The organism is Paraburkholderia sp. MM5477-R1 (assembly GCF_050436385.1).
GTDB classification, from domain to species: domain Bacteria; phylum Pseudomonadota; class Gammaproteobacteria; order Burkholderiales; family Burkholderiaceae; genus Paraburkholderia; species Paraburkholderia tuberum.
In genome coordinates this window covers 229,108-1,151,853 of the sequence record NZ_JBNDMC010000006.1, presented here as the reverse complement: position 1 = coordinate 1,151,853, position 922,746 = coordinate 229,108, and the positions used below count along the sequence as shown (strand labels likewise).

Annotated in this window: 810 protein-coding genes, 1 tRNA gene and 52 pseudogenes (1 of these 863 only partly in view); 374 read left to right on the top strand and 489 right to left on the bottom strand. The window is 62.5% G+C overall.

What is annotated here, in order from left to right; genetic code table 11:
• Positions 1-39: 39 nt before the first annotated feature.
• Positions 40-1,002, bottom strand: coding sequence for a response regulator (locus tag OKW35_RS23660; protein WP_429553272.1), 963 nt, complete (start codon positions 1,000-1,002; stop codon positions 40-42).
• A 587-nt stretch (positions 1,003-1,589) separates the two neighbouring features.
• Here OKW35_RS23660 and OKW35_RS23655 point away from each other — a divergent pair.
• Positions 1,590-2,384, top strand: a complete 795-nt coding sequence (locus tag OKW35_RS23655) for a hypothetical protein (RefSeq protein ID WP_429553271.1) — start codon at positions 1,590-1,592, stop codon at positions 2,382-2,384.
• Positions 2,385-2,396: 12 nt separating this feature from the next.
• Here the strand turns inward: OKW35_RS23655 and OKW35_RS23650 are convergent, their stop codons facing one another.
• Positions 2,397-3,071 (bottom strand): HAD family hydrolase, encoded by a 675-nt coding sequence (locus OKW35_RS23650; protein ID WP_018423463.1) that lies wholly within the window; start codon positions 3,069-3,071, stop codon positions 2,397-2,399.
• A 172-nt stretch (positions 3,072-3,243) separates the two neighbouring features.
• Between OKW35_RS23650 and OKW35_RS23645 the strand changes: the two genes are divergently transcribed.
• Entirely contained in the window at positions 3,244-3,426 is a 183-nt protein-coding gene (locus OKW35_RS23645; RefSeq protein ID WP_429553878.1) for a hypothetical protein, read from the top strand.
• 44 nt (positions 3,427-3,470) lie between these two features.
• Here the strand turns inward: OKW35_RS23645 and OKW35_RS23640 are convergent, their stop codons facing one another.
• Positions 3,471-4,352: a LysR family transcriptional regulator gene (locus OKW35_RS23640; RefSeq protein ID WP_184064218.1), complete on the bottom strand. Its 882-nt coding sequence runs from the start codon at positions 4,350-4,352 to the stop codon at positions 3,471-3,473.
• Between the two features lie 120 nt (positions 4,353-4,472).
• Between OKW35_RS23640 and OKW35_RS23635 the strand changes: the two genes are divergently transcribed.
• On the top strand, positions 4,473-5,225 hold the full coding sequence (locus OKW35_RS23635) for a TerC family protein (protein WP_429553270.1): 753 nt from the start codon (positions 4,473-4,475) through the stop codon (positions 5,223-5,225).
• Positions 5,226-5,232: 7 nt separating this feature from the next.
• The gene (locus tag OKW35_RS23630) at positions 5,233-5,493 is read left to right on the top strand and encodes a zf-TFIIB domain-containing protein (protein ID WP_429553269.1); all 261 of its coding nucleotides are present in this window, start codon (positions 5,233-5,235) and stop codon (positions 5,491-5,493) included.
• Positions 5,494-5,540: 47 nt separating this feature from the next.
• On the opposite strand, the gene OKW35_RS23625 is transcribed toward OKW35_RS23630, so the two are convergent.
• Genes OKW35_RS23625 through OKW35_RS23610 form a run of 4 tightly spaced genes read right to left on the bottom strand, consistent with a single transcriptional unit; the run spans position 5,541 to position 10,086 of the window.
• A complete protein-coding gene (locus OKW35_RS23625) occupies positions 5,541-6,173 on the bottom strand; it encodes a DUF2894 domain-containing protein (RefSeq protein ID WP_429553268.1) in 633 nt (210 codons plus the stop codon).
• Positions 6,166-6,819, bottom strand: coding sequence for an OmpA family protein (locus tag OKW35_RS23620; protein ID WP_090807091.1), 654 nt, complete (start codon positions 6,817-6,819; stop codon positions 6,166-6,168). The genes OKW35_RS23625 and OKW35_RS23620 overlap by 8 nt, the downstream gene beginning before the upstream one ends.
• Positions 6,816-9,173, bottom strand: coding sequence for a DUF802 domain-containing protein (locus OKW35_RS23615; RefSeq protein WP_429553267.1), 2,358 nt, complete (start codon positions 9,171-9,173; stop codon positions 6,816-6,818). Before OKW35_RS23615 ends, OKW35_RS23620 begins: the two co-directional genes overlap by 4 nt.
• A gap of 10 nt (positions 9,174-9,183) precedes the next feature.
• The gene (locus OKW35_RS23610; protein WP_429553266.1) at positions 9,184-10,086 is read right to left on the bottom strand and encodes a DUF3348 domain-containing protein; all 903 of its coding nucleotides are present in this window, start codon (positions 10,084-10,086) and stop codon (positions 9,184-9,186) included.
• 252 nt (positions 10,087-10,338) lie between these two features.
• Here OKW35_RS23610 and OKW35_RS23605 point away from each other — a divergent pair, with 252 nt between their 5' ends.
• Positions 10,339-11,571, top strand: a complete 1,233-nt coding sequence (locus OKW35_RS23605) for an NAD(P)/FAD-dependent oxidoreductase (protein WP_187611200.1) — start codon at positions 10,339-10,341, stop codon at positions 11,569-11,571.
• A 175-nt stretch (positions 11,572-11,746) separates the two neighbouring features.
• Here OKW35_RS23605 and mctP read toward each other — a convergent pair whose 3' ends face one another.
• Both mctP and OKW35_RS23595 read right to left on the bottom strand, forming a co-directional pair.
• On the bottom strand, positions 11,747-13,228 hold the full coding sequence (gene mctP / locus OKW35_RS23600; RefSeq protein ID WP_184064201.1) for a monocarboxylate uptake permease MctP: 1,482 nt from the start codon (positions 13,226-13,228) through the stop codon (positions 11,747-11,749).
• Positions 13,225-13,422 (bottom strand): DUF3311 domain-containing protein, encoded by a 198-nt coding sequence (locus OKW35_RS23595; protein ID WP_090807102.1) that lies wholly within the window; start codon positions 13,420-13,422, stop codon positions 13,225-13,227. Before OKW35_RS23595 ends, mctP begins: the two co-directional genes overlap by 4 nt.
• A gap of 240 nt (positions 13,423-13,662) precedes the next feature.
• Between OKW35_RS23595 and OKW35_RS23590 the strand changes: the two genes are divergently transcribed.
• From OKW35_RS23590 to OKW35_RS23580, 3 genes are read left to right on the top strand one after another with little or no spacing between them, the layout of a single operon-like run.
• Positions 13,663-15,078, top strand: a complete 1,416-nt coding sequence (locus tag OKW35_RS23590; RefSeq protein WP_429291581.1) for a cache domain-containing protein — start codon at positions 13,663-13,665, stop codon at positions 15,076-15,078.
• Complete coding sequence (locus OKW35_RS23585) at positions 15,075-15,728, top strand: response regulator (protein ID WP_184046652.1); 654 nt, start codon at positions 15,075-15,077, stop codon at positions 15,726-15,728. The genes OKW35_RS23590 and OKW35_RS23585 overlap by 4 nt, the downstream gene beginning before the upstream one ends.
• Before the next feature lie 50 nt (positions 15,729-15,778).
• On the top strand, positions 15,779-16,321 hold the full coding sequence (locus OKW35_RS23580; protein ID WP_429553265.1) for a hypothetical protein: 543 nt from the start codon (positions 15,779-15,781) through the stop codon (positions 16,319-16,321).
• A gap of 210 nt (positions 16,322-16,531) precedes the next feature.
• Here the strand turns inward: OKW35_RS23580 and OKW35_RS23575 are convergent.
• Positions 16,532-18,097 (bottom strand): annotated as a pseudogene (locus OKW35_RS23575) (IS3 family transposase).
• A 54-nt stretch (positions 18,098-18,151) separates the two neighbouring features.
• Here OKW35_RS23575 and OKW35_RS23570 point away from each other — a divergent pair.
• Positions 18,152-18,319 (top strand): hypothetical protein, encoded by a 168-nt coding sequence (locus OKW35_RS23570; protein ID WP_429553264.1) that lies wholly within the window; start codon positions 18,152-18,154, stop codon positions 18,317-18,319.
• Positions 18,320-18,352: 33 nt separating this feature from the next.
• Here the strand turns inward: OKW35_RS23570 and cls are convergent, their stop codons facing one another.
• The 4 genes from cls to OKW35_RS23550 all read right to left on the bottom strand — a co-directional run bounded on the left by cls (position 18,353) and on the right by OKW35_RS23550 (position 21,691).
• Entirely contained in the window at positions 18,353-19,627 is a 1,275-nt protein-coding gene (gene cls, locus OKW35_RS23565; protein ID WP_429353128.1) for a cardiolipin synthase, read from the bottom strand.
• 151 nt (positions 19,628-19,778) lie between these two features.
• Positions 19,779-20,285 carry a hypothetical protein gene (locus OKW35_RS23560; protein WP_429492586.1) on the bottom strand — a complete coding sequence of 169 codons (507 nt, stop codon included), beginning with the start codon at positions 20,283-20,285 and terminating at the stop codon, positions 19,779-19,781.
• A gap of 22 nt (positions 20,286-20,307) precedes the next feature.
• Positions 20,308-21,141: an H-NS family nucleoid-associated regulatory protein gene (locus OKW35_RS23555; RefSeq protein ID WP_429553263.1), complete on the bottom strand. Its 834-nt coding sequence runs from the start codon at positions 21,139-21,141 to the stop codon at positions 20,308-20,310.
• Positions 21,142-21,352: 211 nt separating this feature from the next.
• Entirely contained in the window at positions 21,353-21,691 is a 339-nt protein-coding gene (locus OKW35_RS23550; RefSeq protein ID WP_090807114.1) for a hypothetical protein, read from the bottom strand.
• Between the two features lie 412 nt (positions 21,692-22,103).
• Here OKW35_RS23550 and OKW35_RS23545 point away from each other — a divergent pair, with 412 nt between their 5' ends.
• Positions 22,104-22,355, top strand: a complete 252-nt coding sequence (locus tag OKW35_RS23545; RefSeq protein WP_429553262.1) for a hypothetical protein — start codon at positions 22,104-22,106, stop codon at positions 22,353-22,355.
• 53 nt (positions 22,356-22,408) lie between these two features.
• Here OKW35_RS23545 and OKW35_RS23540 read toward each other — a convergent pair whose 3' ends face one another.
• The 3 genes and pseudogenes from OKW35_RS23540 to OKW35_RS23530 form a co-directional block, all read right to left on the bottom strand.
• Positions 22,409-23,482, bottom strand: a complete 1,074-nt coding sequence (locus OKW35_RS23540; RefSeq protein ID WP_187611192.1) for a DUF6765 family protein — start codon at positions 23,480-23,482, stop codon at positions 22,409-22,411.
• Between the two features lie 276 nt (positions 23,483-23,758).
• Positions 23,759-24,119, bottom strand: a pseudogene (locus OKW35_RS23535) (DUF488 family protein).
• 205 nt (positions 24,120-24,324) lie between these two features.
• The gene (locus tag OKW35_RS23530) at positions 24,325-24,675 is read right to left on the bottom strand and encodes an FKBP-type peptidyl-prolyl cis-trans isomerase (protein ID WP_373685682.1); all 351 of its coding nucleotides are present in this window, start codon (positions 24,673-24,675) and stop codon (positions 24,325-24,327) included.
• A 459-nt stretch (positions 24,676-25,134) separates the two neighbouring features.
• On the opposite strand from OKW35_RS23530, the pseudogene OKW35_RS23525 reads away from it, so the two are divergent.
• The 6 genes and pseudogenes from OKW35_RS23525 to OKW35_RS23500 all read left to right on the top strand — a co-directional run.
• A pseudogene (locus OKW35_RS23525) lies at positions 25,135-26,967 on the top strand (helicase-related protein); the annotation flags it as partial.
• A pseudogene (pdeM, locus tag OKW35_RS23520) lies at positions 26,964-27,625 on the top strand (ligase-associated DNA damage response endonuclease PdeM). The pseudogenes OKW35_RS23525 and pdeM, both read left to right, overlap by 4 nt.
• Positions 27,626-27,844: 219 nt before the next feature.
• Positions 27,845-30,178, top strand: coding sequence for a hypothetical protein (locus OKW35_RS23515; RefSeq protein WP_429553261.1), 2,334 nt, complete (start codon positions 27,845-27,847; stop codon positions 30,176-30,178).
• A gap of 893 nt (positions 30,179-31,071) precedes the next feature.
• Positions 31,072-32,460, top strand: coding sequence for an FAD-binding oxidoreductase (locus OKW35_RS23510; protein WP_429553260.1), 1,389 nt, complete (start codon positions 31,072-31,074; stop codon positions 32,458-32,460).
• A gap of 266 nt (positions 32,461-32,726) precedes the next feature.
• Positions 32,727-33,317, top strand: coding sequence for a BPSL1445 family SYLF domain-containing lipoprotein (locus OKW35_RS23505; RefSeq protein WP_429553259.1), 591 nt, complete (start codon positions 32,727-32,729; stop codon positions 33,315-33,317).
• Positions 33,318-33,581: 264 nt separating this feature from the next.
• Positions 33,582-35,069 carry a SulP family inorganic anion transporter gene (locus OKW35_RS23500; RefSeq protein WP_429402756.1) on the top strand — a complete coding sequence of 496 codons (1,488 nt, stop codon included), beginning with the start codon at positions 33,582-33,584 and terminating at the stop codon, positions 35,067-35,069.
• Between the two features lie 68 nt (positions 35,070-35,137).
• On the opposite strand, the gene OKW35_RS23495 is transcribed toward OKW35_RS23500, so the two are convergent.
• Positions 35,138-36,697 carry a methyl-accepting chemotaxis protein gene (locus OKW35_RS23495; protein WP_429553258.1) on the bottom strand — a complete coding sequence of 520 codons (1,560 nt, stop codon included), beginning with the start codon at positions 36,695-36,697 and terminating at the stop codon, positions 35,138-35,140.
• A 110-nt stretch (positions 36,698-36,807) separates the two neighbouring features.
• A complete protein-coding gene (locus OKW35_RS23490) occupies positions 36,808-37,362 on the bottom strand; it encodes a YbaK/EbsC family protein (RefSeq protein ID WP_167368715.1) in 555 nt (184 codons plus the stop codon).
• A 192-nt stretch (positions 37,363-37,554) separates the two neighbouring features.
• On the opposite strand from OKW35_RS23490, the gene OKW35_RS23485 reads away from it, so the two are divergent.
• Together OKW35_RS23485 and OKW35_RS23480 are read left to right on the top strand one after the other, a co-directional pair.
• On the top strand, positions 37,555-38,823 hold the full coding sequence (locus OKW35_RS23485) for a YhjD/YihY/BrkB family envelope integrity protein (protein ID WP_429553257.1): 1,269 nt from the start codon (positions 37,555-37,557) through the stop codon (positions 38,821-38,823).
• A gap of 432 nt (positions 38,824-39,255) precedes the next feature.
• The gene (locus tag OKW35_RS23480; protein ID WP_429553256.1) at positions 39,256-40,440 is read left to right on the top strand and encodes a porin; all 1,185 of its coding nucleotides are present in this window, start codon (positions 39,256-39,258) and stop codon (positions 40,438-40,440) included.
• Between the two features lie 154 nt (positions 40,441-40,594).
• Here the strand turns inward: OKW35_RS23480 and OKW35_RS23475 are convergent, their stop codons facing one another.
• From OKW35_RS23475 to OKW35_RS23450, 6 genes are all read right to left on the bottom strand, one after another.
• The gene (locus OKW35_RS23475) at positions 40,595-41,467 is read right to left on the bottom strand and encodes a peptidase (protein WP_429333518.1); all 873 of its coding nucleotides are present in this window, start codon (positions 41,465-41,467) and stop codon (positions 40,595-40,597) included.
• A gap of 160 nt (positions 41,468-41,627) precedes the next feature.
• Complete coding sequence (locus OKW35_RS23470; RefSeq protein ID WP_090807138.1) at positions 41,628-42,428, bottom strand: transglutaminase family protein; 801 nt, start codon at positions 42,426-42,428, stop codon at positions 41,628-41,630.
• 12 nt (positions 42,429-42,440) lie between these two features.
• Positions 42,441-43,391 (bottom strand): alpha-E domain-containing protein, encoded by a 951-nt coding sequence (locus OKW35_RS23465; protein WP_187619543.1) that lies wholly within the window; start codon positions 43,389-43,391, stop codon positions 42,441-42,443.
• 170 nt (positions 43,392-43,561) lie between these two features.
• On the bottom strand, positions 43,562-44,971 hold the full coding sequence (locus OKW35_RS23460) for a circularly permuted type 2 ATP-grasp protein (protein WP_429553255.1): 1,410 nt from the start codon (positions 44,969-44,971) through the stop codon (positions 43,562-43,564).
• Positions 44,972-45,384: 413 nt separating this feature from the next.
• Positions 45,385-45,837, bottom strand: a complete 453-nt coding sequence (locus OKW35_RS23455; RefSeq protein ID WP_090807144.1) for an HU family DNA-binding protein — start codon at positions 45,835-45,837, stop codon at positions 45,385-45,387.
• A gap of 376 nt (positions 45,838-46,213) precedes the next feature.
• Entirely contained in the window at positions 46,214-47,701 is a 1,488-nt protein-coding gene (locus OKW35_RS23450; protein WP_429553254.1) for a PLP-dependent aminotransferase family protein, read from the bottom strand.
• Between the two features lie 85 nt (positions 47,702-47,786).
• On the opposite strand from OKW35_RS23450, the pseudogene OKW35_RS23445 reads away from it, so the two are divergent.
• Positions 47,787-47,975: pseudogene (locus tag OKW35_RS23445) on the top strand (carboxymuconolactone decarboxylase family protein); the annotation flags it as partial.
• Between the two features lie 24 nt (positions 47,976-47,999).
• Here OKW35_RS23445 and OKW35_RS23440 read toward each other — a convergent pair.
• The 7 genes from OKW35_RS23440 to OKW35_RS23410 form a co-directional block, all read right to left on the bottom strand.
• Entirely contained in the window at positions 48,000-48,299 is a 300-nt protein-coding gene (locus OKW35_RS23440; RefSeq protein WP_184046613.1) for a hypothetical protein, read from the bottom strand.
• 88 nt (positions 48,300-48,387) lie between these two features.
• A complete protein-coding gene (panE, locus tag OKW35_RS23435; protein ID WP_184063518.1) occupies positions 48,388-49,323 on the bottom strand; it encodes a 2-dehydropantoate 2-reductase in 936 nt (311 codons plus the stop codon).
• A gap of 300 nt (positions 49,324-49,623) precedes the next feature.
• A complete protein-coding gene (locus OKW35_RS23430) occupies positions 49,624-51,045 on the bottom strand; it encodes an efflux transporter outer membrane subunit (RefSeq protein WP_429553253.1) in 1,422 nt (473 codons plus the stop codon).
• 9 nt (positions 51,046-51,054) lie between these two features.
• Positions 51,055-52,626: a DHA2 family efflux MFS transporter permease subunit gene (locus tag OKW35_RS23425; protein WP_429553252.1), complete on the bottom strand. Its 1,572-nt coding sequence runs from the start codon at positions 52,624-52,626 to the stop codon at positions 51,055-51,057.
• A gap of 7 nt (positions 52,627-52,633) precedes the next feature.
• A complete protein-coding gene (locus tag OKW35_RS23420) occupies positions 52,634-53,734 on the bottom strand; it encodes an HlyD family secretion protein (protein ID WP_429492605.1) in 1,101 nt (366 codons plus the stop codon).
• An 81-nt stretch (positions 53,735-53,815) separates the two neighbouring features.
• A complete protein-coding gene (locus OKW35_RS23415; RefSeq protein WP_090807154.1) occupies positions 53,816-54,238 on the bottom strand; it encodes a MarR family winged helix-turn-helix transcriptional regulator in 423 nt (140 codons plus the stop codon).
• Positions 54,239-54,321: 83 nt separating this feature from the next.
• A complete protein-coding gene (locus OKW35_RS23410; protein ID WP_090807156.1) occupies positions 54,322-54,744 on the bottom strand; it encodes a MarR family winged helix-turn-helix transcriptional regulator in 423 nt (140 codons plus the stop codon).
• Positions 54,745-55,162: 418 nt separating this feature from the next.
• On the opposite strand from OKW35_RS23410, the gene OKW35_RS23405 reads away from it, so the two are divergent.
• From OKW35_RS23405 to OKW35_RS23390, 4 genes are read left to right on the top strand one after another with little or no spacing between them, the layout of a single operon-like run.
• Positions 55,163-57,508 carry a TonB-dependent receptor gene (locus tag OKW35_RS23405; protein ID WP_429553251.1) on the top strand — a complete coding sequence of 782 codons (2,346 nt, stop codon included), beginning with the start codon at positions 55,163-55,165 and terminating at the stop codon, positions 57,506-57,508.
• A gap of 21 nt (positions 57,509-57,529) precedes the next feature.
• Positions 57,530-58,153, top strand: coding sequence for a MotA/TolQ/ExbB proton channel family protein (locus OKW35_RS23400; RefSeq protein ID WP_090807159.1), 624 nt, complete (start codon positions 57,530-57,532; stop codon positions 58,151-58,153).
• Positions 58,153-58,551 carry an ExbD/TolR family protein gene (locus OKW35_RS23395; RefSeq protein ID WP_184007118.1) on the top strand — a complete coding sequence of 133 codons (399 nt, stop codon included), beginning with the start codon at positions 58,153-58,155 and terminating at the stop codon, positions 58,549-58,551. The genes OKW35_RS23400 and OKW35_RS23395 overlap by 1 nt, the downstream gene beginning before the upstream one ends.
• Positions 58,544-59,287 carry an energy transducer TonB gene (locus OKW35_RS23390; protein ID WP_429553250.1) on the top strand — a complete coding sequence of 248 codons (744 nt, stop codon included), beginning with the start codon at positions 58,544-58,546 and terminating at the stop codon, positions 59,285-59,287. Before OKW35_RS23395 ends, OKW35_RS23390 begins: the two co-directional genes overlap by 8 nt.
• 7 nt (positions 59,288-59,294) lie before the next feature.
• On the opposite strand, the gene OKW35_RS23385 is transcribed toward OKW35_RS23390, so the two are convergent.
• Both OKW35_RS23385 and OKW35_RS23380 read right to left on the bottom strand, forming a co-directional pair.
• Positions 59,295-61,019 carry a tannase/feruloyl esterase family alpha/beta hydrolase gene (locus OKW35_RS23385; RefSeq protein WP_429553833.1) on the bottom strand — a complete coding sequence of 575 codons (1,725 nt, stop codon included), beginning with the start codon at positions 61,017-61,019 and terminating at the stop codon, positions 59,295-59,297.
• A gap of 243 nt (positions 61,020-61,262) precedes the next feature.
• Positions 61,263-62,228, bottom strand: a complete 966-nt coding sequence (locus OKW35_RS23380) for a GlxA family transcriptional regulator (protein WP_429553249.1) — start codon at positions 62,226-62,228, stop codon at positions 61,263-61,265.
• A 110-nt stretch (positions 62,229-62,338) separates the two neighbouring features.
• On the opposite strand from OKW35_RS23380, the gene OKW35_RS23375 reads away from it, so the two are divergent.
• Complete coding sequence (locus OKW35_RS23375; protein WP_184025141.1) at positions 62,339-62,629, top strand: hypothetical protein; 291 nt, start codon at positions 62,339-62,341, stop codon at positions 62,627-62,629.
• A 58-nt stretch (positions 62,630-62,687) separates the two neighbouring features.
• Here the strand turns inward: OKW35_RS23375 and OKW35_RS23370 are convergent, their stop codons facing one another.
• Entirely contained in the window at positions 62,688-63,500 is an 813-nt protein-coding gene (locus tag OKW35_RS23370) for a DUF4377 domain-containing protein (protein WP_429553248.1), read from the bottom strand.
• Positions 63,501-63,773: 273 nt separating this feature from the next.
• Positions 63,774-64,307 carry a hypothetical protein gene (locus tag OKW35_RS23365; protein WP_090807165.1) on the bottom strand — a complete coding sequence of 178 codons (534 nt, stop codon included), beginning with the start codon at positions 64,305-64,307 and terminating at the stop codon, positions 63,774-63,776.
• 88 nt (positions 64,308-64,395) lie between these two features.
• Here OKW35_RS23365 and OKW35_RS23360 point away from each other — a divergent pair, with 88 nt between their 5' ends.
• Entirely contained in the window at positions 64,396-65,328 is a 933-nt protein-coding gene (locus OKW35_RS23360; RefSeq protein ID WP_187618716.1) for a LysR family transcriptional regulator, read from the top strand.
• A gap of 30 nt (positions 65,329-65,358) precedes the next feature.
• On the opposite strand, the pseudogene OKW35_RS23355 reads toward OKW35_RS23360, so the two are convergent.
• The 6 genes and pseudogenes from OKW35_RS23355 to OKW35_RS23330 form a co-directional block, all read right to left on the bottom strand.
• Positions 65,359-65,436: pseudogene (locus tag OKW35_RS23355) on the bottom strand (transposase); the annotation flags it as partial.
• Positions 65,437-65,584: 148 nt separating this feature from the next.
• Positions 65,585-66,052, bottom strand: a complete 468-nt coding sequence (locus tag OKW35_RS23350; protein ID WP_184063493.1) for a universal stress protein — start codon at positions 66,050-66,052, stop codon at positions 65,585-65,587.
• 181 nt (positions 66,053-66,233) lie between these two features.
• Complete coding sequence (locus tag OKW35_RS23345; protein WP_090807171.1) at positions 66,234-66,419, bottom strand: hypothetical protein; 186 nt, start codon at positions 66,417-66,419, stop codon at positions 66,234-66,236.
• 296 nt (positions 66,420-66,715) lie between these two features.
• Positions 66,716-66,940, bottom strand: coding sequence for a hypothetical protein (locus tag OKW35_RS23340; RefSeq protein ID WP_184063490.1), 225 nt, complete (start codon positions 66,938-66,940; stop codon positions 66,716-66,718).
• Positions 66,941-66,981: 41 nt separating this feature from the next.
• On the bottom strand, positions 66,982-67,332 hold the full coding sequence (locus tag OKW35_RS23335; RefSeq protein ID WP_429553247.1) for a helix-turn-helix domain-containing protein: 351 nt from the start codon (positions 67,330-67,332) through the stop codon (positions 66,982-66,984).
• Positions 67,333-67,354: 22 nt separating this feature from the next.
• The gene (locus tag OKW35_RS23330; RefSeq protein WP_429553246.1) at positions 67,355-67,582 is read right to left on the bottom strand and encodes a hypothetical protein; all 228 of its coding nucleotides are present in this window, start codon (positions 67,580-67,582) and stop codon (positions 67,355-67,357) included.
• A 62-nt stretch (positions 67,583-67,644) separates the two neighbouring features.
• Between OKW35_RS23330 and OKW35_RS23325 the strand changes: the two genes are divergently transcribed.
• Entirely contained in the window at positions 67,645-67,947 is a 303-nt protein-coding gene (locus OKW35_RS23325) for a hypothetical protein (RefSeq protein WP_429553245.1), read from the top strand.
• A gap of 187 nt (positions 67,948-68,134) precedes the next feature.
• Here the strand turns inward: OKW35_RS23325 and OKW35_RS23320 are convergent, their stop codons facing one another.
• The 5 genes from OKW35_RS23320 to OKW35_RS23300 all read right to left on the bottom strand — a co-directional run bounded on the left by OKW35_RS23320 (position 68,135) and on the right by OKW35_RS23300 (position 72,517).
• Positions 68,135-68,491 carry a response regulator gene (locus OKW35_RS23320; protein WP_429354189.1) on the bottom strand — a complete coding sequence of 119 codons (357 nt, stop codon included), beginning with the start codon at positions 68,489-68,491 and terminating at the stop codon, positions 68,135-68,137.
• A gap of 121 nt (positions 68,492-68,612) precedes the next feature.
• Entirely contained in the window at positions 68,613-69,236 is a 624-nt protein-coding gene (locus OKW35_RS23315) for a response regulator transcription factor (RefSeq protein WP_429553244.1), read from the bottom strand.
• Complete coding sequence (locus OKW35_RS23310; protein ID WP_429553243.1) at positions 69,233-71,209, bottom strand: sensor histidine kinase; 1,977 nt, start codon at positions 71,207-71,209, stop codon at positions 69,233-69,235. The genes OKW35_RS23315 and OKW35_RS23310 overlap by 4 nt, the downstream gene beginning before the upstream one ends.
• Before the next feature lie 215 nt (positions 71,210-71,424).
• Positions 71,425-72,192 carry a hypothetical protein gene (locus tag OKW35_RS23305; RefSeq protein WP_184046580.1) on the bottom strand — a complete coding sequence of 256 codons (768 nt, stop codon included), beginning with the start codon at positions 72,190-72,192 and terminating at the stop codon, positions 71,425-71,427.
• A 34-nt stretch (positions 72,193-72,226) separates the two neighbouring features.
• Positions 72,227-72,517, bottom strand: a complete 291-nt coding sequence (locus OKW35_RS23300; RefSeq protein WP_429553242.1) for a hypothetical protein — start codon at positions 72,515-72,517, stop codon at positions 72,227-72,229.
• A 315-nt stretch (positions 72,518-72,832) separates the two neighbouring features.
• Between OKW35_RS23300 and OKW35_RS23295 the strand changes: the two genes are divergently transcribed.
• The 4 genes and pseudogenes from OKW35_RS23295 to OKW35_RS23280 all read left to right on the top strand — a co-directional run.
• Positions 72,833-74,521 carry an arylsulfatase gene (locus OKW35_RS23295; protein ID WP_429402745.1) on the top strand — a complete coding sequence of 563 codons (1,689 nt, stop codon included), beginning with the start codon at positions 72,833-72,835 and terminating at the stop codon, positions 74,519-74,521.
• A 91-nt stretch (positions 74,522-74,612) separates the two neighbouring features.
• Complete coding sequence (locus tag OKW35_RS23290) at positions 74,613-75,716, top strand: HAD family hydrolase (RefSeq protein ID WP_429553832.1); 1,104 nt, start codon at positions 74,613-74,615, stop codon at positions 75,714-75,716.
• A gap of 91 nt (positions 75,717-75,807) precedes the next feature.
• Entirely contained in the window at positions 75,808-77,094 is a 1,287-nt protein-coding gene (locus OKW35_RS23285) for an anaerobic sulfatase maturase (protein ID WP_429353102.1), read from the top strand.
• A 229-nt stretch (positions 77,095-77,323) separates the two neighbouring features.
• Positions 77,324-77,941: pseudogene (locus OKW35_RS23280) on the top strand (DUF72 domain-containing protein); the annotation flags it as partial.
• Positions 77,942-78,256: 315 nt separating this feature from the next.
• Here the strand turns inward: OKW35_RS23280 and OKW35_RS23275 are convergent.
• Positions 78,257-78,751, bottom strand: a complete 495-nt coding sequence (locus OKW35_RS23275) for a hypothetical protein (protein ID WP_429492626.1) — start codon at positions 78,749-78,751, stop codon at positions 78,257-78,259.
• Complete coding sequence (locus tag OKW35_RS23270; RefSeq protein WP_429553241.1) at positions 78,748-79,317, bottom strand: M35 family metallo-endopeptidase; 570 nt, start codon at positions 79,315-79,317, stop codon at positions 78,748-78,750. The genes OKW35_RS23275 and OKW35_RS23270 overlap by 4 nt, the downstream gene beginning before the upstream one ends.
• Positions 79,318-79,393: 76 nt before the next feature.
• Between OKW35_RS23270 and OKW35_RS23265 the strand changes: the two genes are divergently transcribed.
• Positions 79,394-80,961, top strand: a protein-coding gene (locus tag OKW35_RS23265; protein WP_429551679.1) for an IS3 family transposase whose coding sequence is annotated in 2 segments (ribosomal slippage) — positions 79,394-79,832 and positions 79,832-80,961 — 1,569 coding nt in all. Because the reading frame shifts where the segments join, the coding sequence is not laid out codon by codon here.
• Here the strand turns inward: OKW35_RS23265 and OKW35_RS23260 are convergent.
• The 5 genes from OKW35_RS23260 to OKW35_RS23240 all read right to left on the bottom strand — a co-directional run bounded on the left by OKW35_RS23260 (position 80,930) and on the right by OKW35_RS23240 (position 89,143).
• Positions 80,930-81,223 carry a hypothetical protein gene (locus OKW35_RS23260; RefSeq protein ID WP_429553240.1) on the bottom strand — a complete coding sequence of 98 codons (294 nt, stop codon included), beginning with the start codon at positions 81,221-81,223 and terminating at the stop codon, positions 80,930-80,932. The two genes, OKW35_RS23265 and OKW35_RS23260, sit on opposite strands and share 32 nt — an antisense overlap.
• A 464-nt stretch (positions 81,224-81,687) precedes the next feature.
• Positions 81,688-81,927, bottom strand: coding sequence for a hypothetical protein (locus OKW35_RS23255; RefSeq protein WP_184063464.1), 240 nt, complete (start codon positions 81,925-81,927; stop codon positions 81,688-81,690).
• 183 nt (positions 81,928-82,110) lie between these two features.
• Positions 82,111-83,001 carry a transglutaminase family protein gene (locus tag OKW35_RS23250; RefSeq protein ID WP_184063461.1) on the bottom strand — a complete coding sequence of 297 codons (891 nt, stop codon included), beginning with the start codon at positions 82,999-83,001 and terminating at the stop codon, positions 82,111-82,113.
• Positions 82,998-85,628, bottom strand: a complete 2,631-nt coding sequence (locus tag OKW35_RS23245; protein WP_429553239.1) for a circularly permuted type 2 ATP-grasp protein — start codon at positions 85,626-85,628, stop codon at positions 82,998-83,000. The genes OKW35_RS23250 and OKW35_RS23245 overlap by 4 nt, the downstream gene beginning before the upstream one ends.
• A 29-nt stretch (positions 85,629-85,657) precedes the next feature.
• Positions 85,658-89,143 carry a DUF2126 domain-containing protein gene (locus tag OKW35_RS23240; RefSeq protein WP_429553238.1) on the bottom strand — a complete coding sequence of 1,162 codons (3,486 nt, stop codon included), beginning with the start codon at positions 89,141-89,143 and terminating at the stop codon, positions 85,658-85,660.
• A 325-nt stretch (positions 89,144-89,468) separates the two neighbouring features.
• On the opposite strand from OKW35_RS23240, the gene OKW35_RS23235 reads away from it, so the two are divergent.
• The gene (locus OKW35_RS23235; protein WP_429553237.1) at positions 89,469-90,569 is read left to right on the top strand and encodes a zinc-binding metallopeptidase family protein; all 1,101 of its coding nucleotides are present in this window, start codon (positions 89,469-89,471) and stop codon (positions 90,567-90,569) included.
• A gap of 118 nt (positions 90,570-90,687) precedes the next feature.
• Here OKW35_RS23235 and OKW35_RS23230 read toward each other — a convergent pair whose 3' ends face one another.
• The 3 genes from OKW35_RS23230 to OKW35_RS23220 form a co-directional block, all read right to left on the bottom strand.
• The gene (locus OKW35_RS23230) at positions 90,688-91,992 is read right to left on the bottom strand and encodes a DUF3443 domain-containing protein (RefSeq protein ID WP_429553236.1); all 1,305 of its coding nucleotides are present in this window, start codon (positions 91,990-91,992) and stop codon (positions 90,688-90,690) included.
• An 11-nt stretch (positions 91,993-92,003) separates the two neighbouring features.
• Positions 92,004-92,453 (bottom strand): DUF2844 domain-containing protein, encoded by a 450-nt coding sequence (locus OKW35_RS23225; RefSeq protein WP_429553831.1) that lies wholly within the window; start codon positions 92,451-92,453, stop codon positions 92,004-92,006.
• Between the two features lie 519 nt (positions 92,454-92,972).
• Positions 92,973-93,398 (bottom strand): phasin family protein, encoded by a 426-nt coding sequence (locus tag OKW35_RS23220; RefSeq protein WP_184063446.1) that lies wholly within the window; start codon positions 93,396-93,398, stop codon positions 92,973-92,975.
• Between the two features lie 390 nt (positions 93,399-93,788).
• On the opposite strand from OKW35_RS23220, the gene OKW35_RS23215 reads away from it, so the two are divergent.
• Complete coding sequence (locus OKW35_RS23215) at positions 93,789-94,241, top strand: hypothetical protein (RefSeq protein WP_184046564.1); 453 nt, start codon at positions 93,789-93,791, stop codon at positions 94,239-94,241.
• Between the two features lie 577 nt (positions 94,242-94,818).
• Positions 94,819-95,610 carry a DUF4410 domain-containing protein gene (locus OKW35_RS23210; RefSeq protein ID WP_429553235.1) on the top strand — a complete coding sequence of 264 codons (792 nt, stop codon included), beginning with the start codon at positions 94,819-94,821 and terminating at the stop codon, positions 95,608-95,610.
• 111 nt (positions 95,611-95,721) lie between these two features.
• Here the strand turns inward: OKW35_RS23210 and OKW35_RS23205 are convergent, their stop codons facing one another.
• Complete coding sequence (locus tag OKW35_RS23205; protein WP_429553234.1) at positions 95,722-96,153, bottom strand: response regulator; 432 nt, start codon at positions 96,151-96,153, stop codon at positions 95,722-95,724.
• Positions 96,154-96,467: 314 nt separating this feature from the next.
• Between OKW35_RS23205 and OKW35_RS23200 the strand changes: the two genes are divergently transcribed.
• Positions 96,468-98,678, top strand: coding sequence for a TonB-dependent receptor (locus tag OKW35_RS23200; protein WP_429553233.1), 2,211 nt, complete (start codon positions 96,468-96,470; stop codon positions 98,676-98,678).
• Between the two features lie 126 nt (positions 98,679-98,804).
• Here the strand turns inward: OKW35_RS23200 and OKW35_RS23195 are convergent, their stop codons facing one another.
• The 3 genes from OKW35_RS23195 to OKW35_RS23185 form a co-directional block, all read right to left on the bottom strand.
• Positions 98,805-98,942: a hypothetical protein gene (locus OKW35_RS23195; RefSeq protein ID WP_167368721.1), complete on the bottom strand. Its 138-nt coding sequence runs from the start codon at positions 98,940-98,942 to the stop codon at positions 98,805-98,807.
• Between the two features lie 48 nt (positions 98,943-98,990).
• Positions 98,991-99,488: a universal stress protein gene (locus OKW35_RS23190; RefSeq protein ID WP_429353090.1), complete on the bottom strand. Its 498-nt coding sequence runs from the start codon at positions 99,486-99,488 to the stop codon at positions 98,991-98,993.
• Positions 99,489-100,040: 552 nt separating this feature from the next.
• Positions 100,041-100,358, bottom strand: coding sequence for a DUF1840 domain-containing protein (locus OKW35_RS23185; protein WP_018423542.1), 318 nt, complete (start codon positions 100,356-100,358; stop codon positions 100,041-100,043).
• Positions 100,359-100,659: 301 nt separating this feature from the next.
• Between OKW35_RS23185 and OKW35_RS23180 the strand changes: the two genes are divergently transcribed.
• The 3 genes from OKW35_RS23180 (at position 100,660) to OKW35_RS23170 (ending at position 104,162) form a co-directional block, all read left to right on the top strand.
• On the top strand, positions 100,660-101,826 hold the full coding sequence (locus OKW35_RS23180) for an HPP family protein (protein ID WP_429553232.1): 1,167 nt from the start codon (positions 100,660-100,662) through the stop codon (positions 101,824-101,826).
• Positions 101,827-101,943: 117 nt separating this feature from the next.
• Entirely contained in the window at positions 101,944-102,360 is a 417-nt protein-coding gene (locus tag OKW35_RS23175; RefSeq protein ID WP_184007094.1) for a MarR family winged helix-turn-helix transcriptional regulator, read from the top strand.
• 2 nt (positions 102,361-102,362) lie between these two features.
• Positions 102,363-104,162: a chloride channel protein gene (locus OKW35_RS23170; RefSeq protein WP_429553231.1), complete on the top strand. Its 1,800-nt coding sequence runs from the start codon at positions 102,363-102,365 to the stop codon at positions 104,160-104,162.
• A gap of 69 nt (positions 104,163-104,231) precedes the next feature.
• On the opposite strand, the gene OKW35_RS23165 is transcribed toward OKW35_RS23170, so the two are convergent.
• Entirely contained in the window at positions 104,232-104,633 is a 402-nt protein-coding gene (locus tag OKW35_RS23165; protein ID WP_184063420.1) for a hypothetical protein, read from the bottom strand.
• Positions 104,634-104,758: 125 nt separating this feature from the next.
• Complete coding sequence (locus OKW35_RS23160) at positions 104,759-105,661, bottom strand: glutamate/aspartate ABC transporter substrate-binding protein (protein ID WP_429553230.1); 903 nt, start codon at positions 105,659-105,661, stop codon at positions 104,759-104,761.
• A 258-nt stretch (positions 105,662-105,919) separates the two neighbouring features.
• Between OKW35_RS23160 and OKW35_RS23155 the strand changes: the two genes are divergently transcribed.
• Positions 105,920-106,543 carry a LysE family translocator gene (locus OKW35_RS23155; RefSeq protein WP_429553229.1) on the top strand — a complete coding sequence of 208 codons (624 nt, stop codon included), beginning with the start codon at positions 105,920-105,922 and terminating at the stop codon, positions 106,541-106,543.
• A 23-nt stretch (positions 106,544-106,566) separates the two neighbouring features.
• Here the strand turns inward: OKW35_RS23155 and OKW35_RS23150 are convergent, their stop codons facing one another.
• Positions 106,567-107,982: a PLP-dependent aminotransferase family protein gene (locus OKW35_RS23150; RefSeq protein ID WP_429553228.1), complete on the bottom strand. Its 1,416-nt coding sequence runs from the start codon at positions 107,980-107,982 to the stop codon at positions 106,567-106,569.
• A 186-nt stretch (positions 107,983-108,168) separates the two neighbouring features.
• Between OKW35_RS23150 and OKW35_RS23145 the strand changes: the two genes are divergently transcribed.
• Positions 108,169-109,497, top strand: a complete 1,329-nt coding sequence (locus tag OKW35_RS23145) for an aspartate aminotransferase family protein (RefSeq protein ID WP_090807225.1) — start codon at positions 108,169-108,171, stop codon at positions 109,495-109,497.
• A gap of 97 nt (positions 109,498-109,594) precedes the next feature.
• On the opposite strand, the gene OKW35_RS23140 is transcribed toward OKW35_RS23145, so the two are convergent.
• Positions 109,595-110,119, bottom strand: a complete 525-nt coding sequence (locus OKW35_RS23140) for a DUF6496 domain-containing protein (protein WP_090807227.1) — start codon at positions 110,117-110,119, stop codon at positions 109,595-109,597.
• A 195-nt stretch (positions 110,120-110,314) separates the two neighbouring features.
• Between OKW35_RS23140 and OKW35_RS23135 the strand changes: the two genes are divergently transcribed.
• Positions 110,315-110,566 (top strand): hypothetical protein, encoded by a 252-nt coding sequence (locus tag OKW35_RS23135; RefSeq protein WP_018423554.1) that lies wholly within the window; start codon positions 110,315-110,317, stop codon positions 110,564-110,566.
• A gap of 128 nt (positions 110,567-110,694) precedes the next feature.
• On the opposite strand, the gene OKW35_RS23130 is transcribed toward OKW35_RS23135, so the two are convergent.
• The 11 genes from OKW35_RS23130 to OKW35_RS23080 form a co-directional block, all read right to left on the bottom strand.
• Positions 110,695-111,903 carry an ABC transporter substrate-binding protein gene (locus tag OKW35_RS23130; RefSeq protein ID WP_090807229.1) on the bottom strand — a complete coding sequence of 403 codons (1,209 nt, stop codon included), beginning with the start codon at positions 111,901-111,903 and terminating at the stop codon, positions 110,695-110,697.
• 103 nt (positions 111,904-112,006) lie between these two features.
• Positions 112,007-115,654: a molybdopterin cofactor-binding domain-containing protein gene (locus OKW35_RS23125; RefSeq protein ID WP_429553227.1), complete on the bottom strand. Its 3,648-nt coding sequence runs from the start codon at positions 115,652-115,654 to the stop codon at positions 112,007-112,009.
• Positions 115,651-116,157, bottom strand: a complete 507-nt coding sequence (locus OKW35_RS23120; protein ID WP_090807233.1) for a (2Fe-2S)-binding protein — start codon at positions 116,155-116,157, stop codon at positions 115,651-115,653. The genes OKW35_RS23125 and OKW35_RS23120 overlap by 4 nt, the downstream gene beginning before the upstream one ends.
• Before the next feature lie 31 nt (positions 116,158-116,188).
• Positions 116,189-117,388: an amidohydrolase family protein gene (locus OKW35_RS23115; RefSeq protein ID WP_429553226.1), complete on the bottom strand. Its 1,200-nt coding sequence runs from the start codon at positions 117,386-117,388 to the stop codon at positions 116,189-116,191.
• Positions 117,389-117,422: 34 nt separating this feature from the next.
• Positions 117,423-118,136, bottom strand: a complete 714-nt coding sequence (locus OKW35_RS23110) for an ABC transporter ATP-binding protein (protein WP_429553225.1) — start codon at positions 118,134-118,136, stop codon at positions 117,423-117,425.
• Positions 118,133-118,942 (bottom strand): ABC transporter ATP-binding protein, encoded by an 810-nt coding sequence (locus OKW35_RS23105; RefSeq protein ID WP_184063401.1) that lies wholly within the window; start codon positions 118,940-118,942, stop codon positions 118,133-118,135. Before OKW35_RS23105 ends, OKW35_RS23110 begins: the two co-directional genes overlap by 4 nt.
• Positions 118,939-120,891 carry an ABC transporter permease gene (locus OKW35_RS23100; RefSeq protein ID WP_429553224.1) on the bottom strand — a complete coding sequence of 651 codons (1,953 nt, stop codon included), beginning with the start codon at positions 120,889-120,891 and terminating at the stop codon, positions 118,939-118,941. The genes OKW35_RS23105 and OKW35_RS23100 overlap by 4 nt, the downstream gene beginning before the upstream one ends.
• Positions 120,892-121,064: 173 nt before the next feature.
• The gene (locus tag OKW35_RS23095) at positions 121,065-121,649 is read right to left on the bottom strand and encodes an amino acid synthesis family protein (RefSeq protein WP_184024981.1); all 585 of its coding nucleotides are present in this window, start codon (positions 121,647-121,649) and stop codon (positions 121,065-121,067) included.
• A gap of 50 nt (positions 121,650-121,699) precedes the next feature.
• A complete protein-coding gene (locus tag OKW35_RS23090; protein WP_187614028.1) occupies positions 121,700-122,290 on the bottom strand; it encodes an amino acid synthesis family protein in 591 nt (196 codons plus the stop codon).
• Entirely contained in the window at positions 122,266-123,204 is a 939-nt protein-coding gene (locus OKW35_RS23085; RefSeq protein ID WP_429553223.1) for a UPF0280 family protein, read from the bottom strand. The genes OKW35_RS23090 and OKW35_RS23085 overlap by 25 nt, the downstream gene beginning before the upstream one ends.
• 23 nt (positions 123,205-123,227) lie before the next feature.
• On the bottom strand, positions 123,228-124,817 hold the full coding sequence (locus tag OKW35_RS23080) for a 6-hydroxynicotinate reductase (protein ID WP_429553222.1): 1,590 nt from the start codon (positions 124,815-124,817) through the stop codon (positions 123,228-123,230).
• Between the two features lie 290 nt (positions 124,818-125,107).
• Between OKW35_RS23080 and OKW35_RS23075 the strand changes: the two genes are divergently transcribed.
• The gene (locus OKW35_RS23075) at positions 125,108-125,800 is read left to right on the top strand and encodes a TetR family transcriptional regulator (RefSeq protein ID WP_429553221.1); all 693 of its coding nucleotides are present in this window, start codon (positions 125,108-125,110) and stop codon (positions 125,798-125,800) included.
• On the opposite strand, the gene OKW35_RS23070 is transcribed toward OKW35_RS23075, so the two are convergent.
• Positions 125,790-126,116 carry a hypothetical protein gene (locus OKW35_RS23070; RefSeq protein ID WP_429553220.1) on the bottom strand — a complete coding sequence of 109 codons (327 nt, stop codon included), beginning with the start codon at positions 126,114-126,116 and terminating at the stop codon, positions 125,790-125,792. The genes OKW35_RS23075 and OKW35_RS23070 overlap by 11 nt on opposite strands.
• Positions 126,117-126,270: 154 nt before the next feature.
• Here OKW35_RS23070 and OKW35_RS23065 point away from each other — a divergent pair, with 154 nt between their 5' ends.
• The 4 genes from OKW35_RS23065 to OKW35_RS23050 all read left to right on the top strand — a co-directional run bounded on the left by OKW35_RS23065 (position 126,271) and on the right by OKW35_RS23050 (position 128,196).
• Positions 126,271-126,642, top strand: coding sequence for a tlde1 domain-containing protein (locus OKW35_RS23065; RefSeq protein ID WP_184063214.1), 372 nt, complete (start codon positions 126,271-126,273; stop codon positions 126,640-126,642).
• Complete coding sequence (locus tag OKW35_RS23060; protein ID WP_429553219.1) at positions 126,639-127,028, top strand: hypothetical protein; 390 nt, start codon at positions 126,639-126,641, stop codon at positions 127,026-127,028. The genes OKW35_RS23065 and OKW35_RS23060 overlap by 4 nt, the downstream gene beginning before the upstream one ends.
• Before the next feature lie 14 nt (positions 127,029-127,042).
• Positions 127,043-127,435: a hypothetical protein gene (locus OKW35_RS23055; RefSeq protein ID WP_184063218.1), complete on the top strand. Its 393-nt coding sequence runs from the start codon at positions 127,043-127,045 to the stop codon at positions 127,433-127,435.
• 557 nt (positions 127,436-127,992) lie between these two features.
• Positions 127,993-128,196: a hypothetical protein gene (locus OKW35_RS23050; protein ID WP_008922557.1), complete on the top strand. Its 204-nt coding sequence runs from the start codon at positions 127,993-127,995 to the stop codon at positions 128,194-128,196.
• A gap of 255 nt (positions 128,197-128,451) precedes the next feature.
• On the opposite strand, the gene pcaC is transcribed toward OKW35_RS23050, so the two are convergent.
• From pcaC to OKW35_RS23025, 5 genes are all read right to left on the bottom strand, one after another.
• The gene (pcaC, locus tag OKW35_RS23045) at positions 128,452-128,853 is read right to left on the bottom strand and encodes a 4-carboxymuconolactone decarboxylase (RefSeq protein ID WP_187619599.1); all 402 of its coding nucleotides are present in this window, start codon (positions 128,851-128,853) and stop codon (positions 128,452-128,454) included.
• Entirely contained in the window at positions 128,850-129,641 is a 792-nt protein-coding gene (gene pcaD / locus OKW35_RS23040; protein WP_090807263.1) for a 3-oxoadipate enol-lactonase, read from the bottom strand. Before pcaD ends, pcaC begins: the two co-directional genes overlap by 4 nt.
• A 5-nt stretch (positions 129,642-129,646) precedes the next feature.
• Complete coding sequence (locus OKW35_RS23035) at positions 129,647-131,026, bottom strand: 3-carboxy-cis,cis-muconate cycloisomerase (RefSeq protein WP_429553218.1); 1,380 nt, start codon at positions 131,024-131,026, stop codon at positions 129,647-129,649.
• 306 nt (positions 131,027-131,332) lie between these two features.
• A complete protein-coding gene (locus tag OKW35_RS23030) occupies positions 131,333-131,992 on the bottom strand; it encodes a 3-oxoacid CoA-transferase subunit B (protein WP_184063370.1) in 660 nt (219 codons plus the stop codon).
• A gap of 13 nt (positions 131,993-132,005) precedes the next feature.
• Positions 132,006-132,713: a 3-oxoacid CoA-transferase subunit A gene (locus tag OKW35_RS23025; RefSeq protein WP_062131411.1), complete on the bottom strand. Its 708-nt coding sequence runs from the start codon at positions 132,711-132,713 to the stop codon at positions 132,006-132,008.
• 419 nt (positions 132,714-133,132) lie between these two features.
• On the opposite strand from OKW35_RS23025, the gene OKW35_RS23020 reads away from it, so the two are divergent.
• The 3 genes from OKW35_RS23020 to OKW35_RS23010 all read left to right on the top strand — a co-directional run bounded on the left by OKW35_RS23020 (position 133,133) and on the right by OKW35_RS23010 (position 136,168).
• Positions 133,133-134,062: a LysR family transcriptional regulator gene (locus OKW35_RS23020; protein ID WP_090807267.1), complete on the top strand. Its 930-nt coding sequence runs from the start codon at positions 133,133-133,135 to the stop codon at positions 134,060-134,062.
• A 136-nt stretch (positions 134,063-134,198) separates the two neighbouring features.
• Positions 134,199-134,837: a GTP cyclohydrolase I FolE gene (folE, locus tag OKW35_RS23015; RefSeq protein ID WP_184063367.1), complete on the top strand. Its 639-nt coding sequence runs from the start codon at positions 134,199-134,201 to the stop codon at positions 134,835-134,837.
• Positions 134,838-135,055: 218 nt separating this feature from the next.
• Complete coding sequence (locus OKW35_RS23010) at positions 135,056-136,168, top strand: VTT domain-containing protein (protein ID WP_184063363.1); 1,113 nt, start codon at positions 135,056-135,058, stop codon at positions 136,166-136,168.
• Between the two features lie 66 nt (positions 136,169-136,234).
• On the opposite strand, the gene OKW35_RS23005 is transcribed toward OKW35_RS23010, so the two are convergent.
• Together OKW35_RS23005 and OKW35_RS23000 are read right to left on the bottom strand one after the other, a co-directional pair.
• Entirely contained in the window at positions 136,235-137,830 is a 1,596-nt protein-coding gene (locus OKW35_RS23005; RefSeq protein WP_429553217.1) for a diguanylate cyclase, read from the bottom strand.
• Positions 137,831-137,933: 103 nt separating this feature from the next.
• Positions 137,934-138,779, bottom strand: a complete 846-nt coding sequence (locus OKW35_RS23000; RefSeq protein ID WP_184063345.1) for a CHAD domain-containing protein — start codon at positions 138,777-138,779, stop codon at positions 137,934-137,936.
• A 222-nt stretch (positions 138,780-139,001) separates the two neighbouring features.
• On the opposite strand from OKW35_RS23000, the gene OKW35_RS22995 reads away from it, so the two are divergent.
• Positions 139,002-139,595 carry a short chain dehydrogenase gene (locus tag OKW35_RS22995; RefSeq protein WP_090807273.1) on the top strand — a complete coding sequence of 198 codons (594 nt, stop codon included), beginning with the start codon at positions 139,002-139,004 and terminating at the stop codon, positions 139,593-139,595.
• Between the two features lie 228 nt (positions 139,596-139,823).
• Positions 139,824-141,411 (top strand): annotated as a pseudogene (locus OKW35_RS22990) (inorganic phosphate transporter).
• Positions 141,412-141,509: 98 nt separating this feature from the next.
• Here OKW35_RS22990 and ppk2 read toward each other — a convergent pair.
• Both ppk2 and OKW35_RS22980 read right to left on the bottom strand, forming a co-directional pair.
• On the bottom strand, positions 141,510-142,436 hold the full coding sequence (gene ppk2 / locus OKW35_RS22985) for a polyphosphate kinase 2 (RefSeq protein ID WP_429553216.1): 927 nt from the start codon (positions 142,434-142,436) through the stop codon (positions 141,510-141,512).
• Positions 142,437-142,598: 162 nt separating this feature from the next.
• Complete coding sequence (locus OKW35_RS22980; protein ID WP_090807279.1) at positions 142,599-142,997, bottom strand: VOC family protein; 399 nt, start codon at positions 142,995-142,997, stop codon at positions 142,599-142,601.
• A gap of 177 nt (positions 142,998-143,174) precedes the next feature.
• Between OKW35_RS22980 and OKW35_RS22975 the strand changes: the two genes are divergently transcribed.
• The gene (locus OKW35_RS22975) at positions 143,175-144,224 is read left to right on the top strand and encodes a S1C family serine protease (RefSeq protein ID WP_187619609.1); all 1,050 of its coding nucleotides are present in this window, start codon (positions 143,175-143,177) and stop codon (positions 144,222-144,224) included.
• A gap of 207 nt (positions 144,225-144,431) precedes the next feature.
• Positions 144,432-145,586, top strand: coding sequence for a Fic family protein (locus OKW35_RS22970; RefSeq protein WP_429553215.1), 1,155 nt, complete (start codon positions 144,432-144,434; stop codon positions 145,584-145,586).
• 40 nt (positions 145,587-145,626) lie between these two features.
• On the opposite strand, the gene ggt is transcribed toward OKW35_RS22970, so the two are convergent.
• From ggt to OKW35_RS22940, 6 genes are all read right to left on the bottom strand, one after another.
• A complete protein-coding gene (gene ggt / locus OKW35_RS22965) occupies positions 145,627-147,372 on the bottom strand; it encodes a gamma-glutamyltransferase (RefSeq protein ID WP_429553214.1) in 1,746 nt (581 codons plus the stop codon).
• A gap of 35 nt (positions 147,373-147,407) precedes the next feature.
• Positions 147,408-148,811, bottom strand: coding sequence for an MFS transporter (locus OKW35_RS22960; protein WP_429553830.1), 1,404 nt, complete (start codon positions 148,809-148,811; stop codon positions 147,408-147,410).
• Between the two features lie 139 nt (positions 148,812-148,950).
• On the bottom strand, positions 148,951-149,715 hold the full coding sequence (locus OKW35_RS22955; protein WP_429402708.1) for an NTP transferase domain-containing protein: 765 nt from the start codon (positions 149,713-149,715) through the stop codon (positions 148,951-148,953).
• A 28-nt stretch (positions 149,716-149,743) separates the two neighbouring features.
• Positions 149,744-150,820, bottom strand: coding sequence for a lysylphosphatidylglycerol synthase domain-containing protein (locus OKW35_RS22950; RefSeq protein WP_429553213.1), 1,077 nt, complete (start codon positions 150,818-150,820; stop codon positions 149,744-149,746).
• Positions 150,817-151,614: a HalD/BesD family halogenase gene (locus tag OKW35_RS22945; protein ID WP_429553212.1), complete on the bottom strand. Its 798-nt coding sequence runs from the start codon at positions 151,612-151,614 to the stop codon at positions 150,817-150,819. The genes OKW35_RS22950 and OKW35_RS22945 overlap by 4 nt, the downstream gene beginning before the upstream one ends.
• The gene (locus OKW35_RS22940) at positions 151,611-152,312 is read right to left on the bottom strand and encodes a CDP-alcohol phosphatidyltransferase family protein (RefSeq protein ID WP_184063299.1); all 702 of its coding nucleotides are present in this window, start codon (positions 152,310-152,312) and stop codon (positions 151,611-151,613) included. The genes OKW35_RS22945 and OKW35_RS22940 overlap by 4 nt, the downstream gene beginning before the upstream one ends.
• Before the next feature lie 240 nt (positions 152,313-152,552).
• Here OKW35_RS22940 and OKW35_RS22935 point away from each other — a divergent pair, with 240 nt between their 5' ends.
• Entirely contained in the window at positions 152,553-152,984 is a 432-nt protein-coding gene (locus OKW35_RS22935) for a hypothetical protein (protein ID WP_184063297.1), read from the top strand.
• 146 nt (positions 152,985-153,130) lie between these two features.
• Here the strand turns inward: OKW35_RS22935 and OKW35_RS22930 are convergent, their stop codons facing one another.
• Positions 153,131-153,652, bottom strand: a complete 522-nt coding sequence (locus OKW35_RS22930) for a hypothetical protein (RefSeq protein WP_184063294.1) — start codon at positions 153,650-153,652, stop codon at positions 153,131-153,133.
• A gap of 606 nt (positions 153,653-154,258) precedes the next feature.
• Here OKW35_RS22930 and OKW35_RS22925 point away from each other — a divergent pair.
• Together OKW35_RS22925 and OKW35_RS22920 are read left to right on the top strand one after the other, a co-directional pair.
• The gene (locus OKW35_RS22925) at positions 154,259-154,768 is read left to right on the top strand and encodes a hypothetical protein (RefSeq protein ID WP_429553211.1); all 510 of its coding nucleotides are present in this window, start codon (positions 154,259-154,261) and stop codon (positions 154,766-154,768) included.
• A gap of 149 nt (positions 154,769-154,917) precedes the next feature.
• Positions 154,918-155,430 (top strand): metal-dependent hydrolase, encoded by a 513-nt coding sequence (locus OKW35_RS22920; RefSeq protein WP_090807301.1) that lies wholly within the window; start codon positions 154,918-154,920, stop codon positions 155,428-155,430.
• A 52-nt stretch (positions 155,431-155,482) separates the two neighbouring features.
• On the opposite strand, the gene epsC is transcribed toward OKW35_RS22920, so the two are convergent.
• Together epsC and OKW35_RS22910 are read right to left on the bottom strand one after the other, a co-directional pair.
• Positions 155,483-156,409, bottom strand: coding sequence for a serine O-acetyltransferase EpsC (gene epsC, locus OKW35_RS22915; RefSeq protein ID WP_090807303.1), 927 nt, complete (start codon positions 156,407-156,409; stop codon positions 155,483-155,485).
• Between the two features lie 146 nt (positions 156,410-156,555).
• Complete coding sequence (locus OKW35_RS22910; protein ID WP_013092363.1) at positions 156,556-156,789, bottom strand: hypothetical protein; 234 nt, start codon at positions 156,787-156,789, stop codon at positions 156,556-156,558.
• Positions 156,790-157,117: 328 nt separating this feature from the next.
• Between OKW35_RS22910 and OKW35_RS22905 the strand changes: the two genes are divergently transcribed.
• Together OKW35_RS22905 and OKW35_RS22900 are read left to right on the top strand one after the other, a co-directional pair.
• Complete coding sequence (locus tag OKW35_RS22905; RefSeq protein WP_184024819.1) at positions 157,118-157,570, top strand: DUF3005 domain-containing protein; 453 nt, start codon at positions 157,118-157,120, stop codon at positions 157,568-157,570.
• A gap of 143 nt (positions 157,571-157,713) precedes the next feature.
• A complete protein-coding gene (locus OKW35_RS22900; RefSeq protein WP_090807306.1) occupies positions 157,714-158,319 on the top strand; it encodes a short chain dehydrogenase in 606 nt (201 codons plus the stop codon).
• Between the two features lie 3 nt (positions 158,320-158,322).
• Here OKW35_RS22900 and araD read toward each other — a convergent pair whose 3' ends face one another.
• The 7 genes from araD to OKW35_RS22865 form a co-directional block, all read right to left on the bottom strand.
• Positions 158,323-160,059 carry an L-arabinonate dehydratase gene (araD, locus tag OKW35_RS22895; protein WP_429553210.1) on the bottom strand — a complete coding sequence of 579 codons (1,737 nt, stop codon included), beginning with the start codon at positions 160,057-160,059 and terminating at the stop codon, positions 158,323-158,325.
• A 31-nt stretch (positions 160,060-160,090) separates the two neighbouring features.
• Positions 160,091-161,032 (bottom strand): ABC transporter permease, encoded by a 942-nt coding sequence (locus tag OKW35_RS22890; RefSeq protein ID WP_184063285.1) that lies wholly within the window; start codon positions 161,030-161,032, stop codon positions 160,091-160,093.
• The gene (locus OKW35_RS22885; protein ID WP_090807312.1) at positions 161,032-161,919 is read right to left on the bottom strand and encodes an ABC transporter permease; all 888 of its coding nucleotides are present in this window, start codon (positions 161,917-161,919) and stop codon (positions 161,032-161,034) included. The genes OKW35_RS22890 and OKW35_RS22885 overlap by 1 nt, the downstream gene beginning before the upstream one ends.
• A complete protein-coding gene (locus OKW35_RS22880; protein ID WP_184063283.1) occupies positions 161,916-162,995 on the bottom strand; it encodes an ABC transporter ATP-binding protein in 1,080 nt (359 codons plus the stop codon). Before OKW35_RS22880 ends, OKW35_RS22885 begins: the two co-directional genes overlap by 4 nt.
• A gap of 172 nt (positions 162,996-163,167) precedes the next feature.
• Complete coding sequence (locus OKW35_RS22875) at positions 163,168-164,337, bottom strand: extracellular solute-binding protein (protein ID WP_090807316.1); 1,170 nt, start codon at positions 164,335-164,337, stop codon at positions 163,168-163,170.
• Positions 164,338-164,586: 249 nt separating this feature from the next.
• Entirely contained in the window at positions 164,587-165,531 is a 945-nt protein-coding gene (locus OKW35_RS22870) for an SMP-30/gluconolactonase/LRE family protein (RefSeq protein WP_429553209.1), read from the bottom strand.
• The gene (locus OKW35_RS22865) at positions 165,528-166,517 is read right to left on the bottom strand and encodes a dihydrodipicolinate synthase family protein (protein ID WP_429553208.1); all 990 of its coding nucleotides are present in this window, start codon (positions 166,515-166,517) and stop codon (positions 165,528-165,530) included. The genes OKW35_RS22870 and OKW35_RS22865 overlap by 4 nt, the downstream gene beginning before the upstream one ends.
• Positions 166,518-167,093: 576 nt before the next feature.
• Here OKW35_RS22865 and OKW35_RS22860 point away from each other — a divergent pair.
• Positions 167,094-167,798 (top strand): helix-turn-helix transcriptional regulator, encoded by a 705-nt coding sequence (locus tag OKW35_RS22860; protein ID WP_090807322.1) that lies wholly within the window; start codon positions 167,094-167,096, stop codon positions 167,796-167,798.
• Here OKW35_RS22860 and OKW35_RS22855 read toward each other — a convergent pair.
• Positions 167,782-168,099 (bottom strand): hypothetical protein, encoded by a 318-nt coding sequence (locus OKW35_RS22855; protein WP_013092374.1) that lies wholly within the window; start codon positions 168,097-168,099, stop codon positions 167,782-167,784. The genes OKW35_RS22860 and OKW35_RS22855 overlap by 17 nt on opposite strands.
• A 156-nt stretch (positions 168,100-168,255) precedes the next feature.
• Here OKW35_RS22855 and OKW35_RS22850 point away from each other — a divergent pair, with 156 nt between their 5' ends.
• Positions 168,256-168,849 (top strand): acyl-homoserine-lactone synthase, encoded by a 594-nt coding sequence (locus OKW35_RS22850; RefSeq protein ID WP_184063270.1) that lies wholly within the window; start codon positions 168,256-168,258, stop codon positions 168,847-168,849.
• 55 nt (positions 168,850-168,904) lie between these two features.
• Here the strand turns inward: OKW35_RS22850 and OKW35_RS22845 are convergent, their stop codons facing one another.
• Positions 168,905-169,594, bottom strand: a complete 690-nt coding sequence (locus OKW35_RS22845; protein WP_090807327.1) for a FadR/GntR family transcriptional regulator — start codon at positions 169,592-169,594, stop codon at positions 168,905-168,907.
• A gap of 281 nt (positions 169,595-169,875) precedes the next feature.
• On the opposite strand from OKW35_RS22845, the gene OKW35_RS22840 reads away from it, so the two are divergent.
• The 3 genes from OKW35_RS22840 to OKW35_RS22830 all read left to right on the top strand — a co-directional run bounded on the left by OKW35_RS22840 (position 169,876) and on the right by OKW35_RS22830 (position 172,748).
• Entirely contained in the window at positions 169,876-170,343 is a 468-nt protein-coding gene (locus OKW35_RS22840) for a universal stress protein (protein ID WP_429353056.1), read from the top strand.
• A gap of 221 nt (positions 170,344-170,564) precedes the next feature.
• A complete protein-coding gene (locus OKW35_RS22835) occupies positions 170,565-171,332 on the top strand; it encodes a helix-turn-helix domain-containing protein (RefSeq protein ID WP_429553207.1) in 768 nt (255 codons plus the stop codon).
• 114 nt (positions 171,333-171,446) lie between these two features.
• A complete protein-coding gene (locus OKW35_RS22830) occupies positions 171,447-172,748 on the top strand; it encodes an SUMF1/EgtB/PvdO family nonheme iron enzyme (RefSeq protein WP_429553206.1) in 1,302 nt (433 codons plus the stop codon).
• Between the two features lie 77 nt (positions 172,749-172,825).
• On the opposite strand, the gene OKW35_RS22825 is transcribed toward OKW35_RS22830, so the two are convergent.
• From OKW35_RS22825 to OKW35_RS22785, 9 genes are all read right to left on the bottom strand, one after another.
• On the bottom strand, positions 172,826-174,064 hold the full coding sequence (locus OKW35_RS22825) for a TniQ family protein (protein WP_429553829.1): 1,239 nt from the start codon (positions 174,062-174,064) through the stop codon (positions 172,826-172,828).
• Between the two features lie 31 nt (positions 174,065-174,095).
• Entirely contained in the window at positions 174,096-175,406 is a 1,311-nt protein-coding gene (locus tag OKW35_RS22820) for a TniQ family protein (protein ID WP_429553205.1), read from the bottom strand.
• A 30-nt stretch (positions 175,407-175,436) separates the two neighbouring features.
• On the bottom strand, positions 175,437-175,931 hold the full coding sequence (locus OKW35_RS22815) for a hypothetical protein (RefSeq protein ID WP_429553204.1): 495 nt from the start codon (positions 175,929-175,931) through the stop codon (positions 175,437-175,439).
• A 9-nt stretch (positions 175,932-175,940) separates the two neighbouring features.
• Positions 175,941-176,561 (bottom strand): AAA family ATPase, encoded by a 621-nt coding sequence (locus OKW35_RS22810; RefSeq protein ID WP_429553203.1) that lies wholly within the window; start codon positions 176,559-176,561, stop codon positions 175,941-175,943.
• Entirely contained in the window at positions 176,539-179,274 is a 2,736-nt protein-coding gene (locus tag OKW35_RS22805; protein WP_429553202.1) for an integrase catalytic domain-containing protein, read from the bottom strand. The genes OKW35_RS22810 and OKW35_RS22805 overlap by 23 nt, the downstream gene beginning before the upstream one ends.
• 586 nt (positions 179,275-179,860) lie before the next feature.
• Positions 179,861-180,813 (bottom strand): IS5 family transposase gene (locus tag OKW35_RS22800; RefSeq protein ID WP_429553201.1). Its coding sequence is split into 2 segments (ribosomal slippage): positions 179,861-180,093 and positions 180,093-180,813, totalling 954 coding nucleotides; the frame shifts between segments, so codons are not numbered across the junction.
• Between the two features lie 2,420 nt (positions 180,814-183,233).
• On the bottom strand, positions 183,234-184,631 hold the full coding sequence (locus tag OKW35_RS22795) for an FAD-binding oxidoreductase (RefSeq protein ID WP_429553200.1): 1,398 nt from the start codon (positions 184,629-184,631) through the stop codon (positions 183,234-183,236).
• A 7-nt stretch (positions 184,632-184,638) separates the two neighbouring features.
• Positions 184,639-185,946 carry an MFS transporter gene (locus OKW35_RS22790; RefSeq protein ID WP_429402674.1) on the bottom strand — a complete coding sequence of 436 codons (1,308 nt, stop codon included), beginning with the start codon at positions 185,944-185,946 and terminating at the stop codon, positions 184,639-184,641.
• A gap of 49 nt (positions 185,947-185,995) precedes the next feature.
• Entirely contained in the window at positions 185,996-187,426 is a 1,431-nt protein-coding gene (locus tag OKW35_RS22785) for a sulfatase-like hydrolase/transferase (protein WP_429553199.1), read from the bottom strand.
• 127 nt (positions 187,427-187,553) lie between these two features.
• Between OKW35_RS22785 and OKW35_RS22780 the strand changes: the two genes are divergently transcribed.
• Positions 187,554-188,504, top strand: coding sequence for a LysR family transcriptional regulator (locus OKW35_RS22780; RefSeq protein ID WP_429402676.1), 951 nt, complete (start codon positions 187,554-187,556; stop codon positions 188,502-188,504).
• 212 nt (positions 188,505-188,716) lie between these two features.
• Here OKW35_RS22780 and OKW35_RS22775 read toward each other — a convergent pair whose 3' ends face one another.
• Both OKW35_RS22775 and OKW35_RS22770 read right to left on the bottom strand, forming a co-directional pair.
• Positions 188,717-189,520: a transglutaminase-like domain-containing protein gene (locus OKW35_RS22775; protein WP_429553198.1), complete on the bottom strand. Its 804-nt coding sequence runs from the start codon at positions 189,518-189,520 to the stop codon at positions 188,717-188,719.
• Between the two features lie 42 nt (positions 189,521-189,562).
• The gene (locus OKW35_RS22770) at positions 189,563-190,435 is read right to left on the bottom strand and encodes a transglutaminase family protein (RefSeq protein ID WP_429553197.1); all 873 of its coding nucleotides are present in this window, start codon (positions 190,433-190,435) and stop codon (positions 189,563-189,565) included.
• A 689-nt stretch (positions 190,436-191,124) separates the two neighbouring features.
• Between OKW35_RS22770 and OKW35_RS22765 the strand changes: the two genes are divergently transcribed.
• Entirely contained in the window at positions 191,125-191,412 is a 288-nt protein-coding gene (locus OKW35_RS22765) for a hypothetical protein (protein WP_429402678.1), read from the top strand.
• A pseudogene (locus OKW35_RS22760) lies at positions 191,413-191,641 on the top strand (DUF1488 domain-containing protein).
• A gap of 142 nt (positions 191,642-191,783) precedes the next feature.
• Here the strand turns inward: OKW35_RS22760 and OKW35_RS22755 are convergent.
• Positions 191,784-191,918, bottom strand: coding sequence for a hypothetical protein (locus tag OKW35_RS22755; RefSeq protein ID WP_260335711.1), 135 nt, complete (start codon positions 191,916-191,918; stop codon positions 191,784-191,786).
• 110 nt (positions 191,919-192,028) lie between these two features.
• Here OKW35_RS22755 and OKW35_RS22750 point away from each other — a divergent pair.
• Positions 192,029-192,212 (top strand): annotated as a pseudogene (locus tag OKW35_RS22750) (EamA family transporter); the annotation flags it as partial.
• A 237-nt stretch (positions 192,213-192,449) separates the two neighbouring features.
• Here the strand turns inward: OKW35_RS22750 and OKW35_RS22745 are convergent.
• From OKW35_RS22745 to OKW35_RS22735, 3 genes are all read right to left on the bottom strand, one after another.
• The gene (locus tag OKW35_RS22745) at positions 192,450-194,300 is read right to left on the bottom strand and encodes an FAD-binding protein (protein WP_429553196.1); all 1,851 of its coding nucleotides are present in this window, start codon (positions 194,298-194,300) and stop codon (positions 192,450-192,452) included.
• Positions 194,301-194,616: 316 nt separating this feature from the next.
• A complete protein-coding gene (locus tag OKW35_RS22740) occupies positions 194,617-195,048 on the bottom strand; it encodes a hypothetical protein (RefSeq protein WP_429553195.1) in 432 nt (143 codons plus the stop codon).
• Positions 195,049-195,375: 327 nt separating this feature from the next.
• Entirely contained in the window at positions 195,376-195,738 is a 363-nt protein-coding gene (locus OKW35_RS22735; RefSeq protein WP_429553194.1) for an STAS/SEC14 domain-containing protein, read from the bottom strand.
• A gap of 610 nt (positions 195,739-196,348) precedes the next feature.
• Between OKW35_RS22735 and OKW35_RS22730 the strand changes: the two genes are divergently transcribed.
• The 4 genes from OKW35_RS22730 to OKW35_RS22715 all read left to right on the top strand — a co-directional run bounded on the left by OKW35_RS22730 (position 196,349) and on the right by OKW35_RS22715 (position 200,025).
• On the top strand, positions 196,349-196,525 hold the full coding sequence (locus tag OKW35_RS22730) for a hypothetical protein (RefSeq protein WP_167368717.1): 177 nt from the start codon (positions 196,349-196,351) through the stop codon (positions 196,523-196,525).
• Between the two features lie 550 nt (positions 196,526-197,075).
• Entirely contained in the window at positions 197,076-197,969 is an 894-nt protein-coding gene (locus OKW35_RS22725) for an MBL fold metallo-hydrolase (RefSeq protein ID WP_429553193.1), read from the top strand.
• A gap of 26 nt (positions 197,970-197,995) precedes the next feature.
• Complete coding sequence (locus OKW35_RS22720; protein ID WP_429553192.1) at positions 197,996-198,964, top strand: alpha/beta hydrolase; 969 nt, start codon at positions 197,996-197,998, stop codon at positions 198,962-198,964.
• A 155-nt stretch (positions 198,965-199,119) separates the two neighbouring features.
• Positions 199,120-200,025, top strand: a complete 906-nt coding sequence (locus OKW35_RS22715; protein ID WP_429553191.1) for a LysR family transcriptional regulator — start codon at positions 199,120-199,122, stop codon at positions 200,023-200,025.
• Here OKW35_RS22715 and OKW35_RS22710 read toward each other — a convergent pair.
• Positions 200,022-201,170 (bottom strand): LysR substrate-binding domain-containing protein, encoded by a 1,149-nt coding sequence (locus OKW35_RS22710; protein WP_429553190.1) that lies wholly within the window; start codon positions 201,168-201,170, stop codon positions 200,022-200,024. The genes OKW35_RS22715 and OKW35_RS22710 overlap by 4 nt on opposite strands.
• Between OKW35_RS22710 and OKW35_RS22705 the strand changes: the two genes are divergently transcribed.
• Both OKW35_RS22705 and OKW35_RS22700 read left to right on the top strand, forming a co-directional pair.
• Entirely contained in the window at positions 201,121-202,089 is a 969-nt protein-coding gene (locus OKW35_RS22705) for an SMP-30/gluconolactonase/LRE family protein (RefSeq protein WP_429553189.1), read from the top strand. The genes OKW35_RS22710 and OKW35_RS22705 overlap by 50 nt on opposite strands.
• Positions 202,090-202,113: 24 nt before the next feature.
• Positions 202,114-202,785, top strand: a complete 672-nt coding sequence (locus tag OKW35_RS22700; protein ID WP_429402685.1) for a glutathione S-transferase family protein — start codon at positions 202,114-202,116, stop codon at positions 202,783-202,785.
• Positions 202,786-203,330: 545 nt separating this feature from the next.
• On the opposite strand, the gene OKW35_RS22695 is transcribed toward OKW35_RS22700, so the two are convergent.
• A complete protein-coding gene (locus tag OKW35_RS22695) occupies positions 203,331-204,875 on the bottom strand; it encodes a hypothetical protein (protein ID WP_429553188.1) in 1,545 nt (514 codons plus the stop codon).
• A gap of 277 nt (positions 204,876-205,152) precedes the next feature.
• Here OKW35_RS22695 and OKW35_RS22690 point away from each other — a divergent pair, with 277 nt between their 5' ends.
• The 6 genes from OKW35_RS22690 (at position 205,153) to OKW35_RS22665 (ending at position 211,445) form a co-directional block, all read left to right on the top strand.
• On the top strand, positions 205,153-206,328 hold the full coding sequence (locus OKW35_RS22690; RefSeq protein ID WP_429553187.1) for an RES family NAD+ phosphorylase: 1,176 nt from the start codon (positions 205,153-205,155) through the stop codon (positions 206,326-206,328).
• 505 nt (positions 206,329-206,833) lie between these two features.
• Positions 206,834-207,805: an AraC family transcriptional regulator gene (locus OKW35_RS22685; protein ID WP_184061716.1), complete on the top strand. Its 972-nt coding sequence runs from the start codon at positions 206,834-206,836 to the stop codon at positions 207,803-207,805.
• A gap of 582 nt (positions 207,806-208,387) precedes the next feature.
• On the top strand, positions 208,388-209,176 hold the full coding sequence (locus OKW35_RS22680) for an alpha/beta fold hydrolase (protein WP_429552154.1): 789 nt from the start codon (positions 208,388-208,390) through the stop codon (positions 209,174-209,176).
• Between the two features lie 222 nt (positions 209,177-209,398).
• Complete coding sequence (locus OKW35_RS22675) at positions 209,399-209,980, top strand: carboxymuconolactone decarboxylase family protein (RefSeq protein ID WP_184061717.1); 582 nt, start codon at positions 209,399-209,401, stop codon at positions 209,978-209,980.
• Between the two features lie 177 nt (positions 209,981-210,157).
• A complete protein-coding gene (locus OKW35_RS22670; protein WP_026225479.1) occupies positions 210,158-210,613 on the top strand; it encodes a RidA family protein in 456 nt (151 codons plus the stop codon).
• A 295-nt stretch (positions 210,614-210,908) separates the two neighbouring features.
• A complete protein-coding gene (locus tag OKW35_RS22665) occupies positions 210,909-211,445 on the top strand; it encodes a hypothetical protein (protein WP_260321228.1) in 537 nt (178 codons plus the stop codon).
• 1,156 nt (positions 211,446-212,601) lie between these two features.
• Here the strand turns inward: OKW35_RS22665 and OKW35_RS22660 are convergent.
• The 4 genes and pseudogenes from OKW35_RS22660 to OKW35_RS22645 all read right to left on the bottom strand — a co-directional run bounded on the left by OKW35_RS22660 (position 212,602) and on the right by OKW35_RS22645 (position 222,617).
• Entirely contained in the window at positions 212,602-213,324 is a 723-nt protein-coding gene (locus OKW35_RS22660) for an OmpA family protein (RefSeq protein WP_429402672.1), read from the bottom strand.
• 81 nt (positions 213,325-213,405) lie between these two features.
• Positions 213,406-219,831, bottom strand: coding sequence for an ESPR-type extended signal peptide-containing protein (locus OKW35_RS22655; RefSeq protein WP_429553186.1), 6,426 nt, complete (start codon positions 219,829-219,831; stop codon positions 213,406-213,408).
• Positions 219,832-220,743: 912 nt separating this feature from the next.
• Positions 220,744-221,364 (bottom strand): annotated as a pseudogene (locus tag OKW35_RS22650) (YadA family autotransporter adhesin); the annotation flags it as partial.
• A 260-nt stretch (positions 221,365-221,624) separates the two neighbouring features.
• Positions 221,625-222,617, bottom strand: coding sequence for an IS5 family transposase (locus OKW35_RS22645; RefSeq protein ID WP_429553185.1), 993 nt, complete (start codon positions 222,615-222,617; stop codon positions 221,625-221,627).
• Between the two features lie 499 nt (positions 222,618-223,116).
• Here OKW35_RS22645 and OKW35_RS22640 point away from each other — a divergent pair.
• Positions 223,117-223,730 (top strand): annotated as a pseudogene (locus OKW35_RS22640) (tyrosine-type recombinase/integrase).
• A gap of 264 nt (positions 223,731-223,994) precedes the next feature.
• Positions 223,995-225,674 carry an ABC-F family ATP-binding cassette domain-containing protein gene (locus OKW35_RS22635; RefSeq protein ID WP_429402670.1) on the top strand — a complete coding sequence of 560 codons (1,680 nt, stop codon included), beginning with the start codon at positions 223,995-223,997 and terminating at the stop codon, positions 225,672-225,674.
• A gap of 320 nt (positions 225,675-225,994) precedes the next feature.
• Here the strand turns inward: OKW35_RS22635 and OKW35_RS22630 are convergent, their stop codons facing one another.
• On the bottom strand, positions 225,995-227,020 hold the full coding sequence (locus OKW35_RS22630; RefSeq protein ID WP_429553184.1) for a GlxA family transcriptional regulator: 1,026 nt from the start codon (positions 227,018-227,020) through the stop codon (positions 225,995-225,997).
• A 276-nt stretch (positions 227,021-227,296) separates the two neighbouring features.
• On the opposite strand from OKW35_RS22630, the gene OKW35_RS22625 reads away from it, so the two are divergent.
• From OKW35_RS22625 to purU, 7 genes are all read left to right on the top strand, one after another.
• A complete protein-coding gene (locus OKW35_RS22625; RefSeq protein ID WP_429553183.1) occupies positions 227,297-228,460 on the top strand; it encodes a mandelate racemase/muconate lactonizing enzyme family protein in 1,164 nt (387 codons plus the stop codon).
• Between the two features lie 495 nt (positions 228,461-228,955).
• Complete coding sequence (locus OKW35_RS22620; protein ID WP_429510061.1) at positions 228,956-230,212, top strand: sarcosine oxidase subunit beta family protein; 1,257 nt, start codon at positions 228,956-228,958, stop codon at positions 230,210-230,212.
• Between the two features lie 12 nt (positions 230,213-230,224).
• Complete coding sequence (locus OKW35_RS22615) at positions 230,225-230,518, top strand: sarcosine oxidase subunit delta (protein WP_429402667.1); 294 nt, start codon at positions 230,225-230,227, stop codon at positions 230,516-230,518.
• Positions 230,515-233,463: a 2Fe-2S iron-sulfur cluster-binding protein gene (locus tag OKW35_RS22610; protein WP_429553182.1), complete on the top strand. Its 2,949-nt coding sequence runs from the start codon at positions 230,515-230,517 to the stop codon at positions 233,461-233,463. Before OKW35_RS22615 ends, OKW35_RS22610 begins: the two co-directional genes overlap by 4 nt.
• Positions 233,460-234,065 carry a sarcosine oxidase subunit gamma family protein gene (locus tag OKW35_RS22605; protein ID WP_429553181.1) on the top strand — a complete coding sequence of 202 codons (606 nt, stop codon included), beginning with the start codon at positions 233,460-233,462 and terminating at the stop codon, positions 234,063-234,065. Before OKW35_RS22610 ends, OKW35_RS22605 begins: the two co-directional genes overlap by 4 nt.
• Before the next feature lie 89 nt (positions 234,066-234,154).
• Positions 234,155-235,447, top strand: a complete 1,293-nt coding sequence (gene glyA, locus OKW35_RS22600) for a serine hydroxymethyltransferase (protein ID WP_429553828.1) — start codon at positions 234,155-234,157, stop codon at positions 235,445-235,447.
• Between the two features lie 83 nt (positions 235,448-235,530).
• Positions 235,531-236,457: a formyltetrahydrofolate deformylase gene (gene purU / locus OKW35_RS22595; protein WP_429402664.1), complete on the top strand. Its 927-nt coding sequence runs from the start codon at positions 235,531-235,533 to the stop codon at positions 236,455-236,457.
• Between the two features lie 144 nt (positions 236,458-236,601).
• Here purU and OKW35_RS22590 read toward each other — a convergent pair whose 3' ends face one another.
• On the bottom strand, positions 236,602-236,907 hold the full coding sequence (locus OKW35_RS22590; RefSeq protein ID WP_429553877.1) for a hypothetical protein: 306 nt from the start codon (positions 236,905-236,907) through the stop codon (positions 236,602-236,604).
• Here OKW35_RS22590 and OKW35_RS22585 point away from each other — a divergent pair.
• Positions 236,822-237,883, top strand: coding sequence for a branched-chain amino acid ABC transporter substrate-binding protein (locus OKW35_RS22585; RefSeq protein WP_429510059.1), 1,062 nt, complete (start codon positions 236,822-236,824; stop codon positions 237,881-237,883). The genes OKW35_RS22590 and OKW35_RS22585 overlap by 86 nt on opposite strands.
• Before the next feature lie 538 nt (positions 237,884-238,421).
• On the opposite strand, the gene OKW35_RS22580 is transcribed toward OKW35_RS22585, so the two are convergent.
• From OKW35_RS22580 to OKW35_RS22540, 9 genes and pseudogenes are all read right to left on the bottom strand, one after another.
• Positions 238,422-238,760, bottom strand: coding sequence for a hypothetical protein (locus tag OKW35_RS22580; RefSeq protein ID WP_429353577.1), 339 nt, complete (start codon positions 238,758-238,760; stop codon positions 238,422-238,424).
• 3 nt (positions 238,761-238,763) lie between these two features.
• A complete protein-coding gene (locus OKW35_RS22575) occupies positions 238,764-239,015 on the bottom strand; it encodes a hypothetical protein (RefSeq protein ID WP_429553180.1) in 252 nt (83 codons plus the stop codon).
• A gap of 675 nt (positions 239,016-239,690) precedes the next feature.
• Positions 239,691-240,128: a hypothetical protein gene (locus OKW35_RS22570; RefSeq protein ID WP_429553179.1), complete on the bottom strand. Its 438-nt coding sequence runs from the start codon at positions 240,126-240,128 to the stop codon at positions 239,691-239,693.
• A gap of 144 nt (positions 240,129-240,272) precedes the next feature.
• The gene (locus tag OKW35_RS22565; protein WP_429354211.1) at positions 240,273-240,449 is read right to left on the bottom strand and encodes a type II toxin-antitoxin system CcdA family antitoxin; all 177 of its coding nucleotides are present in this window, start codon (positions 240,447-240,449) and stop codon (positions 240,273-240,275) included.
• A complete protein-coding gene (locus tag OKW35_RS22560; RefSeq protein ID WP_429553827.1) occupies positions 240,395-241,474 on the bottom strand; it encodes a helix-turn-helix domain-containing protein in 1,080 nt (359 codons plus the stop codon). The genes OKW35_RS22565 and OKW35_RS22560 overlap by 55 nt, the downstream gene beginning before the upstream one ends.
• A 139-nt stretch (positions 241,475-241,613) precedes the next feature.
• Positions 241,614-242,138: a hypothetical protein gene (locus OKW35_RS22555; protein WP_429553178.1), complete on the bottom strand. Its 525-nt coding sequence runs from the start codon at positions 242,136-242,138 to the stop codon at positions 241,614-241,616.
• 5 nt (positions 242,139-242,143) lie between these two features.
• Positions 242,144-242,458 (bottom strand): hypothetical protein, encoded by a 315-nt coding sequence (locus tag OKW35_RS22550; RefSeq protein ID WP_429553177.1) that lies wholly within the window; start codon positions 242,456-242,458, stop codon positions 242,144-242,146.
• Positions 242,459-242,651: 193 nt separating this feature from the next.
• Positions 242,652-243,590, bottom strand: a pseudogene (locus OKW35_RS22545) (IS1595 family transposase); the annotation flags it as partial.
• Between the two features lie 106 nt (positions 243,591-243,696).
• Positions 243,697-244,005 (bottom strand): hypothetical protein, encoded by a 309-nt coding sequence (locus OKW35_RS22540; protein WP_429553176.1) that lies wholly within the window; start codon positions 244,003-244,005, stop codon positions 243,697-243,699.
• A gap of 466 nt (positions 244,006-244,471) precedes the next feature.
• Here OKW35_RS22540 and OKW35_RS22535 point away from each other — a divergent pair, with 466 nt between their 5' ends.
• Positions 244,472-244,717, top strand: coding sequence for a helix-turn-helix domain-containing protein (locus OKW35_RS22535; protein ID WP_187620005.1), 246 nt, complete (start codon positions 244,472-244,474; stop codon positions 244,715-244,717).
• A gap of 607 nt (positions 244,718-245,324) precedes the next feature.
• On the opposite strand, the gene OKW35_RS22530 is transcribed toward OKW35_RS22535, so the two are convergent.
• The 24 genes and pseudogenes from OKW35_RS22530 to OKW35_RS22415 all read right to left on the bottom strand — a co-directional run bounded on the left by OKW35_RS22530 (position 245,325) and on the right by OKW35_RS22415 (position 271,684).
• Positions 245,325-246,029, bottom strand: a complete 705-nt coding sequence (locus OKW35_RS22530) for a transcriptional regulator NanR (protein ID WP_429402657.1) — start codon at positions 246,027-246,029, stop codon at positions 245,325-245,327.
• Positions 246,030-246,120: 91 nt separating this feature from the next.
• A complete protein-coding gene (gene oiaK / locus OKW35_RS22525) occupies positions 246,121-247,494 on the bottom strand; it encodes a 3-oxo-isoapionate kinase OiaK (RefSeq protein ID WP_429402656.1) in 1,374 nt (457 codons plus the stop codon).
• Positions 247,495-247,501: 7 nt separating this feature from the next.
• Positions 247,502-248,746 (bottom strand): ribulose-bisphosphate carboxylase large subunit family protein, encoded by a 1,245-nt coding sequence (locus OKW35_RS22520; RefSeq protein WP_429402655.1) that lies wholly within the window; start codon positions 248,744-248,746, stop codon positions 247,502-247,504.
• A 45-nt stretch (positions 248,747-248,791) separates the two neighbouring features.
• A complete protein-coding gene (locus OKW35_RS22515; protein WP_429402654.1) occupies positions 248,792-249,622 on the bottom strand; it encodes a phosphogluconate dehydrogenase C-terminal domain-containing protein in 831 nt (276 codons plus the stop codon).
• A 39-nt stretch (positions 249,623-249,661) separates the two neighbouring features.
• Positions 249,662-250,975, bottom strand: a complete 1,314-nt coding sequence (locus OKW35_RS22510) for an MFS transporter (protein WP_429553175.1) — start codon at positions 250,973-250,975, stop codon at positions 249,662-249,664.
• A 212-nt stretch (positions 250,976-251,187) separates the two neighbouring features.
• On the bottom strand, positions 251,188-253,149 hold the full coding sequence (gene apnL, locus OKW35_RS22505; RefSeq protein ID WP_429553174.1) for a D-apionate lactonase: 1,962 nt from the start codon (positions 253,147-253,149) through the stop codon (positions 251,188-251,190).
• Positions 253,146-254,255 (bottom strand): Gfo/Idh/MocA family protein, encoded by a 1,110-nt coding sequence (locus OKW35_RS22500; RefSeq protein WP_429402651.1) that lies wholly within the window; start codon positions 254,253-254,255, stop codon positions 253,146-253,148. The genes apnL and OKW35_RS22500 overlap by 4 nt, the downstream gene beginning before the upstream one ends.
• A gap of 3 nt (positions 254,256-254,258) precedes the next feature.
• Positions 254,259-255,326 (bottom strand): ABC transporter permease, encoded by a 1,068-nt coding sequence (locus tag OKW35_RS22495; RefSeq protein WP_429402650.1) that lies wholly within the window; start codon positions 255,324-255,326, stop codon positions 254,259-254,261.
• An 87-nt stretch (positions 255,327-255,413) separates the two neighbouring features.
• Complete coding sequence (locus OKW35_RS22490) at positions 255,414-256,979, bottom strand: sugar ABC transporter ATP-binding protein (protein WP_429553173.1); 1,566 nt, start codon at positions 256,977-256,979, stop codon at positions 255,414-255,416.
• Entirely contained in the window at positions 256,976-257,623 is a 648-nt protein-coding gene (locus OKW35_RS22485; RefSeq protein WP_429402648.1) for a DUF2291 family protein, read from the bottom strand. Before OKW35_RS22485 ends, OKW35_RS22490 begins: the two co-directional genes overlap by 4 nt.
• A 94-nt stretch (positions 257,624-257,717) precedes the next feature.
• Positions 257,718-258,656: a D-ribose ABC transporter substrate-binding protein gene (locus OKW35_RS22480; protein ID WP_429402647.1), complete on the bottom strand. Its 939-nt coding sequence runs from the start codon at positions 258,654-258,656 to the stop codon at positions 257,718-257,720.
• 322 nt (positions 258,657-258,978) lie between these two features.
• Positions 258,979-259,680 carry an IS6 family transposase gene (locus OKW35_RS22475; protein WP_429402646.1) on the bottom strand — a complete coding sequence of 234 codons (702 nt, stop codon included), beginning with the start codon at positions 259,678-259,680 and terminating at the stop codon, positions 258,979-258,981.
• 353 nt (positions 259,681-260,033) lie between these two features.
• Positions 260,034-260,186: pseudogene (locus OKW35_RS22470) on the bottom strand (phospholipase effector Tle1 domain-containing protein); the annotation flags it as partial.
• Positions 260,187-260,348: 162 nt separating this feature from the next.
• Positions 260,349-261,573 (bottom strand): annotated as a pseudogene (gene andAa / locus OKW35_RS22465) (anthranilate 1,2-dioxygenase system ferredoxin--NAD(+) reductase).
• Entirely contained in the window at positions 261,563-261,886 is a 324-nt protein-coding gene (andAb, locus tag OKW35_RS22460; RefSeq protein ID WP_429553172.1) for an anthranilate 1,2-dioxygenase ferredoxin subunit AndAb, read from the bottom strand. The pseudogene andAa and the gene andAb overlap by 11 nt, the downstream one beginning before the upstream one ends.
• Positions 261,887-261,896: 10 nt before the next feature.
• A complete protein-coding gene (gene andAd, locus OKW35_RS22455; RefSeq protein WP_429402619.1) occupies positions 261,897-262,370 on the bottom strand; it encodes an anthranilate 1,2-dioxygenase small subunit AndAd in 474 nt (157 codons plus the stop codon).
• 20 nt (positions 262,371-262,390) lie between these two features.
• Positions 262,391-263,662: an anthranilate 1,2-dioxygenase large subunit AndAc gene (andAc, locus tag OKW35_RS22450; RefSeq protein ID WP_429553171.1), complete on the bottom strand. Its 1,272-nt coding sequence runs from the start codon at positions 263,660-263,662 to the stop codon at positions 262,391-262,393.
• 78 nt (positions 263,663-263,740) lie between these two features.
• Positions 263,741-264,862, bottom strand: a complete 1,122-nt coding sequence (locus OKW35_RS22445) for a porin (RefSeq protein WP_429553170.1) — start codon at positions 264,860-264,862, stop codon at positions 263,741-263,743.
• Positions 264,863-265,070: 208 nt separating this feature from the next.
• Positions 265,071-266,309, bottom strand: a complete 1,239-nt coding sequence (locus OKW35_RS22440) for a dienelactone hydrolase family protein (RefSeq protein WP_429553169.1) — start codon at positions 266,307-266,309, stop codon at positions 265,071-265,073.
• Positions 266,310-266,359: 50 nt separating this feature from the next.
• Entirely contained in the window at positions 266,360-267,073 is a 714-nt protein-coding gene (locus tag OKW35_RS22435; RefSeq protein WP_429553168.1) for an SDR family oxidoreductase, read from the bottom strand.
• Positions 267,074-267,130: 57 nt separating this feature from the next.
• Complete coding sequence (locus tag OKW35_RS22430) at positions 267,131-267,433, bottom strand: zinc ribbon domain-containing protein (protein WP_429354649.1); 303 nt, start codon at positions 267,431-267,433, stop codon at positions 267,131-267,133.
• The gene (locus OKW35_RS22425; protein ID WP_429553167.1) at positions 267,430-268,596 is read right to left on the bottom strand and encodes a thiolase family protein; all 1,167 of its coding nucleotides are present in this window, start codon (positions 268,594-268,596) and stop codon (positions 267,430-267,432) included. The genes OKW35_RS22430 and OKW35_RS22425 overlap by 4 nt, the downstream gene beginning before the upstream one ends.
• Positions 268,597-268,612: 16 nt before the next feature.
• Positions 268,613-269,962, bottom strand: a complete 1,350-nt coding sequence (locus tag OKW35_RS22420) for an MFS transporter (RefSeq protein WP_429553166.1) — start codon at positions 269,960-269,962, stop codon at positions 268,613-268,615.
• 99 nt (positions 269,963-270,061) lie between these two features.
• Positions 270,062-271,684 (bottom strand): ATP-dependent acyl-CoA ligase, encoded by a 1,623-nt coding sequence (locus OKW35_RS22415; RefSeq protein WP_429553826.1) that lies wholly within the window; start codon positions 271,682-271,684, stop codon positions 270,062-270,064.
• 93 nt (positions 271,685-271,777) lie between these two features.
• Here OKW35_RS22415 and OKW35_RS22410 point away from each other — a divergent pair, with 93 nt between their 5' ends.
• On the top strand, positions 271,778-272,725 hold the full coding sequence (locus OKW35_RS22410) for a LysR family transcriptional regulator (protein ID WP_429553825.1): 948 nt from the start codon (positions 271,778-271,780) through the stop codon (positions 272,723-272,725).
• Between the two features lie 172 nt (positions 272,726-272,897).
• Here OKW35_RS22410 and OKW35_RS22405 read toward each other — a convergent pair.
• A pseudogene (locus OKW35_RS22405) lies at positions 272,898-273,205 on the bottom strand (FAD-dependent monooxygenase); the annotation flags it as partial.
• On the opposite strand from OKW35_RS22405, the gene OKW35_RS22400 reads away from it, so the two are divergent.
• Positions 273,173-273,637: a LysR substrate-binding domain-containing protein gene (locus OKW35_RS22400; protein WP_429402612.1), complete on the top strand. Its 465-nt coding sequence runs from the start codon at positions 273,173-273,175 to the stop codon at positions 273,635-273,637. The pseudogene OKW35_RS22405 and the gene OKW35_RS22400 overlap by 33 nt on opposite strands.
• A 41-nt stretch (positions 273,638-273,678) precedes the next feature.
• Here the strand turns inward: OKW35_RS22400 and OKW35_RS22395 are convergent, their stop codons facing one another.
• The 9 genes from OKW35_RS22395 to OKW35_RS22355 form a co-directional block, all read right to left on the bottom strand.
• The gene (locus OKW35_RS22395) at positions 273,679-274,848 is read right to left on the bottom strand and encodes a porin (RefSeq protein WP_429402611.1); all 1,170 of its coding nucleotides are present in this window, start codon (positions 274,846-274,848) and stop codon (positions 273,679-273,681) included.
• Between the two features lie 541 nt (positions 274,849-275,389).
• Entirely contained in the window at positions 275,390-276,658 is a 1,269-nt protein-coding gene (locus OKW35_RS22390) for an MFS transporter (protein WP_429402610.1), read from the bottom strand.
• Between the two features lie 226 nt (positions 276,659-276,884).
• A complete protein-coding gene (locus OKW35_RS22385) occupies positions 276,885-278,540 on the bottom strand; it encodes an electron transfer flavoprotein-ubiquinone oxidoreductase (RefSeq protein ID WP_429553165.1) in 1,656 nt (551 codons plus the stop codon).
• A 110-nt stretch (positions 278,541-278,650) separates the two neighbouring features.
• On the bottom strand, positions 278,651-279,073 hold the full coding sequence (locus OKW35_RS22380) for an acyl-CoA thioesterase (protein WP_429402608.1): 423 nt from the start codon (positions 279,071-279,073) through the stop codon (positions 278,651-278,653).
• 91 nt (positions 279,074-279,164) lie between these two features.
• Entirely contained in the window at positions 279,165-280,106 is a 942-nt protein-coding gene (locus OKW35_RS22375) for an electron transfer flavoprotein subunit alpha/FixB family protein (protein WP_429553164.1), read from the bottom strand.
• A gap of 14 nt (positions 280,107-280,120) precedes the next feature.
• The gene (locus OKW35_RS22370) at positions 280,121-280,870 is read right to left on the bottom strand and encodes an electron transfer flavoprotein subunit beta/FixA family protein (RefSeq protein ID WP_429553163.1); all 750 of its coding nucleotides are present in this window, start codon (positions 280,868-280,870) and stop codon (positions 280,121-280,123) included.
• A gap of 62 nt (positions 280,871-280,932) precedes the next feature.
• Positions 280,933-282,543, bottom strand: a complete 1,611-nt coding sequence (locus tag OKW35_RS22365; protein WP_429402605.1) for a long-chain fatty acid--CoA ligase — start codon at positions 282,541-282,543, stop codon at positions 280,933-280,935.
• 72 nt (positions 282,544-282,615) lie between these two features.
• Entirely contained in the window at positions 282,616-283,761 is a 1,146-nt protein-coding gene (locus OKW35_RS22360; protein ID WP_429402604.1) for an acyl-CoA dehydrogenase family protein, read from the bottom strand.
• 32 nt (positions 283,762-283,793) lie between these two features.
• Entirely contained in the window at positions 283,794-284,876 is a 1,083-nt protein-coding gene (locus OKW35_RS22355) for an acyl-CoA dehydrogenase family protein (protein ID WP_429402603.1), read from the bottom strand.
• A 232-nt stretch (positions 284,877-285,108) separates the two neighbouring features.
• Between OKW35_RS22355 and OKW35_RS22350 the strand changes: the two genes are divergently transcribed.
• Complete coding sequence (locus OKW35_RS22350) at positions 285,109-285,900, top strand: TetR/AcrR family transcriptional regulator (RefSeq protein WP_429402602.1); 792 nt, start codon at positions 285,109-285,111, stop codon at positions 285,898-285,900.
• Between the two features lie 451 nt (positions 285,901-286,351).
• On the opposite strand, the pseudogene OKW35_RS22345 reads toward OKW35_RS22350, so the two are convergent.
• From OKW35_RS22345 to OKW35_RS22335, 3 genes and pseudogenes are all read right to left on the bottom strand, one after another.
• Positions 286,352-286,767: pseudogene (locus OKW35_RS22345) on the bottom strand (integrase core domain-containing protein); the annotation flags it as partial.
• A 231-nt stretch (positions 286,768-286,998) separates the two neighbouring features.
• Positions 286,999-287,592 carry a hypothetical protein gene (locus tag OKW35_RS22340; RefSeq protein WP_429553162.1) on the bottom strand — a complete coding sequence of 198 codons (594 nt, stop codon included), beginning with the start codon at positions 287,590-287,592 and terminating at the stop codon, positions 286,999-287,001.
• A 915-nt stretch (positions 287,593-288,507) separates the two neighbouring features.
• A pseudogene (locus OKW35_RS22335) lies at positions 288,508-289,230 on the bottom strand (IS30 family transposase); the annotation flags it as partial.
• Positions 289,231-289,687: 457 nt separating this feature from the next.
• Here OKW35_RS22335 and OKW35_RS22330 point away from each other — a divergent pair.
• The 4 genes from OKW35_RS22330 (at position 289,688) to OKW35_RS22315 (ending at position 294,002) form a co-directional block, all read left to right on the top strand.
• Complete coding sequence (locus OKW35_RS22330) at positions 289,688-290,467, top strand: SDR family oxidoreductase (RefSeq protein ID WP_429402600.1); 780 nt, start codon at positions 289,688-289,690, stop codon at positions 290,465-290,467.
• 57 nt (positions 290,468-290,524) lie between these two features.
• Positions 290,525-291,295, top strand: coding sequence for an SDR family NAD(P)-dependent oxidoreductase (locus OKW35_RS22325; protein ID WP_429402599.1), 771 nt, complete (start codon positions 290,525-290,527; stop codon positions 291,293-291,295).
• A gap of 96 nt (positions 291,296-291,391) precedes the next feature.
• Positions 291,392-292,636: an MFS transporter gene (locus tag OKW35_RS22320; RefSeq protein WP_429553161.1), complete on the top strand. Its 1,245-nt coding sequence runs from the start codon at positions 291,392-291,394 to the stop codon at positions 292,634-292,636.
• Positions 292,637-292,856: 220 nt separating this feature from the next.
• Entirely contained in the window at positions 292,857-294,002 is a 1,146-nt protein-coding gene (locus tag OKW35_RS22315; protein ID WP_429404280.1) for a porin, read from the top strand.
• A 206-nt stretch (positions 294,003-294,208) separates the two neighbouring features.
• On the opposite strand, the gene OKW35_RS22310 is transcribed toward OKW35_RS22315, so the two are convergent.
• From OKW35_RS22310 to OKW35_RS22280, 7 genes are all read right to left on the bottom strand, one after another.
• On the bottom strand, positions 294,209-295,063 hold the full coding sequence (locus OKW35_RS22310) for an FUSC family protein (RefSeq protein WP_429553160.1): 855 nt from the start codon (positions 295,061-295,063) through the stop codon (positions 294,209-294,211).
• Positions 295,060-296,124, bottom strand: coding sequence for an FUSC family protein (locus OKW35_RS22305; protein WP_429553159.1), 1,065 nt, complete (start codon positions 296,122-296,124; stop codon positions 295,060-295,062). The genes OKW35_RS22310 and OKW35_RS22305 overlap by 4 nt, the downstream gene beginning before the upstream one ends.
• A 110-nt stretch (positions 296,125-296,234) precedes the next feature.
• Entirely contained in the window at positions 296,235-297,038 is an 804-nt protein-coding gene (locus OKW35_RS22300; protein ID WP_429553158.1) for an SDR family NAD(P)-dependent oxidoreductase, read from the bottom strand.
• Positions 297,039-297,052: 14 nt separating this feature from the next.
• Positions 297,053-297,487 (bottom strand): DUF3237 domain-containing protein, encoded by a 435-nt coding sequence (locus OKW35_RS22295; protein WP_429553157.1) that lies wholly within the window; start codon positions 297,485-297,487, stop codon positions 297,053-297,055.
• A gap of 117 nt (positions 297,488-297,604) precedes the next feature.
• Entirely contained in the window at positions 297,605-298,861 is a 1,257-nt protein-coding gene (locus OKW35_RS22290; protein WP_429553156.1) for an MFS transporter, read from the bottom strand.
• A gap of 31 nt (positions 298,862-298,892) precedes the next feature.
• Positions 298,893-299,825, bottom strand: a complete 933-nt coding sequence (locus OKW35_RS22285) for a VOC family protein (RefSeq protein ID WP_429402593.1) — start codon at positions 299,823-299,825, stop codon at positions 298,893-298,895.
• Positions 299,826-299,875: 50 nt separating this feature from the next.
• Positions 299,876-301,744, bottom strand: a complete 1,869-nt coding sequence (locus tag OKW35_RS22280; RefSeq protein ID WP_429553155.1) for an FAD-binding protein — start codon at positions 301,742-301,744, stop codon at positions 299,876-299,878.
• Positions 301,745-301,831: 87 nt separating this feature from the next.
• Here OKW35_RS22280 and OKW35_RS22275 point away from each other — a divergent pair, with 87 nt between their 5' ends.
• From OKW35_RS22275 to ltrA, 6 genes and pseudogenes are all read left to right on the top strand, one after another.
• On the top strand, positions 301,832-302,494 hold the full coding sequence (locus tag OKW35_RS22275) for a TetR/AcrR family transcriptional regulator (RefSeq protein WP_429402591.1): 663 nt from the start codon (positions 301,832-301,834) through the stop codon (positions 302,492-302,494).
• Positions 302,495-303,252: 758 nt separating this feature from the next.
• Positions 303,253-303,483: a site-specific integrase gene (locus OKW35_RS22270; protein ID WP_429402590.1), complete on the top strand. Its 231-nt coding sequence runs from the start codon at positions 303,253-303,255 to the stop codon at positions 303,481-303,483.
• A gap of 174 nt (positions 303,484-303,657) precedes the next feature.
• Positions 303,658-304,279 (top strand): annotated as a pseudogene (locus tag OKW35_RS22265) (MFS transporter); the annotation flags it as partial.
• A gap of 433 nt (positions 304,280-304,712) precedes the next feature.
• Positions 304,713-305,211, top strand: a pseudogene (locus OKW35_RS22260) (LysR substrate-binding domain-containing protein); the annotation flags it as partial.
• A 178-nt stretch (positions 305,212-305,389) separates the two neighbouring features.
• Positions 305,390-306,308: pseudogene (locus tag OKW35_RS22255) on the top strand (MBL fold metallo-hydrolase).
• 994 nt (positions 306,309-307,302) lie between these two features.
• The gene (ltrA, locus tag OKW35_RS22250; RefSeq protein WP_429551044.1) at positions 307,303-309,006 is read left to right on the top strand and encodes a group II intron reverse transcriptase/maturase; all 1,704 of its coding nucleotides are present in this window, start codon (positions 307,303-307,305) and stop codon (positions 309,004-309,006) included.
• A 799-nt stretch (positions 309,007-309,805) separates the two neighbouring features.
• Here the strand turns inward: ltrA and OKW35_RS22245 are convergent.
• Positions 309,806-310,084: pseudogene (locus tag OKW35_RS22245) on the bottom strand (HU family DNA-binding protein).
• A gap of 672 nt (positions 310,085-310,756) precedes the next feature.
• On the opposite strand from OKW35_RS22245, the gene OKW35_RS22240 reads away from it, so the two are divergent.
• Positions 310,757-311,710 carry a DNA-binding protein gene (locus OKW35_RS22240; protein WP_429553154.1) on the top strand — a complete coding sequence of 318 codons (954 nt, stop codon included), beginning with the start codon at positions 310,757-310,759 and terminating at the stop codon, positions 311,708-311,710.
• Positions 311,707-313,185, top strand: a complete 1,479-nt coding sequence (locus OKW35_RS22235) for a tyrosine-type recombinase/integrase (RefSeq protein ID WP_429553153.1) — start codon at positions 311,707-311,709, stop codon at positions 313,183-313,185. The genes OKW35_RS22240 and OKW35_RS22235 overlap by 4 nt, the downstream gene beginning before the upstream one ends.
• Before the next feature lie 423 nt (positions 313,186-313,608).
• Here OKW35_RS22235 and OKW35_RS22230 read toward each other — a convergent pair whose 3' ends face one another.
• Positions 313,609-314,367, bottom strand: coding sequence for an SDR family oxidoreductase (locus OKW35_RS22230; RefSeq protein WP_187613834.1), 759 nt, complete (start codon positions 314,365-314,367; stop codon positions 313,609-313,611).
• A gap of 84 nt (positions 314,368-314,451) precedes the next feature.
• Positions 314,452-315,201 carry an SDR family oxidoreductase gene (locus OKW35_RS22225; RefSeq protein ID WP_429553152.1) on the bottom strand — a complete coding sequence of 250 codons (750 nt, stop codon included), beginning with the start codon at positions 315,199-315,201 and terminating at the stop codon, positions 314,452-314,454.
• 94 nt (positions 315,202-315,295) lie between these two features.
• On the opposite strand from OKW35_RS22225, the gene OKW35_RS22220 reads away from it, so the two are divergent.
• The 3 genes from OKW35_RS22220 (at position 315,296) to OKW35_RS22210 (ending at position 317,154) form a co-directional block, all read left to right on the top strand.
• A complete protein-coding gene (locus tag OKW35_RS22220; RefSeq protein ID WP_429553151.1) occupies positions 315,296-316,213 on the top strand; it encodes an AraC family transcriptional regulator in 918 nt (305 codons plus the stop codon).
• 301 nt (positions 316,214-316,514) lie between these two features.
• Positions 316,515-316,775, top strand: coding sequence for a hypothetical protein (locus OKW35_RS22215; protein WP_187613837.1), 261 nt, complete (start codon positions 316,515-316,517; stop codon positions 316,773-316,775).
• Between the two features lie 46 nt (positions 316,776-316,821).
• Positions 316,822-317,154, top strand: a complete 333-nt coding sequence (locus OKW35_RS22210; protein WP_187613838.1) for a hypothetical protein — start codon at positions 316,822-316,824, stop codon at positions 317,152-317,154.
• Between the two features lie 106 nt (positions 317,155-317,260).
• On the opposite strand, the gene OKW35_RS22205 is transcribed toward OKW35_RS22210, so the two are convergent.
• Positions 317,261-317,461, bottom strand: coding sequence for a hypothetical protein (locus OKW35_RS22205; protein ID WP_187613839.1), 201 nt, complete (start codon positions 317,459-317,461; stop codon positions 317,261-317,263).
• 54 nt (positions 317,462-317,515) lie between these two features.
• On the opposite strand from OKW35_RS22205, the gene OKW35_RS22200 reads away from it, so the two are divergent.
• Positions 317,516-318,028 (top strand): hypothetical protein, encoded by a 513-nt coding sequence (locus tag OKW35_RS22200; RefSeq protein ID WP_187613840.1) that lies wholly within the window; start codon positions 317,516-317,518, stop codon positions 318,026-318,028.
• A 178-nt stretch (positions 318,029-318,206) separates the two neighbouring features.
• Positions 318,207-318,824, top strand: a complete 618-nt coding sequence (locus tag OKW35_RS22195; RefSeq protein ID WP_187613841.1) for a hypothetical protein — start codon at positions 318,207-318,209, stop codon at positions 318,822-318,824.
• A gap of 67 nt (positions 318,825-318,891) precedes the next feature.
• On the opposite strand, the gene OKW35_RS22190 is transcribed toward OKW35_RS22195, so the two are convergent.
• Entirely contained in the window at positions 318,892-319,056 is a 165-nt protein-coding gene (locus tag OKW35_RS22190; RefSeq protein WP_429553150.1) for a hypothetical protein, read from the bottom strand.
• 765 nt (positions 319,057-319,821) lie between these two features.
• Here OKW35_RS22190 and OKW35_RS22185 point away from each other — a divergent pair.
• Both OKW35_RS22185 and OKW35_RS22180 read left to right on the top strand, forming a co-directional pair.
• Positions 319,822-320,067: pseudogene (locus OKW35_RS22185) on the top strand (reverse transcriptase domain-containing protein); the annotation flags it as partial.
• A gap of 394 nt (positions 320,068-320,461) precedes the next feature.
• Positions 320,462-321,601, top strand: a complete 1,140-nt coding sequence (locus OKW35_RS22180) for a patatin-like phospholipase family protein (RefSeq protein ID WP_187614604.1) — start codon at positions 320,462-320,464, stop codon at positions 321,599-321,601.
• A gap of 473 nt (positions 321,602-322,074) precedes the next feature.
• On the opposite strand, the gene OKW35_RS22175 is transcribed toward OKW35_RS22180, so the two are convergent.
• Positions 322,075-322,782, bottom strand: coding sequence for an IS6 family transposase (locus tag OKW35_RS22175; RefSeq protein ID WP_429553824.1), 708 nt, complete (start codon positions 322,780-322,782; stop codon positions 322,075-322,077).
• Between the two features lie 275 nt (positions 322,783-323,057).
• Here OKW35_RS22175 and OKW35_RS22170 point away from each other — a divergent pair.
• A pseudogene (locus OKW35_RS22170) lies at positions 323,058-323,172 on the top strand (integrase); the annotation flags it as partial.
• A gap of 149 nt (positions 323,173-323,321) precedes the next feature.
• Here the strand turns inward: OKW35_RS22170 and OKW35_RS22165 are convergent.
• From OKW35_RS22165 to OKW35_RS22140, 6 genes are all read right to left on the bottom strand, one after another.
• Positions 323,322-324,059: a dienelactone hydrolase family protein gene (locus OKW35_RS22165; protein WP_429553149.1), complete on the bottom strand. Its 738-nt coding sequence runs from the start codon at positions 324,057-324,059 to the stop codon at positions 323,322-323,324.
• A 397-nt stretch (positions 324,060-324,456) separates the two neighbouring features.
• Complete coding sequence (locus tag OKW35_RS22160) at positions 324,457-324,912, bottom strand: thioesterase family protein (protein ID WP_184062656.1); 456 nt, start codon at positions 324,910-324,912, stop codon at positions 324,457-324,459.
• 56 nt (positions 324,913-324,968) lie between these two features.
• Complete coding sequence (locus OKW35_RS22155) at positions 324,969-326,327, bottom strand: FAD-binding oxidoreductase (RefSeq protein WP_429553148.1); 1,359 nt, start codon at positions 326,325-326,327, stop codon at positions 324,969-324,971.
• 450 nt (positions 326,328-326,777) lie between these two features.
• Positions 326,778-327,047: a hypothetical protein gene (locus tag OKW35_RS22150; protein WP_429553147.1), complete on the bottom strand. Its 270-nt coding sequence runs from the start codon at positions 327,045-327,047 to the stop codon at positions 326,778-326,780.
• 375 nt (positions 327,048-327,422) lie between these two features.
• Positions 327,423-328,223: a class I SAM-dependent methyltransferase gene (locus OKW35_RS22145; RefSeq protein WP_184062650.1), complete on the bottom strand. Its 801-nt coding sequence runs from the start codon at positions 328,221-328,223 to the stop codon at positions 327,423-327,425.
• Between the two features lie 84 nt (positions 328,224-328,307).
• Positions 328,308-329,633, bottom strand: a complete 1,326-nt coding sequence (locus tag OKW35_RS22140) for a hypothetical protein (protein WP_429553146.1) — start codon at positions 329,631-329,633, stop codon at positions 328,308-328,310.
• 561 nt (positions 329,634-330,194) lie between these two features.
• On the opposite strand from OKW35_RS22140, the gene asnB reads away from it, so the two are divergent.
• The 6 genes from asnB to OKW35_RS22110 all read left to right on the top strand — a co-directional run bounded on the left by asnB (position 330,195) and on the right by OKW35_RS22110 (position 335,496).
• Positions 330,195-332,027 carry an asparagine synthase (glutamine-hydrolyzing) gene (gene asnB, locus OKW35_RS22135; protein WP_429553145.1) on the top strand — a complete coding sequence of 611 codons (1,833 nt, stop codon included), beginning with the start codon at positions 330,195-330,197 and terminating at the stop codon, positions 332,025-332,027.
• A gap of 298 nt (positions 332,028-332,325) precedes the next feature.
• Positions 332,326-332,805: a nuclear transport factor 2 family protein gene (locus tag OKW35_RS22130; RefSeq protein WP_187614459.1), complete on the top strand. Its 480-nt coding sequence runs from the start codon at positions 332,326-332,328 to the stop codon at positions 332,803-332,805.
• A gap of 59 nt (positions 332,806-332,864) precedes the next feature.
• Positions 332,865-333,008 carry a hypothetical protein gene (locus tag OKW35_RS22125; RefSeq protein WP_221307583.1) on the top strand — a complete coding sequence of 48 codons (144 nt, stop codon included), beginning with the start codon at positions 332,865-332,867 and terminating at the stop codon, positions 333,006-333,008.
• 336 nt (positions 333,009-333,344) lie between these two features.
• On the top strand, positions 333,345-334,724 hold the full coding sequence (locus OKW35_RS22120; RefSeq protein ID WP_429553144.1) for an FAD-binding oxidoreductase: 1,380 nt from the start codon (positions 333,345-333,347) through the stop codon (positions 334,722-334,724).
• Positions 334,725-334,771: 47 nt separating this feature from the next.
• Positions 334,772-335,134 (top strand): hypothetical protein, encoded by a 363-nt coding sequence (locus tag OKW35_RS22115; protein ID WP_429553143.1) that lies wholly within the window; start codon positions 334,772-334,774, stop codon positions 335,132-335,134.
• Complete coding sequence (locus OKW35_RS22110) at positions 335,131-335,496, top strand: nuclear transport factor 2 family protein (RefSeq protein WP_429553142.1); 366 nt, start codon at positions 335,131-335,133, stop codon at positions 335,494-335,496. The genes OKW35_RS22115 and OKW35_RS22110 overlap by 4 nt, the downstream gene beginning before the upstream one ends.
• Before the next feature lie 321 nt (positions 335,497-335,817).
• Here OKW35_RS22110 and OKW35_RS22105 read toward each other — a convergent pair.
• Positions 335,818-337,295: pseudogene (locus OKW35_RS22105) on the bottom strand (methyl-accepting chemotaxis protein).
• An 852-nt stretch (positions 337,296-338,147) separates the two neighbouring features.
• Between OKW35_RS22105 and OKW35_RS22100 the strand changes: the two are divergent.
• Both OKW35_RS22100 and OKW35_RS22095 read left to right on the top strand, forming a co-directional pair.
• Entirely contained in the window at positions 338,148-339,806 is a 1,659-nt protein-coding gene (locus tag OKW35_RS22100) for a DarT ssDNA thymidine ADP-ribosyltransferase family protein (RefSeq protein ID WP_429553141.1), read from the top strand.
• Positions 339,807-339,809: 3 nt separating this feature from the next.
• Positions 339,810-340,511, top strand: coding sequence for a DarT1-associated NADAR antitoxin family protein (locus OKW35_RS22095; RefSeq protein WP_429553140.1), 702 nt, complete (start codon positions 339,810-339,812; stop codon positions 340,509-340,511).
• 469 nt (positions 340,512-340,980) lie between these two features.
• Here OKW35_RS22095 and OKW35_RS22090 read toward each other — a convergent pair whose 3' ends face one another.
• Both OKW35_RS22090 and OKW35_RS22085 read right to left on the bottom strand, forming a co-directional pair.
• A complete protein-coding gene (locus OKW35_RS22090; RefSeq protein ID WP_429553139.1) occupies positions 340,981-341,868 on the bottom strand; it encodes an HNH endonuclease in 888 nt (295 codons plus the stop codon).
• A 697-nt stretch (positions 341,869-342,565) separates the two neighbouring features.
• Complete coding sequence (locus OKW35_RS22085; protein ID WP_429553138.1) at positions 342,566-343,099, bottom strand: hypothetical protein; 534 nt, start codon at positions 343,097-343,099, stop codon at positions 342,566-342,568.
• Between the two features lie 509 nt (positions 343,100-343,608).
• On the opposite strand from OKW35_RS22085, the gene OKW35_RS22080 reads away from it, so the two are divergent.
• The 3 genes from OKW35_RS22080 to OKW35_RS22070 all read left to right on the top strand — a co-directional run bounded on the left by OKW35_RS22080 (position 343,609) and on the right by OKW35_RS22070 (position 346,853).
• Positions 343,609-343,998 (top strand): VOC family protein, encoded by a 390-nt coding sequence (locus tag OKW35_RS22080; protein WP_121322760.1) that lies wholly within the window; start codon positions 343,609-343,611, stop codon positions 343,996-343,998.
• A gap of 340 nt (positions 343,999-344,338) precedes the next feature.
• Entirely contained in the window at positions 344,339-345,748 is a 1,410-nt protein-coding gene (cysS, locus tag OKW35_RS22075; protein WP_429553137.1) for a cysteine--tRNA ligase, read from the top strand.
• 301 nt (positions 345,749-346,049) lie between these two features.
• Positions 346,050-346,853 (top strand): lipid II flippase Amj family protein, encoded by an 804-nt coding sequence (locus OKW35_RS22070; RefSeq protein WP_429553136.1) that lies wholly within the window; start codon positions 346,050-346,052, stop codon positions 346,851-346,853.
• A gap of 822 nt (positions 346,854-347,675) precedes the next feature.
• Here OKW35_RS22070 and OKW35_RS22065 read toward each other — a convergent pair.
• Both OKW35_RS22065 and OKW35_RS22060 read right to left on the bottom strand, forming a co-directional pair.
• On the bottom strand, positions 347,676-348,656 hold the full coding sequence (locus OKW35_RS22065; protein WP_429553135.1) for a hypothetical protein: 981 nt from the start codon (positions 348,654-348,656) through the stop codon (positions 347,676-347,678).
• Positions 348,657-349,517: 861 nt separating this feature from the next.
• On the bottom strand, positions 349,518-350,807 hold the full coding sequence (locus OKW35_RS22060) for an IS110 family transposase (RefSeq protein WP_429553134.1): 1,290 nt from the start codon (positions 350,805-350,807) through the stop codon (positions 349,518-349,520).
• A gap of 494 nt (positions 350,808-351,301) precedes the next feature.
• On the opposite strand from OKW35_RS22060, the gene OKW35_RS22055 reads away from it, so the two are divergent.
• On the top strand, positions 351,302-351,562 hold the full coding sequence (locus tag OKW35_RS22055; RefSeq protein ID WP_429553133.1) for a hypothetical protein: 261 nt from the start codon (positions 351,302-351,304) through the stop codon (positions 351,560-351,562).
• 365 nt (positions 351,563-351,927) lie between these two features.
• Positions 351,928-353,360, top strand: a pseudogene (locus tag OKW35_RS22050) (IS3 family transposase); the annotation flags it as partial.
• Positions 353,361-354,130: 770 nt separating this feature from the next.
• Here OKW35_RS22050 and OKW35_RS22045 read toward each other — a convergent pair.
• On the bottom strand, positions 354,131-355,255 hold the full coding sequence (locus OKW35_RS22045; protein WP_184063259.1) for an NAD(P)/FAD-dependent oxidoreductase: 1,125 nt from the start codon (positions 355,253-355,255) through the stop codon (positions 354,131-354,133).
• Between the two features lie 528 nt (positions 355,256-355,783).
• Between OKW35_RS22045 and OKW35_RS22040 the strand changes: the two genes are divergently transcribed.
• Positions 355,784-356,437, top strand: coding sequence for a TetR/AcrR family transcriptional regulator (locus OKW35_RS22040; protein WP_429553132.1), 654 nt, complete (start codon positions 355,784-355,786; stop codon positions 356,435-356,437).
• 16 nt (positions 356,438-356,453) lie between these two features.
• Here OKW35_RS22040 and OKW35_RS22035 read toward each other — a convergent pair whose 3' ends face one another.
• From OKW35_RS22035 to OKW35_RS21995, 9 genes are all read right to left on the bottom strand, one after another.
• Entirely contained in the window at positions 356,454-357,176 is a 723-nt protein-coding gene (locus OKW35_RS22035) for a carboxymuconolactone decarboxylase family protein (RefSeq protein WP_184063252.1), read from the bottom strand.
• Positions 357,177-357,212: 36 nt separating this feature from the next.
• A complete protein-coding gene (locus OKW35_RS22030; protein WP_184063249.1) occupies positions 357,213-359,222 on the bottom strand; it encodes an acyl-CoA synthetase in 2,010 nt (669 codons plus the stop codon).
• Positions 359,219-360,175: a fumarylacetoacetate hydrolase family protein gene (locus tag OKW35_RS22025; RefSeq protein WP_429353051.1), complete on the bottom strand. Its 957-nt coding sequence runs from the start codon at positions 360,173-360,175 to the stop codon at positions 359,219-359,221. The genes OKW35_RS22030 and OKW35_RS22025 overlap by 4 nt, the downstream gene beginning before the upstream one ends.
• 36 nt (positions 360,176-360,211) lie before the next feature.
• Positions 360,212-361,282, bottom strand: coding sequence for a VOC family protein (locus OKW35_RS22020; RefSeq protein WP_429553131.1), 1,071 nt, complete (start codon positions 361,280-361,282; stop codon positions 360,212-360,214).
• Between the two features lie 10 nt (positions 361,283-361,292).
• Positions 361,293-362,978 carry a bifunctional 3-(3-hydroxy-phenyl)propionate/3-hydroxycinnamic acid hydroxylase gene (locus OKW35_RS22015; protein WP_429553823.1) on the bottom strand — a complete coding sequence of 562 codons (1,686 nt, stop codon included), beginning with the start codon at positions 362,976-362,978 and terminating at the stop codon, positions 361,293-361,295.
• Positions 362,979-363,080: 102 nt separating this feature from the next.
• Positions 363,081-364,796, bottom strand: a complete 1,716-nt coding sequence (locus tag OKW35_RS22010) for a sulfatase-like hydrolase/transferase (RefSeq protein WP_429553130.1) — start codon at positions 364,794-364,796, stop codon at positions 363,081-363,083.
• 274 nt (positions 364,797-365,070) lie between these two features.
• A complete protein-coding gene (locus OKW35_RS22005; RefSeq protein ID WP_184063238.1) occupies positions 365,071-366,168 on the bottom strand; it encodes a transporter in 1,098 nt (365 codons plus the stop codon).
• Positions 366,169-366,368: 200 nt separating this feature from the next.
• Positions 366,369-366,677 (bottom strand): hypothetical protein, encoded by a 309-nt coding sequence (locus OKW35_RS22000; protein WP_184063235.1) that lies wholly within the window; start codon positions 366,675-366,677, stop codon positions 366,369-366,371.
• Positions 366,678-367,247: 570 nt separating this feature from the next.
• Positions 367,248-368,243 carry a hypothetical protein gene (locus OKW35_RS21995; protein WP_429553129.1) on the bottom strand — a complete coding sequence of 332 codons (996 nt, stop codon included), beginning with the start codon at positions 368,241-368,243 and terminating at the stop codon, positions 367,248-367,250.
• Between the two features lie 145 nt (positions 368,244-368,388).
• On the opposite strand from OKW35_RS21995, the gene OKW35_RS21990 reads away from it, so the two are divergent.
• The 5 genes from OKW35_RS21990 to OKW35_RS21970 all read left to right on the top strand — a co-directional run bounded on the left by OKW35_RS21990 (position 368,389) and on the right by OKW35_RS21970 (position 374,007).
• Positions 368,389-369,369, top strand: a complete 981-nt coding sequence (locus OKW35_RS21990) for a fumarylacetoacetate hydrolase family protein (protein WP_184063229.1) — start codon at positions 368,389-368,391, stop codon at positions 369,367-369,369.
• Positions 369,370-369,628: 259 nt separating this feature from the next.
• Positions 369,629-370,231, top strand: coding sequence for a cytochrome b (locus OKW35_RS21985; protein WP_184063226.1), 603 nt, complete (start codon positions 369,629-369,631; stop codon positions 370,229-370,231).
• 67 nt (positions 370,232-370,298) lie between these two features.
• Positions 370,299-371,750 (top strand): glycosyltransferase family 2 protein, encoded by a 1,452-nt coding sequence (locus tag OKW35_RS21980; protein WP_429553128.1) that lies wholly within the window; start codon positions 370,299-370,301, stop codon positions 371,748-371,750.
• A 367-nt stretch (positions 371,751-372,117) separates the two neighbouring features.
• On the top strand, positions 372,118-372,750 hold the full coding sequence (locus OKW35_RS21975; protein WP_184063221.1) for a TetR/AcrR family transcriptional regulator: 633 nt from the start codon (positions 372,118-372,120) through the stop codon (positions 372,748-372,750).
• Positions 372,751-373,257: 507 nt separating this feature from the next.
• Positions 373,258-374,007: a response regulator transcription factor gene (locus tag OKW35_RS21970; protein WP_184063219.1), complete on the top strand. Its 750-nt coding sequence runs from the start codon at positions 373,258-373,260 to the stop codon at positions 374,005-374,007.
• Here the strand turns inward: OKW35_RS21970 and OKW35_RS21965 are convergent.
• A complete protein-coding gene (locus OKW35_RS21965) occupies positions 373,949-375,952 on the bottom strand; it encodes a hybrid sensor histidine kinase/response regulator (RefSeq protein ID WP_429553127.1) in 2,004 nt (667 codons plus the stop codon). The two genes, OKW35_RS21970 and OKW35_RS21965, sit on opposite strands and share 59 nt — an antisense overlap.
• Before the next feature lie 424 nt (positions 375,953-376,376).
• Between OKW35_RS21965 and OKW35_RS21960 the strand changes: the two genes are divergently transcribed.
• Both OKW35_RS21960 and OKW35_RS21955 read left to right on the top strand, forming a co-directional pair.
• On the top strand, positions 376,377-376,643 hold the full coding sequence (locus OKW35_RS21960) for a hypothetical protein (RefSeq protein ID WP_184063215.1): 267 nt from the start codon (positions 376,377-376,379) through the stop codon (positions 376,641-376,643).
• Positions 376,644-376,813: 170 nt separating this feature from the next.
• Entirely contained in the window at positions 376,814-377,362 is a 549-nt protein-coding gene (locus OKW35_RS21955) for a hypothetical protein (protein ID WP_429553126.1), read from the top strand.
• Between the two features lie 140 nt (positions 377,363-377,502).
• On the opposite strand, the pseudogene OKW35_RS21950 reads toward OKW35_RS21955, so the two are convergent.
• Positions 377,503-377,746 (bottom strand): annotated as a pseudogene (locus tag OKW35_RS21950) (M20/M25/M40 family metallo-hydrolase); the annotation flags it as partial.
• Between the two features lie 465 nt (positions 377,747-378,211).
• On the opposite strand from OKW35_RS21950, the gene OKW35_RS21945 reads away from it, so the two are divergent.
• From OKW35_RS21945 to OKW35_RS21920, 6 genes are read left to right on the top strand one after another with little or no spacing between them, the layout of a single operon-like run.
• Complete coding sequence (locus tag OKW35_RS21945; RefSeq protein ID WP_429553125.1) at positions 378,212-379,072, top strand: ABC transporter ATP-binding protein; 861 nt, start codon at positions 378,212-378,214, stop codon at positions 379,070-379,072.
• On the top strand, positions 379,065-379,877 hold the full coding sequence (locus OKW35_RS21940; RefSeq protein WP_090807370.1) for an ABC transporter permease: 813 nt from the start codon (positions 379,065-379,067) through the stop codon (positions 379,875-379,877). The genes OKW35_RS21945 and OKW35_RS21940 overlap by 8 nt, the downstream gene beginning before the upstream one ends.
• Positions 379,874-380,851, top strand: a complete 978-nt coding sequence (locus OKW35_RS21935) for an ABC transporter substrate-binding protein (protein WP_429553124.1) — start codon at positions 379,874-379,876, stop codon at positions 380,849-380,851. Before OKW35_RS21940 ends, OKW35_RS21935 begins: the two co-directional genes overlap by 4 nt.
• A gap of 2 nt (positions 380,852-380,853) precedes the next feature.
• On the top strand, positions 380,854-382,164 hold the full coding sequence (locus tag OKW35_RS21930; RefSeq protein ID WP_184063205.1) for an amidase: 1,311 nt from the start codon (positions 380,854-380,856) through the stop codon (positions 382,162-382,164).
• 47 nt (positions 382,165-382,211) lie between these two features.
• Positions 382,212-382,877 carry a GntR family transcriptional regulator gene (locus OKW35_RS21925; RefSeq protein WP_184063203.1) on the top strand — a complete coding sequence of 222 codons (666 nt, stop codon included), beginning with the start codon at positions 382,212-382,214 and terminating at the stop codon, positions 382,875-382,877.
• Positions 382,878-382,905: 28 nt separating this feature from the next.
• Complete coding sequence (locus OKW35_RS21920) at positions 382,906-384,411, top strand: amidase (RefSeq protein ID WP_429402582.1); 1,506 nt, start codon at positions 382,906-382,908, stop codon at positions 384,409-384,411.
• A gap of 466 nt (positions 384,412-384,877) precedes the next feature.
• Here the strand turns inward: OKW35_RS21920 and OKW35_RS21915 are convergent, their stop codons facing one another.
• Positions 384,878-385,282: a nuclear transport factor 2 family protein gene (locus tag OKW35_RS21915; RefSeq protein WP_184063198.1), complete on the bottom strand. Its 405-nt coding sequence runs from the start codon at positions 385,280-385,282 to the stop codon at positions 384,878-384,880.
• A 469-nt stretch (positions 385,283-385,751) separates the two neighbouring features.
• On the opposite strand from OKW35_RS21915, the gene OKW35_RS21910 reads away from it, so the two are divergent.
• Positions 385,752-386,042 (top strand): hypothetical protein, encoded by a 291-nt coding sequence (locus OKW35_RS21910; RefSeq protein WP_018423619.1) that lies wholly within the window; start codon positions 385,752-385,754, stop codon positions 386,040-386,042.
• A gap of 517 nt (positions 386,043-386,559) precedes the next feature.
• On the opposite strand, the gene OKW35_RS21905 is transcribed toward OKW35_RS21910, so the two are convergent.
• From OKW35_RS21905 to OKW35_RS21880, 6 genes are all read right to left on the bottom strand, one after another.
• Complete coding sequence (locus OKW35_RS21905) at positions 386,560-386,949, bottom strand: VOC family protein (protein ID WP_429553123.1); 390 nt, start codon at positions 386,947-386,949, stop codon at positions 386,560-386,562.
• A gap of 220 nt (positions 386,950-387,169) precedes the next feature.
• Positions 387,170-389,560 carry a beta strand repeat-containing protein gene (locus OKW35_RS21900; RefSeq protein ID WP_429553122.1) on the bottom strand — a complete coding sequence of 797 codons (2,391 nt, stop codon included), beginning with the start codon at positions 389,558-389,560 and terminating at the stop codon, positions 387,170-387,172.
• A gap of 592 nt (positions 389,561-390,152) precedes the next feature.
• Positions 390,153-390,617, bottom strand: a complete 465-nt coding sequence (locus tag OKW35_RS21895; RefSeq protein ID WP_429353035.1) for a hypothetical protein — start codon at positions 390,615-390,617, stop codon at positions 390,153-390,155.
• 340 nt (positions 390,618-390,957) lie between these two features.
• Positions 390,958-391,512 carry a TetR/AcrR family transcriptional regulator gene (locus OKW35_RS21890; protein WP_429353034.1) on the bottom strand — a complete coding sequence of 185 codons (555 nt, stop codon included), beginning with the start codon at positions 391,510-391,512 and terminating at the stop codon, positions 390,958-390,960.
• A gap of 77 nt (positions 391,513-391,589) precedes the next feature.
• Positions 391,590-392,318 (bottom strand): GNAT family N-acetyltransferase, encoded by a 729-nt coding sequence (locus OKW35_RS21885; protein WP_429553121.1) that lies wholly within the window; start codon positions 392,316-392,318, stop codon positions 391,590-391,592.
• A 44-nt stretch (positions 392,319-392,362) separates the two neighbouring features.
• The gene (locus tag OKW35_RS21880; protein ID WP_429553120.1) at positions 392,363-393,262 is read right to left on the bottom strand and encodes an NmrA family NAD(P)-binding protein; all 900 of its coding nucleotides are present in this window, start codon (positions 393,260-393,262) and stop codon (positions 392,363-392,365) included.
• Positions 393,263-393,429: 167 nt separating this feature from the next.
• On the opposite strand from OKW35_RS21880, the gene OKW35_RS21875 reads away from it, so the two are divergent.
• The 5 genes and pseudogenes from OKW35_RS21875 (at position 393,430) to OKW35_RS21855 (ending at position 398,870) form a co-directional block, all read left to right on the top strand.
• On the top strand, positions 393,430-394,491 hold the full coding sequence (locus OKW35_RS21875; protein WP_429402579.1) for an alpha/beta fold hydrolase: 1,062 nt from the start codon (positions 393,430-393,432) through the stop codon (positions 394,489-394,491).
• Positions 394,492-394,553: 62 nt separating this feature from the next.
• On the top strand, positions 394,554-395,546 hold the full coding sequence (locus tag OKW35_RS21870) for an alpha/beta hydrolase (RefSeq protein ID WP_184063183.1): 993 nt from the start codon (positions 394,554-394,556) through the stop codon (positions 395,544-395,546).
• 76 nt (positions 395,547-395,622) lie between these two features.
• Positions 395,623-396,267: pseudogene (locus OKW35_RS21865) on the top strand (tyrosine-type recombinase/integrase); the annotation flags it as partial.
• Positions 396,268-396,288: 21 nt separating this feature from the next.
• Positions 396,289-397,458: an IS91 family transposase gene (locus tag OKW35_RS21860; protein ID WP_429553119.1), complete on the top strand. Its 1,170-nt coding sequence runs from the start codon at positions 396,289-396,291 to the stop codon at positions 397,456-397,458.
• A 470-nt stretch (positions 397,459-397,928) separates the two neighbouring features.
• Complete coding sequence (locus tag OKW35_RS21855; RefSeq protein ID WP_429553118.1) at positions 397,929-398,870, top strand: GNAT family N-acetyltransferase; 942 nt, start codon at positions 397,929-397,931, stop codon at positions 398,868-398,870.
• Positions 398,871-399,265: 395 nt separating this feature from the next.
• Here OKW35_RS21855 and OKW35_RS21850 read toward each other — a convergent pair whose 3' ends face one another.
• From OKW35_RS21850 to OKW35_RS21830, 5 genes and pseudogenes are all read right to left on the bottom strand, one after another.
• Entirely contained in the window at positions 399,266-399,811 is a 546-nt protein-coding gene (locus OKW35_RS21850; protein WP_184063177.1) for an SRPBCC family protein, read from the bottom strand.
• A 688-nt stretch (positions 399,812-400,499) separates the two neighbouring features.
• Positions 400,500-401,033, bottom strand: coding sequence for a DUF5943 domain-containing protein (locus OKW35_RS21845; protein ID WP_429402577.1), 534 nt, complete (start codon positions 401,031-401,033; stop codon positions 400,500-400,502).
• A 93-nt stretch (positions 401,034-401,126) separates the two neighbouring features.
• Positions 401,127-402,098: a dipeptidase gene (locus OKW35_RS21840; protein WP_429553117.1), complete on the bottom strand. Its 972-nt coding sequence runs from the start codon at positions 402,096-402,098 to the stop codon at positions 401,127-401,129.
• A gap of 70 nt (positions 402,099-402,168) precedes the next feature.
• A pseudogene (glyA, locus tag OKW35_RS21835) lies at positions 402,169-402,336 on the bottom strand (serine hydroxymethyltransferase); the annotation flags it as partial.
• Between the two features lie 30 nt (positions 402,337-402,366).
• Positions 402,367-403,722 (bottom strand): MFS transporter, encoded by a 1,356-nt coding sequence (locus tag OKW35_RS21830; protein ID WP_429553116.1) that lies wholly within the window; start codon positions 403,720-403,722, stop codon positions 402,367-402,369.
• A 455-nt stretch (positions 403,723-404,177) separates the two neighbouring features.
• Between OKW35_RS21830 and OKW35_RS21825 the strand changes: the two are divergent.
• Positions 404,178-404,345, top strand: a pseudogene (locus tag OKW35_RS21825) (DAK2 domain-containing protein); the annotation flags it as partial.
• Between the two features lie 17 nt (positions 404,346-404,362).
• Here OKW35_RS21825 and OKW35_RS21820 read toward each other — a convergent pair.
• A pseudogene (locus OKW35_RS21820) lies at positions 404,363-404,963 on the bottom strand (aldehyde dehydrogenase family protein).
• Positions 404,960-405,901: a LysR family transcriptional regulator gene (locus tag OKW35_RS21815; RefSeq protein ID WP_429402573.1), complete on the bottom strand. Its 942-nt coding sequence runs from the start codon at positions 405,899-405,901 to the stop codon at positions 404,960-404,962. Before OKW35_RS21815 ends, OKW35_RS21820 begins: the two are co-directional and overlap by 4 nt.
• A 290-nt stretch (positions 405,902-406,191) precedes the next feature.
• Here OKW35_RS21815 and OKW35_RS21810 point away from each other — a divergent pair, with 290 nt between their 5' ends.
• The 10 genes and pseudogenes from OKW35_RS21810 to OKW35_RS21765 all read left to right on the top strand — a co-directional run bounded on the left by OKW35_RS21810 (position 406,192) and on the right by OKW35_RS21765 (position 419,129).
• A complete protein-coding gene (locus OKW35_RS21810; RefSeq protein WP_429553115.1) occupies positions 406,192-407,685 on the top strand; it encodes a UbiD family decarboxylase in 1,494 nt (497 codons plus the stop codon).
• Positions 407,678-408,350: pseudogene (locus tag OKW35_RS21805) on the top strand (UbiX family flavin prenyltransferase). The gene OKW35_RS21810 and the pseudogene OKW35_RS21805 overlap by 8 nt, the downstream one beginning before the upstream one ends.
• The gene (locus tag OKW35_RS21800) at positions 408,347-411,376 is read left to right on the top strand and encodes a xanthine dehydrogenase family protein molybdopterin-binding subunit (RefSeq protein ID WP_429553114.1); all 3,030 of its coding nucleotides are present in this window, start codon (positions 408,347-408,349) and stop codon (positions 411,374-411,376) included. The pseudogene OKW35_RS21805 and the gene OKW35_RS21800 overlap by 4 nt, the downstream one beginning before the upstream one ends.
• Positions 411,373-412,194: an FAD binding domain-containing protein gene (locus tag OKW35_RS21795; protein ID WP_429553113.1), complete on the top strand. Its 822-nt coding sequence runs from the start codon at positions 411,373-411,375 to the stop codon at positions 412,192-412,194. The genes OKW35_RS21800 and OKW35_RS21795 overlap by 4 nt, the downstream gene beginning before the upstream one ends.
• A 23-nt stretch (positions 412,195-412,217) precedes the next feature.
• On the top strand, positions 412,218-412,733 hold the full coding sequence (locus OKW35_RS21790) for a (2Fe-2S)-binding protein (protein ID WP_244145040.1): 516 nt from the start codon (positions 412,218-412,220) through the stop codon (positions 412,731-412,733).
• A complete protein-coding gene (locus tag OKW35_RS21785; protein WP_429553112.1) occupies positions 412,726-414,282 on the top strand; it encodes an AMP-binding protein in 1,557 nt (518 codons plus the stop codon). Before OKW35_RS21790 ends, OKW35_RS21785 begins: the two co-directional genes overlap by 8 nt.
• Before the next feature lie 6 nt (positions 414,283-414,288).
• On the top strand, positions 414,289-415,095 hold the full coding sequence (locus OKW35_RS21780) for an enoyl-CoA hydratase/isomerase family protein (RefSeq protein WP_184063157.1): 807 nt from the start codon (positions 414,289-414,291) through the stop codon (positions 415,093-415,095).
• Positions 415,096-415,128: 33 nt separating this feature from the next.
• Positions 415,129-416,877: a GMC family oxidoreductase gene (locus OKW35_RS21775; protein ID WP_429553111.1), complete on the top strand. Its 1,749-nt coding sequence runs from the start codon at positions 415,129-415,131 to the stop codon at positions 416,875-416,877.
• Between the two features lie 97 nt (positions 416,878-416,974).
• Positions 416,975-418,351: an MFS transporter gene (locus OKW35_RS21770; protein WP_184063153.1), complete on the top strand. Its 1,377-nt coding sequence runs from the start codon at positions 416,975-416,977 to the stop codon at positions 418,349-418,351.
• 73 nt (positions 418,352-418,424) lie between these two features.
• Positions 418,425-419,129, top strand: a complete 705-nt coding sequence (locus OKW35_RS21765; RefSeq protein ID WP_429553110.1) for a sterol desaturase family protein — start codon at positions 418,425-418,427, stop codon at positions 419,127-419,129.
• Positions 419,130-419,136: 7 nt separating this feature from the next.
• Here OKW35_RS21765 and OKW35_RS21760 read toward each other — a convergent pair whose 3' ends face one another.
• From OKW35_RS21760 to OKW35_RS21735, 6 genes are all read right to left on the bottom strand, one after another.
• Entirely contained in the window at positions 419,137-420,045 is a 909-nt protein-coding gene (locus tag OKW35_RS21760; protein ID WP_429553109.1) for a LysR family transcriptional regulator, read from the bottom strand.
• Positions 420,046-420,843: 798 nt separating this feature from the next.
• Positions 420,844-421,845, bottom strand: coding sequence for a transketolase family protein (locus OKW35_RS21755; protein WP_090807419.1), 1,002 nt, complete (start codon positions 421,843-421,845; stop codon positions 420,844-420,846).
• Complete coding sequence (locus OKW35_RS21750) at positions 421,842-422,687, bottom strand: transketolase (protein ID WP_184063147.1); 846 nt, start codon at positions 422,685-422,687, stop codon at positions 421,842-421,844. Before OKW35_RS21750 ends, OKW35_RS21755 begins: the two co-directional genes overlap by 4 nt.
• A gap of 38 nt (positions 422,688-422,725) precedes the next feature.
• A complete protein-coding gene (locus OKW35_RS21745) occupies positions 422,726-424,054 on the bottom strand; it encodes an MFS transporter (RefSeq protein ID WP_429353019.1) in 1,329 nt (442 codons plus the stop codon).
• A gap of 78 nt (positions 424,055-424,132) precedes the next feature.
• Positions 424,133-424,882: an SDR family NAD(P)-dependent oxidoreductase gene (locus OKW35_RS21740; RefSeq protein ID WP_184063143.1), complete on the bottom strand. Its 750-nt coding sequence runs from the start codon at positions 424,880-424,882 to the stop codon at positions 424,133-424,135.
• A 207-nt stretch (positions 424,883-425,089) separates the two neighbouring features.
• Positions 425,090-425,986 (bottom strand): LysR substrate-binding domain-containing protein, encoded by an 897-nt coding sequence (locus OKW35_RS21735; protein WP_184063141.1) that lies wholly within the window; start codon positions 425,984-425,986, stop codon positions 425,090-425,092.
• A gap of 192 nt (positions 425,987-426,178) precedes the next feature.
• Here OKW35_RS21735 and OKW35_RS21730 point away from each other — a divergent pair, with 192 nt between their 5' ends.
• The 4 genes from OKW35_RS21730 to OKW35_RS21715 all read left to right on the top strand — a co-directional run bounded on the left by OKW35_RS21730 (position 426,179) and on the right by OKW35_RS21715 (position 430,783).
• Entirely contained in the window at positions 426,179-427,723 is a 1,545-nt protein-coding gene (locus OKW35_RS21730) for a sugar ABC transporter ATP-binding protein (RefSeq protein WP_184063139.1), read from the top strand.
• A gap of 39 nt (positions 427,724-427,762) precedes the next feature.
• A complete protein-coding gene (locus OKW35_RS21725; RefSeq protein WP_184063137.1) occupies positions 427,763-428,758 on the top strand; it encodes an ABC transporter permease in 996 nt (331 codons plus the stop codon).
• Between the two features lie 25 nt (positions 428,759-428,783).
• Positions 428,784-429,806, top strand: coding sequence for a substrate-binding domain-containing protein (locus OKW35_RS21720; protein WP_184063135.1), 1,023 nt, complete (start codon positions 428,784-428,786; stop codon positions 429,804-429,806).
• Positions 429,807-429,895: 89 nt separating this feature from the next.
• Positions 429,896-430,783: an amidohydrolase family protein gene (locus OKW35_RS21715; RefSeq protein WP_429553822.1), complete on the top strand. Its 888-nt coding sequence runs from the start codon at positions 429,896-429,898 to the stop codon at positions 430,781-430,783.
• Between the two features lie 266 nt (positions 430,784-431,049).
• On the opposite strand, the gene OKW35_RS21710 is transcribed toward OKW35_RS21715, so the two are convergent.
• The 4 genes from OKW35_RS21710 to OKW35_RS21695 all read right to left on the bottom strand — a co-directional run bounded on the left by OKW35_RS21710 (position 431,050) and on the right by OKW35_RS21695 (position 435,554).
• Complete coding sequence (locus tag OKW35_RS21710; RefSeq protein WP_429553108.1) at positions 431,050-433,191, bottom strand: xanthine dehydrogenase family protein molybdopterin-binding subunit; 2,142 nt, start codon at positions 433,189-433,191, stop codon at positions 431,050-431,052.
• Positions 433,188-434,198 (bottom strand): FAD binding domain-containing protein, encoded by a 1,011-nt coding sequence (locus tag OKW35_RS21705; RefSeq protein WP_429553107.1) that lies wholly within the window; start codon positions 434,196-434,198, stop codon positions 433,188-433,190. Before OKW35_RS21705 ends, OKW35_RS21710 begins: the two co-directional genes overlap by 4 nt.
• A complete protein-coding gene (locus OKW35_RS21700) occupies positions 434,195-434,737 on the bottom strand; it encodes a (2Fe-2S)-binding protein (protein ID WP_429553821.1) in 543 nt (180 codons plus the stop codon). Before OKW35_RS21700 ends, OKW35_RS21705 begins: the two co-directional genes overlap by 4 nt.
• A 358-nt stretch (positions 434,738-435,095) precedes the next feature.
• Positions 435,096-435,554 carry a filamentous hemagglutinin N-terminal domain-containing protein gene (locus tag OKW35_RS21695; protein ID WP_429553106.1) on the bottom strand — a complete coding sequence of 153 codons (459 nt, stop codon included), beginning with the start codon at positions 435,552-435,554 and terminating at the stop codon, positions 435,096-435,098.
• Positions 435,555-435,805: 251 nt separating this feature from the next.
• On the opposite strand from OKW35_RS21695, the gene OKW35_RS21690 reads away from it, so the two are divergent.
• Entirely contained in the window at positions 435,806-436,873 is a 1,068-nt protein-coding gene (locus OKW35_RS21690; protein ID WP_429553105.1) for a diguanylate cyclase domain-containing protein, read from the top strand.
• A 325-nt stretch (positions 436,874-437,198) separates the two neighbouring features.
• Here OKW35_RS21690 and OKW35_RS21685 read toward each other — a convergent pair whose 3' ends face one another.
• The 5 genes from OKW35_RS21685 to OKW35_RS21665 all read right to left on the bottom strand — a co-directional run bounded on the left by OKW35_RS21685 (position 437,199) and on the right by OKW35_RS21665 (position 442,569).
• The gene (locus OKW35_RS21685; RefSeq protein ID WP_184061669.1) at positions 437,199-438,104 is read right to left on the bottom strand and encodes a lipid A biosynthesis lauroyl acyltransferase; all 906 of its coding nucleotides are present in this window, start codon (positions 438,102-438,104) and stop codon (positions 437,199-437,201) included.
• 568 nt (positions 438,105-438,672) lie between these two features.
• Positions 438,673-439,917 carry a citrate/2-methylcitrate synthase gene (locus tag OKW35_RS21680; RefSeq protein ID WP_429553104.1) on the bottom strand — a complete coding sequence of 415 codons (1,245 nt, stop codon included), beginning with the start codon at positions 439,915-439,917 and terminating at the stop codon, positions 438,673-438,675.
• A 108-nt stretch (positions 439,918-440,025) separates the two neighbouring features.
• Positions 440,026-440,415, bottom strand: coding sequence for a VOC family protein (locus OKW35_RS21675; RefSeq protein WP_184061667.1), 390 nt, complete (start codon positions 440,413-440,415; stop codon positions 440,026-440,028).
• Positions 440,416-440,441: 26 nt separating this feature from the next.
• The gene (locus OKW35_RS21670; RefSeq protein ID WP_429353013.1) at positions 440,442-441,758 is read right to left on the bottom strand and encodes an MFS transporter; all 1,317 of its coding nucleotides are present in this window, start codon (positions 441,756-441,758) and stop codon (positions 440,442-440,444) included.
• A 52-nt stretch (positions 441,759-441,810) separates the two neighbouring features.
• The gene (locus tag OKW35_RS21665) at positions 441,811-442,569 is read right to left on the bottom strand and encodes an SDR family oxidoreductase (RefSeq protein WP_429353012.1); all 759 of its coding nucleotides are present in this window, start codon (positions 442,567-442,569) and stop codon (positions 441,811-441,813) included.
• A gap of 309 nt (positions 442,570-442,878) precedes the next feature.
• Here OKW35_RS21665 and OKW35_RS21660 point away from each other — a divergent pair, with 309 nt between their 5' ends.
• Positions 442,879-443,841: a 2-hydroxyacid dehydrogenase gene (locus tag OKW35_RS21660; protein WP_429553103.1), complete on the top strand. Its 963-nt coding sequence runs from the start codon at positions 442,879-442,881 to the stop codon at positions 443,839-443,841.
• A gap of 373 nt (positions 443,842-444,214) precedes the next feature.
• Here OKW35_RS21660 and OKW35_RS21655 read toward each other — a convergent pair whose 3' ends face one another.
• The 4 genes from OKW35_RS21655 to OKW35_RS21640 form a co-directional block, all read right to left on the bottom strand.
• The gene (locus OKW35_RS21655) at positions 444,215-444,886 is read right to left on the bottom strand and encodes a hypothetical protein (RefSeq protein ID WP_429553102.1); all 672 of its coding nucleotides are present in this window, start codon (positions 444,884-444,886) and stop codon (positions 444,215-444,217) included.
• Positions 444,887-444,916: 30 nt separating this feature from the next.
• On the bottom strand, positions 444,917-445,333 hold the full coding sequence (locus tag OKW35_RS21650; protein WP_429553101.1) for a hypothetical protein: 417 nt from the start codon (positions 445,331-445,333) through the stop codon (positions 444,917-444,919).
• Positions 445,334-445,851: 518 nt separating this feature from the next.
• The gene (locus tag OKW35_RS21645; protein WP_429553100.1) at positions 445,852-447,024 is read right to left on the bottom strand and encodes an RES family NAD+ phosphorylase; all 1,173 of its coding nucleotides are present in this window, start codon (positions 447,022-447,024) and stop codon (positions 445,852-445,854) included.
• A 217-nt stretch (positions 447,025-447,241) separates the two neighbouring features.
• On the bottom strand, positions 447,242-447,592 hold the full coding sequence (locus tag OKW35_RS21640; protein WP_429553099.1) for a VOC family protein: 351 nt from the start codon (positions 447,590-447,592) through the stop codon (positions 447,242-447,244).
• Between the two features lie 357 nt (positions 447,593-447,949).
• Between OKW35_RS21640 and OKW35_RS21635 the strand changes: the two genes are divergently transcribed.
• From OKW35_RS21635 to OKW35_RS21625, 3 genes are all read left to right on the top strand, one after another.
• Entirely contained in the window at positions 447,950-448,372 is a 423-nt protein-coding gene (locus tag OKW35_RS21635) for a TonB family protein (RefSeq protein WP_187615799.1), read from the top strand.
• Positions 448,373-448,550: 178 nt separating this feature from the next.
• Positions 448,551-448,676, top strand: coding sequence for a hypothetical protein (locus OKW35_RS21630; protein WP_260321215.1), 126 nt, complete (start codon positions 448,551-448,553; stop codon positions 448,674-448,676).
• Positions 448,677-448,730: 54 nt separating this feature from the next.
• On the top strand, positions 448,731-450,695 hold the full coding sequence (locus tag OKW35_RS21625) for an enterotoxin (protein ID WP_429553098.1): 1,965 nt from the start codon (positions 448,731-448,733) through the stop codon (positions 450,693-450,695).
• 20 nt (positions 450,696-450,715) lie between these two features.
• On the opposite strand, the gene OKW35_RS21620 is transcribed toward OKW35_RS21625, so the two are convergent.
• Positions 450,716-452,587 (bottom strand): beta-galactosidase, encoded by a 1,872-nt coding sequence (locus OKW35_RS21620; protein WP_429553097.1) that lies wholly within the window; start codon positions 452,585-452,587, stop codon positions 450,716-450,718.
• A 298-nt stretch (positions 452,588-452,885) separates the two neighbouring features.
• On the opposite strand from OKW35_RS21620, the gene OKW35_RS21615 reads away from it, so the two are divergent.
• Positions 452,886-453,377, top strand: a complete 492-nt coding sequence (locus OKW35_RS21615; protein ID WP_090807449.1) for an aminoacyl-tRNA deacylase — start codon at positions 452,886-452,888, stop codon at positions 453,375-453,377.
• 122 nt (positions 453,378-453,499) lie between these two features.
• Here the strand turns inward: OKW35_RS21615 and OKW35_RS21610 are convergent, their stop codons facing one another.
• On the bottom strand, positions 453,500-453,787 hold the full coding sequence (locus tag OKW35_RS21610; RefSeq protein WP_429553096.1) for a hypothetical protein: 288 nt from the start codon (positions 453,785-453,787) through the stop codon (positions 453,500-453,502).
• A 108-nt stretch (positions 453,788-453,895) separates the two neighbouring features.
• On the opposite strand from OKW35_RS21610, the gene OKW35_RS21605 reads away from it, so the two are divergent.
• Positions 453,896-455,095: a diguanylate cyclase domain-containing protein gene (locus OKW35_RS21605; protein ID WP_429553095.1), complete on the top strand. Its 1,200-nt coding sequence runs from the start codon at positions 453,896-453,898 to the stop codon at positions 455,093-455,095.
• Positions 455,096-455,241: 146 nt separating this feature from the next.
• A complete protein-coding gene (locus OKW35_RS21600; RefSeq protein WP_184061661.1) occupies positions 455,242-455,934 on the top strand; it encodes a cytochrome b/b6 domain-containing protein in 693 nt (230 codons plus the stop codon).
• Positions 455,935-455,978: 44 nt separating this feature from the next.
• On the opposite strand, the gene OKW35_RS21595 is transcribed toward OKW35_RS21600, so the two are convergent.
• Together OKW35_RS21595 and ilvD are read right to left on the bottom strand one after the other, a co-directional pair.
• Positions 455,979-456,440, bottom strand: coding sequence for a CHRD domain-containing protein (locus OKW35_RS21595; protein ID WP_429553094.1), 462 nt, complete (start codon positions 456,438-456,440; stop codon positions 455,979-455,981).
• A 655-nt stretch (positions 456,441-457,095) separates the two neighbouring features.
• Positions 457,096-458,958, bottom strand: coding sequence for a dihydroxy-acid dehydratase (ilvD, locus tag OKW35_RS21590; RefSeq protein WP_429553093.1), 1,863 nt, complete (start codon positions 458,956-458,958; stop codon positions 457,096-457,098).
• A 479-nt stretch (positions 458,959-459,437) separates the two neighbouring features.
• Here ilvD and OKW35_RS21585 point away from each other — a divergent pair, with 479 nt between their 5' ends.
• On the top strand, positions 459,438-460,829 hold the full coding sequence (locus tag OKW35_RS21585; RefSeq protein WP_090807457.1) for a short-chain fatty acid transporter: 1,392 nt from the start codon (positions 459,438-459,440) through the stop codon (positions 460,827-460,829).
• A gap of 102 nt (positions 460,830-460,931) precedes the next feature.
• Here OKW35_RS21585 and OKW35_RS21580 read toward each other — a convergent pair.
• From OKW35_RS21580 to OKW35_RS21560, 5 genes and pseudogenes are all read right to left on the bottom strand, one after another.
• Positions 460,932-461,048 (bottom strand): annotated as a pseudogene (locus OKW35_RS21580) (ABC transporter substrate-binding protein); the annotation flags it as partial.
• 37 nt (positions 461,049-461,085) lie between these two features.
• Entirely contained in the window at positions 461,086-461,529 is a 444-nt protein-coding gene (locus tag OKW35_RS21575; RefSeq protein ID WP_429402556.1) for an NUDIX hydrolase, read from the bottom strand.
• A gap of 23 nt (positions 461,530-461,552) precedes the next feature.
• Entirely contained in the window at positions 461,553-462,197 is a 645-nt protein-coding gene (locus OKW35_RS21570; RefSeq protein ID WP_090807461.1) for a LysE family translocator, read from the bottom strand.
• 89 nt (positions 462,198-462,286) lie between these two features.
• The gene (locus OKW35_RS21565) at positions 462,287-463,267 is read right to left on the bottom strand and encodes a substrate-binding domain-containing protein (RefSeq protein WP_429553092.1); all 981 of its coding nucleotides are present in this window, start codon (positions 463,265-463,267) and stop codon (positions 462,287-462,289) included.
• Entirely contained in the window at positions 463,264-464,643 is a 1,380-nt protein-coding gene (locus OKW35_RS21560) for a leucine-rich repeat-containing protein kinase family protein (protein ID WP_429553091.1), read from the bottom strand. Before OKW35_RS21560 ends, OKW35_RS21565 begins: the two co-directional genes overlap by 4 nt.
• A 297-nt stretch (positions 464,644-464,940) precedes the next feature.
• Between OKW35_RS21560 and OKW35_RS21555 the strand changes: the two genes are divergently transcribed.
• Positions 464,941-465,564: a methylated-DNA--[protein]-cysteine S-methyltransferase gene (locus tag OKW35_RS21555; protein ID WP_429553090.1), complete on the top strand. Its 624-nt coding sequence runs from the start codon at positions 464,941-464,943 to the stop codon at positions 465,562-465,564.
• A gap of 134 nt (positions 465,565-465,698) precedes the next feature.
• On the top strand, positions 465,699-466,004 hold the full coding sequence (locus OKW35_RS21550) for a panthothenate synthetase (RefSeq protein WP_090807469.1): 306 nt from the start codon (positions 465,699-465,701) through the stop codon (positions 466,002-466,004).
• Between the two features lie 8 nt (positions 466,005-466,012).
• Here OKW35_RS21550 and OKW35_RS21545 read toward each other — a convergent pair whose 3' ends face one another.
• The 4 genes from OKW35_RS21545 to OKW35_RS21530 all read right to left on the bottom strand — a co-directional run bounded on the left by OKW35_RS21545 (position 466,013) and on the right by OKW35_RS21530 (position 469,751).
• Entirely contained in the window at positions 466,013-467,254 is a 1,242-nt protein-coding gene (locus OKW35_RS21545; RefSeq protein WP_429404273.1) for a Zn-dependent hydrolase, read from the bottom strand.
• Positions 467,248-467,577 carry a hypothetical protein gene (locus OKW35_RS21540; protein ID WP_429553089.1) on the bottom strand — a complete coding sequence of 110 codons (330 nt, stop codon included), beginning with the start codon at positions 467,575-467,577 and terminating at the stop codon, positions 467,248-467,250. The genes OKW35_RS21545 and OKW35_RS21540 overlap by 7 nt, the downstream gene beginning before the upstream one ends.
• 66 nt (positions 467,578-467,643) lie before the next feature.
• Positions 467,644-468,351 carry a dienelactone hydrolase family protein gene (locus tag OKW35_RS21535; protein ID WP_429352997.1) on the bottom strand — a complete coding sequence of 236 codons (708 nt, stop codon included), beginning with the start codon at positions 468,349-468,351 and terminating at the stop codon, positions 467,644-467,646.
• Between the two features lie 227 nt (positions 468,352-468,578).
• The gene (locus tag OKW35_RS21530) at positions 468,579-469,751 is read right to left on the bottom strand and encodes a porin (RefSeq protein WP_429404269.1); all 1,173 of its coding nucleotides are present in this window, start codon (positions 469,749-469,751) and stop codon (positions 468,579-468,581) included.
• A 368-nt stretch (positions 469,752-470,119) separates the two neighbouring features.
• Here OKW35_RS21530 and OKW35_RS21525 point away from each other — a divergent pair, with 368 nt between their 5' ends.
• Positions 470,120-471,628: an MFS transporter gene (locus OKW35_RS21525; RefSeq protein ID WP_184061681.1), complete on the top strand. Its 1,509-nt coding sequence runs from the start codon at positions 470,120-470,122 to the stop codon at positions 471,626-471,628.
• A gap of 136 nt (positions 471,629-471,764) precedes the next feature.
• Here the strand turns inward: OKW35_RS21525 and gudD are convergent, their stop codons facing one another.
• Together gudD and OKW35_RS21515 are read right to left on the bottom strand one after the other, a co-directional pair.
• Positions 471,765-473,114 carry a glucarate dehydratase gene (gene gudD / locus OKW35_RS21520; protein ID WP_429553088.1) on the bottom strand — a complete coding sequence of 450 codons (1,350 nt, stop codon included), beginning with the start codon at positions 473,112-473,114 and terminating at the stop codon, positions 471,765-471,767.
• Between the two features lie 130 nt (positions 473,115-473,244).
• Positions 473,245-474,576 carry an MFS transporter gene (locus OKW35_RS21515; RefSeq protein WP_184061649.1) on the bottom strand — a complete coding sequence of 444 codons (1,332 nt, stop codon included), beginning with the start codon at positions 474,574-474,576 and terminating at the stop codon, positions 473,245-473,247.
• A gap of 418 nt (positions 474,577-474,994) precedes the next feature.
• On the opposite strand from OKW35_RS21515, the gene OKW35_RS21510 reads away from it, so the two are divergent.
• On the top strand, positions 474,995-475,705 hold the full coding sequence (locus OKW35_RS21510) for a FadR/GntR family transcriptional regulator (RefSeq protein ID WP_429553087.1): 711 nt from the start codon (positions 474,995-474,997) through the stop codon (positions 475,703-475,705).
• A 55-nt stretch (positions 475,706-475,760) separates the two neighbouring features.
• Here OKW35_RS21510 and OKW35_RS21505 read toward each other — a convergent pair whose 3' ends face one another.
• The 3 genes from OKW35_RS21505 to OKW35_RS21495 are packed head-to-tail and all read right to left on the bottom strand — an operon-like array spanning position 475,761 to position 478,756.
• Positions 475,761-476,066 carry an AtuA-related protein gene (locus tag OKW35_RS21505; protein ID WP_184061648.1) on the bottom strand — a complete coding sequence of 102 codons (306 nt, stop codon included), beginning with the start codon at positions 476,064-476,066 and terminating at the stop codon, positions 475,761-475,763.
• Position 476,067: 1 nt separating this feature from the next.
• Positions 476,068-477,426 (bottom strand): acyclic terpene utilization AtuA family protein, encoded by a 1,359-nt coding sequence (locus OKW35_RS21500; protein WP_429352994.1) that lies wholly within the window; start codon positions 477,424-477,426, stop codon positions 476,068-476,070.
• A 25-nt stretch (positions 477,427-477,451) separates the two neighbouring features.
• The gene (locus OKW35_RS21495; protein WP_187610564.1) at positions 477,452-478,756 is read right to left on the bottom strand and encodes a CitMHS family transporter; all 1,305 of its coding nucleotides are present in this window, start codon (positions 478,754-478,756) and stop codon (positions 477,452-477,454) included.
• 98 nt (positions 478,757-478,854) lie between these two features.
• On the opposite strand from OKW35_RS21495, the gene OKW35_RS21490 reads away from it, so the two are divergent.
• Together OKW35_RS21490 and OKW35_RS21485 are read left to right on the top strand one after the other, a co-directional pair.
• On the top strand, positions 478,855-479,751 hold the full coding sequence (locus tag OKW35_RS21490) for a LysR family transcriptional regulator (RefSeq protein WP_429553086.1): 897 nt from the start codon (positions 478,855-478,857) through the stop codon (positions 479,749-479,751).
• Between the two features lie 361 nt (positions 479,752-480,112).
• On the top strand, positions 480,113-480,340 hold the full coding sequence (locus tag OKW35_RS21485) for a hypothetical protein (RefSeq protein WP_187610566.1): 228 nt from the start codon (positions 480,113-480,115) through the stop codon (positions 480,338-480,340).
• A 188-nt stretch (positions 480,341-480,528) separates the two neighbouring features.
• On the opposite strand, the gene OKW35_RS21480 is transcribed toward OKW35_RS21485, so the two are convergent.
• Both OKW35_RS21480 and OKW35_RS21475 read right to left on the bottom strand, forming a co-directional pair.
• Positions 480,529-482,757, bottom strand: coding sequence for an NADP-dependent isocitrate dehydrogenase (locus OKW35_RS21480; protein WP_429553085.1), 2,229 nt, complete (start codon positions 482,755-482,757; stop codon positions 480,529-480,531).
• A gap of 403 nt (positions 482,758-483,160) precedes the next feature.
• Positions 483,161-483,397 carry a hypothetical protein gene (locus OKW35_RS21475; protein ID WP_429553084.1) on the bottom strand — a complete coding sequence of 79 codons (237 nt, stop codon included), beginning with the start codon at positions 483,395-483,397 and terminating at the stop codon, positions 483,161-483,163.
• On the opposite strand from OKW35_RS21475, the pseudogene OKW35_RS21470 reads away from it, so the two are divergent.
• A pseudogene (locus OKW35_RS21470) lies at positions 483,384-483,673 on the top strand (substrate-binding domain-containing protein); the annotation flags it as partial. The gene OKW35_RS21475 and the pseudogene OKW35_RS21470 overlap by 14 nt on opposite strands.
• A 46-nt stretch (positions 483,674-483,719) precedes the next feature.
• Here the strand turns inward: OKW35_RS21470 and OKW35_RS21465 are convergent.
• From OKW35_RS21465 to OKW35_RS21425, 9 genes are all read right to left on the bottom strand, one after another.
• Complete coding sequence (locus OKW35_RS21465) at positions 483,720-484,070, bottom strand: type II toxin-antitoxin system ChpB family toxin (protein WP_184046355.1); 351 nt, start codon at positions 484,068-484,070, stop codon at positions 483,720-483,722.
• On the bottom strand, positions 484,064-484,315 hold the full coding sequence (locus tag OKW35_RS21460; protein ID WP_429553083.1) for an AbrB/MazE/SpoVT family DNA-binding domain-containing protein: 252 nt from the start codon (positions 484,313-484,315) through the stop codon (positions 484,064-484,066). Before OKW35_RS21460 ends, OKW35_RS21465 begins: the two co-directional genes overlap by 7 nt.
• A gap of 190 nt (positions 484,316-484,505) precedes the next feature.
• Entirely contained in the window at positions 484,506-485,390 is an 885-nt protein-coding gene (locus OKW35_RS21455; RefSeq protein ID WP_429553082.1) for an alpha/beta fold hydrolase, read from the bottom strand.
• Between the two features lie 81 nt (positions 485,391-485,471).
• Complete coding sequence (mhpT, locus tag OKW35_RS21450) at positions 485,472-486,734, bottom strand: 3-(3-hydroxy-phenyl)propionate transporter MhpT (protein WP_429553081.1); 1,263 nt, start codon at positions 486,732-486,734, stop codon at positions 485,472-485,474.
• Positions 486,735-486,835: 101 nt separating this feature from the next.
• Positions 486,836-487,867, bottom strand: coding sequence for a 4-hydroxy-2-oxovalerate aldolase (gene dmpG, locus OKW35_RS21445; RefSeq protein ID WP_184061639.1), 1,032 nt, complete (start codon positions 487,865-487,867; stop codon positions 486,836-486,838).
• A 13-nt stretch (positions 487,868-487,880) separates the two neighbouring features.
• Positions 487,881-488,831 (bottom strand): acetaldehyde dehydrogenase (acetylating), encoded by a 951-nt coding sequence (locus OKW35_RS21440; RefSeq protein ID WP_184046345.1) that lies wholly within the window; start codon positions 488,829-488,831, stop codon positions 487,881-487,883.
• A 35-nt stretch (positions 488,832-488,866) separates the two neighbouring features.
• On the bottom strand, positions 488,867-489,676 hold the full coding sequence (locus OKW35_RS21435) for a 2-keto-4-pentenoate hydratase (protein ID WP_429553080.1): 810 nt from the start codon (positions 489,674-489,676) through the stop codon (positions 488,867-488,869).
• 18 nt (positions 489,677-489,694) lie between these two features.
• Entirely contained in the window at positions 489,695-490,645 is a 951-nt protein-coding gene (locus OKW35_RS21430; protein WP_429553079.1) for a 3-carboxyethylcatechol 2,3-dioxygenase, read from the bottom strand.
• A gap of 1 nt (position 490,646) precedes the next feature.
• Complete coding sequence (locus OKW35_RS21425) at positions 490,647-492,509, bottom strand: bifunctional 3-(3-hydroxy-phenyl)propionate/3-hydroxycinnamic acid hydroxylase (RefSeq protein ID WP_429553078.1); 1,863 nt, start codon at positions 492,507-492,509, stop codon at positions 490,647-490,649.
• Positions 492,510-492,729: 220 nt separating this feature from the next.
• Between OKW35_RS21425 and OKW35_RS21420 the strand changes: the two genes are divergently transcribed.
• Positions 492,730-493,569 carry a DNA-binding transcriptional regulator gene (locus OKW35_RS21420; RefSeq protein WP_429291702.1) on the top strand — a complete coding sequence of 280 codons (840 nt, stop codon included), beginning with the start codon at positions 492,730-492,732 and terminating at the stop codon, positions 493,567-493,569.
• A gap of 153 nt (positions 493,570-493,722) precedes the next feature.
• On the opposite strand, the gene OKW35_RS21415 is transcribed toward OKW35_RS21420, so the two are convergent.
• From OKW35_RS21415 to OKW35_RS21405, 3 genes are all read right to left on the bottom strand, one after another.
• Complete coding sequence (locus OKW35_RS21415) at positions 493,723-494,763, bottom strand: ABC transporter substrate-binding protein (RefSeq protein ID WP_429553077.1); 1,041 nt, start codon at positions 494,761-494,763, stop codon at positions 493,723-493,725.
• 126 nt (positions 494,764-494,889) lie between these two features.
• Complete coding sequence (locus tag OKW35_RS21410) at positions 494,890-496,278, bottom strand: sensor histidine kinase (RefSeq protein WP_429553076.1); 1,389 nt, start codon at positions 496,276-496,278, stop codon at positions 494,890-494,892.
• Between the two features lie 2 nt (positions 496,279-496,280).
• Positions 496,281-496,958, bottom strand: a complete 678-nt coding sequence (locus OKW35_RS21405) for a response regulator (RefSeq protein ID WP_018423692.1) — start codon at positions 496,956-496,958, stop codon at positions 496,281-496,283.
• Between the two features lie 281 nt (positions 496,959-497,239).
• On the opposite strand from OKW35_RS21405, the gene OKW35_RS21400 reads away from it, so the two are divergent.
• The 8 genes and pseudogenes from OKW35_RS21400 to OKW35_RS21365 form a co-directional block, all read left to right on the top strand.
• Entirely contained in the window at positions 497,240-498,259 is a 1,020-nt protein-coding gene (locus OKW35_RS21400) for an ABC transporter substrate-binding protein (protein WP_018423693.1), read from the top strand.
• Positions 498,260-498,298: 39 nt separating this feature from the next.
• The gene (locus OKW35_RS21395; RefSeq protein WP_184024643.1) at positions 498,299-499,093 is read left to right on the top strand and encodes an ABC transporter ATP-binding protein; all 795 of its coding nucleotides are present in this window, start codon (positions 498,299-498,301) and stop codon (positions 499,091-499,093) included.
• A gap of 16 nt (positions 499,094-499,109) precedes the next feature.
• A complete protein-coding gene (locus OKW35_RS21390; protein ID WP_184061632.1) occupies positions 499,110-499,973 on the top strand; it encodes an ABC transporter permease in 864 nt (287 codons plus the stop codon).
• Positions 499,974-500,260: 287 nt separating this feature from the next.
• On the top strand, positions 500,261-501,739 hold the full coding sequence (locus OKW35_RS21385; protein ID WP_429553075.1) for a tetratricopeptide repeat protein: 1,479 nt from the start codon (positions 500,261-500,263) through the stop codon (positions 501,737-501,739).
• A 54-nt stretch (positions 501,740-501,793) separates the two neighbouring features.
• Complete coding sequence (locus OKW35_RS21380) at positions 501,794-502,276, top strand: glycoside hydrolase family 108 protein (protein WP_090807511.1); 483 nt, start codon at positions 501,794-501,796, stop codon at positions 502,274-502,276.
• Positions 502,276-502,968 (top strand): hypothetical protein, encoded by a 693-nt coding sequence (locus OKW35_RS21375; protein ID WP_429404237.1) that lies wholly within the window; start codon positions 502,276-502,278, stop codon positions 502,966-502,968. The genes OKW35_RS21380 and OKW35_RS21375 overlap by 1 nt, the downstream gene beginning before the upstream one ends.
• A 151-nt stretch (positions 502,969-503,119) precedes the next feature.
• Entirely contained in the window at positions 503,120-504,664 is a 1,545-nt protein-coding gene (locus OKW35_RS21370; RefSeq protein WP_429352977.1) for an alkaline phosphatase family protein, read from the top strand.
• A gap of 198 nt (positions 504,665-504,862) precedes the next feature.
• Positions 504,863-505,024, top strand: a pseudogene (locus OKW35_RS21365) (MFS transporter); the annotation flags it as partial.
• Between the two features lie 24 nt (positions 505,025-505,048).
• On the opposite strand, the gene OKW35_RS21360 reads toward OKW35_RS21365, so the two are convergent.
• The gene (locus OKW35_RS21360; protein ID WP_429553876.1) at positions 505,049-505,570 is read right to left on the bottom strand and encodes a hypothetical protein; all 522 of its coding nucleotides are present in this window, start codon (positions 505,568-505,570) and stop codon (positions 505,049-505,051) included.
• A gap of 177 nt (positions 505,571-505,747) precedes the next feature.
• Complete coding sequence (locus tag OKW35_RS21355) at positions 505,748-506,746, bottom strand: methyltransferase (RefSeq protein ID WP_429553074.1); 999 nt, start codon at positions 506,744-506,746, stop codon at positions 505,748-505,750.
• A gap of 566 nt (positions 506,747-507,312) precedes the next feature.
• Between OKW35_RS21355 and OKW35_RS21350 the strand changes: the two genes are divergently transcribed.
• The 6 genes from OKW35_RS21350 to OKW35_RS21325 all read left to right on the top strand — a co-directional run bounded on the left by OKW35_RS21350 (position 507,313) and on the right by OKW35_RS21325 (position 514,042).
• Positions 507,313-508,218 carry a LysR family transcriptional regulator gene (locus OKW35_RS21350; RefSeq protein ID WP_429553073.1) on the top strand — a complete coding sequence of 302 codons (906 nt, stop codon included), beginning with the start codon at positions 507,313-507,315 and terminating at the stop codon, positions 508,216-508,218.
• A 121-nt stretch (positions 508,219-508,339) separates the two neighbouring features.
• Entirely contained in the window at positions 508,340-509,419 is a 1,080-nt protein-coding gene (locus OKW35_RS21345) for an isocitrate/isopropylmalate dehydrogenase family protein (RefSeq protein ID WP_429404235.1), read from the top strand.
• An 11-nt stretch (positions 509,420-509,430) separates the two neighbouring features.
• Positions 509,431-510,357 carry a ketopantoate reductase family protein gene (locus tag OKW35_RS21340; RefSeq protein WP_184061626.1) on the top strand — a complete coding sequence of 309 codons (927 nt, stop codon included), beginning with the start codon at positions 509,431-509,433 and terminating at the stop codon, positions 510,355-510,357.
• A 298-nt stretch (positions 510,358-510,655) separates the two neighbouring features.
• On the top strand, positions 510,656-511,972 hold the full coding sequence (locus OKW35_RS21335) for an MFS transporter (protein WP_429492984.1): 1,317 nt from the start codon (positions 510,656-510,658) through the stop codon (positions 511,970-511,972).
• A gap of 95 nt (positions 511,973-512,067) precedes the next feature.
• On the top strand, positions 512,068-512,964 hold the full coding sequence (locus OKW35_RS21330) for a hypothetical protein (protein ID WP_429553072.1): 897 nt from the start codon (positions 512,068-512,070) through the stop codon (positions 512,962-512,964).
• A 433-nt stretch (positions 512,965-513,397) separates the two neighbouring features.
• Positions 513,398-514,042, top strand: coding sequence for a hypothetical protein (locus tag OKW35_RS21325; protein ID WP_429553071.1), 645 nt, complete (start codon positions 513,398-513,400; stop codon positions 514,040-514,042).
• A gap of 243 nt (positions 514,043-514,285) precedes the next feature.
• On the opposite strand, the gene OKW35_RS21320 is transcribed toward OKW35_RS21325, so the two are convergent.
• The 3 genes from OKW35_RS21320 to OKW35_RS21310 form a co-directional block, all read right to left on the bottom strand.
• Positions 514,286-514,942 (bottom strand): 2OG-Fe(II) oxygenase, encoded by a 657-nt coding sequence (locus OKW35_RS21320; protein WP_429553070.1) that lies wholly within the window; start codon positions 514,940-514,942, stop codon positions 514,286-514,288.
• Positions 514,943-515,276: 334 nt separating this feature from the next.
• On the bottom strand, positions 515,277-516,593 hold the full coding sequence (locus tag OKW35_RS21315; protein WP_429553069.1) for a hypothetical protein: 1,317 nt from the start codon (positions 516,591-516,593) through the stop codon (positions 515,277-515,279).
• 167 nt (positions 516,594-516,760) lie between these two features.
• A complete protein-coding gene (locus OKW35_RS21310) occupies positions 516,761-517,699 on the bottom strand; it encodes a nitrilase-related carbon-nitrogen hydrolase (RefSeq protein ID WP_184061622.1) in 939 nt (312 codons plus the stop codon).
• 1,118 nt (positions 517,700-518,817) lie between these two features.
• Between OKW35_RS21310 and OKW35_RS21305 the strand changes: the two genes are divergently transcribed.
• Both OKW35_RS21305 and OKW35_RS21300 read left to right on the top strand, forming a co-directional pair.
• Entirely contained in the window at positions 518,818-519,003 is a 186-nt protein-coding gene (locus OKW35_RS21305; RefSeq protein WP_184061621.1) for a hypothetical protein, read from the top strand.
• 572 nt (positions 519,004-519,575) lie between these two features.
• Positions 519,576-519,878, top strand: a complete 303-nt coding sequence (locus OKW35_RS21300; RefSeq protein ID WP_429553068.1) for a VF_A0006 family four-cysteine protein — start codon at positions 519,576-519,578, stop codon at positions 519,876-519,878.
• Positions 519,879-520,105: 227 nt separating this feature from the next.
• Here the strand turns inward: OKW35_RS21300 and cysQ are convergent, their stop codons facing one another.
• The 5 genes and pseudogenes from cysQ to OKW35_RS21275 all read right to left on the bottom strand — a co-directional run bounded on the left by cysQ (position 520,106) and on the right by OKW35_RS21275 (position 524,592).
• Positions 520,106-520,933, bottom strand: a complete 828-nt coding sequence (gene cysQ, locus OKW35_RS21295) for a 3'(2'),5'-bisphosphate nucleotidase CysQ (protein WP_187610588.1) — start codon at positions 520,931-520,933, stop codon at positions 520,106-520,108.
• The gene (gene cysC, locus OKW35_RS21290; protein ID WP_429553820.1) at positions 520,926-521,324 is read right to left on the bottom strand and encodes an adenylyl-sulfate kinase; all 399 of its coding nucleotides are present in this window, start codon (positions 521,322-521,324) and stop codon (positions 520,926-520,928) included. The genes cysQ and cysC overlap by 8 nt, the downstream gene beginning before the upstream one ends.
• An 85-nt stretch (positions 521,325-521,409) precedes the next feature.
• Positions 521,410-521,499, bottom strand: a pseudogene (locus tag OKW35_RS21285) (adenylyl-sulfate kinase); the annotation flags it as partial.
• A 91-nt stretch (positions 521,500-521,590) separates the two neighbouring features.
• Positions 521,591-523,399, bottom strand: a complete 1,809-nt coding sequence (locus OKW35_RS21280) for a carbamoyltransferase family protein (protein WP_429553067.1) — start codon at positions 523,397-523,399, stop codon at positions 521,591-521,593.
• 11 nt (positions 523,400-523,410) lie between these two features.
• Positions 523,411-524,592: a sulfotransferase gene (locus OKW35_RS21275; protein WP_429553066.1), complete on the bottom strand. Its 1,182-nt coding sequence runs from the start codon at positions 524,590-524,592 to the stop codon at positions 523,411-523,413.
• A 314-nt stretch (positions 524,593-524,906) separates the two neighbouring features.
• On the opposite strand from OKW35_RS21275, the gene OKW35_RS21270 reads away from it, so the two are divergent.
• Complete coding sequence (locus tag OKW35_RS21270; protein ID WP_184069476.1) at positions 524,907-525,788, top strand: LysR family transcriptional regulator; 882 nt, start codon at positions 524,907-524,909, stop codon at positions 525,786-525,788.
• Positions 525,789-525,797: 9 nt separating this feature from the next.
• Here the strand turns inward: OKW35_RS21270 and OKW35_RS21265 are convergent, their stop codons facing one another.
• From OKW35_RS21265 to OKW35_RS21245, 5 genes are all read right to left on the bottom strand, one after another.
• On the bottom strand, positions 525,798-527,090 hold the full coding sequence (locus tag OKW35_RS21265; protein ID WP_429553065.1) for an ATP-grasp domain-containing protein: 1,293 nt from the start codon (positions 527,088-527,090) through the stop codon (positions 525,798-525,800).
• Between the two features lie 2 nt (positions 527,091-527,092).
• Positions 527,093-528,316, bottom strand: a complete 1,224-nt coding sequence (locus tag OKW35_RS21260; protein ID WP_429404210.1) for an MFS transporter — start codon at positions 528,314-528,316, stop codon at positions 527,093-527,095.
• Positions 528,317-528,440: 124 nt separating this feature from the next.
• Complete coding sequence (locus OKW35_RS21255) at positions 528,441-528,725, bottom strand: YciI family protein (RefSeq protein ID WP_244144900.1); 285 nt, start codon at positions 528,723-528,725, stop codon at positions 528,441-528,443.
• A 442-nt stretch (positions 528,726-529,167) separates the two neighbouring features.
• The gene (locus OKW35_RS21250; RefSeq protein WP_429553064.1) at positions 529,168-532,092 is read right to left on the bottom strand and encodes a bifunctional diguanylate cyclase/phosphodiesterase; all 2,925 of its coding nucleotides are present in this window, start codon (positions 532,090-532,092) and stop codon (positions 529,168-529,170) included.
• Positions 532,089-533,384, bottom strand: coding sequence for an ABC transporter substrate-binding protein (locus OKW35_RS21245; protein ID WP_429553063.1), 1,296 nt, complete (start codon positions 533,382-533,384; stop codon positions 532,089-532,091). The genes OKW35_RS21250 and OKW35_RS21245 overlap by 4 nt, the downstream gene beginning before the upstream one ends.
• Before the next feature lie 749 nt (positions 533,385-534,133).
• On the opposite strand from OKW35_RS21245, the gene OKW35_RS21240 reads away from it, so the two are divergent.
• Positions 534,134-534,448: a DUF4148 domain-containing protein gene (locus OKW35_RS21240; RefSeq protein ID WP_184061617.1), complete on the top strand. Its 315-nt coding sequence runs from the start codon at positions 534,134-534,136 to the stop codon at positions 534,446-534,448.
• 274 nt (positions 534,449-534,722) lie between these two features.
• Here OKW35_RS21240 and OKW35_RS21235 read toward each other — a convergent pair whose 3' ends face one another.
• Positions 534,723-534,971 (bottom strand): hypothetical protein, encoded by a 249-nt coding sequence (locus OKW35_RS21235; RefSeq protein WP_187610593.1) that lies wholly within the window; start codon positions 534,969-534,971, stop codon positions 534,723-534,725.
• 184 nt (positions 534,972-535,155) lie between these two features.
• A complete protein-coding gene (locus tag OKW35_RS21230) occupies positions 535,156-536,202 on the bottom strand; it encodes a phytoene/squalene synthase family protein (RefSeq protein WP_429352968.1) in 1,047 nt (348 codons plus the stop codon).
• Between the two features lie 92 nt (positions 536,203-536,294).
• Here OKW35_RS21230 and OKW35_RS21225 point away from each other — a divergent pair, with 92 nt between their 5' ends.
• The 4 genes from OKW35_RS21225 to tehA all read left to right on the top strand — a co-directional run bounded on the left by OKW35_RS21225 (position 536,295) and on the right by tehA (position 539,790).
• Positions 536,295-536,762, top strand: a complete 468-nt coding sequence (locus tag OKW35_RS21225) for a hypothetical protein (protein WP_429553062.1) — start codon at positions 536,295-536,297, stop codon at positions 536,760-536,762.
• On the top strand, positions 536,710-538,230 hold the full coding sequence (locus tag OKW35_RS21220) for an RAD55 family ATPase (protein WP_429553061.1): 1,521 nt from the start codon (positions 536,710-536,712) through the stop codon (positions 538,228-538,230). The genes OKW35_RS21225 and OKW35_RS21220 overlap by 53 nt, the downstream gene beginning before the upstream one ends.
• 6 nt (positions 538,231-538,236) lie before the next feature.
• Positions 538,237-538,587 (top strand): response regulator, encoded by a 351-nt coding sequence (locus OKW35_RS21215; RefSeq protein ID WP_184061613.1) that lies wholly within the window; start codon positions 538,237-538,239, stop codon positions 538,585-538,587.
• Between the two features lie 180 nt (positions 538,588-538,767).
• Entirely contained in the window at positions 538,768-539,790 is a 1,023-nt protein-coding gene (tehA, locus tag OKW35_RS21210) for a dicarboxylate transporter/tellurite-resistance protein TehA (protein ID WP_429553060.1), read from the top strand.
• A gap of 65 nt (positions 539,791-539,855) precedes the next feature.
• Here tehA and OKW35_RS21205 read toward each other — a convergent pair whose 3' ends face one another.
• The gene (locus tag OKW35_RS21205) at positions 539,856-540,347 is read right to left on the bottom strand and encodes a DUF4126 domain-containing protein (protein WP_429404199.1); all 492 of its coding nucleotides are present in this window, start codon (positions 540,345-540,347) and stop codon (positions 539,856-539,858) included.
• A gap of 340 nt (positions 540,348-540,687) precedes the next feature.
• On the opposite strand from OKW35_RS21205, the gene OKW35_RS21200 reads away from it, so the two are divergent.
• Positions 540,688-541,566, top strand: a complete 879-nt coding sequence (locus OKW35_RS21200) for a LysR family transcriptional regulator (RefSeq protein ID WP_184061611.1) — start codon at positions 540,688-540,690, stop codon at positions 541,564-541,566.
• Positions 541,567-541,570: 4 nt separating this feature from the next.
• Here the strand turns inward: OKW35_RS21200 and OKW35_RS21195 are convergent, their stop codons facing one another.
• Together OKW35_RS21195 and OKW35_RS21190 are read right to left on the bottom strand one after the other, a co-directional pair.
• Positions 541,571-541,822, bottom strand: a complete 252-nt coding sequence (locus tag OKW35_RS21195) for a hypothetical protein (protein ID WP_184061610.1) — start codon at positions 541,820-541,822, stop codon at positions 541,571-541,573.
• Positions 541,823-541,862: 40 nt separating this feature from the next.
• Positions 541,863-542,384, bottom strand: a complete 522-nt coding sequence (locus OKW35_RS21190; RefSeq protein ID WP_429553059.1) for a lecithin retinol acyltransferase family protein — start codon at positions 542,382-542,384, stop codon at positions 541,863-541,865.
• Positions 542,385-542,834: 450 nt separating this feature from the next.
• Between OKW35_RS21190 and OKW35_RS21185 the strand changes: the two genes are divergently transcribed.
• The gene (locus OKW35_RS21185; RefSeq protein ID WP_090807566.1) at positions 542,835-543,122 is read left to right on the top strand and encodes a hypothetical protein; all 288 of its coding nucleotides are present in this window, start codon (positions 542,835-542,837) and stop codon (positions 543,120-543,122) included.
• A gap of 5 nt (positions 543,123-543,127) precedes the next feature.
• Complete coding sequence (locus OKW35_RS21180; RefSeq protein WP_429352965.1) at positions 543,128-543,898, top strand: PP2C family protein-serine/threonine phosphatase; 771 nt, start codon at positions 543,128-543,130, stop codon at positions 543,896-543,898.
• 45 nt (positions 543,899-543,943) lie between these two features.
• Here OKW35_RS21180 and OKW35_RS21175 read toward each other — a convergent pair whose 3' ends face one another.
• The 9 genes from OKW35_RS21175 to OKW35_RS21135 form a co-directional block, all read right to left on the bottom strand.
• Positions 543,944-545,299, bottom strand: a complete 1,356-nt coding sequence (locus OKW35_RS21175) for a sigma-54 interaction domain-containing protein (protein ID WP_429553058.1) — start codon at positions 545,297-545,299, stop codon at positions 543,944-543,946.
• On the bottom strand, positions 545,296-548,364 hold the full coding sequence (locus tag OKW35_RS21170) for a peptidase domain-containing ABC transporter (protein WP_429553057.1): 3,069 nt from the start codon (positions 548,362-548,364) through the stop codon (positions 545,296-545,298). The genes OKW35_RS21175 and OKW35_RS21170 overlap by 4 nt, the downstream gene beginning before the upstream one ends.
• A 39-nt stretch (positions 548,365-548,403) precedes the next feature.
• On the bottom strand, positions 548,404-549,156 hold the full coding sequence (locus OKW35_RS21165) for a peptidylprolyl isomerase (RefSeq protein WP_429553056.1): 753 nt from the start codon (positions 549,154-549,156) through the stop codon (positions 548,404-548,406).
• Between the two features lie 38 nt (positions 549,157-549,194).
• Positions 549,195-550,568, bottom strand: coding sequence for an HlyD family efflux transporter periplasmic adaptor subunit (locus tag OKW35_RS21160; RefSeq protein ID WP_429352962.1), 1,374 nt, complete (start codon positions 550,566-550,568; stop codon positions 549,195-549,197).
• Complete coding sequence (locus tag OKW35_RS21155) at positions 550,546-553,158, bottom strand: FHA domain-containing protein (protein WP_429553055.1); 2,613 nt, start codon at positions 553,156-553,158, stop codon at positions 550,546-550,548. Before OKW35_RS21155 ends, OKW35_RS21160 begins: the two co-directional genes overlap by 23 nt.
• A gap of 239 nt (positions 553,159-553,397) precedes the next feature.
• The gene (locus tag OKW35_RS21150; RefSeq protein WP_429553819.1) at positions 553,398-554,810 is read right to left on the bottom strand and encodes an efflux transporter outer membrane subunit; all 1,413 of its coding nucleotides are present in this window, start codon (positions 554,808-554,810) and stop codon (positions 553,398-553,400) included.
• A 313-nt stretch (positions 554,811-555,123) separates the two neighbouring features.
• Positions 555,124-555,402, bottom strand: coding sequence for a hypothetical protein (locus OKW35_RS21145; RefSeq protein WP_184061603.1), 279 nt, complete (start codon positions 555,400-555,402; stop codon positions 555,124-555,126).
• 252 nt (positions 555,403-555,654) lie between these two features.
• Positions 555,655-556,092, bottom strand: a complete 438-nt coding sequence (locus OKW35_RS21140) for a DUF4399 domain-containing protein (RefSeq protein ID WP_090807583.1) — start codon at positions 556,090-556,092, stop codon at positions 555,655-555,657.
• 46 nt (positions 556,093-556,138) lie between these two features.
• Positions 556,139-556,642, bottom strand: a complete 504-nt coding sequence (locus OKW35_RS21135; RefSeq protein ID WP_187610602.1) for a DUF4399 domain-containing protein — start codon at positions 556,640-556,642, stop codon at positions 556,139-556,141.
• A 313-nt stretch (positions 556,643-556,955) separates the two neighbouring features.
• Between OKW35_RS21135 and OKW35_RS21130 the strand changes: the two are divergent.
• Positions 556,956-557,786: pseudogene (locus OKW35_RS21130) on the top strand (caspase family protein); the annotation flags it as partial.
• 105 nt (positions 557,787-557,891) lie between these two features.
• On the top strand, positions 557,892-558,956 hold the full coding sequence (locus OKW35_RS21125) for a formylglycine-generating enzyme family protein (RefSeq protein WP_429553818.1): 1,065 nt from the start codon (positions 557,892-557,894) through the stop codon (positions 558,954-558,956).
• Positions 558,957-558,984: 28 nt separating this feature from the next.
• Here the strand turns inward: OKW35_RS21125 and OKW35_RS21120 are convergent, their stop codons facing one another.
• A complete protein-coding gene (locus OKW35_RS21120) occupies positions 558,985-561,075 on the bottom strand; it encodes a protein kinase domain-containing protein (RefSeq protein ID WP_429553054.1) in 2,091 nt (696 codons plus the stop codon).
• Positions 561,076-561,508: 433 nt separating this feature from the next.
• Here OKW35_RS21120 and OKW35_RS21115 point away from each other — a divergent pair, with 433 nt between their 5' ends.
• From OKW35_RS21115 to OKW35_RS21095, 5 genes are all read left to right on the top strand, one after another.
• Positions 561,509-561,775, top strand: coding sequence for a hypothetical protein (locus OKW35_RS21115; RefSeq protein ID WP_184061599.1), 267 nt, complete (start codon positions 561,509-561,511; stop codon positions 561,773-561,775).
• A 91-nt stretch (positions 561,776-561,866) separates the two neighbouring features.
• On the top strand, positions 561,867-562,169 hold the full coding sequence (locus OKW35_RS21110) for a hypothetical protein (RefSeq protein WP_184061598.1): 303 nt from the start codon (positions 561,867-561,869) through the stop codon (positions 562,167-562,169).
• A gap of 195 nt (positions 562,170-562,364) precedes the next feature.
• Positions 562,365-562,583: a hypothetical protein gene (locus tag OKW35_RS21105; protein ID WP_184005151.1), complete on the top strand. Its 219-nt coding sequence runs from the start codon at positions 562,365-562,367 to the stop codon at positions 562,581-562,583.
• A 346-nt stretch (positions 562,584-562,929) separates the two neighbouring features.
• A complete protein-coding gene (locus tag OKW35_RS21100) occupies positions 562,930-563,136 on the top strand; it encodes a hypothetical protein (RefSeq protein WP_090807594.1) in 207 nt (68 codons plus the stop codon).
• Positions 563,137-563,361: 225 nt separating this feature from the next.
• Positions 563,362-563,517 carry a DUF3309 family protein gene (locus tag OKW35_RS21095; RefSeq protein WP_018423731.1) on the top strand — a complete coding sequence of 52 codons (156 nt, stop codon included), beginning with the start codon at positions 563,362-563,364 and terminating at the stop codon, positions 563,515-563,517.
• A gap of 453 nt (positions 563,518-563,970) precedes the next feature.
• Here OKW35_RS21095 and OKW35_RS21090 read toward each other — a convergent pair whose 3' ends face one another.
• Positions 563,971-564,141, bottom strand: coding sequence for a hypothetical protein (locus OKW35_RS21090; protein ID WP_429553053.1), 171 nt, complete (start codon positions 564,139-564,141; stop codon positions 563,971-563,973).
• A gap of 157 nt (positions 564,142-564,298) precedes the next feature.
• On the opposite strand from OKW35_RS21090, the pseudogene OKW35_RS21085 reads away from it, so the two are divergent.
• Positions 564,299-564,376: pseudogene (locus OKW35_RS21085) on the top strand (AsnC family transcriptional regulator); the annotation flags it as partial.
• Between the two features lie 20 nt (positions 564,377-564,396).
• Here OKW35_RS21085 and OKW35_RS21080 read toward each other — a convergent pair.
• From OKW35_RS21080 to OKW35_RS21070, 3 genes are all read right to left on the bottom strand, one after another.
• Entirely contained in the window at positions 564,397-565,185 is a 789-nt protein-coding gene (locus OKW35_RS21080) for an alpha/beta fold hydrolase (protein ID WP_429553052.1), read from the bottom strand.
• Between the two features lie 87 nt (positions 565,186-565,272).
• Positions 565,273-565,620, bottom strand: a complete 348-nt coding sequence (locus OKW35_RS21075) for a DUF4148 domain-containing protein (protein WP_184061594.1) — start codon at positions 565,618-565,620, stop codon at positions 565,273-565,275.
• A 377-nt stretch (positions 565,621-565,997) separates the two neighbouring features.
• Positions 565,998-567,041 carry an alpha/beta fold hydrolase gene (locus tag OKW35_RS21070; protein WP_429404180.1) on the bottom strand — a complete coding sequence of 348 codons (1,044 nt, stop codon included), beginning with the start codon at positions 567,039-567,041 and terminating at the stop codon, positions 565,998-566,000.
• A 304-nt stretch (positions 567,042-567,345) separates the two neighbouring features.
• On the opposite strand from OKW35_RS21070, the gene OKW35_RS21065 reads away from it, so the two are divergent.
• The 3 genes from OKW35_RS21065 to OKW35_RS21055 all read left to right on the top strand — a co-directional run bounded on the left by OKW35_RS21065 (position 567,346) and on the right by OKW35_RS21055 (position 569,755).
• Entirely contained in the window at positions 567,346-568,317 is a 972-nt protein-coding gene (locus OKW35_RS21065; protein ID WP_429553051.1) for a LysR family transcriptional regulator, read from the top strand.
• A gap of 180 nt (positions 568,318-568,497) precedes the next feature.
• Positions 568,498-569,214, top strand: a complete 717-nt coding sequence (locus OKW35_RS21060; protein WP_090807599.1) for a cytochrome c biogenesis CcdA family protein — start codon at positions 568,498-568,500, stop codon at positions 569,212-569,214.
• Position 569,215: 1 nt separating this feature from the next.
• Positions 569,216-569,755, top strand: a complete 540-nt coding sequence (locus OKW35_RS21055) for a thioredoxin family protein (RefSeq protein ID WP_184024470.1) — start codon at positions 569,216-569,218, stop codon at positions 569,753-569,755.
• Positions 569,756-569,839: 84 nt separating this feature from the next.
• Here OKW35_RS21055 and OKW35_RS21050 read toward each other — a convergent pair whose 3' ends face one another.
• Entirely contained in the window at positions 569,840-570,706 is an 867-nt protein-coding gene (locus OKW35_RS21050; protein WP_429352950.1) for a MipA/OmpV family protein, read from the bottom strand.
• 650 nt (positions 570,707-571,356) lie between these two features.
• Between OKW35_RS21050 and OKW35_RS21045 the strand changes: the two genes are divergently transcribed.
• On the top strand, positions 571,357-572,679 hold the full coding sequence (locus OKW35_RS21045) for a metal-dependent hydrolase family protein (RefSeq protein ID WP_184061678.1): 1,323 nt from the start codon (positions 571,357-571,359) through the stop codon (positions 572,677-572,679).
• A gap of 60 nt (positions 572,680-572,739) precedes the next feature.
• On the opposite strand, the gene OKW35_RS21040 is transcribed toward OKW35_RS21045, so the two are convergent.
• The gene (locus OKW35_RS21040; RefSeq protein ID WP_429553050.1) at positions 572,740-574,956 is read right to left on the bottom strand and encodes a beta-glucosidase; all 2,217 of its coding nucleotides are present in this window, start codon (positions 574,954-574,956) and stop codon (positions 572,740-572,742) included.
• Positions 574,957-575,355: 399 nt separating this feature from the next.
• On the opposite strand from OKW35_RS21040, the gene OKW35_RS21035 reads away from it, so the two are divergent.
• The gene (locus tag OKW35_RS21035) at positions 575,356-575,943 is read left to right on the top strand and encodes a helix-turn-helix domain-containing protein (RefSeq protein ID WP_184061589.1); all 588 of its coding nucleotides are present in this window, start codon (positions 575,356-575,358) and stop codon (positions 575,941-575,943) included.
• Complete coding sequence (locus OKW35_RS21030) at positions 575,940-576,467, top strand: N-acetyltransferase family protein (RefSeq protein WP_429553049.1); 528 nt, start codon at positions 575,940-575,942, stop codon at positions 576,465-576,467. The genes OKW35_RS21035 and OKW35_RS21030 overlap by 4 nt, the downstream gene beginning before the upstream one ends.
• A gap of 13 nt (positions 576,468-576,480) precedes the next feature.
• On the opposite strand, the gene OKW35_RS21025 is transcribed toward OKW35_RS21030, so the two are convergent.
• The 6 genes from OKW35_RS21025 to OKW35_RS21000 all read right to left on the bottom strand — a co-directional run bounded on the left by OKW35_RS21025 (position 576,481) and on the right by OKW35_RS21000 (position 583,030).
• Positions 576,481-578,109: an MFS transporter gene (locus OKW35_RS21025; protein WP_429553048.1), complete on the bottom strand. Its 1,629-nt coding sequence runs from the start codon at positions 578,107-578,109 to the stop codon at positions 576,481-576,483.
• 6 nt (positions 578,110-578,115) lie between these two features.
• Positions 578,116-579,060 (bottom strand): ornithine cyclodeaminase family protein, encoded by a 945-nt coding sequence (locus tag OKW35_RS21020; RefSeq protein ID WP_187627147.1) that lies wholly within the window; start codon positions 579,058-579,060, stop codon positions 578,116-578,118.
• A gap of 53 nt (positions 579,061-579,113) precedes the next feature.
• Entirely contained in the window at positions 579,114-580,130 is a 1,017-nt protein-coding gene (locus tag OKW35_RS21015; protein WP_429553047.1) for a 2Fe-2S iron-sulfur cluster-binding protein, read from the bottom strand.
• A 66-nt stretch (positions 580,131-580,196) separates the two neighbouring features.
• Positions 580,197-580,676 carry a GlcG/HbpS family heme-binding protein gene (locus OKW35_RS21010; RefSeq protein ID WP_429553046.1) on the bottom strand — a complete coding sequence of 160 codons (480 nt, stop codon included), beginning with the start codon at positions 580,674-580,676 and terminating at the stop codon, positions 580,197-580,199.
• 56 nt (positions 580,677-580,732) lie between these two features.
• Positions 580,733-582,193, bottom strand: coding sequence for an aldehyde dehydrogenase family protein (locus tag OKW35_RS21005; RefSeq protein ID WP_429553045.1), 1,461 nt, complete (start codon positions 582,191-582,193; stop codon positions 580,733-580,735).
• A gap of 105 nt (positions 582,194-582,298) precedes the next feature.
• The gene (locus OKW35_RS21000) at positions 582,299-583,030 is read right to left on the bottom strand and encodes a TenA family transcriptional regulator (protein WP_090807609.1); all 732 of its coding nucleotides are present in this window, start codon (positions 583,028-583,030) and stop codon (positions 582,299-582,301) included.
• A gap of 327 nt (positions 583,031-583,357) precedes the next feature.
• On the opposite strand from OKW35_RS21000, the gene OKW35_RS20995 reads away from it, so the two are divergent.
• Genes OKW35_RS20995 through OKW35_RS20985 form a run of 3 tightly spaced genes read left to right on the top strand, consistent with a single transcriptional unit; the run spans position 583,358 to position 584,314 of the window.
• Entirely contained in the window at positions 583,358-583,666 is a 309-nt protein-coding gene (locus OKW35_RS20995; RefSeq protein ID WP_429553044.1) for a 2Fe-2S iron-sulfur cluster-binding protein, read from the top strand.
• On the top strand, positions 583,663-583,983 hold the full coding sequence (locus tag OKW35_RS20990; protein ID WP_187610618.1) for a hypothetical protein: 321 nt from the start codon (positions 583,663-583,665) through the stop codon (positions 583,981-583,983). The genes OKW35_RS20995 and OKW35_RS20990 overlap by 4 nt, the downstream gene beginning before the upstream one ends.
• Positions 583,984-584,035: 52 nt before the next feature.
• Positions 584,036-584,314, top strand: a complete 279-nt coding sequence (locus tag OKW35_RS20985) for a 2Fe-2S iron-sulfur cluster-binding protein (protein ID WP_090807615.1) — start codon at positions 584,036-584,038, stop codon at positions 584,312-584,314.
• A gap of 212 nt (positions 584,315-584,526) precedes the next feature.
• Here OKW35_RS20985 and OKW35_RS20980 read toward each other — a convergent pair whose 3' ends face one another.
• Positions 584,527-586,080, bottom strand: a complete 1,554-nt coding sequence (locus OKW35_RS20980) for a hypothetical protein (RefSeq protein WP_184061581.1) — start codon at positions 586,078-586,080, stop codon at positions 584,527-584,529.
• Between the two features lie 312 nt (positions 586,081-586,392).
• Here OKW35_RS20980 and OKW35_RS20975 point away from each other — a divergent pair, with 312 nt between their 5' ends.
• The 6 genes from OKW35_RS20975 to OKW35_RS20950 all read left to right on the top strand — a co-directional run bounded on the left by OKW35_RS20975 (position 586,393) and on the right by OKW35_RS20950 (position 592,669).
• A complete protein-coding gene (locus OKW35_RS20975; RefSeq protein ID WP_184061580.1) occupies positions 586,393-587,088 on the top strand; it encodes a GntR family transcriptional regulator in 696 nt (231 codons plus the stop codon).
• Positions 587,089-587,258: 170 nt separating this feature from the next.
• Positions 587,259-588,743 (top strand): amidase, encoded by a 1,485-nt coding sequence (locus OKW35_RS20970; protein WP_429553043.1) that lies wholly within the window; start codon positions 587,259-587,261, stop codon positions 588,741-588,743.
• A 57-nt stretch (positions 588,744-588,800) separates the two neighbouring features.
• The gene (locus OKW35_RS20965) at positions 588,801-590,135 is read left to right on the top strand and encodes an MFS transporter (RefSeq protein ID WP_429553817.1); all 1,335 of its coding nucleotides are present in this window, start codon (positions 588,801-588,803) and stop codon (positions 590,133-590,135) included.
• Positions 590,136-590,243: 108 nt separating this feature from the next.
• Entirely contained in the window at positions 590,244-590,699 is a 456-nt protein-coding gene (locus OKW35_RS20960; RefSeq protein WP_187610620.1) for a MarR family winged helix-turn-helix transcriptional regulator, read from the top strand.
• Positions 590,700-590,759: 60 nt separating this feature from the next.
• A complete protein-coding gene (locus tag OKW35_RS20955; protein WP_429493023.1) occupies positions 590,760-592,028 on the top strand; it encodes a M20 family metallopeptidase in 1,269 nt (422 codons plus the stop codon).
• Positions 592,025-592,669 carry a trimeric intracellular cation channel family protein gene (locus tag OKW35_RS20950; protein ID WP_184061577.1) on the top strand — a complete coding sequence of 215 codons (645 nt, stop codon included), beginning with the start codon at positions 592,025-592,027 and terminating at the stop codon, positions 592,667-592,669. The genes OKW35_RS20955 and OKW35_RS20950 overlap by 4 nt, the downstream gene beginning before the upstream one ends.
• A gap of 15 nt (positions 592,670-592,684) precedes the next feature.
• On the opposite strand, the gene OKW35_RS20945 is transcribed toward OKW35_RS20950, so the two are convergent.
• From OKW35_RS20945 to OKW35_RS20880, 14 genes are all read right to left on the bottom strand, one after another.
• A complete protein-coding gene (locus OKW35_RS20945) occupies positions 592,685-594,004 on the bottom strand; it encodes a pilus assembly protein TadG-related protein (RefSeq protein WP_429553042.1) in 1,320 nt (439 codons plus the stop codon).
• A gap of 51 nt (positions 594,005-594,055) precedes the next feature.
• Positions 594,056-594,550: a TadE/TadG family type IV pilus assembly protein gene (locus tag OKW35_RS20940; RefSeq protein ID WP_429553041.1), complete on the bottom strand. Its 495-nt coding sequence runs from the start codon at positions 594,548-594,550 to the stop codon at positions 594,056-594,058.
• The gene (locus OKW35_RS20935; protein ID WP_429553040.1) at positions 594,547-594,999 is read right to left on the bottom strand and encodes a TadE/TadG family type IV pilus assembly protein; all 453 of its coding nucleotides are present in this window, start codon (positions 594,997-594,999) and stop codon (positions 594,547-594,549) included. The genes OKW35_RS20940 and OKW35_RS20935 overlap by 4 nt, the downstream gene beginning before the upstream one ends.
• Positions 595,000-595,051: 52 nt before the next feature.
• Positions 595,052-596,020: a type II secretion system F family protein gene (locus OKW35_RS20930; protein ID WP_184061573.1), complete on the bottom strand. Its 969-nt coding sequence runs from the start codon at positions 596,018-596,020 to the stop codon at positions 595,052-595,054.
• Between the two features lie 28 nt (positions 596,021-596,048).
• Positions 596,049-597,026, bottom strand: a complete 978-nt coding sequence (locus OKW35_RS20925) for a type II secretion system F family protein (protein WP_184061572.1) — start codon at positions 597,024-597,026, stop codon at positions 596,049-596,051.
• Positions 597,027-597,078: 52 nt separating this feature from the next.
• Positions 597,079-598,440 carry a CpaF family protein gene (locus tag OKW35_RS20920; RefSeq protein WP_184024443.1) on the bottom strand — a complete coding sequence of 454 codons (1,362 nt, stop codon included), beginning with the start codon at positions 598,438-598,440 and terminating at the stop codon, positions 597,079-597,081.
• Between the two features lie 39 nt (positions 598,441-598,479).
• Positions 598,480-599,691: an AAA family ATPase gene (locus OKW35_RS20915; protein WP_429553039.1), complete on the bottom strand. Its 1,212-nt coding sequence runs from the start codon at positions 599,689-599,691 to the stop codon at positions 598,480-598,482.
• Between the two features lie 68 nt (positions 599,692-599,759).
• Entirely contained in the window at positions 599,760-600,074 is a 315-nt protein-coding gene (locus tag OKW35_RS20910) for a hypothetical protein (protein ID WP_429352937.1), read from the bottom strand.
• 21 nt (positions 600,075-600,095) lie between these two features.
• Positions 600,096-602,009 carry a type II and III secretion system protein family protein gene (locus OKW35_RS20905; protein WP_429553038.1) on the bottom strand — a complete coding sequence of 638 codons (1,914 nt, stop codon included), beginning with the start codon at positions 602,007-602,009 and terminating at the stop codon, positions 600,096-600,098.
• Between the two features lie 112 nt (positions 602,010-602,121).
• Positions 602,122-602,946 carry a Flp pilus assembly protein CpaB gene (gene cpaB / locus OKW35_RS20900; protein WP_429553037.1) on the bottom strand — a complete coding sequence of 275 codons (825 nt, stop codon included), beginning with the start codon at positions 602,944-602,946 and terminating at the stop codon, positions 602,122-602,124.
• Positions 602,947-602,982: 36 nt separating this feature from the next.
• Positions 602,983-603,525: an A24 family peptidase gene (locus tag OKW35_RS20895; RefSeq protein WP_429553036.1), complete on the bottom strand. Its 543-nt coding sequence runs from the start codon at positions 603,523-603,525 to the stop codon at positions 602,983-602,985.
• A gap of 30 nt (positions 603,526-603,555) precedes the next feature.
• Complete coding sequence (locus OKW35_RS20890) at positions 603,556-603,726, bottom strand: Flp family type IVb pilin (RefSeq protein ID WP_184061566.1); 171 nt, start codon at positions 603,724-603,726, stop codon at positions 603,556-603,558.
• Between the two features lie 68 nt (positions 603,727-603,794).
• Positions 603,795-603,965 (bottom strand): Flp family type IVb pilin, encoded by a 171-nt coding sequence (locus OKW35_RS20885; protein WP_184046198.1) that lies wholly within the window; start codon positions 603,963-603,965, stop codon positions 603,795-603,797.
• 100 nt (positions 603,966-604,065) lie between these two features.
• Positions 604,066-604,278: a hypothetical protein gene (locus tag OKW35_RS20880; RefSeq protein WP_429553035.1), complete on the bottom strand. Its 213-nt coding sequence runs from the start codon at positions 604,276-604,278 to the stop codon at positions 604,066-604,068.
• A gap of 673 nt (positions 604,279-604,951) precedes the next feature.
• Between OKW35_RS20880 and OKW35_RS20875 the strand changes: the two genes are divergently transcribed.
• The 4 genes from OKW35_RS20875 to OKW35_RS20860 are packed head-to-tail and all read left to right on the top strand — an operon-like array spanning position 604,952 to position 608,451.
• Positions 604,952-606,238, top strand: coding sequence for a glycosyltransferase family 87 protein (locus tag OKW35_RS20875; RefSeq protein ID WP_429553034.1), 1,287 nt, complete (start codon positions 604,952-604,954; stop codon positions 606,236-606,238).
• Positions 606,239-606,251: 13 nt separating this feature from the next.
• Entirely contained in the window at positions 606,252-607,313 is a 1,062-nt protein-coding gene (locus tag OKW35_RS20870) for a glycosyltransferase family 2 protein (RefSeq protein WP_429349016.1), read from the top strand.
• Between the two features lie 17 nt (positions 607,314-607,330).
• Positions 607,331-608,080, top strand: a complete 750-nt coding sequence (locus OKW35_RS20865; protein WP_429553033.1) for a class I SAM-dependent methyltransferase — start codon at positions 607,331-607,333, stop codon at positions 608,078-608,080.
• A complete protein-coding gene (locus OKW35_RS20860; protein ID WP_184061561.1) occupies positions 608,077-608,451 on the top strand; it encodes a GtrA family protein in 375 nt (124 codons plus the stop codon). The genes OKW35_RS20865 and OKW35_RS20860 overlap by 4 nt, the downstream gene beginning before the upstream one ends.
• 23 nt (positions 608,452-608,474) lie before the next feature.
• Here OKW35_RS20860 and OKW35_RS20855 read toward each other — a convergent pair whose 3' ends face one another.
• From OKW35_RS20855 to OKW35_RS20840, 4 genes are all read right to left on the bottom strand, one after another.
• Entirely contained in the window at positions 608,475-609,710 is a 1,236-nt protein-coding gene (locus tag OKW35_RS20855) for a YbfB/YjiJ family MFS transporter (RefSeq protein ID WP_429553032.1), read from the bottom strand.
• Positions 609,711-609,788: 78 nt separating this feature from the next.
• Positions 609,789-610,652: a MurR/RpiR family transcriptional regulator gene (locus OKW35_RS20850; RefSeq protein WP_187610637.1), complete on the bottom strand. Its 864-nt coding sequence runs from the start codon at positions 610,650-610,652 to the stop codon at positions 609,789-609,791.
• A gap of 94 nt (positions 610,653-610,746) precedes the next feature.
• Positions 610,747-611,829, bottom strand: coding sequence for an ABC transporter ATP-binding protein (locus OKW35_RS20845; RefSeq protein WP_184072779.1), 1,083 nt, complete (start codon positions 611,827-611,829; stop codon positions 610,747-610,749).
• A 78-nt stretch (positions 611,830-611,907) separates the two neighbouring features.
• Positions 611,908-612,705, bottom strand: a complete 798-nt coding sequence (locus tag OKW35_RS20840; protein ID WP_429553031.1) for an SDR family oxidoreductase — start codon at positions 612,703-612,705, stop codon at positions 611,908-611,910.
• Positions 612,706-613,024: 319 nt separating this feature from the next.
• Between OKW35_RS20840 and OKW35_RS20835 the strand changes: the two genes are divergently transcribed.
• From OKW35_RS20835 to OKW35_RS20825, 3 genes are all read left to right on the top strand, one after another.
• Positions 613,025-614,257, top strand: a complete 1,233-nt coding sequence (locus OKW35_RS20835; protein ID WP_429352927.1) for an ABC transporter substrate-binding protein — start codon at positions 613,025-613,027, stop codon at positions 614,255-614,257.
• Positions 614,258-614,431: 174 nt separating this feature from the next.
• A complete protein-coding gene (locus tag OKW35_RS20830; RefSeq protein WP_429553030.1) occupies positions 614,432-615,322 on the top strand; it encodes a carbohydrate ABC transporter permease in 891 nt (296 codons plus the stop codon).
• The gene (locus OKW35_RS20825; protein ID WP_090807642.1) at positions 615,319-616,170 is read left to right on the top strand and encodes a carbohydrate ABC transporter permease; all 852 of its coding nucleotides are present in this window, start codon (positions 615,319-615,321) and stop codon (positions 616,168-616,170) included. The genes OKW35_RS20830 and OKW35_RS20825 overlap by 4 nt, the downstream gene beginning before the upstream one ends.
• Positions 616,171-616,217: 47 nt before the next feature.
• On the opposite strand, the gene OKW35_RS20820 is transcribed toward OKW35_RS20825, so the two are convergent.
• Positions 616,218-616,511 carry a DUF1330 domain-containing protein gene (locus OKW35_RS20820; protein WP_429553029.1) on the bottom strand — a complete coding sequence of 98 codons (294 nt, stop codon included), beginning with the start codon at positions 616,509-616,511 and terminating at the stop codon, positions 616,218-616,220.
• A 272-nt stretch (positions 616,512-616,783) separates the two neighbouring features.
• Between OKW35_RS20820 and OKW35_RS20815 the strand changes: the two genes are divergently transcribed.
• Positions 616,784-617,935 (top strand): peptidyl-alpha-hydroxyglycine alpha-amidating lyase family protein, encoded by a 1,152-nt coding sequence (locus OKW35_RS20815; RefSeq protein ID WP_429553028.1) that lies wholly within the window; start codon positions 616,784-616,786, stop codon positions 617,933-617,935.
• A gap of 66 nt (positions 617,936-618,001) precedes the next feature.
• Here OKW35_RS20815 and OKW35_RS20810 read toward each other — a convergent pair whose 3' ends face one another.
• The 9 genes from OKW35_RS20810 to OKW35_RS20770 all read right to left on the bottom strand — a co-directional run bounded on the left by OKW35_RS20810 (position 618,002) and on the right by OKW35_RS20770 (position 628,129).
• Positions 618,002-618,442: a hypothetical protein gene (locus OKW35_RS20810; protein WP_429553027.1), complete on the bottom strand. Its 441-nt coding sequence runs from the start codon at positions 618,440-618,442 to the stop codon at positions 618,002-618,004.
• Between the two features lie 203 nt (positions 618,443-618,645).
• Positions 618,646-620,352 (bottom strand): fibronectin type III domain-containing protein, encoded by a 1,707-nt coding sequence (locus OKW35_RS20805; RefSeq protein ID WP_429553026.1) that lies wholly within the window; start codon positions 620,350-620,352, stop codon positions 618,646-618,648.
• A 232-nt stretch (positions 620,353-620,584) separates the two neighbouring features.
• Positions 620,585-620,809, bottom strand: a complete 225-nt coding sequence (locus OKW35_RS20800) for a hypothetical protein (RefSeq protein ID WP_090807650.1) — start codon at positions 620,807-620,809, stop codon at positions 620,585-620,587.
• A gap of 115 nt (positions 620,810-620,924) precedes the next feature.
• On the bottom strand, positions 620,925-621,347 hold the full coding sequence (locus tag OKW35_RS20795; RefSeq protein WP_184061546.1) for a hypothetical protein: 423 nt from the start codon (positions 621,345-621,347) through the stop codon (positions 620,925-620,927).
• 29 nt (positions 621,348-621,376) lie between these two features.
• On the bottom strand, positions 621,377-623,326 hold the full coding sequence (locus OKW35_RS20790; protein ID WP_429553025.1) for a putative bifunctional diguanylate cyclase/phosphodiesterase: 1,950 nt from the start codon (positions 623,324-623,326) through the stop codon (positions 621,377-621,379).
• 331 nt (positions 623,327-623,657) lie between these two features.
• Positions 623,658-624,599, bottom strand: a complete 942-nt coding sequence (locus tag OKW35_RS20785) for an ABC transporter substrate-binding protein (RefSeq protein ID WP_429553024.1) — start codon at positions 624,597-624,599, stop codon at positions 623,658-623,660.
• 117 nt (positions 624,600-624,716) lie between these two features.
• Positions 624,717-625,745, bottom strand: a complete 1,029-nt coding sequence (locus OKW35_RS20780) for an ABC transporter permease (RefSeq protein WP_429444353.1) — start codon at positions 625,743-625,745, stop codon at positions 624,717-624,719.
• 13 nt (positions 625,746-625,758) lie between these two features.
• Positions 625,759-627,276, bottom strand: a complete 1,518-nt coding sequence (locus OKW35_RS20775; RefSeq protein WP_429553023.1) for a sugar ABC transporter ATP-binding protein — start codon at positions 627,274-627,276, stop codon at positions 625,759-625,761.
• A gap of 91 nt (positions 627,277-627,367) precedes the next feature.
• A complete protein-coding gene (locus OKW35_RS20770; RefSeq protein WP_184061543.1) occupies positions 627,368-628,129 on the bottom strand; it encodes a GntR family transcriptional regulator in 762 nt (253 codons plus the stop codon).
• 190 nt (positions 628,130-628,319) lie between these two features.
• On the opposite strand from OKW35_RS20770, the gene OKW35_RS20765 reads away from it, so the two are divergent.
• The 4 genes and pseudogenes from OKW35_RS20765 (at position 628,320) to OKW35_RS20750 (ending at position 632,209) form a co-directional block, all read left to right on the top strand.
• Complete coding sequence (locus OKW35_RS20765) at positions 628,320-629,615, top strand: L-fuconate dehydratase (protein WP_429553022.1); 1,296 nt, start codon at positions 628,320-628,322, stop codon at positions 629,613-629,615.
• A 15-nt stretch (positions 629,616-629,630) separates the two neighbouring features.
• Positions 629,631-629,887 (top strand): annotated as a pseudogene (locus OKW35_RS20760) (RidA family protein); the annotation flags it as partial.
• A 27-nt stretch (positions 629,888-629,914) separates the two neighbouring features.
• Positions 629,915-631,111: an aminotransferase class V-fold PLP-dependent enzyme gene (locus OKW35_RS20755; protein WP_429553021.1), complete on the top strand. Its 1,197-nt coding sequence runs from the start codon at positions 629,915-629,917 to the stop codon at positions 631,109-631,111.
• 78 nt (positions 631,112-631,189) lie between these two features.
• Positions 631,190-632,209, top strand: a complete 1,020-nt coding sequence (locus OKW35_RS20750; RefSeq protein ID WP_429553020.1) for a D-cysteine desulfhydrase family protein — start codon at positions 631,190-631,192, stop codon at positions 632,207-632,209.
• A 93-nt stretch (positions 632,210-632,302) separates the two neighbouring features.
• Here OKW35_RS20750 and OKW35_RS20745 read toward each other — a convergent pair.
• Positions 632,303-632,387, bottom strand: a tRNA-Leu gene (locus tag OKW35_RS20745).
• A gap of 265 nt (positions 632,388-632,652) precedes the next feature.
• On the opposite strand from OKW35_RS20745, the gene OKW35_RS20740 reads away from it, so the two are divergent.
• The 4 genes from OKW35_RS20740 (at position 632,653) to OKW35_RS20725 (ending at position 635,378) form a co-directional block, all read left to right on the top strand.
• Positions 632,653-632,850 carry a hypothetical protein gene (locus OKW35_RS20740; RefSeq protein WP_162634082.1) on the top strand — a complete coding sequence of 66 codons (198 nt, stop codon included), beginning with the start codon at positions 632,653-632,655 and terminating at the stop codon, positions 632,848-632,850.
• A 49-nt stretch (positions 632,851-632,899) separates the two neighbouring features.
• Positions 632,900-633,556: a glutathione transferase gene (gene yfcF / locus OKW35_RS20735; RefSeq protein ID WP_429553019.1), complete on the top strand. Its 657-nt coding sequence runs from the start codon at positions 632,900-632,902 to the stop codon at positions 633,554-633,556.
• A gap of 587 nt (positions 633,557-634,143) precedes the next feature.
• Positions 634,144-634,869: a cytochrome c oxidase assembly protein gene (locus OKW35_RS20730; protein WP_260321208.1), complete on the top strand. Its 726-nt coding sequence runs from the start codon at positions 634,144-634,146 to the stop codon at positions 634,867-634,869.
• Complete coding sequence (locus tag OKW35_RS20725; RefSeq protein ID WP_429553018.1) at positions 634,866-635,378, top strand: CopD family protein; 513 nt, start codon at positions 634,866-634,868, stop codon at positions 635,376-635,378. The genes OKW35_RS20730 and OKW35_RS20725 overlap by 4 nt, the downstream gene beginning before the upstream one ends.
• On the opposite strand, the gene OKW35_RS20720 is transcribed toward OKW35_RS20725, so the two are convergent.
• On the bottom strand, positions 635,342-635,854 hold the full coding sequence (locus OKW35_RS20720; RefSeq protein ID WP_184040085.1) for a DUF2231 domain-containing protein: 513 nt from the start codon (positions 635,852-635,854) through the stop codon (positions 635,342-635,344). The two genes, OKW35_RS20725 and OKW35_RS20720, sit on opposite strands and share 37 nt — an antisense overlap.
• A 51-nt stretch (positions 635,855-635,905) precedes the next feature.
• Between OKW35_RS20720 and coxB the strand changes: the two genes are divergently transcribed.
• The 8 genes from coxB (at position 635,906) to OKW35_RS20680 (ending at position 643,398) form a co-directional block, all read left to right on the top strand.
• Entirely contained in the window at positions 635,906-636,592 is a 687-nt protein-coding gene (gene coxB, locus OKW35_RS20715; protein ID WP_187616057.1) for a cytochrome c oxidase subunit II, read from the top strand.
• A complete protein-coding gene (gene ctaD / locus OKW35_RS20710) occupies positions 636,589-639,126 on the top strand; it encodes a cytochrome c oxidase subunit I (protein ID WP_429553017.1) in 2,538 nt (845 codons plus the stop codon). Before coxB ends, ctaD begins: the two co-directional genes overlap by 4 nt.
• Positions 639,123-639,458: a hypothetical protein gene (locus tag OKW35_RS20705; protein WP_018423781.1), complete on the top strand. Its 336-nt coding sequence runs from the start codon at positions 639,123-639,125 to the stop codon at positions 639,456-639,458. The genes ctaD and OKW35_RS20705 overlap by 4 nt, the downstream gene beginning before the upstream one ends.
• A gap of 51 nt (positions 639,459-639,509) precedes the next feature.
• Positions 639,510-640,835, top strand: a complete 1,326-nt coding sequence (locus OKW35_RS20700) for a ferredoxin reductase family protein (protein ID WP_429553016.1) — start codon at positions 639,510-639,512, stop codon at positions 640,833-640,835.
• A gap of 176 nt (positions 640,836-641,011) precedes the next feature.
• Positions 641,012-641,782: a tetratricopeptide repeat protein gene (locus OKW35_RS20695; protein ID WP_429404101.1), complete on the top strand. Its 771-nt coding sequence runs from the start codon at positions 641,012-641,014 to the stop codon at positions 641,780-641,782.
• Between the two features lie 20 nt (positions 641,783-641,802).
• Positions 641,803-642,501, top strand: coding sequence for a hypothetical protein (locus OKW35_RS20690; RefSeq protein WP_429553015.1), 699 nt, complete (start codon positions 641,803-641,805; stop codon positions 642,499-642,501).
• 86 nt (positions 642,502-642,587) lie between these two features.
• Complete coding sequence (locus tag OKW35_RS20685) at positions 642,588-642,743, top strand: hypothetical protein (RefSeq protein WP_167368682.1); 156 nt, start codon at positions 642,588-642,590, stop codon at positions 642,741-642,743.
• 265 nt (positions 642,744-643,008) lie between these two features.
• Positions 643,009-643,398, top strand: coding sequence for a YunG family protein (locus OKW35_RS20680; protein WP_184061533.1), 390 nt, complete (start codon positions 643,009-643,011; stop codon positions 643,396-643,398).
• Between the two features lie 62 nt (positions 643,399-643,460).
• Here OKW35_RS20680 and OKW35_RS20675 read toward each other — a convergent pair whose 3' ends face one another.
• From OKW35_RS20675 to ehuA, 6 genes and pseudogenes are all read right to left on the bottom strand, one after another.
• Positions 643,461-644,810 (bottom strand): MFS transporter, encoded by a 1,350-nt coding sequence (locus OKW35_RS20675; RefSeq protein WP_184061532.1) that lies wholly within the window; start codon positions 644,808-644,810, stop codon positions 643,461-643,463.
• Between the two features lie 209 nt (positions 644,811-645,019).
• Positions 645,020-645,793 carry an ectoine utilization protein EutA gene (gene eutA / locus OKW35_RS20670; RefSeq protein ID WP_429553014.1) on the bottom strand — a complete coding sequence of 258 codons (774 nt, stop codon included), beginning with the start codon at positions 645,791-645,793 and terminating at the stop codon, positions 645,020-645,022.
• A gap of 3 nt (positions 645,794-645,796) precedes the next feature.
• Positions 645,797-646,456: an ectoine/hydroxyectoine ABC transporter permease subunit EhuD gene (gene ehuD / locus OKW35_RS20665; RefSeq protein WP_184061530.1), complete on the bottom strand. Its 660-nt coding sequence runs from the start codon at positions 646,454-646,456 to the stop codon at positions 645,797-645,799.
• A 4-nt stretch (positions 646,457-646,460) separates the two neighbouring features.
• Complete coding sequence (gene ehuC, locus OKW35_RS20660) at positions 646,461-647,120, bottom strand: ectoine/hydroxyectoine ABC transporter permease subunit EhuC (RefSeq protein ID WP_018423791.1); 660 nt, start codon at positions 647,118-647,120, stop codon at positions 646,461-646,463.
• A 74-nt stretch (positions 647,121-647,194) separates the two neighbouring features.
• Positions 647,195-648,037, bottom strand: coding sequence for an ectoine/hydroxyectoine ABC transporter substrate-binding protein EhuB (ehuB, locus tag OKW35_RS20655; RefSeq protein ID WP_184061529.1), 843 nt, complete (start codon positions 648,035-648,037; stop codon positions 647,195-647,197).
• 83 nt (positions 648,038-648,120) lie between these two features.
• Positions 648,121-649,028 (bottom strand): annotated as a pseudogene (gene ehuA, locus OKW35_RS20650) (ectoine/hydroxyectoine ABC transporter ATP-binding protein EhuA).
• 288 nt (positions 649,029-649,316) lie between these two features.
• Here ehuA and doeA point away from each other — a divergent pair.
• Both doeA and OKW35_RS20640 read left to right on the top strand, forming a co-directional pair.
• Entirely contained in the window at positions 649,317-650,537 is a 1,221-nt protein-coding gene (gene doeA / locus OKW35_RS20645; protein WP_184061528.1) for an ectoine hydrolase DoeA, read from the top strand.
• Positions 650,538-650,602: 65 nt separating this feature from the next.
• Entirely contained in the window at positions 650,603-651,694 is a 1,092-nt protein-coding gene (locus tag OKW35_RS20640) for an alcohol dehydrogenase family protein (protein ID WP_429553013.1), read from the top strand.
• 89 nt (positions 651,695-651,783) lie between these two features.
• Here OKW35_RS20640 and OKW35_RS20635 read toward each other — a convergent pair whose 3' ends face one another.
• Positions 651,784-652,080 (bottom strand): hypothetical protein, encoded by a 297-nt coding sequence (locus OKW35_RS20635; RefSeq protein WP_429553012.1) that lies wholly within the window; start codon positions 652,078-652,080, stop codon positions 651,784-651,786.
• Positions 652,081-652,102: 22 nt separating this feature from the next.
• Here OKW35_RS20635 and OKW35_RS20630 point away from each other — a divergent pair, with 22 nt between their 5' ends.
• Together OKW35_RS20630 and OKW35_RS20625 are read left to right on the top strand one after the other, a co-directional pair.
• Positions 652,103-652,348 carry a hypothetical protein gene (locus OKW35_RS20630; protein ID WP_184040027.1) on the top strand — a complete coding sequence of 82 codons (246 nt, stop codon included), beginning with the start codon at positions 652,103-652,105 and terminating at the stop codon, positions 652,346-652,348.
• Between the two features lie 7 nt (positions 652,349-652,355).
• A pseudogene (locus OKW35_RS20625) lies at positions 652,356-652,569 on the top strand (hypothetical protein).
• A gap of 60 nt (positions 652,570-652,629) precedes the next feature.
• Here OKW35_RS20625 and OKW35_RS20620 read toward each other — a convergent pair.
• The 8 genes from OKW35_RS20620 to OKW35_RS20585 form a co-directional block, all read right to left on the bottom strand.
• The gene (locus tag OKW35_RS20620) at positions 652,630-654,027 is read right to left on the bottom strand and encodes an aspartate aminotransferase family protein (RefSeq protein WP_429553011.1); all 1,398 of its coding nucleotides are present in this window, start codon (positions 654,025-654,027) and stop codon (positions 652,630-652,632) included.
• 44 nt (positions 654,028-654,071) lie between these two features.
• The gene (locus OKW35_RS20615) at positions 654,072-655,595 is read right to left on the bottom strand and encodes an NAD-dependent succinate-semialdehyde dehydrogenase (RefSeq protein WP_429553010.1); all 1,524 of its coding nucleotides are present in this window, start codon (positions 655,593-655,595) and stop codon (positions 654,072-654,074) included.
• Positions 655,596-655,761: 166 nt separating this feature from the next.
• Positions 655,762-656,253, bottom strand: coding sequence for an Lrp/AsnC family transcriptional regulator (locus OKW35_RS20610; RefSeq protein ID WP_429553009.1), 492 nt, complete (start codon positions 656,251-656,253; stop codon positions 655,762-655,764).
• Positions 656,254-656,260: 7 nt separating this feature from the next.
• Entirely contained in the window at positions 656,261-657,298 is a 1,038-nt protein-coding gene (gene doeB, locus OKW35_RS20605; RefSeq protein WP_429553008.1) for a N(2)-acetyl-L-2,4-diaminobutanoate deacetylase DoeB, read from the bottom strand.
• A 53-nt stretch (positions 657,299-657,351) separates the two neighbouring features.
• Positions 657,352-658,356 (bottom strand): cyclodeaminase, encoded by a 1,005-nt coding sequence (locus OKW35_RS20600; RefSeq protein ID WP_429553007.1) that lies wholly within the window; start codon positions 658,354-658,356, stop codon positions 657,352-657,354.
• Positions 658,353-659,399 carry a hydroxyectoine utilization dehydratase EutB gene (gene eutB / locus OKW35_RS20595; RefSeq protein WP_429553006.1) on the bottom strand — a complete coding sequence of 349 codons (1,047 nt, stop codon included), beginning with the start codon at positions 659,397-659,399 and terminating at the stop codon, positions 658,353-658,355. The genes OKW35_RS20600 and eutB overlap by 4 nt, the downstream gene beginning before the upstream one ends.
• 183 nt (positions 659,400-659,582) lie before the next feature.
• On the bottom strand, positions 659,583-660,980 hold the full coding sequence (locus OKW35_RS20590) for a PLP-dependent aminotransferase family protein (RefSeq protein ID WP_429553005.1): 1,398 nt from the start codon (positions 660,978-660,980) through the stop codon (positions 659,583-659,585).
• 110 nt (positions 660,981-661,090) lie between these two features.
• On the bottom strand, positions 661,091-661,258 hold the full coding sequence (locus tag OKW35_RS20585; protein WP_429553004.1) for a hypothetical protein: 168 nt from the start codon (positions 661,256-661,258) through the stop codon (positions 661,091-661,093).
• Between the two features lie 138 nt (positions 661,259-661,396).
• Here OKW35_RS20585 and OKW35_RS20580 point away from each other — a divergent pair, with 138 nt between their 5' ends.
• A complete protein-coding gene (locus OKW35_RS20580; RefSeq protein ID WP_429553816.1) occupies positions 661,397-662,800 on the top strand; it encodes a PQQ-dependent sugar dehydrogenase in 1,404 nt (467 codons plus the stop codon).
• A gap of 25 nt (positions 662,801-662,825) precedes the next feature.
• Here the strand turns inward: OKW35_RS20580 and OKW35_RS20575 are convergent, their stop codons facing one another.
• The 8 genes from OKW35_RS20575 to OKW35_RS20540 all read right to left on the bottom strand — a co-directional run bounded on the left by OKW35_RS20575 (position 662,826) and on the right by OKW35_RS20540 (position 674,842).
• Positions 662,826-663,068 carry a DUF6429 family protein gene (locus OKW35_RS20575; protein ID WP_090812276.1) on the bottom strand — a complete coding sequence of 81 codons (243 nt, stop codon included), beginning with the start codon at positions 663,066-663,068 and terminating at the stop codon, positions 662,826-662,828.
• Complete coding sequence (locus OKW35_RS20570; RefSeq protein ID WP_184069115.1) at positions 663,065-664,159, bottom strand: IS630 family transposase; 1,095 nt, start codon at positions 664,157-664,159, stop codon at positions 663,065-663,067. The genes OKW35_RS20575 and OKW35_RS20570 overlap by 4 nt, the downstream gene beginning before the upstream one ends.
• A gap of 105 nt (positions 664,160-664,264) precedes the next feature.
• Positions 664,265-664,801, bottom strand: a complete 537-nt coding sequence (locus tag OKW35_RS20565) for a chromate transporter (protein WP_429553003.1) — start codon at positions 664,799-664,801, stop codon at positions 664,265-664,267.
• Positions 664,802-664,845: 44 nt separating this feature from the next.
• The gene (locus OKW35_RS20560) at positions 664,846-665,472 is read right to left on the bottom strand and encodes a chromate transporter (RefSeq protein ID WP_090807716.1); all 627 of its coding nucleotides are present in this window, start codon (positions 665,470-665,472) and stop codon (positions 664,846-664,848) included.
• A gap of 9 nt (positions 665,473-665,481) precedes the next feature.
• Entirely contained in the window at positions 665,482-667,116 is a 1,635-nt protein-coding gene (locus OKW35_RS20555; RefSeq protein ID WP_429553002.1) for an efflux transporter outer membrane subunit, read from the bottom strand.
• The gene (locus OKW35_RS20550) at positions 667,113-670,427 is read right to left on the bottom strand and encodes an efflux RND transporter permease subunit (protein ID WP_429553001.1); all 3,315 of its coding nucleotides are present in this window, start codon (positions 670,425-670,427) and stop codon (positions 667,113-667,115) included. The genes OKW35_RS20555 and OKW35_RS20550 overlap by 4 nt, the downstream gene beginning before the upstream one ends.
• The gene (locus tag OKW35_RS20545) at positions 670,424-673,579 is read right to left on the bottom strand and encodes an efflux RND transporter permease subunit (protein ID WP_429553000.1); all 3,156 of its coding nucleotides are present in this window, start codon (positions 673,577-673,579) and stop codon (positions 670,424-670,426) included. The genes OKW35_RS20550 and OKW35_RS20545 overlap by 4 nt, the downstream gene beginning before the upstream one ends.
• A 15-nt stretch (positions 673,580-673,594) precedes the next feature.
• Positions 673,595-674,842, bottom strand: coding sequence for an efflux RND transporter periplasmic adaptor subunit (locus OKW35_RS20540; RefSeq protein WP_429552999.1), 1,248 nt, complete (start codon positions 674,840-674,842; stop codon positions 673,595-673,597).
• Positions 674,843-675,282: 440 nt separating this feature from the next.
• On the opposite strand from OKW35_RS20540, the gene OKW35_RS20535 reads away from it, so the two are divergent.
• A complete protein-coding gene (locus OKW35_RS20535; protein WP_429552998.1) occupies positions 675,283-676,173 on the top strand; it encodes a 2OG-Fe(II) oxygenase in 891 nt (296 codons plus the stop codon).
• Positions 676,174-676,361: 188 nt separating this feature from the next.
• On the opposite strand, the gene OKW35_RS20530 is transcribed toward OKW35_RS20535, so the two are convergent.
• The 8 genes from OKW35_RS20530 to OKW35_RS20495 all read right to left on the bottom strand — a co-directional run bounded on the left by OKW35_RS20530 (position 676,362) and on the right by OKW35_RS20495 (position 684,585).
• Positions 676,362-677,369 (bottom strand): response regulator, encoded by a 1,008-nt coding sequence (locus OKW35_RS20530; RefSeq protein ID WP_429552997.1) that lies wholly within the window; start codon positions 677,367-677,369, stop codon positions 676,362-676,364.
• The gene (locus tag OKW35_RS20525) at positions 677,369-678,493 is read right to left on the bottom strand and encodes an ATP-binding protein (RefSeq protein WP_429352884.1); all 1,125 of its coding nucleotides are present in this window, start codon (positions 678,491-678,493) and stop codon (positions 677,369-677,371) included. The genes OKW35_RS20530 and OKW35_RS20525 overlap by 1 nt, the downstream gene beginning before the upstream one ends.
• A gap of 8 nt (positions 678,494-678,501) precedes the next feature.
• Positions 678,502-679,857, bottom strand: coding sequence for a sensor histidine kinase (locus OKW35_RS20520; protein ID WP_184061511.1), 1,356 nt, complete (start codon positions 679,855-679,857; stop codon positions 678,502-678,504).
• Between the two features lie 22 nt (positions 679,858-679,879).
• A complete protein-coding gene (locus OKW35_RS20515) occupies positions 679,880-681,271 on the bottom strand; it encodes a class I SAM-dependent methyltransferase (protein WP_090807735.1) in 1,392 nt (463 codons plus the stop codon).
• Between the two features lie 551 nt (positions 681,272-681,822).
• A complete protein-coding gene (locus OKW35_RS20510) occupies positions 681,823-682,230 on the bottom strand; it encodes a DUF2000 family protein (RefSeq protein ID WP_429404063.1) in 408 nt (135 codons plus the stop codon).
• Between the two features lie 44 nt (positions 682,231-682,274).
• Positions 682,275-683,120 carry a helix-turn-helix domain-containing protein gene (locus tag OKW35_RS20505; protein ID WP_429553815.1) on the bottom strand — a complete coding sequence of 282 codons (846 nt, stop codon included), beginning with the start codon at positions 683,118-683,120 and terminating at the stop codon, positions 682,275-682,277.
• Between the two features lie 106 nt (positions 683,121-683,226).
• Entirely contained in the window at positions 683,227-683,739 is a 513-nt protein-coding gene (locus tag OKW35_RS20500) for a hypothetical protein (protein ID WP_429552996.1), read from the bottom strand.
• A 213-nt stretch (positions 683,740-683,952) separates the two neighbouring features.
• Positions 683,953-684,585, bottom strand: a complete 633-nt coding sequence (locus OKW35_RS20495; RefSeq protein WP_429552995.1) for an isochorismatase family cysteine hydrolase — start codon at positions 684,583-684,585, stop codon at positions 683,953-683,955.
• A gap of 233 nt (positions 684,586-684,818) precedes the next feature.
• Here OKW35_RS20495 and OKW35_RS20490 point away from each other — a divergent pair, with 233 nt between their 5' ends.
• Together OKW35_RS20490 and OKW35_RS20485 are read left to right on the top strand one after the other, a co-directional pair.
• Positions 684,819-685,814, top strand: a complete 996-nt coding sequence (locus OKW35_RS20490; protein WP_429349230.1) for an aldo/keto reductase — start codon at positions 684,819-684,821, stop codon at positions 685,812-685,814.
• Between the two features lie 93 nt (positions 685,815-685,907).
• A complete protein-coding gene (locus tag OKW35_RS20485) occupies positions 685,908-686,300 on the top strand; it encodes a hypothetical protein (RefSeq protein WP_184005010.1) in 393 nt (130 codons plus the stop codon).
• A gap of 10 nt (positions 686,301-686,310) precedes the next feature.
• Here OKW35_RS20485 and OKW35_RS20480 read toward each other — a convergent pair whose 3' ends face one another.
• Entirely contained in the window at positions 686,311-687,951 is a 1,641-nt protein-coding gene (locus OKW35_RS20480; protein WP_429552994.1) for an MFS transporter, read from the bottom strand.
• A gap of 202 nt (positions 687,952-688,153) precedes the next feature.
• On the opposite strand from OKW35_RS20480, the gene OKW35_RS20475 reads away from it, so the two are divergent.
• A complete protein-coding gene (locus tag OKW35_RS20475; protein ID WP_429552993.1) occupies positions 688,154-689,395 on the top strand; it encodes a cystathionine gamma-synthase family protein in 1,242 nt (413 codons plus the stop codon).
• Positions 689,396-689,498: 103 nt separating this feature from the next.
• Here the strand turns inward: OKW35_RS20475 and OKW35_RS20470 are convergent, their stop codons facing one another.
• Positions 689,499-689,867, bottom strand: a complete 369-nt coding sequence (locus tag OKW35_RS20470) for an NUDIX hydrolase (RefSeq protein WP_429552992.1) — start codon at positions 689,865-689,867, stop codon at positions 689,499-689,501.
• A gap of 242 nt (positions 689,868-690,109) precedes the next feature.
• Between OKW35_RS20470 and OKW35_RS20465 the strand changes: the two genes are divergently transcribed.
• Both OKW35_RS20465 and OKW35_RS20460 read left to right on the top strand, forming a co-directional pair.
• A complete protein-coding gene (locus OKW35_RS20465) occupies positions 690,110-691,021 on the top strand; it encodes a CHAD domain-containing protein (RefSeq protein ID WP_429552991.1) in 912 nt (303 codons plus the stop codon).
• A gap of 432 nt (positions 691,022-691,453) precedes the next feature.
• A complete protein-coding gene (locus tag OKW35_RS20460) occupies positions 691,454-695,410 on the top strand; it encodes an autotransporter outer membrane beta-barrel domain-containing protein (protein WP_429552990.1) in 3,957 nt (1,318 codons plus the stop codon).
• Between the two features lie 284 nt (positions 695,411-695,694).
• Here the strand turns inward: OKW35_RS20460 and OKW35_RS20455 are convergent, their stop codons facing one another.
• Together OKW35_RS20455 and OKW35_RS20450 are read right to left on the bottom strand one after the other, a co-directional pair.
• Entirely contained in the window at positions 695,695-695,946 is a 252-nt protein-coding gene (locus OKW35_RS20455) for a DUF1488 domain-containing protein (protein ID WP_018425166.1), read from the bottom strand.
• 69 nt (positions 695,947-696,015) lie between these two features.
• Positions 696,016-696,333 (bottom strand): hypothetical protein, encoded by a 318-nt coding sequence (locus OKW35_RS20450; protein ID WP_184055060.1) that lies wholly within the window; start codon positions 696,331-696,333, stop codon positions 696,016-696,018.
• On the opposite strand from OKW35_RS20450, the gene OKW35_RS20445 reads away from it, so the two are divergent.
• On the top strand, positions 696,325-696,570 hold the full coding sequence (locus OKW35_RS20445) for a hypothetical protein (protein WP_429334639.1): 246 nt from the start codon (positions 696,325-696,327) through the stop codon (positions 696,568-696,570). The two genes, OKW35_RS20450 and OKW35_RS20445, sit on opposite strands and share 9 nt — an antisense overlap.
• Positions 696,571-696,707: 137 nt before the next feature.
• On the opposite strand, the gene OKW35_RS20440 is transcribed toward OKW35_RS20445, so the two are convergent.
• The gene (locus OKW35_RS20440) at positions 696,708-697,313 is read right to left on the bottom strand and encodes a TetR/AcrR family transcriptional regulator (RefSeq protein WP_429352877.1); all 606 of its coding nucleotides are present in this window, start codon (positions 697,311-697,313) and stop codon (positions 696,708-696,710) included.
• A 130-nt stretch (positions 697,314-697,443) separates the two neighbouring features.
• On the opposite strand from OKW35_RS20440, the gene OKW35_RS20435 reads away from it, so the two are divergent.
• The gene (locus OKW35_RS20435) at positions 697,444-698,367 is read left to right on the top strand and encodes an NAD-dependent epimerase/dehydratase family protein (protein WP_187627221.1); all 924 of its coding nucleotides are present in this window, start codon (positions 697,444-697,446) and stop codon (positions 698,365-698,367) included.
• Between the two features lie 2 nt (positions 698,368-698,369).
• Complete coding sequence (locus tag OKW35_RS20430; protein ID WP_429493072.1) at positions 698,370-698,714, top strand: DoxX family protein; 345 nt, start codon at positions 698,370-698,372, stop codon at positions 698,712-698,714.
• Positions 698,715-698,971: 257 nt separating this feature from the next.
• Here OKW35_RS20430 and OKW35_RS20425 read toward each other — a convergent pair.
• Together OKW35_RS20425 and OKW35_RS20420 are read right to left on the bottom strand one after the other, a co-directional pair.
• A pseudogene (locus tag OKW35_RS20425) lies at positions 698,972-699,106 on the bottom strand (alkene reductase); the annotation flags it as partial.
• A 30-nt stretch (positions 699,107-699,136) separates the two neighbouring features.
• The gene (locus OKW35_RS20420; protein WP_429552989.1) at positions 699,137-699,841 is read right to left on the bottom strand and encodes an SDR family oxidoreductase; all 705 of its coding nucleotides are present in this window, start codon (positions 699,839-699,841) and stop codon (positions 699,137-699,139) included.
• A gap of 336 nt (positions 699,842-700,177) precedes the next feature.
• On the opposite strand from OKW35_RS20420, the gene OKW35_RS20415 reads away from it, so the two are divergent.
• Positions 700,178-700,789, top strand: coding sequence for a TetR/AcrR family transcriptional regulator (locus tag OKW35_RS20415; protein ID WP_429552988.1), 612 nt, complete (start codon positions 700,178-700,180; stop codon positions 700,787-700,789).
• Positions 700,790-700,845: 56 nt separating this feature from the next.
• Here the strand turns inward: OKW35_RS20415 and OKW35_RS20410 are convergent.
• The 6 genes and pseudogenes from OKW35_RS20410 to OKW35_RS20385 form a co-directional block, all read right to left on the bottom strand.
• Positions 700,846-701,154: pseudogene (locus OKW35_RS20410) on the bottom strand (alpha/beta fold hydrolase); the annotation flags it as partial.
• Positions 701,155-701,178: 24 nt separating this feature from the next.
• Positions 701,179-701,295: pseudogene (locus OKW35_RS20405) on the bottom strand (DinB family protein); the annotation flags it as partial.
• 61 nt (positions 701,296-701,356) lie between these two features.
• Entirely contained in the window at positions 701,357-702,073 is a 717-nt protein-coding gene (locus OKW35_RS20400) for an O-methyltransferase (RefSeq protein ID WP_429552987.1), read from the bottom strand.
• A gap of 74 nt (positions 702,074-702,147) precedes the next feature.
• The gene (locus tag OKW35_RS20395) at positions 702,148-702,444 is read right to left on the bottom strand and encodes a 4Fe-4S dicluster domain-containing protein (protein ID WP_429552986.1); all 297 of its coding nucleotides are present in this window, start codon (positions 702,442-702,444) and stop codon (positions 702,148-702,150) included.
• 2 nt (positions 702,445-702,446) lie between these two features.
• Entirely contained in the window at positions 702,447-702,755 is a 309-nt protein-coding gene (locus OKW35_RS20390) for a hypothetical protein (protein WP_429552985.1), read from the bottom strand.
• 12 nt (positions 702,756-702,767) lie between these two features.
• Positions 702,768-703,349 carry an RNA polymerase sigma factor gene (locus OKW35_RS20385; RefSeq protein ID WP_429552984.1) on the bottom strand — a complete coding sequence of 194 codons (582 nt, stop codon included), beginning with the start codon at positions 703,347-703,349 and terminating at the stop codon, positions 702,768-702,770.
• Between the two features lie 305 nt (positions 703,350-703,654).
• Between OKW35_RS20385 and OKW35_RS20380 the strand changes: the two genes are divergently transcribed.
• Entirely contained in the window at positions 703,655-704,431 is a 777-nt protein-coding gene (locus tag OKW35_RS20380; RefSeq protein ID WP_429552983.1) for a transporter substrate-binding domain-containing protein, read from the top strand.
• A 147-nt stretch (positions 704,432-704,578) separates the two neighbouring features.
• Here the strand turns inward: OKW35_RS20380 and OKW35_RS20375 are convergent, their stop codons facing one another.
• On the bottom strand, positions 704,579-705,763 hold the full coding sequence (locus tag OKW35_RS20375) for a TIGR03118 family protein (RefSeq protein WP_429404036.1): 1,185 nt from the start codon (positions 705,761-705,763) through the stop codon (positions 704,579-704,581).
• A gap of 263 nt (positions 705,764-706,026) precedes the next feature.
• Between OKW35_RS20375 and OKW35_RS20370 the strand changes: the two genes are divergently transcribed.
• Positions 706,027-706,362 (top strand): hypothetical protein, encoded by a 336-nt coding sequence (locus OKW35_RS20370; RefSeq protein WP_429552982.1) that lies wholly within the window; start codon positions 706,027-706,029, stop codon positions 706,360-706,362.
• A 314-nt stretch (positions 706,363-706,676) separates the two neighbouring features.
• Here OKW35_RS20370 and OKW35_RS20365 read toward each other — a convergent pair whose 3' ends face one another.
• Together OKW35_RS20365 and OKW35_RS20360 are read right to left on the bottom strand one after the other, a co-directional pair.
• Positions 706,677-707,129, bottom strand: coding sequence for a hypothetical protein (locus tag OKW35_RS20365; protein ID WP_429552981.1), 453 nt, complete (start codon positions 707,127-707,129; stop codon positions 706,677-706,679).
• A gap of 30 nt (positions 707,130-707,159) precedes the next feature.
• Positions 707,160-708,377: an FAD-dependent monooxygenase gene (locus OKW35_RS20360; RefSeq protein ID WP_090807791.1), complete on the bottom strand. Its 1,218-nt coding sequence runs from the start codon at positions 708,375-708,377 to the stop codon at positions 707,160-707,162.
• 173 nt (positions 708,378-708,550) lie between these two features.
• Between OKW35_RS20360 and OKW35_RS20355 the strand changes: the two genes are divergently transcribed.
• Entirely contained in the window at positions 708,551-709,495 is a 945-nt protein-coding gene (locus OKW35_RS20355; protein WP_429404028.1) for a LysR family transcriptional regulator, read from the top strand.
• Between the two features lie 36 nt (positions 709,496-709,531).
• Here OKW35_RS20355 and OKW35_RS20350 read toward each other — a convergent pair whose 3' ends face one another.
• Complete coding sequence (locus OKW35_RS20350; protein ID WP_429552980.1) at positions 709,532-710,116, bottom strand: dihydrofolate reductase family protein; 585 nt, start codon at positions 710,114-710,116, stop codon at positions 709,532-709,534.
• 535 nt (positions 710,117-710,651) lie between these two features.
• Between OKW35_RS20350 and OKW35_RS20345 the strand changes: the two genes are divergently transcribed.
• Positions 710,652-710,834 carry a hypothetical protein gene (locus OKW35_RS20345; protein WP_311735640.1) on the top strand — a complete coding sequence of 61 codons (183 nt, stop codon included), beginning with the start codon at positions 710,652-710,654 and terminating at the stop codon, positions 710,832-710,834.
• 187 nt (positions 710,835-711,021) lie between these two features.
• Here the strand turns inward: OKW35_RS20345 and OKW35_RS20340 are convergent, their stop codons facing one another.
• A complete protein-coding gene (locus tag OKW35_RS20340) occupies positions 711,022-712,089 on the bottom strand; it encodes a rhodanese-like domain-containing protein (RefSeq protein WP_184058002.1) in 1,068 nt (355 codons plus the stop codon).
• Positions 712,090-712,146: 57 nt separating this feature from the next.
• Positions 712,147-712,803, bottom strand: a complete 657-nt coding sequence (locus OKW35_RS20335; RefSeq protein WP_184058000.1) for a peroxiredoxin — start codon at positions 712,801-712,803, stop codon at positions 712,147-712,149.
• 866 nt (positions 712,804-713,669) lie between these two features.
• Between OKW35_RS20335 and OKW35_RS20330 the strand changes: the two genes are divergently transcribed.
• Both OKW35_RS20330 and OKW35_RS20325 read left to right on the top strand, forming a co-directional pair.
• Positions 713,670-713,951, top strand: coding sequence for a DUF4148 domain-containing protein (locus OKW35_RS20330; protein WP_187611630.1), 282 nt, complete (start codon positions 713,670-713,672; stop codon positions 713,949-713,951).
• A 516-nt stretch (positions 713,952-714,467) separates the two neighbouring features.
• On the top strand, positions 714,468-716,450 hold the full coding sequence (locus OKW35_RS20325; RefSeq protein ID WP_429552979.1) for a phosphatase PAP2 family protein: 1,983 nt from the start codon (positions 714,468-714,470) through the stop codon (positions 716,448-716,450).
• Between the two features lie 90 nt (positions 716,451-716,540).
• Here the strand turns inward: OKW35_RS20325 and OKW35_RS20320 are convergent, their stop codons facing one another.
• From OKW35_RS20320 to OKW35_RS20310, 3 genes are all read right to left on the bottom strand, one after another.
• The gene (locus OKW35_RS20320; RefSeq protein WP_184057993.1) at positions 716,541-717,416 is read right to left on the bottom strand and encodes an alpha/beta fold hydrolase; all 876 of its coding nucleotides are present in this window, start codon (positions 717,414-717,416) and stop codon (positions 716,541-716,543) included.
• A gap of 767 nt (positions 717,417-718,183) precedes the next feature.
• Positions 718,184-719,149, bottom strand: a complete 966-nt coding sequence (locus tag OKW35_RS20315) for a sterol desaturase family protein (protein WP_184030237.1) — start codon at positions 719,147-719,149, stop codon at positions 718,184-718,186.
• Between the two features lie 8 nt (positions 719,150-719,157).
• Positions 719,158-720,174, bottom strand: a complete 1,017-nt coding sequence (locus OKW35_RS20310; protein WP_260321023.1) for a YncE family protein — start codon at positions 720,172-720,174, stop codon at positions 719,158-719,160.
• Between the two features lie 317 nt (positions 720,175-720,491).
• Between OKW35_RS20310 and OKW35_RS20305 the strand changes: the two genes are divergently transcribed.
• Positions 720,492-721,802 carry an Nramp family divalent metal transporter gene (locus OKW35_RS20305; protein ID WP_429404016.1) on the top strand — a complete coding sequence of 437 codons (1,311 nt, stop codon included), beginning with the start codon at positions 720,492-720,494 and terminating at the stop codon, positions 721,800-721,802.
• A gap of 376 nt (positions 721,803-722,178) precedes the next feature.
• On the opposite strand, the pseudogene OKW35_RS20300 reads toward OKW35_RS20305, so the two are convergent.
• Together OKW35_RS20300 and OKW35_RS20295 are read right to left on the bottom strand one after the other, a co-directional pair.
• Positions 722,179-722,817 (bottom strand): annotated as a pseudogene (locus OKW35_RS20300) (alkene reductase); the annotation flags it as partial.
• A gap of 578 nt (positions 722,818-723,395) precedes the next feature.
• Entirely contained in the window at positions 723,396-724,388 is a 993-nt protein-coding gene (locus OKW35_RS20295) for an IS5 family transposase (RefSeq protein WP_429552978.1), read from the bottom strand.
• Between the two features lie 294 nt (positions 724,389-724,682).
• Here OKW35_RS20295 and OKW35_RS20290 point away from each other — a divergent pair, with 294 nt between their 5' ends.
• The 5 genes from OKW35_RS20290 to OKW35_RS20270 are packed head-to-tail and all read left to right on the top strand — an operon-like array spanning position 724,683 to position 727,240.
• Complete coding sequence (locus OKW35_RS20290; protein WP_260321022.1) at positions 724,683-725,042, top strand: hypothetical protein; 360 nt, start codon at positions 724,683-724,685, stop codon at positions 725,040-725,042.
• The gene (locus OKW35_RS20285; RefSeq protein WP_184057988.1) at positions 725,042-725,545 is read left to right on the top strand and encodes a DUF4123 domain-containing protein; all 504 of its coding nucleotides are present in this window, start codon (positions 725,042-725,044) and stop codon (positions 725,543-725,545) included. The genes OKW35_RS20290 and OKW35_RS20285 overlap by 1 nt, the downstream gene beginning before the upstream one ends.
• Complete coding sequence (locus OKW35_RS20280) at positions 725,532-725,876, top strand: hypothetical protein (protein WP_429552977.1); 345 nt, start codon at positions 725,532-725,534, stop codon at positions 725,874-725,876. The genes OKW35_RS20285 and OKW35_RS20280 overlap by 14 nt, the downstream gene beginning before the upstream one ends.
• Positions 725,876-726,496 (top strand): restriction endonuclease fold toxin 5 domain-containing protein, encoded by a 621-nt coding sequence (locus OKW35_RS20275; RefSeq protein WP_184057984.1) that lies wholly within the window; start codon positions 725,876-725,878, stop codon positions 726,494-726,496. The genes OKW35_RS20280 and OKW35_RS20275 overlap by 1 nt, the downstream gene beginning before the upstream one ends.
• Before the next feature lie 9 nt (positions 726,497-726,505).
• Entirely contained in the window at positions 726,506-727,240 is a 735-nt protein-coding gene (locus OKW35_RS20270) for an immunity 52 family protein (protein ID WP_429552976.1), read from the top strand.
• A gap of 74 nt (positions 727,241-727,314) precedes the next feature.
• On the opposite strand, the gene OKW35_RS20265 is transcribed toward OKW35_RS20270, so the two are convergent.
• Positions 727,315-727,800, bottom strand: a complete 486-nt coding sequence (locus OKW35_RS20265) for a hypothetical protein (protein WP_429552975.1) — start codon at positions 727,798-727,800, stop codon at positions 727,315-727,317.
• Between the two features lie 391 nt (positions 727,801-728,191).
• The gene (locus OKW35_RS20260) at positions 728,192-729,523 is read right to left on the bottom strand and encodes a PLP-dependent aminotransferase family protein (protein ID WP_429552974.1); all 1,332 of its coding nucleotides are present in this window, start codon (positions 729,521-729,523) and stop codon (positions 728,192-728,194) included.
• A gap of 90 nt (positions 729,524-729,613) precedes the next feature.
• Between OKW35_RS20260 and OKW35_RS20255 the strand changes: the two genes are divergently transcribed.
• Both OKW35_RS20255 and OKW35_RS20250 read left to right on the top strand, forming a co-directional pair.
• A complete protein-coding gene (locus tag OKW35_RS20255; RefSeq protein WP_429552973.1) occupies positions 729,614-730,210 on the top strand; it encodes a DJ-1/PfpI family protein in 597 nt (198 codons plus the stop codon).
• A gap of 57 nt (positions 730,211-730,267) precedes the next feature.
• A complete protein-coding gene (locus OKW35_RS20250; RefSeq protein ID WP_429552972.1) occupies positions 730,268-730,612 on the top strand; it encodes a hypothetical protein in 345 nt (114 codons plus the stop codon).
• 69 nt (positions 730,613-730,681) lie between these two features.
• Here the strand turns inward: OKW35_RS20250 and OKW35_RS20245 are convergent, their stop codons facing one another.
• Positions 730,682-732,763 carry an FUSC family protein gene (locus OKW35_RS20245; RefSeq protein ID WP_429552971.1) on the bottom strand — a complete coding sequence of 694 codons (2,082 nt, stop codon included), beginning with the start codon at positions 732,761-732,763 and terminating at the stop codon, positions 730,682-730,684.
• A gap of 350 nt (positions 732,764-733,113) precedes the next feature.
• A complete protein-coding gene (locus OKW35_RS20240) occupies positions 733,114-734,019 on the bottom strand; it encodes a LysR substrate-binding domain-containing protein (RefSeq protein ID WP_260321020.1) in 906 nt (301 codons plus the stop codon).
• A gap of 142 nt (positions 734,020-734,161) precedes the next feature.
• On the opposite strand from OKW35_RS20240, the gene OKW35_RS20235 reads away from it, so the two are divergent.
• Together OKW35_RS20235 and OKW35_RS20230 are read left to right on the top strand one after the other, a co-directional pair.
• Positions 734,162-735,004: a class II aldolase/adducin family protein gene (locus OKW35_RS20235; protein WP_090807829.1), complete on the top strand. Its 843-nt coding sequence runs from the start codon at positions 734,162-734,164 to the stop codon at positions 735,002-735,004.
• Positions 735,005-735,097: 93 nt separating this feature from the next.
• Positions 735,098-736,411 (top strand): MFS transporter, encoded by a 1,314-nt coding sequence (locus OKW35_RS20230; protein WP_429403999.1) that lies wholly within the window; start codon positions 735,098-735,100, stop codon positions 736,409-736,411.
• A gap of 48 nt (positions 736,412-736,459) precedes the next feature.
• Here the strand turns inward: OKW35_RS20230 and OKW35_RS20225 are convergent, their stop codons facing one another.
• A complete protein-coding gene (locus OKW35_RS20225; RefSeq protein WP_090807832.1) occupies positions 736,460-737,146 on the bottom strand; it encodes a GntR family transcriptional regulator in 687 nt (228 codons plus the stop codon).
• A 227-nt stretch (positions 737,147-737,373) separates the two neighbouring features.
• Between OKW35_RS20225 and OKW35_RS20220 the strand changes: the two genes are divergently transcribed.
• Both OKW35_RS20220 and OKW35_RS20215 read left to right on the top strand, forming a co-directional pair.
• Positions 737,374-738,915 carry a Rieske 2Fe-2S domain-containing protein gene (locus OKW35_RS20220; protein WP_090807834.1) on the top strand — a complete coding sequence of 514 codons (1,542 nt, stop codon included), beginning with the start codon at positions 737,374-737,376 and terminating at the stop codon, positions 738,913-738,915.
• A gap of 81 nt (positions 738,916-738,996) precedes the next feature.
• Positions 738,997-739,992, top strand: coding sequence for a PDR/VanB family oxidoreductase (locus OKW35_RS20215; RefSeq protein ID WP_429552970.1), 996 nt, complete (start codon positions 738,997-738,999; stop codon positions 739,990-739,992).
• Positions 739,993-740,142: 150 nt separating this feature from the next.
• Here OKW35_RS20215 and OKW35_RS20210 read toward each other — a convergent pair whose 3' ends face one another.
• Together OKW35_RS20210 and OKW35_RS20205 are read right to left on the bottom strand one after the other, a co-directional pair.
• On the bottom strand, positions 740,143-740,769 hold the full coding sequence (locus OKW35_RS20210) for a class I SAM-dependent methyltransferase (protein ID WP_184057971.1): 627 nt from the start codon (positions 740,767-740,769) through the stop codon (positions 740,143-740,145).
• 149 nt (positions 740,770-740,918) lie between these two features.
• Complete coding sequence (locus OKW35_RS20205) at positions 740,919-741,506, bottom strand: DUF4865 family protein (protein WP_429552969.1); 588 nt, start codon at positions 741,504-741,506, stop codon at positions 740,919-740,921.
• A gap of 200 nt (positions 741,507-741,706) precedes the next feature.
• On the opposite strand from OKW35_RS20205, the gene OKW35_RS20200 reads away from it, so the two are divergent.
• Complete coding sequence (locus OKW35_RS20200) at positions 741,707-742,255, top strand: SDR family NAD(P)-dependent oxidoreductase (RefSeq protein WP_429552968.1); 549 nt, start codon at positions 741,707-741,709, stop codon at positions 742,253-742,255.
• A gap of 187 nt (positions 742,256-742,442) precedes the next feature.
• Here OKW35_RS20200 and OKW35_RS20195 read toward each other — a convergent pair whose 3' ends face one another.
• The 14 genes and pseudogenes from OKW35_RS20195 to tssB all read right to left on the bottom strand — a co-directional run bounded on the left by OKW35_RS20195 (position 742,443) and on the right by tssB (position 761,974).
• A complete protein-coding gene (locus OKW35_RS20195) occupies positions 742,443-742,583 on the bottom strand; it encodes a hypothetical protein (RefSeq protein WP_429552967.1) in 141 nt (46 codons plus the stop codon).
• Positions 742,584-742,691: 108 nt separating this feature from the next.
• Positions 742,692-743,711 carry a zinc-ribbon domain-containing protein gene (locus OKW35_RS20190; RefSeq protein WP_429552966.1) on the bottom strand — a complete coding sequence of 340 codons (1,020 nt, stop codon included), beginning with the start codon at positions 743,709-743,711 and terminating at the stop codon, positions 742,692-742,694.
• A gap of 62 nt (positions 743,712-743,773) precedes the next feature.
• Positions 743,774-744,295 carry a type VI secretion system lipoprotein TssJ gene (gene tssJ, locus OKW35_RS20185; protein WP_184030273.1) on the bottom strand — a complete coding sequence of 174 codons (522 nt, stop codon included), beginning with the start codon at positions 744,293-744,295 and terminating at the stop codon, positions 743,774-743,776.
• A 13-nt stretch (positions 744,296-744,308) separates the two neighbouring features.
• Positions 744,309-745,407, bottom strand: a pseudogene (gene tssG / locus OKW35_RS20180) (type VI secretion system baseplate subunit TssG).
• On the bottom strand, positions 745,404-747,218 hold the full coding sequence (gene tssF, locus OKW35_RS20175; RefSeq protein ID WP_429552965.1) for a type VI secretion system baseplate subunit TssF: 1,815 nt from the start codon (positions 747,216-747,218) through the stop codon (positions 745,404-745,406). The pseudogene tssG and the gene tssF overlap by 4 nt, the downstream one beginning before the upstream one ends.
• 23 nt (positions 747,219-747,241) lie before the next feature.
• A complete protein-coding gene (gene tssA, locus OKW35_RS20170; RefSeq protein WP_429552964.1) occupies positions 747,242-748,822 on the bottom strand; it encodes a type VI secretion system protein TssA in 1,581 nt (526 codons plus the stop codon).
• Positions 748,823-752,383: an ImcF-related family protein gene (locus OKW35_RS20165; protein WP_429552963.1), complete on the bottom strand. Its 3,561-nt coding sequence runs from the start codon at positions 752,381-752,383 to the stop codon at positions 748,823-748,825.
• Positions 752,380-753,576, bottom strand: a complete 1,197-nt coding sequence (locus OKW35_RS20160) for a hypothetical protein (protein WP_429493100.1) — start codon at positions 753,574-753,576, stop codon at positions 752,380-752,382. Before OKW35_RS20160 ends, OKW35_RS20165 begins: the two co-directional genes overlap by 4 nt.
• A complete protein-coding gene (locus OKW35_RS20155; protein WP_429333255.1) occupies positions 753,576-753,833 on the bottom strand; it encodes a PAAR domain-containing protein in 258 nt (85 codons plus the stop codon). Before OKW35_RS20155 ends, OKW35_RS20160 begins: the two co-directional genes overlap by 1 nt.
• Positions 753,834-753,841: 8 nt before the next feature.
• On the bottom strand, positions 753,842-754,864 hold the full coding sequence (locus tag OKW35_RS20150) for a hypothetical protein (protein WP_184057949.1): 1,023 nt from the start codon (positions 754,862-754,864) through the stop codon (positions 753,842-753,844).
• Between the two features lie 24 nt (positions 754,865-754,888).
• Positions 754,889-757,366, bottom strand: a complete 2,478-nt coding sequence (locus OKW35_RS20145) for a glycoside hydrolase family 19 protein (protein WP_184057947.1) — start codon at positions 757,364-757,366, stop codon at positions 754,889-754,891.
• Between the two features lie 12 nt (positions 757,367-757,378).
• Positions 757,379-759,718: a type VI secretion system Vgr family protein gene (locus OKW35_RS20140; protein ID WP_429552962.1), complete on the bottom strand. Its 2,340-nt coding sequence runs from the start codon at positions 759,716-759,718 to the stop codon at positions 757,379-757,381.
• A 95-nt stretch (positions 759,719-759,813) separates the two neighbouring features.
• Positions 759,814-761,376: a type VI secretion system contractile sheath large subunit gene (gene tssC / locus OKW35_RS20135; RefSeq protein WP_429552961.1), complete on the bottom strand. Its 1,563-nt coding sequence runs from the start codon at positions 761,374-761,376 to the stop codon at positions 759,814-759,816.
• A gap of 85 nt (positions 761,377-761,461) precedes the next feature.
• The gene (gene tssB / locus OKW35_RS20130; protein ID WP_090807869.1) at positions 761,462-761,974 is read right to left on the bottom strand and encodes a type VI secretion system contractile sheath small subunit; all 513 of its coding nucleotides are present in this window, start codon (positions 761,972-761,974) and stop codon (positions 761,462-761,464) included.
• Between the two features lie 598 nt (positions 761,975-762,572).
• Here tssB and tssK point away from each other — a divergent pair.
• The 15 genes and pseudogenes from tssK to OKW35_RS20055 all read left to right on the top strand — a co-directional run bounded on the left by tssK (position 762,573) and on the right by OKW35_RS20055 (position 780,435).
• Positions 762,573-763,925 carry a type VI secretion system baseplate subunit TssK gene (gene tssK / locus OKW35_RS20125; RefSeq protein ID WP_090807871.1) on the top strand — a complete coding sequence of 451 codons (1,353 nt, stop codon included), beginning with the start codon at positions 762,573-762,575 and terminating at the stop codon, positions 763,923-763,925.
• On the top strand, positions 763,922-764,698 hold the full coding sequence (locus OKW35_RS20120) for a DotU family type IV/VI secretion system protein (RefSeq protein WP_429493106.1): 777 nt from the start codon (positions 763,922-763,924) through the stop codon (positions 764,696-764,698). Before tssK ends, OKW35_RS20120 begins: the two co-directional genes overlap by 4 nt.
• Before the next feature lie 74 nt (positions 764,699-764,772).
• Positions 764,773-766,546: pseudogene (locus OKW35_RS20115) on the top strand (OmpA family protein).
• A 98-nt stretch (positions 766,547-766,644) separates the two neighbouring features.
• Positions 766,645-767,130, top strand: a complete 486-nt coding sequence (locus tag OKW35_RS20110) for an Hcp family type VI secretion system effector (RefSeq protein WP_090807873.1) — start codon at positions 766,645-766,647, stop codon at positions 767,128-767,130.
• Between the two features lie 142 nt (positions 767,131-767,272).
• On the top strand, positions 767,273-770,020 hold the full coding sequence (gene tssH / locus OKW35_RS20105) for a type VI secretion system ATPase TssH (RefSeq protein WP_429552960.1): 2,748 nt from the start codon (positions 767,273-767,275) through the stop codon (positions 770,018-770,020).
• Positions 770,021-770,031: 11 nt separating this feature from the next.
• Positions 770,032-770,454 (top strand): type VI secretion system baseplate subunit TssE, encoded by a 423-nt coding sequence (gene tssE / locus OKW35_RS20100; RefSeq protein WP_184057939.1) that lies wholly within the window; start codon positions 770,032-770,034, stop codon positions 770,452-770,454.
• A gap of 371 nt (positions 770,455-770,825) precedes the next feature.
• The gene (locus OKW35_RS20095; RefSeq protein ID WP_429552959.1) at positions 770,826-773,210 is read left to right on the top strand and encodes a bifunctional salicylyl-CoA 5-hydroxylase/oxidoreductase; all 2,385 of its coding nucleotides are present in this window, start codon (positions 770,826-770,828) and stop codon (positions 773,208-773,210) included.
• Positions 773,207-773,980 carry an SDR family NAD(P)-dependent oxidoreductase gene (locus tag OKW35_RS20090; protein WP_429552958.1) on the top strand — a complete coding sequence of 258 codons (774 nt, stop codon included), beginning with the start codon at positions 773,207-773,209 and terminating at the stop codon, positions 773,978-773,980. Before OKW35_RS20095 ends, OKW35_RS20090 begins: the two co-directional genes overlap by 4 nt.
• Entirely contained in the window at positions 773,977-774,537 is a 561-nt protein-coding gene (locus OKW35_RS20085) for a MarR family winged helix-turn-helix transcriptional regulator (protein ID WP_184030378.1), read from the top strand. Before OKW35_RS20090 ends, OKW35_RS20085 begins: the two co-directional genes overlap by 4 nt.
• Positions 774,538-774,556: 19 nt before the next feature.
• Entirely contained in the window at positions 774,557-775,408 is an 852-nt protein-coding gene (locus tag OKW35_RS20080; protein ID WP_429552957.1) for an enoyl-CoA hydratase family protein, read from the top strand.
• 1 nt (position 775,409) lies between these two features.
• Positions 775,410-776,621 carry an acyl-CoA dehydrogenase family protein gene (locus OKW35_RS20075; RefSeq protein WP_429552956.1) on the top strand — a complete coding sequence of 404 codons (1,212 nt, stop codon included), beginning with the start codon at positions 775,410-775,412 and terminating at the stop codon, positions 776,619-776,621.
• Positions 776,618-777,061 carry an acyl-CoA thioesterase gene (locus OKW35_RS20070; protein ID WP_187616137.1) on the top strand — a complete coding sequence of 148 codons (444 nt, stop codon included), beginning with the start codon at positions 776,618-776,620 and terminating at the stop codon, positions 777,059-777,061. Before OKW35_RS20075 ends, OKW35_RS20070 begins: the two co-directional genes overlap by 4 nt.
• Positions 777,058-777,453 (top strand): RidA family protein, encoded by a 396-nt coding sequence (locus tag OKW35_RS20065; RefSeq protein WP_018423881.1) that lies wholly within the window; start codon positions 777,058-777,060, stop codon positions 777,451-777,453. The genes OKW35_RS20070 and OKW35_RS20065 overlap by 4 nt, the downstream gene beginning before the upstream one ends.
• Before the next feature lie 84 nt (positions 777,454-777,537).
• Positions 777,538-779,178 (top strand): AMP-binding protein, encoded by a 1,641-nt coding sequence (locus OKW35_RS20060; RefSeq protein ID WP_429553814.1) that lies wholly within the window; start codon positions 777,538-777,540, stop codon positions 779,176-779,178.
• A 33-nt stretch (positions 779,179-779,211) separates the two neighbouring features.
• The gene (locus tag OKW35_RS20055) at positions 779,212-780,435 is read left to right on the top strand and encodes a dienelactone hydrolase family protein (RefSeq protein ID WP_187611598.1); all 1,224 of its coding nucleotides are present in this window, start codon (positions 779,212-779,214) and stop codon (positions 780,433-780,435) included.
• An 88-nt stretch (positions 780,436-780,523) separates the two neighbouring features.
• Here the strand turns inward: OKW35_RS20055 and OKW35_RS20050 are convergent, their stop codons facing one another.
• Complete coding sequence (locus OKW35_RS20050) at positions 780,524-780,901, bottom strand: hypothetical protein (RefSeq protein WP_429552955.1); 378 nt, start codon at positions 780,899-780,901, stop codon at positions 780,524-780,526.
• Positions 780,898-781,269: pseudogene (locus tag OKW35_RS20045) on the bottom strand (DUF6402 family protein). The gene OKW35_RS20050 and the pseudogene OKW35_RS20045 overlap by 4 nt, the downstream one beginning before the upstream one ends.
• A gap of 121 nt (positions 781,270-781,390) precedes the next feature.
• Here OKW35_RS20045 and OKW35_RS20040 point away from each other — a divergent pair.
• Together OKW35_RS20040 and OKW35_RS20035 are read left to right on the top strand one after the other, a co-directional pair.
• Positions 781,391-782,884 (top strand): DHA2 family efflux MFS transporter permease subunit, encoded by a 1,494-nt coding sequence (locus tag OKW35_RS20040; RefSeq protein WP_429552954.1) that lies wholly within the window; start codon positions 781,391-781,393, stop codon positions 782,882-782,884.
• A gap of 45 nt (positions 782,885-782,929) precedes the next feature.
• Positions 782,930-783,763 carry an AraC family transcriptional regulator gene (locus OKW35_RS20035; protein WP_187629996.1) on the top strand — a complete coding sequence of 278 codons (834 nt, stop codon included), beginning with the start codon at positions 782,930-782,932 and terminating at the stop codon, positions 783,761-783,763.
• A gap of 61 nt (positions 783,764-783,824) precedes the next feature.
• Here OKW35_RS20035 and OKW35_RS20030 read toward each other — a convergent pair whose 3' ends face one another.
• Both OKW35_RS20030 and OKW35_RS20025 read right to left on the bottom strand, forming a co-directional pair.
• Complete coding sequence (locus tag OKW35_RS20030; RefSeq protein ID WP_429552953.1) at positions 783,825-785,189, bottom strand: MFS transporter; 1,365 nt, start codon at positions 785,187-785,189, stop codon at positions 783,825-783,827.
• 373 nt (positions 785,190-785,562) lie between these two features.
• A complete protein-coding gene (locus tag OKW35_RS20025) occupies positions 785,563-786,435 on the bottom strand; it encodes an AraC family transcriptional regulator (protein WP_429552952.1) in 873 nt (290 codons plus the stop codon).
• A gap of 151 nt (positions 786,436-786,586) precedes the next feature.
• Between OKW35_RS20025 and OKW35_RS20020 the strand changes: the two genes are divergently transcribed.
• The 3 genes from OKW35_RS20020 to OKW35_RS20010 all read left to right on the top strand — a co-directional run bounded on the left by OKW35_RS20020 (position 786,587) and on the right by OKW35_RS20010 (position 788,028).
• Complete coding sequence (locus tag OKW35_RS20020; RefSeq protein ID WP_429552951.1) at positions 786,587-786,970, top strand: hypothetical protein; 384 nt, start codon at positions 786,587-786,589, stop codon at positions 786,968-786,970.
• Positions 786,967-787,392: a PQQ-binding-like beta-propeller repeat protein gene (locus tag OKW35_RS20015; RefSeq protein WP_429552950.1), complete on the top strand. Its 426-nt coding sequence runs from the start codon at positions 786,967-786,969 to the stop codon at positions 787,390-787,392. Before OKW35_RS20020 ends, OKW35_RS20015 begins: the two co-directional genes overlap by 4 nt.
• A gap of 138 nt (positions 787,393-787,530) precedes the next feature.
• Positions 787,531-788,028: an N-acetyltransferase family protein gene (locus OKW35_RS20010; RefSeq protein ID WP_429552949.1), complete on the top strand. Its 498-nt coding sequence runs from the start codon at positions 787,531-787,533 to the stop codon at positions 788,026-788,028.
• Between the two features lie 6 nt (positions 788,029-788,034).
• On the opposite strand, the gene OKW35_RS20005 is transcribed toward OKW35_RS20010, so the two are convergent.
• The 3 genes from OKW35_RS20005 to OKW35_RS19995 all read right to left on the bottom strand — a co-directional run bounded on the left by OKW35_RS20005 (position 788,035) and on the right by OKW35_RS19995 (position 790,921).
• Positions 788,035-788,616, bottom strand: a complete 582-nt coding sequence (locus OKW35_RS20005; protein WP_429552948.1) for a flavin reductase family protein — start codon at positions 788,614-788,616, stop codon at positions 788,035-788,037.
• 184 nt (positions 788,617-788,800) lie between these two features.
• A complete protein-coding gene (locus tag OKW35_RS20000) occupies positions 788,801-789,133 on the bottom strand; it encodes a hypothetical protein (RefSeq protein WP_184030473.1) in 333 nt (110 codons plus the stop codon).
• A gap of 195 nt (positions 789,134-789,328) precedes the next feature.
• Positions 789,329-790,921, bottom strand: a complete 1,593-nt coding sequence (locus tag OKW35_RS19995) for a PLP-dependent aminotransferase family protein (RefSeq protein ID WP_429552947.1) — start codon at positions 790,919-790,921, stop codon at positions 789,329-789,331.
• Between the two features lie 126 nt (positions 790,922-791,047).
• Here OKW35_RS19995 and OKW35_RS19990 point away from each other — a divergent pair, with 126 nt between their 5' ends.
• From OKW35_RS19990 to OKW35_RS19960, 7 genes and pseudogenes are all read left to right on the top strand, one after another.
• Positions 791,048-791,782 (top strand): GNAT family N-acetyltransferase, encoded by a 735-nt coding sequence (locus OKW35_RS19990; protein ID WP_429552946.1) that lies wholly within the window; start codon positions 791,048-791,050, stop codon positions 791,780-791,782.
• Positions 791,783-792,094: 312 nt separating this feature from the next.
• Positions 792,095-793,666 (top strand): efflux transporter outer membrane subunit, encoded by a 1,572-nt coding sequence (locus tag OKW35_RS19985; RefSeq protein WP_429552945.1) that lies wholly within the window; start codon positions 792,095-792,097, stop codon positions 793,664-793,666.
• Between the two features lie 53 nt (positions 793,667-793,719).
• Positions 793,720-794,871 (top strand): efflux RND transporter periplasmic adaptor subunit, encoded by a 1,152-nt coding sequence (locus OKW35_RS19980; protein ID WP_429552944.1) that lies wholly within the window; start codon positions 793,720-793,722, stop codon positions 794,869-794,871.
• 16 nt (positions 794,872-794,887) lie between these two features.
• Complete coding sequence (locus tag OKW35_RS19975) at positions 794,888-797,956, top strand: efflux RND transporter permease subunit (RefSeq protein ID WP_429552943.1); 3,069 nt, start codon at positions 794,888-794,890, stop codon at positions 797,954-797,956.
• Positions 797,957-798,093: 137 nt separating this feature from the next.
• Positions 798,094-799,062 (top strand): quinone oxidoreductase family protein, encoded by a 969-nt coding sequence (locus OKW35_RS19970; protein ID WP_429493125.1) that lies wholly within the window; start codon positions 798,094-798,096, stop codon positions 799,060-799,062.
• Positions 799,063-799,186: 124 nt separating this feature from the next.
• A complete protein-coding gene (locus OKW35_RS19965) occupies positions 799,187-799,774 on the top strand; it encodes a DUF4337 domain-containing protein (protein ID WP_429552942.1) in 588 nt (195 codons plus the stop codon).
• 30 nt (positions 799,775-799,804) lie between these two features.
• Positions 799,805-800,014 (top strand): annotated as a pseudogene (locus OKW35_RS19960) (LysE family translocator); the annotation flags it as partial.
• Between the two features lie 53 nt (positions 800,015-800,067).
• Here the strand turns inward: OKW35_RS19960 and OKW35_RS19955 are convergent.
• The 5 genes from OKW35_RS19955 to OKW35_RS19935 form a co-directional block, all read right to left on the bottom strand.
• A complete protein-coding gene (locus OKW35_RS19955; protein WP_429552941.1) occupies positions 800,068-801,342 on the bottom strand; it encodes an RNA polymerase sigma factor in 1,275 nt (424 codons plus the stop codon).
• Between the two features lie 77 nt (positions 801,343-801,419).
• Complete coding sequence (locus tag OKW35_RS19950) at positions 801,420-801,833, bottom strand: YciI family protein (protein WP_187616155.1); 414 nt, start codon at positions 801,831-801,833, stop codon at positions 801,420-801,422.
• A 179-nt stretch (positions 801,834-802,012) separates the two neighbouring features.
• On the bottom strand, positions 802,013-802,366 hold the full coding sequence (locus tag OKW35_RS19945) for a YciI family protein (RefSeq protein ID WP_090807928.1): 354 nt from the start codon (positions 802,364-802,366) through the stop codon (positions 802,013-802,015).
• A gap of 407 nt (positions 802,367-802,773) precedes the next feature.
• Entirely contained in the window at positions 802,774-803,247 is a 474-nt protein-coding gene (locus OKW35_RS19940) for a hypothetical protein (protein WP_429552940.1), read from the bottom strand.
• An 868-nt stretch (positions 803,248-804,115) separates the two neighbouring features.
• Positions 804,116-804,388: a DUF1488 domain-containing protein gene (locus tag OKW35_RS19935; protein ID WP_090807933.1), complete on the bottom strand. Its 273-nt coding sequence runs from the start codon at positions 804,386-804,388 to the stop codon at positions 804,116-804,118.
• A 391-nt stretch (positions 804,389-804,779) separates the two neighbouring features.
• Here OKW35_RS19935 and OKW35_RS19930 point away from each other — a divergent pair, with 391 nt between their 5' ends.
• Together OKW35_RS19930 and OKW35_RS19925 are read left to right on the top strand one after the other, a co-directional pair.
• The gene (locus OKW35_RS19930) at positions 804,780-805,283 is read left to right on the top strand and encodes a GNAT family N-acetyltransferase (protein WP_184052875.1); all 504 of its coding nucleotides are present in this window, start codon (positions 804,780-804,782) and stop codon (positions 805,281-805,283) included.
• A gap of 30 nt (positions 805,284-805,313) precedes the next feature.
• Positions 805,314-805,664 (top strand): DOPA 4,5-dioxygenase family protein, encoded by a 351-nt coding sequence (locus OKW35_RS19925; RefSeq protein WP_090810310.1) that lies wholly within the window; start codon positions 805,314-805,316, stop codon positions 805,662-805,664.
• A gap of 28 nt (positions 805,665-805,692) precedes the next feature.
• On the opposite strand, the gene OKW35_RS19920 is transcribed toward OKW35_RS19925, so the two are convergent.
• The 5 genes from OKW35_RS19920 to OKW35_RS19900 all read right to left on the bottom strand — a co-directional run bounded on the left by OKW35_RS19920 (position 805,693) and on the right by OKW35_RS19900 (position 810,505).
• A complete protein-coding gene (locus OKW35_RS19920; protein WP_429552939.1) occupies positions 805,693-806,007 on the bottom strand; it encodes a high-potential iron-sulfur protein in 315 nt (104 codons plus the stop codon).
• A gap of 36 nt (positions 806,008-806,043) precedes the next feature.
• Positions 806,044-806,733, bottom strand: a complete 690-nt coding sequence (locus OKW35_RS19915; protein WP_184030536.1) for a nitroreductase — start codon at positions 806,731-806,733, stop codon at positions 806,044-806,046.
• A 110-nt stretch (positions 806,734-806,843) separates the two neighbouring features.
• Positions 806,844-807,566 carry a PepSY-associated TM helix domain-containing protein gene (locus OKW35_RS19910; RefSeq protein ID WP_429552938.1) on the bottom strand — a complete coding sequence of 241 codons (723 nt, stop codon included), beginning with the start codon at positions 807,564-807,566 and terminating at the stop codon, positions 806,844-806,846.
• Positions 807,563-808,246: a Fe2+-dependent dioxygenase gene (locus OKW35_RS19905; RefSeq protein ID WP_429552937.1), complete on the bottom strand. Its 684-nt coding sequence runs from the start codon at positions 808,244-808,246 to the stop codon at positions 807,563-807,565. Before OKW35_RS19905 ends, OKW35_RS19910 begins: the two co-directional genes overlap by 4 nt.
• Positions 808,247-808,324: 78 nt before the next feature.
• Positions 808,325-810,505, bottom strand: a complete 2,181-nt coding sequence (locus OKW35_RS19900; RefSeq protein ID WP_429552936.1) for a TonB-dependent receptor — start codon at positions 810,503-810,505, stop codon at positions 808,325-808,327.
• 277 nt (positions 810,506-810,782) lie between these two features.
• Between OKW35_RS19900 and OKW35_RS19895 the strand changes: the two genes are divergently transcribed.
• Positions 810,783-811,778, top strand: coding sequence for an aldo/keto reductase (locus OKW35_RS19895; protein ID WP_184057878.1), 996 nt, complete (start codon positions 810,783-810,785; stop codon positions 811,776-811,778).
• A gap of 47 nt (positions 811,779-811,825) precedes the next feature.
• Here the strand turns inward: OKW35_RS19895 and OKW35_RS19890 are convergent, their stop codons facing one another.
• Positions 811,826-812,392: a YbhB/YbcL family Raf kinase inhibitor-like protein gene (locus OKW35_RS19890; RefSeq protein WP_429352819.1), complete on the bottom strand. Its 567-nt coding sequence runs from the start codon at positions 812,390-812,392 to the stop codon at positions 811,826-811,828.
• Positions 812,393-812,470: 78 nt separating this feature from the next.
• Between OKW35_RS19890 and OKW35_RS19885 the strand changes: the two genes are divergently transcribed.
• Both OKW35_RS19885 and OKW35_RS19880 read left to right on the top strand, forming a co-directional pair.
• A complete protein-coding gene (locus tag OKW35_RS19885) occupies positions 812,471-813,040 on the top strand; it encodes a hypothetical protein (RefSeq protein WP_429552935.1) in 570 nt (189 codons plus the stop codon).
• A 192-nt stretch (positions 813,041-813,232) separates the two neighbouring features.
• The gene (locus OKW35_RS19880) at positions 813,233-813,643 is read left to right on the top strand and encodes a type VI secretion system amidase immunity protein Tai4 (RefSeq protein ID WP_429553813.1); all 411 of its coding nucleotides are present in this window, start codon (positions 813,233-813,235) and stop codon (positions 813,641-813,643) included.
• 137 nt (positions 813,644-813,780) lie between these two features.
• On the opposite strand, the gene OKW35_RS19875 is transcribed toward OKW35_RS19880, so the two are convergent.
• The 4 genes from OKW35_RS19875 to OKW35_RS19860 form a co-directional block, all read right to left on the bottom strand.
• The gene (locus OKW35_RS19875; RefSeq protein ID WP_429352817.1) at positions 813,781-814,605 is read right to left on the bottom strand and encodes an ROK family protein; all 825 of its coding nucleotides are present in this window, start codon (positions 814,603-814,605) and stop codon (positions 813,781-813,783) included.
• 63 nt (positions 814,606-814,668) lie between these two features.
• Positions 814,669-816,288, bottom strand: a complete 1,620-nt coding sequence (gene zwf / locus OKW35_RS19870; RefSeq protein ID WP_429553812.1) for a glucose-6-phosphate dehydrogenase — start codon at positions 816,286-816,288, stop codon at positions 814,669-814,671.
• Between the two features lie 110 nt (positions 816,289-816,398).
• On the bottom strand, positions 816,399-819,209 hold the full coding sequence (locus tag OKW35_RS19865) for an MGH1-like glycoside hydrolase domain-containing protein (RefSeq protein ID WP_429552934.1): 2,811 nt from the start codon (positions 819,207-819,209) through the stop codon (positions 816,399-816,401).
• Between the two features lie 51 nt (positions 819,210-819,260).
• On the bottom strand, positions 819,261-821,231 hold the full coding sequence (locus tag OKW35_RS19860) for an amylo-alpha-1,6-glucosidase (RefSeq protein WP_429552933.1): 1,971 nt from the start codon (positions 821,229-821,231) through the stop codon (positions 819,261-819,263).
• A 200-nt stretch (positions 821,232-821,431) separates the two neighbouring features.
• Here OKW35_RS19860 and OKW35_RS19855 point away from each other — a divergent pair, with 200 nt between their 5' ends.
• Both OKW35_RS19855 and OKW35_RS19850 read left to right on the top strand, forming a co-directional pair.
• On the top strand, positions 821,432-821,779 hold the full coding sequence (locus OKW35_RS19855) for a hypothetical protein (RefSeq protein WP_429552932.1): 348 nt from the start codon (positions 821,432-821,434) through the stop codon (positions 821,777-821,779).
• A 99-nt stretch (positions 821,780-821,878) separates the two neighbouring features.
• The gene (locus OKW35_RS19850; protein WP_429552931.1) at positions 821,879-824,035 is read left to right on the top strand and encodes a phosphocholine-specific phospholipase C; all 2,157 of its coding nucleotides are present in this window, start codon (positions 821,879-821,881) and stop codon (positions 824,033-824,035) included.
• 109 nt (positions 824,036-824,144) lie between these two features.
• Here OKW35_RS19850 and OKW35_RS19845 read toward each other — a convergent pair whose 3' ends face one another.
• The 3 genes from OKW35_RS19845 to OKW35_RS19835 all read right to left on the bottom strand — a co-directional run bounded on the left by OKW35_RS19845 (position 824,145) and on the right by OKW35_RS19835 (position 827,240).
• A complete protein-coding gene (locus tag OKW35_RS19845; protein WP_184057862.1) occupies positions 824,145-825,062 on the bottom strand; it encodes a dihydrodipicolinate synthase family protein in 918 nt (305 codons plus the stop codon).
• 257 nt (positions 825,063-825,319) lie between these two features.
• The gene (locus OKW35_RS19840; RefSeq protein ID WP_429552930.1) at positions 825,320-826,435 is read right to left on the bottom strand and encodes a succinylglutamate desuccinylase/aspartoacylase family protein; all 1,116 of its coding nucleotides are present in this window, start codon (positions 826,433-826,435) and stop codon (positions 825,320-825,322) included.
• Between the two features lie 37 nt (positions 826,436-826,472).
• Complete coding sequence (locus OKW35_RS19835) at positions 826,473-827,240, bottom strand: transporter substrate-binding domain-containing protein (RefSeq protein ID WP_187616175.1); 768 nt, start codon at positions 827,238-827,240, stop codon at positions 826,473-826,475.
• A gap of 114 nt (positions 827,241-827,354) precedes the next feature.
• Between OKW35_RS19835 and OKW35_RS19830 the strand changes: the two genes are divergently transcribed.
• Positions 827,355-828,275: a LysR substrate-binding domain-containing protein gene (locus OKW35_RS19830; RefSeq protein ID WP_429552929.1), complete on the top strand. Its 921-nt coding sequence runs from the start codon at positions 827,355-827,357 to the stop codon at positions 828,273-828,275.
• Between the two features lie 57 nt (positions 828,276-828,332).
• On the opposite strand, the gene lysA is transcribed toward OKW35_RS19830, so the two are convergent.
• The gene (gene lysA / locus OKW35_RS19825; protein WP_262419881.1) at positions 828,333-829,589 is read right to left on the bottom strand and encodes a diaminopimelate decarboxylase; all 1,257 of its coding nucleotides are present in this window, start codon (positions 829,587-829,589) and stop codon (positions 828,333-828,335) included.
• Positions 829,590-829,709: 120 nt separating this feature from the next.
• Between lysA and OKW35_RS19820 the strand changes: the two genes are divergently transcribed.
• Entirely contained in the window at positions 829,710-830,648 is a 939-nt protein-coding gene (locus tag OKW35_RS19820; protein WP_429552928.1) for a LysR family transcriptional regulator, read from the top strand.
• Positions 830,649-830,878: 230 nt separating this feature from the next.
• Positions 830,879-831,733 (top strand): oxidoreductase, encoded by an 855-nt coding sequence (locus OKW35_RS19815; protein ID WP_429403929.1) that lies wholly within the window; start codon positions 830,879-830,881, stop codon positions 831,731-831,733.
• Between the two features lie 33 nt (positions 831,734-831,766).
• Here OKW35_RS19815 and OKW35_RS19810 read toward each other — a convergent pair whose 3' ends face one another.
• The 8 genes from OKW35_RS19810 to OKW35_RS19775 all read right to left on the bottom strand — a co-directional run bounded on the left by OKW35_RS19810 (position 831,767) and on the right by OKW35_RS19775 (position 838,890).
• Positions 831,767-832,201 carry a rubredoxin gene (locus OKW35_RS19810; protein WP_184030601.1) on the bottom strand — a complete coding sequence of 145 codons (435 nt, stop codon included), beginning with the start codon at positions 832,199-832,201 and terminating at the stop codon, positions 831,767-831,769.
• Between the two features lie 72 nt (positions 832,202-832,273).
• Entirely contained in the window at positions 832,274-832,399 is a 126-nt protein-coding gene (locus OKW35_RS19805) for a hypothetical protein (RefSeq protein ID WP_260327592.1), read from the bottom strand.
• 225 nt (positions 832,400-832,624) lie between these two features.
• Entirely contained in the window at positions 832,625-833,815 is a 1,191-nt protein-coding gene (locus OKW35_RS19800) for a Rieske 2Fe-2S domain-containing protein (protein ID WP_429364705.1), read from the bottom strand.
• Between the two features lie 214 nt (positions 833,816-834,029).
• Positions 834,030-835,436, bottom strand: coding sequence for a glycosyltransferase family 2 protein (locus OKW35_RS19795; RefSeq protein WP_429553811.1), 1,407 nt, complete (start codon positions 835,434-835,436; stop codon positions 834,030-834,032).
• 58 nt (positions 835,437-835,494) lie between these two features.
• Complete coding sequence (locus OKW35_RS19790; protein WP_090812276.1) at positions 835,495-835,737, bottom strand: DUF6429 family protein; 243 nt, start codon at positions 835,735-835,737, stop codon at positions 835,495-835,497.
• Positions 835,734-836,828, bottom strand: coding sequence for an IS630 family transposase (locus tag OKW35_RS19785; protein WP_184069115.1), 1,095 nt, complete (start codon positions 836,826-836,828; stop codon positions 835,734-835,736). The genes OKW35_RS19790 and OKW35_RS19785 overlap by 4 nt, the downstream gene beginning before the upstream one ends.
• A 190-nt stretch (positions 836,829-837,018) precedes the next feature.
• On the bottom strand, positions 837,019-837,618 hold the full coding sequence (locus tag OKW35_RS19780) for a cytochrome b (RefSeq protein ID WP_429552927.1): 600 nt from the start codon (positions 837,616-837,618) through the stop codon (positions 837,019-837,021).
• A gap of 357 nt (positions 837,619-837,975) precedes the next feature.
• The gene (locus OKW35_RS19775) at positions 837,976-838,890 is read right to left on the bottom strand and encodes a LysR substrate-binding domain-containing protein (protein WP_429552926.1); all 915 of its coding nucleotides are present in this window, start codon (positions 838,888-838,890) and stop codon (positions 837,976-837,978) included.
• 100 nt (positions 838,891-838,990) lie between these two features.
• Between OKW35_RS19775 and metC the strand changes: the two genes are divergently transcribed.
• From metC to OKW35_RS19755, 4 genes are read left to right on the top strand one after another with little or no spacing between them, the layout of a single operon-like run.
• Positions 838,991-840,154: a cystathionine beta-lyase gene (gene metC / locus OKW35_RS19770; protein WP_187630028.1), complete on the top strand. Its 1,164-nt coding sequence runs from the start codon at positions 838,991-838,993 to the stop codon at positions 840,152-840,154.
• A 38-nt stretch (positions 840,155-840,192) separates the two neighbouring features.
• Positions 840,193-841,032 (top strand): ABC transporter substrate-binding protein, encoded by an 840-nt coding sequence (locus OKW35_RS19765; protein ID WP_429552925.1) that lies wholly within the window; start codon positions 840,193-840,195, stop codon positions 841,030-841,032.
• Between the two features lie 2 nt (positions 841,033-841,034).
• Positions 841,035-841,685 (top strand): amino acid ABC transporter permease, encoded by a 651-nt coding sequence (locus OKW35_RS19760; RefSeq protein ID WP_184057818.1) that lies wholly within the window; start codon positions 841,035-841,037, stop codon positions 841,683-841,685.
• The gene (locus OKW35_RS19755) at positions 841,682-842,452 is read left to right on the top strand and encodes an amino acid ABC transporter ATP-binding protein (protein WP_429403923.1); all 771 of its coding nucleotides are present in this window, start codon (positions 841,682-841,684) and stop codon (positions 842,450-842,452) included. Before OKW35_RS19760 ends, OKW35_RS19755 begins: the two co-directional genes overlap by 4 nt.
• A gap of 131 nt (positions 842,453-842,583) precedes the next feature.
• On the opposite strand, the gene OKW35_RS19750 is transcribed toward OKW35_RS19755, so the two are convergent.
• Positions 842,584-843,468: a LysR family transcriptional regulator gene (locus OKW35_RS19750; RefSeq protein WP_429352802.1), complete on the bottom strand. Its 885-nt coding sequence runs from the start codon at positions 843,466-843,468 to the stop codon at positions 842,584-842,586.
• A gap of 44 nt (positions 843,469-843,512) precedes the next feature.
• Here OKW35_RS19750 and OKW35_RS19745 point away from each other — a divergent pair, with 44 nt between their 5' ends.
• From OKW35_RS19745 to OKW35_RS19735, 3 genes are all read left to right on the top strand, one after another.
• Positions 843,513-843,887: a hypothetical protein gene (locus OKW35_RS19745; protein ID WP_429552924.1), complete on the top strand. Its 375-nt coding sequence runs from the start codon at positions 843,513-843,515 to the stop codon at positions 843,885-843,887.
• Between the two features lie 187 nt (positions 843,888-844,074).
• Positions 844,075-845,337 carry a multidrug effflux MFS transporter gene (locus OKW35_RS19740; protein WP_184030682.1) on the top strand — a complete coding sequence of 421 codons (1,263 nt, stop codon included), beginning with the start codon at positions 844,075-844,077 and terminating at the stop codon, positions 845,335-845,337.
• Positions 845,338-845,392: 55 nt separating this feature from the next.
• Positions 845,393-846,802, top strand: a complete 1,410-nt coding sequence (locus tag OKW35_RS19735) for a DHA2 family efflux MFS transporter permease subunit (RefSeq protein WP_429552923.1) — start codon at positions 845,393-845,395, stop codon at positions 846,800-846,802.
• Between the two features lie 23 nt (positions 846,803-846,825).
• On the opposite strand, the gene OKW35_RS19730 is transcribed toward OKW35_RS19735, so the two are convergent.
• Positions 846,826-847,545 (bottom strand): SDR family oxidoreductase, encoded by a 720-nt coding sequence (locus tag OKW35_RS19730; RefSeq protein ID WP_429352798.1) that lies wholly within the window; start codon positions 847,543-847,545, stop codon positions 846,826-846,828.
• Between the two features lie 82 nt (positions 847,546-847,627).
• Here OKW35_RS19730 and OKW35_RS19725 point away from each other — a divergent pair, with 82 nt between their 5' ends.
• Positions 847,628-848,578 carry a LysR family transcriptional regulator gene (locus OKW35_RS19725; protein WP_429352797.1) on the top strand — a complete coding sequence of 317 codons (951 nt, stop codon included), beginning with the start codon at positions 847,628-847,630 and terminating at the stop codon, positions 848,576-848,578.
• A gap of 83 nt (positions 848,579-848,661) precedes the next feature.
• Positions 848,662-849,066, top strand: coding sequence for a DUF3224 domain-containing protein (locus tag OKW35_RS19720; protein ID WP_429352796.1), 405 nt, complete (start codon positions 848,662-848,664; stop codon positions 849,064-849,066).
• Positions 849,067-849,146: 80 nt separating this feature from the next.
• Here OKW35_RS19720 and OKW35_RS19715 read toward each other — a convergent pair whose 3' ends face one another.
• The gene (locus OKW35_RS19715) at positions 849,147-851,414 is read right to left on the bottom strand and encodes a beta-glucosidase (protein ID WP_429553810.1); all 2,268 of its coding nucleotides are present in this window, start codon (positions 851,412-851,414) and stop codon (positions 849,147-849,149) included.
• A gap of 224 nt (positions 851,415-851,638) precedes the next feature.
• On the opposite strand from OKW35_RS19715, the gene OKW35_RS19710 reads away from it, so the two are divergent.
• The 3 genes from OKW35_RS19710 to OKW35_RS19700 all read left to right on the top strand — a co-directional run bounded on the left by OKW35_RS19710 (position 851,639) and on the right by OKW35_RS19700 (position 854,291).
• A complete protein-coding gene (locus OKW35_RS19710) occupies positions 851,639-852,658 on the top strand; it encodes a helix-turn-helix domain-containing protein (RefSeq protein ID WP_429552922.1) in 1,020 nt (339 codons plus the stop codon).
• Between the two features lie 7 nt (positions 852,659-852,665).
• Positions 852,666-853,280: a hypothetical protein gene (locus tag OKW35_RS19705; protein WP_429493154.1), complete on the top strand. Its 615-nt coding sequence runs from the start codon at positions 852,666-852,668 to the stop codon at positions 853,278-853,280.
• Between the two features lie 405 nt (positions 853,281-853,685).
• The gene (locus OKW35_RS19700) at positions 853,686-854,291 is read left to right on the top strand and encodes a hypothetical protein (RefSeq protein WP_429552921.1); all 606 of its coding nucleotides are present in this window, start codon (positions 853,686-853,688) and stop codon (positions 854,289-854,291) included.
• Between the two features lie 81 nt (positions 854,292-854,372).
• On the opposite strand, the gene OKW35_RS19695 is transcribed toward OKW35_RS19700, so the two are convergent.
• Positions 854,373-855,683, bottom strand: a complete 1,311-nt coding sequence (locus tag OKW35_RS19695; protein WP_429552920.1) for an MFS transporter — start codon at positions 855,681-855,683, stop codon at positions 854,373-854,375.
• Between the two features lie 177 nt (positions 855,684-855,860).
• On the bottom strand, positions 855,861-856,955 hold the full coding sequence (locus OKW35_RS19690; protein ID WP_429552919.1) for a tartrate dehydrogenase: 1,095 nt from the start codon (positions 856,953-856,955) through the stop codon (positions 855,861-855,863).
• 124 nt (positions 856,956-857,079) lie between these two features.
• On the opposite strand from OKW35_RS19690, the gene OKW35_RS19685 reads away from it, so the two are divergent.
• The 7 genes from OKW35_RS19685 to OKW35_RS19655 all read left to right on the top strand — a co-directional run bounded on the left by OKW35_RS19685 (position 857,080) and on the right by OKW35_RS19655 (position 861,950).
• Positions 857,080-858,006, top strand: coding sequence for a LysR substrate-binding domain-containing protein (locus OKW35_RS19685; protein ID WP_429552918.1), 927 nt, complete (start codon positions 857,080-857,082; stop codon positions 858,004-858,006).
• 205 nt (positions 858,007-858,211) lie between these two features.
• The gene (locus tag OKW35_RS19680) at positions 858,212-858,694 is read left to right on the top strand and encodes a DUF2778 domain-containing protein (protein ID WP_429352790.1); all 483 of its coding nucleotides are present in this window, start codon (positions 858,212-858,214) and stop codon (positions 858,692-858,694) included.
• Positions 858,691-858,969 carry a hypothetical protein gene (locus OKW35_RS19675; protein WP_184057796.1) on the top strand — a complete coding sequence of 93 codons (279 nt, stop codon included), beginning with the start codon at positions 858,691-858,693 and terminating at the stop codon, positions 858,967-858,969. Before OKW35_RS19680 ends, OKW35_RS19675 begins: the two co-directional genes overlap by 4 nt.
• Positions 858,959-859,429, top strand: a complete 471-nt coding sequence (locus OKW35_RS19670) for an Hcp family type VI secretion system effector (RefSeq protein WP_429552917.1) — start codon at positions 858,959-858,961, stop codon at positions 859,427-859,429. The genes OKW35_RS19675 and OKW35_RS19670 overlap by 11 nt, the downstream gene beginning before the upstream one ends.
• A 179-nt stretch (positions 859,430-859,608) precedes the next feature.
• Positions 859,609-860,907, top strand: a complete 1,299-nt coding sequence (locus tag OKW35_RS19665; protein WP_429552916.1) for a TAXI family TRAP transporter solute-binding subunit — start codon at positions 859,609-859,611, stop codon at positions 860,905-860,907.
• Between the two features lie 235 nt (positions 860,908-861,142).
• On the top strand, positions 861,143-861,346 hold the full coding sequence (locus tag OKW35_RS19660) for a DUF3562 domain-containing protein (RefSeq protein WP_184030727.1): 204 nt from the start codon (positions 861,143-861,145) through the stop codon (positions 861,344-861,346).
• 142 nt (positions 861,347-861,488) lie between these two features.
• Complete coding sequence (locus OKW35_RS19655; protein WP_429552915.1) at positions 861,489-861,950, top strand: N-acetyltransferase family protein; 462 nt, start codon at positions 861,489-861,491, stop codon at positions 861,948-861,950.
• Between the two features lie 98 nt (positions 861,951-862,048).
• Here OKW35_RS19655 and OKW35_RS19650 read toward each other — a convergent pair.
• Both OKW35_RS19650 and OKW35_RS19645 read right to left on the bottom strand, forming a co-directional pair.
• Positions 862,049-862,204: pseudogene (locus tag OKW35_RS19650) on the bottom strand (MFS transporter); the annotation flags it as partial.
• Between the two features lie 119 nt (positions 862,205-862,323).
• On the bottom strand, positions 862,324-862,701 hold the full coding sequence (locus tag OKW35_RS19645; RefSeq protein WP_429553809.1) for an IclR family transcriptional regulator domain-containing protein: 378 nt from the start codon (positions 862,699-862,701) through the stop codon (positions 862,324-862,326).
• 133 nt (positions 862,702-862,834) lie between these two features.
• Between OKW35_RS19645 and OKW35_RS19640 the strand changes: the two genes are divergently transcribed.
• The 9 genes from OKW35_RS19640 (at position 862,835) to OKW35_RS19600 (ending at position 869,989) form a co-directional block, all read left to right on the top strand.
• Positions 862,835-863,131, top strand: a complete 297-nt coding sequence (locus tag OKW35_RS19640; RefSeq protein WP_429552914.1) for a hypothetical protein — start codon at positions 862,835-862,837, stop codon at positions 863,129-863,131.
• A gap of 101 nt (positions 863,132-863,232) precedes the next feature.
• Positions 863,233-864,945 (top strand): acid phosphatase, encoded by a 1,713-nt coding sequence (locus OKW35_RS19635; protein ID WP_429403906.1) that lies wholly within the window; start codon positions 863,233-863,235, stop codon positions 864,943-864,945.
• Between the two features lie 217 nt (positions 864,946-865,162).
• Positions 865,163-865,522, top strand: coding sequence for a DUF3564 domain-containing protein (locus tag OKW35_RS19630; protein ID WP_129956126.1), 360 nt, complete (start codon positions 865,163-865,165; stop codon positions 865,520-865,522).
• A 321-nt stretch (positions 865,523-865,843) separates the two neighbouring features.
• Positions 865,844-866,593, top strand: a complete 750-nt coding sequence (locus OKW35_RS19625) for a DNA/RNA non-specific endonuclease (protein ID WP_429552913.1) — start codon at positions 865,844-865,846, stop codon at positions 866,591-866,593.
• Entirely contained in the window at positions 866,586-866,846 is a 261-nt protein-coding gene (locus OKW35_RS19620) for a hypothetical protein (RefSeq protein WP_184057752.1), read from the top strand. The genes OKW35_RS19625 and OKW35_RS19620 overlap by 8 nt, the downstream gene beginning before the upstream one ends.
• Before the next feature lie 309 nt (positions 866,847-867,155).
• Complete coding sequence (locus OKW35_RS19615; protein WP_429552912.1) at positions 867,156-868,271, top strand: SpoIIE family protein phosphatase; 1,116 nt, start codon at positions 867,156-867,158, stop codon at positions 868,269-868,271.
• 12 nt (positions 868,272-868,283) lie between these two features.
• Positions 868,284-868,847 carry a SiaB family protein kinase gene (locus OKW35_RS19610; RefSeq protein ID WP_090808073.1) on the top strand — a complete coding sequence of 188 codons (564 nt, stop codon included), beginning with the start codon at positions 868,284-868,286 and terminating at the stop codon, positions 868,845-868,847.
• Positions 868,848-868,866: 19 nt separating this feature from the next.
• Positions 868,867-869,262 carry a DUF1987 domain-containing protein gene (locus OKW35_RS19605; RefSeq protein ID WP_184057748.1) on the top strand — a complete coding sequence of 132 codons (396 nt, stop codon included), beginning with the start codon at positions 868,867-868,869 and terminating at the stop codon, positions 869,260-869,262.
• 1 nt (position 869,263) lies between these two features.
• Complete coding sequence (locus tag OKW35_RS19600) at positions 869,264-869,989, top strand: GGDEF domain-containing protein (protein WP_184057746.1); 726 nt, start codon at positions 869,264-869,266, stop codon at positions 869,987-869,989.
• Between the two features lie 86 nt (positions 869,990-870,075).
• Here OKW35_RS19600 and OKW35_RS19595 read toward each other — a convergent pair whose 3' ends face one another.
• A complete protein-coding gene (locus OKW35_RS19595) occupies positions 870,076-870,321 on the bottom strand; it encodes a hypothetical protein (protein ID WP_429352782.1) in 246 nt (81 codons plus the stop codon).
• Between OKW35_RS19595 and OKW35_RS19590 the strand changes: the two genes are divergently transcribed.
• From OKW35_RS19590 to OKW35_RS19580, 3 genes are all read left to right on the top strand, one after another.
• Complete coding sequence (locus OKW35_RS19590; protein ID WP_429552911.1) at positions 870,307-872,124, top strand: putative bifunctional diguanylate cyclase/phosphodiesterase; 1,818 nt, start codon at positions 870,307-870,309, stop codon at positions 872,122-872,124. The two genes, OKW35_RS19595 and OKW35_RS19590, sit on opposite strands and share 15 nt — an antisense overlap.
• A 148-nt stretch (positions 872,125-872,272) precedes the next feature.
• Positions 872,273-872,635: a hypothetical protein gene (locus OKW35_RS19585; RefSeq protein WP_429403902.1), complete on the top strand. Its 363-nt coding sequence runs from the start codon at positions 872,273-872,275 to the stop codon at positions 872,633-872,635.
• A 240-nt stretch (positions 872,636-872,875) separates the two neighbouring features.
• Positions 872,876-873,193 (top strand): hypothetical protein, encoded by a 318-nt coding sequence (locus OKW35_RS19580; RefSeq protein ID WP_184052781.1) that lies wholly within the window; start codon positions 872,876-872,878, stop codon positions 873,191-873,193.
• On the opposite strand, the gene OKW35_RS19575 is transcribed toward OKW35_RS19580, so the two are convergent.
• Entirely contained in the window at positions 873,190-873,897 is a 708-nt protein-coding gene (locus OKW35_RS19575; protein ID WP_429552910.1) for a Crp/Fnr family transcriptional regulator, read from the bottom strand. The two genes, OKW35_RS19580 and OKW35_RS19575, sit on opposite strands and share 4 nt — an antisense overlap.
• A gap of 100 nt (positions 873,898-873,997) precedes the next feature.
• On the opposite strand from OKW35_RS19575, the gene OKW35_RS19570 reads away from it, so the two are divergent.
• On the top strand, positions 873,998-874,537 hold the full coding sequence (locus OKW35_RS19570; protein ID WP_429552909.1) for a DUF962 domain-containing protein: 540 nt from the start codon (positions 873,998-874,000) through the stop codon (positions 874,535-874,537).
• Between the two features lie 14 nt (positions 874,538-874,551).
• Here OKW35_RS19570 and rarD read toward each other — a convergent pair whose 3' ends face one another.
• Positions 874,552-875,448, bottom strand: a complete 897-nt coding sequence (gene rarD / locus OKW35_RS19565; RefSeq protein WP_184057740.1) for an EamA family transporter RarD — start codon at positions 875,446-875,448, stop codon at positions 874,552-874,554.
• A gap of 560 nt (positions 875,449-876,008) precedes the next feature.
• Between rarD and egtD the strand changes: the two genes are divergently transcribed.
• On the top strand, positions 876,009-876,992 hold the full coding sequence (gene egtD, locus OKW35_RS19560; protein ID WP_429552908.1) for an L-histidine N(alpha)-methyltransferase: 984 nt from the start codon (positions 876,009-876,011) through the stop codon (positions 876,990-876,992).
• A 103-nt stretch (positions 876,993-877,095) separates the two neighbouring features.
• On the opposite strand, the gene OKW35_RS19555 is transcribed toward egtD, so the two are convergent.
• Positions 877,096-877,389: an acylphosphatase gene (locus OKW35_RS19555; protein WP_429552907.1), complete on the bottom strand. Its 294-nt coding sequence runs from the start codon at positions 877,387-877,389 to the stop codon at positions 877,096-877,098.
• Between the two features lie 138 nt (positions 877,390-877,527).
• Between OKW35_RS19555 and hpnA the strand changes: the two genes are divergently transcribed.
• On the top strand, positions 877,528-878,538 hold the full coding sequence (gene hpnA, locus OKW35_RS19550) for a hopanoid-associated sugar epimerase (protein WP_429552906.1): 1,011 nt from the start codon (positions 877,528-877,530) through the stop codon (positions 878,536-878,538).
• A gap of 134 nt (positions 878,539-878,672) precedes the next feature.
• Positions 878,673-879,239, top strand: coding sequence for a hypothetical protein (locus OKW35_RS19545; RefSeq protein ID WP_184057731.1), 567 nt, complete (start codon positions 878,673-878,675; stop codon positions 879,237-879,239).
• A gap of 91 nt (positions 879,240-879,330) precedes the next feature.
• Here the strand turns inward: OKW35_RS19545 and OKW35_RS19540 are convergent, their stop codons facing one another.
• Positions 879,331-880,503, bottom strand: coding sequence for a glycosyltransferase (locus OKW35_RS19540; protein WP_429552905.1), 1,173 nt, complete (start codon positions 880,501-880,503; stop codon positions 879,331-879,333).
• Positions 880,503-881,373, bottom strand: a pseudogene (gene hpnC / locus OKW35_RS19535) (squalene synthase HpnC). The gene OKW35_RS19540 and the pseudogene hpnC overlap by 1 nt, the downstream one beginning before the upstream one ends.
• Before the next feature lie 376 nt (positions 881,374-881,749).
• Between hpnC and ispH the strand changes: the two are divergent.
• Together ispH and hpnH are read left to right on the top strand one after the other, a co-directional pair.
• Positions 881,750-882,694 carry a 4-hydroxy-3-methylbut-2-enyl diphosphate reductase gene (gene ispH, locus OKW35_RS19530; RefSeq protein ID WP_090808097.1) on the top strand — a complete coding sequence of 315 codons (945 nt, stop codon included), beginning with the start codon at positions 881,750-881,752 and terminating at the stop codon, positions 882,692-882,694.
• Positions 882,695-882,704: 10 nt separating this feature from the next.
• Positions 882,705-883,859 carry an adenosyl-hopene transferase HpnH gene (gene hpnH, locus OKW35_RS19525; RefSeq protein ID WP_018423996.1) on the top strand — a complete coding sequence of 385 codons (1,155 nt, stop codon included), beginning with the start codon at positions 882,705-882,707 and terminating at the stop codon, positions 883,857-883,859.
• 146 nt (positions 883,860-884,005) lie between these two features.
• Here the strand turns inward: hpnH and OKW35_RS19520 are convergent, their stop codons facing one another.
• Positions 884,006-884,608: an MlaC/ttg2D family ABC transporter substrate-binding protein gene (locus OKW35_RS19520; RefSeq protein ID WP_429552904.1), complete on the bottom strand. Its 603-nt coding sequence runs from the start codon at positions 884,606-884,608 to the stop codon at positions 884,006-884,008.
• 211 nt (positions 884,609-884,819) lie between these two features.
• On the opposite strand from OKW35_RS19520, the gene OKW35_RS19515 reads away from it, so the two are divergent.
• From OKW35_RS19515 to OKW35_RS19505, 3 genes are all read left to right on the top strand, one after another.
• Entirely contained in the window at positions 884,820-887,435 is a 2,616-nt protein-coding gene (locus OKW35_RS19515; protein ID WP_429493172.1) for an MMPL family transporter, read from the top strand.
• Positions 887,436-887,437: 2 nt separating this feature from the next.
• Positions 887,438-888,457 (top strand): MlaA family lipoprotein, encoded by a 1,020-nt coding sequence (locus tag OKW35_RS19510; protein WP_429552903.1) that lies wholly within the window; start codon positions 887,438-887,440, stop codon positions 888,455-888,457.
• A gap of 181 nt (positions 888,458-888,638) precedes the next feature.
• Positions 888,639-889,739, top strand: a complete 1,101-nt coding sequence (locus tag OKW35_RS19505) for an IS5 family transposase (RefSeq protein ID WP_429552790.1) — start codon at positions 888,639-888,641, stop codon at positions 889,737-889,739.
• Positions 889,740-890,088: 349 nt separating this feature from the next.
• Here OKW35_RS19505 and OKW35_RS19500 read toward each other — a convergent pair whose 3' ends face one another.
• The 8 genes from OKW35_RS19500 to OKW35_RS19465 all read right to left on the bottom strand — a co-directional run bounded on the left by OKW35_RS19500 (position 890,089) and on the right by OKW35_RS19465 (position 898,839).
• A complete protein-coding gene (locus OKW35_RS19500; protein ID WP_429352772.1) occupies positions 890,089-890,565 on the bottom strand; it encodes a DUF3828 domain-containing protein in 477 nt (158 codons plus the stop codon).
• A gap of 1,149 nt (positions 890,566-891,714) precedes the next feature.
• Positions 891,715-892,473 (bottom strand): phosphorylase, encoded by a 759-nt coding sequence (locus OKW35_RS19495; protein ID WP_429552902.1) that lies wholly within the window; start codon positions 892,471-892,473, stop codon positions 891,715-891,717.
• A gap of 3 nt (positions 892,474-892,476) precedes the next feature.
• Positions 892,477-894,555: a squalene--hopene cyclase gene (gene shc / locus OKW35_RS19490; protein ID WP_429552901.1), complete on the bottom strand. Its 2,079-nt coding sequence runs from the start codon at positions 894,553-894,555 to the stop codon at positions 892,477-892,479.
• The gene (gene hpnE, locus OKW35_RS19485; protein WP_429552900.1) at positions 894,552-895,820 is read right to left on the bottom strand and encodes a hydroxysqualene dehydroxylase HpnE; all 1,269 of its coding nucleotides are present in this window, start codon (positions 895,818-895,820) and stop codon (positions 894,552-894,554) included. The genes shc and hpnE overlap by 4 nt, the downstream gene beginning before the upstream one ends.
• 4 nt (positions 895,821-895,824) lie before the next feature.
• Complete coding sequence (hpnD, locus tag OKW35_RS19480; RefSeq protein WP_429552899.1) at positions 895,825-896,673, bottom strand: presqualene diphosphate synthase HpnD; 849 nt, start codon at positions 896,671-896,673, stop codon at positions 895,825-895,827.
• 237 nt (positions 896,674-896,910) lie between these two features.
• On the bottom strand, positions 896,911-897,861 hold the full coding sequence (locus tag OKW35_RS19475; RefSeq protein ID WP_184057708.1) for a sensor domain-containing diguanylate cyclase: 951 nt from the start codon (positions 897,859-897,861) through the stop codon (positions 896,911-896,913).
• Positions 897,858-898,481 carry a chemotaxis protein CheC gene (locus OKW35_RS19470; protein WP_184031036.1) on the bottom strand — a complete coding sequence of 208 codons (624 nt, stop codon included), beginning with the start codon at positions 898,479-898,481 and terminating at the stop codon, positions 897,858-897,860. The genes OKW35_RS19475 and OKW35_RS19470 overlap by 4 nt, the downstream gene beginning before the upstream one ends.
• Positions 898,474-898,839 (bottom strand): response regulator, encoded by a 366-nt coding sequence (locus OKW35_RS19465; protein WP_090808122.1) that lies wholly within the window; start codon positions 898,837-898,839, stop codon positions 898,474-898,476. Before OKW35_RS19465 ends, OKW35_RS19470 begins: the two co-directional genes overlap by 8 nt.
• Before the next feature lie 605 nt (positions 898,840-899,444).
• On the opposite strand from OKW35_RS19465, the gene OKW35_RS19460 reads away from it, so the two are divergent.
• Together OKW35_RS19460 and OKW35_RS19455 are read left to right on the top strand one after the other, a co-directional pair.
• Positions 899,445-901,739, top strand: a complete 2,295-nt coding sequence (locus OKW35_RS19460) for a response regulator (RefSeq protein WP_429552898.1) — start codon at positions 899,445-899,447, stop codon at positions 901,737-901,739.
• 235 nt (positions 901,740-901,974) lie between these two features.
• Complete coding sequence (locus OKW35_RS19455; protein WP_429552897.1) at positions 901,975-903,144, top strand: hypothetical protein; 1,170 nt, start codon at positions 901,975-901,977, stop codon at positions 903,142-903,144.
• Positions 903,145-903,227: 83 nt separating this feature from the next.
• Here the strand turns inward: OKW35_RS19455 and OKW35_RS19450 are convergent, their stop codons facing one another.
• Complete coding sequence (locus OKW35_RS19450) at positions 903,228-903,803, bottom strand: NADPH-dependent FMN reductase (protein ID WP_429552896.1); 576 nt, start codon at positions 903,801-903,803, stop codon at positions 903,228-903,230.
• Positions 903,804-904,094: 291 nt separating this feature from the next.
• Here OKW35_RS19450 and OKW35_RS19445 point away from each other — a divergent pair, with 291 nt between their 5' ends.
• Complete coding sequence (locus OKW35_RS19445) at positions 904,095-904,310, top strand: hypothetical protein (RefSeq protein WP_013092833.1); 216 nt, start codon at positions 904,095-904,097, stop codon at positions 904,308-904,310.
• Positions 904,311-904,463: 153 nt separating this feature from the next.
• On the opposite strand, the gene OKW35_RS19440 is transcribed toward OKW35_RS19445, so the two are convergent.
• Positions 904,464-904,598 (bottom strand): hypothetical protein, encoded by a 135-nt coding sequence (locus tag OKW35_RS19440; RefSeq protein ID WP_429552895.1) that lies wholly within the window; start codon positions 904,596-904,598, stop codon positions 904,464-904,466.
• 465 nt (positions 904,599-905,063) lie between these two features.
• On the opposite strand from OKW35_RS19440, the gene OKW35_RS19435 reads away from it, so the two are divergent.
• Positions 905,064-905,672 (top strand): RNA polymerase factor sigma-70, encoded by a 609-nt coding sequence (locus OKW35_RS19435; RefSeq protein WP_184057700.1) that lies wholly within the window; start codon positions 905,064-905,066, stop codon positions 905,670-905,672.
• On the top strand, positions 905,653-905,865 hold the full coding sequence (locus tag OKW35_RS19430) for a zf-HC2 domain-containing protein (protein WP_429333146.1): 213 nt from the start codon (positions 905,653-905,655) through the stop codon (positions 905,863-905,865). The genes OKW35_RS19435 and OKW35_RS19430 overlap by 20 nt, the downstream gene beginning before the upstream one ends.
• 24 nt (positions 905,866-905,889) lie before the next feature.
• Here OKW35_RS19430 and OKW35_RS19425 read toward each other — a convergent pair.
• Both OKW35_RS19425 and OKW35_RS19420 read right to left on the bottom strand, forming a co-directional pair.
• Positions 905,890-906,120 (bottom strand): annotated as a pseudogene (locus tag OKW35_RS19425) (DUF1272 domain-containing protein); the annotation flags it as partial.
• A 124-nt stretch (positions 906,121-906,244) separates the two neighbouring features.
• A complete protein-coding gene (locus OKW35_RS19420) occupies positions 906,245-907,633 on the bottom strand; it encodes a gluconate:H+ symporter (RefSeq protein WP_429552894.1) in 1,389 nt (462 codons plus the stop codon).
• 247 nt (positions 907,634-907,880) lie between these two features.
• Here OKW35_RS19420 and OKW35_RS19415 point away from each other — a divergent pair, with 247 nt between their 5' ends.
• Entirely contained in the window at positions 907,881-908,864 is a 984-nt protein-coding gene (locus OKW35_RS19415) for a sulfonate ABC transporter substrate-binding protein (protein ID WP_429552893.1), read from the top strand.
• A 54-nt stretch (positions 908,865-908,918) separates the two neighbouring features.
• Here OKW35_RS19415 and arsC read toward each other — a convergent pair whose 3' ends face one another.
• On the bottom strand, positions 908,919-909,278 hold the full coding sequence (gene arsC / locus OKW35_RS19410; RefSeq protein WP_429291925.1) for an arsenate reductase (glutaredoxin): 360 nt from the start codon (positions 909,276-909,278) through the stop codon (positions 908,919-908,921).
• A gap of 720 nt (positions 909,279-909,998) precedes the next feature.
• Here arsC and parA point away from each other — a divergent pair.
• Positions 909,999-910,661, top strand: coding sequence for a ParA family partition ATPase (gene parA, locus OKW35_RS19405; RefSeq protein ID WP_013092840.1), 663 nt, complete (start codon positions 909,999-910,001; stop codon positions 910,659-910,661).
• A 24-nt stretch (positions 910,662-910,685) separates the two neighbouring features.
• Complete coding sequence (locus OKW35_RS19400) at positions 910,686-911,741, top strand: ParB/RepB/Spo0J family partition protein (protein ID WP_429552892.1); 1,056 nt, start codon at positions 910,686-910,688, stop codon at positions 911,739-911,741.
• Between the two features lie 58 nt (positions 911,742-911,799).
• On the opposite strand, the gene OKW35_RS19395 is transcribed toward OKW35_RS19400, so the two are convergent.
• Entirely contained in the window at positions 911,800-913,149 is a 1,350-nt protein-coding gene (locus tag OKW35_RS19395) for a replication initiation protein (protein ID WP_184057688.1), read from the bottom strand.
• A 2,024-nt stretch (positions 913,150-915,173) separates the two neighbouring features.
• On the opposite strand from OKW35_RS19395, the gene OKW35_RS19390 reads away from it, so the two are divergent.
• Positions 915,174-916,403, top strand: coding sequence for a DNA-binding protein (locus OKW35_RS19390; RefSeq protein ID WP_429552891.1), 1,230 nt, complete (start codon positions 915,174-915,176; stop codon positions 916,401-916,403).
• Positions 916,404-916,481: 78 nt separating this feature from the next.
• Here the strand turns inward: OKW35_RS19390 and OKW35_RS19385 are convergent, their stop codons facing one another.
• The 3 genes from OKW35_RS19385 to OKW35_RS19375 form a co-directional block, all read right to left on the bottom strand.
• Positions 916,482-917,564, bottom strand: a complete 1,083-nt coding sequence (locus tag OKW35_RS19385) for a tyrosine-type recombinase/integrase (protein WP_184031072.1) — start codon at positions 917,562-917,564, stop codon at positions 916,482-916,484.
• A gap of 114 nt (positions 917,565-917,678) precedes the next feature.
• Positions 917,679-918,089: a DUF2471 family protein gene (locus OKW35_RS19380; protein ID WP_184057684.1), complete on the bottom strand. Its 411-nt coding sequence runs from the start codon at positions 918,087-918,089 to the stop codon at positions 917,679-917,681.
• Positions 918,090-918,156: 67 nt separating this feature from the next.
• Entirely contained in the window at positions 918,157-918,804 is a 648-nt protein-coding gene (locus tag OKW35_RS19375; RefSeq protein WP_429552890.1) for a helix-turn-helix domain-containing protein, read from the bottom strand.
• Between the two features lie 137 nt (positions 918,805-918,941).
• Between OKW35_RS19375 and OKW35_RS19370 the strand changes: the two genes are divergently transcribed.
• Together OKW35_RS19370 and tdh are read left to right on the top strand one after the other, a co-directional pair.
• On the top strand, positions 918,942-920,147 hold the full coding sequence (locus OKW35_RS19370) for a glycine C-acetyltransferase (protein WP_187612482.1): 1,206 nt from the start codon (positions 918,942-918,944) through the stop codon (positions 920,145-920,147).
• Positions 920,148-920,175: 28 nt separating this feature from the next.
• Positions 920,176-921,207: an L-threonine 3-dehydrogenase gene (gene tdh / locus OKW35_RS19365; protein ID WP_090810329.1), complete on the top strand. Its 1,032-nt coding sequence runs from the start codon at positions 920,176-920,178 to the stop codon at positions 921,205-921,207.
• Between the two features lie 41 nt (positions 921,208-921,248).
• Here the strand turns inward: tdh and OKW35_RS19360 are convergent, their stop codons facing one another.
• Positions 921,249-921,899, bottom strand: coding sequence for a YceI family protein (locus OKW35_RS19360; protein WP_429352753.1), 651 nt, complete (start codon positions 921,897-921,899; stop codon positions 921,249-921,251).
• A gap of 123 nt (positions 921,900-922,022) precedes the next feature.
• On the opposite strand from OKW35_RS19360, the gene OKW35_RS19355 reads away from it, so the two are divergent.
• Both OKW35_RS19355 and OKW35_RS19350 read left to right on the top strand, forming a co-directional pair.
• Positions 922,023-922,688, top strand: coding sequence for a TetR/AcrR family transcriptional regulator (locus OKW35_RS19355; protein ID WP_429352752.1), 666 nt, complete (start codon positions 922,023-922,025; stop codon positions 922,686-922,688).
• Between the two features lie 13 nt (positions 922,689-922,701).
• On the top strand, positions 922,702-922,746 hold the beginning of the coding sequence (locus OKW35_RS19350) for a DUF1348 family protein (RefSeq protein ID WP_184057675.1). 435 nt of this gene lie beyond the right edge of the window; the window shows 45 of its 480 coding nt (coding positions 1-45); the start codon lies at positions 922,702-922,704; the stop codon falls past the right edge of the window.

The window sequence follows — 922,746 nt, the reverse complement described above, 5'->3', positions numbered from 1 at the left end:
CGGCGATATGCACCGCCGCGCCCGGCGCGTTATCGCGGCTCAGCGATGGCGGTCGCTGCGCCACTGCGCGAACGTGACGAGATCGAGGCCGACCTCGGCCAGCTCTATGCGGGTCCAGCCGAAGAACGCGTCGTCCCAGCCAGGAATGCTTTGGGGCGTCAGCGACCGGAACTTCATGCCGCCACGATACGCGAGGTCCGGCCAGAACAGCGGCATCACCTCGCGCGTGGCGAGCTGGCGCAGCAGGTCGGACGGGCCACCCTCGTCGGCGACGATCTCGCCCTGCGAGATCCAGTCGTTCTCGGCCCACGCGACGAACACGCTCGGGTTGCCCGCGGCGTCGAACATCAGGATCACGTTCTGCTCGGGCCGCCAGTAATACTCGACGATGCCCTGAGCGGCCACCACTTCGTCGATCATCTTGCGCGTGCGCGGATCGCAGTAGGTCATGCCGTTTTCGCCGAGCGCGAGCCAGCCCGACTCCGCGCAATGGCGGCTTTTGGCGTCCTTCAGGAAATGCGTGAGGCGATTGGCCGAATCCGCGTCGGTCTTGCGCAGGTACAGGTCGACGATGCCGGCGTTGAAGGCCTTCACCGCGACGGTTTCATCGGCGACGCCGGTGAGCAATACCTTCGCGCAACGCAGGTGCGAGATCGACGACAAAAACTCGACGCCGCCGATGCCCGGCATGTCGTAGTCGACGACGACCGCCGCCACTTCCTCGAAGCGCGACGGCTGCGCGACGATGTCGCGCTCCGCCGAGGTCTCGACGAAGCGCTCGACGCCCGGTTCGCTCAGACACGCCGACGCTGCCGCGAATTCGAGCGAATTCTCGCGTGCGTGCTGGCGAATATAGTTGAGGGCCGCTTGCGGACGCGTGAAAAACAGGTTCGTGTAGGTGCCCGGGAAGAAACGGCGGAGCGCGTCGAGGTAGCTGTCGTTGTCGTCGACGAAAACCACTGTGGACGGATAAAAAACGGGAGGTCGAATAAAGTTGTTCATATCTTCACGTGTTTCTCACGCCGCCGCGAATGCCCTCGACCGACCGGTCGGTCGATCTGACGTTTCGCCAAGCGACTGCCCAAGGAATGCCGGGCGATGCCTCGCCCGCGGGTCCGCATGATCAATGGGTTCTTGTCGCTACTACCGGTGACCGCCTGCCGTCGCTGTTCGCGCGTCTCGGGTGTCGCAGCCTGGCGCGGGCCTGCCGGCATGTGCGCTGCGAGCCAGTCGCTGCAAGTCGCTTTCACACGTCGGATAATCGAACCGTGGCTGCCGGTCGTCTGCATTGGTTCGTATAGTACAGGCTCCACGCATTGGCGGCACAACTTAAATCGCATTCCTGCAGGCGCCGGCCGCGCAATTGCGGGGGACTAATTGGTCGAAAAAGAAAATCGCGGCATGCGGAAAAAATGTCCGCTTCCGTCGTGCCGGCGAATGGCTTTAGCGGCAAGCGCGCGCCGTTCGTGCCAGGTCCGTTCGGACATCAATCATCGTGACGCGCCGCAATATGCCGACAAGAAGCGTCGATGTCGAAATGGTCGTTTATCATCAGTCAATCGCAGTTGCTTAATGGTTGTTGCTTAGATATGACGAATACCGGCAAGATGATGATAGTCGGGCTGCTCGTGGTCGATGCGGGCGTCGCCGGTTATCTGCTGTACCCTAGGGACGATCAGGCGCCGGCCGTGACCGGCGCGGTGACCCGCAGCGTCACCGGCGCGGTGGAATCGGAACCGCAGACCGATGCGACGCGTGCCGCTGGCGCCAGCGTGAGGCCTGCGCAACCCGTGAGCCCGCCCGCGCCGCAATCGGCGCTGCCGCAGATGGAGTCGGCCACTCCGGCTCCGGGCGCCGCTCAGCCGCCTGCTGCGGCGCCTGCTGCGGCGCCCGCCCCCGCCCCGTCCCTGCCCGCCACAGCGGCCGCGCCCGTGCCGAGCGTCACGCCCCAGTCGAGCCAGACCGCGAGCGGCCGCATCGATAACGCGGCGCCGCCCGCGGCCAATCCGGCCGCAGGCGCGCACGCCCCCTCGAAGTCGCAGTCGTACGCACAGCAAAAGGCTCAACCGAGGCCGCTGTACGGGCCGCGCATCGACCAGACCCATGCCCGCCGGCGCGACGACACGCACCCGAATGGCGCCAACCCGGTCGCCGCGATGCTGACGGACCAACTGGTCAAGGAATCGGCGAAACCCGACCCGTCGCTGCCGATGCCGTCCGGCGTCACCGTGCCGTTGCAGTCTGCCAATCCCCCGGGGGCTGGCGCGGGTAGCGGCCGCGGCACGAATCCGGTCGCGTCGGCGATGACCGATCGGCTGGTCCGCGAATCGTCGAAGGTGGGACCGACGCAGCCCGCCGCGGAGCCGCCCATCATCAAACCCTGAGCGACGCGGCGCTCACGGCCGCGACGCCACCTCGTCGAGGTGCGCGAGCAGATCGGCCGGATCGTCGTAGACGCGCAACGCCCCCGCACGCTCCAGCTCCTCGGTGCCATAGCCACCCGACAGCAGGCCGACACCGAGCGAGCGGCAGCGGCGGGCCGCAAGCATGTCCCAGATGCTGTCGCCGACCACGACCGTGTGCTCGATCGACACGCCGAGCCGCTCGGCCGCGGCGAGGAACAGGTCGGGATCGGGCTTCGCGTATTTGACGTCGTCGCGCGTGACGACTACCGCCTTTGCCGGATCGACGCCGAGCGCCGCCAGATTCAGCGCGGCGGTTTCCATCCGCCCGCTCGTCGCGACGGCCCACGGCGTGCCGGCCTGGGTCAGCGCGTCGAGCAGTTCGCGCGCGCCCGGCAGCGGACAGACCTGGGCGCGCATCCGCTGATAGGCGGCCGCATGCGCGTGCCGCAGCCGTTCGGCGCGTTCGACGCTGATCTCGCCGTGTGTCTCACGCAGCAACTGGTCCGTGAACAGCCCACCGCTCATGCCGATCTTGCGATGGATACGCCAGACGGACAGCGGGATACCTTCGCTGTCGAGCGCCTCTTTCCACGCCAGCACGTGCTGATAGACGCTGTCGACGAGCGTGCCGTCGAGGTCGAAAAGAAAGGATGTCTGGATGCGCATGCCGGCCTCCGGTGATGATGGGTTCAATCACTATGCCATGTGTCGATGAAACGGCCAGGGCGGCTCGTCGCCCTTGACGACGCTTACGGTCTCTACACGATGTGCGCAAATTCCCGCAGATGGGCGCGTATTTGCTCCGATTTCGCTTTACCACGGTCTGACGTTCGAGACGATGAACTCGTTCGGCAACAAGGCCGGCAACTTCGCGAACAACCGCTCGTACGGCTTCGGCCTTTCGTACTCGCAGGGCCCGCCGGCCGATTCGGTGTTGTCGCACGCGATGATCGACACGCTGCCGCCGACGTCGACGAATACGCGAGTCGCGGTGACGGTGGGCATGCGTCACGCGTTCTGATCTCGCGCGGCGCAGGCGTGGCGCGCCGCGACAGTGCGATGCCCTCACGACTGCGCCGCCGCGATCACCTGCGACGCGAGCGCATGATGCTGGCCGCGTCGCGAGCGGATTGCGTGAATCTCCTCGATCACGCCGTCCGCGCGGCCGAGCCAGCGCAAGCCCCTCAATAACGTGAGATCTTCGGCGCCGAGCTCGGCGAGCGGAAACACGCCGAGCCCGCGCGCCGCGAACACCGCCATCAACGCGCTGTCCTCGAATTCGCCGACGACGCGCGGCCTGATTCCCTGAGACTCGAACCATCGGTCGAGCCGCGCGCGCAGCGCGCCGTGACGGGTCGGCAGCAGCACGGGCAGGTCAGCGAGACAGAGCGGAAAGCCGTCGCGCGCCGACTTGCGTACGACCTGCGCGGGCCCGTACCAGTCGACCGGCGAGCCCGCGACGCGCTGGCTCAGCACGCGCAGATCCGCGCCGTGCGGCGCCGGCTGACAGGCGAGCACCAGATCGAGCCGATGCAGCGCAAGCTCCGACAACAGCTGCGCGGGCTCCCCCTCGTGACACAGCAGCCTGAGCGACGGCGTGGCCAGCACCGGCGCGAGCAACGCATGCGCGGCGAGCTTGGAAATCCCATCCGACAGCCCAACCGCGAGCCGCACCGAGTCCGCGCCGCTCGCTTCGCGCATCTCGTCGAGCAACGCCTCGCCCAGCTGGAAGATTTGCTCCGCGCGATCGAACGCCTGCTCGCCGGCCTCGGTCATCGCGACGCCGCGCCCGGCCGGCTTCAACAGCTGGCGCCCAAGCGCTTTCTCGAGCTCGCGCACCTGCGCGCTGATCGTTTGCACGGCCATGTCGAGCCGCCCGGCCGCGCGCGCAAAGCCGCCCTCCTTCACGACGATCCAGAAGTAGTACAGGTGACGATAGTTGAGCATGCTGATCCGATACTTCGAAAAATCCGAAACGTCGTTCAGGTTATCACTGGTTCATTCGAACCGCGAATAAGCCCATGATGGCGGTTCCGCCGCTCGCGGCGCACTCGATTCCGCCACCTCATGGACTCCCTGTTCGCACTCGTTGCCGATCCCGCCGCGTGGGCCGCGCTCGTCACGCTGATCGTGATGGAGATCGTGCTCGGCATCGATAACCTGATCTTCATTTCGATCCTCAGCAACCGCTTGCCGGAAGCGCAACGCCCGCGCGCGCAGCGCATCGGGCTCCTGCTCGCGCTGGTGATGCGGCTGCTTCTGCTCAGCACCATCGCGTGGATCACGAAGCTGACCGCGGTCGCGTTCACGCTGTTCAATCATGGCTTTTCGTGGCGCGATCTGATCCTCGTCGGCGGCGGCCTGTTCCTCGTGTGGAAGGCGACCACCGAAATCCGTCAGCACATGATCCCCACTGACGAACTCGCCGCGAAAACCAGCTCGACCGTGCAGTTGACCGTGGCGGCCGCGATCGGCCAGATCATCCTGCTCGACCTCGTGTTTTCCGTCGACAGCATCATCACCGCGGTCGGCATGACCGAGCACCTGCCGATCATGTTCGTCGCGGTGATCGTGTCGATCATGGTGATGCTGTTCGCGGCGCAGCCGCTCGCGCGCTTCATCGATCGCAATCCGACCATCGTGATGCTGGCGCTGAGCTTCCTGCTCGTGATCGGCATGACACTGATCGCCGATGGTTTCGGCTCGCACGTTCCGAAGGCGTATATCTATGCGGCGATGGCGTTTTCCGCGTTCGTCGAGGCGATGAACATGCTCGCGCGGCGCGCGAAAACGAAACGTCTGGCAAGCAGCGAGGAGTGATGCCGTGATGAAATGCCCAGTTTGCAAAACGACCGGTCTGCTGATGACCGAGCGCCGCTCGATCGAAATCGATTACTGTCCGGACTGCCGAGGCGTATGGCTCGATCGCGGCGAACTGGACAAGTTGATTGCGCAGGATGACGGCGACGGCTCGCGGCGCGGCGAGCGTGCCCTGGAAAGCGAGCGGCAGCGTTACAAGGAGCGTCGCGACGAACATCGCGGGTATCAAAAGAAGCGCTCGATTTTCGATGTGTTCGACTTCGACTGAACGCTTCGGCGGCTTGGCGCACGCAAATTCCAACCGCCGTCAGCGCATCAGCGCGCCTTCTTGCGAACGCCCTTGCCGGTCGTCGCGGCGCGCGGCGCTTCCTTCTCGAGCGGTGCGCCGCCGTTCATCTGCTCGAGCCACGACAGCGTATCGACATACGACAGAAATTGCTTCAGATATTCCGGCGACAGCTCGCGCATCAACGACAGCGCGCGATGTACGAGGCTGCTCGAATTGAGCGGCCCCGCGTTGCCTGGCACCTGCGCGAGCGACTGGCGCAACTGTTTTTCGGTGCGCAGTTTGGACCAGACTTCGCGGAAGTAGTCGACTGCGGGCAGATCGGGATAGGCGGCAGCGTGCGGAGCATCGGCGCGCGCGTGGTGGCGGGCGAGGCGTTCGATCAGCGCCGCGAGCGTGGCGTCGTTGGCCGCGTTGGCTTCACCGGACGTGGCTTGCGACGCGCTCTCGTCCGCAGCGGCACGCTCGACCTCGGCCGTATAGTCGGCCAGCAGTCCTGCCAATCGTTGCTCGAGCACTCGTCGCGGCTCGCCGCTGTGCTGTGCCGCGCGCCGCGTAAGCGCGTCGAGCAGATGAAAGCGCACCGGATCGAGCCGAGCCGCGCCGCTCGCGCGCCATGCATCGAGCCTCGCGCGAGCCGCGTGGATCGCGTCGTCAAGCACCGGACTTCTCCGCTGCCGCCGCACTCGACGGCCGCGGCACCGGCGCGATTTCGACGCGGCGGTTTTTGGCGCGGCCGGGTTCGTCGGCATTCGAACTGACCGGCTGCTCCGAGCCGAACGCCGCCGCAAACACCGACGACGCCGACACGCCCTCGTCGATCAGCGTGCGCGTGACCGTCAACGCGCGTTGCGCCGACAGCTCCCAGTTATCGGCGAAGCGTCGATTGCCTTCGCGCAGGCGTTGATCGTCGGTGAAGCCGCTGACCATCAGAATCTGATCGCTCGCGCGCAGATACGCGGACAGCGGCCCGGCGAGACTCTTCAGCAGCGCGCGACCCTCGGGCTGCAGCTGGGCGGAGTTCAGCGCGAACAGCACGTTGCCGCTAATGCCGATGCGCCCATTGACGAGCGTCACGCGCCCCGCCGCGAGCGGTCCCGCGAGTGCCTGTTCGAGCGTCTTGCGGCGCTGCGTTTCAGCCTGGCGCTGCTTGACCTCCTGCTCGAGCTTGCTCGACAGTTCGAGCTGCACGCCGATCACGCTGACCAGAATCAGCACGAACGCGCCGACCAGCACCGACATCAGATCGCCGAACGCGGCCCAGATCGGCGCGGAGGTTTCCACGCCGCCGTCGATGTCCTCGCTCATACCGCGTCGGCTCCGGCGCTCGCGCGCTGCGCGGCCAGCAACTGCAGGTCTTCGACGATCTGCTTCTGCGACATCACGCTGAGGTCGACCACGTCACGCGCCTGCGCGACGTAGTAGGCGAGCTGTTCGTCGCTGCGCGCGAGCGATTTGTCGAGCGCTGCTTCGATGCGTTCGAGATGTGCGACGAGCTTGTCGTTCGCTTCGCCGAAGGTGTGAACGGCCACGCCGAATGCTTCGCCGAGGCTCGCGACTTCGACCGCGCTGCCGGTGACCTGCGCGGCGACCGTGCCGAGCTTGCCGGTCTCGTGCTCGAGGTGTTCGGTGAAGCGATTGCCGACGCGTTCGAGCAGACCCGCCGACGTCGAGACCAAGGCATCGACGGCCGTGCGTTGCTCGGTCGACGCGTGGGTGACTGCGTCGAGCAGCGTCTCCAGCGTGGCGAGCAGACGACTGCGCTCTTCGAGCATCGCGGTGTCGCGGACCATGCTGTCGGAGAGCTTCTGGCGCAGCTCCGCGACGACTTCGGCAGCGGCCTTCGGCGCTTCGGACGCCGCTTGCACGAGGCGCCCGATTTCGGCGATCGTCGCGCTGGCATGCGTTTGCGTCTGCGCGGAGATATCGCGTGCGGTTTGCGCGAGTGCGTCGCAGATTTGCTGCTGACGGGTCGCGGTTTGCGAACCCGTTTGCTGCCATTGTTCGTCGAGCTTTGCGGTCATCGCGGCGAGCGCTTCGGTCCATGCCGCGAAGCGCTGTTCGTCGCGCGCGGCGAGTTCGGCTTGCAGGTTTGTCGCCGCCTTCGGTGCTTCAGCCGCGGCTTGAACCAGTCGATCGATTTCGGCGATCGTCGCGCTGGCATGCGTTTGCGTCTGCATGGAGATATCGCGTGCCGTTTGCGCAAGCGCGTCGCAGATCTGCTGCTGATGGCTGGCGGCTTGCGCACCCCTCTGCTGCCATTGTTCGCTGAGCTTCGCACCCATCGCGTCGAGCGCCTCGGCCCACGCGCCCAAACGCTGCTCGTCGCCCGCGCTCAGTTCGGTCTGCAAGTTCGCATGCGAGCTACCGACCGCGCTCAGCAACGCCGCGGCATGCTGCTCGAACGTCGCGGCGGCGCGCGCCAACGCCTGTTCGTTGTTGGCGGCGAGTTTGTCGCCCGCGCTTTGCTGCTGAGCCAACGCGTCGCCCCAAGCCTGCGAGATCCCGCTCGCCGTCGCTTCGAGACGCGCGGACACGCCGTCGAGCAGCGCGAGCGAGCGCTGTTCGAACGCTTCGGCAACGCGTTCGACCGAAGCGCGCTGTTGCGCGGCCAACTCGTCGCTCGCCTGCCGATGTCCGGCGAGCGCGCTGTGGCAAATCTCGGCGACGTTCGCGCTGGTCGCCGCGAAGCCGCTCGACAGGCCGTCGAGCTGGCGCTGCACGGCCTGGGTGACCGCGTCGTGCAACGCGGCGGTTTCGCGCGAGAGGCCGGCCATCGTCGCTTCGACGACCGGCTGCAGGGCCTTGCCGGCGGCCTGCGCGCTGCCGGCCACGCTGTCCTTCAGCGACTGCTCGATCACACCGGCGAGCCGCAGATAGGCGGCTTCGGTGCGGCCGTAAAACGCGTCGAGGCTCGCGATCTGCCGCTCATTCGACGCGGCGCTCTGCTGTTCGAGCGCGCTCATCATCGTCTGCAGACGTTCGACCAGCAGCGGCGTCGCTTCGGCCTGGCGTTGCAGCAGCCGGAAGCTTTCTTCGCGCTGATGGCTCTGCGAGTAGACGCGCAAAGTCGTCGCGATCTTCGCGTCGAGCTGTTGCGCCGCTTCGAGCCGCTCGCGGCGGGACAGCGCGGACAGCAGCCCGAGCATCGCGGACGTCGCGACACCCGCGATCGACGTGCCGAACGCGAAGCCCAGCCCCTTGACCGGCGCGGCCAGCGATGCGCGGATCGCCTGCAGGTCGCTCGCGCTCTCCAGCGCAAGGCCGGTGCCGCGCAGCGTCATCACCATGCCGAGCAGCGTGCCGAGCATGCCGAGCAGCACTAGCAGACCGACCAGATACGGCGTCAGCGCCGGTCCCGGCAACGCGACGCGCTCGCCTTCGACGCGCAGCCGCACGCTATTGCGCAGACTCGGATGGACAGGTTCGAGAAACGCGGCGAGGCTCGGCGGTGGTCCGGACAACGCGGCGAGCGCGCCTGTCAGCGTGGCGGTCGCCTGACCATAGCGGCGCAATTCGAGCGCGCCTAGCACGTAGAAGACGCCGATCAGCAGCGTGACGACGAACGCGAGCGGATTGGAAACGGCATAACCGACGGCGATCCAGCATGCCGCGGAGAGCCCCGCGAGAAATACAACGAGATCGATACGATATCTGGACATGGGGTCCCAGTTAGCAGGCGCGAAGAGCCGCTAGCAGCCCTTCGACCGGTTGAAAACGAACCTCCAGCTCGGCCAGCAAAACGCTCTGCATGTCCTTGCGGAAGACGTCGAGCCACGCCTCGGACGCGAGCGGCACGGCAGCGTTGCCGCCATCGGTCGACCTGGCGAGCCGCGTGGCTGCGGTGGTTGCTTTGACTTGAGCCAAGGCTGCTTCCGGCTGCATGGCTGCAGCGCCGGCTTCGACTTCGGCCGACTGCTGCCGCGTGGGATCGGCATCGGCGGCAACTTCGGCCGCTGCTTCCGCCTCCGCCAACCTCCGCTTCTCACCCTCGCGCAAGCGCTCGAAGTGCCCGCCGAGCAACCCGGGCACCGCGCCGAGCAAACTCCGCTCGCGCTCGCCGAGCGCACGCTCCATCACCGCATCGACGACCGCGAGCCGCGCGAGCGACGGCGCCTGCGTCGCCAGCAGCGCGCGCAGCCGGCCACGCAACGTGCCGATCGCCGTTTCCATCGACTGCTGAAGCGCGAGATAGCGCTGTCGGAACACCGCGTAGTCGGCCTGCGTGTCGACCGCCACGCGCGGCGCCGACATCCGGGCGGACGACGGCGACGGGCCACGCCGCCGTGAGCCGGCGAGCACGCTATCGCTCGCGATTGCGCTCACCAGCGAGCGGCGCACGCGCGCGCACTCTTCCTCTTCCGCACGGCCGAACGCGCGCGCGCCACCAGCGACGGACGGCGGCTTGCCATCCAGCGCCGACGACAACGCGATCGCGTCGGTCCAGCCGAGCCACTGGCTCAGCCGATCCGCCAGCGATTGTCGCGATTCGGCGACGTCGGCCTCGGCGAGACGGGCCAGTAAGCGAACGAGCGCAGGCCCAGTGAGGGCGCTGCGCTGAGGGGCTTGCAACATACCACCGGACGCAAAAAAGTCAGCAGTCTACACGCTGACGCCAGCGAGTCCGAAGTCGCCCGCTCGATCGTGCGTCGAAAGACACGGTTTTGCCCGATCGAACCTGGCATTCGGGCGTTTTCCCGAGCGCGGCTTTTTTGCCAATAGCGAAGCGGACCTATCCCTGTATAAGATGAAAGCTGGCGCCTCGCTGCGCACGAACACGGCGGAGCGTCGACAACACACAGAACACACGCAAGGCGGGCAGGGAGCATGAAATTCGATACCGTGGTGCTCGGCGCCGGCATTGTCGGGGTGTGCGTCGCCGTGCATCTGCAGAAACGCGGCCGCGCGGTTGCGCTGATCGACCGTAAGCAGGCGGGCAACGAGACCTCGTTCGGCAACGCCGGGCTGATCCAGCGCGAAGGCGTCTATCCGTACGCGTTTCCGCGCGGGCTCGGCACCCTGCTGCGCTACGCGCGCAACCAGTCGCCCGACGTGCGCTATCACGCCGACGCGATGCTGCAGGTTGCGCCGTTCCTGTGGCGCTACTGGCGCAACTCGCATCCGGCGAAGCACGCGGAAATCGCGAAATCGTACGCGACGCTGATCGAGCATTGCGTCAGCGAACATCGCGCGCTTGCCGCGGACGCCGGTGCCAGCGCGCTGCTGCGGCCGATCGGCTGGATCAAGGTGTTTCGCCATGCCGCCGCGCGCGACGCCGAAACCACCCTCGCCGAACAGTGGCATCGCGAGTACGGCGTCGAGTTCGAAACGCTCGACGCGCCGCGCCTGCAACAGCTCGAACCCGATCTCGACAAGCGTCTGCAAGGCGGACTGCGCTATCCGCAATCCGATTCGGTCAGCGATCCGAACGCGCTCGTCACCGCATACGCGCGGTACTTCGAAGCGCTCGGCGGACGGTTCTTCATCGGCGATGCCGATACGCTGCGTGAAGGCTGGCAGGTCGAGACGCGGGACGGGGCGATCACGGCCGAGTCGGCGGTGATCGCGCTCGGACCGTGGTCGGATCGCGCGAGCACGCGGCTCGGGTATCGGCTGCCGCTCGCGGTCAAGCGCGGCTATCACATGCACTACGCGCCGCGTCGGAGCGCGCGGTTGAACCATCCGATTCTCGACGTCGAACACGGCTATGTGCTCGCCCCGATGGCGCGCGGCATCCGTTTGACCACGGGCGCCGAAATCGCGCGCCCCGAGGCGGCCAAGACGCCGGTGCAACTCGACGCGGTCGAGCCGATCGCGCGCACGCTGTTTCCGCTCGGCGAACGTCTGGATGCCGAACCGTGGATGGGACGCCGCCCCTGCACGCCGGACATGATGCCGATCATCGGGCCCGCGACGAAACATCAGGGACTGTGGTTCGCGTTCGGCCATGCGCATCATGGTCTGACGCTCGGACCGGTGACGGGGCGGCTGATCGCCGAGATGATGACCGGCGAGCAGACGCTGGTCGATCCGCGGCCGTTTCGAGTCGAGCGGTTTTAGCCGGATGCTCTGAGGCCTGCTCGAAATCCCCGCCTTCATCGCTCAATTATCGTCATCTCACGCTAAAGCCGCCCTCATGGCACGCCTCCAACCAAGCCGCCAGCCGTCGAAGCAATAAAAAACGCCGCGGGCCAACAGCCCCGCGGCGTTCTTCATCGAGCCGGACAACCGTCGATCAGGCCGTCACGGCAGCCCGTCGCGGCGACACTGCCGACACCGCGAAGCTCACGACGATATTCGCGACGAGCGCGATCAGGCCGATATACAGCGGATAGTTCTCGTGGCCGAAATGCAGGCCATACACCGGCTTGAGCCCTTGCGAAATCGCGAGGCCCGTGCCGAGCACGATACCGACGAGCCAGCCGACGAACAGACCCGGCGTGTTCAGACGGCGCGTGTACAGCGTGAACACGATGGCCGGGAAAATTTGCAGAATCCACACGCCGCCGAGCAGTTGCAGATCGATCGCATACTGCGTCGGCAGGAACACGATGAACAGCAGCGCCCCGAACTTGACGACCAGCGAAACGATCTTCGCATTGGCTGCCTCCGCCTCGGGCGAGATGTTCGGCGACACCAGCGGACGCCACAGATTACGCGTGAACAGATTCGCCGCGCCGATCGACATGATCGCGGCCGGCACCAGCGCGCTGATCGCAATCGCGGCAGCCGCGAAACCGACGAACCACGACGGGAACAGCGTGCCGAACAGGGTCGGCACCACGTCGCTTGCCGACTTCACGTTCACGCCGGCGGCGATCGCCATATAGCCGAGCAGCGCGATCAGGCCGAGCAGCACCGTGTAGGCCGGCAGGAAGATCGCGTTCTTGCGCACCGTCTTTGCCGACGCCGACGACAGCACCGCCGTCATCGTATGCGGATACATGAACGCCGCGAGCGCCGAGCCGAGCGCGAGCGATGCGAACGCCGTGTACTGATTCGGCTTCAGCAGGATACCGGTCGCGCCGCCCTTCGCCTGGAAGTGCGCATCGGCCAGTGCGAACACGTGCCCATAGCCGCCGAGCTTCACCGGAATCAGCCATACCGCCGCGATCACGACGATATAGATCATGATGTCCTTGACGAACGCGATCATCGCCGGCGCGCGCAGGCCGCTTGCATACGTATAGAGCGCGAGGATCACGAACGCGACGATCAACGGCAATTCGCCGCTGACGCCGAGCCCCTTGATCACGACCTGCATGCCCACCAGCTGCAGCGCGATATACGGCATCGTCGCGACGATGCCGGTCAGCGCGATGGCCGCCGGGAACCACTTGCCGCCGTACTCGCCGTGCACGTAGTCGGCCGCGGTGATGTGGTTCTTCGCGTGCGCAACCTTCCACAGCTTCGGCATCACTGCGAACACGAACGGATAAACGATGATCGTGTACGGCAGCGCGAAGAAGCCATACGCGCCCACCGAATAAACGAGCGCGGGCACCGCGATCACCGTATAGGCGGTATAGAAATCGCCGCCGACGAGGAACCACGAAATGACCGTGCCGAACTGCCGTCCGCCGAGACCCCACTCGTGCAGCTGAGTCAGATCGCCGCGTTTCCAGCGCGCCGCAAAAAAGCCGATCACCGTGACGAGCACGAAGAACGCGATGAAGACCGTCATCGCAACCGGGTTCACAGGATTCAGATCGCTCATTTGAGACCTCGATACACGATGTAAATCAGCAGCGAGGTCAACGGCACCCACAGAAACTGATACCAGTAGAAGAACGGAAAGCCCGCGAGCGGCGGATGCGTGTCGTTATAGAACGGCAGCCACAGCAGCGCGATATAAGGGATCAGCAAAATGAGCCAGAGCCATGAACGGCCGGCCGAGGGGGAGGTCTCCACGAACGTCTCCTGAGTATTATCGACAGCGCGCGCGATGGCTCGTGGCCCGACGCGCAAATGCCCGGTTGCCTGAGGTCAGGCGGAAAATCGGGGAACATCGCACACTCGAGCGCCAGGCCTCGCGCGGCGCGGTATGCGACGGGCATGTAGTATTCGCCTTCGCGCGCCTGCTTTCAAGCGCGCAACTACGTAAGCCGTCTACGTAATATTACGTAGCCCGTTGACTGGCTTTTTTCAACGATGAAACTCAAAGCAAAGATAGTGCTGCTCGCGATCGTGCCCTTTCTGGCGGCGATCGCCAGCATCGAGACGGGCGTGCGCCGCGAAGCGACCGCACTCGCCGAGCGGCAGCACGCGACCACCCAGGCCGCGTACATGGCGAGTAAGGAGATCGAGCTAAAGCACTACGTCGAACTCGCGACGACTGCGATCGCGCCGCTCTACGAGGCCGGCGGCGACAACGCACGCGACGACGCGCTGCTGCGCACGCGTGCGCTCGCGGTGCTCGAAAAGATGAATTTCGGCGAGGACGGCTACTTCTTCGTGTACGACCTGCACGGCCGCACGCTGATGCATCCGCGCGAGCCGGATCTGGTGGGTCGGGATCTGTGGTCGTTGCGCGATAGCCATGGCACGCCGACGATCCAGCAGCTACTCGCCGCAGCCGCGCGCGGCGGCGGCTATGTGCGCTATCTGTGGCATCGGCCGTCGACCGGCAAGGAGGAGTCGAAACTCGGCTACGTGGTGCCGCTCGAACGCTGGGGCTGGATGCTCGGCACCGGCATCTATCTCGACGACGTCGACACGACGCTCGCGCACATCGACGGGGAGGCCGCGGCCAATATCGATCGCACGATGAAGTGGATCGACGCGATCGCGGTGGCTGGCCTCGCGGTCATTGCGCTGTGCGCACTCGTGCTGAACGTGACCGAATATCGCAGTGCCGACGCGAAGCTGAAGCGGCTCGCGCAGCAGGTCGTCGAGTCGCAGGAAAACGAGCGAGCGCGCCTGTCGCGCGAATTGCACGACGGCATCAGCCAGATGATGGTGTCCGTGAAGCTGCTGCTCGAATCGGCGCTCGCGCGGCTCGAACGCGGCGACGCACGCGTGCCCGCCGCCGAGGCCGCCCTGTCCACCGGACTCACGCGGCTCGGCGATACGCTGCGCGAAGTCCGGCGCATTTCTCATGCGCTGCGTCCGTCGATGCTCGACGATCTCGGCGTCGCGGCCGCCCTCGAACAACTGACGCGCGAACTCGGCGACGAGTCCGGCATCGCGATCGGCTTCACGCAGATCGCGCATACGCATGCCGCCACGTTGCCCGACACGGTCAACACCGTGCTGTTTCGCATCGCCCAGGAAGCGCTGACGAACATCGTGCGACATGCGCAGGCGTCGAGCGCGGCGCTTGCGCTCGAGGTTTCGCGCGATGCGGTCACGCTGACGATCTCCGACAACGGCCGCGGCTTCGACGTGACCGAAGCATTCGTCGGCGGACGTGAAGGTGTCGGCCTGCGCAACATGCGCGAACGGCTCGAAGCGCTCGGCGGCACGCTGTCGCTGAACTCGCAGCCGGGGCACACCGTCGTCGCCGCGCGCGTGCCGCTGCCCACGACGCATGCAACGGTGCCGTCCCTGCAGGAACTCTCATCATGAACGACACGACCTCTCCTTCCATCGCGCGTCTGCTGCTCGTCGACGATCATCCGCTCGTGCGCGACGGTCTGCGCGCACGGCTCGAAGCAGTGCGCCACTTCGAAGTGGTCGGCGAAGCGGGCGACGCGCAGCAAGCGCTCGCGCTGGCCGAACGACAGGCGCCGCATCTGGCGCTGATGGATGTCGGCATGAAAAGCGGCATGAACGGCATTGCGTTGGCGGGCCTCTTTCACGAGCGCTTTCCGGCGATTCGTGTGCTGATGCTGTCGATGCACGACAACCTCGAATACGTGACGCAGGCGGTGCGCGCGGGCGCGAGCGGCTACGTTCTGAAGGATTCGCCGGCGCTCGAAATCATTCAGGCGATCGGCGCGGTACTCGACGGCAAGACGTTCTTCAGCGCGGAGATCGGTGCTCGACTGATCCAGGCGTCGGCGACGCAATCGCCTGTCGAACGCTTGACGCCGCGCGAGCGCGACATTCTCGATGCGCTTGCCGAGGGACTGTCGAGCAAGCAGATCGCGCAGCGCAACGATCTGTCGGTGCGAACCGTGGAGACGCATCGGCTGAATCTGAAGCGCAAGCTCGATATCGAAGGACAGGCCGAGTTGATCAAGTTCGCGGTCGAGAACCGGCGCAACAAGCGTTGAGGTTCGCGGGCGCGCGATAATGAGCTGTCCACACCTGGAGCGACCACGGCATGAAGCGCGTGTTCGAACTGAGTCTTGCCGGTCTGATGATTTGCGTGGCCACGGCTCGCGTTGATGGCGAACCGGCGCGCTTCAATCGCGGCCACGATCCATTCCTGCAGATATCCAAAGCGATCGCCGATTGCCCAACTCCGCTTGGCCCATTCGAAACCGAAAAGGAATGGCTCGACGATAGCCATTACAGAATCGAACGCGGCAATAGCTGCTGGATCGAAGGCCGTTGCCGTTTGCCGAACGCGTATCTGTACGACGCGGAAATCGCCGAAAGCGTGCAACGGCGTCTCGCGAATCTGAACGTCGCGACGCACTGGCGCGAGCAATCGACGCTATGGCTCACGCTGCAACGCCGCTTTATCTACGTCGAAGGCTGCGTCGCGCCGGGCTTCGACAAGAAGACTTTCCTCACCGAACTCGCCAAAACGGCGGACGTCGAGCGCGTGATCGACAACACGATCACCGATCCTCACGCCGCGCAGTTGCCTTACCGCACCCAGGCGGACCCGGACAAGCCCGTGCTCAATCCGGGCAATTAGCGCGGTAGTCTCGGCTACTCCGACATCCACGCGTTCGGCGGCGAAATCAACACGCCCAATCTCGATGCGCTGGTGCAATATCCTCGCGCTGCCGTGAGCGGTGCATCGACTATATCGACACCAGTTGGCGCTGATCGAACGCAGCATCGCGCAAGCGCTCACACGACGCCGGCTCGACGACGGCGCGCGTCAAGCAAGTTGTCGCCTCACTCATGCAGCCAGAGGCTGTTTATTTGCGCTGATCGACGCCATCTCGACGACTGAGTCGCGTTCGGGGTTAAGCGTCACGGCACCAACCGGTGTCCAGTTGCGCGTGTGGCGCGACCAGCGGGCCGGATTGCGCTCGCGGGCCCTCTCGTACAGTGCATGCCGAGCGGCGAGAAGCGCACGATCGTCACCGGCGTGACGCTGCGCAGGCGTCACGTAGCGGATGCCACTATGACGATGCTCGAAGTTGTACCACTGCACGAAGCCGGCAGCCCAGGTGCGAGCAGCGTTCAGGTCCTCGAAGCCTGTGACCGGAAACTCCGGCCGGTACTTCGCGGTTCGGAACAGCGCCTCGGCATAGGCGTTGTCGTCGCTGACCCGGGGGCGCGAGTACGACGGCTTGATGCCCAGCCAGTGCAGCATCGCCAGCACGGTAGTGGCCTTCAGCGTCGCCCCGTTATCGCCGTGCAGCACCGGCCGGGCCTCAAGGGCGGCAATGCCTTCGGAGAGCGCCGTACGACGTACGAGATGAGCAGCGTGTTCGGCCGCGTCGCTGTCGTGCACCTCCCAGCCGACAATCTTGCGGCTACAGGTCCAGAATTAGGTATAGGTGGAACCATCGACCTGTTACCGTTGCCGGCAGAAACGTCATGTCCCAGCACCACACCTGGCGCGGCGCCGTTGCGACGTGCGTGGTCGGCGGCCGGCCGCTCGAAGGAGTTCTGGCACGGCCACGGCGCCTCATCTGCCCATGCTCGCGCAGCACGCGTGCAAAGGTCGATTCGCTGGCGATATACACGCCTTCGTCAGCCAGCATCGGCACGATGCGCGCCGGTGGCATGTCGGCAAAGCGCGGCTCGCTGGCTACGCGCAGCACGTTTTCCCGCTCCTGCGGGCTCAAGGTGTGCGCGGGCAGCAGGCGCATCGCGCCGGGCCTGGCGTCGCCAGTGACGAGCCCTTGATTGGCCCTCCAGCGCTGCAGGGTACGCACGTCGATTCCGGCCACCTCGCAGGCCAGGCGCAACCGTGCGCCAGCCAGTCTTGCCGAATCGATTTCCCGGGCCAGGAACTGGCGATCTTCGAGGCCGATCATTCGTCCTCGCCCTTGTCCGTGTTGAAGATCGCCCCGAGTTTTTTTGAAAGAACCAGCAATGCGGCTGCCTCGGCCAGTGCTTTCTCCTTGCGCCGCAGTTCGCGTTCCAGTTCCTTGATGCGACGCTGGTCCTGCTTCGTCTGCTGTGGACTCGCACGGGCCTCTTCGGGCTCGGCCAGCGCCTGCGTGGCCGCTTGCCGCCACTGCGCCAGTTCCTGCGGATACACGCCATGCTCGCGGCACCACGCATTGCGGGCCGTCTCGTCCATCGCTGCCGTGCTCAACACCGCTTCGAAACGCGCGGCCGCTGTCCATGCCCGCTCGCGAGCGGGCATGGACAGCGCATCACTGCGCCAGCGCTCCAGCGTCTGCGCGCCCACACCGATCTCTCGCGCAACCTCTTCCACTGATGCGCTCTCCGGCGGCAGCAACCGCGCCACTGCCCTGTCCTTGAATGTCTTTCCGTAACGCGCCAACTTGTTCTCTCTTTATCGCCCCCAGATTCCAATTTTATCCAGGCGACAACCATTGTGACGCGGGGGGACGACCGTCCGGTCACGCAGCAACTGCGCGGCTTTGCCAATGCGTATCAACACGCAAAGGCGCGCCTCGTCGATGTGGCTGCCGTTGAACGCCGCAACGGCAAGCGAGCAGTGCGCCCCGACGTCGAGGCGTATCTGAGCAGCGCCGTTCACTGATCCGTCGGCGCTTCGTCTCGTTCGCACCGGCATTCAAAGCTGCGTGTCCAGTAGCCGCACGAATTTTTCGACGAGCTTCTCGGTGAACGAACGCCGCGTCCATGCTTCGAGCGTGACGCGCTTCGACTTCGCGATGTCGTCGTCGAACGCGGCGGTCTGCTGCGTGGCGAAATCACGGTCGTAGATGTTCAGGTTCGCTTCGTCGTTCAGCTTGAACGAGCGGCTATCGAAGTTCGTCGAGCCGACCGACACCATGTACTCGTCGACTACCAGCAACTTGCAATGGAACATGGTCGGCTGGTACTCGTAGATCTCGACGCCCGCTTTCAGTAGATCGCCCCAACACGCGCGCGACGCTTCGCGCACCGTGTGCGTGTCGATGCGTTTGCCCGGCGTGACGATCTGTACTTTCACGCCGCGTTTCGCGGCTTCGACGATCGCGTTGATGGTGAGCTTGTCGGGCACGAAGTACGCGCTCGCAAGCTGCAAACTGCGCGTGGCGGCGGTGATGGCCATCAGATACATCAACTGCATGTCGTCACTGCCGCCCGACGGCGAACTGCTGAACATATGCGCGAGACCCTGGCCCGCTCCTTTCGGCTCGGCATCGATGTGCGGAAAATACTCAGGACCGTGCAATACGCTGCTGGTCGCCTTGATCCAGTTGTCCATGAACACGGCCTGCATATGGCCGACCACTGGACCCGTCACGCGAAAATGCGTATCGCGCCAATGCTTTTCGTCCTGCGCGTTGCCAGTCCACTCCGGCGCTATGCCGACCCCGCCGGTAAAACCGATCCGGCCGTCGATCACCAATAGTTTGCGGTGCGTACGGTCGTTCATGCGACCGAGTCCGGTCCAATGCGGCTTGTGATACCTGACCACTTCGGCGCCGGCCTCCCGCAGCAGTTGCAGATAGTGCCGATCCATTTTCGACGAACCGACCCAGTCGAGCAGTACATGCACGGCGACACCTTCGCGCGCCTTATCGGCCAGCGCACGCGCAATCTGTCCGCCGATCTCGCCAGACCAGTAAATGAACGTTTCAAATGTGATGGTTTCGCGCGCCGACCGAATGCCCTCGAGCATCGACGGAAAGATCTGGTCGCCGTTGAGCAGCATCTCGAAGCGATTACCCGGCACCACGGGTGGACCGAGCAATAAACCCATCGAACGAAGGAATTGCGGATCTTCGCTCTTATAAAGCCGCTCGATTCTGTGTTCTATTTTCTTCTCGCCGCTCGACAGATTGGCGATCAGGAGAACGATCACGAGCGTGACGAACGCGGTAATAGAAATGGTCAGCATGCGTGGCCTCGATGGCAGGCGGCGGGTCACGGCATACGACTCCCGCATCCGGCGGGGGAATGCCGCACTCGTGCCTGGCTTTCACTATCAGCACGTCATGCACGGCGCGTGCCCGGATCAGGACCGCGCCTTGCTTTCTGGTTCCAATGCTTTATCTGACCAAAGCAAACGCCTCGCGGCTTGCGATTTCGCCCGCGCCGAATACGCCGATGACCGTATAGTCCGACGCCACGCATTCGAACGTCGATGCCTGAAACGTAATGACGAAATGCCGCCGCGCCGGTGCCTCGGGAGCAATGGCGACGGAGTCTGTCGCCACGGCGGCAATCTCGGCGCACAACGACGAATTGACGACTTCATGCACCGCGCAGCCGACGAGACCTTGGGCCGCGAGCGGATGAATGGCGAGATCGTCACCGCCCGGCGGCCCGAGACGGTGAAAGATGGCGTCGGCGAACAGCACCGCGCAAAAAGGATCGTCGTCGGGATCGAATGGCCCGAACCGTTCAAAGTCCGACTCCGCAATCGGATAAGTGAGGATCACGCGGCGATCGCTGGCGACGATGAATGGTTCGGCGGCATCGGCTGCCGGATGAGGAGCGGAGTCCAGCAGGAAGACCTGATCTTCCTGCCGGGGTGCATCGAACGTGCTAACCATCTACTTCACGACTCCACGGCTATTACGCGCTTGCTTGCGTCTCTGGCGTTTGGGGAGCCGCCGCGACGGGTGCGGCCGTACTCTTTGCAGCAGCCTTGCGCGCCGGTGCTTTTCTTGCCGCCTTCACAACGCTTTTGCGGCCGGCGGTCTTCTTCACTGCGGCTTTCCGGCTTGCCGGAGTTACCTTTTTGGCTGCGGTCTTTTTCACGGCCGTCTTGCGCGTTGCTTTTTTCGCCGCGGTCTTCTTGCCTACCGCACTCGCGGTCGCTTTCGCCTGGCTGCTCTTTGCCGCCGTTTTCGCCGCTTTCGGAGCGGCAGCCATGCTCGCGCCATCGATCAGGAATTTGCTGCGGTCCTTGACGGCCGCGAGCCATGCCGGCGCCGGACCGCGGCCGCTCCAGGTCGCGCCGGTTTTCGGATTCAGGTACTTCGGCGGCTGGGCGCCTTTCGGCTGTCCTTTGCCGCCCTTCGCGGAGGGAGCAGCCGCGGGCTTGCTTGCGCTCGCAGCGTCGATCAGGAACGCCGTGCGGTCCTTCACGCCGGCGATCCAGCCAGGCGCGCGGCCGTGCCCCGTCCAGGTCGCGCCGGTTTTGTGGTCGCGATACTTCGCCGGGGTTGCCGACCTGGCGGCTTTGCTCGTGCCCGCAGGTCTTCCGCGACCCGCCGGATTGCCATTCAGACCTTGCGCGGCACGTCGTGCCTTCGCCTGTGCTTCGATATCGGCAGTCGTGAGACCGTGCTTGAGCATCAATTCGCGAATCTGGTCGACCGCGGCTTGTGCTTTTCTGGCAATGAGAACGTCAGCTTGCTCCTGGAGCTTCTTAAGCTTGGCTTGGATTTGCTCTAACGAAGGCATTTGATTGCTCCTTATGTGGTAATCGTCGAACTATGCCATGAATGACGGAAGAAAGGCAGTGTATTGACCTATCCCGAGCTTCAATACATCGATACGAGCACCGATGCGGCGTTCAAATGACGAAGCTTTCAGGTTTTTTACCGGGTCATCGAAGCTTTCTTCCTTTTCCTTCCCACCTGATTCTTCTTTTTCATTTCGGTTCCACCACCACTCAGATAGGTGTAAAAACGACGACCTGGCGATCGGCAATGTACCTCACACTCCGTATGAAGCGGTAGTGTTGACCGTCCGCCGTTATCCGGTTCAGGCCCAGGCGGGTCAGTACCAGCATTTCATCTGCCTGGAAAGCGTCGACGACGCCGGAATCCGTTAAATCCTCCAATGCCCCGGATGGATTTCCGACATAAACGCTGCGCGCCTGCTTGCCGATCCGCATCACGACCACGCTTTTTCCCTCGTCGAGCGCCAATTCGAGAAAGCTCGCGAGCGTGCGCAACGACTCCGGCGTACAAGTCCTGGTCTGATAGATCGCTGCATTCGATGGCGTCATTTGTGTTTCCCCGTCATCCGCATCGGCGACAGAAAGGGGCGCCGCCGTGCTTTCTGGCATTAGTCGCTTCTACTATAGCCAGGCCTTTGGATATTCAAAGGAGAGTAGTCCACTTTTTATTTGAAAACGGACTTTTTTCGTGGCCCGCTATAGCGAACGGATTCAAGCATGCGCGAAACGCCACTGACGACGCGTGCAAAGACACGGCCCCGGCTCCGGTAACGTGCCGTTACGATCTTGCAGCACCTGTTGCTCCTGTACCGGCCAAGTCCATTTACACTTCGTCTCCGTGCCCAGCGGCGGACGTATGGCCAATAGAGAGTCCTTTGTCAGCCGCCATGCTCGCGGCGGCTATTGAAATGGACGCCGGGCCACCCTAATTCCGATCCACTCAAACACGATGGTACTTGCAATGAAAGCTGGTTTTATTCAGATCGCCCTCGGGGCAATGGCAGTCTCGTTGGCAATGGCCGGTACCGCGAACGCGGCCGGTTGCCTGAAAGGAGCGGTAGTGGGCGGCGTCGCCGGGCACTACGCGGGACATCATGCGGTGGTCGGCGCGGTCGGCGGCTGTATCGTCGGACGGCATATGGCCAAAAAGCACGCCGAAGAACAGCAGGCGGCGACTCAGGCTGCGCCGCATCAGCAAGCCCGAATGCAGTGACTGGAGAATTCGGGCGCCGCCGCAAACGTTCGCACGCGCCCTGCTCCGATCACTTAGGCAATGCGTAATCCGCGCGCGGGCAAGATCTCCTGAGTGGTCACGAAACGGTGCTGTTTGACCGCGTCGTGAAAGAGCCGGTAGTCGCTCTTCTCGAAGGCGGTCGTCCACTCCGGTCTGTCCCCGGTGTCGTCATCGCACAACAAACCGGTGGCCTGGTACTTCCACGATCCTTGTCCTTTGGCGATATAGCCGGGCACGGGTTCTTTCAAACCTGGAATACGGCCTGCATTCACCCATTCGCAAACGGTTCTCAGACGCAGGTTGTCGTCGGGTTCGCGGTTCGTATCGAGCAGCCGGGTCAGTGCGTCTTTAACGTCGTCCGGCATGCCTGGATGGTTTTCGAAATCTTCGCGTCCGGCCAGATAAGCTCGCACGACACGACAACTCATGTCCGCCGCCTGCACGAAATCCGGCAAATTATGTCGCGAGATGAAGTGATTGCGGCCGTCGATGTAATGCCAGCGCGCCCATGGCTGGTCGGGATAATGCAACGCGGCGCCATGGCCGACCGGCAACGCGATCGTCAGAACGTCCTCCTCGACATGCTCGATCAGATGCGCGACCGCTAGTTCGAGGCTCGCGAGCCAGCCTTTGCGCGTGCAATCCTGTGCCTCGAGAAGATGCACGCGATTCCACGGGCTTTCGATGCCCGCGAATCCCTGGTGCGCCCACGTATCGACATAGGTATGAAGCGTCACGCCGAGCCGGTGCAACGCGGTCTCCGAATCGCGCTGCCGGATCGCGCGCCGCACGACTTCGCGCGCAACTTCACTGTCGGGCCGGCAAACCGCCTTTTCCTCGAGACTTTCACCCTCGCCAGCCGGCAGAAAATGGAACGGCGTCCACACGAGCCGGTTCTGGTCGTTCTCGGTATTGGCGTAATCGAATAACTTGTGCGCGGTCGCGAATCGCTCGAATGTCTCGCCGCCTTTGAACCGCAGTATGCCGCTCGTCGTTGCGTCGTCGACATATTGGCAGGCATGCGCGATGGTTTGCGCATCGCCGGCCGTCATGCCGCCGACGCGCGCGGCAATGTAGACCACGCCGTAATGAAAGTCGATGTTCATGGCAAGCGCTCCTGGCGCGCGTAATCACGGCCGGTTCGTGGCCGGCGATAGGGCGAGACGAATAGAGGGAGCTGCGCGTGAGTAGATAGTAGACGAGCGAGCGGCACACGCATTGAAAAAACATGCGTACTGGACGCGCTTTTCCACGTTTCGCGCCACGCAACCATTCGGGCTACTGAAGGAAACGCGGGCGCAGCCGGCGAGATGTAACCTGCCGGCACGGAAAGCCGCCGGCCAATGAGGCGGAAAAACGTAATCCGGCCCGATCGGCGCCGGTCAGGTCAAATGTGTAACGGAAAGACGACTATTCCAGTGCTGGTTCAGATATTCGAGCGCAAACATCCGGTGGCAATGATGTGGTAAATGTTCACTGCAAAGCAGGCAAGCCGATTCGAATAGCGCGATATCCAGATTACTTTCCACGCGGGCGGCGCGCGATGAGGTCGAAATATTCCTCCCGAAAGTTCTCCCAGCTCAATTGCTTGCCCTGGTAGCGTTTGAGCAGGTCCGGCTCGGGAGCCAGTTCCGGTATTTCCACGTACGCCGCATTGCACAACTGGTCGAGAAAGTAAGGCAGATCCTGCTTTTTCGCAAAGCCCGCGAGTTGCGACGTGTTGTTCAGGCGAACGTCGAGCACCGTGCGCACATGGGCGTCCTTCAGCAAACCGAAGAATTTCTGGGCGCTCTTGCCGGTAAAACCAATGCTGGCCACCTGCACGCTACTTTTGTCACGGTTCATGGTGAATCCCCTGGCAGGCCATTCGGCGCCGATAAAAAAGCCTCGCTGCGATTGGCGCAGCGAGGCTCGGGTGTCAGTGCATCTTTAGCGCCGCTCGCGTGCTTTATTTGACGATGTCGACCAGTTCGACTTCGAAGGTCAGATCGGTATTCGGCGGAATCGGGCCGACGCCGCGATCGCCGTATGCGGTCGCCGCCGGGCACGTGAGTCGCGCCTTGCCGCCGACTTTCATCTTCTGCACGCCTTGCGTCCAGCACGGAATCACGCGATTGAGCGGGAACGTGGCCGGCCCGCCATGCTTGGCCGAGCTATCGAATTCGGTGCCGTTGGGCAGCGTGCCGCGATAGTTGACCTTTACCACGTCGGTCGCGGACGGTTGCGGGCCCGTGCCTTGCGTCAGATGTTCGACGATGACGCCGGACGGCAGCTTCTCCGTGGTCGGCGCGGCAGCCATCGCGGTCGAGGACAGAACGGCTGCGGCCAGCAAAGCAACGAGTGATTTCAAAGCGAATCTCCAGTGGGGTAGTCCGTTTGATTGTAACGGATCGGGTGTCGGCCGAGGCTCCCACATATTGCCCGATGCCGCGGGTCGTTGCGCGCCCATCAGGAACCTCGCTGAGCCGTCGCGCGACCCCGCGGTCCACATGAACGTCCGGCGCGAGTCGCCGGCAAGCGAATCCGCCACACTTGTTGAGAGCGCTTTCGATGACCGAGCCGGCCCATTCCGACGACCCCGCTTGCGATCCCTGCGCAGCGCCAGCCCCCTCCGACGAGCGCGTTCGCGCACCAAGGCCGCGCCGGATTCCGCGCAGCCGCGCGCAACACGCGCGGCTCGATGCGCGCGAAACCCGCGTTCGAACCGCTACCGTTCCCCTCGTATTCACCTGACGACGCGCGCCGCCTGTTCGCCGACAAACTCGCGCTCGCGCGTCTCACCCATTGGCGGCCCGGCTTGCAGGTGTGGGGGCTGTCGGCGACGCTCGGCAATCTGTCGTTCGCGACCGAGGTACTGCTCGCGCCGGTCGCGACGCCGCGCGTCAGCGTGCACGGCGCGCTGCCGAAAGCACTGATCGTCGACACGATCATTCCCGACACGATCGAGCGCTTTCCGTGGGGCGGTCATATGGGCATGCGGCAGGTCGATGCGGTCGCACGCGCGATCGACGAAGCACGCACGTCGCTCGTCTTCACGAACACGCGCTCGCAATGCGAGGTGTGGTACCAGGCGCTGCTCGAGGCGCGCCCCGAGTGGGCCGGAGTGATCGCGCTGCATCACGGCTCGCTCGATCAGCAGGTACGCGAGTGGGTCGAACGTGGGTTGAAGAACGGCTTGCTAAAGGTTGTCGTGTGTACGTCTAGTCTCGACCTCGGCGTCGATTTTCTGCCGGTGGAACGCGTGTTCCAGATCGGCTCGCCAAAAGGCGTCGCGCGCTTGATGCAGCGCGCGGGCCGCTCGGGACATGCGCCCGGTTTGCCGTCTCGCGTGACGATCGTGCCGACGCATGCGCTCGAATTGATCGAAGCGGCGGCCGCGCGTGAAGCCGTCGACAAGCGGCAGATCGAAAGCCGCGATACGCCGCAAAAGCCGTTCGACGTGCTGGTGCAGCACCTCGTCACCGTTGCGATCGGCGGTGGCTTCGACGCGCTTGAGCTGTACGATGAACTTCTGCATACCTATGCATATCGTGATCTGACGCAGCAGGAGTTCGACTGGACGCTGGGTTTCGTCGAAGGCGGCGGCGCGACGCTGCGCGCATATCCCGACTACCATCGCGTCGCGCGCGATAGCGACGGTCTGTACCGCGTCCCGCGCAACGATCTCGCGCGCCGGCATCGCAACAACATCGGCACGATCGTCGCGAATGGCACGTTGAACGTTGCGTATCTATCGGGCGGGCGCATTGGTGCAATCGAGGAATCGTTCATTTCGCGGCTCAAGCCCGGCGATGTGTTCACGTTCGGCGGCCGCGCGCTCGAACTGATCCGCGTTCAGGACATGACGGCGTGGGTGCGGCGCGCGAGCTCATCGCGTGGCGCAATGCCGCAATGGGCCGGCAGCGGCATGCCGCTATCGTCCGAGCTCGCCGACACCACATAACTCGTCGTCGAGCTGCTCAAATCGCGCGAGGGTCACCACTTCTTCTGCTATCCGTTCGCGGGACGCATTGCGCATATCGGAGTTTGCGCTCTGCTCGCGTGGCGAGTCGCGCGCGACAAGCCCGGCACGTTTTCGATTTCGATCAACGACTACGGTTTCGAATCGCTGTGCGCGCAGGCTTTCGATTGGGCCGCGCAATTAGAGAATGGCCTGCTTTCACCTGACGAACTCGATCACGACATTCTTGCGAGCCTCAATTCGTCCGAACTCCCCTTGCGACGTTTTCGCGAGATTGCACGAGTGTCGGGACTCGTGTTTCAGGCGCATCCGGGACAGCAGAAGAGCGCGCGGCAATTGCAGGCATCGAGCGGGCTTTTCTACCAGATCTTTCGTCAGCACGATCGCGGCAATCTACTGCTGGGCCAGGCCGATACCGAAGTACTGCTGCAGGAACTCGACGTGCGGCGCATTCGTTTTGCGCTCGAACGAATGAACGCGAACCGCGTCGTGCTCACGCGGCCCAAGAAGCCGACCCCGTTCGCGTTTCCGTTGATCGTCGGACGCCTGCGCGAAAAAGTCAGCACCGAGAAGCTCGCCGATCGCGTCGAGCGAATGCTGGCCGAGCTCGAACGGGCGGCGCAACGATGAAGCCGACCTCGCTCGCGATCGACGTCGGCGGACGACCTCTCGTGCTGTCGAGCTTGCGCGCGTGTTTCGATCCGGCGCTGCGCGCGCTTTTTATCCCGATGCGCATTTCGGCAAGGATGCGGTGTTTCGCGCGCGCGGCATTCCAGTGCCGACGGGTTCGACCGCGGAGAATTTGCTGCGGATCGAACGTCTGATCACCGAGTTCGAGCCGGCGACGCTGGTGATTCTCGGCGATCTGCTGCATGCGCGCGAGTCGCTGTCGACGCTCACGCTCGATGCGTTGCACGCGTGGCGCGCGCGGCATGCGTCGAGGCGCGTGGTGCTCGTCGAGGGCAATCACGATCGGCATGCCGGTGCGTTACCGCTTACGTTGGATGTCGAGTCCGTGCGCGAGCCGTGGCATATCGGGGCCTGGGCGCTGTGCCAGCGCCCGCATGCGGTCGATCACGCGTATATGCTCGCGGGGCATGTGCATCCGGTCTTTCGGATCGCGACGCGGACCGATTCAGTGCGCGTGCCGTGCTTTCGCTTTGGGATCGATCGGGGGGTGCTGCCGGCGTTCGGTAGTTTTACCGGAGGCGCGCGTGAGACGGGGCGCGTTCTGGGGGAGAGGGTTTTTCTGGTGGTACAGCAAAGAGTGATCGAGTTGAGGAGTTGAGTGGACGGCGGGGGCCGTCCATTTTGTTGCCTGGTTGGTTTTTTGTTTGCGGATTGGTTGGCCGGTTCGCTGGCTGGGTTTTTTGCTGGCTCTTTCGCTGCAAACTCCCCGCGGCGCGCGAGCGCGGTCGGTGTGGAGGCCGGGCGGCGCCGGCCTCCACCCTCGGGAGCCCCGCAAGCTTCGCGGGACTCCTGCCACTGGTTAGTGGTTGCCGCCGCCGTGGCCACCATTGCCGGAGCCACCGCCGCCGTAGCCGCCACCGTGGCCGCCGCTGCCTTGACCGCCGCCGTTGCCGCCGTTGCCGCCACGGCCACCGTGGCCTCCGTTGCCGGAGCCGCCGTTGCCCTGGCCACCGCCGCCTTCACCGCCATGGCCGCCGTTGCCGTAGCCGCCGTTGCCCTGGCCGCCACCGCCTTCACCGCCATGGCCACCGTTGCCGGAACCGCCGTTGCCCTGGCCGCCGCCTTCACCACCATGGCCGCCGTGTCCGGAGCCGCCGTTGCCCTGGCCGCCACCGCCCTCACCGCCATGGCCACCGTTGCCGGAACCGCCGTTGCCCTGGCCGCCGCCTTCACCACCATGGCCGCCGTGGCCGTAGCCGCCGTTGCCCTGGCCGCCACCGCCTTCACCGCCATGGCCACCGTTGCCGGAACCGCCGTTGCCCTGGCCGCCGCCTTCACCACCATGGCCGCCGTGGCCGTAGCCGCCGTTGCCCTGGCCGCCACCGCCTTCACCGCCATGGCCGCCGTTGCCGGAACCGCCGTTGCCCTGGCCGCCACCGCCTTCACCGCCATGGCCACCGTTGCCGGAACCGCCTTTGCCTTCGCCACCGCTGCTGCCGTGGCCGCCGTCACCATGACCGCCGTCACCGTGGCCGCCGTCACCGTGGCCGCCGTCACCGTGACCGCTGTCACCATGACCGCCGTTACCGTGACCGCCGTCACCGTGACCGCCGTCACCGTGGCCGCCGTCGCCATGACCGCCGTCGCCATGACCGCCATCGCCATGACCGCCATCGCCATGACCGCTGGCGCCGTGGCCGCCATCGCCGCGGCCGCCGTCACCGTGGCCACGACCGCCATCACCATCACCACCTTGGCCATGGCCATGACCGCCATCGCCGGCACCATCACCGCCGTGCCCATGGCCATGGCCGCCATCGCCGTCACCATCGCCAGCGTGACCATGACCGTGACCGCCATCGCCGTCACCATCGCCAGCGTGACCATGACCGTGACCGCCATCGCCGTCACCATCGCCAGCGTGACCATGACCGTGACCGCCATCGCCATCACCATCGCCAGCGTGACCATGACCGTGACCGCCATCGCCGTCACCATCGCCACCGTGGCCATGTCCATGGCCGCCGTCGCCGTCACCATCACCGCCGTGGCCATGACCATGGCCGCCATCGCCGTCACCATCACCACCGTGGCCATGTCCATGGCCGCCGTCGCCGTCACCATCACCGCCGTGGCCATGTCCATGGCCGCCGTCGCCGTCACCATCACCGCCGTGGCCATGACCATGGCCGCCATCGCCGTCACCATCACCGCCGTGGCCATGTCCATGGCCGCCGTCGCCGTCACCATCACCGCCGTGGCCATGACCATGGCCGCCATCGCCGTCACCATCACCGCCGTGGCCATGTCCATGGCCGCCGTCGCCGTCACCATCACCGCCGTGGCCATGACCATGGCCGCCGTCGCCGTCACCATCACCGCCGTGGCCATGTCCATGGCCGCCGTCGCCGTCACCATCACCGCCGTGGCCATGTCCATGGCCGCCGTCGCCGTCACCATCACCGCCGTGGCCATGACCATGGCCGCCATCGCCGTCACCATCGCCGCCGTGCCCATGCCCATGCCCATGCCCATGACCATGACCATGACCATGACCACCATCCCCACCACCGTCCCCGCCGTTATCACCGCCTCCGGTACCGCCGCCATCGCCGCCCGTGCCGCCATTCCCCGAGCCATTCCCGCCACCACCGCTACCCGCGCCGCCGTTACCGTTGTCGCCGGCACCGCCATTGCCGTTGTTGCCGCCGGTATTTCCCGAGCCCACCCCGCCCGGGCCGGAATTAGCCGAGCTATTCCCGCCACCGCTTCCCGCGCCCGTGCCCGTCGAGGACGTCCCGTTGCCCGCCGGCGAGCCGGTGGGCGATGTCGGGCCGAGCCCCGCCGCCGCGACGCCGAAGGCGCCCGCCCCGAGCTGCCCGAATCCCTGCGACGTGCAGCCCGGCCCGCCGCCCGACGGACATCCGCCGTGCACGCTAGCCTCGGCGAGCACCATCACTGCGGGATTCGTTGCCGGCGCGGCGGTGCTTCCCGAATTCGTCTGCGCACCCGCCATCGCCGCATAAAGACTGACCGCGACCGCCAAAGCCGCCCGTCGCGTTCCCAATATCCACGCGTCCCCGTTTTGCTTCTTCATTTCACTCTCCGAATTATTTCACCAAAAAGACCGGTCCAATTAACGAGTGAATCTCCGCTCGTCAACAAAACGAAAAGTCAAAGCCTTTGCGCAGCTTCGCTTTATGCGAATTAAAAAATCGTTCGCACTAAACACTTCTCTCACGGAAAATCCCCGGTCCGATTTGGCGTGCTTCGAGAGAATCGGCTGGCCGTGCGCGCACGTGATCGTGAGAGCCGCACAGCGAGGCTTGATGGACGTTGAAGTTATTCGCAGCGCAATCGCTCGACCGTGCGCTAGACCACGCAATGCGATATTGCCGATACGGCCCGTCAGGCGGCGTTAAACGACGATCCGCCCGCCAAATCCGCTACTCCACATTCTTCAGACAGGTAGTTAAAAAATCTCGCGCCCAGTGCAATCTGATCAGAAAAAAGAGAATTAGCCTTCGGTTTTATCGGACAAATATGGACCATTTACACATTTGGTTTTATTCATGTGGCCATTCGCACATAAAAATAGAAATAGGAAAAACCCAATGAGAGCAACCCAATAGACAACGCAATGAAAATCACCGAAATGCGCGTGCGAAACATTACGCGTCGTCGGGCAATGCGCGTGCGTCGCGAAAATCGCTGTCGCGATGTGCGCTACCTCGCACAGTCGTCGAACATGTGCCTCGGTCGCACGCGATCACGAGCCACGCCCATATGCAAAGTGTCGTGGCACAACCACCAGCGCGTCGGATAACCAACACATCGGCGCGCACGCTTTTCCCGGAGCATTCCCACCATCTTCGGCGGTACCGCCGCGTATCGTCGTTGCCCTGCCCGCAAAAGCCTGTCCCCGCGAGCCACCGCGCGGGATCGCCCACGAACGCGGGTAAACCTTTGTTTGACTTCGACGCGTCGCCCCGTTTACTGCACGCAGCCGAACCTCTCAATCCGCTTTCATTCACCGCCCGCATTTTTGGTTGGTCTGCGGAGCAGCGTTCTGCGAGCGCCTTCCCCTCTTCGACGAGGTACAACATGGTTACTATCTCCAGCAGCGCGGTCGACGAATTCAAATCCGGACTTCGCGGTCCGCTTCTGCTGCCCGACACGCCGGGCTTCGACACGGCGCGCAGCATCTGGAACGCAATGATCGACCGTTCTCCCGCGATGATCCTGCGCTGCGCGGGTGTTGCCGACGTGCGCCGCGGCGTCGCCTTCGCGCGTGACAACGGACTGCCGCTCGCGATTCGCGGCGGCGGCCACAACATCGGCGGTAGCGCTGTGTGCGACGACGGCCTCGTACTCGATCTGTCCACGATGAAATCGGTGCGCATCGACCCGCAAGCGCGGCGCGCCTATGTCGAACCGGGCGCGACGCTGCACGATCTCGATCACGAAGCGCAGGCATTCGAACTCGCGACGCCGCTCGGCATCAACTCGACGACCGGCGTCGCGGGTCTGACGCTCGGCGGCGGCTTCGGCTGGTTGAGCCGCCGCTACGGCATGACGGTCGACAACCTCGTCGCGGCCGACATCGTCACCGCGGACGGTGAATTGCGCCGCCTGAGCGCCACTTCGCACGACGATCTGTTCTGGGCGATTCGCGGCGGCGGCGGCAATTTCGGCGTCGTTACGCTATTCGAGTTCGCGCTGCATGAGGTCGGCCCGCTCGTGTACGGCGGCCTCGTCGTGTTGCCGCTCGCCGACGCGAAGGAAGCGCTGATCAAATACCGCGATGCCGTGCCCGCGATGCCCGACGAGCTGGCCGTCTGGGCCGTCGCGCGGCTCGCGCCACCGCTGCCGTTCCTGCCGCCCGACGTGCACGGCCAACCCGTGCTGGTGTTCGCGATGTGCTACAACGGGCCGGTCGAAAAAGGCCCAGCCGCGGTGGAAGCCGTGCGCGGCTTCGGCAAGCCGCTCGGCGAACATCTCGGTCCGATGCCTTATGAAGTTTGGCAACAGGCCTTCGATCCGCTGCTCACGCCGGGCGCGCGCAACTACTGGAAGTCGCACAACCTCGCCACCATCGACGATGGACTGATCGACGCGCTGATCCGTGCGATCGACACACTGCCGTCCGCGCAATGCGAAATTTTCTTCGGCTTGATCGGCGCGCAAACGCAGCGCGTGGCGGTCGACGCGACCGCTTACCCAAGTCGCGAGACGCAATACGCGATGAACGTGCACGGCCGCTGGGACGATGCGCGCGACGACGAGCGCTGTGTCAAATGGGCGCGCGACTTTTTCGACGCGGCGCGCCCCTTTGCGCTAGGCAGCGTGTACGTCAACTTCATGACTCAGGAGGAAGGCGGCCGTATCGCGGATGCCTATGGGCCCAACTATGAGCGGCTCGTCGCCGTGAAGGACCGCTACGATCCGCGCAACCTGTTCCGTCATAACCAGAACATTCGCCCAACGGCGTAGCGACGACGCGTGACGGAAAGCGGCGCAAAAACCCGAACTGCAATGGCCGCGCCGCTCTCGCGCAAGGCGGCGCGGCCATTGGGCACGCCACCTGCTATTTGAGCGGTGGGCGTCCGCGATGCGAACGTCGCGGCACGCCGCCGCCTGGCTGCGATGACCGCGCGCACGGAACCTCCAGCGTGCATATGAGAACAAAGCAAAGCAGGCGACTCGCCGCACTCTTCCAAAACGTACAACACGCGTGAGAAACGCAAAGGAAAACCGTCATGCGCAGACGACAATTCATCATGACCGGCAGCGCTGCATTGGCCGTCGCAGGCCTGAGCCTCACCGGTTGCACGACGACTTCGCCGTCCTCGAACGCATCGCCGTCTGCCAACGCCGGCAAGCGCGACACGATCAACGCCGGCGTCGACTCGACGCTCGCGCGTCTCTACGAAAACGTCGACGGTGCGCGTGAGCTCGTCGCGAAAGCGCGCGGCGTGCTGGTGCTTCCATCGGTGATCTCGGCCGGCTTCTGGGTCGGCGGACAGTATGGTGAAGGGGCGATGCGCATCGGCGGCCGCACGGTCGGCTACTACAGCACGGTCGCGGGCTCGTTCGGGTTGCAGATCGGCGCACAGTCGAAGGCGCTCGTGTTTCTGTTCATGACGCAGGAAGCGCTCGACGAATTCATGCACAGCCAGGGCTGGGCAGTCGGCGCGAATGCGACCGTCGCCGTGCTGAAAGTCGGCGCGAACGGCGCGGTCGATTCGTCGACCGCGACGAGCCCGGTGCAGGCTTTCGTGCTGACCAACGGCGGCCTGATGGCCGGCGTGTCGCTCGAGGGCACGAAGGTGTCGCGGCTGATTATCTGAGTATCTGAGCGGAGCTTTCCCTCTTGCGGATTTGTGGCGCGAGCGCGCCGCGCGATCGCATGACAGATCCGCGCGGCGCGTTCGGGCCATGGCGTTCCCGCCCGCTTCGCCAGCGCCGTTCATCGCGCCACGGTAGAATTCACGCCTTTCGTCAACCGTCCGCGCCCAGCGGACGCAATCCTTCGCGCAGCCGCGCGTTGCCACGCCAGTCCAGCGCAGCCCATACAAGCCTCAGCATTGCGCTCGCGCGCCACCTCGTAGAACATGAACACCGCTAGTCCAGCTTCCGGTCGGCCCGCCTGGCTGTCCGGCATTCGCAGCAACGTGCTCGCAGGCTTGACCTCGTCGTTCGCGCTGGTGCCCGAATGCATCGCCTTTGCGCTCGTCGCCCATCTGAATCCGTTGATGGGTCTGTACGGCGCATTCTTTATCTGCACCGTCACCGCGCTATTTGGCGGACGTCCCGGCATGATTTCGGGCGCGGCGGGCTCGATGGCCGTCGTGATCGTCGCGCTCGTCGTCGAGCACGGCGCGCAGTATCTGCTTGCGACCGTGATCCTGAGCGGCCTCCTGATGATCCTGTTCGGCATATTGCGGCTCGGCAAACTAATCCGCATGGTCCCGCATCCGGTCATGCTCGGCTTCGTCAACGGACTCGCGATCGTCATCGCGACCGCGCAGCTCGCTCACTTCAAAACGCTCACGCCGCACGGCGAAGCCTGGCTGCACGGCAGCGCGCTCGCGACGATGTGCGCGCTCGTCGCGCTGACGATGGCGATCGTCTATCTGCTGCCGCGACTTACGCGAGCCGTGCCACCGGCGCTCGTGGCCATTCTCGGCATCGGCCTTTTCACGCAGCTGCTGCATCTGCCGACGCGCACGCTCGGCGACATGGCGCATGTCGCCGGCAATCTGCCGACGCTGCATCTGCCCGACGTGCCGCTCGATCTCGAGACGCTTCGCATCATCCTGCCGTACGCCGTGCTGATCGCGATCGTCGGTCTGCTCGAAACGCTGCTGACGTTCAACCTGACCGACGAAATCACCGAAACGCGCGGTCAGCCGAATCGCGAATGCGTCGCGCTCGGCGCGGCGAACCTCGCATCGGGGCTGTTCGGCGGCATGGGCGGTTGCGCGATGATCGGCCAGACCATGATCAACCTGAATTCGGGGGGACGCTCGCGGCTGTCGGGAATCGTCAGCGGCGTGATGATCCTGCTGTACATCCTGTTCCTGTCGCCGCTGATCGAGCGAATTCCGCTCGCGGCGCTGGTGGGCGTGATGTTCGTGGTCGCGCAGCAAACCTTCGCGTGGGGATCGCTGCGCGTGCTCGGCAAGGTGCCGCGCAACGACGCGCTCGTGATCGTCGCGGTCACGGTCATCACCGTGTTTGCCGATCTCGCGATCGCGGTGATGTGCGGCATCGTGATCGCCGCGCTCAACTTCGCGTGGCAGCACGCGCGCGAAATTCACACGCATGCCGAGGATCGAGCGGGCCATAAGACCTATGTGCCGCGCGGCACGCTGTTTTTCGCGTCGACGACGCGCTTTCACGAGCTGTTCGATCCGGCGCGCGACCCGGCGAGCGTGACCGTCGATTGCAGTCACCTGTTGCTCGCCGATCATTCGGCGCTCGCCGCGTTGCAGGGTCTGGCCGAGCGCTATCGCAAGGCGGGCAAGCAATTGCGCATGAAGAATCTGTCGGAGCGCAACCGCCAATTGTTGAGCCGCGCGGGGATCGGCCTGGCGTGAGACACGCACCGCGTTGCGAGCCCGCGTGCGGTGAATTCTCGCGCGCGTCGACAACGCGGCCTGGTGCCTTAGCGCTGCTCGGGCAACCGGAACACCGCGATCGCCGCCGACAACTGCCCGGTCTGCGTCTTCAGCACATCGGCCGCCGCGCTCGCCTCCTCGACGAGCGCCGCATTCTGCTGCGTCGTCTGATCCATGCTCGCGACCGCGATGTTGACCTGCTCGATGCCCGAGGTCTGCTCGGCCGACGCCGCGCTGATCTCGCCCATGATGTCGTTGACACGACGTACCGCCTGCACGACTTCCTGCATCGTGTCACCCGCGCGTCCGACGTGCTCCGAACCGCCCGCGATCTGCGCGGCCGATTCCTCGATCAGCGCCTTGATCTCCTTCGCGGCCGCCGCGCTGCGTTGCGCGAGCGTGCGCACTTCGCCCGCGACCACCGCGAAACCGCGGCCCTCCTCGCCCGCGCGCGCCGCCTCGACGGCCGCGTTCAACGCGAGAATATTGGTTTGGAACGCAATCCCTTCGATCACGCCGATGATGTCGCCGATCCGGTGCGACGATTGTGAAATCCCGCGCATCGTGTCGATCACCTGACCGACCACCGCGCCGCCGCGCGCCGCGGTCTCCGACGCGTTGTGCGAGAGCTGGCTCGCCTGCTTCGCGTTGTCGGCGTTCTGACGCACGGTCGCGGTGATCTGCTCCATGCTCGACGCGGTCTCGCCGAGCGCGGCCGCCTGCTGCTCGGTGCGGCGCGACAGGTCCGAATTGCCCGCGGCGATCTCGTTCGATACCGACGAAATCAGCGTCGCGCCGGCGCGAATCTGCTCGATCGCCTGCGCGAGACGCTGCTGCATCCGTTTCATCGCGGCGAGCAGGCTCGTGCTGTCGCCGGCCTTCGCGTCGACGACCACGTCGAGGTCGCCGTCCGCGATACGCGACGCCATCTGCAGCGCGTACGCCGGTTCGCCGCCAAGCTGACGCAGAATGCTGCGCAGAATCACGCCGATCACCAGTGACACGAGCGCGCAAAGCACCACCGCCGCGATCACGTATTGCACGAGGGTGCGGTAGAACACGCCGTCGATGTCGTCCGTGAAGACGCCGGTGACGATGGTCCAGTCCCACGGCTTGTAAAGCCGCATGTAGTTGATCTTCGGCGCAAGCCTGTCGGTGCCGGGCTTCGGGAACTGCAGATGAACGAAGGCCTCGCCTTCGCGCTGCGTTTGCTCGGAGCCTTCCTTGAACACGTGGCGGCCGTCCGGATCGGTGACGTTGGTCATGTCCTTGCCGACGAGGTCGGCGCGCGTGGCATGCATCAGCACGTGCGCCTGGCTGTCTTCGAGCACGAGATAGCCGCCGGCACCGTCGTAGCGCATTGCGCGCAGGTCGTCCATCGCGGCGCGCTGCGCGTCGGCGAGCGGCATCGTGCCGGCCGCGACGAGCGCGTTGTAGCGATCGAGCACGCTGTACGCGATGCTGACCACGTTTTTCAGCTCGCCCTCGCGATCGGCGATCATCGTGTCTCGTGTCTTGAACGCCCCCCACAGGCCGATCGCCAGAATGCCCATGCACATCACCGCGAGCGCGAGCCACAGCCGCACTTTCAGGCGAAACCGTTCCATCTTCCGTATCCCTTGTCGTGGTCGGCGGCTGTCCGCGCGAACGGACGCCGCAAACGTTTCATGTCGTTGTCGGGATTAACGGCGCGACGGAAGAAAACTTCAGTGCGGCTTCAAGGTTGCGGGTTTCCGTCCGCAGGCAGGGTCAGCGCCGCCACCTCGCAGCGCGGCCATTGCCGCAGCACGTCGGGCGACATCAGCAGCTTGGCCGCGCGCACGCCGGCGCCCATCACGATCTGCGCACGCTCCATCACGGCGGCGTCGACGAGGATGCGCCAGTCGGCCGGCAGACCGAACGCGGTAATTGCGCCGAACTCCATCTGGCTATGCTCGACCGCCGCCTCGCGCTTCGCGAATGACAGCCGCTGTGCGCCGAGCGCGGCCTTCACCGCGCCGTTGATGTCGAGCCGCCGCGAGCCGAGCGACACGAGCGCCGCATAGTGCTCGCCACCCTCTTTCCTGTAGCGGATCACGATCGTGTTCGCGCAGTCTTCGAGACCGAAGCCGTAGCGAGCGCTGAATGCGGCGGTGTCGGAGGCGTCGTCGGTGACGGCGAACACCGTGATCCCGCGCGCCGGCAATTGTTCGATGACGTGCGCGGGCAGATGCGCGCTCCACTGGTCGCGCTCGATGACGTCCAGTTGCTGTACGAGTTCGTGCGAATGCATGATGAGCGGAAAGGTGACATTAACCCGCTGCATTCTAGCGGTACGCGCGGGCGGCCGCGAAACGGGCCGCAAAACAGGCCATGAACGCAGGCCATGCAGCGCGCCGCTTAACTTGTATAGTGACGGGCACGAGGTTTGCGAAAGGCAATGAAGCAAACACCCTGAAGGCGCCCTCACGATTCAGACACGATCATGGACATCGACACGCTCTCTCGCGAGAACCTCCAGCAGGCCGCGCGTCATCAGGCCAATTGGGCGATGGGTGCACTGCGGCAGTTCGCGGAGAACCGCTGTCCTGCGTTGGCGGCGAGCATCGCGTTCTATGCGGCGTTTTCGCTCGCGCCGACGCTCGTGATGGTGCTCGCGGTGGCCGGCTGGTTCTTCGGCCCGGCGGCCGCGCGCGGCGAGCTGTTCGGCCACATCAACGGCCTGATCGGCGACCAGGCCGCGGCCGGCGTGCAGACGATCGTCGAGAACGCGCATCACGCGGGCGCCAAAGGCGGCATCGCGACGATCATCTCGTTCTCGCTGCTGGCGATCGGCGCGTCGGCGACGTTCTCGTCGCTGAACAGCGCGCTCAATATAGTGTGGCCGTACAGCGGGCCGCGCACTTCCAGCTGGATCGCGCTGGTGCGGGTGCGACTGATTTCGTTCGGGCTCGTGCTCGGCGTCGCGTTCCTGCTGATCGTGTCGCTGGTGCTCGATACGGTGATCGTCTTTATCGGCAACTGGCTGTGGGGCGACTCGCCGTATGTCGTGATCGGCAATCTGCTGCAGCTCGGCGTCGGGCTGTTCGTGCTGATCTTCGCGTTCGCCGGACTGCTCAAGTTTCTGCCCGACGCTCGGGTGCTGTGGCGCGATGCGGTGGTGGGCGGCATCGTCGCGGCCGTGTTGTTCACGGCTGGCAAGAAGCTGTTCGCGCTGTATCTCGCGCATGCGGGAATGGCCAGCGCGTTCGGCGCGGCCGGCTCGCTCGCGGTGCTGCTGATGTGGCTGTACTTCTCGGCGTTGGTGCTGCTGCTCGGCGCGGAGTTCTCGGCGGCGCGCGGCCGGCTGCACGATCCGCGTGGTGGCTGGGGCATGCAGGGCGAGTCGCCGCCGGGCAGCCGCGCGAAGCTCGCGTCGGTACTGGCGGCATCGACCGTCGCGGCAAATGCCGCGCCGTCTGCTCCCGCTGCTGTGGGTGTTGCCAGCCAAACGGCTACGCCGCTGCCCGCGGGAATCAACGCGGCGGCGCAAAGGCGCTCCGCGCATGAGACCGCGGTGGACGTTACGCGCAAGGTGCTCGACGCCGAAGCGCAAGCCACCCGTTTCGCGGCGTCCGCCCTCGTCGAAGCGCGTCGCCAGGCGACGGCCGCCGACCGCTACGTGCGACGCAACCCGTGGACCTCCGTGCTGCTCGCGGCCGCCGCGGGGCTCACGGCCGCGGCCATGGCGCGCCGTGGCGCCGACCGGCGCTGAAGCGGGCGCTTCACACCACGCTACCGTCCATACCCTTATAGATGCACGTGTTGCGCCGTCAATCCAGTCGATTGCGCCTGGACACACAACGCGCCCCTTCTGTCCAGCCTGTCTAGTCCTCTCGTCAGCCGTCTCTTTTATGATTTCACTACAAAGGCGAGTGGACGTGTAGACGACTAGATTACATTTAGCATGCAAATCGATGCTGATAGTGTGTTCGTTCACCCAGTCACTATCAACAAATCAACAATAATGCACATCAGACCAATAAATGTTGCGCAAATGGAAACAATCGCTGAGAGCTTTAAATACAAGGGTTTGCATCGATTGTCAGTTTTTGGCGACACTCTTTTTTTTCCGTTTCTACCCCGCCGAGCCGCTGAGCTATTCTGCTTTCCGCAACAACGAACAATCATCTGCGTGGAGAAATGGATGAAACGAATCGCACTGTCTACCCTCTCACTGGCGCTCCTCGGCGTCGCCGGTATCGCTCACGCGCAAAGCAGCGTGACCCTGTATGGCGTGCTGGATGAATCGGTCCAGTACGTGAACAACGCTACGCCCAACGGCGGTAGCCTCGTACAAATGTTTGGCGGCAACCTGCAAGGTAACCGTTTCGGCCTGAAGGGCACGGAAGACCTCGGCGGCGGCCTGAAGGCAATTTTCCAGTTGGAAAACGGCTTTGACATCAACTCCGGCAAGCTCGGTCAAGGCGGCCTGATGTTCGGTCGTCAGGCTTACGTCGGTCTGACGGGCGACTCTTGGGGCACCTTCACAGCTGGTCGTCAATACGACCCGCTGGTCGACATGATCCAGCCGCTGACGGGCGACAACTACTTCGGCAGCACGTTCGCTACGCCGGGTGACGTCGACAACAACGACAACAGCTTCCGCGTGAACAACTCGCTGAAATATGTGTCGCCGGTGTGGTCGGGCTTCCAGGTCGAAGGCATGTACGCTCTGGGCGGCGTCGCAGGCGCGACGGGTTCGGGTCAAACGTGGGCCGGCGCAGCAACGTACGCAACGGGTCCGTTCAGCGTCGCGGGTGGCTACCTGAGGACTGACAACGCAAGCACCAACCTTCCTGTCCGCACGGGCTGGAACAGCACGACGGTCCCCGGCGCTACGTTCGACACGCTCTCCCCGAACAACGCAGGCATCAACCAGGCTTACACCACGGCGAAGTCGATCAGTATCGCTTCGGCAGCTGCTCAGTACGTGACGGGCCCGTTGACGGCTAACCTGTCGTACAGCAACGCGCGCTACAAGCCGGACGCACAATCGGCGTTCACGTCGACGCAGATCTTCAACGTCGGCCGCGTGTACGTCGGCTACCAGATCACGCCGGCAGCCCTGCTGGGTATCGGCTACGCGTACACCCGCGGTACGGGCGACGCGAAGGCAACGTACAATCAGGTTTCGCTGGGCGGCGACTACTCGCTGTCGAAGCGCACCGACGTGTACACGGTCGCCGCATGGCAGCATGCAAGCGGCGACCAGCGTGATCCGGCTACGGGCGCACTCGTTTCGTCCACGGCTTCGATCGGTTCGTATGGCAACCAGTCGAGCACCAGCAACCAGGTCATGGTCAGCCTCGGTATCCGTCACAAGTTCTAATCGGACTTCGAATCGGACCTGCTACGCAGCTGACGGGCTGCGTAGCCAGAGACCAGAAACCAGCCAGAGGCGATGCCGATGGCTGGTTTTTTTTCGTCCTGAGGTTGTGGTGCGGGCCCGAGCGAGCCTGACCCGCGCTCCGAACCCAACGCAGCTAGCGCCGCTGCGCCTTGCCCTTGTCGGCCTGCGCGAGAATCTGCGCGGGCGACACATCGTGCTCATGCTCGACGCCATCGGCGCCGACCGGCGCGCGATATAGCACCAGCGCCCGCTCCGACTGCGGCGACGGCGCATCCAGCGACCGCTGCCAGTCCGGATCGGGAATCTCGGCGAACACCTGGCGCAGACGCTCGCCCCACGTGCGGTGAAGCATGTCGAAGTACGCGTTGTCGCGATCGATCGACACGAACCGCGTGACCCGCAGCGCATCCTTCTCGTACACGAGCAGATCGAGCGGCAAGCCCACTGACAGGTTCGAGCGCAGCGTCGAGTCCATCGAGATCAGCGCGGACTTCGCGGCCTCGTCGAGCGGTGTGGACGGCGTCAGCACCCGGTCGATGATCGGCTTGCCATACTTCGCCTCGCCGATCTGGAAATACGGATTCACGGCCGACGCCTCGATGAAATTGCCCGCCGCGTAGATCATGAAAAGGCGCATCCGGTTGCCCGCGATCTGGCCGCCGAGAATGAAGCTGCAATTGAAGTCGACACCGAACTTCTGCATCGCCTCGGCCTCGCGCTCATGCACGCGACGCACCGCGCTGCCGACCACGCGCGCGGCGTCCGCCATGGTCGGCACGCTCCACAGCGTGGGCTCGCTGGCATCGGCGGGCTCGGACAGCTCGTGCAGCACCGCTTGCGTGATCGACAGATTGCCGGCGCCGAGCAGCACCAGCATGCGTTCGCCGGGTTGCTCGAACACCGACATCTTGCGCGCGGTACTGATGTGATCGACGCCCGCATTGGTACGCGTGTCGGACAAAAATACGAGGCCGTCGTTGACGGCCATCGCTACGCAGTAAGTCATAAGGAATCCGCGGAAGGCAAAGGAACGGGGCTATTGTAATGCGGCGCACAGGCGCCTTTTATCCGTGTTTACGGCCCTTTTTTGCAGCTTTTTGGCAGCTGATTCCGAACACGTGGCAGGAATGTTAAATGCGGTCGCGCGCGTTGGCGTTGCAACGCGGCTACTGCGACATCTGCGCGCTGACCGCCACCGCCACGTGAAGCTCCTCTTCGAGTCCGCCGATGCGTCGGCCGCGCACCGGTGCCGCGGCCTCATAGTCACGGGCGACCGCGAGCCGGCAGTAGATCTCGCTGGCAAACCCGGCATGCGTGACGTCGATCGAAATCCACCCTTTGCCTTCGAGCCAAACGTCGACCCACGCGTGACTCGCGCCATGCGGCACGTCGCCGGGTTCGATATATCCGCTTACGTAGCGCGCCGGCACGCCGCGCGCGCGGCAGCACGCGAGCATCAGATGCGCATGGTCCTGGCACACGCCGTTGCCGAGCGCGAGCGCCTCGGCGGCCGTGCTCGTGACCTCGGTCACGCCGGGCCGGTACTGCACGCGCTGCACGATCTGCTCGGACAGCGTGAGCAGGCTTGCCGGGCTCGCCAGATTCGCCACCGACTCCGCCAGTTCGCGGATCGCGCCGTCGGCTTCGGTCAGACGCGTCGCGCAGGTGAAATGCTCGAGCGGAATCGGGCCGGGCGGATCACCCAGCACGCCGTCGACGAGCGGCATCGTGTCCACCTCGCCCGACACGCGCAGATGAATCTCGTCGTGCGGCTTGTTCATGACGAGCGTGTGCAGCACGTTGCCGTAGGCGTCGAGCGTCGCGTCGAGCTTGCCCGGCGCGTCGATGTTCCAGCGCCGCACGGTCTGTCCGGCGCCGCTCGCGGGCGTCAGGCGCAACTGCTGGATCGAATAGTGAACCGTCGCTTCGTAGCGGTAAGAGGTGTCGTGGCGGATCGTCAGGTACATGAGAAAACTCCGTCAGGCCACTGGCAGCATCAGATAAGTACGCGCGACCAGATTGCCCAGATCGAACACGCGAGCGAGGAACTGCGTCAGATAGGCGTGCAGACCGCTTTCGAAAATCTGCCGGATGTCGGCATACAACAGCTCGGCGCGCAGCTTGCCGGCGAAGCGCTCGCACTGGTTCGAGCCCGATGTGCGCAGCATCGCGAGATTGCTGCACACGCCGTCGAGCGAGGCGAGCAGCGAGCGCGGCATCTGCTGATTGAGGATCATCAGCTCGACGACGCGCGCGGGCGTCACGACGTCGCGATATACCCTGCGGTAGATCTCGAGCGCCGACACCGAACTCAGGATCGAGGTCCAGTAATAGAAGTCCTCGAGCTGGCGCGCCGCGTCGCGCGAATTCGGCTCGACGTTCGCGAAACGCACATCGAGAATCCGCGCGGTGTTGTCGGCGCGCTCCAGATACGTGCCTAGCTGCGTGAAGAAGAACGCGTCGTCCTGCAGCGCGGTGCCGATCGTCACGCCGCGCGACAGATGCGAGCGGAACTTGACCCACTCGAACAACGAGCCCGGATTGCTCGCGGCCTGCCCGCTCGCGAGCCGCTCGTTGAATTCGAGCCACGTGTCGTTGATGGTTTCCCACCACTCGGTCGTCAGCGTGCCGCGCACCGCGCGGGCGTTTTCACGCGCGGCCTGCAGGCACGAATGAATGCTCGACGGATTACTTGCGTCGGCGATCATGAAGTCGAGCATGTGCTCGCGCGTCGGTTCGTCGTAGCGCTGCGCGAAGGCGCTTTCGAGCTCGGAGATGCGCAGCACCGAGCGCTGCGCGCGAGCCTCCTGTTCGGCCGTCTGCGGCAGCAGTTGCGCCTTCAGGTTGATGTCGAGCATGCGGGCGGTGTTCTCCGCACGCTCCATATAGCGGGCCATCCAGAAGAGGTGATCGGCGGTTCGGCTAAGCATGACGACGTTCCATGTCTGTGATCTGAACGCGCGAGGCCTTCGTCAGCGACGAAGGTCCGCGCTGGTTATCCGTTGAGCGCCAGCGCGCATCAGGTTGCGAGTGTCACGCCCTGCTCTGCTCTGTTGCGAGCGAGGCGAGAAGCGAGGCGAAAAGCGCGGCGGCAACCGCGTCAGTCGACCATCCAGGTGTCCTTGGTCCCGCCTCCCTGCGATGAATTGACGACGAGCGAGCCCTCCTGCAACGCGACCCGCGTGAGGCCGCCCGCCACCATCGTGGTGGTCTTGCCCGACAGCACGAACGGCCGCAGGTCGATATGGCGCGGCGCGATGCCCGATTCGACGAAAGTCGGACACGCGGACAGCGCCAGCGTGGGCTGTGCGATATAACCGGCCGGACGCGCGATCAGCCGCTCGCGGAAGGCCTCGATTTCGGCCTTCGTCGAGGCGGGGCCGACCAGCATCCCGTAGCCGCCCGCGCCGTGCACTTCCTTGACCACCAGCTCCGGCAGATGCGCGAGCGTATAGGCGAGATCCTCGGGCTTACGGCACTGATAGGTCGGTACGTTGTTCAGAATCGGCTTTTCGCCAAGATAAAACGCGATCATGTCGGGCACGTACGGGTAGATCGATTTGTCGTCGGCGATGCCGGTGCCCATCGCGTTCGCGAGCGCGACGCGGCCGGCGCGATAGGCGGTGAGCAGACCCGGTACGCCGAGCGCGGAGTCGGGGCGAAACGCGAGCGGATCGAGAAAATCGTCGTCGACGCGCCGGTAGATCACGTCGACGCGCTTCGGTCCTTGCGTGGTGCGCATGAACACGTAGTTGTCGTCGACGAACAGATCCTTGCCTTCGACGAGCTCGACGCCCATCTGCTGCGCGAGGAACGTATGCTCGAAATACGCGGAGTTGTACATGCCCGGCGTCAGCACGACGACGACCGGATCGTCGACGCCCGCGGGCGCGACCGAGCGCAGCGTATCGAGCAGCAGGTCGGGATAATGCGCGACCGGCGCGATGCGGTTCTGCACGAACAGCTCGGGGAAGAGCCGCATCATCATCTTGCGGTTTTCGAGCATGTACGACACGCCCGACGGCACACGCAGATTGTCTTCGAGTACGTAGAATTCGCCTTCATCGCCGGCGCGCACCACGTCGACGCCCGCGATATGCGCGTAAACACCGAGCGGCACGTCGACGCCCTGCATCTCGGGACGATACTGCGCGTTGGTATAGACCTGGTCGGCCGGCACGATGCCCGCGTGCACGATGTTGCGATCGTGATAGACGTCGTGGATAAACAGATTGAGAGCCTGCACGCGCTGTCGCAAACCCGCTTCGAGCGTCTGCCATTCGCCGCGCGGGATGATGCGCGGAATCAGATCGAAGGGAATCAGCCGCTCGGTGCCCGACAGGTCGCCGTTTACTGCGAACGTGATGCCGACGCGCCGGAACAGCAGGTCCGCTTCCGCGCGCTTGCGTGCGATCGCTTCATCGCCCTGACTGTCCAACCATCGCTCAAAGCGCGCGTAATGCGGCCGTACGCCATCGGCGTGATGGCGCATCTCGTCAAAGCATCGCATGTCAGCCCCAGTCTTGTTGTCAAATAGAAGGCGAATGCGCTGCGCATTCGGTATTCGACCTTCGATCAAGCAAGCGTTATGCCATTGAATGTGTCGGGATAAAGCGCGTTGACGTGCCCGCTAATGGCGCATCCGCAGGGCGTCGGATTGCCTTGATCGTACTGTCGTGGCTCATGATGCGCCAGTCAGGTGCGTGTGCGCCATCAGGGAGCACACTATGAGAGGCGCGCTTGCCGTTTCGCCAATGGACTCGACGCGCACTACGAAGCGAGCGCATAAAAAAAGTCCCCGTGAATCTTCATCCACGGGGACTTCGATCACCTGCATGCAGGCGCTTTTTCACGCACTCAAACGTCAGGCATGGTTAAACACAACAGCGCCATGCCGACGCCTGAGTCGTGCGAGCAACGCGTTCAGGCTGCCGCTGCGTCCTTCAGCTTCTTCAGCGCGCGTGTCTTGATGCGCACGCTGGCCGGCTTGGCCGGGAACCAGCGCTCTTCACCCGTGAACGGGTCCTTGCCGAAGCGCTTCTTCTTCGCCGGCACAGCCTGCACGACGATCTTCAGCAGACCCGACAGCGTGAATTCGCCAGCGCCCTTCTTGTGCACCGTGCCGAGGATCGTGTCTTCGAGCGCGGCCAACACGGCCTTGGCGGTCTTCGGTTCCACTGCAGCGCGTTCAGCGATGTGAGCTGCCAACGAGGCCTTCGTGAAGGTGTCCTTGATCGGCGACGGTGCGCCAGACGCCTTCACGGCGACCTTCTTGGCTGCGACGGCTTTCTTCGCAGGAACTTTCTTTGCAGCAACCTTCTTGGTCGGTACCGGGGCAGCAGCCTTCTTGGCCACCTTTTTTGCGGAAGTCGGCATGTTTCTCCTACCTGTTGTGGTCAGTGAATTGCTCGAAGCGCACACCGTATGTGCACGCTTCAACGCCGGATTCTACAAGCGCTAAAGCGATTTGCGCGACTCTTTTATGTATTGCGATGAAGTTTTTTGCGCGGCGCCGACGGTGCAACACGTTTTAGTCCCTGTTTTAGCGCCTAAAACGTGCGTGGCGAGCTCTTTGACATGCAGGAGTAACGCTCGTTACAGTTCGTTTCGGCCGTGGATTCGAGGTGGTTGCGTCGGGGCGAGCCGGTGTTTTCGCCCCTTGAAACAGGGCATTTTCTTCGTTTGACGCGTCAAGCAACGCACCCCCCAACGTTTCGACGATGCCTGCGCCTCGCTTGCGGCGAGCTCCGTTTCAGCGTGCGATGCGCTGCAGGATATCGGCGAGCGTCGTCAGCGCCGTGTCGATATGTTCGGCCGCGATGCTGCCATAGCCGAAGATCAACCCAGGCTGCGGTGTCACGCGATGGTGAAATGGCGCGAGTCCATAGAGGCCGATCGACGCTTCACGCGCGGCGGCAACGAGCACCTCTTCGCCGAGCGACGCCAACGGCCCCTTGAGCCGCGCCGCCAGATGGATGCCGGCGGTCGGCACGATCGGCTCGAACCAGCGCGCGAGAGCGCCTTGCAGATGCTCGAGCAGCATCGCGCGGCGGGCCGCGTAAGCCTTGTGCATGCGCCGCAGATGGCGCGCGAAGTCGCCATTGAGCATGAACGACGCGAGCGCCGTTTGCGTCAGCGTGCAGCCGTGACAATCGGCGATCTGCCGCGCCTTCAGCAGCGGGCCGTGCAACGACGCGGGCGGCACCAGGTAGCCGATCCGCAGCTCGGGGAAGATCGTCTTCGAAAACGTGCCGACGTAGGCGACGAGGCCGGCGCGATCGAGGCTCTTCAGCGGCTCCATCGGCCGGCCTTCGAAACGGTACTCGCAGTCGTAGTCGTCCTCGATGATGACCGCGCCGCGCTTTTGCGCCCATTCGAGCAGTTCGACGCGACGCTCGAGGCTCATCGGCATACCAAGCGGAAACTGATGCGAAGGCGTCACGTAGACGAGCCGTGCCTTGTCCGGCAGTTTGCCGACGATCAGGCCTTCGCGATCGACCGGTACCGGCACCACGCGCGCGCCGGTCACCTTGAAGCATGCATGAGCGGGCGGGTAGCCGGGGTCTTCGATGGCCGCGATTTCACCGGGCCGCAGCGTGATGCGCGCCATCAGATCGAGCGCGTGCTGCGCGCCCTGCGTGACGATCACGTCTTCCCAGTTGCTCGACACCGCACGGTTGAAAGCGAGGTAGCGCGAGATCGCTAGCCGCAGCTGCTGCTCCCCCGCGGCGTCGCGATAGGTGCCGGGGCTGCGCGCCTGGCCGCGTAGCGCATGATTCACGCAGCGGCGCCAGACGTCGAAGGGAAACAGCGTCTTGTCGGTCGCGCCGCCGATGAAGTCGAGCGGCGACGGCACCGACGGCCGCGGCAACGGCAGACTGTCGGGCATCTGCTCCCACAGCGGCTGCGCGCGCGCGGCGGCCTTCGCTTGCGCGGCGGCCCGCTCGCGCGAACGAGCCGCCGCGCGCGCGTGGGCGGAACGCTCGGCCGGCAACCGTTCGAGTCCGTCGGCGACGAAGGTGCCCGAACCGGCGCGGGCGCTCAGATAACCTTCTGACAGCAGCCGCTCGAATACGTCGAGCGTGGTCTTGCGCGACACACCGAGCTGCGTCGCGAGATCGCGCGTGGACGGCAGACGCGTGCCGCCGGCAAGGCGCCCTTCGAGAATGCCCGCGCGCAACTGCCGATAAATCTGTCCGGACAGATCGTGATGGCCTTCGACCGCGATGTGAATGTCCATTCGGGTGGTTACCTCAAATAACGGCGAAATGGTTATTTCGACCGACCAGTGGCGAATGCAAGCTTACCGCCACGGACGCCCGACGCGCGAACGCGCGGCACTCGAATCGACGGAGGCGCTGACGCTGGTCGCGCAAACGCGCGTGCCGGATACGGTATGGGACGCGGTGAAGCCGCATTTCAGCGAGCAGGAAATCAGCGACCTGACGCCGCTGATCGTTGCGATCAACGGCTGCAACCGCATTGCGGTCCCGTTCAGGAAGATGCCGGAGTAAGCAGCGGCGCGTCTTCGCGGAGCTTCAGAAGATCACGGAGACCGCCACCGCGAGCCAGATCGCGGTCACGCCCGCGAGAAACAGATGCCGCGCGATACGCACGCGTGAGTCGCTGTTCTCCGGCTCGACGGGACTCGTCGCCATCCATGGCACGAGGCCCAGGCACGCGAAGCCGGTCAGCGCGAGCACAAAGACCACGACGTCGGCCTTGTGCCAGGCAGTCGGCTCATACATACCCCAGTAGCCGAGAAACACGATGCCGATCGAGAACACGGTCGCGGAAGCGGCGCTGAGCGCGGGCACCGATCCAGTTGGAGCCGGCATGCTTGACCTCCGATCGTCAGGTTGCGGCGGCGCTCGCGTGCGTCGCGCCATCCGCCCGATCCGCGTTCGCGTCGGCCGCGGCGAGCCGTCAGGAAGTGCGGGTCTGGCGAGCTTCGTACGTCTTCAGATGACTATAGGCGATGCGCAGCAGCGACACGCCGTGTTCGCCCTTTTGCGCGTCGCCGCCGCGCGAGATCAGGTCGCCGAGGATATGATCCGCCTCGGTGTGCGAGCGGTTTTCGACGTCGCGCAGCATCGACGCGGTCAGCGGCGACGGCGTCAGCAGCACCTGGGTGGCGCGTACCTCGAAGTCCGCGGCCATCGTGAAGCCGTTGTGCTCGGCCGCCGCGCGGCATTCGCCGAGCAGATTCTCAATCACGCGCTTGCCGTCCGGCGCAGCCAGGATATCGCCGACCGAACCGCGCATCAAGCACGTACTCGCGGCCAATGTGGCGAGGAACACCCATTTTTCCCACATGCGCAGCAGGATGTTGTCGCTGATTGCGACGTCGAAGTTCGCGCCGGACATTGCATCGGCAAGCGCCTCGGTGCGCTCCGAGGTGCCGCCCACGAGTTCGCCGAACGTGATCGCGTGCATGTCGTTCAGATGCACGATGTGCTGCTCGGCATCGAGCGTCGCGGCGATCACGCACTGACCGCCGAGCACTCGCTCCTTGCCGAAGCTCGCGGTCAGCACGTCGATATGGCGCATGCCGTTGAGCATCGGTAGGATCAGCGTGTCTTCGCCGACGAACGGCGTGAACGAATCGATCGCGTCGTCGAGACTGTAGGCCTTGCAGCTCAGCAACACGAGGTCGAACGGCTCGGCGGCGACACCGGCCAGTATCGTCTTCACGTCGGGCAACTGGAGATTGCCGCGCGGGCTGTTGATGACGAGGCCGTCGCTCCGTAGCTTTTCCGCGCGACCGGCGCGTACGAGGAAGGTCACGTCCTGCCCGGCCGCGGCCAGACGTCCGCCGAAATAACCGCCTACCGCGCCCGCTCCTACTACCAGAATTCGCATCTTGAGCCTCTTGAAAGATTTCGATTTGCCGATCATGCGCGTCGCTGGCGGACGCATCTTCATGGTGCCGCGTATTCGGTGCTTGTGCAGGAATGTAGCAAAGATTGGAGGATCGGTTCAGGGGAGCGTTGCCGGCAGGCGGGTGGTGTCGGCCAGATGGTGCGTGCGAGGCAACCCGACCCAGCCGAGCCGCCGCGCGAATTCCGGAAGACTCAATGCGGAAAGGGCGCACCAACTCGTGACGATTGCGAAACGCTTGATCGGACTTCAACCCTCCCATACGCTTTCATGTCGCTGCCTTCACTGCGCCGCCACCGTTTCCCCCTGCTCCCACCCGCCCCCCAGCGACCGGTACAGCGCGATCGCCGAAAGCGCGTGCTCGCGACGGGCCTGGTTGAGCGACTCCGAGTCGCGCAGATACGCTTCCTGCGCGTCGAGCACATCGAGGAAGCTCGACGCACCGCCCTTATACAGCTCGGTCGACAAACGCAGCGCGTGATTCGACGCATCGAGCGCACCGGCCAGGCGCTGCACCTGCACCGCGCCGCTGACGAGATCGCTGCGATTGTCCTCGACTTCCTTCAGCGCCTGCAACATCGTCTGTTGCAAGCCGAGCTGCGATTCGCGCATGCGGCTCTCGCTCGCGTCGATGTTCGCGGTGATGCGCCCGGCGTTGAAGATCGGGCTCGTCGCATTCAACGCAGCGCTGAACAGATTGTCGGTCAGCGTCGGCAAGCCAAGGTACGACGATGCGAGCAGCCCATTCGTCAGGTTGATCTTGAACTGCGGATAGCGCTGCGCCTTCGATACCCCCACTTCCGCCGCACGCTGTTCGACGAGCGCATAGGCGGTGCGCACGTCAGGTCGATGCAGCAACGCGTCGGACGGCAACACCTGCGGCGCGCTTTGCGCAGGCACCGGAATCTCGCGCGCGTTGGAAAGCAGCAGCGTATCGAGGCTTTCCGGCGTACGCCCCGAATACACGGCGATCAGACTCAGTTGATGCTGCACTGCCGATTGCATACGCGGAATCTGCGCCTGCAAGTCCTGCAACTGATTCTGCGCGCGGGCGACGTCGAGCTGCGTCGACAGGCCGTAATGCAGACGCTCCTGCGTGAGCTTCAGCGCGCGGCTGCGAATCTGCTCGTTGTCGTCGAGGATCTGCAATTGCGCCTGCGCCCAGCGTAGATCGATATACGCAGCCGCCGTGTTCGCGGCGAGCGCGAGCCGCAACTGGTTCAGCGCCGCAACGCTACCCGACACCTGCGCCTGCGAGGCGAGCACCGCGAGACGTTCGCCGCCGAACACGTCCGGCGTCCAGCTCGCGGCGAGGCCGAAGCCGGCCTGGCGCACATAGCCGAGCGGCGGCGGCGTGTTCTGCCGCTCGGTCGATGCGCCCGCGTTCGCATTCAGCTCCGGCAGCAGCGCCGCGCGATTCTGCGTCACCAGGTCCTGCGACTGCTTCACGCGTTCGGCCGCGGCCTGCACGTCGAGGTTGCCGGTCAACACCGATTCGATCAGCTGATGCATCACCGGGTCGCCGAATTGCGCCCACCAGGCATCGGTGCTCACGCTGTCTTGCGGCGCGTCGACGCTCCACGCGGCCGGCGCGAGCGTCTGCACCGTATGCGGCAAATCCGCGTGCGTCGCGGGTTGCACCGCGCAGGCCGCTAGCGTCAGGAACGCCGCGCTCGCCAGTAACTTCATCACGATTCGTTTCATGTTGGTCTCCTAATGGGCATCGGGCGGTGGCGCGGTGTTGCCGAACGGGCGCGAAAACAGCACGCTCAGCAAGCCGACCACGAAGCACAGCGCAACCGCCAGAAAGGCGTCCGAGAATGCGAGCACCAGCGCTTCGCGCATCAATGCCGCGTGCAATTCGGCGAGCCCCGCACTCGCGGCGTTCAAGACGTCACCACCAACGGCCGACAGATACTCGGCCTGCTTCTGCAAGATCGATTCGACGACCGGACGGCCCGCATTCAGATGTTCGTCGAGCCGTTCGTAGTGCAGGTTCAGACGGTCGTTCAACATCGTGCTGCTGACCGCGATGCCGATCGCACCGCCGAGATTGCGCATCAGATTGAACAGCCCGCTGGCGGAGCGCAGCCGCGACGGCGGCAACGCACCCAGCGCCATCGTCACGATCGGCGGAATACAGAATTGCTGGCCAATTCCGCGCAACGCTTGCGGAATCAGCAACTGCTGCCAGCCCCATTGGTTCGTCAACGGCACGTACAGATAGCAGCCGATGCCAAACAGCGCGAGTCCGAACACCATCAGCATGCGCATATCGACGAAGCGCGCGAGCGTCGAGTAGGCGGCCAGCGCGAGCAGCTGAAAACAGCCAACGGACAGCAACGCGAGACCAATCTGCAACGAATCGAAGCCGCGCACGCGCGCAAGAAACACCGGCGTCAGAAACACGGTGCAGAAGATGCCGATCCCGGTAATGAACGACAGCAGACTGCCGATACCGAAATTGCGCAACGCCAGTGCGCGCAGATCGACGATCGGTTCCTTCGCGGTGAACGCATGCACGAGGAACAGAAACCCGCAGATGGCCGCGACCCACGCGCACAGCACGATCACGTCGTCGCCGAACCAGTTTTTGCGCGGTCCCTCTTCGAGCACGTATTCGAGGCAACCGAGAAAACCCGACATCAGCAAGATGCCGAAGTAGTCGCCCTTTTTCAGCAAGGACAGATCGACCTTGTCGATATGCACGTACTTCGGCACCAACAGCGTGACGGCGACGCCCGGTACCAGGTTCAGATAGAACAGCCAGTGCCACGACCATTGCGACGTGATCCAGCCGCCGATCACCGGGCCGATCGTCGGCGCAAGCGACGCAAGCGCGCCGATCGTCGTCGACGCGATCAAACGCTGCTTGCCGGGAAACAGCACGAACGCGGTCGTGAACACGGTCGGGATCATTGCGGCACCGAGCGCGCCTTGCAGACCGCGAAACAGGATCATCGAGTTGATGTCCCACGCGAGACCGCACAGCATGCTGGTGACCGTGAAGCCGAACGCGGAGAAGGTGAAGACCCAGCGCGTCGAGAACACGCGCGTGAGCCACCCCGACATCGGAATCACGATGATCTCCGCGATCAGATACGAGGTCTGCACCCAGGAGAGTTCATCCTGACTGGCGGACAGTCCGCCGCCGATATCGCGCAGCGACGATGCGACGATCTGGATATCGAGCGTCGCCATGAAAAAACCGAGGCACATCAGCGCGAATGCGAAGACCTTGGTGCGGGTCGGCTGGTCGGCGGGGTTGTCAAAAGCGTGAGCCATGATCGGTTCATCCCTGCGCGGCCGGATGGCCCGCATCGAGGTGCACTTTCACGGTCGCGGACAGGCCCGGACGCAGCACGCCCTGCATGTCCTTCGGCACGTCGAGGCGCACGCGCACCGGCACGCGCTGCACGATCTTCGTGAAGTTGCCGGTCGCGTTTTCCGCCGGCAAGACGCTGAAGGTCGCACCGGTCGCCGGTGCAAGACTGTCGACCACGCCGTGCAGCGTCGTGCTCGACGCATCGAGTTCGACGTCGACGCTGTCGCCCGAATGCATTTTGCGCAGCTGATCTTCCTTGAAGTTCGCGTCGATCCATAAACCGCTCGCCGGCACGACGGTCAGCAGCGACACGCCCGTGTTGGCGAGCAGCCCAACGCGAGCCGTGCGATTGCCGACATAGCCATCGATCGGCGAGCGGATCGTCGTGTACTCGACGTTCAACGCGGCAACGCGCTGCGCGGCCTGCGCGGTCGCGATGCGCGCTTTCGCGTCGCCGATCTGAGCGTCGAGCACCGCGATCTGGCGTTGCGCCGCGAGCAGCGCCGCGCTGCTGCGATCGACCGCGGCGCGCGCTTTGGCCAGATCGGCGTCGGCCTTCTCGACGACCTGGTTCGACACCGCGTCGTCTTTCACGAGCTCGCGGTAGCGCGTCTGGTCGGCGGCGCTGCGTGTGAGCTCGGCGCCCGACGCGCGGACCTCGGCGGCCTGCTCGTTGATCGCCGCGAGTTGCAGTGATTTCTTCGCTTCGAGTTCGGTGACGGCGGCCTGCGCGCTCTCGACTTCAGCGCTGGCCTGGGCGAGGCGCGCGTCGTAGTCGCGGGCATCGAGACGCACGAGCACCTGGTTGGCGTGCACGAACTCGTTGTCGTGCACGAGCACGTCGGTGACGAAGCCGTTGACCTTCGGCGCCATCACCGTGACGTCGCCGCCGACGTACGCATCGTCGGTGCTCTCGACGAAGCGGCCGACGAAAAACCAGTACGAAGTGGCCAGCGCCAACACGACGAGAACGGAGAGGATCGCGAGCAGCATCCACGGGATACGCCGCACCTGTCTGGCGGGTTGTACCGCGCTTGGCGGCGCGACGGTCGAAGGAGTTGTGGACATGGTGTCGATATGTGCGTATGCACTCTTCAGATTGAAAAAAACGGCGCAGTGCGCCGGCCTCCGCTATCTTCAGCGTTTATGTCAAAGCGTATCCCGGGTGATCGCAAACAGCTCGGTGCGCAGTGCAGCCGCGCGCTCCTCGCCGAAGCGGTGCTCGAACTCGGCCTGTGCGGCATACCAATGAGCGCGGCCTGCGTCTTGCCGCTCTTCGCCCGCGGCGGTCAGCGAGATCAGCAGCGCGCGCGCATCCGCGCCCATCGCCTCGCTCGACACCAGCCCGTCGCGTCGCAGCGGTTGAATCGTACGGACCAGCGTGGTGCGCTGCATGCGCATGGCCTCTGCAATCTGCTTCATCGTCATCGGACCGGTGCGCTTCAGGCGCCCCAGCAGCGAAAACTGCGTGATGGTCAGCCCGACATTCGACAGGTGCCGGTCGTAGATCTGCGATATGTGACGCGCGGCCTGGCGGATCGCAAAGCAGTCGTCGTCGAAAAGCGCTTCCATTCGCTGCACTTCCTTTGCTCGTTAGTGCATATGCACATTAAGAGGCGTCAGAAAACCCGCCGAAGCGGGTTCCTACGCGCGATCTAACCGGTGATGCTGAACAGCTCGGTACGCAGCGTCTTTGCGCGGGCGCGGCCGAACTTCTTTTCGAATTCGTCCTGCGCGGCGCGCCATGCGACGGAGGCCTGATCGAACGTCGTCTCGCCTTTTTCCGTCAGGCTGAACAGCAACGTGCGGTTGTCGTGGTCCGCCGCCTCGGCCAGCACGAGGCCGTCGCGCTGCAGGGGCTTCATCGCGCGGACCAGCGTGGTGCGCTCCATCACCATCGCGTCCGCGAGCTCCGCCATAGGCAGGTTCGGTGTGCGCGCGAGCTTGGCGAGGATCGTGAACTGCGCAGCGGTCAGCCCGACGCTGCCGAGATGGCGCTCGTACATCTGCGTGACGTGCCGCGCCGCCTGGCGCAGCGCGAAGCAGTTGCATTCGTCGTAGGAGAGAGGACGGTTCATGGAGCGAAGTTTATGTGTGCATATGCACTGCGTCAAGTTTTTCGAATGGCAACGGGCAAATGCCTCACCCGTTGCGCTACGGCGCGCCTTCATCTTGCGACTTGCCAGCTGTAATTGTTATGTTATAACATGACCAAAAATTGGCGCTCCAGCCCTGCCGTTTTTCACACCGGCCCACCGCGACGCCCAACAAAATCCGTCCGACCTATGAGCGGACAGTCCATGCTCAACGACCACTTATGACCGTCATCGCCATTACCGTTCTCATCAAAAAGTAGGCCTGATCGACGGGCCTGCTATCGCGCGTCGTCAACCTCCAGTTCGCCTGTCCTTCCCCTGCCGGCCAGGGGCGAGGTGGGTGAGCTTTTGCCGAACGCTTCTATTTATCAACGCATCGTCCTTAGCGCGAGCAACAACAATGAAAAACCGCACACTGACCGCACAGGCGGCGATCGTGTTCTGTACCGCCATCTCGAACGCATGGGGCGCGCCAGGCAACGCCATATTGACGGGCACGGTCTCCGATCCCGCGGGCCATCCCGTCGCTCACGCGAAAGTGGAGGTACAGGACGCGAGCGGCGCCTCCATCGGCGCGTCGAACACGGACACGTCGGGCCACTTCTCGATCGACGGCGTGGCGCCCGGCACGTATGCGGTCGTCGTCACCGCGGCCGGTTTTGCAAGCGGCAGCAGCATCGCGACCGCCCAGTCCGGCGCCCCGGCGAGCGTCAGCGTACAACTGCAAAAGAGCGACACACTCGATGTACAGGTCAACGCACAACGTCTGAACGCTGCCCGCAACGGCTTGCTGCCCGAAACGGGCAGCAGCGTCTATCGCTTCACTCAGGCGGATATCGCCACGATGCCGGCGGGCGCGAACACGCCGCTCAATCAGGTGCTGCTGCAAGCGCCCGGCGTCGCCAACGACTCGTACGGCCAGCTGCACGTGCGCGGCGAGCACGCCAATTTGCAATACCGGATCAACGGCATCATCATTCCGGAGCCGATCAGCGGCTTCGGCCAGTCGCTCGACACGCGCATCATCGATCAAATGAACCTGCTCACTGGCGCCCTGCCCGCGCAGTACGGCTACCGCACGGCCGGTATCGTCGACATCCGCACCAAATCGGGCGACATGGGCAGCGGCGGCTCGATCGACGTATTCGGCGGCAGCCATCAGACCGTCAAAACGAGCGCCGACGTGTTCGGCAGCGAGGGACCGTTCAGCTACTACCTGAGCGGCTCGCTCGGCATGAACAATCTCGGCATCGAGAATCCGACGGCGAGCGCCAGTGCGATTCACGATCACACGCGCCAGGGCAATGCATTCGGCTATCTGTCGTATCTGATCAATCCGCTCACTCGTGTGAGTCTGTTGTTCGGCGCGACCAGCAACCAGTTCGAGATTCCGAACACGCCGGGGCTCACGCCGAACTTCGCGCTCAACGGCCACAGCACGTTCGATTCGTCGCAACTGAACGAAACGCAATCGGAGCTGAACAATTTCGCGGCGCTCGCGCTTCAAGGCACCAACGGCGGCGCGCTCGATTACCAGGTCGCCTTCTTTACGCGCTATACGCGCACGAAGTTCAACCCCGATCCGATCGGCGACCTCATGTTCAACGGGGTAGCATCGGAGGACTTCCATAGCAACACAGCCAACGGCGTGCAGGTCGATACGACCTGGCGCATCAACGACAGTCACACGGTTCGCGCGGGCGTCTTCTTCCAGCAGGAACACGCGATATTCGACAATAACGTGTCTGTGTTCCCCGCCGACGCGGACGGCAACCAGCTCTCCGACGTGCCCTTCAACATCCAGGACAGCAGCAGCAAGACCGGCTATCTGTACAGCCTGTACGCGCAGGACGAATGGAAGCTGACCGACCGGCTCACGCTGAACTATGGCTTGCGCTACGACCGCATGGACGAGTACACGAGCGCGAGCCAGTTGAGCCCACGCGTCGGCCTCGTCTACACGCTCACGTCGTCGACGACGCTGCACGCCGGCTACGCGCGCTACTTCACGCCGCCGCCGTTCGAACTCGTGTCCGGCTCGACGATATCGAAGTTCGACGGCACGACGAATCAGAGTTCGGTAACACAGAACGATCCCGTACAGCCGGAACGCAGCCACTATTTCGATCTCGGCATCACGCAGAAACTCGGCCCTGCGGTCACGCTCGGACTCGACGCGTACTACAAGAAATCGACCGACCTGCTCGACGAAGGACAGTTCGGCTCCGCGCTGATCTACACGCCGTTCAACTACCAGTACGGCAGAACGTATGGCGTCGAATTCACCGCCAACTACAAACAGGACAATCTCTCCGCGTATCTGAACCTCGCGTATAGCCGCGCGCAAGGCAAGAACATCAACTCCGCGCAGTTCAATTTCGGTGCGGACGAACTGGCGTACATCTCGAACAACTGGGTGTACCTCGATCACGACCAGCGCGTGACCGCATCGTTCGGCGCGGCATACGACTTCCACCAAACCACCTTCACGTTCGACGGAATCGTCGGCTCCGGCCTGCGCAGCGGCTTTGCGAACACCGACCGCCTGCCCGTCTATGCGCAGTTCAACCTCGGCGTAATCCAGCACTTCAACGAGCCGATGATCGGCAAGTTCGACGCGCGTCTGGTGGTGATCAACGCATTCAACCGCGTGTACGAGTTGCGTGACGGCTCGGGCATCGGCGTCGGCGCGCCGCAGTACGGTCCGCATTTCGCGGTTTATGCGGGCGTGACCAAGTACTTCTGATCGACGGCAGGGAGAATCATCATGCAGGAATGGACAGGCTTTATCGCGGCGATGCGCACCGGCGGATGGATCATGTATCCGCTCAGCGTGCTCGGCGTGCTCGCATTGACCATCATCATCGAGCGGGCGTATGTGTTTGCCCGCTTCGCAAGCGCACCGGCGCGTGTTTTGCAACCCACGTCGTCAGCCGATGACAACCGTCTCGACCGCCTCGCGCCGCACCACGCGTTTCGGCGCATGGCCGCACCGTGGCTGTCGGAATCAGACTCGCCGCTGTGGCTGCGCGAGGCGTCGGCGCAATCGATCGCGTCACAGATCGAGCGCGACATGGGCCGCGGTCTGTGGCTACTGGAGACGATCGTCACGGCGGCGCCGCTGCTCGGCTTGCTCGGCACGATCGTCGGGATGATGAAGTCATTCCAGCTGTTCGGCGGCAATGGGCTCGTCGATCCGGGCGGCGTCACGGGCGGGGTGGCGCAGTCGCTGGTGGCGACCGCGATCGGACTCATCGTCGCGGTCTTCGCACTGTTCGCGTTCAACTATTTTTCACGGCGGCTCGAGCGTCTGATGGATGAACTCGAACTATTCGCCAACGCGCGACTCAGCGCGCTGCGCCTGCAACAAGAGGCGCGAGGCGAGCGCTGATGAAACTCAAACGCTCGCGCGCCTCGCGGCGCGGCCGCATCGAAATCATTCCGATGATCGACGTGATGTTTTTTCTGCTCGCGACCTTCATGCTCGCCTCGCTGGCGATGCAACGTCTCGACGCGGTGCGGATCAATCTGCCTTCGGGACGCGCGCAGCCGATCAGCACGAGCGAGCCGCTGACGATATCGGTGAATGGCAACGACGAGGTCTCGGTCAATCGCCACGTCGTTCGCGCGGATCAGATCGAGCCTGAAGTGAAGCGCCTGCTGCGCGCGGACGGCAACGTCGTCATCGCGGCCGACGATCACGCGGGTCACGGCGCGGTCGTGCAGGCCATGCTCGCGGCGCGACGCGCGGGCGCCGAACACTTTCTGATCGCCGTGCATCGTGATTAAAGCTTGCCGCGAGCTGTTCGGGGGGCACGTTGTGGGACCGCTGGGTACCGCCGTCGCTTGTCTGATCTCGCTGGGTATCTGGCTTCTGGTGCTGGTGGCGCTGTCGTCCGGGTTGCTGAAGTCGAGTCAGCCAGCCCCACCGCCTGCTCCACTGGATATGCGCGTGGTCGTGCTCGACGAGCCTGCGCCGCCTGAATCCCGTCCGTCGCAAACTCCGGTTGCGGTTCCAGCGGAACAGGCGCCACGGCACGCGCAGACGCAATCGCGTACCTCAGCGCATCGCGCGGTGCCGCCTGTGCCAACCAGGCCGCAGACGCTGACGACGCCCGCTGCCGCAGCGCCGTCGGTACCGGTTGCTAGTCAGGCACAACGCCCGTCGCAAGATGATCAGCCGGAACAAACGGCCGCCGCGGGATCGCAGAAATCGTCCGCACAGCACGACGCCGCTCCAGCCGCCTCGGCAAGCTCCAACACCGCCGCCCGCTCCATATCGCAACCGCTACCGACGCTGCCCGACGACTTGCGCGAGCAGGCCTATCAGACGATCGCGACAGCCCGCTTCACGATCCACGCCGACGGCTCGGTCGATGTCGAGCTCATTCACGCGACGCCGAACCCCCGTCTCAATCAGTTGCTGCTCGACACGTTGCGGCGCTGGCGCTTTTTTCCCGCGCTGCGCGATGGCCGGCCCGTCGAAAGCACGCAAAACATCCGCGTGCATTTCAACGTCAGTTGAACAGCGCCTACTGGCTTGCGCAGGTGAAATTCGCCGCGACGTTCACGTCGCCCGAGCCGTTATAGCGCGGAAAGGTCGGATATTGGCACAGCGGCCGTGTGCGTCCGGGCACGCCCGCCGTATCGGCGACGATCTGCGCGGGCGGCACCACGCCGTTTTCGACCCAGTTTTCGAGCGTCGTCAGCGAATCCCACGAGGCGTTGAACACGGTGCTGAGCGCATGGCCATAGCCGGGAATCTCGTAGAAGCGCACGAAGTTCGCCACGGTGGACACGCCCATCGTCGCTTGCAGACGCTGATAGTACTGCTCGGTCGAACGCGTGCTGACGAGCGCGTCGGCCATGCCGTGCGCCATCAGGATCTTGCCGCCCTTCGCATTGAAGGCCGACAGATCCGTCTTGTTGACGTCCTGCAGGCCCGTCAGCTGACTGATGCGCGCCTGCAGACTGCCCGGATTCTGCGGATCGACGGCGAGCGAGTTGTAGTTCGGGTCGCGCGTGACGAAGTAGCGGATCCACTGGTCCCAGAACACGCTCAGATACGGCGCGGTCGTGGGCATCGGCGATGCGGGCTGTGACATGCCGAGCGCGAGCGTGGTCACTGTCGGCTGCAACGCCGAAGGATTCGCGATGCCGAGATCGGCGCCGTACACGTTGAAGCCCGGATACTGCGTCTCGCCGCTCGCGAGGGTGTAGCCGAACGTGATCGGCGTGTTGTACACGTTCAGCGCCGCGATCTGCGCGTCGGACAGACAGGTGTTGCCGGTATCCGCGCCGCCCGCGCAACGCAGCGGCGTGCCGTTCAGCGTCGCCGTCGCGGGATTGAAGGTCGCGTTGCACGCGGCGACGTTGCTGATCAGACCGTCGGCAACGCCGTCGAGCGCGTCGCAACTCGCGAGCACCGTGTCGAGCAGCACCTTGCGCTTCGCCTGGTCGAGATAGGCACCCGGCGCCGCCAGTGCGCGCGTGATGCGGCCGAACTGCAGATCGAGGCTCGCGGCCGCCCATGCCGGATACAGCACGATCGAGCCGTCCCAATCCTGCGGCCAGCGTTGCACCACCGCCAGCGCCTCGCGTCCGCCCGACGAGCCGCCCGCGAAATACGCCCGCTTCGGCGCCTTCACCGCGTAGCGCGCGTCGATCAGATAGACGGCCGCGTCGCGGGTTTTCTTCAGTGCGTCGCCGTTGAAGTTCTGCATCGCTTCGTCGTTCACGCCGAACGACGCGTCCTCGCTGCCGAGCGCATTGGCCTCGTGTCCCGAGTCACTCGCGAACACCGCGTAGCCGCGGCCAAGCGGAGTCAGTTGCGCGGTCGGGCCGGCCGGCACGTTGCCTGTCGGCGCGGGAATCGTGCCGTCGTAGCCGCCGCCGCCGAACATCATGATCTTGCTGTTCCAGTTGGTCGGCATCGCGATCTGGAATTTGATTTGCGGCGCCGCGGGATCGACGGGACTGATCGCGCCGCTGACGAGGCAATACTCGCCGGTCGCTTGCGCGCCCGAGCCGGACGCGGGCATCACGGTCGCCGCAGTCACAGTCGCGCCAGTGGTCGGCAAACCGATTGCTGACGCCGGCACGTTCTTGCCGGTCAACTGCGCGCAGCCAAGCGGCGCGGCGGCGGTCGACTGAATGTTGTCACTGCCCCCACAGCCGCTCAACGATAGAACCGCGAGCAATGACGCGACGGAAATGACCGGAACAAAAGAGAAGGATGACGGAACGGCGCGCTGCATGAGCATGACTGTCTCCATCTTGGTTTAGAGACGCGGTCGCACGAGTCGGCTTCATCTCGCACGCCGTGTCTGCGCTGGGGGATGTGAGGCGCGAAGGTATACGGCAATGCGGTGCGTAGCAAGCGGCGTGCCGCGAGCCGCCGGCGGGCCACGCATGCATTGCAGCCAGGCGTCGGTTGCGATCCGGAAAGCGCGTAAGAGTCGACTTTGCAATCGGCCTCGCTGCCGCGCTCGCGATAGCCTTCAACGCAGATCCGCACGAAGATCGCGCACGCCTTTGCCGAGCCGTTGGCGCAACAGCGTGCGCAACGTGGCACCGTCGACATAGCCGACCTCGGCCGCAATCGCGTCGATGCCGAGGCCGCTGCCATGCAGCAGCGACTGCGCATACTCGACACGCAGATCCTGAAAGTAAGCCAATGGCGATTTGCCGAGCACGTCCTGGCAACGACGCTGCAGCGTACGCGCGCTCGTCGCCAGTGCGGCCGCAGCATGCTGCAGCGAGAACCCTTCCTTCAGATGATCGCGCGCCCATCGCTCGAAACGCTGAATCAGCGGATCGGCCTGAGCCAGATGGTTCGGGATGATGTACGGCGCCTGCGATGAGCGCAGGTCGGCGAGCAGGTAGCGCGACACGAGCGTAGCCAGCTCGGGGCTCGCGCGGCGGATCAACCACAGCGCGAGATCGAGATGCCCCATCGCCGCGCCCGCAGTCACACCGACGTCCGATGGCACCAGCATGCGCGACTCGTCGAGCAACACGGCCGGATAGCGTTGCCGGAACAATGGACCCAGCCACCAGGTCGTGGTCGCTTCGCGATGATCGAGGAGTCCGGTTTCCGCGACGAGGAACGTGCCGATGCACGACGCGGCGATCAACGCGCCCTGTGCATGCCATGCCAGCATCTGCGCCCTGGCGTCGCGCACGTCCGGCCGCTCGAACGCGGGTACCAGTTGCTCCGGCGTACCGGTACTGAGCGCGGGAATGATCACCCAGTCCGGCTTCAGGTCCGCGGTGATCGCTTGCACGGGGATGGTCAGCCCCTGCCCTGAGCGAACCTTCTTGCGCACGCCGACGACCGACAGTTCGAAGTGCGGCCGCCCGCCCATCTTCGCGGCCGCGAACCGGTTGGCGAGCGAGAACGCGTCGAGCATGACGGTGAGACCGGTGTCGAACAGCCCCTGCAAGGCGAGCACGGCGATGCGCATGGCGTAAATGCCCCTAAAGTTGTCATTTGCGACGATACAGCTTTTCCCGGCCGAGGGCTACAGTGAGTCCCGTTGTACATCGCAACCAACGTCGACCCAGGAGGTCACTGATGAAAGTTTTCGCCATCGCAACCGCACAACCGACCCTCACCCCGGACAAGCTCCAGCAGCACATGCCCCACGAGGTGCCGGCCACGCTCCAGCTTTATCTCGACGGCAAGGTCGAGCAGTTCTGGTTCCGCGACAAGGCCGGGCCGATTTTCCTGATGAACGTCGGGTCGGTCGACGAGGCCAAGGCAATACTCAACGCGTTGCCGCTCGTGGCTGACGGGCTGATGAAGTATGAATACCTGCCGGTGGGACCGCTCGCGCCGCTGGGGCGGCTGATTCAGAAGGGGTGAAGTCACGCTGGTGGGGAGCCGTGCCGCCAATGTGCCTGGCGGCACGTTTGAAGAAGCATTACTGCCCGACCTTCTCCGATTCGACGACCAGGTCCAGCACATAAGCGACCGACGGCCCATCGGCAGGCGGGTTCCTGACTGTGAAACGCTTCACGCGCACGACGTTACGGATGCCCGGCGTGTGCGTATAGCCTTCGATATCCTGATTCAACGGGTGCCACGGACCAGGCGTGCCGGTCGCCAGGCCCTGCTCGTCGAAGAAGCGATCGCGCACGAGCAGACATTGCGCGTTCGGCATCAACGGATGGTTGCACGGCACGGACTGCGCCGCCACTTCAAGGAACGCTATTTGACCGGGGCCGCCGTAGCGCATCTCGGCCGTGGGCACACCGGTAAAGCTCAGCGTGTCGCCGCTATCGGTGACCAGTTGCAGGCTCGGCGCGTTGTCCCGCGCGAGCAGGGTCACGTTGACGCTGCCGCGCACACGCTGCGAGATCGCATCGTCGAGTGCGGCAAGCGCGGCATCGTGGCAGGTCATCATCGTGCTGACCATCGGGCCGATCTGCAAATACCCTTTCCTGACGGTGTAACCCGCTCCCATGCTGTTGCAGCTATTGACGACGGTGATCCGGTACGGACTGAAGTCGAGCTGCACTGGCCTGTCTGGGCGGACGAACAGGGCATCGATGTGCGTGCCATTGCGATCGATCGCGTTGTTCAGTTGCCAGTGGTATCGGGTCAACAGATCGGTGCCGGTCGGCGACGCCGGGTTGGCGGCCGCCGTGGTTGCCGATGGCGCCGGTGCTGTCACTTCCGGTGCCTGTGCGCAGGCGGCGAGAACGAGCGGCAGAAATAGCATGCAGTATTTCACGTCGGCACCTCGCTGAGTTCAGTGGTCGTTCCGGGCGTTTGCTCGCGTCGTCGGGCCAAGGGGCGCGAGAATCAGGTCGCATGCACGAAAGCCGGAAGTGCCAGTGAAGGGTACCACCCGGCCGCATCAGGCCGGGATTGCGCACCTGCTTCGTTCAGGCCGCGAGCATCGACTCGACGACCGACAGCATAACGCAGGTGGAAGGCGTAAAAACGTCGCTCGATGCTGATCGGATTCCTCGTTACGTGGCCGAACTGCGCCCAGTGCAGCAGGCTACGCCTGGGAGATGTCACGGCCGACGGAAGGACGGGCGTGACGCCGCTTCAGCCGAGGGCGCAACATCAGATAGAAGGCGGCAACATGCGTGATCGCCAGCGTCGGCACATAGATGATCGGAATCGCGTACAAGGCGCCCAGCTCGCCTGCATGCGCGGGGAGATCGGCCGCGGTTGCGTGGTAGTAGTCGATGATCAGGTCGGCCATACCAACAAGATTGAAAGCGACGACGAACGACCAGAAAAGCGGACGTATCCGGGCCGTCAGCAACGCCAGCATCGCCAGCACCCCCGTGGCGAAATCCCCATAGGCGGCGAACACGGCGAAGCTCGCGGACAGTTGCGGACTGACGACACCAGGCAACAGAAAGGCGAGCCCGAAGAAGCGGAAGCTGTGCAACGTGGCGATCGCGCGTTGCGCGTCGAATGGAGCCATCGACTTGAGCTTCGGCCACACGTAGGTGCCGAAGCACAGCAGCCAGGCGAGATAGCCCAAAACGAGGTGCAACTGGAACAGAAGCCGCGATGACATGGTGCCTCCTTGTCAAGTGTTGGATGCGCAGGTGTTAGGTGTACCATCGTCTCGCGCGGGTGACTATTCCTCACAATGTTGACAGGCTATGAAGCAGAACTTCACAGTCAGGCAGGGCGCGCTCGACGGCGTCGAAGTCTTCCTCAGCGTTGCCGAGCATCGCAGTTTTCGCGGGGCCGCCGCGCAACTGGGCGTGACGCCGTCGGCCGTCAGTCAGGCGGTGCGTGTGCTCGAAGCCCGCCTCGGTGCGACGCTCTTCATCCGCACCACGCGCAGCGTCGGCTTGACCGAAGCCGGCGAGCGCTTTCTCGCTCGGGCCAAGCCCGCCTTCGAGGAACTCGTCGCCGCCAGCGAGGTGGCGCGCGGACTCGGCGAGCGACCGTCCGGCCTGTTGCGTCTTTCCGTGCCGCGTGCAGTCGTGCCGATCCTGCTGGAGCCGCTGATCGCGTCATTCTGCAAGGCCAATCCCGAGGTCGAGGTGGAAATAGCGGCCAGCAAGGAGCTGATCGATCTCGCGACGGAAGGCTTCGACGCCGGCATCCGGCTCGGTCAGTTCGTCGCCGCCGACATGGTCGCGGTGCCGCTCACGGCACCGTTCCGTTTTGTCGTCGTGGGAAGTCCTGCCTATTTCGCGGCGCGCGGCCGCCCCGAGCAAATGGACGATCTGCGCGAGCATGCATGCATTCGCTGGCGGCGCTCCAGCGGCGCGCTCGCGTTGTGGTCGTTCAACGACAACGGCCAGCCGATCGAGATCGCCGTCTCCGGTCCTTTCATCGCCAGCGATTTTGCGAGCGTGCTGGGCGCGGCGATCGAAGGCGTTGGCCTTGCCCAGCTACCCGAGCCGATGGCCGCCGAGGGGTTGCGAACGGGAAAGCTGGTGCACGTTCTGAAGGCGTACGCGCCGATGGTCCCGGGCGTGTTTCTCTACTATCCGAGCCGCCGCCAGATCATGCCGAAGCTGCGTGCGTTCATCGATCATGTGAAGAGCCGCGCGCCGCGCTCGATGCCTGGCGACAGTTGACGAAGTTGATGATGTCGTCGAGGAAGCTCAAAGGTCTTCGCATAGCCGTCGCTCGGACCGGACACCGAAGCAGTAACCCACGATCAGCATGCGGTTCATGAGCTCCGGCGTTTTGGCAGCGAGCTGATAGGCGCGGCCATGCGAGCTTTTGTTCGTCAGCGCAAGCGTTCTCAGCGTCTCTACGCTCAAGCCGCTTCCAGCTTGCGAGATCGGTCGCGTTTGTCCTGAGCCCATCATCTGCAGCAGTTTGCGGATTTTATGCCGATGGTGCTTCGCTCTCGTGCCGCGATTTTTTCATCGTCGCCGGATCGCGCACGATGGTGACCGCGCACGGCGCGTAGGCGAGCACCTGGCGGGCGACCGAACCGATCAGCCAGCGATCGAACGGCGTATGTCCGCGATGCCCCACCACGAGATGGTCGATAGCATGCCGCTCCGCGTACAGCACGATCTCCTTTGCCGGCGGGCCGACCACGAGATCGAACTCCACGGCCCCGATCGAAGCGGCGAGCTTCGCCTTGATGTCGTCGAGGATCGCGGTGGCATGGCGCACTTCCAGATCGATCAGATTTTTTCGCTCAACTTCTATCGCACCCCAGTCCGGCGTGCGCGCGACGACGAGCACATGCAAGCGCGCGTCGAAACGCTTCGCGAGATCGACCGCGAAAGCAACCGCATATTGCGCGGACGCCGACCCGTCATAACCTACCAGCACGTTCTGCATGATTTGCTCCTGTGCGGTTCAAACTGGGCCGTGACTTTGTTGGACGAAATGCATCGAGCCATTTGCGTGAACCGCGAGCGCTCCCCGACTTCACGGCGTCGGCGCGAAAGCATGCGCGAACCACTCGCGAACCCGCCGCGTGGATTGTCATGCGGACGACGTCGGCACCTGCGGTGTTGAATCAGTTGTCGTCGCTTCTGGACGGGAGGTGCTCGTGAGGCTCGGGCTCTGCCGCGTCGGCGTTAGGAAGGTCGTCTGGGGCCGGATTTTTCAGGCCCTTCGGATCGGGCTGGCGAGTCTTGCCGGCGGAAGTTTTCGCGGGGTCGAGAGAGGTGCCGGTCGGCTCAGCGGATGGATTGGAGGTCATGATGTGCTCCTGCGCTGATGAATACAGCTTCTACCATGATAGTTCACCTGGCCGATTTGAGTCATACGCGCTGTCACGCCAGCACTACTGTCACGCCCGCCCGCTGTTTCTAGCCACGCTAACCACAGGATCGCCCCGCGCGCCTTTTGTTGCCGCTGGCGGTGCACGCAAGCGGGCCTACCGAGGAAAATTCCGCGTTCCGAACCACACCGAAAAAAGCACAGGAAGAAACGCCCGCTGGCCCACGTGAGGACGCGGGCGGGAGTCGTAGGTTGATGGAATCATTGCACATAGCCTTACTGCGGGCCGGCGCCTTGCTTGAAAGCATCACACGGCAACTGCCAGTCAATGGGCAACGTCGGGATCGACTCGGGGTAGTCCGATGACAGTGCCAAATGGGCCACCGTCTCGTCGTACTCGTAAGCCTTACCCTCGTTGGCCAACTGATGCACCGTCGTCCGGCACACGCGCCCGATGATTGGCGTAGTTCGGCCCCAGTTCCAGCCGTTCGACACGGGCATTCAAAATCGTTTAAAACATAGTCAGACATGACTCTTTCTCATCACTCACCCTGACGGGTGCTCTTGCGATAGTCAAAAGGACTACTGCCGGTCCAATGTTTAAATGCGCGGCAGAAACCGGTGGCGTCGGAAAAGCCAAGATCGAACGCCGGCACTGCCACGTTCGTGTTCGAGTTTGTCAGCCGATGGACAGCGATATCCCTTCGCGGTCCGTCTTTCACGAGCTGGAAGACTGGACATTCAGCGCATTTCATCACGGTTCCATCGTGGCTAAAACGCGCGACTATCTTGAACAGAATATTGCGCAGCCGGTAACCATACAGGATCTTGCGCAGGCATTGCACACATCTGTACGCACGCTCAACCGTAGATTCGCCGAGGAAGGAACGCACCCGAGTGCCTCCGCGCACCAGACTAGCGATAGTTCACGAAGTCGATCAGGTCATTGAGGAACCAGGGCAGAATAAGTTGCGTGTCGGAATAGCTGGTGCCGACAGTGAGTCTCGGTGGTCTTGACGTGGAGTCAGCGGACGGTGCGCCGTCTGGAACATGCAGGATGTAGACGTTCGTATCGACCGCCGGCTGATTGTTCGCCGGAGTCGATGTGCAGCCGGTAGCGAGAACGACGAGAACTGCTGCCAAGCAACGAGACTTCATGAGCGGGTGAACTCCGGCGACGTTTTCTACATTATGGCTGAACTGACTTGAATACCGGCAACGAACTGAACCCCATCGCAAAGTCAACACCGTTACGCCCAATGCCGTCCGATGTGCGCCCGCCGCCGACGATCGTCCCAGGGCTGGTGGCCGAACAGATGTACCCGGACGAGCTACACAATGGACCGAACCGCCTGAGTGCGCGACTAGGGCTCGCGCAGGTGGTCGGAAGAAAACAGAAGCACGCACTCGAACAGCGTTATGGTTTTCGCCGCCTTGATGTAATCACCCGGTGGGAGCAGCAATCGCAGGGCTTATCTGGACCGCACAGCCACGGCGAAGGAACGTGATGGCCGGATTGCCGGCGCGAATTCGCTAGACTGACGCGGATGTCGCCGGCCGGCCAATTTGAGACGATCGCCCGGCAGCCCTGAATGTCCGCTTGCAAGTTTGCTACGGCCCGACGCGATACCACATCGAACGTCACGTCGCGCAAATTTCTCAAAGCTGGTCAGCCGGCATATCCGGAGTGCGATGTCACGGAGCCGGACCGCCGCCTGGTGCCACCCGCGAAATCGCGTCGAGAAGATCTTTGGCTACAAACGGCTTGATCAGCAATTCCTGGCCGCCAGCGCACGCGACGGCGCTGCGCGTTTCCGGATTGTCGTGCGAGGTGATGAACACGGCTGGAGGACGACGATAACCGAGCTGCTCGTAGAATCGGGGCCCTGAAATACCGGGCAGTTGAACGTCCAGCACAAGGCAGTATGGTACGCGCATGCAATTCGCGTGGGAGTATGCCTCGGCGCTGCCGAACAACAGGATGTCGAAGCCCGAAACGCGCAACAGGCGCTGCAATGCCCGACCCATGCCGGCGTCGTCTTCGACGATCACGATCAACTGTCTGGTATGGTTCATTGCCCGCCAAGGTCTCGTGCCTCAAGTTTCGTGTGAGCCAAGGTCCGGCGCTATCAGGGCATGGGGCAATCCGGTTGCCCTTTGGGGCAAGCCGGGTTCAGGTCGAGGCGTGTGCGCGAACAATTGGCTCAGCCAGTATCACCAGATCGGCGAACGAATTGGCGTGCAGCTTGCGCATGAGGTCGGCCCGGCACGATTTGATGGTTCGTTCGCTCACAGCCAGTTCCGCGGCGATCTGCTTGTTAAGGCGACCAGCGACAATGCCGCGCAGTACCACAAGCTCGCGCGCGTTCAGATGGTGTGCGTCGGCCAGTTTGCCCGGCTCGGCCGGAGAAGGAACAACGACTGCGGCCGCGAGCGCATTGTCTATCGCGGCGAAGAGAGTCTGCGCCTCGATTGGCTTGACGAGGAAGTCGCATGCACCTGCCTTGATCGCCATCACCGTTCTGGGAATATCACGGTGCGCGCTGATGAAGACGATGGGCATCTGCCTGCCCAGCCGTTGCAGCGCGTGCTGCAAGTCGAGGCCGCCCGGGCCGGGCAGCTCCAGGTCCAGCAGCAGGCAGCCTCGCGACGGGTCAAAGTCTGCGACGAGAAATTCCCCGGCGCTCGGATAGCCCTTTACTGTATATCCTGCCTGAGTCAGCAGTCGCGTCAAAGCGGTGCGCATGGCGGGATCATCGTCAACGACATGGATGACCGTTGCGGCGTGAACAATCACGGTTGTCCTCCTTGCGGCATCGGCCGAGCCTTCAAGGCGGCCTTTTCAGTGGATGTATCGAACTCTGCCCGAACCGGCGAGAGCGTGTGTCCCGCGACGGACGGCAGCCACACGGTGAATACACTACCGCCGCCGTCTCGAGGCGCGCCCCAGACCCGTCCACCGTGCGTTGAGACGATAGTGCGCACAATCGAAAGTCCAAGTCCCATGCCCTGCGGTTTGGTCGTGAACAGCGAGTCAAAGAGCCGTTCTGTGGCATCTGCCGGAATGCCGTGCCCACGGTCGGCGACGATCAGCTCGTAGCCTGTTCCCGCCACCCGGGTCGAGATGGAGACAATGCGCTCCGCGACGGGCGTCTCCTCCATCGCGTCCATTGCATTAATGACGAGATTGACCAGTACCTGCTGAAGTTGCACGCGGTCGCCTAGCACGCAGGCGTCTTGCGCCGCTAGATTCGACTCGACGGCGATGCGTCTGCGTCGCGCTTCGAGACCGAGCAAGGCCAGCCCTTCGTCGAACGCCGAATTGAGGTCGAGTGGGACCAGGTCGAGTGTATGCTTTTGCAGGAGCGCCCGAAGTCGCTGCACCACCTGGTTTGCGCGAAGCGCGTCCCGACGTATGTCCGCAAGGATAGAGTGAAGTTCGTCCTCCTCGGGCTCGTCTTCGAGCATCATGCCGGCCGCGTCCGCATTGCTGAGAATCGCGCCAAGCGGCTGGCCGATTTCATGTGCGACAGATGCGCTCAGTTCACCCGCTGAAGCGAGCCGTGCCGCGCGAGCCAGTTCGTCGGATCGCAGCGTTGCTTCATCCTCGGCGATGCGGCGGCGCTTGCGCTGCCAGAGCAAAGCCGCAATGGTCAGCGCCTGCAGCAAAACAACTGCAGCCGCGCCGAGCACGATTACCCGGTACTCCCGCCAGAGCGAAGGGCGCACGTTGATCAACTCACAACCATCGGGCAGTCCGGTCGCGTGTAGCCCGAAACTCTCGATCATCCCGAGGTCCGCAATGCAGTGAGACATGCTGGCCGATGAGACGGCACCTTGGCGGGGCGCCTTGCCGAGCAGAATCGATGCGGCGAGCGCACCGGTATTACGGCCGTTGGCATCGAAGCTGACTACCGAACCCGCCATCATCCCGTGACCGATATAGGTGGGATACCAGCCATATATCGGGGCGCCAGAGACCTTTGCCATCGGCTCGACGACCTCGTAGGGAAAAAAGGTCCGACCGGTGCGATCGCGATACATCGTCGTATAGAGGACGGCCGCGTTACGGTCGAGCGCGGCAAGGCGCTGCTGCAGTTCGGGGACGGCCAGGCCGCTCCACACATCGACGGTCCACTGGCGTGACATGCGCGCACGCGCCGTATCGGCAGCGCGCTGCGCGAACCGGAGGTCCAGTTTCGCCGAGCCGGACACTATGACGAGACGCCGTGCGCCCGGTTGAAGAGTCTCCGCTAGCGCGAGAGTCCCATCGACATCGAAATCCGTCGGCACGTAGGCGAAGGCCGCAGGAATGTCTTTTTTCCGGCTTTCCGCGACACTGGAGATCACGACCGGTACGCCCGGCCAGATCTCGTCGTGGTAGCGCTTCGTAAAGTCGAGTGCAAAGTCTGCTAACCCGATCACTACGTCGACCTGTTTATGTTCGTATTTCCTCTTCAGAAGCGCCAGAAAGCTCGGCATCAATTCGGCGTTGTCGAATCGTAAATCGTCAAGTGAGTCTGTGTAAAACTCCACACCGCCCGGAGCGGCAGCGGCAATCGAATGGCGTATCGCGCGAATCTGCTCCTGGGCCGCCGGCTGGGTGGGGTCCGCGCCTGGCAGAATGACCACCCGCCAGGTGTGTTCCGCATTAGCGCACGTGCAGAAACCGAGCATGACCAGAAACACCCAATGCATAATGCGAGCCTGCGCGAAGGCTCGCCGCGCGCGGGCTGCCGCAACGATCGTCGGGGCGCTTTCCTCTTTCATGGCTCTGACAGGACTTGTGCGTCATGCTAACTATGCCAGAGCCTTTTACCATCCGAACAGCTTTAATCAGTTGATTGTCCGCTAAGGACTACTGTTTCTTTGATATGCAAAGCAGATCATCTATTCGCAGACCGCATAAATCCACATACGCTGTTGACATCGCAGTGCAGCATTCACGCGATAGGCTATATAGTCCGACGAAGTGGCCGACGTCATCACGGCTTGTGCAAAGATTGCGCGCTGCTAATCAGGTTTTGCGGGATCACACGGATGATGCCGTTGCGAGGGCTATCGATGTCCGCAATCAGCATGAACGAGAGCGACACGGTCAGCGGCATGATCAGCAAGAAGCGGTTTTTGCCGGTCGAATTCTTCACTCCGTAACCCACCAGCACATTGGCGAACACGCCAATCAGCAGCATCATGATCCAGGCGGCCAAGGGAATCCGGTTGAGCCATGCCGCCTGTGTGTAACCTTGCGTGTTGATCACGTCGTTCATGCCCGCCACCGCGAGGGCAACCACCGGGCTGGGCTGCGTCACAGCGCCGCTTCTGGCCGAAGACCACAACCGGCGTTGCAGATCCGCAGTGGCAGCGTCGATCTGCGCGACGCGCTGCGCGTCGCGAGTCTGGTAGTACTCGATTCGCAAGTCGAGATACTGGGCGAGGTCCGCGCGGATTGCTGCGGCTGCACTCTGCGGCAAAAGATCCGCGCGGATAAATTCCGTCCCGATGGCGTTGGCTTCTTCCTCTTCGTAATTCTTTCGCTGGTCGTAGCGGCCTACCGCCATGGACAGACTGAAACCGACGACCAGCGCTAGCAGCGTCAGCGTGGCGGACTGCACAATCCTGAAGTCGTCGAGCGAGTCTTCGTCGAGCGTAATTCTCCTACGTAGGACCGAGTTTCCGAACTGGGCGGCCAGCGCCATCAGTGCGAAGGAAGCGACCAGCAGAATGAGGGGATGTCTGATGAGTTGCTGCATGCATTGCTCCCGGTGAATCCACTCGCCCGGCGCGTCACAGCCACGATGCGAGATTGCGGTACTTTATTATGCATCGCTCACTATTCCAGATTAGCGGCTTATCGGGGAAACGGTTGATAAACGGTAGCATATCGGCGAAGAGAACCGATTTCCCTAGTATTCGCGAGGCGATCAGCACGGACGTCGTCGTGGGAATCGACAAGCCGGTGCCTTTTACCATCAGGCTGCGAATCAGCGACACAACATGGAGAATAAAAAAGAAGAACAGAGTCGGCGGCATCGCCTTCATGATTTCGCGCTTGATTTTGCCGGGCAGCGTGCTCACGATCCGATCCTCTCTTCCACAGGCGGCTATCGATGGGAAGCCCGCCAGCGGCGGACGAGCGTCGTCATAACAGGTGAATTTCAGTTACCGTCCCGGCCGGGGACGCCGATGACGTATCGCCCGGCAACTGCACAGATCAATGTAGTGGCCATCTATGTGAAAGAAAAGGCACGAATCTCGTATTGCCCGAAGGGGCAATCGGCTTGCCCCAAGTACCTATAGCACCGCACTGCCTTCCGGGCAAAAAATGCGCAGTGTCGAACATGCTATCGCGCAGAGGGAATGTCGATACCTGTCAATTGATACCCGGGATACATGATGAAACCTGAAACATGCTTCGTGGCGCCAGCTAGGCCGGTCAAACGCGCGCCTTTCGCTTTGGTGGCCGCCGCGTTGTTGAGCGTTGCGATAAGCGGCCAGGCACAAACGGATTCGCAGCAGCCCACGCGGCCTAACATCGTGCTGATTGTAGGCGACGACGTGGGGTGGGGTGATCTTGGTGCCTACGGCGGCGGTGAGGGGCGCGGTATCCCGACTCCCAACCTCGATAGACTGGCTGATGAGGGCATGACATTTTTCGACTTCTATGGCCAGCCGAGCTGCACGCCAGGCCGGGCGGCCCTTCAGACTGGCCGCAACCCGAATCGTAGTGGCATGACGACCGTAGCGTTCCAGGGGCAAGGCGGCGGCCTGCCTCATGCGGAATGGACGCTGGCTTCCGTGCTGAAACTCGCGCACTACAGCACGTATTTCACGGGTAAGTGGCACCTCGGCGAAGCGGACTACGCCCTTCCGAATGCACAGGGCTACGACGACATGAAGTACGTAGGCCTGTATCACCTGAATGCGTACACATATTCCGACCCCAAATGGTTTCCTGAGATGGATCAGCAGACCCGCGACCTGTTCATCAAGGTGACTACGGGCATGCTCTCCGGCAAGGCGGGTGAAAAGCCTCACGAAGACTTCAAGCTGAACGGCCAGTATCAAAATGAGCCAGACAAACGAATTGTCGGAATTCCGTTTGTCGATCGATACATCGAGAAAGCCGCACTCGACGATATCGACGATGCCGTCCAACGTGGACAGCCTTTCTTCATCAACGTGAACTTCATGAAGGTCCACCAGCCGAACATGCCCGATCCCGACTACATCGGCAAGTCTTTGTCGAAGTCCAAATACGCCGACTCGCTGGTTGAACTGGACGCGCGTGTCGGTCACATCATGGACAAGCTTCGCGAGAAAGGACTAGACAAAAATACGCTCGTATTCTTCACGACGGACAACGGCGCCTGGCAGGACGTTTATCCAGATGCGGGCTACACCCCCTTCCGCGGCACCAAGGGGACCGACCGCGAAGGTGGGGCACGTGTTCCTGCCATCGCGTGGTGGCCCGGAAAGATCAAACCGCACACGAGAAACTTCGACATCCTGGGTGGTCTCGACTGCATGGCGACCTTTGCAGCATTGGCGGGCGTAGATTTGCCCAAAAATGATCGTGAAGGCAAACCGATCGTGTTTGACAGCTACGACATGTCGCCCGTGCTGTTTGGCACAGGCAAGAGCAAGCGTAATGCGTGGTTCTACTTCACCGAAAACGAACTGACGCCGGGTGCCGTGCGGGTCGGACAGTTCAAGGCGGTGTTCAACCTGCGCGGAGATGGAGGCAAGGATACGGGCGGTCTGGCGGTGGACACCAATCTCGGCTGGAAGGGACCGGAGAGCTACGTCGCCACCGTTCCGCAAGTATTCGATCTGTATCAGGACCCTCAGGAGCGTTACGACATCTTCATGAACAACTATACGGAGCACACCTGGACACTTCCTACCTTCAATGCCGCGGTCAAAGGTCTGATGCAGACCTACGTCAAGTATCCGCCGCGCAAGCTGCAAAGCGAAGGGTATTCCGGGCCGATCACTCTCACACAGTACGAACGGTTCAAATACATTCGGGACGAACTGAAAGAGAATGGCTTCAACATCCCGCTGCCAACTGGAAACTGATCAGCTGAATGTGCCGGACGATCGGAGCGCCCTCCGCTTGTCCAGGGGTGGCAATGCGCGAGGTGATACTTTCAGCTGGCTGAGGATAACAATGCGTATCATCGAACATCGCACGTGGTCACGGCATGCGTCCCGTCATCTGGCGGGATTGATCTTATGCGCATGCGCGGCGATGAGCGCGTGTGTCAGCCACGAAGCGCCGTCAGCGGATTCTGCGATGGCGCACGCACAGCAGCAGGCGCTTTCAAGAGAGCTATCGACGAAAGCATTGCCTTCGTGGCAGGACGGCGCTGCTCGGGATGCCATTTTGAAGTTCATCGCCGACGTGACGCGCAAAGGTTCGGCAACCTACGTGGCGCCAGAAGCACGAATCGCGGTCTTTGATAACGACGGCACGCTCTGGAGCGAGCAGCCTATGCCTTTCCAGTTGTCGTTCATGATCGAGCAGGTGAAGGCCGCCGCGCCACGACACCCCGAGTGGCAAAACAATCCAGCATTCAAGGCACTTGTCGTGCACGACACGGCTGCGCTCGCGCAGAACCGGAAGGCACTCCTGAAGATTATCGGTGTGGCCAATAGCGGCATGACGACTGACGAATACGACCAGTCCATCCGTACATGGCTGGCCAGTGCGAAACACCCGACGCTGAACCGTTCCTATACCGAACTCGTCTATGGGCCGCAACTCGAACTGCTCGATTTACTGCGGACGAACGGCTTTAAGATCTGGATCGTTTCGGGCGGTACGGCGGAGTTCATGCGCGTGTGGGTGACCGAAGCGTACGGCGTGCCGCCTGAACAGGTGGTAGGCACCGAAGAGAAGCTGAAGTATGAAGTCCATGACGGCAAACCCGTGCTGATACGTCAACCAGGCTTTGATTTTGTCGACGACGGACCGGGCAAACCTGTCGGCATTTTTCGCGCGATTGGCAAGCGTCCGATCCTCGCAGTCGGCAATTCCGATGGCGATCGGGAAATGCTCGAATACACAGCGAGCGGGCCCGGCGAAACGCTTGCACTGCTGGTGCATCATGACGACCCCGAGCGCGAGTTCGCCTACGACCGCCAATCTTCAATGGCACGGCTCGACAAGGCGTGGGACCAGGCCGTTGCGCGCGGCTGGGTTGTTGTCAGTATGAAGCGGGATTGGAAGACGGTGTACGCCCCGCTTCGAGGACAGCGATCGTCGCAATGACCGACCTTACCGATTCGCGTTGTATTTACCGCTGACTGCCTGCGGCCACGATGCGCACACACTGCCCGAAGTTGATCTCTGGAGCCAACCCATGCAGAACAGCCATGACGCGAACGCTGAACAGCCAGTGATCTTCTACCCGGCGCGATCGTCTGAAGCGGAGCCGGCCGTACCCGAGCAGAAAGGACGCTTTCATGCGATGGCCAAGCCCATTGGCTCGACCTGCAATATCGATTGCACGTATTGCTACTACCTGCACAAGGAGCACCTGCTTAACCAGCATCGTGGTCGTCGAATGGAACCGTCCATGCTGGAGCGCTATATCCGGCAGTACATCGAAGCGCAGAACGGCGACGAGATCATATTTTCATGGCAGGGCGGTGAGCCGACCATGCTCGGCATTGCGTTCTTTCACGACATCGTGGAGATTCAGAAGCGGCATACCCCCGCGAACCGCCGGATCTCGAATGACCTTCAGACCAACGCGACCTTGCTCAACGACGAATGGTGCGAGTTCCTCAAGGAGAATAACTTCCTGGTCGGCGTGAGTATCGACGGGCCGCGTGAATTGCACGATGCTTTCCGGTTGGACCGGAAAGGACAGCCCACTTTCGATAATGTGATGCATGGGATCGGTCTGCTAAAAAAGCATGGGCTAAGATTCAATACGCTCACCGTCGTCAACCGTCTTAATGCGAAGCGGCCCGTGGATGTCTACCGATTTTTGCGTAACGAAATCGATTCGACCTACATCCAGTTTATTCCCTGTGTCGAACCGAACAATTTCCATAGCGTCGCACCACAGCATTGGCCAGCAGAGTCGATGCCGATGCTGGGAAGCGCAGCGGCAAAGCCGGGGCAACCAGACTCTGTCGTGACCGAGTGGTCAGTCGATCCCGACGATTGGGGCTACTTCCTTTCGCGAACCTTCGACGAGTGGTATAGAAAGGATGCGGGCCGTGTTCTGGTGAACCTGTTCGAGACGGCCGTCGTACAGACCTTGGGCAGGCCCGCGCAAACCTGCGTGACCGCCCAGTTTTGCGGTAAGGCACTGGCGATCGAGCACGACGGTGAAGTCTACTCATGCGACCACTACGTCTACCCTGCCTACTCGCTGGGGAACATCCGCGAGAGACACCTGGGTGAGATGGCTTTTTCAGCGGACCAGCAGAACTTCGGCTATGCAAAACGAAATGCTCTCCCTGCGTTTTGTCGACAGTGCAAGTATCTGAATCTGTGCTGGGGCGAGTGTCCGAAGAATCGCTTTGTGCGGAGCCCGGACGGTGAACCTGGCTTGAACTATCTCTGTTCAGGGATTCGCCGGTTTTTCGACCATGCGGGCCCGGCCCTCAGGCAGTTGGCGAAACAATCCGCGTGATCGTCGCACGTCTGCACTTGAGCAGCAAGGGCGAGCCTTTGATCACGTAGAGCCCCTATCCCATAGGGTGTCGACGAGAGATTTCGATGCGGCGTCGCGCGACCCTGAATCATCGTGATGGGACGTGCGATTTCTGTGTGCGAACCCTGCGGGACTGTTACACGTACTGCGACCGATACGCCGACGGATGCATAGTCGTGCGTGTTCGGGAAGGGGAATCGATTGCGAATTCCGGCTCTCCACCGGCCACCAGACCGAGCCCATGTTTTTCCCGAAGGATCTGCAGGCCGAATTGCCGAACACCGGCAAGAAGAATCTCTATTACAAGGATGTACCGCCGCCAGTTATCGAGGAACTGTGGGCGCGCTTCTTTGCGGCCCTGCAGCCACTGCACGTGGGGGGCAAACTCGGCGCGGTGCTATTCCAGTTTCCGCACTGGATAACCGCAGTACCGAAAGCGATGAGGCACGTCGAGCACTGCGCCGAGCGCATGCACCCGTTTGTGACCGCGTTCGAATTTCGGCACGAGAGCTGGTTCAGCGAGAAGCACCGCGAGTCAACGCTTGCGATGGAGCGTGAACGCGGGATCGTTCACGTGATTCTGGATGCGCCAGAAGGCATGACGAAGCGCGCGCACTCAGTTTGGGAAGCGACGTCGCCCGAACTCGCGATCGTACGGCTGCATGGCCGCGACGCGTCGACATGGAGCGGCGCCGAGTCGGCGGCGGAACGGTTCAACCATGACGATAGCGACGACGAGCTTCGCGAACTCGCGCCACCGATTGAGGACATTGCGGGGCGCACGGCGCGCACACACGTCCTGTTCAACAACTGCTATCGCGATATCGAAGCTGCCGAGCCGGTGATCGGCGACGTAACCATCAATCACGAACAGCCCGCGCAATACAAGCGCACCAGCAAGGTGGCGAGCTTCCAGCAATCCGGCTCGGCAGATGCGCAACCGCTGCCGCCGCTGCACGATGTTGAACTGAGCTGGATGGGTCCTAACGGCTTCGTGCTGACCGGCATCGAGTTCATCGGTGATATCGCCTATGCTCGGTCGTGGTGGTGCCCGGCCGCTGCATGCCTCGGCGCGCGATCTGTGATTCTGTTTCACGCTGGAATGAAAAGGCCCCGCCGAGGCCGGGCCCTATTCGTGTGCTTACGGGTTGATAACCTTGGTGCGTGGGGTCACTCTTGGATCGTTGCACATCCATGCGCAGCTACCTTTACAGATCGGATGCAACTCAACTTCGATCTGGCGGACAGCTAGTTCACCGTCAGCCCGCTTCACCACGAACCCATCCGTAAGAGTTTTCGGCACGATATAGATATTCTCACTTCTGATACCGAGCTTCCTCAAATACGCTTGCACGTTTGCCCCGCGGCGCTCCTGCAAAACGTCAAGATCGTGCTCGCCAATATATGCTCCGGCCATCACAATCGCCTGAATCTGCACGTCAGGCCACTTCTTTGCCTCTTCCACCGCCTCTGCGATTGCGCGCCGATTTTCCTTTGAAAGTTCAACCGTGTTGAATGGCAACTCAATAGCCGCTACCTCTCCGATAGTACAAGCAATAACCGGGCGTCCCAAGCAAAACCACACGGCAAGCAATGCCGCGAGAAGGCCACCGCGCAAAATCGGTTGTCTACTCATGGTGCGATATTTACTCCATCGAATGTCGCTATGTAGCCAGCGATGCTGTCCGCGTTGCCAATCGCCTGATGAGGCTTATTTCTCGCGAAGATCATCGCCCCCGCTTCGCTGTCGAGATACATGTGGTCTTGCGAATTAAAAGTGTCTGTGAAGTGCGTACATTCGTGGATTATCGTCTTGACCTTGCATATTCCCCACAACTGGGCAAATGGACTTTCACAAAACTTCGAGTAAATAGCGATAACCCGTTTTTCCGAATCTGGTTTGCAGACTGCGGCGTGATTGACGCCCGAATCCGGCGTGACCGCACACGACAGGTGCCTGTTTGTTTCACTGTCCCATCGCACAATCCTTTCTGGCTCAAGTTGCTGCATCGCTGCAAGCAATCTCGGAAGCCCTTCGCTAAGTACCCTCTTTGCATGTACGTCCGCACTTGCAAAGAAGTTCGTCAGCCGGTCCTGCTCTTTCGTGTCCCAACGTGCAAGGCCCTCAATGCGTTTTTTGATTAACTCGACGCCGATATCGCGTGCCCGCATAGCCTGTCTGCGAAACTCCTTGTTGGTCATGTTCGGGCACCCCCCGCGTCACAATGGTTGTCGCCTGGATAAAATTGGAATCTGGGGGCGATAAAGAGAGAACAAGTTGGCGCGTTACGGAAAGACATTCAAGGACAGAGCAGTGGCGCGGTTGCTGCCGCCGGAGAGCGCATCAGTGGAAGAGGTTGCGCGAGAGATCGGTGTGGGCGCGCAGACGCTGGAGCGCTGGCGCAGTGATGCGCTGTCCAGGCCCGCTCGCGAGCGGGCCTGGACAGCGGCCGCGCGTTTCGAAGCGGTGTTGAGCACGGCAGCGATGGACGAGACGGCCCGCAATGCGTGGTGCCGCGAGCATGGCGTGTATCCGCAGGAACTGGCGCAGTGGCGGCAAGCGGCCACGCAGGCGCTGGCCGAGCCCGAAGAGGCCCGTGCGAGTCCACAGCAAACGAAGCAGGACCAGCGTCGCATCAAGGAACTGGAACGCGAACTGCGGCGCAAGGAGAAAGCACTGGCCGAGGCAGCCGCATTGCTGGTTCTTTCAAAAAAACTCGGGGCGATCTTCAACACGGACAAGGGCGAGGACGAATGATCGGCCTCGAAGATCGCCAGCTCCTGGCCCGGGAAATCGATTCGGCAAGACTGGCTGGCGCACGGTTGCGCCTGGCCTGCGAGGTGGCCGGGATCGACGTGCGTACCCTGCAGCGCTGGAAGGCCAATCAAGGGCTCGTCACTGGCGACGCCAGGCCCGGCGCGATGCGCCTGCTGCCCGCGCACACCTTGAGCCCGGAGGAGCGGGAAAACGTGCTGCGCGTAGCCAGCGAGCCGCGCTTTGCCGACATGCCACCGGCGCGCATCGTGCCGATGCTGGCTGACGAAGGCGTGTACATCGCCAGCGAATCGACCTTTGCGCGCGTGCTGCGCGAGCATGGGCAGATGAGGCGCCGTGGCCGTGCCAGAACTCCTTCGAGCGGCCGGCCGCCGACCACGCACGTTGCAACCGCGCCGCGCCAGGTGTGGTGCTGGGACATGACCTATTTGCCGGCAACGGTCACAGGGCGATGGTTCCACCTGTACCTGATTCTGGACCTGTACAGCCGCAAGATTGTCGGCTGGGAGGTGCACGACAGCGACGCGGCCGAACACGCTGCTCATCTCGTACGTCGTACGGCGCTCTCCGAAGGCATTGCCGCCCTTGAGGCCCGGCCGGTGCTGCACGGCGATAACGGGGCGACGCTGAAGGCCACTACCGTGCTGGCGATGCTGCACTGGCTGGGCATCAAGCCGTCGTACTCGCGCCCCCGGGTCAGCGACGACAACGCCTATGCCGAGGCGCTGTTCCGAACCGCGAAGTACCGGCCGGAGTTTCCGGTCACAGGCTTCGAGGACCTGAACGCTGCTCGCACCTGGGCTGCCGGCTTCGTGCAGTGGTACAACTTCGAGCATCGTCATAGTGGCATCCGCTACGTGACGCCTGCGCAGCGTCACGCCGGTGACGATCGTGCGCTTCTCGCCGCTCGGCATGCACTGTACGAGAGGGCCCGCGAGCGCAATCCGGCCCGCTGGTCGCGCCACACGCGCAACTGGACACCGGTTGGTGCCGTGACGCTTAACCCCGAACGCGACTCAGTCGTCGAGATGGCGTCGATCAGCGCAAATAAACAGCCTCTGGCTGCATGAGTGAGGCGACAACTTGCTTGACGCGCGCCGCCTGCCTCATGTCGTAACCGGATGGGAGAGCCCTGATCGCATTAATCGGAATCCGCTCCCCGGATTTAGGATTCGTCGTCATTGCACGAGGCATATCAGGCCACTCTTTGTATATCTTGAATGTAATACGGCAATCAAGACATTCCCGGTTATCTGATCCCTCGAACATATCCGCAAAGCGAGCCTTCATTTCTGCAATGATCGCCTCTGCGGAGCGCATCCTTTCATACATTGGACCCTCCCATAGGTTAATTCGCGCTCTCAGACCATCAGACCATTGAGCACGCGTAAGAGCACCATCAGTTACCCTCCGCGTTATGGTTCAGATCGAATACAACTGAAGCCTATCCCGCGGGAAAAATTCGCCGGATTCGACATTCAGACCCATTGCAGACGGTATTGGCGTGAAGTTTAAGTAGACTAAATAGGTGATACGGCAAAGCAGGCATTCTTCCTTGCCCACGGCACCATCCTGTTTCAGTTTTCCCACTAGACCTCTTCTGTTTTCCATAAAAACATCTATCGAATAAACCATTTAAACGGGTCACCGTCAATGACTTTAATTCGAGATAATCCGGTTTTGACAGATATTCACAATTGCTCTGGCCATCTCATTTTCAGGTGCAGTTTTCCAATATCACCGTCCAACAAAAAAAGCGGCATTGAGCCGCTTTTACCGTAAGTGACCGACGCCGGTCAGTGCTTTGCCCATGAAGCGTCCATAGCCGCCAGTTTCCCGTTCGCGCCCTGCGCAGGGTCAGCGAGAAGCGCTGCCGCGTCCGCCGGTGTCAGTTGGCGGTTAGGAAGCCGCTTGGCGTCGAGCGCAAGCACGGTGAACAGTTCCTGATCGGTGCGATTGGTCGCGTGGTAGTTCTCGCCGATCTGGATCATGAACTCCAGCAGGTTGCGGCGTTCGTGTCTTTCCTCGACAGTCACAGCAGGACTTCTAGCGTAGCCTGAATTGCGCGAGAGGGCCAATAGTCGTAGCTGGTCGATCAGCGTTCCGGGCCACAGACAGTCAACGCGATTCGGCTTTATTCGCGTTCTGCTCGGCAATGAGTTGCGGGGCGAATAGTTGGCCGACCTCGGTCCAATACCGGCCCCGAACCGCGCCCGCAATCACAACTCCAGCACCGTCACCCCGACTTCCATCCGATGCGCGCCACCGCCAAGAATCGTCCCGCGAAGCAGTGACACGTCGCTGTAATCGCGCCCGATCGCGAGCGTCACATGATCCAGATCGGCGAGCACGTCATTGGTCGGATCGAGATCGATCCAGCCGCTGGCCGGACAATGCACCGATACCCAAGCGTGCGAAGCATCCGCGCCAATCAGGCGCGGGTGTCCCGGCGGCGGATCGTTGCGCAGATAGCCGCTGACGTAGCGGGCGGGCAAGCCAAGCGAGCGCAGACAGCCGATCATCACCTGCGCGAAATCCTGACACACGCCGCTCTTCAGCTCAAACGCGCGTTCGGCCGGCGTGTCGAACAGCGTCGCCGACGGCTTGTACGCGAAGTCCTCGTGAATCCGATGCATCAGATCGATCGCGCCCGCGACGAGCGACCGGCCGGGCGTGAAGCTCGGCAACGCATACGCGCGCAGCGACGGCCGTAGCGCAATATTCGGCGAAGCGAAGCAGTACTCCGCCTCGGCACGGAACGCGCCGCCCAAGCGAAACCGCAGCGCCTCGGCCACCGTTTCCCAGGGCGGGGTGGCCTCGGCGTCGAGGTTGGTCCAGCGCGGCGTCAGCGCGACCGTGGTTTCGCTGACGAGTTGCAGGCGCTCGTGCGGTGTATCGAGCGCGAAGTACAGCACGTCGTTGCCGAATGCGTCGATGCGGCTATGCTGATACGACGGCTGCGGCTCGATCCGCTCGCTGCGTGAGATCACACGCTGCCACGGACACGCGAGCGGCCGGATCGTCGCCAGATGCTGCGCGGTTTCGACATACGTCGAGTAATGGTAAACAGTGCGATGCGAAACAGACAGCACCGTCGACGCGTTCTTCATGCCCACACCTGCGAGGCAACCGTGGTCGCGTGACTGAAATAGCGCGCGCTGATCTCATGCGCGGCCGCATTGGCGAAGCTGCCGATCTGATCGCACAGCGCAATCAGCTTGCCATACGACCCCTGTTCGTCGACCTCGCACAGCGATTCGAGCGTCGGCAGCGATTCGACGGGCGGCAGCAGCTCCGCGAACGGCCGATGCCGCACGCTGCCCGCCGCGATGGCGATCTCGTCGAGTTTGTTGCGCAGGCGCTCGTACACGCCATAAATGCCGCGCGGATTATGCGGTTCGATCACGAGCAGATCGAGCAGCGCCGGTACTTCGAAACGTCCCGGATACAGCGAGCGATACGTGAGCGTGCTGTCGAACATTTGCAGCAGCAGATCGAAGCCGGCCGGCGTCGCGAGCTGTCCGTTCACGGCAACGCCGCGCATGAACGCGGCCATCGTCGCGACGCGCTCGATATGACGTCCGACGAACAGTAGCCGCCACGCCTCATCGCGCGTCATGCGGTCGCCCTGCGCGCCGCTGATCGCCGAGAGCTGCACCGACAGATGCTCGAGCGCATTTGCGAGCGTCACGCGGTCGTAGCGATCGAACGCATTGCCGCTGCTCGTGGCACCCGCGCCGCCGTTGCCCGCGCCCACGGCTGGCGACAACACCTGCAACGCGTCCTGAAAGTCGTTGCGCGCCGCGAGGATCATGCGCCAATGATCATTCGACAAACGCCCGCGCACCTCGCCGTTCGCGCGCGCCTGGCAATTGAGGTTCTGGCTGATGCTGACGCTGCCCGCGCTCTCGCTGAGATTCGCGACGAGCGCGCGCTCGAACGTCTGCGGCGACGGCAGCCCGTGCGGCGACGCCAGGTCGCCAGGCTGCACGAGGCCGCACCATGTGGCGAGTTCGACCAGCGTCGCGAACATCGAATCGGCGTCGTTGCCTTCGAGCGAGCCGAGAATCAGCCGCAGCAGACGCACGTTGTTTTCCGCCCGCTCGCCGTAACGGCCCGCCCAGAACAGGTTCTCCGCGGCACGGCTCGATACCGTACGATGCTTGCGCGTGAGATCGGCGGGCTGCATCGGCGAAGGCAGCAGTGTGAAGGTCGAGCTTGGCTGGCTCGACAGCACCCAGGTATCGACGCTGCTGCCGCCGTGCTGCATCGATACCGTGGTCTGACGCTCCGCGGCCATGCGCGTGAAACCGCCCGGCATCACGTGCCAGCCGCCGTTGACGTCGGCGATCGCATAGACGCGCAGCACCGACGGCCTTCCGCCGATCGTGCCCTCCTCGAAGCGCGGCGTGCAGGAAAAGCGCTGCTCCTGCTGGATCGTGAACGCATCGGGCAACGCGTCGATGCGCTCGCGCCATGCCGCGAGCGGCTGCCTGCCCCCTTCGATGCCGGGCGGCGTGTCGCGTCCCGCGAGCGGCCAGGTCGGCACGATGAACGCGTCGTCGAGATGCGCGAACGCATGCTCGCGCGCGGCCCGTTCGCCGCACCACCAGGTCGGCACGCCGGGCAGCAGCAGCTCTTCGCCGAGCAACGCTTCGGCGATACCCGGCATGAAACCGTGCAACGCCGGCGACTCGGCGAACCCCGAGCCCGGCACGTTCGACACGATCACATTGCCTGCGCGCATCACCTGCAACAGCCCCGGCACGCCGATCGTCGAATCGGCGCGCAGTTCGATCGGGTCGCAGAATGCGTCGTCGAGGCGGCGCAGCACGACGTGCACGCGTTCGAGGCCGGCCAGGGTCTTCAGATAGAGCCGGTCGCCGCGCACGGTCAGATCCTTGCCTTCGACCAGCGTGACGCCGAGATAGCGCGCCAGAAACACATGCTCGAAATAGGTTTCGCTGTACGGCCCGGGCGTGAGCAGCGCGATATGCGGTGACGCGTCGGCGCTTTCCTCGTTGCGCATCGTCGCTTGCGCGGCCTGCACGAGCGTCGCGATCAGTTGCGAATAGAGCGGCGCGAGCCGGCTCACGCGCAGCGAGCGGAACGGCTCCGCGAGGAGCGTCGACACGATCAGGCGGTTTTCGAGCGCGTAGCCGAGACCGGACGGCGCCTCGGTGCGATGCGCGATCACGCTCCACTCGCCGCCCGGCGTACGCGCGAGATCGAGCGCGACGACCTGCAGATACTGACCGCCGGGCGGCGTAAAGCCCTTCACCGAACGCAGATAGCCCGGATGGCCGAACACCAGCGCGGGCGGCAGTCGGCCATCTTCGAGCAGCGTCCGCGGTCCGTAGATGTCGGCAACGATCGCGTTGAGCAGATGCGCGCGTTGCGCGACGCCGCGCTCGAGGTGCGCCCACTCGGCCTCGCTGATCAGGAACGGCAGGAGGTCGAGCGCCCATGGCCGTGACTTGCCGTTGTCCGCGTAGACGTTGTAGCTGATGTCGTTGTCGCGGATCTGCTGCGCGATCGACGCGTGATGGTCCGCGAGCCGCGCCACGCCGTCTTCGTCGAGCAGTGCGAAGAACTGCCGCCACGGCTCGCGCAGCGCGCCCGACTCGTCACGCAGCTCGTCCCAATGTCCGTCATGACCCGGCAGCAATCGCAACAGGGACGAAGCGTCCGCCGGCAGCGCGGACGCCTCGAAGGGCAAAGTCGATTGAAAGGCCAAGGTCGTGTGATGTCAGTGATGCGTGTTTTTCAACTGTGGCGCAGATCGAGTGTGAACGGAAACTCGAGGCTGCGCTGCGGCGTGCCCACGGCGAGCGGCCCCGGCGTATGACCCGACGCGAAGAAACGCGAGCGTCGCCGGCTTTCCGCCTCATAGGCGTTGACCGGGAAGGTCTGATAGGTGCGCCCGCCCGGATGAGCGACATGATACTGGCATCCGCCGAGCGAGCGGCCGCTCCATGTGTCGACGAGGTCGAACGTGAGCGGCGCGTGTACGCCGATCGTCGGATGCAGCGCCGAGGGCTGCGACCACGCGCGAAAACGCACGCCGGCCACGTACTCGCTGACGCGGCCGGTCGGCTGCAAAGGCACCGGCACGCCGTTGACGCTCAGCACGTGACGATCGCCGTTCAACCCGAGCGCGCGCACCTCGAGCCGCTCGACCGACGAATCGACATAGCGCACCGTGCCGCCGCTGGCGCCCTCCTCGCCCATCACGTGCCATGGTTCGAGCGCATTGCGGATCGTCAGGTCGATGCCGCTCAGCGTCATCTCGCCGACGAGCGGGAAGCGGAATTCGAAGTGCGGCGCGAACCACGCGCTATCGAAGGCGAAGCCGGCTTCGCCGAGCTCGGCGAGCACGTCGTCGAAATCCATCTTCACGAAGGTGCCGAGCAGGAAGCGATCGTGCAACTCGGTGCCCCAGCGGGTGAGCCGCTGCGTGTACGGCATGCGCCAGAATCGCGCGACCAGTGCGCGCAGCAGCAGTTGCTGCACGAGACTCATGCGCGCGTGCGGCGGCATCTCGAAGCCGCGCAGCTCCAGCAGGCCGAGGCGGCCGGTCGGGCCGTCGGGCGAATACAGCTTGTCGATGCAGAACTCGGCGCGGTGCGTGTTGCCGGTCACGTCGATCAGGATGTTGCGCAGCGCGCGGTCGATCATCCACGGCGGCAGGTTGCCGCTGTCGCGGCCGCCGAGCAGATCGACCTGGCGTTGCAGTTCGGAGAACGCGATCTCGAGTTCGTAGACCTGATCGTTGCGCGCTTCGTCGACGCGCGGTGCCTGGCTCGTCGGTCCGATGAACAGCCCCGAGAACAGATACGACAGCGACGGATGGTTGTGCCAGTACGCGATCAGGCTCGCGAGCAGATCGGGCCGGCGCAGGAACGGGCTGTCGGCCGGCGTCGCGCCGCCGAGCACGAAGTGATTGCCGCCGCCGGTGCCAGTATGGCGCCCGTCGAGCATGAACTTCTCGCTGCTCAGATAGCTGTGCGCGGCCGACTGATAAAGGTACTCGGTGTGATCGACGAGCTCGTCCCAGTTCGCGGCCGGATGAATGTTGACTTCGATCACGCCGGGGTCCGGTGTCACCTGCAGCACTTTCAGACGCGGATCGCGCGGCGGCGGATAGCCTTCGAGCACGATCTGCATCTTCAGCTCCGCGGCGGTCGCTTCGACTGCGGCGAGCAGGTCGAGATAGTCGTCGAGATCGGTCAGCGGCGGCATGAATACGTGCAGCAGCGTACGGCCGCTGCCGAACGAATCGGCTTCGGCTTCCGGGCCGGCCGCGCGTTTCGGGTCGCGCGCCTCGACGCACACCGCGGTACGCAGCGTGTCCTTCGACGATTCGCCAAGCGCGGGCAGCGATTCGTCATGGCGCTGCGACGCATACGCGAGCACGCCGCCGTACGGCATGCCGCTCAGCAGATCGGCCGCCGGCAGCGACAGCGCGGCCGCCTGCCGCGCGCTGGTCTGTTCCTCGGCGATCTGCCGGCCCTCGCGCCCGCCTTCGTACTGCACGCGCAACTGCGCGGCCGTGCGCAGCGGCTGCGGCGGTGCGAACGGATCGTGCGCGTGCTGATACGGATAGTCGGTCTTCGACACCCACGGCAGCGATTCGAGCGGCAGCCGGTAGCCCATCGGCGAATCGCCGGGAATCAGATACATGCGGTCGTCGCGGAAGAACCAGCGGCCCGTGATCCACGTCGGCGTGATGCCCGGCGCGCCGCGCTCGCGGCCGAGCGGCAGCACGTAGCCTGACGGACTCGCGAGCCCCGCGTCGAACACGCGCCGCAGTCGCACGCGTTCGAGCTCGTCGTCCAGACGCGCGTCGAACGGATCGACGTTCACCGGCAGGCGGCGCTCGCGCCACAGGTAGTACCAGGTGTCTTCGTAGCCGGGCTGGATGCAGTCGGGGTCGAGCGACAGCTTCGCGGCCAGATGCGCGATGAAGCGTTGCGCGTCGGCGGCCGTGTAGCGGCCCGGCTCGCGTTCGTCGGCGAACAGGGCCGGGTTGTGCCAGCACGGCTCGCCGTCGGCGCGCCAGTACAGCGACATCGCCCAGCGCGGCAGTTGCTCGCCCGGATACCACTTGCCCTGGCCGATATGCAGGAAGCCGTTCGCGCCGTAGCGCTCGCGCAGCCGGTCCACCAGCGCGACCGCGTAGCCGCGCTTGGTGGGTCCAAGCGCGTCGGTGTTCCATTCGGCGGCGTCGCGATCGCGCACCGATACGAAGGTCGGCTCGCCGCCCATCGTCAGTCGCACGTCCATGTCGGCGAGTTCGTAGTCGACCCGCGCGCCCATCTTCAGCACGTCGTGCCACGCGGCTTCGCTATACGGCTTCGTGACGCGCGGCGACTCGAGCACGCGTTCGATCGACATCGTGTGTCCGAACTCGACCTCGCTTTCGTCGACCGCACCCGAGATCGGCGCCGCGCTGCCCGGCTCCGGCGTGCACGCGACCGGTATGTGCCCTTCCCCCGCGAGCAGCCCCGAGGTCGGATCGAGCCCGATCCAGCCCGCCCCTGGCAGATAGACCTCGCACCACGCGTGCAGGTCGGTGAAGTCGACCTCGGTGCCGCTCGGGCCGTCGATCGATCTGACGTCGGGCGCGAGCTGCAGCAGATAGCCCGACACGAAGCGCGCCGCGAAGCCGAGCTGCCGCAGCGTCTCGACGAGCAGCCAGCCCGAATCGCGGCACGAGCCCGCCGCATTGGTCAAGGTTTCCTCCGGCGTCTGCACGCCCGGCTCCATCCGGATCAGGTAGCGGATCTCGCGTTGCAGCCGCTGGTTCAGCGCCACCAGGAAGTTCGCGGTGCCGGCCGGCGTGCGGTCGATGCTCGCGACGAACTCGGCGAAGCGCGGCGTCATCGGCCGCTTCACGCGGTAGGGCGCGAGTTCGGCCGCCAGCTCCGGCGCGTAGTCGAATGGAAATTGCTCGGCCGACGGTTCGAGAAAGAAGTCGAACGGGTTGTAGACGGCCATTTCGGCGACCAGATCGACGCTCACCTTGAACTCACGGGTCTGCTCGGGAAACACGAGCCGCGCCTGATAGTTGGCGAACGCGTCCTGCTGCCAGTTGATGAAGTGCCTCGCGGGTTCGACGCGCATCGAGTACGACAGGATCGGCGTACGACAATGCGGCGCGGGCCGCAGCCGCACGACCTGGGGCGACAGCGTGACCAGCCTGTCGTAGCGGTAATGAGTAACGTGATGCAACGCGACGCGTATGGACACTCCGGACTCCTCGACGAAGGGGGGCAGCCCGCCAAAAAAGCAAGCTCTATGCCGTTGCTGGACAAACCCGTATGAATCGTTTGGTGTTGTCTGAATTGCGTTTGCGTTGCGTACCTCGCGCCCTGCCGCGGGCTCGCCTCGCACCGTGCACCAAAGCGGCGCAGCGCCGATGCACGATCATGACCGTACTGTGCGTTAAAGCGGTGACGTCTGGCAATCGCGGCATGAAGATTGCGACCGGCTTTCGTCCGCTATCGCGTGGATGATGGCGCTTACCATGGCTCATCATCGCAAACGACATAGCACCGATCACGAGGCCCGCCCGATGAAAACCTTCCACTGCAATCGCTGCGCGCACCTCGTGTTCTACGAGAACGTCCGCTGCGAGCGCTGCGAGTCGCTGCTCGGCTATCTGCCTGAACTGCGGGAAATCAGCGCGTTCGGGGACGCCGGCGACGGCCGCTGGCGCAGCCTGCATCCCGAGGCGAATGGCGCGCTGTTCCGACAATGCCACAACTACGCGGTCGAAAACGTCTGCAACTGGATGATCCCAGCCGATTCGCCCGACACGCTGTGCCACGCCTGCCAGTTGACCAGCACGATTCCGAACCTGAGCGAACCGGAAAACCGGCTCTACTGGTACCGGCTCGAAGTCGCGAAGCGGCGTCTGCTGTACACGCTGGGCGAGCTTGGCCTCGACGTGCGATCGCGCGACGCGGACCCCGAGCGCGGTCTCGCCTTCGAATTTCTCGCCGACGGCGGCGCCGGCAAGCCCGTGATGACCGGTCACGACAACGGGCTGATCACGCTGAACATCGCCGAGGCCGACGACGCGCATCGCGAGAAAGTGCGCGCCGCGATGGGCGAGCCGTACCGCACGCTGCTCGGCCACTTCCGCCACGAGACGGGCCACTACTTTTTCCGCCACCTGATCGAAACCGAGCCGCGCTGGCTCGAACCGTTTCGCAAGCTGTTCGGCGACGAGCAGGCCGACTACGGCGAAGCGCTGGACGCCTACTATCGCGACGGCGCGCCGGCCGACTGGCAGGCGTCGTACATCAGCGCTTACGCGACGATGCATCCGTGGGAAGACTGGGCGGAGACATGGGCGCACTATCTGCTGATCGTCGACGTGCTCGACACGTCGACGTCTTACGGCCTCGCGCTGCTGCCCGACGATCCGAGCGAGCCGACGCTGACCGACCGCACGCCGGTCGAGGACGCGAGCTTCGGCAATCTGATGAAGCGCTGGTTTCCGCTCACCTATGCGCTGAACAGTCTGAATCGCAGTCTCGGCATGCCCGACGGCTATCCGTTCACGCTCGCCGCGCCGGTGGTCGACAAGCTGCGCTTTGTGCATCGCGTGATCGCGGCAGCGGGTGACAAGCGCGACAAGCGGGGCGACCGCGAGCCAACAAGCGCATAAAAAAGCCCGCCGCCGGACCAGCCGGCAGCGGGCGCTTATGACGCTCATCATCGAGCCGCGAGCAACCGGCTACACGCGCTCGGCTCGCCACTGCAATACGCGACTTCGGTACGCCACTTCAGTACGCCACATAAGGCCCCGTCCCACCCGGCGTCGACTGCTGCTCGATCGCCGCATAGACATTGCGACCGTAGAAGAACGGCAGCCCCCAGTCGAACACCGTCGACGTGACGAATGCCGGGCCCGCGAGCAGCGGCAATGCCGAGTCGCCGCTATCAGTCTGCGTGATCGACATCGCATTGCCGACGTTGAACGTCACCGCGCTCGTCGTGCCATTCACGCCTTCGATCATCGCGCTCAACTGCTGCGTCGAGCTCGGGCAGTAATAAGCGCTGTTTGGGCTCGCGCAGGCCGGCATCAAGGTGGTCTGGAAGAAGAGTCCCGTCGAGCCGCTGTCCATAATGCTGCGCGTATACGTGGTGCCGTTCTGCACCGTCGTGAACGTGCCGTTCGACGGGCTCACACCGACCACCTGCGCCCCGCCGAGCCCATTGTTGCTCTGCGTGCCGATGCCGAACACGAGTTGCCCCGACACCGATGGCGCGCCGCCCGACACGGTCGGCAGACTGAGCATCGAGCCGTTGTTGTCGGTCGCGAAGTACGGCACCGGATTGGCGACCTGGTACGTCTGCGCGAGCGGTATCGACGTGCAGCTGGTGCCGCCGCAACCATAGTAGGTCGCGGGGATCGCCTGCTGCACGCAGTTCGCGCCGCAGTCGTGCTTGAACACGCCGATGCCGAGAATGCCGTTCGCCTGCAAGGCGGCCGGCGTGTTGCGCGCCGCGCCGACGGCCGCGCAATCGCCCGGCAGCGACGCGTAGCCCGGATCGATCACCTGGATCGGCAGCGCAGCGGCTTTCTCGCCGGCGATCTGCACATCGGCGAGCTTCACCGCGCCCCACGTGTAGCCGTCGAAGAACTGCATGCATTCGGCAACCAGGTTGCCCGAGCCGTCCTGCTGCTGCGGCAGGCTCATCGACGCGGGCAATTGCGACGCGAACACGCGCACGCCCCACGAGCCGGTATCGACGAGCACGTGATCGATCGTCTGGCAGTTGCTGGTGCCGGGCGCGCAGATCGTGATGCTGACGAACGGCATGTTCGGCACGTTGCTGAGGCCCGAGTCGACCGTCACGCGCACCGCGTTGGCGGCCAGCACCTGCGGCGACGGCGACGTGTTGGTCACGGTCGAACCCGACGAGCTGGTCGAGCTGCCCGAACCGTTCGAGTTGCTGGAGGTGCTCGAATTGGCCGTGGTGCTCGCGCTGCCGCCCCCGCCGCCGCCGCACGCGCTCAACAGCAGCGCCAGAACCACGATGGGCGCCGCCCCCAGCAGAGTCATCCACGAAGACCTGGATCGCATGATTCGCTCCGTTATTGAATAACGCTGACGTCGACGCCCGCGGGCACCGCCTGCGGCAGATAGGCGTAGCCGGTGAACGCGCGCAGATGGCCGCTCGAGAACACCACGAGGTCACCGTTCGAGACCGCGAGCGGCGCGCCGCGCCGCCCCGCGCTGGCGGCCACGTAGGCATCGAAGGACGCGCCGAGCGTCGCCTTCAGATCGGGCAGCGTCGGGCCATCCCACGCGACGCCGAACACGATGCCGTTGGCCGCCACGTATTCGCGCACCTGGGTGCCGGACGGCAGCGTCAGCGCATGCACCGAATACGCGCCCTGTGCGCTGGCCGCGCGAGCAACCGCATGCAGGCGCGTCCGATCGCCGTCGACGGTGCTGGCGTTCTGGCCGAGCGTCGCGTGCGCGCCGAACGGCAACGCGCAGCTTGCCCCGAGCATTGCGCAGGCAATGCGGGTGAGAAGCATCGGTTTCAAGAGATTTCCTTCGAGGTGAAACGCCGCGACCTGCATGTAGCCGATCACAAACGCGAGACTAGGGGCGCACACCTGACCGGCAAAGCCGGTTGCCTTCACGCCGGTTGGGCTGCGTGAATGCGTCTACGGAAAGGCGAGGCGAAACTTTAGTCAGGGGGAATGGCGCGCGGCAAGCGTTTGCGGCGCGATTGAAACTGTTCGGAGTTGTTGAATCGATCGACCGGGTTTGATCAGCGTGGGCAAAAGCCTTTTGGCGACAATGCTTTGACGCTTATTCGGTTTCCGTCTGACATTTAGAACTGACCGACTGCGGAAATCGGCCGCCACGCGTAAAAGTTGCGAACGTGAACAGCGCTTGCTCATCGATGTAAGCGTCTGCCGAATAACGAGCGGGCGGAGTCCGCATTCCTCTGGCTACATGAGGCTTGCAACGCAAATCCCGACGGGCAAAAAAAGCGGAGGGCCTGGCGGCCCTCCGCGTCATAGATCGTCCGGAACTCGCGGCGTGCGCTACTTCTTCTGTTGCTGAAGAAGCGACTTCAACTCCTGCACGTTCTCCTCGACGCGTTTCGCGATCACCCCATACGACTCCGCCTGGGTCTGATACGCGGCTTGTGCGAGCTGTTGCATGTCGGCGAGCGATTTGTGCAGGCTCTGCTGGATCAGCTCCGCGGTTTTGCTCGACGGCGCGGTGCCGGCCGCCGTGAGCTGCGCAGTCAGCGCCTGTAGCTCGCCCAGCGTGGTGCGCAGCATGTCGGCCTGTTTCTGCGCGAGCGACTGCATCCCCTGGAATGCTGTCTGATTCGCCTGAACCAGCGCTTCCATGTCCTTTCGGCGCGCTTCCATGATGGCGGGCACGTCGAAGCCGGGGAGCTTGAACTGCTCCAGCATTTTGGTTAGATCGCCAAACGGATTGGCTGCATCGGGTCGGTCCATGCGAAATCCTCCTTGCGGTTGAAGACTCATCGCCTCTGCGTCGCCCGCACCAGGCGCGACGCCGATGCCGGCGGCTGCGTGTGCCGCGCGTGCCGCCACAGCAAGGTGCTTTTGGGGTCGCACGGCACATCGGAGCAATCATGCGCTATCCGGCTGGGTTGCGCCAGCGGACTCACCCTGGCGAAAACCGGTTCACGGCAACGTGCGTCGCTTCGGGGTCTGCGCCGCAGAGCCGCGCGCCGCTACGCCGCGCTCCGCTAGGCCGCGCGCCGCGAAAGGCTCGGAAAGTTACTGAATGGCTTTCGTAACCCGACGAATCAGCGGGTCGACTATCGTTGCGAGGAGCCGGTCCATCGTGGCGCCGGCGCTGTTTTAGATGGGAGCGACATCATGAGAAACGCATTCTTCGGCGCGGCCGTGGCCGCGGTTCTTGGCATCATCGCGACGGCCGCGCTCGCCGACGACGGCATGCCGCCGCCCCCGCCCGCCGCTATGCACGACGGCGGCCCGCGCGGCGACGGGCCGCCGGGGCATGGTCCGATGATGGGTCATCCGAGCCCAGCTTTCGCGGTGATCAATGATCTCGAACAACTGCGCCGTCTGTATGCGCTAAACGGTCATGAAGGCGAGATCGTCGCCGTCTACCACGACGTGCTGAACAAGACCCAGGATCCGATGCTGCGTCACTACGTGTACGACTCGCTCGCGCGCGAGCAGCTGAAGCCCGCCAATCCCGAGCAGGCGATCGCGACGCTACGCACGAGTCTCGCCGAAGATCTCGTGGCGGCGAACAAGGCGCCGCATGGCACGCCGCCGGGTCAGCCAGCGGCACAACCGCAATAAATTTTCATCGCGAATTGCGAATAAAGCGCCGCGCCACGCGGCGCTTTTTCTTTGCGCCGGAGCATGCGAGCGCGATCGAGCGACCGCTGCATCGCCGCATCTCGTCCGTGCGCTCCCGCAGCCCCGCGCCGCGCGGCTTTCCGGGACTACGTTGCCTGTCCCACATTGGCGCTTCACTGATGCTTTTCATCTTCCGTCAGGTGATTACGATAGGAGCTCCGCAACGTCAGGGCAGGGTGAAGGAATGCGCTATCCAATGGACATGGCCATTGCCGCCGCCCTGCTAGTTTTCGTCCTGTGCTGCATCGTCAAGCTCGCTTTGAGCTGATCGGCGGCTCGACGTCCGCGCGCTCTTCTTCGTCTCGCCGTGACATCGCTCGAAATAATTGTTGAATGGAGTTCGGCGAGCCGCTCACCCATACTTCGTTCGCTGCCGGTGCGTGACGAATCACAGACGCATGAGATCGAAAGGCTTCACGTGCGAATCCCTTCGCCGATGATCGACGATCCCACGGTTGCCCGATCATCGGCGATGGACTCGAACAGACTGGCACCGCGTGCCGACCACAGGATCATCATGTTGACTTCAGTGAACTTCATCAAAAAGAACGCCGCCCGTTTCACCTGCATGGCACTCGTGTGCGGCGGCGCGCTGCTGAGCGGCTGCGCCGGCGCCAGCGTCACGAATCTGAGCGCGACGGGCACGTCCGCGACGGCCGACGCAGGCACGCAATCGACGATGCATCCGGACACGATCTACGTCTACACGTTCGATGCCGATCCGCAGCAGGTCAAGCTCGACAACGGCGGCATGCTGCAAAAACTGAAGACGCAGATGTCGGGCTCGTCGGACGCGCAGAAGCAGGTTGCCGATGCCGCCCAGGTGCGCGAGCAGGTCGCCGACGAGATCGTCCATCAGCTGCAGGCGATGGGACTGCACGCGGTGCGCACCGACGCGCCGGTGCCCGCCGGCCAGAACGTGCTGCTCGTGCAAGGCAGCTTCGAGACGATCGACGCCGGCAATCGCCGCCGCCGCACGCTGATCGGCTTGGGCGCGGGCAAGAGCGAGGTGAGCAGCGCGGTGCGGATCGTCTACCAGCCCGCAGGCGGCACGCCGCGTGTCGTGCAGAGCTTCACGGCCAACGCGGACAGCGGCAAGATGCCCGGCATGGTCGAAACCGCCGGGGTCGGCGCGGCGGCCGGCACCGTCGCGACCGCGGCAGCGGCCGGCGCGGGCCTGCACGGCGTGACCGAAACGAAGCGCGCGGGCGTGTCGGACGATGCAAAGCGCCTCGCCGATGCAGTCGCGAAACAGATCGCGCAGTTCGGCGTGCAAGCCGGCTGGATGCAGACCGCGCGAAAGAGCTGAGCGGTTGAGCGCGGCGGGTTGCGGGTCCGACTAAAGAGCGCGGCTGAAAAGTGCGGCGGTGTGGAGCGATGTCCACGCCGCCGCGTTTTTTTATCGACGCGCGCCCCGTCGCTAGCCGCGCCACAACCCTCGCAGCAGTGCGAGCAGCGCGGCCGGCGCCGTGCCCTTCTGGCAATAACCGTCGAAGTTGTGGCGCTCGCGGCCGGTTTGCCTCACGTGGTCCTCGTCCAGCGACGTAAACGCGACGATGCCGAGGCTGTGCGTCGGCAGATAGCGGCGCAGCGCGCTCGCCGTTTCGTAGCCGTCGCGCTCCGGCATCATGATGTCGAGCACGACGACGTCGGGCACCCAGTTGCGCACGCAGTGCAGCGCCGCGGTGCAGCCGGTCGCGGCGCGCGCCTCGACGCCCTCGCAGGAAAGCCAGGTGGCAAGCGCTTCGGCGGCGTTCTCGTTGTCGTCGATGACGAGCACGCGCGGCACGCCGTGCAATAGCTGGACCTCTCGGGCGCTCCACCTCTGGCAGGTAGTCGGATTTCGTGGCATGTATGGCGGCCTGCGAGTAAACCTTTCGGTGGGTAGCAAGCGCTGTACCGCGGCTGCGGCGGCGTCAAACCCGCGCGTCGCGGCCGCTCGACGTCATCGAAAACATCCACTTTTGCCATCAGTTCTGTAAATCGTTGCGTCTCTATAATAGGAATGATTCCTATTTGCACTATAATTCCGCCGAACCTTTCGTTCTGCGCTCGGACTGCTTACATAAACGGCATCATCCGCGCGTGCAACCAGGAAAAATGCCGCCCGGATTCCAACTAGCGCCCCGGGACGGAAGATCGACGACCACGCCTACTTTCCAATTCATGTCCGTTTCACGCTGGAATCGCCCGCAGGCCACGCCTGCTCAAGCCACTCTGCATCGCGCCACCATCCTTGCCGCCATCGCCGTCGCTTTCAGTGTCCCGGCCAGCGCGTTCGCTCAATCCACCGACTCCGCCCCCGCCGCCGACGGCACGCTGCCCGCCATCAAGGTTCAGGCGGCCGCCGTCGAAGAGTTGCCCGGCGACCTGTCGCCGACATACGCGGGCGGCCAGGTCGCGCGCGGCGCCGACTACGGCGTGCTCGGCAAGCAGCGCAACATCGACATGCCGTTCAGCATGACGACCTACACGGCCAAGCTGATCAAGGATCAGCAGGCGCGCACGCTCGCCGACGTGGTCGAAAACGACCCGTCGGTGCGAACCGCGTACGGCTACGGCAACTTCTCGGAAGTGTTCGTGATTCGCGGCTTCCAGCTCAATGCCGACGACATCTCGATCAACGGTCTGTACGGCGTTACGCCGCGCCAACTGGTCTCGACCGCGGCGGTCGAGCGGGTCGACGTGTTCAAGGGCGCCAACGCGTTCCTGAACGGTGCTTCGCCGACGGGCTCGGCGATCGGCGGCGGCGTGAACGTGCAGCTGAAGAGAGCGGAGGACACGCCGACCACCAATGTGACACTCGCAACCAGCGGCTCCGGCGAGTTCGGCGCGCAGGTGGACGTCGGCCGACGCTTCGGCAGCGAAGGCCAGTTCGGGATCCGCGTGAACCAGGCGAATCGTGACGGCGAGACGAGCATCGACGGCGAACACCGCCGCGACAACACTACGGCCGTCGCGCTCGACTGGCGCGGCGACAAGCTGCGTCTGTCCGGCGACTTCCTGTATCAGCGCGAGCACGTCAGCGACGGCCGCCCGGTCGTCTACTTCACCGACGCGATTCCCGCCGTGCCGCCGGCAACTTACAACTACGCGCAGAACTGGTCGTACACGAACCTCGAAGACACCGTCGGCATCCTGAAGGCCGAATACGACTTCCTGCCTGGCTGGACCGCCTATGCGACCGGTGGTGTGCGCCGCACGGTCGAGCAAGGTGAGTACTACTCGCCGACCTATTCGTCGACCGGCGTCACCGGTGCCCGTCTCGGCGTGCCGTACAACCAGAATTCGAGCTCCGCCGAAGTCGGCGTGCGCGGCCGCTTCGACACTGGCCCGGTGTCGCATAGGGTTGCGGCGGGCGGCGCCATCACGAGCGAGAACACCAACTCCGCGTGGACCTACGCCTTCATGGGCCCGGTCTCGCTCTACAACACGGTGCAGACGCCTTACCCGGCCACGACGATGTCAGGCGGCAACCTGGCCGATCCGGGCATGACGGCCACCACGGTGATCCGCAGCGTGTCCGCGTCCGACACGCTCGGCTTCCTGCATGACCGGGTGCTGTTCACGGTCGGTGCGCGTCGCCAGCAGATCGCGACGGCCAACTACGACAACACGGGCATCGGCAGCGGCAACTACAGCGACGGCATCACGACGCCGCTGTTCGGCCTCGTTCTGCGCCCGACGCAGAACGTGTCGATCTTCGCGAACCGCAGCGAAGCGCTCGCAGCGGGCAGCATCGCGCCGGCGGGCACGCTGAACTACGGTCAACAACTGGCGCCGGTCCGCACGAAGCAGTGGGAAGTGGGTGTCAAGTACGACACCGAAAGGCTCGGTGCGTCGTTTGCCGCTTTCCAGATCGAACAGCCGTCGGCGTTCACCGACCCGGCCACGCATATCTATGGCCTGAACGGCAACGAGCGCCATCGCGGTCTCGAAGCCGAAGTGCACGGCGAGCCGCTCAAGGGCCTGCGTCTGCTGGCCGGCGCTTCGCTGATGGACGCGACGCTCGAGAATACACAAGGCGGAACCTACGACGGCAACCGTCCGGTGGGCGTGCCGACTTTCCTGTTCAACCTGGGCGCCGATTACGACATTCCGATGGTGCCGGGGCTCGCGGTCAACGCGCGCTGGATCCATACCGGCGCGCAGGAAGCGAACGCGGCCAACACGCTGTCGATCCCGTCGTGGAACCGCTTCGACCTGGGGGCGCGTTACGAGACGTCCATCTACGGCAAGAGGACGACGTTGCGCGCCACCGTGCAGAACGTGACGAACAAGGCGTACTGGTCAGCCGTGTCGGCCTACGGCGCGACGACGTACCTGACCCAGGGCGCACCGCGTACGTTCCTGTTGTCGGTCAGCACCGACTTCTGATTGTCTGACGTGACGTCGGTCGCCTGTGCTAGCGGTTTGCATACATGACTAAAACGCTGCCAGGCTTTCGGGCTGGCAGCGTTTTAATGTTTCCGCGCGAACTGAACGGCGTGGCGCCGCCCCTCGTCACTCGACCGGCGGCTCGCCTTCGGGTTTTTTCTTCGGCCGCTGCGCATCGGCGGCGCGCTGCGGCAGCTTGCTCTTTTCGTTATCGCTGTGCCTGACGGGCTGAGGATGATTGAACTGTTCGTCGACGTCTTTCATGGTGTGCCTCCGTGCCAACGCAACGCAACTCAACACACAACACAACGCTCATGAATGTTCGGCGGACCGCGCGGTCTCGCCCGTGCCTGCGGCTGCGGCCGGCGCATCGGTTGCCGCGCCCATCGTCACCAGCACGCTGCACGTCACGCGATCGAGCAGCAGCCCGTCGTGCCGGCCACCCCACCATCGCGCGAGTCCGTGACTGCGACGATGACCGACGACGACCAGATCGGCCTTCAGATCGTTAGCGAAAAACGGAATCTCATCGAGTGGTTCGCCGATCGCGAGATGACCGGTCGCGCGAATTCCGCGTGCGGCGAGCTTCCGTAAGCCCTCGTCGAGCAGCGTTTTGGCGGATTCGTTGATGAAATCGACCGGCACCGCGGACGTGATGTCCGCGCCCTGCATCCACGCCGTATTGTTGAGCACGGAAAGCAGGTGCACTTCTGCGTTCAGGTCTTGCGCGAGAGCGGCACCGTCCTTCAACGCGTGTTGTCCTTCGCGAGTTCCGTCGTAGCAGAGAAGAATGCGCTTGAAGCTCGACATGAGAATCTCCTTGCGCCGTGCGGCACGTGATCAATTAATTATATGTCAGTTCGTGACATATACCGCGCGACACCGATGCACGCAAATACCGACAGAAACGCCGTCAAACAGGCACTATTCGCGAGTTTCGGCGGCCACCGAATCCCTGCCCTGAAATAGCGGTTGCTCGGCGCGGCGATCAGGAACACCGCGCTACGACTCAGGCCACAGAAAGAAAACATGAGCAGCGTTTGCCGCGGGATCGACGGGCAAACCATAGCCATGCGACCGAGCGGTCCATGCCTCGTGCGGCGAACCGTTCGGCCATCTCACGAGCACCACTGCTCCGCTGGACAACTGGTCGACAACGGTCCCGCCATACACGCCGATCACACTGCTTCGCACCCCCGTACCGCACGATGCGGTGCAAGAGCCGCACACCGGCTGCGGGTATCGGCCGGTCTGCTGCGCGGGTGAGAACGCATAGGCAAGCGGAACGGCGCAAACCAAAATAAGGACGATTGCGAAACGTCGACGCGACGCATGTTGTTTCATCGCGACTCCCTCGACGAACTACAGCCCCCAGATGATGTCCGCGTCCGAGTCGCGCGCCGCACGCATCATGTCCAGAAACGGCCACGCGCGCTGCGACAGCCGGTTGCGCGACTCGCGTTGATTACTGGTTGAGCAGTGCAATGCTTCGAGGGTCGTTTCCGCGGCCGCGTCTTCGGTGATGGCGGTTTCGAGCCGATCGATCGCGCGGGGCAGCTCGTCGTGGCTGATAACACCCCGCGCGCCGAGCCGCTTGCCGATCAGACCAAGCAGATATTGTGCGAGATCCCTGAGCATGACGACATCCGGCGACGCCGTCGATTGAAATGTGATCATCATGATGGCTCCTTTATCGGTCTATCAGGCAACGGGCCAACGAGTCCTCCCAATCCGCCTGCTCTCATTTTATATCACGATGTGACAAAAAAGAACGCGCCGAGGGTTGATTTAAGGGCCATGCTGAAGCACGTCGGCTGTGGTCTCGACTGTCTGCGAGATGCGACAGATTCCGCGCGCCGCGCGGGGGGCGGAGAACTTTTATATCATATTGACATATAATCATGACCAGACTGTATTCGCGTTGCCAGGGTTTCCCCGGTAATGTCGGGCCCGGCATCATCGACTACTTTCTGCTCCTATCTTGTCCCGCTCTCCTGCTCTCGGCTGGCTTGCCAGCTTTCTCCCTGCACCGGTCACCGTGAAATGGCACGAGCGTGCGCGTTCGTGCCTCGGCGCGCTTCTCGGCATCGCGTTCACCGGCGGTCTGATGTATCTGCTGCTCGGCCCTGTCGCAAATATTCCGCTGCTTGTCGCGCCGATGGGCGCTTCCGCCGTGTTGCTGTTCGCGGTGCCCGCGAGCCCGCTGGCGCAGCCGTGGTCGATCATCGGCGGCAACCTCGTGTCCGCGACGGTCGGCGTAACCTGCGCGATGCTGATCGGCGATCCGACGCTGGCGGCCGCCCTCGCGGTGGCGCTGTCGATCTCCGGCATGTTCGCGCTGCGCTGCGTGCACCCGCCGTCGGGCGCGGTCGCGTTGACCGCGGTGCTGGGCGGCCCGGTCATTCATGCGCTCGGCTACCGCTTCGTGCTCGAACCGATCGCGATCCAGTCGGCCGCGCTGCTGTTCGCGGCGCTCGTCTATCACGCGGCAACCGGCCACCGTTATCCGCATGCGGGACGCCAGGACCGCGCGACGCCGAGCCAGGCCGCCGACGAAGCCGCGCGCGTCGGCTTCACGCGCGAAGACGTCAAAGCCGTGCTCGGACGCCGTGACGAACTGCTCGACATCGACACCGACGATCTCTATTCGCTGCTGCGCGAAACGCAGCTTCAGGCGTTCTCGCGCAGCTTCAACGAACTGCGCTGCGAAGACGTGATGTCGCGCCACGTCGTGTCGGTATCGCCGGGCACGCGCGCCGCCGCCGCATGGCAGTTGTTCAAGCGCCACAACGTAAAGGCGCTGCCGGTCGTCGACGCGGCGCAGAAACTGCTAGGCATCGTTACGCGCGCCGATTTCGTCGACAGAAGGAGCTTCGGCGCGCTCGGTCCGATCCTGAACTACTTCGACGGCTGGCTGCGCGGCGATGCGCTTCGCACGTCGAACGTCGGCAGCGTGATGACCACCGACGTCTGCACCGTCGCCGTCACCGATCCGATCACGGAACTGGTGCCGATGTTCGCGAACTTCGGCCATCACCATATCCCGGTGCTCGACCGCGCGGGCCGCGTGGTCGGCATGATCACGCAGGTGGACCTGATCTCCGGCCTGTATCGGCAAACCGCCACCCGAGCCCGCGAGGCGGCCTGATTTTCAACTAAAAGACCGAAGAGACCTGCCGCGCGATGCCGTTGCGACCGCCGCAATTCGCTTACATACCTCATAACGTGATATATTTTCGGTTTTCTTCGCATCGGCGGATTTGCCATGAAAGTACGGACTCGCAAGCTCGTTAAGAGCGATTTCGAGCAGTTGTCGCAGTTTCGCTATCAGATGCGGCGCTTCGAGCGCTTCTCGGAGCAGGCCGCGCAAAGCGAGGGCATCACGCCGTTGCAATACCTGTTGTTGCTGCACATCAAGGGCTATCCGGAGCGCGACTGGGCGACCGTCGGCGAACTCGCGGAGCGTCTGCAGGCGCAACATCACGGCGTCGTCGCGCTGGTATCGCGCTGCGAGGCACTGAATCTCGTGCGCCGCCAGGTCAGCGAGACCGATCGCCGCCAGGTTGAAGTACACATCGAAAGAGCGGGAGAACGGGTACTCGAACGGCTTGCGGAACTGCATCGCGCCGAATTGAGATCGCTCGAAGGCTCCTTCCAGGTTCCACGGATCGACCTCGACTAACTATGCGCATGGACTCCCACAAACGCGACTTCGCGGCGAATGCACGGCTGCCCGGTATCTTCGCGCTCGCCGCGGGCATCGGCTTCGTCAGCACGATTGCCGCCTTTGTTCTGCTGAACCTGATTCGCCTGTTCACCAATCTGTTTTTCTTCGGCACGCTGTCGTTCGTCGACCGCTCGCCCGCCGCCAATACGCTTGGCATTTGGGTGATCGGCGTGCCGGTGATCGGTGGTTTGATCGTCGGGCTGATGGCGCGCTTCGGCTCCGAAAAGATTCGCGGCCACGGCATTCCCGAGGCGATCGAGGCGATCCTGTTCGGCAAGAGCAAGATGTCGCCGAAAGTGGCGGTGCTCAAGCCGTTGTCGTCAGGCATCGTGATCGGCAGCGGCGGGCCGTTCGGCGCGGAAGGCCCGATCATCATGACCGGCGGCGCGCTCGGCTCGCTGATCGCGCAGTGCGTGAAGGTCACGGCGGCGGAACGCAAGACGCTGCTCGTGGCGGGCGCGGCGGCCGGCATGACCGCGGTGTTCGGCACGCCGCTCGCGGCCGTGCTGCTCGCGGTCGAACTGCTGCTGTTCGAATGGCGGCCGCGCAGCTTCCTGCCAGTCGCGGTGGCGTGCGCGGTCGCTGGCTTCGCCCGCGTGATTTTCTTCGGTACAGGTCCGCTGTTTCCGCTACAGACTGCCGCGCCCGATGGCTGGTCGCTGCTGTCGTGCGCGGTCGCGGGCGGGTTGTCGGGCGCGCTGGCGTCCGGCCTGTCCGCCTCGCTCTACAAGGTGGAAGACCTGTTCGGCAAGCTGCCGATCCACTGGATGTGGTGGCCAGCGCTCGGCGGCATCGTCGTCGGCATCGGCGGCTGGCTCGAACCGCGCGCGCTCGGCGTCGGTTACGACGTGATCGGCGATCTGCTGCATCAGCACATTGCAGTGCAGGTCGCCCTTTTGCTGCTCGCCGTGAAGGCGGTGATGTGGGTCATCGCGCTCGGCTCGGGCACGTCGGGCGGTGTGCTCGCACCGCTCCTGATGCTCGGTGCCGGACTCGGCACGGTGCTCGCGCATTGGCTCCCGGGCAGCGAACCGGCGCTGTGGCCGCTCGTCTGCATGGCCGCGACGCTTGGTGCCACGCTCGGCGCGCCGCTGACGGCCATCGTGTTCGCGTTCGGCCTCACGCACGACGCCAACGCGCTGTTGCCGCTGCTGACGGCAACGCTGATCGCGCACGGCTTCTCCACGGTCGTGATGCGGCGCTCGATCATGACCGAGAAAATCGCGCGACGCGGCTATCACATCTATCGCGAGTACGGCGTCGATCCGCTCGAGCGCCACTATGTCGACGAAGTGATGACCGCCTCGGTCGAATCGGTCGATGCCGCCACGACGGTCGGCGCAACGCTGCAGACGCTGTTCGGCGCGAACCAGCTGCGCCGCGCGTATCCGGTGTTGCGCGACGGCGCGGTGATCGGCGTGGCCGACCGCATGTTGCTCGAACGCTTCTGCGCCGAGGACACGGAACGCAAGCGCGCGATGACGCTCGCCGACGTGTTCGCGCAACACAACACCGAGTTTGCCTTGTCATCCGAAACCTGCCGGCTGGTGGCGACGCGGCTCGCCGTGCTCGGGCTCGAACGCCTGCCGGTGGTCGCCGATCGCAACAGCATGCGTCTGGTAGGCATCGTGTCGCGCAGCGATCTGGTCAAGCCGTCGCTCGCGCACTTCGAAGAAGAGCACAAACGGGAACGTTTCCGTCGTATCGGGCCGTCGTTCAGCAAGCGGCGCTTCGCGCCGGTTCGTAAAGCCCGCTAAAAAGACCGCAGCAAAAAATCAAAGGCCGAGCCCCCGTTAGGGCCTCGGCCTTTTTGTTCGCGCATGGAGCTATTTGCCCGCGCCACGCGACTCGACGCAACCCAGCACGAGCGTGTCGCCCGATTTCGCGCCGGGACCCAGCGCCGCAGTGTGGAAGTCCGCGTGGTCGCAATGCCATTCGGCGTGGAAGTCGCGTGGGCATGCCATCGTCGTGCCGCCTTTGTGCAGGCCGGGCAGCGCGTAATCGCAAGTTTCCCGTCCGTTGCAATGACGCTCGAGCTCACGAGTCAGGTTGCCGCGCGGCGCGCCGCAATTCTCGCCATAGGTGCCCGATACGATCGTAATCGCGCGCGTTTGTGCGTCGGCGTTTGCGGACACCATGAATACGCCGCTTGCCAACGCCAGCGCGGCACGAAGAATTCCACTGGGGAAAATCCGTCCGCGCCGCGAAGATTCCATCGGCCTCTTCACTTTGCCCCTCCGTTCCCGCTATAGGCGACGTTCAACCGAAACGCGCCGCCTATAGCCAGGTATAGAGGAAAGAGCAAAAGACTGCCACTAGAAACCATTCCTACGCGCAATAGCGGCCAAAGCCGTTATTCGAGCGCCTTGTCGTTCGGCGTCGCGTAAAGCTGTTTCAGCGAATCGCTCATCGGAAAGTCGAAGCTGATGTTCTTCGGCGGCACCGGCTTGATGAACCATCGGTCGTACATCGTGTGGATTTCCGGTCCTTTCATCACCTGTTCGAGCGTGTCGTCGACGAGCTTTCTGAACTCCGGATCGTCGCGTCGCAACATGAAGCCATACGCTTCGGACGATTGCGGCGTACCGGTGATGATCCAGTCCGACGGCTTCGCGGTCAGCGTGCGCGTGCCGGCAAGCAACACGTCATCCATCATGTACGCGACGGCGCGGCCGCTTTCGAGCGTGAGACGCCCTTCGCCGTAATCTTTCGCGCTGATGATCTGCATGTTCATCTTCTTGTCCTCGTTCATCTTGCGCAGGATGCGCTCGGACGTCGTGCCCTGATTCGTCACGACCGTCTTGCCCGCGAGATCCGGAAAGTCCTTGATGCCCGAGTCCTTGCGCGTCAGAAGACGCGTCGTCGCGACGAAGAACGTGTCGGCGAACGCCACCTGGCTTTGGCGCGCGACGAGATTGGTCGTCACGCCGCATTCGAGATCGACCGTGCCGTTCTGCACGAGCGGAATGCGATTCTGCGAGGTGACCGGGATGAAGCGCACCTTGAGGTCCGGACGCTTCGTTTTCGCCTTGACCGCATCGATGACCTTGTTGCACAGGTCCTGCGAAAAGCCGACCACCTCGTTGTTCGCGTCGACGTACGAGAACGGCACCGACGTCTCGCGATGGCCAATCGCGATCACGCCGCTTCGCTGGATCTTCGCGAGCGTGGACGTCGCGTCCTGCGCGAACGCGCCCGGACTCGCCAACGTTGCCGACACGAGCATGGCAACAGTGGACCAATTCATCATTTTCATGGGTATCTCCAATCGTGCGGCAGGTTCCTAATGGATGGCGGGCTGCTGCGCCAGCCGTCTACATATGTTGCCATTAAAAAAATAAATGCAACATATGTTAACTACCGAGTGTTGAAACGCCGCGTGGCGACGCTTTCCGGCCAATCAAGTCATCATCGATCCGTACCGGACATCATTTTCAAAACCGTACAGGTACTGTACCGGCCCCTGTCGCTAGAATGAGCCTCACCGTTTTCTGTTGGCGACACCGGAGCCCCCATGTCTTTCGTCACTCTCAGCGCGCTGCCCGCCGGCATCCTGTTCGCGCTCGTCACCTCGATCACGCCCGGTCCGAACAACACGATGCTGCTCGCGTCGGGCGTCAATTTCGGCTTTCGCCGCACGCTGCCCCATCTGTCCGGCATCAGCGTCGGCGTGGTGCTGTTGATGTTGTCGGTCGGCATCGGCCTCGGCGAGGCGTTCGTGCATTTCCCCGTGCTGTACACGGTGCTCGAAGTCGTCAGCGTCGCTTATCTGCTGTATCTGGCGTGGAAAATCGGCACGTCGGGCGAACTGAAGCTCAGGAACGGCGAGCGTCGCCCGATGCGCTTTCACGAGGCGATCGCGTTTCAGTGGGTCAATCCGAAGGCGTGGATGATGGTGCTGACCGCCGCGACGACGATTCACCTGAGCAACAGCTTCGGCATGAACGCCATCGCGATGGCTGCGGTGTTCTATGTGATCGGCTTTCCGTGCATCTGCGTGTGGGCCGGTTTCGGCACCGCGATGCGCGAGGTGCTGTCGAACCCGAAGCGGCTGCGCGTCTTCAACATCGCGATGGCGCTGCTGCTGGTCGCGTCGCTGTATCCGATCGCGCTGAAGCTGATCGGGCACGGCGGCTGAGCTTTCGACGCGCGCCGCCGCGTCTACCACGCCCCCTGCCCGACCCGCTCGATGAAGCGCCACAACGCGTCGTCGCTCGAATACGGCGCGTTGAAGCGGAACCACGCGCTCGGCGCGTCGTCGGGACGGAAGTAGGAGCCCGGTGCGAGCCAGATGCCGTGCGCGAGCGCGGCGGTCGCGACCTCGGCGGCGCGCTCCGCTTCGATCGGCAGACGCGCCAGCATGAAGAGTCCCGCTCGCGGCCGGTGAAACACCTCGAGCCCGAGCGCGTCCAGCCGTTCTTCGAGTGCCACGTGCGCGAGCTTGAGCCGTTCGTTGACCATCTCGACGTGGCGCGCGTAACGCCCTTCCACCAGCACCTTGTCGACGATCCGCTCGATCGTTTCCGACGACGTCAGCCCCACCGCCATCTTCGTGCGCGCGAGTTCGCGCAGCACCGCCTGCTCGGCCACCACATAGCCGCAGCGCAGCGACGGCGTCACCGTCTTCGAAAAGCCGCCGACGTGCAACACGCGCTGCAAGCCTTCCATCGCCGCCAGTAGCGGCGCGCCGGCCGGCGCGAGTTCGCGGCTCACGTCGTCCTCGATCACCCAGATGCGCTCGCGCTCGGCGATCTGCAGCAAGCGGAACGCGGCCGACATGCCGAAGGTCGCGCCGGTCGGATTCTGGAGCGTGGTGTTGACGAAGATCGCCTTCGGCTTGTGCCGCGCGACCAGCGTTGCGAGAGCGTCAGTATCGACGCCGGGCGGCGTGCGCGGCACGCCATGCACGACCAGCCCGGCGAGCTTCAGGATCTGCAGCAGATTGCAGTAGCCGGGATCTTCGACGATCACCGCATCGCCCGCGCGCAGCAGCGTGCGCACGATCAGATCGAGCCCCTGCGTCGCGCCCTGGGTGAGCAGCACGTTCGCGACGTCGACAGGCAGCCCGCGCCGGTCGAGTTGTTCGGCGATGCGCTCGCGCAGCGGCGCGAAGCCGTACGGATGGCCATAGTCGCCGAGCCGCGCGGCCGGCACCCGGCTCAGCGCGCGCAGCGAGTGCTGCAGGCCGCTCTCGTTGGTCCATTCGCTCGGCAGCCAGCCGCAGCCCGCCTTGATCGGCACCGAGTGATCGGCAAACACGTCGGACAGCAGCCACGTCGCGGTCAGGCTCGGCGGCGTCCAGTCGGCGACGGCCGCCCGCGTGGACGGCGAGCGCGCCGCCACCCGATAGCCGGAGCCGCGCCGCGCGACCACGAGCCCCATCGACACCAGCCGGTTGTACGCCTCGGTCACGGTGAAGGTGCTCAGCGCGTGGCTTTGGGCAAGCTGCCGCACCGACGGCAGCAGCGCGCCCGCGCGCAGCGATTGCGAGTCGATCGCGCGCGCGAAGCTCTGCACGACCTGTTCGACGAGCGTCGGCGCCGCGCGCCGGTCGCGTTGAAGGTCCAGTTCGATCATGTTTCGGGCGAAAAACGAGGGGCAAAAAGACGAACCGCGGACCGCCCGCCTACCGGAACAGTTCGCGCGAATCCACCAGCACGGTTGACACCACACTTGGTCAACTGTTTATGCCGCCATTAAACCGCGAGGGCTACAGTTTGGCTACGCTTAAAGCCCCAACCGACACCACTTCGAGGAGATGCCATGACTTCGCGCCCCGTCATCGACGATCTGTCGTCCTTCTGGATGCCCTTCACCGCCAACCGCCAGTTCAAGGCCGCGCCGCGCCTGCTGGAATCGGCGAAGGGCATGTACTACCGAAGCACCGACGGGCGCGAGATTCTCGACGGTTGCGCCGGGCTGTGGTGCGTGAACGCCGGCCATGGCCGCGATGAAATCGTCGCCGCGATCACCCAGCAGCTGTCGACGCTCGACTTCGCGCCGACCTTCCAGATGGGCCACCCGCTTGCGTTCGAAGCGGCGAAGAAGGTTGCCGAGCTGATGCCGGAAGGGCTCGATCGCATCTTCTTCACGAACTCGGGCTCCGAATCGGTCGACACCGCGCTGAAAATCGCGCTCGCCTACCATCGCGCGCGCGGCGAAGGCCAGCGCACGCGTCTGATCGGCCGCGAGCGCGGCTATCACGGCGTCGGTTTCGGCGGGATTTCGGTCGGCGGTATCGCGCCGAATCGCAAGACGTTTTCGGGGGCGCTGTTGCCGGCGGTCGATCATCTGCCGCACACGCACAACCTCGAACACAACGCGTTCTCGAAAGGCCAGCCCGCATGGGGCGCGCATCTGGCCGAGGAGCTGGAGCGCATCGTCGCGCTGCACGACGCTTCGACGATCGCCGCGGTGATCGTCGAACCGGTGGCCGGCTCGACCGGCGTGCTGGTTCCGCCGCAAGGCTATCTGCAGAAGCTGCGCGAGATCTGCACGAAGCACGGCATCCTGCTGATCTTCGACGAAGTAATCACGGGCTTTGGCCGCCTCGGCAAGGCGACCGCGAGCGAACACTTCGGCGTCACGCCGGACCTGATCACGCTGGCGAAGGCGATCAACAACGCGTCAATTCCGATGGGCGCGGTCGCGGCGAGCCGCACGATCCACGACACGGTCGTGGGTAGCGGCGCGCCGGGCGCGATCGAGCTGTTCCACGGCTACACGTACTCGGCGCATCCGGCGGCTGCCGCGGCCGCGATCGCGACGCTCGATCTGTACCGCCGCGACCAGTTGTTCGAGCGCGCGGCCAGCCTCGCGCCGACGTTCGAAGCCGCCGCGCATGGGCTGCGCGACGCGAAGCACGTGAAGGACGTGCGCAATCTCGGCCTCGTCGCGGGCATCGAGCTCGAATCGCGCGACGGAGCGCCGGGCGCGCGCGCCTACGAGGCGTTCGTCAAATGCTTCGAGGCAGGCGTGCTGATCCGTTTCACCGGCGACATCCTCGCGTTCTCCCCGCCGCTGATCATCGACGAAGAGCAGATCGCGCGGCTCTTCCGCACCGTTGGCGAGGTGCTGGCGACGGTGCAGTAAGAAGGCCCGCAAGCGCGCCACCAGGCGACGACGAAAGAGCGGCACGCGCATGCGTGCGCCGCTCTTTTTTATTGCTGCCGCTTTGCGAGCCGCAAGCTCAGTGATGCGCGCGCGACGCCCGCGTTTGCGCGGCCTTTTTCGCGGCAGCGGAGCGTCCAGCCGCGCCCTTCGTCGCAGCGGCCTTTTTGGCTGCGGCCGAGCGGCTCGCGGCTGGCCGCTTGGCCGCCGCCGACTTCGCCTGCTTCGACATCGCCGCCGACGACGCCCCGGCCTTGCTCTCGCGCTTGAGCACGCTCTCCGACACACGCGAGCGTTTCGCGCTCGACTCCTTGCTCGCACTCTTCTTCGCGGCGCCTTCGTGCTTGCCCGCCGCGCTGTCCTTCTGCGCTTTCTTGCGGGTCGCCTCGCTCGTGGCGCCCTTCTTCGGCGGCTTCAGGTCGACGCCCGCGCGCCGCGCCTCGGACAGCCCGATCGCGATCGCCTGCTTCGGCGAGCGCACGCCGTGCTTGCCGGCGCGGACCTTGTCCACCTGTTCCTTGACGAACTCTCCCGCTTGAGTACTCGCTGATTTGCCGGCGCGTTTATCGGCCGCGGCACGCTTCAAGGTTTTCTGCTCTGGCATGACGGTTCTCCGGTTGTGGGTGAGTCTCTATCATTCAGCAACGAGCGTGCCGGAGCGCCCATCCGCGCCATGCTCCGGCGGCGGTTGCGTGGCGGGACTCGCGTGCGTCGGCGGGACGGCGTATGGTGGTGGACATGGGACGGGAGTAAGCGCCGAAGCGCTAACTCAAATCGGCCGCCTTGCATGGAGACAGCCATGAAGATAGTTACGGTTCGCGCTGGCACACATATCGAGGGCGTGCACTGGATCGCCGAGTACGTCGAAGACGTCCACGAAATTCGCGTGTTCCGCGAGGGGCAGGAAGTGGACGTGCACAACGCGCCGTCCACACTGTTCGGCGATGAAGAAAACGCGGGCTCGAAAAACACCGCCGATCATCGCGCGATGGAAGCGGCCGTGCTCGCTTATCTAAAGCGCTTCGTCACGGAGCACGACGCGGAAGAGTAGGTTTCGCCGACGGCAACCGCCGTTTTCAAAGCCGCCCGCTCGTGGCAAAAGCCGCTGCGGACGTGCATTCACCAACACTCGCGCGGCCATTGCGCGGCAGTCACGACGGACCGCCGCGCGCCACGTCCTCAATCCGCCGGGCGCAGTTTCTTCACCTCGGCGTCCGATGGCTGCACGCTCGCGCCATCCACATAGCGGTACGACGTCATCACACCCTTGCCGTCCTTCACGCCGGTCACGCCGACATACGCGCCCATCGTCGACTGATTGTCCTGCGCGCGGTACATGATCGGGCCGAAGGGCGTCTGCACGTTGAGCCCCTTGAACGCGGCGGCGAGTTTGTCCGGATCGGTCGAACCCGCCTTCTTGATGCCGTCCGCGATCGACATCAGCGCCGAATAGCCGACCACCGAGCCCAGCCGCGGATAGTCGTGATATTTCGCCTGATACGTGTCGACGAACTGCTTGTTCGCGGCCGTATCGATCGAATACCACGGGTAGCCGGTCACGATCCAGCCGGTCGGCGCTTCGGCGCCGAGCGGATCGAGGTAGTCGGGCTCGCCGGTCAGCAGCGACACCACCGCGCGGTCCTTGAAGAGCCCGCGCGTATTGCCCTCGCGCACGAACTTGCCGAGGTCGGCGCCGAACAGCACGTTGAAGATCGCGTCGGGCTTCGCGTCGGCGATCGCCTGGGTCACGGCGCCCGCGTCGACGTTGCCGAGCGGCGTCGCCTGTTCGACGACGAACTGCACGTCCGGCTGCGCGGCCGTCAGCAGCTTCTTGAAGGTCGCCACCGCCGATTGCCCGTACTCGTAGTTCGGATACACGATCGCCCAGCGCTTCTTCTTCAGCTTCGCGGCCTCGGGCACCAGCATCGCGACCTGCATGTAGGTCGAAGGGCGCAGACGGTACGTGTATTTATTGCCATCGGCCCAGACGATCTTGTCGGTCAGCGGTTCGGCCGCGAGGAAGAAGATCTTCTTCTGCTTCGCGAAGTCGGCGAGCGCGAGGCCAGTGTTCGACAGGAAGCCGCCGAACAGCACCTGCACCTGCTCGCGCGCGATCAGCTCCTGGGCGACGCGGATCGTGTCGCCGGGGTTGCCGTTGTCGTCGCGCGAAATAACCTCGAGCTGCTTGCCGAGCACGCCACCCGCCGCGTTCACCTGCTCGAGTGCGAGATTCCAGCCTTGCTTGTAAGGCCCGAGAAAGGCGGGCTGCGCCTTGTAGCTATTGATCTCACCGATCTTGATGGTCTGCTGTGCGCTCGCGCCGAGCGCGGCAAAAGAGCACACGGTCGACACCATGAGGCGAGAGATCCATCCTGCGCGCGTGGTCATGCGTTTCTCCGTTATCAGAAGGAATGGTGGTTTTAGTCAGACATGCGAACCTGAGGACGTGCAAGCGCGTGGACCTGCGCACCTTCGGACGACGGCTGGCGGCTCATTGCTCGCGCGGTTCCGCGCGGATTCTGGCCACGTTCGCGGCGACGTCCTGCCATGCCGGCTTGCCGCCCGCGAACTGGGCGCGCAGGAACGACACGAGCTCGGCGACCTGGGCGTCGTTGAAACTGTCGCGGTAAGCCGGCATCGTACCGAGTTCGGGCCGCGCAGGCGAGCCGATGCCGTCGAGAATCACGCGAATCAGGTTGTCCGGCGCCGCGCCGTGCAGGTTCGTGTTCAGCGCCAGCGACGGATGTGCGCCGAACAACTGAGGTCCGCTGCCGGTGTGATGGCACGCGGCGCACGCGCCGTCGAAAAGCCGCGCACCCGCCGTGACCGGCGCGCCCGTCATCGCGCTGGCCTGTTCGTATTCGCGCGCGGTCGCGGCCGGATCGGCGTTCGGCTCCAGCGGATTGAGCGACGCGAGATAGACGGCCATCGCGCGGATATCGCTGTCGGGCAGCGCCGCCAGATCGCCGACCACCTGCGCCATCGGCCCGGCTGCGACGCCGTGCAACGGCGCGTGACCGTCGCGCAGATAGCGGAACAGTTCGTCCTCGCTCCACGGCACCGGCGCATTCGACAACGCCGACAGCGCGGGCGCTTCCCAGCCCTCGGCGCTGCCTCCGCCCATGAACGCCGCGCCGGTTTTCTCGGCGCCGAACACGTTGCGCGGCGTGTGGCACGCGCTGCAATGGCCAAGGCCATTCACCAGATACGCGCCGCGATTCCATTGCGCGCTCTGCGCGGGGTTGGCGGTAAACGCAGTGCGGCCGAGAAACAGGCCGTTCCATGCAGCCATCAGCGGACGCACGCTGAAAGGAAACGCGAGCTTCGTTTCGGGCGGCCGGCTGCGCACCGGCGTTTGCGACATCAGATACGCGTAAAGCGCGTGCAGATCGTCATCGGAGATGTTCTGGAACGACGTGTACGGAAACGCCGGATACAGCCGATGACCGTCACGGCTGATGCCGTGCCGCATCGCGCGCACGAACGCTTCGAGCGACCAGTGGCCGATCCCGGTCTGGCCGTCGGGCGTGAGGTTGGTGCTGTAGACGATGCCGAACGGGGTCGCGAGCGGCTTGCCGCCGGCGTTCGGCACGCCGTTGTGGGCGGTATGGCAAACCGCGCAATTGCCGAGCGACGCGAGCAGCTTGCCGCGCGCGACCAGTTCCGGCGCAAACGCGCTTGCAAGCGGCGGCGTGATCGGCGCAAGCGGCGCGCTGGAAACCGAGGCGAACGACAGCGCGCCAAGCCAGCCGACCGCGCCCGCGGCCAACAAGCCGAAAAAGCCGCGCCGCCAGCGCTTTTTCCTGCGCGCCGCCGCCGCGTCTTGCGCCTGCGCGTCGGCGAGCGCGGCGCGGATCTTTTCCGGCGTGAACGGCGGGCGACGGAAACGCACCCCCGTCGCGTCGTACAGCGCATTGGCGATGGCGGCCGCGCCGGGCAGCGACGCCGACTCGCCCGCGCCCATCGGCGGCTCGCCGTGGCGCGGCATCATCACGACGTCGATTACCGGCACTTCGCGGAACGTCAGGATCGGATACGCGCCCCACTCCTGGCTCGTCACCGCGTTGTCGCCGAAACTGACCTGCTCCTTCAGCGCGCGGCTCGTCGTCTGGATCACGTTGCCGTGAATCTGGTGACGCACGCCATCCGGATTGACCATCGTGCCGGTGTCCTGGCCGACCACGACGCGCGTGACCGCCAGTTCGCCGCTGTTGCGATCGACTTCGACCTCGGCGACCCACGCGGACCATGCGGCGCCGAATCCCGGGAATTTGCTGTGCACGTAGCGCGCGTACGCGATGCCGCGGCCGCGCGCGATGTTGCCGTCTTCGTCGTCCTCGCCGCGCGTTCTGAACGCGGGTTCGCGCGGTTCCCACCCGGCTTTCGCCGCGACCGCCTTGACGAGGTCGATCGCGCGCGGATCGGTCAGATGCCTGAGGCGGAATTCGACCGGATCGACGCCGGCCTGCTCGGCCAGTTCGTCGATGAACGACTCGTGCGCGAACGTGTTCGGCAACGCGGACACACCGCGCAGCCACGCGGCGCGCACGATCGGCGGCGTGTCGTCGCAGACGATGCGCATGCTGCGATAGTCGTACGGCGGCACGGCCGTACGGTCGCCCATCTCGAAGACCTGCGGCTGCGCGGGAATCGTGCCGGTCAGCAGCAGCGCGAGCGTGGGGGCGTCGTTCGACGGATAGCGCGTCGCAAAGTCGTAGGCGGCCAGTTCGCCTTCGGCGGTGAGCGCGCCGCGTACGTCCATCAGTTGCGCGGCGCCCTTCGGTTCCCACGCGTGTTCGTCCTCGCGCGAGAGCTGCACGCGCACCGGCGCGCCGACCGCGCGCGACAGCAGCGCGGCGTCGGCGGCGACGTCGTCCGCGCAATTGCGTCCGTAGCAGCCCGCCGCATCCATCCGCACGATGTCGATGCGCGCTTCGTCGAGCGTCAGCAATAACGCGAGGTCGGCGCGCAGCGAATGCGGGTTCTGCGTGCCGGACCAGATTTTCAGCTGCGTGTCGTCGCCGCCTCCGTTGCGATAGTCCGCGACCGCGCACGACGGCCCGATCGATGCGTGCATCTGGAACGGCCACACGTAAGTGCGTTCCAACGTGCGCGACGGTTCTTGCGCGAGCGCCGCATCCACGTCGCCTTCGATCACCAGATCGCGCCGCGTCGCCGGATTCGCGCGCAACGCCGCTTCGACCTGCTCGCTCGTGTCGAGCGGCGGCAGGCCATCGACCGTTTTCCAGCGCACGTCGAGCCGCTGCGCCGCCTGTTGCGCAATCTCCTCACGCTCGGCGACGATGCCGACGAAATCGCGAATCACGACCACCTTGACGATGCCAGGCAAATCGCGAATCGCCGCTTCGTTCACTTCCAGCAGGCTATGCCCGATGAACTCACCCTGCGCGACGCCCGCATAAGGCGGCCGCACCACGCGTCCATGCAGCATGCCGGGCACGCGCACGTCGTGCACGAAGCTCAGCTCACCGGTCGCCTTCGCGGGAATGTCGACACGCGGCGCGCTTTTACCGACGACGCGGTACGCGTGCGGCGGTTTCAAAGGTGCATCGTTCGACAGCAGCAGTTCGACACGCTGGCCTTTGATCAGCTCGCCATAGTGAATGCCCTGCGCCGGGTCGCCATCGCGTGGAAACACGCGACTGTCCTGCACGTCGAGATCGTTCGCGTCTACGTTCAGGCGCGCAGCCGCTTGCGCGACCAGATACTGACGCGCTTGCGCCGCCGCCTGCCGCAGCGGCACCGCCGAAATCTGGATCGTCGCGCTGGCGATCGTCGGTCCCTGGTTCGGCGCTTCGCCGGTATGGCCGAGCACGATCGACACACGCGTCAACGGCACATCGAGTTCTTCCGCGACGATCTGCGCGAGCGCGGTGCCAATGCCGGTGCCAAGATCCACGTGACCGTTGAACGCGACCACGCTGCCATCGTCTCGCACGACCAGAAACAGATCCGCCTCGGTCGGCACGAACGAAGAACGCGACCCCGGCTGGCCGCGCGCGGCCTTGACCGGTGCATGCGGCGGCCGCGCGACGATCAGCACGCTGTGCGCGTCGTACAACTGCTTGCGTGACGGCGTCGCGCCACGACGATCGACGCTGAAGTCCGGCCCGGTCATACGCGCGCTCCGTCGTCCACGTCCGTTTGCGCGTCGAGCAGTTGCGCCGCGCGCTGCACCGCGCGCACGATCTCGACATGCGTGCCGCAGCGACACAGATTGCGCGACAGCTCGCGCTGGATCGTCGCGACGCTCGGATGCGGATCGCGATCGAGCAGCGCCTTCGCGGTCATGATCATGCCGTTCAGGCAGTAGCCGCATTGCGCGGCCTGTTCGTCGATGAACGCCTGCTGCACCGGATGCAACGCGGTGCGCGTGCCGAGCCCTTCGAGCGTCGTGATCTCGCGGCCCAGCGCGACTTCGGCGGTCGTCACGCAGGCGCGCGTCGGCATGCCGTCGAGCAGCACGGTGCAGGCGCCGCATTCGCCGAGACCGCAACCGAACTTCGGCCCGTTCAGCGCGAGATCGTTGCGCAGCAAGTAGAGCAGCGGTGTCTGCGCCGCCGCGCTGACCACATGCGTCGCGCCGTTCACCTTCAGCACGAGCTGAGCGGCGCGGTTCATCATGATGCGAGCACCCTGTCGCGCCGCGCGTTCACAGCACCACCGGCACTTCGGTCGCGGGCGGCGTATTGCGGCTGCGCCGGCAGCGGATCAGACCATCGATCATCACCATCCCCACACCCGGAATATCCCCGAGTCGCACGCTTTCGAGCAGCGTGTCGGCGGCCGTATGCTGCGCGCGGTCCATGAACACGAGATCGGCGGGACGGCCCACCTCGATCAGCCCCTGGCGCAGGTGGCGCTGCCGCGCGGTATTGCCGGTCGCAAAGCAGAACGCGATTTCGGCGGGGACGTCGGCGAGGCTCGAGATCAGCGCGATCATGCGCAGAATGCCGAGCGGTTGCACGCCGGAGCCGGCCGGGCTATCGGTGCCGAGAATGATCCGGTGCGGGCATTTCAGTTCGATCGCATGGCGCGCGGTCAGCAACGCGATCCGCTCGTTGCCGTTGTGGACGATTTCGAGCGCGCGGCTCGACTGCTCGCACAGATCGCACACGTGCCGGTACGACAGCGACGTATGGCCGCCATTGACGTGGCCGATCACATCGGCATCGGCGGCGAGCACCACGTCCCGATCGATCAGACCGGAGCCCGGAATCGACGGACCACCCGTGTGAATCGTGCTCTGGATACCGTACTTGCGCGCCCACGCGACCATCTGTTGCGCTTCCTCGCCGCCCTTCACGCTGCCGAGGCCGACTTCGCCGAGCAGCTTCACACCGGCTTCGGACAGCTCCTTGAAGTCCTGCTCGACCATGCCCTTCTCGATCACCGGCGCGCCCGCCAGCACCTTGACGCCGCCACCGACGCCGGCCGCGCGCATGCCGTCGAACGAGCGCTGCGCGGTGATCGCGAGCGCCTTCACGCCGAGCACGTCTTTCGGACGGCCAGGCAAATGCACTTCGCCGGCCGAGATCATCGTCGTCACGCCGCCGTTCAGATTCGACTCGATCCAGCCGAGCTGATTCTGGCGCGGCGTCCAGTCGCCGAACACCGGATGCACGTGCGAGTCGATCAGGCCCGGCGCGACCGTCGTGCCCTTGCAGTCGACCGTCGTGCGCGCGCCTTCGAGATCGCAGTCTTTCTCGCGGCCGAGCGCGACGATCACGCCGTCGTCGATCACCAGCGTGTCCGCGTCGAGAATCGGCTGATCGATATCGCCCGACAGCAGTAGCCCGATGTTCGTTACCGCGACCTTGCCCGACAAGCCTGTCAACGTCTCTGCCGCCATCTGCCTCTCCTTTCGCCGACACTACCCGATGAATTCACACGCTCAGATAAGCGCGCCTCACTGTTTCGTTCCGTGCGAGTTCGCCGATCGTTCCGCTGAAACGGATCTGCCCTTTCTCGAGCACATACGCGCGGTCGCTGACCAGCTCGGCGAAGTGCAGATTCTGTTCGGATAACAGAATGGATAGCCCTTCGCGTTTCAGTTCGAGAATCATGTTCGCCATCTGCTCGACGATCACCGGCGCGACGCCTTCGGACGGTTCGTCGAGCAGCACCAGATACGGATTGCCCATTAGCGTGCGCGACACGGTCAGCATCTGCTGCTCGCCGCCGCTCATCTGGCCGCCGGGGCGCTTCGGCATTTCGCCGAGATTCGGAAACAGGCGGAACAGCTTGTCGGGCGTCCATTGCGGCGCGCCTTCGCGCGGCGGCTGGCGGCCCGTGTCGAGGTTTTCCATCACCGTCAGGTCCGCGAACACGCGGCGGTCCTCGGGCACGAAACCGACGCCCATGCGCGCGATCTTGAACGGTGCGAGCGCGCTGATGTTCTGGCCGCGAAACGTCACTTCGCCGTGGCGGCGCGGCAGCAGTCCCATCACCGCTTTCATCGTCGTCGATTTGCCGGCGCCGTTGCGGCCCATCAGCGCGACCACCTCGCCGCGGCCGACTTCGAGGCCGACGTCGAACAGGATGTGGGCGCGACCGTAGAACGCATTGAGGCCGGAGACTTTCAGCATCGGTTCGCTCATTGCAATGCTCCACGATCCCGCACGCTGCCTGACGCGTCTTGCAGTGGCGCGTGCGGCCGGAACGTCTTGCCGGTGCCGAAATAGACCTCCTGCACGCGTGCGTCGTTGCGGATCGTGTCGGCGTCGCCTTCGGCGATCAGCTTGCCGCGCGCGAGCACGATCATCCGGTCGGCGTACGCGAATACGACGTCCATGCTGTGTTCGGTGAACAGCACGCCGATCTCGTGTTCGGTCACCAGCCGCTTGGTCAACGCCATCAATTCGTTGCGCTCCTTCGGCGCCATGCCGGCGGTCGGTTCGTCCATCAACAGCAGCTTTGGCCGGTTCGCGAGCGCGATCGCAAGCTCGACGCGCTTCACGTCGCCGTACGCGAGCACGCCGCACGCGCGCTTCGCGTGCGCGCCCATGCCGACCTGTTCGAGCAGCGCGAACGCTTCGTCGGCATGGTGCGAGCCCGCTGGCTTCCAGAGGCCGAAGGTCTTTTTCTCGCGCGACACCAGCGCCATTTGCACGTTTTCGAGCACCGTCATCGAGTTGAACGTCGCGGCGATCTGGAACGTGCGGCCGACGCCGCGCCGCCAGATATCGCGCGGCCGCATGCCGACGAGTTCATGACCGTCGAGCAGAATCGAACCCGACGACGGCTGCAACTGGCCGTTGACCATGTTGAAACAAGTCGATTTGCCCGCGCCGTTGGGGCCGAGCAGCGCCAGCAGTTGACCCGCTTCGAGATCGAATGAAACGTTATCGACCGCCTTCAGTCCTCCGAACGATCTCGACAGACCGCTTACGCGCAGCAGGCTCATAGCCCCTCCTTGACCGCGGCGGCCCGTTGCGACGGCGACGCGGCGCCGCCGTTGGTCTTGTCGGCCTGATCGCCGTTCGCGTCGCCGAAACGCTCGCGAATGAAGCCGACGATACCCTGTGGAAACGCGATCACCAGCAGCAGGATCGCGAAGCCTAGCAGCGCCTGCCAGTAGTCGGTCTGGCGCGCGACCGTGTCCTGCAGCCACGTAAACACGGCCGCGCCGACGATCGGCCCGCTCAACGTCTGCAAGCCGCCGAGCAGCACCATCACGAGGCCATCGACCGAGCGGCTCACGCTGATCACTTCGGGCGAGATGTTGCCCTTCGAAAACGCGTACAGCGATCCGGCGAGTCCGCAGAACAACGCCGCGATCACGAACGACGCCCACTGAACCCGCTTCACGTCGATGCCGATCGCCTCGGCGCGTAGCGCGGAATCGCGCGACGCGCGCATCGCATAGCCGAGCGGCGAGAACAGCATGCGGCGCAGCAGCCACACGCCGAGCACCGCGCACGCTAACGTCAAGTAGTAGAACGCGACCGGCGACGACAGCCAGTTCGACGGCCACAGGCCTAGCACGCCGTTGCTGCCGCCGGTCACGTCGTCCCACTGGAACACGACCGACCAGACGATCTGCGCGAATGCGAGCGTCAGCATCGCCAGATAGACACCAGACAGGCGCACGCAGAACCAGCCGAACACGAGCGCGCCCACCACCGCGAGCAGCGGCCCGAGCAGCAACGCGGCTTCCATCGGCAGATTCAGCACCTTCAGAAACAGCGCCGCGCCGTAAGCGCCAAGTCCAAAGTACGCGGCATGGCCAAACGAATGCAGGCCGCCCGGACCCATGATGAAATGCAGGCTCGCCGCGAACAGCACCGCGATCAGGATTTCAACCAGCAGCACCGGCATGTACGGAAACGCGTTGGCCGCGAGCGGCGCCAGAACCAGCACCAGCAACACGAAGGCGGCCAGCCCCTTCAGACGCCTGCCCGCCGGACGCAATGGCGTTTCCGGCGTACCCATCGCGCGCACCGCGGCGCTCGCGCGGCCGAGCAGACCCCAAGGCCGCACCACCAGCACGACCGCCATCACGACGAATTCGGCCACCAGCGTGAAGCGGCTCAGCGAAAAACCGCTGCCGAAGATCGTCACGTGCCCGATACCGATGCACAGCGCCTTGATCTCGGCGATCAGCAATGCCGCGACGAACGCGCCCGGAATCGAACCCATGCCACCGACCACGACGACCACGAACGCATTGCCGATCGTCTCGAGGTCGAGCGACAGGTTCGCCGACATGCGCGGCCCTTGCAGCGCGCCGCCGAGTCCCGCGAGAAACGCGCCGACGAAGAACACGCCGGTAAACAGCCACGCCTGATTGATGCCGAGCGCGCCGAGCATCTCGCGATCCTGCGTCGCGGCGCGCACGAGCGTGCCCCAACGCGTGCGCGTCAACGCGTACCACAGCAGCAGCAAGACGACCGGACCGATCACGATCAGCGCGATGTCGTACGTGGGCAGCGGATGGCCGAGAAAGTCGACCGCGCCCGCGAGATGCGGCGCGCGCGGGCCGAATAGATCGTCGGGGCCCCAAAGCCATAGTGCGGCGTCGCGAAAGATCAGCACGAGCGCAAACGTGGCGAGCAGATGGAATAACTCCGGCGCCTGATAGATCCGCCGCAACACGACGATTTCGACGAGCGCGCCCAACACCGCGACCGCGAGCGCGGCGGCGAGCACCGACAGCCAGAAGCCGCCCGCCGTGTGGCCAAAGCGGCTCGCGATGCTATACGCGACGTAAATGCCGAACATATAGAACGAGCCGTGCGCAAAGTTGACGATGCGCGTCACGCCGAAGATCAACGACAAACCGGCGGCGACCAGAAACAGCGTCGACGCGTCGGCGAGTCCATTGACCAGTTGTACCAGCAGATTCGAAAGCATCGCGACCCTCGGCAGCTCGCCGAACGGCGCGCGCGCAACATGCGCAGCGGCCCGATCGGCGGACGTTGCAGCGCGGGCGGCACCATGCGCGCCCGCGTCAACGGCAGGACACTACCAGCGAAACAACCCGCAAAACAAGCGACGGCAAACAGGCGGCTGAAAAAAACGATCGCTCAGCGCAGGCCGTCCTCGCCTTTGATCTCGTTCGCCTGCAAGCCCCCGATGCGCGGCAGCGGCCGGCCCGACGCGGTCACCGCGACCGCCACGACGATTTCGTTCGCGCGCGGCGCGTCGGCCACGCGCGCCTCGATCGCGTCGAAATGGCTGCGCACGTAGGCGGCATCCTTGTGACCGAGCGGCACGTCGATCGCGGTGCCGAGCGTGCCGATCTTCTTCGCCGACGGCACCAGCGCCGCGCCCTTCTCGACCGCCGCGCGCAGCGGCGCGCCGAGCTTCGGATGCAGGATCGCGGCCGCATGTTCGAGTTCGCCCGCCTCGCCGACGATCGCCGCCTTGCCGTAGCTTTGCGCCTCCCCGGGCGCGATGCCCAACGCCTCGACGCAGCGCTTGCCGAGCAGCGCGCCGAGTTCCTCGCCAGCTTCGATCAGCGCGTCGAGCTTCGCCTCATAGCGGCCTGCATACGGATTATCGATCACCGCGATCGCGACCGCGCGGCGCGCGGGCGGCTCGACGGTCTGGCCCATTTCGATGCGTGTTTCGTCGACCTGCACGACCAGCTTGCGAAGCCTGATTGCCATTTGCGCTCTCCGAGTTTCGTTGCCTTGCAGTATGGTTGCCGCGCGCCGCTTCAGCGCAAGCCGTCCTTGCCGACGATCGCCTCTTTCGCGAGGCCGCCCACCCGCGCATGCACGCGCTGCCCCGTGCTCATCGCGAGGATGTAGACGATCTCGTCGGCGGCGGGCGCGCCGGGCACGCGTACTTCGATCGCATCGAAGTGGCTGCGCACGTAGCTCGCGTTGACATGCGTGAGCGGCACGTCGAGCGCGGTGGACGGCGCGCCGACCTTCTTCGTCGACGGCACGATCGCGTGGGTCGGCACGCCGTGCTTTTCGAGCAGCTCGCGCATCGCGTAGCCGCCGGGCACATGCCATAGCGCGCCGTGCTCGAGTTCCCCGCGCGCGCCGACGATCGCGCCCTTCCCATAGCTTTCGATCGACGCATGCGGCACCGCCATCGCCGTCAGCAGCCGCTGCGCCATCTCGAAGCCGAGCGGTTTCAGCGCTTCCATCGCGGGTTCTATTTTCGGCTCGTAGCGGCCCGCGAACGGATTCGTCATCACCGCGGCGATCGCGCCTCGTCTGAGCGGCTGCGCGGGCGCGGGGCCGAACTCGTGGAAGATGTCTTCGACGTGCGTCAGCACGCGGCGTATTTCGAACACGGAGCCTCCGTTGTCAGTGAAGCGCGCGTGGCGGACAACGCGCGTGAATCGTCGATGCCGGTGACCCGCGCCCGTCCTTGCAGGAACAGCGCGGCGCCTTCGATCAAACCCTGGTCGCGCAACCGCTTCGCGACATCGACGCCGCGCGCGAGCGCGAAATCGATCAGCGGCTGCGGCAGACGCGGCACGTCGACGGTCACCAGCAGATCGCCGAGATCGCTATCGTCCTTCAGCGACGACGCCGGACGCCGCACGATTCCCGCATGGTCGAGATCGACCGCGTTCGCGATCATCGTCGCGGCGGCGTCGGCGCTCGCGGCATCGCGCGCGAGCACGGTCACGCTGTCGACGATGCCGAGACTGAAGCTGCGGCCGCGCCAGCCGCTCGTCGCGACGCCGCGAATCGGCTGCCGAGCGTCGAGCGTCAGATGCGCGTCGAGCGCAGGGTCGTGCGCGAAACGCGTGCCCGAAATTTGCGCGAGGTCCGCCAACACGCCCACGCGATACTGCTGCCCCGCCGCGAGGTGCAGCGCGATGTCGCCGCCGTTGTTGATGAACGCGCGCGCGATGCCGTCGCGCGCGAACGCGGCGATCAGTTCGTCGGCGACGCTGCCCGCGACCGCCGCCATCGGCGTGATGAAGCTCGAACGATGCGGATGACACGCACGCCACATACGCGTCGCGACCGGCCCTCGAAGCGGGCAATCATGTCGTGCCGCCACAGCCTGCACTGGTTGCCGAAGCACGTTCAATTCGCGGACCAGCTCCTCCAGCACAGGACTGAAGCGCTCCCAGCATGCGTCATATGCGGCACGCACCGCGTCGGGCTCGCCGTCGGCGCCGAGGATCAGGTCGATCGGCCCGTGCTGCCAATGCCAGCGGTGTTCGTCGAGGCGGGTTCGGGTGGGGGTCATCGCGTGATTTTTAGTCAGGGTGCTTAACCGGGCATTGCAGGCGGCCACGGATTGTCCGGATCGCGAGCCAGCGTCCGCCGCGCGAGCGGCGCGCCTTCCGTATGCGTCGGCCCGCTCGCGAGCACGCTCTGCAACGAGCGCACCGCCTCGACGTGGCCGCCGAGATCGCGGTACGTGTCGTACGTCATCGTGAATTCGATCGGCGCGACGAGCGCCGGTGTCGGCACCGTGCCGAACGAGCGGTCCGGCATGCGCGTCACGTCGACCATCACGGTGATGCCGCCGCCCGGCCACACATAAGCCGGCGCGCCGCCGCACGTGACGTTGACGAGCTTGCGCTTGATCGCGCGCGTGAGCAGCACCGGATTCTCGGTCGCGCCGGCGCGCAGACTGCCGCCCGCGCCGCCGAGAAACAGCACCGTCGCGAGCGACGGCTCGCAGTTCTCGCCGATCCGCTCGACCGTGCGGCGCACCGCGTCGGGCATCGGCGCGATGCGCGGCACGAGCTGTGCGTCGAGTTCGTACCATTGCGCGTGTTCGCCGGTCGTCGAGACCATCAGCACGCGCATGCCCGGCTTCGCGACCGACGGATCGAATCCTTCGACGATCGCGAGCGGGTCCTGAATGTCGGTGCCCCCCCAACCGGTGCCAGGATTGGCAACCTGGAAATAGCGGCCCGGCGTCGATTTGCGGCCGCGTATCTTGAGTCCCGAGCGCGTCATGCCGAGGCAGCGGCCCGCCTGGTGCTCGGTCAGCACGCCCGTAATGTGATCGTCGACGACCACCACCTCATCGACGTGGCCGAACCATTGCTTCGCGAAGATACCGATCGTCGCGGAGCCGCAGCCGACGCGCATGCGCTGCTCCTCGACACCGTCGACGATCGGCGCGACGCCGGCGCGAATCACGAGACTCGCGCCGCCGTCGATACCAAGCTCGACCGCCTCCTTGTTGCCGAGCGCGAGCATCATGTCGCAGGTCACGCGGCCTTCTTTCTTGCTGCCGCCGGTCAGATGATGGACGCCGCCGAGGCTCAGCATCTGCGAGCCGTATTCGGCCGTGCTCACGTGACCGACGATCTCGCCGTCACAACGCACGTTCGCCTGTTCCGGGCCGAGAAAGCGGTCGGTGTCGATCTTCACCTTGAAGCTGCAATAGCTGAAGATGCCTTCGGTGACGACGGTGACCATGTCGATGTCGTCGAGCTTCGACGCGACGATGAACGGCGCGGGCTTGTAGTCGGGATAGGTCGAGGAGGCACCGACGCCGGTGACGAACAGCGCGGGTTCGGTGGTGCCTGGGTCCGCGGCGGGGGCTGTGCCGAATTCGATCGTCGCATTTGCCGGATCGGCGTCGGCATCATCCGTACGCGACAGAAACACCACCGGATCGACGCGTATCAACCGCCCATCCGCATTCGCATAACGGTCGCACGCGCCGGTGCGCCCTTCCGAGATCTGGCACAGCACCGGACACGCATTGCATTCGATCTTGTTCGCGGCCATGCGCTCGCTGCGCGGCGCCGACTTTGCGAGCACGGTTGGGCCCGGCGTCGACGCGGTATCGCGATCGACACTCTCTGCACCGAAATCGACCTTCGTATGTTCTGTCATCGTGGGGTTCCGTACGACATCACAGGCGCGACATGACTGGCGGTGCTGCGCGGTGCGCGAATCGTCCCGGTTTCAGGGCATTTCCGCGTGGGGCCGCCCATTTTCATGTTGCGGTCACTCACCGTTCATGTAGTATCTTCTACACCAAACTCGATTGAAATCTACTCGATCAAAATCGACTGTGCAACGTGTTTTCCGTCACGCGGGATCATGGTGCAATGCGGCATCGGCCTGCTGAGTCTGCGCGCCCGCCGTTCAAACCTACGCTGACAAAGAGATCCGAGACCGTCATGAGTCCCACCGCCGCCCGCAAGCCGGGCGCCATCGGTATCCGCGCGAAACAGGCGCAGGACACGCGCGCCAAGATCCTGAAGGCCGCCATCAGGGTGTTCGCGAAGCAGGGTTATGCAAGCGGCCGCATCGAAAGTATTTCGAAGGCCGCGCGTTCGCACGACCGGATGATCTATTACTACTTTGGCAGCAAGGAGCAGTTGTTCATCGAAGTGCTGGAGACGATCTACACGCAGTTCAACGAAGCGGAAAGCAAACTCGATCTCGATCTGCGCAATCCGGTGCATGGCCTCGAACAGATGGTCGAGTTCGTCTGGCAGTACTACCTCGATCACCCGGAGTTCGTGACGCTGCTGTCGAGCGAAAATCTGCACCAGGGCAAGCATGCGAAAAAATCGCAGAAGCTCAAGGAGATTTCGGGCTACGCGATTTCGATCGTGCAGAGGCTATTGGAGGCGGGCCGCGCGCAGGACGTGTTTCGCGCCGATATCGCGGCACGCGACGTGTATCTGATGATCGCGTCGCTCGGCTATTTCTATAACGCCAATCAGTACACGCTCGGCGCGTTTCTCGGCGAGCCGCTGATGGACGAGGCGGCGCTCGCGCATTGGCGCGAGGTGATCAAGGAGACGGTGTTGCGGGCGGTGTGCGTGCAGGTGCCGGTGAGCGTCGTAGCGACGACTACCGCATAAAAAATATCGGCGCCCGCCGAATTCGCGAATGAATGCCGTGCGGATTCCTTCGATACCAATCCTGAACGGCGCGCATTCCTTCACAACGGTAACAAGCGTTTTCGTTTTTGCGGCTTTCGTTTGCTGCGGCTTTCGTGGCTTGAGGCTTCACTTCGCCGACCTTCGTAACGTCCGGCTTTTGCACATCTGCGTTTTGAACGTTCGTTGCGGCTGCATCTTCGCGTTCTTTTTTGTTGCTTTGATTCGCATTCTTTACATTGTGTTGCGCTGGCAATCGTTGCGGCGTGGTTCTGTTTTCCCCACGAATCGGCCCCATACTCATATTCGCTGTGATCTTTCGCGATCAATTGCACTTGCCTCTGTCGGCTCGATACGCGGATGCAGATCAAACTGACGTATATCTTAAAAATTGTGTGCAGCCAGATGATCTGGTGTAATCATTGGTTCGTACAACCAATGAGGAAAAGACGATGGTGTGGATTTACAAGCATGAGAGCCACTTGTTGTATCACAACGACAAATTAATCACAGATAAGGGATATTCCGGCAAGGGAGAGCACAAGAATAAACACAGTAGCCAGTATGTCCGCGACTGGGGACCAATCCCCGTTGGCCTGTATGAAATTACGGCACCGTTTCCGCACCCTAAAACTGGACCGTTCTCGATGCGGCTTAACCCGGTATGCGGAACGTGCTTAGGCGAACGTTCCGCCTTCATGATCCACGGCGACAGCCAGACCGATCCCGGCAACGCGTCAAATGGATGTATCGTTCTGCACTTGCCATACCGCAAGCAAATCTGGAACAGTGGCGACAGAATGCTTAGGGTGAAACATCCATGAAACGCACCTTTGCAGTCCTGCTGCTATCCTTTCCCGCGCTATGCCTGGCGCAAGGCAGACCGAACCCGCCATGCGACGGGTGGCCGACCAACATCGCCGAAAACAGCCTAAAAAAGGCTGGCATGCTTGGCAATATCGACTATACGAAGACCCAAGCCGTGCAACTGGCGTCCGAGAAAATAGGAAAAGATGAGGATGGCGAACAGTTGTGGCGTGAGGTCTATCACATCACCTTTCACGAAAAAAACGGAAACAAGGTCAAGGTGATTGCTGTGAACGACGCTGGCGAATTTGAATGCTCAATGAGTGCCGTAGAGGTTTTTGTCGTTTCGAAGCATTTGCTATCAAGAGTCGAGGCTGACAGAATGTTCAAGCAGATAGAGTGAGGTCGTTTGAATCCATGAAACACGCTTTTGCAGTCCTGCTGCTATCCCTTCCCGCGCTATGCCTGGCGGAACCCGGACCATACCCGCCATGCGGCGACCGGTTTCCGGCCTATGTGGCCCAGATGGCGCTAAGAAAAACTGACATCCTCTCCCTGGATTTCGATGCTACGAAAACAAGGGCCGTGCGACTGGCGTCCGAGAAGATCGGTAAATATGAGGATGGCGAACCAATGTGGCGCGGGGTCTATCAGATTACCTTTGAGGAGCGAAACGGAAATAAGATCAAGCTGATTGCTGTGTACGAGATAGGCGAACTGGAGTGTACGATTAGTGACGAGCAGTTTCTTATCGTTTCGAAACAGTTGCAGCGTGGCGGCGGGGACACTCGGTACAGGCATATCGAGTGAACCGCGCCAGTTCAGACCCGGACCCGCATCGCGCGGGGTCTTTTTTTGCCTGCGAGCGGCGCGTCATAAGGCCCCTGCCTCGCTCTGTTTCAGTCATTACACCCCTTGCCCGCGCGGCCTGTACGTCTGGTTCGGGTCTGTCTGTAGGCTTCCACGAAATAGTCGCCAAGGCGGGAAATCGATCCGAAACGCTTCCGGCGCGAAAGCCCGTTGCGGGCCGCATGTAACCATCGCCCTCCCAGTCTTCGCACGCGTCGAGTACGGCCAGCTGCGTGGCGCGGAAGTGTCTGGCCGCCTCCCGCACGGTCAGATGCGAACGGATGGTTGGAGCTGATGGAGCCAGTACAGCCGGACTTGACGCAGCGGCTGCTGACGATCTTCTCGGTATCACCAGCGACGGGGATGCGACCATACGGAAACTGACCGCGTTGCAGGACTACGCGCGTAAAGCGCAGCGGGTGTGCGGCATCGATGGCAGCCGGAAATACTGAAAAAGGAGTCAGCCGTGCGTCGTTATACTCAGCTCTGCCCGTCAACTTTAAAAAATGGAGGTATGCGTGGGCGCTCTTTCCATATGGCACTGGCTGGTGTTTGTTCTTGTTGTCGTCATCGCGGAGATTATCCCGCTATGGCTGATCCTGAAGAAGGCGGGATATGCGGGCGCCTGGTCGCTGCTCGCCTTCATTCCGGTGGTGAACGTCATTCTGCTGTGGTTCATTGCCCTGGCCCGCTGGCCTGCATTGAACGCAAGACAGTCCTGACCTGTCGCGGCCGGCCGGAATGGACGAACTGAAATGGCCGGCCGCTACCGCAACCGTTCCTACCGCCAGTACCTGCCGCAGGAACTGCTCGATGAACTGCGCGCGGTGTCGAAGGCGACCCACCGTCGGGTGCAGCAGATCGTGCGGGTGGCCGTGCAGCGTTTCCTGCGTAAGCTAGTCCGTCGTGAGCACGCCTGCCCTCACCTTCGACCTGATCCTGCGCGATGCGCAGGGCCAGTTACGTGTGCTCAGTCTTTACGACTTCGCCGCCGCGGCCGCCGCATCATCCTCGCGAAACAGCTTGTCGGCCAGATGGAATGCGGAGTTGGCCGCCGGCACGCCGCAGTAGATCGCGGTCTGCAGCAGCACTTCCTTGATCTGCTCGCGCGTCACGCCGTTGTTTTTGGCGGCACGCAGGTGCAGCGCGAGTTCTTCGCTGCGATTCAACGCCACCATCATCGCGATCGTCAGCAGGCTACGCGTATGACGCGGCAGACCTTCACGCGTCCAGATCTCGCCCCATGCGTAACGCGTGATCAGGTTCTGGAACTCCTCGGTCAGTTCGGTGCGGTTCGCGAGTGAACGGTCGACGTGCGCGTTGCCCAGCACCGCGCGACGCACCTCCATACCGGCTTCGTAACGGTCTTCGTCGTTCATTTTGCCTCCGTCAGGAAGTCGAGCACGGTCTTCGTGAACTCACCGGCCTTTTCGATGTTGGAGATATGCGAGGCATTGAGTTCGACGTAGCGCGCGCCCGGAATCGACTGCGCAAGTTCGCGGCCTTGCGCGGCCGTGGCGGCCAGATCGTGCGTGCCGCTGATCACGAGCGTCGGCAGCTTGATGCCCGGCGTTTCGGGCCGCAGGTCGGCCGCGTCGATTGCGTCGCAGTTCGATGCGTAGCCTTCCTTGTCGGTATGCACGAACACGTCGCGGATCATCGCCAGCACGACCGGCTCGCGCTCGATGAAGTCTGCCGTGAACCAGCGCGGCAGCACCGCGTCGGCGAGCGCGAACATGCCTTCGCTGCGCGCCTTCGCGGCACGCGGCACCCACACTTCCGGCGAGCCGATGCGCGCGGCCGTGTTGCACAGCACGACGCGCTCAAAGCGGTCGCCGTGACGCGCGGCGAGTGCGACGCCGGTCAGGCCGCCCATCGATATGCCGCAGAAATTCGCGCGCGCGATCTTCAGCGTATCCATCAGCCCGAGCACGTCGCCGCTCAGCTGCTCGATCGTGTACGGACCCTTCGGCGCTTCCGAATGGCCGTGGCCGCGCGTGTCGTAGCGCAGCACGCGGAAATGCTTCGACAACGCCGCGACCTGCGGCGTCCACATGGACATATCGCAGCCGAGCGAATTCGACAGCACGAGCCACGGCGCGTGGCCGTGTCGATCGCCGTCGATACGATAGTGAAGCTCGGTGCCGTTGACTGCGGCGTAGGGCATGCCGGTTACTCCTTGGAATGGGCGCGCTGCGCGCGCGTGGTGTGAAGCGCCAGCGCGGCGTCGACATATGCGTGCGCCTGGCCGACGTATTGAGCGGGATCGAGCAGCTGCTTCAGGCGCTCGAGCGAAAGATGTTCGGTGACGGCCGCGTCGGCGGCGAGCACGTCATACAGCGTCTTGCCGTCGCGGATCGCCGCCTTCGACGCGCGCTCGACCAGATGATGCGCGTCGAGCCGGCCGATGGAATCGCCAAGCGCGAGCATCACCGCTTCGCCGAGGGTCAGGCCATGCGTGACGTCGAGATTCGCGGCGAGGCGCGGTATGTTCACGCTCAGGCCGGACGCGATCTGTTCGATGTTCGCGAGCGCGCCGCCCGCGAGGCGCGCGAGATCCGGCAGCGCGTCCCATTCGGCCTGCCAGCCGCCGAGCGCGCGTTCGTGCTCCTGCACCATGCCGGCGAACACAGTCGCCACAAGGCCGGGCGCGCGCGTCGCGGCCGTCAGTACCGCCGCGCAACCGACCGGGTTGCGTTTGTGCGGCATCGTCGACGATCCGCCCTTGCCGGCCGCGGCCGGTTCGGCGAGTTCGTCGATTTCGGTTTGCATTTGCAGCGACACGTCGCGCGCGATCTTGCCGAGCGTGCCGATCAGCATGCCGAACAGCGACGCCGTCTCGGCGATGCGATCGCGTTGCGTGTGCCACGGCAAGGTCGGTACCGCGAGGCCGAGTTCCTTGGCGAGCGACTGCGTGACCTGCGGCGCCGCCTCGCGCAGACTCGCGAGGGTGCCGGCCGCGCCGCCGAATTGCAGCACCAGCACACGTTCGCGCAGCGCGTCGAGCCGCTCGCGATGACGCAACAGCGCGTCGAGCCATTGCGCGAACTTCAGACCCAGCGTGATCGGCAGCGCCTGTTGCAGCCACGTGCGGCCGATCATCGGTGTCGCGCGATGGGTGGCCGCGAGTTTCGCGACCGCGTCGCAGGTGGCTTGCAGGCCGCTGTCGAGCAGGTCGAAAGTGTCGCGCAGTTGCAGTACCGTCGCGGTGTCGATGATGTCCTGGCTCGTCGCGCCCCAATGCACGTATTTGCCAGCTTCGGCATCGGCGGCTTTGACGCGTGCAGTCAGTTGCTTGACGAGCGGAATCGCGAGGTTGCCGCCGAGCGGGGCGTCGCGTGCGAGCGCGTCGGCGTCGAGCTGGTCGGCCTGGCAGGCCGCTTCGATCGCGGGGACGGCGGATTCGGGAATGACTTTGTGCGCGGCAGAGGCACGCGCGAGCGCGGCTTCGACGTCGAGCATCCGCTGCAGCGTGGCACGCGGCGCCCAGATGTCGTTCATCGGCTGTGTGCCGCAAAGAAGGCCAGTCAGACGGGCGCTGGAGTCGAGCATGATGACGACGATGTTTGAGGGAATCGGAAGCGAAGAAGCGGCACGGCGCGCGGCGGTTCGAAGCAGACGCCGTGGCGGAGCAAGCGCTCGTAGCGCGCTTGCTCCGCGCTCGTGCCGTGCGTATGCCGCAGTATGTGCTGCGTATTGTGCGCCAAACGTGGACAACCCGTCGCTGAAGTTGCCAGGCCAGCGCTGACGAGGAGTTCGCCCCGTCAGCGCTGGCCCGTTCGCGCAATGCCGCTTTCAGACGAGACGCCATCGACGCGGCCGCAAAGCAGACCGCCGCCGCGACGCCTCAGCCAACTATCAGGCCGCGCGCGCGGCCTGCGTGCCGTCGGTCATCGGCACACCGGTCAGCTTCAGCAGTTCGTCGAAGCCGATGTCCGTGAAAATCTCGCGCACGACGAGGCCTTCCTTCGTGACGTCGATCATTGCGAGGTCCGTATAGATACGGGTCACGCAACCGATACCGGTGACCGGGTACGAGCACTCGGCGGTGATCTTGCTCTCGCCCTGCTTGGTCAGATGGTCCATCATCACGTAGACCTGCTTCGCGCCGATCGCGAGGTCCATCGCGCCGCCGACCGCCGGAATCGCGTCGGGTGCGCCGGTGTGCCAGTTCGCGAGGTCGCCCTTCGCCGACACCTGGAACGCGCCGAGCACGCAGAAGTCAAGATGGCCGCCCCGCATCATCGCGAACGAATCCGCGTGATGGAAGTAGGCGCCGCCCGTCAGCAGCGTGACGTGCTGCTTGCCGGCGTTGATCAGTTCGTCGTCTTCCTGGCCCTTCGCCGGTGCCGGGCCCATGCCGAGCAGGCCGTTTTCGCTGTGCAGGAAGATTTCCTTGTCTGCGGCGAGGTGGTTCGCCACCAGCGTCGGTACGCCGATGCCGAGGTTCACGTAAGCGCCTTCAGGGATGTCCTGGGCAACGCGCTTGGCCATTTCATCGCGAGTCAGTTTCTTCATGTCGGTCTCCGGGTCAGGCAGCAGCGTCGTGAGGATTGGGCGTGGGGGCATGCGCCGCTTGCGGCACCGCGATCACGCGTTGCACGAAAATGCCGGGCGTGACGATTTCTTCCGGATCGAGGCCGCCGAGCGGCACCACTTCCGACACCTGCACGATCGCGGTCTTCGCGGCGCTCGCCATGATCGGCCCGAAGTTACGCGCGGTCTTGCGATAGATCAGGTTGCCCCAGCGATCGCCCTTGTACGCCTTGATCAGCGCGAAGTCCGCGTGCAGCGGCGCTTCGAGAACGTAGTGACGGCCGTCGATCAGACGGGTTTCCTTGCCTTCGGCGAGCTTGGTGCCGTACGCGGTCGGCGTGAAGAAGCCGCCGATGCCCGCTCCCGCGGCGCGGATGCGCTCGGCGAGGTTGCCTTGCGGCACGAGTTCGAGTTCGATTTCGCCGGCGCGATAGAGCGCGTCGAACACATACGAGTCGGTCTGGCGCGGGAACGAGCAGATGATCTTGCGCACGCGCTTGGCCTTCAGCAGCGCCGCGAGGCCGATATCGCCGTTACCTGCGTTGTTGTTGACGATGGTGAGATTGCGCGCGCCCTGCTCGATCAGCGCGTCGATCAACTCGGACGGCATGCCGGCCGTGCCGAAGCCGCCGATCATGACGGTCGCGCCGTCGTGGACATCGGCGACCGCCGATTGAAGTGTCTCGAAAATCTTGTTGATCATGTCGAATTTCCTTTGGGGGCGCTACGTGCCGCTGGGCTCACAGCCGTAACCGGCAAGGCTCGCGCGGAAACAGTCTCCGGGCATGCTGGCGACGGCTCGCGAGGGGGAGAGCGGGCTGGCGCCTTCGATTGCTTCGCCGCTGAATTGTTCGTTGCGTGAACAGTGATTCGTTTAGCGAACGCTTCGGCGATTATGGTTGTCCTGTGGGCGGGTTGTCAAGGCAGGGAAACCCCCTTCATCATAGGTCGCCGCGCGCGGCGGCGAAGATCCGGGATGCCCTCGTCCAGCGCTCGCCCTGCGCGCGAAAATGCCGGCCGCGCAAAATCCCACTATGCTTACGGGCGATTTTTCAACTAGGCTCTATAGCGATACGGCATAAGCATCCCCTTGCCCCGCCCGCCCCGCGAGCCATAACAAGCATGTCCGAGACACATCTGGATCTGAACCTGATCCCCTATCTGGTCGCGATGGAAGACACGCGCAACGTGAGCCGCGCCGCCGAGCAGCTCGGCGTGAGCCAGCCGCGCGTGAGCACCGCGCTTGGGCGCCTGCGCGAATACTTCGACGATCCGCTGTTCGTGCGCACATCGAAAGGCATGGAGCCGACACCGCGCGCGCTCGCGATCCTGCCCGCCGCGCGCGACGCGTTGCTGCGCATCGAGAAAGGCATGCTCGACGTGCAGGATTTCGATCCGGCGACGAGCACGCACACGTTTTCGATCGCGCTGTCCGACGTCGGCGAAATCGTGTTTCTGCCGCGTCTTTTGCAGCTGTTCGCCGAGCGCGCGCCGTCCGCGAAACTGCGCTCGGTCACGCTGTCGCCGTCGCAAGTGGAACGCGGGCTCGAATCGGGCGATGTCGACCTCGCCGTCGGCTATTTTCCGGACCTGGCGGGCAACAACTTCTTTCAGCAGCGGCTCTTCACGCATCGCTTCATCTGCCTGATGCGCAGCGGACATCCGCTGTCGAAGGGGCCGCTCACGCTCGAGCAATACGTGGCGTCAGGGCATGCGGTCGTGCGCGCCGAGGGACGCAGCCAGGAAGTGCTCGAGCAGTACCTCGAAAAGAAGCGCATCAAGCGACGCGCGGTGCTCGAAACGCCGCACTTCATGAGCCTGCCTTTCATCCTCGCGCGCACCGACCTGCTCGCGACCGTGCCGCACGCGATCGGCTTCGCGTACGTGTCGGAGCATGCGTCGATCATGCTCGTCGAGCCGCCGCTGCCGCTGCCGCGCTTCGACCTGCGGCAGCACTGGCATCGCAAGTTTCATAACGATCCGCGCGGCAGTTGGCTGCGCGGCGTGGTCGCCGAGCTGTTCAACGATGCGATGGACGAATGGCCGAAGTAGCCGTGCGCAGCACGCCCGCGACTGCCCCGGCCGCGAAAGGGGCATCGGCACCTTCGGCGCAAAACATGGAACAATGACCTCAGTTACTGACCCCGCGCGTCGCGCAGCGTCGACGCGCGATCCAGGAGGACGACGCATGACCAGCAGCAAGGCAAAGAAGACCAAACCCGTAGCGGCCGCCGAACGCCCGAGCCGCGAAGAAGCTGAGGCAGCCGTGCGCGTGCTGCTGCGCTGGGCCGGCGACGATCCGCAGCGCGAAGGCCTGATCGACACGCCGGCACGCGTGACGCGCGCTTACGACGAGTTTTTCGTCGGCTACCAGGTCGATCCGCGCGACATCCTCGCGCGTACCTTCTCCGAAGTGGACGGCTACGACGAAATGATCGTGCTGAAGGACATCCGCTTCGAAAGCTATTGCGAGCACCATATGGTGCCGATCATCGGACGCGCGCACGTCGCGTATCTGCCGAACCATCGCGTGGTCGGCATTTCGAAGCTCGCGCGCCTCGTCGATGCGTTCGCGAAACGGCTGCAGATCCAGGAAAAGATGACGGTGCAGATCGCCGATACGCTGAACGACGTGCTGCAGCCAGCCGGCGTGGGCGTGATTCTCGAAGCCGCGCATCAGTGCATGTCGACGCGTGGCGTGCACAAGGCGGGCGTCACGATGGTCACGTCGCGCATGCTCGGCACGTTCCGCACCGATCCGTCGACACGGCGGGAGTTTCTGGCGATCGTCGGGAATCCGGGTGTGGTGGCAGTGCCGAATGCCTGATGAGGTGGACCCGGGGGCTGCTCGTGATTCGTTGACGATGCAGCCCCCGCCCCTGCGAATCCAGCGTGCGCGCCCGCGCGCACTCTCTTCAAGCGCGCCGGCCACCTTGCGGTGGGCACGCGGGGTTGACAGTTAGTTGCGTATTGACGATTGAGGCCGATGGTCGATACCGGCCGTCCACGCATGCCAGCCCAACAGCAGCAACAGGAGCGCCTCAATTGGTCGAGTTTCCGTTGTCGGCGGTTTCAACCTGGGGCAGCGCTATCGTGTTCGTCAACGTCCTGCTGACGCGCCTCGGCGTACCGATTCCGGCCGTGCCGATGCTGCTGTTCGCGGGCTCGGCGATCGCTGCGGGCACCCTGGCGTTCTGGCCGACCCTCGGCGCGGCGGTGCTGGGCGCATTGATCGGCGACGGCACCTGGTTCGCGGCGGGCCGTCTGTATGGACGCAAACTGCTCGCGTGGCTCGGCCGCTTGTCGCCCGCCGTCGATACGAGGCTGGAAACCGCGCGCGCGCTATTCGAACGCTATGGCGTGCCGCTCGTGTCGATCTCTAAGTTCGTGCCCGGCCTCGGCCTGATCACGCCGCCGCTGATGGGTACGACCGCCGTCGACATCCGCATCTACGCACTATGGGATCTGGCCAGCGTGATCGCGTGGGCGACGTTCTGGCTGCTCGGCGGCGCGGCCGTGGAACGCGAGGTGCATATGCTGCGCGCGTTCGTCGAGCAGCGCGGCGGCACGATCGCCGACATTCTTCTTGCGGTGGCGCTCGTCTATCTGCTCTACCGGCTGTATCTGCGATATTACGAACGGCGCCGGTTCACGCGAGCCACGTCGGCCCAAGCCGAGCCGATGCTGGCCGCGCCGACGCAGGCCTCATCGGCGAGTGCCGCCGCGTCGAGCATGCCGTGGCGCTGGCGGTGCTCCGGCCGCCTGCGCCGCATGGCGCCGTCCCGCGTGCTCGATGCGCGGCCCGGCGCTCCGCTGCTCGATCTGCGACGCCAGATTCCCGACGCGCGCGCGCTCGATCCGCATTCGCCTGAACAGATCGACGGCGCGCTGCGCACGCACGACATGGTCATCTATTGCATCTGCCCGGACAGCGCGACCGCGCTCGAAGTCTCGCAACATATGCGCAGCAATGGCTACACGCGGATTCGCGCACTGCGCGGCGGGCTCGATGCATGGCAGCGGCGTGGCTTCCCGGTGGGCTTGCTGGCTTACGCGGATGGTTCGGCCGCCGATCGGCCGCGCTCGGCGTTGCGGGACGAAACACCAGCGGCGGTGACGTTGCGCGGCTTCGCGCCGCGCAGTGCGGAGCGCGCCTGAATTGCGCTGCGTCGCGACAATCTGGGCCGGGAAGGCGCTCACGCTCACGCGAACGAACACCTGGCGTTAAGGCGCCGCCCCCGTGCGCGAGACCCCCTGCGTCGCCGAATACTCGTCCCACTGCGCCGACCGGGTGCGATTGCGCCCTTCGTTCTTCGCCACATACAACTGTCCATCAGCGGCGGCCATCAGTTCGAGTCCGTTCGCGACATCCGTGGCGCTCGGCAGCGCCGTTGCGCAGCCGACGCTCACCGTCACCGCCTCCGGTGCATCGTGTCCGCGCACGATGACCTGGTTTTCCACCTTGCGACGAATCTGCTCCGCGACCGCGAACGCGCCCTGCGCGGTCGTATCCGGCAGCACCACCGCGAACTCTTCGCCGCCGTAGCGCGCGACCAGATCGGCCGAGCGCCGCGCCACGGACGCGATGCAATCAGCCACCGCGACCAATACCTCGTCGCCGCTCTCATGGCCGTAGGTATCGTTGAAACGCTTGAAGTGATCGATATCGATGAACAGCACCGACAACGGCTTGTTCTCGCGTCGCGCCCGCTTCCATTCGTCGTCGAGCCGCTTGTCGAGCACGCGGCGATTGCTGAGCCCGGTCAGCGGATCGGTCGCGGCAAGACGCAGCAGCGCGGCCTGCGCGCGCTGTTTGTCGCGAAGCGCGAACGCGAGCAGCCACGACACGAGCACGAACACCGAGCCGAACGAGATGGTCAGCGCGGCGGCCACGTGGCTGCGACGCTGCCACGGCGCGAGCACGTCATCGACAGCGGGCGCGACGGCCACGATCAGCGGCGTGCCCGGTACGTGCGTGTAGGTGAAGATGCGACGCACACCGTCGACCCGCGAGACCGATACGTAGCTGCCGGAGTCGTGCACCGTCATCGGTGCGAAGGTCGGCGACTTTGCGACGCTGGTGCCGATAGCGCGCGCGTCGAACGGCTTGCGCGCGAGCAGCGTGCCGTCCGCCATCACGATGAACACCGAGCCCTGCTCGCCGGTGTCGATCCGGTCCAGCAGGTGCTGGAAATACTCGATGCGGATCGCGAGCAGCGCGATACCGGCGAAGCGGCCTTGCGCATCGTCGATGCGCCGCGTCAGCGCGATCGACAGCTTGCCGCCACGCAGCCGCGACATGAACGGATGCGAGAAATACAGGCCCGCCGCCGGATTGCGCTGATGCACCTGAAAGTATTCGCGATCGTCGAGATGGACGGTGGTGTTGGCGTCGGCGTACTGCGCGGCGGCCACTTCACCGTCGGCGCCGACTATATACGCGCCGCCGAGAAACGCGGCGGTGGTCGCGCGATCGAACAGCATCGCCTGGCGCACCGGGACCGGCAGCGTCCAGGTGAGCGGATCGCCCGCGGCATCCACCATCGATTGCAGCGACAGACTATAAATTTCGACGTTGCGCGCGAGATCGGCGGAAATGATCGACACGAGGTTTTGCGACGTCTGGCGCGCATGATCGAGCATTTCGCGGCGACCTTCGCCGACCTCCACCGCTGTCAGGATCGACATCGCCAACGCGACGAGCGTGCCGGCAATGCCGGCCACCCACGGGCGGTTGCCCACATAGCGGGTCATCCCGGCTCGAACGGCGCGCAACGTCAGGCGCAGCCGATGACGCAGCGAAAGCCCATGCGGTGCCACGCTCCTCGCCTCCTTCGCGGACTATTCTTTCGGGCCGCAGCGCGGTGCGCCGTGCATTTTGGGCTGCGGATCCTCCGCGCTAGCGAGGACCGAACGCGCTCTCTCAGCCCAGTAGCTCCGACGCCGCGCGCAAGCGGCGTTTGCGTTTCCTGTCGAGCCAACCCAACGCGGCTTCGATGTGGTCCGCGTCGGCAAACGATGCGGCATTGTCGCGCAACAGCGTTTCGCTCGCGACGGTATCGTTGAGCATGCCGAAGCGCTTCTGGATTTTTTTCAGGCGCTTGAGCGTGCGCTTATGGCTGGTTTTAAGCACCGGCCCGAAAAACTCGAACAGATAGCGCAGTTTCTTGCCCGCTTTTCTGACATCGTGAAAGGCTGCGTAATTCGAGCGTTTCGCATGGCGCGCGCGTTTGATGCGCTTTTTCAATGAGCGCTCCGACGCCCCTATGCGTCGAGCGGCAAATTTGCGCAGCGCAATAGCCGAATCGTGCGTGGCCTGCAGTTGCGCGGAAGTGGTGGCCAACGCATCGCGCAGCAGGTGTTTGACGTCGGCGTTCAACAACGTCTCGCGGCTGGTCGCCAGTGTGTCGCGGCGCGCCTGCTCGAGCTTCGGCATCAATGCTTGCGCGCCGCTGTCTTGCTGCCTGAGCAACGCGATCAGGATGTCCCAATCGCGCGTTTTACCCGCCGCGGTGGCGAGAAACTTGTAGACCGCGCGTTGCCGGGAATTTTCGCCCTTGTCGAGCAGCGGTGCGAAAGCCCACCATAACGAACGCAAACGCCGCAGTGAAACGCGCAGTTTGTGCAGCGCTTCGGGTGACGCGTCGCCGTGCACCCCTTTGGCGAGCCGGATCGCCTCATCGACGAGCGGCGCGGCATAGGAAGTGAAGGCACGCTGTGCCGGTTCGTCTTCTACCGGCTCGTTGACTGTCTCGCTGTCTTGCTTCATCGACGCTCCCGGCAAACATGACCTTACTTCCAGCGTAGCAAAAATGATGCTCAGGAGGATCGCGGCGCGTGTCAGCCGACTCTTCCCTCACGCGTTGGCGCGTCGCGCCGGCAGCGTCTATCCTCGACCGATAGGATCGCGCGTTGCACGGTTCGGCGAGTGCTCCGGCGACGATGCAGTGTGCAGTGCGGCAAATGCCGCAAACAGACCTTAGGAGGATGTATGCGAATTCTCGTTGTCGGTGCGACCGGCCTGCTCGGTTCGCACATCGTGAGGCTGCTCGCCACGGAACATGACGTGGTCGGCGCGAGCCGCAAAGGCTCCGAACTGCACGTCGACCTGTCGGACAAACGCAGCATCGAAGCGATGTATGCGCAAGCCGGCAGCTTCGACGCGATCATCTGCGCGGCCGGCTCGGCGAAATTCGCGCCGCTCGCGGCGCTTGGCGACGAAGACTTTTCTTTTAGTCTTGCCAATAAACTGATGGGGCAGGTCAATCTGGTGCGCTGCGGCGTGGACCATGTGTCGCAAGGCGGCTCGTTCACACTGACGAGCGGCGTGCTCGCGCAACAGCCGATGGAAGGCAGCGCCGCGGTCAGCATCGTCAATGCGGGTGTCGAAGCGTTCGCGCGCTCGGCCGCGCTCGAGTTGCGAGGCAAGGCCCGCGTCAATGTGGTGAGCCCGGGGTGGGTCGCCGAAACGCTCGAATCGATGGGCCGCGATCCGTCGCAAGGGGTACCGGCGGAAATCGTCGCGCAAGCTTATAAACGCACCCTCGGTGGCAGCGCAAGCGGCGAAGTAGTCAGCGCATCGTAAGCGCAACCGAAGCCCGCTCGCCGCTCGTGCTCTTGCTTAGTTCGGTTCGGACATCTTGCTATTCCCGTCCGCCAGCCCGCGTAGTATTTACCGGCGTGAGCGGCGTAGCATAGGGCGCGCCGCGCCTGCTTTTCCCGCACCCCCAATGCCGTCACGTAGTTGTCATCGTTGCGACACACAGCGAAAGCAGCATCAAGAACTCTGCGACCACTTTTTGGGGCTCACGTCATGCCGGAACTTTCGTATCCGCAACCAGGCGCCGCCAGCGGCAAAGGCCGTAACGCGGGCCTGGTTATTTTCGTTGCCCTGCTCATCGCGGGCGTCGTGTACTGCGGCGTTCATCTGATAGACGATCTGCAGCCCGTACGCGAAAGCTCGGTACTGCCGTATCTGCTGCTCGGTGTCGCGCTGCTGATCGCGCTCGGCTTCGAGTTCGTCAATGGCTTTCACGATACGGCCAACGCGGTCGCCACCGTCATCTACACCCACTCGCTGACGCCGAATATCGCGGTGGTCTGGTCCGGCACGTGGAATTTTCTGGGCGTGCTGACGTCGAGCGGAGCGGTCGCCTTCGGCGTGCTGCAACTGCTGCCCGTCGAGTTGATTCTGCAGGTTGGCAGCAGCGCCGGCTTCGCGATGGTATTCGCGCTGCTGATCGCCGCGATCATCTGGAATCTGGGCACGTGGTCTTTGGGCCTGCCGTCTTCGAGTTCGCACACGCTGATCGGCTCGATCATCGGCGTAGGTCTGATGAATCAGATGCTGCATGGTGCGAACGGCACCAGTGGCGTGGACTGGAATCAGGCGCTCGGCGTCGGCAAGTCGCTGCTGTTTTCGCCGATCGTGGGCTTTCTGCTTGCGGGCCTGCTGCTGCTGATCCTGAAGGCCGTCGTGCGCGTGCCCGCGCTGTATGCCGAGCCGAAGGGCAAGGAGCCGCCGCCGTTCTGGATTCGCTGCCTGCTGATTCTGACCTGCACGGGCGTGTCGTTCGCGCATGGCTCGAACGACGGCCAGAAAGGCATGGGGCTGATCATGCTGATCCTGATCGGTACCGTGCCCACCGCCTACGCGCTGAACAAGGCGGTCACGCCGGCGCAAACGGAGAACTTCGTCGCGGTCGCGCATCAAACCGCGGCGACGCTGTCGCGCTACACGCAGGGCGCGGCGCCTTCCGCGGATCCGCGCGCCGACGTCGAGGCCTTCGTGCGCACCCCGTCAGCTGACGCCCGCCACGCTGCCGGCGCTGCAGCAGCTGACCGAGCAGATCGGTCGCCAGGTCGCCGAGTCGGGCTCGATGGCCGCGGTGCCGCAAGGCATCGTCGATAACGTGCGCAACAACATGTATGTCACCTCCGAGGCGATCCGTCTGATGCAGAAGGCCAATCAGCCGCAGTTCTCGCCCGAAGACGCGAAGGTCATCGCCAACTTCAGAACGCAGATCGACCACGCGACCAAGTTCATTCCGCCGTGGGTCAAGGTGGCGGTCGCGATCGCGCTGGGTCTCGGCACGATGGTCGGCTGGAAGCGCATCGTCGTTACGGTGGGCGAGAAGATCGGCAAACAGCATCTGACGTACGGCCAGGGCGCGTCGGCTGAACTCGTCGCGATGATCACGATCGGTGCCGCCGACGTCTACGGTCTGCCGGTGTCGACGACCCATGTGCTCTCTTCCGGCGTGGCCGGCACGATGGCGGCCAACGGCTCGGGTCTGCAATGGGCCACGGTGCGCAGTCTGATCCTCGCATGGGTGCTGACGTTGCCCGCGTCGATCGCGCTCGCGGGCGGGCTGTTCTGGGCGTTCCGTTCGGTGTTCTGAGTTCGCCGATCTGGCGGGGCGAAGCACGAAGAAAAGCGCGGTACGCTGATATACGTACCGCGCTTTTTCGTTGGCCGGCTATTTCATACGATCCGCTGTTAATACAGCTCAGGCACGATCATCGACTGAGGCACCGGCTGACGGCTATAGTCTTCGTGATAGACACGCGACGGCAAGTCGATCTGCGGATGCTCGATCTCGTGATACGGCACCTGGCTCAGCAGATGCTGAATGCAGTTCAGGCGCGCGCGTTTCTTGTCGACGGCCTGCACGACCCACCACGGCGCCTCGGGGATATGCGAGCGCTGCAGCATCACCTCCTTCGCCAGCGTATAGGCTTCCCAGCGGCGCCGGCTTTCCAGATCCATCGGACTCAGCTTCCACTGCTTGAGCGGATCGTGAATGCGGTTCTGGAAGCGGATTTCCTGCTCTTCGTCGGTGATCGAAAACCAGTACTTGAGGATCTGCACGCCGCTGCGCGCCAGCATCTTTTCGAACTCCGGCACCGAGCGGAAAAACTCTTCGTATTCCTCGTCGGTGCAGAAGTTCATCACGCGCTCGACGCCCGCGCGGTTGTACCAGCTGCGATCGAATAGCACCATCTCGCCGCCCGCCGGCAGGTGCGATACATAGCGCTGGAAATACCATTGCGTGCGCTCGCGATTGTTCGGCGCGGGCAATGCGGCCACGCGGCACACGCGCGGATTGAGGCGCTGTGTGATGCGCTTGATCGCGCCGCCCTTGCCGGCCGCGTCGCGCCCCTCGAAGATCACGACGAGCCGGTGCCCGGTCGCGACGATCCAGTCCTGCAGCTTGACCAGTTCTCCCTGCAGCCGGAACAGTTCGCGGAAGTACTGCTTGCGCGCCTCGCGATGCTCGGGCGTCAAGCCGTTCGGGCCGTCGATGATGCGGTCGTCGACCTCCATTTCGAGTTCTTCGTCGTAGGCATCGATGAGGTCTTCCTCGAAACGGCGTTGCCGCTCCGCCATCAGTTCGATATCGGGTCTCGGGTCCGGCTCTTTCATTGCGGCTCTCCTCGCAACAGGAATGGGATGGCGCGCGGCGGCTAGCGCGACGCGGTCGCGTTCGATTATCGAAGCGCGAGGTGTCAGCCGTGTTACCGCGTGGGCGGCCGCTGCACATGCGTGGTAACCCCATGATAGCGAGTTTTGCCCCGACTTCGGCCGCTAGGGCAGTGGCCGCGCGAAGCTCAGTTCGTGGCCGTCCGGATCGGTGATATGAAAATAGCGCTCGCCCCACGGCGCATCCGACGGCGCGAACGTCGGCTGCAAGCCTGCCGCCACCGCCCTGGCATGGAACGCGTCGACGTCCGACACGTAGATGATCACGCGCCCCCACCAGTTGACCGGCGCGCGCGCATCAGCGATCAGGTTCAAATACGAACTGCCGAACGCGAACGACGTGAAGGCCTCGCGCGGACCGCCGAACTTGATCGGGAAGCCGAGCGCTTCGTAGAACGCGACGGCGCGCTGCATGTCGCTGGTGGCGAGCGTGATCGCACAGAGCGACTCGATGCGTGGACCCGGCTGCGGGGATTGCGGCGCTGAAGCGTTAGATGCGGACATGAACAGGGTCTCCGTGGCGCGAGCGAGCGGCGAGCGACGGCCCGCCCGGGAAAGTGTCTCACGGGCAGTGGCCACCGGTCTGGCGGCGCGGCCGGGACGCCGCCGACGCCCCCGCGATGCACTTGAAAACTCGCGCACCGTCCCGCATCTCGGAGCCCGTCTATCCGGAGCATCGTTATGGGAAGCCGCCCACGCTTCATCGATGACCTGTCGAGCGCCGCATCCGACGCCCCCGGGCCCCAGTCCACCGACCTTTTGACCCACGACGACGACGCGCTGCTCGACGCCTACTCCCGCACCGTGATCGGTGCACTGGAGCGCGTGCAGCAGGCGGTCGCGTTTATCGCCGTCGAACGCCGGCTGCCCGGCGACGCGTCCGCGCATGGGCGCGGCGCGCGCGGCGGCACCGGCTCGGGCTTCCTGTTCACGCCCGACGGCTACCTGCTGACCAATAGCCACGTCGTGCATGGCGCGACGCATATCCAGGTGACGCTGGCCGACGGCGCGAAGTTCGACGCCGATCTGGTCGGCGACGATCCCGGCAGCGATCTCGCGGTGCTGCGCATCGGTTCGCCGGAACCGCTGCCGCATGTCGAACTCGGCGAATCATCGAAGCTGCGCGTCGGGCAGATCGCCATTGCGGTCGGCAACCCGCTCGGGCTGCAACAGACCGTGACGACCGGCGTCGTTTCGGCGCTCGGCCGGTCGCTGCGCTCGAACTCCGGCCGCATGATCTACGACGTGATCCAGACCGACGCGGCATTGAATCCGGGCAACTCGGGCGGACCGCTGATCAATTCGGCGGGTCAGGTGATCGGCGTGAATACCGCGATCATTCCTGGCGCACAGGCCATCTGTTTTGCGACCGCGATCGATACCGCGAAGTGGGTCATCATGCAGATCTTCGCGCACGGTCGCGTGCGACGCGCGTATATCGGCGTGGCCGGCACGACGACGCCGCTGTCGCGGCGCGTGCAGCGCTACTTCGGGCTCGGCACGCAAAGCGGCGTGCGCGTGATGGAGATCGTCAAAGGCAGTCCGGCGGCGCTCGGCGGCTTGCGCACCGACGACACGATCGTCGCGATCGACGCGCAGCCGGTGCAGGATGTGGATGCTCTGCAACGCACGCTCGATGCGTCGCGTATCGACAAGCCGGTCAACGTGACGGTGTTGCGCGGCGCGCAGCGGGTGGAGTTGACGGTGACGCCGGTGGAGCAGGCAGGGTGATGGGGGGATTGCCGGGGGACTGCGGGTGGACAGTCAGGCGCCACCCTACCGCAAACCCTACATTAGACTCTACAAGAAATAATTAAAATCCTTATAAATCAATTTATTGAACGATATAATCAACAACATCTAACTCTACATTAAACCCTACAATCCGCGATGACGACCGTCGTATCGTTCGAACCCTTGTTTCCTGAGGACCGTGTATTGGATCCGCTGATCGAGCGCACGACCGAACTCGTCGACTCATCGCAAAAGCTCCTTGCCGTAAGCGGGACGCCATTTGCCGCGGCGCTCGTCCCGCAATTGCGTGCGATGAATTCGTACTACACAAATAAGATCGAAGGCCAGCACACCACGCCCGCCAGGATCGAGGCCGCTCTCAAGCGCGACTATTCAGCTGACGTCGCCGAGCGCAAAAAGCAGCGCCTTGCGATGGCGCATATTGCAACGGAATCCTCGCTCGAAGAAGAGTGGGATTCGCTTGCGACGCCCGCCCTGTTCGAGCCCGCACGACTTACGGCCATTCATGAGCGATTTTTTTCCTATTTGCCGGTCGCTGAGAGATTTACCAGCGAGGGCGAACCAATCGTGCCGGGCGAACTTCGCAGATCGGACGTCACCGTGGGCCGGCATCTCGCGCCAGAACCTGAAATGATCGCGCCATTGCTCGATGCATGGGCCAAGCGATATGCGCGCCTACGGATCAAGGACCATCAGTTGATCGGCATCGCCTGCTCGCATCATCGGTTGGCATGGACTCACCCGTTCGCAGACGGCAATGGCCGGGTGGCACGTCTGCATTCACATCTCGCTTTACGATCGGCCGACTTGACGCATGGCCTATGGTCTCCGCTTCGCGGTCTCGCACGCGAACATGAGCTGTACTACGCAAGATTGAGCGAAGCCGACCAGACGCGCCGCAATGACCTCGATGGCCGAGGCAATCTATCCCAGGAAGGCCTGGTGCGTTTCGCGCGGTTCTTTCTCGATTGCTGCCTGGACCAGGTAAGCTTTATGGTTCGCATGACCGAGTTCGATGGCATTGCAGATCGCCTGCTCGATCTATTGCGCTACCTCGATTCGAATCCGTGGATGATCGGCTCCGAAAAATCGGTGATCAAACCGGAGGCCTCGGCACTGGCGATGGAGTTTGTGGCGACGCGGCGTGCAGTCAGCCGCGCCGAATTCAATCAGATACTTGGCGTTACTGATGTTCTGGCTCGCCGGATTACGCGCTCTCTACTTGATATTGGACTGCTCGACTCGCCTTCCCATCGCGGCAATCTCTCGTTCGGTCTCCCATTGAAGAGTCTTCGATTTCTATTCCCGAGACTATGGCCCGAAGTCGATCAGGACTAGGCTGATCGTCGAAGAGAATGGCTGCAACCGGCTCTCCTCCCTACCGAACCACCCGCGTCACCCCTCGCCCGCGCGGATCGGCCGCCGCCTCCGGCTCGTCCCCATCGATCCTGATCACCTGAACATCGCCGGTGAATTCCTGCCCTTCCAGCTTGTAGCCCTTCGCCTCGAGCTGCTGGGCGAGTTCGCCCTCGATCGGCTTGTACGGCTCCGAATAGATCGTATTCGGCGGCAATAGCTGGTGATGGAAACGCATCGCGGCGAGCGCATCCGGCAACGGCATGTCGAAGTCGTAGATGTCGGTGATCACCTGGAAGATCGTCGTGAAGATCCGCGATCCGCCCGGCGTGCCGATCACGAGCGCGACCTTGCCGTCCTTCGTCAGAATCGTCGGCGCCATCGACGACAACGGGCGCTTCTTCGGCTCGATCGCATTCACGTCGCTGCCGACCACATCGAACATGTTGGCGGCGCCCGGCTTCGCGGAGAAGTCGTCCATCTCGTCGTTCAGCGCGATGCCTGCCCGATCCACCACGACGCCCGAGCCGAACGCGCCGTTCAGCGTGTACGTGTTCGACACCGCGTTGCCCCATTTGTCGACCACCGAAAAATGCGTGGTCTCCGCCTTCTCCGGCATCGAGGTCCCGAGCCCCGGCTGAATGCTCTTCGTGTCCGACGGCGCATTCGGATCGACCTCGGCCGCGCGCTTGGCCAGATACGGGTCGTCGATCAGTTGCGCGACCGGCACCTTGTAGAAATCCGGGTCGCCGAGATACTGCGCGCGGTCCGCGAACACGCGCTTCTCGAGCTCCGCGATCAGATGCACGTATTGCACGGAATTGAGCGGCACGTTCTTGAACTCGGGCGCGATATCGGCCTTCATCTTCAGCAGTTGCACGAGCCCGACGCCGCCCGAACTCGGCGGCGGCGCGGTGATCACGCGGTAGCCGTTCCAGTTCGCCTGCACCGGCTCGCGCCAAACCGCCTTGTACTGCGCGAGATCGGCCTTCGTAATCAGGCCGTGGCCGCGCATCGAAGCGGCGATCAGATCCGCAGTCTTGCCCGTGTAGAAATCTTTCGCGCCCTGATCGGAAATACGCTGCAGGACCGCGGCAAGGTCAGGCTGCCTGAAGGTGACGCCCTGCTTCAGATTGCCGAAGTAGGTGTCGAAATTGGTCCTGCCCGCGAAGTTCTTCGCCGCATCGTCGCGCCGCTTCTGCAGTTGCGGGGCGACCACGAAGCCGTCGCGCGCATAGTGAATAGCCGGCGCGAGCACCTGCTGCCATTTCAGCTTGCCGAAACGGCGCTGCGCTTGCCACATGCCGTCGACGGTGCCTGGCACGCCCACCGCGCGATAGCCGACCAGGCTCATGCCTTTGATGATCTCGCCCTTGTCGTCGAGATACATGTTCTTCGTCGCGGCGAGCGGCGCGCGCTCGCGATAGTCGAGGAAATACGGCTTGTTGTCGACGTACAGCGTCATGAACCCGCCCCCGCCGATGTTGCCCGCATCCGGGAACGTGACCGCGAGGGTGAAGGCGATCGCGGCGGCCGCATCGACCGCATTGCCACCTTCGTTGAAGATCTGCTCGGCGGCATCGGCGCTGTATGAGTCCGGCACCGCAATCGCCGAACCGGCAAGCACGGCCGGTTGCGTCTTCGCGGGCGCTTTCGCGACAGCAGGCGCCGCCTCGAGAAACCCGGTTGAAACGCAGAGGATTGCGATCAGGGCAAGACCGCTGATCGAAGCACTGGTTGAAGCTTTGACGTTGCGAAACAACTTCATGACCTCCTCATCGACGACGACATCCGCATGATGGCTTACGCGCGCCCGCGACGGCCGCGCGAGATCTCATCGCCCGCGTCTCGCGGCAGCCGCCGCGTAATCGGAATCGACAGGCACGAGAACAGACCGACGACGAGAAACGCCGGCCAGAAATCGGAGAACACGATGTTCGGATGCCCTTGCACACGATGCGAAATCTGCAGCACGATGCCCGAGATCGTCACGCCGAGGCCGAGCGACATCTGCTGGATGACGCTCGCGACACTCGTCGCGCGGCCGACGTCGCTGCCCGGAATATCGGCATAGGCCAGCGTATTGAGCGACGTGAATTGCAGAGAAGGAAAGAAGCCGCCCACCAGCACGATGCCCCAGATCACCCAATGCGGCGTGCCGGGAAAGAACAACCCGTACACGGCGATCGCGAGACCCGCGCACGCGGCGTTGACCATCAGCACGGTACGAAAGCCGAAGCGTTCGAGAATGCGCGACGCCACCGTCTTCATGAAGATCGAACCGAACGCGGACGCGCACGTGATCGCGCCGGCTCTGAACGCGGTCATGCCGAGCCCTTCCTGCAACGCGAGCGGCAACAGGAACGGCACGGCGCCAAGACCGATCCGAAACAGCGAACCGCCGATCACGCTCGCATGAAAACTTGGAATGCGCAGCAAACGCAGATCGAGCACCGGCAGCGCGACGCGGCTCGCATACAGCACATAAAGCAGCAGCAACACGATGCCGGTCACGCACATGCCGACCGATAGTCCCGTCGACACCAGTTCGCCGCCGACCAGCGAGAGCCCGAGCATGAACAGCGAAGCCCCGCTAGCCGACAGCACGAAGCCGAGCCAGTCGAGCCGGCCCGGATGCGGCTCGCGCGTATTGGCGATGTATTTGTTGGTGAGCCAGATGCCGAGCAGGCCGATCGGCACGTTGATCACGAAGATCAGACGCCAGTGCAGATAGGTCGTGATAAAGCCGCCGAGCGGCGGCCCGACCACCGGACCGAGCAACGCCGGCACCGTCAGATAGTTCATCGCGCGAATGAACTCCGACTTCGGCAGCGACCGGAAGATGATGATGCGGCCCACCGGCACCATCAGCGCGCCGCCGATGCCCTGCACGAAGCGCGCGAGCACGAAGGTATCGAGCGAAGTCGAGGCCGCGCACAACAGCGAGCCCGCCAGGAAGATGCCGATCGCGGTCCGGAACACGGTGCGCGAACCGAAGCGGTCGGCGACCCAGCCGCAGATCGGGATAAAGACGCCAAGGCCGATCACATACGCGGTGACCGCAAGCTTCAGCGTGATCGGATCATGACCGAGGTCGCGTGCCAGAACCGGCAGCGACGTCACGATGACCGTGCCGTCCACGTTTTCCATGAACATCGCGCACGCGACGATCAGCGGAACGATGAAAGCGCCTAAAGCGAGCAGCATTGTCATGGCGACGGGCGGCCAGCCATCAATGGAAAGCGTCGATTATGGCATCGCGGCGACAACAAATGTTGTCGCGCGACGGGATTTTGCCGGGTGCCATCGCGCGCTGCCGTGCATCTTCGCGCGCGGCACGGACGCCTCAGCGCGATGCGCTGACGAGCGGCTGCAACTGCGGCAGGATCTCGTTGGCGGCGCGCGCGACGTCGTTCGGGAAGTCGATCTCGATCCACGGCGCGCCGGTCACGTCGGCCGTGTCGAACAGCTGGCTGCGCTCGAGCAGCAGGTCACGCACCGCCTCTTCGTGCGGCATGTTCGCGCGGCCGCTGTCGATATAGCCCGCGACGATCTGCGTGAAGCGTCGCGCGGTTTCCTCGCGGAAGCGGAAGAAACCGACCGACTCGCCGATCGTGTCGTACTCCAGATTGACCGCGAGCTGCTTGCGCAACTCGACCGGCACGCCGTCCTTCAGGCACAGCTTGACGGGCTCGTCGCCCGCTTCGAAATCGCGGTCGATCAGCAGACGGTTCACCGACTCGCCCGCCACCAGCGCGCTCAGGATGCGCTCGTCGTACAGCACGTCGGCGTCCATCAGCAGCACGTCGCCGCCGCGCGTCAACGCGTCGGCAACGGTATGCACGGTCAGCACGCTGCCAAGATCGAAGCGCGGATTGAGCACGGTCTCGACCTTGTGCGGCCAGTCGATGCGCGCGAGTTCCGCCTGCACGGATTCCGGCTGGAAACCGAGCGCCAGCACGACGTCGGTCACGCCAGCGGTTTTGAGCATCTGCAGATGCCGTTCGAGCAGGCTCATGCCGTCGAACTGCAACAGGCATTTCGGAAACTGGGCTTGCGGCGGCTGCTGGAGACGCAGGCCGAGGCCCGCTGCGAGAATGATTGCGCGCATGCGCGGTCCTTTGAAAAAAGTACGGAGGTCAATCGGCAACCGGCACGCGCCGTGGAGCGCGCCGCCGTTGCCAGCTTCGTTCGCTGAAGTGCAATACAAGCAGGCCCGGCAGGCCCAGCAGGAGTTCACGCGCACGCTTGGCGAGCGACAACGCCAGCGCCGCGTCGGGCGGCAAACCCACCAGCGGCGCGAGCAGCAGATAGCCGCCCTCCTGCACGCCGAGCGAGCCCGGGATCATGAAGGCCGCGCCGCGAATCGCCTGGCCGATGCTTTCCAGCAGCAGCGCGTCGATCCAGCCGACCGGATGACCGAGAAAACGCAGCGCGAGCCATACCTCGGCCGTGCCGACGACCCATCCCACGAGGCTCAGCGCAAAGCTCGCCGCCACGCGGCCGCGCTCGCGGTACAGCGACTGCACGGCGGCATCGACGGCTTCCGCGCGCGTCATCAGCGACGACCAGTCGCGCTTGCCGAACACCTTCGACACCACGCCCAGCAGCCGGCCGAACAGACCGCGCCGCTGCGCGAAGTAGAACGCGGCGATCAGCGCGCCGAGCACGCCGGTCGCAATCAGCGTTGCGGTGCGCAGGTCGTGCAGCGTGCCGTGCGCGGCGTACGCGCCGAACATCGCGAGGCCACCGAGCGCGAACACGATTTGCGCGAGCGCCTGCCAGGTCGTGCTGACGGTGATCGCGGCGGCCGCGTCGCGCAGCAGCATGCCGCGCTGCGACAGTTGACGCACCATCACCACCGGGCCGCCGATCTGCCCAGCGGGCAGCAGGCTATTCACCGACTCGCCGATCCAGCGCGCGGACAACGCATCGCGCAGCGAGGGTTCGGCTCGCGCAGCGCTCGTCGCGCCGCTGGTTGCACCGCTTGCCGGACCTTCATGCGCACCGTCACGCGAAGGGTGGTCGCGCCTGAACAGCACGGCGATCGCAGCCGCATCGAGCACGAGCGGCACCACGTGGAACGCGGCGACGACCGCGAGGCCCCAGCCGGCTGCGAGCAAGGTCGACGCCACCGAGCCGAAGCCCTGCCAGGCGAGCAGGCCGACGAACAGCGCCGAGCCGATCGACAGCAGAAGCAGGGCCGCCCGACTCACGCGGCGTCCTTGCCGCGCGAGGCCATCTGACGGAACACCTGGCGGAAACCGAAGTACGCGATCGCGTCCTTCATGTTGGAAACGAAGCGGCGCCACGGCCGCATGTTGGGATCGGTGACGTATTCGAACGTCAGCGACACACGCATCTCGTTCGGCCCGGCCGGCGTGATGCGATGACGCAGCTTGTCGCCATCGAAAAACACGAGGCCGCCCGGCGGAATCTGCACCGAGCCCGGCTGGTCGGGCACCTCCGGATTGCGCGTATGCAGTTCGTAGTCGAGCCGGCACGACGATTCGTCGATCACGCCGAGCAGCAGCGTGTAGCGGCGTCCCTCGTAATACGAAGTATCGTAGTGCCAGCCGATATGGTCGCCGGGGCGCGTGTAGTAGTAGAGCGCGTATGCGTGCGGATCGTCGGCGGGCGACACCTGCAACTGGTCGCCGCTAAGCTGCTCGAGCCAGCCGATCAACTCCTTCGAGCGATACAGCTCGGCGACGAACGGCGCGAGACGGTCGATCGTATGGCGGCTGACACTGCCGCCCTGCTTGTGACCCGGCAGATAGTTGCGGTTCACTTCGTCGAGCAGCGCGCGCGCGCTGTGTACCAGCTGCGCGGTCACTTCCGGCGCGAGGAAATCGTCCAGATACAGAAACGCGTCCTGCGCGGCGAAGTCTTTACGCAGACGCGCGTTGTCGAACGTGCGGGTACGGCTCGCGACCGCGCGGTCGGCATCGGGCGCGGGCGTGCCTGACGACACGGGCGCGATCACGTCGTCTTCGGCGTGCAGATTCATTTGCTGGCCCACTGTTGACGGGATTCAGACGCGCTGGCAGCCTTGGCCGTCGGGCGAGCGCTACGGCGCGCGACGCGCCAGTAGTCGATCACCACCCATACGGCGAACAGCGGCGCGCCGATCGACGCGATCACCACGAACGGCGCGACGACATTCGTCAGCGTGACGATGGGCAGCAGGTACAGCACGTCCTCGGTTTCGAAGCCCCCCATCGACGCCTGCTTCGTGCCGGCCTTGCCGACCATTTCCTCGATCCGCATGCGCAAAAAGAAGATCAGGGCGACCGCGACACCAGCCACCGCGCCGAGCACGCCGGGCGCGAGCTTCAAAGCGTCGATCTGCGCGCCGCCGACACCGATACCCATGCCGACGAACAGCATCACGGTCACGAGCGCATCACAGGCGAGATCGTAAAAATGACCGATGCGGCTCGACTTGCCGCCCACTCGCGCGAGTTCGCCGTCCGTGTGATCGACGAAATTCGACAGGACGATCAGCAGTGCGCCCGCATTGGCCCACGCGAATCCCCCGTGCGCAAGGCACAGCGCGCCTGCGACGCCGATCAGCAGGCGCAGCGTGGTCAAATGGTTCGGGGTGACCCAGGTGTCGACTAGCGGTGTCACGAGCCGGCGGGCGAGCCGGGCGTCCCACGTACGTGGCGGCGGAACGTTGATTGGAGGTCGGGGTTGCGAAGTCATAGGGCGGAAATATATACGGGATTCTGAAAGCTTGCTGTTATGCCGTACGTTGCTCTGCAATTTGCAGATGCCGTTCGTGTGTCCGTCACAAAGCGGAATTCACCGAATCGCTGTAAAGTGCGAATCCAGTTGTGCCAGTCACGCGGAATCTGTTCGATGTGCAGCACCGCTCGTGCCCTCCGGGGGATGGCGCAGTGGTTGCTAATCCACGACATCGACTGTTGACGCCCGCCTACGCTCATGAACCGTCTCCTTGTCCCTCTGCTGTTTGCCGCCGCCGCCGCGCTGCCCCTTTCTTCGTTCGCCGTGGAGCTCGACGCGCCGCTGACATGCAATGAGAGCGGCCACCAGTTCATTGCCGATCTGATGCAGCAGCAGCTGATCAAACCGAAGCCAAGTCACGTCGAAAGCAACTCGATCAACGCGTTCTCGCCGATGCCCGATGTGCATCTGACCGCGTTCGGTTTCCGCGTATTCGCGGTGGTGGGCTTCGAAAAGGACGACCCGATGTTCCGGGTCGGCGACGGCGAACCGGTCGCCCAGTCCGCGTATGGCGCGGTCGTGTTCGGCAGCGACGACAATGTTAAAAGCGCGCTTGAAAACGCCGGCAGCACGGCGATCGTGCATCACGTCGCGCCGCTCATCACCGCGATTTTCTGCAAGCGCAGCTAGGGTTTGGCGAGACGTCGTATCCGACCGTTTCGCCACGATCGTCGATATCTTCGACCACGAGCCAGTTCGAGTGGCCAGCCATGATCGCCGGCAGTGTCAGCGACCAGCGGAGCCGATCACGACGCAACCGCGCCTATAACCGCCACTTACCCCGGCCGACGAAACTCGTTTGCCACCCACGCCGCGGCGCTCGCCTTGCTGAGCTTGAACGTCGGCGCAACCTGCACTTGCGCGATCTGCTCGCCGAAAATATCGAGCGCGCTCAACAGTGCGTACGGCTCGTCTTCGTCGGGGACGATGTCGAGCGTGATGTCGAGTTCGTCGTTGCCGTCCGCGCTCGGCACGCGCACTGTCTTGTGGAGTTGCGCGCGCAGCTGCTGCTCGTGACGACGCAGCACTTCCGTCGCGGTTTTCACGAGCGTGTTGAACGCCGATACGTCGAGCGGCTTCGGATCCTTCTTGTTGCGGCCCATCGTCCACGGTCCGACGAGCGCAGGCTCCGCCTCGCCGTCCTTGATCATTTCGACGGCCCAGCCTTCGTCGTCTTCGTTCTTGATGATGCGCGCGGTCCAGCCGTTGTCGCGCCACAGACGTTCTTCATGCACGCTGTCGTCCGGTCCGAGGAACTCGGCATTCGTGTCGGTCGAGGGAAAGGGCGTGTCGGTCATCACAGGTTCACTCACTTCGCGGGGCGCACAAACAGATTTCGAACCCGCGATTCTACCCGCCCAGCCGCTTGGCCCTGCTCGCTCTGACGAACGGACAAGGCGCGTTCGGAACGGCGCCGCCGCTCAACGCGCAAAAAGTTATATTTACCTACGCGACGATTTATCAATCCGCTTTAAATTTCAGATAAAAAAACGCGGCCCGAAAGCCGCGTGTAAAAATGAAAAAGACACCCTTTGGTCGAAGGGGTCTATCAAAATTATAAGTGGCATCCCCCCTCGATTTAAGGCTTTCTTCGAAAGACTGCATTGCGCAAAATCGTGGGAATCAGGGCAAACGGCCTCATCCGCTTTCCCCTTGTGCTCGCCGCGAGGCCTTGAGCCGTTACCGCCCGACAACAGCCCCTGACCTGACAGCGCGTCCCGCCATTCATCGTTAAAAATAATTTCCTTTTGCGGACCTGCACTTACGCGATTAATTCACATAATCCCGGATTCGAAAATTAAAGCGTTTAAGGCGCGCAATTAAATATCCGCATAGCGGCAATTACACTTCGCTGCGCATCGACACCAATAAACGCATGGCCGCGCTAGTGACGACGTCGACACATGCTCGGTATACTGCCCCGGCCGCCGTGCGACGCCGCGAAACCGCGCCGCCTGCACGGCAGCTTCGTCGCGAAGCATCGCGCTGTACGTCAGCGCATCGCGCTTCGCCCGCGCCTCACCTTCCCATGCATGACCGGGAATGCCGACGATCGGATCATGAAAAGACTTCTCCTGCTTGCCCCAGCTGTCGCCCTCACCGCCGCCCTCGCCGCTTGCGGTTCATCGGGCGGCCCCGCGCGCGATGCGTCCGCACCGCTCGTGTACGTGTCGTCGTCACGCACGCCTGCGTCCATCGCCGCCTGCCTCGAAGAACGTCTGCCGCGCGTGCGCACCTCGCACGCCGGCGCGGCGACCGAACTTGCGGTCGGTGCCGATTCGCACAACTCGTACTTCGTCACGCTGACCCCGCTCAACGGCAACACGGTCATCAAGGTCGTGCATCCGGCCAATGCGCCCGACGATCCGCCCGAGGAGGAAATGCGCTTCGATATCGCGCGCTGCGCGACCTGAGCGGCGCGGCGCGCTTGAACGCCGTGCGCGTCATGCACGGAAGGCCGGTGCGCGAATTTTTATCTGGCGCATCGGCTATTTTTTTACGCGCCCATCTGCGAACATAGCCGCCCTTTGTCTTTCGCGCGGCACGTGTGCCGCGAGTTTCGATGGCATCCAGCAAAGCGCATCATGCGACCGGTTTCGCAGCCGGCATCATCGCGGCGGCGATCGTCGCGCGCAACGGCGGCGGTCCGTTTCATGCTGGCGTGCTGCTGAGCTTCATCGCCGGCGTGGCCGGCAGCACCGCGCCGGACTGGCTCGAAGTCGCATGGTGGTCGCGCGCGCGGCGGCTGTGGATCACGCATCGCACGTTGACGCATTGGGGCATCGGCTGGCTCGCGCTGCTCGCGGTGTCGTATCACACGCTCGGACATTCGATCTTCGCGGCGCCCGCGTTCGGCTTCGCGTGCGGCGGCCTGATGCATCTGCTCGCCGACTGGCCGAATCCGCTCGGCGTGCCGTGGATCGCCGGGCGACATTCGTTGAATCTATGGAATAGCGGGCACTGCGATCTGATCGTCGTCGCGGCGTCCTGGGCGGCCGCGTGGTTTATCGGCGAGCATGTGTGGCTGCATGGCATGCATGCGTTGCCGTGGTTGCGCCATTGGCCGATCGGCTAGGCGCAGCGCGATGCTATCGGCCCGGCGTGCGGGCGCGGCGGCTAGCCGTGCATCATTGCCGTCCGTTGTCGGTGCGCTCTCCTTCGCGGACCTTGCCTTGCGATACGCTGCTGCCCGGCGGCACGCTATGCGTGAGCCACACGTTGCCGCCGATCACCGACCCGCGCCCGATCGTCACGCGTCCGAGAATCGTCGCGCCCGCGTAGATCACGACGTCGTCCTCTACGATCGGATGCCGGGCATTGCCCTTGATCAGCGTGCCGTCCTCATCGGCCGCGAAGCTCTTCGCGCCGAGCGTGACCGCCTGGTACACGCGCACGCGCTCGCCGATGATCGCTGTCTCGCCGATCACCACGCCGGTGCCGTGATCGATGAAGAAGCTCGGCCCGATCGTCGCGCCCGGGTGAATGTCGATGCCGGTCGCCGAGTGCGCGATCTCGTTGATGAAGCGCGCCAGCAGCGGCACGCCGAGCCGATGCAGCGCATGCGCGAGCCGATGATGCGTCATCGCCCACACGCCCGGATAGCACAGCAGGATTTCGGTGATGTGCTGCGCGGCGGGGTCGCCGGTGTACGCAGCCTGGATGTCGCTGACGAGCAGCGCGCGTATGCCCGCCAGCTGCGTCGCGAACTCGCGCGCCACCGCGAACGCGCGCTCCCGCAACTCGGCGTCCGGCGTCTCGCCGAACTCGGGCAGGAAGCGCAGCGCGCGGCGAATCTGTTCGGCGAGCAGCCGCAACGTGCTTTCGAGCGTGTGGCCGACGTAGTAGTCGACCGTTTCGTCGGTTAGATCGGGCGCGCCGTAATGCGTCGGAAACATCGCGGCGCGTAGACCGGCCACGATATTGACCACTGCTTCGCGCGATGGCAATTCGCGAATGCCGAGCGGATGCCGCGTGCGATGCAATTGCTCGCGCGAGGCGCGCAGGTCGGCGACGATCTGTTCAAGGCCCCAGTTATGGGAAGGCTCGTTGGGCATAAGGGACGGCGCCGTGCGGCGTGCACGGTTCGAAGTGGTTATCGAGCAGAGATTACCGCGTTTTAGCGGTGCCCGCCGGCAGCGCGCCGGTCGGCTCGGATTCATTGCATCGACGTGCGCTGGCACGCACTCATCGTTCCCTGACTTCAGATAGTCAGACTGCTCGCGTCGATCCAGCGCACTGCCCAATCGCGCGCGTGCGCGATGGCAGCGGCTTCGTCGGAGAAGCGCAGTTCCGTGGGAAAGAAACGGTTAGCGACCAGTTCGCCGTCGCTCGAGCGCGAGATCACCACATACGGTTGCCAGGAGCCGTCGCCCGAGCGCGCCGGTTCGCAATTCAGAAGATAGCCGCGATGTGTGAATGCAGCATCGAAGTGCATGAGTCACCCGCCCCTGAAGCCCCGTAACATTTTCTCAGTCGCGCGGCCATTTGTTTGTTAGTTTTTCCGACCATGCTGGAACAGCCGGAGCATGCCGCCAATTTATCCGCGCGTCGGTGCAGGAGTAAGATCATACTCTGTAGAAAATACGCGTCCATTGAAAAAAACGAAATGAATCGCGGACGTCATCGCCGTTTAATCGCGAGGTAACGCCACTCGCATCGAAGGATGGCGGAGAACGCATCGCGACTCTCGCGCACCGCGGCGCCGTGTCAGTCGGAACGGCTTTTGCTCTTTTCTTCGAATGTCCGCTTCAGGAGAATGCACGATGAACAGCGCGATCAGCAAACCCGAAAACGCCGGTACGAAGCCGGACCCGAAGGACCCACGAAGCACGGACCTGCACAACGACCGCACGCACGACAGCACGGTCGACACCGACGGCAAGAACCGCGAAGCGGCCCGTCTGGCGGGCCACGGCGCGATCTCGCCCGACGCGGTCACGACCAGCAATGCGACGCTCGACAACAGCGTGCCCGAGTCGCTCGATGGCATGGCCGGCTTCGACAGCAGGGTCGGCGGCAACCATCTGCTGCTCGCGCTCGAGCCGGGCTACTCGGTGATCGACAAGGGCATGGCCGAGCCGCTCGACGTCTACTCGGCCGACCATCAGTACGACGACCCGCGTCCGGTCGGACAGCGCCACGATCGTGGCCGCATTCACTATGCGCTCAATCATTTGCGGCCCGCGCGCGTAATCGAATTACATCGGGTGAAATAGGCGCGCGCGCATCATCCCTTTAGACGCGCGCGTTTGAATTACCGGGTTTATTCCGATTTATCAGGCAATCACGCAGCACGCACCGTTTTATTCTGGTGCGTGCTTTGCCTGGTTTAACGTGGGTTCGTTTAACGGAGTTGCGGATGAAAAGAATCGTCGTCATCGGTGCCACGGGCACGCTGGGCCAGGCGATCCGCGCGGAGCTGAAGGCGCGTCACGAAGTGATCGAGGTGGGCGCGACGCGCGGGCAATATCACGTCGATAGCACGGACCCGGCGAGCGTCGAGCGGCTGTTTCGCGACATCGGCAAGGTGGACGGCGTCGTCACCGCGACCGGCAAGGTGCATTTCGGTCCGCTGGAGCAGATGAGCATCGAGCAGTTCTGGGTCGGGCTGCGCGACAAGCTGATGGGCCAGATCAACGTCGTATTCGCGGCGCTGCCGTATGTGAACGACGGCGGATCGTTCACGCTGACGAGCGGCATTCTGGGCGACGAGCCGATCCCGCAGGGAGCGAGCGCGACGACCGTCAATCTCGCGCTCGAGGGCTTCGTGCGCGGCGCCGCGATCGAACTGCCGCGCGGGCTGCGCATCAACGTGGTGAGTCCGACCGTGCTGACCGAGTCGATGGAGGCTTACGCGCCGTTCTTTCGCGGCTTCGAGCCCGTCAGCGCGCAACGCGCGGCGCTTGCTTATCTGCGCAGTGTGGAAGGGGCGCAGACGGGGCGCGTGTATCGCGTGGGGTATTGAACCTCAGTGAATCTCCGGCTCGCCCGAGCTATTGGGACTCACGCCGCCGCGCTGCAGGAAGTCGAAATCGCAGCCTTGATCCGCCTGCATCACGTGCGCCTGATGCAGGGCGCCATAGCCGCGCTCGAAGCGCGCAGCGGGTTTGACCCACGCGGCCTTGCGGCGCGCGAGCTCTTCGTCCGATACCAGCAGATTCAGCCTGCGGCGCGGCACATCGAGCTCGATCAGATCGCCGCTTCGCACCAACGCCAGCGGCCCACCGACGAATGCCTCGGGCGCCGCGTGCAGCACGCACGCGCCATAGCTCGTGCCGCTCATCCGCGCGTCAGAGATGCGCACCATGTCGCGCACGCCTTTTTGCAGCAGCTTGCGCGGAATCGGCAGTTGACCCCATTCGGGCATGCCCGCGCCGACCGGCCCCGCGTGCTGCAGCACGAGCACGCAGCTTTCGTCGATGTCGAGCGCGTCGTCGTCGATGCGCGCGGCCATGTCGTCGTAGTCGCTGAACACGACCGCACGGCCCGTATGCACGAGCAGATGCGGCTCGGCCGCACCCGGCTTGATCACGGCGCCGTCGGGCGCGAGATTGCCGCGCAGCACCGCGAGGCTGCTGTCGCGCAGTAGCGGATTCGTGCGGCGGCGGATCACGTCGTCGTTGAAAATGCGCGCGCCGGCAAGGTTCTCGCCGAGCGTGCGGCCGTTCACGGTTTTCTGCGAGCCGTCGATCAGTTCGCCCAATTCCGCGAGCAGCCCGCGCAAACCGCCCGCGTAGAAAAAGTCCTCCATCAGATAGGCGCCGGTCGGTCTGATGTTCGCGAGCACGGGCGTGCGGCGCGCGATCTCGTCGAAGCGGTCGAGCGTCAACTCGATGCCCGCGCGCCGTGCAAGCGCGATCATATGCACGACCGAATTGGTCGACCCGGACAGCGCGACACAAGTCGTCACCGCGTTATCGACCGATGCCGCCGTGATCATGTCCGACGGCTTCAGATCCTCCCACACCATCTCGACGATACGCATGCCGGTTTGCGCGGCCATCTGCGCATGCCGCGAATCGGGCGCGGGAATCGACGCGAAGCCGGGCAGCGTGAAGCCCAGCGCTTCGGCCGCGCTCGTCATCGTCGATGCGGTGCCCATCGTCATGCAGTGACCGGGCGAGCGCGCGATGCCACCCTCGACGCCCTGCCAGTCGTCCGGCGTCAGCGTGCCCGCGCGCAGTTCGGCCCAGTAGCGCCATGAATCGGAACCCGAGCCGAGCGTCACGCCGTTCCAGTTGCCGCGCAGCATCGGGCCGGCGGGCAGAAAGATGGCGGGCAGATCCATCGAGATCGCGCCCATCAACAAAGCGGGCGTGGTCTTGTCGCAGCCGCCCATCAACACGACGCCGTCGGCGGGATACGAGCGCAGCATCTCCTCGGCTTCCATCGCGAGGAAATTGCGGTACAGCATCGTGGTGGGCTTCTGGAACGGCTCGGACAGCGTCTGCACAGGCAGCTCGATCGGAAAGCCGCCGGCCTGCCAGATGCCGCGTTTCACTTCCTCGACGCGCTGCTTGAAATGCGTGTGGCACGGATTGATCTCGCTCCACGTGTTCAGAATCGCGATGACCGGCTTGCCCGCGTATTCGTCGCGGTTGTAGCCCATCTGCGCGGTGCGCGAGCGGTGGCCGAACGAACGCAGATCGTTCGCGCCGTACCAGCGATGACTACGCAATTCCTCGGGGGTCTTTCTATTCGTCAACGTCTACTCCACGATTGGCGCCGACCATGCGTCAGCGCCTCTGTTCTTTCACGCGGGACACGATCTGCGTCGGGCTCACGAATTGTAGAGCGATCAGCACCCAGATCAACGTGATCGCCATATAGATCATCGCCATCGCATCGATCGATTGCGGCGCGCGCACGCCGGTCGAAAACACAGCGTAGTACAACGCGACCACCAGCGTTTGCGTGGCCGGACCGGCCGTAAAAAACGTCAGCTCGAACATGCCGATCGTGCGCACCAGCACGAGCAGCCCCGCCGCCAGCATGCCCGGCACGAGCAGTGGCAGCAGCACGTAACGGAAATAGCGGAACGTGTTCGCGCCGAAAATGCGCGCGGCCGCTTCGAGATTCGGATCGATCTGCTCGATGAACGGCGTCATCACCAGAATCACGAACGGCAGCGCCGGTACGAGATTCGCAAGAATCACGCCCCATAGCGTGCCGGCGAGTCCGACCTTGTACATCGCGGTCGCCATCGGAATGCCGTAGGTGACGGGCGGCACCATCAACGGCAGCAGAAAGATCAGCATCGCAAGGCGCTTGCCGCGGAATTGCACGCGCGCGAGCGCATACGCAGCCGGCACGCCGAGCAGCACCGACAGCAACACGACCGCGCCGACCACCTGCACGGTCACCCACAGCACGCTCGCGAGCTGGAAGTCGCTCCACGCCTGCGCATACCAGTGCAACGTGAAGCCTTGCGGCAACGCGGTGCCGAACCAGCGCGTCGCGATCGAATTCACCGCGACGGTCGCAATCAGCAGCACGACGTTGATCAGGAAGAACGCCATCACGGCCCACACCAGCACCTGCCAGATGCGGCCCGGCAGATTCGCGCGCTGACGCGCATGTTGCGCTGGCTCGCGGGCGCCGTCGCCCGGCTGAGGCGCCGCGCAAGCGGAGGTGGACGCGGACCAGTCGGGCTGCGTCGCGCGACGATCGGTCGTCATCAGCCTTTGCCTCCCGTTACGGGACCACGATAGAACCAGCGGCGCGCGCCGAGCAGCGCGGCGACCACCAGCAGTTGCACGAAGCCCATCACCATCGCGATCGCCGATGCGAGCGAATAGTCGTAGCTCTCGAACGCGGCTTCGGCCGCGGCAATCGACATCACGCGCGTCGGACCCGCGGGCGCGCCGAGCAGCACCGCCGACGGAAACACCGAGAACGCCTGCACGAACGACAGACACGCGGCCATCGTGAGCCCCGGCACGAGCAGCGGCAGATAGATGCGGCGAAACTGCTGCCACGGACTCGCGCCGAGCGTCGCGGCCGCGCTTGCGAGCGTCGGGTCGATGCCGGTCACGTACGACAGCGTCAGCAGAAACGCGAACGGAAAGCCCGACACGATCAGCGACAGCAACACGCCCGTGAAGTTGTGCGTGAGCCGCACCTCTTGCGTGTACAGATGCAGCGCCTGCAACGCCTGCGGCAGCCAGCCGTGCGGACCGAAGTACGTGAGCATGCCGTCGGCGATCAGCACGGTGCCGAGCGTCACTGGGATCACCAACAGCGTCGTGACGATCTTCTGATACCGCGAGTAGCGGCGCAGCGCGAACGCGACTGGCACCGACACGCCGACGTTGATCAGCGTGGCCGGCACCGACAGCTTCAGCGTAACGAAAATCGTCGGCCACATCGACGTGTCGGTGAAGAACGTCAGATAGTTGGCCCACACGCCGCCGCCGTTCATCGGCCGGAACGACAGCGCGAGACCATACGCGAACGGATAGATGAACAGCGCGACGATAAAGAGCAGCGCGGGCGCGACGAGCCAGGCCTTGGCATCGCGCGGCGCGCGGGACGTAAGCGGGGGGACGAGCGTCGGCGTGTTCATGCGGCCTCGGCGTCGTAGACGAGCACGCACGACGGCCGCACGCGCAGCGTGATGCGCTCGCCCTCCGCGCATTCACCGGTCACGCGCGCCCACACGTCGCCGAACGCGGTCTTCACGCGCAGCAGCGAATCGTGGCCGCCGTATTCGACCGCGTCGATCAGCGCCTCGAACGCGTTGTCGGCGCCGGGCTCGGCGCGCTCCATGTCTTCGGGGCGCAGCGCGACACTCACGCGTTTGCCGTCGAAGCCGGCCATCGGCGTGCCGATGAGCCGCACGCCGTTCGCAATGACCACGACGCCATCGCCTTGCATGCCCTCCAGCGTGAACTCGGCGACATTGCGATAACCCATGAAGCGCGCGACATGCAGATTGCGCGGCCGCGTATAGACCTCCTTCGGCGTCGCGACCTGCTGCACGACGCCCTCCCTCATCACGACGATGCGATCGGCCATCGACAGCGCTTCGTCCTGATCATGCGTCACGTACAGCGTCGCGCGTTCGAGCTGCGTATGGATGCGGCGAATTTCCGCGCGCATTTCGATGCGCAGCTTCGTATCGAGATTGGACAGCGGCTCGTCCATCAGGATCAGCGGCGGCTCGATCACGATCGCACGCGCGATCGCGACACGCTGCTGCTGGCCACCGGACAATTGGCCGGGCAGCTTGTGCTCATGACCGGTCAGTTGCACCAGTTTCAAGGCCTCGCGTGCACGGCGCGCGATCTCGCTTCTGCCGACGCCGCGCATTTTCAGCCCGAAGCCGACGTTCTCCAGCACGCTCATATGCGGGAACAGCGCGTAGTTCTGGAACACCATGCCGAAGCCGCGCTTTTCCGGCGGCAGCACGTCGATGCGCCGCTCGTCGAGCCAGATGCCGCCGCCGGTGAGCGGCTGCAATCCGGCGATGCAGTTCAGCGCCGTCGATTTGCCACAACCCGACGGCCCCAGCAGCGCGATGAACTCGCCGCGCCGGATCGTCAGATCGAGACCCTGCAGCGCGGCGATCGCGTGGCCTTGCGGGTTCGTGAAACTGCGGCTCACTGAATCGAGCCGCAACTGCTCAAAGTGATGCTTCATGGCGGTTCCCTGCTCCGCGTGAGGCGACGGATGTCGCGAGTGCCGCGCTTGCGGTGGGCGCGGCGCATCAGGCACTCAAGCCGAGACGCGCGTGATCGCTGAAAACACGCAGCGCGGCGGAACCTCACGCCGCGCTGCGTTTTGCCCCGTTTCCCGTCGCATTGGTGAAGGCCTATTGGGTCTTCTGCGCGCCGATCTCGCTATCCCACTTCTTGAAGGCGGCGACCATCGCCGCTGCGTTCAGCGGCAACGCATGCGGATGATCGGCCAACATCTTCGCGTATTCGGGGCGGCCATACTTTTTCAGCACCTCCTGGCTGTGCGCGGGCGCCTGCTCGACGGTGACGCCCTTGATCGCCGGACCCGGATAGAAGTAGCCGTCGTCATAGGTCAGCGCCTGCTGCGCGGGCTCCAGCATAAAGTTCATCATCTTGTACAGCACGTCGAGCTTTTCCTTCGGCACGCCCTTCGGAATCACCATGTAGTGCGCATCGTTGACCCACGTCATGTTGTCGAACGGCTGTACGCGGAAGTCGGCCGGCACGATGCCGAGCGCGCGCGGATTGATGTCCCAGCCGGTCACGGTCACGGTCATGTCGCGGGTGCCTTCGCCCAGTTCCTTCATCACCGCCGAGGTACCGCCCGGATAGTACGGTATGCAGTCGTTCAACTGCTTCAGGAACGCCCACGTCTTGTCCCAGCCGTGCACCGGGTCCTGCGGGTCCTTGTCGCCGAGCACGTAGGGCAAGCCCATCAGGAACGTGCGGCCAGGACCGGAATTGGCCGGCCGCGCGTAGATCAGCTTGTCGGGGTGGGCCTTGCACCATTGCAGCAGTTGCTCGGGTGTCTTCGGCGGATCGCTGACCTTGGCCGGGTTGTATTCGAGCAGCGGACCAGCCGGCATATACGCGACCTCGAGCCCGTAGCCTTGCGCGAGATCCTGCATCTTGCGCGGGCCCGGCGCGTACTTGTCGAGCACGCCGGGGAACTGCGCCGCGTTGTCGGGCAGCAGCTTGATCCACAGGTTCTGTTCGATGCCGGCCGCGAGCGCGTCGGTGCCGGTCAAAACGAGGTCGATGTCGGAGCGGCCCGCGGCCTGCATCGCCTTGATCTTGCCGGGCAATTGCGGCGCGGGCGCGTTCGTGAACGTGATGTTCGCGACGAGATTCGGATTCTTCGCCTTGAACGCCTCGAAGCCCTTCTGAGTGAGTTGAAGATCGCCGGCCACGTCGACGATATTGATCGTGACCGGATCGGCCGCGTGCGCGGCAAGGGTGAACGCCGCGCTCGCGGCGATACAGACGGATACCAGCTTGAACGACAACCTGTGCGAAACAGTCATTGCGTCTCCTCGCTTCTTGGTATGGAAGCCCGCTGGTCGATGCGTTGCGGGCGGTGTCTTTCTACCAAGGGAACATAGCGAAGCGCAACAGCCGATGTCAAGCAAATAGTCGAGAGTGTGAGTCGGGCGAGAAAATGGCTCGTTTAACCTGAAATCCTTGTCGTTCAATGCCCGGCACCGCGGGTTAAGGGCAAACCCGAGCCCTCGCCGCGAGTAGCAATACATGTTGTCTGGTTAGCGGACAACCGCTCAACCTCCGCGCACGCCCTGCGTATTGACGAACAGCGAATACAACCCGTGGCTCGCCGCCATGAACAGACGGTTGCGATGCCGTCCGCCGAAGCAAACGTTCGCGCAACGCTCTGGCAACGCGATGTGGCCGAGCGGCTCGCCTTGCGGGCTGAACACGCGCACGCCGTCGAGCTCGTCGGTGCCCATGCCCCACCCGCACCACAAGTTGCCATGCGTGTCGACACGAAAACCGTCCGGGGTGCCCGGACCCGCGTCGATCAGCACGCGGTTGTTCGACAGCGTCGTGCCTTTGCCATTGGCCTCGACATCGAATACGCGGATCTTGCGCGGCTCGCCGCGCGATTGGACCACGTACAGCAGCGATTCGTCCGGCGAGAACGCGAGACCGTTCGGGGCGAGCACGTCGTCGATGACCATCGACACCTCGCCCGACTGGCCGTCGATCCGATACACGCACGCCTTCAGCTCGGACTGCTGCTGCTCGCCCTCGTAGAAACCTTCGATGCCGAAGGTCGGGTCGGTAAACCAGATCGAGCCGTCCGATTTGACGACCACGTCGTTCGGCGAATTGAAGCGCTTGCCTTGGTAGCGATCGGCGAGCACGGTGATCGAGCCGTCGTACTCGGTGCGCGTCACACGCCGCGTCAGGTGCTCGCAACTGACGAGACGCCCTTCGCGATCGCGCGTATGGCCGTTCGCATTGTTCGGCGATTGACGGAACGTGCTGACCGCGCCCGTCGTTTCGTCCCAGCGCAGGATGCGGTCGTTCGGAATGTCGCTCCACAGCAGATAGCGGCCGTCGCCGAACCACACCGGCCCCTCCGACCAGCGCGTGCCCTGATACAAGCATTCGACCGACGCCGACGCGATGATCAACGACTTGAAGCGCGGATCGAACACACGGATGGAGGGATCGGGATAGCGTCGGCTGTGATCGGTCATGGGGTTGTCTGCGTGTCGGAGCGGTTCGATTGGGTGGGCGCGAACTCGCGCTCGAGAGCGAGCAGCGTGCGCGCGGTCTGCGCGATCTTCGCATGATGCTCGCGCGGTGTCGAACTGAGCAGCGGCTGCAGCGGCCCCATGTCGGCGAGGCCCGCGAACGTGATTGCATCGTGCAGCACGCGGATCAGCGAGATGTCGTTGCGCAGCATTTCGAGCGGCATGAATGCATCGTAGAGACGTTGGGCGGTGTCGTGATCGGCGCTAACGGCGCTACCGGCGCTCCGGCCGCTTTGCACCGCGCGCAGCAGCGCCATCACCATGCTCGGCGCGATACAGCCGCTTCCGGTCGTCCACGCTGCGAGTCCGAACTCGCGCAGATGCACGAGCGCCGGCCGCTCGCCCATGCCCGATACGATCTTCGCGGCCGGCACGCGTTGCAGCAGCCGGCGCAGATACGGATCGTGAGCGGGGTTGTCGCGCGGGATCGCATATTTGACCGCGCTCAGCGTCCCACGCTCGACGAGCCGCGCGAGCGTATCGACAGCGACGTAGTTTTCGCTCTTGATATACAGCGTGAGCGGCACGCCGGCCGTGTCGGCGATCCGCGTGAGGCCCGTCTCGACGCCCTCGGACGTCGTGAAGCCGCCGAGCGGCAGCACCATCGCCGTGCGGTAACGCGTCTGCGCGAGGATGCGCGCCTGATCGAGCATCTTGCCGTAGTCGGGACCCAGCGCCGGAATCACCCGTGTCCCGGGACCCGCAGCCTCGGCGAGCAGGTCCAGCAGCTCGCGGTATTCGCTGACCGCGACGTGATAAAGGTTCGCATTGCCGCCATACAGTAGCGTGCGTACGCCGCCCGCTTCGATATGGCGGATCAGCGCGAGATTCTGGGCAGGGTCGAGCGTGTAGTCGGCCCGGCGCGCGAGCGGCGGCACGGCCATGACCGACGCGGCGAACTCGCCGTCGCTAAGCGGTGATTCGTTCATGATGGTTGACGCGGAAACGCGCTAGGCGGAGGTTTCACGGTAGCATCGGCATCACAATGTTGTCAAACAACCTGCGCGCGACGATCGCCTAGCATGCCGTCGGCGGCGAATTGCGCGGGAGCCGATCACGAAATTTGCTTTTGTATAACAATGAAGCGGGCCCGCAGCCAGCGGAATCGGCGCAGGCTTTTTTTGGCAACAAGGACACGGCGAGCAATAACCCGCTTTCCGAGATAATCGAGTAAATACGATTTAGTTTAAAGCGCGACGAAATAATGCCGTCAACGAAACATATTAAAATCTGTCGCCGGATGCCGATTAGCCGCGCCGCGCACCCGAGAAGCCCGGCCGGGTTAAAGATTTATTTCAATCAGCATAATAATAGGCGACGCCGGCGTTGCTATCACGTGGCGGCTATCGTTTACCCCGCGGAGCACCGGCGCATTGCGTTCGAGTTTTTAGTGATAGATTATGCGGACCAAAAGAGCGGACCGAAGTTTGTCTGCCAATAACCGCGAACGGGATGTTTGCGAGCCTGAGAGAGCCAAAAAATTGCCGCTACACTTTATCGAGCAGATGGCACCGCTACTGGACGCCGCCGACGAGGCGGAATGGTTCGGCGTAATTACGGGCTTTGCCGAAACGTGGGGCTTCGACAAGATTCTGGTCGCGATGCTGCCGCGGCCAACCATGCGTCTCGAGGACGCTTACCTGCGCAGCACTTACGCACCGGCATGGCGCCAGACGTACGACGAGCAAGGCATGGTGCATATCGATCCGACGGTCGCACACTGCCTGTCACGCTCATCGCCGCTGGTCTGGACGCCCGAGATTTTCGCCAGCCCGGCGCAGCAATCCCTGTATGAGGAAGCTCGCTCGTACGGCCTGAGCGCGGGCGTGACGCTGCCAATTCATGGGCCGAATCAGGAAGCCGGCATGATGTGCTTCGTCAATGACGACAAGCCGTCAGACGGGTTCAGGCGCCATGTGAACGCCGCGTTGCCGAACCTCGTGCTGTTGCGCGACCTGGTGATCGACACCAGCAAACAGCATCTGAATTCACATGCGCAGACCTTGATGCCAAAGCTCACGCCGCGCGAGCGAGAATGTCTGAAATGGACCGCACGCGGCAAATCCACGTGGGAGATATCTCACATCCTGAGTTGCTCGGAAGCGGTGGTGAACTTCCATATGAAAAACATCAGGGCGAAATTCGGCGTGAATTCGCGGCGTGCGGCAGCCGTGATCGCGGCGCAGCTTGGGCTTATTGACCCGGGTTGAGCAGCGCGGCCGCGTCGCGGCTGTACATCACACGCTCGGCGCGACCCAGATCGGCGTCCGACACGGTCTTCATGAAGTACAGACCCAGCAGGATCGACACCGGCGCCGGGATCTCCGCGCCCGACTCGAAGCGGCTGCCGCGCGATTGCGTGACGCCAAAGCGAGCCCAGAAACGGCGCTGGCTCTCTTTTTTCTTCTTCCGGTAGGCAATGATCAGAACGCGATCCACTGCCGAAGAGACCTCCGAAGGACGCGCCTGGAGGTGGGTTTGCGGTTGCCAGTGATTGTCGAGGAGTTCCATTTTGGACCCTTGTAGGTTGGGGGCGGAGACGTGTCTGAATTCTGATATACCCGATAAGCATCCACACCTATCCAGGTAGGTAGGTGGCGCAAAGATTCAGAATGCATAAGTTTTCCTGCGTATCTGGCAGCCCCCCAACGCGTACAGGAGAACGTCATGCAAACCACGATCCGAATTGGACTCCGGCAGGAATTCGACAACGAACTGATCAACGAGATGTACCGCTTGCGCGCCCGTGTCTTTCACGGCCGGCTCGGCTGGGAAATTCCGACCATCGCGGGAATGGAGATAGACGGCTACGACGCGCTCGGGCCGTACTACATGCTGATTCAGGGCGAAGACGAACGGTTGCGCGGCTGTTGGCGCCTGATGCCGACCGAAGGTCCGAACATGCTGAAAGACACCTTCCCGCAGCTACTGCATGGCGCGGCCGCGCCGGTCGGGCGACATATCTGGGAACTGAGCCGCTGGGCGATCGAGACCGGCGGTGAGGAACAGTCGTTTGGTTTCACGGATATGACAATCCGCGCAATTCAGGAAGTGATGTGCTTCGCGCAGCACATGGGCATCACGCATTACGTCACGGTGACCACCACGCCGATCGAGAGGATGCTGCGCCGAGCCGGCCTCGACATCAGCCGGCTCGGGCCGCCGCTGCAGATTGGCATCGAGCGGGCCGTCGCGCTCGACGTCGCGGTGAGCGCGAAAACGCTGACCTCGCTGTTCGGGCCGGTCGCCGTCGCTGCTTGAGCCGCGCCGAAGCGCGGCCTGACAAAAGTCGCGACGCCTTCACCCGCGCGCGGACTCAGGAACCGAACATCCGTTCCAGCGCGTTCTCGAGATGCGCGCGCATTGCGGCGCCAGCGCCCGCCGCGTCCTTGCGGCGGATTGCGTCGAGCACCGCCATGTGTTCGGCCTGCACCAGCCGCTGCCGCTCCACCGTCTTGACGAGCGACAGATTGCGCGACAGGTTCATGCTGAACAGGATCTGCTCCTCGATGAACGACATCACCGTGATGAAAAACGGATTCTTCGACGCGCGCGCGACCGCCTGATGAAACAGGAAGTCATCCTTCGCGCCGATCCCCTGCGCCTCGATGATGCGCTCGAGCTCGTCCCACGCGTGCTGGATCGCGGCGATGTCGTCGGCGTCGGCCTTCAGCGCTGCCTGCGCGGCCGCGCCCGCCTCGGTCACGATGCGAAACTCATAGCAGCGGCGGATATCGGACAGCGTTTCGAGCGGCGCGAAGCGGCGTACGTCCGGATCGGGGCGCCGCGCGACGGTCGTGCCAGAGCCGTGCCGCGTCGAGATGATGCCGTCGGCCCGCAATCGCGCGAGCGCTTCGCGCACGGTCGGTCGGGACGTGGCGAAACGCTCCGCCAGCGCGTGCTCGGTCGGCAATCGCTCGCCTTCCTTGTACTCGCCTTCGAGGATGCGGTTGAGAATGTCGCCGTAGATCTGGTCGGGTAAGCCCTTGGTTTTTCGATCGTTCATCAGCGGACTGGCCAGCTTGTCTGAATATGGCTTGATTGTAAGGCCAACCCTGTTTCGGCTTCAGCAAAGTTCTACGGGTTGTAAGCATGCCAGGCTGCTTCGCGCACGCCGCCGCGTCCGCCATTTTGTCCGCGCCGCGCCGGAATATTTGGCCAGTGTTTGATTTACATCCTGGTCCGGTGCATCTTTTCGGGCAATCATCTAAGCTTCATTGGTATAAAAGATCAATAAACCTGCCGCGGTTAGCAATGTGGCAGACGCATTTTTGACTCGGAGCCGATATGTACACTCGCATCCTTGTAGCGGTCGACGGCAGCAATACCTCGCGCCGTGCGTTCGAAGCGGCGCTCGATCTCGCCAAATCGAATGGCGCGGTGTTGCGGCCATTTTATGTCGTCGAAAACACGCCGATGTACTTTGAGGCGCCCGGCTACGACCCGTCGATCCTGCGCAACCGCCTGATCGAGGAAGGCCAGGAGCTGCGTGCCGAGTTTTCGAAAGCGATGGCCGAGCAAGGTGTGAAGGGCGACCCGGCGGTCTCCGAGGCTTCGTCGCTCGGCGATGTCGCCGAGATCGTGCTGCAGGCCGCCGCCGAATTCAACGCCGACCTGCTCGTGATGGGCACGCACGGCCGGCGTGGCTTTCAGCGGCTGATTCTCGGCAGCGTCGCTGAACGCTGCGTGCGCCAGGCCACTCTTCCGGTTCTGCTGGTACCGTCCGCCGCGGGCACCGACAAGGAACCCGCCTGACTCTGTCATCAGGCGCGGGGCGGCACGCCACGCCCTGCCTTGCCGGAATCGAGCCACGCTACCCGTCGACGGGCGACGTCGATATAGGCCGCGGCGGCTCACCTTCTCACCTTCGTCAGAGCACCGCCGTTGCTCGGACTGCCGAGCAGCGAACGCGTCACTTTGCCGCCAGTTGCGGGTCATAGCGGGTGGGACAATTTCACCACTACCAATAATCGAACATGCTGAATCCTACTGCTGTGATCCGTTCCTCGACCCGCTCCGCCGGCAACCGCGAGGCCGTGGCGGCACGCGCAGCCGCACGTACCGCCGCGCGCTGCTCCAGCTGTTCGATGCGTGAGATCTGCATGCCGCAGGGGCTGTCGGCGGAGGAACTGCCGAAGCTCGAAACGCTGATCTGTTCGGCGCGCTCGGTGCCGCGCGGCGAAGCGCTGTATCGCAGCGGCGACCGCTTCGACAATATCTACGCGGTGCGCTCCGGCTCGATGAAGACCGTGATGGTCCACCGCGACGGCCGCGAGCAGGTCACCGGGCTGCGTCTGGCCGGCGAGCCGCTCGGGCTCGACGGCATCAGCGCGGACCTCCATGCGTGCAGCGCCGTCGCGCTGGAAGACAGCACGGTGTGCATCGTTCCCTATAGCGCGCTGAAGCTGCTGTGTCGCGAAATCAGTTCGATCCAGGAACGCATGCACAAGCTACTGGGCGCGCAGATCGTCAGCGAAGCCGCGCAGATGATGGTGCTCGGCTCGCTGTCCGCCGACGAACGCGTTGCCGCCTTCCTGCTGGACGTGTCACAGCGCAATGCGCAGCGCGGCTACTCGTGGTCGGAATTCAATCTGCGAATGACGCGCGAGGACATGGGCAGCTACCTCGGCATGACGCTCGAAACGGTCAGCCGTACCCTGTCAAGATTTCAAAAACGCGGCCTGATCGACACGCGGGGCAAGCACATTCACATCGTCGATCTCCAAGGCTTGCGGCAGGTCTAGCGGCCGGGCTGGCCTGGACGGTCGCGCTGTTAGTCTTGGCACGCCGCCTGCGAGCGGGTAGAGTTTTCAGACCGTCCCCCTACGGCAACCGTGTTGCATGGAGACCCGGCCCCAATGAATCGCGACCCTGTCCCGCATCATCCGCTCGTGCAGCGCCTGCTCGACGCGCGTCAAGTCACCGACGACCTGTTTGCGATCGTCAAACCCGACTACCTCTATGAACGGCCGATCCGCGAGCGTCACCGCGTCGTGTTCTACATCGGCCATCTCGAAGCGTTCGATCGCAATCTGCTCGACCAGCGTCTGTTCGATCTGCCGGCTTTCGCGCCGGAACTCGACCAGTTGTTCGCCTTCGGCATCGATCCGGTAGACGGCGGCTTTCCCACCGATCAACCCAGCGATTGGCCGTCGCTCGCCGCCGTGCGCGAGTATGCGACGCGCGCGCGCCGGCAGATCGACACCGCGCTCGACGAACTCGGCAGCGCGGCGCACGACAAGGCGGCCGTGCAACTGCTGAACGTCGCGATCGAGCATCGGTTGATGCATGCGGAAACGCTCGCGTACATGCTCCATCAGTTGCCACTCGCGCAGAAGAACACCGCGTTGCGCGAGCCGGTGGTGACGAGCGAGGAGCAGCGCGACGCGTTGTCGTCGATGGTTAGCGTGCCGGCCGGCACGGCCGTGCTCGGCATGCCGCGCGAGGCCGGCCGCTTCGGCTGGGATAATGAGTTCGGCGAAATGAGCGTGGACGTGCCCGCGTTCGAGATCGATCGATACATGGTCACGAACGGTGCGTTCCTCGAGTTCATCGAAGACGGCGGTTATCGCGAGCCGAAGTGGTGGTCGCCGAAGGACTGGGCATGGAAGGAAGCGGAGCGCATCGAGCATCCCGCTGGCTGGTCGCAACCCACGGCGCAAGACGGTCGCCCGGCATGGACGCTGCGCACGATGTTCGACGACGTGCCCTTGCCGCTCGACTGGCCCGTCTACGTGAGCCACGCCGAAGCGAGCGCCTACGCGCGCTGGGCCGGCAAAACCCTGCCGACCGAGGCGCAATGGCAACGCGCGGCGCACGGTGCGCCGCAAGCGGCGTCGGGGAACTTCGATTTCCGCAGTTGGGATCCACGGCCCGTCGACGCGCATCCGGACAACGTCAGCACGTTCGGCGCGGAAGGTCAGTTCGGCAACGGCTGGGAATGGACCTCGACGCTTTTCGAAGCGCTGCCGGGCTTCGAAGCGTTTCCGTTCTATCCCGGCTATTCGGCCAACTTCTTCGATGGGCAGCACTACGTGCTGAAGGGCGGCTCGGCGCGTACCGCGCTGTGCATGCTGCGGCCGGAATTTCGCAACTGGTTTCAGCCGCATTATCAGTATGTGTATGCGGGGTTTCGGTGTGTGCGGGTGATGACAAGTTAAGCAATAAATGACCGGATAGTCATCTTTCGCTTAAGTGCAAGCGACAACCAGCTATTGCTTTAATTTTCGCCGGTACGTCAGCGCTCCTGATACTTGCCAGCTCGAGCTTTGACCTGCATTCGCCTGAAAAGCTCGCGCTCACTGGCATCGTGACCCAAATATATACCGCATTGCTCGTAAACGTTGAGTTTTGTAAAGGATAGACCTGCTTTTGCAAGATGTCGCCTGGCTTCGCGCAATTTGCGGCCGCTACGAAGCAGCCGGCGCCACTTCGCCTGGTGCTGGCGCTCGAGCCATCTGGCGTGAAGAATGTGCGTGATATCGGGAAACGACCGTAGCAAGAACGACGGCGAAACTCCGATACGCTCGCCAAGCTGCCTGACAGTGGCAGCGGGATTCTCTGATATCGCGTCCTCTATCTTATCGCGCGCTACGGAGCTCCCGGGACTTTTCCGCAACCACTGCCCGCTCAAAGTTACTCTGCGCGGAGACTCGGTCCGCTCCCTGACATCGCCGCGCAGTACAGACAATAAATCGGCCTGCAACGTACCGCAAAGAATAAGTATTTGCTGCAATCCCAATCGCCCCGCGTTCAGTCTGTCATACAGATATCGGTCATTAAAACCGCATTTGCGCTGCGCCTCTCCAATCGATCCCCAGCGCTCCCCAATGCGCTGTTTCAAGGCGTCTACCACAACGCGTATGTCAAACTCTTCTCCACTTGATGCTGCTGAAATCAAAGTGCCAATCTGTTCGGCAACCCAAATCTGACTTTTAGTTGCCTGTCGCGCGGTCAGCCCGGAACATTGAAATCCAACGGAACCACAGTAGCGACACACACCCGGCACGAGGCACCGCCGAGCCCGGCCGAGCCAGTGATCACAAGGATAGCCGCATTCGGAGCTGACCAGGCGGACGTGATGCTTCGGACACGCTTCGACGGGACCAATGCTCCATATGAGCGGCTCCCAGGCGTTTGGAAACGGATCTTCTTTTATGCAAAGCGGACAATGTCGCATTACCAGCGCATCAATACACTTCGTGAAATCGATGACCCTGGCTAATGAACTCAGGTTACAGACCTTCACATCCGAGATTCCCGTCGCATCCGCAACTGCCTGTATCAATGGACTAGCGAATAGGAGTGCCCCCCAACTAGTCGGCAAAACCGTCGGCCACGGCTTGATCGACGGACACCGCTTCGCAATGATGTATCGCACCAGAGTCGGGTATGACACAGTGTGGGCCACGGCGAGGCGACAGATCAGACTTCTGACGCTCTCGCACTGGCTACTCCCAAGACCGCGTGGCACCATCGGATATAAATCTGTCAAAGCTTGATAAGAATTATTCGGCGTCGTCATTGACCGCACCCCTGCAAAATGTGGTTGTGCTTTCTGTCCTGCCAGCCTCAAGAATCCGCTGCAGTGCCACCATGTACCGTGAATTGGGCGTAACCATGATTCCACCTTCGAGCCAGACGTTGCGCAACGTAGGTGATCTGCCACCGTCGACCAACCTGCCCACAATCTCTTCTAGCTTCTTCTTTGTCTCATCGGTACGCAAAAGCCGGCCCGAAAGGACATGCTCACGATGCCTCGCGATGATCAGCGCGGTCTCTTCGGGGAATGCTTTCGTGAGTGTACGTGTCGAAACTTTCAGCATTCGGGCCACCAAGGACAGCGATGGCCGGCCGTCATCGGCCGAGAATCTCTGCAGCAATTGCAATCGCTCCGAGTAGGGCACGCGTCCTCCATTCGATGACCGCGGGACATAGCGATAGGGGCAGCCCGTACCCTGACTGACCGATCCCTGCATCGCATCGACCACGTCCACGCCTGCTGCGGCGCATAGAGCCAGCAGCGGCTTGTACTTGACAAGCCGCCTGCCATGAATCCAGTCGAATAGTCTGGCCTTGCTGAATCCACATTTTCGGGCTGCCCGAAAGGGGCGTCCGCCCCCAACTATCGCTGCCATCTCGTACACGGCACGTCGCACGGCGTCCGCATCGAACCGCTGTCCTGCCGACACGGCAGCGATCATTGCCCCGGTCTGCTCAGCGACCCATACCTCATCGAAAGACGCAGCGCGTGGAGGCGGGTCGGCACGACATTCATAATTCAAAGCGCCGCATGTCGGACAAACGCCTGGCACCTGTCGACGTGACCATCGCGCCCGTTGTCGCGAAGAAGGTGCGCCACATCGAGACGGAACCAGTGCGCAGAGATGTTGCGGACAGACCGTCACAACCCCGACATCCCAGAGTAGCGGTCTGAATGCCATCGGATAAGGGACGGCAAGATAGCAGGCCGCACAATGTCGCGGCTCTGTGGCTGCCATCCCGGCAACGTCGATCACATCAGCGAGCGATGCGAGTGACAGGCGCTGCACCTCGTTGACTTCAGTCGCCCGATAAAGTGCATCCTGCAACGGCAGCGTGCGGGCCTTCGTGTAAAGTGAAACAGCATTGCTTCGATTCCAGAATGAGAAATGTCGCCAGATCCGAAAGTCAGTGGCGGAAATATCACCCAACGCCCCGTTCACCAGGTCGTCGACACTAACAGTGTGTGCATTTGCCAGTCGACACAGATAGCTGACGAGCCCTTCACACCTCCGGGATCCGACTCCCTCCGGCTTGAGCGCGTAAAGCAGAGACATTGACATACCCCTAATAGCAAATTTCACCTATTACTCGACTGGCGTAGACGAACTCATCTGCTCAGCCAGTTTGCTAACGTTTTCTTCCGACAAGGCAACATGGCCGTACCCCATTTCAACCAATTTTTCCTCGCCTTCCTCCACTTCCTTTCTGATAGTCTTGATTGCATGCGCGTCTTTCAAGCAATTCCTAATAAACGTCTTGTTCCATTTACCGCCATTTTCCAAATGCATCTCGAGAACATTCACCATGAATTCCTTTAGTAAACCGAATATTCCAATTGTCGCCTCCAGTAACAGCTCTCTTGCCGCATAGAAATCCGGATGCGACGCGAGCGGCCAGCGAGCTTGAAGCTTCCGTATTCCCTCCCCAAAATCCTCGATATCCTTTTCATTCCGAATCAATGCTCCGCTGCTATCAACAACCTTTGCCCGGTACCGGTCAAAATAGACAAGTCCTCCCCGGCGTCCGACCTGTCCGTAAGAGGTAACCAATTGCAGAAGGTCATAGCCACCTATCAGCAAAAGTTGGCACTATGATGCCGCATCAGCCATACTCTTGATTGCATCCATCACTACAACAGGATCTCCAGACCGTAAAAGATGAAATGCCTCATCCAATGCAAGGAGTACTGTTCCACGATTGCGCAACATGCTCACCACAGCACCGTACAATGACTCCAGCGAGGCCTTTTGTGACGCCAGGACGGTCTGCAATCTCCCGTCCTGAATAAGCGACGCCCGCTTGCTGTCGATGAGCGGTTCGTGGCCTCCATGCAAAATGGCGCGATAGAATCCGCTCCAGGGGATCGTGCGTCGACCAAGTGCTGGCACCTTGATCAGGATGAACGGTACTTTCCCGGTATCTTCTGATGCTAATTCAGCGCCCAGGAAATACTCGGCGAACGCGGACTTCCCCGCGCCAGTGGGACCGATCAGAGTGATGATCCGCTCTTCACTGAATTTGCGCAGACACCGGTCTATTTTCTTTTTGACGGTCATCAGTTTGGCGTGCTTGACATGAATTGAAAAGAAAAACCTTAGCTTCTCTTCCGGACTCAATGCATAAGCCTGTTCGCGGCTGAGACGCGCATATCGAAGTCGGTCTTCGGGCGAGATCTCGCGCGCAAGCCTAGAGAAATCCTGTGCGTCCATCGGGTTCACTCCAAGTATCGTCCGACTGCTTGTCGGCCAGTTCAGGCGGTTTGGCCTCTTCAAAGGTGTCAGTTGGCGGCGCGGGAAGAATAGAGGATCGCAGGACGTTTGCTGCTGACGGGGCCACGGCGAGTTCGGGGGGAACTGGCCGGGCCATCGTCATGTTCAACGCACCGTAACACGCGCCGATAATTTGGCGTTGCTGCGCTATCTTTTCATCGAAGAGCAGTCGATCTGAGGACGCAACCATACGACGTGCGTGCTCGATCGTGCGCTTTCCACGCTGCGCAGCCAACTGGTTGAAGCGGTTCTTTGCACGCAGCGCTTGTTCAACCTCGTAACGCTGCCGCCCGAGGTATGGTTCGACCACTCGCTTGATCGCCGTGAGCCATTCCTTTCCCGTGTTGACGTAGATGACATTAGCGCACCAGTCCTCGACGCGAACCTCAAGAATGCGCCCTCCGAGGCTGGACATGTCCGAATGCCAGTAATAGTCCCCGGTCAACCAGACTCCCTTATGCGGTTGAACTTTGTGCCAACGGCGTGGCGGAAACCGGCTGGTCATCAACAACAGGTTCTCGTCGAAACTGATCGTCAAGTGTTCCTGTTTCCCAGTCTCCTGAAAACGGATGTTTTCGTACTCGAGAGGAGTCACGCCCAGACGCGCATGCACAACATTGGGACGGGCTTCAAACAGGTAGTTTTCAAAAGCCTGGTAGAGGCTTTCAAACCTCCACCTCCGGCGCTCATTGGGGAGTTCCTTTGGTGAAATCTGCCGCGGCAGCTTGAGCTGAATCGAATTCCCCTCGAGGCCGCTGATAAGCTCATCTTCGGTGACACCAATGAGGCTCTCGATGGGAGCACCGCCCCGCGGCTTGTTGGTTGCACGGTAGCGGACCTTAATGCCAAACGTACTGCAAAAGAGAGCGAACGCATCAACCCGAAACTCGCGCCCACCATCCACAATGATCAGCCGGGGCAGCCGCTTCCAGCGGCGCACGTAATCGCGCAAGATCATCAGCGCCGCCGACTGTGATGGAGCCCTCATGTCAAGGTACATGGCTAGCACGCGGGGGACGTGTCCATCGCGGCCGAGGGTTAGCCACGGCTTGCCCCAGTCTTCATGGTTCGGACCGTCAACAAAGATATTGACCAGCGTATGGTCGATATAAAGCACCTCGTACGGGAAAAGACCATGTATCGGCTCACGGATATCGAGGTAGAACGGAATGTCCGCGGCGTCGTACCCCGCGCGCGCGCCTCCCCGAATCCGCGGCTTGCCGTACCGCTGAACGCGCGCTAGAAAAGTCGGGAACGACATCGGAACGACGCCCTGCTCGTCACACTTGACGGTGTAGCGCCTGTAAGTCTTGCTAGCACTTGGCGCGTCCGGCCCGTTGTAAAATGTTTCTATCTCATGCTTCGCAGGTTGTTCAGTTTCAGGTGAGAGCCTTGGGACACGACTGCCCTTGTCCGAATCACGCCCGCCGAGAGCAACGAACGCATCGAGTAGCGTTGCAGCGTTCCTGACAACACGGATTGCACGACCGGTGGTCGACGCCGAATCCACTCGCGCTCCGGACAGTACCGCATTGAGCTTTTTCGTCGCTTTGGCAACCTGCGTTCGGCTCATGTCACTGATCCGCCTAGCGTGCGTCTTTTCGACTAGTGCAGACCGTTCCTCCGGGGAGGCCTGATCCGCATAAAGGGACTCCGCCTCATCTGCCGGTAGTGACATTTGATGCCCGTCGGCGCTGAAGAACAGGTACTCGGCATGCTTCCCCGTTGTCGACAAGAGCACTTCCCAATCCCTTTCCCCGTATCGTAGCCGGCACCCGGGCTTGAGAATCCCCATCCCGGGCAAGGGCAGCGGTGCAGTATTGGCATGATCTGCGGCGTCCCACAGCAGCCGGAACGCCTTTTCCGTTTCCTCGTCACGGAAGAGATAGAGTTGATCAATGTCCCCGAGTCGCGTCGCGAACAGATCGACGTAGACGACCTCTTGTGCTATCGCCGACATAATCACGTCTGCCGATAGTTTGTGCTCGTCCAGTAGGGAGCGGTAAGCAACGGGCCCTTCAAAAAGGATGTTGTGAAATCTCTGCTGCGTATCGGACGCAAGCAGCGGCGTGCGCTCATCAAGGTACGGGTCGAGGTAACGCATGTTCTCAAGGAACTGTCGTGGAATGTCACGGCCCGTTCTCAATACGTGACGCATTCCGAGTCCGGTGCAAAGCAGTTCCAGTTCGCGATCGTGCCAGCATCCATTTTCATCGCGGAAATAACGGCCTACCTTCACATACCGCTCGCGGTCCTTTCGCTCCAGCGTCAGGAGTTGGCTTTCCTCCCGCCAGTCTTCCAGAAGCGGATCGGCTTGGATAACCATATAGTCAACGGTGTGCTGGATCCGATTCAGCACCCGCCCCGCTTCGTCGTGTGTATCGACCGTAAACGTGTGTGGACTCGGGTAGAATTCCAAAACCGCCTTGTCGAATTCATGCCACATTACTGCGCTGCCATGCAGGGTTCGGCTTCTAGCCGAAATGGCGCATCGCATCTTGCGCGAAGGGATGCGCACAATGGAACTGCCCGGGCCACGCGGAGCCACCTCCATCGCGGCCCCTCGTTCACGCATCCTTCGCATCAGCAGGCTCGCCTCGCTGCTCAACGATCTGCTCGCCAGGTAGGATTCAAACTCAAAGTCCCGTAGCATTACAGTGGGCTCCTGATATTCTGTCTCGCAACTGATCGTCAGACCAGCGTGACGCCGTGGCGATACGGAAGACCAAAGCGAAATCCATCGCTGAAACAACAGACAACAACTGCCAATGGACCTGTGCGTTCTCACCCCATTCGCCTCGTGCGAACGCGAGGTTCTGGCTCCAGGGGCTTACCATCTCGGATCTCGTTCACGAGCTCCGTCCTTTGCTTCGTTACGCCAGGTGTTGGCGTAGCGCGCCCCCCATCTGGTGAGAGCTGTGTCGCCTCAAGGCTCCCCACATCGCCGGCTTGCGGCGGACTTGAACAGATCACAGGCACGCTCGTCCCTGAACACGGCGATGCCGGATTCGATCTTGCTGTCACAAACGGACGACGATTCGGAGAAAGGTTACGATACAGTCAGGACCACGAATTAATATCCCGTTAAGGAAGGTCTGCACAACCCTCTTTGCGTGCGTTATCTTTCACATCCAGCGCGGCCTCTGCGTTCAGATCTTTGCTGGCGAGTCAATCGCCGGGGCTTTTTTCGCGCGCCGGAGCGCTTCAACCAGACATACGGACTTTATCGGCTCGGTGTTTCAAGCTTTGCGCAAAGCTCTACGCGCCATCCATAAATTGCCCAAAGCAAACAGCGTAGTGATCTGGGCGGTGTTCTTCATCAAACCACGATAGCGGGTCTTCATGTAACCGAACTGCCGCTTGAGGATGCGAAACGGGTGTTCGACCTTGGCTCGAATACCCGCCTTCAGGCGTTCGATCTGATCGTATATCGCGTCCACCGAATCACTCAGATCCAGTTTCCTGCGCTTGCCGGTCGCATTGCAACATGCCAACGAACCGCGTCAGCCTCACAACGCTTTTCGATACCCTGATATCCGGCGTCCGCGTACACATCCGTTTCTTTACCATGCAGCAATGCCGGGGCTACGTTGATGTCGTGAACATTGGCCGCCGTTCCGAGGACCGTATGGACCAGGCCCGAGTCGGCGTCCACGCCGATATGCATCTTCATCCCGAAGTACCAGTTGCCACCTTTCTGCGTTGATTGCATTTCCGGATCACGCGTGCCGGAGCCATTCTTTGTCGAACTGGGCGCGGCAATCAGAGTGGCGTCGACTGCCGATCCAGCCTTGAGCATCAGGCCTTTCTCCGTCAGGATTTCATTGACCAGCGCCAGCATTTGCACCGCCAGTCCGTGCGTTTCCAGCAGATGGCGGAACCGGAGAATCGTGCTTTCATCCGGCAAGCGAACCATCCCGCCGTCGAGACCCGCGAACTCGCGATACAGCGGAACGTCATAGAGTGCCTCTTCCATGGCAGGGTCTGACAGACCGAACCATTGCTGCATGAAATGAATCTGCAACATCGTTGCAATCGGGAACGGCGGCCGACCGGTTTTGCCCGTGGGATAGTGCGGCTCAATCAGCGCAATCAGCTTCAACCAGGGCACAACACGTCGCATCTCATCGAGAAATTCCCGTTTGCGCGTGCGCTTCGTTGACAGATCCAGACCAAGACCAAGTTGCGTCATCACACTGCTCCTCAACTAATTCGCTCTGTTTCCAGGATAGCTCAGCAGCAACGCAATGCCAGGACTTTTGCAGACCTTCCTTAACAGTTCATTGACGAATGCGCATTCCCATTTCTTCTTCCTCGTCTCCCGCAGAAACCTGGCAAAACAGGCAGGTGCAACGGCTTCGGCAGATTCCTCGGTCTAACCCGACTCACCACGCGGCGCCAAGCGCGCGCGAGGTTGATGCGTGCGTCCGGTTACCCCCGTTGTACGCCTGGCAGCGTCAGATGCATTGAGCTCCCACTGCGCCCAGTACGCCACCCCGTAAGGTAGTGGCTGGCCGGTTCCGGTCGATTCGATGCCGCAATGAGTCGAGCGACAGCTGTTTCAACGCACTGCGGACATACCTGGTTGCAGTCGGTGCGCCACCCCGCTTCATTGGCGTACATCATCGAGGCCGACAGACATATCCCGGATGCGCGCGCACACGGGATCCGAGACGACGACCATCGTCAACATCCGTATACGCCGGCCAATGATGAGCGCGCCAGACGCGAAGCGCATTGTCCAGGCCTGGCCAGCGCAGCCAGCAACCGGCACACCACACGCAACTGATCCGCACGCTTCCTGCGTCGCTCCGCCCGGAGCGACACACCACCATCTGTGTCCAGACACCGGCTCGGTGTGGTCTATCGCCAGCCCCCTTTTCCGAGGCAGGACCCGCAGCCACGGCGAACCAGATGGCGGCGTTTGCCGCGTCAATTCCCGCGGACGCGCCCGCGCCGCCTTCGCAACGCCATCCCCGTTATTTTGCCTGTCCATCTGCAACCCCCTCCCGGTGAGCCTGCGATCCGTGAGACGGAGTGTATTCACGTATGCGGTCAATTCAAGCCCGGTTCAGGCGGCGGCCCACCCGAACGTAGCAGTTCGATGACAGGCATCAGTACCAACGAAACACAACGCCTCGGTTTTCGGAAACTGCATCGATCGTTCGCGGCGAACTAAGCCGTTGAATTTTCAACACTAAATAAAATTTCAGAGCCTGTTTTAAGGCGCGTTAACAAGCGCGTTATCAACGCGGCCCTTTGCACCGCCGCGCGCTTCGCATCCAGGTCGGAACACATATATACGGAATGGATAACGAAAAGCGGCCCCAGCAGGGCGCCGAAAAGATTTCGCGTTTTTTTGCAATGGTCGGGTGTTCGTTAAGTATTGCTTTAGATCGCGGAACGAATACTCGCCGCTGCGAGGCGAACGGCCTGGCCGGGCGCTACCGGTTGAGCCATGCGCGTCAGCGCCTGGCGGCCGCACGCGTACCTCGTCTGACCGACAGGACAGCGACTGCTCGCGGATCGCCCTCGCAATTACTGCTACAAGGGCGATATACGGTTACGCGGTCTGAGCGCGGGATCCGGAACAGGGCGCACGAACGGATGACCCCGAAGCCATTGGGGGTGCCGTATGCCTGCGCGGACAGGAAAACATCACCTCGCCCCTGACGGGCGATGGTCGCCGGTCATGCCGGGCGAGCGTCCCGGCCAGACTGGCGTACGGGGCAAAGGAGCGGGAAACCCCGCTCCGCACGCCCGTCCCGACACATGAAATGACTCACCCCGGGCAACAGCCAGCAGGCTGTTCCGTTTCGTCCGATGGTGTCCACGCAGGCCGGGCCAGGCCGGTTGCGAGGAGCCGGCCGCGCGCATCGTGGGTGACATTTTCCGCGATGGGCGATCAATTACCGCGGTGGCCGGTCCGCGGCGATAACGCCGGTTATCGCGGCCAGCCCGCCACCCTCGCCGGACCCGCCGCGGTCGAGGCTCCCGGTCCCCGCTTTCGTTGCGCCGCCCCGCAAGGCCCCAACCGGCCGCGACGCCGCCGGCCGGGTGCGTGGCGCGGTCGGGGCGCCCCGGGCGTGCATAGAATTGAGTCAGGGTTTATACTTAAGCCGTCTCCTCCGTGTCTCCACATGGATTCCGGCCCGCCGCGCGCGGGCCTTTTTGTTTGCCGGGCGTCGGAACGCGGGGGCGACGCAGGTATTGGCGTCATCTCCGGACTGATCAGGCGGGCGCCGGACCCACTGCCGCCCCTCGCGACGCGAGAGGTCAGACGCCGGGCATCAGAGTCCGGCAGTCACCCGGTACTCCCGGTCAATGACAAAAATTCGGCCAAAGCCGACGATCGCCAATGGGATGGCGTGCGGCTGCTGCCCGTCGCATTGCTGACACTCGCAAAAGGGTGCCGGCGAATGTCAGCTCCCGCTACTAACGAATGAGTCGTCTCGACCCGCAAGAGACGCTGGAGATCGAACGCCGGCTGAACGGTTCCATCGAACTATTGCATCGACCGGTTGAATCCGCCATCTGCAAGCGGACGTTGTAGCTTACAACGACTTGTCCGTTCTCCAGGCCAGCTTCGAGGCAATCTCCGGTACGACCGCGCTACGCAACAACGCGGTTAGCATTGAGGATGCCAGCAGGATCGAGAAGCGCCTTGAGCTGTTTCATCAGTTTCAGCTCGGCGTCTGAGCGACTCAAACGCAGGAATGGCTGCTTGATGACCCCGATGCCATGCTCCGCCGAGATGCAGCCCCCTGCCGTGTCGACCGCCGTGTAAGCCACTTCTTCGACGCGATGAAGCGCTTCAGCACTCGCGTACGGCCCCGAAAGCACATGAAGATTTCCATCGCCCAGATGGCCGAAGAACAGATGCGTCTGATCAGGAAACTGCTCGTCAAGCGATATGCGTACGCTCTTGACGAATCGGTCCATCTGGTCCATCGGTACACCGACGTCGAATGCGGCGTGCGGTTTGAGCTTCGACAGCAGCTCACCCACTGTCTCACGGTAAGCCCACAACTGGCGCGAATGATCGATCGACTGCGCAACGATTGCGTCCTGCACGACCTCCTGCTCAAGTGCGCTTTCGAGCAACCGTTCCAGCGCGCGCCGATCATCCTCCTCCGATACGCCCAGCGTCTCGACGAGCACATAGACCGGATAGGGCTGCGCGAACGGAGCCTTCAGACTGGCTATGTCCATCGCCGCACGCATGAAGTCATCCCACATGACCTCGAACGACGAAAGACCCGGTAGCGTTGCCCGCATGTCCTTGAGCAGCCGCGTTGCGGCGTCGAAGGAACCCAGCGCACACAACGCGGTATTGGCGGCCGTGGGCTTCGGTTCGAGCTTGAGAACGAGACGGGTGATCACACCCAGCACGCCTTCCGAACCGATGAACAGCTGCTTCAGGTCGATACCCGTTGTGTTCTTCGTGACCTTGTTCATCATCGACAACACCGTACCGTCGGGCAACGCGACTTCCATGCCGAGAATCAGGTCCCGCATGGTTCCGAAGCGGACCACCCTATTGCCGCCTGCATTCGTCGCGGCGTTGCCGCCGAGTTGGCATGTGCCCCGTGCTCCGAGATCGAGCGGAAAAAACCAGCCCTCCGATTCAACGTAAGCCTGTAGCTGCTCCAGCGCCAGTCCCGCCTGGACCGTAATCGTCCCACCGATACGGTCGAACGCTTCGATCGCGTTCATCTTCGACAGCGACAACGCCACTTCTCCCGCCTGCGGCGTCGCGCCGCCCGCCAGTCCAGTGAGCCCGCCCTGAACGACAACTCTTTGCTGGAATCCGGCGAGGGCGCCCAGTGCGCGTGCGACTTCGTCCGGCGTGCGCGGCAGCACGATCATCGTTGGCCGGACCCGGGTTGCGTCGCTCCAGTCACCGGCGTGCGCATCGAACGCGGTCGGGTCGACGGACACGCGGTCGTCGCCGAGTTGACCAACGAGTGCGCGATGCAGAGCCGCGAAGTTGTCTGATTGATCTTTCATGTTCTCTTTATTCCTGCGCGCCTGTCCGGTTGACCTGTCCGCTGAATCGCCGAAGCCCAGTGCGGGCAATCAGCGCAATGAGCGCGACGCCAGTCAGGAAGATCCCGGGTGCGGCAGACGAACCCGTACGATGCAATAGTTGCGTGACGAGAAGCGGCGTGATGCCTGTGAAGACCACCGTCGCGAGATTGAGCGAGAGTGCGATGCCGCTAAAGCGGACATTCGTTGGAAACAGATCCGCGAGAAGGAATGCGTAAGCGCCGTTCACGAATCCGCCGACAAGGCCAATGATGGCGAACGCGACAAGCGGATCCAGCCCGTGTGCGGCGACAAGTCGATAGAACGGATAGCTGCCCAACAGCATGATGAGTGAACCGATGCGGTGCCAGTGACGGGCTGGCATGTGGTCCCCAAGCCACGCGAACAGCAGCAGCGATGCCGACATTGTCGCAATACCGACGTTCTGGCCCGCGCTCGCCAGACTCGACGAATAGTGCAGCACAGTCGTCATGTACGACGGCAGCACCACGAAAAGGAGACTGTTCGATGCGTTCACGATGCCAGCCACGCCCACGCCGATTACGATCTGCTTCGGGTAATCGGTCAGCACTTTTCTGAACGGCCGTTTGACCTTGTGGCTCTTGAGGCGCTGAAATTCACTGGATTCTTCGAGCGACGTGCGTAACCAGTAAGACACAAGTCCGATCACGCCACCGAAGATAAATGCCATGCGCCATCCGTAAGTCACGACGTCCGACGCGCTTAACGTCGAACGCAGTACGAGACTGATCAGCGTTGCCGTCAGCACTCCGGAATTCAGACAAAAGATGACGAGGCCACTCACCAGACTCGCGCGAGCCGGTATCTCTTCGACAACATAGGTAATCGAGCACGGCAATTCGCCCGCAAGGAAGAACCCCTGCGCAAGACGGAGCAGGATCAGCAGCGCGGGTGCCAGCACACCAATACTCGCGTACCCCGGTATCAATCCGATCCCGATCGTCGACGCGGACATCGCGAGGACCGAAACAAGAAAGATGACCCGTCGGCCAAAGCGGTCGCCAAGGCTGCTCAGCACGATTCCGCCCAGCGGCCTCGACACGTAGCCAATCGCAAACACGCTGAATGTGCTGATCAACGAGGCGATCGGGTCCGCGCCCGGGAAGAACTGCCGTGCAATCTCACGCGCGAACACGCCGTAGATGATGAAATCGTAGATCTCCAGCGAGCCGCCAAGACTCGCCAGAATCACCGTCTTCCACTTCTGTCTGAGCGCGGGTCCTTGCGTCACCGCAGTCATGTCGGCTGAGGCCATCAGTTGTCTCCATCAATGATTTTTATGCTGTCTTTTTACCGCTCGGGCGTCATTCGACCGGCACCGGCGTGGCTGCTGGTGTCCCCGTCTTCAGCGCTGCATCGCGTCCACCGAATGCCTCGATGAGCCTGTCCTGATCGAGCTTCGCTGCCGCATCGACGGCTTCGGGGTCGACCAGGTTACGTAGCCGCTCTTCGAATAACGACAGCACGGCTGCATATTCCGGCAGTCCTGCGACGTCGTTCAGTTCGTCGGGATCGCGTCGCAAGTCGAACAGTTCGGGCGGCAGGCCAACGTAGTGGTGGTATTTGTAGTCGGCGCTCGCAAGCATATAGGCCGCACTCTCCGAACCGACTGCGTGGTACTCGCTAAAGGCGAGATGCTCATGCAGATCGGGCGCGTTCGCCAGTTCCGCGAGCGATTGACCGGGACCGGACAACATCTCCGGACTGCAGCCCGTTTGCCCGAGAATCGTATTCTGGATGTCGACCAGCGACACCGGGGTTTCGCTGACCTTCCCCGCGGGAATGTCGGGCCCTGAGATGATCATCGGCACACCGGTCGATTCGCGGTACATCAGACATTTGTTCCACATGCCCCGCTTGCCCAGGTTGTCGCCGTGATCGCTGCTATAGATGACCGTCGTGCTGTCGTCGAGACCGTTTTCGCCTAGCGCGGAAAGTACTTTGCCGACCTGCGCATCCAGGAACGACACGAGCCCGAAATAGCACGCGATAGCGAGCCGGCGGCGCTCGTCGGTGCCGATCGCGGCGTCGTGATCCATGTGCAAGGCCTGCCGCTCGACCCATGGATGGCGTACATAGCCCGTCGATGGCTGGAGGGGCGGAAGTTCGATCGTAGCCGGATCGTACAGATCGAGGTATTGCTGAGGCACGATCAATGGGAAATGCGGCGCGACCAGCCCGACAAAGAGAACCCACGGCTTAGCGTCGCCGGCATGGTCGGTCAGCCAGTCGACGGCCGTGTCGGCGACGCGCGCATCGAAACGGTTGTAGTCGGACGTGCCTGGGCCGATCTTGTCATACAGCGGCGAGCGTCCCATCGTTCTGGGCAGGGGATTGCGCACCGATCCCCAAACCTGACCGATGCCATCAAGAATGTGAACGGGGTGATGCTGGCGCCGGAAGCCGACGGGTGAAGACTCCGATTTGTAATGCAGCTTGCCGATCGACTCGGTGAGCAGGCCGCTTTCGGACAGATATTGAGCCCACCCAGGATACGCGCCGTCATACGCGATCGCGTTGTCCCAGCAATGGATGTCGTGCACATAACGGCCGGTGGCGAGACTCGCGCGCGCCGGCACGCAGATGGGTGACGGCGTGTAGGCGTTGCAAAAGCGCGTGCCGCGCTGCGCGAGCGCATCGAGATTGGGCGTCTGGATGAACGGATGGCCCGCACAACCCATCAGGTTGTGCTGATGTTCGTCGGACAGGATGAAGAGGACGTTGCTGGGTTTCATAAGTCTGTCTTTCGCTGCAGTTGCGATGCGCCGCGTCTCCTGAAGCCATATTGGTATCGGGACGCATGAGAAGCAATTGACATTTTTTGCCAGGCGAATAACTATTGGTTATTCGCTGAGGTAGAGCATGGATCCGATCGAACGTTTCTTTCAGGCCGGGCTGAAACTCAGTCATCTGCGTCTTCTGACGCTGTTCGACAGCCTCGGGCAGATCCGACTCGTGGCGGAAAAGCTCAACGTCACACAGCCTGCCGTGTCCAAGCAGCTCGCTGAACTGGAGGCCGGGCTGGGCGTACCTGTACTGAGGCGCACCGGAAACCGGCTCTATTTCACTGCCGTCGGCGAGACGTTAATGAAGCGCGCAAGAGAGGTGTTTCATCAGCTCGAACAGGCTCGCTACGAAGTCGACGCGCTGACGAGCGGCCTTTCCGGAAAGATCTCGGTCGGCGCGGTGGCGACGGTCATGCCCGTTTTTGCGCCCGAACTCGTCCTGGAACTGAAGAAGCGCGCGCCGCACGTCAACGTATCCTTCTATGAAGCCACCAGCGACAGACTTTTCCCAATGCTTGCCACCGGGGCGCTTGACTTTGTCCTGAGCCGGACCGCGCCACCGCAGACCCATGCGTCCGAATTCGAGTCGCGAGCTATCGTTGAGGATCCGATTGTCGTCGTCTGTGGACGTGATCATCCGCTTGCCGCCCGGCGCACCGTCAGCGCGTCGGACCTGGCCGGCCTGCCCTGGATACTGCCGCCGCGGGAGGCGCCGACCTTTCTTGCACTGGAAAGCTGGTTGCGAGGGTCAGGACTGACATTCCCCGACGGTTGCGTGCAGTCGATTTCCCTACAGGCCAACGAAGCGATGCTGGCGAGTTATCCGTTCCTCGCCCTGATGCCGCTCACCGTCGCGCGGCGTGGCGCGAATCGCGCCGCACTGTCCATCCTTCCGCTGCCGGGCGCGCGTTTCCTCGAGACTGTTCAGCTGTTTTACAACGACGCGTCAGCAAATCCGGTGATACCGGCGGCGCTGAGCTGCGTTGCAAGTGTGGAAGAGCGACTATCGAACTCACTACACGCATGAAAAGAATAGCGGCCGGCCGCGGCGTGAATGCAGCGGACCGTCGATGGTTGATTGGGCTTTCACCTGGCGCGAGCGGCCGGTGTAGGCCCGCTAGCTGACCCACCGGTGTCCTCATGCAAAGACCGCAGTTGGCCGACCGCTGCCTGATGCATCTGATGCATCCCGACCCAAACCCGTCCCCTACGACACCACCAACGAATGACCACTCGTCATCATTCAGGCGCGCAGTGGACGTCGAATTTGATGAGCTTCGTCGGACCGAATGTGTTGCTGATCGCAACGTCGGCGGCATCGCGGCCGCACGCCATCAGCACACGACCGATACGCGGCACGTTGTTGCGCGGATCGAAGGTCCGCCAGGAGCCGCCCACATAGGCTTCGAACCATGCCGCGAAATCCATCGTGCTCCACGGCGGCGGCACACCGACGTCACTGATGTAGCCCGTGCAGTAGCGAGCCGGAATATTCATCGCGCGGCATAGCGCCACGGCCAGATGAGCGAAGTCGCGACACACGCCCTTGCGTTCCTGCCACGCCTGAAACGCGGTCTTGGTCGGCCGTGCAAATTCGTATCCGAACGTGACATGGCGATGCACGTAGTCGCAAATCGCCTGCACCCGGTGGCGGCCCGGAGGCGTATTGGAAAACAGTTTCCAGGCAATGTCGGACAGCAGATCGGTTTCGCAATAGCGGCTGCCGAGCAGGAACACCAGACATTCATCCGGAAGCGTTTCGACGGCATGCTGATAGTCGAACGGCTCGCGCGTCTCGGGTTGATCGGAGACGTTGAGCAGCGCGGTGGTGGAGACCGAAATCAGCCCCTGCGGCGCGACGATGCGGCTGCACAGATTGCCGAAGCTATCGCGATACTGGGTGATCGCCACCGGCGGATCGACCACCAGCAGATCGGCAGACAGGACATCCTGCACGCGGGAAAAATGCGTGTTCAACATCAACATCATTGGTGTCGGCTGCGCGCACTCGTAGATCAGTTCATAGCCCACGCGAAGTTTCATCTGACCATCCTTCCATTGATAAAGTCGTAACGCGCTGAGCGCTCAGGCGTCTTCGGTCACGCTCACGTCGACCTCAAGACTGCGGAACGAATGCATCGCGCCGTGCCATGTGCCCCAGAGCGGCAGCGCCTGATCGTAATTCCACGCTACCGCCACACGAATCAGATGCCGGTTGCCGACGATGCTGTTGGTCGGATCGAAATCGACCCAGCCTGCACCGGGAAGATAGATCTGCAGCCATGCGTGGGTCGCGCCGCCGCCCAGGGTGGTGTCGTGGTCCGGCACGAAGATATAGCCGCTGACAAACCGGGCCGCGAGGCCAAGCGAGCGGACGGCATCCATCATCAGCACCGCGAAATCGCGGCAACTGCCGCTGCGCAGGCGTAGCGTGTCGGCAGGACGATTGACGCCCTTCTCGACGCGCCGCACGTACATGAAGTTGTTCTTGATCTCGAGCGTCATGCTGCGCAACAACGTCATCGTGCCCGTCGTGCCGCCGGGGTCGATAAAGCGTCGCGCCCACAGGTCGACATCGTCGTTCGGAAACTGTCGGCTTCGCGCGTTCACCAGATCAGAGGCTTCCTCGCTCGTATACGCGAAGGGCCAGGTCGACGCATAGGCTTCCAGCGAATAGTCAGGCAGCGGCGCCTCGTAATGTTCGAGCGTCACCTCGCTTCTGAAGAGCAGCTCGGATGCTTCGACCGAAAACGTGGCGACTGCGACCGAGTTGTCGAAGACATCGTGCAACCAATACAGCCGTTCAGGTGTGGGCGTGATCAGCAACTGCGCGGTGAGAAGCCGCAGATCATGACTCGCACGCGGGCGGAACATCATGCGATGCTCGCCGAAGCGCACTGGCTCCCAGTAGTGGTAGACGCTCTGGTGCCGCACGGTTAGACGTTGCGGCGCGCTCATTGCGTTTCGCCGCGAACAAACTTGCTCACCATTTCGCCCCCAAAAGGAAAGCCCACCGCGACAGCACGAACCGGGGCGGCAATCGGTCACGACTCAGACACGCGCTGAAAACGATCAGCAATGAGAGGCAACAAGGTGCAGCCCGAATTGCAATGACGCTCTTTCTACCGGGCCGCTGCTACACCTTCGTCGAAAGTGCGCACAAGCAAAGTGAAACGACGGCGCGTCACATGCGCGTGTCGGTTACTTCTTCGTCACGCCGCTCGACACAGGAGTCTTCGGGGTAGACGTCTTGAACAGACCTGCTCCGGGAGATGGTAACTTTTTAGGTTGTTTAGGCTTCTTTGCCTCGCGATTACTACGCAGTTGACCTTTTGCCATTGCGCTCCCCATTTAGGTGCCCACGGAAGGGTCCGCTCTGCGACTCATTCTGGGCGCATTTTTAATTACTGTCGCGATCTATTTAAAAGACCCGATCACACACCTTAAGGGGTAAGTGCACAAGTTTACTGATAGTGCGTGCTCTCTTCATGCACCCAGCCGCCGGTTTGCCGATTGTTCTTGCTTTGTCGCGCCATGCGGCGCACTCTCGGATAGCCAACTTGAGTGCGCAAGCGGCTTTCATCGACTCGCCACTCGTGTCCGGCTCGCCAGTACCGGCGGGAATACGCGTTGAATCTCGCACGCGAATGAGCATTGCGACCTTGATGTGGCGCGTCGCCGTGCTCAAGCGTGCTTTCTGGCCTCAGGCCACTGCCTTGAAGTTGCACGCTCTTTTTGCAGGCGTTCAGATGCTGAAGCGAACCCCAATGAGCCCGATCATGTCGGGCAGACCGGAAGACTATGTGGCGACCCAGAAAGCTCGCGTCGAAGCCTTGCGGCAGGCGGAGTCCGACCGCGCCCAGAAGCGGCTCGACGATGATGCTCGCATCGATATCAACGCCGCGAAGTGGCGCTACGTCTCTTCGAGAGATTAGATGGCAAAAAGCAAGATCGTGCTCAGCTTCCCAAATCCCAGTCGCTCTTACGACACCTCCCAGGCATCGTGTATGTTTCTGGGGCTACGACAATTCTCGCGAGATCGCGTTTCTCGTCGATGGTCAAATGCTGACGAAGCTCAACCCCGGAATCCGTAGCGAGGAAACCGACCTGCTCGCGGCGTTCGATCGTAATCGCGACCGGATACTGGAACTGGCCAAAACGTGATATAAGGGTGGCCCGCAGATCAGGTAGACGATCTCCTGAATCGAAGATTCGGGCGCGATCACTTTTTAGTTGCGGGGATGCGAGGCGCGAGCAGGGTTCGAACACGCAGCCAATATTACTCGGCCCGAACGCCCCTATACGTTCAATATGAAGCAGGCAGCAGATCGCCCAGCGCCTGATACACTGCTTCACGAAAAAGCGCAACCGCTGAAGACTGGCCAAACTCCACGGTGCGATCGACAATCTTGCCTGTCGCCTGATCCGGGCCGAGCGACACTCGCGATGTCGTGAACAATACATAGGCGGTCGGCGCCCTGGGGTAAAAAGCTCACCTGAGTAGCAGTCCCGCAACGCGGCCGCGACGTGGAAGCGGTGTTCGGAGCGACCTGGCTACATTTGCGGGAGCGCCACGAGCACGCTCACACGCACGAGACACCGGAACCAAACCACCGAGGTCGCCATGACGAGCACCATCAGCACGTTCATGACTTCCCGTGGGACGGGCAGGAACCACATACCCCCACATAAGCGTGAACCCGTAACACACAAGCATCGCCACCATCGTCATTGACTTCGCGTGATTTCAATGTCCGCAGCAGCGCGATTATCGGTCGCTCACTCTATCGCTTTGATCGACTCCTAATGGCCGGGTCCTGCCCGATGCGGTCGGCGGGAGTCGACCGGATATAGCCTTTCAACATTCACGTTAGCGGCCTGTCATGACCGAATGGTGCTGGGAAGCCTCAATACGAGATTTCGAAATGTGATTTCCGCTGAACCATATGTGCGAGTTCGAAGGTCGAGTCGTTCAGACGATTTTCGTGAAACCGTCGGCGCTCCAGCGTTCGCTCCCTACGCCGTGATGAACGAAGAACAAACCATCGGGATCATACTGATCCTTAATGGCGAGCAGCCTGCTGTAATTTGAGCCCCAGAAGGACCGCTGCCAGTCCGCGTCGAAAAAATTGCTTTCCGCCACGTAGGAACCGGCGTCTGGAACCAGCTTGCGCACCTCGGCCATTGCACGTCCGATGGCCTGCCGGTCCCGGCGCGCCAGCGCGGTGTCGGGCTCGTGGCCCTGAATGCCCGGATACGCGGGCGGCCCCTCCGCCCCGGCGATAAGCAACGCGAAGGCGTCCAGCGCGGCCGGGTTCGTGGCGGTGTTTCTCGCGGCAGCGACAGCCTCCGCCGGTGCACCCGCCAAGCCCTTGTTGACGTGCAGCGACACGCTCCATTGACGGGTCGCCGCAAACAGCGTGTCGGCCAGGGTTTGACGCCGGTCATCTTGCAGCAAGGCCGCGGGGAGCCACGCGGACTCGTAGCCGTGTAGCACTTGTCCCGCCTCTCCGCGATTACCCGACCAAAAGATATTCTCGTCGGGTGCGCCCGGCCGGTCGTCGGTGCTGATGAAGCCGAGGAGCTTCTTGAACAGGGTTGGAGCCCAGAAACTGCGGGCCGAGATGGCGACAATCTTCAGTGGCGAGAACTCGACCTTGAAATCGTCCGGGAACGCGGCAAGCGTATCCATGAACGGCTGCCAGATCGCTTGCGCTTCACTGCGACTGAGCCCCTGGAACACCATCGAGATAGTGAGGACGTTGTCGCGGCGAAATCTGATCTGTTCGCCCCAGTGCGGGTTCATCAGGTTCTGATTATAGAAGTCGATGATCACGCCAATCAGCCGGCGAAACGCAGATGTCGATGTCGCCTTGATCGTCATGTTCACCGCGCCGAAAGTCTCGGGCAATTCGTGAACCCGCAGCGTCAGCCGGGTGACCACGCCCAGGCTCCCGCCGCCGCCTTTCAGCGCCCAGAATAGATCGGGATTCGTGCAGGCATTGGCGATCCGGACCGCGCCATCTGCCGTCACAACTTCCGCTTCGAGCAGGCTTCCCGCGGCCAGTCCGTAGGCCTTGGAAAAGCTGCCGAACCCGCCGCTTTGGATCAGGCCAGCCACGCCGACCGTCATGCAGCCGCCACCTTGCACGTAACCGCCCGCCTTGGTAGTGACCGCATCGTAGACGTGCGCCCAGAGCGCGCCGGCACCGGCCGTGACCGCCCTCACCGGTGCCGCATGTCCCTCGCATCCTGTGCCGACAAACGCGTCCTGCACGGTGATGTTGTTCATTTTTCGCGTCCAGACCAGCAGAGAGTCCGGCGCATTCGATGTGCCTTGATAGCTGTGGCCGCCGCCCTTCACCACGAGGCGGAGATTGTTCCGACGTGCGAAGTTAACGGCGACGACGACGTCATCCGTGTTGCGGGCAGCCACCGCGTAGACGCTGGGTGTCGATGTCCACGCGTCAACCCAGCCGAGGGTTTGCGTTAGACCCACCTCGTCGCCGAGAAAATAGGGGTTCTTGAGCTCCCTGAATAGTTGCCTGCAGTCGTCACTATCGGGCGCGTTCAGGCAAGCCACCAGGGGCGATTGCACTTTCACCAGTGCATTGCCGACCTGCTGGCTGAGTTCGTTCCAATGCGCCTCGGACGGCCAGCCTGGATCGCCCGGACGCACGCGAGTGAACGCTCCGGATACCGCCGCTTGCGCCGAAGCGAGCATCTGTTTCCGGGCACTATGCAAAAATGTGATTCCGACCGCAGATTGCAAAATACGTCGTCTTTTCGAGGACGTGGTTTTGTTTGAAGGTTTCATCGGCATGCGTGAAATCTCAATATGGTTGCAACCCGGATGACTGAGAAACCGGCGGAACTCTTCGAATAATGGGGTGACCGGAAGACGTGCATCAAGCGTTCGAAGTCCGCCAACCGTGCACCGCAAATCGTTAGCCCCCAGCCCACCGCCGGACAGATTTTCAACGACTTAGCCTTCGGGGTCGATTGGCCGAAACCTGTCCCACGACGACGCGCTGAGCTCGACCCGCAAGAGGTTAAGGCAACTTGGAAAATGGCAACGACGTGCGCGGCGAGGCGACGTATGTCATCGCTGGCTCGCGTGTTGGGGGGTGTGCGCGTAATCAATGGTACGTCGTCGTAGACGACTGCAGCTTCGTCAGCACGCCGCGTTTGAACTGGAACCAGCCTTGCGAGCTTTGCATCACGACTTCATCGCCTTGCCAGAACACGCGCTTGACCGTCATGCGCTTACCCGAGCGTTGCACAAGCGGCGGATGGTGGCGAAAGTCGTACAGCACCGGGCCGGAATCAGTCTGCACGAGCGTGCGCGTGACGCTGTCATTTGCATTGCCTACGTCGTCGAAATGCGTGAGCATGCTCGCGCTAAAGCGATGGAAAATTTCCTTGTCGAGCATCCCCACGAAATCGCCGTCGACGCGCACGAATTGCAAGTTACCCGAGGGCGTGACGAGCGGGCCAGACGCGTTGCTTTGCGCATGAACGCAAGTCACGAAAGAGGTGGCTGCGAGCCCAGCGAGGAACAGTCGTCTCATGTTTTCCTTTTAGATTCAGCGGCGTCTCCGACGACGGAGCACGACCCGCAATCTTTCCTTGGGAACATTGTCGTCAATTTTGGCCGAGACGTCGAAGGTCTTTAACTGGCCGACCTCTGCCAGATGACGCCACGGGCCTGAATTCGCGAGCTGCGTCTCGCGCGAAAGGCCGAGGCCGACCGCTTGAGACACTCGTGACTGACAGCAATAGGGAATCGAAAATGGTGCAATGAGGTTGTTCCGGCAAATTCATCTTCCGTAGAAACGCCTTGTAGCGCAGATGGATTTCAGATTTTTAGCAGCGGATGTTATTCATCGACTAACTCGCTAGGAGTCCGTGATCCAGCGTCTCGCGGTAGGTAATTCAGCAAGCGAGAACAAGCGGACATCGCCATGAAAAAAGGGTTTTAGCATACCAACCATAACCCGTAGCCATGCGAGATCCGTAACCACTGCGATGTGGCTGAAATCGTGCCAGTGCCTCAGCCCGAACGCGCCGTCATCCCAAAGCGCTCCAACCTCAAATCCCGTGAACTCTTTCCCGACGACATAGAGCATCTTGATCGGCCCCTTGCCCATCATCGCCTCAGCCTTGGGTATGAGTGTACTTTTGTAGTCGTCGTGCGTAACCTTGCCCGTGGCTTCGATCGCGAGCACATCTTGCGGTAACCCATCGATGAATTTGAACATCGCCGTCCCCCATTGGTTCTCCGCAGTGCAATTCGGTGCCTGCGGCCGCGATGATGCGTTCCTATTGTAGGCTCATGAGCGACCGCTTCGGGTAACAGTTCTCGCAGGGTCAGTGACCGCTCATGGCCGGCCGACAAGAGGCGGACACGAATGCGCAGCCGGCAACCTGCGTCCACCGCTTAGCGTGCTTTATTGTCGGAAGGAATTATGAAGCCGCCCCTTCATGCGCGGCCGGGGTGCCGGAGCCGGTTCGGCATCAGCCAACTGTTCCAGCAGGCTCGCGATGTCGTGATCGATGGCCGAAAGGATGCGTTGCTTGGGGTGCCCGTCGAGATTCGGTTTTTGTCGCCCCGACGGCATGCCGTGTCCCGCCCCACCCGGGAAGGGACGCACGAGTCCCGATTGGATTGAAGGTTAGAATCCCGCGCGTGTGCGCCGCGCGCTCGAATAATTACCTGTGGGCACACACCGGAACGAGCGCATGGCAATCGTCAAGGGCACGCCCGGGTTCGCCGAGCGCCGGGTCGCGGACTTCGACTACAGCATGTTCAGGAAGGCGACATAACCGCCGTGCCGTTTCGGACTAGAATCCTCTGAGGAGGAGTCAGTGATGTCAGCTCTCAAGCGCATCGATCCGGGCCATTCCGCTTATCAGGCCGCGCTGAACAGGACGACCCGCTACCCTGCGGAGCACGTCACATTGACGGCTAGCTCAAGGAAGAGGCTGCGCCCCTGTGTGCCTCATCGAAAGGTCGGGCGCGGCAAGGTCGGCATCGGCGGCAAGTAGGCATCCGCAACCCTTGTATGGCGTCGGGCTTTAGAAGGTGGCTTGACGTGAATTGGCTGTCCGGCGCGAGCACGGATGAGACGTGGTTCGTGACCGACAATCTTGCGATATAGGTAGCCTGCCCCGCATTCGGTGATACTGGTCACAGCTGGGCAGGTACCTGCCAGCAGAGGCGGGACAGGTCGTCCAGAAGCGGCGTTTCGAATGTCGCTGATCGACCCGAAGCCGTCTTTCGGTCGCTCTAATTTGAATGACCGCTACACGTCGACAACGCGCCACCTAACACCTACAAAAAAACAGCGGCGGCGGGTCCGCGTCATTCATGACAATCCGGGCCGCCATACCCGGAAAGCCGGAAAAGCTGTCACTGCAGTCCATCAGCCTGCGCCGTTGCACCCTAAGCGGCCATCCAGTCTAGGCGTCACAACGTTCGTTTTTCCGCAACCATGCTTTCGCCCAGCCCGGCTTCTTCTAGACGGCGGGAAGCACGACTATACGTCCACGCCTCGACACATCGTCGCGGCCTCTTCCAAAAGGACGAGCAATCAAAGTGGACACCATTCATCGATATCGGATCGGCAGTGCGACCGTGACACGGGTCGCCGAGCTCGCTCTTCCTGAGATTCCTTCGGCCTACCTGTTTCCCGACCGGGATCGCACGATCCTTGCCAACGATCCGCCGCCATGGATCGGCCGCGAGAACGTCTCGCAAGACGGTGAAACGCTCGCGTTGAGCGTGCATAGCTGGATCGTGCAGACGGAGGGCAAAACCGTCCTGATCGACACGGGTGCCGGCAACGGCAAGCATCGACCACTGAACCCCGTGTTCAATCAACTCGATACGCCGTACCTCCAGCGCCTTGCCGCAGCCGGCGTTCAGCCGGCCGACGTCGACTTCGTGCTGATCACGCATCTGCACGTCGATCACGTCGGCTGGAACACGGTGCGCAAAGGTGACGCGTGGCGCCCGACATTTGCCAATGCGACCTACGTGTTCTCGGGTGCCGAGTACCGTTTCTATGCCGACGAAGTGCACGTGCAGACACCGAGCGTCGGCGTATTCGAGGACAGCGTGCAGCCGATTATCGATGCGGGCCAGGCCCTGTTGATCGACGCACAAAGCCAGCCCACGCTCGAAGGCCTGGAGGGGTTCACGTTCTATCAAACCAAAGGCCACAGCTTCGACCATCTGTCGTTCGGCTTCACTTCTGAAGGGCAGCATGCGCTGTTTTCAGGCGACGTCATGCATCACCCGATTCAGATAGCCAAGCCCGAGTGGAACTCGACTTTCTGCGAGTTTCCCGACGATGCCGAGCGCTCGCGGCTCTGGGCGCTGAACCACGCCGCAGACCGGCACTCGCTGTTCTTCAGCAGTCATTTCCCTGGAACGTCCGTGGGCGTCGTCGAAAGGCAGGCCGGCGGTTTCGCCTGGCTGCCCCGCTAAACCTCTCCACCAAGAGAGCAAACATCATGGCAACGCAAGCACCGATTGAATCCCGCGACTTCATGATCCCGAGCGATACGCCCGAGATCGAGCTTCACATCCGCAACAAGCGGCCGGCAGGCCGCACCGACTTTGGCGAAGCACGCACCGTGATGTTGATGCACGGCGCCACCTACGGATCCGGCAGCCTTTACGACACGCCGATCGGCGGTTATTCGTTTATGGACTACCTCGCTCGCGCTGGCTTCGATGTTTACGCCGTGGATGTGCGCGGCTATGGTGAGTCGACACGACCACCGCAAATGAGTGTCGCCGCTGCGCAGAGCGAGCCGCTGGGGCGGACCGAATCCGGCGTGCGCGACTTCACGAGCGCCGTGAACTTCGTGCTGCGCACTTCAGGAATCGCGCGTATCAATGTGATCGGAATGTCCTGGGGCGGCAGCGTGACTGGTGCCTTCACGGCCCGCAACGGTCACAAGGTTCGCAGGCTCGGGCTCGTTGCACCACAGTGGGTCAGCGACAAGCCAATCCCACTTGACGCAGGTGGCCCGCTGGGTGGTTACCGGGTGGTGCGCGCGGTTGATGCGCGCGAGCGCTGGGTCAATGCCGCCCCCGAGTGGAAGCGCAACACACTGATACCGGACGGCGGCTTCGAAGCATGGCTCGACAATACGGTTCGCACCGAGCCCGACGAGGCGTTGCGCAAGAACCAGTCGATCCGTGTCGCGAACGGGCCGATTCAGGACATTCGCGAGTACTGGGGAGCAGGTAAGGCGTTTTATGACCCGGGCCAGATCGAAGTGCCGGTCCTGCTGATTCATGGAGAATGGGATGTCGACGTGCCGCTCGCGCTTGCGCAGGATTACTTCACGCAACTGAGCGGGTCGCCGGACAAGCGTTGGCTCGAACTGGGCGAAGCAACCCACATGCTCATGCTCGAAAAGAACAGGGGGCACGCATATCAGGCATTGGTCAGCTTCCTGAGCGAGGCTTGATGGCGGCGCAAGCCTACCGGCGACCGACTCTACGACACGCTTTCAGCGCCGGCGCCGTGCGAGAATGCCGCAGCACATCGCATGCATCCTCGCACGACGCAAATATCTGTATCGACCCGCGACCCGCATGCATCCCAATCTGACAGGACTGATGCATGGATAAGCTGGCCGCGATGCAGACCTTCGTTCGTGTCGTCGACTCGGGCACTTTTACGCGTGCTGCAGACCTCATGAATGTGCCCAAATCGTCCGTCACCCGCCTCATACAGGAACTCGAAAAAGAACTGGGGGTGAGGCTACTGCACCGTACAAGTCGTCAACTCACGCTGACGCAGGAAGGCCAGATCTATTATGAGGGCTCGATTCGCGTGCTTGACGAGGTTGGCTCGCTGGATGGCAGCGTCCTGAGCGCAATCCGTTCGCCGAAGGGGAAAATCAGGGTGGAACTGCCCGGCTCGTTGGCGTACCAATTGGTCGTCCCGGCCATGCCGGACTTCTTTGCGCGCTATCCCGATGTCCAGGTCGAGCTGAGCGTCGGTAACCGGTCGGTTGATCTCATCGCCGAAAACCTTGACTGTGTTCTGCGTCTCGGGCCATTACTCAGCGACTCGCTGATCGCGCGCTCGGCCGGTACGCTGCCGCTCGTGACGTGCGCGTCGCCTGCCTACATTCAGCGCCACGGGCTACCCCGCGAGCCCGCGGACCTCATGCAAGGCCATACGATCGTCCGCATGAATTCGCCGCGCTCGGGGCGAGACTTCGTCTTCCAGCTCCATCGGGACGAACAGCTCTTCGAAATCCACGGCAATCATCGGTTAAGCGTCAACGACTCGTGCGCCGCGCTAGCGGCTGGACTTGCAGGGCTCGGCGTACTCACCACCTATGCGTTCCTCGTCACCCCGCACCTTCGCTCTGGTGAACTCGTGCGCCTCTTTCCCGATTGGCGCGGCGATGACATCGCTGTGCATGTTGCCTATCCGGCCAATCGGCATCTCGCCTCCAAGGTGCGCGTATTCGTCGAATGGGCGATCGAACTTCTCAGGGCAAGCGAACCCGCCTAACTCTTCGCGTCGTTCCGCTTCGCGCGGCGTCGGCCTGACGAACCCGTGGTCGGCTGCATCCGATCCCAATACGGCGGATCGCCGATGTGCTCACGCACGTGCTCAACGAACAGACGCGCGCGGGTCACGTTGGAGCGTCCGGGCAGGCGCACCGCATGAATCGCCGATGCCCCCTTTCCCGGGCTGCCGTCATTCTCGGGAAAGAGCGACACGAGTCTGCCATCACGCAGACAATCGCCTACCAGCCAGCTCGCCAAATGAACGATGCCCAAGCCCGCAACCGCCGCGTCGACCAAGGTCTCGGTATCATCGCATTGAAATCGCCCGTTGACCTGCAACGGTGCGCCCCGGTTGAGCCCCGGGAAGGTCCACCAGCCCGGCGGAGTCGGCTTCGACGAGACCGTCAGGCATTCATGTTCCAACAACTGCTCTCGCGTTTCCGGCTGGCCCGCCCGCGCCAGATACGAAGGTGCGGCGCATACCAGTCGTCGCACCGGCGCAAGACGCGTCGCAATCAGATCGCCACTCAGATCGCGTCCGATCCGAATCGCCAGATCGATGCGTTCGACCGAAAGATCCGTCAACCGATCGCTCAGATGCAGGTCGACCTGCATCCGCGGAAATTTCTCGAGAAAGGTATGCACCGCCGGTGCGATATGGCGCCTGCCAAACGATGCCGGCGCGGTGATCGTCAACAGGCCGCGCGGCTCCTGATCCCGACTCGATAGCTCATCGCGTGCCTCCGTCAGTTCCCCTAGTACGTTGCGCGCAGTACCGAGAAAGTGCTGCCCGTCATCGGTCAAGACCAGCTTGCGGTTGCCACGCAGGAACAGCGCGCAGCCTAGTTCCTCTTCCAGCCCGTCGATCCGGCGCGTGATCGACGACACCGCCACATCGAGCGCGCGCGCGGCCAGCGAGAAATTGCCGGCTTCGACGACCGCAACAAATACCTCCAGATCCTTGAGCATTGCCGCCTCGCATTTTGCGTTTATTGCAAACGTAGGTTGCATTGGCGCTAATTGTTTAGGGAATACAGCAAAGGCACAATCCCTCCCGTCACATCGTCGGCCTGGTGCCGAAAACAGGAGAACCTCTATGACAACGCCAAAACATCGCAAGCGTCCAGCACAACTTATCAGTGGCATGACGCTCGCGGCTGCCTTGCTCGCACCGAATCTCTCCAGCGCGGCAGACATCACGTTCACGGCCCCGCAGGCCTTTCCGGAGAGCATCACCTGGTCGGCCCGTCAACATGTTTTCATGGTGGGCTCGGTGCGGCACGGTACCGTGGGCAAGATCACGCCCGATGGTCACTACTCGGAATTCATCCATGACGACCGTCTGATCTCGACGCTGGGTCTGTTCGTCGATGATCGCCGCAACACGCTTTGGGTCACCAACTCGGACCCGGGTGTCGGCGAGCACACCAATGCGGCCACGAAGGGCAAACTTGCGGCCATCGCGACTTACGACGCGACTACCGGTGAGCCACGCGCCTACTACGATCTGTCGTCGATCAATCCGGGTGCGCATCTGGCCAACGATCTGGCGGTCGACGCCGATGGCAACGTCTATGTGACCGACAGCTTTGCACCGATCGTCTACCGCATCGACACGCGTGGGCAGATGTCGGCATGGGCCCGGGATCCGCGTTTTCACACCGGCGAGGGCTTCAACCTGAACGGGATCGCAATGCACCCGGACCGCTATCTGATCATCGGCAACTACAACTCTGGCGCGCTATTCAAGATCGATATTCATGAACCGTCGAGGATCGAGCAGATCACGTTGCCCGAAGCACTGAAAGGCGCGGACGGATTCGATCTGGTGGATTCGCAGCACCTGGTCGTGGTGCAGAACGAGGGCATCGATCGCACGGTCGAACTCGTCTCCACCGACGGCTGGCGAACCGCCACCATTGAGCGTGTACAGAAGAGCGAGCGCTCGATGCCGACTGCGGCCGTGACGGAAAACGGCAAGACGTACGTGCTCAATTCGCGAATCGACACGCTGTTCAAGCCGGGCTCGCCGCAGATCGATCAATTCGTTTTGCAGCAATTCTGAATAATTCGATCCAAAGGAAACACTATGCCGACACTTTATTTTCATCCCACGCCGAACGGCAGCAAGGTCGCCCTGATGCTCGAGGAGCTGCAGCTGCCGTTCGATATCGAGGTCGTCGATATTTTCCGCGGCGAGCAGCATCAGCCGGAATTTCTTGAGATCAATCCGAACGGCAAGGTGCCGGCCCTGGTCGATGACGGCATCACGGTGTTCGATTCGCACGCGATTCTGCTGCATCTGGCAGAAAAGCACGGTGCATTCATGCCGACGGATCCGGCCGGGCGTGCGGCCGCACTGTCCTGGCTGCAGCTCGTCGCGACGGGGCTGTCGCCGTTCAGCGGCCAGGCCGTGCACTTTCTGCACTACGCGCCGGAACCGCTGCCTTATGCCCGCAATCGCTACTTCAAGGAGGTCGAGCGGCACTACCGCGTGTTCGATCAGCGTCTGGCGAAAGTGCCTTACCTGGCCGGCAGCACATACTCGATTGCCGATATCGCGCTGTGGGGCTGGGCCTGTTCGGCAGGCTACATCTTTGGCGAGCGTGGATTGACCGACTATCCGCACGTGCAGCGCCTGGTCGATGAGATCTCTGCACGTCCGGCGGCGGCGCGGGTCATCGCACTGAAGCAACGCATGACCCTCAGCACCGAGATGAACGAGGGTGCCCGTCGCGCCTTGTTCCCGCAAAACCAGTAACGACCGACTGGACCGTCGCGCAGCGTCGGGTCTGGATTGCTGCGCGACGCGGTTGGCGTGAGCGCCGAGAACGGTGGGCTTTGATGCTTCGAAGGTAGATTGGATGCAGAAGAAATCGAGACGTCGAAGGTCGGTTGGCCGACACTGAGCGGCCGTTCGAGCGTCCGTGTGCGTTCGCAAGCGAGTGTCGGAAACTGGCCGCCTGCTGCCTTCTCGCGCTCAAGGCAGGACCGCGTCGCCACCGAGGATCTGCATCAAGGTCTTGGCGTTGCGCTGCCCTTGGTCCTCCCAATTGTTGTTCTCTACACCGACAAGCGTTACCGGCGACAACGCAGGACCGTGGACGACCCTGAGGCGACATCCAGGGCGCTGAATTGCTCGCCGCATAGCCGACATTTGCGAGGTGGAAGCTCAGCGTCGGTCGATGAGTCGATGAAGCGAAGAATGCGCTTGTTGTTTTAGCTGAACTGACATCGCGCGCACTACTTGCCCGCCAACTTGGCGCTCGCCGCGGCTAACCAGCCACACCCCTCTCGAAGCCCTGCCTAGCGTGGCTTTTTCCGTTCTCGCCGCGCTTCTTTATCCGCTTGGCGCCGCGCGGCCCTGTTCATTGGCATGCCTCCCTCGCCAAGGTAGCTTGGTGGGGATTCGACGAACCGGAACGGGCCAGCAAATTCGGGCTCGGTGTGCCGAAACAGCTTCATTTCGGTCTTCGGTCGCAGAATGTCGAGTTCGTCCGCTTGCTTACGCCATCCCTTGAGTTCCTCGTCCGACATCTCAGACAGGTCGACGTGCATGAAATCTTGGGACGCCGTTCCCTCTGAGAACGGCTCACTGGCCACCCCGATGGCCTCCTCCAGCGTTGGCATTCCGTGTTTGACGGCGTGGCAGTAGACCATGAGGGTGTGCATCCGCCGGTGCCGGTAAGTCGTGTCGTAGTCCTCGCCTTCTGTCCTCGGGATGGTGAGGAAAACAAAGGCTTGGTCGGGTGGACGGCCGGTCATCTTGATGCGGGCGAACATGCGGCCCGGGTCGCTGCGGTGCATCGCAACCTGAAGGTCCGTAGACAGGCTGCGCCGGGCGAGACGCGGTTGGGCGGCGAGGGCTCGAACGATGCGCTCGTGATTAACGCCGTCCATGGTCGGCTGCCAGGGCACGGTGATGGCTTTGCCCGAGCGGATGAACCCGCTCTGGTGTTCGATGAGCGCATCCCACATGTAGCTGATTTCGTTCGCCTTTTGCTTGGCCTTCCATTGGGGACTTGCTCGATACACTCCCCAGTCGCCCTCGGGAAGAGCGACGAAGTTGACGCCATTCGGTGTCTTGGGGAACACATGCTCCTCGTCGCGCATCGTGGACATATATCGAGCGAGTAGCTCCTCCTCGCCCGGTACGGAGACGATGACACCCGGCTGCTGCATGAACTCTTCTTTCTTCTCCAGGTATCCAACCAAGTCGGGCACCGTGTCGAGCTCCTCGAGCAGCAGGTCAACCGTCATCTCGTCAAGGACGTGGACAAAGCGGCGGCTCTCCAAGGGGAAGCCGATGTGGAAGGGCGTTTGTGCGTGAGCGGCCTTGCCCACCAGCTCGTTGAGCAGCATGACGCTCCCTGAACTTCCGCCACCGAAGAACTGTCGCGCGGGGAAGTGCGACCCTCGTGTCACAGCGATGAGGTAGTAGCGCGCTACGCTGGCGTCGGGGAGCTCGATGGGCAGCGGTGACTGACAGGCCTTGTCCAAGAAGATTCGCTTCGGGAATGCCTTGATGAATTTCTCGGCTCCCGCGAGTTGCTTGGCCGACTTGTCGATTGCGCTTCGGTACCACCGGGGCCAGGCGACCGCCACATCCACGTTGCTCCGGTAGGCGCAATCTTTGTCTGAGAACAGCAGCACGTCGTTTCCGAAAACAACCAACAGGTCGCAGAGCTCCTTGCCATCCCCTTTGCCATTGACCCGTCCCTCGTCCGTGAAGACGTCCGGATAGCTCCATAGGGTCAGGAACGCTTTGCGCGCGAGGCTGGCGAGCGCCCGCTCTGACGGCGTCGTTCCGTCTGCCGAAGCTGCCTTTTCCCAAGCTGTCTCTTCTGTCATCGCGTCCTCGCTGGTCCCACCCTTCGCCGCACGCTTACGTTGCCCGCGCGTCGCTTGCCCCTCAAGCGGTCATTGGCGAGTGACTGGTTGTGGCCGGTCCCTGTCTGATGCGCCGAACGCGTGTCGCGTAAGACGCCGCGTCAAAAACTCGCTGAGACCACGCCAAGACTGCATCGCGCGACTGTCGGTGCCCAAATCTTTGGGAGCACCGCGGTGCCTCCACGGCCTTTTCTGTACGTCCGGTAATGTAAGCTTCCCTGACCTTCGCGAGGCCAATATGCACCTGACCAGTTTCCTCTGGAATTATGCGATTAACGATGACGAGTGGGTCGGGTTGCTGTTTTTCGGGCCCCTAGCCGATCATGGGCCGTTTCAAGCCGCCAGAATCCGTCGAAGTACTCTCAAGCAGGTCATCAATCACGTCGCAAATAAGCGAGAACTCGGCTGGGTGCTTGCAGACGAAGCAAACCGAATTATTGGAGGTAACGACGTCGATGACATCGTCATCGAGGATGTCGATCATATTATGTCGCGCGCGCCCAGCCCCAAATTTAGTCTATCCCGCGCAAGCCTCGATTCTGCAATTGCTCGGCTCGACGCGATGGATTTAGCGACAGTGGACTTCCAGCATGTGCTCAAAGAAGTTAACGGGATGCTGAGAGGCGCGGGAACAATCACAATGGCCCCGCCTGGAAGCATAGGGTACTTTAGGGCGCGCCGTAATCCGCCGCGCCGGCCGAGATACGTTGCGGACCTATTCGCACCACCAGCGAAATTCATCACCAAATTTCAGCGCTGCAACGCCCCCGGCGTGTCGATGCTTTACTGTTGTGACAATGTGCAGGCTGCGCTTGGAGAGGTGCGCGCAGAAGTGGGCGAGACTGTGTATCTTTCGGTATGGGAAGTTCGCCGGCCATTTCACACTTTCTCCATGCCACCGGGACGGGCGCCGACGCAAGACGTGGAGACATTCGAGATACTCGCGTCGTACATCGACCGCAAATTCACAGAGCCTATCGGTGAAGCGCAATCGTCCCGTTACAAAATTACTGCAGCATTCGCAACTCTTTACGCGCATGGGCGGATCGACCCCGACAATCCTCACCTCACACACCCTCTGGCAGGTGTCTATTATCGATCAGTAGCTGATCCGCGCGCTGAAAACCTAGCCATAGAGGCAAAACAGGCGGCTCGTTGCATGAGGTTTCACGCTGGGTTCGAACTAAAAATCACGGGCGAGTCAGCAGCCGGCGCCTTCACCTTCGAGCTTTCTGCCGCCGCTAAACGACCCATCGACTACGGTGCTGACCCTCTTCAACACGTGATTTGGTGGAGCCAGGACGATGAACTGGAACGTGGGAAGCAGATTCTTTCGTGGTACCTAGCGCGACCGGTAGTTACCTACTATGGTGAGGAACGATTTATGTTTCCGGATCTGTTTGACGAGGATTGACGTCATAGGTAGGACGCAGGTAGTCGTCGACCTAGGTAACTGATGCGCCCGCCATCTATGTCGCGAAGTCGTGGCCCGCGCCGGCCTTGTCGCACCGGAGCGCGCAAGAACCTGTGGGAAGAGCAAATGCCTGTCTGATGAGACGTGAGAATGAGATTGTCGTCGATTCTGACGTCTGAGTCGAACGTCGCAAAATGGCCGAGAGCACCAGTTCAATGAAGGTCCTGTAGAGCGACCGTTGAAAATCGTCGACGGCCGCTTTCGGGCGGCTTCTGTGGATGAGTACTGTCGGCCAGCAGCGGCCATTTGTGAGAAAAGCTCGAATGGCTGAAGACAAGCTGAGATCGGACAACCCGCCCCGCGTGGCGTTCGTTCCGCCGAAGATATGTCCGCATACCAGAAGCGGCACGGTACGATGGTGGCCCTGAGGCAACCGTCAGTCTCTTGACCTCGCATACATCGTTGATGGGCGCAGCCCTGTGAATATGCCCCAGAGGAGTAGCCCATGCCGTCCGAGCACGCCGATGTCTTGTCACAGGTACTCAGGCTGATTCGCCTTCGCGGAGATCATGTTTTCCACGGCGAGCTGGGCAGTTCCACCGAAGTGATTTTTCCGCCAGGGCCGGCAACGTTTTTGCATCTGCGTGCCGGCGAACTGTCGGTGTCTCAACGCAATGGCCCCTCCGTGACGCTGCGGTCAGGCGACTTCGTTCTTTTGCCACATGCGGACGGACATACGATTCGAAGCAAGCCGGGCCGGAAAGCACATCAACGCTTCGAGGCGGCGGTGGACTTTACCCCCAGCAGAGATGCTCAGACGTTCAAATGGGCGGCTGATGACGGCATGGCAGGATCCTTTCTCGCAGGATCATTCTATTTTGACGGGGCGCCGTTACGCTCTTTGCTCACCGGGCTTCCCGGTCTGATTCATCTGACATGCGACAAAGTCAGCGAGCCCCCTTGGCTGGCCTCTATCTCGCATTTCCTTGACGTGGAATCGCGTAGCGCCGGCCCAGGGTCATCGCTGATGATCTCGCGGCTTATTGATCTACTCGTTATCCGCACCTTGCGGATGTGGGTCAGCCAGCAAGGCGATCGGCTCGGCTGGCTGTCCGGACTTAGCGACGAACGCGTAGGCCGTGCGTTGAACGCAATGCATCTGGAACCTGACCGTGCATGGACGGTCTCGGCCCTCGCCGAGACGGCGATGATGTCGCGATCGACGTTCTCGGATCGCTTCACGGCGGTGGTGGGACTTCCACCGTTGCGTTACCTGACACGCTGGAGATTGACAATCGCAGCAGACTTGCTAAGCGGAGGGACCCTGAAGGTGACCGAAGTGGCCCACGGTGCCGGCTATGGTTCGGAGGCTGCCTTCAGTCGCGCCTTCAAGGAGGAGTTTGGCTATCCACCGCGTGACGCGCATCGAATCGCACAGACCGGGGCCTTTGTCGCGCGAAGTGCGGAACTCCTTTGAGAGTCCTCTTTACACCGTTGGCTTGATTCGTCAGTTGAAACTGTCATTGCGGCGGTTTCCTTTCAATGGCATCGCGTCGGTCCCCAGGCGGCGCCGATCTGCTCGCTTGTCCGAGTGCGTCGATCGTACGATGGATCATGCAAATCAGACGCCGAGATATGGTCAGTCTCGAATACATTCTTTAGAGTGGATAGCCAAGGTCCTCCGGTATCTGAATAGGAGGAAAGGCTCTCACGCACTATGGTTCGGATCTCTCATGCTCAGGCAGCTCAGACGGTTTGCGATAACACTTCTCGTTGCAGCACCCACGCTTCCGTCATGCGTCTGGATCGGAAGCTGGAGCGGAGCCGCTAGCTTCACCGTCGTATAGGCGGCATGAAGACCGGGCATGCCGCGATGCATAAGTAACGTCGGCTGATCTCGGGCAATTCGTCGATCTGGTGCCGTTCAGTTCCGCCCCAACATAATAGAGTTCTGGATTCCTAAACGGAATCGAGAGATCGAGGCATGCCCACGGATCTTTCAAATGCAGGTTTCAATTCACGACATCGGCACCGATGTCTCTTCAAGGAAGCAATGTAGATGAAACTCATCCTCGCTGTTCTCGCCATGTCAGCATTCGCCTTTGGTACCGGTGCGATGGCTGCGGAAAAGCCCCCCATCGTTCTGGTCCACGGCGCTTTCGAAGACGCCCAGGTCTGGGGTTATGTCACATCCAGGCTTCAAACCGACGGCTTTAAGGTGGTGGCTGTTGATCTGCCAGGGCGTCCGGGCGCGCCAGCCACACCGGACAAAGTCAGCCTTGACCTCTATCGCGACACCGTGGTCGCAGCGCTGAACAAGTCCCATCGCCCGGCCGTCGTGGTCGGTCACAGCTTCGGCGGCATCGTCATCGCCGACGCCGCGGAAACGGCACCGAAGAAGATCAAGACTTTGGTCTTTGTTGCTGCCTACCTGCCGCAAGACGGCGACTCGCTCGTTTCAATGGCCAGTAAGGATGCCGACGCCAAGATCGGCCCGCACCTGCAGATCGATAAGGAAAAGGGCATTGCCTCCATCGAATATCCGGCACGTGCCGATCTGTTTGCCAATGGAGGTCCTGACAAACTACGCGAGGCAATCGCGGATCTGATCCTGGATGAACCCGTCGGCCCGCTGGCTACGCCTGTACACGTGACTTCCCCCAACTTTGGTCAGGTCGACAAGGTCTATATCCACACAGCCATGGACCAGGTCATCAGCCCCTCGTTCCAGGCCGAGATGGTTGCCGCCACCCCCGTGAGAGCCGAGTACTCCCTGCCGACCGGTCATACGCCGTTCCTCATCGATCCCGACGGTCTGGCAAAGGCGATCGAGGCCGCTGCGAAATAGGCGGCTTACGGTCGGTCCGGGGAAGCGAAGGCGGGAGGCTTCGTCATCCCGCGCTTTGCCTTCGAGTGTGTTGCTCTGTGCAGAGGGCTGCGGTATCCGGGCTTCCGCGCATCGTCCTGCAGGCCGCTCTTCGATGGTCTGTGCCGGGATGCTCTTTCCAATAGAAGCATACGCGTCCGTTGTCTTCGACAATTTCTCGTGTTTTCAAAAGGCAGAACCGATATGTCCCGTCTTCAGATACCCGCCACGATCGCAGATGCACCAGCTGCTTCTCAGCCCTTCCTGGAGGCCGTCAACAAGAAACTGGGTGTTGTACCGAATCTGTTTCGTCTGATAGCCAACAGCCCCGCGGCGCTAGAGGGGTACCTCGGTCTGGCCGGAGCCTTGGCAAAAGGCGCACTTCCAGCACAAACCGGCGAACGTATAGCTCTCGCCGTCGCCGAAATCAACGGCTGCGACTATTGCATGTCGGCGCACAGCTATTTAGGAAAGAACGTGGCGAAGCTTGACGATGCGGAAATGTCCGCCAATCGAAATGGCGGCTCGAATGAACCAAAGGCTGCCCCTGCCGTGCAGTTCGCCGCGAAGGTCGCGCACGAACGTGGCCGCGTATCCGACGAAGATCTGCGCGTCCTCAAGGAGGCCGGCTACACTGATGCGCAGATCGTCGAGATTGTCGTGCACATCGCACTGAGCGTCTTGACGAACTACGCCAACGTCGTTGCAAACACGGAGATTGACTTTCCCGTAGTGCGTACATATCAGGGCCTGAACAACGGGACTCGCACGCTTCTTGATACGTGATGCGTTGACCGAACTGATCGATTGCGTCAATGCATCGTAACCAGGACAAGCATCCGCGAGCGTATCGAGCCTCAACCGACGAACGTCGTTCGGTGTATCGGACGGTTGAGCTCACTGCATCGCGCTAATTTCATCAGGCCAAGTCCATTTCCTTTTCACGTTACGTTGAGCCCGAACATGAACGTATCCGAACGCCTCGCGCAAGCGGGCCTAAAATTGCCATCGCCCATCAACCCACTTGGGTCCTATCGAACGGTTTCCGTTTCGGGGAATCAACTGTATGTATCGGGGCTCGGCCCTTTCGAGGATGGCAAGCCAATCGTCGGAATGGTCGCCCGCGATATTTCTCTGGAAAAGGCTCAAGACGCGGCGCGCCTAACGATGCTCATGATCTTGGCCTGTGTCGAACAGGCCTGCGGACTCGACAACGTCCGGCGATGCAGCCGGCTAACAGTTTACGTGCGTACAGCACAGTCGTTCACCCAGCATCCGCAAGTGGCCAATGGCGCCAGTGATCTGTTGCTGACCCTGTTTGGGCAAGACAATCTGCCGGCTCGAAGCGCGCTGGGAGTGCATTCGTTGCCGATGGGCATCCCGGTTGAGATTGACAGTATCTTTGAGTTGAAGGGGTGACGGGCATGGCTCGACGCCGCGCACATACGAGCGCAATGACGCGAAATCCGCATCCCCAGCGGGAGGAGTTAAGCGCACGCCAGAAAACGGACGTAGCGAATTTAAAGATTTCCGATCAGCCGATCGAATATGCTGGGCCTTGTGTCCCGAGGTGGTCGTCCAACTCTACGACGCGATGCTCGCACTCTACCCCGACCACGCTAATCCGGGCTCGCTCTGGGGCGCGGCGAACTCCGCCAGGAAGGCCGCGTAGGATTGCTCCGCACCACAACGAAGCTATGGAATCCCCAAAGGAATGCTGACCATGCACAGGACGTTATTGGCCGCTGCCACCACCTTGACCGTCTCCGCCGGATCTCTCGCGGCTGCTCCTGCCGCTTACAAGGAGCCGCTGGACGCTCAGGCCTTGAACACGATCAAATCAGAGTTCGGCGAGCTCATGGAATTAGCCAACCGGCACGATTTCAAGGCTCTGCACGAGATGTTCTGGCAATCCCCCTCGGCCCTTCTCGTTGCCAAAAGCGCAATTCCCTCCGAGGGGAACTGGGCAGGCTTCTGGGGCAACGAGGCAATCGATCGGAAGCTGCACGACATCGGCACCTCCGGCCCGGTCGTCCTCCGACCGGATTACTCAAAGCTCAAGGTCGTCGGCTTGACGCCGGACGTAGCGCAATCCTACGCGCCGGTGAACATCACGGTCTCGTATGCAGGGCAGGACGGAACTCCCAAGCCGTTTCTGATGATCATCAACTGGATAAAGGTCGGGAAGGACTGGAAGGTTGCTTCTGAGATCATCCTGCCCGTACCTCCTGCACCCGTCGCAAAGGGTTAGGCCTTCGCGTGCCGGTGTGCGGAATCCAGACTGAGACCTGGCTGCTGGCAGCAGGTCTCGCTCTATTTGACGTCCGTGAGCTGCAGTATCGAGCGACGGCTCAACTCCGATACCCGCCGTTGCACCTCTGACCGCTCGACTGTCAGCAATGGGGTCGCAAGTACTCGTTCACTCCAACGATATCTGACATTCGCATTAACGACGGAGCGAACGGCGGCAATGCGCCTATGAACTGCCTCACAGCGGCCGACACTCCAACGGCCGCAATGGCCGAATTGTGCGGGTAGCTCGTCCGTCAGGTTCCGGAGTAATGCGGCCGCTCCAACGGCAGATTTCCCGGCTCGCTGAACGGCAAGTTGTGGCCGAGAGCACCAGTTCAATGAAGGTCCTGTAGAGCGACCGTTGAAAATCGTCGACGGCCGCTTTCGGGCGGCTTCTGTGGATGAGTACTGTCGGCCCTGAAGCGTCATTCGCTCGCGCCGTCGCTCAGACATTCAGGCGTCGGGTCCACTCAGGAACCGGCCATTCAAATCGCAATGTTGAAGTGTTGCTTGTCGGGCATTGCGGACGTTCGTCGTTCGGGCGCCGTGCGGCGGCTGAAGGTTACTTTGCTGCCGCTGGCAATCAAGGGCCAACGAAGGTCGGCTGCGACAGTATCCGAGTGAGTCGTACCGTCCGATGCTGTTGAAAAAGTCGCTGCGCGGCGTTTCCCATCTGCCACCGAAAAAATCGACCTCGCAGATCGGCCTACAAACCGCTCGAGAACATCAGTCAAGGGTAAGAAGACCCTTGCACCCTCGCGAGAAAGACGGTCAGCGACTTTTCCAACAACACCGACCTGAAGCTGACCGTCGAAATACTTGGAGCCTAACCTGCGGACCGACAGTTCGCTTCCGGTTGCAGACTCAGCCAGTGCTCGATTTCCTCCGACGCTGCGATCAGATCGTCGCAGGCTAGATGCTGCGGCATGCACAGGAACGAAGGGTCACGGACGACCATGGTGACGGGCATGTGCAGGATGGCTTGCGACGTCGCGCACACTGCTGCGAGACGTGCGCGCAAGCTTGACGCATGCGCACCCTGGCGGGGCCACGCGTGCACGCCGCAGCGCCGACGTTCGCTCGGTCATTGCGAGTCCGTTCGGCGCTGGGCCATCTCACTGCGCCCGAACTTCGATGGAGACCCGCCGGTCCGGTTGCAGGCAAGCGATGAGCGACTTGCTGCCGCCGTCCGGACATTGCGTTGTCGAATCGCGGGAGCCCACGCCGGTTGCATGAATCAACTCACCGTTCAGTCCATGATCGATCATGTACTCCCTCACTGTCTGGGCGCGCGCGAGGGACAACGGGTAGTTGACCGCTTCGGGCCCAAGACGGTCGGTGTGACCTACGACCGAAATGGACTGAACGCCGCGACTCTGCCTGATACGCGTAGTGACCTGGTCAAGAGCGGCCGCTCCGCCCGGTAAGATCGAAGCGCGGCTTGACTGCCCGAAAGCAAACAGGGCATCGCTTCGCAGCACGAACTCATCGACCGTTTGCGCCGCAGGTGCGACCGGCTGCGAGCCCGTTGAAGCCGGGGTATCCGGCGCGTCACCACACGCGAATGTCAGTCGTCGCGTGACATCGGTCTGGTCATTGTCCGGCAGCAGGCGCCCGACTTTCTGCACCGGGCGAACCGGTTCGCCGTGGCAGATCCGCTCGGCTACCTTCATGCAGGTAGCCGGTCCTTCGAACAGCCCGTGACATTCCACCTGATGAAGCGTGGAACCGTCGGCGGCTGTAACCGTATAAGCATTAAACGTAGGCCCCGAGGCACTCGAACATCCGGCGAGCAACGCGAGGCTCAGAGATAAACTCCATCCAGAAAGCTGATTCATTATGTTCTCCGTACTGATTTTTTGTACGCCCGGTTCGGCGCACGGTCAGGTTGTCCGCACTTGAGCGAAGGCATCCGCGCCCTACCATTGCATGGCCGCGCCCATCCCGAAGGTGGTGCCGCCGGGGCTCATGCCGACGCCTGCTTTCATCTTGATGTTCTCAGTGAGACGAGCGGTTCCGCCCAACGCCACGGCCTGATAGCCACGGAAGCCCGCCGTGCCGATGCCAAATGACAAGGTCTTGTCCTTGTCGACCTCTGGAATCATCGTCAATGCGGTCGCTGCGGCGATGCCGGAATAGGCATTGCGCGCGACGGAGTTGATGCCCGATTGCAGCTGATCCACCCGTTGATCGGTATAGGCATTGGCCTGCGCGAGCCCGGCATTGAGCTGGTCCACGTTGACTGCGTCCGTCCCCTGGGTTCCCGCAGCCACATTCGCCACCTGCCGCGTGTCGGCAAGCGAGCCGACGGATACCACGTTGCTGCGGCCTCCGTCCGTGCTACCGGCCCCCAGCGCCACCGAGTTATTCCCGCTCGCGGCCGCGCCGACCCCCACGGCGGTCGCGCCCGTCGCGCTGGCTTGCGAACTGTTGCCGACCGCCGTGCTATTCGACCCGGATGCCGATGCGCCTTGCCCGCCCGCCGACGAATTCGATCCCGTGGACGCCGGTGGCGTCGGCGTGCCGGGCGAGGACGAGAAGCTGCCGCCGCTGTTCGTGGTCCGTTGGTTGATCAGCGTGGTCAACTGGGTTGACACCGCGTCCAGTTGCGAGACGTTCACCGCGTCGGTTCCGGCCTTGCCGGCTGCCACGCCGGTGATCTGCCGATTACCGATATTGACCTCACCCGCGGACGACTGCGGACTGCTCAACCCGTATGCGATGTAGTTGCTCAACGCGCCAACCGTGGTCACCGAACCCGCGCCTAGCGCAACGCTGTTTGCCATCGACGCGCTCGCGCCTGAGCCCATCGCGACCGCATCGATGGCGCTGCTTTGCGCCCCCGAACCGATAGCAATGCCGCCTGCATTCGCAGCCTTTGCGTTCGCCCCTTGTGCGATCGACTGGGCACCACTGGCGATGGCGCCGCTGCCGAGCGCAATCGCGTCGGCCTGTGCCGCATTCGAACTTTCACCGATCGCGACGCCGCCCGGTGCCGTCGAATCGACGATGGCGCCGTTGCCGATGCCCACGCCGTTATCACCGTTGACCACTGTCGTCGGTCCGACCGCAATCGACTGCGCGCCGACCGCGAGCGAATCCGCCGCCGTCGAATTCGCGTGAAAGTACATCTGTCCGGTAACGGCGAACGACGATAGCGCGCCCGCAAGCTGCCTGATGGTGACCGCATCCTGTGCCTGCGTGCCGTCCGCGACGTTGGTCAACTGGCGATAGGTGTTGCCGGCCGCGCTGCCGAAAGACACTGCGCCAAGCAAGGTCTGATCCGACGTGTTGAAAGGAATCGCATGGGTGCCATTCGCAATTGAACCGCTCCCGGACAGGACCGCGCGATTGGACACGGATCCCGAGCCGATCGCGACTCCGCCGGCCACCGTTGCGCTCGACAGGGCACCCAGCGCAAGCGCGTTGTCCGCCTGCGCGGCAGCGCCGTTGCCGCCGGCAAAGCTGCTCACGCCGGCGGCCGTTGCCCCCCCGCCCGCCGCCAGCGCATTGACGCCGGTGGCGCCGTCGTTGTTGTAGTTGCCGCCTTGCGTGCCGCCGTCGTTGACGCTGTAGTAGTGCGTCTTGCTGGCCGTCACTACCCCGGCGAGGTTGTCGACCGCCTGATCCGTCGCATAAAGCTGCGAACCGTTCACGGCATCGGTACTCGTCGCGTTCACCTGCCCGGCCGCCACGTTGGTCACCGTGCGCTCGTGACCCGCGCTACCCACGCTGACCGTGCTGGTCGGAGCAGTACCGGCGTACGTGTAGGCCGTGCCATTGATCGTGGCGCCGGTCGTTGCCACCGCCGCGGCCGTGATCGAGCCGCTGCCGAGCGCGACCGCATTGGCGTTATTCGCGACCGCGCCCTGCCCCAGCGCCGTGCTGTTGGCGCCGCCCGCCGTGGCAGCTACGCCGGCCGCCACCGCATTGATACCGGTGGCGCCGTCGTCGGCGTAGTTGGCACCCTGTGTACCGTTGTCGTTGACGCTGTAGTAATGCGTCTTGTTGGCCGTTACCGTCGCGGACAGACTGCTGACTGCCTGATCGGTTGCGTACAGTTGCGAACCGTTCACCGCGTCGGTGCTCGCTGCGTTCACCTGCCCGGCCGCCACGTTGGTCACCGTGCGCTCGTGACCCGCGCTGCCCACGCTGACCGTGCTGGTCGGAGCCGTACCCGCGTAGGTGTAGGCCGTCCCGTTGATGGTGACACCCGGCGTGGCCACCGCCGCGGCTGTTGTTGAACCGCTGCCCAGCGCCACGCTATTGGCGAACGTCGAGCTGGCTCCGGCACCAAGCGCTACGGCGTCGGTTGCGCTGCTTTGCGCGCCGGAGCCGACTGCCACGCCGCCCTGGTTCGCGGCACTCGCGTTGGCGCCCTGCGCAATCGATTGCGCGCCGCTCGCGACCGCGCCGCTGCCAAGCGCCATTGCGTCGGCCGCGGCCGAATGCGATTGCTGGCCGATCGCGACACCGCCCGGCGCCGTTGCATCGACCACCGCCCCGTTGCCGACACCGACGCCGCTGTCGCCGTTGACGACGGTCGTCGGTCCGACCGCGATTGACTCCGCGCCCACGGCCAGCGAATCGGCCGCCGTCGAATTCGCGTGGAAATAGTTCGTGCCCGTCACCGAAAACGACGACAATGCGCCCGCCAGTTGCCTGACGGTGACTGCGTCTTGTGCCTGCGTGCCGTCGGCCACATTGGTCAACTGACGGTAGGCCGTGCTACTGCCGACGGATACCGCACCCAGCAAGGTCTCATCGGACGTATTGAACGGAATCGCGTGGGAGCCGTTGGCGATCGATCCCGCCGCGGGCAGAACCGTGCGATCTGAAACCGATCCCGACCCGATCGCCACGCCGCCGACGATCGAGGCACTCGCCTGCAGTCCGAATGCCAGTGCGTTGTTCGCCAGCGCCTGGGCACCGTTGCCCAGCGCCGTACTACTTACCCCCGAAGCCAGGGCGCCGACACCCGCAGCCAGCGCGTTCACACCGGTGGCGCCGTCGTCGGCGTAGTTGGCACCCTGTGAGCCGCCGTCGTTGACGCTGTAGTAGTGCGTCTTGTTGGCGGTTACCGTCGTGGACAGCGCGTCGACGGCCTGATCGGTCGCGTACAACTGCGAGCCGTTCACGGCGTCGGTACTGGTCGAGCTCAACCGGCCCGCGGCAACATTCGTCACGGTGCGTTCGGCGCCCACTTTGCCGACGCTGACCGCGCTCGCCGGCGTGGTGCCGGCAAACGTGTACGCGGTCCCATTGATCGTCGCGCCTGGCGTCCCCACCGCGGCGGCAGTCGTGCTTCCCGCACCCAGGGCCACCGCGCCGGCGTTGGTGACCGTGGCGCCGGAGCCGATCGCAACGCCTTGCGTCGCTGCGGCCGACACCGTTGCGGCGTCGCCGAACGCGACAGAACCGGCATTGTTCGCTTGCGATGCGTTGCCCAGCGCGACGGCGCCCTGGCCGGTCGCTGCATTCGCATTGCCGAGCGCCACCGCGCCCTGCCCGTTGGACGTATTGTTCGCGCCCATGGTTATCGCGCCGGTCCCGATCGCCGAGTTCGGATCGCCGATAGCGACCGCGCCGTTACCGCTCGCGGTATTGCCCACGCCGATCGACACCGCCTTGCCGCCGGTGGCAGTTGCCGTCTGGCCGATCGCAATGGCGCCGGCCGTGTTCGCGATGGCACCGGTGCCCTGAGCGATCGAATCGCCACCCGTGGCTTGAGCACCGTTGCCCAACGCTATGTCGTTAGCGGTGGTCGGTGCGCCGTTTACGCCGGCCACCGCATTCAGGCCTTGGGCGATTGAATCGTTACCGTACGCATTGGCGACCGGTCCCACCGCGATCGCATCGGTGCCGGTAGGAACACTGTCAGCCAATACCGAATTGGTATGGAAATATTTGATCCCGCCGCCATTGTTGATGTTGGCAATCGCTGTGGTATTGGTCGCCACCTGCTGGTTGGTGGCGAACAGCTGGGATCCATTCACCGCGTCCGTGCTTGTCGCGTTCAGTGCAGCCGGCGCCATGTTGGTGATGGTCACCGGAGATCCGGCTCCCGCCCCGCCGGTCGCACCGAGCGTGATCTTCGTTCCGCCCGCCGCGTCGTACTTGACCGCAATGTTGGCCGTGTTGTCGATATTCGTATTCAGCGCGGTCAAGGCACCGGCAACCGTCGTCTGCGCGGTGGGTCCGCTTACCGCCCCGGTAGTGCTAACGGTGTTGACCGGCTGGCTAAAGCCGGTGAGATTGCCGGTCGCCGCGCTATAGCTGGCGCCGCCGCCCAGGGTGCCCGCTGTCGACGCGCCGAGATTATTGATACCGGCGACAACCGTATTCAGCTGCGAGCCGTTGATGGCGTCGGTGCTGGCGGCCGAAATCACGCCGGCTGCCACGTTCTGCAGTTGCCGCTCCTTCCCAGCGGAGCCCACCGACACCACGCCATTGGCCGCGCTCGCGATGCCGGCCGCCGTGCCGCCGTATAGCGCCGTAGTGCCCGTATGGGGCGCTGCGGTTGTGCTGCCCGCACCCAGCGCGACGTCATTCGCGTTGCTGGCGGACGCGCCGGCACCCAGCGCGATCGCATGGGTCTGGTTGGCCACCGCCGAATCGCCGAATGCCAGCGCGCTCGCGCCGTTCGCATTGCTCGCGTTGCCTAGTGCGACCGCGCCCTGGCCATTGGCGGTATTGCCGTTGCCCTGCGCTACCGCGCCATCGCCCGTGGCGGTGTTGTTCGCGCCCACGGCGACCGCACCATTGCCAGTCGCGGTATTGGGATCGCCAATCGCGACCGCGCCGTTGCCGCTGGCGGTCTGCGCCTGACCGAGCGCTACTGCGCCCGTCCCGCCGAGTACCTGGGAGTTATGGCCGCCGGCGAACGAACCCGCGCCGGCTGCCGCGGCGACGGTGCTGCCGTCGCCGATCGCAACCGTGGAGGCGGCGAGCGCTCTTGCCGCATTGCCGATGGCGGAAGCATTAGCCGCGTTTGCCGTTGCGGAGGTACCCATGGCGAGGGCATCTGTGCTGGCGCCCGTCAGCGCCGAATCGCCTATTGCGATGGACGAGGAACCCGCCGAGCTCGCGCCGGAGCCGATCGCAATGGCGCGAATGCCCGACGCCGCGGCGCCTGCCACCGTCGCCGGGGCAGACGCGCCGCCTTCCGCGACGGTATCGGATGCCCCCAACGCTATCGAATTAGCACCAGTGGCTTGCGAGCCGTTCATCATTCCGAGAGCGTTGAGCCCCGAGGCGGCGGCGCCCGCTCCCAAAGCCACGGCATTCTGTGCCGTCGCTTTGGACACTGTGCCGGCGGCGAGTGAAGAGGGACCGGACGCAGTCACGTCCGTGCCGACGCCAATCGCACCCGCAGCCGTCGCGCCCGTGCCAGCGACAGAACGCGGTCCGAGATAAACGGCGTTGAGTCCGCTGGCGATGGACTGGAAGCCGACAGCGACAGCATGCGTCCCGGAGGCCGCGGCGATATAACCCACTCCGACGGCTGCGGGTCCGCTTGCCACGGCCTGGAAGCCAATCGCCGCAGCATAATCGGCCGTCGAGGTGACATCAGTGCCGATGGCGATGGAGGCCGTTCCGGTCGAACCGGTGCCCGCCGCGGTGCGCGCGCCCAGATAAAGGGCGTTTGCACCGGTGGCGCTGGCTCCCGAGCCAACGGCTATACCGTTGGTCTGGGAGCCGACGGCTCCGCCGCCGATCGCCACCGCGCCCGACGCGTAAGCGCTCGAACTGGCGCCCATTGCGACGCCGTTGGTCCCCGTCGCCTCAGCCAATGGGCCGACAGCAGTCGACCGATTGCCGCTCGAGACAGCGTCAAGGCCAATCCCGATAGCCGACGCTCCGCTGGCGGTGACATCCGTACCGATGCCAATCGCCGCCTGTGCGGTCGCTCCAGTACCGGCAGCGGTGCGCGCGCCCACGTAAATGGTGTTGACACCGTTGGCAATGGCCTGAAAGCCGAAGGACAAGGCATTAATGCCCGTGCTGCTGGCGCCATAACCCACCGCGGTGGTTCCGCCGCCAGAGGCTGTGGACTGAAAGCCCACGCACGTGGTGCTGCCACTATAGAAGTTGTAGGGCGCCGCCGAACAGCTCACCTGCGCTTGCGCCTGCGCGGCCCATCCCCCGAAACCCATTAGCAACAGCACGGTGACGACACGCGATCCCGAACCATGCGACGCCGCAGCACCCTGCTCGTCGCAGCGTGCGTCGCATATGGAAGCAGCCGCTCCCGACTTTCCCTTGCCGCGCGACGCGTCCAGCTCCGACGCGGCCACGAAGGCGCCCAGCGCCTTGTTCCAGATGGTCCGATATGCTTTGTTCATGTCGTTGCCTCACGAGGTAATTGAAATTCGAAATTCACAAAACGCGAGCGTGTGCATGCATCCCAATTTATTCAGGATGCCTATTTATGTCTTTTAAACCGTCCCGTTGCGGCACGAGGTGCTTCAGCGTTGGACCGGGTGCGAACCGCTCTCAGTCTCAGCGAATCACGAATCCTGAGCGCGAGCGAATACCTACACCTGCGATTCGATTCGCATGTCTAAGTAAAGAATGAGGATCGGTCAGATAGCCAGTTTTCGGCGAGGTGGCCGCTGAGACGTTTGACGAATGTCTGGGTTATGAAGGTCCGAAGGGCAGACGCAGAGGAAAGGCGATCGCGTGGCGGAGCGCCAATCGCCGGTCAGATTGATATGATTTCCTCGCCGAGGCAGCGCCCGACTCTGTTCCGACTGAGATACTCATCGTTACTGCCCCCAGTAGCCTGTTGCAACGTTTCCTTGGTTCGTGGCATGGCAACTAGTCTCGCGCCCGCTACACGCACCGTTTCTCTTTCTCGCAACATCTTGAGCACTATGTGAGACGAAGGCCGCCACGCTATCCGCATGGAATGCGGGGGCGCCCTTTTATTTGAGTCATGTAACAAAAAGAAAGATCAGTGCCCGCGGGAACTTTCTCATAGGTCTTTTCATTTGTCTACAAAAAGCCTTTGGCGAAATCCGGCTATTGCGGGATTCAACAATCAGGTTCTATTCACCTTATTGCCACTCAGAAGGGGAGTCAGGATTTCCTGATCCCTAAGGAAATCTGTAATTTTTTCTCTATTTTTTAAACTCCATTTCGTGTAGCAACCCACACTAAAAATGCAGGACAGTTAATGTAGAGAGAATAGGAATCCGTTCGCCTGCCCGCTGCCGCCGCACAACGGCGGCAGTAGCGGGACACAGCCAGGTTACTTACCAGCGGTAGCCGACGCCCGCGCCCGCGCCGACGCAACCGTGACCGGAAACGCCCGTCGTGACCGAGCCTTTGACCATCCACTTTTGCGTCGCTACCGACAGACCCACAGCCATCGCGGACTGTCCGGCGTAGTTGCCCGCTGCGAGTGCTACAACCGTCTTGCCAGGCAACACAGCTTGCGGCAAGTTCGCCATGCCGATTGCGCACGCCGAACCGGCGTTCGCGTCACGGCGGTATTTCTACATGTCGTCGCGAACGCTGTGGATCGCACCATTCAGCTGTCGCACGTTGACTGCATCAGTCGGAGCCGTACCGTCTGCGACGTTGGTAATCTGACGCTCAGCACCCGGCGCACCGACCGAAACCGTGTTGTCCCGGTCCGCGACTGAATTTGCACCCAGGGCAACCGCATTATTCGCGGTGGCCTGGCTATTGGTGCCGATGGCGGTCGAATCCGTGCCTGTGACTTTGGAATTCGTGCCGATGGCGGTTGCGCGTGCAGCCGTGACCGTCGAGTTCGTGCCGATTGCCGTACCATCCTGACCCGAAACGTTCGAACCGTTGCCCACAGCGGTTCCGTTCGGTACCGACACCACCAAATTTTTACCTACTGCGGTATCGGCACGGATGAACTCGACTTGCGCCGACGTATTGGTGTGGTCTTTCGCACCGGTGCTTACCTATCTATCTCCGCTCGCGCAGCGCATAGTGGCACTGTTTCAGGAGCGGAGTAGCTGAACCAGCTAGGGAAGCGCTGATCAATGGACCAACTGCCCAAGTTGCAGACGAGATGCCGTCGAATTTTCCGGATGACGAAGCGAATCGATGCTCAACTCGGTGAATTGGACGCGCAAACGAGGCTCCCTGCTCGCATTTTTTATACGCATGACGGATTGCTCCCATGGACCGATCGCGACAGATTTCGCGCAATCACCAGATTCGCAAGAGCGAACAGGCTGAACAGTTGCGCGGTGTTCTTGGCCAAGCCCTTGTATCGCGTCTTGCGATGGTGAAACAGGTTCTTGACGATATGGAATGGATGCTCAACCCGCGACCGGATCTGCGCCTTGGTTCGCTCGACCGCGATCACCAGGTTCTTCAGCGCCCCGTCCTGCATCGCCTTGATCTTTCCCCGCTTGGCAGCGACGTGCCACTTCACGGTCTTGCCCGCCATTTCCTCGCGCTTGTCTACGCCAATGTAGCCCGCGTCGGCGAACGCCTGCTCTTCATGTCCGTGCAGCAGGGCATGCGCTTGCGATACATCCGACACGTTGGCCGATGTGCCAACCACACTGTGGATCAGGCCCGAATCGGCATCGACGCCAATGTGGGCTTTCATTCCAAAGTGCCATTCGTTTCCCTTCTTCGTCTGATGCATTTCCGGGTCACGACTCTTCCCGGCGTTCTTGGTCGACGGCGGCGCTTCAATGATCGTTGCGTCAACCAGCGTGCCTTCCTTCATCATCAGCCCACGCTCGCACAGCGAGATGCCAATCTCGTCGAACAACTTCCGTGCCAGTTCGTGTTCGATCAGCAGGCGCCGGAATTTCAACAGCGTGGTCGCATCAGGCACGTTCTCAACTGCCAGATCGATGCCGGCGAAGGCTCGCAGCGCGATGCTGTCATACAGCGCGTCTTCCAGTCCTTCGTCCGACAGCCCGTACCACTGTTGCAGGAAGTAGATTCGCAGCATTCGCTCCAGGCCAATCGGCGGGCGGCCTCGCGTGCCCTTCGGATAGTGCGGCTCGATTGCCGACAGCAAGCGCTGCCACGGAACGACCTTCTCCATCTCGGCGAGGAAGCGTTGGCGCCTCGTCACTCGCTTCTTGCCTGCAATTTCCGCTTCGGCGAAGCCGATCTGCCTCTTCATCAGTGTGAGTCTGTTCCGTGAGTTGCCTTCTATAACGTCCTCAGCTACGCCAACGATGACCACCGAGCTGAATAAATCAGCGCTTCCCTAGCGGCGTACATGTCATATTAAAACGGCCAAGTTGCAGTGTTTTTGTGACATCGTCCGCTCCCTAGACAAGAACGGACCGCCAAACGCACTTTCCCAACGGCAGAAACGGCCGATGACTCGTCGTACCGGGTGCCTAGCCTAACGGCCGTTGCGTCCCGGAAGCTGCCGTTGATTTACTCCATGCCTGAAGGGCGGTTCAGGGTCGCAAGTACTCGTTCACTTTCCGCGGGACGAGTCATTCGCGACCACCGACCAGTGAATGACAGGAAAGCGCCCCATACCCGTCTGACCGGCACCGATGCTCGAATGACGGCTCAGGCCGATTCGGGTAAGAAGACCGGATGGAACCGGTGTGGCGGAAAAATAACGGCAGACAATATATTTCCCATCAACTCAAGGGGAGTTTGTCATGGGAAGCATTCAAAACCGGGAGCCTTGGAACAAGGCCAAGCTGATCGGTCAGAAGCCGCCGTTGAAGCCAAAAGACGTCTGGGCAATCCGGATTCACCTGCAGAACGCGCATGCGGTTCGCGATCTTGCGTTATTCAATCTTGCGATCGACAGTAAGCTGCGCGGTTGCGATCTCGTCAACCTGCATGTCCGCGACGTGACTCACGGCAATCAGATACTGCCGCGTGCGATGATCATGCAGAGCAAGACTAAACGGCCCGTGCAGTTTGAGGTCACGGAGCCAGCTCGCACTGCCGTTGCTGCATGGATTGAGAAAGCCAAGCTGAGGTCCGATCAGTACCTATTCCCGAGTCGGCTTTCTCGCTCGCCGCACATTTCAACGCGACAATACGCCAGGATGGTTCATCAGTGGGTCGCTGCAATCGGTCTTGATCCGACCGCTTACGGCACGCACACGATGCGCCGGACGAAGGCCACCTTGATCTACAAGCGGACGAAGAATCTTAGAGCCGTTCAACTCCTGCTTGGTCACAGCAAATTGGAAGCACTGTTCGATATCTCGGGATTGAGGTCGACGATGCCCTCGAAATATCTGAGCAAACTGAAATCTAACATCGGGACGTGGCTGCGCGACAGGTTGCTGGCCGCCAGCCGCGCTTGCGCCACGGCTAAACTGCGCTTTTCGACCAAGATCCGTCATCCACCGCCAAGTTCGCTGGCTCCGTAGCTGGAACGCCCGGTGCACCATGGTCTACCTCGCTTTGTTGCCGGTGGGCGCCGCAAAGCGCAAGCGGCTCTTCACTCGTTCGGCCAGGAAAGAGACCGCCTTGTACGTCCGGTCGGCTATCATGCCTATCCTCTCCGAAGTAGCTCCTTATGATTTCCGTCCGTAATGTCACGCTGCGCCGCGGCGTCAATGTCGTACTCGATAGCGCGTTCGTCACCTTCACCCCCGGCGAAAAGATTGGCCTTGTCGGCCGCAATGGCGCCGGTAAGTCGTCTTTCTTTGGCCTTCTCAACGGCACGCTGCACGAAGACGGCGGCGAGTTCTCGATTCCCGCTTCGTGGAAGATGGGCCAGGTCGCGCAGGAGATGCCGGAGACCGAGCAGAGCGCGACGGACTTCGTCATCGAGGGTGACGCCATACTGCTGGCCGCGCAGGCCGAAGTAGCTGCCGCTGAGGTCAGCGACGACGGCATGCGCATGGCCCACGCCTATATGGCCCTGCACGACGCCGGTGCACACGATGCCCCCGCACGTGCCCAGGCGCTGATCCTGGGACTTGGCTTCAGTGCTGCGCAGCTTGGCCAGCCGGTCAACAGCTTCTCCGGCGGCTGGCGCATGCGACTGCAACTGGCGCGCGCCCTCATGTGCCCATCCGACCTGCTGCTGCTCGACGAGCCGACCAACCATCTCGACCTCGACGCGCTGGTCTGGCTGGAAGCCTGGCTCAAGCGCTATCAAGGAACCCTGGTCGTGATCAGCCACGACCGCGAATTCCTCGACGCGGTGACGCAGGTGACGGTGCACGTCGACAACGCCAAGCTCGTGCGTTATGGCGGCAACTACAGCAAGTTTGAAGAGATGCGCGCAGAGCAGCTCCTGTTGCAGCAAGCCGCGGTGGCCCGGCAGGCGGACAAGATCGCCCATCTGCAGAAATTCATCGACCGCTTCAAGGCCAAGGCGTCGAAGGCGAAACAGGCGCAGAGCCGGGTCAAGGCGCTTGAGCGCATGGAGAAGATCGCACCGGTGCTTGCCGATGCGGAGTTCACTTTCGAGTTCAAGGAGCCGCTCAATGTCCCGAACCCGCTGTTGTCGATGCTGGACGCGACCTTCGGCTACCCCGCGCCGACCGGCGCACTGCCGGGCACGCCGCCCACGGTCATCGTGCGGGGCATCAACCGTTCCGTGCTGGCCGGGCAGCGCATCGGCATTCTCGGTGCCAACGGCCAAGGGAAGTCCACGCTGGTGAAGACGGTGGCGCACGCGCTTACGCCGATTACCGGCGAAATCAGCGAAGGCAAAGGCCTGAACATCGGCTACTTCGCCCAGCAGGAACTCGACGTGCTGCGCCCGCTCGACACGCCGATGGAACACATGATCCGCCTTGCCAGGGACACGCCGGTTCAAATGCGCGCCCCCGGCCAGAGTGGAACCGAACAATCGCTTCGCACCTTCCTCGGCACCTTCAACTTCAGTGGCGACATGGTCCATCAGGCGGTTGGCACGATGAGCGGCGGCGAAAAGGCGCGGCTCGTGTTGTGCATGATCGTGTGGCAGCGTCCCAACCTTCTGCTACTCGATGAGCCCACCAACCACCTCGACCTGGCCACACGCGAAGCGCTAGCCATGGCGCTCAACGAATTCGAAGGCACGGTGATGCTGGTCAGTCACGACCGGGCCCTGCTGCGCGCGGTATGTGATGAGTTCTGGCTGGTCACCAAGGGCGGCGTCGAGCCCTTCGACGGGGATCTGGACGATTACCAGCAGTTCCTGCGCGACGAAGCCCGTCGCATGCGCGAGCAGGCTGCCGCAGAGCAGAAGGTCATCGCCTGAGTTATCTCTTGGCGGGTGGCGCGCGTTGCATGGCGGGCGCCGCGCGGACGTTCGCCAACGTCTTCAGCATTCGTGCGGACAAGCGCGCTCCAATGCAAGATATCGGCCATGAAGCGCCATTCGCCCACGTCATGGCTCGGACGTTCGGACGTCGGGTTCACTCAGCAAACGGCCATTCGATTCGTCGAGACGAACATTGCTTCATCGGCCGATCCAGACGGCCAGGTTGTCCATCGATTCGCGGAAACGACTGTTTGCTCAAGCCACGAGTGCTAGCTCCGCATAGAGGAGTTATCGCTGCATCTTCGCCTTCGCGCGGGCTACTTGATAATCCGACGACGGCGCCTGAAAGCGTCGGGCGTTTCCTTGAACGTCGACTTGAACCACCGGGTGAAGTGAGCTGCGTCTGAAAATCCGCATTCGTTGGCAATTTGCGCGATACCGCGATCCGAATTGAGCAGGAGCCAATGGCCGTGCGCGAGCCTGATATTGCGCCACGTGTCTCCAGGGCTATCGCTCCCATATTTCATAAAGAGACGGCAGAGTTCACGCTCGCTGCAGCCCACCTTATTGGCCAATACGCTAATGGGATACGGAGTCGCGATGTGGCGCTCCATGATCTCAACCGCAGCCTGGACCTTTCGATTTCCGCATGCTGCCAGCTGCCCGTACGGCCGATGGGGAAAGCGCGACGTAGACCGATGCTGCTCGATGAGAAGTGACGTAAGGCCTTTCACGGCCCGTGCCTTTCCGCAATGCGTGTCGATGAGATGAAACGCCAAATCGAGGGCCGAAGTGCCGCCTGGGCATGTCAAGATTCCACGATCACTGACGTACATTTCGTCCGAAACCGACTCCACGTCGGGAAAGAGCGCTCGGAATGCGGTTTGATGTTCGTGGTGAACGGTACAGCGTCGCCCCGCCAGCAGTCCCATGTCTGCCAGGATGAAGCTCCCCGTACACAGCCCCACGATCGCGACGCCTGACTCGTAGGCGCTCCGAATGAAGCTCCTCGCCGCTTCGCTCAACTCGAGACACGCCGGCAACAATCCGCCGACGATGACAACGAAATTCAGATCGCTCGCGTCTCCGAACTCTTCGTCGGGCATGACCAACGAGCCGCAACTTGCCGCGATAGGCGTTTTGCGGTCTTCAGCGACGATCTTCCACTTACAGTAAATCTGTCTGCTGTAGTCCGCTTCGTCTGCTGCGTGACGCAGGCTGTCCACAAACGCTGCATAAGGCAGAAGCGTGAACTTCGGGCAGAGAACGAAAGCTGCGCGGATACTCGGTTCGATACCGTGCAATTCCGGGGGCTTGGTTGCTAATGCCTCGTATCGGCTCATGGTGGTCTGTTCTCAAATTGCGGAGGAAAGCGGATCGAGAACCCACTAGGGGAAAACACGGAAAGTCTGAAATATTCAACGAGACGTCCGATTCGTTCAATACTAACCCATTATCGGCTAGATAGCATTCGCTCTAACATGTCAACACTCTTCCGCATGCCGTTTCCAATTTCGCGGCGGGGTGCGCGTCTGGTTCGGGCCTGAGCTAGCGAATTGACACCAGCACTGCAGGGATCGACCCGCGCAGTGCTCACGAAATGCGATGTGGAGATAACCTTGAAGATCATCGACGTCAAAACCACACCACTGCTCGTTCCATACACGCGCCCTTACTACTGGGCGCAAGGTGTAATCAATGGCGCGACTGTCGTCCTCGTCGAAGTACACACCGACGAAGGCGTGGTGGGTTACGGCGAGTCCATCGGATCGCCGTCGCCGACGTCCATCGCCGCATACATCCAGGAGGCCGCAAAAACGTGCATCGGACACAATCCGTTCGCCAATGCGCGCCTCATGGCAGACGCTTATCAGCGTCTGTTCCAGGGACTCGGCACTTGCAGTTCGCCCCGTTTCGCAGCGCAGGTCCTGGCGGGACTGGAAATGGCGTTGTGGGACGTCATGGGAAAGGCTACGGGACAGCCCGTGCACGCGCTTCTTGGCGGCGCCGTGCGGGACGAGATCCACTACTTCGGATTCGCCCAAGGCGAGTCCGCTCGGGACGTCGCGGCTGACGCGACACACCTGGTTGAAGACGGCTTCGACGTGATCTACTTCAAGGTCGGGCGCGGCGATTCGCTGGACCTGGACACCGCGAAAGCCGTCCGGGATGCGATCGGCCCCGACATCCGCATGAGGGTCGATCCGAACGAACACTGGACGCCTGTTCAACTGGCCCGCATGGCTCGCAAACTGCTGCCGCTCGATGTGGAGGTCATTGAACAGCCGACTCACTGCGAGAGTATTTCCGCTCTCGCTCAGGTGCAGCGAACCAGTCCGATCCCGATCTCGGCGGACCAGTCGGTGTTCACGCCTTTCGACGCCTTCGACGTATGCCGGCAACAGGCCGCAGACATGATTGTCGTCGGACTTCATGAAACGGGTGGACTGACCCGGATGTCGAAGGTCGCCCACATTGCCGAAGCTGCGGGGATCAACGTCTGCCTCCACGGTCTCTACGAGACGGGAATCACCACGGCTGCGTCGAACCAGATTGCCGCGACGATTCCGAATCTGGACGACGCGAATCAGCATATGACACGTTTCCTCGAATGGGATCTGGTCTCCTCATCCACCGGATCTCACGCCGAAGAACGGAAGTCTTCCCGTTCTGAAAGCACCGGGCCTAGGTTTCGAGATCGACTGGGCCGCCGTGGAGCGCAGCAAGCAAGCTTTCTCGCAAGCCACCCAGCGGCTCTAAACAACCTTTTTATCTCTGTGTAAGCGCGCGGCAAGTTTTCATGGAAACCTGCAATAAGGATACCGAAACGGTATGCGATTCGATCGAAGGATTCTTTCCGGGATCTCGAATCGTGCACACCCTGCACGTAGTATGTCGCGCCCAGTTTTCGCTGCTCTCGCGCATGTTCTCGTGTCTGGCTGGTTACGACCATGCACTGAAGACTTTGCAGGCCACGCGAGACGAAGACCTTGTGCATCAACGCATCGTGTTGACGGGAATCGGTGAGCGGGAAGCCAGGAGCATCCGGACGCGCTTGTCCCAGTGCGAAGGTGTCGTGCGCGTTCGTCTCGAACACATGATCCAGCGGGTTCACGCAGATGGGCGGTGAAGTGAGGATCGTCGTGAAGCCGAGCGAGCCCCATCTCGGCAACAGACGGGTGACTGTGCAGCGCACCGCGCTCATGCCGTCCAACGATTTCGAATTTGGGTCTGTTCAAGCACGCCTGAGTGGCGTGGTTCATTGCAGGGAAAGCCAGATGGACTGGAAAAACTACTCTCTTTCGACCTTGGTGACCGGGGCGCTGACGGGCCACAAAAACTGGCAGGCCGCATGGCGCTCGCCTGCTCCGAAGCGTCACTACGACGTGGTGATCATCGGCGGGGGCGGGCATGGCCTCGCCACCGCGTACTACCTCGCCAAAGAGCATGGCGTCACGAACGTAGCCGTTATCGAGAAGGGTTGGATCGGCGGCGGCAACACCGGACGAAACACCACGAATGTCCGGTCGGACTATATGTTTCCGGAAAGCGCCGCGCTCTATGACCTTGCACTCCGGCTGTATGAAGGTCTGTCCAAGGATGTGAACTTCAACATCATGCTTTCGCAGCGGGGATGGGTGACGCTCATCCACAACCAGCATCAAATGGAGTCGGCCCATCACAAGGCTAACTGGCTGCGTTGCAATGGCGTCGATGGGGAGATCATCGATCGGGCGGTCGTCAAGGAAATGATGCCCCACATGAACATGGACGCCAATCCGCGGCACCCCGTTCTCGGCGCTTTTCTGCAGCGGCGCGGGGGCACCATCCGTCACGACGCGGTCGCTTGGGGCTATGCGCGCGCCGCGGATCGACTCGGGGTGGACATCATCCAGAACTGCGAGGTGAAGGAATTCGTCAAGACGGGTGGAAAGATCACAGAGATCGTCACGACGCAAGGCCGCATTTCCTGCGACAGAGTCGGCATGGCGGTCGCCGGGCACTCAAGCGTCGTCGCCAGCCTGGCGGGCTTCCGCCTCCCGGTGACCAGCCGGCCACTGCAGGCCATGGTCTCCGAACCCATCAAACCGTTGCTCGATCACGTAGTGATTTCACCTGGCACCGGCGTCTACATCAATCAGACGCAGAAGGGCGAGCTCGTGATGGGTGGGGTTCTGGACTTGTACCACTCCTACGCGCAGCGGGGGAACTTTCCGACGATCGAGAAAGTAGTCACCGCGGCCGTTGAGATGTTCCCGATCTTTGCGCAGCTGCGACTGATGCGCCACTGGGCCGGGATTGTCGACATCGTGCCTGACAGCTCGCCAATCCTCGGACCGACGCCGGTAGAGAACATGTTCATCAACTGCGGCTGGGGAACCGGCGGCTTCAAGGCAATCCCGGCGGGCGGCCTGTTGCTCGCGCATTCCCTTGGCACCGGACGAACGCACCCGCTCGCAGAAAAGTTCGGCTTGGACCGCTTCCGCAGCAATCGCCTGGTTGACGAAGGCGCCGCTGCCGGAATCGCACATTGACGGTAGAAAGACATGATCATTATTCGATGCCCTTACTGCAGCGAGCTTCGCTCCGAAGAGGAGCTGGTCTATGGGGGAGAGGCCGACATTGCTCGTCCGCTCGACCCGGACTCGATGACCGACGAGCAATGGACCGACTATCTGTTCATGCGCACGAACCCGAAAGGTTCGTTGGTGGAGCAATGGTGCTGCGCGGCCGGATGCGGACAGTGGTTCAAGGTTGAGCGCGACACGGTCACGCACAAGCTAGGTGCCGTCTTTCGTTTTGACCACGCCACGGGCGATATTGAGGAGCCCGCACGATGAGCCAGTCATTTCAGGGCCATCGTTTGAGCTGCGGCGGCGGCGTCGATCGTTCTCGTACGCTTCAGTTCACGTTCAACGGCAAGACGATGAAGGGGCACCCGGGCGACACGCTCGCGTCCGCCCTGATGGCCAATGGCGTAAGCCTGATCGGCCGTAGCTTCAAATATCATCGGCCGCGCGGCTTTTATGGCGTCGGTCTCGAGGACCCCAACTCCATGCTGGCCGTCCGTGACGGCTATGCGTACTACCCGGCACTTCGGGCCGGACAGATCCGGCTCGTGGATGGGATGCAGGCCGAATCGTTGACAGGTTGGCCTTCGACGAATTTCGACGTCGGCGCAATCGCTCAACTCGGGTCCGCGTTTCTTGTCGCCGGCTTTTACTACAAGACCTTCAAGTGGCCCGACTGGAAAGTCTTCGAGCCCGCCGTTCGCCGGACAACGGGCTTCGGCCGCCCCGACGCCACACCGGATCGTCATCATGTGCAGCACAGACACGCTTCATGCGATGTCCTGATCATCGGCGGTGGTCCGGTCGGCCTGGCGGCAGCCAATGCCCTTCTCGATTCGGGATTGAACGTGTTCGTCGTTGACGATCAACCGGTGCCTGGCGGGTCGGCGCTGTGGGAGGCTGCACAGATCGGTGGTCAGCCGGCTCGCGCGTGGACTGCGAAGATCCTGGAGGAGGCGAGCTCGCGCCCGAATTTCACGGTCTTGTCGTCGACGACCGTCACCGGCGCGTACGAGAGCAATGTTTTTACGCTCACGCAATCGATCGGCGATGCCCGGGGTGTTCGGGGCGAGTGCCATTGGAAGCTGAACGCCCAGCACGTCATCTTGGCGAGCGGCATGGTCGATCGCCCCATGCTGTTCGAGGGAAACGATCGTCCCGGCATCATGCTGTCCTCCGCCGTCCGTCGGCTGATGGGCGAGTTTGCCGTGAGCCCGGCCAAAGCATTAGCTGTGTACACGAACAACGACAGCGGCTACCTGACGGCCCTCGAAGCACAGCGCGCGGGTGTCAAGGTGGTCGCCATTATCGACACCCGCAAGGTAGGCGAAGCCGTGCATGCCGAGGAAGCGCGGACACACAAGATTCCGTGCTTCTTCGAAAGCCAGATCGAGAAGACCTCGGGGTATCGACGCTTGAGCGGAATCACCGTGCGCAATCACAAGGGAGAACGACGTGGGGTGAGCTGCGACGGCTTGGCGGTTTCCGGCGGATGGACGCCGTTGATCCATCTGGCCGCGCACCGCGGCGTGAAGCCGTCGTATGACTACGACGTCAGCACGTTTGTTTGTCGCGAAGCGCCGCCCGGATGGTTCATTGTCGGAGGCGCCAACGGAACGGTCGATCTCGATGATTCCATCGACGAAGCGCTGAAGGCCGGCACGGCGATCGCTGCGCAGCGGAACGTCAAGGCCCGGGCGGCGCGTGCTCATGTCGCGGCACGCAGCTATGGAACGGTCGCCCCGACGTGGAAGCCCGGCTACGGATCGGCCAGCAAGACGTGGATCGACCTCCAGAACGATGTCAAGGTGTCGGATGTCGAGATCGCGGCTCGAGAAAACTACGTATCGGTCGAACACCTTAAGCGCTACACCACGCTTGGTATGGGCACCGATCAGGGCCGCACCTCCAACGTGAACGGCCTGGCAGTGATGGCGGGCCTGACGGGACGCGAGATCGGTGCGGTTGGAACGACCACGTTCCGTCCTCCCTATACAGCTGTGCGGATGAGCACGATCGCCAACGCCCGGACGGGCGATCGCTATCAACCACGTCGCTACTTGCCCGCGGACGCGGTTCATCGCGAACTTCGCGGCGTCATGGAGGATTTCGGCTGGGAGCGTCCGGACTGGTACCAGAGCAACGGCAACGATCGCGAGAATGCGGTGGCGGCCGAGATGGCGGCCGTGCGAAACCACGCCGGGGTATTCGATGGTTCGTCGCTAGGGAAAATCGAGGTGACAGGTCCGGACGCGGGGGAGTTCCTTGCGAAGTTCTACGTGTCCAATATCGCGACGCTGAAACCGGGCCGAATTCGGTACTCGGTCATGCTCCGCGAAGACGGCGTGATTTTTGACGACGGCGTGGTCACTTGCATTGGCGAGAATTATTTCCTTGCCGGCCCCTCATCTGGCAACGCCGAGGCGGTCGCTGCCTGGTTTGAACGCTGGCGTCAGACCGAGTGGCCGAACATGCGGGTCGCCATATCGCCGGTCACGTCGAACTGGGCATCGATTGCGATCGCCGGCCCGCGTGCCCGTGAGCTCCTGAGCCAGCTCGAACCGGATTTCGACATCTCGCATGAAGCGTTTCCGCACATGGATTTTCGTGAGGGAAGCATTTGCGGCGTGACGGCACGGGTGGCGAGGATCAGCTACACCGGCGAGCTGCAGTACGAGATTTCGGTGCAAGCGCGATACGCGTCCGCGCTGCTGCGCGTCATCCTGGAACAGGGCAAGCCGCTGTCTATCCGTCCGGTCGGCATGGAAGCGTGGCTGCGCCTGCGTCTCGAGAAGGGGTATTTGCACCTGGGTTCTGATACCAACGGTCGGACCACGCCGCTTGACGTGGGCATGGGTCCGATCGTTTCCAAACGAAAAGGCGATTTCATCGGCAAGCGCTCTCTCGGACTTTCCTTTGCGACCAGCAGCGAGCGTGAGCAGCTGGTCGGGCTCACTGCGCTCAACGGCACGCTTGGCGTCGGTGGGCGCGTGATGGCGAAGGGCCACGAGTCCGTTCCGTGCCCGACCGTCGGTTACGTTACGTCCGCCTGTGTCAGCCCGTCCGTAGGCCGCTCGATTGGCCTCGCTCTGATCGAGCAAGGCTCTCAGCGCGACGGAGAGACGGTGTCGGTCTACTGCGACGGCGAAATCATTCGTTGCCAGATCGGCAATCCGACTTTTTATGACCCGAGCAATGAGAGGTTGCAAGCGTGAATCTCAAGCCTGAATCGGCATTCGGCTCGCCGTTTGATTCGTCGAAGCCACTGCCGGACTTCGATCGGGCGTTCGTCACGCTGAACGAACGCCCGGATATCGGCTGCATCCTTCTCAATAGCGCCGTCGATACCAGGGAGGTGGTGTCGTCCATCGCCGACAGCCTGGGATTCGAGGTGCCGGTGAGCGCCGCCTGCCCGAGTGGGAATGGGCCAGGCGCGGCCATGTGGCTGACGCCGAGGTCGTGGTTGATCCCTTGTCCGGTTTCCGAGGAGTTCGGGCTCATTGCGCGCATCAACGCGGCGTTTCCCGATAAGCGCGTCCACGCATCGGCGTTCTCCGACTATCTGTGCTGGCTGGAAATTGGCGGCAAGGAGGCGCATACGCTGTTGACCTCGGCCGGGTTCCTTTCGCTCGAGATAGCGGGCCTGAAGACGGGCCACGCGAAACGAACGCTGCTCGCAGGTATTCCGGTCGTGGTCGTCCGAAATCGTGACGCACGGTGGACGCTCGGCGTCGAGCGCAGTCGCTCGGCGTACTTCACAGGATTTCTGCGCGATTCGGCGGCTCGCGAACGAGGAATAGCAGGCCGCGTGAACTGAAATTGGCACGGGTACGCGCTCAGGTGTGCCTTTGGTTTGGCTTATTGCTTCGATTCAATCCGATCAGGGAAACAGCGATGTTGAATAACCTGGAAGAGCTGCAAGCAGCGATCAGCGAATCGACCGCTGCGGACGGGGATGTGTTCGCCACAATCAAGGACGAACTCGGCCGTCAACAGGACCAGATCGAGCTGATCGCCTCCGAGAACATCGTCTCGGCGGCCGTGCTTGCGGCGCAGGGCTCCGTTCTGACCAACAAGTATGCCGAGGGCTACCCCGGTCGCCGCTACTACGGCGGTTGCGAGCACGTCGACGTCGTTGAAGACATTGCGATTCAACGGGCCAAACGGTTGTTCGGCTGTGAATACGCCAATGTCCAGGCCCACTCGGGGGCGCAGGCGAACAGCGCAGTCATGTTCGCGCTGCTGCAGCCGGGCGACACCATTCTCGGCATGTCGCTGTCCGCGGGCGGTCACCTCACGCACGGTGCCCCGCCCACCCTTTCCGGGAAGTGGTTCAAGGCGGTCGGCTATGGCGTTCGCCAGGAAAATGCGCTGATCGATTATGAGGAGGTGGAGCGCCTCGCCCATGAGCATCGCCCCAAGATGATCATCGCCGGCGGCTCCAGTTATCCACGCACCATCGACTTCGCGCGGTTCCGTGCCATTGCCGATGCCGTGGGGGCTCATCTGCTCGTCGATGCCGCTCACTACGCCGGCCTCATCGTGGCGGGCGTCTATCCGTCCCCGTTCCCGCACGCGCACATCGTGACGTCGACGACCCACAAGACGCTTCGCGGACCGCGCGGAGGCTTGATTCTCACCAACGACGAAGCGCTCGCGAAGAAGATCAATTCAGCGGTTTTCCCGGGACTGCAAGGTGGTCCATTGATGCATGTGATCGCTGCCAAGGCGGTCGCTTTCGGTGAAGCCCTGGTGCCCGCTTTCCGCACGTACGCCGAGTCGGTGGTGGCGAACGCCAAGGCGCTGGCTGCACGGCTCGCGCAGCACGGCGCCACGATCGTTTCGGGCGGCACCGACAGCCATATCGTCCTCGTCGATCTGCGCCGGCTGGGGGTGACCGGCAAGGATGCGGAATTGGCCCTCGAACGTGCGGGCCTGACGTGCAACAAGAACGGCATTCCTTTCGACCCGGAGCGGCCGGCGGTCACTTCCGGAATCCGGCTGGGCACCGCCGCGGGAACGACGCGTGGATTCGGTGTTGCGGAATTTGAACGGATCGGCGACCTGATCGTCGAGGTGCTCAAATCCGTGGCAACCGACACCGAGAGCTCAGACGCGTCTGCTGTGGCCGCCAAGGTACGCGCAGAAGTGAAGCAGCTCTGCGAGCGCTTCCCAATCTACGAGCGCCGTCAGCCGTAGATCGTGCTTGTCTTGCCACGCGCGGCTCAACGAAACAGGTCGGAGCCGTCCACCGTTGAGAAGCATGAATTGGAGATTTTCAGATGTCCGTTGTTGACGCAGGTATCGCGGTGCATGCGCCGATCGCCGAAGCCGGCAGTCGTGGCGCGGCAGGTTCGGATCGGTACGTTCTGACAGTCACGAGTCGCGGCGCACTCGGCATCGTCGGGGCGATTGGCAGCTTTCTCACCGAACGCTGCTGTGACATCACGGAAATGTCGCAGTACGACGACCTGGATGCGGACCGGTACTCTTCACGTATAGCCTTTCGTGCACGAGGCGAGACGCCGCAGACCCTGCACTCGCTTCGCGAAGCGTTCGAGCAGACTGCGAAGCGGTTCGCAATGCGGTGGAGTATCGAGAGGCAGGAATATCGCCCGCGCGTGCTGATCATGGTCTCGAAGGCAGACCACTGCCTCGAGGATCTCCTTTACCGTGTCCGCACCGGCGATCTTCGGATGGACATCCGCGCGATCGTATCGAACCACGACACACTTCGCCCCGCGGCGGAGCGGCACGGTATTCCGTTCCATGTTCTCCCGGTCACCCCGGAAACAAAACCGGAGCGAGAAGCAGAGTTGTTGGAAATTGTCGAGCAAACGTCCAGCGAGCTGATCATACTCGCCCGGTATATGCAGGTTGTCTCGAACGATCTTTGCGAAAAGCTCACTGGGCGTGCGATCAACATCCATCACTCACTGCTGCCGAGCTTCAAGGGCGCCTTGCCCTACCGGCAAGCTTACGATCGGGGCGTTAAATATATCGGCGCGACGGCTCACTATGTCACGCCAGACCTCGATGAAGGTCCGATCATCGAGCAGGCCATTGAACGTGTCGATCATGTATACAGCGCGAACGAGCTCGCGGCTGTCGGCCGGGACCTGGAGTGCCTGGCCTTGGCAAAAGCTGTGCGCTACCACATTGAGAAGAAGGTCTTTCTCAGTGGAACGCGAACAATCGTCTTCAGATGATCGGTGATCGGATGAAGTCATTTAGCAGTGGCGTTGAACTGCTCGAAGTCTACCGGCGGGGGGCTTGTCGGTCGTTGACGTGCGGCGCGAAATCGAAGATGGCCAGGGGAGGCAGGCCCTTTCGCATGATGAGGTAATCAGACTTCAAATCGGCGTGTAGCGGTGACGTTGTTGCAACTCCAGGTGGCAACCGGGTAAAGGATCCATCTGGAGAGTTCTGTTCCATTTGTATTCAAAACTGTATTTTCCGAGCGCGATCAGGAGATTGGCCATGTTGAAAAGGAACGCTTGCTTAGTAGTGCTTTCAATGGGTGTAGCGGCGGCTTCATTTGTAGTCGCGCCCGGGATAGCGAACGCGGTACAGGTGGTAAAGATCGGGATGTCGGCGCCGCTCACGGGCGGAACCGCCGCGCTTGGCAAAGACACTGAGAATGGAGTGCGTTTGGCCATCGACGAGGCCAACGCGCAGCATTTGACGGTGGGTGGCCAGCCGGTTCAATTCGAACTTGACTCGGTCGACGATCAGGGTGATCCCCGCATCGGGGTGCAGGTTGCACAGAAACTGGTTGACGATGGCGTCGCTGTCGTAATCGGCCCCTTGAATTCCGGGGTGTGCCTGCCCACGTCATCTGCATTCACGGCGGCCGGCATTCCAATGATGCTGGCTTCGGCGACCAATCCCGAAATCACGCGGCGAGGGATGAAGACGATTTTCCGCATGATTCCGACCGACGCCCAGAACGCCGGCATCGCGGGTAACTATGCCGTTACTGTCACCAAGGCAGAGCGAATTGCCGTCATGGATGACCGAACCGCGTTCGGGCAAGGCGAAGCCGAGGAATTCATCAAGGCCGTGAAGGCCGCCGGGGGCCAGATCGTTGATCAGCAATACACGAATGACAAGGCTGTCGACTTCCGTGCACAACTGACACATATGAAGTCCTCGAATGCCGACCTGGTGTATTTCGGTGGTCTGGACAATCAAGCCGGTCTGGTCATCAAGCAGATGAAGATGCTCGGCATGCGTGCGCAATTCCTCGGCGGGGGAGCCGTCGCGGACACGGTATTCACTCAAGTAGCCGGCCCTTCAGCAGAAGGCGCGCTGGCTTGGGAATACGGGCGTCCGCTTAACGAACTCCCGCGTGGTACCGAGTTTGCCGACAAATACAAGCACAAGTTTGGCACCGAAAACCTGACTTACTCACCCTTTGCCTACGACGCCACATGGCTGGCGATAGACGCGATGAAGAAGGCCGGGTCAGCAAAGCCCGCGGCATTTGTGCCGGCGATTCGGAGCACGGACTACGAGGGCATCACGGGCAAGATTGCATTCGATTCGAATGGCGACCAGAAGAGTCCGATGTCGACGTTGTATCAGGTCAAAGACGGTAAATGGCAGCCCGTCAAGACCGTGAGTGGAAACTGATCGGCTCTTCAATGCCGCCACGGTCAGCATCCGCAATATTGCTGACCTAGAACCCAGTTCGTCCCAATGTCGGCAAGCGACGATAGCTCGTTGCTCGCATGGGTGGCCGCAACGGCTGCAGTACATGGCGGAAGCGGCCATACGCCTCTTGGAGTTCGACCGGCCGCTTCGGGTCGGGAGTGTGAGTTCGCGATGCCGGAATCTGTCGCCCGGCTGCTCGGCGCCGCTACGTCGGCAATCCTTCACATTGCCGACGTAGAACCCAGCCCTCCCCAACGTCGGCTTTGGCCGAGCTGCTGCCTCTGAGGCGCCGTCATGAACGACCGGTCCATCTTGTTACCTGCGCTTGAACTCCCAACGTCGCACCGGCGGCGATGCGGTCGACAAGACTCGTTCAGCGATAAGGCTAACCTGTTCATCCGAAGGTAACGAGCCGCCTGAGTGTCGCGACGGTGAGTTCGGGATGCCCCATGAGAAACGGCAATCCATGATCGGAAAGTCTGAGCGACGCGCGGAGCCGCATGGGGCGGTAAGCCCTCTAGTCGCGCTCGTGAAATTCCCAGGGATTCATCCTGTCGACAGATACCGGCGCATTGGGTCGGGGCACGACGCCCTTCAGGGCTTGCATTGAGCCATCCGGTCCGGACGGCGGATCGACGCGAAGCCAACGCCCCAGCGTATCGCGGACACACTGCTGGCAAAGGTCAAGGCTCACATGGGCGCCGTCGCCGAAAATCGAGCCAAAGCCGCCACGCCAATCGAGCGACATCTTTTCGTACCACTCCCACTGATCGTCAACGGGCGTCATGCGCCGGCCGCAGCGGTCGCATGTGCATGCCGCGACCTCCTGCACCGTCCTGTCCCGGTATTCGCGCATGACCTATCCTTTTGCCCAGTCCGACTTTTCCCAGTCCGGCGGCACGAGACCAAGCTGCTTCGCAGTGTCGACCGGCAGGCGCAACAGCACCGTGCCCGGGCCGCGCTCCATGTTGCCGAGCATCGTGACTTCAGCGGCTACACCGTCGAGCTCGAGATACACGACGTCGTCCGGCTCAAGAATCTCGGTGTAGAGATCCCAGCCGGGCTGATCACCCTCTTTCGCCTGATACTTGATGTGGTTCCTGGTACTCATGAATCCCTGTCCCTTTTGCGAGCGTTTCGCCGATGCCCTGATTGTCGGCGGCCAATCGCTGCAGATACTGGATGCGGTCCGCGGCGTCACTGACAGCCGCCTCTCATTTCACTGTTCATCATGCGATCCCGGTTGGCCAGACAGGTTCGCAGGTGGTCCAGCCTTATCCCTTCTTCCGGATGAAGCAGCCGATCTGCATGCGGCCATGACAGACTCGAGTCGATAACCGCAATATGCTTCAGGGAGCGCCATTGTCGCAATCTCCGATGCCCGGCGTATAGGGTGTCTGGCGAGAAGCAGGTTGGCCGAGCGGCCGTGCTGCCTGACGCTTATAAAATTTGCAGCGCATTCCAGAACGCCATCATCGCCCATCACTGACCGTGCACCGCACTCGGGTTCCGGAGAGCCTTTCACTATGGGACAATCGATCCCGTTGCTGCAATGGCGGTACAGGAATGGGAGCGAGAGAACGGTGCGCGAGGAACTGTCAGGCATCCTGCGGGCAAAATACCCGCTCATCTTCGACGTCAACCCGACAGTCGCTGATGATCTGGATACCGTCCCAACGGTTTTCTGCCTGTGGGGTTTCGAGTGCGGCGACGGCTGGTTCGATCTGATCGACATGGTGTGCGTGAGGCTGCAACTTGCTACAAAGCACGGCGCACCGCTCTGGCATCAGCGCTGGCCGTTGAGAAAGTCGAACCAGTCGTGCGCGAAAGCACAGCCGTGGTCAGGAATGCCCGAACCGGCCAGTTTCCTGTCGAAGTACGTTCTGGCAGGCTCGTGAATCTCATCCAGACGCACGTAACGGTAGCCTGCGTCATTCACGTGAACCGTCACCTGCGGTTGCGTGGGTCGCGGCGGTAATGCTTCGCGTCCCTGGTTCAGTGCGGCGGCAACACAGCGCGCAACGAGGTCCCATACGCTGCCCGCCCATCTCGGATAGCCGCGCACCGTGGCCCGCGCGCCAACCTGCCCGAGCACCGCATCGTCCAGGGCCACCCTGTAGTCCGCGAGTGCGCCGCCACTCACGCGCGCGATGTCCGCCGTCGCGATGACCCGCTTTCCGTCTTCCCGTCCACCGGGCAGCAATTCAATGGTGATTCGAAGCATTCGCCTTTCCTTGTGATCTTGTCATCCGGTGCCGCAGTTGCGCGGACGCGCATCGGGTCGAGGTCCCGAACCTGCGCCGCGATCGCCTGCCCCCCAGCAAATCAGGCCGTCCCGGTGGCTTCGCCCGGACAGCTGAACGCCCCCTCAGAACTTCCAGTAGCCGTCGAGTGGAAGCCCCTGCTGCGCCACGCAAGCGTTCTCGCTTTCGATGGCTTTCGCGTTCTCCTTCCGCCATACCCCGCCCTGCCGGCCGGGCGCGAGGCTGGCTACGCCCCCTTGCGCACTTGCGACCTGTCGAGGCGATGTTCCTTCGCAACACAGACGACGTCCGCGGCCAGCGAAGGGTTCGCCGCTTTCGCCGGCATGCGGGTGCCGGCCACCGCGTTGCCAGGATCCGCACCGGTGATCCGCCGGGACAGTATTTCGCCGGCGAATGCCGCAGCGCGTTCCATGGACAGCGAGGGCCCCAGCAGGTCACGCATGCGGCCATCGGCAACGGCGGTCGTGAACGAAAAGCCCGCCGCGCCCACCGCGAGCATGTCATCCAGCACCGGAATCCTGAAGGCGAACCCGGCCGCGCGCGCGACCATGCGCGCGACGGTCTGGCGTGCGTGCGACGGATCGATCCCGTATGAGACGGCCACGTCGACCAGTGGCCAGCGATGCGCGCCCACCCCATAGCGGTGGGCCAGCAGGTCGGCATCGCGCGCGGCCCGGCCATCCAGCGGCTGCTCCGGTTGGAGCAGGTTGCGTCCGCGGGTGGCGAGGCACGCCGCGACGCGATGGATGGCAGCCTCGAGCGTTTCCGTGCCGATCGTCACGCGCCAGCGGCCATCGCCTACCCCGGGATGCGATGCCGACGGCGCCAGCAGTTGCCCCGGCGCGAGCAGCAGGGCGTGCTCCCAGGTGCGAAGGCGCGCCACGGTGAGCGCCTTCGGAAACGTCCCCTGCTCCCACTGCAACAGCGTGGGACGGGACACGTGACAGGCGCGCGCCACCTCCGCAACGCACAGGCCCAGTTCACTGCGCAGCCGCCGCGCGTGAGGGCCGATCTCGCGGCACCGGGCGGCGGGGATCCATGACTGGGGATCGCCGTCTGCGCGGGCGACGGCATCCGCTGCATTGAACACGGGGTCCGGCAACGGTTGCGTTTCAGGACCGAGCAGCCAACCCGGCGGCACCTGCAGGGCCGCTTCCAGCGCGTTCACGGTGGCGGCTGCGACGGTGCGCGGCCACCTTCCCTTCTCCCTGCGCACCAGGGTCACTCTTGCCACTCCCACCCTGACCGCGAGATCGCCCTGTGTCATCGCTGACGCCTTGCGTCGGTCCCGCAGGCGCTGTGCCATCCGCGGTACGTCGGATCGTGGAATCCACACACGCATCCCGGCCATCCTGATCCCCTTCATGAGGCTGTTTCTGTTTGAGCGAAGAAATGCGTCCGCACGCTGGAGACCGGACGACGGCCCGGCCGGCAGCCGCCCGGCTTCAACCGGTGCACGCGTACGCATTGGCGCGCGCGTCATGTAGCGCATGGTGCTCGCCGCCATGGCGCGCGTAGTAGGCGGCGCGCCGCTCCGGGTTGCGCGTGCCTGCGATGTTCTCGAGCCGCCAGCCACGCGGCAGCGGGCCGCCCAGCAGGAACCGCAACAGGGCCAGGTCCGTCTCGTAGTCGTAGCACAGCACCGGCCCGGAGTCGCCCGGCACCGCCATGAGCCATGCGCGCAGTGCCTCGCGCAGCGCTGCAAACGGCATCGCGCGCCCCTCGAACTGGCCGAGCTGCGGCAGTACCACGGCGCGGACAAAGTCGCTGCACAGCGCCGGATCGAAATCGGTCCGCTCGCCGTAGAACTCGTACCCGTTCTCGCCCACGAGGGCGAGACTGAGCAGCTGGCACTGCCGGAAGTCGGTGAATTCCGTGTCGAGGAAATACCGGTTGTTCCAGCCAGCCTGCGGCTCGAGTTCAGCCGGCAGTGGCCAGCGCAATGCGCCGTGAAAGTGTGTATCCGTCATGTCCGTTACGTCATCATTTGGCCGTCGGCTCGCCCCGTGTCATCCAGCGCGAACCCGCCCGGGGCTGATCGGGTTTTGTCGCCGTCTTCCCTGCGCGCGTCTGACCCGGCCCGCACCTCCGGCACCGGCACCATGCGGTGTTCGCGCGCGCCGCGGATCCGCCGCAGCGGCCCGGCAAGCACCGTCACGTGTGCGGGAAACGGGATCGGCACGGCCCCGGTTACGTCGTCGCGGGTCGCACACACGAAGCGCCGCAGCCGCGCGCGCAGCGCTTCGGCGGTTTCGTCGGGAAGCCCGATCGCCCGCCTGCGTCTGCTCATACCGATCCCTGTTTGAAGCCGCAGCCGATGCGCCGGTGGTGCGCTGGCCGCGATAAGGCGGATATGGGGTGTCCATTTAACCGGAGTTAGCGTTTTGCCTCCACGGGCGGCTCGGCGAAGGTCGCTCCAAGCTGGGCGGATGTCCGCGTTGCCCCGGCGGCTTTGGAGGAACAGCCTTTGGGCGCTGGGTCATAACAAGGTCTTGGTAACGAACCGGTCCATGGGCGACAGCAAGCTCCATGACCCGATAGAACAGCATCCCTCGGCTACGTGAGCGGCGGCGGTTGAAACGGAACACGAACTCGTCCAGGTAACTGGGCAAGTGTGCAGAATCCACCGCTCCCTGGTGGGTGCCCAGGAGCCAACGTTTTGCAAGGGACGCTATTCGATGCACACCTGGCAGAAGTTCTTCGGGGTCCTCGCCCCGCGCCGACGCGGCCCGCTGGCTACGGCGGTCATGGATGTAACCATTCTTCTCCAGCCACCGGTAACCCTGCCAGGCATCGGTGATGACCGTCGCCCCGGGCTCGACGTTATCCAACACGAAGGAGCGAAGCGATTCCGAGGAGGCATCCGCCACGGGCGCCATTCGACAGCGCCCGAATCCCTTCGGCTCCACGATCTCGATCGCGATACACGTCAGGATCTTCTTCCCTTTGGCACGGCCTCCCGAAAGTCCGGATTCTTTGCCTCCGATGTAGGTTTCGTCCACCTCCACCTTCCCGCAAAGGCGCTCCCGATCGGGGCGAATCAGAACAGACCGCAGGCGATGAAGAATAGCCCACACCGTCTGGTAGGAGCCGATCTCCAAGGTCCGCTTCAAACTCAGCGCGGAGATCCCATCTTTAGCGGTAGCAAAATGCCAACAGACCGAAAACCAAACCGTGAGCGGAGTACGTGTCCGGTCAAAGATGGTGCCAGCCATCACCGATGTGCGGCTACCGCATCCAGTACACATGAACCGGTTGTCCCCAAGCCGCCATCCTCCGTGATGCCCACAGGACGGGCAGACGAAGCCGCAAGGCCATCGCAGCCATTCGAGGTAGTCCAGGCAGTCTGCATCAGTCGGGAACCAGGCCTGAAACTCCCCAAGGGACTTAGGGTAGTGGATGCTGGCGTGGGCGCGTTCCATTGCCCCAGTCTACGCTTAACTCCGGTCAAATGGACACCCCATAGGCGGATTATCACGGCGCCCCCTCTCCTCACCGGTGCATCGCCCTGCGAGCCAGGATTAGGCACTAGCCGGTGCGGCTGGCGCCTTCGCGCGCCAGAGCCGCCTGCCGCGCGCGGGCTGTGTCGCCAGCGCATACGGCACCGACAACGTCCGCCCCGCAGCGGTCGTGAACCGGGTCCACCGTGAGCAGTTGCTTGCCCTGGCCGCGATGTTCGTACTCGGTTGCGCCCACCCGGATCTCGCAAAGCGGTTCGAGCGTCCACTGGCCGACCTCCCGTGCCAGCCTCGTACTCAGTACGGCCGCGTCGCGCAGAACGACATCCCCTCCGACGAACTGCTCGAGCGTCGCAGCGGTTGCGGGCAGGTCCAGCATCACGATCGTCGGGACGGCCCGCGAGCGCGCCCGCGACACCCTGAGAATCAGGACGTCCCGCGGTAACAGTTGCTGGACCGCTGACCATACCCCCCTGCCCGGCAACCCGCCGAAAGGCACGTTCAACGCAGGCACACGGTTAATTTCACTTGTTACAAACATACAGCTACGACCTCAAACGCTTTCATTACCAACGAACTGCTCGCCGAGCATGTGGTCTTCGCGACAAGAGTCGACGAAAAAGAACCCACAGACAGACGACCGACAAAATTCCCGCCACCTTATTCACTTATCCCGCGTCTACGCTCGCCGCCACGCCCGCACTGCGCCAGCCGTTGCCGACTGAGGCGGAGGACGCTTTCAACCCGACATTAGAAACGTGACCCAAAAGTAAAAAGACCATCGCCCTCAAAAATGGGTCGTAAATGCCGTGGCCAAACGACCATCATACCGCGACCATCATGGGATGCAAAGGGTATCGGTCAAAATGGACGATGCGGGACACCTAGCCGCCATAGGCGCGACGGTTCGCGCTCGTCGGCAGGAATTCGGTGTCTCACAGGAGGCCCTTGCGCATGCGACGGGAATTGACCGCAGCCATATGGGGCGAATCGAGCGAGGGGAACGCAACCTATCTGTTCTAAACCTCATTCGAATTGCTGACGCCCTACACATTCCACCGTCGAAACTTTTCAAAAGCGCTGGTCTTTGAGGCGAAATTGAATCGATCGATTGCAGTTCAGAGCGATGCCCTATTTACCTCCCGTCTCGTGTAGACATCAAATGAGCCTCAATCGTCAGAAGTAGCTAGTGACGACGCGGCACCGATCCTGCTGCCGCGAAGAAGCTCGCCGGGAAATCTACAGGCCACAACATTCAGGTCATGTCTTACGTCCATCTCTACATGAATGCTCTCTGTGTTATTTAGTTAAGCATACTAAATATAAATTTCGCTCATTTCTTTTATGTAAAATTCGTCTCGGCTTTAGGGTTGCTCGCGCCCCCCGTACGTGTCCGGGCGAAGTTCTGCCTCGATCCGGTCGATTGATGGCAGATTTTTGTTTCCAACGACATCGATCGCAAGGTAGAAGTTGAGCCGGCCTGCGTACGGTGGAGGTGCCCGGGGGCACGCATCCACTGCCCGCAATTGCAATGCCAGGTTCGAGGCGCGCCCCGCGAAACGCAGGAGAGGCAGTGAATAACGGTTCTCCGCGGCCAGCGTGAGATCTCGATGGAGTCGAAGTGTTGGCTAGCAGCCGTCATCGGAGCCGACCCGACGGAGAGATGCCGACTCTGCGATGAACCCGCACGACGGGTCGCTACGTAATCAGCGTGCGATACAGTTCGTTGGCGCGAGTCAGATGCGCGCGCATTGCTTCGGAAGCGCCGTCACCATCGTGACGGGCAATTGCGTCGACAATACGCTGATGCTCGGATAGCGTCAGTTCCTCGGCGCCAGGCGCGCGAACCAGCGGACGATAGTATTCGCCGGCCCAGCGAAACAACGATTCGACGATCGACGGGAAAATCGGATTGCCGCTAATCATCGCTATCTCACGATGGAACGCCATATCGCGCTCGATGAACTCCTCGAGATTGACCATCGACGCCCGATGCTGGGCCACGCTCAATTGCAGTCGCGCAACGTCCTCTTCGGTAGCGCGTTCAGCAGCCATGCGCGCGGTGCCCGTTTCCAGAAAGAGGCGCGCGTGTTTCAAATGCGCCAGCATGTCGGGATGCGTGCGCAGCAGGTGCATGGCCCCGCCGGCAATCTGTCCGATCAGCCGATCCGCAGTTGGCACGACCACGCGCGCGCGCTCCCCATGCACGATCTCGACGATGCCGGACCGCTCCAACGTTTGAAGGGCCTCGCGCACCGCCGGCCGGCCGACGCCATACATCTCCATGAGTTCACGCTCCGACGGCAATTGCGTGCCGGGCGCGATCTCACCGGAGCGAATGCGCTCCATCAGACGGTCTACGACCTCCTGGTACAGTTTGCGGCGCGGGATGATTTCGCCCATTGCGTCTTCGTCATTCAAGCTTGTGGTGTGATGACGATACCATATACGACCCGATGTTTGCGAGATCAGGCCGTCCCCGACCTACCACTAGCTATCCGGCCGCTCTCACGATCCCGAAAAAATCCGCGCCCCCAATCTGCCCGCCCTTGAGAACGATTTCGAGTCCATCGCGCCGCGCCGAAGACGACCACGCCCGGCACAACGGCGCCCCCGGCGCGAGTCCCGCAGCCACGCTCAGCGCATCGATGCCCAGCGTGCTCGCGACCTCTCCGGAACTGTCGCCGCCCGCTACCACCACGCGCGGCAGCGCCACGCGATCGAGCAACTGACACATCACCTCGGCCAGCGCGCCGCCGACATTGCGCGCCGCCTCGTGCCGCGTCTGTCCCGCATCGCGTGCAATCGAGTCGAAGCCCTGCACGGCGGGATCGTCCGGTCCTTCCGCGCTGTGCACGATCACGCTCTTGCCGTGGCGGATTGCATCGGCGGACGCCTCGAACGCGCGTCGCACTTCGCCGCCGCTCGTCCGCTGATCCAGTGCGCGCGGCAAATCGAGCCGCTCCACATGAAACCCGTTCGCGCGCGCCCAGGCGATTTGCCCAGCCGTCACGGGCGAGCAGCTTCCGCTAACGGCCGCGATCTGATCGACGGGGCGCGCTACCGGCAACGACGGTGTCGCGGGAAGCCAGCCGCGCGCGCGCCAATAAGCGGCGAGCGCGTACTGCATGCCCGAGGAAGACGCGCTGAACACACCGCTGCCACGTTGCTCCCACACGAGCCGTCCCGCTTCGATGAGCGTTTCCTCATCGAGCACATCGATCAGCACGACGGGCGTGTCTGCGGCGCTTAACGACCGCACACGAGCGGCGCCCTCGCCCGCGCGCAATTGCAGCATATCGACCAACTCGATGCGCCGCGAAGTCTGCCGACCGAGATGGACGCGCAGGTCCGCCTCGTTCATCGGCGTGACGGGATGGCGCGACATGGTTGGATGACGGTCCAAGCGGTGGGCGACACCATCGACCGCTGCGAACAGATTGCCGAACAGCTGATAGCGCTTCAGACGCGGCGCGCCGATGACCATCGGCGACCACTGCGCGGACATTGACTTCACGCCGATGTCGATGGCCGCGCCAATCGACCCGACCTCCGGTGACGAATCGAACGTCGAACAAACCTTGTACTGCAGAACCGGCGCACCCAGCGCCGCGAGAGCCGCGAACGCGGCAGGCAATACATCGTTTATCCACGCAGGGCTGCGTCCGCGCGACGAACCGGCAAGCCCGACGCAGCGCACATCGGGAAAGCGCGTCAGCAGATCCGGAGAGGGCGTGTCCAGGCACAACACGGTCGGCACGCCTGCTGCCGTCATCGCTTCCATGGCGTCGGTCGATCCGGTGAAGTCGTCGCCGTAATAGGCGAGCAGCAGGCCGTCCCCCAACACCTCGTTCGATGGGTCGCTCATGCCGCGCTCACTTCCAGAAACCGAGCGCCGAGCGCAGCGCCGGGTGCCGCTCGGCATGCCGTTCGAGCGGTGTGCCTTCGATCGCCGCAACCCACGCTTCGCGCAACGCGTCGACACCCGCAGCGACGCCCTGAGGGTGGCCGAAGATGCCGCCGCCCGCTGTATGGATCAGATCGGCGCGTCCGATCGCTGCGTATGTGTCGGCGGCTTGCAAACCGGTCTGGCCGGAACTGAACACGGGCATCGCGGGCATCGGCGCTTCAGGCATCACGGGCGCAAGGACAGCGCGCGCGGACGCAATCACGCTGTCGTCCGATTCGCTGAACTTGTTGCGCAGTCCGTTCACGTGCATGTGATCCGCGCCAGCGAGACGCCACAGCATCTGCCACGGCGCGAAGTCCCAGCCCAATGCTTCGCCGCGCGTGAGATAGCCCCAGCCCGCACGGTGCGCGTGAATCGGCAATTGCGAATGACGCCGCAGTTCATGCAAGCCCACGAGACCGACGGAATTGAGCACCGCCATCACACAGGTTCCACCCTGCTCCAGCACGAGGTCGTGACGGCGGCGCATCTGGTCGAGATCGCCGGTCAGATTGAAGGCGACCATGACCTTCTTGCCGGTGCGCTGCGCATGCGCGTTCACGACACGCATGACGGCCTTCACCCGTTCGTCGAACGGACAATGAGAACCGTCCGCCTGCAATTCGTCATCCTTGATGAAATCGATGCCGCCTTCGACGAGTTCGCGCACCTGCTGCGCGGTTTCGTCGGGCGAGAGGCCGACGCTCGGCTTGATGATCGTGCCGATCAACGGACCATGCGTCACGCCGCTCAGACGGCGCGTGCCTTCAATGCCGAATGCCGGGCCTGGATATGCCACCGCGAAAGACGCTGGCAATTTCAGCCCGGTGAGCCGCAAGCCCGACACCTGACGCAGTTCGAACAGATTGCCCGCGATGGTGGACATCAGATTCGGCAACGACGCGCCGAAGTTCTCGATCGGCCACGACAGTTCGAGCGTGCAGCGCGTATAGCGGCCGGATGCAAGGCCGCCCGCCAATGAAGGTCGGTCCACCGTTTCGAGCACGTCGAGCCGCTCGACGCGCGCCCCGGAACGCGCCTTCAGTTCGGGCGTCTCCGTGGGCAGCGCGACGAACGTGCCGCTCGACTGTTCGCCCGCGATGATGTCGGCGGCACGGCGTGGATCATCGCCCGTTTCGAGCCAGTAGGTCGCGTAGATGCGTTCGCTCACGATGCAGTCCTGTTGAGAGTCGATGATGAGAAGCCGCGCTGCGCCTCAGGTGATGCGGCGAATGCTTTCCGCGATTTCCTCGCGCTCAAATACGCCCTTCCAGTCGTCGCGCATCAGCCGCGGCTTGCCGAATTCGATGGCCTTGTTGCATGCGTCCGAGAACGCGCCGGGGATCTCGTTGAAGATCACCGCGCTCAAGATGTTCATGTGACCGAGCAGAAAGTCGCGCGCCGCCTCTTTAGGCACGCCGCGCTTGACGGTCTCGTCCATCGCTTCGCGCATCACATAGAGAAGCGTCGCGCAAACCGTTTCGGACAGGCCCGGTTCGAGCAGCGCCATCTGGTCGACGCTCAGCCGATAGGAACGCAAGATCGGCTGATAGATCGTCTTGGCGACGTCCTCGCCGAGATCGAATGCGGACTCGGGGCCCTGCATCAGCGCGCTCGTAATCGACTGTCTGGCGTACGCGCCGCCGAAAAAATCGCGCCGGGCTTTCGGATCGTCGTCGTCGCTGAAAATAAGCGGATGGCATGGGTGCGCAACGAAGTACGTCAAGTCGGGACGATCCGGCAGATGACCGGCGAAGGGTGCGGCGGCGTCGAGCGTCATCACCATCGTGCCCGACGGCAGCTTCGGCGCGATTTCATGACTGAGCTTGCCGATCAGCGTGTCGGGCACGGCGAGGATCACCACCTGCGCGCCGTCGATTGCCGTATCGAGCGGGACGCACTCCACGTCGAGTTCGTCCTTCAAGCGCTTTTGCCCCGCTTCGCTTACTTCGACGTGCGAAACGCGGTAGTCCGATTTCAGCAGATTGCTGCTCAGACGGAAACCCATCTTTCCGCCCGCGCCGATCAGTGCAATTTTCTCTTTCATGGTTCTCTCCTTCCAGGGGTTCGGTGTCGCTCGTGAGGGTCAGCTAGCGTGCGGGTCGAGTGCAATGGATGCCGGATCGTCGGCCATTCCCGTGCGACGCTCGGCGCAGAACACGAACGCGAGCACGGCGCTCATCAGCATGAAGACGCCGACCACGATCATCGGCGCGTGATACGAGCCGGTCGCGTCTTTCATCGCGCCCGTCAGGTAGGGCGCCACGAAACCCGCGAGATTGCCGACCGTGTTGATGAGCGCGATGCCCGCCGCAGCCGCCGCACCAGACAGGAAGCGGGCGGGCAGCGCCCAGAAGTTTGGCAGCGCGGAGAAGATCGCGCAGGCAGTGACGGTGATGACAGCGATGCTCGCTGACGGCGACTTCATGAACAGCGCGAGCGGAATGCTCAGTGCGCCGACGAGCGCGGGAATGCCGATATGCCAGTTGCGCACGCCGTGCTTCGTCGCATTGCGGCTCCACAAAAACAGCACGATGGCCGCGGGCAGATACGGCACGGCCGTGATGAGCCCCTTCTGGAACACGTTGAAGTGCGAGCCGAACTGACCTTCAAAACCGCCGATGATCGTCGGCAGGAAGAACGCGAGCGCATACAGGCCGTAGATCAGGCCGAAATACATCAGCGCGAACATCCATACGCGGCCGCTCTTCAGGGCGGCGCCCGCGCGATGCGAATACTGATGCTGACCGGCGCTGGCTTCGCGCCGGCGTTGTTCCGCGTCGAGTTCGGCGGTGAGCCATTCGCGCTCGTTCGACGACAGCCAACGCGCTTCGGACGGCCGGTCAGTCAGATAGAACCACGCGACGATGCCGATCACGATCGCGGGAATGGCCACGCCGAGGAACATCACGCGCCATCCTTCCAGCCCGAACACGCCATGCGCGCCGATCAGGAGCGCGGCAAACGGCGCGCCGACCACGATGGTCAGCGGCTGCGCAAGATAGAACAGCGCGAGGATGTGGCTGCGATGACGCTGCGGAACCCACGTGCTCAGGAACAGGATCGCGCCGGGGAAGAAGCCCGCTTCGGCCACGCCCAGCAAGAAGCGCAGCGTATAAAGCCCGGACACGCTGCTCACCCAGGTGAACAGCAACGCGACGATGCCCCACGTCACCATGATTCGCGCGAGCCAGCGGCGCGCCCCGAATTTATGCAACGCGAGGTTGCTCGGCACTTCGAGAAATATATATCCGATGAAGAACACGCCCGCCGCGAAGCCGAATTGCGCAGCATCGAGCCCGAGATCTTTGGTCATGCCGTTCGGCCCAGCAAACGAAATCGCGGTCCGGTCGAGAAAATTGATGAAGAACATCAGCGCGACGAACGGTACGAGCCGCATCGACACTTTTCGTATGGTCGACCGCTCCAGCTCACTGGACCCGGCGTTTTGCATTGCGGTTTGCATTCCGTCCTCCGACGTGACTCGCGATCTTCGGCGAGAACCCACAGATCACACATGTGCTGTGCTGGTGTGATGAGTAGACCACAATCCTTAAATCGTGGGCAGTGGGTTAACTACCGAGCCCCTCGGGCTTCGCTTCGGCGCGGTCCTTACAGAACCGCACCGCTCTCGAAACGAGCGATCACAACGACATACGGACGAAGCGTGACCGGGCGCGCGACGTCGAGCGGCTTTCCGTCAAGCGCTGCCGCCCCGGCCGCCGCCCCAACCGAACACTCATCGAGCATCGCCGCATCGCCAGCGCCGGGTGCCGGGCCGTTCCATGCGAAGCGAACGGAGCGCGTCGCGTCGGTCAGGTTGGCCGCGAGCAACCGAATGGCGCCGCCTGCGTCGCGGGCCGCCACGCAAGCGATCTCGCGCGAGTCTCCAACCGCGACCCGCAGACGGTCGAGCCCGCCCATGTCGGCCAACGCCCGCGCCACATGAAACGCCGGATAGCGCGAAACGGCCCCGCCGCTGCCCTCCTCGGCCAGACCACGAGGGCCCGTCAACGCGCCTAGCGTGAACGTGTCGAGCCCCGCCTCCGCCAGCGCCGCCGCGTATCCCACCAGCCATGCGGCCCCGAATAATGCCTGCTGGCGCGGGTCGGCTCCCGCCATCGCAATGCGCTCCGCATCCGGGTTGGGCATGACGCGCGAACCGTACGGGTTTTGCCGCATTCCGATAGAAATCGGTCCGATTGCGTACGGCCTCGCGCCGATCAACGCCCGGCACGAACGCGTGATATGAGGAATCGCTTCAAGCGTCTGCATGACGCTGAGATCGTCGGCGGCGTGGACGATGGGACAGGTCGCGTGCGTCACCCAATCAACCAGTTCGAGCGGCGGCCGCTTACGGTTGAGTTCCGTGAAATAGCTGAGCACGCCACCGCCGATGCGCAGCGCCGGCAACGCCAGCCGCGCCTCGCGGTAGACCTCGTCGAGCGAGGGGCACGGCGGGCTGATACTGCCCGGCGGATTCGACTGACGATGCACGGCGGGACTCACGATCACGCCAGTCAGTGCGAGCTGCGCGGATTCGATCTGCCGGGCCAGCATCTGCAATTCGGCACGCGGCGTTTCGACGCCCGGCAGCGCGTATTCCAGCACGGCGTCGGTGGCGCTTTGTCGTTGCAACGCTGCGAACCGCTGGAGTTCGTGTAAGCCGTGACCGGCGGTCGGGTCGAAGCTGAAAGTGAGTTGCCGCGGGGCGAGCTCGTGCAGAAGGACAGCATGCGCATGCGCTCCCTCCACTTCATCCACGGTGATCGCGACACCGAGCGCGGGCATGGTCTCAGCACCTTCGCTCACATCGATCAGGATGGTTTTTGCGGCGCATGCGTCAGCCCGGCGCAAGGCGCCAGGCGTCTTTTGAACTACGCTCAGCGTTACGCTTTGTTCGAGCGATTCGCCGGCGTCGAGCGTATAAGGCCACGGCCATTCGAGGGGGCGCGAGTAAGTTTTGAACGACGCGTCCGACCAGTTGCGCTGATCCTCCATTTCGAACACGTCACCGGTGAATGCGCAACGCACGCTGAGGCCAACCGCCAGATCATGCTCGATCGAGCGAATGTTCCTGAACGGTTGCCATGGATCGATCAGCGCCGGAAACGACGCACATTCGATTGTGCCGTCGCCATGCTCGACGCGTGCCGGCGCACCGGCCACGTCTTCGATCGGATGCAGCACGCAGAATCCGCTGCGTGCCGTGAGAAATGTGCTGTGCGCCGTCAGATTTGCGCGCAATGTCAACGGCCCCGCCGCCGTGCAGCTGATCGACAGCGCGTAGCTCAGCACGTCGCCGTCCGGGTTTTCGCAGCGCGCGCGATAGGCCACGCGGAAACCTTCGGACGTCTCGTCGATTTCGACACCGCTCAACACCGGCCGGCAGGTTCCCCAATCCTTATCGCGCACCAGAAATGCCACGGCGCGGATCACCTCGATATCCCCAAAGCGGATGTCGCGTAACGCACCATCGGCGAGCGAGGCGGACCATGCTCCCACCGAAAGCCGCCGCGCCGGCGGGACGGCCTGCGTCGTGCCGTAATAGAGCTTCGCGAGGCCGGCGTTCATCGCGCCGCCCTTTCGCGTTGGTCTTGCGCCGCCTCCGTGCTTTTGGTCCCGGCAAGCGCAATGCTGCGGCCTTCTTTCGCCGACTGATACGTCGCTTCGACCAGCGCCAGCGTTCGCAGATTGTCGCGGCCGCTGGTGGCGGGTTCGCGTGCGCCGCAAAGGCACTCGATCCAATGCTTCTGGATCTCCAGCACGCTGCCTTGAATCGCCTCCCACGGCGAACTCGCCCACGACAGCTTGCGCGGTTCGGCATTGTGCGTATGGGTGCCCTCGGCGGTATGGATCTGCAACCGGTAATCCGCGAGAAGGCGCAGCGTGCCGTGCGAGCCGTCCACTTCGATCAGCGTCTGCGGGAATAGCTCGTGCGGCAAGCGCGTCGCGTAGCTGCAATCGACAATGCTGCTCACGCCGCTTTGATGACTTAGCAGCACGGTGGCGACGTCTTCGCCGCGAATCGCCGGATTCACACGTGCCGTGGTCGCGCTCAAACGGACTACATCGCCGAACAGAAAGCGAGCAATGTCCAGCACGTGAATACCCAGGTCCTCGACGATGAAGCGTTCGGTTTTCGCCAGATATGGCTGGCCGCTGAACACGTCGAATGCCGAGCGGAACGATACGCGGCCCCAGAACGGCTGCCCGATCGCGCCGTCGCGCAAAGCGGCGCCTACCGCCTGAATCGCGCTTTGCCAGCGGAAGTTCTCGTGCACCATGAGTGGGACGCCCGCTTCGCGGCATGCGTCGACCATCGCGCGGGCGTCGTCGAGCGTTTGCGCGAATGGCTTCTGGCAGATCGCGGCGACGCGCGCAGCGGCGGCCATCTCGACTAGCGCGCGATGGCTCGACACTGTCGTGGCGATATCGACGAAATCCAGGCGTTCCGCTTGCAGCATCGCGGCGGCATCGGTGTAAAGCCGCTCGATGCCGAACGCGCGGCCGCTTGCAGTCAGGCGTGCCTCGTCCGCGTCGCACAGCGCGACGATTTGCGCGCCGTCAATGTCGCGCCATGCATGCAGATGGTTTTGCGCGAAGAATCCGCAGCCAATTAACGCGCCCTTGAGCACGCGTTCGCTGCCGTGCGGTTGTTGCATGTCCGATGCGTTCATCGCTCACACTCCCGTCGCGGCCTGTTTCTGCAGTGCAAAGCGTTGCTGCACGCGGCGCTGAATCTGATCGACCACGACGGCGGCCACGATCACCACGCCCTTGATCACGGTTTGCCAGAACGCGCTGACACCCATCATCACGAGGCCATCGGAAAGAATGCCGATCACGAACGCACCCACAATCGTGCCGCCGATCTTGCCGCGTCCGCCGGACATTGAGGTGCCGCCCAGCACGGCGGCCGCAATGGCGTTGAGTTCGAAAGTCTCACCGCTCATCGGGTGCGATGCGACGAGTTCCGAAGAAATGATCAGGCCAACAATCGCCGCGCAAAAACCCGAAAACATGTACACGAACATCTTCACGCGATTAACTCGCACACCAGACAGCTGCGCGGCGCGCTCGTTGCTGCCAATCGCGTAAATCTGCCGGCCGAGCGGCGTGCGAGCGGCGATATACGCGGCCACCAGTCCGACCACGATCAGCAGCCAGATGGTCAACGGAATGCCGAGTATTGTCGCGCCGCCAAGAAGCGGAAAGCCAGTCGTGCCGTAATCGGGGTTGCCCGTAAGGTTCGGAAACGTCTCCCCGCCCGAAGACAGCAACGCGGCGCCCCGAGCGATATACAAGGTGCCGAGCGTGGCGATGAACGGCGCGACGTTCAGGCGTGTAATCAGAAGCCCGTTGATCGCGCCGACCGCCACGCCTGTCAGCAGCGCGACGACGATCACCTCCGGCACGCTCAGAAACAGCGTGTACTGATCGCCGAGCGGAATGCCATGCAGGATCAGCCCGCCCGCCACCATGCCCGACAACCCGACAATGGAGCCGACCGAAAGATCGATGCCGCCCGCGACGATCACGAACGTCATGCCGATCGCGAGAAACGCGTTCAGCGCAACGTGACGCGACATGATCAGCAGATTTTCGATGCTCAAAAAATTGTGCGCCGCGAACGAAAAGAAGATCGCCACGGCAAAAAGTGCAATGAACGTGCGCAGCTTCAGCAGCAATAGAAGCGGCGCCTCGCCGATACTCGCGCCGGGCGCCGCGCCTTTGATGGCCATCGTCATGAATCGTCTCCAGAGTGGCTGGAACAGGAAGCTCGAAGTGAGGCTGGAAAATGAGGCTGACAGTGAAGCTGAGCAGACCCGGGAGCGTCAGGCCGCGGCACGCTGCTCGTCGGTCGCCGCGCCCACCCGGTGACCCACCGCCGAGGCCGCGACCAGTGCATCCTGAGTCGCGTCGGAGGCCTCGAATTGCGCCGTCACGCGACCGTTCGACATCACGAGAATGCGATCCGACAAAGCCATCACCTCTTCGAGATCGGAGGTGACAAAGAGGATGCCTAGCCCTTTCACCGCGAGATCGCGCATCACCTTGAAGATGTCGGCCTTCGCGCCGATGTCGATGCCCCGGCTCGGTTCATCCATCAGCAGCACCTTGGGCGTGGTCATCAACGCCCGGCCGATCACGACCTTCTGCTGATTGCCGCCCGAGAGAGAACTCACCGGCAGGCGCCAGTCGGCGACCTTGATCGCGAGGTCCTGGATATAGCCCGCGATAGAGCGCTGCTCGCGCTGCGTGCTGATATGAAAACCCCGCGCGAACTTCATGAGGCTGGAGAGCGTCATGTTCTCGCCGATCGAAAGGATCGGCATCAGCGCGTCGGCCTTGCGGTCTTCCGGGATCAGCGCGAGACCTTGGGCCACTCGGCGCGCAATCGGCTTGCCGCTCAAAGGCTTCCCGTCGAGCACGACCTCGCCCGTCGCGTGCGGATGACAGCCCAGAATGCACTCGAACAGCTCGGAGCGCCCAGCGCCCATCAGCCCGTATATGCCGACGATTTCACCCGCGTGCAGCGACAAAGACACGTGATCGACCAGCAGCCCACTGCCTTTGCGCGGCAACGAAACGTCGCGTACGGTCAGTATTTCGACACCGCGCTCGTGGCCGATCGGGCGCGAAAAATCCTTGGTGTCGCGACCCACCATCTGACGAACGATCCATGGGACGTCCACGTTGACCATCGGCTGATTGCCGGTGACGCGGCCGTCGCGCAGCACGGTGATGTAGTCGCCGATACGGATCAGCTCTTCCAGCCGGTGCGAGATGTAGACGATCGCGACGCCTTGCGCCTTCAGATCCGCGATCACCTGAAACAGCACGTCCACTTCGGCCGCGCTGAGCGCCGAAGTGGGCTCATCGAGAATCAGCACACGTGCGTCGTGCGCGAGGGCCTTGGCAATTTCGACCAGTTGCTGCTGACCAATGCGCAGGTCTTCGACGAGCGTATCCGGGCTCACGTCCAGTTCGAGCCGTTTGAGCAGTGCGCGCGCCTTGCTGCGCTGCGCGTCGGCATCGATGTCGATGCCCGCGCGAGTGATCTCGTGCGCGATGAACACGTTCTCCGCGATGCTGAGATTCGGAAACAGATTGAGTTCCTGAAACACGATGCCGATGCCGTGACGCAGCGCGTCGGCGCTGCTCGTCAGTTCGACCGGCTGACCGTCGAGAATCAGGCGGCCCGTGCTCGGTTGCTCCGCCCCGGCAATGATCTTCATCAAGGTCGACTTGCCCGCGCCGTTTTCGCCGACCAGCACGTTGACCGACGCGCGCCGCACCGCGAAGTTGACCTCTTTCAGCGCGACCGTGCCGGGATAAACCTTCGTCACACCTTCGACGTGAAGAATCACGTCGTCGTCGAAGCTCTCTGGCGCACTCATGATTTGCCTCCCAGCGAAAGCGCGAGCGGCACGACTTCGGGTTGTTCGGCCGACGAGTCATACGCGAACGCACCCGTCACCGAAATCGCTTTGCCCTTGAGCCCGTCGCGCGGCACCGGCTTCATCACATGCGTGGCGGCGTAGCTGTTCAGCGCGGTGCCGAACTGCGCGTATTCGATCTGATTGCGGAAACTCGTGAAGGAGATGAAATCGAGCGTGTCGCGCAAGGTCGTGCCGAGCACGGTCGGACCGATATCCACCACGACGTCCGGCTTGCCGTCACCGTCGATGTCGACACCCACCGTGCCTTGGCTCGACTGGGTATCCACTTCGACGATGGTACCGTGCAGCGTGGTCGGGAAATTCCACGGCGCGCTGTCGTCCTTGCCGCGATAGCCGTACTGCTTGCCCGCGGCGTCCGGGTCCGCCTTGATCGCGTCGCGCAGCCGGGTGTAGTCGGTCGCGCGCTTCTCCACGTCGGGCACGATCTTCGTGCTCCACATGGAGGCGACCATCGCGTTCGCATCATAGCCACCGGACGCATAGGCATCGCGTGAATTTTTCGACGTTTGTGCGTCGTGCTTGACCAGTTTGCAGCCCTGCAACGCTCCAGTCGCGACGAGCACGACGATCGCCGCGTACATGCAACCTCTCATGGATAACCTCTCGGTACGCCAGATGAGAAACGGTGATGTGATGCGGGAATGCGCAGGGCATTCCCGCACGCCGGGCGCGCGCCTAGCGCAGCGCGAACATGTCGAGCTTCGACGCGTTTGCCTTGGTGATCAGCGAGCAGTTGATCAACTGCTTTTCGGGCTTGCCGGTCGAGCCGGTTTTCAGATACTTGTCGGCCTGCTCGACCGCCTGAGTCGCGGCCAGTGCTGCCGGCTGCAGAACCGTCGCGCGGATTTCGTTGCGCATGATGGCGTCGCGCACGTCGTTGCTGCCGTCGAAGCCCACCACGATCACGTCCGGCCGCTTCGCTGCCTTGAGTGCCGCCGAAGCGCCCATCGCCATCGTGTCGTTGCCAGCAATCACGCCCTTGATGTCAGGATGGCTCTGCAAGATGGTTTCCATCACGCGATACGCTTCGGTCTGGCTCCAGTTCGCCGACTGCCGCTCGACCATCTTCATGTTCGGGAACTGGTCGATCACGTCGTGATAGCCCTTCGAACGGATACCCGCGTTGATGTCCGCCTCGCGTCCGACCAGTTCGACATAGTTGCCGCTCTCGCCCAGCGCCTTGACGAAGCTGCGCCCGCCGAGTTGCGCGCCCTGATAGTTGTTGGACACGATCTGCGAGACGGCGATGCCCGTCGCGTTGATCTCGCGGTCGATCAGGAACGAGGGAATGCCCGCGCTCTTGGCCTTTTTCACGGCGGAGATGGACGCTTCCGAGCCGGCGTTGTCGAGAATGATCGCCTTCGCGCCGCGTGCGATCGCGGTATCGACCAGGTTCGACTGTTTGTTGGCGTCGTCGTCGTGAACCAGCACTATGGTGTCGTAGCCGAGCGCCTTGGCGCGCGCGTTCGCCGTGTCGGCTTCGGCTTTGAAGAAGGGGTTGTCGTGGGAAGGAGTGATGATGGCGATCAGATTGGCCGCCTGCGCGGCACTGCTGGCGCCCACGACCGTCAATGTGGTCAGCGCGAGCGCGAGCCACCGCTTGGATAGTTTCATTGTCTGTCTCCTGTCTGGTTGAACCTCAAGGCACTGCCTGAAACCAGTCAACGGCCGCGAACTAGTTGCCATCATCACTTATGCCGTCATGATGTCATCATACCAGCAGGTTCCGTCGCTTCAAGGGAATTTACTCCAGGGTTTTCTCCAACGGAGGCGGGGGAAACGTCGCGCACCCGGTGTCGAGCCCGTGCGTGCGCCGATTGTTAGCGGCGGTGAAAAATACGTTTGGATGGCGGCGCAAAGTTGAGTAGAAACATCAACAACGGCTTTGTCGCGATAAGACTCAAAGAGCGAGCGGGATAGATATACGAAGTAGTGCTTATATTGCGAGGTCGTAGAATTGGTGAGCGGCGGACGGATGGGTCCCGCGAGCACATTCCATCTGTCCTTTGGCGATCATGTGCATAATTTCGATGCCGGCCAGAAGAATCCGGGCACAGCGAAAGGTCTTGAACCCTAGCATGGGCCGCGTTCGTCGCTTGATCGCCCGATGGTCCTGCTCGACCAGGTTATTGTGATATTTGGACTGGCGGATCTTGATGGGCGCTTCACGACCGGCATTGATCGCTTCGAGCGCGGCGAGATTGGCGCCGCTTTTGTCGATGGTTACCGTCTCGGGTACCCGGTTCCAGGCGATCGATTTCTCAAAGTAACGCCGGGCCGCAGTCTTGTCCCGATGGGCGCGTAGCAGAAAGTCAATGGTGTTGCCTTCCTTGTCGACGGCCCGATAAAGATACCGCCATTCCCCTTTGACGCGGATGTACGTCTCGTCCATCCGCCAGCTCTGACCCACCGGGCGCTTGCGGCGGCGAAACGCTTTCTCCAGCACCGGCAACAGCTTGATGGCCCAGCGGTGCACAGTCGAATGATCGACTGAAACACCGCGCTCAGCCATCATGTCTTCAAGGTGCCGCAGGCTCAGCGGATAGGCCACGTACCAGCGCACGCAAGTCAGGATCACGTCGAGCGGATAGTGCAGGCGTTTGAGTACCCGGGCCACCGCAGGATTCATCGTCTTCATCTAGCTTTCAGTCGTTCGTGTCGTTCCGCCCATCATAGCGGACCGCCTTAATGCAAAAGAACCGAACCCAGCAGCCGCATGGCATGGGCAAGTTGTGTGGCAGCCTTACGTGTCTTTTTCGCCTGCGCGAGCTTTTCCTGTACGTACGTTCCGATCGGATTGGCCTCGCCCCCGACATGTCCACGCCGTTTGCCCCCGTGCTTGCGGATCTCCTGGCGCAGTTTGAGGTTGTGCGGCACCACGCGCCACGCCCCTTGAGCATCGAGCACGACGGTCAACATCAAGGACAAGATCGCGTACTCCGCTTTGCAGAACATTGTCGACTCGATGGTGAAGGGCAATGCGAAGGGCTGGAACGCGTTCCGGACCTCGTGGGCGGCCACGTAATGCACGCACCGCTCGACCTCTGGTGGAATCGCCAGTTCGGACGCCCAGTCCAGATGCAGGGCCGGGCCGCCGACCGACGCTACCGTATCGAACAGGCCCATGAAGGTGATGCGCAGCGGATACGCTGCAGATCCTTCCCGACCCAGCACCGTTCTCCATCTTTATCGACGCACCGCGAATAAGGTGCAGACACGTACGAGACTGAGACCAACGAGGATGATGTCTGTGAATCACACGCGTGATGATTTGCACAATTAGACTTTTCGGGTCGTCGAAATAGCCTAAAGCAATGAGCGCAAGGGAACAGTCGGGTCAGCCAGTTTTGTTGGGTCTAGCGGCTTACGCGTGGTTGTCAGTCGTTTGCATGCGCTGATGTCGCGACCGGAGTTCACCGCGGCCACCGCCTGTAACTCCCCAGACTCGCCCAACGCCATCAGGCTGAACGCGCGATCACCGGCTGTGCCTCGCGTCACCAACCTCTGACTGTCAGTAAAAACACCTAGCGTTTGCAGATTACAATCGTGCTGATCGGACCACAGCCAAGGTATTTCCGCATAGCTGTCCGCACCGCCAAGCATGTTTGCAGCCGCAATCGCCGGTTGATTCTCAGCGACCTGCCACGACTCGATGCGCACGTGCCGCGCCATCAGCGGATTAAAGTGCATTGTTACTTCGCCAGCCGCGAAAATCGCCGGGTCGCTCGTTCTGCATTGCGCATCGACGACAATGCCGTTTTCGACGTCCAACTCCGCTTGCGCAGCAAGTTCCACATTCGGCACAACGCCAATGCCGATCACCACCACATCGGCCTCAATATCGCCGTTGTCGGTTTCGATGACCGCACCATCACCATTCGCACTACGTCGAATCCCGAGAGGCTTTACGTTCAGCCGGATATCGACGCCCTTTTCCCGATGCATCGACAGTACAAAATCCCCGATTGCAGCCGGCATCGATCGCTGCAACAGCGCGCCAGCCGGCTCGATCACGACAGCCGTACATCCGAGCGTTGCCGCCGACGCTGCGACTTCGAGACCTATAAAGCCGCCGCCCAAAACCACGACGCGCCGGCGCGGCGCAAGATCTGCACGCAACGCGCGAGCATCGGCCACAGTGCGAACGTAGTGTAGCGTTACGCCCTCCTCGACTGGCCCGCTGAAGCGTCGTACGCGAGAGCCCGTTGCAAGCAGTAGGCACTCGTACTCGAGCGTGGTTCCCTCAGCCAGAGTCACTTCTTTTCGCGCCCCGATTGATCGACTCGACGCTCAAGCCTAGTCGCAATTCGATTCGATGATCTCTATAAAACGCTTCGTCGCGGATAAAAGCACGACGCTCCCCTTCGTCACTGGTAAGCACGTCTTTCGACAATACTGGCCGGTCGTACGGCAACTCCGGCTCTGCACCGATCATCACGATCCGCACGTCGGCGTTACGCTCTCGCAGCGATTCCGCTGCGCGCCGCGCCGCATGCCCTCCGCCGACGATCACATAAGGTTTATTCGACATGAATTTCCACCCGGCCGTCGACTATCCGGATTGGGAAACTGCGCACGCCTTCCGTCACCGGCGCACAACGCGGCGCCCCGCTGCGAATGTCGATTAGCCCTTGATGCAGCGGACATTCGACACAACCATCTTCCACATAGCCTTCCGACAAACGCGCATGACCGTGCGTGCACAGATCGTTCAGCGCGAACACTTCTTCGCCGAGCCTGAAAATTGCGATCTGCTTCGAGCCAGAGACAATCGCAACGGGCTCACCTTCCGTATAGTCGTCGAGCGCGCCGAGGGTCTGCCAAACGTTGACCAACTGATCCATTGCAACCTCCTCAGATCGGCGTCGCGAGCAAGGTCTGCACACGCGACGTATCGTAAATCGCGCGCTTCGCCTTGTAGCGCAAACCATCGGGTGTATGCACCACGCGGTCGTAATATTTGCCCGCCTGATACACACCCGACTCGCCGTTGGAAAGCGTCTGGATTACCACGTAGTTGCTTTCCGTTTCGATCACACCGTCTTTCTCACCGGTCACTGTGAGACCCGATGTCATGTGGCGGTAGCTGTGTTCTTCATAGATGTTCGCATTGCGCAGCGACACCACACGGTCCCGCAGCATGCGTTGGTTTGTGCAATAGATGATGCCAACTGGCAGACCCAGGTCCGCGTTTTCCTTCGGAACGATCTCGTACAGGCAGTCTTCGGTAAACAGCGCCGGCCATGCTTCGAGACGGTCGTTGTCGAGATTGTTGATGTACTGGTCCTGCAGCCTGTGCAGTTCGAACCACAGCTTCATTGCATCCATGATGTGTTCTCCGTCGACGTTCAATAGCCCATCAGCTTCTGGTAACCGACCCAGAACTTGCGGATCAGGCTCTCTGTAATCACCGTGTCCTGCTGGTCGGGATTGCCGCGCGACATTTCGATCACCGACGTGGCGTCCGCGTCGCGAATCGTGCCTCGCTGAACGAGTTCGGTGGCTTCCGTGTCTTCCATTGAGATATAGCCCGCGGGGCCGACAAGGTTCGCCTGCTTGAGCCGCAACTCGCGCAGCTCGGGGGTGTCGTCGGTGTAGCCGAAGAAATGGAAAATCAGTTCGAAGTTGTTCGGGCCTTTCGGCAGCAACTGACGGGCGACCAGCGTGTTGTGAATCTGCTGGATCACCAGTTGCGGGAAGATCGGTTGGATGTGATTCGTCGTGTCTTCTTCGTATTCGGACACAAGACCGAGAATCGAGTCGTCTTCGAGCGTGGATCCTTCGTCAAATGATCGAATGTTCTGCTGCTTGTATGCGGCCGATGTATCTTCACCGGTCTTCGTCACCGTGATAATGCTGTGAAGGCCGTGCGTTGCATCGGGAATCGACCGTGCCTTCATGCCGACCCGGAAAATATTGAAGGTCGTGTGGAACAGATGCAACATGCTCGCGTGATACGGGTCCTTCACGTTCTCGAAATACAGCTTCCAGTTCGATTTCGAGAATTGACGCGTGCAGCCGAGATACTCGATCGGCTTATGAAAAATACGGTCGATCCACGGGCGCATTTCCGCACCGAGATATTCCGGCAGCGGCGCGACCTCGTCGCTGAACGAGGCGAATACGAGGCCGCGATAGCTGTCGACACGCAGCTTTTTAAGGCTATGATTCTTCGGATCGAAATCCGCCGGCATGCCGGTCATCCCCTTCTGTCCGCGCCGGAACGGCACACCGAGCAGGTTACCGCTGCTGTCGAAACTCCATTGGTGATAGACGCAAGTGTGCGACGCAGCGTTGCCGCGCGCCTTGCGGCACACTGATGCGCCGCGATGTGCGCAGCGGTTCACCCATGCCGACAGGCTGCCCTCTTCGAGGCGGGTGACGACCACCGGTGTGTCGCCGACGAAGGTGCTCTTGTAGTCACCAGGGTTCGGGATTTCAGCTTCGAGTGCAACGAAATTCCACGTCGGGCCTCGATAGACGCGTTCCTGCTCGCGGTCGTAGACGGCTCGCGAGCTAAATACCTTGTAAGGTACCCGGGAACCATCTTCGCGCGGAAACTTGACAAAGTCAGACTCAGGCATGCCCAGCGGAAGCAGGGGTGATTCAACCATTTCCATGGTGGCTTCTCCAGTTTAAGGGGGCAGGGATTCCCCAGAAGTTCTTGATCAAGCGACGAGCGCAGGCTATCGGCTCGGCTAGAATCTCTTCCGGATGCCAAGCCGCAGAGCGAGCTGATTCTGCGAACTCGAAGCGGAAAGAACCGGGGCGAGATCGGCTACGGCGCCGCCACCCGCGCGCATGTATGTTGCGGACGCGTAGACGTCCGTTGCTTTCGAAAGAAGGTAATCGACGCTGGCATCGACCTCGTTATAGTGCGGCGATTTCCCCGTTGCCGATACATTGCCTAGTGTGTAACTGTATGCAGCGCCCAATTGAAGCGTTGGTGTGACCATATAGCTGGCCACAAACTCAGCAATATTGAATGTCACGTGGCCATTGATCTTGGCTCCGAGTGTGGGATCAAGGCCGCCGAATTGCGTGTGCGTCCAATCAGCGGTAAATCGTGCAGAGCCGATCGTATAGGCGGCCGCAAGAGCAAGCACCTTGTAGCTACTAGCCGCGAGACCGTAATTGCCATTGACTGTGTTATTCGGCGTCCATACGCCTTCAGGTACGGCCACTGCTGGATGGTCGATCGACGTGTAGGCTCCGACCAGTTGCAGACTCCCGCCTACGTATTGAAGAGCAAAGGATTTCGCGCTGGTCTTGTTAAAGTCACCTGGAACACCGCCGAAGCTATACATCGCAACACCGGTCAAACCAGCAATCTTCGGCGACACATACTTGACCGCATTGTTGAGGCGAAAGTCGATGCCGTTATTGTCCAGGTCGCCCGGGTGGGGAAACAGAATGCCGCCCGGCAACGTTCCGTTTGCGGACAGTGCTCCAATATAATCGCCCACCGCTTCGCCCTGCCGGCCTAATGTGAACGTACCGTAACGATCGTTCGACAGCCCAACATAGGCCAGCCGACCAAACAGGCGTCCGCCTTGACTGAGCGTACCGGTATTGACGTTGAATCCGTTCTCCAGGCGAAAAATGGCCGACGTCCCGCCACCCAGATCCTCAGCCCCCCTAAGGCCCCAGCGATTGCCTTGGGAAATGCTGCCTTGCATCTGGACAGCGCTCTTGCCACCCTGATTGCTCGTCCACGTGAGCCCATTGTCGATAATCCCGTACAGAGTCACACTACTCTGAGCAAAAGCCGCGCTGCTCGCAAGCGACATACCTAGAAGAACAACGAGCCGTTTGTTCACGACTATTCCTTTTTAAATTTTGTCTAAATACGGTTCGGATGCCGAAGTTCATTTAATAGATTTTGGACAACAGATAGGCATCCATTTCTCAACCGTGAGTCTGGAAATCACTGAGGCTGAACGAACCTTGATCGGCCGAAACCGCAATCGTCCACGAGACTCTCTGATCGATTTTTTTGGATTCTTGTGCGCGGATACTTGCCCGGTATTAAATCGGCTTATTTGCGCTGGTTTCCCAATTTCGCATCAACGAATTGCTCGGCAGACTCTCGTCGATCAATTTCTTCGCCGTTGCAATGCCGGCAACCGGGAGCCCCGTGGGGTCAAGCAACCCGATCTGCACGAGCACGGATGCCTGGTCCCAATAGATATGCTCGTTGTAGAGCTTGTCGCCCCGGAAGTGCACAACCGCAAGCATTGGAATTTCGAAGTATTTTCCGGTAGGCGACAGCCCCGGGAGCAACCAGTCGATTTCGCGATCATGCGTCGCGCAGAATACGAACTCATCCACGATCCGATCGGTACCGATCGTTCGCGAGACCGGAATGAGTCGCGTGTCAGCCGGGTTAGCATCGACGAAGTGGTATTTATAAAACCGCTTCAGTTGGTCATGGCCTACGCCACCCGTCATGGTCGGAATGTGGTTGACGTAGGGCGAGGCGATCATCGTTGGCATGATGGCGTTCACGTCACGAGTGGCAAATTCGTAGTGACAGTGCGATTCCCATAGCGAATCCAGGTCATATATAGGCCCTAGTATCCTGCGCAACATTGAGAGGCTGCGCGAGTACGCCATCATTGCGGCGGGCTTGTCGAAATGCTCGCGCTCAGAAGTCGCAAACGCGTGATCGCAATCGGCATAGACATATTGTTCGATCGCAGCGTTTGAACTAAGCGCGGCCTGAATCTTCTCGCGGGTTTCCGGGGGACAAAAGGCGTCCTCGCCAGCAAAGTGAAACACCATCGGACAGCGGATCGACGGCACCTCGTGCAGATAGGCGTCCAGCCCTACGCCGTAGTAGCTGACGGCACAGTCCACATCTGTTCTTGATGCCGCAAGCATCGCCAGTTTTCCTCCGAGACAGTAGCCTAGAGCACCAATCTTGCTGCCATGTTGCGATAGTGCGCGCAACGCCTTGGCGGTGGACTGGATATCGGCGACCGCGAGGTCAATGGATAGTCGCTCGTTGTAGTCAAGCGCTGCTGCAAAGTCCTCGTCGCTATAGCCGAGCACGACACCGGGTTTCATCCGCCAGAACAGGTCGGGCACCACGACTACATACCCTTCTTCAGCGAATCGGTCGGCCATGGACTTCATATAGCCGTTGATGCCGAAGATTTCCTGCAGCAGGATCAATCCGGGCCCGGAGCCATTTTTGGGCTTTGCAAGGTAAGCGGAAAACGCTTGTCCATCCTCTGCGCTAATCTGGATATATTCGCCGTTCATGATGCTTTCCTTTCGGTCTGGGGTATTTTTACGTCCATATTTGTGGGGATTCAAAATCCTGACAGGCTTTCCTGCAAGGCTCGGCGGTCCGCCGCCAAACCAGCTGCTACTTGCTGCGCCATGCTCCCAATGTAGACTTCGTCGGGACCGTCCCGCAACGCAGCCAGGGCCTCTTCGATGGCCTGCTCGGCCGGAATCTTCGGAGGCGGAAAATCTCGACTCATATCAGTGTCAATCGCACCCGGCAAAAGCGCGAGCACGCGCACACCATAAGGCGTCAGCTCAGCTCGCACGCCTTCCGTCATGCGCAGTACGGCAGCCTTAGATGCACACAGTGACGCCATGGACGGCAATGCAACCCGAGCGAGGATTGACGACACATTGATAATCGCGCCTCCCTCGCGCTTCATGGCCGGCGCAAACGCCCGGATCATGTTGAGCGTTCCAAAATAGTTGACTTCCATCTCTCGCCGCGCGGCATTCAAATCGCGCGCGCCAAGTAGCGGCTCGACGTGATTGATGCCCGCGTTGTTGACAAGCAACGTGACATCGCTGGCAAGAGTTGCCGCTTGCTCCACCTGCGCCAGATTCGTAATATCCAGCGTGACCGGCACAACACGCGCGTCCTGCAGCGTGACCATCGAAATGTCTCTGGCTGCTGCGTAGACCTTGCGCGCGCCTTCGTGGAGCAGGCTTTTTACAAAGCACGCTCCTAGACCCCGATTTGCGCCAGTAACGAATGCCACCGATCCCTCAACCTTCATGTCTATCTCCAAACCTTCTCTTCACGTTCCGGCGCTTGAGACGGATAGCGACCAACCTCACGACGCATGCGCCAGAATCCGATTCTCGCCGTCCATTTCAAGCCGCACCGAATTGCCAGATTCCAGCGGATGCTCCAGGCGAGCCACAACGACCGGACCGGCGCTCGTTATAACGCTGGCGAGATAGACTTCACGAACATCGTCTGCTCCGACGCGGTGACGCACAACGGTCGACTCTCCTACGGTGCCGTCGAGGACCACGCGTTCAGACCAGTCACTGCCGCCACACGTAGGGCAGAAATATCGCGAAGGGAACAGCGTCGATCCACACGTCTCGCACTGAAATACTTTAAGTGTCATCGCACACCTCGTAGCTCGCGCTCAAGTACGACCGCGTTGGCACACATGCCATAACGGTATTCGACCATTCCGTACCCGCTCACGACCGCCAATCTGGCATCTGGAATCTGCCGTGATCCCGCGGCGCCACGTAGCTGCCCAATAGCCTCGACGAGACCGTGCATGCCGCCCGCGGCGCCAGCTTGACCCGCTGATAACTGGCCGCCCGAGGTATTGACAGCAAGCTCGCGCGACGCGATGCGGGAGATCAACGCGCGCAGATCCCCGTCTGGAGCGAAACCGAGATCCGCAAGCTGCGCAAGGACCATGACAGGGTAGTCGTCGTAGACCGACACCAAATCCATCTTTTCGGGCGTTGCGTGCGATTGCCGCCACAGCTGTTCGGCGATCGCTTTAAGTGATGTCTCGCATCCATCGCCCGCCTGATGGTCTGCGTTGTAGAGGCATTGCAGACCCCGCACTCGCACGTTCACCGATTGACGTACAAGGTCGGCGCGCGAGACGATCACCGCATTAGCGCCGCACACAACCGGAACGCAATCGAACCGGCATAGGGGATCGGCGACCATTGGCGCTTCGAGGTAATCGTCGATCGTTAACCGGGAGCGATAGACAGCCAAGGGATTCAATATCGCCCACTCGCGCTGTGCTACACATAGGGCGCCGTAGTCCCGTCGAGTCAAACCGTGTTGCTTCGCGTGGCGCTGCGTCAGCATCGAGAAAAGACTGTTTGGACCTCCATTCTGGAGCGGCCGCAACAGGTTGCGCGTCGTCAGGTTGTAATGCTCCACAAGTTGCTTGAAGTCGGCCGGCTCGAAGCGATCGCCAGAAACCAGCGCAACGACGTTCGCGTCGCCATGCTGTATCGCCCGAATCGCATGCTGAAGCAGGTTAATGGCGCTCGCACCACCATGGCAGTCGTCCATGCACCAGCGTGGGCTCAATCCCAGCCGCCATGCCATGTCAATGGCATGATCCGGCCCAAGGGTGAAAGACGCCACGCCCAAACCATCGACGTCTTTCGCCGAGAATCCCGACTGGCCGAGCGCCGCAGCAAACGCCTGTGCAAGCAGATCCGCCGTCGACTCTGTGGTCGCTTGACGCTGGTACTGGATCTCCACGCCAGCCGTGAGCAAAACGTCGTCAAAATCGCTGAGTTGCATGGACGTATCCTTAAGGTCACTTGTTGCCAGACACGCTGGGCCGCGTTTCCCGAGTGAAAAGCAGCGAGACCACAGTCACCATGGACAGCCCTATCATCAGCAGCGCCACCGGCCATGCAGCGTGGTAGTGCGCAAGCAACGCAGTCGCTACCAGCGGAGACAACCCACCGGCAAAGACCGAAGCGATTTCGTGCCCTAATGCCATACCCGAGTACCGGACTTCAGTGCTGAAAAGTTCACCCATCAGACTGGGCTGGGTGCCTATCATCGCGCCGTGGCAGACCGCGTTGCCGAGCAGAAACGCAAGCCAGATCAGCGCTGGAATTTGCGTGTCGATGAGCCAGAAGAAAGGAAATGCGATAACCACGAATCCAGCAGCACCGATCATGTAGACCGGCTTGCGGCCAATCCGGTCCGACAGGCGTCCCCACAGGAGCATCGTCACCAGTTCGAGGCTCATGGACACGATGACGCCAGCGAGCATGACCTTGTTGGATATGCCGATGAACTTGCCATACACGAGCGAGAATGCGAGCACGATGTACGACCCCCCGTTCTCCGCGACCCGCAGACCCATGGCCATGAGGATTTCCTTCGGGTGCTTGCGAATGACCTCGAACACGGGCATACGAGCCTTTTTGCCTGCGGCTTCGGCCTTCGCGAATTCGGCGCTCTCCGGCAGCCTGGAGCGGACATACACGCCGACACCAAATATCATGATCGACAGCAGGAAAGGGATGCGCCATCCCCAACTCATGAAGGCATCTTTCGGCAGCAACTGCACGAGAAAGAACACAGCCGCCGACAACACGAAACCACCGCCGACACCAATTTGGCTCCAGGCTGCGTAAAAGCCTCGTTTCTCTTGGGGTGCCGATTCGCTGATCATCAGCACGCCGCCGCCCCATTCGCCGCCTGCGGCTACGCCTTGCAACAAACGCAAGACAAGCAGCAGCGCAGGTGACCAAAGTCCGATCTGTGCGTACGTCGGCAAAAAACCGATCATGAACGTAGCACCGCCCATTATGGACAATGTCCATACCAACGCCGTCTTACGACCGTACCGGTCCCCGATATGACCAAACAGCGCGCCTCCGAACGGCCGTGCGGCGAACCCCACGGCAAAGCCCGCGAACGCAGCAAGGGTGCCGAGCAGTGGATCAGTACCCTTCGGGAAAAATAGCGATCCAAATACCAACGCCGCGGCCGTGCTATACAGAAAGAAGTCGTACCATTCGAGAGCATTGCCCATGACGGACGCAAAAACGATGCGCTTCAGCGACCTGGCGTCGACCTGATCAGGGAGCGCATCGGCAGCATCCGCGGGGTGAGTGGTCGCTGCGGAAAACGTATGCGGGGTTGCCATCTAATTCTCCAGATGTACATCGTCGGTGCGTTGAGACTCGCAAATGCTGCAGCGATATCGAAACCACACCGAAGACAGTTGATGAGAAGCCGGCTCGGATCAAGGACGTTTCAAGCGGTATCCCGATGTCTCGAGATCCCATGTCGTTTCGGTCACACCTATTTCCCGAAGCTTGAATTTTTGGATCTTGCCGTTCTCAGTCTTCGGCATGTCCTCCACAAACGCGAGAAAACGCGGCACTGCGAAATACGCCAAGCGCGGCTCGCAATATCGAATCAGATCAAGCGGCTCCAGCGCTTCGCCTGCCCTCAGGACGACCACCGCCATCACGTCGTCCTCCGCAAGCGGAGACGCCACAGCAAAGACTGCCGCCGTTTCGACAGATGGATGGCTGAGCAAAACCTGCTCGACTTCGAACGAAGACACGTTTTCACCGCGTCTGCGGATGGCATCCTTTTGACGATCAACGAACCGGTAGTAACCCTCAGCGTCGCGCACGACGCGATCACCCGTGTGGAACCAGAGGTTTCGCCAGGCTTCAACGGTTTTTTCAGCCATGCCGAGGTAACCGCTCGCAAACGCAAATGGAGCGTCGGCTCGCAGAATCAGTTCGCCAGCCTCTCCATCTGGAACCCGTTGGTCATTCTCGTCGACCACACGCGCATCAAATCCCGTCGCGAGTTTGCCCATATAACCGGGCCTTTGGTTTCCCATACCTCCACTGATCACGCAGTTCGTCTCTGTCGATCCGTATCCGTCGACCAGGCCAATTCCGCAGCGCGTGGTGAATTCCGACTGGAAGTGCGCCGGAACGCCGGGAGCTAACGCGACACGTACGCGATGTGCCTGCTCGTTCGTCGTTGCGGTACGCCCGAGAAGAATTGGCACCATCGCGCCGAGAACGAATGTGACGGTCGCCCGTGTCTCAACCAGCGCGTCGAAGAATCCACTTGCCGAGAAGCGACGGTCGACGACAAGCTCGGCGTCGTGGATCAACGCCTGGAAAAAGCTGTTCAATGCATTCGTGTGGAACAGTGGAAGGCACGTGTATAAGACATCGCCCGAAGCAACGCCAAGGTCGCGCGCCGTATACCGTCCCCACCAGTAGAACTGCGCATGCGGACAGATCACACCTTTCGATAATCCGGAGGTGCCGGATGTATAGAGCACGGCAAAAGGATCGCCATCTGAAAGGTCCGCAGCATCGACCGGTTCGCCGGCCGGTGGCATCGGGATCGCACTGATTCGTGCTGGCACGGATTCGGCTGGCTCCGTATCTCCAACCAGCCAAATTGCTTCTAAAGGAAGTTCCTGCGCGTCGAGGGCTTGAACGGCGTCAACCAGACTCGACTCCGCCACCAGGAGCCGCGCACCACAATTGCGCAGAATGTGTTCGAGTTGAAACCCTCGAGAAGCCGTGTTAATTGGAACCACGACAGCCCCAAGCCAGCCGCAGCCAAGGACGATCTCCATGAACTCCCTGCGATTGCCGCAGAGCAGTGCCACGTGGTCGCCACGTTTGACACCATGCGCCGCAAGCGATCCGGCTCGGCGCGCGGCAATCGCTATGGCATCGTCACCGGTCCACGTGGTTCTCCGGTCGGAAAAGAGGGCGCGACTTCCGTCCCGCGCCACCCTCGCGGCGAGCAGCGCCGGGAGGGTACGGTCTGTCGCAAACGCCGACTCCTGAAAGCTTTGCTGGGCATCTGTCGTATCAGTAATTGCCGTTTCCACAACTGTCTCCTATGCATGTAACGCAGTCTAGGAGTGGGTAAAATATCGGTCAAATTGATCAATTTGCAGTCCCCCATAGATATGAATGATTTTGAAAGAATCGATCTGAATCTGCTCAGGGTGTTCAGCGTGATACTCGAAGAGCGCAGTCTGACGCGCGCCGGGGAGAAACTCGGTCTGTCGCAACCCTCGGTCAGCTACTCATTGGGGCGCTTGCGAGCGCTGTTCGACGATCCACTATTTGTTCGGACACCCGGTGGCATGATGCCTACCGCCAAAGCGTCGCGACTCGCGCTCCCCCTCGGGGACGCAATCGCGGCAATCCGGGAGACGCTCAGTCAAAGGGAGCAATTCGATCCACTAACGAGTTCGCGCGAATTCCGGCTGGCAATGTCGGATATTGGCGTGCAGGTCTTCGTGCCGCCTATCTGTGAGAAGTTGCAGATTGTGGCGCCCAGACTCAGGATCGCGGCGCAACTGGTCCCGGTGGATGAAGTCGAAGAACGTCTGCGGCTAGGTCACCTTGACTTTGCTATTGGCAACCTGTCTGCGCTGAAGCCCGTCGCGAATTCGGCACTGCTATTTCGCGAACAGTACGTATGCATGACGCGCAAGCGCCCTGGGTTGCCCGCTCGCCAACTTTCACGAGAAAAATTTCTTGAGCTATCACATGTCGCTGTCGATTCGACCGACAGGAGCCACGTCGAAATTAACGACTCATTGCACGCCCATGGCTTGCACCGGACCATCGCTTTGCGCGTGCCGCACTTCACCGTGATTCCCCAGATTCTTCAACATACGGACTGGATCGTGACATTGCCGCGCGGCGTCGCACGAGCGCTGAATCAATCTGGGCAATTCAGGATATATCCTCTACCAGTCGACCTTCCGGAAATCACGTCAAGGGTCTACTGGCACGCGGCCTTCGAGAAGGACGAGGCCAATCGTTGGTTTCGCGAATTTCTGATCGAGACGTTGCCTTGGATTCCTCCGTTGTCAACGACCCGTTTGACAAGGCCGAAGCAGTGAGCCGATGAAGGACGAAGTCTCCTTCAACAAAGGTTGTCAATAACGCGACCCGTAGCGATCCGGCGGTCACACCGCCCCCCTTAATCTGCGGCACGCGTATTTCGGGTCCGTTTTGGCACATTGATGCCGCTTCGGGTGGGGGCGTCCATCCCATTACTCTTGACGTTAGCTCGCTGTATTGCTGACCGCCGCGGAGTGGGTAGTGCACCAAGTGGCAATTCGGCCCGCACCATACGACAGGTTAATCTGAAGGTTCTTTGGCATGTTCTGAACGTCGACCACGGCACGATCGACGACATGTCTCGTGACGCGGTGGGGGTCGCCAACGAGTGCTTGTCGGATGACGGACTTGACTCCGTCGCAACCAATGACAGCGTCGGCCTGATAGCGCTCACCATGCTGGTCGATGACGACAACACCTGACGCCGTCTGGTCGAAGGTGCGAACTTGCGTGCTGGTCTTGAACTTGATGAGCGGGTTCCAACGCTACTGAACAAGCTTCGAACCACAGCACCCAATGCCCGGGTTCAGATTTCCCACATCTCAGCTGAAACACCGCAACTTTTAGCGAAAGGCGAACTGGAACTTGCTGTCGGATTCATGCCTCAACTGGAGGCGGGGTTCTATCAGCAGAAGTTTTTCGCACAGCGTTATGTTGTCTTGGCGTCATCGAATCGTGGACGGGGACGCGCAAGGATGACTCTGAAATCGTACCTTGATGCCCACCCGTCGATGCGCCGAGGTTTGATGTCAAGCAGCATTGGCATGCACGGAACCATCATGACCCGGCGCATCGCTGGACGCGGGCACTTCTCGCCAAGCTTTTCCTCGACGGCGCCAGCAGGTGACGCTCTCTTGGGCGATATCGGAACCATATGCCTTACTAGCTGCTATTACAGCCTGACCGCATGAGCAGCGGTACATTGCACCCTCGTGCAGTCCAAGGTATGACATTAGAACTTGTGGCGAATACCGATGCGAACGAGCATGGTGTGATTGTTCGAGGAATCGCCTTGGTTGTCGATGTTAGCAACTGCTGGCGTGCCGAGCGAAGATGTCCCGGATGCCCGTTGCCATCCAGCACCGCCATATAGGTCGGTCCGCTTTGAAAGGAGGTAGTCCACCAGGAATGCGACCTGATTGTAGTGCTGATTGCCGACGATACTACCTTTGGAAGTCGTCACGGCTCGAGCATTGAGATAGTCATACGCAATGCCGGCCGACAGAGCGGGCGTGAATCGATAGTTGAATCCAATGTCGAAGTTATTGAATATGGCTGTCCCATTGGAGAACTCAGCGCCAAGGTTGGCGTATTGCGCGTTGGAATACGATGCCGCTAACGTCAGGTTACCGATTACATAGTTCGCGCCAACGACTGCCGACTGGTAAGCTTGAGCAACTGAGTAGGCTTTGTTTAGCGAGAACGCGAGTGGACTCGCACCGTTTCCGTATGCTGTAAAGAACCCGCTCCCGGCCGTTGATGTGGGGTTTTTGAAATAGTCGAACGCAGCCGCAATCTTGAAGGGTCCGTGCGTATAGCCGGCGCCGACCGAGTACCCCGAAGTCGAGGTGAAGTTTCCAGGGACGCCACCGAAGCTGTATTCCGCACCAAAGGTGAAGCCCCTAAAGTCGGGACTCATGTACCGTGCAGCATTGTTAAGACGTACCGAGTTTCCTGCGTTATCGAAGTCGCCCGGGTGGGCCGACACCGAAGCACCTACAACAGCGTTTGCCGTGAGGAATTCGGGGAAGTACCAAATCATGTCGTACTGGCGACCAAACGTCACGGCACCGTAGTCAACACTGCTGAGCCCTACGAAAGCCTGACGTCCGAACAAGAGACCGCCTTGGCCAGACGAGCCATTTTGAAGATTAATGCCGGACTCAAGGGTGAAGACTGCGCTCAACCCTGCGCCCAAATCTTCTTTGCCGGTAAGACCCCATCGACTACCGACAATACCGGAGGCCGAGTCGAACCAGACTCTTCTCCCGCCATTGTAATTGGTTTGATACTGGATGCCCTGGTCGAGCCAGCCATACAGAGTGACGCTGCTCTGAGCATGCGCCGATGAACACACTGTACAAACCAGTGTGCCTACCAAGAGCGCTACTTTCCTTTTCATTTCGTCTCCGATTTCTAATACCGTCGCCGCGCCGAGCGTGACGCTCTGCCGATTCTCTCACCATCTGTCACGCTGGTTAGCATCGGTTGTTTCGTTGACGGCTATGGGTTAGACCTATTCGGTCGAATTTCCGCAGTCCCCACCGACTTGATGCGCTGTATCTTCTGGACAGCTACGCGATCAGCGGTACAGTTTTTGGTCTCCAACGGATGCACCGAATCGAAGATGCATCACACCAATTTGACCGTATCCATGAATGCGAGTCCATACAACCGCTTCGATATACACATTCGATTTTCTCGATAACGTTCGAGCCATTTACAGACGACGATTTCTCTGGAAGCGAACATCGACAATATGGGTTGCTGAATAGTCAAACCGTGACCATCCTCGATGCAAATGTATGCCTCGAGTCGTCTCGTGGGCTCGCACTACTACGGCATATAACTGCGACCCCTCACGTCGATAACGTCTCTTGAAAGTGATTGAGGGCTGCTGCCTGCAGCAGGCAGCAGTTTCTTCTTCATCGCGGCGACGCGCTCTATGGGCGCTCTCCATGGAGAGCCACCGCTTGCTCGCGCGCCGCATTGATTGGCGCCCTGGCCCCATGAGTAGGAGGGAATATGTAGGAACCGAGACTCAACACGCAGACAATTCCTGCAGCGATGAGCCCCATGAGCACGAGGACCACGCCGTCATACGATTTGAACGTGTCGTAGCTCTTGCTGATGAGCAACGTGCCAGCGGCCCCGCCCCATGCGAAAGTCATCCATACGGAGCCGGTCACGCGCCCGAACGAATGGATAGGGAAATAGCGGCTTACGAGGTAGGTGATGACATCGCCTTCGGCGCCCAGTCCTATGCCCAGTAGCACTGCTCCAGTCGTGATGATTGGCAGCGCTCCGCCATGGACTATCAACCAGATGCCAACCATGGCCGCAACGAAAATTACGGATGTGACGAACGGAGCAAAGATGCGGTCGACGAAGAAGCCAGTCCCAAGGCGTGCACACACGGAACTGAAACCGACCGTTGAGAGAACCCCGCCTGCGACCGCGGGAGCGTAGCCCCGGTCAGTGAGAATTGGGAGAATCTGCGACGTCACGCCGAACGTTGAGAACGAGATAAGCCCGATTGCAGTGAAGAGGAGCCAGAAGTTCCGGTTGCGAAGGAACTGAAAAGACTGACTCGCGTCGATTGCGCTTTTGCTCTTGCGTTCGGCCTCAAATCCCTCCGGAACGCGCACCAGCAGAAGCAGGCAAAACACCGGAATGAGAGCTGCCATCAATCCAAACGACACGTACCCGGTTCGCCAGCCGAATTTCTCGAGCAACGGAACGGCAATAATCGGAACAAGCATGCCACCAATTCCGTTTCCGGAGTTGATAATTCCGAGAGCCAAGCCGCGCTGTTTGTCGAACTGGGCACAGACGGCGACAGCGTATGGAACCATGACAGCCGCCGAGCCGAAGAACCCAATAACTACGAAGATGGCTAGAAAAATCGGGAAACTTGGCGGAATGAGCGACACTGCGGCTATGGACAGTCCAAAAAGCGAAATCATCAACCCGGTCGTCCATCGGGCGCCCCATTTGTCTATTGCGGCTCCAATAAAACCGATGCCAAATCCGTTGCCGATGGTATAGGCAGTAAGACCGAGCGCAACGGATGTCCTCGACCATCCAAATTCCTGTCCTATCGCTTTAGCGAAGATGCCAAACATAAAGGCCGCGATAGTACTCGACCCCAGCAACATTGCCAGTGTCCCGCCAGCTACGCTCCACCACCTGTTATGAGCGTTATTGAACATCGTCTCCTCCGTTGTATAAATTGCACAGCCCCAGCTACGCTGGTAGCGTATCACCCGGATTCTCAGTAGATTATTAATATGTAGTACTACGTTTATTGCCTTGATTGCCGGATATCGCAGTGGTCCTCTGACCGACAATTACTGCAGCTCGAACGACAGTTTGAAAGCTACCGAACCGAGAAGCTCCGCGAGCACTTTCTCAGCACGATACCGTGACCTTCCGTATCTACATGTTCGCGTAGTTTGGCCCTCCTCCACCCTCTGGAGGAACCCACACGATATTTTGCGAAGGGTCCTTAATGTCGCAAGTCTTGCAGTGCACGCAGTTCTGCGCGTTGATTTGCAGGCAGTCACTGCCGTCGTCGCTCTTCACGAACCCGTAGACCGCTGCCGGGCAGAAGCGCGCCTCTGGACCGGCATAAGTACTCAAGTTCACCTTGACAGGCAAGCTCGCGTCTTTCAACGTCAGATGTACGGGCTGATTCTCCTCGTGATTAGTGTTTGAAATAAAGACCGAGGAGAGGCGGTCGAACGTGAGCTTCCCATCAGGCTTCGGATAGTCGATGGGCTTGCATAGCGACGCTGGTTTGAGCATCTCATGGTCACGATGTTTGTGATGCAGCGTCCACGGCACCTTGCCCTTGAGCAGCTTCTGTTCGATGAACACCATCGGAGTGCCTATATACAAACCCTTGCTCATCCACTGCTTAAAGTTGCGCGCCCTATACAGTTCCTTATGTAACCACGAGTCCTTGAACGCTTCAGGGTATGCCGTGAGTTCGTCGCTCTTTCGCCCGGCATGGACCGCCTCGAATGCTGCTTCGGCGGCGAGCATGCCGGACTTGATAGCGGCGTGGCTACCCTTGATGCGCGATGCGTTCAAAAAGCCTGCATCGTCGCCGACGAGTGCGCCACCATGGAACACGAGTTTCGGCAGAGATATCAGCCCACCTGCGGTAGTCGCGCGCGCACCGTATGACACCCGCTTGCCACCTTCAAGGTACTCGCGGATCGCCGGATGTGTCTTGTAGCGTTGGAACTCCTCGAATGGCGACAGATACGGATTCGAGTAGGCGAGCCCCACGACGAAGCCAACCATCACCTGATTGTTGTCCATGTGATAGAGGAACGAGCCGCCATAGGTGTTATTGTCGAGCGGCCAGCCTGCGGTGTGAATGACGAGGCCCGGGCGATGCTTCTCTGGTTCAATCTCCCAAACCTCTTTGATTCCAATGCCATAGACCTGCGGGTCAGCGTCCTCGCCAAGCGCGAGCTTCTCGTTGAGTTGACGCCCGAGATGACCACGTGCGCCCTCACAGAAGAGCGTGTACTTCGCATGTAGCTCCATACCGAGCTGGAAGTTCTCGGTTGGCTCGCCGTCCTTTCCGACACCCATGTTTCCGGTAGCAACACCCTTGACCGTGCCATCACCATTCCAGAGGATTTCGGTCGCAGGAAAGCCCGGAAAGATTTCGACGCCCAACGCTTCGGCCTGCTGGCCGAGCCAGCGCGTGACATTCGCGAGGTTGACCACATAGTTCCCGTGGTTCTTGAAGTTATCCGGAAGGGCCCAGTTCGGGATGGGTCTCGCGCTAGTTTGGGTAAGGAATAGGAACTTGTCTTCGGTAACGGGCACGTTCAGCGGCGCGCCCAGCTCCTTCCAGTCAGGGACGAGTTCATTGAGCGCCCGTGGGTCCATGACTGCGCCCGAGAGGATATGCGCGCCGACTTCCGAGCCCTTTTCCAGCACGCAAACGCTGGTCTCGACACCTCGCTTTTGTGCAAGCTGCTTCAGGCGGATTGCCGCGGACAGGCCGGCCGGCCCGGCGCCGACGACGACCACGTCGTATTCCATGAACTCGCGATTTTCAGCATATTCCATCGTCTACACCACTTCATCGTCAGGGTTTCGGGTTGATATCCGAGATCGGTTAAGCACTTCCGTCGACCAGCACCGTGTCCCGCTATCTACCATTTCCCAAAGAGGGTCGGTCAACGAAGCCGACGCTCGGTCATTCGCGCACGCTGCGGGTGCGGAATTTCAACCGGATTCCGGCTTTCGCCGTCAATCAGAACCAGAATCACGGCAGCGACTGCGACACATATTCCATCCGAGAAAAGGCCTTGTATCAGCTTGCATGACGTCTTCCCAACATCAAGAACTGCCGTCCCGACTGTCACCGGGTCTGGCCAGTGCAGTTCCCGGAGAAAATCTATCGTCAGTGATGCTGTGACGAAGATTTGGCCTCTCTCCTCGATTTCCGACACGAATCGTGAACGTCCTGTCTCGAAATAAGCGCCGATTGCAAGGTGATTGACATGCCCAAGCTGGTCCGTGTCGGACCAACGCACCGTGTCGGTAGACCAATGCGGGTATGCGTGCTCTTCCTCACCTTGTCGTTTCTGCCTCGTCATATCTCTTGACCTTCCCGGATTTGGGGAATTCGATTGGAATTGTGTTGCACCTGTAGGGAGAGGCTGAATTGGTCAGGCCTCGACATTGCCGTCAACGGGCAGAAATTGCGGCGACTATCTCTGGCACTGCGGTGAACAGGTCACCCACGAGACCATAGTCAGCGACGGCAAAGATGGGAGCTTCCTCATCCTTGTTGATTGCGACGATGACCTTCGAGTCCTTCATACCGGCAAGGTGCTGGATTGCGCCCGAGATGCCCACCGCAATGTACAGTTGGGGCGCGACAATCTTGCCGGTCTGACCTACCTGGTAATCGTTCGGCACGTAACCTGCATCGACCGCCGCGCGCGAGGCGCCCAGTGCGGCGTTGAGCTTGTCCGCGAGAGGCTCGAGGACCTTGGTGTAGTTCTCTGCGCTGCCCAGGCCGCGTCCGCCGGCGACGATAGTCCTCGCGCTCGTGAGTTCCGGACGGTCGAGCTTCGTCACTTCGCGGCTGACAAACTTCGAAAGGCCACTATCGGCGGCCGCTTCAATCTTCTCGACCTGAGCGGTCCCGCCCTCTGAAGCGACCGCGTCGAATGCAGTCATGCGCACCGTGATGACCTTGACCTGGTCAGCAGACTGTACCGTCGCAATGGCGTTGCCCGCATATATCGGTCGTTCGAACGTATCGGCGCTGTGCACGGCTGTGATTTCGCTGATTTGCGCGACATCGAGCTTTGCTGCGATACGCGGCGTGACGTTCTTGCCCGCGGCCGTCGCCGGCGCCAGGATGTGCGAGTACGCGCCCGCGATGGAGAGCACCGTCGCTTCCACGTTTTCAGCGAGACCCGCTTCGAGCTGCGGCGCGTCGGCAAGAAGTACCTTCGAGATGCCAACAAGCTTGGCGGCCGCGTCCGCAGCGGCCTGCGCATTGTGGCCCGCGATCAACACGTGCACGTCGCCGCCAATCTTCTGCGCAGCCGCGACGGCGTTAAGCGTCGCTGCCTTGATGGACACGTTGTCGTGTTCGGCGATTACGAGATTCGTCATGTTTCATTCGCTCCTTACAGCACCTTCGCTTCAGTATTCAGCTTCTCGACCAGCGTCTTCACGTCCGGAACCTTGCTCCCCGCGACTCGCTTCGGCGGCTCTGCCACCTTCAAAGTCATCAGGCGCGGCGTAACGTCGACTCCAAGGTCCTCGGGCTTGATGGTCTCCATCGGCTTCTTCTTCGCCTTCATGATGTTCGGCAGCGTCACATAACGCGGCTCGTTCAGGCGCAGGTCCGTCGTGACCACGCCGGGGAGCCTCAGCGACAGGGTTTCTGCTCCGCCGTCGACTTCACGCGCGACGGTAACCTTGCCATCGGAGATGGAAATCTTCGAAGCGAAGGTCGCCTGCGGCAGATTTGCCAAGGCGGCGAGCATCTGACCCGTCTGGTTCGAATCGTCGTCGATGGCCTGTTTACCCAGAATCACCAACTGCGGCTGCTCCTTGTCGACCATCGCCTTGAGCAACTTCGCGACCGAGAGCGGCTGCAGGTCTTCGTTCGACTCGATGAGAACCGCGCGGTCCGCGCCGATAGCCAGCGCCGTACGCAGCGTTTCCTGACATTGCGTTACGCCCGCCGACACGGCGATGACTTCCGTCGCTACGCCCGCTTCCTTCAGGCGCACAGCCTCTTCGACGGCAATCTCGTCGAACGGATTCATCGACATCTTCACGTTACCCAGCTCGACACCGGTCTGGTCCGTTTTCACCATAACCTTCACGTTCGAGTCCACAACTCGCTTCACGGCAACCAATATCTTCATTTCATTTCCTTAAGCAGTTCTAATTAATCAGAAACGACAGAAAGTCTGTCCCCGCCTTCCCGTTACAAAAACTGCTTCCTTAGTGCGACCTTATTGACCTTGCCCGTGGCCGTCGTCGGAATATCTTCGACGATTCTCACCGTCTCCGGGAGCGACCAACGTGCGATGTGGGGACGCATGAATTCGATAATCTCCTTGCCTTGCAGCGTGGCGCCAGGACGCAGAGCGACTAGCAGCATCGGCCGTTCGCCCCAACGCTCATCGGTCACGGCGATTGCAGCCGCGCGTTCAACGTCCGGATGGCGCATGGCCACGGCCTCAAGCTTGGCGGAGCTAATCCATTCCCCACCAGACTTGATGACGTCCTTCGCGCGGTCGACGATTTGGACATAACCGTATTGGTCAATCGTCGCGATGTCGCCGGTCACCAGCCAACCGTCAGCATCCAATGCGGCGCGGTCGGGTTGGTTGATGTACGTGTGGGGCGCCCACAAACCACTCACGCGCAGATGCCCAGCCGTCTTCCCATCGCGGGGTAACTCTCGACCATGTTCGTCGACAATGCGCAGGTGCATGCCGAATATTTCGCGACCCGTCTTGGTGCGATAGGCCATCTTTTCCTGCTCGGGCAATTTGTCATGACCTGGCTTGAGCGTCCCGCTACTCGCATTCGGCACTTCGGTCATACCCCATGACTGGGCCACGTCCAGGCCATAGCGGAGCATGAGTGCGCTCAGCAGCTTCGCGGGGAGAGGTGAGCCCGCAGAGAACGCGTGACGTAGCGTGAAGAATCGCTTGTCGTTCTGGTCGAGCCAATCGACAAGGATTTGCCAGATTGAAGGCACACCGGCGACACGCGTGACGCGTTCGGACTCGATAAGCTCGTAGAGACTCGCTGGCTGCATGTCGCGGCCAGGAAACACCACCTTCGAACCCGTCAGCGGGCCCATGAAGGGGAAATTCCACGCATTCGCGTGGAACATCGGCGCGAGCGACAGGAGAACTTGCTGCTCACCGTTGGGGCCGCCGGGCATGTTCGCTGACGTGCCAATGAGCGAGGAAAGCAGCAACGACCGATTGGTGTAGGTGACGCCCTTGGGGTCGCCTGTGGTACCCGAGGTGTAGCAAATCACCGCCGGCGCGCGTTCATCGAAAACCGGCCACACAAAGGTCTGGTCCCCTTCGTTGACGAGATCCTCGTAGTAAAGCACATTGGGCAGCTTCGCGTCGGGTACGTCACCCTTTTGCCCCATCGCAACGTAGACCTGCACGCTTCTCAGTCGCGGCGCGATTTCCTCCACGAGCGCAAGCGTCTCGCTGTCAAAAAACAGCACTGTGTCGTTTGCGTCGTTGATGATGTATTCGACCTGCGACGCAAAGAGTCGCGGGTTGACGGTGTGCAGGGCGGCACCCGTCCCCGGAACTGCGTAGAACAATTCGAAATACCGAATCGTGTTCCATGCGAGCGCTGCCAGTCGGGACTCAGGTCCGAAACCACGCGCCACCAATGCCGACGCCAAACGGCGTGAGCGCAGCTCAGCTTCAGCATACGTTTCGCGACGAATTTCGCCAGATATCTCCCGAGCTACGACCTCGGTATCGCCGTGGCATCGTGATGCATAGGAGAGCACGCTCGAAAGAAGCAAATGCTCATCAAGTGGAATACCACTCATTTACTGTCTCCTCAGCCTCATCATTGTTTTCTGCAAGGGGGCGCGCGCCGTCGGCGCGAGGAAGGCAAATGCTTAACGCAAGTCCTTCTGGCCGTACCCCAGCAGGTGACGAGCGATGATGAGGCGTTGTACTTCACCCGGTCCTTCGTAGATGTCGGAGATGCGAGCATCGCGGAACCACTTCTCCGCCAGGTCGGCTTCGGTCAGCGAGCAATTCCCGAGTAGCTTGAGGCAACCCTGGGTGATGTTGCGCGCGGCCATGCCGCCCATCGCCTTAGCGGTCGACGCTTCAACCTTCACGCCGCCCGTTTTGTCCTCAAGCCATTTTGCGCGCACTACGCTAAGCCATGCAGCCTCGTACTCCGCCTCGAGGTCCAGCAAACGCTCTACGAGAGCGGATTGGTTCCCCATGCCGCCGCGGTAGTCTGGCGTGACGCCGACCTCGGCGAGCTTTTCTATCGTGAAGTCCAGCAATGCACGGGAGGTCCCCAAGCCGAAAGCGGCGACGATGGGGCGGGAAAAGTTGAAGACCTCGAAGACGGTCTTGAAATTGGCCTTTACATGATTGAACGCCGGAAGGCGACAATCCTGAAAAACCAGGCCTGCCGTGTCTTCAGCACGAATGCCCATTTTCTTGACCTGCGGGCCGACCGTAAAGCCAGGCGTGCCCTTCTCGACCAGGAAGGTCGTCAGACCCAAATCTCCGGTCGCATCCTTGGCCCGCGCGAACAGCATGACTGCGTCAGCGTCCTCTGCGTAGGTGATGAAAATTTTCTCGCCGTTGATGACCCACTCGTCTCGCTCCGCGTCGTAGACCGCATTCGTCGTCACTCGTGCAGGGTCCGAACCTGCACCGGGTTCTGTGATGCCGATGGCAATCCGCGCTTTGCCCCAGCGCTCGAGCTGTTCAGGGGAGCCGACGCTCTCGAGCACATAATTTCCGAGACTGATTTGCGGCACGCGCAGCGGCACCACGTCGCCGCGGAAAAACTCCATGTGAAGGAGCGCTTCGACAATCGCCTTGCCACTAATCTGCTCACCCATTTCGAGGCGCTGCATGAACGGGTCGGGGCGGCCGGCCGCTTCCTTCAGTTCGCGCGGGGGAACCTCGTTCTCGTTGTGGTCATAGTAACGCGCATAGTTGCGAGCGAGAAGCGCCTGTTCCCTCGCCTCGTTGACGAGCATTTTGTCGCCGTCTGACAATTCAAAGTCAATCATCTCAACCATCCGTGTACGTTGCTGTTTTGCGCCTAGATACCGACCATGCCGTCCAGGACCGAGAGGGTCCTGACATTGCGATACCACATCTCCAGCGGAAAATCTCTCGTGAACCCGTGTCCCCCGAGCATCTGAAGGCCCTCGTCGGCAACCCACATCGCGTGCTTGTTCGCGTAGATTTGCGAAAGGCACGAGAAGCGCGTGGCAGAATTCCGACGGTCGAGGGTCGATGCCGCCCGCCAGTACATCCACCGCATGCATTCGAGCTTCATGTGCATCTCGGCGATTCGGAACGCGATGACCTGCTTCTTGGCAAGTTCCGAACCGTGGGCAACGCGCTCTTTTGTGTAGGAAATGACGTAGTCCAGCACCGAGCCGCTAACGCCGGTCAGGATTGCGGAGAGTGACGCCCGGGATGAATCAACAAGGCGATTCACGATTTCGCCGGCAGCTCCTGGCAGCCGGTTGCTCTCGGGAATCCACACGTTGTTGAAAGCGATTTCGCCCGCGGCCAGCCCGCGCAATCCCAGCGTCGCATGGCGCTTCTTCACCTCGAGCCCGGCACAACCAGCATCAATGATGAAAGCCTCTTCTTGACCACGCAGCAACGCGACGACGAGAAAGTGCTGGCTGGTCTCGGCGAATGGCACGAAGCTCTTGACGCCAGTGAGCACGTAGCCGTCGGTCGCCTTCTCGGCTTTCATACGCAGCTTGGTACGGTCAAAAGCTGGGGTCGGTTCGACGAGCAGGACGCTCGCCGCATGGAACCTGTCGTCACCGAACAGCGAACGAAAACGCTCGACCTGTTCAGGCGAACCGAACTCACGGATGGCCGCCGCGAAGCCAAGCGACGAAGCAACGGCCGCGGCAGCAGATGCATCGCCGCGCGCCAGTTCTTCAAGGATAAGTGCGCCCATCAGCGCGCCACCCTCTTCGTCATCCGATTCCAGACGCGATTGCACGACGCCGAGCGACCACACCTGCTCCAGGGTTTCAGGCGCGAACTGCGTAGCATCGTCCGCCTGCCGAGCTTTCGGCGCGAGCACCTCGGCCGCGAACTCGCGAGCAGTCGACTGCGCGATTGTCTGCTCTTCAGTAAGTTCGAAAGAAATCATGATTTTTCATCCGTGTCTTCATGTTGGGGCTGTTTTCATCATTGCTCCTGCTGTAGGTCAATATAGGCATCGTTAAAACAAGCGTCAAGAACAAATGACTAAATCACATGTTCCTATAAACCCCTATTTGCACGGCGATGCGAAACCGCTCACTCTCTTGTTTCGTGGGGCTCGCTGCGGTGCAGTAGAATCCTGCAACCGACTCAGGCGCTGCACATTAGGCGCCCAGCAGATGGACCGCCCTATTTACTACGTCGCTTGTTCCGCGGTGCCTGTGGCCCATAACTTTGTTAAACAGATTGGCTTGATGGAAACCAGTGACCGAATCAAACTTGCTGCTGTGCGGCTCTTCGCGCGACTTGGCGTTGAAGCCGTGACGGTCCGTGACATTGTTGCGGCAGCAGAACTTAAGAACCCAGGCTCGCTGAATTACTACTTTCGCTCGAAAGAGGAACTGATTCGTCAGGTCATAGTCGACGCGATGGGTCAGGCCAACGAAATCTGGGGAATGCGGCTCAAGGCCATCGAGGACCGGGGTGGTCCTACGGCCTTGCGCGAAATCGTCGAGGCGCTTGTGACCTGGCCACTCTCCGAGCCGCTCGACGGCAGCGTATCTCATACCGCTCGATTCCTCGCGATGGCAGTTCAGACGCGAAGTCAAATGGTTCGTTCGCTGACGCGCGAGATGCAATACAAGGAATACGACCGCGCAATTCTCTATATCCGACGGTTCCTCAAAGACCTGCCGGAAGACGTCATCGCACAGCGAGTCATCTTCTTTTTCTGGTCGCTCACGGGATTCTTGACAGCGTACGAGGCATACGTCGACTCAGAGGCGAACTCAGAATCGGTCTGGCACAAGGTTGACCCCTTCGGGAATTTCGTCGATTCCATGGTCGGAATGCTCACGGCACCGGTATTGACGTCAATTTCGACTCCAGCAAAGGCCAAGCGTCAGCCCTCAACGAAATCAAAAACGTCGAAAAGGCCGAGAGGCAATCTGAAGCGCGCCTCCGATGTATAGAGGAGACACGAGGCGCTCGACCAGGGGGCCAAGAACGCCACTGAGCGCGACGGAGAGACGGATTATCTGTTTCTGCCCTGCGTTCAAGGACATAAAAGGGGAGCCGGGTACGCAAAGCTTGAAATTGACCCGGCCGGAAACTGGACTGCAGACTGTCTGGCAAGGCGGGTAGAGGTGGTCACGGCTCGCTATCTGCCAGAAGGCGACGGTATCAGGCCCCATGCTTTCAGACATCTCATCGCCAGAGACCATTTGAAGCGCCACCGGCAGGATTACATGACGGTGGCACAACTGCTGCACGACACCTTGTCCAGTGTGATGGACGCGTATCCGCGCGTTTCGCACCCTCTATATGTTGATCGACAGTGGCAAACCGGAGTGCAACGCAGCGGGGCTGGGACGGCTGTATCGTCAATAGCTCGTGAAGCTGGGTGAAGCAGAGCGGCGCGCATCAAGCTAGTTGTCGCCTCATCCATGCAGCCAATGGCTGTTTATTCGCGCCGATGGACGCCATCTCAACGACCGAGTCACGTTCGAGGTTCAGCGTCACGGCACCAACCGGCGTCCAGTTGCGATGTGACGCGACCAGCGGGCCGGATTGCATGCGCGCGCCTTCGGGTACCGTGCGTGACGCGCCGCAAGAAGCGCATGATCGCCGCCAGCATGCCGCTGCGCAGGCGTCACGTAGCGGATGCCGCTATGACGATGCGCGAAGTTGTACCACTGCACGAAACCGGCAGCCCAGGTGCGAGCAGCGTTCAGGTTCTCTAAGCCTGTGACCGGAAACTCCGGCCGGTACTTCGCGGTTCGGAAGAGCGCCTCGGCGTAGGCGTTGTCGTTGCTGACACGGGGGCGTGAGTACGACGGCACTTTTGCGATAGCTCGGTCATGAGACTCCCCGTCTCGTTGATATGCATCGCCGCGCCTTGACATCGGTCGGCGATCGGTACGATAGGCGTAAGCCCTTCCGCCGAGCCCCAGCTTCCCTACCGATGAACCGACGCCCCGCCCTTCTCGCGACCACTGAGCCACCCCTTCCTTCTGCCGGCAGGGTTCTGGCGAAGCGTTAGCTTCGCTATGATTGGGGTAAGCGGACTTTCAGTATATACATTTATGGATTCCGAACTCTGGCTGTCGGACCCTGAAACGGCTTATGCCGAATGGCAACGCGCTGAGGCGACGGGTGCGGACAGGCGCGCGTTTGCCGAGCGCTCCATCGTTCAGCACCGTTCGATGTTCGCCCGCTTCCATCGGTATCTCGGGAGCCGTGGCATCACGGTGATGGACTTCAGCACTGACCACGTCGGCGGCTTCTTCGCTGACCTCGCTCGCGACTGCGAGCCGGGTACGTCGACGCGCCTGCGCTATCTGAAGCTGATGGACCGGCTCTCGCGCCACCTCTTGTTGCTCGGTCTGCGCACCGACAACCCTGCTGCAAACCTCCTGCCACGCGAGCATTGGCCAGACGATGAACCGTTGCCGGTATTTCTCTGGCCGGACGAAGATGCGCGCCTTCAGGACGTCTGCCGCGCGGCGACGTTCGAGTCGTTCAAGGAACTGCGTAATCGCGCGATCGTCGCGCTGCTGCTTGCCACTGGCATCACGGCGGCCACTCAGCGCGCTGACCGTGGACGATCTCGACACAGGACGATCAAGAGCCAGTGCCTTCGTCAGAAAACGCGGGCCGCGCATCGCGCGCCGCGTGCCCGTCGACGCGTTCGCGCTCGAGATCGTGCGGAAGTACGCGAAAGCGCGCGCTGCGCTGCCGGCGCCGGACGGTCTCCTATTCATGGCAACGGCAGGCGGCAAGCCCATGAAGCCCGCCACCCTCGGGCAGTGCGTTCGGAGTGCGTTACGCGCTGCCGGCGCTGCGGCGGCCGACGAAAGTCCCCGGTTGCTGCGTAATACGTATGGTCGCAGGCATCTCCTTGAAGGCAAGACCAACGAACAGGTGAGTAACCTGATGGGCCTGTCCAGCCACAGGACGGCTACGCGGTTGCGCGAGACTATTTCCAATGCCGGTGAGATGGGCGGTCAGCAGAGAGAGAGGACGAGGTCGGAAGCGCCGCATAGGCTGCGTACGTCCGGGGCGGTTCCTTGACTTTGGCCACCGACGAGTAGCCTGGTGTTAGAACCGTACACCGGGTACGGCCACCTTTCCGGGACTCAGCCATGATCTATAAAAGCGCGCTCAAGGACATCATCTACCCGGGGCAGAACCGGGAGCCCCGCGTCACGCGATACCGCATAGCGCTCACGAAAAATTCCAGGCTGGTCCGCGCGATCGTTCACCTCATAGCCAACGAGCCCACGCGGCCGCAGCGCACCGAGTTTCTGAACGCTCTGGACGTCATTCTGAACAAGATCATTGGAGTGGAACTGACGGGCGTGCGCCACGACTGCATCCGTCTTGTGGTTCAGGCCGATACGCAGATGATCGACTATCCGATCACTTACAACGCGCTGGAATTCAGGCGTCGTCGTGATCTCGTGAACCAGCCGGCGACGACCGCGGATCAGCCGATCCATATCCGCTCGTTCGATATCGTCGGAGGTGCCGTCGCCTTCTACGTCGATCGCGAGGGCGGCAAGCCCGTCAGCGCCGGCCGCGATCTTCACCAGCATTACATAGCGTGTCTGACGCTCTACAAGCGTTGCAATCTGGCTGCCGCCGCTGCCACACAGGAGGTCTCCCTCCCAGTGCCCCGGCACCGCTCGGTCTTCCACAGTGGCGGGGCGCTCACGGATTGATACCGCGTCACGGATCCTGCCGTGATCGTCCGTTTTCTGCGTGTGATGGCGCGAGCGCCGCATGGCCCGGGTGCGCCGTAAATGCTCCAGCAACTCCTTCTTCAGTGCACCCCGTGCCTGAATGAAAAGACTGCGATAGATGGTCTCGTGTGACACGTGGTAGTCCTCGCTGCCTGGCCAGGCGCGTTTGAGCCATCCAGCAATCTGCTGGGGCGACCACTGCAACCGGAGCTTGTTGGCCACGATATGAGCCAGCATCCGGTGCTCGACCAGTTTGCAGACTTTCGGGCGCAGCGACCGATCCCATGCAAGCTGGTCGGCGTGGCTGGCCCGATAGCCGGCCTGCCCACTGTTGCGCTTGATCTCGCGACAGATCGTGGACGGTGATCGCGACAGTCGCCGGGCGATTGACTGAATCGAATCGCCCGCGACGAGGCCTCGCGAAATCTCCTCGCGTTCGGCAAGCGTCAGCGCCAGCCTCGATCATCGGCGTGGCGCAGGCTGGATTCCTCCAGTTTGCGCCAGAATTCCCTGTACTGACGAGTGATTGCGGTCAAATAGCTGGGCGATGTGCTGCACGCAACCGCTCCCACGACACGACCAGGCTTGGAGAGGCCGTAGCGATTAGCGCGCGCTCGTTCCGTCAATCGCGGATGGGCCTCGAAGAAAATCTCGATCTGTCGGGCACTCGTCTGGCCAAGACCCGGGATCGCCGCCTCTTTATTAAATTAGCAAGTCAAACGACCGATTCAAGGTTGGAGTTCAATCCGTCGTCAGTCGTCAGCGCTTACTCCGAGCGTAAGCGCATCCTGACCCGGCTTCGTGGTCGCGGCTTTGGGTGCGCATATGCCCTCTTAGTGTTTTCCCCAACCAACAAACGCTTGAATCCAAGTCACGTGACTTATATTATCGGTCACGTGACTTGGTTTTGCCGTCCCGCTAATGATGTCGTCCGCGCGGGGAAGTGAACCGAATAGGTTTCACATGCGGCAGCGACGACGAGAGCAACATCACCACGACTCTTGGAGACTTCTAAATGAACGCTGGCAGTGCTGTAAATCGCGCCCCCAAAACAGCCGTTGTAACGGGCGGTGCCGGAGCAATGGGCTTTGCCATCGCAAAGCGATTGCACGAGACGGGAATGACCGTGCTCTTGCTCGACAAGGATTCCCGAGTCGAGGAACTGGCCGCCGAACTGGGCGGCGCGACGAAAAGCTCGAGGGGATTTCAGGTCGATCTGTCGAGCCGCGAGCAGGTCGAGCAGTTCATAGCGACGGCAATCACCGAGTTCGGCCCGTGCGATGTGCTGGTCAACAACGCGGGCATCAATCTCGACAATCCGGACGGCTCGAAGATGTTCACCGAGGACATCGACAACGCTAGCTGGGACCTCATGATGAACGTGAATCTGCGCGCGCCGTTCCTGCTGTGCCGCGGCTTCATTCAAGGCATGAAGGAGCGCGGTTGGGGCCGCATCGTGAATATCGCGTCCCGCGCGGGTCGCACCTACATTCCGGCGAGCAACGCACACTACTCGGCGTCGAAGGCCGGGCTTATCGGCATGACGCGGATGCTCGCGGGCGAATGCGGGCCGTTTGGCATCACCGCGAACTGCGTCGCACCCGGGCGCATCACGTCTCCGCTGGCCGATCGCCAATCGCCGGAAATCATCGCGGAATCCATGAAGAATATTCCGCTCGGGCGGGTGGGAACGCCGCAGGAAATCGCCGAAACGGTCGCCTTCCTGTGCTCGGACGGAGCCGCGTACATCACGGGTGTGACCGTGGATGTGAACGGCGGCGCGTTCATGGGTTGAACCTGCTCCATTGGATAGGACAGCGCACCGTATAGGCAGCAAATAGGAAACCTAATCATGACAAAACGACTGCAAGGCAAAATAGTTCTCAACGTCGGCGGCGCGCGCGGAATCGGCGCGGCCGAATCGAAGCTCTTCGCGAGTGAAGGCGCGATCGTGTTCATCGCCGACATACTTGATGAACGCGGTGAAGCGCTGGCACGGAGCATTGTCGAGGAAGGCGGCGAAGCGCATTACTTTCACCTCGATGCGCGACGCGAGGAGGACTGGACCCAAGCAATCAGCCATATCGACGTTGCCAAGGGCAAGCTCGATGTGCTGGTGAACAACGTCGGCATCAACGATCGAAACTCGATCATGGCCACCACACTGGCTGACTGGAACAACACGCTTGAAACGAACGCGACCACGATGTTCCTCGGCATTCGTTCAGTTGTACCGCTTATGCGTCGGGCAGGCGGCGGTTCCATCATCAATATCGGCTCGACGTCGAGCGTTACCGGCACGCCCTACGCCGCCTATAGTTCCAGCAAATGGGCGATGCGAGGACTGGGAAAGATCGCGGCCCGCGAGTTCGTCGGCGACAAAATTCGCGTCAACACGGTTTGCCCGGGTTTCATCCAGAACGAGTTTAACGAGGGGCAACCTTATCTGGAAGCCCTGCGCGAAAGCGTTCCGATGGGCCGCGCCGGCTCCTCGGACGAGGTCGCTCACCTCTCGCTATATCTCGCATCGGACGAAGCAGCCTACGTAACGGGCCAGGATATCGTCATCGACGGCGCCCTCAGCATGCCCACTTACGTTCTCAGCACCTTCGCGGGCAAGTAAGTCGTTCCACCCCTGCATCCGACCCGTCTGCCAAAAACGGACGGGTCGTTTCATATCCAGTGTTGCAAAGATCAAGAAGGCCACAAGGGGACAAGCATGACCACTCCGTTAACCGCATCAGACACGGCAGGCAATCCGGCAGGCAGTCCGTGGCGCTATGTTATTGCCGGATTCTTCGCACTGGTATTTGGCGTCAACATCGTGCCGGTGATGTTCAATCTGCTAGGCGCGCCGCTGACAGCGGAATTTGGCTGGACGCGTCCGCAGATTTCGACCGGGCTCGCGGTGTTCACCTTCTGCGACGGCCTGAGCATGCTTGCCGTCGGCGCGCTCGTCGACAGGAAGGGCATCAAGTCCGTGGTGCCGATGGCCTTCGCTTTCGGCGGCGGCCTCATTTTGCTTGCGTTCACGCCGCCACAGATTGAGTGGATGTATGTGCTGTGCGCGATCATCGGCTTCGGTGCGGGCGCGGTTGCGCCGACGGTCTATTCCATCGTCATCACCGCATGGTTCGATGCGAAGCGCGGTCTCGCACTCGGCATCTTGAACGTAGGCCTCGGGCTGTGCGGCACGTTGATACCGTTCTTCCTCTCCTATCTGCTCAAGAACGGAGGCTGGCGTGGCGCCGTCATCACTGTCGGCGGTATATCGATGGCTCTTTCGCTGATCAACCTTGTTTTCGTGCTTCGCATGCCGGCCGGGTGGGAGGGCGAGCGACGCAATGCGCGCAGCCACGGCAAGCTCGCGCGCGCTTCGCTCTGGACGCTAGCGAAATCGAAGCACTTATGGTTGATCGCGCTTTCGATCTTTTTCGTTTCGGCTGCCACCTACGGCCTGCTGTCGCAAATGGTCCTGGTCACGGTCGATAAGGGTATCGTCATGTCGGTTGCGTTGACCGCCTTATCGACCATCAGCCTCAGCTCGGTCTGTTCGCGGATCGTCGTCGGCGCCCTGCTCGACCGAGTCTTCGCGCCGTTTCTCGCGGCGGCTATCTTTGTATTTACCGCGGCCGGCGTAACGCTGCTGAATCACACGAACGACGTCTGGGGTATCTATCTGGCTGCTTTGCTCGTGGGCGTGGGCCTCGGCGCCGAGGGCGATATCGCGGCCTATATCCTGAGCAGATATGTTCCCAAGGCGAGCTATGGCCGCGCCTTCGGCCTCGTCATGTTCCTGTTTGCGCAAGGCGGCGGCCTCGGAGTCTTTGTGCTTGGAAAGTCATATGGCGCGCTCGGTTCGTACACGGCGGCATTGTATCTGATCGTTGCGTTGGTTCTCGTGGCAGCGTTGTTGATTGCCGTAGTCGGGCCTTATAAATATTCCGTCGACCAACAACACTAAAGAAATTTCACGTTGTGCAGTCGCAACTACAGTATCGATGAAATCGAATTGGATTATCGAACCGGTTGCATCAACTGCGATACATGATTTCGCTCGAATAGCAATGCCTTAACGAATCGGCTTGCCCGATAACTTAACAAGCCCAGATCATTCGAAGATCAATCAAACGAAGCAATCAATAGAAATCGGAGACAGTATGAATCGCAAACGCGCCCTCCTCATGGGCACAATGCTGGGGACGGTCTGTTCGACATCGCAGGCACAGAATAGTGTCACCTTGTATGGAGTGCTCGATCAAGGTATTCAGTATCAGACTAATGCAGGGCCCGGGAAGCGCGTGTGGTTCGATTCGCTGTCCGGCATCGTCGGCAGCCGATGGGGCATGACAGGCGAAGAGTATCTCGGCGGCGGCATCAAGGCGCTTTTCACGCTCGAATCAGGTATCAGTCTCGGAAATGGGCAGTTCGGTCAGGGCGGAACGGAGTTCGGCCGACAAGCGTTCGTCGGCTTGGGCAGCAAGGATTATGGCCAGCTGACGTTGGGTCGGCAGTACGACATGATCTGGTACTTCCCCGAGCCGCTGACGGCCAACGCACTCGTGGGTGCATCGGTCACGGCCCACCCGGGCGACTTCGACAACGCAGGCAATACCATACGCTTCAACAACGCCGTGCGCTACATGAGCCCAGACCTCCGCGGAGTCACGTTCGGAGCGGAATACAGCTTGGGAGGGGTGGCCGGTGACTTTACGTCCAAGAGTGGCTACTCGGTCGGCGCGGGATACGCGAACGGTCCATTCAAGATCGCGGCGGCTTTCGACTATTTCAAAAATCCCACGTCGACACCCGGCACGGGATTTTTTACGGCGAATGCAAATGGCGCGTCTCCGCTCGCCTTTTCACTAAACAAGGCGTACGTCACCGCGCAGGCTTACCAGTCCGCAGTCGTCGGCGCGAACTATGCGATCGGCAGCTTCACCGTCGCCGCTTCATACTCGAACGTGCAATATGCGAATCTGGGCGCTTCATTCAACAACGGCACCGCGGTCTTCAATAACTACGATCTCGGCATCAGCTACCGTTTCACCCCTTTTTTGTTCGCAGGCATCGCATACGACTACATGAATGCGCGCGCGGTGACCACATCGAGCGGCAGTATCGTCGGAAATCAGCACTACAATCAAATCGGCTTTCTCGTCGATTACTTCCTCTCGAAGCGTACCGATATTTATGGCGGCGCAGGATGGCAACGTGCATCCGGCACCTCGTCAGTGGGAACGCGGGCAGTGGCGAACATCGACAATCAGGCCGACTCATCCAACAACAAGACTGTGCTGGTTCGAATCGGCATCCGGCACAAGTTCTGATCGTCACGAATCACCGGACGAAATTTCGTCCGGTGATCCCGAACATCACTAGTAGTTTTCTAGAAACAAATCCGCCGGAAGACCGCTCAGCCACCGGTCGGCCACGTCACGATTGTTGCGTCCATGCCAACGCTGCTTGACATCGAAGACCAACAATCAAGTTCGCACATGGATGGACGTCCATTCAGGGGAAGAACAGCTATCGACTAAGGCGGCGTATCGTCCTCGGGGAACATCGCGAGGCGCACGCCGGACAGTGCCGGGCTAAGCGCGCTGGCGCGTCCTTCCGAGAACGCCAATAGTTCGGACAGGATGTCGTCGAGCTGATGGCGAACCGCTGAAGGCATGGCGTTCGACTGGGCATCCGGGTTCGCGAATGCGTGCTCGACATCCGACAATATCCGCTTCAATTTTTCGGCCGATGACGGCGGAAGAGTTCGCGATAGCCGCCGGTTATCGATGGCATTGGCGCCTACGCGCAGCGCCTGAAGCACGCTTTTGTCTAGTCGATACGCATGTGCCTCATCGATGTTCGAAAGCCGCGACGACACGAGATAAAAGCGGTCGAGCATCCTTCGAACGAAATCCGTCCGAGCCTTCGTGGAATAGGCCGCGCGGCCCGAGGCTTGCAGCACGCGAATCAGGTCCTGTCTGGCAGCTTGCTCGATCCGGCTCGCGCTCCAGTGCGAAGATCGCGCCCGCATGATGCTCATGATGAAGGCGGTCAGAAAGACGCCGACCAGAAGGGCTAGCCCGGAACTGAGCGTGGAGGCGAAATCACCGACATATTCATTATTTAATTCGACGAGCGTCGACACGTTCGTTGAGATGACCATGCCGACGAAATTCGTGGACGGGCTGGCGATCAGCAGACCGAGCCAAAGAAACGCGGGTGCCATGAAGAGCGCGGCCATTTCAAATGTCGTGGCCGCCGGGAGTATCGCGGTTGAGTAGACGAGGCTAATGATCACCGCGACGAGCGCGAACTTGCCAAACTTCATCATCGACGGCAAGGGGCTGTCCTGAGTCGCGAAGAACGAACATGCGACGGCGGCAATCATCGGAACCGAGAGGCACCGTCGGCCCAACCGGTGCACATCCACACGAGGCACCCGGCAAGAATCGACACCACGGCCGTTGCACAGGAAAGAAGGGCTAGTCTGCGATCAATGTGACGCTGGAATCGGAAGTCCCTGTGTTGCTTGAACTGCTTGCCTCTATCGTCGGGTTGCAACAGACGCTCGCGATACGACTCGCAGGCTCGCATGGCTTCGAGCAGTTCGCGAAATCGCTCGATGAGACCGAGGAACGGCAGCCGACTGTGTGCGTCGGCCGCCAACTCGTCACGGCGAATCTCCATTACCTCTTCGTACAGGCGTTTGAGCGTCGGTGAGCCCGTCTCCTCGTCCAGATACGCGTTCAGTGAGCCGATAAAGACGGACAGCCTGACGGGAAGTTCCAGATCTTGCGCGCGCAGGAAAGCGAGGCGATCGTCGATGGATGCCAGAATCGGATGCAGCCGCTCGAGGTTCCATTGCAGCGAACGAAGCGTCGTCTCCTTGTCGCGCCATTCCGAGCTGTCATACGCGAGGTTCGACAGAAGCGAATCGAGATCGACCGGATGCTTCGCAATCGAACTCATAGTCGACGCAGCACCTGCTGATAAAAAAGCCGACTGTCGAAGCACATCGGCCGCCCAGCGCTTGCTGTCATGTAGCCACGCATCGACACGCAAGCGTACTGCATCGATTACGCTTTTTGGAAACACGAGGCCATGTACCAACGCGCTGCATACCACCGCCAGTGTGATTTCCTCGACACGCACGATGGCGGTGTTGAAGATATTCTCGGGTTGATCGACACCAGGAAAAGCGATGAACGCCACGCTGTAACCGGCGAGCATGAAAACATAGCTGCGCGGCGAGCGATCCTGCAACGAAATGTACAGGCAGCCCGCCACCCACAGCGCGAGCGCGAGACAAAGCAACTCGCGCGTCTGCACCAGGGCCGGAACCATCACAACTGCCGCCCCCGCACCGAGTATCGTTCCGGCCACGCGATACAGCGACTTCGACGCGGTCGCGCCGGCGAAAGGCTGCGACACGACGTACACCGTGGTCACGGCTCATCCGGGTCGGTCGAGTCCGGCAGCGAGCGCAATGAACATGGCGAGCAGCGCGGCACCGTAGGTTTTAGCCGAAAATACCCACGCCTCGCGATCCGGGAAATTCATCAGTAAGGCGTCAGCACTGCGCCGCCGCACACCGAAATCACCTGCCCGGTCACATACTGAGACAGATCGGTCGCAAGGAACTCCAGCACGTTGGCGCAATCTTCCGCCACGCCGAAGCGCCGCAACGGAATGCCAGCCATCTCGTCCGCGGTCCCCACGCCGCGCTCCAGCGCTTTTGCAGCGATGCGCGCCGTCATCATCAGGCCGGGCGAGATGCAATTGGCGCGAATGCCGAACGGACCAAGTTCGGCGGCGAGATAACGCGTGTAGGTCGTGACAGCGGCCTTGCTTGCACCGTATCCCGAGAGCTTGCCGCCCTTGTACGTCGTGATTCCGCTTTGCGCCGATGTATTGACGATGACTCCGGACGCCCGCCGCTTCATGACCTGAGCGACGGCTTGACAACAAAACACGGCGCTCATGTAGTTCAGATCGATAAGAAAGCGCGTGTCTTCTTCAGGGATTTCGCTTGCGGCGCTGCGTTCGGCGGGTGTAACTGCGCCGCCCGCGTTGTTGACAAGGATATCGATGCTGCCGAATTCGGCGAGGACATTCTGCACCATTGCGTCGACCTGCCTGCGATCGGTCAAATCGGCAGCAATACCGATGCTTCTTCGTCCGATCGCTTTCACTTCATCCATCACTGATGCCGCGCTTAACGTCTCGCCGAATTCGCGGGCGGCATTGAGATCGATATCTACCACCGCGATATCGGCGCCGAGTTTTGCGAGGCGTAGCGCATAAGAACGCCCCAGGCCCCGCGCTCCGCCCGTGACAATTGCGACCTTTCCGGTGAGTTTCATCGTAGTCTCCGCTTTCACAATATTTCGAACACGCTGTACACCGGCCCCGTGCTCAGGCGGTGACCCACGCCGACAGCAAGCAAGTGATTCAACCACTCATACTTTCCACGCGGCGCTTCAAACGTAGGCCCAATTCGGAAGTAATAGCTCGCGGGATCGACATCGTCGCCCTGATCCATGAGGGTCCTGATCTTATCCGGCATATGGCGGATACCGTAATACGACATTGCGATATGCACGCCGTCGTCCGTCTTCAGAATGAGGCGCGCATCGAGCGTCGTGCTGCCGTCGCTGCGCACCGAAAGCAGGTCGCTCGAACCGTCCAGAACTTCGCCGGCGATGCGCTCGCCTTTGAACGCACCCGAGGACACCACGCCGATACGGCGATCCGGCCCGACTGTCTGGCCCACGACAATGGGCGGTTTCACCGCTAATTGAATGATAAACAAGGGTGCGGCTTTAAGTGACTGCAATGCGGCTGGAAGTTCATGTGTCAATGGCGGACGAGTCATCGGCAACCTCAGGAAATTGAATCAAGGTGATTTGAATGTTGCGGAATGGCGCTTCTATCCGTGCATCCTGCTTCCGTCCGACTCGTACTTGTACGGCCCGAGACAAAGCACGAGCACGCCCGCGATCACCACTGAAATCGCGATGCCCACGATGGCAACCTTGTACGACCCAGTCAACGTGAACGAGGAACTCAATGCGAAGATGCCGAACGCCCCGCCCTGCGCGAAGAGAAACATCGCGACGCCGAGCACGCGTGCATATAATTGCCTGGGGATATAGCGGCTAGTGATGTACGCCACGATATCGCCCTCCGCGCCCAGACCCAACCCGATGCACAACGCGCCGACATAGAGCATGTTCAGCGAATTCGTGGTATTGAGCACGATCACGCCTGCGGCGCAGATCGCAAAGATAACCCCTGTTAGCACTGGTGCGAACATGCGGTCCAGCAGCGCGCCGACCACGAAACGCGATGCGATCGAACTGAGACTCACGGCAGAAAGCACCGCCACGGCCGTCGCCGGCACGAAGCCGCGATCAATGGTCATTGAGACCATCTGCGACATCATTCCGTAGGTGGACGCCGATACGAAGAAAACTGCAAAGCAGATGAGCCAGAACGCGCGATGGCTCAATACGGTGCGCATCGGCACGCCCGCGGAATGGCCTTGCGCTTTCGCCGCGAGCCGCTCGCGTTCCCATGCCTTCGGCATGCGCAATACGAAGATGTAAGCCAGCGCGGGAAGCACGGCGCCGATCGCGCCCATCGCCACGAAGACGGTGCGCCATCCGTGCTCCTTCAATATGAAGGAGATGATGAACGGCGTCAGCGTTCCACAAAGCCCGAGCCCGACGTTCAGGATACCGAGCGCAAGACCGCGATTGTTTTCGAACCACGCGGTGACCACGATCGAATAGACCGTCGGCGTCACCGCGCCCGCACCGAGGCCGATGAAGGCGCAGATGACATAGAGCACCATCAGGCTGGGCGGCAGCAGCGACAGCACCATGATGCCAACGCCGAACAGAATTGCCATGGGTGTGGCAATGCGAATGCCGTATCGGTCGACGAGAAAGCCCAGCGCCAGCAACCCGATGCCGTCGCACACCGTGAAGATAGACAGCCCCGATGAAATCTGCAGGCGATTCCACCCAAAGGTGCTCACCAGCGAAGGCGTGAGCACGTTGAACAGCACGTTGACCACGTTGACGCCGAAGATCAGCGCAACGAATCCTGTCAGCACATACAGCCAGGGGCGAAGCTTGCATGTCTGTCCGATTGCAGCGGCGCTTGCCGATGTTGTCTCCATGGACGTCTCCTCACTCTTTTCGTTTTAAGGCTTAAGGTTTGGCTGGGCAGAATCCCCAGCGGATGCCGAGGGTTTGGGCGGCATCAGTAAACAAGCCCTCTTTTGCGCGCTCGAACGGCACGCGCTGCGCTTCGAGATGCGCTGCGGTCTTTACCAGGTCTTCGACTTCGAAGGTGAGGCCGACGTAGCGATCGCTCTTGGCCGCTGCGCCATCGATATCCACGATGCTGCCGCTGCGCGGTGTAGCGAATCGCAGATTCGATTTCGCGTAAGCGATCGTCACGTAGTCGGAGTCGAACGATTCGTCGTGACCTTCATCGACGATCTTGCCGCCGAGCACATCGACATACAGGCGAATGGCGCGGCAGCGGTCTTGCGTCAGGATGTGGTGATACGCGGATCGCACGATGCCCAGCGGATCGTTCGCGTCCACGCAGCCGTCTTCCCAGTTCGCAGCGAGACGCGGATCGCCCTTCTCCGAGTAATAGTCCCAGTGCCTGCGGCCCATTTCGAAGAACTCGTAGGTCAGGCCTGTATCTTCGGGAATGGACCAGATCATCGGGCAATCCGCGACCATGTTCGACGGCGGCACCTCGCCGTTGCGGATGACAGCGCCTTCCTGATTGCGCGTGCGAAAACCGTGTTTTTCGAGCTGGATGGAAACCGCTTTGATGTCGTCCGTGTACCACGCGATATCGACGAGCTGGCGAACCTCCGGATACACCGCCTTTTTTCCATTGGGCAGCTTCAGAAGCGGCGGGCACAATGCATCCAGGCACACGTCCGCGATCACATAGAAATACGAGTAGTTCAGCGGATACGTCGGGTTGAGCCATTCGACATTCCACTTCTCTTCCCAGCGCACCGGCGGGCGATTGAACACGCGAGCAAACCACTCGGTCGTCTGGTTCAGACTATCGACGAGCACGGTTGGATGGAACATCATTGGCATCGGGTTGAACATATGTTGCGTCCTTTGTGGTTTACGCGACGAATCGTGGAAGCGATCGGGTATCAGCCGAGCTGATTCAGGCTTGAAGCGGCGTTGGCGAAGAGCGCGACGTCCGACTTGCCCGCCGCATGCATGACCGCGCGATAGGCGAAGGTCAGCGCGGGCCCCAAGGTCGTGCCGGGCCCGGGATAGGTGCCGAGCATCACCGAAGCCATGTCGTTGCCACAGGCATAAAGGCCCGTTACCACCTCGCCGTTCTCGTCGATCACCTGCGCGTCCCCGTTCGTGCGCACGCCCGCGCTGGTTCCGATGTCACCGGGCCAAACGGCGAGCGCGACGAACGGTCCCTGTTTGATTTCGGCGAGACACGGGTTTGGCTTCACGGCAGCGTCGCCATTGAATCGATTGAGTTCGGTCTCGCCCTTACCGAAGTCGCTGTCCTTTCCCTGTCGCGCAAGTTCGTTGTAGCGGCCGATGGTGTTTGTCAACTCGGATGCGCTCACCTTGAGCTTGAGCGCGAGTTCTTCAATCGAATTTGCAATGTGAAGATATCCGCTGCGTTCGAACGGCTTGAGGTTGCGCGTTTCAGGATAGATCGCGCCGAGACCGTACTTCTCGACAAATTCGGCTTCGCAGATGAGATAGGCTGGCGTGCCGCGTGCGGGGCCGTTGTCGGAGAGCATGGCATCGACGAAATCGTGGTAAGAACAGGCCTCGTTCACGAAGCGCCGTCCCTTTCCATTGATGGCGATCAACCCCGGCTTCGCACGATCGAGCAGCAGATGGGGGAACAGGCCCGAGCTTCCGTCGGCACGCTTCACCACCGACATCGGCGTCCAGAATCCGCCCCGGCCATGTTCCTTGGCGGCAATCGAAGCACCTGACTTGCGCGCGAGTTCTATGCCATCGCCCGTATTGGCCGCGCAGGCGAGCGAATAGTCTGCGGGGTTCGTCGGCATAAGCTCCGAGCGCAAGGCCGCGCTGTGACCGAAGCCGCCCGTGGCGATGACCACGCCCTTTCGTGTACGAATCCGCTCGGTTGCGCCGCTGGACTCCACGACCGCTCCGATTACGGCATTGCCATCCATGATCAGGCGTGTCGCGTGAGCGTTGAACAGGAACGGAACGTCCCGCTTACGAAGGCTATGAAACAGGCGCGCGACGAGTGCATTGCCCATCACCAGACGCGTGCCGCGACTGAAGCGCATTCGATCGAGCAGGTATCGCGAAACCAGACGTCCCGAATAAACGAAGTTTTTGATCGAGCGAAAGCGGCCGAGTAGCGGAGGCAAGTCCGCCTTGCCGACCATCATTCCACCGAGCACTAGAAACTCGGGAATGGGCGGGCGAACCTTTTCGAACGCCGAGCCAAGCAAGCGGCCGTCGAAGGTTTCGGGGACCAAAGCTCTGCCATACACGGCCGAACCCGGCATGTCGCGATAGTCCGGATGCTTGCCGCAGGGGACGAAGCGCACTTCGGAGCGTTCGCGCAAATAGTCCACGACGCGCGGACCGGTGGCGAGATAAGCATCGCGGATCGGGTCACGCTCGTCTGTTCCCGCTAAGGCGCGCATGTAGCATTCGGCATCCTTCGGATCGTCTTTGAAGCCGGCGTCGAGGCTCTGCTTATTGCCCGGGATCCAGATCGAACCGGCGGAAGTCGAGGCAGTGCCGCCCACCAGATCGGTCTTCTCCACCACCAGGGGTTGAAGACCTTCGATCGAAGCGATGAGCGCAGCCGTCATGCCGCCCGCTCCGGCTCCTAGGACGAGTACATCGACTTCACGGTTCCAGAGGTTGTCTACTGACATGGTGATCTCTCCGATTCTAGCAAGTAACAAGTCAGGCGACCAATAATAGCAGGTCGGTTGACTTGTTATCAATGACGAAAGGATCAGGGAAAACGCGCGGAAACGCTGTCGAGGGCGCAAACATGGGACTCAGGAGTCGATTTCCCTTGAGCAGCGGGTGGTTTATAATCGTTCACGTGACTTGTTATTTGGCGATCAGGGAGCACTATGAGCACCGATACACCGAACATCGACGGTCAGGCTCGACCAAGAGAACGGGCGTATTCGACCAAACGCCGTGGCAACCGCACGACGCGGGTGCCCGCGATTCTTGACGCGGCGATACAGGTCTTCGCCACAAGCGGCGATATCGGATTCACGCAGCGGAGGATTGCGACTGAAGCGGGCACTCAGCTCGGCACCTTGCAGCATTACTTCGACAGTCGTGAGGCGCTGCTCAAGGCGACCATCGAAGAGAGCTCACGTCGATACATGGCCATTTCGCACGAGATCGTGCTGCACTCGAAGCTATCACCGACCGGCCGGCTCGAGGCGTTCATCGATCACACGTTCGACACCTTTACCGCGCCTGAATCGCTCGTCAGTCCGTTCGCGTTCGAATGCTGGTCGCTGGCAGAGCGGCACGAATGGATGCGCGAGCTTATGGAAAAAGTGAGCGAGACCTATCACTCGCTGTTCAGCGATCTGGTCGGACAGATCAATCCAAAACTCACCGTCGAGGAGACACGGATTCGCGGCGCCTTCATCTACTCGCACTGGCAAGGACTGATGGTTTTTCTGCGACGCTCGCGGTTCGGTCAGGACCATCCGTCGATATTGAAGGCGCCCGTGAAAGAAAAATGGCTGGCACTGGCGCTGGAGATGCCCTGACCCGCTTCGGCCAGGCGGACGCCGCTACGAGTTCATCCATCCACTTTCGGCGTCGCGGATTCCTGCAAGCTTCGCGGGGCGGCGCCGACCGCGGCGTGCGAAAGCGTCGATGACGGCCAGTTCATGGACGGGACCCGTAGCCTTCCAGTCCGGCACCGCCTATGTGATCGTCGATGACGTCGCGTCTGCCGGAGCAACGAAGGAGTCGCACCGGATCGATCCCGATACCGTTCGGCTGGAAGTCGAGGCTGCTGGGTTCGAATTCACAACGGAGCACAACGCCCTGCGCAACTGCCACGATCCTCATACATCGAGCATCTTCGCAGGGATCCGGCGTTGGCTCACGTACTGCTTGGATGCACCAACGTATGGTCCGATCGGCCCGTCGGCGAAACCGTCTTTGTCAGTGCGGTGGGAGCGGCGAACGATGCCCATGGTGATCTCCAGAAGTGGGACCACCACTGCATCTACAGATGAGAACTATGTCCAGTTCCTTACTCGCCCGCCTTGCTCGAGCTTTGCCATGCTTGGGTCGGCGTAGTCAGCGACCGGCCATCTGCGCATTGTTGCGACCTGAGCATAGGGGTCGTTGTACTAAACCGCTGAGGCGGTAGTGGGGGGAGAGCAGGAGTCAGTGCCTCGCGTTCGCCTCGTGCGGTTGCCTGATGCCGAACCACAGCGAACTGGCGGGAAGGCCACCAGGAACAGGATGGAGATGCCCGACCGGGTATTCCATCCACTGTTCCAGGAGGCTCGCCATGACGCCGCTGCGCCAACGCATGCTGCACGACATGCAGCTCCGCAACCTTGCGCTGAACACGCAGAAGACCTATCTCCAGCAGGTTTCCCGTTTTGCCCGACACTTCCAGCGTTCACCGGAGGCGCTCGGCCCCGACGAGATTCGCGCCTGGATCATCCACCTGACCAACGAACGCAAGCTTGCGCCAGCGAGTGTGCAACTGGCCGTCGGCGCGTTGCGTTTCCTGTAACGAACCTCGCTCAGACGCGACTGGAGCGACGAGGACTTTCCCTTGCCCAGGCGGCCCGTGAAGCTTCCGGTCATCCTCAGCTTCGATGAAGTCACACGTTTCTTCGAATCGATTCCCAGCCTGAAGCAGCGTGCCATCCTGATGACTGCATACGCCGCTGGCCTGCGTGTGTCGGAGGTCAGCTTTTTCCGAAGAGCAGGCACACGGAAAAGTTCCTCCTTCCCCGGTCATCGAGGTCCTTCGCCAAAGTTGGAGCGACGTTTTGCGCGTTGTCTGCATGGCACTTGCCGCGGTCACCGCGCTTTTGGCGACCGTCTTCGGCGCGACCTATGCCGTCCAGCCGGCGTACGGTATTGGCTTTCCTGCCGGCGTCTTTCTGTGGGTGCCGGTCCTCGGCAACCTTTGCTCGGTAATACTGATCCCGCTCGTCGGCAACCTCTCGGACAAGATCGGTCGCAGGCCCCCCGTTATCGTCGGCGTTGTGAGCTCCGGGAGCTTCGCTTTCGGCTACCTGTACGCCATCAGCATCCACAGTATCTTGCTCTCACTGGTCTTCTCGGTGCTCATGTGGGGCGTCGCTTACCAAGGCTTCAACGGCGTCTTCCCGAGTCTTTTCCCCGAACTGTTCCGCACGCGCGTGCGTGTCACCGGCATGGCGATTGGACAGAACGTAGGGACGACTGTGTGTGCCTTGCTGCCGTCGCTTTTTGTCGCCGTCGCGCCCCCGGGGTCCACCAACATCCCGTTGAAGATTGGCTGTCTCACATTCGGCATTTGTCTGGTTGCCGCGTTTGCTGTTGAAGATCGTTAATTTTGCTAGCGGTGTCCATTAGGGCGCTAGTGTTGTCCGTTAATTTTGCTAGCGCAGGTGGCCGGCACCCCGCGACAGGCGTTTTTCGCGGTAACGGCTGATCGCACGATGCGCGGCATCGAGGTGATTCGATAGCCGGAATACGGACGCTGGCACCGTTTCCAAAAGCCTGTGGTGTACGCTACACAAAATTCGGCTGTCGGATCGCCTACGTTCATGCAAAGCCCGGTTCAGCGCGTCAAGCACAGAGTCCGTCTGCGTGACCCTGATACACGCCAGCCAACGATGCGAACGCGCGGCCGGCATTGCCGCATACACGCCACGCGAGCGACGGCTCGAGCGTGCTGAAGATGAGCGTCGAAAGCAGCACCGCGACGCCGTATCCGACAGCCCAGCCGGCCTGCAGCGAACCGCCCGCGCGGATCGCTATGACATCGGCGTACGGCTTGGCGACCAGGTGGGCAAAGACATGGTCGCTGTACGCATTGCGCCGGACATGACGATGGCGATCGTAGGATCGCCAGACTACCTGCAGTCAAGACCTGCTGCGAAGACGCCACATGATCTGACCCTGCACAACTGCATCAATCTGCGACTGCCGACGCGGGATTCGCTGTTTTCTTGGCAACTTTGTAAAGGACAGCGAGAATTGCAGGTCCGAGTCGATGGCCAGCTCACGTTCAATAACGTTTATCAGATGGTCTGACGCAGCGCTGGGCGGCTTCGGGCTTGCATACGTGCCCAAGGATCTCATCGACGGTCACGTCAAGGCTGGCCGGCTGAGTTGGGTCCTCGCAGACCGTTTTCCGACCTTTGTCGGGCATCACGTCTGCTATCCGAGCCGGCGCAAATCGTCACGAGCGGTGCAACTCTTCGTGGACGCGCTGAAGGCTGGATTCAGGCATCGGGCGCGGTAAGTGCCGTTTGACTACCGAAAGAGCGCGCGTCAGGCTGGGGAACACCAACACGGCTGCAGAAACTAGGCATGGACCATGCGGGTCATCGTAGTCTAATGGTCGCAACAACCCTCCGAGGACCGCGACACGCGGACGATCGTCGAGCCGGCTGATGTGCACATCGGCCAGGGAGCACCAGATGAAGCCCATACGTAATAGCGACTCTGTTTCAGGCGAGTGGTACATCGATACTGCGTGCATCAATTGCGGTGCATCGCGTCACGTCGCGCCAGAGCTGATTGTTGAACGAAACGACAAGAGTGTCTTCGTTCGGCAGCCGGCGACGCCAGAAGAGCAACTTAATGCCTGGCGTGCGATGCTTGTGTGTCCTACGGCATCGGTACGCAGTGAAACAAAACAGCCTCGCCCGAACGCCGCGATTTTTCCACAGCCGTTCACCTCGGACGTGTGGCGCTGTGGATTCAACGCGCGGACGTCGTTCGGAGCACATTTAGAGAACGACAATTACCTTGGCGGGCGGCCATCGTAATTGACAATCTACACACATTCTTATTTTGCATCGCGTCCGGAAGGCAATCTGCTGATCGACTCCCCTCGCTATGCGGCGGAGCTGGTGGAATGGTTTGACGGCGCCGGCGGTATTGCGCACATTCTGCTGTCGCATAGTGACGACGTCGCAGACGCTGACCAATACGCGCGTCGATTCGGTGCTCGCGTCTGGATTCATCGGGAGGACGCGTCGGCTGCCCCATATGCTACGGATCTGCTCGACGACGGGTCAGCAACGAACATTGCGATCAACGTTCGCGCGATCCCTGTACCCGGACACACTCGGGGTAGCGTCGTGTACCTGCTTGATGATCGCGTGATGTTCTCGGGTGATTCACTTGCCTGGAGCCCACTCAAGAAGGACCTCGTCGCGTTCAGGGACGCGTGCTGGTACTCATGGACGGAGCTCACCGATTCGCTGAGCAGGCTGGCCATGTATCGCTTCGAATGGTTGGTTGCTTCCCGGTCACAGTTGGTTCGCGCAATTGCCGGCCGAGCAAATGAATTCGCGCTTGCTCGCATTGGTTGCGCGCATGCGACAAGACTGAAGTGGCCGCTCCCGCAACTGATTTTGTAATCATCCTTGCGCGACCGCAGCATCGCCTGCATACCGCTGCATGAGGCCCGGAACGCAGATCCGACTTCAACTAGATTTGTAAGCATCGCAGTCGCGCCGGCAATTAGATTATTATTCGCTGAACGATTTCAACCAATGTTGTAAAGGAATGGGCGGCCAGATGCGATCATGGCGCACAAGCCGAAAGCCCTCTTCTGGCGCATACGCATGGAAGGCATGCACGCGATGGCAAGAGGCGCGAGCGCTAACAAAAATAGTTGAACCCTATTAACAGATTTAGTTGTGTGAGCGACGGATGCATTTGCAAAAAAACGTATCAGGAACCGGACTGTCAAGATAAGTTTTCTTCTGTGCGACGTGAGGTCGCTTCGTTCGTTGTTTTACCGTCGATGTCTGGCGGGAGGAAACCGGGCGTTCCGTCGCCCGTAGTCTATTGGTGCATGCGGGGCTGGTAACGGCGCCGTGTGAAGCCACCGAGACAATGTAGCCCGGCGCAAGCTAAGCCGTGGTCGTGAGACGACGGTGCCCCTGCGAGTGTCAATGCGGAGGGGGCGCTAGACTGGATGGCATGGTTAAAGTATTTGAACTGCTGATAAACATCGTTAACTTAGACGGGCCAAAGACACTGATAGGCCCCACCCAAAACGGGAACGTAGCAGGTCTGCCCTTTATAAGATGGGGCAGCGCGGACATGGTGCTACCGGTGGAGAAGCAGAGCCTAAACCATTCCTGCGAACGATGCGGAACACGGAAACCCCGTATCTCTGCCCAGTCGGGCAAGCCGACCGTGAGGAAAGCTGTTGGAGGTGCGGGAACAGGAGTGCGGAGAAAGCGAACGCCGTCCTGTAATCAGACGGATAGGGATTGCGCCGCAAGGCAACATCATCCTACGCGAAAGCGGGCAGACTTCCGCATGGTCTTTCGTCACGAAAGAGTCTGACGAACCTTCAAAGGAGGAGAAGCAAATGACAGTGCAGCAAGCCGGCACCGGTGCGTCCTCCGATCGCGCAATGCATTGGAACGATGTCGATTGGGCCCGATGCTATCGTGAGATTCGAAGGCTGCAGGCTCGCATCGTGAAGGCGACACAGGACGGCAAGTACGGCAAGGTGAAGGCTTTGCAGTGGTTGCTGACCCACTCGTTCAGCGGCAAGGCACTCGCCGTCAGACGGGTGACTGAGAATCAGGGTAGACGGACTCCCGGCGTAGACGGCCTCACATGGTCTACGCCGAGGTCCCGACTCCAGGCAGTGAAGTCTCTAAAGCGGCGGGGCTACCGCCCTCTGCCGCTGAGACGAATATATATCCCGAAAGCCGACGGGAAACGGCTGAGACCTCTTGGAATTCCCTGCATGGTCGACAGAGCGCAACAGGCGCTTCATCTGCTTGCACTCGAACCTGTTGCAGAAACCATGGCGGATCCGAACTCTTATGGGTTCAGAGCCGCCCGCTCCACGGCCGACGCGATAGAACAGTGCTTTATCTCACTGGCCAGCAGCAATCGCGCGCAGTGGATTCTGGAGGCCGACATCCGGAGCTGCTTTGATGAAATTTCGCATGATTGGTTGGTCGCCCACATCCCAACGGACAAAGCGATACTGCGAAAGTGGTTGAAGGCTGGCTACCTTCACAACAGTGTCTTTCACTCGACGGAAGCGGGTACGCCTCAGGGCGGTATTATCTCGCCCACGTTGATGAACATGACTCTCGATGGGTTAGAACGAACACTTCTTGCGAAGTTCTGCAGAGGCGGCCGGAATCCGTCGAAGGTTAACGTCGTTCGATATGCAGATGACTTTGTTATCACTGGCGCGACGCGAGAAGTGCTGGAGGATGAAGTCATGCCGCTGGTCGTGCAGTTTCTTGCACAGCGGGGATTATCGCTGTCACGGGAGAAGACCCGGATCACGCATATCAACGATGGGTTCGATTTCCTGGGCATGAACGTTCGCAAGTACGACGGCAAGTTGTTGATCAAGCCGGCCAAAACGAGCGTTCAGCGCTTCATGCGGAAGCTTCGGGACGTCGTGAAAGGCAATGCAACGCTAAGACACGATCGTCTGATCCGCCTGCTCAACCCAAAGATTCGCGGTTGGGCGGATTATTATCGGCATGTCGTGGCGAAGCGCACCTTTAACAAGGTTGCTCATGCGATTTGGCAATGTCTATGGCGTTGGGCGAAGCGCCGACACCCGCAGAAGAACTCGCACTGGGTACGTCGGAAGTACTTTCGAACCGTTGGCGCCCGCCAATGGGTCTTTGGTACGGCGACGGACAAAGTGCTCAGCAATGGAAAGCGTGAACTTCTGACGCTGTACGACATTGTCGGCACGCCGATCCGGCGGCACCGCAAGATCAAGGGTGCCGCAAACCCGTTCGACCCGCAGTGGGAAAGTTATTTCGAAGAGCGGTTGGGCTTCGCGATGATGGACTCGCTCAAGGGCCGGATGCGGCTGATCCGGTTGTGGCTCGATCAGCAGAGGTCCTGTCCGGTCTGTCGTCAAATGATCACGAAATCCAGTGGCTGGCGGCTGTACCACCTGGAGCGAAAGATCGATGGCGGTAAGGACACGATCAGCAACCTGACGATGCTTCACCCGGATTGCCATCGGGCCGCGCGTGCCCTCGGACTCTCAGTAGTGAAACCGGCCTCGGCAATGGGGCTTTGAAAGGCTTGAGCCGTGTGCTGGGAAACTCGCATGCACGGTTCTTAGGGGGCAGCGGTGCAGTAATGCACCGCTGCTACCCGACCTTTACGGCGGCATTTCGTTGCATGAGTTGGGCAATACCCACGAGGCGGCTGATGACGCGGCCGCGCCGGTCCGGCACTGATCGGTCATTGATGCACTGTGCCGCAGCACTGGAGACTTTTGCTACGCATTCCATATTTATTGACGCAAAGAGTCGGCGATGGCAGCCTCTCCAGCGTGGCTCCCCATCGCCGTTCCTCTTTCGTTACATACCAAGAATCTCTCCCAAACGACGCAGTCCACCGTGCTGACCAGCACGTCGATTGATGCCGGAGCTAGCGACTGGTGCTAATGGACTTCGCTAGCATTCATCGCGAACGCCAACTGCTGCCGGGTTCCTGGAGCAGTTCGGATAGCACCGGAGTTACGACCCCAAGTTCGCATGATTCGATCATCGCGCGCTGGCCTTGCGCCGGCGACGACCCGGACGATGCGCGCCTGGTAGCGCAGCAGCGTGCCGATCGGCGGCGCTTGCCGGCGGACTCCTGATCGTTCCTTTTGCTTAGCGAACTGGTGTTCAGGCCGTTGCCACGCCGCTGGCCGGATTGACTTTCGGCCGGCGGTCCTGCCAGGTCCGAGGCGACCGGTCCAGGTGGTCGACTGCGCATGGCCAAACGAAAGATGCGGACAACGTTCTCCGGCGACGCCGGACGGCGACGAGCCATCCGTCACCGCGGTCTGCCGCGCGAACAGATCATGGCCGGCTGTCAGCCCGCTGTCAGGCGCCGTTCACGGCATCCTTGAACGCCTTGCCCCGCCGTGAACCTGACCGTCTTCGCCGCAGCGATCTGGATCTCGGCGCCGGTCGCCGGGTTACGGCCGACCCGCGCTGCGCGCGCGCCCGTTGAAAACGAGCCAAACCCGATCAGTGGCACGGTGTCGCCCGGGTGACCGCCGTCGCGATGGTGCCGATCAGCGCATCGAGGGTTTCGGCGGCCAACGCCCTGCTGGTACCGGTCTTGGCGGCGACGGCGTCGACCGGTTCCTGCTTGTTCATCTGGTTTCCCCGGTGGGGTGATAGGAAGCCGCCACCCTCCCCGATCCACAGCCCCGCACGCAATGAGCGTTCGACGTCTGCAGTGGTGACCGATGCCCGGACAGGACAACCTCCACTGCCGGGCCGCTACCCCTATCGGCCAAGGCGCGCACACCATGCTCGTTCTGAGGGCAGCGCCGCGGATTGATGCCGCCCGCTCATCGATTCAACTGGCGATAGCGCGTACCACTCCCTTGACGCACGACAACGGGAGCCCGAGGGTCGACCCACGTCGGCGACCTGGTCCATGGGTGCACCCAGCGCGGGCTCGGACTCGCCAACCGCACCGACGACACGCCGGCCGACTCCTCTGCGAAAGAACCCTGCCATTGGTCCGCAGCCCACCGCTGTCCTGTCGTTCGCCTCCATCGCGGCCTGTCCGTGGCGATGGCGCCGAAGGAGTGGCAAGCCAGCCCGCGGGGTGGCTGATCCGAAGGCCGCCAGCGATTGCGCTGGCCGTGATAAGGGCGTTTATCATGGCGGGCACGTTTTTAACTGCGACAAATGCGGTTTTCTTGCGTTAGCGCTGTGCGTAATCCACACTGGAAATCCCGCCCTGCGCCCCGTGCCGCGGATTCCGCCCGTCGCCCCTGGCGCGCTGCACTGCTGCAGTGCTGGTTTCCGGAGTCCGCCATGGCCCGCCCCGCCGCTGTCACCCCCGATGCGATCCGCACCACCGTGCTCGCGATGCTCGCCGAGGCGGGCGAGACCGCGCCTGCCTCCGACGCCCGTTTCCGCCGGATCGTATCAGTCCGCAAACTGCGCGCGCGCCTGGGCGCCGGTGACCCCGCCACGCTGTCGCGGCACCTGAACGCCATCGAGGCCGAACTCGTCCACGCAGGCCTCGCCGGCTTCGCCGTGCCGGACGTGCCGCCGGCGATCGCTGCGCAGATGCGTGCCCTGTGGGAAGCCGCAGTCGCGACGCAACTCGAGGGTATTGTCCAGCTGCGCCGCGAGACCGAAGCCAGGGTGGAAACCGCCACCGAGGCGCAGCGCAACGCCGGGCTGAAGGTCGAACTGCTGCGGGTCGAACTCACTGACGTGCGCAGCCAGCTCAGTGCCCGTGATGCGGAGCTGGCCGTCGCTCGCGCCGGACTGGAGGCCGCTGAAAAGCGTGCCGCGGTCGTCGAGGACACCGTGGGACAACTGCAGGCGCAGCTGAAGGACGCTGGGACAGCGGCGGCCGAGGCCGCCCGTCAGCATGCCAGCGGACTCGCTGCCGAACGCGCGCACTATGACGGCCTGTCAAAGCAGTTGCTGCGGGAAACGGCACACCAGCGCGAGACCTTCCAGACCGAGCGCGCGCGGCTCGAAGCGGAGCTGGCGCGCGCGGCCGAGCGCCTTGCCGCCTTCGAGTCGCTGCGCGACCGGCTGCTCACCGAACTGGCAGAGGAGCGCAATGGCCGGCAGCACGCCGCGGCGGAAGCGGCCGCGCTCGCCACCGTGGTGGTGGAGCAGCGGCAGACGCTGGCGCTCGTCGGCAGCGTGACGGCGAAGAAGCAAACTGCCGGTGGCCGCCAGCCAGGGCGCAGCGCGGCCCGAACGACAACGGCGGCCGCCAGCATGTCGCCGAGGAAAGCGCGATGAACCCGTCCGACTGGCTCGATACCGGCTGCCGGCCGCCGCAGCGTCTGCCCGCCTCCGTCGACGCCGCGCTGGAATACCTCGCGCATGCGCTCGGCCATCCGCTGTATTGCCGCTGGACCCTCACCGCACTCAAGCGCGGCTGCCCGTCGCTGGCCGACGCGAAGCGCGAGCACCCCGCCGTGTTCGCGCTGCTGCTCGGGCACGACACCGCCATCGAGTACTGGGAGCGCGGGCGCCTCCGCGTCGTGCCCGAAGCCGCGGCGCCCTCCGCGTCGACGGTGCTCGAACGCGTCCTGCGGCAGCACCGGCGGCGCTTCCGTGCGGCTGCCGCTGGCGAGGCGCCGGACAGCGCGCGGCTCCCAGCCGTCATCACGCCGGACGCAGCGTTGCTGCCCGGCGGCGTCGGGGCGGCATGGCTCGCGCGCGCCGGGCGCTTCGCGAATCCGGTGGCGCTGACCAATACGCTCGGTGTCGCCGATGACGCCCAGGCCGTCAGGCTCTTCCTGCGCGAGCGGGCGTCCCACTCGCCGCACACGCTACGCGCGTACGTTTCGGAACTGCGGCGCCTCGCCGCCTGGTGCCGGCGCGAGGGGCTCGGTCCCTTCTCGGATCTCACCCGGCAGGACCTGATCGCGTACCGCGACGCGCTGCAGGCGCCGTGTACCGACGACGCAGGCAAGGTCCGGCGCGCGGCGCCGGCGAGCGTGTCACGGGCGCTCGCTGCCGTCTCGAGCCTGTTTGCCTGGTGGCACCGCACCGGCTATCTCACCGTCAATCCGGCCGAGGGCCTGGCTGCCGGGCGCCGCGCGCGCCTGACCTGGACCCCGGTGAGGTTCCTGCCGGCCGCCGCGCTCACGCACTGCGATGCCGTCGCCGCCGGTGACGCGCCGGCCGGGGTCCCGCCGGTTCTCTGGATGCGGCGTCGCGCGATCTGGACGCTTTACCGCTACGGTGGCGTGCGGCTCGCGGAACTCGTCTGGCATGAGGAACTGGCGCTGCCGCACGTTGACGTCGACGCGGCCCGGCAGTGGACGCTGCACGTACTGGGCAAGGGCCAGCGGCTGCGCGCGATCCCGCTGCCGGCCGCCTGCCTGCCGGCGCTCCGTGGCTACCGGCGTGCCGTGGGACTGCCGGCCGATCCGCCCGCGGATGAGCGCCTGCCGCTGATCCATAGCGAGCGCGGCTGGGCACTGGGTGTGAGCGGACTCTACGACGAAGTCCGGGCGTTATTTGCGCTGGCCGCGACCCGTGTGCCACAGGCGGACCGCGCGATGCGCGCGGCGCTGGAGCGGGCCTCCACGCACTGGCTGCGGCACGGCTATGCGCGCACGCTGGTGGTCGACCATGGCGTGCCGTTACCGGTGGCGCAGGCGCTGCTAGGGCACGCGTCGGTGCAGACGACGGCGGCCTACGCCCGCACCGGCCAGAGTGAGGCACGCGCGTTTGTCGAGGGGAGCTTTCCGGACAAGGCTTAATCCGTCGCTGAACGACAGGAGAACGTCTGCCTTGCCACTTGGATGGAAGCCCGTCGCTGAGTGACCGCCGTACTTCCGTCTCAGGTCGCTCCTCGGCCTTTGCCGACGTTCGACGAGGCTCTCTTGGACGTCAGCAATATGACGGGTTACCGACGGTGACGGCGTCGTGCAGCGGGACGATCGCTTCCGGCATCCGCCAACTCGCAGTTTCGACCCCGAGCCGCCGCTCGAACTCGCGCCACAGCAACGGCTGCTTCCGAGGTGCAACTGCCAGTCGCCTCATCGAATTTGCCGAGTGGCCGGTCAGCTGACATCAATCCGATGACGGCAAAACGCAACGCAGTGACCGATTGTTTAGGCGAACGGCCGATTTGCATTCGCCCTGGCCTAATCCATCAATCCCTTCGACCGCCTGCGACTCCCTCACCACGGGATCGTTTCATTCTCCCAGCGCGTGAACGTCCCTGTTGGGCTGTCCGGGCCCAGCAGCGCGACGCGCACCGCTTCGCGAGCGCCTTCCTCGACGGTCTCGGTGCCCGAATAGCCGTTGAGGTTCGTTTTGGTAAAGCCCGGGGAGACAGCGTTGACCTTGATCCCGTGCGGTTCCAGCTCGATCGCCATGGCGACCGTCAATGCGTTGAGAGCCGTTTTGGACGCCGGATAGACGGGGCCGAAGATCGCACGGTAGGCGAAGGCCGGGTCCGAGTTCGTCGTTAGCGACCCAACGCCGCTCGACACGTTGACGATGCGGGCGCCCGGCGTCGCGCGCAGAAGCGGCAGCATCGCCTGATAAACGGCGAGCACGCCGAACACGTTGGTGTCCCACACCGCGCGCATTTCATCGGGGGACACGTTGCCCGGGCGGGTCGTCTTCGCGTACTCCTCGACGGACTGACCGGACCGCTTTTTCGTGTTCGAAATGGCGGCGTTCTGGATGAGCACGTCGAGGCGGCCGAACTCGTTGCTTACGCGCTCCGCCGCGGCTGTGACCGACGCCTGATCCGTCACGTCGAGCTGGAGTGCGTGGCCGTCCGGCCCCACCTCCTTGGCCGCAGCCTCGCCGCGCTCGAGATTGCGCGACCCGACCAGCACAGTGAAGCCGTGTGCCGCGAGATCCTTGGCGATCTGAAGGCCGATGCCTTGATTGGCCCCGGTGACCAGGGCGACGGGTTTGTCCTGCATGGCAATCTCCTTGTGGTGTTGCGCTGTAGCGTGCAAAAGCCAGTTCCGTTTTTCAGTTCAGCTCAGGGCGATGCCGCTGGCTGGTTAGTGAGCCTCGGCCGCCCAGGCTTCGGCGTCGGCGCCGGCCGGAATGCGCATCGGCGCTGACGGATCGGTCGCCGCGCGCCACACCGCTTCGGCGACGTCGTGCGCCCGGGTGATCGGGGCAGACGTATCGAGGACCCGCGCGAAAACCTCCTTGACCAGATCGGTATAGGCTTCGTGGTCGAAGCCGCTCATGTGCGCGCGCGCGTTGTCTCCGAAGCGGGTGTCGGGCGCACGTCCCGGCAGCACCAGGCGCGCCCGTATGCCGAACTGCTCGAGCTCCAGCGCCATCGACTCGGTGAATGCGTTCACCGCCGCCTTGCTCGCACGGTATGCGGCAATCAGGGGCAGGGCCTTCAGCGTCACGCTCGATGTGACATTCACGATCACACCGGCCCTGCGCTGGCGGAATTGGGGTAGCACCGCTTGCGTCAATGCGATCGTGCCGAAGGTGTTGGTTTCAAAAATTTCGCGCACCGTCGTGATCGGGATGAGCTCGACCGGGGCGGCCGCGCCGAACCCCGCGTTGTTGACGAGGACGTCGATCGGCCCTGCGGCCTCGACAGTCGCGCGAATGCTGTCCGGGTCCGTGATGTCGAGCGCAAGCACGCGCAGACCGTCGGCGGGCGGCAGCACATCCGCGCGCGGCATGCGCATTGTGGCGATGACGTGCCAGTCGCGCGCGAGGAAGTAACGGGCGATCTCAAGGCCGAATCCGGAAGAGCAGCCGGTGATCAGTACGGTTTTCATGGGGACTCCTGTGGGCAAGGTGTCCGTACGATAGATCGCCAAGGCCGTACTTGCTACAATCGATCATCCGAATTTCATTTGCAGGAGTCCGGCGGTGATCGACCCGTTGGCCGAAGTCGTGACGCTGCTGCAGCCGGGCGCCCGGTTCTCCAAGCTCGTCCACGGCGCAAGTCCCTGGCACATTTGCCGCTCGGTCGCCGGCCAGCCGTTCTATTGCGTGATTCTCGAGGGCGGCTGCCGCATCGCGATCGACGGACATGAGGCCATCGAGCTCCTGTCAGGCGACTTTGTCCTGATTCCGGCGGCTTACGGCGTAGCGATGTCGAGCCTCGAGCCGCCATCGCCGGGCGTCGAGACGCGGCCGCCCGCCGCGCTGGGCGACGGCGAATTCAGAATCGGCGACCCCGATCGCCCCATCGACGCGCGCATGGTGGCCGGCCACTGCAGTTTCGGCTCACCGGATGCATCGCTGCTGGTCTCGCTGCTCCCGCAACTCGTGCATGTGCGCGGCGAACAGCGGCTGGCCACGCTCGTGCAACTGGTGCGAGAGGAAACACGGGAGCAGCGGCCCGCGCGCGAGGTCGTGCTCGCACGACTGCTGGAAGTGCTGCTCATCGAAGCGCTGCGGTCCGCGGCACAGACTAATGCGTCGCCGGGCCTGGTGCGCGGGCTTTCCGACGGCCGCCTCGCGGCCGCGATCCGCGGGATGCACGAACATCCGACACGCGCTTGGACAGTTGCTGAACTCGCGAAGGAGGCCGCGCTCTCGCGCTCGACCTTTTTCCAGCGCTTCGGCCGCACGGTCGGCATTGCGCCGATGGAATACCTGCTCACTTGGCGCATGGCACTCGCGAAGGACCTGCTGCGTCGCAATGAAGGCCGCATCGCCGAGATTGCGCAGCGCGTCGGCTACAGTTCAGCCAGCACCTTCAGCGTCGCCTTCACGCGGCACGTCGGTCGGCCGCCCACGCAGTATGCGCGCGAGGTGCAGGCGGTCGCGAACGGCGCATGAGGCGGCTCAAATCGGCTGTTCTCAGATGTGGACGCGCGTCCCTATGCGATCCGCACTCACCAAGAATGTCCGTTATCGAGACCGCTACAGCCCATCGAATGTCTGGCGTCTACGGCCGATGTATGACCGCAGGTGGCCGAACTGAGCCGCGTCGCTCCGCGCATCACGCACGCGAGTTCCGACGAAAACGACTTCGTGTCCCTGACTGAATCCAAAGGCCCATCCTCCAATCTCCTTTGAATTGCAACAGGCTATCTATTGGGCCGTTGAGGCTATGGAAGCTGTCACGACGGCGGAAGCCATGGACCGTCAGGAACAACTTAGACAGCACCTTTCACATTTATCCGCCAGAGAAATAGCGAAGGCGTTAGCTGAAAAAGAAGGGTTCGCCGCCAAGGAGCGGAAGCGGAAATCACAACTATTGCTTGAAAAACGCCATGCCGCCATGAAAAAAATTGAACGTTTGGTAATCGCTGAGTGGTCACGCGACCCAAGCGCATTCCCTTCCGCGTCGAAAGCCCTCCGTCGTACGCAGGTTTTCCAATCTAGGCTCCGAGCATAAATTCGTATCGACCCGTCCAATCCCGGACGATTTCCACGTCGATACAATGAAAACGAAGAAAGCTAAAAAACCCCTCTCTGACTTCGACGCGCTGCCGAACGCGGCTGGCGTGTCCGTTGAAGTCGTTGCTGCGCTTTTTGATTGCAGCAATTCCACGGTTTGGAATCGCACCAAACGGGGCGATCTGCGTCGCGGCGACCTGTTCGAACTGCTCGTTCGCGAAGGCTGGCTGTATCGCACGAGCGACGACAGATGGCGCGCAACGGCGCAGGCGCTCACGGACGGAGTTGCTGTGATGCGCGGACCTTCTTCAATCGCGTGGCCGCAACTGACGCCCGATGGCCGGGCTGAAATCTCGCGCCGCCTCGCTCATGGGTGAATTTCATGCGACAGACCTGATCCCCTGAATTCGTAACCCAGCCTCGCAGTGAGCAGTGCTGTGATATCTGCGAAACGGTCCGTACTGGCGGGCCGCCAAGCGCGTGCTACAGGCCGCTGACGTCGGCGTGGGCGTGTACATGGAGCCGGTTTGGGCGGACAGATACGCTGCTGTTGAATAAAAACATAGCGGGGACAACCTCTTCATGCAGCTCTAGAACCTTTTTGTACTTGCCCTCGTTATGTTCGTTTTCCAACACAACAAAACAGGCTTTTTCCAAGGTGCATACTAAAAACATATGGCCCATCTATCATCTTCCTTGCACTATCAAAAAACGACAAGACCCTACGAGAGACCTACCGTGAGCAAGTTCGCCAAACTGTTGAAGTTGGTTGTGTCCGCAACGAAGCGCCCGGAACTGCCGGAAGACCATGCGCGGAGTCAGGCTTCAATGGCCGCGCAGCGCGCCACGGGCCAGGCCGAAGCAGATATGCAGGACGCGTTGAAGGCCGCGGCAACGGAAAGGAATGGCGCGTGCGACCGGCTGCTGAAGTTCCTTGGCCGCGCCTTTGGTTCAAGAACTGACCCGATGGCTACCCGACGCGCCCAACGGGTCGCAGTCAAGGCCGTGGCTTTCATGTCGAAGAACGAGGCGCTGTTCGCCACGATTGCCGACGCGGAAGCCAGAGCGTTCGACGCCCTCACCCGTACGTATGGCTCAATCGCCCTCGAATACCCGACAGACAAGCAGCTTGACGAACTGTACGGCCTGGCACTGCGCCATGGCAGTCCAACGGCTCGCACGGACGATGAATCGACAGCCGCATATAAGAAATCGAGCTGGCCAGATTCGCGAAGCTTTGTCGAGCAGTAGCCGCCACGCTCACCAGCCGGATTGACGCCTTGAACGGTCGAGTCGGCAAGCCGTTAAATGCAACCGTCGGCACAGTGGGCTCTGGTCGGAAAATGGAACGCCGCGCCCCCCAAAGACGATCACCCACCGCCTGCCAGGAGTCGGTCGGCGAGACCCTCAAAAGGAAGTGAGGCCCGTCATGAACATGCTAACCATCACCGCTCGCCAGCTCTTGTTGTATAGCCACACCCTCGCCTTCGCCTTCGCCATCGTGCGCGTGTTGCGGGAAGACGTGGCGCTGCTCACAGCTCGGCGCATTGATGCCGTCAGACTGGAAACCACCGGACGTACCATTGCAGGGTTGCTCGGCCTGCTCTGGATAACGGGCGTCGCTATGATCCTGCTTGGCACCGGCTTACACGTGGCTGTGCTGGTCTCCAAGCCGAAGCTGGCTGCAAAGCTGACAGTGGTATGCCTGCTGACGGCGAACGGCTTGCTGCTGCATCGAGTCGCGTTTCCGATGCTGACCACACCGCAGCGTCGCCCACGTCGGGCGGCGACGATATGCGTCTTGTTGGGGGCCATCAGTTCGGTGTCGTGGCTCTATGCGTCTTTTGTAGGCGTGGCGCGCCTTATCGCCCCGGCGATGTCCTATACGGGCTTCCTAGCCTTGTACGGGGTGGGGCTGGTGGGCGGGATCGGGACTGCGTTGGCGGTGGCGCGGCCGCGTGTGGAGCGGCTATTGGCTCCTTTGTCCGGCGGGGACGTGGTTGTCGGTTCGGCGCCAGCCGGACGATTGAGCTTGCCGCCTTTTTAGCGCAACCCCGAAATAGCGCCGCACGCAACGCCATCCGGTCGTTCAAGTCGAGCGCGGGCTTGGCGACCTACGTCTCAAGTTCCTGCCGGCGATCAACCAGACGCGCGGTGAATTCCGGCGAGAGTTGCGCGCCGATCACGTAGCTGTCACGCTTGCCGATGCGGTCGTCGGCGACCGTCTGCCGACGACCATCGGCCCCAAGGAAAGACGTTTGCCCCAACGGTGGAAGCATGATTGCACCACGATCCGCCAACCTCTCGATGGCACGCTTACTATTTGCGGGCGCAATAGCTGTTGCACCCTTTTCTGTCGTCAGTCGGGCCCTTTATGCCGCCGTTTGCACCCTTTGCGACGGGTGCAATTTCTGCACCCTTTAGCCAATCTGCAATACGGAACAGACTGTGGGGCGTGTTGCCATTCGGTCGGCAGCAATCCGGGCGCACTTGCATGTCGGTCAAGTCGCATGATTATTTGCGCATTTTCGACTTCGACATTGCCCACCAAACGCTTGCTGGTTGAGGCATACAGGAACTCGGCACGATTTAAAACGAAGAGTTTGACCGGAATTTTCATGCACGGAGCGCGCGTGCGGGCGCGCGCGTGCCACGTTCAGTCCGTCGAGGCAACCACGCCGGTTTGCAATTTTGATTACTGAAGTTGGAAAACGCTCAGCCGTGTCACGTTCGACGGGTGCGAGTATTGGGCCTTCTCAACCCGAATCGAAGATTTCCAATGAGCAAGCTTTCTCAAATGGTGTCACCCGATGCAGACCTCGCAGGGCAGCGCAACTTTTTCGATGCGGTGAAAAGCAACGCCTGCCTTCGTCTAGCGCTCAAGATATCCGCAATGCGCGCGGCGCTTGCCGAGGCGGAGGGCGCACGTGGCGTCCTCGCTGAGCACGCGGCGCGCGGCGTCGTCGGCAAAGTCGCGCTGTGCGAGAGTCTGGCCGCCGAGGTGTCGGCACTGAGCGGGATCGTGTCCGAGGCTCAGGTGGCGAATGCTGCATGCGACAAGTTCATCGCGGACGCGCGTAGCCGGTTCACCCATCTCACCACTGCTGGCAAATGTGTACATGCGCCGGTTTGTGTTGGCATGGAAGAAGCTCGGACTTCAGCGCACTCTTGGCAGTCGAATCGTGACCTACGCGGACGATCTGGTGATCCTGTGCAAGCGAGGCAAGGCCGAAGAGGCCTTACTGCAACTGCGCGCAATCATGGGCAAGCTGAAGCTGACGGTCAACGAGGAGAAGACACAAATCTGCAAGGTTCCGGAAGGGGAATTCGACTTCCTGGGTTACACGTTTGGGCGGATGTACTCAGCAACGACTGGCCAGGCCCGTATGGGCATGCGTCCGTCGAAGAAGAGTATTGGCGCATGGTTGAGAAAGTCCATGCGCTACCGGAGGTTGAGCGCGCTTGGTCGCCAGATGAAATGGAGGTCAGCGTGCGTCGATCGCCTACACTTGCTAATGGCATTCGGGTCCCATCGTCGCACGCCGTCACGCAACGCCAAGGAAACAGGATCGCATCCTGGCAATCGATTCGCGCTTGCCCCGCGCACCGCTACCCCCAACTGTGAAACTGCGCGTGGGGCGCCTTACTCAGGTCGCGCTACCGAAAAGATCAGCGAGGCAATCGATGAGAGTGAACCCCCCAGCGCGCACAGAGTTGCCCGGGCAAGTCGTACTCGTCTTTCAGGGTGGCGGGGCGTTGGGCGCGTATCAGCTTGGTGTCTATCAGGCGATGGACGAAGCGGGCATACAGCCGGATTGGGTGATCGGCACCTCCATTGGCGCGATCAACGCAGCCTTGATCGCCGGGAATCCACCGGAGCGCCGATATCGACGGCTGGAGGAATTCTGGAACCAGGTGACCGATCGCACCCGCCTGGACGTGCCTGCTGCCTGGCCTGGCTGGGACAAAATCTTTGCAAAATGGATGATCATCGGCGGCGGCATCGAGGGATTCTTCCAGCCCAATCCGGCATCCTGGCTCGGACCGCTCGCCCGGCTCGGCGTGGATCGAGCGTCGTATTACCTGATTGCGCCGTTGCGCGATACGCTTTGTTCGCTGGTCGACTTCGATCTGCTGAACGCCGGGCATCCGCGACTGACCGTGGGCGCAGTTCACGCCTGCACGGGCGCGATGCGCTACTTCGACTCGCGCGACCAACGGCTGAATGCCTCGCACATCATGAGCTCGGGCGCGCTGCCACCCGCGTTCCCGGCCGTGCGGATTGACGGAGAGCCGTATTGGGACGGCGGCGTTTATTCCAACACCCCGGTCGAGGTGGTGCTGGATGACAAGCCCCGCAAGAGTTCGGTCATCTTCTCGGTACAGGTGTGGAACCCGATCGGCCCTGAGCCGGAAAGCATATGGCAGATCTCGGAACGGCAAAAGGACATCCAGTACGCCAGTCGCACCGACAGTCACATCGCGCGTCAGCAGCAGATACACCGTCTCCGCCATGTGATCCGCGAACTGGTTAAGCGCTTGCCGGAAGCCGAGCGCGCCTCGTCCGAAGTCCAGGAGCTTGCCGCCTGGGGGTGCCAGACCACCATGCGTATGATCAAACTTGCTGCGCCCCGCCTGGACGGGGACGACCAGTTGAAGGATATCGATTTCACCCCAGCCGGCATTGCTTCCCGACAGCGCGCGGGCTATGAAGCAGCAATGCGGGCCATTGCCGCGTGCCCGTGGGAAGCACCGATGGACCCAGTAGAAGGATTGACCGTCTACAGCGCGGATGAAGACGTAACCGGTGAGAGACGCGTTTGACGCCTGCCCGAATAAGGACCCGTCGCCGTTGACCGAATGATGCGATTGACGAAATTCCCGGTGGCCGGTGATGGCGTAATGCCAACTTTCTTCGACGCTCCGGGTGCAGGCAAGGCCGCGCTGATTGCCCGGCCGCAGGATCAGGGCTGGCGACGTATAGCGCGTCGCGCAGCGATGAACTTTACTTCGGCCGCCCGCCGCAGCTGAAGCACTGCGCCAGGTCGAATGGGCGGCCAAGGCCGCGCACCGTGCACCAGTAGAGAGGACGTGCGCAGCGATGCGGTCTCGCCGATTTGCGCGACTTCGCTGTGCAGCCGGCAACATGGCGGGGCGTCGGGCGCCGCAGCGAGGCTGCGCCGCTCGTTCTTCTCCCGCCCGCGCACGAAGCGCGAATCTGGGCGCCACCTAAGCGCCGCGGCTCTGGTGCAAATAGGCGGTCCGGACGAGATTTTTGTTATAGAAAGGATACCTCATCAAGCAGACAGGACGGCCTCCCAAACTGCGGGCGCAGCGGTATCTTTGAGGCCGAGCTTCGCGAGGCTGAATTGGCCCTTGCGAATACGATGGACCAACTCAATACCTGAGAGAGTAATCGCTGCGTTCCTGAAACGTTTGAAGCCGAGCATGACTTTCGTCCGGGACTTGATGTTGCGGTGGTCCTGCTCGACCAAATTATTGAGATATTTCGAGGATCGGATCTTCGTGTCCTCAGGCAGCAAGCCATCGGCCTTCATCTCGCGCACGGCGCGGTGCGAGGCTGCATAACCATCAAGCGTGATGGTCTTCGGTGGCTGGCCTTGAAGTTTGATTGCCTTCCTGAAAAAGGTTTTTGCCGCCTTCACGTCGCGTCTGGCGCTGAGCATGAAGTCTACCGTCTGGCCCACCCGATCCACTGCTCGATAAAGATAGACCCACTTGCCGCGCAGCTTGAGGTAAGTCTCGTCGACACGCCACGACTGGCCGGTGGGCCTGCCAAAGCAGTTCCACCGTTTGACGAACTCCGGCGAAAAGCGCCGCACCCAGCGCAGGATCGTCGTGTGCGCCAGCGACAGACCCCGTTCCGCCATCATTTCGACCAGATCGCGCAGGCTAAGCTTGTAGCGCAGGTACAACCGAACACACAGAATGATCACATCGCGGTCAAAGTGACGGCCTGCGAACAGTTCGTCCAGGCTCTTCAGCTTGCTCATCGTCGGTTCTCAATTCGTTCAGCCCCACAGCTTAACCGATTCGCCCCCCGCGCTATTTGCACCAGAGACCTCGGAACGACCTGGATACGGTTGCAGTCATCTGCGGAGAGGCTGTGGGTCTGTTAAAAGACCGCCCGGGTGCGGAATCAATCGTGCAATCGATGGCGGCACAGGCGGCCGATCTCCTCAGTAAGGGCAGCAAGCTCAAGTTCACCTCAACGTCGTGATAGTAGGTGAGTTGATCTGCCACCGGGCTGACCGAGCACCACCTCCGCGCCGTTCAGATGACTCCTCGGCCATACCAAACGTGCAAGCACCGTGCGGTACCGTGGCATCGAGGTCGACGATGCCCTTGAGATGGCAGAGCAGACCGAAGTTTGAACCGAGGTACCTCCGGACGGTGGTCTGCATCGGGCGCTGTCCCGGCCACCAAGGGACGTTCGCTTGGCCGTTTGCAAGGACGCTCGAGCGGCGGCTTCCGCACTTGAAACCGGCCATTCAAAGACGCCATTCTGGCGTCGGACTAATTTTCAACCGCCCAAGTTTTGATTCAGCAGCGCAAACAACGCTTCCCACCCGCGCTCGGCGGCGGCATGGTCGTATACCGGGAAGTCCGGCACCATCCAACCGTGAGTGGCGGTGTAAATTTCCGCGCGGTAATTTACACCGGCTTCGACGAACGCCTTCTCCAGGCGCTTGGCCATCGCCGGCGGATAGCTGTCATCGTTCTCTGCGCTAGCGAGGTAGACCGCTGCTTTTAGGTTGGACACGAGCAAGTGTGGACTGGTTGGCGCGTCGGTCGCCAGATTGCCACCATGGAAGCTAGCGACCGTCACAAAACGATCAGGATAGGTGGCCGCCGCGGTAATCGCCATACCGCCACCCATGCAAAAACCTATTGCGCCGACCTTGGCGCCCGTAACATCGCTGCGGGCATCGAGATAGGCCAGGAAGGCTTCGGTGTCATTCGCAGCCTTATCATTCCCTGTCGTAGCCATCAATGGGCCTAGAATTGCGCGCACGTCGCCCTTAAACACTTCCTCTGGCACGAGGGTTTCGTAGGGGCCGTAGCGGTAGAACAGGTCGGGGAGTAACACGACGTAGCCGGCGTTTGCAACGCGCTGTGCCATCTCAAGCACCGCAGGCCTGATCCCGCCAGCGTCCATAAAGAAAATCACCGGTGGCCACGGCCCCTCGCCAGCAGGCGTCATAATATTCGCGGGGCATTCGCCGTCGCGAGTTCGAATAGTCACTCGTTCGTGGGGCATGAAATTCTCCTATTGCCGATGGGTGTGCCGAGAGTAGTCTATCGTCAACATCCGTTTCCGGTCAGCAGTGTGTATTTAACCTCCTGAGTCATTAAACCGATCCCTCGTTTCGCCAAACGTCTAATGGTCAGGGAATGGCCGTTGTACCTGGTTCGGACGTTCGGAGACCTTTCTTGAGCGTCTCAAATGGGTCGTTCACGGTCCGACCAGCGACGCAACGCCGCGAATCTCACGTGCGACGGGATGACCGGCAAGCTTCGGCCACAAAGTGTCATTCGGCGTAGCGCCGGTCGGCCGTTCAGACGTCCGTTCCTCTTCAAACGGTCATTGGTCTTCCAAAGGCGCGCGTTGCCTGACCGGACCAGGACTTAACTCCGACGGAACCGGAGCCGAGGGCTCAACTCGATTGCGCTCGGTTTACGCTGCTCGGCAATTCGACAAAATCCTCGGTCTTGTCCAATGCATGCATCGCATCGAGCAGGGCGGGAGGTGGACACGTCAGCTTGCGCTTTTCCAGATCGAGCCAACCAACCGCTGAGGTCACGCGGGCCACCAGCTTGCCTTCGCGAAGAAACTCGTTGCACAACAGCGTACGGCTTCCATCGGCAGACAGGCCAGCGAGCGCAAAGCCTACTGTTATCCGATCAAGCAGATGGATCTCGCGAAAATATTCGATCTCGTCCTTCATCACCACCGGTCCGATACGGAGCTTCATGAACTCCGACATCGAAAAACCCTGTTTCGCGAAGTACAGCATCCGCGCATCGACCGACTTGTCGAGATAGGCGGTGTTGCGCATATGTGAGTTGAAATCCATGTCGCCCCAGCCGGCGAAGAGTTCCGTCTCGAACATAGTGTGGCCTTACAATAGGTGTTGCGTGATATCTTCCTGCCGGTCTTGTGTTCGCATCACGGGAGTGGAATGGCCTTAAGAACGCCTGAAGGGTTGAATTGCTCTTTAACGCTCGCTAGACGCGCGGCGTTAGGTCCATAGGCGCGCGCGATTTGTTCTGCGGACGTGTCGGGTAGCAGGTTGGCGTACCCGCCCGGGAGTGCTGTCGGGCTAAGCGCCGCGTTGAGCCTATGTGCCCACGCCCGATGGGGTTCAGCGTCATCCCTCTCAGGCGTCCAGGTCGCATAGATCAAGGCCGTAAAGTGAGGCTTGCGCATCCCAAACGCGGTATCCTCGGGAGCGACGTCGGTTGCTGCTCCGTGGCAGTGGTGAATGATGATTGACGTGAGCGGCGAGGTACGGGCCTCGAACGCAGAGACAAGAGCGTCGATTGTGGCCGGGCCGAGCGCGTCGAACCATCTGGTCGCGACCTCGTAACCGCGGCCTTGCGCGAGCTTCCCGTCGGTGAGAGACAAGAGGCTTGACGCTGGCATCGGAACGGCCTTGACGAGAAGCGGAGTTCCCACGGACCCGACCCTGGCCAGAATTGCCTCGCCGGTCGCCACCTCGCCTGACCAGACCATGGAAAACACGACGACCGGTTTGCCATCAGGTACAGGCGACAGGACGGCAGAGGCGAACAGATTGGCGGGTGCCTGACTTGCCACGTCCGCAAAGCGAGCCAACACCGCGCGCGCGTCTGCCAAAGGGAAGACTATCGTGCCACTGAGCACCGTTCCGGGATCGTACAGGCGCAGCCGCATGGCGGTGACGACGCCGAAGTTCCCACCGCCGCCTCGCAAGGCCCAGAACAGATCGGCGTTGCGCTCCGCGTCGCAGACGACAATCCTCCCGTCAGGCAGCACGACCTCCGCGGACAGAAGGCTGTCGCAGGCCAGGCCAAAGCGTGTCATGAGCGGGCCGTACCCCCCACCGAGGACGAGGCCGGTCATGCTGACCGCGCCGTCATTGCCGATCACTGCCGCGAGGCCATGCTCGCCCGCAGCCTGATTGAGTTGGGCTGCCGTGACACCGCCGCCGATCATGACCTCGCGACTATCGGCGTCGATCGCGAGTTTCGCCATCCTTGATATGTCGAGGATGACGGTGCCTTCGCGGAGTGAGCGACCGGCCCAGTCCTGCCCGCCGTTGTAGATAGATATTGGGACGTGAGCGTCGTTGGTTACGCGCAATGCACGACTCACCTTCTCGGTGGTATCGCAGCGCGCCAGGAGCAATGGCCGTGGGCAAAGCGCGCCGTTCCACCAGCGCGGCGAAACATTTGCCCAGTCGCTCGGTTCGACGACTTCGAATCCCACTTCTCTGAGAACTTCAGCCAACCTGAGGAGGTCAGCGCTTGTGTGGTTAGCATTCATTGAACTCTCCCGCTCACTGTTCCGAAAGTTGTAGCAGGGTCCGTGCCGCCTTGAGCGCGATGTGGCGGGTCCGAATCCATTGAGGGGCGACAACAGGCTGTCCCCGTGCCGAGGCCGTCCGGTCTCTTTCAATGTTACCGCTTTCCCCTGGGGGCATCATTGGACCGCGTGCGGCCAACTCCGGACGTTCGACTCGTTGCTGTGAACCGTTGACAATCACCGCGCTCGATCCAGCGAGTCGACGGCCCCAATATTTAGCGACCTCGTGGAGCATGCCGGAGCTCATTTCGCAAGACCGGATGTGGTCGCGATGCAAACCATCGGCATTTCTGCTGTCGCAACGGATTACTTGCGTTCCCCAAAATGCACGTCCACTATGCGGAGTGAACGGTTTGTGGTCTTGCATCTTTGCGCAGCAATAGATTGCTAATGTCATGAGTTATAAATTCGCTAAACAAGCAGCGAGCCGCAATCCCGCTGCAAATCATGAACGCTCATCGCAGGACGTTCGACCGCAGGTGGAAACACGCACCACACACCGTCATCGTGGAGGAAGAAATAAATTGCCAATGTACCTGCTGGCCGCAATGCCTCCACACATACATAGCGCCGCTGATTTGATCTCATGCGGCCGAACCGGGTCACCCGGGCCGACATGGCCGCAGTCGGCCCAAGCCATTTTTCGACCAGCAGACGTAAAGAGCTCTTTATCGTACTCATCGACCGCTCCTTCAACTTCGCATCTCGTTGATGCAGCTAGCTCCCCGTTTTGTTAGGGGCTACGAATGGCTGGCCAAAGTGTCGTATGCGAATTTCCAACTCATGGCACTAGTTCGGCTTCAGGCACTACACGATAGTTTGGTGTAAGCAAGCGATACAGCGCCTCCCTCAGGCCAGAAGAGGCACTCCCGATCAGGCGGCGACCGGGATAAGTCACCAAGGCGGCAAGGCTCCGTAGCTGTCGGCAGTCAGCGCGCTCGCGCCCGATACCCGCCACGCCCCGGGAACAAAGTTTCCAGCCAATATCCAATGTTTGGTCTGTGCAGCCATCTGCGACAAGAGCAGGTCGAGCAGTTTGTCCGCACAGGCATCACCTCATTTCGACTTGCGCCCGACTGCGATGAGCGCCGATGAAGGCAGGTTGATTGAGCCGTCCGACTCTGCATACGCCTGGAAAGCCGCTTTCAGAGCGGGTTGGAGCCGCGCGTGTTGCTCGTCTGTCAAGGCCGCATAGTTCGGCGCGAAGTGAAATAATGGGCCGAATTCCTCCAACAAGGCGTCGACCGAAGCAGCACTTTGGATCGTCTCGCAAACCGTCACGGTGACGTCGGAGCAGCCACTTTCAATCACGGCGCCTCGCAAGCTCGTTTGCGACCACTCATTCAGGCCATTTTCGCCCCACAGCGATCGGCCGGGGAAGACGCGGCTGAACACGCCATCCAGAATCACCATCGGCGTGGCGCCAACCCGGCTTGGCCAGGCTGCCACAACGACCCGCCCATTGGCCCGCACGACGCGCACCATCTCAGCCAAACCCGCCCGCCACGACGCAAACAACATCACGCCAAAGATCGAAAACGCCGCGTCGAAACTCGCGTCACCAGCGTCGAGTGAAGCGCCGTCCATCACTCGCGCCTCACATTCCGGGAACGGACGTAATCGTTCGCTGGTCCGCGCTACCATGGCAGGCGCGATATCGGTGGCAAGAACCCGGGCCCCCATAGCCGCTACAATCAGCGCAAGTGCGCCCGTACCGGTCGCCACGTCGATCACCTGCTCGTTACTGCCTACGCCAGATAAAACCGCTGCCCGCTCGCAAAAACGGCTGGTCAGTGGTTCAGCAAACCGCTCATACGGGTTCGCCAATGAGTTGAAGTCCGGCATGTCTTCGGTCATGAACGCGCTCCTGTCAGAATTGGGTTGACGTATGGCACTGCGGCGGAACGCAACCCGTCTGCGACCTTCGCTATGGACATCTGATTAGCTTGCATCTGCGTAGCCTGGGTTTGCGCCTGAGGCGGAAGGCTCGCTGCGCCGCGCGCCGTGTGGCCCTACACACGCTTTGACCTCTTCACTCGTCACCTTGCGCATGACCTCCGGCGCCTTTAACGCGCTGACCGGCTTCAACAGGTTCAACACCTCGATAAGCAGTTTATGAATATCAGGATCCTGGTGCGCCGCCTGGGTGACCGCAATATGGTGCTCAATGGATTTCTCCAAATCGGCCGGGCGTTTGCCCCGCGCGTCGGGATAGGCCAGATCCGGCAACGCAGCCAGCGTCCACGGGTTCTCGACAATCGACTCGATCGCTAACAGGAACTCACTGCTGAGTGTGGCAAGCGGATCGGCATCGCCGGCGTGCGCCGCGAGCAGATTTCGCAACACGACAGCTTCCTGCGCGGCGGCGCTCATTCCCTGTCCATAGACCGGATTGAAACGGCACACTGAATCGGCGATCGGGATCAGTCCGCGAGGAAAGTCGTTGGAACTGTCGAAGTGACGCCGCCGACTTTCAGGGAACGCAAACTGTTCGATGTGGCCGTGCAGGGTGGCGTTTTTGATCGCGTGATACACGGTGGCAGTCGGCAGGCTTGCGGCGTAGTCGGCGAATGCGTCGCCGTCGGCGGGCGGCGTGTCTGTGCCTCGTCCTCCGAGTGCCGCGAACCACTTGCCGTCTTCACGCAGAAGCACGATACCCATACGGCTTTCTTCCGGCGCCTTGGGCATGGTGTACATGACCTTCATGTCGGGAGTCGCATCGGGCGCAATCGTATAGACCGCGGTCGAGTAACCGAAGTCGACGCCGATGACCGTCTCCTCAGGCATGGGTCGGCCGGTAGCCTCAAGTAAGTCCAGCGTAGGCTTGCCGCGTCCGGACGCATCGACGACGAGGTCGGCCGGCAATATCTCCAGCTTGCCCCCGCCGGTCTTGTACGAAACCGAAGCGACCGAATTGCCGTCAGGCGTGGCGCCGATGGCGACGACGCGACACCCGTCGCGAAAGACGACGTTCGGGCGTTCATGCACACGACGACGCACGGCAAGCTCGAGCAGCGGACGCGTCATCGTAAAGGTTGCTACACCGAGACTGCGAGCCGGAAACGGATCCTGTCCGGGATACTCAAGGTATACCTCGAGACCCGAGTCGACCGAGTGGGCGCCTGCCTGCACGAGTGTGGATGAAAAACCCGGAAACAGGTCGCACAGTGCCTTGAAGCCGCCGGCAAGCAGCCCATGCGGGTGCTTGCCCTGCGGCACGCCAGGCCGAGGCGTCGAGTCGGACGGAAGCGCATCCCGTTCGAGCACGACGACTTCCCTGAAGTAGTCGGCAAGCGCCTGTGCTGCGGGCAGTCCGCCCATTCCTGCGCCAATGACAACTGCGCGTTCACCTGAAAAACGATTCGGCATCCTAGCTCCTGCGACGTTAATTGGAAGTAAAGCACCTGCTCGGCGTAACGTGCACCACGATGAATTCTTGTGAGCGGGACAGTCCGCGACTCAGCGGACTTAGCTAGAAAACAGCCGTAGCAGTGCCTTTATTCCGTGCAGCGGGAGAAGGGCGCGATGCTGTTTTCAGGGAGCCGTCTACAACAAAGGAAGACTGAGTGCGCCGGAAGACCGTCAAGAAACAGGAGGCGCATGACCGCTTCTGGCCGCTTTTGCAAATGCTCTGTCTCCAGCAGAGTGTCACAACATCGTCAACAGAACCAGACATCTACCTATCCGCCAAATACCGCGGAATTTTCTATCTTGTGAGGTGTTATCCGAGGAAGTAATGCAACCGCTTCGTCTGGACCTGGTTGATTTCAGATAGCTAGATGACGATCGGCCCGTTGCATGTCTTTCAGATTGCAAGGGAGATGCACAATGTGTGGAATCGCTGGCTGGGTAGATTACGAACGCGACCTGAACGAGCAAAAACCGATCATTGAGGCAATGACACGCACGATGGCACTGCGTGGCCCCGACGCACAAGGTATCTGGATCGACCGCCATGCAGCACTCGGTCACCGCAGGCTTTCCGTCATCGATCTGGAAGGCGGGGCGCAACCGATGCAAGCCGCTGAAGAAGGCAACTCGATTGCATGCCTGACTTACAGCGGCGAAGTCTATAACTTCGTTGAACTACGCGACGAGTTGAGAAAGCACGGCCATCGCTTCACGACCAGAAGCGATACCGAAGTCGTGCTGCGGAGCTACCTCGAGTGGGGCGAATCGTTCGTCGATCATCTGGTTGGTATCTATGCGTTCGCGATTTGGGATGCGCGTAAAGAAGAGTTGCTGCTGGTGCGTGACCGTGTAGGGGTGAAGCCGCTGTTCTATCAGCCGTTCGGCCGCGGCGTGTTGTTCGGTTCCGAGCCGAAAGCGATTCTGGCTCATCCGGAAGCTGTCCCACGAGTGGGGCTGGATGGCTTGCGGCACGTGATCAGCATGTTCCGCATGCCCGGCGACGCGGTATACGAGGGCATGCACGAAGTGAAGCCTGGACACGTGCTTCGCGTGTCTCGCAATGGCATCGCCCAACGCTGCTACTGGAAGCTCGAGGGCCACGAGCATACCGATTCGCTAGACGTCACGATCGAAACGATTCGTGGACACCTCGACCGGATCATGCACCAGCAGACGGTCGCCGACGTGCCGCTTTGCAGCCTGCTTTCGGGCGGGCTCGATTCGTCGTTCGTCACGGCGATGGCTGATCGGATATTGCGACAACGAAGCGGCAACGCGGTGCACTCCTATTCTGTAGATTTTGCGGATCATGGCAAGAAGTTCGTCAAGGACGCGTACCGTGACACCGCCGATACGCCGTTCGTGCGTGAATTCGTCAAGCAGGTGAAGACGCGGCACACGGAGGTCGTGTTGAACAATCGCGAGCTCGCGAACATGCAGGTGCGGCGTGCCGTCGTCGATGCGCTCGACTCGGCATGGTTGGGGAGCGATCTGTTCCCATCGCTCTATCTGCTCTTCAAGGCAGTACGCGAGAATTCGACGGTCGCATTGTCCGGCGAGGCAGCCGACGAAGTGTTCGGCGGCTATAGATGGTTCCACACGCCGGAAACCGTCAACCTCGACACTTTCCCGTGGATGCTGGTTGTGCCGTCGACGCTCGACATGTTGTTGTCGCCGGACCTGTCACAGGAGCTTCGCCTGAAGGAGTATGAGGCCGACTGTTACGCCCAGGCACTCCGCGCTGTACCGCATGTCGGCCAGTCCGGCGTCGAGAAGCGTATGCGTGAGATCTGCCACCTCCATCTCGTCAACTGGCTGCCGATCCTGCTGGACCGGAAAGACAGAATGAGCATGGCGGTAGGCCTCGAAGTGCGTGTGCCTTTCTGCGACCACGAACTGATGCAGTATGTGTTCAACACCCCATGGAGCATGAAGACGTTCGATGGACGCGAGAAGAGCCTGCTACGCGCAGCAGCCAGCGACGTCGTGCCGGAAGCCATCCTCACACGCATGAAAAGCCCCTATCCCGCCACGCAAGACCCTGCGTATGAACAGGCGTTGCGTGACGGCATGGACAGCGTGATCTCGAATTCGACGCCGCGCACGGCAAAGACTTTCAACCTGGACGCGGTCCGCGAGCTGATCGATCAACCGCTGAACGAAGTCAGTATTGGTTGGGAACGATCGGACATCGATCACGCACTTGCGATGTCGGACTGGCTGGAAAGGTACAACGTGGAACTCGTATAAGGCGAGGTGGCGCTATGAGATTTTAGCGCCGGATGCGCTCTGCCGCCGTCCCTGCTGGCCAACACAACACGCGCCGATAAGTTCGCCTCGTAGAGGGCAAACAGACGCATCAAGGCTTCGCGGCTCCGATCAAGGGTGCCGATACATGTCATTCGCCTTCGGCAAACACTGATCCGACGTGTGGTCAGTTGCATCGACATGGCGCTTGGGCGTATCGCGAAAGTGAAAGGAGGTCGAGGGAGAGCCCGTGAAGAGGACTGCTTGTATCACCAGCCAATGAAACGTTCAAGGAGAACACATGGCGACTACCCAGGATATCGCTGCACGGATCGATGCACTCGAAAGCCAATTCGCGCTGGACCGGCTCATCGCCGCATACAGTCAGGCGTTCGACAATCGCGATGAGGCACTGCTACGCAGCATTTGGCATAGCGATGCGAGTCTGTTACTGGGCGACGCGTTCGGCAACTGTACCGGTATCGATGCCATCATCGAGTCAGCTCACAAGAACTGGGCGCAGATCCCGTACATGCATCACTGGACGGCCAATCCACTGATCGACATTAACGGCGACCTCGCCACGGGCAAGGTGGCGCTCAACGCGCTGGTTACCCATGCGGAGATGGGGCCGGTCCAGATCAGCGGCCTTTATCACGACCGGTTCGAGCGCCGTGACGGCCACTGGGCATTCACGGAGCGCAGATTCGATTTGCACTACGTGACGCCCCTGCCGAACTGGAAACCGGTTGCCGGAATCGAAGCTGCGTCCCAGTCCTGAGCCGAATAGCCAGGCGGATCACCGGGCCGGATCAACGTCCGGAGCAACTTCGGGCCAGTGTGGAGGACACTCTCCGCAGTCTGGGCGTCGACCAGCTTGCCGTCGCCAATCTGCGCCGCCTGGACGTCGGGCCCGGACTGAAGGCCGAAGGTGATCAGGTCGTCGACCTGGATGACCAGCTGGCTGTGAGTTGCGGCTTTTGATCAATATCTCGGTGACATTCATACGTAAGTCCTACGTACTTTTTGTTGGCAACGCCCAGTACCGCTTATGGAATGACGACAGCCCACAAGGTGTTGTATTGATGTGACCGGTCAACTCACATGCACTTCGAGATTGCAGGCCGCCAATGGACGGGTTCGATTGGTAGAGAAAACTCCCCGTCGTGAAGACCAGCCCATCCGGAACGCTGTCGACGCTGGATTTCGGGAGGTTCGGGTCGAGCCGCTGCTCGGCCCGGATTCGATGATTATCGGCGTCCGGTAGGTACCCCAAATTCGCGAATCAATCGTAACGCGAAATCATACGAGGAGTAATTGATGAGTGTAGCGACCACACATACTGCTTCGGAGCTGACCGCGGCGCGTGAACTGCGCGCCATGATGCAGGGAAGAGTCGTGTTGCGCGGCGACGATGACTATGCTCGCACGCGGCGGATATGGAACGGAGCAGTGGAGAACCAGCCTGCGTTATTTGCAGTGTGTGAGACGTCCGCCGACGTCGAGGCAGCCGTGCGTGTCGCGCGTCGCAATGGCCTGCCGCTCTCGGTGCGCGGCGGCGGGCACGACTGGGCAGGCCGTGCCTTGTGCCCGGATGGACTCGTCATTGACCTCGCCAGGATGAGGCAAGTAGTCGTGGACCCGCACTCGCGAGTCGCGACAGTCGCAGGGGGCGCCACGACCAAGGACCTGGCCGTGGCCGCCGGCTCCCACGGCTTAGTCGCGGCATTGGGCAACTGCGGTGCAGTCGGCGTAGCCGGCCTGGCCCTGGGTGGTGGCTATGGCCCTCTCAACGGTCGATACGGTTTGGCAGCGGACAACCTGCTTGGCGCTGATGTGGTGCTTGCGGATGGGCGGCTCGTGGCCACCGGTCCCGATGAGGAGCCGGAGTTGTTCTGGGCGATCCGAGGCGGTGGCGGCAACTTCGGCGTGGTTACGTCTCTGCGGTTCCGTCTGCACGAGATGCGTCACATGCTCGCGGGGCCAATTGTGTATTCCTGGAGCGAGGCCGAATCGGTGCTGCGCCGCTACGCGGCCTTTGCGGCCACCATGCCTGACGAACTCGGTGTATCTATGGGAATGCCGTCCGGCCCGGATGGCCAGCCCACGCTATTGTTGTTGCCGCTTTGGAATGGCGACAAGCACAGGGGCGAGCAGGTCATACGTGACTTGCAAGCCCTTGGTACACCTCAGCTTGCCCAGGTCGGGCCGACGACCTACGGCGACATGCTTGCCTTGTTCGACGCGGCGGTGGATGCGGCAGACGGCTGCCATTGGGAGACCCGGACGCGCTCACTGCCCGTGCTCACGCCCGGTGCCGTCGATGCGATCATCACGGCGGTCGCCCGCAAGACGTCGCCCTATTCCATGGTCAACTGGCACCACGCCCGCGGCGCGGCCACGCGTATCGCTGCAGAGGAGATGGCTTTCGGCTTGCGCTGGGAACATTTCATGGTGGAGATCATCGCCGGTTGGAAGCCCGACGCGGGTAACGGCGCGGAGCACCGGCAATGGGCGCAGGAGCTTTGGGAAAACCTCGCCCCCTTTGCGTTGCCAGGCGGCTACGCCAATTTCCTGGTACCACGTGATCAAGAACAGGTTCGGGATGCCTACGGCAGCAACGGTGCCCGGCTGAGATCCTTGAAGCGCCGTTTCGATCCCGACGGCGTGTTCGCCTCCGCCATTCCGTTGCCCGACTAGCATGGATGTCCCAAGAGCGCCCGACAACCAACTAAAGGGAGAACGTTATGAATATCGCGGAGAAGACAGTCTTGATCGCCGGCGCCAACCGCGGCGTCGGTGAGGCCCTTGTCAAAGAAGCTCTCAATAGAGGAGCGAAAAGAGTTTTTGCGGACACTCGGGGCGCACTTCCAAATACTGACCCACGCGTGACGGCGCTGACGTTGGACGTAACCAACGCTTCGCAGATCCAGGTTGAGCATTCTCTTGCCCACCTACGGCTGCAAGCCCTGGCGCCACCTCTGGTGCCGCTTGCGCAAGCGGCAAGAACGGAAGCAGAATCGTCCGCACGTGCGGCGCAACGGCGCGGCCTGCAGCAAGACAAGTGGCCGCGCGAGCGGCTGGCATACTTTCACCGGAGGCAACAATGACGCTCGACGAAATCGTGGGCGCGTATTGCGCCGCATGGAACGAGAAGGACGAGGTGGCGCGCACCGCTTTGCTGGAGAAATCCTGGGGCGATAGCGGCGTCTACGAGGATCCGACGAGTGCCGTTCCGCCAGGCCGCGCAGCGCTCCATGCCCATATCGCCGGCTTCCATCGGGCCTATGCGGGCGCAAGACTCGTTCGCACCAGCAGGGCCGACCAGCACCATGGCAAGATTCATTTCACCTGGCAGATGATGTTGCCCGACGGAACCGTTGCCGTCGACGGGCGCGATTTCGGCGAACTCGACACCACGGGACGCATTGCCCATATCGTCGGCTTCTTTGGCCCGCCCCCGGCGCTGTGAGGACGGCCGCGCGCTTTTCTCGTGTGCGGTGCCTCATCCGGCCTTCAGCACCACCCGCTCGATGTCCTGAACGATGACTGGAATAGCCGATCACGACCGGCGCTACGATGGACCGCGTACGCGGGTGCTTTGACCGCCCAGAATGTCGGGCCAATGACTCGCGCCAAGACGCGGACATCCTGGCGTCGCCTCTGCCAAGGAAGCCGCCGTACAGGTGGCGCCGGTTTCTATGTCCGTAGTGGGTCGCAAGGTGACGGTCCAAAAAAACGCGCAGACGTGCCATGAAACGCGAGGTTCGCCGCGAGATTGCGGCGCGCGTCCTTACGCGAACACTGCGCGGTGCTGCGCCGAAGCCGGCGCGAGCTGTGCACCGCCGTTAGCGTCAGCGTCCCCCACCTGAAACGCCGCGGCCGCGCGTTGCAGACTCATCGCCTGCTCCTTCAGCGACTGTGCCGCGGCCGCCGCCTGCTCGACGAGCGCCGCGTTCTGCTGCGTCATGCTGTCCATCTGCGTGACCGCGAGATTCACCTGGTCGATGCCGGAGCTTTGTTCCGCCGCGGCCGCAGCGATTTCCTGCACGACACCGGTCACACGCATGATCGCGTCGCGCGCTTCGTCAATCGTCGAGCCGGTGTTTTCGACCAGCGTTGCACCACTGCCGACGCTGCCCACCGCCTGGTCTGGAATGCGATGCCCTCGATCGTCGCTATGATCTCGACCATGCGACCCGATTCGTTCGAGATCCCCTTCATCGCCGCGACGGCCTGCGTGACCATGTCGCCGCCGCGGTTCGCGATTTTCGCGGCGCCGGCCGCAAGCTCGCTGGCAGTGCGCGCGTTGTCTGCAGTCTGGCGGACCATCGCCGTCATCTGCTCCATGCTCGACGCCGTTTCCTGCAACGACGCCGCCTGGCTCTCGGTGCGCGACGACAGGTCCGCGTTGCCGTTCGCGATCTCGTTCGCGCTGCACGCGACGTTGTCGGACGCATGCTTGATCTGGCAGATGGTACCCGTCAGCGCGTCGCGCATCCGCTGCATTACGTGTAGGAGGCTCGACGTGTCGCCGTTGCGCGTGCGGATCGCCACCGTCAGGTCGCCCGATGCGATCGCGTCCGCCACGTTGGCCGCATAGGCCGGATCGCCGCCGACCATGCGCGCGATGCTGCGGTTCGTCACCGCGACGAGCGTCACGAGGACCGCGGACACGGCCACGAAGATCGCGCCGATCAGCCACAACGACGCCATGAACGCAGCGTCGATGTCGTCAACATAGGCGCCGGTTGCGATGATCCAATCCCACGGCGCATAGCGCACCACGTAGCTGATCTTGCCGACCGCCTGTGTCGACGCCGCGCCTGAATGCGGGAACACGTAGTCGACGAAGCCGCCGTCCGGCGCCTGTGCGGTCGACGCGAACGTCACGTAATGGTGACGGCCGTCGGCATCGGCGCTGCCCGCGAGGTCCTTGCTTTCGAGTGCCGGCTTGATCGGATGCATCACCATCTGCGGCTTCGAATTGATCACGAGGAAGTAGCCGTCTTCGCCGTAGCGGACGCCGCGCAGGCGTTCGAGTGCCTGCTTGCGGGCATCCGCCTCCGGCAACGCGCCGCTTTGCGCCAGCGCCGCATACTCCGTCACGATGCTGAGTCCGACGTGCGCGATGTTCGTGAGGTCGTGCTTACGTTCTTCGATGCGCGTCTCGCGCGACTGCCACGCCGCCGATACGGAGACGGCGAGCAACGCGACGAGGCTGATGATCAACGGCAGCCAAAGCTTCTGCGTAAAACTGAGCTTGTGCATCCTGAGTCCTCGTGCAAATGAATGGAAACCGCGCAGGGCTGCCGTGCGAAGTGGCATGTGTATAGGCGCGCCGTGTGGCGCCGGCGGACTGTCCGGCGGCCATCCAGGTGGTTCCTGCTCGAGTTATCGGCGGATACGAGCGAAAGTTTCATCCCGTGAAACCCTCGGTTACCACCTTGCCAAGGCGTATCGGAGGGCCCTTGTGCGTCGGCTCCCACGGAGCGTCATCAGGCACCAGCCGGCCATCAAGGGTCATTCGGCTGCATTCTCGCAATTGTCAACAATCGATGCGGTGCCCATTGACAGGGCCGGTACCGCTGCCTGAAAGCGCAACGGCACAACACAAATGCGCGGAAAGTCTGCCGCGCATCGCCGCAGGCCAGCCCACGCGCGTCGCGTGGGCGAATGCACAGGTAGATACGCTCTAACGTCGATCGGCGCACTCCATCGTCACGCACTTGCGGAACGCGGCTATTGCGTCGAACGGTTGTGAACCCACGCGCATGCGCTGGGCCGGCAGTTGCTGCGTCGTTTGGCGCGTCGATCTGGCCTAGCTATGCGCTGCGAAAGCCGCGTGCGCTCGGCGTGACGCCCGGCAATTCGGTCGCTCTGATCCTTGCGTTCGCGGTGGCCGGTCTATCGTGCGCCGATGCGCACGGCGAATACTGCGCGACGGCGGAGCGAAATCTAGGTGACTCAACGCTGCTCATTCAGATGGCATCGACCTCGCGGTGGTGACCCTAAGTTTTGCCGCATTTGCTTACAGGGTCTGGACTTGAAAGCTTCGGGTAATTAGACTTCCCCGCGCATTCGTTGATGGAAAGAAAACAATAGGGCCACTCGGGGGTAGATGTGTCGATCCTGCTTTATCAGTTGCTAATCGCGGGCAGCCTGCTCGCGGTTCGGGTACTCGCGTCGGACAGGTTGCTGCCTGCGTGTCTGATCTGGAGTGCGCTGACGCTGTTTAACGTATTCTGGCCGCCGCTGATCGTCATTCAGTTGATGGTGATCTGGGTCACATATGGACTGCTTCAGCCTGCCGAAAAGAAGGCGACGTCGGACAAAACCACTGCTCCTGCCTCCCGGTCTGCCGGAGCGAGGGCATTACCCGGTAAGCCCGCCATCAACCGCCGGCCCGTCACGTTTTCGACGCCCGAGCCGCTGCGTCCGATATCGCAACCCGCCGCACAGAGCGCAGCACCGGCGGCGCCATTGCTCGCGGCGACATTCACACAGTGGGACGATAGTGAGGCGCGGGCGGAAGCCGTTCGGTCAGCGAGCGCGCCGCTGCTTGCAATCTGCTTTGAAGAGAGCACGCGTATCGAACACGCGCTGGAGCTCGCCCTGTCCCGCGTCGAGCGCGAAACCAGAGCGGCTCGGGACCCGCAGTTTGCGGCGCTTTTCGAATTCCATCGTGCGCAAGCACGCGAACGGGTGGTTCGAGCTATAGCGACAGTGCACGGCGGAGTGCCTCAGCCGATGCTGCGAAAGATCGTGTGCGGCGATCTGGGCGTCATCCCCGATCACCCGGATGCACGGGTGCGGGACGCCATCCGTGGCAAGGTCGAAACGGAGATTGCTAGCTACGCGGAGCTTCTCGACAACCTTGTTCGGTCGTTTCGCAAGCCCGGCATGAGGCCGGTCTTCGAACGGTGCCTAGCCGAACTGAAGGCGGAGGATTTGCTGGTACGCATCGCATGCTTCGGTGTTGAAGGTGTCGACTGGCGCAATGTCGCCGATCTTCGCGTTTGGCAGACGCGCGCCGGCGCGCCGATTGAAGCGCGCAAGCCATCCTCATCCCCGCATGTGGGCGGGACCAAGCGAATGACCTTCGGGACGGTGCTCGGAGACGACGGCCCACGCCGCGCACGGATCTCCGCGCAGTTGGAACCGGCCGTAAAAAAGCGCGGGATTCCAAGGCTGGTCCATTTCACGCGTGCCGCGAACCTCGAATCGATTGTCAGACACGGCCTGTGTTCCATTATGGAGGCAAAACTGTTTGAGCTAGATCCGAAGGTCAATGACAAGCAGCGGCTCGACGGCCTTCCATGGGGTGTCTCGCTCTCAATTGCGTCACCGAATCACAAGATGTTCTATAAATACCGCATGCTCGATCAGCAGGAGGAATGGGCCGTGTTACTGATTGATCCTGCCGTACTGTGGAAAAACGATTGTGCGTTCTATGCGCGCAACGCCGCCGACCATCGAATGCGCGGGTTGCCATCTGCCGGACAGAAAACCCTGCGTGCGTTCGAGGCGATGTACGAGCCGCTCGAAGGCGTGCCGTCGAGAGAGGCGCAGCGCCTGAGCCCATTCGATCCAACCGATCCACAAGCCGAAGTGCTGGTGTTCGACCGAATCGAGCCGGGCCTGATCCAAGGCGTTGCATTCGACAGCGCAGCGGTGCGGGCGGTCGGCGCGCGTTTCATCGGCACGCGCGAAGCCAGGCTTTATGCGAAAGGAAAAGGCCCGTTCGGCACGCGGGAATTCGATAACGGACCGAGAAACTGATTCATGGCGACACGTCCTGTGTTTATCCCCGAGTTCGACGGCCCGCTTCTGGTGCGTACCGAAAACGTGGAGTTCAAATGGTCCGCCGGGCTGGCGGTCGCGCAGAAACAGCGTTCGATTGATGCGCTACACGCCAGTGCGCAAGAGCAGTGCGGTCTGGGCGCAATTCTCGAAGTCTCCAGCAAATCGCGGCAGACGGTTGGTACGCAACTGAGCGCATTCAATCTTGCGATCAGAACCGACGCTCATCCGGATGGACTGAGCGTCGAATGTGCGTTTCAGGGCAGCAAGGTGTTCGAAAAGGGCGGCCCGTATTGCGATATATTTGCGATGACGTCGCGCGATGCGAAGCGCGATGCGCGCTTGCAGCATTCGGGCCACCTCATCGGCTTTCGCTTCGACGAGGTCGACTGGCCCTTGCAGCCGCGCACCGCTTTCTATGACTGGCTTTACCTATTGGCACTGTCGCAGCACGACGGATGGCTCGATAGGATTGCCGGCTACCATGCGTTTACCGACATCGAGTTTAATCCCGGACGCTCGATCAACTGCCAGGCGTATGCGCTCGCACTGTATGCATCACTTGCAGCGCGCGGCCAGTTAGAGGCGGTCGCGCAGGGACGGGATGCGTTTATCGGCGTGGTCGGCGGCCGCCCGGTCAGTCACACGGCGCAGGACAGTATCCAGCAAGGCTCTCTGTTCTGACGCATCGCGCCTCGAAGCAAACACCCCGAGCAAAGTCAGACGGATACTTTTTGACAACCATTACATCGCCGCGTCCGGACGGCCCGAACACTGTACGCGCGTTTTCAGAAAAGCGTCGGCTTCAATCGTTCATTGCTGTCAAGTCTCGGGTTCTCTCCCGGTACACGGACGAAGGGATTACAGGATTCAACAGGAGAAAGCTACCAAGGGTTGAGAGGACTTGATAGTGGTAGGAAAAACATTACCGTACGGGCTGCGCTGGCTCACTTCGTCGCGAGACTGCGTTCCGTGGGGCGACGGAATGTCCGTTTTCGAGAGCGCTGAATGTCCCTTGTGGGTCGGCCAGAGAAGCTCGCCGGCCGACGCGATCAGCGGTGATCCGCGCATCCAACGAACTTCCGGGGTCGGCCACAAGTGGACCTTCGACGAGATGACCAAATTCGTTGACAGTCTCACTCTATAGGTGCTTTCAGTCCCCGCTCGATTCCATGATCATCCATGCACACCGTGCCTCATGGTGGCGAAGCGAAGCCTCCGCTGGCCTATTTTCTTGCGATTTTGGCGGTCTCAAACGACGACCTTCGTAACATCCGTACTCAGAGTCCTTAAGGTCATCGCAAAGATGAACGGTGTGGGTTCGCGAATCAATTCGGAACATGTGCAGATCGAATAGCTTGTGCAAATCAGCCCTCAGAAGCAAGCCGTTCGTGACGTCGTTTGTGTGTACGCCACGGTACGGCACGATGTGGGCCGCCTCCAGCAGCGCTTCCACATTACAACCCGTGATGACGCATTCACCCGAATATTCATCGAGCAAGGAACGCCGAAATTTAGGCTGGCCCTCTCTTTGCACCAAAGCTGCCATGACTCGGCGCCGAGCGTCCTCGCTCGGATCAAACATACCAGCGGATGCCACGCTTATCCGCGCCGTGTCCAGTTCGACGGAGTCGGGAAGAGCTACCCGTCTCGGGCGCAATTTTCCTTCTCCGACCTCGGCGAGCTCCCAAACGCCATGCACGGCGGGCTGATACTCGGTGAATCGAACGCCGCGCCCTTCGCCGATTCGCACGAGCCTGTCGTATTTATTGCCAGAATCGGTCGTTCGTGTTTTGGAGTTCACCCCGTGATTTCCGCGCGAGTTGCAGTTGACGGAAAGCACCGACAAGTCAGGGCTTAGATTCTTTAAAGCGAAGTCGGGGATTCGCTCGACTATGTAGTCGCCAACCTCGGTCGAGGATACCGGTCGGCCCATAGCAAGTACGGCATCGAGAACGATTTCCCAGGTGGGCTTCGGGCCATAACGATATCTTCGGGGCGCTTTCGTCTTTGCGACTTCTGATGACATTTCCCAACCCATTTTCAGTTTTCGTACATACTGCGTCGACACAAAGCATAGCTCACCACGTCATCGACGCGGTTGAATGGCAGCTATGGAGCGCGGCGACAGTCCGTAACGGGTCGACCCGAGCCAGTCGTCGCCCGGCTCAGTCCGGCCACAAACCGACTTTCACATGCGTCGTTGCTCGGACGTTCAAGCGCCGGCTGCGCCCCGTAACCGGCCATCCGGTCGCAAACGACGAACGTTCGCTCATAGGCCGCAATGTAGGCTGTTCAGTAGCTACGTTTTATCCGTTTTAGTAACCGCCGCCAACGTATCTGCCATTGGGTGCCAACTGCGGCCTCCCACCGACGTATGAGCCGTCGGGTGCCATCGTCGGGGTGCCGCTTACGTATGACCCGTCCGGCGCCATGGTCGGGCGTCCGCCGACGTAGGAACCATTCGGCGCCATCGTTGGTTTCCCACCACCTACGTAACTGCCATCAGGTGCCATCGTCGGGGTTCCATTGACGTATGAACCGTCAGGAGCCATCGTCATCTGAGAGAAAGCATACGGGGGGGCAGCAAGCATTCCTAGAGCGGTAAGCGACAACAAGATCTTCATGAACTCTCCGTTCTGTAGATGGCTTTTGATTCCACGAGCATGATAGTGAATTGCCACTGTGCAGACATCGGCAATATGATTATCCGTGTAGCGATACGATTAACGTCCGCGTCATTTTAGTGGAATACCCTTCGTTGCATAGATTACCCAGTCATAATTTTCGTTGAAGTGATCCAGCCCCGCTAAGTCCGAGACATTCACAACAAATGCTCTTGATTGATTTGCCTTAATTATCTGAGCCAGACCGGGTTCGCCAAGTTCCACGACTATGGCGCCCTGCGGAAGGGGCTCATTGAAAACATCCACCACATAAGACTTTATGGACGGCGCTTTCTTGTTAATGAAATACAATTTTATTTCGGTGATATCGTAAGGCAGCGTGTTTTCCAATTTAATTAGAAACTTGGTCCCTTTGTCGCCATAGCCAGTGTTGTAGTTGCCACTGAAGGCGTTTACTTGACGCAAAGTACTAACCTTGTCAGGGATATCGACGGAGGTTTTCCCGATGCACGCCCTTTCGATCGCAAAGACCATCTCCTTGGTCTTGGCACCCTTCATGTTCTGCAGGATGCAGTCGTCGTAGGGGTTCGCAAATGCCGTCGAGGAAAAACCCAAAGCAAATATTGTGGTTATCAGTAGCTTCACTCTTCGTCCCCCCTCGCTTTTTGTTTAATCGCTCTTGCGCTTGGTCAAGCGAATCTATCGCGTCTGAGCGATCCACTGCGTCACCAAGCGCACATACGGAACAATTTAACAGCACGCAACACGTACGTTACAACACACAGCTTTACACTAACGGATACTCAATGACTGGCGAGAACGGTTACAACGGGAAACGCCCTTCGCCTCCTGCAGACGACGGTCACCTTAGTCTGACTGACCGTCGCCTCGCACCTGGAAAAGGCACATGGATGACCGCTGTTTCCAGTGAGCTGCGGTCGAGGGGACTCGGCCTCGAGCGGCGGCACCGGGTCGGCTGCGGAAGTTCGAAGCCGACTGGGGTTCGAGCAAGCCACGCTCGACTTCGAGCTTCCGGGTTCGGCCACAACCGGTCACTCGGCAAAGCGGCGAGAATTGGCGACAATTTTCGTTCGACGTATCCTTGAGGATCGATGTTCTGACACTCTTGGCCAACGACCCGATAACAAAGCCCGATGCAATCACATCTCAGAATCGCCAGGCCTGTCAGTGACCTTTCGCGGGCAGAAAGCATGTATTGCGCCGCGCTCAGCCTGGTTGTGCTGGCAAAATTTCAAGACCATCAGGGGTTCGATGGGGTGATGCTCGGACGTTCCGGCATGGACTATCACTTCGAGTTCACACAGTGCCGCGAACATCCGGTAGCGCCAACACCGACACGTGAGGATTTGCTGGTGTTTTACGCCCCGGATCGAGTTGAGTGGCGGTCGACTTGCGATCGCCTCGCCGAGAGCGGATTTGTTTGCGTGACGTCGCTCAACCCTTATTGGGATGTGTCAGGTAGAACATTTGAGGATCACGACGGCTATCGAATCGTTTTGCAAAACTCGGCATGGTCCTCATGATGCATGCGTAATGCAATTCGACGCCAGCTCGACCGCTTTGCAGCAAGTCGCCCGGTCGCGTAAAAGGCAAACTCCGGCCACAAGCCGTCACTCGACAGTGGCTCTCGAAAGCGGCCGCTCACTGACATTGACCTAAGGAGCGGCAGGCTCTAACATGCCTTTCATGCTCGCTTACGCCCATTACCCCTCGCGCCTCGTTCACGCATGCTGTCACGGCCTGCCAGGGGGAGCTTGCGTCTAGCGCGCCAATCTGCGTCACGTCCGAGCCTCAACTGGCCACCCGTTGCGAAACCGGTGGCCTTTTTGTTTTTCACGATCGCTCCACCACGCGAAAATTCCAATGCCACTCGTCCTATATGACACCTGGTCGCGCGCCGTGCGCCCCTTCAAGCCGATACAACCCGATCACGTCGGCCTGTATTGCTGCGGGCCTACGGTGTACGACCACGCGCATATCGGCAATCTGCGGACCTATGTGTTCGAAGACGTGCTCCGACGCGTCCTGATGCTAAACGGCTACCCCGTACAGCACGTCGTCAATATCACCGATGTCGGTCACTTGGTCTCCGATGCCGATGAGGGCGAAGACAAGATGGAGAAAGGAAGCCGCCGAACGGGAGAGTCGGCATGGGCGATCGCCGAGCGTTATACAGAGGCTTTCCTGGCCGACTGGCGAGCGCTTAACTTGCTGGAGCCTTCGGTCTGGTGCCGCGCAACCGACCATATCGCGGATCAGTTCGCCTTCATTGTCACCCTTGAACGCGCCGGTTACACGTACCGGACCGCAGATGGCGTGTACTTCGACACCAGCAAGCAGGACGATTACGGCTTTCTGGCTCGCCTCGACCATGAGGGCCTGCAAGCCGGCAAGCGGGTTGCACTAGGCGAGAAAAAGCGCGCCACGGATTTCGCGCTATGGAAATTCAGCCCCGCTGATTCCCGCCGCCAGATGGAATGGGACAGCCCTTGGGGACGCGGCTTTCCCGGCTGGCACATCGAGTGCTCGGCGATGTCGGCCAGGTACCTGGGGTCCTGGTTCGATATTCACTGCGGAGGTGAAGACCACATCGCCGTGCATCACAGCAACGAAATCGCGCAGACGCAAGCCGCGCACGGTACCCGGCTCGCCAACTTCTGGATGCACGGCCATTTCCTTACACTGGACGCTACGAAAATGTCCAAGGCGGGCGGTGACTTCCTCCGCCTGCAGACACTGGTCGACCGCGGAGTCGATCCGCTGGCGTATCGCTACCTGTGCTTGACGGCGCACTACAGAAGCTCCCTGCGTTTCAACTGGGATGCGCTTGAAGCCGCAATGGTCGCGCTCGACCGGCTACGCAACGTCTATGCGAGTTGGCCCACCGGTGGTACGGCGGATGAGCGTTTTGTCGCCCGGTTCAACGCTGAGGTCAATCAGGATCTGAATCTACCCCGCGCACTAGCCGTGCTGTGGGATCTGGTGAGGAGCGATTTGCCTCCTGCCACGCGACGGGCCACCGTTGACAGCTTCGATTCGGTACTTGGGTTACGACTGCCCGATTGGCAGCCGGACAAGCGGGATATCCCGGCAGACATTGCTGCGTTGGCCGAGCAGCGCGAAAAGGCGCGCGCCAACAGGGACTGGGACCAAGCGGACCGCCTACGTGACACATTGAGAGCCTTCGGATGGCAAATCGAAGACGGTGAGCGCGGGCAACGACTGATCCGGACTGTCAAAGGAACGACGATACTTGGGGACGGCTGCGTATGACGCTCGAAAGATTGGCGGCTCTGTGCGTCCTATGCGCTATGCGGGGCGCACAACGCGGGCGAGATGGCAACGGCTCGGCGCGACCGGTTGAACGTCTGCTTCGCGTGCGATCGACGGCCCGCTCCTGGTCGCTTTATGCCTTTTGCATGAGGCGCACACCGCAGACGATCGTTGTGCTCTGTCGCGGGACGCAGTGCGGCAAATTTCGGACTTTCGGTATCGACCGTCTATTTGGTGACAATCGAACCGGGCGGTGGCGCTCCGGTAGACTTCAACTCCTGCCCAACCTTGCCGGGATTGCATGGACACCCAGCTTTTTATCATCTGCGGACTTACATTCGTAATTCACGTTATCGCGACACTGGCTTACGCTGTGCGGATCGCGGGTGTTCGCACTCGGCGTATCGCTGTGTCGTTTTCTCTGTTCGGAATCATCGCCCTTGTCTCCCGCACGGCGAACTCCTTTCAAGGGCCGTTCATAGCTAAGCGCGTCGAGCTTGATATCGCTCGGCATCTTGAGGGTGGCCTGCTCGGTGACTTTCGGCTCTTCCTGATTACCGCGACGGCGGCAAGCATAGTCGGCGCGTTACTGATCCCAACGTTCCAGCGCTATTTCAGTCGCGCCGTCGAGCACTTCCAGGCTAATCGTTCATTGTCACGCCTGTTGCTCCACATTTTTAGCCGTGGCGGCATCAACTATCTGCGGGACGGCGCGCGGGTTCCGTCGCGCCAAAACATCGCCCAGCTAGCGAGCGGTACCGGTGTCTCCGCGACGGTGATAGTTCTCAATATCTTCGCCACGGCGATCTGGACTGTCGGCGTTTTCGCGTCGCTCTACGCGGGATACCTCAAGCCAGATTTGCGCGTGACGTGCGCCAATCTATCGTCGGTCATTAATGGCTTTGCGACCGTAGTGTTAGCGGTGGTCATTGACCCGCAGGTTTCCGTCATGACGGACGACGTCATCGAAGGCCGAATCCCCGAAAACACCTTCCGGCGAGCGATCACTACCCTTGCCGGGGCGCGTGTTCTCGGGACTGTGTGTGCACAAATAATGCTCGTACCGGCCGCGCTCATTATCGTACGCGTCGCCGAGCTGATTTAGAGCGCAGTGTGCCATCCTCGGACGCGGTGATTGACCGATCACGGCGATAGTAAGGCCGCTCCGGGATTCGTTAGCGCCGGCATCAGTCAGGCTCGATCCGGCCATGAAGTGTCATTCGCCACTATTGTCGAACAGAGGTTCAGACGTCGGTTCTCCAATCGCATGCGGCCATTGGCCTCCCGAACACGCACGCCTATCCTCCCGAGTGCTTTGTTCCGGGATGGTACGCGAGCATCTCGGCGTAGCTATCCGCTGCACTCGTTGTGTTGGTACTCGCCTGGATAATGTCGTACTTCTGGCGCATGGACGTCATATGCGGGACTGCCTCGCATGGCGTTCCTTCGTCGGACGCCAGACCGATAGTGCGAGACAAAAAAGGGGACTCCCAGGTTCGACAGTGCGTGTCAAAGCGGTCAGGGCCAGCCCGTCGCAACAATCTCTTCAGTCCTTCGGTGAGTCATCATGATCCGCCGTGCCGCCTTGCCGCCCTTCCCTGACGTCCGGGTTCACGTTGGCTGTCCCGTTGTTGTTTCCAATGGTGAGCGCTATTGGCAACGGATTTTCGATCCCGCTAAGGTGACAGTCCTCACCCTTGACTGATAGCCTGTAGGGCCCAAGGTTCGTTCCCTCCAGGAAAACAGTCAGCCTGGTGTGATGGTGCCCGCGAAAAAGTACCTGTTTCCCTGTGAACCCTTTTGCTGCAGTGAGCCAGCGGGAATTGTCAGCGTCAGGCCTCCGACTGTCAGCGTCGTCGACTGTGTCTGCGGCGTTAGCGCACTCGCTGTGGCCGCAAGCGTGAACGTCGCGTCGAATGCGAACGCCTTAGACCTCGGTGCGAGCTTGACTTTCGGTGCGAAGGAGGCAAATTGTAGTGCTCCAGCGGGGATCGCTATAGATACCGAGAAGGTTCCCGCGGTAAGGGAGATGGATCCGACGGACGCTAGGGACGTAGTGTCGATGTTCGCCAACAATCGGAGAGCTCTCACTGGTCACAAAAAGCGTTTTGCCATCCGCTGAAAGACCTAGCGCTTGAGCCCCGTCATTGTAGGATACTTGGGTATGCAGAGAGTTTGAAGTCAAATCGATTACGTAGATCGTGAGGGCGTACCGGGCTGCCTCATACAAGGTTTTGCCATCCGCGGAGATTACCCCGTACTGCGCATAGGGAAGGTTCTGGATGGCTCCCACGAATGTGTTGGCCGATGTATCCAGAATCAGTACCCCCCTGTCGCACGCAAGATATGCCAGAGGTGCGGTCGGGGACATGGCGATATTTGCACACCTCGTCTGGGGTGATGGAATTTGTGTGACCGCAAAGGTCGTTGTATCGACGACAACGAACGACCCATAAACCGGACTTGTGGCACTGACGAACAACTTCTTGCCGTCAGGGGTGAGACCGATGTTGGCGGCATCTTCCAGTCCAGTGGGCACGACCCTGGTTACCGTGTTCGTCGAGGTGTCGATGACGCTCACGTCAGGGCTGGTTTCGGAAGAGGCATAGGCCCATTTTCCGTCCGGAGAAACAACAACCTGTTCTGGCAAGGGCGCCTGAGGTTGAGCAATAACTGTTCGAGATGCGGTATCAAAGACGTAGATCAGGTTGGGGTAAGCCCCGACGTATGCTCGCGAACCGTCGGGACTGAGTGCAACGCCGTAAGGCGAACTGATCGCGGATAGAGTCGTCAGAACGGTGTTTGTTGAGGTGTCGGCAATCGCGAGGCCGCTCGAAGTCGTAATGTATGCGAGTTCTGCCTGTACCGGGTCGGATATTGCGGAAAATCCCAAACCCACGACAACCATGCATGCAGCTAATCCGCGGGGCACATCACGTGCAAGACGATATGAACACATTTCCCACCTCCGGCTGTCGGATTCGCCGGATGCTTTGGCGCATCGGGGCGAAAGGCGCGAATAGCTAGGTTCAATGACCATCGTGGTTGGCAAGGCTTGCGGTCGGACGGACGGCGAACGTGACTTGAACGCCACGGGTGTCGAGGACAGGCCAGTTAGCGAACTGCTCATGGCGAGCCAGATGCATGCGCGACTGCAGTCGACGCAGTGCGCGTCGTGAGCCGAGGTTAGGCCCGGACGCGGCATACAGTACCATTCCGCGTGTGCGCGGAATGGCTGCCGACGACCCGCAGGGCCGACCGGAAACACGTGGATCGTCGCGTCTGAAGAATAGCAACTGCTGCCGCGAATGCGCGCCGATATCTCAGCGTTTTACGCCTTTCTGCAGGACTTCTGGTGGCACTTTCTGTGGTGCACGCACACAGAAGAACCAGCGCCATATTGCGCAGAATCCGAATACCCAAAAAAATGCCGGCATCTGCACAGGAAAGACTTTCACCCAATGCGGATTTGAGCGGTACGCACGCAGAAAGGCAAAACGAGATCGAATCGGTTTTCCCGAAACCGCGAAAATCAGTCACCGGCACCGATTTGCCAGCCGACTAGGATGTGTGGATGGCCGTTGAACACATCAAAGCGGCCGTAGAGGTGGGGCCGGGTTCATGGTCCGGAAAGGGTTGGGAGTGTGAGTTCGCCGATCGAGAAAGCCGTCATTCGGTGTTGAAGTCAAACCGCCGACCGCAGTCGCCCACATTGCCGACGTAGCGGTCGCCCGGTCCCAGCGGCAGCAACACGCCCTGAGCCAGTCCGTCAAGTGGTTTCAGAGGAAAGCGTGGTGCTTCCTGGAAGCGTCGCGCGTTCGAGAAGTGGCGAGCCATGTGTTCTCAACGCGTTCAGATAGGCGCTCTTATCGTAGGGTTTTCCCGTCTGCCAGCAACGGTAGAGGATGCGTATCCATTTGAACGCCAGCGCCCGCACCGCGGCCTGGTATGAACTGCCCTTTGCGCGCTGCTGCCGATAGTAGAGTCCGGCCCAGAACGATTTGTTGATCGTCTGGCCGGCCCATTCGACGAAGGTCTGGCGCAGGAATTTCGGACACTGCCAGCGCCAATGCACCCAGCTTTTCTTGCCGCTGCGCTCGGTGACCGGTGCAATGCCGGCATACTGCTGCAGTTCATGCGCGCTGCGAAAGCGCTCACGTTGTTCGCCGAATGCCGCGAGCAGACGCGGCGTCAGATGCGGCCCCGCGCCTGGAAGCGACTCAAACAGCGCGAAGTCAGGTAGCGTGCGCGCCAGTGCTGCGATCTCTTCATCGAAGATGTCAATCACCGCGAGCGTGGTCCGCAGCTGAGCCACCAACGCTAGCGCATGTAGCCGGTAGGGCGTGATGATGCCGGGATCGTCGGTAAGTGCCTCCGCGCTGCGAATTGACTTGATACGCTGCTCGATCAGCCTGGCGCGACCACAGTTGTGCCCACGAAAGAACGCCTCAAGCGTATTGCTGCTTGCACGCTTGACCGCCAGCAGCGTTGGCCATCGAGACAGGAAATCACAGAACAACATCGTGTCGATATGATCGAACCAGTCGAGCGTCTGGGGAAAATACTGCTTGAGCGCGCTGCGCAAGCGATTGGTGAAGCGGACTCTGTCGTCGACCAGCAGACGGCGCTGCTCAATCAGACTCGACAACGATCGCATGCCGGCGCTCTGCGGTCTGAGCGGTGCGAATCGCTCCGGGTGACGTCGCAGCAGGTCCAGCGCCAACTCCGCGTCGGAAGGATCGTCCTTGGCGCGACTCGGCTTGAATGCCTGTCGATACTTCGCAAGCGTCGTCGGGTTGATCGGAAATAGAATCAAGAAATCATACTTCCGCAAGGCGGAGACGATCGGGCCTTTGGCCAGTTCGAGCGCGACGGCGATCGGGGCGCCGAAGCGTTGATGCATCGCTCTGGCCCATTCGTCGATGCTCTCGACCCGATGCGGGATGCAGCCGAACTCCACCTTATCGTTGCCGTCTGCCTGCAGGCAGAAGTCATGCTTCGTGTCACCCCAGTCAATGCCGACGTAGGCAACGAAGCGCTGAGTCGATTGCGTAGCCATCTGCACCTCCACAAGTGGTAGATTGGCTGGCAGGGGCATGCATGCTTGAGCTCAGCGAGGTCATTATAGTGAGCCGGTGCGACGGCGAACCCTGAGAATTCGTTATCGAGCGCAAGCGCACCCCTGGGTGCGAAGATATTGCCGTAATCGTCCAGGCGATCGGCCGAAATATTCGTCGCCTACGGGTGCATGTCCCGCCACTGTTGGACTGGCAGTGAGCTGCCAGTCCAACAGTATCTATCGATGGAAGGCGGGACAGACTACCTATAATGGCCGAAAAGAGGCCAAGCGCATGCTCAATGTGCACGGCGACTAAGCCAAGGTCCTTTCCATTTTCAGGCGCGCCAATACATGCGACCATCGGAATTGACAGCGCAGCCTGACCGAGGAGAATTTGCAGTACGTCTGAGGCAAGGAATACGCGTTCGAGCCGCACGAATCGCGCGGCGGTTGCACAATGCAACGATCACCGAAATCAGGGTCGCATCCGTTCATTGACGGAAGTCCTCAACCTGCCGCCTTTTCAAACGCAGGCGTCCATTGATAAGTTGAATGATGCTCTAGAATCTTGGCGTCTCGGGTACAACAAACGAAACCCAGCCGGGGCTTCACTGTTTCGCCCCGATCACCTGTTATTTAACGGCGGGCGTTTTCTTCCAACTCTTCAATGCGCCGAATCGATGGCCGGAAAAGACGTCAACCAACCCGAAATGTCAACACTAAAATACCCTTCAAAATCATTAGGTTATTTGTGACAGGCAAAAAAACTCACCTTTAACTTTAATTCTGCAAACAACAGCCAGCTTTTGGTTTAGCGGGATCGCTGCGACCTCCGCCAAACCGTACCTTCGTCGTTCATTTTCCGATTGTCGCGGATTCATGTTTTGCTTAACTTATCAGGTGAGGAATTAAGCGATAGTTGATGCAAGAGACAAGCTATCGCTTTACCTCTAGAAAGGTCAACTATCGGTTAACTTTGCGATCGCAGTCGTTATTGATATCTACCATGAAAGTGCTTCGAAGGACTTTTCAGACCTTCGGCCGCCGTCTAATCCCCCCGCGTCACAATGGTTGTCGCCTGGATAAAATTGGAATCTGGGGGCGATAAAGAGAGAACAAGTTGGCGCGTTACGGAAAGACATTCAAGGACAGAGCGGTGGCGCGGTTGCTGCCGCCGGAGAGCGCATCAGTGGAAAAGGTTGCGCGAGAGATCGGTGTTGGCGCGCAGACGCTGGAGCGCTGGCGCAGTGATGCGCTGTCCATGCCCGCTCGCGAGCGGGCATGGACAGCGGCCGCCCGTTTCGAGGCGGTGTTGAACACGGCAGCGATGGACGAGACGGCGCGCAATGCGTGGTGCCGCGAGCATGGCGTGTATCCGCAGGAACTGGCGCAGTGGCGGCAAGCGGCCACGCAGGCGCTGGCCGAGCCCGAAGAGGCCCGTGCGAGTCCACAGCAGACGAAGCAGGACCAGCGTCGCATCAACGAACTGGAACGCGAACTGCGGCGCAAGGAGAAGGCGCTGGCTGAGACAGCAGCGCTGCTGGTACTGTCAAAAAAAGTCGCGGCGATCTTCAACACGGACAAGGGCGAGGACGAATGATCGGCCTCGAGGATCGCCAGCGGCTGGCCCGGGAAATCGAATCGGCCAATCGGGCTGGCGCACGGTTGCGTCTGGCCTGCGAGGTCGCCGGAATCGATGTGCGAACGCTGCAACGCTGGAAGGCCAATCAAGGGCTCGTCACTGGCGACGCCAGGCCCGGCGCGATGCGCCTGCTGCCCGCGCACACCTTGAGCCCGCAGGAGCGGGAAAACGTGCTGCGCGTAGCCAGCGAGCCGCGCTTTGCCGACATGCCACCGGCGCGCATCGTGCCGATGCTGGCTGACGAAGGCGTGTACATCGCCAGCGAATCGACCTTTGCGCGCGTGCTGCGCGAGCATGGGCAGATGAGGCGCCGTGGCCGTGCCAGAACTCCTTCGAGCGGCCGGCCGCCGACCACGCACGTTGCAACCGCGCCGCGCCAGGTGTGGTGCTGGGACATGACCTATTTGCCGGCAACGGTCACAGGGCGATGGTTCCACCTGTACCTGATTCTGGACCTGTACAGCCGCAAGATTGTCGGCTGGGAGGTGCACGACAGCGACGCGGCCGAACACGCTGCTCATCTCGTACGTCGTACGGCGCTCTCCGAAGGCATTGCCGCCCTTGAGGCCCGGCCGGTGCTGCACGGCGATAACGGGGCGACGCTGAAGGCCACTACCGTGCTGGCGATGCTGCACTGGCTGGGCATCAAGCCGTCGTACTCGCGCCCCCGGGTCAGCGACGACAACGCCTATGCCGAGGCGCTGTTCCGAACCGCGAAGTACCGGCCGGAGTTTCCGGTCACAGGCTTCGAGGACCTGAACGCTGCTCGCACCTGGGCTGCCGGCTTCGTGCAGTGGTACAACTTCGAGCATCGTCATAGTGGCATCCGTTACGTGACGCCTGCGCAGCGTCATGCCGGCGACGATCATGCGCTTCTCGCGGCACGTCACGCACTGTACGTGCAGACGAGGCTGTCGTTAAAAAGCCCAGGGATTACCGCGATAACGATGCATGTCATTAACGCTCATCGCCGGACGCTCGACCTCAGGCGGAAACACGCACCACGTACGGTCAGCGTGAAGGAAGAAATAAATTGCCAACGCGCCTGCTGGCCGCAATGCCTCGACGCACACATAGCGTCGTTGACTCGAGGGCATGCGACCAAACCGGGTTACCCGAACCGGCATCGTCGGAGTCGGCCCAAGCCATTTTTCGACCACCAAACGCAAAGACCTGTCCGCCATACCCATCGACTTCTCCTTCAACTTCGCTCTCCTTGATTCAGCCATCCACCTGTTAGGCTTAGGGCTACGAATCCTGTGTCATTGAGAACTCGATGCCTCTGCACGACTCGCAGACGGCTATTGCGGCACTGTGTCGATGGCTACCATGGCGAGAGCTTTGAATGCAAATTTCTAACTCATGACATTGGCGCCTTGCTGGTGGATTAGCATGCCACGCGCTGCATAGTGTCATTATCATCACGGTGACGACTATGTCACTACGTGGATTCCCCGAAAGCGGCCGAGCGCGTCAGCGGTTGCTGCGCCGGCTGCTGACGAAGTGTTGCTGGCCACGGCATCCGGACGGCGGGCCGGCGTACAGGCGGCGCAAGCCTGCCTTGCCGCCATGCCCGGCGGACTTCGCAACGATGCGGCGTCAAGTGTTACCAGTCCCGGAACCAGCTCCGCGCACTTCCCGCCGCAGACCGCTGGTAGCGACGGTGGCCCGCCGGCCGTCCTTAGCCCTGGACAAGCCCGAGCGCCTTGCGAAATTTCGGAACAAGCATGTGCGCCGATTTCGCCATCCTGTTGACCCACGGCGTCGTCACCAAGCCAAGCACCGGCAGATGCGCGACGCCCTCGCGACTACCGAGAGTCACCACCATGGTCGGGACGTTGGTCTTCGGACGATAGACCTTCAGCGGTCCGGCTCTGCCCGACAGTACCGCACGGATATTAGATTCGGCGACGATGACTTGCCCGTGGATATGCCAAGCCATCTTGTTCTCCGCCAGATCGGTGATGTCGCCCAGTGCGAAGACGCGATCCTCGTCAGCCACGCGCAGGTGGCCGTCGACGCGGATGCGCCCCATTGAATCGAGCAGATGCCCGAACTGAGAGCGCATGAAGTCGGTGTTGGGCCGCCCGCCGATGCACGAGATCAGGAGGTCATACCGGATCGACCGTCCACGGTTCGTCAGCGCCTCCCCGGCGGGTGCGAGAGTCTCGTGTAACGGCGCAGCGCCATCGGCAAGGCGCTCATCAGTCACGATCGTCACCCCGCGCGCCGCGAGAACTCCTCGGGCATGCTCGGACAGTCGCAAAGACGTTCCGCCAAGGATTCGTGCACCTGCCTCGATGACCGTGACGCGCTTTTGCGGGAGGGCTTCGCTGATCTCGCCTGCCACTTCGATTCCGATGGGACCGCCGCCGACGATAAGGATCCTGTCCGCGGCCAGCAACCTCGCATGAAAGCGACGATAGAACGCTTTGCGCTCGTCCATCGTCTCGCCCTCCGATCGCATCAGCGAACTGGAGAAACGACTGCCCGTCGCAAGCACGGAAACATCGGCGCGCACCAGGCTCATCAGGCCGTCCGCGTCGGCAATCCTGCCCCCGTTCGCGGTCCATTCGACAAGCCGCGCTCGGACGTGCGTGACGTTTGGCAACGCGACGGCGAACGGGATCATCGCGGGTTCGGCAAATTCAGGATCGACGAGGCTTCGCGGCACCGACATCGGTACTTCGAAGTAGTCGAGCGGATCGATCAGCGTGACATTGAAGTCTTTGCTCAGGCGCCGCGCGAGCAATGCACCGCCGATTCCGCCGCCATAGATCGCAATGGTCTTGCATGAGCCTGCCATAGGAAATCCTTCTGAGAGTCAATTAGCCTTCAATGCAAACGCGCGCTCGATGGCGTCGCTCGATGGCGGCTGAACTAACCGTTGCAGGTGGGAAGACAAGGAGCTCACAGGATGAGAGCAGGCCTGCTTCCTCCGCCGCGCACTGTTCGACCGACATGGCGAACAGCACGCGCTCATATAATAACACATATGTCACAATGACAATAATGACACTCATACCTGTTCGACAATGCATCCGGAACGCTGCTACTCCAGTGCCGTCGCCTCCGGTTGGGCGCCTGGCGGTTGAAAAAAACGCGCCTCGCGCTGGTCCGAGCCCGACGTATGAATGACGTCAACGGCACGTCATGCGGCCCGTGCCATCGTGGCGGGGTTGGCGTGGTTTTCGCGCGTGTCCGAGTGATCTTGTAGTCATCATGACAGGATCGTCGTTTGATCGAGTACGGACAGCGTACAATCGTGTGAATGAAAACTCATGACCATCGCCCACGCGTCGCAGCAGAGCGCCGAGAGCGCATGCGGGCGCGCTTGCTGAAGAGCGCACTTCGTCTCGTAGCGGAGAAAGGCCCCGCATCGACGTCGATCGATGATGTGATCTCTGCCGCGGAAGTCTCCCGGGGAACGTTCTACAAATACTTTGCCTCTCCGGAAGCGCTGATCCGGGAACTGGCCGGGACGGTCGCAAACGAGCTGATTGCTTTCGCCGAGCCGGTCGTCCTGCAATCCGAAGACCCGGCTGAACGAATCGCCTGCGGCATTCGTCTGGTGTCGCGACTCGCTCTGCACTACCCGGTCGTTGCCAGCTTCCTCGTGCGCGTGAGCTGGCCCGATGCGCAAGGACCGGGGCTTCTGCTCGATTTCGCGCGACGGGATCTGGCCAACGGCATACGAACAAGCCGCTTCAGGCCAATGCCGCTTGCGCTGGCGCTCAACGTTGTCGCCGGCGCCGTCCTCGGCGCAACGCATTCGATGTTGCAGCCGGGCTGCGATCCGGATTTCGCCGAACAAAGTGCAGCCGCAGCCCTTCGCGCGCTCGGCCTGCCGGGCAAAACTGCCGATCGGCTAGCGACACGAGCGCTCCCGACGCTCGCGAGTTTCCCAACGGGCCTGATGTCAGAGGTGCTCAACCAACCGGCCACTGCGGAGGAGAACACCGTCAGGAGGCGCGGCGTGACAGCCTGAAGCCACTGACGGGGTGTCAGCGCTGCCGCCCCGCGTTCATTGGGCTCGCGCCGATCGCGCTTTGGGCTCGGTCATCGTTCACGGGGCCGCCAATACCGGCGGCGAGGACGCGCTTGTCAAGCGATTCTTCCACCTGGATCCCCAGTGAATTCAGCACAGACGCCAACATCTCGTAGTGGCCGATCAACATGCAGAGTTCAATCAGCTTCTTGTCGTCGTACTGCTCGGCAAGTTGCCTCCACGTCGCATCGGCAATGACCCGGTCATGATGGATTTCATCCGCCGCTCTGAGCACGGCCGCGTGGTGTGCGCTCCATGCGGGCGAATCAGGGCCTTCGGCGACCCTCGCGATGTCGGTCGGGCTCAAGCCGGCGCCCAGCCCGATGCTGACATGCTGAAACCACTCGTATTTGCTTCGGCAGTTCCACGCAACGCGCAAGATGGCCAGTTCACAATCAATGCGGCTCAGCGTCCCGTAAGGCATCAGCGTCGAGGCGAACTTCCGCCAGGGACGGATGAGCCGCCGGTGCCGCATCAACGTCAAGAAGAGATTGGGTGCATTGACGCGTGCGCGTTTTCCCAAGATCCTCAACATCACGCGCGGAATCAACGGGAGTTGGTCCCGGCGCAGTGGGCTCAACCGAGGTGCGCGCAGGCTTCTCCACCCAAGGGGCGGCTCCAATGCTTTCTTTCCCGCAGAAGTCATGGCTAGAAATGCCTCCAAAAGGTCTTCGTTCATATCACCACAAACCTGTATAGCTTCCTGTCGACCCGACTATTGGCCGCCCTCATTGTCCGCGCCTGCCGTCTTCCTGTTGCCCACCCGCACCGCCTCTGCGGCTGCCGCGATCGAGAAGGGAAACGGGAACCGCCCCACTACCGCACTGGCCCTCGCTTCAAGCGCAGCTTCCGGAAGTTCGATATGCAGGGAGATGCCGCTCGACTTGTTCTCGTCGACGCTCACGCGGGCGCCCGCAATGCCGGCTTCGACGAGCGCCGAGCGTAGCGCGTCGGCCGTTTCGCGCCGCTTCAGCTCCGGCTTGAATATCTTGCCGACGGCAGTGAGCGGCATCGCATCCACGATCCGGATCTGCTTGGGCAGTGCGGCCCGCTCGCTGATCTCGCGGCGCACGAACTCCGCCAGTTCCTGCTCGGTGGCGCTTGCGCCGGGCTTGAGCTGGACGTAAGCCACCGGCAACTCTCCGGCGTGCGCGTCGGGCCGCCCGATCGCCGCGGCGATCTGGACTGCGGGGTGGCGGTGAAGCGGTTCCTCGATCGTCGCGGGATCGATGTTGTGGCCGCCCCGAATGATCAAGTCCTTCTTGCGGCCGGTGAGCCGGAAATAGCCGTCGGCATCGCAGCACCCCAGGTCTCCCGTATTGAGCCAGCGCTTGCCGTCGCCCAGATCCAGCCAGAGCCCCCTGTTCTGCTCGGGCTGCGCATAACCGGCAAAGACGTTCGGGCCGGAGATCACGAGAATCCCGGCTTCGTTCGCGACGCAGTCGCGGACATATTGGCCGGTGTCGTCGACGATGACGGCTTTCATCGCCTGCCCTGGAATACGCAGCCCGATCGACCCCAGCCGGCGGTCTCCGAGCGGCGGATTGACGCTGCTCACGCAAACCCCCTCGGTGAGCCCGTAGCCCTCGAGAATCCTGATGCCGGTGCGCTCCTGGAAGACACGGAACACCTCGACCGGCATCGGCGCCGCGCCGCACAGGCCGTATTCGAGCGAACCGATATCGCGACCGCCCACGGGAACATCGAGCAACGACGCGTAGAGCGTAGGGACACCGCTGAAAAAGTTGATGCGGTGGTGTTCGACGATTTCCCAGAAACGCTTGACGACGCCTTCGCCGCGATAACCCTGCGGTGTACCGAGCACCACGTGTGCGCCCCGCGAGAACGGCACGAGCCCCGTCGCCAGAACGGCATTGACATGAAAGAGCGGCAGCCCGCAGAACACCGTCTTGCCCGGGCCGATGCTGTCGCCGAACAATTGGCCGACGCTCCAGGCGTTGGCGACCTCATTGCGGTGGCGGCGCATGGCGATCTTCGGCAACCCGGTCGTGCCGCCGGTACAAAAATAGGAGGACGACTCGTGGGCGCTGAAGCGGCGCCGGCTGTCCAGTGCGGCCCCGGACTCCCGGGCGATCGCACTGCCGAAATCATGGATCGTGACGTGCGAAGGAACGGCGCTGCGAACACCGCCGCCGCCATGCAGCCTCGAACACTCACGGCGTTGCAGGAACCGGGCCGCGAGCCGCTTCGGGCCTCGCACGCGGTCTGCGAGATTGACGAGCACCAGATGCTGCAGAGACTTCACCTCGTCGAGGACGGCCTGCACTTTAGGCCAAAGGTCGGTCCCGGGGAACGGGGCCAGCGTGACGAGCACCTTGGCCCCCGATGCATTGAGCAGGTCGGCAATGGCCGCGCCCTCCAGCAGGGGATTGATGGCGCAGACGATGCCGGCCGCCTCCCCGCCCCAGATGACAAAATGGGTTTCCGGCAGATTCGGCAGCACATAGGCCACCACGGAGTCGCTGCGCAGGCCCAGGCGCGCAAACAGATTCGCGGATCGAGTGATGTCACGGAGGAGCTCCCGGTAGGTCCAGCACTCCGCCTTCCGGTGATCGTCGGCACGCAGAAAGAACGAGAGCGCGGGCGCTGACGGATCGACGGCCGCACCGCGGCAGATCATCTCGTAGGTGCTCGCGGGCAGATCCGCCGGCACTCCTTGCGCTTCGATCGCAAGGACGTCCGCCTGGCTTGCGATCCCTTTCATGCCGCCTCTCCGACGATGCGATTGCGCTGCACGCCGAGATCGATCAGACCGTCGGGGCTGGCGATACGCGCTTCGACGAGGTCGCCGGCCTTCAGATACTGACTCCTGCCCGCTTGCACATTCATGAACATCCTCCACTTGACTGCTTCAGGCAGCAGTGCGGCAATCTTCTGTTTGCCCGGGGACGGAACGCTGAGCGCACAGCCGGACGGCGTGCCCGTCGAGAGCAGGTCGCCGACATACAGGTCATGCACGCCCGACAGCTCGGTCAGCGTCTCGGCGGGACCATAGACGAGGTTGGCCGTCGAGTCTTTCTGGCGCACGGCGCCGTTGACGGTCAGCGTCAGATCGAGTCGTCGCAGCCTCGGGATGTCGCGCGGCTCGAGCAGACACAAGTAAGGGCCGACCGGGCCGAAGGTGCGGTAGCTCTTGCCTTTATAGAACTGCATCTGCGGGATCTGGATGTCGCGGGCCGAGTAGTCGTTCACGATCACCACGCCTGCGATGTACTCGTGCAGATTCGCATCGGTGATCGACTGAAGGGACGTGATGTCGCGCTTCATCACCAGACCCAGTTCGATCTCGTAGTCGAGAAACCGCACCTCCGGGGGCCGCACGACGGGCGAGTCGGCCGGGACGACACAGCTTGTCGCCTTCGTGAAGATCATGTTGAACGTCTTCGCATCCGGGTCCATGCCCGATTCGATCATGTGCTGGCGGTAGTTCGCGCCTTGACAGACGAACTGCTGATTACGCGTGACGGGCGAGAGCCACTCCACTTCGGACTCGGGAATCGCCGGCCCGGTCAACGCGGACAGCGTCTCGATATGGTTCACGCGGATGAAGTCGGCCGTCGTCTCGAACTCGCCCGGAATCGGCGTGACGATGCCCTTGCGGACGACGCCCCACTGGGCGCGGCCTTGATGCTTGTAATGCAGAACGTGCAGTGACATAAATACGCCTCGAATGGCTTTGCAAAATGACTCGCGTCAGGCGAACAGCTTGGCGAGCGTTTTCAGCTTCTCCACCGTCACGTCGGGACTGTGCCGGAGGTTGCGGATGAGCGCTGCCACACTGGCCGGCGTGAACCTGGGTTTGGTGAAGCTGCGCGGCATGGTCGGCCCCCACTGCGACATCGCCTCGCGGCTGACGGCATGCACCCCCAGGGGTGCGTCTTCGGTGAACAGGTCGCCGTCGCAGTAGTGCTCGTGCTTGTCGCCCCACGGGTCCTGCCAATAGTCGAACACCTGGCTGCCGAGGATGTGTCGCCCGATACCCCAGGCGTGCGTCCAGCCTTGCTCGCGCAGCACGCGTTGTCCCATCCCGACCGCATCGGCGTCCACCACCTCGTAAGCGCTATGGCTGTAGAACGGTGCGAAGCCTTGGGCCAACGCGAGCGAGTGGTGGTCCGCGGGCGTGGTGCCGAGATCGAGCCGCATGAAGGTGACCGCGGGCGAGCCGTCAGGAAGCACCTGCACGTCGCTTGGGATGAACCCGAAGTGCTGCGTGTACCACGCGCAGGTCTGCTGAAAGTCGGCCAGTTCGAGCACGACGTGCCCGAGGCGGATGACGTCCGGCGCCCCCACCGGCGGGCGCTGCGTCCCGTTGATGCGCACTGCGGCGTCCACGGAGTTCAACGGCAGCGGCGGCCGATGAGGTAGCGCTGACGCCGGCGCCTGGCCGAATATTGCGTCGACGCGGAAACCCGACGGGTCGACCAGGCCCACACGGTAGCCGCCGCCTGGCCCCTTCGACGACTCCACGTCCGATGCACCGGGCACGCGCGAAAGCGCCTCAAGATCGGCCCTGCTGTTCACGCGCAAGCCGAAGCCGACGAAACGGGCCTTCGCCGCCTTGCGAGCCACGTAGCAGAAAGGCGCGGCTCCGGTGCCCCGCAGGAACATCCGCTCGCTGTCGCGCGACACGGTACGAAGCCCGAAGTCGTTCAAAAACTGCTCGGCTTTTGCGAGGTCGGGGCGATCAAAAATCAGGTACGCCAGCGCCGACGCTTTCGTCGTCGGGCGCGGATGGCGAGCCGGTTGTACAGTGGTCAGGTTCATGGCGGAAGCCTCAGGCGGCGGGTACGGTAAGTGCGACAGAGGGCGCAGGCGCGCCGACGGGGGCGCTGATCGGCGCGCCAAGCAAGGCCAGGCTCTCGCGCACCAGCCGGCTCGCTTCGGTCGCCGGTCCGTCGTGGAGGATCGTCCGGTCAGGGCGGATCACGGCGGCCCAGCCGACCGATACGACGCGAGGAAGGAAGACGCCGTCCAGGTCCTCCCAGCTGCCGCCTGGCGCAAGATGCAGCCGCTGCCCGCGATGCGCGATCTGAACGACAGTGCCGCCGGCAGCGGCAAACGCGGTGGCCGTCTCGTTATCGAGCGCAGCGCCCGCGTCGCTGCCGAACCCGACCAGCGTGAGGCCCTTGCCGAGTACGTTGTCGCTCAGGCAGGTTGTGCCGTCGCAGCCGCGCACCCAGCCCTGGGCAATGACGGCGCCGCGCACCAGCCTGGTCCGTGTCCGGCCCTTGACGAAGAGCCCGCGCGAGTAGGCGTTCTTCGGCTTGAGGCCCAGTTCTTCGAAATGCGTGCGCAGCTGTGGCACGAGCCGCACCATACGCATCAAGCCGTGTGTGAACAGCGCGAGACCGCCATTGCGCGGCATCACCAATTTCCCCATCAACTTCGCGAAGTTGATCATCGCCTTCACATGGGGACGCCGTTCCTGATCGTAGGTCTCGAGAATCTGCGCAGCGGCGCGCCCGCGAATGACCCAGGCGAGCTTCCAGGACAGATTGGCTGCATCGCGCAGCCCGGCGACCAGTCCCTGCCCGACGAATGGCGGCGTGATGTGCGCGGCATCGCCCGCCAGGAAAACGCGTCCCTGGCTGAACGCGTTCACCGTCCTGGCGTGAAAGCGGTAAACAGCCTTGCGCTCGATGACCATGTCGTCAACGTTGCCCCACGGAGCGAGCAGCTCGCGAATGCGCGCCTCGGACTCCATGTCCTCGCGCGTCTCCCCGGGCCGCAGCATGAATTCCCAGCGCTCACGCCCGCCGGGTGCGGGCATATGCGGAGTCGGCCGCCGGTGATCGCAATTGAACTCGACATGGTCGATCGGGCGTGGCACGTTGCGGGCATCGACGATCAGCCAGTCCTCGACGAAGGTCTTGCCTTTGAACTCCTGCCCGATCAGTTGGCGCACGAGCGAGCTGGCACCATCTGCGCCGACCAGGTAGCCGGCCTGGACCGAATGCGTACGCCCCTGACCCAGGTCCAGCGACGCGACGACAAACTCGTGCCCTGCCTGGAATCCGCTGAGCGAAACCCCGAGGGCGGTCTGCACGTGGCCACACCCCGCCAGCCGGCTGCGCAGGCACCGCTCGAGGTCCGGCTGATAGAACGTCACGAGCTTCGGGTGACCGTCCAGGCTACCCAGCGTGTTGGCCTTGCCGAACTCGCCCAGCGCCGGCGAGCGCATCCGCACATAGGGTATGGCCAGCGTCTCGAAATCGCCTTCGGCCACGCCCGCCAGTTGCAAGATACGCAGTGCCTCGTTGTCCAGCGCGATGGCCCGCGGCGCCATGAAGATGTCGGTTGCCTTGTCGATGACCAGGACCTGCACGCCATGACTCGCGAGCAAATTGGCTAGCGCGGCGCCTACTGGCCCAAAGCCGACGACCAGCACGTCGACGACCGACGGCAGCGCTCCGACTGTCCGCCGCAACGAATCAACGCACCCACCGGGCCGAGCGCTCATCTGCGCAATTGTTTCCACTAGGAACTCCGCTTATCCGTTTCGCCGGTTCCGACCGGCTCTTTGTGACATTGATCACCCTGACGGGGCACTCGGTTGTGGGTGTCAACCTACGTTCCACAGCAGCTGGGGACCAGGCAGCATTTGCGCACGATCCTCGCCGATCTCCAGGGCAATCAATTCGTTGCACAACATGGCCATCTTCCAAAGCAGTGCCTCGTTTCCCGGCCGGGCGGCCAGATTGGTCTGCTCCAGCGGGTCCGCCAAGGTGTCGTACAGCTCCAGATCGTTGAATCGCACGAGCTCGGCAAACGAACGCGGCGTATTGTGTTCAGTAGACCGAAAGTAGCGGGCAAACTTGTACCGCCCGTCGAACACGCCCCGCATTCCGCTCCTCGTTTTCATGCTTTCCAGCAGCAGACCCTTGGTCATGAAAAGTGTCCTCGACAGGGCGCCGTGCGCCGAGGTCACCTCCTGGATCGCCTGGGGGGGCACGCCGTAGATGCGGCTGTCCCACTGATACAGAACGCCTTTGCGGCCACTGCCCGTCGTTCCGCGGTCGCTGGCATGGATTGCCTCCGACAAGTCCACTCCCCGCAGCTGCGGATACGCCGCACGTCGCTCGACCTCATTGATCCCGGCGAATGAAAGGAGGGTTGGCGCGATGTCGATGTGACTGGCAAGGGCAGCGGTGTCCCCGCCAGCGGGCATATCGGGATGCCAGACTGCAAACGGCAGGCAGCAGTTCTCCCGATAGATGACGTTGCCTTTGCCTCGCAGCGCGTGCGCCCCACTTAGCTCTCCGTGATCGCTCACAAAGACGACCACTGTGTCGTTCCACCCTCCGGAGGCATCCAGCGCGTCATAAACGATGCCGATGTTGCGATCCACGTCTCGCAGGCAATTGAAGTAGTAATTCTGGTAGTTCCGCCAGGCGTCGCGATCATCGAGCGGAATGCGTCCGAGCCCCATGTCATAGTCCAACTCGAAGAGCTTGTGCGCAGACACCCGCCCACTGTCGGCATCCTTGCCGAAATTGGCTGGCAGGTCGAAGCCGAGGTTCTGCCGAAAGAGCGGATCGTCGGGCGCGGGCTTGAGCGACACGCCGCCGATCGGCAGCTGGACATAGGTCTCGAACTGGCGCTGCGTCGCCAGGAAATACATGATGTCGTGCGGGTTGACGAAGTTGACGGCCGCAAACCACGGTTGGCGGGCGTTTCGTCGGCTGCCGATGAACTGCGCGGCCTTCTCCGCGATGCCGCGATCGGCATCGAACCCGGCGAGGGCGCCGTCGAATTCGCGATCCTGGTCGCTGATGGCGAAACCGTAGCTGCCAAACAAGGCCCGCATCCGATCGGTTCCGACCGGCTGGGACGGTAGGTGGCTCAGATGCCACTTCCCGAAATAGGCGGTTTCGTAACCGGCATCCTGCAACATGGTTCCAAGCGTGGGAACCGACTCATAGAGGTCGTGCGCAAATGGAACGGGCACGTTCTCGTAGACACCGTTGTATTGATAGTGGAGTCCCGTGTAAATGTTCCCGCGCGCCATCGAGCAAAGGCCGGTTACTCCATTCATGCCTGAGAAATTCGTCGCGCGTTCGTACAGCCGATCTCGATGAGGTAGATGAAGACCTTGGGGAAGCATGGAACCGTGTCTCTCCTGGTCGGTGACAACCAGCAAGATGTTCGGCTGCCGGGCGCGGCGCGCACCAAAGTGTGCGCGCGGACGCTTAGCGTTGCCTAAAGCACGGGCAGCTATCATTCCGCCGGCAACCGCAATGCCGGCGCCTATCAATAGTTGTCTTCGATGCAGATTCATGACGTCCTCGGTGCTACTGGAAAGATACTCGAAAGCTCTTGCCGGAAATTGCGGACGGCGCGGCGTCTGCGCGCAGGATCGAGCTCGTGTTGACATTCACGGCCGGTCGAGCGTGTTGAGCGCAGCATCGTGTCCCCATATAATAATGACGATATTGCCATCATGACACAAATGTCGTTACGCATGCTACACGACGAACGATAGACATCTCGTTCGACCGCGAGCACGCTGATGTGCAGCCGGGCTTCTCGCCGAGTCCTCGCCGATATCCCTGTCAAAAGACCTTGATCAGTCGTATTTGACTGAAGCTGCCCGCCCTTGCATTACGTGAACTGACCGTCGCCATGTACTGAAGCGTCAGCGCGGCATTGAGGACCGGCACCTTGGTGGTGAAGAACCCCCCGGCATTCAGCGTTTGGTAACGACTCGAGCCCCAGGGGTTGTTGGAGTCGCTTTGATACTGCTGAACGAAGACGGTATGTAGTCCGAACACCCCGATGGAAGCCTTGTATGCTGCCGCCCCTTCCAGACCCAGCCAATTGCCGCTGCGCACGTTGTCGTCCCGGTTCGTGGTGTTGAAGCCCAGGCTCAGCTTCACTGTGAGCGCAGTGCGCGGGGTCGGTAGGTAAGCCACCTGGATAGCCGGGCGCACCGTATAGAAATTGCCGAAGCCGATGTCTGGGGCTGATGGGTTCGACGCGTTGTATTGGCCCGTCGGCAGCACAAGTGAAACGCCTGCCAGAACACGAAGCTGCTCGGCGGCATAGAGCCAGCCAGCCTGCAATTCAAGGTCGCCGATACCCGATACGTCGCCAGAGCCAGCTGCTGCCTGGCTAGCAAGGCTCCCTTGATACGATGCGCCGAACTGGGCCGCCACAGCGCTTTGCGCTGCGGAAGGAACCGCCGGATTCCAATGCAGAGCGGGCGTTGAAGCGTTGACTTGAGTCGTCTTTGTCTGAGTGCCGTACGGCAGGAGGCCGCCAAAAACCAGGCGACCGCCGCCGTAGGTGTCGCTCGTGATGTAGCCCACAGCGAGGTTGAAAATCTTGAACGTGCCTGTGGCGTCGACCTGGGCGGTGCTGGCGCCATAGGAGGGATACAGCGCCGCGGGGTTCGGCGCGGGCAGCGGCACGGTTCCGCCCGGAATGGGGGCTGTGAGCGTATTGCCGTCGTTACCGGTCACTTTCTTAATGTCGATGTAGGTCGCGGCAACACCGACGGCAAGCCCTGAGGAATCGGGAGGCGCGAACATTTCACCGCCAATGGCGCCGGCAATGTTGTACCTCACCTGGAAATCTTCCCCTGCATGCGCAACGATGGAGGTAAGGCTGCTTACCGCCGCCAAGCCAAGATAAATGGAACGATGCAACATCTGTGTCTCCTCCTCTTTTTTGTAGAACTACGGCAACCGGTGTCCCACCGGAGCCATCCATCGGCTCCGGAAGACATGTGTTTCTCCTAGTTGAAAGAAGCGTGGCGGGCGCGTTAGCTGGGCAACGGACTGCTCTGGACCAGCGTTTTTACACGCCGGTGCGGGATGAAAGCTCTGGAACCACAGGGATGAATGCTCCGTCAACCGCTTTTTAGTGGTACGTGGCTGACCTCGATGTTGCGCATGGCGTTCTCGCCCGCACGGAACAGGAATCGTTGCGTTCCGGACGCCGCCAGGGTACAGCCCTGAGCGCACACCGACGTGATCTGCGGCGACCCGGTGCCGCAAACGATTACGCAATTCGTCGACTTGTCCTGAATCACCGAATAGTCGGTCCGATCGCGTACCTGCGACTCAATGAACGGATCTCGCAATCGGCCACATGAACTGAGCAGCAACAGCAGCCCGGGCAAGGTTGCATATCTGGTTAGCCGCATCGTGTTCTCCATGATTTCTCCAGCAGCGGTAGGCGATGCCGCGCACGGTGGCTTGTCGGGGCTTCGCTCGGCGCAAGCCTGACCGCGCCGATAGGGCTATGTCTGCCGTCGGCCAGCATTGGTGTTGCATGCGGCATGCGGCATGCGCATCACCCATTACACGACGCAATGGCCGTTATGTGGTTTCATGGTGACAGCATCGTCATCATGACGATACTGTCGTTTATACCTAGGCGGCAGGGGCAACACGTGGTTTGGGAGAATCGGACTGTTCGTGCATGCATGGACCCGATGCCTTTTGGAGGCTTCTTTTTCTGGATATCGAAGCGGTCTGCATCGCCCGCGGCCGCAATGAGATCCGTGCACCCTGTCCTGGGCAAAATCGCGGCTTGCCGGAAGCGGCAGCCGGCACAAAAAACAGGCTTGGGCTAATCGTCCGGATCGTGCGAAGTCTGGCGGCCGGCGCATGCGGAGGCGCTTGCAACAAGCCGAAGTCTCAACACCATTTAAATCGGCGCGGAGCGTCATTTCGCACACCTATGTATCGATCTGTCTGCGATCCTGGTTCGGATCCGAAGCAGTTCAAAGCTGGGGGGCGCAGACACTGCGCCCACTTGCCGGACCGGCTTCCGCAATGCCAAAACCAATGCCAATTTCTTTGGATAGCTCCTGAAATACCTTGTGAGGAACAGCGCCTGTTGCGACATGCATGGCAGCTGCGGCGGCGACCCAGGATTGGGTTTCCACCGCTCCCATTCCTGCCTTTGCCATAACCTGGTCGGGATCCCAGTCGTCGAACTGGTCCAATCGACCCGAGCAGTAGGCTTCCATAAACGCCTTGTCCCAGCCGTCGTTCAGCCCGGCCAGTTTTGCAGGCATGAGGACGCTAGCGAGGATTTTTGCAACGGTTCGGTGGGCTTTGATCTCGTAGTCGATCCAGGCTTGTTGCGTCACCTGCGATTGCGCCTTGCCTTGCAGGATGTAGGGTCTCCATCGGTCCTTAACCGAGTCGATCGGAGGAAACAGCCTGCTCGGGTCGTGGGCCAGCCCGCCGGTACCGATAAAGAGCACGCGAGCTTGACGCAGCGAGCGCGCAAAGTTGCCGACCGCCTCCCCCAATGCCCGGGCGCGCGCATAGGGGCTGAATGGCGGTTGGAGGCAGCTCACGAAGATCGGCAGGACAGGATAGGCGGCCAGCCCGCCGGTCAGGTACTTCAGTGCCTGCGAGAAACCGTGGTCAACCTCCATGGCGTATGAAACGGCCGTGTCCACACCTTGGCCACGTATCGACTTTACCGCCTGCACCGCCAGGTCCCTGGGGACATTGAGATGGCCCGGCGTCCCGCCCACATCAGCAAGCGCCGTCGCTTGCACCGCGACACAGAACGACGGCATGCAATTCATTTGCTGCCCCCCATAGTGATCGACGCCAAAGAGGATCACCAGATCAGGTGCGAACGAAGCGATGCGCGCGCGCTGACCCTCGAGTGCCTCGAGAACGTTGCGCACTGAACGACTCTGCTTTGCAGGGAAGTCCAGGATGGGAGAGTGCGACGCGCACACCATCATGAAATCCATTTACTCACTCCAGAGCGGCTCGCGCCGCCATCTAAGCCCTTTTGCCGGGCGGCCCGAGAACAAAAATTTGTCTCTTGCTTGATCGATCAACCAAGGCACGGTATCATGGCCACTTCTACTGGTCAAGCAACGTGGAGGTTCCGAGATGAAGTTCTGTAGTTTTGAGACCGCTCAGCGGCGGACTTATGGCGTCGTGTGTGACGCAGGTGTCGTGGATCTTAAGGGTGCATTGGGTGCGCAAGCACCGGAATCCCTTGAGGCGCTCATTGCAGCGATGGCCGATCATCGCTTGAGACAGGAGACGATCACGGCGGCATTGTTGGGAGTCCAGCCAATTCCATTGAACCAGGTCTCGTGGTGCCCTCCGCTTTCTCGACCTGGTAAGATCATCGGCGTCGCCATCAATAATCGGATGGGACAAGAGTTGGCATTTCGGCCGTTTGCAAATCCCGCCTTCTTTCTCAAGCCTGCCAGCTCGCTGATAGGTTGCGGACGACCCGTAATCGTGCGAGAAGAGTTCGGTCTGACTCACCCCGAGCCAGAGCTTGGGGTAGTGATTGGGCGCGGCGGCAAGATGATTGCGGAGTCGCAGGCACTCGACCACGTCTTTGGCTACACCATCGTGAATGACGTGACCTCACCCGGGCTGAAAGAACAAGACAGCCTGGAGATTGTTCTTCCCGGGGTGGTCCGTGGCGGATACCGGGAACTTTTGACCTGGCGTCACGTACGAGACGAGGAGCACGAGCGCTCGATCTATCTGACGTATCACACATTGTCCAAAGGTGCCGATACCTTTGGTCCGATGGGGCCTTGGATCGTCACGCGCGATGAAATTCAGGACCCCAATCGGCTGACGATCAACTCCTTCGACGGCGATGATCTTGTCTTCGAAGATTCAACGGCTAATTTGACATTCTCGGTACAAAGGATTATCGCCCACGCGTCCAAATACATGACGCTTGAACCAGGCGATGTGCTGCATTGCGGCACTGCGATGCAGCCGCGGATCGGTGGCAAGTATCTCATGCTGGCTCATTGGGATCTCCGACGCTCAGGCAAGCCCATCTCGGTAGAAATTGAAGGCATAGGCAGACTGGAAAATCCAGTTATCGTGGAGGGCTGAAACCAGCTCAAAAAGAAGATTGATGCCTAATGCAAACGGAAAAACGAAAAGACCGTCGATCCGAACCTCGCTCGCGACCGCATCTTGGCGGCCGCGTGTGAGGTGTTTGCCGAGCAAGATACACGGCGGCATCTATATCAAAAATGGCAAAAAAAGCGAACGTTCTATCGGGGTCAATTTATAGACGCAGGCACTATTTCGACGACGCCGTTTTAAACAGGTTGTGCAGGATCGCCTTCATGTCCGGACGGAATCATCGATGACCACTCCGGCCCCTGTCCCGCTTGCGCAGTCGAGCGCTGCGCAGGCTTCGTGGCGCTACACCCGCACGGCGATGCTGCTGCACTGGATCATCGCGGTGCTGATGATCGGCAATGTCGTGTTGGGGCTCAGCGCGGATTCGCTGCCTGACGACTGGGTGCGTCCGGTGATCGATACTCACAAATCGATCGGCATCACCGTGCTCTGCCTCGTGCTGTTGCGCATCTTGTGGCGCGTGTCGCACCGGCCGCCGCCGTTGCCGGCCGACTTTCCGGCTTGGGAAATGCGCGCCGCGCACGTCGCGCATTTCGTGCTGTATCTGCTCATGATCGGCTTGCCGCTGTCGGGCTGGTTGCACGATTCGGCCTGGAAAGACGCGGCGACTCATCCGATGCGCCTGTTCAACCTGTTCCCGTGGCCGCGCATCGGCTACGTGACGCGTCTCGATCCGGCGCTGAAGGAAAGCTTGCACGATCGCTTCGGCGCCCTGCATGCGTGGCTCGGCTATGCGCTCTACGCCATGCTTCTGATGCATGTGGGCGGTGCGCTCAAGCATCAATGGATCGATCGCAAGTCGGTGCTCAAACGCATGGTGCCGTGACGGCCGTCGCTGTTCCTTTTGACGCAGGCCTTTTATCAACGCGGTATCGACAGATTCAGCAGCCATTTTGAAGAGATCACTGGAACAGGCGCTCGCGCTCATATCGCCGCGCATTCTGCCGCGCCCCGCCCCGCTGCCGAGCACGCTGATTCACCTGAGTGTCGTCGTGGTATGGCTACTGCTGTTCGCCCGGGCGTTCTTTTTGCATGGCTTGGTGGCGTGGTCCACCGGCCTCGCGTATGTGGCCTACGACACCTTGTTGCTGGGCTTCGTCACACTGAAGACGTTGCCGCTCCTGCGCCCCGCGGCGCCGCTCGATCCGGCCTCGCAGACGCGCAGCTTGCCGGCCATGGGCGTGATCGTCGCCGCGCATGACGAAGCCGCCGTGCTGCCCATGACGCTTGCCGCGTTGCTGCGGCAGGTGCACGGCCTGACGCAGATCGTGATCGCCGACGACGGCTCCACCGACAACACGCGCGCGCTGCTCACGGAGCGCTTCGGCCTGACCCCGGCCGCGGACGGCAAACTGAGCGCGCCCAGTTCGCTCTATCCCAATCTGTACTGGCTGCGCGTGCCGCATGGCGGCAAGGCGCGCGCGCTGAACGCAGCGATCACCGTGATGACGACAGACACCGTGATGACCGTCGACGCCGACACGCTGCTCGATGACGACGCCACCTACGCGATGCGCGCCGCGTTCGCGAGCGAGCCGAAGCTCGTCGCGGCGGCCGGCATTCTCGTGCCGGTCTGCGGCAAGAGCGTGTCGGGCCGTGTGTTCCAGTGGTTCCAGACCTACGAGTACATGCGCAACTTCATCGCGCGCTTTGCGTGGATGCGCGCCGACAGCCTGCTGCTGGTGTCGGGCGCGTTCGCCGCGTTCAGGCGCGATGCGCTGCTGGCGGTAGGCGGCTTCGACCCGCAGTGTCTGGTGGAGGACTACGAGTTGATTCACCGGCTGCGCCGCCATTCGGCGGATCACGGGCTCGGCTGGGCGGTGCGCGTGGTCGGCGACGCGCATGCGCGCACGGACGCGCCCGGCACGCTCGGCAGCTTTCTGCGGCAGCGGCGCCGCTGGTTCGCCGGCTTTCTGCAGACTCAGTACTGGAATCGCGACATGACCGGCAATCCGCGCTACGGCACGCTCGGGATGCTGATGCTGCCGGTCAAGGCGATCGATACGATGCAGCCGATCTACGGCTTGACCGCGTTCGCGCTGCTGCCCGGCTTTCTGTTCGGCGGGCACCGCGCGATCGTGGTGTCGATTTTCTGCGTGATCGGCCTGAAAACCGCCATCGACCTGGCGTTCTATCTCTGGTGTATCCACCTGTACCGGCGCTGGACCGGCGAGCGCCCCAGCTCGAGTCTGTGGATGGCCATGGCGGCGGCGCTTGCCGAGCCCTTCACGTTCCAGCTGATTCGCCATACCGGCGCGCTGCTCGGCTGGCTGCACTTCCTGCGCGGCGGGCGCTCGTGGGGCCGGCAGCAGCGCTCGGGGCTGGTGGCGCCCGACGAACACTGACGAGTCACGCCGGCTGCGCGGTTACGCCGCGAGCGTCGTCCGGTCTGCGCCGGCAGGATCGGCCCGCGCTCGCGTGGCTGCCTTGCCAGGCGATTTCGACGGCAACGGCGGGCTGGCAGACACATCGTCTCGCATGTTCGAGTAGACTGGGTTTCGATGCGGTCCCCGCGTGCGCCGTCGGCCGAGCCTGGTTCCGTTCGTGCCAGGAGGCGTCCCTCATGCATGCAGCGCCCCCGCTGGATCGCAGCACCCTCGATGCACCCGCCGAGGCGTCCCTGCGCGATTTGCACCGCGTCGTCATTCACCCCGATCAGACTGGAAAACCCAGTTATCATGGAGGGCTGAAACAAACTCAGAAAGAAGATTTATGCCTAATGCAAACGAAAAAATAAAAAAAAACGTCGATCCGCAACTCGCTCGCGACCGTATCTTGGCGGCCGCGCGCGAGGTGTTTGCCGAGCAAGGATATACAGCGGCATCGATATCAAAGATCGCAAAAAAAGCGAACGTGCTTTCGGGGTCAATCTATTGGGCGTTTGAATCCAAAGAGAGACTCTTTGCAGAAGTCCTTACCATTACTGCAGAGGAATGGAGGCGGAAATTTAAGCCTTTTTCGGATCAGAAGACCGACCCCTATGAAAAGCTGATGGTATTCGCTTCTGGCTTCGTTCAGGCACCGGAATTTTTGCGTCTTATGATGATCGTCGCAACCGAACATCAAGCCAGTCGCCATGAAATACGGGACGCTGCGGTCAAGATCCGGCGCGAATGGAGGGATTATGTCGAGCGATCTGTGGCCCCCCTTTTAGAGGGCTATGAGTCCGACGGTGCGAAGCACCTTGCCCAAAGAATGGGGCGAATGTTACTTCAATTGCTGGACGGCGTCTTCATGTCGCTTCAGATCGAGCAGAACGAGATGACGGCCGAACAAATGTTCATTGATGTGTCCGGCGTACTGAGACGGGAATTTGAATTTGGCCTTAGTCAACTCAATAGATAAATGGTGCAACGATTTAAGACTAACGGCTAATTATCGATGAGCAAAACTGAATTCGCGCAATTGAGTGCCAACATCGCTCTGCCCAAGTAGGCGTTCCCGAACAACTCTCAGCGGCTTACGCAGCAAGAATCCGATGCGGAAATGGAGTTGCGTGATTTACATGGTGCATGCATATTGCCGCACGAATCCTGCAAATTTTGACGAAGTGGGGATTGGCCCGAAGACGCCGGTGCCAGAGGGAGATTTCTTGCGCCAACCGCTGCGCGAGCAGGTGAAGTTGAAGCGTCCGCTCGTGAGTTTATCCCCATTCCGGTAGGCTTGAATCGCCGGACGACGGGCAAAAACCGCCACATTCGAGGAAATGTCCTATTGGTCAGCCGTCGCCGTCCGGGGCATCGGTACACTGCATGTACTATTGGTCTGACACAACGCAAGACCGCCACGGATGTAGCATCATCCGCTGCGTCATTGCGGCCCGCTTCGAAAGCGGTTCAGGGAGACGATGGAATGCGCGTACTGATCGTCGACGATCACGAACTGTTCAGAGCCGGACTGGCGCTTCTGCTGAGACAGATCTTTCCGGACATCGAGTTGCTGCACGCGAGTACGTTGTCACAAGGTTTGAATCATGCGCTCGGCGAATTCCTGAACATCGTTTTTCTCGATCTCGACCTTCCCGATGGTCACGGTTGCGACGCGCTTGCCGAATTGAAGGAGTCGCGCCCGTCTTTACCGGTGATTGTGATCTCGGCCGACGGTAGCGTGGAAACCATTGGCCGATGCATCGAACTTCGCGCCATGGGATACGTGCCCAAATCGTCATCTCCTGAAGCGCTCCATGCGGCGATAAGCGCGGTGCTGGCCGGCGGCGTATTCCTGCCTGCGTCAAGCATCGCGACGCTCAGGCGTGACATGAGCACAGACGACGCCCCCGCGGATGAACCTCGGAACCACCAGTCGGGAGGCAACTCAGAAATGAGCACCGCATCTGAACTGGGACTGACTCCGAGAGAGTTCGAAACCTTGGCGTGGCTGGTGCGCGGGCTTCCATCCAAGGTCATCGCGCTGAAAATGGGGCTCGAGGACATTACCGTACGGAAATACATCAGTCATCTGCTCGCGCATTTCAATCTGCGGCGCCGTACGGAACTGATCGTGATGCTTGCAGATAGAGGGATCAAACTTGGCGTTCCGCCAGTCACGGATCCCGCACATGACAAAAGTCTGCCGGCTGTTGGGCGGCAACGAACCGGCTGACTTCAACGAGCGTGTTTTCTGGCGCGGAAGACTTGCGCAGCAACACGAAAGGCTGGGAAAAATCGCGAAGTGAGGGCGGGGAAATCAGCTCGCCCGTGATGAACGCAACGGGCAGCGCGCCCGCCCAGTCGAAACGCCGCCTGATCCGTTCGGCAAGCTCAATGCCGTTTGGCCCTTCGCGCAGCCGTATATCGGTGACGAGGACGTCGGGTGCGCGGCCTTCATCGGCCAGAATCGCTTCGAAGCCCGTCATTGACCCGGCAGTATCCACGAGTGCGCCCGCGCTGATAAACAGCCGCCGCAGACCTTCGAGAACGGTCGGTTCGTCGTCGCAAAGCAGGACGTATTTGCCCTTGAGCACGGACGTGTATGCATCATCCTTTCGGTCCTCCGTCCCGATGACCGGCGTCATTATCGAAATTGGAGCGTACAGGGAAAAGTGCGACCCGCGCCCTTCGACCGAATAGAACCTCAAGCTGTGCCCCGGCAGAATCCCAATGACCCGTTGGACGATGGACAGCCCGAGCCCCAAGCCTTTCGAGCGATCGCGGCCCGGGTTGTCAATCTGATAGTACTCGGCGAATATCGCATCCCGATGTGCGGGCGAGATACCGACGCCCGTATCCCAGACGTCGATGCGAAGCCGTTCACCGACCTCCACCCACCCGATAACGACGCCTCCCATGCGGGTGTTCTTGATCGCGTTCGATACGAGGTTGGACAATACCCGCTTGAACAGCGAGCGGTCGCTTTCAATGGGCGGCGGGCGGCGCAAGCGCATGGTGCTTCTGATTTCGATGCCCTGCGATCTCGCCGGTTCAAGATATTGTTCAAAAACATCGGCCAGCACGGCTTGTGTATCGATCGGCGACAGGCTTGGAACGTACGAACCTAGTTCGCTGTAGTCCTGAATGTTCTTGAACATGTCGAGGATGTCGCCTGCCGTCTCCTCGATGACGTCGAGATCATGCGTTGCGGCGTGACCAGCTTCGAGCTTTGTCCGCGCGCTGCGGATGAAGAGGTTGATTGCGGCGAGCGGCTGCTGGATGTCGTGATAGGCCGATGAAAAGAACCGTTCCTTCTCTCTGACCAGCTCTCTCATGCGTTCATTCTGCCGTTTGACAGCGGAGGACGCCGCCTGAACGCGTGCGCTTGCTGCGCGCAAAGTCCGCCTGAACATAAATTCACGGCGGGCAGCGCGTTCAAACTGAATGCAGATGACAACGCCCATAAAATACATGATGGCCAACACAGACCCACGGGACGCCCAGCCAGCGCCCACCGTGGAAGCGCCCGTCCGTGGCCAGAGAGAAAGGGTAAGGTGAAAGCTTACAACGCCCAGCCCGACTAACCACGCTGCCGTGATTGCTCGAAGTCGGAGCAATGTGAATATCGTGAAAAGGACAAGTAAAAATTCGGGGAATACTTCCCGGAAAGCCAAGGCCGCCGGGTAAAGCTCCATCAACTGCAAGAGGGTGAACCAGCAGCTCAGCATCCATACGCAAAGCAATCCGACCACCCAGCGTTCGTCGAAGGCACGCGGTCCCCACATCAAACATATCGGCACAGCCATACCCACGGCACCTGCGAGCCGCAGATAGCCAACGTGAAAGATGATGCCGGGATCGACCCGGGTCAGCAGCCACCAATCGCGGCGAGCAAACAGGATCCACAGCAGGAGGCTGGCGGCGCCAGCCAGCCTGCGTTGGCCGGCGTAGCGGCGCGCATAGTCAGTACGGAACGCGCGCTCGAGATCTGCCGAGGCAAACTTGCGTACCACGAAGCCTGACAATTTCATAAGGCCTGCCGGACCAGAAAAATCACCGTGGGATAGTGCTCCACATCGATGAGCTTTATCGCCGCACCACTGGCTGGAAAGATCTCCACCGATCGTGGCTAACGGAGCAATGCGGCGAATTGCAGCGAAAGCGATGTCGAAGGCCACGGATGCACAACGCCCTCGTCCGTAGCCGCGGTGCGATAAAAACAGAATAGCAGGTCGCCCTCCCTACCATCAGCCACAAATGTATCAGCGACGTGACGTGCCCGCAGTTGGACCGTTCAGGAAGGACCGCCGTCGGGAGGCGAATGTCCGACACGTCATCGGGATGGGGATTGGGATCGGACATCGACAGTGCATACATCTTTCGCCGACGGTGGTTGTTCATCGCCTACGCATGTGCGTTGCGATGGCGTTTCGGCTGGCCAAGAATGAATATGACAGCAACGCTGACAGGGCAGTCATCGAGTGCACCTGGATCGGCTGATCGTCGCAAGGAGGCCGAATCTGCGTTGGCTCGTGCGAAGAATGCTGTGGGTCGGCGAGAGAGTGAACACGCTGATCTCTTAAACTTCGAAGGAGTACTCTCATGAAACTTTATCAATCGGTTACCGTCTGTCTTGTCGTGGTGGCTGGAGTGACAGCAGATGGATGCTTCGCCCAATCAGCGACCAACCAGCAGGAGTCCGTAGCGGCTGGCAGCACCCAGCAGGCTCCGGCGGTCGCGGTTCCGGCTGCCACATCGGCAGATCCTGTTCTCCCCGGAAAAACACGCGAGCAGGTGATGCGCGAACTGGAGGATTTCCAGAAAAATGGCGAAGCAGCGAAGATGGTCGAGCTTTACCGAGGCAGCTAGGTGAGGGGCGCGGGCCAGAAGGATGTTTCGACTATCGAACCGTCACCTTCACCGTCGTCGGCGTGTATAGATCCCTCAGTTCTGGATCTCAACGATGCTATTTCGTCGAGCGGAGGGCCGTCGAGCTGCTCAGTGTCTGGACGATCAGTTGCCGGTGCGCGGTCCTGAGAATGGTGCAGATCTATCCGGGCGACCTGGCTTGGCGGCAAGCGTATCCGATCCTGACGTTTTCCCTTTTCATGATATTCATGGCATTCCGGCTCCGAGGGATCACGGCGGCGTGGCTGATCGGGCTATGCGTTGTCAGTTACCTGGTCATGCTCTATTTCAAGCCCAGCGGCCAGAGCGTCGACGCGCGCGTGGAGTCGGTGATTGCGCACGCCACGATGGTGCCGATGATGTATGTCGTCGGTTTGCTCGTCACCATTCCACTGAAACGTGCCGCGAGCGCGGGCGCGTTCGTGCACGCCGCAGAATCGATGGATGGATTTGACGTCATCCTCGCCGATGACAGCCGCATTCCCGATCTCATCGTCACCGATATCCGGCCGCGCGACGGAGCCACTGGCAAGGAGGTTGCTGATAGCATTAGGCGTCATTTCGCGTGGGCAGGCGTTATTCCCGTCGCATTTCTCACCGGCGAGCTGCTGTCCGATCGCGTCCTTCGACTTCCCCGAAGCGTGGTGATCTGGGCGATGTTCTTCATCAGACCACGATAGCGGGTCTTCACGTAACCGCAATGACGGGCGTTGCCGCAAGCGCTTCATCCAGCGCATCTCCAAACCAGATGCCTCCGGCGTCGCGCGATTCGCGGTAGCCCGCGAGCAATGCGGGATCGAGAACGCACTCGAACCCCCGCGCCGGGCGCAAAACGACTGCCTTCCTCGTTCGTCCACGCGACGACCTCGACAGGATGCCGTGTCGCGATGCCCGCTGGATCCAGCGCGCGAAGCACTTCGAGCCCTGCCAGCCCGCCGTAAGCGCCGTCCAGGCGTCCGCCTGCGGGCTGTGTATCGATTGCCGGTCAGGACCGGTGGCAGATCCTCGAGACAGTTGCGACGAAAGGACAGGTTCGCGCAATCGTCGACGTAAGTCTCCCAGCCGCGATCTCGCGGTGTCAGCGCTTCTCGAGACACGCGCCATCGGTGCGGCGTCCGAACGCGGCCAGTCGCGATAGACAGCATCAAGGCTGTCGCCGTCGAGCAAGCTGACGATTCGGGCGGCTATCGGCTGATCGCTCGTGCACGGATCGAACACTTCCTGTCTTGGCAATCGCTCTTTGCAGTGGCTTTCCAACGGAATGAACGTCGTTCAAGAGACTTGCACGAAGCGATTAATGTGCCATTGAATTCATGCCTCGCTCCGCACAGTTTCATCGCAACATGCACCGATTTCGCACAGCGACGCGCACTGCGGACGCGCAGCGGCACCAAGGTTGCGCACCGACGCATCCCATGCGAATCCACCGGGAAGAAAAACTTTTTTGACGAGGACAGCTTCCGATTTTTGATTGTGCATTATGCATTGCAGCAACTACTTCACCAGTACGAGACCTTGCGAGGAACGACATGAAGGGATCGAACGCAACAGTCAACACGTTCGCGGAACCGCTGCGCGTGCGGCAGCTCAGTCACGGATTTCAATCGCCCGATCGCTCGACCGTGACCATCTTCGACCGGCTCGACTTCTACGTGGGACATGGCGAGATCGTGTCCATCGTCGGACGAAGCGGCGCGGGCAAGAGCACCCTCTTCAATCTCATTTCAGGCCTGCTCACGCCGCAGTCAGGCGAGATATCGGTCGGCAGACGCGCAGATGGGGAAGCGGGCCGCATCGCTTATATGTTGCAGAAGGACCTGATGATGCCGTGGCGCACGGTGCTGCAAAACGCGCTGCTCGGCATTGAGTTGTATCGCAAGGTCCGGCCCGATGATGTCGCCCGTGCGCGGCAGATGCTCGCGCGCTACGGGCTCGGCGCCGTCGCCGATGCCTATCCGCATTCGCTCTCAGGCGGCATGAGACAGCGCGTTGCGCTCACGCGCACACTGCTCGTCGATCCGACGCTCGTGCTGCTCGACGAACCCTTCTCCGCGCTCGACTACGAAACGCGTCTCGCACTCGAGGACGACATCATCGCGCTGCGTGCGCAAAGCGGCACGAGTGTCGTGCTCGTCACGCACGACATCGAAGAAGCCATCGCGATGAGCGATCGCGTGATCCTGCTTGGCGGGCGTCCCGCACGCATCGAAGACCAGATCGACATCGAACTGACGACGCACGGACCGCGCAATGCCGTCTCCGCGCGCGAGGCGCCCGAGTTCCGCGGCTATCACGCGCGTGTCTGGAACGGTTTGCGCGGACACGTCACCTCGCGCGACGCAGATGAAGTCGCTCCATCGAGCATCCTTGCAGGAGCCGTCCATGACTGAAGCCGTTCTGTCCACCAACGTCACGCCAAGGAAAGCCGTACGCCGTACGCGCCGCAAGTTCGGCACGACGGGCGCCGTCTTCGGTATCGTCGTTGCGCTGGTCGTTGCCTGGCAACTTGCCGTTAGCGCGGGCTGGATCAACGGCAAGCTGCTGGGCTCGCCGTCCGGCATCTATGAGGCCGCCGTCATCGGGCTGACGCAGGGCACGCTCGTGTCCGACACCTGGGTCACGCTCTATGAAACGCTGGCGGGTCTCGCCATCGGCAGCGGCCTCGGGATCGGTCTCGGCCTGCTGCTGTGGTTCCTGCCGACAGTCTCGGGTGTCGCCGAAGGATTGTCCGTCATCCTCAACAGTATTCCGAAGATTGCGCTCGGACCGCTCATCGTGATCTGGTTCGGTTCCGACGCCTCGTCGAAGATATGGCTCGCCGGCATCTCCACATTCGCCGTCGCGATGATCTCGTCCTGCGCCGCCGCGCGTGAAGTCGACAAGGACCTGCTCAATCTCTTCCATTCGTTCAAGGCGAAGCCGTCGATGATCTTCACCAAGCTCATCGTTCCGAGCGCGCTGCCGTGGATCTTCTCGACGCTGCGCGTGAACATCGGCTTCGCGTTGATCGGCGCGGTCGTCGGCGAATACATTGCATCGCAGTCGGGGCTCGGTCACGCGGTGTTCGTCGCGGGCTCGCTCTTCGATCTCAATACCGTCTGGCTCGGCATCATCGTGCTGACCTTGATGGCCTCGGTTCTCAGCTGGATCGTTCAACTCGCGGAAGCGAAGATCATTTCCTGGAAGAAAAAATGAAGAAGACACACGCTCTGCTCAATAGTATCGCGGCCGCATGTCTGGTCGCATCCGGAATCGGCGCGACGAGCGTTCAGGCCGCCGAGCCGGTGGTCATCTATCAGGCATTTCAGTCGATCCAGTACCTGCCGCTCTATGTGGCTATCGACAAAGGCATCTTCGAGAAGAACGGCCTTGCCGTGCAGAAGGTCACTGCGGGCAGCGGCGCGGCGGGCGTTGCAGCGGTGATCGGCGGTCATGCGGACTTCTCGCTGCAAGACCCGATGACCGCCATGCTCGCCAACCTCAAGGGCGCATCGCTCGTGAACGTGGCCAACGTGGTCGCCGGCGTGCCGGTGTGGGTGATCGCGCCGAAGGATTCGGCGGTCAAGGGCGTCGGCGATCTCGCAGGCAAAAGCGTCTCGACCGCACTGCCGCCGTCGACGAGCACGTATCTGCTGCAACGGCTCATCAGCGAACAGAAGCTCGCGGACGTGAAGATGAACACCGTGCAGATCGGCACCGAACTCGCGCCGGTGATGGCGGGGCGCTCAGAAGCCGCCGCGCTCTATATGCCGCAAGCGGAAACGGGGCTCGCGCAGGGTTATCGCATCGTGTATGCGTTCCCGAAGGCGTATCCGGGCGGCTATGCATTCTCGACCATCGACACGCTCTCTCTCACCGTCAAGAGCAAGCCGAAGATGGTAGCCGCGTTCGTGAAGTCGATCGGTGAAGCCGAAGCTCTGATTCAGCAATCGCACGACACGGCGAAGAGCGTCGCGCGCGCCGAATTCCCATCGCTCGATCCGAAGATCGTCGATTCGGCGGTGCAGCGTCTCATCGATCAGAAGATCTATGCGGCCACGCCCGGTATTTCCGAGCAGGCCTTCCGCAATGCGCTCGATCTGCAGGAGTCGATCGGCAACATCAAACCCGGCGCAATCACTTATGCCAATGGCGTCGACAACACGTTCGCCGCAGCCGCGAGCAAGTAACGATGAATCGATCAGATCAATCATTGCTCACGACACTGCTCGCTAATCGTCACGACGAAGCCGCCGCGCGCGCGACGCTGCTGGACGCGCAGGCCCGCGCCGATGCGCTGGAGCCGTGGCTTCGGGCCTTCGTGCATCGGCCGGATACGTACGCCGTGCGCGGCGCCGTGGCGCGTGCGCTCGTGGGCGTGCCCATCGGAGTCAAGGATCTCGCCGATACCGCCGACATGCCCACGGGCTACGGCTCGCCGGCTTACGACGGGCATCGGCCCGAGCGCGACGCGCGCATCGTGTCGATGATCCGCGCGCTCGGCGGGACGGTCTTCGGCAAGACCGCGACGACCGAATTCGCCTGGCGCGGACCGGCTGCGACCGTCAACCCGTGGAACCGTGCGCACACGCCGGGCGGCTCGTCGAGCGGATCGGCGGCGGCCGTCGCAGCGGGCATCGTGCCGCTCGCCATCGGCACGCAGACGGTCGGATCGATCATTCGCCCGGCCGCGTATTGCGGCATCGTCGGCTACAAGCCGTCGTATCGCGCGGTGCCGAGCGAAGGCGTGCATCCGCTGGCTGCGTCGCTCGATCACGTCGGATTCTTCGGGCGATCCGTCGACGATGTCGCCGTCGCGCATGCGTTGTTCGTCGAAGGCGCTCTTCAGGCGGTCGAAAGCGAAGCGGCGTGGCGCGATCACTTTCCGCGCGGCACCTCCGCGCTCACGCTCGGCGTCGTTCGCACGCCGTTCTGGGACGAACTCATCGCGCCGCATCAACGCGCCAATTTCGATGCATCGCTGCGGACGCTGAGCGAAGGCGGCGCGCGCATCGTCGAGTTGGACTACGGCGCGGACCTGCCGCAAATGCGCGAAGCGACACTGACGATTCTCGCGGTCGAGGCGTATCGCGCCGTCGGCGATGTAGCCGCACGCGCGCCCGCGCTGATGAGCGAACACATGCGCGTGCTGTTGTCCGAAGGCCAGGCGATGCCGCTCGAGCGCTATCAGCAAGCCTTGCTGTTGCAGGCGCACGTGCGCTCGCAGTCTGCCGCGCTGCTGCAAGGCTGCGACGCGCTCGTGACCTTGCCCGCCAGCGGTGAAGCGCCCCACGGACACGCCGATACGGGCGACGCCCGTTTCTGCGCACCCTGGAGCCTGATGGGGGCGCCCGCCGTCAATGTGCCTTCCGGCTGGAGCGATGCAAATCTGCCGCTCGGCTTCCAGATCGTCGGCGCTTTCGGCGATGATGCGAAGCTGCTGCGCGTTGCCGCGCGCATCGAAAGCATGCTGAAGTTCGAAAGACGCGCCGTCACCATTTGATCGACGAAATGCGCAACATACGATAACGACCGCTCACGGAGACGAGCATGAGCCAGCCCTTTCGTACGATTCAGCAATACGTGCTCGGCACGTTGCGCGCCGAGATTCTCAACGGCGTGTATCCACCGAACACGCGGCTGCGGCAGGAAGAGATCGCCAAACGCCTCAGCGTCAGTACGACGCCGGTGCGCGAAGCGTTCCGCGACCTGCGCGCGGAAGGGCTGGTCTCGATCGATCCCAACAAGGGTGTCGTCACACGCGCGCTCACGGCCGCGGACGTCAGCGAAATCTACGAACTGCGCATGGTGCTCGAGCCGATGCTGTCCCAACGCGCCTGCGCGCATGCCACCGATGGCGAGCTCGCCTCCGCCGAAAAGGTGCATGATGAAATGTGCGCGACATTGTCGTCCGAGAGGTGGGCCATCCTCAATGAGGAGTTCCACAAGCATCTGATGGCGAGCGCCGCCGGCACGCGTCTCTTTGAACTGGTCGAAGGGCTGTCGCTGGTCGCGCGGCCTTACGTGTCCCTCTCGATGCACGTCAAAAGCGATATCCTCGACAGCAACAACCGCGAGCATGCCGATCTCCTCGACGCCTACCGCGCCCGCGATATGCGCGCCGTGCATGAGCAGACGTACGCGCATCTCGAGAACACGCGCGATGCGATCATCGCCTGTGTCGAGCAGGCCTTGCCTTCGCCAGCGGCGGCTTGAGCTCTTATCCGATTCCTCCTCGATGCCCATGACGCACGACTCTCTCGTCTCTCTCTCCGCCGTCGATGCGCGCCGACTGATCGGCGATCGCAGTGTCTCGCCAGTCGAACTGCTTGACGCGTGCATCGCGCGCATCGAAGCGATTAACCCTGCCGTCAACGCGATGGCGGCGACGTGTTTCGAACGTGCGCGCGACGAAGCGCGTCGCGCGGAAGCGGCGGTGATGCGTGGCGAGCCGCTCGGCTTGCTGCATGGCGTGCCCATCGGCGTGAAAGATCTGGAAGAGACCGCCGGCGTACTCACGACGTATGGCTCGAAGCTCTTCCGCGCAAACGTTCCGGACGAGGACAACGGGATGGTCGCACGCATTCGGGCGGCGGGCGCCATCGTGACAACCAAGACCAACACGCCCGAAATGGGCGCGGGTGCGAACACCCGCAACGACGTCTGGGGCGCGACGGGCAACCCCTTTGCGCCGCTGCTGAACGCGGGGGGGTCGTCGGGCGGATCGGCCGCAGCGCTCGCAACCGGCATGCTCCCGCTCTGCACCGGCTCGGACACGGGCGGATCGCTGCGCATTCCAGCCGCGGTCTGCGGGATTGTGGGACTGCGGCCATCGCCGGGACTCGTGCCGGGCGACCGGCGCGAACTCGGGTGGGCGCCGATTACCGTGAGCGGCCCGATGGCACGTACCGTCGGCGATGTGCGGTTGCTGCTTGCCGCGCAGGCTGGCTTCGACGCGCGCGATCCGCTATCTTACGACGTCGATTCGGCCGCGCTTGCGCAGCGCCGTCCGATCGATGCGTCGGGGCTGCGCATCGGCTTTACCGATGACTTCGGGGTATGCGCGCTCGACGACGCATCCCGCGCGACGTTCCGCGCGAAGGTCGACAAGATCGCACGGCACGTGGCGGTGTGCGAACCGGTATGCATCGACATGAGCGGCATCGACCGATGCTTCGACGTAGTGCGCGCGCAGAACTTCGTTGCGCAGTTCGCGGAAATCTATGAGCGCGATCCGTCGCAGCTTGGACCCAATACGCGCGCGAACTTCGAGCTGGGCGCATCGATGACGCTCGGCGACGCCGTTTGGGCGCACAAGATGCAAACGACGCTGTATCGACGCTTCCAGTCGCTCGTGCAGCACTATGACGTGATCGTTTCGCCGACGGTGTCCGTCACGCCATTTCCGTGGTCCCAATGGCATCTCGAAGCGATCAATGGCAAGCCGCTCGATACGTACTATCGCTGGCTGGGACTGACTTACCTCGTTTCGCTGATGACCAATCCGGCGTTGTCGCTGCCGTGCGGGGTCGATCATGCCGGCATGCCGTTTGGTGTGCAGTTGGTCGGCCCAGCGCGTGGAGACGGGCGGTTGCTGGACATTTCGGAGGCGCTCGAAGCGGCATTTGCTACGGACGACGCGCTGCGGCGACCTGCGCCGGATCTTAAAGCACTGTCCGAGCCGGTCCCTGAGCTGCGGTCTATCGTGTCGTCCCCGCCGATCTTATCGAATCGTTCGAGGATGGCCTAGTGACGGCTTGACGACAAACTCAGGCTGTCATTCGTGATGCGAGCCCAAGAGGGATCTTGCCAGCTCTCTTGGCGATATTCGATAACTGGACTTCAGCATAAAGACATGCTTACAAGGCCTGTCGTGCGATGCAGGAGGCGCAGGCGGATAGCCTTCTCCGGTGCGCTGAAACGCCGGGACAGGGCCGAATCCGGCGCCCAGATCCGTCCCACGCGAAAAGCGGGCTAGTGGTGCAACGGGGCGGGCCTTTGACGAAAGAGAATGCCCCGAGCGCGTTATTCGTCAAGCGAAGCGTTGCGGTGACCCACACGAGGCATCCAGGCGCGTGCGGGAGGGGGCGATGTTGCGGATCGACGCACGCCGCCGCTGGTGGTACCGAAGAAAATTACCGAAGAAAATCGACATGAGGGCCAAACTCGCGGTCGCTGAACGTTGCCTCGGCTTTAATCAAGGTAGACCAATGTTTCTATCGCCGATGGGCCGCCGCTTCAGCCGCAGTGTCATGGTATTCCTTGAATTTCGTGATTCTTCCGTTTTCGATCGTGAAGACGTGAGCCCACTCATCCTCATACGTAATGCCAGTTGAATTTACGCGCCAGCGCTGCACCCCAAGCACGACGACCTTGTCTTCGCTGGCAATAAAATTGAGAGGTTCGAACCGTTCGGCAGTCTGAGTCGCCGCAAGCGCACTGAAGAATTCCGCGACCTCCTGAGGGCCGTGCCTTCCACCAGCGAATGGGATGATCTCCGTAGGCCCAGGTATGAACCAGTCGACATTTTCGGCGAGCGTTTTCAGGACGCCCCCGATGTCGGCCTTGCTGAAAGCATCGTATGCTTGCTGCACCAATTGAACATTTTGTTGCTCGCTCATTGCGCCTCCCACAATCGCCGTTTCGAGATCTTGCTGTATTACTGCGGAATCGAGGCCATTACCAGATCATCATAGTCGAGTCACCGAAAACCGTGCGCTCGCCAACCAGCAAAAAGCTGAGAACCTGCCGGCCGCACCAGGCTCATGGATGGCCGTTGGATCCTAAAATCTGCCGTTGACTTGGTGCCGGGTCCGACGGCAACTAGGGGTCGAGGGCTGTCGACCGCTGCCCTGCGCGGTTCGGGGGTGTGGCCGCGTGCATGGTGCAGTAAACGGCCATTTGCGGGCGTTGCGTTTACGACGACGGCACAGTTACTACACTGATAGGTAAGGGTCGCGGATATCAGGTGGGGCGGCCTTCTCAATTAGTTGCACGCACTACACGCTGTCGGAAAGAGCAGATCGAGCCTCCACATTATTTTGTGCGGCGTGCTCGTCTCGTTGGTCCATCAAACAGGAGGATCCAATCATGCAAACTGTTATAAGGACATATTCCGGGAAGGGTGCAAAGGAATTATTCGATCTGCTGGAGAAACGAGCGACTGACGTCGAAGAACTGCTGCGTTCGGTCAAAGGCTTTGTCGGCTACACCCTCGCGCGCAGCGGCGATGGCGGATTCTCGGTAACTGTTTGCCAGGACAAGGCAGGCATTGATGAAAGCGTGCAAAAGGCGAAGGACTGGATCGCGAAAAACGCCGGAAACACGGGCGCGGCCGCGCCGGAAATATCGGAGGGATCAGTCCTCATTCACCTGAAGTAACTTCGCCTTGCGACTGGCACCGTATGAGTTCGGCGGCCGGATTGGCAGGTACGTAACCAGCTTCACCGGCTGCTCCTCACGCACACTGTTTACCGAGTTCGTCCAGACCGGCCTTTGTACGTTGATCAGGAAGATCCCACGGAGCGGATTGAGAATTCCGCGATCTCATAATGGGCTGCGGATGGCTTGTCTTGAACTAGGCAGCGCTCTCCAGGAACAAGCGGCACCACGCCGCTGGCCGGCTCCACGTATGGCAATCCGATTTCTTCTTCATCGCTTCATCTAGCGGCGAGTCGCGGACAAGCCGCGCACGCGACTCATGTGAAACGTTGAACGGCTGCTTCGGAGGGGATTGACTGGCCGGAGCGGGTCCGGCTGCTGTCGATCGCTGCATCGCGCTGACTTGGCGTGCATATGCCGCTTGCATGAGGCACTGAACGGCCAGTTGCGGACCTGCGTAGCGAAGGCGCAAATGCTCGATAGTAGCCATTGGCCGCGCGACCGCCTGATGGAAGTGTTAGGGCGGGTCGAGCGCACTCACCATGACGTAGTACCCGTCAGGATCGCGGAGCGCAAACTCTTTGGTTCCGGTGTTGGGGTTCACGTTGGGCTCCTCTTCGAGTCCGGCGACAAGCGCGCGGGCTCTCAGCAGCGCATCGTCGAAATCATCGATACGAAAGAACAAAAGCAGTCCGTTGCCAGGTTCCGCACGGTCGCGACTAGCCAGCGGAGGATGCTCGTGCGCGCCCCACCGGTGAAGGCATAGCAAGACCGTTCCATCCGTGTCGACGATTTGCCCGAAGTAGTCATGCGCTGGCAGCGTTTCCGGTTGTCCGAACAGCGACTGATACCACTTGAAGCTGAGGGCCACATCAGCAACACCAATGATTGTCCATGTGCGTTTCATCGGCTTCTCCTGCGGCCAATATATGACGTCCGCTTTCCCAGCGATTGAACGACCGCTGCCAGGCAGCTTGAAGGGCCGTATCGGGTCGACTTGCGCCAACCGCGCCGGCTGCGCGCTTTGCCGGTGACGCCCAGTCGAGATATGGTTGCCAGTCCACGAAGCGGAGTCGCTCGAAACTGGCACTAAGCCTTACACAGAACTGTAGTCGAGTGCCCGGATATCAGGATCCGCTCAACCAGCGGAGCGTCGGGTAGGGAAATCCGACGACCCAAACACCGTTCGCGCTGAAGTCCCACGTCGGGCCGAAGCTCGCCGGCTCGGTCAGTTGTTCGTCCGTGAGTCCGCTTGAGCTCGCCACCGGTGTGCCCGAGCCGACGCCTGCCGTCGCCCCGGACGACTCGCTGTTCCAGAACACGTCCGCGGCGATCCGGCCGCTATTCGTGCCCGCGATACCGCCTGTCGTTGCACCCGGATCAGGCGCGAGTGTCGACTTGGCATAGGACTCGCGAATAACGCCCGCATTGCTGCCGACCAGTCCGCCGACCACAGCGCCGCCCGTCAAGATTTCGATTGCGTTCGATTGGTTAATGCCGCCATGATTCGTGCCGACGAGTCCCCCGATCGTGGCTTTCGCACCGGCACCCGCCCTATGTTCGGCCACAGACTGTTCGATGCAACCATCGTTCGTACCGGCAAGGCCACCGACCATGCCCGCGCCGCTGACTTGCACCGCAGCGAACGACTGTTCGACGAGGCCGCGATTTTCGCCGACGATCCCTCCGGCCACGCTGCTTGTGTCGCCCGTGGATTGGACGCTACCGAAGACGCCGACCTGCACAATGAGCCCATAGTTGGTGCCGGCGAGCAAGCCGACCGGTCCTGCGGAGGAGGTCGCTGAGCTTTGTGTGAGATCAAAATTGCGCACGACGCCGGTTTTGCCGATCACGCCGAAAAGCCCGGTATCGGCGTCGCCGGAGATGTTGAGTCCCGTGACGACATGGCCCATACCGTCGAACTGACCCGTGAACGGTGTGGCAGCGGTGCCGATGCCGCCGAAATTCACCGGATCCAGGAAATCGATTGACAGGTTGCCCAACGCATAGTTGCCCGCGAGATTGTTATTCACCGCATTAAGGTCCGCCAGGTAGTTAATTAGCTGATAGGCGGTGATCTGCGTCACCAGGCCACTAAACGGCGCGGCACTCCAGGAAGGATTGCTGCGCAACGTACCGGGCGTGTATCTGCCGTTCATGTCGTAGAGCGCCGTGACGATGCCCGTGCTTCGCGACCAGTCGATGGTGCCCAGGTTGGTCACGCTGCCGCCGTTGTCGAAGCCATGCCAGTCGGCATTGAGAATCAGCGAGCCTGTGCCGCGATTGGCGATGGTCGCGTTCGGCGCAATGGTCAGCGAGTGCGCCGCGTCGAGCGTCAGCGACGCGGCGCCGTGCCAGCGAATGCTCGCGTCGATAGCGATGTCTCCCCCGCCGGTCGCCCCTAGCAGGCCGTCGCCGCCGTTCGCGTCCACGTTGATCGAGGCACCGTGGCTCAGGCTTGCACTCAGCGTGCGAGCGGTGGAGGCGTCCGTGATGAAGTCCCCCGTTGTGATGTTCCAGGTTTTCGCCTGAACGTCCGCGCCGCCGACCTCGACCTCCTTGCCGGACATATCGACCGCGCCGCCGCTGCCGTCCGCATTGCGTGCGCTGATCTGCGCCCCGCGCGCGTCGACGCTACCGGTGTTGATAACTGAAGTGGCGGTATCGGTGTTCGCGACGAGCCACACGTGGCCGGCGCGTGACGCAGTGCCGGTGGCGCGCAGCGCTCCCGAATGACCCGCGAGCGCGAAAATGTTGCCGTCGGCCGCCTGCAAATTGATGATAGCCGCCTGCACCGAGCCCGTGTTCGTCACCGTGCCGCCGCTTCCGACGTCCACGAAAACTTGCTGATCCGTGCCGTCAAGCAGACGGACCTGACGCCCCACGGCAAGTTCGGCATTGCCGGTTGGCGCATCGATTGTCCCTGCGTTCGTGACCTTGTTAGCCGATATGAGGAACACGTCCCCGCCCGACGAGATGAGTCTGCCGAGATTGATCACATTCGCCGTGGAGCTGCCCGTGTAGACCGACCCACCGATCGCGGGCGGATTCAAAAATGTGTCGTTGGGGATGTCGAGCGTCGAAGCGACGAAGCGCCCGCCCGTCGAGACCACGCCGTTTCGCCCGATTAGAACCCCATGCGGGTTGACAAGGTAAATACTGCCGGTGCCGCTCAGCGTGCCGAGGATCGCGGAGAAGTCGTTACCCGTCACGCGATTGAGTGTCGCGCCCGTGCCGTTGTTGATCGAAACCGTGCCGTGCGGTCCGATCGAGAAACTGTCCCATTCGATGATCCCCCGTGAGCCCGTTTGCGTGATGTTCAGGTTCGTGCCGTTCTGAGCAATGCTTCCTGAGCCGCCTACGAAGCGGCCGCCTTGCGGCAGCGGTCCTGCCGCGAAGGCCTGTTGCCCAGAGAACAGTTCAGTCAGTGCAAGCGCGATGACCAGCGAGATGTTTCGCGACGACCGACAGCTTCCAGATGCGCGCCGTAGACGCGACAATCTAGCAGCAGGGCTCATACGTCCCCCGTGTAAGCGCAAGACGGTCGGCACGCGCGAGGAAAGGGCGCGAACTGCGCGACCCGTGTATGAAGAATAGCGGGAGACGTTGTCGGGATGCGCCTAAATCTACGCGTTTTGCGCCCCTTGTCGGCACGTGTGTGCTCTGCTCACTGTCAGTTGTCCCTTGGATATCTGCCGTAGAGCCTCCACGAGACAGAGTGGCGGCAACGGGTCGCGCAGAGACGTTCGAGACGCCCAGCGTAGCGCGCTTAGCGTACGAAAAGTCCGTTTAGGTGATGAACCGCTGCGCCGCGATCGAAATCCCCCGCCTAGGGTTGCCGCCGATCCAAGTTGCGGGCGGGTGAGCGTAGGCTAAGAATGATCCACCGAGGGTGCCCGTCGCCGGGCGACCCGGCAACCGTCAGGGAGGTAAGTCATGCGTGTTATGGTGAAGTTCTCGTTTTCCGCTGATGCCGGCAACTCCGCCATCCGCGCCGGCAAATTAGAAAAAGTCTTCCAACAGCTAACCGAGGATCTGAAGCCCGAAGCCGCTTATTTCCACGCCGAGAATGGCGACCGGGGCGGCTTCTTCATCGTGAACATGGCGGAATCATCGCAGATTGCCGATACCGCCGAGCGGCTCTTCTTTGGTTTGAACGCCAAGATCGAACTCGTGCCGGTCATGAATGCCGATGACCTGCGCAAAGGTCTGTCGAGCGTGCAGGAAACGATCCGCCGCTACGGCTGAGTCCCCCTGGACGATGACCTCGCCCTTGCCGGCCGCCGCGTCGTAGTCGCGCTCGAGCCATAAGCGGGCATAGCACCGGAACGGAGCCAGCTTCTGATGGTCGCGGCGCAAGATCGCGTCGGCCTCGACGATCTCGGGCACGACGTCGGGGTCGTAGTTGAGGTTCATGGCGAAGACGCAGCGCGAGCGGTTGTCGGCAGTGCCGAACCGCTCGCGCACGGCCTCCTTCGCGCGTTCTAGGCGCTTCTCGAGCTGGCCGAGGATCTGCCGGCCGCGCTCCACCATCCCCCGCGCCACGGCGATGCCGTCATAGCCCGATGCCGTCATAGCCGCGCCGATCGGCAAAGGCGACCGTTTCGTAATCGGGGTACCGTCAAGATTCGGACGTTTACGTACGTCAACGGCGAAACTGTCAGATTTGGTCCTGAGACTTTGCAGCGAGGGTGTCAATTTACGTTGGAAATACCTTAATCTGACGCGTTCCCCGCCGGGCTCTGACGTCCGGCTGAAGTACGCTTCAACTGGACGACACGCAGGCTTATGAGTCAGCAGTCGGCCAACTGCGGCCCTCCGGCCGCTGATCCGCGCAGACATTCGAGCGTCCGCTCTGCTCCATCAACCGGCTTATGATCGAAGCCAGCGAATTATCCTTTTCCGCTGATCGACATCATTCGTACATCTTGAGCATCTCCGCCAGCGCTCCTTCGATTATCCTGTTCGACAGACTCGGGTCATTCACGGCGCGAGCGAGCGCTATTGAACCAACGCAGGTGCTGAAGATCATCACCGCTTTAGCATGGGCGTCTTCTGTATCCGGCAAAGACTGTGCGAGCAAAGCGATGATCTCACTGACACGTTCGGTGAATGCCTCGCGGGTTGCTTCGGGCGCGCGCGGTACGTCGTTGACTAGCGCTGAAATTGGACAACCTCTGCCGAGGTTGTTCCGATGGCTTTCCGACACATATGTGCTTATCGCGCGCTCAGGCGCCGTCTTGAGCGCGGCCTGAATATGCTCGATGTCCTGCAATGCCATGATGAAAGCCTCCGTCACGAGCGCATCGCGTGACTCGAAATGCTTGTAGAAGCCGCCGACGGTTAAGCCGGCTTCTTTCATGATGTCGCCGACACTGATTCCCTCAATGCCGCGCTCGCGCAAACGCCGTGCGGCGACCTGCACAATCCGCTGATGCGTGGCCAGTTTGCCAGCTTGTGAGTGCCCCATTTTCCAGTCTCAAAGATGCATTGTGCTACGAGTCAACCTGAGGCAATGCCGTTCGCCCGGTGCTCCCGCAGCAGCGGTTAGGTCTCGCCCGACGACCTCACAATTGCCGTCAGTTGCAAAGTCCTGGCAATGCGAAAACCGAGCTCCCGATACAGACGAACGGCGGAAACATTATTCGTGAACACATGAAGGAACGGTATTCTGTCGCGTTCCTGGATGGTTGCCGCCAGGTGCTCCATCAACAGTCGACCCAACCCTCGGCCGCGCCACTCGGGGTGCGTGCACACGGCGCTGATTTCGACGTACTTGCCGGCAGTCATTCGTTCGCCCGCCATTGCCACCAGCTGGCCGCTCTCCCTAACGCCAAAGAAGTGACCCAATTCGTTGGTCCGGGCGTTGAATGGTCCAGGCTCCGTCATTTCGGCGAGTCGGAGCATATCAGGTGTGTCGTAGACACCGAGTCGCATGATCCGCTCATCGGACGATACGGTGAACCTGTTGGCGGCAACCATCTGATTTGCAACAGCCTCGCGCACCACTTCGAAGCCGGGCGGCAAGTCCGGTTTGGCCGCCGTGAAGAATGAAAGGCGCTGTCCCGGCTGGAGCATTGCTGCAACTTGAGAGACGCTTTGCGCAGTGTAATTTTGCGCGGCCCCGAACGGCGCAAATTCCGGGCGATACCGGGCACCGCCTTCGCGGCGCTCGATGAAGGCCGGAGGCGCTTCGCTCAGAGCGATCCATACGGGATTGGCGAGGTATTCCTCGGTCCCGATCTCACTGGCTGCATCAATGCGGGAGGACTGCATGACAAGCTCCTGTTTTGTTCGTCTTCTCTGCTGTGGAATCGCGGTCAGGCGAACCGTGCCGCGTGCTTCCTGATAAAAGCCTGGACCGTCATCGGCGGAGTACCGGTCAAATCCTCAATGAAGGAATTGGTGCCGGCGAAAACGCCTTCCTGGTAATCGACGGCAACCGACAGGAGATGCTGCGTGAAGGTGTCGCTGAATTTTGCATCCGTATTCAGGCGCTGTTTGAACAGATCGAGATCGACTGGTTGGTACGAGACCGTCCTACCCAACGCCTTGCTCATCTCCGCCGCAATCTCATGGTGATTCATCTCGACCGGCCCGTAGAGCGGATAGACCTTGCCCGCGTGCGACGCCGGATCGCGAAGGATCGCGGCAATCACGCGACCCTGATCCTCGGCTGCAATCGGCGCATGGCGCCCTTCGCCAAAGGGCAGACGCAGCATCCCGTCCTTTTTGACGGACGCGACTTGACCCGGGTAGGTCAACCATTGAGCGAAGAACGTGGGGCGCAGATGCGTGACCGGCGTGCCGGCCCAGTCGAACACCTGTTCCGAGATCCAGTGGTCTCGCGCGGCATGGCTTTTCGCTTCACGGCGAGCCGAAATCTGCGACATGTTCACAATCGATTCGATTCCGGTCTCACGGGCGGCCTGTGCAAACGAAGCGCTGGCCGCTATCCCACCAGCCTCGATCGGATAAACGAAATAGGCCGATGAGATGCCTTGAAGAGCGCGTGCGACATCGTCGATATCCGAGAGATCGCCAACCAGCACCTCGACGCCCTGTGCGCGCAGCCGCTCTGAGCGAGCGTCCTCGCGTCGCACCAGGGTTCGTACCTGTTCGCCTGCAGCTAAAAGGGCCGTTGTCGTTGCTCCGCCCGTGTCACCAGTCGCGCCTGCGATAAAAAATTTACGAAAAGCCATTTGAAAGCTCCGCTCCATTCGTTAATTGGGAGGGTGATGAACGTTTCAGTCACCGGATCTGAGCTGGAGTATAGTCATAATCCTGAACGGCGATAGATGAGAATTCCGTACTAGTCTTTTGCGGAATGCCGTTCTCGAGGCGGGCGGCAAGTGAGTCACGCTGCGCTTGCGAACTCACGCTGCAAATGGAATCGAAAACCGCGTCCTTTCTGGACGACCGACCACCGGAGAATGCTCCTGCCATGATCGCCCACACGTTCGCCTCACCCCGCCATTCCACGCGCTATTGGGAGGCCGGGCCCGCCGAGGGGCCACTGATGATCCTCCTTCACGGCTGGCCCGGGCTCGGTCTGATGTGGCGCGCGCAGATCGAGGCTTTCGCGTCGGAGGGCTGGCGCTGCATTGCACCGGACATGCGCGGATACGGCGGCTCATCGACACCAGGCGCGCCCGATGCCTATGCACTCAAAGAGATCGTTGACGATATGGTCGAGCTTCATGACCATCTGGGCGCAAGTCCGGCAATATGGGTCGGCCACGACCTCGGAAGCCCGGTGGCCGGGGCGCTGGCTGCGCATCACGCGAAGCGCAGCCGTGCCGTTGTGTTCGTCTCCGTTCCGTATATGCCCGAGAGCTTCGGGTTGCGCAGTCTGCTGCCCCTGGTCGATCGCACGCTCTATCCCGCCGACCAGTATCCGGACGGGCAATGGGACTACTACCGCTTCTATCTGACTCATTTCGATCAGACCGTTACCGACTTCAATGCCGACATAGCGGCGACACTGGCGGCGATCTATCGGTCTGGAGACCCGAAATCCGTGGACCACATCTATCGCTCTGCGCTGGTCTCGCGCAATGGAGGCTGGTTCGGGTCGGCACGTCGCGCGCCGACGGTGGCGCCGGACGCGGCGCTCTGGCCGTCGGCTGACTTCGACGCGCTGGTTAATGTGTTCCGTGTGACCGGTTTTCGTCCGGGTAACGCCTGGTATCTGAACGATGACGCCAACATCGCCTACGCTCGAATTGCGCCCGACAGCGGCCGCCTGAGCCAGCCTGTGCTGTTCGTGAACGGCGAATTTGATGGCATCTGCGATATCACCCGCAGCGCTCTCGGCGAGCCCATGCGAAACGCCTGCACGGATCTGTCTGTGGCGACGCTGGGCGCAGGCCACTGGCTTCCGCTCGAACGCAAGGCTGAACTCGTCCAGGTAATCCGCGCCTGGCTCGAGGCGAAAAGGCTGTCGTAGCCATCACGGTCACATCCTGACCCGGATAGGGTCCTGCAGGTCGACTAAAGGAGTTGAATGAAATGAGCGCATCGAACAGCGATGAAGTGATTTCAGATTTGAGCGATGGCATCAAACAATACGACATTGCGACCAACGGCATTACCTTGCACGTAACGGAGCAAGGTGAGGGGCCAGCAGTGCTGTTCTGCCACGGTTTCCCGGACACCGCCTATACGTGGCGGCGGCAGATGAAGGCCATTGCGGCGGCGGGTTTTCGTGCGATTGCCCCGGATATGCGCGGTTATGGGCGAAGCTCGGCTCCAGTCGACGCAAACCTCTACACACCGTTGCACACGGCAGGCGACCTGATTGGCCTGCTCGATGCGCTAGCGATTCCCCGCGCCGTCCTCGTCGGACATGACTGGGGGGCGACCCATGCATGGAACGCGGCGCTGATGCGCCCGGACAGATTTCCGGCGGTGTTCTGCCTCAGTGTCCCTTTCGTGCCGCGCGGAGACGCTAGTGTTTTCGACAGAATGCGAAAGGCGGGGCTTCAAGACAAGTTCTATATGTTCGAGCAAATTCGGGCCGACGCCGACGAAATCTGGGCCAACGCAGCGGTGACCATTCCCGGCATTCTGTATTGGGCATCGGGTACCGCGCCAGCTGGCCAGCAGTGGAGTCCGCTGGATCCGGCTCGAAGCCTTCATCGTACTGCCCCTGGACCGTTGCCTTCGTGGGCCCCAACAGACTATGTAGCGCATAACATCGCGGAATTTCAGCGTACCGGTTTCCACGGAGGGTTGAATTACTACCGCGCGGCGGAGCCGTATTTCGCCTTGTCCGCTCCGTGGAAGGGCGCGAAGATCGTTCAGCCGTCGTTTTTTATCTGGGGCAAGGCGGACGGTCTGAAAGAGCTATATCCGCTTAGCCTCGACGACCTTCGCGCCGGCTTACCGGGCCTTGTAGGAGGACTCGAACTCGATAACGTGGGGCATTGGGTTCAGCATGAGGCCGCCGCCGATGTCAGCGATCAACTGCTGAAGTTCGTGCGTACCCTTGATCTCGCATGATCGTTTCGGACACTGTCCGGTGTAGTCTCTGCTCCTGGCTCCGTTTAATCGAGCGAAGAAAATGGCGGCGTAACGGGGCCTGAAGTTCTTCTTCACAGTCACGCTCGACCGGCCCGAGCTGATGGTCAGGATGCAACCGGTGCGCGTGCCCCGCATATTGCCCGTCGTGCTCAGTCCCGATGAAGTGCGGCGACTGATCGAGGCGGCCGGCAACCTGAAGCACCAGACCACGCTGTCGGTCGCGTACGGCGCGGGGCTACGCGCCAGCGAAGTGGTAGCGCTGAAGGTCACCGACGTCGACAGCGAACGCATGACACTGCGCATCGAGCAGGGCAAGGGGCGCCGTGACCGCTACGCCATGCTCTCGCCGGTGCTGCTCGAGCGTCTGCGTGTGTGGTGGTGCGTGGCCCGTGCGCAGGGCAGGATGCTCGATGGCGGGTGGCTGTTTCCCGGGCTCGATCCGCTCGATCCGTTAAGCACGCGACAGTTGAACCGTGCCATTCATGCCGCCGCCGAGGCTGCGAACATCGACAAGCGCATGTCCATGCACACGCTGCGGCATAGCTTTGCGACACACCTGCTTGAACAGAAGGTGGACATCCGCGTGATCCAGGTGCTGCCCGGCCATGCGAAGCTTGAGAACACCGCGCTCTGCGTCCAGGTGGCCACCGACCTGCTGCACGAGGTCACCAGTCCGCTGGACCGCCTGCCTGCCGGGTAGGCCCGCGCGCTGTAACGCCTCATGCTGGAGGTTGCGGACATCTTCCGCAGCCATGGACCAGCGTGGCAAACCACGACACACCTGAGCCTGGGGCAGCTGAAGGTCATGTCGGCCATCGAACGGTGCCGCACGGCGGCACTGGGTGGACATGTGCTGCGCTGTTCAGGCTGCGCAAGGACAGAGGTGTCCTTCAACTCGTGCCGGAACCGGCATTCCCCGAAGTGCCAGGCCAGCGCCGCCCACCGCTGGCTGGAAGCACGCCAGGCCGATCTGCTACCCGTCGAATACTTCCACGTCGTCTTCACGCTCCCCGCGCCCGTCAGTGCGATCGCCTGGTACAACAAACGGATCATCTACGGCCTGCTGCTCGACATCGCCGCCGACACGCTGCGTACCATCGCCGCGGATCCCAGCCACCTCGACGCCCAGATCGGCGCCACGCTCGTACTGCATACCTGGGGCTCGGCGCTCACGCATCACCCGCATGTGCACGGCATCGTGCCCGGTCGCGGGCTGTCGCCTGACGGTGAGCGCTGGATCGCCTGCCGGCCCGGCTTCTTCCTGCCCGCGCGCGTCCTGTCACGCCTGTTCCGGCGCCGCTTCCTCGAGGCACTCCAGTCGGTTCACCACCGTGGCGACCTGCAGTTCTTCGGCGAGTACACCGGGCTCGCTGACCCCGCCACCTTTGCCCGGTGGCTTGCGCCGCTACGTACCTGCGAATGGGTGGTCTACGCCAAGCGCCCGTTCGCCGGACCGAAGGCGGTGCTCGAGTACCTCTCACGCTACACGCACCGCGTCGCCATCTCCAACCAGCGCCTGGTCACCTTCGATGAGCGTGGCGTGACGTTCCGCTGGAAGGACTACCGTGCGAAGGGACGCACCCGCTACAAGACCCTGACCCTCGAAACCGGCGAATTCATACGCCGCTTCCTGCTCCATGTGCTACCCGGCGGCTTCCATCGGATCGGTCATTACGGACTGCTCGCCAACCCGGTGCGCCGTACCAGTCTCGCGAGGGTGCGCAATCTGCTGCACGTCGCACCCGAGATCAGCCCGTCACCGGACGAGGCCATCGTCGCAACCCGCCCCGTCTTCATCTGCCGGCACTGCGGCGCACCGATGATCGTCATCGACATCCTCGCGCGCAGCGCCCCGATCCGTGCACCGCCAATGCGCCGGGATCAGACATGAACTCCACGGTTCCTCGACCTGCCTGTCGAACGTTCGCTCTGCGGCAACGCGGCCCAGGGGCGGACGTTTGCGCGTGTCGCTTCGCGAAGCGCTTCGCCCGCGCGCGTCATCCTCGCGCATGCACGACTGCACCGCTCCGCCACGGCGTCAGCGCCCGCTTGGCACCTCGCCTGACCGTGCCGCATCCGACGCCACTCAGCATCCCGGTCTATCAATCGCCATAGCCGTGAAGCTCCGAGCGCATCGGAGCACTCCGCGGTTTCCTCCATCGGGCTTATTCGACGCCTGCCGACATGCGCGGAGGCATGCACATTCCTGCGGCCGATGGCAGGCATCGAATAAACCTTAACGACCTCGGCCTGACGGGGCCGCCCGTAAACCTCAACAGACCTCCGCCCCGCCTATTCGCGAGGACCCGACCGTATGCTACGATCGTTGCAGGTCATGGCCGAGGACGGGGGATTGCCAACATGCTCAACGTTCGTCCACTTGAAGAGCGCGACCTGCCGGAGGGGCAGCGCATCGTGCGGCGCGCCTTCGGTACCTTCTTCGGCGTCGCCGATCCCGATAATTTCTGGACCGATTTCGACTACGTCTATGGCCGCTTCGGATGCGAGCATACCGCCGCCTTCGCTGCCGACCACGACGGCACGCTCGCCGGCGTCAACTTCGCCACCAACTGGGGCAGTGTCGGCTTTTTCGGCCCACTCTCGGTTCGCCCTGATCTGTGGGACAAGGGCATCGCCCAGCCGCTGGTCGCAGCGGTCTCGGAACAATTCGCGAACTGGGGCACGCGCCATGCCGGCCTGTGCACGTTCGCCCAAAGCACGAAGCACATTTGGCTCTATCAGAAGTTCGGCTTCTATCCGCGCTTTCTCACCGCGATCATGGCGGCGCCGGCGGCGGCGTCCGGCCCGCTGCCGCAGGACGCGCGCTATACGGCGCTCGCGGCCGGCGAGCGGCGGGCGGCGGAAGAAGCGAGCCGCGCGCTCAGCGACGAGATCCTCGACGGCCTCGATCTCTCCGCTGAGATCCGCACCGTCGCCGCGCGCGGCCTCGGCGACGCCCTGCTGTTATGGGAGCGTTCGGGCCAGCTGGGCGGCTTCGCGGTTTGCCATTGGGGACCGGCGAGCGAGGCCGGTGCCGATTGTCTCTTCATCAAATTCGGCGCGGTGCGCCCCGGTCCGGGTGCCTCCGATCGGTTCGGCGCGCTGCTCGACGCCGCCAGCGCGCTCGCCACCGCATTGGGGATGGCGAGGGTCCTGGCTGGGGTCAATACCGGGCGCGAGCAAGCCTATCGCCAGATGATGGCACGCGGTTTCCGCAACCAAATGCAGGTGGTGACCATGCATCGGCCTAACGAGCCTGCCTACAGCCGCCCTAACGACTTCGTCCTCGACGATTGGCGCTAGGAAGTTCTGCTCACCTCCTGCCCCACCGATCTCGGCGACATGTGGCCGTCGATGCTTCTCACGATGGAAGACGAGGCGGATTTCCCCGCCCGTCGACATGAAGACAGAGTCGGTTTCCTCTCCATTGCGCCACCGTCTATCGGAGCCCCTGCCGCGCGAGCGGTCTAGGCCCGCGATCCGAAGCGGACTTTCCAATGAATGGCGGATTCAACCGGCGCGGATTCAACCGGTGTGAACGGACACTCAAATGTCCAAATCGTGGCAATGGCGAACGACCGCATATGGCACCCTCTTGCGCTTCGATTGCCCTCACGAATGGCCGCTAGCAGACTTGTACCCAAGGATTCAGTCTGGTCGTGAAAACGCCAAGTCACAACGCCAGCCGAGCGACGTTGCTAATGCTGCGGTGACGCTTCCACAAGGCTCTTAAGTCGCAAGACTGCCGTATCCGATTCAGATTGAATCCGCGCGCGCAGCACGGACCAGTTCAATATCGCGAACCACAACGACGGCGCGCGATAGGTGAATTCACGTTCGAAACGGGTTCCGCTCACAGTCGATGTCAGCGAATAAGTGACGGTGCCGGCCGATCTGCCGTCAATCTTTCCTGCTATCACCCACTTGCTCGGACGCACACGTGCCGCGACTGTCCACACAACGCGGCCACGCCTGCCCGCCACCCTGAATTCCTCCGTTACCTGCTCGCCCACATCGAGCGAATGTTCCACCGAACCGCTGACCGCGAGCGATGACGGATGCCAGATTGGCCAGTGAGCCGGCGTCGTGACATAGTCGAACACGACCGTGGGAGGGCGTTGTATCGACGCAACCGAAATGATGCGCGTGTCGAGCGCAATTCGCTGCGGCAACGGGATAAAGAGCACCGCGATGGCGACGAGCACCGCCAATATTGCGGTGACGAACCGCGTACGGATTTTCATAGCGCCTTGTACTCTCCGCTGTCACAGGCGAAGCTATTTTACGGCGGAGTGGAAAGGACGGCGATCGGCGGCATTCGCCAGGTGCAACGGCCATTCGCTCGGTCAGATTGGCCAGCACGTTGTCGGCCTAAGCGGTCAGTCCCCAGGGTGCTCAGTAGCGACGCGGATATCTGCTTTGAATTCGGACCGCTCCGTAGGGAGGCGAATGCGGGGGCCGGATTTCGTTCCCGTGACCCTGTCGGCCCTACTCGCACAGCGGATTTTATATGTCACGCTATGACACTTTTGCGGGGGAGTCGCTAATGGTACATAACCCCGGCGCTTATGACAGGAAATCGCGCCTACCGGGGCCCCCCTAATAGACCTAATAGAGCCGTAAGACTTCCTTGATCTGACGCATGGATAACCTGTTGTTCGGCATTCGCACTCCCGACGCAAAAACGTCGAGGGTGCCATGGGTTACCCGCGTGGTTACCTCACATTCCAGCGCTCGACTTCACGTGAAATTCATGCTCGGGCAGTCGTGGAATCCGCGCTCGGGCAAGCGTGGAATCTGCGCTCGACTTGCCGTCGAATACGCACTTGTACGTCGCGTCAGGGACACGATGTCCGTTCTCGCGTACTGCAATGGCCTACGCTCCGGCGCCGTCTCTCAGCATCTCAGGTCAGCTTATTGCGAGAAAACGGTTTATTGCGCGACTGGCGACACTTCGAACACGCAGTGGTCGTGGCCTTCCGCTGCGCATTGCACTTCCTTCGACTGCGAGCGCGGAGCGCCCTCGCCAGCTTCAGTAGTGTCGTTCACCCAGTCCATAGCGCCGGCGAACCAGCCCGCGAACATGTAGCAAAGCTTGCCGTGCTTGCCCGGTTGCGCCAGCACGAAGGATGAGTGACGGAGTTCGACGCGCGCACGCGCGCTCACCGGATCGACTTCGACGATCGTGAAGATGCCCCATCCTCGTTGCGAAAGACGCTTCACGTAATGCTCGAATACGGCTATGCCACTGATGCCGTGCTGCTTTGCTTCCTTGTCGCACCAGTGATAGGCCGACTTGTAACCCGCCTTGTAGAGGATCTCCGCGTAGGCATCACGCCCGAGCGCCTCTTCGACAGCCGTGTGATTGTTCGTGAAGAAATGGCGCGGGACGTACAGCATCGGCAGTGCGTCAGAGGTCCAGACGCCAGTGTTCGGATCGACGTCGATCGGCAGTTGCGGTTGCATCGCGAGGGTGCTCCGAGGGGTGAGTTTCGGTTCGCGCGGGCGCTCGTCACGGCGCCCGTCGCGTTTCGATGAATGAGGATCGGTCTTCGGTGCTTATGCGCCCCAGACATCGCGGAACACGCGCACCCAGTTTTCGCCCATGATCTTGCGGATGCGCGTCTCGCTCCAGCCTGCGCGCTGCATGGCCGCGGTGAGGTTCGGGAACTCGCCGATCGTGCGGATGCCTTCCGGGTTCACGACCTTGCCGAAGTTCGTCAGACGGCGATAGCGGCCTTTGTCGTGCGTGAGCCAGTCGAAGAAGTCGACGCTGTAGCCCTGCGTGAAATCGGTGCCGATGCCCACCGTATCTTCGCCGGCCAGGTTGACGACATAGTCGATGGCTTCGATGTAGTCCTCGACCGTCGCATCGATTCCGCGCTTGAGGAACGGCGCGAACATCGTCACGCCGATGAAGCCGCCGGCCTCGGCGATTTCCTTCAGCTGTTCATCTGACTTGTTGCGCGGGTGCTCCTTGAGACCCGACGGCAGGCAATGCGAATAGCAGACCGGCTTCTTCGAGAACGCAATGGCCTCCGACGACGTATTGCCACCAACGTGCGACAGATCGACCATGATCCCGACGCGGTTCATTTCGGTAATCACTTCGCGGCCGAAATCCGACAGCCCACCGTCGCGCTCATAGCAACCGGTGCCGACCAGGTTCTGCGTGTTGTAGCAAAGCTGCACGACGCGCACGCCCATGTCGGCGAAGGCTTCGATATAGCCGAGGTTGTCCTCGAACGCATGCGCGTTCTGGAAGCCCAGGATCACCCCAGTGCGGTTTTCCGTCTTCGCACGCGCGATGTCTTCGGTGGTGCGCACGAGCGTCAGCAACTCACTGTTTGCGCGGATCTGCTGCTTCATCAACGAGATGTTGTCGACGGTCTTCGTAAAGCTCTCCCACACCGACACCGTACAGTTGGCCGCGGTGATGCCGCCCTTCCTCATGTCCTCGAACACCGAGCGGTCGAATTTCGAAATGTTCAGGCCGTCGATGATGATGCTGTTCTCATGCAGATTGCTCATTCGATGCTCCGTATAGGCTTCTGGCGTGTGGGGTCGCTATGGCTGTGCGCAAGCTTGGCGATTCGGCGAATCAGTAAATCGGAAAGCGTTCGCACAGCGCGAAAATCTCACGGCGTACGCGCTGTTCAGTGGCCGCATCCCCATCCGGATGGCGGCCCAGCGCATCGAACACTTCGAGGATCAGGCGGCCAACCTCGCGGAATTCGCCGACGCCAAAGCCGCGCGTCGTGCCGGCCGGCAGTCTCGGGAAAGCTTCGAGCGATCCGGGCTACCTGAGCGGTCGCTGCGCTCCGAGCATCTCGCCTATAGCTGGGTCGTTGTCAGTGCCCACATGTTGCAAGGACGTTCGTGAAGTTTCTGGAAGCATCATCCCGCCGATCAGGCCCATGAAAGATACGGCGATCAGATACAAAGCGGGCGACATATTGTTTCCGGTCGTGCCGATCAACCAGGTAGCGACCAACGGCGCGGTGCCCCCGAAGATCGTGTAGGCGAGGTTATAGGTAATGGCCGACCCGGTATAGCGCATCCTGGTTGGGAACACTTCCGACAACAACGCAGCCGTCACCACGCCCGACAACACCGCGCCTGTCGCGAGCATTGCCACGCCGATCAGTGCTGACAGAAATTGTCCCGAGCCCGCGAGCGAGAACGAGGGATAGACGATTGCAATCAACAGCGCGCACGTGGTGAATAATGTCATGCGGCGCCCGGCGAAATCAGAATACAGGCCGGCAAGCGGACAAATGGCCGCAGCAAACAAAAGTGCCACAACGGTGATCAGCAGCGAAGTTGCGCGACTCATGTGTCCTACGACCTGCAGATATGTCGCGAAATAGGTAGTAAAGGTATAGAAGGACAATGCTGTCACTGAAATAAATGCACCGAGCTTCAGAATGCCGCCCGCCTGCGTACGGAACGTTTCGCGCAACGGCGCATGCGCCACCTGGTGCTCGCCTTCAAGAGCGCGGAAGGCGGGTGTTTCATTGAGACTGATGCGCAGGTACAGCCCGATGAGCCCGATGGGTGCGGACGCGAGGAACGGCACGCGCCATCCCCACGCGCGCATTGCATCAGCCGAAAGCGTTGCATCAAGCGCATAAGCGACGACGGCCGCGATCGCAAATGAAGAAAAAGTCGACACGGGAATAAAGCTGCCGTACCAGCCGCGTTTGTTTTGCGGGGCGTGCTCCATTACGTAGGCACAGGCGCCAGCATACTCACCACCGGCCGAAAAGCCCTGCACGCAGCGAATCACGGTTAGCAACAACGGCGCGAGAGCACCGATGGCGGCGTAGGTCGGCAGCAGGCCGATCAGTGTGGTCGCCCCGGCCATCATCAAGATGGTCAGCGCCAGCGTGCGTTTGCGCCCAATCCTATCTCCAATTACGCCAAACACTATGCCACCGACCGGACGAAATGCGAAAGCCACTGCAAACACCGCGAAAGTCTTCAGGAGGCCCGCGGCTGGATCGCTGCTCGGAAAAAACTCGCTAGTGAGGATAGTTGCGAGGAAACCATACGCTGCGAAATCGAACCATTCAACAAAGTTACCAATCGAGGCAGCCATGATGACTTTGCGCAGTGTTCTAATATCGACTTCAGGGGACGGTGCCTTAGACATTCGATACTCCCGTAGTTGCTGTGAGCGTGCCGTGAAAGCATCACCCACATGCGTAATCGATCGCGCTTCAAAAAGTGAGGATCGGTAAGTGAGTAGAAGGGACCAAAAGTCGGCGTCATAGAACATTCCCGCCATTACGTTGTAACGAGAGCGCCAAATTTTCAGCGCGCTGATTCGACTTCCGGTATTTTGAGCGAGGCGGAGGGTCGGCCGGGATTCGCAAAAAATCCGCCGTATCCCGCATCTCCCATCTCGGCCTAAGCCACTGATTTGAATGCGAAATCGATCGTCGGATCGAGCGGAGGCACGGGTCGCCGGAGATCGGGCAGATAGTCACCGAGCGCGTCGTCCAGGCTGAAGAAGCGCTGATTGCGTAGGCGGGCGATGACCCATCTCTGCGCCAGAAGGACCGACAATTCTGTTTTCGGCTTATCGCGGGGTTTTTTACTCCGGGCTGGAATGCGGCCTCGACGGCTAAGGGCGCGGACGAAACCGCGAGCATGGCGCCACGCGCCGGACGCGCGAGCTATCTCGGCGCGCGTGCGGTGGGTTGGCCCGATGGCGGCGCGGTGGCGGTCGCGATCTGGCTTGCCGCGTTGATGCCGCATAGCAGCGGACGCTAGCACGCGCCTTTGGCGCATCAACGAAGCGGAGCCACGCCTTCCACGATGCCCGCCGGCATGCAGATGTGCTTGATCTCGGTGAAGTCGGCGAGCGCGTCGTAACCGTGCAGACGCCCGAGCCCGCTTTGCCGGTAGCCGCCCGTTTCCGCTTCCGCGAACAGCTTGTTGTGATCGTTGATCCACACTGTCCCGTTGCGCAGCGCGCGCGGTGCGCAACGCGCGCGCGCCGTCGTGCGTCCACACGCTGGCCGACAGGCCGAAGACCGTATCGTTGGCCTTCTCAAGTGCTTCCTGCTCGCTTTCAAAAACTTCGAGCGCGACGAACAGCCCGAAAATCTCGTCCTGACAGAAGAACGCCTTCGGATCGCCATGCTCGACGAGCGTCGGCGACAGAAACGCATGGCCGGAGCCCGCGCCGCGCAGCACGTCCTGGCGCAGACGTGCATCCTGCGCCCACGTCGTGCGATCGAACCCATGGCGCGCGGCGGCGATGGCGGCATCGGCTTCATCCGCGCCGCCGTCGGCGAACCGGTCGATGGCCTCGCCCGTGGCGGGATCGATGCTGTCGAACGTAGGCGTGCCGGTCCATTCGCCGGCAATCCGGCGTGATGCGTTCATGCGGAGCGTTCCTTCAAAGAATGGGATGGTTCGTTACACGAAATATTCGAGGCTTGATGCAGCTCGTCGCCGATGATCGCGATCAGCGCTTCGGCCGCCGCGCTCAACGGCCTTCGCGGATGGCTCACGCAGACGACATGCCGCACGATGCGCGGCGCGAGAATCGGGCACGCGCGCAAGGTGCCATGCCGCGCGGCGCGCTCGACCACGATGCGCGGCAGGATCGTCGCAAAGCGCGTGTTTTCGACGAGCTTGAGGATGGTCGAGAGCACGTCGATTTCGAAGCGCGGCGCGAGCAGCACGTCTTCATGCTGCGCGGCGCTGTCGAGCACGCCGCGCAGGCCGTGGCGCTTGGTCGGCAGCACGAGTTCCAGTTCGGGCAGCTGCGCGAGTTCAATGGCGTGCGGCAGATCGGGGCCGTGCGCGGCGCTGGTTGCGAGCACCATCTCTTCGTCGAGCAGCGCGCGGGAGTCGAGCGACAGACGCGCGCGCGGCTTGTTGATGATCGCGGCTTCCAACTGACCGCCCGCCACCCAGTCGATGAAAGTCGCGCTGTAGCCGTCGGCGACCGTGACTTCGACATCCGGATATTGCGCGTGAAAGCGCGAGAGCGAATCCGCGAGCACGCTCTCCGTGACGGACGCAATCAGCCCGATGCCGACGTGTCCCGTCACGACTTCATCGCGCTGAACGATCTGCTGCCGCGCGTGTGCGAGGTCGCGCATGATCGGCAGAAACAGGCGATACATCAGCCGCCCCGCCGCGGTCGGCGCCATGCCGTGCGCGCCGCGCTCGAAGAGTTGCTGATGCAGTTCGTCCTCGAGCTTCGCGATCTGCATGCTGAGCGCGGGCTGCACGATATTCAGGCGCTTGGCCGCCCGCGTAACCGAGCCGTCCTCGAACAGCGCGATGAAGTACTGAATTTGCTTGAGGTCCATCTCCCCCCTCGTGCATCAGCGATGCTAATAGCCACCACCTGCATTATCACGTCGAACGGTGCGTGCCTGCCGCGCGCCGTTGCCGCCCGCGCCCGCCAGTACGGGTTGCGGGACGGATCTATTGATACGTAACCGTAAGAACGCTGTCATCGGGGCTAACACTGATATAAGAGTGAATGATCCAGCGCATCAGAAAACACTATTAGAAGTTATGGCGCGATATCGCTACGCTTGACCCCATCGATCGCTGCGGCATCACTTTGCCGGGCACAGCACAGATGGAGACGCTGATGAACATACGCGATGCCGCAAAGAACGGCATTTCCTCATTCTCGTGGGCCCCGGAAGGCTCGGAGGCGGGCTCGCTCTCGCTGCGCGACTGGCTCGCGCATCTCGCGAAGACGGGCCGCCTCGCGACCATCGACAAGCCGGTTGCGCTCGAACACGAACTCGCCGCTATCGCCAAACGCCTCGACGGCACGCAAGCGGCGTTTTTCACGCGCCCCGGCGGCCATGCGGTTCCGGTCGTGAGCGGATTCATGTCGAAGCGGGCGTGGATTGCCGAAGCAATGGGCGTCGACGAAGCCGCTTTGCTCGCACGTTTTTCCGCCGCTGCCGCCGAGCCGCTCGCGTCGAAAGTCATTGCGCGTGAGGACGCGCCGTGCCAGCAAGTGGCGCATACGAGCGGAATCGATCTGCACGCGCTTCTGCCTATTCCCACGCATAGCGAGCATGACAACGGCCCGTACATCACCGCAGGTCTCGTGATTGCGCGCAATCCGCGCACCGGCGTGCAGAACGTGTCGATCAACCGCATTCAGGTGCATGGCCGCGATCGCATGGCGATACTGCTGCTGCCGCGCCATCTCTACGCGTTCCAGCGCGCCGCCGAGGAAGCGGGCGATGCGCTCGACGTGGCCGTCGCCATTGGCGTCGATCCGCTGACGATGCTCGCTTCGCAAGCGATCACGCCCATCGATAACGACGAACTCGAAATCGCTGGCGCGCTCCACGGCGCGCCGCTGCCGGTCGCGCAATGCGTGACGAGCGGTGTGCATGTGCCCGCGTTCGCGGAGATCGTCATAGAAGGACGCATTCTGCCGAACGTGCGCGAGCCGGAAGGCCCATTCGGCGAGTTCCCAAAGTACTACAGCGCGAAGGAAGCGCGCGAAGTCATTGAAGTGACGGCGGTGACGCATCGGCGCGACCCGATTTTTCATACGATCGTGCCGGCCGAAATGGAGCATCTGCTGCTCGGCGCGATTCCGCGCGAAGCGACGCTCCTCGCGCACCTTCAGCGCAGCCATCCGGCGGTGAAGGACGTGCATCTGTCGGTAGGCGGTGTGTGCCGCTATCACCTGTGGGTGCAGTTCGACAAGAAACGCGAAGGCGAAGCGAAGAACGTGATTCTCTGCGCGTTCGGCGCGCATTACGACATCAAGCTGGTCGTCGTCGTGGATACGGACGTGAACGTGCACGATCCCGCAGAAATCGAATGGGCGATTGCGACGCGCTTTCAGGCCGACCGCGATCTCGTCGTCGTCGCGGGCGCGCAAGGCTCGCCGCTCGATCCCTCGACGACGGTCGGCCAGCCCGACGACGCCCCCGCGCATCTGCAAGGCATCAGCGCGAAGATGGGACTCGACGCGACGCGCCCGGTCGTCTATCCGGCGCATGTCTTCACACGCGTGCGCATCCCGGGTCAGGACACCGCGGATCTGACCGCGCTCGTCGCCGCCGACAACAGCGCGCTCGACGCCTACCTCGCGCGCGATCATGGCTGAGCGGAAGAAGCGCATCGTCGTGGGCATATCGGGCGCGAGCGGCGCGGTCATCGGCGTGCGGCTGCTCGCTGCGCTGCGGCGCCTCGGCACGCACGAGACGCATCTGATCGTGTCGGCGTCGGGTGCGGCGCCTCGGCACGCACGAGACGCATCTGATCGTGTCGGCGTCGGGTGCAGTGACGGCGGCGCAGGAGCTCGGCCTCACGCGCGGCGACGTCGACCAACTCGCGGACGTCGTGCATAACGTGCGCGATATCGGCGCGGCCGTGGCGAGCGGTTCGTTCCTCAGCGAAGGCATGGTGATTGCACCGTGTTCGATGAAAACGCTCGCGGGTGTCGCGAACGGCTTCGCGGACAATCTGCTGACCCGCGCCGCCGACGTGATGCTCAAGGAGCGCCGCCGCCTCGTGCTGGTCGCGCGCGAGACGCCGCTCAATCTCGCGCATCTGCGCAACATGACGCTCGCGACCGAAATGGGCGCCATCGTAATGCCGCCGGTGCCGGCGTTCTATGCGCATCCGAAGACCATCGACGATGTCGTCGATCACACGGTCGGGCGCATTCTGGATCTGCTCGGCATCGAGCACCGCGAGATTGCGCGCCGCTGGAGCGGTCTCGCCGATGAATTCGGCAGCCGCGGCGAAGATGACGGAGTGACGCCATGAATCAGCGCGAAACCGGATTTGCCGATATCAACGCGCGCGTGGCCGACAGCGATGCCGCGAAGCCGCAGCGCCACGTCGGCCAGCCGCTGCAGCGCTTCGAAGACCCCGCGATTCTCACGGGCCGCGGCCGCTACGGCGACGATATCGCCGTGAAGCCCGGCACGCTGCACGCAGCGATTCTGCGCTCGCCGCACGCGCATGCGGAACTCGTTTCCATCGATACCGAAGCCGCATCGAAGCTGCACGGCGTGCACGCCGTGCTCACGCGCGACGATCTGCGTGCGTGGTCGCGACCCTTCGTCGTCGGCGTGAAGTCGCCGATGGAGCAGTGGGCGCTCGCGATGGACCGCGTGCGCTACGTCGGCGAGCCGGTGGCGGTGGTGATGGCGGAATCCCGCGCGCTAGCGGAAGACGCGCTCGACCTCATCAAGGTCGACTACGCGATGCTCGATCCGGTCACGTCCATCGAACAATCGGTGCGGGGCGATGCGCCGGTGCTGCACGAGCGCGTCGGCAGCAACGTGATCAGCGACCGGCGTTTCCGCTATGGCGAACCGGAAGCCGCGTTCGAAAACGCGCCGCATCGCGTGAAGCTCGTCGCGCACTATCCGCGCAACACGTGCGCGCCGATCGAATGCGGCGTGGTCATCGCCGAGTATCTGTCGGGCGGCGAAGGCTATGACGTCACATCCAATTTCATGGGACCGTTTTCGCTGCACGCCGTCATGGCGATGGCGCTCAACGTTCCCGCGAACCGTCTGCGTCATAAGGCCCCGCGCGATTCAGGCGGCAGCTTCGGCGTCAAGCAGGCGGTGTTTCCGTATGTCGTGCTGATGTGCCTCGCCTCGCGCAAGGCCGGCGCGCCGGTGAAATGGGTCGAGGACCGGCTCGAACACCTGAGCGCGGCGACTTCCGCGACCGCGCGCCTTTCGACCATCGAAGCGGCCGTTGAAAGCGATGGCCGCATCGTCGCGCTTTCCTACGATCAACTGGAAGATATCGGCGGCTACGTGCGCGCGCCCGAACCCGCGACCTTCTACCGGATGCACGGCTGCCTGACGGGCGCATATGCCATTCCGAATCTCGTCGTGCGCAACCGCGTCGTGCTCACGAACAAGACGCCGACCGGCCTCGTGCGCGGCTTCGGCGGACCGCAGGTCTACTTCGCGCTGGAGCGGCTCATTCAGCGTATCGCCGTCGAACTGAGGCTCGATGTGCTCGATGTGTACCGCCGCAACTTCGTTCCCGCCGATGCCTTTCCGTATCGCGCGACGGCGGGCGCGCTGCTCGACTCCGGCAACTATCAGGAAGCGCTGCGCCGCTCGATGACCGAAGGCGGCTACGACGAACTCGTCGCGCGACGCGACGCGGCGCGCAAAGTTGGGCGTCTTTATGGCATCGGCTTCGCGGCGATCGTGGAGCCGTCGGTATCGAACATGGGATACATCACGACTGTGATGCCGCCCGACGCCCGCAAGAAAGCCGGGCCGAAGAACGGCGCGATCGCCAGCGCGACGGTGAGCGTCGATCTGCTCGGCGGCGTGGTCGTCACCATCGCGTCGACGCCAGCGGGCCAGGGCCACATGACGGTGTGCGCGCAAGTCGTCGCGGATGTGCTCGGGCTCGACCCGAAGGACATCGTCGTGAACGTCGAATTCGATACGCACAAGGACGCGTGGTCCGTCGCGGCGGGCAATTATTCGAGCCGATTCGCGGGCGCGGTGGCCGGCACGGTGCATCTGGCCGCGACCCGCGTGCGCGAAAAGCTCGCGCGCATTCTCGCGAAGCAGTTCGGCTGCGCGCCCGGCGACGTGCGCTTCGAAGGCGCGCGCGTCTTTCCGAACGGTGCCGAAGAGCGCGCGTTGCCGTTCGCGCGCGCCGCAAGCAATGCGCCGCACTGGGCGCCCGCGCTGTTACCGGAAGGCGAGGAGCCGGGTCTGCGCGAGAGCGTCTTCTGGTCGCCGCCGCACATGGACGCGCCCGACGAGCAGGATCGCATCAACACGTCGGCGGCGTATGGCTTCGCGTTCGACATGTGCGGCGTGGAAGTAGACCGCGTGACGGGGCGCGTGCGCATCGACCGTTATGTGACGACGCACGACGCCGGCACGCTACTCAATCCCGCACTCGCCGATGGCCAGATTCGCGGCGCGTTCGCGCAAGGCGTCGGCGCGGCGCTGATGGAAGAGTTCCGCTACGGCGCGGACGGCAGTTTCCAGTCCGGCACGCTCGCCGACTATCTGATGCCGACGACCTGCGAAGTGCCCGACCCGGTGATCGTACATCTGGAGACGCCGTCGCCCTTCACGCCGCTCGGCGCGAAGGGGCTCGGCGAAGGCAACAACATGAGCACGCCGCCGTGCATCGCGAATGCGGTGGCCGATGCCCTCGGCGTCGACGATATCCGCCTGCCCCTCACGCCGCCCAAAGTGATGGCGCTGATCGGCATCGACGATCCCGAACCGTCGCGGCCCGAACTGCGCGAAGCACCGGCTGCGAAGCCCGCGACGCCGGGCGGCAAGGCGTTGACGGCGCGCGGCACGGTCGATTTGCCCGCGACGCCCGAAGCCGTGTTCGGCGTGCTGCTCGACCCGAAGGCGCTCGCGAAGGTTATTCCCGGCTGCCATGCGCTCGACGAGACCGCGCCGAATCAGTATCGCGCGGACGTGACGGTGGGCGTCGGCATGATCAAGGCGCGCTTCGAGGCGCGCATCGGCTTGTCGGAGATCGACGCGCCGCACCGGCTGCGGCTCGCGGGCGCGGGCATCTCGCCGCTCGGCAGCGCGCGCGGCAACGGTCTCGTCGAACTGACGCCGCAGGGAACCGGCACGCGCCTCACTTATGACTATGAAGCGCAGGTGTCGGGCAAGGTGGCGGCGGTCGGCGGACGCATGCTCGAAGGCGCGGCGAAGGTCGTGCTCAAGCAATTGTTCGAATCGCTCGGACGGCAGGCGGCGGGCCAGCCCGTCGAGCAGCGCAAGTCGTGGATTGCGCGGATGTTGGCCCGCTTCAGGAGGCACGTATGAAGCCCGCGCCGTTCGATTATCTGCGCGCCATGACGACGCAAGACGCGCTCGACGCCCTCGCGCAAACCGGCGACGACGCGCGCGTGCTGGCGGGCGGTCAATCGCTGATGGCCGTGCTCAACATGCGGCTCGCGCAGCCGCGCGTGTTGGTCGATATCTCGCGCACCGCCGAACTCGACGCCGTGCGCGTGGATGACAAAGCAGGCCATCTCGTCGTGAGCGCGGCGGCGACGCAAGGCAGCGTCGAATGGCGTCCCACGCTGCGCGACGAAGTGCCGATGCTCGCGATGGCGTTCCCGCATATCTCGCATTTTCAGATTCGCAATCGCGGGACGGTGTGCGGCTCCGTCGCGCATGCGGACCCGAGCGCAGAACTGCCGCTCGTGCTGGCCGCGCTCGGCGGCGACGTGATGCTGCGCTCGAAAAAGAAGCGCCGCACGCTCGCCGCGCAGGAATTTTTTCAGGGAATGCTGATGACCGCGCGCGAGCCAAACGAACTCGTGGAAGCCGTGCGCTTTCCGCTCAGGAAGCCCGGCGAACGCTATGCGTTCACCGAGTTCTCGGCGCGGCACGGCGATTTCGCGATCGTCGCGTGCGCGGCGGTGGTGACGGACGATTCGATCCGTATCGCGGTCGGCGGCGTCGCGGACCGGCCGGTGGCGGAAAGCTGGCCGCGTCTGACAGGCGACGACCTGCGCGGCGCATTGAACGACCTGAGCTGGAAACTGAACGCGCAGGACGACGCGCACATCAGCGCGAAATATCGACGCAATCTCGTCCGGCAACTGGGATGGCGCGTGATCGAGGAGGCTACGTGAGCAGCAACACATCGGACAACATCATGCGGCAAGGGGAGCAGCGGCGCATCACGCTGACGCTCAATGGCCGCGAACGCAGCGGCCATTGCGAGCCGCGCGAACTGCTGTCAGATTTCATCCGCCACGAACTGGGCGCGACCGGCACACATGTCGGCTGCGAGCATGGCGTGTGCGGCGCATGCACGGTGCACGTGGATGGCGTCGCGGCGCGCTCGTGCCTGATGCTCGCGGTGCAGGCCGATGCGCGGCGCATCGACACAGTCGAAGGTCTTGCGCCCGACCAGACGCTCGGCGATTTGCAGCAGGCGTTCCAGCGCCATCACGCGCTGCAATGTGGCTTCTGCACGGCGGGCATTCTGATGTCATGTGCGGACTATCTGCAGCGGGTGCCGAATCCGACCGAGGATCAGGTGCGCGACATGCTCTCGGGCCATATCTGCCGCTGTACCGGCTATACGCCGATCGTCGCGGCCGTGCTCGATGTGGCAGCGCGTCGTCAGGTCGAGGCGCGCGGCGAGAAGGAGGCCGAACATGCTTGATCTCGGCCGCACGTTTCTGCAAAGCGTCGAGCGCAGCCCGAACGCGCTCGCGCTCGTCGATGGCGACATGCAACTGACCTATGCGCAGTGGCATCGCATAATTCTGAATGTCGCCGATGCCCTGCGCGAACTCGGGCTGCAACGCGGCGACCGGTTGCTCGTCGTGCTGCAAAACCGCTGGGAAATGGCGACGCTGCACTGGGCGGGGCAATTCTCGGGCATCGTGATCGTGCCGCTCAACTGGCGCGCGAAGCCGGAGGAAGTCGAGTACTGCGTGACGGATGCGGACGTGAAGGCGATCGTCTACGAACCCGTTTGCGCCGATGCCGTCGTGGAAAGCGCCGCCGCGCAGCACGTGCCGCGCATCGGTCTGGACGACGCCCCCGGCCGCACGATGGCCTTCGACGCGCTGCTCGCGGAACGCACGCGCACCGGCGAGACGACGCACGCCACCGCCGACGATATCTCGCTGATCCTCTACACGTCCGGCACGACCGGCAAGCCGAAGGGTGTCCCGCGCCGTCATCGGCATGAACGCGCGGGCGCGCTCGCGCACGTCGCGCAGAACCTGTACCGGCGCGGCGAACGCACGCTCGGCGTGATGCCGCTTTATCACACGATGGGCGTGCGCTCGCTGCTTTCGATGGCGCTCGTCGATGGCGTCTTCGTCTGCGTGCGTCGCTGGAACGCGAAGCTCGCGCTCGAATCCATCGCGAAGTACGCGCTCACGTGCCTCTATCTCGTGCCGACGCTTTATCACGATCTGCTCGCGGACAGCGCGTTCGCCAGCACCGATACGTCGTCGGTCAGAAAGCTGGGCTTCGCGGGTGCGCCGATGAACGATGGTTTGCTCAAGCGCCTGTCGGCTGCGTTCGAGCCGGAGATCTTCGTCAATCACTACGGTTCGTCCGAGGTCTACACGGTCAGCATCGATCAGGACGCGACGCGCAAGCCAGGCAGCGCCGGGCGCGCGGGCGTGAACACGCGGCTGCGCGTCGTGAAGCTCGACGCCGTGTCGCCCGATGAGATCGCACAGGCCGGCGAGGAAGGCCAGATCATCGCGGACCTGCTCGGCGACGAAGCATTCGAAGGCTACTGGAACCGCCCGGACGCGAACGCGAAGTCGCTGCGCGAGGGCTGGTATTTCACCGGCGACACCGGCTATTTCGACCGCGACGGCGATTTGTACGTGACCGGCCGCGTCGACGACATGATCATCAGCGGCGGCGAAAACATCTCGCCGGTGGATATCGAATCGGTGCTCTCGCTGCATCCGGCCGTCGATGAAGTCGCGGTCGCGGGCGTCAAGGACGAGCGCTGGGGCCAGCGCGTGGTCGCGTTCATCAAGCGCCGCGAATACGTCGATGCCGAGGCGCTCGACGCCTGGTGCCGCCAGTCCGACCTCGTCAACTTCAAGCGCCCGCGCGACTACGTGTTCGTCGACGATATTCCGAAGTCGCCGGTCGGCAAGATTCTGCGCCGCAAGCTCTCGGCGGGCGAATACGCATCCGACGGCAACGTTCAACCTACACAGACCACAAAGGAGTAACCCGATATGAGCGATTTGAACCATCGCGGCCAGACGCTGCTGCAAGGACTCGACGGCTTCTCGGTCGAGATCGACGCCGAACGCGAGCGCGCCGACATCATCCTGCATCGGCCGCCGTTGAATGTCATTTCGATGCGCGCGCGCGACCAGTTGCGCCTCGTCTTCGAGGCGCTGGACGACGACGAGCGCGTGCGCGTGATCGTCGTGCGCGCGACGGGCGAGCACTTTTCGAGCGGCGGTGACATCAAGGGCTTTCTGGAAGCGTCGCCGGAGCACGTGTCGAAGCTCGCGTGGAATATCGCGGCGCCCGCCCGTTGCTCGAAGCCGGTGATCGCGGCCAATCGCGGCTTCTGCTTCGGCGTGGGGTTCGAGCTGTCGCTGGCTTGCGATTTCCGCATCGTCACCGAAACGACCTTCTATGCGCTGCCGGAGCAAAAGCTCGGGCAGATTCCCGGCTCGGGCGGCTCGGCTCGTCTTCAGGCGATGGTCGGCATCGGCCGGACGAAGGACATCGTGATGCGCTCGCGCCGCATTCCGGGGAAGCAGGCTTACGAGTGGGGCATTGCGGTGGACTGCGTGGCCGACACGGAACTGGAAACCGCCACCGATGCGCTCGTCGACGAACTGCGCGCGTTCTCACCGCTCGCTCAGCGCACCGCGAAGAAGCTGCTGAACGATTCGGAAGATGCGCCGCTTTCCATTGCTATTGAACTTGAAGGGCATTGCTATAGCCGGCTGCGCACATCGGACGATTTCCGCGAGGGCGTCGAGGCGTTCCATGGCAAGCGCAAGCCGGTGTTTCGCGGAAGTTGATAAGCAGCGTCGCAGAAGAACAGGAGACAGAGGATGGAACGCTTCGATTACGTAATCGTGGGCGGCGGCTCTGCGGGATGCGTGTTGGCGCATCGGCTGTCGGCCGTGCCGTCGCTGCGCGTCGCGCTGATCGAAGCAGGCGCCGATACGCCGCCGGGCGCGGTGCCCGCCGCCATCCTCGACAGCTATCCGATGCCCGTCTTCTGTGGCGAGACCTACATCTGGCCGGACCTGAAGGCGAAAGCCACCAAGGACGCCGCGCCGCGCGTCTACGAGCAGGGCCGCGTGATGGGCGGCGGGTCGAGCATCAACGTGCAATCGGCCAATCGCGGCCTGCCGCGCGACTACGACGAGTGGGCTGCGAACGGCGCCGATGGCTGGGCGTGGCGTGACGTGCTGCCGTACTTTCGCAAGCTGGAACGCGACGTCAACTTTCCGGGCGGCGAACTGCACGGCAGCGACGGCCCCGTGCCGATTCGCCGCATCATGCCGAAAGACTGGCCGCCCTTCTGCGATGCGTTCGCCAAGGGCTTGCGCGCGAATGGCGTCGCGCAATTGCAGGATCAGAACGGCGAATTTGGCGACGGCTTTTTCCCCGGCGCGTTCTCGAACATCGACGACAAGCGCGTGTCCACGGCCATCGCCTATCTCGACGAAGCCACGCGCAAGCGCCCGAATCTCACGGTGTATTCGAACCTTCGCGTCGAGCACATCGTGATGGAAGGCGCGGCGGCGCGCGGCGTGATCGCGCTGGCGCAAAGCGGCGAGCGCGTGCGTTTCGAGGCGGGCGAAGTCGTGCTGAGCGCGGGCGCGCTTCAGTCGCCTGCGCTGCTGATGCGCGCGGGTATCGGCGATGCCCGCGAACTCGCGGCGCTCGGCATCGCGTGTGCGGTGGATCGGCCGGGCGTCGGGCGCAATCTGCAGGATCATCCGTCGCTCACGTTCTGTCATTTTCTCGAACCGCGCTTTCGCATGCCGCTCGCGCGACGCCGCGCCAGCATGATAGCCGCGCGCATGAGCTCCGGCGTCGCGGGCTGCGACGAGTCGGACCTGTATCTGTCGAGCGCGACACGCGCGGCATGGCACGAGCTGGGCAACCGGCTGGGCCTTTTCTTCCTGTGGTGCAACCGGCCGTACTCGCGCGGCCGCGTGCAGCTCGTATCCGCCGATACCGCCGCCGCTGCGCGTGTCGACCTGAATCTGCTCGACGACGAACGCGATCTGCAACGGCTCGCTACCGGCGTGCGGATGCTCGCGAGCGTGGTCGAGGCGTCGGGGCTCGGACGCGATCCGCGCGACTTCTTTCCAGCGGCGTTTTCTCCGCGCGTCAAGGCGTTGAGCCAGGTCGGCGAGCGCAACGCGCTTTTGACTTCGATGCTCGGCACGCTGCTCGATACGCCCGCGCCGCTGCGTCGTTTTCTGATCGAACGCTTCTTCACGCGCGGGCTGGACATGGCCGCGCTCCTGGCCGACGACCGCGCGCTTGCCGACTTCATCCGCGCGAACGTGTTCGGCGTGTGGCATGCGAGCGGCACATGCCGCATGGGCGGCGCGCAGGATCGCGACGCCGTCACGGATACCGAAGGGCGCGTGCACGGCGCGCAGGGACTGCGCGTGGTCGATGCATCGCTGATGCCGAGACTGCCTTCGGCCAACACCAACATACCGACCATCATGATCGCCGAGAAGATCGCCCACGCGATGGTCGCGCAGCGACGCGCGAGCTTGGCATCGGGCGCATCCAGCGACTCCGCTGCGCCGCCGCTCGCCGCCGCGCACTGACGATTTTTTAACCTCAACAAGAGCACGCCAAAAGACCAACGTGCCTGCGACACGGGGGCGATCGAAAGACGGCCCAGTGACATACAAGGAGATGCAAATGTCCGTAGCAGCGCAAGAAGGTGCCGCCGCGCTTCACGTCAATCAGCGCCAGGTCATGGGCGCAGTCGTGGCCTCGTGCATGGGTTGGGCGCTCGATCTGTTCGACCTGTTCGTGTTGTTGTACGTGGCGCCGGTGGTCGGGCGTCTGTTCTTCCCATCCGAGCACGCGATGCTCTCGCTCGCGGCGGTCTATGCGTCGTTCGCGGTGACGCTGCTGATGCGCCCGCTCGGTTCCGCGCTTTTCGGCTCCTACGCGGACCGTCATGGCCGCAAGGGGGCGATGATCGTCGCGGTCGTTGGCGTTGGCCTCTCGACGGCGGCCTTCGGCATGCTGCCGACGGTCGCGCAGGTGGGCCTCGTCGCGCCGGTCCTGTTTATGCTGCTGCGCCTCGTGCAGGGCGTGTTTGTCGGCGGCGTGGTGGCTTCGACGCATACCATCGGCACGGAATCCGTCGCGCCGAAGTATCGCGGCGCGGTTTCGGGGCTGATCGGCGGCGGTGGCGCGGGCCTTGGCGCACTGCTCGCGTCGCTCACGTATCTCGCGATGTCGTCGCTTTTTCCCGGCGATCTCTTCGACGTCTGGGGCTGGCGCTGCATGTTCTTTACCGGCATCCTGAGTTCGCTGCTCGGCCTCTTCGTATTCAATAGCCTGGAAGAATCGCCGCTCTGGAAGAAGCTCGCCGCCGAGAAGGCCGCCAAGGCCGCCGCGCAGGTCAAGAGCGGGCAGGTGGAAGTGGTGCGCTCGCCGGTTCGCACGCTGTTCTCGCGGGACTATCGCAAGGTGCTGTTCGTGAACCTGCTGCTGACCATCGGTGGCGGCAGCGGCTATTACCTCACGTCGGGCTATCTGCCGACCTTCCTCAAGGTCGTGAGCCACGTGCCGAACGGCGCGGCCGCCGCGATCCTGATGATCTGCAGCGTGGCGGTGGTCGTCGCCTCCGTTGCGGCGGGGCATCTGAGCACGTTCATCGGGCGCAAGAGCGCGTTCGTGTGGCTCGGCCTCATCCGGCTGGTCGCGCTGCCTGCGCTCTTCGTGCTGCTGCCGACCGCGCAGAACATCACGATGATCGGCGTGTACGCGGTGCTGCTCTCCGCGCTCGGCAGCGCGGGCTATGCGCCGATCCTGATCTTCCTGAACGAGCGCTTTCCGACTGCGATCCGCGCGACCGGGACGGGTCTTTCATGGAACATCGGCTTCGCGATCGGCGGGATGATGCCGACCTTCGTCTCGCTCGTCGCGAAGGATGCGAGCCAGTTGCCGTCGACGCTCGCGATCTTCGTCGGCGCGATCAGCGTGATCTTCCTGATCGGCGCGTTCGTCGTGCCCGAGACGCTCGGCAAGCTCGAAAACGGAGCGGCGCGCAATCCGTCCTGAAGCATGCAAGCATCGGCGGGCGCGCCGAAGAGCGCGCCCGCGCATCGTCCGATAGCAAAAGGAGACGCTCATCATGAAGTATGACGACGACATTCGCGCGCGATCCTACAAGTTTCGCGACGAATATGTGCAGGCGACGCCGTGGTGGTATCGCGGAGAGATGCATCTCGGTTTCACGCTCATTTTCACGACGGCGGTGATCGTCTATTGCGCCGCGCAGCTTCATGCGCCGACGTTCGCGGAATGGCTCGCGGTCGTGCCGCTCTTTCTGTTCGGCAACTGGGCGGAATGGGCCGCGCACCGCTATGTGCTGCATCGGCCGACCAAATATTTCAGCATGGTCTACAAGCGCCATTGCGCGGTTCATCATCGCTTTTTCACGCATGTGACGCTGGAGTACAAGGGCCACAGGCATTGGCGCGCGCTGCTGTTTCCGCCGTTTGCGCCGGTCGCGTTCGTGCTCGCGGCCACGCCGCTCGCGCTGGTGATCGGCTTCGCGTTCTCGCGTAACGCGGGCTATATCGCGCTCCTGACGATGGCCGCGTACTATCTGATGTACGAAGGGCTGCACACGCTTTCGCATGTGACGGACAGCCCGTTTCTCGACCGCGTGCCGCTCATCAACACAGTCCGGCGCCTGCACGTCACGCATCACGATCCCGAACTTATGGCGACGCAGAACTTCAACCTCACGTTCCCGATCTGCGACACGCTGTTCGGCACGCGCAGCGATGCGTCGTGCAGCGCGCGTGAACCGATGAGCCCGAGCGGCGGTTGAGTTTTCACTAAGCCCGCGCGCCAGTGGTCACGCGCCGGATCTCCTCGGTGAGGATCGCAATGAGCGCCTGCGCCGCCGGCCCGATCGGCCGCTTCGGGTGCGTGACCTGAATGATGTGACGCACGATCGGCGGCGAGTCGATCGTGCGCGCCCGCAGCAGGCCTTCGTCCACCTTCGCCTGCACCACGACGCGCGGCAGGATCGTCGCGATGCTGCTCTGCTCGACGAACTGCACGATGGTGCTGAGCAGATCGATCTCGAACTTCGGCTGAATGACGACGTCGGCGGCCATCAAGGCGGCGTCGAGCGCGCCGCGCAGTCCGTTGCGGCGCGTGGGGAGCACAAATTCGATACCGGACTGCGTGACCAGATGCATCGTCTCCGGCAGATCCGGCCCGTGCGCCGCGCTCGTCACCAGCACCATTTCTTCCACCAGCAGCGGCTCCACGTCGAGCGTGAGCCGCCCGCGCGGCTTGTTGATGATCGCGGCATCGAGTCGGCCCGCTTCGACGGCGTCGATGAGTTGCGCGCTGAAGCCGTCCGCGACGGACACTTCGACTTGCGGAAAAAGGGCGTCGAACCGTGCGAGCGATTCGGGCAGCACGCTTTGCGCCTCCGACGACACCATCCCGAGCGACACGCGTCCCGTCACGATGACATCGCGCCGGCTCAGATGCTCGCGGGCATGTTCGATGTCGCGCATGATCGGCGTGTAGAGGCGGTACATGAGCCGCGCCGCTTCGGTCGGAGCCATGCCATGCGGGCCGCGCGCGAAAAGTGTCTGCCGCACTTCGGCTTCGAGCTTCGAAATCTGCATGCTGAGCGCGGGCTGCGCGATGTTCAGCCGCTTGGCCGCGCGGGTCACGGTGCCCTCCTCGAAGAGAGCGATGAAATACTGGATCTGCTTCAGTTCCATGGGGCGGCGGTCGGGCGGAAGGAATCGGCTGTCGGTTGAACGCAGATATCGTAACGCCGCGCGGGATTTGCGTCGCCCTTAAGACGTCGGGCCGCTCGCCGTTAACCCGTCGTAGGGAATCCCCATTTCGCGAAGTACCAGGCAAGCGAGAGCATGCATGTCGACCTTATTACCCTTTACTTCCTCTCCGTCGGGACGCTGCTATCTTGATAGCCTCGGATAGGGACGGACGCCGTGAGTATTCTTTGTCGAATCAAGATTGCCGTGACGGCCTGCTCGGTTGCCGCCGGATGCGTGTCGCAGCCCATAGGGCCGGCGGTAGCCGTGAAGCCGGGGCGCGACAAGCCATTCACCGTTTTTCTGCGGGACGATGCGCAGTGCAAACAGTATGCGAGGGAGCAGCTGGCGAGCGGTGTCGACACGCGCGCTGCGAGCGACGCCCACGTGCCGCGGGCACAACTGAACGTGCAGCAAAGATACGATCTCGCGTACCTGGAGTGCATGCACGCGAAGGGGAATGATGTGTCGGAGCGTGCGGAGCCAACGACGGAGCCTGAATAAGGGACCTTTCGCAGGACGACTACATACAGGTGCCGGACGGCGGCGCCGACAGCGCGGCAGGCGTAGGCACGTAACGTATCGCCGCTCCCCGTGTGCTGTCTCATTCAACCGATAGAAGGCGCTGACACGCGCTTGCGTTTCTGAGGCAGTTACAGATTGCTTTCCGGACATTCGCACCTCGGCAGCCGCGAATTTCCCCTGATTCCGAGTCACCCGTCTGACGGCGAGTGCCTTGCCTCAGACCAACCACCGCTTGATCGCCTCAACCATCGTCGACGTGGAAATTCCGTAGCGGTCATGGAGCGTAGGTAACGCACCGGCAGCAAGGAACGCATCCGGCAGTCCCACCTGCCGGAACGGACAGGACACGCCCGCGCGCATCAGTTCCGCCGCCACCGCTTCGCCGAGACCGCCAATTACCGTGTGATTCTCCGCTACCACCACGAGCCGACCCGATCGCTTCGCTTCGCGGAGAATCGTCTCGGTGTCGAGCGGCTTGACGGTGGGTACGTGCAGCACGCCCACGTCGATCCGATCTTTTTCAAACGCCTTCGCCGCTTCAAGTGCGCGCATCGTCATGATGCCGGAGGAGATGATCAGCACGTCGGCGCCGTCGCGCAGCATCTTCGCTTTGCCGAGTTCGAAGGTGTAGTCGTATTCGTCGAGCACAGCAGGTACGTTGCCGCGAAGCAGGCGCGCGTACACCGGTCCTTTATGTGCGGAAATCGCCGGCACCATCTGTTCGATATCGAGCGCATCGCACGGGTCGATCACCGTCATGTTCGGCATCGCGCGCATCAACGCGATATCTTCAGCCGCCTGGTGGCTCGGACCATAGCCAGTAGTCAGACCCGGCAATGCGCAGACGATCTTGACGTCGAGGTTGTCCTCGGCGATGGCCTGATGCATGAAGTCATAGGCGCGGCGCGTAGCGAATACCGCATAGGTCGTGACGAACGGTTGCGCGCCCTCGTGCGCAAGGCCGGCCGCCGCGCCCATCAGCAATTGCTCCGCCATGCCCATCTGGTAGTAGCGCTCGGGAAACTCCCTGGCGAAAATGTGCAGGTCGGTGTACTTGCCGAGGTCGGCCGTCATGCCGACGACGTTCGTGTTCTGCCGTGCCAATTCCACCAGTGCGTGGCCGAAAGGCGCCGAACGCGTAATCTGTCCTTCGCCAGCGATCGAGGCGATCATGGCCGAGGTCTTCAGGCGCGGCTTGCTTGTCGTTGCGTTGCTCATGCTTGTCTCCCTGCTTCGAGTGCCTGCAGCGCCAATTGCCATTCGTGGGCATCGACGCGGATAAAGTGGTTCTTCTCGCGTTCTTCGAGAAACGGCACGCCGCAACCCATGCGTGTATCGGCGATGATCATGCGCGGTTGCGCAATGGGATGCGCGCGGGCCGCGTCGAACGCAGCGGCCACGGCGGCAATATCGTTGCCGTCGACGCGTTGCGTGAACCAGCCGAACGCCTCCAGTTTTTCGACAAGCGGCTCGAACGCCATGATCTGCGTGGACGGGCCGTCGGCCTGCTGGTTGTTCACGTCGACCACCGCGATCAGGTTGTCGAGCTTCCAGTGGCTTGCCGACATGATGCCTTCCCAGATCGCGCCTTCATCCAGTTCGCCGTCAGAGAACAGCGTGTACACGAACGAAGCAGAATGCTTGCGCTTGAGTCCGAGGCACCGTCCGACCGCGATGGTCAGGCCGTGGCCGAGCGAACCACCGGACATCTCCATGCCAGGCGTATAGCTGGCCATGCCGGACATCGGCAAGCGGCTATCGTCGCTGCCGTAGGTTTCTAGCTCTTCGGCCGGCAGAATGCCTGCTTCGAGCAGCGCCGCATACAGCGCGATTGCGTAATGTCCGTTGGACAACAGGAAGCGGTCGCGCTCTTCCCACTCAGGGTCTTCGGGGCGATAGCGCATCGCGCCAAAGTAAGCAACGGCCAGCACATCGGCGATGTCGAGCGCCTGCCCGATGTAGCCTTGTCCCTGGACTTCGCCCATCAACAGGGCGTTTCTGCGGATACGGTAAGCGTGCTCGGCAAGCGATGCCGTCGAGGCATTGGATGGACTGTTCATGTCGTCTCCTGTGATCAGTCGGAATGGGTGAAGGAGGTTCAGCGGTTCACGGTTTTAGCGGGCACCAGGAAGACAAGGCAGGCACCGAGCGTGATAGCGGTCGAGATGAAGATCAGCCCCGCTGTTGACTTACCTGTCAGGTCGTTCAGCCAGCCCACGATCGCTGGAGAAAAGAAGCCGGCGAGATTGGCGACGCAGTTCACGGCAGCTATTCCGGCTGCGGCAGACATGCCGCCTAGCAAGGCTGTCGGCAACGACCAGAACTGCGACGACGAGGCGAGGATGCCTGCTGCCGCGATACTCAAACAGACGATCGAGGCGGGGATGCTGCCGAGCGTGGGCAATACGGCGAAGCCCGCGGCGGCGACCAGCATGGGAATCGCCAGGTGCAGCCGGCGCTCGCGGCGACGGTCAGCGCTCATGCCGATCAAGGGCAGCGCGATGATGGCGCACAGATACGGGATCGCAGTGAACAGTCCCACCCACAGCGGATCGGCAACGCCGGACTTGCGGATGATCGTCGGCAGCCAGAACGTCAGACCGTACTGGCCGAGCACGACGCAGAAGTAGATCGCGGCCATCAGCCACAAGCGACGGTCCCCGATGAACGATCTGACCGAGATGTGGGCGATCTTATGCGCGTTATCGCTCGCGACATTGCGTGCGAGCAGGGTCTTTTCCGATTCGGTGAGCCACTTTGCCTTGACAATGCTGTCATCGAGATACAGCAGGATCGCTATACCGAGCACGAGCGAGGGCAACGCTTCGAGCAGGAACAGCCATTTCCAGCCGGCCATATCCAGCGTGCCATGCAGCGAGTGCAAAATCCAGCCCGAAAGCGGGCCGCCGATTATGCCGGCCAGCGGAATCGCCATAAAAAACAGCGAGAGCGCCTTCGCTCGGCGGGCAGCCGGAAACCAGTAGGTCAGATAGAGAATTACGCCAGGTGCGAAGCCCGCTTCAGCGACGCCCAGCAGAAATCGCAACACGTAGAACGCCGTCGGTGATTTCACAAAAACGAAGCTCGCGGAAATCACCGCCCACGTGAGCATGATTCGCGCGAGCCATTTGCGCGCGCCGACACGGTGAAGGACGAGGTTGCTCGGCACTTCGAACAGAAAATAGCCGAGAAAGAAGATGCCTGCGCCCATGCCGTAGACCGTCTCGCTAAAGCGCAGATCGTTGAGCATCTGAAGCTTCGCGAAGCCGACGTTGACCCGATCGAGATATGCGCCAAGGTAGCACAGCATGAGGAATGGGATGAGCCGGCGGCTTACTTTCGCGTAGGTCTTCGATTCGAAGCTGGGCGAGTCGGCAAGGGGCAACACGCCGCCTTCGATGGGCGAAGCGGTACTCTTGGATTTCATGTTTTGTCTCCATCCACTGGCCCCGGGTTCGCCCGGGTACCTGGAATTCAGCGCCCTCTCTCGGGCGCACGCTGTCAGTCAATGAATAAGCATGCCGCCGTTCACGTCGAGTGTGATGCCGGTGAGATACGTTGACAGATCGCTCACCAGAAAGAGGCACGCGTTTGCGACATCGGCAGCATCGCCAAGCCGGCCAAGCGGAATGCCTTTGATGATGTCCACGCGCATCTCCGCGGTGAGTTTGTCGCCGGTAATGTCGGTCTGGATCAGACCGGGCGTGATCGAGTTGATGCGAATGCTGTCGGGACCGAACTCTCGCGCCATCGCACGGGCGAGACCGAGTACGCCGGCCTTCGCGGCGCTGTAATGGGGGCCGCCGAAAATACCACCGCCTCGTTGCGCCGACACCGACGACATGCATACGATGCTGCCGCCTTTCTGCTCTTTCATCGCCGGCAATACGGCTTGCGACATATAGAGCGTGCCGCGCAGATTGACGTCGACGATTGCGTCGAAGCCCTCGGCGGTGATGTCCAGTGTGCGCACTGGCTGCGTGATGCCGGCGTTGTTGATGAGGCCGTCGATGCGGCCGTATCGTTCGAGCGTCGCCTTCGCGGCCTTCACGCAAGCGTCTTTGTCGGTGACGTCGCAGGCGAGCCCGAGGTGGGCTTCGCCGAGATCGGCGGCGGCCTGCTTCGCGTCTTCTTCGCGCAGGTCGAGGATCACAATGCGTGCGCCTTGCTCGGCCAGTGCTTTGGCGGTGGCTTTGCCGATTCCGCGCGGTGAAGCCGCGCCCGTGACGATAACGACCTTGTTGTCGAGCAGCATGATTGTCTCCTGGGTGTTGATCTGATGACGCAGTGTCCGGCACGCGGTCACTCGCATCAACACCGTGGCGCTCAACTATGCTTGAGAAATTTTCAGGTAACCGGCTGCCAGCCCGCGAGGCATGCCGGGTCGCTGTGTCGACGCGCCGAAACAACCCGCATGCTCATGCACGTACCGGAATACCCTGATGCCGAATCGGCGCAGTCATTACGCCGTACGGTCCCTGTGACCGATTTCCCGCTCGATCCAGGCGATGAACCGCGCAACGCGTGGGAGCTCCGCGTTCTGGGGCGGATAGACCAGATGATGCGCGCCCACTTCGACAGAGTGCGAATCAGCGAATACCGGCACGAGCGCACCTTCCTTGATTCGTACCGACGCGAGCATCAGGCTTTCTAACGCAATGCCCAGGCCAAGTGCGGCCGTCTCGAGCGACATGTACGAGCGGTCAAACGAGAAATCGAAAGTCTTGTGCGCAGCGGACACGCCGGTGCGTCCGAACCACTGCTTCCACTGGACGAGCGGCGTCTCCGAATAGATCAGACGATGCTCCAGAAGGTCTTCCGGCGTTCTGACCGGATGGCTTTCCAGATATCTCGGCGAGGCGAGCGGCGCGATGAATTCATTGCGCAGTGTCCTGACCTCGAGATCGCGCCAGTTCGCATAGCCATGCCGCAAGTCGATGTCGTAGTAGCCACTGGTAAACGATACATCTTCATACGAGCAGGCCAGATTCAACTGGATATCGCCATTGGCTTCCTGAAACGACGCGAGCCTGGGCAACAGCCACATGAGCCCGAAGCTGGGGCTGGAATGCACACGCAGGATATCGACGTCGGCGCGGCTCGATGCGCGCTCGGTCGCGCGGCTCAGATCAGCAAGAGAGCCCGTCACGTCCGACAGATAGCGCTCGCCTGTCGGTGTCAGGACGAGACCCCGGCCCGACCGATAGAAAAGTGGTTGGCCGATGATCGATTCGAGGTTGCTGATCTGATGGCTCACCGCCGAAGCGGTCAGACCAAGTTCCTCGGATGCACGGCTGACACTCCTGGTTCGGGCCACGCTCTCGAAAGCGACGATAGCTTTCACGGGTGGGATGCGCATAGTGAAATTTATTTCAGTCGAAGTTGAATGAAACCGCCTTGTTAGCACGCCATCCGCACTGCCATTCTGTGGGCAAGCCGCTTAACCCGGGGCCGTGAAGTTTCCTGATGCTGACAGCGTCAATGCACCGGCAGCACCGCGGTAAACCATAGACATATATTGCGCAGCGCAACAGCTGCGCAGGAGACAGCGATGAATTATCCGTCCTTTCTGCTGACGGCGCGTTCGATCGTCAAAAGCTTCGGACCCACGAGCGTGTTGAAGGGTTTTGATATTTCAATCGCCGCAGGCGAAGTGCACGCGTTTCTGGGCGGCAACGGCGCAGGCAAATCGACGCTCATCAAAATCATCTCTGGCCAGTTCGACCGCGACGGCGGCTCGCTCGAATTCGACGGACAGGACATCGGCACATCCGTGGGCGGCCATGTCGCCGCGGGCACCATCGCCGTGGTCAATCAGGAACTGGCGCTGCTGCCGCATCTATCCGTCGCCGAGAACATCGCCATGCCGCGCTTACAGCGCGGGTGCGCCCGCTACAGCGAACGGGCTTCGATGGCCATCGCCATCGAAGCGCTCTCACTGATCGATCCTCACTTCGCGCGCGAATCGGCAGGACGGCTCGTCAGCAGCCTGACGCTGCATGAGCGCCAACTGGTGGAGATCGCCCGCGCGCTCGGCTCAGGGGCGAAGCTGCTGCTGCTCGACGAGCCGACTGCAAATCTGACCGCGGCGGAAACGGGCCGGCTCTTTTCGGTGATACGCCGGTTGATCGCCGACGCGGGGCTCGCTGTGCTGTTCGTCTCGCACCGAATGCGCGAGATCCGCCAGATAGCCGATGTCTGCACGATCATCCGCGATGGCAAGACAGCGGTCGACCGTGCCGCGCTCGGCGCGATCACGGACCGCGAAATCATTGAATGCATGGGACAAAGCGTCGTGGTCGACGACGCGGCGGAAAGCGTAGCGGGCTCGGCGCAGTTGACACAAGCCGCGCCGCTTGCCGACCGGGAACCTCACGATGGCGCCAAGGCCCACTCCGCCGGCGTGCTTCGCATCGAACGTGATGGCGTGGCGATCGAGGTTCCCCAAGGCGCGATTGTCGGCCTCGCTGGCGCACCTGTCGGTCCATCGTCGCTTATCGATGCGCTAACCGGTATCGCACCCGCCGGAGCGTGGGCCATCACGCGTGATGGCACGCGCGTGAGATACGCCCACCCCTCCGCCGGCGCACGCGACGGTGTCGGCTTTGTCTCCGGCGACCGCTCCAACAAAGGCATCCTCGCTACCCTGCCAATCGTCGACAACCTCGTCGCCGCTGCGCGTGTCGTCGGGCGGCGCCAAGTCGTGGGTCGCGCGGAGATCGAGCAAAGCACCCAACTACTTGACGCACTGAAAATCCGCGCAGGCTCGCTGTGGGACTTGCCCGCAACGCTCAGCGGCGGCACCCAGCAGAAACTGCTGGTGGCCCGCTGGCTGTTACTGCGGCCCAGGCTGCTGGTGCTCGAAGAACCTACACGCGGCGTGGACATCCGCACGAAGCGGGAAATCTACGGGCTGATCCGCAGGATGGCGCAGCAGGGCACGACGATCGTCTGGTGGTCAACCGAATACATCGAACTCGTCGAGTTGTGCGACACGGTACTTGCGTTCGACCTCGACGGCAGGCCGACCGAAGTGTTGCGTCATGCCGACGTGAACGAGACGCAACTGGCTGCCGCGACCGGCATGGCTGCCTAGACCGCTTTGCATACGAACGATATTTATCTGGAGACAGTCATGAAATCAGTCACTCAGCCGATCGCGGGCGAGCATCGCCAGTCTGGCGGCGCATTGCGCCGTTTGCTGTCGACGTATCGCACGGAGATCGCCATTGCGATCGCCATCGTCGTGATCGAACTCGCGGTCGGCATGATCGTGCCGGCGGCGCTGTCCGGTGGCAACATTTCCAATGTGACGCAAGCGGCCGCGCCGCTCGTGATCATGGCGTTCGGCGTGCTGCTCGTGATCATCACGGGCGGGATCGATCTGTCCGTCGGCTCGGTGTTCTCGCTAACCGGCATGGTCACGGGTCTGGCCATGACGCACGGTTACGGCGCAATCGTCAGCAGTCTCGCGGGGCTGTCGGTCGGAATCGTGATCGGCGCGCTCAACGGTGCGCTCGTGACCTTCGTCGGGCTGGCGCCGTTCGTCGTGACGCTGAGCACGTACGCAATCGCAGGAAGCCTCTCGTTCATCGTCACAGATGGTCATTCGCTGCCCATTTCAGATCCCAACTACTACCTGCTGAATTCCGGAACGCTGATTCCCGGCCTGCCGAACTACGCGCTGTGGTGCGTGCTGCTGCTCGTCGCGATCGAGTACTGCCTGCGCAAGGTCGTCGCGGGGCGGTGGCTGTATGCGATCGGCAGCAGCAGTTCATCGGCCCGCGTGATCGGCATCCCGGTCAATCGCGTGCGGCTGGGCGCCTACCTGCTGTCGGGACTGTTCGCTTCATTCGCGAGCATCGTCAGCGTGTCCTACATCAGTAATGCGGAAGCGACCGCGGGTTCGAGCCTGATGCTGCAGGCAATCGCGGCAGTCGTGATCGGCGGAGCGAGTCTGTTCGGCGGAACAGGCTCTGCGATTGGCGCGCTGCTTGGCGCACTCATGATCACCATCATTCAGAACGGCGCGAATCTTATCGGTGTCAACAGCTTCTGGCAAGGCACCGTCACAGGCGTCGTCATTCTCATTGCGGTCCTCGTCGACCGCGTTACCAAAGCCCGGCGTTAAGCACGGGCCAGCTCAGGAGACGGAGATGGACAAGCACACGTTGCAATCAGCCGGCAGGTTTTCAGACCGTCCGCTTGGACGGTTGATCGGGGCATCGGCATTGGCGATCAGCATGGCCTTCGCGTCGCAGATGTCGTTCGCGGCGGACCGGCAGACCGTCGCGTACATCGCGCCGTCACTGGATATTTCGTACTGGCAGTGGGTGGCCTACGGCGTGAAGCAACGAGCGAAGGAACTCGGCATGGATTACGTCGAGTTCACCTCCGAGAATTCCCCGGCCAAGCAGATGGACAACGTCCGCACGGCGATGACACGCGGCGTCAGCGCGATCGTCATGGGGCCGGTCAGTTCGACCAGCACGCCGCCGGTGCTGCGTCTGTTGAAGTCGAAGTCGGTCCCGGTCGCATTCACCGGCATCGGGCCGCAAGCCGGTCAGACCGACTATACGTCGGCGGTCACCGCCAATAACTACGACACCGGCAAGGCAGAGGGCGCCTATGTCTGCAAGCTCGCGAAGGAGCGCGGCAGCAACAAGGTGGCAGTGCTGTCGCTGCCGCAGGATCGCGAGAACGCGCAGAAGTATTTGAAGGGCGCGCAGGAGTCGTTCAAGGCTGATGGGTGTGAAGTCGTCCAGGTGTTGGAGACGCACGGCCTGACCGTCAACGAGGCGGTCACCCAGGCGAACGACGTGCTGACGGCGCATCCGGACGTCAAGGCGATCTACGGCATGTACGACGAAGCCGCTACGGGCGCCGCGAAGGCGCTGCAAACGCGCGGCATGGTCGGCAAGGTTGCCGTCGTGACCGCCGACGGCAGTCCGACGACGATCAGGCTGCTGCGCGATGGCGCGATCCAGGGGATATTCCTGCAGGAGGCGGTCGGGCAGGGAATCGACGCGACCACGCAGGTCTTCAACGCACTGAACCATCAGCCGACCACCCAGGAACTGGCGCTCAAGGAGCCGCTCGTGACGAAAGAGACCATCGATAAGCCGGAGGTACAGGCGACGGTCAAGCGAGTCTATCCGCCTTCGGCGGGCAACTACTAATAGTGCATGGCGGTCGTGGCGTTGACGTTCGTACGCCGCGAGCGGCAACGCATTCCGGCTTACTCTAAACGGGAGACATCATGGACAATCTGCCGATCATCGACCCGCATCATCATCTCTACGATCTCAAAACCGGTAACTATCCCTGGCTGCAGGGGCCGATGCTGGAGCGCGTATTCGGTGACTATTCGGCCATTCGCCGCGACTATCTCATCGACGATTTCCTCGCCGACATCAGGAACCAGAACGTCGTGAAGTCGGTCCACCTGCAGGTCGAATATGACCACAACGATCCTGTCGCCGAGACGCGTTGGCTCCAGGGCGTCGCCGATGTTCACGGTTATCCGCACGGTATCGTCGCATTCGCGGACCTCGCCTCGCCGAACACGCAGGCTGTGATCGAGGAACACTGTCAATTCGCCAACGTGCGGGGCATCCGTCAGTGTCTGAATTTCCACCGCGATCCGGTGAAGACGTTTATCGATAACCCAAATCTGATGAGCGATCCGCAATGGCGTCGAGGCTATGCGTTGCTCAAGCGATACGACCTGTCGTTCGACCTGCAGCTCTACTACACCCAGATGGAAGAGGCCTTGTCTCTCGCACGGGAGTTTCCCGATACGCTGATGGTGCTCAACCACACCGGCATGCCAGTCGACCGGATGCCGGAAGAAATCGAAGGCTGGAAGCAGGGCATGAAATCGCTCGCATCGGCTCCCAACGTTTTCTGCAAGATATCCGGACTGGGCATGGGAGACTGGAAATGGACGGTGGATAGCATCCGGCCGTTCGTGCTGCACGCGATTGAAGCGTTCGGGGCGAACCGCTGTATGTTCGCGAGCAATTTCCCGGTCGACAAACTGTTTAGCAGCTATGACGCCGTATTCAACGCATTCAAGGAAATTACGCAAGAATTTTCGTCCGACGAGCGGCGCGCGCTATTTCACGACAATGCGGAGCGGGTGTATAGGCTCTGAACTGAGCGTTTTTCCGGCTTGCTGCGAAAAGCAATCTGCCGAGGGGGCACTTCGGGACATGCCCGACTTGCCGATGTGCCGCAATTGGGCTCGTCAACTGCCGTTCGCAGGCGCCTCGCGACAGTCTGTACAGGATCGCGAAAAACCGTGGGAACACTTCCCGGTCGCCGGTCAGCGGGAACATCCGCTCGCTGAAATAAACCTGTAACTCCCGGTGTGCGGGTGCAATATGTCAGCGAGCGTTGTCACACAAGGCACAGATGGTGCTATCCCGCAGCGGCGTGCTGACTCGAAAGGCCTGCCAGTATCTTGCCCGGCAAAATGGGCAGGTCGCGCACACGCAAGCCAATGGCGTCGTAGACGGCTGCGGCCACTGCGGCATCCACGCCGGTCGCGCCGAGTTCTCCGATGCCGCGGGTACCGATCGCACTTGCATGCGGATCATACTCGCTGACGAAGTGGATCTTGATATCGAGCGGAATGTCCGCATTCACCGGGACCGCCACGTTCGACAGATTCTTCGCGAGCCAGCCACCGGTATTGGGCTCCTGCACGCTTTCTTCCATCGTCGCCTTGCCCCAACCCCAGATGATCGCGCCCGTCATCTGGCTTCGCGCCGTTTTCGGATTGATGATCCGGCCCGCGGAGTAGGCACCCACCGCCCGGCGCAAGCGCACGAGGCCAAGCTCGGGATCGACGCCTACTTCGACAAAGATCGCACCCCACGTCCGCATCGCGTATGGCGTACCGTCGCCGTCCGCGCTGAAGCTGGCGCCACCCGGAAGCGTGAACGCACCGTCCGCGACCATCTCCGGTAGATTAGCCCGCCGCAGGCTCGCGCGAACGTCTTTCCCGCCGAGCGCATCGAGCTTCGCGTTGATTTCCCGGCAAGCCAGTGCGATCGCGCTTCCCGTGCTGCCCGTGGCGCTCGATCCATAGACGGGACTCGCCGGGTGAAGGTCGGTATCGCCCCACACAATCGACACGTTCTCGATCGGCAAGCCCAGCTCTTCGGCCGCGATCTGGCAAAAGACCGTCTGCGTGCCGGTGCCGATATCGTGCGTGTTCGCCTCGATCAGCGCCGTGCCGTCGGACCTCAGGCGCACGCGCGCCCCGCCGGGAAAGCGGAAATTGCCCATTGAGCTCGTCGCCATCCCATGTCCAATGCGCCATGCTCCGTCTCGTCGTGGCGTCTCGCCGCGCGTGCGCCAGCCATAAAGCCGCGCGCCTTCCTCATACGCCTCGCGAAGCTTTTTTGACGACCAAGGCTTGTTCGTATGCGGATCGACCTCGGCGTAGTTCGCCAGTCGTAGATCGAGCGGGTCGATCTTCAGCGCCACGGCGAGTTCGTCCATCGCGCTTTCGAGCGCCCATAGTCCCGGACCTTCCACCGGCGCGCGCATTGGCGTGGGCACGTTGATGTTGCGCCGCTCCAGCCACTGCTTGGTGCGAATGGCGGGCGACGCATAAAGCGTCTTGCTTGCTTCGCTTGCGGGCTCCAGATGCGTGTCCGCAATCGCGCTCGAATTGACGATTTCGTGATCGATGGCGCTGAGCCGGCCGTCCGCCGTTGCCGCAAGCTTGATGTCCTGTTTCACCCACGGCTGATAGCCGACGCAGACGAACTGATCGTGACGCCGCAGATGAAGCTTCACGGGCCGCCCCGCGACGCGTGCCGCGGCGGCGGCAAGAATCTGGTGCGGCCACACATATCCTTTCGAGCCGAACCCGCCGCCCGTGTGCGGTGCGATCACGTGAATGTCGTCCGGCCTCATGCCGAGTGCCGCGGCTACGACAAGCGGCACATTCTCGCTCGCCTGAACCGCATCCCACAGCGTGAGCTTGCCATGCTCGAATCGCGCAACGGTGCCCGATGTCTCCATCGCATTGTGGTGACGCGCGGCTTGAATATACGTCGCCGCCACGCTTGCATGTGCGGTTCCGAAAATCGCATCGACGTCGCCCATCTCCAGATCGTCGCCGAGCATGCGTGGCTCGGGCGGCGGCTCGCGCGGCGCGGCGCCGGGAAGGATGGGGTCGTCGCGCTCGCAACGGACAAGCACGGCATCGCGGCCGGCTTCCGCCGCCTCGATGGATTCCGCAAGCACGATTGCGACCGGCTCGCCTTCGTACCGAATCGCGTCGTTTTGCAACGGCAGTGCGAGCACCGCCGCGGGCGGCTGAACCGCACCGAATCGCGGCATATCGTGCGCGGTAAGCACCCGCACCACACCCGGTAAGGTAAGTGCCGCGGTGGCATCCACGTCGATCAGCCGGCCCGACGCGACGGGCGCGCCGACCAACGCCGCATGAAGCGTGCCGGGCGGCGTGTTGTCAGCCGCGAATTTCGCCTGTCCCGTGACCTTCGCCTGGCCTTCCACGCGGGAGACCGCCGTGCCGATGCTCATGATCGCCCTGCTGCCGTCAGTAACGCACGCACCGCGGCATTGCGCGCCATCGTCACCTTGTAGCCATTGTGAGCGAGCGGCCGGGCGTCGCTCATTGCCGCGTCGACAATCGGCGTGACCACTTCCCTGGTCGGCGCCTGCCCGGCCAGCGACGCCTCCGCGGCTGGAAGGCGCCACGGACGTTGCGCCACCGAGCCAAGTGCAATGCGCGCCGACACAATGCGATCCCGATCGAGCTCCACGGATGCGGCTGCCGAGACCAGCGCATATTCGTAGCTGGCGCGCTCGCGGACTTTTACGTAGGCCGATCGTGCGTCCGCGCGGATGGGTATGTGAAAGGAGACGATCACTTCGTCGGCAGCCAGTCTCGTCTCGAGCCGGGCGGCATCGCCGCCCATGCCGGCCGCTTCCTGCTGCGTCAGGTGGAACTCCGTCATCTTGATCATTCGACCGCCGTTCGGCCCGATGACCTCAGCTGTCGCATCCAGACAAGCCAGTGCCACAGCCGGATCGGACGGTTGAACCGCGACGCATGCATCGGTCCAGCCAAAAATTGCATGCCGTTCGTTGATGCCATTGCGCGCGGGGCAGCCCGACCCGGGGTTGCGCTTGTTGCAGCCCCATGGCAACGGCGCTTCCGAACGAAAATAAGCGCATCGCGTCTTTTGCATCACATTGCCGCCGAGCGTCGCGCGGTTGCGCACCTGCGCCGAGGCGGCGAGCAGACAGGCTTGAGCCAGCGCGCTCGCGTGGGCGCCGACGAGCGCGTCTTCACCGATCACGTTCAGGTCCGTCAGCGCGCCGATCACCAGATCGTCACGCTCGCGCACAATACGAACGAGACCTGTGAGTCCAGCGACATCGATGACGCGATCGGGCGCTGCGATGCCGAGCCGCATCCAGTTGAGCAGCTCCGTACCGCCCGCGATGATCGCCACGTTGCCCGCCGCCAACGACGCGACTACCTGTTGCGCGGTTGCGCCACGCGCGTATTCGAAGTTTTTCATCGTTTGTCCCCGGCCGCGCCGGCGGCATCGAGCACAGCCGCCGCGATCTGCGGATAGCAAGAGCAGCGGCACAGATTGCCGCTCATCCATTCGCGAACGCTCGCCTCATCGGTCGCGTGCCCTTCAGCGATGCAGGCGACCGCGGAGACGATTTGCCCGGGCGTGCAATAGCCGCACTGAAAGGCATCGTGCTCGATAAATGCCCGCTGTACCGGATGCAGCGTCCCGTCGGAGGCGGCCAGACCTTCGACAGTCGTGACCTCGCAGCCGTCACATTGCACGACGAGCGTCAGACAACTGTTCATCCGCTTGCCGTCGACCAGCACGGTGCAGGTGCCGCATGCGCCTTCATTACAGCCCTTCTTGGCGCCGCTGAGACCCGAGTCTTCGCGCAACCAGTCCAGCAGCGTGACGCGCGGGTTCACCGTAGCGGCCCGCGGCTGGCCGTTCACACGCATCGCCACCGTGACGCTGCTTGACCAAGGCAGTCCGGCGTCTCCATTTGGAGCTAATTGCTCCCCGAAAGTAGCGTCGTCCATTCCCAATTCCTTGCCGGTTTCAACAATCACTCTGCTTGTATATAGACCATATGGAGTTGATATCAAGGGACGATATCCTTCCTGCTTCCGCACCGTCTCCCAAAGAATCGATCCGGCTCGAACTGCAACGGCGAGCTGCTCGCATGCACTCGCTCGACACTTGCAAGCGGGCCAGGATTAGGTGAGCCGATTTCGACCTGATGCTGATTGAGGCCCCAGGTCCCAGGCCATAGGCTCCAGCGAAATGCAGTCGATGTAGGTGATGGCTACCCTTCTCCGTCGAGAACTGGCCGGTTTGCAACGACCTGTGCCTGACGTCGGTTGGCTGCACGCGCTAAAGGTTATTCGACATCTGCCCTCATTCACATGGCTGTGAGTGTGGCGCGGTGGCGGTGAGCTTGCCGAGAATCGATGACGGATCGCCGCCCGTGACACGGTTCAGCGTCGCGCCCGACCCGTTGTTGAAGGCGACGGTGTTGCCGTTGCCGATCGAGAAGCTGTGCCAGTCGATCACGCCGCGGGACGAGGACTGGTCGATCGTTAGCGAAGTGGTGCCGCTCGTCATCGCGCCCTGGCCCCGGACGAAGGCGCCGCCCTGCGGCAGTGGTCCGGCCGCGTGGGCCATCGGCACGCACCACGCGGCGAGCGCGAGCGGCACCCATAGTGCAAGCGTCAGCGGGCGCAGAACACGGTTCCACGCGGAAGGCCGCGACCGAGGCGCGACGAGTGCCGCGCCGGCATACGCCAGCGAAAAGGACAGCCCATTGCGCGGGGTTGGGGGCGTCGTCGCGGAACGCAGATTGTTGCGACCAGGCAAGGCGCGAAAGCCGCCATACCGCACAACACAGCCTAATGTGTAGCAGCGCGTTTCAAAAGACCAACCGGTATTTGGGCATGCACCCGGTGCTTGCCGGTACCGCTTCAGGCGGGGATGTGTGTCGGTCGCCGCGGCGGCAGGAATGGCCGTTCAACCCTCGGAAGCGGACGGAGAGAGCGGCAAGAAGCATTGGTCGCCGGCAAAAGCGATAGAATGCCCGCTGCAAAAGACAATATTGACGGGTAGACGGCATGGAGCGGCCGGGCGCGCAGCGTTGGCATGAGCAAACGTTTCCAGGTGTCTTTCGCGGACAACCTGAGAAGGAGCAGGCGCTCCTCCGGATATGCCTGGGCACGGTCGTGTTGATCGGCTATATCGCCGTCGCCGCGCTCCAACGCACGGCCGCCGCGTATGACACTCTGGGTGTGGTTTTCGCATACGTTGTATTCGGTGTGGCGACATACGTAGCCGCGACCGCCGCGACAGTTCGGCCGCGCCTTCGATTGACGGTCACCACCATTGCAGACCAGGCGCTTGTCATGACTGCCTTGGCGCTCGGCGGGCGCGTGGCGCTGCCCTTGCTCTGGGTCGTGTTCTGGTTCCTTGTGGGTGCCGGTTGCCGCCACGGCAAGCGGCCGTTGCTACTTTCATGTGCAGTTGCGCTTGCAGGCGTCGTGATTTTGATGCGCGTCGAGCCGTGGTGGAGAGAAAACCTCGCGGTGGGATTGGGCATCATGCTCAGCATCGCGGCGACTTCCGTGTACTTGATGGCCCTCGTGCATCGGCTCGAACGGCAGGCTGCGACGGACCCTCTGACAGGACTCAGCAACCGCATTCGCCTCGAGCAGGCGATCGCTAAAGCGACTGCGGCGCGAGACGACGATAAAGGACAGTCTGTCTTGATGTTCATCGATCTCGACGGCTTCAAGTACGTCAATGACGCTTATGGGCATGCGGTGGGTGATGAACTGTTGCAGTGCTTCGCCAACGGTCTGCAGACACGCATTCGCCGCGGCGATACGGTTGCCCGCCTGGGAGGCGACGAGTTCGCGGTGCTCGCCCGCCACGTGCATGGCGACGCCGGCGCGCGCGCGATTGCCGACGGTATTCACGACATCCTTCATGGGCTTCGAGAGATCGGCGGTCATCCCGTCGCCGTATCGGCCAGCATTGGCGTGCGCATGCTCGGTGCCAATAGCGCGGACGAACGTCTTGATGTACACGCCCTGATGCGCCAGGCCGATAGCGCGATGTATCGCGCCAAAGCGAACGGGACGGACAAAACCTCATTCTTCGATGAGACGGGTGCCGGCGCGTAAGCGGACAGGGTTCCCGGCGGTGCCCTGCTCGTGTTGGCGAGCGCATTTGATGCAGGTGCCGGGCCGCGGACGCTCGTATCTGGGAGCATGTGCGCGTCGTCTCGCTGCGGAAGGTAGTTTCATTTCGCGGCTGGAGTTTGGCCCGGTGGGGCGAACTGAGACGGTCGCCATCCGGCCACGAACGGCCATACGCTCGAGCATTCGGACAGACACTCAAACGTCCGGTCCACTCAGATAGCGGACCTATGCCTGTCAGTCGAGCTCATTGCGTTACCTCACGGAAGCACACAACCAGGAACGGTCGCATGCCTTACGGACGGCGTGCTCAGTACACACCTGGCACGCCCGGTGGACGATTCTTGAAGCGTCGATGCACCCAGTAATATTGCTCTGGGCACCGATTGATCTGCGTTTCAAGAAATTCATTCAATCGGCGCGCGTCGATCGTCTCACTTTCTGAAGGAAAGTCGCTGAGCGGCTCGAAGATGGTCAGCTTATACCCGCGGTAGTCGGGCAATACTTCAGTCATGAATGGTACAACCCGCGCATGGGCCAGTCGAGCAAGGCGCGAAACCGAAGTGAGTGTGCACGCGGGGACGCCAAAAAACGGCACAAAAACGGAGTTGTGTATGCCGTGATCCATGTCAGCAGCCAGCATGACTGGTTTGCCTGAACGAAGTAAGCCGACGATCTTTCTGGCGCTTGTCGAACGTTCAATCATCTCGGCGCCAAATCTGCCGCGTTGCCGCTTGGCTAGACTGCAAAGGCGCGCGTTCGACATGCGTGTATACAGTGAGGCGGCGGGCAGGCGCGTTGAGTAGAGTATGCAGCCGACCTCGATGCTCACGAAATGGAAGCCCAGAAAGATGGTCGGTGGAGCATTCCTGTCTTCCAGATCGATTCGACTTTCGATGTGGACCAGCTTCCGTATCCTTTGCGCGCTGCCATACCATTGAATCCCTCGTTCGAGATAGCTTCGAACGACGTGGCGAAAATGGTTTCTGGCAAGGTCGTCGTACTCGCACTCGCTCTTGCCCGGAAAACAGAGACGCAGATTGACGAGAGCGATATGTTTTCGGGAGCTTGGAAGTGCATATAACATTGCCCCAAGCGCGCTGCCGAACCTCGCGACGAGCGTATAGGGAAGGACTGCGAAGACGCGCAGCAGCACTACAATCAAGACATAGCCTAATCGCCCCAAGAACCTCCCCCGCTTGCGAGAATCACTCATCGCGACACGGAAAAATACGAATACTTACGGATGTATAACAAAATTCGAGATCCTGGTGGCATAGCATGGCGATGGCAGCAGAGGAGTATCGCACGTACTGCGTTGTGACGGGCTACCCAGGTGGACGCCAGGGGTTCTCGGTTCTCCCTGGCGAAAACGACGGCGTGTGGGCGGCAAGCGCCTGCAGCGCGGATGCACCACCAGGCGGCCGTTCTACTTTGAAAGCCGCGGCCGAGTCCGCATTGGGGCGAAGGGCAGATCCGGGTCGCGAGCCGCCGACCGCCGTCAGGCAGGAGTCGGCCCAATATAGCGGCCGCTCGGACGCACGTTGATGCAACCCCTGGAATGTCGGCTCCCGCCCAGACTCCAGACCTTCCGTCCGCAATCTGGCCATGGTCTGGCGTCGCATGCCCCATCCATCGCCATAAGCATGGTGGCAACGTCTTCGAAGCTACCGACGCCGCTTCGCTCAAAACGCTTACGTCCACTGGAACAAGCCGGCCCTCTCGGCAAGAGCCGATCGGCGTCGAGGTTTTTTGTTTCGGCAAAGATCCAGGTGACGCGTCTCTCAGCGCCCAACCGGCCTGAATAAGCGATTCTTGTCGAGCGTGGCTGGATCGAGCGTATTGTCGCTGCCTTCCGCAGGCGACTCGGGGGCGGCGTCTTCCAGCGCCGGCCCGGTATAGCGGCCTCGTGGCCGTATGACCTTGCTCACCCGGAGTTGCTCAATGCAGTGCGCGAGCAAACCCACGCTCCGGGCTGTTGCGAACAACGCGAACGACGCATCGCGCGGCAACGCCAGTTGAGCCGTCAGGGCCGCAAGCGCAACGTCGATATTTGGCTTGAGCCCGGTCAGCTCAACCACCTTGTTGATGAACGACATGATCTCTTGAGGCGGATTCAGCACTTCGAGCACTGCGGCCGCCCTCGGATCGCCGTCCGGATACAGATGATGTCCAAACCCGGGGATTGGAATGGCCGACTGCAAGTGATGGGCAACCACGTGCTGCGCACCGAGTCTTCCGACGTCGTCGAACACGGCCCGCACGCGGCCTGACGCGTCGCCATGCAGTGGGCCGGAGAAAGTCGCGAGTCCCGTGAGCAGGCATCCGGGCAGCGACGCGCCGGTGGAGGCGGTAATCCTGGCGGCGAACGCGGAACTCGTAATCTCATGGTCGGCCACGAGGACTAAGGCACGGCGGATAAGTTCGGCGCCATCGCGGTCCTGGCCCCAACCAAGCGCGAGCCGCTCATGCGTCATTTGTGCGTTCGCGCCGCGTCGCGCACCAAACGCTTGTGCGATGAGCGCCACGAGCCGGCCGGCCTCGACATGCAGTGCGCTGTCCGTGCGTCCGAGGGTCGAGTGTCCACAGGCCGCGAGCGCTGCCAGCGATGTGAACGCGCATTGCCTGCCGCGCTCGTCGCCCTGTAGCGGCAACTCGCCGCTTTCGAAGGAAACGGGGGCGCGCGCGTTCCAGAGAATGGCCGCCACGTCTTCAAGCGTCGCCGCGTCCGAAAGCCGGATGCTATCCCGCCCCCGGTAGTAGGGCCGGCCTTTTGAGAAGGTGGTAATGCTGCTGTAAATGCAGGGTTCCGCACCGAATATGGTCCCGGCGGCGAGGGCTTCGCGCTTGCGTCCCACCTGCTTTTTTCGGCACAGACCGGCGACGTCCTCCGCGCGATAGAGGCTCTTGCGTGGGTCGAGCGGATCCGGCATGACGGCGATGGTACCTCGACTTACATACGCATAGACAGTCTGCGCCTGCACTCCGAGTTGTCGAGCCGCTTCAGTCAGAGTGATCCAGTTTCGCATGGGATGGCAAGCAAGGTGATGCAGCGCAACGGGGCAACGGGGGAGTGACGACGCAGATCGCGCCTTGCACTCGAGCACGACCGATCCAGCGCCAATATTGACGTTTTTTCAGGTAAAAGTCATCTCGGCGGGTCGCCGCTCCAGTATCTCAACGAGAATGTCACCGGGCGAGCGCACGAAGCAGGCTCTGACGCCGGGGCGAACCTGCTTGATCGGTTCGACGATTTCCGCGTCGCAGAGCAACAGATGCACGAACGCCGCGTCGATATCGTCCACGACCACGCCGAAATGATCTATGCCCTGCTGCCGCTCGCAGCGAGGGTGGCCGGCTTGGACGCTCGCCAGCGAGGTGATGAAAAGGTTGATGCTGCCGATGCGCAAATCCACTCGCCCAGGACGACGCACGATCTCGGCGTTCAGGCAGCGCGCAAACCATGCCGCAGTGGCTTCGGCGTCCGCCGAGCACAGTTGCAGATGATCCCACTTGAATTCAATCATCCGATTTCACCGTATAGTTGAAAGCATCACAGTTCGATGCGGGAAAGCTTGCCCAGCAGCACGGAATACGAAAACGTTCCGAGCAGGCAGATCGCGCCCATCAGGTTGAGGGCCCAGTAGAAGTGGCCGGTGTGCTGGGTGATGTAGCCGATCATGAGCGGCGTGGTGACGGCCGCGATGTTGGCCGCGAGGCTCGTGATGCTGCTGGTCAGTCCCACGTACTGTCGAGGCGCGATTTCGGAAACGGCGGCCCACGACATCGACCCGACGCCCTGCGCGAAGAACGCGATCGTCAGGATGGCGATCACCAGCTCGTTCGACTCGACGAAATTGACAAGCACGATAGACGCGCCGAGCATCGTGCCGATGATGAGCGGAGCCTTGCGCGCGGTCGAAAGCGCCACTCCGCGCCGAATAAAAAAGTCCGAAAGGGAGCCGGCCGCGAGGATGCCAACCGTGGCGCCGATAAAAGGCAGTGCCTGGAAGATCCCAACCTTGATCATCGACATGTGACGCGCTTCGATCAGATAGGTCATGAACCACGTGGTGAAGAAGACCAGCAGCGTGTTGTTACAGAACTTTCCGAGACAGATGGCGAGAACCTGGCGGTAGGTGAGCAGCTTGAGCGCCATGCGCCAGTTGAACTTCTCGCGGGGCTTGCGCGTCGCCGCGGCACCTTCATTGATGTATTGCAGCTCGGTGGCATTCACGCGCGGGTGCTGATGCGGATCGCGGTAAACCCGGTACCAGAGCAGACTGAACAGAATGCCGAAGCCACCGGTCACATAAAAGACCGTCCGCCAACCATACGCGGCGGAGATCCACAGCAACAATCCGGTGAACAAGGGCGTCCCGATGTATTGCCCCATTACGTAGACGCTGGTCGCGAAGCCGCGTTCCCGGGCGGGAAACCACAAGGTCACGGCGCGTGCGTTTGAAGGGAAGGCCGGCGCCTCCAGTGCGCCGATGGCGAGCCGCGACCCGAGCAGCATCTGATAGCCGGTCGCGAAACCCTGCGACAGCGTGGCGAACGACCAACCGACCAGAGACAGCGCATAGGCGAGGCGTGAGCCGAGAATGTCGGTCAGCACTCCGCCGGGCACCAGCGCAATGGAATAGGCAAGACCAAATGCAGCAAACAGCTCGCCCATCTGCATCTTGTTGAGCGCCAGCCCCTTCGAGAGGCCCGGCGCAACGATGCCCAGCGCCGACCGGTCCACGTAATTCAGAATGGTGGCCATGAGCAACATCGAGAGCACGACGTAGCGGACTCTGGAGCGATTCGTGGTATCCGCGTAAGCCGGGGTTCCCACCGGCAATGTTTGTTCCTCTGCGATTTTCATCGGTGTCTCCGTAACATTAGCCTGTTGTTTTTTTAGTTGGCTTAAGGGCGATTTATCCGCGGCCGACGAACGGCATGGCGGTCGCCATGATGGTCATATTGAGAACATTGGCTTCGAGCGGAAGACTGGCCATGTGCACGACTGCATTCGCCACGTGCGTCACATCCATTCTTGCTTCGGGTGCCAGGCGTCCGTCCGCTTGCAGTACGCCGTGGTTCATCCGTTCAGTGAGCGATGTGGCGGCGTTGCCGATGTCGATCTGGCTGCAGGCGATGTTGAATGCGCGTCCGTCCAGCGCGATCGATCTGGTGATGCCAGTCACAGCATGTTTTGTTGCCGTATAGGCAATGGTATGCGGCCTTGGCGAGTGGGCGGAGATCGATCCGTTGTTGATGATTCGTCCGCCTTGCGGGGACTGTGCCTTCATCAAACGATAAGCGGCGCGAGCGCAGAGGAAAACGCCGGTCAGATTGGTGGCCACGACGTCGTTCCAGAAGTCGACTTCGTAGTCTTCCAGAGGGACAGCCCCAGCATTGCGCCCCGCGTTGTTGAACAGCACGTCGAGCCGACCGAATGCCTCGGCAATTCCCGAAAACGCGTGCTCGACCGATGCTGCGTCGCCAACGTCGGCCTGGAATACATCCGCTTCTCCCCCCGCCCTGCCGATTGCTTCCTTTGTTTCCAGCAGCGGCTCGGCTCTGCGCCCGATCAGCGCGACGGCGAATCCTGCGTTAGCAAGTGCGACGGCGGCGGTTCGGCCGATGCCGGAGCCGGCGCCCGTCACGGCTGCGAACTTCTTCGATGCAGACATTTCCTTTCCTCTCGTCAAGTCAATTGGACATGGGAAACAGAGTTGCATTCGCATCAGGGGTTGAGCAATCTTGATTCATTGAATCAACATCCGCGGGCCTTGCGGATGGGGATCGCATCAGGGTTTTCCTGATGCGCGTGTGGCCGCAAGCAAGATTGAAGAGGGACAAGACGGAAACAGATCGCAACGCGCAGGCGCCGCGAACAATAGGGGCGAGTCATCACCGAGGAGTTGATTCATCCAATCAACATTGACGGCCCGGTCAGCGATTTCGTAGTCTCTCGACGTGTGCCTACCAAAGGAAAAACCATGTCGGAAGATAAACGCACCAGCCTGTTGATTGCGCGAACGGTTCCCACCGCCGTGGCTAATCGCGCTGCGGCCGAATTCCATGCCTTCGTGACCGAGTCCGATATGAATTCGTGGTCTGTCGTCGACTTCTGCAAGAAGCACGACGTGCCGGCCGTACTCATCGGGAAAAAATCCGGCCTGCAAGCGGAACACATTGCCGCGCTGCCTTCGACGGTCAAGATTATTGCGAACGCGAGCGCGGGCTTCGATCACATGGACGTAGCGGCGGCCCGTGAAAGGGGAATCGTCGTGACGAACGCGCCCGATGCGTTGACCGAGTGCACAGCCGATTTTTCCATGCTGCTCTTGCTGGCTGCGTGCCGTCGCGCGTCAGAATACGAACGGATCATGCGCAACGGATGGGGCAAATCGTTCGGCATGACCGAGATGCTGGGTATGCGAGTGAATGGCAAGACGCTCGGCATCGTCGGATTTGGGCGTATTGGACGGGCGGTCGCTAAGCGTGCGCAGGGATTCGGCATGCGCGTGATCTACACGGACATGCACCGTGCGGCCCCGTCGCTGGAAAATGGCGCGACCTTCTATGCCACTCTCGACGAAATGCTGCCGCACTGCCAGGTCCTCACGCTGCACGTGCCGGGTGGAAGCGTCCCGCTCATGACGAAAAGAGAGTTTGGACTCCTTCCCGCAGGCGCGATTTTTGTTAACGCGGCGCGTGGCGGCCTGGTGGACGAAGATGCGCTTTATGACGCCCTGACGTCGGGTCATCTGTTCAGCGCGGCTCTGGATGTGTACCGGGACGAGCCCAACGTCGACAAGCGGTTTGCTGAGCTCGACAACGTGTTCCTGACGCCCCATATGGCCAGCGCAACGATCGAGACCCGCGACCAGATGGGCTTTACGGCGCTGGACAATATCGCCGCCGTGCTGGAAGGACGGCCCGCCTCGAATCCTGTCTAAGGCTCGCCCTCATCGTGACAGTAACGTTGCGACGCCGGCTGACCAGCCGTCTCCCGATAAACATCGACCGGTTGAATCCGCCACCGCAAGCAGCCGTTGGTTTCGCATCGGGCCGAAGGGCGGCAGTGGGTCGCTATGTAAATCTGCGCATAGTTGCGACCTGAGCATAGGGGTCGATCAGCGACGCTCGGGACGCACGCCTGAGCGCTTGGCGTACGAAAAAATCCCTTTATTGACGGCACCCCTGATAGCACATGGCGTGATCCTCCGAGGTTCGGCACGCTAGATCAGCATGAACGATTCCTGCGCGAATTTAGCGGTGCAACGAAGGCACGTATGCGAGCACTCTTGCCCGCGCGAACCAGGCCCGAAGCTAGGCATCGGTTGGATACAGATACCTCAAGCATTTCTCGAATTTCTCTTGCAGCTCAGCGGACCGTTCAAGTTCAACAATATAGTTTTCGATAGATGTAGAAATATCGTCCGAGAACTTGCCGAGTCGAACGTGCACTCGATGTGTGTGAGGGCATTCCCAGGGCGAGTCGCGCGTAAGCGTGCCGGCGTGCTCCTTGATCTGAATGGCGGGGCCGTCGAAGTCCTCATAGATCCTCCAGACCAGCCGGCGTCCTGCATTCCGTTTATCTTCGTCAATCCAGACGCCAGATGGGATGCTTCGATGCGCTACCGCGTTCCTTATGAATTCGTGCAAGACCCGCACTGCATCGTCATCGTAAACACCGGGAAGAAATTTCTTTAAAAAGCGAGCTATGTCTCTCCAACCGGCCTTAAACGTATTCCCCGTGTCTCTACCCGGTCCACGATAGAAGCACGCCATGTACTCCAACATGCTGCAACACGCCATCAGCGCGGGAAAGTATGCGTGGGTTTCCTTGCCCGGGCGCTCCGGATCAGGAATTCCCGTGAGGCATATTTTCATGTCTTTCTGGTATCCCTTGAGCCGTCCACGCAAAAACCGGGGCGCGAACGTTGCGAGTTCGCCTTCGGACCCTCTGGCGCGGCTCTGCTTGGATTTGGCGCTTTTCATAGAAAGGAGAGTTCTGTCTTAGCTTCGAGGCTAACGGTGACCCTTGCGGCACAGGGTATAGTGGCCTGCGACGTCCGGGTGTGGCGCGCCGAGACTTGGTTCGCCCTTGCACGCATACTCTTTGGGCAGCGGTTGCCCAGTCAAATGCGAGCGCTGCTCGTACAGGGAGCCAACAAAGCCGGTTGCGTCGTTGCTCGCTTGCATGGCGTCCATGCATTGTGTGAACTGCGTATCGGCGTTGTTAGGCAGCCCCGACTCCCGTTGAGCCATAGCGTAGCCCGCATTCCCGCAGATGGTGTTGGCGGCGTTGCCTGCCGCTGTCGCCGCCTGCTTTGCGTCAGCAATGCGCGCGTCAAGCTCCTGCAGACTGCTGGCATCGGGCGCAGCAGTCGCGTAGGCCGCCAATGGGAGGGCTGCCAAAGCGGCTACCGCAAGCATCCATTTCATGATTCACCCGGAGCGCTTCACGCTTGTAGTCTATCGCCGTTGACCTGGCTCGGGCCGTCGTAGCGATTCCCGACCGGGGTAATTCTATTTCTATATCGCGGCGCCTCTTAGCGTATCTGTCAACGACGTTCGTCGCCTCGATCTACACCACCATCTAGTACGAGGCGGTTTGCTTCGCGTCGATATAGGCCAGCTTGACCCATGCGAAAGCCTGCGGGCCTATCAGTTCCTCTGTGCAGCCGGTGTAGGCGCAGAAATGTTCGAAGTCGTCCATCGCGGTATGGCCGCCTTCGTTCGGTTCAGGCGGCACGAGCAGTCGGCCAGTTTGCGACGTTCGACTCAGACGTCAGAATGACGACAATCTCATTGTCACGGTTCGCCAGACAGGCGTTCGCTCAGCCCACAGACGGTTCTCGCGCGCTCCGGTGCGACGAGGCCGGCGTGGGCCACGACTTCGCGACATGCATGGCAGTCGCCCCAGTTACCTAGGTCGACGACTACCTGCGTCCTACCCGACATCAATCCTCGTCAAACAGGTCGGGGAACACTCTTCGTTCAAAATCAAAGTGGGTCTCTACAGGGACAAGAAGCGGGAGCGCCGACAAAAGCTGCTTTCCTCGCTCATCGTCCTCCCTCCACCCAATTACCTGCTGAAGAAGGTTAACACCGTAGTCGATGGATCGCTCAGTGACTGCAGAAACCTCGAAGGTGAAATTGCCGTCATTTGACTTGCCCGTGATTTTTAATTCGAACCCGGCGTAAAACCTCATGCAAAGAGCTGCTTGTTTTGCCTCTATGGCTAAGTTTTCAGCGCGCGGATCAGCTACCGATCGATAATAGACACCTGCCAGAGGGTGCTTTAGGTGAGGATTGTTGGGATCGAGGCGCCCACGCGCGTAAAGACGTGCGAATGCAGCGGTAATTTTGTAGCGAGACGATTGCGCTTCGTCGATAGGCTCTGTGAATTTGCTGTTGATGTACGACGCGAGCACCTTGAATGCCTGCACATCTTGCGTCGGTGCCCGTCCCGGTGGCATGGAGAAAGTGACAAATGGCTGGCAAACTGCCCAGATCGAAATATATACAGTCTCGCCCACCTCTGTGCCCACCTCTCTAAGCGCGGCCTGGACATTGTCGCAACAGTAAAGCATCGGCACGCCGGGGGAATTACACCGCTGAAATCTAGTGATGACTTGCGCTGGCGGTGCGAATAGCTGCGCAACGCATTCCGGCCGGCACGGCAGATCACGGCGCGCGCGATAGTATATTGCGCCTTCAGGCGGGGCCATTGTGATCGTTCCCGCGCCTCTCAGCATGCCGTCAACTTCATCGATCACATGCCCGAAGTCCACTGTCTCCAAATCCATCGCGTTAAGCCGAGCAATTGCAGAATCAAGCTGTGCGCGGCCTAGACTAAATCCCGAGCTGGGCGCGGACGTCATAAAATGATTGACATGCTCGATGACAAGGCACTCGACGTCTTTGTCCTTGATAATCCGATTCGCTTCGTCTACGAGCACCCCGGCAAGTTCCCGCTTATTTGCGACGTGCTTCACGATTTGTCTAAGAGCGCTTCGACGGATTTTGCCGGCTTGAGTCGGACCAAAGGTTTGTATCGACCCATAAAACAGCAACCCGACCCAATCTTTATCGTTAATCGCTAGATCCCAACGGAAAGACATGAGGTACATATTGGCCGCGCTAAGGTCAAAGAAGTGATATTACCCTGACGGTAAGCAGAAACGCCGTGGGGCACCGCGTTGCTCCCTAAGTTTTGGGCACCGACAATCGCGCGATGTAGTTCTGCCGGGGTTTCAGCGCGTTTTTGATGCGTCGTGGCGCATCGGACAGGGACCGGCCACAAGCAGCCCGTCGAAATGGCCACGCAGATCGTCGACAATATTCAGGTTAGCCGTAGAGCCCAACGCAATTTTCCCAAGGGTCGCGCAGCATGCACATCCGCTTTCCATCTTCCACTTGGCCTGGCCCACGATAAAGCGTGGCACCTATGTTCAAAAAATGCTTTAGCGATTCATCGAAGTCATCGACGGTCCAGTAGACGACTGTGCCCGCCGATCCCGCCGATAATTTTGCATCGGCGGGAACAATTTCGAGTCTGATGCCATTGAATTTGAGGTATGTCAGATTGAACTCTGCAAGAAAGCGCCTCTCAGCGCCTCGAAAAGCTGACTGGTACCAGTCCAATGCGGCCGGCACGTCTGGCACATACACAAGCACTGCACATATTTGCGAGTTCATGCGGTTTCTCTTTTGTGTCGACGCTGAACGAGGTGGAGCAAGATCGCGATTCGCGATATTGGTCGAAAAATCTGCTTTAGCAAAGTGGGCGACCTAATTGTTGAACTGAGAGAGCGCTTTGTCGGTGCCCATTTGTCCGCTATTGTCGAGGCATGCAAATCGCATAGGGCTGTGGCCGGGCAGTTTGAGACGTTCGACACGCACAGGTAGGTCGTTGACGATCGTGCTGTCTCAACGAATATAGGGCCAGTGCTCGGGGTAATATCTCTTCCGAAACACCACAAAGCGGGCCAGATGCAACGTTGCATCTGGCGAGACGCCGCCATCAAGTATTGACTGGAAAGAGAACAGATAGCCGTGAGAAAAGAATCAGTCCTGCTTGCGATTACCGCGATGCTGCTAAGCGGTCCTTGCCGCCCGATTGAACCTGATGGATCGGTACCGCAGCATGGCGCCTCGCAACCTTCCGCAGCGGCCATGTCGGAGTACGCGCTCGCGGTTCGGAAGCGGATATTGCCCGTCACGAATGCCTTGGTGACCGACGGCGACAAAGCCACTGACGCTGTTTTTCCCGTGGAGATCGACGCCGAAGGTAACGTGTTATCAATTACCGTGAAGACCTCAAGTGGTGATTCAAGGTACGATAATGATTGCATGGAAGCGATAAAAAAAGTGGGATTGCCCAAACCTCCCCAAGGTATGCCGTTGAGATTGAATCTTGTTGTTCGCACCTTTCACCGTATTCGCGATTGGGTCTACAGGCCCGTCCATGCGAACTGAACCGAGGATCGTGTCGCGCGGGTAGCCGTCCACGAGCCGTCCACGGCGTCTTTCTGATGCAGACGCAAATTTGGAACGTCTGCTAAGCGGTTCAGTGAGGGGCCGTTGTGGGTCGTAAGTACGCGCTGGCGGATTTGAGAGTCGCCGCTCCGGAGCCGCCTCGGGCGAGCGCTACGGTGTGCCCGGCAACGAAGCGGTGCTCAACGCGTTCTTGCGCTACCACCATACGCAGGGGCTTTCCGAGCGGATAATGACTATCGACGAACTGTTCGCGCCCTCCACCACGGCGCAGTTCGTTATCTGACGCCATTCGCGGAGCGGCGAAAATCTCTTCCTCTGGCCCGAGACAGGGTTCTCCATGCGCGCCAACCATGCTTTGTCCACGCAAACTGGCATGCCCGTGCTCCAGACGACGGGCCATATCTCCTCGTTCGGCAACGACGCGATTGCATTGCGCTGGACGAACGAGGACAAACGTCTCGCCGGTTTCTCACTGATCGACTGCGAGCGCAAACGCACGTTGCGCATCGTCGCGCCGTTCACGCTCACGCTCGCTGACGGAACCACCATCGGCCTGGCCGAGCTGAGGGTCGTTGCGCCCGTGAGCGACGCTGCGCTCGAACCCAACCCACACGCGTCCCGCTTGGGCGAACGAATCGCAGGGCGACGCGCGAGCGTCTCCCTGGTAGATACACATGGACGCCTAAAGGTGCAATGGAGCGTGGAGCAGCGCGAAGGGTCACGATATCTGCGCGTCCAGCTGGCGATTACCGCGCTTCTTCAGGACGAAGCAATTGCTGCCGTGTCGTTGCTGAAGACGCGCGCTCCAGGCGCCAGGGCCAGTAGTGAGCGCAAGGGCACGCCGGTCATTGCGGGCAACTTCTATCTGGGCTTCGAGCACCCGCTGGCGACAAGTCAGGTGAAGGGCGACAGCCTCAGCTTCATGCTGCATCGCGCGTTGCCGCTGGAGAAAAACAGGACGCTGGTCTACTCCGCTGTGGCAGGTGTAGCCAGCGACGGCCAGGTTCGGCGCGACTTCGGCATCTATCTGGAGCGGGAACGGGCTCGCCCGTATCGCCCGTTTCTGCACTACAACAGTTGGGGCGACATCGGCTACCTCACGCCGTACACGCAGGAGCAAGCCCTCGAGCGCATCGCAACAATCGGCCACGAGTTGCGCACAGCGCGCGGGGTGCAGATCGATTCGCTTCTGTTCGACGATGGCTGGGACGACCTTGGCGGCGGCTGGCAATTCAGCAAGGCATTTCCACATGGCTTCGTTCCGCTGCGCGACGCTGCCGCGCGATTCGGTGCCGCTCCCGGCATATGGCTTTCCCCGTGGGGCGGCTACGGTATGCCGAAACAGGAACGCGTGACGCGAGGACGTGCCGCTGGTTATGAGGTCATCGACAACGGTCTCGCATTATCGGGGCCGACGTATTACCGGCGCTTTCATGAAGTCGTGATGGACTTGCTCGACAAGGGCGGCGTCAACCATTTCAAGTTCGACGGCACAGGCAATGCCGACAGGGTGTTCCCCGGCAGCCTGTTCGACAGCGATTGGGACGCAGCGATTCAACTGATCGAGGACATCCGCGCGGCCAAGCCCGAAATTTTCATTAATCTCACCACAGGTACGCATCCGTCGCCGTTCTGGCTGCGCCACGTCGACTCCATCTGGCGCGGCGGCAGCGACGATGGCCTGGCGGGCAGCGGCACCAACCGCGAGCGCTGGATCACATACCGCGACATGCAGACGTATCACAACGTCGTGGAGCGCAGTCCGCTCTTTCCACTCAATTCGCTGATGCTGCACGGCATCCCCTACGCGCAGTGCAATCCACGCCTCAATGCGTCGGCGGGCGACGCATTCTCCAACGAAGTGTGGTCGTTCTTCGGGACCGGCACGCAATTGCAGGAGCTCTACATTACGCCGGCGCTGCTGGGCGAGCACGACTGGGATGTGCTTGCGCGCGCCGCCCAATGGGCGCGCGAAAACGGCGACATTCTTCGCGACAGTCATTGGATCGGCGGAGCGCCGGACGAACAGGCGGCCTATGGTTGGGCGGCGTGGGCGCCGCACAAGGCGATCGTGACGCTGCGCAATCCTCACAGTCGCACGCAACGCTTCACACTCGAGCTGCGGCGCCAACTGGAACTGCCGGATCACGCGGCGGCACGATTCGAATCGCGCAGCCTTGGGCGTGCGGGGGATTCCGGTATTCCTGCTCAACTGGACGCTGATCTGTCGCAAGCAGTGCAACTGGCGCCGTTCGAAGTGCTCACGCTCGAACTGCTGCCGGTTGCCGCCGCGAAGCGGTGAAGGGGGACGAGGCGTAGGCCCTAGTACAACCTGTCGGCCAGTTGAATCAGCTTTGCCTCGATCTGATGGAGGTCGAAGACCAGCACCTCGTTGTTACCTTGCACGAGCCACGGCGCGGGACAATACAGGCGCTTTTGCGGGCCGATGTTCCAGTAGCGTCCGAGATTGTGGCCATTGACCCAGACGATACCCTTAGTCCAGTTGCTCATGTCGAGCCAGGTGTCGCCGACTTCAGTCAGCAGCACGTTCGCCTTATAAAAGAGACCGGGTTTCCGTGGGTTCGTGCAGTCTTCGTTGAGGTTGGCGATAAACGTTTCATCCATCGGCAGCAGGTAGATGTCCCATTCCTCGAGCAACGCGAGCGAGCCGTCGACGTGTTTCATCGTGACCGGCTCGAGCAGACCTTTACGGTCAACGATCGCGGGTCCGAAGTTGACGCGCCCCATGGCCTCGACGAGTATCTCCAGCGCGACCTGGCCGTGCGGGTTCGACCCGTGGTTGTGCCGCGCCGAAGGCAGGGCAAGCGGCGCGCGATGCATCATGTGGAGCGACTGCGCGTACTTCTGCGGCAGTTGCGCTCTCGATACGCCGCCCGCGTACCGTTCACCAAGGAAAACCGTTGCGTAGTCGTGAACGGCGCTGATATCCAGCACACCGCGCGCGTGCTCCGGCAAAGACTTGCGATACAGCACGAAGCCAAACGCCTGACCGTAGCGTTCAAACGACTGCGGCTCGACGCCATGCTCGCGTGGCAGTGCCGCGGGCAGGTTGTCCCAGATCGAGGCGTAGAGCGTTGGCATCAAGGCCTCAGCGCCTGCGCAGTCAAGCGTGGCGATGACCTCGGGTATGGCTGGCAAGGGTTCGGGCAGATAGCTGGCGATCAGGTCTCGGTACTTGATGTACTTCGGCGTCGCCATGCCTTGCTCGCTGATCGGCGCGCAGTAGTCGTAGCTCGTGATGTCGGGCTGATAGTTGCCTGAAGCGTCCACGTTCGCGCCGGCAAAAAAGCCAAAGCTCGTGCCGCCGTGAATGACATACAGGTTGAACGACAGCCGCGCCTGCATGAACGTGGCCAAGGTACTGGAGAGGTCGTAGTCCACGCCCGCGAACCCCGCTTCGCCCCAATGCGTGAGCCACCCTGGGTACACCTCGCCAGCCATCGCGGGCACCGAGGGGAATTCGCGGCGCACGGTTGCGATCTGCGCTGCGTCGCCGTTGCTCAGCGCGATCGCGCCGCCCGTTACCGTGGTGCGATTGCGTTCGAGTTGCGGCAGACCGTCTTCGGTGTAGAACGGCCCGGTTATGCCTCCTGCTAGCCAAAGCTGCCTGAGCTCTTCGAGGTAAGCCGGATTGCTCGCATACGAACCGAATTCGTTCTCGATCTGGATCATCAGGATCGGTCCGCCGTGCTCGCTCATCAATGGCTTGATATGCGGAACCAGTTCGTCGATATAGCGAGCCACCGCCGCCATGTAGCGAGGATCGGTGGCCGAGTCGGTCCGCAACTGGATGTCCGGATCGCGCAACAGCCAGGAAGGGAGGCCGCCCAGATCCCACTCCGCGCACACGTAAGGTCCGGGGCGCAACAGCACCCACATCTGCTCGGCTTGGCACAGGCGGATGAAGGCCTCGATATCGCGATTCCCGCTGCGGAAGTCGAACACGCCTCTATGCGTCTCGTGGTAATTCCACATGATGTACAACGCGATGCAGTTCATCCCCATCGCCCTTGCCATGCGGATCCGGTGTCGCCAGTACTCGCGCGGGATGCGGGCTGGATGCATCTCGCCGCTGCGAATCTGGAACGGCAGGCCGTCGAGCAGGAAATGTTCGCCGTCGGGGCTAAAGGAGAAGGTATGGCTGCGTTCGAGGTTCACGATGGGCGTTGTCAAGTTGACGAATGCAGGCTACCTGTAAATCGGCTGCACCTGCGAGAACGGTAGAACGCAGCTCCTTAACGATCAACAGCTTGCGAATTTTTTCGGTCCGCGGCGGCGCCATGCCTCGCACGGACCAGGTGTCGTTCGCCGGGCCGGCCGACCAACGTCAGCTGAGGAACGGCGGATTCAACCGGTGGACGCGATCGCTCGATGGAATCGTTCAGCTGGCGTGCGTATTGCCGATGCGTGAACTATTCTGAAAAGATCGCAATTGTTCATTCCTTTTCAGGTATTCGACAGGAGGTGTGCCATGTCGATGTCGCCAACCTTGCAGGACTGCCTGCGCAGCAAGGGTTCCCGCTACGAAGTCGTGCGTCACCCATACAGCCACTCGAGTATCGAAACGGCTGCTGCGGCGCACATTCCGGGCGACCGCCTCGCCAAGACCGTGCTCCTCGAAGACGAACACGGCTACGTGGCCGCCGTGCTGCCGTCAACTTACGCCGTGCAGCTCTCCGAACTCTGGAGCAAGACAGGGCGCCGGCTCGCCCTGGCCACGGAAGTCGAACTGCGCGAATTATTCAAGGACTGCGATGTGGGTGCGCTGCCGCCAATTTGTATGGCGTATGGCATGAAAACCTACCTGGAATCCAGCCTGGCAGGCCAGCCCGACGTCTACTTCGAGGCGGGCGATCACGAAGAACTGATTCATATGGAAGCGGATCAGTTCCTCATGCTGATGGACGATGCGGAGCGCGCCCATTTCGCCCGGCGGATGCGAGGGTTGAGCGGGCGGGCCTGACTCAACTGGCCAGCCCGTGCGCCGGCCACGATAATTTGACCGCCTTTGGGTTCATTTGTCAGGGGGTAACTAATCAGCGGAAGCTAGAATTTTTTTCCAACTTCCGCTTGATTAGTCACGCGTCATTGCGCCAACTGCCAGCGCAGCACCGGATGCGTCGCGCCGGCAGGCATCGCCCACACCCCCGTCGGACTGAAGTCATCACCGACGAATGATGCCGGTGTGCTCATCTGCGCGGTGGTCAGCCCGTTCACCGCGGGAATCGGCGTGCCGTACACGACGCCGGCTGTGGCGGTCGTGGTGTCGGTGTCCCAGTACACATCGTTCCCGATCGTGCCGGTATTGGCCCGCGCGATGCCGATCGGCTGATAGGACGGCTGAGTCACGAGACCGGTTGCGAATCTCCCCACGACCCATTCCGATATCATTTCGCAAGGATGCGCGGCATTTGCCGTTATCACGTATGTAGTCTCTAACCTTTTTCCCCGTTGCAGCGGGGACGCGCTCTGAAGTCAGCGATGAAAGTCGATCTAGCCACGCTTTACCTTCTTGTGATCGGAACCTTGTTTGCCAGTTCCGCCATGATGTATTGGGAACACCTGTCCCATCCCAAGCGCGGCAAGGAATTGCGAATGCTGGCGGCCGGCTATGCGACCCTTGGAATCGGTTGCGCGGCGGCTGCATTTCGGGTTCAACTGCTCGGTGCAGTTGGCCCCGCAGTGAGTAATCTCGTGATTCTCACCGGCTATCTGCTCGTCCTGGACGGTGTGGCAATGTTCAACGGCCGGCGATATCTCGCGAGCTCGATCGGGTTGCTTCTGCTGATGGGGCTCACGTGGGCCGTGGCTGGCGTGCGTTGGCAGGCTGCCGTCTGGATGTACGTCAGCGCCATCCCGATCGCGCTGGCTTCCGCCATGACGTCGCTCGAACTGCTGCGAGGCGACGGCATGCCGGCGGTTCAATCCCGGCGCGTCGCCGTGGCGGTAACGGGCATCCACGCGCTGTTTTACGTCGCCCGGGCTTTCGTGCTGCCATGGCTGGTGCCGATCTTCGGGCCGCGCGTGCTGGCTGTCTCCAGCGAAATCACGATGTACGAAGGGGTTCTCTACTCGGTCATTTTGCCGATGACCTTGCTCCGGCTGACCCGGGAAGAAATTCATGGTGAGCTTTTGCAGGAGTCCCGCACGGATTACCTGACTCGCCTCGGGAATCGAAAGTTGTTTTTCGAAGAGGGGGAGCGGGTTATCAGCGACCACGGCATAAATCGACTACCCGTCACACTTCTTGCGTTCGACCTCGATCACTTCAAGAGAATCAACGACCACTTTGGGCATAAGACCGGCGACGAGGTTTTGAGGTCATTCGCGGAAACGGTTCGAGCCGTGACGGGTACGGACGCGATTCTTGCACGCATCGGCGGCGAAGAATTTGCCGCCCTGCTGCCGGGCTACGACAGCGACCGCGCAAAAAAGCTAGGCGAGAACGTTCTCAGCCGGTTCGCCGCAATGTCCCATGGCGCCGACGGCGACCGGATTCACGCCACCGTCAGCATTGGACTCGCCGAGTCAAGTCGCGAAACGGCTTCCCTCACCGACCTGCTCTCAGCCGCCGACCAGGCGTTGTATCGAGCCAAGTCGCTGGGCGGCAATCGGCTTGAACTGACGCCAACGACCGCGCTCGCCACCGCCAGTTGCTCTTCGAGTGGCAATCGGATTTAAGCTCCCGCCGGCTAGAGTGTGGGGAAGTTTCCGGTCCCGCTCGAAACACTGAATTCGTTTGCCAGCACGGCTCCGTCGATTTTCCGCGTGGCCGAGGAGCCACGGGGATTTTCGTCCGAGCGCGATCGCGCACGCAGGTACGACACATGGATGCTCACGAACCCGACACGCGGCCGACCCAGCCCGTAACCCGCCCTGTCCTTGTCTGGGACGCGCCGGTGCGGTTGTTTCACTGGCTGGTGGTCGTGCTGGTCACGGCCGCGTATGTCACGTTGAAGCTGAACTGGATCGACTGGCACGTGCGCGTCGGCGAGACGCTGCTCGCCCTTGTTATTTTCCGGCTGCTGTGGGGCTGCTTTGGCAGTGAGACCGCCCGCTTTCGCAGTTTCGTGGCATCACCCGCGGCTGCGCTTCGTCATTTGCGCCGCCTGTTTCATCGCGAGCCCGATGTGCAGGTAGGCCACAATGCGGCCGGCGGCTGGATGGTTCTATTTTTGCTCGTCTTGCTGCTGACCGAGACGCTGAGCGGGCTCTACGTCAACAACGACATCGCCGACGAAGGGCCGTTTAGCGAACTGGTGCCCGTGTGGCTCGCCAACGCAATCTCGGCGTTGCACGGCCTTGTCTGGTACGTGCTGCTCGCCGCGGTGGTACTGCACGTGCTCGTGATCGCCCTCTACGCGGTAGTGAAGGGACACAATCTGCTGCGCCCGATGCTGACCGGCTACAAATTGCTGCCCTCGTCCGTGGACGCGCCGCGGCAGGCGCCAGCGCTGCTGGCGCTGCTGCCATTCGGCGTCGGCGTTGCCGTGGTGATGCTGCTCGCGGCTTATCTGTGAGCCTGCCGCAAACCCGCTCTCCGGGCGCGGCTACCGTGCCTGCTTCAGCTGCCCTTCGGCGGCTTCACCTGGCCGCGAATTTCGCCATTCGGATTGTTCTTCGTGTGAACGTTGATGTACATGTCACCGGCTTCGAACATCTTGGCGTCGTCCGGAGATAGCGTGGCCTGACCGGTGATCGGGCTCGTCACCTCCATGTTGCCCTTCTGCGACAACCAGACTTTTATGCCAGCGTTTTTACCGGCCGGGGCGGGTCCGTGGAAATGCGCCATCGTGGTCGGACTCGTCAATCCGCTGAAGCTGATGTTCCAGGTGACGACCCGCGTGCTGGGGTCGTACGTGAGCTTGGCGGTGCCGCTGCCAGGCGTCTGCACCGGCGGAACCTGTTGGGCGCCCGTCAAAGGCACCTCAAACGAGACGGGCGCCGCTTGCGCCAAGGTCAGCGTACCCGCCAAGGCCAAACCACCGAACACCATGAAAGCGCGCCGCGTGATGGATCGTGACATCTGGTTTTCTCCTGTTGGGTTTGCCCTTGGTGAGCGGGCGATTATTGAAGACTGCAGAAGACCTCGTAGGCGTTGTTGGCAGCCAAACAAGTGAGTCAAGCATAGACGCAAGCAGGCCGTAACGCGAAGGTTGCATGAGGCCGAAATCCGGCTATGTCTGGCGACCGCCCCGTTACGTCGACGCCAGATGAGTCTGTCCAGCGATTCGAAAGGAAATCGTCGGGCGAAAATCGTTGAAATTTGATCTGGCGCGAAAAATTCTTCCGGTACGAGATGCGCTTCGTGCGGAGGCAGCGGATGTAACTGGCGCGACCTGGTGTTGCGCCAGGAGCCTTTCGGTGACGGCGATACCGTTGCCTCGGCGATGGCGAGAGCCGATACAGCGCTCTATGCCGCGAAAGCCAACGGCAGAAACTGCGTGATGCTGGCGGGGTCGTCGTAGCGTGCCGATGACATCGTTTCCAGTTTTTCGGCTTAGGAAAAGGCTCCGCGCAGGGCTGCGCAGGAGACGCCTAAGCGATCGTCCATTCGCACTGGCACTGCAAAAAAAACCGGCATGCAGTCGCCCGCATACCGGTCTCTATTGGGGCCCAGTCGCGTCACCGCGAACAGGGCCGCCGCGCTGATCCGCGCCAGTCCGCGCTTTATTGGCGCTTTACTTGCGCTTCAATTGCGAAATATCGCGCACCGCGCCGCGATCGGCCGAGGTCGCGAGCGCCGCATACGCCTGCAATGCCTGCGACACGACACGCTCGCGATTGGTTGGCTGCCATGCGTCGTCGCCGCGCGCTTCCATCGCCGCGCGACGGCGTGCGAGCTCTTCGTTCGACACCGCGAGATGCATCTTGCGCTGCGGAATGTCGATCTCGATCACGTCGCCGTCTTCGACCAGACCGATCGTGCCGCCTTCCGCCGCTTCCGGCGACGCATGGCCGATCACGAGGCCCGACGAGCCGCCCGAGAAACGGCCATCGGTAAACAGCGCACAGCTCTTGCCGAGGCCCTTCGACTTCAGATACGAAGTCGGGTACAGCATTTCCTGCATGCCCGGACCGCCCTTCGGACCTTCATAGCGGATCACCACGACGTCGCCCGGCACGACCTTGTCACCGAGAATCGCGTCGACCGCGTCGTCCTGGCTTTCGAACACGCGCGCGCGACCCGAGAACAGCCACTGCGATTCGTCGACACCCGCGGTCTTCACGATACAGCCCTTCTCCGCGAGATTGCCGTACAGCACCGCGAGGCCGCCATCCTTCGAGTACGCGTTGTCCTTGCTGCGGATACAGCCGCTCTTGCGGTCCGTGTCGAGCGTCGCGTAGGTCGCTTCCTGGCTGAAGGCGACCGTGGTCGCAATGCCGCCCGGCGCCGCGCGGAAGAATTTCTGCGCTTCCTCGCCCGCGTCGCCGGCGATGTCCCACTTCGCGATCGCGTTGCCGAGGGTGCCGCTATGCACGTTGCCGCACGACAGATCGAGCAGCTCCGCGCGCGCGAGTTCACCGAGAATGCCGATGATGCCGCCCGCGCGATGCACGTCCTCGATGTGGTACTTGTCGGTCATGGGCGCGGCCTTGCACAGGCACGGCACCTTGCGCGAGATACGGTCGATGTCCGACATCGTGAAATCGACGCCCGCTTCCTGCGCGGCGGCCAGCAGGTGCAGCACGGTGTTGGTCGAGCCGCCCATCGCGACGTCGAGCGTCATCGCGTTTTCGAACGCCTGCTTGGTGGCGATGCTGCGGGGCAGGACCGAGGCGTCCTCTTCCTGATAGTAGCGGCGGCACAGATCGACGACCAGGCTGCCCGCCTGCTCGAACAGGCCCTTGCGCCATGCGTGCGTCGCGACGATGGTGCCGTTGCCCGGCAACGCGAGGCCGATCGCCTCGGTCAGGCAGTTCATCGAGTTCGCGGTGAACATGCCCGAGCACGAACCGCAGGTCGGGCACGCGCTGCGCTCGACTTCGGCGACTTCGGCGTCGCTGATCTTCGGATCGGCGGCCTTGATCATCGCGTCGATCAGGTCGATCTTCGCGATCACCTGGCCGTCGGTCGGCGACTTGATCTTGCCCGCTTCCATCGGACCGCCCGACACGAACACGACCGGAATGTTCAGGCGCATCGCGGCCATCAGCATGCCCGGGGTGATCTTGTCGCAGTTCGAGATGCAGACCATCGCGTCCGCGCAGTGCGCGTTGACCATGTACTCGACCGAGTCCGCGATCAGTTCACGCGACGGCAGCGAATACAGCATGCCGCCGTGGCCCATCGCGATGCCGTCGTCGACGGCGATCGTGTTGAATTCCTTCGCCACGCCGCCGGCCGCTTCGATCTGCTTCGCGACCAGCGCGCCCAGGTCGCGCAGATGCACGTGGCCCGGCACGAACTGCGTGAACGAATTCACGACCGCGATGATCGGCTTGCCGAAATCGTCGTCCTTCATGCCGGTGGCGCGCCACAGCGCGCGGGCCCCGGCCATGTTGCGGCCATGAGTCGAAGTGCGTGAGCGATAGTTAGGCATCTGTATCCTCAGGTATTGCTGTTATCGGTTTTGATGAGCGCCCGCGCGGGCGTGGGGATCGCAGCGCGGACTTTGCGCTGGGAACGAATAGTGCAAGAACGCCAGTAAGACGTCCAATATATTTTTTCTGCGTAATTAGGTCGAGGAAAGTATTAAACGATGCCGCGACCGCTCGGCCGATTTCACCTTTCTTGACATTGCCCGCTCCCACCGCGAATAATGCAGCGTTCGTTTAACGAAACCGTGTTCACCGTAAGAACATTGAAACGGAAACAGAGGTCTTTTCGAGCGCAACACCGGGTTCGAGGCCAGGCGCGCCCAAGCCTGGGCCCACCCTCCTGGATTCGCGCCAATCTGTCCGCTGTGATCAAGATCAGGTAAGGCAAGTTTGCCGCCAATACGCGCCAGCACCCCGCGCCGGCGCGCCGTACCCGCCCCTCCGCCCAGCACAGGGCCGGGCACTACACAGAGTCACACACATGAAGCGAGACACTCCCCCTCACGCCGCCGGCCGACCGGCCGCTTCGCGCGGCATCGTCGAAGGGCTGGTTTATGTTTTCGAGCAGGTCATGCCCGACCCGTTCGTACTGTCGATCTGCCTGACGTTCTTCGTCGCCGTGCTGGCGATGCTGATCGCACCGAACGGCACATTGCCGACGCTGCTCGATTCCTGGTACACCGGCACGTTCGGCATTCTGGGCTTCGCGCTGCAGATGATCCTGATCCTCGCGACCGGCTACGCGATCGCGGAAGCGCCGATCGTGCAACGCGGTCTGCGCGCGCTCGCCTCGCATGCGAACTCGCCGACGCGTGCCGCGCTGCTCGTGTTTCCGGTCGTCGCGGTTGCCGCGTGGCTCAATTGGGGGCTCGGGCTCATCGTCGGCGCGTTGCTGTCGCGGGAAATCGCGCGGCGCGTCGACGTCGACTTCGCATGGCTCGTCGCGGGCAGCTATTCGGCCTGGTCGATCTGCAACAGCGGGCTGTCAAGTTCGATCGCGCTATCACAGGCATCCCACGGCAATGCGCTGAATCTCGTCGAGAAAGCGACCGGCCACGTAGTGCCGCTCAGCGAAACCATCTTCGCGCCGTTCGTGTTCATTCCGACCGTGCTGGTCGTCGTCGTGATGACCGCGATCTTCATCAAGATGCATCCGAAGGCGGAGAACGTCGTCGCGTTTCGTCAGAGCGGCGAAGCAGCCGCCGACGCGCCGAGCGACGACCCGCATGCCCGCGCGAGCAGCGAGACATCGCTCGCGGCGCGCCTCGAACAGTCGATGCTCGGCACACTGCTGATGCTCGCGCTCGGCATCGGCTATCTGGCGCTGACGTGGCACAAGGAAGGATTCGATCTCGACATCAACAACACGATCCTGATCTTCCTGATGATCGGTCTCGCGCTGCAACGCACGCCGATCGCGTACGCGAATTCGATTCGCCGCGCCGCGCGTCAGACCGGCTCGATGCTGCTGCAATATCCGATGTACGGCGGGATCATGGGCATCATGAAGGGCACGGGTCTCGCGTCGATGATCGCGAAAGCGTTCGTGACGATCGCGTCACCGGTCACGCTGCCGCTGTGGAGCTATCTGAGCTCGCTGATCATCACGCTGCTGGTGCCGAGCGCCGGTGGCCACTGGGCGGTGCAGGGTCCGTTCGTGCTGCCCGCGGCGCTCAGCCTGCATGCGTCGGTGCCGCGCACCGCAATGGGCGTCGCGATGGCCGAGAATGTATCGAACATGCTGCAGCCGTTCTGGGCCGTGCCGATCGTCGCGATCGCGGGTATCCGGATTCAGCGCGTCATGGGCTATACGGCGGTGACGTTCGCGGTGTCGCTGGTGATTTACGCGGTGGCGTTGTGGCTCGTGCCGTAACCACAATGACCTGAGTCGAACGATCTCGCTACCGTCAAAACAAAGGGCCGATGAAGCAATGCTTGATCGGCCCTTTGTGCTTTCGCGGCGTACCGCTCGCTGTTACATCTTGACGACGTCCGGCAGCGTCTTTTTGCCGTCCTTGTAGTCGTACAGCGAGATCACGCCGTGCTGAAGGTCGCCCTTCGCGTCGAACGTCGTTTCGCCGGTCACGAGCGTCGCTGTAGATCTTCGAGGCCGGAATCGACGCGCGAGTTCAGGTGGCCCACCACGGCTTGAAATCGGCCAGCATCACACCGTCGCGGATATGCGCGAGAGCGGCCGCCACGTAGTCGACGACCGGTGCCGGTGGATGGTCCGGCTTCGCCCACACGAAGCCCGAGCACTTGTGCGGCTCCATGTTCGCCAGTTCGCCCTGCCATGAACGGCACACGAGAAAGAAGCTGATGCGGTTCGTGTCCGAATCGCGCCGCATCACGAGTTTGAATTCGAGCGCGCCGGGCGCGATCGTCACACCGGCTTCTTCTTTCGATTCTCGAATCGCGCATGCCTCGATCGATTCGCCCGGTTCGAGATGGCCGGCAATCAACGCGTACTGGCCGTCCCTGAAACCGGTATTCGCGCGCTGGATGAAAAGGCACTCGCCCTGCCCATTCAGGAACAGCACGTTCACATCGACGATGCTTTGCATTCGGCTCATTTTCTTGCCGGCATCATGACGGACTAGCCGCGTTGCGCGGTCAGCAGCTTGATGCCGAGCGCGACGAAGACGAGCCCGCTGCCGCGTTTGATGGCCGCGACCCAACGGCTGGCTCCGACGCGCGTATGGATACCTCGCACACCGAGCGAATAAATGGTGTGCACGAGCGCGACGGTGACCGCGATCGTCAGATACATCACGATGAACTGCTCCGACAGGCCGCGCTCATGGTCGATGAATTGCGGCATGAACGCCGATAGAAAGATCATCGTCTTCGGATTGCTTCCCGACACGAGCAAGGCTTCGCGGAATACCTTCTTGCGCTCGAACGTATAAGCGGACGATGCGACGCCCGCCGGCTGCGCGGCCCGCGATGCCTCTTTGTTGCCGCCGCGCAGTTGCCTGATGCCGAGATACACCAAATAACCCGCGCCGAGCACTTTCATCGCGACGAAGAGCGGCGGCAGCGTCGTCAATACCGCGCCGACACCTAGCGCCACGAGAGCGACGACGACTCCTTGCGCGAGCAGATTACCGGCGACGCTCGCCGCCGCGCCGCGGTTTCCATAGCGGACCGAATTGCGGATCACGAGCAGAACGTTCGGTCCCGGCGAAATGGTGGTGAGCAGATAGGCTCCGGCGAAAAGCAACCAGGTATGGAAGGACATGGCAGGCCCAGCGGTTCGTTGTGGTTGAATACCAATACACCGGACATCATCATGCCACGGAAAAAATCGCTGCCGCGTCGCGCGCCGCCTCAACGCTTCGAGCCCGTCACCAGTTGCAGCGGCGTCTCGATCACCTTCGACAACTCGCGCTGCTTGCGCCGCTCGGTCACCGCCTTCAACGCGAAGTCGATGCCGAACACGGTCTGGCGGCCGGCGAACTGGTTCATCGTCGCGAGCACGCGGCCGTCGGCGAGTAGCGGCTTGATCGCATCGATCGCGTCGTAGCCGGTGACATAGACGCCGCCGCCGCGACCCGCGTCGCGAATCGCGTCGACCGCGCCCATCGCCATGTTGTCGTTGCCGCATAACAGCGCGCGCAGCTGCGGATGCTCGGCCAGCATTTTCGCGGCCACGTCGCGGGCCTTGCCGTACTCCCAGTCACCCGACTCGACCGCGACGACCTGCACGCTCGCGGCATCCATCGCATCGCGGCTGCCGGCCGTGCGCTGCTGCGCATTGCTGCTCACCGAAATGCCTTCGATGATGCCAACCTGATCGCCGGGCTTCAGCCGCGTGGCCAGATATTGGCCGACCTGCTTCGCGCCGTTGCGATTGTTCGGCCCGACGAACGGCACCGAGATGCCGGCGGCCGCTTGCGCCGCATCGTCGAGCGGGTTGTCGATCGTGATCGTGATGATGCCGGCCTTGATCGCGCGCGCGATCACCGGGATCAGCGCCTTCGAGTCGGTCGGCGCGATCACGATCGCGTTCACCTTCGCCCTGATCGCCTCGTCGACCATGCGGATCTGCGCGGCGGTGTCGGTCTGTTTGGCCGTGCCCCGAATCGTCAGGCTGAATTGCGACGAGAAGTGGTCCTGGTAATTGCGCGCAGCGTCGACCATCGCGACCGTGAACGGGTCAGACATCGATTTGAGTACGAGCGCGATCTTCGGCTTCGTGCGGGGCAGCACTTCGGCGCCGGCATCGTCCGCGAACAGCGCGATGCCAGTGAGACCGGTTGCGGCCAGCGCGCCCGCGAGCAGCACGCGGCGGCGCATGTTCTGCGTCATGGCTTGACTCCTTCGCGGAGGTGCCGGTTGCGGACGGGCCGGTTGCGGAGGTGCCGATCGAACGACGCGACGCTGGCGGCAATTTCGTCGAAGAGCGGCCGGCTGTCGATATCTTCGCTCAGACAACGCGTCTTCAAGGCGGCGAGTTGCGCGTCGAGTCCACCGGATACGTCGCAACGCTCGAGCAGTTCTTCGAGCAGACAGCCGTACGCCCTCACTTCGAGCCGCTGCAACGCGATAGCGAGCTCGCGATCGCCAGCGTCAAAAAACGACGCCGCCCCGAAATCGCCGAGCAGCGCGCGCCCCGCGCCGCCGTGCAGGATATTGTGCGCGTACAGATCGCCGTGCATCACGCCGCCCCGATGCAGATGACTCGCGACCTTCGCGATGCCGCTCGCGATACCGAGCACCGTCGCAAGGTCGAAGCGCGCGTCGTCGCGATAGATGTCGCGCGTACACGATGCGAGGCTCGGCGGACCGGCGAGATTGGCGAAGCGCGTATCGATCAATCCCATCACGAGGCCATGCGTATCCGACGGATGCCCGATCACCTTGCCGAGCACGGGGATCAGGTTCGCATGTTCGCCGCCGCGAATGCAAGCAGCCATCTCGCAGTCGGGCAAACCGTCGCTCGTCACCGCGCCCTTGAACAGCTTGACGGCGACCGCACGCGGCGCGGGCTCGGTGTCCGCGTGCAGCGCCGCGCGATAGATGACGCCCGATGCGCCCTCGCCCAACGGCCGTTCGAGCTGCAACGCATCCCAACGAATGCCGCTGATCGGTGTGTCGATGAGCGCCGCCTGTTCGAGCGCCGCGTTGAACGGATTGCCCGCATACGCGAGCCACGCAAGCCGCGGCAGACGCAGCAACCAACGCGGCAATGCATCGAAACGATTCGCCGCGAGCCGCAGCAATTCGAGCCGCGTGCATGCGGCCAACTCCTCGGGCAGCGCGCGCAGCCGGTTGCCGGCAAGCATCAGCTTCTGCAGTTGCGTGCAGCGGCCGAGCTCCGCGGGCAAGCGTTCGAGATCGTTGTCGGTCAGAATCAGCCAACGCAGCAGCGGCGGCAGCGCGCGCGCCGGCACCTCGCGGATGCGATTCGACTTGAAGCCGATCATGCTCAGTTGAGCGCATTCGCCGAGCACGCCGGGCAATTCGGTGAACGGGTTGTTGGACGCGAACAGGATGCGCAGTTTGCGCAGACGCGGCAGATCGTCCGGCAGCGTCGTCAATGCGTTGTTCGACAGGTCGAGCACTTCGAGCGTATCGGCGAGATCGAAAATCTCGCGCGGAAATTCGCTCAGGCCGCACGCGAGTTTGAGTTCGCGCGCACCCGCCAGTCGCCCGGCCCGCAGTTGTTCTAGAGTCGTGGTCACAGTCGTGGGAAAGAAGATCGGGTAGCGCCCGCAGCGCGTCGTACCGAAGCTGTCGATTTTACTGAGTCGAAGGTCATCTGGGGTTCTCTGCGGTACAGTGATGCGAGCGTCGCGGGGGTCACGGCCGTCGCGGCCATGTCGAATGCGAATGAGACAGCAATATCTGGAGCGCGTTCGGGCCACGCAAGCGACACACTATCGGATAACGGCGCAGCCTTCATGCAGTTTTGCGCGTCCGGTCGTCGAAACGCCGCCTCGCAAGTCCTTGCGCCGCCACCCTGTCAGGAGCCTGAGAAAGTGACGTATGCATACAAGTTGATCGATTCGCCGGTCGGTCAGTTGAAGCTGGTGGCGAAAGGCGAATGCCTCGCCGCGATTCTGTGGGAGCACGACAAGCCTGACCGCGTGCGACTCGGCGAGATGAGCGAAGCGAACGAGCTAGCGGTGCTCGTCGAGACCGCGCGGCAATTGCACGAGTACTTCGCGGGCACGCGCCAGGCCTTCGATCTGCCGCTCGAGTTCCACGGCACCGAGTTCCAGAAGCAGGTCTGGCGCGCGCTGCTGACCATTCCGTTCGGCCAGACGCGCAGCTACTCGGAGATCGCGCAGCAGATCGGCAACCTCAATGCGGTGCGCGCGGTGGGCGCGGCAAACGGCCGGAATCCGATCTCGATCGTCGCGCCGTGTCATCGCGTGATCGGCGCGTCGGGCGAGCTGACGGGATTCGCCGGCGGCCTCGCCAACAAGATGCTGCTGCTTTCGCTGGAGGCGGGGCAGACCTCGCTCGAAGCAGCGGCGGACCACGCGCAAAGGCAGGCGCCTGAGCGGGGAGCGGCGCAAGCGGTCAAGGACGATGCGCCCGCGAAACCGGCGCATCGTCAGCCGAGCCGGGGAACGCAGGGTTCGCTGTTCGGCAGCTAAAGCAGCGCACACCCGGCACGATGCGCCACCCACCGGCCGTAATCGCCGATGCTTCGTCCGCGATCAGCACCATCGCCCGCGCATGCAACACCTATCCTTAAGATGCCCTTTGGGGCATCGATCAGGAGGATGACATGCGCATGCTTCTCAACATACAAATACCGAACGAACCGTTCAGCACACTCGTGCGCGAAGGCCGAATCGGCGACCTGATGAGAAAGATCCTCGAGGACATGAAACCAGAAGCCATCTACTTCACCGAGCAGCAGGGCAAACGCGGCGCGGTGGCGGTCGTCGAGGTCGCCGATGCATCGGCGATCCCCGCGCTTGCCGAACCGTGGTTCCTGACGCTCGACGCCGACTGCGAGCTGCGCATCGCGATGCTGCCCGAGGATCTGATGAAAGCCGGGCTCGACGCGCTCGGCGACAAGTGGAAGTAGCGCGGCCCTCAGGAATGCCCAGCCGCTAGCTGCAGCAGCATCGAAGCCGCGGCCGTCGCCGCGACCTGGCAGCCGAGCACGATATGCGCCTCGGCCGTGTCCTCGATAAAGTCGTGACTCACGCCGCCGATGCTCGGCACGAACATCATGCACGCCGGCATGCAACGCGCGATCACCTGCGCGTCGTGCGCGGCGCCGCTCGGCATGCGCAGCCACTGGCCCGGCGCGAGTGCTTCGGCGGCTCGCGCGATGTGCTCCGCGAGCGTGGCGTCCATGCTGACGGGTTCGATCGGCTCGTCGAGCGTCTGCAATTCGACGCTCACCGCGTCGTGCGCGTTGAAATCGCGCACCAGTTCCGCGAGCGCGCGTTCCATGGCCTGAAGCCGTGCGGGGTTCGCATCGCGGAATTGCAGGTACATGTCGGCCGCGCCGGGCACGACGCTCATCGAGCCCGGATCGAGATCGATGCGGCCCACGGTCCAGACGGTATCCGCGTCCGCCAGCTGCCCGAACGCGTCGTTCATCCGCGCGATGAACGCGACGAGCGCCGCGCCCGCGTCGCGGCGGATCGCCATTGGCGTCGTGCCCGCGTGATTGCGCTGACCCGTGAAGCGCAGCCGCGATTCGCGCAGCCCGACGATCGTCGTGACGACGCCGATCGCTTTGCCGATCGCTTCGAGACGTCCGCCCTGCTCGATATGCGGCTCCAGATACGCGACCTGGCGCCCTGCCTCGAAACGCGCACGCGGCCGGCCCGCCAGTCCAGCGGCCTCGAGTACGTCGGCGAGGCGTTCGCCCTGCCGATTCGTCGCGCCGCGAATCGAATCGTCGACCACCTCGCCGACGAAGCTGCGGCTGCCGAGCAGGCCCGAGAACGTGCCCTCCTCGTCGATCCACGACGCGACGTCGACGGCGAGGTGCCGCGTCGCGTCATGCTCCGCTAGCGCGCGGGCGATTTCGAGCCCGTACATCACGCCCATTGCGCCATCGAGCCAGCCGCCGGTCGGCTGCGTGTCGGTATGCGAGCCGATCACGAGCGCGGGCCCGCTATTGCGCGAGCGTCCGAACACGGTGCCCACACCGTCGATGCGGGCGTCGAGCCCCGCCTCCGTCATCCGGCCGACCAGCCATTCGCGCGCCGCCAGATCGACCGGCGACAGCGCGAGCCGGACCACGCCGGGACCGGTCGCGCCGAAACCGCGCAGCCGTTTGAGGTCGGCCATCAGTCGGTCAGGATCGATCTTCACCACGTTGTCATCTCCATGAATTGATTGCGGATACACGCATGAAGCCCACCCTCCGGCTCGAACAATCGATACAGCGTGGGCCGCGACAGCGGCGACATGGCCAGCACGCTGTCGACCGTCAGATCAGGTTGGCCGAGATTTGCGTCGATATAGCGGCGCGCTGCCGTGGACATCGCGGTGCGTGCCACCGCCCGCGCACTGCCGGTCAAGCCTGTTTCCTTGCCGAACGCCGCCGCCATCAACAGCGCGCAAGTGTGGAGCGCTTCCTGAGCCGTGGGCGCGTCCATCGTGGGCAGCGTGCGGCACAGTTCGGACGGCCGTATCAAGAAAGCGCCAAGACCGCGGGCACTCTCACGAAGCGGACGAGCCGTCCGCTTCCGCCATTCACCAACTCATTTCCACAGCGTGCGGCCAAAGAACGTCAACGTACGATCCCACGCCTGTTGCGCCCAGACCGGGTCGTATTGCGTCCTCGCGATGCGGCCCGACCCGACCGCCGTTTCGTTCGCGAACGCGTGACGCGCCAGATAGCGATGAAACTCGACGTCGACTTTCGCGTCGGTGAGTTTCTTTTCGAGCGCGTCGACGGTGTCGGCGGCGAAGAACTCGTCCTGCAGACCCCAGTGGCCCATCACCGGAACCTTGATCTTCGACGCGTCGATATAGTCGAGCGGCGGGAAGCCATACCAGACGACGCCGGCCGCCACTTCAGGCACGTTGCACAGCGCGAGGAACGTCAGCGCGCCGCCCATGCAGTAGCCGGTCAAGCCAACCTTCGCCGCGTGCTGCTGCAGATACTGGACCGCGCCGCGCACGTCCTGCGTTGCGGCATCGCCGAAATCGAGGCCGCTCATCAAGTGGTGCGCCTCATCCTCTTCGACCGTCGACTTGCCGCGATACAGATCGGGCACCAGCGCGAAGTAGCCGGCTTTGGCGAGGCGATCGGCGACGCCGCGAATCTGGTCGTTCAAGCCCCACCATTCCTGGATCACGACGACCGCGGGCGCACCCGCGGCTTTTTCAGGCTTCGCGAGATAGCCCTGTAGCTGCTTGCCGTCGGGACGGTTGAACGTGATCATCGAACCTGCGTGTTGGGTCATCGGTCGCTCCTCGAGTAGACGAAACCGCTAGCATAGCGCCGCTACCCCGTTTTCTGTTCAATCGGAATCGTGCCGACGCGCGAGCGTGATCCCGCGGAATCTGCGCGTTATGTGAAACGCGACGCAGAAATCAGGCCCGCGCGACATGTGATTTCGCGCACGCATTCAAGCGCTTTTATCCATTGGGTGAATGACTCGACTGAAAGCTAGACGTATTGCGATGCGCGCTAGAACCGCTCGATCACACCGAATTGGACGCCCGCGACCGGCGCGCCCGGATAGGCAACGGGCAGCCCGGTCACGTTGACGCCGCGCAGCGTGAAGCGCGAGTCGTCGTGATTCGCGAGATAGGCGGCGCTGAAATACAGCAGCAGCGTCGGCGACATGCTGTATTCGAATGCCGCGCTGAACTGGTCCGCGCTGCCGCCAGGCGTCGTGTAGTCGCGCACGTGCGCATAGCCGAGCGAGGCACGCGCATTGGTCGAAAAACTGTACTGCGCCGACAGCGAGCCGCCCGCGCCGTGATAGACCGGCGTGCCGCCATCGCCGTTGAAAAAGGACAGCCACACGCGCAGCTTGCCGAAGGCGTAGTTCGCGCCGCCGAGGTTGGCGCGCAGCGCGCCGGCACCGTGCGTCTGCTGGCGCGCGTACAGCAGATGCAGGTGGTCGAGCCGATACGACGCGCTCACGTAATAACCGTCGATGCCGTTGCCGTCGGCCTCGGACGGATCGCGCATCGCCATCATCAGCGTCGCACTGAGGCCGGCGATGCGCGGCGATAGATACGCAACCGCGTTGTTCGCATACGGCGTGATCTTCGACAGATTGTTGAGCCCCGAGGCGATCGTGCCGGCACCGAACGCGTCGAGATCGCCCTTGAACGGGATATATATCGGCGAATACTGACGGCCGACGCGCAGTTCGCCCCAGCTGCCGCTCGCGCCGATCCATGCCTGACGATTGAAGATCGAGCCGGGCACCTGCAAGCTGCCGTCGGTCGAGCTGAAGCCGTTTTCGAGCGTGAACACGATCGCGTTGCCGCCCCCGAGCGGCTGCGCGCCATGCAGCCCGACCCGCGAGCCGCGATACGCGCCGGAGTCCATGCGCGCGACCCAGCCCGAACCGGGGTCGGTGATTTCGACGCTCGTATCGATCACGCCATACAGCGAGACGAAGCCGGTGTCGATTCCTGAGGCGGCGCCGGTGCCGGTATCGATGTCGGTGACGGCGGCTGCGCCGTGCGCATAGAGCAGAAGCGCGCCACCTCCCCAAGCCGCTCTCACGCCGACGCTGATCGTCAAGGCTTCGCGGACTGTGTTCAGCAGGCAAGCCATGGCGTGACGCAGGATGAGTTCCTCCTCGAACACATCGATCGGATATTCCGCGAGCGAACTTACCACGTTCGGGCGAACCCGTGCGCACCGTCCAGTACGCTCGCGCACATCCCTACGATGCAAGCGCGCGCCAGCGTCCGCGACTGGAGGACGGCGATGCAGGAGTCGCCGCGGCCCGTGTGCGGCGCCGTGCCCGGGGCACCACCTTTTCCCGCGCCGTGTGGTATTTCGCGCGACGAATTCTTTTGACCAGGGGAAACCCGTATAATCCTCAAGACGTCAGACAACCTGCGTACAATCGCCGGCAGCCTGACCGCGATCCGCCGTGCAGCGTCCACCCCGAACCGCCTTCTGCCCGATCCGTGAATTCCACCGCCCCCGCCAGTTCCGCCGCCGCCGCCCCCGCCCTGCCGTTTCGCCACGCGCTTTACGCGATGCTCGGCATCGGCCTCGTCAACATGCTGGTCGCGCTCGACCAGACCGTCGTCAGCACCGCGCTGCCGTCGATCGTCGCCGAGCTGCACGGCTTCGAATATTTTGCGTGGATCGCAAGCGCGTACCTGCTCGCCTCGGTCGTCACGGTGCCGGTGTTCGGGCGGCTCGGCGACTACTTCGGCCGCAAGCGCTTCGTGATCGCCGCGGTGATCACGTTCACGGTCGCGTCCGTGTTGTGCGGCCTCGCCAACAGCATGCTGTTTCTCGCGATCGCGCGCGGACTGCAAGGCGTTGGCGGCGGCATGATGGTCGGCACCGCGTTCGCGTCGATTCCCGATCTGTTCCCCGACCCGCGCACCCGCGTGCGCTGGCAGGTCGTGCTGGCCGCGGCCTACGGCATCGGCACGGCGGCCGGCCCGTCGCTCGGCGGCTGGATGAGCGAGCACCTCGGCTGGCGCTCGACGTTTCTCGTCAATCTGCCGGTGGGCGCGGCGGCGCTCTATTTCATCTGGATGCATCTGCCGAATTTCCGGCGGCCGCATGACGGCGAAGTAAAGATCGACTGGCTCGGCGCGGGGCTCGTCGCGGGCGTGCTCGGCGGCTTGCAGGCGTTTATCGAAGCGGTGCCGAAGCACGGCCTCACCGTGGGCAATCTCGTGCTCGGCGCGTGCGTGATCGCCGGCGCGATCGCACTCTTCAGGTGCGAAAAGCGCGCCACGCATCCGATCGTTCCGCTCGATCTGTTCAAGGACGCGCAGCTCGTCACGCTATTCACGCTCGGCATGCTGTCCGGGTTCGTGATGTTCTCGCTGATCTTCTTCGCGCCTTTGCTGCTGCAAGGCGGCTTCGGTCTTTCGCCGCAGCAGGCCGGCCTGCTCGCGACGCCGATCGCCGCGTGCATCGCGCTCGGTAGTGTGGTGAACACGCGCATCGTGATTCACATGAAGAAGCCCACGCGCATTCTGACGATCGGTTTCGCGCTGCTGATGTTCGCGTCGATCGCGCTCGCGTTCGCCAATCCGGACACGCCGCACTGGCGCATCGTGCTGCCGATGGGCGCGGTCGGCATCGGCCTCGGCTTCATCCTGAACAACCTGAACGTGTTCGGCCAGGAGATCGCCGGACGCGAGCGCTTCGGCATCACGACCGCGCTATTGCAATCGACGCGCATGGTCGGCGGCATGCTCGGCACCAGCATCGTCGCGACTGTCGTGCAGCATCACTATCGCAATGTCGTCACGCGCACGATGAGCGTGCTCGGAGAGCCGGCCTCATCGCAATGGCGGCCGCGTTTCGTCGATCTGCGCATCCTGATCGACGACGCGTCGCGCACACAGCTGATTGCGGATATGAAGAAGTCGGGACTCGATACGCTCGCGCTGATCGATAGCGCACGCGACGCGCTCGTGCAGTCGATTCATATCGGTGTGTGGCTGACGGCGGTGGCATCGCTCGCGGCCGCGCTGCTGGTGCAGCGGATTTCGCATGTGGTGTTTCGCAAGAGCTGACAAGTGGCCCGATGATGGCCGCCGACATCCGCGGTGCGGCTATCTCGCACCGTGCAATGCAAAAGGAAACAAAAAAGCCTGGTGAACCGCATCTTTCGTGCGGCCCGCCAGGCTTTTTGATTGAGTTAAATCGTCCTTAACGCACGAGACACGGCCGCTTGTTGTCGAACTTCCAGTTCGGAATCAGATATTGCATGGCAATGCCGTCGTCGCGCGCGCCGAGGCCGTGCTGCTGATACAGCTCGTGCGCCTTCTCGAGCGCATCCATATCGAGTTCGATGCCAAGCCCCGACTTCTGCGGCACCTTGACCTTACCGCCGACGATCTGCAGCGGATCTTGCGTCAGGAACTGACCATCCTGCCAGATCCAGTGCGTATCGATCGCGGTGATCTTGCCCGGCGCCGCGGCCGCGACGTGCGTGAACATCGCGAGCGAAATGTCGAAGTGGTTGTTCGAATGCGAACCCCACGTGAGGCCCCAGTCGTTGCACATCTGCGCGACGCGCACCGAGCCCTGCATGGTCCAGAAATGCGGATCGGCGAGCGGAATGTCGACCGATTGCAGCTGGATGGCGTGACCCATCTGACGCCAGTCGGTCGCGATCATGTTGGTCGCCGTCGGCAGGCCGGTTGCGCGGCGGAACTCGGCCATCACTTCGCGGCCCGAATAGCCGTTCTCCGCGCCGCATGGATCTTCCGCGTAGGCGAGAACATCGTGCTTGTCACGGCACAGGCGCACCGCTTCCGCGAGCGACCATGCGCCGTTCGGGTCGAGCGTCACGCGCGCTTCGGGGAAGCGCTCGGCGAGAGCCGTGACCGCCTCGATCTCGGCGTCGCCTGGCAGCACGCCGCCCTTCAGCTTGAAGTCGTTGAAGCCATAGCGCGCCTTCGCGGCCTCGGCAAGACGCACGACCGTCTCCGGCGTCAGCGCTTCCTCGGTGCGCACGCGCTCCCAGTCGTCACGCGCGCCGGCGTTGTTCGCGTACGGCAGATCGGTCTTGTTGCGATCGCCGATATAGAACAGGTAACCGAGCATTTCCACTTCGTCGCGCTGCTGGCCTTCGCCGAGCAGTGCCGCGACCGGCACGCCGAGATGCTGCCCGAGCAGGTCGAGCAGCGCGGCTTCGAGCGCGGTCACCGCGTGAATTGTCGTGCGCAGGTCGAAGGTCTGCAGGCCACGCCCCCCAGCGTCGCGATCGGCGAACTGCGTGCGCACCTTGTTCAGAATCGCCTGCAGATTGCCGATCGACTGACCGACCACGAACGGCCGCGCGTCGTCGATCGTCTTGCGGATGTTCTCGCCGCCCGGCACTTCGCCCACGCCGGTATGGCCCGCGCTGTCGCGCAGAATCACGATGTTGCGCGTGAAGAACGGACCATGCGCGCCGCTCAGATTCATCAGCATGCTGTCGCGACCGGCGACGGGCACGACGCGCAGTTCGGTGACGACCGGCGTGGCGTTCGATTCGGTAGGTTTGGTGGACATGGGAAAAGCACCTGTGTGATGAAGTAGGCCGGCCGGCGGAAGCCGCCGCGCGCTGCGTGCGTGTTCGACCGGACCGGATGAGAACTCGAATACAGAAAAATCGACGGCCGCACGCGAGCCGTCAGTGTAGTCAATGCGTGTTGCCGCGCAACGAATCGGGCAACGGCTCGCGATTGCCGGGCTTGTTGCGCGTCAGGAAGCCGGCCGCCGCCGCGAGCAGCGACGCGACGCCGAGACCGTACAACCCGCCCGTGATCGAGCCCGTGTGTTGCTGCAGATAGCCGAAGGTGGCCGGCGCGAAGAAGCCGCCGAGGTTGCCGAGCGAATTGATCAGCGCGAGCACGCCGGCGGCGACGCGCGCATCGAGGTAGCCCTGCGGAATCGGCCAGAACAGCGACGACGCGGCCTTGAAGCCGATCGCCGAGAAGCAGATCGCGACGAACGAGAACACCGGGTTGCCCGACGTCGACGCGAACAGACCGACTGCCGCGATGACGAGCGCGACCGCGAGCCAGCCCTGCTGATGTCGCCACTTCGCCGATACGACCGCGAAGCCGTACATCGCGACCATCGAGATCAGCCACGGAATCGCGTTGAACATGCCGACCTCGAAGTCGGAAAGGCCGCCCATCTTGCGGATGATGGTCGGCAGCCAGAAAGTGGCCGCGTAGATGGTCAGCTGGATCGCGAAGTACAGGAAGCAGAACAGCGCGATTTGCGGGTCCTTCAGCAGCTTCACCGTCGGCAGATGCGCGCCGCCTTGCGCTTCGCGCTCGCCCTGTTCGGCCGCGATCGATTGTTCGAGCACACGCTGTTCTTCGGCCGTGAGCCAATGCGCGTCGCGGATGCGCGACTTCAACAGCAACCAGCTGACGACGCACAGCGCGATCGAGAACGCGCCTTCGATCAGGAACATCCACTGCCAGCCTTGCAGACCGAGGCCGCGAATCGACAGCAGCGAGCCGGTGATGGGACCGGACAGCACCGACGCGAGCGCCGAGCCCGACAGAAAAATCGCCATCGCCTTGCCGCGTTCCTTTTGCGGCAGCCACTGCGTGAAGTAAAAGACGACGCCGGGAAAGAAGCCCGCCTCGGCGACGCCGAGCAGGAACCGCAGCACGTAAAACGACGTGTCGTTCCAGACGAACGCCATCGCGCCCGCCACCAGCCCCCACGTGCCCATGATGCGCGTGAGCCAGGCGCGCGCGCCGAACTTCTGCATCAGCACGTTCGACGGCACTTCGAACAGCGCGTAGCCGATGAAGAACAGCCCGCTGCCGAGCCCGTAGGCGGCCGCGCCGATGCCGAGATCGGCCTTCATGTGCGCGTTGACGAAGCCGATGTTCACGCGGTCGATATAGTTCGCGATGAACATGATCAGGAAAAGCGGCAACACGTTGCGCTTCACCTTCGCGACCGCCGATTCCAGCGGGTCGAGCGCGGTGGTCAGAACTGATGTCAAGTTGTGTCTCCTTGTCGGCCACAAGGCCTGGTGGAACGCAGCGCGGCGCACCCGGTGGGTGCAAGACCCTGCTCTACGCCCGATATGTTGTCTGACGACAGTCTACCGCGTTACTTTTGTCAAATCCAGTGGGGTGTTTACCCTGTGGTTCCAGAGTGAGTGCCTTGAAATGACGGCAGATTCAAAGGTTCATAGCCCTGTTGACTAACCCGGAATCCGCCTCGAACTAGGACGTCTGATGTCTCCAATTGACAGACTGTCGTCAGCAGCCCATGCGTTTGCGCAAATGTCCGCCTCATCCCCGCCCCCAACCGCGCATCCGCACGCAAAAAATAGCCCGCGCCGATGCCGCCGAACGCGGCAGAATCGAGTACAGTCCTGTGCGATACTTTGCAGGATCAGTCAACCAGCCACAAAAATGAGCAGCCTAACTGAAAAGGTGGTGGCCACCCTTTCCGATGAGATTCGCCGCGGGACGCTGAGGCCAGGCGACCGCATCCCCACCGAAGTCGCGATGATGAAGCAGCTGTCCGTGAGCCGCTCCGTGGTCCGCGAGGCGATTTCGCGTCTGCAGGCAGAGAGGATCGTCGAGACGCGCCATGGCATTGGCACGTTCGTGCTCGCGCCCGCCGCCGAAAAGCCGATGCAGCTTCCCGCCGCCGATCTCACCAGCATGCTCGACGTGATGGCGATCATCGAGTTCCGGATCGACGTCGAAGCGGCCGCGGCCGCGCTCGCGGCATCGCGGCGCACCGAGCAGAACCTGAAGCAGATCCGCACTGCGCTCGATCGATTCGAGTCGGAGCTCGAGCGCGGCAGCACCGACACGCTCGCACACGACATCGAGTTCCATTTGCAGATCGCGCGCGCGAGCGGCAACCGCTATTTCTTCGACGTGCTGAGCCAGCTCGGCCGCTCGGTCAGCCCGCGCACCCGGCTCGGTTCGGCCGAGATCGCGGAGCTAGACCATATCGAGGTGTTGCGCAGCGTGCTCGGCGAGCATCTGATGATCTATCGCGCGATCGAGCGTCAGGATGCCGACGACGCGCGCGCCGCAATGCGCATGCATCTGAGCAACAGCCGCGAGCGACTGCGCCGCGCGCATGACCTGACGAAGGCTGGCGTGTGATCACATGCGGGGCTGAGCGGCCGCCCCGCAACACGACACGCCGCCGGCAATGTCCTCACTGCCCCACGTCGAGATCCATTAACGCCGAGCTCAGCGATTTGCCATGCGCGTCGAGCGCGAGCGAACGCGTAACGCCGCCGCCGAGCGCGTCGCCGAGCACGAAGTTGAATGCGGCAAGGCCCGGCAACTCATGGCGCACCACCTCGCCGCGCACCACATCGCGCAGATGCGTCTTGACGCGCTCGGGCGTCAGCACATCGCGCAACCGCTCGTAATGCAGCGCGTCGTAGCAGATCACCGAGATATTGAGCGTATTGCCCTTGTCGCCGGTGCGCGAGTGGGCCAGTTCCCGTAGTTTCATCTCAAGCCTCCATCAGCGAGAAAGCCGGCGCCGCATACTCGCGCGGCAGCAGCACCGATTGCACCGCGACCACCTCGCGCGCCGCCTTCGTCACGCCGCCGCCGCCCGCCGGTCCGTTCGTGTACAGCGTCTCGACCTCGTTGCCGATGCGCAGCGCCTGCGCGAGCGACGCCGTGCGTCCCGCCACCCGGGCGCGCACTTCGTACGGCTCGCCATGACCGGCCGCCACCGCGTCACCATGCAGTGCGTTCACGCCGATCAGATCGAAGCGCAACTCGCGCGTCTGCACGCCGGTCAGCGCGAGACGTTCGCGCACGATATCGAGCGCGAGCCGCGCCCGCGCGAGCGCGCCGGGTCCGCCGTACGAAATCTGCCCCTCGCCGATATAGCCGTCGAAATACGCAACCGACACTTTCAGCGTCGCGGTGCGCTCCGTGCCGCCACCGCCGGTGACGCGCACACGGTCCACGGCTTCCTGCTCGACGCGCACCTGCGAGAAATCGGCGACCACGTCGGGCTGCAGATAACGACGCGGATCGTGGATCTCGTAGAGCAACTGCTCCTTGCAGGTCGCCTCGGTCACGAGCCCGCCACTTTGCGCGAGCTTCGTGATCACCACTGAACCGTCCCGCGCAACTTCGGCGATCGGAAAGCCGAGCCGTGCGAGATTCGGCACGTCCTTGAAACCGGGGTCCGCGAAATAGCCGCCGGTGATCTGCCCCGCGCATTCGAGCAGATGGCCGATTACCGTCGCCTGGCCGAGCATCGGCCAGTCGTCCATACGCCAGCCGAATTCGTGGATCAGCGGCGCGACGAACAGCGACGGATCGGCGACGCGCCCGGTCAGCACGATCTGCGCGCCGGCCGAGAGCGCCTCGACGATGCCGCTCGCGCCGAGGTACGCATTGGCCGATATCAGCCGGTCCGCGTACGCGGCCACCGCCTCGCCCGATTCGACGAAATGGAAGTCGCCCGCGCGCACGACGTCGAGCACGTCGTCGCCGGTGACTGCGGCAATCCTCAGGCCGCCGAGACCCAACTCGCGCGCGATCTGCGCGGTCCGGCGCGCTGCCGCGAGCGGATTGGCCGCGCCCATGTTCGACACGATACGCACGCCGTTGCGCGCCGCGACGGGCAGCACCGCGCGCATGCGCGCTTCGAGCAGCGGGTCGTAGCCGAGCTCCGGGTCCTTGCTGCGCGCCTGCTGCGCGATTGCGATCGTGCGTTCGGCGAGGCATTCGAACACGAGATAGTCGAGCTGGCCGTGTTCCGCGAGTTCGAGCGCGGGTTCGATGCGGTCGCCCGAATAGCCCGCGCCCGCGCCGATGCGCACGACGCGTCGAGGTTCAGTGGCTGTCATGGTGCTCCCGTTCCTTCAGTGAAGCTCACAGTGGAAAGATCCCGAGCACGACGCACGCGATCGTCATCACGACCGACGCGCCGAACAGCAGGGGAAACGTAAATCGTTGATGATCGGCCAGATCGATACCGCACAGCCCGACCACGAGGAACGTCGCGGGCGTGAGCGGACTGACCGGAAAACCGGTGGTCATCTGTCCAAGCAACGCGGCCTGACCGACGTGCACCGCGGGCACCCCGAGCTGGCCGGCCACTTCCGCGATCACCGGCAGTACACCGAAATAAAACGAATCGGGATCGAACAGCATGCTGAGCGGCATCGACAGCAGGCCGAGCACGATCGGAATATGACTCGCCATCGCCGGCGGCACGAAGCCGACGGCCGCCTGCGCCATCGCCTTCAGCATGCCGCTGCCCTGCATCACGCCGGTGAACACGCCGGCCGCGAGCAGGATGCCGGCCATCATCAGCGCGGCGCGCGCATGCGCGTCGATCCGTTTGCGCTGCATGTCCACATTCGGATAGTTGACCATCAATGCGATGCACAGGCCCACCATGAACATGATCGCCGGCGGAATCTTCTCGCCCATCACGACCATCGTGCCGAGCACGACGAGCGTCAGCACGATGTTGAACCAGAAGTTTCGCGGGCGGCGCAGCGCCTGTTGTTCCGGCGTCAGTTCGCGTTGGGGCATCGGCACGGAACCGCTCGCAGCGTTGAGACCGAGTCGCTTTTCCTCGCGCCGCCCGAGCCAGTACGCCATCGAGAACACAAATACGAGGCCGATCGCCTGCACCGGAATAAGCGGATTGAACAACGCCGAGATCGGCAGATGCAGCGACGCGGACGCGCGAATCATCGGCCCCGTCCATGGCAGGAAATTGATGCCGGCCGCCATCGATACCGCCGCGGCGAGCACGCGCCGGTCCATCTTCAGGCGGTCGTAGAGCGGCAGCATCGCCGGAATGGTGACGAGGAAGCAGACGGCGCCGGAGCCGTCGAGGTGGATCAGCAGCGCGAGCAGCGTGGTGCCCATCACGATGCGCGTGGGCCGTGTGCCGACCGCGCGCAGGATGCGCTCGATGATCGGGTCGAGCGTACCGGCGTCGGTGATCGTGCCGAAGTACAGGATCGCGAAGACGAACATGCAGACGACGGGCGCGAGGCTCTTGAGGCCATCGACGACGAACTTGCTCGTCTGCAAGCCGAAGCCGCCGAGCAGCGAGGCCGCGAGCGGCACGATGATCAGCGCGACGAGCGGCGACATGCGTTTGGACAGGATCGCGCCGAGCAGCACGACGATGGTAGCCAGCCCCAGCAATGGCAGCATGAGCTTGTCTCCAGGTTGTTTTTTAGTGTGATCGAGCGTAAGTTCGGGGCAGCAATAATGCAATTGAAATGAATTGATTGCAGCAATCACAAATCATCATGGATCTGAATCTCCGGGACATCCGCGCGTTTATCGCGGTCGCGCAAACGGGCAGCTTCACGCGTGCGGCCGCGCGGCTGCATCTGTCGCAACCGGCGTTGACGGTGCAGATTCGCCGGCTCGAGGAAACGGTCGGGCTGCGCCTGTTCGATCGCAACAGCCGCAACGTCGCCCTGACGCCGACCGGCCGCGAGCTGCTGCCCGTGCTGCAGAAATCGCTGCACGACATGGAGCACGTGCTGCTCGACGCGCGCGCGCTCGGCGAAGGCGGGAGCGGCACGGTGCGCATCGCGTGTCTGCCGACCTTCGCGGCGAGCGTGCTGCCCGAACTCGTGCAGGCGCTGAGAAAAGCCGTGCCGCGCGTCGGCTTCGAGGTGCGCGATGTCGTCGCGAGCATGGTCAACACGTTGGTGCGCAACGAGGAAGTCGATATCGGACTGACGGGCGGCGAGCTGAACGACAGCGGGCTCGAGGTACTGCATGCGGGCATCGACCGGCTCGTCGCCGTGCTGCCGAAGCAGCACGCGCTCGCGCGGCGGCGCCGGCCCGTCACGCTCGCCGATCTCGCCTGCGAGCCGCTCGTGCTGACCGCGCAGGGCACGAGCGTGCGAGCGGTCGTCGACAGCGCATTCGCCGACGCGCAATGTGAGCCGCGCATCGCCTGCGAACCGACCTACATGATGAGCGCGGTCGCGATGGCGCGCGCCGGGCTCGGCATCACGATCCTGCCGGCGTCGGCGCGCGAGGTGCGCGCGGAGCCCGAGCTGGTCGCGCGACCGATCGACGACGCCGCGTTCACGCGGCGCATTGCGCTGATCAAAAAGCGCGGCCGAACCTTGCCGCCGGTGACCGAGACCTTCGTCGCGATGCTGATCGAACGGCTCGGCGCGTCATAGGGTCGCACAGCGTCGTTTTGCGCGTCGCGCGCAGCCCCTAATTTTCACGATACGAAACGATGCCGCGCGTCGTAAAAAATCATGTTGCGGGGCACAAAGCGGCCATTTCACGATGCCCGGCGGCGTTGCACATCGCAAAACGGATCGCACAAGCCTTTGTTTTTACAAGCATATTTTTAATATAAAGACCGGTTCGACGCCCAATTGCCCGCCGATTCGCTGACGTAGACTCTTTCACAAGAGCACGCGCTTCACGCAGTCGGATTCGAGGGGTCTCACGACACGGCCACCCAAATCCCGCAGATTGCGAAGAAGCCGTCACGAATCGCGGCTTTTTTTATTGGCAACTGGGAGACTAAAAATGAAAGGCTTTCGCTTTGGTTCGACGCAGGGAGCGTTCTACATTCTGCCGGGTCAGGACGGCTGGGAAGCCACCTACGGCAACGAAACGCTCGGAGAATTCCCGAGCCCGCAACAGGCCGCCGACGACCTCGCGCGCGGTCTGAGCTGCGAGCATCTGTCGGAGCTCGACACGTCGACGCTCGAAATTCCGGAGAAGCTCGCCGATTGGGAAATCGTTCACGTATAAGGACGGGCATGACCGACGGCGACGTAGCAGTGACAGTAGAAACGACAATGGCGCCCGAAGGCGCCATTGTCGTATTTGCGGTCCTGCTTGCGGCTTTGTCCGCGGTTGTACTGCGTGCTTACCGCGCGGCTTTCGGGGCCAGCGCAGGTGCGGCCGCGGCGCTTACCGCATCAGTCGCCCGCGCGAGTTCAAGCCACCGAATCGACGATTGCGTTCAGCGTCGCGCTCGGGCGCATCGCCTTGCCAGTCAGCTCGACGTTCGGACGGTAGTAGCCGCCGATATCCACCGGCTTGCCCTGCGCCGCGCCGAGTTCCGCGACGATCTTCGCCTCGTTGTCGGCCATCGCCTTCGCGACGCCCGCGAACTGCGCCTGCAGCGCGGCATCGTCGGTTTGCGCGGCCAGTGCTTCGGCCCAGTACATCGCGAGGTAGAAGTGGCTGCCGCGATTGTCGATACCGCCGATCTTGCGCGCCGGCGACTTGTCGTTGTCGAGGAACTTGCCAGTCGCCTGATCGAGCGTCTTCGCAAGAATCTGCGCCTTCGGGTTGTGATACGCGGAGCCCAGATGCTCAAGCGATGCCGCCAGCGCGAGGAATTCACCGAGCGAATCCCAGCGCAGGAAGCCTTCCTCGACCAGCTGCTGCACGTGCTTCGGCGCCGAACCGCCCGCGCCGGTTTCGAACATGCCGCCACCGGCCATCAGCGGAACGATCGACAGCATCTTCGCGCTGGTGCCCAGTTCCATGATCGGGAACAGGTCGGTCAGGTAGTCGCGCAGCACGTTGCCGGTGACCGAGATCGTGTCCTTGCCGGCGCGGATGCGCTCGACCGAGAACTTCGTCGCTTCGACCGGCGTCATCACGCGGATGTCGAGACCGTTCGTGTCGTGATCCTTCAGGTACTGCTCGACCTTCCTGATGATCTGCGCATCGTGCGCGCGCGCCGCGTCGAGCCAGAATACGGCCGGCGTGTTGGAAGCGCGGGCGCGGTTCACCGCGAGTTTGACCCAGTCGCGGACCGGCGCGTCCTTGGTCTGGCACATACGGAAGATGTCGCCCTGTTCCACCGGCTGCTCGAGCAGCACCGCGCCGGCTTCGTCGGTGACGCGGACCACGCCGTTCGCCGGGATCTGGAACGTCTTGTCGTGTGAACCGTATTCTTCGGCGGCTTGTGCCATCAGCCCGACGTTCGGCACCGTGCCCATCGTGACCGGGTCGAACGCACCGTGCTTCTTGCAGTCTTCGATCACCGCCTGGTACACACCGGCGTAGCAACGGTCCGGAATCACCGCCTTCGCGTCGTGCAGCGCGCCATCGGCGCCCCACATCTTGCCCGACTCGCGGATCATCGCCGGCATCGATGCGTCGACGATCACGTCGCTCGGCACGTGCAGGCTCGTGATGCCCTTGTCCGAGTTGACCATCGCGAGCGGCGGACGCTGTTCGTACTGCGCCTTGATGTCGGCTTCGATCGCCGCGGCCGTTTCAGCCGGCAGATCCTTCAGACGCGCGTACAGGTCGCCGATACCGTTGTTCGGGTTGAAGCCGACCTTGGCCAGCGCTTCCGCATGCTTCGCGAGCACGTCCTTGTAGAACACCGACACCACGTGACCGAAGATGATCGGGTCCGAGACCTTCATCATCGTGGCCTTCAGGTGCACCGAGAACAGCACGCCGTTCGCCTTCGCCTCGGCGATCTGCGCTTCGATGAAGCTGCGCAGCGCGTTCTTGCTCAGCACCGACGCGTCGATGATTTCGCCTGCCTGCACCGGCGTCTTCGCCTTCAGGACCGTGATCGTGCCGTCGGCGGCGGCCAGTTCGATCTTCACGCTACCGGCCTGCGCGACCAGCGCCGACTTCTCGCTGCCGTAGAAATCGCCATCGCTCATGTGCGAGACGTGCGATTTCGAGTCCGCGCTCCATGCGCCCATCTTGTGCGGATGCTTGCGCGCGTAGTTCTTCACCGACAACGGCGCGCGGCGGTCCGAATTGCCTTCGCGCAGCACCGGGTTCACCGCGCTGCCCTTGATCTTGTCGTAGCGGGCCTTGACGTCCTTCTCGGCGTCGGTCGTCGCGACGTCCGGGTACGACGGCAGCTTATGGCCCTGGTCGCGCAGCTCGGCGATCGCGGCCTTCAACTGCGGCACCGACGCGCTGATGTTCGGCAGCTTGATGATGTTCGCTTCCGGGCGCATGGTGAGTCTACCGAGCTCCGCCAGATCGTCGGAAGCCTTCTGCTCCGCGCTCAGGTAGTCCGGAAATGCGGCAATGATCCGGCCGGCGAGCGAGATGTCACGCGTTTCGACGAGCACGTCGGACGAGCGCGTGAACGCCTTGACGATCGGCAGCAGCGAGTACGTCGCCAGTGCGGGCGCTTCGTCGGTCAGGGTGTAGATGATCTTCGGCGGTGTGGACATGATTAATGCTTTGCTAGGAAGTGATAGACAGAGCGTTGGCAGTCGAAGCCAGCGCAAATCGTGGCACGACGGCGACGGCGTCAGTTCGGCACGACGCAACCCCGCGACCTTCGTTTTGCGATACGACCGAGAGTATATGCGCGTTTTCCACTAAATGTGACCAGACAAACAGGTCGCGAGACCCTACCCAAACGGGTCGATCCATGACTGGCAAGGGTTTGCGGCCGATTACCTCGGTCTTAAGACAGATATCTTATAGATGACTTGCGGGATATTATTTTTGGATGAATGCGAATTGGTCGCATTGACGAGCCGCAAATGCCGCCACCGAGCCGTGACTGCTGGCCCTCCACTTGCCGACGATTGGGCGCTTCGAAGATGCGCTTGCGCCGCCGCCGGCTCCTCACGCCCGCGCTTCGCGCGTCACGACGTCCTGCGCCGGCGTCGTCGACGGACGGCGCACGAGCGTCCATAGCAGGCTCGCGCCGATCAGATCGCCAAAGCCGAGCGCCACGAAAAACGGCGTATAGCCGACGCGGCTCACGAACCAGTCCATCGTCATCGTGAACGCGAAATTGCCGAGCCCCGCGACGAGCGCGGCGAGTCCCGTCACCGTGCCGACTTCGCGCGACGTTTCCATCGCTGGATTCGACAACGTGCCGTATGGCGAGTACGCGTCGCCGGCGCTGACCTCGGTAGACTTTCAGAGCGAGAAGATGGGTGAACTCGCGATGATGAAGCTGATCGACGACTGCACGGTACGGGCGAAGAAAGCGCGGGTTATTCGATGCTTGATCCGCATCTGGTGGTGCGGGAGTCGACGGTTAGGCGGGAGTTGGGAGAGGCAGCGGACGACGCCGCGGGTAGTGATGGGCGGGTGCCGAAGAGTGTGACCCGGATGCCGGCGGCGCAGTGATGGGGTCGCTCGCCGCGGATTGGTTTAGTTCGTATCGTCTTTCCCGTCATTCCAGAATCGTTTGAAGTCGGGCGAGCGCGTCCTCGACTACCTCGGCCGGAGCGCGCTCGACTTTGCGTGCGCCGCGGGCCTCGAGGTCCAGAGTGCGCACCATATTCACCAGAGCCACCCCCTGAGTCTCTGTTCCCGAACCCGAGAGCGGTACCGCGAACCCAGCGTATCGAGCGAACTCCCCCCCCTGCGTGATCGGCGCAACGAGCGCGACCCCAAGAGCATTGAATGCGGCAGGCGACAAAACCAGCGCGGGACGGAAATCGCCTTGCTGCTCCTTGCCAGGCGTCGGATTCAGGCTCACGCGCACGATATCGCCGCGCTCGAACTTGATGCGCCTTACCATGCTTCGCGCCCCGCCGGCTTGACATCACTCCAGACGTCGAGATCGGCTGGCAGTGGCGCCTTCGGATCGCACTGCGCGACGAGTTCATCCAGTGAATACTTGCGACGCGCAGGCGTAAGCAACACCCCCTCGGGGCGCACGTCCGCATTCAGCGAACTGCCCACCGACGCATGAATTTGCTCCAACAACACGGCCGGCAACCGTACTGCAGCGCTGTTGCCCCACTTCTGAATCTTGAGTTTCATATCCCAGCTCCAAATGTATATCCATTGTAGATACGCACAGCGAAAACAGCAAGTCGCCCGTATCTACATTGACTCTACATTTGGACCTTGAAATCGCCTATTAGTCGGCGAAGAAAAGAACCCAAACCTAAACGAGGCAACCAGCCCGCCGCCGCAACGACGCACCAGTCGCCCACAACGACAACCCTGCTTAATGCCCGCGTCCCAGGAACTCCCCCACCATCCGGTTGAACTTGTCCGCATGCTCCCACTGCGCCCAATGCCCGCAGCGGCCGAACACATGCAGATCGGCGTTCGGCATCCCGGCAACGAGCCGCAGTCCGATGTCCATCGGCACGAAACGATCGTCGCGCCCCCAGATCACGAGCGTCGGCGCGGTTACTTCGCCAAGCCGCGGCCCGTAGTCGTTGAACTGCTTCGGATTCGCGGCGAGGCTCGCGACGAAGTTCTCGAGGTGATCGCGGCGCGCCAGCATGTTCGCGAGGCGCGCTTGCATCAGGTCGTCGGTCAACGCCTTCGTGTCGAACACGAAGACGCTCATCATGCGCTGCAGGTTCTCGATGGTCGGGTTGCGGTACAGCCCTTGCAGCAGCTTGATGCCTTCGGTCGGCATCGGCACGAACTGGCTCGGGCCGCCGGTGCCGCCGCCCATCAGCACGAGCTTGCCGACGCGTTGCGGCTCGGCGAGCGCGAACGCGACCGCGCTATGCCCACCCATCGAGTTGCCGATGATATGCGCGCGTTCGATATCGAGCGCATCGAGCAGCGCCTTCAGGCAGCGCGCGTTCAGTTCCGAGCGCGAGCCCTTGCAGACGATCGGGTCGCTCTTGCCCCAACCGAGGCAGTCCATCAGGATCACGCGATAGCCCGCCGCGACGAGCGGCTCGACGTTCCGATTGAAGTTGGCCCAGCCGGTCGCGCCCGGTCCCGAGCCGTGCAGCATCACGACCGTTTTCTCACCCTGCCCCACGTCGTTGTAGTGGAGCTGCATCTCGCGGCCGTCTTCGGTGATCCGCACGAATCGGCTGGTCGCTTCCTCGGTGATCGCCGCTGCTTGTGTGTTGGTGTTGCTCATGTCGAATTCCTTTGTTTCACGGATTAAGTGACCGCGAGTCGCCGTTGACGGCGGACCCGCGCGGTATTTCGGGCTGCCAAGCTATTGCGCGGCCACCGGGGTATAACGAAGTGTCGAGCGATTCACGACGAGCCACGCGCCAATCGCGGCGAGCGCGATCAGCGGAATGCTCGCGCCGAGCAGCACGCTCGCACCCTGACCGATCGCGAGCAGTTGCCCCGCGATCAACGGTCCGAGGATCGAGCCGAGACGGCCCACCGCCACGGCCGCGCCGACGCCGGTGCCACGCACTTCGGTCGGGTACAGGCTGCTCGCCAGCGCATACAACACCGACTGGCCGCCGACCAGGAACAGCCCCGCGAGCAGACCGCCCCACGCCATCGACGTGCCGCCATTCGCGCTCAGCAACGCGCCAAGCGCAACGACGATGCCGACATACATGCCCGCGACCGTGCGGCGCCGGCCCATCCGGTCCATCATGCCGGCGATCACGATCGCGCCGATGCCGCCGCCGATGTTGAACATCATCTGTACGACACCGGACTGGACGCGCGTCAGACCGCGAGTCAAGACGAGCGACGGCAGCCAGTTGATCAGGAAATACAGCACGATCAGCGTGCCTAGATAGCTGATCCACAACGCGATCGTCGTGCCCGCGCGCCCTTCCTGCCACAGCGCGTGCGTCACGCTAGCCGACGCATCGCGTCGCGCGCCTTTGGTTGCACGCGCCGCGACGAACTGCGCCGACTCGCGCAGGAACAGCGCAAGCAGCGGCAGCACCAGCAACGGCCCGAAGCCGCCGACGTAGAAGATATGCCGCCAGCCCGCGTCGCCCGGACTGATGATGCCGACCACCGCCGCGAGCGCCGCGCCGAACGGCATGCCGCAATACATGGCGCCGACCGCGGTGTTGCGCTGATGGGGCGGCGCCGCTTCCGAGCACAGCGCGATCAGATTCGGCATCGCTGCGCCAAGACCGAGGCCGGTCAGAAAGCGCGCGGCGAGCAGGCTGTTCAGGTCCCACACCTGCGCGGTCGCGAGCGAGAAGATGCCGAATAGCGCGACCGACCACATCAGCACGCGCTTGCGCCCGAGCCGGTCGGCGAGACGTCCGCCGATCGCGGCTCCTGGCAGCAGCCCGAACGCGCCGATGCTGAACGTCCAGCCCATCTGCGCGACCGCGAGATGAAATTCGCGCGCCATGCGCGGTGCCGCGAGGCCGGTCGATTGCAGGTCCACGCCTTCGAGCAGCGCGACGATCAGGCAGAGCCCGATCGTCAGCGCGCCGCCGGCAAGAGTTTTCGTCGACTGTGTTGTTTGCGTTGCTTGCGTTGACTGCCGCATAAAAGTCTCCAATGTTGAGTCAGCGTCGCTCTTGCGGCGACCTTGCTGGATGAAATGAACGCTGCGCGCGCGGCATGCGGCGCCGTCGCGCAGCGTCCGGGTCATGAAGCCACTGCGTCGGTTGCGTGCGCGCGCTTCAGATCCAGTGCGACGTCGACGATCATGTCTTCCTGGCCGCCCACCATGCGGCGTTTGCCCAGCTCGACGAGAATGTCCACGGTCTTCAGGCCGTATTTCTTCGCGGCCACTTCCGAGTGGCGCAGGAAGCTCGAATACACCCCCGCATAGCCGAGCGCGAGCGTTTCGCGATCGACGCGCACCGGCCGGTCCTGCAGCGGACGCACGATGTCGTCCGCGGCGTCCATCAGCGTGTAAAGGTCGGTGCCGTGATTCCAGCCCATGCGCTCGGCCGCCGCGATGAACACTTCGAGCGGCGCGTTGCCCGCGCCGGCGCCCATGCCCGCGAGCGATGCATCGATACGGTCGCAGCCCTCTTCGACCGCGACCATCGAGTTGGCCACGCCCAGCGACAGGTTGTGGTGCGCGTGCATGCCCGTCTGCGTTTCGGGTTTCAGCACCGCCTTCACCGCGCGGAAGCGGTCGCGCACGTCGTTCATCGTCAGCGCGCCGCCCGAGTCGACCACATAGATGCAGGTCGCGCCGTAGCTCTCCATCTTCTTCGCTTCGATGGCGAGGTTCTCCGGCGTGGTCATGTGGCTCATCATCAGGAAGCCGACCGTGTCCATGCCGAGTTCGCGCGCGTATTCGATGTGTTGCTTCGAGATGTCCGCTTCCGTGCAATGCGTGGCGACGCGCACCACGCGAGCGCCCGCGTTGTATGCGGCCTTCAGATCGTGGATCGTGCCGATGCCAGGCAGCAGCAGGGTCGCGATCTGAGCGTGCTCGACCACGTCAGCCACCGCTTCGATCCATTCGAGGTCGCTATGCGCGCCGAAACCGTAGTTGAAGCTCGAACCCTGCAGGCCATCGCCGTGGGCAACTTCGATGCTGTCCACCTTTGCGCGGTCCAATGCGCGTGCGATGTCCTGCACGTTCCGGATCGAGTACTGGTGACGAATGGCGTGGCTGCCGTCGCGCAGCGTCACGTCGGAGATATACAGTTTCTTGTCCATGCGGGAAGTCTCCTTAAGCCTCTGATGCCTGCACGAGCGCCTGCGCCATGCGCTCCGCGGTCGCGAGCGCGGCCGAAGTCATGATGTCGAGATTGCCCGCATACGCAGGCAGATAGTGCGCGGCGCCTTCGACCTCGATGAAGACCGAGGTCTTCAGACCGCTGAACTTGCCGAGGCCCGGAATGTTCAGCGGCGCGCTCGCGCTGATTTCGTCGAACTGCACCTTCTGCTTCAGGCGATAGCCCGGCACGTACGCCTGCACCGCGGCGGCCATCTGCTCGATCGACTGCTCGACCTTGTCGAGGTCGGCCAGCTCCGACAGCGTATAGACCGTGTCGCGCATCATCACCGGCGGCTCGGCCGGGTTGAGTACGATGATCGCCTTGCCCTTCGCGGCGCCGCCGACCACTTCGATCGCCTTCGACGTGGTCTCGGTGAATTCATCGATGTTCGCGCGCGTGCCTGGGCCCGCTGACTTGCTGCTGATCGACGCGACGATCTCCGCGTAATGCACCTTCGCGACGCGCGACACGGCCGCGACCATCGGAATGGTCGCCTGTCCGCCGCACGTGACCATGTTCACGTTCGGCGCGTCGAGATGCGTGTCCAGATTGACGACCGGCACGCAGTACGGGCCGATCGCCGCCGGCGTCAGATCGATCACGCGAATCGAGGGCTTCAGCTTTCGCAACAGCGCATCGTTCTTGACGTGTGCGCCGGCCGAGGTCGCGTCGAACACGAAGTCGATGTCGTTGAACACGGGTAGACGAGTCAGACCTTCGACACCATCATGCGTGGTCGCGACGCCAAGCCGCGCGGCGCGCGCGAGGCCGTCGGAGTTCGGATCGATGCCGACCATCGCCGCAACTTCGAGATGCTTGCCGTGACGCAGGATCTTGATCATCAGATCGGTGCCGATGTTGCCCGAGCCGATGATCGCGGCCTTCAGTTTTTCGCTTGCCATATGAGTTCCCAATCGAGTGCTTGCGAGTGCATGTTTTATGCGGAAAAAGTCGCGCGGACGCTGCCGAGACCTTCGATCTGCGCGCAGTAGGTGCCCGGCTCCTTGACGGCGACCATCGGGCCCAAAGCGCCCGTCATCAGCACGTCGCCGGCACGCAGCGGCGTGCCGAGCCGGACCATGCGATCCGCGAGCCAGGCGGCGGCATTCAGCGGATTGCCGAGACACGCGGCACCATTGCCGCGCGACAGGACTTCCGCATCCTTCGATAGCGTCATTGCGCAGGCCGCGAGATCGATATCGCGCAGTAGGACCGGCCGGCTGCCGAGCACGAAGCGCGCGCTCGACGCGTTGTCCGCGACCGTATCGACGAAACGGATGTTCCAGCCTTCGATGCGGCTGTCCACCACTTCGATCGCCGCGACCGCATACGCGGTTGCGCGCATCAGATCGGCGTACGTGTGGCGCTCGTGCAGCAGATCGTGTTCGAGCACGAGCGCGATCTCCGCTTCGACCTTCGGCTGGATCAACTGCTCGAGAGGAATCGGCTGGCCGTCGCCATACGCCATCGATGCGAACAGCGCGCCGAAGTCAGGCTGGTCGACACCGAGTTGACGCTGCACCGCCGGCGACGTGAGTCCGATCTTGCGGCCGACGACGCGCTCGCCCGCCGCGATGCGCGCGGCCACGTTGGCCTGCTGCACCGCGTACGCGAGCTCCTCGGCGTCGGCCGGGTTCGACAGGTCGACGAAACACTGGTCGTCGCGCAACGGCGCGATGGTCGCGCGCGTACGTTCCGATTCGCGCAGGCACAGGGCGAGCGCGTCTATATTGCTTTGAGTGGTCATAGCGGGTTCCTGATTCGGTTAGACGTGGGAAGTCACGGGTCGGGCATGCATCGCGCCAAAGCCCGCGATCCATTCGGGGATCGGACGGTAGTAATCGAGCGACGCGCGATACGGGCCGCTCGCGTTCAGTGCGCCGAACGCGGCGATCCACGTGCGGATTTCGTGCGCGGACTTGCCGGCCTCGCGCGTGATCGCGCGGTTGGTGAAACCGTCGAGCGCGGTGAGTTCGCCGTCTTCGAGCAGCTTCAGGAACGCGCGATCCCATTCCGGATTGAGCGGATGCAGACGGCTGTCGCCCGCGGCGAACGCGCGCGCCGCCGCGATCGTGCGCGCCTCACGCGCCGCACGCGATTCGGCCGACGGATTGCGGCCCGCGATCAGACGCTCGGCGACTTCCTCGCTCGCGCCCGCGAGTTCCGGCACCGGCGGCTCGTGCGAGATGCCGCCCGAGCCGATCACGAGCACGCGTTGCTTCGAGCGTGCGAGCGCTCGACCCAACGCATCGCCGAGCAGACGCGCGCGGCGGCATGAAGCCATCGGCGCGGCCACCGAATTGATGAATACCGGCACGACCGGATATCGATCGAGGCCGCCCGTCAGGATCTCCAGCGCTTGCGCGCAACCGTGATCGACCTGCATGCGGTACGAGACGGCGACGTCGACGTCGCTCGCGAGCACCGCTTCGGCAAGGTCGAGCGCGGTATCGACGGGCACGTCCAGCGGACCGGCGAGGCTCTTGAAGTCGCCGATCGCGCTCGCCGATGCGCCGATGCAAAACGGCGGCATCACGTCATAGAAGAAACCGTTGTAATGATCGGGCGCGAACACGACGACTAGTTCGGGATCGAACTCGACGACGCGCGCACGCGCTGCCGCATGCACGCGCTCGACTTCCGCGACGACTTCGGGCGCGGGATCGTAATAGCCGTGCAACGGCGTGTGCGAAAGGCATTCGAGCAGCATCGGCATATCAGGCTCCGGCGGTTGCTGCGGTGGCGAAAATGGCGACGGCATCGGGCGCGAACGCTGCTTCGTTGCCAGAACCGGCCACGTCGGCCCGCCCCGCCAGGTCGAGATGCAGCTGCCGCGCGAGTTCGACGACGAGTTGCGACACCCGCTGCGGCGAGCCCATGCCCGCGACGAAACGATCGGGACGCAACAGCACGACCGATTCCGGCACTCGCGTGAACCAGTCCTTCAGCCGCGTGTTCACATCGCCGATCGCGATGACGTCTTCTGGCACGTCGTCATGGAAAGACAACTGCGTATCCGGCTTCGCGACCACGAAGCAGCCGCCGAGCCGCTGCCAGATCGCGCGCGCCTGCTCCGACAAACCGAAGGTCGGTTCCGCGCCCCAGCCGACGATCGCGAAGCGGTTGCCGAGCACGTCGTCGAGTCGCACGACCTCGCCGCTCACCGTGCGCACGCGCGGTTGAATGAACATGCGGCCGACCGGCGAATGACAATGCGGGTCGCGCCCATACACGAGACGGCCGAGCCGCGACTCGCGCTTCTCGCTCATCAGACCGAGCAGGCGGCCCGGCGCCGAATGCCCCGAGCGTTCGAGCACGCGCGCGAGCCAGCCACGCTTGCGCGGCGTGCGCGCCAGCAATACGACGCCGCTTTCATAGCGTGGCATCGGCTTGAAACGCATTTCGACGAAGTAGCGCTTGACCGCCGGGAACCAGTTGAACGTACGCACGAACGCGTCGCGAAACTTGATGCCGAAGCGGCTCGTCGGCGCGAAGATGTCGCCCGCGACCTCAGAGAGGTGGATCATCGAGCGCGCATGCGAACGGCGCTCGGCGGTGTAGCTATCGAGCAGCGCATCGCCGGCGACGCCCTTGACCACCATCGCGAGTTTCCAGCCGAGGTTGCTCGCGTCGCGAATACCGCTGTTGTAGCCCTGGCCCTGCCACACCGGCATGATGTGCGCGGCGTCGCCGGCGAGCAGCACGCGCTTCACGCGGAAGCTGCTCGCGAGGCGCGCGTTGTGCGTATAGACGCGCTTGCGGATGTAGTCGACCTTCTCCGGCTCGGCGACCACCGTGCGGATCAGCGCGGCCATGTTCTCCGGCTTCGACAGCTCTTCCTCGGTCTCGCCGGGCATCACCATGAATTCGAAGCGGCGAATCCCGTGCGGCAGCGCGGCCGACACATACGGGCGCCGCGGATCGCAATGCATGTACACGTGCGGCGAGCCGATCGGGTCGTTGCGCACGTCGACGACGATCCACTGATTCGGTTTCGTACGGCCCTCGAACGGCACGTCGAGGGTGCGGCGCACGAAGCTGTTGCCGCCGTCCGCACCGACCATGTACGACGCGCGGATCGTGCGGCGGCCGCTCTGCGCATGTTCCGCTTCGATCGTGACGCCGCTGCCGTCCTGCGTGAACGAGTCGACCGTATGGCCGAACAGCACCTCGACATGCGGGAAGCGTTGCAGGCCGTCGTACAACACGCGATCGGCCAGCGGCTGAATGAACGCGTTGCGGCGCGACCAGCCGAATTCGTCGGTGCGCGGCTCGATCGATGCGAAGCAGTGACCGTTGCTCGTGACGAAGCGCATCCAGTGATCGGGGGTCGTGTGCGGCAGCAATGCATCGGCGAGGCCAACCGACTGAAACACGCGCAGCGCTTCGTCATCGAGGCCGATTGCGCGCGGATAGTCGATGATCCCGTCGAGCTTTTCGATCAGCACGACGCGCACGCCCTGCAGGCCGAGATAGTTGGCGATCATCAAACCGACCGGGCCGGCGCCGATGATCGCGACGTCGGTGGTGACGGGTCCACTGTGGCCTTGCGCGGCCACCGGGTCGAGCGGTTGGGGCATGTTGTCTCCGTATGTCGACCAGAGTGACCGGGTCGAGATATTCACGGAGCGCGGCGGCGGGAACCGGCTGTCGCCATGGCGAAAAATCGCCTGCGGGCAACAGCTTGCGTCTCCATGAAATCGTTGATTTGTTGGCAGTCTAGGACCGGCCACCTGGCCGCTCAACAAAATCTGGAAATTGTGCATAGAATGCACATAGTTGATTTGATTGAGGTTTCAAGTGACCAAATACACGAATGTGCGAGGTCTGTCGCGCGGCTTGCAGGTCCTGCAGGCGCTCAACTCGATGGACAGCGGCCGCGCGACGAGCCAGCAGATCAGCGAGCTGACCGGCCTGCATCGCACCACCGCGCGGCGGCTGCTCGAAACGTTGATGGAGGAAGGCTTCGTGCGGCGCAGCGCGTCGGACGACAGCTTCCGGCTCACGCTGAAGGTGCGCGCGCTGAGCGAAGGCTTCACCGACGACGAACGTATCGCGACGATCGCGCCGCCGGTGATGGGGCGTCTGCTGCAACGCGTCGCGTGGCCGTCCGATCTGACCACGCCCGACGGCGACGCGATGATCGTCCGTGAGACCACGCACCGCTTCAGTCCGCTATCGTTTCATCGCGCGATGGTCGGCCGCCGTTTACCGATCCTGCTGACCGCGGCGGGTCGCGCGTACTTCGCGATGTGCCCCGACGAGGAGCGCGAGGACATTCTCGATCTGCTGCGCGCGGGCGCGGGCGGCGAGGAGCAGAAGGCGCTCGCGTCGAACGACGCGTTGATTCGCAGTCTCGTGCGACGCGTGCGCGCGGATGGGTTCGGCTCGAATCACGGCGACTGGGCGGATCAGGGGAAGATCGGCGCGGTTGCCGTCGCGATCGTGTTCGAGGAACGCGTGCTCGCGAGCTTGAACGTAGTGTTTCTGTCGCGCGCGGTGTCGCTCGCGGAAGCGAAGCGGCGCTATGTGCCCGAGTTGCAGACGGCCGCGCGGGAGATGGTCGAGGAACTCGCGGCGCAGACCCGCGCGAGGAGCGAAGCGGGCAAGACGCGTGCGGGACGCGAGCGCAAGTCGTGAGGTGGCTTTCGCAAGCCGTCCCGCAACTCAGAACCGCGTGCGAATGCCCGTCGTCAATTGCAACTGGTTCTTCGCGCCAAACGTCGTCGCGACGACGCAACCATTGTGAAGCTTCATCTTGTGCTCGAAGCGACCCCCGCGGTCAACCCGCTTTCAAGGCTTCACCTCATCGACGAACCGATTGGTAAACGTGCGCGACAGATCGATATGCCGCCCCTTCACCGCCGGATTGAAGCTCGACAGTACCTTCAGCACCGTCTGCGGACCGTCGGCTGGCATCTTGCCGTCGACGGTGTACATCGGCAGCGAGGCCTGCAATGCGCTGATATACAGCGCCCTGTCGTTGCCGATGTCTTCTTTTGGCATCTGCGCGGCGATTTGTTCCGCGTTGTGGGTGCGCATATAGCGCAGCGTCTTGACGAATGCGCGCGCGAGTTTCGCGGCTTCGTCGGCATGCGCGTCGAGCCACGTGCTTTGCACATAGAGGCTCGACGCCGGATACATGCCGCCGAGCGCGGCGCGCGTGCCATCGACATTGCGCATGTCGACGAGTACTTTGGCGTCGCCCGCTTTCAATAGTCGAGTGACGGTCGGCTCGGTCGTCATACCCGCGTGAATGCGTCCTTGCCGCATCGCCGCGATGAAACTGCTGTCCGCGCCGACCGGCAGCAGCGTGTATTGCGTGGACCGCACGCCCGCGCGCTGCGCGAGGTACTGCGTGAGAAAACTCGTCGAGGAACCGAGCCCCGTCACGCCGAGCGTTTTACCGCGCACGTCGGCCATGCTCCGGATCGAATCGGCCGATTTCGCCGCGACCAGTTGCACTTCGCCGGGCACCTGGCTGAACACGACGATCGTCTTCACTTCCTTGCCGCGTGTCTGCAGATCGATCGTGTGATCGTAGAAGCCGACCACGCCCTGCACCGCGCCCGCGAGCATTTCATTTTCGCCGTCTATTCCAGTCGGCTGCGACAGCAGTTCGACGTCGAGCCCTTCGGCCTTGAAATAGCCTAGCCGTTCGGCAAGACGCGCCGGCAGATAGATGAGCTTGTTGGTACCACCCACCATGATCGCGAGTTTCTCCGGCGCGGCGGCTTGCGCAGGCGTCGCGAGTCTCGCGAGCGCGCACAGCGCGAGCGACGCCGCGACGGCGGCATAGGCCGCGCGCGAGAAACGCGTCAAGGAAAGCTTCATTGGGGGTGTCTCCGTTATCTTGTGTCCGGGCGCCGCGCGGGTCGCCTGCCCGTGATTTCGAAGGTGCGAACCCTTCCCGATGCTTTCACGGCTGTGCATGTTGCGCGAACCTCGGGTTTGTCCCGATCACTTCGGCGTCGCGCGCGGAAACGTCACGGCGATATGCACACCCTTGCCGCCCTCGCCCGCCTTCAGCGTGATCTCGCCGTGATGGGCGTCCGCGATTTCGCGCACGATCGCAAGACCGAGGCCCGTGCCCTCGGTATCCGTCGACGCACGAAAGAACGGCTCGAACACGCGGCTGCGCGATTCGGCCGGAATGCCGGGGCCGTTGTCGGTCACGCTGACCGTCACCGCATTGGCCGCGGTATCAGCGTTCACGACGGCGACCGTCACGTGACCACCGCTGCCCGTATAGCGAATCGCGTTCTCGGCGAGATTCGCGATCAGTGCCTGCAACAAGCCGCGATGTCCGAGCACCGGCGCCGCGCCGTGCAATTCCGCGCCCAGATCGATTTCACGTGCCTGCGCGAGCAGGGCGAGATCTTCGACGACCTCCATCGCGAGTGGCACCAGATCGACGCGTTCCATGGCGAGCTGCGAGTTGTCGGCGGCCTCGGCCTGCGCGAGCAAAAGCAGCTTGTTGGTGAGCCCGACCATCGAGCGGTTGCTTCGATGCATCGCGGCAAGCGCTTCGTCGAGCGCGGGATTGAGGCCTTCCTGCTGCCGCGCGAATTGCAGTTGCGTGCCGAGCAGCGTGAGCGGCGTGCGCAACTGATGCGCGGCGTCGGCGATAAAGCGCCGCTGCGCCGCCACCTGCACGCCGAGCCGCGCGATGCACTGATTGATCGCATCGACGATGGGCCGCAGTTCCGTATGCAGACGCTCGACCCGAATCGGTTCGAGCTGCATCGGATCGCGGTCGGCCACCTCGTCTTTCACCTTCATCAACGGCCGCAACTCGAACGTGAGCCCGATGCAAACGAGCGCCACCGCCAGCGCGATCATTTCGAGCTGGCGCACGAGTTGCGGCCGCCACAGCTGTTGCGTCATCGCATCGCGCGAGCGCACGGTCTTGCCGACCGTCACGCGCACGGGACGCGTCGCGCCGTTGTCGTACATGAGCCGCACGATGTCGACAGCGCGCACCTGCTGGCCGTGCAACTGCGTGTAGTACGAATCCGGCACGTCGGGCGCCCGCAGCGGACGCGGCGGGAAATCAGGCGTACCCGCGAGCAGCCGCCCATCGTCGACACGCACGCTATAGAACACCTGGTCGCGATATGGCGATGCGAAGATCTCGAGCGCAGCGGGCGGCACATCGACACGCAGAAAGCCGTCGCTCCATTCGACCTCGCCCGCGATCATCCGCGCCGACGCGACCAGCTGATTGTCCTGCACCAGATTCGCGGTGTGCCGCGCGTTGTCGTACTCGGTCTTGCCGGTCACGAACACATAAAGCGCGAGCGGTACGAGCAGCCACCACAGCAGGCGTATGCGTAGGCTATTGGCCATCGTTACTGGTCGTCTTCCCGCTTGCGCAGCAGATAGCCGAGCCCGCGCAGCGTGACGATCGCGGCCGAGCTGCCATCGAGCTTCTTGCGCAGACGCGAAATGTAGATCTCGACTGCATCCTCGCTCGGCTCGTCGGCGAGCGTGAAGATCGCATCGACGAGCGCCGGCTTCGTCACCGTCTTGCCGAGGCGCAGGATCAGCGCTTCGAGCACCGAACGCTCGCGCGGCGTCACGTTCAGCGGCGCGCCCTTCAGCGTGAACTGGCGCGTGTCGATGTCGAACGACAGATCGCCGCACACCACCTCGCCCGCTTTCGACGGCGACTGCCGCCGAATCGCCACCTTGATGCGCGCGATCAGCTCGCGCACTTCGAACGGCTTCACCAGATAGTCGTCGGCGCCGGCGCCGAGCAGCTCCACCTTCTCGTCGATCGAGCCGCTTGCGGTGAGGATCAGCACCGGCGTCGCGTCGCCACGCTGACGCAGCCGGCGCAGCACGTTCTTGCCCGACAGCTTCGGCAGGTTCAGGTCGAGCAGGATCACGTCGTAGTGATTGGTGCGCAGCAGGCGGTCGGCTTCATCGCCGTCCTGCACGGCGTCGAGCGCGAAGGCCTCCTGCTCCAGCATCTTCGCGAGCCAGTGCGCAAGCGTGGGGTTGTCTTCGATCAGCAGCAGCTTCATGGCGGCAACGGCAAAAGTCAGGTCGTCGATTGTGCCTTAAAACAAGAGGGCCGCGCGCATACCGTGTGGTTTGCCGCATACGTCCAGTGCCCGCCGCGAGCGCAGTGCCGATCCGCGCGCAATGTCGGCGCATTTTTGGCGCATTTTCGGGTTAACACCCATGTTTTGCGCCAAACCCCGAAAGCTGCCAGAAGGTTTCGCGTTTCTATAATCGCCCCCATTGACCCAGAAAAGCGCCGCGCACCACGGGGTCGCGGCGACCCACCTAAGGAGACTGCTTCATGCGTACCTTGCGCCAGATTGCCGCTGTGTCAGGAGTTGCGTTCGCCCTTGCCGCCGCTTCGGCCGCCGCTCACGCCGAGAAAATCACGATCATGGTCGGCGGCGCCACCAAGATCATCTATCTGCCGGCCAAGCTCACCGAGCAGCTCGGTTACTTCAAGGACGAAGGCCTCGACGTCGAGATCCTGTCGCAGCCGGCCGGTGTCGATGCGGAGAACGAACTGCTCGCGGGCGCGGTGCAAGGCGTGGTCGGCTTCTACGATCATACGATCGACCTGCAGAGCAAGGGCAAGGAAGTGCAGGCGCTCGTCGTCTTCGGCCAGGTGCCGGGCGAAGTAGAAATGGTCTCGACGAAGGCGGCCGATTCGCTGAAGAGCATGGCCGACGTCAAAGGCAAGACGCTCGGCGTGACCGGCCTCGGTTCGTCGACCAGCTTCCTCACGCAGTACCTCGCGCAGCGCGCGGGCGTGCCGTCGACGCAATACACGATGTTGCCGGTCGGCGCGGACAACAGCTTCATCGCCGCCGTCAAGCAAGGCCGCATCGACGCCGGCATGACCACCGAGCCGACCGTCTCGCAACTGCTCAAGACCGGCGACGCGAAGGTGCTGGTCGACATGCGCAACGTGGACGGTACGCGCGCCGCGCTCGGCGGCACCTACCCCGCTTCGAGCTTCTATGTGCAGCGCGCGTGGGCCGAAGCGCACAAGGACGAGGCCGCGAAGCTCTCGCATGCGTTCGCGAAGACGCTGAACTACATCGCGACGCATAGCGCCGAGGACATCGCCGCGCAGATGCCGAAAGACTACTACGGCAACAACAAGGACCTGTACGTGAACGCGCTGAAGGCGTCGCTGCCGATGTTCACGAAGGACGGCAAGATGCCCGCCGACGGCCCGGATACGGTGCTGAAGGTGCTGTCCGCATTCAATCCGTCGGTGAAGGGCAAGCATATCGATCTCGCCAAGACCTACACCAACGACTACGTGTCGGCGCCGGTCAAGACCGCGTCAAAGTAACGCTTCTTTCATCTTCACAGAACTGCGAGGCACCCGCCGATGAATCAACCTATGTCACGCGAGACGCCAGCGATCGAAATGCGCAACGTGTCGTGCCGTTTCATTTCCCCGGACGGCAAGGCCACGATCGCGCTGCGCGACTTCAGCATGTCGGTGGCACGCGGCGAATTCGTCGCGGTGGTCGGCCCGACCGGCTGCGGCAAGTCCACCACGCTCAGCATGATCACCGGCTTGCTGAAGCCGACCACCGGCGAAGTGCGCGTGATGGGCGCGCCGGTGGACGGCATCGATCCGCGCATCGGTTTCGTGTTTCAGGCCGATGCGGTGTTTCCGTGGCGCTCGGTGCTCGACAACGTCGCGGCGGGTCCGCTGTATCGCGGCCGCTCAAAATCGGCCGCTTACGATGAAGCGAACGAATGGCTGCGCCGCGTGGGCCTCGACAAGTTCGGCAAGCACTATCCGCATCAACTGTCCGGCGGCATGCGCAAGCGCGTCGCGCTTGCGCAGACCTTCATCAACAAGCCGGAAATCCTGCTGATGGACGAGCCGTTCTCGGCGCTCGACATGCAGACGCGCACATTGATGCAGGACGAGTTGCTGCAATTGTGGGGCGGCGCCGGCTCGGTCGTGTTCGTCACGCACGACCTCGAAGAAGCGATTGCGCTCGCCGACCGCGTGTTCGTGCTAACTGCCCGCCCCGCCACGCTGAAGAAAGTCTACGAAATCGATCTGCCGCGACCGCGCGTCACATCGGAGATCCGCTACGACTCACGCTTCATCGAAATTTCGCGCGATATCTGGCATGACCTGCGCGAAGAAGTGCAGATCGGTTAATCAAGGAACGGCAAACATGTCTACACCCTCTCAACAGATGATGCCCTCGGGCATCGACGCCGCGTCGCTCGCTCACGTCGAGCGTATTGCGCAGAAGAAGATCCGCCAGCGCCAGGTTCTGGTGATTTCGCTGCGCATTCTCCTGCTCGTGGTCGTGCTCGGCGGCTGGGAACTGTCCGCGCGCCTGAAGTGGATCGACCCTTTCTTCTTCTCGATGCCGACCGAGATCTTCGCTCAGATCGTCGACTGGTTCGTGAACGGTACCTCGCAAGGGCCGCTGCTCACGCAGGTGTGGGTCACGCTCGAGGAAACGGGGCTCGGCTTCATCATCGGTTCGATCGGGGGCATCTTCTGCGGCATCGTGCTCGGCCGCAACAAGCTGCTCTCCGACGTGTTCAGTCTCTACATCAAGATCGCCAACTCGATCCCGCGCGTCGTGCTCGGCTCGGTGTTCGTGATCGCGCTCGGGCTCGGCATGGCATCGAAAGTCGCGCTCGCGGTCGTGATGGTGTTTTTCGTCGTGTTCGCCAACGCGTTCCAGGGCGTGCGCGAAGCGGATCGCTACATGATCGCGAATGCGCAGATTCTCGGCGCGTCGCGCCGTCAGGTGACGACCTCGGTCGTGATTCCGTCGGCGCTGAGCTGGATTCTCGCGAGCCTGCACGTGAGCTTCGGCTTCGCGCTGGTCGGCGCGGTGGTCGGTGAGTTTCTCGGCTCGAAGCAGGGCATCGGCTTGCTGATCTCCACCGCGCAGGGCGCGTTCAATGCCGCCGGCGTGTTCGCGGCGATGATCGTGCTGGCGGTGGTCGCGCTTGCCGCCGACTACCTGCTGACCGCGGTGGAGAGTCGATTGTTGAAGTGGCGGCCGAGTTCGGTTTAAGCCACGGCAGCGCAGAATCCACAAACAGTAGTTCGCTTCACCGATGCCGCTCAGTCTTCTGGACTGAGCGGCATTTTTATTTGCTAAGGCACATCCTGTCTCCCGCCAGCAAACTGTTTTTCGCAAATACGTTGGTCACCTCGCAACACTTCTTTCTTTCAATCCCCCACCAGAAGCCAACATCCGGCTGCCAGCCGGTTCCATGCGCTATGGCACGCTCGATGCATACCCCACCGCGCAAGTCAGGCGATTGCCAACATCGATCGCGGATCGAAGCGAGGTGAGTCATGTCGAGTGCACAGAGTCAACGCAGGTCAACCAACGGGTACGGCGACCCGTTCATGCGCGCCAACACCGCGAATCGCCGCGATCGTCATCATTCGAGCGGATTCGTGCTGTTCGGCTTGCGCACCGCCGGTGTGATCGGCCGCGGACCGAAACGCCTCTGGCCGTATGTCCTGCCCTGGCTGTTCATCCTACTGACGATCGGTTCCATCTGCCTCGTCGTGCGCGGCGTGCTCACGCGTCAATTGCTGGTACCGCCGGTGGAGACACCGCAAACGTTGACCGAGCGCGGCTATACGGCGAACTTTCTCGCCGAGCGGATCATGTCGGATATGAAGGAAATCGGCCAGGATGCCGAATCGATTCCGCACGACACGATGACCAGCAACGACGCGCAGCAGGACATCCAGATTCCGGGTCAGGAAATGTCGTATGCGACGACGGTGCGCTTCATCAAAGGCGTGCTCAAACGCGACGATGTCGCCGTGCACATCGGCATCACGAAGACGAATAGCAGCGCGGATTCATACGTCGCGCACGTGCAGATAGAACACGGACCGTTCAACGGCCGCGAAAGCACGGTGCCGTTCGAAGGGCGCGACCTCGAAAAGCTCGTGCACGACATCGCAGTCACGGCGATGCGCCTCGCCGAACCTAACATCCTCGCCAGTCATCTGTTCACGCAGGTCCAAAAAAAGACCAAATGCTCGCTCGCGCAATGCGACTATCGCGAGATCGTCGGGATCTATGACGAAGTCCTCGCGTTGCCCTCATCCGAGCAAGCCCAATGGGCAGTCGCGGGTAAGGCGTGGTTGCTCGACAGTCAGCAGCGCTCGACAGAAGCCGAGCAGCAGATCCGTGAAGCATTGACCCAATACAAGCACTCGGCGGTGCTGCGCGCGAGTCTCGGCATTGCGCTCGAACAGCAGAACCGCATCGACGATGCGCTAAAGGAACTGCGGGCCGGCGCGAAGGAAAAGTCGCACACCGCCGAAAACCTGCGACTGCTCGGTGACGTGCTGTTGCATTCGAAGAAGCACGATCGCGAAGCACTCGAAGCATTCAGGCAGGCCGCCAGGATGAACCCCGACTCCGTCGACACGCTGCACGACTGGGCCGAGGCGCTCGTCAAAACCGGCCACGACGACGAAGCGATCGACAAGCTGTCGCACGCCGTCGCGTTGCGTCCCGATCTCGCGCCGTCCTATGTGGAATGGGGCCACGCGCTGGAACACAAAGGCGCGCTGCGCGAGGCCGCGCGCAAGTATGCACAGGCATTGCAGCTCGACGCCGGCACGTTGTCGGCGCGCGAACGCGAGCTGGCGCTCTCGACGGACGCATCGCCCGACGAAGCCGACACCCGGACATCGAGGCCTGACCTGCGCGTCAAGCCCGTTTCGAATCCCATGACGTCGTACCCGCTTCGGGCATCGCTCGATACGGTACGCGACGCCGTAGGACGGGCGATGCGAGCGGCCTGAGCCGCGCGCATTCGCCATTTGAGTTGGCAACACAGCCGAACAGGAGACAGTTCGATGGACAGCTTCGAAGATGCATTCAAAGCCTTGATCGGAAACGAAGGCGGGTACAGCTTCAATCCGGCCGATCCAGGCGGCGAAACGATGTGGGGTGTGACAGCGCGCGTCGCGCGCAGTGAGGGCTATAACGGCGCGATGAAAGACCTGCCGCTCGATACCGCCCATCAGATCGCCAAGCGCAGGTACTGGGACCCGTTGCATCTCGACGAACTCGATCCGCGCGTGGCTTTCCAGATTTTCGATGCGAACTACAACGGCGGCCTCGTCGTGCTGTGGATGCAGAAAGCGTCCGGCGCCAGGGAAGACGGCAAGTTCGGCCCCGACACGCTCGATGCGGTCAAGAACGCCGATCCGATGAAGTTCGTGATGCGCTTCGCCGCGTATCGTCTGCGCTACCTGCGGAACCTGCATTCGTGGCCGAGTTTCAGCCGCGGCTGGACCGAACGCATGGCAGCCAATCTTCTCCTGGGAGCAGCATGATGGACTGGTCTAAAGTAGCGAAGAATATCAACAGCACCGCCCCGCTTCTCGCCGGGCTTGTAGGGGGGCCGGTCGGCCTCGGCGTGACCGCTGCCGCCGCGATCATCTCGCACGCGCTCGGCACGCCGGGCGACCCGGCCTTCGTGGAACCCGCGTTGAACGACCCCGGCGCACTCGAAAAACTTCGCCAGGCCGAAAGCGCGAATTCGCTGCAATTGCAGCAGTTGATGGTGACGGCCGCGCAGTCGAGCCTCGCGCACGACGCCGACATGGCCCGCATCGCCACGAGCGACACCGCGAATGCACGCGCGATGGGTGTCGCCAATCGCGACTGGGTCCCGAAGGTGCTCGCCATGGCGGTCACCGCCGGCTTCTTCGGCATTTTGCTGCTGATGGCGTTCCAGCCTTTGCCGGGTACCAACAAGGATCTCGTCAACGTGATCGTCGGCGCGTTGGGAACCGCGTGGATCAGCATCATCGGCTATTACTTCGGCACGTCGGTCGGCTCGATGCGCAAGACCGAGCTGCTCGCGAAGCCGAGCGTGCCGATCACGGCCGATAGCGCGTTGACGTTGCGCGAACCGGCGTCGCAATCGGGAGCGCACGCACCGGCGGCGGCCGCGCCGTCCGGCGACCACTTCCCATCGTTCGCGCCGGGCGGGCAAGGTCCGATCTTCTCGGGCGGCAGTTGAGTCGATGCTACGTTAAGCGAATCATGCATGCGACGAAGTACATTGACCGTCGCGTGCATGTCCGCCTCAAAGCAAGGCTCTTTCGCCAGCGCGCGTTTTGCGCTAAGTTGGCAACGCGAAGTCCATCCCGTCCCGAGTGGAGCGATAAAAGATGAGTGACGTCGAGCAGAACGCGCAGAACGATCCGATCGAACACGTCGTGCTACTGTTGATGGAGAATCACTCGTTCGACCAGATGCTCGGCTGCCTCGACGCCGTGCACGACAAACTGGACGGCGTGCGCAACGCGGCCGGCAAATCGAACGCCGACGGTCAAGGCCACACCTTCTATCCGCGTGAAACGCGCGAGCGGCAGATGAAGGACGATCCGAATCACGAGCACAAGGCCGTGATGGAACAGATCGCCGCCGACAACAGCGGTTTCGTGCGTACGTTCGTGAACGACTACCCGAAGAGCAGCCTCGCCGCGCGGCAAGACGTGATGGGCTATTACCCGCTCGGCTTTCTGCCCGCGCTGCACACGCTCGGTTCGCAATTCACCGTGTGCGACCGGTGGTTCTCGTCATTGCCGGGGCCGACGTGGCCCAACCGTTTTTTCGCGCTGACGGGTACGTCGAAAGGCGAGATCGGAATGCCTTCGGGACTCGACGGGCTCAATCCGCACTGGTACACCGAGCAGGATCAGGACACGATTTTCGATCGGCTGAACGCCGCGCGCAAAACGTGGAGCGTCTATTTCTACGACTTCCCCGCCTCGTTGCTGCTGAAGAACCAGCGACGCGCGGAAAACCTCGCGAATTACCGCTCTTTCGATCAATTCTTCGAGGACGCAGCGGGACCCGCCAGTCAGTTTCCGCAATTCGTACTGATCGAGCCGAAGTACTTCGGCGAAGCGCAGAACGACGATCATCCGCCGCACAACATCATGAAGGCAGAGAAGCTGATCGCGGATACCTACAATGCGCTGCGCTCGAATCAGGCGCTGTGGGAGCGCACGTTACTGGTGGTCCTCTACGATGAGCACGGCGGTTTCTACGACCACGTATCGCCGCCGGCCGACGTGCTCGCACCCGACGACCACACCGCGAGCTTCGATTTCAAACGACTCGGCGTGCGTGTTCCCGCCATCCTGGTGTCACCGTGGTGCGAAGCCGGCGTGTGCAACGAACGATTCGATCATTGCAGCCTGCTGAAGTACCTGTGCGACAAGTGGCAAATGCCACCGCTCGGCAAGCGCACCGAGGCGTCCGCGAACCTCGGTGTGGCGATTCGCCGTGGCGGCGGCGCGCGCACCGATACGCCGCCGTTTATTCGCGTGCCCAATCAATCGCTGATTGCGCAGCACGTCGAACTGGAGCGCAAATCGTCGAATGGCAATCAGCATGGCCTGCATCATTTCGCCGACTATCTGCACGCGGAACTGGACCGGCTCGCCGCCGAGGCGGTCGAGGCGGCCGCGCAACTGGCGCGCACCGGCAACGCATGGGTGCGCTTCAAGAGCGCGTTGGGCTCGCTGATGATGAGTCTCGGCCAGTGGCTCAGCAAGGACTTCTACGACGCACGCGACCAACGCGATGCACGCACGAGCCAGGCGTTCACGCGTTTGCGGCAATCGGTCCGTGAGGCGACGCCGGGCATCGCGCGAGACGATGCGGAAGAAACGGCCTCGTCCGTCAATCCGGTCCCGGAGAAATAGCACGCCGCAAAGCGGTGGTAGTGCGGAACGTCGGCGGATGCCAGAGTTCGTGAAATCGGGGACCTTGGATTTCTTCGACTATTTCAATCGTCTTGACGCAGTGGCCGGTTGGCAGTGCCCGGGTGGCAGTGACGGTATCAGTGAAGCGGACGGTGAATCGTGCCACAGAAACCGGGAATTTCGGTTCGGGACCGCCGCAGCGCAGCGCTGCCTGCCATTCAGAGGGAGCTCCACGCGAGCGTTGCGGCGATGCAGTGGATCGTCAACGCCTACCTGCTCTTTCTCGGGTCCTTTGTGCTGGTGGGCGGATCGATGGGCGACAAGCTGCCAGACCGGGCGGTTGCTGGAGCCGGACGCGCAAGCCGCGGCGGCAGCCGGCGATGCTCATACGCCGCCGCAGACACCCGTGGCGAAGGCGGAAGCCGACGCCATCACTGACGCGCTGCGCGGAGTCGCGCTGGTGTCCGGCGCGTGCGCGTTCGCAGGAGCGGGTCTCGCGGTGGCGACCATCCAGCCCGCAAGTGATGTGCTTGGCGTCGCCGGACGCGCCTGCTTTCGGCATCCGTACTTCGATCTCCGCTGAAACGTACCGCCTTCAGGCAGGCAACGATTATGCGCGGCCCGCTGACGGATCGCCGTGTACACGTTTGCTGCCAATCGCGCCGCAACCATGTGCGGGGACTGAGCCGTGGACAAGGTGCGGAACCCTTCCTGAAAATTCCGTGAAGCAATGAGGGGGTGGTCGAGCGTCCTGACGAATGCTCTGCGCATTCTTTCGGTATCGCCAAATCCGGTCTCTCTGGCGATCACTGCAAGTGAGAGTTCTCCGGTATCGACGAGGCTGCGAGCGGCATCGACCCGCAGGATGAGCAAGATCGACCAGGTTTTGTACGTCAGCAAGAGCATACGTCGTCGGGCGTTCGCGACGGCGGAAGATAGCCGCCCGCGCCCGTGCCGAGCACACCCCGGCGTCGACCGTCAGGTCGGCCGGCAGCGCAACCTTCAACATCGACGTCGCGATCGACATCGTCTGAACGCCGTCTCCATTACGAAATGCGGTGCCTGGAGCGCGAGGGGTGTGCGCTACTCGAATGCAACGAGGGCTTGCGGCGAAGGTGGCAGCGGCATCACCGTTACGTTGGAAAAGCCGGCTTCGCGGCCCATTTGCTCGAGTTCGCGCGCGGTGTACGCGTCGCCTTGCGGCGTGGACGCAAGCATCATAAAGGAAAACGCGGCGGCGAACGGCGGCGACACGCGATCCTCGTCGGGAACAAATTCCACCGCGAGCACTCGCCCTGCGGGACTGAGGCTCCTGCGGACTTTCGAGAGTAATTCCACGCAGGTTGGCGGATCGAAGTGGTGCAGGAAGTTCGTGACCAGCGCCAGATCGAAATTCGTACCCCAATCGACTTCGAACGCACTGCCGGCGACCGTGCGGTAACGCGAACTGACACCGGCCGCTGCGGCGTTCTCCGTCGCGACCTCGAGAACCGGTTGCCAGTCGGTCGCCACGATTTCCGCGCCGGGAATCGCTTCGGCGATCGCGATTCCGAACAGCCCATGCCCGGCTGCAATGTCCAGCACGCGCTTCGGTGCCTGAGGCCGCGCACTCACGTGTTGCGCGACGCTCTGTGCGGTTTGTGTCACGAACGGTGCCATCGCACGCGCAAACTTCACCCAGACGGGATGCTCGGGCTCGATGTTGCCCAGCCCCACGGCTCCTCCGTTGCGAACGAACGCGGCGGGGTCGTCCAGCCACAGTGCCGTCATTTCAGGAGCCGCCAGGAAATCCACGATGCTCCCCATCCAGGCCGGCGAGGAAGTCGTCAGGAATGCGGTGGTCGACGGCGTCAATCGGTACTGTCCCGTTTCCTTCTGCAGAAACCCGTGCACGGTCAGAAAGTCGCAGAGTATGCGCACACCGCGCTCGGCGGCCTTTACCCGCTCGGCTATACGCTTAACGTCGCCGTGCTCGTCCGCTATCGCGGTGAACAGATCGAGCTCGACGGCGGCTTTCACCGCGGCAGTCTTCTGATAGGCTATCGCGGCATCGACGAAGGCCTGCGGAGAGATGTCGTCCATGGTCGGTAGCCTATCGTGAGATACCCTGCAAACAGATGTTTGAATCGAATCTTTCTTGGCGGGTTTTCAACGCGTTTGTGCAGCATGGGGCTTCTGATAAGCCTAGTCGAATAATGGCTGCGTGTCGAACCTCTGATTGGAGCGGGGCGAGCGGCCACTCCGCAGGCCTGCTCGCATTCAGCGGAATCCCGAATTCGCGGCGCTGGCGCACTCCGTGAGTCCCGGCCGGAACCCGAATTTCTGGGTTCGGCCATAAGTCGACGTTTGACAGCCGCCGCAATCCGACATCCAAATGACCAGTCCCACCCTGGTACCGGCCAGCCATCCAAGTATCCAGGCGAATCGATGCATCAGTACCGGAACAAGCGCTATCAAAGTGCGACCTCGAGAGGCGCCCTTTGAGGGATTGCACCGTTGACATTGGGCTAGCGCGGGATCAATACACTGGGCACTGGGCGTTCGCCCGGGGGGCGCCACGAGTGGGTCAGTTAAACTCCTCCCCTGATGCCAAAGGGACGCTGAAGCAATGAATTTAGTGCGTGCAACGAATGGCCAGAGAGCCGCCTATGAAGCTTGATCCCGTTTCTCTCAGCTTTTTCATCGCTGTGGTCGAAGAAGGAAGCATCGCAGCCGCCGCGGAACGAGAGCACATCGCCGCGCCGGCCGTGAGTAAGCGCATCAGCGCGCTCGAAGAAACACTGCGAACCACTTTGTTGACGCGCCATCATAAAGGCGTCGAGCCAACTGCTGCTGGGTATGTTTTGCTGAATCTTGCACGTCGCGCCGTCAACTACCTCGACGACATTCACAGCGAGATGCTGGATTTCGCCTCCGGTACGCGGGGGCAGGTGCGAGTTTTTTCAAATATCTCGGCGATAACCCAGTTCCTGCCCGATGACCTCGGGACCTTTCTTGCCGACCATCCGGCAGTCGAGGTCCGGCTCGAGGAACGCAACAGCCTTGTCACGCTGCGTTCAGTCGCTGAGAACGCCGCAGACGTCGGAATCTTCACTGTCGAGCCTCACGCAGAGAGCGTCGAGACTCTGCCCTATGAGGAAGACGAGTTGGCCGTGGTGGTGCGGCGCGACCATCCGCTGGCAGGCAGAAGACATACTCGGTTCGAGGAGACTCTCTCGTGGGATTTCGTAGGGCTTCGTACTGGGAGTGCGATCAACACTCAGCTCACCCAGATCGCCAATCGGCTCCAAAAGGAGTTCAGGCTCCGGATACAGGTCACCGGCTACGATGCTCTTTGCTTGATGGTTTCGTCAGGCCTTGGCATTGCGGTTGCCCCTCGCAACCTCACCAAACTTTTCGTCAAACGCTTAGGAATTACCGAAGTGCCCCTCGAGGAGCCTTGGGCACGTCGTCGCCTCGGCATCGCGATTCGCAACCGCAAAGCCCTCTCGCCAGCGGCTGAGAGCCTTGTAGTGCACCTTCAGGCTCGCGCGGCCGCGCGCCGTGACGCGTAAGGCAGCCATAACGGTTCGTTACGGCTGGCTAGCGAAAGACTAATTCACGGACCAGCCCGCCTTCTCCATTATTTGACCCAACGGCACCGCAACGGCGCCGGTTAGATCTGGAGACACGAAGATGAGCAAGGCGCAATACGAAATCGCCCTCCTGCCGGGCGACGGTATCGGTCCTGAAGTGGTTGACGCTGCGGTTGGCGTCCTGAAGGCGGCGGCTGGGAACGAAGGCGTCGAGCTGAAATACACGACCTACGAAGCAGGCGCAAACCTCTACCAGCGCACTGGCGAATCAATGGCCGAAGCTGACGCGGTTGCCGTCGGCGAGGCAGACGCTGTTCTCCTGGGCGCGATGGGTCTGCCGACTGTTCGCAAGGATGACGGTACCGAAATTGCGCCTCAAATCGATCTGCGCGAACGCTATGGCCTGTTCGCGAGCTTGCGTCCCTGCGAGCTGTTCCCCGGCGTGCCGACGCGTGTAAAGGCCGAGAAAGTAAACATGCTCGTCATCCGTGAGACGACGGAAGGTCTGTTCGCTGGTCGTCACGACAAGCAGGAATCCAGCAATGAAGCTGTCAGCGATCGCCTGACGATCACCCGCGCTACCAGCGAAAAACTCTTTGAACTGGCGTTCGAGCAAGCCAGGCAGCGTCGCGAGACACATGGCACGCCCGGTCACGTCACGCTGCTGGACAAGTCGAACGTGCTGCGCAGCAACGCCTTTCTGCGCAAGGTGTTCGATGAAGTCGCGGAACGTCACCCCGACATCGGCACTGCCCGGATTTACATCGACGCCGGTTCGATGATGTTTGTCACCAACCCGGAACGCTATGACGTGGTGGTGACTGAGAACGTTTTCGGCGATATCACCTCGGAAATCGCAGCCGGTGTGGTGGGTGGTCTCGGCGTCGCACCCTCGGGCGACGTGAGCCTGAAGCACGGCATCTTCCAGCCGAGCCACGGCAGCGCGCCGGACATCGCCGGCAAGGGCGTAGCCAACCCGGTTGCAACGATCTTGTCCGCTGCGATGATGCTCGAATGGATCGCCCGACAGAATGACGATCCGCGTTGCGAAAAGGTTGCTGCGGCGATTCGCCAGGCGACTGCCAAGGTGTTGCAAGACGGTCCGCGCACCCCGGACATCGGCGGCAACGGCAACACGGAAAGCGTCACGAAGGCAATCATCTCCGTGCTTAGCCACTAAGGAGCACGAAAATGGCGAAGATAGCGATTGTAGGCAGCGGAGCAATGGGCTCCGTATACGCTGGTCTGATGGTGAGCGCCGGCCACGAAGTACATGCGATCTGTCTGTGGCCCGATCACGTGGCCGCGATGCAAAAGAAAGGACTGCGTGTTGAAGGTGCCAGCGGCGACCGCACGGTGCCGATTCACGCCAGCACGACAACCGATGGTATTGGCGAGTGCGATCTCGTCATCATCGCGACGAAGGCGTTCGACGTTGAGGCTGCCGCTCGTGCCTCGGAACAACTCCTCGGTCCGAAGACAGTTGTTCAAACCATTCAGAACGGTTTGGGCTCTGCCGAAAAGGCTGCGACGATCCTCGGAGAGAACCGGATCGCGATAGGCGTTGTAGGAGGCTTTGGAGCATCGATTCGCGCACCCGGTCATGCACACCACAACGGCATGGAAATGATTCGCTTCGGCGCTTATCGTGGTCTGTCGCGTGATGACCTCGAAGCGTCTGCTGAAATCTGGCGCTCGTCGGGCTTCAAGGTTGCGATCTTCGGCGATCTTGATCAGATGGTTTGGGAAAAGCTGATCATGAACGTCGCGTTCTCGGGCACCACGTGTGCAACGGGAATGACCATCGGCGAAGTAATGGCGAACCCCAGTGCCTGGAGTGTAGCAAAGGGCGCGGCGGAAGAAGCGATTGCGGTGGCGAAAGCCGCTGGCATCCGCCTCGATGTGGGCGATCCGATCGAGCACATTCGCAAGCTTGGAAGCAAGATTCCCAATGCTCGCCCCTCGATGCTGCTCGACTATAACCTCGGCCGTCGCGGCGAAGTCGAAGCGATCAACGGATCAATTTCTCGCGAAGGCAGGAAGTACGGCGTGCCGACTCCTGTCAATGACACGGTAGTCGCGATCATCAAGGCGCGCGAAGCCAACTTCACCAAGTAATGAGATCCACCCACCCGGCAACGGGTGGGTGTCGTTCTTCGTCCGACAGTGACAGGCGCATCGCACCGATACTAAACAAGCGAAATGGAGACAATCATGAGCCGCCAAGGCAAATAGCGAATCAGTCGCGTGCAGGAACAGCTCCTTGGAAACGAGAACGCAAAAAAAGATTCCGGGCCTGCGCAGTTGAACTGAGCCGTTCCTATCGAGCCGAACTTACCCGGACATACGGTTTTGGACGCTGCGTTAAAACAACGCCGCGACACCTACCCTTTACCAGAGACATAAGGGGCAGCATATGCAAATCAATAAGGCATTGGAAGGTGGCGTAGCAATACGCGATGCCGAAACAGCGCTAATGTTGAAGGTCAAACTTCGCGTTATTCCGCTCATCATCATCTGCTATCTGTTCGCATGGTTTGATCGAATCAACATCAGTTTTGCGAAATTTCATCTGCAGAAGGAGCTTGCGCTGAGCGATACTGCCTACGGCCTGGGTGCTGCCCTGTTCGTAGTGGGGTACGTTGCCTGCGAAGTTCCGAGCAATCTGTTTCTCTTTCGTGTCGGACCGCGCAAATGGATCGCGCGCATCATGATCTCGTGGGGCATCGCCACGGCGTGCATGGTCTTCGTTCGGAGCGAGACGCAGTTCTACATTGCTCGCTTTATCATCGGCGCGATGGAGGCGGGTTTCGCACCAGGCGTCCTCTATTACCTTTCGACCTGGTTTCCTGCGAAGCATCGCGGCCGCGTCAGTGGGCTGCTTTTTCTCGCCCTGGCGTTCTCCGGCGTCCTCGGTGCGCCTTTGTCGGGCTTCATCCTCTCGCACTTCGACGGCTTCATGGGTATGGCCGCATGGCATTGGATCTTTCTGATCGGTGGCTTGCCCTGCGTGCTGCTGGGGTTCGTGGTGCTCTTCCGCTTTGACGATCGTGTCGAAGATGCCAAATGGCTCAATGACGACGAGAAGATTCTTTTGCGGTCCAAACTCGATGCCGACGCGAAGAAGGCCGAAAGCCACTCGTTTCTCGGTGCGTTGAAGTCGAAGGCCTTCCTGATTCTGGCGCTGGCGTACTTCCTCGTTCAGATCGCGTCCTACGGAATGAACTTCTGGATGCCACAGCTCATTCGCTCGTCGGGAATTAAAGACCCCTCTACCATCGGTCTACTCACAGCCCTCCCGTACTTGTTTGGTGGCATCGGGATGCTCACGATGGGCAAGCTGGGCGATCGTTCTGGGAATCGTCGAATGGTTTTCGCAGGTTGCATGCTGCTCACCGCCTTAGGCTTTCTTGGCGCGGGCATCTTCGCGAAGAACCCGGTTGCGCTGGTCGTCGCCCTGATTGTTCTCGGTACGGGCATGCTGACCACGATTCCGGCGTTCTGGACACTCCCGCCTAAGGTTGTGACCGGTGTGGGTGCTGCGGGCGGTATCGCACTGATCAATTCGATCGGGCAATTGGGCGGCATCGTCAGCCCTGTGATGGTCGGCCGTATTAGCGATTTGACCGGAAGCACAACTCCTGCGCTCTACACGATCGTCGCATTGTGCGTGCTTTGCGCAGCGATCGCTATCTGGGCCTTCCCGGCTCAACTTCGAGCCAAGGACGTCTAAGCCAACTCGGAACGACAGCCTTGCCGTTAGGGCGGGGCTTCCTTTTCCCCGAGCTATTCGTCCACTGTGTAACAGAGCACGCCCACGTTGAAAAAATGGAACAGATGCGTTTCGATCCCGCTGCCGCCGCGGCCCACTTGGAATGGTCGTGGCAGACCGGGCTGGGGCTTGGAGACTTGCCGCCCGGATCAAGACCCAGTTCGCTGAGTGGCGGCTACGCCGCACAGGCGCTTTTTGTCGAGCGTATCGGCGAGCCAGTGATTGGATGGAAAATCGCGGGTGCCTCGCCGCGCGGACTGCGCGGCGAGTTAATCAACGCTCCTGCCACCGGGTGCTTGGTCCAATCGCGAGTCCCACCTTCGGGCAGCATCCTCAATTTTCGCGTCGATAGTCGTGCGACGCTTGAAACCGAGGTTGGTTTTCGCTTCGGTCGCACGGTTTCTCCTGCAAAAGAAGCGTTCGATACGTCAATGCTTGATCGTGCTTTTGTTGCCATCGAGGTCGTGTGTAGCCGATACATCGACAGGAAAGCAGTCGCACAGCCTAGCTTCGTTGCCGATAACCTTGGATTCCACGCACTAATCTGCGGCGAGCAAATCCCCTTTGCAGATGATTGTTCCTTTGATGAGGATGCGGGCATCTGGCGCAACGGTGAGCGTATCGCATCAACGCTTAATGGCGATGATCGAACTCGGCCGTTTGAATCCCTTGCGTTCCTTTGGAAGGAGTTCGCGCGCCAAGGTCGGACGCTGGAAAGAGGAGCGATCGTGACAACCGGCACCCTGAGTGCACCGGTAGACTGCACGAGCAGCGCAAATCTGACAGCACGGTTTGCGGACGCCACCGTCGGTGTGGCGCTGAGATTTTCGTCGGATAACGCTCAAGATGACGACGGCAACGTTCGCAACAAAGGTGTACTGAAGTCAAGAGTCAATGTTGAGCATTACGACTGGCTCAATGGTGCATCGCCGTTCCCGCAGTCCGAATTCTAGTGGTAAGCCTTTGCGATCAGCCGCCACGGCGCTTGCTTGATAACTGGGTCAATTCCTTCCGGGGCGCGGGAGAAGCTAGTCGGAATGCAGGCGTGCCAAGTGGCTGAATCGCCTCTGATACCGGCCGTAGAATTCCACTTATCGTGACCGTCTGCAAAGGGTGGCGGATTCAACCGGTGGATGCAATAGTTTGCTGGAATCGTTAGACGCCCGTCCGCTCATCCTCTGATCCTGTGCGAGGATCGACCCGTCTGATGTCCGGGGCAGGAGCGGCGGCATAAGCCGCCGCGCCATTGCCGCCGCGCAAGCCGGTAACATGCGAATAGCGCAGAATAGGATCGTGAGCATCTTCAACCGCGCGTGAGAGGAAGTGGCGCCCGATTTCGGTCGTTATGGCCTACGCGTTAGCGACAACCTTGTTGCAGAGAGCCAAATGAAGAAAGGAAAGACGAAACTTACCCGCCATGATGCTGAGCGCCTTTTCGAGGGTCTGCCTAATGGGAACGTGAAAGTATCGAGCCGGCCAGAGAACCCATTCGATGCAGGGGTGTTCGACGAGGTCGAGCGCGTCGACGACGAAGCCAAACTCTGGAAAGACAACCTCATTACTCTTCCGATGGCGATCGAGTTGCCTGCTGCCTACGAGTCGGTATCTCGCATGCGCGAGTCGATGGCGAGGGCATGGCGCGCGAAGTGGGTAAGGGAAGGTAAAAACGAGGTTGTCACTGAGTTTCCTGAAGGTTGGACAGCCGTTCGCCCGGAAAGCGGACCCATAGAGTTGCGAGATCCGTCCGGCGTGGTCCGCGCCATATACGGGTGGGCCGAGGATGCTGAGCTCAGGATTCTGCCGCGGTATCTGGTTGAGTCACAGACGAACAGTTCAAGCGGACTGGGCAGCTTGCTCGTCCGTGATCGCGCAAACGGTCAAGTACTTGAGAGGTCGTCGATCTGGTCGGCTCAAACTGGTACCAACCATCCCGATTGGGCCCGGTTGTCAGAGTGGCTCAACTTACACTATCCACAACATCGCGACCCGCTTCGGTACTGGGAAGATTGCGAGGAAAATCTCCAACACTGAGCTACTTTTTGGGGACTCTGTTCCCGCGTCTGCTGCACCCAGGGTGACGGGGGCGAAAGGAGGGCTCACGGCTTGATTGAGCTTCCGAGCTCGGCCACATTGTCGTGACTCGGCGTTGGCTTCGCGCGTATGCCATCGGCACCATGCCGAACTGGACGCTAACGAAATCCGGCAATTGATTGTCAAGCTGATCCGAAAGGGCGCGATCCTGGACGCTAACCACAGATGCGCACGCGGTTCGGCTTACACCCGCTGCCTCATCCAGCATGCAATGCTCATGCGGTCGCGCGTGGCGGGCAGCACCTCGTGTTCAAACTCCGCCGAGAGAAACAAGAGCAGCGTTCCGGCGCGCGGAAAGACGTCGTGATAAGACTGATCGGCAAGGTATAGCCGAAGTGCGCCGCCCTCGGCGTCCTGCCACGCTTCGTTGAGGTAGAACACAGCGGAAATCACGCGGCTGTCGCTGTTACGCAGGCAGTCGAGGTGGCGTGCGTATCCGGCACCTGGCGGATATACCGCGTAGTGTGATTCGCTATCGACCAGACCGAGAAACAGGTCGCGGTTGAGCGCGTTCCGTAGCGCGTCGATGCGATCGGCGAACGCCTGCTGCCGCGTGCTCAGCGCGTCGGGTTGGAACCAGTGCGTGCTATCGCCGCGCAAAAGTGTGGCAGCGCGATTGGCCCCCACACGGGCTGGTGTCAGCAGCTGCGCGTCGTGCATGGCCATGCATTCGGTCGATAAGGCCTGCGTCTGGCTCTGTGACAAAAAGTTCGACACGACACACCAGCCGTCGACGGCGAGCGCGCGAGTCGCGATGTCGAATTCGCTGGATCGGGAATTCGACCCGACATCGATTGCCTCGTCCGGCGCGGCGTCGCCGATCAGGCAATCAACCAGCAATTCGATTTCCGCTTCAATCAGGGGGTGTTCCAGAAATGCATCCGTTTTATTTGTTCTTCCGCTGGCAGCTCGATCGAGTACTCGCTCGGGTCTGCTACCAGCTGGTCAAAACCATCAAGCGTTGTCGGGGGCGCGTCGAACGCGGGCATTGACACACGCCGGACCCAGGAGGAAGAGCCGGGTCGAGGTGGTCGATCTGTTGGGACAACCGCGCAGTCTACACGAGTGGGACGAAGGCTGAACGAGCGACCACGAAAGACCCTGGATTACGAAACACCGGCTGAACGATTCGATCGAACTATTGCATCGACCGGTTGAATCCGCCAGGTTGACGCTAGCGGCCAAACTTCTTTAGCCAGCTCACCGGAAGCCCGTGCTTTCTGGGAATCTCCGCGTTTCGTTTCGAGGTTTGCCGCGGTCCGGTTCGACCGCGTCTGACATTCATACCTTTCAGGCGGCTGGTTGCGGCTTCGACCAACGTCGTTCGCACCTGCACGCGGGTCGCTTCGTCAAAGATAGAACTCGCTATCTCGTCGATCGCTAGTGCAATGAGCGCATCGCGCTTTTCCGGCTGTAGTTGCAGCCAGGGGCCCCACGGATCGATTGGAATCGGCCTTCCGCCAAGAACTAGCGAACCACCTGCGTCATCGGCCACACCCCCGAGAAGGCGCCCTACAAGTACCGGCAACGGAAAATGCCACCATGGCCAGCTCGTCGTGGGTGACAGCATGAAAGCCGTCAAAGTGCCGTTCTGCTTCCCCATCCCGATGATCTGTCCGCTAGCGTTGATATCGAACACAACCTCCAGATGCCATCCTGGATCCGAAATCAGCTTGTCCAGAAGCGTCGTCGTCCCGTTTTGATAGAGAAAAGCTCCAAAATGAAAGCCGTTGTTTAACGACGGATCGTCAAACACGCAACTGCCGACCACATCACCACTGTTGTTGATTGCCGTTGCAGTACCCTCGGTTGCTCCAGCGGGCAGCGGGATAGGCTGAAAGACCGGCGTCGCCTGCCGTGTGTCGCACGTTCCCGGAACGGCCTTGTATGTGGGCGGCGTGCCGGCTGCTCCGCAGGCTACCCCGGCGTCGTTAATGCCGTACGCGCTTTCCATCGCATCCAGCATCTTTGTGGTGCCGCTCGCGACGCTATGTACTCCCGGCTTCCCGGAATCGCTAAAGCCAACTGCTTCTCCCTGGTTGTTTATCACGGCAAGATTAAGCGCCGGAACAGTGGCAACGAGACGGTTTGCGGGCACGCTGAACAGGAAACCCTCTCCGTTAGTGCCGCCGCCGCAAACGAGCCCCTGATCGTTGACATCGGCCGCCCATGAGATCGGCCCGACCAGGTTCGAGAGGTCAGTCACATTCCCGGCGTCGACGATGATGGCGGACTCGGTTGCGTAGTTGTCCGTTGTCATGCTGCCCACAGCGATAAGGCCGTCGTTGATACCCCAGAGGGTCGTGTGATTCGGAGGCGCAAGGGTAGAGGTAAGCCAGCCGTTTAGCCATTGCGCGCCAACCGGCCGCGATTGCCCCTCGTCGTTCACAAATGTGGTTCCGGCTGCCTGACCATCATTACCCAATGAGTATGCTTCCGCGCTCACGGGGGCGTCAGGATCAGGTCCCAATATTGGCAACAAGGAATACATAGCGTCCTCCATCGCCCGAGAACCGGGCATCATTCGCCTGTTTCAGGAAGGCACGGTGAAGTGCCGCAATGAAATGCATACTGGGACCGAATGTCCTCGGTGATGTCGCGACCGACGTTAGGCATCCGTGCGAGGCCGTTTCGGAGAAACAGCCCGACGCGGCGCAATCAACGGTTCTGCTCAAAGACGACGGGTGGGGTAACCGACTCATTTACATGGAGGCGGAATATATCCGGACGTGCGTAGTGCCCTACGACATCGAAGTCGTATTTTCCCCTCGCGAGGTCAGCGAGATCCAGTTCGTGAACAAGCAGGGCATCTTCATCGAACACGGGCCCGGCAAGCACCTCTCCTAGTGGTCCCACTATGCAACTGCCGCCACGCATGAGAACGGTATCCGGATTGTTGCCCTGGACGGCAGCATAGTTGTCCGGCGCATCGCGGCGCCGTAAATGCTGACACGCAGAGAGCACAAAACAGCGGCCTTCCATCGCAATGTGCTGCATTGAAGCAACCCAGGTGGGCCGACTGTCCGCTGTCGGCGCGCAATAAATCTGTATTCGCTTCGCGTACATGGCCATGCGCAAAAGCGGCATGTAGTTTTCCCAACAGATCACCGCACCCAGCCGACCGAAAGGCGTATCGAATACGGGAAGCGTCGACCCGTCGCCAAACCCCCAGATCAACCGCTCGGCCGCTGTGGGCATCAGCTTTCGATGTTTTCCCAGCAGTATTCCATCGGGCGCCAGGAAGATGACAGTACAGTAGAGCGTACCGCCGTCGCGCTCAATCACACCGACGATCAGGTATTGCCTCAGGTCGCCTGCGATCTGCGCGATTCGATTTGTCCACACAGATGGCACCTCGATCGCGCTGTCAAAGTACCGGCGATAGTCCTCTCTGCCTTCAGGCGTCCTCTCGCCGACGGGAGCGCCGAAATGCAGTCCCTTGGGATAGGCGGATACGAAGGCTTCCGGGAACACAATCAATTGCGAATCGAGTTTCGACGCCGCGACTACGTCCCGTTCGAGCTTGGCCAGCGTTCGTTCGACATCGAACATGGCCGATCCCGTTTGCATGACCGCTGCACGCAGAACTTGCTCCATTCTGACCTCCGGTTCGAAGGCGTTAGTTCACTTTATTAAAGGGCGAGAATTGGTGCGCGCATAGATTTTTTGGCCATCGTTCAGTTCTCACATCGTTGAACGCCCGTCAGCCCGTCACTACGCCCTTTTCAGCGGATGACAAAGGCAGGTGGATTGATTCGCCGAGTCGGGCAACTGCGCCGGAGGACCCAGACACGTCGGAATGTGGGCAGAGAAAAGTCGTGATCGTGATGTGGCGGCAATTTCAGTTTAGACGCGGCGGTACTCCCTGCTATATGCCATTCGCATATGCACAGACGGCTCGCAGAAGCCTTTCGACGCTGGATTTGCCTGTGTAGTGGGGCACGCTTGTCTCATCCGCGCCCTTGAATACGGAAAAACAGACGGTGCCGTTCACGCCCGCTTCGCGCGACCTTCATTTGAACTGGCACTCTCGGCCATGTTCAGCCGGTCGCCCGCTCACTCGGCCAGACATTCAAAAGTCGCTTTCATGCTGAAAGCTGCCGCTCGCTTTGCTCCGTGACCCGGAAGAGGCTTGCCGTTGAACCTCCGACTATGGGTTGTGTGCGCTTCCGTCGACAACAGTTAGTCCAGGCGGCTTGGCGAGTATTCGCATCGCTGCTGCAGCGAGCATCTTCGATGACCTGCATGAGTGCCTCGCAAGAGAACGGCTTGTGCAGATAGACATCGAAGAGCCGGGCAATGTCTCGCTGACTGACAGCGTCTCCCGTCATTGAAACGAGGAAAGCCGCGGAGCGAATCGGCGTTTCCCTCAGCGACCGTGCGACAGACTCATTGTCCTCAGGCTTCGATCGGATTCTAAGCCTCGAGGACATCGTACAAACACGGGATACGGAGGCGGACCGCATGTGTCGCGATCTAACCCACAGCGCCAGACGGAGAGTTGGATCCGACCCACCGGTCGCAGCGCGCATGTCTGTCTACCAATTCGCACTGGTCGCCATTAAAAATCCAATATTTTCAATTAGTTGTGTGATCGCTTACCGCGGTGACACCGTTTGGCACGCACTTTGCCTTGATCCTCATCGAGGAGTATCTACACCCTCAAAACAAGCTCTGACATTCCTGACTGACTAATTTACCCTTGGAGAATCGAAATGAACGCGCTGGTAATCAAAGACCTCCCCGTAGTCGTTGAGATGGATCGTACTGCAATGACCGCCGTCAGCGGCGGCAGGTTGCCGCAGCAGATCGTGAACATCATCCAGGCCGTTGGCGACTATGCAAATGACGCTCCTACTCAGCACAGTTTTACTGGCAGTGGGACTTCTGTGACGTACTAACAGAAACACGGTGATTTCGTAGCTCAAGGCCCCGCCAACGAGGGGCCTCTTTGAATTCGCTTCCGGTGACTTTATCTGCGCTGCCCCGATACCGACCGTTCCGCTTCAATTCGACGGGTTGTTGTGAGCGTGAGCATTCTTTCCGAGGGCATTACGACCGTCTTCTTGTTCACGATCGATGAGGTACTAGGCTTCCGGTTCCTCACCAGGCGTGCTCAACTTTTCTCCTCGTAAAACAACGGACTCCCACGCGGACCGCGGACGCGAAACACCATGACGACGCAGGTCCCAGCACCTCGTTGGCTTAAGCCGCCGTCGGTGTGGCGACCGGCCAGCGGCGGCTAAGTCGAATAGTTGTTCCCGAAAATGCCACTTGAACGTACGGACCGGTCAGTTTTCTGCCAGTGAGAGCGCGCACCGTGACTGGCCGTTGAGGGTCGGTCTGAGGCATTCACATAGGTGGGCCGAGTGTTTGACTCGGCCCTGCCACCACCGGTCATTCGACACTGACGCCTGAATCGCTGATAATCGGTAACTGCCCGCCGTTATATCCCTGAGTCTTGGTCGCAATCATGCTCAAACTCGCCTATCTGTTTCTCTCGATCACGCTCGCCACCCCGCTCTCGGCCCTAGCGTACGGTAGTGATAATCCAGACTACGATCAATGCATTCTGCATTCGTTGGAAAACAGTCAGAGCAGCTTTGCGGCTCGCCAGATCAGCAACTCGTGCGACGCGATTTACAGAAATGGCGCAATGCTTTTGCCGCGCGAAAGAGCGTATCACCTGTGTGTCCTGCAAAATGTGCAGACCGTGAGAGGAGCATTTGCGGTCAACGAGATACTGCATGCATGCCGACGTCAAAATCAGATGTAGGACGGACGCCATTGACGATTGCAGCCCTGAGATTCGCAAGATTTAATTGCGATTGCGTTCATTGACCTCGCCCCGTGGAGACGTGGCGAGACACTGGCACGAACGGCTGCTTCCGGAAAATGCCAAGGTCCGCTTCGGGTCCGACTACTGCCCGACCGGAGGCATCAATGGCGGAGCACGCCGCCAGCTCATCGTCGGACCGGGTGCGGCCAAGAAGGGACCGTCGGCTAGATAGAGCCGCTCGGGCCACCCTCCGCCACAAACCACGGATTCGCGAAATCGACGTCGCTGCTCTGCCCGCGCTTGCCGTAAGTCAACACCGTGCCGTCCATCGACATGACGCGACCACCCGCGGCCGACAGCACCGCGTGCCCCGCGGCGGTGTCCCACTCCATTGTCCGGCCGAGCCGCGGGTAGATATCCGCCGCGCCGCTCGCGATGGCGCAAAATTTCAGCGACGAGCCGACCGACACACATTTTGCGTCGGGGTAGCGCTGGATAAATTCGTCGGTATCGGCCGACGCGTGCGATCTGCTTGCGACGATGGTCGGCGGCTCGCAACGGGCGCGCACCGCGATTCGCTGCCGGTTGCGTATTCCGCGATCAGCACCGACCTCCGACATGCACGCGTAACCGGGGCGGCCCGAGTACAGCATGCGCGTCGCCGGTGCAAGCACCACGCCGATCAGTGGCGTACCGTCCCGTATCAACGCGATGTTCACCGTGAAATCGTTGCGGCCCGCGATGAACTCCTTGGTGCCGTCGAGCGGATCGATTAGAAAAAAGGCTCGCCCCAGCACGTTCGGCATCACGCCCGCCGATACCGCCTCTTCGGCCACGCACGGCACGCCGCGATACACCGCGCGCAATCCGTCCACGATGACCGCCTCGGCGGCGTGATCGGCTTCGGTTACCGGCGACCGGTCCGCTTTGGCCCATACCGGGCACCGGTTGTCAAAATACTCGAGAATCTTTTCGCCCGCCGCGATGGCGAGCTGCTCGAAACGGTCCAGCGTGCTGGCATCCACCGACAACGCGTCTTCCTGTTCAATCATTCAAAAACCCCCGCTCCTTCAACCATACCTCCACTCGCTCGACCGTTTTCTCCACCGAGTGCCCGACGGTATCGAGCCGGATCTCCGGTGACTCGGGCACCTCGTACGGAGAATCGAGTCCGGTGAAGTTCTTGATCTCGCCGCGCAGCGCGCGCGCATACAGGCCCTTTGGATCGCGGCGGACGCACTCCGCAATCGGTGTCTCCACAAACACTTCGATAAACTCGGTCTCGTCGAACAGTTCTCTCGCCGCGTCGCGATCCGCGCGAAACGGCGAGATGAACGACACGATGACGAGCAGTCCAGCATCCACCATCAGCCGCGCGACTTCGGCCACCCGTCGGATATTCTCGACCCGGTCGCGGTCCGAGAAACCCAGGTCGCGATTCAGGCCGAAACGTACGTTGTCGCCATCGAGAACGTACGCTATGTGACCCGCTGCTATGCAAGCGCCGCTCGAGCATCGAGGCGATCGTCGATTTTCCAGACGCCGACAGTCCGGTCAGCCACAACACGGCCGCCTTCTGGTTTTTCTGTTTGGCACGCGATAGTTTGTCGACATGCATTGTGTGCCAGGAGATATCGCTGCCGGCGATATCGGTCAGGTCCATGTCTTTCCCCTATTCTTTTCGACTGGCCGAAATGCGGGACGCCGCATCAAGAAATGGTATCTAGTTGTGCGTCGCTGCGATTCGCCGCCGAGACCGTCACGAACGAAGCGGGCGCACGTTGCGGCGAAGCGGGCAGCACGACCGGTGTTTCGCCAACGGCCATGGGCGCTTTCTCGACGATGAAGTCGCCCATTACCAGCACGTCCAATCCTGTCGAAAAGAAGCATCGAATCGCATTCAGCGGCGATTCGATGATAGGCTGATCCATGATGTTGAAGCTTGTATTGAGAATAACCGGAATGCCGGACAACTTCTCGAACTCTTTGATCAGACCGTAGTAGCGCCGGCTGGACGTCGCCGACACTGTCTGTAGGCGCGCGGTGCCGTCGACGTGCGTGATGGCTGGCAACAGCGCCTGCTTGTCGGGCAGCACGTCGCACACCATCAGCATGAACGGCGATTCGCCCGAGAAGTCGAAGAACTTCGACACGTCTTCCGCCGCGACGGACGGCGCAAACGGCCGGAACAACTCGCGATGCTTGACCTCGGCGTTGATCTTGTCTTTCATGCCCGGCAGCGTTGGATCCGCGAGAATGCTGCGGCCGCCGAGCGAGCGCGGACCGAACTCCATCTTGCCCTGAAACCACGCGACGATCTTGCCCTTCCGCAGAATGGACGCGGTTTCAGCGCAGACGTCGGCCGATCTCCGATAAGCTACCTTCGATTGGCGAAGCACGTCTTCGATCGCCTCGTTCGAGTGCTCGGTGCCGATATACGGGTGCTCATGGTGATAGCGCTTCTCGCCCTTCAGCAGGCCGTTGTACAGGTAATACGCCGCACCGATGCAGGTGCCGTTGTCGCCCGCGCCCGGCATCACATAGATGTTCTTGAACTGGGTTTCGCGCATCACGCGCCCGTTCGCGACGCTGTTCAGCGACACGCCACCGGCGAGCACGAGGTTGCGCGTGACGGTCTTCTTTTCGAGCACCCGGCACAACTGCAGGATGCTTTCCTCGATCACCCGCTGAAACGCCGCCGCGACATCCCGGTGATGATCCTCGAACGGTGCGCCGCGCTTGCGTGGCGCGCCGAATGCCTGGTAGAACGCGTCGTTGCAGAAGCGGCCGGTGACTTGCGGGAAGTCGAACAGCGACAGATCCAGTTCGATCTCGCCGGCCGCGCTGATCCGCACGAGCGACTTCGCCTTGTCGTAGAACCGCTCGGGATCGCCGCAAGGCGCGAGGCCCATCGTTTTGCCTTCGTCGTAGTTCGGCTTGAAGCCGCAGAACTCCGTCGCGGCGGAATAGAAGCAACCCAGAGAATGCGGAAACAGGCTCTCGCCGAATGCCTGCAGCATGCGGCCCTTCGCATGGCCGAGCCATGTGGTCGACCACTCGCCCCAGCCGTCGATCGACAGCAGCGCGGCTTCGTCGAACGGTGAGACGAAATAGCTGCCGCCGATATGCGACAAGTGATGGTCGATGAAATGCACTTTGGGACGCGCTCCGCGCCGGTCCCACGTTCTGTTGTACCAGTTCCAGAACGCTTTCTGCCGCGCTCTCAGTCGCAAGAACTCATAGGAGATGAAAGAGCCCGCGGCCCGGTGCAGCGACGCCGCATACAGTGCCTTCGTGACGACATGCTTGTTCGGATTGAACGAGATCGCGATGTGGTCGATGTCCGATGCTTTCAACCCGCTGCGCGCGAGACAGCTTTCGATCGCGCGCTCCGGAAACTTCTGGGAATGTTTTTCGCCCGTCAGGCGCTCGTCTTCCACGGCAACCAGCAGTTCGCCATCGGCAACGACACATGCGGACGAGTCATGAAAAATGTAGTTCAGACCAAGGATGTTCATCAGACGGACTCTTACAGGTTGTGTTGGGTCGCGAGACCGTGTTCGGGAGCGCCGGCCCCGATGCGGGCGACGAACGCGCCGAAGGCTTCGAAGCCGTCGACACTGCGCGGCGCGTTCACATAGCCGGAATCGCGCCGGTCCTGCTCCGCCTGCATGTCCGCGAGAAGCCGTGCATAGTCGCTGCTCAGCGGCACGCCGATGGCCGCATAAATGCGTTCGACGGTATGCTGGATTTCCGTGGTGAACTGGTCGAACGTCAGGTAGGTGATCGCGTTGCTTCGCTCCAGCTCCCCGCAGAATTCAATCAGTTTCAAACACTCCTCTTTACGGAATTTCATGTTTTCTTTATCCCAATCCGCGATGAGTTGCGGGTCGACGCCGTGCTTCGCTTTTGTACAGATATCCGACATCGTCACGTACGAACTGACAAATCCTTCCGGCGGCCTGACAATAGCCACGAAATTAGCGTCATTGAATTCATCGTGTAATAATTTATACAGATCGACACTCTCATTTTCTTTCGTCAGCCATGTACGACCGCCGCCACGATAATAAGCGGTCTTTTGAACTGTTTTTCTGAATGTGAGCAAAAGTTTGCGTTTTTCTCTCGCGCTCAGCATTTGCACTTCCATTACACGCTTCAGAACTTCAATAAACGGGAAGCGCCGGAACGTGAAATAATGGTGATACATGCGTTCTTCAAAAAATATTCCGTGCTCCTCGACACTGCCCAACTGGTGTTCGTGAATCTTCGCGGCAAGCCGGCCTAATTCGGTATTCGGCCAATAGCTGATTCCCTCGACGCATTTTCGCAAACCCAATATATCGAGGATTTTCCACAGCGTGATGAACGGAAAGCGCCATTCCAGATGCGTCAGGGAAAAGAAGGTATTCGCGTCGAGCGACAGCGTCCGCAGCAGGAACGTGGTTCCGCTCCGCGGCTGGCTCATGATGAAAACCGGCCTGGCCAACTTCTGCTGCGTAAACCGTGAAAACAGAATCTCGTCAAGATACCAGAGCACGGTGAAAAACGGTGCATAAATCAATTCCTTGCAAAGATGCCATGCCATGCTGCGCTTCTGATTCAGCGTCACCTCGCGGCTTCGAATAACCTCCCTCGCGACGACAAGAAATGACCGCCACAAAAAGAACGGACAACAGGTAACCAGAAAAAAATAACTGATCAATACCATAAACAACACCACTCACCTCCCCATACTTCAGTTTAAAAATTAATTCCTTCTGAAGAACGATGTGCGTTATCACGAAATTGACTTTGATTATCATATATCTACAAATGGTCTCGATGCATCTGCAGATTTGCAGTCTTGAACTGCAAAATTGCAGTGCATAACAATTTATACAGACGTGCCTGCACTTAATTATCCATATTGATTTAAAACAGCGGCGCGCGACCAGTGATTTCACATTGTTTGACTATTGGCGCATATCGGTGATGCAGTTATGATCCGATCCAGACGATAGATCGCGTAAGGAAATACGGTGTATGTCAAAAGAAAACTGGGACGACCTGCGGGTCGTGCTGGCCGCTTCGCGGACCGGCAATTTCGGCGAGGCGGCGCGTCTGCTGTCAGTTAACGAAAGCACGGTGGTCAGGCGGATTGCTCAGGTCGAAGAGCGGTTGGCCGCGCGCCTGTTCGATCGCGTCAAAGGCAAACTGACGCTGACGGATGCGGGCCTCGAAATCGCCAGCCTCGCCGAGCGCATCGAGATCGAAGTGCAAAGCTCCACGCGGACGATTTCCGGCGCCGATGTTCGCGTCGCCGGCACCGTACGCGTCACGTCGGTGCCGATCCTCACCAACCGTATTCTCATTCCGGCGTTGCCGAATCTGCTCGGCCAGCATCCAGACCTCAACGTCGAACTGGTCGCTGAAGCGCGTTCGCTGAGTTTGACCAAGCGTGAAGCGGATATCGCGATTCGCCTCGCGCGGCCGCGCGACGAAGTCAGCGTGGTCGCGAGAAAACTGGGCGATCTGCCGTATGGTGTCTATCTGCGCGAGGGCGCGGCAGAAGACACGCTGCGATGGGTCACCTACGATGATCGGATGAACGATCTGCCGCAAGCGGAGTGGATGGCGAAAACCATCGGACTTGGACAAGGGTCGGCGGGCCAGGTGATGGTCAACGATGCGGAGGCGCTGCTCGCCTGTGTACAGGAAGGTCTGGGCAAAACGCTGCTGCCGGTCGCCGTCGGCGAGAGCATCGGCGGCCTTGTCCGTGCGACGCAATTTCCTTGCGACCTGACACGCGAAATCTGGCTGCTCGTGCATCCCGACCTGCGCAAGCTGAACCGGGTGCGCACGGTTATTGACTGGGCCGCGGCGACGGTGAACGCGCTCGCGTCGCGCCACGCCGCCGGGTGTTGAGGCGAGCGCTTAGCGGAACAGATAGTCTTCGCTCGAACTGCGCAGTTTGATGCCGGTCGCCCGAGCCGTTTGACCGATGATCCACTCGGCCAGTAGGCTGCTTTCGTGCGCCGATGCGCCGACCACCTGAAAGTGAAACGGGCACGTACTGCTGTCCATTTTCGCCACCCGCGTGCCACGGCTGACGTCGAAGCGCCAGCCGGCCAAACGTTCCTTGAACGGCGCGTTCCAGTGCGGCGCGATCGCTTTTTCCACCTGCGTCGATTCCGCCGCGCCGATCATTCTGGTGGTCGCCGCCTGGATCGGCACGATGTCGCGGCACGCGACCGGCATCGCGCGCGTCAGGTACATGTCGACGAGCAGATCGTAGGCGTCGATGTCGGTCGCGAGCTTGAAAACCATCGGCATGTTGCCGCCCATGATGCGCGGATTCGCCTCCACCAGCACCGGCCCGTGTTCGCTCAGAATGAGCTCAATGTGGAAGATGCCGAAGTCCAGCCCCACGCTGCGCACGACCTCGACTGCGTAAGCGCGCAACGCATCCGCCACTTCCGACGACACGGGAGCCGGCATCGTCGTGCCCAGTTCGATCGCGGGTTCGTCAATGCAGCGCTTTCTGGCGGAGACGATCAGCGGCACCACTTCGCCGGCGGCCGCCGCGACCTCGACGGATAACAGCGGCCCGTCGATGTAATCCTCGAGCAGCGTTTGCGGTGAAATCGCGTCCAGCAAACCGGCAGGCAACGCAAGCTGCTTGCCCAGCGAGGCGAAGTACGCGCGCAGCCGGTCTTCGTTGTCGATCTTCTCGGCCAGGATACTGCCGCCGCCGCTCAACGGTTTCGCGATGACCGGATAGCCGATGTGCGCCGCGCGCACGAGTGCCAGCTCAAGGGTGTCGACGACGAAATGGCCGACAGACCTCAGGCCGCTCGCGCTGATCCGGTCGCGGCAAGCGGCCTTGTTCTGCGCCAGCGACAACGCGGCCGGGTCGGTGCCCGCGAGGCCCAATCGCTGCGCGCAACGCGCCACCGAATTCGCGCAGTACTCAAGCACCGTCACCACCGCGTCGAGCGGATGTTTACGGTTCAGCTCGGACAGCGCGGCAAACAGTTCGTCCTCGTCTCTCGACGCATCGATGCGGACGATCCGGTCGGCCAGACCGCGTGCTTCGATCGCCGACAGATCGCCGAGAAATTCGACAAACTGCTTCGACGAAACGAACGTGACTTCGTGTCCGCGGCGCTTCGCGGCAAGCAGCGCATTCAATCCGACCGGATTACTGTCGACAAACGCGATATGCATGATTACCCCACTTCTTTTTCAAGGAAGCCGGCTTGGTTCCCGAACGCCGCCCGGCGAAACCGGGCGAACAGCGGCACCAGCGCGGCGATGACTATCACGATGAGCGTGACCGGCGCGAAGCCGATTTCGCTCACCAGATAACTGCCGCCCAGCGAGACGGCCAGCATCAGGCCGAGCGCCCACGCATTCGCGTTGGCCATGATTCTGGGCATGCTTGCCGACGGCACAGAGGTGAGCACGAAGCGCATATGCACGCAGTACGCGGCCTCGAAGCCGAACGCGAACACCGCGTACATCGGCACGCCGAACGCAGGGCGCGTGATGAAGATCAGCGGAATCAGCGTGGCGAGCGCGAGGCAGTGCGACAGTGGCCCGATCGTGCGATAGCGGCCGCCCGCGACACCGATGCGCGCCGCCGCGAGCGCGCCGACCACATACGCGATATTAGTAACGGCCTGCAGCAGCGCGATACCCGATGCCGGCATGCCGAGTTGGTCGACCGCGAAGACCGAACGGGCGATGTTGTGATACCCCTGAAAGAGCGCCACCGCGGCAATGAAATAGACGAGCGCCGATTGCGCATCCGGATCGGCGCGCTCGTTCACCGCGCGCGATTTGCCGGACTGATCGGCGGGTTGGCGTGCTTTGGCGACCGTCGCATAGCTGCAGGCCGAAATCAGGTGAAGCGCGATCGACAGTGCGATGACCTGCTGCGAACTCAGACGCGGCAGGAACAGCGCGCCGGCCAGCGCACCCACACCGCCGCCGAACAGCATCGCTGTGTTGTAGTACGACGCGGCGCGATCCAGCGTGGCGCCCGTAAAAAGCCGCTTGACCGCGACGGGGCGCGCGACCTTCGACAGGTTGTCGAACGTGCCCTTGACAACGAGAATCCCGAGCAACGGATAGAGATCGTTCAGCAGCCGCATCGCGACCAGCAACGAAAGCGCCGAGCCCACTTCCGCCGCGATCAGAAGCGAGCGCCCGTCGTATCGCGAAGCGAGCGACCTAATCAGCGGCAACGCCAGCACTGCCGGCACCCACTGTGTCAGGACGATGCCGTTTGAAAAGACCGGGGAGTGGGTTTGTGTGAACACGGCGGCTGACAGTGTCATCAGCAGCAGGAAGGTTGCGACCGTTGACGCGAATATCGCCGCCCAGATTCGCACGAACGTCGCGTCGCGCACGACCCAGGTTTCCGGCAGGTTGAGTGACCGTTGATTCACGGAATCCTATGCCTTTTCGGCTAGTTAAATGATCGAGATGAACTTGATAAAGCCGCGCACGCTGAATATAAGCGGCGATGCTTAAAATTCAATTTCTTCTAAAGTAAGCATCCAACCAGCGAAGCTATACATTCCGCCTAACCGTCGAAAACACCTGGGGCCATTCAAAAATGCGAAACGACTTTCTCAAACCGGTCGGCCAGAATGGATCTTCCTTGATTAAACCGAGGACCTGCTCCGGCGTTTCCGCCTCGACCACCCACAGGCCGCCTGCACCAGTGCCGTCAGCCGTGTCGATCAGCGGTCCGGCCTGCAGAAACGCCGCCTTGTTTTTTTGAAGAAACGCCAGATGGAGTTTCATATTTTCCGCACGAGCAGAGGCAATCGCCTCGTTGTCCTCGAACTGCACACAGTAAATCATTTTATTTTCCCGAATGACGCTATGCTGGACATAGTAGCATCGGTACGGCAGGTTTTACTCGCGCATATTTGCCTGGCAGAATTGCATTAATGCGGGCGGTGGGGATGAACTTTGCGCTGTTCAATCCCATGGATTAGAACCGCAGTCCGTTGAGAAACTAAAACCAGAACTCGCCGGGCGTGGCGGCGGGATCGTTACGCGCTCAACTGGTCGCCGGTTTCCGGATGGAGCTGAATTTGTCTGCAAGCCCTGCCGGTAGATGCTTGTTTAGCCTTTGAAGATAGCGATAACGGTGCCCACGCGGCTGCTAGTGCCGGTATGGCTGTGGCCGTCGTTCCAGAGCTAAAACCAGCGGCTGCCGAGGTCGCCGAATTGAGCTTTCGGATATTGGGGAAACTTGACGTAGCGGTTGAACACGTTGCTGACTGGTTCAAGACGCGCGCCTGGCTGTCGGCCACACCCGCTCCTCAAATTGATCAGATGGAACCGGCTCCGAATACAAAAAGCCTTGCGCAAAGTCACAACCCACGGCGGCGAGAAAATCACGTTGATCCGTCGTCTCGACCCCCTCGGCAATAACCTGCAATCCCAACTTGTGAGCGAGCATGACCATTGCTTCGCAGAGCGCCTGATTGCCGCCGTCGAAACCGAGGTTCTGTACGAATGAACGGTCGATCTTGAGATAATCGATGTCGAAGCGCTTCAGATAGGCCAAGGACGAGTAACCGGTCCCGAAGTCGTCGATCGAAATCCCGATTCCTGCCTCGCGGAAACTCAGCAACTTCTCGTTCAATTCGGCGTCCAGTAACAGCCCTTCGGTTATTTCAATTGCCACGCTCTGTCTAGGCATGCCTTGCCGAATGAGGTATTCCGACCATTGGATACACACCAGATTGTCCTGGCGAATCTGCACCGGTGAAATGTTGACACTGATCTGAAACGATGGATGGAATCGTCGGCGCCATTGATGCGCCTGGCGCACGGCCTGTTTGAATACCCAATCGCCGATCGGAACGATGAGCCCCGTGTCTTCGGCCAATGCGATGAAATCCAATGGACTGATCGTGCCGCGCACAGGGTGCAGCCAGCGAATTAGCGCTTCAGCTTTGTAAATTTCGCCAGTCGCCAGATTGACGATAGGCTGGTAATAAACACGGAACTGTTCGACTTGCAGGGCGGTACGTAGATCGCTCGTGAGACGCTGGCGCTTTTCTGCCGCCACTTGCAACTCGGGCGTAAAGTAGTGGAAACGGTTGCGCCCCGCGGCTTTGGCCGCGTACATAGCCTGGTCGGCATTCTTGAAGAGAACATCCAGTTCTGTCCCGTCGTCAGGGTAAAGCGTGACTCCGACACTCGCAGAAATGAAAGCCTCGTCCGGACCAAGCTTGAAGGGTTGGGCCAGCGCGGCGATGATCGTCTTCGCGATCTGTTCGATGCTCCCGGTGTCGTCCAACTCGGGCAGAATCACCGTGAACTCGTCACCGCCAAGTCGAGCGACCGTGTCGAATTCACGCACACACGAGGTAATGCGCCTCGCGGCCTCGATCAGCAGGATGTCGCCCATATCGTGTCCGAGCGAGTCGTTGACCTCCTTGAAGCGGTCGAGATCGATCAGCATCAAGGCCATCGGCCGCCCGGAGCGATGGGACACGCCGGCTTCGTGCTCGAGACGGGCATGAAACATCTGGCGGTTCGGGAGATGGGTCAGCGCATCGTAATTAGCCTGTTTCCATATCGTTGCCTCGAATGCCATCCGGTCCGACAAATCACGACCGACCGCCAACACGGAGTTCACCTCGCCCGACGCGTCGATCTCTGGAGTGAGCCTGATATGGCTGCACTGTTCCTGTCCGTCCTTACTGAGCCATCTCAGTTCGAATTGGCGACTTTTCCCGGTTGCAATGGTTTCGCTGATCTTCTTCTCGTAAGCCAGCGCGTTAGCACCGCCCGGTATCTCTGAGGGCCGTTTGCCGAGCGATTCGCGAAGGCTGCGGGCCGCCGAGACACAGAAAGCCGGATTGGCGTAGGTGCGGCGCAGCTCCCGGTCGTAGCGCGTGATCGTGTCAGGTGAATTCTCGATCAACGTGCGCGACTCCTGCTCTTTGGCGACGAGCTCGGCCGTTCGCTCGATGACCGTCTGCTCCAAGGTAGCGTTGATCTCGTTGATCTTCTGGATCTTCTGCCCGATCGCCGCACTCATTCGTTCGAACCTGTGCGCCAATCTGCCCAATTCATCCTTTACGCCAATCTCACTGCGCGCGTCCACCGATGCCTCCGCCTCTGCGCCTGCATCGCTACCGGTGTCGTCCATCCTTCGCACCAGATCTTTGAGCGGTACAGAGATGCTGTGTGAAATGAAGTTGGCGAGGAAGATCGAAAGCAGAAACCCCGAAATGCCCACCAGTATGATCTGATCGCGTACGGACTGTGCCTCCGCCGTCAACTTCTTCTCCGGGATCGTACTGACCACAAACCATTTTGTGCCGGCGATACCCGTGTATGCAGCGAGATATCGGTCGCCATTCTTGCCATGGAAGTCGACGAAGCCATTTGGCTCGCCGTGCGGATCGGCGTTTGTGATTCTTTCGAGCAGACCCGGTTCAGCCTTTCCGTCGGTGCTCATTGAAGAGCCGTCGGCACGAACAATCAGCTTGTCGCTGCTGGCGTCAAGTACATAGATCTCCGTTCCACTGCCCACGGCGACGTCATTGAAAATCGATGAGAAATACTCGGGGCGAATCACTAGAACCAGATTACCGATCTGTCGATTGTCGCTCTTGCCGATGATGGCGCGCACCATCCCGAGATCTTGCTGACCGGCCCCGTTGTCATAGCTGCCCCAGTAAGGCCGGCCATTTCGATCGGGAGCCTGTTGGACCAGATGCACCACACTTCGCGTCAATTGCGCGAACGCCTGGGTGTCCGTGATCCGGTTGTCCTTATCGAGCAAATATTTCTGATTGATGAAATCAACCGCGCCGTAGTGCTCCAGGAGCAGTCGGGTCAGATCCTGGCGAGCTTCGCTCTGCTCCTTTTCATTGCCGTGTGCGACGCGGGTCAGCGCGTCTTGAACCTGATCGGAGAGCACCAGAAGGCTGCTCTCCGTCTCGATCTGCTCCATCCGCAACGAGATGTTTTTGGATACCTGTTTGACTACCTCTTTGGAAAATATCTCCGCTTTGTGCTTGAACTCTGCTGTTGACTCCACATACGATATGTAGCTGGAGACAAGTATCGGTATCAGCGAAAGCAGGATAAACGCGGTTATCAGCCGGTAGCGAATTTCGACCCGGCGCAGCAGATCCAACGAGAAGTAGGCGAATGCGCTTCGCAGCCAGGCGATCAGTGGGCTCATTTGTAGTGCATCTTCGCTTCATTCTTAACAGACTCGTCCAGGAGTTTTGCAGCCTGCATTGGCGTGATTTTCCTGAACAGCACATCCTGTATCAATCGATGCAAGCGCTCGATGGAATTGGAAGGTAGAAACGAATAGTACGGGCTGCCGGTCACGGCATAGCGACTGACCATGTTCGTGTAGTCGACAATCTTCTGATCGCTCACCACCATGCCCGGGAACTGCTTGAATGGGGAAATGTTCTGGCGCTTGATCTGGAGGATGGAAAACCCCTGCCCAGCGACGAACTCGAGAAAACGCATTGCCGCGGCCTTGTTGGGCGTTTCCGACACCGCAAACCCGGTTTCGCTGCCGATCACGGGCACCACCTGCTCGCCTGGCGCGTTCCACGGCGGGATGAGCACGCCAACTTCAAACGGATTGCCGTGCAGCAACAGACCGGCTGCCCAACTACCGTGAAAAGCCATTGCGACCTTGCCCTCCTTGAATAGCCGTATGCCATCATCGTAGCCAGTTGTCATGAACGATTCCTGTACGAAACCCCGTTCCGGCATCAGCCTGATCCTGGCGAAAATATCCGCTACCTGGGGGGTGTTCAAATCCAGCGTGCCATCGCTGATTTTGTCCTTCCAGTCTGGCTCGCGCGCAACCACATTGTTAGCAAAGCCTGAACTGAAGGGGCCATTGCCGAGCATATTTGGGAAGCCGCCGTTCCACATTATTGGCGTATAGCCCGCACGTTTGAGCTGTTCGCAAACCGCCAGGAATTCGTTGAAATTGGTCGGCAGCTGCCTGATCCCCGCCTTCGCAAACATGTCCTCGTTGTAATAGATCAAAGTCGTAGCCATTCCCCCCGCTATTCCAAAGTGCCTGGATTGGCGACTGGTCCAGTCCTTTTTGAGAGGATCGAGCATGTTGTTCCAGGCGGATGTCTTGCTAACGTCGGCGAGGAGCCCTTGATCGGCCAGGTCGGCCGCGTAGGCATTCGGGTTGATACTCACCAGATCGGGCAAGTTGCCGGAGGCGATCCGCGGCTTGATATTTTCTTCCACCGAATTGCCAATCATGAACTGCACATCCACGTGTATGTCCGGATTCAGCTTGCTGAATTCGGCAGCAATCTGAAGCATTTCTTCCGGCCAGTCAGGAGCCCAGACCAAGGCGGTGATGGTGGTACTGGCCGGCCCGCTCGTGCTCGAAGAATCGTGGTCTCGCTGATGGCAACCGCACAACGAGAAAAGAATGAAACAGGCCAAGACCGACAGCAAGGAGCCAAACTCAGTTTGTCGCACGTGGGGTTCACTTTTTCAGGTTCGGCATGGATTGGACGGCCCTCGGCAGAGGCTATGGGCGCATTCGATGGCAAACCGGTGAAACTTTCATCGCGGTCGAATCACTTGCATAACCAAGGCGGCGTCCCTGCAGCGGTAAGTTGTGACGAAGCCCGGCATGCCGCTGCGCATTTCATCACAAATCTTTCTCGCTGCCGGCCGATCTTTTGTCATCGACGACGCCTATCGATCGGCACCTGAATGTCTATAAAACAGGGCTGCTTAGAGCTCTTGACGGGTAGGCACTCACACGGCATATCGGCAACAGACGCAGATACTTTAACTGAAGGGAACGCCTGTACTTCCGGTCGTCCGCTCAGGGCCGATGACCCGCCGAGCGACTGGCAGGAATGGATGGCCGCTGTAGTTTGGAAGCTGCCGAATATGTGGTGATGGGTTCACGGTCGGCTTGGGGTCGATTTGAGGCAATCGCGGACCACCTTACTCCCGCAAGGGATGTCGACCGCCCGGATCAATCACGAACTGTGCTAGCAGTCGTTCACCGACCTCGCATAGTTTTCATTTCCTGTGACACCGGCCACACGTCTAGGCGTTAACCCTAAAAGTTCCGTCTCTTTATATCAATTTTCGCAACAAACATTACCTACCTCACGACTTACTCTGTCCAGTTCGCCAAATTACAATGCAATCACTGACTACGAACAAGCAAGTTCGCAGCAAGATAAAACCCTGAACTGGAGGTAAGTATCATGAAATCGCTGATTCAAGCCGTTGTCATCGCCGTCGCTGTCGCCGCTCCGGTCGCCGCGTTCGCGCAAGCCAACCAGCCCGTGACCCGCGCTCAAGTGCGCGCCGAGCTGATCCAACTGGAAAAGGCCGGCTATCAACCTGGTCACGCCGACCCGCACTACCCGGCTGACATCCAGGCTGCGCAAGCCCGCGTCGACGCGCAAAACGGCGTCGGTCAAGCCGCTACCGGCTTCGGTGGTGTGGTGAGCGGTACGTCGCAAGCGAGCCATGCGGCTCCGACGAGTGGCCCGAAGTCGGTCTACTTCGGTCAGTAAGCGGTAGGTGGCAGGCGGTTCGTCAAGCGCAGCTGTGTGGCCACGAAGCCCTACGGCGAAACGAACCGCGAGCACTTCCAAATAGCGCGTCCTTGCGACGCGCACCCCGATTCAAATGAACTGGCCCGCGACTCGGGTATCTCCGAGCGCGGGCCAGTTCGTATGCGGTTACCTCCGTCATCGGGCTCCCGATGACTTCGCCCAGGCCTTCACGGTCTGGGCGCTTTTTCGCGCCGCTCTGCGTGCGCCGCGATGAATTCTCAGTTGCCCGCGCTCAGTCGCGTGCGATCAGATCGCCGACCTGGCCGCGCCCGGTCACGAGGCAACTCGACAGGAAGCTCTCGCTCTGCGCGCTCGCGCCAGCGTCACCAAAGCCCTTTTTCAACGCGTCCGATTTGACGAGCGCCGCGCCCTGGTGACACGTAATCGTGCCGACCTCGCCCGCCTGCGCACGCATCAACGCCCGATCCGCCATCAGATAGCCAAGCAAAAGCACCAACGCAATATTGAACGCTTGTCGCATGGGTCGCCTCCTTTTCGAAGAGACTAACGTGAAGCGCGAATGCAGTGGCCTGGGGCTTTCCCGATTGTTGAAGATTCAATGATCCAGAATAAATCGCGGCTAGTGCGGGCGATTCGTAGCGCATTGAAGCGATTCAGTTTTATTCGATGCGCGTGACTGTGCGCGCAACCGTAGGCGTTTACGCCTACAGCCGAGTTTCGATCCGCGCGATGCGGCTATTGATCGCATGGCGCACCAGCGCATTCGACGGCACCAGCAGCAGCGATGACGCGATGATCCGATACACGTCATGGCGCGTCACCTTCGACACTTTCGCCGGATCGAGCCACGCGTCGTTATCCGCGAGCAGCAGTAAGGTGTCGAGGCCGATGAGGATCGGCCACAGGCAGGCGAGCCGCAAGCGCACCGCGCTCACCGGAATCGCGAGCGTATAGTCGAGCGCCGCGCGGAAATGATCGAGCGTCTTGCGCAGCAGTTCGACGAGCAGCGGCCGCGCGCGCATCGAATTGGCCGGTTGCAGCAGATCGCGCGCGCTCAGACCGTGGCGCTCGAACATGCTCTGCGGCAAATAGCAGCGGCCGATGCGCAAATCTTTTCCGCAATCGCGCAGCACGTTGGTCATTTGCAATGCCTTGCCGAAACGCACGCCACGCTGCTTCATCGTGTCGGGTTGTTCTTTCAGCGTGCCCGGCATGTGCGCGTAAGTCATCGTGGTCCAGAATTCGCCGACGCAGCCCGCGACCAGATACGTATAGCGATCGAGTTCGTCGTATTCGCGCAGCGCCGCGATCTGGCCGGAGCGTTCGTCGGGGAACGTGCGTAGATCGAATTCCATGCCCTCGGTCAGCGTCGTGACGATCGCGCGCACCGCGTGGCGGTCGGACTCGCTCAGTTGCGCGAGCACGTCGAGCGCGGGGCTCAACGATTCGAGCAGCAGCTTTTCATCCGACTGCGCCTGCTGACCCGCGACTTCCGCGGCGATGCGCTGGAACGGCGCGCTGTCGACGGCCACGCCATTGACCTGATCGCGCAACGCGAGCAGCAATTCGAGGCGTTGGCCCGGCGCGATCAGCGAGGTGTCCGCAATCGTATCGGCCGCGCGCGCGAGCAGATACGCAAGGCCGATCGGATCGCGCATGCCGATGGGCAGCACGCGCAGGGTCAGATAGAAGGAGCGTGAAACGCCTTTCAGGAGCGGGCCGAGAAGAAAGGCCCGGGTCGGATTCGGCATGGGTTGGATCGGTTGGCAAATAGGCGGGTGAAAGCCCGCTGGGATCAGGCGCTGCCGAATTGTATACGGCGAGGCGCGTCACCCGGTACACCATGAACCAGCATCAGAAGCCGTCCGCCGAAGCCGGCGCCACTCGCAGCCGTCGTTCGAACCTGCACCTGACCTATGTGGTCGGCAGCCTCGACCGCAGCCTGCGGCGCCGTATGAGCGAAGCGCTCGCCTTTCCGTTTCATTGCATCGGTTTGCAAGTTCGACCGGCCACCGCAGTTCACTCCCCCCTCATACCGCATGCACTGGGCTTCTCGCCGCCGGCCTTTTTCGCCCTCTCACGCCGCCATGTCGAGCACATGCCGTTCGCCGAGCACGCGTTGCCGGATAGACTCCCCGCATTTCACGCCGCGGGACACTGTCGCTCGCGATCGGGAATGGGGATTGCTGCCGCAACGGGGTTGAGCACAGGACGGTTACGACCAGGCCGTCGCTTGCACTTTGAACGACACATCGACAATGACTACCGACGCATCCAACACGTCCCGCCCGTCCGACGCGGCGCGACCTAACGCGGCCCGGCCTGACGCGGCCCGACGCAATGTCGAAACCGGCGTGCCCGGTTTCGACGAGATCCTCGGCGGCGGTCTGGTGAGCGGTGGCGTCTATCTACTGGAGGGCATGGCCGGCGCCGGCAAGACGATCCTGTCGAGCCAGATCGGTTTTCATCGGGTGCGGCAAGGCGAGAAAGTGCTGTACATGACGCTGATCGCCGAATCGCACGACAAGCTGCTCGGTCACCTGAAAGGCCTGAGCTTTTTCGACGAAGCCGCGGTCGCGCAGCAGATGCTGTTCGTGTCCGGCTATCACGAGCTGATGCAGGACGGCCTCGACGGTTTCCTGAAGCTGATCGCGTCGAGCATCTACGACTACCGGCCGAGCCTGATGATCATCGACGGCTTTCGCAGCGCGCGCGAATTCAGCGAAACCGAGCTGTCGCTGTCGAAGTTCATTCACGAGCTGAACGCGCTGGTCGCCGCGATGGACTGCACGACGCTGCTGCTCGCGCCGCTGTCGGGCAACGAGTCGCATCCCGAGCACACGCTGGTGGACGGTCTGATCGAGCTGAACAGCTATCACGACGGCATGCGGCGCGCGCGCGAAATCGAAGTGCACAAGATGCGCGCGCGCGATCATCTGATGGGCAAGCACTTCTTCCGCATTGCCGGCAGCGGGCTGCTGATGTTCCCGCGCCTCGAAGCGCAGTGCGCGGAGCAAGCGGGCCCCGTCGATCTGAAAGCACGGCTCGGCTTCGGCTTGTTGCACCTGGACAACCTGCTCGGCGGCGGCTTCGCGCAAGGCGCAACGACCACGCTGATCGGCCCGTCGGGCGTCGGCAAGACGCTGCTGTGCCTGCAGTTCCTCGCGGCCGGTCTCGCACGCGGCGAGCGTTGCGTGTATCTCGGCTTCTACGAGAGTCCGCAGAGACTCATCGGCAAGGCCGAAGCGGTGTCGATCGCGCTTGCCGATGCGTGGCAGGACGGTCGTCTGATGGTGCTTTGGCATCCGGCGATCGAACTCGCGGTCGATGAAATCGCGTCGAAAGCGCTCGCCACCGTCAAGCAGACCGGCGCGACGCGCATCGTGATCGACGGCGTCGAGGGCTTTCGCGATTCGGCGTTGCGTACCGAGCGCTTCGGCCTGTTCCTCAATGCACTGCTGCATCAGTTGCGCGAAGCGACCGTCACGACGCTCGTCACCGAGGAACTGCCGCTGTACAGCGATCCGGGTCACGCGAAGGCCGTGCGCGTGTCGGCGTTGACCGAAAACCTCGTGCTGCTGCGCTACGCCGAGACCGAAGGCGGACTGCGGCGCGTGATTTCGGTGGTGAAGCAACGCGAAAGCGCGCACGACACGTCACTGCGCGAGCTGTCGATTTCGTCGCAAGGACTCGACGTGATCGACGGCTCGCCCGGCGCCGCGGGCACCCAACCGACGCCGGGCCTGTCGGCCACGCTGCAATTGGGGCGAAAAACCTAGCCGCCCATGAAAACCATTCTGGTGGTGGACGACGAGTTCGACATCCTCACGGTGTGGCGGCTGCTGCTGGAACGACACGGCTATGCGGTACGGACGGCGTCGAACGGCTCCGTCGCGCTCGAACTGGTCCGTTCGAGCCGGCCCGATATCATCGTGTCCGATTGCATGATGCCGGTCATGTCGGGCCTCCAGTTGTGCGCGACGCTGTATGAGGACCCAGAGCTGCGCGAGATTCCGATCATCCTGTGCAGCGCCGCATCGGACATTCCGGTGCAGCCGAATCCACATTTTGCCTACGCGCGCAAGCCGCTTTCGTTCGACCAGCTGCTGGCGATGCTGGTGCGCATGGGCGGTTGACGGCCGCCCTTCCTCCCCCCGCCTTCTCTGCCCCTTTCCCCCGCTAAAACACGGCTTGAGACGCTCGCGCCATTTGTCGAGCGTTTGCAGCGTTCTGCGATTCTCCGTGGCCTTTTACAGTAGGCCATCGATCGCGCATGGCCAGCAACCCGCAGCGCGACGCAACTTTCGGAGGTCGTCATGAACAGCAATCGTGGTGCGGTTCCCGCTGGCTTCTTGAGCATCGCGGTGGGCTCGTTGGCGCTGGCCAACCTGTGGCGCGTAGCAATCCGCCTGTGGCACTTGCCGGCCGTCGCCGGCAGCGTGGTGACGATCGCGGCGCTCGCCGTCTGGGTCATCATTCTGTTCGCCTACGCGCACAAGTGGTTCGCACGGAGCGCCGACGCACGCGCCGAACTGGACCATCCGGTGCAGTCTTCGTTCGTCGCGCTCGCGCCGATCTCGACGCTGCTTGCCGCGCAACTGCTGCAGCCGTACGCGCATACCCTCGCGCTGACGCTGTACGGCATCGCGGCGATCGCGCAACTTGGGCTCGGCGTCTATCTACAGGGCAAGCTGTGGCAAGGCGGCCGCAAGCCCGAACTGACCACGCCGGCGATCTATCTGCCGACGGTCGGAGCGGGCTTCGTCGCGGCGGCGAGCTCGGCCGCATTCGGCTTCCATCAACTGGGCGAGCTGTTTTTCGGCGGCGGCATGCTGGCGTGGCTCGCGCTCGAATCGATGATCCTGCATCGCGCCGCCGTGCATGAACCGCTGCCCGAAGCGCTGCGCCCGACCCTCGGCGTGCAACTCGCGCCGCCAGTCGTCGGTGGTGTCGCGTATTTGAGCCTCACCAGCGGCACGCCCGACCTGTTCGCCTACGCGCTGCTCGGCTACGGTCTCTATCAGGCGCTGATGCTGCTGCGTTTGCTGCCGTGGATCCGCCAACAGGCATTCGTGCCCGGCTACTGGGCGTTCAGCTTCGGCGTAGCGGCGTTGCCGACGATGGCCCTGCGTCTCGTCGAACGCGGCGCGACGGGTCCGATCGAATTCGCGGCACCGGTTCTGTTTGTGGTGGCGAACGCGATCATCGCGATTCTGGTCGTGAAGACGCTTCAGCTGCTCGTGCAAGGCAAGCTGATGCCGCCCGTGGCGGCGAGTTCGACGGCGGCGGCGCCGGTCACGCAAGTCACGACGGCCGCGCGAATCGCCCGGGTTCAATAAGCTGCGGGCAGCGACCGAACGCGGCGGCGACGCGCAAAGCGTCCCGCCGCGTTTTTGCGTTTATGTCAGAACCCGTGCAACGACACGACGATCAACGCAGCCGCGACGATCGCGACCACGTCCTCGATCAACGCCGCGGGCGCATCGCGCCCGAACATGCTGGCGAGCGAACTGCGCACCTTCGCGCCGCCGAGCGTGCCGATCACCGCGCCTACCGCGCCGACCACCGCGCCCACCACCCCGACGATCATGCCGCCCGCCAGGCCGCCATGCGCGCCGCTGATCGCCGCGCCGCTCAGCGCACCGAGCACGATTCGCGCGCCGAACTGCAGCGGCACCTTGCGGCTCGGCGTTTCGGGCAATTGATCCGTGATCAGTTCGATGACCGCCAGCACGGTGAAGATATACGGCGTGGCCGCGAAGCCGAGGAAGGCAAGCGACGTGCCTTGCAGCGGCAGCCATCCCAGACGCGCGGCCCAGCTGACGGCGGTGGGGGCGATCATCGCGCGAAGGCCGGCGACGACGCCAATCAGCAAGGCCAGAACATACACAGACATAGCGGACTCCCGATCGAGGGCAATGATGCAAGGTTGCACGAGCCGACGGCTTACCTGGACGAACGTCGGCAGAACATGTCGAGCATTCCATCTGGACAGTCAACTTCTCACCACCTACATCGAGGCAATCCGCGGCGGCCGTTCACCGTTGCTCACAATTGCCGGCTCTTCATTGCCGACTCGCCACCGCGCGTCTGGCGCGGCGCCGGGCATGCGATTGCCCCCGTCGATGTGGCCCTAGTGTCGCACAATTCGACTGGCGAATAACAGACAGGGAGTCGGCGAAGTGGGCCGATGGTGATAAGTTAGCCCACTCACAAGAAAATCTTGTATCTGCACCATGAGACCGTATCTTCCACTCAACGCGCTGCGCGCGTTCGAATCGTCCGCGCGTCATCTGAGCTTCACGCGCGCGGCGCAAGAGCTGAACGTGACCCAAGCCGCGGTCAGCCAGCAGGTGCGCTCGCTGGAGGAGCGGCTCGGCACCGCGCTATTCAAGCGTTTGCCGCGCGGCCTCGCGATGACCGACGAAGGGCTCGCGCTGCGCCCCGTGCTGTCCGACGCGTTCGATCGTATCGAGGCGGTGCTCAAGCAGTTCGACGGCGGGCATTTTCACGAGGTGCTGACGGTCGGTGTGGTCGGCACGTTCGCGGTCGGCTGGCTGATGCCGCGCCTGAAGTCGTTTCGCGACGCGCATCCGTTCGTCGAGCTGCGGCTGCTGACCAATAACAACCTCGTCGACCTCGCGACCGAGGGCCTCGATTTCGCGATCCGTTTCGGCGACGGCACGTGGCCCGGCTCGCTCGCCACCAAACTGCTCGACGCGCCGCTCGCGCTGCTCTGCACGCCCGAGATCGCCGCGCGCCTCGCGCGGCCCGACGATCTCGCCAACGAAACGCTGCTGCGCTCGTACCGCATGGACGACTGGATGAACTGGTTCGCGGCCGCGGGCATCGCGCCGCGGCCGGTGCGCGGACCGGTGTTCGATTCGTCGCGGTTGATGGTGGAAGCGGCGATACAGGGCGCGGGCATCGCGCTCGTGCCTGCGTTGATGTTCGAAAGGGAGATCAATACCGGGCGTCTGGTGCGCCCGTTCGACGTCGAGGTCAAGGCGGGCAGTTACTGGCTGACCTGCCTGAAGGGCAAGCCGATGACGCCGGCGATGTTGCTGTTCAGTCAGTGGCTCGCCACGGAAGCGGCCACGGCGGGTCACGCATGAGTTTCTACGCGGCCGTGCGGCAATACCCGTTCATCGCGGGCCGCTCGGCTTGCGGCGGGAACACGTTCCACGAACCGTCGCCGTGGCGGAAGAAGAAAATCGACAGCAATCCTTCCGGCTTCAACGCCTGCACACATACATAGCGTTGCTGTTGCGACGCGTGATGGCAGAACCGCACCACGCGCGCGGGCATCGACGGCGTGGGTGCGAGCCATTTGTCGACGGCCCAGTGCAAGCTTTTTTCTGCGGCTACCATGATGTTCTCCTCGAATCGTCCCATTCCTGACGCGCTGCGTTCACGCGAGTTGCGCGAGCTGCGCCACGCGGTGTTCGTTCCTCGCCCCGCTCTCGACAAACGCCTTCACGAGGCACAGCAGTGCGCGCATGCCCGTGCTCGGATGGCGCAAGCAGCAATGCACCTGTTCGCTGCGGCTTTCGCCGAGCAGACACCACGCGCAGAAGTGTTCGCAGTTGTTGGTCAGCAGGCGATAGCGGTTCTCGCCGAGGCGGGAGCGCGCGCGGCGCACCGCATCGGCGCCGACGTAGATCGCGCTCGGCGTCGCGCGAACCGACAGCGAATGGCCGGCGGCGAAGCGCGCGAGTTCGACTTCCTCGACCGGTCCGGGATGCGCGGAGGCCGCAAAGCCCGAGTAGTGCACGACGCGGCCATTGCCGACATAGATGCCGTGATGTTCGTAGCCGTTGCGTTGCGTGACCAGATGTGCGCCGATCGGCAGATCGATCGTCGATGATGCGGTGTCGCAAGCGGCTGCGGATTGCGGGTCGTCGTCGCGTGTATCGAGCGTTTGGGTGTTCATGGCTGGCCTCGTTCGCATTTCCAACACTGTTGCGACAGCTTTTGCATCATCCGGGCCAGGCGCCGGAAAACCCCTGTTTACAGGGTTGACGGCCGATCGAGCGGTTTTCTGAAGAGGTAGATGTCAGGACGGGACCAACAGAAATCGCGCTGCTCTGTTGGTGTGCGACGCTCATTTGCGAGCCGTGTCGCGGGTTGATTTCAACTGGATGGAGAACCCGTGGGACCCCGCTGAATGTGTTGGGTCTCACACCTGTTCGAACGTGGGCTTGTTGGCCGCGAGCCGACCGATCGTATCTACCGCGTTCGTGGTAAAGCCGCGCAAGCCGCGCCAGTCAACGCGCCGCGGGCTTCGCGTCGAATCCGCCCCCGATTGGCATGGCCTTTGCACCGTGTGGTGCAGAGTCCATTCAGCCGCGTGCATTGCGCACGCAGCCAACCGGAGAACGACATGTCCTGCATCAAATTGAACGACCTCTCGCTGAACCTCGCGCTCGATCGCAAAGCGATGGCGGCGATTCGCGGTGGCGGCGGCGCGCCATGGATCTATGGCTGGATTCAGCCGTACGTGCCGCAAACGCCGAGCATTGGGCCGGTGGTCAATCTGTACGAGGTCTCCAACAACTTCTATGCTAACCAGATGATCAACCAGTTCCAGTCGGTCGACGTACGCAACACCGGCGCGAACGCGAACCTCACCGTGTCTCCGGACGCACGCAACCGAAACGATATGGTGTAGCCGTTGTGACATGCGAGAGCCAATTTCGCTGGACGTCGTCCGCGCGTTCCGACACGGGACGGGTCCGCGAAATCAACGAAGATGCCTGCCTCGACGAGCCCGAAGCGGGACGCTGGGCTGTCGCCGATGGGATGGGCGGTCACGCGGTCGGCGACGTTGCCAGCCGCACCGTGATCGACGCGTTGACTCAACTGGCGGCGCCGCACGGCCTCAGAATGCTGATCGCCGATGTACGCACGCGTCTGCAAACCGCGAACCGTCAATTGCGCGACGAAGCCGCGCGCCGCCAGGTGCAGCGCATCGGCAGCACCGTGGTCGTGCTGCTTGCATGCGATCGCTTCTGCGGCTACGTGTGGGCCGGCGACAGCCGCATCTACCTGTACCGCGCGGGGCAATTGCGGCAACTGACGCGCGATCACAGCCAGGTCGAGGAGCTGCGCTCGCTCGGCGTCATCACCGACGAAGAGGCGCGCCATCATCCCGCGCAGCACATGATCACGCGCGCGGTCGGGGCAACGGATTCGCTCGAACTCGACGAAGACGCGATCGAAGTCGCCGACGGCGACGTGTTCCTGTTGTGCAGCGACGGTCTCAGCAACGAACTGAGCGACGACGAGATCGCCGCCGTGCTGACCACGGCGGAGCGCGAAAACGCAAGTTGCGAACTCGTCGACCTCGCGCTCGCGCGCGGCGGGCGCGACAACATCACCGCAGTGGTCGTCGAAGCGCAGGACCCGAATGCCGCGGACAAGACCTTGCTGAACCCGGCGCCTTGATGATCTTCAGGCGCGCGTTTCACCGAGCGTTCAGTGGTCGTTCACTCAGCCTTCGTCTTCTTCCTCGTCGCGCTCGTTCGCGCCGTTCTTCGTGGGCGACGCATTGCGATTGCGGAAATCCTTCGAATGCAGGCCGTGCTTTTTCAGCAGCATCTGCAAGTGCGAGCGATTCATATCGATGCGCCGCGCCAGTTCGGCGACCGTTCCGCTGACTTCACGCAGTCCGCGTTCGAGGAACGCTTTCTCGGCGTCGTCGCTGGCCGCCCGCTTCGCGTCGCTCAACGACATCAGATTCGCGACGCTGATCGGCTGCTCGCCGCTCGCCTGCCCGCCCTCCGCCTGCGCCGCCGGCGAACCGGGTGCGGCGGGTCGCATATCGAGCGGCAAATGCTCGATGTCGGCCATGTCTGCAGCCAGACATGAGATGCGATACATCACGTTGCGCAATTCGCGAATGTTGCCCGGATACGCGTAGCTCAATAGAAAGTCCCGCAAACGCGGCGTCAACCTGACTGGCCTGCGTTTCAGGGTACCCGCAGCTTCGTCGCCGAACCACGCAATCAGCAACGGAATTTCGTCGCGCCGTTCGCGCAGCGGCGGCAACGTCACGTGAATCACGCTGAGCCGGTAGAACAGATCCTCGCGAAACCGGCCTTCCTCGCTGAGCTTGCGCAGATTGCGATTGGTCGCCGCGACGATGCGCGTATCGACCGCGATCGTTTCGTCGGAGCCGACGCGTTGAATCTCGTGCGCCTCGAGCACACGCAGCAGCTTGACCTGGCCCGCGAGCGGCAACTCGCCGATTTCGTCGAGAAAGATCGTGCCCGTATGCGCGCTTTCGAATTTTCCCTTGCGGTCGCTCGACGCGCCGGTGAATGCGCCCTTGCGATGCCCGAAAAGTTCGGATTCGAGCAGATTTTCCGGAATCGCGCCGCAGTTCACCGAAACGAACGGCTTGTCCGCACGCGCGCCGTTCGCGTGAATCACTTTCGCCATCAACTCCTTGCCGGTGCCGCTTTCTCCATCGATCAACACCGGCAAATCGGTTGGCGCCGCTTTTTCCGCGATTTCGAGCGATTCGAGCAAACGCGGGTTGTCGCCGAACGTGCCCTCGAAAATGAAGCTGCGTTCGAGTAGTGCCTTGCGGCGCGCACCGCGCGATTGCTCCGCGCTCGTCTGCGGCTCGCCCGCGGTGGCCGCCTGCACGAAGCGCTCCTTGTGCGAAAGCTGCATCACTTCGTCGCGCAACGACGTGGCCTGCCTCAGCAGCTTGTCGATATCGGCGCGTTCGAGCCGCGACGACCAGCGCAACGTGGAGCGCAGGATCTCGATCCGCTCGATCAGTCCCGCATACGATATCGCGGGACTCGCCTCTTCAATCTGGTCGAGTATCTTCATCATGATGCACTCAACTGTTTCTGCACGAGCTGATAGTACATGCCGCCGCGCTGGATCAGCTCCTCGTGACGGCCCTGTTCGACGATCGCGCCTTCATACAGCACGAGAATCTTGTCCGCGCGCATGATCGTGCTGAGCCGATGCGCGATGATCACCGCCGTGCGGCCCTTCAGGATGTCGTGCATATTGCCGAGAATATTGCTTTCCGATTGCGAGTCGAGCGCCGACGTCGCCTCGTCGAACACGAGCAGACGCGGATCGTGATACAGCGCACGCGCAATGCAAAGCCGCTGGATTTGACCGCCCGACAAACCGATGCCGCGCTCGCCGACGATCTGCTCATAACCGAGCGGCATCTTGCTGATGAAGCCATGCGCGTCGGCCATTTTCGCGACTTCCTCGATGCGGCGGCGCTCCGGCGCGTCGTCGCCGCTTGCGATGTTCTCGGCGATCGTGCCCGAGAACAGCAGATTGCTTTGCATCACGTAGCCGATTTGCGCGCGGAAATAAGTCTTGTCGATCACGCCGGAGTCATAGCCGTCGATCGTTATTTTCCCTTCGCTCGGCTGATAGAAGCCAACCAGCAGCTTCGCGAGCGTGGTTTTTCCCGACCCGCTGCGCCCGACGATCGCGACCAGTTCACCCGGCTTGATATCGAAGCTGATGTTCTCCAGCACATAAGCGGAATCCTCTTCGCCATAGCGGAAGTACACGCCTTGCAGGCTGATCTCGCCTTGCAGCTCCGGCAGCATCACGCGCGAGGGCAAATCCTGCGGCTTCTGTTCGGGCTCGATATCGAGCACATCGCCGAGCCGTTCCATCGCGACACCCGCATCGTTGAGCATGCTCCACAAGCCGACGAGACCCATCAGCGGACTCAATACGCTGCCCATGAATGCATTGAACGCGATCAGCTGACCGATCGTCAATTCACGCGCGAGTACCAGATTCGCGCCGACCCAAAGAATCGCAATCGTCGTTGCCGCATTCAGTAATTGACTGCCAAAGCCGACCAGAATATTGAATGCGTGAGCGCGATACTGCAATTCGAGCGCCTTTGCGTATTTCTTCTCCCAGCGCAACCGTACCGGCCGCTCGATGCCCATGCCCTTGACGGTCTCGACGCCGGACAGAGCTTCCATCAGGAACGACTTCGCCTCGGTCGATGCCGTGAAGACCTCGCGTGCGTAGCCCTTGATCTTCGGCGTCGCGATCACCGTGAGTCCCATGATCGGAATGACGAACGCGATCAACACCAGCGTCATCTTCACGTTGTACACGAACATGATCGTGAAGTAGATGAAGATCATCAGCAGATTCAGCGCGGTCGTCACGGTGGATTCGGTCAGGAACGCGCGGATCGTCTGGTTTTCCTGAAAGCGCGCGAAGATATCGCCGGTCTTGCGCTTCGCGAAGAACGAGAACGGCAGCGACAACGTATGCTTGAAGAACTGCGACATCATCGCGAAGTCCATGTTGCGAACCATGAAGTTCGCCAGATACGCGCGAATCGTCGACATCAGCTGCGTGAAGACATTGGAGATGATGAGCCCGCCGATCAGCATATGCAGCAGACTGACGTTCTGATGCACGATCACGCCGTCCAGAATGTTCTGAATGATTAGCGGTGGAATCACGCCGAGAACCTGAATCACGAAGGTCGCCAGAAACAGATAGCCGAGTATCTTGCGGTACGGCTTCAGGTAGCCGACAAAGCGAATCCACGGCGAGCGCTCGGCCGACATCTGCAGCAGCTGCGATCCGCCGGTAAACAATAGGCAGGTGCCGCTCCACCCGCGTTCGAAATCTTCGACGCTCAGCTTTCTGAAACCGAGTGCCGGGTCCGCCACCCAGACATAGTCTTTCGACAGCCCGTACACGACCACATAGTGATAACCCTCCCAATGCACGATGAACGGCAGATCGAAGCCGCGCAGCGAATCGAACGTGCATTGCACGCCGCGCGTCGTGAAACCGAGCGACTCGCCCGCGCGCGCGAGGCTGTCGAGCGTCGCACCCTGCGTCGTCACGTTCGCGAGTTCGCGCAATTTGCCGAGCGTCATCGGAATGCCGTAATGGCGGCAGATCATCGCGAGACACGCGGCGCCGCAATCCATCTCCTCGGCCTGCTCGACGAGCGCGAAACGCCGGATGATCTTCTCGCCGAGTTCCGGTTTGCTCTGCAGGTCGAGCATCAACGGCAGCTTGCGCCGCTGTTCGAGCCGCTTTTGCCGCTGTAATTCGCGGTCGCCATAGCGGATGCGCTCGTCGAGCACTTCTCGCAGTTTCGGATTGCGCTCGAGAATGAAATGAACGGTGCGCTCGGGGATGACCAGCAGCCGCGTGTCGGTGGTTGCAACGACCGATGCCATCTGTTCCTGGCGCATCAGGCACGCCTTCTCGCCGAATATCTCCCCTTTGCCGAGCGTCGCGAGCGTATAGTCGTGGCCCTCCTCCTGCCGCACGATGCGCACCTGGCCTTGCCGCACCACATAAAGCCGCCTGTCGTCGCGGCCGTCCTGTTTCAGAATCTCCTTGCCGGCAGCGACCCGTTTTGCGCCGACGCTGCGCACGTACTCTTCGAGTTCCGCCTTGTTCAGCTTGCCGCGCAGATCGAACAATTGAGCGACGAAGCCCCCGGCCGAATTGATCGCCACATAGCTGGCGACGAACGCCAACGCGGCGGCGTTGCCCGCCATCACCGGTTCGATCGCGCTGCGCGGAATGAACAGCACTTCGGTCTTGCCCGACGAACGTACCGACGCTTCGTGAACGTACGAGCGCAACATCGCAATGTCGGCAAAGATCTCGCCCGACTTGCGCACGCCCATGCTGGTTTCCTTGCCGTGCTCCTCGGAGAAGATACGTACCGTGCCCGAGCGGATCACATAGAGACCTTCGGCGACGTCACCGGCCGAGCACACCGTTTCGCCAAACGGATAGAACTTTGCCTGCGCGTACTCGGCAAGCCGCTCGATTTCGTCGCGCGAGAACGGCGACAGGATCTCCACCGAAGCGAGAAATTCGGCGGTGGAAGGCGCGGATGGCGCGGTCTGGAGGGCGTCCATGTATCGGTGAGCCTCGCTTTATCGGGCGCTAGTCGGGCACTAGCGCGCTTCGATCACGTGTTCCTGGGCGCGGGCAATGAGCCAGCTCTCGCGCAGCAAACGGCGGATTTCGGTGGCCACGTCGGCATCGAGCGTGGCCGGATATTTGGCCGTGACCGCGAAGATCTCGAAACACGAACGGTCGGCCGACGGAAACGGCCCAAGCAGATCGCCGACCGCCGCATTGAAGATCTTCGCCTCGATATCGGGCTTCAGCGAACCGCGCAGTACCTTGCCGATCACGCCGCCCGACTCGCGCGTATCGGCAATCGAATGCTCGCGCGCCATCTCGCCGAAGGCGTCGGGATCGTCGTGCAGGTACGAGATCATTTCCTTCGCCTTACCTTCGCTATCGAGCACGATATGGCTGACTTCGATCGCGTCGAACTTCGGTGAATTCAGCGCGAAGTAATCATGGATCGCCGCGTCGTTACCGATGTCGTCGAGCATCTTCTCCTGATAAAGCCCGTCGGTAATGAACGCCTCGAATTCGTCGAGGCTCACGCGCAGCGCGTCGAGATAATGATTCATGTCCGCCGCGCGATGCAGCCCGCGCACGCGGCGAAACTGGTCCGCGCGCTGCTGGATTTCGTCGGCGCTGACGGCGACGCCCTGCTTCTTCGCCGCATGGACGGTAAGCTTGTCGCGCACGATCTGCTCGACCAGGCTCTCGAACTGGCCGGTCAGTTTCAGAAGACGAATGAACTCGTCCACGTCCACGACTTCGTCATCGATACGCACTATCGCGGTCATTTGCCCGGCTCCTTTCGTGGATGTTTTGATTCGCGCGCTCAACCCGCCACCTCTCTGAACGGATCGAGACCGAGGTCGATCAGGCGCCGCTCGCGCACGACGATTTCCGCATTGGCGGTCATGCCGTAACGCAGCGGATAACGCGTGCCGGCCACCTGGTAGTAGTCCTTGTCCAGCGTGACACGGCCTTCGTAGACCGGTTGCTTGTCCTGCGCGGATGGCTTCGTGGCCGGCGAGATATAGGCGAGCGTGCCGCTGATCAACCCGTAGCGCTGGTAAGGAAACGCGTTGAACTTCAATTTGACAGGCAGGCCGACGTGCAGAAAGGCGCGGTCGTGTTCGGAGATTTCGATCTTCAGCACGGGCCGCGCGTCTTTTGGCGCAATGCCGCCGAGCGGTGCGTTCGCCTGAATCTTGTCGCCGCGCTGCGTCGACGTGACGTCGGTGATCACGCCTGAAACCGGCGCGAGAATCAGCAAAAAATTGTCTTTATCGATGTTCTCGAAACGCACCCGCGCGGCGGCATCGGCTTCGAGGCGCGCGCTTTGCAGTTGCACGCGCAGTTTGTCTTCCGCATCGGTGATGTCGCGCACCGCCTGATCGTATTGCAGTTGCAGATCGGTGCTTTGCTGGCCGCTCGTCGCGAGTTGCGCATTGGCCTGCGCGTATTCATGGCTCAGACGAAAGTCGAGCTCGGCCAGCTTCGACTGCGCGACACGGTAAGCGTTATCCGCTTCGAGCGCGGCCGTGCGTTTCTGCTCGACCTGTAATTCGGCAATGCCACCGCCGCCCGGCTGCGCGAACAGCCGCGAATAGCGATCGAGTTCCTGATTCGCCGCTTCGCGCGTGCGGCGCGCGTTGTCGAGCGAGCTGCGCGCTTCGTCGAGTTCGGCCTTCTGCCCTTCGGCAAGCTTCGTCGTGCCTTCTGAAACGCGATTCTCGTGCAAGCGCTCCTCGACTTCGAGTTGCGCCTTCAACGACGTGGCCTTGCGTTCCATCAACGCCTTCTTCTCCGGGAACTGCTTCCATTCGCGTTCGGCGTCTTCGAGCTTCACTTGTGCCTGTAACGCGTTGCTCGCTGCCTCGATCGCGCCGCGCGCATTGAGCCGCGCGAGCACGTCGCCTTTCGACACCGGCTGCCCCTCGGCGATATACAGATCCGCGAGTTCGCCGTCGATCGGCGTATAGATGCGCCGCACCTCCGACTCCGGCGCCAACGTGCCGGGCGCGCTGACGATCACATCCGCGCGGCCGACGAACGACCACAGCAAACCCGACACGACGAGCGCGACCATCGCCCAGATCAGCGCGCGCGCAAGCCGCACCGGCTCGGACGTCAGAATCGCAATGCCTTCGACGCTATGATCTTCGAGCGCCTCCGACAACGGTCTAGGGTGAGGATCGCGTTTCACTCTGATCGCCTCCAATCAATGCGAGCTTCGCTTTCAGCAGCCCAGGGTCCAGCACCATGCGCAACTCGGTCAACGAGCGGCGCTGCAAACTCGCTTCGGCTTCGATATCCGCGAGCAGGCGATCGAAGTCGGCGGGATGATCGGCCTTCAGCTGCGTATAGATGCGCATGCCCTGGCGTGCCGCCGTCTGCGCCTCGCTCAGCAGACGCGCCTCGTTGCGAAAGCCCGGCGAGATGCCGGCTTCGAGCCGCTGCGTGCCGCCGATCGGGCCGTTCGCGCGGTACTCTTTCCACAGGCTTTGCGCGCGCACCAGCAGATCTTGCGCATGCGCGAGTGCCTTGTCATGCAATGCGGCCACGTCTTTCTGGATCGCCTGCACGAACCATGCGTCTATCCGCGGATCGAGGCTCGCGTAGAACGACAGCAGACGCTGGTCGTAATCTTTCCCGTCACGCGTTTTCCGCAGATCGTTGTATTGATCGGACAACGCCTGCTTGTGCGTCGCTTCGGCCGAGAGCACATCGGACCACGGGCTCGCCGGCATCGACTGCAAATCGTTCAGCGCCTGCTGCGCGTCGCCGCGCTGCCACGCGGCATCGACCGCGTCCTGCCGTTGAACGATGTCCGCCGACGGCAAGCGTGTAGACGCAAGCTGCTGGAATTGCGCCTGAAAAGGCGGCGTGCTAAAGCGCACCGTTTTCATCATCGCCAGCAATGACGTCAATTGACGGCTCAACGCGGCATTCAGCAACCCGGTGTATTGGCGCAAATCGTCGCGCACTCTATCGAGCCCCGCGAGCCGCGGATAACGCTGCGCGTAATCGTCGAGTACCGGCGGCAGCGCGTCGGGTTTGTCGCGCGAAAGTTCGGTATGAATTACGCCATTGAGCCGATCGATCGCGGCGACGTACACCGAATCGTCGCTTTCGAGCTTGCGCAGATGGCTGAGCGTGTGTGCGTAGGGCTCCGCGAAGACCGGCACGTAACTCGCAATCCGATCGAGCGCGCGCTGGTGACTCGCCGCGTCGTCGTCCCAGCGGTGCAGCAGACCGTTGATCGTCGCTTCGTCCGTATACATGCGGATCGGCGCGTCGACGCCGCCACGCGCCGCGACGAAGCGTTCGAGATCGCCGACCCATTGCAATTCGCCGACCAGCGACGCGGCATCGGCGTCATTTCCGCTCAATGCCCTCATGTTCTTCAGCAGCCTGTCGGCCTGGTCGAACTGCGCTTTTTGCACGGCTTCGATCCAGCCCGGCAAGTTCGCTTTCAACAACGCCTCGCTCGCGAGCGCGCTGATTTTCGTGTCCGCCGGATGCGTGGCCAGATAGCCGCGCGCCATCGTGAGAGCGCTCGAGTAATCGCCGCTCGCGAGCAGGCTCTTCAACTCCCGTTCCGATGAACCGTGCAGATAAAGGCCCACGCCAAGTGCAACCACGATCGCGATAGCCGCTCCGCCCCATGCCGCCGCGCGCCGCACATTGGTGCGCTCGCCGTCCGCTAACGCCTTGTGGAGTTCGCCGGCGACCATCTTCCAGCGACGCGGCTTACCTCTTGCCGCGCTGTTAGCTTTGCCGCTTCTTTCGTTCGCGCCGTCTCTCGTATCGGCGGGATGCCCCGCCTGAGCACCTTTGGCGCCCTGCGCGCCATTTGCCGTCCCTACTCCGTCACGCTTCGCGCGCGCGGAGCCCGGCTGCGCCGCTTCATTCACTTCGTCTTCGCGTTGCAGCGCCGGATCGACGCAAAAGATGTCGAGAAACGAATGCGCAGCGCCGACGAAGGTCGTCTTGTCAGCATCGGCGGCACTGTCGACAGCGGGCTGAAGAGAGAGCTGGGTCACGGTGGGTTCGACGTCGGCGGAGTTCTGTAGCGACACCCTGTAGACGAAGTGGTCGCCGCCAAATGCAACGACGTCGCCCTCCGCCAGTGCGAGCGCCGATTCGCCGATCCGCTGTCCATTCACGAACGTGCCGTTGGTGCTGCCGAGATCCTCGACATAGAGCTCGCCGCCCTTCAGAAACAGGTGCGCATGGCGCCGGGAAATGTAATTGACCTGATGCGGATACCGGTCTTTGTAGCGCGAGAAAACCTCGTCCGTTTTACTGATCAGAAATGGAAAAGCCAGCACGTCGACCGGTTGCAGACCCAGGTCATCGCGCTGCGGCACCAGCAATAGATGAATGAGGGGAGAAGCGCTTCCACCCGTGACCACGCGCGCGCGCGGCTCGATGCCGACCCGATAGCGCAGTTCACCGCCAAAGCAGAGTTCATCGCCGGCGCGTACACGCGCGGGGGTTTGTCGCACCGCGATGCCGTTGACCGTCGTGCCGTTCTTGCTGCCGAGATCGGCAACATAAATCGCGCCATGCTCGATGAAAACGCGCGCATGTCGGCGCGAGAGAGCGGCGGTCCATGGTGCGGGATAGTCGCTGAACGGCGCTTCGCTGCGGCCGATGGCGAACAGGTTGTCGACGATGCGAATGGCGTCGAGCGCGGGGCGCTGCGCGCAGGCAACCGGTGACAACACCACGTCGAAGGCAGCGTCCACTGTCACGCGCATTTCAGCAATCGGAGCTTCGCCGGTGGCCATTTTATCTGGATCGCTAAGCGTTTACCTGCCGCGGCGGGAACGCGGGGCGAACTGGACGAAGAACAACGGCGCAACGATATTGTCGTGAAGAGCCACGCAAACGCTGACCCCTAAAGGATTGTAAGTCACGCATCGAGAGTGTCAATTTGGATATCGCCGGATGAGAAGACCGCGGATAAGCCGTCAGCCGACGAAATACCCGCGCGGTACGCCAACTCGTGGATTAGCTCAATGTTTCGTTACTTCTCTTTGACCTGCGCCTGCACGTCGACACCGGGCCATCCGCCGCCGAGCGCCTTATAAAGCGTTACCGTGTCGGACAGAATCAATTGGTGGTTTTCCAGCAACGCCTGTTGCGCCTCCAGCAAGGTCCGCTCGTCTTCGAATACTTCGAGCTGCGACACGACGCCAAGGCGCAGTTGCGACTGGATCTGATCAGCGACGATCTGCAGGCGCGACACCTGCTGCAGCAATTCCGCGTGCTGCGCCTTATGCGCACTCAGATTGACGAGCGCGTTCTCCACTTCCTCGAATGCGCCCATCACGGCCACGCGATATTGCTGCTCGGCGACTTTCGATTGCGCCTCGGTCACCTTCACATGTGCGCGCACGCCCGGATCGAACAGCGGAAAATTGATGCTCGGCATCAGGCCGAACGTGAACGACTTCAGCAGCTGGTTAAGCGCGTAACTTGCCGTGCCGCCTTGCGCGGTGAGGCCGATGCTCGGCAATTGCGCGAGCTTCGACTGACCGACGAGGTCATAGGCCTCGAGCACCCTGAATTCGGCCGCCACCACGTCGGGGCGGCGCGACAGCAATTGCGCGGGCAAACCATCGGGCACGCCCGGCAATTTCACGCGCTCCTGTAAATGGCCCTGCGGCACATGGAATTCGCCGGCCGGCACGCCGAGCAACGTGCATAGCGCGTTGTCGGAGACCGCCCGCGATCGGCGCAGATCATAGAGATCGTTGGTGAGCCGGTTGATCTCCGCCTGCTGGCGCAATACCTGCGTTTGCGGCACGAGCCCATTGCGCGCCTGGCCTTCGTAGATCGCCAGGATTTGCTTGTTCGTGGCGATGGTCTTTTGCTGCTGTGCGATCTGGTCGTCGAATTGCAGGATCTGGAAATAGGTACTGGCCACATTCGCGACGAGTTCGAGATACCCCGCGCGCCAATCCGCCTCGCTCGCGTGGAATTCGGCCTTTTGCGCCTGCACGCCTTTTTCGACCTTGCCCCAGATGTCGATGTCCCAGTTCACCTGCAGCGCGAGGTTGTACGTCTTCGTCAAAGGCTGGCCAGTCGTCTTCGTATAGTCGGCGCCGGCGCCGAGGTCCGCCGTCGGCAACGCGGCCGCGCCTGTCTCGCTGATCTGCGTGTGCGCGACTTCGATACGCGCGGCCAGCACCCGGATATCGAAGTTGCCGTCGATCGCCTTGTCGATCAGCGTATCGAGGTACGGGTCCTGGAAGCCCTTCCACCAGTCGCGCTCGATCGTCTCCGCGGCCGATACCGGCGCGCCATTGCGATCCGACCACGATGTCTTGGCCGGCGTGTCCGGGCGTTGATAAGCCGGCATGCTGACGTCGACGCACGCGCTCACTGCCAAAGCGCACAGCGTTGCCGCGCAGATCCCGCTTAGCACACGGGCTATGCGGCGAGGCGTCCTGGCTTCAGCAGGAACCCGCCGAAGGTCCAGCGAATCACACGACGAATCGAACGATGATTCTGGCAGTGCTGACACGGTGGTCTCCAGTTGCACCCGCCTGTTTCGCGCGAGATGCCCGGTTTTTCAGCCCGAGCCGCTTCCGCGCGGCTTCGGCAATGAAGCGGCGGAAAAGTCGATGCGGGGAGCGGCGGATACGCGAAGGATGCGTGGAAAGGACGATTGGATTAGCGGTCTTTTTGAGCGACGCGCCTGTTGGGGCACGCACACGCGGCCGCTCGGGCCGCGTGTGCGCCGCTCACTACCCGTTGTTGACGTTGCTCGAGTAAATGGTCGGTTGGATGTAGGTGGCCGTACCGCTGACTAGCGCCGAGTCGTTGCCGTTCGCGCTCTGGATGTTCATTTCCGTGTTGATCATCTGCGTCGTGGAGACGTTCTTGATGCTGGTCGGCGCATAGACGGGTGCGTAGCTGAGGTACGACGGCATCGAATAGTAGCCGTTGCCACCGCGCACGGCGCTCATCGCCTTGCTGTCGAGTTGTTCGGTGTTGGACAGATCCTTGATCATCAGCGTGTTCATGGCAAATCTCCTGGGAATGGGAAAGCGCATCATCGAGCGTCGGGGTTCGAGCAACTTGTCTGCTCGGGCGCTACTGATGCATGGGCTATGCCAGGAGTGTCTTTCTTTCGTCATTCGCGTCCTGAACGCCTTGTAGCAAAGGCCAGGAACATCGCACTCGCTGTTCCGACGCTGACGAGCGACACAGCGAGACCAGTGAATGGTGGATCGCAGCCAACAGCGCGCGCGACATTGTTGGCTGCTCGATGACAGTCAGCGCGCGATCACCGTGATCTTCTTCGAATACACCGGCGGGTTGTGCGGCATATGCATGTCGTCGCCCATCAACAGCTGCAGCGTATGCTTGCCTGGCGGCAATGAAATCATCGTTTCCGTTTCGCCCGCGCCGAAATGCAGATGATGGCGATCCGAGGGTATCTCCTGATCCATCGGCGGCAGATCGGTATCGATCAGAAGATGATGGTGGCCGGTGTTCGGGTACTTCACGCCTTTCGGCGCGACCCCCATGAAACGCAGACCGAACCACACGCGAAACGGTTTATTGGCGGGCACCACCTGGCCATCGTTCGGATAGCCGATATACGCGTAGGCGCCGGGCGGCGACGGCGTCGCTGCCCACGCGCCCTGCGGCGCGGTCGATACCGTCAGCGCCGCTGCGACGAATGCCGCGGCCGCAATGATCTTCTTCATCAGGACTCTCCGTTCCGGCTTGACCAGTTCGAACGAACGGACCGCGTTAGTTCTTTAGCACGGTGATGGTGATCTTCTTCGAATACACGGGTGGTACGTGCGGCACGTGATTGTGGTCGCCGAGAATCAGCTGCAGCGTGTGCTTGCCGGGCGGCAACTCGATGCGCGCGTCGGTTTCGCCCGCGCCGAAATGCAGGTGCTGGCGATCCGATGGAATCTCCTGATCGAGCGCGGGCAAATCCGTGTCGATCAGAAGATGATGGTGGCCGGTATTCGGAAACGCGACGCCCTTCGGACACACGCCCATATTGCGCAGCCCCATGCGCACCCACAGCTTGCCGCCGTGAATCACCGCGCCATCCGACGGCCAGATGATGTACTCCTCGGCCCCCGGCGGAGACGGCGTCTGCTCGGCGCGCGCAACGCCGCCAGTGCCGATACCGAGGCAGACCGCGACGAGCGTCGCGCACACCGCCGCGCGTAATCCGCCGCGACGCGCTTGCGCCGGATCACGACTGCCGAAAAGAAAGGAAACACGGGTTCTTCGCATAGCGCACTCTCCCGAACAGGAGTCATGGCTGGGGCCCGGCTATCGATGACCTTCCGGGTGTTCGAGCGGCATGTCGCGGGTCGAAACCGGCAGGCAGCCCACCTAGTTAAGACGACCGTGTGACGTGACTTTGTGAATCAGCTTAGGACGTAACTTGCCAAAAAGATACGCAATGCTCGTTAACCGTATGACGCGTTAAGGACTCCCGGACAGTTGTGACGCAAAGCGCGTGCTATCGTTAATAAAGAGCGCAGGCAGCGCGAGCCTGGTGCACGAATGCCTGAACTCTGTCCGGTACAAACAGGATATAAAGATGTGGAGACGATTCCTGCTGGTGTGCATGGTTGGGGCAATCCAGGCGCAGTGGGACAGTGCCGGTGCCGCGACGCAACATGAAAGCATCGAGCCGAGCCCGGCTCGGGTAGCGAGTCATCCGGCGCGGCCGGCGGACACCGCTTTGCTCCTTTCACCCTTTGCTTCGTCACGCGACGACACGCATTCTCGGCGTGTCGCGCTCGTGATCGGAAATGGCGAGTACGGTGACGCCGCTAACCCGATCCGCACCAACGCGCCGCGCGACGCCGAATCGATCGGCGCTGCGCTCCGTGCGCATGGCTTCGAAGTCATCACGCGCACGAATGCTACGCCGCCGCAAATGCGCGCGGCCATCGACGAATTTCAACGACGATTGCGAATGGGCGATATCGCACTGTTCTATTTCGCCGGACACGGCATGCAGGTAGGCGCACAAACGCTGCTTTTGCCGGCGGGACTCGATGCGCGAGCCGACATCCGCGCGCCGGTGTCGCTACTGAATAACGGCGTCGATCTGAATACCGTTTTGCATGCGATGCAATCCGCCCGTGTCGGCCGGCTCAATCTCGTGATTCTCGATACGTGCCTCGACAATCCATTTGCCCCCGCCGCGGTTGCGATCGATAAACCGAGGATCGCTGCCAACACCGTGATTGCCTATGCAACCGCACCGGGCGGTTTCGCGGCGGACGGTCCGCGGCATGGCGTCTATACCGATGCCTTGCTGCAAGCGCTCAACGACGCCGACGCATCGTCTCGATCGCTCGCCGCGCTGTTCCGACAGGTCGGCGCCGAAGTACGCGCCGCTACACGCGGAACGCAGCAACCGTGGCTCTCTGTCGCGCGTTCATCCATTCCCACAAGTGGCGAAAGCGCTATCGAGTCGTCGAATACGTCAGAGCGTCGCGCCATCACGCCGCGCAGTCGCGGCATCATGCCCAAGGAAAGCGGCGAACAATACGAAATCACGTTCTGGGATTCGATCAAGGACAGCAACTACCCAGCCGATTACGAGGCTTATCTGAAGGCCTATCCGAATGGCCGCTTCGCCACACTCGCGCATGCGCGTATCGATCGATTGCGCGCGGCGGCATCGACTCCCGCGGTGAGTGCCGCGCCGGCCGCACCGCCAGCCGCGCCCGCGACGCAGAGGGGTCACGTCGCGCCACCCACGCCGCCTGCCCAGGTCACGCATCCCGCGACGCAAGCCAGCGCAGCCGCGCCGCCGCCGCGCCCCGCTGCCGCGCCATTCGCCGAAAAGACCGTCGCCCATCCCCCGACGGCCGGTGAAATCCGCGACTGCGCGGCCTGTCCGGTCATGATCGCGGTACCCGCCGGCTCGTTCGCAATGGGCAGCAATACCGACGATCCGTCGGAAAAGCCCGTGCATCACGTGAGCATTGGCGCGCCCTTCGCGATCGGTAAATTTCCCGTGACGGTCGAGCAATGGAATGCGTGCGTCGCCGCCGGCGCCTGCCAGAAGCTGACGCCGGAGAGCAATAGCATCAAGACCGCACCCGCGCGCGATCTCAGTTGGGACGACGCGCAGCAGTACGTCAAGTGGCTCGCCAAAACGACCGGCAAACCGTACCGTCTGCCGACCGAAGCCGAATGGGAATACGCGGACCGCGCCGGCACCACGACCGCGTACTGGTGGGGCGAGCAGATGCGCAAGGGCAACGCCAATTGCAAGGACTGCGGCGACCCGTGGCACAAGGAAGGCCCGGAAAACGTCGGCACGTTCGCCGCGAATCCGCTGGGTCTGTACGACATGAACGGCGGCGTCTGGGAGTGGACCGCCGACTGTTGGCACAACACCTATCAGGGCGCGCCCGTCGATGGCCACGCGTGGGACTCGCCCGGCTGCGAGATGCGCGCGATTCGCGGCGGCTCATGGCGCGAAGGCGGCGACTACATGCTCAGCGCGACGCGCTTCAAATACAGCGCGGGCGTGCGCCAATCGCAGAACGGTTTTCGCGTCGTCAAGGATCTGCACTAAAAGCCGTGTCGATTGGCTCCCTGACGGATCATCGCGTCGCGGGTTTGGTCGTAATCGGGGCGAAGTCCGCCAACAGGTGATCCTGCCCGTATTGACCGCCAATCTGCTTGAGCCGGGTCTCGAGCGCGCGCAGATAATCGGCGCGCGCTTCGCTTTCCGGGCGCAGCTTGTCGAACAGCGGCACCGGCGTCACCACCAGCACCACCATTTCCGAGCCGAACGGCTTCGATACGGTCCAATCGCCCGCATTGCTGCCGATCGTGTACGGACCGCCGTTCGCCTGCATCTGATTGTCCGGCCACTGACGACTGGGCACCATGTGCACGACGTGGCCGTCTAGCTGGTAGTAGTCGACGGTCGCAAAGGAATCGAACGGCGGCGCTTTCAGGTCGACCACCAGCGAGTCGTTCTCGGTCAGAAAACCGCTTGGCGGACGCATCTGCAGCGACGCCACGCGCCCCGCCTGCCAGTTGCGCACCAGAAACGGCGCGAGCGTTTTGACGAAGTCGCATTTATCGTCGGCGAGCGGCCGCACGTCTAGCGAAACCGTATCGACGCCAGGCAGCGCCGCCAACGTCTCCTTCAGATGCGCGGCACCGTATCGCTGCGACAGGAAACCGCGTACCGTCAGTGCGTGGTCCTGCACCGCGCCCGATAGAGCCGAACAGGGCACCTGGGCAAGCGTGGGCGTGATCGCGGCGAGCGTCAACGCGGGCTTTGGCGCGGGCGCCGGCGTTGTCTGCGCGACATTCGTTGCAGGCGCGACAGCGGACGCCCCAGCCGCCCGATCGACCTGATCGCCCTGCGATCGCGCCGCCTCGGTTTGCGCGGCTTGCTGCCGGCTGGACCCCGAGCGAAAAGCGAACACGCCCACGGTGACCGCGCACACGACGGCGAGGCCAGCGAGCCCGACCCACGCGAGCGTCCCGGACTTCTCCGCGCGCGCTTCATTGTCGAACTCGGCGATAAAGCGCACGACGCTCGGTATCCGCGTATTGCGATCGAACGACAACGCGGCACGCAACGCGCGCCACTGTCGCGCATCGAGATTCGCCGGACGCTGCGGCTTGAAATCGGCATTGCGCGCCTGCGTGGCCGACAGGCGATCGAACGGATGATGTCCCGTCAACAGCTCGTACGTGATGCAGCCAAGCGCGTAGATATCGTCGCGCGGGTCCGGCTCGCGATGCTCGATCATCTCCGGGCTCGCATAGGCCGGCGTCAACGCGCCGAGACTGCCGGGATCGAACACCGTCGCGTCGCTCTCCTCTTCAGGCCGCTGGAATACGCGCGCGATGCCGAAGTCGATCACTTTCACTTCGGCATTCGTGGTCAAAAACACGTTCGCGGGTTTGAAATCGCAATGGACGAAGCCGCGCTCGTGCGCGTACGCGAGCGCCGCGCACATGCCGCGCACGATCGGCAGCGCGGCCCGCACCGGCATGCCCTGATAGCCCGGCGTGCGCAGCAGCTGGCTCAGGGGTTTGCCGCTCAGGTACTCCATCGTCAGATAGACGATCGGCCCGTCGCGGTCGAAGTCGTAGACGGTGATGATGTTGCGATGCGCGAGTACCTGCGCCTTGCGCGCCTCGCGCTGCAGCGCGACCAGCGAATTCGGATTGCCGCGAAACTGGACGTTCAGCACCTTGATCGCGAGATAGGGCTTGCGATCCGACGCTTCGAGCTTGCGCAGATCGAGCGCCTTGTACACGGTGCCCATGCCGCCCACGCCGAGGCACTCCTCGAGCACGAAGCGGTTGTTCAGGGTATCGCCGATGCCTTTGATGGTCTCGTGCGCGGCGCTGCCGGCAGTACTCGCGGCGCCCGCACTCGCAGCGCTCGACGAACGCAGCGACGGTAGATCGACCGAGGTCTGGATGCCGGTTTCCTCGCCACCCGCCGCGACGTTCGACACGCGCAGCAGCTCGATGCGCCGCCGCACTTCCAGGTAGAGATCGTCGGGCAACGGCGACCGATGATGCGCGGCGTACAGCGTCTCCAGCAGCCGCGTCGGACCGAGTTGCTCGGTCGCCAACGCGCTGTCGAGCTGCGCGACGAACTCGTCACGCGATAGCTCGCCGCTCTGGAAGTCGAGAATCACACGCGCAAGGCTAGCCATTTGTGCGAAGCACCGCCGTTGCCGCTGGACCGTGTCGCATGCGACCGACGCCACGCGGGTCGATAGAAAACCTGTCGTATCCAGTTACATGTGCCGTTTCGATACTAGCTCCCGGTCCGCGCTTTCGCAAACCAGGCAAACCAGGCATGAGCCGCGCGCCGCGCCGCGTGCTGGCTCGCGCAATGTCGTGCGCCATCCAACAGGGTCCGCCGCGATGTCGGACGGCGGCCACCGCTCCGAGCGCGTCAGCGTGCTTCGAGCTGACCGGCACGGTGGTCCCTCCACGCGCAAAACCCTTATACGACAGGGCTGCGCCGATTTCCTCAGGATCCTTGATTAATACTGGCACAGCCTGTGCATTAGTGATGTCCGAGCAAACGAATTGCTCGAAACCACTCGCAACACTGCGAAAACTTCTTTCAGGAGACTCACCATGAAAACGCTGATGATCAAAGACCTGTCCGTCACCGAACAACTCGACAGCAAAGCCATGCAAGCCGTACGCGGCGGCTTCGGCCCGAGCAAGTACTACAGCTTCGCCCCGGTCTATGCGCCGACCAGCGTCAAGAACACCACCACCACGCAACTGATCAGTAACGAACTGAACTTCCAGAACACCAACGGCAACGACGTTGCGCTCGCCACCGGCATCACGTCGGACTTCTCGCCGTATATCAATTCGAGCAACAGCAACCACTAATAGTGCGTGGCGCGGCGAGGCGCCCGCAGCCGCGGGCCGCTTCGCCGCGAGCCATTCATGTCCGCTTTCCGTACGTCTTTGGAGAAACGCCATGTCATCCCTCATGATTCGCGATCTGTCCGGCACGCGCGAACTCGACCGCCGGGCCATGTCCGGGATCGCCGGCGGCACCGGCAGCAACGTGCCCATGCCCTCGGGCCTTGGTGGTCTCGGCAGCCTTGCCGGCCTCGCCAACGTCAACGTCAACGTCAACGTCACTCAGAATCTGGCTCAGCAGCAAATCGTCAACGTCGCAGCGCTCAATGACATCGGTTCGATCGGCCCAGGCGTCGTGCTGCCGCTGAAGCTGAGAGTCGACCCTATCCTGTCGGGTGCCAATTACTCCGCCGTGTAAGCCGGGGCAGCAGCGGGGGACTGGGGGTTCCTTCACTGCCGCGGCAACACCACGGCCATGCGCGCCGCGAATGGATTTCCTATACTGATAGTGCGTTGAGACCTCAATACAACGAATGACACGCCGAACACATTCCGAGCACGGCGGCCGGCACCCGAACGGGTCTGGCCGCCGGAGCGTTTTTCTGGAGCCATCATGGCCAAGCTGAGCATCAAGGATCTGACCGAAAGCGTCGAACTGGACCGCGAGGCGATGGCCGCGATCGTCGGCGGCGCCCGTGTCGGCGCGCGCTCGAGTCTCGCCGCGCCGCTGGTGCCGGCCGCGATGCGCGTCGTCGAGTACCCGCCGGGCTTTCCGGCCGCGCATCTGCGTATCGCGGAAGCAGCCTCGCCGCGTAGACGCCAGCGCCGCTAGCGTTCCTCGCCGGGGCGTTTCACCATCACGGCACGCGCATATGGCGCGTGCCGTTTCTGTTTGCGCTTGCGATTGAGTGTTGGACGCCTGAGTTCGCCACGCGCGACGCTGCACTGCGCCCCAACCATTCGCACGTGACTCGTGGGACGCGCGCAAACACTTCGACGCGCAATCGCGATCGTGTTCAGTGCGATTCAACGCGGCTATCGCGCGGATCCTTGCCAGGCTTCGCATCGCGGCCCCCGCTCCATGTTGCGGCGCACGTTCCCTCACATTGGCATAGGCCTTGCAGAAATCGATGCGGGCGCCGCACTGTGCTCGCCTTTCCACGTCAAGGAGAAATGCCATGAAAGCCACTGTGATCATTAAAGACCTGCCGCCCGGCGCGGGCGAGCCATCCGACGAGAAAACGCTGACCGCCGAACAGATGAAGACGCTGCGCGGCGGCCGCTCGGTAGTCGTCAAGGTGGACGGTGGCGGCACGGGTACCGTCGACGATTGGGACATCAACACCGCGATCTTCGAAGGCCGCATCAGCGGAACCTATCTATAGGACGCGCGACGTGTCCGCAATTGGAAAAACGGCACCCGGCTCAGGTTTTGAGCGCGACGGGTGCCGTTTCAATTGGCTCGAGAATCTCCGTACGCGCCGCGCGCCGTCCCGGTGATCTGATTAAAGGATCGACCTTGGGCACAAGCTTTGCTCCTTGGGGATTACCCTGCGGCCTTGTGGCCAACGTAGATAAAGCAGGTCTCTCAACCAGGCGGAGGTCATAACATGCTAGGAACCATTCTTCTAATCGTGCTGATTCTGCTGCTGATCGGCGCATTTCCAGCGTGGCCACACAGCCGATCGTGGGGCTATGGTCCGACCGGTGGGCTCGGCATCGTACTGATCGTGGTGATCGTTTTGCTGGTTGCCGGTGTGATATAGACCACGCGTAGTGGACTGGAACATGAGGCGGGCCGCCGTCTATCCGCGCGATGTCGCGTGCCGGTAGGTGGCGGCTTCGCTTTTTCGTCGTTGCCGAAGCACTCGATGGAAAAGTTACTGGCCAATCAGGTCGCGCCGATTACCGGCGCGAGTTCGGAATCGGCTATGGCATCGTATGGCTAAAGCCCGATACGCGGACCATCGGCGTTGCCGTCGTTCGATTGCTCGAATAGATCGACATCTTCGAGCCAGGCACGCTGCCTGCTGAAACTCCTGCGTATTCGAACTCCAATACGAAAGGAGATGACATCATGCCTTACCTACTTGGCTGGCTGCTCGGCGTTCCAGTGATCGTACTGATCATCCTGTACCTCATTTTCCATTGATATCGCGCGGTACAGACGATAAGGATGACGTTGTTCCCGCGGCGGCGGTATGCGGATCGTTTCATGGTCAGCGTACCGCCGCCATCAGCGTGCCCATCCCTACCAGCAAGCTCCCCATCAGACGGTTCACGATGCGCAGCCGCGTCGGCCGCTGTAGAACCGTACGCAGACGGTGCGGGAAGAGTGCCGTCGATGCCAGGCCCAACGCGAATATCAGCGCAAAAGTACTGCCCAGCAAAAGGTACTGATGATTGGCCGACCAATGCGCTTCATTCGACGAGGTACTGATGGGACAGAACCGGTGAAGCCGCAAACGTGCCGTATCTCCATTGTCTGAAGCCTCGAAAACGAAGGGTATATCCGCGGCTATGTCGCATTGCTCGATCAGCAAAAACAAGATCGCAGGCATTCGCCATAGCCGCTCGATGTTCGCGCTGCGCTGCATGAAGAGCATTCCGTCAATCGCAATCTGATTGACAAGACTGCGCGCGCTTCAATGCGCGGCCCGCGAGGCGGCGATGATCGCGTCGGCCACGGCCTGCGGCTGGCTCAGCATCGCGACGTGGCTGGTGGCGACGCGCGTGATCTTCGCGTCGATGTGTTTCGCCATCTCCAGTTGCAAGGACGGATCGATCATGCGGTCGCGGCCCGACACCACGAAGTACGACGGCTTGCCATGCCACGCGGCGTTCGTCACCTTGTCGTCGATACAGCCAGCGGCCCAAGGCTGCTGGGTCGCCGCGATCAGGCGCTTCTGCGACAGCGGCAGATCCTGCGCGAAGTCGTCCAGCACCGCCTGGGTCGCTAGCGTCAGATAACCCGCCGAGTCCTTGCGCAATTCGCTCGCCCAGACTGGCGCGGGGTGGTCCTTCGTGATGTCGGCAATGGACTGACTGTTGTCCGGCGCAAATGCCGCGACGTACACGAGGCTCTTCACCTTGTCGTCGTTGCCGGCCTCGCTGACCACCATGCCGCCCCATGAATGGCCGACCAGAATCACAGGCCCGTTCTGCTGCGCGATCACGCGCCGGGTTGCCGCCACGTCGTCGGCGAGCGAGCTCAGCGGATTCTGCACGGCCACCACGTGCAGGCCGCGCGCTTCGAGCAATGGGATCACTTTGTCCCAACTGGACCCGTCAGCGAAAGCGCCGTGTACGAGAACGACGTTCTTGCCCTTCAGGTCATCGGACGGCGCCGCCTGCGCGGACTCCGTGGCCTGCAACGCGAACAGTCCGCCCAGCAACAGAACGGAACCCAGAATTTTTTTCAGCAGCGTGGTCATCGTTATTGTCTCGACAGGTGAGTTAAACCAGGAGTCCGCGCGTCGACGTGAGCCGATGCACGCGGACGGCCTGCTCATTTGCATCGATCACGAATGCGCGTAGATGGAACCGAGGCCGACGATGTGGGAGCCGTCGTACACGCGATCCGCCGCCGCACGCTTCATCGGCACGTGCGAGCCCGAAGCGGAACTGCCGTTCGCGACGCCACCGTAGGCGGCCGCGTCATGGCCCGCGCTGATGCGCGCCTCGGCCGCTTCGATGTTCTGCGGGTATTGCGTGTTGTCGCTGGCCGGGTTGTAGCCGGCCTTTTCCAACTGGACCAGTTCCGCGCGGACTTCGGCACGTGTGAGTGCCTGTTGCGGCTGCGATTGCGCGAACGAAACGACGGGAACGGCGACGAGTGCGGCGACGATCAGCGATTGAACGAGTTTCATGAGTCTTCTCCGGGTATCGAACCATCAGGGATAAGGATTGAGCGGGACGCGAAGCCATCGACGCAGATACACTGTGACGTCCCGCCTGATTCACACGCAACGTCGTGAATCAACCTTGCGTGAAGACATTAGAACGCTCGAACGTATCTGCAATGTTTTCGTCATCCCCCATTTCTGCAAGCGTGTTTGTCTGCGTATGCCGTTGATACATTGCGATACAAAAACCCACTTCCGAACCTGCCGAGCAGGGCTCGGCGTCGCATGCGTCGTGCGGGTTGCAGGTGGGTTGCAAATGGCCCGCTCATGAAAAAACCCCAGCAGCCGTACGTTCGACTGCTGGGGTTCCGTTCAGAAGAAGCCGGCGCGCGCCGGCTCCATCAAAGGCGGGTGACGTCGAGAATCGCATCCGCAAAGGCTTTCGGCGCTTCCTGCGGCAGGTTATGGCCGATGCCGCCGCTGATATTGCGGTGCTGATACTTGCCGGTAAACTTCTTCGCGTATGCTGCGGGCTCGGGATGCGCGGCGCCGTTCGCATCGCCTTCGAGTGTGATGGTCGGCACCGCGATCGTCGGTCCGGAGGCGAGGCGCTTTTCGAGTTCGTCGTATTGCGGCTCGCCCTGCGCGAGTCCCAGACGCCAGCGATAGTTGTGAATCACCACGGCAACATGGTCCGGGTTATTGAACGATTCGGCGGAGCGCTCGAACGTGGCGTCGTCGAAATTCCATTTCGGCGAGGCGGTATGCCAGATCAGCTTGTTGAAGTCATGACGGTTCGCTTCATAGCCCGCGCGGCCGCGCTCCGTGGCGAAATAGAACTGATACCACCACGCCAGCTCGGCCTTCGGCGGCAACGGCGCGCGGTTCGCGTCCTGGCTGCCGATCAGATAGCCGCTCACCGACACCATCGCCTTCACGCGTTGCGGCCACAGCGCGGCGACGATGTTCACCGTGCGCGCGCCCCAGTCGAAGCCGCCGAGCACGGCCTTGTCGATTTTCAGCGCGTCCATCAGGTTGATGATGTCGACCGCGACCACCGCCTGTTGACCGTTGCGCGGCGTATCCGCCGACAGAAAACGCGTGCCGCCGTAGCCGCGCAGGTAAGGCACGATCACGCGATAACCGGCCGCCGTCAGCAACGGCGTCACTTCGGCGAAGCTGTAGATGTCGTAAGGCCAGCCATGCAGCAGAATGACCACCGGTCCGTTCTGCGGGCCCGCTTCCGCGTAGCTGACGTTCAGCGTGCCCGCATTGATCGAGCGAATGTTCTCGAACGACGCCACGCGCGCGCCCGCTTTCGCATTGCCGGCCGCGTCGGCCGATTGCGCATGCGCGAGTCCGCTCAGTCCCAATTCGAGCAGGCTGATACCGGCAACCGCCGTTCCGAGAAAGCGGCGGCGGCGACTATTGATCTGATCCGACATGGTTGTTCTCCTTCAAGCAAAGGCTTTGATACGGAATTGATCGGGTCCGCTCGCGCGCGATATCGCACAGCCGCATGCGGGCACCGCGCAGGCAGAGCAGACTTCAATGGCAATCTGAAACGAATCGAACGAGACGGGTAGAGCGAATCTGAAACCGGAGATGCCTTGACGACTGAACCACTGGCTTACCGCGGTCGCGACGCTTGAGATGGATAGTGACAGCGCAAGCCTTCATCAGCAAGAGCAACTAAGTTCACAAATCGTTGCCTTGTGGGCAACACATTAACCGCAATCGACAAATCACATGCGCGAGATCAACCAGCAACGCCTTCGCTACTTCAACGAGGTGCTCACGCACGGCACCATCCGCGGCGCCGCCGAAAGCATCAATACGTCACCCTCCGTGATCACGCGGCAGATCAAGCTGCTCGAGGACGAACTCGGCGCGGTGCTGTTCGAGCGGCAGCCGCGCGGAGTCAGGCCGACCGAAGCGGCCACGCATCTGCTCGAATTCTGGCGCGGCTACCGTTCGCAGCAGGAGAAGCTCGAAGATCAATTGCATGCGTTGAAAGGCCTGCAGCGAGGGCAGATCCGGCTCGGGGTCAGCGAAGGCTTCGTCGATACGCTGGTCGACGATGTGCTCGCGCCATTCTGCGTCCAATATCCAGAACTCGAAATCGGCCTCGATATGCTCGCGGTCGACGCGATCCAGGAAGAAGTCGCCGAAAGTCGTGCGCATATCGGGCTTGCGTACAATCCGCCGCCTCATGCGCGCCTCGAGCATCGCGCGAGTTCGCCGCAGCCCGTCGTATTGTTGCTAAGAAGCGACCATCCGCTCGCGAAGCGCAAGCGACCCGCGACGCTCGACGACCTGCGCGCGTGGCCGCTCGCGTTGATGCCACCCACCTTTGGGATCGGTCATGTCGTCAAGATGACGGAACTCGCCGAAAACGTGTCGATTCCCGCGACGCTGACCACCAACTCACTGAGCGCATTGAAGCGCTTCGTCACGGTCGACAACTTCATGACGCTGATCGGCGAATTCGCTGCCTACCGCGAAATCGCGAGCGGCGAATTGACGACGATACCGATCGCGCATCCGCTGTTTTCCGGCGCGCAGGCGCGTGTGCTCGTCAAGACCGGCCGGCCGCTCGCACCGGGACCTCTCGAATTGCTGCGCTGGATCGAGGAGCGTATGCCGATGTTCTCCACGTCCAGCGCAAATAGCGTCGCAGCCGCGACCGGAACCGCGGTGCGTAAGCGCAGGGCGCGCTGAGCCAGCGTTCGGCTACCGCCGCCTCGCCCCCCGCGCGCATCGGTTGCTCAACCGATTTGTGTCGCAATGTATCCGCGCCATACGCAGACACACTACATTGCAAGCGCGCCTGATCCCCGACATAAACCAGATACGTGCGGGCGTTCCAATACGGCCATCCCAGCCAACGGAACGCCCATCATGCACAGTACTCTCGAAACTCCGCTCGCCCTGCTCGCCGGGCTGCTGACGATTGCCTCTCCCTGCGTGCTGCCGGTGATGCCGATCCTGCTCGGCACTTCCGTCGAACGACCGAGCCGCACGCGGCCACTGTTCATCGTCGCCGGCTTCATTCTGACTTTCGCGTCTTTCGCGCTGCTATTGGGCGCGGTGTCGAGCACCGTGCACGTCGCGCAACAGGTACTGCGCAATACCGGCATCGCGTTGCTCGCACTGTCCGGGCTTCTGCGTATCTGGCCGCGACCTTACGACTGGCTCGTCGCGCAACTGCAAGGGCCGCTCGAGCGCATCGGCGCGGCCATTGCGCCAGCTACGCAACCCGGCAGCGGCAACGCGGGCGGCTTCGTGCTCGGCATGTCGCTCGGCGCGGTATGGACGCCCTGCGCCGGCCCCGTGCTCGCGTCGATTCTGGTGCTCGTCGTGAAGGCTCAGGATCTCGGTTGGTCGGCTCTGCTGCTCACGCTGTATGCGATCGGCGCGGCGATTCCGATGCTCGCGATCATCTACGGCGGCCATTACGTGACGCGTCATGTCCGTGTGGTCTCACGTCACGCGGAGCGCCTGCAACAGGTATTCGGCGTACTGGTGATGCTGACCGCCCTCGCCATCTATTTGCAGTACGACGTGCTGCTGTACGCGCGGCTCGCTGGTCTTTTCCCCTCACTCAAAGGACTTTGACATGACTACCCGCTTGAAAACCTTCGCACTGTCCACCGCGTTTGCCGCCTGCGCGTTGATCGCGACGAGTACGGTCGCCATCGCCGCGCCGCAGGAAAGCGGCTCGCCCGCACCCGAGCTCACTGGCATCACGCAATGGCTCAATAGCGAGCCGCTCAAATTGCAGCAATTGCGCGGCAAAGTGGTACTCGTCGACTTCTGGACCTATAGCTGCATCAATTGCGCCAACACGCTGCCCTACGTAAAAAGCTGGAACCAGAAGTACAAGGATCAGGGGCTCACGGTGATCGGCGTGCATACGCCGGAATATCCGTTCGAACGCGACACCGGCAACGTGAAGACCGCGCTGAAACGGTTCGGTATCAGCTATCCGGTTGCGCAGGACAACCAGTACGCGACCTGGAATGCCTATAACAATCAGTACTGGCCCGCGTTCTATCTGATCGACAAGCAAGGTCATATCGTCTACACGCACTTTGGAGAAGGCGCCTATGCGCAGACCGAAGCCAGGATTCAGGCGCTGCTCGCGCAGAAGAATTGACGAAGCGCTTGCTGACTCGTAGAACGGGAAAGCCCGCTGCACCCACGCGATCGGGTGCAGCGGGCTTTCGTTTTTGGCGGACGACTAAAAGAGGTAATTGGCGAAAAGGCCGTACGTAATCTGACTCGTCTTTTCGGTGATGGGGCTGTCGGTCGCGTCGCCGCGCAGCCACGCGAACGACACGCTCGCGCCAACGTTCCAACGCGTTGCGATCCGGTAAACCCCGTTGACTGAGAAGCGCAACTGGTTCAAACCGGAGCTGGCCGAGTAGGTCGGCAATCCCGAGCGCGCGCTCTGCTCGGAATTCACGCCAAAATAGGTTTCGTTGTACTTGTCGCTTCCCCACGTCAGGCCCGGGCCTGCGCTGAGCGTCAGTTGCGCAATGGGTTGATAGCGTCCCAACAGATCGAAAGTCGCGACGGTGCCGCGATCGTTGCCGGCAATATCGGTCAAAACGCTCGCGCGCGCCGTGACGAACTCCCACGTATAAACACCGAACAGTTCCGCGTGCGCAGTGCGTTTGACGTCGCCCAGTCCGTGCAGCCGCGAGTCGTCGGACTCGCTGCGCGGTTCGATGAAATCGTAGGTCACCGCCGCGCCGACGCGCCAGTTACTATCACGATACAGATATGCGCCCAGCGATAGCACCGAGCCCGCGTCTGGATTCGCGCCGATAAAGAAGCGGTCGTAATTCACGCTCACCGACGGCACCGCCTCCCATTTCGTGCCACTCGCGCCCGGAAATTTCGGCATGTTCACGACCCCTGCGCCAACCGCAAAGCGCCACGGGCTCGCGCCCGCGCCAGGCGCCTGCGTCACTTCCGGTGCGCCGATGGAGAACAGGCTTTCCGACAAACCGAGCGTATCGTCGGCCATCGCGGTGACGGCAAACAGCGACAAGCCAGCCCCCGCCAGCACCTTGAGCATACGCGGCTTTGACACATCGATCATTTCTGTTTCTCCGTGAAAAAATTAAAAAAGACTGAATGCGACTTTTCCGATCCCGGCATTCATGGAGTGGCGGCGAAATTGTGAAATAGTTGAGTTTCTAATTGCAGCGGCGTTAAAAGAATGACCGATCGCCTCGCTCGATAATCGCGATGATAGAAAATACGTTTGTAATGGCCGATGCATCCGCTTTTTTAGGGCGTTTGTTTGGCACATCCCCCCAAGCAGGGTAGGGAATCGCGCCTTATTTCGGGGGATTCACTTACAGAATACGTGGCGTGAGCATAGCCCGTTCTTTTCGCCCGTCGCAAGCATATTTTTCTAATTACATGCTGCAGCCGCGTAATCGAGTAATAGATGCAATTTCAATGCTTGTATCAAGCGACGCGGAATTTGCCATCCTCGTTCGTAGGCGATAATCTGTGCGGGCTTGACTTTCGCGTCGCCAGGTGTGAAATGTAGTCAGATGGCGGCTTTCGATGCACGGTGATCTACGTTACGGGTGAGCTATGCCTTCAGGAAAGTACATCGGCGATAAAACAGTCAGTTCGTCGTTTTCATGTCTTTGTGACAAGTCTCAAGCGCAGTATGCCAACCGCCGTATCAGTGCCGATCTGTCGCGGCGCGGCTTCGTCACCGGTCTCGCCGCTTCGATGCTGAGCCTGGTTCTGCCCGGTCTTGGCAATGCTCAAACCACCCAACCGCCAGCACCGCCGGACAAGCCGGTGCTGTTCACGAACTTCCGCTTGTTCGACGGCAAATCGTCGACGTTGCGTGACGGCCTCTATATGGTTGTCGAGGGTGACAGCATCAGCCAGTTGGGTCGGGGTCAACCGGCTTCGATCGACGGCAAAACGCTCGTCGATTGCGATGGCAAGGTGATGATGCCCGGCATGATCGACATGCACTGGCACGCGCTGCTCGCGGCAGTGCCGATTCAGGTCATCCTTCAATCCGACATTGCTTTCGTCCATCTTGCGGCAAGCGCTGAAGCCGAACGTACGCTACTGCGCGGCTTCACAACGATACGCGACGCGGGCGGCCCGTCATTCGCGCTGAAGCAGGCAATCGATAGCGGCATGATTTCCGGGCCGCGAATCTATCCGTCCGGCGCGATGATCACGACCACCGGCGGTCACGGCGATTTTCGTGCGCTGAGCGATCTGCCGCGCGCCGGCAACCAGGTCACCCAACTGGAACGGGACGGTGGCTTCGCGATCGCCGACAGCGAAGACGAAGTCCGCTTGCGGGTGCGCGAGCAGTTCATTCAGGGCGCGACGCAGATCAAGCTGGTCGGAGCCGGTGGGGTATCGACGCCGCGCAGCCCGCTCGACATGCTCACGTTTACCGAAAAGCAGTTGCGCGCGGCCGTCGAAACAGCGGCCGACTGGGGCACCTATGTCCTCTCGCATGCGTACACGCCCGAAGCGGTTCAGCGCTCCGTTGCGGCAGGCGTGCAGTGCATCGAGCACGGTCATCTGATGGACGACAGGACTGCGGCGTTGATGGCGAAGAACGGCACGTGGTTAAGCACGCAGCCGTTCGTCAACGAAGACGACGCGGGTCCGCTCGCCCCACCGATCCGCGAAAAATTTCTTCAGGTGATCGCGGGCACCGACAGGGTTTTCAAACTCGCGCGCAAGCATGGCATCAAGGTCGCGTTCGGCACGGACCTGATCTTTTCGCAGGCCGTGGCCGCACGGCAAGGCACGATGCTCACGCATATGAAGGCGTGGTATGGCGCAGCCGAAGCATTGGGCATCGCAACGGGCACCAATGGCCAGCTACTCGCGCTGTCCGGGCACCGCAATCCGTACCCGCGCAAGCTCGGTGTACTCGAGGAAGGTGCGTACGCCGATCTGCTGCTCGTCGACGGCAATCCGCTCGAGAATCTCGACCTGATCGCGAACCCGGAGCAGAACCTGCGCATCGTGATGAAGGATGGAAAGTTCTACAAGAACACGCTGAAAGCGTAATCGACAATTCAGGCGGGCGCGCAACCTGGCGCGCCCGCATTAACTACACCGTCACACTATTTAGCCGTGCCCCTGCAGACGGATGTCGCGCGACGATGCGCCGACGTACACCGCGCTGCCCGGCACATAGAGCCAACGGTTGCTCGTCGTATCCCACACGCTCTGCATGCGCTGCGTCACGACAACGTGCACACGACGCGATTCGCCCGGGTTCAGACCCACCTTGTCCCAGCCGACGAGACGCCGCGGCGGTTCACCCTGATACGGCACGCCGAGGTACACCTGCGGCACTTCCGCACCGGCGACGCGACCATCGTTACGCACGTTGAACGACACGTCGATCAGGCCGCCCGGCAGATGCTGAACCGACAGACCCGAGTAGGCGAAGTGCGTGTACGACAGGCCATAGCCAAACTCGAACATCGGCGTGATGTTCTGCGAGTCGTACCAGCGATAGCCCATATCGAGCTTCTCGGCGTACACCGGGTTCGCCGCAAACGCGCCATTCGTGCCCCACGTCGGCGTATCCTGGTCGCGCACCGGGAACGTGACGGGCAGCTTGCCGGAAGGATTGACCTTGCCGAACAGCACATTCGCAATCGCATTGCCGCCGCCTTCGCCCGGATACCATGCTTCGATGATCGCCGACACGCTATCCTTCCACGGCATCAGCACCGGGTTGCCGCTTTCGACGACGACGATCGTGTGCGGATTGGCCGCCGCAACCGCTTCGACGAGTGCATCCTGGTTGGTCGGATTCGCGAGGCCCAGGCTCGGCAGATCGCCGATATCCTCACCGGCCGGCTGCGCGACCACGACGATCGCGACGTCGGAGTTGGCCGCCAGCGTGGCCGCCTGGGTGATCTGCTGCTGCGTGTAGGCGGCAAACGGCGACTGCTGATCGCTGTTGCCGGCGAAGGTCACGGTGGCCTGCGGCGCGAGCGCCTTGATCGCCGACACGATCGGCGTATTCAATTTCAGCCACGGGTTGGTCCACCAGCTGCAGCCCGTCTCCGTGCCGAACGTCAAGCCGCCGCAACCGGCGAACGCGCCCGTCACCGGATCGCGCGTATTGCCTGAACCGCCGCCCGTCAGCACCGCCGCGTCGGCATGGCCGCCGATCACCGCGATACGCGACAGCGAACCAGCGGCGAGCGGCAACTGATTGCTGGCGTTCTTCAGCAGTACCATCGACTGCTCTTCGACCGACTGCGTGAAGGCTCTCGCGGCCGAGAAGTCGATGGTCGCGCCACCCTTCGGCGGATCGTCCATTACGCCCGTGCGGATCATCACATACAGCTTGCGCTCGACCATGTCGTCGAGGCGCGCGGTCGACACCGAGCCGTTCGCGATCGCCTGTTTGACCAGCGTGGGCGTCAGATAGACGGTCGAACCGACGTCTTCCTCCTCGTCGAGACCCGCATTGATCGCCGGTGCCGTGCTATGCGTCGCGCCCCAGTCCGACTGCACCTGACCTTCGAAGTGCCAGTCGTTCTTCAGCACGTCGTTGAGAATGTGCGGGTTCTCGCAGGCCTGGATGCCGTTGACCTCGTTGTAGCTGCACATCACGCTGCCGGGCTGCGCGCGGCGCGCGGCGATTTCGAACGGCAGCAGATAGAGCTCGCGCATCGTGCGCTCGTCGATCTGGCTATTGCCGCCGCCGCGGTTATGTTCCTGCTCGTTGCCCATGTAGTGCTTGATCGTCGCGATGACCTTCTGGCTTTGCGTGCCGTCGGTGCGCTCGGCGAGCATCTCGCCGGCAAGCACCGGATCTTCGCCGAGATACTCGAAGAGCCGGCCACCGCGTGGCTCACGCGCGAGGTTGGTGCCACCGCCGAGCCCCATGCCGAAGCCCTGCTGACGCAACTGGATCGCGATCTGCTTGCCGAAGTTCCACGACAGCGCGCGGTCCCAGCTCGCCGCTACCGCGAGCGTCGCCGGGAAGGTCGTCGATGGCTGGTTGGTGCTGCCCGAACCCGTGGCCGAGTCGACCATGTTCAGGTCGGGAATGCCGAGACGCGGCACGCCCTGAATGTAGCCCGCGCCGCCGCCCGGCACGGCGGACATCGCGTACTCCGAGTGAATGAACTGCAGCTTTTCGTCGATCGTCATCTGGTTGACGAGCGTTTCCGCGCGCCGATGCGCCGCTGCCGACGCGAACGCGTTCAGCACCGTCGACATGGGCGCGAAGTCGAGACCAGGAGTGGGAATTTCCGCGTGCGCAGCGGCGCTCACGGCCGCCGCTATCGCGACGGCCGGCCATAGTTTCTTCTGCATAGGTGTCTCTCCGAAATTGTGCTTTTCTGGGGCAACGGAGCGCGTCGGGGGGTGGGAAACGGACGCGAAAACAGGCATGCAGCGATGACTGCAAACGTTTGCCTGTGGGAAGAAGAATCGGCGCAACTGGATGGGCTGTAGCGACTCTTCGTGGTGAGTAATGTAGGAATGTAGTCTCACTACAACATCGGTATTTATACCAATACGTGTAATTTTATGCGTAATGGGGCGTAAGGCTTTTCCGACACAGGCTAATTGAAAGTTAGCGAATCAAAACGAATAAAGAGTCGGCAATTTTGTGGGGGTTTTTATTCAAATTGGTGAGTGGGCATTTGCGCATTGACAACAAAAAAGCCGCCGTCTAGTTTACTGGAAACCGCATCCCTTAAACTGGATTACATGGACATCAACGCCCAGATCGCGCGCCGGATCAAAGAACTGCGCGACGCTCAAAATTGGTCGCTCGATGCACTGGCCGAGCGCAGCAAAGTCAGCCGCTCGAATATCTCGCTGATCGAGCGCGCTCAGAGCAGCCCTACCGCGACCGTGCTCGACAAACTCGCGACCGCGTTGAACGTGCCGCTCGCGTCGCTATTCGAGCAGGATGGCGCGCCGGCTGCCGAGCCATCGCCGGTCAGTCGCGCGACCGAGCAGGCGGTGTGGACCGATCCGAGCTCGGGGTATGTGCGACGTCATCTGTCGCCGACCGCGCGCTCGGCGATCCAGTTGGTCGAGGTCAACTTTCCCGCCGGTCAGCGCGTCAGTTACGAAACCGGCGCGCGCGACGCGGACATTCATCAACAGGTGTGGATGCTCGACGGGTCGATGGAAATCACGGTCGGCGACACCAACTGGCGGCTCAAGACCGGTGACTGCCTGGCAATGCGGCTCGACAGCCCGATCGTGTTCCGTAACCCCACCCGCAAACGCGCGCGCTATCTCGTCGCGCTGACCACATCGCCAGTCAACGAACGGAGAAACGGATGAGCGATAACGTGACCATACGGCGCGTCGGCGCGAACGGAGCTTCGGCCTGCGTCGAAGCGCTCGCCGACGTGCTGATCGACTGCGTGGAAGGCGGAGCATCGGTCAGCTTCATGCTGCCGATCTCGCGTAACACGGCGCTCGCGTTCTGGCGCAACGTCGTGGAGAGCGTCGCGCGTGGCGAGCGCGTAGTGCTGATCGCCGAAGATCACAGCGGCGATATCGTGGGCACCGTGCAGCTGATTACCGCGCAACCCCAAAATCAGCCACATCGCGCCGACGTCGCGAAGATGCTCGTGCACAGAAAAGCACGCCGGCGCGGCGTCGCGCACGCTCTGATGAGCGAACTCGATCGCATCGCGCGGGAAGAGAAGAAATCGGTTCTCGTGCTCGACACCGTGACCGGCGGCGATGCCGAACGGCTTTATCAGCGCGCCGGATGGCAACGCGTCGGCAGCGTGCCGAATTACGCGCTGATGCCCGACGGGGCGTTTTGCGACACGACCTTCTATTGCAAGCAACTTTGACCCGCACCAGCGCTCATTCGCTTACTGCGACTGACGCGACCTCGCGTCCCAATCGCTGCACGCGAATCAGCGGCACGAGCGACACGGCGAGGCATGCGAGCACCATTGTCGCGCTCACCGCGAGCAACGCGTGGTCGATGGCCTGCACGAGCGCGACGCGCGCCGCGGCGATCAGCGCGTCGCCGTCGAACCCCGCCGCGCGGGCATCGCGAATGAAGCTCGCGACGTCGCGAGACGTCAGCAGTACTTGCGGGCTGTGCGCGGCGGGCGCAACCCACGGCGCGTCCGTATCGATACCGTGCCCCTGCAAAACATCGGCCACCCGTTGGCGATACAGCACGTGCACGATTGTGCCGACCACGGCCGTTCCAATCATGCCGCCCACCATCCGCGCCGACTGGATCATCGCGGTCGCAATGCCAAGCTGACGCTTGCCCGCCACTTGCTGCGCAAACACGGTCAGATTCGGCATCACGAGACCGATCCCGACGCCGCCCGTAGTCAATGCGGCCATCAACGCATGACCGGTCTCCATGCGTTCGGCCGCGACGCCCCAACACGCCACGCCCAGCAACGCGAAGCCGACGTACAGCAGCACGTTGGGCTTACGCAGACGCGTGACGACGCGCGTATTCGCGATCGTGCCGACGGTGATGCATAGCACGAGCGGCGTCACCATCACGCCGGCGCGATCCGCGTTGAGACCCATGCCGCCTTGCAGCAGCAACGGCACATAGAACAGCAGCGCGAACATCGCCAAGCCCATCAGCATCGACAACGCGAGCAACGCGATGATGGCCCGCTCGCGCAGCAACGCCGGCGGCAGAATCGGATCGGCCGCGCGCAGTTCCTCGCGCACGAGCAGCGCGCCCGCGCTCAATGCCACCACGCCGAACGCGATCGTCGAAACCTTCAGCGTCTGCTGCGCGAGCGATTCGACGAGCAGTTGCAACGCACCGAGTCCGGCTGCGATCAACAATGCGCCGCGCCAGTCCGGGCTCAGCTTGCCGCGCAGTTGATGGCGAATGTTCGGTAGATGTCGGGCAGTCAGATAAAGACTGAGCACGCCGACCGGAAGGTTGACGAGAAACGCGGAGCGCCAGCCGTAGTGCTCGCTCAGAAAGCCGCCCAGCGAAGGCCCTACCGCATTCGCGACGCCGAACGCGCTCGAAAACAGCACCTGCCAGCGCAGACGCACGACGGGATCGGGAAACAGATCGGGAATCGACGCGAAGCAGGTGCCCACCAGCATGCCGCCACCGATCCCTTGCAACGCGCGAAACAGCACCAGCGCCTGCATGCTGTGCGCGGCACCGCACAGCACCGACGCGGCCGTGAACACGACGATCGCGATCACGATCAACGGCTTGCGTCCGAACCAGTCACCGAGCCGCCCGAAGATCGGCACCGTGATGACCGAGGCGAGCAGATACGCAGTCGCGACCCACGCATAGAGATTAAAGCCTTTCAGCTCGGCGACGATGGTAGGCAACGCGGTGCCGACCACGGTCTGATCGATCGCGACCATCATCACGACGCTCGACAAGCCAAGCATCGCAAAGAGCGACTGACGGAACGAGCGGGCCGTGTTGGGCGGCGATGTCCCGTGCGGTATGGCGCCGGGTGGCGTGCCGTTGCTCATCGGCGTTCAGGCGCGCTGTGCGGCCGCTTCGCGAGCGACATGCTTGCGCCACGCGAGCCCGGCGAGCGCAACGTCCTGCAAGCCGATGCCGACCGCCTTGTAGACGACGATGTCCTCGGACCGCACGCGTGCGCTGGCGCGCCCTTCCAGCACGTCGCCGAGTTCGACTACGTTGCGCCAGTCGAACGTACCGGGCGCGGCCTGCACCAGGTCGCCGGCCTCTTCCCTTGCCTGTTCATGCAGTTCAACCACGATGCGCGACGCGCGCGCGAGCGTCGTGTCGTCGAGCTCGCGCGTGTAGGGCAGGCTCGACCCGATGGCCGCGACCATCGCACCGGGCGCAAGCGTCGCGCCATCGAACAGCGCACCGGTCGCGCGCGTCGCGGTGACGATCACGTCGGCATCACGCACCGCCTCGGCGGCTTCGCCTGCGGTGGCCTTCACGCCGCGCGCACGGTGACGCGCGTTGAGTTCGTCGACGACCTGCTCCACGTTATCGAGGCCGACGATTCTGAACGACTGCAAACCGGTATGCGCGGCGAGCGCCTGCGCATGCGCGCGCCCCTGCACGCCGGTGCCGAAGATCGCGACGGCGCGCGCATCTTCGCGCGCGAGCGCCCGCACCGCGAGCACCGTGGTCGCGGCCGTGCGGATTCGCGTGAGCGCGTTCGCGTCGAGCGTGGCGAGCGGGCGGCCGTCGTCGGTTGAAAACAGCACGATCGAGAACGAGAAGCGGCCGTTGATCGTCGTGTACACCTTCGCGCCGGTCACGCCAGCTTCGGGCAACACGGCGCCGAGCGTCGATAGCTTCACGCCGCCCGCTTCGGTGCGCACGCGCCGCTGCACCGCCGCGCGTCCCCGCGACAGTGCGCGAAACGCCTGCTCGAGCGTCGGGATCGCTTCGTCGAAACCCACGAGCGCATCGATCTGCGCGTCGTTCAGATGAATCATGGAGAATGCTTCCTTGTGCGAATCTGATGACTGGATGGCGCGCGTGCCGCGCGCTACACGAGCGCCGCTGCGGCGTGCTGGAACGTAAAGCTGTCCGAGTACAGATGATCGACGCTCGCGCCCTTCGCGAGGAAAGCGGCCTTCGCCTCGGCGATCATCGCGGGCGAGCCGCACAGATAGACCGCGTGCTCCGACAGGTCAGCATGGTCCTCGCACACCGCATGCTGCACATAGCCGCGCCGCCCGCTCCATGCTGTGTCCGCGCGCGACAACACCGGCACATAGCGGAACTCGTAGAGACGCTCCGCCCAGCGGCCGATTTCGTCATGCAGATACAGGCCGTCGGCCGTTCTCGCGCCCCAGTACAGCGTGACGGGCGGGCAATCGGGATCGTCCATCAGCGATTCGAGCATCGCTTTCACCGGCGCCAGGCCGGTGCCGGTCGCGACCATCAGCAACGGACGATAGTCCTCTTCGTGCAGTCGGAATCCGCCGAGCGGCAGCTCCACGTCGAGGCGGTCGCCCGGTTTGAGCTGCGCCACCACACGATCGGTGAACCGGCCGCCCGCGATCTTCCGCACATGAAAGTCGACGAGGCCGCCCGCGCGCGCGGCGGATGCCATCGAGAAGCTGCGATGACTACCGTCTTCGAGCATCACGTTCATGTACTGACCGGGCCGGTAAATCATTTCGGCATCCTCTGGAAGCGCGAGCGTGAGGTGCGTGACGTCGTGCGCCAGCAAGCGTACCGCCTCGACGCGCACCGTATGACGCGCCGGCTCCGATGTCGGCGCACCGGTGTGGCCCGCGCCGATCACAATGTCGCTGCGCGGCCGCGCCTGACACGCGAGCGCAAATCCCGCCTGCGCCTCCTCCTCGGTGAGTCCGAGCGGAAACTCCTCGTAGTCGAGCGTGCCCTCGTGCACTTTCACGCGGCACGTGCCGCAACCGCCGAACTGACAATCGTGCGCAAGCGGCACGTCCGCGCGTAGCGCGGCGGCGAGCAGCGATTCGTCGCGCTCAGCGCTGAAGCACGCTCCTGTTTCGAGCACCTGAATCCGGTATGACATGACGCCACCTCATGACGATGCGATGCGAACGACAGGACCGCCGGCATGCACAGGCGGCCCGTGGCGTCATTTCTTGATGTCGGCTTCCACGAGCACGCTATGCCCCTGCGCCGCGAGCAGATCGTGCAGCCCCTGCAAAGCGGCGAGGCCGCACTGCGTGTCCTGCTCGCCGTTGCCGCCGCTCAGGCCCACACCACCCAACACCTGGCCATCGACGACAACAGGAAAGCCGCCGACGAATGCCGCAAACTTACCCTCGAAGCTCCATTGAATGCCGAACGCTTCGTTGCCCGGCAACGCGGGACCGTTGGGCGGCTGGGTGAACAGATGCGTCGAGCGCTTGTGGCCGGCTGCCGTGAACGCCTTGTTCCACGCAATCTGCGGCCCAGTGATGCGCGCGCCGTCCATCCGTTCGAGCGCGAGCGGATAGCCGCCCTCGTCGACGATGCAGACCGATTCGAGCACGTCGATCTGCTGCGCCCGGCCGATGGCCGCGCGGATCATTTCGCGCGCTTCGGCCAGTTCCAGGCGAAATATCTGTTTCATTGCAACCCCCTCATTGTTGATTGATTCATTGATTCGGAAAGCTGATCTCGCCGCTCTCAGATGCCGCGATAGACCGTCTTGATCTGCGTATAGAACTCGAGACCGCCACGCCCCGATTCGCGAAACGTCGACGTGCTCGAACGCTTGAGCCCCCCGAACGGCGCGTTGATCGCGTTGCCCGTCGTCGTTCGGTTGATCTTCACGGTGCCCGCCTCGATGTCGTCCGCGAAGCGATGCATGTGGCGTGCATTCGACGTGACGATCGCGGCGCAGAGCCCATACTCGGTGTCGTTCGCCTTCGCGATCGCGTCCTCGTAGCTGGTCACGGTGACGATCGCGATCACCGGCCCAAAGATTTCTTCGCGGCAGATACGCATGTCCTGCGTCACGTCGGTGAAGATCGCCGGCGTGACGTAATAGCCGTGCTCGTAATCGGGACCGCTCAGGCGCTCGCCGCCGTACAGATGCGTGGCCTGTGCCTTGCCGGAGGCCACGTAGTCGAGCACGGTGTCGAGTTGCGTCCGGGTCGCGAGCGGGCCGATGTCCATGCCGGGCGTGAGGCCGCTGCCGATCTTGAGCGTCTTCACTTTAGCGAGCAGTTTCTCGCTGAACGCATCGCGCACGCTCTGCATGACCAGCACGCGGCTCGTGCCGGTGCAGGCCTGGCCCGTCAGCGAGAAGCCACCCTTGATCGTCAGGTCGACGGCGCGGTCGAGATCCGCGTCGTCCATCACGATCAGCGGGTTCTTGCCGCCGAGTTCCATCTGCGTGCGCGTGGTCAGCGGTAGGGAGCGATGAATCTGTTCGCCAGCGGCGGTCGAACCGGTGAACGACACGGCCCTGACGACCGGCGACGCGGTAATGACGGAGCCGATTTCCGACGCGCGTCCCGTGATGAAATTCAGTACACCCGATGCAATGCCCGCCTGCGCGAATGCTTCGGCGAGCCGGTAGCCGATCAGCGGCGCATCCGACGACGGTTTGAAGATCACCGTATTACCGGCGATCAGCGCCGGCGCGATCTTGCGCGCCGGGATCGAGATCGGAAAATTCCACGGTGTAATCACGGCGACGACGCCGAGGGGTTCGCGCTGCGTGTGGACGGTCATGTCGGGATCGTCGCTCGGGAACGTCTCGCCGGAATACGACTGACCTTCCACCGCATAGAAACGCAGCACCTGCGCCGAGCGCAGAATTTCGTCCCTGCTCTGCGCGAGCGGCTTGCCTTCTTCGCGCGTGAGTTCGTTCGCGAATCCGTCCGCATGCTGTTCGAGCCACGCCGCCGCGCGATTGAGAACGGCCGCGCGCTGCGCGACCGGCGTGCGCCGCCACGCGGCGAACGCGCCAGCCGCCGCGGCCAGCGCGGCGCGCGCGTCCTCGGCCGAAGACGCCTGGAAGCGGCCGACGATGTCGCGCGTATCGGCGGGATTCACGTTGTCGAACGTGCCGCCGCTCACGCTGGCGGTCCACTCGCCCGCGATGAGATTCTTGAACTCTGGTGTTGCCGGATTGCTCATGACGGATACCTGTGCTGTTGCCGCAATGGCCGGCGCCATGCCGGCCGGCTGGCTCGCGGCGATGCCAACGGAAGACGGCGCCGCGTTGCGCGCGCCGCCGCGGGTTCAACTCGCGAGTTCGAGTTCGGGCAGCGCCAGGTCCTGCTCGACGTAGTCGTAATAGAGCGCGGTCGTATAAAGCAGACGCATCTGCGCGCCGATCTCGCAGATCTTCAGGCAGCGTTGCTGCAACTCGGGCGTGTCGGCATGTTCGAGCACGATCTGATAGCCGCGCTCGCCATGAATCTCGTCCGACACGATGTGCAGATCGAAGAACTCCACTTCCTCGTCGGTGAACTGGTATTTGTCGCGCAGCGTCGGCGTCTGCTTGCGATAGATCGACGGCACCTGCGATTCCAGACCCACGACGAGCGCCGCGACCGCGACGATCGGGTCCTCGCGCATCGCCACCGAATAACACCATGCCTGCAGGCCTCGCGTGGTCGGCGACATGTTGTCGGGATCTATCACGCGCTCGCGCGTCGTGCCGCACGCTTCGGCGAAACGGATCAGCAGATCGGTATGACGGTCACCGCCGATTTCCTCTTCGTACATGTTGGCGAGCAGAAAGTCCTTAGCCTCGGTGAAGCGGTCCGGCGTGCGCGCATAGATGTAGGCCAGATAGTCGGCGAACGGGCCCACGTAGTGATAGTGGTTCTCGGCCCAGCGCGCGAGATGCGCGCGGCTCAGCTTGCCGCTCGCCCACGCGATGCTGAACGGCGCCTTGTTCGCACTCTTGCCTTTGATGGCGTCCTCGAGCGCGGCGCGGAAGTCATCACGGTTCATCAATTCAGCCATTTCAAGCTCCTGACAGGTAGGGAAAAGGTTGGCGTTGTCGAAAGCCCGAATGCCGTCGGGCACGGAAGGAACAGTTGAGCTAGTGTAGCCTCTTTAATGAATACTGTATACCACAATCTCTGAATTGCGCGAGCCGTTCTTGGGAAGAGCGCTCCGTCTACGCGCCGCTTCATTGCGGCCTCACCGCGGAAAGCCTTAAGAAAACTGGAACTAATGCGCGCCAACCGCCGCTGTCTTCGGCCCTCGCCGGGGCCCGTCCGGCAGTAGACGGTATACTATATCCTTTTTTTCAACTAGACTAGATCCGAGCGAATCACGGAGAGCGTTATGCCAACAGTGGTATTTCACAAAAATGGCGCGACCCATCAGGGCGAGGTCAAGGAGAACACCAACCTCGTCGTGCGCGCCGGCATCAGGCAATTCCCGTTTCCGCATCTGCGCTACGAATGCGGCATGGGCAAGTGCTCGAAGTGCACGTGTCGCGTGATGTCCGGCGCGCAGTATCTGCCCGAGCCCAACTGGAAGGAAAAAAAACAGCTCGGCGAGCGGCTTGCGCAGGGTTATCGCCTCGCGTGCCAACTATGGATCGAGCACGACATCGAACTCGCGCAGGACGATCTGGAGCAGGCAGCATGAATACGCGCTCCGTCGCGGCCGGCACGCACGTGATTCTGACGAGCAAGCCCGGCCAGTACCGCACCGAGGCGACCGAAGGCATCGTGCCGCTCGCCACCTTCGACTACCTCTACGGCGGCCGGCATATCGCCACGTTCGTCATCGCCGCGCTCATGAAAGAAACGAAGATCAGGGTGATCGACGAAGCCACACCGTCGGCGGTCAATCTCGTTCCCACCAGGTTCCTCGAAAAATTCGCGACGCCTGAAGCCGCGCTCGAGTCGCTGCGGCAGCTCGCGGGCCACGGCAACGGCGCCGCGCAACTGACCCCGCGCTAGTTGCCGCGCCGTTTCATCCCCTCCTCTCCGAACCCAATACGTAAGCCTCCGAATGATCCAGATTACTTTCCTCAGCAACGACAACAAGTCGGTCAGCGCGCCGCCCAACAGCAATCTGCTGCGCGTCTCGCTGCGCGAAAAAGGCGGCATTCCGTTCAAATGCGGCGGCGGCTTGTGCGGCACCTGCAAATGCAAGGTCGAACACGGCATCGAACATACCGATAGCGTGAAGGACAAGGAAAAACGCCATCTGAGCGAAGACGAAATCAAAGCTGGCTATCGGATGGCCTGTCAGACTTTCGTCAATGGCAATGTCAGCGTGTCATGGTGAGTTAGCAACACAACGTAGTGAGTCAAACTGGGACGCCGGCTTCGATGCACTGAAGCCGGCGTTTTTGCTTGTCGTTGCGAGGCGTAAGACGTAGGCCGCAACTCGCGGGCAAAGCGCGCCGACGATCAAACCGCCAAGGCCTTGCGCATCGGCAAACCAACGCGCAAGGCCCGGCAAAAACCGCGCGGACGACACGCGCGTCCCGCCCCCCATCACCAGATCAGAATCGCCACCAACGTCGACACCACCAGGCCGCACACCACCGGCAGCAACAGATTGCGCACCGCCTGCAACACCGGCACACGCGCGAAGCTCGCCACCGCCGCGAGCGCCGACCATGCGGTCAGCGTCTTGCCGGTCCACACCGAACCCATCTGGCCGATCGCCGCGAGGGTCGACACGTCGAAGCCCACCGTGCGGCCGAGCGCGCCCGCCAGCGCGCCGGTCAACGGCAAACCGGCGAAGCCCGAGCCGTCGATGCCCGTCACCATGCCGGCCAGCAGAATGCCGTACGAGACGAAGAACGCGTTGTGCGGAATGTAGACCTCGCCCGCTTTCACGAGATCGGCAAGCAGGCCGGGGGCATGGGTACCGGCGGGCAAGCCGAGGATCGGCGCCGCAGTGCCGGCCACGCCGATGAAGAAGAAGCCCGCAATCGGCAGCACCGAGCTCATCGCGCGAAACGAAAACACGAAGCCCTCGGTGACGTGCTCGGCCGTGCTGCGGCAGATCGCGCGATAGTCGCGCGCAGCGGCTACCGCCACCATCAGCAACGCGGAGACGCCGCCGACGAGCGCCGCGGCCGCTGCACCGCTCGCGCCCTTGAAGCCGGGGATCAGATGCGGCAACACCATGTAAGCGACGATCGCGAGAAAGGCGACGGGGATCACGATCGCGAAGCAGCGGGACCAGCGCTCCTGCCACGGCGTCAACAGGTCGCGCGACGACAACAACGCCCGCGAGCCGCTCGCGCCGCTGACCTGGCCGCCGTCGCCGACCGACGCATGCTGCGGTTTGCCGCGCCGGATGCGCGCGCGACTCGTGCCGGCCGCCGGCGTGACAACGGCATTCGCCGTGACCTGGGTCGCTTCCCAGCGTTCGAGATGGCGCGCATCGGGCGCCTGGATCTGCTTGCGGATACGCAGATAGGCGATCAGGAACGCGATGCCGCCCGTGATCAGCGACAGCAGCAGCGCCTTGTCGGCAACGTCCGGCATCGCGACCGCGGCCGCTTTCGCGCTGATGCCCGGCGCGACCTTGATCACGTAATCCGACGACAAGGCCGTACCGAGTCCCGCGATGCCGATGCACAACGCCGCGCCCAGCGGCGGCACGCCCGCGTAAATCGCGGCCGGCAGCAGAATGCCGGCGATCAACGGCACGGCCGGCGTCGGCCAGAAGAACAGCGACAACACGTAGCTCACGAAGCCGAGCACGAAGAAGCCGACGTGCCCGTTGACCATGACCGCGCGAAACGGCTGGACCATGCGCACATCCGCGTTGATCCGTTTCAGCGCGTTGAGCAACGCGGTCATCAGCGAAATCACGAGGAAGATATTGAACAGCTCGCGCGCCGCCGTAAGCGGCGCGAAGAACACCGCTTCGATCGCGGTCGACACCTGGCCGGAAAACGCGTAGACGGTGGCGAAGGTCGCGAGAATCGCGGGCGCGACGACATTGGCGCGAAACACCAGCGTCGCGATGATAGAGACGACACCACACAGATAAACCCAGTGCGCCGACGTTAGAACGACGTGAGATTCCATTGCTTCTCCTGACTGCGCGGACCTGCGAGCGCGGGTGGATGCGGCTGATTTGAGATAACCGCTTGGTATACTATGTACTAAATAAAACAGGATCAACGGCTGCTTGCTTGAGGTTTACCCGCATTCGTCGCGACATTTCAAAGCAGGAGAATCGAGCGGCAGCAGCCACGAGGAAGCGCGGCGCGTGCTTCAATGCCCCGCCAGACAAGGCCGAGCCGGCTATTTCCGTATAAGGTCTACAGTATTCGTGACGTGCACTGAGGTAAAATCGCCTGCATCACACGCCATCAGCAACACAGGTTGGAGATCCTTATGAACACTGAAGCGGACACGACCGCGGCAAGCGGCGCACAGGGGCAATCGAGCGCGCCGATCATGCATCAGCAGCTGTCGCATCTCGTCACCGCGCGGCTGCGCGAAGCAATCGTCTCGGGCACGTACGCGCCCGGCGAGCGGCTGGTCGAAGGACGCATCGCCCAGGAGCTCGACGTCTCGCGCGTGCCGGTACGCGAAGCGCTGCGCGCGCTCGCCTCGGAAGGCCTCGTCGAAGTGCGGCCGCGGCACGGCGCGGTGGTCGCGTCGCTGCAGCCGTCGGCGGCACGCGAAATGATCCAGATCCGCGCGACGCTCGAGGGACTCAACGCCCGGCTCGCCGCCGAACATCGAACGCCCGAACTGGTCGGCCAGATCGAACAGGTGCTCGCTGAAGGCAAGGCAAAAGTCGACGCCGGCGAGACGGCCGGCCTGCTCGAACTCAACGCGCGTTTTCACGACCTGCTCTACGCGGCCGGGGCCAATACGATTCTGAGCGACCTGATGCGCTCGTTGCGCGACCGCACGCGCATGCTGTTCACGAACGCGAGCGATGCGGAAGTCCGCCAGACCTGGGACGAACACGCCGCGATCCTGCGCGCGGTGCAGTCGGGCGATGCGACGCTGTCGGCGCTGCTCGCCGAGCGGCATGTGATGCGCGCCGCCCAGCACTATCTGGCGAACAATGCGCGTTGAAACGGCCTTTGAAACGCGCGGCATAGGAAGCGAGGCGCGGCACACGCCACCGCGCTCGCTTTACGCCACCCGATAATTTCGTCGACTACGCTGCAAGCCACTTGACAGGCTGAATTTGGCGATAGACGGTATACAACATACCGCCCATCAATCGCCCTCTCAGGCCTTTCATGACACCAAGCTCCTCCCCACCCGCCGCCAGTCAGGCGGCGCGCTACCGTTACGCCACTGTCCAGCAGGCCGCGCACGACATGCGCGCCGGCGAGATCGACGCCGTCTCGCTCGTCGCCGCGTGCGAAGCCGCATTCGAGGCCGACAACGGCCTGCTGAACGCGGTCGTCGTATCCGATTTCGACGCCGCCTACGCCACCGCCGAAGCACGCGACGAGGAACGGCGCGGGGGGCGGCTGCGCGGCCCCTTGCACGGCATTCCGTTTACGATCAAGGAGTCTTTCGACGTCCGCGGCTGGCCGACGACCCTTGGCGACCCCGCGCATCGCGAGAACATCGCGAGCGCCCATGCGGACGTCGTGCAACGCCTGCTCGACGCGGGCGCGGTGCTGCTCGGCAAGACCAACGTGCCGATCTATCTGCGCGACTGGCAAAGCTATAACGACCTCTACGGCACGACCCGCAATCCGCGCGATCCGTCCCGCACGCCGGGCGGTTCGTCGGGTGGCAGCGCGGCGGCCGTCTGCGCGGGCATGTCATTCTTCGACGTCGGCTCGGATGTCGGCTCATCGATCCGCAACCCCGCGCATTTCTGCGGCGTCTTCTCGCACAAGACCACGCATGGCATCGTGTCGCTGAAAGGCCATGGCATCGGCGGCGGCATGGCGCAGCCCGACATCAACGTCGCGGGTCCGCTCGCGCGCTCGGCGCGCGACCTCGAACTCGTGCTCGGCGCGATCGCCGGTCCGGCCGGCGAAGCCGCGAGCGCGCAGCGGCTCGCACTGCCACCCTGCGAGCGCACGGACCTGCGTGAATTCCGCTTTGGCGTACTGACCAATCATCCGCTCGCCGACGTCGACGGCCCGGTAGAGGCGTGCCTCACGCGTCTTGGCCGGCAGCTCGAAGACGCCGGTGCGACGGTGGTCTGGGACGCGCGCCCCGCGCTCGACGCCGCGCAACTGATGCGCGCCTACGTGCTGCTGCTGCGCGCGTCGACCTCGCACTATCTCGACGACGACGCCTTCGCCGCCGCGCTCACAGCAAGCGCCGCCGTGCCCGCCGACGCGTCGTCGTACGCCGCCTTGCAATACGCGGGCACCGCGTTGCGTCACCGCGACTGGCTGCTGCTGCAAAAGCAGCGCGACGCGTTTTGCGAAGCATGGCGCGAGCTGTTCGGCACGATCGACGTGCTGCTGTGCCCCGCCGCCGCGACCGCCGCCTTCACGCTCGACGAAACCGGGGCGCCGTGGCAGCGCACGCTCGACGTCAACGGCCGCCCGCAGCCGATGACGACCCAGCTGTTCTGGGCCGGCCACTCGGGTCTGTGCGGCCTGCCATCGACCGTGGCCCGCGCCGGCACGACCGCGGACGGCCTGCCGATCGGCGTGCAGATCGTCGCGCCGCTCTATCACGACCTGCGTTCGCTGCGGGTGGCCGCGCTGCTCGAGCAGGCGGGACTGTCGTTCGTCGCGCCACCGCTATAACACCCACTCGCATTCTCGAGGCGCCAGCCGCCACCTCATCCTCGCCCGGAGTCCTCCATCATGGTCTGGTTCGAATCGCTGTCGAAGAACGAGAAGAAAGCCTTTGCGGGCGCGTTCATGGGTCATGCCGTCGATGTGTACGACTTCATGATCTACTCGTTCCTGATTCCCGTGCTCGCCGCGACCTGGCACATGAACAAGGCCATCGCGGGCAGCATCGTCACCTACACGCTGATCGCGTCGCTCGTCGGTGCGATCGGCGCGGGCCTGCTCGCCGACCGCTTCGGGCGCGTGCGCATTCTGCGCTGGACCATCGTGCTATTCGCGCTCGCGTGCTTCGCGTGCGGCTTCGCCAACTCGCCACTACAGCTCGCGCTGTTTCGCATGCTGCAGGGGCTCGGCTTCGGTGGCGAATCGTCGCTATGCATGGTGCTCGTGACCGAGATCATCAGGAATCCCGCGCATCGCGGCAAATTCTCCGGCTTCGCGGCGAGCAGTTATTCGTTTGGCTGGGCCGCCGCGGCGATCGTCTATAGCGTGCTGTTTTCGTGGCTGCCGGCGGAGTGGGCGTGGCGCGGCTGCTTTTTTATCGGCATCGTGCCGGCGCTGCTGGTTGTGTATCTTCGGCGCGATCTGAAGGAGCCCGAAGCGTTCTCGCACGCGCTCGGAAAACAGCACTCGCCCGCCGCCTTGGAAGGACTACGCCGTGTCTGCGCGCGGCCGCTCGCCGGCAAGACGATCCTGTGCAGTCTGCTGTCGGGCGGCATGCTCGGCAGCTACTATGCGATCGCGACGTGGATGCCGACCTATCTGAAGCTCGAACGCGGCCTGTCGATCTTCGGCACGAGCGCCTATCTCGCGATCATGATCCTCGGCTCGTTCGTGGGCTACGTGCTCGGTGCGTATTCGTCGGACCGCATCGGCCGACGCCTCACGTATATCGTGTTCGCGGCGGGCGCGTTTTCCATGGCGCTCGCCTATATGGCGATTCCCGCGTCGAACGGCGCGATGCTCGTGCTCGGCTTTCTGCTCGGCGTGCTGATGCAGGGAACGTTCTCGGGCATCGCCGCGACGATCTCGGAGAGCTACCCGAACGAAATTCGCGCGACCGGCTACGGCGTGGCCTACAACATGGGGCGCGTCATCGGCTCGCTGTTCCCGCTTGGCGTGGGCTGGCTCAGCACCGGTCATATGGCGCTCGACTCCGCGATTCCGCTGGTCGCGGGCGTCGGTTATCTGTGCGTGATCGTCACCGCGTGGATTCTGCCCGAGACCAACGGCATCAGCCTCGATTCGCTCAGCGGCGAGCAGACCGATTCAAGTGCTTTGATCGAACCGATGGGTGTCGCCGCCCGCGTGGCCCAATCCGGCTCCGGGCGCGACGCTCGCTAACACTTCACCTGTCTCGCACCAGGGCGGCGTCCACGCAAGTATTTGAAAATTTCAACTACTTGCCTATAATGCCTGCACTGCGTATGACACGGACAGCGGAGCAAATTCTTGTATTCGGACTTCCTGACTTTCAGGCTCGATCTGACCAGCGCGTTGCTGATCAACCGCGCGAACCTGGTCTACCGCGAGCGCTGGGATCTCGACGTGCGTGCGTTGCGCGTGCTGCGCCTCGTCTGCGCGGAGCCCGACATCACGCCCAAATCCGTTTCACAGCGCGCGCTGATCGAAAAAACGCTGCTTTCCAAAGTCCTCGCCGAGCTTGAAACGCGCGGCCTGATCACGCGCAACATGCATGCGTCGGACCGCCGCAGTATCGCGTTGCGTGCCACGGCGCACGGCCTCGAAGTTGCGCAGGCGTCCGAAGCGGTGGGCACCGAACTCGAGGTCGAGCTGGCGAAGGCGCTCAGCGCGAACGAACGCAAAACGCTCGAACGTCTGCTTGGCAAGCTTTCGCACAGCCTGCTCGAAAGCGAGTCCGCAAGCGCGCCGCCTGCGCGATCCTGACAGACGGTCCGCATTCCGCCGCCTTCCTTCCCTGGCGTTCATGGCAACAAGGAGCCCTCCATGTCGAAGCTGATCGAAACGATGTCGAGCGCGATCGACGCGCTGCTGCCTGAACTCGAAGCGATCTACAAAGACCTGCACGCGCACCCCGAACTGTCGATGCAGGAGGTGCGCACCGCGGGCATCGTCGCGGACTACGTGGAAAAGCTCGGTTACGAGGTGACGCGCAACGTCGGCGTGACGGGCGTCGTTGCGTTGCTGCGCAACGGCGACGGTCCCACCGTGATGCTGCGCGCCGACATGGACGCGCTGCCGATGGCCGAAGCGACCGGCCTGCCCTATGCGAGCACGGTGAGGGCGAAAGACGAAGACGGGCTCGAAGTCGGCGTCGCGCATTCGTGCGGCCACGACATGCACGTCACATGGCTGCTCGGCGTCGCGCGTCTGATGGCAGGGCATCGCGACGCATGGCGCGGCACGCTGATGGCCGTGTTCCAGCCCGGTGAGGAAGTCGGCCGCGGCGCGCGCAGCATGCTCGACGACGGCATGACCACGCGCTTTCCGAAGCCCGACGTGATTCTCGGCCAGCACGTGATGGTCGGCGCGGCGGGCTCGGTCGGCTATCGCAGCGGCACGATCCTGTCGGCCGGCGACAGCATCAAGATCAAGCTGTTCGGGCGCGGCGCGCACGGCTCGCAGCCGCAGACGTCGATCGATCCCGTGATCATGGCAGCGTCGACGACCTTGCGTCTGCAAACCATCGTGTCGCGCGAAATCGCGCCGAGCGACAGCGCCGTGCTGACCATCGGTTCGCTGCAAGCCGGCACGAAAGAGAACATCATCCCCGACGACGCGACGCTGAAGCTCAACATGCGCACTTACGACGATGACGTGCGCGAGTACATGCTCGGCGCGATCCGCCGCATCTGCTGCGCCGAATGCGTGGCGTCGAACGCGCCGCGCGAGCCAGAATTCACGACACTATCGAGCTACCCGCTGACGATCAACGACGCGGTCACGACCGAGCGTGTGCGCAACGCGTTCGAGGCGCAGTTCGGCGAGCGCGCGTACGAATCGCCGCCGGCCGCCGCAAGCGAAGACTTCAGCGTGTTCGGCCGCGAATGGAACGTGCCGTACTCGTTCTGGTTCGTCGGCGGCACCGAGCCCGAAGTGTTCCGCCAGGCGCGCGCCGCGAAAAAACTCAACGAAATTCCGAGCAATCACTCGCCGAAATTCGCGCCTGTGCTCGACCCGACCCTGCGCACGGGCCTCGAAGCCATGCTGTGCGCGGCCGGTGCCTGGCTCGATCAACACGAAACCACTCAGTGAACTCACACGCCGTCTACACCATTCTCGACCTGATCGGCACCTTCGTATTCGCGATCAGCGGCGCGGTGGCCGCGCGTCAACGACGGCTCGACCTGCTCGGCATCGTCGTGATCGCCTTCATGGTCGCGTGCGGCGGCGGCATCGTGCGCGACCTGTGCATCGGCGCGATCCCGCCTGCGGGGCTGTCGAACTGGCGCTATCTGGCGACCGCGCTCGCCGCGTCGGCCGTGACGATTCTCGCGTATCCGCAGGTGCGCCGGCTGCGTCAGCCGGTGCTGTTCTTCGATGCGATCGGGCTCGGTCTGTTCGCGGTGTCGGGCGCGCAGAAAGCGCTCACGTATGGCCACAATGCCGAACTCGCGATTCTGCTCGGCATCGTCAGCGCGGTCGGTGGCGGCGTGATGCGCGACGTCGTGCTCTCGCGCGTACCCGCGATTCTCGAACGCGAGATCTATGCGTCGGCCGCGCTGTTAGGCGCGGCGGTGCAAGTCGGTTTTTCGTACGCGGGCTGGACGGACTGGTGGACGCCGTGGTTCGCGACATCGGCTTGCGTGTTGGCGCGGCTCGCGTCGCTGCGCTATGGCTGGCGGCTGCCGATCTTCCAAGGCAGACGCACGGCCGGGACACGCGACAACTCATAACGAGCCCTTCGCGCTTCAGCTCGCGGTTTGCGGAATCAGCCGCGGCTTGGTCAGGCTGTACGCGATCTGGCTGAACAACGTATTGAGGCTATTGGTGCCGCCTGCCGCATTCGAGCAGGTGTCCGAGTAGAAATACGACGGACCGGACGCGATCGACTGCATCGTATTGCACGCGGTGAGCTTGTCGTTACCGTCGCCGCAGCTCGGCGCCGACGCGGCCTCCCCGCCCAGATACGCGACGGTATAGATCAACATGCCGGTGCTGGTTTTGATCGTCGACGCCGCATTGATGGCGGCCTGGCACTCGCTTCCATAAGTGCTGCCGTACGTGCTGCCGAGTTGACTCGTCGACGACGACGCAACACCGTCGCTCAACAGAATGATCACGTTCTGCCCAGCCGGACTCTGCGTCGACGACTTCGCGACGAGCGCCGATTGCGCAGCCGTAAGCGCCTGCGCATAGAACGTGCCGAGGCCACCCGGCGCCGACATGCCGCCGCAACTGCCGCCGCCCAGCGCCTGCACGATACCCGAGCTCGTGCTGACCGAACCGTTGCTGCCGAGATAGCCGGTGTTCAGCGACGAAACCTGGTAAGTCGCGCCCGACGCCGAATAGCTGCCCGCGATGGTCGGCGCCTTGCCGGAGCACGTGAAGTTATAGGTGGACGACGTTTGCGGCGGAAACGCCATCAAGCCGACGTTGTCTCCCGCATTGGTCAAGCCTGCCAGCAGCGTCAACGCGCCCGCCTGAGCGCACGCCAGCCGCGTCTGCGCGACGCCTTTCGAGTTCTTGCAGTTGCTGTCCGTCGTCGTGGCCATCGATTTCGTGGCGTCGAGCACGATCATCACGTTGTAGAGCGCGGGCTCCGCGCCGCCGCCCGCCCCGGCTCGCGAGGTCGCGGAAATGGTCTGCGAACTCTTGCCGAACACGCGCGCGAAATAGAGCGGCACGGTCGCCGTTTGCGTGACCTGGATGCCGTTATAGCCCGAGGTCGCCTGCTTATATGGCAATGTGACGCTCGACAACGTGAGACCGGTGATCGTCGCGCTGGCGGGCACGACGGCGGCAGGCAGCCTGTTGTTGTACCCCGCCGTGAACGCCTGCGCGTCGCTTGCCGCGGTGGTCCACGATTGCGTCCAAAGGTCGACCGCGCCCGACAGCGCCGCGGCATCGGTTGCGCTTTGCAGGCGCCGCTGGCTATACGCCAGGTAGCCGAAGTCGACGCTGATTGCGACAAAGCCCAATAGCGCGACCATCGATACCGCCACGAGAACGGAAACGGCGCCGCGCTGACGCCGACGCGAGCCACGCGAACTACGGTATGTCGTTTTCATGATTTCACGCCCCTCCCAAACGGTCCCACCGCTTTTGTTATTCATGCGTCGTCATTGCACCCGCTCCACCGCGCTCGCATTGAGCGCGGTCGGCATCATCGCGTACAGACCCGACAGGCTGCCCTTGAACAGCGGCGCGAACGTGTAGGTGACGGTCACGGTCGCCGTGCCGACCGCGCTCGTGCCGCCGGCGCTGGTCAGATCGGCGGCGCAGCTCGAATCGCTGCTGCACGCGACGCCGTTCACCGACGTCGCGATCGACAGATTCGACGTATTCAGAAGCGCCGCCGAGGTGCTTACCTGACCTTGCGTCGCCGAGTACGGCGTGCTGGTGCCGCGTTGCGACGCGAAATAGCGCGCGCCCGACGAGGCCGCATTGACGACCATCACGTAGTTGCCGAGCAGCCAGCCGAACTGCGCGATGCCGAGCAGCACCAGCAGCAGCAGCGGCGCGACCAGCGCAAACTCGACCGCGGCGACGCCCTTCTGTTGCTTGTGACCGATTGGCGGTGTCGTTCTCCGCTTCGGACGAATGGCTGCACTCATTGCACGACCTCCGACATGGTGGCGCTCAAGCTGCGGGGCATGATGCCTTTGAGGTTATCGAGCGTGCCGCCGAAGAGCGGCGCGAACGTATAACCGAGCTGCACCTTCGCCTGCGTACCCGCAGCCGGCGCCGACGTGCTCGACCCCAGTGCGCTGACGCACGCGCTATCGCTCGTGCAGGACGTGCCGCCGACGCTCATCGAAATCGTCAACGTGCCGTTCAGCGCACCGGTCTGCGAATGAATCGCGGCAGTCGCGTCGGAGTATGGCGATGCGTAACCGCGCTCCGCCGCGAGCTGATGTGCGCCGAGCGAGGCCGCGTTGGTCAGTACCAGATAGTTGTTGATCAGCCAGCCGAACTGCACGATGCCGAAGATCAGCGCAAGCAGCAGCGGCAGCACGAGCGCGAGTTCGACCGCTGCCGCGCCACGTTGTTTTGTGCGTTTCACCGGCTCCCTCCGTTCGTTCCACATGTCGGTCCACCCGCGACGAAGTGCGTGGTCATGCACCACCCGCCATGCTCGGCAGCAGATCGCGATAGATATGAATCATCGCGGGCCCCATCAGCACGACGAGCAGCGCCGGAAAAATGCAGAACATCAACGGAAACAGCAACTTCAGCGCGATCTTCGCGGCCCGCTCCTCGGCGCGCATCCGGCGGCGCGTGCGCAGCGTATCGGACAGCACACGCAGCGACGCGCCGATGCTGGTGCCGAAGCGCTCGGCCTGGATCAGCATCGCGCTGAACGAGTCGATGTCTTCCACACCGGTGCGCAGCGAAAAATTGCGCAGCGCCTTTTCCTTCGAGAAACCTGAACGCATTTCGAGCAGCATCAGTTCGAGCTCGCTCGCGACCACCGCGCTGCGAAGGCGGATTTCCTCGCCGACTTTCATCAGCGACGCATCGAGGCCCAGACCCGCTTCGACACACACGGTCAGCAGATCGAGCGCATCGGGAAAGTCCTCGACGATGCCGCGCTTGCGCGCTGCGATGCGGCGCGACAGCACGACGTTGGGCAGGTAGTAGCCGAGTGCGGCCAGCACGACCAGCACGATCGCGCGTTCGAGCAGCGAATTCGCGAACGACGAGCCGTACAGCGCGAGCATCGCCACGAGCGGCAACGTCAGCGCGAGCGCGGTCTTCGCGGCCAGATAGATCGGCGCGGCGTTGGCCGAGCGCCAGCCGGCGTTCATCAATTGCAGGCGCAGTGCGGATTGCTCCCAGCCGTCCTTCGGCACCGACAGCTTCGAGATCGGCTGCGAAATCTCGACGAGCTTTTCGTACCACGGCGTCTGCGCGGCGGCGGCGAGTTGCTCCGGCGCCGGGACGGCATTCGCGCCGCCCGCCTGCTCGATACGGCGGCTCATGTCGCGCGGCGTGCTTAGATGCATCGCGCCGAACGCGGCCGCGAAAACGATCGCGAATACGCCGGCAAGCAACAGAATCTGCGTGATGTTCAGTGTTTGCATGGTCCTTCTCCGATGAGCTCTCGCCCGCTCAGACGCGAATCTTCACGATGTGCCGCATCCACAGAATGCCGAACAGCATGGCGACGCTCGCCACCGCGATCATCTTGACGCCCGCCTGGTCCTGCCACAGAACGTTCAGGAACCCGGGGTTGATCGCCATCATCGCGGCGCCGACGCCGAACGGCAGCAGGCCGAGCACCCACGCGGACATCTTGCCTTCGGCGGCGAGCACGCGAACCTTGTCGAATAGCTTGAAGCGGTCGCGGATCAGCGCGGTGATGCCGTCGAGCACTTCGGCGAGATTGCCGCCCGTCTCGCGCTGGATCACGACGGCGATCACGAAGTAGCGCAGATCGCGAATCGGCACGCGCGTCGCGAGATTCGTCAGCGCCTCGCTGATCGACACGCCGTAGTTGATCTCGTCGAACACGATGCGGAACTCACCGCTCATCGGCTCGGCGAACTCGGTGCCGACCATATCGATCGCGCTGGTGAACGCATGGCCCGAACGCAACGCGCGAGACAGCATGTCGCAAACGTCCGGCAGTTGCCGTTCGAGTTGACGGATGCGCCGGTTGCGCCGCCGCTGCACGTAGGCGAGCGGCAGCAATGCGGACAGCGCCGCGGCGCCCGCGGTGAAGACCCATGGCATCGCGAGGCTCGCGCCCGCCATCAGCACGAACGGCGGCAACACCGCGCAGGTGCCGACGAGTCGCCCGACCGACCACGATAGCCCCGACTGCTGCAGAAACAGATCGAGCGCGTGCACGCGCGGAATGCGCAGCAGCAGCCGCGTGAGCACCGCCGAGTCGGCCATCGTGCGCGTCTTCAGAATCGAAAGACGCTGCCTGCTCAACGCGCCGCCGGCGGATAGCGCGCGAATCCGCGAATCGACGCGGCGCGCGACCGGGCCGTGCCGGCTGTTCCAATACTCGTAGACGCCGCCCGTCGCGAGCGCCACGGCCGCGAACAGCAGAATGATCGACGCGTAGAAAATCGGGCTCATGCAAGTCTCCTGAAACACCGGGCGAGCGGTTGGTGCGCGTTGTCCATACCCGTCATGTCGTTTCGAAGCGACGCGCCGGATCGTAGACCTGCTCCGAGGGCGCCACGCCGAATGCCTGCAAGCGCTCGGCGAATTGGGGCCGCACGCCGGTCGCGCAGAAATGGCCGCGCACGTTGCCCTTCGTATCGACGCCGGAGCGACGGAACACGAAGATCTCCTGCATGTTGATCATGTCGCCCTCCATGCCGGTCAGCTCCGAAATGCTGACGATCTTGCGGCGGCCATCGGTCAGACGCGTGGCTTGCACGACCACCGAAATCGCCGACGAAATCTGCTGGCGCATCGTGCGCGTCGGCAGCGACAGGCCGCCGAGCGTCATCATGTTTTCGAGGCGCGTCAGCGCATCGCGCGGTGTGTTCGCGTGAATCGTTGACAGCGAGCCTTCGTGGCCGGTGTTCATCGCGTTCAGCATGTCGAGCGCTTCGGCGCCGCGCACCTCGCCGAGAATGATGCGGTCGGGCCGCATCCGCAGCGCGTTGCGCACCAGCGTGCGTTGTGTAATCTCGCCGCGTCCCTCGATGTTCGGCGAACGCGTCTCCAGCCGCAGCACGTGTTGCTGGCGCAGTTGCAGCTCGGCCGCGTCCTCGATCGTGACGATGCGCTCGTCGCCCGGAATGAAGCCCGACAGCACGTTCAGCAGCGTGGTCTTGCCGCTGCCCGTGCCGCCCGACACGAGGATGTTCACCTTCGCGCGCGCGAGCGCGTCGAGCACTTCGGCCATCGGCGGCGTCAGGCTCTGCAATTCGACCAGGTCGGCAACCTGCAACGGATTGGCGGCGAAACGGCGGATCGACAGCAACGGACCGTCGATCGCACAGGGCCGGATGATCGCGTTCACGCGCGAGCCGTCCGGCAAGCGCGCGTCGACCATCGGGCTCGATTCGTCGATATGGCGGCCGACGCCGGAGACGATCTTCTCGATGACCTTCATCAGATGCGCGTCGTCGTAGAAGGTCACGTCGGTCGCTTCGAGACGGCCACGGCGCTCGACGTACGTATGACGATGCGTATTCACCAGAATGTCGGACACGGTCGGGTCGCGCAGCAGCACTTCGAGCGGACCGAAGCCGAACATTTCGTCGTGCACGTCGCCGACGAGTTGCCGGCGTTCGAGATCGTTGGCGGGCGCCTTCTGATCTTCGAGAATGCGCCCGATCAGCGTCGCGATCTCCTGGCGGACCTGCTCGGGCGGCAGGCGCGACAGCCGTTCGAGCTCGACGCGTTCGAGCACCGCCTGATGAATCTCGCGTTTCAGTTTCTGGTAGGCGCCGCGCAACATGCCGGCGCCCGCCGGGTCCTGGCGTTCGCCCAGCGGCTGCACGCGTTGCGCGGAAATCTGCTCACGAAGCGACATGACGTTCCCCTGTTCTGATCGTGTAGCGTTGGAGCACGGTTAAAGCGTTTCGAGTTTCGGCGACGGCTGGCGGCCCAGCAGCCGCCCGAACAGCGACTCGCCCTTCGCGCGCGAACGCCCCGGTTTGGTCGCGCGTGCCGCGATGTTTTCGGCGAGCGCCTGCAGGCTGCGCGCAACCCCGCTGCCGCGCGCGGTCTTCGACACCGGCAGTCCCAGGTTCATCGCATCGGTCACCGTTTCGGCATCCTCGGGGATCACCTGATACGCGCTCATGCCGAGCACGGATTCGAGCGCCGCGCGCGGCCGCTCGCCGTGCCGTGTATAGCGGTTCAGGATCAGCCGCATCTGCTCCTGCGCATAGCCGAGCGAGCAGAGAATCTCCTGCAGCCGGCGGCCGGCCCGCACGTGCGGCATGCTCGCCTGCAGCACGAGATGAATCTGGTCGCTGCGATCGAGCGCGAGCATCGACAGCTGGTTCAGCGTCTGGCCGAGATCGAACAGCACGAAGTCGTAATGCGGCGCGGCGACGCCGAGCAGCCACTCGAGACGGTCTTCCTTGACCTCGGCCGCCTTCACCGGGTCGCCCGCGCCGGCGAGAATATGGAAGCTGTCGCTCACGTGCACGAGGCTCGTGTCGAAGAACGCGGCATCCATGCGTTCGATCTGCGCGCAGATTTGCGGCAGCGTCGACGGCGGCGTCTGGTCGGAGACCAGAAACGCGGCATCCGCGAACTGCTGGTTCAGATCGATTAGCAAAACGCGCTTTTTCTGCGGCAGAGTCGCGATCGCATGCGCGACGTTCGCGGCGATGAAGCTGGTGCCGGCGCCGCCCTTGCACGACACGAACGACAGAATCCGCGTATCGCGCGTGCCGCCTTGCAGGCTCTGCGCCTGCGCGCGCTGCAGCGCGTCGCCGAACTGGCGCGAATCGAGCGGCCAGTTCAGCACGTCGCGAAAGCCCGCGCGCATCGCGGCGATCAGCGTCTGCGGCGATGCGTCGGGAATCAGCAGGATGCAGGTGAGCCGCCCATGCTCGCGATGCAGGCGCTCCACCACCGCGAGCTCTGCGTCCTTCAGCGACGCGGCGTCGACGATCAGCACGTCGAACGCGTCGAGCGTGTCGCCGCGTTCGCCGAGCAGCGACGGCGTGCCCATCGCGCGCGTGATCCGGTAGTCGCCGGCTTCGCCGCTCAGATGCGCGATCTGCGCGAGCCGTGCGCCGTCTTCAGAGAGAGCCAGGATGTTGATCATGATGTTCCCAACCGAGCTGTCGAATTAACCGGCGGACGGCGCGTCCGCCCCATGCGCCGCGTTCGCCATCACTGACTGCCGCCGCTGCTGCCGATACCCATCACGAACGGATTGAACGTCGTGACCGGCGTCTGGAACGACTTGTCGTACTGCTGCTGCGCGGCGACCGCGGCCTTGCCGTCGACGCCCGGTGTGGATGGCGTGTGCTCGCCCGCATGCGGATCGATGATCTGCATCTGCGTCACGGTGCGCACGGCGTCGCCGACGTGTGCGTCCCAGATCGGCGAGCTCGACATGCAGCCGCTCAACGAGCCGCCCAGCGTGGCGCACAGCATCAGCAGCAACGCCGCGCGGCGCGTGATCAGAAGATGTTCGGATTTCATGAGAGTCTCCTTCGCGGCGCGTTACGGGTTGGGCTGTGCGCCCTTGATCGTCGGGTTGCCTGGGCTCATGGCGTCGGCTTTGGCGAGTGCGGGTTCGGCGTTGGTGTGCGCTTGCGCTGCCGACGCTGCCGTTGCGGTCGTCTTGTCCGGTGGCGGCACCGCCGCCGACGGTGCCGGCCGGTCCGCCTGGGTGTCGGGCGGCAGCAGCGCGGCGGGCGCGGCCGAGCCTTCGGTCGGTGCCGGCGTCGGAACCGGTGCGGGCAACGCGGGTTGCGTTTGCGGTTGCGCGGGCATCTGTGGCGCATTCGGGTTCGCGGCGCCCGCTGCCTGCGCTGCGGGCCGGCGGCCTTCCATGTTGCCGGTCGCGTAGACCGTGCCGTCGGATACACCGGTGAAGCTATCGGTCGGCAGCGGATAGTCGCCCGCCGGCAGCGGCTTCACCAGATGCACGGTGACGATGAAGATCAGCTCCGTGCGATCCTGCTGGAACGACGTGCTGCGAAACAGCGCACCGAGCACCGGCACTTCGCCGATGCCGGGCAACGCCTTCAGCGAGCCGGTGATGTTGTTCTGGATCAACCCGCCGATCGCGAAGCTCTCGCCGTCGTTCATCTGCACCGTCGTCGACGCGCGCCGCGTCGTGATCAGCGGCAGCACCGTGGTGTTGCTCGTGCCGCTCGCCGACACGGTGACGCCGGTCGGCGACAGTTCCGATACTTCCGGCGCGACCTTCAGATTCACGCGGCCGCCCGCGAGCACGGTCGGCGTGAATTTGAGGCCGACGCCGAACTCTTCTTCCTGCAGCGTGATCGTCGAGCCGCCCGAGCCGTTGCTTTGCGGCACCGGAATGAAGACCCGGCCGCCCGCGAGGAACGACGCCTCCTGGCCGCTCAGCGTGACGAGGTTCGGCTCCGCGAGAATCTTGCCGAGGCTGTCGCTCTTCTGCGCGTCGACGGCGATATTGAACGGCCTGTTGTTCGCCTTGCTCACCGCGATACCACTGCTGACACCGGCGAGCAGGCTGCTCACGAGCGCACCGGTCCACGAACCGAAGCCGCCCTGGATGTTGACCGCCGCGCCCAACTGATTGAGCAACGTCTTCGACACCTCGGCGACCTTTACTTCGAGCATCACTTGCTGCGGCGAATCGACCGTCATCATGTTGATGACTTCGGAACCCTTGCTAACACTCGAGCTTTGCTGCGAGATCGTACCGCCGTTACCAAAGCTCGCGGTGCTCGCCTGGTCTTGCTGGGTGGGCTGCGCGCCCGCGTAAGCGCCGGCGATGCTCATCGCCTGCTGCGCAGCCTGCCCGCTCGACACGCGGCCCGCGAGCACGAGATTGGCGGCCGCGCTCGACACGCGAATGCCGCGCTCGTTCGGCAGCAATTGCGCGAGTGTGCGTTGCAGCCCTTCGGCATCGACGCCGACGCTCACGTCGATGATCTGGCATGCGCCGCTGCGGCCCTGCACGATCATGTTCGTGGTGCCGACGCTCATGCCGACCACGTACAGCGTGCGCTGCGACACGAGCGTCGCCTGCGCGACGACCGGATTGCCGAGCGTGCGGTTGCGCGCGGCCTCGACGAGCGGCACCAGAATCGACTTGCCGACTGCCACCGACACGCTCGATTCGTCGCGAATCTCGCCGGTGCAGTTCGGCCCGGTCAGCTGCGCGGGGGCGACCACCCTGCCGCTCGTCGCGCCGGTCGGCATCGGCGTGTTGCTGACCAGCATCGGCACGGCGCCCCGGCCGACCGGCAGCGGCGCTGTCTGCGCACCCCAGCCCGGCGGCATGTGCGCGGCGGCCATCGTTTGCGCCGCGCTGTCGTGCGCGGCCGTCAATCCGGCGCAAAGTGCGGCGGCGAGCACCGTGCCGCCGAGCGAGCGGCAATGCCTGCCGCCACCGGATGAGAACCGATGTTGTGTTTTCATGTTGCTGCCCCCGTCGCTCGATAGGTGTGAACCGAGACGTCTTTTGATTGCCTTCTGATTCAGATCGCGGCGCCTGACGTGAACTCGCGCAAACCCGCGCGCCGCGACCGCGCTAGAAACATTCGACGCTGCCCGTCACCCCCGACAGCACGCCGACGCAATCGCGCCTGGGCGCCGGACGCGCCGCATAGTGCGTGCGCACCGGATGCACATCGGGCGCCGCCGGCGCCGAAGCCGGCACGTCGAGCAAGGTCAGCTTGGTCGCGCCGCCGGTGCTCGGGGTCTGCTTGTCCACCTGATTGCGCAGCACCAGCGACAGCGTGCCGACGCTGCGCGCGAGGTCGAGCTTCTCGGCCTGCTCGGGCGTCACCTCGAGCGTCACCGCGTTGACCACTTTCGGCGCGGTGTCGTCGCGGCTGACCTGCTGCGCGACTGCCAGCACGAGGATCTTTTCGAGCACGATCTTCGAGATGCTTTGCGGCGTGTCGGTCTTGTTCGTCTGCTGCGTATTGACGATCACGTCGACGTAGTTGCCCGGCAGCGCGAAGCCCGCGACGCCGACCACGTCGTTCACGCGCACGGTGATCGCGCGATTGCCTTCACCAATCACGGCTGACAAGCCACCTTTCGTGCCCTGCGGCGCGAGCTTCGATTCGAGCACCGGCTCGCCGGGCGCGAGACTCGTCAGCAGCACGCGTCCTTCAAGCGCCTTGCCGTCGGCGAACGCACCGGGCGGCACGCTCGAAGTCGGCCAACTGACCAGGTGGATCAGGTTCTGGTTCAGCGGCTGGCCGAGGCTGATTTCCGACGACGCCACCGCGACCGACGTCACCGCGCCCGACGACGTCTGCAGCAGCCAGCGCGACGCGAAACTCACGGCCGCGAGGCCCGCCAGCACGGCGACCGTCAGCATCACTAAAGCCCGACTGTTTTTCATGGCAACACTCCCGCATCGTTCAGTGGAAACGTCCGGCTATAGCGCGGCCGCGAACAGCATTCCGAGGGTTCCGGCCGCGATCGCGACACCGTAGGGAATCGACCCGACCGATCCGGACCGCGCATCGATCAGGTTTGGCTGTCCGAGCGGCGCGACGACGAGGCTGCCGAGCAGTTGCCGCAGATTCGCGAGCACGCGCGCGAAGCGGCCGCGACACAGCACGATCAGCAGAGACCAGATCCCGCCGAGCAGAAAAGTGGCAACCGCGATCCGCCATGTCAGCGCGGGGCCGACCCACGCGCCGATCATCATCAGCAGCTTCACGTCGCCGGCGGCCATGCCGCCCAGCAGATAGAACGGCAACAGCAAAGCGAGGCCGCACGCCGCGCCGATCAACCAGTCGAGCGCGCCGGCGAGCGGCCCGTGAATCGACATCTGCACGGCAAGCGCGACGGCGAGTCCGAGTGAGATCAGGCGATTCGGAATGCGCCGCGCGCTCATGTCCGTGCTCGCGGCCACGATCACCAGCACGATCACGCACAGCGGTACAGGATGTGGCGGCAGAGGTGGCAGCGTCATGATGACCTCGTCAAGGATGATTGAGCCCCGTCAGACCGAGGCCGCGAGATTGTTGAAGATCGTGCTGAGGTTGGTGCCGAGCGTGGTCGCGCCGCCGATGATCAGCAGTGCAATCAGGCCGGCGAGCAGGCCGTATTCGATGGCGGTCACACCGTCCTCGTCGTGAATGAAACGTGCTGCGCGAGCAATCAGGTTCTTCATGACAGACCTCCTTTTTCCAGTGGGACGGGGACGGACGAATCGCGAGGTTCGTCCGTCGACTCGAGGACTCAGACCGAGGCCGCGAGGTTGTTGAAAATCGTCTGCAGATGCGTGCCGAGCAATGTCGCGCCGCTGATGATCAACAGCGAGATCAGGCCGGCGAGCAGCCCATATTCGATGGCGGTCACGCCGTCTTCGTCACGAACGAAACGGGCTGCGGCAGCGATGATGTTCTTCATGATTCGACTCCTCTGGAAGACTAACTAATGGAACCCGTTACCAGGATTGGCGTGGGCGATGGGACTGCGGGTACTGCAGGGAAATGCGGGAAGCTGCTGGCTAGTTTCGCCGCGCGATCAGCGTCGCGCGGTGTTTGATCCGCATGGTCGCAACGCTGGGCGACACGAACTGGAGGAAACGGGGAAAGTGAAGCGGCAGCTGCCGGGCGAGCCGCAGCATCGCGGCCGCGTGCCGCTGGCGCAGCATGGCCGCACGATGTGCACCGCACACGGGCCTGGTATCGCCGCGCAGTCGCGTGATCTTGTTGTGCATACATCCCCGTCTTTCGTGATTTTTTTCTTGGCGTCGGCTCGAGGCCGGCACCCGCTAGTCAGTCGACGTTGGCTCCCTCTCTCGCCATGGTGTGCTGCCTGTTCAGGTCCGCAGCATCGTGTCGTCGACTTCCGCGCACTCCCTATTGCAAGGACGGGACCAGCTTTGCGGAAACAGCGTAACGACGCGGGTTCGAGCCGACTGGCCCCCAGCCTCGCGCCCTATTCGCGTCCGAAATGTCCGAATGCGCAACGTTTTGCCTGACCCGCCGAACACTTCGCGGATCGCGTAATGCCCCGCCGGGCAAGGCTCGGCATTTTTTTCCCAGGACTTTCCCTACTCCGGTAAAAAAGAAATTCCATCGAAAAATCGCCGTTCCCGAAGGGCGCGCCGGTCCAAAGCGTCTCATCGGCAAGACGGCTTGGTGCGTTGGCGCACACAAAGCTGGCCGTTTGGCCCGCTTTTTGGCGGAGTCGGCAGTGCGCGGCGCGTGGCCAGAAAAACGCGAGCTTGAAAGTCGCATCAATTTCCGCCAACAATGAGCTGACCGGTTCAGCGCAACGACACGGTTTTTAATTCGATGTCACGCGCCGACACATACAAGACGGAACCTATAAACAGAACGAACGGCGGGTCGATAGACCCGATCCGGATCACGCGGGGGGCGGGGATCATGTACGCATCACAACTACGCATGCGCAGCGGCGACAGCGAGATTCACGGCTGGCTTACGCCCGAGCGCATCGTCTTCTACTGCTGTGGGATGTGCGTGCTGTACGTGGGGATCATCGCGTTGTGGGCCTATGCGAGCCACGGCTTCACCGACCCGCGGCTCACGCGTCCCGGTGAGGATTTTTCGATTTTCTGGTCGGCCTCGTATGGACTGCTGCACGGTTCGGCTATGCAGATCTATGACCACGCGTCGTTCGACAAGCTACAGCGCGCGCTATTCACGAACGTGAGCCACGACAGCGTGATGCCCTGGCTTTATCCGCCGACGTTCCTCGTGCTGATCGCGCCGCTCGCGCTGTTACCGCAGCTCGTCATGTACTTCGTGTTCGTCGGCGGCGGCATCGTGCTGCTCAGCGCGGGCACGCTGCGCGTGTCGGGCCTTGCCGACAGCTTCAGGGGCTCGCGCTTCGCATGGTTCGTCGTCGCGGCCTCGCCGTGCGTGTTCGTGCCAGCCATCTTCGGCCAGAACTCGCTGCTGACCGCCGGCATCGCCGCGCTCACGCTGCATTGGCTGCGCCGGCATCCGGTACGCGCGGGGCTGTGCCTCGGTCTGCTCGCGATCAAGCCGCAGATGGCCGTGCTGTTTCCGCTCGTGCTGATTGCCGCACGCGCATGGCGCACACTGGCGGCCGCCGCGTTCAGCGCGGCGCTGTTCGGCGCGTTCAGCGTGCTGATATGCGGCGTGCAATCGGTGCGGCTCTTCTTCGTCAACACCGGCATTGCGCGTGAGACGCTGCTCGAGCAATGCCGTGGCTACTGGCTCGCGTCGCCGACCGCGTTCGCGGTGCTGCGCGAGGGCGGTGCGCCGATCGCCGCGGCCTTTGCGGCCCAGGCCTGCGTCGGACTCATCGCCGCGGCAGCCGCATGGCAGGTGTGGCGAAACACGCGCGACACGCGGCTGCGCGCGGCGAGTCTCGTCGTCGCCACGCTGCTGACGAACCCCTACGTGTGGCACTACGAACTGGCGTGGCTCGGCATCGCGACGGCCTGCCTGACCGCGCTCGGCATCGACAAAGGCTGGCTGCGCGGCGAGCAGAGTGTGATTGCGCTCGCGTGGCTGCTGCCGGTCTATGAATTTTTCAACCGCACGGCCGAGTTGCCGCAGATCGGCCCGATCGTTCTGCTGCTGATGCTGCTGATGGTCGTGCGCCGCGTGCGCGTGGGGGACGAAGAACGCGGCGAGCGCACCGCCCTCGCCTATTCACACGCGGTTCGAATCATTCGATAAACGGGGAAGCGTCATGCCAACTCATACAACCACGCCACTAATCTCACTCGTCGTGCCGTTCTACAACGAGCAGGATGCGGTGGAACGCTTCTTCGCGGCGGTCGTGCCGGTGCTGGAATCGATCGACGGCACGCGCTTCGAGATCGTCTGCATCAACGATGGCAGCAGCGACGCGACGCTCGACCGGCTGATCGCGCAGAGCGGCCGCGACCGGCGCATTCGCGTGATCGACCTGACGCGCAACTTCGGCAAGGAAGCGGCGCTGACCGCCGGCATCGACGAAGCGTTCGGCGATGCGGTGATTCCGATCGACGCGGACCTGCAGGACCCGCCGAGCCTGATCCCGGTGATGGTCGAGCATTGGCTCGCGGGCGCCGAAGTGGTTGCGGCCAAACGCACGAACCGCCTGTGCGATACGTTCGCCAAACGCACGGCGGCCGCGCTCTACTATCGCGTGCACAACGCGCTGTCCGAAGTGAAGCTGCCGGAGAATGTCGGCGACTTCAGGCTGATCGATCGGCAGGTCGTCAACGCGCTGCGCAGCCTGCCGGAGCGCCGTCGCTTCATGAAAGGCCTGTTCGCGTGGGTCGGCTACCGCACCGTGATCGTCGAATACGAACGCGAGCCGCGCAGCGCCGGTCACTCGAAGTTCTCCGGCTGGCGGCTGTGGAACTTCGCCCTCGAAGGCATCACGAGCTTCAGCACGGTACCGTTGCGCAGCTGGACTTATATCGGACTGTCGATCGCGACACTCGCGTTCGTCTACGGCGGGTTCGTCATCGGCCGCACGCTGTGGTCGGGCAATCCGGTGCCCGGTTACGCGTCCACGATCTCGGTGATGCTGTTCATGGGCGGCATCGAGCTGATCGGCATCGGCGTGATCGGCGAATACGTCGGCCGCATTTACTACGAGTCGAAGGAACGGCCCGTTTATCTGGTGCGGCGTCGCTATCAGGCGAAGAGCAAGGTCAGCATGTTGCCCGGCGTGCGTCAGGATGCGCGCGCGGCGCACGTGGCGCGCGTCGAACTGACACGCAGGCGTGCCGCGCCGCGGTTTCGCGTAGTCGGCCACTGAAAGCGGAGGAGTCCACTATGTCTCCCGATGCCTACCTCGAAATGGCCGAGACCGAAGCCGGGCACTGGTGGTTTCGCGCGCGGCGCGACGTGCTGCGCACGCTGCTCGAACGGCTCGCGTTACCGCGTCGCGCACGCGTGCTCGAAGTGGGCTCCGGCACCGGCGGCAACCTCGACATGCTGGCCGGCTTCGGCGCCGTCAGCGGCCTCGAGATGGACCCGACCGCTCGGGCGCTGAGCGCGCGCAAGACCTGCAACCAGTTCGACATCCGCGCGGGCCACTGCCCCGACGACGTGCCGTTCAACGGCGAACGCTTCGACCTGATCTGTTTCTTCGACTGCCTCGAACATATCGCCGACGACGCCGGCTCGCTCGCGCGCATGCGCGACCTGCTGACGCCGGGAGGCCGCATCATCGTGACGGTGCCAGCGGGACAAAGTCTCTGGAGTGCGCACGATGTTTTCCTGCACCACTACCGCCGCTATAGCCGCGGCTCGCTGATACGCTGCGCGGCCGTGGCCGGCTACGAAGTCGAACGCATCAGCTATTTCAACACGCTGCTGTATCCGGTCGCGGTGGCCGCGCGCTGGGCCGACCGGCTGCTGCGTCGCAAGCATTCCAGCGGCGACGCGATTCCGCCGTGGCTGCTCAACGCGGCGCTGTACCGCGTCTTCAGCGCCGAGCGCCACTGGCTCGCGCATGCGCCGCTGCCTTATGGCGTATCGCTGTTCGCGATCCTGCGCAAGCGCGAGGGAGCGTCGCGATGATGCCGGTCGAACGGGTCAGGCTGATGCGCTTTGGCGCGAGCGGCGTCATCGCGACCGGCCTGCATGTATGCATTGCGCTGACGCTGATCGCGGACGCCGGCATGTCGCCGCCGTGGGCCAACGCGATCGCGTTCACCTGGGCGACGGCGGCCTCTTATCTGTTGAACACGTTCTGGAGTTTTTCTGCGCTGCCTGCGTTGCTGAACGCTGGGCGGTTCGTGGTCGTGTCGCTGGGCGGCCTGACGTCGACCGCGCTCGTAGCGCACCTGACGCAGCTTGCGGGCGGGCCGCCCGCGCTCGGCATCGCGCTAGTCGTGTGCGTGGTGCCGCCCCTCACGTTCGTCGCGCATCGGTGCTGGACGTATCGCTGAATACGAAGCACGCATAAGGCGACTCACGTCGCACGCAACGCCTTCTGACACGCCGCGAGTACCGAGCCGGCCGCCAGCAACAGCGCCGAATACACGAGCCCGCGCGCGAGCCCGGCGCCATCCGACACCCAGCCGATCACGACCGGCCCGACGATCTGCCCGAACGCGAACACGATCGTGAAGGCGCTGATGCCCTTCGCCCAGTGGCTCGCGGGCAGATTGTGGCGCACGAACGCGGTCGTCGACGCGACCGCCGACAGGAACGTCGCGCCGAACAGCGCGCCCGAAACGAACGCGACCCACGGCTGCGTGAAGAGCGCGGGCAGCAGCGTCGCGATCGCCAGCAGCGCGTTGAGCAGGGCGAGCGCCTGGCCCCCGCGCATGCGATCGAGCAGCGTCGACCAGATGCGCGCCGACACCACGGTCGCCGCGCCGAGCAGTAGATAGAAACCGGTGACGACCGCCGCGCTCATGCCGGCGTTGCGCAGCAGCGCGACGATGAACGTCATGTAACCGATATAGCCGACGCCGAACAGTCCGTAGCCCGCGAGCGCGGCCGCGAAGTGCGGCCAGCCCGGGGCAGGGGTGGCGCCGGCCGCATGCGCCGCAGCCGCCGCGCTCGAGTACGCGCGCTCGATCCTGCGCGCCGCGCCGATCGCGACCGCGGCGAACACCGCGCAGGCCGCCGCGAGCGCGATCCACGCGAATTGCCAGCCGTGGGCGGCATCAAGGATCGCCACCGGCACCAGCACCGACGACGCGACGATCCCCCAGCCGGTGCCGCCGTAATACAGACCGAGCACGAGTCCCGCGTCGCGCGGTCGCGCCGACGCGAGCCGCGCCGCAAGCACGCCGCCGCCGATGAAGATCGCCGCGCTGCTCGCACCGGTGATCACGCGCAGCGTCAGCAGCGCATGCGTGCTGGCGGTGAGGCCGCTGCCGGCCATCAGCAGCGCGGTCAGCACGCAACCGGCCGCGAACAGCGTGCCGGCCGACCGGCGGCGCGCGAGGCGCGGAAACACGAGCGCGCCGAGCAGATAGCCGAGCGCGTTGGCGGTGTTCATCGCGCCGGCCTGCGCGAAGCTCCAGCCGAGGTCGAGTTTCATCGACGGCAACAGCAGCGCGTACGCGAAGCGCGCGAAGCCGAGCGCTGACGCGCTGCCGAGCGATAGCGCGGCGGCCAGCAGCAGGGTCGGCACACGTTCGGCGGTGGTCGTTGATGGCGCGTGCGATGCGGTGTCGGCGGAACGGGAGGACATGGGCGGACGGACGTAAACGGGAACGCTGCGAGCCGATTCTACCTGGAGCGACGACGAAAGTCGCGCAATGTGCGCGCCTTACCCGCCCGCCCCTTCCGGCTCATGCGGCATGAGCCGCGCCTTCGCGTGGCGCATCTTTTCCAGCGTCTCGGGCCCGGCCTTCAGCGCGACGCCGATCGCGAGCGCATCCATGATGCACAGATGCACGAGCCGCGACACGCCCGGCGTGTTCGGATCGATCGGGCTCGCCACGCGCAGCAGCAGCGGAATATCGACGAGCCATGCGAGTCGCGAGCCGACGTTGGTCAGCGCGATCGTCGTCGCACCGCGCTCCTTCGCGATCTGGATGCTTTCATTCACTTCGACGCTGCGCCCCGAATGCGAGATCGCAAACGCGACGTCGCCCGGCTCCATCAGACCCGCGTATAGACGCTGCAAATGACCATCGGTAAACGCGGCCGCCGCGATGTCGATGCGCAAAAAACGCAGCGCCGCGTCCTGCGCGACGAGCCCCGAGCCTGAGCCCACGCCGAAGAAAAACACGCGCCGGGCGCTCGAAAGCGCCGCGATCGCGCTTTCGACCACGGCAGGATCGAGCGCGCCGCGCGCATGCGTGATGCCGTCGATCGCCGCTTCGCCGACCTTGTCCATCAAGGTCTGCACGTCGTCGTCGCGCGCGACCGCGGTCGATGCATACGGCAGCCCGCCGGCGACGCTCTGCGCGAGCTGCATCTTGAAGTCGCGCAAACCGTGCGCACCGATCGCGCGGCAAAAACGCGTGACGGAAGGCTCGGATACTTCGGCGCGCTGCGCGAGTTCGGTGATGCTCGCGCGCATCGCGAAGTCGACGTCGGCGAGCACCATGTCGGCGACCTTGCGCTCGGCGGGCCGCAGACTCGCGAGTGCGTTGCGGATGTGGGGAATCAAGTTCGGTGCGGACACCCGGTGTTCCTTAGGGGCTGTTTCATATGGATCCGCGTCGCTCGCAGCTTGTTCGGCTTGAATCGGCCTGATCAAAGTTCAAGCCGCACGCGGTTCAGACCAGCCTGCGTCCACTCTCCGTATCGAACAGATGGATGTGTTCGGCCGGCAGACGCAGCGCGACACGCTGACCGGGCTCGATCTTCGAGCGCTCGCGCGTGGTCACGCACCACGAGGCGCCGCCTATTTTCCCGTACAGGTGCGTTTCGGCGCCAGTTGGCTCGATCACTTCGACGTCGAGCGCGGCATCCGGTATCTGCGTCGTGATCTCGACGTGCTCGGGCCGCACGCCGAGCGTGGCCTTCGCACCGACCACGGCCGACGCAGGCGTGCGTTCGAGCGCGACCTCGCTGCCGTCCGCGAGCTTCAACGCGAGGCCCGCACCCTGCGTGCGATTGACGATCACGCCCTCGGCGAAATTCATCGACGGCGAGCCGAGGAAGCTCGCGACGAACAGATTCGCCGGCCGGTCATAGAGTTCGAGCGGACGGCCGATCTGCTCGATACGTCCCGCGTTCATCACGACGATGCGATCGGCCATCGTCATCGCTTCGATCTGGTCGTGGGTGACGTAGATCACCGTGTTCTTCAAGCGCTGATGCAGGGCCTTGATTTCGGTGCGCATCTGCACGCGCAGCTTTGCGTCGAGATTCGACAGCGGTTCGTCGAACAGGAACAGCGACGGCTCGCGCACCACCGCGCGGCCCATCGCCACGCGTTGCCGCTGACCGCCCGACAATGCGCGCGGCAAGCGGTCCAGATAGTCACTGAGGTTCAGCATCTTCGCGGCCGCATCGATGCGCGGCTTGAATTTCTCCGAGGATTCCTTGCGGATTCTCGGACCGAACGCGATGTTTTCATACACCGACAGATGCGGATACAGCGCGTAGCTCTGGAACACCATCGAGATGTTGCGCTGCTGCGGCGCGAGCGTATTCGCGCGCGTGCCGCCGATCATCAGATCGCCGCCGCTGATTTCCTCGAGCCCGGCCACCATCCGCATCAGCGTGCTCTTGCCGCAGCCCGACGGACCAACCAGCACGACGAACTCGCCGTCGTCGATGTCGAGATCGATGCCGTGCACGACCTGGGTGTCGCCATAGCGTTTGAAGATGCCGCTCAGTTGCACTGCTGCCATGCTGTCCTCATTGTCTTGCTGTGTGTTGTATTGCCGATGTTGTATTGCCGGTGCCGTAGTGCACGCGCCGCGCGCGGCTCAGAACGACTCGAGCGTCAGCTCCTGCGCCATCAGGCGGTTGCCCGCCATCAAGCCGCCGTCGACCGGCAACGCGACGCCGGTGATCACGCGCGCTTGCGGCGATGCGAGGAACAGCACCGCATCGGCGATGTCGTCGGGCGTCGCGAAGTCGCGCAACGGGTACCACTTCTTCAGTTCCTCGAACACCTGCGGATTCTTCTCGACACGCGCCTGCCACGCCTGCGTCTTCACAGTGCCCGGACACACGATGTTCGCGCGAATGCCAAAGCGGCCCAGCTCGAGCGCGAGCGCCTTCGTATAGCTGATCAGGCCGGCCTTCGCGGCGCTATATGCCGGATGACCGAGCGCGGCGAGACCGTTCACCGAGCCGATCAGCACGAGCGCGCCGCGCTGCCGTTCGATCATCGACGCGCGCACCGCCTCCACCGTGTGATACGTGCCGTTCAGATTCAGATGGATGTCGCGCTGCCAGCTTGCGGCGTCGGTAGTCGCGAGCGACGCGCCGAGCGCCGCGCCCGCGTTCGCGACCAGTACGTCGACCGGTCCACGCTGCGCGACCGCCGCGGCCACCGCGTGCTGCACCGCAGCGGCGTCGCCGAGATCGACCGCGACCGGCACGACCCGGTCCGCGCCCTGTTGCGCGCCCCGTTGCGCGCCGAGTCGCGCGCTCAACGATTGCAGCGCGGTCGCGTCGATGTCGAGTGCGAGCACGGTGTCACCCGCCTCGACGAAGCGCTCGCATAACACGCTGCCAATACCGCCGCATGCGCCCGTTACCAATACGACACGATCCATGTGTTCCTCGCTCGTTGGCCTGGCCGTTTCGGCCGTCTTGCCGGCGCCGTCCGCCACCCGGCTCGCGCTACGCGCAACGCTGTAAATTTCCTACATATCCAACCCTCGACGACTGCCGGCCATCCCGAAGAGTGGGTTTCCATCCCCGTCGCGCCGTGCAGAATACCCCATGCTTTACAGCATCTTATGCACAAAACAGCCCGAGAAAAAATATCGCAGACCCTACGTGACAAGCTATTTTGCGTCATGTAGGATTTTTTCAAACAATTTACCCAAGGCGGCCGGCGACGGCAGCAAACCACCCACAGGAGAGAGAAAAATGTCGTTGCATGCCCGTGCTTCCCTCGCGCTAGGCAAAGTCGCCGTGGCGCTCGCGTTTGCAGGTATCGCCGTCTCGGCCCATGCCGAGACGGTCCGCGTGACGGTCGCTCACTACAGCGACGCGACCGCGCCGTACTTCGAGAAAATGGCCCGCAACTTCGAGAAGGCCAATCCCGGCACGACCATCAAGATCGAAGACGTGAACTGGGACACGCTGCAACAGAAGCTGCAAACGGACATCTCCGGCGGCGCCAACGCGGACCTCGCGATCGTCGGCACGCGCTGGCTCCTCGACTTCGTGAAGGACGACGTCGCCGAGCCGCTCGACGGCTATATGGACGCGAACTTCAAGGCACGCTTCATCGGTCCGTTCCTCGCGCCTGGCCAGATCAACGGCAAGACCTACGGGCTGCCGATCGCCGCTTCCGCCCGCGCGCTGTACTACAACAAGGATCTGCTCGCGAAGGTCGGCTACCCCGACGGCCCGAAGACCTGGAATGAAGTGATCGATGCATCGAAGAAGCTGAAGGCGCAAGGCATCGCCGGCTTCGGTCTGCAAGGCAAGGAAATCGAAACCGACGTCTACTTTTACTACGCGCTGTGGACGATGGGCGGAGAAGTGGTCGGCAAGGACGGCAAGGCCGCGTTCAATTCGCCGGCGGGCGTGAAGGCCGCGACGATGTACAAGCAGATGATCGACCAGGGTCTCACGCAACCGGGCGTCACCGGCTATAGCCGCGAAGACGTGCAGAACCTGTTCAAGCAGGGCCGCGTCGCGATGGTGATCTCCGCGCCGTTCCTCGCCAAGCAGATCAAGAAGGAAGCGCCGAACCTGAAGTACGGCATCGATCCGGTGCCGATGGGCACGACGCACGCCACCTACGCGGTCACCGACTCGATCGTGATGTTCAAGAACTCGAAGGTGAAGAAGACCGCGTGGAAGTTCCTCGACTATCTGTTCACGAAGGAACCGCGCGTCGAGTTCACGACGACCGAAGGCTTCCTGCCGACCACGAAGGCCGAAGCGGCGGACCCGGCGTTCAACGATCCGGACATCAAGGCATTCGTCGCGCTGCTGCCCACGGCTCACTTCGCGCCGACCGTGACCGGCTGGGAAGACACCGCGAAGGCCGTGACCGATGCGATGCAGGCGATCTACCTGAACAAGGCGCAACCGGCGGAAGCGTTGAATGCGGCCGCTGCGCAGGCGAACAAGTCGCTCGGTCACTGATACGCGGCTTTTGACAGTAACGAGACGAACAGGGGACGCGCGGCGCCGTAGCTAAAGCGCCGCGCGTTGCGCCACGCCACTCCCACATTCGAGCCTATGCAGCACGATGCACCCTCCGGCCCATTCCGTCGTGCCCGCCGCCAGAGAGCGGGCGCGTCTTACGATCGAGCACGCATGAGCCGTTCCGTTTCTTCGCGCGCGCAGGCGCCCTGGTTGCTGATCGCGCCGAGCCTCGTGCTCGCGCTGTTCATCATCAGCTATCCGATTTTCAACATCGTGTGGCAATCGCTGCATGAGGTATCGCGCTTCGGCGCGATCCGCGACTTCACCGGCGCGCAGAACTTCATCAACGTGTTTCAGGACCCGGTGTTTCTCGATTCGGTACGCCGCACGATCATCTGGACCGTGTGCGTGGTGGGCGGCACGGTGCTGATCTCGGTACCTGTCGCACTGATTCTGAATCAGGACTTTCACGGTCGCGGCGTGGCGCGCACGATCGTGATGCTGCCGTGGTCCGTCTCTTTGACGATGACCGCCGTCGTCTGGCGCTGGGCCTTCAACGACGACTACGGCATGGTCAATGTCACGCTGCAGCGGCTCGGCCTGATCGCCGGGCCGATTCACTGGCTCGCGACGCCCGAGTTCGCGTTCCCCGTCGAAATCGCGGTCGGCATTCTGGTGTCGATTCCGTTTACGGTGACGATTTTTCTTGGCGGCCTGTCTTCGGTGCCAAGCGATATCTACGAAGCCGCGCGTATCGACGGCGCGAGCGCCTGGCAGCAGTTCCGTCAATTGACGATGCCGCTGCTGCGCCCGTTCATCAACATGGCGATCCTGCTGAACGTGATCTACGTGTTCAACTCGTTTCCGATCATCTGGGTGATGACGCAAGGCGGCCCCGACAACAGCACGCACATCCTCGTCACTTACCTGTATGAACTCGGCTTCCGGCTCGGACGGCCCGGCGAAGCGGCCGCCGTTTCGCTGATCATGCTCGTGATGCTGTTCGTGTTCTCGATCGCTTATCTGCGTCTGCAACGCGCGAAAGAAGGAGTGCCATCATGAGTCTGAGCGCGAAGACGAAACGCTCGCTGTGGTGCTGGATCGCGCTGACGCCGCTCGTGATCGTCATACTGTTTCCGTTCGCGGTGATGTTCTTCACCGCGGTCAAACCGGCCTCGGAGATCTTCGTCTATCCGGCGCGCTGGCTGCCGGTGCAGTGGCAGTGGCGCAATTTCATCGACATGTGGGACGCGGCCAACTTCGGCGTCGCGCTGCGCAACAGCACGATCATCAGTTTCCTGTCCACCGCGCTCGCACTCGCGGTGTGCCTGCCCGCCGCGTACGCGCTCGCGCGCTTCCCATTTCGCGGACGCGGCCTGTATCGGCAGTTCCTGCTCGTCACGCAGATGCTGTCGCCGATCCTGCTGGTGGTCGGCCTATTCCGGCTCGCGGCGATGATTCCGTGGGGCGACGGCAACCTGGTCGATTCGAGGATCGGCGTGATCGTGTCGTACGCGGCGTTCAATATCGCGTTCGCGGTGTGGATGCTGTCGTCGTACTTTCAGACCGTGCCGCAGGATCTCGAGGAATCCGCGTGGCTCGAAGGCTGCAGCCGCACGCGCGCGGTGTTCAAGGTGTTTCTGCCGCTCGCGGTGCCGGCGATCGTCGTGACCGCCATCTTCACGTTCATCAATGCGTGGAACGAGTTCGCGGTCGTCTATACGCTGATCCGCTCGCCGGAAAACAAGACGCTGACCGTGCAGGTGACCGATATGGTCGCGGGCAAGTACGTGGTCGAATGGCATCTGGTGATGGCCGCGACCTTGTGCGCGACGTTGCCGGTTTCGATCGTGTTTGCGTGGTTGCAGCGATATATGGTGAAGGGGCTCGCGCTCGGCGCGGTGAAGTGAGTGACTGCGCGGCGCGTGCCGCGCAGTGTTCGCTTGCGGGTCGTGCGTCAGTCGGTGCCGCGCACGATGCGCAGATCGCGTTCGACGCCATCGCCCAATGCGGCCAGCGCCTTCTTGTACTCCGCGCTTTCGTAAGCGGCGACGGCCGCCTCGTACGTCGGGAACTCGATCACGACCGTGCGCTCCTTGAGGCCCTGCTCGCGCGCCTCGTCCGCCACGCCTCGCACGAGGAACTTGCCGCCCGCCGCCGCCACCGCGGCCGGGGCCAGTTGCGCGTATGCGGCCAGTTTCTGCGGATCGTTCGTCTTGCGGTACGACGACACCCAATAACCTTTGCTCATTCGAATCTCCTTGTGTGATGGACCAACGCGGGACTAAAGCGGACCTAAGCAGTCGCGGTCTTACATAGTAGCAAAGCGGGCTGGCTCGCGACGCCGAGCGGTACCGCGCCGCCGCGCGCCGCGACCTGGACAGCATCTGCCACCACCAGCACGTGATCGCGCATAACGGGAAGTGTCTCTTTCAGCATCGCCAAAACGATTTAGCCATTAAACGTTTTGTGCACTAGGCTTGCCTTTGCACACTTCAAGCGATGGACCAAAGGAGACAACGAATGAGCGAGCGATACGAGTCGTTTTGTGCATGCTGCGGCGGTCCCGACCACCGGGCGATGAGCCGTCGGACTTTCATGAGCCTGCTTGTGGGTAGCGCCGCCGGACTCGCCATGCCGCCGGCGTTCGCCGCGGACACACCCGCCGTGCCCACGATTGCTTATGACTCGATTGCCAACCCCGTACGTTTGCCGAACGACAGGTACTTCGGTGAATGCTCGGGCGTCGCGCTCAATTCGCATGGCCATATCTTCGTGCTGTCGCGCGGCAACACCAGCGGCCCCGCATATGGCGCGGCCGCCGCGCAACTGCTCGAGTTCGCGCCCGATGGACGCTTCGTGCGCGAGATCGGCCACAACCTGTATGCGTGGTCGTTCGCGCACACGGCGAAGGTGGACCGGCACGACAACATCTGGGTCACCGACAAGGGCTCGGACATGGTGATCAAGTTTACGCCGGAAGGACGCGTCGCGATGGTGTTCGGCCGCAAGCAGGAAGCATCGGACGAGGAGACCGCGCCGCTCAAGCATCCGAATCCGCCGCTGCCCTCCGAACCCGGACGCTTTCGCCAGGTGACCGACGTCGCGTGGGACAAGGCGGGCAACACCTATATCAGCGACGGATACATCAACTCGCGCGTCGCGAAGGTCGATCGCGACGGCAACTGGCTGAAGTCATGGGGCGATCGCGGCACGGGACCGGGGCAGTTCCATACGCCGCATAGCATCGCGGTGGATGCGCACGACCACGTTTATGTGGCCGATCGCAGCAACCGGCGCATCCAGGTGTTCGATACCGAGGGCACGTTCCTGCGCCAGTTCACGATCGACGTACCGGTGCCCCCGGACGCGCGCCCCGCGATCGGCAACATGCCGAGCGAAGCGGACCTCGCCGCGGGCACGTTCGCGCCGGGCTCGCCTTGGGCGATCTGCATCTCGCCGGGACCGAATCAGGTGCTCTATAGCGCCGACGCGTTTCCGGGCCGCATCTACAAGATGACGCTCGACGGCAAAGTGCTCGGTGTGCTTGGAAAAGCGGGCAAACAGCCGAAGCAGTTCGGCTGGATTCACGAGATGGCGTGTCCTTCGGAAAACGTATTATTCGTTGCCGAGTTGCTGAACTGGCGTATTCAGAAACTGGTTCTGCATGCGTGATGGACGAGGGCCGCCGCGTTCGTCTGTGATGCGGACGCGGACCGGCCCTGTCGAAGTCAAGCCGTCTCAGTCGTAACGACGATGCTTGTGATGGTGCTTGCCCGATTGGTAGCCGCGCGAGTGGTCGTTGGCATACGAGTTCGAGCGCGAGATGTTGCCGCCGAGCGCCGAACCCGCGCCGCCGCCGAGCGCGGCGCCGACCAGGCCGCCGGTGCGGCCGCCCATCGCGTTGCCGGCCGCGGTGCCCGCCCCGCCACCGAGCGCGCCGCCAATGATCGCGCCGGTACGTTCGTGACGATTCGACGTGACCGCGCCGCCCGCCCCGCCGCCCACCGCGCCGCCGATCACCGCGCCGGTGCTGCCGCCCACCGCGCCGCCGACCGCCGCGCCGGCCACGCCACCGAGCGCGCCACCGAGCATGTTGTTCATATCACCGGCGAGTGCCGGCAACGACGCCGCGGCGCTCAATGCAGCCACGGCAACCATCTGGATGATTTTCTTCGACATATCGGGTCTTTGTTTTAGTGAGACGGCGCCGAGTATAGCGGGGCTTTCGAAAGGCCTTTGTAACCACGACAGTCCGTGGCGGTAAGACGTGTAACAAAATGAATGGGGCATTGTTTTTTGCGGTGACCGTGAAAAAACAAGGGCCGCTCGTGATGAGCGGCCCCTGAAAATTGAATGCCGATCAGTCAATCAAATCTATCCTTCTACCCGCGCCGCTTCTTCTTCAATTCGATCGTCTCGAACAGATCATATTCCGATGTCGGCGTCTGATCCGCGCCCGGCGCATGGTAGTAGTTCATCGTGATCGTGGTGTCGCCGCCGGGCTGCCCCGGATCGTAATCGAACACCGCGATGCCGTAGCCGGTGCCGGTGTCGCGTTGGGCGGACCAGATCGCGTCTTCGACCGCGTCGGCGCTCGCGCGCACGAACGTGCCCGCGGTCGTCGACGGCACCGGGCGATTCGGCTTCGTGAAGATGCGCGCCTGCGGCAGGCCCGTGCCGGTATCGACGCCGTACACGTCGAGCGGCGCGCTCGTGCCGCCGCCGCCGAGAATCAGGTGGATGGTGCCGTGGCTCGTATCGAACGTCGATGCACCCGCCGATACCGCCGACATGATCGGCTTGGGCTGCAACGTATCGACCGGGTGCCCCGTCGCGATGTCGGTGCCCTTGTTGTGATTGCAACCGCGCACCGGATAGCTGCGCTCGTAGTCGTGATCGTGACCGCACAGCACGAGGTCCACACCATAGCGATCGAACAGCGGCAGCCACGCTTCGCGAATGCCCTTGTCGGAACCATTGCCGGTCTTCGACGAGCTGAGCGCGTCCTGATGCATCTGCACGATGATCCAGTCCACGTCGTTATCGTGCGACGCATGCTGCAGCACTTTTTCGAGCCAGCGTGTCTGCTCGCCATTGCTATAGCCGCGCACGTACAGCGACGTGCCCGCCGGAATCGGCGGATTGCCGGTACTCGCGACCGGCGTCAGCGGCGCGGGCCCGGCGACGAAAGCGGCGGCATCCTGATAGACGACGTCGTCCGCATCGAGCGAAATGAACAGCACCGAGCCGACGCGGAAGCTGTACCAGCGGCCCGGAAAACGCGTGTGATTATCGGGCAGCACGTAGCGCGACAGATACGACGCAAGGCCCTGCTCGCCGTTGTTGAATTCGAGCTCGTGATTGCCGGGACACGGCATCCACGGCCGGTTCGACGCCGACGTCTGCGCGTTGTTGCCGAAGTCGCGCCACACCTCGGGCTGCTGCGTCGGATTCAGATTCGCATAGCAGAGGTCACCGTTCAGCAGATGGAAGAGCGGCTGAAAGCGCTCGACGGCCGCCACCGCGAAGCGGCTTTGCGGCGACGACAGCACCCAGTTCGTATGCGGCGTAGCGAGATCGCCGTAGCTCGTCCAGCGAAACGGCGCGCGGCCGCGCGGCGCGGTACGAAAACTCGCGGTGAAGGGTTGCGCTGCATTGCCCTCGTTATCGGCCGTCACTTCGTACTGATAGCTCGTGTCGGCCTTCAACTCGCGCACGCGCGCGTGATAGTTGAATACGACCTCGCCGTTGATGCCGTCGGTGTACGTGCTTTGCACCGCGTGCACCGTATGTTTCGCGTGGTCCCCGTTATTGACGCCGCTTATGCGCACCTGCGGATTGACCGCGGGCGCGAGCGACGACCACGACACGGTAATTTCACTCGCCGGGTCGCTACCCCAGGTCAGATGGATCTGTTCGGGCGTGCCATCGGGTGTGCCGCTATTGGCGCCGCGCGCGGTCGATGCGAGCGCGCCCGCCGCCGTCGCGAGACTCGATGCGCCGGCGAACTTCAGAAAGCCGCGACGCGAGACGATCGATGCGCCGTGCTCATCGGCAGGCGTTGTCTTGACGATTTTTCTGTTCGACATGTCCGCGTATGGTTGTTCAGGTGGAAGAATGCCAGCGCAAAACAACGCCCCGCGGGGCGAGCGCGGACGGAAAGTGACGGACGATCGTAGCCGGACGGCGATGACAGCCCGATGAAAGATCGGGCGAATAGCGGAAGGAGGGTTCGATATCGAAAGGCCTATAAAAACAGATTGCCGGTGCAGCGCGTGATTCGATCGCGCGCATGCAACCGGCAATCCGCTTGACGTCCGTTCAGGTCTGGGAGCTTGTATCGTCCGCGGCCTGAGCGTTGTCGGCGTCGTCCTGCTTCTCTTCTTCTTTCTTTTCCACCAGCGATTCCAGCTTTCCAGCGCCTTCGAAACCGGCGATAGCGGCCACGCCTTTGGTCAGCAGACCCGCTTGTGGATCGACTTTCTCCGCGGCTTCAACGGCGGCAACCGCACCGGCAATCTTGCCCACTTCGTCCAGAAGTCCCATGTCGCACTCCCACAAAAATAAGTGAAATTGCATCGTCTCACGAACTTCGCGGCATGTCCTCAAATGTTAAACCGCTTGACCATGAAGCTTTCGGACTGAAATTTAAGCGGCTGCCTCACACGCGCGCGGGCGGCTGCGGATTGTTTCCGGGATTCGTGTCGTACCGTGACACGCGAACAATACCGTTCGCGTCGATCAGCTTCGACAAGCCGGCCTCGAGGGCATCGGCGACGTCCTTGTCATACACTTCGTCGCCATTCACATGGAGCGTGAACGACTGCAGGTACTTCGCTTTCTTCTCCGGGTTCTCGATGGTTTGCCGTGTCCATTGATAAAGCGGGTAGTTCTCGATGCCCATTCTCTGCGCTTCGCTCACGTAGTCCGCGAATGCATCGAACTGGCATTTGAGCGTTGCGTGATGCGTTTGCAAAATGGCACGTAGCGCTGGATGCGCGGCGCACGAAGGGTCCGCGCGCAGCGAGTTGGCAAGTTCCATCGACGCGGTGATTCGCAGTTGAAATTGCAAGGGAGACGACATCACGACCTCGATCGCATCGGTAACGAATATCAAAAGTCCGCAGGCGCGGCCTTGTCGGCGACACGCGCGTCGAGCACCGCTTCGCACTGCTCGATTTCTTCGTTGCACATCGGCTTGCCGAGCAGATAACCCTGCGCATGCGTGCAACCGCATACGCGCACGAAATTGAGCTGCTCCTGGGTTTCGATGCCCTCGGCCGTGGTCGGCATGCCGATCTCGCGCGCCAGCGCGACGATGCCGCGCACCACGGCCGCCGATTCGCGCCGATGCACGGACTCGCGGACGAACGAACTGTCGATCTTCAGCTTGTCGAACGAGAAGCGCACGAGCGTGGACATCGTCGAAAAGCCGGTGCCGAAGTCGTCGAGCGCCAGCCCGATACCCAATGCGCGCAATCTGGTGATATTGCGGCGAGTCACTTCGTCGTCGTTCAGCAGTGCCGTTTCCGTGACCTCGAGATTGAGCCGCGTCGGCGGCAGCCTCGTTTTCCGAAGTATTGCCGTCACCGTCGATGCGAACGATTCCTCGCGCAATTGCACCGGCGATACATTGACCGCGACGATCACCTTGTCGCGCCACGCCGACGCCGCCATGCACGATTGCAGCAGCACCCATTCACCCAACGCGAGGACCAGGCCGGTGCGCTCGGCGGTCGGAATGAACGCGGACGGCGACAACTCGCCGCGCGTCGGATGGGCCCAGCGAATCAGCGCCTCGCGGCCCGCTACCGCGCCGGTATGCAGATCGATGATCGGCTGATACTCCATGCGCAAACCATTGAACGACTTCAGCGCGCCTTCGAGGTCGCTGCGCAGCAGGCTCAGGCTTTCGTCGGATACGTGCTTCTCGGCATCGAAAATCGCGAACGCGCTTTTGCCGCTGCGCTTGACGCCGTACAACGCGCGGTCCGCGCAGACCAGCAATTGCGGACCCGTTTTCGCATGTTCGGGATAGAGCGCGATGCCGACGCTCGCGCCGATATGCACGAGCGCTTCGCTCAACACGAACGGCCGCGCCAGCGTTCTGACGATGCGATCGGCCAGCACGCGCACGTCGCGAAGCTGCCCGGCGTCGTCCGAAATCGCGACGAACTCGTCGCCCGCCAGGCGGCCAACGTGGTCGCCGCTCGGCAGCAGATCGCACAAACGGGAGGCCGCTTCCTGCAGAATCTGGTCGCCGGCGGCATGACCGAGACTGTCGTTGATCGCCTTGAAGCCGTCGAGGTCGATCAGCAGCACCGCGAACGCCTCGCCCTGCCGCGTCGAACTCTCGCCGGTGCGTTCGATCAGCAGCTCGTTGATACGCGCGCGATTCGGCAAACCGGTCAGGCTATCCTGGCGCGCGAGGCGATGACTGTTTTCCCGCGCGAGCAGCAACGCAACGGTGTCGCGATTACTGCGCAGCGCGACCGTGAAGAAGCCGGCCGCGCAAAACGGAGCCTGAAATAGCAGCACGAGCTTGCCATTGCCCGGCGACATCGCCGCGCCGACACTCAGAAAGCCGAGAATAAAAACGATCTGCAATAACGCAAGCCGCGGCGTGCCCGCATTGCGTCCGGACAATCCGCCGATCACACCGACCGCACAGACGTTTCCAAGCAGAAAAAGCGTGGGACTTCCGCTGATATTGCACAGGAATGTGCCAAACCCGAATAACGCGCTCCACAACAGACTCGCGAAAATAAACGCGGAAGTCGGCGTGGGCAGCCCAAGGGCTGCCCGCGTGCGGCATAACCAGATCAGCGTGAGCCGCGCGATCAGCAATGCGACGACCGCAATACCCCACGCGGCATATAGAGGAATCGGATAAAGATAATACGCGGTTGCGCATACGCTGATTTCGCAAATCGACGCGAAAACGATCGATGCGGTTCGCGTGAAGAGGTTGGCAAGCAGAATCTGCCGGTTGTCCGGACTCAGGTTCTGGGCCGAGGACACGACCCACCTGGAAAATGGAGACCTTGGTTCGGTAAAAGCCATGACCTGCGCATTCGACGGTGGGTGGGTCCGAATCGGCATGCGAATGGACGGCTCGTGCAGCGATTACATCAACATAAAGTATCAGATTAATGCATGTAATGGTGTGAAATGACCGGCAGCCGTGGATCAAAAGCACTGCATGAGCGCGAATCCCGACTTGCTCGATGGAGTACGAGCGTTCGGATTACATGTTGTTGCGGCACAACGGACCGCTCGATATAGCGCGATTCCGAAGTTGCGGAACGGCAATAAAAAAAGAGGAAGATCGTGGCTCTCCCTCTTTGATGATTGTCGCAGCCTCGGCTTGCCGAGTCGCGATCGCCGGCCTCGCTTAGTCGTACAGCACGGCTGCGATCTTCGGATCGTTCATGTTGGTCTTGTCGTACCAGTAAAAACCGGTGTCGATCTTCTTCGGCAGCTTCTCGCCGTGCAGCGCCCTGACCGCCGAGTCGACCGTGCATTTGCCGATACCGACCGGATTCTGCGTAATCGCGCCGGCCATCAAGCCCGACATGATGTTCTCCTTCTGCTCCTTGCCGGAGTCGAAGCCGATCAGCACGAGTTTCTTGCCCGATTCCTTGACGCCGATCGCCGCGCCTTCCGCGGAACCTTCGTTTGCACCGAAGATACCCTTCAGGTTCGGATTCGCCTGGATCATGGTCTTGGCGATTTCCGCGGACTTCAGGTGATCGCCGGCGCCGTATTGCACGGACACGATCTTGATGTTCGGATGCTTCGACTTGATCTGATTGACGAAACCGTCGCGGCGATCGACACCAGTGCGGCTCGTCTGGTCGTGCACGATCACGCCGACTTCGCCGGAATTGCCGATCAGCGCGGCCATCTTGTCGGCGGCGAGCGCGGCGGCGGCGACGTTGTCCGTCGAGCAGGTCGTCAACGGAATATCGCTGTCGACGCCGGAGTCGAATGCAATCACCGGAATCTTTTCGTTCTGGGCGCGCTTGAGCAAGGGGATGGCCGCCTTACTGTCGAGCGCCGCGATGCCGAGCGCCTGCGGCTTCTTCGCGAGCGCGGCCGACAGCATATCGATCTGCTTATCGACCATCGCTTCCGTTTCCGGTCCCTCGAACGTGATCCTGACGTTGTTCGCTTTCGCGGACTGCTCGGCGCCCGATTTGACGGCTTGCCAGAACTGATGCTGGAAGCCTTTCGAAATAAGCGGAATATACGGCTCGTCCGCATACGCGAGACTACTTCCGCCGACGAGCGCACCGACACCGACCACAATACCGATTAGTCTTCTCTTCAACATGGGGCCTCCTCCAATGGTTGGGCTATCAAGCCGCTATCGAGCGTTCGAGGGAGCCTTCACGTGCCCTCTCTCTCCTGCTCCTGCGTTCCCTGCTTATTTGCTGCTTCTGCTCCTGCGTCAACTTCTCCGGCTGCGCCGCAGGATGTCCGCATACACCGCCAGAATGATGATCAAACCGGTCACGACGATCTGCCACTCCTGCGCGACCGACATGATGCGCAGTCCGTTGGTCAGCACGCTCATGATGAAAGCGCCGATGATGGTGCCGAGTATCGTTCCCGAACCGCCGCTCAACGACGTGCCGCCGATCACGACCGCCGCGATCGCATCGAGCTCGTAGCCTTGACCGAGCGCCGGCTGCGCCGAATTGAGCCGCGACGCGATCAGCAGACCCGCGATGCCGCAGATAGCGCCGCCCACGCCGTAAATCGCGATCTTCCAGCGATCGACATTGACGCCCGAGAGCCGCACCGCTTCCTCATTGCTGCCGAGTGCGAACGTATAGCGGCCGAGCGCGGTGCGATTGAGCGTAATAGAGCTGACGATCGCGAGAAAGAACAGGATCAGTACCGCATTCGGAATCGGCACGCCCGGCAGGAAATAGCCGATCAGCGAATCCTGGGAAATACGGTAGAAGTTCTCGGTATCGGTGAAATAGATCGGCTTGTCCGCCGACACGACGAGCGACAATCCCTTCAGCAGCATCATCATGCCGAGCGTCGCGATGAACGGCGGGATCTTCATTTTCGCGGTCAGCGTGCCCGATACCGTGCCGCATACCGCGCCCGTCGCGAGTGCCGCGAGCACGCCCATCCACATCGGCAGATGCCAGTACGTGAGAAACACGCCGCAAATCACGGCGGTAAATGTCATCAACGTACCGACCGACAGATCGATGCCGCCCGTAATGATCACGAACGTGGCGGCGATCGCCAGCACGCCGTTCACAGCTGTCGCCTGAAAAATGCCGAGGATGTTGTCCATCTGCATGAAGGCCGGCGACGCGAAGCTGAAGAACACCAGCAGCAGGATGAGGCTCGCGAACGCGAGCATCTTTTGCACGGCGGTCGGCGCGAAAATTCGGGCTTTCAGCCCGGAAGTGCGCCTTTCGTTGTCCAGCGCCGCGGTATCCGTTCGCAATGTCATGTCGTAGACCTCTTCAGGCTTGTACCGTTTTCAGGGTTTCGCGCAGCGTCGCGAGATGCATGATGCGCTCCTGCGTCGCTTCGCTGGCGGACAGCTCGCCGGTAATGCGGCCTTCGCACATCACGACGATGCGGTCGCTCATGCGCAGAACTTCCGGCAGCTCGGAGGAGATCATCACGATCGCCTTGCCTTGCGCCGCCAGCGAGCGCAGCAGCTTGTAGATTTCGCTTTTCGCGCCGACGTCGATGCCGCGCGTCGGTTCATCGAAGAACAGTACGTCGCAATCGCGCTCGAGCCATTTCGCGATCACGATCTTCTGTTGATTGCCGCCCGACAGAAGCCGCACCTGCTGCGTCGTTGAAGGCGTGCGAATCGCAAGCAGCTTGATGAAGTGCTGCGCTCTTTTGCGAATCTGCCCGCGGCGCAGAAACATATTGATTGACAGGAACTTGCCGAGATCGGCCATCACGATGTTCGATTCGACATCCATTCCCGTAGCGAGACCGAAGCGCTTGCGATCTTCGGACAGGTAGCCGATGCCGCGCTTGACCGCATCACTGGGCCTCTTGATCGACGCCTTCACGCCTTTCACGAGTATCTCCCCCGATTCGACCGGATCGGCGCCGAACACCGCGCGCGCGACCTCCGTGCGGCCCGCGCCCATCAAGCCTGCGAAACCGAGTATTTCGCCCTTGCGCAATTCGAAACTGACGTCGCGCACGAGCGGACCTGCGACGAGATTTCTCACTTCGAGCGCGAGTTCGCCTTTCACCGGCGCGCTCTCGACTGGCGTCACGTCGCCCAGCGTGCGTCCGACCATCATGCCGATGATCGTCTCGACGCCGGTGCCCTCGGTCGGCACGGTGGCCACATACTCGCCGTCGCGCATCACGGTCACGCGATCGGTGATCTGCTTCAACTCGTCCATCTTGTGCGAGATATAGACGACGCCGACGCCGCGCTCTCTCAATTGACGGATGATCCGGAACAGCTCGGCGATCTCGGCATCGTTGAGCGCGGACGTGGGTTCGTCCATGATCAGCACGCGCGAATCGAAAGACAGTGCTTTCGCGATCTCGACCATCTGCTGACTCGCGACGGTCAGCGTGCCGACCATCGTGCGCGGATCGAGTTTCACGTGCATGCGGGCGAGGATCTCGCTCGCCTGTGCATTCAGTTTGTCTTCATCGAGGAACAGACCCAGACCCTTGCGCGGCTCACGGCCGATAAAGATGTTCTGCGCGATGCTCAGATGATTCATCAGTTGCAGTTCCTGATGAATGATGCCGATGCCGACAGCTTGCGCGTCGCGCGGACCTTGAAAATCGACGGGCTTGCCGTCGAAGAGAATTTCGCCGGAATCGCGCGTATAGACGCCGGCGAGAATTTTCATCAGCGTCGACTTGCCCGCGCCGTTCTCGCCCATCAGCGCATGGACCTCGCCGGCCATGAGTTCGAACCGGACGTCATGAAGCGCTCTTACGCCCGGAAAGCTCTTGCAAAGATTGTTGACGGAAATGAGTGGGTTCATGTGCTGATCTGTCGACGGCTGCCTATATCACCAACGTTTTTACGGTGGAGCTTTTTACGGCTTGAACAACGGCTTTCATTCCAGCTTTCATTCAAGGCGCGAACAGGTCGGGCCGCTCTTTTGCGGACCGCTGCAATTCGGCGACGACCTGGTCGAGATGATCGTGCATCGCTTTCGCGGCCGCATCGCCGTCGCCGGCGCAAAGGGCCTTGAAGATGCTCTCGTGCTCTTCCAGCGTATGCGTGAGCCGTTCTGGACTCGCGAGCAATTGTCTCGCGCGGTCCAGCGCATTGCGCGACACCGCGACGATCTCCTTCACGCGCGGCAACTTCACCGCATCGAGCAGGATTTCATGGAAAGCCAGATCGAGCGCGTGAAATGCCAGACGTTCGCCACTTCCAGCCAGACTGCGCTGCTGATCGAGATTGCTTGCCAATGCGTCGAGCGTCGCCGTGTCGTGCATCAGCGCGACCCCACGCACCGTCTCGACTTCCAGTGCGCTGCGGATGAACAGATGCTGGCGGATGTCGTCGAGCGCGATCGGTTTGACGCGCGTGCCGCGTTGCGGCAAAACCTCGACGAGACCCGCATGCGCAAGCCTCGCCAACGCGGATGACACCGGAAAGCGCGACACCCCCATGCGTTCGCACACGGCCATCTTGTCGATCATCATGCCGGGTTCCAACGCCAACGTAACAATCGCTTCTCGCAACGCCGCCTCGACCGCGTCGGTCAAGCTGCCGCGCTCGCCGCCGCCGACTTTTTGCAGTGCGACATACGGGTCTCCGGCGGCATTCTCAAGTTCGGTCGAGGAATTCACGAAGGCCCTGATTTCGAGAAGACATGCTAGCATGCTAGAAAGTGAATGCCGCGTTGTCAACGCGTACAAATGCCTGGAAATAGCTAGGGATGCCTGGTATCTGGGAACTACGCACTTACCCGTACGCGCAGCAGGAACGCGCACACAGAGAACGTGCGCACGAAACCGATCCGTCTGCGTCCGCGGACGACAAGCCGATAGCCATAGCCCGGAGGGTGCGCAGATGACAACGATCACAAGGCTGTCCGTTCGGGACATCCGGTTCCCCACCTCACGTTCGCTGGACGGCTCCGACGCGATGAATGCCGCGCCGGACTACTCCGCCACTTACGTCACGCTCGAAACCGACACGCCGAATCTCACGGGCCACGGCCTCACGTTCACGATTGGCCGCGGCAATGAAATCTGCGTGACCGCGGTGAATGCACTCACGCCGTTGATCGTCGGCAAGAAGCTCGAAGATATCGCCGCGAATATGGGCGCTTTCTGGCGCGCATTTACTTCGGATAGCCAACTGCGCTGGATCGGCCCGGACAAAGGTGCGATTCATCTTGCCACCGCGGCGGTCGTCAACGCGGCGTGGGACCTGTGGGCGAAATCCGTCGGCAAGCCGGTCTGGAAGCTGCTGGTCGACATGAGCCCGGAAGAACTCGTGCGCTGCCTCGACTTTCGCTACGTGACTGATGCAATCACGCCGCACGAAGCACTCGCGATGCTGCATCGTCATGCGAAGACCAAGGGCGAGCGTGAAAAGGAAATGCTCGCGCACGGCTATCCGGCCTATACGACATCGGCGGGCTGGCTCGGTTACGACGACGACAAGATTCGCCGTCTCGCGCGCGAAGGCGTCGCGCAGGGATGGACGCATTTCAAGCAGAAGGTCGGCGGCGATCTGCAGGAAGACGTACGGCGCGCGCGCATTCTGCGCGAAGAGATCGGCGAGAACCGGAAGCTGATGATGGACGCGAACCAGGTGTGGGACGTCGATGAGGCGATCGCGAACATGCGCCGTCTCGCCGAGTTCGACCCGTGGTGGATCGAGGAGCCCACGAGTCCCGACGACATCCTCGGTCATGCGGCGATTCGCCGGCGGCTCGGTTCGATCGGCGTCGCAACCGGCGAGCATTGCCACAATCGCGTGATGTTCAAGCAACTGCTGCAGGCGCAAGCCATCGACTTCTGCCAGATCGACAGTTGCCGGCTCGGCGGACTCAACGAAGTGATCGTCGTACTGCTGATGGCCGCGAAGTTCGGTGTGCCGGTGTGCCCGCATGCGGGTGGTGTCGGCTTGTGCGAGTACGTGCAGCATATTTCGCTGTTCGACTATATCTGCGTGTCGGCGTCGCTCGAGAATCGCGTGCTCGAATACGTCGATCATTTGCACGAGCATTTCGTGGATCCCGTGGCGATCCGCAACGGGCACTATATGCCGCCGCAAAGGGCCGGGTATAGCATCGAGATGCTGGAAGGGACGCTGGACAGGTACTGGTATCCGGAAGGAGAAGCGTGGCAGGAATGATGCTGGAGGGTAAGGGTTGGTGTCGTCGCGCAGATCGTCGCGGCGACGGGCGACCGGCTCGAGCGCGTGGCACGCATCGTGCGCCTGAACGTGTTCATCGCGAGCACGCCGGCATTCAGTGCTCAAGCACGGTTGCCAATGGCGCGTCGGACGTGATCGTGCAGATCTTCGGTGACGCCGGCCGTCACGCGCGCAGCGCGGTGGATGTTGCGTCGCTGCCGGCAGGGGCCGCCGTCGAAGTCGAAGCGGTTGTCGCCTTGAAGAACGTCTGAATTCAACTCATACACTCGGAGCCGCCAATGTCTTCTCCGCTGTCGCCCGCTGTCATCGACGCAATACGCGCCCGCACACCCGGTGTGCGCAGTACCACGCACTTCAATCATGCGGGCGCGTCGCTGCCGTCGGCCGCCACGCTCGAAGCGATTCACGCGCATCTGTTGCGCGAAGCCTCGATGGGACCCATGGAAGCGGGCGCGGCTGCCCGCGAACAGACCGAACGGGCGCGCACGCTCGCCGCGCGACTGCTGAACGCTCAGCCCGCCGAGATCGCGTTGACGACTGGCAATTCGCCGGGCTGGGGCGCTGCTTTCGCGGCATTGGGTCCGTGGCGCGAGGGGCAACGCATCCTCGTCGCGCGGCACGAATGGGGCGGCAATCTCGCGACGATGCGTCTTCTGGCGCAGCGCGCGGGCGCATCGATAGAGACGATTCCTTCCGATGACAGCGGCAGGGTCGATCCTCGCGCGCTCGAAGCGATGCTCGACGACCGGGTCCGCCTGATTGCGCTGACGTGGCTGCCGGCCAATGGCGGACTGATCAATCCGGCCGCCGCGATTGGGCGGATCGCACGTCGTCACGGCATTCCGTATTTCATCGATGCGGCGCAGGCCGTCGGACAGCTTCCGATCGACGTCGTCGAAGTCGGCTGCGATGTGCTGGCCGGCGCGGGCCGCAAGGCACTGCGTGGACCGCGCGGCACCGGGCTGCTATACGTCCGGCGGGATTTTCTGCCCCGCTTGACGCCGGCCTTCGTCGACACGTATTCCGCGCCGCTCGACGCCAATGGCGACCCTGTACTGCGCGACGATGCCGTGCGTTTCGAATCGTCGGAAGCGTCGCTTGCACTGCATTGCGGATTGGCGAATGCATTGGACGAAGCGCTGGAAATCGGCATCGACAACATCCGCGCGCAGATCGACCGGACCGCGCAGACATTGCGCGAGCGGTTGGCCGCGATGGAGGGCGTGTGGGTGCTCGACCAGGGTGTCGAACGATCCGGTCTGGTGTCGTTCAACGTCGCCGGACTCGATGCCATGTCGGTGCGACGCGCGTTGGCGGCACAGGGCATTACGATCGGCTCGAATGGCGTCGCGTACACGCCGTTCGATATGACTAGCAGAGGGCTGACGCAGATCGCGCGTGCATCGGTCAGCTATCTGACCACCGACGCCGAAGTTGATAAATTACTGGCTGGGATAGGGACGTTGACGCATTGAGCACTCGAGTCAAAGAGAACTTTGCGTCAGTCAAATGAATGGAAACGTCTCTTTCAACTCAATCGTCCGCACACGACCATGAACTCCGCCTCATCGCACCGCCTCGATTTATCAAAGTTTCCGCGCCATGCGCTTCTCGAGGGCCCGACGCCAATTCAGCACCTTGCGCGTCTGAGCGCTCGCCTCGGCGGGGCGGACATCTACGTCAAAAGAGAAGATCTGACGGGACTAGGTGGCGGCGGCAACAAGTTGCGCAAGCTCGAATTCCTGATTGGCGAAGCGCTCGCGCGCGGCGCGGACACCATCGTTACCGTCGGCTCGCGGCAATCGAATCATGCGCGCCTCACGGCGGCCGCGGCGGCTCGCATCGGACTTCGATGCGAGCTGGTGCTGACGAGAACCGTGCCACGTTTCGACCACGACTACATGGAGAACGGCAACGTGCTGCTCGATGCGCTATTCGATGCGCGCGTGCATGATCTTCCCGGCACGGCCAACGCATTGCAATTCGCCGAGGAACGCGCGAACGAGTTGCAAGCGCAGGGCCGTAACGTCTATGTGTGTCCGTTGGGCGGTTCGAGCCCGGTCGGTTGTCTCGGCTACGCGGACTGCGCAGCTGAAATCGTCGCGCAATCGCAAGCGCAAAACGTGGCCTTCGATCGCGTCGTGGTGCCGAATGGAAGCGGCGGCATGCATGCGGGGCTGGTCGCGGGTTTTATTGCGCTGGGCCTGGATCCGTCGCGTGTTGCCGCATTCACGGTGTATGGGAATGCTGGCCACGCGCGCACGGTTACTTTGGATAAGGCGAATCAGACGGTCCGGCTGATCGACCCAGGCCTAAGCGTGAGTGATGACGCGATCTCGATCGACGAAGCGCAGCTCGGACCCGGCTATGGCATTCCAACCGATAATATGCGCGCGGCTGTTCGGCTGATGGCATCAACGGAAGGTCTGTTGCTCGATCCCGTGTATAGCGGCAAAGCATTTGCGGGTCTTGTGGAAAACGTGAGCAACGGGAAGTACAGTACCGGACAGAAAATTCTATTCGTGATGAGCGGCGGGCTTCCGGGGCTATTTGCCTATCGGAACGAGTTCTGAGCGCAGAAGCGGAGACAACGCGATGGTCTGATACGGCCGCCGTTGTCTGAAGAAAGCGCGAAGTACTTGAAGATTCGAATCGACGATTCGAAATGGTGCCCAGGGCGGGATTTGAACCCACACGCCTTTCGGCGCTACCCCCTCAAGATAGTGCGTCTACCAATTTCGCCACCTGGGCAGAGGGGCGCCATTGTATCAGCCTGATTATTTTTTTGAAGCCCCTCGCGCGATATTGTTCTGCAGTTGCAATACCGGTCGAAAAACTGACGAGGCGTTCACCCCGTATCGCTGCCCGGCGACCGATTCGAGCGCGGCCCGGCGCCTCGCAAGAGCTCGTAAGGTCTGACGCTTGTGGGCCGCTACTCGGGTGAATGCGACAAATGGCGGACCGCTATGCTCGTACGCTGATGCGCTGAAAGAGCGCCCTTCACGCCGAACATATCATGTCACCACGACGCACATCTTCTTCGCGACTTCGGTATCGTCTTTTTCTCGCGTCGCTGCTGACGTCGATAACGCTGCTGCAGGGTTGCGCAACGACGGCGGAGAACCTTGCCGTAGGATTTGGTCTCGGCGCGGTCGGCACCGTGTCGGCGTTAGGCTGCCTGCTCGCGTGCGAGATGGCCAATCCGCACTGGTGAAAGGCTGCACGGCGCGCGACGAGCAGCTAGTATTCGAAGCTCGACATCGATGACTAACGAAAACGGAGCCCCTGTGGCACACCCGCCCTTCCACCTCTACACCGACGCCCAATTCGCAAGCCCCTACGCGATGTCCGTCTTCGTGACGCTTCGCGAGAAGCGCTTGCCGTTCGACCTTTCGACCGTCGATCTCGCGAACAAGGCGAATCACGCCACCGACTATGCGGCCCGCTCATTGACGCGGCGCGTGCCGACCCTGATACACGAAGACTTTGCGTTATCCGAGTCGTCGGCGATCACCGAGTACCTCGAAGAGACTTTCCCGGACACCCCGGTCTATCCTCAAGATCGGCGTCTGCGCGCGCGAGCGCGCCAGCTGCAGGCCTGGCTGCGCAGCGATCTGCTGCCGGTTCGCCAGGAGCGTTCCACCGAAGTCATTTTCTACGGATCGCGCGGCGGCCCGCTTTCCGCCAGCGCACAAGAAGCGGCACAAACACTCTTCGCCGCCGCCGATGCATTGCTTCCGGCCAATTCGCCCAATCTGTTCGGCGAGTGGTGCATCGCCGATACGGACCTCGCATTGATGCTCAATCGCCTCGTGCTGAACGGCGATCCCGTTCCGCACAAGCTCAAGGAGTACGCCACGCAACAATGGCAGCGCGCCAGCGTGCAGCAGTGGGTCCAACTGGAGCGTCCATCGCTATAAAGTCGACCGGCGTGGCTGCCGCCACGCCGAAAAGCCATCGATAGAAGTGACAAAGACCAGAAAAATAGCTGAATACGGAGGTATTAAAAGATGCAGTAAACGCGAATATTACATTCGCGTTTTATCAGAGCTTCGCTGCTCCGCCATGGCCCGATTCCGCGCCCGCTTCCTTTGCTGCCTCGCGCGTACGATGCTGACAACGATCAGCACGATCGCAAGCAATGTCAATTCGATCATTGCGGGAATTCGGATGGGATCATGAAACATGGCGGGTCTCCGTCACATGATTTCATCATAGTACGCCGGGCAGGTAAGCCTGAAGTATTGCGCCGCACCATTGCAATCTTACCGCCGCCATTACACCGGCTTTTATCCCGCCGGCAAAAGCCTCGAGTGACAAATTGAAAACATTCTGTCACGCAAAAACTTACAGGATTCAGATAGCCGTCCCTAAACAGTTTATTTGCGCTAGAGTACGTGAGCGATCAGTTGGATCGTGAGCCGTCCCGACAATTCGAAGGCGTTATCTGTCACGCGTTTGCTTGCGTGTACTGAAGAAGCACCTGGACTCGTTGAAGACATCGCCCATGCCATATTTTCCTGTCGCCTACTGTGGTCCCGCGGCTGTCCCCGAAAGCTTGTGGCTGCGCTGGAATACGGATCCGCCATTGCTCGTCGCGCTCGCGGCGCTCGCATGGTTCGTGGCCAGCAACCGCTCGGCGAATGCACGGGCGGGATGGGGAGCCGTCGCATTGATGGCCCTCGTGTTCGTGTCGCCGCTCTGCGCGTTGTCCTCGGCATTGTTCTCCGCGCGCGTCACCCATCACATCATTCTGATCGCTGCCGTCGCCCCCCTGCTCGCCCTCGCGTTTCCGCTGCCGCGCCTCGCGCATCCGCCGCTCGTGCCGGTGGTCGCCGCTCATGCGGTGATCATCTGGCTGTGGCATGCGCCTGGGCCTTATGCGTGGGGACTCGCGACGGTACCCGGCTACTGGCTGATGCAGATTACTTTGCTTGGCAGTGCATGGCTCATGTGGCGCAGCATCTTCTCGCCGTCGCTGCCGACCGGCCCCGCGCTGATGGCGCTCGTCGCGACGATCGGCCATATGGGATTGCTCGGCGCGTTGATCGTGTTCGCGCCGGTGCCGCTCTACGTCGCGCACTTCGCGACCACCGCCGCGTGGGGGCTCACCCCGCTCGCCGACCAGCAACTCGCCGGACTGTTGATGTGGGTACTGGCGATGATCCCTTATCTCGCGGCAGGACTTTCGCTCGTCTGGTCAAGCCTGCGCGTCAGAGAGCCCGCGCTGTGACGACCCTGCTGAAGTTCATTCATCTGGCCGCGATCGCCGTCTGGTCGGGCGGTTTGATCGTGCTGCCGTATCTGTTCTGGCAGCGCCGCGGGCTCGCGGCGGGCACCGAACTCGACCGGCTGCACCGCATCACGCGTCTCGTGTTCGTGGAGTTGACCTCGCCCGCCGCTTTCGTCGCGATTGCGAGCGGCACCGCGCTGATTTTTCTGCAGGCCACCTTCGTCGAATGGTTCACCGCGAAGATGGTATTCGTCGGCATCATGGCGATGCTGCATGTGCTGGCCGGCCTCGTACTGCACGATCTGTATCTGCCCAACGGCAGGTTCAGCCGTGCCTCGGCGATCGCGCTGACCATCGCTTATCTGATCGTGATCGTCGCGATCATCTGGATCGTGCTGGCCAAGCCTCACATCGACTCGAACCTGCTGGCCCCGCATCTGTTCGAGCCCGGTGGACTTGGCCGCTGGCTGCATCACTCCTTCGGCGAAACGAGAATTCCGACGCCATGATCGAACACGAGCTTGCCCCCATGCCAGCCGGCGAAGCCCGTCATCACCGAGCTGAGCACCGACAGCACGAGCCCATGCGGCAGGATCTCATCGGGGTAATAAAGGCGCACGCCCCAGTTCGCACCCGCGAGCGCGACGAGCGTCATCGCGGCGACCGCATGCGACCAGCTCGCTTCCTTCAGGCGGATACCGCGCACCAGCAGCAGCTCGGCGGTACCGACCACGCTCGCAGCCACGCCGCTCCAGAACGCGAAGCCGGCGGCCCACAATCCGGCGCGAATCCAGAACGGGTCGCCCGTCCACCAGTAGATTACGTCGACGCCCAACGTCGCGACGACGAACGCGATCGGGAAATGCACCATCATCACGTGAATCGGATGACCCACGAGCGCCACCACCGACCCCTTGTCGAGCCGCAACAACTCGAGCATCACTTCGCTTCGCGTCTCGTTTCCAGCATTGCCTTTGTTTGCCATGATGGTGTGTCCTCGCATCGGGTGCCTGGTGGTGCAAACCATCATAGCTGCTTGCGCCTGGCCGTCCAAGCCGGATCGCTCGCCGCGTTGTCCGGCTGCACCGGGCCGCTCTCGACGCTCGAGCCATCGGGTCCGGCCGCCGCATCGATCGCCGGGCTGTGGTGGGTGATGCTGGCGGGCGCCGCGATCCTGTTCGCGATGGTGCTGGTACTGTTTCTGATGACGGTCTTCCGGCCCGGCTGGGGCTCGCACGTGTCGCCCGCGCGCTGGATCGTGCTCGGCGGTCTCGTGCTGCCGGCAGTGATCCTGATCCCGTTGATCTGCTACGCGCTGTACGCGGGCGAATTGCTGCTGCCGCTGCGCGCGCATGCGCCCGCGCGCATCGAGGCTATCGCGCAGCAATGGCGCTGGACCTTCCGCTATCCGGAACTCGGCAACGTCGAAACCGGGAACGTGCTGCATCTGCCAGCGGGTACGCCGGTCGATATCGTCGTGACGAGCCTCGACGTCGTGCACGCGTTCTGGATTCCACGCTTCGCGGGCAAGATCGACGCGGTCCCTGGCCACCACAACCTGCTGCGTATCCAGGCCGATCAGCCCGGCCAGTACGCCGGACAATGCAACCAGTTTTGCGGCATCGGTCATGCGGGGATGCACTTCACCGTGATCGTCGATCGTCCGGAAGATTTTCCGGCTGCTGTCAAAAACGCCGCCGCCAACGGGGAGGTGAAGAAATGAGTGTGCCCGTCGAGCCGCCATCACAGGGCATCAACGCGCTGCGGCTGCATCGCCAGCTTGCGGCGATCTGGGCCACCGGACCAGGCGTGCAAAGGCTCGCCGCGGTCAACCATACGGTGCTCGGCATGCGCATGATGATCACGTCGTTCGTGTTCTTCGCGATCGCCGGGATTCTCGGCATGCTCACGCGCGTGCAGCTCGCGACGCCGCATGCGGCCTTCATGGATGTGGAGACCTATAACCAGGTCTTCACGATGCATGGATCGATGATGCTGTTCCTGTTCGCGATCCCGATGGTGGAGAGCTTCGCGGTCTATCTGACGCCGAAGTTTCTCGGCGCGCGCGACTTCGCGTTTCCGCGCCTGACCGCTTACGGCTACTGGTGCTATCTGTTCGGCGGCACGATCCTGACGGTGTCGCTGATTCTGCACAGCGCGCCCGACGGCGGCTGGTTCATGTACACGCCGCTCAGCTCCAACGTGTACACGCCCGGACTGAACGCCGACGTGTGGCTGCTCGGCATCACGTTCGTCGAGATTTCGGCGCTGTCGCTCGCGATGGAAATCGTCGTGTCGATCCTGAAGATGCGCGCGCCGGGCATGTCGCTGGATCGCATGCCGATCTTCGCGTGGTACATCCTCGTCACCGCGATGATGATGATCGTCGCGTTTCCGCCGCTGATTCTCGGCTCGATCCTGCTCGAGGTGGAGCGCGCGTTCAACCTGCCGTTCTTCGATCCGACGCGCGGCGGCGATCCGCTGCTGTGGCAGCATCTGTTCTGGCTGTTCGGCCACCCGGACGTGTACATCATCTTCCTGCCGATGGCCGGCGTGCTGTCGACGATGATCCCCGTGTTCGCGCGACGCCGCCTGATCGGCTATCGCACGATCGTCGTCGCGATCATCGCGCTCGCGTTCCTGAGCTTCGGCATCTGGGTGCACCACATGTTTACGGTGGGCATCCCACATCTGGCGCTCGCGTTCTTCTCGGCGGGCTCGGCGATCGTCGCGGTGCCCACCGCGATCCAGTTCTTCGCGTGGCTCGCCACGCTGTCGCACGGCCGCCCGCGCTGGGACGTGCCGATGCTGTACATCTTCGGCTTCTTCTTCGTGTTCACGTGCGGCGGGCTGACCGGCGTGATGCTCGCGATCGTGCCGTTCGACTGGCAGGCGCACGACACCTACTTCGTCGTCGCGCACCTGCACTACGTGGTGGCCGGCGCGCTCGCGTTTCCGATGCTCGCGGCGTTCTATTACTGGTTGCCGCTGCTGACCGGGCGCACCGCCGTGCATAACCTTTCGGTGCCGGCGTTCTGGCTCGTGTTCATCGGCTTCAACATGACGTTCTTCATGATGCACCTGACCGGCCTGCTAGGCATGCCGCGGCGCGTCTTCACCTATAGCGGCGACGAAGGCTGGAACTGGCTCAATCTGCTGTCGTCGGTGGGCAGCTTCGTGATGACGATCGGCTTCGCGCTCGTCGTGATCGACATCATCGCGCAGCTGCGTTTCGGCCAGCGCGTGCGACGCAATCCGTGGGACTCGACCACGCTCGAATGGGCGATGCCGATTCCGCCCGCGCCGTACGCATTCGCGTCGATCCCGCACATGGACGCCGAAACCGAAAAGGTGCCCCCGGGCCAGCTAGCGACCTCTCTGGCGCGCGGCGAGGGTTACCTCGGTTTCACGCGCAACGGCTGGCAGGAGACGCTAGGCGTGCATATGACATCGGGCGAGCCCGAACAGCTGATCGTGCTGCCGAACTCGACGTATCTGCCGCTCGTCACCGCGCTCGTGACCGCCGCGGCGGTGCTCGCGATGCTGTTCAAGTTCTATCTGCTGTCGGTCGCATTCGCATTCGTGACGTTTGGCCTCTTCATCTACGCGGGCCAGAGCGCGGGGCACGCGCGCGATTACGGCGCGCTGCCGGTCGGCCGAGGCGTCAGCGTGCCGCCGCATACCGAGGTCGTCGGTGCGCCGTCGTGGCTTTCGATGATCTGCGCGCTGATCGCGAACAGCACGCTGTTCACCTCGCTGATCTTCGGCACGTTCTACCTGTGGATTGCCGCGCCGAACTGGCCGGCAGCCGTGACGCCGCATCCGAACCGCGGGCTCGCGCTCGTCGCGGCCGTCGCGCTCGCGGTCGCCGCAGCCGCCACGCGTGGCTCGTTGCGCGCGGCCGCCGCCGAGCGCAAACCGCACGGCACGATCGGGCTGAGCGCGATCGCGCTGATCGTCGCGCTCATCGCCTGCGTGATGCTGATCAACGGCGTGACACCGAATCCGCGCGAGCATGCGCTCGGCGCGACGGCCGCGGCGCTGCTCACGTACATCGCAGTTCACGCGGGCGTCGGGTTGTTGTTCCTCATCAGCAACGTGCTGCGCGTCGGCGCGGGCTTCGTTTCCGCCCGACGCCTGACCGATCTGCGCCTCACCCGCCTGTGGGTCGATTACACGCTGGCGACGGGCATCATCGCGCTTGGACTCGTGCTCGCGCTGCCGAGCCTCGTCGCCGTGCTGGGAGCCAGACCATGAATGCGCGTCCGCTTTCGCCGCGGCGGTTGTGGTGGCTCGCCGTCGGCTTCACGATCTGGTGTCTCGCGTTCGTGATCCTGTATGCGCTGCACGCGATCGGCTGCGCGTTCGCGTGGCCCACCGGCCCGCTGCGCGCGAGTCTCGCGATCATTCTGCTGCTGCATCTGATCGCGATCGGCTGGCTATGGCGCTATCGCGCCGCGACCCGCGACCCTGGTCCCGAACGCATCAGCTCGTTCATGCATACCGTCGTCGTCTGGACCCTGATCGCGGCGCTGGTCGCGACCGTGATCACGTTCGGGCCCGCGCTGCTGCTCACCACCTGCGTTTGAGCGCGGACTGAGCGCGAGCGGGACCGCCGCACCCGGCATGGAGAAGCACCGATGCAGTCTCGAGATCTCGTGCACAAGGCCGTCTGGTCGGTCATCTATCTACTGTTCATTCTCGCGCCGCTGTTTGCGCTGCTGACCGGCACGCTCCCGCCCGCGCGCAACTTCGGCACCGAATTCTCGGTGGCGCTCGGCTATTCCGGACTCGCGATGATGGGCCTGCAATTCGGCCTCACCGCGCGCTTTCGTCACGTGACCGAGCCGTGGGGCGAGGACGTTATCTATCATTTCCATCGACGCGTGTCGCTGCTCGCGGTCAGCCTGGTCGTCGTGCATCCGCTGATCCTGTTCGCGATCCGCTCGGACAAGGTCGCGATGCCCGACTCGCTGCTCGAGGTTCCGTGGGGTGCGTGGTTCGCGTTCCTGTCGATCGGCTCGGTGATCGTGCTGGTGATCACCGCGCTATGGCGCAAGCAATTGAGGATTGATTACGAGCTGTGGCATCTGTCGCATATCGGGCTCGCGCTCGTCGCGATCTTCGGCGGCGTGCTGCATATGATCGGCTGGGGCTTCTATCTGACCGATCCGTTCAAGCGCACGCTGTGGATCTGCATGACAGTATTCTGGGTAGCGCTGCTGCTGTACGTGCGTCTGTTCAAGCCGCTCTTCATGATCAGGCGTCCGTACCGGATCGCGGAAGTGCGCGCCGAACGCGGCGACACGACGACGCTCGTGATGCAGCCCGACGGCCACGCTGGCTTTCGCTTCAAGCCCGGCCAGTTCGGCTGGCTCAACGTGTGGGGCAGCCCGTTCAGGATCACCGGACATCCTTTTTCGTTCTCGTCGAGCGCCGAGGCCGCGAACGGCCGCGTCGAAATGACGATCCGCAATCTCGGCGATTTCACGAGCCAGGTGAAGACGATCGAAACAGGTCGGCGTGTGTATCTGGACGGACCGTATGGCGCGTTCACGATCGGGCATCCGACCGACATGCACGTGCTGATCGCGGGCGGTATCGGCATCACGCCGATGATGAGCATGATCCGCTCGCTCGCCGATCGCGGCGACCAACGTCCGCTCGTGCTACTGTACAGCGGCAAGACCTGGGACTCGCTGACTTTCCGCGAGGAGCTCGATGCGCTGAAAGCGCGGCTCGATCTGCGCATCGTCTATGTGCTGTCGGACCCGCCCGAAGGCTGGAGCGGGGAAGTCGGGCGCATCGACGCCGCGATGTTCCGGCGACATCTCCCGCCCGAGTTCGCCGATCACGAGTATTTCATCTGCGGCCCGGACGCCATGATGGATGCGATCGAAACGGCGCTCGGCGAAATGAAAGTGCCGCGCATCCGCTACCATTCCGAACGCTACAGTTTCGTCTAGGAGACTTGCGATGCGCCGACTGTTGGCCAACCGTCTCGTCATTGCCACCGGCGTGATCGTCGTGGCGTTGTCGCTTCTATTCGCGTATCTGCGGGTCGGTTCGCTGCATTAGGGCCCGGTTACGCCAATGACGGGCTCGCGGCGCGCTTTTCCTCATGCTCGAAGGTTGAATCGATATGCCCTACTTTTTTGGAATTGGTCTTCACGTTTTCATCGCGATCTTTTTCGCCGTCCACGCGATGCGCAATAACCAGGGCATCTACTGGCTATTCATTCTGTTTGCTTTTCCGCTGCTCGGCAGTGTCGTGTACTTCTTCGCGATCTACCTGCCGGGTCTGCGCCATTCGCGCGGCGCGCGGGTGGCCACGCAGGCGATCACGCAATTCGTCGATCCGAATCGCGCGCTGCGTGAAGCGCGCGCCGATTTCGACCGCGCGCCGACCGTGCAGCATCGGATGCGGCTCGGCGAGGCCTTGCTCGCGGCCGGCAATCCGCGCGAAGCGCTCGAACATTTCCAGACCGCGGCGAACGGCCCATTTGCAAACGATCCTGCGCTGCTGCTCGGTCTCGCGCGCTCGCAGTTCGCGCTCGGCGACTACACGGCCGCCGATGCGACGTTGGCGGATCTGTTCTCGGTCAATCCGCGGGCACGCAACCAGGGCGAGCCGGCGCTGCTGAACGCGCGCACGCTGGCCGCGCGGAATGCGCCGGGCGCACGCGCGGCATTCGAACAGGCGCTGACCTGCGCGACCGACGTCGCGCCGCGCTGCCTGTTCGCCGACTGGCTCGCCGCGCAACCGGAAGATGCGGACCGCCGCCGCGCCGGCGCGCTCTATGCGGAAATCGTACAGGACGCCAAACATTGGCCGCGCCACGCGCGCGAGCATAATCGCGAGTGGCTGCAGCGGGCGCAGGCCGCGTTGGCGGCCGGCGCGGCTCGAGCGTGAGCAAGCCGAGGAGAACTTCGATGCGACGCACGACCCGGTCTTTTGCTTCGGCGCTGTGCGCCGCGCTTGCGGCGATTGCATTCGGTGCCGGTGGCGCTTCGACTTCCGCGCAGGCAACTGGCATGGAGAAACCGTTCGAATGGCCCGCGTCGTTCGCCGTGCTCGGCGATGGCTATCCGCGCTCGGGCGATGCATGCCGGCGGCTCGGCGAGTCGGCCGCGACCGTGAACTATCTCGACCATATGGCGATGCTGGTCGGCTGTCCGGGCTCGCGCGACAGCGCCGCCGTGCGCGCGATCGTCGGGCATCAGCGGCACGCGCGTGTGGTCGGCGAAGCGGAAGGCGTGACGCTGATTTCGATTTCGACTGAAAGCGCTCAGGCCGGCTCGCAGAACGGCCGCGGGCCCGTGAAGGAATCGCCTATCAGCGCGAGCGGCACGTTGCCGTGCGAGCGCGGCAACGGACAGACCAAAACGATGTGCAAGTTCGGCGTCGTGCATCACGGCGATCGATCGACTACGGTCGTGGTCTACTGGCCCGATGGCGCCACGCGGGCGATTTTCTTCGGCGTCAACGGCCGGGTAGTCGGCACGGCCGCGTCCGCGAGCGATCGGCCGATGCCCGGCGACACGCTGACGCGCAAGCATGCCGGCATCAATCTGATTTCAGTTGGCAATGAGCGCTACGAAGTCGAGGACACGGTTCTGTCCGGCGGTTGAATTGCGTTGAAGCACATCGGCGCAAGCCATCCGCGGTCGAACGCCTGATTCGACGCGCGCCACGTTCATTTCTATCCCCAGTAACGATGACGCTGACGGCACCGGCGGGATCGAACAACGCGCAGGTATTCATCGATCCGCCGACGTCGAGCAGCGCAGGCGTGCGCTCGCAGCAGGCCGCGTATCTGAGCGCGACGCACTACTGCCCGAGCCTCGCGATCCTGAGCGGCGCGAAGTCGTAAGCGGTCAGCGCGACCCAGTTATCGATGATTCGTTGACGCGTCGCGCAATCGAAGGCACACTCGCTCACTATGCAAGCCCTCACATACCGCCCGACTGCAAAGCATCATCATGCGCATGCCCGCGTGGGACTGCCTGTGGGGACTCGCATACGCATACGCCGCTAGACATCATTCGCAGCGACATGCGCCAGAAAGCCCCGCCGGCAACGACGGGGCTTTTTGTTTTCCACGACCTTTTCCGCTCATCGAACGAAGGATTGCCGCCATGACACAGGAAGCACAGACGCCTGCCGTATCGAAGATCTTTGCGACGCCCATCGATCTATACCGCGTCCTTGCACGCGTATGGGCCGGCGATACGTCGAGCCCCACGCACGCGTGGTCGTCGACGAATCCCGCGCAGAATCATTGCAGCGTTACGTCTCTGATCATGCAGGACTATTTCGGTGGCGAGATTCTGACGACGCGTACGTCGGGGGGCACGCACTTCTACAACCTGATCGACGGCAGCAGATGGGATCTGACGGTCAGCCAGTTTGCCGAACCGATTCCATTCGACGATACGCGTTCGAGTCGTGAGGCGGCGTTCGCTGATACGTCGCGGGAGAAATACGAACTGCTGAAGTCGAGGCTCGCGCAAAGCCAGCTGAAATAAACGCTCAATCAAACGCGCGTGGCCGAACTGCATCGATACGCGGTTGGCCACGCCATGTCACTTCAAACAATCACTTCCTGCTTCCCCGGAATGCCTTGCCCGCGCAACGAACACCCGCGCGTTTCAGGCACGTAGATCAACGCGATCGCCCCCACCACGCACGCGGCCATCATGTAATAAGCGGGCACCAGCGCATTGCCCGTATGCGCGACCAGCCATTCGTTCGCCATCGGCGCCGTGCCGCCGAAAATCGACGTCGACACGTTATACGCAATCGCCATCCCCGCGTAACGGACCTGGGTCGGAAACATCGCGGGGAACATCGCCGAGATGCTGGCCAGTTGCGGCACGTACAACAGCCCGAGCACCGCAAAGCCGATGAAGGCGCCCGCCACGCCGAGCTTCATCAGCAGGAACATCGGAATCGCCGCGACGAACAGGCCAATCAGCGAAAACCACCAGACGTTCTTGCGTCCCACGCGATCCGAGAACGTGCCCGCGAACGGCAGAAACACCATCATCGCGAGCATGCCGATCAGCGGCACGAGCAGGGACATGTTGTCGCTCATGCCGAGCTGCTTCTGCATGAACGTCGGCATATAGGCGAGCAGCACGTAGTTGACGACATTCAAAGCAACCACGAGTCCACCGAGTTGGATCAGCGGTTTCCAATAGTCGCGCAGCAATGCCTTCAGCGTGACGCAGCTATGCTGCTCCTTGTGCATCGTTTGTTCGAGCTCGCGAAAGACCGGCGTGTCTTCGAGCCTGGAGCGCAGATAGAAACCGATCAGGCCGAGCGGCGCCGCAATCAGAAACGGCAGACGCCATCCCCACGCATGCATTGCCGTGTTGCCGAGCACGACGGAGCAACCGAGCATCAGAAACGCGCCGAGCGAGAAACCCGACAGCGTCGCGAATTCGAGGAAGCTGCCACAAAAGCCGCGCTTATTGTCCGGCGCGTACTCGGCCATGAAAGTCGCCGCGCCGCCATATTCGCCGCCCGTCGAAAAGCCCTGGATCATCCGCAGAACGACGAGGATAACCGGTGCCCACCAGCCGATGCTCGCGTAAGTCGGCACGAGTCCGACCAGCAGCGTTGCGACCGACATCAGGATGATCGTCAACGCGAGTACGTGCTTGCGGCCGAGGCGATCGCCGAGCGGCCCCCAGAACAGGCCGCCAAGCGGACGCACGAGAAACGAAATGGCGAACGTCGCGAGCGCAAACAACGTGGCCTGCGCGGTGCTGCCGGGAAACAACGCGGCCGAAATATAGCTCAGGCCGTAGGCGTAAATACCGTAGTCGAACCACTCGGTTGCGTTTCCGAGTGCCGACGCCGCGATTGCGCGTCGCAGCAAGCTGCGCGCCTGCGGTTGCGCGCTCTGCGCGGTCCATGAATGTACGTAGTGCATGTCTTCTCCTGGGATGTTTCTATGCGACACAGGCAACGTCGCCCGAATCCACGATACCGGCGACCCGCGCCTGCAACGATGTTCTAGGACGATGCAGGCATCGGGGTTTTCCATAAAGCCTGCAACGGATGCGGTAATCCGTACGCGTGCGTCGGCGACGCGTCGCGCGCGTTCGGGAAAAACAACATGATTGGCGTCGCGCAGTGCTCTCAGCGCACCAGAAACGGCAGCGTCATCAAATGACCCTGCTGTGGCCTCGCCTCGTTCTCGCCGCAAAGGCGCAAACACATCCACGCGGTCGCGAGGTTGCTGCTCACTACCGGCTTGCCGATGGCGGCTTCGATTCGCGCGATGATCGGCGCAGCTCTCACCGCGGTGCACGAAATAAACAGCGCATCGGAGTCGGGCGCTGTCGCATCGCGCGCGAAGGCGACGATATCGTCGTGCGAAATCCGTGCCATCTCCCGGTCGTCGGTCAGACCCAGGCATGAGAAGCGGTCGATCGCAAAGCCTTGCGCGGCAAAGTACTCGAACATCGGCCGACTGGTTTCGGCGGTGTACGGCGTCAGCACGCTGATACGCCGCGCGTCCAGCGTGCTCAGCGCAGTGACCGCGGCAGCGGTCGGGGTGACGACTTTGGCCGATGGCTTCGCCGCATGAATGGCGCGCTCGATCTGCGCATCGCCGATCATCACGGATGCCGACGTGCACGAATACATCACGACGTCGAGCGTTTCGTCGGGCAGGATCAGCGCCGCGCCCGCGCTCAGCGATGGCTGCATCGCGCGCAGATTGTCGGGCGTCACCGGGTTCGCATACGGCACGCGATTCACATAGATGCCGATACGCTCGTTTGCGACGAGTGCCGCGAAGTCCGGCTCGGTCGTGTGATCGGTTGCGAGAATCACGAGGCCGATACGTTTGTCGAAAGCGCGTTCGATCAGATGCGGCGCGCGCTCGAACTGTCGAATAGTTATTTGCATCGTTCAATGCCCCGGAGCCGGAAAACGCTTTTCAAGGAGTCGCACACCGGCCACCGCGATCAGGCTGATGATCAGGAACAGCACGCCGACAAGCGTCATCGGTTCCAGATAGCGGTAATCCGTATTCGCGATGATCTTTGCCTGATTCATCAATTCGAGGACCGTGATCGCCGACAGTAACGGCGTCTCCTTGAACATGGAGATCAGATAATTGGCGAGCGCGGGCACCATCGGCGGCACCGCTTCGGGCAGGATCACGTGCTGCCACGTTTGCGCGGGACTCAGGTTGCAGGCCTTTGCTGCTTCCCATTGCCCGCGTGGAATGTTTTCGATGCCGGCGCGATAAACCTCAGCCGCATACGTCGCGTAATGCACGCCGATTGCGAGCACACCGGCCGCGAGCGCCGGCATCCGAATGCCGATGTCGGGCAGCACATAGAACACGAAGTACAACTGCACGAGCAGCGGCGTGCCGCGAATAAAACTCGCGATCGCCGACGTGGCGCGCGACACCGCGCGATTCGGCGCCAGCCGCAAAATGGCAATCGCCATGCCGACCACGGCCGCCACCACCGCGCCTAGCAAAGTGGCGAGCACGGTGATCTCCAACCCTTGCAGCAGGGTCGGCAGAATCTCGCGCACGAAGCTCCAGTCCCATTCCATTCGTCTATCTCCTGATGCGGTCGAGACCGAAACTCATCCGGCTTTCCAGCTTGCGCATGCCGAACGAGATCAGACAGGCCATGGCGAAGTACAGCGCGAGAATCGTCGCGAACGGGATCAACGTATTGCCGGTTTGCGAGCGCACCACCTGCGCCTGGAACGTCATGTCGCCGAGCGAGATCAGCGACACGACGGCCGTGCCCTTCAGCAGCTCGATCGCGTTGTTGCCGAACGTGGGCAGCATCAGCGGCAAGGCCTGTGGCAAGATCACGTGCCGCATGCGCTGATAGCGGGAAAGATTCAGCGCAATGCAGGCGCTGCGCTGCTCGTGGCCGATCGCGGCGACCGCGCCGCGCACCACTTCAGCGCCATACGCGCCGACGTTCAAACCGAGCGCGAGCACGCCGGCCTGCAGCGGCGTCAGCGTGAGGCCGGCCATCGGCAACACGAAATACGCCCAGAACAGCTGCACGAATATCGAGGTGCCGCGAAAAAACTCGATATACGACGTGGCCAATGCCCGCACCACGAAGAAACGCGACAGGCGCCCGAGTCCAGCGACGAATGCCATCACGAGCGCGAGGACCGCGCCCATCAGCGTCAGTTCGACGGTTGTCTGCGCTCCCTGCAGAATCAGCTGCAAATAGCCGGACCAGTGGTTCATCGACGCACCTCGCGCACAATGTGTCATGGGCCATGCGCGCTATCGCGTTGCGCGCATGGCGTCTTATCGCGGACTCAGTTCTTCGCCGCGCACAGTTTCTCGCGGCTCGTCGACATTGCCGCCTTCGCCGAGAAGCCATAGGGCTCGACGATCTTCGCGAACTCGCCGGACTCCTTCATCTTCTTCAGCTCGACGTCGAATGCATCGCGCAGCGCGGTGTCCTGCTTGCGAAATGCGACGCCGTCGCATTGCACCGGCGTGTTCTGCACCGGCGCGATCGATTCGAGGTTCGGGTCTTTCGCCTTTGAGAGCAGATCGGTGATCGACAGCAGCGGCAACGCAAACACGTCGATGCGGCCGTCCTGCAGCATCTTCAGACCGCTTTGCCCGTCCGGCACGATGATCACGCGGTCGGTCGGAATGTTCGCGGCGGTCGCGAGCTTCTGTTCGGTCGTGCCGCCTTCCACACCGAGCACCGCTTTCGGATCTTTCGCGATTTCCTCGTAGGTCTTGATGCTCTTCGTGTTGCCCTTCTTGACCGCGAACGCTTCGACCGCGCACAGCACCGGCTGCGAATAGGCGACAGCCGCGCAACGCTGCGGCGTCATGAACAGCCCCGCCGCTATCGCGTCATGCCGCCCGGCCGCGAGGCCCGGAATCATCGCGCCGTACTCGGAGACCGACGCGACGACGTCGTTGACGCCTAGCTTCTTGAACACCGCGCGCGCGACATCAGGCGCCGCGCCCGTCACCTTGCCGTCGGCGCCGACTGCGGTGAAAGGCGGTTCGTTCGCGATCGCGATCCGCGCGAAGCCTTGCTGGCGCAGCTGCGTGAGCTTGTCGTCGGCGGCATGTGCGAGGCTCGCGAGCGTCAGCAGCGACAACCCTCCCGCAATCAGAATCCCCTTTAGCTTCATGATTTTTGGCTCCTAAGGCGTAGTGGTATGGCGTAGTAGTGAGTGATGTGCAGCGTGGGAAAAGCAATCTCTTACGGCTCTGCTCAGATTCGATGTCCCGCGGCGAGGATCTTGCGCAGGAACGTCTGAGTCCGCTCGTGCGTCGGATGCGTGAAGATGTCCTCGGGCTTGCCTTCCTCGACGATCCTGCCGCGATCGAAGAACAGCACGCGGTCGGCGAAGTCGTGCGCGAAGCCCATTTCGTGCGTGACGAGCAGCATCGTCATGTCGGTCTCACGCGCGAGCCGCTGCATCACGTTCAGGACTTCCTCGACGAGTTCAGGGTCGAGCGCGGACGTCACCTCGTCGAACAGCATGATCCGCGGTGCGAGCGCGAGCGCCCGCGCGATCGCCACGCGCTGTTTCTGCCCGCCCGACAGTTGCGCGGGACGGCTCTTCGCCTTATCGGCCATGCCGACCATGTCGAGCAGTTCGAGCGCGCGCCTCTGCGCCGACTCACGGCTCTCGCCCTTCGTCAGCATCGGCGCGAGCGTCACGTTGTCGAGCACGCTCTTGTGCGGAAACAGATTGAAGTGCTGAAACACCATGCCGATCTTCTCGCGCATCTTTTGCAGATGCCGTTCGTTCGCGGGCACCATCTGGCTGCCGCGCGGCATATGGAACAGCTGTTCGCCGTCCACTTCGATATGACCGCCGTCGATCGTTTCCAGCGTCATCAGGATGCGCAGGATCGTCGTCTTGCCCGATCCCGACGGACCGATCAGTGCGAGCTTCTCGCCGGGCATCACGTCGAGCGACAGTTCGTCGATCACGGTCAGCGCGCGCCATATCGTTTCGTGATCCGGTCGAGCCGGATCAACGGCTTGCTCACCGGGCTTTCGTCTCGGCGCGCCGGTGTGCTTGCGGAGGCGACCGCGCGCTCCTCGGAGGAAAGACTTGCCGGGGCGATGCCTGAAGCGCTCAACAGATCGGTGACTCGCGCGGTGTTCATATCGATTCGATCCCGTTCGTCGTACATGTAGTGCGAACCAGAATACGCAGCCATATTTGCGATCCAGATTGCTCTAGAACAATTCTTTTTACGCGCGGACAAGGGCGGCGCAGCGTGCACTGCAACAAACATCCAGCGTCCGTCGACAACGTCACGAACATTGAACTAGCACATTCAGCGGCGTTTTTTCGCGGCATTAGACTGCGGCGAGAGATACCCGTGGACGCCCCGTTCACTTGCACCGGGCGCCACTTTCCGCAACGACGTCACGCTCAGAGAGAGGGGAAGATGTCAGATACGACGCAACACGAATCGCGAATCGCGGCGCCCGTCGTGCGCCTGCCGTTCGAACGCGACGAATACGCCGCGCGTCTCGCGAAAACGCGCAAGGCCATGCAGGCGGCCGGCATCGAACTATTGATCGTGTCGGACCCGACCAATATGGCCTGGCTCACCGGCTATGACGGCTGGTCGTTTTACGTGCATCAGTGCGTGCTGCTCGCGCTGGATGGCGAGCCGGTCTGGTTCGGCCGCGGTCAGGACGCGAACGGTGCCAAGCGCACCGTCTTCATGCAGCACGATCAGATCGTCGGCTATCCGGATCATTACGTGCAATCCACCGCGCGGCATCCGATGGACTACCTCGCGCGCGACGTGATCGCCGCACGCGGCTGGGCCAACGCGAAGATCGGCGTCGAAATGGACAACTACTATTTCAGCGCCGCCGCTTATCGCTCGCTCGTCGCGCATTTGCCGGACTCGAAATGGCAGGACGCAACCGGCCTCGTCAACTGGCAACGCGCGGTCAAATCCGCGCGCGAGATCGAGTACATGCGCGTGGCCGCGCGCATCGTCGAGAAGATGCACGCGCACATCGTCGAGCGAATCGAGCCGGGCATGCGCAAGAACGACCTCGTCGCGGAGATCTACTCGGCAGGCATTACCGGCATCGACGGTTATGGCGGCGACTATCCGGCGATCGTGCCGCTGCTGCCGACCGGCGCCGACGCGGCCGCCCCGCATTTGACCTGGGACGACACGCCGTTCGCGAAGGACGCCGGCACGTTCTTCGAAATTGCCGGCTGCTTCAAGCGTTATCACTGCCCGCAGTCGCGCACCGTGTACCTCGGCAAGCCGCCGAAGCATTTCATCGAGGGCGAGCGTGCGGTGGTCGAAGGGATTGAGGCAGGGCTCGCCGCGGCGAAACCGGGCAATACCTGCGAGGACATCGCCAATGCGTTTTTCGCGGTGCTGCATAAATACGGCATCGAGAAGAACAGCCGCTGCGGCTATCCGATCGGCGCGAGCTATCCGCCGGACTGGGGCGAGCGCACGATGAGCCTGCGCCCTGGGGACAAGACCGTCCTCGAACCCGGCATGACGTTTCACTTCATGCCGGGCCTGTGGCTCGACGACTGGGGCCTCGAAATCACCGAGAGCATTCTGATTACGCGGACCGGCGTCGAGACCTTTTGCAGGACGCCACGTAAGCTGTTCGTCAAACCGTGATTGCGCGGGCGTCGTGCCCGCGTGAACTCGCGAAGCACGACGCCCGTTTCAACGAAAGGGGAAACATGCTTCCGAAAACGATGAAGGCCGTCGTGCTGACCGCGCACGGTGGCCTCGACAAACTGGTCTATCGCGACGACGTGCCGGTGCCCTCGTGCGCGGCTGGCGAGATACTGATCGACGTCACCGCATGCGGTCTCAACAATACCGACGTGTGGGTCCGCCAAGGCGCCTACGGCACCGAGGACGATCCGCAAGCGGTGTCGACGTGGCGACGCGGCCGCTCGACGCTGACGTTTCCGCGCATTCAGGGCGCGGATATCGTCGGACGCGTGGTCGCGGTGGGTCGCGGCGTCAGCGACGCGCGTATCGGCGAGCGCGTGATCGTCGACGCGTCGATCTACAACCGCGACGACGACAGCCTCGCCGACATCGACTACATCGGCCACGGCCGCGACGGCGGCTACGCCGAATACACGGCCGTGCCCGCGGAAAACGCGCATCGGGTCGACTGCACCTATTCCGACGCCGAACTCGCTACGTTCTGGTGCGCTTATCACACCGGCGAGCAAATGATCGAACGCGCGGCCGTCAAGCACGGCGAAACGGTGCTGATTACCGGCGCGTCCGGCGGCGTCGGCTCGGCCATCATCCAGCTGTGCCGCGCGCGCGGCGCGATTCCGTATGCGGTCGTCAGCAAGGGTAAGGAAGAGGCCGTGCTAGCGCTCGGCGCGCAAGGCGCGATGCTGCGCGATAGTAGCGATTTCGTCGGGGACGTCGAACGGATGACCGAGGGGCGGGCCGTCGATGTAGTCGCCGATCTTGTCGGCGGGGCGCTGTTCGGCAAGCTGTTGAACGTGTTGCGGCCTGAGGGACGATACACGACCGCGGGCGCGATCGCGGGGCCGGTCGTGCAGCTCGATCTGCGCACGATGTATCTGAAGCAGCTGCAGTTGAATGGATCGTCGCAGGGCACGCGCGGTGCGTTCAAACGCGTGCTCGACTATATTCAGAACGGGACGATCCGGCCGGTTCTCGCGGCGACTTATCCGTTCTCGAAGTTTCACGACGCGCAGACGCGGTTTATGGAGAAGCGCTTTGTGGGGAATATCGTTGTGATTCCGGATCGGCATTATGGCGGCGAAGCCGCGCATTAGCTTTCGGTAACTCTCGGTGCAAAAGGAATATGCGAGCCCGCCCAGCAAGGCGGGCTTTTTCTCGGCCGTGGCAATCAGAATTTTCCAAGTCAGGTGCGGATCGTGGTTTCGTTCAAATCGATGATCATCCGTCGATAATCACCTCCTGTGACGGACTCGCCGCCTATCGGCGAATCGTCGATACGAACCCTGTGGGCCTCAGGTTCATTTGCCGTTGGACAATGCTTATTGTCAATGTTTATCAAAACGGCTCTATCCCAAATTAATTCTGTTGACGACGACTCATTTGGATGGTTAATTCGTCGGGGGTTTTCTGCAAAATAAGAAGAGGTCAGGCGGCGATTTGAGAACTCGCTTTGCGTGCGAGCAACGTGCTTTTGAAACATACAACCAGTGCAGAGGCTATTGATGGTCCGAGACCTTGCTGTCGTCTTTATCTACGACGACGACACGAATACGCTCAAAATGAGCAACGTGTCGCGTCGTGCTATTCAATCAACCCTGGATCGGGCGATGTTCCTCGATATTCCTGAAGCACCGGAAACTCCATTGGATGACGAATCGGCCCGCAAGCTTGGAGCGCTGGCACTTCGATGTCTAGGCGAAGCGCATCCGGATCTGGCCGCGCGACTGAATCTTTCAGCGCCAAAGTAGCTGTTTCTTGCGATCTCAGGTCGCGCTATTTTTCGGTCTTTTCGTTCTGTCGATCCATTATGTCCACCCATACACCTATCCGTGGACGGAAAGCGAGGCGCTCGCATGGTGGCGTGCTTCGGATTCTATATTTCGTGGTGTGGGTGACTATTGAATTGATCGTGGCAGCGCTTGCCTATGTGGCCATCATGAAGCTATGGCGGCACTACCGCACGAAGTAAATGAAAGCCCCGACCATGAACCGCATCGCAGCAGCCGGGGCTCTCTTTCACCTCACTTGATCAAAGCGAAGCAGCCGGCGTAAACACCTGCGACGCCACCTCATCCACCGCCTCGCGCGTCAGCTTCACGATCTCGTCCACGTCGCCGCGCGACGTCACCAGCGGCGGCGCGAAGCCGAGAATGTCGCCGTGCGGCATCGCCCGCGCGATCAGTCCGCGCTGCATCGCGGCAGCCGACACACGCGGCCCGACCTTCAGCGCCGCATCGAACGGCGTGCGGACATCCTTGTCGGCCATGAACTCCAGCGCGGCCAGCATGCCCACGCCGCGCACTTCGCCGACGAGCGGATGCGAGTCGAACGCCGCATGCAATTGCTCCAGCAGATAAGCGCCGGTTTGCGCCGCATTCTGCATGAGGTTCTCGCGTTCGAGAATCTCGAGGTTGGCGAGCGCCGCCGCCGCGCAGATCGGATGGCCCGAATAGGTCCAGCCATGCCCCAACGCACCCGATTCCTGCGATGCCTTATCGATCACGTCCCATACGCCTTCGCTGACGATCACGCCGGACAGCGGCGCGTAAGCACTCGTCAAACCCTTGGCGACAGTGATCAGATCGGGTTGAATGCCGTAGTGCTGCGCACCCATCTTCGAGCCGAGCCGGCCGAAACCGCACACCACTTCGTCGCAGATCAACAGGATGTCGTGCTTCTTCAGCACCTGCTGGATCGCGGGCCAGTAACCGGCCGGCGGCGGTACGATGCCGCCCGTGCCCATCACCGGTTCGCCGATGAAGGCCGCGATCGTCTCGGCGCCTTCGCGCGCGATCAGTTTTTCGAGTTCGTCGACGCAGTACGCGACGAACTGCGTTTCATTCATACCGGCCGGCGCGCGACGATACCAGTGCGGACACACGGTATGCTTGACGCGTTCGATCGGCAGATCGAAGAACTGGTGGAAGCTCGGCAATCCAGTGAGACTGCCGGTGACGATGCCCGAGCCGTGATAGCCGCGCTCGCGCGAAATGATCTTCTTCTTGTTCGGGCGGCCCTTCACATTGTTGTAGTACCAGACGAGCTTGATCTGCGTTTCGTTCGCGTCCGAACCGGACATGCCGTAGTACACCTTCTTCATGCCCTGCGGCGACCAGTCGATGATGCGCGACGACAGCTCGATGATCGTATCGGTCGAGTGGCCGACATACGTGTGGTAATACGCGAGCTTCTTCGCCTGCTCGTAAATCGCTTCGGCCACTTCGGTGCGGCCGTAGCCGATGTTCACGCAATAAAGGCCGGCAAATGCATCGATAAAAGTCTTGCCTTGATGGTCCTCGATGCGGATACCTTTCGCGCCGGTCACGATCCGGCCCGGCAGCGCGCCGCTCGCGTGATCGTGCGCGTGCGTCGACGGATGCATGAAGTGCGCGCGATCGGCGCTCAGCAGTTGATCGAATTGAGTCATGGGTCGCTCCTTCGTGTGATGTCTGGATGAATGAATCGGTAGGTTCAGGCCGTTGCGTCCGTCGCCATCGCATGTGCAGCGGCACGAGCGGGGGCGCTGTCGCTGACCGGCAAGCCAAGCTGGCCAAGGCAGAAATAACGTGTCTCGACGAACGGCTCGAAGCCTTCGACGCCGCCTTCGCGTCCAAGCCCCGACGACTTGATGCCGCCGAACGGAATCGGTGCGCCGGTGAACTTCGCGCCGTTGATGGACACCATCGCGAAGTCGAGTCGGCGGATCAGTTGAAACACGGTGTTCAGATCTTTCGCGCACACGTAGGCGGCAAGTCCATACTCGGTGTCGTTCGCGCGTTCGACCACTTCGTCGAGCGAATCGAACGGCGTGACCGCCGAGATCGGCGCGAAATTTTCTTCGTCGTAAATGCGCATGCCGGGCGCCGCATCGGCGACCACGGTCGGCTCGAAGAACCAGCCGCCGCGCTCGTGCGCCGCGCCGCCTACCGTGACGCGCGCACCCTTCTCACGCGCGTCGGCGACGCGCTGCACGGTCGTATTGAACGCGGCCTGGTGCATCAGCGGGCCGACGTCCACGTTCGGGTCGAATGCGCCGCCCACTTTCAACGCCTTCACGGCATCGCTATATCGCGCGACGAACGCTTCATACAACGAACGCGCGACGAAGATCCGGTTCGCCGCGCAGCAGTCCTGGCCCGAGGTCTGGAACTTCGCCGCGACCGCGACGCGCACGGCGTGTTCGAGGTCCGCATCTTCGGTCACGATGAAAGGCGCGTTGCCGCCCAGTTCGAGCGCGGTCTTCTTGATGCCTGCCCGTGCGGCCGTTTGCATCACTAGCGCGCCGACACGCGTCGAGCCGGTGAAGCTGACCGAGCGCACGCGGCTATCTGAAACCAGCGTTTCCATCGCCATTTGCGGCTCGCCGAGCACGACGTTGAACACGCCGGCCGGAAAGCCCGCTTCTTCGGCGAGTTGCGCGAGCGCGAGCGCGGAGAACGGCGTCTCGTGTGCGGGCTTCGCAACCACCGTGCAACCGGCGGCGAGCGCGGCGGCGGCCTTGCGGGTGAGCATCGCGCACGGGAAATTCCACGGCGTGATCAGCGCGGCCACGCCGACCGGCTCGATGATCGTGCCCAGATGAGCGCCATCGATATGCGTCGGAATCGTGCGCCCATTCAGGCGCCGCACCTCATGCGCGAACCATTCGACGAAGCTCGCGCCATACGCAATTTCGCCGCGCGCTTCAGCAAGCGGCTTGCCCTGTTCGAGCGACAGAATCGCGGCGAGATCCTGCTGATGACGCAGAATCAGCTCATGCCAGCGCAACAGCAGCGCCGAACGTTTGGCGACCGGCACCCAGCGCCACGTGTCGAACGCGCGCTGCGCGGCATCGACCGCGGCGGTGATCTGCGCCGCGTCGAGCATCGGCACATGGCCGAGCACTTCCTGATTCGCGGGATTCTGCACCGCGACGCTCGCGGCGCTCGCGCTATGAACCCAGCGTCCATCCACGTAGCACAGCGATTTGAATAAGACCGGATGACCCAGCAACATGACGACCTCCTGTGTGCGATGTCTGCTATCACTGTAGGTCCGGCGGCACTGCGGCTTTTTTTGTTGTCGCTTGTCGAAGGCTACGTTTTTTCTGCAATTCGCCGCATGGTTATCGTTTTTTCGGGTGGGGCTTTTCGTCGTACGTCGACCGCAAGTAGCGCGCCACTCAGCCGTTCTCGCCAATCGATTGTTCCGCCCATTCGGGCAAGCCTTCGGCCCCGCTTTTCACCACCTTCGTGACGATATAGGTGAAGTACTTTTCGATGCCCAATTCGTCGATCAGCAACGTATCGATGAAGCGCTGATAGTGGTCGATATCGCGCGACAGCACCTGCATCACATAGTCGACACCGCCACCCGTCGCGAGGCATTGCACGACTTCGGGCGCGGCCGCGATGCGCTCCTCGAAGCGCCGCATGTCCGGCGCGGTATGACGCGCGAGCGTGACCTCGACCACCACGCGGCTGCCTTTGAACGCGCGCACCCAATCGATATCGGCGCGATACCCGCGAATCACGCCCTCTTCTTCGAGGCGCTTCACGCGCTCCCATGCCGGCGAAATCGACAGATTGATTTCTTCGGCGAGGCGCGACTTCGTGATGCGTCCATCGCTCGCGAGAATGCGCAAAATCGCGAGATCGTAGCGGTCGAATTTCATCACGCGTTCAGACCGTTACCGGTATGCCTCGTTCGAGCACGTCGGCGACCACCGCAACCGTGTCGCCAATCTGCACGAGCCCCGGAAAATGCCGCGCGGCCAGCATGCCGCCGCGTCGCGCGCGATATTCGATCGGCGCGGCGCCGGTGCGCTTCGCGTCGTAGATCCGCGCGATCACCTCGCCGCCGTCGACCATGTCGCCGAGGTCCTTGCACAATTCGAGCAGGCCGTCGTGCTCGCTCGTCGTGTAGCAGGTGCCGTCGGGCATATCGAGCAGCGTCGTCGTGCGCGGCGCGCTCGTGCTCGAGTGACCCATTGCTTCGTCTTGCCTGATGATTCCCGCATGCTGCAGAAAGCCGCGCACACCGCGCTCCGTAATCGCCACGCTGTGCACGGTCGCCGTGCCACCACCCCCGAGTTCGGTCGACACGAACACCTTGCCCGCTTCCTCGACGGCCGTGTCGTAAAGGCCGACGCTATCGAGTTCGAGCATCCGCATCGAGTACGGCGCGCCGAATGCGCGCATCGCTGCCTCGCAGCGCGCCTGCTGCGTCGTGTCGGGCAGCACGTGAATCGCGGCGAACGGCACGAAGTCGAGCGTGCGGCCACCCGCGTGCAGATCGAGCACATAGTCGGCGAGCGGCAGCAGATAGCGCTGAAAATAATCGGCGATCTTCTCGGTCACGGTGCCGTCCGGCTTGCCCGGAAAGCTGCGATTCAGATTGCCGTGATCGATCGGCGACGTGCGCGTGCCCGCGCGAAACGCCGGAAAATTCATGAACGGCACGATGATCACGCGCCCGCGTACGTCACTCGCCTTCAACGTGGCGGCGAGCTTCGACAGCGCAATCGGCCCTTCGTATTCGTCACCGTGATTGCCGCCCGTCAGCAGCGCGGTCGGTCCCTCGCCGTTGCGGATCACGGTGATGGGGATCATCTCCGCGCCCCATGCGGAGACGTCGTGCGAATGAGGCAGCTTCAGGAAACCATGCTGTTCGCCGTCGGCGTTGAAATCGACCGTCGGTTGAATCGGGGATGCCCGCATCTGTGCTACTCCTTCGTGAGCCGCTTGCGCGGCGTATTGCCGTTCATCGCGCGTCATTTAGGCGGCGCGTCGTTGCCAAATGTCGTTCCCGCCTTCGCGGCACGCGCGCGCTGCAATGCGAGCGCGGCGATAGCGGTGTCCTGCGCGCCGGTTCCGGTCAGATCGCAGATCGTCACGTCGGCGTCGCTCGTGCGGCCCGCGGCCTGTTTCGCGATCACCTGGCCCAATTCGACGATCGCCGCATCGTCACGCATCGTGCCCGCGGCGAGCGCGTGATGCAGTTCGCCGAGCACGCGCGTTTGCTGCGCGCGGTCGCATACGTAGCGCGCCGCCGCCAGCGCGGCCGGCGCGATTTCGTTCTTGTGCTCGGCGTCCGAGCCCATCGCAGTGATGTGCAGGCCCGGATGCAGATCGGCGGCGTCGATCAGCGGCGTGCGGCTCGGCGTGGTGGTAATCGCGACGTCCGCTTCGGCGAGCGCGTCATGAACGCTGGCCGCGACATCGCATCGCACGCCGAGCGTGTCGTTCACTTTCGCGGAGAAACGCAGCGCGCTCGCCGCGTCGCGCGCCCAGACGCGTATGTGTTCGACGCGGCGCACCAGCATCAAGGCCCGCAGTTGCAGACGCGCCTGCTCGCCCGCGCCGATCACCGCGACCTGCGGCGTGTGCGCTTTCGCGAGCCAGCGCGCCGCGACCGCGCCGGCGGCCGCCGTGCGTATGGCGGTCAGATAGCCGTTGTCGAGCAGCACCGCTTCGGTCAGCCCGGTCTTCGCCGACAACACCAGCATCAGACCATTCAGGCTCGGCAGACCGAGCGACGGGTTGTCGAAGAAACCTGGACTGACCTTGATCGCGAAGCTGTCGAGGCGCGGCAGCCACGCGGTCTTCACGTCGACTTCGCCGTTATGCGCGGGCAGATCGAGCCGCAGGATCGGCGGCATCGCGACCGCCTCGGTCGCGAGCGCGACAAAGGCGGCTTCGATCTGATCGATGGCCGCGAGATCGAGCGGCACGAGTTTGCGAAGCTCGGCCTCGCCAAGGAGCGTGATCGAGGTCATGATGGGGTGTGTGAGTTCGGTGACGGCGCGGCTTGCGAGGATTCGTTGCCGATGATCCGCCGATGCAGATTCATATCGATGTTCGCGCCCGTCACGACGAGCACGAGCGGCCCGCGCGCGATGCGTTCAGCGGGCAGCGCATGATCGAGCACCGCGGCAATCCCCACCGCCGCCGCGCCTTCGACGACGAGCCGTTCCTGCCGATACGCATGCGCGATGCCGCGCGCGATCGACGCCTCGTCGAGCAGCACGGTCTCGTCGATCAGATCGCGCGTCAGCGCATACGTATAGCGGTTTTCGAGTCCGATGCCACCGCCGAGCGAATCGGCGAGCGTGTCGACTTCCTCGACCAGCACCGGTTGACCGGCGGCGAGACTCGCATGCATCGCGGCGCCGCGCGCCATCGTGACGCCTGTCAAGCCAATCGTAGGATTGGTGCTTTTCGCCACAAGCGCGATGCCGGCAAACAGCCCGCCGCCCGACAACGGCACGACGATGTTCGCGACATCGGGCAAGGCCTCGACGATTTCGAGCCCGATCGTGCCCTGTCCGGCGATCACGCGCGGATCGTCAAATGGCGGCACGTACGCATAGCCTTCTTCGCGCGCGAGCCGCAATGCTTCGTGCTCGGCCTCGTCCTGACTTTGGCCGGTAATGCGCACGTGCGCGCCGAGCGCCCGTACCGCGTCGACCTTGTTGGCGGGCACGAGGCGCGACAGACACACGGTTGCGTCCATACCGAGCGCGCGCGCCGCATGCGCGAGCGCGCGGCCATGATTACCGGTCGATGCGGTCACCACGCGAGCGCAGCCCTGCTCGGCCAACTGCGCGAGCGCATTGGTCGCGCCGCGCAGCTTGAAGCTGCCGGTCGGCTGCACGGTTTCGAGCTTCAGATAAACCGGCGTGCCCGCGTGCGCCGACAGGCTCGGCGATTCGACGAGCGGCGTACGGCATACGCGACCGTCGATACGGCTGCGCGCCCGGTAAATGTCGGCTAACGAAAGATTGGCTGACAATGGAACGGTTGACGATGGAACGGACATGCACCAGGCCCTGCATCAAAGAGGTCGATTCGCTATTCGATGCGGGCACGGCTATCGCAGATAAACGCAGTGACTCGCGACCGCATCGCTTTCCATGCAGCCCAGTCTAGTGTTCTAAAAAAGGATTTTTATTGTCCTAGTTCATTTCGGTCAGCGCGTTACGCAATTCGCGCACCGGCGCGATCAGGTGAAATCGTGCACCTGCGGGTACTGCTCGAACACGTCGCGCATCGTTTCGAGCGCGGCTTTATAGGCGTCTTCGCTGACCTCGGCGCCGACGCAAACCCGCACCGCGTTGGGCCGGTCGGCGTCGCGCACGAGAAACGGATCGGGCGACGTGACTGCGATGTCGCGGTTGCGCAGTTCGCGCACCAGCCGATCGGTACGCCAGTGATCGGGCACCCGCAGCCACGCCGATAGCGCCTGCGGATGCGCGCCCAGGACATATTTACCAAGCGTCTGCTGCAATTGCGACTGACGCCGCCCGAGCCGCTCGCGCTGAATTTCGACGAGCCGCGCGGCCGTGCCGTCGACAACCCAGCGCGTGGCGACCTCGGCCATCGGCGGCGTCGCCATCCAACTGCTCACGCGCAGCACGCTCTCGGCGCGCAGCGCGAGCCGGCGCGGCGTCGTCATATAACCGATGCGCAAGCCGGCCATCACCGACTTCGTAAAACTCGTGCAGTAGAACGAAAGGTCCGGAATCAGGCTCGAAATGGGCGTGGAATGTTTGGCCGGCAACGGCCCGTACACGTCGTCCTCGATCACGTATACGCCATAGCGTTCGGCGATTTTCGCAATCGCGCGACGCCGCGAATCGGGCATCAACGCGACGGTCGGATTGTTCAGCGTCGGTGTGCAGACGAGCGCCGAGATGCGCTCGCTGTCGCACATCTCCTCGAAATGCTCGGGGTGAATGCCGTACTCGTCGATCTCGAGGCCCTTCAGCGTGAAGCCGAGCACGTTGGCCGAACCTATCACGCCGTGATCCGTCAGGCTTTCGCACAGCACTGTGTCGCCCGGCCCCACCAGCGAAGCGAGCGCGAGAAAAATGCCGTGGGCGGCGCCGTTCGTGACGAGCAGCGTATCGGCCGAAGCCGGCATGCCGAGCGACGCGAGCCATGCAATACCCGCCTGGCGATGATGCTCGAAGCCCGCGATCGGCCGGAACGCGCGAATCCACGGCTGATCGTCGAGCGTCGACAGCGTCGCGCAGACCTTGCGCCACATCGCGTCATGCTCGGACGTGTGAATGATGCGCGCGATCGAAAAGTCGACCACCGAACGCTCGGCCGTATCGAGCATGTAGCTCGACATCGTTTCGGTGACGCGAGCCGCGACGAAGCTGCCGCGCCCGACCTCGCAGCGGATCAGGCCTTGCCGCTCCAGTTCCTTGTACGCGTTGGTCACGGTCTGCACGCTGATCGCGAGTTCGGCGGCGACGTCGCGTTGCGGCGGCAGGCGCGCGCCCGGCGGCAGCGACGTGTTCTCGATGTCGCCGGCAATCGCCTTGACCAGCCGCTTGTATTTCGATTCCACGCCGTGCACCGCGCGCACGGCCTCGCGCCACTGCTCGATCACCGCTGCTCCTATGTCGTGGTGGATGCTGGCTCCGTGAGGAGTCGGCGTCGTCTCGCCTGATCTCCCATAGTGCGGCAGAAACGGGGGAGGAAATTAATGTCCTAGGGCATTTACCGCGAAAAAATGTGGGGCAGGATCTCGCCAAGCGGCGCCATCCAAGGATGACGGTTGAACGAGGCCACCTGTTCCAGCGTCGCCAGTTCAACATGGAAAACGCGTGAATGGACGTTATGCGGCTTGCGCGAGGTGGCGTGCGGCGGCAGAGAATTGGCGACCATTCGCGGGTGTGAGTCCTATCATTCAACCATTCACAATTCGCGAATCGCGATGCACATACAGCAGTCAATGCTCCGGTCATACGTCTGCTGGTGTTTTTGTATTCAACTCGCGAACAGGAGGATAAGGTGTCGCCCCCTATTTTCTGGCGGGCAACTCAGACCCGCGTGATCGTCATACTGGCAGCGCTGCTGGGGTTGGCATGTTTCGCCGATCCGGCGCACGCCAATCCTCCCAGCAACCCTGGTGTACCGACCTCCGTCGCCATTGGGCAATCGGTCATATGTCAGCCCGTCTCCACGACCAGGCCGCAGCCGGTGCTTCCAAAGGGATTTACAGAGCGGATTTTATACAGCGGTTGTCTCAATCAGCCGACGGCAATCAGTTTCAACGCAAGCCAGACCAGGGTCTTCATCGCCGAAAAAGGCGGCAGGGTTTGGAATTGCGACCTGGCGACGCCTACCTGTACGTTGATCGCCGACCTCAGCAATGAAGTCTGCAACGATGTCGACCGGGGACTTCTCGGGATTGCGGTCGATCCTCGGAACGACGGCAAAATTTACGTGCTTTACACGACGCCTCCAGCTACAGGCGCCTGTAGCGGAAACGTTCTGACTCACGGCCAGCTTTCGCTGCTGACAACGGCGGGAGCGGGCACGACCGAAACGAAGATCCTCCCTCCCGCACGGTCAGGCAATCAAACGTGGTGTTTTTTCTACACGTCTCACAGTATTGGCGGACTAGTCTTCGGAGTTGACAACAGAACGCTGTACGTTAGCGCTGGCGACGGCGCGAGCTTCGATCAGGTGGACTACGGACAGTTGGATACTGCGTGCGGCGATGGCACGAATCTGCCGCAGGGCGCGTTTCGCAGTCAAGGCGTGTCTCCCTATAGCGACGGCGCTGTTCTCCGGATCACGAACCCGGGTTCGACAACTCAAAGCGTTGCCCTGGTTGCGCAAGGCTTACGCAATCCGTTCCGGTTCGCCCGCCTGCCTGGTAGTACGGACGAGCTGTATATCGGCAATGTGGGCTGGAACAGTTGGGAGGCAATCGATCATGTCACTGTCGACGGCCAAGACTTCGGCTGGCCGTGCTACGAAGGATGGAGCCCTGGCGCCAACTTCGCTGCGGCTCCCGAGCCCGACTATCAAAACACGGGCTACTGCGGAAAGTTCGCGGGTGCCACGGCGCCGTTTTATGCGTACGCTCACACGAGCTACATTTCACCCGATGACAGTCGTGGAAGAACCTGCGGCGGCAAGCGGAACGGCGGAGGGCCGGACCAGAACGGCAGTGTCATCTCTGCGATCGGGTTTACCGACGATACGAGCACAACCTACCCTGCTCAATTCAAAAACGCACTGTACTTTGGTGATCTTCTGCGGCAATGCATCTGGACCATGCAACCTCCGAACAATGTGCCCCAGACTTTCGCAAGGGGTCTGCAGGGAGGACCGGTGGATCTGAAGGCGGGCCAGAATGGCGACCTGTTCTACGTGGATCTCGTGACCAGTACGATCAGGCGAATTACACACAACTAGTGTCCTGAGTTAGAAGTTCGTTGAATCAATTCTCTGTTCTTTCCGGAATGACAAAGTGCTGATTAAAAAGTCGCTCGGACTCGCGCAGTCCTTCTTCCGTAAAGATCACGGACTTCGTCTTGTTGACTGGGTCTTCGATGAGGCCTCGTTCATGGAGCCGGTTCAGCACATCCCAGTCGAAGCCCTTCCATGCACGGTATCGGTCATGCAGGGTCAGGTAGAGGAGCGCGAGGGAAACTTCATCAATTGCGTCGGTATTGATATTCATGATGCTCCTGCCGCAGCCTTGCGGACGCGCACACAAAACCGTTCGAGGCTGGCCAGGATCTCATCGGCCGACTTGCTCCAGACAAACGGTTTGGGGTTCGCGTTATAGACATCCAGATAATGACGGATCGCGTCTTCGAGTTGACGTGTCGACCGATGCGTACCGCGTCGAAGGTATTTTTCAGTGAGCGCGGCAAACCATCGTTCGACCTGGTTAAGCCACGACGCCGAGGTGGGTGTGAAGTGAACATGGAAGCGAGGATGACGAGCGAACCAGGCTTTGATCGAGGGCGTTTTGTGCGTGCCATAGTTGTCCATTACCAGATGCACCTCCAGGTAAGACGGCACGCTGGCTTCGATGGTGCGCAGAAAGCGCACAAATTCGCTGCTGCGATGGCGCCGATGTACCTCGCCGATTACTTCACCAGTAGCGATGTCCAGCGCCGCGAACAGGGTGGTCGTACCGTGGCGCATGTAATCGTGGGTACGTCGCTCAGGGATGCCGGGTGCCAACGGCAACATGGGTTGCGTGCGATCGAGCGCCTGAATCTGGCTCTTCTCGTCCACGCACAGCACCATGGCCTTGAGCGGCGGGTCCAGGTAAAGCCCGACGATATCCCGCACCTTGTCGACGAACATCGGATCGCTGGAGAGCTTGAACGTCTCCTGCCGATGCGGTTGCAAGCCAAAAGCACGCCAGATTCGTGTGACCGCTGTCTGCGACAATTTCATTTCGCGAGCCATCGTGCGCGTGCTCCAGTGAGTCGCTCCGACAGGCACGGACTCGAGCGTCTTCGCGATGACCGCATCGACGCGCGCGTCATCAATCGTCCTCGGTGCGCCGGGCCGTGGTGCATCAAGCAGGCCGTCCACACGATGGCTCACGAATCGCGCCCGCCACTTCGAAACCGTTTGCTGTGTGACCCGCTGTTTCGCCGCAACTGTCTTGTTGTCCATGCCATCGGCACAGGCCAACACGATGCGCGCCCGCAATGCCAGGGCCTGCGCGGTCTTGCGTCGCATCGTCAGCGCTTGCAGGTCTTCGCGCTCCGAATCGCTCAGCACGAGTTCCCCTTTGGACCGTCCACTCATCGTTGCCTCCGCGTATCAAGTGCTACACAGGACACTTTAGTACGTGATCGGCATCATTCAATGAATTTTTAACTCAGGACACTAGGAAGAAGTATCGGTGGCGCGCTACAGCAACCCCGCAAAATGCGCCACCACAAACACAACCGCGCCGCCCGCGATCAGCACCAACGCATTGATACGCGTCGTCATCACGAGCACGGTCGCGATGACCGCGGTGAGCCACGCAATCCACCCGCCTTCGAGCTCCTTGATCAGTACATAGACGGCCGCGAGAATCAACCCGGCCGCCACCGGCCGCAACCCGGCCTGCAACGCATTCAGCCAGCGCGCGCCTTCGTGCCGGTTCCATACGTGCACGACGCCATACATCAGAAACGCAGTCGGCCCAAATAGCGCGACGGTCGCGACGAGCGCGCCACCGAGTCCGCCGACCTGATAGCCAATCAGCGTCGCGAGCAGCGAGCCAGGACCGGGCGCGAGCCGCGCGATCGCGAAGTCGCTGAGAAATTGCGCATGGGTCATCCAGTGATGCACGTCGACGACCTGGCGCTGCACTTCGGGGATGATCCCTTGCCCGCCACCGACGGTGACGATCGACAGCGGCGCGAACACCGAAAACAGGGCGATAAGAATTCTGAGCACGGCAGAAGCTTTTGTGGAGTTTGACTTGCGGCGATAAAAGCCGATCAGGGCTGGCGCGCCTCGCGCACGTATTCATAGCCGACGCTCAACGCGCCGGCGATCAGCACGGTCCATACCAGCGACACGCGAAACACCGCGGCGGCCGCGAACGTCGCGAGCAGCACCAGATACGGAAACACGCGGCGCGGCAGCCGGCGTGCGGCGGTGATCGCCATCGACAGCGACAGCCCGATCGCGCCGGCCGCGGCGCCAGCGAGCGCGATATGCGTGAGCGGAAACGATGCGATCGCCGAGAAGAACGCGCCGAGCAGAATGATCACGACGGCCGCCGGAAAGATGATGCCGCAGAATCCCGCAACAGCGCCGCGCCAGCCGAGCAGCCGGTAGCCGATCCAGATCGCCAGATTCTTCACGTTGACACCGGGCAGCGCCTGCGACAACGCGAGGCCGTTGAGAAATTCGTCTTCGCTCATCCAATGGCGGTCGTGCACGAACTCGCGCATGAACCAGCCGCTCAGTCCGCCGCCGAAACTCGTCAGACCGATGCGGGCGAAGATCAGAAAGAGGCCGAGCGAGGTCACTTCGCGCGGCGGTGGTGCGTGGTGTGGCGCGTCGTCTTCGGGTGTCGATACCGGGTCGCTGACGTCTTGCCCGTGGATGCCTTTGGCCAATGCTCGTCCTTAGTCGTTTTGATCGTGCCGCACTTGCCGCGCGCCCGGCACGATAGCCGCAGACGTCGCCGATGACGTAGCCGATGAAGCAGACGCAGCCGAAGGCGAGGAAGCCGAAGAAGGTGCCGAGGCAGCCGAAGAAGCCGCCGCCGGATGCCGCGGATCATGCAGCTCATCGGTCGACCACCCGCCGCCCAGATCGCCAAACAACGACGCCGCGTGCAGCAAGCGCGATTCCTGCACGTTCAGCGCGGTCTGCCGCGTCGTCAATTGCGTCGCTTGCGCAATCGCGACCGTCGTGTAATCGACGGTGCCCGCCTGGTATTCGTTGAACGCGATCTCCGCGCCACGGTCCGCGTCGCGCACCGCCGTTTCGAGCACGAGCGCCTGCTCGGCGAGAATGCGCAGGCCGGACAGATCGTCCTCGACGTTCTGGAACGCGCCCAGCACCGTGCCGCGATAGTTGGCAACGGCCGCGTCGTAGGCCGCCTTCGCCGCGTCGACATCCGCGCTGCGCAGGCCGCCGTCGAACAGCGTCTCGGTCGCGCTGCCGCCGAGCGACCACACGTAGTTCGCGGCCTTCAGCAGACCGGACAGCGGCGACTGCGTGAATCCGGCCACGGCCGACAGCGAGATGTCCGGGTAATACGCGGCCACCTCGACGCCGATCGCCGCATTCTGCGCGGCCATCTTGCGCTCGGCGGCGGCGATGTCGGGGCGGCGTTCGAGCAGCGTCGACGGCACGCCGACCGGCGCCGACGGCAGCGCCGGCATCGCGGTGCTATGCGTGATCGACAGCTCTTCCGGGTTCTTGCCGACCAGCACCGCGATCGCATGCGCGTTCTGCGCGCGCGCGACGCCGAGCGCGATCAGATCGGACTTCGCGGTATTCAACTGGCTGCGCGCGGTGATCACGTCGCTCGGCGCAATCGTGCCCGCGCGATCCTGCTCGGTGACGACGTCGAGATAGTGCTGATACGCGACGACCGTTTGCTGCAGCAGGTCGATGTTCGCGTCGCTGGTGCGCAGCTCGATGATCGCGGTCGCGAGCGCGACCTGCTCGGAGAGCGTCGCATTCGCGAGCGTCGCTTCGCTCGACTGCGCGCTCGCGGCGTTTTCCTCGACGGTGCGGCGCACCTGGCCCCACAGATCCGGCGCCCAGCTCACGTTGCCTTCCAGCGAGCCCGAATTGACGATGCGCGTCGCCGTACCGTTGACGAAGCTTCCCGAGGCACTGACCGAACCACTGCTCGCGCGTTCGCGCGTCGCCGAACCGGTAGCGCCGATGGTCGGAAACAGGGCCGCGTGCGCGGCGCGCACTTCGGCGAGCGCTTGCTGGTAATTCGCGTAGTCCACGCGCACGGTCTGGTTCGACACCGCGACGAGCGGTTCGAGTTCGTCGATCAACGGATCGTTGAACGCGCTCCACCATGTGCCCTTCGGGCCGGTCGCGTTCGGCTCGGCCTGGGTCCAGCCCGGCAGTTCCGAGTACGTGGCGGGCACCCTGACCTGCGGCCGATGATAGTCCGGGCCGACCATGCAGCCGGCGTTGAACAGCGCCAGCAGCGCGACGACGAGCGTCGCGATGCTCGGCAACCCGGCGCGAGACCCTGTCATTCGTTCAGTCGAAATCTTCATCGTCATGCCTTCGTATCCGCTTGTCCCGGCTTCGCGTCGCGGTTCCAGCGCAGCCCCGCGGACCATCTGACCAGCCGTGCACGCAGACGGTCGAGATACAGATAAATCACCGGCGTCGTATAGAGCGTAAACATCTGGCTCAGGATCAGCCCGCCCATCACCGTGATACCGAGCGGCTGGCGCAGCGAGCCGCCCTGGCCCATGCCGACCGCGAGCGGCACCGCGCCGAGCACGGCCGCGAACGTCGTCATCATGATCGGCCGCAGACGGATCAGCGCGGCCCCGTGGATTGCGTCGCGCGCGGGCATCTGTTGCTGGCGCTGCAACTGGATCGCGACGTCGACCATCATGATGCCGTTCTTCTTGACGATACCGATCAGCAGGATGATGCCGATCATCGCGATCACCGAAAACGGCGTGCCGAAGATCAGCAGCGCGAGCGTCGCGCCGATGCCCGCGGATGGCAGCGTCGACAGAATCGTCAGCGGGTGGATCGAGCTCTCGTACAGCACGCCGAGCACGATGTAGACGACGCCGAGCGCCGCGAGAATCAGCAGCGGCACCACGCCCATCGACTGCGAATAGGCCGCCGCCGCGCCTGCGAACGAGCCGTGGATGCTCGCGGGCATGCCGATCTCGCGGATCGTTTCGTTGATCGCCGCGCCCGCCTGGCTCAGCGACCCGCCGGCCGGCAGGTTGAACGAGATCGTCGCGGCGACGAGCCCACTCTGATGGTTCACCTGCGTCGACGTATGGCTGTTCCTATACGAGGTCAGCACCGACAGCGGCACCATCGTTTCGGCGGCCGTGCTGTCCGCGCTACCGGTCGAACTGCCGCCCTTGCTGTTGGCGATGCTGTTGTTGGTCGCGTTCGACTGCGCGTCCGAGTTGCGCGAGTTCGTGTTCGACGACGTGCCGGTCGTGGTCGCGGTAGTAGTTGCCGATACCGTGCCGTGCGGCATCTGTGTCGCGGCCGTGCCGGTCGGATTGCCGGCGGACGTGCTCAGATAGATCCGCTTCAGCGTCTCTGGATACTGCCAGTACTCAGGCGCGACCTCCATCACGACGAAGTACTGGTTCAGCGGGTTGTAGATCGTCGACACGGTGCGCTGGCCGAACGCGTCGTACAGCACGTTGTCGATCTGATTCGGCGCAAAGCCGTAGCGCGCGGCGGTCGCGCGATTGATCGTCAGGTAGCTCTGCAGGCCGTTCTGCTGCAAGTCGGAGTTCACGTCGAGCAGCCGCCCGCGCTCCTTCGACAACGCGGCGACGAGCTTCGGCGTCCACGCAAACAGCGCGGCGGAATCGTCGCTCGTCAGCGTGTACTGGTACTCGGCCGCCGATTGCCGCCCGCCGATGCGCAAATCCTGCTGCGCCTGCAGAAAGAGTCGCGCGCCCGACACTTCGTCGAGCTTCGGCCGCAGCCGGTTGACGACCTGGGTGGCCGTTGCGTGCCGCTGCGACAGCGGCTTCAACTCGATGAACACATTGGCGGTATTGAGCGCGCGCCCGCCGGTAAAGCCCGCGACGGACTGCACCGCCGGATCCCTTTGCACGATCGACTGCAACTGCGCGAGCTTCTTCTGCATCGCCGTGAACGAAATGCTCTGGTCGGCGATGATCTGCCCGATCACGATGCCGGTGTCCTGTTCGGGGAAGAAGGTGGCCGGCACCAGCTTCAGCATGAACACGTTGCCGACCAGCAGCGCGAACAGCAGCAGGATCACCAGCAGCGAATGATCGAGCACGGCCGTGAGCGTACGTGCGTAGACGTCCTTGAAGCGATCGAACTGCCGCTCGATCCAGCGCGCCCAACGCGCTTTCGAATGACCGGCGTTGTCGCGGCTCAGCACGTACGCGCACATCGCGGGCGTGACCGTCAACGAGATCACCAGCGAAATCAGGATCGCGATCGACAGCGTGATCGCGAACTCATGGAACATCAGTCCGACGATGCCCGGAAACAGGATGATCGGCAGAAACACCGCGATCAGCGACAGGCTCATCGAGATCACCGTGAAGCCGACTTCGCCCGCGCCCTTCAGCGCGGCCTCTTTCGGACTCAACCCCTGCTCCATGTACCGCACGACGTTTTCGAGCACGACGACCGCGTCGTCGACGACGAAGCCGGTGCCGATGGTCAGCGCCATCAGCGACAGATTGTCGATGCTATAGCCGAGCAGATACATCGGCCCAAAGGTACCGACGATCGACAGCGGCAACGCGACCGCCGGCACCAGCGTCGCGCGCGGCGACTGCAGGAAGATGAACACGACGCCGACCACCAGCAGCACCGCGATGAACAGCGTGCGCTCGGTATCGCTGACCGACGAGGTGACCGACTGCGAGCGATCGATCGCGACATCGACGTGCACGTTGCTCGGCAACGTCGCTTCGATCGCCGGCAGCACGTTGCGTATCTGCTGCACGGTGCTGACCACGTTGCTGCCCGGCATCGGATAGACGATCACGAGAATCGCCGACTTGCCGTTGAAGAGCCCCGCGTTGCGGATGTTTTCGTTCGAGTCGCGCACCTGGGCGACGTCGCGCAACTGCACCGGCGCGCCGTCGCGATACGCGACCACCAGATCGCGATACGGCGCCGCGTGCGTGATCTGATCGTTCGAGGTGACCACGTAGCGCTGATCGCCGACGTCGATATGCCCCTTCGCGCTGTCGGCATTGGCAGCACTGATCGCCGCGCGCACGTCTTCCATGCCGATCCCGTAGCTATTGAGCTTGCCCGGCTGCAACTCGACGCGCACGCTCGGCAACGCGCCGCCGCCGAGCGTGATCTGGCCGACGCCCTGCACCTGCGACAGCTGCTGCTGGATCACTGAATCGGCGGAGTCGTAGAGCTGCGCTTTGGTCAGCGTGTCCGAGGTCAGCGACAGCACCATGATCGGCGCCTCGGCGGGGTTGTACTGGCGGTAGCTCGGATTGCTGCGCAGCGTGGTGGGCAGATCGGCGCGCGCGGCCTGGATCGCCGCCTCGACGTCGCGCGCGGCGCCGTTGATGTCGCGCTTCAGGCCGAACTCGACGATGATCAACGACGAGCCGACATAGCTGATCGAGGTCAGCTCCGCGACGTCGGCGATGGTTGCGAGCCGCCGCTCGAGCGGCTCGGCCACCGTCGACGCCATGATATTCGGGCTCGCGCCGGCCATGTTGGCCTGCACGACGATCACCGGAAACGCAATGTTCGGCAGCGGCGCGACCGGCATGCGGAAATACGCGAGCGTGCCGGAGATCAGGATCGCGATCGCGAGCAGCGTCGTCGCGACCGGCCGCCGGATGAAGATCGCCGGGATGTTCACCGCGTGCCCTCCGCGCCGCCTTCCGGCGGACGCCCACCCGGCTCGTCGCCGCCGTTGCGCTTAGCGCGCTCGGCGCGCCAGCGGTTCACACGCGTGGCCATACGGTCGAAGAACAGATAGATCACCGGCGTCGTGAACAGCGTCAGCACCTGGCTCAGCGTCAGGCCGCCGATGATCGCGAGACCGAGCGGCCGGCGCAGTTCCGAACCGGTGCCGGTGCCGAGTAGCATCGGCAGTGCGCCGAGCATCGCGGCGAACGTCGTCATCAGGATCGGCCGGAAACGCAGCAGCGACGCCTCGAAGATCGCATCGCGCGGCGCCTTGCCATGATTGCGTTCGGCATCGAGCGCGAAGTCGACCATCATGATCGCGTTCTTCTTGACGATGCCGATCAAGAGCACGATGCCGATGATGCCGATCACGTCGAGATCCATACCCGCGAGCATCAGCGAGAGCAGCGCGCCGATACCGGCCGACGGCAGTGTCGACAGGATCGTGACCGGATGGATGAAGCTCTCGTACAGCACGCCGAGCACGATATACACGGCAACGAGCGCCGCGATCAGCAGATAGACCTCGCTGGAGAGCGAATCCTCGAACGCCGCGGTCGCGCCTTGCAGCGACGACGTGATCGACGGCGGCAGCTCGATCGACTGCTCGGCCTGGTGAATCTCCTTGACCGCGGTGCTCAACGATGCGCCCTTCGCGAGATTGAACGACACCGTCACCGACGGAAACTGCGCGAGATGGCTGATCACGAGCGGCGCCTTCGCGATCTGGATCTTCGCAATGCCGGAAAGGGGCACCTGACCCGTGCTGCTGGTCTGGCTCGGCAGATACAGATTGCCGATCGACTGCACGGTCGGCATCGTTTCCGGTTTCGCGACCAGAATTACGCGGTACTGGGCCGATTGCTCGAAGATCGTCGACACGATGCGCTGGCCGAGCGCGTCGTACAACGCGTTGTCGATCGTCGCGGGCGTGATGCCGAAGCGCGCGGCCAGTTGCCGGTTCACTTCGACGTTCACGCTGAGGCCGTCGCTATTGAGATCGCTCTGCACGTCCGACAGCGACGGAATCTGCTTCAGGCGCGCGACGAGTTCCGGCACGTACTTCTGGAACGCCTGCTGGCTCGGTCCGCGCAACACGAAGCTGTACTGGTTCGGCGACACGGTCGTGTCGAGCGTCAGGTCCTGCGCGGGCTGCATGAACAGCTTCACGCCGGGCACGTGCGCGACTTCCTGCGCGAGCCGGCGCGCGATTTCCTGGGCGGTGTCCGAGCGCTGGTCGCGCTCGCGCAGATTGATCAGGAAGCGACCGTTGTTCAGCGTCGCATTAGTGCCGTCGATGCCCACGTACGACGTCAGCGAGACCACGTCCGGGTCTTTCAGGACCGCCTCGGCGAGCGCGCTCTGGCGCTGCACCATCGCCGCGTACGACACCGAGTTGTCGGCGACGCTGATGCCCTGGATCACGCCGACGTCCTGCACCGGAAACAGTCCCTTCGGAATCACCACATACAGGATGCCGGTCAGCACCACGGTGGCGATCGCGACCATCAGCGTCAGCGTCTGATGGTCGAGCACCCAGCGCAGGCCGCGCTCGTAGGCGGCGAGCGTCTTGTCGAACAGGCCCTCGCTGATGCGCTCGAAGCGGCTCGGATGGCGCTCGGCCTGCGCGCGCAGCATCCGCGCGCACAGCATCGGCACCACCGTCAGCGACACGACCGCCGAAATCACGATCGTGACCGCGAGCGTCACCGCGAACTCGCTGAACAGCCGCCCGATCACGCCGCCCATGAACAACAGCGGAATCAGCACCGCGATCAGCGAAATAGTCAGCGACAGGATCGTGAAGCCGATCTGCCCCGCGCCTTCGAGGGCGGCTTCGAGCGGCGACATGCCCTCTTCCAGATAGCGCACGATGTTCTCGATCATCACGATCGAGTCGTCGACCACGAAGCCGGTCGCGATGATCAACGCCATCAGCGACAGGTTGTCGATCGAGTAGTTGAGCTGGTACATCACCGCGAGCGTGCCGATCAGCGAGACCGGCACCGAGATGCTCGGAATCAGCGTGGCGGGCACGTTGCGCAGGAACACGAAGATCACCGCGACGACCAGCACGATCGCGAGAATCAGTTCGAACGCGGCGTCCGCGACCGACGCGCGGATCACGCCGGTGCTGTCCGACACCACGGTCACTTTCATGCCGGCCGGCAGCGTCGATTCGAGCTGCGGCAGCTCCTTCATGATCTGGTTGACCGTCTGGATCACGTTCGCGCCCGGCTGGCGCTGCACGTTCAGCACGATCGCGGGCGAGCCGTTGTACCAGGCGCCGCGCTCGACGTCCTGGGCGGCCTGGCTCACGCGCGCGACGTCGCGCATGAATACGGGCGAGCCGTTCTGGTAGGCGATTACGGTGTCGAGGTAGTCCTTCGGATCGGTGATCTGATCATTGCCGTTGATCGTGTAGTCGAGATCGGGGCCGTCGAAATTGCCCTTCGGCTGGCTCACGTTCACATAGCTCAGCAGCGTGCGCAGATCGTCGATGTTCAGACCGTAGGCGGCGAGCTTGTGCGGGTCGGCTTCGACGCGGATCGCGGGCACGTTGCCGCCGCTCGTCGTCACGACGCCGACGCCCGCCACTTCCGAGATCTTCGTGCCGAGGCGGTTGTTCGCGACGTCCTCCAGTTGCGTCAGCGACATCGACTTCGAGGTGACCGCGAGCGTCAGAATGGGCTGGTCGGCGGGATTGACCTTTGCGTAGGTCGGCGGCGCCGGCAAGCCAGACGGCAGATAGCTGTTCGCCGCGTTGATCGCCTGCTGCACGTTCTGCTCGGCGATGTCGAGGTTCAGCGACAGATCGAACTGCAGCGTGATCACCGACGCCCCGTCCGAACTGTACGAGGTCATCTGCTGCAGGCCCGGAATCTCGCCGAGCTGCACCTCGAGCGGCGCGGTCACGGTGGTCGCCATCACCGTCGGGCTCGCGCCCGGATAAAAGGTCTGCACCTGAATTGTCGGATAGTCGACGTTCGGCAGCGACGACACCGGCAGCACGCGCATCGCGATCAGACCGACGAGCACGAGCGCGATCATCAGCAGCAGCGTCGCCACCGGGCGAAGAATGAACAGGCGGGAAATGTTCATCGGCGCGGGGGTCCGTTACGACGAGGCGGCTTCGGACGCGGCCGGCGCAGGCGATGCCGACGCGCTCGACGCCGGCGCGGCTTCGGACGCGGCGGCGGGCGCTTTCGGGCCGGCGGCGGACTTCGGATGCGCCGGCTGGATCTTCGCGCCGTCGTTCAGACGATCCATGCCGTCCGTCACGACCTGGTTGCCGGCCGCGAGTCCCGACACGATCACCGTGTTCTTGCCGTCGCTCGGTCCGAGCTTGACCTTGTGCACGGACACCGTGCTGTCCGGATTGACCAGATAGACGAAGTCGCCCGGCGCGCCGGACTGTACCGCGGCGGTCGGCACGAGCACCGCGTTCTGCATCGTGTCGACGAGCAGCTTCACGTTGACGAACTCATTCGGGAACAGCGTTTCGTCGCCGTTCGCGAAGGTCGCGCGCAAGGTGACGGTGCCGGTCGCGGTCGCCATCTGGTTGCTGATCGCGTACAGCGTGCCGGTCGCGATCTCGCGCGAGTTGTCGCTCGAATACGCGGTGACCGGCAGCTTCGCGCCGGTGGCGAGACGCTGCACGATCGACGCGAGCGAATCCTGCGGCACCGTGAACTGCACCGTGGTCGGCTTCACGGTCGTGATGACGACGATGCCCGTCGACGACGACGCGGTCACATAGTTGCCCGGATCGACGAGCCGCAAGCCGACCTTGCCCGCGATCGGCGCGGTGATGCGGCAATAGGCGAGGTCGAGATCGAATTGGGCGATGTTGGCGAGGTCGACCTTCACCGCCGCTTCGTCCTGCTGCACGAGGAATTGCTGATCCGCGAAGGTTTGCTGCGCGATCGACTTGCGTTCGTTCAACTGCGTATAGCGCTCGAGATCGGCGCGCGCCTGCGCGAGCGACGCGCGGTCTTTCGCGAGCGTCGCTTCCGCCTGCTGCTTGCTGATCTGATACTGGCGCGGATCGATCTGCGCGAGGAACTGGCCTTTTTGCACCTCCTGGCCTTCGTGATAGCCGACTTCGGTCAGATAGCCGCTCAGCTGCGGCAGCACGGTCACGGTTGCGATCGGCGTGACGGTGCCGAGCTCGCTCAGTGTGACCGGCATCGAACCGAGCGTCGCCTGCGCGACGGTGACGACGATCGCCGCGTTCTCGCGCACCGGCTTCTTGCGCGTCATCAGATGAACCACGACGAGCGCGACCAGCATGAGCACGACAACCGCGAAGATGATGAGCCCGCGTCGGGAGCGCTTTGGCGGCGGGGACACGGTTTCGCTCATGTTGATCTCCGGGAACGGATATTGGTGTTGATACTCGGTTGGAAGCTCGTCCGCTGACGGGACTGCGCAAAAGTGCCATGGTTCACGCGCGTTGTCATCAGTCGAACGCCTCCGGACGTGTTGTTATGAAGACGTAAGGAAGTGGGGCAAGAGCTTGAATACGGGCATGCGTGAATGTAACCGGCTTGCGCCGGCCTTGAGTTACAGGGGTGCAACATGTTGGCCGCTGGAAGAGTCCGGGGCATCGATCGGGCGGCACGTGGGGCGGACACCCGCATGGGCAGAGTTATGGGCGCGGCGGGACATCGCAATATGCGGTAACAGACGACAGCCAACTGACAACCGGGCCGTGCGTCCAGAATCGTCACAATCGTCCGCTATCATCGCGAGCCAGCGTCGCGCGCGCCGCGACTGTCACGACACCCCACAACCTCGCCCCGATGTCCATCACCGTCAATTTCCCAGCCGAAGTCCGCGACTGGATCGCCGCCAACCTTTCGCGCGGCGTCGCGCCCCAAGCGATCGTCGACGAACTGGTGAGCCGCGACAACGCGGCCGAGCTCGCGTCGGCGATGGTCGATGCGGTCGCATCGGCGTTCCTGTACGGTATGGCGCTGCCCGGCGACAAGCTCGAAGTCGGCAGCGCGCCGCTCAGCTACCAGCCCGAGCCGCTGCGCGTGCCCGACGCTCCGCTGATCCAACTCGGCGAGCGCAAGGTGCGCGTGCTGTCGCGGCTGCAACGACCGGCCGCCGTGCACATCGCCAATTTCCTGAGTGCCGATGAATGCGAGCAGCTGATCGCGCTCGCACAGCCGCGGCTCGACCGGTCGGCCGTCGTCGATCCAGTGACCGGCCGCGATGTGATCGCCGGTCATCGCAGCAGTCACGGGATGTTTTTCCGTTTGGGCGAGACGCCGTTGATCGCGCGCATCGAGGCGCGCATCGCGGAACTCACGGCAACCCCGGTCGAGAACGGCGAAGGCCTGCAAATGCTGCACTATGAGAAAGGCGCGGAGTCGACGCCGCACGTCGACTATCTGATGACGAGCAACGAAGCGAATCGTGAGTCGATCGCGCGCAGCGGCCAGCGCATGGGCACGCTGCTGATGTATCTGAAAGATGTGGAAGGCGGCGGTGAGACCGTGTTTCCGCAGATTGGCTGGTCGGTCGCGCCGCAGCGCGGGCACGCGCTCTACTTCGAATACGGCAACCGCTACGGGCTGTGCGATCCGAGCTCGCTGCACGCGAGCACGCCGCTGCGCACGGGCGACAAGTGGGTGGCGACCAAGTGGATTCGGACGCGGCGCTTCGCGCCGCGCGTTCAGGCTTGAGAAGTCAGGCCTGAAAGGCAACGCGTGTCGAGGTGAAAAGAGCGTGCTGTCTGTCCGCGCGCGTGGAAAAACATTCGAACGACTCGCGCGAGCCGTTGTCAGCTTCGCGCTGCTAGCCGAGGCGGGTTGCAGCGCGAAGCCAGTGCGAGTAGTGGCGCGTCAAACGCCGCGCCCCCGAAGCAAGGTAATCAGAACTGCTCGATCCACGTGGCGAGGCGATCGGCGGCGAACTCGCTACCGCGCTGCGCCGGCCGGAACGCGATCGCATTGCCTTCACTTGCCGGCTGCAGTGCAACGTCATTGCCGTCGAGCCACAGAAGGCTCGCCAGCCATACCGCGTGCCCGCTCGACACCGCGTTGTTGCCCGGCTCCGCGAGAAACTCCGCGAGTGTGGCCGGCTGGTCGCACACGAGACCATCGCCTTCGCGGCGCACATTGATGCCTGCCTCGGAAAATACCCCGGCCAGCGTCGTCAGTGCGTCGCTCGCAGTCACGCTCGCGCTGCCGTGACGGTTACGCAGCGTGGCGAGGTGCGCGGCCACCGTATGACCGAACGCGCCGCTGCGGGCACTCTCGGCCGCGATCAGATCGGAGTAGTCCTGCAGCAGCCAGTCCGGCTCGGAGTTCGGCACGTCGGCGAGTACCGCTGCGGCGAGATACGTCTCGACCGGCTGAAAGCGCTCGGGCCCGATCAGCGTGGCCGACAGCGAACGCACCAGACCGATGCGAGTGGCGACCACCTGCTTTTGCAGCACGCCCAGCTTCTCGCGCACCAGCGTATCGCGCTCCTTGCGCAGCTCGGCCAGCTCGAGCGCCTGCTTCAGCTCCATGCGCAGCGCCGTGATGTCCCAAGGCTTCTTGATGTAGCGATGGATATGACCGAGGTTGACGGCCGCGACGGTCTGATCGATTTCCGAATACGCGGTGGTCAGAATCCGCACGACATGCGGAAAGCGCTCGCTCGCATAGCGCAGCAGCTCGTTGCCGAACTCGCCCGGCATACGCTGGTCGGAGACCAGCACCCCCACCCTGTCACCGTGCTCGTCGAGCAGCGCCTTGCCCTCTTCCACCGAGCCGCCAGTCAGGACCGGCGCCAGGCTTCCGATGGCACGCTGGAAGTACTTGACGGCGGTAGCTTCGTCATCGACGAAGATGATCGCCGGCGCCAACTCCTCTGTGGCTTTTGCTTCGTTCATCAACAACTCCTGTGCGTTTGACCTTTGATATGGGGGAAATCCAGCACTACGGTGGTGCCTCCCCACGACGTGGACTCGATCCTGAGTCCGCCGCCACAGGACTGCATGACACGGTTGCATAGAATCAGGCCCAAGCCGTTCCCCCCGGATTTCGCGTGCGTTGTAATTGGGTCCGTCAACAGGCGGTCTTTGATCTCGGGCGGAATTCCCGGCCCGTTGTCGCAGATGCCGATGCTCGGGTGGGGTTCCATTGTCACGGTAAAGCGCACCGACGGCGACGGCACATCCGCTAGCGCGCGCAACGCGTTGGACAACAGCGACGACAGCACGAGCGCCACGCAATTCGGCTGCGTGAGCACGGCAAAGTCGCTGTCGACGTCGACCTGCACCCACGAGCGCTGCGCGGTCGTAAACGGATACGTATCGAGCAACGCCGAGATCAGCCCATGCGCGGTACTCTCGATGCGCGCCTCGTCGCCCTCCAGTTGCCGGCGCCGCCCGTTGTGCACCGAGCGCCAGAAGGACGACACCACCGCCATGCAGTACTGCGCGCTCTCGCGCATCGATTTCGCGGCGCCGAGAATTTCGCCTTCCGCATCGCGCTCCGCGTCGATGCGATCTTCGATGCTGTGCGCGTTCAACGCGATCGCCGCGAGCGGCGTGTTCAGTTCGTGCGCGATGAACGCCAGGGTTTCGTCGATGGCGATCAGGCGCTGATTCTGCATCGTGCGTTCGTGGTAACGATCAAACGCCAGTTGCAGCGTATCGCGCACTGCCGCCGGCTTCAGCGGCTTTTCGAGGATGCGGAACACCTCGCCGGTGTTGACCGTCTGCAATAACATCTCGACGTCTGCATAAGCCGTGACCAGAATCCGCACGATGTGCGGATATTCCAGCGCCACCTGGCGCAGCAGGTCGCCACCGTCACGCCCCGGCATGCGGAAGTCCGTGACCAGCACCGCGATGCGGGCGTTGTCCTGCTCGAGGATAGCGATCGCCTCGTCGCTGCTCGTCGCGAGCAGGACCTCGTAATCGGCACCTACGGTGCGCGCGAAATATTTGCAGGCCAACTCTTCGTCATCGACGTAGAGAAGAGTGGGCTGTGTCTGTCGGATGTCATTCATGGTATTTCTCAGGGTGCGGGCGACAGATCGAAACTGAATGAAGCCCAACTTCCCTGCTCGCTCTCAGCAAACAGCAGGCCGCCATGACGCTCGATCACCGCATAGCTGATCGACAGCCCGAGGCCCAGGCCCTGTCCCACTTCGCGGGTGGTAAAAAATGGCTCGAACACGCGCGCGAGATGCTCCGGCGCGATGCCCGGCCCGTTGTCTTTTACCGTCACATGCAGGCGGTCTTCGGTCCATCTGACGTTGACGTGAATCGCCGGCGCGGGCGTGGCCGCCTTGCGCATCGCCAGCACCGCATTCGACAGCAGGTTGATCAGCACGCCGATGATGGCCGCCTCGTCGCCCTGCACCAGCGTATCCGCGGGCAGCTCGCGCGTGACGGTGACGCCCCGCAATTCATGCCCGACGAGCCGGATCGCCGAATCGAGCGCCTTTTCGAACAGGAACGGCGTGCCCAGCTCCGCCTCGGCGCCGGGCTTGCGATACGCGAACGTCTTCAGGTCCGACACGATGTGCTGGATCCGCTGCATGCCCTGCCGCGCATCGACCAGGCACTCCTGCAGCGTCGGCTCCTTCTTCGAGATCGGCTCTTCCAGCGCAACCTCGATTGCCATCAGACAGAAGTTCACCGGGTTGTTCACTTCGTGCAGCAGGCCGGCCGCGAGCGTACCGATCGCCGCCATTTTTTCCTGCTGCAGCAGTTGGCCCTTGATGTCGAGCAACTGCCGATTGATCACTTCGAGTTCGGCGTTCTTCGCGGAGACCTCCGCGTTTTTCTCGGACACCTCGGCCTTCAGGCGAAACAGCATGAAGCGCACGCGTTCGTTGAAAAACGTGTAGACGGCGCTTGCGGCAGCGGCGAACAGAAGGAGCAGAACATTGACGGTCATCGTGCCGAGCGGCACGCCGTCATGCGGAGGCAACAGGCAGGCCAGCAGATACAGAAAGCAGGACAGCACGCCGAACACGAGGTTTTGCCACAGACCGAATGGCAACGCAATGCCGGACGCGAAGATGGCCAGATTCAGGCCCATGTAGTAGGGCGACAGAACACCATCGGTGCGCCAGATCATCCATGAAATCATCGCCTGCGGCAGCAGCAGCCAGGACAGCGTCAGCCATGGAGTAAGCCGCCGCCCCATGCTGGTGTCGAGCAAGGCGATGATACCGCCGATCATCAACGACACGAGCAGGCGCGCGAGCGCGAACGACGTCTGATACTGCGGATACTGCGCGTAATCCAGCCCCACGCCGAGCAGCACGAGCGCAATCGCTGTGCACGCGCCGCCCCGGCTGAACGTGACGCGAAAGTCGGCCAGCTCGGTTTGATAGCCGCTCTGCAGGGGACTGGTAGTCATGAACAGGGATGTCGACACGGTTTCAGAGGATCGTGGCTTCCGCGAACACATTCACCCCGGTCTCGTCGACGTAGAGCTTCTGGTCAGTGGAGTTGGCGGGAAGCAGCGAGCTCATGCCGCTTTCGTTCCGATAAATCAGATACCACTCGAGCAGATGCTCCATCCCGTACTTCTCCGGATTCGCCGAATGGACGTTGGTGACCAGCAACTGGCCGCCAGCTCGCGTGCGAGCGGCGAAGTAACTCAGGAGACGCGCGCAGACCTTGTCCGACAGATAGTCGAACAGACCCGCGCAGTACACCGCGTCGAATTCGCGCGCGGAGGGGTCCGTTGAAATTTTACGCTTGAGCAGATCGTGCACCGACTGATGCACCATTTGCACCGAGGCTTTATGGCCCGCGGCATTCGCCGAGCTTTCGATCGCGTCCTTCGTAAACGCCAGCGTTTCCTCGCTGAAGTCGACCAGCTCGAACGACAGCAGCTCCGGATGCGGATATTCGCGCACGAAGCGCTGGATCTCGAAAGCGGGCCCGCAACCGACGTTGAGGATGCGCAACGGCCTGCCGGCAGCGCGCGCCGCTTCGGCCTGACGCGTCAGAAAGTCGATCAGCAGCGTGATGCGGTTGCGGTGCGCAGTCGCGACCGCCGCGTGCAGGAACGCGGTATTGACGATCTGGAAGTATGTGGTCGGTCCCTGCTGCGGATCACTGAGGATCTGGTTGACCATCTCGTAGTCGCCGGCGTAGCCGAGCGGCTTGGTGAACGTGCGGTAGACGAATGGCGCGCGCAGCAGCAACGGATGCAGTGCCGCTTGCGCATACGTGCGATGCACGGGTGCGGTCTCGGCGTCGACGCGCTCGGCCTCTTCCTCCAGGCGGTCGAGGAAGAACTTGATCTTGAGCATGATCGGCGTGGCGAGCTCGTAGAACAGGTCCTCGCGCAGCCTGCCTTCTTCGGTCTTCGGCAAGCTCTCGGTCAGGTCGACCTGCTCGACCCAGCGCGACACTTCCGACAGGAATGCGCGCATCTCGTTCACGACGATCTGATAGTCGCGCCGGATATTGAAGCGCGCGTCCCAGTCGCTAATAAAGAGTTCTGCTTCCCGGCCGACCGACTTCGCTTCATTGGGCAGAACGCTAAGCTCGCGCCATTCGTCGATGAGTGCCAGCGAAACCACCGCGGTCAGACCGGTGTTCACCAGACTCACCACCACCGCCTTGCCGAGATAGGCATTCTTGGTGCCCATGCGCACGCTCAGCTCGCTTAACACCTCGCTGACCTGCACGATGGAATAGGGGTTATAGACCTCCATGACCAAGGACTTTCTCTGGAGGTTAATGATCGTCCCACGCACATGCTCGCGCTGCGAGTTGCGGAAGCTGATCACCGGGTCGATTTGCGTTTGAGAGTACACGGTATTAGTACCTGAGGAATCCGGGAACGCAGCAGGGTGTTGGAGAAGTCCAGTGAATGGCTGCCGCACGCACGACACCGGCGACAAGTCGTGGACGCGTTTCAAACCACAGTCGAGCTGGAAACACCAAAGCCCTTTGCCAGAATGGCTCCAGCGGCTTGCAGTGTAACATCAACACGTTCAATTCTGACTGAGTTCAAATTCAGGATGAAACGTATATGCAAGGATTTCTTGCGAGCATGTCCGTGCTGTAGAAAGCCGTTTTTGCAAAGAACCATTTGAAACGAGTTGGCGAGCGCGCGGGGGCAATCGCCGACAATTCGTTTCTCGACAACGACTTGCAATCGCATTGCCACGATGGCGGCACGATCCGCTATTGAGCGGGTGCGTTACTCGTGCCTTTCTGATCTATGCCCTTTGGATATGCCCCGTGCATTCGCCGAATAAGCTTTTTTGTTTTAACGCAATTCGCGTCCGGCGCGGCAAACGTTTTTCTTTTGGAGTTCGGCGCGAGTACCGTCGACAATCGAGCGGCTCGCGCACTCGTTGACTCATTCGTGCAAGGCCAAACCTTTCACGGCCTTATCGACGGCTTTCTTCGGTCCATGTAGTGCGAGACCGACGAGATCGAGATTCGCCGCGTCCTCGGCGCGAAAGACTGCGCGATTCGCCGCGTCATGCCCCGTCGAAAACATCGCGTGCACATACGGCACGATTCCGAGCTCGCGCGACAGCGCCTGCCGATGCGCGCCCTGCAGACCGAACCGGTCGGCGGCGAACACCATCATCGGCTGGCCGAGCATGCGGCCGTAGCGGTGCCCGGCGGCATCCTCGTAGGGTTCGCCCAGCGCATGGGGCGCCGCGGCCGCGACACCGGTCGCGAGAAACGCGACCACATTGAGCTTCTGCCAGACCGCGAGATCACTGCGCACGATCAGCGCCACTTTGGTATCGAACACGACGACTCCTCGTTGAGCCGCTCATGATCGACGATGCCGCGCGATCAGTCTGGAACGTTTGTGCACATCTGTCGGTACGCCGCCGGCGTCACGCGGTACGCCCGACGAAACCAGCGGCCGAGATGGCTCTGATCCGCGAAGCCGACTTCGGCGGCGACCTGCGCGGGCGTGCGGCCGGTCGCGAGCAGGCGCCGCGCGGCGCGCAGGCGCAAGTGCACCAGATACGCGTGCGGCGAGGTGCCGAATGCGCGCTGAAACAGACGTGTCAACCTGAACCGGTCGATGCCGGCAACTTCGGCGAGTTCGTCGAGCCCGAGATTGCCGTCCATGTGTTCGTGCAACAGATCGCGCACCCGCGTGATCGCAGGTGACGCGGCGGGGTCGCCGGTCAGCGGCGCATCGCGTAGCTGGGCACCGAGTTGCAGCAGCAGACGATCGAGCGTCTGGTCGCGCGCGAGCCGGCCCTCGTTGCCGTGGATCGCGGCGAAGGCCTGGCCGATCGCATCGATGAGCGCACGGTCGTCGACCAGCGTATGGCCGAACGCCGCCTCGACGCCGGCCAGTCCCGGCAGATCGAGCCGCCGCGCCGCGCGCTCGACCCAGGCTTGCGGCAGATACAGCATCGCGTAAGTGAAGCCGGCTGCCTCTGGCGCGTGACCGTCGTGCAGCGCGCCGGGCTCGATCAGGATCGCGCGGCCCGGCACGCTCGTGTGCAACGACCGATGACACTGGAAGCGTTGCACGCCCTGCTCGGTATAGCCGATCAACATGTCGTCATGATCGTGCGGATCGTAGGCGTGGCCGCCGAAATGCGCGCGCAGGCTCTCGATGCCGGTTTCGGCATCGCGGCGGGCGGTTAGCCAGTTGGCGGGACTGAGTGGAGTGGGCATGGGTTGGAGCTGGCGGGCAGCGGGCGATGCGGCCAGCGGATAGTGTACGGCAGCGGGGGAATCGGGTTGGGCCAACGACCGTTCCTGTCGACGAAGGCAACCAGCGTCACGGCTTCTTCGAACGCGGAGGCCGTGCGTTGACGAACGGGTTATAGCCGCGCGAACCCGCCGGCCGATCCTGTTCAGTCGCGCGGCGGCGCTTGCTGGATCGTCCGTCGCCCGACAATTGCGCAAGCAGTTCTTGCGATTCGGACTCCGACTCCGCGTCCGTTTCATCCACGGGCGGCGCGGTTTTTTTGCGTCGCGCGGTTTTTGGCTGTGCTGCTTTCTCGTCCGTATCCGGCGCGACGCTCGCGATGTGTTCGATCACAGTCATGAACGATGCCGATGCCGATCGGACAGGTTGTCCCGGCAGCATCGTCAGCGCGACGATTTCGTGCAGTGAACGACCGTCGACGGAGCGGCCCTCCACCGTGTCATGCCAGTCGACATCCGCTTGCGCGAAGGCGCCGATCACACGTTCGAGCACGGCCGGCGACAGGACGCCGCCGTCGTACAACCGGATGACGACGCTTTCGAACATCTGGAGCGGGGCGATGCCCGTTGTTTTCGGCGCCACGTTTTGTCATCCGGTTGGTTTCTCTTCCAGTATCAGCCAGCAAATCACATGCCGATGTGGCGAGTAACTCATCGTGATCGCCGAATACGGCATGCACCGACGGTTACGCGGTCACGCCGGGCGGCCCGAAAGCGCTGGTGCGATAGCGGGGTCTGTTCGTAGCGAAACCAACGGAACGCCGGGCAAAGACGTAATCGAGCTGGCGATATTGGTCTACGCGAGCAGCAGTAACGCGTCCGCCAGTGACAGCACCGTAGTGCGTGAATCGAATGCGGTAGAAAACAGATGCTCGTGGACCACCTGGTCCGGGTCGTAACAGCAATCCTTCACCGTATACAGGCGGAAGTCCGCGTCGCTGGCGTACGCGACCGAGGAGAGCACGACGCCGGTCGACGCGATGCCGACCATGATCAGCGAATCGATACCTTGCCCGGAAAGCTTCGCCTCCAGATCGGTGCCGAAGAACACGCTCGCACGATGCGCGATGACGAGCGGTTCGTTGGCCTGCTGGCCCAACTCTGGCGCGATCCGGTCTACGAGGAAGAGGCCAAGACTTTTGATTCCCTGCCCGTTCCTGTTCAACGGGCTGACTTCCGGATAGCCCGGACTGAACCTGAGGTTGGCGAAATAGACGCTGACGCCTTTGGCCCGGGCCGCGTCGCATAAGCTGCGCGTATTGGCGAGCAAGGCGGGCGCGACCGACGGAAAGAGTCCGAGAATGTCGGTCTGGTAGTGCATGACGACAAGCGCGGTTCGCGATGGTGCGATGGCCGGAATCCGCGCACTCGTGCGAGTGCCGCCGAGCCCGTCGTTCGCGATGCCGTCAGAACCTGCGTTGGTTGTCATTACGCCACCTTCTTCCGGGTTCCACGTCCTGTTGTCGGAGCAGCCGCTTCGATGCCGTGGAAATCATACTTCATCGCATCGCGCGGGCGATCATCGATTTCGTCCGGACGCATACCCCACTTCAACGGCCCTGCCCGCTTGCTACACTATGTACAAAGGTCGCCGGCGCTCCCGCAAGGGTCATGAACCACCTGCGACGCAACTTCGCAAAAAAACAGAGGATGAGCATCCAAATGACGCTTTCGACGAGAAAATTTGGTCGTACCGGCTGGAATGTGTCGGAAATCGGTTTTGGGGCATGGGCGATCGGCGGCTCGTGGGGCAGTGTTGCGGAAGATGACGCCAAGGCCGCGCTGAATGCCGCGCTCGATAACGGTGTCACGTTCATCGACACGGCCGATGTCTACGGCGACGGTCGCTCCGAACGGATCATCCGCGACGTGCTGCGGCAACGAGGCGGCGAACGTCCGATTGTCGCCACCAAGCTCGGGCGCCGACTCGACCCGCATGTGACCAGCGGCTATCTGAACAAGCGCGAGCTCGAAGCTTTCATCGACCGGAGTCGCTCGAATCTCGGCGTCGACACGCTCGACCTGGTCCAGCTGCATTGCCCGCCGACGGAGGTTTACTACCGTCCCGAGGTGTTCGACGCAATGGACGACTTCGTCGCCGCCGGCAAGATCCGCTACTACGGCGTGTCGGTCGAAAAGGTGGAAGAAGCGCTGAAGGCGATCGAATATCCGAACGTGGTTTCGGTGCAGATCATCTACAACATGTTCCGTCAGCGTCCATCCGATCTGTTCTTCAGGCAAGCGCAAAAGAAAGACGTTGCGGTCATCGCGCGAGTGCCTCTGGCCAGCGGCATGCTCACGGGCAAGATGTCCGCGGATTCGACTTTTGCATCAGACGACCATCGTGCATTCAATCGGCATGGCGAGGCGTTCGACGTCGGCGAAACGTTCTCCGGCGTACCCTACGACGTCGCGTTGCAAGCGGTCGATGAACTGCGCGGCCTGGTACCCGTGAACGCCTCCATGGCGCAGCTGGCTCTGCGCTGGATCCTGATGGAGGATGCCGTCTCCGTCATCATCCCGGGCAGTAAAAACGCGGCCCAGGCGGCGTCGAACGTCTCGGCCGCGAGCCTCGCGCCGCTGTCCGACGAGGTAATGCAACGGGTCCGGGATGTGTATCAGCGCCATATCGCGCCGCACGTCCACCAGCGCTGGTAAAGGCAACGCGGTGGCGGCTTCGCGGTGGGCGCATTCGACATGCAGGGAGCACCCGGAATAAATTGTGTTTGTACCTCGACTCTGGAGAACCTCATGACAGACATCGCACTTGCACGCAAAGATGCTTGCCTCGCAGTGGTTCATGCGGTACTGACGGACTTGAGCGACGACAGCAATCTGATCGGCGCGGCTCTACGTGTTGCGGACTACCTCGTAGACGATCTCGAAGGCAAGATCACCGAGACCGACGCCATACTGCTTGCTGTCACCGCGCTAACCAAGGTCAATCGCGCGATTCGCGAGTGGAACGACGTGGACGGCAACGCGATGGACGCGATGAGAGTCGCGGATTTCGTCATCGATGAACAAATGAACGGGTACGACAGCGCGCCACATCAACCGACTTCGTCGGCGGCAAGAATCGAGGCGCGAGCGGCCGCGGTGATCCGGCCGACGGGGTCCCCGGTGCGGCCTGTTCACCACTGAGTTTCGTATCTCACTCCGGGCGCGCCACCGCCGGCCGTTTCAGCGGCTGGATGGTGGCCATCGCAAGCCCCGCTCCGGCGAACGCACACGCGGCGCAGACGAGCGCGACGGCCCGCAGCGCGTCGGTCATCGCATCGGCTTGCGCGCGCGCCACGGATGTCTCGCTCGGCGTATGCGAGTCGCCCGCCGCCCCTCCCGCTTGCTCGACCGGCGCCAGCAATTGCCCGCTCTGGCGCGTATCTTGCGGCACATGCAGTTCGTCGAGGCGCGCCGATAGCGCCGCGTGGTGCGACCACACGAACACGATGCCGAGCACCGCAATCGCCAGCAGGCCCGCCACGCGCGCAACGGCGTTATTGATGCCGGACGCCACGCCTGTGCGGTCGCTCGGCACCGCGCCCATCACGGTCGTGGTAAGCGGCGCGACGGTGATCGTCATGCCGAGGCCGAGCACGACGAGCGCAGGGAAGAATTCAGCCCAATAGCTGCCGCGCACGAACGGCAGCCCCAGCAACGTGAACCCGACGCCGGCGACGCCCGGGCCAACGGTCAGCAGCGTGCGCGGACCGAAGCGGCTAGTCAGACCGCCAGTGAAGCGCGATAGCAAACCGATGATGAAAGGCACCGGCAACAGCGCCGCCCCCGCTTCGGTCGCGGTGTAGCCATGCGCGCGGATCAACGTGAACGGCAGGAAGAAGAACGTGCCGCCAAGGCCGAAGTAAAGCAGCAGTGTGACGAGGTTGGCGCCGGCGAAGTCGCGCGAGCGAAACAGGTCGAGCGGCATCATCGGGTTGGGGCTGCGCGCCTCAATGGTCACGAATGCGGCGAGCATCAGCACGCCGGCGCCAATCGCACAGAATACGAGCGGATGCGCGAAGCCACGCGCCGATGCTTCGGTCAGGCCGAACGTCAGCGCGGCGAGGCCCGTGGCTGCGCTCAGTGCGCCGGGCCAGTCGAGCTGTCCAGGCGCATCGGCCCCGTGGCTGTTGGGCACCGCTGATATGGCGAGCGCGATCGTCAGCGCCGCGAGCGGGACGTTCAGGAAGAAGATCGCGCGCCACGACCACGCGTCGACGAGCCAGCCGCCCGCCACCGGCCCCACGGCCGAGGTGATCGCGCCGACGCCCGCCCAGGTGCCGATTGCCCGTCCGCGCGCTGCGTCGTCGAACACCGCGCCGATGATCGCGAGACTGCTGGGTACCAGCAGTGACGCGCCGATGCCTTGAACCGCGCGCGCGGCGACCAGCGCAAACGTATTCGGTGCAAACCCGCAAGCGGCCGACGCCAGCGTGAAAAGCGCGACGCCCGCGATGAACACCGTACGCCGGCCGAGCTTGTCGCCCATCGATCCGCCGACCAGCACGAGGGAGCCGAGAAACAGCAGATACGCGTTGACGACCCACTGCATCGCCGCGACGCTCGCGCCGAGTTCGCTCTGAATGGCCGGCAGCGCGACGTTGACGACGGAGCCATCGATGAACGCCATGCTCGAACCACCGATCGTCGCGGCCAGCGCGAGGCGCTTGCGCTGGCACGGGCGGCCGGTCGTGATTGGCTGCGTGCGGATGATGAGCTCGTCGCACGGGCTCGCCTGCGCGGCGATGACGTGCGCCGTCCTCGGCTTGCTACCAGGATGATCAGGGTCGGCCACGTTCGCTCCCGTGCTGGTCGATGAAGACTTAGAGCCTGTTCGTGCCACCAAGGCTAGTCAACCCCGCAGCGCAACATCGCGGAGCGGGTTTTGCCCATTCGGGGTGTCCCGCGCCGCCGGACGGGACGCCAAGGACTTCGCCGGCGAGCGGTTACAGGTGATAATCGGTTGGAAGCAATCGATCTAAAAAAGCGGAGAAGGAATGGACAAGCAAGGTTTCACCACTGGCATCGTTCACGGCGACAGAATTGCGGGCACCGAGCACGGTGCCTTGCGTCAGCCAGTTCATACGTCCGTGCAATATGGTTTCGAGCGCGTCGAGGACCTGATCGGCGTGTTCCAGGGCACGAAGAAAGGCGGCTTCAATTACGCACGGCAGGGCACGCCCACCACCGCCGCGCTCGAGCGCAAGATCACCAGCCTCGAAGAAGGCGTCGGCACGGTCTGCTTCAGCACAGGCATGGCCGGCATCACCGCGACGTTCCTGACGCTGCTGCGCGCGGGCGATCATCTCGTGTCGAGCCGTTACGTGTTCGGCAACACCAACAGTCTGTTCGGCACGTTGCGGGCGCTCGGCGTCGAAGTCACGACCGTCGACGCGTGCAACGTCGACGACGTGAAGAACGCAATCCGGCCGAATACGCGCATGGTGTTCGTCGAAACCATCGCGAATCCGGGCACGCAGATTCCCGACCTGCAAGGTATCGGTGACGTGTGCCGTGAGCGCGGCATCGTGTACTTCGTCGATAACACGATTACCTCGCCCGCATTGTTCAAGCCAAAGGCGGTCGGCGCGAGCCTCGTCATCAACTCGCTGACGAAGACTATCGCGGGTCATGGCGCGGCCCTCGGCGGCGCGGTGACGGATACCGGTCTGTTCGACTGGAGCGCGTATCCGAACATCGCCGACGACTATCGGCGTTCGGCGGCGAAGGATCAGGGGCTGCTGCAGATCCGCAAGAAAGGCCTGCGAGACATGGGCGCGGCATTGTCGTCCGAGCAGGCGCACTCGATCGCGATGGGCGCGGAAACGCTCGCCTTGCGCGTGAAGCAAAGCAGCGACAATGCGCTCGCGCTCGCGCAGTTTCTCGAAGGGCACGAAGCGATCGGCCAAGTGTTCTATCCTGGCCTGAAGAGCCATCCGCAATACGAGATCGCACAGACGCTGTTCAAGGGCGCGTCGTGGCTGTTGTCGTTCGAATTACTCAACGTGGATCGCATGGTCGAAGTCGTCAACGCGCTCAAGCTGCCGGTCAAGGCGACCGGTCTCGGCGACACGCGCACCCTGATCATTCCCGTCGCGCCGACGATCTTTTTCGAAGCCGGGCCGGAAACGCGCAAGGCGATGGGTATTTCAGACGGCATGCTGCGGCTGTCCGCGGGCATCGAGGATATCGACGACCTGATTGCGGATTTCGCACAGGCGCTCAAGTTCGCGGCGTAGTTTTTCGGGCCTTCGAAATTCTGAGCGAGGCTGGTGCGCCGCCCTCGCTTGTTTAGTTCCTGGCAGTGCAATCGGACGTCGGGGTATCAGTTGAAGGTCTGGGCTACTTCCTGCGCCGCTGATACATGAGCTTCACGATATCGGTCGTCGGCCCGCTGGTCATGAGGCGACGGATCTCGTCCATGTGAACCCAGCGACACCTGGATATTTCATTACTCGGGCGAGCTTTGGCCCGATTCGGGATTTCGCAGGAAAACACGTGATGGTGCTTCTGCTTGCCACGGAAGTCGAAGAGATGCTTGGCCGACCTGCCGGATAGTTGAGTTTCTTCCTTGAGTTCCCGAAGTGCGGCGTCCGTGCGATGTTCTCCACGCTTGAGGATCCCGCCCGGTAAAGCCCACTTTGCTTGACTACGTGCGACCAGAAGGATTCGCTTACCTCTGCGACAGATCACGGTGGCGCGTTTCTTCAAACCGAACTCCCACTTATGCCCCAGATACTCTCAAGACGCGCACCACACGGCGGCGTATCGGGCGTTGCCAGACATAGTTGAGCATCCTAATACAGAACAGCAGAAGCCGGTAATGTTTCGAAGCGAGGACAGCGGACGCGCGGCAGCTTAAAGTATGTCATCACCGCGTCACAATCTCGGCGCTCGAGAGTCGCTATGGTAAGGTCTCGGCAAATGAATTTTCTATCCGACTCGAGGCTGCAATGGATATGGATGGTGACTGGTCCTTGCCACGGCCAAACACTCTCTTCAAAGTCAACCGCCGGACGGCCGGTTCATCACTTTCAAAAACGAGTTCCATCGCCAGTACCTTCTCGTCGCTGGCGGCGCCAGTGATGGCCGAAGCCGTGCAAAGGGCAAGAGAGCTATCCACGCAGAGCGATGCAGAAGGGTTTCATCAGCTTCGCGTCGCTTTCAGAAAGCTTCGGGCTTTGTACTGGGCGTACTCTCCATACCTCGGAGAGGAATCGACCGCGCAAGCCACCGAAGAATTCAAGTGTCTTGCGGCCGTGGCAGGCCGAACCCGTGACTGGGACATAGCAGGCGATCTGCTGAGAGCCGCCAAGGAGTCCGGCGCCTCGATCGAACTGCTGGTGGCCGCGGCGCGCGAGAAGCGCGCGCAGGCGGTGGTGCATAGCCAGACGATGATCAAAAGCGACGATGTCGAGGCGTTTCTGAACGATGTCACGCTTCGCGCGCAAACCACACTGCTGTCGCGTTGCGACAATCTACCCATTCAGGCGTTCGCCGAGAAGCGTGTCCGTCTAGCACAGCGTGCACTTCAAAAGCGAAGCAGACGCGCTGCACGCAGCGAGGACACCCACGAGCAGGATCTTCACGACGTTCGAAAGGCAGGCAAAAAACTGAGGTACCTGCTGGAGTTTTTTCAACCCGTTATCAAAGGCGGACACGGTCGCACCATCAAGGAATTGACATCCGTGCAGAACAAGCTGGGGCAGTTCAACGACATTGCCGCAAGCGAGGCGCTGATTCGCAGCGCGTCATTCAATGAGGTTCCGCCCGAGGTCGTGCGCGAATCGCTGCAATGGTTGGGAAAGCAGAAGTCCCAACGGATGCGGGAGGCATCGCGGCGGGTCCGAGGCATCTCTAACTGAGGCGGGCGCGATCTGACTGTGTGGATGCCGAAGTATCACCGGGTTGTCGCGCGGTTGGTAAACGGCTGCGCTCGGCCACGAGGAGCCGCTCACCGGAAGCATCGCCGGGACAGTCAAACGTCAGTGACAATCTGGAAAGCGGAGATCCAATCGGGACACGACGATATGCTCAGGCGCTTTTCTCGGGTGGCGAGCCGTTGGTAACTCGCATGACAGGACCGCAATAGACGCCTTCCAGGTTAATTCTTGACAAATCAATCTGCCTACCTACCCTTAGCAGAACTTGGCAACAACTCAATCGCGTGCGCACAACCAGTAAGGCAACGACTGTTCGGGGAGATGCTTTCCAAAGTCAACGTCGATGGGTCGGTCTCCCGAAGTCAAGCTCGCGTGACTTGGCAAACTTCCACCGGCAGGTAACGGAGGGTCGTCGTGGCGGCAAGAACGATTCATCGCGCATCGTTAAGCACGTTGGCCGGCGGCGCGCGCGGTCGATTGACGATTCCGCTGACGACGCGGCACCAGCGACTCAACCCTTTCTGCATCCTCCATGCCATATGGCTCATGGGCCTGTCACCCGTGCCGGCATTGGCGCAGCAGACGGTGACTGAACGGCCCAATCTCTCCGGGAGCGAAACGATCGACACCCCCGCCAACAACGTCCTGTTTGTTGGCACCGATAACACGAGCACCAGCTTCTCCGGCACGATCAACAATGCTGGCGTTGCGAGCGATCCAACGTCGCAACAAGGCCAGTTTGTCAAAACGGGTGGCGGAACACTGACGATCGACGGCGCAAGGATCCGGGGGGGCTCCGCATTCGTGATTGGCGGTGGACTGGCGGCGACGAGCAGCGACGCCGCCATCGACTATCTTTCGCTGGGCCTGGGCAATGCCCCAACTCTTCCCGGATCGACGTCGTCTGGCACGTTGAACGTGAGCGGCGGCACGCTCACGTTCAACTCCGCGCTCCAGGTCGGCGACTTCGGCGGCACGGGCACGGTTACGCAGACTGCGGGCAACGTCGTCTTCGGTATGCCGGGCACGCCGGTGTCGCTGAACATCGGCAACCAGGGCGGTACGGGCACCTACAACCTGGCGGGCGGAACGGTCACATTCGGCAACAGCACCACCGACTTCATGACGCTCGGCCGCAATACGCAAGGCAACCCGAGCAGCGGCACGCTCAATCTGAGCGGCGGCACCTTCGACGTGGCTGATGGGACGCTGTTCATCGGCTCGAACGTCACGTCCACGGGTAGCCAGGGCACCGGTACGATCAACCAGACCGGCGGTACCCTTGCAATCGGCAGCGCGTCGAGACTGTTCCTCGCGGCGGCCGGCAACGGCACGTATAACCTGTCGGGCGGCACACTGCAGATTGGCGGAAGTTCGCTGTTCGGCGACTTCAACAATCTGGGTGGCACCTATGCATTCAATCTCGGTGGAGGAACGATACAGGTGGTGGGTTCGGCGCTGAGCGCAGGCGTCAACGCAACGCTGGTCGGAGGCACGACGTCGACCATCGACACCAACGGCATGGGCGCGACATGGTCCGGCGTGCTCTCCGGAAGCGGGGCACTGGCCAAGGCCGGCAACGGCGTGCTCACACTGACCAATGCGAATACCTATACCGGCACGACGACCATCTCTGCTGGCACGCTGGCGCTGACGGGAAGCGGCAGCATCAATTTGACCAGCGGGATGTTAAACAACGGCACCTTCGATATTTCGGGCGTCACAACCACTCCGATTCCGGGGGTCGCGACGGGCGTCGTGCCGCTGCCGAACCTGTCGGGCAGCGGCACCGTGATCGACGGCACGAACATACTGGTGGTTGGCACCGATAACACGAGCACCAGCTTCTCCGGCACGATCATCAATGCCGGCACGGCGAGCGACGCGCTGCAAGGCATCTTCGTCAAGACTGGCGCAGGGACGTTCACGATCAACGGTGCGCGGATTCAGGGCGGCTCGGCTTTTGTGGTGGGCGGTGGACTAGCGGTCTCCAGCGGCAGCACCGCGATCGACTATCTTTCGCTGGGCCTCGGCAATACCCTCGCGACGCAGGTCCCCGGATCGACGTCGTCTGGCACGTTGAACGTGAGCGGCGGCACGCTCACATTCAACTCCGCGCTCCAGGTCGGTGACTTCGGCGGCACGGGCACGGTTACGCAGACTGCGGGCAACGTCGTCTTCGGTATGCCGGGCACGCCGGTGTCGCTGAACATCGGCAACCAGGGCGGTACGGGCACCTACAACCTGGCGGGCGGAACGGTCACATTCGGCAACAGCACCACCGACTTCATGACGCTCGGCCGCAATACGCAAGGCAACCCGAGCAGCGGCACGCTCAATCTGAGCGGCGGCACCTTCGACGTGGCTGATGGGACGCTGTTCATCGGCTCGAACGTCGTGTCCTCGGGTAGCCAGGGCACCGGTACGATCAACCAGACCGGCGGTACCCTTGCAATCGGCAGCGCGTCGAGACTGTTCCTCGCGGCGGCCGGCAACGGCACGTATAACCTGTCGGGCGGCACGCTGCAGATTGGGGGAAGTTCGCTGTTCGGCGACTTCAACAATCTGGGTGGCACCTATGCATTCAATCTCGGTGGAGGAACGATACAGGTGGTGGGTTCGGCGCTGAGCGCAGGCGTCAACGCAACGCTGGTCGGAGGCACGACGTCGACCATCGACACCAACGGCATGGGCGCGACATGGTCCGGCGTGCTCTCCGGAAGCGGGGCACTGGCCAAGGCCGGCAACGGCGTGCTCACGTTATCCGGCCAGAACACCTTTACTGGTCCGACCAACGTTCGCAATGGCGTGCTCAATCTGACCGGCTCGTTGCAGTCGCCGGTCAATGTGGAGGCGAACGGAACCCTGGGCGGTACAGGAACGGACTTGAACACCGTCACCAATGCCGGAACGGTTGAGCCGGGCTTCGGGCTCCCGGCAGGGCAATTCGGTGCGATGACTGTCAAAAATTTCGTGGGTGCCGGCGGCACGCTCGCGCTGCGCACGTTCCTCGGTCTGGATGGCTCGCCGTCGGACAGACTCATCATCAACGGCGGCAGCGCCGATCCTTCAGCCGTACGTATCACGAATGCAGGCGGCTCCGGTGGATTGACGACGGGGAACGGCATTCTCGTCGTCGAGACAACCAACGGCGGCACCACGGCGTCGGACGCCTTTGCGCTCGTCGGCGAGGCGCGCGGTGGCGCCGAAGACTATCGTTTGTTTCGCGGTGGCGTCAACAGCAGCAATCCCGAGGACTGGTTTCTGCGCTCGTCGTTCGTCGTGCCGCCCCCGCCGGAGGGAGGCGAAGAGGAACCGGGAACTGGACCTGGCACCGAGCCCCCACCGGATCCGCTGCCGCCAGGCGTCTACCCGATCATCGGGCCGGAACTGGCCACCTATGGCGTAGTTCAACCGGTCGCCCGGCAGATGGGTGTCGAGATGCTCGGGACGCTCCATGAGCGCATCGGCGACACGCTCACGACGGAGAGCGGCGGCGCGGGCGGCTCGGGCTGGGCAAGCTCCGCCTGGGGACGCGTGTTCGGCGGCCAGATCGACAACCGCTACGAGGCTTACGCCGATCCGCGCGTGAGCGGCGGAGTCGGAGGCGTGCAGACCGGTCTCGACGTATGGCGTGGAAGCGTCTGGCCCGGTCATCGCGACGCTGCAGGCGTCTACTTTGCATACGGCTACGGCAGTGCAGATGTCAATGGCCTGGTCACCAACGCAGCGGCAACCGGATACACGCTGGAGCACACCGGCTCAATGCATCTGAATGCATATACAGGCGGAGGCTACTGGACGGACTACGGCCCCAGTGGCTGGTATGTCGATGCGGTTGTGCAGGGTACGCACTACGACGGCTCCGCGACCACTCAGTTTGCGAATCTGCCGGTCCGGGGTACGGGCTTCGCGACATCACTCGAGGGGGGCTATCCGATCCCGCTGCCGCTCGGCCCGGGTTTCGAGCTGGAGCCGCAGGCGCAGATCATCTGGCAGCACGTGTCGTTCTCCGACGCGAACGATGGTCTGGGTGAAGTCTCCCTCGGCTCCACTTCGGGTGCGAGTGGCCGCCTCGGCGTGCGCGGGAAGTGGACCATCGAAGGCAGCCAGGGAGCGGTGTGGCAGCCGTATGTGCGTGCCAACCTGTGGCGGGATTTCAATGCCCAGGCCACCACGACCTTCGCCAATGACCGGGTGCCGCTGAATGTGCAGGCCACGCGACTGGAACTCGCCGGCGGTGTCACCGCCAGGCTCAAGGAGCGGCTGAACCTTTACGGACAGTTCGGCTACCAGTTCGCCGTGAGTGGAGACAGCAATGTCCGCCGTAGCGGCGTCGCGGGCGATCTCGGCGTGCGCTACCAATGGTAGGGCCTCTAAAGTGCAAGGTGTCCTGCATCCCGACCTTCCAGGTCGTGGATGCACAAATGTAGGCAGGCAAAGGAGACTTATAACTGCCTTGCCGGTCCTGATATCAAGAGTCGACTTCGGTCGAGAAGTCGTCAGCGATCGCCCCGGCGACTGGCCGAAGTGCATCAAAAACAGCCTCAGCATGCGGAAGCCGTCGACCGGCAGCAGCGGATCGAGCCTGCATGAAAACGCGTTGATCGCCTGAACTGGATCAACTCATTCAGCATGGGTGACCGGATGAAGCTTTAGTGCAGCGTGTAGAGAGTCTGCGGCCCCTCGGCATAGAGGGTCATGGCGACCTTCAGGATCTCATTGCGATTCCGGTCGAAGGAGGCCAGCACCTCGGCTTCGTCAGTACCGAGGGCGGAGTCGAAATGCTTCAGTACGCGGTCTTCCACAAAGAAGGTAATCTCGCGTGCTTTGTCGTATCCCCAGAACCACACGCCATGCCTGATCCCATCATAGCTGCGGCTGGGGTTGGAAAAACTGAGTGCCATGTGTCGTCCTTCGTTCTATGCCTCAGATGGACCGGATTGCACGCTCACTACCTGCGCGGCGCGCTCCCGCTAGTGCGGATCGCCTTTCATGCTTTCGGCTTCCATCGCGGCATGCAATTCCTCATACGCCTCGATTGGTTCCATGTCCTGATCGACGAACGCGGCTGCGCGCTCAGCGGCGCTCGACGCGTCGCTCGGGATATCGCTCTCGCTGTCGTCTTCGGTACTTGGCGGCAGCAGCATGTCCTCAAGCATCCCACGCAACTCGGGAGTATTCCATGGCTTGCCCAGCTTGGCCTTCCTGTTCAGGTAATGACGAATTTCCGAGTCTTGCTCGGCCGTGAGCGGAAGCCCACGAAAAGTGGGGTCCGAGTGGTGATGGATCATGATGCACCTCCCGAAGCGGTTTGCGCCTTCAATGTGGAGATATCAATTTACTGCGGTGAACGTTACAAGTTGCATGTGATCGCTGTGCCGCGTGTCCGCGGCCAACCGATTTACGTCTTCTTCTTGGCGACACCTTCGTTCGCAACCCGCGAACGAACCGTGCTGAACGGCTTTGCCGGCACTGACGGCTTCGCGGGTTGCTTGGGCTTTTTCGCTTCGCGAGTGCTGCGTAATTGACTCTTGGCCATGGTGTTGCTCCTGATGCGTTGCGTGAGAAGGTGGTACCCCCAGCATACGCGCTTAGTTTGGTCGCGGCGTCAAAATGAACTGATGTGGAGGGTCGCTACGCGGAAAACCGACAGGGTTGGCCCATTTTAGCGAAGTGCAGCCGCCACGGCCTCGTCAATCTGCAGCGCAAAGCGCGCTTCAACATCGGGCACCGTGTAGCCAATTGACAGTTCCAGATACGCGTCGCCTAGCACCAACTGAACGAATGTCGCTGCCCGCAATACAGCAGTCGATTCGTCAAATCGCTTTCGCAGAATTTTTGCCGCGAAGGCACGTACGACCTTTGCGCCATTTTCGTAAAACACCTGGCCGAGTTCCGGAAGACGCTCGGCCTCAGCGACGATGGCCCGGTAAAGCCGCAGGTAATCCGGCACGATAAGGCTTCGTGCCAGCAACCACCCCAACTCGTGCAACTCGACTTCGGGTGATCCATCGGATTGCTCGTCCTGAGCCCCGGCAAGAAGTCCACCCACCTGAGCGCACATCGAACTCACCAGACCAATGAAGAGCGCCTCCTTCGACTTGAAGTGGCGGTAGACCGTCTGTTTGCCGACGCCAGCGGCCGCGGCGACATCGTCCATTGTTGCCAGGCCGAAACCTTGGCTTAAAAAAACGGTTCTCGCGCCTTCGAGGATGGCGGACCGCTTACGGCGTTGCAGCGGGCTCAGGTCGGGGAGAGAGGGTGTGTTCATCCCAGATAAATAACAGATCGCCAAGTAGTTGACAAGACTGGTCAGTCTCGTTTAGATTTGTCAAAACGAGACCGGTAAGTCTCGTTCGTGTGACTTATCAACTTCGCAGGCAATCATCGAGGGGAACGCTATGGAACTGTTCATGACAGGTGGTACTGGCTACATCGGGCAAGCGGTCGCGCGCAAGGCAATCAGCCGCGGCCATCAGGTGACGGCGCTGGTGCGCCAGGACAGGTCGGCTGCTGCCAGCGCGCTGGCAGATCTCGGCGTGAAACTGCATTCCGGCGACCTGCGCGAGCCACAGTCTTTCGCTGCGACTGCCGGTGCCGCCGAGGGCGTGGTGCACATGGCGTCGACCAATGATGCTTCCGCCGGTGCAGTTGATGAGGCTGCGGCTGTAGCGATGCTTTCGCATTTGCAGCCGGGCGCGGCGTTTGTCTATACGTCGGGCACCTGGGTCTACGGCAATACGGAGGGGGAGCCCGCGACTGAAGCTTCGGCGCTGAACCCGACACCACTCATCGCCTGGCGGCCCGCAGTGGAGCAACATGTGCGGGCGCTAGCGGCGAGCCGCTCGATTGCCGCGGTGATTCTCAGGCCGGCGATGGTGCACGGCTACGGCGGTGGCGTCTTCGGCATGCTTGCCGGGATGGTCCGTCAGACCGGCAGTGTGAGGGTCGTCGGCGATGGTCGCGATCACTGGCCTGCCGTTCACGTCGACGATCTCGCCACGGCTTACCTGAGCGCGGTGGAGCAGGCGGCAAGCGGGGACGGTCGGGTCACGGGACAGATCTTCAACGTGGTCGCGGAAGATGCCGTTGCCGTTGCCGAAATGGGTGAAGCGATTCGGGCCTCGGTCGGCGCCGATCGCGTCGAACTCTGGTCGCTCGACGATGCTCGCAAATCGCTTGGACTGTTCGCTGACGCACTGGCGCTCGACCAGACAGTAAGCGGCCAGCATGCCCGCCGAGTTCTTGCGTGGGAGCCCCATGGCCCCGGCCTGATTGCGGACCTCTCTGCACAAAAACACTTTCAGCAAATCAACGGAGCATGACGATGGTGTGGAACAGTGCGTCTTTAGAATCGATCCTCGCGACGATCGTAGCGGTTCTGTTCGCGGTTGCTGGGATGGTCAATCTCGCAAGACCCGGCGCTGTGAAGCGCGACTTCGCACGCTGGGGTTATCCGGCATGGTTTCAGTGGCTCTGTGGCGCTCTCGAGTTGTTGACTGCGGCACTTCTTGCTGGACGACAAACCAGAGTCTTAGGCCTAACCCTGGCCGGTGCGATCATGATCGGTGCGCTCTTCACGTTGCTACGAAATCGGGAACCGTTCCGGCATCTCGCCCCGGCGCTGATCTTCTCGGCTCTCATTGTGGCTACTGTGGCGGTCCGCGGTTGAGGCTTCCTTGCCACCGGGCGAGTGAGCCCGGGACGCTAACAGGCCGTGCGGGCAATCCGTGCTGCAGGTACTTGAAATACGCGCACGGATAGCTGCATTGGAGCAACTCCAGTTTGATCGCGTGCGTCATGCGTCCGCTTTTTGTAGCGATGGCTGGGCGCTCCGGGTCGCCTGCCGCAGATCGCCGCTTTACGTGCCACGGGAAACGGTCCCTCATGCATGGGGCAGCGCGCGGCCACTACCGGCCATTCGTGGCGCATATCCCCGGCGTGGAAGATGGGATCGGAGACTCGCCCGACGTGCCAGAGCTGGGAGACGATCAGACCGCCGGCTGCGTGAACCGCAGAGGTCACCTCCTTCCAGCCCGCGACCTGCTTTTCCGTCCAGATGCCCGCGCGCGACGAGCGGGCGCTCGGGCGCCTTCAGTGCGGCGCCGGAGCGTCGAGATAGACGCCTGCCGACAACCCGGCCTTCACCTGCCGCGTGAACTCGTCGGTGGACACTTCCTCCGCCCCTGCCTCGATCGCGTCGTATGCCTGACGCACGACGTCGGCCGGCGTCGCCTTCGGCACTTCCAGCCCGCGCGTCAGATCCGTATCGATAAAACCGGCATGCAGCCCGACCACCTGCGTGTGCTGCTCGCGCAGCGAGTGACGCAGGCCGTTGGTCACCGCCCACGCGGCCGACTTCGACACGCCATAAGCCGCGAGAATCGGCCGGTTTATCCAGCTCGCAACAGACAGTACGTTCAGGATCGCGCCGCCGCCGTTGCCGGCAAGTTTGCCCGCGAACGCCTGCGACATCGACAGCATCCCGAACACGTTGGTGTCGAAGTGATCGCGTAACGCGTCGAGCGCGCCGTCGTCCGTCAGACTGCCGAGCCGCGCGATGCCCGCGTTGTTGATCAGAAGCGTGACGTCGCCCGCCGCGTCGGCGGCAGCGGCCACGGCCGCCGGATCGGTCACGTCAAGCTTCACGGGCACGACGCCCGGCAGCGTTACGCTGGCCGGATCGCGCGCGCCCGCATAGACCTTGCGCGCTCCTCTTTCGAGCGCCTGCTTCGCGAACTCAAGGCCAAGCCCGCGGTTCGCACCCGTCACGAAAACAACAGCACCTTCGATCTTCATATCTCATCCTTTCGCATGAGCGAATCGCATGGGCGCCGGTTCGCAGCGCGCGTGAAATCCGGAGAAAACAAACCTGCCCTTGCGTACCGAACCGTTGCGCCGCCGAACGGCGCCAACGTCCGCCGCCCGCCGGCATCAAAGAACCGCGATCAACCTGGACTGCCATCCGTGCCACGCCGGCGTTGCTTCGCGTTATGCGCGAAAGTCGGCTACACTCATGTCAATGTCGATCACCATCGTCTTACGGCGCATTGTGTCGACGTAATTACGGCATGTCAATGGTGATCGACATTGTGTTTTTCAATCGACGCGATCGCTTGTATAAGGGAGAGATCGATGGGGGTGTCACGACAGCAGGCCGCCGAGAACCGCAGCGCGATCGTCGCGGCCGCCGAGCGGCTTTTCCGGGTACGCGGAGTCGATGCCGTGGGGCTGACGGAGTTGATGAAGGAAGCCGGTTTTAGCCAGGGTGGCTTCTACAACCACTTCAAGTCGAAGGATGCGCTGGTCACCGCGGTCATGGAAAAGGCGATGCAAGACTACGCGGATTCGCCAAACGGCGGCAGCCTGGGGAAGCAGGCGGCACGCTACCTGTCCGCCTCGCACCGCGACAACGTCAAAGCAGGGTGCCCGCTGTCCGGCTTCGCTGGCGACGCTCCGCGGATGACCGACGCGGCGCGTGCGTCCTACGCGCGCGGCCTCGCCACGTATCTCGACCGGCTTGCAGCCATGATCGCCACGGAAGGCGCGACGACGGAACAAACCCGTCGCGATGCGATTGCAGCGTTCAGTCAGATGGTCGGGGCGCTCGTGCTGTCGCGTGCGATCGCAGGCGCCGATCCGGCCTTCGCCGACGAAATCCTCGACGCGGGGCGGCGCACGCTCGTCGACGCGCTCGACGACCCGGTCACGCCGGACAGCGGGCGCCGCAGCAGGTCGGATGGCTGATACGCCGCCTGCGGCCCCGGGGGCCCTGCGTGGGAATGCGTAGGTCGGCGGGGGGCGTCCAACGTGAAGTTGCCTTCAACATTGACAATCCGGCGGACGTATCCTGGATATGCGTGTGCAAACAGCATCGCGATCGATCCGCCGATCGAGTGACCAACGACATCAACACGTCTTGCTCCGAAGCGTGCGTCAACGAACCCGCGAATATGCTCGACTTGCGCGAGTAAGGAAATCTGCTCGAACGGGACGGACCGATGCTTTCCATAGCCGAGCAAATCGGGGGAGGCGTGCTTGGGTTCGTATTGCCATACGTCCAAGGTTCCGATGAAGCCGTGAATGAAAATGACGGGCGGGTCGTTCTTCATATCGGTCGTCCTCTCTTCGTCATCAAGTTCTTCGAGTTCAAGCAAATGAGTCCGATCGTGGTCAAGTAACTCACGCACGAGTTCTTCGAGAGTCATGCGCCGCACACCATCGCGGAGCCCGCAACGCATAAGCTGCTCCGCTCGCAACCCAGATTGAATGGCACATGAACCGGATTCTGGACGGCGTCCACTCTTCGTCAGCCTATGACACGACGACTGTAAATTCGACCCCTGATTCAAAGTCCAGCGTCGTGGTCGAAAAGCGCGGATCGTCGTCGAGGTAGTGCTTGTATGGCCGAACGGCGTCCTCGGCGGTGTACATGTTGTCGGCGAGAACGATAGATCCCGGGCATAGCAGGCGCTCAATCTGCTTGAACAGATTCAGATAGGTGTTGGCCCAGACGTCGATAAACACCATGTCGAAAGTGCCGTCCAGTTCGGAAACGGTCTGGAAGACGTCGCCCTCCCGCAGGTCAACATAAGCGTCTACGCCCGCCGTTCTGACGTGGGCCCGAAGTTGTGCGCACTTAACAGCATCGAGTTCAGTCGCTACAACCGTCCCACTGCCTAACGTGCGAAGGGCCTCGGCGAAATACAGCGTGGACACGCCGCAGGAACTGCCGAGCTCGAGGATTCGAGCCGGCCTGTGCGAAAGCACCATGTTGCGTAAGAACCGTCCCGTTTCCGCTGACACGGCTAACGATAGAGCAGTGCCTTGCGAGGATTCGAAATCCTCGCTCGATAGCCCGAGCGTTTCGAAAAACCGTCCACGGAGTCGAGGTACGAGCGTTTCGTATTCCTCCGCGAGACTCAGAAACTCCTCGCTCGATCCCTGAAATTGCGCCTGTGCGCGGGCTATCACTTCTGTCTGGCTCTGTTCGTGAAGCTGTCGCAGAAGATCCGTGGTTGATGAAGCCATGTGCGCTCCTTGAGGAGATCGATAATACTGACCACTGCGCCAGGCGGCCTGCGCTTTTCTTAAAACGCGTAACGCTATGCCGTTCTGGCGAGCTTGATCGCGCGTTCAGGGCACGCCGTCACACAAAGACCGCACGACCTGCAGGCGTACGCGTTCGGTGTGTAGGCGACTTTCATTCCATGCACGCGTAGCTTGAGGCGGTGCATCAAATCGAGGCTGAGATAATCGACGTCATCGATGCGCCGGATCTCAAACACATTCTCAGGGCAGACCTCCAGGCAATCGCCCTTGCCTTCGCAACGTTTCAGGTCGACGACTGGCGCAATCACGCCCGGCTTCTGTTTGCAGTCGCCCGTTGATTTCTCGCGCATGGTCAATCTCCCGCGGGCCGGTCGCGGCCCGATCGCCATGCCGTCTGGAAATGCTCCCGTTCTTCGGGCGTCATCGCTTCCCATTTGCGCCAGTGACGCCGTTCGCGCCAGCCGCCGTGTCCGCGGAATCCGCCAAACAGGATGCGGCTCAAAACCAGCAAGCCCAACGCGTGCGCGAAGTCGATCGCACGGGCGCCAACGAATAGCGCCGGAATCACCCAATTCCATAGCGTCATGACCACCCATCCGAGCACGCCTATGGCGACCACCACCAGCAGCGCTTTGCCCACACATCTGATTCGAAACTTCATCCCTCGACTCCTCTATATATCCAGTTCGTCATAAATGGCCTGCAGTCGGGCGCGCAGATGCAAGACCGCGTAGCGTTTGCGCGCGAGCAGCGTATTGAGCGTGACACCGCTTTCCGCCGCCATGTCTTTGAAGGGCCGCCCCTCCAACTCGTGCGCGATAAATACTTCACGTTGATTCGGCGGCAACTCATCGAGCGCATCCTGCAAGGCCTTGAGCAATACAGCGCGAGCGTAAAGCGCTTCGGGGCCTGCATCGTGCGCCGGCAGGGCGAGGTCGAGGCGATACTCACCGGTGGTCTCGTCCTCGGCCTCAGACAGATCGGTCAGCGGTTGCTCCTTCTTCTTGCGAAAACGATCGATGATGCGATTGCGCGCGGCACGGAAAAGCCACGCGCTCGCCTGTTCGATCGGAGCGGGAAGCCGGTAAGCCTGCACGAATTCGTGGAACACATCCTGCAGGATGTCTTCGGCGTCGTCCGGGTCGCGTATTCGACGCCGGATAAAATTGACGAGCCTCGTGCGCTCACGCACCACGGTGGCGGTGATGTCGCTGTCTCGGTCGGTCATCGGGTGCGAGGTGGGTGGCGGTTCCATGCGCCTGAAGACGTTTCAGGAGCGCGAATATTGTGGTGAGCGCGAAAAATCTTTCCTTGAGCAACTGCCGGTTCGCTTGAGGCAGTGCGTGACAAGGTTGTGACCATGGATTGACCGGAAGACGTGGGTGCGTTTCCGTGGCGATGCCGCGAAATCCAACCAACGTCCATAAGACCGACACCCAATCCAGGCATAACCGCGTTCGTTTCAGAGAGAGCCGCCGCAACGACAACCGCGCATGTAAGTAGAATCGTCAACATTCGGCCCGGCATTTAATGGCCGTTCCCAATTGGCGAGACACGGCGATGAAGGTAACGATTGCGTACATCGAAGAACCCCCGTTCGGTTGGACGGAAGCAGATAGTACCCCCACGGGCGCTGACATCGATCTGGCCGACGCGGTTCTTCGGGCGATCGGCGTAACCCGGATCGAGCATCATCCGACGTCGTTTAGTGAACTCCTGCCCGGCGTTGAAGCAGGCAGGTGGGATATGAACGTTCCGCTGTTCGTCACACGCGAACGCGCCAATATGGTCGCGTTCAGCGTCCCGGTATGGGGGATCGCAGACGGTTTTCTGGTTCGGACTGGAAACCCGAAAGCGCTCGACAGCTACGTGTCGCTTGCCAAACGCGCTGATGCGCGCCTTGGCATCATAGCCGGACAGGTACAGCACGACTCAGCGAAAGCGTCTGGCGTAAGCGAGGACCAAATAGTCGTCTTCGAGCATCAGGCCGACGCTGTCGAAGCGGTTCTCTCTGGCGCCGTCGATGCGTATGCGAGCACGGCCTTGGGGAATCGGATCATTGCGAACCGGATCGGAGGCTCAATGCTCGAGGCTATCGAGCACGAACCGGGAACGAACGGCAAGCAGCAGAAGCCTCCGCTCGGGGCATTCTCGTTCAATAGAAGTAACAGCGATCTGATCCAGGCGGTAAACAAAGCCCTTTGTTCATATCTGGGCTCGCCAGATCATCGTGCTCGCATGGCGGAATTCGGCCTGACAAACAACGAGATCGATCCCGCTCTCGCGGGTCGAGTACAAGACGGGCGTCGGCCAGGTCTGGTGCTCAACCGCGCGTGAATGTGATGATCATCACACGCACTGCTCAGGCGCACATCGCCCCGCATAAGCAATATCGTTGAGCAACGCGTCCCACTGGCGGATGTACTCGTCGTAGTACCGCCGCTCTCGCATCAAGAGCGGCGCTTCTCAATTGCGCGCTTAGCGCTACATTCCAATGCTCATCCCGCCGCCCGCGCTTGTGCCGGTGTTCGTGCCCGTGTTCGTACCTGAGCTCGACGTCGTATTCAGATCGATTCTTCCGTAGACGCCATCGGCTTCGTCATTCGGCCCCGCCGCGAAGAAGAGCGTGCTGGAAGGCTGATTGCTGAGATCGTTGCCGAATGCGATGCCCCACACGCCCTGCTCGACGATCGGACTGCCGTTCGGCCCACTGATCTGTCCCATCGACTGACCGCTCGACGCGTTGAACGCATTGATCATGCCATCGCCGAAATTGCCGATCAGTATTGCGCCGCTCATCGAGCCGAAGTTCCCGGGCGCTTGCGCAATGCCCCACGGCGCGTTCAACGGACCGCTTGTCGCGAAGCGTTGCTTCAGGTTGCCTGCGGTGTCGTACACATCGACCATGCCGAGCCCCGCGCCCGGGACATCGTCGTGTTTGGCTGCGTCTTGCATCGCGTAGGTGACGAACAGATTCGAGCCGATCGCCTGAATGCCGAACGGCGCGAAGCCGGCTGGAATCGCCGGGTCCGTGAAGGCGCCGGGCATCGCGACCTTCGTGAACGAGGTATCGAAGACGTCGATCTTGTCGTTATGGAAGTCCGTCGCGTAAAGGAAGTTGCCGTTGTTCATCGCGGCGAGCGCGAGACCCTTGTAGACGGCGCCGCCCGTACCGTCGTCGTACATGACGAACGCATTGGTCGGCCCTACGGCGGGCGCCCAGGCGGTGATGGTGCCGCCTTCGCCCGTGAAGATGAACGCAGCGACTCCAGACTTGCCGTTTTCCGTGACGCGGAAGCTTTGTGTTCCATTGAAAACGATGCCCGTGGGCGATGCGGAGCCGTTCTTGCCGTCGGGTATCGTAACGACCAGCGATTGCGGCACGCCATTGCCGTCATAGAGCGTCGCGACGTTGGTGCCGTTGTCCGCGACCCAGACGAAACCTTTGGGATTGAAGGCCACGCCCCAAGGGTTTTTCAGATTAGCGTCGGTGTGTGCAGCGGGCACCGCGCCATCGGATACGAGGGCCGTCGCTGCGAATGACGACTGGACGGGTGGGCTCGCGCTGCTCGAACTCGAACCACTGCCGCCACCGCCGCCGCATGACATCAGAGTCGCGACGGCCGCGCCGCATGCAACGACGCCGAATAGAGCGAGTAGAGACTTCATGACCGCACTCCTTGTTCTGCCCAAAGGACTTAACGGTCAATGAACGAGAACGGCGCGGGGTTTATTCCGGCGGAGAGCGGCTTATTTCGCGGCAGATCTCGTGCAATCCACCGGTTGAATCCGCGCCCCACGACCGCCACTCGGTGCGCCGCCGATCGCTTCGCTACCTACAAAAGCACGCGGCACGCTGTTTGCGACATTGCTGTAGCGCAGGCGACAACTGTCTGCGTCTATCTTCCAGTCCAATTAAGGAGGGGCGGATCATGAGCAAGGCAACCATCACACTAGTCGCGGCCGTCGCCGCACTCTCGCTGTCGGGCGGCGCTTTTGCGCAGGCGGCCGGAGGTCAGAGCGGCAGCGGTTCGACCGGTACAGCCGGCAGCACGGCTAGTCCGTCGAACCAGATGAACGGCGCAACGACGGGCGGCTACGGCATGCCAGGCACCACCAACTCGGACAGCGGCATGGGCGCCAAGGCACCGAACTCGGGCCTGCCGAGCAGCAATAGCAGCTCGACGTCTGACACCACCGCCGCTCCCAAGAGCAACAACACGCTGGCGACCCCAAGCGTGGTGTCGCCAGCCGCTACCGGCCATTGACAGCTGGTAAGAATGACCGTGAGCCGCGAATCAGCGCAAGCACAAAGGGCTGCGATCGCAGCGACATAGGTGCAATTGCCACCGGCGCGCAGTTTCCCGGATATCAGGCGCTAGCTAATACGACCGATCTACGCGGTTCCATGCTGTCGCTATTCGACATTTCTCCACCGGGAATTACGCGCCGGGTTTCCAGGCAACGCGTGAACTCCAGGATTTACGGCTCGCATCGGAAGCCGCGGAGCCGGGTAGGCCGCGCGTTGCCGGTCACTCGATGCCGTGCATGCGCGTATGGCCGTCACACGCGAACCCATTTTTCACAATATCGATGCCAGTTTGGGCAATCGAAGCAAAAGTCCAGCAAGCAGATAGCACAACGCGCAAGCGACGCTACCCGTGACCCCAAACTTCAGCAGAGGAGCTGCGGGCACGTTTCTCCACGCCAACGCGACGGCAACCAGAACGGGCGGATGGATAACGTAGATCGTGCAGGCACGTCGCGACAGCGGCTGCCACGCGCCAACGAGTCTGTCGAAGCGTCGCTGGAAATTGCTTGCGAGAAATAATATCGTTCCCCACGCGACAAATGGCTCCCAGAACGCGTAGACGATTGCCAGCGGACGACCGCGCAATTCAGGAAGGTATGCGCCAAGAAAGTAGACGAGCGGCAATATAGGTAACGTGATCAGGGTGACGCGCCACTCGGTCAATGGGTTGCATGTGACGCGTAGTGGCTGGAGAGCGGCGCCTGGCATGAGCATGCGGCCCACCGCCTCCCTATTGAAGCCTCATGGAGAGGCTCAAAGCCACGTGCCGCCTTGTCGCGCGCTCGGCTCTTGCGCAAGCGCATCGAAATCGTGAATCCAGTCGAGGTGATGCAGCATGCTGTCGCGCGCCCCTAGCCGCGCGTTGCGTTCCTGCGCGGCGGGGCCGTCCGGCAGATGCAACACGTCCGCGGTGCTGATCGACGCGTACTGCACCTTGCGCGTGCGGCCCCGGCGCAGACGCTCGTAGGCTTCCTGCGCTTCTCGCCACTTGCCTGGGCCCGCCTTGGCGAGTTGCGCGGCCAGCACCACGGCATCCTCGATCGACTGGTTGGCGCCCTGGCCGTGATGCGGCACGAGCGCATGCGCGGCATCGCCGATCAGCGTCACGCGGCCCTTGCTCCAGCGGCCCAGCGGCGGACGGTGAAACAGGCCCCAGCGCTGACTGATCGGCACGGCCGTGATCATCTGCACGACGGCCGGATGCCAGTCCTTGAACAGGCGCAGTTGCTCGCCTTCGGTCGACGGCATGACCCAGTCGCGCGACGGCCACGGCGACGGATGACGCTCGACCAGCAGGAAGTTCTGATCGCCCTTGTCGCCGATCGGATAATGCAGCAGATGGCCGCCGGGCCCGACCCAGAACTGGATCGTCTCCGGATCGGGCAACAGGTCCATGCGCTCGGCCGGCACGATGCCACGAAAGCCCGAGCAACCGGAATACAGCACGTCGTCGTAGCCGAGCATCCAGCGTCGCGTGATCGAGCGTGCGCCGTCGGCGCCGATCACGAGATCGGCATCGATGCGCCGACCGTTGTCGAACGCGAGACTCACGCGATCGGGATGCTGCACGAGATCGATCAAGCGATGGCTGAGCTCGATGTGCTCGAGACCAACTGCCTTCGACAGCACCGCCTGCAGATCGGCGCGATGAACGCCCCAGTACGAGCCACCGAACTGCTCGCGATAGCTGGGCATGCCGCGATGATGTCCAATGACGCTGCCGCTGCGGCCATCACGATAAATGAGCCCGGGTACTTCGGCGCACACGTTTTCGAACGCAGAGCGTAGCCCCATGCGCTCGTAAAAGCGCGTCGCGTTGGCCGACAGTGCGACGGCCGCGCCCACTTCGCGCAACTCATCGGTCTGCTCGTAGAGTTGCGCATCGATGCCATGTTCGCGTAGTGCGAGCGCCAGCGTAAGGCCGCCGATGCCGGCGCCGACGATCGCGATGCTCAGATCCATCCGGTTCATGATTGTGTCTCCGATATGCGGGTTTATCGATTCGGGCCACTCTGGAACGCGCGCCCGGCGCGTCGCATGCGGATACCGTGTTGGTATTTTCAGCACTAGACGATCATTGCTCAATAAGATGAAATGAATCTACTTCATCACTGAAATGAATGACCTTAGGTCATGCCGAGACCATGGAACTGAGCGATCTCGATCTCAACCTGCTGCTGCTGTTCCAGCGGCTGATGCAGGAGCGGCGCGTGGCGAGCGTCGCCGAGCAAATGAACATGAGCCAGCCGGGCGTCAGCAATGCGCTCGCGAAGCTGCGCCGCCTGCTCGGTGATCCGCTGTTCGTGCGGGCGCCGGGCGGCGTGGTGCCTACCCCGTTCGCGCTGCGTCTCGCGGAACCGGTCTCGCAGGCGCTCTCCACCTTGCACGCCGCGCTCAATCCGGTGACGGGCTTCGATCCGCTGCGCGAGATCCGTACGATGACGATCGGTATGACCGACATCGGCGAAGTCGTGTTTTTGCCCGCATTGCTGGAACGATTGTCGCGCGTCGCGCCAGGCATCGCGATGAATACGGTGCGCAATACGAGCGTCAATCTGAGCAACGAAATGGCCGACGGCCGGGTCGACCTGGCGATCGGTCTGTTGCCGCAGTTGAAGGGTGGTTTCTATCAGCGGCGTCTGTTCGATCAGCGCTACGTCTGTCTGTTCAGACGCGCTCACCCACTCGAGGACGCGCCGCTCACGCTTTCCGCGTGGCGCGAAGCCGAGCATCTGGTGGTGGTGTCGGCCGGCACCGGCCACGGTCAAGTGGACGAGTGGCTAAAACGGCGCGGCGTGCGGCGTCAGGTGCGACTGACGGTGCCGCACTTCATGAGCGTCGGCTACATCCTGCAACGTACCGACCTGATCGCCACGGTGCCCGAGCGCCTCGCTCTGGAGTTGGCCACGCCGTTCTCGCTCAGCCTGCGCGCGCTGCCGATGACGCTGCCCGCCGCGCCGATCCATTTGTTGTGGCACGAGCGCGTCCATCAGGATGAAGGCAATCGCTGGCTGCGCGAGGTCGTGATCGACCTGTTCGCCGATACCGTGGCGGGTGGCAGGCGAGCGCGGGACGTGAGGAAGAAATAGGCCTCCGTTTGTAAGCGTCGATCGGAAGCTTCGCGCTTACTCGAACGTTCCGGTTCGGACTTCGCCGTTGCGGGTGTAGCGCGTGATCAGCACGCCGCCGGGGGTGCTCGTCGCGTGTGCCAGCGTGAAGGCGGACGCTTGCGCGTCGTTGCCGAACAGGCGTTTGCCGTGCCCGAGCATGACGGGATAAATCAGGAGTTGGAGTTCATCCACGAGGCCCGCCGCCAGCAGTTGGCGCACCATGTCGCCGCTGCCGAACGTCAATAGATCGGCACCGTCCTGAAGTTTCAGCGCGCGTATCGCGTCGGCAAGGTCGCCCTTCAGTGCATGACTGTTGTGCCAACCGAGCGTATCGGATCGATGCGTGGCCACGTGCTTGCGGACCTGATTGAACTGGTCGGCCATGTTGCGGTTGCGTGAATCGGCCGGTACATATGGCCAATAAGACGCGAATATGTCGTACGTGCAACGCCCTAGCAGCAACTCGAACGGCTGCGCGAGCAGATGATGCACACTTGCGCCGATCGCTTCGTCGGCGTAAGGGACGATCCACCCACCCAAACGAAAATCACCACTGGCATCCTCCTCGGGCGCACCGGGTGAAGCCGCGCGAGCGAGCATCGCGCGGTCGGCGCACAATGACTGGACCCACGGGTGCCTGCGCCGCAGGTGTGAAGGTGCGCACCACTCGCCAGCGCATGGTCGGAACATCGCCCGACACAGTGATGCGGACATAGCAGCCGGCGTAACGTCCGGTCGCCCGTGGCATTTCGTTCGATGGCCGATGGGTCTCAGCGGCCGTATTTGGCGTGCCCGTGCGACGCGTGGCAAGACGCGAAGCAGCCGCTTCTGCCAGACAATACAAAAAAAGCACTGCTGTGGCCTGCCCACACAGTGCACAAAGACAACATCACCAGAAACATGTCCGTACCTTCAGCAACGACCGGATCGTGCGATTCCGCGCGGTTATTCACCCAACCGAAAGTGCTCGTCATTGTGGCGACCGTATGCTGCCTGCTGTGGGGCAGTTCGTACCCGGCAATTAAAATTGGCTATGCGTTGCTCGGAATCACGCAAAACGATATTCCTTCAAAGCTGATCTTCGCAGGCTACCGGTTCGTGCGGTCTCGCCTACACGACCGGCGTTCGCGGTTCGATCCTGAATTCGACAACGACCTTCTTCAGTGCGCTGCTTGCCCATTTCATCTACAAGAACGACAAGGTCTCGCCACGCAAGGCACTTGGATGCCTGCTGGGATTCGTCGGCGTGATGGTCGTCAATTTTGGCGGCGGTCTGTTTGAATTTGCGTTCACCTTTTGCTATCCGCGATATGTCTGAATGAGAACATCATGGAATTGAAGAATCTCGTCGCGCTGGTGCTCGTATGCGGGGGGATCTGGCTGGTCACGCGGCCGGCGCAACGGAGCGCTGGCTATTCGAGGGCTGGCGCGGCTTTGGGGCAAGGTCGAGGCTGTCGCCAAGGCCAAGGCTGAGCTTGTGGGGGTTCCGAAGCGCCGACTCCCCCTCAAACACTATCCGACGCAACCGGCAACCCCTCCGTCCTCCACCGCAGCATCCCACCGGCAAGATTCGCCACCTTGCCGAACCCCGCCTTCGTCAGCAACACGCTTGCCTGCGCCGAGCGCACGCCGGACCGGCACACCGCGACCACCGGCCGCTCGCGCTCCAGTTCATCGAGCCGCCCCGTCAATTGCGACAGCGGCACCAGCTTCGCGCCCGGCAGATGACCCAAACGATCGATGAACTCGGGCGCCTCGCGCACATCGACGATCTGAAACGCGGCGCCATGCTCGAGCAGCGCCATCGGCTCGATTTCCCACACGCCGCTAAAGCGCAGCGTCAACGGTGCCCAATCCGGCGTTTCGGTCGCAACTTCGGCGCCGCCTTCCGGCTGCCCGCAACGCATGTTTGCGGGCACCGCGACCGCCATCTGCTTCGGATGCGGCAAATTCAGGTTGTTCATGTAACCGGCGAAATCACCGACGTCGACGTCGCCGCCCAGACGCGGATTGAAGCGCCGCTCCTCGGTCACGCTCGTCACCGTGATGCCGCGATAATCGTGCGCGGGATAGAGGAGGCAGTCGTCCGGCAGTGACAGGATCTGCTCGCGCACGGACGCGAACAACTGCTGCGGACTGCCCTGCTGGAAATCGGTGCGGCCACAGCCGCGAATCAGCAGGCTGTCGCCGGTAAAGGCCATGCTCAGATCGTCGAGCACGTAGGTCAGGCAGCCGTTCGTATGGCCAGGCGTCGCGCGCACGCTCAGATGACGCGTGCCGAAGTCGATCCGATCGCCATGCGCGAGCGCTCGCGTGACGCCTTTCGCCTCGACGACCCCGGCAAGCCCGATCTCGCTGCCGCAACGCAAACGCATGCGCCATGCGCCGGTTACGTGATCAGCGTGCACGTGGGTATCGAGCGTCGTGAGCAGCCATAGGCCCAGCTCGCGCAGCAGCGCCTGATCGCGCGGCACCTGCTCGTAGACGGGGTCGATGAGCACCGCCTCGCCGCTGTCGCCGAGTAAGTACGTGTAGGTCGACGAAGCAGGATCGAACAGCTGACGAAAAATCATCTGTATCCCTTAGGAAGGTCGGCGAGGCGGCCGCAAGCGGCCGCCTCGCCACATCTGTCAGCCCGGTTGTTTGGTGGTGCGCAGATACGGTTTGATAGTCTTGAAACCAGGGAAAATCTGCTGCGCCTCGTCGTTGCTGACCGCGGACGTGATGATCACGTCTTCGCCCTGCTTCCAGTTGACCGGCGTCGCGACCTTGTGTTTGGCGGTCAGTTGGATCGAATCGAGCACGCGCAGGATTTCGTCGAAGTTGCGGCCGGTGCTCATCGGGTAGGTCAGTGTCAGCTTGATCTTCTTGTCGGGACCGATGATGAAAACCGAGCGCACGGTCGCGTTGGTCGCGGCGGTGCGGCCCTCGCTGGTATCGCCCGCGTCGGCCGGCAGCATGTTGTACAGCTTGGCGATCGCGAGGTCGGTGTCGCCGATCATCGGGTATTTGACGGCGGCGCCCTGCGTTTCCTCGATGTCCGCGGCCCATTTTTCGTGGTCTTCGACCGGATCGACCGACAACCCGATCAGCTTCGCGTTGCGCCTGGTGAACTCCGGCTCGATCTTCGCCATGTAGCCCAGTTCAGTCGTGCAAACCGGCGTGAAGTCTTTCGGATGAGAGAACAGGACCGCCCATTGGTCGCCGATCCAGTCGTGGAAATCGATGGTGCCCTGCGTGGTCCGCGCGGTGAAGTTGGGCGCGGTGTCATTGATACGAAGTGACATATTGCCGTCCTGTGAAGTCGTGGTTAAGCGGAAGACCCGAGCCAGGCCTGTCTGCAACGGTCCAACACGAGCCCGGTTAATCTCGGGGATTGAAAATCACCAACGCTCACAACGATAGATGAAGCTTTCGCGGCGCATACACGCGCGGCAAGTAGGGCGTCGCCGTGCAGAAGAAGCTCGAGATCGCCGCCTGTCGGGCGAATACGTGCATTGCCGCATCGCGCAGTGAGATTTCAAATATAGCGCGTTACGCACAAGCCATGCTGACACCCATCGAAGTCAGTCCGGCTGGCCACTTCGAAACGGCTTAGGGGAATGACGTTTACCGGTAAATCATGGACATTCGACTCACCGGCGTGTGTTCGATAGCGCACAGATTTACCGAGCCTGATTTGATCAGACCGTTCGGTCGTCCACGCCATGCGAGCAAGCGCGAGGCGCGTCGGAGCGTGCGGTACTGAAGCGCTTGCAATAAACGCAGCCTCCGTCCGCTCGAAAAACATCTGCTGAATGCTCGCCATGATGGCCCGGTTTGACGGCGCAGTGCGGATATTCGCGATTGCGGCGGGTCAGTCCACAGTGCCTGGCGAGTCAGGCGAACCCGGTTCGTCAAAGAACTGCCAGATCGCCTTTATCGATAAACGGTCGGAACATGGCTCGCGGACGCCGCGCATTTTTCGGAGACGGGATAAGCGGCTTTTAAGGTTGCAGGGCGTACCTTCATATCCACACACTGAATACCGGTCACCCCGTCGATCGCTATCTGTTCGCGGTCCACCTCAGCGTGAAGATCGACTCGCTTTCAATGCAGTTAGCGTGGTCCATTCGATCCATCGAAATTTGCCTATTCACCAAGGAGCCAACTTATGAAAGTACTTATCGCTCATGCGATCCTCGCAACCACAATCGCCATTCCAGCGCTCTCGTCGGCGCAGCCCCTCACTCGCTCCGAGGTGGAAGCGAACGTCATACAGGCCGAACAGAACGGCACGCTCCATCAGTCGAAAGTGCACTATCCGGACGAGAGCAGCCCGCGGCAGGCACACGCGAATAACGACTACGGTTCAGGGCCGGTAGTGAATTCGCAATCCGGACATCGCCTTTCCTTCGCAACGCCCTCAGATAACGCGCTTTTCTCGCATCACTGAAGTGCTGGTGAGCGTTCGACATTCCATACGAGCGCGTTTCGATACTTCTACACGCCTAACTTCCGGTTCTCATTCGGACGTCGCGCGTCCGATCCAACGTCGATATGAAAAAGCTAGTGCGCTCGATTGACTTCATTCTGTTGACCGCCGCGTCGGTGGGCCTCGTCATGTTTGTCGTCTGGCGAGTGGCGACGGTAAAGGGGTGGTTTTAGGCTCACGCGAAACGCTTGTCCGTTAAAGGATCGCCCTGTGGTTGGCGTTCCGAATCGACATTGCACCAATACCTCGCGGAATGAAACCTTTCGCATGCTTCGCGAATGTGGATGAGCCGCAATCAAATACTAAGGAGTTCTGCGTTCCCACGTCTGCGAAGCATGTGCAGCTTCCACCACCAGGTCTTCCGGGATACCTGCGAATCGCGCCACGATATCCGATACCGCGTAATCAGTCGAAACAATGCCGTCATAATTCATCCGCACAATCCGACGCCACCAACAACCACAAGAAAGTCTCGTGATGCCTCATTTTCGCGTCCCTCTCCCGCTGCGCCTCACGGTGCTCGCAAGCGTGGCGGTACTCGCCGCGTGCGGTGGTAGCAATGATTCTTCTACGCCGAGCGCCTCGAACACTTCGACGACGACGGCGACGGCCACGATCCCGGCGCCCCCTGCCGACCCCGGTTTTGTCGACAACGCCGCAATCCCCGACGTGCCCGCGTTCGTCGACACGATTGCGACTAACCAGCGCGGCGATGCGCGATATGCGACGCTCGCCACGAATGCGGGCGTGCGTGTCGTCTCGCGATTCCTCGACATCTGGCAACCGTTGACCGAGATCGTCGATGCGGGCGTCTCCGCGCCCGCCAATGGTTCCTTTCCGGCTGTCGTGCAGTCCACGTGGACAGGACTACCCAATGACGGTACGCCGGGTGGGGCTGTCGTGAACAATGCCGTCCATGCCGCAAACATTCAATTCGTGGTCACCGAGACGACCAACCGGACTCAGGCACAGGCCGACGCAGCCTACTACGACGACCGGCGCGGCAAAGGTTATAGCGTGACCGATGGCATGGGACCGCTCACCAATGCGTGGCGCGCGGCGGCGCAGCAGGTAACGACCATCACGTCGATTCCGGCGGATGCGACGACCGTTCTGTACAACGACAACGGCAACAACATCGGCGTCGGCAGCAGTGGCGGCAACACCAGTTTCGGCCAGGTTGTCGACCTGCTCAACATCATGGGCAACAACGCGTCCACCGAGCCGGCCAAGCGCTTCTACAAATACGCCCGGCCATACCGCTGGAGCACGAGTGTCGTGGTAGATCCGACTCTGGTGCCTGCCGAGAGCACCACGCCTTCGACCGATGGCGGATTTATCAGCGGTCACGAGGCGGAGGCCATGCGCGACGCGATGACGATGGCCTACGTGCTGCCGGAGCGGTTCCAGGAGATGGCGAGCCGCGGCCTCGAACTTGGCGAAAACCGCATTTTCGCCGGTATGCACTCGCCGCTCGACGTCATTGCTGGTCGAATGTTTGCACTTGCGGCGACTGCTGCGAATCTTTCCGATCCGAGCAACGCCACCTTGAAGAGCGCCGCATTTAGCCAGGCGCACGCGGCCCTGATGCAGTCGACGAATACCAATTCGACGAGCTTCGCCGTTTTCGCCCACTCCGGCACGGCAGCGACGGACCGCTTCGCCGACTACGCGACGAACAAAGCGGACTTCACTCGCCGTATGACGTTCGGCTTTGCTGCGATCGAATCGACCAATGCGCCTCCCGTTGTGCCGAAGGGTGCGGAGGTGTTACTGGAGACGCGCTTTCCGTATCTGAGCGCTGAGCAGCGCCGCGTGGTGCTCAAAACGACCGAGCTTCCTTCCGGCTATCCGGTCATGGACGATGCGGAAGGGTGGGGCCGCCTCAACATGTTTGCAGCCGGGGACGGATATGGTGCGTTCCATGGCAGCGTCATCGTTTCGATGGATGCGTCCCAGGGCGGATTCAACGCGTCGGATTTGTGGCGCAACGACATTGCCGGCGCAGGGAAGTTGACGCTGCAGGGTAGCGGAACATTGAAGCTCGGCGGCAACAACACCTGGTCGGGCGGCTCCCAGGTAAGCGGCGGCGTGCTCGAGGCCGATTCTCCGAATGCGTTCGGCACGGGCGACGTGTATGTGGGTGCGGGTGGCATCACCATCGCGGCGGCGTCGCCCGTGTCCATCGTCGGCAAGTACACGCAGCTCGCCGGCACGACACTCGAACTCGACATTGACGGTAAAGGCGCCGGCCAACTGCACGTTGGTAATCAGCTGACCATCGCCGGCGGCACGCTACACGTGAAGTTCGTGAGCGGCTATGCGCCCAAGGTCGGCGACACCATCGATCTGATCGATGGCAACGGGGCGACGAAGCAGTTCACGACGATCACGGTCGACGGCCACAAAGCGACGCCGGTCTACTCGTCGACCGGCGTGTCGGTGCACATCGATTCGTAATCCGGCCATATTGGCGTGGCTATGCGTCGCCCGGATAACCCGCTGTCTGTAATGCGGAGCGTCCGGCTATGCCCGTCTGTCGTTGATCGTCTAAAGCGGCGATTCCTTCGTCAAAAACCGCCTGATGGCAATGGAGACGATTTCTGGAAACTCTTCGTGAATCGCGAGTTTGCCCTTCATGACCCATTCGACCTGAACATTTGGCAATTGTCCTAACGCCTCCATTTCGACACGCGATTTCGGCGGCGTCTGATCGCCGTAGATCACGAGGATCGGAATGTTGGCTCGGCGCGCAAGATCAAGGAATGCCGCACGGTTGGCGACCCGGTCTAGCGCACCGGTCACAAAGCGTACCGAACTGTGCCGGGCTCCGGGTGCACGGGTGACGGCGAGTTTGGCCGCGAGACGATCGCCGCCAAGCCAGTCAGGATCGCTGTAAACGTGTTCTCTCGCCATCATGGTGATGACATGGCGGCTGACGTTGAGCCGGTAGAGAAGCGGGCCAGCGAGGGGGTGATCAATGGCAGAGCGCACACGGGAGAACCAGGCCCGCTGGCCACCCATCATCGTCGGCAACGGGCCGCGCCACGTCGGTGCGATGAGGACCAGGCGATCAACCGTATCTGAGCGCAAGACGGCCTGGTAAAGCGCATAGGTGGCTGCATGTCCGGCCGCCACAATGGCGTGCGGTGGTGCCACGATGTCGCTTAAAAACCAGTTAAGAAACTCCGAGAGAAGCTCCGGCGACCATTCTTCCTTTGGCCGCGCCTGATCGCCGAACCCCGGCCAATCAACCGTCGTCACGTGAAACTGAGGCGCGAGCAAGTCGAGCAGCGGGCGCATCTCCAGGCGCGTGGAAATCGTACTCAGGGCCGGCAGGAGGACGACCGAAGCGCCGCTACCGGCCTCATCCACGTCCAGCGCGAACTCTCCACTGTCCCACTGGCAGCGTATCGTCTTCGTCATTGCCTTTCCAATTTGACCTTCATACGAATCACGCGGTAGAGATTGATGACCAGTTTAATTAGAGGACGGTCTCCGGCCATGTATGGATGCGTTTTTCGTGCTGTGGAGTTCTACGGCTGCCTTGTGCCTCCGGCGATCGCGCCCGAACACCAGGGAAAGGAAGTCGAAGCGTCGGGCTGCCAGCCGCGAGGGCGCTGCTCTGTAGCTCCAGACGCCCGACGTTTGCATCGCGGGACTGCCTGGAAATCAAATGCGCCACGCCTGTCTTTGACGTTTAGCCATCGGAGACGCGTCGTAGCAGATACACGACAATCACTGCGGAACCGCTGACAAAGATTGCCAGCCCGATCGCTTTACGCGCGAGCGTGCGAACGCGCGCGCGGAGCGTGTAACGCACAAACCAGGAACTGGTTCTGCGCAACATCATTCACTCCATGGACGCCTTGACGGGCGCGTCGCGTCGGGGAGAGACAGCCCCCTATGTTGCCGGAGCGCAGGCCGTATCGCGACGTTTACTTGCCCTGATCTTTGCTTGACAATCTTTACCACTTCGAGCTCTTTGAACTGAGGATAGCTGGATAGAGCGGGTAGATGCCGGTATCCGGGCATTCTGAAACCGGCAACTGCAATTATCGCACCTCGGGTTCAAAGGCACAGAGCAGATGCCTTACGGCCTACTGACAGGGTCTTTGCACCAGCCGGTCCGGACCAAATCCAGGCGCACATGAACCGGCCCGTTTGGGCATTGGCGCAATGCAGGGATGTTCTCAGGAGGAACTGCGGCGAGCCTTTGCCGGTTGCCGCCACTGTTCAAGGAAAAACTGCAAGCCGCCTAGTTGCTGTGCGATGTAGCCGCCCGTGGCCATCGATTCCGGTGCGCGCCGGTCGCCTGTAGGCGGGTACTCGGCGGAGAAGTCCGCTGTACCAAACACGATGTCCCAGATCGGGAAGACGGCGCCGTAGTTACAGGAATTGCGGCCGGCCGCGCGCAGGCCATGATGCAACCGGTGAAAGCGTGGCGAGACGATCAACCGGTCCCCGAGCCAGCCGAACGAAAGCTTGATATTGGCGTGGCTCAGGCTTTCGATGAAGCGCATGAACAGGAACAGCAGTGGAAACTGCAGCGGCGGAATACCGATCGCGAGGCCGACGACGCCGAACCAGATTGCGGCGACCAGATCGTCAAGCAGATGGTTGCGGTCGTCCGACCAGAAACTCATCTGCCGCTGCGCATGATGCAACGCATGCAGTGCGTACCAGCTACGGTATGAGTGCGACAGGCGGTGACGCCAGTAATCGGCACAGTCCAGAATCAGCGCGTACGCGATGAAGGTAATGACCGGATGTCCGAGAAGCGGCGGTATCAACGTCTCAAGCGTTGGCGGTATGTAGCCGTGATCGACCACGAAGCCGTTCACCCACACCTGCACCTGGTAGAACAGCAGGAAACTGACGACAGGCAACACCCCGACGCGGTTGAGGATCGTATAGAACGCGTCGGTTACGACGGCTTTGCGGTCATCCCAGCGTTCGATCGGAAAGAGTGCTTCGAGCGGCCAGCAAACCGCATACGTAACGATAACCGCGAAGAGGCCATAGACGCAGATCAGCGCCCAGTCGAAGGAAAGCTCTTCCCATTGCATCCAGCCGAAGTGATACAGCAACGGCAGAACGAGATACTGGTCGATTTCACCGGCCAGCATATTGAAGAATCTGTCGAGAAATATCAGCATGATGGGCGTTAGAGCGTTTCGGCGGTAACGAGACCTGGGCGGCTCATTTCGGTGGTGAGGAAGATGCCGTGCGGCGAGCGTCCGACATCGATGGTCTCATAGTTACCGCTGGCTGGATCGAGTACGGCGACCTGCTCCCGGAAACGCAGCGTCACCCATAGCTTGCCGTCGGGGCCAACAGCAATATCATCTGGCCCCGCAGCATGGAACGGATAGGTACGACGAAGCTCGAGGGTGGTTGGATCGAGCGCCACCAGCGAGCCGCCGATCCGGTTGCTCACGTAGAGCGTCGCGCCGTCGGGCGTAAGAAAGACATTGTGCGGGCCGACGCCGGTTTTCACCCGCCGCAGCACGTTACCCGTCACTGGATCGACTTCCGCCACATGGTCGCTGCCCATCACGCAGACCAGTACCTTGCCGTTGTGCCAGAGCACGCCGGCGGGGGTCGATCCGACGTTCGACTTCCAGCGGATCGTCAGGTTCGTCAGGTCGAATGAAACGAGCGTGCCGGACTCCTGCATCGAATTGAAGCTCCAGCGCGAGTCCGGCGAGAAGTCGAGGTGGCTCGGCATGCCGCCGGGCGAGAAGCGCTTGACGAGCGTCAGGTCGTCGGGGCGGTAGATGTCGACATAGTTGAGCCGCAGTGCATTGACGACGAGGTAGCGGAAATCCGGCGTGAAGCCAAGCTGGTACGGATCGGCGATCACCTTATGGCCAAGCGCCAAACCAGTGTGCGGGTCGACAATGAACAGTGCATTGCCGCTGGCGTCGGCAATATAGAGCTTGCTTCTGTCGCGCGAAAGCGCCCAGTGACTGGGTTCGCGCAACGTCGGCAATGTCCGGACGATCTTGTGCGACGCCATGTCGATGACCGAAACGCTGGCTTCGCCGGAATTCATTACGATAGCGAGATTGGGGGGCGCCGCGCTGGCGATACCTGAACGAAGGGCGAGGAAAGGCGACAGGCCGAGACTCAGGGGAATGGCCAGACTACGGCCAAGTACTTCGCGACGTGAAAGCTTCATGGAGGGCATGCATGAGAGAATTAACCATTCATTCTGCTGGATGGATTCACCGTCACGCAAGGACGAATTGCGAATGGCGCTGATATGGAGCGATGCTCAAGCGCTTCCTGTCAGTAGCCTGACAAATTTCGGGCGAAGCTGACGATGCGCATGCGATTTCGCCGTATTTGACCGAGCTTCCCGCGGCCCCGGGCGCGCTTTGCGCAGCACCCGCCCCGATCATCCGCGGAGTTTGGCCGTTGTATATTGCCATCACGCGCTAAAGAACCTGGAGTAATAGCAGTGCCACGCTCGTCCAGAGAATTCGGGAAGTGTCCATGAACAGCACTGCCGGCAAAAATACGCTCACAGATCGCACGACTGTTGCGATTCGCGATGTGCTGGCCGGCAAACGACGCGGCTTGCGCTCTGCGCTGCTGTTCGCCGGACCCGCGGTGATTGCCTCGATCGCCTACATGGACCCAGGCAATTTCGCGACCAACATCCAGGCCGGTTCCCAGTTTGGGTACACGCTGCTGTGGGTGGTACTGATGGCCAACCTGATCGCCATGCTGTTCCAGGCGCTCTCTGCCAAACTCGGCATCGTGACGGGCCGTAATCTGGCGGAAATGTGTCGCGAGCAACTGCCGCGCAAGGCCGTCTTCGTCATGTGGTGTGTCAGCGAAGTGGCTGCGATGGCAACCGACCTGGCCGAATTCCTCGGTGGCGCAATCGGCCTCGCGTTGCTGTTCAAAATGCCGTTGATGGCCGGCATGGCGGTGACCGCGGTGGTGACATACGGCATCCTCGTGTTTGAAAAAGGCGGCTACCGGCCAATGGAGATCATCATCGGCGCGCTCGTTGCTGTGATCGGTCTGTGTTACCTGATCGAATTGTTCATTGCGCCCGTCGCATGGGGACAGGCCGGATTGCACTCGATCTTGCCCTCAATGCCGAACCGGGAAGCGCTGACCGTTTCGGTCGGTATCGTGGGCGCCACCGTGATGCCACATGCGATCTATCTCCATTCCGGGCTGACTCAGGGCCGGACTCCGGCGAGCAACGCGAGCGAGCATCGCGCACTGCTGCGTTTTTCGAACCGGGAAGTCATCGTTGCGCTTTTCTTCGCAGGTCTCATCAACATGGCCATGGTAATCATGGCCAGCGCGGCATTCCATGCCGGCCACCGCGACGTCGCGGAAATCGAAACTGCTTACCATACGCTCACGCCGTTGCTCGGTGCGGGCGCGGCGGCGGTTTTCCTGATTTCGCTCATCTGCTCGGGTATCTCCAGCTCCGTTGTCGGCACCATGGCTGGCCAGATGATCATGCAGGGCTTCGTCGGTTTCCGGATTCCCGTCTGGGTGCGACGTCTGGTGACCATGGTGCCGGCGTTCGTGGTGGTCGGCCTCGGCGTGAATGCCACCCAGGCGCTGGTGATCAGTCAGGTCGTTCTTTCGTTTGCGTTGCCGATCCCGATGGTGGCGCTGGTGCTCTTCACCCGCCGCAAAGACATCATGGGCGAGTTCGTCAATAGACGGCTAACGGACATTGCAGCGATTGCCGCGACGGTCGTCATCCTCGCGCTGAATGCGGTGCTATTGCTTCAGTCGTTCGGCGTCAGCATTCCGGGCATGCCTGCAAGCTGATGCAGCCCACCCGGACTCTTTGGGGATGGGCCGCGCTCCCGGTGCGATGGACGGCGAAGTTTGTTCGCTAGCCATCGACTGACCGCTGGGGGACCAGAGGTCCTGCTCCAAAAACGGCTTGTCGATTCGTTCGCTTTCGTCTGTGATGCCGGTGCATGCATAGGGACGATCGCTGCTTCCATGTTCGCCTTGAGTTGTGAAACATACGGTAAGAACGGCGTTGACCCATGGGCACCTGGCTGGCTATGCGGATGAGGTCCGAGGCGGCATCTCCTGGTGCAAGCGTACGCCGACCTGGCGGGCTTCTCCGTTGTCTGGGCTGATCGTCCCAAAGAAAGCTCGCCGGTGCGAGGCCCGGGGGTGGCTATTTGTACGGTCAGGCAAGCGCCGGGTAATCCGTGTACCCTTCTGCTCCTGGGTGATAGAACATCTCGGGCCGCGGCTCATTGAGCGATGCGTCCAATCTAAGTCGGCGCGGCAGGTCCGGGTTGGCGATGAACATCTGCCCGAAAGCAACCGCGTCGGCGTCGCCGACCGCAAGCAAACGTTCGGCGGTGTGCTTGGGCATCTTTTCGTTGGCGATATAGTTGCCACCGAATGCTGCCTTCAGTGCGGGTCCGAGCCGGTCGTCTCCCAGCGCTTCACGCGCGCAGATGAAGGCAATGCGGCGTTTGCCGAGCTCGCCTGCGACATAGCCGAAGGTGGCCGCAGGGTCCGAATCGCCCATCGACTTCACGTCACCGCGCGCAGACAGATGCACGCCGACCCGGTTGGCGCCCCATATGGCGACGCACGCGTCCGTGACTTCGAGCAGCAGTCTCGCACGGTTCTCGATCGATCCACCATATGCGTCAGTGCGCTGATTGGTGGAGTCCTGCAGGAACTGGTCAAGCAGATAACCGTTGGCGCAGTGGACTTCCACGCCGTCGAACCCTGCCTTTCTGGCGTTTTCAGCGCCGTGCCGGTAGGCCGCAACCACGCCGGCGATCTCGTCGGTTTCCAGCGCGCGCGGGACCTCCCTATGTGTCCGGGCGATCTTTCACGATAACCGGGACCGCGCATGACCAAACCCACCAGGAAGCAGCAATCTCCCTCCCGTCCCCCTGTAGACGCTCTCCAGTATGAACGGCTCGCGCTGGCCGCCTTTCATCTTTGCGACCGGCAGGGGCAGCAACTCCGACATCTGATTACACTTGCGACCTCGATGTTCAGGAGTCCTGCTGTGACTGCCGAGGAAAGGCACGAACACCGGAACCTGCTGGAGGTGATGATCCGGGCTCGGCGAGAACTATCACTCGACCAACCGCTGCGATCACGAACTGTTCACGGTGCTTGCGCTCGACGCCAAGGGACTTCCTAACCGCCAACTGACACCGGCGGACGCGGCAGCGATTCTCGCTGACGCTGCGCAGGGCGCGAACGGGAAACTGGCGGCTATGGACGCTTCGTGGACAAAGCACTAAGGAAGCGCTGATCAATGGACCAACTGCCCAAGTTGCAGACGAGATGCCGTCGAATTTTCCGGATGACGAAGCGAATCGATGCTCAACTCGGTGAATTGGACGCGCAAACGAGGCTCCCTGCTCGCATTTTTTATACGCATGACGGATTGCTCCCATGGACCGATCGCGACAGATTTCGCGCAATCACCAGATTCGCAAGAGCGAACAGGCTGAACAGTTGCGCGGTGTTCTTGGCCAAGCCCTTGTATCGCGTCTTGCGATGGTGAAACAGGTTCTTGACGATATGGAATGGATGCTCAACCCGCGACCGGATCTGCGCCTTGGTTCGCTCGACCGCGATCACCAGGTTCTTCAGCGCCCCGTCCTGCATCGCCTTGATCTTTCCCCGCTTGGCAGCGACGTGCCACTTCACGGTCTTGCCCGCCATTTCCTCGCGCTTGTCTACGCCAATGTAGCCCGCGTCGGCGAACGCCTGCTCTTCATGTCCGTGCAGCAGGGCATGCGCTTGCGATACATCCGACACGTTGGCCGATGTGCCAACCACACTGTGGATCAGGCCCGAATCGGCATCGACGCCAATGTGGGCTTTCATTCCAAAGTGCCATTCGTTTCCCTTCTTCGTCTGATGCATTTCCGGGTCACGACTCTTCCCGGCGTTCTTGGTCGACGGCGGCGCTTCAATGATCGTTGCGTCAACCAGCGTGCCTTCCTTCATCATCAGCCCACGCTCGCACAGCGAGATGCCAATCTCGTCGAACAACTTCCGTGTCAGTTCGTGTTCGATCAGCAGGCGCCGGAATTTCAACAGCGTGGTCGCATCAGGCACGTTCTCAACTGCCAGATCGATGCCGGCGAAGGCTCGCAGCGCGATGCTGTCATACAGCGCGTCTTCCAGTCCTTCGTCCGACAGCCCGTACCACTGTTGCAGGAAGTAGATTCGCAGCATTCGCTCCAGGCCAATCGGCGGGCGGCCTGGCGTGCCCTTCGGATAGTGCGGCTCGATTGCCGACAGCAAGCGCTGCCACGGAACGACCTTCTCCATCTCGGCGAGGAAGCGTTGGCGCCTCGTCACTCGCTTCTTGCCTGCAATTTCCGCTTCGGCGAAGCCGATCTGCCTCTTCATCAGTGTGAGTCTGTTCCGTGAGTTGCCTTCTATAACGTCCTCAGCTACGCCAACGATGACCACCGAGCTGAATAAATCAGCGCTTCCCTAACTGGCGTCGATCACTTACGTGAAAAGCGGCTCAATGCCGCTTTTTTTGAATGGTGATATTGGAAAATTTATCTTAAATTGAGATAGGCAGAGCAATTGTGAATAGTTGTCAAAACGGTTTTATCTCGAATTAAAGTCATTGACCATATCGCGTTTTGGATGGTTAATTCGTCGGGTGTGTTCTGGAAAAACAGCAGAGGTCAGATGGAGCAACAGAAACAGGATGAAGCCATGGGCAAGGAAGAGTGCGACCTTTGCCGTATCACCTATTCAATCTACTCGAACTTCCCGCCAATGCCGTCGGCAATGGCGCTGAATGCCGAAACCGGCGAATGGTTTCCGTTCGACACGCTGAAGTCGTATGCAACTGGTTACGAGATGGCCGAAGCCCTGGGTTACGCGTGGGCGTGCGATTGTCGCGGACGCTCCCCTAATACCGTGCAGAAAAAAGGCCCGTTATCGCGCTACGGCGCAACGCCCTGGCCGGTGCTTCCGCAGTCGTCCATCTGTCTCGAATGCATGATTCACGCTGCCGGGCAAGGCGCGATGACCCTGGAGCGCTGATGATTCCCGCCTCTGTCAATGAACAGCTTCGACAGTATGGGGAACGGCACTACAGCGGCCACGTGCTGGCGCTAGTGGACGGTATCCAGTACCAGCAGCATACCGGCCAGCAACTCACGCCCGAAGACCACATGACGGTTTCGCTGTTCGCGGGCACGAACGACATGGCACTCGCACACGCGGGGCCGTGGCTGGTTGATCCGAAGACGGCGCGCGACCATCTTGCGGACCTGGGCGAACTCGAACAGGCCCGCCCTGGCGTGATCTGGCTGATTACCTCAGAAAGCCTGGAGAGGCAGGCCGCAAAGCTGCGCCCGCACCTGAATACCGGCATACCGAAAGGACGAGCCGCCCTGCTGCGCTTCTGGGACCCCAGGGTGCTGCATGCGCTCAATGCGGTATGCCACGGCAAGACCGAGCGCGAGCTTTTCAGGGCTGCCGACGCGTGGCACTACCTCAACGAACGACAACGGCTCACCATCAACGACAATGGAATTTACTGAAGGGCAATGGGCGCTTCTGAAAGCCTATGAAAACCGTAACTATGTGGACTTTATCCGTGGTCATATCGTGCGCGATTATCCCGCGCTGGCCAATGATCCGACTTTGCGCGACCGGCTTAATGCGGCCTTCGCGCGAACAAAGTTACTCCGCTTCACGCATGACGTGCCGATAGTCGATTTCCTGTATGTGGAAGCAACGACGCCGGAGTTTTACAGCGTTCCGGCGGTCATAGCATGGCTGTACAAATCAGGCGTTCCGGGTGAACAGCGATTCGAAATGTTGATGCAGGCAACGGGTAAAAGGCAACAGGAAATGAAGGAGAAACGGTGATGGGTATTCCATTCCCGGCGACGCTCGCACGCGCAGCAAACGCAATGACGCAGGCAATGCCTATGCCTGTTCCGGTCCCCACCGCCGCACCGTCTGCTGGTCCCGCAGGCAGCAGCGGCACTGGCGCGGGTGCAGACGGCGGATGGGACGAACTGCCGCGTGACCGGAGCCGCGAACGCGAAAGGCCGTGCAAGTGCCCCCCGGAGAAAGGCGCACTGGTGCGAAAGAACCACAGCATGAACCCTGAGCCGCGACGCTACCAGGCGCGCATTACCGGCTTCGAGTATGCGATAACAACGGACGGAAAAGGCCGTGAGACCGCCGAAGGCTGGAATATGGAATGGGACTGGCTTGACATAGACTTTGATGGGTTTCAGCATTCCCAATGTCTCTTGCAGGAAGCCAAGGGAAATTACGATCAATTTTTCAAAGAAAATAAGGAATTGAAATTTCCATTTAAAGGATTCACAAAAATGCAGGAGCAAATAGCAACTCAAGGAGAAGCTGTTCGCGCCAATCGGCCGAGCAGATTAATGTGGTACTTTGAGACACCGCAAACGCGAGCTTACATGATGAACACACTTCGCCAGTTTGGCGTGCCTTCGGTCCATCAACCGTGAGTGATTATCGTGAATTTACTTGAACAACATCGGGATCAAGCTGCCGGACCAAAAGGCGCATTCGAATTTCATCTTCAACGCATTAAAGCCATTGTCGACTTTATTGCAACCAAGGACGAAACCTTGGGTGGGAACTGGTATCTCGCAGGAGACACGCAACAAGATGCACTTCAATATGAGGTCTTCGCCAATGGAGCAGCGTCGAAGGCTGCTATAGATGTTTTGAAGGCAGAGTATGGACATGGGAAAAAAATTGATCGACCGAAAGTCATAGGCATATGGAACGGAAGACAAACTGACGGCGCGACCGCCATCATGTCCTTAATGATCGACACGGGAGTTATTTCCAATAACATCGAATTGTCTCTGGATGAGAAAGCGAATGGTCTTTCGCGGCTAGGCAATTACAAATCCGTGGCCGAAGTTGTAGCCAAAGTGGCTGAGCTTTATCGCTCGCTGTATGTGACGTTCGGGCCGCGCGCTTATCAGGATCAACAGGTCTTTGATGACCGCTTAGGCGTAAGCTGGATGCTCTACCTACCGCACGCTCTCGCGCCGGCCCAGGTGCCGGAAGCGCGCGACTTAATCCCTGTCATGCGCGATGGCAAGCAGCAAGGCACGATCATCGTCAGCGTGACGGATGAAGTCTTTGATGTGAACAACCGGGAGCACGTCAAGGCGGCTAACGATATCGAAATCCGCCTCGCCGATCAGGACCTGTTGCCGCGTTTCGTTGATCTCTGAGTTCGGCTCGCTATCCCCGCTTCGGCGGGGCCTTTTTCTGCGAAGAGACCCGCTACTGCGCGGGCCTTTTGCCGTTACGCCTGATTCCAGCGATTGGGCCTCAGGGGCGATCCACCACGATGCCACTTGCGCCGTTCTGTTGCGATTTTCTCCAGCAACTGCAACACCTCTTCGCGGTTGCCGGCTTTATCCGCCTGTTCCATAGCGGCCCGGTATTCATCAGGCGTCGGCTCGACACCATCACAGCACCGGTTCACCACCACCGTAAGCGCATCCATCGGCGGGCCGACATACCGGGCACGCAACGATGACATCGCATCATGCGTGAGTTGGTTCAGATCGTCGGTCTGCAACACGGCGGCGCTGATTCTCAGCACGGGTTCCATCCACGCAAGCAATTCTGACGAATGCTGCTTTCGCACTTCGAGCGAACGAAGATTGTCGTAGCAGCGCTTCCTGTTGTTATGGTCGAACGTGGCGGGCGCGAAACGATACGTGAACTCGGTTCGCGTCCATCCGAGGTACTCACGCACATAGGAGACATTTGCACCAGGCCTCATTTCCCTACCTCCAAAAGGCAAAAAAAATCCGCACACGAAGGTGCGGGCACTACCACACACGTCGCAGTCCGGGGATGGGACCTCGACGCTTTACAACGCGATGCTATCCATCCAGGGTGGCTGCGGACGTGCGCGGGCGCTGCGCACCAGTCAGCACATTTCTCCCTTCCGTTTTGCACCGGTTTGTGCAGGAACGAAGCGGTCTTATGCTTGTGCTGGCAACTCGAAAGCGACGCATTCCATGTCGAGGGTCGTTTCGTGCGATGTCGTCGGGAAAGGGTATGTCGCGGCGTGTTCTACGATTGCATCGCAACAGAAAGTACGTCGTAGTGAGACGACAGGTCCTGGCCGGACAATCCTGGTGGACAGACCGCGCCCTCGCGCTTGCCGGTCAGTAGGTCTGTTCGGTAATAACCCGGGCCACTGTTTCCAGCGACCGGCGCAGCGTGGCCAGATCGACGGACCCAATCGCGAGGCGGATGGCGTGAGGTACATGCGTCGATGTCGCGAACGGCAGGGCCGTCGACACTGAAATGCGCTCACGCATCAGCGCCATCGCAATCGCGTCGGCGCGGACTTCCTGCGTCAGGGGGATCCAGATGAAGTACGACGCTGGATGGCTCATCGTCTTAAGCTTGCCGAGCGCTTCGGCGGCAAGGATTTGGCGCGTCTTCGCATCCCGCCGCTTCTCGTCTTCGAGCCGGGCCACCGTGCCGTCGTTTATCCAGTTGCAGGCGATTGCCGTCATGGTTGCGGGAGTGTTCCACGTCGTGGCCCGGATTACCCGTTCAAGCCTGGGAATCCATTCGCGTGGTGCGCAGACGAAACCGACGCGCAGACCTGTCGCGACACTCTTCGACAAGCTCGAGACATAGATCGTCGTCTCCGGAGCAATCGATGCCAACGGCGGCGGAGCATCTTCTGCGAGGTATGCGTAGGCCCCGTCCTCGATGAGGATCAGTCCATGCTGTCGAGCGATACCGACAAGCTCGCGGCGCCGCCGCGCGCTCATTACCCAGCCAAGAGGGTTGTGCAGCGTCGGCATTGCGTACACGGCGCGTACGCGTCGTCGCTTGCATAGGGCCGTCAACGCGTCCAGATCGGGGCCGCGCCCCGCGGCTGGGATCGGCACGAGTTCCAGTCGAACGGCCTCGGCGGCCAGCTTGAATCCCGGGTAAGTCAGCGCGTCCACGGCAACCACGTCGCCGGGTTCGAGCAGCGCCATAGCGGCCGTCGTCAGTCCGTGTTGCGCGCCGCTCACGAGCAACGTCGTTCCGGCTGTTGCTGCCAGACCTCGGTTCGCCAGGTGGCGTGCCGCAGTAGCGCGCTCGTGCTCGCGGCCACCGTGCGGCTGGTATCGAAGCAGCGACTCGAGGTCGCCGGCCGCCGCGAGCTGGCGCAGCGCTACCCGAAGGAGGTCTGTCTGACCCGGTGCAGAGGGATAGTTGAAGCTCAGGTCGATCGTAATGGCGCTCCAGGCGTGCAAGTCAACGCCTTGGCCGCGAGGAAGTGGTTCCTTGACGAATGTGCCACGGCCAGCTTCGCCGCTCACCAGACCCATCGTATGAAGCTCGGCATAGACACGCGTCGCGGTGACCAGCGCCAGGCCCTCGCGAGCAGCCAGCTCGCGGTGCGTGGGCAGACGCGTCCCGGGGGGAAGGCGGCCGTCGCGGATGTCAGCCGCAAAGCGGTCAACCAATTGCTTGTAACGGGCCCCAGGCATGGCTCAATGTATCCATGACAATAATTTGATTGTATTGATTATCGGCCCTACCATGATCTTGCACAACCTCTCCATCTGCCCGAGGACGTCATGCACATCACCATTCTGACCTTTGAAGGCTTCAACGAACTGGACTCGCTAATCGCGCTGAATATCCTTAACCGGGTCAGAAAGCCGGGCTGGCAGGTATCGATTGCCAGCCCAGCGGCGAAGATCCGTTCGATGAACGGAGTGGTCCTGGAGGCGCAAGCGTCGCTGAAGGACGCTTGCGAGGCCGACGCGGTGCTGGTCGGCAGTGGAATACAGACACGTGGAGTGGCCGCCGATGCCGCGCTGATGTCGCAGTTGCGGCTCGATCCGACGCGCCAACTGCTGGGCGCGCAATGCTCGGGCACGCTGATACTCGCGAAACTGGGCCTGCTGGATGGCGTTCCGGCCTGCACGGATCTGACTACCAAACCGTGGGTCGAAGAGGCGGACGTGCCGGTGCTCAATCAGCCGTTCGTGGCGAAGGGGAATGTCGCGACGGCAGGCGGGTGCCTGGCGTCGCAGTATCTGGCCGTGTGGGTGATCGCGCGTCTGGAGGGCGTCGAGGCTGCGCGCGCCGCGATGCAGCATGTCGCCCCAGTAGGCGAGAGGGAGATCTACGTGACGCGGGCGATGGCGAACATCGCGCCATTCATCTGACGCAAAACAGAGGCGCTTCGCACGTCCTTCAAAGCCGACATTGCTGGAGTCCAGTCGGTGGTCATCGTTCTTGTTTTCAAGCTCCTCGTTACGCCGCTGTTGCTATTGACCGCAAGCCTTGCCGGTCGTCGCTGGGGTGATGCGATCGGCGGTTTGCTGGTGGGAATGCCGCTCACGTCGGGGCCGATCTCAGTGTTTCCCGCACTGGAGCATGGACCCGCCTTTGCTGCGCAGGCGGCCTTTTGCATTGCCTATTGCAGGCTGGCGATCTTGGGATGGCCGACGGCTCTCGCGGGGGGCTTCGCGATATTTTCTGTCGTAGCGACCGTTCTGCAATGGAGTGCGCTGCCGCATACCGGCCTGTTTCTTTGTTGCTCATCGCAGGGCTCGTGGTCGGTGTGACGCTTTTTGCAGCTTATGTCGGGGCCAAAACGAGCGGAGTGTTAGCGTCGTTCCCCTTCATGGCGATCGTCACCGAGCGACAGAAACGGGTCGACGAACTACGGTTCCCACGTAACTATCAAATGCGGTCACGAGATGCTGGATCGCCTGTTCGAGGTCATCTGCCGGCGTTTCAAAAGACTGATTCAGTGGCATCGCTTCCCTCGACGTCAGGGCTGCCAGCAGTGTGGCGGTCATCTCATCGTAGCGATTGGCCCTTTCCCGGTCATGTGCTTCCGGTTCCCCGCTCCGAAGGACTTCTATTACCGCGGCGGCGCCGCAAACCACCCGCACCGCGACGGTCAGGTTCCGCAGTGGTTCGAGCCGCGCAGATCGCCGCTGGCCCTCCAGGAGCATACGTTCTCTCGCAACTTCAAGCCGTGAGCTGGCCAGACCGGCTTTGCGTTGGAGGCGATCGAGGGTGGCGGTCGATCCTCCAGCCATCCGAAGCGCGGCGGACGCGAATGCCATGTTGGCCGAAATCGCGGCTGAGATCACGGCATTCAGCGCGTTACTCTCCTTCTGCGGCCAGAGAAGAAAGCTCGCCGCCACGCCTACGCAGGCACCGACGAATTCATTGGTAAGACGAGCGACAATCAATCCCTCCGCCGGATGGATGAAGTCCGACATCAGCATGAACATCGGCGTCAGGAAGACAACGAACAGACCGTAGTTGACCAACCTCAATGCGACGGTCACCGCGGCAAGCGGCAAGATTGCCAATGTCACCGCAACCGGACCGGACAGACTCGTCAGAAGAACAGCGGCGATCGTTGCGCCGATGAGGCTGCCGCATGCACGCTCCAGCACGCGCAACCATGTATTGGCGGAAACCGGTTGGGTCACGACGATTGCAGCGATCACCCCCCAGTATGCAAACGTGACACTCAGCGATGTGCCGATCATGAAAGCGAGCACCGATGCGACAGCCACCCTCAGCGCATGGTCCCAGACCAGCCTTTCAATCTTGACCGCGCGAGCGGCGGCAGGCGCGGGCGTCTCGGGGTCCATTGCGAGCGCGTGTCGCCCGTCCGCGAGCCGAGCGATGGCCCTTGCCGCAAAGGCAACGGCGCTTGCCGTTTGGCCCCTCCGTTCAGCCGTCTGCCGCAACAATGCGTGTGCTTGCGCTATCAGCGTATCGGCAATGGGCAGTTCTTGCTGTGCCTGCGCGGCCACGCTTTGCAGCAACTGTCGCAGGCCCTGGAGCAATTGCCGCGATCCATCGTCGTCGGCAATCGCTGCGTTGCGTCGGGCATGACCGATTGCGATCAGCGTGGAAAACACCCTGCCCGCGGCATCGACGCCCGGCCCGAGATCAGGGCCGTTGCGAACATCATGCGCCGCCAATGCCCTGCCGCGCTCGATCGACATGCGCACCCCGCGACGATGAACGGTATCGAACTCGGTCCAGCCCTGCACATCCATTCCAGGCCGCGAATCCAGCGACTCCAAAAAACCGGCCATGTCCTCGAGCCTGCCGAAGATCGTCGCGAGCGTGAAGCCCGCGGACTGTGGGAACGGGACGGGCCAGAGGAAGATGCAAAACAGCATGGTCCAGGCTGACCCGAGCAGAAAATAGCCACCATGAGCGAGTGCAACGGCAAGCGGCTCGGGCGACGCAATTCCGATCACGACCGCGAGCGAGGCAACCAACCCCGCCTGCGCCGGCATAGGCCCGAGCGAGGGCTTGTAGGAGCGTGTCAGTCCACAAAGGAAGACCAGGACAAACAGGGTGACAATGCTGACGGCATAGCCCCAATGCGCGGCATAGGACGCCAGCGGCATGACGACAACACCCATGGCCGTGAAGATGGCCATCGCCTTCAGGCGCTGTGACCTGGACCCTTGCGGATCGCAGAGACAGTTCCAGAACGCCGCGACGGCTCCGAAAGCGATATCCGAACGACCGAGAATCGCCGCGGCACAGAGCATCGGCGCCATCGCAAGCGCAGCGTGTATCCCTTCCGCAATCCCGATGCGCTCGGGCGTTATGGCGAAGACATGACCTTCAGCCCGCAAGGTCCGACGGCTTACCAGGGATACGAGCTTTCCTATTATTGTCATCGCACCTTTGCTGCTCACGAACGTTGATTGCTGGAGGACAAGGCCCATGAAATGGGCGCCCCCCCCCCCCCCCCGGATTGACGCTGCCAGCGCGCTGAGATAGCCGCCCACTCCGCGCTGTGAACGTCTGCTTTTCGCGTATGCGACTGGTGCCTCTGTTTCATTTGCAACACTCCCGCCGCTCATGCGACGTTCATTGTGTTGCATCGACCGGTTGAATCCGCCAATGCGGAGGAGACGTACACGCAATCAGCTTTGGGCGGCCGGGCGGCTAGCCCATTTAGAATCCACGCAGTCTTCCACTGCGGCGGGCTACGAGGATCGCCGCGCGTATGTTCATCGAATATGCGATCGCGGACCTCTCTAAAGAAGCCGGAGAAGGAGACTCGATCTCAGCATTAACCGATGCCCACAGCATCGAGTCCCACCTCCTCGCACAACCAGTCGCAGAAGCACTTCACCTTCTCCGTGTTGCGCTCGTTCACGCGATACGACAGAAAATGCGTCTCGCGGGAGACCGGCTCGAAGACATCCGCGCCCAGCTCAACCAGTTCGCCGCGCGACAACTCGCGCTCGGCGAGACGCGTGGTTTCGAGCGCGACGCCCATGCCATCGACAGCGGCGGAGATCGCGAGCGCCCCGCGATCGAACGAGGGCCGCGCCCGCGACGGGAACGGGAGTCCGTTGAGCGCGAACCAGTCGGACCACGTCACGCGGCTGAGCTGGGAATCGATCAGCGTCATTTCCCCGATCTGCTTCTCGATGGCAACGCCGCTTCGCACGAGCGCAGGCGAACACATCGGCACGATGCGTTCTGCGCCGAGCGCGCGTGTCACGATGCCCGCGCGCTCGTGTGCGACCGCGTATGAGATGGCGACATCGACTTCATGCACCCGGGTGAGGTCGATCGGCTCGGGACCGGACGACAGACGGATCGTCACGCCCGGATGCGCCTGCGTGAATTCAGGCAGGCGCGGACCGAGCCACTTGGCCGCGAAGCTCGGCGCGCTGTGCACCGCGAGCACTTGCGCATCGGGCGCGAGCGCGACCTCGCTGCATGCCGCCTCGATCACATCGAAAACGCGTCCGAGGCTCTCATAAAGGCGCCGTCCTTCCGATGTCGCTTCCACCCGCCGATTGCGCCGATGAAACAGCGGCCGGCCGAAATATTCTTCGAGCTCCTTGACCTGATGACTGATCGCGGACTGCGTCAGATGCAGTTCCTCGGCCGCCAGCGTGAAGCTCTCCAGCCGCGCGGCCGCTTCGAAGGCGCGCAGCAGCACGAAATTGGGAATTCGTCTCATGTCTTTCACCGAAACATGAATGTGGTTCATCTTTGTATGAACAGCCATCGTTTGTCAATGACGGCAGCGACCGCGACCATAGGACCCATCGAAGCAATCCGCTTCGACCGGTTCAAACCTCACTTCAAAAAGGAGTCGACCCATGGCAGCAGTGATGGAAACGCGGCCGCAGGCGCTGATCAAGGACGGCAAGGTTTCGATCTATCAGCCGGAACAGGAAGGACTCATCTTTCCGGAGCTTCCGTCATTTTCGAATCCCGCCGCGCAGCGGCAGCATGTGAAGGAACGGCTGGTCGGCGCCTGTCGCGCGTTCGCCCAGCAAGGATTCGACTACGGCTTCGCCGGACATCTGACCGTGCGCGATCCCGAGAATCCCGGCCTTTACTGGACCAATCCGATGGCCATCCACTTCTCGCAAGTGAAGGTCTCGAACCTGATCTGCGCGGACCATCAAGGGCACGTCGTCGAGGGGCGCCATGCAATCAACCGCGCGGGCTTCGTGCTGCATGCGGCCGTGCACGAGATGCACCAGGACATCGTCGCGATGTGCCATGCGCATACGGTCTACGGCACCGCGTTCGCGTCGCTCGGCAGGCAACTCGAGCCGATCACGCAGGACGCCGCGGCGTTCTACGAGGATCACGTCGTGATCGGCGACGAGGCAGGACAAGTAGCCGTCGAGGTGAAGGCGGGTCACAAGGTCGCGAACGCGTTCAGGGACGTGAAGGCCGCGATCCACCAGAATCACGGGCTTCTGACGGCAAGCCGGCACAGCATCGAATCGGCGGCGTTCTGGTTCATCGCGCTCGAACGGTGCTGCCAGCAGCAACTGCTGGTCGAGTCGACCGGCATCGCACCCAAGCTCGTCACCCCCGAACGCGCGCGCTACAGCCGCGAGCACGTCGGCAGCGACTACATCGGCTGGCTGCACTTTCAGGCGATCTGGGACGACCTCGTCGCCACGCAGCCGGACATGTTCGACTGATTCCGTAGAAGCAGTCCGAGCACGGCGACAACGCGAGACGAGCGCTAAAAAACGCAGCGTTGCGCCGCAACCTGAACACCAGGAGACACCACAATGAGTTCCCCCAGTCCGGTTGCATATTACCAGGGCAGAGAGTCGTCCACCTATGCGAAGGTGACATGGCGGCTCTTGCCGTTTCTGTTCCTGTGCTATCTATGCGCGTATCTCGACCGAATCAACGTGAGCTTCGCGAAGCTGCAGATGCTGCAAGCGCTCAAGTTCAGCGACGCGGTCTATGGCGCGGGCGCCGGCGTCTTCTTCGTGGGCTATCTTCTCTTCGAAGTGCCCAGTAACCTGATCCTGCTGCGCGTCGGCGCGCGCCGCTGGATCGCCCGCATCATGATCACCTGGGGCATCGTCTCGGCGAGCATGATGTTCGTCAGAACGCCGATGAGCTTCTACATCATGCGCTTCCTGCTGGGCGTCGCCGAAGCGGGCTTTATCCCCGCGATCCTGCTCTACCTCACGTACTGGTTCCCGGCCTCGCGCCGCAGCAAGGTCACCGCGCTCTTCTTGACGGGCATTCCGATGTCGGGAGTCGTCGGCGGGCCGCTGTCAGGCTGGATCATGAATCATATGAATGCATCGCACGGGCTGGCGGGCTGGCAATGGCTGTTCCTGATAGAAGGCATTCCGACCGCGATCCTCGGGCTGGTCGCGTTCTTCTATCTCGACGACAAGCTCGCCGATGCGAAGTGGCTCACAGACTCGCAGAAAGCCATGCTCGAAGCCGGTCTGAAGGACGAAGAGCCGGCTCACGCGCTGCATTCGGTGAAGGACGGCCTGATGCACCCGAAGGTGCTGCTCCTGAGTGCGATCTACTTCTTCTTCACGATGGGCCTGTACGGCGTGAGCTTCTGGCTGCCCACGCTCGTCAAGGCGAGCGGCGTGGCCGATCCGCTCAATATCGGCCTGCTTTCCGCGATCCCTTACGCGGCGGCGGCCGTCTCCATGCTGCTCGTCGGTCAGAGCTCGGACGCCCGCGGCGAGCGGCGCTGGCATCTTGCGTTGCCCGGGGTGGTCGGAGCGGCCGGACTGTGCACGAGCGTCGCGTTCGCCCATTCGACGCCAATCGCGATGATCGCCCTCACGATCGGCACGATGGGCGTGATGACGACAATTTCGCAGTTCTGGGTGTTGCCGCCCGCTATCCTGGGCGGCGCCGCTGCGGCGGCGGGGCTTGCGCTGGCGAATTCGGTCGGCAGCGTATCGGGTGTCGTGAGCCCTTACGTGATCGGGCTGATTCAGACAGGCACGGGATCGACCGGCAACGGCGTACTTGGGCTGGCGGCGAGCCTGATCATCGGCAGCGTGCTCGTCTTCACCGTGCCGGCCGCACTCGTGAACGGCCGGCGCAAGCGGGCTTGAGCGAAGTCCCGCTCCACGCAAAGATCCCGCGATCGCGGGATCATCGCATCAGCTCACTTTTTCTTCCTGCCGATCGCTCAGCACCTGCCCGAGCCGCTCGACGAGATTCTGCCGCGCCCGAGTCGTATGAAGATCGGTCAGTTCCGTCGCGCGCTGCGGGTCGCCATCGGCGATGGCCGCGGCGATGGCTGCGTGCTCGTCCCAGATCGCCTGGCGCTGCCCCGACGACTGCAGCACCGCGCCCATCACCCGTCGCAGATGGACCCAGTGCATCTGCGCGGTCTCCACGATGAGCGGATTGCCCGACGCGGCATAGATCGCGGCGTGGAACGCCATGTCGGCATCGATCATCGCCTTCACGTCGTCGGCCTTCGACGCGCGGCGGCCGTTCGTGATCAATGCCTTGTCCAGCTTCGCGCCGCGACCGGCGGCAAGACGCGCGGCGAGCGAGTCGAGCGCGCCGCGGATTTCATAGAGATGGCTGATCCAGGCCGCGTCGAGCGGAGTCACGAGCAAACCCCGACCGGGCGCGTCCTGCACCAGTCCGTCCTTCTTGAGCAAGCGCAGCGCCTGCAACACCGGCGAGCGCGACACCGCAAGTTGCTCGGCGATTTCTTCCTGCGTGATGCGCGTCCCGGGCGCGAGCGTCCCAGAGCTAATGGCATCGAGCAGCACCTTGTAGACCTCGTCCACGTAGTCGGTGCGCGCCTGAAGCTTGAGCAGTTTCGTCGCCATGATCAAAGCTCGTTTATGGATACAGAATACGGCAAGGGTATAACCGCACCGCGGGAGCGTCAATGTCCGGCGCTGAAGCGAAAAGGTGAATCTCCGCGTTTACCCATAGAGACATCGCCGTATCACGCGACTAATCTTTGGATACAGAGTACGGTGTTCTGAATATCGAGTTCGGCGTTCAAAGTGCCGGCGACTGACAACTCCACCACCTCAAAATAGGATTTGCGATGACGATCAAGGAAGACAAGCTGGAAGGACAGAAGACGAGCGGCGGCAATGTCGTGTCGAAAAAGCTGATTCCGTACGGCGGTTACTACACAAGCAAGGTGCCTGGCCACGATCCCGAGCTCACCGAGACCGGCCCCGGCACACCGATGGGCGAGTTCATGCGCGCGTTCTGGCATCCCGTGTGCATGTCGATCGAACTGACGGACACACCGCGTTATCTCAAGATCCTCGGCGAGGAACTGGTGGCGTTTCGCGATGGCAGCGGGCGCGTGGGCGTGCTGCATGCGCATTGCGTGCACCGCGGCGCGTCGCTCGAATACGGCGCGATCCAGGAGCGCGGCATCCGGTGCTGCTATCACGGCATGGTGTTCGACGTGGACGGCACATGCCTGCATGTGCCGTTTCCGAAGGGCGAAGAGAAGGAAGCCGAGAAATTCGCGTGCTCGATCCAGCAGGGTGCGTACAAGGCGGTCGAGCGCAACGGCCTCGTGTTCGCGTACATGGGACCGCCCGATGCCGAGCCGCCCTTTCCCGAATGGGAAGGCGACTTCACGGTGTTGCCGGGCGACGAGCTTGTGCCGTACAGCAACTTCCAGCATTGCAATTGGCTGCAGGTGCAGGACAACGCCGCCGACAACTATCACCCCACCGCGCTGCATGCCGGCAAGAATGTCGTGAATGGGCAGTACCAGGGCACGACATTCGACGAGGTCGGCGCGGCATCAATGGAAGTCGCGCCCGACATGCACTTCGTGCCGGTGCAGCAGGGCCGCAGCCTCGCCTGCGCGGGCGCGCGTCGAGTCGATAAGGACCGGCTCTTCGTGCGCGTGCAACATCAGGTGCTGCCGAATCTGAGCCTGCATGCGTACACGTCGGAAGACGGATCGAAGAAGAAGCTGTTCAGCCGCTTTCACATCATCCGCTGGACCGTTCCCGTCGACGACGAGAACAGCAAGATGATCGGCTGGCGCGTGATGGGCCCGGGCATCGATACGCGCGGCGTCGGCAAGAAGGAACTCGTCGGCTATGAGTCGATCGACTTTCTCGAAGGACAGGTCGCGATGCGGCGCCCCGAGCGCTTCGGCGAATACAAGCTCGAGGATCTGCCGCCCATTCCGCCGAATCATCGCGAGCGCGAGAACTACAAGGCCGCGCAATACGCGCCCGGCGACTACGAAGCGATCATCAGCCAGCGACCGATCGCCGTGCACGCGCTCGAGAACCCGACGAAGTTCGACGCCGGCCTCTTCCTCTTTCGCAAGTTGCTACGCGATGCGCTGCGCGGCACGAATCCCGCGGCATCGGCGCAGAGCTTCGCCGAGTGGTTCCGTGCGAACGCGGGCGCACCCAACAGCTATTGCTCGGGCAACGTGTTCGAGATTCCCGAAGGCGACACGGTCGAAGAAGAAGTCGCGCGGCGCCGCAAGGTCACGAAGACGATCGTCTCGATCCTCAACGAGAGCGAGCGGCTAAAGGCGGATGAACGCGCAGTGTTCGTGCGCGAGAAGTTCGAGGAACTCGAACAATCGATGAAGAACTGAAGCGCCGCGACAAGCAAGGGGCGCGTTGCGCGCCTCGTGCGGCGAATCGGGATTCGGCAGCACATATGAGGGATCAGGAAAATGGCAAGCAAACAGACATCGAACTCCGACGGCAGCACGCTCCAGTTGCTCGTGCGACAGGTTCGTTTCGAAGGCAAAGGCATCAACTCTTACGAACTGGTCGATCCGTCCGGCGCCGAGTTGCCGGCCTTCACTGCCGGCGCTCATATCGACATCCATCTCGGCGACGGCCTCGTGCGCCCGTATTCGCTGTGCAACGCACCCAACGAGCGCCATCGCTATGTGATCGCCGTGCTGCGCGACGAGCGCGGCCGTGGCGGATCGAGAGCGCTGCACGAGCGCGTGCATGTGCAGGACATCGTGCGCGTGAGCCGTCCGCGCAACCAATTTCAGCTCGTCGACGATGCGCACAGGGTGATCCTCATCGCGGGCGGCATCGGTGTGACGCCGCTCAAGTCGATGGCGCATTGGCTGGAAGACGCCGGCATCGAATACGAAATGCACTACTGCGCGAGAGATGCGGACTGTGCCGCGCTTTCCGGGGAACTCGAGCCGATGCGCGTGAACGGCCGCGTGCACTTTCACTTCGACGGCGGTGATCCGAAGGCGGGGCTCGACATCCGCCGCTTGCTGAGCGAGCCGTCGCACGGCGTGCACGTGTATTACTGCGGTCCAGCTGGTTTCATGCAGGCATGCGCGGATGCGAGCGCGCACTGGCCCGCCGGCACCGTCCACTTCGAGCACTTCAAGGCGCCGGGGCGAAGCGAACCCGCGAGCGCGGCGAACGATGCGGCGGACACGTTCAGCGTGAAGATCGCGAGCACGGGACAGATGATCGAAGTCGCGAACGATCAGAGCATCGCGGACGCACTCGAACAAGCGGGCGTCACAATCGAAACATCGTGTCATGCGGGGTTGTGCGGGACATGCAAGGTGCGGTATCTGTCCGGGGAAGTTGAGCACAACGACTGCATTCTCAACGACGACGAGAAGGCCGAATTCCTGACGGCCTGCGTATCGCGCGCGAGAAGCAAGGTACTGGTGCTCGATCTTTAGCCGAGATGTTCGATTAGACTCGCGATGGAGCTGTAGCCTCTCGAGCGCAAGGGGCCGTAGTCGGATATGAAGCCGACCTTCGTATGTCTCTTCTCACGCACGGACGAAAGGCTGATGATGGCCGGACACCGCCGATGGAAGGGATCGAAGCTAATCTCGCCCACTACCTTTGACAAAGGCGAGCCGGCTCCAGGTCACACCCATCCGCTGATTTCCTCGTTGGGTGGATTCGGTCCGGACATTTAGCACAGTCCTGAAGCTATGGGCGCTTGCTAACCGAATGGTCTCTGCTGCCGAAACATCAAACATTCGGCGTCCTTCGGGGACTGGACCGTGACGTAAAGACATCACCACCATCGCACCTTCCCGCAGCAAGGAGCTGACGGTCGACATCGCCTGACAACGCTCGTCTTCGTCCAGATGCATCCAAACGGCGGAGAGCATCACCAAGTCGAATTCTCTTCGTCGCGAACGTACAGACATGAGATCCGGCAGACTGTCGTCCACCCATTCAATCCGGGAAGACGAATGCAGCCCGATTCCTGCGACGCGCAACGCGTCCACTGGTTCTACGGCCATAACTGTATGCCCCATAGCTCCTAACGCAGCTGCATCGGTTCCGATACCGGCGCCAACGTCAAGAATGTGGGCCGGGGGCATCGGCAAGAGATGCATGACGGGCCTGTGGCTGTTCTCAAATGAGATGTCCTGCCATTGCTCGATGAGCGATTGAGCGTTCTCAGCGTAGCCTTCCGTCCCGCTTACGTTGATGGACACCACCGACTCCACATGTCGCGTTCTCGCAAAGTTGCCCGATTGTCGCCAATCTAGCCCGCGACGTCCAACGTCCGTTCGTGGCCGAGGACTGCCTGACGGCAATTGAATGCGGTCGCCGACTGGACGAAACGTTAGGCTGCTGGCGCTATCTATTCTGTTGACGGCGCCAGTTCATCGAAGCCTGGGCGCGACAAGTGCAGCACTTCGTAGCGTTCGCCTGGGACAACTGCTTCTGGTGTGTCGGCCCAAACCGTGAAGGTGACACGCTCCCAGGAGCGCGGATCAATCGCACAGGCGCTGGCGATCACACTACTATGCCTTGCGATACGCTCGACTTCAGCGACCGCATCTCGCGCGGCCTGCGCGAGATCGGCTTCGCGAGGAACGACCACTCGCTCCCGCGTCGCCGCGCAAGGCAATACGCCGGACGCCGGTCCGCGCTGGCACAGGAGGCCCGACCATGTCAGCACGACGGGCCGTCCGAACGATTCGACGATGCCTTGGAAACCGCCTCCTTCCCACAGGAAACGGTTCATACCAACGGTGTCATTCCACAAGTAGAACGGCGAATACTGGTTGAGCGTCGCACCTGCCTTGTCGCGCTCGCGGATCAGGTAAGCCTTGAGACCAAGGCCAGCGAACGTGTCGGTCATGTGCCCGCGGTCCGCGACGCGATTTCGGATGATCTGCACATCGTAGTCGGCGGGCAAGGTGATTTCATAATGCATCGCATACATGATCGGGCTCCAGATTTTGCTACAACCAGGCGAGCGACATCCATTGCGAGGGTGCCGCCGCCCGCGATTGTCGCTGACCCTGAGCTGCCGTTCGGCCCAGTCTAGCTGCAACGGCTTCTTTGAAGCCAGAACGGCCGAAAGATCGATGAAAGCAGCAGGGCGACTTTCCGGCGAAGACGCTTTGGAGGGGGCAAACCAGGATGCTTTCCGGCAACGCCTCGCTCAGCGACACCACGCCTCGCAGACGAGGCCACAACCGGTTCTGCCCCCCGCAACCGAGGAGTTCCACGATGCCAGCTCATTCGCTCAACTTAAACGTTCGTGTCGCCTTGGTGACCGGCGGCTCGCGCGGAATCGGACGCGCCATTTCGATCGCGCTTGCCTCAGCCGGCGCAGCAGTCGCGGTCAACTATCGGCAACGCATTCATCACGGGCCAAACGATCCCCGTCAACGGAGGCGCAAGCTTCATATAGATCCTTGGCCGCATCGCGCGCGGGCAAGATCCGATGCGCGAGAGGCGTCCCGGTTAGGCGCGAGTAGGTCCGCTTGCACGCGCGGCACCGGAAAAACGGTAATGCATGATGGCGATTCGGCCGGTTCTGCACCCGCGTGTTGCCACTCTTGCAGGCCGGGCACGGTGGCACGGGCGTCGTCTCTCGCGAGTACAACTCGTCCCAGATTCCGGTTACGAACGTTGTCAACAACGGATCGTCCTCGTCGCTGTACGCGCGGCCCGCAGCATGCGTGACCGGTAGCGTCGCGTCGAACTCGGGGATCAACGTTTGCGTTGGACTGCACGCGGTCGAGCCGCGGTGGTCCTTGTGCTCCGTGTGCTTACGTTTATGCGTGCGCGTCATGTTCGCTGTTCAACGCAGCCGTTGGTGGCCGCGAAAGCTGAGGGTATCCGTATGTTGTTTCGTCTTCTCTGAGTCAGTCTAAAAGCGGGTGCCGGCGTGGCATCCGCCAAAGGCGCCGCCACTGGTTGCCGAGCCGTCGCAGCCGAACAGGGAACAGCCGCCGAGCGGCGACGACGCGGCGACAACCAGCGCGGCGACGATGAGTTTTCGTCGTTGCATGATTGCAATCAATGGTGAAGCGGGTTGGTCGCGAAAATCAGCTTGAGCGCAACATGTAGAAATCCCCACGCGAACAGGATCGCGGCCAGCGTATCATCCCATGGCGCGTCATACCATGATCGGCACGGACCCCTTGCTCCGCCGGCGGTTACGCGCCAGACGGCGGCTTTCCCAGGCGCATTCCGGGCACCAGCTGCCTCGCCAGACACTGTTGACCGAGGCGCGCCACAGGTGACCCTTGGCGCACTCCCAGTCGATCTTGCCGTGTGGTCCCGGGTAGACCGTCGACAGGCAGCGTCCGCCACGCGAATTCGCCACTTCCTGCATCTGTTCGATCGTGCGCGTTCTGGCCTTCACCGCGCAGCGGTGGCACCACTGGCCTTTCTTCACCCTGAACCACTGTGCTTTCCAGATGTGACCTTCGGCGCACTGCCACTCCAGCGGCGTTTCCTTGTCGACATATGCTGACAGGCACCGTCCACCCCGCTCGGCCGCAGCCCGTTCAAGAGCTTCCTGCGGGGGTTTGATACTCTGGTGATGGCAGCTCTGGCACCAGTCACCCGCCAGCACGCCCTCCAGGCTGGCGAGCCATGTATGACCGGCTGCACAACGCCAGCGCAGTTTTTTCCTAATGTTCTCGTATTGGGTCGACAGGCACTGGCCGTCCTTTGCCGCCGCGAGTGCACGCGCCTCCTCGAGCGAGTGAATCGTTGCGCGCTCATAGGCGCAAGCCTGGCACCAGCTACCCATGCGCAGCATGTGAATCAGCATCGGGAACCGGTGTCCCGCTGCGCACTCGAACTCGAGCGGCACCTTGTAGCCCTCATACGCGGCCGACATGCATTGCCCACCCCACGCACGCGCGAGTTTGCTTATCGCGGCGAAGGCCCGCTCACGATAGTCGGGCGCGCTGCTTCCGCCCGGTCCGGGCAAGCCGTCCCGTGCACGTTGTACGCGCTGTCTCGTGCCTGCGGGTACCCGCTCTGACCATACCGCCGTCGCGATCGGTCGGGTCCGCCGGGCTGTCGACTTCGCCGGACCTCCCGATCCGGTTTCGTGTTCACGGGCGAGCCGGATGTCAACATCCAGCTGGTCGAGTTCCTGCTGCAGTTCGCGAAGCGTCTTCATCGGGCCGCCCCGTCATGCAAACGCGTTGAGCACAGGCACTCCCGGACGTCGTGTCATTCCGGCTAGTCCTTCTGGCGATCACCGGATGCGACCAGTTCCTGATCCATCAGCGTGAGCTTCAGCGGGGCATCGGCAGACAGCTTCTTCTTTACGATCACGTATTTCCAGCCATCGCCATTGCCGGGATTGCGATAGAACGCGACGATCGCCACGTACTTCGTGTCTGCCTGCATGGGCTGAGACAGGCTGACCGACGCGCCAGGATTGACGACGGCTGCCATACTGGCCTGAAGGTCCTGCGCGAGTACGGTCCTGTCGTTCTTCAGCAGATCGTCGTAGGACACGCCGTCAAACAGCTTTCGATCCTTGAGCTGATAGACGCGGACCGCGAGTGACGTGGAACGGCCTGCGTCATCCGGATTCAACTCGGCACGCGCGGTCAGGTCGACGTCAAGCACCTTGACCTGCCTGAAAAACACCGAGTGATACGCGCTGGAAGTCGTATCAGATACGGACTGCCAGGCGCCGCATGCGGAAAGCAGCAGACCTGACGCGAGGGCGGCCACGGTTAAACGTAAAGGCATGATTTCTCCAGATTCAGGCGGCACGTGGAACCCGATGCGGGTTCGGTCCGGGCGTGGGAAAGACTTCGTAGACGCCGAGCGCAATGGTGATGATGCGTTCCTCATCAGACGGCAACACGACGGTCCATCCCAGCCGCGGTGCCGGGCCGGTCGCAGCCGTGCCGACCGACGGCGCGGGCGCGAGACGCGACGACACCTCCATGCGCAGGTGTACGTCGGCCTTCGTGCCCACATACAGGCGGATGAACGCCATCAGCTCGCGATGCAGCCATGCGCCGGGCAGCAGGTCGTGCGCCTGCTGTCCGTCCGAAGGGCGCAGCGTCACTCGCACGGCGCGGCTGCGATATTCGAGGCGGTTGCCGAGCACGTAGCCCCCGCCAAGTCCGCGGCGCTTGCTGTCTTCCTGAGCGCCGGCGAGCCTGCCTGACGACGTGAGGGGCTGCGGCTGTCCGGCACGCTTGACCGTCGGCCAGAACTCGTCGACACGCACCTCGACACCGGGCACCGCCAGCGCCACCACACCAGCGAGTCCCTCGGGCGTGCGCGTGCGCTGGACCAGCAGACCCCAGCAGCGCGAGCACGCGTGAATCCGGCAGACCCGACCGGGCCGGCTTCTCGCCCCACCCGAAGCCGGCGAGGCACAGGAGGTTGCGCGACTGCGCATCGGTGCCGCCCGCCTGGAAACTCTCCGCGTAGCGGTACTTCTTCCAGGCGCGGTACAGCAGCGCCACGTAGCGGTGGTTGAACTGGTCGAGAAACGCTTCGACGGCTTCATGTCCTTCCTCGCGCAGGACGATCTCATCGATCATGTGCGATGGCACCGCGGCGTCGACGCCATACAGGCCCAGGAAGGTCGTGCGCACGGTCGGCGGCGCATCGGGACGCTCGTCACTAAGTTCCACCGCGGCGATCTCACCGGCCGGGAACCCCAGCCGCGGCCTCGGCCGGAACCTCACCGGCTCGTGCTCCGGCGTGTCTCGCGTGCCGAAGCCCGGTTGATCGGGTACACGCACTTCGAGCAGCCTGCATAGCTGCATGAAATTCATCTTCGGCGCGCGCGCAAGCAACGACGCCACGAGCGGTTCAAGATTCGGCAACTCGCGTGGTTTCATAGGGGAGCGCGCTGCGCCTTGCTGCGCGGCCAGACGGTACGGGTTTGCGAAGGCAGGCTCACGATGGCGAGCTTCGTGAACAGGTTGATCTCCGCATACAGCCCGAAGAAACGGTGCAGCAGTTCGCCGAACAGCATCACGTCGCCCTCGCCCGCGAACGCGTGCGAATCGAGCGTGACCTCGATCAGTACGCCCCGCTCGACCGAGCCGCCCGACACCTCCTCGAGCAGTTCCTCCGACACGTACAGGATGCCGGCAAGGCGCCGGCGGTTCAGCTCGTCGTTGGTCCAGTCGTAGAGCGCCAGTGCGCCCCGCAGCACTTCCGCGTCCATCATCGACAGGAAGTTCGGCGCAAGATGCGACAGCACTCTCCACTGGAAGCGATCGCCCGTCGGCGGATAGAGCGGCAGCGTCGGCGCCACCAGGTTGCGTACACCCGCGACATTCGGCGTGCTCGCGGCCAGTTCGTCGATGCTGGCCTCGCGCAGGCCCTTGCGCGGCAGCATCCCGTTCGTGCCGGTCACGCGCAGCGAAACGCTCTCCTCGGGCAGATCCTCCATCGTCTCCCACGCGTGGCCGCCGAGGATCACCCATGTTTCGTGCAGACCGGTCACGCCTGGCCGCACGCGGGTGTGGAAATACCGTTCGGGCGCTTCATGGCGCAGCATGCCGCCGCGATGCCGGAAGGTGGCGAACGGCACATACTCGTAACGCTCAGCCGTCACATGGTCGAACGATTCGATCGCGTCGACCGAATAGGTTTCGACATGTTCGCCCTGGTGCCCGGCCGGGACGACCCGGTATTCGGTCTCGTGGTGATCGATCACGATCGGCGCGGCATCAAGCTCGAACAGGTTGATGACCGGCGTGCAGAAGAGCCGCACGTTCTCCGCGCTGAAACGCTGGTCGGATGGATACGCGTGCTTGAGCACAAGCTCCAGTTCGAAACGGGTTGTGCTCGCCGGCAGCTTCGCCACGTCGAGGCCGCACAGGTCGACAAAGAGGAATTTCTCGCGGAACGTGAAATATTCGAGGAGCAGCTGGTAGCCGGAAAACGACGCCTCGGCTTTTGGCCATAACCGCTCTTCGGTTGAGAAGCCCGCCGGCTCGATCGTGACGCCGGCCAGCGGCAGCGCCTCGCCATCACGCACTTCGGGGATCCGCCATGCAACCGAATCCACCTGGCGGGTCAGCGCCAGATGCATCGCGAATGCGGTCGGCAGATCGGCGTTCAGATGGAGGCGCACACGGGACAGGTCCGTCGCTTCGCGTCGCGCAGACTGGTCCAGATGGAATCCGAGGCGGATCACCGAGCGGCCGTCATGTCGCACGGTAGGGCCCGCATGCGTGAGGCGCAGCGGCTGCAATGTCACCTCCTGCGTGGTCCGGTAGAGGCACTGCACAGTCCTGGGCGTCGTGCCCTCAGCGCCCGCCGCCGGCGGCACGGGGATGGATGCGGAGCGCACCGGCACACCGGCAGGCACGCTTTCCGTCTTCTGCAGTGTCTCGGCGAGCGGGATCAGCTCGACGACCGACAGCGACGGCATCATGCGCAGGTAGTGTGGCCACAGCAGGCTCACGAGACCTTCCGTCAGTTCGGGCAGTTCGTCGTCGAGCTTCTGCTGCAGGCGCCCCGTCAGGAACGCGAAGCCTTCGTGCAGGCGCTCGACATAAGGATCGCGCTCGCCGACGCGATCGAGGTTGAGCATGCGCGCCCGGTCGGGATGCGCTTTCGCGAACTCCTTGCCGGACTCGCGCAGATAGCGCATCTCGGCTTCGTAGTAGCGCAGGATCGGATCGTCGTTTTCCATGGTGTTCTCTTATTTTCGTTCTCTTATGACAGCGTCAGCGCACGGGACGGGTCGAGCACGGTCAGCTCGTCGCGCAACTGACCGATGCGGTGCGCGAGCGCCGGCTTGTCCGCGTCCTTGCGGCTGCTTGCCGCTTTCAGCGCACGCATCAGCTGGTGCTTGACCTCGAAGATGAGCGCCGGCTCCCAGCGCATCAGCGGCAACGAGCGGGCAGCAGCATCGAGTTCGGTCAGCAGCGCCATCGCCGTATCGGCACGGCCCGCGTGATCGGCGAGTCGCGCCATCACGAGCCGCTGCAGGTAGCGCTGGCGTTCGGTCCGGATGCCGGGCAGTGCTTCGAGCCATGCGAAGGCTGCCTCGATACCGTCGCCGGCCACCATGTCGCGCGCCTGCGCTTCGATCTCGGGCCAGTCACCGGCGGCGCCGTCGTCGCTGTCTGCCGAAACAGGCAGTGGCGCAACGCTCTCTCCCGCTTCGAGGTCGCGCACGACCGCGTGGCGGGCGATCCATTCGAGCGTCGCGTCGTCGGCGAATGGCGTGCCCTCGTTGAACGCGAGCCGCTCGATACCGGGCAACCTTTCGAGGAACAGCGCGAAGTCGGCGCGCAGCAGTTCCCGCCACGTGCTGTAGGGCACACCGACGTGGTCGAGCGCGACGTGCTGGAAATACTGCAGGTCGAACCAGAGGTGGTTCACGCCCTCCATGTACGCCCCTTCGACGCGCTCCAGCAGTTCGTGCCACTGCTTCTGCAGCACGAGCCGTTTCATCTGCTGGCGAAGTTCGCCGCGCGGCGGCACGAGGCGCGTACGTGCGCTCGCATCCGCTGGCGGCACCTCATGGAGTGTGTCCCAGCGGATGCTGCGTACGAGCCGCACGGACGGCAGGTAGCCGTTTTCCTGATCACGCAGCCACGTCGCCATCGTGCGCGCCTGGTCAAGCAGATCGCGCGTGGAGCCGATCGCGCTGGATGTTGAAGGGGAACCTGCCACAGCGAAGGGCGCGGTCGAGTCGGGTTCCGCGCTGCGTGCCGGATCGTCGCAGCGCTCGAAACGGGACACGAGGGGGCGCAGGTTCGGCCGGGCCGCTTCCGGCCACACCCCGGTGCGGGTCACAAGCAGATCGAGCGCGGCGATCGCACGTTCGAGATCGGCCGGCGCGAACTCGCCGCGGCTCTCGAGCAGATCGATCATGCGGGTGGTGGCCAGCATATCGAGCGCGCCCTTCTTCGCCTCGGCGCGTGCGGGCAGCAGCGCCTCGCCGAACCGCTCCACCAGCGCGGCCGCAAGCTCCAGACCGTCCGCGAAGCCAGCCGTCCCATCCTGGCGCAGTCGCGCGAACGCGTAATACCCCACCACCCGCAGATCCTTGCCGGTTTCCTTCGTGAGCTGCTCGCAGGAGCGGACGATCAGGCCGTCGTCAATGCCGGAGAGCCTGTTCGCCTCGTCCTTCAGTCCGAAGAACGCATCCTCGTAGCCCGGATCGCGGCCCACACCGTGGTCGCCTGGTAACGGGTGTAGCCAGGCGTCCCACGCATCGAGACGCGCGCGCACCAGTTGCTCCGCATCACGCGAAGGGAACAGGGTTTTGAGCAGACCGGAGAGCATTTATTCGACCTCCGGCATCGCGCCATGCGGCAGCGGCATCGCCGCGTGTTTCGCTGCTGCAATCGCTGACGGCGGCAGTGGCGGCGGATTGACGGCCGAGAGCTTCGGTCCGCCCTTCGCTGCGCTGGTCACGAAGATCCTCGTCGGCAGCGTGAAGTGACGCAGTTCGAGCACGTCGAGCGGCCCCGCTCCAGCCTCGCTGCGAAGCTGTACACGCAGCGGAATGCCCTGGCTCTGGTCCGGCGTCCAGGTCAACAGATAGCGCGCGCTGTCCTGCGGCGACACCTTCGCGTGCTCAAGCAGCCGGATCAGCCCGAACCTGCCCTGAGCGTCGAGCCCCGAGCGCAACCCGCCCTGCTCGGTCTGCCACTCGATATGCGAGAGATTCTCCAGCGAGTCGCCGGGCCAGATAAACGGCGTCCACTCTTCCTTCTGGTTGAAGTAGTGCAGCTCGCGGCCCGACAGCACGAACTTCATGTCAGTCACGCCTGGTGTCGGCACCGCGCGTAGCTCATAGCGCACATGCGCGTCGCCCGATGGAAACAGCACGGTCGCCACGCGGGTGAGCCTGTTCAGGTCCGTGAGGAAGTCCGGATCGAGTGTGAGCGCGCCGTGGCTCGTGCCATGATCAGCCCCCTGGGCGGCGACCCATCGGTCGCCCTGACGCTCGACGATACCGGCCAGTTGCGTCGTGACGAACCCTGTCATGACGCCGCTGTCCGGGCGCATGAAGCGCGCCATCTCGGGTAGCGAGGCATCGTTGTCGGAGTCGGCGAATGGATAGCGGCCGCCGAACGTCCGGTTCCAGTCCGCGACAATCGCCGTGCGCCAGATGTCGTTCAGGCTCGCCGCGGCCGGCTGCACCACGACCTGCCAGGTCTGGTCGAGCGGTGCCTGAAACAGATCGCCGAAGCCTGCCCATTGCTCGCCGAGGCTCGCAGCCAGACGGCCCGCGTAATCCCGGCTGTCGGCGATATCAGACGTCTTGCCCTGCAGCACGGATTGTGCGGCCGCGCGGGCCATCGCGTCCGCGTCGGCACTGTCGACCATCTGCTGTGCCTTCAGCCGCATCGCGCTCACCCGTTCGAGATAACGCGCGAGGCTCAGGTCGCCCGTGGCCGCCAGCCGGGTGGCGGCCTTCGTGTTTGCGGGCGCGCCCGAAGCCAGGGAAGCCAGGTCGCTGCCCGTCAGGCGCAGGACCGGTCCGAAGGCCACGGCCAGCGGTGCCAGTTGCGGCTGGGTCTGCTTCGACGGATCTTTCTCGTCGGCGCCGACAAGTTGCTGCGCCTTGCTGATCAGCGTATCGGACAGCGATTGCGTCGCGGTGCCCGCGCCTGCCTGATAAACCACTGCGTTCATCAGGGCAACAAGCGGCGAGCGCTGCGGATCGCTAAGCAGCGTCAGCTGGTCAACCGTGCCTGACAACGTCGGGGCGGGTTGCCAGCGCAGGCTGTTGAGAAACAGCTCCCAGGCCCGCGCGTAGTCGTCAAAATAGCGCTGACGCAGTTCGGCTTTCAGCGAGCCGGTCGACGGCGCGCTCGCGTGGACGTCTGAGAGCACCCAGTCGCCGGTCACGTTGCGCTGCTCGCTCGCGTCGTCGATGGCTTTCGAGATCCGCTCGTCCCACGCAGTGCGCGTGAACACGCCCGGTACGGTCACCGCGGTATTGAAAAGCCCCTTGCTGCTCGTATCGCCGAGCAGCGTCGCGAGCGACACAGGCGGATATTTCGGCTTCGCGTCGTCGAGGATCTGCTGGTAGATCGCGTCAGTCGAGTTCTGGATGCCGCGCACGCCGATGATGGTTTGACGCGCCGTGGCCACCAGTGCGCCATCCGGAACGATCGCGAGCGACGAGTCCCCGGCGGGTCCACGGCGCCCCAGGTGACTCGCAAAGAACGCGATTGCATGCTGGCGCAGGTCTTCCCACGTGCCGGGTGTCAGTGGGGAACTGGCCGGGCGCGCTGGCGCGGCCGTGGCGATCAGCTGCGGCGTCAGGAATGAGGCAATCGCCCGATCCGGCCTCGCGAGCATCAGGTAGGTCTTGAGTGTGTCGTACGCGGCCTGGACCTGCGCGTTGCCGCCGCTGGCGATTTCCGCATCCGAGAGCGAGGCGAGCTGGTGCAGGCGCTCCTCCAGTTTCAGACGGATCGGCGCGACGAGGGTGCGGCTGACGGCGTTTTCGTAGCCGGGCCAGGCGGCGGTCAACAGTTCACCGTCGCGGTTCAGGCCGAAGCGTGTAGTCCACGGTGCGCCATCGTGCTGACGGACTTCAAGCGTATCGAGCTGTTTGTCCAGGCTGTCGAGTGCGAGCGCCGCCTGCGCGTGGTCCTGTACGGTCGACAATTTTGTTATCGTGCCAGCCGCTGTCTGGATCGTCGACCGGTTGGTGAAGCCCGACAGCATCGTGCCAGCGATCCAGCATCCGATGAGCGCCGTCGTTACCCATGCCGCCATGGTCGACAGCGAGAAGCCGACGCGACGGCCGTGGATCTTGCGGCTATGGTCGGCGACCGTTTGCCAGATCGTGCGTTGCTGCGGAGGTAGTGGTTCGCCGTCTTCGGAGTCTGGAGCGGGGGCGGTCAGTTCCCGCTCCTTGAACAGTGGCGCAAACAGCAGGCCGTGGACGGCATTGCGCCACAGACGTGAGTGGCCGGTCTGCACGACCAGGTCCGACAATGCTGTGCGGAGTTCCGAAATGTGTCGCGACAGCTCGGCCGGGTACCGGTCGTTCGGATCCCGGCTCAGGCGCACGACGCCAGCATCGGCGAGATTGCCGGAGAGCCCCTCCAGTGAGGCGTCGATCTCGTCGGGACGGATGCGCCCGTTCGACCAGGTGAAGCCGATCGCTTCGTCGGGGCCAAACGGTTCGTTGCCAAAGTCGGTGACGTTCAGCAGATACGCGGGCGCCGCCCAGCGTAGCGCGCGCGCGTGACGTGCGAGCCGCTGTGCGGTGCCCTCCGCGTCGAACGGCGGGTTGGCTGAGCTCCGGTTGCGCGTCACGGCTACGATCGCGTCGGCAGGGCGTCGCCGGCGCAGACGGCGGATCTGGTCGAGCCATTCGGCATCGAGCTTGTCGGTGGTCTGCTTCGCGTACAGCAGCACGGTATCGCCGGTGATCGCGTAGCCGGTGTCCGCGAGCCCGGGCACAAGACGCCTGACGAGCGGTTCGTCGCCTGCGACGAGCAACCAGCGGTCGCGATAACGCCAGCACCAACCGTGACGTTCCCGAAGAAAGTCGCGAAGTTGCGAAACGGAGAATGCAAAGGAGTGTTGCCCGTCTGCGGGTCTGGCGGTTTGCTGTTTTTTCTGGCGGCTCTGCTCGAACGCCCGTGCGACGCGCGAATCCGCTGCCCACTGGCGAATGCCGCGCTCGTAGAGTGCGGCCATGAGCATGCACGCGAACCATCCGGCGACGAGCGTAACGCCTACAACGCTCCGGTTGTCGGCAAGCCAGCCTCGCTGCGGGCCTTCATTCAATAACCACAACCAGACGCCAGCAAACAGCGCTGCCAGCGCACATCCCAGATAGATCAGCACCCTTGCGGAAGCCTTTTCGTTCAAGTCTTCTTTCGACATATCATTGCGACTAATTCGCCGCCCTGTTGATCCAGAATCAGTTGTGGGCTCACGCTTTCCTGCGCGTTTGCAGCGGCAAGTGCCAGTGCAAGCCACGGGGTGGCAACACCCGCATCGCCGATGGTTCGAACCAGCTCTACGGCCGGCGCTTCATTCACGGAACCATCGAGACTCCTCAATGCGGCCGCGAGCGGCTCAACCAATCCCGGATTCCAGACGGTATCGATACCGCCTTCAGCGCAATGTCCCCAGCGCAATGCATTCGCAACCACTTCATCGAGTGATCCGGCAGTGCCCCTGGAGGGCCGGTGTACGCGGACTGGTACCCCCGAATCCGGTGATTCGGCCGACGTGCCGGTCAGCAGAACTGCCGCGCCGGCTTCCGCCTGTCCAGCCTGAATGCCGCCACTAATGGCGCCTCTCAGTTGCACCGCGATCGCAAGATGACGCGCATTGCGCGCTCCCATGTCGAACCAGGCATCAAGCGAATAAAGCGACATCGGCTCCAGCAACTGGACTTTCTCTGCGTACCTCAGCCCGAGCGTTGCCCACGCTCGGGTAATCACCGTCTTTGCAACATCCGCGGTCAGATCCGAATCGAGACACAACCAGACGGTGAGGCCGTGAGCGGCCTTCAGCGGGGCCATCAGCGGCCTGATCAGTTCAACGAGCAGCCATTCAAGCACGACTGCGTGCCGACGCAATTCGTCGGCCTCGTTGCCCCGGAAAAACGCTCGACCGGGAATGACAAGCCCGCCCGAGCCAGCCGGATTTTCTGTGGACTCGCGGGTCTTCATCGCGTCTTCGAGTCTGTTTTGGCCAGCGTCGCCCGAAAAGCGCCAGGACTGCGCCATGACCGCGAACGGCACGCTCGCATCGCCGTGCAGGCGCGCTTCCTTGCGATCAATGGCTGCATTGTCAGCCAAAGCATTGCGCAAGCGGTGAGCCCCCAGAAATCCCCAGCCGAAATACAGCCCCAACCAAACAAGCAGTGGCAGTCCGAACATGCGAATCCAGAACCACGGAGTCTGCGTAGGTCGTCCCGCCGGCCATGTCGCAATACTGGTTGCAGCCCCGGCCGCGACAATGATGACCACCGCGATCAGCCAGGGTACGACTGCCTGTCTCCCATCTGGAATGGCCCCCCGTGCTGGAAGTGCATCGAAGTCAACAGGCATCAGCGAATCCTCGCCGCCCCAGACGACGCGATCAGGACGCATCCGCACCGCGCGCGATGCCCGTCCAGGGCAAGCGGAACATCTCCATCTTTGATTCGATCACTGCCTTCGATGATTTCGTTGTCGCCATGCAGGGGGCACGACACGAGGTCGCCTTTTCGGGCCGCACGGCGACCACGAATCCGGATGCGGTCCGAGCCAGAGATGACCTTACCGCCATGGCTGGTCGAATCACCTTCGAGTATCAAATTTGACATGATCTATTCTATTTTCTTGGTATGAGGTACGGTTCGATCATTTCAGGCTGGCATTTTTGGCTAGATACAATCGTTCCTTTTCTTTCAACAATGACACCAGTCGAGCTCGTGTCCCCGCCATTTCCAAATTTGACGGTGTATTTGTATCCACCGTTCTCAAACGATTCGGCCTCTTTGTTGGCAACATAGTTGCTATCTATCTGCTTGGACAAAGACAGTTCAATTTTCCGATTGGAGCCGGCACGATACTCAAGAACTGCAGCGCCGTTCATATTTCCGGAACAGACAGAGATGACCCTTTTGTCAAGTTTGCAGACAAACACATCGAACTGATCGTCGCCGCACAGACTAACGCTTTTCCCCAAGAACTTTCGACGTATCAGGTTCGCGATCGACGAATTGACTTCATTGCTTAGTTGGCTTGTATAGCTATGAGAAAATAGAGAATCCTGTTTGCGAATCTCGTTCATCAGATCGGGAATGGCGAAAAATATCATCGCGTTGTCAAGAGCTTGATTTCCATCTGAGCCAATGAAACCTGATCTATTTTTTGAGACTGATTGGATTAAATCCGCCATTTCAGTTTCACTGGATTTATTAATCCATTTCGGTGAAAACCGGTTTATCTCAATATATTTTCCGTTATCCAAATCAGACTCGACCCCGCCGATAGTTGTTAGGCCTTCGTCACCAGGATAAAGAAATGTCACATTATACGAGCCATTCATGCCGCCATTTTTCTCGGAAATTGCCAATAATCCGAATGCAATTTTTTTTATGACCGGTGGGGCCTGAACCGGAAATGTATATACTTCTGGAGTCGTCGTCTTTCCGGCCTTGTAGGTCACCGTTGCGAGTCCCCAAATCCCATCAGGACTAGAGGGCTTAGTAGCGCTACTTAATTCCAGAGTAAAATTGCCTCCGGACATGGTTTGCCCAATAAGCTCAGCGGATAGCGCGGGCAGGGACAGAAATGCAACCTGAGTAAAAATTAATATATAAAAGTAGCTGCGAAGATTGAATTTTAACATGCGACATCACTCATTAGTGGGTATCTATAGACCTGCTAAAGCACCTTCGACTTCTGTCGCCTTGGATATATGATTGTTGTACCAATTTGAGGTACCTACGGCGCTCTCAGCGAATACGAAGTGTTTAAGCTTGACATTCACCGCCTTACGGCACTCATCTAGCTTGAGGAGCGGAGCTAGCTTCAGAAGAAGCGAGTTTCTTTCAAACACGTGTCTATATCCTCCGTTAACTGCGATCGTTACATTTAGAAAATCGCTTCGTTCGGCCATTGGATTGATATCCCCCCAAGCGCTGCCCTTTCTCCAGTACCAGCATGCCGATTCCACGGTATGCGCTACTTGCTGGCTTACGATATCAGGATCTGTCGCAATCGAAGGATTGCCAACCGCGCTTCCGTATTTGGTGTAGTTATCGTCATGGGTTAGCTGAATCAACCCTCTGCCATGGAAGTTTGATCCGCCACGGTAATTACTCCATCCCGCAGGGGTGGATCCATCTCCATTTCGGTATTCTTCGTTTGTTCGTAGCTGATCGCATTCATGGGCAAATTGAGCAAGAAAATGGACCTTATGGATGCAATTCACGATCCCGTGCTTTTGAATATTTTCATTCAAAAGAGAGAGAAAGTTCTCAATGGAATAATTGCGAACGCCAGCAAAATTGGCTTTATAAAATAGCCCATGCTGAAGGACGTCGCTCGGCAATATGGCTCGGAGTTGTTCCATGGTTATGGCTTTTCCGCACGAGCACGCTCCAGATAAAAAATTCCCAACAAGTGAGATTGGGTGGACATGATAAACGTCCGAACTCGACGGAAACGGCCCCTTTACTGCATTCTTAACATCGTCCCACCAAACAAGTTTTTTAACGCGCTCGATCTCTGCGTCGTGATACGGTTCTTTCGCTACCCGTTTCAGTACCTTGTCGAAGAAGGTCTCGTATTCGCTTTGGCTGGCCCATTCGCTACGATGTTTCGGGATCAGACGCGACGCACGGAAGCGTAACCATTTGTCGTCCTTGTGCGCGCGCAACTCATCCGCTGCCTGCTGCTCGTTGCGCATCGGTGACAGTTCCCGATACACGCTGGACGCCACTGGCTTGAGCCTTGAGGCATCACCGGTCGCGGGCTTGTCCTCACGGAGCATATGATCCAGCCACGCATCGACCGTGCTGAACATCGTCGGATTGCCGGCGTCGGAACCTGTGACTGTCTCGAAGTCTTTCCATCCATGCGGTGATTCGCGCGTGACACCACCATTGGGTGGCATCTGACGATTGCGCACCCAGCCGCTGATATCAGCATGACGACTGTCGGCGCTTGTCACTTTCCACCACGGTTCGCCGTCTCCATACGCATCGTCCTTGGGTCCCTTGCTCTCGGCTGGCAGCGCATCGAGTGCGGCCTGACTGTAGATCTGGAGCACGGACGTTTCGGGGGCATCTGCGCCTTCTTCATTGATCGAATGACCCGCAAAGAGCTTCACACCCTTGCCGATCCGCAGCAGGGGAAGCCTGTCGAAATCGGTGATCTTCTTTGCGGCCTTGCGACTTCCCGACAGGAAGCTGCTTAGTTCGTCGCCGCAGAACACCTCAATGTGGACCATCCTGTTGTCCCGTGCCGGATCGTCCGGCAGCCAGTACTGCCCGAGGTGGCCGATCAGATCGCCAGCGTTGACGGGGATCGGTTTCCCCGGTATCACCACCTGGTCGCACTGCGCGTCCGACACGATCTCGGCAAGCAGCACATGCCCACGCTCCTTGCTGAGGTAAAGCCAGCCCTTATCGGCACCTGGCTGCACAACACTGGCCACGCGCGGCGGTATCGGCGTGCCTGATTCGATCGCTTCGATTCTTCCCCATTTGCCGGTACGGTCGCGCTCACCGATACGAACCCGCGCCCCTCGGGGCAGGATCCCAAGGATTGTGCGGCTTCCCGCCTCGGCATGAATATTCAGCCCCACCTGCCCAGTCGGGGCTGGGCCCAGGTGCGGGTCAGTTTTGGGTCTGTCCGAGGCGTACTGCGTCACCTCGCAGGACCGTGCCCAGTAGGCCGGTGCCGGCATCGAGTTCTGCTGATAGTCGGCCAGGCTTTGCAGATGCATGTACAGGCTGAAGAAAGTCAGCCGGTTGTTCGCGGGATATTCGAGCGTATGCCGCACCAGCGTGAAAGCCGAGCTGTAGTGGCCGGTCTGGGCAGGCTTGCCGTTGCCGGCCGCAATCTGGCTGGCCAGCGCAATGCGATTCATCCGATAGGCCACCACTTCGCCGACCGCAATGCACCGCGCACCGTGCCTGAGGTCGATCTGTTTCCCGGCGCCGTCCGCCGATACATGAATTCCGCCGTGCCACATGCCAGAACCGGTGATCGCGAAACTGCCACTTCCCTCGCTGGCAAGCCAGTCGTAGAACACGTGTTCGTCAACGATCTCCTTTCCCTTCGCGTCGCGGAACGGAAAGGAGAAGCTGATTATCGGGGGTTCAGGATTTGATTGTGTCGTCATGTCAGTTTCCAGTTAGCCTGAAAATCCCGGTTTGATATGTTGCTGGACATCTTTGAGCGGCGCATCAGACCACTGAGGAAATGCAAAACTGCTACCGTCTGGACCATTGATAGTCAGATTGCCCCTCAACTCGATTTCACCCGCCGGACTGCCAAGGGTGATCTTGCCGCCTGCCAGCTTGATATAGGCCCCCGATCCATCGCCGAGCGTCACTCCCTTGCGCCCGGTGATCATGACTTCTCCGTCGGAGGAGCTCACCACCATGTCCTTGAGCGACATCAACTCCATTGCATCCCCCTGGGCCTGAAACTGCACCTTGCCTTTTACCGAGAACAGCCGAATGCCGAGTTTTGCCGCAAAGAACGAAATCGCGTCGCCGGCCGCAACCGTGATGCGCTTGAGCACGCCAATGTCGAGTCCTGCCCCGGCCGTGACGAACATCTGCTTTGCGGCTGCCAGCTGCATGTGCTGACCGCTCGCCAGTCCAATACCCTCAGGAGCGCTCGCGACGATCACCGGCTTCTGGAGTTTCGCGAGCTTCTGTTCGACAAGCGTACGTTGCTGTTCGACCTCAGCCAGCCACGCATTCGCGGCGCTCGCTGATTCATTGAGCGAGCGCAGTATGTCCTCGCCCTGCTGGAAGGTGGTATCCGCGTTGGGCATTGCGAGCTGCTGGCCCGATGCACCAGGCTGCGCTTCGGCACTGAGCAGCATGCCTTTGGCCGTCCTGGCCGCCAGATGTCCGTCAGTGGTGAGTTCTGCGCCCTGTCCCCGTTCCTTGCCGTCGGTATCGACCATGTGCCCGAGGTTCAGCTGGCTGGACTGGAACGGCGTCATCACGTGGATGTGCTCTATCCCTTCCTTGTCCTCCATCCGCTGCGTATTGCCCGCGGCGGTCACGATGAGGTTCCGGGTGTTGTTGAGGTTATTGACGAGGTCGGGATGGAGACTGTCGTGCATCGAACCAATGATGACGGGCCGATTTGGATCGCCCGCCGTATGGATGATGGCTACCTCCACCCCATCGATCAGCGGAAAATGGTGGCCGTAATTGTCGCCGCTGTATGGCTTCGCGAGGCGCACCGGCCGGCTTGTGCCACCTGGGCTCCAATCGTCGAGATCAAACGGCAGCTTGATCACGTACCAGCCTTGCTCGGTCAGGTACGCGTATTTGTAGTTCCCCGGCGACGTAATACGCGCCGGCAGGATACCGTCGATCACCGGTCTTTTGATCGTATCGAGCGACGTGCGCCACACCCGGTCGGCCGGGATCGCCGTGAGCGTATTGGTGTAGGACTGGCTGCGGCCACCGCTGGATTCCACCGAGGTGATAAACAGCCCATGCGGCGCATCGACCGGGTTCTGGTCGAGCCGTACGACCTCGCCAGCCTCGATGGCGAATGCGTTGCCCGTTGCCTTGTAGGTGATCTGTGTTGCGAGATAGGCTTCGTGCCGCCGCCGTGCAATGCGCCGCCCTTCTTCAGGCGTCTCGTAATGTTCGCCCCAGCGATAGTCAACCGCGTTGGTCGTCTTGTCGCCGCGTGCGGCGTTTTCCTCGACGAGCAACGACACGTCGGCCTGCCGGTGGTTATAGTCGTGCAGGCGGACAGCTTCCGGGACACGCTGCGTATATCGCTCAAGTGTCTTGATCGCATCTACGCCGACGCTTTCGAGTCCCGAGTGTAGCCGGAACGGCACAACGCGCTGATTGCGGGCATACGCGTCCAGATCGTCGCCGAAGACAATCACGGCGTGATCGCGCTTCTGCTCGAAGCGGAACCAGATGCCTTCCTCCGCGCAGATCCGCTGGATGAAGGCAAACGTCGTTTCCTCGCACTGTGTGATGTACTCGTGCCGCTTGTATTTCGCACGCAGCTTGAACTCGAAATCGACGCCCGCGCGGAAGCCATAGTGGCGCAGCGTATCGGTAATGATTTCTTCGACCGACTGCTTCTGGAACAGCCGGCTCGTGACACCGCGATCGAGGTCGGCGAGCTTCGGCTCCATCACGACCTTGTAGCGCGTCTCATCAGCCGAAGTCCCGAGTTCATCGAACTTCGTGATAATGCCGTGGACTGTGTGTGCAGGCGGCATCTTGCTGAACTGCCCAGCGTTCTCGCCGAACATCTTGCGCAGATAGTCCATGTTTGGGTCGATCGGGTCGATGATGAACTTCGCGGGGCGCCCCAGCACCTGATCCATCGGAATTCCGGCCATCGGGCTCGTGAATTCGATCTCGTACCGGTAAAGCTCGCTGAGCGCGTCGCGCCCGCTGAACTTCAGGATCGAGAACGGCGCCGGGTGCGGCGCCAGTTTCAACTCATAGGCCTGGGAAGGCAAAACCATCGACATTTTCTAAAGACCCCTTGAACACACGTCATATCGCAAAGGACAACGCCGGGGCGCATGTTTCAGCGCCCCGGCGGGGTTACATCAGATAATGCGGATCAGCTCTTGGCTTTCGGCATCTGCGATACCAGCGACAGGCCGATGTCCATGCCTTCCACCTGGAAGTGCGGAATGATGAAGAGCTTGATGCGGAAGAAGCCCGGGTTGTCCTCGATGTCCTCGACCGTGACCTTCGCCTCACGCAGCGGGTGCGACGACTGCAACTCGTCACCCGGATCCTTCATCTCGGTCACGAGGCCCTTGATCCAGCTGTTCAGCTCAAGTTCGAGCAGACGCCGGTCCTTGGTCGTGCCGATGTTCTCGCGCTGGATCAGCTTCAGGTAGTGCGCGATGCGCGAGAGCAGGAAGATGTACGGCAGCCGCGCGTTGATGCGGCTGTTTGCCGTGGCTTCCTTGGTCTCATACAGCGAGGGCTTCTGCGCGGAGCTGGCCGAGAAGAAGCACGCAAAGTCGTGATTCTTGTAGAACGAGAGCGGAATGAACCCGAGGTTGGCGAACTCGAATTCGCGGGTTTCGGGAATCAGCACTTCGGTCGGAATCTTCGGCTGCGCGCCGGTGCCCAGGTCGTACAGGTGAACCGGCAGGTCCTCGACCTTGCCGCCCGCCTGCGGGCCGCGGATCTGCACGCACCAGCCGTTGTTGACAAAGCTGCGCGTCATGTTGGCCGCGAAGGCGAACGACGCGTTGACCCACAGATATTTGTCGTGGTCCGGACCCTTGACCGCTTCCTCGTAGTTGAACGAACGCACCGGCGTCGTATCCTTGCCGTACGGCAGGCGACCGAGCACACGCGGCATTGTCAGGCCCACGTAGCGGGCGTCATCGGTGTCACGGAAGCTCTTCCACTTGATGTACTCGGCGCGATCAAAGTAGTTGCCGATATCCTGGATCGCGGCCACTTCTTCCATCGATTGCTTGCCGAAGAACGCGGCGCCGACTGAGCCGACGAACGGCATGTGCGCGGCTGCGGCCACCTTGGAGACGTTACGCAGCAGCGCCACGTCCTGCGGCGAGTTGGTGAACTCGTAGTCGCTGATCATCGCGCTGATCGGCTGGCCGCCTGGCGTATCGTATTCCTCGATATAGGTCAGACGGTAAAGGCCGCTCTGGATGATCTCGGGCGTATCCTCGAAATCGCGGTGCAGTGCCTCCTTCGACACGTCAAGCACCTCGACGCGCGCGTTGCGACGGAAGTCTGTCCGGCTCACGAGCATCTTGAGACCGCGCCAGCGACCTTCGAGCGCCTGAAATTCCGGCGTATGCATCACGGCGTCGAGCTGCCGGCTGATCTGGCGGTCAATCTGGCCGATGTGGAAATCGAGCAGCGACTTGTCGAGCCGGTCGACCGGCTTGCTCGCCTTGCTCACGAGATCCAGGAAGGCGCCCATGCCGCGCGCGATACGCTCGTCGGCCGACGCTTCAGAGAGCATGTCGTTGTCGCGGAAGGCCAGCAGCGGCCGTGCTTCAGCGACGGGCTTGAGGTTGATCTTGCTGCACAGGGACGCGTAGACGCTGTCGCTGCTGCTGTCATGATTGCCTTGCGGGGCGTCCAGCACGACGGTTTCGGTCGTGCCGCCTTGCTGCGATTCAGTGGGATTCATTTCGTGTCCTGTCTGCGAAACTATCGCTACCTGCATATCTGTCCGGTTATGGAACGCCGTGAAGGCCGTCCTGGGCCGACGCCGTTCAGGCATGGCCTTCAGGCTGGGTGGCCGCCGTCGCGATCTGTGCGAGTTCGCCGCGCAGCTTGTCAGAGAGCGGCTTATCCTTCAGAATCTTCTCGAACTCACGGCGGAACGTGCCGTTATCGAGCAGATTCGACTTCAGGTCACGCAGCAGATTGCGCACCGCCAGCAGCGCCTGCATCTCCGGGATCTGACGTGCCACCTGTTCCGGCTCGAAGTCTTTCAGCGAGCGAAACGAGAGGTTCACCGGCAGTTCCGAGCCGTCGCCAGCCAGGGTGTTTTCCGCAGCGACCTTGAGGTCCGGCGCGTAGTCAGCGAGAACAGAATCAAAATTATTCTTGTTGATGTCCGTTTTCTTGCGCTCGGCGAGCGGCGCCTGTTCCTTGCCCGCGCTGAAGTCACCGGCGACGAGCAGCTTCAACGGCAGCTCGACCTTCTTCTGGGCACCGCCCGTATGCAAATCTAACGTGATCGAAACCCGACTTTTCGGAATTTCGCGCTGGAAGCTGTCCATTTGTATTCCTTATTGAACGACGTTCAGGATCCCCGCAGAACTCGCCCGGTGCGATGCGGTGACCTCTTTCGATCGGGCGCACACGCATATGCGTGTTTCGCTCGCGAAGGACTCCTTGTGGTACCCCATAGCGCGGCCTCCATTCATGCGATCATTATTGCCACGCGCTATTAAACAGGTTTACCCGCGCCGAGTCAAAGTACGTCGGCGTTGTGAAAACGATACGGATTATAAAGACATCGTAAATAATTGTTAATTATCGTCAATTCAATACGCATTCAGACTCGTCAATATGAATAATTTGATAAACGAGGTATGCGAATGCGTGACAATTTTCACGAAACCGTTGCTGGCATGGGCTCACAAGGGCGTGACATTCTCTGACAATCTTTCAATGATGAAGACGGTACGATGGCAACATCGCGCTAACCATGCATCGAGAATATTGCCTATTCTGGCACGGACAATATCTCAAAAATAACCATCCTCTATTTCATGTAGTTCGCATGCTTAACTATTCGCAACTGTATACGGATCACAAGTCACGCGTATAGAATCGCCACTCACCATAATCCAAGATAACGGCACAACCACACCCATGCGGATCGATAAACCGCTCTTTCACGAAGGGCTGATCCTGACCCAACAGCACTTCCAGCAGCTGGGCCGAAACGTCGACTTCACGTTGAACCAGATCGCTGCCGCCTGCGTCGCCGAGCCGTGGGGCACGCAGGGCATCGATATCGACGAGGAAGTGCTTGCAGCTGGGCGTCTGAAGCTCACCCGACTGAAGCTGCGTTTTCCGGACGGCACACTGATCGACTCCACGGTGACCGATGCGTTGCCGCCTGCACGTGATCTGACGCAGGGACTGCCAGCCGATGTGCAGAGCGTGGTCGTGCTGGCCGCCCTGCCGCTGTTCAATGCCACGGGCAGCAACTGCCGGTTCGACGAAGCGACGCTGGCGCGGCCGCGGCGCTCATACCGGGAGTTCGTCAAGGTCATCGACCTCAACGGTACCGGCGAGGCCGAGATTGCCGCCGAACGCCATGCGGTGCGACTGCTGTTCGACTTCGAGTCGCATGCCGACGACACGGTGTGTGCGATTGCCCGGTTGACGCGTACCACGAGCGGGCAATTTCAGGTCGACCACCGATACGTGCCACCGTGCCTGACGCTTGGCAGTCATGCGCTGCACGTCGAACGGATCAATCGTCTTGCCGACATCCTGCAGGCGAAGAGCACGGCGCTGGGTTCGCGTAGAAGCGAACGGATCGAGCAGGTTGCCGAATACGGCGTGGCCGACGTGCAGCTGTTCTGGTTGCTCCACTGCATCCATACGGTCTGGCCGCAACTGCGGTTCTTCTCGACGCATCCGGGCCAGCCTCCCGAGCGGCTGTACTCGACGCTTGCCCAGCTGGCGAGCGTCCTCATGACGTTCTCGACCGGCTCGCAGCTCGGCGACATTCCGGCGTATGACCACGTACGTGCCGATGAAGTATTCGCCAGGCTCGAGACGCAGATCCGTGATCTGCTCGACGCGATCATTCCGTCGCGTGTGGTGTCGATTGGGCTCACGCACAGGAATCCGACGACATGGGCGGGCCAGTTCCTCGACGAGCGCATCGTGGCGAGTTCCGCCGACTGGTACCTGTCGGTCCACGCCGCGTCGCCTGCATTCGAACTCGTCGAGCAGTTCCCGAGGCTCTGCAAGATAGGTGCGCCGGACGATATCGAGCACATCGTCAATTCGGCGCTCCCCGGCATTCCGCTGAAGGCCGTGCAGCGCGTGCCGGCCGCCATCCCGGTGCGGCTGGACAACCAGTACTTCGCGCTCGACGCGAGCGATCCCGCGCACGCGCGGATGCTGGCCGCCCGCGCCTGCCAGATCTACCTGCCGACGTCGGTTCCCGACGCGTCGCTTGAACTTTACGCGGTGTTGCGCTCATGAGCACGCTGACGAACACGCTCACCCCTGCCCGCGGCGAGACCGCCCTGATGGGTGGATCGGCCTCTGCGAACCGTACTTCCGCCGGTGGTATCCGGGACCTGTTGCGCGACACGGCCCTGCTCGTGACGCGATTGTCCGAGGGGGGCCACACGGACGACCCTGCTACCCTGCGTCAACGTTGCAAGCAGCTGATGGCGGCTTTCTCAACCGCGCTCGATCAGCGCGGTTTTGCCGCGGACGTCCGCGAAGACGCGGAGGTTGCCCAATGCGGGCTGCTCGACGAGGCCGTACTGCGCAACCTGAGTGCGGAGAACAAGCCGGTCTGGGATGCGCAACCGTTGCAGGTCGAGCGGTTTGGCAAGCATGACGCGGGCGAACGCGTGTTCGAACGGCTCGAGCAGCGGATGCGTGAAGCGTCGCCGCACATTGCCCTACTCGAATGCTACGCGGCGGTCCTCGGGATGGGGTTCATGGGCCGCTACGCCCGTGAAGGCGAAGCGAAGCGTTCCGTGCTGATCGCCTCACTCAGTACGCAACTCGAAAAACTACGCCCCGAAGGAAGTCCCCTTGGGGGGCGCCCGGTCGCTGCGCGCCCTTTCTTTGCCGATCGTACCGGCAGGCGGTTCTCGGACTGGTTCTACCGCCTCTCGCCCTGGGCGATTGCCGGCCTCGCGTGCGTGGCGGCCGCGGTGATCTGGCTGATATGGGCACAGGTGCTCGATGCGCAGATTGCGCACCTCGTACCAGCTGTACCGACGGCGCCGCGGCCGTGAAGTCCGATCTGCACGAACCGTCCGGACCGGCGCTCGGGGACACGAGCCGCACACTGGACCCCGGGTCGGGTCAGATGCGGGGCCAGGCGCAGAGCCGCGCGCTGGAGGGCCTGGGTTACCCGTTCCGTGCCATCGTGACACTGATGGCCGTGCTCGCGCTCGCCGTTATCTGGCTGGTGTTGCCTGTCTCCCAGGAGGGCTTCCTTCGACCAACGGAAGTCCCTGTGGGACGGGGCGCCGGACAGGGTCTCGCATGGACGCTCACTGTCCCCATCGTCCTGTCCTGGCTGGTACTGATCTGGCTGCGCACCCGTCAGCTCTCACGCGCGCGCGAACAGAACGTACACGTACTGACTGCACTCGGCGCCGCTACGTCGAATATCCCGGTCAACCTGCGCACCCGCATGCCTCTCGTGCTCGTGACCGGCGACGCCCTGGGGAACCTGTTCGACCGGATTGCCGGAGAGCGGCGTCTCGCACACGTTGGCGACGGCGCAATATGGCTACGGGCCGACCGGCTGCAGGATCTGCCCCGCCTTGCGGTGGCCGTGAAGCAGTGGCGCGATGGGCGCGCACCCGATGGTGTCGTGCTGTCGGTTGCGCCGGCATTGCACGCGGGTGAAGACGTCCTGACGCAGAATCTGCGCGTCGTGCGGCAGTCCGTCGCTGACGCCTCGCGCATGCTCGGCGTGCGCCTGCCAGGCTTTGTTGCCGTCTACCAGCGGCTCACCAATGCGCCGGCCACACTCACGATGCCACAGTGGTATGGCGTGTCATCGGCTACGCGCCTGGCTGACGCAAGCCGTTTTGAAGCCGTGGTCCAGGTGGCCGAAACTGAAGTTGAGCGGGCCGGAGGCGACCGTGCCGTGGCGGCACGCGCGGCAAGCCTGGCTTCGATCGTCGGCTGGACCCAGCGCGTCGTGATCGGCGTGCTAAGCGACCGCCGGCAGCCGGCCACGCCGTGGGCACTGTTCGGCGCGGGCTGGATCGATTGCGGGCCGGCGAGCGGTCCGGGCAGGCCCTGGGAGCGCGACGTCGAAATGCAGACCCGGGTCGTGCCGCCTGCACTGCCGGCGTCCCCGCTGCCGTGGCCGCTGCCCCAGCCGTTGATCGAGGCCATGCCGCGGCGGTTGTGGATGTCGCCGCGCCTGGCGGCTCTCGCGCCACGCCGTTGCTCTGGTTGCCTGCGCGATCGCGTTGGCGTCCTGGGGCGCCGCCAGGAACAATCAGGCGCTGCTCACCCGTATCGGCGCGGATCTCGGAAGATATTCGATGATTCTTGCTGCACACGACGCCGCGAAGCGCGATGCGCTGCAGGCTCTCGTGGCCGATCGCGACCAGCTCGACCGCTATTCACGCACCGGTGTACCGCTCGGACTTTCCTTCGGCATGTACCGCGGTGCGCAGTTGATGCCAGCGCTCAACCAGGCGATCGCAACCTACCGGCCGCCGCCTCCGCCGCCTGCAGTGGTCACGCTTGACAGCATGTCGCTGTTCGACAGCGGCCGCGCGCAACTGAAGCCCGGCTCGACGCGCGCGATGGTCGGCGCACTCGAGATGATCAAGGCGCATCCGGACAAACGGATCCTCGTCGCAGGTTACACGGACAACGTTGGCAATCCGGACAGCAACCTGAAGCTGTCGGTCGCACGCGCGGGCGCGGTGCGCGACTGGCTCATCGAGGTGTCGGGCATTGCCGCCACGCAGTTCGCGATCCAGGGCTACGGCGATACGCGGCCGATCGCGAGCAACGATACGCAGGAGGGGCGAGCCAGGAACCGGCGCGTCGAAATCACGCTGGTGCCGGACGCCCCCAAAGAAATCCCGTTGGGGGATTCGACCAGATAGCAGGACCATTTTTAGCCCTCGAAGCGAACGCTTCGGGTTTCAGAGGCTCGGGGGCTGGCTCCGGGCGATTGTCGTAGTACCAGAAAAGGGAGTGAAAGATGGCAATTCCGGCTTACATGTGGGTCAAGGACGACGGTGGTGCGGACATCAAGGGTTCGGTGACGGTCCAGGGTCGCGAAGGCAGCGTCGAGCTCGTCGCGTTCGACCATGGCGTGAACATCCCGACCGACGGCAACACGGGCAAGCTGACCGGTACGCGCGTGCACAAGCCGATCAAGCTGACCAAGGAAACCGATGCGTCGACGCCGTACCTGTACAAGGCGGTGACGAGCGGTCAGACGCTGAAGTCGGTTGAGATCAAGTGGTACAAGATCGACGACGCGGGCAAGGAGAAAGAGTACTTCAACACCAGGCTCGACAATGTGAAGATCGTGGCCGTCAACCCGAAGATGCTCGATATCAAGAATCCGGACTACGAGAAGCACAACCACATCGAAGAGGTCGAGTTGCGCTACGAGACGATCACGTGGTCGTACAAGGACGGCAACATCATCCACAAGGATACCTGGAACGAGCGGTCCTGATCCTGGCCACAAGCCATGTTGTGCCGGAACCGGTACTGCACCCCGCAGCCGGTTCCTTTTTTGCCAGCCCCGTACGTGGGCTGGCACTTTTTTGATACGGGTAGAGCGGCGTTTCTGCCCCGTTCCGTGATACGGCATTGATATGACACTGCGCGACTCTACCCACCTGCTTCGCCGGCTCAACCCGCACTGCGCGAGAGCGCTCGAGGCGGCTGCGAGCCTCTGCCAGACGCGCCTCGCGGACGAGATCACCGTCGAGCACTGGCTGCTCAAGCTCATCGAGGCAGACGACGGCGACATTCCTGCGATCCTGTGCCACTACGGAATCGACATCAATGCCGTCTGGGACGCGCTGATGGCGGCGATCGATCATCTGCCCCGCAACCTGCGCGGCAAACCCGCCCTTTCCCTGCAGCTGGCGACCGTGCTGCAGGATGCCTGGAACTGGGCATCATCGCAGGAGGCTGACCAGCCCATCCGTTCCGGTCATCTGTTGCAGGCGATTGTTGACGCGCCGCACGTGCTGCGTGCGCAAAACGCGTGGCCGCTGCTGTCGGTCAGTAGCGCGCAGATCCAGCGCCTGATCCCGCGACTCGGCCACCAGTCCTGCGCAAACCAGCCCGACGAAACAGAACCGGCGATAGCGCCAGCATCCGGAGTCGAAGCAACCCAACCGCCGGCGGCCACGAGTGCGCCCACGAAACATGCGCCGCCGCGCTCGACCGACGGCGAGGCACTTGCCCGGTTCGCCATCGACCTGACCGACAAGGCCCGTCGCGGCGAGATTGACCCCGTGTTCGGGCGCGAACGCGAAATCCAGCAGATGGTCGACGTGCTCGCGCGGCGACGCAAGAACAATCCGATCCTCGTCGGCGAGCCGGGTGTTGGCAAGACCGCGCTGGTCGAAGGCCTCGCGCTACGCGTCGCTGAAGGCAGCGTGCCCAATGTGATCCGCGACGTACGCATTCTGACGCTCGACCTGGGCCTGCTGCAGGCAGGCGCCGGTGTGAAGGGCGAATTCGAGCAGCGCCTGAAGAACGTGATCGATGAGGTGCAGGCTTCGCCCGTGCCAATCCTGCTCTTCATCGACGAAGCCCACACGCTGATCGGCGCGGGCAACGCCGCCGGCGGCGCCGACGCGGCGAACCTGCTGAAACCCGCGCTCGCGCGTGGTGAACTGCGCACGATCGCGGCCACCACCTGGTCGGAATACAAGGAATATTTTGAGCGCGACGCGGCACTCGAGCGACGCTTCCAGATCATCAAGGTCGACGAGCCCGATGACGAAGCAGCGTGCCTGATGCTGCGGGGGCTCGCGAGCCGCTACGCGAAACACCATAACGTGCACATCCGCGACGAAGCGCTCGTCGCGGCCGTGAAACTCTCGCGCCGCTATATCCCGGCCCGGCAGTTGCCCGACAAGGCGGTCGACCTGATCGACACGGCCGCGGCGCGCGTGCGCATGGGGCTGGAATCGCCGCCGTCCGAGCTGCAGCGTGCCCGCGCAGCAGTCGCCGCGATCGAAATTGAACGCTCGACGCTCGACGCGGACGAACGGGCCGGCGCTAGCAATGTCACTGCGGACGTCACGCCGCGACGTGATGCGCTCATTGCTGCTCTTGCTGATGCGAACAGTGAACTGATGGCTTTGCAGGCGCGCTACGAGCATGAGTTGGGGCTTGTCCAGGCGTTGCATGCACAGCGGGACACGAAAGATTCAAAACCGGATGCCGGAGCGCTTGCGAGCGCGAAGCGGACACTGGCCGATGCACAGGGCAGGACAGCGCTGGTTTTTGCGGACGTTGATGCGCAGGCGATCGCACGCGTAGTCGCTGAGTGGACCGGCGTGCCGGTCGGCGAACTTGTCGAGGACGAACTCAGGAGCCTGCTGACGATCGAGGACAGTCTCGCGAAGCGGGTCGTCGCACAGGACGATGCGCTGGCCGCGCTCGCGGAGAGCCTGCGCACCGCCAAGGCGGGGCTGAAGAGCGAGCGCACGCCGCTCGGCGTGTTCCTGCTGGCTGGTCCCTCGGGTGTCGGCAAGACCGAGACAGCGCTTGCGCTTGCCGATGTGCTATTCGGCGGTGAGGCGGCGCTCACGACCATCAACATGTCGGAGTACCAGGAAGCGCACACGGTGTCGCAATTGAAAGGCTCGCCGCCTGGCTACGTCGGCTATGGCCGCGGCGGCATCCTGACCGAAGCGGTGCGGCAACGCCCGTACAGCGTCGTGCTGCTCGATGAGATCGAGAAGGCTCATCGCGATGTGCTCGACATCTTTTATCAGGTGTTCGATCGCGGCATGATGCGCGACGGCGAAGGCCGCGAAATCGACTTCCGCAACTGCGTGATCCTGATGACCTCCAACCTCGGCAGCGCGCAGATCGACGAGGCGACAGCGGAGAACCCGGCCATCTCGCAGGCCGAACTGCTCGAGGCGATCCATCCGCAGCTCGTTGCGCACTTCCAGCCCGCGCTGCTCGCGCGCTTCCAGACGCTGGCGTACCGCCCGCTGGACGCAGGTGCGCTCGCTTCGATCGTGCGGCTCAAGCTCGCGAAAATCGCCGACCGTCTGCGCAGGCAGCACGACGTCGCATTGACCGCCGATGACGCCCTGACCGATTCACTCGCGCAGCGTTGCCTCGCGCGTGAATCGGGTGCGCGCAACGTCGATGCGTTCCTCAACCAGCGGATCCTGCCCGCCGTGTCACGCGAACTGCTCACGCGGATGGCGAACGGCGCGGCGCCGGCGGAAATCCGGCTGTCGAGTTCGCCTGAAGGGAATCTCACGATCGACTTTGTTGAGCACGATGATGTGCCGGCAGCCGGGGCGAACGCACCAGCAGTGGAGCAAACGGGCGAACGTGTGCCGGTCGACGCCGGCATCTAGGAGAGCGCACGATGCCAGCAGGCCCGTCCCTTTACGACATGCTGCTCGGCCAGATCGGCGGGGAGCCGCTCGATGCCTACGACGACAGAACGCTCGAAATCATGAGCGTGCAGCAGAATGTGCGGCGCATCCTCAACACGCGCGCGGGCGCGCTCAAGCATCTGCCCGATTATGGCCTGCCGGACCTCACGAACATCTACAAGGCACTGCCCGCTTCGTCCCACCTGCTCAGGCAGCAGATGGAGGCAACGCTTTTGAAGTACGAACCCCGGATTCGCGCAATCGACGTCGAGATCATCGACAATCAGGACCCCGGCGTGCTCGTGAGCTTCGAGATGACGTGCCACATGAAGAAGGCCGGCCTGGTGCGGTTCGGCACGTACTTCGAGCCACCGGGCCGGATGCGACTTGAGCGGAAGACTGAAGCAAAGTAGCCCTTCGATGAGTGAAGAACCCGATAGCCAGAAAGCTTTGCGGTGCGCAAAAAAAGTTCGTCGCGGATTTTTGCTGCAAGTCGAATGCGCTTTTCTCCGGGCGTAGCCCAAGCCCTCCTAGTTCTCGCCTGCTTCGATGCAGGCTTTGTTGCGCGTCCCCGAAGGGGCTCCCGCCCCTGCTTTCGCATACTGAAACGTCAGTCCGATATTCCGCATTGTGAGAGACGCGTGACACTCTTTATTTTTCACTGACGCTTTTTATTTCCAGGATCAAGAACACGACTCGAGACCTGTCGCCGAAATTTACTTGACATCTAAACTATCAAAACCTAAATTAATCTCACCGCAGAGTTCATTTTGGGGAACCCAGCATGCGCATAGTCTGTATCGGCGGCGGTCCGGCCGGTTTGTACTTCGGTCTGTTGATGAAACAACGCAACCCCGGCCATGAAGTCATGGTAATCGAGCGCAACCGCCCCTACGACACATTCGGCTGGGGCGTCGTGTTCTCCGACCAGACGCTCGGCAATCTGCGCGCCGCCGACGCCCCGAGCGCCGAGGCGATTCTCGACGCGTTCAATCACTGGGACGACATCGAGATTCACTTTCGCGGCCGCAGCGTGCGCTCATCGGGCCACGGTTTTTGCGGCATCGGTCGCAAACGTCTGCTGAATATCCTGCAAGCGCGCTGCGAAGAACTCGGCGTGAAGCTCGTGTTCGAAACCCAGGTCGTGGACGACAGCGCGTACGACGCGGACCTGATCATCGCGAGCGACGGCCTGAACAGCCTCGTGCGCCAGAAATACGCGGACACCTACCAGCCGGACATCGACGTGCGCGACTGCCGCTTCGTGTGGCTCGGTACGAAGAAGCTGTTCGAGGCGTTCACGTTCGCGTTCGAGCAAACCGAATTCGGCTGGTTCCAGGCACACGCCTACCGCTTCGACGATCAAACCTCGACGTTCATCGTCGAAACACCGGAACGCGTGTGGCGCGCCGCCGGTCTCGACGAAATGAGCAAGGAAGACAGCATCGCGTTCTGCGAGAAGCTGTTCGCGAAGTACCTCGACGGCAACGCGCTGATGTCGAACGCGGCGCATCTGCGCGGCTCGTCGCAATGGATCCGTTTTCCGCGTGTCGTCAACAAGGAATGGGTGCATTGGCGCAGCAACGCAAATGGCACACGAACGCCGATCGTGCTGATGGGCGACGCCGCGCACACCGCGCACTTCTCGATCGGCTCGGGCACCAAGCTCGCGCTCGAAGACGCGATCGAACTCGCGAACAGCATCAGCGCGCACCGGGGTTCGCACCTGGACGATCTGGCCGCCGCATTGAAGCACTACACCGAAGTACGCAGCGTCGACGTGCTGCGCATCCAGAACGCCGCGCGCAATTCGACCGAATGGTTCGAGCACGTCGATCGTTATACGTCGTTCGAGCCGGAACAGTTCGCGTATTCGTTGCTCACGCGCTCGCAGCGCATCTCGCACGAGAACCTGCGCGAGCGCGATGCGCAGTATCTGTCCGGTTTCGAGGACTGGCTCGCGAAGCGCGCGGGTGTGGAGCGCGCAGCTGACAGGCATTCGATTCCGCCGATGTTCACCCCCTTGAAGGTGCGCGGCGTCACGCTGAAAAATCGCGTGATGGTGTCGCCGATGGCGCAGTACTCGGCGGTAAACGGCGTGGCCGGCGACTATCACCTGATGCATCTCGGCGCGCGCGCGATGGGCGGCGCCGCGCTCGTGATGACCGAGATGACCTGCGTGTCGCCCGAAGCGCGCATCACGCCCGGATGCCCGGGCATGTACGCGCCCGAGCATCTGGTCGCGTGGAAACGCATCGTCGATCTGGTCCATCTGCAATCGGATGCGAAGATCGGCATCCAGCTCGGCCACTCGGGCGCGAAAGGTTCGACGCGCGTCGCGTGGGAAGGCATCGATCAGCCGCTCGACGAAGGCAACTGGCCACTCGTTTCGGCGTCGCCGCAGCAGTATCTGCGCGGTATCAGCCAGCACTCGCGCGAAGCCACATACGAGGAGCTGCGCGCCATCGAGCAGCAGTTCGTCGAGGCGACGCGCATGTCGATCGAAGCGGGTTTCGACTGGCTCGAACTGCACTGCGCGCATGGCTATTTCCTGTCGAGCTTCCTGTCGCCGCTCACGAATCACCGTACCGACACATACGGCGGTCCGCTCGACAACCGTCTGCGTTATCCGCTGCAGGTATTCAGCGCGATCCGCGCGGTGTGGCCGCAAGACAAGCCGATCTCGGTGCGGATTTCGGCGCACGACTGGGTCGATGGCGGCAACACGCCCGACGACGCCGTGAAGATCGCGCAAGCGTTCAAGGCGGCCGGCGCGGACATGATCGACGTGTCGTCGGGCCAGGTCAGCAAGGAAGAAAAGCCCGTGTTTGGCCGCATGTTCCAGACGCCGTTCGCCGATCGCGTGCGCAACGAAGCCGGCATCGCGACGATCGCGGTCGGCGCGATTTCGGAAGCCGACCACGTGAACAGCATCATCGCGGCGGGTCGCGCCGATCTGTGCGCGATCGCGCGTCCGCATCTCGCGAATCCGTCGTGGACGTTGAACGAAGCGGCAAAGATCGGCTATCTCGACGTCGCGTGGCCGAAACCCTATACCGCCGCGAAAATGCAGCTCGAACGCAACCTCGAACGCGAGCGTGCGCAGGCCATCGCCAATGCCGGCCTCACGGCGCAACAACGCGCGCAACGCGCCGAAGGAACCGTGTGAACACCTCAGACACTCCTCTCGCCGGACAACACGCGGTCGTCACCGGCGGCGGCAGCGGCATCGGCGCGGCCATCGCGCAGGCGCTGCTGCGCGCCGGCGCGCGCGTCACGCTGATGGGCCGCAACGCGCAACGCCTCGACGCGCAGCGAGAGCAATTCGCGGCGCTCGGCGACGTCGCGTGTATCAGCGTGGACGTCACGCAAGAAAATTCGGTGGTGCGCGCATTCGAGCAGGCGGGCACCGTCGATATCCTCGTGAACAACGCGGGCCAGGCGCAGGCCGCGCCGTTCACGCACACCGATATCGCGCTGTGGCAACGCATGCTCGACGTGAATCTGACTGGCGTGTTTCTCGGCACGCGCGCCGTCCTGCCCGGCATGCTCGAGCGTGGCTATGGCCGCATCGTCAACGTCGCGAGCACCGCGGGGCAGATCGGTTATGCGTACGTCGCCGCGTATTGCGCCGCGAAGCACGGCGTGATCGGTCTCACGCGCTCGCTCGCGCTCGAAACCGCGACGCGCGGCATCACGGTCAATGCAGTGTGCCCCGGCTACACCGAAACCGAACTGCTGCATGCCTCGCTCGAACAGATCACGAGCAAGACCTCGCGCACCGAAGCACAGGCGCGCGAAACGCTGCTGCGCTCGAATCCGCAGCGCCGCTTCGTGAATCCGGAGCAGGTCGCGAACGCGGTGTTGTGGCTGTGCCGCCCCGGCTCGGATGCGATCACGGGGCAATCCATTTCCATTTCGGGTGGAGAAGTGATGTGAGCAAATCAACCCAAGCAAAAAAGTCGGCGGCGGCATCGGATGCGAAGCTGTCGCGCAAAGGCGTGGCTCAACCCGCGGAGAACGTCGTGGACCTCGAAATGAGCACCGGTGCGGACAGCCACATGGGCCTGCGTTTGTGGCTGCGCATGCTGACCACCACCAACCTCGTCCAGGCCGAATTGCGCAAACGTCTGCGCACCGAATTCGACACCACGCTGCCGCGATTCGATCTGATGGCGCAGCTCGAACGACATCCCGATGGCCTGAAGATGACCGAGCTATCGCGCCGTTTGATGGTGACGGGCGGCAACGTCACTGGCATCACCGATCAGCTCGAAAAAGAAGGGCTCGTCACGCGCGACACCGATCCCAACGACCGCCGCTCGATCAGCGTGTGCCTGACGCCCGCTGGCCGCAAGGCGTTCGACAAAATGGCCGTCGCGCACGAGCAATGGGTCGTCGAACTGTTCGGCGGCCTGAGCCTCGACGAAAAGATGAAGACGCATCAGGACCTCGGCAAGCTCAAGCAGCATCTGCTCGACAGCCTGAGAGGCTGACTTCGCACTGGAGGAATACATGACACGATCCAACGCCGATGCACTGTTGTCCGGCAACCGCCTGACCCTGGCAGGCTACGAGGCGAAGCATGTCGGCTGGTCGGTGAGCGACAAGGTCGCGACGATCACGCTGAACCGTCCCGAGCGCAAGAACCCGCTGACCTTCGAATCGTATGCGGAGCTGCGCAACCTGTTCCGCGATCTCGCGTACGCGACCGACGTGAAAGCCGTCGTGCTGCACGGCGCGGGCGAAAACTTCTGCTCGGGCGGCGACGTGCACGACATCATCGCGCCGCTGATCGATCTGCCGATGCCCGAGTTGTTGCTGTTCACGCGCATGACCGGCGACCTCGTCAAGGCGATGCGCCATTGCCCGCAGCCGATCGTCGCAGCCGTCGACGGCGTCTGCGCGGGGGCCGGCGCGATCCTCGCGATGGCTTCCGATCTGCGCCTCGGCACCGCGCGCAGCAAGCTCGCGTTCCTGTTTACGCGCGTCGGCCTCGCCGGCTGCGACATGGGCGCGTGCGCGATGCTGCCGCGCATCATCGGCCAGGGACGCGCCGCCGAACTGCTGTTCACCGGCCGCTCGGCAAGCGGCGACGAAGCTCACGCCTGGGGCTTCTACAACCGCCTGTGCCACCCGGCCGCGCTCATCGAAGAAACACAGAAGCTCGCCGCCGATCTCGCGGCCGGCCCAAGCTTCGCGCACGGCATGACGAAGAAGATGCTGCACCAGGAATGGAGTATGAGCATCGACGAAGCGATCGAATCCGAAGCGCAGGCGCAGGCGATCTGCATGGGCACGCGCGATTTCGAGCGCGCATACAACGCGTTCGCGGCGAAGACGCGTCCGGTGTTCGAAGGAGACTGAGTTGAGCGCCGATCATCAGAACACCCCGATCGATTTGCACAGCCCGCTCGCGTGGCCGTTTTTCGAGCCGCGTCATCGTGAACTCGCGGCAGGCATCGACGCATGGTGCCACGCGCATCTCACGCATGACGAGCATGGCGACACCGATGCGACCTGCCGTCTGCTGGTGCGCGAACTCGGCCATGCCGGCTGGCTGAAATACGGCGTCGGCGGCGTCGCCTATGGCGGCCACGGCGACACGATCGATACGCGCGCCGTATGCCTGCTGCGCGAAACGCTCGCGCGCTATTCGGGCCTCGCCGATTTCGCACTGGCGATGCAAGGCCTCGGCTCGGGCGCGATCTCGCTCGCGGGCACGCATGAGCAGAAATCGCGTTATCTGCCGCGCGTCGCGAGCGGCACGGCGATCGCCGCGTTCGCGCTGTCGGAGCCGCAAGCGGGCTCGGACGTCGCCGCGATGGCGCTCGCGGCTCGCGAAGAGGGTGAGCACTACGTGCTCGACGGCGAGAAGACGTGGATATCTAATGGCGGCATCGCGGACTTCTACGTGGTGTTCGCGCGCACCGGCGAAGCGCCGGGCGCGCGCGGCATCAGCGCGTTCATCGTGGATGCGCAGACACCGGGCCTCGACATCGCCGAGCGCATCGACGTAATCGCGCCGCATCCGCTCGCGCGCCTGCGCTTCACGAACGCGCGCGTGCCGAAGAGCCAGATGCTAGGTGCGCCCGGCGAAGGTTTCAAGATCGCCATGCGCACGCTCGATATTTTCCGCACGTCGGTGGCGGCCGCATCGCTTGGCTTTGCCCGTCATGCGATGGCCGAGGGCCTCGCGCGCGCGGCGTCGCGCAAGATGTTCGGCCAGACGCTCGGCGACTTCCAGTTGACCCAGGCGAAGCTCGCGCAGATGGCGTTGACGATCGACAGCAGCGCGCTGCTCGTCTATCGCGCCGCGTGGCTGCGCGACCAGGGCGAAAGCGTCACGCGCGAAGCCGCGATGGCGAAGTGGCACGCGAGCGAAGGCGCGCAGCAGGTGATCGACGCGGCGGTGCAGCTTTACGGCGGCATGGGTGTGCAAAGCGGCAGCGCGGTCGAGATGCTGTACCGCGAGATCCGCGCGCTGCGCATCTACGAAGGCGCGACCGAGGTGCAGCAGCTGATCGTCGGCCGCGATCTGTTGAAGGCGCATGCCGCCGCGAACGGGAATGCGCAATGAGCACTTCGTTCGAGCGGCCCATACGCATCCGCTTTTCGCACTGCGATCCCGCGGGCATCGTGTTCTTTCCGCAGTACCTCGTGATGACCAACGTGCTCGTCGAAGACTGGTTCAACGAGGGCTTGCGCATCGACTACGCGCACATGATCGCGCGGCGCCGCATCGGACTGCCGATCGTCAAGCTCGACTGCGAGTTCTCGCGGCCGAGCCAGATGGGCGAAACGATCCTGCTCACGCTCAAGGTCCGAACCGTCGGCCGCAGTTCGATCGGCATCGAGATTCACGGTCATTGCAACGGCGAAACGCGTTTCCGATCTAAACAGGTGCTCGTGTTCATATCGTTCGACAGCGGCAAATCCATCGATATTCCCGGCGACGTCGCGAGCGCGCTCGCGGCGTACGCTCCATCGGCCCCCTCCATCGAGGCGCATCGCTCATGAAACAGGCTCTCCTTCCCGCCGGCTGGGTCAAGCCGCGCGGCTATGCGAACGGCGTCGCTGCGAGCGGCACGCAGGTGTTCATCGCCGGCCAGATCGGCTGGGACGAACAGGCGCAGTTCCAGTCCGATGACTTCGCGCAGCAGTCCGAGCAGGCGCTGAAGAATCTGCTCGCCGTGCTGCGCGAAGCGGGCGGCAAGCCCGAACACCTCGTGCGCCTCACGTGGTACGTGACCGACAAGCGCGAGTATCTCGCATCGCTGAAGGACATCGGCCGGGCGTTTCGCGAGCTGATCGGCGACTACGACATCGCGATGAGCGCGGTGCAGGTCGTCGCGCTGATGGAAGACCGCGCGAAGGTCGAGATCGAAGCCACCGCGGTGATTCCGCACTGAACGTCGTACAGGTACCGAACGCACAGGCAAGCCCTTCACACCGAACGAAGCGCATTTTCCAGCTCAACGCCTCGGGAGACCATGATGGAACCGTCAGCACACGTCGATACTTTCGCGCGCGACAATCTTCCGCCGCAGGATCAATGGCCCGTCTTGCTGCTCGACAATCCGGACGTCGCCTATCCGCCGAGGCTGAACTGCGCGACCGAACTGCTGGAGCGGACCATCGAGGCGGGGCATGGCGACCGGCCGGCGATCTGGTCCGACGTGGACGGCAAGCCGCAAGCCACCACGTACGGCGAACTGCTCGCGATGGTCAACCGCAGCGCGCATGTGCTCGTCGATGAAATGGGCTTGCGCCCCGGCAACCGCGTGCTGCTGCGCGGACCGAACACATTGCAGATGGCCGTCGCCACACTCGCGGCGCTGAAGGCCGGGCTCGTCGTCGTGCCGACCATGCCGCTGCTGCGCGCGAAGGAGCTCAAGCAGATCATCGAGAAGGCGCAGGTCAGCGCCGCGCTTTGCGACGCGCGCCTGAGCGCGGAACTCGAGCGCTGCACGAATCCGCGGGACGAGTTCTACTGCGCGGTGCTGAAACAGACCCGCCGCTTTCACGACGACTCCGCCGATTCGCTCGACACGCTCGCCGTCAACAAGCCCGAATACTTCACCGCCACCGACACCGCCGCGGACGACATCTGCCTGATCGCGTTCACGAGCGGCACGACCGGTGCGCCGAAAGGCTGCATGCATTTCCATCGCGACATGATCGCGATGTGCGACCTGTTCCCGCGTCATGTGCTGAAGCCTTGCGCGAACGACATCTTCTGCGGCACACCGCCGCTCGCGTTCACGTTCGGGCTCGGCGGGCTGCTGTGCTTTCCGCTGCGCGTCGGTGCCTCGACGGTGTTGGTCGAAAAGCTGACGCCGCAGACCTTGCTCGAGGTGGTCGAACGATTTCATGCGACCGTGATGTTCACCGCGCCGACGTTCTATCGGCAGCTGGCGCCGCTCGTCGCGCAACATGACCTTTCGTCGCTGCAGAAGACCGTGTCGGCCGGCGAGGCGCTGCCCGATTCGACGCGGCGCCTGTGGCGCGAGGCGACCGGCATCGACATGATCGACGGTATCGGCGGCACCGAGCTGATCCACATCTTCGTTTCGTCGCAAGGCGCGGAGATCCGGCCGAACGCGATCGGCCGCGCGGTGCCGGGCTACGTCGTGCAAGCCGTCGACGACGACATGCAACCCGTGCCACCCGGCACGATCGGCAAACTCGCGGTGCGCGGCCCCACCGGCTGCCGCTATCTGGCCGACGAACGGCAGTCGCGCTTCGTGCGCGACGGCTGGAACCTGCCGGGCGATTCGGTCTATCTCGACGCGGACGGCTACGTGTTCTACCAGGCGCGCGCCGACGACATGATCGTGTCGGCCGGCTACAACATCTCCGGTCCTGAGGTGGAAAGCGTGCTGATGCAGCACGAGGCGGTGGCCGAATGCGGCGTGATCGGCGTGCCCGACGAAACGCGTGGGCAAATCGTGCGAGCCTTCGTCGTGGTGAACCCGGGCTACACCGCCGACGATAAACTGGTCGCGCAGCTGCAGGATTTCGTTAAGAATAATGTCGCGCCGTATAAATATCCCCGCGTCATCACGTTCGTCGGCGCGCTGCCGCGCACCGAAACCGGCAAGCTCAAACGTTTCGAGTTGCGCATGATGACGTAACCCCTATCTTTCGTGAGACTGGAGGCAGACTGCATGGCCGGCTCTTTCATCGAAGTCGTCGCCCACGATGGCGGCCGTTTCAACGCATACGTCGCGCGGCCCGCGCAGGGCTCGGGCCCAGGGCTCGTGCTGCTGCAGGAAATCTTCGGCGTCAACGACACGATGAAAGCGAGCGCCGATCGCTACGCCGAAGAAGGCTACGTCGTGCTCGTGCCCGATCTGTTCTGGCGCATCAAGCCGAGCATTGCGCTTGGCTACGGCGACGCCGACATGAAAGAGGCGCTCGGCTATCTGGGTCAGTTCGACGCCGACGTCGCGGTCAAGGACATCGCCGCCACCGTCGCCGCGTTGCGCGAACTGCCCGAGCAGGCCGGCAAGGTGGGCGTGGTCGGCTACTGCCTCGGCGGCAAGCTCGCGTTTCTGAGCGCGGCGCGCACCGACGTCGATTGCGCCGTCAGCTATTACGGCGTGGGCCTCGAAGCGCATCTCGACGAAGTATCGGCAATCAACTGCCCGATGGTGTTCCACTTCCCTGAAAACGACGCGCACTGCCCACCCGAAACGCGCGAGCGCATCAGCGCCGCGCTGCGCACGCGAGCGCAAATCGAGCAATACGTGTACCCCGGCTGCGATCACGCGTTCGCTGCGCCGCAGCGCAAACAGTACGACAAGCCCGCCGCGATGATGGCGTACTCGCGCACGCTCGCGCTGCTGCGCAAGGTGCTCGGTCCGGTCTACGATCTGAACGCGCTGTGGGAAGCGCACTGCTATCACGAGTTCGCGACACGCGACGTCGACGCGGTGATGCCGACGATGGTCGCCGAGCCCTACGTCAATCACGTGCCGACGATGACAGGCGGCGTCGGGCATGACAACCTGAAGCGCTTTTACACGCATCACTTCGTCAACTCGAATCCGCCCGACACGAAGCTGATTCCGATTTCGCGCACGATCGGTTCGGATCGCGTCGTCGATGAATTCATTTTCAGCTGCACGCATAGCTGCGAAATCGACTGGCTGCTGCCGGGCGTCGCGCCGACCGGCAAGTACTTCGAGGTGCCGATGCTCGCCGTCGTGTGCTTCCGCGGTGACAAGCTTTATAACGAGCATATCTATTGGGATCAGGCTTCGGTGCTCGTGCAGGTGGGGCTGCTCGATCCGGAGGGCTTGCCGGTGGCGGGGATTGAAAGTGCGAGGAAGTTGCTCGATGAGACGTTGCCGTCGAATGGGTTGATGGGGGGTAAGTCGAAGGTTTAAGGAAGTGGTGCTGCCGTCGCTGTGCATCATCCGAATGACTCGCGCCGGCAGCGCGTATTAATGGCGACGTGCACGACCGAAAAACTCATCATCCACTCGACGAAAATCTGGCGATCATGCGGTCATAGAATGACGGCGGCAGCTTTATAAACGACGCGTCGTCGCCGCCGCGGGAAAATGAAACGCCTTCGTCGTCCACCCAAATCAATTCAGGAACCGGTGTGCTGAAGGTTCTGCGCACTAGCAGTTTGCCTGACGCGGCGTCGTAGACCTGACCGAGATAAGCCGGGTCGTTGCCGCCTCTCCATTGGAGCAGGCATCGCTCTGCAGTGTAGCGGCCGTTTTTTGACGTGCTTTTGATGCATTCGCTCGCATTCCTGTGATCGGTGTGCGTCGCGACGAGAAGCACGGCAAACGCGACTGTGAGCACTACAGCGCCCCATCCGATCGATCGCCCGGGTTTCATAAATACACCTTGATCGGTGGGTCGATTCGAACAAGCTTTCGATCCGAATAGATCACGAAGTCACCTCCTCGCTGGTGTTTTATTGCCCACTCTCTAAAGTCCTTATTGTGAACCGGGTAGTACACGTTGCCCCTGAGCTTCGGGTTCCCCAGTGCAACGGGATAGGAAAAATACAATCACGGTTCGTTCAGATATGACATCGCGCCGTTGTACGCCAGAACGATCACCCCGTTTTTGCTCCAATGGCCAAGATATTGCGACGCCTCGCCAGGCTTGTCGGTGAAGTCGTAACTATCCTTAATATAAACGTAGATACCTGAGATTTCTGCAACCCTGGTACGGCCTTCCTTCCCGTTCGAAGCCGCCACCGCGCGCGGCTTCGCGCAACGCCGCCGCCCAGGATTTCGTAGTTGGACGCTAAATGTGCGGGTGCTAGACTCGAAAACCCATCGTCGGTGATCGACCGAATCCGCGTAAAGGGGCGTCCGCATGACCCATTCCCTCCACGGCAAGCAACGCTGGCTCGCGCTAATCGTGCTCTGCCTCGGCGTACTGATGATCGTGCTCGACACGACCATCGTGAACGTCGCGCTGCCGTCCATCGCAGCCGATCTCGGCTTTAGCGAAACTTCGCTCGTGTGGGTCGTCAACGCCTACATGCTGACGTTCGGCGGCTGCCTGCTGCTCGGCGGCCGGCTTGGCGATCTGTACGGACACCGCAAGCTGTTTCTCAGCGGCATTACGCTCTTCACGCTCGCTTCGCTCGCCTGCGGCCTCGCGAATTCGCAGGTGCTGCTGGTCGCCGCGCGCGCCGTGCAGGGCCTGGGCGGTGCGATCGTGTCGGCGGTATCGTTGTCGCTGATCATGAATCTGTTCACCGAAGCCGGCGAACGCGCGAAGGCGATGGGCGTGTATGGCTTTGTCTGCGCGGGCGGCGGCAGCATCGGCGTGCTGCTCGGCGGACTGCTCACCAACCTGCTGAGTTGGCACTGGATCTTCCTGGTCAATCTGCCGATCGGCATTGCGGTGTACGCGCTGTGCCTCGCGCTACTGCCCGCCGCGCGCGGCCACGCGCACGGCGAACGGCTCGACGTGGCCGGCGCGCTCAGCGTGACCGCATCGCTGATGCTGGCGGTCTATGCAATCGTCAACGGCAACGAAGCGGGCTGGACTTCGGCGCAAACGCTCGGCCTGCTGTTCGTCGGGCTCGCGCTGCTTGCCGTGTTCCTCGCAATCGAGGCGAGAATCGAACACCCGTTGATGCCGCTCGCTCTGCTGCGTTTGCGCAATGTCGCGACCGCGAACCTGGTCGGCGTGTTGTGGGCGGCGGCGATGTTCGCGTGGTTCTTTATTTCGGCGCTGTATCTGCAGCGCGTGCTCGGCTATCGGCCATTGCAGGTGGGGCTCGCGTTTCTGCCCGCGAACCTGATCATGGGACTCTTTTCGCTGGGCTTGTCGGCGCGCGTGGTGATGCGCTTCGGGCTGCGTCGTCCGCTCGCGGCCGGCCTGCTGATCGCGGCATGCGGGCTTGCGCTGTTCGCGCGTGCGCCCGTCGACGGCAGCTTCGTACCCGACGTGTTGCCCGGCATGTTGCTGCTCGGCTTTGGCGCGGGCATCGCGTTCAATCCGCTGCTGCTCGCCGCGATGAGCGACGTCGATCCCGCCGATTCGGGCCTCGCGTCGGGCATCGTCAATACATCGTTCATGATGGGCGGGGCGCTCGGGCTTGCGGTGCTCGCGAGTCTTGCCGCGGCGCGCAGCGAGGCGATGCAGGCGTCGTCGAGTGCGGCGGCTGCGCTGAACAGCGGGTATCACGTCGCGTTTCTGTTTGGGGCGGTTTTTGCGGCGGCGGCCGGCGTGCTGGGTGGGCTGTTGCTGAGGCCGGGGCAGGCGGGTGGCGCCGCGGGCGTGCATGGTGACGCGGCGGAATCGTCTCGGCCCTCCGCCGCGCCTGCAAAACCGCAAGCGCGATCAAATGCGTGAGTTCGCCGCTGACTATGCTGGCTTCATGCTGACATGAGAGCCGAGATGAACCCGGTTGGAAAAGCGCTCTGGTATATCGAAAGCCACTTCGCCGGCGAGTTGACGCTCGACGACATCGCCCGCTGTGGTTGCGTATCGCGCTTTCACCTCGCGCGCGCGTTCGAAGCGGCCACCGGGATGCCGGTGATGCGCTACGTTCGCGCACGGCGTTTGAGCGAGGCCGCACGACGTCTGGCCGATGGTGCGCCCGACATCCTCGCAGTCGCTCTCGACGCTGGCTACGGCTCTCACGAAGCATTCACGCGCGCGTTTCGCGAACAGTTCGGGCTCACGCCCGACGCGCTGCGCGCGCGGGGTCATCTCGACAACCTGACCATCGTGGAGCCGATCAAAATGGACGAAACCCTGCTCACCCATCTGGACCCGCCGCGCTTCGAAGACGCGCGAGCGTTTCTCGTCGCTGGACTGAGCGAGCGCTATACGTGCGACAGCAGCAAGGCGATCCCCTCCCAATGGCAGCGCTTTGGCGCCTGGTACGGCAGGGTGCCGGGACAGGTCGGCAAGGTGGCTTATGGCGTTGGCTATAACGCCGATGAACTGGGTAACTTCGACTACATGTGCGGCGTCGAAGTCAGCGATTTTTCCGCATTGCCGCCAGAGTTGAGTCGTGTGCGCATCGCCGCGCAACGGTATGCGGTGTTCGCTCATCGCGAGCACATCTCAGGCATTCGTCGCACGATGAATACGATCTGGAATCAGTGGTTGCCCGCGTCAGGGCACGTGCCTGCCGATGCACCGCATTTCGAACGGTATGGCGAGCAGTTCGACCCGGTGACGGGGATGGGTGGAGTCGAAGTCTGGTTGCCGCTGAAAAGTTGATGGTCGATTCGGCGGATGGCCGTTGTGGATGGCCGTTGTGGCCGGCCATCCGCCTGATCGTTCACGGAGTGGCATGTCTGCTGTCATGCAATGCATGCACGTCGTCGTATTCCCGCGAAATGTCCTTATTCGTGTAATCGCCCAATCGCATGGCGGCGGCCACGCTAATCACCGCGCACGCGAAGACATACCACGCCACCGCAAACCCCGAATGGAAGTAAGCATAAAGCGCCGTCGCAATCAACGGTGCCGGACCGCCAGCGATGACGGAAGCCAACTGATAGCCCATCGACGCACCGCTGTAGCGCAAGCGCCCCGTGAACGATTCGGCGATCAACGCGGCTTGGGGACCATACATCATCGCATGCGGCACCAGCGAAAGTACGATGGCCGCGAAGATCCATATCGGGTTATGGGTTCCAACCATGAAAAAGTACAGGAAGCCGAATAGCCCGACAGCAGCGGCACCGATCACATACATGCGTCGACGTCCGATCAGATCAGACACGTGACCAAACAGCGGAATCGTGAAGAATTCCAGCACCGAAGCGGCCAGCACTGCCGTGAGCAACAGATCGCGTGTGACGCCCAGACTCATCACACCATAGGTGAATATAAAGGCCGTGAAAATATAGAACGGCGCCTGTTCCGCCATACGCGCAAGAGCCGACAGAAGAATGTCTTTCGGCTGCCGGCGCAATACTTCACGCATCGGCGCCTTTTCGATCCTGCGCTCAGCGAGCAGCTTCGCGAAGATAGGCGTCTCGAGGATACTCAAGCGGATATAAAGGCCGATCGCGACCAGCACGATACTGAGGAAAAACGGCACCCGCCAGCCCCAGGTGAGAAATGCGCTGCCGGAAACCTGACTGATGGCAAGCACCACCAGATTCGCGACGAACAATCCCGCCGGTACGCCGAACTGCGGCCAGGACGCGATGAAACCGCGATGCTTGTTGGTACGTGCCCACTCCATCGACATCAACACCGAACCGCCCCACTCGCCTCCAACGCCCACACCTTGAATGAAGCGCAGCGCCGTGAGCAGGATTGCCCCCCAGATACCGATCGTCGCATAGGTTGGAACAAAGCCCACGGCAAACGTCGCGAGGCCCATCAGCAATAGCGTCACGATTAACGTGGCTTTACGTCCGATGCGATCGCCATAGTGGCCGAAAATCGCCGCGCCCACCGGCCGCGCGATAAAGCCGACAGCGTAAATCAGAAAAGCCTGGAGTGTGCCGACGAGCGGGTCCGACTGAGGAAAAAACAGTTTCGCGAATACAAGACCCGTGACAATGCTGTACAGGAAGAAGTCATACCATTCGATTGTGGTACCAATCGTGCTGGCGATGACAGCACGGCGCAACTGGCGCCGAGCCTCCTCATCCGAGAGGGGCACCGCCCCTGATTGCGTGGCAGCCATTTGATATCTCCCCAAAATGGAAGGGTGACATCTTTGACATTTGAGGTATTGCGTGGTTCCCGTGAGGACGCGGGGTACGTGCAGCGAAAACCGGCTTTGCGCCTACTGTTATCGCTGGGCGGCCGGGGCGAGAAAAACCGGCTCCGAACCACTATTCGCAGAGACCGGGCTTTATTCCAGAGAGACATTTCGAAATTGCATTTTTTGCCGGATTAGCAATCCGGCAACACTCGCTCAATGCAATTGATACCGATGCCGAAATCGAATTGAAGTTCGAGCGAACCGCGGCTTCGGACATGAGCATTCGCGAAGAATTGGGAGCGACTTGCTTCGCACTAGCAGGCATCTCACATGCTCATTACACCCATCCCAATCACACCAACGGAATGTAGATATCCGTCTGCCACTGATCCAGCGGCGTCTCAGGATAGACGCTGAGGTAGTGGAAAAACAGCGGATGGTCCCGCAACTCTTCCCCACTCGAAGGCAACCAGTCGCGATAGACCGGGTAGATCGTCTCGCCGATGTGGTCGGTCGATCCCGTGTGCCGAACCACCGCGCACCGTCCACCCTGCATCACGAGCTCGCGCACGCCATAGAGATTCGGCGCGACCGGCTCGTCGATCTCTCCGCAGATATCGAAACGGAATTCATCCGCTGGCACCGTGTCTGGATTGCCGTGCGGGACGCCGAAGGTCCGGCTCGACGCCACCGGTGATTGTCCGCTTTGAATACGCCAATCGATGAACTTGCGCGCACTTTCATTGACGAGTCCGGGCGAACCACAATGTTCGAGCGCGGCAACGCGGGTTTCTGCAAAATCGACGATTTTCACTTGCATGGTCAGTTTCCTCGAAACATAGGGAACAACAAAACTCGCACTCCAGAATTGCCATGTTGGATGTCGTCGAAACGCGCTCGGCGCCATGCCGAACGCACGCTTGAACGCACGGCTGAAGGCTTCGGGACTGTCGAAGCCGGCGTCGAGCGCGGCATCGAGAACCGGGCACGACGCCTGCGAGGCGAGGCGGCGGCCCGCGCGACGCAAGCGCATCAACTGCACGTAGCGTGCGACGGGCACGCCGACATACGCGACAAACTGCCGATGAAAATGGAACATCGAGAAGTTTGCGATGCGGCTTAGCGCGTCGACCGACAGATCACCCTCGAGGTTTGCATCGATATAGGCGAGAACGGCTTCGAAGCGCTTCGTGTAGGCAGCGGCGGCGTCTGTGTGAGCTAACATGGTCTGGATCGTGCGAGTGTCGATATGGTCGCCGAGGTTGGACACATCTTACCTAGCCGGACTTGCTCGATCTTCAATTGGCTCGCCGCCGAGCCGGAGAATTTACGTAAACTTATCTTCGTTCACCCGCGCTTCCTGAGATTGTCCGCCGATGCCCTCTTCGATCAGCAATTCGCTCCTTTGGATCTTCGACGCGTTCGAGCGCGATCCGACGTATATGCGTCGGCGGATGTTTGGTAGCGACGCTGCGTATATCGATGGGCTGTTGTGCCTGGTTGCCGCCGATCGCGATAAGCCGTGGAATGGGCTGCTCGTCTGTACGTCGCGGGAACGCCATGCTGCTCTGATTACCGATATGCCAGCGTTGCGGCCTCACCCGGTGCTTGGGAAATGGCTTTACGTGCAACAGGAGGATCCTGCGTTTGAAGACACTGTCGAGCAGTTGACGGCACTCGTGCTGGAGCGGGACCCGCGAGTGGGTGTCGAGCCTAAGCCGAAAAAGCGGCGCGGTAAGTCGGTGTTGCCGGAGGGTTGAAGCGCGGCAGTGCCGTTTCGGTCTCTCTTCCTGTCCGAACGCGCGCTCATCCCGGGCAGATCATCCAATCAGCCGCGAATCGCACCACCCCGTCATACTCTCGCCGACGAACCCGGCAGGGATGTAGAAGGGCGTCGCTCAACGCGAATTCCGGCGCAGTGACGTGGACCACGCCGGACCCGCTCGGAAGCCGCGCGGAGGCAGCCGTCAGTGTCGCCAATGGCGCGGTCTTCGGATGCAATCTCGACTACACGAATGGCACGATGTACGCGCTCGATTCTTCCAACGGAAAAGTCCTGTGGTCATTCAATAGCGGGGGTGCATGCAATACCGGGCCGGCCATTGCGGACGGCGTGGTGTTCTGGGGCTCTGGCTCGACGAGTGGACCGGGGCCGCTGAAATTGTTCGCCTTCGGTCTGTAGGAAACGCCCGAGGCCCGGTCCGTTCGCGGCGGGGCCTTTGGCTCTTTGCTACGATGTGAGTCTATTCCGAAGCCGGCGCATTTGGCGCGTACCGCCCGCCGGCCGGCAGTCATCACCGAACTCACCGAGCACTAGACCTTGACGATCCACATCCGCCCCGCCACCGCTTCCGACGCCCCCCTGATCCTGCGCTTCATCACCGAACTCGCGATCTACGAAAAAGCCGAGCACGAAGTCGTCGCCGGCGTCGAAGACATCGAGAAGAGCCTGTTTTCCGAGGGCGCGGCCGCGAAAGCACTGATCTGCGAAATGAACGGCGAGCCAGTCGGTTTTTGCGTGTACTTCTTTTCGTATTCGACGTGGCTCGGCAAGCAGGGGCTTTATCTGGAAGACCTGTACGTATCGCCCGCATCGCGTGGCAGCGGCGCGGGCAAACAGATGCTGCGCCATCTCGCGCAAATCGCCTGCGAAACGGGCTGCGGCCGATTCGAATGGAGCGTGCTCGACTGGAACGAGCCGGCCATCGGCTTCTACAAGTCGATCGGCGCGAATCCGCAAAGCGAATGGGTACGTTATCGTCTCGCCGGCGACGCGCTCAAAGCATTCGCCGAAGGCGAAACCGAACGGAGCACCTAAGCCCGGTCACTGCGCGGAGGCCGCGACGGGCGCCACCTCGAATGCATCGCCCGTCGCGAAGAAGGTACCGCCGGCCACGTAATGGCATGTGCGCAGGTCGGGATCGTCGCCGAAATGCCAGCGGTTGCGCGAATACACGCGGCTATCCGCATACGCGGCGACCACCTCGCCGATGATCAGATCGTGCCGTTGGCTGTCGTCCGGAATCACCTTGCATTCCATCCAGGTGATGCAACCGGCCAGCATCGGCACGTCGATTTTTTGCGCGCGGAAGGTCTCGAGATCGAACGCGGAGAACTTGTCGAGTTCGACGCCCGCGTGCGTGCCGACCGCGAGCGTTTGCACGGCGAAACCGCGGCTCGGCAACTGCAGCCCGAACGCGCCGCTCGCTTCGATCAGGCGACGCGTCAGCGTGCGGCTATCGACGACCACCACCACCTTCGGCGGATTGAAGTCGAGCGGCATCGCCCATGACGCGGCCATCACGTTCGATCGACCATCGTGTGCGCTCGTGATCAGCGTGACGGGTCCGTGATTGAGCAGTTGAGTCGCGCGCGACAATTCCACGGTTTCTCGGGTGGCGTTCATGGCATCGTGATGGCGTCGAAAGGATGACGCTGATTGTAGCGGGGCGGAAGAAATGCGACGCGGCGCAGGCCCGAGCGATACGAGAGCGATTCGAACCACGCGAGGATGGCGGCCGAATCGAACTGCCGGGCGGCGGCCCACAAGCCGCCACCCGACCGGACTTCAAGCGAATATCAAGGGACCCTCAATGCGGCGCCTTGCCGTTCGGCACCGCATTGAGCGGCTTGTGCTGCTCGTCGCCGAGTCCCGGGAAGAACGCGTTCCAGGCGGCGCGCACGCCTTGCGCCGCGGTGGCTTCGGCGCCGACCGACTCGGCCGCGCCGTCCGCGGCTTTCGAGGGATCGGCGGACAGGCCGCGCCAGTGCGTGAATACGAGCAACGGCTTTTCGGTCCACACGCCGTCGCCAAATTTCGCAAACGCCGTGTCCCCGCTCGCCAACTGCACTTCGTACCATCCTTCGCGTACGGGCGTATGGATGGCAAGGTCAAACCACGGGGTCGGTTCGATTTCCTTCATGTCGTCTCCGGTCGGATAGATCGTCATCGATAACCACACTGAACGCATTGTTCGTGCCCATCGCCGGCGCCACACCCGCCGCGCGACGGGACGGGCAACCGCGGCACATGCGGGCAAACCAGCACATCGGAACTGCGAAGTCGCCGCGCATACGACACGATAGCGCGACATGGGCCAGGCGGACAGACGTAAAACTTACATGCCCGGCGTGGCGAGCGTGCGGCGTGGCGGGGTGGGTTTTTTGCGGGGCCGGACGACGGTTTTTCCGCCCCGTTTTGCCGCGCGCTTCGCAGCCGGTCGCGCCTCGCCCTCCATCTCCCGCACCACCTCCGCCAGCGTTTTCACCGCGGGTCCCAAGCGCTCCGCCTCCGTATTGCCATACCCGATCACGAGCCCGTTCGTCTGCTCCGACGCCCCGATCGAAAACCCCGACAGCGCGCGCGGACTCAACCCCAACGCCTGCGCCCGCGCCGTGAGCGCGCGATCGTCGAGCGGCGCCGGCAGCCGCAGCGTCAGATGCATGCCGCAATCGCCGCCAAGAATCGTCGCCGCCGGAAAATGCTCGGCCAGCGCGTCGCGCAGCGCCTGCTGCCGCTCGCGGTACAGCCGCCGCATCCGCCCGAGATGCCGCCCGAATTCGCCGCTTTCGATGAAACGCGCGAGCGCCAGCTGCTCCAGCCGATGCCCGCCGCGCAGCATCTCTTGCAGCGCAACAGCGGCGTGCGCGGCCATCGCGCGAGGCAGCACGACGAAGCCGATGCGCAGCGCCGGAAACATCGTCTTGCTGAACGAGCCGACGTACAGCACGGGCGCCGCGTCGACGAGGCCCTGCATGCTCGCGATCGGCTCGCCGGTGTGACGCACCTCGCCGTCGTAATCGTCCTCGATCAGCCACGCGCCGCAGCGCCGCGCCTCGGCAATCAGCGCAAGCCGCCGCGCCACCGACAGCACCGCGCCGGTCGGATACTGATGCGCGGGAGACGTGTAGATCAGTTTCGGCGGATGCGTGTGCCACGCGTCGGCCGGCACGGCCATGCCTTCGGCGTCGACGGGAATCGGCAGCGTGCGCAAGTCGCCCGCGTTGAAAGCGGCCTTCGCGCCGCGATAGCCGGGGTCCTCGATCCATGCGATATCGCCGGGATTGGTCAGCAGTCGCACGCACAGGTTCAGCGCCTCCTGCGCGCCCTCGGTGATCACGACCTGCGAGCCATCGCAGCGCACGCCGCGCGCCATCCGCAGATGCGCGGCGATCGCGTCGCGCAGCGCGGGCTCGCCGGCCGGCGTGCCGTAGCCGAGCGCGCGTGGTAATGCGCGCTCCATCGCACGTTCGAGCGCGCGCCGCCACGCGGCAAGCGGGAAACGGTCCAGCGCGGGCGTGCCGGGAGTCAGCGCGTACGCGTTGTCGGCGTGCTTGTGCGACGCCGCGAACTGCTCGACGCGCGCCGCGTATACGACCTCCGGCGCGGCCGACGCCGCCGCCCGCTCGCCGCGCGCGGCGGGGCTCGACAGCGGGCTCACGCGCGTGCCCTGGCGATCGGCGATCACGTAGCCGACCGCGGCAAGATGCTCGTAAGCGATCACGACCGTGTTGCGCGACACGCCCATTTCGGCGGCGAGCAGCCGCGACGACGGTAGCAGCGACCCGGCCGGCAGACGACCGGCGAGAATCGCCTGCTGCAGACGTTCGATCAGCTGCTTTTGCAGCGGCGCGGGCCGCATGGCCCCGCTGGCGCCGCGCGCGGCGAACGCGTCGTCCGCATGGACGAGCGGTCCGATGATTTCGATCATGGTGGCTGGATCTATCGAATAAGCATGTCGTGGATCTTTTGAACATACCACGTTTGCCGTATCGTTCCTGCATCGACACGCATCGGCATCCTCCGGCATCGCTCATTCATCGACGGGAGAACAGACATGGAACCCACACGTAACGCCTACGGCCAGCCAATCGGCGCACCCCTGCCCGGCTGGCACGGCGTGCAGCCGCCGGGCCGCGAGCCGCTCGGCGGCCGCTATTGCCGGCTCGAAGCGGTCGACGTCGAGCGCCACGCGGCCGACCTCTTCGACGCGTACGGCTCGGCCACCGACGGCCGCGACTGGACCTATCTGGCGGTCGGCCCGTTCGACAGCCTCGCGGCCTATCGTGAGCGTCTGACGCAGATGGCGGCCTCGAAAGATCCGCTGCACTACGCGGTCATCGACCTGGCGACGGGCAAGCCGGTCGGCACGCTCTCGCTGATGCGGATCGATCCGGCCAACGGCGTGATCGAAGTCGGCCACGTCACGTATTCGCCGCGGCTCAAGCGCACGCGCATCGCGACCGATGCGATGTACCTGCTGCTAGGCGAAGTGTTCGACAAGCTCGGTTATCGGCGCTTCGAATGGAAATGCGATTCGCTGAACGAGCCGTCGCGCAAGGCCGCGTTGCGCTATGGATTTACGTTCGAGGGGATCTTCCGGCAGGCGATCGTCTATCGCGAGCGCAATCGCGACACGGCGTGGTTTTCGATCATCGACAGCGAGTGGCCGGCATTGCGCTCTTGCTATGAGCGGTGGCTCGACGCGGGCAATTTCGATGCGCAAGGGCAGCAGGTCGAGCGGCTCGCCAATCTGATCGCGCAGCGCCGAGCGGCGGACGAGGCCCGGTAAAACCAGACGATCGATAACCAGGCAACAGCTCGACCAGTTCGCCAAGCGCGATGCCGAGCCAACCGCGTGCCCGAATCCGTGAAATTGTCGTGAATACCGCGCCGGGCGTGGCAGACAGCGGCAGCACCGCCTGCCATCACCGCCCTCCTACGTGATCTCGTATCCACCTTCGTCCGCCAGCGAACGCGAGGCCAAGCGCGGTTCGCGCCGTGCATGGTAAATTCCAGCGTCGGCAAGACAACTCCAGGAACGTTCGGGTGCCCTGAACATCTTCGTCCGGTCCACCCGCCATTGGCGATACAAGGTAGATCGATGATCGACGTGAGTCAGCGTATTGTCTGGCGGCGCCTCTACGTTGCGCTGTGCAGCTGCGTCGCGCTGGCCGGCTGCATGGTCGGCCCCGACTACCACGCGCCGCCCGCGCCGGCCACCGACACCTTCACCACCACGCCGCTGCCCGACCAGACCGCCTCCGCGCCCGGCCCCGCAGGCCTGCCGCAGCGTTTCGCGCCGGCCCAGGACATTCCCGCCGCGTGGTGGACGCTGTTTCATTGCGAGCCGCTCGACGCGCTGATCCGCGAGGCGATCGCCAACAGTCCGAACATGGCCGCCGCGCAGGCGGCGTTGCGACAGGCTCGCGAGAATTACACGGCGCAAGCCGGCGGCACCTTGCTGCCGAGCGTCGACGCGCAACTGAGCGCCACGCGCGAAAAGATCAACGGCATCGCGTTCGGCGAACCCGGCCTCGTCGAGGAATTCAATCTCTACAACGCGTCGGTCAACGTCTCGTACAAGCTGGACGTGTTCGGCGGCGCGCGGCGCGAACTCGAAGCGCTGCATGCGCAGATCGACTATCAGCGCTTCCAGCTGCAGGCCGCCTATCTCACGATATCGGCCAACATCGTGACCGCGGCGGTCAAGGAAGCGTCGGTGCGCGCGCAGATCGACGCGACCGAGCGGATCGCTACCGAGGAAGAGCAGCAGCTGAACGTGCTCGACCAGCAATTCTCACTCGGCGGCGTGAGCCGCACGGCCGTGCTCGCGCAGGAAACGCTGCTCGCGCAGACCCGCGCGACGCTGCCGCCGCTGCAACAGCAGCTCGATCAGGCGCGCCATCAGCTTGCGGTACTCGCCGGCAAGCTGCCGAGCGATACCTCGGTGCCCGACTTCACGCTCGACATGTTCTCGCTGCCCGACACGCTGCCCGTGAGCCTGCCGTCGTCGCTGGTGCACCAGCGCCCCGACATCCTTGCCGCCGACGCCACGCTGCATCAGGCGAGCGCGCAGGTCGGCGTCGCGACCGCGGCGATGTATCCGCAGATCACGCTGTCCGCGAGCTACGGCGCCGAAGCGTTGACGCCCGCGCAGGTGCTCAGGGCCGGCAGCACGATCTGGAGCATCGGCGCGGGCTTGCTGCAACCGGTCTTTCACGGCGGCCAGCTGAGCGCGCAGAAGCGCGCGGCCGAGGCCGCCTACCAGCAGGCCGGCGCGCAATACCGCGAGACGGTGCTGCTCGCGTTCCAGAACGTTGCGGACACGCTGCGCGCGCTCGAACACGACGCAACCGGCCTCAAGGCGCAGACCGACGCGTCGCGCGCCGCGAGCGATTCGCTCGAACTGACGCGCGGACAGTATCACGTCGGCGGTGTCAGCTACCTCGCGCTGCTCGACGCGCAACGCCAGTATCAGCAAACGGTCGTGAGTCTCGCGCAGGCGCAGGCCGCGCGTTACGCCGACACGGCGGCGCTGTTCCAGGCGCTCGGCGGCGGCTGGTGGAATGCCGCCGCGCCCGAGTCCGCGGCCGCGCCGGCCGCCGCGTCGGCGAGCGCGTCGAACACGTCGTCGCCATCAGCAACGACGGCAACCGCCGCAACGCCACATTGACCGTGCCCTGACGCAACCCCAGCCCTCGTCCCAAGCCGAGCAAGGACATCACGATGGCCGAAAGAAAACCGATGACAAAGCGGATGGTGATCATGTTGATCAGCGTCGGCCTGCTGCTCGCCGCGCTGGTCGGCTTCAACCTGTTCCGCGCGCACATGTTCGCGAAGTTCATGACGGCCAACACCGCGCCGCCCGCCACGGTCTCGGCGGTGGTGGTCCACTATCAGTCGTGGCAGCCGCAGCTCGCGGCGGTCGGCAGCCTGCGCGCGGTGCGCGGCGTAGACGTGACGACCGAAGTCGCCGGCCTCGTGCGCGAGGTCGCGTTCGTGTCGGGGCAGGAAGCGAAAGCCGGACAGATCCTCGTGCGACTCAACGCCGACAGCGACGTCGCGCTGCTGCAATCGCTGCAGGCCGCGGCCCAACTCGCACAGACGGTCTACGAGCGCGACCGCGCGCAGTACGACATCAAGGCGATCGCGAAGGCGCAGCTCGACGCCGATGCGGCCGACCTCAAGGGCAAGAAGGCGCAGGTCGCGCAACAGCAGGCGCTCGTCGACAAGAAGACGATTCGCGCGCCGTTCGCGGGGCGCCTCGGCATCACGACGATCAATCCGGGGCAATACCTGAATCCCGGCGACGCGATCGTCACGCTGCAAGCCATCGATCCGATCTACGCCGACTTCTCGGTACCGCAACAACAGCTCGGCCAGCTCGCGATCGGCGCGACCGTCAGCGTCGATACCAACGCGTACAGCGGGAAAACCTTCACCGGCAAGATCCAGTCGATGAGCCCGAAAGTCGACAGCGCGACGCGCAACGTGCAGATCGAAGCGAGCGTCGACAATCGCGAGCGCAAGCTGCTGCCCGGCATGTACGCGAACGTGAAGATCGACTCGGGCGCCGAACAGCGCTACCTGACCCTGCCGCAAACGGCGATCACCTACAACCCGTACGGCGCGACCGCGTTCATCGTGAAGCCCGGCACGCAGCCCAACGCGCAGGGCAAGACGCTGCCCGTCGCGCAGCAGGTGTTCGTAACGCCGGGGCCGACGCGCGGCGACCAGGTGGCGATTCTAAAGGGCATCGACGACGGCACGCAGGTCGTGACGAGCGGCCAGATCAAGCTCAAGAACGGCACGCCGCTGATCATCGACAACCGCGTGAAGCCGTCGGACAGTCCGAATCCGACGCCGCAGGAACAATAAGCGAGGCCGCCCGACCATGTTCACGGACATCTTCATTCGCCGGCCGGTACTCGCTTCGGTCGTGAGCCTGCTGATCCTCGTGCTCGGGTTGCGCGCGCTCGCGGTGCTGAAGGTCAGCCAGTATCCGCAGACCGAGAACGCGGTCGTCACGATCACGACGGCCTACTATGGCGCGAACTCGGACACCATCGCCGGCTTCATCACGCAGCCGCTCGAAGCGGCGATCGCGCAGGCACAGGGCATCGACTACATGTCGTCGACGAGCATCACGGGCGTGTCGACGATCATCGCGACGCTACGTCTGAACTACGATGCGAACCGCGCGCTGACCGAGATCAACACGCAGATCGGCTCGGTGCGCAACCAGTTGCCGCCGCAGGCGCAGCAGCCGGTGCTGACGGTGCAGACCGGGCAGACCACCGACGCGATGTACATGGGCTTTTACAGCAGCGTGCTGCCGAGCAACAACGTCACCGACTACCTGCTGCGCGTGGTCAAGCCCAAGCTCGATTCGATCCAGGGCGTGCAGACCGCCGAAGTGCTCGGCGGGCGGCAGTTCGCGATGCGCGCGTGGCTCGACTCGGCGCGGCTCGCCGCGCACGGCGTGAGCGCGAGCGACGTGTACACCGCACTCGGCAACAACAACTATCTCGCCACGCTCGGCACGACGAAGGGGCAAATGGTCAGCGTCGACCTGGAAGCGGGCACGGACCTGCATACCGTCGACGACTTCAAGCAGCTCGTCGTCAAGCAGAAGAACGGCTCGATCGTGCGTCTCGAGGATGTCGCGAACGTCGTGCTCGGCGCCGACAGCTACGACTTCAACGTCGCGTTCAGCGGCAAGCGGTCGGTGTTCATCGGCATCAAGGTCGCGCCGGACGCGAACATTCTCGACGTAGCCAAGCGCGTGAAAACCGTGTTTCCCGATCTGCAGAAGCAGTTTCCGACCGGCATGACGGGCGACATCGTTTATGACGCGACCGACTTCGTCAACACCGCGATCAGGGAAGTGATCAAAACGCTCGTCGAAGCGCTCGTGATCGTGACCGTCGTGATCTTCCTGTTTCTCGGCAGCTTCCGCGCGGTGATCGTGCCGTTGATCGCGATGCCGCTGTCGCTGATCGGCACGTTCTTCGTGATGCAGGTGCTCGGCTATTCGATCAATCTGCTCACGCTGCTCGCACTCGTGCTCGCGATCGGGCTCGTCGTGGACGACGCGATCATCGTCGTCGAGAACGTCGATCGGCACATGAAGCACGAAGGCAGAACACCGTTCGACGCCGCGCTGATCGCCGCTCGCGAGCTGGGCGGCCCGATCGTCGCGATGACCGTCGTGCTGATCGCCGTGTACGCGCCGATCGGCTTCCAGGGCGGGCTGACGGGCGCGCTCTTCACCGAGTTCGCGTTCACGCTTGCGGGCGCGGTGACGGTATCGGGCGTAATCGCACTCACGTTGTCGCCGATGATGTGCTCGCGCTTCTTCCGCGCCGCGCAGGAGTCGGGCCGCTTCGCGCGTTTCGTCGACCGCCAGTTCGAGCGCGTGCATCGCGGCTACGGCCGCCTGTTGCATGCGACGCTCGACACCTGGCCCGTGTTCGTGATCATGGGCGCGCTACTGCTGTGCGGCACGGTGTATCTGTTCATGACCTCGAAGTCGGAACTCGCGCCGCAGGAAGACCAGGGCATCGTGCTCTCGCAGATCATCGGGCCGCCCAACGCGACGATCCAGCAGATGCAGACCTACGCGGACCAGGTGTTCGATGCTTCGAAGACACTGCCCGAATATTCGCAGATGTTCCAGCTCACGGGCTCGCCGACTGTCAACCGGGGCATCGGCGGCGTGCTGTTCAAGACCTGGGACCAGCGCGGCAAGAACGCGACCGTGCTGCAGCAGGAGTTGCAGCAGAAGTGGAATCAGATCGCGGGCGCGCGCGTCGCGGCGTTCCAGTTTCCGCCGCTGCCGGGCGCGCAGGGCTTGCCGGTGCAGTTCGTGATCAGCACGACCGAGCCGTTCGAAAACCTCAACGAGGTGTCGCAAGCAGTGCTGGAAAAAGCGCGCGCGAGCGGCATGTTCTTCTTCGTCGATAGCGACCTGAAAATCGACAAGCCGGAAGTGACGCTCGTCGTCGATCGCGACAAGGTGGCCTCGCTCGGGCTGTCGCAAAGCGACGTCGGACAGGCGCTCGGGTCGGCGCTGGGCGGCGGCTACGTCAACTACTTCTCGATTGCGGGACGCTCATACAAGGTGATTCCGCAGGTGTTGCAGATCGACCGGCTCAATCCGTCGCAAGTGCTCGACTACTATCTGCGCACGCCGGACGGCAACGTGATTCCGGCGTCGACGATCGCGCATCTGCGGCACAGCGTCGTGCCCGAATCGATCAACCACTTCCAGCAGTTGAACTCGGCGACGATCTCCGGCGTGATCGTGCCGGGCGTGTCGCAAGGCCAGGTGCTCGATTTTTTGCGCAAGGCGACCGCGCAGGTCGCGCCGGCCGGCTATTCAGCCGATTACTCGGGAGAGTCTCGCCAGTTCGTGCAGGAGTCGGGCGGCTTCGTCATCACACTGCTGCTCGCGACGATCATCGTGTTCCTCGCGCTCGCGGCGCAATTTGAAAGTTTCCGCGATCCGATCGTGATCCTGATCTCGGTGCCGATGGCGCTGTTCGGCGCGCTGATCTTCATCAACATCGGCCTGACGACGCTGAACATCTACACGCAGGTCGGCCTCGTCACGCTGATGGGGCTCGTCAGCAAGCACGGCATTCTGATCGTGCAGTTCGCCAACGAACTGCAGCGCGCAGGTCGCGCGAAGCGCGAAGCGGTCGAGGAAGCGGCGGGCGTGCGGCTGCGCCCGATCCTGATGACGACCGCGGCGATGGTGCTCGGTGTGGTGCCGCTCGTGATCGCGTCGGGCGCGGGCGCGGCGGGCCGCAACGCAATGGGGCTCGTGATCTTCACCGGGATGTCGATCGGCACGCTGTTCACGTTGTTCGTCGTGCCGGCGATGTACATGTTTCTGGCCGCCGAACACCAGCGGCATGCTCAAGCGCCGAACGCCGACGAGGCGGGTCAGGCGGGTTAGAGCCTGGGTGATCGCGTACCCGGCGCGCGGGTTGTCCGAAATCCGAAAGCCGCTGTCCTGATGCCTTTACTCGCATCACTTAGACTACGGTGCATTCGCTGCGCAACGCGGCGCAAGACCAACCGGAGCCACGCACGATGAAAGCGATTCAGTTCAAATCTTTTGGCAACCCCGAAGTGCTCGAATACGTCGATCTGCCGACGCCGCAGGCCGACGCGGAGCATGCGGTCGTGCGGGTCATGGCGGCCTCGGTCAATCCGAGCGACGTGAAGAACGTGTCCGGCCATTTCGAACATACGGTGCTGCCGCGCACGCCGGGGCGCGACTTCAGCGGCGTGGTGGTGGACGGCCCGGCCGCGTGGCTCGACGCCGAGGTGTGGGGAACCGGCGGCGACATCGGCTTCACGCGCGACGGCACGCACGCCGAGTACCTCGGCATTCCGGTCGCGGCGCTGTCGCGCAAGCCCGTGGCGTTGAGCCACGTCGAGGCAGCAGCCATCGGCGTGAACTTCGTGGTCGCGTGGCTCGGCAGCGTCGAATACGCGAAGTTGCAGGCCGGCGAGACCATTGCCGTGCTTGGCGCGGGCGGCGGTGTCGGGGGCGCGGTCGTGCAGATCGCGAAAGCACGCGGCGCGCGCGTGATCGCCGTCGACCGCCGGCCGCTCGATCCCGCCACGCCCGCGGGCCGCCTGATCGACGCCTACGTGGCGTTCGACGAACACGCGGCCGCACGCGTGCGCGAGCTGACCGGCGGCGCGGGCGCGGAAGTCGTGTACGACACGGTAGGCGGTGTCGCGTTCGAGACCGCGCTGAGTCTCGCGAAGCGGCGCGGCCGCGTGCTCGAAATCAGCGGGACCGGCAAGCGCCGCGTCGAGTTCGATCTGATCGACTTCTATCACAACGAGACGCAATTGCTCGGCGTCGACAGCGCGAAGCTCGGCGTCGCGGAATCGGCGCCGCTGATGACGGCGCTCGTCGAGGGCTTCGACAACGGCAAGCTGAGCGGCCCGGCGATCGCGCAGGAATTCCCGCTCGCCCGCGCGCGCGAAGCCTACGAGGCGGTCGCTGCCGGCACGCGCGGGCGCGTCGTGATTCGCATGCAATAACCGTCCCTCTGGCACAGTGCATTGAAGCTGCGGCCTCCGGGCCTCCGCGACACGCTAAGATTGAGGCCGCCGGGCGCCCGCGCCGTCCGGGGAGAACGACAAAAGCATTGCCTCGGAGAATCTGATGTCTGAAGAATATGAAGTGCACGGTCCGCACGACCATGCCGTCGAACACGCCGGCCACGCCGCGCATCACGACGCCGATCCGTTCGCGAGCCGCATGGCCGTGATGACCGCGATCCTCGCGACGATCGGCGCGCTGTGCGCGTACCAGAGCGGCAACGCCGAAAACCTCGCGCTGTTCTTCAAGAACGAAGCCGCGATCAAGAAGACCGAAGCGTCGAACCAGTGGAGCTACTACCAGGCGAAGGGCGAAAAGGAAAACCTCGCGGAACTCGGCGCGGCGCTGTCGGCGCCCAATAGCGACGCGCACGCGAAGTTCGTCGCCGACGTCGAGAAATACAAGCAGCAGAAGGAGCCGATCCGCGCGAACGCAGAAGCGATCGAAAAACAGGTCGTCGCCGCCGATACGCGCAGCGAAACGCTGTTGCACGGCCATCATCGCTGGGCTCAGGCGACGCTGCTGATTCAGGTCGCGATTGCGCTGTGCGCGATCACGCTGCTCACGCGCAAGAACTGGCTGCGCAATCTGTCGTACCTCGTCGCGGGAGTGGGCGTCTTGACCGCGGGCACGGCGTTTTTGGGGCTATGAGCGGGATGCTCGCGTTGCTTTTCACCCCGAGCTTCGGCGGCGCCAGCGCATGTGAGCACCGGCACGTTCGCCGCGATGCTCGGCATGGTGTTCGTCGTCGCGAGCAGCTGGTATGGGTTCGTCGCGCTGGCGCTGTCGCATCAGCACATCGCGTCGGCTTATCGGCGCGGCAAGATGTGGGCGGATCGTGTGTGCGGCGGCTTGATCGTTGCGTTGGGGGTGCGGCAGCTGATTCGTTGAGGCGGCACTGACGTGTGCGTGAGCACCAATGTGCCAGCACCAATGTGCCAGCCTCAATCCGCGAGCCCGCGCGCACGCTCCAGCAACAACTCGCGCTCGCGCGTATTGCGCGTCATCGCCGCGGCGCGCTCGAACTCCACGCGGGCTTCGTCGACGCGTCCAAGCTTGACCAGCAGATCGCCGCGCACGCTCGGCAGCCAGTGATAGTTCGCGAGCGCCGAACCGGCGGCGAGCGCATCGACGATCTCGAGTCCGGCCGCCGGCCCGAACGCCATCCCCACCGCGACCGCGCGATTCAACTCCACTACCGGCGACGGCGCGACCTGCGCCAACGCATCGTAGAGCGCGACGATCTGCGCCCAGTCGGTGTCCTCGGCGCGGCGCGCTCGCGCATGGCACGCGGCGAGCGCCGCCTGCAACGCATACGGCCCGCTCTCGCCGCCGAGCGCATGCGCGTTGTCCAGCGCCGCGAGGCCGCGGCGAATCAGCAGCGGGTCCCAGCGGCTGCGATCCTGATCGAGCAGCAGTACCGGACGCCCCTGGGCGTCGGTGCGCGCGTGCGTACGCGACGCCTGAATCTCCATCAGCGCGACGAGACCGTGGACCTCGCTCTCGCCGGCGACGAGTCCGCTCAACACGCGCCCAAGCCGCAACGCCTCCTCGCATAGCGTCGGGCGCATCCAGTCGTCGCCGGCCGTGGCCGAATAACCTTCGTTGAAAATCAGGTAGATCACCTGCAGCACCGACGCGAGCCGCGCCGCGCGCGCGTCCGCCTGCGGCACCTCGAACGGCACGCGCGCCGCCGACAGCGTGCGTTTCGCGCGCACGATCCGCTGCGCGATGGTCGGCTCCGGCACGAGAAACGCGCGCGCGATTTCGTCGGTGGTGAGACCGCCGAGCAGGCGCAGCGTCAGCGCGACGCGCGCATCGGTCGACAGCAGCGGATGGCACGCGGTGAAGATGAGCCGCAGCAGATCGTCGCCGATGTCGTCGGCGCGCGCGGCGTCGAGCGAATCGACGAAATCGGGCACCACGTGCGCTTCGATCGCGTCGAGATCGTGGCCGAGCTCCTCGCGCTTGCGCGCATGCAGCGCCTCCTGGCGCAGGCGATCGAGCGCGCGGTTCTTCGCGGCCGTCATCAGCCACGCTCCGGGGTTGTCGGGCACGCCCGCGTCCGGCCAATGCTCGAGCGCGGCCACCAGCGCGTCCTGCGCGAGTTCCTCGGCGAGTCCCACGTCGCGCACGATCCGCGCGACGTGAGCGATGACCTTCGCGGATTCGATCCGCCAGACAGCGTCGATCGCACGATGGGTGGCCTGTATCGTCACGGCGTCAGCCTTCACCTGCTGCCGGCGGTTGCGCGGTCAGGAACATGTACGCGGGCTCCCAGACGTAGTCCATCAAATCAGCGGCGATCTTCTTCGAGCTTGTGAAAGCGCTCGATTTCCGGCCCCGGCTCGAAGTCGTCGAGTTCGAACAGCTGCCGCACTTCGATTTCGCCATCGGCGTGCTCACCGAACGGCGCCGGAAAACGCCGCGCCCATTCCATCGCCTCGTCGCGCGAGCGCACCTGGATCAACGTGTAGCCCGCGATCAGCTCCTTGGTCTCCACGAACGGCCCGTCCACGATGCTCCGTTTGCCGCCGCTATAGCGCACGCGCCAGCCTTTCGAGCTCGGCTGCAGGCCCGTCGCGTCGAGCAGCACGCCGGCCTTTGCGAGTTCTTCGTGGTAGGCGCCCATGGCGGCGATCAGCGACGGTTCGGGCATCTCGCCGGCTTCGCTCGCGGCCGTGGCTTTGACGATGATCATGAATCGCATGTCGTTGCTCCTTGTTGTTAGTGGTTGGTCGTGAGTGGATTCTTGTGAATCGCCTGGCGGGGCCATGCCGGCTCGCCCCTTACTCACACGACGCGCGATGCACGATCCGATCGACACGCGCGGCGGTCCCCACATCCCAGGGAAAATACCGAAGCGAGTGAAGTGGGAGTCACGCGTGCCTAGATGAAGCACGGTCCGAGCTTGCGCACCTCGACCGTGCACCACGACGCCGCCGGGCAGGTTTGCGCGATCGCCACGGCCTCTTCACGGCTGTCGCAGTTCAACAGAAAGAAGCCGCCGATCATCTCCTTCGCCTCGGCGAACGGCCCGTCGACGAGCTTCGATTGGCCATGGCGGACCTGCACGCGCACGGCGTCCTTCTGCGAAGTCAGTGACTCGACCGCGAGCAGCTTGCCGCGCGCTTTCAGATTCTCGGAGAAACGCACCATCTGGTCGTAGAGGTCGCGGCCCGCGGCTTCGGCGCGCTCCTCGCGTTGGTCCGTGGGTTCGACGATCAGCAGCATGTAGGACATGATGTCTCCGATAGGGCTCGTTTTGGTTGTATGCGCGGGTCGGCATCGCAACGACGCCAGCGACGCCTGGCCTCGGCGGTATGCAGGAGGTACGCAAGCAGGTAGGCGGCAAGCAGGCGCAGCCAGTCTAGCAAGCGGGAATCGCAGCGGCAAACGCGCCCGGCGGGACTTCTACGGACACTCGTAACAAGCCGCGCCACGCGTACCAGCCGGCCTCGCGCGACACGTCGATGCCGCTTTCAATGTGTCCGGAATCCATTTATGTCCGCGCTGAAACGGTCGTATCAGCCGTTCGACGAAACGCAGCGCAGCGGGCAGCCACTCGCCCGGGCTCGCCGACAGCGCATTGAGCGCAGCGCCGGTGACCCGCGACGCTTTCGAAATGCGCGCCGCCAGATGCGTGCCGCTCAAACCGCCGCTTCCGCCAGCGCCCGCAGTCGCGCGGAACGCATCAAACCTTCGATCATTTTCGCTTCCGCGCTCGCCAGCTCGCTCAGCGACGCCGCCGACAACTGTCCGTCGAAAATCGCTAGCGCCGCGCACAGACTTGCGTAGTCGTCGTCTTCGAGCGACCAGCGGCCAGTCTGGCGCTCACGCACATCGAGCCGCACCATCGCCGCATGCGCGCTTTCGATGTCGGCGCGTGCGTCGGCGCCCCGTCCGGCATGCGCAAGTTCCTGCGACACCAGCAAATGCCGGCTCAGCGTCGTGTGCAGAATGCGCGCGCCGTGGCCGCGGCGGAATGCATCGAGCGCGGCGTAGGCCTGCAACAGCATGGTCTGCGTGACCGGCGCGTGCGCGGTGCGGCTCTGGGTCAGAGAACGCAATAACGGAGACATGGCCGTGCGGCCGGGCTTGTGAACTCGCGACTTGCTGGACATCGATTCAACCTCCTTCTTTCGGCAGCGCGCCCGGACTTCGGCACGCGACGGCGGCAAACGCCGCGCTCAAACGTCCGACGTATTTCGCGCCCGACAGTTCACCCCATGCGACGCGCCCGTGCTTCGAACGTATCGAAGAACGCAATGTCCGCATATCGGTTCGACGCCGCCAGAAACAAGAAGCCCGCTTCGTTGCGACGAAAAAAAAGCCCTGTTCCGCGAGGAACAGGGCTGACAGGATGGAACGGCCGAGCAGGCGCGTGGATGCCTGCCAACCTATAACCACCTAACCTGCAAAGCTATTGCTTACGTATACTGCACCGGCAATTTCTACCGCTCGACAGCAAGCTTCAACTGCCGATTCAAACCACCACTTCAATTGCGACTGCATGTGGGCCGGTCCTCGCTATCTGCTACTTCTGGCCGCTACCCCTGTTGCTTCGCGCTCGTGCTCGATGCATTGCGCGCTTGTATTGCGTCAACTGCGGACTGCGAACTGCCAGATACGCACTGCGAACTGCAGACTACTCATCAACGGTACGGTTCAAATCCGACACGAGGGGAAGATCGCATCGATGGAGGGCGGTGATTCCTCGCTCCATGGAAAAGAGTGTATGCGCGCACCCGCGAAAGCAATTCAGCGAACCGAAGCGCTTTGGTGGGTTAATTTGGCGAATCGATGTAACAGCGGCCCCACGGAGCGCTCGATGTGAAATCAGCGATTGCACCGAAACGGTGCTGCGAAAGCCTGAGAGAAAAAACGCGAAGTGCGAAGCCGGCCGCATTCAGGCCGAGCGGAGCCGGTGCCGTCGCGCCGGCGTCGTCGCGTGTGCAGCTTCGAGCGATGACGCGCGCCACGCCACGCACGTCAACCGCGTGTGGAGAAATCGTCGATCGTCAGCAAGACCTTCTCACCGGGACGCGCGAGCATTTTTCGCTCGGCGATCGCCGTAATACGTTTGCGCCCATCCGCGAACGTCTTCAGAACGCGCGCCTCACCCGCGCCGCGTTGCAGCCAGAAGTGCTGCTCGAGCGCCTCGCGCGTGACCGCGCATTCAAGGTCTCGTCCCTGCGACGAAAGCTGGAAAATCACCGCGCGTCCATCTGCCGAGACGCTGGGTACCACCTCGATCATCGTCATAGCCCACCTCGCAACGTTGATTACGACGTTCGCCGCATCACGCGAACCTCCCCGGATAACCATCTGGACGCTCGCCGCATCGGATGACGCGGCAAGCGGACGTTCGCGCGCCAATCGTCGGAGGCCTCGTCTTGTCGGTTCGTACGGTGGTGCGGATAGCGCGGCCGCGATGGGTCGACGACCGTGCCCGCGAATAGCGAATCAACCTTTAGCAATGCGCATGCCACACAACGCAGCAGGCGGCGCCTCGCCGCATCGAGCGTTCGCCCTGCATCGCAAAGTGAGAAGACTGCAACATAGCCGCGTGGTAAAAAAGCGCAGCCGGCGCGACAATCGACGACAATTCTTACTCGCGCTTCGCACGATCATCGCGCGCCGCTACCTTGCCGACATGTCCGCCCAACTGCCCGACCAACGATCCGGGTTGACCTTGCGCCCCGCGCAACCCGACGACGAAGCCTTCCTGCTCGAACTGCGCAAGACGACGATGACCGAACACCTGGCGCGCGCAGGCGAGCCGACCGACGACGACGCCCATCGCGCGCGCCTGTTGCATCGCTACGACGCGGCGCAGGTGGTCTGCATCGACGGCGCGCCCGCGGGCTTGTTGAAGGCGCATCGCAACGACGTCGAATGGTTCGTCGTGCAGTTGCAGATCGCGCCGGCGCTGCAGGGTCGCGGCATCGGCGAGCAAGCGCTGCGCACGATCCTGCGCGCCGCCGCGGCCGAAGCGTTGCCGGTCAGCTTGCAGGTGCTCAAGGGCAATCCCGCCAAACGGCTGTACGATCGTCTTGGCTTCGAGATCGTCGGCGAGGATCAGACACAGTTTCACATGCGACTTGCAGCGCGCGCGCCGGCGGAAAGCGAAGCAGAACGAATGTCGGATAAAGACTGATACGGAACGAGCCTGGCAATGAACTCTGATATGACTTTTCGCGCTGCTTCAGCGATACAAAGCTGGCACGCGCACATCTACTTCGACCCGGCGAGCCGCGATGCCGCCTGGGCGTTTCGCGAGCAGATCGACGCACATTGGGGCGACAAACTGCAGATCGGGCGCTTCCACGAACGGCCGGTCGGGCCGCATCCGATGTGGTCGTATCAGCTCGCCTTCGCGCACACGCAGTTCGCCGACGTGGTCGGCTGGCTCACGCTCAATCACGGCGCGCTCGATGTCTTTCTGCATCCGAACACCGGCGACGCGCTGCGCGATCATCGCGACGCCGCCGTGTGGATCGGGCACTCGCACGAACTCGTGCTGAAGGCGCTGCTATAGCACCGCTGCGAACGCTACGGCGGCGTGCTCACATATTCGTATACGCGCTGCACCAGCCGCACGACGCGACCTGTTTAGTGCCGAACAGCGTGCAGCCGCCGTATGCGTCCGATGCCTTGCCCTGGAACAGCGAGCAGTTCGCGCACGATTGCCCGGCCGCGAAGTTCGGAAATCTGGCCTTGTCGACCTTCGACGCATCTTCGGTATAGCTGACCGCCTGCGCCTGCGGATCGCTCTCGCTGAGCGCATTGGGAACGGTCGCGGCGAACGCGACCCGAGACAGCGCGAGCGACGAGCCGACGCCCGCACTGACCAACAGGAAATGGCGCCGCGATGTTTTCATTGTCGTTTGCCTCTGGGTGGGGACTGAGGGATGCGTTCAATCGAGAAAGCGCGCGAAGCGCTCGACCGGTTCGCGCTCGGGGCGCAGCGTATTGACCGGCGCGTTGGGGTCGCCGAAACCGAGCGACATGCCGCACACAAATTGCTCGTTTTCGGGCAAGCCGAGATGTCCGGCAATCAGTCGATGAAACTGCATGAACGCGGCCTGCGGACAGGTGTCGAGACCGCGTCCGCGCGCGGCCGTCATGATCGCCTGCAGGAACATGCCGTAGTCGAGCCAGCTGCCGCGCTCGAGGCTGCGATCGATCGTGAACAGCAGGCCGACAGGTGCGTCGAAGAAACGGAAGTTGCGCGAGTGCTGTTCGTGCATGCGCGCCTTGTCGCCCTTCTCGATGCCGAGCAGGCTATACATGTCCCAGCCGATCTTGCGACGCCGGTCGATGAACGGCGACTGCCACTGGCGCGGATAGTACGCGTACTCCTCCTGGTACAGCTCGTCGCGCTGCGGATCGTCGTAGGCCGCGAGCAGATCGCGCGACAGACGCGCGAGCGATTCGCCCGTCAACACGTATACCTTCCACGGCTGCGTGTTGGTGCCCGACGGTGCGTGGCTGGCGGCTTCGAGAATCGCTTCAATGTCGGCGCGCTGCACCGGTGTCGGCAGAAAGGCGCGCACCGAGCGCCGCGTGGTCAGCGCGGTGTCGACGGGGTTCGCGGGAGAGGTCATCGGCGGATGGCGGCAGAGCCTGCGGAGTAGGTCTGCGACGATTCTAGCGCGGACCGCTCAAAGCCTGCCCGCCAGCGCGCAGGCATCGCCCGAAGCGTTGCGCCGCGCCCTTACATCGTCCCCAACACCACCGCCGCCGCAATCGATCCGACCACGAGCGCGAGCCCCACCGTCTTGCGCTTGTTCAACTCGGTCCACAACAGCACGCCCGTCAACGACAGCAGGATCAGGCTGCCCGTGAGCGTATCGATCAGCAGCACCCAACCGACGCTCAAGCCCACACCCTTGTGCATGTTCGTCAGAATCGCGAGAAAGGTGTTCGCGCTGCGCTTGACCGTGACGGTGTGGTTGCCGACCCAGTATTCGGCCGACGTGTTTTCCTTCGGCGACCCGAAACTCAGTTGCCAGTGCTCGGGCTGCACGACGCTGCGATCGCCCCACGCCACCGGATGCTCGGTTTCCTTCTGCACGCGCCCCGGATTGCCGGCGATTTTCAGCTCCTGCTTGAGCCACTTCGCGAGCTCGCGCGGCGTTTGCGGCGCCGGTTGCGGCAGCGGCACCTGCATCACCGCCACCTGCGGCTCGCCGGTCGAGACGCGCAGCGGACCACCGCGATGATTCAGAAAGAAGCCCGTCGTGCCGAACAGCAGACCGAGCGCCGCGCCCCACAGTCCAACCCACCCATGCACCTTGCGCAGCCACTTGATGAAGGTCGCGCGACGCGAGCGCTGCTGGCGCGATTTCAGTTCATGGTCATCGAGCCGACGCGGCTCCTGCGCGTCATGTTCGCCGGCCGCGGGCGGTTGAATGTCGAGGGTGTCCGAGACGCTCACGTTTCACTCCAGGTACGCAGCAGATTGTGATAACAACCGACGAGGCTGCGTCGCGCAGCTTCGTCGGCATGGGTGGCATTGAGCCGTTGAATCGCGGTGTCCATGTCGAACAGCAGCGCGCGATGCGTGTCGCTGCGCACGAGGCTCTGCACCCAGAAGAAGCTCGCCACCCGCGCGCCGCGCGTGACTGGCGTCACCTGGTGCAGACTCGTCGCCGGATAGACGATCATGTCGCCGGCCGGCAGTTTCACCTGCTGCACGCCGTAGGTGTCCTCGATCACGAGTTCGCCGCCGTCGTATTCGTCGGGCGCGCTGAGAAACAGCGTCACCGACACGTCGGTGCGCAGCTTCACGCCGTTCGGCAGCACGCGCACCGCGCCATCGACGTGGCTGCCGAACTCCATGCCGCCCTCGTAGCGGTTGAAGAGCGGCGGATAGACCTGGTTGGGCAGCACCGCGCTGATGAACAGCGGATTGCGTTCGATCGCAGCGAGAATCACATCGCCGAGTTCGCGCGCGAGCGTCGAGTGCTCGGCAATCTGCTGATTGCGCTTGACCGGCGCGCCCTGATAGCCCGCGGTCGCGCGGCCATCGACCCACGCGTCGCCGGCTCGATCGAGCCGCTCGCGCATGAAGCGCAACTGCCCGGCGTCCAGTACCTTCGGAATGTGCAGCAACATGACGTGTCCTTCGCGTCGGCTTGCCTTGCAGAAGCGGCAAGCCGTACGCATGCGCTCAGTGCGTATCAAAAGCGCGTATCAAAAGCGGTAGTTGAACGTCGCGAGCAGCGTGCGGCCGATGCCCGGCACCGGACGTCCGCCGTCCGACGGAATCAACGCGTCGTAGTAGTACTTGTTGGTGAGGTTCAGCAGGTTCAGACGCACGTCGTACTTCTTCGCGTGATAGGCCGCGGTCGCGTCCCAGCGCGTGTAGCCCGGCACCTTCACGTAGTTCGTATTCGACGCATAACGTGGCGACATGTAGATCGGACCGCCGCCGATTTCCCAGTGCGGCGTGATCGCATACGTGGTCCAGAACGTCAGCGTGTTGCGCGGCGTGTTGGCCGGCGTGTGACCCTGCGTGCCGTCGGCCGCTTTCAGGATCGTCGCGTCCATGTACGTGTAGCCGCCGAAAATCTGCCACTTGTCGGTGATGTGCCCCGTCACGCCCGCCTGGAAGCCGTCGACGCGAATGTTGCCGGCCAGTTGGTACTCGGTCGGTGACACCTGCGTGCGCGCGTTGTCCTTTTCCTCGCGGAAGATCGCCGAGGTCACCGACATGTTGCCGCCGAACAGATCCCACTTGCCGCCGATTTCATACGACTTCGTCGATTCCGGCGCGAGGTTCTGAGTGAGGTTCGTGACCGTCAGGTTTTCGAGCGACGGGTTGAACGACGTGCCGTACGACACGTAGTACGACTGCCAGTCGGTCGGCTGATAGATGACGCCGGCGCGCACGCTCGTGAAGTAGTTGGTCTGGCTCGCGTAAGCCGGCGCGCTAATCGTATTGCGGATTCCCGCCGAGAAACGATCCCAGCGCACACCGCCGATCAGCTTCCAGTGCGGCGTCAGCGTAATCGTGTCGTTCAGGTAAGCGGCAATTTCGTTCGCGCTCGAATCGGCGTAGTTGCCGACCGTCGTCGTCACGTTCGACGGCGTGCCCATGATCGGCGGATTGAGCATCGGCACGATCGGCAGGTTGTTGCGCGTGTACGCCTGGTTCGTATAGCTGTCGTGGCCCACTTCGACACCGACGATCAGGTCGTGCCTGATCGGTCCGGTGTCGAATTTGTATTCGAGCATCGTGTCGTTGTAGATCGCATGATTCTGGATCACGCGGTCATGACTCTGCAGCTTGATGAACAGCTGCGATGGCGACAGCGTCGTGAAGTTGCCGTTGGTCAACGCTGTGCTGGACGACAGCGGTCCGGTCAGCACCGCTTGCGGCGCGGTTTCGCGCGCGTCGGTCATGGAGTGCGAGATCTGCGTCTGGTTCGTCAGCGTCAGGGCGTCGGAGAACTTGTGCTTGATCGCCGCGGTGAAGATCTGCACGTCCTGGATCGTGCGGTCGCTGGTCAAACCGTAGAACGTGTTCTTCGGTACCGGCGACGGGCGGCCGTTCAGCGCCTGGATGCCGTAGTCGGGCATGTCGTGGTTGTGCTGGATCAGCGCGGACAGCGTGATCTCGGTCGGCGTGCCGATGCCGAAGCGCAGTTCCGGCGCGACGCCGAAGTCCTTGTTCTTCATCACGTCGCGCGTCGAGCCGAGGCTTTGGCCGAATGCATTGAGGCGGATCGCCGAGGTGTCGGTGAGCTTGTGGTTCACGTCGACGGTGGAGCGGTACCGGTCGTCGGTGCCGATCATGCCGGAGACTTCCGCCGAGTCCGTCAGGTTCGCCTTCTTGCTGACCTGGTTGATCACGCCGCCGGTCGAGCCGCGGCCGAACAGCATCGACGACGGACCGTACAGCACCTCGAGCGACTCGAGGTCGAACGTGTCGCGGTAGTACTGGTTGCGGTCCCGAAAGCCGTCCAGATAGATGTCGTTCTGCGCGGTGAAACCGCGCAGGTTGATGTTGTTGCCGATCTGGCCGCCTTCGGCCGCGCCGATCGTCACGCCGGGCGCGTTGCGCAGCGCGTCCGCAAACGACGTCGCGCCCTGCGAGGCGAGCAGGTCGCGATTGATCACGGTGACGGTCTGCGGAATGTCGCGCAGCGCGGTCGGCGTCTTGGCGCCGACGGTCGCACGGTCGGCCTGGAAGTCCTGCTGAACGGCCTGAGCCTGCACGCCGATGGTCGGCAGCGTCGGCGCGGCGGCGGGTGTGTCGTTCTGTGCATTGGTTTGTACGTTCTGCGGCGCGCTTTGCGCGAGCGCCGGGGTCGTCAAAGGAATGGCAAAAGCGAGCGCTAGCGCTGTCGCGAGCGGCGTGTGATTGAGCATGGAAATCCCGTCAGAAATGCGTTTGTCAAATTCGCATCACTGACGTCGAATTCATGACAAAGCCGCAAATGGCTGGCTGCCGCTCTCCGTAGTGTGAGATGGAGATGACGGGATGGCTGGCTAGGTTTAAATGAGAATCGATATCATTTCACATCTACTGGAAGTCAGCAATCCCGGCGTGCGTCAGGCACATCGAATCGCGACTCGGTTTATCCTTTTTACAACAATGTAGTTTCATCGCTTCGGCAGCGCTTTCCTTCCCTCTGGAGTCGACTTTATGCAATATCGCCAATTCGGCCGCACCGGCCTGACCGTTTCTCGCCTGTGTCTCGGCACCATGACCTTCGGGCTGCAAACCGAAGAAGCCGCATCGCACCGCATCCTCGACACGGCCGCGGACGCCGGTGTCAATTTCATCGATACCGCGAACGTCTATCCGCTCGGCGGCGACGAAAATCTGGCCGGACGCACCGAGGAAATCGTCGGACGCTGGCTGAAGGGCAAACGCGAGCGCTTCATCGTCGCGACCAAGGCGGTCGGCAAGATGGGGCCCGCCGCGTGGGACCAGGGCGCGTCGCGCAAGCACCTGCTCGATGCGATCGACGCGTCCTTGCAGCGCCTCGGCACCGACTACGTCGACCTGTACCAGCTCCATTCCGACGACGCGAAGACCCCGCTCGACGAGACGCTCGAAGCGCTCGATGCGATCGTGCGCTCGGGCAAGGCGCGCTATATCGGCGTGTCGAACTTTCTCGCCTACCGGCTCGCGCGCGCACTGGGGCGCGCGGACGTGCTCCGCGTCGCGCGCTTCGTGTCGGTCCAGCCGCGCTACAACCTGCTGTTTCGCCAGATCGAGCGCGAGCTGCTGCCGCTGGCCGCCGAGGAACAACTGGCCGTGATGCCGTATAACCCGCTCGCGGGCGGACTGCTGAGCGGCAAGCACCGGCTCGACGCGACGCCCGCCGAAGGGCGCTTCACCGAAAGCGTCGGCAAGGCTGGCGCGATGTATCAGGAGCGCTACTGGCATGAGCGCGAGTTCGACACGATCGAAAGGCTGAAGGCGATCGTCGCGCCGACCGGCGAATCGCTGGCGAAGGTCTCGCTTGCGTGGGTGCTCGCGAATCCGCTGATTACGTCGGCGATCATTGGTGCGAGCCGCGCGGAGCAGTTGAGCGATACGCTCGCGGCGGCCGGGCTCACGCTCGACGCCGCGATCAAGACCCAGCTCGATGAAGCGAGCGTGCAGTATCGCTGGGGGGACGCGGCGCGCTAGGCGCCCGCCGGCAGATCAGGCGCGGCCCGGCGTTCGGCCGCGCGTCTTCATCGTCCGTAGCGCAGCACGGTGCTCGTCGCGGCGAGCACGTGATCCTTGATCGCGGCGTGGAACGCGTCGCGCGTCAAGCCGGCCGGCAATGCGTCGGGCGGCAGATCGAGCGCATAGACCTGCGCCACGTAGTGATGCGGTACCTCGCCGACGGGCGGACACGGGCCGTAATAGCCGGGGCCGCCGGTGCGATTCGTGCCGGCGACGCTGCCCGCCGGCGCGGCTTCGCCTTCGGCGAGTCCAGTCGTGGTAGGCGCGATGCCATAGACGATCCAGTGCACGAGGCCGAGGCCTTTCGCGCCGTCGGGATCGAAGATCGTCACCGCGAAACTTTTCGTGCCGGCCGGCGCGTTATGCCATTGCAGCGCCGGCGACACGTTGCCGCCGCCGCAATTGTTCGCGCTCGCCGCGTGGCTTGCGTTGAGCGTGCCGCCATCGGCCAGTCCCGGCGACGACACCGCGAAGGCCTGTGCCGCATACGCATGCGCGCACGCGTAAGCGAGCAGCGCGCACGCGCCGACGGAGAGGAGGCGCCGCGCGAGGGTCAGGTGGATGCGAGTCATTGGGAGTCTCCGGGGTTGGACGTGCCGTTGAGAGCTTTGCAGTTCAGAGAGCAACTATAACGAGAATGTTGTTTTGAGATGGAAGAGGCGGCATATTGCGCATGGGGCTACGCGAATCAAACAATATGGCCAAAGGATTCTGGCAACAACACCACTGGTATTAAAACGATGCGTCTTTCGTCCTGGCTTATTGCCACATTGATGTTCGGCGCAGGATCCGGTTTGGCCCTTGCGGAATCGGTTCTCAGGTTTGAGGATTGTCCCGCCACTGTCGAGTCCAGGCACGCTGCGATGCCACGCATGATATTCACGGACGCGACGGCACGTCATTACCGCAGCATTCTTCGTGAAGCCGCAAAGGAGCCGATTAACTTCGCGGGCCACTACGTTCTCGCTACGTGGGGATGCGGTGCTGGCTGCGTGATGGCGGCGGCAATCGATACGAACTCGGGCCGCGTCACTTCGCTGCCGTTCACGGTTTCCGATTGGCCGCTGGACATCACGGATCCGCTTGCCTATCGCGCAGACAGTTGCCTGCTGATCGCTCACGGTAGCCGCAATGAAAACGCCGAGCACGGAACCTACTACTACGCGTTCGACGGCAAAACATTTACCTTGCGCGCGAGTACGACAAACGTCGGGCGTTAGACAAACCGCGGAAGCAGTGAACGAGACCGTCACCCCGTGATGGACAACTGGATTGCGCGAAAACAACTGTTACGACCACTGCTATTTCAACGAACCTGAGGCGAAGTATCGCACTGACCGCGCGAACTTCTGGAGTTTACCGTGAAGAAGGTCGGGGTTGGCATCCTAACTGGTTTTGCCCTCATCTTCGGCATGTCTGCTTGCTATGCAAAAGGCGATCAACGTGCGACTCCACAAGCTGGAGCACGTACTTACGCACAGAATTACAAAGACATGGTTCTGGCTACTTGTATAGCGAACGCCTACAGGAACGACAAAGATGCTGCTATGGATGCGGGAAGCAGCGTCAGTGCATTGCGAGACTGGACTTACTTTGACTTGGAGAAGGCTCCAGACGCGATCAAAACCTTGGTGGACAATTATTTGGCGCGAAATTATCAAAACCCGCTGGTTGAATCGGAAACCGAAGGTGTCCGTTTCGATTTCCTGAAGTGTCTGGACCTGTATCACAGTAAGGAATTAGACGCACAGGTCAAGCGTTTGGTCATTAACCCCAGGCGCACTTACAGGCAAGATAATCCGTTGCCAGCAAAGCCGAAGTAGTTATGAGCACGTCCAGCGTCGAAGCGCTGACCAGTGCTCGGGCACGGATCGCCTTGGCAATCGTTAAGGAGTTGATATGAACCCTTGGACGTGGAGCCGCGGCACCGGATACGTGATGGCAGCGGCAATCCACCGCCTCACTTCGGCTTGAACCGCCCCGTCTTCTGCGTCGCCTCCGGATACTGTCGCGTCTCGCGCACCGACAGCGGATGCCACAATTTCGCGCCGCCCTCGATCCCCGCGTCGTTCGATACGGTCGCCACGTTCGCCGGCAGCGAAAACTTGATGCGCGCCGCGTTGCCGCCGCCGATCCACAGCTTGTCGTAATTGACCAGTGACTCGAGAATGCCGATCACCTTCTCGACACGCCGGCTCCAACGCTTGTTGCCGATCTGCTCGCGCGCGGCCTCGCCGATGTATTCGTCGTACGCCACGCCCTTCTTGCTGACCGGATGATGCGCGAGCTCCAGATGCGGCATCAGTTCGCCATCGCGAAACATCGCGGTGCCGGCGCCGGTGCCGAGCGTCAGCACGAATTCGAGGCCGTGGCCTTCGATCGCCGCGAAGCCTTGCATTTCGGCGTCGTTGATCATCCGCACCGGCAGTCCGCCCAGGCGCTGCGCGAGCGAATCCGCAAGCGCAATGTCGTGCCATCCTTCGATGCCGAAGTGCGGCGCGGTCAGAATGCGGTTGTTGCGCACGACACCCGGAAACCCGATCGAGATACGGACGGGCCGCACCTGCTCGATGAGCGGAGCCACGAGTTGCGCGAGCGCGTCCACCAGTTGATCCGGCGTGCACGGATGCGGCGTCGCAACGCGCACGCGTTCGGTTTTCATCTGCCCGTCGGCGTCGATGATCGCGGCCTTCAGGCCGGTGCCGCCGACATCGATCGCGAGGATGTGCTCGCTGCCGCTTGTCGGCGCATTCCGTTTCACTGCGTTCTTCTTGCGTGTTGCCACGATGTCTCCCGATTGTGTTGAGGCGGTTGTGATGCGGGTCTGCGGGTTGGTTCAAAGGTGCCGCTACGACTTGCCACCGGGCGCTTTCTGCTGCAACGGGCGCCACGCGTGGCCAGCGCGCGCGAGCAGCGCGTCGGCTTCGGCCGGCCCGTCGCTGCCGGCCGCATAGCCACGCACGGCAACCGCGCCGCCACTCCTCGGATGCAGCACGTCGTCGACCGCGCACCAGCTCGTCTCGATGCTGTCGGCGCGCTGAAACAACGTCGCGTCGCCAAACATGCAGTCGTACAGCAGCGTCTCGTAGCCGACGTTCGCGCTTTCCGCAAAGAAGTCGCCATAGTTGAACGACGACTGTACCGGACCGACCTGCATCACCGGCCCCGGCACCTTCACATTGAAATCGAAGCTCGAGCCGTGCTCGGGATCGATGCGAATGGTCAGCACGTTCGGCGTCAATGCGTTGACCGGCGTATCGCGGAACAGGCGGAACGGCACCGGCTTCAACTGCACCGAAACCTCGGTGCGGCGCACCGTGAGCCGCTTGCCGGTACGCAGATAGAACGGCACGCCGGCCCAGCGCCAGTTCTCGACGAACACGCGCGCCGCCGCGTAGGTTTCCGTCGTGCTGCCGGGCGCGACGTCGGGCTCCTCGCGATAGCCCACGCCGGCTGGCCCTTTTTCGTACTGGCCGAAGACGACGTCGGCGGACGTCAGCGGCTGGATTGCGTCGAACAGCTCGGCCTTCTTGTTTCGCACGGCTTCGGCCTCGAACGAATTCGGCGGCTCCATCGCGACGATGCCGAGCAGCTGGAACAGGTGGTTCGGCACCATGTCGCGAAACGCGCCGGTCTGCTCGTAGAACCTGCCGCGCCCCTCGACGCCGATCGTTTCCGCCGCCGTGATCTGCACGCAATCGATGTACTCGCGCCGCCAGATCGGCTCGAACATCGCATTCGCGAAGCGCACCGCGAGGATGCTCTGCACGGTGTCCTTGCCGAGAAAATGATCGATGCGGTACACCTGCGACTCCCGCGCATACGACAGGATGTGCGCGTTCAGATCGCGCGCCGACGCGAGATCGGTGCCGAACGGCTTCTCGATCACGAGACGCCGAAAGCCGCCGTTCGCGCCGTCGCCTTCCTTCAGCAGGCCGGCTTTGCCGAGCCGGTCGGTGATCGGTTTGAAAAAACGCGCGCCGACCGCGAGGTAGAAGATCGCGTTACCGCCTTTCGACTGATCGAGCTTCTGCTTCAGCTTCGCGAACGTATCGTCGGATTCGAACTCGCCCGCCATGTATTCGAGGCGCTGCGCGACCCAGTTCCACGCGTTGTCGTCGAGCTTGCCGGCGTGAAAGGTGCTGGCCTTGTCGGCGGCGAACTTCTGCAGCGAGGTATGCAGTTCTTCGCACCATTCGCGCGTTTCGCGCTCGCCGTGATTGACGCCGATGATCTTCATGCTGTCGTCGAGCAGGCCATCGACCGCGAGGTTGTAGAGCGCCGGCATCAACAGACGTTTGGTCAGATCGCCGCCCGCGCCGAAGATCACGAGCGTGCATGGCGGCGCGGACTTCTTGCCGGCCGGCGACGACAGGGCGTCGTATCGGTCCGCGCTGAGCTTGCAGCTCAGCGCGGGCGTTGCGTTGGGTTGATCGGGAGAAGCGGAAGGGTTCGGTGTGCTCGACATGGGATTCACTTGGACCTCGGTAAGCCGATAGAACGAACGCGGCGATACATGAAAGACCACGGGCGCTGCCGCACAGTTCAATTGCGTTCGCGCGTGAGCGCGCGGCGTGCTTATTTCGTCGTCGTGGCCGCGAGCGACGGTACCGGTTCTTTCGCCACCGCCGGCGTTACCGCGGACGCAGAAGCCGCCGGCACCGGAATCGGCGCGGGCGCCGGCGCCGGTTCCCCCGCCAGCGGCACGTTGCCCGATGCCGCCATGGCGCGCGGCTGCAACAGCAACGCGACGAGCCCGGTCCAGCCGGTCTGATGCGAAGCCCCGACGCCACGACCGTTATCGCCATGAAAATACTCATGGAACAGGATCAGATCCTGCGAACGCGGGTCCGCCTGCAGCAGCGGATACGCGCCCATCACCGGCCGCTCGCCGTTTTTGTCCTTCAGGAATAGCGTGGTCGCGCGGCGCGCGAGTTCGTCGGCGATTTCGCTCAACGAGAACTTCTGGCCCGACCCAGTCGGATACTCGACGCGGAAATCATCGCCGTAATAGCGATGAAACTCGTACAGCGATTCGATCAGCAGATAGTTGACCGGCATCCACACCGGCCCGCGCCAGTTCGAATTGCCGCCGAACACACGGGTATCGGATTCGGCCGGCAGATACTTCACGCAGAAGCTGTTGCCGTTGTGCTGGTACACGAACGGATGATCGCGATGGCAACGCGACAACGCCCGCACGCCGTGATCGGAAAGAAATTCACTTTCGTCGAGGGCGCGCCGTAACAACGCCTTCATCCGATGCCCGCGCAGCAGCGACAGCAAAAGCGCGTTGCCCTTGCCGGGCTCGTTCCAGCGCGACACCAGCTTCGCGAGATCGGGCCGATGCTCGAGAAACCACACGAGGCGCTCGCGCAAGCCCGGCAAGCCGCCATGCAAACGCTCCTCGAGCACGTGCACGGCGAACAGCGGTATCAGTCCGACGATCGAGCGAACGCGCATCGGCATGCTGCTGCCGTCGGGCAGGCGCAGCTTGTCGTAGAAGAATTCGTCCTCGCTATCCCACAGGCCCGTTTCGCAGCCGTCGTCGCAACTGACCGCTTCCGCGATGTACAGGAAGTGCTCGAAGAACTTCACACCAATATCGACGAACACATGGTTCGCGTAGGCGAGTTCGAGCGCGATACGCATCAGGTCGAGCGCATACGCGGCCATCCACGCGGTGCCGTCGGCCTGGTCGATGTGGCCGCCGGTGGGCAGCGGCGAAGAGCGGTCGAAGATGCCGACGTTGTCGAGCCCGAGAAAACCGCCCTGAAAAATATTGTGGCCGTCGGCGTCCTTGCGATTCACCCACCACGAGAAATTCAGCAGCAGCTTGTGAAACATGAGCTCCAGAAAATCGCGGTCCGCCTTGCCGGTCAGCGCGCGGTCGATCTCGTACACGCGCCACGCGGCCCATGCATGGACCGGCGGGTTCGCGTCGCTCAACGCCCATTCGTAAGCGGGCAACTGGCCGTTCGGGTGCTGATAGCGGTCCTTCACGAGCAGCAGCAACTGCTTCTTGGCGAACGCCGGATCGATCAGCGCGAACGCGGCCGCGTGAAACGCGAGGTCCCACGACGCGTACCACGGGTACTCCCACTTGTCCGGCATCGACACGATGTCCGCGTTGCACAGATGCCGCCAGTCGGTGTTGCGGCCGTGCCTGCGCGCGGCGGGCGGGCTCGGTTGCAGCGGATCGCCGTCGAGCCAGCGCTGCACGTCGTACTGGTAGTACTGCTTCGACCACAGCATGCCGGCGAGTGCCTGACGTTGCACGAGACGCGCATCGGGGTCGGTGATCTCGTGTTGCAACGCGCCATAGAATTCGTCGGCTTCGGCGCGGCGGCGCGCGATCAACGCGTCGGCATCGAATGGCGCTTCATCGGTCGCAGATTGCGGGTGCCAGCGCAGATACACGACCGCGCGTCCGTGCGGCCCGAACTCGAGCGCCGCATGCGCGGCGGCCCGGGTGCCCGCGTCGTGACGGATCGCGTTCGCGTCGCCGTGCACGAGGTAGTCGTTGAAGCCGTCCTTGAACGGGCCCGCGCCGTCCATGCCGAACAGCCGCTTCACGTTGGTGTCGTTCTCGCAGAACAGCCACGCGAGTTGCGGCGCGTCCTTCGACCACGCGGTCACGACGATCGGTTCGTGCACATGGTGATGGCCAAGCAGACGTACCGCGCCGTCATGACCGGTACCGGCGACGAGCTTCGGCTTGTCCTTGTTCTCTTTCCACGACCACGAGTTGCGCGCCCAGATCTGCGGCAGCACATCGAGCGACGCCGCTTCGTCCGCGCGATTTTCGATCGTCACACGCATCACGATGTCGTCGGGCGTGTGCTTCGCGTATTCGATCTGGACGTCGAAATAGCGCTGATCGTCGAACACGCCGGTATCGAGTACTTCGTACTCTGGCATATCGCCGCCGCGGCGCGCGTTTTCGTCGATCAGGTCCTGGTAGGGATAGGCCGCGTGCGGGTACTTGTACAGCATGCGCATGTAGGAATGCGTGGGCGTGCCGTCGAGATAGAAGTACAACTCCTTGACGTCCTCGCCGTGATTGCCCTGCGAGTTGGTCAGGCCGAACAGGCGCTCCTTGATGATCGGGTCCTTGCGGTTCCACAGCGCGAGCGACACGCACCAGCTGAGCCGGTCGTCGCCGAAGCCGGCGATGCCGTCTTCGCCCCAGCGGTAGGCGCGGCTGCGCGCATGGTCGTGCGGAAACGAGTCCCAGGCGGTGCCGTTCGCGCTGTAGTCCTCGCGCACCGTGCCCCACTGGCGCTCGCTCAGATACGGCCCCCAGCGCTGCCAGTGGCCGCATTCGGGCGAATGCAGTCGGGAACCTTCGATCGTGGCGAGCAGATTGGCAGCGCGCAGCGGTGGCATGAAAACGTCCTTGCAACAGGCCTGGCGGTGGGACCCACATCGTAGCGCGGTTTACGCGCCGTTGTGCTCGAACCGGGCAAGCAGACTTTCGACGCGCAGCAATTCGCCTAGCGACCAGGCCTGGAACGGCGTGCCGGCGGGCGCGTGCGGCGCGTCGCCGGCGGCGATCTCGGACAGGTGATCGAGGCCCGCGCGATCGAGATGCGCGTACAGCGGGGCGAGAAAGCGCGCCCTCGCCTGCGCGAGATTATCGGCACTCGCGCCATTCACTCGCAGCCACGCTTCGACGAACGGGCCGATCAGCCACAACCACGCGGTGCCCTGATGATAGGCGCCGTCGCGTTCGCGCGGCGCGCCGCCGTAGCGGCCGCGATAGGCGGGATCGGACGGCGCGAGCGTGCGCAGGCCGAGCGGCGTCAGCAATTGCGCTTCGACCTGACCCACCACCGCGCGCGCCGCCGCGCCTTCGAGCAGCGGAAACGGCAGGCCACCGATCGCGAAGATCTGATTCGGCCGGATCGAGCGGTCGACCGTGCCCGGCACATGATCGACGTCGACGTTATCGAACAGCGCCTGGGTGGCCGGATCGACGAAGCGCCGGCGAAACGCGAGCGTCGCGCGCTCGGCAGCTTGCCGCCACTGCGGGTTCCATGCTGACGCGATCCGCAGCGCGTTGATCCACAGCGCCTGCACTTCGACCGGCTTGCCGATGCGCGGTGTGACGACCCAGTCGCCGACTTTCGCATCCATCCACGTCAGTTGCACGCCGGGGATGCCGGCGCGCAGCAGGCCGTCGTCCGCGCACACGCCGATGTTGAAGCGCGTGCCGTTCGTGTAGCCGGTCAGGATCGTTTCGGCGGCCTGCTGCAGATGCGCGCGCGTTTGCGCGCCCGCATGCGGCGTCGCCAGATAGTCGTGAACCGCGACGATGAACCATAGCGACGCGTCGACCGAGTTGTATTCGGGCGCGTCGCCGTAGTCGGGGAAGCGGTTCGGCAGCATGCCTTCGGACAGCAAGCCCGACCATTCGAGCAGGATCGCTTCGGCGTCGTCGGGACGGTTCGACTCGATCAGCAGGCCGCGCATCGCGATGAACGTGTCGCGGCCCCAGTCGGTGAACCACGGAAAGCCCGCGAGGATCGTGCGGCCTTCGTTGCGCGCGACGACGTAGGCGTCGGCCGAACGTTGCAGGCGCGAGCCGAGTGCGGCGCGGCGTTGTTGTTCGGTGTGGGCGAGTTGGGCGGCGTGGTCGGTGGTTTGGGCTTTGTCGTTCGCGCATTCGGTGGCGGACGTGCTCGACGCGCTCAGAATCATCACCGCGTCGCCCTCCGCGAGATCGAAGCTGAACACGCCGGGCGTCGCGAGATCTTCGCTGCAATCGAGACCGCGCTCCTGCTCGCGCACGTAGCAGAAGTTGCGATACCAGTCGGGCGCATGCGTATAGGCACCGTTCGTCGCCGCTCGCACGACCGGCAGTCCACCATACGGTTGCCAGCTCGCGCACGATTGATCGGCGCTGACTTGCGCGCCGAAGTTGAAGGCCGGATTCTCGTGATGCAGCGCATGATAGTCACGGCCCGACAGCAGCGGTCTGATCTTCAGCACGGGCGCATCGAGTTCGCCGCCTTCGAGCCGCCAGCGCAATACCGTTTCGCACGTCGCTTTGCTGACGAACACGTCGGCGATCATCGCCGCGTGCGCACCGAGTTGAATGCGCCATGTCGGCCACGGCGCGGTGTCGAAGCTGGCAAGGCGGCCGCGCAGATCCGGATAGATCACGTCAGGCTCATAGCGCTGCATGGTCAACGCGAAGCGCTCGCCGCCCGCTTCGACCCACGCCTCGATGCCGTTGACGAGCACCATGCGCCCGCCCGGCGCGCGCGTCGCGGCCAGCAGCAGCGCATGGTAGCGGCGCGTGCGCAACATGCCGAGCGTGCCCGAAGCAAAGCCGCCGAAGCCGTCGGCTTCGAGCCATTCGTCTTCGAGTTGCGAGATGTCGATGGGTGAATCGATGCGAGTCATTGAATCGTGCCCATGCGCGAACGATAAAGCAGCAAACATAGCGCAGATGGCAGCGCCATGAACATTGACCTTCCCGATACTTTCCATTTTCTTTCGATCAACCGACGATTTATCGAAAGTTATGCCGGGCGCAAACGTTTCACAATTATTTCTTGAAAGGAATGGAGACTGCACCCGCTTTCATCGAACCGGATGCAGACATGAGAAAAATCAGTTGCATCGCGAGCGCCGCATTGCTGGCGCTTGCCACGATAGCGTTGAACGGTTGCGGCGCGGACGACTCCTCTTCCACGAGCAACGCGACGACCACGAGCCTTGCGCCGAACGACGCGGCGCAACGACCCGCAATGGCGGCAGCGGCAGTGGCGACTCCCAACGCCTCAGCGCCATTCGCGAACAACACGGCGAACGACACGGCGAGCAACGCGGCAAGTGGCGCAGCCGCCACCGACGCGATCACGCAAAACATGCAGGCCAGTCTGGCGGCCGACAGCCAGCAGGTCGCGCCGGTCATGCGCTACGCGCCCGGCGACAGCGCGAACAACTAGTTCGCAACTGATCAGCAAGAGCAACGCGTAACCGACCACGAAACACCCCCAGGCACGCTCACGCGCGCTATTCTTCCCCTACGCAGAAGGTGATATTCGATGACATCAACTAGCCGTCGCCGTTTCCTGCAAACCGTGGCTTCATCCGCGGGCGCCGCCGCCGCGATGACCGCATTGCCCGAGTCGATCCGCAACGCGCTCGCCGTGCCCGCGTTTTCGCGCACGGGCACGATTCGCGATGTCGAGCACATCGTCGTGTTCATGCAGGAGAACCGCTCGTTCGACCACTACTTCGGCCACCTGCGCGGCGTGCGCGGCTACAACGACCGCTTCCCGATTCCGCTGCCGAGCGGCCTGCCGGTGTGGAATCAGCCGTCGAAGGAAGACCCGACCAAGCCGGTGCTGCCGTTCCATCTGGACACCGCGACGACGAGCGCGCAATGCGTCGGCGATCTCGATCACTCGTGGTACAAGACCCAGTACGCGATCGACGGCGGCCGCTACGACCAGTGGCCCGCCAACAAGACCGACATGACGATGGGCTACCACCTGCGTAGCGACATCCCGTTCCACTACGCGCTCGCCGACGCCTTCACGATCTGCGATGCGTACTTCTGCTCGTTGCCGGGACCGACGCACCCGAACCGCGCGTATCTGATGACCGGCATGGTCGACCCGACCGGCACGATGGGCGGCCCGCTGCTCGACAACAACGACTGGGTCGACGGCGACGGTCCGCCGAACTATCAGTTGCTGTCGTGGACCACGTATCCGGAGCGTCTGCAGGCGGCGGGCATTTCGTGGCAGATCTATCAGCAGGGCACGTCGGGCGCCGATCCGCTGAACGGCAACTACGGCACCAACATCCTGCAGAACTTCACGAACTTCATCAACGCGCAGCCGGGTTCGCCGCTCTACGAGCGCGCGCAAACCGTGCGCACGATCGACGACCTGAAAGCCGACGTGCTCGCGAACCAGCTGCCGCAGGTGTCGTGGCTGTGCCCGCCGGCCGCGTACTCGGAGCATCCGAGCTACACGCCCGCGTACGGCGCCGAATACACCTCGCAGATTCTCGACGCGCTGACGTCGAACCCCGAGGTGTGGAGCAAGACCGTGCTCTTCATCATGTACGACGAGAACGACGGCTTCTTCGATCACCTCGTGCCGCCGCAACCGCCGACGACCTCCACCCAGGGCAAGTCGACGGTCACGACCGACGGCGAGATCCACAATGTCGTCAATCCGCTGCGCGGCGGCAGCTACACCGCCGACGGCTATCCGTACGGCCTCGGCCCGCGCGTGCCGATGACGATCGTGTCGCCGTGGACCAAGGGTGGCTTCGTGTGCTCGCAGGTGTTCGATCACACGTCGGTGATCCGCTTCATCGAAACGCGCTTCGGCGTGCATGAGCCGAACATCACGGCATGGCGTCGCGCGGTATGCGGCGACCTGACCACCGCATTCGACTTTCGCACGCCGGATGCGAAGATGCCGTCGCTGCCGGACACCAGCAACTACATCAGCATGGCCGACAACCAGTGCAAGACGCAACCGAAGCCGACCGTGCCGACGACGCCGACTCCGGTCGATGCGCAGGAAGCGGGCATCCGTTTCGCGCGCGCGTTGCCGTACGAACTGCATGTGAACGGCGCGGCGAACGCGGGCAACGACACGTTCGAAATCACGATCGGCAACACCGGCGACCAGGGCGCGCACTTCTACGTGTACGCGACGAATCGCACCGACGGTCCGTGGCGCTACACGGTCGAAGCGGGCAAGTCGCTCAGCGACACGTTCGACCTGAGCACGACGAACGGTGTGTATGCATTCGACGTATTCGGCCCGAACGGCTTCGTGCGCAAGTTCGCGGGCAACACCCAGGCGAGCACGCAAAGCACGCAGAATGGCCATGGCAACGGTCATGCCGACAACCAGCCGGCGCGGCCTGAAGTGACCGTGCAATACGACGTCGCGAATGGCAACGTGTTCCTGAAGTTCACCAACAGCGGCGGCGGCATCGCGCATCTGACGGTGATCGACAACGCGTACGGCGCGCGCCCGCGCACCGTGGTCGTGCCGGCCAATGCGCGTATCGACGAAGGCTGGGTGCTTGCGTCGAGCCATCACTGGTACGACCTGACGGTGACGAGCAGTGACGACGCGAGCTTCTCGCGCCGCTTTGCCGGTCACGTCGAGAACGGCCGGCCGAGTATCAGCGATCCGGCTGCGGTTGCGCCGGTGCTGAGCGCGAGTTGAGGCAGCAACCGCCAGCCCCGCTTACTTGCGGCCTGATTCGGCTTCCTGTCCCGCCTACGTGGCGGACAGGGTGCCGATGTTTTTTAAGGCTCGTATTGAAACGCGGTGCTTAGAGACCGACGTCCGGCAGCGCCGGACGCGTGGCGAGCGCCTTGGCGACGATGTCTTTGACTTCGGCGAGCGCGTCGCCTTGCAGCGCGAGGCGCGGCGGACGCGTGACGGCGCTGCCGCGGCCGAGCAGTTCCTCGCACAGCTTGATGCATTGCACGAGGTCGGGGCGCGCGTCGAGGTGCAACAGCGGCATGAACCAGCGGTACAGCGACAGCGCTTCATCGAAACGCTTCTGCGTGGCGAGGCGGAACAGCGTCTCGCCCTCCTTCGGGAGCGCGTTCGACATGCCCGACACCCACCCTTCTGCACCGACCGCGATGCTTTCGACGACGACGTCGTCGAGGCCGGCGAACAGCACGAAGCGGTCGCCCACCGCGTTGCGCAGATCGATGAAGCGTCGCGTATCGCCCGACGAATCCTTGAAGCAGACGATGTTCTCGCAGTCCTGCAGTGCGATCAGCACGTCCGGCGTGACGTCGTTCTTGTAGATGGGCGGGTTGTTGTAGATCATCACCGGCAGATCGGTGCTGGTCGCGACCGAGCGGAAATGCGCGGCAGTTTCGTGCGGCTTCGCGGAATAGACGAGCGCCGGCATGACCATCACGCCGTCGACGCCGACACGCGCGGCTTCACGCACCGTCTGCCGCGCGAACTCGGTCGTGAACTCGGCGACACCCGCGACGACCGGCACCTTGCCGCCAGCCGCGTCGCGCGCCGCCTCGATCACCTGCAGTTTTTCCGACGTGCTCAGCGAGGTGTTTTCGCCAACCGTGCCGCAGACCACCAGACCCGACACCCCGTCCTTGACGAGATTGCTGACCACGCGGTGCGTCGCGTCGATGTCGAGCGAAAAATCCGGCTTGAACTGGGTGCTGACGGCGGGAAACACCCCGCTCCATTGGATAGCCTTGCTCACTTTGTCCGTCTCCTTCAAAAAGCCGGCCGCGCCGACACACGTTGAGTATGACGACGAGTATCGGCCTTTATCCGGAGGCGGGCTTGGGCTTTTTCGTGGCTGAAAGAGATTAAATCCGCACAACAGGCGAGGCGCCGGATCGCCGGCAGGGCGGCGCCGGCTACTTCGCAGCAAGGCGGCTGAGGCGCACGTCAGCACCGTCGCGTGAGGCTTCGAGGCGGCCCCTGGATGCCGAGTCCGGCATAGCCGCTACGCGCTCAGGCGCCCAGCAACACGCCCGTTCGGATTGGCCGCGTGCCGGTCACGCGACCGAGCGGCGCACCGGCCGTCGCGAAACGGATCGCGCGCCGCATGTACAGCACCCCTTCGGTCTGGCTCTCGATCGTGGTCGTCTCGTCGGTCAGCGGGTCGACGATATCGAACAGCGGCTGGCCGACGCGGATCTTGTCGCCGATCTTCGCGCGGTGCACGAGAATCCCGCTCACCGGCGCATAGAACTGCTCGCTGCCCGCGAGCGGCGTCGCCGGTGACAGCAGCGGCGGCAACGGCTTGGCCTCGCCCCGAATCGCGCCGCGCCACACCAGATAGTCGACGAGCGCGTCGGCATCCTGCTGCGCGACTTCATACGACACGTCGCGCTGGCCGCGGCATTCGACCGTCACCGCGATCGAGCCGGTCGGCACCGGCTTGCTCGCCGGCATCTGCTGCTGCAACGTCCACCACAGCAGGCTGTGGGTTTCGTCGAACGCGCCGCCGCCCGAATCGGTCGCGAGCAACGACGCCTCTGCACCGAGATAGCGCGACAGCGGCTCGAACTCGGCCCAAGCGGCTTCGCTCGTGTACACATGCATCGCCGCTTCGAGCGAGCAATGCAGATCGATCACGACGTCCGCGTCGCACGACAACTTCAAGAGCGCCAGTTGCAGCGACTCGAATTCGGTCAGCGGCTTCTGTTGCGCGAGTTCGGCCGCGAGCAGCTCGCGCACGATGCGGCGGTTCTCGTTCGCGTCGGCGCCGAGCGCCTCTTTCGCATTCGCGACTAGCTTTGCGAACTGCACGAAATGCCGGTTGAAGTTCTTGCCACTGCCGAGATCGAAGCGGCCGATGAACTGCCCGAGCACGTATTGACTGAGCCCGACCGGATTCGACACCGGCACGAGCACGATTTGCGCGTTCAGCGCGCCGGCTTCCTCGAGCTCCCGCAGACGCCGCTTCAGCAGCACCGTGGTCAGCATCGCGGGCGTTTCGTCGGCATGCAGCGACGCCTGGATGTAGATCTTCTGCCCGCTATTGGCCGGGCCGAAATGAAACGACACCAGTTCGCGGTGCGTGCCGATGGCTGGCGACACAAGCGGAATCGATTGCCTGTTCATGAATGGAAAGCCGTGAAGATAATGTTGGAAATCTGCATCAATTGCCGTACGGATCGAAGTCGAAGTACTTCTTCGCGATCTGCGCATAGGTGCCGTCTTTGCGCATCGACGCGATCGCCGCGTTGATCGATGCCTGCACCGCGGTTTCGTCCTTGCGCAAGCCGATGCCGACGCCGCGATCTCCCATCGAAAGCGGCTCGCCGACAAACGCGAAGCCCTTGCCCGCGGGCGTGCGCAGGAAGCCGTAATCGGCCTCGACGGTGCCGAGCAACGCGCCGTCGAGCCGGCCGTTCTGCAGATCGGCGAACACCTCGTCCTGGCTCTTGTAGGCGACCACGTTCGCGCCGAGCGGCGTCCAGTTCTTCAGTGCGTAGCCCTCGAACTGCGTGCCCGACTGCACGCCGATCTGCTTGCCGGCAAGTCCGCTCGCCGTAGGCGCGAGCGACGAGCCTTGCCGCGCGATCAGCCGCGACTTGAACTGGAACAGCTTCGACGAAAACAGAATCTGCTGCTCGCGCTTCTCGGTGATCGCCATCGACGACAGCACCGCGTCGATCTTGCGCGCCTGCAGCGCCGGAATCATGCCCGAAAACTCGAGTTCGACCCACTGACAATGCGCGTGGATGCGCCGGCAAATCTCGTTGCCGAGATCGACGTCGAAGCCCTTCAGGCTGCCATCGGGCGCCTTCGAGTCCATCGGCGGATAGGTCGGATCGATGCCGAGGCGCAACGTGTTGGCGTCAGCGGCGAACGCGCCGCTGCTGAAAGCCAGCGCGGCGCAGAGAGTCATCAGTGGAGTTTTCATGGAAGGCGACGATGAGCGGATCAGGACAGCGTGATCGTAAGCCGCTGTGGCGCCTCAAAGAAGTCCCATTCGGACTATCATGATCACTTTTACCGATCAGCAAACCCTGTCGCCATGGCATTGACGATTTCCCAGCTGCGCGCGTTCACGGCGGTCGCCGAGCATGGCAGCATCCGCGCGGCGTCGCGCGCGCTCGGCATCGCGCAAAGCGGCATCACGCAGCAGTTGCAGAACCTCGAATCGATGCTCGGCGCGACGCTGTTCACGCGCACGAATCGCGGCATTGCGCTGACCGCGCTGGGCCAGCGGCTGCTGCAGCGGGCCGGCGCGATCCTCGGTGAATGCGAGCGTGCCGAGGAGGACGTGCGGCAACTGCGCGGCGACTATGTGGGCGAGGTCACGTTCGGCATGACGACAGAGCCGCTCGTCGACGCGTTCGCGCCCGTGTTGATGGAATTTCGTGCGCGCTTCGAGCGCGTCGCCGTGCATCTGCGCACGGGCACGTCGCGCATGATGATTTCGTGGATCCGCGAAGGCACGCTCGATTTCGCTGTCGCGCTCGTATCGAAGCAGACCGACACCGCCGATCTGTCGGTCACGCCGCTCTATCCGTCCGACCCGGTGATCGTGTGCCGGCGCGGTCATCCGAAGGCGCGCGCGAAGTCGCTCGCCGAACTCGTCGATTGCACGTGGGTGACGACGCGCTCGCCGAATCTGACCGAGGAGCCGCACGTCAACCGGTTGAGCCATCTGTTCGACAGCTACGGCTTGCCGCCGCCGAAGATCGTCGCGACCGTCGAGGGCTTGTACGAGACGCTGCACCTGGTAGCCGCGACTGATTGCCTGTCGCTCGAATCATCGATCATCGCGAAGCGCGGGCCGTTCGCGGACGTGCTGACGACGATCCCCGTGCGCGAGCGCACGTTGCAGCAGAACGTCTGTCTGCTGCAACGCGCCGCGATTCCGCTGACCCCAGCCGCGCAGGAGTTCGCGACGATGATGGCGTCGTACACGCGCGCGGTGCGGGCGCATTGAGTGTTGAGCATTGAGCATTGAGCGTTGAGTGTTGAGTGTTGAGCTCCAATGCGCCGCTCAAGCCGCCGTTGCTTCGAGCGCTATCAATTCTTCGATGCGCTGCCTGCGCCGGATCAGCCGCGCGTTGCCGCGCTCGATCAGCACCTCGGGCGCGAGCGGCCGGCTGTTGTAGTTCGATGACATCGACGCGCCGTACGCGCCTGTGTCATGGAACACGAGCAGGTCGCCCACTCGAGGCGCGGGCATCGACCGGCTCGTGACGACACCGCCTTGCGCCTGCGTGAACACGTCGCCGGCTTCGCACAGTGGCCCCGCCACGCTGAACGAGCCGGCCGGCGCATCGCTCGGCGTGCCGTTGCGCCGAAGCACGCTGATCTCGTGATAACTGCCGTAGTACGACGGCCGCACCAGGTCGTTGAAGCCCGCATCGAGCAACGCGAATTGCCGCGACGGCCGCCGGTTCAGCGCGTGCACTTCGGCGACGAGTACACCTGCCTGCGCGACCAGAAAGCGCCCCGGTTCGATTTCGAGTCGCACGCGATGCCCGACGCGTGCTTCGATGCGGCGCCGCGCGTCGTCCCACAGCCGGAAATAATGCGCGGTATCGACACTCAGCTCGCCATCGCGATACGGCACCGACAAACCACCACCCGCGGAAATCGCCTCGATATCCTGATCGAGTTGCGACACCGCATCGACCATCGCATCGCACACTTTCGCGAGATGCGCGTAATCGACACCCGAGCCGATATGCATGTGCAGCCCGACGAGCTTCAGCCGATAGCGCCGCACCAGTTCGAGCGCGCGTGGCAGGTCATCGCGCCAGATGCCGTGCTTGCTGTGCTCGCCGCCTGTGTTGGTCTTGCTGCTGTGGCCGTGACCGAAGCCGGGATTGATCCGCAGCCACACGCGATGGCCTTCGCTCGCGTGTCTCCCGAGCCGTTCGAGCATGTCGGGCGAGCCGGCGTTGACCGTGATTCGCTCGTCGAGCACGGTGGCCAGCGTCGCGTGGTCGAGCACGTCGGCGGTGAAGACGACGCCTTCGGGCCCACCGTTCGATGCGGGTTGAGCCGCATAGCCCGCGGCAAAACTGCGCGCGAGTTCACCCAAAGAGACCGCATCGACCATCACGCCTTCGTCGCGCATCAGCTTCAGGATGTGCACGTTCGAGCAGGCCTTCTGCGCGTAGCGGATCGTGTCGAAACTGCGCAACTGCGCGATGCGCTGGCGGATCGTGTCGGCGTCATAGACCCATAGCGGCGTGCCGTGCTGGCGCGCGAGGTCGGCGAGTTGACGGGAGTCGAATGGCGTCATGGTCGGTTGCATGTCGAAGCTTTGCGAAAGCGATAGCCGACATGATGATCCGTGGCGATCATTCAGTAAAATACCAATCTATTGCTCGCCTATTCACTTTTGATATAGCACGGACCCACCATGGCGCTCACGCACCGGCACATCGAAATCTTCCGCGCGCTGATGACGGCCGGCAGCGTGACCAAGGCAGCCGAGATGCTGTTCACGTCGCAGCCCACCGTAAGCCGCGAACTTGCGCGCATGGAACAGAGCATCGGCTTCGCGTTGTTCGAGCGAGTGCAGGGCCGGCTGCGTCCCACGCAATCCGCGCTGACGCTGTTCGACGAGATCAAGCGCGCGTATGTCGGGCTCGAACGCGTCGCGTCGACGGCGGCCGCGCTGCGCGAATTCAAGGGTGGCCAGCTGTCCGTGATTGCGCTGCCGGTGTTTTCGCATTCGATCCTGCCGGGCGCCGTCAAACGCTTTCACGATGTGCAGCGGGGCGTCAGCGTATCGATCGCGACGCAGGAGTCGCCGTTTCTCGAAGAATGGCTGAGCGCGCAGCGCTACGACCTCGGCCTCACCGAGCACGACGCGCCGCCGCCCGGCACGCGGCTCACGCCGCTCATCGCCGTCGATGAAGTGTGTGTGCTGCCCGACGCTCACCCGCTGCTCGCGAAACGCGTGATCGCATTGAAAGATTTCGCCGATCAGGCGTTCATCAGCCTGTCCGCGAACGATCCATACCGGCTGCAAATCGACGAAGCGTTCGCGCGAGCCGGCATCGCGCGCCGCCTGCTGATCGAAACGCCGACCGCGGTGTCCGTGTGCAGCTTCGTGCGGCAAGGGCTCGGCATTGCGATCGTCAATCCGCTGACCGCGCTCGATTTCGCGGGCCACAATTTGCATATCCGGCCGCTCGCGTCGTCGCTGCCGTTTCGCGTCAGCGTGATCCGTCCCGAGCACCGGCCCGCGCATCCGCTCGCGGACGCGTTCGTCGGCGCGCTGCAAAGCGAAGCCGCCGCGCTGCGGCTACAATTGAAGCGCCACACCAGCCCCAAGCGGTCATCGCATTCATAGCAGTCACGGCGGCGTCCCCCGCTTCATCGCCGGGCGAATCCGCGCAGCGCCACGCGCGTTCGCGCGGGGCCACCGCCCGAACCGTCCGCCGCGCGAACCGGGCACGCTTCGAGCTGACATCACCCGCATACCGATTACCGACGCGCCGCGCGTCTGCGCCGCATCGGGGCGCCGTTGTTAGCGCCGTTTTCCAGTCTTCACGTCATAGACCCTCAACAGGAGTGTTCCAAATGATGAATCGAGACAATCCCGTCTGGCTGATCACAGGCTGTTCCACCGGCTTCGGCCGCGAACTCGCGAAGCTCGTGCTCGAACGCGGCTGGCGCGCGGTCGTCACCGCGCGCGATGCATCGAAAGTGAAGGACATCGCAGAGGGGCACGGCGAGCGCGCGCTGGTGCTGCCGCTCGACGTGACCAATCGCGCGCAGATAGAAACCGTGGTCGCGCAGGCGAAGCGCCATTTCGGCCGCGTCGACGCGCTCGTCAACAACGCGGGCTACGGTTATCTGGCCGCGATCGAGGAAGGCGAGGACAGCGAAGTCCGCGCGATGTTCGAGACCAACGTGTTCGGCCTCGTCGACATCACGAAGGCCGTGCTGCCGATCATGCGTGAGCAGCGCAGCGGTTTGATCGTCAACGTGTCGTCGATTGGCGGGATTGCGAGTTTCGCGGCGACCGGCTACTACCATGCGACGAAGTACGCAGTGGAAGGGCTGTCGGAATCGCTCGCGCTGGAAGTGAAACCACTCGGCATCGGCGTGCTGATCGTCGAGCCTGGGCCGTTTCGCACCAACTGGGCGGGTCCGTCGATCAAGCAGTCGGCAACGTTGATCGACGACTATGCGTCGACCGCCGGCGAGCGCCGCAAACAGACCGAAGCGCGCAGCGGCAAGCAAGCCGGCGACCCGGTGCGAGCCGCGCAGGCGATCATCGATGCGGCGTTGTCGGACGCGCCGCCGCTGCGTCTGCTGCTCGGCAAGACCGCGCTCGATCTCGCGTACAGGAAGCTCGACTTTCTGCGCGGCGATTTCGACACCTGGCGAGCGACGAGCGAGGGGGCGGATTATCCGGAAGGGACGGCGTAGAGCGGGTTTATCAGGCGAGCCTCGGCCCGCCGCTTAAAACTCCACCAGCGCAAAATCTTCCTTGCCCACATCGCACAGCGGGCAGCGCCAGTCGGCCGGCACATCGGCCCAGCGCGTGCCCGGCGCGATGCCCTCTTCCGGCACGCCGGCGGCTTCGTCGTAGACCCAGCCGCAGATCACGCAGACCCATTGCTTGAAGTCGTCGGCTGTGGCGACGTTCGCGGCCGACGGCGCATCGGGCGTACCAGTCGCAGCGGCATCCGCCGCGCACGTGCGCGCCGTCGCATCGAGGCTCACGACGAGCGGCGCGACCGTGCCGCTACCGGTTCCCGCGAGCCGCGCCTTCAGGCTGTCGAGCAGGCGCTGCGCTTCGTCGCGGGTCAGATCGATCCAGTACGGATCGCCGGCGCCGTCGTTGAGCCGCTCGGGGGAAAACTGGATTTCTACGGCTACGCCCTTCTTGTACATGGCAATCAAAAATCTCGAGAAAGCCGGCGACGCGCGCCGGCACAAGGCTGCCCGCGCGACGCGGGCGCTGCTTCAGTGCGCGTGGACCAGCAGATTCAGCGCGATCGAGGCGATCAGGCCAGCGGCGCCGATCAGGCCAAGCAACTGCAGCAGAGTGAGGGATTTACGCGAGTTGGTGGGGGTTTGTTGCGTGGTCACGAGCGAGTCTTGAAGTTCGGAAAAAGCGCAATGGTACACGGGTGCGGACGCGACGAATGTCGATTGGCGCAAACTCGCGCGCAATCAAAGTACCGGGCGATATTATCGCCGCTCGCGCGCCGCGCATTGTCTACCGTGGGGAGATGGATTAATTCCCGGCGAGGGGGAAAGCCGTGGCGGGATGGGGTGCGCGGCGCCGGTGAACACACCCGCGCCGCGTCGCGCTCAGGTCTTGGCGAGCGGATCGCCGTGACGCGAATCCCAGAAACGGATCACCGCCGTATCGCCGGTGCCCGCGCCGACCACCTGGTCCGGCGCGCCGCACTCGCGCAGCAGCGCGCGCAAGTCGTTGATGACCGGGAACACCTCGTGATTCCAGTCCGCTCCCTGCGAATCGTGGGCGCGCTGCTCCGCCTCGACGATCTCGCGATCCTCCTTGAAAATGCGCTCGGTGAACCACACCAGCAGCGGCCATGCGAGATTCATCACACCGGGAATGCCGGGCTTGCGGATCGACAGCAGCCCGAACGTTCGGTTGGTGCGCTGCTCGCGGTCGAGCGGCACATAGACGATCCACAGGTCCATCACCAGCGTCTGCTCGTCGTTGCGGATTTGCAGCGTCTGGAACGGGTATTCGGTGCGGATCGTCATGACGTCTTTGTCGCCGGAGCCACCGGTCTTGCGCCTCTCGCCGAACACCATCGCCTCGCCTAGCGGCTGCTGCCCCTCCATGCGCGCAAACGTGTAGTCGACCTCGACCCAGCCCTCACCGCGCCGCCGCCCGAGCGAACGCGCGCGCATGCGCCCCATCTGGCGGCGATGCAGGAACTGATGATTCATGTCCATCAGGTTCTCGTGCATGAACGAATAATGACACTTGACCGGACGGCCGAAACGACGCGTCTTGTACTTCGGGTCGGACACCGAGCGAAAGCCCGGCAACGGCCGCTCCTCCGCGAGCGCGGCGTCGCCGGGAAACACGAAGATCAGTCCCTCCACTTCCTGACACGGATACGAGCGCACACCGTTCGGTAGACGCTCGCGGCCGAGGTACGGCACGTCGATGCACTTGCCCGAGCAGTCGTAGGTCCAGCCGTGATAGCCGCAGCGAATCGATTCGCCGTCGACCACGCCCTGATGCAGCGGCACCTGCCGATGCGCGCAGCGATCTTCCAGCGCGAACACTTTGCCGCTCCCGGTGCGCGCGAGCACGATCGGATCGCCGGCGAAGGTCACGCCGAGCGTCTTGCCGCGCTTCACTTCATGCGACCACGCGAGTGGGTACCAGTAATCCGGATGAATGGCGACGCGGCGCAGATCGCGCACCGGCGCCTCGTGAGTGGCTTGAGCAGGCGCGGCAGCGAGCGTTGCGCCTGCGGATTCCTGTTCCTGTTCGAGCGGGGGAACTGCATGCATAGGTCAAGCCTCCGTGCACCAGCGGATGGAAGGTTGCCGCGCTGCATGGCAGTGCGGCATCTTCATCAGTCTACTTGATGCAGCCGTCGCATGGCACTTTCGCCGGCATGCGCGATGCATCGCAGCACACATTGCGCAGCAGCGCGCATCAGGGTGAACGAGCTACCTTTACCACACCCGCCCTACAGAAACATTGACCTGCACTTCGAGCTGCTCAATCCTCGTCGACCGCGACGAGCCCGGAGCGCCGTTGCACGCCCCACGCGCGGCCGCCGCGCAGAAAATGCAGCCAGCCGAGCGCGGCGCCCAGGTGACGCGCGAGCTGGAACGTGAACGGCTCCGCAACGGCCGCGAGCATCGCCATGCCGAGACTGTTGCCACTGCGCTCGCCGGTCCAGCGCCGGTAGAGATGGATGCTCCACAGGTAAAACGCCAGATCGATCGCCGTTTTCAGGCCGATCACGCTAAAGATCGACACGACGATCGCCCCGTGTCCGCCGAACAGAAAACCGAGTAGCAATGCGAATGCCGTGAGGCCGTAGATCGGCTGCATCGTGTCGACCGCCTTGACCGGCAGCATCAGCATGCCGAGCGTACCGTAGCGCGGATTGCCGGTCATGTCGCGGTTCCAGTACTGGGTCTGCAGGAAGCCCGCGAACCAGCGGCGGCGCTGGCGCAGAAAGCTTGCGAGGGTGTCGGGCGCATCGGTGCGCGCATGCGCTTCGCCGACCACGCGCACGTCCCAGCCGAGCTCGTGATCCACCGAATAGCGGCGCAGCCGGTGAATCAGTTCGTAATCCTCGACCAGACACTGCGGATCGAAGCCGCCGACCGCGACGAGCGCATCGCGCCGGAACGACGCGAATGCGCCCGAGATCAGCAGCAGGCTGTCCGCGCGCATCCACGCGAAACGCGCGATGAAGTTGCGCATGTACTCGTAGGTCTGGAACCACTGGAACACGCGGCCCGACAGCGACTTGCCACAGACCGGCACGAGAATGCCCGCTGCCGCGACGAGCGACGGCTCGCTCGCGAACGCGGCGCGCATCGCGTAGGTGGCGTCGTCGTCGAGCAGCGTGTCGGCGTCGACGGTCATCACGGTGTCGGTCGTCATCACGGTGATCGCGGCGTTCAGCGCGCGGGCCTTGCCGCCGTGCGACACGCGCAGCCAGAACAGGTTCGGATGCAGCGAGCTCGGCGCGCTCAGCACGCCATCGGCGGCGGGCGTGAGGCCGAAGCGTTGCGTGAGCAGCTCGGCGGTGGCGTCGGTGGAGCCGTCGTCGGCGATCACGATCTGCGCGGGGCCGTGCGTTTGCCGCAGCAGCGCGGCGAGCGTGACCGGCAACACGGCCGCCTCGTTACGCGACGCGACGATGACACCCATGCCCGGCAACTCGCGCCGTTCGTGGTCGGCTTCGAGCGGCGCCGCGCGGCGCCTGAGCGGCAACGACTTCCACGTGACGAACGCGAGCAGCAACGTGTCATATACGACATACGCAATACCGGTCGACCACGCGAGCGCGCCACGCAGAAAGAATGCTCGCGCGAACAGCAGTGCCCACAGCACGACGACGCTGGAATGGATCAGCGTGCTCGATAGCGTCGCGCGACGCGGCAGAATGCGCGGCGACGCGACAGCGAATGCCTGTTCTAGTGTCCTGAGTTAGAAGTTCGTTGAATCAATTCTCTGTTCTTTCCGGAATGACAAAGTGCTGATTAAAAAGTCGCTCGGACTCGCGCAGTCCTTCTTCCGTAAAGATCACGGACTTCGTCTTGTTGACTGGGTCTTCGATGAGGCCTCGTTCATGGAGCCGGTTCAGCACATCCCAGTCGAAGCCCTTCCATGCACGGTATCGGTCATGCAGGGTCAGGTAGAGGAGCGCGAGGGAAACTTCATCAATTGCGTCGGTATTGATATTCATGATGCTCCTGCCGCAGCCTTGCGGACGCGCACACAAAACCGTTCGAGGCTGGCCAGGATCTCATCGGCCGACTTGCTCCAGACAAACGGTTTGGGGTTCGCGTTATAGACATCCAGATAATGACGGATCGCGTCTTCGAGTTGACGTGTCGACCGATGCGTACCGCGTCGAAGGTATTTTTCAGTGAGCGCGGCAAACCATCGTTCGACCTGGTTAAGCCACGACGCCGAGGTGGGTGTGAAGTGAACATGGAAGCGAGGATGACGAGCGAACCAGGCTTTGATCGAGGGCGTTTTGTGCGTGCCATAGTTGTCCATTACCAGATGCACCTCCAGGTAAGACGGCACGCTGGCTTCGATGGTGCGCAGAAAGCGCACAAATTCGCTGCTGCGATGGCGCCGATGTACCTCGCCGATTACTTCACCAGTAGCGATGTCCAGCGCCGCGAACAGGGTGGTCGTACCGTGGCGCATGTAATCGTGGGTACGTCGCTCAGGGATGCCGGGTGCCAACGGCAACATGGGTTGCGTGCGATCGAGCGCCTGAATCTGGCTCTTCTCGTCCACGCACAGCACCATGGCCTTGAGCGGCGGGTCCAGGTAAAGCCCGACGATATCCCGCACCTTGTCGACGAACATCGGATCGCTGGAGAGCTTGAACGTCTCCTGCCGATGCGGTTGCAAGCCAAAAGCACGCCAGATTCGTGTGACCGCTGTCTGCGACAATTTCATTTCGCGAGCCATCGTGCGCGTGCTCCAGTGAGTCGCTCCGACAGGCACGGACTCGAGCGTCTTCGCGATGACCGCATCGACGCGCGCGTCATCAATCGTCCTCGGTGCGCCGGGCCGTGGTGCATCAAGCAGGCCGTCCACACGATGGCTCACGAATCGCGCCCGCCACTTCGAAACCGTTTGCTGTGTGACCCGCTGTTTCGCCGCAACTGTCTTGTTGTCCATGCCATCGGCACAGGCCAACACGATGCGCGCCCGCAATGCCAGGGCCTGCGCGGTCTTGCGTCGCATCGTCAGCGCTTGCAGGTCTTCGCGCTCCGAATCGCTCAGCACGAGTTCCCCTTTGGACCGTCCACTCATCGTTGCCTCCGCGTATCAAGTGCTACACAGGACACTTTAGTACGTGATCGGCATCATTCAATGAATTTTTAACTCAGGACACTAGGGTCTTCTTCAAGGTGAGTGTTTCAGGGTGAGTGTTTCAGGTTCAGCTAGGTTGCGGTTAGTTGGCGAAGCTGTGTTCGCGCGCCATCAAAAACACGCCGCGGCTTCACGGCGTCATGCGCTTCAACACCGATTTGCGATCGAGCCACTCATGCTTGAGCGCGCCGCCGACATGCATCGCCAGCAACGCATAGAGCGCATAACCGAGCCACGCATGCAGCGCGCCGAAGCGATCGTGCAACGTCTCTTTCAGTGTCGGGTCGAGATGCATCACATAGCCGATGCGCGGCCATTGGAACAGGCCGAACCAATGCATCGGATGCGTGGCCGCGTCTTTCCACGCGGAATCGTGCAGCCAGCCGGACAGCGGCAACGCAATCATCAGCAAATACAGCGCGAAGTGCGCGAGGTGCGCGGCAATCTTTTCCCACGACGGAAACTCGCGCGGCAACGGCGGCGGCTTGTGCGACACGCGCCACAGGATGCGCAGCAGCGCGAGCCCGAGCACCGTGATGCCGATCGATTTGTGCGTGTCGATCACCGGACGCACCCAGTCGTCGGGCAGCGAATCGGCGGACAGAGCGAGCACGACATTGACGCACATCAGCAACGCGATCAGCCAGTGCAGCGTCATCGCGGTGCGCGTATAGCGCGGCGGGCGAGAGGCATCGGTCGAATCGGTCAGGGAATTCGCTTGGGTGTTCACGGGGGTTCCGTTCGCGAGGGCGATGAATGCCGCGAAAGCTGTTTGAAAATCGACGCTACCGGTATCAGGCAAACGCCCAAGTGTGCCGTTTTATTCCGCAAAGCGCTTAACCTGCGTGTTTCAGTTTGTTTCGGGCTTTGGAGGCACGACCCGCGTGCAAATCGCACTCGCGTGGCTGCTTTTTAGCTGGTGTTTTGGCCCATGTTCTGGCTGGCGTCCCGCAGATCAGCGCGGGACGCCCGGCAGCATCGAGTTCACCTTGCGCTTGCGCGCGTTCGAGCCGTCGCTCGAACGCGGTGTCGAACGTGACCAGGCCAGGCGCGATGTAGCGATCAAGCGTGTCCGATTTCTATCCGATCAATTCGCCAGCGCCCTTTTGAGCGCCTTCTGGTCACGTTCGAGCTGCATTCTCATGTGCCGCATGAACTGCCTCGCGGTTTCCGTGAGTGGGGTACCAGGGCGAAACACCAGCACTCCTGTGAACATTACCTCGATGTCGATCGGCTTCACGACGAGTCCCCGCTCTGCGAAGTCCAACGTCACGAGCGGATGAGCGATTCCTATACCGACTCCCGCGAGCGCCAGTTCGCAGATCGTGTGCGAATACGGCGTCTCGACGACCGGTTTGAGACGGATTTCGCGTGCCGTGAGTTGCGTTTCCAGGCGTAGCCTTGTGCTGTCTTCGGGATTCAGCGCGATGAAAGGAAATTCAGGCAGGTCCGCAACAGCGATGACAGGACGCGCGGCCAAAGGATGATGTGAGTTCATCACTGCGACAGCCCGCATACGCGCGAACACCGAGTGTTCGAGGCCGGCCATCGACATCTCGTCGGACATCAGGCCGAAATCCACCTGTCCAGCCGAGACCTTCTCATGCACTTCGCGCGAACTCATCACCTGTAGCGAAATTTGCACGTTTCTGGACGGGGCATCGAACGCCGCAATGACACGTGGCAGAAAGCCTGTGCCCAGTGCCGGCAGAGAGGCGATCGCCATCCGGCCCAATCCGTAGGACCGCAAACTACGGATTCGATGCTCGATGACCTCGAATCCGCGAAAGTACTGGTCAACCTCACGCATCAGGGCGACGGCTTCCTGGGTGGGAACGAGCCGGCTGCGTATCCGCTCGAACAGGCCGAAGTCCGCCATGGTTTCCAGACGCCTGATGGCCTGACTGACAGCCGGTTGCGAAATGCCGAGCAGGGCCGCCGCCTTGCTCGTGCTTCCTGCGTTCATGACCGCCCTGAACACTTCAATATCCCTGATTCGCATAACCTAGACTTATTGACCTAATTATTTCCGATGTTGATGCAATCCCGGGTAAAAGTAAACTTCGACCGTCAATCCACCATGAGGCATCGCCGGGAGCAAGATGACAAGCAATCCCCAGAAAGCGCCGCAGCCGTTCCGCAGCCTGTCCCCATCCGTCATGCGGGCATCGACAGTTGTATTCGATTCTCTGGCCGAGTTTTCGCGCCGCAAGGAGCGGCAACCGGACGGTTACAGCTATGGCATCACCGGAACGCCAACGGCTCGTGAACTGGAACACCGCATCGCCGAGCTCGAAGGTGGCGCGCATTGCGTGGTGACGCCTTCCGGTCAATCCGCGCTGATGACGACCGTGATGGGCTTCGTGCGCGGCGGCGATCACCTGCTGGTGTCCGCTGCCTGCTACGGCGCGCTCAAGACATTCGCGCATAAGTGGCTGGCGCACTTCGACGTCGAGGTCGAACTGTATCCGCCGGCAATCGGGGCTGCGATTCAAAAGTACATCAAGCCCAACACCCGCATGATCTGCATGGAGTCGCCGGGGACGGTGACGATGGAGATGCCCGACATTCCAGCGATCGTCGAAGTCGCGAAACGTCACGGCGTATTGACGATGATGGACAACACCTGGGCAAGCCCGCTCGCTTTCAAACCGCTCGAACATGGTGTGGATTTCAGCGTCGAAGCCGCGACGAAATTTTTTGGTGGTCATTCGGATCTACTGGCGGGCTGCATCAGCATGAACGACGCGGATTACTACGCGACCTTGCGCGAGACGCAGAGCGTTCTCGGCCAGCAGACCAGCCCTGATGACTGCTTCCTCGTCATGCGCGGCCTGCAAACCCTGAAGGTCCGCTTCGCTGCCCAGAGCGCCTCAACGCTGCAGATTGCGAGGGAACTCGAACGTCACCCGGAAGTGAGCAAGGTGCTGTTCCCGGCACTGCCGTCCGATGCCGGTCATGCCATCTGGAAGCGGGATTTTGCGAGCAGCGGGTGTCTCTTCTCCCTGATCCTCCAGCCCGCGGCGGAGGACGCGTTCAACGCATTCTTCGATACGCTCCAGTATTTCCCCATCGGGGCGAGCTGGGGAGGCGTGCATAGCCTCGCTGCCTACTACCCGGCCCCGTTGCAGGCCGAGCGTGCGTTCCCGCTTACCGACCAGCCTATCGTGCGCCTTTCGATCGGGTTGGAGGACCCGGCGATGCTGCTTGCGGATCTGAATGCCGGTCTTGACGCATTCGGACGCGCCCGGGCAACCGCTGCGTAGATTTTTTAATTCAACTTACCTGGATGAGTGAGTACGAGATGAAATCAATCAAGAGATGGAGACGCTTTGTCACGGTAGCGAGTTTCATGACGCTTTCCGCGGCATTCAGTTCACCCGCTACTGTGCAGGCAGCGGATCTTCTCGCGCAGGTGAAGGCGAATGGCACATTGCGCGTGGCCAACACCCAGAGTAGTCCCCCATGGAGCATGCTTGACGAAAACAATCAACCTGTCGGCTACGACGTTGCAATTGCAAAGGAAGTCGGCAAGCGCATTGGCGTGCCGAACGTAGTATTCGTCGCCGATTCGTTCAAGAACTTCGTGGAAGGGTTGAAGACGGGCAAGTACGACCTCGTGATGAACGATCTCACACCTACACCTGAACGGCAACAACAGGTTGATTTCGGCGAACCATACGGCGTGGAGGATTTCCGCATTTTCGTACCCGCCGGCAATACAGACATCAAGGGCAAGGAAACCCTTAAAGGCAAGCGAGTGGGAGTGGTCACTGGCTCGAGCAATGAAACATGGGCACGAGCACACCTGCATGACTCCGACATCCGTTCGTACGATAACGGGGGACTCGTCTTCAGCGATCTGGGCAATGGACGTATCGACGCAGTCATCATCTCGCACTTCGGCGGCATGAAGTACGCCAACGTCAACCATTTACCGGTCAAGGAAGTGGGCGAACCGTTGATCTACCAGCTATCAGCGCCGGCTTTGCAGAAAGGCCAACCGGCCCTGCTCGCAGCGGTCGATAAGGCGATTGCAGACATGATGGCTGACGGGACGATCGAGGCCATTGCCAGGAAGTGGGTCGGGCGGGATTACGATATGGCCGGCACGATCACCAAAGCGAAGGCACACAAGGAGTAGTCATGCTCGAGCTTTTCATGCGCTCGCTTCCGCTGTTAAAGAGTGCGGTGCTGATGACACTCTTTCTCGGTTTGTTGTCGTTTGTGCTCGGTTCGACGCTAGGGTTGCTGGTCGCCTTGGCTCGTATCTCCAGCATAGGTGCGCTACGCGCCTTCGCATTCGCATATGTATCCATCTTCCGTGGCACGCCGCTGCTCGTGCAGATACTGCTGATCTATTTCGGTTTGCCCCGGTACGGTCTGACACTTGACCCGGTTCCCGCCGCGCTCCTCGCGCTCACGCTGTTTTCGGCCGCGTATCTGAGCGAGAACTTCCGTTCCGGCATCAACGCGGTGGACAAGGGCCAGTGGGAAGCTGCGATGTCGCTGGGCATGGGTTACTGGAAAGCCATGTCGCGGGTTATTCTTCCCCAAGGACTACGCATCGCCATTCCGCCTGTCGGCAGCCGCATGATTGCACTCATCAAAGATACATCCCTCGCTTCGACAATTACGGTGGTAGAACTGACCCGCGTCGCCGACCAGGTCGGCGCCTCCACCTTCCGCTACATGGAAATGTTCCTGATGGTCGGCCTGATCTACTGGGGCATCAACCAGATTCTCACGATAGTCCAGACCGTCCTCGAGAATCGCATTTCGAGGCGTTTTGTATGAATACTGATATCAGGACGATTGAAGTCCGTGGACTTTCGAAGGCATTTGGCGACAACCATGTCTTGCGCGGCGTCGATTTCAGCGTATCGAAAGGCGAGGTTGTCGTTGTAATGGGTCCCTCCGGGTCGGGCAAGACCACGCTGCTGCGCTCGCTGAACTTCCTCGAGCTACCGGATGCCGGCAGCGTGACAGTATGCGGCATTGATGTCGAATGCAACGGTTTGTCAAAACCGTCACGCCAGAATCAGAAGAAGATCCGCGCGATCCGCCAGCGCACCGCGATGGTGTTCCAGTCGTTCAACCTCTTTCCGCACAGGACAGCACTGGAAAACGTGATGGAAGGTCCGGTCAGCGTCAAGGGTGTCCCTCGTGCGCAAGCGTCGGAGCGCGCAATTCACCTGCTGACACAGGTTGGCCTGGCCGCAAAAGCCAACGAATATCCGGCACGGCTGTCCGGCGGTCAGAAGCAGCGCGTAGCGATCGCGCGGGCGCTCGCGATGGATCCAGAGGTCATCTTCTTCGACGAGCCCACGTCTGCTCTCGATCCAGCGCTGCGGGAGGATGTCCTGACCGTCATGCGCGACGTTGCCAAAGCGGGCATGACGATGCTGATCGTCACGCACGAAGTGCGGTTTGCGCGAGATGTAGCGGATCGGGTTGTTTTTATGGACGGCGGCGTGGTTGCCGAAGACACGACACCGCAAGCCTTCTTTGGTGAAGGCAGCAGTCCACGGGTAAGGCAGTTTCTGCATCTGATCGAGACCTGAGTATTGAGCACGCCGCGACACCGCCTTGAATCACGCGTAGGGCTTCCGTTGCAAAAGCGTTGGCGGAAGAGTTCGTGCTTTATCGCGAGGAGCAGGAGAGGCGGAAAGCGTCGGCGACGTAACACAGCCCGCTAGCTCAACCGCAAACTCCGCAATACGTCGAGCACATACTGAGTCGGACGCTCCACGGTACCCGCGCGAAAGGCCAGGCCCAGCTGTCGCCATAACGCAGGGCGCAGCGCACGTGTGACGATGCGCGCGTCGGCCGACGAGCGGCTCGGTTCCTGCGGCAGCAGCGCGGCGCCGTATCCCGCTGCCACGAGACTCTTGATCGCATCCGAGTAGTTGAGCTGGATGCGCGGCGTGGGGTGCTGCCCCGCCGCGCTGAACCATTCCGTCGTCAAACGCGAAAGCCGCGTGGTCGCGTCGTTCAGAATCAGCGGCTTCGCGGCGATCCATTGCGGCGTGATGCGAGCTGGACACGTCCACCCCGCCGGCATGAACGCGACCACCGGATCGCGGCGCCATGTTTCGATCGATAGCCCTCGTAGCGGCGCTTGCGGCAGCGCCACGATGCCCACGTCGAGCGACTCCTGGGCGAGTCGCGTCAGCGTTTCCTGCGAAGTCAGCACGGCGATTTGCACATCGATGCCGGGATGCCCGGCGGCCAGTCCCTCCAACGCCTGCGGCAGCAGATTCGCGATGGCCGCGGTGGAGGCGCCGAGCCGAACCCGTCCGCCGAGCCCTTCCACCTGTCGCCGCACGTCCTCCAGTGCCTGCTCGGCATTGGCCAGCATCTGACGCGCATAGGCCACCAGCGTCTCGCCGATCGCCGAGGCCCGCACCTGACCGCGTTTGCGCGACAACAGCGGCGCGCCGACGCGGCTCTCGAGATCCGCGATATGCAGACTGACCGTGGGCGGCGCGAGATGCAGAACGCGAGCGGCCTCGGCGAAAGAGCCGAGGTCGGCGACGACGACAAGGGTGCGCAGGCGGTCGAGACTGATTTCTCTCATCGGAATGGGAATCGGAATGGCATTGGTCAGAAAAGCTGAATCACATGGTCAGTAAACTCAACTTTTCCAATCTTACGTGCAGATGGAAGATGGTGGCGCTGGTTTTTTCAACGCTCACCATCGGGGCCATTGGCATGAACTCACCTTCAACCAGAAGTGGCGAGCCGCAGGAGGCTTCGCATCGGCTAGACGCAATATCGGACGACGCCAGGTCGTTACTGCTCGGGCTCGTCTTTACAGGCGTCGTGCTGGCTTTCGCCGTGATGGCGATGATCTGGACGGCGTCTCGCCCCCCGCTGAAAGGCAAGGACTGCTCCGGCCGCCTCGCAAACGACGAGCATGCGAGCTTCGTCGCGTTCTTCCAGGACCCGGCAGACCAGGGCGCCTTGCTGCGGTCGATCGAGGACTGCGCGAAATGAGCCTCGTTGCGGCGGGATAGCGCGCCCGTCGGCCGCGCCATCCCACACCCCCGCCAGGGACTATCCCACTTCCTGCCATACCACGGGCACAATACCCGGCGATAATGCCGGGGGCATTCGCGCCTTTTCCGTTCGATATCCGAACGCATCGATGCCCGCGCCGCCAGTGTTCCCTTTCGATGCACCCATGAGCCACGCCACCGCCGACCACCCCGCTTCCGCCGACTCCGCCCCGAACTCGCCGCGCTTCCTGCTATTCCTGATCTGCCTGTTCGCGTCCGCCGGACAGCTCGCCATCGACATCTACGTGCCCGCGCTGCCCGCGATGGCGCGCTACTTCGGCACCTCGCCGCAAGCGATCCAGACCAGCGTCACCGGCTACATGGTCGCCTACGCGTTCGGTCAGCTGATCTTCGGTCCGATCGCCGACGCGTATGGCCGCAAGCGCGTGCTCGCGTTCGGTCTGACGGTCTACACGGTCGGCTGCCTGCTGTCGCTCGCGGCGCCCAATCTCGAGACGTTCATCCTCGCCCGCGCACTGCAGGGCTTCGGCATCGCGAGCACGAACCTGCTGGCGAAAGCGATCATCACCGATTCGTTCGCGGGTCAGGCCTTGCTGCATGCGTTCACGTACATGTCGATCGCGTGGGGGCTCGCGCCGATCGTCGCGCCGGTGATCGGCGCGCATCTGCAGACCGCGTTCGGCTGGCGCGCGTGCCTCGTGTTTCTGCTGATCTATTCGCTGGTGATGTGGGCGCTGCTGTGGCGTTATCGCGAGACCTTGCCGAAGCCCGTCCATCTCGAACCGCGCACGCTGACCGCGAACGCGCGCAAAGTGCTCGCGAGCCCCGTGTTCCAGAGCTGCTTCCTCGCGCAGGGCCTGTGCTACAGCATCCTGCTGGTGTTCAACATCGTCGGGCCGTTCATGGTGCAGACCACGCTGCACAAGCCGCCGACCTTCTTCGGCTACCTCGCGCTCGGCATCGGCATGATGTACTTCCTTGGCGGTCTGTCGAATCGCCTGCACGGTCCGGGCCTGCCGAGCGCCGAGCAGCGGCTGCGCATCGGCGCACGGCTGATGGCGGCCGCGTCGCTTGCGATGCTGCTGCTCGCGCTGACGGTCGGTCTGCGCGTGTGGACGCTCGCGACGCCTGTGCTCGTGATGGGCTTCTGCGCCGGCGCGATGTATCCGACGCTGATGGCGAAGGGCAACTCGCTGTTCCCGCACATCGCGGGTCTGACGAGCGCGATTCTCGGCTGCGCGCTGCTGCTGGTTTCATCGGCGATGATGGGGTTGGCCGGCTTCGTGTCGGTGCAGGTGCTCACACCGCTCGCGCTGTTCTTCGTGGTCCTCGCGTTCGTCGTCGTCGTGATGGTGACGAAGCTGCTGCGCCATCTCGAGCAGGTACAGCCTGCGGCCGCGGCGAGCGCGAGCGGCAAGGCAGCGTGAGCCGGCACATGAGCTCGACCGAACGCCAGACCTTCATCTGTAGACGCGCGGACCGATGAGCGGCATGCGCGAGCGCGCTTGCGCATCCGCTTCCACGCGGATCGATTCGACCGTGTGGAAAGTCGCGGCGGTCGTGTCGATCGGCTCGTTCATGTCGCAGATGGACTCGACGCTGGTCAACGTGTCGCTGTCGGCGATCGGCCATACGCTCGATGCGTCGATCGCTACCGCGCAGTGGATCGTCAGCGGCTACCTGCTCGCGATGGCGTTGATGTTGCCGCTCAACGGCTGGCTGGTCGACCGCATCGGCGCGAAGCGGCTGTACCTGTTCTGCTTTTCGACGTTCACGATAGCGTCGATGCTGTGCGGCGCGGCGCAGACGATCGGCGAGCTGATCGGCGCGCGCATTTTCCAGGGCCTCGTTGCCGGTGTGCTCGGGCCGATGGCACAAATGATGATCGGACGCGTGGCCGGCAAGAACCTCGAACGGGTGATGGGCTACACCGCGCTACCCATTCTGCTCGGTCCGATTCTCGGCCCGGTGCTGGCCGGCCTCGTGCTCGCGCACGCGAGCTGGCCCTGGCTGTTCTTCATCAATGTTCCGGTGGGCGCTTTCGGCGTCGCGATGGCGGTGTTGCTGCTGCCGCGCGATGCCGCCGCGTCGCAGAAGCGACCGTTCGATTTCACCGGCTTTGCGTTGATCTCCCCTGGGCTCGTCGCGCTTGTCTATGGACTTCAGGACGCGTCGCGAGCGGTGGGCTTGGCGTGTCTGCTCGCGGGCGTCGCGTTTCTCGCCGGCTTCGCGCTGTACGCGGCGCGCAAAGGCCATACCGCGCTGATCGACGTGCGCATGTTTGCGACACGTACGTTCTCGGTCGCCGCACTCGCCCAGTTCTTCGCGAACGCGATCATGTATGGACGGCAGCTCGCCGTGCCGCTTTTTCTGATCGCGGGCTGCGGTTTGTCGGCCGCGCACGCGGGCGGCCTGCTCGCGGCAACCGGCGTCGGCATGATGTGCTCGTTTCCGCTGCTCGGATGGTTGACCGAGCGGCTCGGCTGCCGCGCGCTCGCGGCGGGCGGCGCACTGCTGGCGTTTCTGAGTACGCTCGTGTTTCTGTGGCTGAGCGTTGATTCGTTCTCCGCCGGATGGGCCGCGGTCGGTCTGTTCTTTGCGGGCGTCGGTCAGGGGACGATCAGCGTGCCGTCGATCTCGGCCGCGTATTCGTCGATCGGGAGAGAAAGGCTCGCGGTTGCGAATACTGCGTTGAACATCGCGCAGAGAGTGGGCGGTCCGTTCGCGACGACGCTGCTTTCGATGGCGATAGCGTCGACGTTGCACGGTGTTTCGGGTGCACAGCCCGGCCGCTTTCTGCCGACGTTCGTGCTGCTGGCCGGGCTGCATTTGTTGTGCTTCGCGGCGGCGATGTTTCTGCCGGTTCGCGTTCAGCGAGCGAAGAACGCCTGACCACGCATTCCCGCGCCCGTACTTCACAGTAGCCGCAAGCCGCCATCACACTCGATCACCGCCCCCGTCATAAACGTGTTCTCCAGCAGAAACTGCAGCGCGTGCGCGACATCGTCGGCCTGCCCGACGCGCCGCACCGGTAGCGTTTCGCTCTGCTGCCGAAACAGCTCACTCTTCACGCTCGCGGGAAATCTGTCCCACCAGGGCGTATCGATCACACCCGGCGACACCGCGTTCACGCGCAGCGGCGCAAGCTCGCGCGCCAGCGTGCCGATCATGCTTTCGAGCGCGCCGTTGATCGCACCCAGACCCGCCGTGCCCGGATTCGCGATGCGCGCCGAAATCGCGGTCAGAAACGTCAGGCTGCCGTCGCGACGCAGCGTGGGTAGCGCGGTCTGCGCGGCTTCGAGCTGCGGCCAGAACTTGGCCTCGAAGCCACGCCGCAGCGCGGCCAGATCCAGTTCGGCAAACGGCCCCGCGCCTTCGCCGCCCGACAGCGTCATCACCAGATGATCGACCTGGCCGAGGCCGCCGAAAAAGTGTCCGAGCGCCGCGCGATCGGCGCAATCGAGCGCCTCGCTCGTCACCTGTCCACCGATGCCAAGCAGCGCATCGTCCAGTTTGGCGCGGTCGCGCCCCACCGCGACGACGCTCGCGCCAGCCGTCACGAGCCGCTTCACCAGCGCGAGCCCAATGCCCGACGAGCCACCTAGCACCACGACCTTCTGATTTTGCCAGTCCATGTCATTGCTCCTGAGTGTGAACGGAAGACCCCGTGGCAGTAGAATGCGCGGTGCGAGCCCATCACTCAAATCGTTTAATGTCATGGCCAACATCATTGAAAATGATTTTCGGCGCTTCGACCTGAACCTGCTGCTGACCTTCCGCGCGTTGCTCGAAGAGCGCAGCGTCACGCGTGCCGCGCAGCGGCTGTTTCTCGGTCAGCCGGCCGTCAGCGGCGCACTGAAGCGCTTGCGCGAAACGTTCGGCGACGAGCTGTTCGTGCGCACGCCGCAGGGCATGACGCCGACGCCGCGCGCGCTCGAACTCGCACGGCAGATCGAGCCGTTCCTGCAATCGCTGCATCAGGCGCTCACGCAGCCGTCCGTCTTCGATCCGGCCCGCGCGCAGCGGGTGTTCCGCATCGGCCTCAGCGATTCGCTCGAACTGCTGCTGATGCCCGAGATCATTGCGCGCCTCGCCGACACCGCACCCGGCGTGAAGCTGATCGCGCGCTCCACAGATTCGACGCGCGCCGCCGCGATGCTCGACGATGGCGCGATCGAACTCGCGGTCGGCGTATTCCGCGAATGCGTGCCGTGGCAGCGACTCACGCCGCTGTTTTCATGGCGCTTCGTGAGCGTCTACAACCCCCGGCTCGTCAGAACGCGCCGCAAGCAATTGTCGATGGACGAGTTTCTGCGCCACCGCCATGTGCTGACTTCGTTCAGCGCCGAGCTGCGCGGCTTCATCGATGAACGACTCGAGATGCAGGGACTGAAGCGCGACGTCGTGTTTTCGAGCTCGAACTTCGCGACCAGTCCGTTCATCGTGCAACGCACGGCGGCGATCGCGACGGTGCCGGAGTTCATCGGCCGCGTCTGGCGCGATACGCTCGGTCTCGCGCTGAGTCCGCTGCCATTCGAGGTGCCGGGCTACGAGGTTTCGCTGATGTGGGCCGCGGCGCACGACCAGGACCCGGCGCTCGCGTGGTTGAAGCGCGAGTTCGCGGACGCGTTCGGCACGAGCGACGGCACTGCGCGTGCAGCGCCCTGACAGCGACGTGTGCTACGGTTCGGAAGCGTCACGGTTCGTATCGCCGCTTCGCCGTCGCCCGTTCAAGCCAGGAGGAAATCCCGATGACTCACCACGTCGCAAAAGGCACCTTCATCGTCTCCCTTCAACCGATGCCGTTCGAAAACGCGGAGGCCGAATCGAAGCTCGGCCGCATGTCGATCGACAAGCAGATCTCCGGCGATCTCGCCGCGACCAGCCAAGGGCAAATGCTGAGCGCGATGACGAACGTCAAAGGCTCGGCCGGCTATGTCGCGCTCGAACAGGTCACTGGCACGCTGGCGGGAAAGCAGGGCACGTTCGTGCTGCAGCATATCGGCGTGATGAATCGCGGCGCAGCGGCGCTGGCGGTGACGGTCGTGCCGGATTCAGGCACGGGCGAGCTGAGCGGCATTGAAGGCGAGTTCAGGATCGACATCGTCGACGGCGCGCATTCGTACGAGTTCGCTTATCGTCTGCCCGGCCACTGACATGCCGAACGCGTGCCGGCGGGATACGGCGCTCGACCCCGTACCCCGCTACCAGGCTTTCCAGTTCAAAACCTCAGCGCTCAATGCCCCGCGATCGTCACCGACGCCGTCAACGCATTCGGATCGCGCGACGAAGCCCCCGCGATCATCTGATAGACGCCGCCGTTGAGCTTCCACACGTGGTTGGTCGCGTCCCACGTCGACAGCAGCTTCGGCGCAATCGATACGCTGACCTGCTGCGACTCCCCCGCCTGCAGCGCGACCTTTTGCCAGCCGACCAGACGCTTCGGCGGTTCGCCCAGACCGCTCGGCAACGCGGCATAAACTTCGGCGATTTCCGCGCCCGCGCGCGAGCCCGTATTCTTGACGGTAAAGGTCACCTGCACGTTGCCGCTCGCATCCACTTGCGCGTTGAGGCCCGAGTAGCTGTAGCTCGTGTAGGACAGCCCATAACCGAACGGGAACAGCGGCGCGATCTGCTTGCCGTCATACCAGCGATAACCCATGAAGAGTCCTTCGCTGTAGGTAACGGTGGTATCGGTGGCCGAGATCGTCGGTTGCGGAAGATCCGCGTCCTGCATCGGGAACGTGATCGGCAATTTGCCGGACGGGTTCACGGCGCCGAACAGCAGATCGGCAATCGCCTGACCGCCCTGCACGCCCGGATACCACGCTTCGAGCACGCCGTGCACGTTGGATAGCCACGGCATCAGGACCGGGCTGCCGTTCTCGAGCACGACGATCACGCGCTTCGCTTGCGCCGCGACCGCGCTGATCAGCGCGTTCTGATCGTAGCTCTGGTTATAGCTGTCAGTCGTATTGCTCGGCAGGCTCAGGCTCGGCAGATCCGCGCCCTCGCTTTCCCATTGCGTCGCGAACACGATCGCCACATCCGCCTTCGCGGCGGCGGTCGCCGCTGCCGCCGCGTTCGTGCCGTCGACGAAGGTCACGCTCGCGTTCGGCGCCTTCGCCTGGATCGCGGCCAGCGGTGCCGACTTGTACCACGTCGCGCAGGTGCTCAACAGCGGCGACGGCGACACGCAACCGGACACCGCGTTGCCCGCGGCCGCCGGCACCGCGCCCGAGCCGCCGCCCGACAGCACGCCCGCATCCGCGTGAGCGCCGATCACCACGATCGACGACAGCCCCGCCGCGTTCAGCGGCAGCACCGGTTGCGAATCGCCGCTCGCCACCGCGTTCTTCAGCAAGACCGACGATTGCTGCGCGACCTGCAACGCGAGCGCATTGCCCGCGGTTTGATCGACGCTTCCTCCGGTGGTTGGTGGCGAATCGAAGACGCCATAGCGAATCATCGTGCGAAGCTTGCGCTGAACCATGTCGTTGAGTCGCGACATCGGCACGCTGCCGGCGTTGACCGCGCTCGTCAGCGCGGTGTTGAAATACGACGTCAGCGTAAAGCCCGGAATCGACGCTCCGCCGCCGAGATCGCCGGGCTCTTCTTCATCGAGGCCAGCCAATGCCGAGGCGACCGTACTGTGCGTGGCTGTCCAGTCCGACTGCACCACGCCCTTGAAGCCCCACTCGTTCTTCAGCACGGTGGTCAGCAGATACGGGTTTTCGCACGCATACACGCCGTTCACCAGGTTGTACGAACACATCACGTTGCCGGGCGTTCCCTGCGTGACGCCGAGTTCGAACGCGAGCAGTTCGGTTTCGCGCATCGTGCGTTCGTCGACGACCGAGTTGCTGGTCATGCGGTTCGTTTCCTGATCGTTCATCGCGTAGTGCTTGATCGTCGCGATGACGTTCTGCGCCTGCGTGCCGATCGTGCGCGCGGCGCTCAGCGTGCCGGTCAGTACCGGATCTTCGCCCATGTACTCGAAGGTGCGGCCATTGCGTGGTTCGCGCGCGAGATTGACGCCGCCGCCGAGACCTTCGCCATAGCCGAGCACGCGCAGCTCGGTCGCGATACGCGCGCCGTATTGGTTCGCCAGCGTGGGGTCCCAGCTTGCCGCCAGCGCCACCGGCGCGGGCAGCGCCGTCGCGTTCGAGTTGACGACATTGACGCCGCCGGCCGAATCGGCCATTGCAAGGCCCGGAATGCCGAGCCGCGCGATGCCGGGAATGTAGCCGGCTCCGTTGACCCCGGCCGGATACGGACCGCCGAGTCCCGCGTTGGGGATGCCCACGCCGTGCACGAGCTGAATCTTTTCGGCGGTCGTCATCTTCTGGACGAGCGCGGCGGCACGCGCATCGGCGCGCGCATCTGGATCGGACGGCAACGGCGGCTCACTGATGTTGCTGCCATTGCCGCAGGCGGCGAGTACCAGCGCGACACCGCAGGCGATGGCGCTTGCGGCAAAGGGTATCGTCAGCTTCCTTCTCATCATCTCGCTCCGTGTTGTCGTTGTCGGTCATGTGATTTGCATTGCGTCACGTTGTATCGACGCGCTACCGGCACGTGACGCGTCCTGTTACGCTAAGCGCTCGTGGTAATGCGCCGAAAGAAATTCTAGGGATGCGCCCGAAACGCGCTTGACCGATAGGTGCAGCACTTGACCGATGAAGAGTCAGGAAAACCCGCAGACAGGTTTCGACCGGAGGAGGCAAAGTGGATTTGCGTCAGAAGTCCGTTTCAGCGCGCATCTATCGAGGATTGCTCGACGCGGCGGAGCGTGAGGGCCTCGATCGCAGCAAAGTGGCCCACGATATCGGCATCGACGAGGCCGACATCGCCGCGGCCGATGCGCGAGTGCCGGGCGACAAGCACGTCGCAATGCTCCAGCTTGCGGAAAGCTGCCTGATGCGCGGCGCGCCCGAGGGCGACGTGTTCGATGGTCTGCTGTATTTCCCCGAGCTTGCGGGCGTGCTCTGCAATAGCCCGACGCTGCGCGATGCATTGCGCAATTACGTCACGTATCGTGACCTGATCGGTAATGTCGACTGGCTCGTCATGCAGGAGCACGGCGACGAAGTCGCATTCGAATACGTGACGGAAGGCGAGGGGCGCAACGCATCGAGCGCGCTCGGCAACTTCGCGCTGATAGCGGGTGTGGCAAAGCTCTACGACGTGCGACTGCGCGTGCGCGACGCGGGTATCACCGATGCGCGGCTCGGTGCGATCGCGGCGCTGAGCGGGACGTTGGGCGTGCGCGTTCAACTCGATCAGGCTCGCAATCGGATGGTGTTGCAGTCGTCCGCGCTGGATCGCGCGTTCGAGGTCTACAACGCGCCGCTCGCGAAGATTCACATGCATGCCGCGCATGGAATCTTGCAGCGGATTCGCGAGCAGGGCCGCTTTTCTCCGACGGTCGAGCGATGTCTGCGTGACGTGCTGCGCGAGCACGCGGATGCGATCGAGCCGAAGAGCCTGCAGACGATCGTCTGCGAGCGGCTGTCGCTGACGCGCTGGACCTTGCAACGCAAGCTCGCGGCGGAGTGCAAAACCTTCAGCGAGGTGCTGATGCAAATGCGTATCGACGAAGCACGCACGCTGCTCGCGCATACGCCGATGTCGATCAGCGAGATTAGCGAACGGGTCGGCTTTGCCTCGACGACGGCGTTTACGCGGTTTTTTACGCGTGCATGTGGGGCGCCGCCGGCGCGGTATCGGGGGCGATGCCGGGTGTGATCGTCCTATGATGAGCATCGATCAGAACATGACTCGACTGTTCGGTGTCATGGGATCGATCGTATCCTTGGTCGCGTTTCTGCCTTATGGACTTGCGATCTGGCGCGGCACCGTACGCCCTCATCTTTTTACCTGGTTGATCTGGTCACTCGTCACGGCGATTGCGGCTGTCGGCCAGTTCGTCGCCGGTGCGGGTCCTTCGGCGTGGTGTACCGCGGCGATCGCGGCCACCTGCTTCTTTGTTCTCGTATCGAGCGTCTTTCGGGGTGAACGGCAGCGGACCGCTTTTGATTGGCTTTGCCTTGCCGCGGCGTTGTCCGCTATTCCGCTCTGGATATTCACTAATGATCCGACGTTGTCGATCTGTCTTGTGACGCTGATCGAACTCGTCGGCCTCGCGCCGACGGTGCGCAAGACTATTCGTGATCCGTGGAGTGAGAGTCTTTTGTACTTTGCGCTCTGTGTTTTTAAATACGCGCTCGCGATTCTTGCGCTGCCGAAATGGAGTGTGGCCGTGGCGTTTTATCCGGCGGTGAATATCGGGGCGGCAAGTGGGGTTTGTTTGTTGATGGTGGTGCGGCGTCGACGGGTGCGAGCGTATTCCGAGGACAAGGTTCGGTGAGAGGCTCCCGAAAGACAGCGCGACGACTCGCAGCGCGCGATCTGAATGTGCCTCCCTTTTGTCCGATATTCATCAGGTCGCCGCAAATTGCGTGGATTACACTGGTTTTCGCTATGCGACTTTAAAGCGTGGCTGACCCACGAAGTCACCATTGCGCGGACTTTCGTGCATCCCTTCCGCACGTATCCGCCGACACCGGGCGAAATACGACTGCTTGGTGAAAGCGTTTCGCCATTCACCACTTTGGCCGGCCCCTGGTCCCTCACACGACGGCGACCAGGTATCGCTGCGGCCATTTCACATCGACTATTTTCGCTTGATTGAATCAGGCGCCTGATCCGGCAGCCGATAGGCCCCTTGCACGCCGCGATTTCACGCGCCTGATTCGCTGACAAGGAGATGAAGATGAAGACCCGCCAATTAAGCATTTGGTCGGCTGTAGCCGTTGCACTTCTGTCGCTGAGTGGCACCGCGCAGGCCGGTGGTGATGACGGCGACCGTGGCCGCGGCGGTGGCGGCGGTCTTTGCTCGAACGCAACGCTAAAAGGACCCTATGGGTTCATCGGTCACGGCGTGATCCTTGGGTTGCTGGATTCGAGCAACGTGCTGCATCCGTTCGCCACCCAGTCGATCCTCGATGACGTCGCTCTCGTGACATTCGACGGCAACGGCAAATTTACCCGCACCGATTTCGGGAGCATCAACGGCGTGCCGAAAGGTGGGCAGATAACCTTCAATCCGGCGCAGAAAGGCACTTATTCGGTGAACTCCGATTGCACCGGCACCATGTCGGTTGTCTATACCGCGGGAGGACCCGTGCCAGCCGGCGTCGCGACCGACCTGAACATCGTGGTCACTTCGGACGGCACGCAGGTCGAATCCGTCGTCTATCGGGCGAGCATCCCGTCGGCCGCGTCGGCCCCGGACGGCTACAACTGCCCGATGGATTGCGTGCAAGGTGTGCAGGAGGCGTTCGAAGGGAAGAAGGTTCTGGTCTACGGCTTCCGGTAGTGGGGGACTGACGTATCGGATGAATTCGCGGTTGCCGCCGGCTTTTCAACCGGCGGCGCGCTCGCTTCATCGGTGCTTCGCTCAATGCCCCGGCCGTTCGCCCACTGCGACCGGCGCATGCTTCGTCTGCCGGCTCAACATCAGCGTCACGACCGCCGACACCGCCAACGTCGCCCCGACCACATAAAGCCCTGCCGTATAGCCGCCCGTCACGTGCTTGAGCCAGCCGATCGCAAACGGCCCGACGAAGCCGCCGAGATTGCCGATCGAGTTGATCATGGCAATGCCCGCCGCCGCTCCGGCGCCCGACAGGAACATGCTCGGCATCGCCCAAAGCGGCGCCTTCGCGGCGCTGATTCCGACGTTCACGACGACGAGCGCAAGCACGATCATCAACGCGGTGGTCGCATTACCGGCGAACACGAAGCCGACGCACGCAAGCGCACACGGAATCACGACGTGCCACGTGCGTTCGTCGGTGCGATCCGAGTGCTTCGCCCATAGCACCATCGCGATCACCGCGAGCACGCTCGGCACGCCGGCGAGCAGCCCGGTTTCGAACGTGCCGAAACCGTATTGGCGGATGATCAGCGGCGCCCACAAGCCGAGCGTATAAAGTCCCGCCGAGGTGCCGAAGTAGATCAGCGCGAGCGCGAGCACGCGCGGATCGCGCAACGCGCTGAGCGCGCCGGCCGTGTGGCCCGCATGCGCGTGCCGCGCGTCGGCTTCGAGCTTCAGCCTCGCGATCAGCCAGTCGCGCTCTTCGGGCTGCAGCCACTCGGCTTGCGCGGGCTTGTCGGTCAGATACCTGAGCACGCAGAAGCCGAGGATGATCGCGGGCAATGCTTCGAGTATGTAGAGCATTTGCCAGTCGACGAGTCCGGCAATCGGCGGCAGTTTCATGATCGCGCCGGAAATCGGCGAGCCGATCGCAGTCGAGATCGGCGCGGCGGCCATGAACCATGCCGCCGCGACCGCACGCTGCCGCGCCGGAAACCACAGGCTCAGATACAGGATGATGCCGGGAAAGAAGCCCGCTTCCGCGACGCCTAGAACGAAGCGCAGCGCGTAGAAACTGGTCGGCCCGACGACGAACGCCGACGCGAGCGACACGAGCCCCCACGACACCATCACGCGAGCAATCCAGCGCCGCGCGCCGACCTTGTGCAGGATCAGGTTCGACGGCACTTCGAACAGAAAATAGCCGATGAAAAAGAGCCCGCCGCCGAGGCCGAACGCGGTCGGCGAAAGACCGATCGCCTTGTTCATCGACAACGCGGCAAAACCCACATTCACGCGATCGAGAAAGCTCACGAAGTACAACATCATGACGAACGGGATGATCCGCAGCATCAGCTTGCGGGACACCCGGCTTTCGAGTTCCGAAGTCATTGTCTCCTCCTGCGGCGCGCGGCTATTGACCGCGCGCGAGCCTCGCGCCGGCCGACGTTGGGCCGAGCTAATCGAGTCAAGGTTGTGTGCCGGCCACGTCGTGGCCGGGGCGTAGACCGCGCGCCTGATTTGCGCGCGGTTCCGCTCAGTCCGGTTCAGTTCACGCGAAGCCGGCGCTCAAGCCGCGTTCGCCGCGGGCGTCGCCGCCTGCTCGATGAACGCGCACACGGCCGCCGTCACCTGCGCGGTCGTGGCCGTGCCGCCGAGGTCGCGTGTATGCAACGCGTTGTTCGCGGTCACCGCTTCGACGGCCTGCATCACGCGCCTGGCCGCGTCGAATTCGCCGAGGTGTTCGAGCAGCATCACGACCGACCAGAACGTGCCGACCGGATTCGCGAGCCCCTCGCCCATGATGTCGAACGCGGAGCCGTGGATCGGCTCGAACATCGACGGATAGCGGCGTTCCGGATCGATGTTGCCGGTCGGCGCGATGCCGAGGCTGCCGGCGAGCGCGGCCGCGAGGTCGCTGAGAATATCGGCGTGCAGATTGGTGGCGACGATCGTGTCGAGCGTCGCGGGACGGTTGACCATGCGCGCTGTCGCCGCGTCGACGAGTTCCTTGTCCCACGTGACGTCCGGAAACTCCTTCGAGATTTCGAGCGCGATCTCGTCCCACATCACCATCGCATGACGCTGCGCGTTGCTCTTCGTGATCACGGTCAACAGCTTGCGCGGACGCGACTGCGCGAGGCGGAACGCGAAGCGCATGATGCGCTCGACGCCGGCGCGCGTCATGATCGACACGTCGGTCGCGGCTTCGATCGGATGGCCCTGATGCACGCGGCCGCCGACGCCCGAATATTCACCCTCCGAATTTTCGCGGACGATCACCCAGTTCAGATCCTCGGGCTTGCAGTACTTCAGCGGTGCGTCGATGCCGGGCAGGATGCGCGTCGGGCGCACGTTCGCGTATTGGTCGAAGCCCTGGCAGATTTTCAGTCGCAGACCCCACAGCGTGATGTGATCGGGAATGTCCTTGTCGCCCGCCGAGCCGAACAGGATCGCATCTTTGTTGCGGATCGCGTCGAGCCCATTGGCCGGCATCATCACGCCGTGCTGGCGGTAGTAGTCGCCGCCCCAGTCGAAGTTCTCGAACTCGAACGTGAAGGCGCGCGTGGTCTTCGCGAGCGCCTCGAGCACCTGCGCGCCGGCCGGCACGACCTCCTTGCCGATGCCGTCGCCGGGGATGGTTGCGATGCGATAGGTCTTCATGTCTCCGTCCTGTGCTTGGTGAATGGCGTGAGTGGACTCTAGCGCGATCCCACGGGTAAAAACCGGTGCTAAACTCAAAGCATCTTTAACTTGCATTCACAAATGCGAAGGCGCGGAAAAGACGATGCGCGACACCGTCCAGCCAGCCGATCTGGGCTTTTTCTCGACGCTCGCCGCGAGCGGCAGCCTCAGCGCGGCCGCACGCGAACTGGGGCTGACCGCGGCGGCCGTCAGCAAGCGCCTGACCCAGATGGAGCAGCGCGCGGGCGTCGCACTCGTGAACCGCACGACGCGCCGCATGATGCTGACGCCCGAAGGCGAGCTATACCTCGAGCGCGCGCGGCGGATTCTCGACGAGATCGACGAACTGGCCGAACTGCTCGGCTCGGCGAAGAAGACACCGAAGGGCTTGCTGCGCGTGAACGCGACGCTCGGCTTCGGGCGCAGCCATGTCGGGCCGGCGATCTCGCGCTTCGTCGCGCGGTATCCGCAGGTGTCCGTTCAACTGCAGTTGTCGGTCACGCCCCCGCCGCTTACCGACGACAGCTTCGACGTCTGCATCCGCTTCGGCGAGCCGCCCGATACGCGCGTGGTCGCGCGCCGGCTTGCGCCGAACCGGCGTCTGCTGTGCGCGGCGCCGTCGTATCTCGCGGCGCACGGCATGCCGCTCACGGCGCACGATCTGACGCGCCACAACTGCATCGGCATTCGTCAGGGCGACGAAGCGTACGGCGTGTGGCGGCTGACCTCGGGACGCGGCGCCGCGCGCAAGACCGAGGCGGTGCGGATCAAGGGCACGCTGACCACCAACGACGGCGAGATCGCCGTCAAATGGGCGCTCGAAGGACACGGCATCCTGATGCGCGCGGAATGGGACATCCGGCAGTATCTGACGGAAGGATCGCTCGTCCAGTTGCTACCCGATCACGACACACCGAATGCGGATATCTTCGCGGTGTATTCGCCGCGGCATCAGATGTCGAATCGTATTCGCGCGTTTGTCGAGTTTATTGCGCGGGAGTTGGGGGGTGAGGTGGGGGCGGGGGCGTAGTGCAGCACAGCGATCGTGCGCATTCGTGATGTCATCAAAAGAGCGAGCAGCACATCGGCCCAATTTTGCCTCGCTTTCCGAGTCGTCTGATTGAGCATGGTTCCGTCTTCGCCGAAGCTGACGGTGTCACGAACGTTACCTTGAGCCACCCGTCTTCTCGCTTCCGTGGCCACCACGGAGTGAACGCCTTTTCGATATGTAAACCATGCCCGCAGAGTGCTATTTCACGCTTAACCGTCGACTCATCTCTGTATTGACCTGCAAAGGCTTTGGCAACGTGTCTGCTTTTTCGGGCAAACCAGCCCATGTCAACAACCCCGCAGATGCAGCGGTCGCCGAAAGCGGTCCGCTTCCGCAAGGCCTGTACTACATCGTAGACCGACAGAGTGGCGGTCATCTGGGATGGCTGTATGACCTTGTCAAGGACGCATGGTCCGATGTCGATCATTCGACCTGGTTCGCGCTTTATCGAAACGACGGCGTGATTGACGATTGGACATTTATCAATGGCGTGAAGCGAGGCAACTTCCGCCTGCATCCGACTGGTCGCTGGGGAGAAAGTGAGGGATGCATCACGGTCACGGACCAGTCCCAGTTCGATCGCTTACGCTCGTTCTTGCTGTCGCACCCAACCCGGAAGATACCCGGCACCACACTTCAGTACTACGGTACGGTACTTGTGCAATGAAAACTGCCCTGCGGATTTTTACGGCCTTCGTGCTGACTGTCCCAGTCTGCATTGCGTTGTCGACGATCGACCCGCTTGCGCGCTGGGTGGGCAGCGAATCCACGTTAGAAATGCTTCGCCCCCTCTTCAAGCTCGTTGGCGCCGTCGGTGTGGAGGGCGAAGAGGACGTGGTGGTTACGCTGCTGCTCGCAGTCAGTTTCCTACTATGCTGGGGGCTCTCGTGGGGCGGGTCCGTGCTTTTTGTTAGAAAGAGGTGTCGCCTTGATGTCAAATGACGTTTTCATAAAAATCGACGGGATTACGGGCGAGTCGCAGGACGCGACACACCCGGACGAAATCGAGGTGATCAACTGGACATGGAAGATGGCACAGCGGCTCTCCATGATGTCCGGACCAGGAAGCGGCGTCAGCAAAGCCTCGGTCGACGACCTCGTGTTCTTCCACAACGTGGACCGGGCGAGTCCGAGCCTGATGTCCTATTGCCTGACCGGCACGCACGTTTCGAAAGCGGTTCTTACGATGCGCAGGGCGGGTGGCAGCCCCCTCGATTTCCTCGGGCTCACAATGAACGATGTATTCATCACGGGCGTAGAGATGACCGCACAACACGAACAGGTTCGACTCTCTTTTGCCAGGATCAAGCAGGAATACATCGTTCAAAATGCCAGAGGCGGCAGCAACGGCGTAGTTACCGGAATCTTCGACATCAGGGCCAACCGACCTGTGCCCCGATGACAGTGTCAGCCAGACCTTTTCAATGCACATCACTGACTATCCAATAAAACCCCCTGATATCGTAAAGTTGAGGAAATAGAGACCGCCTCCATCCCATTAGTCACCAAGGCCGGACCTGACCAAACCGGGTAACGATGCCGAGACCAGACCCCGCGCTGTACCGCAGCCCGAGAACCCCGATGACGCGGCGGCGCCGGCGTCTTCTGATCGTCGGCGCGATCGTGCTCATCGCCGCATTCGGCTGGATGCTCGCGCTCGTGCTCGAGCCCGCGTTCCAGCGCACGATCGTCATCACTACCGGTGCGGACGGCGGCATCTATCGCGGCTTCGCCGATCGCTACGCGCCGCTGCTCAAGCGCGAAGGCGTCAAGCTCGACATCCGTAGCTCGTCAGGCTCGGTCGAAAACTACCAGCGGCTCGCGGACCCGAACAGCGCCTATCAGGTCGGCTTCATCCAGTCGGGCACGACCAGTCCGAATGACACCGACAATCTGGAAACCATCGCCGCCGTGTCGTACGAACCGATCTGGGTGTTCTATCGCGGCGATGCGACGATCGACCGGCTGTCGCAACTGCGCGGCAAGCGCATTTCGATGGGCGTGCCAGGCAGCGGATTGCTCAACGTCTCGCAGGTGCTGCTCGGCTATAGCGGCGTCACGAGTCAGAACTCGACGCTGCTGCAGATGGACGCGAACGCCGCATACCAGGGGCTCGAAAGCGGTCAGGTCGACGCGGCATTCTTCATTGGCCGGCCCGACGCCGACATGCAGCGCACGCTGCTCACCAGCAACCTGAAGCTGATGAGCTTCGCGCAGGCCGATGCACTGGCGCAAAAATTCCCGTCGCTGTCGAAGATCATCTTGCCGCGTGCCTCGACGAGCGTCGCCGACGATCTGCCGCGCAGCGACGTCACGCTGCTCGCGGCGACGGCGCTGCTCGTGTCGAAGGACACGCTGCATCCGGCGCTCGTCTATCTGCTGCTCGACGCGGCGCGCACGGTGCACGGCGGCGAGGACTACTTCACGCCGCTCGGCACGTTCCCCAACCTGAACACCGAAGAATTCCCGATCTCCGACGAAAGCGTGCGGTACTTCAAATCGGGCCGGCCGTTTCTGTATCGCTACCTGCCGTTCTGGCTCGCGAGTCTGATCGAACGGCGGCTGCTGATTCTGGTGCCGTTCCTCGCGCTGCTGATCGGCCTCGCGCAGGCGCTGCCGCGCATGCTCGAAGCGCGTATGAAGAAACGCCTGATCGTGTGGTACCGCGCGATCAAGGCGCTCGAGGACGAAGTGTGGAAGAACGCCGAGCCGTCTCGCGCGCAGATCGCGCAATGGAGTGAGGAGATTGAAAGCATCGACGCGAACGCTAGTCAGATCCGAATTCCGTACCGCTACTTTCAGGACGTTTACGCGCTGAAGCAGGCGATCGGCGTCGTGCGCGACCGGATCGCGCATGTAGCGCAGAAAGTGCAGAAGTAGAGACGGCGGTCGCTTAGCCCTGTGCGTTTCCCGGGTATTCACCACCGCGCAGCCGGTTGATTTTCCGCACGGCCTCACCGCGTGGGTGCTTGCCGCAGCGCAAGAAAAAAATCTCTGTGAAATCAGTCGAACGATAGGTCGATTCAATTGGCGCGCTCGCGATTCGCATCCTGTAATGGACTCCTGCCGTCCGCGTACCGTCCATCCAGCCTGCCGTCCTACCCGGAGAGAGACCATGTCCCAGCCTGAGCCGAATGTAGACGAAGTGGTCCGAAGCATCGCCGAGGAAACCGACACGCCGGCAGAAACGGTGTCGCGCATGTACGCCGATACGCTCGCCGAATTCCGGAACGAGGCGCGCGTGTTCGACTACGTGCCGCTGTTCGCCGCGAAGAAGGTCCGCAACGAGCTGCGTCACAAGCAACATCGCGAGCACTGACTCACGGCATGCGGTGATGCATCGGCTCACCGCACTGTCGCACGCGTCGTGGCTCCAGATTTTGCGAGCATGGTGGAGCTAACAATCGCGTCGCAAATTTTTTATGCTGGCGGTTCCACAGCTTTTCAAAGGAGCCGTCCACATGTCCGCCTCGCTGCAGATTCGCGCCGTCACCCGTGACGATTTCGATGCATGGCTCCCGCTATGGGACGCCTACAACGCGTTTTATGGCCGCTCGGGCGAGACCGCGTTGCCGCGCGAGATCACGCAAATCACGTGGAATCGCTTTTTCGATGGCTACGAGCCGATGCATGCATTAGTCGCGGAACGCGCCGGGCAATTGCAGGGCATCGTGCATTTTCTCTATCACCGTCATACGACGATGGCGGGGCCGATCTGCTATCTGCAGGACCTGTACACGCTCGATAGCGAGCGCGGCAAGGGTGTCGGCCGAGCGCTGATCGAGGCCGTCTATGCGCGCGCAAAAGCCGACGGTGCGCAACGCGTCTACTGGCAGACGCATGAGACGAATCACACCGCGATGCAGCTCTATGACAAGGTCGCGGATAAGGGCGGCTTCGTGGTTTATCGCAAAGCGCTCTAACGCACAGCGCTTCATCAGAGAGGCCTATCAACGGCGAAAGGCGCACCACCCGGTGCGCCTTTCGTTTTACTGCTCAAGCGGTCATCACGCAGTCCCGGTCAAGCCTCGAGCTGCTCCAGCACCTTGCCCTTGGTTTCGATACCGAGGAAGTGCACCGCGACCGCCGCGATGAACGGCACGGCGGCCAGGATATAGAACGCCACTTCGAGGTTGCCGCCGATCATCGTCTTCGACACGATCGCCGGCGCGAAGATCGTCGTTCTGGTGATTTTGACGACGTGACACGGCGAGTCCGGCTGTGCAATGCAGCAGGACTCGCCGACAGATATGAAATAAGTATTTGAAGTAGTTGCGCCGTGAAGTCAGCGCGCACTCAATGCGCGGCAACCGATCTGCGGCGCGCTTGCATCGCGGTCGGATCGTCTTGCCTCGGGCGATAGCTCAGGCGCTCGGACAGCTCCAGCGCCGCCTGGCATACGGCGATGATCAGCGGCTCGCGCTCGGCGGTCTCGCCGATATCCGAACGCGGGATCGTCACCGTCAACGCGGCGGCGATCTTACCGCTCAGGTCACGCACCGGCGCGCTCACCACCGAAATCCCCCGCTCGAACGACGCCTCGCTGACCGCATGGCCAAGCGCCGCGCTCTCGCGCACCCGTTCATACACTGCCGCACGCGGTTTGGCCTGCCTGCGTCCCACTCCTGTCTGCTCTTCTTTTGCCATCTTGGCTGCCGTCTCTATGCGGTTCATCGGGTTCAATTCAGGATGATAGCGCGAAGCATGCGGCGAATCGGCCATGCGCGGTGCTATGCTTTGATCCGGTCCGGCGGCGCGGTATATTCCAGCCGCTCGCTCGCGCCGCCCAAGCGTAGGAGGCCACGTCATGTCCAGCGCAGTCCAGATTCAGGTTGCCGACTCGCATCTTTATCCGGGCTGCGCGGTGCGCATCGCGAATCTTCCCGAGCCGGCCTGCGCGTCAAACGTCGCCGAGGCGCGCGTCGAATTCGCGGACGGTTCCGGTGCGCACGCCACCTGCCATCGGCGCGCACACGACGAACTCGAATTGACCGTCGACCGTTATGCGACGCAAAAACGTCATCCGATCGACGCACGGCACTGGCTACTATTGGCCGTCGATGCCACGCATCACAGTTGGTGCGTCAAGCGTCGGCTGCCGTAAAGCCGCAAGGCCTGCCGCCCTCGGCGGACCCGTAACCGGTGTCGCGCGCGCCGCTTCGAGCGGCGCCGATGCGACCGTCATGTCTCCTTCGGAACTCACCGATGACCGACCACGATCCTCACCTGCCGCCGAAACTGGACAACCCCGATTCAATCGATCACACCAACGACGCCCCCGACGATCCCGAACGCCGGCGCGTACTGACCGGTCTCGCGGCGGTCGGCCTCGGCCTTGCGCTGACCGGCTGCAAAACAGGCGAGGGACTCGCGGGCAACGGGCCGCCGCGCAGCGCCGCCGACTTGCGGCTCGACGCTGCGCTGCACGATCAGGTGAAGAACATCGTGGTGATCTACGCGGAGAATCGCAGCTTCGCGAACCTGTACGGCAACTACCCGGGCGTCCAGCATCCGCTCGACGCGGTCACCGCCGAGCAATACGTCCAGCTCGACCGCGATGGCAAGACGCCGCTGCCGCGGCTGCCGGCGATCTGGGGCGGGCTCGTGCCGCAGGCGCAGGAAGTGGACGGCAAGCGCTACATGATCGGCGAAAAGGATCTCGATCATCTGCGCAACCGGCCGTTCCGCATCGTCGATGCGCACGGCGCGCCGCTGCCGACCGGCGTGATCACGCGCGACCTCATCCATCGCTTCTATCAGAACCAGATGCAGATCAACGCGGGGCGCAACAACCAGTTCGCCGCGTGGGGCGATTCCGGCGGCCTTGTGATGGGGCACTACCGCAATTCCGCCGACACGCTGCGTCTGTGGAATCTCGCGCAGCAGTACACGCTGTGCGACAACTTCTTCATGGCCGCCTTCGGCGGCTCGTGGCTGAACCATATCTTCCTGATCTCGGCGCAGGCGCCCTACTATCCGGACATTCACAACAGTCCGGCGAAGAAGATGGTGTCGGTCGTGGAAGGCGACGATCCGACCGGCACCCGTTTGAAGCTCGCGCCCAATTCGCCCGCGTCGGCGCTCGACGGTCCGCCGAAGTTCGTCAATGACGGCGCTTTCACCGCCGACGGCTACGCAGTCAACACGATGGCGCCGCCGTATCAGCCCAGCAGCGTGCGTCCGGCCGAAGGCGGCGACCCGGCTTTCGCGGATCCGTCGAACCCGCGGGTGATGCCGCCGCAGAATTACGCGACGATCGGCGACCGGCTGACCGGCAAGGGCATCGACTGGGCGTGGTATAGCGGCGCGTGGCAATTCGCGCTCGATCATCGCGATACGGGATCGATGCCCGACTTCCAGTACCACCATCAGCCGTTTAACTACTTCGCCAATTACGCGCCGGGCACCGCCGCGCGCCGCCGCTATCTGCGCGACGGCGGCATGGGTAACGACGCGTCGACCAATCGCCTGATTGCCGACATCGACGCGGGACGTTTGCCGACCGTGACGTTCTATAAACCGCAGGGCGACCTGAACATGCACGCGGGCTATGCGGACGTCGCCTCGGGCGACCGTCACATCGCGACGCTGATCGAGCACATCCAGCGCGGCCCGCAATGGCAGAACACGGTCGTGATCGTCACCGTCGACGAGAACGGCGGTTGGTGGGACCACGTCGCGCCGCCGATCGGCGATCGCTGGGGTCCGGGTTCGCGCGTTCCCGCGCTTGTGATCTCGCCGCTGGCGAAGAAGGCTTATGTCGATCACACGGTGTACGACACGAACTCGATTCTGCGTTTCATTAACCGTGTGCATGGACTCGCGCCACTCGATGGCGTGGTCGCGCGCGACAAGGCATTCGCAAGCAACGGACTCGCGCCGCTCGGCGATCTGACCGCTTCGCTCGATCTTGCTTGAGCGCCTCTCGGCTGCGTTGATTTGCCGCGGCTCGCGGTCTGCATGTGGTCGTTACTGCATGCATACCGCGTACGCCGCGGCGCAGTAAGGATTCACCGTACCTCGCCACACCTTTTGGCGACTTGATTTTCCATTCGCACATCATGCCTTTGTCTTGCATAAAGCGCCGCGCCGCCTAGACTGATAAGGCGCTTCGCAATTTATGAACGGAACTGATATGCGACTGACCATCCTGATTAACGGTTCCGATCCCACCGTAAGCCATGATTACGCTGTGCTCTGGCTCGATACCGATGAACATCGGTGGTCGAGAGAAGCGCATCAAGGGATCGACCTGCCCCCATGGGGCGAACTGCGCGACGAAAACGGCGTGACCACGCTGTGCGCACCGAGCGCCGACGCGCCGCTTTGTACGTTGCGCGGTCTGCACGTCGATCGCAAGGAGCGAGTGAGCGCGGCGCAAGGCGCCGCTGCATGGACCGCGCTGCAAACACGCAAGGCGACTAGCGGCTTCTGGCGTTTGCAGGCGGTGGATCGTCAAAAAGTGCACGCTGAAAACAGCGTGTTCGGTAATTAAGTTCTGGCGCGATTCGTCACGCTTCTCTTTTCCGGTCGAAACTTCCGGCTCATTGCACGAGCACTGTTCGTACGCGTAAATCTGTTCGTGCGCAATCGAACATAACGTGCCGCGATATCGCAAAGCCTTAAGACATTCTTAAGATTGCGTGCGTAGATTCGGAAGTCCACGCATTCGGGTCGCTGCAAAGCGGCCCACTTTTTTGTCCGGCGCACGCCGCCTCTGCCGTTTCCAATTCCCTTCCTTCGATTCGCATTGTGCAGTCGCTCGATGCGGGCCACGACGCTATACTTGCGTCCCCGTTCATCGAACCACCGACCCATGAAGAAGTGGCTTGCCTGTCTGTTACTCGCCGTCGCCGCTCATGCGAGCGCGGCGCCTTCCTGCACCGGATTCACGCCGAATGCGCAATGGCCCGTCCTCACCAATCAGAAGATGGCGCCGAAAACGCGCCTGCTTTGTTATAGCGATTTCGCGGTGCTGCATTCGGGTATCACGCACGGTCCGCTGTGGTCTGCCGAGCATCTGACGCATGAGCACATCGAAGAAGCGAAGGACATGGTGCGCACCAACAAGTTCTTCGAAGACGCGCGTCTGCCCGAAGGCGAAGGCGCGACACTCGCCGACTACAAACGCAGCGGCTTCGATCGCGGTCATATGAGTCCGGCGGGTAATCGGTGGAACGACGAGGCGATGGCGCAATCGTTCTCGCTCGCGAACATCGTGCCGCAAAATCGTCAGAACAACCAACGATTGTGGGCACGCATCGAAACTGCCGTGCGCAAGATCGCACTCGCCTACGACGACGCGTACGTCGTCACCGGACCGCTGTTCACCGGCCAGCAATTGCAGACGATCGGCCCGACGCGCGTGTTCGTGCCCACCCAGTTGTACAAGGTCGTCTACGTGCCGTCGCGTCAACTGGCCTTCGCAGTCGTGGTTGATAATGTAGCGACCAACCGCTACGACATCCGCACGATTCACGAACTCGAAGCGATGTCGGGCATCCGCTTTCCGGGCATTCCGGACAACCTCAAGGACCAGCGGCCAGGAGGACTGAAAGGTGTTTAAGCCCTATTCGAACGATGACGACGTGCTCAACATTCAAGGCGATGCGCTCACGCTCAGCAATGGCACGACGCGTGTCGTGCTGAACGGCACGCTCGAATTGACGCGCGATCAACGCGGACTGAAGGCGGCGCTCGCGCTGAAGGAAGCGCTCGATGCGATCGTCGCGAGCCTGCAGGCGCAGAAGGATTTACCGGCAAAGGTGCAGGACGAGCCGGATGCTAAACCGGGTATCGTGCAGAACCCGTTTCAATAACGGATTCGGCGGCGTTGCATTTGCGCAACTTCCCAGACCGTAAGTTTTACTGATTTCGGTCACGCAAACCTTTGCGTGACCGCTAGTTTTCTAATCTCGCGCCAATAGAGCGGATCGCCTCCCCTCTGTCACATAATGTACATAGAGAAACCTTAGCGTGCGAGGTTTCTTCACACATCGACTGGCGTCGCCATGCATGCTGCGTTCTCGAGATTTCGCCGTTCTTCCGCACAGGGTAATCCGCGCACTGCCGGAGACTTGTGCCAGGAAGTTCCATCCGTAGACGTTGAAGATCCCAACTCCGTGGTCATGGAGATCTTCTCGGCGCGCCGCGACATGCAGAGTCTCGCTGTCATCGACGACCACCGTCCCATCGGCCTGATCAACCGCGATATCTTCATGTCGCAAATGAGCAAGCCGTTCCATCGAGAGCTTTACGACAAGAAGAGTTGCATCGCGTTCATGGACAAGGAACCGCTCATCGTCGACGCCGACGTGAGCATCGAAGCGCTGACGTTCAGGACCGTCGAGGCGGGAGAAAAAGCGCTGGTCGATGGTTTCATCGTGACACGTGACGGACTCTTCTCGGGTCTCGGCAGTGGTCTGCAGCTTATCAGTGCGGTCGCGGAAATGCAGGCGGAGAAGAACCGCCAGATCATGCAGAGTATCGAGTACGCCAGCGTGATACAGCGCGCCATGTTGCGTGCTTCCAGCGAGACCCTGTCGATAAAGCTGCGCGACGCGGCGATGGTCTGGGAACCTCGCGACGTCGTCGGCGGCGACTTCTATCATTTCGCGGCCTTTCCGAACGGCTGGTTTGGCGCTGTTGCCGATTGCACCGGACATGGCGTACCGGGCGCCTTCATGACCTTGCTTGCTTCGGCGTCGCTGTCGAAGGCGCTCGAACAGATCGGTCCGCGCGACCCCGCCGCGCTACTGGCGGCCGTCAATCAAAACGTCAAGGGCTTGCTTGGGCAAGTGAACAGTGCCGACGAAGGAACCCAATCCAACGACGGTCTGGATACCGCACTCTTCTGGTTCGACGCCACGGAGAGCGTGCTGCATTTTGCTGGCGCGAGGATCGCTCTGCACATCCTGTCACCCGATGCCGCGGAGTTCGAAACGATCGGCGCTGACCGCATGGGTGTCGGTTATGTGGACAGTCGCGCCGACTATGCGTGGAGCTTGCGCTCGATTCCGGTCGCGGCGGGCAGCCTGCTGTTCATCTATACCGACGGCCTCGCCGATCAGATCGGCGGCCCGCGCAACATTTCTTTCGGCCGGCGCCGGGCGCTCGACCTGATACTCGAAAACCGCGCCGAAACTCCGGCGACGATTTGCGAGCGCGTCCGGCTCGCGCTCGCGGAGTGGCAAGGCAAGCAACCACGCCGTGACGACGTCACGCTTTTCTGTGCCCGTATTTAGCGAATTCCCAGAATGTCCCAACTACTAGAACAAGACAGCGCCTTTTTCGAACTCGCGCAGCGGCGCAACGTGCTCTTCTATCACAAGGGCTACTTCTCCCATAACATCGTCGCGTCGATGGGCGAAGTCGTGAAACTGCAGCTCGAAGTCGCCGGCGTCAGCGGTCCTACTCGCCGCAAACTCTTCTCGTCCTTTATCGAGCTGGCACAGAACATCGTTCATTACTCGTCGAACGCGCTGGAGCCCGGTGGCGAACGGGCAGGCGAGATACGCGAGGGCGCGGTGTGCATCTCCAGGCACGGCGAACATCACGTAATGTTGTGCGTCAATCCCATCGCGACCGCCGAAGTCGAGGACCTGCGAAGCAGGTTGGAGCCTTTGCGCAACATGTCACTCGAAGAAATCAAGCAAGCGTACAAGGTTTCATTGCGCACCGATGCTCCGAAAGACAGCAAGGGCGCCGGGCTCGGCTTCCTGACGATGGCGCGCGATGCGAGCGCGCCGCTTGAATTCGCTTTTCATCCGCGTGCCGACGAACCGGGCACCACGCTGTTTTGCCTCATGGCCATCATCTGAGCAGGAAGGCACACGAACAATGGAAAACCTACACATCCCGGCGACGACGACGTCGCCCGAAGTCGATTTTCGCTTCGACCAACACGCGTTGTCGATCAGGGGAGAGTCTTACCCCGAAAACGCAGCCGCCTTTTACGCGCCGATCATCGAGCAGATGCGCAAATACCTCGCCGCGAACGCCGGGGCCGAGATCACCATCGACGTCGCGCTGACGTACTTCAATAGCTCGAGTACCAAAATGCTGTTCAGCATCTTCGACGCGCTCGATCAGGCGGCGGAATCGGGAAGCCGCGTGTCGATGAACTGGTATCGCGACGAGGAAGACGAGACCATTGCCGAATTCGGCGAAGAACTGAAAGCCGATTTCGGCGCGATCGAGTTCACCGATCGTCCCATTGCGCAGCAGGGAAAGTAAAGTGCGTTCGACCTCTTCCCTTGACGTGTCCTCGGGTGGCGCACCCGATCTGTTCCAGGACGAAAGCACCGCGCTGGCAAAGGCTCGGGCCATGCATTCGATCATCGATGCGGACCCCGCGGAGTATCGCCAGTCGTTGGGCGAACTGATCGAGCACTTCCAGCGCCTGATGCGCGAGACACGGCGCCTGATCGGCCGCAGCGACCGGGCCGAACGCGAGATGCAGGCGCTGGCCCAGCAGTTGGCGTATCGCGCATCGCACGACGCGTTGACGGGCGTACTGAACCGCAGTGCCGTGATCGAACGGACCACCAAGGTCTTGCGCATCAGCAGCGCGGTGATGATCATCCTCGACATCGACGAATTCAAGCGGATCAACGACGACTACGGCCACCCCACCGGCGACGCGGTCATTTCGGGGGTCGTCGATTGTCTGCGCAGAATCGTCGGGGAACAAGGCTTCATCGGGCGAGTGGGCGGTGAGGAGTTCACCGTCCTGCTGCCCGGTCATGAACCGGCCAGCGGTGCCATTCTTGCCGAGCGCATGCGAGAAGCCATCGGTGACTCGCTGGTCGTTCCACCCGTCGAGCGCCGCATCACGGCCAGCTTTGGCGTCAGCATCAACGAGGTCGGAACCTGTTTCGACACCGCATATGGCCTCGCCGATGCGGCTCTGTACCGCGCCAAGCGAAGCGGGCGCAACCGCGTGGAATTTGCCGATCGATAGGCGGATAAGCAGACCCATCGCGCGCCGTCCGTTACAGGCAGATCCGGAGCGCCCTAAGGCAAGTCATGCAGCCACCTAAACATTCACTATCCGGGCGGGTCGGTGTTCGCCCGCGCCGGGTCGACGGAAAGGGAAGGGCCTTGGGACAGGAAGCAACGCGCAAAGCCGGTACTGTCATAGCCGTACTTGCCATTCTCGCTGTCATTGCGACGAGTACCTTCCTCGCAATCCGCCAGAGCAGCGAGCAGGACAGTTCGCTTCGGACGATCCAGGCTTCCGGGCGGCTGCGCCACGACCTCGACCAGGTTCAGCAAGTCATGCTCGATGAGCATGCGACGCTCTACACCTCGATCGCAACGGTGCCGCTTTACGACCGCGCCGCTTATAGCTTTCCGATGCTGGAACTGCTCGCGTTGACGCGCGACGCGCGCGAGAGCTGCAGCGAGAATCAGGAATGCATATCGAGGCTGTCGGATCTGGACGACATGATCGGCAGACTTAGCGAGCTGAGCTTTGGTCTTGCGCGCAAGATCGCGGAACATCCCGGCAGTGTGGCAGTGGGCGACCCCAGACTCGAACAAATCGACGCCTATTTCTATAGCGTTCTCGAGCGGGTCGTCGACGTACGACTCGCGGCCGACGCCAAGGTCGCTTTAGTCGTCAGCAAATCCTCGTTGGATGGGAAGTGGTTTACGCGCATGCTGTTGAGCTGCGGCGTCGCTTCGGCCTTGTTGCTGCTTTCGCTGATTCACTGGAACGGGCGCATTGGAGCGCATCTTCGTCGTTCGCTCACAAGACTCGAGCATCAAGCCAGATACGACGCACTGACCGATCTGCCGAACCGGGTGCTGCTCGGCGAACATCTTTCAGAGTCGCTCGTCCGCGCGGCAGCGACAGGTCAGAACGTTTCCGTCCTGTTCCTCGATCTCGATCGTTTCAAGGACGTCAACGATTCGCTCGGACACCGCATTGGCGATTTGCTGCTACAGGCCGTGGCGCGAAGGCTTCAGCGTCTGCTGCGCGCGACGGATTTCGTCGCGCGTTACGGGGGCGATGAATTCGTCATCGTCGCGGAACGGGCCGACGCGAAGCAACTCACCGAAATGCTGGACACGCTGATTCACGAGATGAGCGAGCCGTATCGCATCGGCGAGCACGAGCTTTATCTCGAAGCAAGCATCGGCGTCAGTACTTTTCCACAAGACGGCGCCCAGCCGGAACTGCTCACGCGAAATGCCGATGCCGCGTTGTACGTGGCTAAATCGCGCGGGAGAAACGGCTATCAATTCTACGAACCGGAGCTGAGCCGGGCGGCCGCCGGTAAGTTGCGGCTCACGACGCGACTGCGGCGCGCGGCGAAAGCCAATGAGTTGTATCTGGCGTATCAGCCGCAAATCGACATGAAAACCGGATGCATCGTCGGCGCCGAGGCACTTTTGCGGTGGCACGACGACGAACTCGGTGAAGTCTCGCCGGCCGTCTTCATCCCGCTTGCCGAAGAAACCGGTCTGATCCAGAGCATCGGCACGTGGGTATTGCGGCAGGCGTGTCTGCAGGCGAGCGCATGGGTACGCTCGGGGCTTCCGCCCGTGCGCATATCGGTCAATGTTTCGCCACTTCAACTCGAACGGGCGGACCTTCCAGGCGTAGTGCACTCGGCACTCGACGATGCCCATTGGCCCGCCGAACTGCTGGAGCTCGAAGTCACCGAGGGCACGTTGATGCGCAACGCTGAAGAAGCGCAACGGGCTTTTCGCGAACTGCGCGAACTCGGTGTGTCCATCGCGATCGACGACTTCGGCACCGGTTATTCGAGCCTCAGCTATCTGAAACGCTTTAGCGTCGACCGCATCAAGATCGATCGCGCCTTCGTTTGCGAAATCGGCAGAGACAAGGAACTCGAAGCTCTGTCGCTTGCCATCATCGCGATTGCTGAAACGCTGAGCTTCGATGTCGTCGCTGAAGGGGTCGAGCTCGATGTCCAGCGCGAGTTTCTGGTCCGTCACGGATGCACGGTGGCCCAGGGTTTCCTGTTTAGCCCAGCGGTCTCGCCGGAGGCTTTAGCGCAATTGCTCGGCAAGACCGCGGTCGCGTCTTCATTGAGCGTGGCGCCTTTTCGGGGATTCGCTTTGTGAGTCGCAACATGTATCCGCGCTGACGCACTACTTACGTTTTGTCACCAGCGCGGCGTCAACTTCTGTATTCCGCCCTACGTTAAACCGGCAGCGCTGAAATGATTCAGCCGCGACAAACGAATCCACCGATTCAACCTGGAGTCACATCATGAAGACGCTTTTCGCCGCTGTTGCTTCCGCACTGCTCGTGTCGACCGCCTTTGCTCAAACGACCGCACCGTCTGCCGCACAACCCGCGCAAACCACGCAGTTGCCAGCCACCGGCCAGGCGAATCTGAAGGCAAGCACCGCGGTACAAGCCGGCGCGACCGCAACGAAAGCGCCTGCCGAAGCCGCTACGCAAAAGCACGTGAAAAAGACTTCCGCCCATACGAAGAAGGCCCACAAGTCCACGGCCAAAAATGCCGCCGAAACGAGCGCCGCGAAGACTAAAACGGAGAGTGCGAAAGAGGCCAGCACTGCCCCGGCGAAAGCCGACGGCGCACAAGCCGACACGACCAAAACGCAATAACACGTGATCGGTTTCGGCGCTGACCGGCCATGCAGGTGCTGTTCAAATAGAAGTTGATCGAAGCCGGACTGTGCCGTACGGGGAGGGCGAGTCTTATGACTCGCCTTTTTTATGCCGCGTGTCATTCCCCGTCGTATCTTTTTGCCGACAAACGCGCGAATTTTTGCACCGTCTTTACTCGCGGACGACTACTCTCGAATTGTTCCAATTCACCATCGCGTCGCACCAACGCCGCATCACATGGCTCTTACCCAATCGCTCGACAAGCTCTCGCCGCAACCTGCCAGCAAGCAGGTTCAACACAGCAACGTCATTGCGTTTCCGTCGGCGCGCGCGGCTCTACTCGTGACGCTGCCGCACGCTCACTTGCGCGCACTGCTTCATTCGCCGCTCGGCGTCTATGTAATCAACACGGAAACCGTGCGCGAAGAAGACCGCGTGCAACTCGACATCGCGCGCGAAGATCTCCACTTCACGTTGCACATGCTGCTCACCACGTTGCCCGCCGCGACGATCGGTCCATTGAAACGTCGCGTCAGCCACCCGAGCGCGCGTTAAATGCGCTCGACGAGAGACTGTTCACGCAGCTTGTCGGCATCGACGATTTCGATTTCCGCATAGCGCAGCTTCAACGCGCCCTGCGTCTCGAAGTGCTTGAGCACCTGATTGATCGTCTGCCGCGACAACGCGAGCATCATCGCCAGGTCTTCCTGCGGGGCCTTCAGCACGTTGCGCAATGCGCCGGGTTCGCCATAGCCGCCCGCCATCAGCAACAGGCGCCGCGCGACACGCGGTGCGGCCGGCAATAGCGCGGCTTCCTCGATCGCCTCGAACGCCAGACGCAGCTTGTGCGCGAGCAGCAGACCGAACGCATGCCAGTAAGCCGGCGTGCGCTCGAGCAACGCGGCGAGCGCCGCGCGCGGCACATGAAACAGCGCGGTATCGCGTTCGGCATAGGCGTCGTGGGTGCGCGATCGATCGTCGAACAGCGCGATCTCGCCAAACCAGTTCACCGGCTCGATCACCGCGAGCAACGCTTCCTTGCCGGTCGAACTCGCCGCGCCGATTCTGACGAGGCCGTCGAGCACGCAGTACAGGCCGTCGTCGGCAGCGCCGCGCGTGAAAAGCCGCTGACCTGCCGCGAGAGATTCGACGCGCCCCGCGTCGAGCAATTGCACCCGCAGCTCGGCTGGCGCGGCGCGAAACCACGCGCTGAGCTCGAGCAGCCCGGCAAGCTCCTTCGATGAAAAACGCGCTGTCATGGACGGTATCCGTGGACGGTCGTTGCTGATTGTCGGCTACCCGATGGTTTGAAAATTCGCTGCCCGCGATTATGCTGACTTTGACACAGGAGCGGCCCTGATGAGAACGCTGACGCAGCAACTGACGCAATACGCGGCCTACCATCGCGACCGGCGCAATATCGCCACGCACTTCGTCGGCATTCCGATGATCGTGCTCGCGCTCGCGGTGTTGCTGAGCCGCCCGTCGTTTGGCGCCGGGATGTTCCCGGTCACGTTGACGCCGGCGTGGCTGCTGTTCGTGGCGGCGACCGTCTACTACCTCGCGCTCGACGTCCCGCTCGGCGTGCTGATGGCCTGCGTCTCGGCGCTCTGCGTCGCGTTCGGCAAGTGGATCGCCGCGCAAACGACGCTCGTGTGGCTCGCGACCGGCATTGGGCTGTTCGTGGTCGGCTGGGTGTTCCAGTTCGTCGGCCACGTGGCCTACGAACATCGCAAGCCGGCATTCGTCGACGACGTGATCGGCCTGTTGATCGGCCCGCTATTCGTGCTCGCCGAAGCGCTGTTCGGTGTCGGCTGGCGTCCCGAGCTGCGCGATGCGATCGAGGCTGAGGTAGGCCCGACGCGCATCGATCCGCAGCGGCCCGACGCGCATCGCTGAGCGAGCGCCGTAGTTCAGTTCGACGCGAACCGAACGAAGCGCACGCTGTGCAGCGCGGTTAGCGCGACGGCGATCCAGATCGGCACATAGGTCGCGAGTTGCGCGACGCTCAGCGTTTCGCGCAGCAGCGTGATCGACACGAACACGAGCAGCACCGGCTCGACGTAGCCGAGGATGCCGAACAACGCGACCGGCAACAGTCGGCTCGCCTTCAGATACGAAGCGAGCGCGAGCGTGCTCAACGCACCGAGGCCCGGCAATAGCAGACACCACATTTCGGCGCGGCCGGCGATTGCTTGCAGCGAGCCGCCGCCGAGAATGCACACGGCGGCCACCGGCAGCAGCAACGCCATTTCGACGGTGAACATCGCAAGCGAATCCTGATTGATCTGACGACGCACCACGAAATAAGGCGGATAACCGAGCGCGACGACGAGCGTCGGCCACGAGAACGCACCCGTCACCCACAGTTCGTGAGCGACGCCAACCGCCGCGCACGCGACCGCGAGCCACTGCAACGCGTCGAGCCGCTCGCGATAGTGGAAGCGCCCGACCAGCACCATCACGAGCGGCAGCAGGAAATAGCCGAGCGACACTTCGAGCATGCGCCCATGCAGCGGCGCCCACAGAAACAGCCACAGCTGTACGCCGAGCAGGCCCGCAGCCACGGCCATCGCGGCACCGAGCTTCGGCTGCGTCATCATTTGGACAACGAGCGCGCGCAGAATCGGCAGGCGCTTGCGCACCGCGACGAGCAGCAGCGCGCCAGGCACGGTCCACACGATGCGCCACGCGAAGATGTCGAGGCCCGACAGCGGTTTGAGCAGCGTCGCGTAAGCGGACAATAATGCGAACATCGCCGACGCGCCGACCGACAATGCGATCCCGCGCCTGAAGTCGTTGTGATTCATTGCGCGGTCGGGGATCGGTGTGACGCGTGGGCTTGCGGCGCGCGACGCAGGCTCGCGGCGTTCGTTGTCGTCATGAATATGATGTCTCGTGAGCAGGCGGCCACGCGGGCAAAGCGGCAGACGCTGCGTTGTCGTTCTGAAGCGGCGGTGCAAAACCGTAGGAAAACGGGCATTCTAGACGGGTTATTCGCCAACGGGCTTGCGCTTTTTCGTCAGTCGGCTGCAATTAGTCGTGCGCGTCGCGCGTCGATGCACTAGAACATAACTTCGTGCGCCGCGGCCGGCGAAGCCATTTCCGGTTCGTCCTCGCCTCGCGCGAATCTTGCTACCCAAGTTTTGCACGCTGTGGCCGGACCACTCGCGACAACGACGTCCACAGCGGCACGCAACGAGCAGCACCCACGAGCCGGGTCGGCGAATGCAGCCTCGAGCGCAGTCTGTCAGGCCGCCACGAATCACCGCCCGCGCATCTCGCCCACGGCATGCCTCAACTGCGTTTCGTCGCGCATGCCACCGCCCGGCAGCAATCCCGCTCATCGAATGTGACTACTGGAGCCAGCATGACCCAGCCAGCCCTATCGCTCAGCAACTCGCCTTCCGAACTGCGTCGCGCCTTCGCCGCCGACGTGTACGCCGGCCTCACCCATACGCCGCAGAAAGAGCTGCCGTCGAAGTATCTGTACGACGAGGTCGGTTCCGCACTTTTTGAAGTGATTACCGTATTACCCGAATATGGCGTCACGCGCGCCGAAGAACGTCTGCTCGCGAAGCACGCGGCCGACATCGTCGAGCATTTGCCGCATGACGTCACGGTCGCCGAACTAGGCAGCGGCAGCGGCCGTAAAACGCGGCGCATTCTCGAGGCGCTGTGTAAAAAACGCCCTACTTCCTACTGCCCGATTGAAATTTCGCGCAGTGCGTTGCAGTTGTGCCGGCGCGAACTCGGTGACATCGAGCGGATTTCGATCGTCGGTTATGAGCGCGACTATCTGGCCGGTCTCGCCGAAGTGAGCCGGCAGCGCGCGCCCGGCGACCGCTTGCTCGTGCTGTTCCTCGGCAGCACGATCGGCAACTTCGGCAGGCTCGCGGCGACGCGTTTTCTGCGCGAGATCCGCAACATGCTCGCGCCCGGCGACGCGCTGCTGCTCGGCACCGATCTGATCAAACCGACGCCGGTGCTGGTCGCAGCCTACGACGACGCGATCGGCGTGACCGCGTCGTTCAATCTGAACCTGCTCGCGCGCGTCAACCGCGAACTCGACGGCGACTTTCCGCTCGATGAGTTCGAGCACGTCGCGCGCTTCAATCCGGACGCGCGCAGCATCGAGATGCATCTGCGCGCGAAGCGCGATATCACCGCTCACGTGCGCGCCGCAAAGCTGACGGTGTCGCTGAAGGAAGGCGAGACGATCTGGACCGAAAGCAGCCACAAGTATCGCGCGGAAGAATTGCCCGCGATCGCCGATGACGCCGGCTTCGTGTGCAGCCATCAATGGATCGAGGATGAGTGGGGATTCGCGGAGAGTTTGTTGGTGGCCCGGTAAGCGCTGACCACGCGGCAAATAACGGCCGATAAAGGCATAAACGAAAAAGCGGCGCGCCCTCTTCTGGACGGCGCGCCGCTTTTTTAACTCGCGCAGCTTGAGCTCAATGCTGCTCGAAGCGCTCGTAACGCCTGTCCGTCGCGCGCTCCTCGCCGCTCACTTCGGTCACGCGCGCCGCCGGCGGTCCGTGACGCAGCCACGACAACATCCGGTCGATCTGATTGGCCGGTCCCTGCAACATCGCCTCGACCGAACCGTCGTCGAGATTTGCGACCCATCCCTTGATGCCGAGTGCGTGCGCCTGGCGCACCGTCGCAAGGCGAAAGCCAACGCCCTGCACGGTGCCGCGCACCCGCGCGTAATACGTTTCGATCCGCTCGTCCAGATCCGGGACCATGCCGCTACCTCCTTTTCATGCCAGACAGTCTTTCAAGCCGGCATTCTAGTCGCGTCGCGGCGAGCGCGCTCGGCAACGCCCATCCTTTGCGCGCGCCACGTACAATCCGTCGACCGTCACGCAGGAAATGGAAACAGAATGACCGAACAGCATCGCGATCTCGTGCTCGTGACCGGCGCGTCCGGCTTCGTCGGCTCGTCGGTGGCGCGCATCGCGCAGAGCAAGGGCTTTCGCGTACGCGTGCTGGTGCGCGCGACGAGTCCGCGCAAGAACGTCGAATCGCTCGACGCGGAAATCGTCGTCGGCGACATGCGCGACGAAGCATCGATGCGCAACGCGCTGCGCGGCGTGCGCTATCTGCTACATGTGGCCGCCGATTATCGGCTGTGGGCGCCGGACCCCGGCGAGATCGAGCGCGCGAATCTCGAAGGCACCGAGGCGACGATGCGCGCGGCGTTGAAGGAAGGCGTGGAACGCATCGTGTATACGAGCAGCGTCGCCACGCTGAAGGTGACGAGCTCCGGCCAGTCCGCCGACGAAACCTCGCCGCTGCGCGCCGACCAGGCGATCGGCGTCTACAAGCGCAGCAAGGTGCTCGCCGAGCGCGCGGTCGAGCGCATGGTCGCCGAGGACGGTCTGCCCGCGGTGATCGTCAATCCATCGACGCCGATCGGCCCGCGCGACGTGAAACCGACGCCCACCGGGCGCATCATTCTGGAGGCGGCGCTCGGCAAGATTCCCGCATTCGTCGATACGGGGCTGAACCTCGTGCACGTCGACGACGTCGCCGCCGGTCATTTCCTTGCGCTCGAACGCGGCAAGATCGGCGAGCGCTATATTCTGGGCGGCGAAAATCTGCCGTTGCAGCAGATGCTCGCCGATATCGCGGCATTGACCGGCCGCAAGGCACCGACACTGAGCCTGCCGCGCTGGCCGTTGTATCCGCTCGCGATGGGCGCGGAAGCGGTCGCCAAATTCACGAAGCGCGAACCTTTCGTCACCGTCGACGGACTGAAGATGTCGAAGAACAAGATGTATTTCACGTCGGCGAAGGCGGAACGCGAGCTGGGGTATCGGGCGCGGCCTTATCGCGAGGGGCTCGCCGATGCGCTCGAATGGTTCCGGCAGGCGGGGTATCTGAAGCGGTGATCAAGGGATAAGTGAACGGTTAAGTGAAGGGCTGAACAGCGGCCGTAAGCATTTTGTTACAAGTCCCGCGCCGGCGACGGGTCCAAGCCCGCTCGCAGCGGGTAAAATCGCGGGTCCTACCTGAGAAACCTCGCATGAATCTTCACGAACAGCTCGGCGCGCTGGAAATGGGCGTCGACCAGCTCATTCAGGCTGTCGTGGCCACGCAGGCCGAGAACACTCCCGAGACAAGCGCTGACGCTGCGGCATCGCCCGCGGCGGTGGAGCATGCCGCGCACGAAGCAGCGGCGCAAGCAGCAGCGGAACAGCCCGCGAGCACCGAAGCAAACGCAGAAACGCACGCCGAAGCGATCGATAAGCCGGCCGCCCCGCAGTTCCAGCCGACGCTCGAAATCAACCGCCCCGCGCGCGACGAAATCACGATGACGATCGGCGACCAGACCGTCGCGCTACGCCCGGATCAGATCGGCCGGCTGATCGAGGAACTGTCGAACGCACGGGCGTCGATGACGCCGGAGCAGCCGCAAGGCATCCCGCCGGGCTGGCAATTTGTCTCGACGAAGAATCCGATGATGGCCGTGCAGAAGCAGTCGAACGGCGACCGCTTGCTGGTGATGCGCCACACCGGCCACGGCTGGGTGCCGTTCACGTTCTCGCCGGACATCGTGATCCAGATGTACATGATGCTGACGAACGCGTGATGAAACGCGCGTACATAACAAAAGCGGCCAGGAGCCGCTTTTTTTACGTCCGCCTTCTGCATCCGACGAGCGCATCGGCCATCGACAGACTTCAGCGCTCCTGCACCGGCGCCTGCACGCGCGCCTTCCACTGCCCACCCTTGCCACCCCAGTAGCGCACCGCCGATGCGAACGTTGCGCCGACATAGAACAGCGCCACGAGCGGCAGAAACGGCGCCCACAGCGGTGAGCGCCGGTAGTAGACGAGCATCGGCGCATAGGCGCAGCACATTGCCGCCCACGCGATCCAGGCCGGCCAGCCGAGCGGCCCGAGGATCAACGCCGCGACCGGCGGCAACAGATAGATGATCGCCATGCCGACGAGCGTGCCCGCGAGCAGCAGCGGCGAGTAGCGCAGCTGCGTGAACGCGGTGCGCGCGATCATGTTCCAGATGTCGCGCCAGCTATCGTAGGGACGCAGCGACACGCTCTTCGCCGCCAGATCGAGCCGGATCGGATGACGGCCGGTGCCACGATGCTTGATGCGCGCGGCAAGGCTGCAATCGTCGATCAGCTCGGCGCGAATCGACTCGATGCCGCCCGCTTCCTCGAGCGCCGCGCGGCGCACCAGCATGCAGCCGCCCGCCGCGGCCGCGGTGCGGTTGCGTGGATTGTTGACCCACGCGAACGGATACAGCTTCGCGAAGAAGAACACGAAGGCCGGAATCAGCGCCTTTTCCCAGAACGAATCGCAGCGCAGCCGGACCATCAGCGAGACGAGGTCGCGCTTTTCGGCATCCGCGCGCGCGACGAGCTGCGTCAACGCCTCGGAGGGGTGGCCGATGTCGGCATCGGTCAGCAACAGGAATTCGGCCGGCAGATCGAGCGTGCGCACCGCCTCGATGCCCTGCGACTGGGCCCACACCTTGCCGGACCAGCCTGGGGGCAACGGCTTCGCGCTCAGCACGGTGAGGCGCTCCGGACATTGCAGCCGCAGCGCTGCGGCACGCGCGGCGTCGGCGGTGCCGTCGATGCTGTGATCGTCGACGACGATCACGTGGAACGCGCCTGCATAGTCCTGCTCGAGCAGCGACGTGACCGCCTCGGCGATCACGTCGACTTCATTGCGCGCCGGTACGACGGCCGCGACGGCCGGCCATGCGTCGCGCGCCGCGATGGCCAGCGGCGCGGCGGGGCGCGCGCGCCAGAAGCCGCCGCGCGCGAACAGCAGCACGCACCAGATCAGCAGGGAAACACACGAAAGAACGAACAGGACCGCCGCCATTAAGCATTACCCTCGATGGAGCGCGCCGCCATGCCGACGCGTCTGGATAGTCGCATTTTCAGGGTGCGCGCCGCCACCACGCACCAGTCGAACAGATTGAGGACCGGGCGCGCGCGGAACACATCGTAATCCGCGCGCTCGATGCGCTCGAGAAACCGAAGGCCTGCATGCACCGCGCCGCACAGCTCGATGCCGAGCCGCCCCGGCATGCGCAGCGCGAGCGGTGCGCCGCGGACCAGCGTGGCGCGCACGAACGCGATTTCATACGCCATCAACGCGCGCCACGCATCGTCGACGACACCATCGGCAAGCTGCGCCTCGGTCACGCCGAAGCGGCGCAAATCGGCTTGCGGCAGGTACACGTGCTGTCGTTGCCAGTCGGCGGCGACGTCGAGCCAGAAGCTGATCAGCTGCGACGCCGTGCAGATCGCGTCGGCATCGGCAAGATTGTGCGGCGTCGCCGCGCCCACCAGATGCAGTAGCAGATGCCCGACCGGATGCGCCGAGCGGCGGCAATAAATAGTCAACGAGCGCGGCGCGATCCGCATAGCGATTCGTATCGATGTCCTGCGCGCAGCCCTCGAGCAGATCGTAGAACGGTTCGAGCGGCAGCTCGTATTGCGCGACCACGCCAGCGAGCTTGCCGAACAACAGCGCATGCACGGGCGCGGCGCGCCGTTGCGCGATCGCGTCAAGCCCGGCGCGGAAATCGGCCAGCCGGGCATGCCGCTCGGCGGCGCTCCACTGGCCTTCGGCGGAGATATCGGCCGCAGTGCGCACGACCTGATAGATAATACCGACAGGCGCGCGTAGGGCCTTAGGCAGCAACACGCTCGCGATCGGAAAGTTTTCGTGCTGATCGACGTCCATCCAGCGAGCCTCGAAACCATTCTGTAATACGGCGCGATGTCCGCGCGGCAAGGATCGGTAGTTTAAGGGTTCCGCCGTGACGGTGCAGTGTGCGGTCATGGTCGGGCGCGTTAAGAGGCAATCCCGCGCTGACTCCTTACATCTTTGTAACGCTCGCCGCCCCGGTCCTCCGCACGGCCCAGCGGGTGCGGCAAGCGGCCAACACACGGGCCGCAGCAAAAAGCAAAGTGGCCCCGATAGCGTTAGAATGCGCGTTTGGTTTTGCTGTACCGGCCGGTCGCCGGGGCTCAAGACGTCAACTAATCAAGATGGGCGCGGCGATAAAGTCAGTTTCACGACTTCTTCGAAACCCGCGTTAGTCGGAGTTCGCCAACTTATGCGAGTCATCCTTGCTCAGCCCCGCGGCTTTTGTGCGGGCGTTGTCCGCGCAATCGAAATCGTCGATCGTGCGTTACAGCAACACGGCGCGCCCGTGTATGTCCGCCACGAGATTGTCCATAACCGTCACGTGGTCGACAATCTGCGCCAGAAGGGCGCGCGTTTCGTCGAGGAACTCGATGAAGTGCCGCAAGGTGCCGTCGCGATATTCAGCGCGCATGGTGTTGCGCAAACCGTCGAACGTGATGCCGAAGCGCGCGGCCTCGACGTGCTCGACGCAACCTGCCCGCTCGTGACCAAGGTGCACGTACAAGGTCGTCAGTACGTGGCCGCCGGCCGCACGCTGATCCTGATCGGCCACGCCGGCCATCCAGAAGTGGAAGGCACGATCGGCCAGATCCCCGGCACGGTGCTGCTCGTGCAGAGCGAGGCAGAAGTCGCGAAACTCGAGTTGCCGGTCGATGCGCCGCTCGCCTACGTGACGCAAACCACGCTGTCGGTCGACGACACGCGCGGCATCATCGACGCGCTGCTGCGCCGCTTTACCGACATGGTCGGTCCCGACACGCGCGACATCTGCTATGCAACGCAGAACCGCCAGGCGGCGGTGCGCGAATTGAGCAAAGAGGTCGATGTACTGCTGGTGGTCGGCGCGACCAACAGCTCGAACTCGAACCGGCTGCGCGAAATCGGCAGCGAGAGCGGCGTGGCGAGCTACCTCGTCGCCGACGGCTCTGAAGTGAAGCCGGAATGGTTCGCCAACGTGCACACGGTCGGCATCACGGCCGGCGCGTCGGCGCCCGAAGAAATGGTCGAAAACGTAATCGATGCGCTACGCGCATTGGGGCCCGTCGATGTCACGACGATGGCGGGCCGTGAAGAAAAAGTCGAATTCAAGTTGCCATCGAAACTGATGCAACCACTCGCTGCACGCGAAGTTTAAGGAGGACGCCTTGTCTATTCCGCTGCTACAGAAAGTCCGCGTCGGCGCATACATCATGCGCCAGCATCTCTCCGGCAACAAACGCTATCCGCTCGCCCTGATGCTGGAGCCGCTGTTTCGCTGCAATCTCGCCTGCAATGGCTGCGGCAAGATCGACTATCCGGATCCGATTCTGAACCAGCGTCTGTCGCTGGAAGAATGCCTGCAGGCCGTCGACGAATGCGGTGCGCCGGTCGTGTCGATCGCGGGTGGCGAGCCGCTGCTGCACAAGGAAATGCCGCAGATCGTCAAGGGCATCATGGCGCGCAAGAAGTTCGTGTACCTGTGCACGAACGCGCTGCTGATGGAAAAGAAGATGGACGACTACGAGCCGAATCCGTACTTCGTGTGGTCGGTTCACCTTGACGGCGACAAGGAAGCGCACGATCACTCGGTGTCGCAGGAAGGCGTGTACGAGAAGGCCGTGGCCGCGATCCGCGAAGCGAAGCGCCGCGGCTTCCGCGTGAACATCAACTGCACGCTGTTCAACGACGCGCAGCCGGAACGCGTGGCGAAGTTCTTCGACACGTTGGGCCCGATGGGCGTCGACGGCATCACGGTATCGCCGGGTTACGCGTATGAGCGCGCGCCGGATCAGCAGCACTTCCTGAACCGCGACAAGACCAAGCAGCTGTTCCGCGAAATCTTCAAGCGCGGCAACAACGGCAAGAACTGGTCGTTCAGCCAGTCGGCGATGTTCCTCGACTTCCTCGCGGGCAACCAGACCTACGAATGCACGCCGTGGGGCAACCCGGCGCGTACCGTGTTCGGCTGGCAAAAACCGTGCTATCTGGTCGGCGAAGGCTACGTGAAGACCTTCAAGGAACTGATGGAAACCACGGACTGGGACAAGTACGGCACCGGCAACTACGAGAAGTGCGCGGACTGCATGGTCCACTGCGGTTTCGAAGCGACGGCCGTGATGGACACGGTTGCGCATCCGCTGAAGGCGCTGAAGGTCAGCATGCGCGGCCCGAAAACCACGGGCGCGTTCGCGCAGGACATTCCGCTCGACAAGCAGCGTCCCGCCGAGTACGTGTTCTCGCGTCACGTCGAGATCAAGCTCGAAGAAATCACGCGCGCCGGCAAGGGCAAGAAGGTGGAGACCGCGACGGCCGCGCACTGAGGCGTTCGACAGGAGAGCGGCCGCGCGCCGCCCCTGTATTGCGCCTGATCGTTAGTTAGCGCAAGCAACTCGAAAAAAAGCGCGGTGGCCAATCAAGGCCACCGCGCTTTGCTTTTACCGATTGAAACTTCTGTCGACCGACCCGCTTACGCGCCGCGCGCATTATGCGCGGTCAGGAATTTGATCAGCCCGTCGATGCCGCCTTTGGCGATCTGGTCGGCGAACTGCGTCTGATACACCTGGATCAGCCACGCGCCCATCATGTTGATGTCATAGATCTTCCAGCCCGACGGCCCCTTGGTGAGCCGGTAGTCGATCGCGTCATCGCCGCCGTTGCTGATCACGTGCGATTGCACGACGATGTCGGTCGCGCCGCCTTGCACGCTGACCGGCGCAAACTGGAACTTCACGTCCTGGTCGCGCAGTTGCGACAGCGATGCGGCATAGGTACGCGTGAGCAGCAGCGTAAACTGCTCGTACAGTTGCTTCTGCTGCTCCGGCGTCGCGGTCGCCCACGGCTTGCCTACCGCGATACGTGTGGTGCGCTGAAAGTCGGTGGCGGGCAGGAAGTGCGTCTGGACGACCTCGGTGATCTGCGCCATGTCGCCGCCGCGCGCCTGCGGGTCAGCCTTCATTGCAGCCACCGTGCCCTGGACTGCACTTTTTACCACCGCGTCGGGTGCGCTCTGCGCAAACGCCGCCGTGGATACCACGGCCGCAGCCACCAAAGCAGTCAGATATCGTTTCATACGCTTGTCATGACTCGAAAGAAGTAGCGCCGACGGGCCGCAGCCCCGCGGCTAAAGAGGGGTACACCAGTATAGCGGGGATTACGTTCCCATCCGGACGAAGCCGTCAGGAGCCGTACTTGCTACCGAAGTCGGGCTTGCTTGCCCGGGCTCTGTATACTTATGCACCTTCGTCAAAAACAGCACCCGTGATAAGGCCACGTCCGCCTACATGCTGAAGTCATCTATCGTCCGTCTCGTCGCGTATTCGGTGCGTCATCCGCTGAGGATCATCGCGCTGTCGATCGTGCTCGCTGTCCTGAGCGGCATATACGTCGCGCATAACTTCAAGATCAACACGGACATCAGCCGTCTCATCGAGACCGACAAGCAATGGGCGGCAGTCCAGAACGCGCTCGACGCCGCCTTCCCCGACCGTGGCGACACCGTGCTGGTGGTGGTCGAGGCGCGCGCGCCCGAATTCGCCGACGCCGCCGCCAACGCGCTGACCGCCGCGCTCAGAGCCGATCCGAAGGAGTTCACGTCGGTCTCGCAGCCCGCCGGCGGCCCGTTCTTCGAACACAACGGCCTGCTGTTTCCGTCCACCGACGAGGTGATGTCCACCACCTCGCAACTCGTGCAGTCGCGCCCGCTCGTCAATCAACTTGCGCATGATCCGAGCCTGACCGGTCTCGCCGGCACGCTGACTACGACCCTGCTGCTGCCGCTGCAACTCGGCCAGGTCAAACTCCCTGACATGAGCCGGCTGCTTGCGCAAAGCGCGAACACGCTCGATCGCGTGCTGGCCGGCCAGCCCGCCGCGTTCTCGTGGCGCGCTCTCGTCGATAAAAGCGCCGCCACCAATCCGGCGCGTTCGTTTGTCGTCGTGCATCCGGTCGTCAACTACGACGCGCTGGAGCCGGGCGCGAGCGCGTCGAGGGCGATTCGCGCAACCGCGGTCTCGCTGCATCTCCAGCAGCGCTACGGTGCGACGATCCGCCTGACCGGCGAGCAGCCACTCGCCGACGAGGAGTTCGCGTCAGTGCAGGACGGTGCGGTGCTGAACGGCATCGGCACTTTCATCGTCGTCCTGATCATTCTGTGGCTCGCGCTGCGCTCGGGCCGCATGATCGCGGCCGTGTTCATCACGCTGTTCGTCGGCCTCGCGATCACGGCCGCGCTCGGCCTGTTGATGGTCGGCGCGCTCAACATGATTTCGGTCGCGTTCATGGTGCTGTTCGTCGGGCTCGGCGTCGATTTCGGCGTGCAGTTCGGCGTCAAGTATCGCGAGGAGCGCAACCGCGACGACCGGCTGTCGGCCGCGCTGATGCACACCGCGCACAGCATCGGCGTGCCGCTCACGCTCGCGGCCGTGGCAGTCGCGCTGAGCTTCTTCTCGTTCCTGCCGACCGCTTATCGCGGCGTGTCGGAGCTTGGCCAGATCGCGGGCGTCGGCATGTTCGTCGCGTACTTCACCAACATGACCTTGCTGCCAGCGCTGCTGAAGCTCTTCAATCCGCCGGGCGAAGTCGCCTCGCCCGGTTTCAAGCAGCTCGAGCCCGTCGACGACTTCCTCGACCGCCATCGCAAGCCGGTGTTGATCGGCACGCTGCTCGTCGTGATCGGCGCGACACCGCTGCTCACGCACCTGCGTTTCGACTTCAATCCGCTGCATCTGAAGGACCCGCATACCGAGTCGATGGCAACGTTGCTGTCGCTGAAGGATTCGCCCGAAGCCGCGGTGAACAACGTGCAGGCGCTGGCGCCGTCGCTTGCCGACGCCGACGCGATGGCCGAGCGACTGCGCAAGCTGCCGGAAGTGGGCCGCGTCAACACGCTGAGCACCTTCGTGCCGGCCGACCAGCAGCAGAAGATGATGCTGATCGCGAGCGCCGCGCAACAGCTGCTGCCGGCGCTGCAACAGCAGCCCGCGCCGCAAGCCACCGACGAGTTGCGCGTCGCCGCATTGAAGCGCGCGGCGAATCAGTTGTCGCTCGCGGCCGAGGACCATCCGGGCCCGGGCGCGGCGGATGCGCAGCACCTGTCCGCGACCTTGCAAAAGCTCGCCGCCGCCGACGCCGCCACGCGCGACCGCGCCGAAGTCGCGATGTCCGACACGCTGCGCATCGCCTTGAAGCAGCTTGAGAACCTTCTGCAGCCGACCGAAATAACCCAGCAGACCCTGCCGCCAGGCATCATCGCGATGTGGATCGGCAAGGGCGGTCATGCGCTCGTCGATATCGCGCCGAAGGTGCCGCCCGGCGTCGATCCAAACGACGACCAGATGCTCGCGCGCTTCGCGCATGCGGTGAAGAAGGCGGAGCCGGGCGCGATCGGCGGACCGATCTCGATCCTGCATTCGGCCAACACGATCATCAAGGCGTTCCTGGAGGCGGCCGTCTATGCGCTGCTGTCGATCGCCGTGCTGCTGTGGATCGCGCTGCGCCGTGTCGGCGACGTGCTGCGCACGCTGGTGCCGCTGCTGGTGTCCGCGATCGTCACGCTCGAACTGTGCGTGGTATTCGGCATGCCGCTGAACTTCGCGAACATCATCGCGCTGCCGCTGATGCTCGGCGTGGGCGTCGCGTTCAAGATCTACTTCGTGATGGCGTGGCGCCACGGCCAGACCGGCCTGCTGCAGTCGAGCCTCACGCATGCGGTGCTGTTCAGCGCCGCCACAACGGCCACCGCGTTTGGTAGCCTGTGGCTGTCGCACCATCCGGGCACGTCCAGCATGGGGAGGCTGCTCGTGCTTTCGCTGTTCTGCACGCTGATCGGCGCGGTGGTTTTCCAGCCGGTGCTGATGGGCAAGCCGCGTCAACGTCGCGGGAAGCAAAAAGGAATATAAGCATGAAGCTGCGTAACACCGCGCTGGCGCTCACCGCCGCGGGTCTCATTTCCGGCTGCGCGACCGCTCCGGATCGCAAGCCGGGCGATCCGTTCGAGCCGGTGAACCGGGTGATCTTCAATTTCAATGACGGAGTCGATCGCTATATCGCGGTGCCGGTCGCGAAGGGCTACCAGAAAGTGACGCCGCAGCCGCTGCGCACCGCCGTCAGCAATTTCTTCTCAAACCTCGGCGACCTCACCAACGCCGCAAACGCGCTGCTGCAACTGAAGATCACCGATGCGACCGAAGACATCATGCGCTTCGCGTTCAACTCGGTGTTTGGGATTGGCGGCCTGCTCGACTGGGCGACGCCGGCCGGTCTGCCCAAGCATCATCAGGACTTCGGTCTGACGCTCGGGCATTGGGGCATTCCGTCGGGTCCGTATCTGGTGCTGCCGCTGTTCGGGCCGAGCACGGTGCGCGACAGCATGGGGCTCGTCGTCGATGTGAAGTTCAATCCGCTGAACTATATCGAACCCGCGACCCGCAATCCGCTGTACGTGCTGCAGTTCGTGAGCACACGTGCGGATCTGCTCGGCGCGACCAGCCTTCTGGAGCAGGCTGCGCTCGACAAGTACTCGTTCGTGCGTGATGCCTATGTGCAGCAGCGCCTCGCGCGTCTGCGCGGCACGAGCAATAACCCTCCGCCGCTGCCGAACTACGACGATAACGGCAATACGAGCCCGGCTGCTGCCCCTGCGGCAGGCGCGCCGGCGGGCGGCCTGCCGAATTACTCCGATCCGGGCGATGTGGGCGAGACGCCCAATGGCGCTTCGGGAGCGGGCGGCGCGGCCAAGGGCGCGCCCGGCGCGCTGCCGAATTACAACGATCCGGGTGAGTCCTCGCCGGCGCCCAATGGGGCTTCCGGTGGAGCGACCAACGCGCCCAGCGGGGATCTGCCGAACTACACCGATCCGGGTGACAGTGGCGCGGGCGCTACGCCAGCCGTGCCTGCTGAGCCGGCGTCGGCCCCGCAATAGCGCTCCAGGGGATCTGGGAACCGGCCGCCGGGCCGGCCGCCGTGCCCTGGCGCTTCAGTCCAGCGCTACAAGGCACAGCGGGGCGCCCTAGCAGGCTGTTGAAATACCTCGTTTCTCCGTCATCCGGGACCAAGGGGCAAACGTTGAAGGTAATGTCGTGAATGTGAGCGGGATGAAACGGATGCGCGGTGCCGATGGTTTTACGGAGTCGATGTTCACGGTGTTGAAGCTGGATGATTTTGTGCCGAAAGACCATCCGTTGCGTCCGATTCGCACGTGGCTCAACGATGCGCTCAAACGCATGGACGACGTGTTTGCCCGGATGTACGAGGCTGATGCGAAAGGTGGGCGGCCGAGCATTGCACCGGAGAAGCTGGTGCGAGCGTTACTGCTTCAGGTGCTGTACTCGATTCGCAGCGAGCGCATGTTGATGGAACAGATTTCCTACAACATGCTCTTTCGCTGGTTCGTCGGCTTGTCGATGGATGGGACGGTGTGGGACCACTCGACATTCAGCAAGAACCGCGACCGACTGCTTGAACACGATGTGCTGGTATTGCTCTTCAACGAGACGGTTGAGACTGCGCGCGAGCGTGGGCATCTGTCGGGTGAGCACTTTAGCGTTGACGGCACGCTGATTCAGGCATGGGCGGGACACAAGAGCTTTGTGCCGAAGGCAAGTCCGGACGAAGACGATACGCCGCCCGACGAACCGCCGGCGCCCGATGACAACTGGCACGGTCAGAAGCGCAGTAACGCGACGCATCAGTCCACGACCGACGAGCAGGCGCGCCTGTTTCGCAAGAGCAAAGGAACCGGTGCGATGCTTTGCTACATGGGCCATGTACTGACTGACAATCGGCACGGCCTGGTAGTCAACACGCAGGTGACGCTGGCGACGGGCACCGCCGAGCGCGACTGCGCCGCGCAAATGCTTGCTGACGCCGCGAAGGTGGCCCCGGGCGGCATTACGGTCGGGGCAGACAAGAACTACGACACGGCCGGCTTTGTTGCCACCTGTCGAGCAAATCGCGTCACGCCTCATGTCGCGCAAAACGATGGGCGTCCAGGAGGCTCAGCGATTGACGAGCGAACCACGCGTTGGCCGGGTTACGCGGTCAGCCAGCAAAAACGTAAGCGGATTGAGCAGGTGTTCGGATGGGGCAAGACAGTCGGACGAATTCGACAGGCGATGTATCGAGGACTTGAACGCGTGGACCAGCTCTTCGTGCTGACGCAGGTCGGCTACAACCTGACGCGTATGCGCACACTTGCCCGTTGAGGGCCGGGATGCAGTGGATAACATCGATATGGTGAAACCGTTAGCAGCCTCGAACGCCCGGAAACGCGTTCCGCGTTTCAGAAGTGCGAACTCAGCATCCGTCGCAATGCACCTGAGTGCATCAACGACGGATATTTCAACAGCCTGCTAGATGGGCGCCCCACGCTGAAGTACAGCCAGACGTCGCCCTTCCTCGACGGCCCTGACGGGTGCCGTTTGCGGTACCGGCTTGGAGTTCGCGCGATAGTGAGCGAACTGCTCGTCCGCGGAACGGATACTCGTGCGGCCATGCAGCGCCGACGGAAAAAAGCCCGCTCGACAGCGGGCGGGCAGGTTGGGAACGTATTCCCTAATCCATCGGGTCATACTGGTGGAATCCCTGATAGCCGGTTGTGTCCTCTACCTTGGTTATCCGCCAATGCCCGTTTTCCTTTGCGACGAACACGACGAGATTCTGTTTTTCCGTTAACCCGAACGTGACTGGAATTACCGCCGTCCCGCCAAGCGCGATTGCCGGATGCAAAGTCATCGTTGTGAGCCATATTTGCGGATCGAGGTCTTGCACCCGCGTGAAGTAGTCCGCTCCGCCCGGCAAGCGTTTGTGGCGATAGTCGTCCCGCAGATTATCGACCGTCGGTTTTGCCACATAGTTGTAAATGTGGCTATCCGTCAGTTGATAAACGCTGCCCTCCTGCTGCAAATACCAAGTGTAAAACGCCTTCACTGCGGCTTCTGGTGTATCCGGAGTCGCTGCGGTGGTTACACCCGGCTCGAGTACCAACGCAAGAGCCAGTGAGGCAAAAACGCGCAAAAGAAATTTACTCATTGTCAGTCGTGCCGGAATATTTTGTATGTAGGTTTCATGGTTCGATAGGCCTGACCCGGATAAAACCCATGCAATTGTCGAAAATCCGATATCCATATCTGGCCGTCAAACATCGCCATGTGGCCGTATGGATGACCCGTAATGGCCTGAATAACTACCACGTCGCCGCGCTGCGGAGTGCCATCCACCTCGTGAAACCCCGCTCCCACGAGCGACGAGCCGTAATCTTTCGCCTACGCCGTATGCGTAATCCGCAGTCCTCCCGCTTCAATCGCACGCCTGGTGTACTCCGCGCATCGGCTCTGGCTCGATAGCCTAGCGTTAGCTTGCAGGTATCGTACCGCGCCGGTTTTGTCCCATGCCATTTTTATCAGGCTCCTTAAGAAGAGGAGCCTGATAATTGCCGCCACTCGATGGGCGAGTCAATTATTAATATGGAATTTGACCAGAATTTACAATTAGATTCACCATTTTTATTACGGAGGATGCTATCCCAAAATAAAAACGGGCATTCATCGGCTAGAATTTTCTCTTTTTAACCGGTGAACATTGTGAGCAATAACCGGTATTCATTCGGCCGCCTGGTGCTACCCGAGGACAGGCTGCCGTGATTGACACCAATATCTGAGACCGCCGTGCAGGCGGACCTGGTGCCGCTGACCCTACGCATGCGGGCAGAAGACGCGCGACTCGGAACATGGGACACCAAAGCCATTGAATCAGCGAACGCGCCGCCTCACTGCAATTGATCGCCTCGGATTGGTCGTTCCACAGACCATGCTGGCATTCATCCATCGCCATCCGGAAGTGCTGACAAACAGGCCAGCGCGCCGGCACTACGCCTGTCTGGCGCTCCATCGAACTGAATTGGTATGAATTGGATCGTCGATAAAGTGGCGCTTCTGCTCGCCGCTATCGCCTGTGCGGCGATCGCATGGGCGCTGATTCGCTACAGCGGCCAGTGGTTTCCGCTGCTACTGTTCATACTGGCATTTGCGGGGCTTTACGCAGATAACCAGCGGCTGCGCAACCGCCTAAGGGACCTGGGCGAAGACTCGAGTCGCCGCTCCAGGGGTAGGTCACGCCCACGCTAGCGACTTGCTGCCGCCCCCAGACGCAGTCGGGATGGCTAACCGCCATCCCCGTCGCTCAACTGCTGACGCCCGCGATCCGCAGCGCGCCGCCCTTCCCCAAGGCCTCCCGCGCCTGGACCAGCGTAGTCCGCGCGGCGCGCGCATCGCCGGCGAGGCGCAGCAGCGCGCCGAGTTGCGACGGCTGCCGCAGCAATTCGCGCAGAATTGGCCCGAGGGCGGTGCTGCCGTCGTCGCGCAAACCAGCGGTCGCAGCCGGCGGCAGCGTGCGCCAGGCCGGATCGACGATCGCGCGACACACGGCGAACGGCAGACCGTGCGCGGCAGCGGTCGCGCCAGCGATGTGCGATTCCATATCCACCGCGAGCGCGCCGGTCGATTCGTGCAGCGCGCGTTTGTCTTCAGCAGTGATCAGCGGCGCGGCGACCGCCGCCATCGCGCCACGGCGCAGACGTCCCGCGAGCCCTTCGGCCGTCCTGACGTTGGTCACGGCGGCGGCAATCCGCTCCGCCCATTGCCGATCCGTGTCGATCCGCCCGAACGGCCCATGCACGGCATCCGCGATGATCAGCGCGCCCGGCTGCAGATCCGGCGCAAGCCCACCCGCCGTGCCGAAACTGACGATCCCCGCCGCGCCGCGAGCGACCGCGGCGTTCAGCGCGCGCTCGAGCAGATCGGCGCGCGCCGCGTACACGACTTCGACGCGCTCGCTGCCGTCGCCGCGCGCGATGCGCGCCTCGAACGCCATGCCCGTCACGACGATCACCGGCAAGCCGCTATCGCCCGTTCCCACGGACGGCGTCATCGACACGGACATCCGTCACATCCCGACCGTGACGCGCGTGAGCCCATTGCGCTTCAGATGACGGAAGCGCGCGAGCGCCCACAGCGGGAAGAACTTGCGATAGCCGTGGTAGCGCAGATAAAACACGCGCGGAAAGCCGGTCGCGGTAAACCGGGTTTCGTCCCACAGCCCATGCTCGCGCTGCTCACGCTGCAGATAGTCGATACCGCGCGCCACCGCCTCGTGATCGACCTCCCCCGCCGCCATCAGTCCGAGCAGCGCCCAGGCTGTCTGCGACGCGGTGCTCGGCGCACGCTCGTAGCCGCGATAGTCGAGCTTGTAGCTCTCGCCGCCCTCGCCCCAACCGCCGTCGTCGTTCTGGATCGACACGAGCCATTGCACCGCGCGCCGCATGCGCGGGTCGTCGTGTGGCATGCCGGCCGCGTTCAGCGAGCACAGCGCGGTCCATGTGCCGTAGATGTAGTTCAGGCCCCAGCGGCCGTACCAGCTGCCGTCCGACTCCTGCTCCTGCAGCATGTAGTCGAACGCGCGGCGCGCCGGCTCGCTGCTTTGCGGCAGCTCGCCGATCTGCGCGAACATCGACAGACAGCGGCCCGACACGTCCGCGGTCGGCGGATCGAGCAGCGCGCCGTGGTCCGAGAACGGAATGTTGTTCAGGTAGTACTGCGTGTTTTCCGGCTCGAACGCGCCCCAGCCGCCGTCGCTGCTCTGCATGCCGACCACCCATTCGCGCGCGCGGGCAATTGCTTCGCGATCGACATCGGATTGCGTGAGCGCCGCCGAGCGGTGCATCGCCATCGCGACCACCGCGGTATCGTCGACATCCGGGAAATGCGCGTTGTTGTACTGGAACGCCCAGCCGCCCGGCCGCACGTTGGGGCGGCGCGAAATCCAGTCGCCGCGCACGTCGAGAATCTGCAGCGGACGCAGCCACGCGAGCCCGCGTTCGGCCGCCTGTTCGGCGCGCGCTTCGCCGGTTTCGAGCAAAGCGTGCGCGGCGAGCGACGTATCCCACACCGGCGACAGACATGGCTGGCAATACGCTTCGTCGTCCTTGATGACGAGCAGCTTGTCGAGAGATTTGCGAGCGATCGCGCGATGCGGATGATCGGCCGGATAGCCGAGCACGTCGTACATCATCACCGAGTTGGCCATCGCCGGGAAAATCGCGCCGAGGCCGTCCTCGCCGTTCAGTCGTTCGTCGACGAACGCGACCGCCGCGCGGATCGCGCGCTCGCGGGTTGCCTTCGGCAACAGGCCATCGACCGCGCGCAGCACCGAATCGACACAGCGGAACAGGCCGAACCAGCCCGCGTGCTGATGCGGTGCGCGCTCGTTCATGCCGGTATTCACCGGCGCGCCGCGGAACAGCTCGTCGATGCGCACCTTGCGCGGATTACGCGCGAGCGGCCGCTTCGCGTTGAGCACCAGCAGCGGCACGATCACCGTGCGCGCCCAGTACGACACCTTCGACAGATGGAACGGGAACCACACCGGCAGCAGCATGATCTCGACCGGCATCATCGGCACCGCGCGCCACGACACCACGCCAAAGAGGGCGAGCAGGATTCGCGTGAACACGTTCACGTGTTCCGCGCCGCCGTGCGCGAGGATCGCGTCGCGCGCGCGCACCATGTGCTCGGCATCGACCGGGTCGCCGATCATCTTCAGCGCGAAGTACGCCTTCACACTCGCGCTGATGTCGAGCGCGCCGTCGGTGAAGAGCGGCCAGCCGCCGTTCGGCAACTGGATGCGGCGCAGATAACGCGCGATCTTCTGTTCGAGTTCGAGGTTCGGCGTTTCGCCGAGATAGTGGACCAGCAACACGTATTCGGCCGGAATCGTCGCGTCGGCTTCGAGTTCGTAGACCCAATGGCCGTCCGGCTGCTGCGCGGCCAGGATCGCATCGGTCGCGCGAGTGATCGATGCGTCGAGCGCGTTCGCGCCCTGCACGGGCGCCGGCGTTGCGGTTGCCAATGCGTCCGCCACGGCGGGCGCGTTGGCAACCACGGCAGCTTCGGCCAGGTCCGGCGCCGCATCGGCGGCTTCGGGCAGCGCCGCGTCGAGCGGCTGGGTGTGAGATAAGTCGTTCATCTGCGTTCCATCGGTTGATTCAGCAGCATATCCGCGGCCTTCCGGCCGGAGCGGATCGCGCCTTCGAGCATCGCGGGCAGGCCGGTGGCCGTCCAGTCGCCCGCGAGCACCAAATTGTTCCAGCGAGTGCGCGTGCCCGCCCGCAATGTCTCCTGCGCGGGCAGCGCGGCAAACGTCGCGCGCGATTCCATCACCACCTGCCAGCGCGGCAGCGGCGCGACCGGCAGATTGACCGCCTGCGCGACCTCGGCCCAGACGGTCGCTGCCAGCACGTCATGCGGCGTGTCGACGAGCCGCTCGGCGCCGTTGAGCGTCACCGACAGGCGGTCGTCGAACGCAAACAACCATTCGGCCGTTCCGTTCAGCAGCGCGGTGATCTGCGGCAGGCCGAACGGCGGCTCGACCGCGAAATGCACGTTGAGCGCGGCCGCGAAACGCGTCGGCGCGCGCAGGCCCGGCACGAGAGCCACCGCGGCTTCGGGCGGCAGCGCGAGAATCACCGCCTCGTTCGCGCCGAGCGCGATGCTCTCAGCGTCGAAATGCAGCGCCTGCACACGGGCCGGGTCGGCCGCGAACGTGATGTCGCGCAGACGCGAACCGAGCCGGATCGTCGCGCCGCCATGTTGCAGCAGACGCAGCGCCGGATCGACGAACGCGCTGCCAAGACCATTACGCGCGACCAGCGGCCGGCACGCGAGCCCGCCCGCGAGCAGCGTTTCGCGCACGAGCGCGCCGGTCAGTTCGGCCGAGGCGTCGCGCGGCTCCAGATTCAGCAGCACATGCAGCAGCGGCCGCAGCAGCCGTTCCCACAGCGGACCGTGACAGCGCATCGTCTGCGCGACGCTGCGGCCCGGTTTCGCAAACAGCAGCGGCACGAGCGACAGGTAATCGGTCGGGCCCGTGTTCGGCACGCGCGCGTGCGCATCGAAAATCCACCACGGCAAACTCCCCGGCGACAGACGCACGCTCCAGCGCGAACGCGTGGCCAGATCGACGAACGGATACTCGGGCTGCGTGGGGCCGACCAGTTCGTCGGCGGCGCCGATCGCGCGCACGTAGTTGAGCGTCGCGGCATTGGCCGACAACACGATGTGATTGCCGCTGTCGAGCGTCGCACCAAGCTTCGCGTCGTAGTACGAACGGCAGCGGCCGCCCGCGTGATCCTGCGCTTCGTGCAGCACGACCCGCGCGCCGCGCCGCTGCAGTTGCACGGCGGCGGCGAGCCCGGCCACGCCCGCGCCGACCACGTGGACGAGCTTCGGCATCAGCTCAGAAAAGCGCGTAACGCGCGACGATCCACAGCAGGCGCAGCTTCGGCTTGCGGACCTTCGTGCGCGGAACGTCGAAGCCGCGCTCCAGCGCGCGCTCGAGCAGCACGCGATAGACGCCCGACATGATGCGCGGCGCGCGCACCTGAGCGCGCGGCTCGCGATCCATGATCGCGTCGGACTCGGCGAAGTGCTGCTTCGCGCGCTCGGCGAGGGTCGCGCAGACGCGCGGCAGCGTCGGATCGTCAGCGATCTGCCGCGGGTCCGTGGCCGAGATGCCTTCGCGCGCGAGCAGCTCGCGCGGTAGATAGCAGCGGTTGATGACGGCGTCTTCGTCGATATCGCGCAGGATGTTGGTGAACTGCAGCGCGCGGCCGAGGTGGTGCGCGAGCAGCCGGCCCGGCTCGTCACGCATCCCGAATATCCTCACCGACAGACGGCCGGCCGCGCTCGCGACGCGGTCGCAATAGAGGTCGAGCGTGGCATCGTCGGGCGCGCAGATGTCGGCGGCGGCATCCATCGCCATGCCGTCGATCATTGCGTGAAAATCCTCGCGTTGCAGATGAAACGTGTGAATGTGCCGCGTCAGCGCGCGCAGCGACGCGCGCGGCTGGCCGGCGTAGCAAGCGTCGATCTCGGCGCGCCATTGCTCGAGCCCGGCCGCGCGCTCGGCGCGCGGCAGGTCGCTGTCGGCGATGTCGTCGACGGCGCGGCAGAAGGCGTAGACCTGGTACATCGCATCGCGCTGCGCCGCCGGCAAGATGCGCATCGCAAGATAAAACGAGCTGCCGGACGTGGCGGCAGCGGCGTCGGTTTCAGTATCGTCCACGACAAGATTGGAAACAGCCAAGACGATCTCCGCTGGAGGCGCCCGCTGAAAGGCGTTCAAAGAGGTTTTTATGCCAACCCGCAGGGCAGTGGGCCCGCGCGCGCGGACACGCGCGAAACATCCGGCTGGGCGGCCGGAAACGGCGAAAAGTATAGCAATCTTTGCCGGTGACCGCAGTTTCGCCGGTCAATAGGGGGACGGGAAGGAAGGCCGCCGGGGCGGCGCGGGGGCCTCGACCGCGCCGCCCCCGCTAGCGGATCAGGCTCCCGCGAGCCGGAACGCGACCGCGCAGTTGCGGCCCTGACGCTTTGCGCTATAGAGCGCCGCGTCGGCCTCGTTGATCAGCACGTCGTAGGCGGGCACCCCGGCGCGCGCCGTCGCGCCGCCGAGGCTCGCCGTGACCGGCACGCTGGTGCCGATCAGCTCCACCGGCGTTTCCTCGATCACGCGACGGATCTTCTCGGCCACCAGCATCGCGTCGTCGAGCGGCGTGCACGGCAGCAGCAGCGCGAACTCCTCGCCGCCGAAGCGGCCGAACGTGTCCTGTGCGCGCACCACGCCGGCGACGCGCTGCGCCATCACACGCAGCACCGTATCGCCGACGCCATGACCGAACTGGTCGTTGATCTTCTTGAAGTGATCGAGGTCGAACAGCAACATCGACATCTCGCCGCCGTAGCGCTGCCAGCGCGTGAACTCGTCGCGCAGCCGCGTTTCGAAAAAGCGCCGGTTCGCGATGCCGGTCAGTCCGTCGCGATTCGCGTACTCCTGCAGCTTCGCAACTGCCTCCTCGCGTTCGCGCTGCACGATGCTCACGTGCGTCACGTCGGAGATCGTCACGCACACGGCCACCACCTCACGACCGCGCATCAGCGGCATGAACGTGCAGTCCTGCTGCATGAAGTCGACCCCACCGGTGATCGGCCGGTCGTGATCGAACTTGAACAGATACGGGCGCTGCTCCCACGAGCTGAACGCAAAGCTGCCGAGCTGAAACACGCTCTCGATCTTGCGCGACAGCCACACGCGCGGCAGCTCCGGAAAGTTCTGGTAGATCGAGTGGCCGACCACCTGCTCCGCCGACAGGCCGCTATGGTCCTGCATGAAGCGATTCCACATCAGCACCTTCAGTTCACGGTCGAGCACGAAGATGCCAAAACCGACCCGCTCGACCACGAGGTCGCTCAACGATTCCACGGAGACGTTCATATACTGGACAGCAGCGCATCGAGCGCTTCGTTCATGTGACGGATTGATTCTTCGGCCATCAGCATCACCAGATGCGCGCGAAAACTCTGATGTTCGAGCGCGAAATTCACTTCGACGAGCAGCGCCACCTGCCATTGCAGCACGCCGGGCTGGAACACTTCGTCGAGCGTCAGCGTGTCGCCGAGCATGCCCGGCGCAGAAAACACCGGCGTGCGGCCGAGCTGGTCGAGTATCGACGACACGCACGCGCCGGACAGCAGGTTCGCGACGTCGAGCATCAGTTCGCGCTCGCCGACCTCCTCGTAGCTCGAACGCGCGTACGGGTCGCGGACGAGCGAACACAGCTGCGCGATGCTGTCGCTGCGACAGATCACCAGCACCTCGCCCTTGATGTCCGAGCGAAAGCCCTGACGCACCGCGCTGACCGTGTCGTCGATATGGGTCATCTCGCGCAGCGTGCGCGCCGCGTCGCTCACCGCGACCATCCGCACGCGCGGCACCGACAGTTCGATGAACGAATCGAGCAGGCCCGCTAGCCGCGTCGCGGCCCGGCCCATCGCGAGATTCGCGATTTCCTGTAGCGCGTCGCGCTGGTCTTCGGTGAAGGCGGGCTCAGACATACAAGCCGTACTCCTTGAGGATGGGCAGGACCGCCTCCGGCGTCACCGGCTTGGCGATGAACGCGATCGCGCCGAGCTCGCGCACGCGCTGCTGGGCGAGCGGCTGCACGTCGGCGGAAACGACGATCACGAAGGTGTTGAGGTCCTCGTGCTGCAACGCTTCGAGGACCTGGTAGCCGGTCATGTCCGGCATCGTCAGGTCGAGGAACATCACCGATGCCTTGCCCTCGCGATATAGCGTGAGCGCCTCGTGCCCGTTCGTCGCGTAGGACACGTCGACTGCCCAGTCGGGCGGCAGTGCCTTCGTGAGCAACTTGCGGGCGAGCAGCGAATCGTCGGCGATCACAATGGGGAGCATGGCAACGGCGGGTCGGGCGGTTTGGGCGGGTCGGATAAAGGAATCGGCTGGTTCGTCTGCGCGCTTTCCGCGCCTGGTTGTGTGCGTATTTCGTTCGTCGCGACAGCGGAGGGTGGCACACCTTCGCGTGATGCCGACCGATGCGCGACCAGGTACAGTGGCGCCTGTCGAATTGCAATTGCCTTTGGCGAGAGGGGGTGCGAATGCAGCAGGACGCGTTTGGCGAACCTTGACGATCCGGCGCACGGAGGTGGCAACGGCCCTTTTATCGTGACGAGGATTGTCGAAGTAAAGTCGCGCAAAAGCAACTCGCCAGAATCGCTGACGGTAACGATCTGTTTCTCTGCTAGGCGAATTTCAGAAATAGATCTATCGTCGGGGCGGACATTCTTTTATCTTTATCCTTTTGTGTACGTTTGCGCTTCCCGATTCGTCGCTGTTTTAAAGCCGCTCTTAAAGAACGGCCGGCACGGCGGACGCCCATCTCCAACGCGTTGCGGCAAATTATTCCGTGCTGCGTCTATGCTTGTTCTGAAGGCGGCATGGTGCCGGCAACGGCCCGATACGGGGCTGCCACATCCGAACGACTTTTCGCGTCAACGACAATGACATCAGACCGGGTCGACTCCGCCCGCGCGGGCCGTCTTTCGCGTCGTCCTGCCCGCGAGCAGGACGACGCGTCGTTTCCCACCGTGCCGGAACAGAATTTCCAGGTGCGTCGCATCACGCTGATCGCGCTGCTGGTCGCGGCGATCGTGCTGCCGTTCGTCTACGTCGCGGCGATGGCATTCGCCGATCTGCGCTCGCGCGAGGCCGACGCCACCGATCTGGCGCTGCGCACGGTGCGGGTCGCCGAAGAACATGCGTTGAAGGTGTTCGACATGAACGAGACGCTGAACTCGCGCATCGTCGAACTGACCGACGGCCTCGACGACGACGGCATTCGCGCGCGCGAACACACGATTCACGACAAGTTGCGCACGATGGGCGGCGGCTATCCGCAGGTAGCCTCGGTGTCGATCTTCGGCCAGCAGGGCGCGCTGCTCGTGAGCAGCCGCCTGTATCCGTCGCCGGAAAATTCGGTCGGCCAGCGCGACGATTTCGTCGGCATCCGCGACGGCAACGTGCTGGAACGCGTGTCGAAAGTGATGACGGGACATGTGAGCGGCGAGCAGGTGTTCAACATGGGCGTCGAGCGCCAGGCGCCCAATGGCTCGTTCGCGGGCGTCGTGTCGATCGCGCTGCGGCCCAGCTATTTCGACGCGTTCTATCGCGAGTTGCTCGGCAGCAGCGACTCTACGCCGATCATCATGAGCCTCGTGCGCACCGACGGCGCGGTGCTCGCGCATTACCCGCGCGGCCCACGCGAGCCGACCGCGCTCGCGTCCGATTCGCCGTTCGCCGAAGCGGTCAGGCAGGGGCAGCGCTCCGGCGTCGTGCGGATGCGCTCGAGCTTCGCCGGCGGCAACCTGATCGTCGCCTTCCGGCACGTCGGCTCGTATCCGGTCTACGTGCTGTGCGGCTATCGCACGTCGGCGATCTGGGCCGCCTGGTACAAGCACCTGAGCGTGCTGGTCCTGTCGATGTTCACGCCGTCGATCGCGCTGTGGTGCGTGATCTGGCTGTCGCTGCGCCGCCTCGGCGCCGAAGAGGAAGCGTGGCAGCGTTGGCAGGCCGAGGCATCGATGCGCCGCTCGATCGAATCCGCGTACCGCCAGTCGCGCAAGATGGAAGCGCTCGGCAGGCTGGTCGGCAGCGTCGCGCATGACTTCAACAACCTGCTAATGATCCTGTCGGCCAACGTGCAGATCGTGCGACGGCGCGGCGTCGGCGAACTGGAGCGCGAACTGTCGGCGATGGAGCGCGCGCTGAAGAGCGGCCAGTCGCTGACGCGGCAGCTGCTCGGCGTCGCGCGCAAGCAGCCGCTGCGCACCGAGACGCTGTCGCTCGAACGCTGGCTGCCGTCGTGCCGCGAACTGCTGCGCGCGTCGCTCGGCGCGAAGGTGTCGCTCGTGATCAATAGCGGCGTTGATACCTGGCCGGTGCGCGTCGACGTCGCCGAGCTCGAGCTCGCGCTGATCAACGTCGCCGTCAATGCGCGCGATGCGATGGCCAACGGCGGACGCTTCACGGTGCGCGCGAGCAATGTCGTGTTCCGTCACGAGGACGGCTTTCCGCTGACCGGCGAGTTCGTGCAACTGTCGCTCGAGGACACCGGCGGCGGCATGGCGCCCGACGTGCTCGCGCGCGCGTTCGAGCCGCTTTTCACGACCAAGCCCAAAGGCATGGGCACGGGACTCGGGTTGCCGCAGGTCTTCGCGTTCTGCGAGGGCTCGGGCGGGCTCGCGGCAATCGACAGCGCGATCGGCGCGGGCACCTCGGTGCGGCTCTATCTGCCGCGCGCGTCGACCGAGCCGCACACGGCCGGGCCTGCAGAAGCGCTAGCGACCGAAAGCGGCGTGCCACAGGGCCTGCGCGTGCTGCTCGTCGAGGACAACGAAGAAGTCGCGGCCGGCACCGAGGCGCTGCTGCAGATGATGGGTCATCAGGTCACCTGCGTGTTCAACGCCGACACGGCGCTGCATGTACTCGACGACGCCCGCGCGAAGCGCGCGAGCACCGGCGAGCCGCTGCCGTTCGATCTGGTGCTGTCGGACATCCACATGCCCGGCAAGATGAACGGCATCGATCTGGCCGAAGCGGTGCTCAGGTTCGACCCACAGCTGCCGGTCATCCTCGTCACCGGCTACGCGGAAGAGCTCGACCGAGCGCGGCACGCGAACGTGCGCGTGCTGTCCAAGCCGTTCGATATCGGACTGCTGGAGCAACTGCTCGAAACGATCCAGCACGACGCCGTGCAAACGAGCAACGATGCCGCCACGCATCCGGCCGATACCTGATGTCCGCGCCGTGCCGGCGTCATTTACCGGGCCTTGTAAAAAGCGCGGCGTTTACACGCCGCGCTTTTTTCATCGTGAGCCCGCGTCATGCGTAGCACGCCGGGCAGCGCGGCTGGGCATGGGACGCGGCGGCGCCGCGCGGCGGTGCGGGGCATGAAGGTTGCTTGCCTGCACACGGCAAGGGGACGACGCCGCGAGCGCCGCCCGTTCCAGCAGAACATGTCGGGAGACAACCATGCAACATACCGTGATTGGTTTATTCGACACTTACATGCAGGCCGAAACCGCCCGCGACACGCTCGTGCAAACCGGCTTTGCGCGCGAGAAGATCGAGTTGCAGGCGAACGCCGAACCTTCGGTTGGCTCGGCCACCAGCGAAGTCGCCAACGCGGGCGTGCTCGCGAATATCGAGCGCTTTCTCGCCAGCCTGTTCTCGACCGGGCCGCGCCCATCGGACACCGCGCGCTATGCCGAGGCGATGCGGCGCGGCGCTGTGCTCGTGTGCGTCCACGCGGCAAGCGAGTCGCATGCGGAGCTGGCGCGCAATACGCTCGTGCGGCTCGGCGCGACGGATATCGGCGACCGCCCGCCCGAGGCGGACACGCCGGCCGCCACCGACCGCGACCACTCGATACTCGATGAGCTGGGCATCGGCGCGGTGATGCCGGGAACGCCGCGCACGTCGAGCGTAACGACCGAGGCGGTTGCGACGCCCGGGATGCGCGACACCACTGCGACACCGGGAGCGGCGGGCGTGAGTTCGAGCAGCGGCGCAGCGGGTGCGGCGGCCATGACCGAATCGACCGGAATCGCCGGCGCGACGGGCGCCACTTCGGCGACCGGTACGACCGCACCCGACACCATGCCCCCTCCCGCCACCCCGCGCCCTGATCAGCTGACCGCCATGCCACCGGCGGACATCGGCGCCGCCGCCAAGCCGTTCGCGCCGCCGCCGATCAGCGAACGGCCGATGAGCGATCCGGTCAACGAACCCATCGTCGATCCGCTCGCCGGCGATGCGGGACGCCGCGCGATCGCCGCCGGCTCGGTACCGGGTTCGGGCGCGGTGATGCAGCCGTCCGACATCGTCCCAGAAGGCGGGCAGCCGGGCACCGGTCCCGGCGCGCAGATGCCGAACGAATATCTGGAGTACGAAGAAGATTTCCGCGCTCACTACGACGAGCAGTACGCCGCCGCGAACGCGCGCTACGAAGACTATGTGCCGGCCTATCGCTACGGCGCGGAGATCGCTCGCGACGCGCGATTCCGCAATCGTCCGTGGGATGAGATCGAGCCCCAGGCACGCCGCCATTGGGAAACCACGTCGCCGGACAGCACGTGGGAGCGCTTCAAGCTCGCGGTGCGTCACGGCTGGGAGCGGGCGACCGGCCATCACCACGTGTAGGCGATGCGCCGAGCGACACGAGCGCGGCCGCCTTACGCGGCGCGCGCTGTGTCGCGTTGCTTCGGCGGATGGTCAGGACGCGGTCAGCGGGCGCTGAGGCTCGGCTCCACCGCCCCGTGCCGCTTGATCCACGTGACGTAGCGGTCCATGAACGTCTGCAGGAACTTGCGCGTGCCGTCGTTGACGATCTCGCCCTTTTCGTTGATCACCGCTGGATCGTGCTTGATGAACACCTCGGGCTGCCCCATCGCCGCGACGTCGAGATAGGCGAGCACGTTGCGCAGATGCTGCTGAGCGAGCGCGCTACCGGTCGCACCGACCGAGGTGCCGATCACCGCGGCGGGCTTGTTGGCCCACGAGTTGGTGCCCCACGGCCGCGAGCCCCAATCGAGCGCGTTTTTCAGCACGCCCGGTATCGAGCGGTTGTATTCGGGCGTCACGAACAGCAGACCGTCCGCGGCTTGCACGCGCTCCTTGAGCTTCTTGCCGGCTTCGGGATAGTCGGCGTCGTAGTCCTGGGAGTACAGCGGCAAGGAGCCGATATCGATGTATTCGAAGGTGAAATCGGCTGGAGCGAGGGAAATCACCGCCTGAGCCAGCTGACGATTGAACGAATCCCGCCGCAGGCTGCCGACGACCACTGCAATGTGATAGGCCATGTTCGCTTCCTCAGGTAAGGCGCTCGACGCGCAGAGAGTACGAACTGTCCATCATAGGCAAAAGCCGCGCGAAACGCCCAGGCCCTGGCGGATGTGGCCAGCTCATAGCGGATCGGGAAGGATTCTTGCGGCACCTGACGGTGGATAACCTCGCGGCTCGAAAAGTTATCCACAGATTCGCTGAATAACCTTGTGGATAAGTGGAACTTTTGCCTTGCCAATCAAGCATGCCTTCGGGCCAGGGCGATCTGAGGCAAATGGGACACCATCGACATTCTGGAGGACCGGATCATGAGTCTCGACTACGCAGGAAAATCCCACGACGAAGCGGTCGCCGCGCGCAAGAAAGCGCGGCAGCGCGCGCAGGAGCCGGCGGGCGGCGAGATGGCCGTCGACGGCGTCGAAGCCGATGCCACGCATAGCTGCGGCGAGTTGTCGGAACAAGGCAAACAGGTGTGGCGCACGGGCGCCGGACTCGATGGCGGAGGGAAGGCGCCGAGCCGCTAGGACTCGCGGGTTGTCCGTCGGCCGTGGCTAGAAGGGGCCGCTTGACGCCGCCGTATCCCCATGCAGGCCGAACGCTGAATACTGGAATATGAAAGGGCGCCGTTGCCGGCGCCCTTTTCTCATGCTTCCTTGCTGCGTATTTCGACGTGCCGATCAGTTGCCAAAAAATACGCTGCAGTACGACGCCGGGCCGTTGCAGGTCGAAGCCGGGGCGTCGGCGTGAGCGACACCCGAAGCCGCTGCGAACAGCGCGGCCGAAGCGATCAGGGCGGAGAAAATGCGTTTCATGGTGTGCGTCCTCGTTTGTGTGTGGGTTGCGCGATCTGATGCGATCGATGGCGTGAAGAATAGCGAGCGGGCCCGCGTCCACAAACGGCGAAGATGAGAAGATATTATTTTATAAATTGAAATAATCACTATTGTGTGGTCGCGTTGAATTGGTGGTCGACCGCGACGCGTTGATCGGCCCGTATGGCGATCCAACAGCCTTGTCGCGCGCAGACTCGAAATATCATTTCTTGCAACAATTAATTTCCGGTGTCATAAGCGGCCGCGCCGCGCGACGAAGCTCCTCGGGCATCGATGGCCAAGGGGCATATGTTCAATACCGATTCGCTAGGGCAGGAACGTGAGGGAGAATGGCGCACGCATCCGCAAACCGTGCGAGGACGACCATCCGCTCATGAATCACGACGTTTCAGGACGACACGCGCAGCGCAGCGCGCGGCCGACAGCGCAGCGACGGAGCATGCCGTGACGCAGCCAGGCGCTCCCTCGCTGGACGATCCCATCTATCTCGCGCAATTGCGGCGTGACCTCGTGCGCTTCGCCCGTCTGCAATTGCGCGACGCCGCGGCCGCCGAGGACGCCGTGCAGGAAGCGCTGACCGCCGCGTGGACTCAGGCCACGCGTTTTGCCGCGCAGTCGGAGCACAAGACCTGGGTGTTCGGCATCCTGCGCCATAAGCTCGTCGACACGCTGCGCGCGCGCCAGCGCACGGTCAATCTGTCGGCGCTCGAAGCCGAACTCGACGGCGAGGCGCTGCTTGATCGCGAGCTCTTCAAGGACAACGGCCACTGGTCTCGCGAGACCAAACCGCGTCCGTGGCCGACACCCGAAACTGCATTGCGCCAGCAGCAATTCTGGACGCTGTTCGAGATGTGCCTCGAGCATTTGCCCGAGCACATTGGACGCGTGTTCATGATGCGGGAGTTTCTCGACCTCGACATCGCGGCGATCTGCGCGGAACTGCAGATCACCGCGAATCATTGCAGCGTGCTGATCTATCGCGCGCGGCTGCGGCTGCGCACGTGCCTGAGCGAAAAAGGCCTATCCAGCGAGGATGCGAATGGGGAAATGTAAGGACATCACGCGGCTGCTATCCGATGCGCTCGACCGCTCCCTGTCGACTGGCGAATGGCTCGCGATCCGCCTGCATCTGCCGACCTGCAGCGGGTGCCGGAACTATCGCAAACAGATCCGCCTGCTGCGGGTCGCCGCGCATGTGGCGAGCGGAGCGGCGAACGTGGACGGAGCGGTGAGCGGCGACGAGTGATTTGCCGCTTTGCCACACCGCAGTTCAGCGCTCGCCGATCGGCACGTCGCGATAGCGTTCGAAAAAGCGGGCATGCGATGCTTCATCGATGCCGACAGGACGCGCATCGGCACTCGCCGGATGTTTGGCGAGTTGCGCGCGGGTGCGAATCGGCCGATGCGCGAAATTGCCGCCGCAATTCGGACGCACGTTGCGCAGCCTCGTCAGCGCGCAGACCTCGCAGAACGTGCATTCGCAATTCGAGCATGACGGTGGCCCTGTTGTTGATGACGCGAGGCGCGGCTCGCTGCCTGGCGTCGCGTGAGGTTCTGCGCGCGTGTTCCGCTGTGCGCGCGTCAATACGCTGCCCAAATGGGTGAGGCTGTCGCGCGCGCCGTGCTCACGTCAACGCGCTCCACAGCACGAGCGTCAACGCGAGACCGACGACCGATACGATCGTCTGCAAGACCGACCACACCAGTACAGTCTGTTTAAGCTGGAGTCCGAAATATTCGCGGACCATCCAGAAGCCGGCGTCGTTCACATGGCAGAAGAACACCGAGCCGGCGCCGATCGCGAGCGCCATCAGCGAATTGTGCGTCGCGCCGAGGCCCGCGACGACCGGCGCGACGACCGGCGCGACGATGCCGGCCGTCGTCGTCGTGGCGACCGTCGCCGAGCCGGTGGCCTGACGCAGCGCGACGGCGATCAACCAGGCGAGCAAGATCAGCGGCATATGCGCCCCGACCGCGATCTTGCCGATCGTCGCGCTGATGCCCGCTGCGACGAGCGCCTGCTTCAGGCCGCCGCCCGCGCCGATCGTCAGCAACAGCGCGGCGATCGGCGGCAGGCTTTTGCGCAGAATGCCCCCGACGCGCTCGCGCGCCATGCCGCGCGACCAGCCGAGCGCGACCACCGCGAACAGCACGGTGAGGCCCAGCGCGATCAGCGGCTCGCCAAGAAAATTCAGTGTCTCGAAGAGCAACGTTTCGGGCTCGAGCAGCAGCTTCGCGACCGTGCGGCCGAGCATCAGAATGACGGGCAGCAGGATCGTGATCAGAGAGATTGCGAAGCCCGGCGGCTCGAAGCCGTTCTGCTCGGCGGTGAACAGCTTGCCCATTTCTTCAGGCTCGACGACGTGCATGCGTTTCGACAGCCAGATGCCATACAGCGGACCGGCGAGGACCACCGCGGGAAGCGCCACGATCAGGCCGAGGCCCAACGTCAACCCGAGATCGGCGTGCAACGCGCTCACCGCGATCAGCGGACCCGGATGCGGCGGCAGCAGCGCATGCAGCGTCGTCATACCGGCGAGCGCGGGAATCGCGATGCGCAGAATCGGCTGCTGCGCACGGCGCGCCATGACGAAGATGATCGGCACCATCATCACGAGGCCGACTTCGAAGAACAGCGGCAGGCCGATGAGCAGCGCGACGACGGCCATCATCCACGGCAGCGTGCGCGGGGTCGAGTGCGCGAGGATCGTGGACACGAGCCGGTCGGCGGCGCCCGATTCGGCCATCAACGCACCGAGCATCGCGCCCAGCGCAATGATGATGCCGACGTCGCCGAGCAATGCGCCGGCGCCTTTACTGAACGCGCTCGCGACTGCTTCGAGTGGCAGGCCGGCCGTGAAGCCCGCCGCGAAGGTGCCGACCAGGATCGACAGGAACGGCGCGAGCTTCAGCACGCTGATGAAAATGATGATCAGTGCTAGTCCAAGCGCGCACGACAGGATCAGTTGGGTGTCGTGCGCGGCCCACGGTGTCAGTGTTGTCGTTACAGGCACGGCGGCTTTTTTCCTCTCTTCGTTTGCAGTCGATCGATGCAGCCGCGAGCTGGTGGTCGCGGGCGCTTGTTTTGCCGGTCGATTGTAGCGGGAGGGGATAGGTTGGGCTTTGGGCAATGCTTCGCGACTGCCGCATGATTTGCTTATGCGAATTTATCGGTTCGTCCCGGCTCGCAGACGAATTATCGTCGGAGCCAATCGGACCATCTTTTGGCGTCCGTTAAATTCTTTTTCGACGAGTATTCTCATGTCCCGTGATCCGCTGCTGACGCGCCGTACGTTTCTGGCCGGCGTAGGCGCGACGCTGGCCGCCGCCGCGTTGCCGGTCTTCTCCACCTCCGCATTTGCCGCCGATGAACATGCAAAAGAACTTCGCATCGGATATCAGAAAGCCGCAAGCACCCTGGTATTGCTGAAGGCGCACGGCACGCTCGAAAAGCGGCTTGCGCCACTTGGCATCACGGTCAAATGGACCGAGTTTCCGGCTGGGCCGCAATTGCTGGAAGGGCTGAACGTCGGCGCGATCGATTTCGGCTATGTGGGCGAAGCGCCGCCCGTGTTCGCGCAGGCCGCGGGCGCCAATTTCGTCTACACGGCGTATGAAATTCCGACGCCGCACGCCGAAGGCATCCTCGTGCATCCGGACGCGCCAATCAAAACCTTGGCCGATTTGAAGGGAAAGAAGATTGCGCTGAACAAGGGCTCGGATGTGCACTGGTTTCTCGTCGCCGCGTTGCAGAAGAACGGCGTGAAGTTCAGCGAGATCCAACCCGTGTATCTGCCGCCCGCCGATGCACGCGCGGCCTTCGAGCGCGGTGCGGTCGATGCGTGGGCGATCTGGGATCCGTTCCTCGAAGCCGCCAGGCGGCAAACGAACGCGCGGCAGCTCGCCGATGCCGAGGGTATCGTGAGTCACCACCAGTTCTTTCTGAGCGCGCGGCCCTTCGCGCAACAGAACGGCGACGTCCTTGCGATCGTGATCGATGAAGTCGGCAAGGAAGGGGAGTGGGTACGCGGCCATTACAGCGAGGCCGCCGCCAGACTCGCGCCGATTCAAGGGCTCGACGCGAGCGTGATCGAATCAGGCTTGCGGCATTACGCGCATATCTACAAGCCCGTCGACGCGAACGTGCTTGCGGAACAACAGCGCATCGCGGATACGTTCACCGAACTGCATCTGATTCCGACGAAGATCGTGACCAAGGATGCCGCGCTGTCCGGCAAAGCCTAGCGCAGCAGTTCGAGTCCGCATTGCCCACATCGTTTTACTTCGACGGTCGCGCGATCAGGCGAAAAGCGCGGCGACATTTTCCGGCGGGCGGCCGATGACAGCCCGTCCGTTTCTGACGACGATCGGTCGTTGCAACAGAATCGGATGCTTCGCCAATGCGTCATAGAGCTGGGCGTCCGTCAGCGACGTGTCGGCAAGATTGAGCTCTTTATATTCGGCCTCGGTGTCGCGGATCATTTCGCGGACGGGACAGCCGAGTTGAGCATTGAGCTTCTCAAGCTCTGCGACGGTGAGTGGCTTCTTCAGATATTCGACGATTTCCGTCGCTTCGTTTGCGGAGTTGTAGGTGTTCGCGACGAGTTCGCAGGTGGTGCGAGATTTGGAGCAGCGCGGGTTGTGGTAGATGGTGATCATGGCTGGATTCGGGGCTTACGCCGTTGAAGGCTGTGACGGTTAGAAGGGTTCGGGAATTTTAACGGGTGACTTGATGACGTGGCGCGGGACGACTGCGCGGCATCCGCGTTGTTTGAACCATCGGCGTGGTGGGTCGGTTTATGCGCATAAACCCACGCTGCCTTCGAGGCGAGTGGGAACCGTTTAATGCTGGCACCCTGAGTTCTAGTCGCACCTGAGATTTGCTCGCGCGGGCGCGATTCAAACGACAACCTATATCCCCCGCTGATGAGGCGCCGGATGCACGTTACTTGCCGCCATGTCTGGGGAGAATCGGCATCGGACGAATTCATGACGAACGGTCCCTCCGGGCCAATTGGCACGCGAACTTTATGCGCATAAAGTCTGGCACCTCTCACCCCTTTGGTCGCTCAGATGCGTGCGCTCCTTTTCTCTGCACATCAGCCCGAGAATCGCGAACAGTCACCGACGGCTGTGCACGCAGTGCGCGAGCACTCATTACTTTCCCTTTGCCGCCGCAAGACAGCTATCAGCAACCGTTAAGCCCCAGTCCACGCGTGCTCCGATATCTCGCAAGACCCCGGGCACGCGTCCGATGCCTCTTTATGCGCATAAACCCTTTGCCGAATGGCCAATTTCCGAACTGCGCTTACGCAAATCATTTGAAATAGCACTTCAACCAGGTAAAATCCATTTGCGTCTAAAAAGAGGAGGTGAAATTTGGCGGCAGAAATCATCGCGGTAACACAGCAGAAAGGCGGGGTCGGGAAGAGCACCATCGCGATGCATCTCGGCGCTGCATTTCACGAGAAAGGCAAACGCGTTCTCGTCGTCGACGCGGATGGCCAAAACACTCTGATTCACTGGGCCAGTGCTGCCTCCGACGGCGACATCGGTATTCCATTCGCCGTCGTCAACCTGTCCGAAGCAGGCAGCCAGATCCATCGCGAGATCAAGAAGTTCGTGGCTGACTACGACATCATCGTCGTCGACTGCCCGCCCTCGATCACCGAAAAAGTCTCGGGCGTCGTTCTGCTCGCGGCGAGCGTCGCGGTAATCCCAACTTCCTCGTCCCCTGCCGATTACTGGTCGAGCATCGGCCTCGTCAAGCTGGTCCAGCAAGCGCAGGTCATGAACGAAGACCTGCGAGCCGTGTTCCTGCTCAACAAGACTGAAGAGAAACGGATGCTGACGCGCGAACTGAAGCGCGCGCTCGAAGAACTCGGCTTCCCTCTCCTCAAGACCCAGATTCCCACGCGCGAAGCCTACAAGCAGGCAATGGCGTTAGGGCAAACGGTGCTTCAGATGAACGACCGCGGCGCGAAGCTCGCCGCGCTCGAAGTACGGGCGTGCGCCAACGAGATCGCCGCCTTGCTCCCATGAATTTATGCGCATAAAGGACCCTGAATGAAACCGTCCCAGTTCGCCAAAGGCTTTCAAGCACGTCCTGACACGACCAGCAGCGAAAAGCGCACCGCGCTCGACCGTCTGAATGCGATCGACGGCCTGGTCAGCAACGAGGCGAAAACTCCCACGATCGCCGGGCGTCCGATTCCGGCCGTCTTGCCGTCGCGTCTGCAGGACGCGAAGATTCCTGATCCGGACAACGAATCGGCGGCCTACCGCGCCTGGAGGCTCGAGCACGGCTATCGTCCCGGCCAGATCATCGAACTGGCGCTCAAGACGATCAAGCCGAGCCCGTTCAATCCACGGTACTTCTATGTGAAGTCGTCAATTGCGGAGCTTGCCGTCAATCTGGCGAAGCAGGGGCAGCAGCAGGCGATTCACGTCATTCCCGACTATGACAACCCTGGCACCTACTTCGTCAGTGACGGCGGCAGACGGGTGCGTGCGCTGAAAGAAGCGAACAAGGAGTCGGTGAAAGCGATCGTCATCGATCTGCCGATCGGCATCCAGAGCTACAAGCTCGGTTACGACCTCAACGTGCAGCGCGACTCGCAGACGGTGTTCGACAACGCGGTCGTGTGGCGACGCTTTCTCGACGAGCGGCATTTCCAGAGCCAGAAGGAACTGGCCGAACATCTCGGCCTCGACGAATCGACGGTCGCAGTCGCGCTGTCCATCGCCAAACTCCCGGAAACCGTGATGCAGGAGATGGTCGCGCGCCCTGACCGCTTCGGCTCGAACATGGCGTATCAGGTGGGCCGCTACCACACGGCTCGCGGCGCGGAGGCGACACTGCGACTGATCAACCGGATCCTTTCCGACGATCTGAGCACCCGCCAGGTCGCCGACATCGTCAAAGGCCGAGCGGCCTCGCAGGAAAGCGCCAAACCGGCGGGCCGGCAGCGCTACGCGCAACGTCTGGAAATCAAGCTTGGTGGTGTGTCGGTCGGCGATCTGAAGTCGTATGGGGACGACCGGCTCGAGTTGCGCCTGAAAGGCCTCACGCGTGAAAAGCGCGACGACATCCTGCGGCAGATCGAGAAGATGCTGAAGTAAGACGTGAGGGCGGTGCGCATGCACCGCCGCCTGGATTTCAAAGCCAGTTATCGACCCATCAGGCCGCGCGCGACTGGCTCAGCGTAAAGGCGAGCAGGTCGCCGTCGGTCGGTTCGCCCCAGGTCCTGCGCGCGAGCCAGTCGAAGAACGCCGTTTCGACGATCTTCGAATCGAGCCCGCGACGCCGCCAGTCGTCGCGCATGTGCGTGCCGAGCCCCGGCAATTCATCTTCCTCGAACGACTGTCGCGCGATATCGCGCTCCGACTCGCCCTGTTCGTTGTACAACTCGTAGGCCTGCTTGCGACGGTAAGCCGAGTATTCACCGAGCAGACGCGCCTTCAGATCGTCGGCCGGCGACGCCGCGGCCTTGCTGGTGCCGCCACCCGCGGGCAGCGCCTCGACCGGCGGCGCATAGCCTTTCTTCAACGCATCCTTGAACAGCGCCGGCGCACTGCGCACCGGCGGCAGTGACGTGCTGCGCATACGCTGCTCGGTCATCTGCAGCGCCGCGCGGATCCGGTTCTCCTCGCTGTCCGCATAAAGCGTCTGCGCCTCCTTGAGCGGAATGCCGATCTTCACCATCCGGTCGACCAGCGTGCTGTCGAACACGTTCGGATGTTCGTCGAGCGCGAGCATCGGCTGCTTGCGCTCGGTCACGCGGAACTGGATTTCAGCGACGCGCCGACCCTCGCGATGCTCGATCAGCTCGACAAAAATGTTCGTGACCGCGTTGACCTCGGCGATGGCCGGGCGCAGGTAGTCGCGCTTGAAATACTTGTACTCGCGCTTCGCCTCGTCGCCGGCTTCAGTGTCCGGCGTGCCCGACAGAATCGGCCGCCACCATTCCCAGGTCTCGCGCATCGTCAGGTGGCTGGGGTTGGTCAGGTAGCGTACGCAGATCTCGTAGAGTGCGAGGCCCGCGCTACTGCGCAGCTGGCTCTGGAACTGCAGACTCAGCCGCGCATACTGAACCGGATCGAGCAGTTTCTTCTTGATCTTCGGCGCAAACGAAAACTCGACCCAGACGCGACGCGTGGTCGGATCTTCGAGAATTTCCGCGTCCGCGATCAGCGTCGAAATACCCCATTTGCGGCCAGGCTTCTGACTCGACGTGCCGGTGCTCCACTCGACTTGCACCGACACCATGCGGCGCAGATGCTCCTTGACGAGCGCGGTGTCATTGGAATCGAACGCGGAATTGGCGACGATGTCGGACAGCAGCGCCCGATAGGTGTCGCCCGATTCATCCGCTTGCTGGGCCACCGCGAGTAACACGTTAAATAGCTTGCGCGTGAGCAGCGTGATCTTGCCGCTCTTGGGCTGGATCGCGATCGCCTCGACGGCTTTGCGCAGCTCAGCCGAGCTCGGGCTGACAACATCGGTCTTTTTCGCGCGCTTCGTGGCCATGCGTCGGGGTGAGGAGGGGATTTCGCGAGAGCATACCGGCTGTGGTGATACGCGTCTATAGCGCCCATCTCACCATTGCCGGTGAAGCGAGTTTACGAAGCGCAACTCACCTCGACCAACTCCCGAAAACCCTCACCTCGTGTGCGTGCCGCCAGGATCGGGCTCTCCTTGCCGGTCGCGGCGTTTGCGAATCGGGCCCGTTTCGCCGCGTGCGGCAACGGGGAGCACGTGATCCCGAATCTTCTCACCTCAAAAATTTTCGCGGATTTTTTCGAGAACCTCGTGTAAACGGATGGCGTCCGGGGCGGCTGATGACTTCGTCGTGCGGCCTCGCGATCGTTTCGTCGATCGTCGCGTGCCGCCGGCCGACGCACAGTCCCGGATCGATAGATGGAATGTCCGCACGGTATTGGGACCGCAACGCGGCGCGGGCGAGCGACGGGCGCCCCGTCAGCCCTGTTGTCGGTGCATCAAGCTTCCTATGGCCGGGCGCGCCATTCGACTGCTTGGTACCTCCGCTGACGATTCAGCCCTCACTACCGAGAACCTGCCGGAGTTAACCACCTGTTTCGACTTCGAGCCTCGTCCGAAGCCGCCGAAAAAGGGGAGATCCGACCATAGGCAAATCCTCACCGCTCCGATGCTCCCGAAAAACCTCACCGTAGCACCGCAGAACGGCACAACACGACACGCGCTCATGCCGCGCCAGTACCGCATTTCCCCAATGCAACCTCCTGAAAAGCGTCACCTTTGCCCTTTATGGAGGCCCCCGCGCCCCCTTCCAAGGAACTCCTGAAAACTCTCACCTTTGCTGGAGGACAGGAAAAAAATCAATGATTTCCGTGACTTGCGATAATCCCATCTAGCGCTCGAACCATCGGTGTTCCCGTAAAATCTCACCTTAAGCCAGTTTTTCGCACCGCAGCACTTTTCATTGCGTCCCCGCGGACCTCCCGAAAAGACTCACCTTTGCAATCAGAGACCAGGTATACGTACGCTCGCAAATTGCCATCCGCCGGGCATCTCCGGCCGATAGCCCGCGTTTCAGTCCCGAATCTCCTCACCTTAACGCGTAAAACCCTATCCAGACCTTCCCGAAAAGCCTCACCTTTGACGGAATCGCCGGCCAAATCGGCTCGCGGATCTAGCTGATCAGCCAGTTCCCCGAATCCCCTCACCTTTCCAATCGCCAGCGGTTCCCGCCGACCAGTCTTTCGGGCAATCGATGCGTCGAATTCCATCCTGGCTCCCGTAAAACCTCACCTCAGCAGTATGGATGCTCAAAAAGAAAGCAAAACTGGACCCCGCGCCCCGAAAAATCTCACCTTCGTTTTACGTTTTCTCCCGCTACGGCTCACCAAAGCGGTTAACCACCCCAAAAAACCGGCAAAAAACCACGCTCGCGAGCCTCCCGAAAGCCCTCACCTTGCTCAGACCAAACCGAACAGACACTTTCAAGGGGTGTCGGGCGCTTCGCGGCTGCGAAGTCCCGCAAAACCTCACCTTTGCCCAAACCCCACGTATACGGCGTTTCCTGAACCCGCTCACGTTCCGTCCCGCAACCGCTCACCGAGCTTCCCGAACCCCATCACTCGAGTTTCCCGCAGACCCTCACCAAGTCTCCCGCAAAGCTTCACCCTGCTGTCCTGAAAGCCGCGCCAGATAAGGGTTTGCCGAGTCGTTAACGTCTTTAACAAGGGTTCAAAGGTGTTTATTTTTATTACTCTCAAGCCTTATACCCGCGAGCCCCGTGAAACACAGGCCCACCACCCCGCAGCCATTGCCGATCAATCGTGAAACAGTGCGCGATCATGCGGAAATCAAACAAAATTCTTCTAATACAATGGCTTATTAGCTATTCTTCGTTTTGTTTCACGGAGAAAAACGGCAGGCGCGTGTTTACCATCGCAATCTGCGCGCAAAAGCCCGGCGGTATTCGCCAATCCGTTCGCCATCGATAAATTGGTAGCAAACACTACGTAAATTGTTATGATCCATCCAATTCGAGCCACATCGAGGTAAACATGAATCTGGATCAGGAGCGGCAAGCCATTCGCGACGAGCTTGAATCGATGCGTGCGCAGGGCATGCGCCGCCAGCATCTGTCGCTGCATGCATGTAAACGGCTTTTTTTCGATCTCGGCATCCGGCCATCGATGGCGGCCGTGCGCGATCTCACGCAAACCGGCAGCGCGAGCGACATCCCGAAGGACATCGATCATTTCTGGGAGCGCATCCGCAGCGTGTCGCGGGTCAAGGTCGGAGCGGGCGCGATACCAAAGGCACTGGAAGATCGCGCCGGCGAACTGCTCGGCGCGCTATTCGAAGAAGCGGTCGTGCAGGCCAAAGCGTCGCTCGATGGCGAACGTGAAGAGATCCGCGCACAGATCAGCGCCGCCGATCTGCGCGTACGCGAGGCGGAAATTCGTCGGGATGCGGCCGACGAAGCCATCAGGCGCAGCGAAGCGCGCGCCGAAACCGCGTGGGAGCGGGTTCGCGCACTTGAAACCCAGTTATCCAGCGCGACTACGCACGGCAGCGTTCACCTCGAAGGCATGCAGGCAACCACGCGCCGGCTCGACCAGGAGAACGAGGCGCTGCGGCAACGGCTCGAAAACGAACAGACTGCCAATGCTGCCTTGCGGGACCGGATCGACGCGTTGCACGTCGAATTGCGGCAAAGCACGGAGCACTATGCACAGCAGATCAAGGATGCGGTGGCCGAAGCCGAGCGGCGCGTCAAGCCGATGCTGGTCGAACTCGACTCGCTGCGTAGCATGGCCGCGACGTATCAGTCCGGCGTGCGTGATGCGAGCCGCAAGGAATTCGAGTTCATTCAGCAGATTGCCGCCGCCAAGGCGCGCGCCGATCGGCTCGACACGCAACTGCGCGAGCAGTCGGACGAAGTCGACGCGCTGACGAAAGAAGTCGCCAGCCTGCGTGGCCAGCAGGGCATCGATCCAGCCATCGCCGTTCTGCTGTGCTCGCTGGTTACTGACGGGCGGCTCACGAGCAAAGAGTTGAGCATGATCGGCACCACGGCTGACGGCCACGTGACGCTGCCCGCGAGATGCCCGAAATGCGAGGAAGGTGAGCCGGAGCTGTCGCAGGTCGATCACCGTTTCGAACTGTTGTGCCCGGAATGTGAGCACTCTTCCGGCCTCGGCGAATCGAGGCTCGCGGCGGTGAACCAGTTCCTGTCGAACGATGGCGCCACCGCGCCGTCGTCCCGCTCCGTCCACGCGATACGTTAACCAGAGGCGCAGAGGCGGCCAATCCAACGGGAAAAACGTCAAAGGTGAGGAAATTCGGGACCGCAACGGTGAGGTTCTTCAGGGTTCGCCGGCTCCCGTTTTCCTCGTCAAACGCCCGTCACGGCGGGGCTCGGCCAACGGTGCCGCAGCTGGATCCGGCTCCTCTGTCGCGGGCGAATCCTGCTGATCAATCCAGGTTTGCCACGCGCGATATAGCCGGTTCGCGGACACCGCCTGCACGAAGCCGAGCCATTGACCGACCTGTTCGGCCTCTACCCCGCTTTCGAACAGGTCCGCCGCAAACGTGTTGCGCAAGGTCTGCGGACTCGCGCGCGATTGGCGCGACGTGGCAATCCCCGCTGCATCGACGAGCGCATCCACCGCGCGCAGCATCGTGGCCTTATGCATCGGCCTGCCCGACGGCGATGCGGGAAACACAAGCTTGCCGGCTAGCTGCGTCAGCCGGCGTTCGGCTAGCCAGGCGTCGAGAATCGCCGTTGCGAACGGCGCGAGTCGCGTGCGCCGCGTCAGCACTGGATTCGCGGACTCGATGGTGACCCACGGCGAGCCCTCTCTCACGCAACTAACCGTAAGCGCTCCCGCTTCGCCCGTCTTCAGTCCTGCGCCCAGAAACACCGCGATCAACGCGCGATCGCGTCGCTCTCTCCAGCGCTGCGCGGTCGACAACGCCGGCAACGGCGCGAACAGCCGCGCGATCAACGCAGTGCGTTCCGCATGCGTGAGAAACCCGGTCGGCTCATTGTCGCGCGCATTGCGCCACGCGGCTTCCCCGTCCTGAGCGATGAAACGAGCCGGGTTGGTCGACGCCGATTCGATCTCGCGCACGTGATCGAGCACGCGCTCGATAAGCCGCAAATAGCGGATCCGCTGCGTTCTGCGAATCTCGAGGCTGGCGACGAATTCGGCGATCGCGGGCGTGTCGACCGTCGCGAGGCTTTGTTGCCGCGCGCCAAGCCAATCGAGAAACTGCCCCCACTGCGCCTGATAGACCAACGCCGAAGAGCGACGGAAGTGCTGCTTCGCGAGCCACGCATCGAACGCGACCTGCGGGTCGCGACGCCAGTCTTCGCGTTGCTGATCGAACAGATCGGTAGAGGGCGCGGGACGGGGAACGGGGTCGGACAGATGAGGAGGTGACATGAGCAATCCTTCCGTTAGTTGCACCGTTTGGTCCGCGTATTGTAGGCGCTGACCGCCGCAAGGCCGACCGCGAGGAAGGGAAGAGGATCCGGCCATCCCGACGTGGTGCCGCCATTAGCCGCCCCACGCCCGGGCGCGCTTTAAGGGCGCATCGGCCGGCCGTGGCAGCGCCGCCCGGCGCGCCGCTTGCCGCGCCGCTTCTTCGTACGCATTGACGGCAAACGCAAAAACGGCTGGCAATGCGTTGGAGGTGCCGAAATCCACGCCGTCATCGGTTTCTGGATAAGGCAGGTCGGACGGGCGCTGGAACAGCCCGAGCATCAGCGCGTCGTGCCGGCTGGCAAAACCGAGATCGGCCAGCGCCTCGGCTTCGATGGCATGGAGCAGACGCCATGTGAGCGGCACCTGCCTGACGATGTAGCGCGCGGCGATGCTGTGCACGATATGTTCGAGATCGCGCGCGGCGGTCTGGAAGCGCAGCGCGGCGAGAGTTTGATCGGTAGGGTCGGTTTTCAGGTTGTTCATTCTCGGCTCCAATCGACACCCGATACTGTACAAACATACAGTACCAGGCGCAACCTGGCCGAACGGCCTAACCGTGAATCACGACCAGCAGCGCTTTCGCCTCGCTCTTGCCGACGTTGCGGATCGCGTGCGGAACATCCGCGACGTAGCGCGCGGTGTCCGCGACCTTGAGCCGCTTCGTCGCGCCGGCCGCCTCGATTTCGATCGAGCCGTGCAGCACGGTCAGATGCTCGCGCGTGCCTGGCTCGTGCGCGTTCGACACGAGAGCCCCGCCTAGCTGCAGCGTCAACTCGTACCACTCGAACTTGCCGGCCAGCTCGATCGGTCCCCACACACGCAACTGGTATTTCGCTTCGTGACCGCTTAGCGTAGGAATATCGCGCGGTCCGGAAACGGCGATTGCCTCAGGCGACTTCGGCGGCGCAAACAGCGAATCGAGACTTACGCCGAGCGCATTGGTCAGCCGCCATGCAACCGCGATCGTCGGATTGGCCTTGTCGCGCTCGATTTCCGAGAGCATCGATTTCGACACGCCGGCCGCGCGCGACAGATCATCGAGCGTCATGCGCCGCTCGGCGCGCAGCCGTTGAATCTGTTCGCCGACGCGCGGCGGCGCCGCAATCGCCGCACTCGGCGGTAATGCCGCGCTGGCGGAGGTGGGCGCCGCATTGGACGCGGTGCGGCGTGTACCCGAACTTGCCATTTCCAGACCCATCGTTTAGAGTTGTTCGATATACCGGATTTTAGTTCGGAAAAACGAAAATATCCGATAAAGCTGACAACCGACTATAACAGGCCGCCCTTCCCGCGCGCATGCGAATGCGGGCGCCATCACTCTCAGGAGTCCCGTTCATGCGTGACCAATATCTTGCCCATTTGCGCGGCACCCTCGACCAGATCCGCGCCGACGGCTTCTACAAGAGCGAGCGCGTGATCGCGAGTCCGCAGTCGGCTGACGTGCGTCTTGCCGACGGCAGCGACGTGCTGAACTTCTGCGCAAACAACTATCTCGGTCTCGCCGACGACACGCGGCTGATCGAAGCCGCCAAGCAAGGCCTCGACAGCGACGGCTTCGGGATGGCGTCGGTGCGCTTCATCTGCGGCACGCAAACCGTGCACAAGCAACTCGAAGCGGCGCTCGCCGCGTTCCTGCAAACCGACGACTGCATTCTCTACTCGAGCTGCTTCGACGCGAACGGCGGCCTGTTCGAAACGCTGCTCGACGAAAACGACGCGATCATCAGCGACGAGCTGAATCACGCGAGCATCATCGACGGTGTGCGGCTGTCCAAGGCGAAGCGCTTTCGCTACAGGAACAACGACCTCGGCGAACTCGAAGCGCGCCTGCAGGAAGCCGATGCGGCGGGCGCGCGCTTCAAACTGATCGCGACCGACGGTGTGTTCTCGATGGACGGCATCATCGCGAACCTCGCCGGCATCTGCGATCTGGCCGACAGGTACGGCGCATTGGTGATGGTCGACGACTCGCACGCCGTCGGCTTCATCGGTGAACACGGTCGCGGCACGCCCGAGCATTGCGCAGTGATGGCGCGCGTCGACATCATTACCGGCACGCTCGGCAAGGCGCTCGGCGGCGCATCGGGCGGCTACGTCGCGGCGCGCAAGGAAGTCGTCGAGCTGTTGCGGCAGCGCTCCCGCCCGTATCTGTTCTCGAACACGCTCACGCCGAGCATCGCGGCGGCGTCGCTGAAGGTACTCGAATTGCTCGCCAGCGATGAAGGGGCGCTGCTGCGCGCACGCGTGCGCGAAAACGGCGCGCATTTCCGCCGCGCGATGAGCGCGCTCGGCTTCACGCTCGTGCCGGGCGAACATCCGATCATTCCGGTGATGCTCGGCGACGCGCAACTCGCGGGAAAGATGGCCGATGCGCTGCTGAAGCAAGGCGTCTACGTGATCGGTTTTTCGTTCCCGGTGGTGCCGCGTGGCCGCGCGCGCATCCGCACGCAGATGAGCGCCGCGCACACGCCGGAGCAGATCGACCGTGCCGTCGAGGCGTTCGCGCGCGTCGGTCGCGAGCTCGGCGTCATCACCACGTGATCGCCGCGTGATTCGAATGGAGAAGCAGATGAAAGCATTGGCAAAACTCGAACGCGGACCGGGCCTCACGCTGACCGACGTGAAGAAGCCCGAAGTCGGTCATAACGACGTGATGATCCGCATCACGCGCACCGCGATTTGCGGCACCGACATTCATATCTGGAAGTGGGACGACTGGGCGCAGAAGACGATTCCGGTGCCGATGCACGTCGGCCATGAATACGTCGGCGAAATCGTCGAGATGGGGCAGGAAGTGCGCGGCTTTGCGATCGGCGATCGGGTGTCGGGCGAAGGACACATCACCTGCGGCTTCTGCCGCAACTGTCGCGCGGGCCGCCGGCATCTGTGCCGCAACACGATCGGCGTCGGCGTCAATCGCGAGGGCGCGTTCGCCGAATACCTGGTGATTCCGGCCTTCAACGCGTTCAAGATCCCCCCTGAAATCTCCGACGATCTCGCCGCGATCTTCGATCCGTTCGGCAACGCGACGCATACGGCGCTGTCGTTCAACCTCGTCGGCGAAGACGTGCTGATTACCGGCGCTGGGCCGATCGGCATCATGGCGGTCGCGATCGCCAGGCACGTCGGCGCGCGCAACGTCGTGATCACCGACGTCAACGACTATCGCCTCGAACTCGCGCGCAAGATGGGCGCGACGCGCGCGGTGAACGTGTCGCGCGAATCGTTGCGCGACGTGATGCACGATCTGCACATGACCGAGGGCTTCGACGTCGGACTCGAAATGTCGGGCGTGCCGAGTGCTTTTACGGGCATGCTCGAAGCGATGAACCACGGCGGCAAGATTGCGCTGCTCGGCATTCCACCCGCGCAAACCGCGATCGACTGGACCCAGGTGATCTTCAAAGGCCTTGAAATCAAGGGCATTTATGGGCGCGAGATGTTCGAGACCTGGTACAAGATGGTCGCGATGCTGCAAAGCGGCCTCGATCTGTCGCCGATCCTCACCCACCATTTCAAGGTCGACGACTATCAGGAAGCCTTCGCGACGATGCTCTCCGGCGAAAGCGGCAAGGTGATTCTCGACTGGACCTCTGCCTGAGTCGGCACCTCACCGTCTGAACGCTGACGCCCGCAGCGCGCTTACGCGCCTGCGGGCGTTTTCACGAACTCGGCCTGGATGCGCACGTGAATATCGTCGCCGACGGCCGGATACCAGGTAGACAGACCGAACTTCGCGCGGCTGAAATGACCGTCCGCGGAAAAGCCGAGCGTGTCCTTCTTCGTTAGCGGATCGGGCGCGAAGCCGTTGAACGTGACGTCGAGCGTGACCGGCTGCGTGACGCCGCGGATCGTCAGATCGCCGCTCAGCGTGCCGCGCGCTTCGCCGGTGCGCTCGAAACGCGTGCTCGCGAAGCGGATCTGCGGATAGCGCGCGACGTCGAGCATGCTGTCGCTTTTCACCATCTTGTCGAGCAGCGGCACGTTCGTGTCGATGCTCGCGGCGTCGATCGCGACCGACGCCGTGCTGCGCTCGAGGCCGGCGTCGTTCCAGTCGAGCTCCCCCTGCTTGCGATCGAAACGCATCGTAAAGCGCGTGTATTTGAAGTGATCGATATCGAACGTGATGCTCGTATGGTCCTGATCGATGTCGTAGCGTCCGGGCGGCACGCGCGCCTCGTTCTGACTGACCGAATGCGTGAGCACCTGGATCGGCGTGCAGGCCACCGCGCCCAGCAGCGTTGCACCGAGCAGCGCGCGCACCCACGCGGTGCGAACGGAGGATGGTTTCATCGAAGCGATTCCGGTTGAGCGGTGATCAAGCGATCTCCATCACGATAGCAGCAAGCGCACCCACAGCGCCGAAGCTCGAAGAAAAACTTGACGATGGAGAATGATCGTTCTACCTTTTCGTCCATGACACACGAAACGATTCCGACCGATCCAAACGACGCGGCCCAGTCCGGCACGGCGCGCGAGCGGCTGCTCGATGCCGCCGAGGCGCTCATCTACGCCGGCGGCATCCATGCAACCGGCGTCGATGCGATCGTGCGGCAGTCCGGCACCGCGCGCAAAAGCTTTTACACGCATTTCGAGTCGAAAGATGCGCTAATCGCGGCCGCGCTCGAACGGCGCGACGAGCGCTGGATGAACTGGTTTATCGCCGGCACGCAACGGCGCGGCAAGGGCGCGCGCAGACGCCTGCTCGGCATGTTCGACGTGCTGCGCGAGTGGTTCGCATCGGCGGATTTTCATGGCTGCGCGTTTCTGAACGCGGCCGGCGAAATCGAATCCGCCGACGATCCGATCCGCGTCGTCGCGCGCAAACACAAGGCACGGCTGCTCGGTTTCGTGCGTGCCGAATGCGTCGCGTTCGTCGTGGAAGCCGAAATCGATGCGCGTCGCGCGGCGCCGCTCGCGCGGCAATGGCTCGTGCTGCTCGACGGCGCGATCGCGGTGGCGCTCGTGAGCGGCGAAGCCGATGCGGCGCTCGACGCGCAGGCGGTTGGCAAGACCTTGCTCGATGCGGCAGCGAAACCCGCCGCAACCAAACGGCCGCCATCGCGGCGCACCACCACCTGACTGAGGAACCATCATGACCGATACGATCGAAGCCCGCCCGCCGCTGCCGCCATTCACT

Bases quoted from the DNA above. Each gene is read 5' to 3' on its own strand.
- OKW35_RS23660 (WP_429553272.1), bottom strand. From the start codon at position 1,002: ATGAACAACTTTATTCGACCTCCCGTTTTTTATCCGTCCACAGTGGTT.
- OKW35_RS23655 (WP_429553271.1), top strand. From the start codon at position 1,590: ATGACGAATACCGGCAAGATGATGATAGTCGGGCTGCTCGTGGTCGAT.
- OKW35_RS23650 (WP_018423463.1), bottom strand. From the start codon at position 3,071: ATGCGCATCCAGACATCCTTTCTTTTCGACCTCGACGGCACGCTCGTC.
- OKW35_RS23645 (WP_429553878.1), top strand. From the start codon at position 3,244: ATGAACTCGTTCGGCAACAAGGCCGGCAACTTCGCGAACAACCGCTCG.
- OKW35_RS23640 (WP_184064218.1), bottom strand. From the start codon at position 4,352: ATGCTCAACTATCGTCACCTGTACTACTTCTGGATCGTCGTGAAGGAG.
- OKW35_RS23635 (WP_429553270.1), top strand. From the start codon at position 4,473: ATGGACTCCCTGTTCGCACTCGTTGCCGATCCCGCCGCGTGGGCCGCG.
- OKW35_RS23630 (WP_429553269.1), top strand. From the start codon at position 5,233: ATGAAATGCCCAGTTTGCAAAACGACCGGTCTGCTGATGACCGAGCGC.
- OKW35_RS23620 (WP_090807091.1), bottom strand. From the start codon at position 6,819: ATGAGCGAGGACATCGACGGCGGCGTGGAAACCTCCGCGCCGATCTGG.
- OKW35_RS23615 (WP_429553267.1), bottom strand. From the start codon at position 9,173: ATGTCCAGATATCGTATCGATCTCGTTGTATTTCTCGCGGGGCTCTCC.
- OKW35_RS23610 (WP_429553266.1), bottom strand. From the start codon at position 10,086: ATGTTGCAAGCCCCTCAGCGCAGCGCCCTCACTGGGCCTGCGCTCGTT.
- OKW35_RS23605 (WP_187611200.1), top strand. From the start codon at position 10,339: ATGAAATTCGATACCGTGGTGCTCGGCGCCGGCATTGTCGGGGTGTGC.
- mctP (WP_184064201.1), bottom strand. From the start codon at position 13,228: ATGAGCGATCTGAATCCTGTGAACCCGGTTGCGATGACGGTCTTCATC.
- OKW35_RS23590 (WP_429291581.1), top strand. From the start codon at position 13,663: ATGAAACTCAAAGCAAAGATAGTGCTGCTCGCGATCGTGCCCTTTCTG.
- OKW35_RS23585 (WP_184046652.1), top strand. From the start codon at position 15,075: ATGAACGACACGACCTCTCCTTCCATCGCGCGTCTGCTGCTCGTCGAC.
- OKW35_RS23580 (WP_429553265.1), top strand. From the start codon at position 15,779: ATGAAGCGCGTGTTCGAACTGAGTCTTGCCGGTCTGATGATTTGCGTG.
- cls (WP_429353128.1), bottom strand. From the start codon at position 19,627: ATGCTGACCATTTCTATTACCGCGTTCGTCACGCTCGTGATCGTTCTC.
- OKW35_RS23560 (WP_429492586.1), bottom strand. From the start codon at position 20,285: ATGGTTAGCACGTTCGATGCACCCCGGCAGGAAGATCAGGTCTTCCTG.
- OKW35_RS23555 (WP_429553263.1), bottom strand. From the start codon at position 21,141: ATGCCTTCGTTAGAGCAAATCCAAGCCAAGCTTAAGAAGCTCCAGGAG.
- OKW35_RS23550 (WP_090807114.1), bottom strand. From the start codon at position 21,691: ATGACGCCATCGAATGCAGCGATCTATCAGACCAGGACTTGTACGCCG.
- OKW35_RS23545 (WP_429553262.1), top strand. From the start codon at position 22,104: ATGAAAGCTGGTTTTATTCAGATCGCCCTCGGGGCAATGGCAGTCTCG.
- OKW35_RS23540 (WP_187611192.1), bottom strand. From the start codon at position 23,482: ATGAACATCGACTTTCATTACGGCGTGGTCTACATTGCCGCGCGCGTC.
- OKW35_RS23530 (WP_373685682.1), bottom strand. From the start codon at position 24,675: ATGGCTGCCGCGCCGACCACGGAGAAGCTGCCGTCCGGCGTCATCGTC.
- OKW35_RS23510 (WP_429553260.1), top strand. From the start codon at position 31,072: ATGGTTACTATCTCCAGCAGCGCGGTCGACGAATTCAAATCCGGACTT.
- OKW35_RS23505 (WP_429553259.1), top strand. From the start codon at position 32,727: ATGCGCAGACGACAATTCATCATGACCGGCAGCGCTGCATTGGCCGTC.
- OKW35_RS23500 (WP_429402756.1), top strand. From the start codon at position 33,582: ATGAACACCGCTAGTCCAGCTTCCGGTCGGCCCGCCTGGCTGTCCGGC.
- OKW35_RS23495 (WP_429553258.1), bottom strand. From the start codon at position 36,697: ATGGAACGGTTTCGCCTGAAAGTGCGGCTGTGGCTCGCGCTCGCGGTG.
- OKW35_RS23490 (WP_167368715.1), bottom strand. From the start codon at position 37,362: ATGCATTCGCACGAACTCGTACAGCAACTGGACGTCATCGAGCGCGAC.
- OKW35_RS23485 (WP_429553257.1), top strand. From the start codon at position 37,555: ATGGACATCGACACGCTCTCTCGCGAGAACCTCCAGCAGGCCGCGCGT.
- OKW35_RS23480 (WP_429553256.1), top strand. From the start codon at position 39,256: ATGAAACGAATCGCACTGTCTACCCTCTCACTGGCGCTCCTCGGCGTC.
- OKW35_RS23475 (WP_429333518.1), bottom strand. From the start codon at position 41,467: ATGACTTACTGCGTAGCGATGGCCGTCAACGACGGCCTCGTATTTTTG.
- OKW35_RS23470 (WP_090807138.1), bottom strand. From the start codon at position 42,428: ATGTACCTGACGATCCGCCACGACACCTCTTACCGCTACGAAGCGACG.
- OKW35_RS23465 (WP_187619543.1), bottom strand. From the start codon at position 43,391: ATGCTTAGCCGAACCGCCGATCACCTCTTCTGGATGGCCCGCTATATG.
- OKW35_RS23460 (WP_429553255.1), bottom strand. From the start codon at position 44,971: ATGCGATGCTTTGACGAGATGCGCCATCACGCCGATGGCGTACGGCCG.
- OKW35_RS23455 (WP_090807144.1), bottom strand. From the start codon at position 45,837: ATGCCGACTTCCGCAAAAAAGGTGGCCAAGAAGGCTGCTGCCCCGGTA.
- OKW35_RS23450 (WP_429553254.1), bottom strand. From the start codon at position 47,701: ATGGACATTCACATCGCGGTCGAAGGCCATCACGATCTGTCCGGACAG.
- OKW35_RS23440 (WP_184046613.1), bottom strand. From the start codon at position 48,299: ATGCCGGCTCCAACTGGATCGGTGCCCGCGCTCAGCGCCGCTTCCGCG.
- panE (WP_184063518.1), bottom strand. From the start codon at position 49,323: ATGCGAATTCTGGTAGTAGGAGCGGGCGCGGTAGGCGGTTATTTCGGC.
- OKW35_RS23430 (WP_429553253.1), bottom strand. From the start codon at position 51,045: ATGAAACGAATCGTGATGAAGTTACTGGCGAGCGCGGCGTTCCTGACG.
- OKW35_RS23425 (WP_429553252.1), bottom strand. From the start codon at position 52,626: ATGGCTCACGCTTTTGACAACCCCGCCGACCAGCCGACCCGCACCAAG.
- OKW35_RS23420 (WP_429492605.1), bottom strand. From the start codon at position 53,734: ATGTCCACAACTCCTTCGACCGTCGCGCCGCCAAGCGCGGTACAACCC.
- OKW35_RS23415 (WP_090807154.1), bottom strand. From the start codon at position 54,238: ATGGAAGCGCTTTTCGACGACGACTGCTTTGCGATCCGCCAGGCCGCG.
- OKW35_RS23410 (WP_090807156.1), bottom strand. From the start codon at position 54,744: ATGAACCGTCCTCTCTCCTACGACGAATGCAACTGCTTCGCGCTGCGC.
- OKW35_RS23405 (WP_429553251.1), top strand. From the start codon at position 55,163: ATGAAAAACCGCACACTGACCGCACAGGCGGCGATCGTGTTCTGTACC.
- OKW35_RS23400 (WP_090807159.1), top strand. From the start codon at position 57,530: ATGCAGGAATGGACAGGCTTTATCGCGGCGATGCGCACCGGCGGATGG.
- OKW35_RS23395 (WP_184007118.1), top strand. From the start codon at position 58,153: ATGAAACTCAAACGCTCGCGCGCCTCGCGGCGCGGCCGCATCGAAATC.
- OKW35_RS23385 (WP_429553833.1), bottom strand. From the start codon at position 61,019: ATGCAGCGCGCCGTTCCGTCATCCTTCTCTTTTGTTCCGGTCATTTCC.
- OKW35_RS23380 (WP_429553249.1), bottom strand. From the start codon at position 62,228: ATGCGCATCGCCGTGCTCGCCTTGCAGGGGCTGTTCGACACCGGTCTC.
- OKW35_RS23375 (WP_184025141.1), top strand. From the start codon at position 62,339: ATGAAAGTTTTCGCCATCGCAACCGCACAACCGACCCTCACCCCGGAC.
- OKW35_RS23365 (WP_090807165.1), bottom strand. From the start codon at position 64,307: ATGTCATCGCGGCTTCTGTTCCAGTTGCACCTCGTTTTGGGCTATCTC.
- OKW35_RS23360 (WP_187618716.1), top strand. From the start codon at position 64,396: ATGAAGCAGAACTTCACAGTCAGGCAGGGCGCGCTCGACGGCGTCGAA.
- OKW35_RS23350 (WP_184063493.1), bottom strand. From the start codon at position 66,052: ATGCAGAACGTGCTGGTAGGTTATGACGGGTCGGCGTCCGCGCAATAT.
- OKW35_RS23345 (WP_090807171.1), bottom strand. From the start codon at position 66,419: ATGACCTCCAATCCATCCGCTGAGCCGACCGGCACCTCTCTCGACCCC.
- OKW35_RS23340 (WP_184063490.1), bottom strand. From the start codon at position 66,940: ATGCCCGTGTCGAACGGCTGGAACTGGGGCCGAACTACGCCAATCATC.
- OKW35_RS23310 (WP_429553243.1), bottom strand. From the start codon at position 71,209: ATGAAAGAGGAAAGCGCCCCGACGATCGTTGCGGCAGCCCGCGCGCGG.
- OKW35_RS23305 (WP_184046580.1), bottom strand. From the start codon at position 72,192: ATGCAGCAACTCATCAGACATCCCCTCATTCTGCTGGTCGCTTCCTTC.
- OKW35_RS23295 (WP_429402745.1), top strand. From the start codon at position 72,833: ATGATGAAACCTGAAACATGCTTCGTGGCGCCAGCTAGGCCGGTCAAA.
- OKW35_RS23290 (WP_429553832.1), top strand. From the start codon at position 74,613: ATGCGTATCATCGAACATCGCACGTGGTCACGGCATGCGTCCCGTCAT.
- OKW35_RS23285 (WP_429353102.1), top strand. From the start codon at position 75,808: ATGCAGAACAGCCATGACGCGAACGCTGAACAGCCAGTGATCTTCTAC.
- OKW35_RS23275 (WP_429492626.1), bottom strand. From the start codon at position 78,751: ATGAGTAGACAACCGATTTTGCGCGGTGGCCTTCTCGCGGCATTGCTT.
- OKW35_RS23270 (WP_429553241.1), bottom strand. From the start codon at position 79,317: ATGACCAACAAGGAGTTTCGCAGACAGGCTATGCGGGCACGCGATATC.
- OKW35_RS23260 (WP_429553240.1), bottom strand. From the start codon at position 81,223: ATGTATGAAAGGATGCGCTCCGCAGAGGCGATCATTGCAGAAATGAAG.
- OKW35_RS23250 (WP_184063461.1), bottom strand. From the start codon at position 83,001: ATGAAGAACGCGTCGACGGTGCTGTCTGTTTCGCATCGCACTGTTTAC.
- OKW35_RS23235 (WP_429553237.1), top strand. From the start codon at position 89,469: ATGAAAACCTTCCACTGCAATCGCTGCGCGCACCTCGTGTTCTACGAG.
- OKW35_RS23230 (WP_429553236.1), bottom strand. From the start codon at position 91,992: ATGCGATCCAGGTCTTCGTGGATGACTCTGCTGGGGGCGGCGCCCATC.
- OKW35_RS23225 (WP_429553831.1), bottom strand. From the start codon at position 92,453: ATGCTTCTCACCCGCATTGCCTGCGCAATGCTCGGGGCAAGCTGCGCG.
- OKW35_RS23220 (WP_184063446.1), bottom strand. From the start codon at position 93,398: ATGGACCGACCCGATGCAGCCAATCCGTTTGGCGATCTAACCAAAATG.
- OKW35_RS23215 (WP_184046564.1), top strand. From the start codon at position 93,789: ATGAGAAACGCATTCTTCGGCGCGGCCGTGGCCGCGGTTCTTGGCATC.
- OKW35_RS23210 (WP_429553235.1), top strand. From the start codon at position 94,819: ATGTTGACTTCAGTGAACTTCATCAAAAAGAACGCCGCCCGTTTCACC.
- OKW35_RS23205 (WP_429553234.1), bottom strand. From the start codon at position 96,153: ATGCCACGAAATCCGACTACCTGCCAGAGGTGGAGCGCCCGAGAGGTC.
- OKW35_RS23200 (WP_429553233.1), top strand. From the start codon at position 96,468: ATGTCCGTTTCACGCTGGAATCGCCCGCAGGCCACGCCTGCTCAAGCC.
- OKW35_RS23195 (WP_167368721.1), bottom strand. From the start codon at position 98,942: ATGAAAGACGTCGACGAACAGTTCAATCATCCTCAGCCCGTCAGGCAC.
- OKW35_RS23190 (WP_429353090.1), bottom strand. From the start codon at position 99,488: ATGTCGAGCTTCAAGCGCATTCTTCTCTGCTACGACGGAACTCGCGAA.
- OKW35_RS23185 (WP_018423542.1), bottom strand. From the start codon at position 100,358: ATGATGATCACATTTCAATCGACGGCGTCGCCGGATGTCGTCATGCTC.
- OKW35_RS23175 (WP_184007094.1), top strand. From the start codon at position 101,944: ATGAAAGTACGGACTCGCAAGCTCGTTAAGAGCGATTTCGAGCAGTTG.
- OKW35_RS23170 (WP_429553231.1), top strand. From the start codon at position 102,363: ATGCGCATGGACTCCCACAAACGCGACTTCGCGGCGAATGCACGGCTG.
- OKW35_RS23160 (WP_429553230.1), bottom strand. From the start codon at position 105,661: ATGAAAATGATGAATTGGTCCACTGTTGCCATGCTCGTGTCGGCAACG.
- OKW35_RS23155 (WP_429553229.1), top strand. From the start codon at position 105,920: ATGTCTTTCGTCACTCTCAGCGCGCTGCCCGCCGGCATCCTGTTCGCG.
- OKW35_RS23150 (WP_429553228.1), bottom strand. From the start codon at position 107,982: ATGATCGAACTGGACCTTCAACGCGACCGGCGCGCGGCGCCGACGCTC.
- OKW35_RS23145 (WP_090807225.1), top strand. From the start codon at position 108,169: ATGACTTCGCGCCCCGTCATCGACGATCTGTCGTCCTTCTGGATGCCC.
- OKW35_RS23140 (WP_090807227.1), bottom strand. From the start codon at position 110,119: ATGCCAGAGCAGAAAACCTTGAAGCGTGCCGCGGCCGATAAACGCGCC.
- OKW35_RS23135 (WP_018423554.1), top strand. From the start codon at position 110,315: ATGAAGATAGTTACGGTTCGCGCTGGCACACATATCGAGGGCGTGCAC.
- OKW35_RS23130 (WP_090807229.1), bottom strand. From the start codon at position 111,903: ATGACCACGCGCGCAGGATGGATCTCTCGCCTCATGGTGTCGACCGTG.
- OKW35_RS23125 (WP_429553227.1), bottom strand. From the start codon at position 115,654: ATGACCGGGCCGGACTTCAGCGTCGATCGTCGTGGCGCGACGCCGTCA.
- OKW35_RS23120 (WP_090807233.1), bottom strand. From the start codon at position 116,157: ATGAACCGCGCCGCTCAGCTCGTGCTGAAGGTGAACGGCGCGACGCAT.
- OKW35_RS23115 (WP_429553226.1), bottom strand. From the start codon at position 117,388: ATGGCGGCAGAGACGTTGACAGGCTTGTCGGGCAAGGTCGCGGTAACG.
- OKW35_RS23110 (WP_429553225.1), bottom strand. From the start codon at position 118,136: ATGAGCGAACCGATGCTGAAAGTCTCCGGCCTCAATGCGTTCTACGGT.
- OKW35_RS23105 (WP_184063401.1), bottom strand. From the start codon at position 118,942: ATGAGCCTGCTGCGCGTAAGCGGTCTGTCGAGATCGTTCGGAGGACTG.
- OKW35_RS23100 (WP_429553224.1), bottom strand. From the start codon at position 120,891: ATGCTTTCGAATCTGCTGGTACAACTGGTCAATGGACTCGCCGACGCG.
- OKW35_RS23095 (WP_184024981.1), bottom strand. From the start codon at position 121,649: ATGGCAATCAGGCTTCGCAAGCTGGTCGTGCAGGTCGACGAAACACGC.
- OKW35_RS23085 (WP_429553223.1), bottom strand. From the start codon at position 123,204: ATGACCCCCACCCGAACCCGCCTCGACGAACACCGCTGGCATTGGCAG.
- OKW35_RS23080 (WP_429553222.1), bottom strand. From the start codon at position 124,817: ATGACAGAACATACGAAGGTCGATTTCGGTGCAGAGAGTGTCGATCGC.
- OKW35_RS23075 (WP_429553221.1), top strand. From the start codon at position 125,108: ATGAGTCCCACCGCCGCCCGCAAGCCGGGCGCCATCGGTATCCGCGCG.
- OKW35_RS23070 (WP_429553220.1), bottom strand. From the start codon at position 126,116: ATGGGGCCGATTCGTGGGGAAAACAGAACCACGCCGCAACGATTGCCA.
- OKW35_RS23065 (WP_184063214.1), top strand. From the start codon at position 126,271: ATGGTGTGGATTTACAAGCATGAGAGCCACTTGTTGTATCACAACGAC.
- OKW35_RS23060 (WP_429553219.1), top strand. From the start codon at position 126,639: ATGAAACGCACCTTTGCAGTCCTGCTGCTATCCTTTCCCGCGCTATGC.
- OKW35_RS23055 (WP_184063218.1), top strand. From the start codon at position 127,043: ATGAAACACGCTTTTGCAGTCCTGCTGCTATCCCTTCCCGCGCTATGC.
- pcaC (WP_187619599.1), bottom strand. From the start codon at position 128,853: ATGAACGACGAAGACCGTTACGAAGCCGGTATGGAGGTGCGTCGCGCG.
- pcaD (WP_090807263.1), bottom strand. From the start codon at position 129,641: ATGCCCTACGCCGCAGTCAACGGCACCGAGCTTCACTATCGTATCGAC.
- OKW35_RS23035 (WP_429553218.1), bottom strand. From the start codon at position 131,026: ATGCTCGACTCCAGCGCCCGTCTGACTGGCCTTCTTTGCGGCACACAG.
- OKW35_RS23030 (WP_184063370.1), bottom strand. From the start codon at position 131,992: ATGAAGAAACTGACTCGCGATGAAATGGCCAAGCGCGTTGCCCAGGAC.
- OKW35_RS23025 (WP_062131411.1), bottom strand. From the start codon at position 132,713: ATGATCAACAAGATTTTCGAGACACTTCAATCGGCGGTCGCCGATGTC.
- OKW35_RS23020 (WP_090807267.1), top strand. From the start codon at position 133,133: ATGTCCGAGACACATCTGGATCTGAACCTGATCCCCTATCTGGTCGCG.
- folE (WP_184063367.1), top strand. From the start codon at position 134,199: ATGACCAGCAGCAAGGCAAAGAAGACCAAACCCGTAGCGGCCGCCGAA.
- OKW35_RS23000 (WP_184063345.1), bottom strand. From the start codon at position 138,779: ATGAAGCAAGACAGCGAGACAGTCAACGAGCCGGTAGAAGACGAACCG.
- OKW35_RS22995 (WP_090807273.1), top strand. From the start codon at position 139,002: ATGCGAATTCTCGTTGTCGGTGCGACCGGCCTGCTCGGTTCGCACATC.
- ppk2 (WP_429553216.1), bottom strand. From the start codon at position 142,436: ATGAAAGAGCCGGACCCGAGACCCGATATCGAACTGATGGCGGAGCGG.
- OKW35_RS22980 (WP_090807279.1), bottom strand. From the start codon at position 142,997: ATGTCCGCATCTAACGCTTCAGCGCCGCAATCCCCGCAGCCGGGTCCA.
- OKW35_RS22975 (WP_187619609.1), top strand. From the start codon at position 143,175: ATGGGAAGCCGCCCACGCTTCATCGATGACCTGTCGAGCGCCGCATCC.
- ggt (WP_429553214.1), bottom strand. From the start codon at position 147,372: ATGAAGTTGTTTCGCAACGTCAAAGCTTCAACCAGTGCTTCGATCAGC.
- OKW35_RS22960 (WP_429553830.1), bottom strand. From the start codon at position 148,811: ATGCTGCTCGCTTTAGGCGCTTTCATCGTTCCGCTGATCGTCGCGTGC.
- OKW35_RS22955 (WP_429402708.1), bottom strand. From the start codon at position 149,715: ATGCGCGCAATCATTCTCGCAGCGGGCCTCGGCCTGCGTCTCCAGCAG.
- OKW35_RS22945 (WP_429553212.1), bottom strand. From the start codon at position 151,614: ATGAATCTGCACGCCGAAGACGACGTGATCGCGCCCGTGTCGTCAGGC.
- OKW35_RS22940 (WP_184063299.1), bottom strand. From the start codon at position 152,312: ATGACTTCGCAACCCCGACCTCCAATCAACGTTCCGCCGCCACGTACG.
- OKW35_RS22935 (WP_184063297.1), top strand. From the start codon at position 152,553: ATGAACCGTCTCCTTGTCCCTCTGCTGTTTGCCGCCGCCGCCGCGCTG.
- OKW35_RS22930 (WP_184063294.1), bottom strand. From the start codon at position 153,652: ATGACCGACACGCCCTTTCCCTCGACCGACACGAATGCCGAGTTCCTC.
- OKW35_RS22925 (WP_429553211.1), top strand. From the start codon at position 154,259: ATGCTCGGTATACTGCCCCGGCCGCCGTGCGACGCCGCGAAACCGCGC.
- OKW35_RS22920 (WP_090807301.1), top strand. From the start codon at position 154,918: ATGGCATCCAGCAAAGCGCATCATGCGACCGGTTTCGCAGCCGGCATC.
- epsC (WP_090807303.1), bottom strand. From the start codon at position 156,409: ATGCCCAACGAGCCTTCCCATAACTGGGGCCTTGAACAGATCGTCGCC.
- OKW35_RS22910 (WP_013092363.1), bottom strand. From the start codon at position 156,789: ATGCACTTCGATGCTGCATTCACACATCGCGGCTATCTTCTGAATTGC.
- OKW35_RS22905 (WP_184024819.1), top strand. From the start codon at position 157,118: ATGAACAGCGCGATCAGCAAACCCGAAAACGCCGGTACGAAGCCGGAC.
- OKW35_RS22900 (WP_090807306.1), top strand. From the start codon at position 157,714: ATGAAAAGAATCGTCGTCATCGGTGCCACGGGCACGCTGGGCCAGGCG.
- OKW35_RS22890 (WP_184063285.1), bottom strand. From the start codon at position 161,032: ATGACGACCGATCGTCGCGCGACGCAGCCCGACTGGTCCGCGTCCACC.
- OKW35_RS22885 (WP_090807312.1), bottom strand. From the start codon at position 161,919: ATGAACACGCCGACGCTCGTCCCCCCGCTTACGTCCCGCGCGCCGCGC.
- OKW35_RS22880 (WP_184063283.1), bottom strand. From the start codon at position 162,995: ATGAAGCATCACTTTGAGCAGTTGCGGCTCGATTCAGTGAGCCGCAGT.
- OKW35_RS22875 (WP_090807316.1), bottom strand. From the start codon at position 164,337: ATGACTGTTTCGCACAGGTTGTCGTTCAAGCTGGTATCCGTCTGTATC.
- OKW35_RS22870 (WP_429553209.1), bottom strand. From the start codon at position 165,531: ATGACCGATCACAGCCGACGCTATCCCGATCCCTCCATCCGTGTGTTC.
- OKW35_RS22865 (WP_429553208.1), bottom strand. From the start codon at position 166,517: ATGAACGAATCACCGCTTAGCGACGGCGAGTTCGCCGCGTCGGTCATG.
- OKW35_RS22860 (WP_090807322.1), top strand. From the start codon at position 167,094: ATGGCACCGCTACTGGACGCCGCCGACGAGGCGGAATGGTTCGGCGTA.
- OKW35_RS22855 (WP_013092374.1), bottom strand. From the start codon at position 168,099: ATGGAACTCCTCGACAATCACTGGCAACCGCAAACCCACCTCCAGGCG.
- OKW35_RS22850 (WP_184063270.1), top strand. From the start codon at position 168,256: ATGCAAACCACGATCCGAATTGGACTCCGGCAGGAATTCGACAACGAA.
- OKW35_RS22845 (WP_090807327.1), bottom strand. From the start codon at position 169,594: ATGAACGATCGAAAAACCAAGGGCTTACCCGACCAGATCTACGGCGAC.
- OKW35_RS22840 (WP_429353056.1), top strand. From the start codon at position 169,876: ATGTACACTCGCATCCTTGTAGCGGTCGACGGCAGCAATACCTCGCGC.
- OKW35_RS22835 (WP_429553207.1), top strand. From the start codon at position 170,565: ATGCTGAATCCTACTGCTGTGATCCGTTCCTCGACCCGCTCCGCCGGC.
- OKW35_RS22830 (WP_429553206.1), top strand. From the start codon at position 171,447: ATGAATCGCGACCCTGTCCCGCATCATCCGCTCGTGCAGCGCCTGCTC.
- OKW35_RS22825 (WP_429553829.1), bottom strand. From the start codon at position 174,064: ATGGTGCCACGCGGTCTTGGGAGTAGCCAGTGCGAGAGCGTCAGAAGT.
- OKW35_RS22820 (WP_429553205.1), bottom strand. From the start codon at position 175,406: ATGTCTCTGCTTTACGCGCTCAAGCCGGAGGGAGTCGGATCCCGGAGG.
- OKW35_RS22810 (WP_429553203.1), bottom strand. From the start codon at position 176,561: ATGGACGCACAGGATTTCTCTAGGCTTGCGCGCGAGATCTCGCCCGAA.
- OKW35_RS22805 (WP_429553202.1), bottom strand. From the start codon at position 179,274: ATGCTACGGGACTTTGAGTTTGAATCCTACCTGGCGAGCAGATCGTTG.
- OKW35_RS22795 (WP_429553200.1), bottom strand. From the start codon at position 184,631: ATGAAAGATCAATCAGACAACTTCGCGGCTCTGCATCGCGCACTCGTT.
- OKW35_RS22790 (WP_429402674.1), bottom strand. From the start codon at position 185,946: ATGGCCTCAGCCGACATGACTGCGGTGACGCAAGGACCCGCGCTCAGA.
- OKW35_RS22785 (WP_429553199.1), bottom strand. From the start codon at position 187,426: ATGAAACCCAGCAACGTCCTCTTCATCCTGTCCGACGAACATCAGCAC.
- OKW35_RS22780 (WP_429402676.1), top strand. From the start codon at position 187,554: ATGGATCCGATCGAACGTTTCTTTCAGGCCGGGCTGAAACTCAGTCAT.
- OKW35_RS22775 (WP_429553198.1), bottom strand. From the start codon at position 189,520: ATGAAACTTCGCGTGGGCTATGAACTGATCTACGAGTGCGCGCAGCCG.
- OKW35_RS22770 (WP_429553197.1), bottom strand. From the start codon at position 190,435: ATGAGCGCGCCGCAACGTCTAACCGTGCGGCACCAGAGCGTCTACCAC.
- OKW35_RS22765 (WP_429402678.1), top strand. From the start codon at position 191,125: ATGAGCATTGCGACCTTGATGTGGCGCGTCGCCGTGCTCAAGCGTGCT.
- OKW35_RS22745 (WP_429553196.1), bottom strand. From the start codon at position 194,300: ATGCCGATGAAACCTTCAAACAAAACCACGTCCTCGAAAAGACGACGT.
- OKW35_RS22740 (WP_429553195.1), bottom strand. From the start codon at position 195,048: ATGAGACGACTGTTCCTCGCTGGGCTCGCAGCCACCTCTTTCGTGACT.
- OKW35_RS22735 (WP_429553194.1), bottom strand. From the start codon at position 195,738: ATGTTCAAATTCATCGATGGGTTACCGCAAGATGTGCTCGCGATCGAA.
- OKW35_RS22730 (WP_167368717.1), top strand. From the start codon at position 196,349: ATGTCAGCTCTCAAGCGCATCGATCCGGGCCATTCCGCTTATCAGGCC.
- OKW35_RS22720 (WP_429553192.1), top strand. From the start codon at position 197,996: ATGGCAACGCAAGCACCGATTGAATCCCGCGACTTCATGATCCCGAGC.
- OKW35_RS22715 (WP_429553191.1), top strand. From the start codon at position 199,120: ATGGATAAGCTGGCCGCGATGCAGACCTTCGTTCGTGTCGTCGACTCG.
- OKW35_RS22705 (WP_429553189.1), top strand. From the start codon at position 201,121: ATGACAACGCCAAAACATCGCAAGCGTCCAGCACAACTTATCAGTGGC.
- OKW35_RS22710 (WP_429553190.1), bottom strand. From the start codon at position 201,170: ATGCCACTGATAAGTTGTGCTGGACGCTTGCGATGTTTTGGCGTTGTC.
- OKW35_RS22700 (WP_429402685.1), top strand. From the start codon at position 202,114: ATGCCGACACTTTATTTTCATCCCACGCCGAACGGCAGCAAGGTCGCC.
- OKW35_RS22695 (WP_429553188.1), bottom strand. From the start codon at position 204,875: ATGACAGAAGAGACAGCTTGGGAAAAGGCAGCTTCGGCAGACGGAACG.
- OKW35_RS22690 (WP_429553187.1), top strand. From the start codon at position 205,153: ATGCACCTGACCAGTTTCCTCTGGAATTATGCGATTAACGATGACGAG.
- OKW35_RS22685 (WP_184061716.1), top strand. From the start codon at position 206,834: ATGCCGTCCGAGCACGCCGATGTCTTGTCACAGGTACTCAGGCTGATT.
- OKW35_RS22680 (WP_429552154.1), top strand. From the start codon at position 208,388: ATGAAACTCATCCTCGCTGTTCTCGCCATGTCAGCATTCGCCTTTGGT.
- OKW35_RS22675 (WP_184061717.1), top strand. From the start codon at position 209,399: ATGTCCCGTCTTCAGATACCCGCCACGATCGCAGATGCACCAGCTGCT.
- OKW35_RS22670 (WP_026225479.1), top strand. From the start codon at position 210,158: ATGAACGTATCCGAACGCCTCGCGCAAGCGGGCCTAAAATTGCCATCG.
- OKW35_RS22665 (WP_260321228.1), top strand. From the start codon at position 210,909: ATGCTGACCATGCACAGGACGTTATTGGCCGCTGCCACCACCTTGACC.
- OKW35_RS22660 (WP_429402672.1), bottom strand. From the start codon at position 213,324: ATGAATCAGCTTTCTGGATGGAGTTTATCTCTGAGCCTCGCGTTGCTC.
- OKW35_RS22655 (WP_429553186.1), bottom strand. From the start codon at position 219,831: ATGAACAAAGCATATCGGACCATCTGGAACAAGGCGCTGGGCGCCTTC.
- OKW35_RS22645 (WP_429553185.1), bottom strand. From the start codon at position 222,617: ATGAAGAGGCAGATCGGCTTCGCCGAAGCGGAAATTGCAGGCAAGAAG.
- OKW35_RS22635 (WP_429402670.1), top strand. From the start codon at position 223,995: ATGATTTCCGTCCGTAATGTCACGCTGCGCCGCGGCGTCAATGTCGTA.
- OKW35_RS22630 (WP_429553184.1), bottom strand. From the start codon at position 227,020: ATGAGCCGATACGAGGCATTAGCAACCAAGCCCCCGGAATTGCACGGT.
- OKW35_RS22620 (WP_429510061.1), top strand. From the start codon at position 228,956: ATGGACTGGAAAAACTACTCTCTTTCGACCTTGGTGACCGGGGCGCTG.
- OKW35_RS22615 (WP_429402667.1), top strand. From the start codon at position 230,225: ATGATCATTATTCGATGCCCTTACTGCAGCGAGCTTCGCTCCGAAGAG.
- OKW35_RS22610 (WP_429553182.1), top strand. From the start codon at position 230,515: ATGAGCCAGTCATTTCAGGGCCATCGTTTGAGCTGCGGCGGCGGCGTC.
- purU (WP_429402664.1), top strand. From the start codon at position 235,531: ATGTCCGTTGTTGACGCAGGTATCGCGGTGCATGCGCCGATCGCCGAA.
- OKW35_RS22590 (WP_429553877.1), bottom strand. From the start codon at position 236,907: ATGGCCAAACGCACTCCATTCTCAGTGTCTTTGCCAAGCGCGGCGGTT.
- OKW35_RS22580 (WP_429353577.1), bottom strand. From the start codon at position 238,760: ATGCGCGAATACCGGGACAGGACGGTGCAGGAGGTCGCGGCATGCACA.
- OKW35_RS22575 (WP_429553180.1), bottom strand. From the start codon at position 239,015: ATGAGTACCAGGAACCACATCAAGTATCAGGCGAAAGAGGGTGATCAG.
- OKW35_RS22570 (WP_429553179.1), bottom strand. From the start codon at position 240,128: ATGCTTCGAATCACCATTGAATTGCTGCCCGGTGGACGGGAAGACGGA.
- OKW35_RS22560 (WP_429553827.1), bottom strand. From the start codon at position 241,474: ATGGCACAGCGCCTGCGGGACCGACGCAAGGCGTCAGCGATGACACAG.
- OKW35_RS22555 (WP_429553178.1), bottom strand. From the start codon at position 242,138: ATGACGGATACACACTTTCACGGCGCATTGCGCTGGCCACTGCCGGCT.
- OKW35_RS22550 (WP_429553177.1), bottom strand. From the start codon at position 242,458: ATGAGCAGACGCAGGCGGGCGATCGGGCTTCCCGACGAAACCGCCGAA.
- OKW35_RS22540 (WP_429553176.1), bottom strand. From the start codon at position 244,005: ATGCTGGACCTGCCCGCAACCGCTGCGACGCTCGAGCAGTTCGTCGGA.
- OKW35_RS22535 (WP_187620005.1), top strand. From the start codon at position 244,472: ATGCAAAGGGTATCGGTCAAAATGGACGATGCGGGACACCTAGCCGCC.
- OKW35_RS22530 (WP_429402657.1), bottom strand. From the start codon at position 246,029: ATGGGCGAAATCATCCCGCGCCGCAAACTGTACCAGGAGGTCGTAGAC.
- oiaK (WP_429402656.1), bottom strand. From the start codon at position 247,494: ATGAGCGACCCATCGAACGAGGTGTTGGGGGACGGCCTGCTGCTCGCC.
- OKW35_RS22515 (WP_429402654.1), bottom strand. From the start codon at position 249,622: ATGAAAGAGAAAATTGCACTGATCGGCGCGGGCGGAAAGATGGGTTTC.
- OKW35_RS22510 (WP_429553175.1), bottom strand. From the start codon at position 250,975: ATGCGGCTCGTACCGTTCGTCGCGCTGATGTTCTTCATCAATTTTCTC.
- apnL (WP_429553174.1), bottom strand. From the start codon at position 253,149: ATGAACGCCGGCCTCGCGAAGCTCTATTACGGCACGACGCAGGCCGTC.
- OKW35_RS22500 (WP_429402651.1), bottom strand. From the start codon at position 254,255: ATGAACGCATCGGACATGCAACAACCGCACGGCAGCGAACGCGTGCTC.
- OKW35_RS22495 (WP_429402650.1), bottom strand. From the start codon at position 255,326: ATGACGATGGCCATCAAAGGCGCGGCGCCCGGCGCGAGTATCGGCGAG.
- OKW35_RS22490 (WP_429553173.1), bottom strand. From the start codon at position 256,979: ATGAGTGCGCCAGAGAGCTTCGACGACGACGTGATTCTTCACGTCGAA.
- OKW35_RS22485 (WP_429402648.1), bottom strand. From the start codon at position 257,623: ATGTACGCGGCGATCGTCGTGCTCGTCGCGACTGGAGCGTTGCAGGGC.
- OKW35_RS22480 (WP_429402647.1), bottom strand. From the start codon at position 258,656: ATGAAACTATCCAAGCGGTGGCTCGCGCTCGCGCTGACCACATTGACG.
- OKW35_RS22475 (WP_429402646.1), bottom strand. From the start codon at position 259,680: ATGAAGACGATGAATCCTGCGGTGGCCCGGGTACTCAAACGCCTGCAC.
- andAb (WP_429553172.1), bottom strand. From the start codon at position 261,886: ATGGATCAGTTGGTCAACGTTTGGCAGACCCTCGGCGCGCTCGACGAC.
- andAd (WP_429402619.1), bottom strand. From the start codon at position 262,370: ATGGATGCAATGAAGCTGTGGTTCGAACTGCACAGGCTGCAGGACCAG.
- andAc (WP_429553171.1), bottom strand. From the start codon at position 263,662: ATGGAAATGGTTGAATCACCCCTGCTTCCGCTGGGCATGCCTGAGTCT.
- OKW35_RS22440 (WP_429553169.1), bottom strand. From the start codon at position 266,309: ATGAACGGCGAATATATCCAGATTAGCGCAGAGGATGGACAAGCGTTT.
- OKW35_RS22435 (WP_429553168.1), bottom strand. From the start codon at position 267,073: ATGAAGGTTGAGGGATCGGTGGCATTCGTTACTGGCGCAAATCGGGGT.
- OKW35_RS22430 (WP_429354649.1), bottom strand. From the start codon at position 267,433: ATGACACTTAAAGTATTTCAGTGCGAGACGTGTGGATCGACGCTGTTC.
- OKW35_RS22425 (WP_429553167.1), bottom strand. From the start codon at position 268,596: ATGCAACTCAGCGATTTTGACGACGTTTTGCTCACGGCTGGCGTGGAG.
- OKW35_RS22420 (WP_429553166.1), bottom strand. From the start codon at position 269,962: ATGGCAACCCCGCATACGTTTTCCGCAGCGACCACTCACCCCGCGGAT.
- OKW35_RS22410 (WP_429553825.1), top strand. From the start codon at position 271,778: ATGAATGATTTTGAAAGAATCGATCTGAATCTGCTCAGGGTGTTCAGC.
- OKW35_RS22395 (WP_429402611.1), bottom strand. From the start codon at position 274,848: ATGAAAAGGAAAGTAGCGCTCTTGGTAGGCACACTGGTTTGTACAGTG.
- OKW35_RS22390 (WP_429402610.1), bottom strand. From the start codon at position 276,658: ATGTTCAATAACGCTCATAACAGGTGGTGGAGCGTAGCTGGCGGGACA.
- OKW35_RS22385 (WP_429553165.1), bottom strand. From the start codon at position 278,540: ATGGAATATGCTGAAAATCGCGAGTTCATGGAATACGACGTGGTCGTC.
- OKW35_RS22380 (WP_429402608.1), bottom strand. From the start codon at position 279,073: ATGACGAGGCAGAAACGACAAGGTGAGGAAGAGCACGCATACCCGCAT.
- OKW35_RS22375 (WP_429553164.1), bottom strand. From the start codon at position 280,106: ATGACGAATCTCGTAATCGCCGAACACGACAACGTGTCCATCAAGGCA.
- OKW35_RS22370 (WP_429553163.1), bottom strand. From the start codon at position 280,870: ATGAAGATATTGGTTGCCGTGAAGCGAGTTGTGGACTCGAACGTGAAG.
- OKW35_RS22365 (WP_429402605.1), bottom strand. From the start codon at position 282,543: ATGAGTGGTATTCCACTTGATGAGCATTTGCTTCTTTCGAGCGTGCTC.
- OKW35_RS22360 (WP_429402604.1), bottom strand. From the start codon at position 283,761: ATGATTGACTTTGAATTGTCAGACGGCGACAAAATGCTCGTCAACGAG.
- OKW35_RS22355 (WP_429402603.1), bottom strand. From the start codon at position 284,876: ATGATTTCTTTCGAACTTACTGAAGAGCAGACAATCGCGCAGTCGACT.
- OKW35_RS22350 (WP_429402602.1), top strand. From the start codon at position 285,109: ATGGACCGCCCTATTTACTACGTCGCTTGTTCCGCGGTGCCTGTGGCC.
- OKW35_RS22340 (WP_429553162.1), bottom strand. From the start codon at position 287,592: ATGCGCGGCCCGCGTTTTCTGACGAAGGCACTGGCTCTTGATCGTCCT.
- OKW35_RS22330 (WP_429402600.1), top strand. From the start codon at position 289,688: ATGAACGCTGGCAGTGCTGTAAATCGCGCCCCCAAAACAGCCGTTGTA.
- OKW35_RS22325 (WP_429402599.1), top strand. From the start codon at position 290,525: ATGACAAAACGACTGCAAGGCAAAATAGTTCTCAACGTCGGCGGCGCG.
- OKW35_RS22320 (WP_429553161.1), top strand. From the start codon at position 291,392: ATGACCACTCCGTTAACCGCATCAGACACGGCAGGCAATCCGGCAGGC.
- OKW35_RS22315 (WP_429404280.1), top strand. From the start codon at position 292,857: ATGGGCACAATGCTGGGGACGGTCTGTTCGACATCGCAGGCACAGAAT.
- OKW35_RS22310 (WP_429553160.1), bottom strand. From the start codon at position 295,063: ATGATTGCCGCCGTCGCATGTTCGTTCTTCGCGACTCAGGACAGCCCC.
- OKW35_RS22300 (WP_429553158.1), bottom strand. From the start codon at position 297,038: ATGAAACTCACCGGAAAGGTCGCAATTGTCACGGGCGGAGCGCGGGGC.
- OKW35_RS22290 (WP_429553156.1), bottom strand. From the start codon at position 298,861: ATGGAGACAACATCGGCAAGCGCCGCTGCAATCGGACAGACATGCAAG.
- OKW35_RS22285 (WP_429402593.1), bottom strand. From the start codon at position 299,825: ATGTTCAACCCGATGCCAATGATGTTCCATCCAACCGTGCTCGTCGAT.
- OKW35_RS22275 (WP_429402591.1), top strand. From the start codon at position 301,832: ATGAGCACCGATACACCGAACATCGACGGTCAGGCTCGACCAAGAGAA.
- OKW35_RS22270 (WP_429402590.1), top strand. From the start codon at position 303,253: ATGACGCCGCTGCGCCAACGCATGCTGCACGACATGCAGCTCCGCAAC.
- ltrA (WP_429551044.1), top strand. From the start codon at position 307,303: ATGACAGTGCAGCAAGCCGGCACCGGTGCGTCCTCCGATCGCGCAATG.
- OKW35_RS22240 (WP_429553154.1), top strand. From the start codon at position 310,757: ATGGCCCGCCCCGCCGCTGTCACCCCCGATGCGATCCGCACCACCGTG.
- OKW35_RS22235 (WP_429553153.1), top strand. From the start codon at position 311,707: ATGAACCCGTCCGACTGGCTCGATACCGGCTGCCGGCCGCCGCAGCGT.
- OKW35_RS22230 (WP_187613834.1), bottom strand. From the start codon at position 314,367: ATGCAGGACAAACCCGTCGCCCTGGTCACCGGGGCCAATCAAGGCATC.
- OKW35_RS22225 (WP_429553152.1), bottom strand. From the start codon at position 315,201: ATGAAAACCGTACTGATCACCGGCTGCTCTTCCGGATTCGGCCTTGAG.
- OKW35_RS22215 (WP_187613837.1), top strand. From the start codon at position 316,515: ATGGACCGTCAGGAACAACTTAGACAGCACCTTTCACATTTATCCGCC.
- OKW35_RS22210 (WP_187613838.1), top strand. From the start codon at position 316,822: ATGAAAACGAAGAAAGCTAAAAAACCCCTCTCTGACTTCGACGCGCTG.
- OKW35_RS22205 (WP_187613839.1), bottom strand. From the start codon at position 317,461: ATGGGCCATATGTTTTTAGTATGCACCTTGGAAAAAGCCTGTTTTGTT.
- OKW35_RS22195 (WP_187613841.1), top strand. From the start codon at position 318,207: ATGAACATGCTAACCATCACCGCTCGCCAGCTCTTGTTGTATAGCCAC.
- OKW35_RS22190 (WP_429553150.1), bottom strand. From the start codon at position 319,056: ATGCTTCCACCGTTGGGGCAAACGTCTTTCCTTGGGGCCGATGGTCGT.
- OKW35_RS22180 (WP_187614604.1), top strand. From the start codon at position 320,462: ATGAGAGTGAACCCCCCAGCGCGCACAGAGTTGCCCGGGCAAGTCGTA.
- OKW35_RS22165 (WP_429553149.1), bottom strand. From the start codon at position 324,059: ATGCCCCACGAACGAGTGACTATTCGAACTCGCGACGGCGAATGCCCC.
- OKW35_RS22160 (WP_184062656.1), bottom strand. From the start codon at position 324,912: ATGTTCGAGACGGAACTCTTCGCCGGCTGGGGCGACATGGATTTCAAC.
- OKW35_RS22155 (WP_429553148.1), bottom strand. From the start codon at position 326,327: ATGAATGCTAACCACACAAGCGCTGACCTCCTCAGGTTGGCTGAAGTT.
- OKW35_RS22150 (WP_429553147.1), bottom strand. From the start codon at position 327,047: ATGAGTACGATAAAGAGCTCTTTACGTCTGCTGGTCGAAAAATGGCTT.
- OKW35_RS22145 (WP_184062650.1), bottom strand. From the start codon at position 328,223: ATGACCGAAGACATGCCGGACTTCAACTCATTGGCGAACCCGTATGAG.
- asnB (WP_429553145.1), top strand. From the start codon at position 330,195: ATGTGTGGAATCGCTGGCTGGGTAGATTACGAACGCGACCTGAACGAG.
- OKW35_RS22130 (WP_187614459.1), top strand. From the start codon at position 332,326: ATGGCGACTACCCAGGATATCGCTGCACGGATCGATGCACTCGAAAGC.
- OKW35_RS22120 (WP_429553144.1), top strand. From the start codon at position 333,345: ATGAGTGTAGCGACCACACATACTGCTTCGGAGCTGACCGCGGCGCGT.
- OKW35_RS22115 (WP_429553143.1), top strand. From the start codon at position 334,772: ATGAATATCGCGGAGAAGACAGTCTTGATCGCCGGCGCCAACCGCGGC.
- OKW35_RS22110 (WP_429553142.1), top strand. From the start codon at position 335,131: ATGACGCTCGACGAAATCGTGGGCGCGTATTGCGCCGCATGGAACGAG.
- OKW35_RS22095 (WP_429553140.1), top strand. From the start codon at position 339,810: ATGGCGACACGTCCTGTGTTTATCCCCGAGTTCGACGGCCCGCTTCTG.
- OKW35_RS22090 (WP_429553139.1), bottom strand. From the start codon at position 341,868: ATGGGTTGGGAAATGTCATCAGAAGTCGCAAAGACGAAAGCGCCCCGA.
- OKW35_RS22080 (WP_121322760.1), top strand. From the start codon at position 343,609: ATGCAATCACATCTCAGAATCGCCAGGCCTGTCAGTGACCTTTCGCGG.
- cysS (WP_429553137.1), top strand. From the start codon at position 344,339: ATGCCACTCGTCCTATATGACACCTGGTCGCGCGCCGTGCGCCCCTTC.
- OKW35_RS22070 (WP_429553136.1), top strand. From the start codon at position 346,050: ATGGACACCCAGCTTTTTATCATCTGCGGACTTACATTCGTAATTCAC.
- OKW35_RS22065 (WP_429553135.1), bottom strand. From the start codon at position 348,656: ATGGTTGTCGTGGGTTTGGGATTTTCCGCAATATCCGACCCGGTACAG.
- OKW35_RS22060 (WP_429553134.1), bottom strand. From the start codon at position 350,807: ATGGCTACGCAATCGACTCAGCGCTTCGTTGCCTACGTCGGCATTGAC.
- OKW35_RS22045 (WP_184063259.1), bottom strand. From the start codon at position 355,255: ATGGCAGGCTCATGCAAGACCATTGCGATCTATGGCGGCGGAATCGGC.
- OKW35_RS22035 (WP_184063252.1), bottom strand. From the start codon at position 357,176: ATGAACGAAGACCTTTTGGAGGCATTTCTAGCCATGACTTCTGCGGGA.
- OKW35_RS22030 (WP_184063249.1), bottom strand. From the start codon at position 359,222: ATGAAAGGGATCGCAAGCCAGGCGGACGTCCTTGCGATCGAAGCGCAA.
- OKW35_RS22025 (WP_429353051.1), bottom strand. From the start codon at position 360,175: ATGTCACTGCACGTTCTGCATTACAAGCATCAAGGCCGCGCCCAGTGG.
- OKW35_RS22020 (WP_429553131.1), bottom strand. From the start codon at position 361,282: ATGAACCTGACCACTGTACAACCGGCTCGCCATCCGCGCCCGACGACG.
- OKW35_RS22015 (WP_429553823.1), bottom strand. From the start codon at position 362,978: ATGAGCGCTCGGCCCGGTGGGTGCGTTGATTCGTTGCGGCGGACAGTC.
- OKW35_RS22010 (WP_429553130.1), bottom strand. From the start codon at position 364,796: ATGAATCTGCATCGAAGACAACTATTGATAGGCGCCGGCATTGCGGTT.
- OKW35_RS22005 (WP_184063238.1), bottom strand. From the start codon at position 366,168: ATGTTGCATCGTTCCATTTATCTTGGCTTGGCGGCGGTAAGCAGCCTT.
- OKW35_RS22000 (WP_184063235.1), bottom strand. From the start codon at position 366,677: ATGGAGAACACGATGCGGCTAACCAGATATGCAACCTTGCCCGGGCTG.
- OKW35_RS21995 (WP_429553129.1), bottom strand. From the start codon at position 368,243: ATGGATTTCATGATGGTGTGCGCGTCGCACTCTCCCATCCTGGACTTC.
- OKW35_RS21990 (WP_184063229.1), top strand. From the start codon at position 368,389: ATGAAGTTCTGTAGTTTTGAGACCGCTCAGCGGCGGACTTATGGCGTC.
- OKW35_RS21985 (WP_184063226.1), top strand. From the start codon at position 369,629: ATGACCACTCCGGCCCCTGTCCCGCTTGCGCAGTCGAGCGCTGCGCAG.
- OKW35_RS21975 (WP_184063221.1), top strand. From the start codon at position 372,118: ATGCCTAATGCAAACGAAAAAATAAAAAAAAACGTCGATCCGCAACTC.
- OKW35_RS21970 (WP_184063219.1), top strand. From the start codon at position 373,258: ATGCGCGTACTGATCGTCGACGATCACGAACTGTTCAGAGCCGGACTG.
- OKW35_RS21960 (WP_184063215.1), top strand. From the start codon at position 376,377: ATGAAACTTTATCAATCGGTTACCGTCTGTCTTGTCGTGGTGGCTGGA.
- OKW35_RS21955 (WP_429553126.1), top strand. From the start codon at position 376,814: ATGGTGCAGATCTATCCGGGCGACCTGGCTTGGCGGCAAGCGTATCCG.
- OKW35_RS21945 (WP_429553125.1), top strand. From the start codon at position 378,212: ATGAAGGGATCGAACGCAACAGTCAACACGTTCGCGGAACCGCTGCGC.
- OKW35_RS21940 (WP_090807370.1), top strand. From the start codon at position 379,065: ATGACTGAAGCCGTTCTGTCCACCAACGTCACGCCAAGGAAAGCCGTA.
- OKW35_RS21935 (WP_429553124.1), top strand. From the start codon at position 379,874: ATGAAGAAGACACACGCTCTGCTCAATAGTATCGCGGCCGCATGTCTG.
- OKW35_RS21930 (WP_184063205.1), top strand. From the start codon at position 380,854: ATGAATCGATCAGATCAATCATTGCTCACGACACTGCTCGCTAATCGT.
- OKW35_RS21925 (WP_184063203.1), top strand. From the start codon at position 382,212: ATGAGCCAGCCCTTTCGTACGATTCAGCAATACGTGCTCGGCACGTTG.
- OKW35_RS21920 (WP_429402582.1), top strand. From the start codon at position 382,906: ATGACGCACGACTCTCTCGTCTCTCTCTCCGCCGTCGATGCGCGCCGA.
- OKW35_RS21915 (WP_184063198.1), bottom strand. From the start codon at position 385,282: ATGAGCGAGCAACAAAATGTTCAATTGGTGCAGCAAGCATACGATGCT.
- OKW35_RS21910 (WP_018423619.1), top strand. From the start codon at position 385,752: ATGCAAACTGTTATAAGGACATATTCCGGGAAGGGTGCAAAGGAATTA.
- OKW35_RS21905 (WP_429553123.1), bottom strand. From the start codon at position 386,949: ATGAAACGCACATGGACAATCATTGGTGTTGCTGATGTGGCCCTCAGC.
- OKW35_RS21900 (WP_429553122.1), bottom strand. From the start codon at position 389,560: ATGAGCCCTGCTGCTAGATTGTCGCGTCTACGGCGCGCATCTGGAAGC.
- OKW35_RS21895 (WP_429353035.1), bottom strand. From the start codon at position 390,617: ATGACGGCATCGGGCTATGACGGCATCGCCGTGGCGCGGGGGATGGTG.
- OKW35_RS21890 (WP_429353034.1), bottom strand. From the start codon at position 391,512: ATGGGGCACTCACAAGCTGGCAAACTGGCCACGCATCAGCGGATTGTG.
- OKW35_RS21885 (WP_429553121.1), bottom strand. From the start codon at position 392,318: ATGCAGTCCTCCCGCATTGATGCAGCCAGTGAGATCGGGACCGAGGAA.
- OKW35_RS21880 (WP_429553120.1), bottom strand. From the start codon at position 393,262: ATGGAGCGGAGCTTTCAAATGGCTTTTCGTAAATTTTTTATCGCAGGC.
- OKW35_RS21875 (WP_429402579.1), top strand. From the start codon at position 393,430: ATGGAATCGAAAACCGCGTCCTTTCTGGACGACCGACCACCGGAGAAT.
- OKW35_RS21870 (WP_184063183.1), top strand. From the start codon at position 394,554: ATGAGCGCATCGAACAGCGATGAAGTGATTTCAGATTTGAGCGATGGC.
- OKW35_RS21860 (WP_429553119.1), top strand. From the start codon at position 396,289: ATGCTGGAGGTTGCGGACATCTTCCGCAGCCATGGACCAGCGTGGCAA.
- OKW35_RS21855 (WP_429553118.1), top strand. From the start codon at position 397,929: ATGCTCAACGTTCGTCCACTTGAAGAGCGCGACCTGCCGGAGGGGCAG.
- OKW35_RS21850 (WP_184063177.1), bottom strand. From the start codon at position 399,811: ATGAAAATCCGTACGCGGTTCGTCACCGCAATATTGGCGGTGCTCGTC.
- OKW35_RS21845 (WP_429402577.1), bottom strand. From the start codon at position 401,033: ATGCAACCGCAACTGCCGATCGACGTCGATCCGAACACTGGCGTCTGG.
- OKW35_RS21840 (WP_429553117.1), bottom strand. From the start codon at position 402,098: ATGAGCAATCTGCATGAGAACAGCATCATCATCGACGGCCTGAACATT.
- OKW35_RS21830 (WP_429553116.1), bottom strand. From the start codon at position 403,722: ATGTCTAAGGCACCGTCCCCTGAAGTCGATATTAGAACACTGCGCAAA.
- OKW35_RS21815 (WP_429402573.1), bottom strand. From the start codon at position 405,901: ATGGACCTCAAGCAAATTCAGTACTTCATCGCGCTGTTCGAGGACGGC.
- OKW35_RS21810 (WP_429553115.1), top strand. From the start codon at position 406,192: ATGAACATACGCGATGCCGCAAAGAACGGCATTTCCTCATTCTCGTGG.
- OKW35_RS21800 (WP_429553114.1), top strand. From the start codon at position 408,347: ATGAATCAGCGCGAAACCGGATTTGCCGATATCAACGCGCGCGTGGCC.
- OKW35_RS21795 (WP_429553113.1), top strand. From the start codon at position 411,373: ATGAAGCCCGCGCCGTTCGATTATCTGCGCGCCATGACGACGCAAGAC.
- OKW35_RS21790 (WP_244145040.1), top strand. From the start codon at position 412,218: ATGCGGCAAGGGGAGCAGCGGCGCATCACGCTGACGCTCAATGGCCGC.
- OKW35_RS21785 (WP_429553112.1), top strand. From the start codon at position 412,726: ATGCTTGATCTCGGCCGCACGTTTCTGCAAAGCGTCGAGCGCAGCCCG.
- OKW35_RS21780 (WP_184063157.1), top strand. From the start codon at position 414,289: ATGAGCGATTTGAACCATCGCGGCCAGACGCTGCTGCAAGGACTCGAC.
- OKW35_RS21775 (WP_429553111.1), top strand. From the start codon at position 415,129: ATGGAACGCTTCGATTACGTAATCGTGGGCGGCGGCTCTGCGGGATGC.
- OKW35_RS21770 (WP_184063153.1), top strand. From the start codon at position 416,975: ATGTCCGTAGCAGCGCAAGAAGGTGCCGCCGCGCTTCACGTCAATCAG.
- OKW35_RS21765 (WP_429553110.1), top strand. From the start codon at position 418,425: ATGAAGTATGACGACGACATTCGCGCGCGATCCTACAAGTTTCGCGAC.
- OKW35_RS21760 (WP_429553109.1), bottom strand. From the start codon at position 420,045: ATGGAACTGAAGCAGATCCAGTATTTCATCGCTCTCTTCGAGGAGGGC.
- OKW35_RS21755 (WP_090807419.1), bottom strand. From the start codon at position 421,845: ATGAGCAACGCAACGACAAGCAAGCCGCGCCTGAAGACCTCGGCCATG.
- OKW35_RS21750 (WP_184063147.1), bottom strand. From the start codon at position 422,687: ATGAACAGTCCATCCAATGCCTCGACGGCATCGCTTGCCGAGCACGCT.
- OKW35_RS21745 (WP_429353019.1), bottom strand. From the start codon at position 424,054: ATGAAATCCAAGAGTACCGCTTCGCCCATCGAAGGCGGCGTGTTGCCC.
- OKW35_RS21740 (WP_184063143.1), bottom strand. From the start codon at position 424,882: ATGCTGCTCGACAACAAGGTCGTTATCGTCACGGGCGCGGCTTCACCG.
- OKW35_RS21735 (WP_184063141.1), bottom strand. From the start codon at position 425,986: ATGCGCATCCCACCCGTGAAAGCTATCGTCGCTTTCGAGAGCGTGGCC.
- OKW35_RS21730 (WP_184063139.1), top strand. From the start codon at position 426,179: ATGAATTATCCGTCCTTTCTGCTGACGGCGCGTTCGATCGTCAAAAGC.
- OKW35_RS21725 (WP_184063137.1), top strand. From the start codon at position 427,763: ATGAAATCAGTCACTCAGCCGATCGCGGGCGAGCATCGCCAGTCTGGC.
- OKW35_RS21720 (WP_184063135.1), top strand. From the start codon at position 428,784: ATGGACAAGCACACGTTGCAATCAGCCGGCAGGTTTTCAGACCGTCCG.
- OKW35_RS21710 (WP_429553108.1), bottom strand. From the start codon at position 433,191: ATGAGCATCGGCACGGCGGTCTCCCGCGTGGAAGGCCAGGCGAAGGTC.
- OKW35_RS21705 (WP_429553107.1), bottom strand. From the start codon at position 434,198: ATGAAAAACTTCGAATACGCGCGTGGCGCAACCGCGCAACAGGTAGTC.
- OKW35_RS21700 (WP_429553821.1), bottom strand. From the start codon at position 434,737: ATGGACGACGCTACTTTCGGGGAGCAATTAGCTCCAAATGGAGACGCC.
- OKW35_RS21690 (WP_429553105.1), top strand. From the start codon at position 435,806: ATGGAGCGGCCGGGCGCGCAGCGTTGGCATGAGCAAACGTTTCCAGGT.
- OKW35_RS21685 (WP_184061669.1), bottom strand. From the start codon at position 438,104: ATGAGTGATTCTCGCAAGCGGGGGAGGTTCTTGGGGCGATTAGGCTAT.
- OKW35_RS21680 (WP_429553104.1), bottom strand. From the start codon at position 439,917: ATGCGAAACTGGATCACTCTGACTGAAGCGGCTCGACAACTCGGAGTG.
- OKW35_RS21675 (WP_184061667.1), bottom strand. From the start codon at position 440,415: ATGATTGAATTCAAGTGGGATCATCTGCAACTGTGCTCGGCGGACGCC.
- OKW35_RS21670 (WP_429353013.1), bottom strand. From the start codon at position 441,758: ATGAAAATCGCAGAGGAACAAACATTGCCGGTGGGAACCCCGGCTTAC.
- OKW35_RS21665 (WP_429353012.1), bottom strand. From the start codon at position 442,569: ATGTCTGCATCGAAGAAGTTCGCAGCCGTGACGGGCGCCGGCTCCGGC.
- OKW35_RS21660 (WP_429553103.1), top strand. From the start codon at position 442,879: ATGTCGGAAGATAAACGCACCAGCCTGTTGATTGCGCGAACGGTTCCC.
- OKW35_RS21655 (WP_429553102.1), bottom strand. From the start codon at position 444,886: ATGAAAAGCGCCAAATCCAAGCAGAGCCGCGCCAGAGGGTCCGAAGGC.
- OKW35_RS21650 (WP_429553101.1), bottom strand. From the start codon at position 445,333: ATGAAATGGATGCTTGCGGTAGCCGCTTTGGCAGCCCTCCCATTGGCG.
- OKW35_RS21645 (WP_429553100.1), bottom strand. From the start codon at position 447,024: ATGTACCTCATGTCTTTCCGTTGGGATCTAGCGATTAACGATAAAGAT.
- OKW35_RS21640 (WP_429553099.1), bottom strand. From the start codon at position 447,592: ATGAACTCGCAAATATGTGCAGTGCTTGTGTATGTGCCAGACGTGCCG.
- OKW35_RS21625 (WP_429553098.1), top strand. From the start codon at position 448,731: ATGCGCGCCAACCATGCTTTGTCCACGCAAACTGGCATGCCCGTGCTC.
- OKW35_RS21615 (WP_090807449.1), top strand. From the start codon at position 452,886: ATGTCGATGTCGCCAACCTTGCAGGACTGCCTGCGCAGCAAGGGTTCC.
- OKW35_RS21605 (WP_429553095.1), top strand. From the start codon at position 453,896: ATGAAAGTCGATCTAGCCACGCTTTACCTTCTTGTGATCGGAACCTTG.
- OKW35_RS21600 (WP_184061661.1), top strand. From the start codon at position 455,242: ATGGATGCTCACGAACCCGACACGCGGCCGACCCAGCCCGTAACCCGC.
- OKW35_RS21595 (WP_429553094.1), bottom strand. From the start codon at position 456,440: ATGTCACGATCCATCACGCGGCGCGCTTTCATGGTGTTCGGTGGTTTG.
- ilvD (WP_429553093.1), bottom strand. From the start codon at position 458,958: ATGCCTAACTATCGCTCACGCACTTCGACTCATGGCCGCAACATGGCC.
- OKW35_RS21585 (WP_090807457.1), top strand. From the start codon at position 459,438: ATGAAGCGAGACACTCCCCCTCACGCCGCCGGCCGACCGGCCGCTTCG.
- OKW35_RS21575 (WP_429402556.1), bottom strand. From the start codon at position 461,529: ATGAGCCGAATGCAAAGCATCGTCGATGTGAACGTGCTGTTCCTGAAT.
- OKW35_RS21570 (WP_090807461.1), bottom strand. From the start codon at position 462,197: ATGTCCTTCCATACCTGGTTGCTTTTCGCCGGAGCCTATCTGCTCACC.
- OKW35_RS21565 (WP_429553092.1), bottom strand. From the start codon at position 463,267: ATGACGCAGAACATGCGCCGCCGCGTGCTGCTCGCGGGCGCGCTGGCC.
- OKW35_RS21550 (WP_090807469.1), top strand. From the start codon at position 465,699: ATGCGCATGCTTCTCAACATACAAATACCGAACGAACCGTTCAGCACA.
- OKW35_RS21535 (WP_429352997.1), bottom strand. From the start codon at position 468,351: ATGACCCAACACGCAGGTTCGATGATCACGTTCAACCGTCCCGACGGC.
- OKW35_RS21525 (WP_184061681.1), top strand. From the start codon at position 470,120: ATGCTCGGCATCGGCCTCGTCAACATGCTGGTCGCGCTCGACCAGACC.
- gudD (WP_429553088.1), bottom strand. From the start codon at position 473,114: ATGTCCACCAAACCTACCGAATCGAACGCCACGCCGGTCGTCACCGAA.
- OKW35_RS21510 (WP_429553087.1), top strand. From the start codon at position 474,995: ATGAGCAGCCTAACTGAAAAGGTGGTGGCCACCCTTTCCGATGAGATT.
- OKW35_RS21505 (WP_184061648.1), bottom strand. From the start codon at position 476,066: ATGAAACTACGGGAACTGGCCCACTCGCGCACCGGCGACAAGGGCAAT.
- OKW35_RS21500 (WP_429352994.1), bottom strand. From the start codon at position 477,426: ATGACAGCCACTGAACCTCGACGCGTCGTGCGCATCGGCGCGGGCGCG.
- OKW35_RS21495 (WP_187610564.1), bottom strand. From the start codon at position 478,756: ATGCTGCCATTGCTGGGGCTGGCTACCATCGTCGTGCTGCTCGGCGCG.
- OKW35_RS21490 (WP_429553086.1), top strand. From the start codon at position 478,855: ATGGATCTGAATCTCCGGGACATCCGCGCGTTTATCGCGGTCGCGCAA.
- OKW35_RS21485 (WP_187610566.1), top strand. From the start codon at position 480,113: ATGAAAGGCTTTCGCTTTGGTTCGACGCAGGGAGCGTTCTACATTCTG.
- OKW35_RS21480 (WP_429553085.1), bottom strand. From the start codon at position 482,757: ATGTCCACACCGCCGAAGATCATCTACACCCTGACCGACGAAGCGCCC.
- OKW35_RS21475 (WP_429553084.1), bottom strand. From the start codon at position 483,397: ATGGAAACGTCGCGCGAAGTCGGCACGGTGACGGGACTCGCCGCGCTC.
- OKW35_RS21465 (WP_184046355.1), bottom strand. From the start codon at position 484,070: ATGGTAAGGCGCATCAAGTTCGAGCGCGGCGATATCGTGCGCGTGAGC.
- OKW35_RS21460 (WP_429553083.1), bottom strand. From the start codon at position 484,315: ATGAAACTCAAGATTCAGAAGTGGGGCAACAGCGCTGCAGTACGGTTG.
- OKW35_RS21455 (WP_429553082.1), bottom strand. From the start codon at position 485,390: ATGAGCAACACCAACACACAAGCAGCGGCGATCACCGAGGAAGCGACC.
- mhpT (WP_429553081.1), bottom strand. From the start codon at position 486,734: ATGCGGCAGTCAACGCAAGCAACGCAAACAACACAGTCGACGAAAACT.
- dmpG (WP_184061639.1), bottom strand. From the start codon at position 487,867: ATGGACAAGAAACTGTATATCTCCGACGTGACGCTGCGCGACGGCAGC.
- OKW35_RS21440 (WP_184046345.1), bottom strand. From the start codon at position 488,831: ATGGCAAGCGAAAAACTGAAGGCCGCGATCATCGGCTCGGGCAACATC.
- OKW35_RS21435 (WP_429553080.1), bottom strand. From the start codon at position 489,676: ATGACCACTCAAAGCAATATAGACGCGCTCGCCCTGTGCCTGCGCGAA.
- OKW35_RS21430 (WP_429553079.1), bottom strand. From the start codon at position 490,645: ATGCCGATGCTGCTCGAATGCCTTTCGCACACGCCGTTGCACGGCTAT.
- OKW35_RS21425 (WP_429553078.1), bottom strand. From the start codon at position 492,509: ATGCCCCAACCGCTCGACCCGGTGGCCGCGCAAGGCCACAGTGGACCC.
- OKW35_RS21415 (WP_429553077.1), bottom strand. From the start codon at position 494,763: ATGAAGCTTTCCTTGACGCGTTTCTCGCGCGCGGCCTATGCCGCCGTC.
- OKW35_RS21410 (WP_429553076.1), bottom strand. From the start codon at position 496,278: ATGGCCAATAGCCTACGCATACGCCTGCTGTGGTGGCTGCTCGTACCG.
- OKW35_RS21405 (WP_018423692.1), bottom strand. From the start codon at position 496,958: ATGAAGCTGCTGCTGATCGAAGACAACCCCACGCTTGCGCACTGGCTC.
- OKW35_RS21400 (WP_018423693.1), top strand. From the start codon at position 497,240: ATGCGTACCTTGCGCCAGATTGCCGCTGTGTCAGGAGTTGCGTTCGCC.
- OKW35_RS21395 (WP_184024643.1), top strand. From the start codon at position 498,299: ATGAATCAACCTATGTCACGCGAGACGCCAGCGATCGAAATGCGCAAC.
- OKW35_RS21390 (WP_184061632.1), top strand. From the start codon at position 499,110: ATGTCTACACCCTCTCAACAGATGATGCCCTCGGGCATCGACGCCGCG.
- OKW35_RS21385 (WP_429553075.1), top strand. From the start codon at position 500,261: ATGTCGAGTGCACAGAGTCAACGCAGGTCAACCAACGGGTACGGCGAC.
- OKW35_RS21380 (WP_090807511.1), top strand. From the start codon at position 501,794: ATGGACAGCTTCGAAGATGCATTCAAAGCCTTGATCGGAAACGAAGGC.
- OKW35_RS21375 (WP_429404237.1), top strand. From the start codon at position 502,276: ATGGACTGGTCTAAAGTAGCGAAGAATATCAACAGCACCGCCCCGCTT.
- OKW35_RS21370 (WP_429352977.1), top strand. From the start codon at position 503,120: ATGAGTGACGTCGAGCAGAACGCGCAGAACGATCCGATCGAACACGTC.
- OKW35_RS21360 (WP_429553876.1), bottom strand. From the start codon at position 505,570: ATGCTCTTGCTGACGTACAAAACCTGGTCGATCTTGCTCATCCTGCGG.
- OKW35_RS21355 (WP_429553074.1), bottom strand. From the start codon at position 506,746: ATGGACGACATCTCTCCGCAGGCCTTCGTCGATGCCGCGATAGCCTAT.
- OKW35_RS21350 (WP_429553073.1), top strand. From the start codon at position 507,313: ATGAAGCTTGATCCCGTTTCTCTCAGCTTTTTCATCGCTGTGGTCGAA.
- OKW35_RS21345 (WP_429404235.1), top strand. From the start codon at position 508,340: ATGAGCAAGGCGCAATACGAAATCGCCCTCCTGCCGGGCGACGGTATC.
- OKW35_RS21340 (WP_184061626.1), top strand. From the start codon at position 509,431: ATGGCGAAGATAGCGATTGTAGGCAGCGGAGCAATGGGCTCCGTATAC.
- OKW35_RS21335 (WP_429492984.1), top strand. From the start codon at position 510,656: ATGCAAATCAATAAGGCATTGGAAGGTGGCGTAGCAATACGCGATGCC.
- OKW35_RS21330 (WP_429553072.1), top strand. From the start codon at position 512,068: ATGGAACAGATGCGTTTCGATCCCGCTGCCGCCGCGGCCCACTTGGAA.
- OKW35_RS21325 (WP_429553071.1), top strand. From the start codon at position 513,398: ATGAAGAAAGGAAAGACGAAACTTACCCGCCATGATGCTGAGCGCCTT.
- OKW35_RS21315 (WP_429553069.1), bottom strand. From the start codon at position 516,593: ATGTATTCCTTGTTGCCAATATTGGGACCTGATCCTGACGCCCCCGTG.
- OKW35_RS21310 (WP_184061622.1), bottom strand. From the start codon at position 517,699: ATGGAGCAAGTTCTGCGTGCAGCGGTCATGCAAACGGGATCGGCCATG.
- OKW35_RS21305 (WP_184061621.1), top strand. From the start codon at position 518,818: ATGAACGCGCTGGTAATCAAAGACCTCCCCGTAGTCGTTGAGATGGAT.
- OKW35_RS21300 (WP_429553068.1), top strand. From the start codon at position 519,576: ATGCTCAAACTCGCCTATCTGTTTCTCTCGATCACGCTCGCCACCCCG.
- cysQ (WP_187610588.1), bottom strand. From the start codon at position 520,933: ATGATTGAACAGGAAGACGCGTTGTCGGTGGATGCCAGCACGCTGGAC.
- OKW35_RS21280 (WP_429553067.1), bottom strand. From the start codon at position 523,399: ATGAACATCCTTGGTCTGAACTACATTTTTCATGACTCGTCCGCATGT.
- OKW35_RS21275 (WP_429553066.1), bottom strand. From the start codon at position 524,592: ATGGTATTGATCAGTTATTTTTTTCTGGTTACCTGTTGTCCGTTCTTT.
- OKW35_RS21270 (WP_184069476.1), top strand. From the start codon at position 524,907: ATGTCAAAAGAAAACTGGGACGACCTGCGGGTCGTGCTGGCCGCTTCG.
- OKW35_RS21265 (WP_429553065.1), bottom strand. From the start codon at position 527,090: ATGCATATCGCGTTTGTCGACAGTAATCCGGTCGGATTGAATGCGCTG.
- OKW35_RS21250 (WP_429553064.1), bottom strand. From the start codon at position 532,092: ATGAGCCCACTGATCGCCTGGCTGCGAAGCGCATTCGCCTACTTCTCG.
- OKW35_RS21240 (WP_184061617.1), top strand. From the start codon at position 534,134: ATGAAATCGCTGATTCAAGCCGTTGTCATCGCCGTCGCTGTCGCCGCT.
- OKW35_RS21235 (WP_187610593.1), bottom strand. From the start codon at position 534,971: ATGCGACAAGCGTTCAATATTGCGTTGGTGCTTTTGCTTGGCTATCTG.
- OKW35_RS21230 (WP_429352968.1), bottom strand. From the start codon at position 536,202: ATGCCGAATCCGACCCGGGCCTTTCTTCTCGGCCCGCTCCTGAAAGGC.
- OKW35_RS21225 (WP_429553062.1), top strand. From the start codon at position 536,295: ATGAACCAGCATCAGAAGCCGTCCGCCGAAGCCGGCGCCACTCGCAGC.
- OKW35_RS21220 (WP_429553061.1), top strand. From the start codon at position 536,710: ATGACTACCGACGCATCCAACACGTCCCGCCCGTCCGACGCGGCGCGA.
- OKW35_RS21215 (WP_184061613.1), top strand. From the start codon at position 538,237: ATGAAAACCATTCTGGTGGTGGACGACGAGTTCGACATCCTCACGGTG.
- tehA (WP_429553060.1), top strand. From the start codon at position 538,768: ATGAACAGCAATCGTGGTGCGGTTCCCGCTGGCTTCTTGAGCATCGCG.
- OKW35_RS21205 (WP_429404199.1), bottom strand. From the start codon at position 540,347: ATGTCTGTGTATGTTCTGGCCTTGCTGATTGGCGTCGTCGCCGGCCTT.
- OKW35_RS21200 (WP_184061611.1), top strand. From the start codon at position 540,688: ATGAGACCGTATCTTCCACTCAACGCGCTGCGCGCGTTCGAATCGTCC.
- OKW35_RS21195 (WP_184061610.1), bottom strand. From the start codon at position 541,822: ATGGTAGCCGCAGAAAAAAGCTTGCACTGGGCCGTCGACAAATGGCTC.
- OKW35_RS21190 (WP_429553059.1), bottom strand. From the start codon at position 542,384: ATGAACACCCAAACGCTCGATACACGCGACGACGACCCGCAATCCGCA.
- OKW35_RS21185 (WP_090807566.1), top strand. From the start codon at position 542,835: ATGTCCTGCATCAAATTGAACGACCTCTCGCTGAACCTCGCGCTCGAT.
- OKW35_RS21175 (WP_429553058.1), bottom strand. From the start codon at position 545,299: ATGATGAAGATACTCGACCAGATTGAAGAGGCGAGTCCCGCGATATCG.
- OKW35_RS21170 (WP_429553057.1), bottom strand. From the start codon at position 548,364: ATGGACGCCCTCCAGACCGCGCCATCCGCGCCTTCCACCGCCGAATTT.
- OKW35_RS21165 (WP_429553056.1), bottom strand. From the start codon at position 549,156: ATGACCGCGATAGTGCGTATCGATGACGAAGTCGTGGACGTGGACGAG.
- OKW35_RS21155 (WP_429553055.1), bottom strand. From the start codon at position 553,158: ATGGCCACCGGCGAAGCTCCGATTGCTGAAATGCGCGTGACAGTGGAC.
- OKW35_RS21145 (WP_184061603.1), bottom strand. From the start codon at position 555,402: ATGAACACGCTGATGATCAAGGATCTGTCCAACACCGAACAACTCGAC.
- OKW35_RS21140 (WP_090807583.1), bottom strand. From the start codon at position 556,092: ATGAAGAAGATCATTGCGGCCGCGGCATTCGTCGCAGCGGCGCTGACG.
- OKW35_RS21135 (WP_187610602.1), bottom strand. From the start codon at position 556,642: ATGCGAAGAACCCGTGTTTCCTTTCTTTTCGGCAGTCGTGATCCGGCG.
- OKW35_RS21125 (WP_429553818.1), top strand. From the start codon at position 557,892: ATGCCCAAGGAAAGCGGCGAACAATACGAAATCACGTTCTGGGATTCG.
- OKW35_RS21120 (WP_429553054.1), bottom strand. From the start codon at position 561,075: ATGGCTAGCCTTGCGCGTGTGATTCTCGACTTCCAGAGCGGCGAGCTA.
- OKW35_RS21115 (WP_184061599.1), top strand. From the start codon at position 561,509: ATGAAAACGCTGATGATCAAAGACCTGTCCGTCACCGAACAACTCGAC.
- OKW35_RS21110 (WP_184061598.1), top strand. From the start codon at position 561,867: ATGTCATCCCTCATGATTCGCGATCTGTCCGGCACGCGCGAACTCGAC.
- OKW35_RS21105 (WP_184005151.1), top strand. From the start codon at position 562,365: ATGGCCAAGCTGAGCATCAAGGATCTGACCGAAAGCGTCGAACTGGAC.
- OKW35_RS21100 (WP_090807594.1), top strand. From the start codon at position 562,930: ATGAAAGCCACTGTGATCATTAAAGACCTGCCGCCCGGCGCGGGCGAG.
- OKW35_RS21095 (WP_018423731.1), top strand. From the start codon at position 563,362: ATGCTAGGAACCATTCTTCTAATCGTGCTGATTCTGCTGCTGATCGGC.
- OKW35_RS21080 (WP_429553052.1), bottom strand. From the start codon at position 565,185: ATGACCACGCTGCTGAAAAAAATTCTGGGTTCCGTTCTGTTGCTGGGC.
- OKW35_RS21075 (WP_184061594.1), bottom strand. From the start codon at position 565,620: ATGAAACTCGTTCAATCGCTGATCGTCGCCGCACTCGTCGCCGTTCCC.
- OKW35_RS21070 (WP_429404180.1), bottom strand. From the start codon at position 567,041: ATGTCGGATCAGATCAATAGTCGCCGCCGCCGCTTTCTCGGAACGGCG.
- OKW35_RS21065 (WP_429553051.1), top strand. From the start codon at position 567,346: ATGCGCGAGATCAACCAGCAACGCCTTCGCTACTTCAACGAGGTGCTC.
- OKW35_RS21060 (WP_090807599.1), top strand. From the start codon at position 568,498: ATGCACAGTACTCTCGAAACTCCGCTCGCCCTGCTCGCCGGGCTGCTG.
- OKW35_RS21055 (WP_184024470.1), top strand. From the start codon at position 569,216: ATGACTACCCGCTTGAAAACCTTCGCACTGTCCACCGCGTTTGCCGCC.
- OKW35_RS21050 (WP_429352950.1), bottom strand. From the start codon at position 570,706: ATGATCGATGTGTCAAAGCCGCGTATGCTCAAGGTGCTGGCGGGGGCT.
- OKW35_RS21045 (WP_184061678.1), top strand. From the start codon at position 571,357: ATGCTGAGCCTGGTTCTGCCCGGTCTTGGCAATGCTCAAACCACCCAA.
- OKW35_RS21040 (WP_429553050.1), bottom strand. From the start codon at position 574,956: ATGCAGAAGAAACTATGGCCGGCCGTCGCGATAGCGGCGGCCGTGAGC.
- OKW35_RS21035 (WP_184061589.1), top strand. From the start codon at position 575,356: ATGGACATCAACGCCCAGATCGCGCGCCGGATCAAAGAACTGCGCGAC.
- OKW35_RS21030 (WP_429553049.1), top strand. From the start codon at position 575,940: ATGAGCGATAACGTGACCATACGGCGCGTCGGCGCGAACGGAGCTTCG.
- OKW35_RS21025 (WP_429553048.1), bottom strand. From the start codon at position 578,109: ATGAGCAACGGCACGCCACCCGGCGCCATACCGCACGGGACATCGCCG.
- OKW35_RS21020 (WP_187627147.1), bottom strand. From the start codon at position 579,060: ATGATTCATCTGAACGACGCGCAGATCGATGCGCTCGTGGGTTTCGAC.
- OKW35_RS21015 (WP_429553047.1), bottom strand. From the start codon at position 580,130: ATGTCATACCGGATTCAGGTGCTCGAAACAGGAGCGTGCTTCAGCGCT.
- OKW35_RS21010 (WP_429553046.1), bottom strand. From the start codon at position 580,676: ATGAAACAGATATTTCGCCTGGAACTGGCCGAAGCGCGCGAAATGATC.
- OKW35_RS21005 (WP_429553045.1), bottom strand. From the start codon at position 582,193: ATGAGCAATCCGGCAACACCAGAGTTCAAGAATCTCATCGCGGGCGAG.
- OKW35_RS21000 (WP_090807609.1), bottom strand. From the start codon at position 583,030: ATGGCTGAATTGATGAACCGTGATGACTTCCGCGCCGCGCTCGAGGAC.
- OKW35_RS20995 (WP_429553044.1), top strand. From the start codon at position 583,358: ATGCCAACAGTGGTATTTCACAAAAATGGCGCGACCCATCAGGGCGAG.
- OKW35_RS20990 (WP_187610618.1), top strand. From the start codon at position 583,663: ATGAATACGCGCTCCGTCGCGGCCGGCACGCACGTGATTCTGACGAGC.
- OKW35_RS20985 (WP_090807615.1), top strand. From the start codon at position 584,036: ATGATCCAGATTACTTTCCTCAGCAACGACAACAAGTCGGTCAGCGCG.
- OKW35_RS20980 (WP_184061581.1), bottom strand. From the start codon at position 586,080: ATGGAATCTCACGTCGTTCTAACGTCGGCGCACTGGGTTTATCTGTGT.
- OKW35_RS20975 (WP_184061580.1), top strand. From the start codon at position 586,393: ATGAACACTGAAGCGGACACGACCGCGGCAAGCGGCGCACAGGGGCAA.
- OKW35_RS20970 (WP_429553043.1), top strand. From the start codon at position 587,259: ATGACACCAAGCTCCTCCCCACCCGCCGCCAGTCAGGCGGCGCGCTAC.
- OKW35_RS20955 (WP_429493023.1), top strand. From the start codon at position 590,760: ATGTCGAAGCTGATCGAAACGATGTCGAGCGCGATCGACGCGCTGCTG.
- OKW35_RS20945 (WP_429553042.1), bottom strand. From the start codon at position 594,004: ATGAAAACGACATACCGTAGTTCGCGTGGCTCGCGTCGGCGTCAGCGC.
- OKW35_RS20940 (WP_429553041.1), bottom strand. From the start codon at position 594,550: ATGAGTGCAGCCATTCGTCCGAAGCGGAGAACGACACCGCCAATCGGT.
- OKW35_RS20930 (WP_184061573.1), bottom strand. From the start codon at position 596,020: ATGCAAACACTGAACATCACGCAGATTCTGTTGCTTGCCGGCGTATTC.
- OKW35_RS20925 (WP_184061572.1), bottom strand. From the start codon at position 597,026: ATGAGCCCGATTTTCTACGCGTCGATCATTCTGCTGTTCGCGGCCGTG.
- OKW35_RS20920 (WP_184024443.1), bottom strand. From the start codon at position 598,440: ATGTCGCTTCGTGAGCAGATTTCCGCGCAACGCGTGCAGCCGCTGGGC.
- OKW35_RS20915 (WP_429553039.1), bottom strand. From the start codon at position 599,691: ATGATCAACATCCTGGCTCTCTCTGAAGACGGCGCACGGCTCGCGCAG.
- OKW35_RS20910 (WP_429352937.1), bottom strand. From the start codon at position 600,074: ATGAAATCCGAACATCTTCTGATCACGCGCCGCGCGGCGTTGCTGCTG.
- OKW35_RS20905 (WP_429553038.1), bottom strand. From the start codon at position 602,009: ATGAAAACACAACATCGGTTCTCATCCGGTGGCGGCAGGCATTGCCGC.
- cpaB (WP_429553037.1), bottom strand. From the start codon at position 602,946: ATGAAAAACAGTCGGGCTTTAGTGATGCTGACGGTCGCCGTGCTGGCG.
- OKW35_RS20895 (WP_429553036.1), bottom strand. From the start codon at position 603,525: ATGACGCTGCCACCTCTGCCGCCACATCCTGTACCGCTGTGCGTGATC.
- OKW35_RS20890 (WP_184061566.1), bottom strand. From the start codon at position 603,726: ATGAAGAACCTGATTGCTCGCGCAGCACGTTTCATTCACGACGAGGAC.
- OKW35_RS20885 (WP_184046198.1), bottom strand. From the start codon at position 603,965: ATGAAGAACATCATCGCTGCCGCAGCCCGTTTCGTTCGTGACGAAGAC.
- OKW35_RS20880 (WP_429553035.1), bottom strand. From the start codon at position 604,278: ATGCACAACAAGATCACGCGACTGCGCGGCGATACCAGGCCCGTGTGC.
- OKW35_RS20875 (WP_429553034.1), top strand. From the start codon at position 604,952: ATGTACGCATCACAACTACGCATGCGCAGCGGCGACAGCGAGATTCAC.
- OKW35_RS20870 (WP_429349016.1), top strand. From the start codon at position 606,252: ATGCCAACTCATACAACCACGCCACTAATCTCACTCGTCGTGCCGTTC.
- OKW35_RS20865 (WP_429553033.1), top strand. From the start codon at position 607,331: ATGTCTCCCGATGCCTACCTCGAAATGGCCGAGACCGAAGCCGGGCAC.
- OKW35_RS20860 (WP_184061561.1), top strand. From the start codon at position 608,077: ATGATGCCGGTCGAACGGGTCAGGCTGATGCGCTTTGGCGCGAGCGGC.
- OKW35_RS20855 (WP_429553032.1), bottom strand. From the start codon at position 609,710: ATGTCCTCCCGTTCCGCCGACACCGCATCGCACGCGCCATCAACGACC.
- OKW35_RS20845 (WP_184072779.1), bottom strand. From the start codon at position 611,829: ATGGCAGCAGTGCAACTGAGCGGCATCTTCAAACGCTATGGCGACACC.
- OKW35_RS20840 (WP_429553031.1), bottom strand. From the start codon at position 612,705: ATGGATCGTGTCGTATTGGTAACGGGCGCATGCGGCGGTATTGGCAGC.
- OKW35_RS20835 (WP_429352927.1), top strand. From the start codon at position 613,025: ATGTCGTTGCATGCCCGTGCTTCCCTCGCGCTAGGCAAAGTCGCCGTG.
- OKW35_RS20830 (WP_429553030.1), top strand. From the start codon at position 614,432: ATGAGCCGTTCCGTTTCTTCGCGCGCGCAGGCGCCCTGGTTGCTGATC.
- OKW35_RS20825 (WP_090807642.1), top strand. From the start codon at position 615,319: ATGAGTCTGAGCGCGAAGACGAAACGCTCGCTGTGGTGCTGGATCGCG.
- OKW35_RS20820 (WP_429553029.1), bottom strand. From the start codon at position 616,511: ATGAGCAAAGGTTATTGGGTGTCGTCGTACCGCAAGACGAACGATCCG.
- OKW35_RS20815 (WP_429553028.1), top strand. From the start codon at position 616,784: ATGAGCGAGCGATACGAGTCGTTTTGTGCATGCTGCGGCGGTCCCGAC.
- OKW35_RS20810 (WP_429553027.1), bottom strand. From the start codon at position 618,442: ATGTCGAAGAAAATCATCCAGATGGTTGCCGTGGCTGCATTGAGCGCC.
- OKW35_RS20805 (WP_429553026.1), bottom strand. From the start codon at position 620,352: ATGTCGAACAGAAAAATCGTCAAGACAACGCCTGCCGATGAGCACGGC.
- OKW35_RS20800 (WP_090807650.1), bottom strand. From the start codon at position 620,809: ATGGGACTTCTGGACGAAGTGGGCAAGATTGCCGGTGCGGTTGCCGCC.
- OKW35_RS20795 (WP_184061546.1), bottom strand. From the start codon at position 621,347: ATGTCGTCTCCCTTGCAATTTCAACTGCGAATCACCGCGTCGATGGAA.
- OKW35_RS20790 (WP_429553025.1), bottom strand. From the start codon at position 623,326: ATGGCTTTTACCGAACCAAGGTCTCCATTTTCCAGGTGGGTCGTGTCC.
- OKW35_RS20785 (WP_429553024.1), bottom strand. From the start codon at position 624,599: ATGTTGAAGAGAAGACTAATCGGTATTGTGGTCGGTGTCGGTGCGCTC.
- OKW35_RS20780 (WP_429444353.1), bottom strand. From the start codon at position 625,745: ATGACATTGCGAACGGATACCGCGGCGCTGGACAACGAAAGGCGCACT.
- OKW35_RS20775 (WP_429553023.1), bottom strand. From the start codon at position 627,276: ATGAACCCACTCATTTCCGTCAACAATCTTTGCAAGAGCTTTCCGGGC.
- OKW35_RS20770 (WP_184061543.1), bottom strand. From the start codon at position 628,129: ATGCTAGCATGTCTTCTCGAAATCAGGGCCTTCGTGAATTCCTCGACC.
- OKW35_RS20765 (WP_429553022.1), top strand. From the start codon at position 628,320: ATGACAACGATCACAAGGCTGTCCGTTCGGGACATCCGGTTCCCCACC.
- OKW35_RS20755 (WP_429553021.1), top strand. From the start codon at position 629,915: ATGTCTTCTCCGCTGTCGCCCGCTGTCATCGACGCAATACGCGCCCGC.
- OKW35_RS20750 (WP_429553020.1), top strand. From the start codon at position 631,190: ATGAACTCCGCCTCATCGCACCGCCTCGATTTATCAAAGTTTCCGCGC.
- OKW35_RS20740 (WP_162634082.1), top strand. From the start codon at position 632,653: ATGTCACCACGACGCACATCTTCTTCGCGACTTCGGTATCGTCTTTTT.
- yfcF (WP_429553019.1), top strand. From the start codon at position 632,900: ATGACTAACGAAAACGGAGCCCCTGTGGCACACCCGCCCTTCCACCTC.
- OKW35_RS20730 (WP_260321208.1), top strand. From the start codon at position 634,144: ATGCCATATTTTCCTGTCGCCTACTGTGGTCCCGCGGCTGTCCCCGAA.
- OKW35_RS20720 (WP_184040085.1), bottom strand. From the start codon at position 635,854: ATGGCAAACAAAGGCAATGCTGGAAACGAGACGCGAAGCGAAGTGATG.
- ctaD (WP_429553017.1), top strand. From the start codon at position 636,589: ATGAGTGTGCCCGTCGAGCCGCCATCACAGGGCATCAACGCGCTGCGG.
- OKW35_RS20705 (WP_018423781.1), top strand. From the start codon at position 639,123: ATGAATGCGCGTCCGCTTTCGCCGCGGCGGTTGTGGTGGCTCGCCGTC.
- OKW35_RS20700 (WP_429553016.1), top strand. From the start codon at position 639,510: ATGCAGTCTCGAGATCTCGTGCACAAGGCCGTCTGGTCGGTCATCTAT.
- OKW35_RS20695 (WP_429404101.1), top strand. From the start codon at position 641,012: ATGCCCTACTTTTTTGGAATTGGTCTTCACGTTTTCATCGCGATCTTT.
- OKW35_RS20690 (WP_429553015.1), top strand. From the start codon at position 641,803: ATGCGACGCACGACCCGGTCTTTTGCTTCGGCGCTGTGCGCCGCGCTT.
- OKW35_RS20685 (WP_167368682.1), top strand. From the start codon at position 642,588: ATGACGCTGACGGCACCGGCGGGATCGAACAACGCGCAGGTATTCATC.
- OKW35_RS20680 (WP_184061533.1), top strand. From the start codon at position 643,009: ATGACACAGGAAGCACAGACGCCTGCCGTATCGAAGATCTTTGCGACG.
- OKW35_RS20675 (WP_184061532.1), bottom strand. From the start codon at position 644,810: ATGCACTACGTACATTCATGGACCGCGCAGAGCGCGCAACCGCAGGCG.
- eutA (WP_429553014.1), bottom strand. From the start codon at position 645,793: ATGCAAATAACTATTCGACAGTTCGAGCGCGCGCCGCATCTGATCGAA.
- ehuD (WP_184061530.1), bottom strand. From the start codon at position 646,456: ATGGAATGGGACTGGAGCTTCGTGCGCGAGATTCTGCCGACCCTGCTG.
- ehuC (WP_018423791.1), bottom strand. From the start codon at position 647,120: ATGAACCACTGGTCCGGCTATTTGCAGCTGATTCTGCAGGGAGCGCAG.
- ehuB (WP_184061529.1), bottom strand. From the start codon at position 648,037: ATGAAGCTAAAGGGGATTCTGATTGCGGGAGGGTTGTCGCTGCTGACG.
- doeA (WP_184061528.1), top strand. From the start codon at position 649,317: ATGTCAGATACGACGCAACACGAATCGCGAATCGCGGCGCCCGTCGTG.
- OKW35_RS20640 (WP_429553013.1), top strand. From the start codon at position 650,603: ATGCTTCCGAAAACGATGAAGGCCGTCGTGCTGACCGCGCACGGTGGC.
- OKW35_RS20635 (WP_429553012.1), bottom strand. From the start codon at position 652,080: ATGTTTCAAAAGCACGTTGCTCGCACGCAAAGCGAGTTCTCAAATCGC.
- OKW35_RS20630 (WP_184040027.1), top strand. From the start codon at position 652,103: ATGGTCCGAGACCTTGCTGTCGTCTTTATCTACGACGACGACACGAAT.
- OKW35_RS20620 (WP_429553011.1), bottom strand. From the start codon at position 654,027: ATGACTCAATTCGATCAACTGCTGAGCGCCGATCGCGCGCACTTCATG.
- OKW35_RS20615 (WP_429553010.1), bottom strand. From the start codon at position 655,595: ATGTTGCTGGGTCATCCGGTCTTATTCAAATCGCTGTGCTACGTGGAT.
- OKW35_RS20610 (WP_429553009.1), bottom strand. From the start codon at position 656,253: ATGAAATTCGACCGCTACGATCTCGCGATTTTGCGCATTCTCGCGAGC.
- doeB (WP_429553008.1), bottom strand. From the start codon at position 657,298: ATGCGGGCATCCCCGATTCAACCGACGGTCGATTTCAACGCCGACGGC.
- OKW35_RS20600 (WP_429553007.1), bottom strand. From the start codon at position 658,356: ATGACCTCGATCACGCTCCTTGGCGAGGCCGAGCTTCGCAAACTCGTG.
- eutB (WP_429553006.1), bottom strand. From the start codon at position 659,399: ATGTCCGTTCCATCGTCAACCGTTCCATTGTCAGCCAATCTTTCGTTA.
- OKW35_RS20585 (WP_429553004.1), bottom strand. From the start codon at position 661,258: ATGGTCGCCAATTCTCTGCCGCCGCACGCCACCTCGCGCAAGCCGCAT.
- OKW35_RS20575 (WP_090812276.1), bottom strand. From the start codon at position 663,068: ATGAATATCAATACCGACGCAATTGATGAAGTTTCCCTCGCGCTCCTC.
- OKW35_RS20570 (WP_184069115.1), bottom strand. From the start codon at position 664,159: ATGAGTGGACGGTCCAAAGGGGAACTCGTGCTGAGCGATTCGGAGCGC.
- OKW35_RS20555 (WP_429553002.1), bottom strand. From the start codon at position 667,116: ATGACGATGAAGATTTCGACTGAACGAATGACAGGGTCTCGCGCCGGG.
- OKW35_RS20545 (WP_429553000.1), bottom strand. From the start codon at position 673,579: ATGAACATTTCCCGCCTGTTCATTCTTCGCCCGGTGGCGACGCTGCTG.
- OKW35_RS20540 (WP_429552999.1), bottom strand. From the start codon at position 674,842: ATGAGCGAAACCGTGTCCCCGCCGCCAAAGCGCTCCCGACGCGGGCTC.
- OKW35_RS20535 (WP_429552998.1), top strand. From the start codon at position 675,283: ATGTCCATCACCGTCAATTTCCCAGCCGAAGTCCGCGACTGGATCGCC.
- OKW35_RS20530 (WP_429552997.1), bottom strand. From the start codon at position 677,369: ATGAACGAAGCAAAAGCCACAGAGGAGTTGGCGCCGGCGATCATCTTC.
- OKW35_RS20525 (WP_429352884.1), bottom strand. From the start codon at position 678,493: ATGAATGACATCCGACAGACACAGCCCACTCTTCTCTACGTCGATGAC.
- OKW35_RS20520 (WP_184061511.1), bottom strand. From the start codon at position 679,857: ATGACTACCAGTCCCCTGCAGAGCGGCTATCAAACCGAGCTGGCCGAC.
- OKW35_RS20505 (WP_429553815.1), bottom strand. From the start codon at position 683,120: ATGCCCACTCCACTCAGTCCCGCCAACTGGCTAACCGCCCGCCGCGAT.
- OKW35_RS20495 (WP_429552995.1), bottom strand. From the start codon at position 684,585: ATGACAACCAACGCAGGTTCTGACGGCATCGCGAACGACGGGCTCGGC.
- OKW35_RS20490 (WP_429349230.1), top strand. From the start codon at position 684,819: ATGACGCTTTCGACGAGAAAATTTGGTCGTACCGGCTGGAATGTGTCG.
- OKW35_RS20485 (WP_184005010.1), top strand. From the start codon at position 685,908: ATGACAGACATCGCACTTGCACGCAAAGATGCTTGCCTCGCAGTGGTT.
- OKW35_RS20475 (WP_429552993.1), top strand. From the start codon at position 688,154: ATGGACAAGCAAGGTTTCACCACTGGCATCGTTCACGGCGACAGAATT.
- OKW35_RS20465 (WP_429552991.1), top strand. From the start codon at position 690,110: ATGGATATGGATGGTGACTGGTCCTTGCCACGGCCAAACACTCTCTTC.
- OKW35_RS20455 (WP_018425166.1), bottom strand. From the start codon at position 695,946: ATGGCACTCAGTTTTTCCAACCCCAGCCGCAGCTATGATGGGATCAGG.
- OKW35_RS20445 (WP_429334639.1), top strand. From the start codon at position 696,325: ATGGATCATGATGCACCTCCCGAAGCGGTTTGCGCCTTCAATGTGGAG.
- OKW35_RS20450 (WP_184055060.1), bottom strand. From the start codon at position 696,333: ATGATCCATCACCACTCGGACCCCACTTTTCGTGGGCTTCCGCTCACG.
- OKW35_RS20440 (WP_429352877.1), bottom strand. From the start codon at position 697,313: ATGAACACACCCTCTCTCCCCGACCTGAGCCCGCTGCAACGCCGTAAG.
- OKW35_RS20435 (WP_187627221.1), top strand. From the start codon at position 697,444: ATGGAACTGTTCATGACAGGTGGTACTGGCTACATCGGGCAAGCGGTC.
- OKW35_RS20430 (WP_429493072.1), top strand. From the start codon at position 698,370: ATGGTGTGGAACAGTGCGTCTTTAGAATCGATCCTCGCGACGATCGTA.
- OKW35_RS20420 (WP_429552989.1), bottom strand. From the start codon at position 699,841: ATGAAGATCGAAGGTGCTGTTGTTTTCGTGACGGGTGCGAACCGCGGG.
- OKW35_RS20415 (WP_429552988.1), top strand. From the start codon at position 700,178: ATGGGGGTGTCACGACAGCAGGCCGCCGAGAACCGCAGCGCGATCGTC.
- OKW35_RS20400 (WP_429552987.1), bottom strand. From the start codon at position 702,073: ATGGCTTCATCAACCACGGATCTTCTGCGACAGCTTCACGAACAGAGC.
- OKW35_RS20395 (WP_429552986.1), bottom strand. From the start codon at position 702,444: ATGCGCGAGAAATCAACGGGCGACTGCAAACAGAAGCCGGGCGTGATT.
- OKW35_RS20390 (WP_429552985.1), bottom strand. From the start codon at position 702,755: ATGAAGTTTCGAATCAGATGTGTGGGCAAAGCGCTGCTGGTGGTGGTC.
- OKW35_RS20385 (WP_429552984.1), bottom strand. From the start codon at position 703,349: ATGGAACCGCCACCCACCTCGCACCCGATGACCGACCGAGACAGCGAC.
- OKW35_RS20380 (WP_429552983.1), top strand. From the start codon at position 703,655: ATGAAGGTAACGATTGCGTACATCGAAGAACCCCCGTTCGGTTGGACG.
- OKW35_RS20375 (WP_429404036.1), bottom strand. From the start codon at position 705,763: ATGAAGTCTCTACTCGCTCTATTCGGCGTCGTTGCATGCGGCGCGGCC.
- OKW35_RS20370 (WP_429552982.1), top strand. From the start codon at position 706,027: ATGAGCAAGGCAACCATCACACTAGTCGCGGCCGTCGCCGCACTCTCG.
- OKW35_RS20360 (WP_090807791.1), bottom strand. From the start codon at position 708,377: ATGAACCGGATGGATCTGAGCATCGCGATCGTCGGCGCCGGCATCGGC.
- OKW35_RS20355 (WP_429404028.1), top strand. From the start codon at position 708,551: ATGGAACTGAGCGATCTCGATCTCAACCTGCTGCTGCTGTTCCAGCGG.
- OKW35_RS20350 (WP_429552980.1), bottom strand. From the start codon at position 710,116: ATGCTCGCTCGCGCGGCTTCACCCGGTGCGCCCGAGGAGGATGCCAGT.
- OKW35_RS20340 (WP_184058002.1), bottom strand. From the start codon at position 712,089: ATGATTTTTCGTCAGCTGTTCGATCCTGCTTCGTCGACCTACACGTAC.
- OKW35_RS20335 (WP_184058000.1), bottom strand. From the start codon at position 712,803: ATGTCACTTCGTATCAATGACACCGCGCCCAACTTCACCGCGCGGACC.
- OKW35_RS20330 (WP_187611630.1), top strand. From the start codon at position 713,670: ATGAAAGTACTTATCGCTCATGCGATCCTCGCAACCACAATCGCCATT.
- OKW35_RS20325 (WP_429552979.1), top strand. From the start codon at position 714,468: ATGCCTCATTTTCGCGTCCCTCTCCCGCTGCGCCTCACGGTGCTCGCA.
- OKW35_RS20320 (WP_184057993.1), bottom strand. From the start codon at position 717,416: ATGACGAAGACGATACGCTGCCAGTGGGACAGTGGAGAGTTCGCGCTG.
- OKW35_RS20315 (WP_184030237.1), bottom strand. From the start codon at position 719,149: ATGCTGATATTTCTCGACAGATTCTTCAATATGCTGGCCGGTGAAATC.
- OKW35_RS20310 (WP_260321023.1), bottom strand. From the start codon at position 720,174: ATGAAGCTTTCACGTCGCGAAGTACTTGGCCGTAGTCTGGCCATTCCC.
- OKW35_RS20305 (WP_429404016.1), top strand. From the start codon at position 720,492: ATGAACAGCACTGCCGGCAAAAATACGCTCACAGATCGCACGACTGTT.
- OKW35_RS20295 (WP_429552978.1), bottom strand. From the start codon at position 724,388: ATGAAGAGGCAGATCGGCTTCGCCGAAGCGGAAATTGCAGGCAAGAAG.
- OKW35_RS20290 (WP_260321022.1), top strand. From the start codon at position 724,683: ATGGAGCAACAGAAACAGGATGAAGCCATGGGCAAGGAAGAGTGCGAC.
- OKW35_RS20285 (WP_184057988.1), top strand. From the start codon at position 725,042: ATGATTCCCGCCTCTGTCAATGAACAGCTTCGACAGTATGGGGAACGG.
- OKW35_RS20280 (WP_429552977.1), top strand. From the start codon at position 725,532: ATGGAATTTACTGAAGGGCAATGGGCGCTTCTGAAAGCCTATGAAAAC.
- OKW35_RS20275 (WP_184057984.1), top strand. From the start codon at position 725,876: ATGGGTATTCCATTCCCGGCGACGCTCGCACGCGCAGCAAACGCAATG.
- OKW35_RS20265 (WP_429552975.1), bottom strand. From the start codon at position 727,800: ATGAGGCCTGGTGCAAATGTCTCCTATGTGCGTGAGTACCTCGGATGG.
- OKW35_RS20260 (WP_429552974.1), bottom strand. From the start codon at position 729,523: ATGCCTGGGGCCCGTTACAAGCAATTGGTTGACCGCTTTGCGGCTGAC.
- OKW35_RS20255 (WP_429552973.1), top strand. From the start codon at position 729,614: ATGCACATCACCATTCTGACCTTTGAAGGCTTCAACGAACTGGACTCG.
- OKW35_RS20245 (WP_429552971.1), bottom strand. From the start codon at position 732,763: ATGGGCCTTGTCCTCCAGCAATCAACGTTCGTGAGCAGCAAAGGTGCG.
- OKW35_RS20240 (WP_260321020.1), bottom strand. From the start codon at position 734,019: ATGAGACGAATTCCCAATTTCGTGCTGCTGCGCGCCTTCGAAGCGGCC.
- OKW35_RS20235 (WP_090807829.1), top strand. From the start codon at position 734,162: ATGGCAGCAGTGATGGAAACGCGGCCGCAGGCGCTGATCAAGGACGGC.
- OKW35_RS20230 (WP_429403999.1), top strand. From the start codon at position 735,098: ATGAGTTCCCCCAGTCCGGTTGCATATTACCAGGGCAGAGAGTCGTCC.
- OKW35_RS20225 (WP_090807832.1), bottom strand. From the start codon at position 737,146: ATGGCGACGAAACTGCTCAAGCTTCAGGCGCGCACCGACTACGTGGAC.
- OKW35_RS20220 (WP_090807834.1), top strand. From the start codon at position 737,374: ATGACGATCAAGGAAGACAAGCTGGAAGGACAGAAGACGAGCGGCGGC.
- OKW35_RS20215 (WP_429552970.1), top strand. From the start codon at position 738,997: ATGGCAAGCAAACAGACATCGAACTCCGACGGCAGCACGCTCCAGTTG.
- OKW35_RS20205 (WP_429552969.1), bottom strand. From the start codon at position 741,506: ATGTATGCGATGCATTATGAAATCACCTTGCCCGCCGACTACGATGTG.
- OKW35_RS20200 (WP_429552968.1), top strand. From the start codon at position 741,707: ATGCTTTCCGGCAACGCCTCGCTCAGCGACACCACGCCTCGCAGACGA.
- OKW35_RS20195 (WP_429552967.1), bottom strand. From the start codon at position 742,583: ATGCAACGACGAAAACTCATCGTCGCCGCGCTGGTTGTCGCCGCGTCG.
- OKW35_RS20190 (WP_429552966.1), bottom strand. From the start codon at position 743,711: ATGAAGACGCTTCGCGAACTGCAGCAGGAACTCGACCAGCTGGATGTT.
- tssJ (WP_184030273.1), bottom strand. From the start codon at position 744,295: ATGCCTTTACGTTTAACCGTGGCCGCCCTCGCGTCAGGTCTGCTGCTT.
- tssF (WP_429552965.1), bottom strand. From the start codon at position 747,218: ATGGAAAACGACGATCCGATCCTGCGCTACTACGAAGCCGAGATGCGC.
- tssA (WP_429552964.1), bottom strand. From the start codon at position 748,822: ATGCTCTCCGGTCTGCTCAAAACCCTGTTCCCTTCGCGTGATGCGGAG.
- OKW35_RS20160 (WP_429493100.1), bottom strand. From the start codon at position 753,576: ATGCCTGTTGACTTCGATGCACTTCCAGCACGGGGGGCCATTCCAGAT.
- OKW35_RS20155 (WP_429333255.1), bottom strand. From the start codon at position 753,833: ATGTCAAATTTGATACTCGAAGGTGATTCGACCAGCCATGGCGGTAAG.
- OKW35_RS20150 (WP_184057949.1), bottom strand. From the start codon at position 754,864: ATGTTAAAATTCAATCTTCGCAGCTACTTTTATATATTAATTTTTACT.
- OKW35_RS20145 (WP_184057947.1), bottom strand. From the start codon at position 757,366: ATGACGACACAATCAAATCCTGAACCCCCGATAATCAGCTTCTCCTTT.
- OKW35_RS20140 (WP_429552962.1), bottom strand. From the start codon at position 759,718: ATGTCGATGGTTTTGCCTTCCCAGGCCTATGAGTTGAAACTGGCGCCG.
- tssC (WP_429552961.1), bottom strand. From the start codon at position 761,376: ATGAATCCCACTGAATCGCAGCAAGGCGGCACGACCGAAACCGTCGTG.
- tssB (WP_090807869.1), bottom strand. From the start codon at position 761,974: ATGGACAGCTTCCAGCGCGAAATTCCGAAAAGTCGGGTTTCGATCACG.
- tssK (WP_090807871.1), top strand. From the start codon at position 762,573: ATGCGGATCGATAAACCGCTCTTTCACGAAGGGCTGATCCTGACCCAA.
- OKW35_RS20120 (WP_429493106.1), top strand. From the start codon at position 763,922: ATGAGCACGCTGACGAACACGCTCACCCCTGCCCGCGGCGAGACCGCC.
- OKW35_RS20110 (WP_090807873.1), top strand. From the start codon at position 766,645: ATGGCAATTCCGGCTTACATGTGGGTCAAGGACGACGGTGGTGCGGAC.
- tssH (WP_429552960.1), top strand. From the start codon at position 767,273: ATGACACTGCGCGACTCTACCCACCTGCTTCGCCGGCTCAACCCGCAC.
- tssE (WP_184057939.1), top strand. From the start codon at position 770,032: ATGCCAGCAGGCCCGTCCCTTTACGACATGCTGCTCGGCCAGATCGGC.
- OKW35_RS20095 (WP_429552959.1), top strand. From the start codon at position 770,826: ATGCGCATAGTCTGTATCGGCGGCGGTCCGGCCGGTTTGTACTTCGGT.
- OKW35_RS20080 (WP_429552957.1), top strand. From the start codon at position 774,557: ATGACACGATCCAACGCCGATGCACTGTTGTCCGGCAACCGCCTGACC.
- OKW35_RS20070 (WP_187616137.1), top strand. From the start codon at position 776,618: ATGAGCACTTCGTTCGAGCGGCCCATACGCATCCGCTTTTCGCACTGC.
- OKW35_RS20065 (WP_018423881.1), top strand. From the start codon at position 777,058: ATGAAACAGGCTCTCCTTCCCGCCGGCTGGGTCAAGCCGCGCGGCTAT.
- OKW35_RS20060 (WP_429553814.1), top strand. From the start codon at position 777,538: ATGGAACCGTCAGCACACGTCGATACTTTCGCGCGCGACAATCTTCCG.
- OKW35_RS20055 (WP_187611598.1), top strand. From the start codon at position 779,212: ATGGCCGGCTCTTTCATCGAAGTCGTCGCCCACGATGGCGGCCGTTTC.
- OKW35_RS20050 (WP_429552955.1), bottom strand. From the start codon at position 780,901: ATGAAACCCGGGCGATCGATCGGATGGGGCGCTGTAGTGCTCACAGTC.
- OKW35_RS20040 (WP_429552954.1), top strand. From the start codon at position 781,391: ATGACCCATTCCCTCCACGGCAAGCAACGCTGGCTCGCGCTAATCGTG.
- OKW35_RS20035 (WP_187629996.1), top strand. From the start codon at position 782,930: ATGAACCCGGTTGGAAAAGCGCTCTGGTATATCGAAAGCCACTTCGCC.
- OKW35_RS20030 (WP_429552953.1), bottom strand. From the start codon at position 785,189: ATGGCTGCCACGCAATCAGGGGCGGTGCCCCTCTCGGATGAGGAGGCT.
- OKW35_RS20025 (WP_429552952.1), bottom strand. From the start codon at position 786,435: ATGTTAGCTCACACAGACGCCGCCGCTGCCTACACGAAGCGCTTCGAA.
- OKW35_RS20020 (WP_429552951.1), top strand. From the start codon at position 786,587: ATGCCCTCTTCGATCAGCAATTCGCTCCTTTGGATCTTCGACGCGTTC.
- OKW35_RS20005 (WP_429552948.1), bottom strand. From the start codon at position 788,616: ATGAACGCCACCCGAGAAACCGTGGAATTGTCGCGCGCGACTCAACTG.
- OKW35_RS20000 (WP_184030473.1), bottom strand. From the start codon at position 789,133: ATGAAGGAAATCGAACCGACCCCGTGGTTTGACCTTGCCATCCATACG.
- OKW35_RS19995 (WP_429552947.1), bottom strand. From the start codon at position 790,921: ATGATCGAAATCATCGGACCGCTCGTCCATGCGGACGACGCGTTCGCC.
- OKW35_RS19990 (WP_429552946.1), top strand. From the start codon at position 791,048: ATGGAACCCACACGTAACGCCTACGGCCAGCCAATCGGCGCACCCCTG.
- OKW35_RS19985 (WP_429552945.1), top strand. From the start codon at position 792,095: ATGATCGACGTGAGTCAGCGTATTGTCTGGCGGCGCCTCTACGTTGCG.
- OKW35_RS19980 (WP_429552944.1), top strand. From the start codon at position 793,720: ATGGCCGAAAGAAAACCGATGACAAAGCGGATGGTGATCATGTTGATC.
- OKW35_RS19975 (WP_429552943.1), top strand. From the start codon at position 794,888: ATGTTCACGGACATCTTCATTCGCCGGCCGGTACTCGCTTCGGTCGTG.
- OKW35_RS19970 (WP_429493125.1), top strand. From the start codon at position 798,094: ATGAAAGCGATTCAGTTCAAATCTTTTGGCAACCCCGAAGTGCTCGAA.
- OKW35_RS19965 (WP_429552942.1), top strand. From the start codon at position 799,187: ATGTCTGAAGAATATGAAGTGCACGGTCCGCACGACCATGCCGTCGAA.
- OKW35_RS19950 (WP_187616155.1), bottom strand. From the start codon at position 801,833: ATGCGATTCATGATCATCGTCAAAGCCACGGCCGCGAGCGAAGCCGGC.
- OKW35_RS19945 (WP_090807928.1), bottom strand. From the start codon at position 802,366: ATGTCCTACATGCTGCTGATCGTCGAACCCACGGACCAACGCGAGGAG.
- OKW35_RS19940 (WP_429552940.1), bottom strand. From the start codon at position 803,247: ATGTCCAGCAAGTCGCGAGTTCACAAGCCCGGCCGCACGGCCATGTCT.
- OKW35_RS19935 (WP_090807933.1), bottom strand. From the start codon at position 804,388: ATGACGATGATCGAGGTGGTACCCAGCGTCTCGGCAGATGGACGCGCG.
- OKW35_RS19930 (WP_184052875.1), top strand. From the start codon at position 804,780: ATGTCCGCCCAACTGCCCGACCAACGATCCGGGTTGACCTTGCGCCCC.
- OKW35_RS19925 (WP_090810310.1), top strand. From the start codon at position 805,314: ATGACTTTTCGCGCTGCTTCAGCGATACAAAGCTGGCACGCGCACATC.
- OKW35_RS19920 (WP_429552939.1), bottom strand. From the start codon at position 806,007: ATGAAAACATCGCGGCGCCATTTCCTGTTGGTCAGTGCGGGCGTCGGC.
- OKW35_RS19915 (WP_184030536.1), bottom strand. From the start codon at position 806,733: ATGACCTCTCCCGCGAACCCCGTCGACACCGCGCTGACCACGCGGCGC.
- OKW35_RS19905 (WP_429552937.1), bottom strand. From the start codon at position 808,246: ATGTTGCTGCACATTCCGAAGGTACTGGACGCCGGGCAGTTGCGCTTC.
- OKW35_RS19900 (WP_429552936.1), bottom strand. From the start codon at position 810,505: ATGCTCAATCACACGCCGCTCGCGACAGCGCTAGCGCTCGCTTTTGCC.
- OKW35_RS19895 (WP_184057878.1), top strand. From the start codon at position 810,783: ATGCAATATCGCCAATTCGGCCGCACCGGCCTGACCGTTTCTCGCCTG.
- OKW35_RS19890 (WP_429352819.1), bottom strand. From the start codon at position 812,392: ATGACTCGCATCCACCTGACCCTCGCGCGGCGCCTCCTCTCCGTCGGC.
- OKW35_RS19885 (WP_429552935.1), top strand. From the start codon at position 812,471: ATGGAAGAGGCGGCATATTGCGCATGGGGCTACGCGAATCAAACAATA.
- OKW35_RS19880 (WP_429553813.1), top strand. From the start codon at position 813,233: ATGTCTGCTTGCTATGCAAAAGGCGATCAACGTGCGACTCCACAAGCT.
- zwf (WP_429553812.1), bottom strand. From the start codon at position 816,288: ATGTCGAGCACACCGAACCCTTCCGCTTCTCCCGATCAACCCAACGCA.
- OKW35_RS19865 (WP_429552934.1), bottom strand. From the start codon at position 819,209: ATGCCACCGCTGCGCGCTGCCAATCTGCTCGCCACGATCGAAGGTTCC.
- OKW35_RS19860 (WP_429552933.1), bottom strand. From the start codon at position 821,231: ATGACTCGCATCGATTCACCCATCGACATCTCGCAACTCGAAGACGAA.
- OKW35_RS19855 (WP_429552932.1), top strand. From the start codon at position 821,432: ATGAGAAAAATCAGTTGCATCGCGAGCGCCGCATTGCTGGCGCTTGCC.
- OKW35_RS19850 (WP_429552931.1), top strand. From the start codon at position 821,879: ATGACATCAACTAGCCGTCGCCGTTTCCTGCAAACCGTGGCTTCATCC.
- OKW35_RS19840 (WP_429552930.1), bottom strand. From the start codon at position 826,435: ATGAACAGGCAATCGATTCCGCTTGTGTCGCCAGCCATCGGCACGCAC.
- OKW35_RS19835 (WP_187616175.1), bottom strand. From the start codon at position 827,240: ATGAAAACTCCACTGATGACTCTCTGCGCCGCGCTGGCTTTCAGCAGC.
- OKW35_RS19830 (WP_429552929.1), top strand. From the start codon at position 827,355: ATGGCATTGACGATTTCCCAGCTGCGCGCGTTCACGGCGGTCGCCGAG.
- lysA (WP_262419881.1), bottom strand. From the start codon at position 829,589: ATGACGCCATTCGACTCCCGTCAACTCGCCGACCTCGCGCGCCAGCAC.
- OKW35_RS19820 (WP_429552928.1), top strand. From the start codon at position 829,710: ATGGCGCTCACGCACCGGCACATCGAAATCTTCCGCGCGCTGATGACG.
- OKW35_RS19815 (WP_429403929.1), top strand. From the start codon at position 830,879: ATGATGAATCGAGACAATCCCGTCTGGCTGATCACAGGCTGTTCCACC.
- OKW35_RS19810 (WP_184030601.1), bottom strand. From the start codon at position 832,201: ATGTACAAGAAGGGCGTAGCCGTAGAAATCCAGTTTTCCCCCGAGCGG.
- OKW35_RS19800 (WP_429364705.1), bottom strand. From the start codon at position 833,815: ATGCATGCAGTTCCCCCGCTCGAACAGGAACAGGAATCCGCAGGCGCA.
- OKW35_RS19790 (WP_090812276.1), bottom strand. From the start codon at position 835,737: ATGAATATCAATACCGACGCAATTGATGAAGTTTCCCTCGCGCTCCTC.
- OKW35_RS19785 (WP_184069115.1), bottom strand. From the start codon at position 836,828: ATGAGTGGACGGTCCAAAGGGGAACTCGTGCTGAGCGATTCGGAGCGC.
- OKW35_RS19775 (WP_429552926.1), bottom strand. From the start codon at position 838,890: ATGCGAATCAGGGATATTGAAGTGTTCAGGGCGGTCATGAACGCAGGA.
- metC (WP_187630028.1), top strand. From the start codon at position 838,991: ATGACAAGCAATCCCCAGAAAGCGCCGCAGCCGTTCCGCAGCCTGTCC.
- OKW35_RS19765 (WP_429552925.1), top strand. From the start codon at position 840,193: ATGAAATCAATCAAGAGATGGAGACGCTTTGTCACGGTAGCGAGTTTC.
- OKW35_RS19760 (WP_184057818.1), top strand. From the start codon at position 841,035: ATGCTCGAGCTTTTCATGCGCTCGCTTCCGCTGTTAAAGAGTGCGGTG.
- OKW35_RS19755 (WP_429403923.1), top strand. From the start codon at position 841,682: ATGAATACTGATATCAGGACGATTGAAGTCCGTGGACTTTCGAAGGCA.
- OKW35_RS19750 (WP_429352802.1), bottom strand. From the start codon at position 843,468: ATGAGAGAAATCAGTCTCGACCGCCTGCGCACCCTTGTCGTCGTCGCC.
- OKW35_RS19745 (WP_429552924.1), top strand. From the start codon at position 843,513: ATGGTCAGTAAACTCAACTTTTCCAATCTTACGTGCAGATGGAAGATG.
- OKW35_RS19740 (WP_184030682.1), top strand. From the start codon at position 844,075: ATGAGCCACGCCACCGCCGACCACCCCGCTTCCGCCGACTCCGCCCCG.
- OKW35_RS19735 (WP_429552923.1), top strand. From the start codon at position 845,393: ATGAGCGGCATGCGCGAGCGCGCTTGCGCATCCGCTTCCACGCGGATC.
- OKW35_RS19730 (WP_429352798.1), bottom strand. From the start codon at position 847,545: ATGGACTGGCAAAATCAGAAGGTCGTGGTGCTAGGTGGCTCGTCGGGC.
- OKW35_RS19725 (WP_429352797.1), top strand. From the start codon at position 847,628: ATGGCCAACATCATTGAAAATGATTTTCGGCGCTTCGACCTGAACCTG.
- OKW35_RS19720 (WP_429352796.1), top strand. From the start codon at position 848,662: ATGACTCACCACGTCGCAAAAGGCACCTTCATCGTCTCCCTTCAACCG.
- OKW35_RS19715 (WP_429553810.1), bottom strand. From the start codon at position 851,414: ATGAGAAGGAAGCTGACGATACCCTTTGCCGCAAGCGCCATCGCCTGC.
- OKW35_RS19705 (WP_429493154.1), top strand. From the start codon at position 852,666: ATGATGAGCATCGATCAGAACATGACTCGACTGTTCGGTGTCATGGGA.
- OKW35_RS19700 (WP_429552921.1), top strand. From the start codon at position 853,686: ATGAAGACCCGCCAATTAAGCATTTGGTCGGCTGTAGCCGTTGCACTT.
- OKW35_RS19695 (WP_429552920.1), bottom strand. From the start codon at position 855,683: ATGACTTCGGAACTCGAAAGCCGGGTGTCCCGCAAGCTGATGCTGCGG.
- OKW35_RS19690 (WP_429552919.1), bottom strand. From the start codon at position 856,955: ATGAAGACCTATCGCATCGCAACCATCCCCGGCGACGGCATCGGCAAG.
- OKW35_RS19685 (WP_429552918.1), top strand. From the start codon at position 857,080: ATGCGCGACACCGTCCAGCCAGCCGATCTGGGCTTTTTCTCGACGCTC.
- OKW35_RS19680 (WP_429352790.1), top strand. From the start codon at position 858,212: ATGCCCGCAGAGTGCTATTTCACGCTTAACCGTCGACTCATCTCTGTA.
- OKW35_RS19675 (WP_184057796.1), top strand. From the start codon at position 858,691: ATGAAAACTGCCCTGCGGATTTTTACGGCCTTCGTGCTGACTGTCCCA.
- OKW35_RS19670 (WP_429552917.1), top strand. From the start codon at position 858,959: ATGTCAAATGACGTTTTCATAAAAATCGACGGGATTACGGGCGAGTCG.
- OKW35_RS19665 (WP_429552916.1), top strand. From the start codon at position 859,609: ATGACGCGGCGGCGCCGGCGTCTTCTGATCGTCGGCGCGATCGTGCTC.
- OKW35_RS19660 (WP_184030727.1), top strand. From the start codon at position 861,143: ATGTCCCAGCCTGAGCCGAATGTAGACGAAGTGGTCCGAAGCATCGCC.
- OKW35_RS19655 (WP_429552915.1), top strand. From the start codon at position 861,489: ATGTCCGCCTCGCTGCAGATTCGCGCCGTCACCCGTGACGATTTCGAT.
- OKW35_RS19645 (WP_429553809.1), bottom strand. From the start codon at position 862,701: ATGAACCGCATAGAGACGGCAGCCAAGATGGCAAAAGAAGAGCAGACA.
- OKW35_RS19640 (WP_429552914.1), top strand. From the start codon at position 862,835: ATGTCCAGCGCAGTCCAGATTCAGGTTGCCGACTCGCATCTTTATCCG.
- OKW35_RS19635 (WP_429403906.1), top strand. From the start codon at position 863,233: ATGACCGACCACGATCCTCACCTGCCGCCGAAACTGGACAACCCCGAT.
- OKW35_RS19630 (WP_129956126.1), top strand. From the start codon at position 865,163: ATGCGACTGACCATCCTGATTAACGGTTCCGATCCCACCGTAAGCCAT.
- OKW35_RS19625 (WP_429552913.1), top strand. From the start codon at position 865,844: ATGAAGAAGTGGCTTGCCTGTCTGTTACTCGCCGTCGCCGCTCATGCG.
- OKW35_RS19615 (WP_429552912.1), top strand. From the start codon at position 867,156: ATGGAGATCTTCTCGGCGCGCCGCGACATGCAGAGTCTCGCTGTCATC.
- OKW35_RS19610 (WP_090808073.1), top strand. From the start codon at position 868,284: ATGTCCCAACTACTAGAACAAGACAGCGCCTTTTTCGAACTCGCGCAG.
- OKW35_RS19605 (WP_184057748.1), top strand. From the start codon at position 868,867: ATGGAAAACCTACACATCCCGGCGACGACGACGTCGCCCGAAGTCGAT.
- OKW35_RS19590 (WP_429552911.1), top strand. From the start codon at position 870,307: ATGCTCGATGAGCATGCGACGCTCTACACCTCGATCGCAACGGTGCCG.
- OKW35_RS19595 (WP_429352782.1), bottom strand. From the start codon at position 870,321: ATGCTCATCGAGCATGACTTGCTGAACCTGGTCGAGGTCGTGGCGCAG.
- OKW35_RS19585 (WP_429403902.1), top strand. From the start codon at position 872,273: ATGAAGACGCTTTTCGCCGCTGTTGCTTCCGCACTGCTCGTGTCGACC.
- OKW35_RS19580 (WP_184052781.1), top strand. From the start codon at position 872,876: ATGGCTCTTACCCAATCGCTCGACAAGCTCTCGCCGCAACCTGCCAGC.
- OKW35_RS19575 (WP_429552910.1), bottom strand. From the start codon at position 873,897: ATGACAGCGCGTTTTTCATCGAAGGAGCTTGCCGGGCTGCTCGAGCTC.
- OKW35_RS19570 (WP_429552909.1), top strand. From the start codon at position 873,998: ATGAGAACGCTGACGCAGCAACTGACGCAATACGCGGCCTACCATCGC.
- rarD (WP_184057740.1), bottom strand. From the start codon at position 875,448: ATGAATCACAACGACTTCAGGCGCGGGATCGCATTGTCGGTCGGCGCG.
- egtD (WP_429552908.1), top strand. From the start codon at position 876,009: ATGACCCAGCCAGCCCTATCGCTCAGCAACTCGCCTTCCGAACTGCGT.
- OKW35_RS19555 (WP_429552907.1), bottom strand. From the start codon at position 877,389: ATGGTCCCGGATCTGGACGAGCGGATCGAAACGTATTACGCGCGGGTG.
- hpnA (WP_429552906.1), top strand. From the start codon at position 877,528: ATGACCGAACAGCATCGCGATCTCGTGCTCGTGACCGGCGCGTCCGGC.
- OKW35_RS19545 (WP_184057731.1), top strand. From the start codon at position 878,673: ATGAATCTTCACGAACAGCTCGGCGCGCTGGAAATGGGCGTCGACCAG.
- OKW35_RS19540 (WP_429552905.1), bottom strand. From the start codon at position 880,503: ATGGCGGCGGTCCTGTTCGTTCTTTCGTGTGTTTCCCTGCTGATCTGG.
- ispH (WP_090808097.1), top strand. From the start codon at position 881,750: ATGCGAGTCATCCTTGCTCAGCCCCGCGGCTTTTGTGCGGGCGTTGTC.
- OKW35_RS19520 (WP_429552904.1), bottom strand. From the start codon at position 884,608: ATGAAACGATATCTGACTGCTTTGGTGGCTGCGGCCGTGGTATCCACG.
- OKW35_RS19515 (WP_429493172.1), top strand. From the start codon at position 884,820: ATGCTGAAGTCATCTATCGTCCGTCTCGTCGCGTATTCGGTGCGTCAT.
- OKW35_RS19510 (WP_429552903.1), top strand. From the start codon at position 887,438: ATGAAGCTGCGTAACACCGCGCTGGCGCTCACCGCCGCGGGTCTCATT.
- OKW35_RS19505 (WP_429552790.1), top strand. From the start codon at position 888,639: ATGCGCGGTGCCGATGGTTTTACGGAGTCGATGTTCACGGTGTTGAAG.
- OKW35_RS19500 (WP_429352772.1), bottom strand. From the start codon at position 890,565: ATGAGTAAATTTCTTTTGCGCGTTTTTGCCTCACTGGCTCTTGCGTTG.
- OKW35_RS19495 (WP_429552902.1), bottom strand. From the start codon at position 892,473: ATGTCCGTGTCGATGACGCCGTCCGTGGGAACGGGCGATAGCGGCTTG.
- shc (WP_429552901.1), bottom strand. From the start codon at position 894,555: ATGAACGACTTATCTCACACCCAGCCGCTCGACGCGGCGCTGCCCGAA.
- hpnE (WP_429552900.1), bottom strand. From the start codon at position 895,820: ATGCCGAAGCTCGTCCACGTGGTCGGCGCGGGCGTGGCCGGGCTCGCC.
- OKW35_RS19475 (WP_184057708.1), bottom strand. From the start codon at position 897,861: ATGAACGTCTCCGTGGAATCGTTGAGCGACCTCGTGGTCGAGCGGGTC.
- OKW35_RS19470 (WP_184031036.1), bottom strand. From the start codon at position 898,481: ATGTCTGAGCCCGCCTTCACCGAAGACCAGCGCGACGCGCTACAGGAA.
- OKW35_RS19465 (WP_090808122.1), bottom strand. From the start codon at position 898,839: ATGCTCCCCATTGTGATCGCCGACGATTCGCTGCTCGCCCGCAAGTTG.
- OKW35_RS19460 (WP_429552898.1), top strand. From the start codon at position 899,445: ATGACATCAGACCGGGTCGACTCCGCCCGCGCGGGCCGTCTTTCGCGT.
- OKW35_RS19455 (WP_429552897.1), top strand. From the start codon at position 901,975: ATGCAACATACCGTGATTGGTTTATTCGACACTTACATGCAGGCCGAA.
- OKW35_RS19450 (WP_429552896.1), bottom strand. From the start codon at position 903,803: ATGGCCTATCACATTGCAGTGGTCGTCGGCAGCCTGCGGCGGGATTCG.
- OKW35_RS19445 (WP_013092833.1), top strand. From the start codon at position 904,095: ATGAGTCTCGACTACGCAGGAAAATCCCACGACGAAGCGGTCGCCGCG.
- OKW35_RS19440 (WP_429552895.1), bottom strand. From the start codon at position 904,598: ATGAAACGCATTTTCTCCGCCCTGATCGCTTCGGCCGCGCTGTTCGCA.
- OKW35_RS19430 (WP_429333146.1), top strand. From the start codon at position 905,653: ATGCGAATGGGGAAATGTAAGGACATCACGCGGCTGCTATCCGATGCG.
- OKW35_RS19415 (WP_429552893.1), top strand. From the start codon at position 907,881: ATGTCCCGTGATCCGCTGCTGACGCGCCGTACGTTTCTGGCCGGCGTA.
- arsC (WP_429291925.1), bottom strand. From the start codon at position 909,278: ATGATCACCATCTACCACAACCCGCGCTGCTCCAAATCTCGCACCACC.
- OKW35_RS19400 (WP_429552892.1), top strand. From the start codon at position 910,686: ATGAAACCGTCCCAGTTCGCCAAAGGCTTTCAAGCACGTCCTGACACG.
- OKW35_RS19395 (WP_184057688.1), bottom strand. From the start codon at position 913,149: ATGGCCACGAAGCGCGCGAAAAAGACCGATGTTGTCAGCCCGAGCTCG.
- OKW35_RS19390 (WP_429552891.1), top strand. From the start codon at position 915,174: ATGAATCTGGATCAGGAGCGGCAAGCCATTCGCGACGAGCTTGAATCG.
- OKW35_RS19385 (WP_184031072.1), bottom strand. From the start codon at position 917,564: ATGTCACCTCCTCATCTGTCCGACCCCGTTCCCCGTCCCGCGCCCTCT.
- OKW35_RS19380 (WP_184057684.1), bottom strand. From the start codon at position 918,089: ATGAACAACCTGAAAACCGACCCTACCGATCAAACTCTCGCCGCGCTG.
- OKW35_RS19375 (WP_429552890.1), bottom strand. From the start codon at position 918,804: ATGGGTCTGGAAATGGCAAGTTCGGGTACACGCCGCACCGCGTCCAAT.
- OKW35_RS19370 (WP_187612482.1), top strand. From the start codon at position 918,942: ATGCGTGACCAATATCTTGCCCATTTGCGCGGCACCCTCGACCAGATC.
- tdh (WP_090810329.1), top strand. From the start codon at position 920,176: ATGAAAGCATTGGCAAAACTCGAACGCGGACCGGGCCTCACGCTGACC.
- OKW35_RS19360 (WP_429352753.1), bottom strand. From the start codon at position 921,899: ATGAAACCATCCTCCGTTCGCACCGCGTGGGTGCGCGCGCTGCTCGGT.
- OKW35_RS19355 (WP_429352752.1), top strand. From the start codon at position 922,023: ATGACACACGAAACGATTCCGACCGATCCAAACGACGCGGCCCAGTCC.